The 922,746-nt window shown below is 51.8% G+C and carries 857 protein-coding genes, 19 tRNA genes, 14 pseudogenes and 2 riboswitches (2 of these 892 cut by a window edge); of the genes and pseudogenes, 418 read left to right on the top strand and 472 right to left on the bottom strand.

Annotation, left to right across the window (positions count from 1 at the left end):
* Positions 1-514, top strand: the 3' portion of a protein-coding gene (locus tag LA337_09825; protein ID UBI17960.1) for an SDR family oxidoreductase. The gene continues 254 nt to the left of window position 1, outside the view; only the last 514 of its 768 coding nucleotides appear in the window; its start codon lies beyond the left edge, outside the window; it ends in the stop codon at positions 512-514.
* Positions 515-549: 35 nt separating this feature from the next.
* On the opposite strand, the gene LA337_09820 is transcribed toward LA337_09825, so the two are convergent.
* From LA337_09820 to LA337_09800, 5 genes are all read right to left on the bottom strand, one after another.
* The gene (locus LA337_09820; GenBank protein ID UBI17959.1) at positions 550-1,101 is read right to left on the bottom strand and encodes a LuxR family transcriptional regulator; all 552 of its coding nucleotides are present in this window, start codon (positions 1,099-1,101) and stop codon (positions 550-552) included.
* A 29-nt stretch (positions 1,102-1,130) separates the two neighbouring features.
* On the bottom strand, positions 1,131-1,346 hold the full coding sequence (locus LA337_09815; GenBank protein UBI17958.1) for a hypothetical protein: 216 nt from the start codon (positions 1,344-1,346) through the stop codon (positions 1,131-1,133).
* A 131-nt stretch (positions 1,347-1,477) separates the two neighbouring features.
* A complete protein-coding gene (locus LA337_09810) occupies positions 1,478-1,744 on the bottom strand; it encodes a two-component-system connector protein AriR (protein UBI18432.1) in 267 nt (88 codons plus the stop codon).
* Between the two features lie 34 nt (positions 1,745-1,778).
* Entirely contained in the window at positions 1,779-2,051 is a 273-nt protein-coding gene (locus LA337_09805) for a hypothetical protein (protein ID UBI17957.1), read from the bottom strand.
* Between the two features lie 44 nt (positions 2,052-2,095).
* Positions 2,096-2,332 carry a two-component-system connector protein YcgZ gene (locus tag LA337_09800; GenBank protein ID UBI17956.1) on the bottom strand — a complete coding sequence of 79 codons (237 nt, stop codon included), beginning with the start codon at positions 2,330-2,332 and terminating at the stop codon, positions 2,096-2,098.
* Between the two features lie 316 nt (positions 2,333-2,648).
* Between LA337_09800 and LA337_09795 the strand changes: the two genes are divergently transcribed.
* From LA337_09795 to LA337_09715, 17 genes are all read left to right on the top strand, one after another.
* On the top strand, positions 2,649-3,860 hold the full coding sequence (locus LA337_09795) for a diguanylate phosphodiesterase (protein ID UBI17955.1): 1,212 nt from the start codon (positions 2,649-2,651) through the stop codon (positions 3,858-3,860).
* A 222-nt stretch (positions 3,861-4,082) separates the two neighbouring features.
* A complete protein-coding gene (locus LA337_09790; GenBank protein UBI17954.1) occupies positions 4,083-4,814 on the top strand; it encodes a MerR family transcriptional regulator in 732 nt (243 codons plus the stop codon).
* A 319-nt stretch (positions 4,815-5,133) separates the two neighbouring features.
* A complete protein-coding gene (locus LA337_09785; GenBank protein ID UBI17953.1) occupies positions 5,134-5,664 on the top strand; it encodes a spore coat U domain-containing protein in 531 nt (176 codons plus the stop codon).
* Positions 5,665-5,678: 14 nt separating this feature from the next.
* Positions 5,679-6,401, top strand: coding sequence for a molecular chaperone (locus tag LA337_09780; GenBank protein UBI17952.1), 723 nt, complete (start codon positions 5,679-5,681; stop codon positions 6,399-6,401).
* A 55-nt stretch (positions 6,402-6,456) separates the two neighbouring features.
* Positions 6,457-8,742, top strand: a complete 2,286-nt coding sequence (locus tag LA337_09775; protein ID UBI17951.1) for a fimbria/pilus outer membrane usher protein — start codon at positions 6,457-6,459, stop codon at positions 8,740-8,742.
* A gap of 13 nt (positions 8,743-8,755) precedes the next feature.
* Positions 8,756-9,724: a spore coat protein U domain-containing protein gene (locus tag LA337_09770; GenBank protein UBI17950.1), complete on the top strand. Its 969-nt coding sequence runs from the start codon at positions 8,756-8,758 to the stop codon at positions 9,722-9,724.
* A 322-nt stretch (positions 9,725-10,046) separates the two neighbouring features.
* Complete coding sequence (locus LA337_09765; protein ID UBI17949.1) at positions 10,047-11,321, top strand: Glu/Leu/Phe/Val dehydrogenase; 1,275 nt, start codon at positions 10,047-10,049, stop codon at positions 11,319-11,321.
* Positions 11,322-11,648: 327 nt separating this feature from the next.
* Positions 11,649-12,719, top strand: a complete 1,071-nt coding sequence (gene dhaK, locus LA337_09760; GenBank protein UBI17948.1) for a dihydroxyacetone kinase subunit DhaK — start codon at positions 11,649-11,651, stop codon at positions 12,717-12,719.
* Between the two features lie 11 nt (positions 12,720-12,730).
* Entirely contained in the window at positions 12,731-13,363 is a 633-nt protein-coding gene (gene dhaL, locus LA337_09755) for a dihydroxyacetone kinase ADP-binding subunit DhaL (GenBank protein ID UBI18431.1), read from the top strand.
* 10 nt (positions 13,364-13,373) lie between these two features.
* Positions 13,374-14,804, top strand: a complete 1,431-nt coding sequence (dhaM, locus tag LA337_09750; GenBank protein UBI17947.1) for a dihydroxyacetone kinase subunit DhaM — start codon at positions 13,374-13,376, stop codon at positions 14,802-14,804.
* Positions 14,805-14,976: 172 nt separating this feature from the next.
* Complete coding sequence (locus tag LA337_09745) at positions 14,977-16,695, top strand: alpha,alpha-trehalase (GenBank protein ID UBI17946.1); 1,719 nt, start codon at positions 14,977-14,979, stop codon at positions 16,693-16,695.
* 208 nt (positions 16,696-16,903) lie between these two features.
* Positions 16,904-17,926, top strand: coding sequence for an ABC transporter substrate-binding protein (locus LA337_09740; GenBank protein UBI17945.1), 1,023 nt, complete (start codon positions 16,904-16,906; stop codon positions 17,924-17,926).
* A complete protein-coding gene (locus tag LA337_09735) occupies positions 17,926-18,912 on the top strand; it encodes an iron ABC transporter permease (GenBank protein ID UBI17944.1) in 987 nt (328 codons plus the stop codon). Before LA337_09740 ends, LA337_09735 begins: the two co-directional genes overlap by 1 nt.
* Positions 18,909-19,670 (top strand): ABC transporter ATP-binding protein, encoded by a 762-nt coding sequence (locus LA337_09730; protein UBI17943.1) that lies wholly within the window; start codon positions 18,909-18,911, stop codon positions 19,668-19,670. Before LA337_09735 ends, LA337_09730 begins: the two co-directional genes overlap by 4 nt.
* A gap of 9 nt (positions 19,671-19,679) precedes the next feature.
* On the top strand, positions 19,680-20,492 hold the full coding sequence (locus LA337_09725) for a class I SAM-dependent methyltransferase (GenBank protein ID UBI17942.1): 813 nt from the start codon (positions 19,680-19,682) through the stop codon (positions 20,490-20,492).
* The gene (locus LA337_09720) at positions 20,489-21,346 is read left to right on the top strand and encodes a ModD protein (GenBank protein ID UBI17941.1); all 858 of its coding nucleotides are present in this window, start codon (positions 20,489-20,491) and stop codon (positions 21,344-21,346) included. Before LA337_09725 ends, LA337_09720 begins: the two co-directional genes overlap by 4 nt.
* A gap of 22 nt (positions 21,347-21,368) precedes the next feature.
* The gene (locus tag LA337_09715; protein ID UBI17940.1) at positions 21,369-23,339 is read left to right on the top strand and encodes a TonB-dependent receptor; all 1,971 of its coding nucleotides are present in this window, start codon (positions 21,369-21,371) and stop codon (positions 23,337-23,339) included.
* A gap of 780 nt (positions 23,340-24,119) precedes the next feature.
* On the opposite strand, the gene LA337_09710 is transcribed toward LA337_09715, so the two are convergent.
* Positions 24,120-24,374 carry a GlsB/YeaQ/YmgE family stress response membrane protein gene (locus LA337_09710; protein UBI18430.1) on the bottom strand — a complete coding sequence of 85 codons (255 nt, stop codon included), beginning with the start codon at positions 24,372-24,374 and terminating at the stop codon, positions 24,120-24,122.
* Positions 24,375-24,575: 201 nt separating this feature from the next.
* Here LA337_09710 and ycgR point away from each other — a divergent pair, with 201 nt between their 5' ends.
* Positions 24,576-25,310, top strand: coding sequence for a flagellar brake protein YcgR (gene ycgR, locus LA337_09705; GenBank protein ID UBI17939.1), 735 nt, complete (start codon positions 24,576-24,578; stop codon positions 25,308-25,310).
* A gap of 11 nt (positions 25,311-25,321) precedes the next feature.
* On the opposite strand, the gene emtA is transcribed toward ycgR, so the two are convergent.
* The gene (gene emtA / locus LA337_09700) at positions 25,322-25,933 is read right to left on the bottom strand and encodes a membrane-bound lytic murein transglycosylase EmtA (protein ID UBI17938.1); all 612 of its coding nucleotides are present in this window, start codon (positions 25,931-25,933) and stop codon (positions 25,322-25,324) included.
* A gap of 98 nt (positions 25,934-26,031) precedes the next feature.
* On the opposite strand from emtA, the gene ldcA reads away from it, so the two are divergent.
* Both ldcA and LA337_09690 read left to right on the top strand, forming a co-directional pair.
* Positions 26,032-26,946, top strand: a complete 915-nt coding sequence (gene ldcA / locus LA337_09695; protein ID UBI17937.1) for a muramoyltetrapeptide carboxypeptidase — start codon at positions 26,032-26,034, stop codon at positions 26,944-26,946.
* 97 nt (positions 26,947-27,043) lie between these two features.
* Entirely contained in the window at positions 27,044-28,777 is a 1,734-nt protein-coding gene (locus LA337_09690) for a potassium/proton antiporter (protein ID UBI17936.1), read from the top strand.
* Between the two features lie 92 nt (positions 28,778-28,869).
* Here the strand turns inward: LA337_09690 and dadX are convergent, their stop codons facing one another.
* Entirely contained in the window at positions 28,870-29,940 is a 1,071-nt protein-coding gene (gene dadX, locus LA337_09685; GenBank protein ID UBI17935.1) for a catabolic alanine racemase DadX, read from the bottom strand.
* 12 nt (positions 29,941-29,952) lie between these two features.
* On the bottom strand, positions 29,953-31,251 hold the full coding sequence (locus LA337_09680; GenBank protein ID UBI17934.1) for a D-amino acid dehydrogenase: 1,299 nt from the start codon (positions 31,249-31,251) through the stop codon (positions 29,953-29,955).
* Between the two features lie 322 nt (positions 31,252-31,573).
* Between LA337_09680 and LA337_09675 the strand changes: the two genes are divergently transcribed.
* On the top strand, positions 31,574-33,106 hold the full coding sequence (locus LA337_09675; protein ID UBI17933.1) for a SpoVR family protein: 1,533 nt from the start codon (positions 31,574-31,576) through the stop codon (positions 33,104-33,106).
* A gap of 31 nt (positions 33,107-33,137) precedes the next feature.
* Here LA337_09675 and fadR read toward each other — a convergent pair whose 3' ends face one another.
* Entirely contained in the window at positions 33,138-33,857 is a 720-nt protein-coding gene (gene fadR / locus LA337_09670; GenBank protein ID UBI17932.1) for a fatty acid metabolism transcriptional regulator FadR, read from the bottom strand.
* A gap of 236 nt (positions 33,858-34,093) precedes the next feature.
* Here fadR and nhaB point away from each other — a divergent pair, with 236 nt between their 5' ends.
* The 3 genes from nhaB (at position 34,094) to LA337_09655 (ending at position 36,762) form a co-directional block, all read left to right on the top strand.
* Positions 34,094-35,638 (top strand): Na(+)/H(+) antiporter NhaB, encoded by a 1,545-nt coding sequence (gene nhaB, locus LA337_09665; protein UBI17931.1) that lies wholly within the window; start codon positions 34,094-34,096, stop codon positions 35,636-35,638.
* Between the two features lie 141 nt (positions 35,639-35,779).
* Positions 35,780-36,310, top strand: coding sequence for a disulfide bond formation protein DsbB (gene dsbB, locus LA337_09660; protein UBI17930.1), 531 nt, complete (start codon positions 35,780-35,782; stop codon positions 36,308-36,310).
* A 110-nt stretch (positions 36,311-36,420) separates the two neighbouring features.
* Positions 36,421-36,762 carry a DUF1971 domain-containing protein gene (locus LA337_09655; GenBank protein ID UBI17929.1) on the top strand — a complete coding sequence of 114 codons (342 nt, stop codon included), beginning with the start codon at positions 36,421-36,423 and terminating at the stop codon, positions 36,760-36,762.
* 29 nt (positions 36,763-36,791) lie between these two features.
* Here LA337_09655 and LA337_09650 read toward each other — a convergent pair whose 3' ends face one another.
* The 3 genes from LA337_09650 to LA337_09640 all read right to left on the bottom strand — a co-directional run bounded on the left by LA337_09650 (position 36,792) and on the right by LA337_09640 (position 38,353).
* On the bottom strand, positions 36,792-37,238 hold the full coding sequence (locus LA337_09650) for a YcgN family cysteine cluster protein (protein UBI17928.1): 447 nt from the start codon (positions 37,236-37,238) through the stop codon (positions 36,792-36,794).
* A gap of 92 nt (positions 37,239-37,330) precedes the next feature.
* Positions 37,331-37,990, bottom strand: coding sequence for a fumarylacetoacetate hydrolase family protein (locus tag LA337_09645; GenBank protein ID UBI17927.1), 660 nt, complete (start codon positions 37,988-37,990; stop codon positions 37,331-37,333).
* A gap of 69 nt (positions 37,991-38,059) precedes the next feature.
* Positions 38,060-38,353 carry a YcgL domain-containing protein gene (locus tag LA337_09640; protein UBI17926.1) on the bottom strand — a complete coding sequence of 98 codons (294 nt, stop codon included), beginning with the start codon at positions 38,351-38,353 and terminating at the stop codon, positions 38,060-38,062.
* Positions 38,354-38,479: 126 nt separating this feature from the next.
* On the opposite strand from LA337_09640, the gene minC reads away from it, so the two are divergent.
* From minC to minE, 3 genes are read left to right on the top strand one after another with little or no spacing between them, the layout of a single operon-like run.
* Positions 38,480-39,187, top strand: a complete 708-nt coding sequence (minC, locus tag LA337_09635) for a septum site-determining protein MinC (GenBank protein ID UBI17925.1) — start codon at positions 38,480-38,482, stop codon at positions 39,185-39,187.
* A gap of 23 nt (positions 39,188-39,210) precedes the next feature.
* The gene (gene minD, locus LA337_09630) at positions 39,211-40,023 is read left to right on the top strand and encodes a septum site-determining protein MinD (GenBank protein ID UBI17924.1); all 813 of its coding nucleotides are present in this window, start codon (positions 39,211-39,213) and stop codon (positions 40,021-40,023) included.
* Positions 40,024-40,026: 3 nt separating this feature from the next.
* Positions 40,027-40,293, top strand: coding sequence for a cell division topological specificity factor MinE (gene minE / locus LA337_09625; GenBank protein UBI17923.1), 267 nt, complete (start codon positions 40,027-40,029; stop codon positions 40,291-40,293).
* An 86-nt stretch (positions 40,294-40,379) separates the two neighbouring features.
* On the opposite strand, the gene LA337_09620 is transcribed toward minE, so the two are convergent.
* Complete coding sequence (locus tag LA337_09620; protein UBI17922.1) at positions 40,380-41,297, bottom strand: LysR family transcriptional regulator; 918 nt, start codon at positions 41,295-41,297, stop codon at positions 40,380-40,382.
* Between the two features lie 103 nt (positions 41,298-41,400).
* Between LA337_09620 and LA337_09615 the strand changes: the two genes are divergently transcribed.
* The 4 genes from LA337_09615 (at position 41,401) to LA337_09600 (ending at position 46,543) form a co-directional block, all read left to right on the top strand.
* Complete coding sequence (locus LA337_09615; protein UBI17921.1) at positions 41,401-42,483, top strand: tartrate dehydrogenase; 1,083 nt, start codon at positions 41,401-41,403, stop codon at positions 42,481-42,483.
* A gap of 251 nt (positions 42,484-42,734) precedes the next feature.
* Positions 42,735-44,336: a BCCT family transporter gene (locus LA337_09610; protein ID UBI17920.1), complete on the top strand. Its 1,602-nt coding sequence runs from the start codon at positions 42,735-42,737 to the stop codon at positions 44,334-44,336.
* Between the two features lie 45 nt (positions 44,337-44,381).
* Entirely contained in the window at positions 44,382-45,506 is a 1,125-nt protein-coding gene (locus LA337_09605) for a ring-hydroxylating oxygenase subunit alpha (GenBank protein ID UBI17919.1), read from the top strand.
* Positions 45,507-45,577: 71 nt separating this feature from the next.
* The gene (locus tag LA337_09600) at positions 45,578-46,543 is read left to right on the top strand and encodes a PDR/VanB family oxidoreductase (protein UBI17918.1); all 966 of its coding nucleotides are present in this window, start codon (positions 45,578-45,580) and stop codon (positions 46,541-46,543) included.
* Between the two features lie 48 nt (positions 46,544-46,591).
* On the opposite strand, the gene rnd is transcribed toward LA337_09600, so the two are convergent.
* From rnd to LA337_09575, 5 genes are all read right to left on the bottom strand, one after another.
* Complete coding sequence (gene rnd / locus LA337_09595; protein UBI17917.1) at positions 46,592-47,707, bottom strand: ribonuclease D; 1,116 nt, start codon at positions 47,705-47,707, stop codon at positions 46,592-46,594.
* Between the two features lie 84 nt (positions 47,708-47,791).
* Positions 47,792-49,477: a long-chain-fatty-acid--CoA ligase FadD gene (fadD, locus tag LA337_09590; protein UBI17916.1), complete on the bottom strand. Its 1,686-nt coding sequence runs from the start codon at positions 49,475-49,477 to the stop codon at positions 47,792-47,794.
* 204 nt (positions 49,478-49,681) lie between these two features.
* Positions 49,682-50,266, bottom strand: a complete 585-nt coding sequence (locus LA337_09585; GenBank protein UBI17915.1) for a Slp family lipoprotein — start codon at positions 50,264-50,266, stop codon at positions 49,682-49,684.
* Positions 50,267-50,360: 94 nt separating this feature from the next.
* Positions 50,361-51,056 carry a tRNA (adenosine(37)-N6)-threonylcarbamoyltransferase complex dimerization subunit type 1 TsaB gene (gene tsaB / locus LA337_09580; protein UBI17914.1) on the bottom strand — a complete coding sequence of 232 codons (696 nt, stop codon included), beginning with the start codon at positions 51,054-51,056 and terminating at the stop codon, positions 50,361-50,363.
* A gap of 59 nt (positions 51,057-51,115) precedes the next feature.
* Complete coding sequence (locus LA337_09575) at positions 51,116-53,026, bottom strand: ATP-dependent DNA helicase (protein UBI17913.1); 1,911 nt, start codon at positions 53,024-53,026, stop codon at positions 51,116-51,118.
* Between the two features lie 140 nt (positions 53,027-53,166).
* Between LA337_09575 and LA337_09570 the strand changes: the two genes are divergently transcribed.
* A complete protein-coding gene (locus LA337_09570; GenBank protein ID UBI17912.1) occupies positions 53,167-53,511 on the top strand; it encodes a RidA family protein in 345 nt (114 codons plus the stop codon).
* A gap of 6 nt (positions 53,512-53,517) precedes the next feature.
* Here LA337_09570 and LA337_09565 read toward each other — a convergent pair whose 3' ends face one another.
* The gene (locus tag LA337_09565) at positions 53,518-53,697 is read right to left on the bottom strand and encodes a YoaH family protein (protein UBI17911.1); all 180 of its coding nucleotides are present in this window, start codon (positions 53,695-53,697) and stop codon (positions 53,518-53,520) included.
* An 83-nt stretch (positions 53,698-53,780) separates the two neighbouring features.
* Between LA337_09565 and pabB the strand changes: the two genes are divergently transcribed.
* The 4 genes from pabB to LA337_09545 all read left to right on the top strand — a co-directional run bounded on the left by pabB (position 53,781) and on the right by LA337_09545 (position 59,004).
* Positions 53,781-55,142, top strand: a complete 1,362-nt coding sequence (gene pabB, locus LA337_09560; protein UBI17910.1) for an aminodeoxychorismate synthase component 1 — start codon at positions 53,781-53,783, stop codon at positions 55,140-55,142.
* A gap of 3 nt (positions 55,143-55,145) precedes the next feature.
* Positions 55,146-55,724, top strand: a complete 579-nt coding sequence (locus LA337_09555) for a CoA pyrophosphatase (GenBank protein UBI17909.1) — start codon at positions 55,146-55,148, stop codon at positions 55,722-55,724.
* 183 nt (positions 55,725-55,907) lie between these two features.
* The gene (gene sdaA / locus LA337_09550; GenBank protein ID UBI17908.1) at positions 55,908-57,272 is read left to right on the top strand and encodes an L-serine ammonia-lyase; all 1,365 of its coding nucleotides are present in this window, start codon (positions 55,908-55,910) and stop codon (positions 57,270-57,272) included.
* A 130-nt stretch (positions 57,273-57,402) separates the two neighbouring features.
* Positions 57,403-59,004 (top strand): EAL domain-containing protein, encoded by a 1,602-nt coding sequence (locus tag LA337_09545; GenBank protein ID UBI17907.1) that lies wholly within the window; start codon positions 57,403-57,405, stop codon positions 59,002-59,004.
* Between the two features lie 6 nt (positions 59,005-59,010).
* Here the strand turns inward: LA337_09545 and yoaE are convergent, their stop codons facing one another.
* Entirely contained in the window at positions 59,011-60,570 is a 1,560-nt protein-coding gene (gene yoaE, locus LA337_09540) for a CNNM family cation transport protein YoaE (protein ID UBI17906.1), read from the bottom strand.
* 459 nt (positions 60,571-61,029) lie between these two features.
* On the opposite strand from yoaE, the gene manX reads away from it, so the two are divergent.
* The 5 genes from manX to mntP all read left to right on the top strand — a co-directional run bounded on the left by manX (position 61,030) and on the right by mntP (position 65,234).
* Complete coding sequence (manX, locus tag LA337_09535; protein ID UBI17905.1) at positions 61,030-61,992, top strand: PTS mannose transporter subunit IIAB; 963 nt, start codon at positions 61,030-61,032, stop codon at positions 61,990-61,992.
* 58 nt (positions 61,993-62,050) lie between these two features.
* On the top strand, positions 62,051-62,851 hold the full coding sequence (locus LA337_09530) for a PTS mannose/fructose/sorbose transporter subunit IIC (GenBank protein UBI17904.1): 801 nt from the start codon (positions 62,051-62,053) through the stop codon (positions 62,849-62,851).
* Between the two features lie 12 nt (positions 62,852-62,863).
* Entirely contained in the window at positions 62,864-63,715 is an 852-nt protein-coding gene (locus LA337_09525; GenBank protein ID UBI17903.1) for a PTS mannose transporter subunit IID, read from the top strand.
* A gap of 60 nt (positions 63,716-63,775) precedes the next feature.
* Positions 63,776-64,234 carry a DUF986 family protein gene (locus LA337_09520; GenBank protein UBI17902.1) on the top strand — a complete coding sequence of 153 codons (459 nt, stop codon included), beginning with the start codon at positions 63,776-63,778 and terminating at the stop codon, positions 64,232-64,234.
* Positions 64,235-64,667: 433 nt separating this feature from the next.
* Positions 64,668-65,234: a manganese efflux pump MntP gene (mntP, locus tag LA337_09515; protein ID UBI17901.1), complete on the top strand. Its 567-nt coding sequence runs from the start codon at positions 64,668-64,670 to the stop codon at positions 65,232-65,234.
* Here mntP and rlmA read toward each other — a convergent pair.
* From rlmA to mgrB, 6 genes are all read right to left on the bottom strand, one after another.
* On the bottom strand, positions 65,231-66,040 hold the full coding sequence (gene rlmA / locus LA337_09510) for a 23S rRNA (guanine(745)-N(1))-methyltransferase (GenBank protein ID UBI17900.1): 810 nt from the start codon (positions 66,038-66,040) through the stop codon (positions 65,231-65,233). The genes mntP and rlmA overlap by 4 nt on opposite strands.
* Positions 66,041-66,103: 63 nt before the next feature.
* Positions 66,104-67,849, bottom strand: a complete 1,746-nt coding sequence (gene ftsI, locus LA337_09505) for a peptidoglycan glycosyltransferase FtsI (protein ID UBI17899.1) — start codon at positions 67,847-67,849, stop codon at positions 66,104-66,106.
* Positions 67,850-68,068: 219 nt separating this feature from the next.
* Positions 68,069-68,278, bottom strand: a complete 210-nt coding sequence (cspE, locus tag LA337_09500) for a transcription antiterminator/RNA stability regulator CspE (GenBank protein ID UBI17898.1) — start codon at positions 68,276-68,278, stop codon at positions 68,069-68,071.
* 12 nt (positions 68,279-68,290) lie between these two features.
* On the bottom strand, positions 68,291-68,434 hold the full coding sequence (locus LA337_09495; protein UBI17897.1) for a YobF family protein: 144 nt from the start codon (positions 68,432-68,434) through the stop codon (positions 68,291-68,293).
* Between the two features lie 635 nt (positions 68,435-69,069).
* On the bottom strand, positions 69,070-69,354 hold the full coding sequence (locus tag LA337_09490) for a YebO family protein (GenBank protein ID UBI17896.1): 285 nt from the start codon (positions 69,352-69,354) through the stop codon (positions 69,070-69,072).
* A gap of 74 nt (positions 69,355-69,428) precedes the next feature.
* Positions 69,429-69,572 (bottom strand): PhoP/PhoQ regulator MgrB, encoded by a 144-nt coding sequence (mgrB, locus tag LA337_09485; protein ID UBI17895.1) that lies wholly within the window; start codon positions 69,570-69,572, stop codon positions 69,429-69,431.
* Positions 69,573-69,736: 164 nt separating this feature from the next.
* Between mgrB and LA337_09480 the strand changes: the two genes are divergently transcribed.
* Complete coding sequence (locus tag LA337_09480) at positions 69,737-69,976, top strand: hypothetical protein (GenBank protein ID UBI17894.1); 240 nt, start codon at positions 69,737-69,739, stop codon at positions 69,974-69,976.
* Between the two features lie 112 nt (positions 69,977-70,088).
* On the opposite strand, the gene kdgR is transcribed toward LA337_09480, so the two are convergent.
* On the bottom strand, positions 70,089-70,880 hold the full coding sequence (gene kdgR, locus LA337_09475; GenBank protein UBI17893.1) for a DNA-binding transcriptional regulator KdgR: 792 nt from the start codon (positions 70,878-70,880) through the stop codon (positions 70,089-70,091).
* Between the two features lie 174 nt (positions 70,881-71,054).
* On the opposite strand from kdgR, the gene LA337_09470 reads away from it, so the two are divergent.
* The gene (locus LA337_09470; protein ID UBI17892.1) at positions 71,055-72,428 is read left to right on the top strand and encodes an MFS transporter; all 1,374 of its coding nucleotides are present in this window, start codon (positions 71,055-71,057) and stop codon (positions 72,426-72,428) included.
* Positions 72,429-72,478: 50 nt separating this feature from the next.
* Here the strand turns inward: LA337_09470 and icd are convergent, their stop codons facing one another.
* Entirely contained in the window at positions 72,479-73,729 is a 1,251-nt protein-coding gene (icd, locus tag LA337_09465) for an NADP-dependent isocitrate dehydrogenase (protein UBI17891.1), read from the bottom strand.
* A gap of 202 nt (positions 73,730-73,931) precedes the next feature.
* Here icd and rluE point away from each other — a divergent pair, with 202 nt between their 5' ends.
* The 6 genes from rluE (at position 73,932) to LA337_09435 (ending at position 79,378) form a co-directional block, all read left to right on the top strand.
* Positions 73,932-74,555 carry a 23S rRNA pseudouridine(2457) synthase RluE gene (rluE, locus tag LA337_09460; GenBank protein UBI17890.1) on the top strand — a complete coding sequence of 208 codons (624 nt, stop codon included), beginning with the start codon at positions 73,932-73,934 and terminating at the stop codon, positions 74,553-74,555.
* 13 nt (positions 74,556-74,568) lie between these two features.
* On the top strand, positions 74,569-75,030 hold the full coding sequence (locus LA337_09455) for an NUDIX hydrolase (GenBank protein ID UBI17889.1): 462 nt from the start codon (positions 74,569-74,571) through the stop codon (positions 75,028-75,030).
* 53 nt (positions 75,031-75,083) lie between these two features.
* A complete protein-coding gene (gene mnmA, locus LA337_09450) occupies positions 75,084-76,190 on the top strand; it encodes a tRNA 2-thiouridine(34) synthase MnmA (GenBank protein UBI17888.1) in 1,107 nt (368 codons plus the stop codon).
* 34 nt (positions 76,191-76,224) lie between these two features.
* On the top strand, positions 76,225-76,866 hold the full coding sequence (gene hflD / locus LA337_09445) for a high frequency lysogenization protein HflD (GenBank protein ID UBI17887.1): 642 nt from the start codon (positions 76,225-76,227) through the stop codon (positions 76,864-76,866).
* 3 nt (positions 76,867-76,869) lie between these two features.
* Complete coding sequence (gene purB / locus LA337_09440) at positions 76,870-78,240, top strand: adenylosuccinate lyase (protein ID UBI17886.1); 1,371 nt, start codon at positions 76,870-76,872, stop codon at positions 78,238-78,240.
* A 469-nt stretch (positions 78,241-78,709) separates the two neighbouring features.
* Positions 78,710-79,378, top strand: a complete 669-nt coding sequence (locus tag LA337_09435) for an SOS response-associated peptidase (protein ID UBI17885.1) — start codon at positions 78,710-78,712, stop codon at positions 79,376-79,378.
* Positions 79,379-79,568: 190 nt separating this feature from the next.
* Here LA337_09435 and LA337_09430 read toward each other — a convergent pair whose 3' ends face one another.
* Positions 79,569-79,781, bottom strand: a complete 213-nt coding sequence (locus LA337_09430; protein UBI17884.1) for a hypothetical protein — start codon at positions 79,779-79,781, stop codon at positions 79,569-79,571.
* A gap of 799 nt (positions 79,782-80,580) precedes the next feature.
* Positions 80,581-81,009, bottom strand: coding sequence for a hypothetical protein (locus LA337_09425; protein ID UBI17883.1), 429 nt, complete (start codon positions 81,007-81,009; stop codon positions 80,581-80,583).
* A gap of 862 nt (positions 81,010-81,871) precedes the next feature.
* Here LA337_09425 and LA337_09420 point away from each other — a divergent pair.
* Positions 81,872-82,535 (top strand): annotated as a pseudogene (locus LA337_09420) (SOS response-associated peptidase family protein).
* On the opposite strand, the gene LA337_09415 reads toward LA337_09420, so the two are convergent.
* From LA337_09415 to LA337_09285, 27 genes and pseudogenes are all read right to left on the bottom strand, one after another.
* Positions 82,528-83,499, bottom strand: a complete 972-nt coding sequence (locus LA337_09415; protein ID UBI17882.1) for a hypothetical protein — start codon at positions 83,497-83,499, stop codon at positions 82,528-82,530. The pseudogene LA337_09420 and the gene LA337_09415 sit on opposite strands and share 8 nt — an antisense overlap.
* A 57-nt stretch (positions 83,500-83,556) precedes the next feature.
* A pseudogene (locus tag LA337_09410) lies at positions 83,557-83,837 on the bottom strand (DUF4113 domain-containing protein).
* A 183-nt stretch (positions 83,838-84,020) separates the two neighbouring features.
* Positions 84,021-84,608 carry a DUF4376 domain-containing protein gene (locus LA337_09405; GenBank protein UBI17881.1) on the bottom strand — a complete coding sequence of 196 codons (588 nt, stop codon included), beginning with the start codon at positions 84,606-84,608 and terminating at the stop codon, positions 84,021-84,023.
* An 11-nt stretch (positions 84,609-84,619) separates the two neighbouring features.
* Positions 84,620-86,572, bottom strand: coding sequence for a prophage tail fiber N-terminal domain-containing protein (locus LA337_09400; protein ID UBI17880.1), 1,953 nt, complete (start codon positions 86,570-86,572; stop codon positions 84,620-84,622).
* A 53-nt stretch (positions 86,573-86,625) separates the two neighbouring features.
* Positions 86,626-90,012 carry a host specificity protein J gene (locus LA337_09395; protein UBI17879.1) on the bottom strand — a complete coding sequence of 1,129 codons (3,387 nt, stop codon included), beginning with the start codon at positions 90,010-90,012 and terminating at the stop codon, positions 86,626-86,628.
* Between the two features lie 71 nt (positions 90,013-90,083).
* Positions 90,084-90,761, bottom strand: a complete 678-nt coding sequence (locus LA337_09390) for a tail assembly protein (GenBank protein ID UBI17878.1) — start codon at positions 90,759-90,761, stop codon at positions 90,084-90,086.
* Complete coding sequence (locus LA337_09385; protein UBI17877.1) at positions 90,659-91,393, bottom strand: C40 family peptidase; 735 nt, start codon at positions 91,391-91,393, stop codon at positions 90,659-90,661. The genes LA337_09390 and LA337_09385 overlap by 103 nt, the downstream gene beginning before the upstream one ends.
* 11 nt (positions 91,394-91,404) lie before the next feature.
* Positions 91,405-92,100 (bottom strand): phage minor tail protein L, encoded by a 696-nt coding sequence (locus LA337_09380; protein UBI17876.1) that lies wholly within the window; start codon positions 92,098-92,100, stop codon positions 91,405-91,407.
* An 8-nt stretch (positions 92,101-92,108) separates the two neighbouring features.
* Positions 92,109-92,441, bottom strand: coding sequence for a phage tail protein (locus tag LA337_09375; protein UBI17875.1), 333 nt, complete (start codon positions 92,439-92,441; stop codon positions 92,109-92,111).
* The gene (locus LA337_09370) at positions 92,442-95,744 is read right to left on the bottom strand and encodes a phage tail tape measure protein (GenBank protein ID UBI17874.1); all 3,303 of its coding nucleotides are present in this window, start codon (positions 95,742-95,744) and stop codon (positions 92,442-92,444) included.
* A gap of 247 nt (positions 95,745-95,991) precedes the next feature.
* Positions 95,992-96,354 (bottom strand): phage tail protein, encoded by a 363-nt coding sequence (locus LA337_09365; GenBank protein UBI17873.1) that lies wholly within the window; start codon positions 96,352-96,354, stop codon positions 95,992-95,994.
* A 63-nt stretch (positions 96,355-96,417) separates the two neighbouring features.
* Positions 96,418-96,900: a phage tail protein gene (locus LA337_09360; protein ID UBI17872.1), complete on the bottom strand. Its 483-nt coding sequence runs from the start codon at positions 96,898-96,900 to the stop codon at positions 96,418-96,420.
* Between the two features lie 33 nt (positions 96,901-96,933).
* Positions 96,934-97,335, bottom strand: a complete 402-nt coding sequence (locus LA337_09355) for an HK97 gp10 family phage protein (GenBank protein ID UBI17871.1) — start codon at positions 97,333-97,335, stop codon at positions 96,934-96,936.
* Complete coding sequence (locus tag LA337_09350; GenBank protein ID UBI17870.1) at positions 97,332-97,721, bottom strand: hypothetical protein; 390 nt, start codon at positions 97,719-97,721, stop codon at positions 97,332-97,334. Before LA337_09350 ends, LA337_09355 begins: the two co-directional genes overlap by 4 nt.
* Entirely contained in the window at positions 97,690-98,040 is a 351-nt protein-coding gene (locus LA337_09345; protein UBI17869.1) for a head-tail adaptor protein, read from the bottom strand. The genes LA337_09350 and LA337_09345 overlap by 32 nt, the downstream gene beginning before the upstream one ends.
* Positions 98,037-98,354, bottom strand: a complete 318-nt coding sequence (locus LA337_09340) for a head-tail connector protein (protein UBI17868.1) — start codon at positions 98,352-98,354, stop codon at positions 98,037-98,039. Before LA337_09340 ends, LA337_09345 begins: the two co-directional genes overlap by 4 nt.
* Positions 98,335-98,706 carry a hypothetical protein gene (locus LA337_09335; GenBank protein ID UBI17867.1) on the bottom strand — a complete coding sequence of 124 codons (372 nt, stop codon included), beginning with the start codon at positions 98,704-98,706 and terminating at the stop codon, positions 98,335-98,337. The genes LA337_09340 and LA337_09335 overlap by 20 nt, the downstream gene beginning before the upstream one ends.
* Before the next feature lie 97 nt (positions 98,707-98,803).
* Positions 98,804-100,090 (bottom strand): phage major capsid protein, encoded by a 1,287-nt coding sequence (locus LA337_09330; GenBank protein UBI17866.1) that lies wholly within the window; start codon positions 100,088-100,090, stop codon positions 98,804-98,806.
* Positions 100,091-100,162: 72 nt separating this feature from the next.
* The gene (locus tag LA337_09325; protein ID UBI17865.1) at positions 100,163-101,083 is read right to left on the bottom strand and encodes a S49 family peptidase; all 921 of its coding nucleotides are present in this window, start codon (positions 101,081-101,083) and stop codon (positions 100,163-100,165) included.
* A 36-nt stretch (positions 101,084-101,119) separates the two neighbouring features.
* On the bottom strand, positions 101,120-102,379 hold the full coding sequence (locus LA337_09320; GenBank protein UBI17864.1) for a phage portal protein: 1,260 nt from the start codon (positions 102,377-102,379) through the stop codon (positions 101,120-101,122).
* Positions 102,379-102,558 (bottom strand): hypothetical protein, encoded by a 180-nt coding sequence (locus tag LA337_09315; protein ID UBI17863.1) that lies wholly within the window; start codon positions 102,556-102,558, stop codon positions 102,379-102,381. The genes LA337_09320 and LA337_09315 overlap by 1 nt, the downstream gene beginning before the upstream one ends.
* Entirely contained in the window at positions 102,552-104,279 is a 1,728-nt protein-coding gene (locus LA337_09310; GenBank protein ID UBI17862.1) for a terminase large subunit, read from the bottom strand. Before LA337_09310 ends, LA337_09315 begins: the two co-directional genes overlap by 7 nt.
* Positions 104,276-104,773, bottom strand: coding sequence for a phage terminase small subunit P27 family (locus tag LA337_09305; GenBank protein ID UBI17861.1), 498 nt, complete (start codon positions 104,771-104,773; stop codon positions 104,276-104,278). The genes LA337_09310 and LA337_09305 overlap by 4 nt, the downstream gene beginning before the upstream one ends.
* Positions 104,774-105,090: 317 nt before the next feature.
* Entirely contained in the window at positions 105,091-105,453 is a 363-nt protein-coding gene (locus LA337_09300; protein ID UBI17860.1) for an HNH endonuclease, read from the bottom strand.
* 437 nt (positions 105,454-105,890) lie between these two features.
* The gene (locus tag LA337_09295) at positions 105,891-106,148 is read right to left on the bottom strand and encodes a hypothetical protein (protein UBI17859.1); all 258 of its coding nucleotides are present in this window, start codon (positions 106,146-106,148) and stop codon (positions 105,891-105,893) included.
* A gap of 125 nt (positions 106,149-106,273) precedes the next feature.
* Positions 106,274-106,825: a Rha family transcriptional regulator gene (locus LA337_09290; GenBank protein ID UBI17858.1), complete on the bottom strand. Its 552-nt coding sequence runs from the start codon at positions 106,823-106,825 to the stop codon at positions 106,274-106,276.
* A gap of 306 nt (positions 106,826-107,131) precedes the next feature.
* A pseudogene (locus tag LA337_09285) lies at positions 107,132-107,248 on the bottom strand (lysis protein).
* 207 nt (positions 107,249-107,455) lie between these two features.
* Here LA337_09285 and LA337_09280 point away from each other — a divergent pair.
* Positions 107,456-108,019 carry a hypothetical protein gene (locus LA337_09280; protein ID UBI17857.1) on the top strand — a complete coding sequence of 188 codons (564 nt, stop codon included), beginning with the start codon at positions 107,456-107,458 and terminating at the stop codon, positions 108,017-108,019.
* Positions 108,020-108,118: 99 nt separating this feature from the next.
* Here the strand turns inward: LA337_09280 and LA337_09275 are convergent, their stop codons facing one another.
* The 3 genes and pseudogenes from LA337_09275 to LA337_09265 form a co-directional block, all read right to left on the bottom strand.
* On the bottom strand, positions 108,119-108,430 hold the full coding sequence (locus tag LA337_09275; protein UBI17856.1) for a hypothetical protein: 312 nt from the start codon (positions 108,428-108,430) through the stop codon (positions 108,119-108,121).
* On the bottom strand, positions 108,427-108,822 hold the full coding sequence (locus LA337_09270; protein ID UBI17855.1) for a hypothetical protein: 396 nt from the start codon (positions 108,820-108,822) through the stop codon (positions 108,427-108,429). The genes LA337_09275 and LA337_09270 overlap by 4 nt, the downstream gene beginning before the upstream one ends.
* 208 nt (positions 108,823-109,030) lie before the next feature.
* Positions 109,031-109,552 (bottom strand): annotated as a pseudogene (locus LA337_09265) (hypothetical protein).
* A 119-nt stretch (positions 109,553-109,671) separates the two neighbouring features.
* Here LA337_09265 and LA337_09260 point away from each other — a divergent pair.
* A complete protein-coding gene (locus tag LA337_09260; GenBank protein ID UBI17854.1) occupies positions 109,672-110,010 on the top strand; it encodes a hypothetical protein in 339 nt (112 codons plus the stop codon).
* A gap of 65 nt (positions 110,011-110,075) precedes the next feature.
* On the opposite strand, the gene LA337_09255 is transcribed toward LA337_09260, so the two are convergent.
* The gene (locus LA337_09255) at positions 110,076-110,270 is read right to left on the bottom strand and encodes a hypothetical protein (protein ID UBI17853.1); all 195 of its coding nucleotides are present in this window, start codon (positions 110,268-110,270) and stop codon (positions 110,076-110,078) included.
* Between the two features lie 397 nt (positions 110,271-110,667).
* Between LA337_09255 and LA337_09250 the strand changes: the two genes are divergently transcribed.
* Complete coding sequence (locus LA337_09250) at positions 110,668-110,853, top strand: hypothetical protein (GenBank protein UBI17852.1); 186 nt, start codon at positions 110,668-110,670, stop codon at positions 110,851-110,853.
* A gap of 43 nt (positions 110,854-110,896) precedes the next feature.
* Here LA337_09250 and LA337_09245 read toward each other — a convergent pair.
* Together LA337_09245 and LA337_09240 are read right to left on the bottom strand one after the other, a co-directional pair.
* Positions 110,897-111,028 (bottom strand): annotated as a pseudogene (locus tag LA337_09245) (terminase small subunit).
* A 600-nt stretch (positions 111,029-111,628) separates the two neighbouring features.
* Positions 111,629-112,180 carry a hypothetical protein gene (locus LA337_09240; GenBank protein ID UBI17851.1) on the bottom strand — a complete coding sequence of 184 codons (552 nt, stop codon included), beginning with the start codon at positions 112,178-112,180 and terminating at the stop codon, positions 111,629-111,631.
* 49 nt (positions 112,181-112,229) lie between these two features.
* Here LA337_09240 and LA337_09235 point away from each other — a divergent pair.
* A pseudogene (locus tag LA337_09235) lies at positions 112,230-112,370 on the top strand (hypothetical protein).
* Here the strand turns inward: LA337_09235 and LA337_09230 are convergent.
* The 4 genes and pseudogenes from LA337_09230 to LA337_09215 all read right to left on the bottom strand — a co-directional run bounded on the left by LA337_09230 (position 112,340) and on the right by LA337_09215 (position 113,815).
* A pseudogene (locus LA337_09230) lies at positions 112,340-112,441 on the bottom strand (hypothetical protein). The pseudogenes LA337_09235 and LA337_09230 sit on opposite strands and share 31 nt — an antisense overlap.
* Before the next feature lie 234 nt (positions 112,442-112,675).
* On the bottom strand, positions 112,676-113,224 hold the full coding sequence (locus LA337_09225; GenBank protein UBI17850.1) for a lysozyme: 549 nt from the start codon (positions 113,222-113,224) through the stop codon (positions 112,676-112,678).
* Positions 113,196-113,474 carry a phage holin family protein gene (locus tag LA337_09220; protein UBI17849.1) on the bottom strand — a complete coding sequence of 93 codons (279 nt, stop codon included), beginning with the start codon at positions 113,472-113,474 and terminating at the stop codon, positions 113,196-113,198. Before LA337_09220 ends, LA337_09225 begins: the two co-directional genes overlap by 29 nt.
* 152 nt (positions 113,475-113,626) lie before the next feature.
* Positions 113,627-113,815, bottom strand: a complete 189-nt coding sequence (locus tag LA337_09215) for a hypothetical protein (protein ID UBI17848.1) — start codon at positions 113,813-113,815, stop codon at positions 113,627-113,629.
* Positions 113,816-113,959: 144 nt separating this feature from the next.
* On the opposite strand from LA337_09215, the gene LA337_09210 reads away from it, so the two are divergent.
* Positions 113,960-114,334 (top strand): FlxA-like family protein, encoded by a 375-nt coding sequence (locus LA337_09210; protein UBI17847.1) that lies wholly within the window; start codon positions 113,960-113,962, stop codon positions 114,332-114,334.
* A 732-nt stretch (positions 114,335-115,066) separates the two neighbouring features.
* Here LA337_09210 and LA337_09205 read toward each other — a convergent pair.
* The 8 genes from LA337_09205 to LA337_09170 form a co-directional block, all read right to left on the bottom strand.
* Positions 115,067-115,702, bottom strand: a complete 636-nt coding sequence (locus LA337_09205) for a hypothetical protein (GenBank protein UBI17846.1) — start codon at positions 115,700-115,702, stop codon at positions 115,067-115,069.
* Positions 115,699-116,058, bottom strand: coding sequence for a RusA family crossover junction endodeoxyribonuclease (locus LA337_09200; GenBank protein UBI17845.1), 360 nt, complete (start codon positions 116,056-116,058; stop codon positions 115,699-115,701). Before LA337_09200 ends, LA337_09205 begins: the two co-directional genes overlap by 4 nt.
* Positions 116,051-117,544: a DNA (cytosine-5-)-methyltransferase gene (dcm, locus tag LA337_09195; protein UBI17844.1), complete on the bottom strand. Its 1,494-nt coding sequence runs from the start codon at positions 117,542-117,544 to the stop codon at positions 116,051-116,053. The genes LA337_09200 and dcm overlap by 8 nt, the downstream gene beginning before the upstream one ends.
* Positions 117,541-117,843, bottom strand: coding sequence for a Ref family protein (locus tag LA337_09190; GenBank protein ID UBI17843.1), 303 nt, complete (start codon positions 117,841-117,843; stop codon positions 117,541-117,543). Before LA337_09190 ends, dcm begins: the two co-directional genes overlap by 4 nt.
* A 148-nt stretch (positions 117,844-117,991) precedes the next feature.
* The gene (locus LA337_09185; GenBank protein ID UBI17842.1) at positions 117,992-118,171 is read right to left on the bottom strand and encodes a hypothetical protein; all 180 of its coding nucleotides are present in this window, start codon (positions 118,169-118,171) and stop codon (positions 117,992-117,994) included.
* Positions 118,172-118,303: 132 nt separating this feature from the next.
* Positions 118,304-118,540, bottom strand: coding sequence for a DinI family protein (locus LA337_09180; GenBank protein UBI17841.1), 237 nt, complete (start codon positions 118,538-118,540; stop codon positions 118,304-118,306).
* Positions 118,541-118,844: 304 nt separating this feature from the next.
* Positions 118,845-119,237 carry a hypothetical protein gene (locus LA337_09175; protein ID UBI17840.1) on the bottom strand — a complete coding sequence of 131 codons (393 nt, stop codon included), beginning with the start codon at positions 119,235-119,237 and terminating at the stop codon, positions 118,845-118,847.
* Between the two features lie 173 nt (positions 119,238-119,410).
* Positions 119,411-119,791 carry a hypothetical protein gene (locus LA337_09170; protein UBI17839.1) on the bottom strand — a complete coding sequence of 127 codons (381 nt, stop codon included), beginning with the start codon at positions 119,789-119,791 and terminating at the stop codon, positions 119,411-119,413.
* Positions 119,792-120,475: 684 nt separating this feature from the next.
* On the opposite strand from LA337_09170, the gene LA337_09165 reads away from it, so the two are divergent.
* Positions 120,476-121,651, top strand: a complete 1,176-nt coding sequence (locus LA337_09165; protein UBI17838.1) for a hypothetical protein — start codon at positions 120,476-120,478, stop codon at positions 121,649-121,651.
* Positions 121,641-122,606 carry a hypothetical protein gene (locus LA337_09160; protein ID UBI17837.1) on the top strand — a complete coding sequence of 322 codons (966 nt, stop codon included), beginning with the start codon at positions 121,641-121,643 and terminating at the stop codon, positions 122,604-122,606. The genes LA337_09165 and LA337_09160 overlap by 11 nt, the downstream gene beginning before the upstream one ends.
* A 15-nt stretch (positions 122,607-122,621) precedes the next feature.
* On the opposite strand, the gene LA337_09155 is transcribed toward LA337_09160, so the two are convergent.
* The 6 genes from LA337_09155 to LA337_09130 all read right to left on the bottom strand — a co-directional run bounded on the left by LA337_09155 (position 122,622) and on the right by LA337_09130 (position 126,770).
* Positions 122,622-123,608, bottom strand: a complete 987-nt coding sequence (locus LA337_09155; GenBank protein ID UBI17836.1) for a DNA cytosine methyltransferase — start codon at positions 123,606-123,608, stop codon at positions 122,622-122,624.
* A gap of 531 nt (positions 123,609-124,139) precedes the next feature.
* Entirely contained in the window at positions 124,140-124,802 is a 663-nt protein-coding gene (locus LA337_09150) for a DUF1627 domain-containing protein (GenBank protein UBI17835.1), read from the bottom strand.
* 21 nt (positions 124,803-124,823) lie between these two features.
* Positions 124,824-125,831, bottom strand: coding sequence for a hypothetical protein (locus tag LA337_09145; protein ID UBI17834.1), 1,008 nt, complete (start codon positions 125,829-125,831; stop codon positions 124,824-124,826).
* On the bottom strand, positions 125,828-126,070 hold the full coding sequence (locus LA337_09140) for a DUF4222 domain-containing protein (GenBank protein UBI17833.1): 243 nt from the start codon (positions 126,068-126,070) through the stop codon (positions 125,828-125,830). The genes LA337_09145 and LA337_09140 overlap by 4 nt, the downstream gene beginning before the upstream one ends.
* Before the next feature lie 12 nt (positions 126,071-126,082).
* Positions 126,083-126,559: a hypothetical protein gene (locus LA337_09135; protein ID UBI17832.1), complete on the bottom strand. Its 477-nt coding sequence runs from the start codon at positions 126,557-126,559 to the stop codon at positions 126,083-126,085.
* A complete protein-coding gene (locus LA337_09130; protein UBI17831.1) occupies positions 126,546-126,770 on the bottom strand; it encodes a Cro/CI family transcriptional regulator in 225 nt (74 codons plus the stop codon). The genes LA337_09135 and LA337_09130 overlap by 14 nt, the downstream gene beginning before the upstream one ends.
* 74 nt (positions 126,771-126,844) lie before the next feature.
* On the opposite strand from LA337_09130, the gene LA337_09125 reads away from it, so the two are divergent.
* Together LA337_09125 and LA337_09120 are read left to right on the top strand one after the other, a co-directional pair.
* On the top strand, positions 126,845-127,249 hold the full coding sequence (locus LA337_09125) for a helix-turn-helix domain-containing protein (protein ID UBI17830.1): 405 nt from the start codon (positions 126,845-126,847) through the stop codon (positions 127,247-127,249).
* Positions 127,250-127,509: 260 nt separating this feature from the next.
* Positions 127,510-127,818 carry a hypothetical protein gene (locus LA337_09120; protein ID UBI17829.1) on the top strand — a complete coding sequence of 103 codons (309 nt, stop codon included), beginning with the start codon at positions 127,510-127,512 and terminating at the stop codon, positions 127,816-127,818.
* On the opposite strand, the gene LA337_09115 is transcribed toward LA337_09120, so the two are convergent.
* Positions 127,756-128,097: a hypothetical protein gene (locus LA337_09115; GenBank protein ID UBI17828.1), complete on the bottom strand. Its 342-nt coding sequence runs from the start codon at positions 128,095-128,097 to the stop codon at positions 127,756-127,758. The genes LA337_09120 and LA337_09115 overlap by 63 nt on opposite strands.
* 295 nt (positions 128,098-128,392) lie before the next feature.
* On the opposite strand from LA337_09115, the gene LA337_09110 reads away from it, so the two are divergent.
* From LA337_09110 to roxA, 8 genes are all read left to right on the top strand, one after another.
* Positions 128,393-128,587 (top strand): hypothetical protein, encoded by a 195-nt coding sequence (locus LA337_09110; GenBank protein ID UBI17827.1) that lies wholly within the window; start codon positions 128,393-128,395, stop codon positions 128,585-128,587.
* Complete coding sequence (locus tag LA337_09105) at positions 128,580-128,765, top strand: hypothetical protein (GenBank protein UBI17826.1); 186 nt, start codon at positions 128,580-128,582, stop codon at positions 128,763-128,765. The genes LA337_09110 and LA337_09105 overlap by 8 nt, the downstream gene beginning before the upstream one ends.
* Before the next feature lie 333 nt (positions 128,766-129,098).
* Positions 129,099-130,916, top strand: a complete 1,818-nt coding sequence (locus LA337_09100) for a hypothetical protein (GenBank protein ID UBI17825.1) — start codon at positions 129,099-129,101, stop codon at positions 130,914-130,916.
* A 283-nt stretch (positions 130,917-131,199) separates the two neighbouring features.
* A complete protein-coding gene (locus LA337_09095; protein ID UBI17824.1) occupies positions 131,200-131,415 on the top strand; it encodes an excisionase family protein in 216 nt (71 codons plus the stop codon).
* The gene (locus LA337_09090) at positions 131,415-132,701 is read left to right on the top strand and encodes a site-specific integrase (protein ID UBI18429.1); all 1,287 of its coding nucleotides are present in this window, start codon (positions 131,415-131,417) and stop codon (positions 132,699-132,701) included. The genes LA337_09095 and LA337_09090 overlap by 1 nt, the downstream gene beginning before the upstream one ends.
* A gap of 73 nt (positions 132,702-132,774) precedes the next feature.
* The gene (phoP, locus tag LA337_09085) at positions 132,775-133,446 is read left to right on the top strand and encodes a two-component system response regulator PhoP (GenBank protein ID UBI18428.1); all 672 of its coding nucleotides are present in this window, start codon (positions 132,775-132,777) and stop codon (positions 133,444-133,446) included.
* The gene (phoQ, locus tag LA337_09080; protein UBI17823.1) at positions 133,446-134,909 is read left to right on the top strand and encodes a two-component system sensor histidine kinase PhoQ; all 1,464 of its coding nucleotides are present in this window, start codon (positions 133,446-133,448) and stop codon (positions 134,907-134,909) included. The genes phoP and phoQ overlap by 1 nt, the downstream gene beginning before the upstream one ends.
* Before the next feature lie 92 nt (positions 134,910-135,001).
* Complete coding sequence (roxA, locus tag LA337_09075) at positions 135,002-136,123, top strand: [50S ribosomal protein L16]-arginine 3-hydroxylase (protein ID UBI17822.1); 1,122 nt, start codon at positions 135,002-135,004, stop codon at positions 136,121-136,123.
* A gap of 103 nt (positions 136,124-136,226) precedes the next feature.
* Here roxA and pepT read toward each other — a convergent pair whose 3' ends face one another.
* Positions 136,227-137,453: a peptidase T gene (gene pepT / locus LA337_09070; protein UBI17821.1), complete on the bottom strand. Its 1,227-nt coding sequence runs from the start codon at positions 137,451-137,453 to the stop codon at positions 136,227-136,229.
* Between the two features lie 250 nt (positions 137,454-137,703).
* Here pepT and potA point away from each other — a divergent pair, with 250 nt between their 5' ends.
* The 5 genes from potA to LA337_09045 all read left to right on the top strand — a co-directional run bounded on the left by potA (position 137,704) and on the right by LA337_09045 (position 142,173).
* Positions 137,704-138,840: a spermidine/putrescine ABC transporter ATP-binding protein PotA gene (potA, locus tag LA337_09065; protein ID UBI17820.1), complete on the top strand. Its 1,137-nt coding sequence runs from the start codon at positions 137,704-137,706 to the stop codon at positions 138,838-138,840.
* Positions 138,824-139,681, top strand: a complete 858-nt coding sequence (potB, locus tag LA337_09060; GenBank protein UBI17819.1) for a spermidine/putrescine ABC transporter permease PotB — start codon at positions 138,824-138,826, stop codon at positions 139,679-139,681. The genes potA and potB overlap by 17 nt, the downstream gene beginning before the upstream one ends.
* Positions 139,678-140,457 carry a spermidine/putrescine ABC transporter permease PotC gene (potC, locus tag LA337_09055; protein ID UBI17818.1) on the top strand — a complete coding sequence of 260 codons (780 nt, stop codon included), beginning with the start codon at positions 139,678-139,680 and terminating at the stop codon, positions 140,455-140,457. The genes potB and potC overlap by 4 nt, the downstream gene beginning before the upstream one ends.
* A gap of 27 nt (positions 140,458-140,484) precedes the next feature.
* On the top strand, positions 140,485-141,531 hold the full coding sequence (potD, locus tag LA337_09050) for a spermidine/putrescine ABC transporter substrate-binding protein PotD (protein UBI18427.1): 1,047 nt from the start codon (positions 140,485-140,487) through the stop codon (positions 141,529-141,531).
* 135 nt (positions 141,532-141,666) lie between these two features.
* Positions 141,667-142,173: a hypothetical protein gene (locus LA337_09045; protein UBI17817.1), complete on the top strand. Its 507-nt coding sequence runs from the start codon at positions 141,667-141,669 to the stop codon at positions 142,171-142,173.
* A gap of 21 nt (positions 142,174-142,194) precedes the next feature.
* Here LA337_09045 and cobB read toward each other — a convergent pair whose 3' ends face one another.
* The 5 genes from cobB to lolC all read right to left on the bottom strand — a co-directional run bounded on the left by cobB (position 142,195) and on the right by lolC (position 147,170).
* The gene (gene cobB, locus LA337_09040) at positions 142,195-143,016 is read right to left on the bottom strand and encodes an NAD-dependent protein deacylase (GenBank protein ID UBI17816.1); all 822 of its coding nucleotides are present in this window, start codon (positions 143,014-143,016) and stop codon (positions 142,195-142,197) included.
* A gap of 15 nt (positions 143,017-143,031) precedes the next feature.
* Positions 143,032-143,943 (bottom strand): N-acetylglucosamine kinase, encoded by a 912-nt coding sequence (gene nagK / locus LA337_09035; protein UBI17815.1) that lies wholly within the window; start codon positions 143,941-143,943, stop codon positions 143,032-143,034.
* A gap of 89 nt (positions 143,944-144,032) precedes the next feature.
* The gene (gene lolE / locus LA337_09030; GenBank protein ID UBI17814.1) at positions 144,033-145,277 is read right to left on the bottom strand and encodes a lipoprotein-releasing ABC transporter permease subunit LolE; all 1,245 of its coding nucleotides are present in this window, start codon (positions 145,275-145,277) and stop codon (positions 144,033-144,035) included.
* Entirely contained in the window at positions 145,277-145,978 is a 702-nt protein-coding gene (lolD, locus tag LA337_09025; protein ID UBI17813.1) for a lipoprotein-releasing ABC transporter ATP-binding protein LolD, read from the bottom strand. Before lolD ends, lolE begins: the two co-directional genes overlap by 1 nt.
* Positions 145,971-147,170 (bottom strand): lipoprotein-releasing ABC transporter permease subunit LolC, encoded by a 1,200-nt coding sequence (gene lolC / locus LA337_09020; GenBank protein UBI17812.1) that lies wholly within the window; start codon positions 147,168-147,170, stop codon positions 145,971-145,973. Before lolC ends, lolD begins: the two co-directional genes overlap by 8 nt.
* Before the next feature lie 261 nt (positions 147,171-147,431).
* Between lolC and LA337_09015 the strand changes: the two genes are divergently transcribed.
* From LA337_09015 to LA337_09005, 3 genes are all read left to right on the top strand, one after another.
* The gene (locus LA337_09015) at positions 147,432-148,496 is read left to right on the top strand and encodes an acyltransferase family protein (GenBank protein ID UBI17811.1); all 1,065 of its coding nucleotides are present in this window, start codon (positions 147,432-147,434) and stop codon (positions 148,494-148,496) included.
* Between the two features lie 118 nt (positions 148,497-148,614).
* Positions 148,615-152,061, top strand: a complete 3,447-nt coding sequence (mfd, locus tag LA337_09010; protein ID UBI17810.1) for a transcription-repair coupling factor — start codon at positions 148,615-148,617, stop codon at positions 152,059-152,061.
* A gap of 146 nt (positions 152,062-152,207) precedes the next feature.
* Positions 152,208-153,173: a L,D-transpeptidase family protein gene (locus LA337_09005; GenBank protein UBI17809.1), complete on the top strand. Its 966-nt coding sequence runs from the start codon at positions 152,208-152,210 to the stop codon at positions 153,171-153,173.
* A gap of 86 nt (positions 153,174-153,259) precedes the next feature.
* On the opposite strand, the gene bhsA is transcribed toward LA337_09005, so the two are convergent.
* The gene (gene bhsA / locus LA337_09000; protein ID UBI17808.1) at positions 153,260-153,517 is read right to left on the bottom strand and encodes a multiple stress resistance protein BhsA; all 258 of its coding nucleotides are present in this window, start codon (positions 153,515-153,517) and stop codon (positions 153,260-153,262) included.
* A 243-nt stretch (positions 153,518-153,760) separates the two neighbouring features.
* On the opposite strand from bhsA, the gene comR reads away from it, so the two are divergent.
* Together comR and LA337_08990 are read left to right on the top strand one after the other, a co-directional pair.
* The gene (comR, locus tag LA337_08995) at positions 153,761-154,396 is read left to right on the top strand and encodes a TetR family copper-responsive transcriptional repressor ComR (GenBank protein ID UBI17807.1); all 636 of its coding nucleotides are present in this window, start codon (positions 153,761-153,763) and stop codon (positions 154,394-154,396) included.
* Positions 154,397-154,650: 254 nt separating this feature from the next.
* The gene (locus tag LA337_08990) at positions 154,651-156,831 is read left to right on the top strand and encodes a TonB-dependent siderophore receptor (GenBank protein UBI17806.1); all 2,181 of its coding nucleotides are present in this window, start codon (positions 154,651-154,653) and stop codon (positions 156,829-156,831) included.
* A gap of 57 nt (positions 156,832-156,888) precedes the next feature.
* On the opposite strand, the gene LA337_08985 is transcribed toward LA337_08990, so the two are convergent.
* The 8 genes from LA337_08985 to hinT form a co-directional block, all read right to left on the bottom strand.
* Complete coding sequence (locus tag LA337_08985; protein UBI17805.1) at positions 156,889-157,428, bottom strand: glycine zipper 2TM domain-containing protein; 540 nt, start codon at positions 157,426-157,428, stop codon at positions 156,889-156,891.
* 167 nt (positions 157,429-157,595) lie between these two features.
* The gene (gene ndh, locus LA337_08980; protein ID UBI17804.1) at positions 157,596-158,900 is read right to left on the bottom strand and encodes an NADH-quinone dehydrogenase; all 1,305 of its coding nucleotides are present in this window, start codon (positions 158,898-158,900) and stop codon (positions 157,596-157,598) included.
* Positions 158,901-159,877: 977 nt separating this feature from the next.
* Positions 159,878-160,420 carry an alpha/beta hydrolase YcfP gene (gene ycfP, locus LA337_08975; GenBank protein ID UBI17803.1) on the bottom strand — a complete coding sequence of 181 codons (543 nt, stop codon included), beginning with the start codon at positions 160,418-160,420 and terminating at the stop codon, positions 159,878-159,880.
* A 21-nt stretch (positions 160,421-160,441) separates the two neighbouring features.
* Complete coding sequence (gene nagZ, locus LA337_08970; protein UBI17802.1) at positions 160,442-161,467, bottom strand: beta-N-acetylhexosaminidase; 1,026 nt, start codon at positions 161,465-161,467, stop codon at positions 160,442-160,444.
* 10 nt (positions 161,468-161,477) lie between these two features.
* Positions 161,478-162,302, bottom strand: a complete 825-nt coding sequence (gene thiK / locus LA337_08965; GenBank protein UBI17801.1) for a thiamine kinase — start codon at positions 162,300-162,302, stop codon at positions 161,478-161,480.
* Positions 162,283-162,924, bottom strand: coding sequence for a penicillin-binding protein activator LpoB (gene lpoB / locus LA337_08960; protein ID UBI17800.1), 642 nt, complete (start codon positions 162,922-162,924; stop codon positions 162,283-162,285). Before lpoB ends, thiK begins: the two co-directional genes overlap by 20 nt.
* Positions 162,925-162,937: 13 nt before the next feature.
* Entirely contained in the window at positions 162,938-163,312 is a 375-nt protein-coding gene (locus LA337_08955; GenBank protein UBI17799.1) for a YcfL family protein, read from the bottom strand.
* A gap of 2 nt (positions 163,313-163,314) precedes the next feature.
* Complete coding sequence (hinT, locus tag LA337_08950) at positions 163,315-163,674, bottom strand: purine nucleoside phosphoramidase (protein UBI17798.1); 360 nt, start codon at positions 163,672-163,674, stop codon at positions 163,315-163,317.
* A 348-nt stretch (positions 163,675-164,022) separates the two neighbouring features.
* Here hinT and fhuE point away from each other — a divergent pair, with 348 nt between their 5' ends.
* Positions 164,023-166,209, top strand: a complete 2,187-nt coding sequence (fhuE, locus tag LA337_08945; protein UBI17797.1) for a ferric-rhodotorulic acid/ferric-coprogen receptor FhuE — start codon at positions 164,023-164,025, stop codon at positions 166,207-166,209.
* Between the two features lie 97 nt (positions 166,210-166,306).
* On the opposite strand, the gene LA337_08940 is transcribed toward fhuE, so the two are convergent.
* Positions 166,307-166,382, bottom strand: a tRNA-Asn gene (locus LA337_08940).
* Positions 166,383-166,388: 6 nt separating this feature from the next.
* Between LA337_08940 and LA337_08935 the strand changes: the two genes are divergently transcribed.
* The 4 genes from LA337_08935 (at position 166,389) to LA337_08920 (ending at position 168,837) form a co-directional block, all read left to right on the top strand.
* On the top strand, positions 166,389-166,496 hold the full coding sequence (locus tag LA337_08935; GenBank protein ID UBI17796.1) for a DUF5951 family protein: 108 nt from the start codon (positions 166,389-166,391) through the stop codon (positions 166,494-166,496).
* Positions 166,497-166,542: 46 nt separating this feature from the next.
* Entirely contained in the window at positions 166,543-168,030 is a 1,488-nt protein-coding gene (locus LA337_08930; GenBank protein UBI17795.1) for an EmmdR/YeeO family multidrug/toxin efflux MATE transporter, read from the top strand.
* Positions 168,031-168,129: 99 nt separating this feature from the next.
* Positions 168,130-168,205, top strand: a tRNA-Asn gene (locus LA337_08925).
* Between the two features lie 434 nt (positions 168,206-168,639).
* A complete protein-coding gene (locus LA337_08920; protein UBI17794.1) occupies positions 168,640-168,837 on the top strand; it encodes a hypothetical protein in 198 nt (65 codons plus the stop codon).
* 160 nt (positions 168,838-168,997) lie between these two features.
* Here the strand turns inward: LA337_08920 and LA337_08915 are convergent, their stop codons facing one another.
* Positions 168,998-170,113, bottom strand: a complete 1,116-nt coding sequence (locus LA337_08915) for a cytoplasmic protein (GenBank protein ID UBI17793.1) — start codon at positions 170,111-170,113, stop codon at positions 168,998-169,000.
* A gap of 131 nt (positions 170,114-170,244) precedes the next feature.
* Between LA337_08915 and LA337_08910 the strand changes: the two genes are divergently transcribed.
* The 6 genes from LA337_08910 (at position 170,245) to LA337_08885 (ending at position 178,477) form a co-directional block, all read left to right on the top strand.
* On the top strand, positions 170,245-171,801 hold the full coding sequence (locus LA337_08910; protein ID UBI17792.1) for a bifunctional metallophosphatase/5'-nucleotidase: 1,557 nt from the start codon (positions 170,245-170,247) through the stop codon (positions 171,799-171,801).
* A gap of 184 nt (positions 171,802-171,985) precedes the next feature.
* Complete coding sequence (locus LA337_08905) at positions 171,986-173,548, top strand: bifunctional metallophosphatase/5'-nucleotidase (protein ID UBI17791.1); 1,563 nt, start codon at positions 171,986-171,988, stop codon at positions 173,546-173,548.
* 70 nt (positions 173,549-173,618) lie between these two features.
* A complete protein-coding gene (locus LA337_08900; protein UBI17790.1) occupies positions 173,619-174,500 on the top strand; it encodes a nucleoside-specific channel-forming protein Tsx in 882 nt (293 codons plus the stop codon).
* 21 nt (positions 174,501-174,521) lie between these two features.
* Complete coding sequence (locus tag LA337_08895; protein UBI17789.1) at positions 174,522-176,135, top strand: bifunctional metallophosphatase/5'-nucleotidase; 1,614 nt, start codon at positions 174,522-174,524, stop codon at positions 176,133-176,135.
* 211 nt (positions 176,136-176,346) lie between these two features.
* Complete coding sequence (locus LA337_08890) at positions 176,347-177,378, top strand: SPASM domain-containing protein (protein UBI17788.1); 1,032 nt, start codon at positions 176,347-176,349, stop codon at positions 177,376-177,378.
* Between the two features lie 415 nt (positions 177,379-177,793).
* The gene (locus LA337_08885) at positions 177,794-178,477 is read left to right on the top strand and encodes a helix-turn-helix domain-containing protein (protein ID UBI17787.1); all 684 of its coding nucleotides are present in this window, start codon (positions 177,794-177,796) and stop codon (positions 178,475-178,477) included.
* Between the two features lie 144 nt (positions 178,478-178,621).
* On the opposite strand, the gene cbl is transcribed toward LA337_08885, so the two are convergent.
* Both cbl and nac read right to left on the bottom strand, forming a co-directional pair.
* A complete protein-coding gene (gene cbl, locus LA337_08880; GenBank protein UBI17786.1) occupies positions 178,622-179,572 on the bottom strand; it encodes an HTH-type transcriptional regulator Cbl in 951 nt (316 codons plus the stop codon).
* Positions 179,573-179,673: 101 nt separating this feature from the next.
* Complete coding sequence (nac, locus tag LA337_08875; protein ID UBI17785.1) at positions 179,674-180,591, bottom strand: nitrogen assimilation transcriptional regulator NAC; 918 nt, start codon at positions 180,589-180,591, stop codon at positions 179,674-179,676.
* A gap of 326 nt (positions 180,592-180,917) precedes the next feature.
* Here nac and LA337_08870 point away from each other — a divergent pair.
* The 4 genes from LA337_08870 to LA337_08855 all read left to right on the top strand — a co-directional run bounded on the left by LA337_08870 (position 180,918) and on the right by LA337_08855 (position 185,893).
* Positions 180,918-180,993: transfer RNA gene (locus LA337_08870), tRNA-Asn, on the top strand.
* Positions 180,994-181,209: 216 nt separating this feature from the next.
* On the top strand, positions 181,210-182,526 hold the full coding sequence (gene shiA, locus LA337_08865; GenBank protein ID UBI17784.1) for a shikimate transporter: 1,317 nt from the start codon (positions 181,210-181,212) through the stop codon (positions 182,524-182,526).
* Between the two features lie 118 nt (positions 182,527-182,644).
* On the top strand, positions 182,645-184,099 hold the full coding sequence (locus LA337_08860; protein ID UBI17783.1) for an AMP nucleosidase: 1,455 nt from the start codon (positions 182,645-182,647) through the stop codon (positions 184,097-184,099).
* Between the two features lie 15 nt (positions 184,100-184,114).
* Complete coding sequence (locus tag LA337_08855) at positions 184,115-185,893, top strand: aminopeptidase P family protein (GenBank protein ID UBI17782.1); 1,779 nt, start codon at positions 184,115-184,117, stop codon at positions 185,891-185,893.
* A gap of 55 nt (positions 185,894-185,948) precedes the next feature.
* Here the strand turns inward: LA337_08855 and ptsG are convergent, their stop codons facing one another.
* The 6 genes from ptsG to pabC form a co-directional block, all read right to left on the bottom strand.
* Entirely contained in the window at positions 185,949-187,382 is a 1,434-nt protein-coding gene (gene ptsG, locus LA337_08850; GenBank protein ID UBI17781.1) for a PTS glucose transporter subunit IIBC, read from the bottom strand.
* A gap of 416 nt (positions 187,383-187,798) precedes the next feature.
* Positions 187,799-188,596 carry a metal-dependent hydrolase gene (locus tag LA337_08845; protein UBI17780.1) on the bottom strand — a complete coding sequence of 266 codons (798 nt, stop codon included), beginning with the start codon at positions 188,594-188,596 and terminating at the stop codon, positions 187,799-187,801.
* A gap of 10 nt (positions 188,597-188,606) precedes the next feature.
* Positions 188,607-189,611 (bottom strand): DNA polymerase III subunit delta', encoded by a 1,005-nt coding sequence (gene holB, locus LA337_08840; GenBank protein ID UBI17779.1) that lies wholly within the window; start codon positions 189,609-189,611, stop codon positions 188,607-188,609.
* On the bottom strand, positions 189,608-190,249 hold the full coding sequence (tmk, locus tag LA337_08835; protein UBI17778.1) for a dTMP kinase: 642 nt from the start codon (positions 190,247-190,249) through the stop codon (positions 189,608-189,610). Before tmk ends, holB begins: the two co-directional genes overlap by 4 nt.
* Positions 190,239-191,261, bottom strand: a complete 1,023-nt coding sequence (yceG, locus tag LA337_08830) for a cell division protein YceG (protein UBI17777.1) — start codon at positions 191,259-191,261, stop codon at positions 190,239-190,241. The genes tmk and yceG overlap by 11 nt, the downstream gene beginning before the upstream one ends.
* A gap of 2 nt (positions 191,262-191,263) precedes the next feature.
* Complete coding sequence (pabC, locus tag LA337_08825) at positions 191,264-192,073, bottom strand: aminodeoxychorismate lyase (protein ID UBI17776.1); 810 nt, start codon at positions 192,071-192,073, stop codon at positions 191,264-191,266.
* A 556-nt stretch (positions 192,074-192,629) separates the two neighbouring features.
* Here pabC and LA337_08820 point away from each other — a divergent pair.
* From LA337_08820 to LA337_08795, 6 genes are all read left to right on the top strand, one after another.
* Positions 192,630-193,178 (top strand): fimbrial protein, encoded by a 549-nt coding sequence (locus LA337_08820; protein ID UBI17775.1) that lies wholly within the window; start codon positions 192,630-192,632, stop codon positions 193,176-193,178.
* A 79-nt stretch (positions 193,179-193,257) separates the two neighbouring features.
* Positions 193,258-193,926, top strand: a complete 669-nt coding sequence (locus LA337_08815; GenBank protein UBI17774.1) for a fimbria/pilus periplasmic chaperone — start codon at positions 193,258-193,260, stop codon at positions 193,924-193,926.
* 24 nt (positions 193,927-193,950) lie between these two features.
* On the top strand, positions 193,951-196,491 hold the full coding sequence (locus LA337_08810) for a fimbrial biogenesis outer membrane usher protein (protein UBI17773.1): 2,541 nt from the start codon (positions 193,951-193,953) through the stop codon (positions 196,489-196,491).
* A gap of 13 nt (positions 196,492-196,504) precedes the next feature.
* Positions 196,505-197,500, top strand: coding sequence for a fimbrial protein (locus LA337_08805; protein ID UBI17772.1), 996 nt, complete (start codon positions 196,505-196,507; stop codon positions 197,498-197,500).
* Between the two features lie 12 nt (positions 197,501-197,512).
* Positions 197,513-198,034: a type 1 fimbrial protein gene (locus LA337_08800; GenBank protein ID UBI17771.1), complete on the top strand. Its 522-nt coding sequence runs from the start codon at positions 197,513-197,515 to the stop codon at positions 198,032-198,034.
* A gap of 14 nt (positions 198,035-198,048) precedes the next feature.
* Positions 198,049-198,573 carry a type 1 fimbrial protein gene (locus tag LA337_08795; GenBank protein ID UBI17770.1) on the top strand — a complete coding sequence of 175 codons (525 nt, stop codon included), beginning with the start codon at positions 198,049-198,051 and terminating at the stop codon, positions 198,571-198,573.
* 62 nt (positions 198,574-198,635) lie between these two features.
* Here LA337_08795 and fabF read toward each other — a convergent pair whose 3' ends face one another.
* From fabF to yceD, 8 genes are all read right to left on the bottom strand, one after another.
* Complete coding sequence (gene fabF, locus LA337_08790) at positions 198,636-199,877, bottom strand: beta-ketoacyl-ACP synthase II (GenBank protein ID UBI17769.1); 1,242 nt, start codon at positions 199,875-199,877, stop codon at positions 198,636-198,638.
* 85 nt (positions 199,878-199,962) lie between these two features.
* Positions 199,963-200,199 (bottom strand): acyl carrier protein, encoded by a 237-nt coding sequence (acpP, locus tag LA337_08785; GenBank protein UBI17768.1) that lies wholly within the window; start codon positions 200,197-200,199, stop codon positions 199,963-199,965.
* A gap of 154 nt (positions 200,200-200,353) precedes the next feature.
* On the bottom strand, positions 200,354-201,088 hold the full coding sequence (gene fabG / locus LA337_08780; GenBank protein ID UBI17767.1) for a 3-oxoacyl-ACP reductase FabG: 735 nt from the start codon (positions 201,086-201,088) through the stop codon (positions 200,354-200,356).
* Between the two features lie 12 nt (positions 201,089-201,100).
* Positions 201,101-202,030 (bottom strand): ACP S-malonyltransferase, encoded by a 930-nt coding sequence (fabD, locus tag LA337_08775; GenBank protein UBI17766.1) that lies wholly within the window; start codon positions 202,028-202,030, stop codon positions 201,101-201,103.
* A 15-nt stretch (positions 202,031-202,045) separates the two neighbouring features.
* A complete protein-coding gene (fabH, locus tag LA337_08770; GenBank protein ID UBI17765.1) occupies positions 202,046-202,999 on the bottom strand; it encodes a beta-ketoacyl-ACP synthase III in 954 nt (317 codons plus the stop codon).
* 77 nt (positions 203,000-203,076) lie between these two features.
* A complete protein-coding gene (plsX, locus tag LA337_08765) occupies positions 203,077-204,156 on the bottom strand; it encodes a phosphate acyltransferase PlsX (protein UBI17764.1) in 1,080 nt (359 codons plus the stop codon).
* Between the two features lie 122 nt (positions 204,157-204,278).
* Positions 204,279-204,452, bottom strand: coding sequence for a 50S ribosomal protein L32 (gene rpmF / locus LA337_08760; protein UBI17763.1), 174 nt, complete (start codon positions 204,450-204,452; stop codon positions 204,279-204,281).
* 16 nt (positions 204,453-204,468) lie between these two features.
* The gene (gene yceD / locus LA337_08755; protein UBI17762.1) at positions 204,469-204,990 is read right to left on the bottom strand and encodes a 23S rRNA accumulation protein YceD; all 522 of its coding nucleotides are present in this window, start codon (positions 204,988-204,990) and stop codon (positions 204,469-204,471) included.
* Between the two features lie 197 nt (positions 204,991-205,187).
* On the opposite strand from yceD, the gene LA337_08750 reads away from it, so the two are divergent.
* Positions 205,188-205,772, top strand: a complete 585-nt coding sequence (locus LA337_08750; protein ID UBI17761.1) for a Maf-like protein — start codon at positions 205,188-205,190, stop codon at positions 205,770-205,772.
* A gap of 82 nt (positions 205,773-205,854) precedes the next feature.
* Here the strand turns inward: LA337_08750 and rluC are convergent, their stop codons facing one another.
* Positions 205,855-206,808, bottom strand: coding sequence for a 23S rRNA pseudouridine(955/2504/2580) synthase RluC (gene rluC / locus LA337_08745; GenBank protein UBI17760.1), 954 nt, complete (start codon positions 206,806-206,808; stop codon positions 205,855-205,857).
* A 574-nt stretch (positions 206,809-207,382) separates the two neighbouring features.
* Between rluC and rne the strand changes: the two genes are divergently transcribed.
* A complete protein-coding gene (rne, locus tag LA337_08740) occupies positions 207,383-210,661 on the top strand; it encodes a ribonuclease E (GenBank protein UBI17759.1) in 3,279 nt (1,092 codons plus the stop codon).
* 40 nt (positions 210,662-210,701) lie between these two features.
* Here rne and LA337_08735 read toward each other — a convergent pair whose 3' ends face one another.
* A complete protein-coding gene (locus LA337_08735; protein UBI17758.1) occupies positions 210,702-211,601 on the bottom strand; it encodes a LysR family transcriptional regulator in 900 nt (299 codons plus the stop codon).
* Positions 211,602-211,748: 147 nt separating this feature from the next.
* Here LA337_08735 and LA337_08730 point away from each other — a divergent pair, with 147 nt between their 5' ends.
* The gene (locus LA337_08730) at positions 211,749-212,948 is read left to right on the top strand and encodes an MFS transporter (GenBank protein UBI17757.1); all 1,200 of its coding nucleotides are present in this window, start codon (positions 211,749-211,751) and stop codon (positions 212,946-212,948) included.
* 77 nt (positions 212,949-213,025) lie between these two features.
* On the opposite strand, the gene flgL is transcribed toward LA337_08730, so the two are convergent.
* From flgL to flgB, 11 genes are all read right to left on the bottom strand, one after another.
* Complete coding sequence (flgL, locus tag LA337_08725; protein ID UBI17756.1) at positions 213,026-213,979, bottom strand: flagellar hook-associated protein FlgL; 954 nt, start codon at positions 213,977-213,979, stop codon at positions 213,026-213,028.
* A 14-nt stretch (positions 213,980-213,993) separates the two neighbouring features.
* Entirely contained in the window at positions 213,994-215,652 is a 1,659-nt protein-coding gene (gene flgK, locus LA337_08720; protein ID UBI17755.1) for a flagellar hook-associated protein FlgK, read from the bottom strand.
* Between the two features lie 64 nt (positions 215,653-215,716).
* Positions 215,717-216,667 (bottom strand): flagellar assembly peptidoglycan hydrolase FlgJ, encoded by a 951-nt coding sequence (gene flgJ / locus LA337_08715; GenBank protein UBI17754.1) that lies wholly within the window; start codon positions 216,665-216,667, stop codon positions 215,717-215,719.
* The gene (locus LA337_08710; GenBank protein ID UBI18426.1) at positions 216,667-217,743 is read right to left on the bottom strand and encodes a flagellar basal body P-ring protein FlgI; all 1,077 of its coding nucleotides are present in this window, start codon (positions 217,741-217,743) and stop codon (positions 216,667-216,669) included. The genes flgJ and LA337_08710 overlap by 1 nt, the downstream gene beginning before the upstream one ends.
* Positions 217,744-217,776: 33 nt before the next feature.
* Complete coding sequence (gene flgH / locus LA337_08705; protein UBI17753.1) at positions 217,777-218,475, bottom strand: flagellar basal body L-ring protein FlgH; 699 nt, start codon at positions 218,473-218,475, stop codon at positions 217,777-217,779.
* 57 nt (positions 218,476-218,532) lie between these two features.
* On the bottom strand, positions 218,533-219,315 hold the full coding sequence (flgG, locus tag LA337_08700; GenBank protein ID UBI17752.1) for a flagellar basal-body rod protein FlgG: 783 nt from the start codon (positions 219,313-219,315) through the stop codon (positions 218,533-218,535).
* 13 nt (positions 219,316-219,328) lie between these two features.
* The gene (locus tag LA337_08695; protein ID UBI17751.1) at positions 219,329-220,084 is read right to left on the bottom strand and encodes a flagellar basal body rod protein FlgF; all 756 of its coding nucleotides are present in this window, start codon (positions 220,082-220,084) and stop codon (positions 219,329-219,331) included.
* Between the two features lie 20 nt (positions 220,085-220,104).
* A complete protein-coding gene (flgE, locus tag LA337_08690) occupies positions 220,105-221,382 on the bottom strand; it encodes a flagellar hook protein FlgE (GenBank protein ID UBI17750.1) in 1,278 nt (425 codons plus the stop codon).
* 26 nt (positions 221,383-221,408) lie between these two features.
* Positions 221,409-222,107 (bottom strand): flagellar hook assembly protein FlgD, encoded by a 699-nt coding sequence (flgD, locus tag LA337_08685; GenBank protein ID UBI17749.1) that lies wholly within the window; start codon positions 222,105-222,107, stop codon positions 221,409-221,411.
* 11 nt (positions 222,108-222,118) lie between these two features.
* The gene (gene flgC / locus LA337_08680) at positions 222,119-222,523 is read right to left on the bottom strand and encodes a flagellar basal body rod protein FlgC (protein UBI17748.1); all 405 of its coding nucleotides are present in this window, start codon (positions 222,521-222,523) and stop codon (positions 222,119-222,121) included.
* A gap of 3 nt (positions 222,524-222,526) precedes the next feature.
* Positions 222,527-222,943 (bottom strand): flagellar basal body rod protein FlgB, encoded by a 417-nt coding sequence (flgB, locus tag LA337_08675; GenBank protein UBI17747.1) that lies wholly within the window; start codon positions 222,941-222,943, stop codon positions 222,527-222,529.
* Positions 222,944-223,100: 157 nt separating this feature from the next.
* On the opposite strand from flgB, the gene flgA reads away from it, so the two are divergent.
* The 3 genes from flgA (at position 223,101) to flgN (ending at position 224,573) form a co-directional block, all read left to right on the top strand.
* On the top strand, positions 223,101-223,760 hold the full coding sequence (gene flgA / locus LA337_08670) for a flagellar basal body P-ring formation protein FlgA (GenBank protein ID UBI17746.1): 660 nt from the start codon (positions 223,101-223,103) through the stop codon (positions 223,758-223,760).
* 93 nt (positions 223,761-223,853) lie between these two features.
* On the top strand, positions 223,854-224,147 hold the full coding sequence (gene flgM, locus LA337_08665; GenBank protein ID UBI17745.1) for an anti-sigma-28 factor FlgM: 294 nt from the start codon (positions 223,854-223,856) through the stop codon (positions 224,145-224,147).
* A gap of 3 nt (positions 224,148-224,150) precedes the next feature.
* Positions 224,151-224,573, top strand: a complete 423-nt coding sequence (gene flgN / locus LA337_08660; GenBank protein UBI17744.1) for a flagella biosynthesis chaperone FlgN — start codon at positions 224,151-224,153, stop codon at positions 224,571-224,573.
* An 85-nt stretch (positions 224,574-224,658) separates the two neighbouring features.
* Here flgN and murJ read toward each other — a convergent pair whose 3' ends face one another.
* From murJ to rimJ, 4 genes are all read right to left on the bottom strand, one after another.
* Positions 224,659-226,194: a murein biosynthesis integral membrane protein MurJ gene (gene murJ, locus LA337_08655; GenBank protein UBI17743.1), complete on the bottom strand. Its 1,536-nt coding sequence runs from the start codon at positions 226,192-226,194 to the stop codon at positions 224,659-224,661.
* A gap of 223 nt (positions 226,195-226,417) precedes the next feature.
* Positions 226,418-227,341: a Gfo/Idh/MocA family oxidoreductase gene (locus tag LA337_08650; GenBank protein ID UBI17742.1), complete on the bottom strand. Its 924-nt coding sequence runs from the start codon at positions 227,339-227,341 to the stop codon at positions 226,418-226,420.
* 1 nt (position 227,342) lies between these two features.
* Positions 227,343-227,990, bottom strand: a complete 648-nt coding sequence (locus LA337_08645; GenBank protein UBI17741.1) for a YceH family protein — start codon at positions 227,988-227,990, stop codon at positions 227,343-227,345.
* 34 nt (positions 227,991-228,024) lie between these two features.
* Positions 228,025-228,609, bottom strand: coding sequence for a ribosomal protein S5-alanine N-acetyltransferase (rimJ, locus tag LA337_08640; protein UBI17740.1), 585 nt, complete (start codon positions 228,607-228,609; stop codon positions 228,025-228,027).
* A 259-nt stretch (positions 228,610-228,868) separates the two neighbouring features.
* On the opposite strand from rimJ, the gene mdtH reads away from it, so the two are divergent.
* Positions 228,869-230,077, top strand: a complete 1,209-nt coding sequence (mdtH, locus tag LA337_08635; GenBank protein UBI17739.1) for a multidrug efflux MFS transporter MdtH — start codon at positions 228,869-228,871, stop codon at positions 230,075-230,077.
* A gap of 114 nt (positions 230,078-230,191) precedes the next feature.
* Positions 230,192-230,752, top strand: a complete 561-nt coding sequence (locus LA337_08630; GenBank protein ID UBI17738.1) for a lipoprotein — start codon at positions 230,192-230,194, stop codon at positions 230,750-230,752.
* 39 nt (positions 230,753-230,791) lie between these two features.
* Here LA337_08630 and tssJ read toward each other — a convergent pair whose 3' ends face one another.
* The 14 genes and pseudogenes from tssJ to tssK all read right to left on the bottom strand — a co-directional run bounded on the left by tssJ (position 230,792) and on the right by tssK (position 250,350).
* Positions 230,792-231,328 (bottom strand): type VI secretion system lipoprotein TssJ, encoded by a 537-nt coding sequence (gene tssJ, locus LA337_08625; protein ID UBI17737.1) that lies wholly within the window; start codon positions 231,326-231,328, stop codon positions 230,792-230,794.
* Positions 231,309-232,379, bottom strand: coding sequence for a type VI secretion system baseplate subunit TssG (gene tssG / locus LA337_08620; protein ID UBI17736.1), 1,071 nt, complete (start codon positions 232,377-232,379; stop codon positions 231,309-231,311). The genes tssJ and tssG overlap by 20 nt, the downstream gene beginning before the upstream one ends.
* On the bottom strand, positions 232,343-234,106 hold the full coding sequence (gene tssF / locus LA337_08615) for a type VI secretion system baseplate subunit TssF (protein ID UBI17735.1): 1,764 nt from the start codon (positions 234,104-234,106) through the stop codon (positions 232,343-232,345). Before tssF ends, tssG begins: the two co-directional genes overlap by 37 nt.
* 23 nt (positions 234,107-234,129) lie before the next feature.
* Positions 234,130-234,396 (bottom strand): annotated as a pseudogene (locus tag LA337_08610) (PAAR domain-containing protein).
* A gap of 126 nt (positions 234,397-234,522) precedes the next feature.
* Complete coding sequence (locus tag LA337_08605) at positions 234,523-237,906, bottom strand: type VI secretion protein VasK (protein ID UBI18425.1); 3,384 nt, start codon at positions 237,904-237,906, stop codon at positions 234,523-234,525.
* A 3-nt stretch (positions 237,907-237,909) separates the two neighbouring features.
* Entirely contained in the window at positions 237,910-239,091 is a 1,182-nt protein-coding gene (locus tag LA337_08600) for a hypothetical protein (GenBank protein UBI17734.1), read from the bottom strand.
* 89 nt (positions 239,092-239,180) lie between these two features.
* Positions 239,181-240,047: a hypothetical protein gene (locus LA337_08595; GenBank protein ID UBI17733.1), complete on the bottom strand. Its 867-nt coding sequence runs from the start codon at positions 240,045-240,047 to the stop codon at positions 239,181-239,183.
* 74 nt (positions 240,048-240,121) lie between these two features.
* Positions 240,122-240,964, bottom strand: a complete 843-nt coding sequence (locus tag LA337_08590) for a hypothetical protein (GenBank protein UBI17732.1) — start codon at positions 240,962-240,964, stop codon at positions 240,122-240,124.
* 75 nt (positions 240,965-241,039) lie between these two features.
* The gene (locus tag LA337_08585; protein ID UBI17731.1) at positions 241,040-241,882 is read right to left on the bottom strand and encodes a hypothetical protein; all 843 of its coding nucleotides are present in this window, start codon (positions 241,880-241,882) and stop codon (positions 241,040-241,042) included.
* Between the two features lie 9 nt (positions 241,883-241,891).
* Complete coding sequence (locus LA337_08580; protein ID UBI17730.1) at positions 241,892-244,981, bottom strand: hypothetical protein; 3,090 nt, start codon at positions 244,979-244,981, stop codon at positions 241,892-241,894.
* A gap of 13 nt (positions 244,982-244,994) precedes the next feature.
* The gene (locus LA337_08575) at positions 244,995-245,909 is read right to left on the bottom strand and encodes a hypothetical protein (protein UBI17729.1); all 915 of its coding nucleotides are present in this window, start codon (positions 245,907-245,909) and stop codon (positions 244,995-244,997) included.
* Positions 245,910-245,911: 2 nt separating this feature from the next.
* A complete protein-coding gene (vgrG, locus tag LA337_08570) occupies positions 245,912-248,212 on the bottom strand; it encodes a type VI secretion system tip protein VgrG (GenBank protein ID UBI17728.1) in 2,301 nt (766 codons plus the stop codon).
* A gap of 153 nt (positions 248,213-248,365) precedes the next feature.
* On the bottom strand, positions 248,366-249,013 hold the full coding sequence (gene tssL / locus LA337_08565; protein UBI17727.1) for a type VI secretion system protein TssL, short form: 648 nt from the start codon (positions 249,011-249,013) through the stop codon (positions 248,366-248,368).
* A complete protein-coding gene (gene tssK, locus LA337_08560) occupies positions 249,010-250,350 on the bottom strand; it encodes a type VI secretion system baseplate subunit TssK (protein UBI17726.1) in 1,341 nt (446 codons plus the stop codon). Before tssK ends, tssL begins: the two co-directional genes overlap by 4 nt.
* 275 nt (positions 250,351-250,625) lie before the next feature.
* Here tssK and pyrC point away from each other — a divergent pair, with 275 nt between their 5' ends.
* The 7 genes from pyrC (at position 250,626) to LA337_08525 (ending at position 255,575) form a co-directional block, all read left to right on the top strand.
* Complete coding sequence (pyrC, locus tag LA337_08555; GenBank protein ID UBI17725.1) at positions 250,626-251,672, top strand: dihydroorotase; 1,047 nt, start codon at positions 250,626-250,628, stop codon at positions 251,670-251,672.
* A gap of 65 nt (positions 251,673-251,737) precedes the next feature.
* Positions 251,738-251,983, top strand: a complete 246-nt coding sequence (dinI, locus tag LA337_08550; GenBank protein ID UBI17724.1) for a DNA damage-inducible protein I — start codon at positions 251,738-251,740, stop codon at positions 251,981-251,983.
* Positions 251,984-252,323: 340 nt separating this feature from the next.
* Entirely contained in the window at positions 252,324-252,578 is a 255-nt protein-coding gene (gene bssS / locus LA337_08545) for a biofilm formation regulator BssS (GenBank protein UBI17723.1), read from the top strand.
* A gap of 308 nt (positions 252,579-252,886) precedes the next feature.
* Positions 252,887-254,005, top strand: coding sequence for an N-methyl-L-tryptophan oxidase (gene solA / locus LA337_08540; GenBank protein UBI17722.1), 1,119 nt, complete (start codon positions 252,887-252,889; stop codon positions 254,003-254,005).
* Between the two features lie 51 nt (positions 254,006-254,056).
* On the top strand, positions 254,057-254,170 hold the full coding sequence (locus LA337_08535) for a YceO family protein (GenBank protein ID UBI17721.1): 114 nt from the start codon (positions 254,057-254,059) through the stop codon (positions 254,168-254,170).
* Between the two features lie 261 nt (positions 254,171-254,431).
* Positions 254,432-254,998, top strand: a complete 567-nt coding sequence (locus LA337_08530) for a cytochrome b (GenBank protein ID UBI17720.1) — start codon at positions 254,432-254,434, stop codon at positions 254,996-254,998.
* A gap of 1 nt (position 254,999) precedes the next feature.
* Positions 255,000-255,575: a YceI family protein gene (locus tag LA337_08525; protein UBI17719.1), complete on the top strand. Its 576-nt coding sequence runs from the start codon at positions 255,000-255,002 to the stop codon at positions 255,573-255,575.
* Between the two features lie 45 nt (positions 255,576-255,620).
* Here the strand turns inward: LA337_08525 and LA337_08520 are convergent, their stop codons facing one another.
* Complete coding sequence (locus LA337_08520; protein ID UBI17718.1) at positions 255,621-256,673, bottom strand: rhodanese-related sulfurtransferase; 1,053 nt, start codon at positions 256,671-256,673, stop codon at positions 255,621-255,623.
* Positions 256,674-256,893: 220 nt separating this feature from the next.
* Here LA337_08520 and LA337_08515 point away from each other — a divergent pair, with 220 nt between their 5' ends.
* The gene (locus tag LA337_08515) at positions 256,894-257,814 is read left to right on the top strand and encodes an LpxL/LpxP family Kdo(2)-lipid IV(A) lauroyl/palmitoleoyl acyltransferasee (GenBank protein UBI17717.1); all 921 of its coding nucleotides are present in this window, start codon (positions 256,894-256,896) and stop codon (positions 257,812-257,814) included.
* 155 nt (positions 257,815-257,969) lie between these two features.
* Positions 257,970-259,190: a multidrug efflux MFS transporter MdtG gene (gene mdtG / locus LA337_08510; GenBank protein ID UBI17716.1), complete on the top strand. Its 1,221-nt coding sequence runs from the start codon at positions 257,970-257,972 to the stop codon at positions 259,188-259,190.
* 61 nt (positions 259,191-259,251) lie between these two features.
* Here the strand turns inward: mdtG and LA337_08505 are convergent, their stop codons facing one another.
* On the bottom strand, positions 259,252-260,583 hold the full coding sequence (locus LA337_08505; protein UBI17715.1) for a GGDEF domain-containing protein: 1,332 nt from the start codon (positions 260,581-260,583) through the stop codon (positions 259,252-259,254).
* 691 nt (positions 260,584-261,274) lie between these two features.
* Here LA337_08505 and LA337_08500 point away from each other — a divergent pair.
* Positions 261,275-261,652, top strand: coding sequence for a secY/secA suppressor protein (locus tag LA337_08500; protein ID UBI18424.1), 378 nt, complete (start codon positions 261,275-261,277; stop codon positions 261,650-261,652).
* Here the strand turns inward: LA337_08500 and LA337_08495 are convergent, their stop codons facing one another.
* From LA337_08495 to mdoG, 3 genes are all read right to left on the bottom strand, one after another.
* Complete coding sequence (locus tag LA337_08495; GenBank protein ID UBI17714.1) at positions 261,653-261,880, bottom strand: YceK/YidQ family lipoprotein; 228 nt, start codon at positions 261,878-261,880, stop codon at positions 261,653-261,655.
* Positions 261,881-261,955: 75 nt separating this feature from the next.
* The gene (mdoH, locus tag LA337_08490; protein ID UBI17713.1) at positions 261,956-264,484 is read right to left on the bottom strand and encodes a glucans biosynthesis glucosyltransferase MdoH; all 2,529 of its coding nucleotides are present in this window, start codon (positions 264,482-264,484) and stop codon (positions 261,956-261,958) included.
* The gene (gene mdoG / locus LA337_08485; GenBank protein UBI18423.1) at positions 264,477-266,012 is read right to left on the bottom strand and encodes a glucans biosynthesis protein MdoG; all 1,536 of its coding nucleotides are present in this window, start codon (positions 266,010-266,012) and stop codon (positions 264,477-264,479) included. Before mdoG ends, mdoH begins: the two co-directional genes overlap by 8 nt.
* 271 nt (positions 266,013-266,283) lie before the next feature.
* Between mdoG and mdoC the strand changes: the two genes are divergently transcribed.
* Positions 266,284-267,444: a glucans biosynthesis protein MdoC gene (gene mdoC, locus LA337_08480; protein ID UBI17712.1), complete on the top strand. Its 1,161-nt coding sequence runs from the start codon at positions 266,284-266,286 to the stop codon at positions 267,442-267,444.
* Between the two features lie 24 nt (positions 267,445-267,468).
* Here the strand turns inward: mdoC and LA337_08475 are convergent, their stop codons facing one another.
* The 6 genes from LA337_08475 to csgB all read right to left on the bottom strand — a co-directional run bounded on the left by LA337_08475 (position 267,469) and on the right by csgB (position 271,346).
* On the bottom strand, positions 267,469-268,890 hold the full coding sequence (locus LA337_08475; protein UBI17711.1) for a phospholipase D family protein: 1,422 nt from the start codon (positions 268,888-268,890) through the stop codon (positions 267,469-267,471).
* A 1-nt stretch (position 268,891) separates the two neighbouring features.
* The gene (gene ymdB, locus LA337_08470; protein UBI17710.1) at positions 268,892-269,434 is read right to left on the bottom strand and encodes an O-acetyl-ADP-ribose deacetylase; all 543 of its coding nucleotides are present in this window, start codon (positions 269,432-269,434) and stop codon (positions 268,892-268,894) included.
* Between the two features lie 100 nt (positions 269,435-269,534).
* Entirely contained in the window at positions 269,535-269,855 is a 321-nt protein-coding gene (locus LA337_08465) for a type 1 fimbrial protein (protein ID UBI17709.1), read from the bottom strand.
* A 151-nt stretch (positions 269,856-270,006) separates the two neighbouring features.
* On the bottom strand, positions 270,007-270,339 hold the full coding sequence (gene csgC, locus LA337_08460) for a curli assembly protein CsgC (protein ID UBI17708.1): 333 nt from the start codon (positions 270,337-270,339) through the stop codon (positions 270,007-270,009).
* 61 nt (positions 270,340-270,400) lie between these two features.
* Entirely contained in the window at positions 270,401-270,850 is a 450-nt protein-coding gene (gene csgA / locus LA337_08455) for a curlin major subunit CsgA (protein ID UBI17707.1), read from the bottom strand.
* Positions 270,851-270,890: 40 nt separating this feature from the next.
* Positions 270,891-271,346 carry a curlin minor subunit CsgB gene (gene csgB, locus LA337_08450; GenBank protein UBI17706.1) on the bottom strand — a complete coding sequence of 152 codons (456 nt, stop codon included), beginning with the start codon at positions 271,344-271,346 and terminating at the stop codon, positions 270,891-270,893.
* Positions 271,347-272,104: 758 nt separating this feature from the next.
* Here csgB and csgD point away from each other — a divergent pair.
* The 4 genes from csgD to csgG are packed head-to-tail and all read left to right on the top strand — an operon-like array spanning position 272,105 to position 274,450.
* Positions 272,105-272,755 (top strand): transcriptional regulator CsgD, encoded by a 651-nt coding sequence (csgD, locus tag LA337_08445; protein UBI17705.1) that lies wholly within the window; start codon positions 272,105-272,107, stop codon positions 272,753-272,755.
* A 4-nt stretch (positions 272,756-272,759) separates the two neighbouring features.
* The gene (gene csgE / locus LA337_08440; protein ID UBI17704.1) at positions 272,760-273,152 is read left to right on the top strand and encodes a curli production assembly/transport protein CsgE; all 393 of its coding nucleotides are present in this window, start codon (positions 272,760-272,762) and stop codon (positions 273,150-273,152) included.
* A gap of 25 nt (positions 273,153-273,177) precedes the next feature.
* The gene (csgF, locus tag LA337_08435) at positions 273,178-273,591 is read left to right on the top strand and encodes a curli production assembly/transport protein CsgF (GenBank protein ID UBI17703.1); all 414 of its coding nucleotides are present in this window, start codon (positions 273,178-273,180) and stop codon (positions 273,589-273,591) included.
* Between the two features lie 25 nt (positions 273,592-273,616).
* Positions 273,617-274,450, top strand: a complete 834-nt coding sequence (gene csgG / locus LA337_08430; GenBank protein UBI17702.1) for a curli production assembly/transport protein CsgG — start codon at positions 273,617-273,619, stop codon at positions 274,448-274,450.
* Between the two features lie 45 nt (positions 274,451-274,495).
* On the opposite strand, the gene LA337_08425 is transcribed toward csgG, so the two are convergent.
* From LA337_08425 to ghrA, 4 genes are all read right to left on the bottom strand, one after another.
* Entirely contained in the window at positions 274,496-274,978 is a 483-nt protein-coding gene (locus LA337_08425) for a DUF1097 domain-containing protein (protein UBI17701.1), read from the bottom strand.
* Positions 274,979-275,078: 100 nt separating this feature from the next.
* Positions 275,079-275,633 carry a molecular chaperone gene (locus tag LA337_08420; GenBank protein UBI17700.1) on the bottom strand — a complete coding sequence of 185 codons (555 nt, stop codon included), beginning with the start codon at positions 275,631-275,633 and terminating at the stop codon, positions 275,079-275,081.
* Between the two features lie 23 nt (positions 275,634-275,656).
* Positions 275,657-276,394, bottom strand: a complete 738-nt coding sequence (locus tag LA337_08415) for a phosphatase (protein ID UBI17699.1) — start codon at positions 276,392-276,394, stop codon at positions 275,657-275,659.
* Positions 276,395-276,604: 210 nt separating this feature from the next.
* Positions 276,605-277,543 (bottom strand): glyoxylate/hydroxypyruvate reductase GhrA, encoded by a 939-nt coding sequence (gene ghrA / locus LA337_08410; protein UBI17698.1) that lies wholly within the window; start codon positions 277,541-277,543, stop codon positions 276,605-276,607.
* Positions 277,544-277,778: 235 nt separating this feature from the next.
* Between ghrA and LA337_08405 the strand changes: the two genes are divergently transcribed.
* A tRNA-Ser gene (locus LA337_08405) sits at positions 277,779-277,866 on the top strand.
* 130 nt (positions 277,867-277,996) lie between these two features.
* On the opposite strand, the gene LA337_08400 is transcribed toward LA337_08405, so the two are convergent.
* A complete protein-coding gene (locus LA337_08400; GenBank protein ID UBI17697.1) occupies positions 277,997-278,767 on the bottom strand; it encodes an IclR family transcriptional regulator in 771 nt (256 codons plus the stop codon).
* Between the two features lie 249 nt (positions 278,768-279,016).
* Here LA337_08400 and LA337_08395 point away from each other — a divergent pair, with 249 nt between their 5' ends.
* From LA337_08395 to LA337_08370, 6 genes are read left to right on the top strand one after another with little or no spacing between them, the layout of a single operon-like run.
* The gene (locus LA337_08395; GenBank protein ID UBI17696.1) at positions 279,017-280,054 is read left to right on the top strand and encodes a 2-dehydro-3-deoxygalactonokinase; all 1,038 of its coding nucleotides are present in this window, start codon (positions 279,017-279,019) and stop codon (positions 280,052-280,054) included.
* Positions 280,051-280,695 (top strand): 2-dehydro-3-deoxy-6-phosphogalactonate aldolase, encoded by a 645-nt coding sequence (locus tag LA337_08390; protein ID UBI17695.1) that lies wholly within the window; start codon positions 280,051-280,053, stop codon positions 280,693-280,695. Before LA337_08395 ends, LA337_08390 begins: the two co-directional genes overlap by 4 nt.
* Complete coding sequence (locus tag LA337_08385) at positions 280,692-282,131, top strand: D-aminoacylase (GenBank protein ID UBI17694.1); 1,440 nt, start codon at positions 280,692-280,694, stop codon at positions 282,129-282,131. The genes LA337_08390 and LA337_08385 overlap by 4 nt, the downstream gene beginning before the upstream one ends.
* A 12-nt stretch (positions 282,132-282,143) precedes the next feature.
* Positions 282,144-282,536 carry a RidA family protein gene (locus LA337_08380; GenBank protein UBI17693.1) on the top strand — a complete coding sequence of 131 codons (393 nt, stop codon included), beginning with the start codon at positions 282,144-282,146 and terminating at the stop codon, positions 282,534-282,536.
* 36 nt (positions 282,537-282,572) lie between these two features.
* Complete coding sequence (locus LA337_08375) at positions 282,573-284,057, top strand: sodium:solute symporter family protein (protein ID UBI17692.1); 1,485 nt, start codon at positions 282,573-282,575, stop codon at positions 284,055-284,057.
* On the top strand, positions 284,054-285,271 hold the full coding sequence (locus LA337_08370) for an amino acid deaminase (protein ID UBI17691.1): 1,218 nt from the start codon (positions 284,054-284,056) through the stop codon (positions 285,269-285,271). The genes LA337_08375 and LA337_08370 overlap by 4 nt, the downstream gene beginning before the upstream one ends.
* A gap of 175 nt (positions 285,272-285,446) precedes the next feature.
* Here the strand turns inward: LA337_08370 and phoH are convergent, their stop codons facing one another.
* The 5 genes from phoH to putP form a co-directional block, all read right to left on the bottom strand.
* Complete coding sequence (phoH, locus tag LA337_08365; protein ID UBI17690.1) at positions 285,447-286,235, bottom strand: phosphate starvation-inducible protein PhoH; 789 nt, start codon at positions 286,233-286,235, stop codon at positions 285,447-285,449.
* 522 nt (positions 286,236-286,757) lie between these two features.
* The gene (gene efeB / locus LA337_08360; protein UBI17689.1) at positions 286,758-288,041 is read right to left on the bottom strand and encodes a deferrochelatase/peroxidase EfeB; all 1,284 of its coding nucleotides are present in this window, start codon (positions 288,039-288,041) and stop codon (positions 286,758-286,760) included.
* Positions 288,042-288,046: 5 nt separating this feature from the next.
* Positions 288,047-289,174, bottom strand: a complete 1,128-nt coding sequence (locus tag LA337_08355) for an iron uptake system protein EfeO (protein UBI17688.1) — start codon at positions 289,172-289,174, stop codon at positions 288,047-288,049.
* Between the two features lie 58 nt (positions 289,175-289,232).
* Complete coding sequence (locus tag LA337_08350) at positions 289,233-290,066, bottom strand: FTR1 family protein (protein ID UBI17687.1); 834 nt, start codon at positions 290,064-290,066, stop codon at positions 289,233-289,235.
* A 950-nt stretch (positions 290,067-291,016) separates the two neighbouring features.
* On the bottom strand, positions 291,017-292,525 hold the full coding sequence (gene putP / locus LA337_08345) for a sodium/proline symporter PutP (GenBank protein ID UBI17686.1): 1,509 nt from the start codon (positions 292,523-292,525) through the stop codon (positions 291,017-291,019).
* A 422-nt stretch (positions 292,526-292,947) separates the two neighbouring features.
* Between putP and putA the strand changes: the two genes are divergently transcribed.
* Both putA and LA337_08335 read left to right on the top strand, forming a co-directional pair.
* The gene (gene putA / locus LA337_08340; protein ID UBI17685.1) at positions 292,948-296,910 is read left to right on the top strand and encodes a trifunctional transcriptional regulator/proline dehydrogenase/L-glutamate gamma-semialdehyde dehydrogenase; all 3,963 of its coding nucleotides are present in this window, start codon (positions 292,948-292,950) and stop codon (positions 296,908-296,910) included.
* Positions 296,911-296,969: 59 nt separating this feature from the next.
* Positions 296,970-297,365, top strand: coding sequence for a lysozyme inhibitor LprI family protein (locus LA337_08335; protein UBI17684.1), 396 nt, complete (start codon positions 296,970-296,972; stop codon positions 297,363-297,365).
* Here LA337_08335 and rutR read toward each other — a convergent pair.
* The 3 genes from rutR to LA337_08320 all read right to left on the bottom strand — a co-directional run bounded on the left by rutR (position 297,362) and on the right by LA337_08320 (position 299,312).
* Positions 297,362-298,000, bottom strand: a complete 639-nt coding sequence (gene rutR, locus LA337_08330) for an HTH-type transcriptional regulator RutR (protein ID UBI17683.1) — start codon at positions 297,998-298,000, stop codon at positions 297,362-297,364. The two genes, LA337_08335 and rutR, sit on opposite strands and share 4 nt — an antisense overlap.
* Before the next feature lie 58 nt (positions 298,001-298,058).
* Positions 298,059-298,973, bottom strand: coding sequence for a DMT family transporter (locus LA337_08325; GenBank protein ID UBI17682.1), 915 nt, complete (start codon positions 298,971-298,973; stop codon positions 298,059-298,061).
* A gap of 165 nt (positions 298,974-299,138) precedes the next feature.
* Positions 299,139-299,312: a general stress protein gene (locus LA337_08320; GenBank protein UBI17681.1), complete on the bottom strand. Its 174-nt coding sequence runs from the start codon at positions 299,310-299,312 to the stop codon at positions 299,139-299,141.
* A 386-nt stretch (positions 299,313-299,698) separates the two neighbouring features.
* Here LA337_08320 and wrbA point away from each other — a divergent pair, with 386 nt between their 5' ends.
* Both wrbA and LA337_08310 read left to right on the top strand, forming a co-directional pair.
* Positions 299,699-300,295: an NAD(P)H:quinone oxidoreductase gene (gene wrbA, locus LA337_08315; GenBank protein ID UBI17680.1), complete on the top strand. Its 597-nt coding sequence runs from the start codon at positions 299,699-299,701 to the stop codon at positions 300,293-300,295.
* Positions 300,296-300,315: 20 nt separating this feature from the next.
* Positions 300,316-300,543: a YccJ family protein gene (locus LA337_08310; protein ID UBI17679.1), complete on the top strand. Its 228-nt coding sequence runs from the start codon at positions 300,316-300,318 to the stop codon at positions 300,541-300,543.
* A 38-nt stretch (positions 300,544-300,581) separates the two neighbouring features.
* On the opposite strand, the gene agp is transcribed toward LA337_08310, so the two are convergent.
* The 16 genes from agp to LA337_08230 all read right to left on the bottom strand — a co-directional run bounded on the left by agp (position 300,582) and on the right by LA337_08230 (position 316,337).
* Positions 300,582-301,823 carry a bifunctional glucose-1-phosphatase/inositol phosphatase gene (agp, locus tag LA337_08305; GenBank protein ID UBI17678.1) on the bottom strand — a complete coding sequence of 414 codons (1,242 nt, stop codon included), beginning with the start codon at positions 301,821-301,823 and terminating at the stop codon, positions 300,582-300,584.
* Positions 301,824-301,910: 87 nt separating this feature from the next.
* Positions 301,911-302,618 (bottom strand): winged helix-turn-helix domain-containing protein, encoded by a 708-nt coding sequence (locus LA337_08300; protein ID UBI18422.1) that lies wholly within the window; start codon positions 302,616-302,618, stop codon positions 301,911-301,913.
* Between the two features lie 69 nt (positions 302,619-302,687).
* Positions 302,688-303,443 (bottom strand): sulfite exporter TauE/SafE family protein, encoded by a 756-nt coding sequence (locus LA337_08295; protein UBI17677.1) that lies wholly within the window; start codon positions 303,441-303,443, stop codon positions 302,688-302,690.
* An 86-nt stretch (positions 303,444-303,529) separates the two neighbouring features.
* The gene (locus tag LA337_08290; protein UBI17676.1) at positions 303,530-304,018 is read right to left on the bottom strand and encodes a hypothetical protein; all 489 of its coding nucleotides are present in this window, start codon (positions 304,016-304,018) and stop codon (positions 303,530-303,532) included.
* Between the two features lie 24 nt (positions 304,019-304,042).
* Positions 304,043-304,528, bottom strand: a complete 486-nt coding sequence (locus tag LA337_08285; protein ID UBI17675.1) for a TlpA family protein disulfide reductase — start codon at positions 304,526-304,528, stop codon at positions 304,043-304,045.
* Positions 304,515-305,210 (bottom strand): ABC transporter ATP-binding protein, encoded by a 696-nt coding sequence (locus LA337_08280; GenBank protein ID UBI17674.1) that lies wholly within the window; start codon positions 305,208-305,210, stop codon positions 304,515-304,517. Before LA337_08280 ends, LA337_08285 begins: the two co-directional genes overlap by 14 nt.
* A gap of 4 nt (positions 305,211-305,214) precedes the next feature.
* A complete protein-coding gene (locus tag LA337_08275; protein ID UBI17673.1) occupies positions 305,215-306,345 on the bottom strand; it encodes an FtsX-like permease family protein in 1,131 nt (376 codons plus the stop codon).
* Positions 306,335-307,618, bottom strand: a complete 1,284-nt coding sequence (locus tag LA337_08270) for an ABC transporter permease (protein UBI17672.1) — start codon at positions 307,616-307,618, stop codon at positions 306,335-306,337. The genes LA337_08275 and LA337_08270 overlap by 11 nt, the downstream gene beginning before the upstream one ends.
* A 2-nt stretch (positions 307,619-307,620) precedes the next feature.
* The gene (locus tag LA337_08265) at positions 307,621-309,000 is read right to left on the bottom strand and encodes a Fe-S-containing protein (GenBank protein UBI17671.1); all 1,380 of its coding nucleotides are present in this window, start codon (positions 308,998-309,000) and stop codon (positions 307,621-307,623) included.
* Positions 309,001-309,201: 201 nt separating this feature from the next.
* Complete coding sequence (locus tag LA337_08260) at positions 309,202-309,729, bottom strand: iron transporter (protein UBI17670.1); 528 nt, start codon at positions 309,727-309,729, stop codon at positions 309,202-309,204.
* Between the two features lie 29 nt (positions 309,730-309,758).
* Positions 309,759-311,708, bottom strand: coding sequence for an FTR1 family iron permease (locus LA337_08255; protein ID UBI17669.1), 1,950 nt, complete (start codon positions 311,706-311,708; stop codon positions 309,759-309,761).
* 274 nt (positions 311,709-311,982) lie between these two features.
* Positions 311,983-312,735: an NADH:ubiquinone reductase (Na(+)-transporting) subunit C gene (nqrC, locus tag LA337_08250; protein ID UBI17668.1), complete on the bottom strand. Its 753-nt coding sequence runs from the start codon at positions 312,733-312,735 to the stop codon at positions 311,983-311,985.
* Positions 312,736-312,929: 194 nt separating this feature from the next.
* A complete protein-coding gene (locus LA337_08245) occupies positions 312,930-313,436 on the bottom strand; it encodes a protein disulfide oxidoreductase (protein UBI17667.1) in 507 nt (168 codons plus the stop codon).
* Positions 313,426-314,049 carry a DsbA family protein gene (locus tag LA337_08240; protein UBI17666.1) on the bottom strand — a complete coding sequence of 208 codons (624 nt, stop codon included), beginning with the start codon at positions 314,047-314,049 and terminating at the stop codon, positions 313,426-313,428. Before LA337_08240 ends, LA337_08245 begins: the two co-directional genes overlap by 11 nt.
* Positions 314,046-315,926: a thioredoxin family protein gene (locus LA337_08235; protein ID UBI17665.1), complete on the bottom strand. Its 1,881-nt coding sequence runs from the start codon at positions 315,924-315,926 to the stop codon at positions 314,046-314,048. Before LA337_08235 ends, LA337_08240 begins: the two co-directional genes overlap by 4 nt.
* A 48-nt stretch (positions 315,927-315,974) precedes the next feature.
* Entirely contained in the window at positions 315,975-316,337 is a 363-nt protein-coding gene (locus LA337_08230; protein UBI17664.1) for a copper resistance protein, read from the bottom strand.
* A 550-nt stretch (positions 316,338-316,887) separates the two neighbouring features.
* Here LA337_08230 and dsbA point away from each other — a divergent pair.
* The 4 genes from dsbA (at position 316,888) to LA337_08210 (ending at position 319,737) form a co-directional block, all read left to right on the top strand.
* Positions 316,888-317,511, top strand: a complete 624-nt coding sequence (dsbA, locus tag LA337_08225; protein UBI17663.1) for a thiol:disulfide interchange protein DsbA — start codon at positions 316,888-316,890, stop codon at positions 317,509-317,511.
* Between the two features lie 204 nt (positions 317,512-317,715).
* A complete protein-coding gene (cbpA, locus tag LA337_08220) occupies positions 317,716-318,636 on the top strand; it encodes a curved DNA-binding protein (GenBank protein UBI17662.1) in 921 nt (306 codons plus the stop codon).
* On the top strand, positions 318,636-318,929 hold the full coding sequence (gene cbpM / locus LA337_08215) for a chaperone modulator CbpM (protein UBI17661.1): 294 nt from the start codon (positions 318,636-318,638) through the stop codon (positions 318,927-318,929). The genes cbpA and cbpM overlap by 1 nt, the downstream gene beginning before the upstream one ends.
* Before the next feature lie 121 nt (positions 318,930-319,050).
* Positions 319,051-319,737, top strand: a complete 687-nt coding sequence (locus tag LA337_08210; protein ID UBI17660.1) for a Crp/Fnr family transcriptional regulator — start codon at positions 319,051-319,053, stop codon at positions 319,735-319,737.
* Positions 319,738-319,784: 47 nt separating this feature from the next.
* Here the strand turns inward: LA337_08210 and LA337_08205 are convergent, their stop codons facing one another.
* The 8 genes and pseudogenes from LA337_08205 to LA337_08170 form a co-directional block, all read right to left on the bottom strand.
* On the bottom strand, positions 319,785-320,621 hold the full coding sequence (locus LA337_08205) for an outer membrane protein OmpK (protein ID UBI17659.1): 837 nt from the start codon (positions 320,619-320,621) through the stop codon (positions 319,785-319,787).
* 95 nt (positions 320,622-320,716) lie between these two features.
* Complete coding sequence (gene tsgA / locus LA337_08200; protein ID UBI17658.1) at positions 320,717-321,871, bottom strand: MFS transporter TsgA; 1,155 nt, start codon at positions 321,869-321,871, stop codon at positions 320,717-320,719.
* 38 nt (positions 321,872-321,909) lie between these two features.
* Positions 321,910-322,617: a purine-nucleoside phosphorylase gene (deoD, locus tag LA337_08195; GenBank protein ID UBI17657.1), complete on the bottom strand. Its 708-nt coding sequence runs from the start codon at positions 322,615-322,617 to the stop codon at positions 321,910-321,912.
* Positions 322,618-322,792: 175 nt separating this feature from the next.
* Positions 322,793-323,107, bottom strand: a complete 315-nt coding sequence (locus tag LA337_08190; GenBank protein ID UBI17656.1) for a YcgJ family protein — start codon at positions 323,105-323,107, stop codon at positions 322,793-322,795.
* Between the two features lie 36 nt (positions 323,108-323,143).
* On the bottom strand, positions 323,144-323,953 hold the full coding sequence (locus LA337_08185) for a CatB-related O-acetyltransferase (protein UBI17655.1): 810 nt from the start codon (positions 323,951-323,953) through the stop codon (positions 323,144-323,146).
* Between the two features lie 391 nt (positions 323,954-324,344).
* A pseudogene (locus LA337_08180) lies at positions 324,345-324,520 on the bottom strand (MFS transporter).
* Positions 324,518-324,685 (bottom strand): annotated as a pseudogene (locus LA337_08175) (MFS transporter). The pseudogenes LA337_08180 and LA337_08175 overlap by 3 nt, the downstream one beginning before the upstream one ends.
* A gap of 75 nt (positions 324,686-324,760) precedes the next feature.
* Positions 324,761-325,819 carry an alpha/beta hydrolase gene (locus tag LA337_08170; protein UBI17654.1) on the bottom strand — a complete coding sequence of 353 codons (1,059 nt, stop codon included), beginning with the start codon at positions 325,817-325,819 and terminating at the stop codon, positions 324,761-324,763.
* A gap of 265 nt (positions 325,820-326,084) precedes the next feature.
* On the opposite strand from LA337_08170, the gene LA337_08165 reads away from it, so the two are divergent.
* The 9 genes from LA337_08165 to LA337_08125 all read left to right on the top strand — a co-directional run bounded on the left by LA337_08165 (position 326,085) and on the right by LA337_08125 (position 334,362).
* On the top strand, positions 326,085-326,969 hold the full coding sequence (locus LA337_08165; protein UBI17653.1) for a LysR family transcriptional regulator: 885 nt from the start codon (positions 326,085-326,087) through the stop codon (positions 326,967-326,969).
* 198 nt (positions 326,970-327,167) lie between these two features.
* Positions 327,168-327,707, top strand: a complete 540-nt coding sequence (locus LA337_08160) for a GNAT family N-acetyltransferase (GenBank protein UBI18421.1) — start codon at positions 327,168-327,170, stop codon at positions 327,705-327,707.
* Positions 327,708-327,917: 210 nt separating this feature from the next.
* Positions 327,918-328,142, top strand: a riboswitch (cobalamin riboswitch).
* Between the two features lie 220 nt (positions 328,143-328,362).
* Positions 328,363-329,418 (top strand): ABC transporter substrate-binding protein, encoded by a 1,056-nt coding sequence (locus LA337_08155; GenBank protein ID UBI17652.1) that lies wholly within the window; start codon positions 328,363-328,365, stop codon positions 329,416-329,418.
* A gap of 66 nt (positions 329,419-329,484) precedes the next feature.
* Positions 329,485-330,552, top strand: coding sequence for an iron ABC transporter permease (locus tag LA337_08150; GenBank protein UBI17651.1), 1,068 nt, complete (start codon positions 329,485-329,487; stop codon positions 330,550-330,552).
* Positions 330,549-331,364 (top strand): ABC transporter ATP-binding protein, encoded by an 816-nt coding sequence (locus LA337_08145; protein UBI17650.1) that lies wholly within the window; start codon positions 330,549-330,551, stop codon positions 331,362-331,364. The genes LA337_08150 and LA337_08145 overlap by 4 nt, the downstream gene beginning before the upstream one ends.
* 10 nt (positions 331,365-331,374) lie before the next feature.
* The gene (locus tag LA337_08140; protein UBI17649.1) at positions 331,375-331,815 is read left to right on the top strand and encodes a pseudoazurin; all 441 of its coding nucleotides are present in this window, start codon (positions 331,375-331,377) and stop codon (positions 331,813-331,815) included.
* Between the two features lie 27 nt (positions 331,816-331,842).
* Complete coding sequence (gene petA, locus LA337_08135; protein UBI17648.1) at positions 331,843-332,394, top strand: ubiquinol-cytochrome c reductase iron-sulfur subunit; 552 nt, start codon at positions 331,843-331,845, stop codon at positions 332,392-332,394.
* A 1-nt stretch (position 332,395) separates the two neighbouring features.
* Entirely contained in the window at positions 332,396-333,556 is a 1,161-nt protein-coding gene (locus tag LA337_08130; protein ID UBI17647.1) for a cytochrome b N-terminal domain-containing protein, read from the top strand.
* Positions 333,556-334,362 (top strand): cytochrome c1, encoded by an 807-nt coding sequence (locus LA337_08125; GenBank protein UBI17646.1) that lies wholly within the window; start codon positions 333,556-333,558, stop codon positions 334,360-334,362. Before LA337_08130 ends, LA337_08125 begins: the two co-directional genes overlap by 1 nt.
* A 297-nt stretch (positions 334,363-334,659) precedes the next feature.
* Here the strand turns inward: LA337_08125 and LA337_08120 are convergent, their stop codons facing one another.
* On the bottom strand, positions 334,660-338,997 hold the full coding sequence (locus tag LA337_08120; GenBank protein UBI17645.1) for an inverse autotransporter beta domain-containing protein: 4,338 nt from the start codon (positions 338,995-338,997) through the stop codon (positions 334,660-334,662).
* Between the two features lie 272 nt (positions 338,998-339,269).
* Positions 339,270-339,695 (bottom strand): hypothetical protein, encoded by a 426-nt coding sequence (locus tag LA337_08115; GenBank protein ID UBI17644.1) that lies wholly within the window; start codon positions 339,693-339,695, stop codon positions 339,270-339,272.
* A gap of 1,253 nt (positions 339,696-340,948) precedes the next feature.
* Between LA337_08115 and LA337_08110 the strand changes: the two genes are divergently transcribed.
* The 3 genes from LA337_08110 to LA337_08100 all read left to right on the top strand — a co-directional run bounded on the left by LA337_08110 (position 340,949) and on the right by LA337_08100 (position 343,842).
* Complete coding sequence (locus LA337_08110) at positions 340,949-341,170, top strand: hypothetical protein (GenBank protein ID UBI17643.1); 222 nt, start codon at positions 340,949-340,951, stop codon at positions 341,168-341,170.
* Positions 341,171-341,311: 141 nt separating this feature from the next.
* Positions 341,312-343,030 (top strand): ABC transporter permease subunit, encoded by a 1,719-nt coding sequence (locus LA337_08105; GenBank protein ID UBI17642.1) that lies wholly within the window; start codon positions 341,312-341,314, stop codon positions 343,028-343,030.
* A gap of 29 nt (positions 343,031-343,059) precedes the next feature.
* Positions 343,060-343,842 (top strand): ABC transporter ATP-binding protein, encoded by a 783-nt coding sequence (locus LA337_08100; protein UBI17641.1) that lies wholly within the window; start codon positions 343,060-343,062, stop codon positions 343,840-343,842.
* Between the two features lie 221 nt (positions 343,843-344,063).
* Here the strand turns inward: LA337_08100 and LA337_08095 are convergent, their stop codons facing one another.
* Complete coding sequence (locus tag LA337_08095) at positions 344,064-344,348, bottom strand: hypothetical protein (GenBank protein ID UBI17640.1); 285 nt, start codon at positions 344,346-344,348, stop codon at positions 344,064-344,066.
* A gap of 79 nt (positions 344,349-344,427) precedes the next feature.
* Between LA337_08095 and LA337_08090 the strand changes: the two genes are divergently transcribed.
* Positions 344,428-344,697 carry a cation transporter gene (locus tag LA337_08090; protein UBI18420.1) on the top strand — a complete coding sequence of 90 codons (270 nt, stop codon included), beginning with the start codon at positions 344,428-344,430 and terminating at the stop codon, positions 344,695-344,697.
* A 115-nt stretch (positions 344,698-344,812) separates the two neighbouring features.
* On the opposite strand, the gene LA337_08085 is transcribed toward LA337_08090, so the two are convergent.
* Complete coding sequence (locus tag LA337_08085) at positions 344,813-345,220, bottom strand: hypothetical protein (GenBank protein UBI17639.1); 408 nt, start codon at positions 345,218-345,220, stop codon at positions 344,813-344,815.
* Positions 345,221-345,709: 489 nt separating this feature from the next.
* On the opposite strand from LA337_08085, the gene LA337_08080 reads away from it, so the two are divergent.
* The 6 genes and pseudogenes from LA337_08080 to LA337_08055 all read left to right on the top strand — a co-directional run bounded on the left by LA337_08080 (position 345,710) and on the right by LA337_08055 (position 349,903).
* Positions 345,710-346,048, top strand: coding sequence for a hypothetical protein (locus LA337_08080; protein ID UBI17638.1), 339 nt, complete (start codon positions 345,710-345,712; stop codon positions 346,046-346,048).
* 3 nt (positions 346,049-346,051) lie between these two features.
* Positions 346,052-347,212: a cyclopropane fatty acyl phospholipid synthase gene (gene cfa / locus LA337_08075; GenBank protein UBI17637.1), complete on the top strand. Its 1,161-nt coding sequence runs from the start codon at positions 346,052-346,054 to the stop codon at positions 347,210-347,212.
* Positions 347,213-347,435: 223 nt separating this feature from the next.
* The gene (locus LA337_08070; GenBank protein ID UBI17636.1) at positions 347,436-347,735 is read left to right on the top strand and encodes a hypothetical protein; all 300 of its coding nucleotides are present in this window, start codon (positions 347,436-347,438) and stop codon (positions 347,733-347,735) included.
* Positions 347,736-347,799: 64 nt separating this feature from the next.
* The gene (locus tag LA337_08065) at positions 347,800-348,042 is read left to right on the top strand and encodes a DUF2442 domain-containing protein (GenBank protein UBI17635.1); all 243 of its coding nucleotides are present in this window, start codon (positions 347,800-347,802) and stop codon (positions 348,040-348,042) included.
* Between the two features lie 706 nt (positions 348,043-348,748).
* Positions 348,749-349,681: a VirK/YbjX family protein gene (locus tag LA337_08060; protein ID UBI17634.1), complete on the top strand. Its 933-nt coding sequence runs from the start codon at positions 348,749-348,751 to the stop codon at positions 349,679-349,681.
* 51 nt (positions 349,682-349,732) lie between these two features.
* Positions 349,733-349,903, top strand: a pseudogene (locus tag LA337_08055) (IS66 family transposase).
* A gap of 3 nt (positions 349,904-349,906) precedes the next feature.
* Here LA337_08055 and LA337_08050 read toward each other — a convergent pair.
* The 4 genes and pseudogenes from LA337_08050 to ybtP form a co-directional block, all read right to left on the bottom strand.
* Positions 349,907-350,078: pseudogene (locus LA337_08050) on the bottom strand (salicylate synthetase).
* Between the two features lie 33 nt (positions 350,079-350,111).
* Positions 350,112-351,392, bottom strand: coding sequence for a yersiniabactin-associated zinc MFS transporter YbtX (gene ybtX / locus LA337_08045; GenBank protein ID UBI17633.1), 1,281 nt, complete (start codon positions 351,390-351,392; stop codon positions 350,112-350,114).
* Positions 351,385-353,187: a yersiniabactin ABC transporter ATP-binding/permease protein YbtQ gene (gene ybtQ, locus LA337_08040; protein ID UBI17632.1), complete on the bottom strand. Its 1,803-nt coding sequence runs from the start codon at positions 353,185-353,187 to the stop codon at positions 351,385-351,387. Before ybtQ ends, ybtX begins: the two co-directional genes overlap by 8 nt.
* Positions 353,174-354,886 (bottom strand): yersiniabactin ABC transporter ATP-binding/permease protein YbtP, encoded by a 1,713-nt coding sequence (gene ybtP / locus LA337_08035; protein UBI18419.1) that lies wholly within the window; start codon positions 354,884-354,886, stop codon positions 353,174-353,176. The genes ybtQ and ybtP overlap by 14 nt, the downstream gene beginning before the upstream one ends.
* Positions 354,887-355,142: 256 nt before the next feature.
* Between ybtP and ybtA the strand changes: the two genes are divergently transcribed.
* The 3 genes and pseudogenes from ybtA (at position 355,143) to LA337_08020 (ending at position 358,710) form a co-directional block, all read left to right on the top strand.
* Positions 355,143-356,102: a yersiniabactin transcriptional regulator YbtA gene (gene ybtA / locus LA337_08030; GenBank protein UBI17631.1), complete on the top strand. Its 960-nt coding sequence runs from the start codon at positions 355,143-355,145 to the stop codon at positions 356,100-356,102.
* Positions 356,103-356,303: 201 nt separating this feature from the next.
* On the top strand, positions 356,304-358,325 hold the full coding sequence (gene fyuA / locus LA337_08025) for a siderophore yersiniabactin receptor FyuA (GenBank protein ID UBI17630.1): 2,022 nt from the start codon (positions 356,304-356,306) through the stop codon (positions 358,323-358,325).
* A 101-nt stretch (positions 358,326-358,426) separates the two neighbouring features.
* Positions 358,427-358,710, top strand: a pseudogene (locus LA337_08020) (methyltransferase).
* 86 nt (positions 358,711-358,796) lie between these two features.
* Here the strand turns inward: LA337_08020 and LA337_08015 are convergent.
* Both LA337_08015 and LA337_08010 read right to left on the bottom strand, forming a co-directional pair.
* Positions 358,797-358,884 (bottom strand) — tRNA-Ser (locus tag LA337_08015).
* A 143-nt stretch (positions 358,885-359,027) separates the two neighbouring features.
* Positions 359,028-360,656 (bottom strand): ABC transporter substrate-binding protein, encoded by a 1,629-nt coding sequence (locus LA337_08010; protein ID UBI17629.1) that lies wholly within the window; start codon positions 360,654-360,656, stop codon positions 359,028-359,030.
* Positions 360,657-360,926: 270 nt separating this feature from the next.
* Between LA337_08010 and yccA the strand changes: the two genes are divergently transcribed.
* Together yccA and tusE are read left to right on the top strand one after the other, a co-directional pair.
* Positions 360,927-361,586 carry an FtsH protease modulator YccA gene (yccA, locus tag LA337_08005; GenBank protein UBI17628.1) on the top strand — a complete coding sequence of 220 codons (660 nt, stop codon included), beginning with the start codon at positions 360,927-360,929 and terminating at the stop codon, positions 361,584-361,586.
* Positions 361,587-361,674: 88 nt separating this feature from the next.
* Positions 361,675-362,004: a sulfurtransferase TusE gene (gene tusE / locus LA337_08000; protein ID UBI17627.1), complete on the top strand. Its 330-nt coding sequence runs from the start codon at positions 361,675-361,677 to the stop codon at positions 362,002-362,004.
* On the opposite strand, the gene yccX is transcribed toward tusE, so the two are convergent.
* The 3 genes from yccX to LA337_07985 are packed head-to-tail and all read right to left on the bottom strand — an operon-like array spanning position 362,001 to position 363,682.
* Positions 362,001-362,282 (bottom strand): acylphosphatase, encoded by a 282-nt coding sequence (yccX, locus tag LA337_07995; GenBank protein UBI17626.1) that lies wholly within the window; start codon positions 362,280-362,282, stop codon positions 362,001-362,003. The two genes, tusE and yccX, sit on opposite strands and share 4 nt — an antisense overlap.
* Before the next feature lie 46 nt (positions 362,283-362,328).
* Entirely contained in the window at positions 362,329-363,117 is a 789-nt protein-coding gene (locus LA337_07990; protein ID UBI17625.1) for a helix-turn-helix transcriptional regulator, read from the bottom strand.
* A gap of 13 nt (positions 363,118-363,130) precedes the next feature.
* A complete protein-coding gene (locus LA337_07985; GenBank protein ID UBI17624.1) occupies positions 363,131-363,682 on the bottom strand; it encodes a YbhB/YbcL family Raf kinase inhibitor-like protein in 552 nt (183 codons plus the stop codon).
* 213 nt (positions 363,683-363,895) lie between these two features.
* Between LA337_07985 and rlmI the strand changes: the two genes are divergently transcribed.
* On the top strand, positions 363,896-365,107 hold the full coding sequence (gene rlmI, locus LA337_07980; protein ID UBI17623.1) for a 23S rRNA (cytosine(1962)-C(5))-methyltransferase RlmI: 1,212 nt from the start codon (positions 363,896-363,898) through the stop codon (positions 365,105-365,107).
* Between the two features lie 57 nt (positions 365,108-365,164).
* Positions 365,165-365,482: a heat shock protein HspQ gene (gene hspQ, locus LA337_07975; protein UBI17622.1), complete on the top strand. Its 318-nt coding sequence runs from the start codon at positions 365,165-365,167 to the stop codon at positions 365,480-365,482.
* 67 nt (positions 365,483-365,549) lie between these two features.
* On the opposite strand, the gene LA337_07970 is transcribed toward hspQ, so the two are convergent.
* Positions 365,550-365,963 carry a CoA-binding protein gene (locus LA337_07970; protein ID UBI18418.1) on the bottom strand — a complete coding sequence of 138 codons (414 nt, stop codon included), beginning with the start codon at positions 365,961-365,963 and terminating at the stop codon, positions 365,550-365,552.
* A gap of 171 nt (positions 365,964-366,134) precedes the next feature.
* On the opposite strand from LA337_07970, the gene LA337_07965 reads away from it, so the two are divergent.
* Both LA337_07965 and mgsA read left to right on the top strand, forming a co-directional pair.
* Positions 366,135-366,797 (top strand): DUF2057 family protein, encoded by a 663-nt coding sequence (locus LA337_07965; GenBank protein ID UBI17621.1) that lies wholly within the window; start codon positions 366,135-366,137, stop codon positions 366,795-366,797.
* A gap of 93 nt (positions 366,798-366,890) precedes the next feature.
* Positions 366,891-367,349: a methylglyoxal synthase gene (gene mgsA, locus LA337_07960; GenBank protein ID UBI17620.1), complete on the top strand. Its 459-nt coding sequence runs from the start codon at positions 366,891-366,893 to the stop codon at positions 367,347-367,349.
* A 32-nt stretch (positions 367,350-367,381) separates the two neighbouring features.
* Here mgsA and helD read toward each other — a convergent pair whose 3' ends face one another.
* Positions 367,382-369,436: a DNA helicase IV gene (gene helD / locus LA337_07955; protein UBI17619.1), complete on the bottom strand. Its 2,055-nt coding sequence runs from the start codon at positions 369,434-369,436 to the stop codon at positions 367,382-367,384.
* A 125-nt stretch (positions 369,437-369,561) separates the two neighbouring features.
* Between helD and LA337_07950 the strand changes: the two genes are divergently transcribed.
* Both LA337_07950 and yccS read left to right on the top strand, forming a co-directional pair.
* Positions 369,562-370,008, top strand: coding sequence for a YccF domain-containing protein (locus LA337_07950; protein UBI17618.1), 447 nt, complete (start codon positions 369,562-369,564; stop codon positions 370,006-370,008).
* 18 nt (positions 370,009-370,026) lie between these two features.
* Positions 370,027-372,180 carry a TIGR01666 family membrane protein gene (gene yccS, locus LA337_07945; protein ID UBI17617.1) on the top strand — a complete coding sequence of 718 codons (2,154 nt, stop codon included), beginning with the start codon at positions 370,027-370,029 and terminating at the stop codon, positions 372,178-372,180.
* Here yccS and LA337_07940 read toward each other — a convergent pair.
* On the bottom strand, positions 372,158-372,772 hold the full coding sequence (locus LA337_07940) for a TfoX/Sxy family DNA transformation protein (protein UBI17616.1): 615 nt from the start codon (positions 372,770-372,772) through the stop codon (positions 372,158-372,160). The genes yccS and LA337_07940 overlap by 23 nt on opposite strands.
* A gap of 216 nt (positions 372,773-372,988) precedes the next feature.
* Between LA337_07940 and sulA the strand changes: the two genes are divergently transcribed.
* Both sulA and ompA read left to right on the top strand, forming a co-directional pair.
* On the top strand, positions 372,989-373,498 hold the full coding sequence (gene sulA / locus LA337_07935) for a cell division inhibitor SulA (protein UBI17615.1): 510 nt from the start codon (positions 372,989-372,991) through the stop codon (positions 373,496-373,498).
* A 357-nt stretch (positions 373,499-373,855) separates the two neighbouring features.
* The gene (ompA, locus tag LA337_07930; GenBank protein ID UBI17614.1) at positions 373,856-374,914 is read left to right on the top strand and encodes a porin OmpA; all 1,059 of its coding nucleotides are present in this window, start codon (positions 373,856-373,858) and stop codon (positions 374,912-374,914) included.
* A gap of 95 nt (positions 374,915-375,009) precedes the next feature.
* Here ompA and matP read toward each other — a convergent pair whose 3' ends face one another.
* Positions 375,010-375,462, bottom strand: a complete 453-nt coding sequence (gene matP, locus LA337_07925; GenBank protein ID UBI17613.1) for a macrodomain Ter protein MatP — start codon at positions 375,460-375,462, stop codon at positions 375,010-375,012.
* Positions 375,463-375,647: 185 nt separating this feature from the next.
* Between matP and LA337_07920 the strand changes: the two genes are divergently transcribed.
* The gene (locus LA337_07920) at positions 375,648-377,408 is read left to right on the top strand and encodes a Lon protease family protein (protein ID UBI17612.1); all 1,761 of its coding nucleotides are present in this window, start codon (positions 375,648-375,650) and stop codon (positions 377,406-377,408) included.
* A 68-nt stretch (positions 377,409-377,476) separates the two neighbouring features.
* Entirely contained in the window at positions 377,477-377,995 is a 519-nt protein-coding gene (gene fabA / locus LA337_07915; GenBank protein UBI17611.1) for a bifunctional 3-hydroxydecanoyl-ACP dehydratase/trans-2-decenoyl-ACP isomerase, read from the top strand.
* 117 nt (positions 377,996-378,112) lie between these two features.
* Here the strand turns inward: fabA and rmf are convergent, their stop codons facing one another.
* From rmf to rlmKL, 6 genes are all read right to left on the bottom strand, one after another.
* On the bottom strand, positions 378,113-378,280 hold the full coding sequence (gene rmf, locus LA337_07910; GenBank protein UBI17610.1) for a ribosome modulation factor: 168 nt from the start codon (positions 378,278-378,280) through the stop codon (positions 378,113-378,115).
* A 257-nt stretch (positions 378,281-378,537) separates the two neighbouring features.
* Entirely contained in the window at positions 378,538-379,101 is a 564-nt protein-coding gene (gene pqiC / locus LA337_07905; protein ID UBI17609.1) for a membrane integrity-associated transporter subunit PqiC, read from the bottom strand.
* Positions 379,098-380,738 (bottom strand): intermembrane transport protein PqiB, encoded by a 1,641-nt coding sequence (pqiB, locus tag LA337_07900; protein UBI17608.1) that lies wholly within the window; start codon positions 380,736-380,738, stop codon positions 379,098-379,100. The genes pqiC and pqiB overlap by 4 nt, the downstream gene beginning before the upstream one ends.
* A 4-nt stretch (positions 380,739-380,742) precedes the next feature.
* Positions 380,743-381,996 carry a membrane integrity-associated transporter subunit PqiA gene (pqiA, locus tag LA337_07895; GenBank protein UBI17607.1) on the bottom strand — a complete coding sequence of 418 codons (1,254 nt, stop codon included), beginning with the start codon at positions 381,994-381,996 and terminating at the stop codon, positions 380,743-380,745.
* A gap of 15 nt (positions 381,997-382,011) precedes the next feature.
* Positions 382,012-383,919, bottom strand: coding sequence for an ABC transporter ATP-binding protein (locus LA337_07890; GenBank protein UBI17606.1), 1,908 nt, complete (start codon positions 383,917-383,919; stop codon positions 382,012-382,014).
* A 12-nt stretch (positions 383,920-383,931) separates the two neighbouring features.
* On the bottom strand, positions 383,932-386,040 hold the full coding sequence (gene rlmKL / locus LA337_07885; protein ID UBI17605.1) for a bifunctional 23S rRNA (guanine(2069)-N(7))-methyltransferase RlmK/23S rRNA (guanine(2445)-N(2))-methyltransferase RlmL: 2,109 nt from the start codon (positions 386,038-386,040) through the stop codon (positions 383,932-383,934).
* Positions 386,041-386,138: 98 nt separating this feature from the next.
* Here rlmKL and LA337_07880 point away from each other — a divergent pair, with 98 nt between their 5' ends.
* On the top strand, positions 386,139-387,245 hold the full coding sequence (locus LA337_07880; protein ID UBI17604.1) for a YcbX family protein: 1,107 nt from the start codon (positions 386,139-386,141) through the stop codon (positions 387,243-387,245).
* Here the strand turns inward: LA337_07880 and zapC are convergent.
* The gene (gene zapC / locus LA337_07875; protein UBI17603.1) at positions 387,242-387,784 is read right to left on the bottom strand and encodes a cell division protein ZapC; all 543 of its coding nucleotides are present in this window, start codon (positions 387,782-387,784) and stop codon (positions 387,242-387,244) included. The genes LA337_07880 and zapC overlap by 4 nt on opposite strands.
* A 165-nt stretch (positions 387,785-387,949) precedes the next feature.
* Positions 387,950-388,960: a quinone-dependent dihydroorotate dehydrogenase gene (gene pyrD, locus LA337_07870; GenBank protein ID UBI17602.1), complete on the bottom strand. Its 1,011-nt coding sequence runs from the start codon at positions 388,958-388,960 to the stop codon at positions 387,950-387,952.
* Positions 388,961-389,203: 243 nt separating this feature from the next.
* Between pyrD and ssuE the strand changes: the two genes are divergently transcribed.
* From ssuE to ssuB, 5 genes are read left to right on the top strand one after another with little or no spacing between them, the layout of a single operon-like run.
* Positions 389,204-389,779, top strand: coding sequence for an NADPH-dependent FMN reductase (ssuE, locus tag LA337_07865; protein ID UBI17601.1), 576 nt, complete (start codon positions 389,204-389,206; stop codon positions 389,777-389,779).
* Positions 389,772-390,746: a sulfonate ABC transporter substrate-binding protein gene (locus LA337_07860; GenBank protein UBI17600.1), complete on the top strand. Its 975-nt coding sequence runs from the start codon at positions 389,772-389,774 to the stop codon at positions 390,744-390,746. Before ssuE ends, LA337_07860 begins: the two co-directional genes overlap by 8 nt.
* Positions 390,743-391,888, top strand: a complete 1,146-nt coding sequence (ssuD, locus tag LA337_07855) for an FMNH2-dependent alkanesulfonate monooxygenase (protein UBI17599.1) — start codon at positions 390,743-390,745, stop codon at positions 391,886-391,888. Before LA337_07860 ends, ssuD begins: the two co-directional genes overlap by 4 nt.
* A gap of 10 nt (positions 391,889-391,898) precedes the next feature.
* Complete coding sequence (gene ssuC, locus LA337_07850; GenBank protein ID UBI17598.1) at positions 391,899-392,690, top strand: aliphatic sulfonate ABC transporter permease SsuC; 792 nt, start codon at positions 391,899-391,901, stop codon at positions 392,688-392,690.
* On the top strand, positions 392,687-393,454 hold the full coding sequence (ssuB, locus tag LA337_07845) for an aliphatic sulfonates ABC transporter ATP-binding protein (protein ID UBI17597.1): 768 nt from the start codon (positions 392,687-392,689) through the stop codon (positions 393,452-393,454). Before ssuC ends, ssuB begins: the two co-directional genes overlap by 4 nt.
* A 96-nt stretch (positions 393,455-393,550) precedes the next feature.
* Here the strand turns inward: ssuB and pepN are convergent, their stop codons facing one another.
* Positions 393,551-396,163, bottom strand: coding sequence for an aminopeptidase N (gene pepN, locus LA337_07840; GenBank protein UBI17596.1), 2,613 nt, complete (start codon positions 396,161-396,163; stop codon positions 393,551-393,553).
* 265 nt (positions 396,164-396,428) lie between these two features.
* On the opposite strand from pepN, the gene pncB reads away from it, so the two are divergent.
* From pncB to aspC, 4 genes are all read left to right on the top strand, one after another.
* Positions 396,429-397,631, top strand: coding sequence for a nicotinate phosphoribosyltransferase (pncB, locus tag LA337_07835; protein UBI17595.1), 1,203 nt, complete (start codon positions 396,429-396,431; stop codon positions 397,629-397,631).
* 166 nt (positions 397,632-397,797) lie between these two features.
* Entirely contained in the window at positions 397,798-399,198 is a 1,401-nt protein-coding gene (gene asnS / locus LA337_07830) for an asparagine--tRNA ligase (protein ID UBI17594.1), read from the top strand.
* A 602-nt stretch (positions 399,199-399,800) separates the two neighbouring features.
* Complete coding sequence (ompF, locus tag LA337_07825; protein ID UBI18417.1) at positions 399,801-400,874, top strand: porin OmpF; 1,074 nt, start codon at positions 399,801-399,803, stop codon at positions 400,872-400,874.
* A 183-nt stretch (positions 400,875-401,057) separates the two neighbouring features.
* Complete coding sequence (gene aspC, locus LA337_07820; GenBank protein ID UBI17593.1) at positions 401,058-402,248, top strand: aspartate transaminase; 1,191 nt, start codon at positions 401,058-401,060, stop codon at positions 402,246-402,248.
* Positions 402,249-402,300: 52 nt separating this feature from the next.
* On the opposite strand, the gene LA337_07815 is transcribed toward aspC, so the two are convergent.
* The 7 genes from LA337_07815 to cmoM all read right to left on the bottom strand — a co-directional run bounded on the left by LA337_07815 (position 402,301) and on the right by cmoM (position 412,965).
* A complete protein-coding gene (locus LA337_07815) occupies positions 402,301-402,948 on the bottom strand; it encodes an MBL fold metallo-hydrolase (GenBank protein ID UBI17592.1) in 648 nt (215 codons plus the stop codon).
* A 28-nt stretch (positions 402,949-402,976) separates the two neighbouring features.
* Complete coding sequence (locus tag LA337_07810; protein ID UBI17591.1) at positions 402,977-403,525, bottom strand: YcbK family protein; 549 nt, start codon at positions 403,523-403,525, stop codon at positions 402,977-402,979.
* Positions 403,526-403,702: 177 nt separating this feature from the next.
* Positions 403,703-405,454, bottom strand: a complete 1,752-nt coding sequence (gene ldtD / locus LA337_07805; GenBank protein UBI17590.1) for a L,D-transpeptidase — start codon at positions 405,452-405,454, stop codon at positions 403,703-403,705.
* 260 nt (positions 405,455-405,714) lie between these two features.
* The gene (gene mukB, locus LA337_07800) at positions 405,715-410,175 is read right to left on the bottom strand and encodes a chromosome partition protein MukB (GenBank protein UBI17589.1); all 4,461 of its coding nucleotides are present in this window, start codon (positions 410,173-410,175) and stop codon (positions 405,715-405,717) included.
* A complete protein-coding gene (gene mukE / locus LA337_07795) occupies positions 410,175-410,879 on the bottom strand; it encodes a chromosome partition protein MukE (protein ID UBI17588.1) in 705 nt (234 codons plus the stop codon). Before mukE ends, mukB begins: the two co-directional genes overlap by 1 nt.
* Positions 410,860-412,182: a chromosome partition protein MukF gene (gene mukF / locus LA337_07790; protein ID UBI17587.1), complete on the bottom strand. Its 1,323-nt coding sequence runs from the start codon at positions 412,180-412,182 to the stop codon at positions 410,860-410,862. The genes mukE and mukF overlap by 20 nt, the downstream gene beginning before the upstream one ends.
* A gap of 3 nt (positions 412,183-412,185) precedes the next feature.
* Positions 412,186-412,965, bottom strand: a complete 780-nt coding sequence (gene cmoM / locus LA337_07785) for a tRNA uridine 5-oxyacetic acid(34) methyltransferase CmoM (GenBank protein UBI17586.1) — start codon at positions 412,963-412,965, stop codon at positions 412,186-412,188.
* A 135-nt stretch (positions 412,966-413,100) separates the two neighbouring features.
* Here cmoM and elyC point away from each other — a divergent pair, with 135 nt between their 5' ends.
* Entirely contained in the window at positions 413,101-413,865 is a 765-nt protein-coding gene (elyC, locus tag LA337_07780) for an envelope biogenesis factor ElyC (GenBank protein UBI17585.1), read from the top strand.
* Positions 413,866-413,958: 93 nt separating this feature from the next.
* On the opposite strand, the gene LA337_07775 is transcribed toward elyC, so the two are convergent.
* The 14 genes from LA337_07775 to LA337_07710 all read right to left on the bottom strand — a co-directional run bounded on the left by LA337_07775 (position 413,959) and on the right by LA337_07710 (position 429,832).
* Entirely contained in the window at positions 413,959-414,852 is an 894-nt protein-coding gene (locus tag LA337_07775) for a YcbJ family phosphotransferase (protein ID UBI17584.1), read from the bottom strand.
* 163 nt (positions 414,853-415,015) lie between these two features.
* Positions 415,016-415,762, bottom strand: coding sequence for a 3-deoxy-manno-octulosonate cytidylyltransferase (kdsB, locus tag LA337_07770; protein UBI17583.1), 747 nt, complete (start codon positions 415,760-415,762; stop codon positions 415,016-415,018).
* Positions 415,759-415,941: a protein YcaR gene (gene ycaR, locus LA337_07765; protein ID UBI17582.1), complete on the bottom strand. Its 183-nt coding sequence runs from the start codon at positions 415,939-415,941 to the stop codon at positions 415,759-415,761. Before ycaR ends, kdsB begins: the two co-directional genes overlap by 4 nt.
* Positions 415,942-415,992: 51 nt before the next feature.
* A complete protein-coding gene (locus LA337_07760) occupies positions 415,993-417,225 on the bottom strand; it encodes a winged helix-turn-helix domain-containing protein (GenBank protein UBI17581.1) in 1,233 nt (410 codons plus the stop codon).
* A 41-nt stretch (positions 417,226-417,266) separates the two neighbouring features.
* Complete coding sequence (gene lpxK / locus LA337_07755) at positions 417,267-418,244, bottom strand: tetraacyldisaccharide 4'-kinase (protein UBI17580.1); 978 nt, start codon at positions 418,242-418,244, stop codon at positions 417,267-417,269.
* On the bottom strand, positions 418,241-419,989 hold the full coding sequence (gene msbA / locus LA337_07750; protein UBI17579.1) for a lipid A ABC transporter ATP-binding protein/permease MsbA: 1,749 nt from the start codon (positions 419,987-419,989) through the stop codon (positions 418,241-418,243). Before msbA ends, lpxK begins: the two co-directional genes overlap by 4 nt.
* Positions 419,990-420,025: 36 nt before the next feature.
* The gene (locus tag LA337_07745; protein UBI17578.1) at positions 420,026-422,290 is read right to left on the bottom strand and encodes a ComEC family protein; all 2,265 of its coding nucleotides are present in this window, start codon (positions 422,288-422,290) and stop codon (positions 420,026-420,028) included.
* 206 nt (positions 422,291-422,496) lie between these two features.
* Entirely contained in the window at positions 422,497-422,781 is a 285-nt protein-coding gene (ihfB, locus tag LA337_07740) for an integration host factor subunit beta (GenBank protein ID UBI17577.1), read from the bottom strand.
* Positions 422,782-422,941: 160 nt separating this feature from the next.
* Positions 422,942-424,615, bottom strand: coding sequence for a 30S ribosomal protein S1 (gene rpsA, locus LA337_07735; protein ID UBI17576.1), 1,674 nt, complete (start codon positions 424,613-424,615; stop codon positions 422,942-422,944).
* Between the two features lie 113 nt (positions 424,616-424,728).
* Positions 424,729-425,412 (bottom strand): (d)CMP kinase, encoded by a 684-nt coding sequence (cmk, locus tag LA337_07730; GenBank protein ID UBI17575.1) that lies wholly within the window; start codon positions 425,410-425,412, stop codon positions 424,729-424,731.
* A 171-nt stretch (positions 425,413-425,583) separates the two neighbouring features.
* A complete protein-coding gene (locus LA337_07725) occupies positions 425,584-426,345 on the bottom strand; it encodes a M48 family metallopeptidase (protein UBI17574.1) in 762 nt (253 codons plus the stop codon).
* Positions 426,346-426,485: 140 nt separating this feature from the next.
* Complete coding sequence (gene aroA / locus LA337_07720; GenBank protein UBI17573.1) at positions 426,486-427,769, bottom strand: 3-phosphoshikimate 1-carboxyvinyltransferase; 1,284 nt, start codon at positions 427,767-427,769, stop codon at positions 426,486-426,488.
* Between the two features lie 69 nt (positions 427,770-427,838).
* Positions 427,839-428,927: a 3-phosphoserine/phosphohydroxythreonine transaminase gene (serC, locus tag LA337_07715; GenBank protein ID UBI17572.1), complete on the bottom strand. Its 1,089-nt coding sequence runs from the start codon at positions 428,925-428,927 to the stop codon at positions 427,839-427,841.
* Between the two features lie 212 nt (positions 428,928-429,139).
* Positions 429,140-429,832, bottom strand: coding sequence for a DUF421 domain-containing protein (locus LA337_07710; protein ID UBI17571.1), 693 nt, complete (start codon positions 429,830-429,832; stop codon positions 429,140-429,142).
* Positions 429,833-429,968: 136 nt separating this feature from the next.
* Between LA337_07710 and LA337_07705 the strand changes: the two genes are divergently transcribed.
* From LA337_07705 to LA337_07680, 6 genes are all read left to right on the top strand, one after another.
* On the top strand, positions 429,969-431,729 hold the full coding sequence (locus LA337_07705; protein ID UBI17570.1) for a YcaO-like family protein: 1,761 nt from the start codon (positions 429,969-429,971) through the stop codon (positions 431,727-431,729).
* A 404-nt stretch (positions 431,730-432,133) separates the two neighbouring features.
* A complete protein-coding gene (gene focA, locus LA337_07700; GenBank protein UBI17569.1) occupies positions 432,134-432,991 on the top strand; it encodes a formate transporter FocA in 858 nt (285 codons plus the stop codon).
* A 59-nt stretch (positions 432,992-433,050) separates the two neighbouring features.
* Complete coding sequence (pflB, locus tag LA337_07695) at positions 433,051-435,333, top strand: formate C-acetyltransferase (protein ID UBI17568.1); 2,283 nt, start codon at positions 433,051-433,053, stop codon at positions 435,331-435,333.
* 310 nt (positions 435,334-435,643) lie between these two features.
* On the top strand, positions 435,644-436,384 hold the full coding sequence (pflA, locus tag LA337_07690; protein UBI17567.1) for a pyruvate formate lyase 1-activating protein: 741 nt from the start codon (positions 435,644-435,646) through the stop codon (positions 436,382-436,384).
* A 25-nt stretch (positions 436,385-436,409) separates the two neighbouring features.
* Positions 436,410-437,144, top strand: a complete 735-nt coding sequence (locus LA337_07685) for a hypothetical protein (protein UBI17566.1) — start codon at positions 436,410-436,412, stop codon at positions 437,142-437,144.
* An 11-nt stretch (positions 437,145-437,155) separates the two neighbouring features.
* Positions 437,156-437,950: a hypothetical protein gene (locus tag LA337_07680; GenBank protein UBI17565.1), complete on the top strand. Its 795-nt coding sequence runs from the start codon at positions 437,156-437,158 to the stop codon at positions 437,948-437,950.
* Positions 437,951-437,955: 5 nt separating this feature from the next.
* On the opposite strand, the gene LA337_07675 is transcribed toward LA337_07680, so the two are convergent.
* The gene (locus LA337_07675) at positions 437,956-438,804 is read right to left on the bottom strand and encodes a MurR/RpiR family transcriptional regulator (GenBank protein UBI17564.1); all 849 of its coding nucleotides are present in this window, start codon (positions 438,802-438,804) and stop codon (positions 437,956-437,958) included.
* Positions 438,805-438,925: 121 nt separating this feature from the next.
* On the opposite strand from LA337_07675, the gene LA337_07670 reads away from it, so the two are divergent.
* From LA337_07670 to LA337_07650, 5 genes are read left to right on the top strand one after another with little or no spacing between them, the layout of a single operon-like run.
* A complete protein-coding gene (locus LA337_07670; GenBank protein UBI17563.1) occupies positions 438,926-439,201 on the top strand; it encodes a PTS sugar transporter subunit IIB in 276 nt (91 codons plus the stop codon).
* Between the two features lie 17 nt (positions 439,202-439,218).
* Positions 439,219-440,484 (top strand): PTS transporter subunit IIC, encoded by a 1,266-nt coding sequence (locus LA337_07665; GenBank protein UBI17562.1) that lies wholly within the window; start codon positions 439,219-439,221, stop codon positions 440,482-440,484.
* Positions 440,485-440,496: 12 nt separating this feature from the next.
* Positions 440,497-441,297: a transketolase gene (locus LA337_07660; GenBank protein ID UBI17561.1), complete on the top strand. Its 801-nt coding sequence runs from the start codon at positions 440,497-440,499 to the stop codon at positions 441,295-441,297.
* Positions 441,294-442,205 (top strand): transketolase, encoded by a 912-nt coding sequence (locus tag LA337_07655; protein ID UBI17560.1) that lies wholly within the window; start codon positions 441,294-441,296, stop codon positions 442,203-442,205. The genes LA337_07660 and LA337_07655 overlap by 4 nt, the downstream gene beginning before the upstream one ends.
* Positions 442,206-442,256: 51 nt before the next feature.
* Positions 442,257-442,694 (top strand): PTS sugar transporter subunit IIA, encoded by a 438-nt coding sequence (locus LA337_07650; protein ID UBI17559.1) that lies wholly within the window; start codon positions 442,257-442,259, stop codon positions 442,692-442,694.
* A gap of 252 nt (positions 442,695-442,946) precedes the next feature.
* Here the strand turns inward: LA337_07650 and LA337_07645 are convergent, their stop codons facing one another.
* A complete protein-coding gene (locus LA337_07645; protein ID UBI17558.1) occupies positions 442,947-444,095 on the bottom strand; it encodes an MFS transporter in 1,149 nt (382 codons plus the stop codon).
* 385 nt (positions 444,096-444,480) lie between these two features.
* On the opposite strand from LA337_07645, the gene LA337_07640 reads away from it, so the two are divergent.
* Positions 444,481-445,107, top strand: coding sequence for a hydrolase (locus LA337_07640; protein ID UBI17557.1), 627 nt, complete (start codon positions 444,481-444,483; stop codon positions 445,105-445,107).
* A 108-nt stretch (positions 445,108-445,215) separates the two neighbouring features.
* On the opposite strand, the gene LA337_07635 is transcribed toward LA337_07640, so the two are convergent.
* The 8 genes from LA337_07635 to lrp all read right to left on the bottom strand — a co-directional run bounded on the left by LA337_07635 (position 445,216) and on the right by lrp (position 457,616).
* Positions 445,216-446,079, bottom strand: coding sequence for a dimethyl sulfoxide reductase anchor subunit (locus LA337_07635; protein UBI17556.1), 864 nt, complete (start codon positions 446,077-446,079; stop codon positions 445,216-445,218).
* Between the two features lies 1 nt (position 446,080).
* Positions 446,081-446,698 (bottom strand): dimethylsulfoxide reductase subunit B, encoded by a 618-nt coding sequence (dmsB, locus tag LA337_07630; protein ID UBI17555.1) that lies wholly within the window; start codon positions 446,696-446,698, stop codon positions 446,081-446,083.
* Positions 446,699-446,708: 10 nt separating this feature from the next.
* Complete coding sequence (dmsA, locus tag LA337_07625) at positions 446,709-449,153, bottom strand: dimethylsulfoxide reductase subunit A (protein ID UBI17554.1); 2,445 nt, start codon at positions 449,151-449,153, stop codon at positions 446,709-446,711.
* 235 nt (positions 449,154-449,388) lie between these two features.
* A complete protein-coding gene (serS, locus tag LA337_07620) occupies positions 449,389-450,681 on the bottom strand; it encodes a serine--tRNA ligase (protein ID UBI17553.1) in 1,293 nt (430 codons plus the stop codon).
* Positions 450,682-450,773: 92 nt separating this feature from the next.
* Positions 450,774-452,117 carry a replication-associated recombination protein RarA gene (rarA, locus tag LA337_07615; protein UBI17552.1) on the bottom strand — a complete coding sequence of 448 codons (1,344 nt, stop codon included), beginning with the start codon at positions 452,115-452,117 and terminating at the stop codon, positions 450,774-450,776.
* A 10-nt stretch (positions 452,118-452,127) separates the two neighbouring features.
* The gene (lolA, locus tag LA337_07610; GenBank protein ID UBI17551.1) at positions 452,128-452,739 is read right to left on the bottom strand and encodes an outer membrane lipoprotein chaperone LolA; all 612 of its coding nucleotides are present in this window, start codon (positions 452,737-452,739) and stop codon (positions 452,128-452,130) included.
* Between the two features lie 111 nt (positions 452,740-452,850).
* Complete coding sequence (ftsK, locus tag LA337_07605; GenBank protein UBI17550.1) at positions 452,851-456,987, bottom strand: DNA translocase FtsK; 4,137 nt, start codon at positions 456,985-456,987, stop codon at positions 452,851-452,853.
* Positions 456,988-457,121: 134 nt separating this feature from the next.
* Entirely contained in the window at positions 457,122-457,616 is a 495-nt protein-coding gene (gene lrp / locus LA337_07600) for a leucine-responsive transcriptional regulator Lrp (protein ID UBI17549.1), read from the bottom strand.
* A 547-nt stretch (positions 457,617-458,163) separates the two neighbouring features.
* Here lrp and trxB point away from each other — a divergent pair.
* The 6 genes and pseudogenes from trxB (at position 458,164) to infA (ending at position 463,986) form a co-directional block, all read left to right on the top strand.
* Positions 458,164-459,132, top strand: a complete 969-nt coding sequence (gene trxB, locus LA337_07595) for a thioredoxin-disulfide reductase (protein ID UBI17548.1) — start codon at positions 458,164-458,166, stop codon at positions 459,130-459,132.
* 114 nt (positions 459,133-459,246) lie between these two features.
* Entirely contained in the window at positions 459,247-461,013 is a 1,767-nt protein-coding gene (cydD, locus tag LA337_07590) for a cysteine/glutathione ABC transporter permease/ATP-binding protein CydD (GenBank protein ID UBI17547.1), read from the top strand.
* Complete coding sequence (cydC, locus tag LA337_07585) at positions 461,014-462,735, top strand: cysteine/glutathione ABC transporter ATP-binding protein/permease CydC (protein UBI17546.1); 1,722 nt, start codon at positions 461,014-461,016, stop codon at positions 462,733-462,735.
* Positions 462,736-462,779: 44 nt separating this feature from the next.
* A complete protein-coding gene (gene aat / locus LA337_07580) occupies positions 462,780-463,484 on the top strand; it encodes a leucyl/phenylalanyl-tRNA--protein transferase (GenBank protein UBI17545.1) in 705 nt (234 codons plus the stop codon).
* A pseudogene (locus LA337_07575) lies at positions 463,485-463,840 on the top strand (hypothetical protein).
* On the top strand, positions 463,768-463,986 hold the full coding sequence (infA, locus tag LA337_07570) for a translation initiation factor IF-1 (protein UBI17544.1): 219 nt from the start codon (positions 463,768-463,770) through the stop codon (positions 463,984-463,986). The pseudogene LA337_07575 and the gene infA overlap by 73 nt, the downstream one beginning before the upstream one ends.
* 79 nt (positions 463,987-464,065) lie before the next feature.
* Here infA and LA337_07565 read toward each other — a convergent pair whose 3' ends face one another.
* Positions 464,066-464,977, bottom strand: a complete 912-nt coding sequence (locus tag LA337_07565) for a LysR family transcriptional regulator (protein ID UBI17543.1) — start codon at positions 464,975-464,977, stop codon at positions 464,066-464,068.
* A 108-nt stretch (positions 464,978-465,085) separates the two neighbouring features.
* On the opposite strand from LA337_07565, the gene LA337_07560 reads away from it, so the two are divergent.
* The 3 genes from LA337_07560 to LA337_07550 all read left to right on the top strand — a co-directional run bounded on the left by LA337_07560 (position 465,086) and on the right by LA337_07550 (position 466,877).
* Positions 465,086-465,946, top strand: coding sequence for a pirin family protein (locus tag LA337_07560; GenBank protein ID UBI17542.1), 861 nt, complete (start codon positions 465,086-465,088; stop codon positions 465,944-465,946).
* A 16-nt stretch (positions 465,947-465,962) separates the two neighbouring features.
* Complete coding sequence (locus LA337_07555) at positions 465,963-466,640, top strand: isochorismatase family protein (protein ID UBI17541.1); 678 nt, start codon at positions 465,963-465,965, stop codon at positions 466,638-466,640.
* A 149-nt stretch (positions 466,641-466,789) separates the two neighbouring features.
* Positions 466,790-466,877: transfer RNA gene (locus tag LA337_07550), tRNA-Ser, on the top strand.
* 319 nt (positions 466,878-467,196) lie between these two features.
* Here LA337_07550 and rlmC read toward each other — a convergent pair.
* From rlmC to LA337_07500, 10 genes are all read right to left on the bottom strand, one after another.
* Positions 467,197-468,327 carry a 23S rRNA (uracil(747)-C(5))-methyltransferase RlmC gene (gene rlmC / locus LA337_07545; GenBank protein ID UBI17540.1) on the bottom strand — a complete coding sequence of 377 codons (1,131 nt, stop codon included), beginning with the start codon at positions 468,325-468,327 and terminating at the stop codon, positions 467,197-467,199.
* A gap of 166 nt (positions 468,328-468,493) precedes the next feature.
* Positions 468,494-468,982 (bottom strand): YbjO family protein, encoded by a 489-nt coding sequence (locus LA337_07540; protein UBI17539.1) that lies wholly within the window; start codon positions 468,980-468,982, stop codon positions 468,494-468,496.
* 59 nt (positions 468,983-469,041) lie between these two features.
* Positions 469,042-469,887, bottom strand: coding sequence for a putrescine ABC transporter permease PotI (gene potI / locus LA337_07535; GenBank protein UBI17538.1), 846 nt, complete (start codon positions 469,885-469,887; stop codon positions 469,042-469,044).
* Entirely contained in the window at positions 469,884-470,837 is a 954-nt protein-coding gene (gene potH, locus LA337_07530; protein UBI17537.1) for a putrescine ABC transporter permease PotH, read from the bottom strand. The genes potI and potH overlap by 4 nt, the downstream gene beginning before the upstream one ends.
* Before the next feature lie 9 nt (positions 470,838-470,846).
* Positions 470,847-471,980, bottom strand: a complete 1,134-nt coding sequence (potG, locus tag LA337_07525) for a putrescine ABC transporter ATP-binding subunit PotG (protein UBI17536.1) — start codon at positions 471,978-471,980, stop codon at positions 470,847-470,849.
* A gap of 138 nt (positions 471,981-472,118) precedes the next feature.
* Complete coding sequence (potF, locus tag LA337_07520; GenBank protein UBI17535.1) at positions 472,119-473,231, bottom strand: spermidine/putrescine ABC transporter substrate-binding protein PotF; 1,113 nt, start codon at positions 473,229-473,231, stop codon at positions 472,119-472,121.
* A 433-nt stretch (positions 473,232-473,664) separates the two neighbouring features.
* Entirely contained in the window at positions 473,665-474,141 is a 477-nt protein-coding gene (locus LA337_07515) for a YbjN domain-containing protein (GenBank protein UBI17534.1), read from the bottom strand.
* Between the two features lie 90 nt (positions 474,142-474,231).
* Entirely contained in the window at positions 474,232-475,134 is a 903-nt protein-coding gene (gene rimK / locus LA337_07510; GenBank protein ID UBI17533.1) for a 30S ribosomal protein S6--L-glutamate ligase, read from the bottom strand.
* Between the two features lie 59 nt (positions 475,135-475,193).
* Positions 475,194-475,916, bottom strand: coding sequence for a nitroreductase NfsA (nfsA, locus tag LA337_07505; GenBank protein UBI17532.1), 723 nt, complete (start codon positions 475,914-475,916; stop codon positions 475,194-475,196).
* The gene (locus LA337_07500) at positions 475,900-476,190 is read right to left on the bottom strand and encodes a YbjC family protein (GenBank protein UBI17531.1); all 291 of its coding nucleotides are present in this window, start codon (positions 476,188-476,190) and stop codon (positions 475,900-475,902) included. Before LA337_07500 ends, nfsA begins: the two co-directional genes overlap by 17 nt.
* A 172-nt stretch (positions 476,191-476,362) precedes the next feature.
* Here LA337_07500 and LA337_07495 point away from each other — a divergent pair, with 172 nt between their 5' ends.
* Positions 476,363-476,626: a GrxA family glutaredoxin gene (locus LA337_07495; GenBank protein UBI17530.1), complete on the top strand. Its 264-nt coding sequence runs from the start codon at positions 476,363-476,365 to the stop codon at positions 476,624-476,626.
* A 34-nt stretch (positions 476,627-476,660) separates the two neighbouring features.
* Here LA337_07495 and LA337_07490 read toward each other — a convergent pair whose 3' ends face one another.
* Complete coding sequence (locus tag LA337_07490) at positions 476,661-477,041, bottom strand: inner membrane protein YbjM (GenBank protein UBI17529.1); 381 nt, start codon at positions 477,039-477,041, stop codon at positions 476,661-476,663.
* Between the two features lie 270 nt (positions 477,042-477,311).
* Between LA337_07490 and LA337_07485 the strand changes: the two genes are divergently transcribed.
* Entirely contained in the window at positions 477,312-478,997 is a 1,686-nt protein-coding gene (locus tag LA337_07485) for an aspartate:alanine antiporter (GenBank protein ID UBI17528.1), read from the top strand.
* A gap of 287 nt (positions 478,998-479,284) precedes the next feature.
* Here the strand turns inward: LA337_07485 and LA337_07480 are convergent, their stop codons facing one another.
* The 26 genes from LA337_07480 to LA337_07355 form a co-directional block, all read right to left on the bottom strand.
* On the bottom strand, positions 479,285-479,500 hold the full coding sequence (locus LA337_07480) for an ogr/Delta-like zinc finger family protein (GenBank protein ID UBI17527.1): 216 nt from the start codon (positions 479,498-479,500) through the stop codon (positions 479,285-479,287).
* A gap of 67 nt (positions 479,501-479,567) precedes the next feature.
* Complete coding sequence (locus LA337_07475; GenBank protein ID UBI17526.1) at positions 479,568-480,668, bottom strand: phage late control D family protein; 1,101 nt, start codon at positions 480,666-480,668, stop codon at positions 479,568-479,570.
* The gene (locus tag LA337_07470) at positions 480,665-481,150 is read right to left on the bottom strand and encodes a phage tail protein (GenBank protein UBI17525.1); all 486 of its coding nucleotides are present in this window, start codon (positions 481,148-481,150) and stop codon (positions 480,665-480,667) included. Before LA337_07470 ends, LA337_07475 begins: the two co-directional genes overlap by 4 nt.
* A complete protein-coding gene (locus LA337_07465) occupies positions 481,147-483,924 on the bottom strand; it encodes a phage tail tape measure protein (GenBank protein ID UBI17524.1) in 2,778 nt (925 codons plus the stop codon). Before LA337_07465 ends, LA337_07470 begins: the two co-directional genes overlap by 4 nt.
* Positions 483,917-484,036 (bottom strand): GpE family phage tail protein, encoded by a 120-nt coding sequence (locus LA337_07460; protein ID UBI17523.1) that lies wholly within the window; start codon positions 484,034-484,036, stop codon positions 483,917-483,919. Before LA337_07460 ends, LA337_07465 begins: the two co-directional genes overlap by 8 nt.
* Positions 484,037-484,050: 14 nt before the next feature.
* Positions 484,051-484,353 (bottom strand): phage tail assembly protein, encoded by a 303-nt coding sequence (locus tag LA337_07455; GenBank protein UBI17522.1) that lies wholly within the window; start codon positions 484,351-484,353, stop codon positions 484,051-484,053.
* Positions 484,354-484,407: 54 nt separating this feature from the next.
* Positions 484,408-484,923 carry a phage major tail tube protein gene (locus LA337_07450; GenBank protein ID UBI17521.1) on the bottom strand — a complete coding sequence of 172 codons (516 nt, stop codon included), beginning with the start codon at positions 484,921-484,923 and terminating at the stop codon, positions 484,408-484,410.
* 9 nt (positions 484,924-484,932) lie between these two features.
* On the bottom strand, positions 484,933-486,105 hold the full coding sequence (locus LA337_07445; GenBank protein UBI17520.1) for a phage tail sheath protein: 1,173 nt from the start codon (positions 486,103-486,105) through the stop codon (positions 484,933-484,935).
* Positions 486,106-486,238: 133 nt separating this feature from the next.
* Complete coding sequence (locus LA337_07440; GenBank protein UBI17519.1) at positions 486,239-486,655, bottom strand: tail fiber assembly protein; 417 nt, start codon at positions 486,653-486,655, stop codon at positions 486,239-486,241.
* Between the two features lie 2 nt (positions 486,656-486,657).
* Positions 486,658-487,992 (bottom strand): phage tail protein, encoded by a 1,335-nt coding sequence (locus LA337_07435; GenBank protein ID UBI17518.1) that lies wholly within the window; start codon positions 487,990-487,992, stop codon positions 486,658-486,660.
* On the bottom strand, positions 487,989-488,594 hold the full coding sequence (locus LA337_07430) for a phage tail protein I (GenBank protein ID UBI17517.1): 606 nt from the start codon (positions 488,592-488,594) through the stop codon (positions 487,989-487,991). The genes LA337_07435 and LA337_07430 overlap by 4 nt, the downstream gene beginning before the upstream one ends.
* Positions 488,587-489,495 (bottom strand): baseplate assembly protein, encoded by a 909-nt coding sequence (locus LA337_07425; GenBank protein UBI17516.1) that lies wholly within the window; start codon positions 489,493-489,495, stop codon positions 488,587-488,589. The genes LA337_07430 and LA337_07425 overlap by 8 nt, the downstream gene beginning before the upstream one ends.
* Complete coding sequence (locus tag LA337_07420; GenBank protein ID UBI17515.1) at positions 489,482-489,841, bottom strand: GPW/gp25 family protein; 360 nt, start codon at positions 489,839-489,841, stop codon at positions 489,482-489,484. The genes LA337_07425 and LA337_07420 overlap by 14 nt, the downstream gene beginning before the upstream one ends.
* Complete coding sequence (locus LA337_07415; protein ID UBI17514.1) at positions 489,838-490,416, bottom strand: phage baseplate assembly protein V; 579 nt, start codon at positions 490,414-490,416, stop codon at positions 489,838-489,840. The genes LA337_07420 and LA337_07415 overlap by 4 nt, the downstream gene beginning before the upstream one ends.
* Before the next feature lie 68 nt (positions 490,417-490,484).
* Entirely contained in the window at positions 490,485-490,931 is a 447-nt protein-coding gene (locus tag LA337_07410) for a phage virion morphogenesis protein (GenBank protein UBI17513.1), read from the bottom strand.
* A complete protein-coding gene (locus LA337_07405) occupies positions 490,924-491,355 on the bottom strand; it encodes a phage tail protein (protein ID UBI17512.1) in 432 nt (143 codons plus the stop codon). Before LA337_07405 ends, LA337_07410 begins: the two co-directional genes overlap by 8 nt.
* Entirely contained in the window at positions 491,318-491,566 is a 249-nt protein-coding gene (lysC, locus tag LA337_07400; GenBank protein UBI18416.1) for an Rz1-like lysis system protein LysC, read from the bottom strand. The genes LA337_07405 and lysC overlap by 38 nt, the downstream gene beginning before the upstream one ends.
* Positions 491,451-491,879 (bottom strand): Rz-like lysis system protein LysB, encoded by a 429-nt coding sequence (gene lysB / locus LA337_07395; protein UBI17511.1) that lies wholly within the window; start codon positions 491,877-491,879, stop codon positions 491,451-491,453. The genes lysC and lysB overlap by 116 nt, the downstream gene beginning before the upstream one ends.
* Positions 491,876-492,250 carry a DNZ54_00345 family protein gene (locus LA337_07390; protein ID UBI17510.1) on the bottom strand — a complete coding sequence of 125 codons (375 nt, stop codon included), beginning with the start codon at positions 492,248-492,250 and terminating at the stop codon, positions 491,876-491,878. The genes lysB and LA337_07390 overlap by 4 nt, the downstream gene beginning before the upstream one ends.
* A 1-nt stretch (position 492,251) precedes the next feature.
* On the bottom strand, positions 492,252-492,764 hold the full coding sequence (locus LA337_07385) for a lysozyme (GenBank protein ID UBI17509.1): 513 nt from the start codon (positions 492,762-492,764) through the stop codon (positions 492,252-492,254).
* Positions 492,745-492,960: a phage holin family protein gene (locus LA337_07380; protein ID UBI17508.1), complete on the bottom strand. Its 216-nt coding sequence runs from the start codon at positions 492,958-492,960 to the stop codon at positions 492,745-492,747. The genes LA337_07385 and LA337_07380 overlap by 20 nt, the downstream gene beginning before the upstream one ends.
* Positions 492,961-492,963: 3 nt before the next feature.
* On the bottom strand, positions 492,964-493,167 hold the full coding sequence (locus LA337_07375) for a tail protein X (protein ID UBI17507.1): 204 nt from the start codon (positions 493,165-493,167) through the stop codon (positions 492,964-492,966).
* A complete protein-coding gene (locus LA337_07370) occupies positions 493,167-493,631 on the bottom strand; it encodes a head completion/stabilization protein (GenBank protein UBI17506.1) in 465 nt (154 codons plus the stop codon). Before LA337_07370 ends, LA337_07375 begins: the two co-directional genes overlap by 1 nt.
* A gap of 93 nt (positions 493,632-493,724) precedes the next feature.
* Entirely contained in the window at positions 493,725-494,375 is a 651-nt protein-coding gene (locus LA337_07365) for a hypothetical protein (GenBank protein UBI17505.1), read from the bottom strand.
* Between the two features lie 3 nt (positions 494,376-494,378).
* On the bottom strand, positions 494,379-495,443 hold the full coding sequence (locus tag LA337_07360) for a phage major capsid protein, P2 family (protein UBI17504.1): 1,065 nt from the start codon (positions 495,441-495,443) through the stop codon (positions 494,379-494,381).
* Between the two features lie 16 nt (positions 495,444-495,459).
* On the bottom strand, positions 495,460-496,293 hold the full coding sequence (locus tag LA337_07355; GenBank protein ID UBI17503.1) for a GPO family capsid scaffolding protein: 834 nt from the start codon (positions 496,291-496,293) through the stop codon (positions 495,460-495,462).
* 142 nt (positions 496,294-496,435) lie between these two features.
* Between LA337_07355 and LA337_07350 the strand changes: the two genes are divergently transcribed.
* Positions 496,436-498,202, top strand: a complete 1,767-nt coding sequence (locus LA337_07350) for a terminase ATPase subunit family protein (protein ID UBI17502.1) — start codon at positions 496,436-496,438, stop codon at positions 498,200-498,202.
* Entirely contained in the window at positions 498,202-499,233 is a 1,032-nt protein-coding gene (locus LA337_07345) for a phage portal protein (GenBank protein UBI17501.1), read from the top strand. The genes LA337_07350 and LA337_07345 overlap by 1 nt, the downstream gene beginning before the upstream one ends.
* A 27-nt stretch (positions 499,234-499,260) precedes the next feature.
* Here the strand turns inward: LA337_07345 and LA337_07340 are convergent, their stop codons facing one another.
* From LA337_07340 to LA337_07290, 11 genes are all read right to left on the bottom strand, one after another.
* Positions 499,261-500,652: a hypothetical protein gene (locus LA337_07340; GenBank protein UBI17500.1), complete on the bottom strand. Its 1,392-nt coding sequence runs from the start codon at positions 500,650-500,652 to the stop codon at positions 499,261-499,263.
* A 316-nt stretch (positions 500,653-500,968) separates the two neighbouring features.
* Entirely contained in the window at positions 500,969-501,202 is a 234-nt protein-coding gene (locus tag LA337_07335) for a DinI family protein (GenBank protein UBI17499.1), read from the bottom strand.
* A gap of 11 nt (positions 501,203-501,213) precedes the next feature.
* Positions 501,214-501,402 (bottom strand): hypothetical protein, encoded by a 189-nt coding sequence (locus tag LA337_07330; GenBank protein ID UBI17498.1) that lies wholly within the window; start codon positions 501,400-501,402, stop codon positions 501,214-501,216.
* A gap of 161 nt (positions 501,403-501,563) precedes the next feature.
* On the bottom strand, positions 501,564-503,972 hold the full coding sequence (locus tag LA337_07325) for a replication endonuclease (GenBank protein UBI17497.1): 2,409 nt from the start codon (positions 503,970-503,972) through the stop codon (positions 501,564-501,566).
* Positions 503,963-504,820, bottom strand: coding sequence for a DNA adenine methylase (locus LA337_07320; GenBank protein ID UBI17496.1), 858 nt, complete (start codon positions 504,818-504,820; stop codon positions 503,963-503,965). Before LA337_07320 ends, LA337_07325 begins: the two co-directional genes overlap by 10 nt.
* On the bottom strand, positions 504,817-505,044 hold the full coding sequence (locus tag LA337_07315) for a TraR/DksA family transcriptional regulator (GenBank protein ID UBI17495.1): 228 nt from the start codon (positions 505,042-505,044) through the stop codon (positions 504,817-504,819). Before LA337_07315 ends, LA337_07320 begins: the two co-directional genes overlap by 4 nt.
* Positions 505,044-505,277, bottom strand: coding sequence for a DUF2732 domain-containing protein (locus LA337_07310; GenBank protein UBI17494.1), 234 nt, complete (start codon positions 505,275-505,277; stop codon positions 505,044-505,046). The genes LA337_07315 and LA337_07310 overlap by 1 nt, the downstream gene beginning before the upstream one ends.
* A 67-nt stretch (positions 505,278-505,344) precedes the next feature.
* Positions 505,345-505,686, bottom strand: coding sequence for a DUF5347 domain-containing protein (locus LA337_07305; protein UBI17493.1), 342 nt, complete (start codon positions 505,684-505,686; stop codon positions 505,345-505,347).
* Complete coding sequence (locus LA337_07300; GenBank protein ID UBI17492.1) at positions 505,650-505,850, bottom strand: DUF2724 domain-containing protein; 201 nt, start codon at positions 505,848-505,850, stop codon at positions 505,650-505,652. The genes LA337_07305 and LA337_07300 overlap by 37 nt, the downstream gene beginning before the upstream one ends.
* A gap of 7 nt (positions 505,851-505,857) precedes the next feature.
* On the bottom strand, positions 505,858-506,367 hold the full coding sequence (locus LA337_07295) for a phage regulatory CII family protein (protein ID UBI17491.1): 510 nt from the start codon (positions 506,365-506,367) through the stop codon (positions 505,858-505,860).
* Positions 506,368-506,399: 32 nt separating this feature from the next.
* Positions 506,400-506,621 carry a regulator gene (locus LA337_07290; GenBank protein ID UBI17490.1) on the bottom strand — a complete coding sequence of 74 codons (222 nt, stop codon included), beginning with the start codon at positions 506,619-506,621 and terminating at the stop codon, positions 506,400-506,402.
* Positions 506,622-506,716: 95 nt separating this feature from the next.
* Between LA337_07290 and LA337_07285 the strand changes: the two genes are divergently transcribed.
* From LA337_07285 to LA337_07265, 5 genes are all read left to right on the top strand, one after another.
* Positions 506,717-507,313, top strand: a complete 597-nt coding sequence (locus LA337_07285) for a helix-turn-helix domain-containing protein (GenBank protein UBI17489.1) — start codon at positions 506,717-506,719, stop codon at positions 507,311-507,313.
* A gap of 20 nt (positions 507,314-507,333) precedes the next feature.
* Positions 507,334-509,010 carry a DUF4041 domain-containing protein gene (locus LA337_07280; protein UBI17488.1) on the top strand — a complete coding sequence of 559 codons (1,677 nt, stop codon included), beginning with the start codon at positions 507,334-507,336 and terminating at the stop codon, positions 509,008-509,010.
* Positions 509,011-509,026: 16 nt separating this feature from the next.
* Positions 509,027-509,956, top strand: a complete 930-nt coding sequence (locus LA337_07275; protein ID UBI17487.1) for a hypothetical protein — start codon at positions 509,027-509,029, stop codon at positions 509,954-509,956.
* 89 nt (positions 509,957-510,045) lie between these two features.
* Positions 510,046-511,098, top strand: coding sequence for a tyrosine-type recombinase/integrase (locus LA337_07270; GenBank protein UBI17486.1), 1,053 nt, complete (start codon positions 510,046-510,048; stop codon positions 511,096-511,098).
* A gap of 198 nt (positions 511,099-511,296) precedes the next feature.
* The gene (locus LA337_07265; protein UBI17485.1) at positions 511,297-512,094 is read left to right on the top strand and encodes an SDR family oxidoreductase; all 798 of its coding nucleotides are present in this window, start codon (positions 511,297-511,299) and stop codon (positions 512,092-512,094) included.
* Here the strand turns inward: LA337_07265 and LA337_07260 are convergent.
* The gene (locus LA337_07260) at positions 512,081-512,641 is read right to left on the bottom strand and encodes a TetR/AcrR family transcriptional regulator (GenBank protein UBI17484.1); all 561 of its coding nucleotides are present in this window, start codon (positions 512,639-512,641) and stop codon (positions 512,081-512,083) included. The two genes, LA337_07265 and LA337_07260, sit on opposite strands and share 14 nt — an antisense overlap.
* Positions 512,642-512,726: 85 nt before the next feature.
* On the opposite strand from LA337_07260, the gene LA337_07255 reads away from it, so the two are divergent.
* From LA337_07255 to LA337_07245, 3 genes are all read left to right on the top strand, one after another.
* Positions 512,727-513,935: an MFS transporter gene (locus LA337_07255; protein ID UBI17483.1), complete on the top strand. Its 1,209-nt coding sequence runs from the start codon at positions 512,727-512,729 to the stop codon at positions 513,933-513,935.
* Entirely contained in the window at positions 513,935-514,750 is an 816-nt protein-coding gene (locus tag LA337_07250; protein ID UBI17482.1) for a Cof-type HAD-IIB family hydrolase, read from the top strand. Before LA337_07255 ends, LA337_07250 begins: the two co-directional genes overlap by 1 nt.
* Positions 514,751-514,857: 107 nt before the next feature.
* Positions 514,858-515,139 carry a hypothetical protein gene (locus LA337_07245; GenBank protein UBI17481.1) on the top strand — a complete coding sequence of 94 codons (282 nt, stop codon included), beginning with the start codon at positions 514,858-514,860 and terminating at the stop codon, positions 515,137-515,139.
* Between the two features lie 28 nt (positions 515,140-515,167).
* Here the strand turns inward: LA337_07245 and LA337_07240 are convergent, their stop codons facing one another.
* Positions 515,168-516,400 carry an MFS transporter gene (locus LA337_07240; GenBank protein UBI17480.1) on the bottom strand — a complete coding sequence of 411 codons (1,233 nt, stop codon included), beginning with the start codon at positions 516,398-516,400 and terminating at the stop codon, positions 515,168-515,170.
* 297 nt (positions 516,401-516,697) lie between these two features.
* On the opposite strand from LA337_07240, the gene ybjG reads away from it, so the two are divergent.
* Positions 516,698-517,306 carry an undecaprenyl-diphosphate phosphatase gene (ybjG, locus tag LA337_07235; GenBank protein UBI17479.1) on the top strand — a complete coding sequence of 203 codons (609 nt, stop codon included), beginning with the start codon at positions 516,698-516,700 and terminating at the stop codon, positions 517,304-517,306.
* 64 nt (positions 517,307-517,370) lie between these two features.
* Entirely contained in the window at positions 517,371-518,129 is a 759-nt protein-coding gene (deoR, locus tag LA337_07230; protein UBI17478.1) for a DNA-binding transcriptional repressor DeoR, read from the top strand.
* Between the two features lie 45 nt (positions 518,130-518,174).
* Here the strand turns inward: deoR and dacC are convergent, their stop codons facing one another.
* On the bottom strand, positions 518,175-519,377 hold the full coding sequence (gene dacC, locus LA337_07225; protein UBI18415.1) for a serine-type D-Ala-D-Ala carboxypeptidase: 1,203 nt from the start codon (positions 519,375-519,377) through the stop codon (positions 518,175-518,177).
* A gap of 328 nt (positions 519,378-519,705) precedes the next feature.
* Here dacC and LA337_07220 point away from each other — a divergent pair, with 328 nt between their 5' ends.
* Positions 519,706-520,332, top strand: a complete 627-nt coding sequence (locus tag LA337_07220) for a glutathione S-transferase family protein (GenBank protein ID UBI17477.1) — start codon at positions 519,706-519,708, stop codon at positions 520,330-520,332.
* 5 nt (positions 520,333-520,337) lie between these two features.
* On the opposite strand, the gene LA337_07215 is transcribed toward LA337_07220, so the two are convergent.
* Positions 520,338-521,435, bottom strand: coding sequence for a PQQ-dependent sugar dehydrogenase (locus LA337_07215; protein ID UBI17476.1), 1,098 nt, complete (start codon positions 521,433-521,435; stop codon positions 520,338-520,340).
* A 102-nt stretch (positions 521,436-521,537) separates the two neighbouring features.
* Positions 521,538-521,921, bottom strand: a complete 384-nt coding sequence (gene bssR, locus LA337_07210) for a biofilm formation regulator BssR (protein ID UBI17475.1) — start codon at positions 521,919-521,921, stop codon at positions 521,538-521,540.
* A gap of 220 nt (positions 521,922-522,141) precedes the next feature.
* Here bssR and LA337_07205 point away from each other — a divergent pair, with 220 nt between their 5' ends.
* Positions 522,142-523,068: a LysR family transcriptional regulator gene (locus tag LA337_07205; protein UBI17474.1), complete on the top strand. Its 927-nt coding sequence runs from the start codon at positions 522,142-522,144 to the stop codon at positions 523,066-523,068.
* Between the two features lie 31 nt (positions 523,069-523,099).
* On the opposite strand, the gene glgP is transcribed toward LA337_07205, so the two are convergent.
* Positions 523,100-525,550, bottom strand: a complete 2,451-nt coding sequence (glgP, locus tag LA337_07200) for a glycogen phosphorylase (protein ID UBI17473.1) — start codon at positions 525,548-525,550, stop codon at positions 523,100-523,102.
* Between the two features lie 52 nt (positions 525,551-525,602).
* A complete protein-coding gene (locus LA337_07195; GenBank protein ID UBI17472.1) occupies positions 525,603-525,788 on the bottom strand; it encodes a glycine cleavage system protein T in 186 nt (61 codons plus the stop codon).
* A gap of 231 nt (positions 525,789-526,019) precedes the next feature.
* Between LA337_07195 and rimO the strand changes: the two genes are divergently transcribed.
* A complete protein-coding gene (gene rimO / locus LA337_07190; protein ID UBI17471.1) occupies positions 526,020-527,327 on the top strand; it encodes a 30S ribosomal protein S12 methylthiotransferase RimO in 1,308 nt (435 codons plus the stop codon).
* A gap of 93 nt (positions 527,328-527,420) precedes the next feature.
* Here rimO and gsiD read toward each other — a convergent pair whose 3' ends face one another.
* From gsiD to iaaA, 5 genes are read right to left on the bottom strand one after another with little or no spacing between them, the layout of a single operon-like run.
* On the bottom strand, positions 527,421-528,332 hold the full coding sequence (gsiD, locus tag LA337_07185; protein UBI17470.1) for a glutathione ABC transporter permease GsiD: 912 nt from the start codon (positions 528,330-528,332) through the stop codon (positions 527,421-527,423).
* A 2-nt stretch (positions 528,333-528,334) separates the two neighbouring features.
* Positions 528,335-529,255 carry a glutathione ABC transporter permease GsiC gene (gsiC, locus tag LA337_07180; protein UBI17469.1) on the bottom strand — a complete coding sequence of 307 codons (921 nt, stop codon included), beginning with the start codon at positions 529,253-529,255 and terminating at the stop codon, positions 528,335-528,337.
* A 46-nt stretch (positions 529,256-529,301) separates the two neighbouring features.
* The gene (gene gsiB / locus LA337_07175) at positions 529,302-530,840 is read right to left on the bottom strand and encodes a glutathione ABC transporter substrate-binding protein GsiB (protein UBI17468.1); all 1,539 of its coding nucleotides are present in this window, start codon (positions 530,838-530,840) and stop codon (positions 529,302-529,304) included.
* Positions 530,841-530,868: 28 nt separating this feature from the next.
* Positions 530,869-532,740: a glutathione ABC transporter ATP-binding protein GsiA gene (gsiA, locus tag LA337_07170; GenBank protein ID UBI17467.1), complete on the bottom strand. Its 1,872-nt coding sequence runs from the start codon at positions 532,738-532,740 to the stop codon at positions 530,869-530,871.
* The gene (gene iaaA / locus LA337_07165; protein UBI17466.1) at positions 532,727-533,692 is read right to left on the bottom strand and encodes a beta-aspartyl-peptidase; all 966 of its coding nucleotides are present in this window, start codon (positions 533,690-533,692) and stop codon (positions 532,727-532,729) included. Before iaaA ends, gsiA begins: the two co-directional genes overlap by 14 nt.
* A 200-nt stretch (positions 533,693-533,892) precedes the next feature.
* On the opposite strand from iaaA, the gene moeA reads away from it, so the two are divergent.
* Entirely contained in the window at positions 533,893-535,128 is a 1,236-nt protein-coding gene (gene moeA, locus LA337_07160) for a molybdopterin molybdotransferase MoeA (protein UBI17465.1), read from the top strand.
* Positions 535,128-535,877, top strand: a complete 750-nt coding sequence (moeB, locus tag LA337_07155; GenBank protein UBI17464.1) for a molybdopterin-synthase adenylyltransferase MoeB — start codon at positions 535,128-535,130, stop codon at positions 535,875-535,877. Before moeA ends, moeB begins: the two co-directional genes overlap by 1 nt.
* 85 nt (positions 535,878-535,962) lie before the next feature.
* Here moeB and fsa read toward each other — a convergent pair whose 3' ends face one another.
* Entirely contained in the window at positions 535,963-536,625 is a 663-nt protein-coding gene (gene fsa, locus LA337_07150; protein ID UBI17463.1) for a fructose-6-phosphate aldolase, read from the bottom strand.
* A gap of 131 nt (positions 536,626-536,756) precedes the next feature.
* On the opposite strand from fsa, the gene LA337_07145 reads away from it, so the two are divergent.
* The 4 genes from LA337_07145 (at position 536,757) to LA337_07130 (ending at position 542,492) form a co-directional block, all read left to right on the top strand.
* Complete coding sequence (locus LA337_07145; GenBank protein UBI17462.1) at positions 536,757-537,656, top strand: glycyl-radical enzyme activating protein; 900 nt, start codon at positions 536,757-536,759, stop codon at positions 537,654-537,656.
* A gap of 5 nt (positions 537,657-537,661) precedes the next feature.
* Positions 537,662-540,094: a glycyl radical protein gene (locus LA337_07140; GenBank protein ID UBI17461.1), complete on the top strand. Its 2,433-nt coding sequence runs from the start codon at positions 537,662-537,664 to the stop codon at positions 540,092-540,094.
* Positions 540,095-540,261: 167 nt separating this feature from the next.
* Positions 540,262-541,077, top strand: coding sequence for a Cof-type HAD-IIB family hydrolase (locus LA337_07135; protein UBI17460.1), 816 nt, complete (start codon positions 540,262-540,264; stop codon positions 541,075-541,077).
* A 152-nt stretch (positions 541,078-541,229) separates the two neighbouring features.
* Positions 541,230-542,492: a DUF1479 domain-containing protein gene (locus tag LA337_07130; GenBank protein UBI17459.1), complete on the top strand. Its 1,263-nt coding sequence runs from the start codon at positions 541,230-541,232 to the stop codon at positions 542,490-542,492.
* Positions 542,493-542,575: 83 nt separating this feature from the next.
* On the opposite strand, the gene LA337_07125 is transcribed toward LA337_07130, so the two are convergent.
* Positions 542,576-544,168 carry an ABC-F family ATPase gene (locus tag LA337_07125; protein ID UBI17458.1) on the bottom strand — a complete coding sequence of 531 codons (1,593 nt, stop codon included), beginning with the start codon at positions 544,166-544,168 and terminating at the stop codon, positions 542,576-542,578.
* A gap of 232 nt (positions 544,169-544,400) precedes the next feature.
* On the opposite strand from LA337_07125, the gene ldtB reads away from it, so the two are divergent.
* Positions 544,401-545,321, top strand: coding sequence for a L,D-transpeptidase (gene ldtB, locus LA337_07120; protein UBI17457.1), 921 nt, complete (start codon positions 544,401-544,403; stop codon positions 545,319-545,321).
* Positions 545,322-545,385: 64 nt separating this feature from the next.
* Here the strand turns inward: ldtB and LA337_07115 are convergent, their stop codons facing one another.
* A complete protein-coding gene (locus LA337_07115; GenBank protein ID UBI17456.1) occupies positions 545,386-546,495 on the bottom strand; it encodes an anion transporter in 1,110 nt (369 codons plus the stop codon).
* Positions 546,492-546,965 (bottom strand): manganese-binding transcriptional regulator MntR, encoded by a 474-nt coding sequence (gene mntR / locus LA337_07110; GenBank protein ID UBI17455.1) that lies wholly within the window; start codon positions 546,963-546,965, stop codon positions 546,492-546,494. Before mntR ends, LA337_07115 begins: the two co-directional genes overlap by 4 nt.
* Before the next feature lie 186 nt (positions 546,966-547,151).
* Between mntR and mntS the strand changes: the two genes are divergently transcribed.
* Both mntS and LA337_07100 read left to right on the top strand, forming a co-directional pair.
* Entirely contained in the window at positions 547,152-547,280 is a 129-nt protein-coding gene (gene mntS, locus LA337_07105) for a manganase accumulation protein MntS (protein UBI17454.1), read from the top strand.
* 276 nt (positions 547,281-547,556) lie between these two features.
* Complete coding sequence (locus tag LA337_07100; GenBank protein UBI17453.1) at positions 547,557-549,143, top strand: phosphoethanolamine transferase; 1,587 nt, start codon at positions 547,557-547,559, stop codon at positions 549,141-549,143.
* 63 nt (positions 549,144-549,206) lie between these two features.
* On the opposite strand, the gene ompX is transcribed toward LA337_07100, so the two are convergent.
* Entirely contained in the window at positions 549,207-549,722 is a 516-nt protein-coding gene (ompX, locus tag LA337_07095; protein UBI17452.1) for an outer membrane protein OmpX, read from the bottom strand.
* Positions 549,723-550,132: 410 nt separating this feature from the next.
* Here ompX and rhtA point away from each other — a divergent pair, with 410 nt between their 5' ends.
* The 6 genes from rhtA to ybiO all read left to right on the top strand — a co-directional run bounded on the left by rhtA (position 550,133) and on the right by ybiO (position 556,813).
* Complete coding sequence (gene rhtA / locus LA337_07090; protein UBI17451.1) at positions 550,133-551,020, top strand: threonine/homoserine exporter RhtA; 888 nt, start codon at positions 550,133-550,135, stop codon at positions 551,018-551,020.
* Between the two features lie 303 nt (positions 551,021-551,323).
* The gene (gene dps, locus LA337_07085; protein UBI17450.1) at positions 551,324-551,827 is read left to right on the top strand and encodes a DNA starvation/stationary phase protection protein Dps; all 504 of its coding nucleotides are present in this window, start codon (positions 551,324-551,326) and stop codon (positions 551,825-551,827) included.
* A gap of 365 nt (positions 551,828-552,192) precedes the next feature.
* Positions 552,193-552,939, top strand: coding sequence for a glutamine ABC transporter substrate-binding protein GlnH (gene glnH / locus LA337_07080; protein ID UBI17449.1), 747 nt, complete (start codon positions 552,193-552,195; stop codon positions 552,937-552,939).
* A gap of 139 nt (positions 552,940-553,078) precedes the next feature.
* Complete coding sequence (gene glnP / locus LA337_07075; GenBank protein UBI17448.1) at positions 553,079-553,738, top strand: glutamine ABC transporter permease GlnP; 660 nt, start codon at positions 553,079-553,081, stop codon at positions 553,736-553,738.
* Entirely contained in the window at positions 553,735-554,457 is a 723-nt protein-coding gene (gene glnQ / locus LA337_07070) for a glutamine ABC transporter ATP-binding protein GlnQ (protein ID UBI17447.1), read from the top strand. Before glnP ends, glnQ begins: the two co-directional genes overlap by 4 nt.
* Before the next feature lie 118 nt (positions 554,458-554,575).
* Positions 554,576-556,813: a mechanosensitive channel protein gene (gene ybiO / locus LA337_07065; GenBank protein ID UBI17446.1), complete on the top strand. Its 2,238-nt coding sequence runs from the start codon at positions 554,576-554,578 to the stop codon at positions 556,811-556,813.
* On the opposite strand, the gene rlmF is transcribed toward ybiO, so the two are convergent.
* Entirely contained in the window at positions 556,810-557,736 is a 927-nt protein-coding gene (gene rlmF, locus LA337_07060) for a 23S rRNA (adenine(1618)-N(6))-methyltransferase RlmF (GenBank protein ID UBI17445.1), read from the bottom strand. The two genes, ybiO and rlmF, sit on opposite strands and share 4 nt — an antisense overlap.
* 210 nt (positions 557,737-557,946) lie before the next feature.
* On the opposite strand from rlmF, the gene mcbA reads away from it, so the two are divergent.
* The 5 genes from mcbA to ybiJ all read left to right on the top strand — a co-directional run bounded on the left by mcbA (position 557,947) and on the right by ybiJ (position 562,411).
* Positions 557,947-558,207 (top strand): DUF1471 family periplasmic protein McbA, encoded by a 261-nt coding sequence (gene mcbA / locus LA337_07055; GenBank protein ID UBI17444.1) that lies wholly within the window; start codon positions 557,947-557,949, stop codon positions 558,205-558,207.
* Between the two features lie 294 nt (positions 558,208-558,501).
* Positions 558,502-560,787 carry a catecholate siderophore receptor Fiu gene (locus LA337_07050; protein UBI17443.1) on the top strand — a complete coding sequence of 762 codons (2,286 nt, stop codon included), beginning with the start codon at positions 558,502-558,504 and terminating at the stop codon, positions 560,785-560,787.
* A 43-nt stretch (positions 560,788-560,830) separates the two neighbouring features.
* Complete coding sequence (ybiX, locus tag LA337_07045) at positions 560,831-561,508, top strand: PKHD-type hydroxylase YbiX (GenBank protein ID UBI17442.1); 678 nt, start codon at positions 560,831-560,833, stop codon at positions 561,506-561,508.
* Positions 561,509-561,583: 75 nt separating this feature from the next.
* Positions 561,584-561,850 carry a DksA/TraR family C4-type zinc finger protein gene (locus LA337_07040; GenBank protein UBI17441.1) on the top strand — a complete coding sequence of 89 codons (267 nt, stop codon included), beginning with the start codon at positions 561,584-561,586 and terminating at the stop codon, positions 561,848-561,850.
* Positions 561,851-562,150: 300 nt separating this feature from the next.
* On the top strand, positions 562,151-562,411 hold the full coding sequence (gene ybiJ / locus LA337_07035; protein UBI17440.1) for a DUF1471 family protein YbiJ: 261 nt from the start codon (positions 562,151-562,153) through the stop codon (positions 562,409-562,411).
* A gap of 97 nt (positions 562,412-562,508) precedes the next feature.
* Here the strand turns inward: ybiJ and LA337_07030 are convergent, their stop codons facing one another.
* The 5 genes from LA337_07030 to LA337_07010 form a co-directional block, all read right to left on the bottom strand.
* Positions 562,509-563,594 (bottom strand): malate/lactate/ureidoglycolate dehydrogenase, encoded by a 1,086-nt coding sequence (locus LA337_07030; protein UBI17439.1) that lies wholly within the window; start codon positions 563,592-563,594, stop codon positions 562,509-562,511.
* A 162-nt stretch (positions 563,595-563,756) separates the two neighbouring features.
* Complete coding sequence (gene ybiB, locus LA337_07025) at positions 563,757-564,725, bottom strand: DNA-binding protein YbiB (GenBank protein UBI17438.1); 969 nt, start codon at positions 564,723-564,725, stop codon at positions 563,757-563,759.
* 29 nt (positions 564,726-564,754) lie between these two features.
* A complete protein-coding gene (gene dinG / locus LA337_07020) occupies positions 564,755-566,905 on the bottom strand; it encodes an ATP-dependent DNA helicase DinG (protein UBI17437.1) in 2,151 nt (716 codons plus the stop codon).
* A gap of 177 nt (positions 566,906-567,082) precedes the next feature.
* Positions 567,083-568,504 carry an anion permease gene (locus LA337_07015; protein UBI17436.1) on the bottom strand — a complete coding sequence of 474 codons (1,422 nt, stop codon included), beginning with the start codon at positions 568,502-568,504 and terminating at the stop codon, positions 567,083-567,085.
* A gap of 33 nt (positions 568,505-568,537) precedes the next feature.
* Positions 568,538-569,890, bottom strand: coding sequence for an adenylosuccinate lyase family protein (locus LA337_07010; protein ID UBI17435.1), 1,353 nt, complete (start codon positions 569,888-569,890; stop codon positions 568,538-568,540).
* Between the two features lie 202 nt (positions 569,891-570,092).
* On the opposite strand from LA337_07010, the gene LA337_07005 reads away from it, so the two are divergent.
* Positions 570,093-570,827, top strand: a complete 735-nt coding sequence (locus LA337_07005) for a GntR family transcriptional regulator (protein UBI17434.1) — start codon at positions 570,093-570,095, stop codon at positions 570,825-570,827.
* 67 nt (positions 570,828-570,894) lie between these two features.
* Here the strand turns inward: LA337_07005 and rhlE are convergent, their stop codons facing one another.
* Positions 570,895-572,238: an ATP-dependent RNA helicase RhlE gene (rhlE, locus tag LA337_07000; protein UBI17433.1), complete on the bottom strand. Its 1,344-nt coding sequence runs from the start codon at positions 572,236-572,238 to the stop codon at positions 570,895-570,897.
* Positions 572,239-572,459: 221 nt separating this feature from the next.
* On the opposite strand from rhlE, the gene cecR reads away from it, so the two are divergent.
* The 5 genes from cecR to LA337_06975 are packed head-to-tail and all read left to right on the top strand — an operon-like array spanning position 572,460 to position 578,101.
* A complete protein-coding gene (cecR, locus tag LA337_06995; GenBank protein ID UBI17432.1) occupies positions 572,460-573,137 on the top strand; it encodes a transcriptional regulator CecR in 678 nt (225 codons plus the stop codon).
* Positions 573,134-574,129, top strand: a complete 996-nt coding sequence (gene hlyD / locus LA337_06990; protein UBI17431.1) for a secretion protein HlyD — start codon at positions 573,134-573,136, stop codon at positions 574,127-574,129. Before cecR ends, hlyD begins: the two co-directional genes overlap by 4 nt.
* Positions 574,122-575,858, top strand: coding sequence for an ATP-binding cassette domain-containing protein (locus tag LA337_06985; protein UBI17430.1), 1,737 nt, complete (start codon positions 574,122-574,124; stop codon positions 575,856-575,858). The genes hlyD and LA337_06985 overlap by 8 nt, the downstream gene beginning before the upstream one ends.
* Positions 575,851-576,984: an ABC transporter permease gene (locus LA337_06980; protein UBI17429.1), complete on the top strand. Its 1,134-nt coding sequence runs from the start codon at positions 575,851-575,853 to the stop codon at positions 576,982-576,984. Before LA337_06985 ends, LA337_06980 begins: the two co-directional genes overlap by 8 nt.
* 10 nt (positions 576,985-576,994) lie before the next feature.
* Positions 576,995-578,101, top strand: a complete 1,107-nt coding sequence (locus LA337_06975; GenBank protein UBI17428.1) for an ABC transporter permease — start codon at positions 576,995-576,997, stop codon at positions 578,099-578,101.
* Here LA337_06975 and LA337_06970 read toward each other — a convergent pair.
* The gene (locus LA337_06970) at positions 578,063-578,473 is read right to left on the bottom strand and encodes a YbhQ family protein (GenBank protein UBI17427.1); all 411 of its coding nucleotides are present in this window, start codon (positions 578,471-578,473) and stop codon (positions 578,063-578,065) included. The genes LA337_06975 and LA337_06970 overlap by 39 nt on opposite strands.
* Positions 578,474-578,604: 131 nt before the next feature.
* On the opposite strand from LA337_06970, the gene LA337_06965 reads away from it, so the two are divergent.
* Genes LA337_06965 through LA337_06955 form a run of 3 tightly spaced genes read left to right on the top strand, consistent with a single transcriptional unit; the run spans position 578,605 to position 581,566 of the window.
* Complete coding sequence (locus LA337_06965) at positions 578,605-579,366, top strand: endonuclease/exonuclease/phosphatase family protein (protein UBI17426.1); 762 nt, start codon at positions 578,605-578,607, stop codon at positions 579,364-579,366.
* A complete protein-coding gene (clsB, locus tag LA337_06960) occupies positions 579,363-580,604 on the top strand; it encodes a cardiolipin synthase ClsB (GenBank protein UBI17425.1) in 1,242 nt (413 codons plus the stop codon). The genes LA337_06965 and clsB overlap by 4 nt, the downstream gene beginning before the upstream one ends.
* Positions 580,604-581,566 (top strand): YbhN family protein, encoded by a 963-nt coding sequence (locus LA337_06955; protein UBI17424.1) that lies wholly within the window; start codon positions 580,604-580,606, stop codon positions 581,564-581,566. Before clsB ends, LA337_06955 begins: the two co-directional genes overlap by 1 nt.
* A gap of 90 nt (positions 581,567-581,656) precedes the next feature.
* On the opposite strand, the gene LA337_06950 is transcribed toward LA337_06955, so the two are convergent.
* From LA337_06950 to moaA, 6 genes are all read right to left on the bottom strand, one after another.
* Positions 581,657-582,361 carry a Bax inhibitor-1/YccA family protein gene (locus LA337_06950; protein ID UBI17423.1) on the bottom strand — a complete coding sequence of 235 codons (705 nt, stop codon included), beginning with the start codon at positions 582,359-582,361 and terminating at the stop codon, positions 581,657-581,659.
* 41 nt (positions 582,362-582,402) lie between these two features.
* A complete protein-coding gene (moaE, locus tag LA337_06945) occupies positions 582,403-582,855 on the bottom strand; it encodes a molybdopterin synthase catalytic subunit MoaE (GenBank protein ID UBI17422.1) in 453 nt (150 codons plus the stop codon).
* A gap of 1 nt (position 582,856) precedes the next feature.
* Positions 582,857-583,102, bottom strand: a complete 246-nt coding sequence (gene moaD / locus LA337_06940; GenBank protein ID UBI17421.1) for a molybdopterin synthase sulfur carrier subunit — start codon at positions 583,100-583,102, stop codon at positions 582,857-582,859.
* The gene (gene moaC / locus LA337_06935; protein UBI17420.1) at positions 583,095-583,580 is read right to left on the bottom strand and encodes a cyclic pyranopterin monophosphate synthase MoaC; all 486 of its coding nucleotides are present in this window, start codon (positions 583,578-583,580) and stop codon (positions 583,095-583,097) included. The genes moaD and moaC overlap by 8 nt, the downstream gene beginning before the upstream one ends.
* A 2-nt stretch (positions 583,581-583,582) precedes the next feature.
* Positions 583,583-584,095 carry a molybdenum cofactor biosynthesis protein B gene (moaB, locus tag LA337_06930; GenBank protein ID UBI17419.1) on the bottom strand — a complete coding sequence of 171 codons (513 nt, stop codon included), beginning with the start codon at positions 584,093-584,095 and terminating at the stop codon, positions 583,583-583,585.
* 19 nt (positions 584,096-584,114) lie between these two features.
* On the bottom strand, positions 584,115-585,104 hold the full coding sequence (gene moaA / locus LA337_06925) for a GTP 3',8-cyclase MoaA (GenBank protein ID UBI17418.1): 990 nt from the start codon (positions 585,102-585,104) through the stop codon (positions 584,115-584,117).
* A riboswitch (molybdenum cofactor riboswitch) is annotated at positions 585,092-585,237 on the bottom strand. Its footprint overlaps the gene before it by 13 nt.
* Before the next feature lie 329 nt (positions 585,238-585,566).
* Between moaA and yvcK the strand changes: the two genes are divergently transcribed.
* The gene (gene yvcK, locus LA337_06920) at positions 585,567-586,475 is read left to right on the top strand and encodes a uridine diphosphate-N-acetylglucosamine-binding protein YvcK (GenBank protein ID UBI17417.1); all 909 of its coding nucleotides are present in this window, start codon (positions 585,567-585,569) and stop codon (positions 586,473-586,475) included.
* Between the two features lie 94 nt (positions 586,476-586,569).
* Here yvcK and uvrB read toward each other — a convergent pair whose 3' ends face one another.
* The gene (uvrB, locus tag LA337_06915; GenBank protein UBI17416.1) at positions 586,570-588,591 is read right to left on the bottom strand and encodes an excinuclease ABC subunit B; all 2,022 of its coding nucleotides are present in this window, start codon (positions 588,589-588,591) and stop codon (positions 586,570-586,572) included.
* Between the two features lie 769 nt (positions 588,592-589,360).
* Between uvrB and LA337_06910 the strand changes: the two genes are divergently transcribed.
* Positions 589,361-590,083, top strand: a complete 723-nt coding sequence (locus LA337_06910) for an ATP-binding cassette domain-containing protein (protein ID UBI17415.1) — start codon at positions 589,361-589,363, stop codon at positions 590,081-590,083.
* On the opposite strand, the gene bioD is transcribed toward LA337_06910, so the two are convergent.
* Genes bioD through bioB form a run of 4 tightly spaced genes read right to left on the bottom strand, consistent with a single transcriptional unit; the run spans position 590,049 to position 593,673 of the window.
* The gene (bioD, locus tag LA337_06905; protein ID UBI17414.1) at positions 590,049-590,747 is read right to left on the bottom strand and encodes a dethiobiotin synthase; all 699 of its coding nucleotides are present in this window, start codon (positions 590,745-590,747) and stop codon (positions 590,049-590,051) included. The genes LA337_06910 and bioD overlap by 35 nt on opposite strands.
* Positions 590,740-591,495, bottom strand: a complete 756-nt coding sequence (bioC, locus tag LA337_06900) for a malonyl-ACP O-methyltransferase BioC (GenBank protein UBI17413.1) — start codon at positions 591,493-591,495, stop codon at positions 590,740-590,742. The genes bioD and bioC overlap by 8 nt, the downstream gene beginning before the upstream one ends.
* Positions 591,479-592,636, bottom strand: coding sequence for an 8-amino-7-oxononanoate synthase (bioF, locus tag LA337_06895; protein ID UBI17412.1), 1,158 nt, complete (start codon positions 592,634-592,636; stop codon positions 591,479-591,481). The genes bioC and bioF overlap by 17 nt, the downstream gene beginning before the upstream one ends.
* Positions 592,633-593,673 carry a biotin synthase BioB gene (bioB, locus tag LA337_06890; protein UBI17411.1) on the bottom strand — a complete coding sequence of 347 codons (1,041 nt, stop codon included), beginning with the start codon at positions 593,671-593,673 and terminating at the stop codon, positions 592,633-592,635. Before bioB ends, bioF begins: the two co-directional genes overlap by 4 nt.
* Before the next feature lie 76 nt (positions 593,674-593,749).
* Here bioB and bioA point away from each other — a divergent pair, with 76 nt between their 5' ends.
* Together bioA and LA337_06880 are read left to right on the top strand one after the other, a co-directional pair.
* On the top strand, positions 593,750-595,039 hold the full coding sequence (gene bioA / locus LA337_06885) for an adenosylmethionine--8-amino-7-oxononanoate transaminase (protein UBI17410.1): 1,290 nt from the start codon (positions 593,750-593,752) through the stop codon (positions 595,037-595,039).
* A gap of 57 nt (positions 595,040-595,096) precedes the next feature.
* Positions 595,097-595,573 (top strand): kinase inhibitor, encoded by a 477-nt coding sequence (locus LA337_06880; GenBank protein UBI17409.1) that lies wholly within the window; start codon positions 595,097-595,099, stop codon positions 595,571-595,573.
* 95 nt (positions 595,574-595,668) lie between these two features.
* On the opposite strand, the gene hutH is transcribed toward LA337_06880, so the two are convergent.
* From hutH to hutI, 5 genes are all read right to left on the bottom strand, one after another.
* Positions 595,669-597,189, bottom strand: a complete 1,521-nt coding sequence (hutH, locus tag LA337_06875; protein ID UBI17408.1) for a histidine ammonia-lyase — start codon at positions 597,187-597,189, stop codon at positions 595,669-595,671.
* Position 597,190: 1 nt separating this feature from the next.
* Complete coding sequence (gene hutU / locus LA337_06870; protein UBI17407.1) at positions 597,191-598,876, bottom strand: urocanate hydratase; 1,686 nt, start codon at positions 598,874-598,876, stop codon at positions 597,191-597,193.
* A 212-nt stretch (positions 598,877-599,088) separates the two neighbouring features.
* Positions 599,089-599,808, bottom strand: coding sequence for a histidine utilization repressor (locus LA337_06865; protein ID UBI17406.1), 720 nt, complete (start codon positions 599,806-599,808; stop codon positions 599,089-599,091).
* An 87-nt stretch (positions 599,809-599,895) separates the two neighbouring features.
* Positions 599,896-600,837 carry a formimidoylglutamase gene (hutG, locus tag LA337_06860; GenBank protein UBI17405.1) on the bottom strand — a complete coding sequence of 314 codons (942 nt, stop codon included), beginning with the start codon at positions 600,835-600,837 and terminating at the stop codon, positions 599,896-599,898.
* Positions 600,834-602,057, bottom strand: coding sequence for an imidazolonepropionase (gene hutI, locus LA337_06855; GenBank protein ID UBI17404.1), 1,224 nt, complete (start codon positions 602,055-602,057; stop codon positions 600,834-600,836). Before hutI ends, hutG begins: the two co-directional genes overlap by 4 nt.
* A gap of 223 nt (positions 602,058-602,280) precedes the next feature.
* On the opposite strand from hutI, the gene LA337_06850 reads away from it, so the two are divergent.
* Positions 602,281-603,564 carry a putative acyl-CoA thioester hydrolase gene (locus LA337_06850; protein UBI17403.1) on the top strand — a complete coding sequence of 428 codons (1,284 nt, stop codon included), beginning with the start codon at positions 602,281-602,283 and terminating at the stop codon, positions 603,562-603,564.
* Between the two features lie 82 nt (positions 603,565-603,646).
* On the opposite strand, the gene pgl is transcribed toward LA337_06850, so the two are convergent.
* Positions 603,647-604,642 carry a 6-phosphogluconolactonase gene (gene pgl / locus LA337_06845; GenBank protein ID UBI17402.1) on the bottom strand — a complete coding sequence of 332 codons (996 nt, stop codon included), beginning with the start codon at positions 604,640-604,642 and terminating at the stop codon, positions 603,647-603,649.
* A 165-nt stretch (positions 604,643-604,807) separates the two neighbouring features.
* Here pgl and LA337_06840 point away from each other — a divergent pair, with 165 nt between their 5' ends.
* Entirely contained in the window at positions 604,808-605,626 is an 819-nt protein-coding gene (locus LA337_06840; protein UBI17401.1) for a pyridoxal phosphatase, read from the top strand.
* Here LA337_06840 and modC read toward each other — a convergent pair whose 3' ends face one another.
* From modC to LA337_06820, 4 genes are all read right to left on the bottom strand, one after another.
* Positions 605,627-606,685, bottom strand: coding sequence for a molybdenum ABC transporter ATP-binding protein ModC (gene modC / locus LA337_06835; protein UBI17400.1), 1,059 nt, complete (start codon positions 606,683-606,685; stop codon positions 605,627-605,629).
* A 2-nt stretch (positions 606,686-606,687) separates the two neighbouring features.
* Positions 606,688-607,377 (bottom strand): molybdate ABC transporter permease subunit, encoded by a 690-nt coding sequence (modB, locus tag LA337_06830; GenBank protein UBI17399.1) that lies wholly within the window; start codon positions 607,375-607,377, stop codon positions 606,688-606,690.
* Positions 607,377-608,150 (bottom strand): molybdate ABC transporter substrate-binding protein, encoded by a 774-nt coding sequence (modA, locus tag LA337_06825; GenBank protein ID UBI17398.1) that lies wholly within the window; start codon positions 608,148-608,150, stop codon positions 607,377-607,379. Before modA ends, modB begins: the two co-directional genes overlap by 1 nt.
* A 199-nt stretch (positions 608,151-608,349) precedes the next feature.
* Positions 608,350-608,499: an AcrZ family multidrug efflux pump-associated protein gene (locus LA337_06820; protein ID UBI17397.1), complete on the bottom strand. Its 150-nt coding sequence runs from the start codon at positions 608,497-608,499 to the stop codon at positions 608,350-608,352.
* Positions 608,500-608,629: 130 nt separating this feature from the next.
* Between LA337_06820 and modE the strand changes: the two genes are divergently transcribed.
* The 7 genes from modE to gpmA all read left to right on the top strand — a co-directional run bounded on the left by modE (position 608,630) and on the right by gpmA (position 616,418).
* A complete protein-coding gene (gene modE / locus LA337_06815; protein ID UBI17396.1) occupies positions 608,630-609,418 on the top strand; it encodes a molybdenum-dependent transcriptional regulator in 789 nt (262 codons plus the stop codon).
* A gap of 67 nt (positions 609,419-609,485) precedes the next feature.
* On the top strand, positions 609,486-610,958 hold the full coding sequence (gene modF, locus LA337_06810) for a molybdate ABC transporter ATP-binding protein ModF (GenBank protein UBI17395.1): 1,473 nt from the start codon (positions 609,486-609,488) through the stop codon (positions 610,956-610,958).
* Positions 610,959-611,175: 217 nt separating this feature from the next.
* Entirely contained in the window at positions 611,176-612,192 is a 1,017-nt protein-coding gene (gene galE, locus LA337_06805) for a UDP-glucose 4-epimerase GalE (GenBank protein UBI17394.1), read from the top strand.
* A gap of 9 nt (positions 612,193-612,201) precedes the next feature.
* Positions 612,202-613,248 carry a galactose-1-phosphate uridylyltransferase gene (galT, locus tag LA337_06800; GenBank protein UBI17393.1) on the top strand — a complete coding sequence of 349 codons (1,047 nt, stop codon included), beginning with the start codon at positions 612,202-612,204 and terminating at the stop codon, positions 613,246-613,248.
* A gap of 3 nt (positions 613,249-613,251) precedes the next feature.
* Complete coding sequence (gene galK / locus LA337_06795; GenBank protein UBI17392.1) at positions 613,252-614,400, top strand: galactokinase; 1,149 nt, start codon at positions 613,252-613,254, stop codon at positions 614,398-614,400.
* The gene (galM, locus tag LA337_06790) at positions 614,394-615,434 is read left to right on the top strand and encodes a galactose-1-epimerase (protein ID UBI17391.1); all 1,041 of its coding nucleotides are present in this window, start codon (positions 614,394-614,396) and stop codon (positions 615,432-615,434) included. The genes galK and galM overlap by 7 nt, the downstream gene beginning before the upstream one ends.
* A gap of 231 nt (positions 615,435-615,665) precedes the next feature.
* Positions 615,666-616,418, top strand: a complete 753-nt coding sequence (gene gpmA, locus LA337_06785) for a 2,3-diphosphoglycerate-dependent phosphoglycerate mutase (protein UBI17390.1) — start codon at positions 615,666-615,668, stop codon at positions 616,416-616,418.
* A 69-nt stretch (positions 616,419-616,487) separates the two neighbouring features.
* Here gpmA and aroG read toward each other — a convergent pair whose 3' ends face one another.
* A complete protein-coding gene (aroG, locus tag LA337_06780; GenBank protein UBI17389.1) occupies positions 616,488-617,540 on the bottom strand; it encodes a 3-deoxy-7-phosphoheptulonate synthase AroG in 1,053 nt (350 codons plus the stop codon).
* 317 nt (positions 617,541-617,857) lie between these two features.
* Between aroG and LA337_06775 the strand changes: the two genes are divergently transcribed.
* Together LA337_06775 and zitB are read left to right on the top strand one after the other, a co-directional pair.
* Entirely contained in the window at positions 617,858-618,232 is a 375-nt protein-coding gene (locus LA337_06775; GenBank protein UBI17388.1) for a YbgS-like family protein, read from the top strand.
* A 113-nt stretch (positions 618,233-618,345) separates the two neighbouring features.
* Positions 618,346-619,287, top strand: a complete 942-nt coding sequence (zitB, locus tag LA337_06770; GenBank protein UBI17387.1) for a CDF family zinc transporter ZitB — start codon at positions 618,346-618,348, stop codon at positions 619,285-619,287.
* On the opposite strand, the gene pnuC is transcribed toward zitB, so the two are convergent.
* From pnuC to cydA, 18 genes are all read right to left on the bottom strand, one after another.
* Positions 619,284-620,003, bottom strand: a complete 720-nt coding sequence (gene pnuC, locus LA337_06765; GenBank protein ID UBI17386.1) for a nicotinamide riboside transporter PnuC — start codon at positions 620,001-620,003, stop codon at positions 619,284-619,286. The two genes, zitB and pnuC, sit on opposite strands and share 4 nt — an antisense overlap.
* A gap of 29 nt (positions 620,004-620,032) precedes the next feature.
* A complete protein-coding gene (nadA, locus tag LA337_06760; protein UBI17385.1) occupies positions 620,033-621,076 on the bottom strand; it encodes a quinolinate synthase NadA in 1,044 nt (347 codons plus the stop codon).
* Positions 621,077-621,352: 276 nt separating this feature from the next.
* Positions 621,353-621,428: transfer RNA gene (locus LA337_06755), tRNA-Lys, on the bottom strand.
* A gap of 132 nt (positions 621,429-621,560) precedes the next feature.
* A tRNA-Lys gene (locus tag LA337_06750) sits at positions 621,561-621,636 on the bottom strand.
* Between the two features lie 147 nt (positions 621,637-621,783).
* Positions 621,784-621,859, bottom strand: a tRNA-Lys gene (locus tag LA337_06745).
* Between the two features lie 3 nt (positions 621,860-621,862).
* Positions 621,863-621,938, bottom strand: a tRNA-Val gene (locus tag LA337_06740).
* 36 nt (positions 621,939-621,974) lie between these two features.
* Positions 621,975-622,050, bottom strand: a tRNA-Lys gene (locus LA337_06735).
* Between the two features lie 165 nt (positions 622,051-622,215).
* Complete coding sequence (gene cpoB / locus LA337_06730; GenBank protein UBI17384.1) at positions 622,216-623,004, bottom strand: cell division protein CpoB; 789 nt, start codon at positions 623,002-623,004, stop codon at positions 622,216-622,218.
* 9 nt (positions 623,005-623,013) lie between these two features.
* Positions 623,014-623,532 carry a peptidoglycan-associated lipoprotein Pal gene (pal, locus tag LA337_06725; protein UBI17383.1) on the bottom strand — a complete coding sequence of 173 codons (519 nt, stop codon included), beginning with the start codon at positions 623,530-623,532 and terminating at the stop codon, positions 623,014-623,016.
* A gap of 34 nt (positions 623,533-623,566) precedes the next feature.
* Positions 623,567-624,859 carry a Tol-Pal system beta propeller repeat protein TolB gene (tolB, locus tag LA337_06720; protein UBI18414.1) on the bottom strand — a complete coding sequence of 431 codons (1,293 nt, stop codon included), beginning with the start codon at positions 624,857-624,859 and terminating at the stop codon, positions 623,567-623,569.
* Between the two features lie 128 nt (positions 624,860-624,987).
* Positions 624,988-626,244, bottom strand: a complete 1,257-nt coding sequence (gene tolA / locus LA337_06715; GenBank protein ID UBI17382.1) for a cell envelope integrity protein TolA — start codon at positions 626,242-626,244, stop codon at positions 624,988-624,990.
* 64 nt (positions 626,245-626,308) lie between these two features.
* Positions 626,309-626,737: a colicin uptake protein TolR gene (tolR, locus tag LA337_06710; GenBank protein UBI17381.1), complete on the bottom strand. Its 429-nt coding sequence runs from the start codon at positions 626,735-626,737 to the stop codon at positions 626,309-626,311.
* A 3-nt stretch (positions 626,738-626,740) separates the two neighbouring features.
* Positions 626,741-627,433 (bottom strand): Tol-Pal system protein TolQ, encoded by a 693-nt coding sequence (gene tolQ / locus LA337_06705; GenBank protein ID UBI17380.1) that lies wholly within the window; start codon positions 627,431-627,433, stop codon positions 626,741-626,743.
* Positions 627,430-627,834, bottom strand: a complete 405-nt coding sequence (gene ybgC / locus LA337_06700) for a tol-pal system-associated acyl-CoA thioesterase (protein UBI17379.1) — start codon at positions 627,832-627,834, stop codon at positions 627,430-627,432. Before ybgC ends, tolQ begins: the two co-directional genes overlap by 4 nt.
* Before the next feature lie 275 nt (positions 627,835-628,109).
* Complete coding sequence (ybgE, locus tag LA337_06695) at positions 628,110-628,403, bottom strand: cyd operon protein YbgE (GenBank protein ID UBI17378.1); 294 nt, start codon at positions 628,401-628,403, stop codon at positions 628,110-628,112.
* Positions 628,403-628,516, bottom strand: a complete 114-nt coding sequence (gene cydX, locus LA337_06690; GenBank protein UBI17377.1) for a cytochrome bd-I oxidase subunit CydX — start codon at positions 628,514-628,516, stop codon at positions 628,403-628,405. Before cydX ends, ybgE begins: the two co-directional genes overlap by 1 nt.
* A 14-nt stretch (positions 628,517-628,530) precedes the next feature.
* Positions 628,531-629,670, bottom strand: a complete 1,140-nt coding sequence (cydB, locus tag LA337_06685) for a cytochrome d ubiquinol oxidase subunit II (protein UBI17376.1) — start codon at positions 629,668-629,670, stop codon at positions 628,531-628,533.
* A gap of 15 nt (positions 629,671-629,685) precedes the next feature.
* Positions 629,686-631,254, bottom strand: a complete 1,569-nt coding sequence (gene cydA / locus LA337_06680) for a cytochrome ubiquinol oxidase subunit I (protein ID UBI18413.1) — start codon at positions 631,252-631,254, stop codon at positions 629,686-629,688.
* 1,218 nt (positions 631,255-632,472) lie between these two features.
* Here cydA and LA337_06675 point away from each other — a divergent pair.
* The 10 genes from LA337_06675 to cobO all read left to right on the top strand — a co-directional run bounded on the left by LA337_06675 (position 632,473) and on the right by cobO (position 643,661).
* Positions 632,473-632,922: a methylaspartate mutase subunit S gene (locus LA337_06675; protein UBI17375.1), complete on the top strand. Its 450-nt coding sequence runs from the start codon at positions 632,473-632,475 to the stop codon at positions 632,920-632,922.
* Positions 632,922-634,310, top strand: coding sequence for a glutamate mutase L (locus LA337_06670; GenBank protein UBI17374.1), 1,389 nt, complete (start codon positions 632,922-632,924; stop codon positions 634,308-634,310). The genes LA337_06675 and LA337_06670 overlap by 1 nt, the downstream gene beginning before the upstream one ends.
* A gap of 18 nt (positions 634,311-634,328) precedes the next feature.
* Complete coding sequence (locus LA337_06665; GenBank protein UBI17373.1) at positions 634,329-635,774, top strand: methylaspartate mutase subunit E; 1,446 nt, start codon at positions 634,329-634,331, stop codon at positions 635,772-635,774.
* Entirely contained in the window at positions 635,774-637,015 is a 1,242-nt protein-coding gene (locus LA337_06660) for a methylaspartate ammonia-lyase (GenBank protein ID UBI17372.1), read from the top strand. Before LA337_06665 ends, LA337_06660 begins: the two co-directional genes overlap by 1 nt.
* A 3-nt stretch (positions 637,016-637,018) precedes the next feature.
* Positions 637,019-638,389: a DUF1446 domain-containing protein gene (locus LA337_06655; GenBank protein UBI17371.1), complete on the top strand. Its 1,371-nt coding sequence runs from the start codon at positions 637,019-637,021 to the stop codon at positions 638,387-638,389.
* Complete coding sequence (locus LA337_06650) at positions 638,386-638,703, top strand: DUF4387 domain-containing protein (GenBank protein ID UBI17370.1); 318 nt, start codon at positions 638,386-638,388, stop codon at positions 638,701-638,703. The genes LA337_06655 and LA337_06650 overlap by 4 nt, the downstream gene beginning before the upstream one ends.
* Positions 638,704-638,871: 168 nt before the next feature.
* Positions 638,872-640,176 (top strand): dicarboxylate/amino acid:cation symporter, encoded by a 1,305-nt coding sequence (locus LA337_06645; protein UBI17369.1) that lies wholly within the window; start codon positions 638,872-638,874, stop codon positions 640,174-640,176.
* 125 nt (positions 640,177-640,301) lie between these two features.
* Positions 640,302-641,303 (top strand): glutaminase A, encoded by a 1,002-nt coding sequence (glsA, locus tag LA337_06640; GenBank protein UBI17368.1) that lies wholly within the window; start codon positions 640,302-640,304, stop codon positions 641,301-641,303.
* A gap of 93 nt (positions 641,304-641,396) precedes the next feature.
* Entirely contained in the window at positions 641,397-643,049 is a 1,653-nt protein-coding gene (locus tag LA337_06635; protein ID UBI17367.1) for a class I fumarate hydratase, read from the top strand.
* Between the two features lie 9 nt (positions 643,050-643,058).
* Positions 643,059-643,661 (top strand): cob(I)yrinic acid a,c-diamide adenosyltransferase, encoded by a 603-nt coding sequence (gene cobO, locus LA337_06630; protein ID UBI17366.1) that lies wholly within the window; start codon positions 643,059-643,061, stop codon positions 643,659-643,661.
* 73 nt (positions 643,662-643,734) lie between these two features.
* Here the strand turns inward: cobO and LA337_06625 are convergent, their stop codons facing one another.
* Positions 643,735-644,637: a LysR family transcriptional regulator gene (locus LA337_06625; GenBank protein UBI17365.1), complete on the bottom strand. Its 903-nt coding sequence runs from the start codon at positions 644,635-644,637 to the stop codon at positions 643,735-643,737.
* A 405-nt stretch (positions 644,638-645,042) separates the two neighbouring features.
* On the opposite strand from LA337_06625, the gene cobA reads away from it, so the two are divergent.
* Positions 645,043-645,831, top strand: a complete 789-nt coding sequence (gene cobA / locus LA337_06620) for a uroporphyrinogen-III C-methyltransferase (GenBank protein ID UBI17364.1) — start codon at positions 645,043-645,045, stop codon at positions 645,829-645,831.
* On the opposite strand, the gene LA337_06615 is transcribed toward cobA, so the two are convergent.
* Positions 645,810-646,703: a PocR ligand-binding domain-containing protein gene (locus LA337_06615; protein UBI17363.1), complete on the bottom strand. Its 894-nt coding sequence runs from the start codon at positions 646,701-646,703 to the stop codon at positions 645,810-645,812. The two genes, cobA and LA337_06615, sit on opposite strands and share 22 nt — an antisense overlap.
* A gap of 371 nt (positions 646,704-647,074) precedes the next feature.
* Between LA337_06615 and LA337_06610 the strand changes: the two genes are divergently transcribed.
* From LA337_06610 to LA337_06575, 8 genes are read left to right on the top strand one after another with little or no spacing between them, the layout of a single operon-like run.
* Entirely contained in the window at positions 647,075-648,331 is a 1,257-nt protein-coding gene (locus tag LA337_06610) for a four-carbon acid sugar kinase family protein (GenBank protein ID UBI17362.1), read from the top strand.
* Entirely contained in the window at positions 648,328-648,972 is a 645-nt protein-coding gene (locus tag LA337_06605) for an aldolase (GenBank protein UBI17361.1), read from the top strand. Before LA337_06610 ends, LA337_06605 begins: the two co-directional genes overlap by 4 nt.
* A gap of 6 nt (positions 648,973-648,978) precedes the next feature.
* A complete protein-coding gene (locus LA337_06600) occupies positions 648,979-649,788 on the top strand; it encodes a DeoR/GlpR family DNA-binding transcription regulator (protein ID UBI17360.1) in 810 nt (269 codons plus the stop codon).
* Positions 649,769-650,545 (top strand): TIM barrel protein, encoded by a 777-nt coding sequence (locus tag LA337_06595; GenBank protein UBI17359.1) that lies wholly within the window; start codon positions 649,769-649,771, stop codon positions 650,543-650,545. The genes LA337_06600 and LA337_06595 overlap by 20 nt, the downstream gene beginning before the upstream one ends.
* Positions 650,546-650,573: 28 nt before the next feature.
* Positions 650,574-651,386, top strand: a complete 813-nt coding sequence (locus LA337_06590) for a 3-keto-5-aminohexanoate cleavage protein (GenBank protein ID UBI17358.1) — start codon at positions 650,574-650,576, stop codon at positions 651,384-651,386.
* 21 nt (positions 651,387-651,407) lie between these two features.
* Positions 651,408-652,754 (top strand): bile acid:sodium symporter family protein, encoded by a 1,347-nt coding sequence (locus tag LA337_06585; protein UBI17357.1) that lies wholly within the window; start codon positions 651,408-651,410, stop codon positions 652,752-652,754.
* Positions 652,755-652,759: 5 nt separating this feature from the next.
* Positions 652,760-653,179 (top strand): heme-binding protein, encoded by a 420-nt coding sequence (locus tag LA337_06580; GenBank protein UBI17356.1) that lies wholly within the window; start codon positions 652,760-652,762, stop codon positions 653,177-653,179.
* Positions 653,176-653,829, top strand: coding sequence for an aspartate/glutamate racemase family protein (locus LA337_06575; protein ID UBI17355.1), 654 nt, complete (start codon positions 653,176-653,178; stop codon positions 653,827-653,829). The genes LA337_06580 and LA337_06575 overlap by 4 nt, the downstream gene beginning before the upstream one ends.
* Before the next feature lie 98 nt (positions 653,830-653,927).
* On the opposite strand, the gene sucD is transcribed toward LA337_06575, so the two are convergent.
* The 8 genes from sucD to sdhC form a co-directional block, all read right to left on the bottom strand.
* On the bottom strand, positions 653,928-654,797 hold the full coding sequence (gene sucD, locus LA337_06570; protein UBI17354.1) for a succinate--CoA ligase subunit alpha: 870 nt from the start codon (positions 654,795-654,797) through the stop codon (positions 653,928-653,930).
* On the bottom strand, positions 654,797-655,963 hold the full coding sequence (gene sucC / locus LA337_06565) for an ADP-forming succinate--CoA ligase subunit beta (GenBank protein UBI17353.1): 1,167 nt from the start codon (positions 655,961-655,963) through the stop codon (positions 654,797-654,799). Before sucC ends, sucD begins: the two co-directional genes overlap by 1 nt.
* Positions 655,964-656,053: 90 nt before the next feature.
* Positions 656,054-657,277 (bottom strand): 2-oxoglutarate dehydrogenase complex dihydrolipoyllysine-residue succinyltransferase, encoded by a 1,224-nt coding sequence (odhB, locus tag LA337_06560; protein UBI17352.1) that lies wholly within the window; start codon positions 657,275-657,277, stop codon positions 656,054-656,056.
* Positions 657,278-657,291: 14 nt separating this feature from the next.
* Positions 657,292-660,093: a 2-oxoglutarate dehydrogenase E1 component gene (gene sucA, locus LA337_06555; GenBank protein ID UBI17351.1), complete on the bottom strand. Its 2,802-nt coding sequence runs from the start codon at positions 660,091-660,093 to the stop codon at positions 657,292-657,294.
* A gap of 388 nt (positions 660,094-660,481) precedes the next feature.
* Entirely contained in the window at positions 660,482-661,198 is a 717-nt protein-coding gene (gene sdhB, locus LA337_06550; protein UBI17350.1) for a succinate dehydrogenase iron-sulfur subunit SdhB, read from the bottom strand.
* 15 nt (positions 661,199-661,213) lie between these two features.
* The gene (sdhA, locus tag LA337_06545; protein ID UBI17349.1) at positions 661,214-662,980 is read right to left on the bottom strand and encodes a succinate dehydrogenase flavoprotein subunit; all 1,767 of its coding nucleotides are present in this window, start codon (positions 662,978-662,980) and stop codon (positions 661,214-661,216) included.
* A complete protein-coding gene (gene sdhD / locus LA337_06540) occupies positions 662,980-663,327 on the bottom strand; it encodes a succinate dehydrogenase membrane anchor subunit (GenBank protein UBI17348.1) in 348 nt (115 codons plus the stop codon). Before sdhD ends, sdhA begins: the two co-directional genes overlap by 1 nt.
* Positions 663,321-663,725, bottom strand: coding sequence for a succinate dehydrogenase cytochrome b556 subunit (gene sdhC / locus LA337_06535; GenBank protein UBI17347.1), 405 nt, complete (start codon positions 663,723-663,725; stop codon positions 663,321-663,323). The genes sdhD and sdhC overlap by 7 nt, the downstream gene beginning before the upstream one ends.
* 697 nt (positions 663,726-664,422) lie before the next feature.
* Here sdhC and LA337_06530 point away from each other — a divergent pair.
* Complete coding sequence (locus LA337_06530) at positions 664,423-665,706, top strand: citrate synthase (protein UBI17346.1); 1,284 nt, start codon at positions 664,423-664,425, stop codon at positions 665,704-665,706.
* 175 nt (positions 665,707-665,881) lie between these two features.
* The gene (locus tag LA337_06525) at positions 665,882-666,931 is read left to right on the top strand and encodes an AbrB family transcriptional regulator (protein UBI17345.1); all 1,050 of its coding nucleotides are present in this window, start codon (positions 665,882-665,884) and stop codon (positions 666,929-666,931) included.
* Between the two features lie 7 nt (positions 666,932-666,938).
* Here the strand turns inward: LA337_06525 and LA337_06520 are convergent, their stop codons facing one another.
* The 4 genes from LA337_06520 to LA337_06505 form a co-directional block, all read right to left on the bottom strand.
* On the bottom strand, positions 666,939-667,727 hold the full coding sequence (locus LA337_06520; protein UBI17344.1) for a porin: 789 nt from the start codon (positions 667,725-667,727) through the stop codon (positions 666,939-666,941).
* Between the two features lie 80 nt (positions 667,728-667,807).
* Positions 667,808-668,998, bottom strand: coding sequence for a glycoside hydrolase family 88 protein (locus tag LA337_06515; protein UBI17343.1), 1,191 nt, complete (start codon positions 668,996-668,998; stop codon positions 667,808-667,810).
* Between the two features lie 21 nt (positions 668,999-669,019).
* A complete protein-coding gene (locus tag LA337_06510; protein UBI17342.1) occupies positions 669,020-670,285 on the bottom strand; it encodes an oligosaccharide MFS transporter in 1,266 nt (421 codons plus the stop codon).
* A gap of 24 nt (positions 670,286-670,309) precedes the next feature.
* Positions 670,310-672,091, bottom strand: coding sequence for a DUF2264 domain-containing protein (locus LA337_06505; GenBank protein UBI17341.1), 1,782 nt, complete (start codon positions 672,089-672,091; stop codon positions 670,310-670,312).
* Between the two features lie 191 nt (positions 672,092-672,282).
* Here LA337_06505 and LA337_06500 point away from each other — a divergent pair, with 191 nt between their 5' ends.
* Entirely contained in the window at positions 672,283-673,131 is an 849-nt protein-coding gene (locus tag LA337_06500; GenBank protein UBI17340.1) for an AraC family transcriptional regulator, read from the top strand.
* Positions 673,132-673,133: 2 nt separating this feature from the next.
* Here LA337_06500 and nei read toward each other — a convergent pair whose 3' ends face one another.
* Genes nei through ybgI form a run of 8 tightly spaced genes read right to left on the bottom strand, consistent with a single transcriptional unit; the run spans position 673,134 to position 679,425 of the window.
* Positions 673,134-673,925 carry an endonuclease VIII gene (gene nei, locus LA337_06495; protein ID UBI17339.1) on the bottom strand — a complete coding sequence of 264 codons (792 nt, stop codon included), beginning with the start codon at positions 673,923-673,925 and terminating at the stop codon, positions 673,134-673,136.
* Between the two features lie 14 nt (positions 673,926-673,939).
* Positions 673,940-674,584: a pyroglutamyl-peptidase I gene (gene pcp, locus LA337_06490; protein ID UBI17338.1), complete on the bottom strand. Its 645-nt coding sequence runs from the start codon at positions 674,582-674,584 to the stop codon at positions 673,940-673,942.
* Between the two features lie 9 nt (positions 674,585-674,593).
* Positions 674,594-675,589, bottom strand: a complete 996-nt coding sequence (locus LA337_06485) for a DUF979 domain-containing protein (protein UBI17337.1) — start codon at positions 675,587-675,589, stop codon at positions 674,594-674,596.
* Positions 675,586-676,308, bottom strand: a complete 723-nt coding sequence (locus LA337_06480; GenBank protein ID UBI17336.1) for a DUF969 domain-containing protein — start codon at positions 676,306-676,308, stop codon at positions 675,586-675,588. The genes LA337_06485 and LA337_06480 overlap by 4 nt, the downstream gene beginning before the upstream one ends.
* A gap of 51 nt (positions 676,309-676,359) precedes the next feature.
* Entirely contained in the window at positions 676,360-677,094 is a 735-nt protein-coding gene (gene pxpA / locus LA337_06475) for a 5-oxoprolinase subunit PxpA (GenBank protein ID UBI17335.1), read from the bottom strand.
* Positions 677,084-678,016 (bottom strand): biotin-dependent carboxyltransferase family protein, encoded by a 933-nt coding sequence (locus LA337_06470; GenBank protein ID UBI17334.1) that lies wholly within the window; start codon positions 678,014-678,016, stop codon positions 677,084-677,086. Before LA337_06470 ends, pxpA begins: the two co-directional genes overlap by 11 nt.
* Positions 678,010-678,666 carry a 5-oxoprolinase subunit PxpB gene (pxpB, locus tag LA337_06465; protein ID UBI17333.1) on the bottom strand — a complete coding sequence of 219 codons (657 nt, stop codon included), beginning with the start codon at positions 678,664-678,666 and terminating at the stop codon, positions 678,010-678,012. Before pxpB ends, LA337_06470 begins: the two co-directional genes overlap by 7 nt.
* A 15-nt stretch (positions 678,667-678,681) precedes the next feature.
* A complete protein-coding gene (ybgI, locus tag LA337_06460) occupies positions 678,682-679,425 on the bottom strand; it encodes a radiation resistance protein YbgI (protein ID UBI18412.1) in 744 nt (247 codons plus the stop codon).
* Positions 679,426-679,714: 289 nt separating this feature from the next.
* On the opposite strand from ybgI, the gene dtpD reads away from it, so the two are divergent.
* Entirely contained in the window at positions 679,715-681,196 is a 1,482-nt protein-coding gene (gene dtpD / locus LA337_06455; protein UBI17332.1) for a dipeptide permease DtpD, read from the top strand.
* A 50-nt stretch (positions 681,197-681,246) separates the two neighbouring features.
* Here dtpD and LA337_06450 read toward each other — a convergent pair whose 3' ends face one another.
* From LA337_06450 to LA337_06420, 7 genes are all read right to left on the bottom strand, one after another.
* On the bottom strand, positions 681,247-682,173 hold the full coding sequence (locus tag LA337_06450) for an Rpn family recombination-promoting nuclease/putative transposase (GenBank protein ID UBI17331.1): 927 nt from the start codon (positions 682,171-682,173) through the stop codon (positions 681,247-681,249).
* A gap of 160 nt (positions 682,174-682,333) precedes the next feature.
* Positions 682,334-683,752 carry a deoxyribodipyrimidine photo-lyase gene (phrB, locus tag LA337_06445; GenBank protein ID UBI17330.1) on the bottom strand — a complete coding sequence of 473 codons (1,419 nt, stop codon included), beginning with the start codon at positions 683,750-683,752 and terminating at the stop codon, positions 682,334-682,336.
* Positions 683,753-684,104: 352 nt separating this feature from the next.
* Positions 684,105-684,566, bottom strand: coding sequence for a hypothetical protein (locus LA337_06440; GenBank protein UBI17329.1), 462 nt, complete (start codon positions 684,564-684,566; stop codon positions 684,105-684,107).
* Between the two features lie 34 nt (positions 684,567-684,600).
* On the bottom strand, positions 684,601-685,887 hold the full coding sequence (locus tag LA337_06435) for an HlyD family efflux transporter periplasmic adaptor subunit (GenBank protein ID UBI17328.1): 1,287 nt from the start codon (positions 685,885-685,887) through the stop codon (positions 684,601-684,603).
* Positions 685,884-688,052, bottom strand: a complete 2,169-nt coding sequence (locus LA337_06430; GenBank protein UBI17327.1) for a type I secretion system permease/ATPase — start codon at positions 688,050-688,052, stop codon at positions 685,884-685,886. The genes LA337_06435 and LA337_06430 overlap by 4 nt, the downstream gene beginning before the upstream one ends.
* Positions 688,053-688,065: 13 nt before the next feature.
* Positions 688,066-689,517, bottom strand: coding sequence for a TolC family protein (locus tag LA337_06425; GenBank protein UBI17326.1), 1,452 nt, complete (start codon positions 689,515-689,517; stop codon positions 688,066-688,068).
* Between the two features lie 83 nt (positions 689,518-689,600).
* Complete coding sequence (locus LA337_06420) at positions 689,601-692,201, bottom strand: BapA prefix-like domain-containing protein (GenBank protein UBI17325.1); 2,601 nt, start codon at positions 692,199-692,201, stop codon at positions 689,601-689,603.
* 333 nt (positions 692,202-692,534) lie between these two features.
* Here LA337_06420 and LA337_06415 point away from each other — a divergent pair, with 333 nt between their 5' ends.
* Positions 692,535-693,197 carry a LuxR C-terminal-related transcriptional regulator gene (locus tag LA337_06415; GenBank protein UBI17324.1) on the top strand — a complete coding sequence of 221 codons (663 nt, stop codon included), beginning with the start codon at positions 692,535-692,537 and terminating at the stop codon, positions 693,195-693,197.
* Positions 693,198-693,252: 55 nt separating this feature from the next.
* Here the strand turns inward: LA337_06415 and LA337_06410 are convergent, their stop codons facing one another.
* Positions 693,253-693,459: a YbfA family protein gene (locus tag LA337_06410; GenBank protein UBI17323.1), complete on the bottom strand. Its 207-nt coding sequence runs from the start codon at positions 693,457-693,459 to the stop codon at positions 693,253-693,255.
* Between the two features lie 308 nt (positions 693,460-693,767).
* Here LA337_06410 and kdpF point away from each other — a divergent pair, with 308 nt between their 5' ends.
* From kdpF to kdpE, 6 genes are read left to right on the top strand one after another with little or no spacing between them, the layout of a single operon-like run.
* Positions 693,768-693,857, top strand: a complete 90-nt coding sequence (kdpF, locus tag LA337_06405; protein UBI17322.1) for a K(+)-transporting ATPase subunit F — start codon at positions 693,768-693,770, stop codon at positions 693,855-693,857.
* Positions 693,857-695,536, top strand: coding sequence for a potassium-transporting ATPase subunit KdpA (gene kdpA, locus LA337_06400; GenBank protein UBI17321.1), 1,680 nt, complete (start codon positions 693,857-693,859; stop codon positions 695,534-695,536). Before kdpF ends, kdpA begins: the two co-directional genes overlap by 1 nt.
* Before the next feature lie 20 nt (positions 695,537-695,556).
* Positions 695,557-697,605: a potassium-transporting ATPase subunit KdpB gene (gene kdpB / locus LA337_06395; GenBank protein UBI17320.1), complete on the top strand. Its 2,049-nt coding sequence runs from the start codon at positions 695,557-695,559 to the stop codon at positions 697,603-697,605.
* A gap of 8 nt (positions 697,606-697,613) precedes the next feature.
* Positions 697,614-698,180, top strand: coding sequence for a potassium-transporting ATPase subunit KdpC (gene kdpC, locus LA337_06390; GenBank protein ID UBI17319.1), 567 nt, complete (start codon positions 697,614-697,616; stop codon positions 698,178-698,180).
* Between the two features lie 10 nt (positions 698,181-698,190).
* Positions 698,191-700,875, top strand: a complete 2,685-nt coding sequence (gene kdpD, locus LA337_06385) for a two-component system sensor histidine kinase KdpD (protein UBI17318.1) — start codon at positions 698,191-698,193, stop codon at positions 700,873-700,875.
* The gene (gene kdpE / locus LA337_06380; GenBank protein ID UBI17317.1) at positions 700,872-701,549 is read left to right on the top strand and encodes a two-component system response regulator KdpE; all 678 of its coding nucleotides are present in this window, start codon (positions 700,872-700,874) and stop codon (positions 701,547-701,549) included. Before kdpD ends, kdpE begins: the two co-directional genes overlap by 4 nt.
* A 99-nt stretch (positions 701,550-701,648) precedes the next feature.
* Here kdpE and pgm read toward each other — a convergent pair whose 3' ends face one another.
* Entirely contained in the window at positions 701,649-703,289 is a 1,641-nt protein-coding gene (gene pgm, locus LA337_06375) for a phosphoglucomutase (alpha-D-glucose-1,6-bisphosphate-dependent) (GenBank protein UBI17316.1), read from the bottom strand.
* 24 nt (positions 703,290-703,313) lie between these two features.
* A complete protein-coding gene (gene seqA, locus LA337_06370; protein ID UBI17315.1) occupies positions 703,314-703,856 on the bottom strand; it encodes a replication initiation negative regulator SeqA in 543 nt (180 codons plus the stop codon).
* Between the two features lie 193 nt (positions 703,857-704,049).
* On the opposite strand from seqA, the gene ybfF reads away from it, so the two are divergent.
* The 9 genes from ybfF to LA337_06325 all read left to right on the top strand — a co-directional run bounded on the left by ybfF (position 704,050) and on the right by LA337_06325 (position 711,692).
* On the top strand, positions 704,050-704,823 hold the full coding sequence (gene ybfF / locus LA337_06365; protein UBI17314.1) for an esterase: 774 nt from the start codon (positions 704,050-704,052) through the stop codon (positions 704,821-704,823).
* Between the two features lie 128 nt (positions 704,824-704,951).
* The gene (gene ybfE, locus LA337_06360; GenBank protein UBI17313.1) at positions 704,952-705,239 is read left to right on the top strand and encodes a LexA regulated protein; all 288 of its coding nucleotides are present in this window, start codon (positions 704,952-704,954) and stop codon (positions 705,237-705,239) included.
* A gap of 155 nt (positions 705,240-705,394) precedes the next feature.
* Positions 705,395-705,925 carry a flavodoxin FldA gene (gene fldA, locus LA337_06355; GenBank protein ID UBI17312.1) on the top strand — a complete coding sequence of 177 codons (531 nt, stop codon included), beginning with the start codon at positions 705,395-705,397 and terminating at the stop codon, positions 705,923-705,925.
* A gap of 210 nt (positions 705,926-706,135) precedes the next feature.
* Entirely contained in the window at positions 706,136-706,222 is an 87-nt protein-coding gene (locus LA337_06350) for a ryhB-regulated fur leader peptide (GenBank protein UBI18411.1), read from the top strand.
* Positions 706,215-706,661 (top strand): ferric iron uptake transcriptional regulator, encoded by a 447-nt coding sequence (gene fur, locus LA337_06345; GenBank protein ID UBI17311.1) that lies wholly within the window; start codon positions 706,215-706,217, stop codon positions 706,659-706,661. The genes LA337_06350 and fur overlap by 8 nt, the downstream gene beginning before the upstream one ends.
* 128 nt (positions 706,662-706,789) lie before the next feature.
* A complete protein-coding gene (gene tcuR / locus LA337_06340) occupies positions 706,790-707,716 on the top strand; it encodes a tricarballylate utilization LysR family transcriptional regulator TcuR (GenBank protein ID UBI17310.1) in 927 nt (308 codons plus the stop codon).
* 97 nt (positions 707,717-707,813) lie between these two features.
* On the top strand, positions 707,814-709,217 hold the full coding sequence (gene tcuA, locus LA337_06335; GenBank protein UBI17309.1) for an FAD-dependent tricarballylate dehydrogenase TcuA: 1,404 nt from the start codon (positions 707,814-707,816) through the stop codon (positions 709,215-709,217).
* Entirely contained in the window at positions 709,204-710,343 is a 1,140-nt protein-coding gene (gene tcuB, locus LA337_06330) for a tricarballylate utilization 4Fe-4S protein TcuB (GenBank protein UBI17308.1), read from the top strand. Before tcuA ends, tcuB begins: the two co-directional genes overlap by 14 nt.
* A 53-nt stretch (positions 710,344-710,396) precedes the next feature.
* Positions 710,397-711,692, top strand: a complete 1,296-nt coding sequence (locus LA337_06325; GenBank protein ID UBI17307.1) for an MFS transporter — start codon at positions 710,397-710,399, stop codon at positions 711,690-711,692.
* A gap of 51 nt (positions 711,693-711,743) precedes the next feature.
* On the opposite strand, the gene LA337_06320 is transcribed toward LA337_06325, so the two are convergent.
* The 4 genes from LA337_06320 to nagE all read right to left on the bottom strand — a co-directional run bounded on the left by LA337_06320 (position 711,744) and on the right by nagE (position 717,896).
* A complete protein-coding gene (locus LA337_06320) occupies positions 711,744-712,076 on the bottom strand; it encodes a hypothetical protein (GenBank protein ID UBI17306.1) in 333 nt (110 codons plus the stop codon).
* Between the two features lie 49 nt (positions 712,077-712,125).
* The gene (chiP, locus tag LA337_06315) at positions 712,126-713,532 is read right to left on the bottom strand and encodes a chitoporin (GenBank protein ID UBI17305.1); all 1,407 of its coding nucleotides are present in this window, start codon (positions 713,530-713,532) and stop codon (positions 712,126-712,128) included.
* Positions 713,533-714,091: 559 nt separating this feature from the next.
* Positions 714,092-715,759: a glutamine--tRNA ligase gene (gene glnS, locus LA337_06310; GenBank protein ID UBI17304.1), complete on the bottom strand. Its 1,668-nt coding sequence runs from the start codon at positions 715,757-715,759 to the stop codon at positions 714,092-714,094.
* Between the two features lie 187 nt (positions 715,760-715,946).
* Positions 715,947-717,896 carry a PTS N-acetyl glucosamine transporter subunit IIABC gene (nagE, locus tag LA337_06305; protein UBI17303.1) on the bottom strand — a complete coding sequence of 650 codons (1,950 nt, stop codon included), beginning with the start codon at positions 717,894-717,896 and terminating at the stop codon, positions 715,947-715,949.
* A gap of 342 nt (positions 717,897-718,238) precedes the next feature.
* Between nagE and nagB the strand changes: the two genes are divergently transcribed.
* The 12 genes from nagB to LA337_06245 all read left to right on the top strand — a co-directional run bounded on the left by nagB (position 718,239) and on the right by LA337_06245 (position 725,291).
* Complete coding sequence (gene nagB / locus LA337_06300; protein UBI17302.1) at positions 718,239-719,039, top strand: glucosamine-6-phosphate deaminase; 801 nt, start codon at positions 718,239-718,241, stop codon at positions 719,037-719,039.
* 60 nt (positions 719,040-719,099) lie between these two features.
* Positions 719,100-720,248: an N-acetylglucosamine-6-phosphate deacetylase gene (gene nagA / locus LA337_06295; protein UBI17301.1), complete on the top strand. Its 1,149-nt coding sequence runs from the start codon at positions 719,100-719,102 to the stop codon at positions 720,246-720,248.
* 8 nt (positions 720,249-720,256) lie between these two features.
* Positions 720,257-721,477 (top strand): ROK family protein, encoded by a 1,221-nt coding sequence (locus LA337_06290; GenBank protein ID UBI17300.1) that lies wholly within the window; start codon positions 720,257-720,259, stop codon positions 721,475-721,477.
* Between the two features lie 166 nt (positions 721,478-721,643).
* A complete protein-coding gene (gene nagD / locus LA337_06285; GenBank protein ID UBI17299.1) occupies positions 721,644-722,396 on the top strand; it encodes a ribonucleotide monophosphatase NagD in 753 nt (250 codons plus the stop codon).
* 300 nt (positions 722,397-722,696) lie between these two features.
* Entirely contained in the window at positions 722,697-724,361 is a 1,665-nt protein-coding gene (asnB, locus tag LA337_06280) for an asparagine synthase B (GenBank protein UBI17298.1), read from the top strand.
* Positions 724,362-724,584: 223 nt separating this feature from the next.
* A tRNA-Met gene (locus tag LA337_06275) sits at positions 724,585-724,661 on the top strand.
* A gap of 8 nt (positions 724,662-724,669) precedes the next feature.
* A tRNA-Leu gene (locus LA337_06270) sits at positions 724,670-724,754 on the top strand.
* Positions 724,755-724,777: 23 nt separating this feature from the next.
* Positions 724,778-724,852: transfer RNA gene (locus tag LA337_06265), tRNA-Gln, on the top strand.
* Between the two features lie 37 nt (positions 724,853-724,889).
* Positions 724,890-724,964: transfer RNA gene (locus LA337_06260), tRNA-Gln, on the top strand.
* Between the two features lie 21 nt (positions 724,965-724,985).
* Positions 724,986-725,062: transfer RNA gene (locus LA337_06255), tRNA-Met, on the top strand.
* A gap of 43 nt (positions 725,063-725,105) precedes the next feature.
* Positions 725,106-725,180 (top strand) — tRNA-Gln (locus LA337_06250).
* Positions 725,181-725,216: 36 nt separating this feature from the next.
* Positions 725,217-725,291 (top strand) — tRNA-Gln (locus LA337_06245).
* A 104-nt stretch (positions 725,292-725,395) separates the two neighbouring features.
* On the opposite strand, the gene ubiF is transcribed toward LA337_06245, so the two are convergent.
* Complete coding sequence (ubiF, locus tag LA337_06240; GenBank protein UBI17297.1) at positions 725,396-726,571, bottom strand: 2-octaprenyl-3-methyl-6-methoxy-1,4-benzoquinol hydroxylase; 1,176 nt, start codon at positions 726,569-726,571, stop codon at positions 725,396-725,398.
* 145 nt (positions 726,572-726,716) lie between these two features.
* Between ubiF and miaB the strand changes: the two genes are divergently transcribed.
* From miaB to rihA, 10 genes are all read left to right on the top strand, one after another.
* Positions 726,717-728,147: a tRNA (N6-isopentenyl adenosine(37)-C2)-methylthiotransferase MiaB gene (gene miaB, locus LA337_06235; GenBank protein UBI17296.1), complete on the top strand. Its 1,431-nt coding sequence runs from the start codon at positions 726,717-726,719 to the stop codon at positions 728,145-728,147.
* 206 nt (positions 728,148-728,353) lie between these two features.
* On the top strand, positions 728,354-729,400 hold the full coding sequence (locus LA337_06230) for a PhoH family protein (GenBank protein ID UBI17295.1): 1,047 nt from the start codon (positions 728,354-728,356) through the stop codon (positions 729,398-729,400).
* A complete protein-coding gene (gene ybeY, locus LA337_06225) occupies positions 729,397-729,864 on the top strand; it encodes an rRNA maturation RNase YbeY (protein ID UBI17294.1) in 468 nt (155 codons plus the stop codon). The genes LA337_06230 and ybeY overlap by 4 nt, the downstream gene beginning before the upstream one ends.
* Positions 729,865-730,026: 162 nt before the next feature.
* Complete coding sequence (corC, locus tag LA337_06220) at positions 730,027-730,905, top strand: CNNM family magnesium/cobalt transport protein CorC (GenBank protein UBI17293.1); 879 nt, start codon at positions 730,027-730,029, stop codon at positions 730,903-730,905.
* Between the two features lie 24 nt (positions 730,906-730,929).
* On the top strand, positions 730,930-732,468 hold the full coding sequence (gene lnt / locus LA337_06215; GenBank protein UBI17292.1) for an apolipoprotein N-acyltransferase: 1,539 nt from the start codon (positions 730,930-730,932) through the stop codon (positions 732,466-732,468).
* 355 nt (positions 732,469-732,823) lie between these two features.
* A complete protein-coding gene (gene gltI / locus LA337_06210; protein ID UBI17291.1) occupies positions 732,824-733,732 on the top strand; it encodes a glutamate/aspartate ABC transporter substrate-binding protein GltI in 909 nt (302 codons plus the stop codon).
* 162 nt (positions 733,733-733,894) lie between these two features.
* Entirely contained in the window at positions 733,895-734,635 is a 741-nt protein-coding gene (gene gltJ, locus LA337_06205) for a glutamate/aspartate ABC transporter permease GltJ (GenBank protein UBI17290.1), read from the top strand.
* Positions 734,635-735,309: a glutamate/aspartate ABC transporter permease GltK gene (gene gltK, locus LA337_06200; protein ID UBI17289.1), complete on the top strand. Its 675-nt coding sequence runs from the start codon at positions 734,635-734,637 to the stop codon at positions 735,307-735,309. The genes gltJ and gltK overlap by 1 nt, the downstream gene beginning before the upstream one ends.
* The gene (gene gltL / locus LA337_06195) at positions 735,309-736,034 is read left to right on the top strand and encodes a glutamate/aspartate ABC transporter ATP-binding protein GltL (GenBank protein ID UBI17288.1); all 726 of its coding nucleotides are present in this window, start codon (positions 735,309-735,311) and stop codon (positions 736,032-736,034) included. The genes gltK and gltL overlap by 1 nt, the downstream gene beginning before the upstream one ends.
* Before the next feature lie 116 nt (positions 736,035-736,150).
* Entirely contained in the window at positions 736,151-737,086 is a 936-nt protein-coding gene (gene rihA, locus LA337_06190; protein ID UBI17287.1) for a pyrimidine-specific ribonucleoside hydrolase RihA, read from the top strand.
* A 96-nt stretch (positions 737,087-737,182) separates the two neighbouring features.
* Here rihA and LA337_06185 read toward each other — a convergent pair whose 3' ends face one another.
* On the bottom strand, positions 737,183-737,665 hold the full coding sequence (locus tag LA337_06185) for a zinc ribbon-containing protein (GenBank protein UBI17286.1): 483 nt from the start codon (positions 737,663-737,665) through the stop codon (positions 737,183-737,185).
* A gap of 235 nt (positions 737,666-737,900) precedes the next feature.
* Between LA337_06185 and leuS the strand changes: the two genes are divergently transcribed.
* The 4 genes from leuS to nadD are packed head-to-tail and all read left to right on the top strand — an operon-like array spanning position 737,901 to position 742,765.
* The gene (gene leuS, locus LA337_06180) at positions 737,901-740,483 is read left to right on the top strand and encodes a leucine--tRNA ligase (protein ID UBI17285.1); all 2,583 of its coding nucleotides are present in this window, start codon (positions 737,901-737,903) and stop codon (positions 740,481-740,483) included.
* 14 nt (positions 740,484-740,497) lie between these two features.
* Positions 740,498-741,091, top strand: a complete 594-nt coding sequence (gene lptE / locus LA337_06175; GenBank protein ID UBI17284.1) for an LPS assembly lipoprotein LptE — start codon at positions 740,498-740,500, stop codon at positions 741,089-741,091.
* The gene (gene holA, locus LA337_06170) at positions 741,091-742,122 is read left to right on the top strand and encodes a DNA polymerase III subunit delta (protein ID UBI17283.1); all 1,032 of its coding nucleotides are present in this window, start codon (positions 741,091-741,093) and stop codon (positions 742,120-742,122) included. Before lptE ends, holA begins: the two co-directional genes overlap by 1 nt.
* A gap of 1 nt (position 742,123) precedes the next feature.
* Positions 742,124-742,765 (top strand): nicotinate-nucleotide adenylyltransferase, encoded by a 642-nt coding sequence (gene nadD, locus LA337_06165; GenBank protein ID UBI17282.1) that lies wholly within the window; start codon positions 742,124-742,126, stop codon positions 742,763-742,765.
* On the opposite strand, the gene cobD is transcribed toward nadD, so the two are convergent.
* On the bottom strand, positions 742,740-743,834 hold the full coding sequence (cobD, locus tag LA337_06160) for a threonine-phosphate decarboxylase CobD (protein UBI17281.1): 1,095 nt from the start codon (positions 743,832-743,834) through the stop codon (positions 742,740-742,742). The two genes, nadD and cobD, sit on opposite strands and share 26 nt — an antisense overlap.
* 96 nt (positions 743,835-743,930) lie before the next feature.
* Between cobD and LA337_06155 the strand changes: the two genes are divergently transcribed.
* From LA337_06155 to lipA, 10 genes are all read left to right on the top strand, one after another.
* Positions 743,931-744,542: an adenosylcobalamin/alpha-ribazole phosphatase gene (locus tag LA337_06155; GenBank protein UBI17280.1), complete on the top strand. Its 612-nt coding sequence runs from the start codon at positions 743,931-743,933 to the stop codon at positions 744,540-744,542.
* A gap of 254 nt (positions 744,543-744,796) precedes the next feature.
* Positions 744,797-745,114 (top strand): ribosome silencing factor, encoded by a 318-nt coding sequence (gene rsfS, locus LA337_06150; GenBank protein ID UBI17279.1) that lies wholly within the window; start codon positions 744,797-744,799, stop codon positions 745,112-745,114.
* 3 nt (positions 745,115-745,117) lie between these two features.
* Positions 745,118-745,585, top strand: a complete 468-nt coding sequence (gene rlmH, locus LA337_06145; protein UBI17278.1) for a 23S rRNA (pseudouridine(1915)-N(3))-methyltransferase RlmH — start codon at positions 745,118-745,120, stop codon at positions 745,583-745,585.
* A 30-nt stretch (positions 745,586-745,615) separates the two neighbouring features.
* The gene (mrdA, locus tag LA337_06140) at positions 745,616-747,517 is read left to right on the top strand and encodes a peptidoglycan DD-transpeptidase MrdA (protein UBI17277.1); all 1,902 of its coding nucleotides are present in this window, start codon (positions 745,616-745,618) and stop codon (positions 747,515-747,517) included.
* Positions 747,518-747,519: 2 nt separating this feature from the next.
* The gene (gene mrdB / locus LA337_06135; protein ID UBI17276.1) at positions 747,520-748,632 is read left to right on the top strand and encodes a peptidoglycan glycosyltransferase MrdB; all 1,113 of its coding nucleotides are present in this window, start codon (positions 747,520-747,522) and stop codon (positions 748,630-748,632) included.
* Positions 748,633-748,642: 10 nt separating this feature from the next.
* Positions 748,643-749,752: an endolytic peptidoglycan transglycosylase RlpA gene (rlpA, locus tag LA337_06130; GenBank protein UBI17275.1), complete on the top strand. Its 1,110-nt coding sequence runs from the start codon at positions 748,643-748,645 to the stop codon at positions 749,750-749,752.
* A 142-nt stretch (positions 749,753-749,894) separates the two neighbouring features.
* Positions 749,895-751,106: a D-alanyl-D-alanine carboxypeptidase DacA gene (gene dacA / locus LA337_06125; protein ID UBI17274.1), complete on the top strand. Its 1,212-nt coding sequence runs from the start codon at positions 749,895-749,897 to the stop codon at positions 751,104-751,106.
* A 106-nt stretch (positions 751,107-751,212) separates the two neighbouring features.
* Positions 751,213-751,476 carry a DUF493 family protein YbeD gene (gene ybeD / locus LA337_06120; protein UBI17273.1) on the top strand — a complete coding sequence of 88 codons (264 nt, stop codon included), beginning with the start codon at positions 751,213-751,215 and terminating at the stop codon, positions 751,474-751,476.
* A 113-nt stretch (positions 751,477-751,589) separates the two neighbouring features.
* On the top strand, positions 751,590-752,231 hold the full coding sequence (gene lipB / locus LA337_06115) for a lipoyl(octanoyl) transferase LipB (protein ID UBI17272.1): 642 nt from the start codon (positions 751,590-751,592) through the stop codon (positions 752,229-752,231).
* 206 nt (positions 752,232-752,437) lie between these two features.
* Positions 752,438-753,403: a lipoyl synthase gene (gene lipA, locus LA337_06110; GenBank protein UBI17271.1), complete on the top strand. Its 966-nt coding sequence runs from the start codon at positions 752,438-752,440 to the stop codon at positions 753,401-753,403.
* Between the two features lie 98 nt (positions 753,404-753,501).
* On the opposite strand, the gene tatE is transcribed toward lipA, so the two are convergent.
* Positions 753,502-753,705, bottom strand: coding sequence for a twin-arginine translocase subunit TatE (gene tatE / locus LA337_06105; GenBank protein UBI17270.1), 204 nt, complete (start codon positions 753,703-753,705; stop codon positions 753,502-753,504).
* A 128-nt stretch (positions 753,706-753,833) separates the two neighbouring features.
* Positions 753,834-754,622, bottom strand: coding sequence for a deaminated glutathione amidase (locus LA337_06100; protein UBI17269.1), 789 nt, complete (start codon positions 754,620-754,622; stop codon positions 753,834-753,836).
* Between the two features lie 90 nt (positions 754,623-754,712).
* Here LA337_06100 and crcB point away from each other — a divergent pair, with 90 nt between their 5' ends.
* Positions 754,713-755,096, top strand: coding sequence for a fluoride efflux transporter CrcB (gene crcB, locus LA337_06095; protein UBI17268.1), 384 nt, complete (start codon positions 754,713-754,715; stop codon positions 755,094-755,096).
* A gap of 51 nt (positions 755,097-755,147) precedes the next feature.
* On the opposite strand, the gene cspE (LA337_06090) is transcribed toward crcB, so the two are convergent.
* Both cspE (LA337_06090) and pagP read right to left on the bottom strand, forming a co-directional pair.
* Positions 755,148-755,357, bottom strand: a complete 210-nt coding sequence (gene cspE / locus LA337_06090; GenBank protein UBI17267.1) for a transcription antiterminator/RNA stability regulator CspE — start codon at positions 755,355-755,357, stop codon at positions 755,148-755,150.
* Positions 755,358-755,546: 189 nt separating this feature from the next.
* Complete coding sequence (pagP, locus tag LA337_06085; protein ID UBI18410.1) at positions 755,547-756,107, bottom strand: lipid IV(A) palmitoyltransferase PagP; 561 nt, start codon at positions 756,105-756,107, stop codon at positions 755,547-755,549.
* Between the two features lie 464 nt (positions 756,108-756,571).
* On the opposite strand from pagP, the gene dcuC reads away from it, so the two are divergent.
* Positions 756,572-757,957 carry an anaerobic C4-dicarboxylate transporter DcuC gene (gene dcuC, locus LA337_06080; protein UBI17266.1) on the top strand — a complete coding sequence of 462 codons (1,386 nt, stop codon included), beginning with the start codon at positions 756,572-756,574 and terminating at the stop codon, positions 757,955-757,957.
* A 112-nt stretch (positions 757,958-758,069) separates the two neighbouring features.
* On the opposite strand, the gene dpiA is transcribed toward dcuC, so the two are convergent.
* Together dpiA and dpiB are read right to left on the bottom strand one after the other, a co-directional pair.
* Positions 758,070-758,750 carry a two-component response regulator DpiA gene (dpiA, locus tag LA337_06075; GenBank protein ID UBI17265.1) on the bottom strand — a complete coding sequence of 227 codons (681 nt, stop codon included), beginning with the start codon at positions 758,748-758,750 and terminating at the stop codon, positions 758,070-758,072.
* Positions 758,719-760,380 (bottom strand): sensor histidine kinase DpiB, encoded by a 1,662-nt coding sequence (gene dpiB / locus LA337_06070; GenBank protein UBI17264.1) that lies wholly within the window; start codon positions 760,378-760,380, stop codon positions 758,719-758,721. The genes dpiA and dpiB overlap by 32 nt, the downstream gene beginning before the upstream one ends.
* A gap of 388 nt (positions 760,381-760,768) precedes the next feature.
* Between dpiB and citC the strand changes: the two genes are divergently transcribed.
* From citC to rna, 8 genes are all read left to right on the top strand, one after another.
* Positions 760,769-761,845 (top strand): [citrate (pro-3S)-lyase] ligase, encoded by a 1,077-nt coding sequence (gene citC / locus LA337_06065; GenBank protein UBI17263.1) that lies wholly within the window; start codon positions 760,769-760,771, stop codon positions 761,843-761,845.
* Positions 761,842-762,138, top strand: a complete 297-nt coding sequence (citD, locus tag LA337_06060; GenBank protein ID UBI17262.1) for a citrate lyase acyl carrier protein — start codon at positions 761,842-761,844, stop codon at positions 762,136-762,138. Before citC ends, citD begins: the two co-directional genes overlap by 4 nt.
* Positions 762,135-763,043 carry a citrate lyase subunit beta gene (locus tag LA337_06055; GenBank protein UBI17261.1) on the top strand — a complete coding sequence of 303 codons (909 nt, stop codon included), beginning with the start codon at positions 762,135-762,137 and terminating at the stop codon, positions 763,041-763,043. Before citD ends, LA337_06055 begins: the two co-directional genes overlap by 4 nt.
* Before the next feature lie 9 nt (positions 763,044-763,052).
* Positions 763,053-764,585, top strand: coding sequence for a citrate lyase subunit alpha (gene citF, locus LA337_06050; GenBank protein UBI17260.1), 1,533 nt, complete (start codon positions 763,053-763,055; stop codon positions 764,583-764,585).
* A 3-nt stretch (positions 764,586-764,588) separates the two neighbouring features.
* Positions 764,589-765,143 (top strand): citrate lyase holo-[acyl-carrier protein] synthase, encoded by a 555-nt coding sequence (citX, locus tag LA337_06045; protein UBI17259.1) that lies wholly within the window; start codon positions 764,589-764,591, stop codon positions 765,141-765,143.
* Positions 765,112-766,017: a triphosphoribosyl-dephospho-CoA synthase CitG gene (gene citG / locus LA337_06040; protein ID UBI17258.1), complete on the top strand. Its 906-nt coding sequence runs from the start codon at positions 765,112-765,114 to the stop codon at positions 766,015-766,017. Before citX ends, citG begins: the two co-directional genes overlap by 32 nt.
* 25 nt (positions 766,018-766,042) lie before the next feature.
* Positions 766,043-767,506, top strand: coding sequence for a citrate/succinate antiporter CitT (gene citT / locus LA337_06035; GenBank protein UBI17257.1), 1,464 nt, complete (start codon positions 766,043-766,045; stop codon positions 767,504-767,506).
* 110 nt (positions 767,507-767,616) lie between these two features.
* Complete coding sequence (rna, locus tag LA337_06030) at positions 767,617-768,423, top strand: ribonuclease I (protein ID UBI17256.1); 807 nt, start codon at positions 767,617-767,619, stop codon at positions 768,421-768,423.
* A gap of 64 nt (positions 768,424-768,487) precedes the next feature.
* On the opposite strand, the gene LA337_06025 is transcribed toward rna, so the two are convergent.
* The gene (locus LA337_06025) at positions 768,488-769,318 is read right to left on the bottom strand and encodes an alpha/beta hydrolase (protein ID UBI17255.1); all 831 of its coding nucleotides are present in this window, start codon (positions 769,316-769,318) and stop codon (positions 768,488-768,490) included.
* Positions 769,319-769,593: 275 nt separating this feature from the next.
* Between LA337_06025 and rnk the strand changes: the two genes are divergently transcribed.
* Both rnk and uspG read left to right on the top strand, forming a co-directional pair.
* Positions 769,594-770,004: a nucleoside diphosphate kinase regulator gene (gene rnk, locus LA337_06020; GenBank protein UBI17254.1), complete on the top strand. Its 411-nt coding sequence runs from the start codon at positions 769,594-769,596 to the stop codon at positions 770,002-770,004.
* 183 nt (positions 770,005-770,187) lie between these two features.
* Positions 770,188-770,616: a universal stress protein UspG gene (gene uspG, locus LA337_06015; protein ID UBI17253.1), complete on the top strand. Its 429-nt coding sequence runs from the start codon at positions 770,188-770,190 to the stop codon at positions 770,614-770,616.
* A gap of 68 nt (positions 770,617-770,684) precedes the next feature.
* Here the strand turns inward: uspG and LA337_06010 are convergent, their stop codons facing one another.
* The 6 genes from LA337_06010 to ahpC form a co-directional block, all read right to left on the bottom strand.
* Positions 770,685-771,452: a dimethyl sulfoxide reductase anchor subunit gene (locus LA337_06010; GenBank protein UBI17252.1), complete on the bottom strand. Its 768-nt coding sequence runs from the start codon at positions 771,450-771,452 to the stop codon at positions 770,685-770,687.
* Positions 771,452-772,009: a 4Fe-4S dicluster domain-containing protein gene (locus tag LA337_06005; GenBank protein ID UBI17251.1), complete on the bottom strand. Its 558-nt coding sequence runs from the start codon at positions 772,007-772,009 to the stop codon at positions 771,452-771,454. Before LA337_06005 ends, LA337_06010 begins: the two co-directional genes overlap by 1 nt.
* Positions 772,006-774,282, bottom strand: a complete 2,277-nt coding sequence (locus LA337_06000; GenBank protein UBI17250.1) for a molybdopterin-dependent oxidoreductase — start codon at positions 774,280-774,282, stop codon at positions 772,006-772,008. Before LA337_06000 ends, LA337_06005 begins: the two co-directional genes overlap by 4 nt.
* Positions 774,279-774,833, bottom strand: a complete 555-nt coding sequence (locus LA337_05995) for a molecular chaperone TorD family protein (protein ID UBI17249.1) — start codon at positions 774,831-774,833, stop codon at positions 774,279-774,281. Before LA337_05995 ends, LA337_06000 begins: the two co-directional genes overlap by 4 nt.
* A gap of 222 nt (positions 774,834-775,055) precedes the next feature.
* Positions 775,056-776,621, bottom strand: coding sequence for an alkyl hydroperoxide reductase subunit F (ahpF, locus tag LA337_05990; protein ID UBI17248.1), 1,566 nt, complete (start codon positions 776,619-776,621; stop codon positions 775,056-775,058).
* 239 nt (positions 776,622-776,860) lie between these two features.
* On the bottom strand, positions 776,861-777,424 hold the full coding sequence (gene ahpC, locus LA337_05985; protein UBI17247.1) for an alkyl hydroperoxide reductase subunit C: 564 nt from the start codon (positions 777,422-777,424) through the stop codon (positions 776,861-776,863).
* 374 nt (positions 777,425-777,798) lie between these two features.
* Here ahpC and dsbG point away from each other — a divergent pair, with 374 nt between their 5' ends.
* The 4 genes from dsbG (at position 777,799) to LA337_05965 (ending at position 781,631) form a co-directional block, all read left to right on the top strand.
* Positions 777,799-778,545 (top strand): thiol:disulfide interchange protein DsbG, encoded by a 747-nt coding sequence (gene dsbG, locus LA337_05980; protein UBI17246.1) that lies wholly within the window; start codon positions 777,799-777,801, stop codon positions 778,543-778,545.
* 203 nt (positions 778,546-778,748) lie between these two features.
* On the top strand, positions 778,749-779,645 hold the full coding sequence (locus LA337_05975) for a LysR family transcriptional regulator (GenBank protein UBI17245.1): 897 nt from the start codon (positions 778,749-778,751) through the stop codon (positions 779,643-779,645).
* A gap of 160 nt (positions 779,646-779,805) precedes the next feature.
* The gene (locus LA337_05970; protein UBI17244.1) at positions 779,806-781,029 is read left to right on the top strand and encodes a phosphoadenosine phosphosulfate reductase; all 1,224 of its coding nucleotides are present in this window, start codon (positions 779,806-779,808) and stop codon (positions 781,027-781,029) included.
* Positions 781,014-781,631: a ParB/RepB/Spo0J family partition protein gene (locus LA337_05965; protein UBI17243.1), complete on the top strand. Its 618-nt coding sequence runs from the start codon at positions 781,014-781,016 to the stop codon at positions 781,629-781,631. Before LA337_05970 ends, LA337_05965 begins: the two co-directional genes overlap by 16 nt.
* On the opposite strand, the gene LA337_05960 is transcribed toward LA337_05965, so the two are convergent.
* On the bottom strand, positions 781,632-782,792 hold the full coding sequence (locus LA337_05960; GenBank protein ID UBI17242.1) for a pyridoxal phosphate-dependent aminotransferase: 1,161 nt from the start codon (positions 782,790-782,792) through the stop codon (positions 781,632-781,634).
* Positions 782,793-782,924: 132 nt separating this feature from the next.
* Here LA337_05960 and LA337_05955 point away from each other — a divergent pair, with 132 nt between their 5' ends.
* Positions 782,925-784,013, top strand: a complete 1,089-nt coding sequence (locus LA337_05955) for an oxidoreductase (GenBank protein UBI17241.1) — start codon at positions 782,925-782,927, stop codon at positions 784,011-784,013.
* Positions 784,014-784,110: 97 nt separating this feature from the next.
* Here the strand turns inward: LA337_05955 and LA337_05950 are convergent, their stop codons facing one another.
* Together LA337_05950 and cstA are read right to left on the bottom strand one after the other, a co-directional pair.
* A complete protein-coding gene (locus LA337_05950; GenBank protein UBI17240.1) occupies positions 784,111-784,308 on the bottom strand; it encodes a YbdD/YjiX family protein in 198 nt (65 codons plus the stop codon).
* A gap of 63 nt (positions 784,309-784,371) precedes the next feature.
* Positions 784,372-786,477: a carbon starvation protein CstA gene (cstA, locus tag LA337_05945; GenBank protein ID UBI17239.1), complete on the bottom strand. Its 2,106-nt coding sequence runs from the start codon at positions 786,475-786,477 to the stop codon at positions 784,372-784,374.
* Positions 786,478-786,975: 498 nt separating this feature from the next.
* Between cstA and LA337_05940 the strand changes: the two genes are divergently transcribed.
* Positions 786,976-791,313, top strand: coding sequence for an autotransporter outer membrane beta-barrel domain-containing protein (locus LA337_05940; GenBank protein ID UBI17238.1), 4,338 nt, complete (start codon positions 786,976-786,978; stop codon positions 791,311-791,313).
* Between the two features lie 38 nt (positions 791,314-791,351).
* Here the strand turns inward: LA337_05940 and entH are convergent, their stop codons facing one another.
* Genes entH through entC form a run of 5 tightly spaced genes read right to left on the bottom strand, consistent with a single transcriptional unit; the run spans position 791,352 to position 796,213 of the window.
* Positions 791,352-791,765, bottom strand: coding sequence for a proofreading thioesterase EntH (entH, locus tag LA337_05935; GenBank protein UBI17237.1), 414 nt, complete (start codon positions 791,763-791,765; stop codon positions 791,352-791,354).
* A 2-nt stretch (positions 791,766-791,767) separates the two neighbouring features.
* A complete protein-coding gene (gene entA / locus LA337_05930) occupies positions 791,768-792,523 on the bottom strand; it encodes a 2,3-dihydro-2,3-dihydroxybenzoate dehydrogenase EntA (protein UBI17236.1) in 756 nt (251 codons plus the stop codon).
* A complete protein-coding gene (locus tag LA337_05925) occupies positions 792,523-793,380 on the bottom strand; it encodes an isochorismatase (GenBank protein ID UBI17235.1) in 858 nt (285 codons plus the stop codon). Before LA337_05925 ends, entA begins: the two co-directional genes overlap by 1 nt.
* 13 nt (positions 793,381-793,393) lie before the next feature.
* Positions 793,394-795,004: a (2,3-dihydroxybenzoyl)adenylate synthase EntE gene (gene entE, locus LA337_05920; protein UBI17234.1), complete on the bottom strand. Its 1,611-nt coding sequence runs from the start codon at positions 795,002-795,004 to the stop codon at positions 793,394-793,396.
* Positions 795,005-795,037: 33 nt separating this feature from the next.
* Positions 795,038-796,213 carry an isochorismate synthase EntC gene (gene entC, locus LA337_05915; GenBank protein ID UBI17233.1) on the bottom strand — a complete coding sequence of 392 codons (1,176 nt, stop codon included), beginning with the start codon at positions 796,211-796,213 and terminating at the stop codon, positions 795,038-795,040.
* Between the two features lie 187 nt (positions 796,214-796,400).
* On the opposite strand from entC, the gene fepB reads away from it, so the two are divergent.
* Positions 796,401-797,357 (top strand): Fe2+-enterobactin ABC transporter substrate-binding protein, encoded by a 957-nt coding sequence (fepB, locus tag LA337_05910; GenBank protein UBI17232.1) that lies wholly within the window; start codon positions 796,401-796,403, stop codon positions 797,355-797,357.
* A gap of 53 nt (positions 797,358-797,410) precedes the next feature.
* On the opposite strand, the gene entS is transcribed toward fepB, so the two are convergent.
* The gene (gene entS / locus LA337_05905; GenBank protein ID UBI17231.1) at positions 797,411-798,649 is read right to left on the bottom strand and encodes an enterobactin transporter EntS; all 1,239 of its coding nucleotides are present in this window, start codon (positions 798,647-798,649) and stop codon (positions 797,411-797,413) included.
* 109 nt (positions 798,650-798,758) lie between these two features.
* Here entS and fepD point away from each other — a divergent pair, with 109 nt between their 5' ends.
* From fepD to fepC, 3 genes are read left to right on the top strand one after another with little or no spacing between them, the layout of a single operon-like run.
* Complete coding sequence (fepD, locus tag LA337_05900; GenBank protein ID UBI17230.1) at positions 798,759-799,766, top strand: Fe(3+)-siderophore ABC transporter permease; 1,008 nt, start codon at positions 798,759-798,761, stop codon at positions 799,764-799,766.
* Positions 799,763-800,755 carry an iron-enterobactin ABC transporter permease gene (gene fepG / locus LA337_05895; protein ID UBI17229.1) on the top strand — a complete coding sequence of 331 codons (993 nt, stop codon included), beginning with the start codon at positions 799,763-799,765 and terminating at the stop codon, positions 800,753-800,755. The genes fepD and fepG overlap by 4 nt, the downstream gene beginning before the upstream one ends.
* The gene (gene fepC, locus LA337_05890; GenBank protein ID UBI17228.1) at positions 800,752-801,555 is read left to right on the top strand and encodes an iron-enterobactin ABC transporter ATP-binding protein; all 804 of its coding nucleotides are present in this window, start codon (positions 800,752-800,754) and stop codon (positions 801,553-801,555) included. Before fepG ends, fepC begins: the two co-directional genes overlap by 4 nt.
* Positions 801,556-801,588: 33 nt before the next feature.
* Here fepC and entF read toward each other — a convergent pair whose 3' ends face one another.
* Genes entF through fes form a run of 3 tightly spaced genes read right to left on the bottom strand, consistent with a single transcriptional unit; the run spans position 801,589 to position 806,942 of the window.
* A complete protein-coding gene (gene entF, locus LA337_05885; GenBank protein UBI17227.1) occupies positions 801,589-805,479 on the bottom strand; it encodes an enterobactin non-ribosomal peptide synthetase EntF in 3,891 nt (1,296 codons plus the stop codon).
* A complete protein-coding gene (locus tag LA337_05880; protein ID UBI17226.1) occupies positions 805,476-805,694 on the bottom strand; it encodes an MbtH family protein in 219 nt (72 codons plus the stop codon). The genes entF and LA337_05880 overlap by 4 nt, the downstream gene beginning before the upstream one ends.
* A gap of 30 nt (positions 805,695-805,724) precedes the next feature.
* Positions 805,725-806,942, bottom strand: coding sequence for an enterochelin esterase (gene fes / locus LA337_05875; GenBank protein ID UBI17225.1), 1,218 nt, complete (start codon positions 806,940-806,942; stop codon positions 805,725-805,727).
* A gap of 253 nt (positions 806,943-807,195) precedes the next feature.
* On the opposite strand from fes, the gene LA337_05870 reads away from it, so the two are divergent.
* Together LA337_05870 and entD are read left to right on the top strand one after the other, a co-directional pair.
* The gene (locus LA337_05870) at positions 807,196-809,469 is read left to right on the top strand and encodes a TonB-dependent siderophore receptor (GenBank protein ID UBI17224.1); all 2,274 of its coding nucleotides are present in this window, start codon (positions 807,196-807,198) and stop codon (positions 809,467-809,469) included.
* A gap of 48 nt (positions 809,470-809,517) precedes the next feature.
* Positions 809,518-810,141, top strand: coding sequence for an enterobactin synthase subunit EntD (gene entD, locus LA337_05865; protein UBI17223.1), 624 nt, complete (start codon positions 809,518-809,520; stop codon positions 810,139-810,141).
* A 3-nt stretch (positions 810,142-810,144) separates the two neighbouring features.
* On the opposite strand, the gene LA337_05860 is transcribed toward entD, so the two are convergent.
* A complete protein-coding gene (locus LA337_05860) occupies positions 810,145-811,080 on the bottom strand; it encodes a transketolase family protein (GenBank protein ID UBI17222.1) in 936 nt (311 codons plus the stop codon).
* Positions 811,073-811,903 (bottom strand): transketolase, encoded by an 831-nt coding sequence (locus LA337_05855; protein UBI17221.1) that lies wholly within the window; start codon positions 811,901-811,903, stop codon positions 811,073-811,075. The genes LA337_05860 and LA337_05855 overlap by 8 nt, the downstream gene beginning before the upstream one ends.
* 361 nt (positions 811,904-812,264) lie before the next feature.
* Between LA337_05855 and LA337_05850 the strand changes: the two genes are divergently transcribed.
* The 8 genes from LA337_05850 to LA337_05815 all read left to right on the top strand — a co-directional run bounded on the left by LA337_05850 (position 812,265) and on the right by LA337_05815 (position 821,104).
* Positions 812,265-813,215: a sugar-binding transcriptional regulator gene (locus tag LA337_05850; protein ID UBI17220.1), complete on the top strand. Its 951-nt coding sequence runs from the start codon at positions 812,265-812,267 to the stop codon at positions 813,213-813,215.
* Positions 813,216-813,555: 340 nt separating this feature from the next.
* Positions 813,556-815,076 (top strand): FGGY-family carbohydrate kinase, encoded by a 1,521-nt coding sequence (locus LA337_05845; protein UBI17219.1) that lies wholly within the window; start codon positions 813,556-813,558, stop codon positions 815,074-815,076.
* Positions 815,077-815,201: 125 nt separating this feature from the next.
* Positions 815,202-816,137, top strand: coding sequence for a D-ribose ABC transporter substrate-binding protein (locus tag LA337_05840; GenBank protein ID UBI17218.1), 936 nt, complete (start codon positions 815,202-815,204; stop codon positions 816,135-816,137).
* Positions 816,138-816,180: 43 nt separating this feature from the next.
* Positions 816,181-816,801, top strand: coding sequence for a DUF2291 domain-containing protein (locus LA337_05835; protein ID UBI17217.1), 621 nt, complete (start codon positions 816,181-816,183; stop codon positions 816,799-816,801).
* Between the two features lies 1 nt (position 816,802).
* The gene (locus tag LA337_05830; GenBank protein UBI17216.1) at positions 816,803-818,347 is read left to right on the top strand and encodes a sugar ABC transporter ATP-binding protein; all 1,545 of its coding nucleotides are present in this window, start codon (positions 816,803-816,805) and stop codon (positions 818,345-818,347) included.
* Positions 818,348-818,364: 17 nt separating this feature from the next.
* A complete protein-coding gene (locus LA337_05825) occupies positions 818,365-819,432 on the top strand; it encodes an ABC transporter permease (protein UBI17215.1) in 1,068 nt (355 codons plus the stop codon).
* 53 nt (positions 819,433-819,485) lie between these two features.
* Positions 819,486-820,283: an SDR family oxidoreductase gene (locus LA337_05820; GenBank protein ID UBI17214.1), complete on the top strand. Its 798-nt coding sequence runs from the start codon at positions 819,486-819,488 to the stop codon at positions 820,281-820,283.
* Positions 820,284-820,318: 35 nt separating this feature from the next.
* Positions 820,319-821,104 (top strand): SDR family oxidoreductase, encoded by a 786-nt coding sequence (locus tag LA337_05815; GenBank protein ID UBI17213.1) that lies wholly within the window; start codon positions 820,319-820,321, stop codon positions 821,102-821,104.
* Between the two features lie 42 nt (positions 821,105-821,146).
* Here LA337_05815 and LA337_05810 read toward each other — a convergent pair whose 3' ends face one another.
* On the bottom strand, positions 821,147-821,851 hold the full coding sequence (locus LA337_05810) for a GNAT family N-acetyltransferase (protein UBI17212.1): 705 nt from the start codon (positions 821,849-821,851) through the stop codon (positions 821,147-821,149).
* Positions 821,852-821,995: 144 nt separating this feature from the next.
* On the opposite strand from LA337_05810, the gene LA337_05805 reads away from it, so the two are divergent.
* Together LA337_05805 and LA337_05800 are read left to right on the top strand one after the other, a co-directional pair.
* On the top strand, positions 821,996-823,114 hold the full coding sequence (locus LA337_05805; protein UBI17211.1) for a glutamate--cysteine ligase: 1,119 nt from the start codon (positions 821,996-821,998) through the stop codon (positions 823,112-823,114).
* A gap of 67 nt (positions 823,115-823,181) precedes the next feature.
* A complete protein-coding gene (locus LA337_05800; GenBank protein ID UBI17210.1) occupies positions 823,182-823,430 on the top strand; it encodes a DUF1158 domain-containing protein in 249 nt (82 codons plus the stop codon).
* A gap of 21 nt (positions 823,431-823,451) precedes the next feature.
* Here LA337_05800 and LA337_05795 read toward each other — a convergent pair whose 3' ends face one another.
* Entirely contained in the window at positions 823,452-823,793 is a 342-nt protein-coding gene (locus LA337_05795; protein UBI18409.1) for a RamA family antibiotic efflux transcriptional regulator, read from the bottom strand.
* Positions 823,794-823,810: 17 nt separating this feature from the next.
* The gene (locus LA337_05790) at positions 823,811-824,923 is read right to left on the bottom strand and encodes an MBL fold metallo-hydrolase (protein UBI17209.1); all 1,113 of its coding nucleotides are present in this window, start codon (positions 824,921-824,923) and stop codon (positions 823,811-823,813) included.
* A 190-nt stretch (positions 824,924-825,113) separates the two neighbouring features.
* Here LA337_05790 and LA337_05785 point away from each other — a divergent pair, with 190 nt between their 5' ends.
* From LA337_05785 to LA337_05770, 4 genes are all read left to right on the top strand, one after another.
* Positions 825,114-825,695 (top strand): TetR/AcrR family transcriptional regulator, encoded by a 582-nt coding sequence (locus tag LA337_05785; protein UBI17208.1) that lies wholly within the window; start codon positions 825,114-825,116, stop codon positions 825,693-825,695.
* A complete protein-coding gene (locus LA337_05780) occupies positions 825,695-826,063 on the top strand; it encodes an MmcQ/YjbR family DNA-binding protein (protein ID UBI17207.1) in 369 nt (122 codons plus the stop codon). Before LA337_05785 ends, LA337_05780 begins: the two co-directional genes overlap by 1 nt.
* 119 nt (positions 826,064-826,182) lie before the next feature.
* Positions 826,183-826,836: an oxygen-insensitive NAD(P)H nitroreductase gene (gene nfsB, locus LA337_05775; protein ID UBI17206.1), complete on the top strand. Its 654-nt coding sequence runs from the start codon at positions 826,183-826,185 to the stop codon at positions 826,834-826,836.
* Positions 826,837-826,901: 65 nt separating this feature from the next.
* Positions 826,902-828,146: a mechanosensitive ion channel family protein gene (locus tag LA337_05770; protein ID UBI17205.1), complete on the top strand. Its 1,245-nt coding sequence runs from the start codon at positions 826,902-826,904 to the stop codon at positions 828,144-828,146.
* Positions 828,147-828,200: 54 nt separating this feature from the next.
* Here the strand turns inward: LA337_05770 and pheP are convergent, their stop codons facing one another.
* Positions 828,201-829,595: a phenylalanine transporter gene (pheP, locus tag LA337_05765; GenBank protein UBI17204.1), complete on the bottom strand. Its 1,395-nt coding sequence runs from the start codon at positions 829,593-829,595 to the stop codon at positions 828,201-828,203.
* A gap of 146 nt (positions 829,596-829,741) precedes the next feature.
* The gene (locus LA337_05760; protein ID UBI17203.1) at positions 829,742-830,827 is read right to left on the bottom strand and encodes a YncE family protein; all 1,086 of its coding nucleotides are present in this window, start codon (positions 830,825-830,827) and stop codon (positions 829,742-829,744) included.
* Between the two features lie 299 nt (positions 830,828-831,126).
* Between LA337_05760 and LA337_05755 the strand changes: the two genes are divergently transcribed.
* From LA337_05755 to LA337_05745, 3 genes are all read left to right on the top strand, one after another.
* Complete coding sequence (locus LA337_05755) at positions 831,127-832,302, top strand: DnaJ family molecular chaperone (GenBank protein ID UBI17202.1); 1,176 nt, start codon at positions 831,127-831,129, stop codon at positions 832,300-832,302.
* Between the two features lie 615 nt (positions 832,303-832,917).
* A complete protein-coding gene (locus LA337_05750) occupies positions 832,918-833,496 on the top strand; it encodes a LuxR C-terminal-related transcriptional regulator (GenBank protein ID UBI17201.1) in 579 nt (192 codons plus the stop codon).
* A 195-nt stretch (positions 833,497-833,691) separates the two neighbouring features.
* Complete coding sequence (locus LA337_05745; protein ID UBI17200.1) at positions 833,692-843,024, top strand: autotransporter outer membrane beta-barrel domain-containing protein; 9,333 nt, start codon at positions 833,692-833,694, stop codon at positions 843,022-843,024.
* Between the two features lie 143 nt (positions 843,025-843,167).
* Here LA337_05745 and LA337_05740 read toward each other — a convergent pair whose 3' ends face one another.
* The 6 genes from LA337_05740 to rclA all read right to left on the bottom strand — a co-directional run bounded on the left by LA337_05740 (position 843,168) and on the right by rclA (position 848,213).
* Positions 843,168-843,935 carry an EAL domain-containing protein gene (locus LA337_05740; protein ID UBI17199.1) on the bottom strand — a complete coding sequence of 256 codons (768 nt, stop codon included), beginning with the start codon at positions 843,933-843,935 and terminating at the stop codon, positions 843,168-843,170.
* A gap of 101 nt (positions 843,936-844,036) precedes the next feature.
* On the bottom strand, positions 844,037-844,618 hold the full coding sequence (locus tag LA337_05735) for a LuxR C-terminal-related transcriptional regulator (protein ID UBI17198.1): 582 nt from the start codon (positions 844,616-844,618) through the stop codon (positions 844,037-844,039).
* 21 nt (positions 844,619-844,639) lie between these two features.
* Positions 844,640-845,335 (bottom strand): pilus assembly protein PilZ, encoded by a 696-nt coding sequence (locus LA337_05730; protein ID UBI17197.1) that lies wholly within the window; start codon positions 845,333-845,335, stop codon positions 844,640-844,642.
* 581 nt (positions 845,336-845,916) lie between these two features.
* Complete coding sequence (gene rclC, locus LA337_05725) at positions 845,917-846,477, bottom strand: reactive chlorine resistance membrane protein RclC (protein UBI17196.1); 561 nt, start codon at positions 846,475-846,477, stop codon at positions 845,917-845,919.
* Between the two features lie 11 nt (positions 846,478-846,488).
* Complete coding sequence (gene rclB, locus LA337_05720) at positions 846,489-846,719, bottom strand: reactive chlorine resistance periplasmic protein RclB (protein ID UBI18408.1); 231 nt, start codon at positions 846,717-846,719, stop codon at positions 846,489-846,491.
* 168 nt (positions 846,720-846,887) lie between these two features.
* Entirely contained in the window at positions 846,888-848,213 is a 1,326-nt protein-coding gene (gene rclA / locus LA337_05715) for a reactive chlorine resistance oxidoreductase RclA (protein UBI17195.1), read from the bottom strand.
* Positions 848,214-848,450: 237 nt separating this feature from the next.
* Between rclA and rclR the strand changes: the two genes are divergently transcribed.
* Positions 848,451-849,305: a reactive chlorine-specific transcriptional regulator RclR gene (gene rclR / locus LA337_05710; GenBank protein UBI17194.1), complete on the top strand. Its 855-nt coding sequence runs from the start codon at positions 848,451-848,453 to the stop codon at positions 849,303-849,305.
* 51 nt (positions 849,306-849,356) lie between these two features.
* Here the strand turns inward: rclR and LA337_05705 are convergent, their stop codons facing one another.
* The 4 genes from LA337_05705 to LA337_05690 all read right to left on the bottom strand — a co-directional run bounded on the left by LA337_05705 (position 849,357) and on the right by LA337_05690 (position 855,643).
* Positions 849,357-852,500 carry a CusA/CzcA family heavy metal efflux RND transporter gene (locus LA337_05705; GenBank protein ID UBI17193.1) on the bottom strand — a complete coding sequence of 1,048 codons (3,144 nt, stop codon included), beginning with the start codon at positions 852,498-852,500 and terminating at the stop codon, positions 849,357-849,359.
* Positions 852,501-852,511: 11 nt separating this feature from the next.
* On the bottom strand, positions 852,512-853,804 hold the full coding sequence (locus LA337_05700) for an efflux RND transporter periplasmic adaptor subunit (GenBank protein UBI17192.1): 1,293 nt from the start codon (positions 853,802-853,804) through the stop codon (positions 852,512-852,514).
* 76 nt (positions 853,805-853,880) lie between these two features.
* Complete coding sequence (gene cusF, locus LA337_05695; GenBank protein UBI17191.1) at positions 853,881-854,228, bottom strand: cation efflux system protein CusF; 348 nt, start codon at positions 854,226-854,228, stop codon at positions 853,881-853,883.
* A 32-nt stretch (positions 854,229-854,260) separates the two neighbouring features.
* Positions 854,261-855,643 (bottom strand): efflux transporter outer membrane subunit, encoded by a 1,383-nt coding sequence (locus tag LA337_05690; protein ID UBI17190.1) that lies wholly within the window; start codon positions 855,641-855,643, stop codon positions 854,261-854,263.
* A gap of 195 nt (positions 855,644-855,838) precedes the next feature.
* On the opposite strand from LA337_05690, the gene cusR reads away from it, so the two are divergent.
* The 4 genes from cusR to LA337_05670 all read left to right on the top strand — a co-directional run bounded on the left by cusR (position 855,839) and on the right by LA337_05670 (position 859,183).
* A complete protein-coding gene (cusR, locus tag LA337_05685) occupies positions 855,839-856,522 on the top strand; it encodes a copper response regulator transcription factor CusR (GenBank protein ID UBI17189.1) in 684 nt (227 codons plus the stop codon).
* Positions 856,512-857,963: a Cu(+)/Ag(+) sensor histidine kinase gene (locus LA337_05680; GenBank protein ID UBI17188.1), complete on the top strand. Its 1,452-nt coding sequence runs from the start codon at positions 856,512-856,514 to the stop codon at positions 857,961-857,963. Before cusR ends, LA337_05680 begins: the two co-directional genes overlap by 11 nt.
* A gap of 123 nt (positions 857,964-858,086) precedes the next feature.
* Positions 858,087-858,296, top strand: a complete 210-nt coding sequence (locus LA337_05675) for a hypothetical protein (GenBank protein UBI18407.1) — start codon at positions 858,087-858,089, stop codon at positions 858,294-858,296.
* 83 nt (positions 858,297-858,379) lie between these two features.
* Positions 858,380-859,183 (top strand): MBL fold metallo-hydrolase, encoded by an 804-nt coding sequence (locus tag LA337_05670; GenBank protein UBI17187.1) that lies wholly within the window; start codon positions 858,380-858,382, stop codon positions 859,181-859,183.
* A gap of 68 nt (positions 859,184-859,251) precedes the next feature.
* Here the strand turns inward: LA337_05670 and LA337_05665 are convergent, their stop codons facing one another.
* A complete protein-coding gene (locus tag LA337_05665; protein ID UBI17186.1) occupies positions 859,252-861,696 on the bottom strand; it encodes a trimethylamine-N-oxide reductase 2 in 2,445 nt (814 codons plus the stop codon).
* A 20-nt stretch (positions 861,697-861,716) separates the two neighbouring features.
* Positions 861,717-862,811: a NapC/NirT family cytochrome c gene (locus tag LA337_05660; protein ID UBI17185.1), complete on the bottom strand. Its 1,095-nt coding sequence runs from the start codon at positions 862,809-862,811 to the stop codon at positions 861,717-861,719.
* A 528-nt stretch (positions 862,812-863,339) separates the two neighbouring features.
* Here LA337_05660 and uspF point away from each other — a divergent pair.
* The gene (gene uspF, locus LA337_05655; protein UBI17184.1) at positions 863,340-863,768 is read left to right on the top strand and encodes a universal stress protein UspF; all 429 of its coding nucleotides are present in this window, start codon (positions 863,340-863,342) and stop codon (positions 863,766-863,768) included.
* Positions 863,769-863,822: 54 nt separating this feature from the next.
* Here the strand turns inward: uspF and torD are convergent, their stop codons facing one another.
* Genes torD through torC form a run of 3 tightly spaced genes read right to left on the bottom strand, consistent with a single transcriptional unit; the run spans position 863,823 to position 868,142 of the window.
* Positions 863,823-864,437 carry a molecular chaperone TorD gene (torD, locus tag LA337_05650; protein ID UBI17183.1) on the bottom strand — a complete coding sequence of 205 codons (615 nt, stop codon included), beginning with the start codon at positions 864,435-864,437 and terminating at the stop codon, positions 863,823-863,825.
* The gene (gene torA, locus LA337_05645) at positions 864,434-866,974 is read right to left on the bottom strand and encodes a trimethylamine-N-oxide reductase TorA (protein UBI17182.1); all 2,541 of its coding nucleotides are present in this window, start codon (positions 866,972-866,974) and stop codon (positions 864,434-864,436) included. Before torA ends, torD begins: the two co-directional genes overlap by 4 nt.
* On the bottom strand, positions 866,964-868,142 hold the full coding sequence (torC, locus tag LA337_05640; protein ID UBI17181.1) for a pentaheme c-type cytochrome TorC: 1,179 nt from the start codon (positions 868,140-868,142) through the stop codon (positions 866,964-866,966). Before torC ends, torA begins: the two co-directional genes overlap by 11 nt.
* A 131-nt stretch (positions 868,143-868,273) precedes the next feature.
* Between torC and torR the strand changes: the two genes are divergently transcribed.
* Complete coding sequence (gene torR, locus LA337_05635) at positions 868,274-868,966, top strand: two-component system response regulator TorR (GenBank protein ID UBI17180.1); 693 nt, start codon at positions 868,274-868,276, stop codon at positions 868,964-868,966.
* On the opposite strand, the gene torT is transcribed toward torR, so the two are convergent.
* Positions 868,939-869,970: a TMAO reductase system periplasmic protein TorT gene (gene torT / locus LA337_05630; GenBank protein ID UBI17179.1), complete on the bottom strand. Its 1,032-nt coding sequence runs from the start codon at positions 869,968-869,970 to the stop codon at positions 868,939-868,941. The genes torR and torT overlap by 28 nt on opposite strands.
* 82 nt (positions 869,971-870,052) lie before the next feature.
* Here torT and torS point away from each other — a divergent pair, with 82 nt between their 5' ends.
* Complete coding sequence (gene torS / locus LA337_05625; GenBank protein ID UBI17178.1) at positions 870,053-872,839, top strand: TMAO reductase system sensor histidine kinase/response regulator TorS; 2,787 nt, start codon at positions 870,053-870,055, stop codon at positions 872,837-872,839.
* A gap of 8 nt (positions 872,840-872,847) precedes the next feature.
* Here the strand turns inward: torS and LA337_05620 are convergent.
* Positions 872,848-872,924 (bottom strand) — tRNA-Arg (locus LA337_05620).
* 39 nt (positions 872,925-872,963) lie between these two features.
* Complete coding sequence (locus LA337_05615; protein ID UBI17177.1) at positions 872,964-873,143, bottom strand: hypothetical protein; 180 nt, start codon at positions 873,141-873,143, stop codon at positions 872,964-872,966.
* A gap of 37 nt (positions 873,144-873,180) precedes the next feature.
* Here LA337_05615 and fimW point away from each other — a divergent pair, with 37 nt between their 5' ends.
* From fimW to fimZ, 3 genes are all read left to right on the top strand, one after another.
* The gene (fimW, locus tag LA337_05610; GenBank protein UBI17176.1) at positions 873,181-873,774 is read left to right on the top strand and encodes a fimbria biosynthesis transcriptional regulator FimW; all 594 of its coding nucleotides are present in this window, start codon (positions 873,181-873,183) and stop codon (positions 873,772-873,774) included.
* A 301-nt stretch (positions 873,775-874,075) separates the two neighbouring features.
* On the top strand, positions 874,076-874,882 hold the full coding sequence (locus tag LA337_05605) for a fimbriae Y protein (protein UBI17175.1): 807 nt from the start codon (positions 874,076-874,078) through the stop codon (positions 874,880-874,882).
* 587 nt (positions 874,883-875,469) lie between these two features.
* Positions 875,470-876,102 (top strand): fimbria biosynthesis transcriptional regulator FimZ, encoded by a 633-nt coding sequence (fimZ, locus tag LA337_05600; GenBank protein UBI17174.1) that lies wholly within the window; start codon positions 875,470-875,472, stop codon positions 876,100-876,102.
* A 49-nt stretch (positions 876,103-876,151) separates the two neighbouring features.
* Here the strand turns inward: fimZ and sfmF are convergent, their stop codons facing one another.
* The 6 genes from sfmF to fimA all read right to left on the bottom strand — a co-directional run bounded on the left by sfmF (position 876,152) and on the right by fimA (position 882,221).
* A complete protein-coding gene (sfmF, locus tag LA337_05595) occupies positions 876,152-876,646 on the bottom strand; it encodes a fimbria assembly protein (protein UBI18406.1) in 495 nt (164 codons plus the stop codon).
* 34 nt (positions 876,647-876,680) lie between these two features.
* On the bottom strand, positions 876,681-877,688 hold the full coding sequence (gene fimH, locus LA337_05590; GenBank protein ID UBI17173.1) for a type 1 fimbria D-mannose specific adhesin FimH: 1,008 nt from the start codon (positions 877,686-877,688) through the stop codon (positions 876,681-876,683).
* 4 nt (positions 877,689-877,692) lie between these two features.
* Complete coding sequence (locus LA337_05585) at positions 877,693-880,314, bottom strand: fimbrial biogenesis usher protein (GenBank protein ID UBI17172.1); 2,622 nt, start codon at positions 880,312-880,314, stop codon at positions 877,693-877,695.
* Positions 880,315-880,321: 7 nt separating this feature from the next.
* Positions 880,322-881,014: a type 1 fimbria chaperone FimC gene (gene fimC, locus LA337_05580; protein UBI17171.1), complete on the bottom strand. Its 693-nt coding sequence runs from the start codon at positions 881,012-881,014 to the stop codon at positions 880,322-880,324.
* Positions 881,015-881,055: 41 nt separating this feature from the next.
* Positions 881,056-881,589, bottom strand: a complete 534-nt coding sequence (fimI, locus tag LA337_05575) for a type 1 fimbrial protein subunit FimI (GenBank protein UBI17170.1) — start codon at positions 881,587-881,589, stop codon at positions 881,056-881,058.
* Between the two features lie 77 nt (positions 881,590-881,666).
* A complete protein-coding gene (fimA, locus tag LA337_05570; GenBank protein ID UBI17169.1) occupies positions 881,667-882,221 on the bottom strand; it encodes a type 1 fimbrial major subunit FimA in 555 nt (184 codons plus the stop codon).
* 575 nt (positions 882,222-882,796) lie between these two features.
* Between fimA and folD the strand changes: the two genes are divergently transcribed.
* The 3 genes from folD to LA337_05555 all read left to right on the top strand — a co-directional run bounded on the left by folD (position 882,797) and on the right by LA337_05555 (position 884,524).
* Entirely contained in the window at positions 882,797-883,663 is an 867-nt protein-coding gene (gene folD, locus LA337_05565) for a bifunctional methylenetetrahydrofolate dehydrogenase/methenyltetrahydrofolate cyclohydrolase FolD (GenBank protein UBI17168.1), read from the top strand.
* A 1-nt stretch (position 883,664) separates the two neighbouring features.
* Positions 883,665-883,877 (top strand): ribosome-associated protein YbcJ, encoded by a 213-nt coding sequence (gene ybcJ, locus LA337_05560; GenBank protein UBI17167.1) that lies wholly within the window; start codon positions 883,665-883,667, stop codon positions 883,875-883,877.
* 122 nt (positions 883,878-883,999) lie between these two features.
* Positions 884,000-884,524 carry a metal-dependent hydrolase gene (locus LA337_05555; GenBank protein ID UBI17166.1) on the top strand — a complete coding sequence of 175 codons (525 nt, stop codon included), beginning with the start codon at positions 884,000-884,002 and terminating at the stop codon, positions 884,522-884,524.
* Between the two features lie 89 nt (positions 884,525-884,613).
* On the opposite strand, the gene cysS is transcribed toward LA337_05555, so the two are convergent.
* On the bottom strand, positions 884,614-885,999 hold the full coding sequence (gene cysS, locus LA337_05550) for a cysteine--tRNA ligase (GenBank protein ID UBI17165.1): 1,386 nt from the start codon (positions 885,997-885,999) through the stop codon (positions 884,614-884,616).
* 173 nt (positions 886,000-886,172) lie between these two features.
* Between cysS and ppiB the strand changes: the two genes are divergently transcribed.
* The 5 genes from ppiB (at position 886,173) to mnmH (ending at position 890,386) form a co-directional block, all read left to right on the top strand.
* On the top strand, positions 886,173-886,667 hold the full coding sequence (gene ppiB, locus LA337_05545) for a peptidylprolyl isomerase B (protein ID UBI17164.1): 495 nt from the start codon (positions 886,173-886,175) through the stop codon (positions 886,665-886,667).
* Between the two features lie 2 nt (positions 886,668-886,669).
* Positions 886,670-887,392: a UDP-2,3-diacylglucosamine diphosphatase gene (gene lpxH / locus LA337_05540; protein UBI17163.1), complete on the top strand. Its 723-nt coding sequence runs from the start codon at positions 886,670-886,672 to the stop codon at positions 887,390-887,392.
* 238 nt (positions 887,393-887,630) lie between these two features.
* A complete protein-coding gene (gene purE, locus LA337_05535; GenBank protein UBI17162.1) occupies positions 887,631-888,140 on the top strand; it encodes a 5-(carboxyamino)imidazole ribonucleotide mutase in 510 nt (169 codons plus the stop codon).
* Positions 888,137-889,204: a 5-(carboxyamino)imidazole ribonucleotide synthase gene (purK, locus tag LA337_05530; protein UBI17161.1), complete on the top strand. Its 1,068-nt coding sequence runs from the start codon at positions 888,137-888,139 to the stop codon at positions 889,202-889,204. Before purE ends, purK begins: the two co-directional genes overlap by 4 nt.
* A 96-nt stretch (positions 889,205-889,300) precedes the next feature.
* Positions 889,301-890,386, top strand: coding sequence for a tRNA 2-selenouridine(34) synthase MnmH (gene mnmH, locus LA337_05525; GenBank protein ID UBI17160.1), 1,086 nt, complete (start codon positions 889,301-889,303; stop codon positions 890,384-890,386).
* Here mnmH and LA337_05520 read toward each other — a convergent pair whose 3' ends face one another.
* The 6 genes from LA337_05520 to LA337_05495 form a co-directional block, all read right to left on the bottom strand.
* Complete coding sequence (locus LA337_05520; GenBank protein ID UBI17159.1) at positions 890,387-891,046, bottom strand: ABC transporter permease; 660 nt, start codon at positions 891,044-891,046, stop codon at positions 890,387-890,389.
* Complete coding sequence (sfbB, locus tag LA337_05515; protein ID UBI17158.1) at positions 891,039-892,055, bottom strand: virulence-associated ABC transporter ATP-binding protein SfbB; 1,017 nt, start codon at positions 892,053-892,055, stop codon at positions 891,039-891,041. Before sfbB ends, LA337_05520 begins: the two co-directional genes overlap by 8 nt.
* 63 nt (positions 892,056-892,118) lie before the next feature.
* Entirely contained in the window at positions 892,119-892,949 is an 831-nt protein-coding gene (locus tag LA337_05510; GenBank protein ID UBI17157.1) for a metal ABC transporter substrate-binding protein, read from the bottom strand.
* 284 nt (positions 892,950-893,233) lie between these two features.
* On the bottom strand, positions 893,234-894,367 hold the full coding sequence (locus tag LA337_05505; GenBank protein ID UBI17156.1) for a porin: 1,134 nt from the start codon (positions 894,365-894,367) through the stop codon (positions 893,234-893,236).
* A 187-nt stretch (positions 894,368-894,554) separates the two neighbouring features.
* Positions 894,555-896,969, bottom strand: a complete 2,415-nt coding sequence (locus LA337_05500) for an ABC transporter permease (protein UBI17155.1) — start codon at positions 896,967-896,969, stop codon at positions 894,555-894,557.
* Positions 896,966-897,652 (bottom strand): ABC transporter ATP-binding protein, encoded by a 687-nt coding sequence (locus LA337_05495; GenBank protein UBI17154.1) that lies wholly within the window; start codon positions 897,650-897,652, stop codon positions 896,966-896,968. The genes LA337_05500 and LA337_05495 overlap by 4 nt, the downstream gene beginning before the upstream one ends.
* Here LA337_05495 and tesA point away from each other — a divergent pair.
* The 3 genes from tesA (at position 897,620) to LA337_05480 (ending at position 900,084) form a co-directional block, all read left to right on the top strand.
* Entirely contained in the window at positions 897,620-898,237 is a 618-nt protein-coding gene (tesA, locus tag LA337_05490) for a multifunctional acyl-CoA thioesterase I/protease I/lysophospholipase L1 (GenBank protein UBI17153.1), read from the top strand. The genes LA337_05495 and tesA overlap by 33 nt on opposite strands.
* Before the next feature lie 163 nt (positions 898,238-898,400).
* Positions 898,401-899,171, top strand: a complete 771-nt coding sequence (locus LA337_05485; protein UBI17152.1) for an SDR family oxidoreductase — start codon at positions 898,401-898,403, stop codon at positions 899,169-899,171.
* Position 899,172: 1 nt separating this feature from the next.
* Positions 899,173-900,084 carry a co-chaperone YbbN gene (locus tag LA337_05480; GenBank protein UBI17151.1) on the top strand — a complete coding sequence of 304 codons (912 nt, stop codon included), beginning with the start codon at positions 899,173-899,175 and terminating at the stop codon, positions 900,082-900,084.
* A 75-nt stretch (positions 900,085-900,159) separates the two neighbouring features.
* Here LA337_05480 and fetB read toward each other — a convergent pair whose 3' ends face one another.
* Positions 900,160-900,939: an iron export ABC transporter permease subunit FetB gene (fetB, locus tag LA337_05475; GenBank protein ID UBI17150.1), complete on the bottom strand. Its 780-nt coding sequence runs from the start codon at positions 900,937-900,939 to the stop codon at positions 900,160-900,162.
* Complete coding sequence (fetA, locus tag LA337_05470) at positions 900,926-901,603, bottom strand: iron ABC transporter ATP-binding protein FetA (protein ID UBI17149.1); 678 nt, start codon at positions 901,601-901,603, stop codon at positions 900,926-900,928. Before fetA ends, fetB begins: the two co-directional genes overlap by 14 nt.
* Before the next feature lie 134 nt (positions 901,604-901,737).
* On the opposite strand from fetA, the gene LA337_05465 reads away from it, so the two are divergent.
* Genes LA337_05465 through LA337_05450 form a run of 4 tightly spaced genes read left to right on the top strand, consistent with a single transcriptional unit; the run spans position 901,738 to position 905,969 of the window.
* Entirely contained in the window at positions 901,738-902,655 is a 918-nt protein-coding gene (locus LA337_05465) for an SPFH/Band 7/PHB domain protein (protein UBI17148.1), read from the top strand.
* Entirely contained in the window at positions 902,652-903,110 is a 459-nt protein-coding gene (locus LA337_05460) for an NfeD family protein (protein ID UBI17147.1), read from the top strand. The genes LA337_05465 and LA337_05460 overlap by 4 nt, the downstream gene beginning before the upstream one ends.
* Before the next feature lie 19 nt (positions 903,111-903,129).
* Positions 903,130-905,283: a hypothetical protein gene (locus LA337_05455; GenBank protein UBI17146.1), complete on the top strand. Its 2,154-nt coding sequence runs from the start codon at positions 903,130-903,132 to the stop codon at positions 905,281-905,283.
* Positions 905,253-905,969, top strand: a complete 717-nt coding sequence (locus LA337_05450) for a DUF3142 domain-containing protein (protein ID UBI17145.1) — start codon at positions 905,253-905,255, stop codon at positions 905,967-905,969. The genes LA337_05455 and LA337_05450 overlap by 31 nt, the downstream gene beginning before the upstream one ends.
* Here LA337_05450 and cueR read toward each other — a convergent pair.
* A complete protein-coding gene (cueR, locus tag LA337_05445; GenBank protein ID UBI18405.1) occupies positions 905,966-906,376 on the bottom strand; it encodes a Cu(I)-responsive transcriptional regulator in 411 nt (136 codons plus the stop codon). The two genes, LA337_05450 and cueR, sit on opposite strands and share 4 nt — an antisense overlap.
* Before the next feature lie 290 nt (positions 906,377-906,666).
* Between cueR and LA337_05440 the strand changes: the two genes are divergently transcribed.
* The 10 genes from LA337_05440 to ybaK all read left to right on the top strand — a co-directional run bounded on the left by LA337_05440 (position 906,667) and on the right by ybaK (position 918,211).
* Positions 906,667-908,811: a TonB-dependent receptor gene (locus LA337_05440; protein UBI17144.1), complete on the top strand. Its 2,145-nt coding sequence runs from the start codon at positions 906,667-906,669 to the stop codon at positions 908,809-908,811.
* Positions 908,812-908,813: 2 nt separating this feature from the next.
* Positions 908,814-909,638 (top strand): hemin ABC transporter substrate-binding protein, encoded by an 825-nt coding sequence (locus tag LA337_05435; protein ID UBI17143.1) that lies wholly within the window; start codon positions 908,814-908,816, stop codon positions 909,636-909,638.
* An 18-nt stretch (positions 909,639-909,656) separates the two neighbouring features.
* Positions 909,657-910,994 (top strand): heme anaerobic degradation radical SAM methyltransferase ChuW/HutW, encoded by a 1,338-nt coding sequence (gene hutW / locus LA337_05430; GenBank protein UBI17142.1) that lies wholly within the window; start codon positions 909,657-909,659, stop codon positions 910,992-910,994.
* 12 nt (positions 910,995-911,006) lie between these two features.
* Positions 911,007-911,501, top strand: coding sequence for a heme utilization cystosolic carrier protein HutX (hutX, locus tag LA337_05425; GenBank protein ID UBI17141.1), 495 nt, complete (start codon positions 911,007-911,009; stop codon positions 911,499-911,501).
* Complete coding sequence (gene chuY, locus LA337_05420; protein ID UBI17140.1) at positions 911,501-912,124, top strand: anaerobilin reductase; 624 nt, start codon at positions 911,501-911,503, stop codon at positions 912,122-912,124. The genes hutX and chuY overlap by 1 nt, the downstream gene beginning before the upstream one ends.
* A 51-nt stretch (positions 912,125-912,175) precedes the next feature.
* The gene (locus LA337_05415) at positions 912,176-913,168 is read left to right on the top strand and encodes an iron ABC transporter permease (protein ID UBI17139.1); all 993 of its coding nucleotides are present in this window, start codon (positions 912,176-912,178) and stop codon (positions 913,166-913,168) included.
* Positions 913,165-913,935, top strand: a complete 771-nt coding sequence (locus LA337_05410; GenBank protein UBI17138.1) for a heme ABC transporter ATP-binding protein — start codon at positions 913,165-913,167, stop codon at positions 913,933-913,935. The genes LA337_05415 and LA337_05410 overlap by 4 nt, the downstream gene beginning before the upstream one ends.
* Before the next feature lie 145 nt (positions 913,936-914,080).
* Complete coding sequence (gene copA / locus LA337_05405) at positions 914,081-916,582, top strand: copper-exporting P-type ATPase CopA (GenBank protein UBI17137.1); 2,502 nt, start codon at positions 914,081-914,083, stop codon at positions 916,580-916,582.
* 153 nt (positions 916,583-916,735) lie between these two features.
* Positions 916,736-917,530: a TraB/GumN family protein gene (locus LA337_05400; protein ID UBI17136.1), complete on the top strand. Its 795-nt coding sequence runs from the start codon at positions 916,736-916,738 to the stop codon at positions 917,528-917,530.
* A 201-nt stretch (positions 917,531-917,731) separates the two neighbouring features.
* Positions 917,732-918,211, top strand: a complete 480-nt coding sequence (ybaK, locus tag LA337_05395) for a Cys-tRNA(Pro)/Cys-tRNA(Cys) deacylase YbaK (GenBank protein ID UBI17135.1) — start codon at positions 917,732-917,734, stop codon at positions 918,209-918,211.
* A gap of 241 nt (positions 918,212-918,452) precedes the next feature.
* Here ybaK and ushA read toward each other — a convergent pair whose 3' ends face one another.
* Entirely contained in the window at positions 918,453-920,105 is a 1,653-nt protein-coding gene (gene ushA, locus LA337_05390; GenBank protein ID UBI17134.1) for a bifunctional UDP-sugar hydrolase/5'-nucleotidase UshA, read from the bottom strand.
* Positions 920,106-920,279: 174 nt separating this feature from the next.
* Between ushA and fsr the strand changes: the two genes are divergently transcribed.
* On the top strand, positions 920,280-921,500 hold the full coding sequence (gene fsr, locus LA337_05385) for a fosmidomycin MFS transporter (protein UBI17133.1): 1,221 nt from the start codon (positions 920,280-920,282) through the stop codon (positions 921,498-921,500).
* Positions 921,501-921,725: 225 nt separating this feature from the next.
* A protein-coding gene (locus LA337_05380; protein UBI17132.1) for a Kef family K(+) transporter crosses the window boundary here: on the top strand, positions 921,726-922,746 show its 5' portion. It continues 659 nt past the right edge of the window; the window shows 1,021 of its 1,680 coding nt (coding positions 1-1,021); its start codon is at positions 921,726-921,728; its stop codon lies beyond the right edge, outside the window.

The following is a 922,746-nucleotide window of genomic DNA, read 5'->3' as shown; positions in this document are numbered from 1 at the left end:
TTACGGCGGAGTACGTAATGTTTTACGGATTTTCAAGGATACGTCTGTTCGTATCAGCCTGATGACCACGATTGGCGTGACTGAGCGGCTCAGCACCTGGAATCAACGAACTGAGGTTCATGACTGGAAAAGACGTGCCGAGCGTCTGGTCAGGGCCAGCGGTCATCCCTATACCATCGTCCGGCCCGGCTGGTTTGATTACAACAATGATGATGAACACAGAATTGTTATGCTTCAGGGGGATCGTCGCCACGCAGGGACACCGGAAGATGGTGTGATATCCCGCGAGCAAATCGCCGAGGTTCTGGTCAGTGCCCTGACCCACGACGAGGCAAAAAATAAAACGTTCGAGCTGATGGCTGAACGAGGTGAAGCACAACAGGATCTTACCCCACTGTTTGCAGGCCTGCGGGCTGATGATCCGCAAAAAAATGATGGGGTTCTGGACATAGACAATATGCCTCTGCGTGAAGAACCTGAGTGCATTATTAACGAGCTGAACCTGTACAGGTAAAAAAATACCGCTCAGCTCGTTAAGATTATCGATGCTCAGGCATGTTCCAGCCAGTTGCGGAATACCTGCGCTCGCAGTATTCCCTGAAAATCAATCAGCCCAGAACAGCCAAGTTTCTTGATCAGATTCTGCCTGGCCTGGTAAATCGTTTTTAAGTGTAGATTTAACAAGGCGGATATCTCAAAAATAGTTCGACCTTCTCCTAACTGCGTTAAAATAAATTTATCTCGTGCGGTCAAAGAGATACATGCTTTCGATTGATTCTCGTGCTCACCACCAGCACGAGTGATATCAATAATAAATTGTTTAATTGAGCCAACGCCAATATCCACTGGAAGTCTGTAAAGTGAAATATCATTGAGATACTGATACTGATGACCATCAATCAACAGTACCAAACGATGCGTATTCAGATCATATTTTTGCTTTTTTACCGCATCAAAGTGATTGGCGGTGAAGAAAACAAGACGCGTCTGGTCATCTTCGAAAAATATATCGGCAAGAATATTCTTTAACCCTTGCCTGATAAAAATATCATCAAGCCATAACTCTGCGTTTCCAACTTGTTCCTGAACGATGTTCATCATTATGGCCTCAATGAAAAATCACAATAAACCTAACCGTGTTGTACTACTTTGTCGGGTTGAAGATGAGCCAAAATCTGTGTATAGAGATCGGTTAAAATCGCATTCTTCTCATTCTTCAACTGAATACTAAAAGCCTGAACAAGAACATCATTATTGATATAACCTTGTTTTAACATTACCTTACGCTCTATATTTTTATACAACGCACAGCAAAAAATAAAGCTTTCCGGAATAGAATTGGCCATATCAACCCCATAAAATGTAGTCATAAAAATGAGAGGGTGCTATGTATAGTCTTAATCAAAAAAATGCTCAGCATGAATGCTTTAAGCATATAACAAAGGTACTGTACATATTATATTAATATGAAAATTTATTAGACATCGTCAGCTGTGTAACGCAACACTATTTCCAGGGTTTTTCTGATAACATCTGCCTGGACAACGTCAACTGTTGACTCCAGAGAACCAATCAGGCTTAAAATGATATTTTTATTATTAACATTATCACCAGCCAGAATTACATTTGTTACCGCCTGCCCCAATACCACAGACTCATCTGCTAATAGCTCACCTGCATTATGGAAGTAACTTGATAAAGCTTTATCCGTCATTACACTGTGGACATTAATTTCATGAAGCATGGTAACCTCGCTTGTATAGTCTGGAAGATTATCTTTAATGTAATTTAGGGTTTTTGCTGGCACTGAAAGCACTCTCATCTCTGGTTTTATCCGGTTTTCTGCTTATCTTTCCCGGATTAATGTTTGTGAAATCATTGATAACGCTGTCAATTAATTGCTTGCGTGCGCTATCCATTTCACTGGCCTGCATAAGTCGCAGTTGCTTAATCACTGCAGCTAACGAAACGTCTGTATGCATTCGCAAAATTTCTAGCACAGCCAAACCTGTAATTTCATGTTTCAAGCGTTCACTGTCAGTTTTATTCATAACGACGTCAGTATTTACTCCGATTCTGTATGTCAGACTTCCTTTTATTCAAAAAGCAAGCCAATTAACGCATTGTAATGTTTCTGTTCGTTCTCCCCTGATGCTTTTTCAAGACGGCTCAGAAGCTTGGTGCAAAGTGATTTGCGGTTCAGATTTCGCCCATCTTTGAGTATCTCAGTGACGATTTCTCCCAATGTTTCCTGTTGGGTTGGCAGATGCGCCTTTGCAAAGTAACGAGAAATCGCGCTTGCAGAATCAGTACGAACGGTATGCTGCTGCATGTCATGCTCCTGTAACAAAATGCTGGTGAATATTAAGTTTTATAACAGTAGCAAAGTTGTACCAAAAATATGTACAACGCAGCTCGTTAATTTTTAGCAATAAGTGCTAAGCCAATACAATCAATGAGTTGTATAAGTTTCATTCTACATGAAATCAAATTCAATTGTACAACACACATCGTTTAACGAATGAATTTGATCATTTTAGGGGTCTTTGTTTGTAAAAATAAAGTTAGAATAATGTATTAAAATCAGGACATAAGCTGGTTTGTCTGATACTGTCCATACCTCTTCCCCCCATGATCCCGGACTGTCCATGCTCACGACCATTATTTACCGTAGCCATCTACGTGATGACGCCCCCCTCAAAGCGCTTGAGGATATGGTGGCAGCCGCAAACCTCAAAAACAGGCGATCTGATGTTACGGGGATTTTACTCTTTAACGGTCGCCACTTTTTCCAACTGCTTGAAGGCCCTGAGGAGCAGGTAAAGGAGATTTATCGTTGTATATGTAACGATCCACGGCACCACAATATCGTTGAGCTGATGTGTGATTACGCGCCTGCGAGAAGATTCGGAAAGGCGGGGATGGAGTTATTTGATTTACAAAAACATGAACGCAATGACGTCCTGCAAGCGGTACTTAACAAGGGAACATCTAAATTTCAGCTCACGTATGATGACAGGGCATTACAGTTTTTCCGCACATTTGTCCTTGCGACGGAAAAATCGAGCTATTTTGAAATACCTGCGCCTGATTACTGGAGTTTTATTGCCGACGACTCTTGTACTCTCCTGGATGAAAGCACACTCCCGTCCGATATCGATTTCAGCTTTGCTTTTCAACCCATTATCGATCCTATGTCGCAACGCGTCATTGCCCTTGAAGCACTTATTCGTGGTAGAGACGGTGAAACGCCCGCAACTTATTTTGACAACTTAAATCCTGAGGAACTGTATACCGCGGATCTGCAGAGCAAAAAGACTGCTTTTGCAATGGCAAGCGCGCTGGGACTTAACGACAAAATGCTTTCAGTCAATCTGCTCCCCATGACCCTGGTAAATAAACCCGATGCAGTCAGCTTTCTGATAAACGAAATCGCGGCGCACGGACTGGTGCCTGAACAAATCATTGTAGAATTTACCGAAAGCGAAGTTATTTCTCGTTTTGATACGTTCGCGCAGGCTGTGAAGTCACTCAAGGCTGCGGGGATCTGTGTGGCGATAGATCATTTTGGGGCAGGTTTTGCCGGGCTTCAGCTTCTGTCTCGTTTTCAACCCGACCGAATTAAGATAAGCCGCGAGCTCATCACGGATGTGCATAAAAGTGGACCAAGACAGGCCATCATTCAGGCAATTATCAAATGCTGCACTTCGCTGGAAATCATGATTTCCGCAGTCGGCGTTGAAAAACCTGAAGAGTGGATGTGGCTTGAGTCCGCAGGTATTGAAATCTTCCAGGGTAACCTTTTTGCACAAGCCTGCCTGAATGGTACGCCGTCTGTTGCATGGCCAGAGAAAAAATGATTTCTCAGCACCAGAACACCTAAGACATTGTTAGTAAACAACAATTCACACCCTTCTCTCTCATGCTGAACTTAAAAATTCAGCATTTCCCCCTGCGTGATAGTAAAGTAAATCTTAATTTTGCTAGAATTCTCTGTATGTTTTGTACAATTTGATGCATCTTGTACAAAGTAACAGGAACCGCATATCGGTGACGGAGAATCAGGAGTGTCTGGGGGAACTATGGCTTATTACAGCATTGGAGATGTCGCAGAACGTTGCGGGATAAATCCTGTCACCCTCCGGGCATGGCAACGACGTTACGGTTTACTCAAACCTCAACGCAGCGAAGGTGGCCACCGTCTCTTTGATGAAGAAGATATTCAACGTATTGAAGAAATAAAACGTTGGATTAACAGTGGCACACCCGTTGGCAAAGTAAAAGCATTACTGGAAACCAGTACCCGTCAAACTGACGATGACTGGAATCAATTGCAAGAAGAGATGATGAGCATGCTTCGCATGGCGCATCCACCGAAGCTGCGAGCCAAAATTATCGCACTTGGTCGCGTCCATCCCGTAGATGCACTGATTGATCACGTTTATCTTCCCGTACGTCAACGGTTAATGCTTGATCATAATACATCCCGCATTATGAACAGTATGCTTGATGGCGCGTTGATTGAATATGTTGCCACACTGCTGTCTGAAACGCGGCGCAAGTCAGGGAAAGATGCCATCCTGATGGCCTGGGATGTTGAAGACAGAACCCGTCTGTGGCTCGAAGCCTGGCGCTTATCGCAATCTGGCTGGCATATTGCCGTTCTTGCTGAACCCATTGAATCGCCAAGACCAGAACTTTTCCCAGGTCAGACGCTTTTTGTCTGGACCGGTATTACGCCAACCCGTAGACAAAATGAGCTGCTACAACACTGGAATGAACAAGGTTATAAGGTCGTTTTCCACAGCCCATAACCAACAGGTAATACGGTACTGAATTAAGGAAGATAAAACCTACGATTCTCATATTTTGGGTGGTCATTTGAGTACCATCCACTGAATATGCTGCCCCCTGGCCTTTTGACTAAACACCCGACATAGCATAAAAACCAAACAACATACTCACCCGTTGGTATTATTTTTTTGTAGACGCCATCACCTTTTTCCTAAGTAAAATTCATTAGATCAACTGGCGTACGCCTAATACTTATTCTAGGGTTAAATTATGTCTTCTTGTGCCACATTATTGTTTTTCTAAAGTAATAAATGTGGTTATTTGAAAAAGGTAAAGGATATGGCTCTAGTCTTAGACAAACGCTTAATTCTTTGTTGCTGCGCCTTTTCCATTATATCAGTGGCAAATGCAGCAACCGTTAACGGAACATTTCAGGTGCTGATGACGATTCAGAAGGCCTGTACCGTAACTGCTGGTTCGGCTTCAAATATCACGCTTGGTCCGGTGAATACCACAGCGACAAATACCAGTGCAAGCAACACTATTTCAATTAATTGCTCAAAAACCACGCCCTATTTTATCGGCCTGGCACCGTCGGCTGCCAATGGAGGGACGACGACGGGCTCAGGCGCCATGTCCTCTGTGGCTAACGCGGCCACCAATACCGACAAAGTGCCCTATCAGCTAAATCGCACGTCAGCAACAGGTCCGGTGTGGGGTAATACCGCCACCGACACCGCGCCTGGAAATGGCGTAGCGGCGACGGGGACCGGTCTGGCACAAACCTATACTGTTTACGCCACCGCACCGAGCGCCAACTTCACTCCTGACGACTATGCCGACACGGTAACGGTTAACGTTAACTACTAACTTCAGGAAGCTACATGAAAGTAAAACTGCCTGTTCAGCAGTGTGCCTGCGCATGCCTGTTAGGGATGGTGGCGAGCGTTAACCCCGCCGCCGCCAGCGGGCTGCAAATAGCCCCGGTTACATTAACGTTGCAAGCGACGCAAAATGCCGATGGTATCTGGCTGAGTAATGCAGGTGAAAATGTGCTCAACGCCCAGGTTCGGGTTTTTCGCTGGAGCCAGAGCGCTTATGACGACAAACTTTCTCCCTCTCAGGGGCTGGTCATTAGCCCGCCGATGCTGGCATTAGCCCCTGGAGAACGTCAGTTGATTCGTGTTATTCGCACAAGCCCTCCCTCGGCGCATGCCGAAGACGCTTATCGTTTGTCGATAGATGAGTTGCCGCCTGCAAAAGTAGAAAAAAATAAGCTTCAGTTTGTGCTGCATTATTCCGTTCCCGTTTTCATTCAACCGACATCAGCGGCACAAACGCAGGCAAAACTGCAATGGAAATTACAACAACTGAATGGCAAAAAATTTATTGAAGTCAGCAATCAGGGAAATGGGCATGCGCAATTATCCGCTGCAACATTTATAAGCCCTGACGGTGCTAAAAAAGTCATAACACCCGGACTATTAGGCTACGTTTTACCCGGCTCAACAATGCGCTGGATAGTCTCCCCGTCGGCCAGTAATAATCATTATGGCGGGAAAGTTGAAGTCACAATCAATGGCCAAAAAACAGTACAAGATCTGTAACAGATCCTGGCTTCTGGTGAAATATTGCTTTCTCAATGGAGTATTAATTTCGGGAATGGTTTGCGCACAAACGCTGAATAATAACCAGAACGAAAATAGTGTTATTAATAGCACTTCGCAGATTACGGGGGTCGATTTGTATCTCGACGTCACCTTAAATGAAAATCCCGTTGGGCTGGTACATTTTGGCTACGATAATGGAAAGCTTTATGCGGGAGCAGATACCCTGCGTAAAATGGGGTTCCGCTTTGCTCCAGATGCCACTAACGCCGTCTGCCTGAATGATATCCCCCAGCTAACCATTGACTACAACGTTCAATTGCAAACGCTCTCGCTTACTGTGCCACTCAGTTCACTCGATCTTGCGACCACGCAGCTTAACTCGCCCACTGAAACCTCGCCAACGGCGACAACATCACGCGGGGCGCTCCTCAATTATGATATCTATACCCAACAGGGGGATGAAAGTGCAATCAACACTTTCAGTGAACTTCGCGCCTTCAATGCTGCCGGCGTGCTCAGCACCACCCAGTTGACGCAGTACTCCACCGAGGAATATGCCGATAACAGCTTTGAGCGCCTCGACACCAGTTGGCGTACGTCATTTCCTGATTCGATGTTGGCGCTCACCGTTGGCGATACCCTGACAAGTTCACTCATCTGGTCCCGACCGACGCGTATCGGCGGTATTCAGATAGGAACCGATTTTGGTTTGCAGCCCTATAAGCCAACCACCCCGCTCCCTGCATATCTGGGATCCGCGACGTTGCCGTCAAACGTTGAGCTGTACGTGGACGGCGTCAGGTACTACAACGGAGAAGTCCCCGCAGGTAGTTTTCAGATTAACACCATGCCTAACATCAGCGGCGCGGGTACGGGTCAGGTAATGATGACGGACGCACTGGGCAGAACGAGCGTACAAAATTTCTCGTTCTACAACGATCAGCAACTCCTGCGGGAAGGATTAACTGCCTGGTCGGCTGAATTGGGCACGGTACGCGAAAATTATGGTTACTCCTCTTTTGATTATGCCAGCGCACCGGTATTGAGCGCTACGTGGCGCCGCGGGTTTAGCAATACGTTCACCGCCGGGACTCATACGGAAACCAGCGATGGACTGATTAACGCGGGCTTCAGTAACGACTGGATCCCTGGAACCCGCAGCGGCACGTTTTCGACCTCACTTGCCGCAAGTACCGACTCAGGAAAGAACGGGTTTTTGTACAGTTTTGGTTACCGTTGGTCCGGTGAACGGTTTAATTTCAGTACCAGTACCACGGCAACTTCCGGCGATTATCGCGATGTCGCCACCCATTACGGTGAGCCGCCACCGACGCTTAACAGCAACACAGTCATTGGCTATTCATTCGAAGCTGCCGGTAATGTCAGCCTGAGCTACCTGCAGTTTCGTTATCCACATGAAAATGCGGTGCGCTACGCCAACGCCAGTTGGTTTAAATCTGTTACAGACAACATCTCACTGAATGCCGGATTCAATCAGAACATTGACGATAACCGCGATCGCAGTCTCTATTTGATGGTGACGATCGCTACCGACAACAATCTGAGCGCCAGCAGCACCCTACAACGTACCAACGATGAAACCGGCTACCAGCTCAACGCCAGCCTGACGCCTCCTGCCGACGGTGGGTGGGGCTGGAATCTGGCCGCCAGTCAGCAGGCTTTCCGGCAAAGTGGCCAGGGCGAAGTGGGATATCTGGGGCGTTATGGTAAAGCGTACGCGGGATTTAGCCGTTTACCCGATAACCATTATGGTTATGCAGGCGCAACCGGATCGCTGGTGGCCATGGGAGGCGGCTTGTTTGCAGCAAGAGAAATCAATAATGGTTTTGCCGTCGTATCAACTGACGGTGTACCTGATGTTCCGGTCAAATTGCAAAATAACCTGATTGGTCGCAGCGACGACCAGGGGCTACTGCTGGTCACGCCCCTCAACAGTTATCAAAAAAACCTGATTAGTATTGACCCAATGGATCTCCCCGCCAATATGCGGATTGCACGCGTTGAGACGAACGCAACGCCTGCCGATCGTTCCGGTACTCTGGTTAGCTTTGGCATCACTCCCGTACGCGCTGCGCAGGTCATCCTCGTCGACAATCAGGGTAAACCAATTCCCGAAGGCAGCATGGCATACGCCGTCAGCACTACGGGCCAGTCGTCTGTCGTTGGTTTTGATGGGATGACCTGGTTCGACACGCTGGAGCAGCACAATACGCTGCGCGTTGATACGGACACCGGCAGTTGTCGCGTGCAATTTGACTATCCCGCGTCAGCAAAAGGGATTGTGCAAATAGGCCCACTGGTTTGCCGATCATACTAACAGGAGTGCGCTCATGAGGTTAAGACATCTGTTACTCATCGCTGCCGTTCTCTTTTTCCCGGCGATCGGTCATGCGGTAACCTGCTCGGTGAGCAACGTGCAGCCCATAAATTTGGGTTCAGTCAATCCGTTGTCTGCGACAGGCGCAACGTCATCAATGACGTTCAATTACACCTGCGCCAAAGAACTTGGCGACACGCTGGCTGGGATCAATCTCTGTTTTAATATTGGCGCCTCAGCTGTCAGTGGCCAGGTTACCCCGCGAAATATGTCGTTAAGCGGTACGCCTGCCAGAACACTGGCATACCAGCTATACCAGGATGCCGGGCGCACCAGGGTATGGGGGAGCCAGTATCAGTCGGGAACAACTTTTCCCATGGTACAGCTTAGCCTGCTGAATCTGACGCCGGTAACGGGTTCACTGACGGTATCAGCGCAGATCGTCACGCCACAAACTTCAGCCGTCCCCGGAAGCTATCAGGATAGCTATACGACGGCGACAGCCCTCGTCACCCTCAATCCCGGATTACTTTTCCCGCCGACCACCTGTGGCGATACCGTTGCCGCCAGGCTTCCTTTCACCGTATCGGCGACTGTCAGCAAGCAGTGCAATATCACCTCTGCAACCGATATTAGCTTTGCACCAACCAGAGCGACCGGGCGTAACCTTACGGCGTCAAATACCGTGGGCGTAGCATGTTCCAATAACACGCCTTACACCATCGGCCTTCAACCCTCCAACGGCAATACGGCAGGCAGCGGCGTGATGGCGGGCACGGGGTCAAATACGGATAAAGTCCCCTATCAACTTAGTTCGACTCCGGGACCGTCCGGCACGATCTGGGGCAATACATCACTCAATACCGTCGCGGGCAACGGTACGGGGACAACCACAACCTACCCGGTTTATGCCACCGTTCCCAGCGCGAACTACACACCAGACAACTATGCCGATACTGTCACCATCGCAGTGACCTACTGACGCGCAGCTTAATAGCAATAATGCAAACACATTTTATTATCATATTATTTACTTTTAGAGGTGCGTCATAAATCTGACAAATTACAATTTTTACAATTCAAGCATATTAAGTCATACAAAACGCAAAATAACCGCGATATCGCCACAACCGAAGAATAACTATTCACACCCAAGCCAAAGCCCACACTATTCATGCCGATAAGTCGTGTTGGCCAGGCAGGCCGTTCCATGAAAAAAATGTTAAATTTAAGTTTATATGGTGAGATTCACTGTATACCACGGCCAAATTAAGAACATATTACTTTTATAACTAAGGTTTATCATGGATAAGTTATCTTACGCTTCAGATAGCAGCACATCTGCCTGGAATACCTACCTGCAACAAATCGAGCGTGTGGCCCCTTACCTGGGCGAACTTTCCCATTGGGTGGATACCCTGCGCCACCCAAAACGCGCGCTGATTGTCGATATCCCGGTGCAGATGGATGACGGCTCTATCCGTCATTTTGAAGGGTATCGCGTGCAACATAACCTCTCCCGCGGTCCGGGCAAAGGCGGTGTGCGTTATCATCCTGATGTTGATCTTAATGAAGTGATGGCCCTGTCCGCATGGATGACCATCAAATGCGCGGCGTTAAACCTGCCGTACGGCGGCGCTAAAGGTGGCGTGCGCGTCGATCCGTTCTCGCTGTCCGAAGGGGAACTGGAGCGTTTAACCCGCCGTTATACCAGTGAAATTGGTATTATCATTGGGCCGCAGAAAGACATTCCTGCGCCGGATGTAGGTACTAACGGAAAGGTCATGGCCTGGATGATGGATACCTACTCCATGAACCACGGCACCACCGTGACCAGCGTGGTCACCGGTAAACCTATTCACCTCGGCGGCTCGTTAGGCCGTGATAAAGCCACCGGTCGCGGCGTTTTCGTCAGCGGTCTGGAAGTCGCTCGTCGTGCGAACATTGAAGTTGAAGGCGCTCGCGTGGCGGTACAAGGTTTCGGTAACGTCGGCAGCGAAGCCGCCCGCTTGTTCGCCGCAGCGGGTGCGCGTGTAGTCGCGATTCAGGATCACACCGCAACGCTGTTTAACTCAACGGGTATTGATATGGCCGCGTTGTCTGCCTGGCAGTTAGAGCACAAGCAGATTGCCGGTTTCCCGGGCGCTGAGACCATCGCCAGCGAAGCCTTCTGGAGCCTGGAGATGGATATTCTGATCCCGGCCGCACTCGAAGGCCAGATCACCCGTCACCGCGCGGAAACGCTGACCTGTAAACTGGTACTCGAAGGTGCCAACGGACCGACCTATCCGGACGCCGACGACGTTCTGGCCAGCCGCGGTATCGTCGTTGTTCCTGACGTTGTTTGTAACGCCGGCGGCGTAACCGTCAGCTACTTCGAATGGGTTCAGGACATGGCAAGCTTCTTCTGGAGCGAAGAAGAGATCAACAATCGCATGGACAAAATCATGACCGATGCGATGGTGCATGTGTGGGAAAAAGCAGCAGAGAAATCCTGCTCCCTGCGTACCGCTGCCTACATTGTTGCCTGTGAACGCATTCTGCTGGCACGAAAAGATCGCGGAATTTATCCGGGCTAAGGCTGGATCTTTTCCTGTGCATAAACCACCTGCCTCGCAGGTGGTTTTTTTTCAGCAAAATCTGGCGTGTAACTGTTCTTCCACCTAACACTGCCCAACATCTCATTTTCGCTGATTTTCGCATCATCACGTTTCAATATGGAACAATAGTTGGTGGTGACGTTTCGTAATGAAACGCTTCGCGCAACAATTTTCTTTTATAAACCCATGTGCAAAATTACCTTATCGGCAGCGAGCGGTCGCCGTGACGTTGTACAAACCGATACCCTACATCAGATGCCTGCCCGAAGCTGGCAGCCATCCAGGACTGTCTGCGGAGCATAAATAATGAAAAAATTGATCAACCGTGTTGAAGACGTACTGAATGAACAACTCGCCGGACTGGCGAAAGCTTACCCCTCCCTGGCACTGCATCAGGACCCCGTGTATGTCACCCGCGCAGATGCGCCGGTGATGGGCAAAGTGGCGCTACTTTCCGGCGGCGGCAGCGGACACGAGCCTATGCATTGCGGCTTCATTGGTCAGGGCATGCTCTCTGGCGCCTGTCCGGGTGAGATTTTTACCTCACCCACGCCGGATAAAATGTTCGAATGCGCTATGCAAATTGATGGCGGCGAAGGCGTGCTGCTGATAATCAAAAATTACACCGGCGACATTCTTAATTTCGAAACCGCTACCGAGCTGCTGCACGAAAGCGGTGTCAAAGTCACCACCATGGTGGTAGATGACGACGTAGCGGTGAAAGACAGTCTGTATACCGCTGGGCGACGTGGTGTGGCCAATACCGTATTGATCGAAAAACTGGTCGGCGCGGCCGCCGAACGCGGTGACTCACTGGAAGCCTGTGCGGCGCTGGGTCGTAAGCTGAACAACCAGGGCCACTCCATTGGCATAGCCATTGGCGCCTGTACCGTTCCGGCCGCCGGACAACCTTCGTTCACGTTGCAGGATAACGAAATGGAGTTTGGCGTAGGTATCCACGGGGAACCAGGCATAGACCGCCGCGCCTTCTCCTCTCTCGATCAGACCGTTGATGAAATGTTCGATACTCTACTTGAAAACGGCAACTACAGCCGTACGCTGCGCCACTGGGACAACGTCCAGGGCGCGTGGCAGGAAGGTAAAGAAAGCAAACGAGCGTTGCAAAGCGGCGATCGCGTCATTGCGCTGGTTAATAATCTCGGCGCGACGCCGCTGTCAGAACTGTTCGGCGTGTATAACCGCCTCGAAAGCCGTTGCCAGGATGCAGGCATCATCATTGAGCGCAACCTGATCGGCTCTTACTGTACCTCTTTGGATATGACCGGCTTCTCAATCACCCTGTTACAGGTGGATGACGAAACGCTGAGCTTATGGGATGCGCCGGTTCACACCCCTGCTCTCAACTGGGGTAAATAAGGAGATTCATGATGTCCCTCAACAGAACGCAAATTGTTAACTGGCTCTATCGTTGCGGTGAGATCTTCACCACCGAAAGTGATTTTCTCACCGGACTTGACCGGGAGATCGGCGATGCCGACCACGGTCTGAACATGCACCGCGGATTTAGCAAAGTAGTCGAAAAGCTGCCGTCCATCGCCGATAAAGACATCGGTTTTATTTTGAAAAACACCGGTATGGTGCTGCTCTCAAGCGTCGGCGGAGCCAGTGGCCCGCTGTTTGGCACCTTTTTTATCCGCGCCGCCCAGGTGACTCAGGCTCATCAAAGCCTGACGCTTGAAGAGCTGTATCAAATGATTCGTGATGGCGCAGAAGGTGTAGTTAGCCGTGGGAAGGCTGAACCTGGCGACAAAACCATGTGCGATGTCTGGCTGCCGGTTGTGGAATCTTTACGCCAGTCCTGCGAACAGAAACTGAGCGTACAGGCGGCGCTGGAAGCGGCAAGCAAGCAAGCGGAAGCCGCAGCGCAAAGCACCATCACCATGCAGGCCCGTAAAGGCCGTGCCAGCTATCTTGGTGAGCGCAGCATTGGGCATCAGGATCCTGGCGCAACGTCCGTAATGTTTATGATGCAAATGCTGGCTCAGGCGTCCAGAGAGTAAGGATAAAGCGATGGTAAACCTGGTTATTGTTTCTCACAGCGCCCAACTGGGCGAAGGCGTCGGCGCGCTGGCCCGGCAGATGTTAATGGGTGATGGTTGCAAAATCGCCATTGCCGCAGGCATTGACGATCCTGAAAATCCGATTGGCACCGATCCGATTAAGGTGATGGAAGCCATCGAGTCCGTGGCCGATACGGATCACGTGCTGGTGATGATGGATATCGGTAGTGCGTTACTGAGTGCGGAAACCGCGCTGGAACTGCTCGACCCTAACATTGCCGCCAGAGTGCGGCTGTGTGCCGCGCCGCTGGTTGAAGGCACGTTAGCCGCGACGGTTAGCGCCGCCGGGGGCGCTGACGTCGAGCGGGTCATCCGTGACGCCATGAACGCCCTTGACGCCAAATGTGAGCAACTGGGTTTACCTTCGTCATCCACCGCAAAACCGACATCGGCTGAATTTGCGCCGGATGCAAATGCTCATTCAGTTGCCATTGTGGTGAAAAACCCCAACGGCATCCACGTTCGTCCCGCTTCACGGCTGGTTTCCACACTGTCTGGCTTTAACGCCGACATGTGGCTGGAGAAAAATGGCAAGTGCGTGGTCCCAGATAGCCTGAACCAAATAGCTCTGCTGCAGGTGCGTTGTAACGACACGCTGCGCCTGATTGCCAAGGGTGAACAGGCTGAGGATGCGTTGGCCGCATTTAAACAGCTGGCGGCTGAGAATTTCGGTGAATCGCTTGAGCCCGTACATGCTGATAACGTAGCGACTCACGTCCCCTCACTGGCAACGGGGACGGCATTTTGTTACACGCCGTACTCACCACAGGTAAGCCTGCAGCCTGCAGCATCATTGCAGACTGAGCAGCAGCAATTACGGGCCGCCATTCAAAGCACGCTGAATGACTTAAATGCTTTAACCGCACTTGCCGAAGAGAAATATTCCGCCGATATCGCCGCGATTTTCTCCGGTCATCACACGTTGTTAGACGATCCTGAACTGTTTGATATGGCCTGCGGCGTAATGAGTGAAAAGCAGTGCAGCGCCGCCTGGGCATGGCATCAGGTGTTAAGCGAACTCAGCCAGCAGTATTTACAGCTCGACGATCCCTACCTGCAGGCGCGGTACATCGATATTGAAGATTTATTATCTCGTTCTCTTCAGCATTTGACGGGAGAGACCGAGCAAATTCCCGCGTTCATCCGCCCCACTATTCTGGTCGCTGATGTCATTTATCCGTCTACGGTGCTGCAACTGGATCCGAAGGCCATCAAAGGCGTCTGTCTGCGGGACGGCAGCGAGGCGTCCCACCCGGCGATTATCGCCCGCGCAATGGGTCTGTGCTGGCTGTGCCAGCAGGGTGATGCTGTCGATAGCATCAAGATGGGTGACACTCTGACCCTTGACGGCGTGGCGAAGCGGATAAACCTCGCGGGCTGAGGCCATTTGCACGCCCTTTCCCGATAAAGGGCGTGCATCGTTTCTAATCGCGTCGGGAAATGTCTGTTTATTCGCAAAATGGGGAGCCGATCACGCGCAACGGCCGATCCTGAACTAAGGTTTTCTCATGGTAAATGCCGCTACTTCGGCACACCGCTAAGGAGATTAACCGATGATAACGCCAGCAACTCGCCATCCTGGCCTGCTCTCTGTTGCGATAAAACTGACGCTCGCAAGCACCTTTTTTGCCCTTTCCTCTTTTGCCGCCAACGCCGAGGACGCGCCAGCCGCTACGCCTCAACCGCCTGATATTCTGCTTGGTCCTCTGTTTAACGATGTACAAACGGCCAAACTGTTTCCTGACCAGAAAACCTTTGTAGACGCGGTGCCCAACAGCGATCCATTAATGATCCTTGCCGATTACCGGATGCAGAAAAATCAGTCCGGATTCGACCTACGCCATTTTGTGCAAGTAAATTTCACCTTGCCGAAAGAAGGCGAGAAATACGTCCCCCCGGCAGGGCAATCATTACGCGAACATATTGACGGACTGTGGCCGGTACTCACTCGTTCGACAACCGACGCAGAAAAATGGGACTCGCTGTTGCCGCTCCCGGAGCCGTATGTGGTGCCGGGCGGGCGTTTTCGCGAAATCTATTATTGGGACAGCTATTTCACCATGCTGGGGCTTGCCGAGAGCAATCACTGGGATAAGGTCTCCGACATGGTGGCAAACTTCGCTTACGAGATTGATTCCTGGGGACATATTCCTAACGGTAACCGTACCTATTATCTGAGCCGTTCTCAGCCGCCGTTCTTTGCCTTTATGGTTGAACTGCTGGCGCAGCACGACGGGAATGACGCGTTGAAAAAATACCTCCCGCAGATGCTCAAAGAGTACAGCTACTGGATGGAAGGCGTCGAAACGCTCCAGCCCGGTCAGCAAAATAAGCGCGTGGTTAAACTGGATGACGGCACCATTTTGAACCGCTACTGGGATGACCGCGATACGCCTAGGCCAGAGTCCTGGGTGGAAGATATCGCCACTGCCAAAAGCAACCCGAACCGACCTTCCACCGAAATCTACCGCGATCTGCGCTCTGCCGCCGCGTCTGGTTGGGACTTTAGTTCCCGCTGGATGGATAACCCCAATCAGCTTGGCACCCTGCGCACCACCAGCATCGTTCCGGTCGATCTCAATGCGCTGATGTTCAAAATGGAAAAGATGATCGCCCTCGCCAGTAAAGCCGCCGGTGATGACGCCAAAGCTGCTCAATATGAAGATTTGGCCAATGCCCGACAAAAAGGGATCGAAAAACACCTGTGGAACGATAAAGAAGGCTGGTATGCCGATTACGATCTGAAGAGCCACAAAGTACGCAACCAACTGACTGCCGCCGCCCTGTTCCCGCTGTATGTTAATGCGGCGGCTAAAGATCGCGCCGGTAAAGTCGCCACGGCAACCCAGGCGCACCTGTTGCAACCTGGCGGTCTGGCTACTACATCGGTGAAAAGCGGCCAGCAGTGGGATGCACCCAACGGCTGGGCCCCGCTCCAGTGGGTCGCAGCATCCGGGTTACAGAATTACGGTCAGGATAACGTCGCCATGGACGTAACCTGGCGATTCCTCACCAATGTTCAGCACACCTACGATCGCGAGAAAAAGCTGGTTGAGAAGTATGACGTGAGCACCACAGGCACAGGCGGTGGTGGCGGTGAATATCCGTTGCAGGATGGTTTCGGCTGGACCAATGGCGTAACGCTGAAAATGCTCGACCTGATTTGCGCCAAAGATAAACCCTGTGACAGCGTACCCGCATCACGACCAACCCCAGCAAGTGCCAGTACTCCCCCTGCCGAACCTAAAAAACAGACTCAACCGACGCCTTAAGGTCATTACCTGAGCCGTTTTACGCCCTGAATCCGCGCTATGCCGCGGATTTTTTCTGTCTTATTTTCCGCCATTTAAGCTGTCTCTATGCCCCCTAGCCCTTATGGGGTATCCGGGGTTTTCATCCGTGAGAATTTGATTCTGAACATGTTTTTATTCGCTGTATATGTAAATATATAGCGAATTTGTAACCTTCAGGATACCGATAATGGCACTGACAAGACGGATGTTTGCCCAGCTTGTGGCATCTGCACTGCTGCTACGCCATCTTCCCGCATTGGCGCAAACGCCGCTAACCGTTGCCGTTGGAGGCACGCCAGGGCCGAATATAACCCAACGCGTGGTCAGCGCGGGGGCGCCCGCCGACATGCTGCTGCTGGCCGTTGCGCCGGAAAAACTGGTAGGGCTTTCCTCCTTTGATTTATCTCGCCAGACCGCCATCCCGTTCCATGATGATATTCGGGCATTGCCGAAACTGGGCAGGCTGGCAGGGCGCGCCAGTACCCTCTCACTTGAAGCGTTACTGGCGCTTAAACCCGACCTGGTTGTTGACTGCGGCAATGCCGATGAAACCTGGCTTTCTCAGGCCAGACAGGTGAGCGCGCAAACGCAAATTCCCTGGCTGTTGATTAACGGTGAGCTGCGACGTACCCCGGAACAGTTACTCGCCGCCGGTGAAGCACTGGGAGTCGACTCGCGGGCCAGAGCTCAGGCCAGACTGGCTCGTCGGTTTATTGATGAAGCACTCGCGTTTTCCCACTCTTCCGGAGCAAAGCTGCGTTTTTATGCCGCGCGCGGCGCCAGAGGGCTTGAGACAGGGTTACAAGGTTCACTGCATACCGAAGCGGCAGAACTGCTGGGCTTACACAATGTGGCGCAAATCCCTGGGCGACAGGGACTCACGCAGGTTTCAATGGAAAATCTGCTGAGCTGGCAGCCCGATATTATTCTGGTGCAGGATGCGGTGACGGCGCAGTACCTGAGGGAAGATCCGGTCTGGCAAGGGGTTAAAGCGGTTGCCAACCAACGCATTCTGTTTCTCAGCGGTCTACCGTTTGGCTGGCTGGATGCGCCTCCTGGCATCAACCGTTTACTGGGATTACGCCGCCTGCACGCCTGGCTTGATCCGCAGGTTAACGCGAGCTTTAAAGCCGATATGCAGCGCTACAGCGAACTCTTCTGGCATACCACGCTAAGCGATGCACAGTATCAACGTCTGGTGGCTGTCTGATGAAAACATCTACCCTCGGTTTTCTGATGATTGCTGCGGTGGTGCTTTGCGCGAGCGTCGCCGCGGTCTCTGGTGCTTATCGCCTGGATGCACAGCAGGTCGTGAATCTTATTGCCGGTACAGATAGCGTCCCGATGCAGGACAAAATCGTCTTCTGGCAAATCCGTCTGCCGCGCATTCTGGCTGCATTGCTGCTTGGCGCGGCGCTGGCAGGCGCAGGAACCACCTATCAGGGCATGTTCCGCAACCCGCTAGTCTCGCCGGATATCCTCGGCGTGGCGGCGGGTGCCGGTTTAGGTGCCTGTACGGCAATCCTGTTCGGATTACCGATCCTGTTTATTCAACTGTATGCGTTCACGGGCGGTTTATTCGTGGTCGCCGGTGTCTGGTTGATTACCCGGCGAGTCAAGCGCCACGACCCGGTTTTAACGCTGGTTCTGGTCGGGATTGCGCTGGGTACGGTATGTGGCGCGGGGATTTCACTCATCAAAACGCTGGCCGACCCGTATACCCAACTCCCGTCTATCACCTTCTGGCTGCTTGGCGGTTTATCGACGATCACTTCGCACGATCTGTGGTTCTCGGCACCGCTGATCTTCGCAGGACTGGTCCCGCTATTGCTGCTGCGCTGGCGCATGAACCTGCTCACCCTGTCGGATGATGAAGCACGATCGCTTGGGATCAACGTCTCCCGATTGCGACTGGGACTGATCGTCTGCGCAACGTTAATTACCGCCTGTACCGTCGCCATCGCGGGCATCATCGGCTGGATTGGACTGGTTGTGCCGCACATTGGCAGACTCATCAGTGGCAATAACCATCAGCAGTTGCTCCCCGTGTCCATGGGGATCGGCGCCATTTTGCTGCTGCTTACCGATACCCTCGCCCGTACGCTGAGCAGCACGGAAATTCCGCTGGGGATCCTGACTGCATTTATTGGGGCGCCGTTCTTTTTGCTGCTTTTGCTGCGGGGAAACCGGTCATGACGCTATTAATCGTGCGCCACGCGTCGCTGGGGTACCACAGTCAACAGCCCGTGTTACGCGATGTCTCATTTCAGGTTTCGCCCGGCTCCGTCTGTTGTCTGATTGGCGCCAACGGCAGTGGAAAAACGACCCTGATGCGCACCATTCTCGGGGTTCTTCCGCCGCTTCACGGTGACATTCTTCTTGATGGCATCGCGGTGAATCATCTCAACGATCGGCAACGCGCCGCGGCCATCGCCTGGGTTCCTCAGGCGCATGACGGCGCATTTGCCTTCAGCGCGCTGGACATGGTGATGATGGGACTGGCCCCGCAACTGGCGGCATTTGCGGTTCCCGGGGCTAAAGAACATGAAATTGCCCATCAACAGCTGGCGATGCTGGGGATCTCTCACCTGGCGTCTCGACGCTGGAACACACTGAGCGGCGGAGAGCGGCAGTTGGTGTTAATTGCCCGCGCGTTGGCGCAACGTCCGCGCCTTTTATTGCTGGATGAACCTGCTTCCAGCCTGGATTTTGGGCATCAAATCCGCCTGCTCGACACGTTGGTGACGCTGAAAAATTCGGGTATGGCCCTGCTGATGTCGACCCATCACCCGCTGCATGCCCGGGCAATCGCCGACAGCGTGGTACGCGTCGAGCCAGACGGTGAAGTGTCGCAGGGACGTCCTGAATACCAGCTCGCCGCCGATCGTCTGGCTGAATTGTATCGCGTTACACCGTCACAAATTGCTCACCACCTCTTTGGCTCACATAATTAAGGGATAAGAATGCTCATTGACGACATTGATTTTGCCGATCTTTACCGTAAACAGTTACAACTGGCGAACAGAACCGAGAAAAAGCCGGAGCACTGGGATAAACGTGCGGAAAAAATGGCGGAGAATTGCGCCTCATTAACCGACAGCTATCTGCTGCAGCTGTTGGGGAAGATCGACCTGAAAGGCGCAGAGTCGCTGTTTGATATGGGCTGCGGGCCCGGTACGGTCTCGCTGGCGCTGGCTAAAAAGATGCCAATAATTTACGGCGTAGATTACAGTCAGGGAATGCTGAGCGTAGCTGCCCGCCGCGCCGTACAAATGAATGCCCATCACGTACAGTGGGTGCAGCGGGCCTGGGAAGAGCACTGGGATGATTTACCCCAGTGCGATATCGCCGTCGCCTCGCGCTCCACGCTGGTTGCCGATATGCGCCAGGCGATGACCAAACTGAATAATCAGGCCCGGCTGCGGGTTTATACCACTCATCTCGTCAGTTCATCTTTCGTTTCTCCCACCATTCAACGTGCGCTGGGCCGCGAAGTGATTGAGCTTCCCAACTATATCTATGCGCTTAATGTCCTGTATCAGATGGGGATCCACGCGCACGTTGATTTTATCCGCGGACCCAACTGCCAGCAGGACAACAGCACCTGGACACGTTTTCTCGAAAACGTGCGCTGGAGTATGGGGGACCTGAGCGCCGACGAGATCGAACGTCTGGAAGCCTGGTATCAGCAGCAGGATCCTCGCGCGATTGCCCCCGCCAGTCGTGACTGGGCGCTTATCTGGTGGGACAGCGTTCCGCAGGAGGCGCTGAGATGATCTACTTTTCGCAGGCGCAAACCGACGCGCTGCTGCTGGAAGATATCCAGGGCGGGGATCTGACCACCCGCGCGCTGGGTATCGGCGCGCAACCTGGTGTTATGACGTTTTACCATCGCCAGGGCGGATGCGTTAGCGGCACCGCCGTTGCCAGACAAATGCTCACCTCATTAGGTTTAACCGTCAGCGACGGGGTGGCCGATGGTGAACAGGTCAGCGCCGGACAGCAATTGATTCGCGCGCACGGAAATGCGGCAGCGCTGCACCAGGGTTGGAAAGCGGTACAAAATGTCCTGGAGTGGAGCTGCGGGGTTTCGGGCTATCTTGAGAGTATGTTGAGCCAACTACGCCAACGCTATCCTGATGGGCAGATTGCCTGCACCCGCAAAGCCATCCCCGGCACGCGTTTGTTGGCGACTCAGGCAATACTCGCCGCCGGGGGCATTATCCATCGCGGAGGATGCGCCGAGACGCTACTGCTGTTCGCTAATCACCGCCGTTTTCTTACCAACTCAAACGACTGGACAGGCGCGATTGCGCGCTTACGCAGCCATGCGCCAGAAAAAAAGATCGTCGTCGAAGCGGATACGCCAGCTGAAGCATTAGCCGCGCTACGTGCCGCCCCCGATGTTCTGCAACTCGACAAATTTACCCCTGAGCAGGCAACAGAAATTGTCCGTCTGGCCCCTTCTCTGGCCCCCCATTGCACGCTGGCGCTGACTGGCGGCATTACCCTCGCCTCGCTGGCGAGTTATCTCGACTGTGGCATCAGACTTTTCATCACTTCCGCGCCTTACTACGCTCCGCCTGCGGATATCAAAGTTAGCCTGAGCCCGGACACACGTGGCATATAACATTTATAAATGGACTAAAAGAATGAATTTCAACAAAAGTTGTCTTTACACAGCCCTGTCGTTTGCTTTCGCGCATAGTGCTTTTGCTGGGCTGGAAAGCGAAACCATGACCGTCTGGTCAAGCCCGGCCTCTGCGGCAACCACTACGGTTCTCGGCCAGGAAACGATCCAACAGCTGGATAAACAAAACGTGGCGCAGGCGCTGAGCGTCGTCCCCGGCGTAGTGCTGCAAAAATCAGGCAACCGTAATGAGCAGCAGGTAAAGGTGCGCGGGTTTGACAGCCGTCAGGTTCCCGTCTTTTTTGACGGTGTGCCGGTGTACATCCCCTATGACGGCAACCTCGATTTAGGCCGTTTCCTGACATCCGATATCGCTTCGGTTGAAGTCTCCAAAGGCTACTCGTCTCTGCTACAAGGGCCTAACCAGATGGGCGGCGCCATTAATATCACCACCAAAAAGCCCACCAAACCAATTGAAGGCAGCATTGGTTATCGTCAGGGCTGGAGTCGTAGCAAAGACAACGCCCACGATATGCACGCTTCATTTGGAGCCAGTAACGATCTGGGTTACATCCAGCTCAGCGGCAGCCAGCTGAAGCAGGATTTCCTTGGCTTACCGCACGGCGTGGACAATCCGGTTGCGGGCAGTCACGGCAAGATTGCCAACTCCTCCGCCGATGATAAACGCGGCATCGTGAAGCTGGGCTTTACCCCTCGCGGCGATGATGAGTATGTGCTGACCTATATTAATCAGGACGGTGAAAAAGATAACCCACCGTACGCCGGAACCAGCAGTCAGAAATCACGCTACTGGCAATGGCCGCAGTACGATAAAGAGAGCTATTACTATCAGGGAACTACCCATCTGGGCGACCGTTTTACCCTGAAAAGCCGTCTGTATCGCGATACTTTTGAAAATACGCTGATGATGTATAACTCGCTTGCCGATCTGAAAAATAAGAAAGGCAGCTATAGCCATTATTCGGACTACAGCGATGGGGCTGGCCTGCAGCTCGCTGCGGATATGCGTGAAAACGATCTGCTCTCTTTCGCCGTAAACTGGAAGGATGATGTTCACCGCGAGAAAGGGGCGCCGAATGCGGCTTACGACCGTTACGAAGACCGTACCTGGTCTGTTGCCAGTGAATACCAGTGGGCAGCCGCGGACAATGTCGATGTGGTGGCGGGAATAAGCTATGACTGGCGCGACAGTCTGGAAGGTATGAAACACGAGAAAAACGGCAGCGTCACTCACTACGATGACAACAATCAGTCGGCCTTTAACTGGCAGGTGATGACCAAATACCACTTTGAAAATTCAGACACACTGGCGCTGTCCTACTCTGACAGAACGCGCTTCCCAACGTTGAAAGAGCGCTACACGACCTCAAAACCGGCTTATAACCAGGTGGCGCTGGTCAATCCGCAGTTGAAACCGGAACGCGCCCGCAGCGTAGACCTGACCTGGAATGGTTCACTTAGCCAGAACTGGGGCTTTGAAGCCAGCGTCTATTACAACCGCATCAGCGACGCGATTCTGTCGCACAACATTGATGCCGACACTATCCAGAATCAGAACAGTGGTCGGGTGGATTACACCGGCCTTGATGCCGGTGTTAAAGGTAAGGTCTTTGATATGCTGGACGTCGGGCTGAGCTATGGCCTTATCCATGCAGACGTCAAACGCAGCGACATCGGCAAAATAACCGATTTGCCGACGCAAACCCTGACCGCCTGGATGACGCTGAAACCGTGGGATCCGCTGAGCATTACGCTGTCTGAAGAAGCCCGTTCGTCGAGCTATAGCAATAGCGACGGCTCGCAGAAAGCCGCGGGTTTCGCCATTACCCATTTACGCGCTGACTACGCTATCGGTCACGGGTTCAGCGTTAACGCTTCGGTCAATAATCTGTTCGATACGCAGTACGTTTATAGTGAAGGATTTATTGAAGAAGGCCGCAATTACTGGGCGGGGATTGAGTATCAATTCTGATATAGCGATGCAGAGAAACGGCCCCACTCGGAGTAATGCTGTTCAGTTAACGCCTTAGTTTCAGAAAGTATCGCCTGTGTGGGTAGAAGTTATGAATATGCACTCTCAGATAAAGGGTTCCGTTCACCTCATATCCATAGTTTCTCTGAAACGCCGATTCCTGTGAACGTGTAAAGGGCGTTCTTCGCCACGCCCTTTACAATCCCGGCTCCCGGCAGGAAAATTGCCACTTCGTGGTTCCCTCCGCTTATTCCTTCAGGCTATCGGGCCGGGCGCGAGGTAGCATCCATGCAAAGCGCGCCCTGACCCCGCATCCATGCGGGTTCTCCCTGCCTTACGGAAACACGTCGGCAATTTTCAGCCGGACCAACCACACCTGACCACCTGTATTTTTATCTGATTATGTCTGAACAGCAAAAGAGATTTAACTGAAAGTCAGAGAGTTGAAGCGATGACCCGTATCCGGCTGAAAATCGATGAGGCGTTGACGGCTGACCGGGTCTGTCCGCAAGGATGCGGACAGAGGGGACGGACTGCATGGACGTAGGCTCGGCCCCGACCCAACAGGCAGACGGAATAAGACGAATAGCTCGCGCAGCGACGATTTTCCCGCCGGGAGCCTGGGATGCAAGGGAAGTGGCGGCGAGCCTCCCTTGCACGTTCACGGGTGTCTGCGGTTCAGAGAAATGACACCGTTAAGGTGAACGGAACCCTGAGCAAGAATCACATGTTCACCTTACATGCTTAACTGAACGGCATTACCGCTCGGGGGCCGTTCGATTAATCTCGTCGTACAAGCCGGAAGACACCCAGCACGACAATCGCGCCGACCACGGCCACCAGGAAGCTGTGGAGATTAAACCCGCTGACATCGCCGCCGATACCAAACATCGTTGCCAGCCATCCACCGACCACAGCACCGACAACACCCAGAATACAGGTCAGGATAAATCCACCGCCATCGCGCCCCGGCATAATCAGTTTGGCGATAACCCCCGCAATCAGACCAAAAATAATCCAGGCAATAATTCCCATTTTCAGGCCCTCTTTCCAGTGAACGCACGCGCAAGACATTCCTGCGCCAGCCTTTAAAGTATAGGCAAACCATCGCTAAGTGCTGTTTTCACGCAGACTTAATTCATTGGCGTTGGTAAAAAATTTCATCCATTTGTATTAAGTTCCGTTGATTGATGCCGATAATCCAACGATAAACCAGGCATCCAGGAGTCATTAGGTGTGAGTAACTACAATGAGCAGTTCCTGAAGCAAAATCCGTTAGCGGTGTTAGGCGTACTCCGGGACTTAAATTCGCAGCAGGTTCCGCTGCGTATCTCCTGGGCGGGTGGCCAGTTCATCAGCAAAATATTGGCGGTCAACCCAGACGAACTGATCATGGATTTTGGCAGTCAGGAATACGAAAACCAGGCCGTGCAGCGTGCCAGCCAGATAACAATTATCGCCGAAACGCAGGGAGCCAAAGTGGAGTTCACCCTGCCACAGCTGAAAAAAGGCGAATACCAGCGACTACCCGCATTTATCTCATCGTTACCACCGTCCCTGTGGTTCGTCCAGCGTCGGGAATATTTCCGCATCGGCGCTCCGCTGCATCCTCCCTATCGTTGTACGGTAAAAATGCCGGACAACAGCACACTCTGTTTTCGCTTATTCGATTTGTCGCTTGGCGGTATGGGCGGGCTGTTAGAAACGCCGAAACCAGAGGGGCTGGTGGAAGGCATGCGCTTCTCGCAGGTTGAACTGAACATGGAGCAATGGGGGGTGTATAACGTTGACGCTCAGCTTATTTCCATTAGCGAACGCAAAGTTATCGACAGTAAAAACGAAACCATTACCACTCCCCGCCTGAGCTTTCGTTTTCTCAACGTCGGCCCGGCGGTGGAGCGGAACTTACAGCGGATTATTTTTTCCCTTGAGCGCGAAGCCAGGGAAAAATCGAACAAAGTGCGCGATTAACATCACCTGAATTACATTACATCCAGCGCTTGCTGAAGCTTCCAGATATAGCGCGGAGCCTGCGGCGCCGGATGATTGTCCGCAACATGTTCAATAAATTCATCCGGACTGAGATCGTTGATCTTATTGATGGCTTTCTTCCTGTCGGAAGAGAACGTTCGCAGCAGTGCCCCCGCGCCGTTGGCGTACGATACCACCAGCGCATATTGCATCACCTGCGGATCTTCGATCCCGGCCAGCGGCCCGGTCTCCAGAATGCTCAGGTAGGCGGCCCCCATCGAGATATTGCGCTCAGGATTTTTCAATTCGCTGGTCGACGGTTCTCCGCTCCATCCCATACGACGATAAACATCGCGTCCTGAAGTAGAGGCTTTTAACTGCATCAGGCCGATCGCATTAGACTTACTGACCGCATTCGGGTTACCGCCTGATTCAATAGCGATGATAGCGGTAATCAATTGTGGACTGACACCCCAGGCCGCACCGGCTTTTTCGCTAATCGGCATCCATTGCATTGCGCGTTTAACCGGAACTTCAGCATTCCACGGCGGATTTTTGTAATCCTGTTTTGAACTACAGCCCGCAAGTAATACAACCAAAAAAGCAAACCATCTCAATTTCACGTCATCTATCCTTATAGCCGGAACCTGTCGCTGAGGTGACAACGACATACCTACGCGGCATGATATACATTTGGTTTTAGTTGTAGCAAGGAAATGCCATGTCCCGGTTTCACTTAATTGCCCCGTCGGGCTACTGTATCAACCAGCAGGCCGCCTTACGCGGGCTTGCGCGTCTTACTGAGGCCGGTCATCAGGTCGACAATTCAGCGGTTATTGCGCGCCGCAGCCAGCGTTTTGCGGGTACAGAAGCAGAGCGTCTGGCTGATGTGAACTCGCTGGTAAATCTGAAAACGCCCGATACCATTGTGATGGCGGTACGCGGCGGCTATGGCGCGAGCCGTTTACTGGAAGATATTGACTGGCAGGCGCTGGCGGACCGCCAGCAACACAACCCGCTGCTGCTGTGCGGGCACAGCGATTTTACGGCGATCCAGTGTGGTCTGCTGGCGCAGGGGAATGTGATTAGCTTCAGCGGCCCGATGCTGGCGGCTAACTTCGGCGCCGAGGAGATGAACGCATTCACCGAGCACCATTTCTGGCAGGCTCTGCGCAATGCCCAATTCACCCTCGAATGGCAGGGTAACGGCCCGGCGTGTGCGACAGAAGGGACGCTATGGGGCGGAAACCTGGCGATGCTTATTTCGCTGATGGGTACGCCGTGGATGCCGGCTATCAAAAACGGCGTTTTGGTGCTGGAAGATATTAACGAGCATCCGTTTCGCATTGAGCGCATGCTGCTGCAACTGTATCACGCGGGAATACTGGCCCAGCAAAACGCCATTATCCTCGGCAGTTTTAGCGGCAGCGCGCCTAATGATTACGACGCAGGTTACAATCTTGATTCAGTTTGTGATTTTCTGCGCGCCAGGCTGTCGGTTCCGTTGATCGACGGCCTTGATTTTGGCCATGAACAACGCACTGTCACCCTGCCTTTGGGAGCCAGAGCGATGCTGAAAAACGATAAAAACGGCACTCAGCTCACTATTAGTGGGCATCCGGTATTAAAATCGTAAAAAAAGCGGTTAAGAGGGCTAAGTAAAACGCTGTTTCTGTCGTTAATATGTTAGGGTTTATTAATACGAAACAGCGTAATTCAGGAGTAACCGAACGTTGGATGCCGCAGCAATTATCAGCCTTTTTATTTTGGGTTCCGTTCTCGTCACCTGCAGTATCTTACTCAGTTCATTTTCATCACGTCTTGGTATCCCTATTCTGGTGATATTTCTCGCTATCGGTATGTTAGCGGGCGTCGACGGCGTGGGCGGTATTCCTTTCGATAATTACCCTTTTGCCTACATGGTGAGTAACCTGGCGCTGGCGGTTATCCTCCTCGACGGCGGGATGCGCACCCAGGCCAGCTCTTTTCGCGTCGCTTTAGGCCCGGCGCTATCGTTGGCAACCGTCGGGGTGCTGATTACCTCCGGACTCACTGGCATGATGGCCGCGTGGCTGTTCCATCTGGATCTTATCGAAGGGCTGCTGATTGGCGCGATTGTGGGTTCAACCGACGCCGCGGCGGTCTTTTCCCTGCTTGGCGGTAAGGGTCTTAACGAACGTGTTGGCTCTACGCTGGAAATTGAATCCGGTAGTAATGATCCGATGGCGGTTTTTTTGACCATCACGCTTATCGCCATGATCCAAAATCACGAGACCGGTTTAAGCTGGATGTTTGCGGTGCATATTATCCAGCAGTTTGGCTTAGGCATCATGCTGGGACTCGGCGGCGGCTACTTGCTCCAGCAAATGATTAACCGTATTTCGCTGCCTGCCGGGCTTTATCCGCTACTGGCGTTAAGCGGAGGGATCCTGATCTTTGCCCTGACCACTGCGCTGGAAGGCAGCGGTATTCTGGCCGTTTATCTGTGTGGTTTCCTGCTGGGTAATCGCCCCATCCGCAACAGGTTTGGTATTTTGCAAAACTTCGACGGTCTGGCCTGGCTGGCGCAAATCGCCATGTTCCTGGTGCTCGGACTGCTGGTTACACCGTCTGACCTGCTGCCTATCGCAATCCCTGCGTTAATTTTGTCTGCGTGGATGATATTTATTGCCCGCCCGCTTTCGGTGTTCGCCGGACTGCTGCCATTTCGAGGCTTCAATCTGCGCGAGCGCATTTTCATCAGTTGGGTGGGTCTGCGCGGCGCAGTTCCGATCATCCTCGCCGTCTTCCCAATGATGGCAGGTCTGGAAAACGCGCGCCTGTTCTTTAACGTCGCATTCTTCGTGGTTCTGATCTCGCTGCTGTTTCAGGGAACGTCGCTTTCGTGGGCCGCTAAAAAAGCCAAAGTGGTGGTCCCTCCGGTCGGCTGGCCCGTGTCGCGCATTGGTCTGGATATTCATCCGGATAATCCCTGGGAGCAGTTTGTTTATCAGCTCAGCGCGGATAAGTGGTGTGTGGGCGCCGCGCTGCGCGACCTGCATATGCCGGAAGAAACGCGAATTGCCGCCCTGTTTCGTGACAACGTGCTATTTCACCCCTCCGGCAGTACGCGCCTGCGCGAAGGCGATGTATTGTGTGTTATTGGCCGAGAGCGCGATCTCCCTGCTCTCGGCAAGCTGTTCAGCCAGTCCCCGCCGGTGTCGTTGGACCAGCGCTTCTTCGGTGACTTTATTCTTGAAGCCAGCGCAAAATATGCCGATGTGGCGCTGATTTATGGCCTGGATGATGGCACAGAGTATCGTGATAAGCAGCAAACGCTGGGGGATATTGTCCAGCATCTGCTTGGCGCCGCGCCGGTCGTCGGTGACCAGGTTGAATTCGCTGGCATGATCTGGACGGTTGCCGAGAAAGAAGATAATGCGGTACTGAAGGTCGGTGTTCGCGTTGCTGAAGATGAGGATGAGTAACGCGGATATTTTTGCCGGGTAGCGGCTGCGCCGTACCCGGCCTACAAAATGAGGCCTGATAAGCGCATCGCTATCAGGCAGCCCTACAAAAGTTACACTGTCACCACCGGCACGCGCAGCGCCAGAGAACACATCAATTCGTAACCCACCGTACCCGCGGCGCTGGCTACATCGTCAATTTTAATCTCTTTGCCCCACAGCTCTACCGGCGTCCCTATCCCCGCCTGCGGACACGGCGTCAGGTCTACCGCCAGCATATCCATTGAGACTGTTCCCACCGTAGTGGTACGTACGCCATCCACCAGCACCGGTGTTCCGCTTGGCGCATGGCGCGGATAACCGTCTGCATAGCCGGTCGCTACAATGCCAATACGCTGCTCGCCGCTGGCGGTGTAGCGTCCTCCGTAACCCACCCGGTCTCCGGCTTTCAGCGTTTGTATGCCGATTATCTCGCTGCTCAGAGTCATCACCGGTTTGAGGCCGGTATTGGCGATGTCCTGCCATTGTCCCGACGGCGATGCGCCATACAAGATAATACCCGGACGAACCCAGTCATAATGTGCTTCAGGGTGCCACAACGTGGCGGCCGAATTGGACAGCGAGCGTCGGCACTCCAGCCCTTCTGTCGCCTGCGCAATACGCGCCATGGCCTCCCGGATACCTTCCGGGTGCTCCGCATCGGCAAAGTGTGACATCAGCGTCATTTCACCAACGTTGGGCATCGCCCGCAGCTGTTGCCAGACCGTGGAAACTCTGTCCGGTAAGAAACCCAGCCGGTTCATGCCGCTGTTCACCTTCAGGTAAACATCCAGCGGCGCGTTGAGGCGCGCATTCTGCAACGCTTTTAGCTGCCAGTTACTGTGTACACAGGTGGTCAGACGATATTTGTCATACACAGTTAAATCTTCGGCGTGGAAAAAACCCTCCAGCATGAGTATCGGGCCTTTCCATCCGCGCTCGCGCAGGGTTATCGCTTCTTCAAGATTGAGCATGGCAAAACCGTCGGTTGTGCCCAGCGCATTCCAGACGCGTTCAATGCCGTGTCCGTACGCATTGGCTTTCACCACCGACCAGACGCGAGCGTCCGGCGCGGCCTGGCGGGTGATGCTCAGGTTTTGTTTCAACGCCTGCAGGTCAATGCTGGCCAGTATCGGGCGAGTCATCTCACGTCCTTATCAGTTATGTGCGCCATGTAAATGCCGTGGGCGAGATGGAGTAAACCCCGGGCTGTAGCGCGCCACGCTCAGATCGTCGTAAGGAATGGCTGGTGTGCGGCCAGAAAGAATGTCGCTCAGCAACTGACCCGAGCCGCAGGCCATAGTCCAGCCCAGCGTACCGTGGCCGGTGTTGAGTAGTAGATTCTTAAAGCGGGTTCGCCCAACCACCGGTGTACCGTCCGGAGTCATCGGACGAAGCCCGGTCCAGAAAGTTGCCTGTTCCACATGACCACCACGCGGGAAGAGATCGCGTACAACCATCTCCAGCGTTTCACGACGAGGTTGTAGCAATTCCGTATTGAAGCCGACAATTTCCGCCATGCCGCCCACACGAATACGGTTATCAAAGCGGGTAATGGCGATTTTGTAAGTCTCATCAAGGATAGTAGAAACCGGCGCGCCGTCATCTTGCGCCACCGGAATGGTCAACGAATAGCCTTTGAGCGGATAGACCGGAATATCAACGATGCCTTTCAGCATCGCCGTAGAGTACGAGCCAAACGCCATTACATAGGCATCTGCTTTGACTATCTCTTCGCCGCACTGAACGCCGTAAATCTGCTCACCATCGCTCAGCAGCTTATCGACCGGCGTATTAAAACGAAACTTAACGCCAGCCTGCTCCGCCATCAGCGCCAGACGCTGGGTAAACAGCTGACAGTCACCCGTTTCATCATTCGGTAAACGCAGACCGCCGGTCAGCTTGTGCGCCACTTCCGCCAGCGCCGGCTCGACTTCAGCCAGGCGGCTTGCTTCCAGCAACTGATAGGGTACGCCAGCGTCTTCGAGCACGGCGATGTCGCGGGTGGCGTTCTCATACTGTTGAGCGGTACGGAAAAGTTGCAGGGTTCCGCCCTGGCGCCCTTCGTACTCAATACCGGTAGAAGCGCGCAGCGCTTTCAGGCAATCACGGCTGTATTCCGCCAGACGCACCATGCGTCCTTTGTTTTCCATGTAATGGCTGGTGTCGCAATTGCGCAGCATTTGCCACATCCATTTCAACTGGAACTGGGTCCCGTCGAGGCGCACGGCCAGCGGAGCATGGCGCTGAAACATCCATTTAATTGCCTTCAGCGGTACACCTGGCGCCGCCCATGGTGCTGCATAACCTGGAGAGATTTGCCCCGCGTTCGCCGCACTGGTTTCCAGTGCCGGACCGGGCTCACGATCAATGACGGTGACATCGTGTCCAGCCTGACTTAAATACCAGGCGCTGGTCACGCCAACGACACCACTTCCCAGTATGACAACTCGCATAGCCACTCCGTTAACAGTAAAAGAACAATCATCTAATTACATCTTGATAACTCAGTTGAAAATATTATTCAACATATGGCTTTTTTATGGTGACTTATCTCACATATAGCGGTGACAGCGGGGAACTCTCTGCTTTGGCATCTCCTGCTGTGCGTTATTTTTATCCAGCATAAAATTTTGCGACCATACCGTTTTTCGACGCCTCGCTAACGAGAAATCGCAAAGAAAAAATTTCAGCCGCAGCACGTTTTTTAACACCATGATCTATGCTTGAAATGAGGTACTCCAGACAGAGAGTGCCGCCAACAATGAGGGTGCGCGAATGGCTACGATTGATTCCATGAACAAGGACAGCACACGGTTAAGCGATGGACCCGACTGGACGTTTGATCTGCTGGATGTCTATCTGGCGGAAATAGACCGCGTGGCGAAACTCTACAAACTGGATACCTACCCGCACCAAATCGAGGTAATCACCTCCGAACAGATGATGGACGCTTACTCCAGCGTCGGGATGCCAATCAACTATCCACACTGGTCGTTTGGTAAAAAGTTTATCGAAACCGAGCGCTTGTATAAGCATGGTCAGCAGGGGTTGGCCTATGAGATCGTTATCAACTCCAATCCGTGTATCGCGTATCTGATGGAGGAGAACACCATCACCATGCAGGCGCTGGTGATGGCGCATGCCTGCTACGGACATAACTCCTTCTTCAAAAACAACTACCTGTTCCGTAGCTGGACGGATGCCAGTTCCATCGTCGATTACCTGATCTTCGCGCGAAACTATATTACCCAGTGTGAAGAGCGTTATGGCGTGGATGAAGTCGAAAAGCTTCTCGACTCCTGTCACGCGCTGATGAACTACGGCGTGGACCGCTACAAGCGTCCACAAAAAATCTCGCTACAGGAAGAGAAAGCCCGGCAGAAAAGTCGTGAAGAGTATCTGCAAAGTCAGGTGAATATGTTATGGCGCACGCTGCCGAAGAAAGAAGAAGAGAAAACCGTTTCACAAGCCCGGCGTTATCCTTCTGAGCCACAGGAGAACCTGCTGTACTTCATGGAAAAGAACGCCCCACTGCTGGAATCCTGGCAACGCGAAGTCCTGCGTATTGTGCGTAAGGTCAGCCAGTATTTTTACCCGCAGAAACAGACGCAGGTGATGAACGAAGGTTGGGCTACTTTCTGGCATTACACCATCCTGAACCACCTTTATGATGAAGGTAAAGTCACCGAACGGTTTATGCTGGAGTTTTTGCATAGCCATACCAACGTGGTGTTCCAGCCGCCGTACAACAGCCCGTGGTATAGCGGGATAAACCCGTATGCCCTGGGTTTTGCGATGTTCCAGGATATCAAACGTATTTGTCAGTCGCCGACCGAAGAGGACAAATACTGGTTCCCGGATATAGCGGGCTCAGACTGGCTGGAAACTCTGCACTTCGCGATGCGTGATTTCAAAGATGAGAGCTTCATTAGCCAGTTCCTGTCACCGAAGGTTATGCGTGATTTCCGCTTGTTTACCGTACTGGATGACGATCGTCATAATTATCTGGAGATTTCAGCGATCCACAACGAGGAAGGATATCGCGAAATCCGCAACAGGCTGTCGTCGCAATATAACCTGAGCAACCTGGAGCCGAATATTCAAATCTGGAACGTCGATCTGCGCGGCGATCGCTCGCTCACCTTGCGCTATATTCCGCATAACCGCGCTCCGCTGGATAAAGGACGCAAAGAGGTGCTTAAGCATGTGCACCGGCTATGGGGTTTTGACGTGATGCTGGAGCAGCAGAATGAAGATGGTAGCGTGGAGTTGCTGGAGCGTTGCCCGCCGAGGATGAACGGTCTGTAAAAACAAAACCCCTCGAATGAGGGGTTTTTAATTAGCGTCCCTGAATAGCTAAATCGCTCGGCAGGTTCTTCTGCATACGATGCCAAATCTCGCCGCTGTCGTGACCATAGCGACGCACCGTTTCATAAACCTGCTCATGAGCGCCATGCTCGCACAGTTCTGACAGCTTATGGTAGAAGCTCAGCGCCAGCGCGCGCGCTTCCGGATTGGCAAAATAATGGCGGCCAATGCGGGTATATAATCCTTTCATACCATTAAGGATCAAACCGTAAATCGGATTACCGGAGGCAAATGCCAGACCGCGGAAAATGTTATAGTCCAGATCGGCGAACGCATCAGCATGGTCGGCCACCTGATTTGCCGTCGCCAGAACCTCCTGCGCTTTATCAGGATGCTGGCGAAACGCGGTACGAATAAAGATCGTCGAGATGTTGGTACGCACGGACAGCAGATTATCGATAAGCTGCGGAACGCTCTCGTGATCGAGACGCGCCAGCGTTTCAAGGATATTCAGCCCGGAGGTTTCCCAGAAGTTATTCACCTTCGTCGGTTTGCCGTGTTGAATGGTCAACCAACCGTCACGCGCCAGACGCTGTAATACCTCGCGTAACGTGGTACGTGTCACTCCGATCAGTTCAGAGAGTTCACGTTCAGCAGGCAAAATAGTGCCAGGTGGGAAGCGGTTATTCCAGATACTTTCAATGATGTACTCTTCCGCGAACCCAGCCGGGCTTTGCGCCTTAATGACCATAGTAATAATTCCATTACACAGCAAAACATAGTTACAGTTATCATACCAGACGGGTTACATAGCTGATAGCTGACGCAATGAAGAAAAAGTAGATCAAGGCTTCATTTTCCAGATAACGCTAAAGCGCAGCCAGCCTTGCCCGTCGCGTGAATAGCTTGCCTGTACTCCCTCCTCCCGCTAAGCTTTGCGGTCAAACATAAAAATATGATTTCATTTTTAAAGGTAGGGAAATCACCATGGAGCTATCATGGGGTCGCGCTATGTGGCGCAATTTTTTAGGTCAATCACCTGACTGGTACAAACTTGCACTGCTCGTCTTCTTAGTCGTTAACCCGATTATATTTTTTATTAATCCTTTTATTGCGGGCTGGCTGTTGGTGGCCGAGTTCATCTTTACGCTGGCGATGGCGTTAAAATGTTATCCGCTGCTACCAGGTGGGCTGTTAGCTATCGAAGCAGTCATCATCGGTATGACCAGCGCCACGCATGTGCGTGAAGAGGTTGCCGCTAACCTTGAGGTGTTATTGCTGCTGATGTTTATGGTGGCTGGCATCTACTTTATGAAACAGCTGCTGCTGTTTATTTTCACCCGCCTGCTGCTTACGATTCGCTCCAAAACGCTGCTGTCGCTGGCTTTTTGCGTTGCTGCCGCCTTCCTTTCTGCGTTTCTTGATGCGCTGACCGTCGTTGCCGTGGTGATCAGCGTCGCGGTCGGTTTCTATGGTATTTACCATCGCGTCGCCTCTTCCCGCGCGGAAGACAACAACATGCTCGATGACAGCCATATCGATCAGCACAATAAGGTCGTACTGGAGCAGTTTCGTGGTTTTCTGCGTAGCTTGATGATGCACGCGGGCGTCGGTACGGCGTTAGGCGGCGTAATGACGATGGTCGGCGAACCGCAAAACCTGATTATCGCCAAAGCGGCGGGCTGGCATTTTGGTGACTTCTTCCTGCGCATGTCGCCGGTCACCGTACCTGTGCTGATTTGCGGCCTGTTAACCTGTGTGCTGGTCGAGAAATTACGCTGGTTTGGCTATGGCGAAACGCTGCCGGAGACCGTCCGCGATGTCCTGCAACAATTTGACGATCAAAGCCGTCAGCAACGTACTCGTCAGGATAAAATCAAACTGATTGTTCAGGCTATTATCGGCGTCTGGCTGGTGGTTGCTCTGGCCCTGCATCTGGCAGAGGTTGGATTAATTGGCCTGTCCGTCATCATTCTGGCAACGTCGTTGACCGGCGTTACAGACGAACATGCTATTGGCAAAGCGTTTACCGAGTCGCTGCCGTTCACCGCCCTGCTGACCGTGTTCTTCTCTATTGTTGCGGTTATTATCGATCAACAGCTCTTCTCGCCGATCATTCAGTTCGTATTGCAGTCCTCTGAACATGCTCAGTTGACGCTGTTCTATCTCTTTAACGGCCTGCTGTCTTCAATCTCTGATAACGTTTTTGTCGGCACCATCTATATTAACGAAGCCAAAGCAGCGCTGGAACAAGGGACCATCAGCCTCAACCAGTACGAACTGTTAGCGGTAGCGATTAATACCGGGACCAACCTGCCTTCCGTGGCTACACCAAACGGTCAGGCGGCATTCCTGTTCCTGCTGACCTCCGCGCTGGCACCATTGATTCGCCTCTCTTATGGCCGCATGGTGTGGATGGCTCTGCCGTATACTCTCGTCCTGACGCTCGTTGGTCTGCTTTGCGTCGAGTTCACGCTGGTACCGGTGACCGAGTGGATGACTCAAACGGGCTGGTTAGCTACACTTTCATAACAATTAACCGGGCAAATCACTGCCCGGTTTGACTTTTTGCATGATAATTATCCGATTACGCAAATTTTCAATTCCCGCTAGTGGCGCATAAATTGAATTGGTTTAAACTGCGGTCTCTACGCATGTTGCAGGGAAATTATTATGTTGCGATTTTTAAACCAATGCTCCCGAGGTCGTGGAGCATGGTTATTGTTGGCGTTAACCGCCTTTGCGCTGGAACTCGTTGCGCTGTGGTTCCAGCACGTCATGCTGCTAAAACCTTGCGTGTTGTGTATTTACGAACGTAGCGCATTATTCGGCGTGATGGGTGCGGGGCTGGTGGGGGCTATCGCGCCAAAGACACCGCTGCGCTATGTGGCGATGATAATCTGGATTTACAGTGCCTGGCGTGGGCTTCAGTTAGCGTATGAGCACACCATGATTCAGTTGCACCCATCACCGTTCATGACCTGTGATTTTGCAGCCCGCTTCCCGAGCTGGCTGCCGCTGGACAAATGGCTGCCGCAGGTGTTTTTAGCATCCGGTGACTGTGCTGAACGCCAGTGGTCTTTTTTAACCCTGGAAATGCCACAGTGGCTGTTGGGGATCTTCGCCGCTTACCTGGTGGTCGCCGTGCTGGTATTCATAGCACAGCCGTTTAAACCGAAAAAACGTGACCTCTTCGGTCGCTAACAGAGACGCTCCTTCGGGAGCGTTTTTTTTGCCTTAAATCCATTGCCTGCTGGCATCTATAAAATGTATATTAAATACATCTTATAGATGCCACACGAAGGAGATGTCTTATGTCCCATTTACGCATCCCGGCAAACTGGAAAGTGAAACGCTCTACTCCCTTCTTTACCAAAGACAACGTCCCGGCAGCACTTCTTTCTCACCATAACACCGCAGCAGGCGTGTTTGGTCAGCTCTGTGTAATGGAAGGTACGGTAACGTATTATGGCTTTGCCAATGAAGACGCAAAAGAGCCCGAAGTGAAGGTAGTGATTAATGCCGGTCAGTTCGCGACCAGCCCACCGCAGTACTGGCATCGTGTTGAATTAAGCGACGACGCACAATTCAACATTAACTTCTGGGTGGAAGATGACAACCACTCCGATGAGATGTATCAGGCGAAAAAGTCTTAAACCTTAACGCCTGCTAATCGATGGGCGGCTCAGTCCGCCCATGAAGGTTTGTTCAGGATATGATCCTGCCAGTCACGTACTTCCGATTCTTTCACCGCAATATGACGAACTGAGATACGTTCACCGTGCATCGCCGCTTTAGACCCCGTCAGCAACGGATGCCACTCCGGCAGCCCTTTACCTTCCGCGAGCAGACGATACGCGCAGGTCATTGGCAACCATTCAAAAGTCGGCAAATTATCGCGCGTCAGTTTGATGCAGTCAGGCTCGTACTCGAATCGACGTTCGTAATTACGGCACTGACAGGTTTTGATATTGAGTTGCTTACACGCGACGTTGGTAAAGTAGATTTCGTCGGTGTCTTCATCCATCAGCTTATGCAGGCAGCATTGACCACACCCGTCACATAATGACTCCCACTCGGCATCGGTCATTTCATCAAGGGTTTTACTTTGCCAGAAAGGTATGTCGCTCATCAGGGTTTCCGCTATTGCATTAAAGCTGCACCTTATAACCAGTCTGGCACGCTGATGCAAGTTTTGCCGCCCGAAAAGGCGGCAAGCAGAGATTACAGTACGCGGGTCGTCAGCGTTTGACCGTTAAAACTGATCGCCAGTTCATCACCGCTGCTTAATGGCCCCACGCCTGCTGGCGTGCCCGTCAGCACAACATCACCCGCTTTGAGGGTAAAGAAACGACTCATATAGGCAATCAAAGGAACGATTTGATGGATCATATCCGCCGTGGAGCCGTGCTGACGCTGTTCACCGTTGACCGTTAACCCGAGCATCGTATCCTGTGGATCGCCGTTAAATTCCGCTACGGGAATAAATCCTGACAGCGGGCAAGAGTTATCAAAACCCTTCGCTTTTTCCCATGGCTGCCCCGCTTTCTTCATTTTGCCCTGGATATCGCGCAGGGTCAGATCCAGTGCAACGCCATAACCCACGATGGCTTTGCGCACATGATCTTCCGTCGCCTGTCGCAGGGTCGCGCCAATCAGCACAGCCAGCTCAACTTCATGGTGAACCGACCCCATATCAGATGGGATCACCAGCGGCTGGCGTAAATCGCACAGTGCGGTTTCCGGTTTAATAAACAGCACCGGCTCTTCGGGGGGGGTTCCGCCCATCTCTTTAATATGGTTGGCATAGTTACTTCCTACGCAAACCACCTTACTCACCGGATAATCCAGCAGAGCACCATGCCAGTTGTGATGTTGATACATTACTTTCCCCTAACGTAGTCATAGATTTCAGGTACTGCATCGATGGAACGTGCTGCTGGCGGATGCAGTTTAACGTTTAGCGTCTGGTGTATTTTGTTTTGTCGCAGCCAGATGCTGTTTAAGTAAATCTTCTGGCGGCGGTGGTATTTGTAAATAATAGCCCTGCTCGGCCAGGGCCTGTTTTACTTTTTCAAGATCGGCATTAACCAATTTTTTTCGACCATCAAGCGGTAACATCATTGCCAGCGTCGGCTGACCAAATCCTTTCATCAGTTCTTCAGGAACGCGTGAGAAATCGTCTTTTTTTTCGACATATAAATAGGTCTGGTCACGTTTGCTGCTTCGGTAGATCACACAAAACATATCTTTTACTCTGAATTCACGGAATGGTGGCTTGCCTCAATATAATACTGACTATAACATGCCTTATAGTCTTCGGAATATCACCCCGCGCTGGGGATGATAAATAGCAAATTGAGTAAGGCCAGGATGTCAAACACGCCAATCGAGCTTAAAGGCAGTAGCTTCACCTTATCAGTGGTTCATTTACATGAAGCAGAACCCGAGGTTATTCGTCAGGCGTTGGAAGACAAAATCGCGCAGGCGCCGGCTTTTTTAAAACATGCTCCCGTGGTGGTTAACGTGAGTGGTCTTGAAAGCCCGGTCAACTGGTCAGCGCTGCAGAAAGTTGTTACGTCTACCGGATTGCGCATTATTGGCGTTAGCGGATGCAAAGACGCCAGACTCAAGGCTGAAATCGACGAAATGGGCCTTCCTTTACTGACTGAAGGTAAAGAAAAAGCTATTCGTTCTGCGCCTGTTGAGACCCCGGCTCCCGTTGCTCCGCCGCAAAACGTTACTCCCATCACAAAAACACGATTAATAAATGTGCCGGTTCGTTCCGGTCAGCGCATTTATGCTCCACAATGTGATCTGATTGTTACAAGCCACGTCAGTGCAGGCGCAGAGCTTATCGCTGATGGTAATATTCATGTTTATGGCATGATGAGAGGCCGTGCGCTGGCAGGCGCAAGCGGCGATCGGGAAGCGCAAATTTTTTGTACCCATCTGACGGCAGAACTGGTGTCTATCGCAGGTGTTTATTGGCTGAGTGATAAAATCCCAGCAGAATTTTATGGCAAAGCGGCCCGTCTGCAATTAGCAGAGAACGCTTTGACAGTTCAACCGTTGAATTGATCCCTTTTTAACAAGGAATTTCTATGGCACGCATTATTGTTGTTACTTCGGGTAAAGGGGGCGTTGGCAAAACCACCTCCAGCGCGGCCATCGCTACAGGTTTGGCCCAGAAGGGAAAGAAAACTGTCGTTATTGATTTTGATATCGGCCTGCGTAACCTTGATCTGATTATGGGTTGTGAACGCCGCGTCGTTTATGACTTCGTCAACGTTATTCAGGGCGATGCGTCGTTAAATCAGGCGTTAATCAAAGATAAGCGTACCGAAAATCTCTTTATTCTTCCGGCCTCACAGACTCGCGATAAAGACGCGCTGACGCGTGAAGGCGTCGCGAAAGTTCTGGACGACCTGAAAACGATGGAATTCGACTTCATCGTCTGCGACTCCCCGGCGGGTATTGAAACCGGTGCGCTGATGGCCCTGTATTTTGCCGATGAAGCGATTATCACCACTAACCCGGAAGTTTCCTCTGTACGTGACTCTGACCGTATTCTGGGTATTCTGGCGTCGAAATCTCGTCGTGCGGAAAACGGTGAAGATCCGATTAAAGAGCATTTGTTGCTGACGCGCTACAACCCTGGCCGCGTAAATAAAGGTGACATGCTGAGCATGGAAGACGTACTGGAAATTCTGCGAATCAAGCTGGTTGGCGTGATTCCTGAAGATCAGTCAGTCCTGCGCGCGTCTAACCAGGGTGAGCCGGTTATTCTCGACATCAATGCCGATGCCGGTAAAGCCTATGCTGATACCGTAGACCGTCTGTTGGGAGAAGAACGTCCTTTCCGCTTCATTGAAGAAGAGAAGAAAGGTTTCCTCAAACGCCTGTTCGGAGGATAAGTTATGGCATTACTGGATTTTTTTCTCTCGCGGAAAAAGAGCACAGCGAACATCGCTAAAGAGCGACTGCAGATTATTGTTGCGGAACGCCGTCGTAGTGACGCCGAGCCACATTATTTACCGCAGTTGAGGAAAGATATTCTCGAGGTTATCTGCAAGTATGTACAAATTGATCCTGAAATGGTCACCGTACAGCTTGAGCAAAAAGACGGCGATATTTCTATCCTCGAACTGAACGTGACATTACCTGAAGCCGAAGAATCTAAATAACGGCTTTGCTCAGAGAGTCATCGTTACAAAAAAGGCAGATTATTCTGCCTTTTTTATTTTCTGTTTCTTGCCAGGCTGCTGCACCTTTATTCCAAAGTAAACTTTGGATAGTTTTCGGTAAAATAGCGGCGCAAATACTCAACCGTAATACGGATTTTTGCCGACGTCGCCAGCCGGGAAACATAAACCGCCCAAATATTTGCTGGTTGATAATACTCGGGCAATATGTGTATCAGATTGCCGCTGGCAATGTTGTCGCAAACGTCCCACCATGACCGCAGAGCTATTCCCTGCCCATCAAGGCACCACTGATGTACCACTTCGCCATGATTAGACGACAAAGGCCCCGTAACTTTAATCGAATGCGCGCCCTCTTTATTGCGCATTTGCCAGATACCAAACGGATGGTCGCGCTCTTTGATGACCAGACAAGGAAAAGTGGAGAGATCGTTGAGTTGCTTCGGCGTCCCATGCTGCCTCACAAATTCCGGCGAGGCGCACAGAATACGGTAGTTAGTCGCCAGCTTGCGGGCAATCAGGTTCGGCGCGATATCATCCCCGATACGAATATCAAGATCGACGCCCTCATTCACCATATCCACCAGGCGGTCTTCAACATCGAACCGCAGTTCTAATTGCGGATACTCTTTTGCCAGCGCAGACAGCGCCGGAGCCACCACCCGGCGGCCAAAACCAAAGCTACTAATAATACGTAGCATCCCCTGCGGGATCTGCCTGGCATCTGATAGCTCATCCATCATCTGATCGACATCCTGCAGGATCCGCTGCGCCCATTCGTAGATCCGCTCCCCCTCTTCCGTGATGGTTACGCGCCGCGTTGTCCGGTGCAGCAGCACTACATTCAGCGTTTGCTCCAGCAGGGCAACGCGCTTACTGATAAAAGCCGGTGAGACGCCCAGCTCTTCGGCAACGGCGGCAAATCCTGCACGACGGGCAACCAGCATAAAGACGCGTAAATCATTTAGCAGCGGAAGATTATTCATGATCTGTGTTTTATGTTTCACCAGTTAGGGGGATTAACTATTAATCAGTCAATTATAGGATAAGGGGAAAGTCAATTTTGATGGCGTACAAGTGAGAGCTGCTATGAAGAAAACCTGGCGTATCGCCGCTATCCCCGGAGATGGCATTGGTAAAGAAGTTCTGCCTGAGGGCATTCATGTGTTGCAGGCAGCCGCCGAGCGTTGGGGGTTGTCGCTCAGCTTTGAGCAAATGGAATGGGCCAGCTGCGAATACTACGCCCATCACGGCAAGATGATGCCGGATGACTGGCATGAGCAGCTGCAATCCTTTGATGCTATCTATTTTGGCGCGGTTGGCTGGCCGGACACCGTGCCTGACCACATCTCATTATGGGGTTCGCTGCTTAAGTTTCGTCGCGAATTCGACCAGTACGTCAACCTGCGCCCGGTGCGCCTGTTTCCGGGCGTCCCTTGCCCACTGGCTGGCAAGCAGCCAGGCGACATTGATTTCTACGTCGTACGCGAAAACACTGAGGGAGAATACTCTGCCCTCGGCGGACGTGTGAGCGAAGGTACCGAACACGAAGTGGTTATCCAGGAATCGGTCTTCACCCGTCGTGGCGTGGATCGTATCTTGCGTTACGCTTTCGAGTTGGCGCAAAACCGCCCACGCAAAACCCTGACCTCAGCAACCAAATCGAACGGCCTGGCCATCAGCATGCCTTACTGGGACGAACGCGTGGAAGCAATGGCGGCTAACTATCCCGAGATCCGCTGGGATAAACAGCATATCGATATATTGTGCGCCCGCTTTGTGATGCAGCCGGAGCGTTTTGACGTCGTGGTTGCCTCCAACCTGTTTGGCGACATCCTCTCCGATCTTGGCCCGGCCTGTACCGGAACGATTGGCATTGCGCCTTCTGCCAACTTAAATCCGGAGCGCACCTTCCCGTCGCTGTTCGAGCCGGTACACGGTTCGGCCCCCGATATCTACGGCAAGAATATCGCCAACCCTATTGCGACTATCTGGGCTGGCGCCATGATGCTCGACTTCCTTGGCAACGGTGATGCCAACTATAAAGCCGCCCACGACGGTATTCTGGCGGCAATTGAGCAGGTCATTGCCAGCGGCCCGAAAACGCCAGATATGAAAGGCAACGCCACCACCCAACAGGTAGGTGAAGCCATCGCTCAGGCACTGCGTTAGAGGTCAAACCACGAAATATGAGCCGCGTCACTGACGCGGCTTTTTTATGCGTTTTATGCCGCCAATAACCTGCGCCAATTCACCTTTTATTATTTCCGTTCCGTGTTTTATTGCTTCACGCATCGGGCAATTGTTTAATTCATGTAAAGAACAAATAATAAAATTGTTAAATACAAAATCACTGATTCCCTACAGCATGATAACAACGACAGGCTAATGCCATACGCGGGCAACTGTGCCCAGGAGATCCCATGTTGAGCAACGTAAAGAAAAAAGACATGCCGCTGATAGCCATCAGCCTGGTGGCTATTCTTTTCATCGCCGCCACGCTTAGTCTCTTCCCTCAGCAGTCTGCACAAGTCGCAAATACCCTTTTTAACGGAGTTACCCGGATGCTGGGTTCCGCCTTGCAGATCCTCGTTCTGATGGCGATGGGTCTGGTCGTCTGGCTGGCTACCAGCAAATACGGCAACATTCGTCTGGGTGAAGGGAAAGCGGAATACAGCACGCTGTCCTGGCTGTTTATGTTTATATGTGCCGGATTAGGCTCCTCAACACTCTATTGGGGTGTTGCTGAGTGGGCCTATTATTACCAGACTCCGGGTCTGAATATCGCGCCGCATTCGCAAAAAGCGCTGGAATATAGCTTACCCTACTCCTTTTTCCATTGGGGGATCAGCGCCTGGGCGACTTATACCCTGGCCTCACTAACAATGGCCTACCACTTTCATGTGCGTAAAAACAAAGGGCTGAGCCTGTCCGGAATTATTGCCGCTATCACCGGCGTCCATCCGCAGGGCGTGTGGGGTCGCCTGGTTGATTTGATGTTCCTGATCGCAACAGTTGGCGCGTTAACCATCTCTCTGGTTGTCACCGCCGCCACCTTTACCCGCGGTTTATCTGCCCTCACGGGTTTGCCGGATAACTTCACCATGCAGGCGTTTGTGATCCTGTTCTCTGGCGGCATTTTCTGCATGAGCTCCTGGATTGGCATCAATAACGGTTTGCAACGTCTGAGCAAAATGGTCGGCTGGGGGGCATTCTTACTGCCGCTGCTGGTGCTGATCGTCGGCCCGACCGAATTTATCACCAATAACATCATCAACGCCATTGGTCTGACGACACAAAACTTTTTGCAGATGAGCCTGTTCACCGATCCACTTGGCAACGGTGAGTTCACCCGCAACTGGACGGTGTTCTACTGGCTGTGGTGGATCTCCTACACCCCAGGCGTGGCAATGTTTGTCACTCGCGTATCCCGTGGTCGCAAAATCAAAGAGGTTATCTGGGCGTTAATCCTCGGTAGTACCGTTGGCTGCTGGTTCTTCTTCGGCGTGATGGAAAGCTACTCAATCCACCAGTTTGTGAACGGTGTGATCGACGTACCGCAGGTTATGGCGACACTGGGCGGTGAAACGGCCGTACAGCAAGTGTTGATGTCGTTGCCAGCCGGGAAACTATTCCTGGTGGCGTATCTGGCGATCATGATTATTTTCCTTGCCTCGCACATGGATGCCGTCGCCTATACCATGGCCGCCACCAGCACGCGTAACCTGCAGGAAGGGGAAGATCCGCAGCGTAGCTTACGACTGTTCTGGTGCGTGGTCATCACCCTGATCCCCTTATCGATTTTATTCACCGGCGCATCCCTGGAAACCATGAAGACCACGGTGGTTCTGACCGCACTTCCCTTCCTCGCCATTCTGTTGGTGAAAGTCGGCGGTTTTCTTCGCTGGGTACGGCAGGACTATGCCCACGTTCCTGCGCATCAAATTGAAAGTCATCTTCCCGAAACGCCAGTTAACGCCCCCGTTGCGCCAACGGCCGGGACATTACTCAAAGGCGACAATTAAGCGCCAGTATAAAACCCTCTTACTCACAAATTAAAAGGTATTCCAATGAGCAATCTAAGCCCTGAGTTTATTCTGCCGCAAAATTTCTGTGCCAACCCGCAGGACGCCTGGACTATCCCTGCCCGGTTTTATACCGACCATCAGGCCTTCGAGCACGAACAAGAGAAAGTGTTTGCTAAAAGCTGGATTTGCGTCGCCCACAGTAGCGAGCTGGCAAAGCCCAATGATTATGTTACCCGTGAAGTGATTGGCGAGAACATCGTGCTGGTACGGGGTCGCGATAACGTGCTGCGCGCGTTCTACAACGTTTGTCCGCATCGCGGTCATCAGCTGTTGAGCGGCGAAGGGAAAGCGAAAAATGTAATTACCTGCCCTTACCACGCATGGGCGTTCAAACTTGACGGCAATCTGGCGCATGCGCGTAACTGCGAAAATGTCGCCAACTTCGACAGCGAAAAAGCGCACCTTACCCCTGTACGTCTGGAAGAGTATGCCGGATTCGTGTTTATCAACATGGATCCGAACGCAGGCAGCGTAGAAGAACAACTCCCTGGTCTTGCAGACAAAGTTATCGAAGCCTGCCCTGACGTGCATGATCTGAAACTGGCGGCGCGCTTTACGACCCGTACCCCGGCAAACTGGAAGAATATTGTCGACAACTATCTGGAGTGCTACCACTGCGGCCCGGCCCACCCAGGTTTTTCCGACTCGGTTCAGGTTGACCGTTACTGGCACACCATGCACGGCAACTGGACGCTGCAACACGGTTTCGCCAAACCGTCAGAGCAGTCATTTAAGTTCGAAGAAGGTGTTGATGCCGCCTTCCACGGTTTCTGGCTGTGGCCATGCACCATGCTCAACGTCACGCCAATCAAAGGCATGATGACCGTTATCTACGAATTCCCGGTGGATGCGGAAACCACGCTGCAAAACTATGACATTTACTTCACCAACGAAGAGCTGACCGAAGAGCAGAAACAACTGATCGAATGGTATCGCAACGTCTTTCGTCCTGAAGATTTACGTCTGGTTGAAAGCGTGCAAAAGGGGCTGAAATCGCGCGGGTATCGCGGTCAGGGCCGCATTATGGCGGACACCAGCGGCAGCGGCATCTCCGAGCATGGCATTGCCCATTTCCATAATCTGGTCGCGCAGGTGTTTCAGGAATAACCCGGGGCTGTAACGACAGACACCGGCGCGTCGTTGAACCGCGCCGGACAGATTTTTTAGGGAGTGCCGCAATGTCTGATTATCAAATGCAAGAAGTCCGGGTCAGTCGGATTGAGACCATTACCGCGCAGGTAAAACGCTTCACCCTAATGGCGACCTCAGGCCAGCCGTTGCCTGCGTTTCAGGGTGGCAGCCATATCATCGTACAGATGCGCGATGGCGAGAACCTATACAGCAATGCGTACTCGCTGATGAGTTCACCCTTCGATACCAGCGCCTGGCAAATCGCCGTACGACTGGAGGAGGCGTCCAAAGGCGGCTCGCGATATCTGCATCAAAAGGTGAAACCCGGCGACACGCTCACGATCTCCACGCCAAACAATCTGTTCGCCCTCGCCCCTCAGGCACAACAACATCTGTTGATTGCCGGAGGTATCGGCATCACACCGTTTTTATCGCAGATCCCGGAGCTGGAACACTCTCAGGCAGAATGGCAGCTACATTATTGCTCTCCCAGCCTGGACAACTGCGCATTTCATGACGAACTCCTGCAGTACCCCAGCGCCGGTCGCATTCATCTGCACCTCTCAAGCGCCGGCACCCGCCTTGATTTAGCACGCCTGCTGGCCGATGTTAAACCCGGCACGCATATTTATACCTGTGGCCCAGCGGTGCTCAACGATGCCGTCAGAGAAGCGGCTTCCCGCCATGGGCTGGATAGCAATACGCTACATTTCGAACAATTTGCGCTGGAAGATAAAAGCGGCGACGCCTTCACCCTGGTGCTGGCGCGTTCCGGGCGCGAGTTTGTGGTTCCGGAAGAGATGACCATTTTGCAGGTTATCGAAAATAACAAAGCTGCACGCGTTGAGTGTCTGTGCCGGGAAGGCGTGTGCGGCACCTGCGAAACAACGATTCTTGAAGGGGAAGCGGATCACCGCGATCAATACTTTAGCGACGACGAAAAAGCCAGCCAGCAGAGCATGCTCATTTGCTGCTCTCGCGCCAAAGGTAAGCGCCTGGTACTTGATTTGTAGCGTTCGCAGGCCGGGTCAGCAATGGCGCGACCCGGCGAGTCTGGTGACTTACTGCGGATATTCCTGCAGTAGCGCGTTGAGACGATCGGACATCAGTTCGCCACGCCAGCCGGAAACCAGCTCCGGCAGGGTCTGCTGCGGCTTTAATTTCCAGTGCCAGTTGAGCAACTGGTTGATCTGACGGCGGGAAGCCAACAGTTCGATGCTAAGATTTTGTTCCGCACTCACTTCGGCAACCAGCGCCTTGATGGCTTTGAACGCCTTGCGATATCCTGGCATATCCATCAAATTCAGTAGCGGCTGCGGCAGCGACTCTTCCGGTAAAGCCTGGGCCTTTTCTACCAGCGAGATCAGCGTTTTGCCGTGGAAGCGAATTTCGCTTCCGGAAAGACCCAGGCTATCCAGTTCACCCAGGCTGCCCGGCATATAACGTGCCACCGCCCACAGATGTTCTTCACGCACCACGAAGTTTACCGCCAGATCGCGCTCGCGCGCTTTACGCAGCCGCCAGTCGGCAAGCAGTTGCAGGCAGGCTAACTGACGGGTACGCAGTTGCCAGGCGTTGGTGATGTCGCGCCAGGCATCTTCAGGTGCCAGAATCTCCTGGCGACGCTGTTGCATCAAGCGGCATTCGTCCAGCGCGGCTGGCAGCCAACCGCTGGTTTCAGTTTCAGCCATCAGCTTTGAGGTGATCGGTAACAGATACCAGACGTCAGCCGCCGCATATTCGCACTGACGTTCGGTCAGCGGTCTGGCCAGCCAGTCGGTACGCGACTCGCTTTTGTCGAGCGCCACGCCCGTAAACTCTTCCACCATCGCGGCAAAGCCCCACGACAGCGGACGACCGCAAAAAGCGGCCAGAATTTGTGTGTCAATTAACGGCTGCGGAAGTTCGCCAAAAGCGTTGAGGAACACTTCCAGGTCTTCACTGCCCGCATGCAGGAATTTGGTGATGGCGGTATCACGCAGAATATCGCGCAATGGCGACCAGTCGGTGATCCCCTGCGGATCAATCAGAGCAACGTGTTTGCCATCAAACAGCTGGATCAACCCCAACTGCGGATAATAGGTACGTGTGCGAACAAATTCGGTATCCAGGGCTATCGCCGGAAATTCACGGACGGCTTCGCACAGCGTGGCCAACGCGTCGTCCGTGGTGATCATTTGATAATTCAAATCGTGCTCTCTTAGGTTTACGCCAAAAAAAACGCCGGATTACCCGGCGTTTTCTGCTGGCTGACTTAACGCTCAGCCTTTATTGTCCACTTTGGCGCGCGCTTCGTCACGTAATTCTCGTCGCAAAATTTTACCGACGTTAGATTTCGGCAACTCATCGCGAAACTCAACCAGCTTCGGTACTTTATAGCCCGTCAGGTGACGACGACAGAAAGTAACCAGCGCTTCATCGGTTAACGAGGCGTCTTTCTTCACCACGAAAATTTTCACCGCTTCACCGCTGCTGCCGGACGGAACGCCAACTGCAGCTACTTCCTGCACACCAGGATGTTGCATAACCACGTCTTCAATTTCGTTCGGATAAACGTTAAAGCCGGAGACCAGGATCATATCTTTCTTACGATCGACAATACGCAGGAAGCCTTCGTCATCCATCACCGCAATATCGCCAGTGTGCAGCCAGCCATCTTTGACGATTTCGTCAGTGGCGTCTGGTCGCTGCCAGTAGCCCAGCATCACCTGCGGACCTTTCACGCACAGTTCGCCCGGTTCTCCCGGCGGCACTTCGTTGTCGTCGTCATCCACCAGTTTGACCTCGGTGGAAGGAACCGGTAACCCGATACTGCCGCTATGGTAGTCGATATCGTGAGGGTTGACGCTCACCAGCGGGGCGCACTCCGTCAGACCATAGCCTTCCAGCAGATACTGCCCCGTCAGCTTCACCCAACGTTCAGCTACCGCTTGTTGAACCGGCATGCCGCCGCCTGCTGAAAGGTGCAGTGACGAGAAATCCAGTTGCTGAAACTCTTTGTTATTCAGCAGCGCGTTAAACAGCGTATTGACGCCGGTCATCGCGGTAAACGGATACTTCGCCAGCTCTTTGACCAGTCCTGGGATATCACGCGGGTTAGTAATCAGCAGGTTTTGACCACCCAGCTCAATAAACAGCAGGCAATTCATCGTCAGCGCAAAAATGTGATACAGCGGTAGAGCCGTTACCACCAGTTCTTTGCCCGGATGCAGCAACGGGCCGTAGGTGGCGTTAACCTGCTCCAGGTTAGCCAGCATGTTGCGGTGCGTGAGCATCGCGCCTTTCGCCACGCCGGTTGTCCCGCCGGTATATTGCAGGAACGCCAGATCTTCCGACACAACTTCGGGTTTCACATACTGCATGCGATAACCGTTTTGCAGCGCACTGCGAAACGAGATGGCATCCGGCAGGTTATATTTCGGCACCAGCCGTTTGATATACTTGACGACAAAGTTGACCAGCGTCCCTTTTGCGGTCGACAGCTGATCGCCCATACGCGTCAGGATCACGTGTTGTACCGACGTTTTGTCGACCACTTTTTCCAACGTGTGAGCAAAGTTGGACACGATGACAATCGCCGACGCGCCGCTGTCATTAAGCTGATGTTCCAGCTCGCGAGGCGTGTAAAGCGGGTTAACGTTCACGACGATCATGCCGGCACGTAAAATCCCAAACAGTGCGACCGGATATTGCAGCAGGTTCGGCATCATCAGCGCGACGCGATCGCCCTTTTTCAGCCCCAGGCCTTGTTGTAAATAGGCCGCAAATGCCCGGCTCCGCTCTTCAAGCTTGCGGAAGGTCATCACCTCCCCCATGTTTACGAACGCGGGCTGATCGGCATACCGTCTTACTGAGTGTTCAAAGAGTTCCACCAGGGATTGATAACGGTCAGGATTGATCTCCGCAGGAACACCAGCGGGATAACGGTTAAGCCAAACCTTTTTCAATACATCACCTCTAAAATGCGTATTCGTCGTCATCACAACCCCAGGCAATAAACAAACTGTTAACATAATATTAACTCAGCGTACCAGTTTGTTTATTACACAACGACAAGGTTGCGAAGCACGTCACTATTTATTTTTCTTATATCCACGTTAATGCAGAAACAGCGGACGAGCCGCTGTTTCTTTTACCAATAATACAAAGAGTTACTCAGTTACTATGGTCTGAACCTGTGCCGGGCCGGGATTGTACCATCCCCATCCGCCGTAGCCACCGTAAGGCCAGCCACGCGCACCGTAGAACCAGGGGTCGATAGGCTGAGGCGGCATAACAATTTGCTGAGTAATATGCCAGCGTTTATAACCGGTTACCTGCATCAGCATAAATTTATACGGCGTATTACCGATTTTTCCGTCCACCGTACCGCTAATCGGACCGACGACGGTAACCAGTTGCCCGCGAAAGTCCACCGGGTCGAGGAAGCCATTTACATCAGCATATATCCGCCCGCGGGAGGCTTCGCCCAGCACGGGTCGCGCTCCGCTATCAAGAGGAACGGTGGCTATTTCCAGACGAGATTTCCCCTGCTGGTTCTGAATATCCACCACTTTGCCGCCGAAACGCGCCTCCTGACCGACATACAGCTGCGGCGCATTCATTACCCGCACCAGATCCTGCTGCGGCGTTGGGCTCGAACCTTTAATTGCATCCGGGATGGTGACGCAGCCGCTAAGCATTAACGCTAATGCTCCCGCCAACACACCTTTCAAGAACTGCTTTTGCACCGCCATATTGCGACTCCCTTTTCTTAGCTTCTGCCCCGGCCTGTTCACCATGTTGCGTACTGACGCCTGCGCGAATTAACCGGGGATGTACTACTAAGATTCATTCTTTACCGGGAAGTTTCTTCCACGCGACGGTGTTACGTAAATAAACCGGTTCAGCATGTTCAACCGCCACGGTGTTACCGGCAGCCAGCATTTGCGTGGCAACAGGCAGCATATCTTCAGCCGCTGGAAGCAAAACGTCGCCATCGCGGAGCATCAGACCGCTATCTTTGCCAAGTTCAGGCCACGCAGGCCAGCCCGTGCCGACCGTTACCCACTCGCCAGACAGCTGCAGTAAACGCTCATGCACCTGCTCGGGGGTTAACACCGCTTCGGTTTCTTCGCCGCGCCAGTTTCCGTTGTCATCACGCTGGTATTCAGCCCAGTAGACTTCGCCCATTCGCGCGTCAATTGCAGCCAGTACGCGGGTCGAACCCGACTTACGCCAGGCTCCCTGCGCCATTGTCGCCAGGGTGGAGACGCCGATCATGGGTAAATTCGCGCCTAACGCCAGCCCCTGAGCAATGCCAATCCCAATACGTACGCCGGTGAAACTGCCGGGACCGCGACCAAACGCCAGGGCGTCGATATCGGTTAACGTGAGATCGCCAGCGGCCAGGATTTCCTGGACCATCGGTAAAATTCGTTGGGTGTGTTCTCGTGGGCAAAGCTCGAAATGAGCCTTGACAGTACCGTCATTCCACAGGGCAACAGAGCACGCCTCTGTGGCGGTATCGATAGCCAGAATTCGCATGGGTGTTTATGATCAGGTCAAATAAATTTGGCGCGCATCTTACCACACTCCGTTACAAATTACTCAGTCGTTGGTATGGCAAGAAAGCGAACAGCGCGAGCAATGTCACGCGTACGCGGCGCAGGAGGAAGGCTCGCCAGGAAGGTGGCGCCGTAAGGCCGCATCACCAGACGATTGTCGCAAATCACCAGCACCCCGCGATCGTCGGCGTCACGAATCAAACGGCCCACCCCCTGTTTCAGGGTGATGACCGCATCCGGCAACTGAACGTCTTCAAACGGATCGCCGCCGCGCAAACGACAGTCCTCCATCCGTGCTTTTAACAGCGGGTCGTCCGGCGAGGTGAACGGTAGTTTATCGATAATTACCAGCGACAGCGTATCGCCGCGCACGTCCACGCCTTCCCAGAAGCTGCTGGTGGCAACCAGTAACGCATTACCTGCGCTGACAAATTGCTGTAGCAGTTGTCCCTTGCTGGTTTCGCCCTGCAGCAGTACAGGGAGCGTCATGGTGGCGCGGAATTGTTCAGCCAGATCGCGCATCATCGCGTGTGAGGTACACAGCATAAAGCAGCGACCGTTATTCGCTTCGATAATGGGACGCAGCATGGATGCCAACTGACGCGCAGCCCCCGGCTGATTGGTTTGCGGGAGATTACGCGGCACGCACAGCAGCGCCTGGCGGGTGTAATCAAATGGACTTGGCAGCAGCATCGACTCGGCATCTTCAATACCCAGCCGCGCGGTGAAGTGGTGAAGATCATCGTTTACCGACAGCGTCGCGGAGGTAAAAATCCAGCAGCCCGGCTTTTGTTCCATCACTTCTTTAAATTTATCCGCCACCGTGAGCGGCGTCAGCGCAAGGGTGAAATGGCGGGAGGTGCATTCATACCAGTAGCTGAAGCCCGGCTGGTTGATCTCTTTCAGGCGCTTCAGACGAGCGCGGTAAAGCGTGGCGCGTTCAAACGCGGCATCCAGCAAGGCCGAACGTCCGAGGGACAGTTTCGCCACGTCGTAACACAGCTCCAGCGTGTCATCGAGCAACAAAAACGCGCGTTGTACACGCTGGTCAGCCAACAGTTCCCGCAGGTTTCCGCGATAGCCCGGCTCGCCAAGCTGTAGGCGGAAGTCCTGAGCGCTTTGCGCCAGGCGGTCGGCGCATTTTTGCAGTTGCTGAGTGTCTTTCAGCTCGGTGCGATAGGCAATGGTGATATCTTTCGCCAGATCCAGCAGTTGGCGACTGGAGAGCGATTGACCAAAGTACTGGCTGGCAATATCCGGTAACTGGTGCGCTTCATCGAAGATCATCACCTCCGCTTCAGGGATCAGCTCGCCAAACCCACTCTCCTTCACCACCATGTCAGCGAGAAACAGATGGTGGTTTACCACAACCACATCTGCATCCATTGCTTTTTTGCGCGCTTTAACGACAAAGCACTCTTTATACAGCGGGCAGTCGCTGCCAAGACAATTGTCGTTAGTGCTGGTCACCAGCGGCCAGGCCTGAGAGTCTTCAGCCACGCTAACGCAGGTGCTGATGTCGCCATCAAGGGTTTGATTTGACCATGAGCGCAGAAGGATGACGTCGCTCAAAGTTTGCACCGGCAGGTCGCCGCCCGCCAGCGCCTGTTGTTCGAGACGCTCAAGGCACAGATAATTTGAACGCCCTTTCAGCAGCGCCAGTTTACCGGTGAACTCCAGCGCTTTCGCCACGGTGGGTAAATCCCGGCTGTAAAGCTGATCCTGTAACGCCTTCGAGCCCGTGGAGACAATCACCTTCTTTCCGGCACGCAGCGCAGGGGCAAGATAAGCGTAGGTTTTACCCGTTCCGGTTCCGGCTTCTACAACAAGCGGCTGTGATTGTTCGATAGCATGACTGACTGCGAAAGCCATCTGCCGCTGTGGTTCACGCGGTTTAAAACCGGGTATCGCTTTAGCCAACTGACCGTCTGCTGCAAAATCGTCCGTCACACTGCCCCCTGTTCATTTGAACAGGGATTATGTCAGGCCAGCGGCTCTTTCGCCAGTTGAAGAGGTGACGTGGGCACAACATTATGGCAGTCTTGGCGCAACCCAAAGCTATTTGAAAACCCGTAAATGAGGAATGATTTATGACGATTGTGCGCATTGATGCCGAAGCGCGTTGGTCCGACGTGGTAATCCACAACAACACGCTGTATTACACCGGCGTGCCGGAAAATCTGGATGCAGACGCCTTTGAACAAACGGCAAATACGCTGGCGCAAATTGATGCGGTGCTGGAAAAACAGGGCAGCAACAAGTCACGTATTCTTGATGCCACCCTTTTTCTGGCAGACAAAAGTGACTTTGCCGCCATGAACAAAGCCTGGGACGCGTGGGTTGTTGCGGGTCACGCGCCGGTACGTTGTACCGTTCAGGCCGGGTTGATGAACCCGAAATATAAAGTTGAGATCAAGATTATCGCTGCGGTATAAGCGGCGTTACTCGTCTTCGTCTTCAAAACGCGCCACAATCCGCTCGCCGGTATGGCTGGCGCGTAACTCTTCAGCAACCAGAGCAATGGCTTGTCCGCTGCTCATCCCCTGCGACATCAGCTCCTGAATACGCTCTACCGCTTTTTGCTGCTGCTCATGACTGAGTGAAGGTAAACCTGCAAACATTGTTAACTCCTGCTAAATTGTCTGCGCTAATTATTTCATGCTACCGCGCAGTTAGCCAGTAGCGTAGCAACGAGTCAGGACTGATGAAGACGTTATCTCCCGCAGTAATCACATTACCCTGGCGTCAGGACGCCGCTGAACGCTATTTTTCGACCTTAAGCCATCTGCCCTGGGCGATGCTGTTGCATTCTGGTCACGCCGACCATCCGCATAGCCGCTTTGATATTCTGGTGGCTGACCCAGTCGCCACGTTGGTTACGCAGGCTGAAGAGACCGTTGTGGATGACGGACACGCCACCGTACGCACGCTTGATGATCCGATGACGGTATTGCAGTCAGTTCTTAGCGCACGCAAGATCACCCCTGATTATCACCCGGACCTGCCGTTTCAGGGCGGCGCGTTAGGCCTGTTTGGCTACGATCTTGGCCGACGCTTTGAATCTCTGCCCGCTATTGCCGGGCGCGATATTGCACTTGCGGATATGGCGATAGGCATTTACGACTGGGCGCTGATTGTCGATCATCAGTTGCAGACCGTATCCCTGCTCAGCCATACCGATGTTGAAGCGCGGCTGCAATGGCTCAACGCGCAACAATCATCAATAGGTGAGCCATTTACATTAACCTCGGCGTGGCAGTCCAATATGAGCCGTGCCCAGTACGGCGTAAAATTCCGCCAGGTACAGCGCTATCTGCACAGCGGCGACTGCTATCAGGTCAACCTTGCCCAACGTTTTCAGGCGCATTATCAGGGCGATGAGTGGCAGGCATTTGTCAGACTCAATCGCGCCAACCGCGCCCCGTTTAGCGCGTTTATTCGTCTTGAGGAAGGCGCAATCCTCAGCCTTTCGCCGGAACGATTTATTCTGCTGGAAAACCAGCACATCCAGACGCGTCCGATTAAAGGCACGCTACCGAGGCTTGAAGATACCGATGCCGATCGAGAGCAGGCCCGGAGGCTGGCGAACTCGCCGAAGGATCGTGCGGAGAACCTGATGATCGTCGATTTGATGCGTAATGATATTGGCCGCGTTGCTGAACCGGGTTCGGTACAGGTTCCGGAGCTGTTTGTGGTCGAACCGTTCCCTGCTGTTCATCATTTGGTCAGCACCATTACCGCGCGTCTGCCAGAGTCATTACACGCCACCGACCTGCTGCGCGCCGCCTTCCCTGGCGGCTCTATTACCGGTGCGCCGAAAGTGCGGGCGATGGAAATTATTGACGAACTGGAGCCGCAAAGACGCAACGCCTGGTGCGGCAGCATTGGTTATCTGAGCTTTTGCGGCAATATGGATACCAGCATCACCATTCGCACGCTGACGGCCACAGACGGACAAATTTATTGTTCCGCTGGCGGTGGCATTGTGGCGGACAGTCAGGAAGACGCGGAGTATCAGGAAACGTTTGATAAAGTGAATCGTATTTTGCACCAACTGGAGAACTGAGACGTGGAATACAGCAGCCTGACGCTTGATGTTTTTTTATCGCGCTTCCAACTCCTGCGCCCGCAGGTCAACCATGCCGCGTTAAACCAGCGCCAGGCCGCCGTACTGATCCCTGTCGTACGTCGTGCGCAGCCTGGGTTGCTGTTAACCCAGCGATCCGTTCATCTGCGCAAGCACGCCGGACAGGTCGCCTTTCCCGGCGGCGCGGTGGATAGCAGCGACGCCTCGTTGATTGCCGCCGCCCTTCGCGAAGCGCAGGAAGAAGTGGCGATCCCCCCTTCTTGCGTTGAGGTGATTGGCGTTCTGCCACCGGTCGACAGCGTGACCGGCTTCCAGGTCACACCGGTGGTAGGGATTATCCCGCCAAATTTGCCGTATCGCGCAAGTGAAGACGAAGTTTCCGCCGTGTTCGAAATGCCGCTGGCGCAGGCCCTGCATTTAGGTCGTTATCACCCGTTGGATATCTACCGCCGCGGCGATTCACATCGTGTATGGCTTTCCTGGTATGAGCAATATTTCGTCTGGGGAATGACCGCCGGAATAATTCGTGAGCTGGCGCTGCAAATTGGCGTCAAGCCCTGACTATACTTATCTTTACGCGCTCCATAGACAACTTGAAACTCAGGTCACAACATTAGTAAAACCGCGGTTATCTATTAGTTTAATTCATGTGAATAGTTAAGCCGATCGCCGCGTTCCCTCTTACACTATGCGCAGTTATAACATCGTTACTGGAAACCCCAGTCGCCCTGTAGGAGTATTATCGTGATTAGTCTATTCGACATGTTTAAGGTGGGGATTGGTCCCTCATCTTCCCATACCGTAGGGCCTATGAAGGCGGGTAAACAGTTCGTCGATGACCTGGTCGAAAAAGGATTACTGGACAGCGTTACTCGTGTCGCCGTCGACGTGTATGGTTCATTGTCGCTCACGGGTAAAGGTCACCACACCGATATCGCCATTATTATGGGTCTGGCAGGCAATGAACCTGCTACCGTGGATATTGACAGCATCCCCGGATTTATCCGCGACGTAGAAACGCGTGGACGCCTGCTGCTTGCGCAGGGGCAGCACGAAGTGGATTTCCCGCAGAATGACGGGATGCGTTTTCACAATGGCAACCTGCCGCTGCATGAAAACGGGATGCAGATCCATGCGTACAATGGCGAAACCGTCATTTACAGCAAAACTTACTACTCCATCGGCGGCGGATTCATCGTTGATGAAGAACATTTTGGTCAGGATGCCGCGGGCGAGGTCAGCGTGCCTTATCCGTTCAAATCCGCCACTGAAATGCTGGAATACTGTAACACCACCGGCCTGTCTCTCTCTGGTATGGCGATGCAGAACGAACTTGCTCTGCACAGTAAAAAAGAGATCGAAGAGTACTTTGGCAACGTCTGGCAGACCATGCAGGCCTGTATCGATCGCGGTATGAACACCGAAGGCGTACTGCCGGGTCCACTGCGCGTTCCTCGTCGTGCTTCAGCTTTGCGTCGTATGCTGGTTTCCAGTGATAAGCTGTCCAACGATCCGATGAACGTGATCGACTGGGTGAACATGTTCGCGCTGGCCGTAAACGAAGAAAACGCCGCGGGTGGTCGCGTAGTGACTGCGCCAACCAACGGTGCCTGCGGAATCGTGCCTGCGGTACTGGCCTATTACGATCATTTCATCGAGTCCGTCAGCCCGGATATCTACACCCGTTATTTCCTGGCTGCCGGCGCGATTGGCGCGTTGTACAAAATGAACGCGTCTATCTCCGGTGCAGAAGTCGGTTGTCAGGGTGAAGTGGGCGTAGCCTGCTCCATGGCTGCCGCTGGTCTGGCTGAACTGTTAGGCGCAAGCCCTGAGCAAGTGTGTGTTGCTGCCGAAATCGGTATGGAACATAACCTCGGCTTAACCTGCGATCCGGTTGCCGGCCAGGTACAGGTTCCGTGCATTGAACGTAATGCCATTGCTTCTGTGAAGGCCATCAACGCTGCGCGTATGGCAATGCGCCGTACCAGCGCTCCGCGCGTCTCGCTGGATAAAGTCATTGAGACCATGTACGAAACAGGTAAAGACATGAATGCCAAATACCGCGAAACGTCACGCGGTGGCCTGGCAATCAAAGTTCAGTGTGACTAATACTTAATTTTCGCCCATCTGCGACGGATGGGCGATTTTGCCCCCTCGCCTTCGTCTACTGTAATTTTCCCCACTACACTTGCTCTGTTGCTGTTGGCTTCTGTGACCAACGGCTTATCGGGCGGCCCGCATGCAAACAGCACAACGGATCATCAAAAACTATCGCCGGAATCGCTTAATCGTCTGCACATTATGTGCACTACTGACGCTCATCCTCACATTAGCTGTCCGATTTATTTCGGAGCGTAATTTAAATCATCACAATACCGTCACCTTTGCCAACCACGCCGTTGAAGAGTTGGATGACATACTTTTACCCCTACAGACCGGACGCGATATGTTGTTGCCGTTGATTGGTCTCCCCTGCTCAGTTGCACGTTTACCCCTGAGCAAACATGCTGCCAGGCTACAAACGGTACGCTCTATCAGCCTGATTCAAAGCGGGATCCTTTATTGCTCCAGCATTTTTGGTTATCGCAATGTGCCTGTTCGTCAACTGGAGCCTGAATTACCCAGCCGGGAACCGCAACTACTGCTGTCTACCGACCATTCGCTGATTAAAGGCAGTCCGATTCTGACGCAATGGTATCCATCCTCTGCCGATGGCGAAGATGGCGTACTGGAAATCGTTAATATTGATTTATTGTCGTCGATGCTGCTTGAACCCCAGCCGCCGCAAATCACCAATGCCAGCTTAACCGTCGGTAATCGCCATTTGCTATACGGACAAGGTGTTGTCGATACGCTCCCTGAACTGAATAATGAAAAACGCTACCAGCTCTCATCGCAGCATTTCCCCTTTACCATCAGCGTCACCGGTCCTGGCGCCAGCGAACTGGCGATTAAACATCTGCCAACACAGCTTCCGCTGGCAGTGATCCTCAGTTTATTAGTGGGCTACCTGGCATGGCTGGCAACCGCCAGCAGAATGAGCTTCTCCTGGGAGATCAATCTGGCCCTTGCGGCACGGGAATTTGAGCTGTTTTGCCAGCCGCTGCTCAACGCGCAAACCCAGCAATGCATGGGCGTGGAAATCCTTTTACGCTGGAATAACCCGCGCCAGGGTTGGATCTCTCCCGAAGTTTTTATTCCCATCGCTGAGGAGCACAACCTGATTGTGCCGCTTACCCGTCATGTCATCGCAGAAACCATTCAGCAGCGGCACGTTTTCCCGATGAGCAGCCAGTTTCATATTGGAATTAATGTTGCCGCCAGCCATTTTCGTAATGGTACGCTGCTAAAAGATCTCAACCAGTACTGGTTCAGCCAGCACCCTATTCAGCAGTTGGTTATCGAACTCACCGAACGCGATGCGTTACTGGATGTGGATTATCGGGTAGTGCGCGAATTAAATCGGCTGGGCGTAAAGCTGGCAATTGATGATTTCGGCACCGGCAACAGCTCGCTCTCCTGGCTGGAAAAGCTCCGCCCGGATGTGCTGAAGATTGATAAATCATTTACTTCTGCGATTGGAACAGACGCTGTGAATTCAACCGTCACAGACATCATTATTGCGTTGGGTAAAAAACTGAATATTGAACTGGTGGCGGAAGGCGTTGAGACACAGGCGCAGGCACAGCATTTGCGCCGACACGGCGTACATTTATTGCAAGGTTTTTTGTATGCGAAGCCGATGCCGTTGCGCGATTTTCCAAAATGGCTGGCGGGCAGCACGCCGCCGCCCACCCGGCATAACGGGCGGCACAGTATGCCCGTCATGCCGTTTCGCTAAACCCGATTACTCGTCTTCGTCGTGAGCGGGTTGTTCTTTAACAATGCGAACCAAATCCACACGATAGTCATTCGCTTCGACAATCGTAATGCTCAGCGGCGCAACCTCGATAACATCGCCGACGCGTGGAATATGACCGTTAGCCGCAATGACTAAACCTGCCACCGTGGCGATGTCTTCATCTTCATTCACTAACGTATCTACGTCCAGCGCCTGCTGCAACGCATGCAGATCGGTACCGCCTTTCACCAACCAACCGCCTGCATCAGCAATAATTTCAGGGGTTTCATCGGCATCCGGGAACTCACCGGCGATAGCTTCTAACACGTCCAGTGGGGTAACCAACCCCTGCACGACACCAAATTCGTTAGTGACGATGACAAAGCTGCCGCGGGCACGGCGCAGAACGCCTAACAGATTGATTGGATCCAGCGTTTCCGGGACAACGATAGCCGGAGACGCAGAGGCAATCGCCGCCACATCTACACCGTCTTCCAGCGCCACCAGCAGCTCTTTAGCACGCACAATACCGATGATTTCGTCCAGTTCGCCGCGACATACCGGGAACAGGCTGTGAGGTGAAGAAAGCAACTGCTCGCGAATTTCCGCCACGCTCAGGTCGGCATCAACCCAGCTAATTTCACCCCGCGGCGTCATAATGCCACGTAATGAACGCGACGCCAGAGAGAGGACGCCGTTGATCATATAGCGTTCTTCTTCCACAAATGCGCCTTCCGAAACGGGAACCGGCACCGGGTTGTCGGATTCCATCTGCGCGCTGGCCTGGCGTTTACCGCCCATCAGACGCAGGATGGCATCGGCAGTACGCGCACGCAATGGCAGCGTTGACTGGTGACGAATAAAGTTACGACGGGCAATCTGGTTAAACAGCTCAATGATGATCGAGAAACCAATCGCCGCGTACAGATAGCCTTTCGGAATGTGGAAGCCAAACCCTTCGGCAACCAGGCTCAGACCGATCATCAACAGGAAGCTCAAACACAGCACCACCACCGTCGGGTGTTGGTTCACAAATCGGGTCAGCGGCTTAGAGGCCAACAGCATCACGGCCATGGCAATCACTACTGCCGCCATCATCACTGGCAGATGGTTGACCATACCGACCGCCGTAATCACCGCATCCAGCGAGAACACGGCATCGAGGATGACAATCTGCGTGACGACAACCCAAAAGCTCGCATACCCTTTCGTCTGCCCGGTATCATGTTCACGGTTTTCCAGCCGCTCATGCAGCTCTGTCGTAGCCTTGAACAAGAGGAAGATACCCCCCAGCAGCATAATCAGATCGCGCCCCGAGAACGCATAGTCCATTACCGTAAACAGCGGCTTTGTCAGCGTCACCATCCACGAAATCACGGACAACAAGCCCAGACGCATAATCAGTGCCAGTGACAAACCGATTAAACGCGCTTTATCTCGCTGTTTCGGCGGCAGCTTATCAGCCAGGATCGCAATGAAGACCAGGTTATCAATACCCAGAACAATTTCGAGAACGACAAGCGTGAGCAAACCCACCCAAATCTGCGGGTCCATTAATAATTCCATGACAAGCTCCTGCTTAAGGAATGACCAAACTGCGCGCTGAGGATCTCAGGCGTTAAAGCGATATGCAGAGAAAATTTGTGGCAAAAAGTGCCAATCTGACAGGCTTGATACGGCCTGAAGGTGAAATGACGTCGGTGACGATCCATATGGTGGGCTACTGCCCTATACTCCTGAGTAATTAAACAGATGCTAAACATAACAGAGACAACCGGTTTTTAGCAAAGATTTACCTTCCTTTGCAATAAGTTGTTTCGGAGATATTTTACCCTTCGAAATTTCTTTTCATCGGAAGTTAAATTACGGATCTTCATCACATAAAATATTTTTTTCGATATCTAAAATAATTCACGAAAATCATAGGTTTTTCTTTGTAACCCTTATCTGAATCGATTCGATTGCGGACGACGATTCAAATACATCTTCACGTTGATGTGTTAACGATAATAAAGGAGGTAGCAAGTGACCATTGCTATTGTAATAGGCACACATGGTTGGGCTGCAGAGCAGTTACTTAAGACGGCAGAAATGCTGTTAGGCGAGCAGGAAAACGTCGGCTGGATCGATTTCGTTCCAGGCGAAAATGCCGAAACGCTGATTGAAAAGTACAACGCTCAGTTAGCAAAACTCGATACCAGTAAAGGCGTGCTGTTTCTCGTTGACACATGGGGAGGCAGCCCGTTTAACGCTGCGAGCCGCATTGTCGTCGATAAAGAGCATTACGAAGTTATCGCCGGTGTGAACATTCCCATGCTGGTTGAAACCTTCATGGCGCGTGATGACAACCCGAGCTTCGATGAATTAGTGGCACTGGCCGTTGAAACCGGTAGCGAAGGCGTGAAAGCGCTGAAAGCGAAACCGGTGGAAAAAGCCGCTCCTGCCCCAGTCGCAGCACCTAAAGCAGCAGCCCCCGCGAAACCGATGGGTCCGAACGATTATATGCAGATCGGCCTGGCGCGTATTGATGACCGCTTAATCCATGGTCAGGTGGCAACTCGCTGGACCAAAGAAACCAACGTAACACGCATTATCGTCGTCAGTGATGAAGTTGCCGCCGATACCGTGCGTAAAACGCTGCTGACTCAGGTAGCACCTCCGGGTGTGACAGCGCATGTGGTTGATGTCGCAAAAATGATCCGCGTCTATAACAACCCGAAATATGCAGGTGAGCGTGTGATGCTGTTGTTCACCAACCCTACCGACGTAGAACGTATCGTTGAAGGTGGTGTGAAAATTACCTCTGTAAACATTGGCGGTATGGCTTTCCGTCAGGGTAAAACGCAGGTAAACAACGCAATTTCTGTCGATGAAAAAGACATCGAAGCCTTCAAGAAACTCAATGAACGCGGTATTGAGCTCGAAGCGCGTAAAGTTTCTACCGATCAGAAACTGAAAATGATGGATTTGATTGCCAAGGCGAAATAACTCCCTGGCATTTACTTAGTTTTCACACTTAAGTCTGTATAGCAATAGGAGAAGTACAATGGAGATTACCACTCTTCAGATTGTGCTGGTGTTCATCGTCGCATGTATCGCGGGTATGGAGTCGGTACTCGATGAATTTCAGTTCCACCGTCCGTTGGTGGCCTGTACGCTGATTGGCGCCGTTCTCGGGGATATGAAAACCGGTATCATCATCGGTGGTACCCTGGAAATGATCGCCCTGGGTTGGATGAACATCGGTGCTGCGGTTGCGCCTGATGCCGCACTGGCCTCAATTATCTCTACCGTTCTGGTTATCGCGGGTCACCAAAGTATCGGTGCCGGTATCGCGCTGGCTATCCCGCTGGCAGCAGCAGGCCAGGTACTGACCATCATCGTTCGTACTATCACCGTAGCATTCCAGCACGCGGCGGATAAGGCGGCAGAAAACGGTAACCTGACGGCGCTCTCCTGGCTGCACGTGTCCTCCCTGTTCCTGCAGGCTATGCGTATCGCTATTCCGGCGGTAATCGTGGCGATTTCTGTTGGTACCAGTGAAGTTCAAAGCATGCTTAACGCCATTCCGGAAGTTGTGACCGGTGGTCTGAACATCGCAGGCGGTATGATCGTCGTGGTCGGTTATGCGATGGTCATCAACATGATGCGCGCAGGCTACCTGATGCCATTCTTCTACCTTGGCTTCGTCACCGCGGCATTTACTAACTTCAACCTGGTTGCTCTGGGTGTGATTGGCGCAGTAATGGCGATCCTCTACATTCAGCTGAGCCCGAAATATAACCGTGTAGCCGGTGCACCTGCTGCTGCGGCTGGCAATAACGATCTCGATAACGAACTGGACTAGCAGGTGAGCGAAATGGTTGATATGACTAAAACTACCACCGAGAAAAAACTCACTCCGAGTGACATTCGTGGCGTGTTCATTCGTTCTAACCTGTTTCAGGGTTCATGGAACTTCGAACGTATGCAGGCGCTGGGTTTCTGTTTCTCCATGGTGCCGGCTATCCGCCGCTTGTACCCGGAAAACAACGACGCACGTAAGCAGGCTATTAAGCGTCACCTGGAATTCTTTAACACCCATCCGTACGTAGCCGCTCCAGTACTGGGCGTTACGCTGGCGATGGAAGAACAGCGTGCAAACGGCGCAGAGATTGACGATGGTGCCATCAACGGTATCAAAGTTGGTCTGATGGGGCCGCTGGCAGGCGTGGGTGACCCGATCTTCTGGGGTACCGTTCGTCCGGTATTCGCCGCGCTCGGGGCAGGTATCGCGATGAGCGGCAGTCTGCTTGGGCCTTTGCTGTTCTTCATCCTGTTTAACCTGGTACGTCTGGCAACCCGTTATTACGGTGTGGCATATGGCTACCGTAAAGGTGTCGATATCGTAAAAGATATGGGCGGCGGCTTCCTGCAGAAACTGACTGAGGGGGCGTCAATCCTCGGCCTGTTTGTCATGGGGGCATTGGTTAACAAGTGGACGCACGTAAACATCCCGCTGGTGGTTTCCACTATTACCGGCCAGGATGGTCAGACTCGCGTCACCACCGTGCAGACTATCCTTGACCAGCTGATGCCGGGTCTGGTTCCTCTGCTGCTGACATTCGCCTGTATGTGGCTGCTGCGTAAGAAAGTGAACCCGCTGTGGATCATCGTTGGCTTCTTCGTCATCGGTATCGCGGGCTACGCTGTTGGACTGCTCGGCCTGTAAGACTGTTGTACATCGCCGGGGGCTTGCCCCCGGTTTTTCTATTTAGAGGGTTGAGGATTCATGACTATCACGGACCTGGTGCTGGTTCTATTTATCTTTTCGCTGCTGGCGTATGCCATTTACGATCAGTTCATCATGCCCCGCCGTAATGGCCCCACTCTGCTGACTGTCGCCCTGCTTCCCCGTAGCAGAGTCGACAGCGTTATCTTCCTTGGCTTGGTAGCTATTCTTATCTACAACAACGTCACCAGCCATGGCGCGCAATTTACCACATGGTTATTATGTGCTCTGGTATTGATGGGGTTGTATCTGTTCTGGATCCGTACACCCAAAATCATCTTCAAGCAGAAAGGTTTTTTCTTCGCCAACGTCTGGATTGAATATAACCGCATTAAAGAGATGAATTTATCTGAAGACGGTGTATTAGTGATGCAATTAGAACATAGACGATTGCTGATTCGCGTACGAAATATAGACGATCTCGAGAGAATATATAAACTTTTAATTTCAAATCAGTAAGTTACAAATATAGCCTGAACTATGTTTTTTATATATCAACTTAAAAACAAACATAGCCAAGGCTATATTACACCGCTCATAATGTTATTTGTTTTAACGTTTTATTGATCAATAAATCTAAATGAAAATCGTTTTCAATTAGAAGTCAAATATTATTTCTCCATTTCTTGTTTTATATTCTCAATATATGTTAAGGTTGCGCCCGTCGTTGGGGAGTAGCCGATTTCCAGACTCCGGAAATGTACGTGTCAACATACTCGTTGAAAAACGTGGCGCGTACGGACTGAACTTACAGGTTCCGTCAGGCGAGACCATAGGCACATCAACTGCATTGCATATCTGAATGGCGCTGTATTCACAGTGATTCCGGCCTGTATGCATGGTTACTGGGGGCAGTGATGTGTTTTATGGATACCCCGGTCAGGACGCTGTTATGAATCTCACCGCTACTGTTCTTCTCGCTTTCGGCATGTCGATGGATGCTTTCGCTGCATCAATTGGCAAAGGCGCCACCCTGCATAAACCTAAATTTTCTGAAGCACTGCGGACTGGCCTTATATTCGGCGCAGTTGAAACGCTTACGCCGCTGATTGGCTGGGGCATGGGGATGCTGGCCAGCAAATTCGTGCTGGAGTGGAACCACTGGATCGCCTTCATTCTGCTGATCTTTTTAGGCGGGCGAATGATAATCGAAGGCTTTCGTGACAACGATGATGAAGATGAAGAGCCGCAGCGCCGTCACGGTTTCTGGCTGCTGGTCACCACTGCCATTGCGACCAGTCTCGACGCGATGGCAGTCGGGGTGGGCCTGGCTTTTCTGCAGGTCAACATTATTGCCACTGCGCTGGCCATCGGCTGCGCCACGTTGATTATGTCCACGCTTGGCATGATGATCGGTCGTTTCATAGGCCCGATGCTGGGTAAGCGTGCTGAAATTTTAGGCGGGGTGGTACTGATTGGTATCGGCGCCCAGATCCTCTGGGCACACTTCCACGGTTAATTCAGGCGCTGCCAGATATGAATACTAAAGTCAGTCTGGCAGTCAAACTTCGTTTTACCCGCTAGCGTTTCCCACACTTCCGGCTTTGCCCGCCAGGCGAACGGCGTCATTTGCAATAACGCAACGGCCTCGCTGCCCTGAAGCTGCATCTGATACCCCAGCGCAATACTCTGTTGCAGCACAAAACCGTCCAGTTGCTCTGCGTGTGGCGCATGCAACCGCACCTCATCATAAATCAGCCCTTTCAGCTCCATCAAATGACGCGGACCCGGCGTGGCGGTAATTACCCATCCACCCGGTTTTACCACGCGGGCCAACTCTTGCGCTTTACAGGGCGCGTAGATCCTGATGATGGCATCCATTGACTCATCTGCAAACGGCAGACGATGGCTGGAGGCAACGCAAAAGGTCACCTGCGGATAGCGTCGGGCCGCGGCTTTAATTGCTACTTTGGCGACATCAAGACCAAAAGTTTTACAGCCCGCCAGCGCATCAGCAAACGCATGGGTGTAATACCCTTCCCCACAACCAATATCCAGGATCGCCGCATCTTCTGTAATCTGCCTCTGTGTGAGCGCATCCACAATAGCATCACGCAGCGGCTGATAGTGTCCGGCATCAAGAAATGCCCGTCGCGCCTGCATCATCTCAGCGCTGTCACCCGGATCGCGCGATCGCTTATGCTGAACCGGCAGTAAGTTGACATACCCTTCTTTCGCCACGTCAAACTGATGCCGCTCCGGGCAGACAAAACTGTTATTCACTTGTGTAAGAGGCTGGTGGCAAAGAGGACAGGAAAACGACATGACAACTCCGGCTGATGATTTAAGGGCGCAAGTGTAACGCGAATCGCGCCCCTGGAAAATAACTTACATCGACGGCGAGGATACGCTACTGCCGTGCATCACCAGCAGATGATCGGAGTCGGCTGGCATGCCGTCCGGTTTGACGTTTTCCAGACGCAGGACATCGCCCATAATCTGGCTGAATACAGGCGCGGAGACTGCCCCCCCATAATATGCACCGTTTTGCGGGTTATTAATCACCACGACCAGAGCGAATTTCGGGTCGCTCGCTGGTGCGACGCCCGCCGTATAGGCCACGTATTTATCGACATATTTGCCATCATCGCCAATTTTCTTTGCCGTTCCGGTCTTAACCGCTACGCGATAATCTCTGACTGCAGCCTTGGTTCCCCCGCCACCAGGTAGCGCGACGCTTTCCATCATATGTTCAACCTGGTGAACCAGCGCCTCCGGCATCACCCGTGTACCTATTACCGGCGGATCGATACGCGTAATAGAAAGCGGGCGGTAAATACCGAAGCTGCCGATGGTGGCATAGACATGCGCCAGCTGGAGCGGCGTCACCATTAACCCATAACCAAATGCGAAAGTTGCCCGGTCAAGATCGCTCCAGTAGCGACGTTGAGGCATTAAACCGCTACTTTCCCCGGTTAACCCCAATCCGGTTGGATCGCCAAAGCCAAAGCTTTTATAGGTATCGAGGAGTTTTTGTACCGGCATTGCCAGCGAAAGGTGTGATACGCCGGTATCGCTGGATTTCTGCAAAATTCCGGTTAGGGATAACTCCGGGTAAAACCCGACGTCGCGGATGCGATGTCCATCAACGTTAAAAGGATGGGTATCAATCACGCTGTCCGGTTGCACAATCCCCTGCTGTAGAGCGGTCATGATCACCAGAGGCTTAACGGTTGAGCCGGGTTCGAAGGTGTCGCTAATTGCACGGTTACGAAAATCATCCAGGACCGCACCATCACGGTTATTGGGATTGAAGTCGGGAAAGCTTGCCATGGACAGTATTTCGCCGGTGGCAATATTGACCAGAACAGCGGCCCCGGATTCCGCCTTATTCCACGTTACGGCATTATCCAGCGCGTCTTCAGTAACCGTCTGCAAACGCTCATCAATGCTGAGCTGTAATTCATGCGCCGGTACCGGCATCACTTCGGTGATATTTTCGATGACATGGCCAAATTTGTCTTTCCGTACCAGGCGGGAACCGGGTTTGCCCATCAGTTGGCTATTGAAGCTTTTCTCCAGCCCTTCAATACCCTGCCCGTCAATGTTGGTGAAACCAATCAGATTAGCTGCAACATGTCCGGCGGGATAAAAGCGACGGGACTCTTCACGCAGATTGATCCCCGGTAGATCCAGTTTATCGACCCATTCAGCCTGCTGAGGAGAGATTTGACGCGCCAGGTAGATAAACCGCCCGGCCGGATTGCTGTTAACGCGTTCAGCCAGCGTGGTGAGCGAAATATGCAGCGTCTTTGCTAACGCTTGCCAGCGTTCGTTATAGCCAACACCACCCTTGCTAACGATCGTCTTCGGGTCGGCCCAGACGGCGTTAACCGGAACGCTAACTGCCAGCGGTCGCCCTTCTCTGTCGGTAATCATTCCGCGTGGCGAAGCGATGGACACCTCACGTAAGGAACGCATGTCTTCCTGTTTGACCAGATTCGTCGGCGTAACAATTTGCAGCCACGCAACCCGACCCAGCAGCAATCCAAGACTCAATAATATTGCCACGCAAAGCAGGGCAAAACGGACGGGAGTAAAATTGCGCGCATCTATGTCGTTTTTCTTTTTCACCTGGACTCCCGCATGATAGTTTTTCAGGTGACTGATTTAACGGGAAATGCCGTAAGAAAGCGGGGAAAACTATGCTACGAACATCACGCCTTTGCAACAAAGCGCTAATGGATGGTCATTCAGTAATATTTTGACGTAATTTGAATTAAAAAGCCCCGCATAAGCGAGGCTTTATATCTGAATTGGTTGCGCCTGAGCGCTTCAAATCAGTGGTATCGATCAGATAGCTGTTACGTTAACAGCAGCCGGACCTTTCTGGCCGTCCTGAATTTCGAACTCAACGTTCTGGCCTTCAGCCAGAGTTTTGAAGCCGTTACCCTGGATAGCGGAGAAGTGTACGAACACGTCTTTGCTGCCATCAGCCGGAGTAATGAAGCCAAAACCTTTAGACTCGTTGAACCACTTAACTTGACCTTTAATCTTTGCCATTTGCAAAATTCCTTAGAGTATTTTCTTCGCCCGCGGGCATAACATAGATAAAACTGAGACATTACTGCTTGAGGCACTAATATAAGGTTCGGCAGAGAAGCGGTATTCAACGTCAACGTGTTTACTCAGGACTTCTTTACTGAAAATGCCACACATAAACAGAACTGTACCTCGTTTAACCCAAAACGTGTTATCACATACAACGTAAATAATGGCAAGCCATTTTTAAACGTGTCTCGATCGGTCGCACAAATCCCGTCGTTCATCAAACAGCAACTGCACAGTTATGCGCCATATCGAGAAGAGATATATTCACGCGCCTCCCCTCTTCCCCCGCCTGGCTTGCGCCAACGCTGGGACATTTCTACCATAGCTCAATAGCTTCGGTTGTTCCAGGTTATCTGTTACGGGTTCTGCCAGATATCATTTTTTATGCTTAGTAATGCATAAAATGTCACAAGCGTAGAAATGAGATCCGCCTTCTGGTTTTGCACCAAAATAATGAAAGAATGATGACAAGGCACAAAAAAAGTAAGAGAAACGTTTCGCTGTTAATAAGACGATCGTTATCACAAAAATGACATAATCATATTTTTAACGTATGGGAGATTATATTTATATCAGACCGGGGATAAGATATTAATTAGTCGGAGCATCTGAAAATACTGAGAATACATACCGGTCCGACCGCTAATTGCAGGACGAGGGTAGAAGAAAATAGTCTGACGCACTGATGACAGGATGAAGCAACTGAGAACAACATCAGCAGTACCTCATCCTGCCAGACTTTTTTACCGCTCAGCTACCAGGCGGATGATGTCATCGTCTTCATCCCTGGCGGGCTCTGCGGTAGGCTCTGCAGCTTTCTCAGGTTCATTAGCTTCACAAAGGCGACGGAGTAAAGCATTCTGTCTTTTTTGCTGATCTAACAATGCCTCAAGCAGCTCAATCTGCTCGTTAGTACGCGAACTTGCCCGATTGATGAAAAACCAAAGAACAAGCCCGACAATCAGAACCACCACCGATACCGCTAAAGACGCAAAACTTAACGCGCCAGAATTCAAAACTTCGTTCATTTCACCACCTCAATGTAGACAGTGTAGTTTACCACTGCCGCACAAGAAGGTAATCAACTGTTGCGAAAATGCGCTTACCAGGGAATAAATTTATTGATGGCACAAATACCACTGAAAAATTGTACGTCCTGATCGCACATGATGTTGAACACCTGCGCCCACATCAGTATGCATACCAGCACAACAACAATCAGCACTACCCAGCGAATTTTTTTCACTCCAGCTCCACTCTTCAACCCTACATCTTATGTCTATAAATTATCATGCGTTACCTAAACCCAGCGTTAACTGTATCGGCATTCAATCTTTTTAGGAATGATTGACTTGTTTCATCCCGTGTACAGGCTAATCTAAGAATAACGAGAAAAGATAAGAGGTTGTAATGCGTCTGATTATCCGCGCTATTGTGTTGTTAGCTCTGGTTTGGATCGGTTTATTACTGAGCGGCTATGGAATTTTAATTGGAAGTAAAGAGAATGCTGCCGGTCTGGGCCTGCAATGCCAATATCTGACCGCCCGCGGAACCAGCACCGCACAATACGTCCACACCAATAGTGGTATCATTGGCCTGTCGGATTGTCCCCTGCTCAGGAAAAGCACGGTCATAATCGATAACGGTTAATATCGCAGCAATACATTCGATACGTTATTTACGCCTGGTAACGTTATGACTGTTCACAAAAAACCCCGGGTACAAAATACCTGGGGTTTTTAGCATTCGCGATTACGTCAGATTAGAACGGATAGTCGTTATAGCCCATTTGTTCTGAAATCTTACGCGCCGCCGTATGCAGCATCGCCACATACTCGTGTAAACGCTCTTCTGAGAAACGCAGCGTTGGGAATGAAATACTCAGACCCGCAATCACCACGCCGAAACGGTCAAACACCGGTACGCCGATGCAGCGCAGGCCTTCTTCCTGTTCTTCGTTATCTTCGCCGTAGCCCTGCTCACGCACTTTATCCAGCAATACCAGCAATTCATCAGTATTCGTAATAGTACGATCGGTACTACGTTTGTACTCAATGCCATCCAGAATCTGCTTCACTTCATCGCGGTCACGCCATGCCAGCAGAACTTTACCGATAGCCGTACTGTACAGCGGATTACGACGACCAACGCGGGAATACATGCGCAGATTGTACATGGAGTCGATTTTGTGGATGTAGACAATGCTGTCTTCATCCAGCGCACCGAGGTGTACTGTTTCTTTAGTCAGACGCGAAAGTTCGCGCATCTGGATATCAGCACTACGGATAAGATCGACGTTTTGCAACGCGCGCGCGCCCAACTCGAATAATTTCAGGGTCAGCGAGTATTTCTCAGACTCACCTTCTTGTGCCACATAACCCAGCGTTTTCATGGTCTGCAAAAAGCGATAAACGGTGCTTTTCGACATCATGACGCGTTGCGACAATTCGGTAATACCAATTTCGCGCTCTTCACCCAGCGCCTGCAGAATGCCAAAAACTTTCAGCACGGAAGATACAGAATCGGGTTGCTTATCCAGATCTGCGATTGCCATTTATCACCCCTTTCGAGTGTTTTATAAAAATCAGAACCGGTTTTTATTATAATTTCACGTATCCCCCCTCGCAATCGCTCTTTGCTTACTTAGTTACAAATCTGCGACCTAACGCCTGAATATCAATGCTAAAATTATTATTCTCATCATAAATTCCGACAATATTGACTTCCTATGGAAAAAACTCAGACCGATGGTCTGCCATTGCCCCAGCGATATGGAGCAATTTTAACCATTGTTATTGGCATCTCTATGGCAGTGCTCGACGGCGCAATCGCGAACGTAGCCCTGCCAACTATCGCAGCCGATCTTCAGGCCTCACCAGCCAGCTCAATCTGGATCGTGAACGCCTATCAAATCGCGATCGTGGTTTCGCTCCTGTCGTTCTCTTTTTTAGGTGATATGTTCGGTTACCGGCGCATTTATAAGTGCGGCCTGATCGTGTTCCTGCTGGCATCGCTATTCTGTGCTTTGTCAGATTCGCTGCACATGCTGACACTGGCGCGCGTCGCTCAGGGTTTTGGCGGCGCGGCGCTGATGAGCGTCAATACGGCATTGATCCGACTCATTTATCCTCAGCGTCAGCTTGGGCGAGGTATGGGGATCAACTCCTTTATTGTCGCGGTCTCTTCGGCAGCGGGTCCGACCATTGCCGCAGCAATTCTCTCTGTTGGCTCGTGGAAATGGCTGTTTCTGATCAACGTCCCGCTGGGAATAATAGCCCTGCTTCTGGCTATGCGTTTTTTGCCAGCCAATGCGTCCCGCGGTAATAAACCACGCTTTGATCTGCCAAGTGCGGTCATGAATGCCTTAACGTTTGGCTTACTAATTACCGCGCTCAGCGGGTTTGCACAAGGGCAGTCGCTAAAACTGATTGGCGCCGAGCTTGTGGCGCTTATCGTGGTGGGTTATTTCTTCATCCGCCGTCAGCTTGCGCTGCCGGTTCCGTTATTGCCGGTCGACCTGCTACGCATTCCACTGTTTTCACTCTCGATCTGTACCTCGATATGTTCCTTCAGCGCACAAATGCTGGCATTGGTTTCCCTGCCCTTCTTTATGCAAACGGTACTTGGCCGCAGCGAGGTTGAAACGGGGCTGCTACTGACGCCATGGCCACTGGCAACCATGGTGATGGCTCCGCTGGCGGGATATCTGATTGAACGCGTTCACGCCGGACTGTTGGGCGCGTTGGGCATGGTGGTAATGGCAAGCGGGCTGTTTTCGCTGGTGCTGCTGCCCGCTTCTCCCTCGGATGTTAATATCATCTGGCCGATGATACTGTGCGGCGCGGGTTTTGGCTTGTTTCAGTCACCGAATAACCACACCATTATCACCTCCGCGCCGCGTGAACGCAGCGGTGGTGCGAGCGGTATGCTGGGGACGGCGCGCTTGCTGGGTCAGAGTACCGGAGCCGCACTGGTCGCGCTGATGCTAAACCAGTTTGGCGACAGTGGCACGCACGTCTCGCTGATAACCGCTGGCATTCTGGCCTCGCTGGCAGCAATCGTGAGCGGCTTACGTATTACGCAACCGCGAGTTAAGGCATGAAAAAAACGGGAACCACTCGGTTCCCGTTCTCATACAACCCAGGATCTGGATTACATGTTTTCGATGATCGCGTCACCAAACTCTGAACATTTCAGCAGCTTAGCGCCGTCCATCAGACGTTCGAAGTCATAGGTTACGGTCTTGGCGTTGATTGCGCCTTCCATACCTTTAACGATCAGGTCAGCCGCTTCAACCCAACCCATGTGGCGCAGCATCATTTCAGCGGACAGAATGATGGAACCTGGGTTCACTTTATCCTGACCTGCATACTTCGGTGCAGTACCGTGGGTTGCTTCGAACAGCGCACATTCGTCACCGATGTTCGCACCCGGTGCGATACCAATACCACCAACCTGTGCGGCCAGCGCATCGGAGATGTAGTCGCCGTTCAGGTTCATACAAGCAATCACGTCATATTCAGCCGGACGCAGCAGGATCTGTTGCAGGAACGCATCTGCGATAACGTCCTTCACCACGATCTCTTTACCGGTTTTCGGGTTCTTGATTTTCACCCATGGACCGCCGTCGATCAGTTCACCACCGAATTCTTCACGCGCTAACTGGTAACCCCAGTCTTTGAACGCGCCTTCGGTGAACTTCATAATGTTACCTTTGTGTACCAGGGTAACAGAATCACGATCGTTAGCGATGGCGTATTCGATCGCTGCACGAACCAGACGTTTAGTCCCTTCTTCAGAACACGGTTTAATACCGATACCGCAATGTTCCGGGAAGCGGATTTTCTTCACGCCCATCTCTTCGCGCAGGAATTTAATCACTTTCTCGGCATCGGCAGAGTCCGCTTTCCACTCGATACCCGCGTAGATATCTTCGGAGTTTTCACGGAAGATGACCATGTCGGTCAGTTCAGGGTGTTTAACCGGGCTAGGCGTACCCTGGTAATAACGCACCGGGCGCAGGCAGACATACAGGTCAAGTTCCTGACGCAGGGCAACGTTCAGAGAGCGAATACCGCCGCCAACTGGTGTGGTCAGAGGGCCTTTGATGGCAACACGATATTCACGAATCAGATCAAGGGTTTCAGCAGGCAGCCAGACGTCCTGGCCATAAACCTGAGTGGATTTCTCGCCGGTGTAGATTTCCATCCAGGAGATTTTACGCTCGCCTTTATAGGCTTTCTCGACAGCAGCATCGACAACTTTGATCATCGGTGGGGTTACATCAACGCCGATACCGTCGCCTTCAATGAACGGGATAATCGGATTTTCAGGAACGTTGAGTTTGCCGTTTTGCAGGGTGATCTTCTTACCTTCCGCCGGAACAACTACTTTGCTTTCCATTCACCTCTCCTTCGAGCGCTTCTGGTTCTGCTCGTCTGTCATCACGCTGCATGTGCGTTTGCGTCCTGCTACACGGATGCGTTAGAGCAACTTTTTGTTAATGATTTGTAATGAGCGTGTCAATACTACCCTATTGTTCGCCGCCATGAAAGACACTCGTTCTTAGGCTATAATGCGGCAATTGATATAATCTGAAAATACCATGCAAAAAACTTCTTTTAGAAATCACCGGGTTGAGCGATTCAGCTCACGACAAGTCACTAAGCAGCGTAAAGAAAACCAGCCAAAACGCGTGGTTTTGTTCAATAAACCCTACGATGTTTTGCCACAATTTACTGACGAGGCAGGCAGAAGCACGTTAAAAGATTTTATTCCCGTACCAGGAATCTATGCCGCTGGCCGACTCGATCGAGACAGTGAAGGTCTTTTGGTGCTGACCAATGACGGCGCGCTGCAGGCGCGGTTAACGCAACCCGGCAAGCGCACGGGGAAGATTTATTACGTTCAGGTTGAGGGAGAACCTACGCCCGAAGCGCTGGAAGCCCTGCGCACTGGCGTTACGCTCAATGATGGCCCCACGCTGCCTGCTGGCATTGAGATGGTAGAAGAACCCACATGGCTATGGCCGAGAAACCCGCCTATTCGGGAGAGGAAAAATATCCCCACCCGTTGGCTGAAAGTGACTTTATATGAAGGCCGCAATCGCCAGGTACGTCGTATGACAGCACATGTTGGATTTCCTACGCTGCGCCTTATCCGCTATGCCATGGGAGATTACACGCTGGACAATCTCGCCAATGGCGAGTGGCGGGATGCAACTAACTGAATAAGGAACAGGTATGTTCAAACCACACGTTACGGTCGCCTGCATTGTGCATGCAGAAGACAAATTTTTAGTCGTTGAGGAAACAATCAATGGCAAAGCCCTGTGGAATCAACCTGCCGGGCACCTGGAAGCGGATGAAACTTTAGTGCAAGCCGCCGCTCGCGAGCTGTGGGAAGAGACAGGTATCAAAGCACAGCCACAACATTTCATTCGAATGCATCAATGGATTGCGCCAGACAAAACGCCCTTTTTACGTTTTCTGTTTTCTATCGAGCTTGCCAATATGTGCGCTACTGAACCTCATGACAGCGATATAGATTGCTGTCGCTGGGTCAGCGCGGAAGAGATTCTTTCAGCACCAAACCTGCGCTCGCCGCTGGTTGCCGAGAGCATTCTCTGTTATCAGAGCGGACAGCGCTATCCACTGGCGATGATTGGCGAATTTAACTGGCCGTTTACAGAGGGTGTCAAGTAAAGGGCTGCGTGCTAGAATATGCCGCCTTGAAGTTCAATGTCGTGAGTATTCCTATGTCTGAAAGCCCAAAAAAAGTGATCGTCGGCATGTCCGGCGGTGTCGATTCCTCCGTTTCTGCCTGGCTGTTGCAACAACAGGGTTATCAGGTAGAAGGCCTGTTCATGAAGAACTGGGAAGAGGACGATGGCGAGGAATATTGCACAGCGGCTGCCGATCTTGCGGATGCGCAGGCGGTCTGTGACAAACTCGGCATTGAACTGCATACCGTCAACTTTGCCGCAGAATACTGGGACAACGTCTTTGAACTGTTCCTTGAAGAGTACAAAGCGGGCCGTACGCCGAACCCGGATATTCTGTGCAATAAAGAAATCAAGTTTAAAGCCTTCCTCGAGTTTGCCGCCGAAGATTTAGGTGCCGATTACATCGCCACCGGTCACTACGTGCGCCGCGCCGACGTCGACGGCAAAAGCCGCCTGCTGCGTGGGCTGGATGGCAACAAGGACCAGAGCTATTTCCTCTACACGCTCGGCCATGAGCAAATCGCGCAAAGCCTGTTCCCGGTAGGTGAACTGGAAAAACCACAGGTGCGTAAAATTGCCGAAGACCTCGGTCTGATTACGGCCAAGAAAAAAGACTCCACCGGTATCTGCTTCATCGGCGAACGTAAGTTCCGCGAGTTTCTCGGCCGTTACCTGCCGGCTCAGCCAGGCAAAATTATCACCGTTGATGGCGAAGAAATTGGCCAGCATCAGGGGTTGATGTACCACACTCTGGGTCAGCGTAAAGGGCTGGGCATTGGTGGGACGAAAGAAGGTACGGAAGATCCGTGGTATGTGGTGGATAAAGACGTTGAGAACAACATTCTGGTGGTTGCTCAGGGTCATGAACACCCGCGCCTGATGTCCGTCGGCCTGGTGGCACAACAGCTGCATTGGGTTGATCGCGAACCGTTCACCGGCACAATGCGCTGCACGGTGAAAACCCGCTATCGTCAGACCGATATTCCGTGCACCGTTAAAGCGCTGGATGCTGAGCGTATTGAAGTCATTTTCGACGAGCCAGTCGCGGCGGTAACGCCGGGTCAGTCGGCTGTCTTTTACAATGGTGAAGTGTGCCTCGGCGGCGGCATTATCGAACAACGATTGCCTCTGCCGGTATAATTACTTACACATCTGATACAAGGAAGCAGTGAACGTGGCAAAGAATTATTATGACATCACCCTCGCCCTGGCAGGTATTTGCCAGTCGGCACGCCTGGTACAAGAACTGGCGCACCAGGGGCATTGTGATGCCGATGCATTACACGTTTCACTGAACAGTGTCATCGACATGAATCCCAGCTCTACGCTGGGCGTGTTTGGCGGTAGCGAGGCCAACCTGCGTTTAGGTCTGGAAACGATGCTCGGCGTGCTCAATGCCAGTAGTCGTCAGGGGCTGAACGCGGAACTCACCCGCTACACGTTAAGCCTGATGGTGCTGGAGCGTAAGCTGTCAGCCGCTAAAGGCGCTATGGACACGCTGGGAGACCGTATCAACGGTTTGCAGCGCCAGCTGGACCATTTTGACTTGCAGTCTGAAACGTTGATGAGTGCGATGGCAGGCATTTATGTTGACGTCATCAGCCCACTCGGCCCGCGTATTCAGGTTACGGGCTCCCCGGCCATCCTTCAGAGCCCACAGGTTCAGGCTAAAGTACGCGCTTCGCTGCTGGCTGGTATCCGTGCTGCCGTGCTCTGGCATCAGGTTGGTGGAGGCCGTCTGCAACTCATGTTTTCTCGTAATCGCCTGACGACTCAGGCAAAACAAATTCTTGCTCATTTAACCCCGGAGTTGTGATCTATGGAATTATCCTCACTGACCGCCGTTTCCCCTGTCGATGGACGCTACGGCGATAAAGTCAGCGCGCTGCGCGGGATTTTCAGCGAATACGGTTTGCTGAAATTCCGTGTACAGGTTGAAGTACGCTGGCTGCAAAAACTGGCCGCGCACGCAGCGATCAAGGAAGTTCCTGCTTTTGCTGCCGACGCAATCGGTTTCCTTGATGCGATCGTCGCTAACTTCAATGAAGAAGATGCAGCGCGCATCAAAACCATTGAGCGTACGACTAACCATGACGTGAAGGCAGTTGAGTATTTCCTGAAAGAGAAAGTGGCGGATATCCCGGAACTGCACGCCGTTTCCGAGTTCATCCACTTCGCGTGTACCTCAGAAGACATCAACAACCTGTCTCACGCGCTGATGCTGAAAACTGCCCGTGACGAAGTGGTTCTGCCGTACTGGCGTAAGCTTATCGACGCGGTGAAAGATCTGTCCGTACAATATCGCGATATTCCCCTGCTCTCCCGTACCCATGGTCAGCCAGCCACCCCGTCAACGCTGGGCAAAGAAATGGCTAACGTGGCTTACCGTATGGAGCGCCAGTATCGCCAGCTCAACCAGGTTGAAATTCTTGGTAAAATCAACGGTGCCGTGGGTAACTATAACGCCCACATTGCCGCTTACCCGGAAGTAGACTGGCATCAGTTCAGCGAGGAGTTTGTCACCTCGCTGGGTATCCAGTGGAACCCATACACGACTCAGATCGAGCCGCACGACTACATTGCCGAGCTGTTTGATTGCATCGCCCGTTTCAACACTATCCTGATCGACTTCGACCGCGATGTCTGGGGTTACGTGGCGCTGAACCATTTCAAACAGAAAACCATCGCGGGTGAAATTGGTTCCTCCACTATGCCGCACAAGGTGAACCCAATCGATTTCGAAAACTCCGAAGGAAATCTGGGGCTGTCTAACGCGGTACTGCAGCATCTGGCGAGCAAACTGCCGGTTTCCCGCTGGCAGCGTGACCTGACGGACTCTACCGTTTTGCGCAACCTGGGCGTCGGTATTGGCTATGCGCTGATCGCCTATCAGTCCACGCTGAAGGGTGTGAGCAAACTGGAAGTGAACCGCGATCATCTGCTGGATGAACTGGACCATAACTGGGAAGTTCTGGCTGAGCCAATCCAGACCGTGATGCGTCGCTATGGTATTGAAAAACCATACGAGAAACTGAAAGAACTGACCCGCGGCAAACGCGTTGACGCCGAAGGTATGAAGCAGTTTATCGACGGTCTGGCTTTGCCGGAAGACGAGAAAACGCGCCTGAAAGCAATGACGCCAGCCAATTACATTGGTCGCGCCGTCACAATGGTTGATGAACTTAAGTAATCTGTAATACGCCGGAGGGCAATTGCGCCTGTTCCGGCCATCAGTTTATGTCGTATGCAAGCCGGAAAAGCGTCAGCGCCTCCGGCTTTTTATCGCCCGGAACATTATCCCTTCCCGCGGTTTATTAAATGTTTATCCCCACAGCCACATAATCAGCGTTAGACTATAAAATTGATTTTGTAAATTCAGCAAACACAGTTAATTACCATAAAATCAACCAGTTAATAAAAAACCGTCTTGGACAATTGCGGGCAATATGAGTCATTTTATCGCCCCAAATCATGCCCCAAACTGATTTTTGCCCCCAAATTTGCCCCCAAAAAAGTAAAAATGGGTTGTGGTCTATCGGCCATTTAGCAACCTCGAGAAGCTAAAAGCTATAATGGAATATTAGTGGTGTGGAGGTTCAAATCCTATCGTTCTACTCAATATCCTATACTTTCAGTCTGACAGTTGGCTGGAGGTTTCTATGTGTGGACGCTTTTCACAGTCAATGACACGCGAGGACTATCTCGCCCTGCTCGCTGAAGAAGCTGAACGTGATATCCCATATGACCCGGAACCGATCGGACGATTCAACGTGGCGCCAGGCACCAAAGTTCTGCTGCTGAGCGAACGTGACGAGAAACTTCATCTTGATCCAGTTATCTGGGGATACGCCCCCGGGTGGTGGGATAAATCACCGCTAATTAATGCACGCTCTGAAACTGCGGCTGCCAGCAGAATGTTTAAACCACTCTGGCAACATGGTCGCGCAATTTGCTTTGCTGATGGCTGGTACGAATGGAAAAAGGAAGGTGACAAAAAGCAGCCCTACTTCATTCATCGATCCGATGGCCAGCCGATATTCATGGCGGCGATCGGCAGCACACCATTTGAACGTGGAAATGAAGCTGAAGGATTCCTGATAGTGACGACTGCTGCCGACAAAGGACTGGTAGATATTCACGACAGGCGGCCACTGGTACTGTCACCAGAAGCCGCTCGCAAATGGATGAGGCAGGAGATTGGAGGGAAAGAAGCTGCGGAAATTGCGACCGACGGTTCCATGCCGGCTGATAAATTTATATGGCACGCCGTGACACGTGCCGTTGGGAATGTGAAAAATCAAGGCTCACAGTTAATTCAGCCAATATGACGCAGCAGTAGTTAGATGGTTCAAATATATCCATCTGATGAACATTAACAACCTAAGAAGCCCCTATAAAAAGACTCACTTTTGACATTCATCTAACCCATTGATTATCAGTACTTGTTTTTTGATTTTGATAACCGTTTAAGAGAGGAAAACAGCTGCCAGTATCTATTAGGCACTTCACATAAAAGAGTCAACCAAGCCAGATTCCTGACATTAGAATCTGCACAAGCTTAACCCTATCGTTAGAATTATAAGTTTTCCCAAACGCAAACATATGGGCGTTTTGTTCGTTTCTCTCAAGCCCTCTTACTTTCAAAAAATCACGAAACTCTTCTCTAATAGAGTTACGTTCAACTGATTCCCTAGCAATTTTTGCATAGCCAGCCGCAGTTTTAGGCCTCATACAGACTCCTTTTTTGTGGTGTGCAAAGTATACTTCAGCCATCAATCAGGATTTTGTACCGTACATGCTTTTCCCCGTCATGGGGTGGCGAGGGTCGGAGGTTCGAATTCTCTCATGCCGACGGACTAACGCTATAGATCAGGGGGTTAGCCATGATGGTTGACCCCTTTTCTACCAAAGTAATTTGTGAAGTCACAATGTTCGCTCCCATGCTTACCCGCTTTGGTTATTCCTCATATTGTCAATTCGCATTATGTGATATTAGCTACAAATATTTCTTAATCCCTGACGCCACCATGACGCGCAAAGCTAAAGTCTAGAACGGCGATAAATCGCCTATGCTATCCATGCTGCGCTACGTGCCTAAAGGTCAAGAACGTACACCATAGAAGAGGCAAACATGGTTTGCTTCTCCAGCACTCTCTTTTTTTCAGAGGCTACACATTCCCGGCAATACTCCGTAAAGAAAAAACTCTTTGTTTCTCTGCAATTTCCGCACCGTTGATTGTGCCTTTCCCTTTTCAGGAATTAGCGTACCTGCGGCCCTGCATTTCGTGGGTTAGCACGTACCGGTTGATGTGTTTCTGATTAAACCAACACCCGTCAAAATCTCGTTACTAACTGGTTTAACCGGTGTGGTTGTTTGGGCTGAGTAGGAACCATCATAAGATCCCTTAACCCCGTGTAACTCATAGGACGTGAGCATTTTTATAGACATAAATAATCCCTTCTATGGTAATGGTCAATAAAAGGGATATACAGGAAATGGTTATTTCTATTTATAGGACACTTGTTGCTTTTAACGAAACATGTTCCGGAAACTATCAACCATGTTCATACACTGACGAATCAGATCGTTAGTGTTATTAACTTGCGTGTGAAGTGGTAAATCATCCTTAGATAAGTGCTGAATATAAGCCGCACTGATAGAAGGGCTGAAAGCCTCCATAGATTCAAGGATCACCCGGTGTGATTTGTTGGCCTGAATGATAGCCTCTACTATGTCATTTTCTACCAGATCAAAAAGGCTGGAAGCAGTAGAGATTAACTTATCCTCTACCAGAGTGCCTACAGCGTCGATCAGGCCGCAAGCCTTACCAATGCTGTATTTCATATCTGAGAAGTTGATAGCGTGAGCTGCTTTCATTTCTTCTAAGTTGAGAGTGAATTTCAGAATGTTAAAATCTTCTTTCAAGCGATCATATTCACTGTTATTAAATAGACCCATTTCTGTTAGTTCCTGTATTTAAAAGAATAAAAACTAATTATGCCATACGCGACTGCAGACCGAATAGTGTCCTGATAGAAGGTCTAGCAACTAAAAAGGGCTACTCATTGAAATAAAAGGATTATCTTTTTCATGAATTATTTTAATTTGTAAAAATTTTTTGTTGAGAGGACCGATCAGAATTAGCGTAGTGAATGTTTTTTTCCTGAGAGGCCGGAAGGTGTAGATTCCCTACGGTTACTACTGAGTAATCTCATAGCCTCCACGTTTCTTACCTGCCCCAATCATGACTTAATTCATGTAAGGTGTAGTTAGCTTTTCTACAGTGTAGGTTGAAGCCCCGCTAAATATTCGTTACCAGCTTGCTCACATTCAACATAAGTATCACGGGTTATTGTCTTTTGGGGAAGCCTTTCACGCGCAATTGCGCATTGACTCTACCGGATAGTAATTGACGGATTTTAGCCAATAGCAGCACACCTGAAAAATTATAACCAATTGAAATATATATATTAATCTTCATAGAATGCGGAGTCGGAGGTTCAAACCCTCTCGTGCCAACCAAAAATCCTCTAGGAACCAGCCTGTTAAGGCCGGTTTTTTTGCCTGTTTTCTGTACGGGGAAGTAATGAGGAATTACGGGGGAATAACTCCGTCAAATGTTACCCCCGGATCGCTAGCACACAATGATTAAGTATCTTTTTCACTTTTGGAAATCATCAATTCACAAAATCATCATTCCGATTTACCTTACAAACTCCTTTTAAATCTTTAACGGTGCGCACCACTTTTTCTTACTGCCCTATACTTTCAGTCTGACAGTTGGCTGGAGGTTTCTATGTGTGGACGCTTTTGACAGTCAATGAGGCATGAAGATTATCTTGTTCTGTTCGCTGATAAATCAAAACGCTACATTCAATACGGTCCAGAATCCATCGGAAGATTCAACGTAGCGACCGGAACAAAAGTCTGCTTCTGAGCGAACGTGATGAGCAGTTGCATCTTGATCCAGTTATCTGGGGATACCCCCCCGGTTGGTGGGATAAATCGCCGCTCATTAACGCACGGTCTGAAACTGCGGCCACCAGCAGAATGTTTAAACCACTCTGGCAGCATGGCCGCGCAATTTGCTTTGCTGATGGATGGTTTGAGTGGAAAAAGGTGGGCGACAAGAAACAACCCTACTTTATTTACCGGGCAGATGGTCAGCCGATTTTTATGGCGGCGATCTGCAGCACACCATTCGAACGTGGAGATGAAGCAGAAGGTTTCCTGATAGTGACAACTGCGGCCGACAAAGGACTGGTAGATATTCACGCCAGGCGGCCACTGGTACTGGCACCAGAAGCCGCTCGCGAATGGATGAGGCAGGACACTGGAGGGAAAGAAGCTGCGGAATTGCGGCCGACGGTTCCGTGTCGGCTGATAAATTTATATGGCATGCCTTAACGCGTGCCGTCGGGAATGTGAAAAATCAGGGCAAAGTACTGCAGATTGATTTTAAAAATAGTACTAAAGCTATTTAGGTGCTTTTTTTATTGATTTTATTGCCTCTGTTATAGAGGTTACAGCCTCTTTACTAAATGTATCTTCTTTACTTTCTATGACCGAGACATCAGGCCACATTATATCCTTACTTAAGGCAGCAATAGTAAATTCGTGTTTTTCATTACCACCACCATCCTTATTATTTTCCAAATGGTATATTAAAAGATATCTATCAAAAATAGACTTAACCTTAAGCAAATATACTGAATTATCAGTAAAGTTTTTATATTGCTTCAAAAACCACGCACTTAGAAACTCAATAAAAAGAAATAAAAAAGAGCATGATGCAATCCCCCATAAGTACTCTTTCTTATAGCCATTATGAAAAAAAATAAACTGCCAAATTATTATTGACACTAAATAGTATGCAATTCCAAATTTTGTATAAGCGACCCCTCTCTGTAATAAAATTGAAGCTTTTTCATCTGCTGCATCAGCCTTTGCCTGCAAGACTGCTAATAATCTTAAAGAGTGCCCTGCATAATCAACCCCTTTCCCTTTAAGCGAATCCATATCAACCTCATCACTTTTTGGTTGATTTATCTCAGAAAAACGCAAAGAAATCTTCTCGTCAATATACTTCTCTACACTGCTAACCGAGCTATATTTGTAATCCACACCAACAAAGCTATTTTCTGTTTTATTTGCGCCATTATAAATCGGCGAATAATAAGCATACGCGCCAGCCAAAAGAGCCACACCAATAAAACTAGGCCAGATATTGGAGAAAAAAGGAATAACCATAGAACCTAATGGAAATATAATAAACAACACCCCAATAATACTCACAATAGAAGCAATAGATTTGTTGCGCTTTTTCTCCTCTATTTCATTAGCAATGTTACGCACTTCTTCTGGCAATCCTCTTGGATCATCATTAGCCTTGTTTGCTGCTGTATTTTTGGTTCCTTTAGAAGACTGTTTCGTCTCGACGTTGCTCATGCTTAAATAATCCATTAATTAGAAGGTATGCCTCGTTCATGACAATCTATATACAATTTATCGAACTGTCAAAATATCAGTATCCCGTGTTGTATAACGTGGAGAAAGCATTTCACGTTTCATCAACCGATTCGGCTCAAGACCCTGCCCTGAAAAAATATCGCCCCCTTGCCTTCCTTTGCATTCAGGCGATCCAGAAATTCCATCAACTTCTCACTACCCCGGCGAGACGCATTATCATCGAACAGATTCAACTGTGCGATGCCTTGACTGAAGAAGTCCCCTAGCATTACCCCAGTTTTCTGATATCTGTGCCCGTCTCTCTATATTGCATTCAGTTTGAAGATGCTGATATGTGGCTGATTCATGACTGAAGCACTAGTGCCCACGTATGTGGGCTTTGAGGAAAAAGAGTAACTCCGCTACCAAGTCTTTTAATCAGGTTGGATACTCTGTAGATGGTTTGTATTAAGAGGTTATCGATTACACGCATCATTAAACGTTTAGAAAGATGAACCAGCTCATTGCTTACTTTCACGCCAACCAACTGGATATTCAGCAATTGCATTAATATCTGTAAGTAACGCTACCTCCGATTTCATCTGCCTCTGCCGTTCGTGAATTCTGAAGCCATGCATCACCATTGACTGCATCATCGCCGCCTCAAGCTGTTGCAGGAACGCAAAATTCACCGGAACATCGTGGTTATCCGCATCCGTCCAGAAGAACCCTTCCGGTAACTGTCCTGAGCTGCCAGCCATAACCACGGGCGCAAGGCGCTCCTGCGACGCTTTGCCTCCATCCCACCGGCGATTGTCCAGTTCAAAAATAATGTTGGCGCTTTCCTGAACGTCACGCCAGTTGCTGATTTCAGTCAGTTTCTGATTTCGTAAATCCTCCACCATCCTGTCAGTCACAATAAAAGGGGCGACAGGTCCATACTTTCCTGATTCAAGCTCGCTGTAGATACGGCGTCCATGCTCCTCAAAATCATTCGGGCATGCAGTGAACGGCAGAAACTCATCAAACTCTGCAAATTTAACCCTGCAGTTAATCGCTGTATGTTCTTTATTCGCCCACTCAGGAGCCTGAATGCCCTCAATGTTCATACAATCTCCTTTTATGAAATTCTCTGAAAAAGACCTACATAATGCGAAGTAGTACCGTTTGGCCACTGGTTTGAGATAATGCCGCAAGCTCGCCACGTCCCCGGAAGAGGGTAAGGCCCATATTGAACACCCGACCTGTAGGCATCAATAGTGTATGTACTATAACGATCCGGTGGAAAAATAATGCCGCAAGCCTTGAGACTCCCCCCTGCAACGGTTGCGCCTGGGGCAAGAGGTGCTCCAACACTCATATATGCCAGCGCAAACGAACCTACAGCATGAAGAGCACCCGCTGGTGCGCCTGCTGGTCCCTGCGGCCCTTGCGGTCCCGTAGCGCCTGTTGCTCCCTTTGCACCTACTGGTCCTTGTGGTCCAGTAGCTCCTGTTGCACCCTTAGCGCCTACAGGTCCTTGTGGTCCCTGTGGTCCTGTTAACCCGGTATCCCCTTTATCTCCCTTATCCCCTTTTACACCTGCCGGTCCCTGCGGACCTGCAGGGCCAGTTGGTCCTGTTGCCCCCGTTAATCCGGTATCACCCTTTTCACCTTTTGCACCTGCTGGCCCCTGCGGACCTACAGGGCCTATTGGTCCTGTAGACCCCGTTAGCCCGGTGTCTCCCTTGTCACCCTTTTCGCCTTTTGCACCTGCCTGTCCTTGCGGACCAGCAGGGCCAATTGGTCCTGTTGCCCCCGTTAACCCGATGTCTCCCTTGTCACCCTTTTCACCTTTTGCACCTGCTGGCCCCTGCGGACCTGGCGGACCACTGAGGTCTTCACTTTCCTGTATCTCTTTAATGGTATCAGCGGCGGCTTTTGAGGCTGCACTTCTGGCCTGTTCAGCAAGGAGCTGTGCTTCATTCCTTGCCTGTCCACTTTCTTTCTCACTGGCAGCAGCAGCCTGTGCACTGTTCCGGGCATTCAGGGTGTCTTCCTGAGCTTCATCGCGCAGCGTCAGGGCCTCATCTCTGGCCTGCTCTGCGCGAGTGGCACTCTCAGTGGCTGCATTTTGTTGATTCTCAGCAGTTTTCGCAGCCTGCAATGCTGATGCTTCACTTAAGGAAGCCGATTGTGCACTGCCTGCTGCCTCAGTCTCTGATTTAGCAGCCTTTTCATAGAACTCCCTGGCATGCTGTTCACTTAGCGCTGCAGCTGCAGCGCTGTTATCCCCCTGTTCTGCAGCCTGTATAGCCGTGAGGACGTTTTCACGCACTGAGGTTTCAGATGCGGCTGCATTACCGGCATGCTCACCTGCTGTTTGTGCTGACGCAGATGCACTTCCGGCACTCCCTGCTGCAGACTGTGCCAAAGCGCCTGCCTCCTGCTGCGCTTTCTGTGCCGCATCAGCGGCGATCTTTGCCTTTCCGGCCTTTTCCGTCGCTGTCTGTGCCGACTTTGCCGCACTGTCAGCATCTGCACTGCTGGCCAGAACGTTCTGCGCGGTCTGTCGGGCATTATCTGCAGCAGACCGGGCAGAATCATCAGCAGCACCCGCAGAGAGTGCCGCCTGGCGCTGTGACTCTGCCGCAGCCGTTGCAGACAACGCTGCCGCGTCTTTACTCTGCTCCGCTGACTGTGCGGCCAGTTCGGCTCGTTCCCGATCCTTCTCTGTTGTACCGCTCAAATCCACTACGCGGTTTACCATTTCCTCAAAACGTTTCATCACCTCCGGACGCAGGTCCGCGTCCTTTGGCGCATCGAGAAACGCATTCAGGGTATCCGGCGTATCGGTCGGGGCCACGTAAATATCGCCAGCCACTGAGAGAGGAAAACCTTCCCGCTGCAATGACACACTGTAATAACCCGGTTCAGCCTCAATGCTGTAATGGCCGTTCGCGTCCGTAACAGAGGATGACATAACCTCCACAACAACGGTCGCGCTGGTTTTCTTCGCATTCAGTTGGATGATGCAGTCCTGTACCGGTTTCCCCGCTCCGTCTTTTAATACGCCAGAGATAAGTACTGCCATAGTTCCTCCATAAAAAAAACGCCCGAATGAGCGCTCGTTTTGGGATTCAGTCATCAGTAAATGCTGATGCCTGTGCTGTTCTTCTTCACCACCATGACCAGCAGGTTACTGATAAAAGCCGGGCTATCACCACCACCACCATTACCCTTAGATGAAACCGTAAAACTCAGGGTCACATTTCCAGATCCTGCTGGCATATCAATGACTGTACTGAATGATTTCGTTGGAATTGCGGGATATGCGTTGTATATCTCTCTGCCGTTGTGCTTCACAACAAGCCCACAATCTGTCCACCGGTCATTACTTGTGGCTGATTGCCCACTTGCTCCTGCAAAAGTGATGGGGGGAATAATTATCTGCCGATCAAAATCGTGATCATCCTGTATCTGGACCGTGAGGGTTCCATTCGGGTAACGCGGGGTACCGGGGAAAGCCCCTCCAACTGCTTTAACGATATCGCCAACAATCTTCTCTGCCCGCATCGTCCCCTTGATGGTGCAGTTTTCCTCAATGGTCACATTGTTGAGAGCACCAGAGTTTGCACTGATATGGCCGCTGATATCCGCATTACGGGCGGTCAGCCTGCCGGCAGGCGTCAGCATAAAGGTCGGCGGGTTCCCGCCGCTGGTGATAGTGGGAGCCGTCAGATACTTGAGGAACACCTCGTTCATAAATATCTGATTCCCCTGAGCCACAAACATCGGGGTCTCATTACCGTTTGCCGGGTCGATAAACGCGATACGGTTTGCTGCCACCAGGAACTGGCTTACCTTCCCTTCTTCCGTGTCTTCCATGCTCAGGCCCAGACCAGCCACATAGTGCTTCCCGTCTTTGGTCTGCTCTATCTTCACGCCCCACATGGCATTCCATTTGTCGTTCGCGTCCTGCCATTCTTTCGAAAACTCATCCAGCCGGCTGGCGTTGTCTTCCGTCAGCTCCACCTTCTCCAGCAGCTCTTTCCCAAGATGGCTTTCGGTGATTTCCCCTTTGAAGAAATCCAGGTAACCCGCCGCATCGTTGCTGGCCTGCCCTTTAGCCTCCACGAACGCCGATTTCCCGACCTGGTTCACGGCCCGGATATAGAAGTAATAATCCTTGCCGGGTTTGATATTCGCGTTTGCTGCAATCCAGTACAGCGCGGTGCCGAGATAACGCGCATCGGTTTCCACCTGGCGGATATCGGCAATCTGCGTATCCGTAAACCAGAATTCATACTGCACTGTGGGGTCATATACCGCCTGGCGCGGGGTGGCGGTTATCTGGAAATAGCCGGGAGTCAGTTCAACATAAGACGGTACTGCGGGTGCGGCGATGCTGAAATCCGTGCTGGCGGGGTCGCCCTGCTGGCCCTGGCTGTTCACTGCCCGGACCGTCAGGGTGTAACGTCCCGGCGTCAGGTTACGGAAAGTGTGCTCCGTTTTTGTCAGGGTCAGGCTGCTGGCCAGCCGGTCGCTGTTATCTTCCGCTTTCACCGTCAGGCGCAGGGAGAAGTTAACCCCCTTAACCACACGCGGGGTATCCCATCGCGCCCGCGCCTGATACTGCCCCTCCTCTGCCAGAATCTCTGTGGTCAGGTGCTGTACGGCAGGCGGCGTATTCGTTATACCGGTGTCCGGAAACGGATCAAACGTCGCCCCGTTGTCCACAATGGATCCTTTCTCCGGAACATGCTGTACGGCGGTAATGGCATACGTGCCGTCATCGTTTTCCCGTATGGCCACACAGCGAAACAGGCGCTGGCGCAGGTCCGGCAGTTTCAGCCCCCACACGCTGTACGCCGCCACGCCATCGGGTAACTGGCTGACGGTCACGCGGTCCGGAGCCGGATGTGCGGTAACTGCTACGGTAACAGGCTGGCCATCGCTGCCCACTAGGTTCAGCACAACATTGCCGCCTGCCGGTATCTCCACCTCACGGTCCAGCGTGAGCGTGCGCGTAAGGCTGTCGACCGACAGGACGCGTCCGCCCACGGTCACACCGGCATAATCACTGTCGCAGACCTCAATGATATCGCCGGGAACGTGGCGTAATCCCTCAGCCCCTACGGAAAAATCCACCGTCTGTGTTTCCAGCAATTCGGTGGTGATGGCCCACAGTCCGGCGCGGTGCGCCTGCCCACGGCTGGTACAGGCGAACGCATCCATCTTCAGAACGTTGCGACCGTAGCGCCGGATGGCAGCATCGTTTTCCACCAGCTCGGTGGACGTTTCCCAGCCGTTATTCGGGTCGGTGTAACGGACCTCGGCGGCATTATGGCGCTCTTTCAGTGCGCTGAAGCTGTGGATGAACGGCGCACCGTCAGCGGGCATGACCACATTACTTTGTGTATAAGTCCAGACTTTATCGGCGGGCCGGTCCTGTACAAACGTCAGGGCGCTGCCGTTCCAGACCGGCATGCAGCGCATCAGGGAACAAAAGTCCCCCAGCACGTCCCACGCTTTACGCTGCTCCGTCAGATACGCATTGCAGGTGATACGCGGCTCAGTCCTGCCAAAACCGTCAGGGACAGGCTGATCGCAGTACTGTGCAATGGCATACAGCGCCCACTTGTCCACATCGGCAACACCAATGCGGCTTCCCATGCCATAGCGCGGGTGAGTCAGCATATCCAGCACACACCAGGCCGGATTATCTGTCCAGGCGGGTTTAAACGTCCCGTCCCAGAGTCCCGTATAAGTCCGCGTTAACGGGTCGTAATTTGACGGCACCGGCACAATACGCCCGCGCAGGAGATAGTTTCGCGTGACCTGCTGGCTGCCAAACTGCTCCGCGTCCACTTTTACGCCGATAACAGCGGTATTCGGGTAACGTTGTTTCACATCGATAATTTCGGTATAGCCCGACCACACCGTTTTGTTCTGCAGCAGGTCTGTCGTACTGTCATCAGTGAGGCGTAGCATGCGGACTTCAAACGGTCGGGGCGGTAAATCATCAATCACCACAGATGCCAGAAACTGCGTGGTCGTTTTACCTGTAATGGTGATATTCCGTTCCACCTGCCACTTACCTTCCCGGCGAAACTGGATCTGCATCTGTACGCTGGTCGGGTTGCGATCGCCTTTGGTACTGGTACTGACCAGCGACTGCACACCAAAGGTAAAGCGCAGACGGTCCAGCGTTTTAGTGGTAATCGTGCGGGTTACCGGCTCTGACTTCTTCACCTCCACACCCAGCAGGGTTTCCGCCCCGGAGTCTTCGAATCCCTCCATCGCGGTTTGCTCATCCTCCCCCACGCGGTAAACCACGGTGACACCATGAACCATCGCGTTACCGTCGCTGTCGAGGACCGGCGTTTTGTTAATTCTGACACTCTTCAGCCCGTCCACAGGACCTTCAATCGGCCCCTCGCAGATGGCATCAACTACCGTCAGCATCTGACTGGATTTCAGGTCGTCAGGAGCCTCATGCGGTGTTTTACTGCTGCCACCACCCTTACCCATAATCTGTTCCCTCTGAAACGACAGAACCGCCCGGAGGCGGTTCTGTGTAAATACAAATATGCTGCAGTAAGTCAGCGACCGATGATCACCACCTGCCCCCCGCCACCTTCATCCCGTGTGCTGATTTCCTGGGAGATCGCGCGGGATCCGACCAGCATTTCACCGTATAACACCGGCAGGGCATTACCCTGCGCCATCATGTTGTCCAGCGACGAAAACCAGGTGTTCTGTTTGCCGTTATCGGTCTGCCGGGACGAGGGGATTTTTGCCTGCGGCGTCAGCATCTGCGCCACACCACCCAGCATCATGGCCGCCCCCATAGAAAACAGAACCGAGGATGCCGAAATAGCACCGGCAGATAACGCTGCTCCCCAGGCGGCCAGTGAAGCCCCTGCTGTAAAAAAGGACGCGGCTATTGCTACTGCTCCCAGCACCACCTGGAACAGACCACCGGATTTAGCCCCAGCCATGCGTGGGACAATATGAATAATGGCACCGTCCGGCAGCGGCTCGTGCAGACGGGCTGACAGGCTGGTTTCATTCACATCCAGGCCCGCAATGCGTATCTGATACCAGCCATCATTCATTTTCTGCCGGAAGCCCGGAACCTGCATGGCCAGCGCGTAAATGGCCTCGGCCCCCGTTTTTATACTGAGGCTGAAGCGGCGGCCAAATCGTTGTAAATCCCCGTGAAGGCAGACTCGTGCCATGCCCGGTGTCGCCATATCGAGTGTGTGCGGCGTTGCCATTTGTCGGTATACCTCTCGCGTTTACTGAGCTGGTCAGGAATATGGTGCAACAGTTCGCCGTCGCCGCAGTAAATCGCAGCATGGTTGGCAACCGATGAACCAAAACAACAAATCAGAATGTCTCCGGGCTGGGCCTCTGTGGCATTCACCCGGTAAAAACCGGTCGCCTCCAGATTATCCAGATACAGATTATCCCCCTGCTTCCACCAGTCCTCCTTCCGCGCAAAATCCGGCATCTCAATACCGGCCAGATGGTACGCATCGCGGAACAGGGTGTAACAGTCCGTCACGCCATGCTCAAATGCCCGCCCGGTGAGAAACGGCATGCAACGAAATTTGTATATCCGGTCATCGCAGACCAGCCACCACGGCAGGTCACTCTGAACCTGCAGGCGGCGATCAACATCGCTGAGAAACGGCAGTCCATCGGGATGGCTGTGGACCAGGGCCACCACATCGCCTGCCGCCTGCACCTGAAGGTAATCTGCCGGATCCATGCGGAAATACATTGTCGGTTCAGCGGAAAGATTCTGGCAGGGAAAATACAGCTCCCCGGCAGGTGTCTTCACCACATAGCCGCACGATTCAGCCGGCGCACACGCAGCGGCATGCGCCAGGATAGTTTTGTTCATGGGTGTATCCATCAGGAAAGACGGTTAATCGAAAGGAAGCAGCCGATGCGCGGCAGGTTATCACGCAGCTCGCAGCCGGTACGGCATTTGCTGCAGACATCTTTTGCCGGGTCTGCCGTGGGTTTGTCAAATTCATCCGCCACAGGCGGCCCGGCATACCCACACTCCTCAGAACGGTAGGTCCAGTTGCAGACATCAGCCAGCATGATCCGCGCCGGAAACACGCTGCCGTCCGTTTCGGTCGGTGTGGCCAGTACGAAGGTCGCCGTGGTGGCTTTCAGCTCTGACAGTTGTTCAATCACCCAGCGGCTGACTACTTCCTGTTCCGGATCGGCCTCCGGGTTGCCGCCTGTAAAGTTCACCGCATCGAGAAAACGGGCGTACACAACATGCCTTACCACCGTGGCCCCGACGAGGCTCTGCATATCTGCCGCAAGTCCCGTAACCATGCCAAACAGGTTCGACACCGCCAGCGTCGGGCGGGCGGTAGTCCCTTTCCCTACCAGGTCGAACCCGGTTCCCTGTATCGGGTAAACGTCATACTTCCGGCCCTGCCAGGTGACCGGCTCGCCCCTCTCATTCAGTTCATTTGAAAAATAGTAACGCTGGCCACCAAAGGCCGTCAGGTCGATTTCCCACAAATCAATGCGGGCCGACTGTTCGGTTTTCGTGGTTTCGTTGAGGGTGTTCTGAGGAATATCCTGCATAAGGATCCTTAAGCAATGACCTGCTCAAATTTACAGCTGAAATCGGAATACGTGACGTTGTCCGTAACAGACCACTCTCGGCAGACAACTTTAATCGTGCGGTTGTATTTTGGTGGTCGCCACAGAAAGGCTTTATATCCCCCGTGCTCCGCCAGAAACGCTTCAAGTGCGGTGCGGGAATTGTCCGACGTGATACGGAAAACAGGCTGGAAGTTAATTAACTGATGGTTGAGTCCGGTCGGGCGACGTTGCTCATAACCATCCCCAAATTTAATGGTTGTCACCGAAGGGGAAACAGACGACTGCATCCCCTCCCTGGGTGCCCAATGAAAGGTTTTCACTTATCCTCCCGCCAGCATGCCGCCATCGCGGCCCTGAGTTCTCAGGATACTCATGACACGCGTGTCGATCATTTTGACCAGCATCTGCGATGCCTGCGGCCCTATCTCCCCGTTTTGTCCGTCATTCTGAATGGCAATGTGATACACAGGTGAATAAGCAATCCCCCCATTCATACCACCACCAGAAGAACCAGGGTCACCCAGCGCCCTGACACCCAGCGTACCGTCAGTCGTTTTCGCCAGAGGCATAATGGCTTCCGGACCAGCCTCACCAAACACGCCAGCCCCCTTTGCAAAAGCAAACAGGGTCGGGCTGTCATAGATGCCGTTGCTGTAGGCACTTAATGAAGGTGAGTCATAAACACCGCCCTTCGCATTAAAACTAAAACTGCTGCCAAAACTGCTGATGGCCGTGCCGGTGCTCGCGGTGACTGCGCCGCCAAAAAGACTGCCGCCGATACCCATGATGGATTTCAGGATGGTGTTGGTAATCAGCGCCTGCGCTGCCATATCGACAAGGTTTTTAATCACCGACTGTGTCAGGGAGGCAAATAACCCAATCATCCCGTCCCGGAGTGTCTGTGTACCATTCAGCATGCCGGTCAGCATGTTGGAGGTTCGCTCCTGGGTGGTTTCCATCAGGCCAATGGCGAGGCTGTTCAGGTTTCCCTGCGACTTATAAAGCTCCACCGCCGTCTGGTACTGCGCATCAGCGGAATCTTTATCCGCCTTTTGCTTCAACAGTTCGTACTGCTCTTTGTTGATCGCATCGTTCTGGTAAAACGCCTGCAGCAGTGACTGATGCTCGGCCAGTTGATTGCGCAGTTCTGCCAGCGGATCAACCATCCCGGCGATATCAATCAGAGGGGCAGACATTGCCGCTGCCTGTGCCTGTAACAGTTCGCGGGCCGTACTTTGTGCCAGCGTGATTCTGGCCGTCTGGTATTCCTTTTCATCCAGAAGACGGGCATTCAGGAGCGACTTCAGCTCCTGGCTCGCTTCACGCTCTTTCGTAAGAGTTGCTCTGGCTGGCGCATACTGTTCTGCCAGTTCGAGGCGCTGTTTCTGATAGTTTTCAGCATTCAGCAGCAAAGTCTTCTGAATATCAGCCTCGCTGGCTCCGTCAGCGCGGGCGGCTTCAAGAAGTTTTCTGGCGCTTTCTTGCTCCTGCAGGTTGATACGTCCGAGACTGGAGGCATGCGCCGCTTCGATTTCACGCCGCAGTTGCTCATACTGGTTAACCTTCGACTTTTGCCCCTTTCCAGTATCCCCGCCTTCCCCGGTCCAGGGGGTATCAGGTTTATCGCTCCCTGTTTCATTCCCTGGTTTATCCGGCTTCGGTGTGGGATCGAGTTTCCCTGATTTAGCTTGTTCTATGGCCTCTTTGACAATTTTTTGCCGTTCTTTGAGGAGTTTTAACCCCTGTTCAACGGCATCCAGATCCCCTTTGTAGCGGGTTTTATCGTTCTGTACGCCTTTAAGTTGTCCGAACGGATCGAAGCCACTCAATCCATCAATACGGCTTTCCGCATCCTGAATTTCTTTAATCAGTTTATTTCGCTGAATAACCTGATTCTCAAACTGTTCATCAATGTCCAACTGCTTCACGTTGAGCTGGTTAAGCGACAGTTTTTTGAGTTCTTCATTCGTTTCAACAACAGCATTTTTCAGGTCAATCGCCGACTGGCGGGCGTTCTTCGCCTGATTATGGAAATAGAGCAGCGCCGAACCGGCCAGCATCGCTGCGCCCACAGGACCGCCCAACAGTGCCAGCGCCCCTCTGGCCATACCTACCGCTGCAGAGGCTGCGCGGGCTGAAACGGAAAGCTGTTTATTGGCTGCATTCAGCTGGCTCTTTGCCTGGGTGGAGAGCAGTGTCTGCTCGGTTTCCTGGCGAATTAAGCGGTTAAACTCGCTCTGGTAACTCACGTTAAGGCCAAATTGCCTGGCGCTTTTCTCCATTTCCCGATAACGCCCGAATTCTGCGTTATTCTGCGCCAGCGTGGCAGCGGTACTTTCCAGCGTTTTTCGCGCCATATCGGCCTGCGCCATCGCGCTGGCCCTGACTGCCTGCTGCTGCTCAACCCAGGCACCGATGTTCCCCCTGATACCTGCCGTCAGTTTTGTCGCCAGAACAGGAATCAGCGTATACAGCGCAACGTTAGCTACTGTATTGAAATTATCCGTCAGGCCATTAATGGCATCGGTAACGGTCTGAACACCACTGCGCAGCGGGCCGTTTCCGCTCTGTCCTACCTTAATAATCAGACCTTCAAAAGCCGAAGTCAGGCTGAGAAGATCGCCGTTCAGGTTATTTACCCTGATTTCGGCCTGCTCATGCGCGGTCTGCGTACCGGTCAGGGCGGCGGTCAGCGACTCCACCTTCTCGCGGTTCTGCACCAGGATGGATGCTGCGCTGAGGTTTTCCACCCCGAACAGCTTTACGGCCTGTTTTGTTGACAGGTTTTTTCCCGCCAGATTCTCCAGCGCCTGGCTCAGCCCGACAACAGAAGGCTTCAGGGTCTTATCCGTTCCTTTCTCCAGATTCAGGATCACGTTGCGCAGTGCGGTCCCGGCTTCGCCGCCTTTCACTTCGCGCTCCGCCATTACCTGTATGGCGGCATTGAGGGTTTCAAAACCCACGCCAGCCTGTGCCGCTGCCACCCCGCCATTTTTAATCGCGGCAGCAGTATCGGCTATCTCCGACGAGCCAAATTTCGCGCCAGCAGCCAGCACGTTGATATACCGGTCGGCTTCACTGGCTCCCGCCCCAAACTGGTTTAATGACAGGGCCAGCGTTCGGGTGGCATCCGGAAGCGTGGTCCCAGCGGCCTGGGCCAGCGTTAACGCGCTTTTGGTCGCCGCCGTCAGCCCCGCAGAGGTGCTCAGCAGTTCAGGCTTTGCCGAAGCCATCAGCTTAATCGCCTCAGCGGCCTGTGATGCGCTGTATTCCGTTGTGCGGCCCATTTCCTGCGCCGCCTGATCGTACAGTTTCATCTGCGCACTGGTGGCACCGGTGATAGCCTGCAAATCCGACAACGACTGGCTGTACTGCCGCGTGGTGCTGATAATGGTACCCAGCGATAAACCCGCCCCGGCAAAACCTGCCAGCCTGCCTGCCAGCCCCGATACCGAAGCAGAAACACGCTTATAGGCATCCTCCGTCTTTTTCGCATCGGCCTGGGCATTGCGGTTAAACTGGCGTGACTGACTCTCAGCGCTGCCGTAGGCGCTCATCAGCTGCGATTTAAAGTTCGCTGCATTCAGATGCAGCCCAACGGCAAGAGAGGCAACGTCACCCATTACATTAATACCTTCATGACTGCCGCACACTGCGCATCCAGACTCTGGTTCGCTGCTGCGGGTGATTTAACAGGGGGCGGGTTATTGTCAGAACCTTCTGGCGAAGGCTTTTTGAAAATGCCCTGTTTGAGGAAGAAAGCACGCCAGTGAAAAAGCGTGTCAGCCGGAAGTGCCGCAATTTTTGACGGGTCAGGCTCGCCCCAGCGGTCGGCCAGCCAGAAAATCAGCTCCAGCCAGGGCGAGTCACTCAGTTTTTTTCGGCGGTTTCCAGCTTACCGATGCCGTGCTTTTTCACTTTGTCGATGGCATCCAGAAGCGCAACGTTATCGTGTGCCGCCAGCAGCTCCTTCGCCGTGGGTTTGTCTTTGGCTTTAATCGGGGAGCCGTCAGGCTGAACCAGACTGTCGATAACAATCTGTACGCTCAGCTCTGACGCCATGCGGGCGTTGCCAGAGGTCTGTGCCTCGATGAGCGCATCTTCATGATCAATAAGCTCAGCCGCCGTCAGCCGGCGAAGGTAAACCTTTGTACCGAAGATTTCGGTTTTAATTGGAGAGGGTTTTGCGCTGAGCAGGGCCTTTTTCAGTTCGGAGAGGCTAAATTCAGACATGATGTATCCTGTTTTTCAGACGAAAAAAAACCGCACGGAGGCGGTGTGTAACGGGGAAAAGGATTACGCGCCGGCATCTGGCGCCGGGGCGGCAATTCCCCATTTAATGTTATTTTGCTTACCCTGCACCGTAATCTGGATAACTTCACTGGCAGGCGCTGTGATTTCGTTCATCTGCCAGCCTGAAAGCGCAAGGATCATTGAAGCCGTTCGTTTGTTCGGCAACTCAACATAAAACTGAACGGTCTTACGCTGTTCTGCAGCATTGAGGAATGCGGTGAAATCTTCGTTTTCCGGGTCGTCAATGAAGCCCAGCGATTTCTCCGGGCCTTCAGGCAGGTCTGACACCGACTGCTTACTCTTGTCCAGCAGGGTGGTACAGTCGACAAATCCTCCCGTCTGACCTGTCGCGCCCAGCGCCTTACAGTTAATCAGAGGTTTCAGCGCAGCCACTGCGGCCCCTACTTCGCCAAACTTCACCACCGTCCCGGCAGGAAGCATTGCATACTCAGGGGATGATTTTGGCGTGTTATTTTCATCAGCCATAATGATTCTCTCTTAAATAGTGGGCAGCGGTTGCTACCTGTTCTGAATGCCATTGCGGATTTCTACGGTCAGAATGCGCAGAACCTGCCGGACGTTGTAATCCAGTGCCGGGCGGATGAACGGATCGGCAACCTGTTTCACCGTACCGAACTCCTGGGCCAGTGCTTTCATGTAATGCTTTTTGCTGGGGCCAACCCGAAGGATGACCACCGTATTTCCGCGACCTTTCCGGGTGGATGAACGAATTTTGATGGAATCACGCATATGCTCTGCAGAGGACGCATCGTCGAAGCCGGCATGTTGTTTCATGTCTTCTTCAACCACTTTCAGCGCCTCACGCCCTGCATCACGTAACACCTTCATGCCGACCTTTTCACCGAGCGCGGTAAGCTGCCGCTCCAGCTCGTCCAGCCCTTTTACGTCCATAGTGATCATGGTGAAGCTTCCCGGTAGTGAAAGGTAAAATCCCGGACGAGCCGGTACTGAATATTGCCGCTGGTCAGTACCAATTTACTCTGCTGTATTCCCCCCCGGACCACATTCTGTACGGGAAAGCCCTCCAGCTGGCCATGCACGATAGCGGTCCATTCCGCGCTGATTTCCTTATCCAGCTGTAACAGGCGGGTGTAGTCATTAAGCAGATGAATCGATATCTGGAAGCGCCCAGCAATCAGGCCTGTGCGCAACAGTCCGGCGTACAGCTCCGGATCGGAAATACACTGGTAAGTAATTCCCTCCTGCAGTTCATCAGGCAGGAGCAGAGGGTAAACATCCAGCCCGGTCAGGCGTTCAAGTGCTGTCTTTAATGCCAGCTCGATCATGACGTGCGTCTGCCTCCCCTGTGATGATGATGCGGTCCGCAAGACGTTCGACGTTACGAACGGTATAAACCCGGTCAGACGTCGTTATTTTCCAGTCGATATCAATATTCAGGTTCGGATGAGTGGTAAAAAGACACGTTTCAACAACCTGCTGTTGATCCAGTGTGCGGATCTTTCTGCCCGACACCAGTTCGCGCTTCGCCCAGGCTTTCCCGGTCGCGACCAGTTGTTCCGGCAGATGTTCACCCAGCGGCCCCCGGCCGGATTGCATATACCCAATCGAAAGACGGCAGGTCATCTCTTCCGGCTTCAGGCTCATACGGTGTTCTCCTGCAACGGGAAAAGAAGGTGCCGGACCGCAGCCGTCTCCAGCCACTGACCGGTGAAACCATTCAGATACGCATCCCCGACCAGATACTGCATGGCCAGCTGGATATCTTCATCCGCCACAAAACCGCGTACACCTTCCGGCAGCGCCTGCAGTTCGTCATCGCTTCCCACCAGTTTGCAGTAGTAGTCACGCTCAATACTCTTCTGCGCCGCCGCCACCATATTAGTGAGCATGCCGTCATGCTCCGTGAAATCCGGCTCCAGACGGAGCTGGGTTTTCACATCATCCAATGTCAGTATCATGGTCATCGGCTCCCTTGCGGGGACTCAGCGCCTTTTCCGCATCTTCTGGCCATACCGCAATATGGCGTTCAACCAGTTTTTCTGCGTACTCAGCATCAAAACAGGCCGTATCACCGCGTGAATAACGATGATAGGGTCCCAGGAAAAAAACCGCTTTCCGCGCCACTTCTGCTCCCGTCAGGCCCGTGGCCCCGTTTGCTTCACTTCCGGTCAGTTCAACACCCGCATTATCTGAACCCGCTGCGGTATTCTGACCGTCATCCCCGTCCACTGAATTTTCCGGCGTCAGTTCATCCGGTTTTTTCACATCACCGGCTGCAGCCGCCGCTGCTTTTGCTGCTTTCGTTGTCATCGTTTTGCTCCTGAAAAGAAAAAACCCGCTGCTGCGGGCCTGGGGGATTACGTGCTTTTACTCTGTGCGACCGTGGTCGCACAGAGTGCAGGACCGGTTAAAACAGCACTTTTGTCCCGAGTACAAGACCTTCCGGATGACGGAAGCCGATGTCGTGCTCCGTCACCACGCGGATCAACGACTGGTTACGGGAGAACGCGGAAACCAGATTGCCATCCCCGTCCTGGTAGGAGGCTTCCTGCGAGAACGACACCTTCATGTTGCCGTCTTCACCGATAACCACATCATTAAAGTCCGCGAAGTAAATTTCCGACTCTTTGCCTGCGTCACCGAGGTTTGCCGGGATAGCGCTGGTACGCTGAATCTGAAATCCCTTCAACATCCCCTGGGCCATTTCCGGGTAGACCTTGTTACCGTTACCGTCGCGCAGACCGAACAGTTTCATGTAAGTCCGGTTCGACATGCCCCAGCCGCAGCTGATCATGTTGCTGTTCCCGTCCATAGCCATCAGGATAATGTTGTCGAGATAGGTATCAATCGTCTGCAGATTAACCTCTGCAGCAGCTTCCCACGGCAGCAGGCGGTTCCACTCAGTTGCCCGCGCTTTCATACCGACAGGCGTATCACCGGTACCGTCATCGCGCATAAAGGCTTTATCTTCACGAACAGAAATCGCGGTCAGAATATCCTGCAGGACCAGCTGCTCCACGTTGTAGCCAGCACGACCAATCAGCTGGTTGGAGATAGGCACCATTGCAATCATGGTTTTCGCAGTGAGTTTCACATCATCGAAGCGCGCTTCTGATGTTTTCGCATCCTTGCCTTCCCCGGTGTAGCTCGCCGTCGCACCACCGGCCAGACGCGGCAGCGCCATATTGCCGTTCGGCAGCGGAATGGAGCGCGCGCCCAGCTTACGGACGATGGTGCGATCGCGCAGCAGTTCGATCACCTCGCTGTGCAGGTTTTGCGGAATAAGAACGCCACCTGACGCGGCGGCAGTGTTGATGGCCATCGAGACAGACGGGTCATTCAGTTCTTCAGCTGCAAATTTAGCAGCATCCTGGACGTTACCCTGTGCTGCCGCAATCGACATCACCAGACGGGTCATTCCTGCGCCGGTATATTGCTTTGGCTCTGCTTTAACGCTGATACCCGGAGCCTGTTGTGTACCTTTAACCGGTTTGGCAACAAGCGCTGCAGCACGTTCAGCTGCTTCCAGACGCTCCATTTTGGCACTGATATCTGTAAACTGCTGCTGCAGGCTGGCAAATTCGGTTAACTGCTCCGCTGTCAGCGTTCCACCGGTAGTTTCAATCGTGGCCAGGGCCTGTACCTGTTCATTAATACCCGCACGCTGACGACGTAATTCTTCAATCTGTGGCATAGTTTTCTCTCTTTTTGGCATAAAAAAAGCAGCCAACAGGCTGCTTTCTGGTAATGACGCGTTAGCGCCGGGTCACATTCTGGTTTGCAGGTCCATCGCGGCGGCCTGCAACTTTATGGAAGTGGTTTGTTGAGGTTGTTTGTACTTTGCTGCAATGGCATTAATCGCAGACTGAGGATCCGAAACTTCATCGGCAAGACCAGCAGAAATGGAATCAGCGCCGAAATAGATTCCGGCCTGCGTGTTAATCACCGTCTGAGGGGCAAGATTCCGGTATTCCGCTACAGAGGTAATAAACGTCTCGTACATATCGTCAATCATCCTCTGGAACATTCCCCGAGCGTATTCACTCAGTGGCTCATGTTGTGTACCGTTATTTTTGTTATCTCCCCGAAAAATCGTGGTGAATGTTAACCCCATTTGCTCTTCCATCCTAGAAGTATCTAGGTGTTCCATAATCACTCCAATCGAGCCGACTCCACTGGTCTGGCTGACTACAATTTTGCTGCAGGCCGAAGCGATAAAGTAAGCCGCAGAATAGGCGCTGTAGTTCACAATTGCAGTAATAGGCTTAGTTTGACGTGACTGGAAAATATAATCGGCCAGTTCCTTGCATCCAACCGCCGCACCACCACCAGAATTTATATCCAGCACAATTTCACTGATGGAAGGGTCATTTAATGCAGCATGCACCTGGCTACGTATGCGCTCATAACTGGTAAGTTCAGAACACATTGCAGTAATTTGCCCACGACGCGGAACCAGAATGCCGTGAACAGGAATAACTGCCATTCCACCAGCTGGTTGAACCAAATCTGGCGCCTGATTGTTATCAGGCTCCTGCGTCATGTGAATTCCAGCCTCTTCTGATAATCCCTGAATACGGGGAACCAGCACAGCTTTTACAGAATCCATTGTCTGTCGTGTCACGTAATGTGGAACACCAAAGACCATAGCCGCCAGGTGCGGCAGATTAATTAAATTTTTTGTCATGATGTTTACCAGGTCAGCCCGCGCTGCGGGTGATATTCAGTTTCTGGACAGAATAGAGTTGATTTCTGCCAGTTGTTTTGCTGTTGGCGTGTTATCGCCAGGTAAGATTTGTTTACTGTCGACCATATTCAGAGGCGTCAGGTATTTGTCCCCTCCGGCGATGGGTGGAAGGTTCTCCATGCGGCGAATGTCGTTAACCGATAACCAGCCCCACTGGCGGCCTAGTGCATAAGATTCATAGCGTGACTTCTGATCCCCGCGCAGCAGGCCAGAAACATTGAATTCAATGTACAGATCACCGCGCTCGCTGGGTAAAAGCAGATCGCGCATTAATGCGCCTTCATGACGCTTCAGCCAGGCCAACAGCGTGTACATCACAAACTGCAGCCCCTGGTGCTCAATGTTGTTATTCGTGGCTTTCGCCAGCATCTGCACCATATGAGGCGGGATTTTATAGAGTCGGCACACTTCCTCCACGCCCCACTGACGGGACTGCAACAGCTGCGCTTTCTCATTGTCCTGAGATAACTGCTTGTAGCTCATCCCTTCCTGAAGCAATGCAACAGAGAAGGCGTTTCTGACGCCGGAATATCTGTCCGTCCACTTTGCCAGCAGGCGGTCGATAGCATCCTGGCTTTTGATCGTCGGGGCGTCTTTTGGACGCTCAATAACGCCGCTCATCGTTGTACCACGGCGAAAGACCTGAGAAGCATGCTCTTCCACGGCGAGGTTTAGCCCAAGAACATCCGCGTTCGTCTGGATTGGGGAACTGCCGATATAGCCATCCAGTGAGAAGACCTTCACATGATGCATCATGCGCATTGGCAACGTTTCGCCAATTTCGGGTAGTTCATAATATGGCATCCCATCCGGGCCTTTCAGGACAATGACCTTTTGGGGATTAACCGGGATTAATTCGCGGGGATAACCTTTCCCGTCCCTGTCGATGATCGAGTAGCAATTCCCCTCCAGACCAAGCAGGCCCTGCTGTTGTTCAAAGTATTCAAATGAAGTGTCTTTTTTGTTGGGCTGGGAATGAATCAGATCATAAACAGGGTGGTCAGTCGCCCGTTCACGGCCTCCGTTAGCGCCTCGCCTGTAAAGTTCACACGGCAGCTGCGCCACCGATTCTGCCAGAAGCGTTACACATGCCCGGACCGCCGATAACGCCATTGCGGTTTCAGAAGTGATAATGATCCCCGCCTTGCTCTGGCTGGAACTCACACCACCCAGCATCGCCTGCCAGAAACTACCACCAGACTGAGATTTACCCCGAAACATCTGGGGAATGAACATTATTCACCCCCTGATTTAATTACGCTGGCAGACATTGATTTCGCGATTAAAAATGACCACAGCAGGCAGATTGAACCGCCGGTAATAAGCCCGGCTGCAGGTGAAATAAGCCAGGCACCGGCAGACAGTAACGCGGCTCCGGCGAGGCCGATAAAAAAACTTAAAAACGTCATTAGCATGCTACATCTTCCTCGTCGTAAACGGATGAATTACTCGCCCGGCTATTCAACATTGCCCGTCCGATTGCCATAATCAGCGAAACCGCGCCATCGATTTTGTTTTCGTTCTGCTCTTTGATGGGTTTAACCACATCGTCATTACCGGGCAAATACTTCCCGACGACGTTGCTGATACACCAGCTCATAATCGGGTTCCCGTCGTGATGAAAGCGGCCTGACTCAATGGCGGCTTCCAGCTCCTTCGTCGGATCAGACATATTGGTGTAGTTCTGAACGATAGTGATCGGATTAAGGCTTTCATCAGCCAGATCATGTGAAAGCCCCGTCGCGCCGAACGGGTCAATCGGTGACTCACTGACTGGGTTGAGCTTGTTTGCCGCCTTGGCCTCTTCAAGGATGTAGCGGTAATCAACTTCAGCGCCATCAGTAACTGTAAGCAGTCCCATTTCAACCCATTTCTGAAATCGCTCCGCAGTACGACGATCTTCGTTCTTTTCAACGCTGAATACTGCGTCGTAGGGAACCCAGAAGCGGGGAGCAACGCTGTAGTAATGTGTCTTGCCGTCAATTTCCCTGGTGAACAACCGCGCCATACTGTTCATATCCAGCTTGCGCGCCAGGTCGAAAGACAGAACACATGGCTGTCCTTCGAATTGCTCCAGCGTAAGTGTCTTATCCTCACAGTTCTGCCAGGAAACCAGGTTGTAGAAAGCGGCACGGGCTGCAACCCAGATGTTGAGGTGTTTAGTTTTAAATACACCAGCCTGACGGGCGTTATTAATAGCTCTCTGTTGCTGGCTGAGGAGAAAGTCACGATAGACCGACACGCCCATATTCGGGTTAGCTTTTTCCAGCACTTTAGGATCGGTCCAGTCATCCCCCTCGTCGACGGTGTATATCACGCCGAACAATTCCTCATTCGGTACTGTGCCGTTAAGCATCTCAATCACTTCACGCCGTTTGTCGTAGCATGGACCCTCAATGTTGTAACCCGCCGTCGTGATCGCCCACATTAGTGGTTGTCGCCGCGCCCCCATACCCGTCAGCATAGTGGTGTAGAGCGAATCTGTGGGATGTTCGTGATACTCGTCAACAATCGCACAGTGCGGTGAAGCGCCGTCCCCAGGGTTACCAATCAGCGGCTCAAAACGCGCGCCATCTTCTGGCCGGTTCAGGTTGGACGCATTAACTTCAATCCCGAACGCGTCCACCAGCATCGGGGTGCGCTTACACATCAGACGAGCGGGTCTGAATACTTCCCACGCCTGTTTTTCAGTTGTGGCCCCGGAATATACTTCAGCGCCAAACTCGTTATCACAGGTAAAACAGTACAGCGCCACACCTGCCGAAATAGCTGATTTCCCATTTTTACGCGGTATCTCCGTGTAAACCTCGCGAAATCGTCGAAGCTTCGACCCTTTCTGGACCCAGCCAAAGGCGCAGCACACAATAAACAGTTGCCATGCCTCCAGAGTGATCGGCATCCGCTTGAATGCCCACTCTCCTTTTGTATGTGGCAACAACTGGATAAATTTCGCGGCCTTTTCTGCCATGTCTTTATCGAAGCGGTAACGAAATTTCTTACTCTTTTCAGCCGCCATGTCATCGATATGACGCTGGCAGGCCTGAATGACAAACTGGCACGCCGGAATCTTCCCCCGCACAACGTTGCGGGCGTATTGATTCGCGGCGTTTACGTTGGGGTACGATTTCCGGCTCATGAGTTGATCATCTTCAGGAATGGGTTAGAGGTTTTCTTCTGTCCGGCAAGGCCGATTAGGCGTTGTCGACTGCTGGGATCAAGGCCAAGCATGGAGCCGGTAGAGCTCATCTCCGATTCCTGCTCTTTCTTTGCGGTTAGCTCAGGGTTTTTTATCTTCCCCCCCATAGCACCAGTGATAGTCAGCCCTTCTCTGGCGATATTTTTAACCGCCCTGCGCCAGAACTCATATGCAACACACCAGCGCTCAAGTACGGCAAGATCGGTAACACACAGTAATCCCTGTCCACATAATTCTTTCGTGGTCAGTTCCCACATGACGGCCGCCATTGGCAGACCATCATCCTCAGAAAACCAGTCAGGTGGTGCCACACCTTTAATCGGTGTGAATACAGGTTCCTCTTTATTCAGAGCTCGTTTGCCGGGGTTCCCTGCCAGCTCCTTGCGCGCCGTTGGCTTGGGGCGACGCCCGGAACGCCCCGCCGTTCCAGCCATAAGCGACACTCCTGGTTAAATTTCATTTTTCGCGGGTATAAAAATACGAGGAAGCGGGCAGTCCTAAAGCGCGAAAGGGGTCAGGGATTTGATCCCCCCTACCCCTGGCCTATGTGGACTTCAATAAAGATGGAAGTCATCATTCAGGCTGTGCCGACGACCGCTGCTCGCATTGTGTGGGCAGGCATTAGAGTTATGCCCTGACTGCCCACAATAGCCGTAGCGCAGGTTGGCGCGGAGGGAGGAACCACCCCATGTTTTAGTGCAGTTCGCGTATGTATGAAGTCGTGAACCACAGTATGTGCAATGGGTATAACTCATCGGATACGCTCTCTTGCCGTCTTCGCTCTGTGGCATTCCCAGCACAACGACTCAAGATTGGAATCGTCATCAGTACCGCCATGAGCTTTTGGGATGATGTGGTCAACGCTGGTCGCTTTTTTCGCTATCTTCTGCCGGCGATGATTCTGACACAGGTATTGATCACGCTGTAGGATACGTGCCCGTATGATTTCCCAGAGCCGCCCGTATCCACGTTCCTGCCTGCTCTTTCCTGCCTGGTAGTTACGCCAGCCATCACCGGCATGCTGCTGCTTGTGTTGTTCACAATACCCGCTGGCATCGTTGGTGATTGCCGCACATCCCTTGTGTCGGCATGGGCGTTTAGCGCGTGCTGGCATCGGCATCGTCCTGTTTGTTAGAAACAAGTTGTGTTGTACTCGGAGAGATAAACGGAAACGGCAAATAGCGGAAAATATTCATAAATAGCGAGAATCAGCACGGTCGCCACCCCATAACAGGTTGAATCGCATACCCGCCACAAGGACTGGGGCTTGTGATTCCTCTTTCTTCCAGTGACAATTCAGTATCCGCATCAATCACATCTCAAGTAACCAAAGAGGCAGATAAGTACAGAGTTAGGATTCAGGCGGTTAAAGATCGTGATGTCATTAATTGGTCTGGGGATATGGTTCCTGGCACCGAGAAAAAACTAACCCTCAATGGTAAGAAGGTGACAGTTAAGTTTGCGAGACAACAGAGTTAGATGAACAGCCAGTACGATGGGTCTACCCATGGTGGTGGCAACAAAAAACCGCCCGAAGGCGGCTTGTGTAATTTATTTGCCAAGAAAATTGTTCAGGCAAGAATCCTCTATATCTTTAATATTATTACCAGGAATGCGACGGTAAGTATTATGCGTTCTATACCAAACGTTTATGGTATGGGCGTTAGGGCCCTGAGAATTCACGCTGGCAATATGAAAAATTTCCGCATGATAATCAGACGAGGCAGGGTCGTAGTAGATGTCGTATTTAGCCTCATGACCATGAGAGTTCACAAACTTGACTGTGCTTACCAGATTATAAGTGTTCATACATCCTCCTTTTCAGATTGAATTGGAAGTATCGACTTTGTGAAAATTTTCTTTAGCGTTCATTATCAAGCCCACCCGCAGATGAGCTTTTTAATGGTCATAAAAAAGGCCGCTCAGTGGCGGCCCTATTCAATAAGTGCTTTAGCTAATCCCGGCAAAGGGATCTGTCCCTGCTTTTCGAGTCGTTCAATTTTCGCAAGCAGGAAAGGCTTTTTCACCCTTCCCCAGCGGTTAAGCAGACGCCCGGACATACTCGCTACATCCTTCTCTTTCATGAGCTCCAGCATTACAGCGTTCCGCTCTGCTTCAAGGTTACTCTTTCCTTGGGTGATCATGTCAGCCATCCAGTCGAACGCGGCGATGTAGGCCTCTTTGAAAGCAAACGCTGCAGCACCTGTGAAGCTGAAAACCAGCATGGTCCAGCCGTTCCGGGTCATTCTATAAAATGGCTGAGGCTTGCCGTTCTGTAACTCATTGTTTTCATAGCAAAGCGTAAAATTGCGCCCTGCAAAATCCGAGGAGCATGAGCTGATCACCTTTCTGGTCTTTCTCATCACATCCTTATGGCTCTTCCCGAACGCCTTCGCCACCTTGAATGTGTCAGTTGCTGATTCCGTACCGGACAGGAAGATAAGCTCACGAAAATCGAAGCCGTTGATAACAGTTGGGTATGTCATAGCGTGTACCTTACTTTGAGATGAACCTTTGCCGCATAGGAGATCAGCCCGTCGAGGCTCGCCAGCACTAACTGACTCCTCAAAGGCTCATTCCAAAGGGTTGGGTTCGACGTGGTTGGATGCGCTGCGGTGCGCGGTGAAATTCGGATACAAAAAAGCCCCGCAGATAGCGAGGCTTCGAATATTGGCTACAACTCACACCAAGATAGCAAAAACATACTGTAATCGTAGTATTTTGTCTACTTTTCCGTAAGTGCATGAATTAATTGAGCGCACTTTTTAAGCAAAACGTTATGTTATATCACCCTATTTTAAACATTGGGTTTTGATGTATCCCTGCAGGTAGCCAATCTGCTTCGTCACTGTGGCGATTCGCTCTCTGAGGGTGAAACAATCCCGTTCGGCGGAGTCTGTAGGTCTGGGTCTTTACCATCATCCTTACCGATAATGTTGTCTGTTTCACTCGCTCAGTAGTTAGTATGGTTCTGCATTGTCCCTTCACTGATGCCGTGTTGCGATGCGATTTCTCTGAGGGACATCACTCCGGCCCGGTACGCCGTCTCGATAGCCTCCCAGTCCGGATTTGCCATATAATTGCCTTATTTTTTTATACAATATGAGGAGTGGAGTGTGATCAATAACCGTAGTGCAAATGTGATTCCAACTAATTATAAAGGGATATCATACCGCTCTCAGACAGAAGCCCGTTGGGCAGTCTTCTTTGATACTCTAGGGTTAACGTTTAGATATGAACCAGAACAAATTCAACTTTCAACTAAGGAAATTTATATCCCAGATTTTTATATTGAAGATTTTGATGCCTACTTTGAAGTAAAACCATCAAATGACGAGATCATTTCTGTTGAAAGTCGTAAAGCCAGGATTTTGTCTTATGATCGCCCAGGGCAAAGGGTTTGGCTTGCGGCGGGTGGCCCTTCACTCAAGACACCGAATATCTTACCTCTTGATAAATGGGGTCCTCTCATTCCGATCGAACATATCCTATCGACTCCTGAGTGGAGATATTGGATTCACGAAGATCGTCGAGATGAACAAGTTTATTGGCTTCACTCCTTTCAGTACGAAGGGTATGAGATAGGAGGGCCAGGAGAATCAACATTTCATTTTAGAGAACCACTCGAGCATCGGAATGTCATGCGAGGCTTTGTTTTAGCCTTAGAAGCGTTTCGATAATTTAAAGCCATTACGATGGGTCAGCCCATGGTGATGGCAATAAAAAAAGCCACCCGAAGGTGGCCTTTTTGATGGTAATAATAAATTGACCAGCGATGATCAGTTAAGGTCTTTATCCCAAGTGCTCTTGAGCCAATTGAACATATTTTTTTCTGTTCCCTTCGGCCCAAAACCTGACCAAGTATCTTCATCCTTATCTATCGATAAAACTATACAATGCACGCCAGGATATAATACGTTTAGTTTTTCTCTAATATCCTTTGCAGTAAAGTTACCATTTGGATCTGTCAGTAGCCAAAAGTTGGCTATCCAATGCCACCAACCAAGCCCATTATCTTCTATAAATTTTTTCAACTGAGCGTTTTGTTCTTTTGTAGAAGAATCAAGTGCAACGGCAAATTTTCTCCTCATTTGTCATCGACTCCTTCTGCCTTGCTACCGATCAACTTCTCTCCCTGATGTTTGTCCACTGTCTTTAGCGTTTCATCAAACTCCCCAGTGATACTATCTCCAAGAAACTGCTTTTCGATTGCTAGTTTTTGCAGCACCATTTTTTCGCTTCTGAGCAAATCAGGATTATTACGCAAACAGAACCAGAACACAGCCCCATAGAAAATGCAACCAGCAACCATAATAAACAGAAATGTGGCGATCACCCATACAGGAGCATTAAAGTATATGAGAAAAACAATACCGAGAACGATTATTGCAATCAGCCAGATTATTGTGTGGACAACTGTTGATTTTTCTCCACTTTGGTTCGCTTGACCAAATAGAGCAGATATCAGTTTTGCTGAAAGCATTTGTTGGTTCCGATTTAGATTATGTACCTGAATTTTATATCATTAGCATAACTGCTTTATCAAGCCGTGAGATCATAGTTTCACTTACTACCATATTTGCGTTATTTATGACAAGACCCCTGCCACGCTTGGTCTGTTTGTCCATGACAGTGATGTCGTGATTGGCTGCATCCACCAGTTCTTGCAAGTCTGTATTCGCCCCATATTAACGTACTACACCAACGAACTCTTCGACATCGTGTCCGCGCAGTGTAAGCACTGGCTGCCCGGTCTCTTTGTTGAACTTCGGAGCACTGTAGTCATCGGTGGCCTGGGCGATGTGGTAAAGCTCATGCTCAACCAGCGCGCAGAACTCAAGGTCACTGCATTGTGAGCAGTAGTCGGATGCCAGTGTGATGATTAACTTCGGGATGAGCCCGAACCATTCATGCATCTGTTGTTCCATTCTGGCTTTCTGCCAACCGCCGGCACGGAGCATTACCTGTTCGGCCTGACATAGGACATACCGCCATTTCTTCGCGAATGAGTCAGACGCCCACATAAAGCAGAGATCAGCCTCAAGCAGGTGTTCGTGGTCAGGGTTATGAATGCTTCCGGTATCGCTGATGATTTGTCGGCTTATCCACTCATGCACTTCGTTGGCTGGGATTAGCCTGGTGTATGGCTGCCAGTTCTCGGATTCGATGAAGTTAACTGGCGGGAATGGCCTGTGCTCGTCATCGTTAGCCATATATTACTCCGTTCATTCGATCGCTATTTAAATGTGATTTGCTCCTCATGATTTGCTCAAAATCACTTAATAATTCCTACTTTTAGTAGATTATTGAAGAGTTTTCATAAGGAGGAACTATGGGTATTGAAGAGAACTTGCTCGAAACACTGTTAAAGCATGATGTTTTCCATAATGAAGATGGCAAAGTATCAGGCATTGCCAAGCTTGCTATCGACAAAGGATATAAAACTTTATCGCCGGCACAAAAGAGAGTATTACAACCGTTTATGAGTCATGGTTGTGAGGGTTACACCGATCCTGGTGGACATCACAACGGTTGCGGGAAGGTTCTTGAAGGTGCAGAGCTTGATGAGGCTTATGAGCATACCTGGGAGCATGGCGGCTTAGTCTGCGAAGACTGTCGCGAACAAAGTGATTATGACGATTACCGTCGCGATAAGTTTATGAAAGACTAATATTTCGGCCTATCTAGTGGTAGGCCTTTCGCTTTTTCCTTCCTTTGCTCACTTTCTTCTATTGACTAGTTGTCCTGCTCAGCCGGTACTGGCGTAAATTCCACTCGCTTCACATCAGCAGGTGGGAAATACAACCACTGCCCCGTCTCGGTCGCCAGCAGCACAAAGCCGTTAACCTGCTCAGGCTGACGTCGTGACATCTTGCCCGTGAAGGTTTCGCCTGTTTGGGTGGTTAGAGTGATTGGATATATGTCGGACATTTAGAGCCTCTTTATCCGCTTGCGATGGTGTGTGGTTGATTTTCCGCTGCAGAAGACGGACTAAACTATCACTATGGGACAACTCGGTGTCTAACGCGTTAGACACGTTGCATAGCATTTAGGGGACACTATAGAAGGCCCAATCTTGGCCACTCCCGCCACACTTTGAAAAGGATATGAAATGCTTACTCCCCATGACTGGGTTGAGATTCTGCACACCCGTAGCACATCCCACCCCACTTAAAAAAGAGAAAATCTAGCATTATCAAATGCCTCTCAGTGAAGAGTTTCTGCAATATTATAGCATAACGTTATTAGTCCAACGCGTTGGACCAGAGTTTCAGGTGAGTTAGTGGCTATTCAAAATGAGTCATCACCTTGAGCGTGAGAATAAATAGTGGCTACTCAAGAAGAAAAATCATCACTCATCGTTTCTATAGGAGGTAATATGTTCTCAGTTTCAGAAATTTCTCTTGCAATTGCTATCGCACCATCAGTCAACCGAATCGTTGAAACCGCTTGCCTTGCAATCAGTCTGGCGCTCTTAAAGCACTACGGCATTATCAAGCCCACCCGCAGATGAGCTTTGGGATGGCTTACTCAGCTGGCTGAATTGCGCCGATGGATTTTTTGATGTATCGACGTTCGGTAGCGTAGTTCAGTCCCTGCGCCTCAGACCATTCCTTTGGTGATACGCCGGTTGCGGCATGTTCGGACAGGAACCGTTGCTGAAGCACGCCCCGGTCCAGTTTTGCGATGGTTTCCTCTGGATAATTTTGTTAAAAACAGTGATAGTGACTTTTCGAATCAACGAGCTATTCGCGCAAGATTTCTCATTCTTGAATGCAATTAGCTTTACTATCTAGTTAATAATAAAATGAATGATAATTTTTTAGCATTAGCAGAGAAGGTTAGATTTCACCTTCATAAGAAAACGCCTAACTCATTACCATACATCCCTTTTAACGAGTTCCCGCACGGATGTTGTTCTGATAGCGCACTTATTTTGGCTGAAATAATTAACCGCCGAATTGGCTGTAGCGCTAAGGTTGTGAGTTTTGACAAAGGCTGTAACGGCCTTGCTGACTCACATGCTTGGGTAGATATAGATGGCCTGTGCTTAGATATAACGTTGGATCAATTTAACATTGAGACTTGCATGCCCTACCCTACGATACATGTTGGACCTTACCTGCCAATTCACACCGAATATGCCAATGGTGAGCCTAGCCAAGTATCTAAGCCGTGCTGGCTTGCAGGTGTTGTAGAGGAAATGGATCTTCTCTTGGGTGAGTGATATTTCGCCATCACAATGGGTCTGCCCATGGTGATGGCAAGCAAAAACCGCCCGGAGGCGGTTAGATATACTCTTTTATGGCTAGTCTCAGCTTTCTTTGAAAATGTTCAAGCTGCCTTTCGTATACAGCAGCTTCTATCTTCATGTGCTCAGCTCCACTCATGTTCGGAATAATTTGGCTGTACTGATGAAACAAGGATTGTAGTTTATTGGTCTGTGTATGTATCTGACTTAGGTCTGCGTAAAGGTCGTTAAAATAGATTGAGACAAGGACATCTAAAGTTACATGAGTGTCAGGTGATACCTTCTCATCAATGGTTTTGTTGAGTGCTTCTTCAGTTATGACTCCTTGAATGTATCCAATACGTGATGCATTGAAAAAATACAATTCCTTTTCCCATCGTTTAAAACTGATGAATGTCTCTTCGCCCTTTTCACGCATTAACTTTCTGCTCTCTTTCTGCACATCGTGCACGATCTGGTCTTTCCATCTTTTTTCAGCAAAAAAATTTGCCAAGAAAGCACCACCAAGCGCACCTATAACCCCAGCTAAACCGGTTATTACAGCAGCCCATGGAAATTGGGCTGAAGTAGCCAAAACCTCATTGTTCATTGAAGACCTCCGCATGCAAGCGGGGTAATTTAACACGTCACTTCAAACATTGCTGTCTGATGTAGTCCTGCAGATAGCCGACCTGCTTCGTCACTGTGACGATTCGCTCTCTGAGGGTGAAATAATCCCGTTGAGCGGAGTCTGTAAGTCGGGGGCCGGAAGCATCACCCAGGCTGCCGGAGCCGGTCGCTTCGTTCGCGGGACATTTTGCGTTGACGTGCAGCCCACACTTACCAGTGTGAACGCAACGCTGCAGATCATCCAACTGCTTTTTCGCATCAGCCAGTTCTCCGGTGTATTTGGCATCCAAAGTCGCAACATCACGCTGTCGGATCTGCATGTCTTTGATGGTGTTGTTCGCTAGGCCGAGTTTTTCGGTGGCCTTATTGCGCTGGTCTTTGTAGGTGATAGCGTTGTCGCGGTAGTGGTTAACGGCCCAGCCTAGCGATACGATTATGCAGACGACCACAGTAGTGATGATGGTTGTTATTCGACTCACTGGTCGATCCCCCAGCACGCCATCGCGCTTTCCTGATCTCGCCGTTCTACCTGACCATAGCAACCATTTTTCTGGCCTTTGGTCAGGCGACAATCGCGGCCACCATCTTTAATCCACCAGCGGACCGCTTCACAGGCACCTTTACGGTCGCCAGCATTAATTCGCTTATAGAACGTAGATGGAAAACATTTTCCGGGGCCGATGTTATACGGGCAGAAAGAAGCGATACCTGCTTTCTGCGGCTCGGTCAGCGGCATCTTAATATTCCTTTCTACCCACGCCAGCGCCTTGTCGCGTTCAATGGCATTTACCTGGGCGCATTTCTCAGCAGACAGCTTCATGCCCTGCACAACTGGCTTCCCATCAACCAACGTGGCGCCACGACAAATAGTCCAGATTCCGCCACCGTCGCGATACGCCGTCAGGCTGTTACCCTCTTTCTCATCCAGAAACTGATCGAGAATCACAGGGGCGGAAGCCCCAGCTAGAATCAAACCAACAACCGCTGCGCTCAGTTTATTTTTCAGCTTTGGTGACATTGCCATTAAGCCGGTCCTCCCTTTCCTTTTTCCTGTAATACCAGTTCACTGCACAGGTGATAACAGTGCATGCGATACCGACAATAATTGCCCAGTCGCTCAGGCTTAACCCTGCAATTCTGTCGGCCAACATCCAGGACACCTCTTTTGCTGTTTTTGCTGTTTCGGCATATGCCTTCGCTGATACACCGCAGCCGGTTAGCGTGGTTCCTGTTCCATATGAAAGTCTGCTGTAAATGGTGCTCATTCTGGTCATAGCCTCACCTCCGATTCTTCGGATGGCGCTTTGTGTGATGAAAGGGTCAGGCTTCACGAGCTGGATTTATCAACAAAGCACGTAGCGGATGATTCCCGTGAGCCTGAAATGAAAAAGGCCGCCATGCGGCAGCCCCTAGTAAAATAGATTGTTTACATTGGTGGAGTAAGAGGACCTTCTAACACCTCTGCTTCACCGTTATGGCAAATGTCATCGCCTCTGGTCAGATGCCAGACACCTGTGATTGTTTTACCCGTTTCCAGATCATCAACAGTATCATTCGTGTAGTACGCCACATGTACAACACCGACATGCTGAATCCAGTAATAACCTTCTTTCATAAGCTCCTCCGCGATACTCCGCAGATAGTATAGAGCGGCACAAATAATGCTGTGGTGCAGGAAGCCACAACTTAACCTTTGCTAATAAAGTAATTTCGAAAGATGACGATAATGGGTAATAAATGTAATGCCGGAGGAACCACCATGAGCATGACAGTTAGCACTTTGGGTCAGGACATACTGCAAAGCACAGTAAAACAAGCACCTTCAAGTACTGGCAACTCTGTTTCACAACAAATTCAAAACCTGAAAAAACAAATTGGTGAGTTGACAAAAGAGCTCAGCGCCATGGGTTCAAAAATAAATGAAGTAACCTCCGAAGATGAGGCAAAACTGCTTAAACAGCAGATGGAGATGATTCAAAGGCAAATCGAGTCTATATACGCAAAAATTGCTCAATTACAAAAACAAGAAGCAGAAAAAAACCAAATGGCATCGGTAGCATTACCTACGGTAAGTGACAATTCAAGTTCGAACGTTGCAGGGAATAATACTAAAAATATTGATGTCTACGTTTAGCAATTGCCCCTCTCTCATTTTTCCTCTGAGCTAGAAACGAAAAAGCATTGGAGCATTGTGAGAACTTGTTTTCGAGTTAACGATTCAGCTCGGCGATATGACAGGGGTACTGGTGTAATACACCTCGCGAATACCCCTGTCGTATCGCCGGAAAGCAAAAACCCCGCGCTGGCGGGGTTCTCGTTATATTCAAATTGTTCGCTTTTCGTCGCTGCCATCGTGGCGCAGCTCTGCCAAGCATGAATTAATTATTCACTTTGCTGGCCCGTTTTCAAACGTTTTTACATCATAAAGCACTTAAAGCTAATTTTTACCGCCATTTTGTTCAAATATCATTCAATCAATGAGCAACTCGTTGCAAAACGATCGTTTTGAACGATCGATAAATCAAAATCGATCTGTAATACCAATTTTAACTGTATGGTTATCACACGTAGACTCAGGGCCAAACCTAATAAATGGAATTATCATGAGCCTTTATCACTATTTGGCCATATATATCGCGGGCTTCATCGTAATGTTTGCTTTGTTAGTTCGTGGGGATCGAGTACACGGCATCGAGTTGGACCTGGCTGATACGTTGATAACCTCCTTTCTGTGGCCCTTCTACTCTGTTGCTATTATCTGTATTGAGATCTATGAGCGGTTTAAACAGAATCGTCACTAATAACATTTTACCCCGGCTAATAACCGGGGTTTTTGTTTCGAATTACAGACTCATCAGTCTCCTGGTCAGTTCCTCCTTTGGTATGACCAACCATCCTCTAACCCGGCTCTCATCTGGTTACGAACCGCAAGAAATGTTTTTGCTCTGAATATTTCCAGGCACCATCGCACGCGTTTTCTCGCCTCCCCGTCGGTTAACCATGGCGCAATCGCCTGCAGTTCCCGGGTTATGTCTGAGATTTTTTTTCGTGTGGTGTAATACTGAAGACCAACGACATAAACCGGATCGTTTATATCCAGCGCCTGCAGTACGCACTGCTCAACAAAATCGACATCATCATTATGCAAGGCTTCATCAATTACACTGGCAGGTGACTGTGGCCAGAGAATGCTATGTGCCCTGTTCATCGCCTGCTGCCCACGGAATCCCTCTTCTCTCGCCTGATTTAACGCTGCGGTAAAGCGCTCCAGTGCCTTATCTGACCAGTTCTTTCCTTTGATCACATTCCAGCATGCATGGCCCCGCGGCATACGGGGTGCAGTATTTCCTCCTACACCTTCGCCCCATGTTGTGAGCAGGGATTTAATCCATCCGGACTGAATCCCCGTAAGGAGAATACATTTACCCAGCCAGCTTTTACGCGGCGCAGCTGCTGCTTTTTCAAATGCTGACTGTTTTAGTCTGCGTTGGCGTGGCGTCATGCTTTTAGCTCCTCAATAATTATTCTCCCGGTTTCTCCCCATGATTTTGATACCCGTGCATCCCATATATGAGCATCATTTTCGTAAATGGCATCCATCAGGGCTTTCACCATATTGTCGAAATCAGGTTTGGCCTGATGTGGTTTACCATTGAACTCAGTCCGTTTCTTATTGCTCCAGCTCGCTGGCATAGGAAGAATGAAAGTGACATGCGAACCGCTTTCCGGCAGCTCAACACCCTGCAGACGAACTTCATCACAGAAAGCCCGGTAACGCAGAACCTCGGGGCGCTTTTTCCATTTGTCAGCGCGCGTCATTCTGGGCTTACCGACGGGTGTAATTGGATATTCAGGCATCAAGAGCCTCCTTGATTCTTTTACCGATCCAGCGCATAACCGGTACAGCCATACTGTTGCCGATAGCTTTGTAGCGCGGACCATCTTTCGCCAGTCGGTAGGCTTCTTCTGCAGTTATTTTTGGGTTGTGATGGCGCACGTAAGCATATTCATCAGCAGTGATCTGCTTACGCTTATCACGGGGGATTAAAGTGTGGTTATCGGGGAAGCCTTGCAGACGCTCGCACTCAACTGGTGTCAGGCGACGAACGGCCATGTCTTTCATTACTGAAGGGGATAAATTCGATCCGCTACTGGCGGCGGTCAGAGTTGGGGATTGTTCTTCTGCCCAGCCAATGCCACCCGCTTTTGCGCCTTGACCAGCCTTGAAGGCATAAGCAACTGCATTTTCCTGCCCGTGATTTCGTCCCAGCGTATGAGCAAAATTAATGTTTGTGTCTGGGTCTTGTGTGCCGTGAATGGCATAGGTATCCAAATCTTCAGCCATGCTGTCATTTGATTTGGCAAGCAACGTTCTACTGACGTCTGAATAAGTCACAGTGAGATCGGTTGCATCTTTATGGTCGCGTGCTTTAACAGTGGATGCGGTTTCATCATTAACATAATCACCAAATGCCCGCATGCGAAAGACACCAACGATTCCACCTCCGCGCTGGCTGAATAATTCCTGGTTGCTTTGACCTATGCCTCCGATGTTGTGTGACTGGTTGAGGGTTGGATGTGGATTATATTCCCCATCCCAGTGGCTACCGTTAGCAATGCGACGCCCAGTATTTGCGGTAATGCCCTTCCCCGCTTTTCGGCGCGGCGGAGTATCCCGGCGCATGCCTTCGGACTCAAAAAGTATTTTTGCGGGATCGATATCCCCTCGAGCGCTTGCGATAACAAACACACGGCGGCGTCGTTGGGCCACTCCGAAAAATTGAGCGTCGAGCACTCGCCAGCAGATAGCCCTTTCTGGTCCCAGCACATAACCAGCGTTTGTCCATTTTTTCCCTGGTGATTCCAGTTCACAGCTTTCACCGGCAAGCCCTGCAAGAAAACATCCGAAAGCGTTATCTCTGCTGCTGAATACTCCGGGTACGTTTTCCCAGACGACAATGACGGGAGGTTTTCCCTGTTCTCTTCGTTTTTCATCTATTGCGTTTACCAGTTCAACAAAGGCGAGAGTTAATTGACCGCGGGAATCAGTCAGACCAATACGCAGACCAGCGATGCTGAATGCCTGGCACGGTGTGCCACCTACCAGAACATCTGGTGCCTGGATTTCTCCGCGCCGTATTGCTGCGGCGATCTTTGTCATATCACCGAGGTTTGTTACGTGCGGCCAGCGATACGCCAGAACAGCAGATGGGAAATCTGGACCGTTTTTATAATTGTGTTCAGGATCGAACTGAGAGAACCATGACGGTCGCCAGCCCAAAACCTCCCACGCTATACTTGCAGCCTCAATTCCACTACATACTGAACCATAAGTAATACTCACGCTGATTCCCCCAGTTCGTAGAGAACCTGCACCAGCAACTCTGTTTCAGTACCGAAATTGTTTTCCCAGGACTGGCGGCCAGCATGAATGGCAATACCGTGACCGCCATGACGGTGATGAATTGGGCAAAGAGGAATAACTTTGAAATTGTCAGCGCGCTGGCCAACACCCTGGCCGGTTCGGACGTGATGAATCTCTGCAGGGGTTTCGCCCAGTTTAAGATTTTTACAGACAATGCAGCCCAGCCCGGCTACGCGGGAAAGGTGGAGTTTTTCAGATTTATTTTTTGATCTGCTCATGCTGCACCACCAGCATGAACAAAGACACCGCTCACGAAGAAACGGTGTGAGTGGGGTAATTCAGTTTTATGCGCCATCGTGATTTCCCGGTTGGCGCAGTGTTACTCAGCAGGCTGTTCAGACCCGTGTTTGAGTATAACCTAACTTATCAGACATCAGAAACAGGAAGGCCGGCTTTCTTTCTTGCTTCATCCAGTGCCCGCAACGACGTGACAAATTCATCTTTGCGCAGCGCGAATCCCCTTTCTGCCCTGCCCTTTACGACATAAATCAGAACCGGGCCAGTATGCTCCGGCAGTCCGGGAATTAAATCATCCGGAATTTGCATGAGATGCCCCTTGCGGTGATATCCACACCGTTAAGACAACGGAAATTGCTTCTAAGCAGTAGCGCGGTGCGCAACGAGAATTTTAGCAATCAGGCGAAACAAATAGCGGCATCAGCCACTATCCAAGGGCGATCAGTTGAAAAACCAGTCGTCGGCGCTTTCCCAGGTATTCTGCAGGATTTCCTCTACCTTCGTTTTATCGCCCTTATCGCCACCGAAAACAGTCAGGCTATCGCCGCCAGCTCTGCGGATAACCAGAGAACAATTTTCATATTGATTCTGAAGTCGTTTAAGCAACTCTTTCTCAAGTGCGGGTATGACGTCACGCGGCAGGTCTTTTGATTTGTTGATGGTAAGTTCTATCTTCATAATTCCCTCTACATCAATATACTGTACATTTATACAGTATACCTATTGAACCTCATATTCAAGTGGTTAATAGCACTTTTCGCCAAAGCCATGCCGTTGTATCCGCTAAGTTTTTCCGAGTGTTCGGAATTTACTAAATCAGATTGGCAAAACTATCCAGACAAGAAAAAACCCGCAAAAGCGGGCTTTTCGACAGTAAGATAATGGATATTCTAGCGGGAGGGATATGGGGACAACTTGCGCTTATTTATCGAATCTACCATCCTCTGGGTAAAACCATCCTTCGGTCTTGAACATAGCCAGCTCAGCGTGAACCCCGCCTTTCTTTTCGGCATTCTTCGAAAATAGCTACGTATTTCATTTTTTCATGAAATGGAAGTCTTTCCTGGATGAAGAAATGTGCATCCAAGTCATCGTGAAGACTCTTACAGTGAGATTCAGCGGCTGCGCTTATCGCTGTAAAGTATTGCGAATGCGCTGTGGAGAAATCACCGTTTTTTACATAACCCTCAACTTGTCTCAACTTCTCTGTTGCGTCACGGTAAAACCGATCATTCTTATCCTCATCATCCAAAAGACTTCGTATAAGAACTGAGGCATATTCAAACTTCTTTTTTTCACTCCGTTTTTCCCACATTATCGATGTTAAAACGTACACAGCGAGCGCCACTACGAGGCCTACCAAAACAATGCTCATTTTTCTCAACCATAGAAGAATAATTTCCGTGAATGTATCATGGCTCACTTTTAGTAAAATTGCTTTATATGATTACAGTCGATGAACCTGGTATAAGTAAGCGGCGGTTTCCTTCAACTGGCATGGCACTACGACTCATTACCTTAAAGCCGTAGCATTTCTGACTATTAAAATTATTCTGATGCTTGTTTATCAATTGTAACCTTCATGAAAGCTATTGAGCAGACATTACCTAACTGCTCGACTACAAATTGGTTACCTGTTTTCTTAGCTGTCACAATTACTCTGGAATGTTCGTCTGAGAAAGTACCATTCTTAGCTGCAACAGCACAGGAATCCCAAACACCACCCGCAGTTTTCTCGATACTGGACATCAATTCCAGATCCCTTTCCTCACTTACTTTTGGGCTGGATGACGCTATCACCAATACAGCTAAATCTATAGCCTGTTGCCTGGACGGCAGTGGGGACATGCCTGGTAAGTAGTCCCCCTCTGCGTAGGATGCAACTGATATAATTAATGTTAAGGGAAGAAGTATCTTAAAGTTCATCATTAAATTACCTCGTAGAAAACGACACCATTCTTTCCATCCGATAAGTCTTCATTATGGACGTAAATGAAACAAATCAGGCTACAAAATGTAGTCTGACACATCTCTGGCAAGTTAGCTTACGCCAAAGCCTCAGCCTATGACGGGATAATGAGACAACCCGTTACTTCTTCTTGTTCTGCGCTTCCAGATCCAGATAACGCAGATAGGATGCTTTTGGCTGAGTAAAACCGAGTTCACGATAGTGAGGTACACGTACCATAGAGTAAACATGCAGATGTTCAGACTGTTTTCTCGCTACTTAATCGGCGACTGCTGGTTGATTAACTATTATTTAAGTAGCACGATCAATACTGACCTTGTCCTGTTCTTCTTTCTAATTTTCAGCAATGTCTCGGTTCAACATATCACTGCGCTAATAATATGAAACTTCCTGGCTTTTAGCATGCAACATCATTTGATTTCAGAAGTGTGGGTTCGATAAAGGTTTGTGCATATTCTCAGAATCATTTGATTTATCTACTCTCTTTTTAAAACAATTTATTAAATGATAGTTTACAAACAAAATTATTATATGATTTTCATCGAAGTAGTTTCTTTATTTTTTATTTATTTTAAACACACTATTAACAAGCATTTATTTTTACTGTATAATTATGTTTTTAATATGCATAATTAGGTGATATCATGCCACAGAAGAAAATAAAAAAAGAGCTGGACGAATTGAAATCAAGACAAGTAATTGAGTTACCGATTGAATATCTTAAACTTGACGAAAAAAATCCACGATTTGGAGAGGACTTTTCTGGAAAAGCAACACAAATAGATGTTCTTAATAATATTGTTAAAAACTATGGTGTAACAGATGTCTTAAGTTCAATAGCAATTAATGGCTATTTTTCTGCTGAACCCATGGTTGTAAAAAAAATAAATGAAAAAGAATACACTGTAATGGAGGGCAACAGAAGATTATCAGCATGCCTAATTCTTATTCAAGATGACAGGGCTAGAGATCAGTTAGATATCTTCAAATCTTATATAGAAAAATATCATAAACATGGTTCACATCGTCTTACAAAAATTCCTGCAATTGTTTTTGAGGGTGCCCAAGACAATAAACCGTTGGTATCTTATCTAGGTGTTCGTCACATTGTTTCAACTAAGGATTGGGATTCATATGCAAAAGCAGCGTGGATTTCGCGTACTGTAAATGACGGAGATATGAGTATTAGTGATATATCTTCTATGATTGGAGATAAGCATAATACTATTAAACGTCTTTTGCAGGGATATAACTTTGTAAAGCAATTAGAAAGAACAGGGAAATACACTAAAGACGATAGCGTAAAAAAGGGTAGAGGAAGTAATTCGGCCTATCCATTTTCATGGGTATATACATTACTCGGATATAAATCGATTCAGGACTTTGTAAATTTATCCTCAGAAGAGAAAGAATTAGAGCCAATAAATAGCGAAAAGCTTGACAACGCTAAATTATTAATGACTGCTATGTTCGGTGATAAACGAACTGGCAAAAACTCTCAAGTTAACGACTCTCGAAAGTTAGGACTTTTGGCAGAAATAGTTTCTTCTGAAGAAAAAGTTAGACATCTCAAAGCAGGTAGAAATGTCGATGAAATTCAATCACTTTCTAAACCTGCTGAAGAGAGAATTATTGAACTAATATTTCAAATTAGTGATAACTTAGAAGAATGTCATTCCAGGGTAAATAAAGACAAAATTACAAAAGAAACCGCTATTGCCTTATCCGAACGTTTGGACCAACTTTCTAGACAATTTAGAAAATTCCGTGAATCATTAAACTCTGTTATTGCTGGTAAGGATACTGACGGTGAGTTCTAAAAAGTTACTATTAGCCGATAAAAATAGATACCAAAAGATCTGCACTGATGCTGATGAAGTTGAATTCTCTGCGCTTATTGAAAAATTCTCTACTATAGACAATGCTATAGCTGATGAACAAATAGCTGGCACCCTGGATGATGAGATTCAAGATGAACTATCAGATCATGCTGATGAAGAATGGATGATTGAAGATCATGGAAAAGATAACATCCTAAGTGATGTCGCAGATGAATTACAGCGCAGAGCCAAAATCTTGAAGAATAGTTATCCTTTTATATACGAAGAGAACCATTTAAAACTCAAAGAGTCCTATCCAATATCATATATTTTATGTTTATGCATATCCATGGCACAAAACATAACAGAAGGAAGTAATACAAGACTTCCACGTTTTTTTGAAATATTTGCGGGCGCTATCTTCACAAGATTCTTCGGTGAAGAGGCAAAGCATATGCATACAGGCTGGCCAAGATCTCGCAAAAACCCAACTGAATTTCAGAAATTATTTAAGAAATTAAAAAGACTAATCAACTTTAGAACGTTGGAATGGCATTGGATGCCTGAGGCTGGACTTTCGAACGGCGATGCAGGGCCGATTAAAGACGGAGGGGTTGATTTTATTTCTTGGAAACACTTTTCTGATGGAAGAGATGGTTTATTATTCGCACTTGGTCAATGTGCATGTGGAAATAATTGGAATACAAAGTTTTCAGATATTAACATAAAGAGACTTGAGAGTTTTTTTCATCCTCTAAGCTATGTTTCTTGCGTTAAAGTTTTTACAACACCTTATGTCCTTTGCGATGGAATGCTTAAAGTTGCTAGTGAGGATGCCGGGGTTGTTCTTGATAGAATACGTCTGACTCTAATACATGAGAAGTATCATGAAGAATTTGAAGAAATGAATGATGATATAAACGAAATAATAAATCATTGTATCACGCAAGTCTGAGCCCTCGGGCTCAGACTACCATATCTCTTTTGGTATATTGGCGATAATTGCATCGAACAATGGTGGCGGAACGGCATTTCCTACTACCTTGTAACGTTCTTTTAACAAGCTCGTACGAGATAATCTATTATTATCTGGAAATAACAAATCTCGACCATGAATTGTATAATCTTTAGTGAATCCCTGTAACCGTGCGGCCTCTCTAAATGAAAAACGTCTAGCTGGTTGCTCGGTTTCAAACTTCCATTGATCAGTACCAACTTTAGTGAGCTTAGGGCTTACCGGATGTAAAGGTATATGCCTCATATTACTCACGATAGTTTTACTAACATCATTCCAGTCACAGCGTCTATTTCGTGATAGATAATACCAATGGAAAACATCTTCACAATATTCTCCATTGGGCCAGTCAGGCATACCTTCCAATGCTGAACGAATAGTTAAATACTCATTATCAGTATTAGGACCATGGGTTGGTACAGGAAATGAATATTTCATATTTAAATCATTCCTAAAACCGACAATTATTAACCTCTTCCGTTCCTGAGGGACGCCAAACTCATTAGCCTTAACTTCTTTCCATACAACGTTATATCCAACTTCCGTCGCCTTAGAAAAAATATCTAGCTGATCATTTAAAAGATGTTTAAACGTACTTGTTCGCATCCCAGACACATTTTCAACCACAAATACTTTAGGTTTAATTTGTGATAATGCTCTTGCGAATTCTTTATATAAATAGTTGATTGATCTATCAACTTTTCTTGCACCACCTTGGCTAAATCCTTGACATGGATAGCATCCCACAAGCAGATCTGCCATCGGAAAAGATTTCACTTCTCTTATATCCGTTAGGAGATAATCCGTTTCTGGAAGATTGGCCAAATAAACATCACGCGCGTATGGCAATATGTCATTAGCCATAACGACATCAATTCCATTTTTAACCAAACCGGCATCAGAACCCCCACAACCGGAAAACAACGATACAGCTTTTAACATTTTACCCCCTAAGCAGAGCGAGTATTATACCGGTTATATTTCATTTTGCATTTGTTAAATGTTAAAAAAAGCTCACTTTTCACACTAACTTAAGTAAATGCCCTCTGAAACTAACGAGTTTTATTCTAAGCCAATTTTATACTTAGTTTGCCAAATGTCTTACCCGTCCATGCTCTTCAGTGATAGAGAACACAGGAGCCTCGCCCCGTCAGACAGACATGCGATTAAAACCCAGTCAGCCGCCTTACACTGCCATGTCTGCTAGTTTTAACTCAAGCGCTACATAGTCACTGTGACGAACCATGTTTGTACAGAACACCTCCCCCGACTACTGATAGTTACAGTTCGTTACTTATCACCATATAAATCCTCACATCGCTCAAAACGTTTTTCCTTCATAAATCTTTGTGGCTAACTTAATCTACTGAGGCGCCAGCATCCCCTCGGCCTACCCACCGCCGAACGGGTTCGATTTAAACGCGTATTCAGGCATGTTCCCGCACTCCGGACAGCGTGGTAATTCGTTCTGTTTCATTGCGCCAACTCCTGCATCAGCGCCCCGTGCTTGCGAATGCTACGAACGGCTTCACGAAGTTTTTCCAGGTTGGCCAGCTTCGCTTTCGTGCGGCGAATTTCACTTGAGATACCGCGTACCGTAGGGATCAGCAGATCATCAGGACGGCTGACGAAAGCGGGGATTTCCTCAACAATTTCAGTGACAGATTTTTCCGGTACTGGTGGAGTTGATGTCTCCGGTTCCCGTGGTGCAGAGCTTTTGTTTTTCACTGACGCAGTGGCCGACACCGAATAAACAAACTTGCTGCCAACTTTTTCGCGGATGATCCGCCCTTTTGTCATGTGGTGAGTCAGCATTGGCGCCACACGTTTTGACTCAATACCTGCCAGTGTTGCCAGCTCCAGAGATGTCTGTGGCCCATGTTCCGCCAGTAATGCGATGACGTCGCTGACTGATACAGTTGCTGGCGCTTTGCTGACTGAACTGATCGCTTTTGGCTGTGATTTAACTTTCCCAGTAGCAACTTTCCAATACCCGTTAGTCTGTGCAACTTCGTTACGTTCTTCATGCTCACGCAGCATCCCGATCACCGCCGCAGGCTCAATTTTCATGCGCGCCGCAATTTCACGGGCAGTCGCTTTTTCCATCGCTTTCAGTACGTCTAAAATGGTTTCCATAAAATTCTCCAAGTTAATTTTTTAGCCCCTGAAACCTTCAGGGATGGTGTTATCCGGGGCTGAAATGGCGTTAACATCCCGTTGTTGTGTGCTACCACCAAGGCGGATAATTAATTCATCCCACTTTTCCCGTAGCTTTGAAGGGCTCAGGATGTTGCGACACCAGAACGGATCGCGTTGTACGCGTTTGAATAAATCGCAAATCTGGCGATGGGTATGCCCGTCTATGCAGCGCATCAGGCGTATTTCGTTTGCCCAGGCATTCCAGTTAGGGTCTTTTGGGCGTGACAGTTCGCCGTCTGTCTCTGCAGCCTTCTCGTAGAGTTTTTTGATGCGGGAAAAAATCCACTCAGCGCACTGGTGATCTTCTGGTGTGCCCCATTTGCCCCTTTGCAGTTCAGAGGATGATTTTTTTTCTTCGCCTGTGGATAAATCGGCTTCCGGGGACGCAGTTCCCGGACAAGAAGAGATCTGTATGTATTTATCTGTTTTAAGATCTGTATAGAGAATAGATTCGGCTTGAGAGCCGTTTCCAGGATTCGGCTTATGGGCCGTTTCCATTCGGCTTAAGAGCCGTTTGGTTTCGGCTTGAGAGCCGTTTCCATTCGGCTTAAGAGCCGAATCCAGCACTGGCGGGAATATCAGGGCAATTAATGCCTCTTCATTGATGCGATAATGCATCTTCGGCGTACCGTTTACCTTGCGTTTCTTCTCTTCGATAACACCAGGCAAATACTGGCTGATTATTTTGCTCATTGCCTTGCGGATGACGTCCTCACTGGAGGCTCGAACTTCCGCAGCAATTACCGCATGCTCTTTGTAAAACCAGCCATTTTCGAGGTGGGATTTGCCAGACCAGAACACCAGTTGATTCAGGATCGCCGCGAGTAAATGCTGCTGGCGGTCACCGGCGAAAAAATCCAGGTAAGGACAAGGGATCGTGATGCTGTTCCCCTGACCGGACATCGACTGGACAATCTCAAAAATTCTACTCACACAAAACTCCGTACCTGCTGTGCGCTCTGTCATGACTGCACCTTCCTGAACTTGAGTTCAAACTCTCTCCGGCCTGTCTCGCAGATGTCCTGATAACCTTCGTATCGGTACATAACCCGAAGATGAGAAACTCTCATTACCGTCACCATGCGTCCGCGTTCGTTGCGGTATTTCATCCCCGGAATCAGTTCAGCGCTGCGATCGACTGTCTCCGTCGGTAATCTGTGCTTCATCGCATTTTTCATACGGTCTACTAATTCCTGGGCAAGCATGGGAGTCTCCTGTTACACCGCGCGCGGACCAATATGGTTGAACTGGATGCTGACGCCGGGAATGAGATCGGCCAGCGCCTGAATCGCCTCTGCCGTTTCTTTGCGGATAACCTGCATTGGCTTACCAGTCAGCACCGCGCTGGTCGCCTCGATGCACTCGCGGTTCGCAATGGCCACCAGGTTATGTAAGTCATGCTGACCAGCCAGCTCTGCATCCATCGCAGCTCTGATTGCTGGCGCCAGCGCAGCTGCCTGACCACGATAATTCGGCGTGTCATTTCGAAATGCCCGTTGGATGATCTGCGTGTTGTTATGCAGGCATCGCGCATACTCTGACGGGTCAACGATATCCGCCAGGCTGTCCAGCAAATCACCGTAGTGATGCGCTGTAATCAGCGGGACTATCTTTTTCCAGCCCCCTTTCCTGCCATCCTTCATCGCCCACTCTTCCAGCTCGAGGGCCAGCAATTTGATCTCATTGATTTTCATCGTTCAATTTTCTCCCTTTCTTTGCTTTATCCTGGTTTTCATAAAACAACGGGTCATATTTCAGAACTCCACCTGTTAGACGCTCTAGCCTAACTGCTCGCTTTTCAGGAATGGCGCTCCCCCATCGGGTGACCGCGACCTGAGAAATGCCAAGCGCTCGCGCAACGGCAGCTTTGGAGCCAAAAAACTTAATCACTGTCTCTGTGAACATGCGCCCTCCGCATAACTAATGTTAGCAAAATAAATACTAACAAAAGTTATGTCAAGTTAACTTATATTAGGCTTATGAAAATTGAAACTTTGAGTGATCGCATTGCCGCCCGGCGCAAAGAGCTTGGACTAACGCAGCAGCAGCTTGCTGATCTGGTTAAGAAGTCCAGCGTTAGCGTATTCAAATGGGAAAGCGGCCAAACTGAGCCAAAGGGGAAAAGTCTCTTTGCTTTAAGTACTGCGCTGCGCTGTTCTCCGACCTGGTTACTTTTCGGTGATGAAGAACAAATCCCCACCCCAGTGGAGTCACTTCCTACGGCGTTAGATGAACGGCAGCAACGTCTTTTAGATTTGTTTGATTCTCTTCCTGAATCAGAAAAAGAGTCCTATCTCAATGAGTTAGAAGCAAGAGTTGAAAATTTTAACCGCCTCTTTGAAGAACTTCTAAAAGTTAGAAAATCCCAAACAAATAAAAAATAGCAAGTCAGTCAATGGCTTGCGTTTTTTTACACCTCACAACTTAACTTTTGTTATTTTTATCCTTGCCATTTAAATTACCTTTAGTTAATCTCATGCCACCAAGTAACCACACGCAGTGATTACTCAGAATCAAAATGTTCCGCCTACCCGGCGTTAATGGGTTTAACAGCGAACAGGCAGGATGCCCACGAAGTAGCCGCCAGGGGCGTATGAAAACCGGGATGATTCGCTAGCAGATGATTTCAAAGGAGATGGAAAAGATGAATGAACAGGATTTGAAACATGTGATCGCATCATTGCTGGAAGACACTAAACGCTTGCAGCAGATCGAGCCAAATGCAGGCACTGAGGCCCGTATTTTGTTAGCAAAACAGGCATTAAATAATTGCGTAGCGCAAACCCCTGATCGAACCAAGTTCATGAATTTCATGGCTGACACGATCACCCCTCTGCCATGCAATGGAGAGAGGGTGAGCCGTGTTTATCACGACACAATGGTTAAAGCTTTAAGAATCGAGCTTGATGGGCTTAGGCGTAAGATCGTGATGAACGAAATCGTTGCCAACTAAGGAAGCAGACGGAAGTAAGCATGCGCTTTGCTCAAATTTACAGACAAATATATTTGCGTCAACACCGACGCTGTTAGCAATTGAAAATGTTTGATCAAGGATTTGTTGGCAGTTCATTGTGCTTTTAAGGATATATCCCTCTGGAATCAGTCTACAGCAGCTATCGTCAGACTCTTTGATTGTTTTCTGGTACAGAAAGTTAAGCATAAATTCTTCAAATTTTTTGGTCTGTTCTGCTGTAGGTTCAAATAGACGAACGTGAACATAAAACTTGTTCATTAGGTTTCCTTGCTGGCTGTGTGAGTACTCCAGCATACCACCGCGCCTGATGTGGTTAAAAGCAGGCCAAAGCAATAACAAGTAGAACCCGTTCTGGCGGCCCGGTGTTTTCCCATATGTATCCGGTCACCGCCAGCTTTTTCAGGGAACAACATGCAAGCGCACTCCTTCACTTACCAGTTGGGTGACAGGTATGAAACAGGCGGAGTGCGCTAGCAGATGTGATTAATTGCTGTGTGTGCCGCGTGGTCTTTGCCCATCTTCCACGATGGGCACCTTTTTTACCGGAGGGTTTATGAAAAATTCACAGCCAGTTATACCGGACGGGGATCCTGATGTGGAAAGCTCAGTTAATAATTTTATTTACCAGTTAAGCGTTCCTGCTTTTCGCGACCGCCTTACAGCTGAACTCGAGGCACTGTACGAACAACAGAAGGAAGCTCTCGATCACACAGAATCTTTACTCAGGATGGTGCGTGCCAATGGTTAAATTTACCAGCGAAGATATTGCCCAACGTACAGCTGAAGCTGAATATAAAAAGGCTGTGGCTGATATAACTGGAGTTCAGAAATACAAAGATGAAGCGGTACTGGATATGTGCTTCATTAAAGTAATGACCAAAATAGTTAACGATCAGAGGGTTAATATTAGCGAGTTTCTACGCTGACCTTTTATTTACCCCCTTCGATAACCTCAAGCAATTAAGAGAGTTTTTATTTATGCCTTAAATGGCAGGTCTTACTACATCCATCAATGATGGCCCTGTCATAGTCAGCCATGCAAGGAGGGTAAGTGACACTTGAGTGCTGTCCGTATTGCAAAAAATGGAGTTCTGTTGACTCCATGTATAAATCAACAAAAAGAATGAATAAGAGAGTAGTCACTGCTTATTTCTGTAGCCTTGAGCATGCTATCTCCTACAAACAAATTCATGAACCACGGCGCTGTAATTTAAGCAGAAGCAATGCACGCCATTCACATAAATATTATTGAGGTTATTATGGCAATTGGATTAAAAAACTTTGGCGGGAGATTCGAACCGAAAAAAAGCGCACTTGAAAAAGATAGTACGCTTCCGGTTTATGTTGCTTTTAAACAAGCCAAGAATAAAACAATAGCAAAAACATTACTGCATGCGGATTTTATACAGTTCGCACCAGATTATGCTGATGATTATTTTGCTCCCAAGGTATGGGAAGTAGAGGAAGGAATGTTCTGCACTGTTGAAGGGCAGTTCTATACCGACCTTTTCACTGGTGAAATTGTCTGGAATGCTGAGAAAGGCGAACCAGAGCGCATCATAGTTGAGCCAGAGCTTGCTGGCGGAAATGAACAACTTAATGCTGACGCGACAGAAGAAAAAATGAAACCGGTGAAAGAGCTGGATGTGCTGGCCCGCGCATACTGCCTTGCGGTGTTTGGTGCCATTGAGGAAATCACACCTTCTCAGTATGGCCAGTTAATCGACATGCTGAATGATGATGAATTTAGCCCTTTACGCGAACAGGCAGAGGGTCTTGCCAAAGAACCCCGCATTCTTGCCATGCTTCCTGAAAAACAGACCGAATGCCTGGCCTGGGTGCGTCAGAAGGCGCGCGACAATGCTAAATGGCCAGACTATAAAAACCTGTTTACCCAATGGGCTGATACCCCGCCCGATAAACGCGAGCCAGTAAAGTGTGTTCAGACTGGCACCACGAGCAGTGACAAGCCGACCATGAACGAACTTGCTACCAGACTGCGCTATCGCACAGCCATGGGAAAATTATCCCGATCCATGGATTTCGACGTGTGCAACCCTCCTGTTGGCATTGAAATGCGGATCAATACCATGCTGTGCAGTAAAGATGTAGAGATTGATGACTGGTGTGCGCCATTTTCACGTACACCGGGTATTCATGATTATCACCCGGCGGCCATCGTGGCCATCATCAAAACCGCTGATGAAAAACTTCATATTTACCCTGGCGAACTTCGCCAATACATCGATAGCTGCATTGCGGGTTTTGACTGCGTTAATCCACCACAACTGGTCATTGATATTGCCTGCGGACGTACGTCTGCCCCGCTGCCACAAAAAAATGATGGAGCAAAATCTGATAGTAAAACCGAACAGACGTTACAGGACGAAAATTTACCACCAGCAGTCTGCCCGGCTCACGCTGCAGAACTCGACAGGGAGCTGGATGCAGCATTTGCCAATAGCGCCTCAAATGAGAGTGAAAAAACGGAAGTTACCGAACAGGAAGACGATCGCCCACTTCTGGATGATCATGAAATTGAGATAGCCCACGCGCTGATCGACCTGCTTTCGGGACGTACTGACATTATGGGCAAGGAAGAAGCGGAAGGCGTTGTGGCATGTACCGGTCATATTATCGCTGACATTCTTCCTCTGCTGATCATCGATATTGCCACCACTGAATTTTGTCTGTCGCCCAATTTCAGCGACGAAGAAGTTCACGATGTCGCAACGACAATTCTTGATAGTTGGTCTGATGATGCTGCCTCGCGTCAGAAGATCGCCCTCGATGCGATAGTAGAATATCGCCGACCAGAGCCACCAAAACCCATAGTGATGGATCCACCAGCTGTCACCGCCAAACCGAAGAAAGAACCAGAACTGACTGTTTCCGCACCGGGTAGCAATTTCACAAATGGCGAACCGTTTACCACCCTCACCTATCGCCAGCAACTGACGCTCGCAGCGCTGCAAGGGATGTGTGCAAACCCGGCATACCGCGGCGATTTTGACGAATTGCCGCACATGGCCGCAGCGTTGGCCGCAGGGGTTATAAGTGCGGAGGCGGAACAGTGACAGAGAATTTAACCGGCGATAAAGCCCTGATCCGTTCTCTGCACATCTGTGATGATGGATGTGACTGGACGTCCTGGCATTTATGGCGAATGGGAGAACGCAGGCGCATAAGTGAACATGTTTTCACGCGGCTACCAGTTCGTCAGCGCGCTATACAGCCGAGCATGAAACCCAAGAAAAAACAGTGCCAAAAACGAAAGGCAAAACCAACTACTGATTTTTGATTATCAATATTCGCCAGCTGCAGCATGTACTGTTGTGGCTGGCGGCATCGGAGTTATGTATGTCGCAACTCATTTTCAGCGAAGAGTGGATGGTTGAAGCGCGACTAACAGAAAAGACCGGCTTGTCTGAAAGACAAATTAAAAGTTATCGGTTGAATTTGTGGATCGAAGGTGTGCATTTCAAACATCTGACAGCTCTCGGGGAAACTGACAATTCTAAAGGTCTGCTTTGGTACAACTATCCAAAGATTAACCAATTAGTACAGGATGCATGATGGACTTTCCAACCGGCGTTGAGCTGCATAATGGAAAAATACGGATCACATTTACCTATCGCGGCAAACGTTGCCGCGAAGTCCTTCGCGGCTGGACGGTGAACAGCAGCAACATCAAAAAAGCTGGAAATCTTCGTGCGCTCATAACAAGTGAAATACAGCTCGGTAAGTTCGACTATGCGGAACGTTTCCCGGAATCCAAAGCGCTTAAGAAGTTCATCACAACCAAAAAAATCACCACGTTTAAAGAACTAAGTGATTTTTTTACAGACACCAAAGCCTTAGAGGTATCTGGTGCAACACTGCTATCGCTTACTTCGGTCGTAAATACGTTATTGCGTGTAATCGGAGAAAATACTCGTCTGGTAGATATTGAGCATGCCGACATTTTGCATTACCGAAAGGAGTTATTGATCGGGACAATTATTAACCCGGCAATGCCGAATCTGGCCAGGCAGGGCCGCGCGCCCTCAACAGTCAATAAACAGATGGCAGTTTTATCAGAAATGCTTAAGCTCGCAAACCGAAGCCAGTTTATATTGCATGCTCCTTATGAAGGAGTGTCGCGACTCAAGTTATCTAAAAATGATCCCGACCCACTTTTACTTCATGAGTACCAGGCTCTGATAGCCGCCCTTCCCCGTAGCCAGGCATTAATCATCATTGTTGCCGTTCATACGGGGATGAGGCCGGGCGAGATATGCGCCCTGGCATGGGAAGACATTGATTTGGTAAAAGGTGAAATCCACGTATCCAGAAGTTTGACGAATAAGCGAGTATTTGTTCCCCCTAAGACAGATGCCGGAATAAGGACGATAACGTTGCTTAAACCTGCTCTGGATGCACTGAAGGAACAATACGAAATCACCGGCGCTAATCCGAAGCAAGAAATTCGATTTCACCATCGTGAGATCGGAAAAACTGAGCAGCAATCTCTTCGCTTCGTTTTTTCACCGACAGCATATTCGTCCAGGAAAGGCAGTTACTTCTCCAAGAACTCGATTGCCTATGGCTGGAAGCGAGGCACTAAACTTGCCAATATCCGCGAAAGGAATCCTTATCAGTCACGGCATACCTACGCATGCTGGACGTTGATGGCCGGAGCGAACCCGTCATTCATAGCGAGTCAGATGGGACATGAAGATGCGCGCATGGTGTACGAGGTTTACTCCAAGTGGATTGGCGACATGAACCAGGATCAGGTCAACATGCTGAACAATCAGATGCCAACAGCACTGCCCCCAGGGCGCCCCCACGGGCAGGGGAGCATGAGAAAAGTTATTTAATTTCATAGCGCTGCTTTCAATCCACATAATCAGCGTTACACTATTCATACCGTTATTTTAGGGAGAAAAGATGATGCGCGTATTGGTCGTCGAGGATAATGCTTTATTACGCCACCACCTCAAGGTTCAGTTACAGGATTTAGGGCATCAGGTGGATGATGCAGAAGATGCGAAGGAAGCGGACTATTATCTGAATGAACATTTGCCGGATATCGCGATCGTTGATTTAGGACTCCCCGATGAAGACGGTTTATCCTTGATCCGCCGCTGGCGCAGTAATGAAGTTTCGCTGCCGATTCTGGTGTTAACCGCGCGTGAAGGCTGGCAGGACAAGGTGGAAGTACTCAGCGCCGGCGCTGATGATTACGTCACCAAACCGTTTCACATTGAAGAAGTGGCTGCGCGCATGCAGGCACTGATGCGTCGCAACAGCGGTCTGGCATCGCAAATTATCTCCCTTCCGCCTTTTCAGGTGGACCTCTCTCGCCGCGAGTTATCCGTCAATGATGAAGTTATCAAGCTCACGGCGTTTGAATACACCATTATGGAAACGCTCATCCGTAATAATGGCAAAGTGGTGAGTAAAGATTCGCTCATGCTGCAGCTTTATCCGGATGCCGAGCTGCGTGAAAGTCACACCATTGATGTTTTGATGGGCCGTTTGCGTAAAAAAATTCAGGCGCAATACCCGGATGATGTCATCACCACCGTGCGTGGCCAGGGATATCTTTTTGAACTGCGCTAATGAATAAATTATTGCGTCATTTTTTTCCATTATCGCTGCGGTTGCGCTTTTTACTGGCAACCGCAGGCGTGGTGTTGGTGCTTTCGCTGGCCTACGGCATGGTTGCCCTTGTGGGCTATAGCGTCAGCTTTGATAAGACAACATTCCGTCTGCTACGGGGAGAAAGTAATCTGTTCTATACCCTGGCAAAGTGGGAGAACGGCAAGATAAACATCGAGCTGCCTGAGAATCTCGATATGCAAAGCCCAACAATGTCACTGATCTATAACGAAAGTGGTGAGTTGTTGTGGGCGCAGCGCAATGTTCCCTGGCTGACGCAAAGTATCCAACCGGACTGGCTAAAAACGAACGGCTTTCATGAAATTGAAGCCAATGTAGACGCCACCAGCACCTTACTGGGCGAAGATCACTCTGCTCAGCAGCAGTTAAAAGAAGTCAGAGAAGATGACGACGATGCCGAAATGACCCACTCGGTAGCAGTGAACGTCTATCCCGCCACCGCCAGAATGCCGCAACTGACTATTGTGGTTGTCGATACCATTCCTATTGAGCTAAAACGCTCGTATATGGTCTGGAGCTGGTTTATTTATGTGCTGGTCGCCAATCTGTTGCTGGTCATTCCGCTGTTATGGGTGGCCGCCTGGTGGAGCCTACGACCTATTGAATCGCTGGCGCGTGAAGTCCGTGAACTTGAGGAACATCATCGTGAGATGCTAAACCCCGCCACGACGCGCGAACTGACCAGCCTGGTCCGCAATCTTAATCGGCTTTTAAAAAGCGAACGCGAGCGCTACGACAAATACCGCACCACGTTAACGGACCTCACCCACAGCCTGAAAACACCGCTGGCAGTTTTGCAAAGCACGCTCCGCTCAATGCGTAATGAAAAAATGAACGTGAGCGATGCAGAACCCATTATGCTGGAACAAATCAGCCGTATTTCGCAGCAGATAGGCTATTACCTGCATCGCGCCAGTATGCGTGGCAGCAGCGCCCTGCTCAGCCGCGAACTGCATCCGGTCGCGCCGTTACTGGATAAACTCACCTCGGCACTGAATAAAGTGTATCAGCGTAAAGGCGTTAACATTAATCTCGATATCTCACCCGAAATCAGTTTTGTGGGCGAGCAGAACGACTTTGTCGAAGTAATGGGTAACGTGCTGGATAACGCCTGTAAATACTGTCTGGAGTTTGTCGAGATTTCAGCGCAACTGTCCGAGGATCAACTGCATATTCTGGTTGAAGATGATGGCCCCGGTATTCCGCAAAGCAAACGGGAAGTGGTGTTTGACCGTGGACAACGCGTAGATACGCTACGTCCCGGGCAAGGCGTCGGCCTGGCGGTGGCGAGAGAAATCACCGAGCAGTATGACGGACAGATTATTGCTGGCGACAGCCTGCTGGGTGGCGCGCGTATGGAAGTTATTTTTGGCCGTCAGCAGCCAGGTCAGAAAGACGAGTAATCGTCGCATGTAATAAATATGTACTGACTTCACGCTTGAGGTTAAGTATCCGTTATAATCGGTTGCAGATACCAGCCTGCGGGATGCTCATTATGGAATACCAACTCACACTTAACTGGCCCGATTTTCTTGAACGTCACTGGCAGAAACGCCCGGTGGTCTTAAAACGCGGGTTTAACAACTTTATTGATCCACTCTCTCCTGACGAACTGGCTGGACTGGCGATGGAAAGCGAAGTCGACAGCCGACTCGTCAGCCACCAGGACGGTAAATGGCAGGTGAGCCACGGTCCGTTCGAAAGCTATGATCATCTCGGCGAGAACAACTGGTCATTGTTGGTGCAGGCGGTCAATCACTGGCATGAGCCAACCGCCGCGCTGATGCGCCCGTTTCGCGAACTGCCGGACTGGCGCATCGACGATCTGATGATCTCCTTCTCCGTACCCGGCGGCGGCGTTGGCCCACATCTGGATCAGTACGATGTGTTTATCATTCAGGGAACCGGACGTCGTCGCTGGCGCGTGGGCGAAAAACTGCAGTTGAAGCAGCACTGCCCTCATCCGGACCTGCTGCAGGTCGACCCGTTTGAAGCCATCATTGATGAAGAGCTGGAACCCGGCGATATCCTGTATATTCCACCAGGATTCCCGCACGAGGGCTATGCACTGGAAAATGCGATGAACTATTCGGTCGGTTTTCGCGCGCCAAACACTCGCGAGCTGATCAGCGGATTCGCCGATTACGTTTTGCAACGTGAATTGGGCAGCACGTATTACAGCGATCCTGACCTGCCGCCGCGCGATCACCCGGCTGACGTTCTGCCGCAGGAGATGGACAAGCTGCGCGAAATGATGCTCGGTCTGATTAATCAGCCGGAACATTTCCAGCAGTGGTTTGGCGAGTTTATCTCTCAGTCTCGTCATGAGCTGGATATTGCTCCGCCGGAGCCACCCTATCAGCCAGACGAAATTTACGATGCCCTGAAGCAAGGGGATGTATTAGTGCGTCTGGGTGGGTTGCGCGTATTGCGTATTGGCGACGACGTCTACGCCAACGGTGAGAAAATTGATTCGCCGCATCGTCCTGCCCTGGAAGCGCTGGCCAGCCATATTGTGCTGACAGCTGAGAATTTTGAGGATGCGCTGGAAGATCCGTCTTTCCTTGCCATGCTTGCCGCGCTGGTCAACAGCGGGTACTGGTTCTTCGAAGGATAATGCGGACAGTGCCTGATGCGACGCTACGCGTCTTATCAGGCCTACTGGAGAGCAATATTCCAGGCCGGATGGCGCTCCGCTTATCCGGCATCTGTCAATAAATTTACTGCTGCTTCGCGGTGAGCTGCGCAATACGCACAATCACCTGCACCGCCTTTTCCATTCCTTCCAGGGTTACAAACTCATGCTTACCATGATAGTTGTAGCCGCCGGTGAACAGATTCGGACACGGTAAACCCATGAACGACAGCTGCGCGCCGTCAGTGCCGCCACGAATGGGTTTCAGCACCGGTTCAATATCGCAATCGCGCATCGCCTTTTGGGCGATATCCAGAACGTGTGGATGCTCAATCACTTTTTCGCGCATATTGTAGTAGCTGTCTTCAATCACCAGTTCGATATAGCAGTCCGGGTGTAATCCTTTGCCGACCTTTTTGGCAATATCCATGATCTTGCGTTTACGCGCTTCAAACTGCTTGCGGTCAAAATCACGGATGATGTAGTGCATATCCGCCCGATCAACCGTCCCTTTCATGCTCGCCAGGTGATAGAAGCCTTCGTAGCCTTCCGTCGTCTCCGGGCTTTCGTCTGCCGGAACTTCCGCATGAATACGCGCCGCCAGCGACAGCGCATTCACCATCACCCCTTTTGCGGTACCGGGATGCACATTGTTGCCGACAATTTTTATATTAACCGACGCGGCGTTGAAGTTTTCAAACTCCAGCTCCCCTACGCCACCGCCATCAACGGTGTAGGCCCACTGCGCATCGAATGCCGCAACGTCAAAATGCTTCGCCCCTTTGCCGACCTCTTCGTCTGGCGTAAAGGCCACGCGGATATCACCGTGCGGAATATCTTTTTGGATAAGCACAGCCAACGCGGTCATGATTTCCGCCACGCCTGCTTTATCATCTGCGCCCAGCAGGGTTTTACCGTCTGTGGTGATCAGCGTCTGGCCCAGAAGTTGATGCAGTACCGGAAACATCACCGGCGACAAAACTTCATCACCAATGCCTAACGCAATATCGCCGCCGCGATAGTTTTCAACGATTTGCGGATTAACGTTTTTACCGCTGAAATCCGGTGAGGTATCCACATGGGAAATAAAGCCGATCGCGGGAATATTGCCAGCAACGTTAGCGGGCAGCGTCGCCATCAGCGTCCCCTTTTCGCTCAGTGAAATATTAACCAGCCCCATCTCTTCGAGCTGTTGTTTGAGCAGTTGTAATAACTTCCACTGTCCTTCGGTGCTGGGTACCTGCCGCACGCCCGATTTTGATTGGGTGTCCAGCGACACGTAGTGTAAAAAACGCTCAAGTAGTTTATCCATGCAGTCACCCTCACTTTTTGTGACAACATTATCAATAAGCAACAAAAGACAAATATTGCGTCAGGTCACTTTTATCCCCGCAAATGAGAATATTTCGCCCTGACATCCCCTCTGACTATAGGGCTAAGTCAGTAATTAGCAACAAGGATTGGCGATTACCATGGTTTGCCGTAGAATAACGGCCCTCATTAAGAGTCATCAAGGTGGTTAACCACAAACCCCGCATCGGTCAGCCATCCGTTGCGTTTACATGGGACAGAGTAAAAAATTGAATAAACAACCGCGTTCGCTTTCTCCACTGGTGCAATTAGCGGGAATTCGCAAAAGTTTCGATGGCAAAGAGGTGATTTCCAGCCTGGATTTGACCATCAATAATGGCGAGTTTCTCACGCTGCTCGGCCCCTCTGGCTGCGGTAAAACAACCGTTCTTCGCCTGATAGCCGGCCTGGAAACAGTTGATTCCGGTCATATTATGTTGGACAACCAGGACATCACTCACGTTCCTGCGGAAAACCGCTACGTGAACACCGTCTTCCAAAGCTATGCCTTATTTCCCCACATGACCGTGTTTGAGAATGTGGCTTTTGGCTTACGCATGCAAAAAACGCCCGCAGCCGACATTTCTCCCCGCGTTACCGAAGCTCTACGCATGGTGCAACTGGAAGAGTTCGCCCAGCGAAAACCGCATCAACTCTCCGGTGGACAGCAGCAGCGCGTAGCGATAGCCCGAGCTGTGGTCAACAAACCCCGCTTACTCCTGTTAGATGAATCCCTCTCTGCGCTGGACTACAAACTGCGTAAGCAGATGCAGAACGAACTGAAAGCGCTGCAGCGTAAGCTGGGTATCACTTTTGTCTTTGTCACACACGATCAGGAAGAAGCGCTGACCATGTCAGATCGCATCGTGGTGATGCGCGATGGTAAGATTGAGCAGGACGGTACGCCGCGCGAAATCTACGAAGAGCCGAAAAATCTGTTCGTCGCCGGATTTATCGGCGAGATCAATATGTTTAACGCCACGGTGATAGAACGTCTGGACGAACAGCGTGTTCGTGCTAACGTTGAAGGCCGCGAGTGCAATATTTATGTTAACTTTTCGGTGATTCCCGGTCAGAAGCTGCACGTTCTGTTACGACCAGAAGACTTGCGCGTTGATGAAATCAACGATGATAATCATATCGAAGGCTTGATCGGCTACGTGCGTGAACGCAACTACAAAGGCATGACGCTGGAGTCGGTTGTGGAACTGGAAAATGGCAAGATGGTGATGGTCAGTGAATTCTTCAACGAAGACGACCCTGACTTTGACCACTCTCTCGACCAGAAAATGGCGATTAACTGGGTAGAAAGCTGGGAGGTCGTACTGGCTGATGAAGAACACAAGTAAATTCCAGAGTGTGGTGATTGTCACCATTGTCGGTTGGCTTGTGTTATTTGTCTTTCTGCCCAACCTGATGATCATCGGCACCAGCTTTTTGACCCGCGACGACGCCAATTTCGTCAAAATGGTCTTTACGCTGGAAAACTATACGCGCCTGCTCGATCCGCTCTATTTTGAGGTGCTGGTTCACTCCCTCAATATGGCGCTGATTGCCACGTTCGCCTGTCTGGTTCTCGGTTATCCGTTTGCCTGGTTTTTGGTGAAACTGCCGGAAAAAGTGCGCCCATTGCTGCTGTTCCTGCTGATTGTTCCGTTCTGGACCAACTCGCTTATTCGCATCTACGGACTCAAAATTTTTCTCAGCACCAAAGGCTATCTCAACGAGTTTCTGTTGTGGCTTGGCATTATTGATACTCCCATTCGCATCATGTTTACCCCCAGCGCAGTGATTATCGGGCTGGTGTACATTCTGCTGCCGTTTATGGTGATGCCGCTCTATTCCAGCATTGAAAAGCTCGATAAACCGCTGCTGGAAGCCGCACGCGATTTAGGCGCCAGTAAACTTCAGACTTTTACCCGCATCATTATTCCGTTGACGATGCCGGGGATTATCGCCGGATGCCTGCTGGTTATGCTGCCCGCAATGGGCCTGTTTTACGTTTCCGACCTAATGGGCGGAGCAAAAAACTTGCTGATTGGCAACGTGATTAAAGTTCAGTTCCTGAACATCCGCGACTGGCCGTTCGGTGCCGCCACCAGTATTACCCTTACCATCGTGATGGGTCTGATGCTGCTGATCTACTGGCGCGCCTCCCGCTTGCTGAACAAGAAGGTGGAACTCGAATGATCGGTCGACTGCTTCGCGGCGGTTTTATGACCGCTATCTACGCGTATCTGTATATTCCAATCATTATCTTGATTGTGAACTCCTTTAACAGCTCGCGCTTTGGTATCAACTGGCAGGGTTTCACCACCAAATGGTACGGCCTGCTGATGAATAACGACAGTCTGCTGCAGGCGGCGCAGCACTCGCTGACGATGGCGGTGCTCTCCGCCACGTTCGCCACGCTGATCGGCTCACTTACAGCGGTCGCACTGTACCGCTACCGCTTTCGCGGCAAACCGTTTGTCAGCGGCATGCTGTTCGTGGTGATGATGTCGCCGGATATCGTGATGGCGATTTCTTTACTGGTGCTGTTTATGCTGATCGGTATTCAGCTCGGTTTCTGGTCGCTGCTGTTCTCGCATATCACTTTTTGTCTGCCTTTTGTGGTGGTGACGGTTTACTCACGCCTGAAAGGTTTTGATGTACGCATGCTTGAGGCAGCCAAAGATCTCGGCGCCAGTGAAGTGACTATTCTGCGCAAGATCATATTACCACTGGCTATGCCTGCCGTAGCTGCAGGCTGGCTACTGAGCTTTACGTTGTCGATGGATGATGTCGTCGTTTCGTCCTTCGTTACCGGGCCGGGTTATGAAATTCTGCCATTAAAAATCTACTCGATGGTTAAGGTCGGCGTATCACCAGAGGTGAACGCGCTGGCGACCATTTTGTTGGTTCTGTCGCTGGTTATGGTGATCGCCAGCCAGCTTATTGCACGTGATAAAACCAAGGGCCGCTAAGGCCCTTAATTCAGGGGACGTTAAATGATGAAAAAATGGTCACGCCACCTGCTCGCGGCGGGTGCTCTGGCACTGGGCATGAGCGCCGCTCACGCGAATGACAACAACACGCTCTATTTCTATAACTGGACCGAGTATGTCCCGCCTGGGCTGCTGGAGCAGTTCACCAAAGAGACCGGCATTAAGGTTATCTATTCGACCTACGAGTCGAATGAAACCATGTACGCCAAGCTCAAAACCTATAAAGACGGCGCATACGATCTGGTGGTACCGTCCACCTATTATGTCGACAAAATGCGCAAAGAAGGCATGATCCAGAAGATCGACAAGTCGACGTTAACCAACTTCCACAACCTCGACCCGGAAATGCTCAATAAGCCGTTTGACCCGAACAATGACTACTCCATCCCGTATATCTGGGGTGCGACGGCCATTGGCGTTAACAGCGATGCCATCGACCCGAAAACCGTAACCAGTTGGGCCGATCTGTGGAAACCGGAGTACAAAGGCAGCCTGTTGTTAACGGATGATGCGCGTGAAGTGTTCCAGATGGCGCTGCGCAAACTGGGATATTCCGGCAATACCACCGACCCTAAAGAGATTGAAGCCGCCTATAACGAGTTGAAGAAGCTGATGCCTAACGTTGCGGCATTTAACTCTGACAACCCGGCCAACCCGTATATGGAAGGCGAAGTTAATCTGGGAATGGTGTGGAACGGCTCCGCGTATGTGGCGCGCCAGGCGGGTACTCCACTGGAAGTGGTATGGCCAAAAGAAGGTGGTATTTTCTGGATGGACAGCCTTTCTATACCGGCTAACGCCAAAAACAAAGAAGGTGCGCTGAAGCTGATTAACTTCCTGCTGCGCCCGGACGTGGCGAAAGAAGTTGCGGAAACTATTGGTTATCCGACGCCAAACCTGGCAGCACGTAAGCTGTTAAGTCCTGAAGTCGCGAATGATAAAACGCTCTACCCTGACGCAGAAACCATCAACAAAGGGGAATGGCAGAACGATGTCGGTTCCGCCAGCGCTATCTATGAAGAGTATTATCAGAAGCTGAAAGCAGGACGCTAATACTCGTGCAACCCGGCAGGCCTCGCTGCGCCGGGTTGCTACCTGCCAACCCGACTTTTACGTCTTTCGACTGACTCCCGCTCTCCAGTTTCTGGCTATGCTTACAGTATTCCAGGTCGGCTTCTGAGACTTCCAATGGCAACGCTCTGGCTGATACTTGAATTGGCTAATCTGATCGTATTTACGTTGGTGATCTTCCCTCGTAAACAGCCGGTAAACGCTCGTCCTTTGCTGCCCATCACCGCAACCCGCCTGCTACGACTCACTTTTTTAATACCGATCCTGGTTTTTGGCTACAGCCTGTTTTTCAATCATCAGATTGGCCCGGTGGAGTGGGGATGTCTCATTCTGGCGATCGTCGGTAACGCGCTGGTCATCAAAGGAAAATGGGATTTAGGTGAAAGCCACACGTGGACAGGCTACTATTTACCCAGCGCCAAACGGGTTACGCGCGGTATTTTTGCCTGGATTGCGCACCCCATGTATACCGGAATTATTCTGGTGATTATCTCGTGCAGCCTCGTCTACATTACCCGGCTGCCCGTGTGGCTGAGCGCGTTGGCGCTGATCTGTTGTTTTTACATCGCAGGATTTTTGATTATGGCGGCCCTGCGTGAGGACCGCCAGCTTGTACAAACTTAAGCAATATTGCCCGGATAGCCGTTACAGTCCTTTCAATAACTTCTCAACAAACTCAGGCACCACCTGGCTTGCCGGACCGTAATACTTCTCTTCAAATTCGCTTCCCACCTGGCTCGGCTCGAGATTGAGCTCTACCGTATGCGCCCCGTGCAGTCTTGCCTCATGCACAAAACCCGCAGCCGGATAAACATGGCCCGATGTGCCAATGGCAATAAACACATCCGCCATTGCCAGCGCCATATAAATTTCATCCATGCCCAGCGGCATTTCACCAAACCACACCACGTGCGGTCTTAGCGGCGCAGGAAACTGGCAGCAATGACATTTATCTTCCGGGGTCACATCGCCCGTCCACTCCAGAATCTGCCCGCTTTGCGAACAGCGAACCTTCAGCAGTTCGCCGTGCATATGGATAACGTTCTGGCTGCCTGCACGTTCATGCAGGTTATCAATGTTCTGCGTCACCAGTAAAAAACGGTCGCCCAGCTCGGCTTCGAGTTTTGCCAGCGCGATATGCGCCGCATTAGGCTGGATTTCTGGCTGCTGCAACTGATGGCGACGGGCGTTATAAAACGACTGAACCAGTTCCGGGTTTCGACTAAATCCTTCCGGAGTCGCAACGTCCTCGACCCGATGTTCTTCCCAGAGACCATCCGCCGCGCGGAATGTTCGAATTCCTGACTCAGCGGAGATTCCCGCCCCTGTCAGTACCAGCACTCTTGGTTTTTCCATCAATTCAGGCACCACTCTGTCTCTGAAAAAGATTCGTTGACGCAGGCGATCGCGCAAATGGCGTTTATTTTTACGAAAGCGGCTTAACCGATGACCCCGACGCGACAGCATAACAACCTCTTTGTATTAATCGGTAAGATGTAGGAAAGCGGCCCCGCGCATCCCGCCCGCATCACCGTGCCGTGCCTGCTCAATACGCGGCACCCGGGCAACCGGCAGCAGATGACGTGGCAGTCGGTCCGCCAGTTGCGTCGTAATAGCGGTAAAATTCGACAAGCCTCCGCCAATCACCACCAAATCGGGATCGACGATAGTCAGGATATTGCCAAGACACACCGCCAGCAAATCCAGATAGCGTTCAACGTGGGCACGCGCTTGTTCATCACCCTGCTCCCACAGTGCGATAATTTCACGGGCATCCAGCGGTTGATGGTAGTAATGCTGGTACAACCACGCAAATCCACCGCCGGAAAGATAGCTTTCGATGCATCCCAGTTGACCGCATCCACAGCGGCGCAGCGGGAAATCAAAGCCCATCAGCGTCAGCGCATCGACTGGCAAACGAATATGACCAAACTCGCCGGTGATATAGCTGCGTCCGGTAATGGATTTCCCGTTAAGCACCAGACCGCCGCCGACGCCCGTGCCGAGGATCAACCCCATCACGAGCGGATATTGGGTAAACTCGTCATCCCAGGCTTCGGAGAGGGCAAAACAGTTCGCATCGTTGTCCAGACGCACATCGCGGTCAAGGCGAGCGCTGAGATCGGCGCGGAGCGGTTTACCACTGGCGGCAGGAACGTTGGCCGCGTATAGCGTGCCGTCTTCCGTTTCCGGCATGCCAGGAATGCCAATGCCAACCGAACCTTTGACACCAAATCGCTGGTCCGCTTCCGTTACCAGATTGCAGACCGCATCAAGGAAAGCATCGTAGCTGTCACGAGGTGTAGGCACGCGAGTCTCCCATTGCAGACGACGTTGCTTATCAAACACGCCCAGCGCAATTTTGGTCCCGCCGATGTCAAATCCGTAATACATCACCGCTCCTTGATACACGTCATCCTTCAAGATGCCTCTGCGTTGGCTACGCCTTGATGCAGCATGAATGCTTTAGTGTATTATTGTTGTTATTGGCCGCTAAGTACTCTCGCAGGATCAATATTGCTGGCGCGACGCGCCGGATACCAACTTGCCAAAAGACTCAGCACGAGTGCTGTCACCAGCACGTAAATCACATCCAGCCAGTGTAATTCCGATGGCAGGAAGTCAATGAAATAGATATCACCGGACAGGAACTGATGCCCGATAAGCGCTTCAATCCCGTTTATTATCGGCGTCAGTTGCAACGAGACAATCACCCCAATAACGACGCCTATCAGGCTACCGAAAAGCCCCGCCAGCAGGCCGTACCAGACAAAAATGGCACGGATCAACCCATCTTTCGCCCCGAGGGTTCTTAATACCGCAATATCGCCGCTTTTGTCTTTTACCGCCATCACTAACGTGGAAACGATATTAAAACAGGCCACGCCAATCACCAGCACCATCGCCAGATACATAATGGCGCGGATCATTTGGATATCACGATACATATAACCGTAAGTACCGATCCAGCTCTTAATATAAACATAGTTATTGGTGACTTCACCTGCGTCTCGCACCAGTTTATTGGCGTTAAACACGTCGTTAACTTTCAGCGCGATCCCGGAAACACTGGTTCCCATGTCCAGGTATTGCTGCGCATCTTCCATTGGGATCATGGCAAAGCTGTGATCGAGCTGACCGCTCAGTTGCAGGATCCCCGTAACGTGCAAACGCACGCGTTTAGGCTGCTGTAACTTATGATCCGCACTGGCGTTAGGGATCATAATCGACACCCAGTCGCCCTGCTTCACCTTCAGCGCATCGGCAATACCCTTACCAATGATGATTTGTTGCTCACCGGCTTTGAAATTATCCCAGGCGTGGTTTTGCACGAAGGATGGCAGCGCGCTTAAACGCTGTTCCTGTTTTGGGTCAACGCCCTTCACCTGCACCGCGCGTAGGTTCGCCCCACTCTCCACCAGTCCGGTAAAGTTAATATAAGGTGCCGCAGCGACAATACCCGGCACTTTTTGTACCTTGTCGAGCGCTTCCTGCCAGTTATTCCACGGCTGATTTACAGCTTCAATCTCTCCGTGAGGGACTACGGCCAGAATACGGTTGTTAAGCTCACGTTCAAATCCGTTCATGGCGCTTAAACCGACGATCAACACCGCCACGCCCAACGCGATACCAACGGTGGATATCACGGAAATCAACGAAACCATACCGCCACGCCGCCGACCACGACTAAAGCGCAGACCAATCAATAATGATAAAGGCGAAGCCATTACTTAGCTCCCATCAGGCTCAGTTCAGCCGTCAGGCGACCATCGCGCATCTCAAGCTGACGGCTCATCCGCTTCGCCAACTGCAGATCGTGCGTCACCACCAGGAATGCCGTACCCTGAGAGCGGTTCAGCTCACCCAGAAGTTCGAAAATGCTGTCCGCGTTACGCGCATCAAGGTTACCCGTTGGTTCATCTGCCAGAACCAGGCGCGGGTTATTTACCAACGCACGGGCGATGGCCACGCGCTGGCGTTCCCCGCCAGACAGTTCGGATGGGCGATGACTGGCACGATGGTCCAGCCCTACCGCTTTCAACATATCCCGCGCGCGCTCGGTGATTTCAGCCGGTTTTTTCTTGCCGATCAATAGCGGCATCGCCACGTTTTCCAGCGCGGTAAAGTCCGGCAGCAAATGGTGGAACTGGTAAATAAAACCCAGCTTCTGATTGCGCAGTTCCGCTTTCGCCGCCGACGAGAGCTTGCTCATTGGCTGACCGCTAAAAATGACGTCGCCGGAAGTCGGTGTATCCAGCCCGCCTAACAGATGCAGCAGCGTACTCTTACCGGAGCCGGAGCTGCCGACAATCGCCATCATCTCACCTTCGCCGACGCAAAAACTGACATCGTGCAGTACATCGGTCTGCACAGTGCCTTCCTGATAGCGTTTGCACAGGTTGTCGCATTGCAACAGGATCTTATTCATAACGTAAAGCCTCAGCGGGTTGAGTGGCGGCAGCGCGCCAGGAAGGATAAAGCGTAGACAGCAACGCGATGGCCATCGCCACCAGCGCAATAACGATAACCTGCAGCGGCTCGATGGCGACCGGCAGCGCAGCGCCATCCAGAAGCACGCCGATAATGGGCATCAGGTTGTTCAGTTGGCTGGCAAGCAATGCGCCCAGCACAGCGCCCAACAGCGCGCCAATAATCCCGGCACTGGCCCCCTGAACCATAAACACCATCATTATCTGCCGCGGCGTCAGCCCCTGCGTTTGTAGAATCGCCACTTCCCCTTGCTTCTCCATTACCATCAGACCCAGTGAGGTAATAATATTAAAAGCCGCCACCGCCACGATCAGGCTAAGCAGCAGCCCCATCATGTTCTTTTCCATGCGCACGGCCTGGAACAATTCCCCTTTGCGCTCGCGCCAGTCCTGCCATTTAGTACCTTGCGGCAGCGTTTGCTGGCTCAGCGTGTCAACCTTCAGCGGCTCGTTCAGCCACAGACGCCAGCCGGTAATATTACCCACCGGATAGCGCATCAGCCGTGAGGCATCCTGAATGTTGGTTAGCATCTGGTAGCCGTCGACTTCGCTGTTGGCGGCGAAGGTGCCAATTACCGTAAACAGACGCTGGCTCGGCAGACGCCCCATTGGCGTAAACTGACTGGCCGAGGGCACCATCACGCGAATTTGATCGCCACGATTAACGCCCAACTGTCCGGCAAGCTGCTCTCCGAGGATGACATTATACTTACCCGGCTGCAGATCTGTTTGCTTCACATTGACCAGATACGGCGTTAACGGATCTTTTTGCGCCGGATCGATACCCAGCATCACACCGACCGCCACGCTACGCGCACTTTGCAGCACCACATCTCCCGTAGTTATAGGCGCAACGCGGTTGACGCCGTTCAACACCACCGCTTTTTCTGGCAGTTGCTGCGGGTTGAGCGAACCCTGTTCAGACGAGAGAACGGCCTGAGGCATCAGGCCAAGAATATTGTTTTGCAGCTCGCGCTCAAAACCGTTCATCACCGACAACACCGTGACCAGCGCCATTACCCCGAGAGTAATGCCAATGGTGGAGAGCCAGGAAACGAAGCGACCGAAGCGATCTGCTGCACGCCCACGCATATAACGCAGGCCGATGAATAGAGCGACAGGTTGGTACATGAAATCCGTCTGGTTGCTGTTAGCAAAGTCACGAGTATATAAGCGAAAGCGGAATGGGTAAATGACTGAACCGTAAGTGTTCGTCAGCACTATTCCTAAAAGTATAAATAAATCAATCCGCTAAAGTTGTCCCTCCGCCCTTCAGTCCGGGTCCCTGATCTTTATCTTAAAAAAACAAAAAGCAGACAGTTACGCATTACAGCGCGCAGCGGGTTGCGCAGGATGGCAGGCTATAGCAATCAATATGGATACGCCGTCTCAATGAGTAAAAAAGAACTATGGATTAATCAGATCAAAGGGTTATGTATTTGTCTGGTGGTGATTTACCACTCGGTAATCACGTTTTACCCGCACCTCATCACCTTTCAGCATCCGCTTTCAGAGATGCTGAGCAAATGCTGGATTTACCTCAATTTGTACCTGGCGCCGTTTCGCATGCCGGTGTTTTTCTTTATTTCGGGGTATCTGATCCGTCGCTACATCGATAGCGTCCCATGGACAACCTGCGTGGATAAACGGATCTGGAGTATTGCCTGGGTGCTGGTGATCTGGGGGGTAATGCAATGGCTGGCGTTAGTGACTCTCAATAACTGGTTGGCCCCACAGCGCGATCTGAGCCATGCAGCCAACGCTGCCTATGCCGGTTCGATAGCGGGTTTCACCCACGGGATGCTGACCGCCAGCACCAGCCTGTGGTATCTGTATGCACTGATTGTCTATTTTGTACTGTGTAAAATTTTCAGTCGTTGGGCGGTGCCGCTGTTGGCGTTATTTGTGGTGCTGAGCGTGGCTATCAATTTTGTCCCAACGCCGTGGTGGGGAATGAACAGCGTGATTCGCAATTTGCCCTGGTATAGCCTCGGCGCGTGGTTTGGCGCAACGCTGTTGGTGTGGATCAAGGAGGTGCCCCTGCGCCGCCATGCAATCATTTTTCTGGTTAGCGCAATCGCCGCCGTCATCGCGTGGCTGGCAAATGTGTCACTATTGCTTTCTCTTCTTTCCATTGTGCTAATCATGAAGCTGTTTTATCAATTTGAACGCCGCTTTGGCATGCGCGCATCCAGTCCGCTAAGCGTGATTGGCGCCAATACCATCGCCATCTACACCACTCACCGTATTCTGGTTGAACTGTTCAGCTTAACGCTAATCCCCAAAATTAATCATGCCGTCTGGCCTGCATACACGGAGCTGGCCCTGCTGCTGGTGTATCCGTTCGCCTGCCTGCTGCTGTGCACCCTGTTTGGCCTGCTGGTGCGTAAAATCTCACAGAAAACCGTGGCCGATCTGCTCTTTTCCCCACCCTCTTTATCGACCGCCTCGCGCTAACCCCAACGCGCTTTTTGCCCCCATTCGGGGGCGAATCAATTTGCTTATGAGAAACGATCACGGATAATAAAGAACATTGCTTATCAGATGTATATCTAAACGAGATCCTGACAACCGAATGCCTGAACAACATCGTTACACGCTCCCAGCGAAAGCAGGCGATCAGCGCCAGTTGGGTGAGCTTACCGGCGCGGCCTGCGCAACGCTGGTTGCCGAAATCGCCGAACATCACGCCGGTCCAGTGGTACTGATCGCGCCGGACATGCAAAATGCTTTACGTCTGCATGATGAAATTCGTCAGTTTACCGACCAGATGGTAATGAACCTGGCCGACTGGGAAACGCTTCCCTACGACAGCTTTTCTCCTCATCAGGAGATAATCTCCTCGCGTCTCTCCACGCTGTATCAGCTGCCAGCCATGCAGCGCGGCGTGCTGATCGTTCCGGTAAATACCCTGATGCAGCGTGTTTGTCCGCACAGCTATCTGCACGGCCATGCGCTGGTCATGAAAAAAGGTCAGAGGCTTTCGCGCGACGCCCTGCGCGAACAGCTGGACAGCGCTGGCTATCGCCATGTTGATCAGGTCATGGAACACGGTGAATACGCCACGCGCGGCGCACTGTTGGATCTGTTCCCGATGGGTAGCGAGTTGCCTTATCGCCTGGATTTCTTTGATGACGAAATCGACAGTCTGCGTCTGTTTGATACCGACACCCAGCGCACGCTGGAAGAAGTCGATGCCATTAATTTGCTACCCGCACACGAATTCCCGACTGACAAAACGGCCATTGAGCTATTCCGTAGCCAGTGGCGCGATACCTTTGAGGTGAAACGCGACGCCGAGCATATTTACCAGCAGGTCAGTAAAGGCACGTTACCTGCGGGTATTGAATACTGGCAACCGCTGTTTTTCAGCGAAACGCTGCCGCCGCTGTTCAGCTACTTCCCCGCCAATACGCTATTGGTGAATACCGGTGATATCGAGACCAGCGCAGAACGCTTCCAGGCCGATACGTTGTCACGTTTTGAGAATCGCGGCGTTGATCCAATGCGTCCGCTTCTGCCGCCGGAATCCCTGTGGCTACGGGTTGATGAGCTGTTTTCTGAACTTAAACGCTGGCCGCGCGTTCAACTGAAAACCGAGAGTCTGGCGAACAAAGCTGCGAATACCAACCTCGGGTTCCAGAAACTGCCGGACATCGCCGTTCAGGCGCAGCAAAAAGCACCACTAGATGCGTTACGTAAATTTCTTGAGGGCTTCACCGGTCCGGTGATTTTCTCAGTGGAAAGTGAAGGTCGCCGTGAAGCACTTGGCGAGCTGCTCGCCCGCATTAAAGTGGCGCCGAAACGGATATTACGACTCGATGAGGCCGTAGATAACGGTCGTTATCTGATGATTGGCGCAGCTGAGCACGGCTTCATCGATAGCAAACGCAATCTGGCGCTGATTTGTGAAAGCGATCTGCTCGGGGAACGCGTGGCGCGCCGTCGCCAGGATTCTCGTCGCACCATCAATCCGGATACGTTAATTCGTAACCTCGCAGAGCTGCATCCCGGTCAACCGGTGGTGCATCTGGAGCACGGCGTGGGTCGTTATGCCGGGATGACCACGCTGGAAGCGGGCGGTATCACCGGTGAATATCTGATGCTCACCTATGCCAACGACGCCAAACTGTACGTGCCGGTGTCGTCACTGCATCTGATCAGCCGCTATGCCGGCGGTGCAGAAGAGAATGCGCCGCTGCATAAACTTGGCGGCGATGCCTGGTCCCGCGCCCGACAGAAAGCCGCTGAGAAGGTACGCGATGTCGCAGCAGAGCTGCTGGATATTTATGCCCAGCGCGCGGCGAAAGAAGGCTTCGCCTTTAAGCATGACCGTGAGCAGTACCAGCTGTTTTGCGACAGCTTCCCGTTTGAAACCACGCCTGACCAGGCGCAGGCGATCAACGCGGTACTCAGCGATATGTGCCAGCCGCTGGCCATGGACCGCCTGGTATGTGGTGACGTCGGCTTTGGTAAAACCGAAGTCGCGATGCGCGCTGCCTTTCTTGCCGTAGAGAACCACAAGCAGGTTGCCGTGCTGGTGCCTACCACCCTGCTCGCGCAGCAGCACTTCGACAACTTCCGCGATCGCTTTGCCAACTGGCCGGTACGCATCGAGATGTTGTCCCGTTTCCGTAGCGCCAAAGAGCAAGCGCAGATTCTGGAGCAGGTTGCCGAAGGTAAAATCGATATTCTCATTGGCACGCACAAACTGCTGCAAGCGGATGTGAAGTTAAAAGATCTGGGTCTGCTGATTGTCGATGAAGAGCATCGTTTCGGCGTTCGCCACAAAGAACGCATCAAGGCGATGCGCGCAGATGTCGATATTCTGACCCTGACGGCAACGCCAATTCCGCGTACGCTTAATATGGCAATGAGCGGAATGCGCGATCTGTCGATCATCGCCACACCGCCTGCCCGTCGTCTGGCAGTCAAAACCTTCGTGCGCGAATATGACAACCTGGTCGTGCGCGAGGCAATCCTGCGTGAAGTTCTGCGCGGGGGACAAGTTTATTATCTGTTTAACGATGTCGAAAATATCCAGAAAACTGCTGACAGACTAGCGGAACTGGTGCCGGAAGCGCGGATTGGTATCGGCCACGGACAAATGCGCGAGCGCGAACTGGAACGCGTGATGAACGATTTCCACCATCAACGTTTTAACGTGCTGGTGTGTACCACCATTATCGAAACCGGGATCGACATTCCCACCGCTAACACCATCATCATCGAACGAGCCGATCACTTCGGTTTGGCGCAATTGCACCAGCTGCGCGGTCGTGTGGGGCGCTCACACCATCAGGCATACGCCTGGCTGCTGACGCCGCATCCAAAAGCGATGACCACCGACGCGCAAAAACGCCTGGAGGCCATCGCCTCGCTGGAAGATTTGGGCGCAGGTTTTGCGCTGGCGACCCACGACCTCGAAATTCGCGGCGCCGGGGAATTGCTGGGTGAAGATCAGAGTGGTTCCATGGAAAGCATCGGCTTCTCGCTGTATATGGAGCTGCTGGAAAATGCCGTCGATGCGCTCAAAGAGGGGCGTGAGCCTTCGCTGGAAGATCTCACCAGCCAGCAAACCGAAGTCGAACTACGCATGCCGTCACTACTGCCAGATGACTATATCCCGGATGTTAACACCCGACTGTCGTTCTATAAGCGGATTGCCAGTGCCAAAGGTGAAAACGAGCTGGAAGAAATTAAGGTCGAACTGATTGACCGTTTCGGCCTGCTGCCCGACCCGGCTCGTACGTTGCTGGATATCGCCCGTTTACGCCAGCAGGCGCAGAAACTGGGGATCAGAAAGCTCGAAGGTAATGAAAAAGGCGGTACTATTGAATTTGCCGAGAAAAACCACGTTAACCCGGTCTGGCTGATTGGGTTACTGCAAAAACAGCCGCAGCACTTCCGCCTCGACGGTCCAACCCGACTGAAATTTATGCAAGATCTGAGCGAGCGTAAAACCCGAATTGACTGGGTACGCCAGTTTATGCGCCAGCTTGAAGAAAACGCCGTAGCCTAGTGAACAGGCCGGGTGAGCCCCCTCACCCGGCCTGTTGAATTTACAAACTCTTTGCACTTCCCTGCACTTCCCGACACAGCAAACCGCCATAATTCTTGTTTACTTTTACATAATAAAAACCACGTAAAAACAATGGATTTATGGTGATGTTAAACAATAATCGACTCTCTCGCTGGTTAGCGTTTTTTACGCTTGCCGCGACCTTCGCGTTAGCACTTCCGGCTCAGGCAAACACCTGGCCGCTGCCGCCACCGGGAAGCCGCGTGGTGGGTCAGAATGCCGTTCATGTTGTTGAAGACAATGGCGGTTCTCTGGAAGCGATTGCGAAAAAGTACAATGTCGGCTTTCTGGCGCTGCTGCAGGCCAACCCTGGCGTTGACCCTTACGTACCACGCCCGGGCAGCGTGCTGACTATCCCGTTACAAACTCTGCTGCCGGATGCGCCGCGCGAAGGCATTGTTATCAACCTCGCCGAACTGCGTCTTTACTATTACCAGCCGGGGACCAATTCGGTGACCGTGTATCCTATTGGTATTGGCCAGTTAGGTGGTGACACGTTAACGCCAACAATGGTAACCACCATTTCAGATAAACGCGCCAACCCCACCTGGACGCCTACGGCAAACATCCGCGCGCGATACAAAGCAAACGGGATCGACCTACCTGCCGTTGTACCTGCAGGCCCGGATAACCCGATGGGCCATCATGCGATTCGTTTAGCGGCATACGGCGGTGTGTACCTGCTGCACGGAACCAATGCTGATTTTGGCATTGGAATGCGCGTCAGTTCCGGCTGTATTCGTTTACGCGACGGTGATATCGAAACCCTGTTCCGTCAGGTGAAGCCAGGAACCAGGGTCAATATTATCAATACGCCGATCAAAGCATCTGTTGAACCTAACGGCGCGCGCCTGGTGGAAGTACACCAGCCGCTGTCCGAAAAAATCAATGACGACCCGCAGTTGCTGCCGATCGTGCTGAACGCATCCATGCAGACGTTTAAAAATGCGGTGCAAACGGATCCTGCGGTCATGGAACATGCAATGGAAATTCGCTCAGGAATGCCGGTCGATGTGACCCGTCATTACGACGTTGCCCAACAACCGATGTAAACTCTGCACATAAAAAAACCCCCGCTGGATTTTATTCCGCGGGGGTTTTTTATTTAACTCGCAGTGGCATTGCGATGGGTTAAATCTTATTTGTAGATAACTGCAGTCCCGTGAAGGGTGTTAGGACCGGTAACGGAAGTTATACGGAAAGACTTCGCTCCCATCTCATCCGCTTTCTGCGCCAGCTGATCTTCCAGAGAACCTAAGTTAGTCCCCGCATTCGCAGAAATAGTACCGACTTTCTCTTGACCAGCAGGTGTGGCCTGAACTTCAACGGCGGCAAAGCTTGCAAATGACAGTGAGCTAAGAACAGCAGCAACAAACAGAGTTTTTACGTTTTTCATGATAGTGACCTTTAGCAGATGAATGTGTGTCGAAAAGATTAACTTAACGATCGATAGGTAAATCATAGATGTGATCCAGGTCACACGTCAACATTTTTTTATAATGATCGTTAAATAAAACACAAAGACCTTATTTTTCATACTAATAGCTATATATTATTTTTATCGTGAATCCGCTGGAGTGTGCAGTCGAATATTTTTATAATGGTTATTCAATAAACCTAACAAAGGTACATCGGCGCCATGACAACTGAAACGACAGGTTGTGCTAAAAAAAGCCGTGGCCGACCAAAAGTGTTCGACAGGGAAGCCGCGCTTGATAAGGCCATGACACTCTTCTGGCAGCACGGATATGAAGCGACTTCGCTCGCCGATCTCGTAGAAGCCACCGGCGCAAAAGCGCCCACGCTGTATGCAGAGTTCACCAATAAAGAAGGGTTGTTTCGTGCCGTGCTGGACCGCTACATCACCCGCTTTGCGGCGAAACACGAAGCCCAGCTGTTTTGCGAAGAAAAAAGTCTGGAGTCCGCACTGGAAGACTATTTCACCGCCATAGCGACCTGTTTCACCAGCAAGGACACCCCGGCGGGATGTTTCATGATTAACACTTCTGCGACGCTGGCAGCCTCTTCCCGCGATATTGCGCACACGGTGAAATCCCGCCATGCAATGCAAGAACAGACGCTTACCCAGTTTCTTCACCAGCGCCAGCAGCGAGGCGAAATCCCGGCCCATTGCGACGTGCAAAAACTGGCCGAATACCTGAACTGTATTTTACAGGGTATGTCGATCAGCGCCCGTGAAGGTGCAACATTTGAAAAACTGATGCAGATCGCACATACAACCCTGCGGCTTTGGCCCGAGCTCATCAAAGCCTAAGCCTTTCCCGCTTTTCCCCGCTGTATTGACATGACCGGGAGCTGGTACAGCCCCCGGTTAAAACTCCGCGTATTACCCCTACATTCCCTATTGTTTTCATCATCTTATCTGATCATTTTTTGTAAAACATATTGATAACAACAATTATTATCAGCAATATTCGCATTTGATTTAACGCCTGTTTCACAATGTAACCATCGGTTTCTTTACCGCCATAACAAAAACAGATCGACTCTTTTTTAAAAGGAATACAAATGCATAAGCGTCTCTGGGTGCTCAATCCTCTCCTGTTATCTTTAACCCTCCCGGCCATTGCGGCTGAGGAAGATAACCTCATCGTCAGCGCCAACCGTAGCCAACGTACCGTGGCAGAAATGGCACAAACGACATGGGTTATTGAAGGAAGCGAGATTGAACAGCAAGTTCAGGGTGGTAAAGAGTTCAAGGATGTTCTTGCTCAGTTAATCCCAGGAATCGATGTCAGTAGCCAGGGACGCACAAACTACGGCATGAATATGCGCGGTCGCGCCATCGTCGTACTCATTGACGGCGTTCGTCTGAACTCCTCGCGAACCGACAGTCGTCAGCTTGACTCCATTGACCCATTTAACATTGCGCATATTGAAGTCATCTCTGGCGCAACCTCACTTTATGGTGGCGGCAGTACCGGCGGATTAATCAACATCGTCACCAAAAAAGGTCAGCCGGAGCGTGAAGTAGAACTCGAATTGGGGAGTAAAAGCGGCTTCAACAACAGTAACGATCATGATGAACGCGTTGCCGCGGCGGTGAGCGGAGGAACCGATCGTGCTTCCGGGCGCATGTCCGTCGCGTATCAACGGTTTGGTGGCTGGTATGACGGTAATCACGATGCTCTGATGCTGGATAACACCCAAACCGGCCTGCAGCACTCCGATCGTCTGGACGTGATGGGTACCGGAACGATTGAACTTGACGACAACCGTCAGTTGCAACTGGTTACGCAATATTATAAGAGCCAGGGGGATGACGATTACGGGCTGGATCTCGGCGAGAATATGTCAGCCGTGACCGGAAACGGTAAAGCTTATACCAGCAGCGGACTGAATTCCGATCGTATTCCCGGCACCGAACGTCATCTGATCAGCCTGCAATATTCAGATGCGGATTTTTTCGGCCAGAACCTGGTCAGCCAAATCTATTACCGAGACGAATCCCTGAAATTCTATCCTTTCCCGACGCTCAGCAAAGGTAAGGTTACCAGCTTCTCCGCATCACAGCAGGACACCGACCAGTTTGGCGCCAAAATTACCCTCAACAGCCAGTTGATGGATAACTGGGAGCTGACGTGGGGTATCGATGCCGATCACGAGACCTTCGATTCTAATCAGAAATTCTTCGATCTGGCCTGGTCCTTGCCCTCCGGCGGCATGGATAACCGCACCGCTTATACCACCGGGCGTTATCCCGGTTATAGCATCACCAACTTCGCGCCTTTCCTGCAAAACAGCTATGACATTAACGACATCTTTACCCTTAGCGGCGGCGTACGCTATCAATGGACCGAAAACAGGGTTGATGATTTCGTGGGCTATGCTCAACAGCAGGGAATCGCGACCGGGCTTGCGAACTCTGCCGATACCATTCCGGGCGGCAAAACCGATTACGATAATTTCCTGTTCAACGCCGGTATCCTCGCCCACCTGACCGACCGTCAGCAAACGTGGTTTAACTTCTCTCAGGGCGTGGAGCTTCCGGATCCAGGGAAATATTACGGGAACGGCACCTATTCGCTGGTTGGCGATCATTATCAGCTTCAGCGCAGCGTCAACGTGGCGGATTCACGCCTGGAAGGGATTAAAGTTAACTCGTACGAACTGGGATGGCGTTACACCGGCGATAGTCTGCGCACGCAACTGGCCGCTTATTACTCAACTTCGGATAAATCGATCGTTATCAATCGCAGTGATATGACCATTAACGTTCAGCCCGACGATCGCCGGATTTATGGTCTGGAAGGTGCGGTGGATTATTTCATTGCGGATACGGACTGGAGTCTGGGCGGCAACTTTAATGTCATTAAATCGGAAGTGAAACAGAACGGTAAATGGCAGAAATGGGATGTCACTCTGGCCTCTCCGTCCAAAGCAACCGCATGGGTCGGCTGGGCGCCTGAACCGTGGGCATTACGCATACAGAGCCAGCAAACATTTGATCTGACCGATGCCAGCGGTAACAAGCTGGATGGCTATAACACCATGGACTTTATCGGCAGCTATCAGCTCCCGTTGGGTAAGCTGACCTTCAGCGTGGAAAACCTGCTGAATGAAGAGTACACCACGCTGTGGGGACAACGTGCGCCACTGCTGTACAGCCCAACCTACGGTAGCCCGTCACTGTATGAATACAAGGGCCGGGGCCGCACCTTTGGTCTGAACTATGCCTTAACCTTCTGATAAAAAAAGCCCCCCAGCCTGAGCGAATGGGGGGCTAATGTTCAGGATAATGCTATTTTACGCTTTGTTATTCAGTATCAACTGTCCATTATTGTCTAACGGAATTTGCGCGCCGGGATCCTTATCCATGCGGATTTTCCCCTGCTGATCGCCAATTTTGTACGTCACGTCGTAGCCCAGCATTTTTTCGGATTTGTCATACACCGTTTTACAACGCTGCTGCGTGGTGGTGTAAGTATCATTTTCCTGCATCGAACCCTGAATCTGGTTACCTGCATAGCCGCCGCCTAAAGCACCGGCCACGGTGGCAATATCTTTACCTCGTCCGCCGCCAAACTGATGGCCAATAACACCACCCGCAACGGCACCCAGCACGGAACCTGCGATGCGGTTTTCATCCTGTACCGGCTTACGGTGCGTGACCGTCACGTTCCGGCACTCCTGACGCGGTGTTTTCACCGACTCTTTAATCGGTGTTGCAGAGACAACTTGCGCATACTGTGGGCCACGCTCGAAAACGTTCAGACTGGCCACCGCTGCAACACCCAGCGCAGCAGCTACGCCAATCCCTATACCCGCCAACATTGATTTATTCACGGGAGTTCCTCCTTTTTTGCTATTAGCAACAACTTTGCAACAGAAGGTAAGGAATGCCAATCAGATTACGGATGAAAATAGCAGGAGGAGGCACGAACGCAGGATGATTCGGAGAACTCTGAAGGAAGGCGCAGGATGCATAAATCATCCGGCGCCACAAGTCGATATTAATGCAGTTTCAGACGCGGGCGAATCACCCGGTTAATGCTGCCGACCAGCATCATCAGACCGGTCTTGAAGTAGCCATGCAGAGCTATCTGGTGCATGCGATACAGTGAGATGTACACAAAGCGCGCAATACGCCCTTCCACCATCATCGAACCACGGGTCAGGTTACCCATCAGGCTACCCACGGTAGAGAAGTTAGAGAGCGAGACCAGAGAGCCGTGATCTTTGTACTGATACGCTTTCAGTGGCTTGCCGTTCATCTGCGCCAGTATGTTGCTCATTGCGCAGCTTGCCATCTGGTGCGCAGCCTGAGCGCGCGGCGGCACAAAACCCCCTTCCGGGCGAGCGCAGGAGGCGCAGTCACCAATCGCGTAGACATCAGGATCGCGCGTGGTCTGCAGAGTGGTTTCAACCACCAGTTGGTTAATACGGTTCGTTTCCAGACCGCCAATGTCTTTCATAAAGTCTGGCGCTTTGATACCTGCCGCCCACACCATCAGATCGGCTTTAATGTATTCGCCATCTTTGGTGTGCAGTCCGCCTTGATCTGCGCTGGTAACCATCGTCTGGGTCAGTACGCGTACGCCCAGTTTGGTTAATTCATTATGTGCTGCGCTGGAAATACGCGGCGGCAGCGCAGGCAGAATACGCTCACCAGCTTCGACCAGAGTAACGTTCAGAGCGTCGTTGGTCAGCCCTTTGTAACCATAGCTGTGCAGCTGTTTTACCGCATTATGCAGCTCGGCGGAGAGTTCAACCCCCGTCGCACCGCCGCCCACAATAGCAATATTCACTTTGCCGTTAGCGCCCAGATTCGCGGAATACTTCAGGAACAGATTCAGCATCTCCTGGTGGAAACGACGCGCCTGATGTGGGTTATCCAGGAAAATGCAGTTTTCTTTGACGCCTGGGGTGTTGAAATCGTTGGAAGTACTGCCCAACGCCATCACCAGCGTGTCATACGGGACTTTACGCTCAGGAACCAGTAGATCGCCCTTCTCATCGCGCAGCTCGGCGAGAGTAATGGTTTTCGCGTCACGATCGATATCCACCACCGACCCCAACTGGAACTGGAAACCGTGGTTACGGGCATGCGCCAGATAGCTCAGCGCATCCACACCTTCGTCCAGGGAACCTGTCGCCACTTCATGCAGCAACGGTTTCCATAAGTGGCTGTGGTTTCTGTCCACCAGCGTGATTTTGGCCTTTTTCTTGCGTCCCAGCTTTTTACCCAGTTGTGTCGCCATTTCCAGTCCGCCAGCACCGCCGCCGACAATCACGATCCTTTTCAATGGTGTAGTCAACGTGACCCCCTCAAATTTATTAACCAATTGTTAATTAAAAGTTATGAGCATAACCTTTAATTAACAACAAGTTACGATAATGAAAATGTTCTTCGAGAGTGAGAATAACACGAACGGTGCATTGGTCATACCAAAATTGATATGTATCAAGTTTTGATGCTGAAAAGATAGACAACCGGAACTTTAAGAACAAAAAAACCAGCCCGATGGCTGTAATGCCAGTCAGTTAGCGCCTCAGTTTCAGAAAGCTTCAACCTGTGCTGACCGAGGTAAAGAACATGCTATCTCGGAGGAAAAGTTCCGTTCACCTCATGCTCATCATTTCTCTGAAGCACCGATTCCTGTGAACGTGTAAAGGGCATTCTCCGCCACGCCCTTTACAATCCCGGCTCCCGGCAGGAAAATTGTTGCTGCGCAATACCCTCCGCTTATTCCTCCAGGCTACCGGGCCGGGCGCGAGGAAGCGTCCTTGCAAAGCGCGCCCTGAGCCAGCATCCATGCTGGCTCTCCCGGCCTTACGGAAACACGTCGGCAATTTTCAGCCGGACCAGCCACACCTGACCTCCTGCACTTTTATTTGAATATATTTGAACAGCAAAAAAGATTTAACTGGAAGTCAGTGCGTTGAAGCGATGACCCCGGTCCGGCTGAAAATCGATGAGGCGTTGACGGCTGACCGGGGCTGTCCGCAGGGATGCGGACAGAGGGGACGGCCTGCATGGACGCAGGCTCGACCCCGACCCAACAGGCAGACGGCATAAGACGAATAACTCGCGCAGCGACGATTTTCCCGCCGGGAGCCTGGGTTGCAAGGGAGGCGGCGGTGAGCCTCCCTTGCACGTTCACAGGTATCTGCGCTTCAGAGAAATGACACCGCTGAGGTGAACGGAACCCTCAGCCGGAATCACATGTTCACCATACGTTCGTAACTGACGAGCATTAGCCTAGCGGCTGTTTTTTTAAAAGCTCAATAAGGATTAACCTAACGTCTTGAACGCTTTGATTCGCTGCAAATGCGGCGAGATATTCTTAAACTTGTGCGTCTGTTCTTCATCCCAGACTATCTCATAAAAATGATGCAGCTCTTCTGACGCACGCTGACTATTGAGCGCTTCATCATGACGTGACAGGATCACCAGGCAGCGATCGCGATTCTTTTCGCGGAAATTGGTCACGCATTTTGTCGCGATATCTGCATACTCTTCAGGCCGGTCAATTTTTCCTTCCATGTTCTCATACGGGAACAGGTTAGGATTAAACACGACCTGACGAATATCACACAGAAAACCAATGCGTTCAGCCCAATATCCCCCGAGCCCCACGCCACAAATCAGCGGACGGTCGTCCACATTAAGCTGCAGCATTTTGTCCACTTCTTTCAGCAGATGCTGCATATCATGTTTAGGATGCCGCGTACTATAGCTAATCAGCCTGACATCCGGGTCGATGAACTGCAGTTGCAACACCTTTTCATGGTTGCCCGGGCTGTTAGAGTCAAAACCGTGTAAATAGATAATCATCGCATCCTCGCCAAACTTGCGTTAATGACCTGCTTTCTCTTCCTGCCAGCGCTCATGAAGCTGGTTGAGCTGGGCGCTTACCGTCTTCCAGCGTGCAGAGTCCATCAGTTCCTGACGTGAAAATGAACCTTTATGATACAAACGTGTAACACGTTCTGCATTGATCGGCGACAGATTATCTAACACACTGACCGCTCCCTTACGATTATTGCAGACCAGGATCATATCGCAACCGGCATCCAGCGATGCCTGACCGCGCTCCGCGTAGCTTCCCATAATCGCCGCCCCTTCCATCGACAAATCGTCGGAGAAAATGACGCCATCGAAGCCAAGCTCCTGACGTAATACCGTTTTCAGCCAGTGCGGCGAGCCGCTCGCCGGACGTGGATCCACGTCACTGTAGATGACGTGCGCAGGCATAATGGCATCGAGTTTGTTTTCAGTAATCAACGTCTGGAACACGGACATATCTTTCGCCCGAATGTCAGCTTCTGAGCGTGGATCGGTTGGCGTTTCTTTGTGTGAATCCGCCGTCACCGCCCCATGTCCGGGGAAATGTTTACCGGTGGTTTTCATGCCAGCAGCGTGCATACCGTCAATGAAGCGGGTCGCCATAGCCAGCGCTTTCAGCGGATCGGCATGGTAAGAGCGCTCGCCAATTGCCGCGCTGATATGCCCCACATCCAGTACCGGCGCAAAGCTGATATCGATGTCCATGGCGATCATTTCGCTGGCCATTAACCATCCGGCGTCCTGAGCCAGTTTGCCGCCCTCTTCCAGACCGTGCAGCGCGGCAAAGGATTGGGCCGCTGGCAAACGCGTAAATCCTTCACGAAAACGCTGTACGCGTCCGCCTTCCTGATCTACCGCCACGACCAGATGATTGCGCGATGACGCGCGGATCTGGCGCACTAACTCACGTAACTGTTCCGGGTCATGATAATTTCGGGTAAAGAGAATCAACCCACCTACCAGCGGATGCGCCAGAATCTCACGCTCTTCAGCGTCCAGCTCATACCCTTCGACATCCAACATTACTGGGCCCACACTGCTCTCCTTATCCTTTCATTGTTAGCTGCCGCCAGATTTCATCGGCCAGCCTGATAAATTGTCGATCGCCGGTTTGTCGCCAGCGATACTCAAACCACCCCGCCTTTAGCATCATTACCCAGGGCCGCCATCGTCTGACCTGTCGCCACAGCGCGTTTTGCTCAATGTGCGATCGCTGAGCGTAGGCGTTAACCAGCCGCTGGTGCTGGGATTCATCGCTGACCCATACCGCCGCCAGCTCCAGGGCGATATCACCGTCACCAGCATATTCCCAGTCAATCAGCCGCAGCCCTGAGGATGTACGTACGATGTTGTCACCGTGGACATCCATATGCAGCGGCCCCAGACGCAAAGGTCGAGGCTCACCGCGTTTCCGTAGCCGCTTCATCGCACGTAACCAACATGGCGTACGACGAGCCGGATCGCCACACTGCCAGTACTGCTCAAGTAACGGCAGCAGACTGATTCGCCAGCCCAATCGGGGTTGCTGGTGCAGATGATACAATAAGCCAGCGAGTTCGTCGGCGTCCGGTAATCTGGATTCTACCTGGCCGTGTAAAAAGTCGACCGCCATCCACCCCCGCGTATAAAAGCGAGGGCGCGGCGCAAGACTTTCTGGCAGATGTTTTAACGCATGATAATGGCGTAAGAAATGCGATTCCGGCGAATCAGGGTCGTGATGACGACGCAGCACTAAGCGGTGAGTATGATGTTCGATGATGCAGCTCCCACCGCTCAGGCCGCTCTGGCTGGCTGCGACGGGATGATACTGTGGGAAATAGCGCGACAAGACTTCGTCGCGCGTCAATCGGTTATTGTTGCTGAACGGCACCTTTACCTGACCAGATTATCTCGCCAGTTTGTACCAGCATTAATTGCATTTGCAGCGCAGGCGAATTGACGTTGCCGGAAGCGCTGGAATAGAGCACATACTGTGCGCCAACGTTGCGGGCGATCCCAATCGCTTTGCTGCGCGTTCCCAGGCTATCGTTCGGCGACAAACCTAACTGCTGCTTGGCGACAGCCAGTTGCTGGGCAGAAACCAGAGTAAACTTACCGTTATTCGCCAGCGCGTTACGCAAGGTCTCGGTGGCTTCACCGCTATTCAACGAGCCGTTGGTGCGGTTATTGACGCTATCAACCAGCAGAACGCCTCCCGCTTTGACGCCGTCAGCCTGCAGCATTTTGCCGACCATCGGCTGCATAGCCCCGTTCCAGTCATAGTGGCGTTGACGTGGCGTCGGCTGCGCCGTTTGGTCCTCATGCTCAATCGGACCCGGCTGCTGCGGAATGGTTGGCACCGTTGGTACAACCGGTACCGGCTGTTGCGGCTGCGCGGGTTGTTCCGGCACCGGCTTCACTTCCTCTACCGGTGCGGGTTCACGTTGCACCACACAGCCAGAAAGAAACATCGCCAGCGCGGCAATCAGTGCGTAGCGATTCATTTTGATCATCAAGATTCACCCCTTACAAATAAAGATAAAGTCTAACCTTGTGCGCCCCCAGAAAATTGGCGCTGCCGTACAGCATCACCGACGAATGAGCCGGGATAGTCATGCTGCGTGGCGCTTCCAGAGGGTGCATTTCCAGCCCTCTGGCGTCATACCAGTAAAACCGATAATGAACGGTAACGGGTTCTTGTCTTTCGTTATAGAGTCGAGAGGATGCCGAGGCCTGAATATCAGACGTGGTTAACGTCGGCTGTTCTGCTGTAATGCCCGCCGCCAGAATCGTTGATTCCATCACCAGCGACTGTTCATCACTTACCGGAATTTCAGGATGTGTCCGACAGCCAGCCAGTAGCAGCAAGCTCAGTGAAAGTGCAATGCATCCTCTGGTCATGCTTACAGACCTTTATGCGCAAGCATTGGACCGAGCGCACGGCCACCCAACAGGTGCATATGAATGTGATACACCTCCTGACCGCCATGACGATTGGTATTCATGATTAGACGGTACCCATCTGCAGCAATACCTTCCTGCTCGGCGATTTTCGCCGCAACGGTGATCATGCGACCCAGCGCCTGCTCGTGTTCCGCCGTCACATCGTTGACGGTCGGGATCAGGACGTTTGGAATGATCAGAATATGCGTAGGTGCCTGAGGGGAAATATCACGAAACGCGGTGACCAGTTCATCCTGGTACACGATATCCGACGGAATTTCACGACGGATAATTTTGCTGAATATAGTTTCTTCTGCCACGACGTTTTCCTTTTTCATTAACAGCCCAAGCGTTATGCCATGCTACGCCGGGTAACTCTGCGAGTATAGAGTATGAGCGAGTTACTCACGCTCTTTCAACTTTAACCCTCGATTATTTAAGCAAAATCCTTTGCCGCTGCTGTTCTTATAACCATTTCCCATCGCTATCGCTCAAGCATAGTACTGAAACAATATTTCATTTATCGCGTAGCATCTGTTTACACATTGAATGTTAATGCGTATATTTCGCATTTGTATTTACATGCGCACTTAATAATTTACAACCAAAGGGTTCATCACACTACCGGTGATTCGAACTTAATATTAATAATTATCAAGGACTTTTCGATGTCTTTCACAACACTCAACGGGAATGTTCAACGCCAGCCGGGGGTTGCCCCTTCTTTACTGGCAGCCTGCATCACGTTAGCGCTATTGCCCTCCACCAGCCTCGCAGCCCCTTCTGAAGAAACCGTGATCGTGGAGGGTTCTGCTCCAGCCGCATCCAGCGAAGAGCAGGATTACAGCGTTAAATCGACGACCGCTGGCACCAAAATGCAGATGACGCAGCGCGATATTCCGCAATCGGTCAGCATCGTCAGCCAACAGCGCATGGAAGATCAGCAGTTGCAAACGCTGGGCGATGTGATGGATAACACGTTGGGGATAAGTAAAAGCCAGGCAGATTCAGATCGCAGCAGCTACTACTCTCGCGGATTTCAGATTGATAACTACATGGTGGATGGGATCCCGACCTATTTCGAATCCCGCTGGAATCTCGGTGACGCTCTTTCCGACGCGGCCCTCTTCGAGCGTGTCGAAGTGGTCCGTGGCGCAAACGGACTGATGACGGGAACAGGTAACCCCTCCGCCTCCATTAACATGATCCGAAAGCATGCCACCAGCCGCGAGTTCACCGGTAATGTATCTGCGGAATATGGCAGTTGGAATAAACAACGCTATGTGACCGATCTGCAAAGCCCGCTCACTGCAGACGGCAACGTGCGCGGTCGCATTGTGGCGGGCTACCAGAATAACGATTCCTGGCTTGATCGCTACAACAGCGAAAAAATGTTCTTCTCCGGGATTGTCGATGCCGATCTGGGCGACACCACCAGTCTGTCTGCAGGTTATGAATATCAGCGCATTGATATCAACAGCCCAACCTGGGGTGGATTGCCGCGCTGGAATACCGATGGCAGTAAAAACAGCTACGACCGCTCGCACAGCACTGCGCCAGACTGGGCGTACAACGATAAAGACTTCAATAAAGTGTTTGTCACCGTCAAACAACGTTTTGCCGATACCTGGCAGGCGACCATGAACGCCACCCACTCCGAGGTCAAGTTCGACAGTAAAATGATGTACGTTGATGCCTATGTCAACAAGGCCGACGGCACCCTGGTTGGCCCTTATGGCAGCTATGGTCCGGGCTATGACTACGTCGGCGGAACCGGCTGGAACAGCGGTAAACGTAAAGTGGATGCCGTCGATCTGTTCGCCGACGGCGGTTACGACCTGTTTGGTCGTCAGCATAATCTGATGCTTGGCGGCAGCTACAGTAAACAGAATAACCGTTATGAAAGTTCGTGGGCGAACGTCTTCCCCAATGAAATCGGCAGTTTCTATACCTTCGATGGTAACTTCCCGGAAACCAACTGGAACCCGCAGTCATTGGCTCAGGACGATACCACGCACATGAAATCGCTCTACGCCGCAACGCGTATTTCGCTGGCCGACCCACTGCATTTGATCGTCGGCGCGCGTTATACCAACTGGCGTATCGACACCCTGACCTACAGCATGGAGCAAAACCACACCACGCCATATGCGGGCCTGGTATATGATATTGACGATAACTGGTCTACCTACGCCAGCTATACCTCAATCTTCCAACCGCAGAACAAGCGCGACAGTTCCGGCAAATATCTCTCCCCGATTACCGGCAACAACTATGAGCTTGGCCTGAAGTCCGACTGGATGAATAGCCGTTTAACCACCACCCTCGCGGTGTTCCGCATTGAACAGGATAACGTGGCGCAATCAACCGGTGTGCCAATCGCCGGTAGCAATGGCGACACGGCCTATAAAGCAATGGATGGTACGGTCAGCAAAGGGGTCGAATTCGAAGTTAACGGTGCGATCACCGATAACTGGCAGATGACGTTTGGCGCGACACGCTATGTTGCTGAAGACAACGAAGGCAATGCGGTGAACCCAAACCTGCCGCGTACCACGGTCAAACTGTTCACCCGTTATCGCCTGCCGGCTATGCCGGAACTGACCGTCGGCGGAGGAGTTAACTGGCAGAATCGCGTTTACAGCGATACGGTCACGCCTTATGGCACACTCCGCGCGGAACAAGGAAGCTATGCCCTGGTAGATTTGTTCACCCGCTATCAGGTAACAAAAAACTTCTCTGTGCAGGGTAACCTCAATAACCTGTTCGATAAAACCTACGACACCAATGTCGACGGTTCTATTGTCTATGGTGAGCCGCGCAACGTCAGCGTTACCGCCAGCTATCAGTTCTGATTCTAAACACATCACGCTCCACCTGCCCATCAGGTGGATGAACTGGACTGAAAAACAAAAAGCCCGCTTAAGTTTCCTTAAGCGGGCTTCTTAAATATGGCTCCTCTGACTGGACTCGAACCAGTGACATACGGATTAACAGTCCGCCGTTCTACCGACTGAACTACAGAGGAATCGTTGTGGAGGCTTATCTTAGCGGCGAAAATTTTTTTGTCAAACCCCATTTCCACGAATGCGTATCAATTGATGCTTCTCTCGACAGTTTGTTGCATTTACAGACATTTTAAATGGAAAAAACTTTGCAGCTTTTTGGATTCTCCCTCATCATTTGAAATGAGGTTTCAACTTTCTTCTTTAAGGTCCACTTTGAACGTCTCCGCTGCCTTACGCCAGGTCGCTTCCCGTACGCCCTGGTATGCCAAACGCAAGAGTTATAAGGTTCTCTTTTGGCGCGAAATCACCCCGCTTGCTGTCCCTATTTTTCTGGAAAACACCTGTGTGCTGTTGATGGGGGTCTTGAGTACCTTCCTGGTGAGCTGGTTGGGAAAAGAAGCAATGGCTGGGGTCGGCCTCGCCGACAGTTTCAACATGGTCATCATGGCATTTTTCGCCGCCATCGATCTGGGTACCACGGTGGTTGTAGCATTTAGTCTGGGAAAACGGGATCGTCGACGGGCCAGAGCCGCGGCCAGACAATCGCTGGTGATCATGACAATTTTTGCTACCGTGCTGGCCGCGGTCATTCATTATTTTGGTCAACAGATTATTGACGTTGTCGCAGGTGAAGCAACGCCAGACGTTAAGGCTTTGGCGCTTACCTATCTGGAGCTAACTGTGCTCAGCTACCCGGCGGCAGCCATTGCGTTGATCGGTAGCGGTGCACTACGCGGAGCCGGAAATACCAAAATACCGCTGTTGATTAACGGCGGCATGAACATTCTGAATATCATCATCAGCAGCATCCTGATCTACGGGATCTTTTCCTGGCAAGGGTTGGGATTCGTGGGGGCCGGACTCGGGCTAACCATTTCACGCTACATCGGTGCAATCGCCATTATTTGGGTACTGATGATTGGTTTTAATCCGGCGCTACGTATTCCCTTCAAAAGCTATTTTAAACCCCTCAATCTCGCCATCATCTGGGAGGTTATGGGGATCGGTATTCCGGCAAGCATCGAGTCGGTACTGTTTAATGGCGGTAAACTGTTAACGCAGATGTTTGTTTCAGGCATGGGCACCAGCGTAATTGCCGGAAACTTCATTGCATTTTCTATCGCTGCGCTCATCAACCTCCCGGGGAATGCTTTAGGTTCCGCGTCGACAATCATTACCGGCAGGCGTTTGGGAAATGGCCAGATTGCCCAGGCTGAAATCCAGTTACGCCATGTTTTCTGGCTGTCGACGATAGGCTTAACCGCCATCGCCTGGCTAACCGCCCCTTTTGCTGGCGTGATGGCCGCGTTTTATACCCAGGATCAGGATGTAAAAGAGGTCATTGTCATTCTGATTTGGCTCAATGCGGCATTTATGCCGATATGGGCGGCTTCCTGGGTATTACCGGCTGGATTTAAAGGTGCTCGCGATGCACGTTTTGCTATGTGGGTATCAATGTTGGGCATGTGGGGCTGTCGCGTCGTAGTGGGCTACACCCTGGGGATCGTTTTAGGATGGGGCGTAGTCGGTGTCTGGTTAGGGATGTTCTTCGATTGGGCTGTGCGCGCGGCGTTATTTTACTGGCGTATGGTCACAGGCCGTTGGCTGTGGAAATACCCGCGTCCCGAACGGGAAAAGTGCATAAAACAACCTGTTGCGCCTGAATAATCGGCGAAATGAGGAATATTTCGGCAAACGATCGAATTTAGCGATTCAGGCTTTGACAACGCTGAGTGGCATCGCTAATATTCGCCTCGTTCACACGATTCCTCTGTAGTTCAGTCGGTAGAACGGCGGACTGTTAATCCGTATGTCACTGGTTCGAGTCCAGTCAGAGGAGCCAAATTTAAGAAGCCTGCTTAGGAAACTAAGCAGGCTTTTTGCTTTCAGACTTACTTATGAATACTGATATCATCAGGTTTCAATAAGTTAGCGTGAAAAATCTTCCTGATTTTCATGATCTGCAGTTGCCTGCCAACCCAGTTGGGTTCACTCCTTCAGTATCTCAACTATCGCGTAATCAAAAAGAATCCCGAATTGCGCCAGACGAGTATCCGTATTCATCCAGCCACAGATAATGTGGCGCACGAGATTATCTGCGTTCCCCACTTAAACCCGGTAGTCGTTTTGCTAATGGATTACGCCCTCTCCCGCTAGCTCCTCTTATGCATTCCACTAATAAATAGAATTATCAACATCAATAACACACAGATATCATTACTCACGAATCGATCGATAAATGCTATTCTGTTAAGAATTCACAATGGTTACATCTATATGGGTAGCGATGAAGATATACCGTGGTACGGTTGTCGTTTTTTCAAAATTGACATCCTCGGTAATGTCATTTTTGAATTCGACATGAGTGATTCTGATGGTGCACCTCAATACCCTGGAGAGGGTTACCGTGCAAGATTATTTGCCGAAACAGAACTGTCTTCATTAATCACTACAGCCTCAATTACTGTAAATTGATAAAGAGATGTATTTTTAAAAAGCACGAGTAATTGATTAAATTACATATATTTCAAGGGTTCATGTACCTACATGAACCCTTTATGATATCAATCAAAAAAGGAGGTCATAACATCATGACAGGGAATATTTACCCGAGACTCATCATCAGGAGCCGCTATTAAAGTTTAGCGTTATATTCATGCGCGAGGGAAATTAGTATTTGCGTTACGCTTCCTGCGGATAATTGGGTACTGCGAGTAAAATTAGTTTGTTTGTATAGCCAGCGAATATAGCGCTGACTGGCCGTTAAAGAAATTGTCCTGGCATTATTGCCATCCCCGCCGGTTAATGGGCAAACCATCTTACGGTTTTTTTCCTGTATCCAAAACGACCACTGACTTTGCCACCAGCCATGCCGCGTTTTACCCTGAAAATACCAGGGAGTATTCGTATCACTGTCACTTATATCCTCCTCTATAAACCAAAGCTCAGCTTGTTGTTGGCGAAACAGTTCTGCCCAAACAGTAATAACCGCTCCGCGAAGAAAACATTCGTGAGAAATAACATGTGTCTTTATCTCAGGAAAGAGGATCTTCAACAACCGAAAATGCCCATGAGCTGATATAACCGGACGCAGAATAGAACCATTGGCGTTACGTTTGAGTACCGCACTTCCATACTGAATCTCATCGAACTGACTGCGTTGTAAAAACTGCATCTCACGCATATCAACGTGTTTTACGATATCACTGCGATCCAAATCAGGCTCGATATTGCCTCTCCAGAGATAACGTAAGGTTTCCCCGACCGGGTGCTGAGTAAAATTAGTAGATAGATGAAGAATATTACCTCGAATAGCATCGAAACTGAGCAGGACATAGAGTTTCTGATCTGCTTCCGCCCCCTGGAACGGTACAATTAAAGGAACCGTTTCAATCCGTTCTGGTGATATTACTTCTCTTGGTAATTGCCGCTTAGGTGTCCAGACTTTTTTGCAGGCGCAGCACTGAACGCGCTGTGTTCTTTGCGGATTATAACCATAACAAATAGTTTTCTTGCCATAACATACGGGACAAAAATGGCCACTTTCAGAGGCGTATGCGCTTAAGTAAACAGTCACCCATTCATTAAATTGTTGTGCTTCAAATAGTGGGGGATAACTCCCACATGCCCGACAGTGCAATGCCGGATAACCCAACCTATAGTTCGGCCAGCTGTAATCTTCAGATGTAGCTAACCCTAAATTGCGACACCCAAACGTCTTGCAGGTATTAATTGTAAATAAAGTCGACATGAGCCACCAACGATTTCCAAAGGTCGCTGATTTTGAACTATAACCTCGATTTGATTGTGTGAACAGACGCACATATCAATGTCTTTCGGAATGTAAAATACCCTGGATAAATGTGAATAGAGGAACAGTTTATGAAATTAAAAGTGATTGCTGCGGGTATTTTGTTGACATTACCATTCTGGGCCTGTGCCAAGGATGTCACCATTATTTATACCAACGATCTCCATGCACATGTGGAACCTTATAAAGTGCCGTGGATTGCTGATGGTAAGCGTGATATCGGCGGCTGGGCGAATATCACCACTTTGATAAAAAAAGAGAAAAGCAAAAACAAAGCCACATGGTTTTTTGATGCAGGTGACTATTTTACCGGTCCTTATATCAGCAGCTTAACGAAGGGCAAGGCGATCATTGATATTATGAATACCATGCCGTTTGATGCTGTCACCATGGGCAATCATGAATTTGATGATGGCTGGGATAATACGTTACTCCAGCTAAGCCAGGCGAACTTCCCTATTGTGCAGGGCAATATTTTTTATCAGAACAGTGATAAAGCGTTTTGGGATAAGCCATACACCATTATTGAAAAAGATGGCGTGAAAATTGGCGTTATAGGTTTGCACGGCGTATTTGCCTTCAATGATACCGTTTCTGCTGCAATGCGCGAAGGTATTGAAGCACGGGATGAGATTAAATGGTTACAGCGTTATATTGATGAACTTAAGGATAAAGTGGATTTGACCGTATTACTGGTTCATGAAGGCACGCCTGCCCGTCAGTCCAGCATAGGAAGTACCGATGTACGCCGTGCGCTGGATAAGGATATTCAGACGGCAAGCCAGGTGAAAGGTCTGGATATTCTGATTACCGGACATGCGCATGTCGGTACGCCGGAACCCATTAAAGTAGGCAATACGCTGATCCTCTCGACAGACAGCGGTGGTATCGATGTAGGGAAACTGGTACTGGACTACAAAGATAAGCCACATAGTTTTACGATGAAAAATTTCGAACTTAAAACCATTTACGCAGATGAGTGGAAGCCCGATCCGCAAACAAAGCAGGTGATTGACCGCTGGAATAAGAAACTTGACGAAGTGGTAGGACAGACGGTGGCGCAGTCGCCGGTTGAATTAACACGTGCATATGGTGAATCAGCTTCGCTGGGCAACCTGGCTGCGGATGCTTTGCTGGCCGCTGCGGGTAAAAACGCACAGTTGGCCTTAACCAACTCTGGCGGTATCCGCAGTGAGATCCCGTCTGGCGCGATTACGATGGGCGGTGTCATTAGTACATTCCCATTCCCTAACGAACTGGTCACGATGGATCTTACCGGTAAACAATTACGTAGTCTGATGGAACATGGCGCAAGTTTAAGTAATGGCGTGTTGCAGGTCTCAAAAGGCCTGGAAATGAAATACGACAGCAGTAAACCCGTAGGACAACGGGTCCTGGAACTTACACTTAATGGTAAGGCAATTGAAGATGCGACGGTTTATCACATTGCTACCCAAAACTTCCTTGCTGATGGTGGTGACGGCTTCACCACATTTACCGAGGGTAAAGCGCGTAACACAACAGGTGGGTATTACGTTTACAACGCAGTGATCGATTACTTTAAAGCAGGTAACACCATCACCGATGAACAACTTAACGGTATGCGCGTTGCTGACGTGAAAAAATAAATATTATTACCTTAATAAGTTCTAATCGGTGTCATTAGTTGAAAATATTCGGCTTTATTGGCTATTTCTTATCTTTAAAGTCGAATATGGAAGCATTACTGAAAAGTAATAAAAACATGCAAACATCTGCATGAGATCTTGATTGAAATATAATAATTACTCATAAAGCTGAAAGGGTTTGGCTATGAAGATAAGAACAAAGCTTAATTTTATTACATTGTGCCTGTCCGCAACATTAGCCGCATCAGTTAACGCAAAGGATGTGACGATCTATTACACTAACGATTTACATGCTCATGTATCTCCAGGGAAAATTCCAGCCGTCGATAAAGAACGTCTGGTAGGAGGTTTTGCGAATATAGCCACCATCGTTAATGATGCGAAGAAAAGAAACAAAGATGTATTTTTCTTCGACGCCGGAGATTATTTCACCGGCCCCTATATAAGCACCTTGACGAAAGGTGAAGCAATTATCGACATCATGAATACCATGCCGTTCGATGCTGTATCCGTGGGGAACCACGAATTTGACCATGGCGTTGATAATATGGTTAAGCAGTTATCAAAAGCAAAATTTCCGGTTTTACTGGGTAACGTTTTTTATACTAACAGTGACAAACCCGTCTGGAACAAACCCTGGACGATTATCGAAAAAGACGGCATAAAAATTGGCGTAATTGGTATACATCAAAAATTTGCGTTTTATGACACCGTTGCCGCTAAGGCTTATGCGGGTTCAGAGGCCCGTGATGAAGCACCTTATATTCAAAAAGGGCTTGATGCATTAAAAGGTAAAGTGGATATCACTGTGCTGCTTATCCATGAAGGTACGCCAGCACGTCAATCAAGTTTTGGCAATAAAGACGTAGCCAGAATGTTGCAAGCCGATATCGATACCGCAAAGAAATTTGAGGGTATTGATGTGTTAATTACAGGACATGCTCATGTGGGCACACCTGAGCCAATTAAAGTCAATGACACGCTCATTGCTTCCACAGATGCGTATGGTACTGATATCGGTAAATTAGTATTGGATTTTAACCCGCAGACTAAAAAAATTGACGGCTATGACGGTAAATTAATCACTGTATTTGCAGACGAATATAAACCAGACCCTATAGTTCAAGCCAAGATTGATGAATGGAATGCTAAGCTGAAAAATATCACCGATCAAATCATTGGGTCAACAACCGCCCCCTTCACCCGCTCTTATGGTGAATCATCACCTGTTGGTAATTTAGTTATTGACGCCATGATGGCCAAGGCGCCGGACGCCGTCGTGGGATTACAGAATAGTGGAGGATTGCGTGCTGATTTACCACAAGGAAATTTACGATATGGTGATGTAATTACTACCTTCCCATTTAATAACGAACTTGTTGAAATGGATCTCACCGGAAAGGATCTCATCAATTTAATGATCCACGCAACTAATCTTACTAATGGGGTTTTGCAAGTTTCAAAAAGCATTCATGTTGAGTATGACAGTAAAAAACCTTTGGGTGAGCGAATCATAAGTTTCACTATTAATAATAAACCTGTGGATCCAACCAAAACATATCGGGTTGTTACACACTCATTTTGCGCGACGGGTGGAGATGGATTCGAAGCGTTCTTAAAAGGAACCAATATCAAAACTATCAATAGTACAACCTCTGCTGAGTCAATCATTGATTATGTCAAGACTCATAATCCTTTGAAACCCGATCTTGAAATGAGAGTAGTCGATGTAAGCACGGCAAAATAGGTTAACGAATATATTTTCCATTACATGAACCATCTTTATTAACAAATCTCTGTGGAAGGTACCCCTACGCATGCAAAAAATAACACAAATATTATCCGGCGCATTTATGCTTTTCCCTACGCTAACAATGGCAGCCTCAGCGAATAATGAATACGTATCAGACTGGTGGCATCAAAGTATTAATATAGTTGGGAGCAACTCCACTCGTTTTGGGCCACTAAAAAGAGCCGACTTATATCCCGAGTATCGTGCATGGGCACATGTGGATTGGTTTGATTTCTATGGCTATGCTGACTTACCTAAGTTTTTTGGTATAGGCAATGATAATGATATCGGCATTTGGGACAACGGTTCTCCGTTTTTTATGGAGATAGAACCGCGCTTTAGCATCGACAAACTAACGGGGGTCGACCTAAGTTTTGGTCCATTTAAAGAATGGTATTTTGCCCACAACTATATCTATGATGCAGGAACCAATGCAGGACAACGTCAGAGCACATGGTATATGGGGATAGGGACAGATATTGAAACGGGACTACCGATGACGTTATCTGCAAATATCTATGCCAAATATCAAGGAAACAATTACAATGCAGCCAACGAAAACGAATGGGATGGTTATCGCTTTAAAGTAAAATATGTCATTCCTATTACCACAATATTTGGTGGAAACCTAAATTACGTCGGCTTTACCAACTTTGACTTTGGTTCAGACCTAAAAGAAAAATCAGGTGGCGAGCAGCAATTTTACTCCCGAACAAATAGCTCGATAGTTTCCACAAATGTACTCAGTCTGGTTTATCCTCACTGGAACTTTGGCGCCACCCTGCGTTATTTCTATCATGGTGGACAATTTGAAGAAGGTAGTAAAGCATTTAACAGCGACGGAGACATCACCTCTATAGACTCAACGGGGTGGGCATACTATTTAACTGTTGGTTACGCTTTTTAAACAATCTGCAAGGAATTAGCTATGAAGGTAAAAACGATTACAGCAGGTATTCTGTTGACATTGCCATTTTGGGCCTGCGCCAAAGATGTCACCATTATTTATACCAATGATCTCCATGCTCATGTTGATACTTATAAAGTCCCCTATGTAGCAGACGGTAAACGTGAAATTGGTGGATTCGCTAATATAAGCACTTTAGTCAAGCAGGAAAAATCCAAAAATAAAGCCACATTTTATTTTGACGCCGGTGACTATTTTACCGGGCCGTATATCAGCAGCCTGACTAAGGGTCAGGCCATCATTGACATCATGAATACTATGCCCTTTGATGCAGTATCAATAGGTAATCATGAATTCGACCATGGCTGGGATAATCTCTTGCGGCAGTTGAGCAAAGCAAAATTTCCTGTTCTGTTGGGGAATGTATTCCACAAGGACAGCGAGATACCATTCTGGAACAAACCGTATACCATCCTGGAAAAGGATGGCGTGAAAATTGGCGTTATTGGGCTGCACGGTGTGTATGCATTCAATGACACCATTTCAGAACTCTCGATCCAGGGGCTCGATAATGATAAAAGTAACCGCTTTGATAAATCAGCAGCTGCCCTCAAGAACCAGGGAATCGAAGCTCGCGATGAGGTGAAATATCTGCAGCATTATCTGGATGAGTTGCGGGGTAAAGTTGACGTCACCGTTGCGCTCGTTCACGAAGGCGTTCCGGCTCGTCAGTCCAGTATCGGTAGTACGGACGTTAGACGTGCACTGGATAAAGATATTCAGACCGCTAGTCAGGTTAAAGGGCTTGATATTCTCATCACCGGACACGCTCATGTTGGAACACCGGAACCTATCAAAGTGGGGGATACGCTAATCCTTTCTACTGACAGTGGTGGTATCGATGTAGGTAAATTGATACTTGATGTTGAACCAGGGGCGAATACAAAAAAAGTTAAAAGCTTCGAGCTGAAAACAATTTTTGCTGATGAGTGGAAACCTGATCCAACAACACAAAAAGTTATCGATGGCTGGAATAAAAAACTCGCGGATATTGTGCGTCAGCCAGTCGGTGAATCCCCGATCATGTTAACCCGTGCCTATGGCGAATCATCGCAACTAGGCAACTTATTTACAGATGCAATGCTCGTCGCTGCACCGGATGCACAGATCGCACTGATTAACTCCGGTAGTTTACGTGCTGATCTCAACGCGGGTCCCATTACCTTTGGTGACATTACCAGTACTTTCCCCTTTAAGAATGAGCTTACTGAGATGGATCTTAGCGGTAAGGAGCTGCGCAATCTCATGGAACATGGGGCATCTCTCACTAATGGCATACTGCAAATGTCAAAAGGTGCTGAAGTGCGTTACATGCCGCAGAATCCGGTCGGGCAGCGCATAGTATCGTTCACAATCAATGGCAAAGCGATTGAAGATACGCAGACTTACCATGTTGCCACCACGACCTTCCTTGCTTTAGGAGGCGATGGTTTTCTGGCATTTAAAGAAGGGAAAAATGTACAAGTCCGCGCCGGGAATAATATGTCTGATGTCGTGATTGATTATCTGAAATCGGGGCACAAAATCGTTCCCCACGAAGTTAACGAAATGCGTGTTGAAGTGAGTAAAAAATAAATAACCCAGGTGATGCTGTTTATTTTATAGATGGCATCACCTGTTCCTCACATATTACAAAGCAAATAGCATAATATTTTTATGAGGGTATTCGATAATGAAAAGTTGCCATGTGATGATGAAAAACTCAAGTCCATTATGTCATTTACATTGTAAGAGTTGCTTTTGCATCAATAACACGGAACACTCCCCAGAATGCAATACGTACTGTATGGACGATACGACACTTCAGCTATTTATTCGTCGAAAAATTGATACTGAGGAAGCGAGTGATGTGGTTTTTACCTGGCAGGACGGAGAATCAATGCCTGGCGGACTTCATTTCTTTGAACGAGTCATAGAGCTACAACAGCAATATGCGAAAAGTAAAAATATTATTAATACATTTCAAACCAACGGAATTCTTTTAGATGATGAATGGTGTGAGTTCTTCAAGAAAAACCAGTTTATGATTTGCATTTCAGTGGATAGCGATGTTGCATTACATGACAATACCTGCGATACGATTTCTGGTAAATCAACAAACTATCAGGTTGAAAATGCTGCGAGATTATTGCAAAAATATGATATTGAATTTAGCACACTGACGGTCGTTAACACCGAAAATAGCCACCATCCGCTGCGCATCTACCATTATTTAAAAAGTCTGGGTAGCCGCCATATGCAGTTTATTCCCTTACTTAGACCGCTTGTACAAGGCGGTGTAGATGCGCAAAGCCTTGGGCCAGCCGCACTGGGAATTTTTTTGAAAACGATTTTTTATACCTGGGTACGTCTGGATATCGGTACGATTAAAATCCCCATCTTTGAGCATGCGTTTGCTGCGTGGTGCGGGTTATCTGTGCCAACATGTGTTTATGCTTCATGTGATGATAGCGCGTTAGCGCTGAAAATAAACGATGATAATTATCATTGCGATCGCGTTGTTAATTCGAAATATTTTATGCGTGACCGCAATCAACCTATTGCAACCGCGATGCAGCAAAACTCGATGAATCAGAGAGTAGAATCATCCAAACCGACACTGGTAGAAGAATGTGCGAGTTGCAAAGTAGAATTCGCCTGCCACGGTGGTTGTGCAAAAGATCGCGTAGCACTTTCCCGATGCGGTGTTCCGCAACTTAATTATTTTTGTGAAAGTTATCAGGCCTTTTTTACTTATGTTGAACCCTATATGTTGATGATGAGGGCGTTATGGGAACAAAACTATGCGCCTTCCGATATTCGTCAATATTTGACCTGACAAACCTCTCAGTACGGGCTGATGGATGAACAGGAACTCAGGCTGGAGATACTGGGATAATCTGACATTCTATACTCTGTTCATAGAACACTCACTTTTGCTCAATAAAAATTGAATTTAATTATATAGCAAAGCCCATTCATTCATCTAATGAATGGGCTTTGCTATATAATTTATTCTCTCGATCAATTAGAAACTATCACCAAATATATTTAAATATAATTGCCAACAATCAAATAACACGTTACATTAACTCATCCTATTTAAACCACGTGCATTACCCGGATGAAATTTAGTATATCGAAAAAAATCTTGCAAGATTAAATTTGTCTATCTTTGGACTTATTTTTAAAATCACGTTTCATACATTTAATACAACACTACGTCACAGCATTATTTTAAAAAGGGAAAACCAATGAACAACAGAAATCGCGTCAAGGATGACGTATTAATAAAATTAGTTAAACCCACGAAAGATATAGAGATTTTACTTCAAGCAATTGGTCATCGTGGTAACACAATTAGTATCATTAAAAGACGACACATTAGCCTGACTCAAAACAATGAGCGGCATTGCGTAATTTTACTTAAGGGCAGTATATCTCTTTGTAGAATCAGTGACGGAATGGTGCTCAACTCAGAAAATGCACCATTTATCTTTGGCGCTAACATTCAGTTATCCTATTCACGCCATCTTTATGCCAAAGCAAAAGAAACATCGACACTGCTGCTTATTCCGCAGACTGAATTATACGAAATAGTTGACAGATTAAACCTCTGGAAGTCATTTGCTGCACTGCAAGATTATTCTGCGGCTAAAGTCTACTCTCATTGTCTGGCAGTATCACAACTATCTTCCTATGAGATTATACGCATTCACCTTCTTGAGTTAATTGATGAGCCAGAGTCCATCAGGAACAATATTACCGCTGCCAATTATATCATGAATCACTCATTTCTCTCGCGCAGCGGGATAATGCGGATCCTGGCAATACTCAAAACCGAAGGCTACATCCATCTTTCACGTGGTATTTTAACAGAAGTCATCAGCCTTCCCGAACAGCTCAGTCTGTTATATTCCAAATCAAAAACTGAATGACAATCATGCCGGGGCTCAGGTTAAACAATCCGTTAGAGTCTTGTTAAAGCGCGACATGTTACAGCCGAAAATCGCCATAACAAAACCGCACTTATAACCTGAGCCATTGGTTTATCAATTCATGAGATAGATATAACGTTATCCTTAAATTTGATAGTCAATCACGGTGTCATCCGGTTCCATCGCCTGGCGTTTGATTTCATCGACGGATAACCCTGCGTTACATAGCTCGATAAATCGCCAGACGTAGTTGCGCTGCAGTTGCCCGCGTTTCAGGCCTAGCCAGACCGTATTTGCATCAAATAAGTGCCGGGTATCCAGACGGGTCAAGCTCCCCTCCTCCTGCTCGCCACTGGATTGTTCTGCCACCAGTCCAATCCCCAAACCCAGCGACACATAGGTTTTAATCACATCCGAATCCTGGGCACTGAGGATAATATCCGGCACTAACCCTTTACGCGCAAACGCCTCATCGATACGGGAACGTCCCGTGATCCCCTGACGATAGGTAATCAAAGGCCAGTGTGAGATGGATTCCAGCGTAAGTGGAGAAGTCTTCGCTAAGGGATGATCATATGGCACGAGCAGGCTATGATGCCAACGAAACCAGGGAAAAGCCACCAGCAGTGGATCGCTGCTGAGTCGCTCACTGGCGATCCCGATATCTGCCCCGCCATTTTGCAGCAGCACGTCGATTTCCTGCGGCGTGCCCTGGATCAGTTCGAGTCGCACCTCAGGGAACAGCTCACGAAAGGCTTTAATTACTGCTGGCAGGCTATAACGCGCCTGGGTATGCGTGGTAGCGATCGTCAGTACACCGGACGTGTCATTGGTAAACAGATCCGCCAGTCGGCGAACGTTGCTGGCCTCATTCAAAATACGTTCAGCAATAACCAGCAAGGCTTTGCCCGGTTCGGTCATGCCCAGCAGGCGTTTACCGCGACGGATAAATATCTCGATACCCAGTTCATCTTCAAGTTCACGAATGTGTCGGCTGACGCCAGACTGGGAGGTGTACAGTATATTCGCGACCTCCGTCAGGTTGTAATCCTGACGGGCCGCCTCGCGGATTATTTTAAGTTGCTGGAAATTCACTTTTCGCTCCGGGCACATCAGACATTACGCTATTGTTAAAGTCTGACGCCCGGCATAACAAATAATAAAAACCTGCATCTTATTCCTCGCGGGAATAAGGTTTAGCTGACCAGCTGCAGCTCACGGTTTTCCAGCGCAGGACGGCTAACCAGCGACAACAGAATCTCCTTCACGGCCTGTGCCTGAGGCGATAAGCTCCCTCTGGCTGAGACGTTCAATGATAATGGCAGATTCATCGATGGGGTTGTTATCCGCGCCATCCAGCCGTTTGCAGCATTGCACAATGAACGAGCCGCCGACTCAGGCAATACCGTAACGCCCATACCGCTGGCAATAGCGGCCGTTAAGGTGGCAATAGACTCAATTTCGCCAATGACTTTAGCGGTTAAGCGACGTAGCGAGAAAGCTTCATCCACACGCAGACGAACTGCGCTGTAATCCCGTGGTAAAAACAGATTCATCTGCGCCACAGTGGCCAGATCGACGCTTTGCCCCGGACACTCACGCGTGCCGACCAGGTAAAGATCCTCTTTTAGCAACGGCTGGCTGCTGATACCCGCCACGGGTGAACGCTCATAGAGTACCGCCATATCTAACTGCCCGCTGAGCAGCTTGTCATTCAGCACCGCCCCACTGTTTTCATGCAAATAGACCAGTACCTCTGGCAGTTCTGCACGTACTGTCTGTAATAGCGGCATAGTGATGGATGACGCCGCCGTACCTGGCGCGAGGCCAATTGAGACCTGTCCCCCAAGAGTCTGGCCCACATTATTAACCGCAAGCTGCGCCTGTTCGCACTGACGCAAAATGGTCCGGGCATGGGTATACAACACTTTCCCCGCTTCCGTCGGCGTGACGCCACGCTTGGTGCGAATCAGCAATTGCTGATCCAGCTCGCCTTCCAGCGTGGCGACCTGCTGGCTTAGCGCAGGTTGCGCAATGTGCAACACTTCCGCTGCCTGGGTCAGGCTACCAATATCGACGATTTTCACGAAATATTTCAGTCGTCTGAAGTTCATTTTGCCTCCTGTCGGAATACCAGAACCCGTGCTGGCAGTCATTGAATTCAGGGTTGCAAGATGCTTGCCAGTTTCGTCATATGCCGTGTTTTACGGCTAAAACCGCGTAAAGTCTGGAGCAAAGGTGCGTAAAAAACATTATTTACATCTGTATGGCTTACTTTGATTGCCCTGGAAGAGGTAGGCGCGCACCAGAATGGGGCAAAAGCTTAAAAAGATGGAAAGATCGCCGCTTTGCTGATTTTGTCAGCAAACGAACGCACAAATGTATTTCCCCCTTTGACAAGCCTCATCACCCTCGCTAATATGCGCCTCGTTCAAACGATTCCTCTGTAGTTCAGTCGGTAGAACGGCGGACTGTTAATCCGTATGTCACTGGTTCGAGTCCAGTCAGAGGAGCCATATTTAGAAAAGCCTGCTTTTTAGCGGGTTTTTTGCTTTTCTGCATTACTGTTTTTCATTCGTCTTATTTTTCATCTTGTCCCATGTTGAGAGAGATAATCGTTTTCTCATCGCATCTGTCGCGGTAATCTCATAACGGTCGTTAATATATCGACTGCAATGTGTGTAACCCAACCTAAATACTAATAACTAAAAGACAGTACAGACAGGATAACTATGGATTCCACCCTCACCTCCACGGGTCCCCAACAGGACGCCTCTTCGCTTCATCGTGCCCGACGCGCTGCGCTTGGTAGCTTCGCTGGCGCCGTGGTCGACTGGTATGATTTTCTGCTTTATGGCATCACCGCCGCGCTGGTCTTTAATCGCGAGTTCTTCCCGCAGGTTAGCCCAGCGATGGGAACGCTTGCCGCATTCGCCACCTTTGGCGTCGGATTTTTGTTCCGCCCACTAGGCGGGGTGATCTTCGGCCACTTCGGCGATCGCCTGGGCCGTAAACGTATGCTGATGCTCACCGTCTGGATGATGGGGATTGCTACTGCGCTGATAGGGATTATTCCTTCCTTTGACACCATTGGCTGGTGGGCCCCTGTGCTGCTGGTAACGCTGCGTGCTATTCAGGGATTCGCCGTTGGCGGTGAATGGGGCGGCGCGGCGTTACTCTCGGTTGAAAGCGCGCCGAAAAACAAAAAAGCCTTCTACAGCAGTGGCGTTCAGGTTGGTTACGGCGTCGGACTGCTGCTTTCTACCGGTCTGGTCTCGCTGATTAGCTCGCAAACCACCGATGAGCAGTTCCTGAGCTGGGGCTGGCGTATTCCGTTCCTGTTCAGCATTGTGCTGGTTTTGGGGGCATTGTGGATGCGTAACCGTATGGATGAATCTGCCGAATTTGAACAGCAGCAGCAGGCACCGCAGCCAGAGAAAAAGCGGCTACCGGTAGTCGAGGCGTTAATCCGTCATCCGGGCGCATTTTTAAAAATTATCGCTCTGCGCTTATGTGAACTGCTGACGATGTATATCGTCACCGCGTTTGCTCTTAATTACTCCACGCAGAACCTGGGTCTGCCCCGCGAGCTGTTTCTGAATATTGGCTTGTTAGTGGGTGGACTGAGCTGTCTGACTATCCCCTGCTTTGCCTGGCTCGCGGACCGCTTTGGTCGTCGGCGCGTCTACATTACCGGCGCACTGGTCGGTACGCTGAGCGCCTTCCCGTTCTTTATGGCGCTGGAAGCACAGTCTATTTTCTGGATCGTGTTCTTCGCGATTATGTTAGCCAACATCGCGCACGATATGGTGGTCTGCGTGCAGCAGCCTATGTTTACCGGTTTGTTTGGCGCAAGCTACCGCTACAGCGGCGCAGGCGTTGGCTATCAGGTAGCAAGCGTGGTTGGCGGCGGCTTTACGCCCTTCATTGCTGCGGCACTGGTGACATTTTCGGGCGGAGACTGGCATAGCGTGGCCATTTATCTGATGGCTGGTTGTCTTATTTCTGCCGCCACCGCATTGCTGATGCGGGATAAGCAGCACGGTTAAGCCATGGTGCGAAGGTCGTCCGGCCTTCGCACAATCTTCCTCAACGTCTGACTTTTGTTTCATATTCCTGTGACATACTATCGGGAGAGCAGTACATCTGTGGAACAAGGAGACAGACATGATCAATAAGGGCTCCAGCCTGACACCGGCTCAGGCACTGGATAAACTGGACGCGCTGTACGAGCAGTCGGTTAAAGCACTGCGAAGCGCCATTGGTAAGTATATTGAAACAGGGATACTCCCTGACGTAACAGCCCGCCATAATGGTCTTTTTGTTTACCCGTCGCTTTGTGTCACCTGGGACGGCAGCGCCACAAATCCCCCGAAAACCCGCGCCTATGGCCGTTTTACCCACGCGGGCAGCTACACCACGACGATTACCCGTCCGTCGCTTTTTCGTCCGTATCTTGAGGAACAGCTCACGCTGCTGTATCAGGATTATGATGCGCATATCTCCGTCGAGCCATCGCTGCATGAAATTCCCTATCCATACGTCATTGACGGTTCTGAACTGACGCTTGACCGCTCGATGAGCGCCGGATTAACGCGCCATTTTCCCACTACAGAATTGTCCCAGATTGGTGACGAAACGGCAGACGGGATTTTTCATCCGGCGGAATTCTCCCCGTTGTCGCACTTCGACGCCCGACGCGTAGATTTTTCGCTGGCACGACTGCGTCACTACACAGGAACACCGGTTGAACATTTTCAGCCTTTTGTGCTGTTCACCAACTACACCCGCTACGTCGATGAGTTCGTGCGCTGGGGCTGCAGCCAGATCCTCGACCCGGACAGCCCGTATATCGCGCTGTCATGCGCGGGCGGGATCTGGATCACCGCAGAAACTGAAGCTCCGGAAGAAGCCATCTCCGACCTCGCCTGGAAGAAACACCAGATGCCTGCCTGGCATTTAATCACCGCCGACGGTCAGGGGATCACGCTGGTCAATATTGGCGTTGGCCCGTCTAACGCCAAAACCATTTGCGATCATCTGGCCGTACTGCGCCCTGACGTCTGGCTGATGATTGGGCACTGTGGCGGGCTGCGTGAAAGCCAGGCGATTGGCGACTATGTTCTGGCCCACGCTTATCTGCGTGACGATCACGTGCTTGATGCAGTTCTACCGCCGGATATCCCAATTCCGAGCATTGCGGAAGTACAGCGCGCACTGTATGACGCCACCAAAGAAGTCAGCGGTATGCCCGGTGAAGAGGTTAAACAGCGCCTGCGTACCGGTACCGTCGTCACCACTGACGATCGTAACTGGGAGCTACGCTATTCCGCTTCTGCGCTGCGTTTCAACCTCAGCCGCGCGGTGGCTATCGATATGGAAAGCGCCACCATCGCCGCCCAGGGCTACCGCTTCCGCGTTCCTTACGGCACGCTGCTGTGCGTTTCCGATAAACCGCTCCATGGCGAGATCAAACTGCCTGGTCAGGCCAACCGTTTTTATGAAGGCGCCATTTCCGAGCACCTGCAAATAGGTATCCGGGCTATCGATCGTCTGCGTGCTGAAGGCGACCGACTGCACTCCCGTAAATTACGTACGTTCAACGAACCGCCGTTCCGTTAAGGCCTGAAGGTAACTATGCACAACTCAACTCCTCTTTCCGCCCTGCGTAACTTGCTGATAGCGCAGGGGCTGGATGGCATGATTGTCCCGCGTGCCGACGCTCATCAAAGCGAAGATTGTACGCCGCATGACAATAAGCTGCCCTGGCTTACCGGTTTTAGCGGCTCTGCGGGACTCGCGCTGGTCCTGCAAGACCGCGCATTAATGTTTGTCGATGGACGTTATCAGGTCCAGGTGCGCAATGAAGTCTCGCTTGATGATTTTGAAATTCATCATTTACACGATGAACCGCTGGCTGACTATTTGCAGTCTCACGTTACAGCGGGCGCGCGTATCGGCTTTGAACCGCTGCTGATGGTCAACAGCCAGTTTGAAGCGCTTTCAGCAACGCATTGCGAGTTGGTGCCTCTTGCACAGGATCCTTTCGACCAGGTGTGGCTCGACCGCCCGGCGGCACCCTGTGGAATCATTCGTGAAATGCCCATTGAAATCAGCGGGGAAAGCAGTACGCAAAAGCGTGCCCGCGTCGTGGAGCAACTCATTCAATACCAGGCCGACGTTCTGGCGATCACCCTGCCGGATAACATTGCCTGGCTGTTGAATGTACGCGGTTCGGATCTGGCCATGGTGCCAGTGCCGTTTTCGTTTGCCCTGCTCCATCGCAGCGGTGAGCTGGAATGGTTTGTGGATAGCAACAAAACGCAGCAGCTCCCCGCATCGCTGCTGAATACGCTTACGCTGGCCCCGCAAGAGAGTTTCCTGGCGCGCTGCCAGCAGTTGGCTAAGGGTAAGCGCTTCCTGGTCGATAGAGACTACGCCCCGGTTGCGTTGCGTTTTGCCATTGAAGAACACGGCGGCAACGTCTTGTGGGCTCCTGACCCTATCACCCTGATGAAAGCGCACAAAAATGACGTGGAACTGGCAGGCTATCGGGAATGCCATGAACAGGATGGCGCTGCCTGGGTTAACTTCCTCGCCTGGCTTACGCATGAAGTCCCCTTGCGCGAAGCTGCAGGCAATCCGGTCACCGAACTGGAAGCGCAGGCAAAGCAACTGGAATTTCGCCAGCAGCAGCCGGGATTTATCGAGCAAAGTTTCAGCACGATTTCAGCCTCTGCCAGCAATGCCGCAATGTGCCATTACCACTCCAGTGAAAAAACCAATACGCCAATTACCTCTCAGGCCATGTACCTGAATGATTCCGGCGGCCAGTACCATAATGGTACGACGGATACGACGCGCACCCTCGCGTTTGGTCCACAGGATCCGCAGCGTCGTCTGCATTACACCGCCGTGTTGAAAGGCTTTTTGTCGCTTATCTCGCTGCAGTTCCCCAGCGGTACTCAGGGACATCAACTGGATGCCTTTAGTCGTCGGGCGTTGTGGGATTTAGGTCTGGATTTTGATCATGGAACAGGACACGGGGTCGGCCATCAGCTACTTATTCATGAGCAGCCCCATCGCATCGCCAAAAAAGTAAACCCCTGGCCTTTGGTAGCAGGCAATATCATTACCATCGAACCGGGTTATTATCTGGCCGGGCAATATGGGATCCGTATTGAGAATCAGGTGGAGATTATCAACAGTCGTCCTGGTTTCTGTCGTTTCTCAACGTTGACGCTGGTGCCGATTGATTTGAATCTGGTTGAACGGCATCTGCTCAGCGATGCAGAGAAGCAGTGGATTGATGATTATCACCAGCAGGTCAGAGAGTCGTTATCCCCTCGCGTGAACGCAGAGGCACGTCCGTGGCTGTTCGCCGCTACCGCGCCGATTCGCGTTCAGGCTAATTAATACAATAAAAAAGGCAGCCCGCAGGCTGCCTTAGTTCTCCCCAACTTCTTACTGCTTAGCTGTTACGGATGTACTCATCCATTTCAGTTTTCAGGTTATCGGACTTCGTCCCGAAGATAGCCTGAACACCGGAACCAGCTACCACAACGCCCGCCGCACCCAGTTTCTTCAGGCCAGCCTGATCCACTTTGGCAACGTCAGCCACGCTGACGCGCAGACGAGTGATGCACGCGTCGAGGTTAGTGATGTTTTCTTTACCGCCGAATGCTGCAACCAGAGCCGGAGCCATTTCACCGGATGCGCCTGCTTTGCTGTCTTCGGTAGCATCTTCACGACCCGGCGTTTTCAGGTCCAGCGCTTTGATCAGCACACGGAAGATGGTGTAGTACACGATCGCATAACCGATACCGACAATCGGGAACAGCCACAGTTTGCTGCTGTTGCCGGACAGAACGATAAAGTCGATCAGACCGTGGGAGAACGACGTACCGTCACGCATACCCAGCAGGATACAGATCGGGAATGCCAGACCAGCCAGAATCGCGTGGATGATGTACAGGATCGGCGCCACGAACATGAAGGAGAACTCGATCGGCTCGGTAATACCGGTCAGGAACGAGGTCAGCGCCGCGGAGATCATGATACCGCCCACTTTCGCGCGGTTTTCTGGTTTTGCAGAATGCCAGATAGCAATAGCGGCAGCCGGCAGACCGTACATTTTGAACAGGAAGCCACCGGATAGTTTGCCTGCAGTCGGATCACCCGCCATATAGCGAGGGATGTCGCCGTGGAAAACCTGACCTGCAGCGTTGGTGTATTCACCGATCTGCATCTGGAATGGAACGTTCCAGATATGGTGCAGACCAAACGGCACCAGGCAGCGTTCAATGAAGCCATAGATACCGAACGCCACGACCGGGTTCTGGTATGCAGCCCACTGGGAGAACGTCTGAATAGCAGTACCGATTGGTGGCCAAATGAAGGACAGAACCACACCCGTGAAGATGGCGGCCAGACCAGAAATAATAGGAACGAAGCGCTTACCCGCAAAGAAGCCCAGATACTCAGGCAATTTGATACGGTAGAAGCGGTTGAACATATACGCTGCAATCGCACCGGAGATAATCCCCCCGAGAACACCCGTATCAGCAAGGTGTTTAGCGGCGATCTCTTCAGCAGGTAAATGCAGAACCAGCGGCGCAACAACAGCCATGGTTTTGACCATGATGCCGTAAGCAACAACGGATGCCAGTGCAGATACGCCGTCGTTGTTGGTGAAGCCTAACGCAACACCGATAGCAAAAATCAGCGGCATGTTTGCAAAAACAGAACCGCCTGCTTCTGCCATTACGTGCGATACAACGGCTGGCAGCCAGCTGAAGTTAGCGGAACCGACGCCCAGCAGAATACCTGCAATCGGGAGTACGGATACCGGCAGCATCAGCGATTTACCGACCTTTTGCAGGTTAGCAAATGCATTCTTAAACATAATTAGGAGTGCTCCTGAGTATTTGTGCTTATACACTTCATCCTTCAAACCGCCTCAGCGTTGGCTGCGCTCGATCATCCCAGTCACTTACTCAAGTAAGCTCCTGCAATTCACTCACTTGCCGCCTTGATGCAGCCTGAATGACTTTGTGTATTCTACGTTCTCACGCATTGGCGAGGGGGGAGAACCTCGCCGTGTACAGGGCATCTAAGTACCCTTTATTTATTACACAGAGTAAAATAATTCAGTTTGTTTTTGTTTGACGGCTATCACAATTCAGTCGTGGATGGCCGCAAAATCCGCACATTCCGGTAAAATGAGTTTCTGAATGTGTCAAACTGGTTATTCACCGCCCATTTTGTGGCGGTGAACTTTACTCGCATTGGTGATTAATTACGAGCTTTAAAAAAAGTCAGTTAACGAACTGATTGTAGGCGAGAAGCGTCGATGTGAAACAGGCGGGCAAAGTTATCAGTGGTTGCCTGCGCCAGTTCTTCAACGGCAACACCTTTCACTACGGCCATGTACTCCGCAACGTCACGAGTCATGGCGGGCTGGTTCTCTTTCCCACGATGCGGTACAGGCGCAAGGTAGGGAGAATCCGTCTCAACCAATAACCGGTCCAGAGGAACATAGCGGGCGGCATCACGGAGCTGTTCTGCGTTGCGGAACGTGACGATGCCGGAAAAAGAGATATAAAAACCGAGGTCCAGCAATTTCCCCGCCGTTTCTCTGTCCTCTGTAAAACAGTGTAGTACGCCGCCACAATCCGTCACTTTTTCTTCGCGCAGAATAGACAGCGTATCGGCTCGCGCATCGCGGGTGTGCACGATGACCGGCTTTTGTAATTCGCGGCCAATCTGAATATGGTGGATAAAAGATTCCTGCTGGCGCACCTTTGTTTCCGGCGTATAAAAATAGTCCAGACCGGTTTCTCCCATCGCCACCACCCCCTCTTCGGCAGCAAAGCGGCGCAGTTCTTCAACATCATAGGTTTCATCCTGATTTAACGGATGCACGCCGCAGGAGAAAACCACATTGTCACGCTCACCGACCAGTTCGCGCATACTGCGGTATCCTGGCAGAGTGGTCGCAACGGCAAGACAGAATTTCACATCACGTGCGGCCGCTTTCGCCAGCACGTCATCCACGTCCTTATGCAGAGATTGATAATCCAGGCCATCAAGATGGCAGTGTGAGTCGACTAAAAACATAATGTCTCTCTCAAAGATGGGGAACAGGCAGTACGGTGCCCGGTTGCAGGTAATGCTCAATACGCAGGATAAGGTCGGTTAGCACCAGTTCACGGTTTATGCCTGTTATGTTCAGCAACTGCTGACGGCAATGACAAACGTCACCGAGTATCGCCTGTATCTGGGCGACGGATAACCGTTCTGCGATAGAAGATATCAGGTCCAGCGCATCAGGATTCGTTAAATGGGAAACCCCATATGGACGTTTCAACGCATCCGTCAACAACGTTGCCAGCCAGTGTAAACGGGCGGCAGCCTGATCGTGGTTTAACGCCGCGAGCAAGATATACCAGTCGCCTGCGTTTAATGTGTTCCCCAGTGCCGCACAAAAATCTGTGCGATGCGCCCAGCTTTCAGCCTGTAACAGCGTAAGTGCTGCGCCAGGCGAACCTGCGCTCAGGCGTAATGCGCTAAGCAGCGCTTCTGGAGACGCGGTCACTTCTCGGGCAAGCCAGGAAATAGCGTACGACTCAGCCGGTGGCGCAAGGTGGTGTAACCGACAGCGGCTACGTAGCGTGGCCAATAAACGTGCAGGCTCTCGACTGGCGAGGAAAAACCAGGTCTGCGCCGGAGGCTCTTCCAGCGTTTTCAGCAACGCATTAGCGGCGGCGTCAGTTAGCTGGGCGGCATCCGGGATCCACACCACTTTCGCCCCGCCCAGGCGTGAATGCTCGTACAATTTCTCACTGACTTCGCGTACCGCATCAACCCCCAGCGTGCTTTTGCCTTTTTCCGGCAGCAGCGAGTAGTAGTCAGGATGCGTCCCCGCCTGCATCAGCTGACAGCCCCGGCACTGTCCGCAGCTTTTATGTCCTTCCGGCTGCTGGCACATTAAATAGCGGCTGAGCGCGTAAATCAGCGCATCGTCGCCCATGCCGGGTAACGCCTGAATCAGTAACGCATGGTGACCACGACCCGCCTGATAGCTGGCTACCAGTTTTTCAAAATCCGGTCGTAACCATGGATACCATTTCATGCGCGCTGCTCCTTCACCCACTGGGTGATGGTATTGCGGATATCTGCCATCACAGACTCCAGCGGCTGCGTCGCGTCGATAGTACGAATGCTGGCATCTTTGGCCGCCAGCTCAAGATAACGCGCGCGGGTGCGATTAAAGAAATCGAAAGATTCCTGCTCAATACGATCCAGCTCGCCGCGCGCGCGCGCGCGCTTCAATCCGACTTCCGGAGTCACGTCCAGATAGAGCGTCAGGTCCGGGCGAAAATCACCGAGCACCGCATCGCGCAGGGTTGCCAGCATGTTTTGGTCGATGCCGCGCCCGCCCCCCTGATACGCCTGAGTCGACAAATCGTGGCGGTCGCCAATTACCCATGCGCCTTTTGCCAGCGCAGGTTTAATAACGGTTTCGACCAGTTGTACGCGTGCGGCGTAAAACATCAGAACTTCGGCTTTATCGGTGATGACCTCGTCACCCACCGATTTAATGTCCAGCACCAGACTTCTTAGTTTCTCAGCGAGCTGCGTTCCACCAGGTTCACGGGTGAAAACCATGTCACGAATACCGAGTTGCTCAAGTGTCTCTACAACCACGTTACGCGCGGTGGTTTTTCCGGCGCCTTCCAGGCCCTCGATGACGATATAGTTACTGCCCATTTTTTTCCTTAAGCACTTTCAGGTAATCCTGCACGGACCGGTTATGGCTGGCAAGATTGGTATTAAACGTATGGCCACCTTTACCGTCAGCCACGAAATAGAGGTACGGCGTTTTTGCCGGATGCGCCGCGGCCTGCAACGAGGCCTCTCCCGGCATGGCAATCGGGCCAGGCGGTAGCCCCGTAATGGTGTAGGTGTTATAGGCGGTTGGGGTATCTAAATCCACACGCGACAATTTGCCATTATACCGTGTCCCCATCCCGTAAATCACCGTCGGATCGGTTTGTAAGCGCATGCCAATCCGTAAGCGGTTAATAAAGACTGAAGCCACCTGATCGCGCTCGCTGGCTACCGCTGTCTCTTTTTCGATAATGGAGGCCATGGTTACCAGCTGATTTTTGTCCTGATAAGGCAGGCCTTCAGCGCGCCCTTCCCAGACGGTATCCACCGCTTTAACCATCTTCTGATGCGCACGTTTTAGCAACGCCACGTCGGTTGTATTGGCGGTATACATCCAGGTATCTGGCCAGAACCAGCCTTCCACCCATTGCGGATTTTCCAGCTTCAGCGCCTCGGCAACGGTCTCGTAGCTATCATCGCTCAGCGTATGTTTGATATACGGAGCATCACGCAGCTGTTTGAGGTAATCGCTCAGGCGCATCCCTTCAACCAGACGTAACGGAAACTGCGCCTCTTTACCGCTTTCCAGCAGTTGCAGCATGTCCCGCACCGTCATATCGGGCGTAAAACGGTAGGTTCCGGCCTTAAAATGCGACAGTTCGGGTTCCACTCGCAACAGCCACTGGAACACGCGCGGACGATTGAGAACCTTGTCCGCATACAGCTGTTCGCCGAGAGCCAGACGGCCCGTACCCGCTTTCAGCGTAAAAATCGTCTCTTCTTTAATCAATAATTTACTGTCCGCCAGATGGCGAACTTTCCACATTCCCACTCCCGCGGCAATGCCCAGCACAACCAGCAATAACAGGACAACGAGTAACAGTTTTTTCATGACTAATTCGGGTGCTCACAAAGTGGGGCTAAAAAATCGAATAACAAACGTGAAGACAACAATGTGTCGCCACAAGCACGCACGGGAATAACAGGCATTAACGCGTTACAGACGACAATTTCATCGGCCTGCATAACCTCTTCCAACCCGGCATACTTTTCGACAATACTGAACGGCGATTGTGCCAGCATCCGGATACAGAATTGTCGCATAATGCCGTTCACGCCTGCCTGATCCAGCCGGGGAGTGTATACCACATCGCCCTTACGCCAGAACAAATTAGCCGCACAGCATTCCGTAACCCATCCCTCACTGTCAAGGACCAGCGCTTCATCTGCGTCCGTCTGCTCAAGATGAGAGCGAATCAACACCTGCTCCAGTCGATTCAGATGCTTTAGTCCGGCAAGTAGCGGATTACGCCCCAGTCGCACTGGGCTTAGCGCCAGCGTAATCCCCTCTTGCCGCCAACGATCGTACTGCGAGGGAGATGCTGAGGTAGAGAGAATGCGCGTTGGCGAAGTGCATGATGAGCTACTGTAGCCACGGCCACCAATGCCTCTACTAATGAGAACTTTAAGAACACCGTCCTGCTGAGTGCCAGCCATCTGCCCCATCTCCTGGGCCAACGTCTGCCACAGCGTAAATGGGATCGCTAACCGATGACATGCTTGTTGTAGACGGGCAATATGCGCGTCATGTAATTGTAACGCGCCATCGATAATCCTTGCCGTAGTGAAACAGCCGTCGCCAAATTGCAGACCGCGATCGCCTGCGAGCACCATTTCAGAGGGGTTTCCGTTAATTAAGTACATTTACTCTCCTGATTTTTAACAACAGAGTATCAGTTGAGTCTCCTGAATTACAGAGAACCTGAATCTTCCCGATGTGTCCGCACACCACCCCGGCAAGGTACCGCAGCCCAAAGAGACTTCATCGTCTGTTATGTGCTTGCTCCCATAACGAGCCATAAAATGATAACCATCAAATAACAAACAAACTTACAATTTATGAATTCATTTTTTAGTATTTATTTATAGACAAACATCCAATAATGAATCAGAATCGAGAAAAATAAATTTATTTTCCAGCCACAGCTTTTATTATCACATAATATCATAAAGTTAACCTGCCGAGTTTATTTCACCAATATAAAACCCCCATCAATAATATCCTCACCGCCAATTTATTAAGCTTTAATTACTGGTGTATTTAGATTTTATACATTGTTACACCTTTAATATTCAGCAAAAATCCTCTGTGAATTAATATATTTCACCACATAAAATATATTTTCATTCGCACCTCACCACCAAAACCTTAATAATATATTAAGGGAAACAACTCATATACTATGATAGGGATTATTTAATGAAAGGAAAATTGGCTACCATCGCATTATTTACCACTATAGGAATTACCTCGTCTGCAATGGCTCAGGATGGAAAGGTAAATTTTGTTGGTAAAATTATTGAAGCGGGTTGCCAGGTTGATAGCACAGTTGCCAGCCCGCAAACCGTAGAATTGGGTGAAGTGGCTAAAACCGCTTTTGCAGGCGCAGGCGACACCGCTGCAACCACTAAATTCACGCTAGTATTAAGCGGCTGCCCCGCAGACCTGTTGGGAAAACCCGTATCCGTTAAGTACGACGGTACGCCTGACACTCTTAACAACGACTATCTGCAGTTGACCGGTTATGGTACCGCGGGCGTTGCAAAAGGCGTGGCCATCCAGTTACTGAACGCAGACACCTCTGAATTACCGCTGGGCACCGCCTCAAAAGAGACAACCATCGAAGGCACAGCTGACACACCAGCAGATACAAAACTCGACTTCTTTGCTCGTTATATTGCTACAGAGGCAGCGGTAAGCGGCGGGGATGCTAACGGTTCCGTTAACTTTACGCTGACCTATAACTAATCACCTGAATACGGCGTTACCCGCCATTGACAATAAATAAAGCCGGATCGCTCCGGCTTTATTTCCCGAGGTGTAATCCATGAATAAATATATCCTAACTGTTATCGCATCGCTGCTCTCGGTTTCTGTACAAGCAGGCGTTATTGTCGGTGGGACCCGCATTATTTATAACGGTGAGAATAAAGAAACATCCATTAGCGTTAAAAACCCCGACAAATCATCCTACTTAATTCAGTCATGGAGCGACGCAGGAGAAACCAGTACCGATAAATCACCGTTTATGATCACTCCGCCACTATTTCGCCTGGGCGCCGGACAAGAAAATACCCTGCGTATTATTCGCACCGGCAGTAATCTTGCCGAGGACCGCGAATCGCTCTACTGGATGAATATTAAATCTATTCCGGCAACCGAAAAGCAGGACCACGCCAACACCCTGCAAATTGCGGTGAAGACGCGCATCAAATTAATTTATCGCCCGCAGTCGCTCACCCAGCAGCCGGAAGACCTCACCGGCAAACTCAGCTGGCAGCGCAGCGGCAGCAGGCTTACCGTCACCAACCCCACCGCCTATTACATGAACTTCAGCACCCTGAAGGTTGGCACCAGCACGGTGAGGGACGCCACTTACGTGGCACCTATGAGCGACGCCAGTTTTACCATCCCTGACGGCGCCAGCGGCGATGTGAGCTGGACGCTGATTAACGACTTTGGCTCTATCGGCGACGAGCACCGCGCCCGCCTCTAACACCAGCACCAAAAGGATATCGGGATGAATGCAGACGCATACAGAAAAAGAATAACGCTGAGTCAGATCGCCTGCTTTATTGCCTTACAGTGCGCCTTACCGCTGTGCAGCAGCGCGCTGGCCCGTGAATATTTTAACCCGGCGCTACTGGGTATCGATGGGCCGGGGAAAGATCTCACCGACCTTACCGCCTTTGAAGAAGGCGTCGGCCAGATGCCCGGCACCTATCGGGTTAACGTCATGCTCAACAAAACCGCCGTCGGCGTGCATGACGTTGAGTTTGTCACGCAAAAAGATACCGCCGGAAACACCACCCTACAACCGTGTCTGAGCGTCGCCACGCTGAGGGAATTTGGCGTCCGTACTGACCAGTTTCCACGCCTGGCAGGCAACTGCGCCGATCTGACGGCCATTCCCCAGGCCAGCGCGACGTTTCTCTTTGAGCGCCAGCTGCTGCAGCTCTCGGTGCCGCAGGCCGCCGTCAGCAACCACGCGCGCGGCTACGTCGCGCCGGAACGGCTGGATGAGGGCATCAACGCTCTGCTGCTCAACTACAGCTTCAGCGGCGATAACACAGAAGGCCGCCATAGCGGCATGTCAGACTCCGATAGTTACTACCTGAACCTGCGCCCTGGGCTAAACGTAGGCCCGTGGCGCATTCGTAACTACAGCACCTGGAACCGCAGCGACAACGGCGGCAATGCTCAGGAGAGCTGGGATTCGATCTACACCTACGCACAGCGCAATATTCTTGCGCTAAAGAGCCAGTTGACGGTCGGCGACAGTACCGCGCCGTCGGATATGTTCGACAGCGTGCCGTTTCGCGGCGCGCAATTGGCCTCCGACGACGATATGCTACCGGACAGCCTGCGCGGCTATGCCCCGGTAGTGCGCGGCATCGCCCGAACCAACGCGCAGGTGATCATCAAACAAAACGGCTACACCATATACCAGAGCTACGTCTCACCAGGCGCCTTTGAAATCACCGACATGTACCCGACCGGCAGCAGTGGCGATCTTGACGTCACCATTAAGGAGGCCGATGGCAGCGAGCAGCATCAGACGATAGCCTTCGCCTCCCTGCCAGTACTGCAGCGTGAAGGCCGTTTCAAATACAGCCTGACCAGCGGTCAGTATCGCCCCTATGACGGCGATATCGATAAAGAGATGTTTACCCAGGCCACTGCCATTTACGGCCTGCCTGCGGGTTTCACCGTCTACGGCGGCGGACAATTCTCGCAGCACTATCAGTCGCTACTCAGCGGCGTGGGGAAAAACTTCGGCACGCTGGGCGCGGTGTCTGTTGATGGCACCCAGGCGTGGTCGACGCAGAAAGACAAAGATAAAGAAGGCGGCCAATCCTGGCGCGTACGCTATAGCAAAAACATCCTTGAAACCGGGACCAATGTCTCTATCGCAGGCTATCGCTACTCCACCTCCGGCTACTACACCTTATCAGAGGTGCTGGATACCTGGCGCGAGGATGAGTGGCGCACCAACGACGACCGCCGCCGCAACCGCGCCGAGTTTCAGCTTAACCAAAATATCGGCGAGCAGCTTGGCTCGCTGTCGTTAACCGTCATGAGCGAAGACTACTGGAACAGCGACCGCAAGATGCGCTCTATCGGCGTGGGCTACAGCAATAGCTGGGCGGGCGTAACCTATAACCTGAACTACAGCTATAACCGCAATATTACCGATACCGACAGCGACAAAGTTTACGATGAGGATCAGATCTTCTCGTTAAGTATCAGCGTACCCCTCGACCGCTGGCTCAGCAACAGCTACGCCACCTACAGCCTGAACGCCAGTAAACGCGGCGACACCAGCCATAACGTGGGCCTCAACGGTTCGCTGCTGGAAGACCGCAACCTTAACTGGAACGTGCAGCAGAGCGAAACCAACCACGGCGAAGGCAGCGGCGGCTACGCCAGCCTCGATTATCAGGGCACTTACGCCCGTGTGAATACCGCCTACAGCTATGACCACGATCAGAAGCGTGTCAACTACGGTATTGAAGGCGGCATTGTGGCCCACGCCAACGGCGTGACGTTGAGCCAGGCGCTGGGCGAAACCTCGGCGCTGGTGGAAGCCCCCGGCGCTGACGGCGTGACCATCAGTAATCAGACCGGGGTCAGAACCGATTTTCGCGGCTACACCGTGGTGCCGTACGTCACGCCTTACCGCGAATCAACGGTATCGCTGGATACCGCCACCCTGCCGGATAACGCCGACGTTGAGCTGACCAGCAGAATCATTACGCCAACCCGCGGGGCGATGGTGCGCGCGCATTTTGCAACCCGAGTGGGTAAACGGGTGCTAATGACGCTAACCCGCAACAATGGCAAAGCCGTGCCGTTTGGCGCGCTGGTGACAGACGCGGACAACCCTTCCGGCAGCATCGTCGGCGACGGCGGGCAGGTTTATCTGACGGGGATGGCTGATAGCGGAACGGCGCTGGCGAAATGGGGCCAGGGGCCGAACCAACAGTGCCAGATTCATTATCGACTTCCAGACGCCGAAGCCACGAGCGGCGTGGTGGAAATGCAAACCGTCTGCCAATAATAAAGAGCCATTAATGATGAATCGATTTCTTATTAATTTATCCGCCGGCCTGGTGACATGGCTGGTATCGATCAACGCCTGGTCTTCATCGTTTAACACCAACACGGCCCAACGGCCCGTTTATCGGTATGATTTCAGTTCGTGGTCCATCCCAACAAAAGTGGGCGGCGCGACGTGGTTTGATGAGCATGGACTTTACAAAGTCGATATCGTAGCGAGCAGCGGCTGGGGGTATGCGGATATCACCGTCAACGGTACGCCGACGGGTACATTAAGCCCGGATGGCGCAACCGTCTATAAAACCAATAATCCAGGCGTCGGCATTGCCTACCAGCTTAATCACTCGACGCCCAGTTGGTTCTCGCCACAATATGGTCTGGTGGCACCTAACACCATTACGCTGATTAATAATATCGGTTTGAACGGCTATATGCATATCAAGTATCAACTGGTGCGCCTGACCGATAAGGTGCCCGCCGGACGGATCACCCAGGTGCCGGACGTAACCCTGAACTACCATAATCCCGCCGGCGGCAGCTACGGAGATCTTTCCTTTCTGGCGCTCTCCGGTGTGTCGGTTCAACCGCGAAGCACCTCCTGCGGCATTGATGCGCCAACAGAAATCAAGCTGCCAACCTTGTACGGCAATACGGTGCAAAATGGCGCGCTGAACGTTACCGCAGCGCCAACGATAACATTGACCAATTGCCCGGGCGCCATCAATGGCATCTCCTACAATTTTACCGCCGTGTATGGCCCCCGCGACGCCGCCAACGGCGTGCTGAATACCGCTACCGGTGAGGGTTACGCGCAAAACGTCTATATCCAGGTGCAAAACGCCGACGGCACACCGCATACGATTAACGCCGCGATTCCGCTCAGCAACTACGACGGTTCCGGCGACTACCCCCTGCCCGATTTTAAAGTGGCCTACTTCGTTGACGATGCCGATAGCGTCAGAGCAGGCAACGTCAAATCAGCCATTGAACTCAATGTGACCTACAACTAATAAGGATTATTTATGCACATCATCAACGGAAACAAAATGGCGCTGTGCCTGCTGGCGTGCGGTGGGCTGTTTTCGACGGCCAGCCAGGCGGTCAATATTGATATCACCGGCAAGGTTGTCGCCTCCCCCTGCGTGGTCAACGGCAATAATGAATCTCTGGCGGTTAACTTAGGCGATAACATTCAGGCAGATTCGCTATCCGCCAGCGGCAGCGCTACCACATGGACTGACGTGACGCTCAGGCTCACCAGTTGCCCGGCTTCTACGACCTCATTTAGCGTGGCGTTTGCCGGGACCGCTGATACGGATACGGCATACTATAAAAATACCGGTACCGCGACCAACCTGAAGCTGGAACTGACGGACGGCAGCAGCGAAAAAGCCTATAAGAACGGCGCAAAGCTGGAAAATGTCACCATTCCCAGCGCATCGCACGCCTATGACCTGGTGATGCGCGCCCGCGCGGTATCGAACGGCAGTGTCATGCCGGGGACCATTGTCGGCCAGGTGCAGGCCACCTTCACCTATCAGTAATCCAGGACGGGACAATGGCGCAACGAATAAGCAAACTGCTCCCTGCCCTGACCTGCCTGTGGGCGATAAGCGGCTTTCATGCCGTACAGGCTACCGACATTAACCTGAGCGGCACCGTCGTGGCCTCGGCCTGTACGGTAGACACGGGTACCAAAGAACAGACGGTCACCTTCGAACAGGCGCGCGCCGTTGACTACCCAAACGTTGGCGATACCAGCGAATGGCAGGATTTCACTCTGACGCTGTCCGCTTGCCCGCCGTCAACCACGCAGGTCACGGCATTGTTCAGCGGCGATGCGGATACCGATGACATCACCAAATTCGCCAACGCCCAAGGCAGCGCCAGCGGCATAGCGCTGCAAATCATGACCCGCGACCATCTCAGCGAGATATCACCGGCAGATGAACTGGCAACCTCAGTGGATAGCACCAGCCGCCGGGCGGTCTTTCCGCTATCGGCGCGGATGTATACCCCGACAGGGGCGGTCACCGCCGGAGAATTTATAACCACCGTTCAGCTTACCTTTACCTACCAGTAGCCGTGTTCAAGGTATAAAAAAACGGAGCGCTAAGCGCTCCGTTTATATTGCTTTGCGGCCAACTACACGCGTTTGAAAATCAGCGAGCCGTTGGTGCCACCGAAGCCGAAGGAGTTACACAGGGCGAACTCCAGACCACTAACCTGACGCGCTTCGTGAGGTACGAAGTCCAGGTCACAACCTTCATCCGGGTTATCCAGGTTGATGGTTGGTGGAATAGCCTGATCGCGCAGCGCCAGGATAGAGAAAATAGACTCTACCGCGCCCGCCGCACCCAACAGGTGTCCGGTCATGGATTTAGTGGAGCTGACCATCACACGGCTTGCCGCATCGCCAAAGACAGATTTCACTGCCTGGGTTTCAGCTTTATCACCTGCAGGAGTAGACGTACCATGCGCGTTAACATAGCCGATCTGACCTGCTTCGATAGCCGCATCGCGCAGTGCGTTGACCATTGCCAGAGCAGCGCCTGCACCGTTTTCCGGTGGTGACGTCATGTGGTAAGCATCGCTGCTCATGCCAAAACCAACGACTTCAGCATAAATTTTTGCACCGCGCGCTTTTGCATGCTCGTACTCTTCCAGTACCACCATGCCTGCGCCGTCGCCCAACACGAAGCCATCACGATCTTTGTCCCACGGGCGGCTTGCCGCTTGCGGGTTATCATTACGCGTAGACAACGCACGTGCTGCGCCAAAACCACCCACGCCCAGCGGCGTACTGGCTTTTTCTGCACCACCCGCAACCATCGCGTCTGCATCGCCGTATGCAATGATACGTGCGGCATGACCGATGTTATGTACGCCTGAAGTACAGGCCGTCGCGATGGAGATGCTTGGCCCCTGCAGGCCGTACATGATGGTCAGGTGACCTGCCACCATGTTAACAATCGTCGACGGAACGAAGAACGGGCTGATCTTACGCGGTCCACCGTTTACCAGAGAGGTATGGTTTTCTTCGATAAGACCGAGACCGCCAATACCAGAGCCAATAGCGGCGCCAATACGGTGAGCGTTCTCTTCCGTAATTTCGAGGCCAGAATCCTGCATGGCCTGAACGCCAGCGACAATTCCATATTGAATGAAAGCATCCATCTTGCGCTGTTCTTTGCGCGAGATAATGTCTTCACAGTTAAAATCCTTTACTAAGCCAGCAAATTTCGTTGCATAGGCGCTAGTATCGAAATGGTCGATCAGGCTGATGCCACTCTGACCGGCAAGGAGAGCTTTCCAGGTAGACTCTACGGTATTGCCGACAGGAGACAACATGCCCAGTCCGGTCACAACTACACGACGCTTAGACACGGTTGTCCTCCAGGGAGGGAAAATAATTCAAGTGGGATAAAAAGATAAAACTCAGGCGGTCGAATGACCGCCTGGAGATGTTCACTTACGCCTGGTGGCCGTTGATGTAATCAATGGCAGCCTGAACGGTAGTGATTTTCTCAGCTTCTTCGTCCGGAATCTCAGTATCAAACTCTTCTTCCAGAGCCATTACCAGCTCAACGGTGTCAAGAGAATCTGCGCCCAGGTCTTCAACGAAGGAAGCATTGTTGGTTACTTCTTCCTGCTTAACGCCCAGCTGTTCGCCGATAATTTTCTTAACGCGTTCTTCGATAGTGCTCATACTCTTAAATTTCCTATCAAAACTCGCTTTCGCGATGGTTTTCGTAGTGTATAAAATGTTGAAAAATTTGCAACTAAATCCCGGCAGGTCTTACCACGATTTTACGTTATTTTGAGGCCAAGACCTACAATAACGCAAATATTTTTCATCGTGGTTAAACCATGTACATCCCGCCGTTGACGTGCAAAGTCTCACCTGTGATGTAACTTGCTTCGTCAGAAGCTAAAAATGCAACCGCGCTGGCGATTTCTTTCGGTTCGCCAAGACGACCCGCAGGTACTGCCGCCAGCGTACCCGCACGCTGATCATCAGACAGCGCACGCGTCATGTCCGTTTCAATAAAGCCCGGAGCAACAACGTTTACAGTAATGCCACGAGACGCAACTTCGCGCGCCAGTGATTTACTGAAGCCGATCAGACCCGCTTTCGCCGCAGCGTAGTTAGCCTGACCCGCATTTCCCATGGTACCAACCACAGAACCGATAGTGATAATACGCCCATGACGCTTTTTCATCATAGCTCGCATTACCGCTTTTGACAGACGGAAAACAGATGACAGGTTGGTTTCGATGATATCGTTCCACTCGTCATCTTTCATGCGCATTAACAGGTTATCACGAGTAATCCCGGCATTATTGACCAGGATATCGACTTCACCAAATTCTGCGCGAATATTTTCCAGAACAGATTCGATAGATGCCGGATCGGTCACATTCAACATCAGACCTTTACCATTTGCACCTAAGTAATCACTAATGGCCTGCGCGCCGCTTTCGCTGGTGGCAGTACCGATAACTTTCGCGCCACGGGCAACGAGTGTCTCAGCAATTGCGCGGCCAATGCCACGGCTTGCACCGGTAACCAGCGCGATTTTTCCTTCAAAACTCATGGTCTTCCTCTTTTATTGCTCTAGCGCCGCAGACAGTGCCGCCGGCTCATTCAGTGCCGAAGCAGTCAGGGTGTCAACAATACGTTTCGTCAAACCGGTCAGAACTTTACCCGGACCAACTTCATACAGGTGCTCTACGCCCTGGGATGCCATAAATTCAACGGTTTTAGTCCACTGAACCGGGCTGTACAGCTGACGAACCAGCGCATCGCGAATAGCGTCAGCGTCGGTTTCGCACTTCACGTCGACGTTGTTGACTACCGCAACGGTCGGCGCGTTAAACGTGATTTTTTGCAATTCAACAGCCAGTTTCTCAGCAGCAGGCTTCATCAGCGCGCAGTGAGAAGGAACGCTGACCGGCAGCGGCAAAGCACGCTTAGCGCCAGCAGCTTTACAGGCAGCGCCGGCACGTTCTACGGCTTCTTTGTGCCCGGCAATAACCACCTGACCCGGTGAGTTAAAGTTAACCGGTGAAACCACCTGACCTTCGGCCGACTCTTCACACGCTTTAGCGATAGCCGCGTCGTCCAGACCGATAATAGCAGACATGCCGCCAGTGCCTTCCGGCACGGCTTCCTGCATGAATTTACCACGCAGTTCAACCAGACGTACGGCATCGGCAAAACCGATAACACCCGCACATACCAGCGCAGAGTATTCGCCCAGGCTGTGACCCGCCATCAGCGCAGGTGTTTTGCCACCCTGCTGCTGCCATACGCGATAAAGCGCGACCGAGGCGGTCAACAGCGCTGGCTGCGTCTGCCAGGTTTTATTCAGTTCTTCGGCCGGCCCCTGCTGAGTCAACGCCCACAGATCATAGCCCAGCGCAGCTGATGCTTCAGCAAAAGTTTCTTCAACAATTGGGTAGTTTGCCGCCATTTCAGACAACATCCCAACGGTCTGGGAACCCTGCCCCGGGAACACAAATGCAAATTGCGTCATGGTTAAATCCTTATACTAGAAACGAATCAGCGCAGAGCCCCAGGTGAATCCACCCCCAAAGGCTTCAAGCAATATCAACTGCCCAGCTTTAATACGCCCGTCGCGGACGGCTTCATCCAGCGCGCACGGTACGGAGGCCGCGGAGGTATTGCCATGTCTGTCGAGCGTCACGACAACATTATCCATCGACATACCCAGCTTTTTCGCTGTTGCGCTGATAATACGCAGGTTTGCCTGATGCGGCACCAGCCAGTCCAGCGCAGAACGATCCAGATTATTCGCTTCCAGCGTTTCATCAACGATGTGTGCAAGCTCGGTCACCGCGACTTTAAAGACTTCGTTACCCGCCATCGTCAGGTGGATCGGGTTTTCCGGGTTAACGCGATCGGCATTGGGCAGCGTTAACAGTTCGCCATAGCGACCATCCGCGTGCAGATGCGTGGAGAGAATGCCAGGCTCTTCAGATGCGCTCAGTACAACCGCACCCGCGCCATCTCCGAAAATAATGATCGTTCCGCGATCGGTTGGATCACAGGTACGGGCCAGAACATCTGAGCCAACCACCAGAGCATGCTTCACTGCGCCAGACTTAACGTACTGGTCGGCAACGCTCAGCGCGTAAGTGAAACCGGCACAAGCGGCCGCAACGTCAAACGCCGGACAGCCTTTGATCCCCAGCATACTTTGGATCTGGCATGCCGCGCTTGGAAATGCGTGAGTGGATGACGTGGTGGCAACCACAATCAGACCAATTTGTTCTTTGTCGATGCCCGCCATTTCAATTGCGCGGTTTGCGGCGGCAAAGCCCATCGTCGCAACTGTTTCATTTGGCGCTGCAATATGGCGTTCACGGATACCTGTACGAGTAACGATCCACTCATCAGATGTCTCAACCATTTTTTCCAAATCGGCGTTAGTACGCACTTGTTCAGGCAGATAGCTGCCAGTACCAATAATCTTCGTATACATGTACGCTCAGTCACTTTTTGGTTATATACCGCCACGAGCAAATCGCTGATACGTTGGCAGCATTCACAAACACATCGTTATCTGTGTGCTCGTGAGGTTGCGCTTTCGCCACCGTCCAGCAGTTCGAATCCAGCTGGGTATACAGATTCCAGGCGAGCGGCAATTCGCTGAGGAACTTGTCGCTGCACCGCCTGCACTGCCTGTTCAATCGCGACTTCAAATGCTCGCTGATTGGCTGCACCATGACTCTTAATCACCGTGCCGCGCAATCCTAACAGACAGGCGCCATTATACTGGTCGGGGTTGAGGTGACTAAATCGCCTTGTCAGGCTTTTTTGTAACCAACGTTTTAATAACAGCAGCCACCACGACCGTTTTTTGCCCTCACCCTGAGACTTCAGCAGTGAAAGGAACATTCTGACAACACCTTCCATCGTCTTTAATGTGACATTACCTGTAAAGCCGTCACAGACCAACACATCGGTTTTGCCAGTCAGTAACTCATTGGCTTCAAGATAGCCGATATAATTAATAGAAGGGATTGTTTTTAGCACTGCAGAAGCATCCCGAATACTGTCGAGACCCTTGGTTTCTTCTTCGCCGATGTTGAGCAACGCAACTCGGGGATTGGCAATGCCAACCACCTCTTCTGCCAGCACGGAACCCATGACGGCAAATTGCACCAACATCGTGCTATCACAATCCACGTTGGCGCCCAAATCCAACACCACCGTTTTGCCCTTTTGCTGATGGGGTAAAACCGTCACCAACGCAGGACGCTCAATCCCCTCAAGAGGTTTGAGCAATAACTTCGCAAGTCCCATTAGCGCGCCCGTATTACCGGCGCTCACACAGGCTTGCGCTCGACCTTCTTTCACGAGCTCCAGGGCAACACGCATTGAGCTTCCACGACTGGCGCGAATAGCTTGCGAGGGCCGGGCATCACTGGCAATAACTGACTGAGCAGGGATAATCTGCAGACGTGAACGTTGTTCGAAGTCAGCTTTGGCAAGTAATGGCGTGATTGTATCGGGATCCCCGACTAAAAGAAGTGTGAGTTGCGAATTAGAATTCAGTGCCTGCAATGCTGCAGGCACTGTCACGGTAGGGCCAAAATCTCCCCCCATGACATCTAACGCCAGGGTTAGACGTGTCAAGGTATCGTCGCTGCCCGGTTAGGTGTTTCCCCAGTTACCCGGGGAAAGCCTCACTAAGCTTCATCACGCGTGTACTCTTTGTCTTTCTCACCGTAGTGGGAAAGCCATCGAGTCATGCGTGATTACTTAGCGATTACCTTACGGCCACGGTAGAAACCGTCGGCAGTGATGTGGTGACGCAGGTGTTGTTCACCAGAAGTTTTGTCTACAGACAGGCTGGTGACTGCGGTCAGAGCGTCATGAGAACGACGCATGCCACGTTTGGAACGGGTTGGTTTATTCTGTTGTACGGCCATGGACCTTACTCCTCAATTACTTACGCTTTAAGCTGGCTAATACGGCAAATGGGTTTGGTTTTTGCGCTTCATCAGGCAATTCGCCAAAGACCATGTCCGCCTCGGACACTTCACAGTGTTCAGAATCATGCACCGGAACTACCGGCAAGGAGAGGATAATCTCATCTTCAACCATTGCAAGCAGATCGATTTCACCGAATTCGTTAACCTCAATCGGCTCATACGCTTCCGGGAGTGCTTCAGCCTGCTCGTCAGAACGGACAGGACTAAAACAATATGTTGTGTGAACATGAAGTGGGAACGGTTTCCCGCAACGCTGACATTCGAGCGTAACCGATACTTTTGCATCACCGGTTATGACGGCAAGGCGCTGGTTATCGATCGCGAACGACATGGAGCATTCCACATCACTGTCCACACTGACTACAGAATCGGCGACGCGCTCAACCAGATCAGAAGTATAGATACCTTCATAATCGAGGCGTTTTTGAGCCGTACGAACCGGATCAAGAGTCAGGGGTAATTTTACCTTTTGCATAGGGCGCGCATATTAACTTTGTAACGTCATATAGTCAAAGAAAAAGGCAGCCTGTGGTTGCCTTTTGCCAATAATTCGCACACATTGCGGGTCATCGACTTAAAATCGCTCAACACAAGCCAATACAGCCAGCTTGTAGGACGAAGTCCATAGTTTAAAATGGCTCTCATCAATACGCTATATGCGAGGGGAAAAATATGCCTCAACTTATACTTGCCTCGACCTCTCCCTGGCGTCGCGCTTTACTTGAAAAACTGGCAATTCCGTTCGAATGCGCGGCTCCCGAGGTGGATGAAACGCCGTTACCCGGCGAAGCGCCACGCCATTTAGTCTCGCGACTGGCGCAGAAAAAAGCGCAATCTCTCGCCCACCGCTATCCAGCGCACCTTATTATCGGCTCCGATCAAATTTGTGTTCTTGATGGTGAAATAACCGGCAAACCGTTAACAGAAGAAAATGCGCGCCAACAATTACTCAAAGCCCGTGGCAATATTGTAACGTTTTACACCGGACTGGCGCTCTATAATTCAGCTACCGGACATTTACAAACTGAGGTTGAGCCGTTCGATGTCCATTTTCGGCATTTAAGCGAAGCGGAAATTGATGATTACCTGCGCAAAGAACGCCCGCTACATTGTGCCGGTAGTTTTAAAAGTGAGGGGTTAGGTATTGCTCTCTTTGAGCGTCTTGAGGGCCGCGACCCAAATACGCTGATCGGCCTGCCGCTGATCGCATTGTGTCAAATGCTGCGCCGGGAAGAGATGAACCCGCTGAACGCCTAGTTAATCTGCCTGATGGCGACGCGATGCGTCTTGTCAGGCCTACAGCGCATAACGCGATTGTAGGCCTGATAAGCAACGCGCGTCAGGCTTTGCGGCGTAATACCTCGAGGCAGCGCTTCAACTGCTTATCCAGCGGCGCTTCAATACGCATTACTTCACCCGTCCCCGGATGGGTGAATTTTAACGCCGCGGCATGCAGGAACAGCCTGTTCAGTCCGGTGTCCGTGAGTTGCTTATCGAACTCGCGGTCGCCATAGCGATCGTCAAAGGCTATCGGATGCCCGGCATATTGGGTATGCACACGAATCTGGTGCGTACGCCCTGTCACCGGACTACAGCGCACGAGCGTGGCAAACGCATAGCGCTCCTCCACCTTAAAGCGTGTTTCCGACGGCTTGCCTTCCTGATTCACCCGCACGATACGCTCGCCGCTTTGCAGAATATTCTTCAACAGCGGCGCCTGCACGGTTTTGACATGCGACTGCCACTGGCCTCTCACCAGCGCCAGATAGTCTTTCTGCATCCCTTTTTCACGCAACTGCTCATGCAACGAACGTAAAGCTGAGCGTTTTTTAGCAACCAGCAGCACACCGGAGGTATCCCGGTCCAGGCGATGCACCAGTTCGAGGAAACGCGCTTCCGGACGTAACGCGCGTAAGCCTTCAATTACACCAAAGCTTAATCCGCTTCCGCCATGCACGGCCGTACCTGAGGGTTTGTTAAGCACCAGAATGTGGTCATCTTCATATAAAATGACATCGGTCAGCGCCGCGACCTTCTGCAAATTCGGTGAAATGGCCTCTTCTTCACGTTCAGCGACACGTACAGGTGGAATACGCACAATGTCCCCATCTTCGAGTTTGTACTCGGGTTTAATGCGTTTTTTGTTCACCCGCACTTCGCCTTTACGCAAAATGCGATAAATCATACTTTTTGGCACGCCCTTGAGTTGGGTGCGCAAAAAGTTGTCGATGCGTTGCCCTGCTTCGTCGGCAGTAATGGCAACTGTTTTTACGGCTGGAGTCTCTGTTTTCATGGGGGCCGATTTTAAATAGCCATCAAGATTCGCGCCACACATTTTTCTATGCTTATATTAACTGCTATACCTTATTACTTCAGTTTGACATAGCCGATTTGGTGGTTATTAAAGCAATCACTACGCGGAAGTGAAAAAACTGTGAGTAACCGGGTGATAAATGGCAAAAGTCATCTTGCTATAACAAGGTTAGCAGTGGAATAATGAGGTTGTTTCCGTGTTGAATCTTGTTAAAACAAGAACTTTTCCGGAATGACCCAATTTTGCCCGACCGATCATCAACGCAGCAATGGCGTAAGACGTATTGATCTTTCAGGCAGTTAGCGGGCTGCGGGTTGCAGTCCTTACCGGTAATAAGGAAGCTTTTCTGGAGAGTAACACCCAGACTGTTCCCCTGATAATTGCGCTGTGTTTCCGTATGAAATACAGGCAACCGACACTCTGCGCCTCTTTGAGCTGACGATAACCGTGAGGTTGGCGACGCGAATAGACACGAGGCCATCGGTTCACACCCGGAAAGGCATTACTCTGCCCGCAGCTTAGTCGTCAATGTAAGAATAATGAGTAAGTTACGATGAAAAGAATGTTAATTAACGCGACTCAGCAGGAAGAGTTGCGTGTCGCCCTTGTAGATGGGCAGCGTCTGTACGATCTGGATATCGAAAGTCCTGGACACGAACAGAAAAAAGCCAACATCTATAAAGGCAAAATTACCCGTATTGAACCGAGTCTGGAAGCGGCTTTTGTTGATTACGGCGCTGAACGTCACGGTTTCCTCCCGTTAAAAGAAATTGCCCGCGAATACTTCCCCGCTAATTACAACTCCCATGGTCGTCCCAACATTAAAGATGTGTTGCGCGAAGGTCAGGAAGTCATCGTTCAGATCGATAAAGAAGAACGCGGCAATAAAGGCGCTGCGCTGACTACCTTTATCAGCCTGGCAGGGAGTTATCTGGTTCTGATGCCGAACAACCCGCGCGCGGGCGGCATCTCCCGTCGCATTGAAGGCGACGACCGTACCGAATTAAAAGAAGCGTTGGCAAGTCTGGAACTGCCTGATGGCATGGGGCTTATCGTGCGTACCGCAGGCGTCGGCAAATCCGCCGAAGCGCTGCAGTGGGACCTGAGCTTCCGCCTGAAGCACTGGGAAGCGATTCAAAAAGCCGCTGACAGTCGCCCTGCTCCGTTCCTGATCCATCAGGAAAGCAACGTTATCGTTCGCGCATTCCGTGACTACTTGCGTCAGGACATCGGCGAAATCCTCATCGACAACCCGAAAGTGATGGAGATGGCGCGTCAGCACATCGCCGCGCTGGGTCGTCCGGATTTCAGCAGCAAAATCAAACTGTACACCGGTGAAATTCCGCTGTTCAGCCACTATCAAATCGAGTCTCAGATTGAGTCTGCGTTCCAGCGCGAAGTGCGCCTGCCGTCAGGCGGCTCAATCGTTATCGACAGCACCGAAGCGCTGACCGCTATCGATATCAACTCCGCACGCGCTACCCGCGGCGGCGACATCGAAGAAACAGCGTTCAACACCAACCTTGAAGCTGCCGATGAAATTGCTCGTCAGCTGCGTCTGCGCGACCTCGGTGGCCTGATTGTCATCGACTTCATCGATATGACTCCGGTTCGCCACCAGCGCGCGGTTGAAAACCGTCTACGCGAAGCCGTGCGTCAGGACCGGGCGCGTATTCAGATCAGTCATATTTCACGCTTCGGCCTGCTGGAGATGTCCCGTCAGCGTCTGAGCCCGTCTCTGGGTGAATCCAGCCATCACGTATGCCCACGCTGTTCCGGTACGGGTACCGTACGTGACAACGAATCACTGTCGCTGTCTATTCTGCGTCTGATCGAAGAAGAAGCGCTGAAAGAAAATACCCAGGAAGTTCATGCTATTGTTCCTGTGCCGATCGCATCCTACCTGCTCAACGAAAAACGTACCGCGGTAAATGCCATCGAAACGCGTCAGAATGGCGTGCGCTGTGTGATTGTGCCAAACGATCAGATGGAAACCCCGCATTACTCCGTACTGCGTGTACGCAAAGGGGAAGAAACACCAACCCTGAGCTACCTGCTGCCAAAACTGCATGAAGAAGCGATGGCATTGCCGACGGAAGAAGAATACGTCGAGCGTAAACAGCCAGAACAGCCGGCATTAGCTACCTTTGCTATGCCAGACGTGCCGCCAGCCCCTGCACCGCAGGAGCCTGCAGCGAAAGCCGCCGCGCCTAAAGCCGCAGCAGCGACCGCAGCCGTCGCCGCACAACCGGGTTTGATTAGCCGTTTCTTTGGCGCACTGAAGTCCATCTTCGGTGGCAGCGAAGAAGTGAAACCGGTTGAACAACCTGCACCGAAAGCTGAAGAGAAAACCGAACGCCAGCAGGATCGTCGTAAACCGCGGCAGAACAATCGTCGCGACCGTAACGACCGTCGTGATAATCGCGACAACCGTGGCGATCGTGATAACCGTAACGAGCGATCAGAAAGCGGCGAAAACCGTGAAGATAACCGCCGTAACCGCCGTCAGTCTCAGCAGCAAAATGCGGAAGCGCGCGATAACCGCCAGCAGTCCGTTGATGTCGCCGACAAAGCGAAATCCGGTGATGAGCAGCAGGCTCCGCGTCGCGAGCGCAACCGCCGTCGTAACGATGACAAACGTCAGGCGCAGCAAGAAGTTAAAGAGCTGAACCTGGCTGAACAGCCAGCGCGGGATACCGAGCAGGAAGAGCGCGTACGTCAGCCTCAGACTCGCCGTAAACAGCGTCAGTTGAATCAGAAAGTTCGTTTCACAGATAGCCCGGCTGTTGAAGCTGAAGTGGCAACTGCCGCTGCGATCGCTGAAACGGCTGTCGTTCAACCAACTGAACAGCCAGCACCGGCACAGCGTACCGAACTGGCGAAAGTTGATCTGCCAGTCGTCGTTGCGACTGAGCAGGATGACAACAGCGAAGCGCGCGACTCAAATGGTATGCCGCGTCGTTCCCGTCGTTCTCCTCGCCATCTGCGCGTAAGTGGTCAGCGTCGTCGTCGTTATCGTGACGAGCGTTATCCGGTTCAGTCGCCGATGCCATTAACGGTCGCCTGCGCATCTCCAGAATTAGCGTCCGGCAAAGTATGGATCCGCTACCCTGTCGCTCGTCCTCAGGATCAGCAGGTTGAAGAGCAGCGCGAACAGGAAATGGTTCAGGAGCAAACTGCGACTGTGGTCGTAGAGCCTCAGGTTGCAGCTGCCGTTGAGCACATTGTGGACGCCCCGGCGTCGGTTGAAACCGTACAGCCAGAGGTGGTTAATGCCGAACCTCAGGCCGCCGCTGTTGAAACCGCACAGGTTGAAACCACGCATCCGGAAGTCATTGCTACTCCGGTCGATGAACAACCGCAAATTATCGCCGAATCCGACGCACCTGTTGCCGAGGAAACCGTTGCGAAAGCCGAACCTGTCGCTGAAGTCGTGACTGCGCCGGTTGTCGATGCGCCTGCGGAAGTTGTTATTTCTCAGCCTGAAGTGGTTGAAGAGATCGCTGAGGTTGTGGAAACAGCGCCAGTTGTGGAAACCGCACCGGTTGTTGAAGAAGTTGCAGCGCCGAAAGAAGTTGTTGCAGCTCCTGTCGTCGAAGCCGCAGTCGTTAAGGCTGAAGTTGTCGCAACCAGCGTTGACACGGAACATCTTCACAGCCATGCAACCGCGCCGATGACGCGCGCACCGGCACCAGAGTATGTGCCTGAAGCGCCGCGTCATAGCGAGTGGCAGCGCCCGGCATTCGCCTTTGAAGGGAAAGGTGCCGCAGGTGGACACAGCGCCACACATCAGGCGACTGCGCCAGCAACACGCCCACAGCCCGTTGAGTAAGACGTAATCAACATCAAAGCCGACCTTCGGGTCGGCTTTTTTATACCTGCTCTACGCGTTTCATCCCCGTTAGCTGCGGCATGACATCTTTCATTAACGCCAGAAACTTGCGTAATCGGGTGGGATAGTAACGCGCCCAGGGATAAACCAAATGTACAGGCAACGACGCCGCATGCCACTCGGGAAACAGCGTAACCAGTCGTCCACGGGCAATATCCTCCTCGACCATCCAGCTTGAAACAATGGCCACCCCCAACCCTGCCAGGGCGGCATTTCTTGCGACATAAATGCTGTCGGTGCTTAATCTGGGTGTAATATTCAGCGTAACAGGTTCATTACGTGGTTGATGCAGCAACGAAATGCTGTGCTGGTAAAACGTGTTCACTGCAATCCATGGCAGCGTTGATAACTGCTCCGGATGCGAAAGCTCGCTATATTGCTCAAGCAAAGCAGGATTCACTACCATGCTACGAGGAACCTCAGCCAGTAAAACCGAGACCGTCGCTGGATCAACCTCTGCCCCAACCCTGATGGCGCAATCAATATTATCGCTCAGGAAATCAACGGTTTTATCATTGAGCATCCACTCTACCGACAACTGCGGATAGCGCGAAAGAAACTGCAAAAGCGGTTCAAGAAGCTGTTGCTGCCCGAACGCATGCGGAGCACGTACTCGCAGCGTTCCCACCGGTTCATCCTCCGTAACATTGAGTCCATCTTCCAGCGCCAGCCAGGCATCAATAATATTCTTGGCATGCTGGTAGCCGCGTTCGCCGTCGTCGGTCAGTTTCATCGCATGCGTGGTGCGCATGATCAGTTTTACACCCAGCAGCGCTTCCAGGGATTGTAACCGTCGACTGACGGTCGCCTGCGTTGTCCCCATCTGCTTTGCCGCTGCTGAAAGCGACCCCGCCTCGACGATACGCACAAACGTGCGCATCAGCTCCACTCTATCTATACGCTAAGTTTTTACCATTCCAGGTTTCTTCATACGTCTGACGTATAACTGTTTTACCACCGCGCTCGCTACCGCGCCACCCGCTGAAGGTTAAAAATAGCCGCACATCCTGTGATTGAGGAATCAACTGTGAACACACATACCGCCCTTACCCGTTGGGTTATTTTTGTACTGGCATCAGGCGCCGGATTCAGCGTGGCATCCATCTATTATGCCCAGCCGCTTCTGCCCTTAATGGGTCAGGATCTGGCCCTAAGCATCACCGGCATGGGGCTGGTTCCGACGCTAACCCAGGCGGGTTACGCGTTGGGGATTTTCTTTTTATTACCATTAGGCGACCGCTATGACCGTCGGACGCTAATCCTGTTGAAAAGCCTCGCGCTCGCCGTACTGCTTCTGGCCTGCAGCTTTACCGGCCAATTGCATTCGCTTTTACTGGTCAGCCTGTTGATGGGAATGGCGGCAACCATGGCGCAGGACATCGTTCCCGCTGCGGCAATTCTGGCCCCTGAAGGCAAGCAGGGAAAAACGGTAGGTACCGTGATGACGGGCCTGCTGCTGGGAATTTTACTTTCACGTACCGTTAGCGGGCTAATAGGTGAGGCGTTTGGCTGGCGCGAAATGTATCAACTCGCAGCCTTCAGCATTGCTGTGATTTCCACCATCATGTGGAAAGTGCTCCCTCGTTTTGCTGTCCATTCCACGCTGAGCTACCCGTCATTACTGCTCTCAATGGCGCAACTGTGGCAGCGGTATCCCGCATTGCGCCGCGCGGCGCTGGCACAAGGCTTTCTGTCTGTTGCCTTTAGCGCCTTCTGGTCCACGTTGGCAGTGATGTTATCTGAGCATTATCACATGGGTAGCGCTATGGCTGGCGCGTTTGGTATCGCGGGCGCGGCTGGTGCGCTTGCCGCGCCGCTGGCAGGCCATCTTGCCGACAAAGTGGGCGCAGCGAAAGTGGCGCAGTTAGGTGCTTTGCTGGTAACAGTATCTTTCGCCCTGATGTTCCTGTTACCCGCCCTGCCAGTACAGGGGCAGTGGCTGCTTATTGCCCTTTCGGCGGTAGGTTTTGATCTCGGATTGCAATCCAGCCTGGTTGCCCACCAGAACCTGGTCTATGGCCTCGAGCCCCAGGCACGTGGACGCCTGAACGCGCTACTGTTTACAATGGTATTTATCGGTATGGCGTTGGGTTCGGTTCTCGGAAGTCAGGTCTACGCGCAGGCAGACTGGGAAGGTGTGGTTACGCTGGCAACGTTTAGCGGTGCGATTGCGCTGGTAATAAGATTAACGGGGAATCTGTCACTGAGAAAAACAACCGTGGCCTAAAAAAATGCCCGCTCCGGGGTGTTAAAGGAGCGGGCAGACAAACATATCCAGTTTCATGATATGTTCAAAAAAGGTCGTTACCGGTTAAGCTGGAACAGCGACATGCCCTGCATATCGGTAAACGTTTTGTACGATGCCTGCAGTGCAGCCTGCTGCATCACGTAGGACGAAATCGCTGCGTTCCAGTCAACATCCACCAGATTGCTCATCTGCTGAGTTTGACCCAGTGCACGATCGGCTCCCAGTGAATCCAGCGAGCTTAATTCGCTAAGCTGCGTGCCTAATTCCGCACGGACGCTCAACACATTATTGAGTGAATTCTTTAAACCACGGTTGGTTTTATCAATCGCTTCAGCGGCCTTTGCTTTCGCCACATCATCGCCTTCAATCGGCGTATTCAGGGCTGCAATAGCTGTATCCAGCATTACGAATAAGTTCGTTTCAGACTTGCTACCATCTGGCTCCGGAACCGCGTTGCTGGTCACCGAGTTAAAAATTTTATCTCCGGTATGACCAATCACCATTGACCGAGCGGCATCAACCTGTTGGGTGATATTTTCAGTTCCACCGCTATAAGTACCATCAGTCTGGGCAAATGGTGGAACTTCGGTTTTGTAGCCGCCAAAGATATAGCGACCATTACCGTCGGTACTGTTAGCCAAATTCATCAGTTGATCGCGGAGCCCTTGCAAATCAGTCGCTAACGATGCTCTGTTGTCATCGCTCAATGTACCGTTGCCGGCGTTGACAATTTTTTCCTGCGCCGCGGTAATCGCGGTCGTCGCCCGGCTTAAAACGTTCTCTTCCAGTGACACTTTTTGCGTCGCGAAAGTACGCGCCAGCGTATATTGGCTGTTTTGCGCCTGAGCCTGAGAAAGCACTACAGCCTGCGAGGCGGCAATCGGATCGTCAGACGGGTTGATCACGCGTTTGCCCGTTGACATCTGCTCACCAAATTTTATCCATTCGGCCTGAGAGTTGGTAATGCCACGCATGTTCTGCTGGTACATCATCTGAGTACTAATACGCATTGAGTCCCTCTCCCTTAGCGAATATTCAGAAGCGCATCAAAGAGCGAATTTGCTGTTTGCAGCACTTGTGCGTTGGCCAGGTAATACTGTTGATAACGCTGCAAATTGCCGTACTCTTCATCGAGGTTAACCCCGGAAATCGACTGTTGCTGATTAGAAAGCTGCGTAACTACGTTGTTCTGGGTGGTGGCGCTGGTTTTCAGGGTAGCGGTTTTATTCCCGACATCGCTCACCAGCGTTGCGTACGCGTCATTGAAGGTTTTATTTCCGACAGTCGCTTTGGTTTGCAGATCCAACAATTTTTGGCCGTTACGGTTATCGCTTTTCCCTTTATCCTTATCTGGATCGATATCATTTTTGGATACTTCGGCCATGGCGATTTTCGACTCATCAGTCACAGCCACTTTCATATCAACAATGACATTACCCACTGGCTTCACCGTAAAGCTATCATTCGCTTTCGCTCCCGCCCCTACGGTTATCTCCAGCCCATCAAAGGACATTTTTCCACCAGTGACGGTCGCCTTAAAGCTGGTATTATCTGCAAGGCGAGTTACCTGCCAGTCAGTACCATCAAAAGTAATATTGTAATCAGTAGCCTGCACTGCTGAGCTATCAGTAACTTTTGCAGTTAACGACCCTGTCCCAGTATTTTTGGTATTACTGAGCACAGATGGACCGCCGATAGCAAAGAAGTCTTTACCAGCATCACCATTGGCATCAAAACCTTCTTTATGCTGCGTATTAAATGCATCGGCAAACGCCAGTGCCAGTTGCCCCAGCGTGTTACGCGTCTGGTCCAGCTCTTGAGAACGGAACGTCATCAAACCGCCCAATGAGCCGGTATCAATGAGTTTTTCAGGAATTTCAACATTTCCGGCAACGCCATCAACATAGGCAACCGTAGTGCGTGTTGGATCGGCACTGGACGGTACTGCGGCCAGTTGGCGGGCGTTGCTGCCCTGTACCAGTGAATAGCCGTTCGCCATCGTTACGTTATAGGTGCCGCCATCCTGGACACTGACTTCAACGCCGACAAGTTTGTTCAGATCGCTAACCAGTTGGTCACGCTGATCGAGTAGATCGTTAGGCGATGCGCCCGCGCCAACGCCGGTCAGACGGGAAATCTGATCGTTGAGGCTGGCAATCTGCTTTGAGTAGTTGTTGATCTGATCTACGCTGGCTTTGATCGCAGTATTGACCTGCTTATCCTGATCGCGCAGATACTGATCGGTTGTTCTGAACTGATTCACTAAACCATCAGCTTTACCAATCAGTGCCTGACGCGCAGCCGGGTCTTCTGCATTACTGACCAGCGTCTGCAGGCTGGTAAAAAAACCCTGCATTGAGGTGGAAATTGAACTGGTTTTACTGGAAAGCAGATTGTCGATTTTCGACATTTGCTCATAGCGCGTTGTCAGGCCGCTGCTCTGGTTCTGCGCTGCACGCAACTGATTCGTGATAAAAGAATCATATTCGCGCTGTACGCCAGAAACATAGACGCCATTGCCAACCCAGCCCCCCGCACCCAGCGTGCTGTTCGCCTGCGCCATAATTGTCGTTTGGCGGGTGTACCCGGCAACGTTATAGCTGGAGATGTTATTACTGGCGGTATTCAACGCGGCCTGCGCTGCGCTAAGTCCACTCATCGCGTTATTAATCAAGCTGGACATGGAGGTTCCTTGTAATCCTTCAATACTCGTTATTATCGGCAGCAGGTCGGTAGACTTGAGCTATTTAAAAGAGATTATCGATGTTCGTGCTGTAGGTTTTGCTCACTTTTTCGCTCATCGATTTCAACTGCTGGATCATGTTGGTTAATTTACGCGCATAGTTAGGGTCAGTTGCGTAACCGGCATTTTGCAATGCCTGTGCGCCTTGCTCGGCTGTCGCGGCAGCGGTCACCGCCGCATAGCGCGGGTTACGCGATATCAGACCGACATAATCCGACAGCGCCTCCAGGTAAGAGCTATACACGCGGAATCTGGCTTTCACCTTTTTCGCCTCACCGTTTTCATATTCGGTGGTGGTGATTTCGGTGGTTGGGCCTTTCCAGCTTCCCGAAGCCTTCACGCCAAAAATGTTAAAGCTTGGTTCGCCATTTTCACGACGGATTTGTCGCTGCCCCCATCCGGACTCCAGCGCCGCCTGTGCCAGAATAAGATGATGCGGAACCCCGCTTTGCTGGCTGGCCAGCTTAGCTGGCAGCGATAGCTGGGCGAGGAAGTCTTTACTGTCACCTGACAGCGGCTCATCAATGCTTTCCGTCGCCCGGGGAATGGCTTTACGCACCAGTTGCGTCAGCGCCTGGTTTTGATAGCTGGTCACCGTTTCAAGCGAGAACTTCATTGGCACCTGCGGCGCGTCGTCTGCGGGTTGCGCCTGCCCTTCGGTCATCTGCTTAACCATCATTTCCGCCAGCCCCAGACCTTTACCTGCGGTCATCTGCTGCGCAATTTGTTGGTCATACATGCTGGTATACAAACGTGTCGAATCGCTGCTAAACACACCATCTTTCGGCAGCGCTTCACGCATGCTTTTCAGCATCATCTGCACGAACATCCCTTCAACCTGACGGGCGACCGGGCGGATATTCGCCGCCGGGTCCTGACCCGCTTTCGCTTTCAGTTCGTTCAGTGATTGCGCATCCCAGGCGGCGCTGGTCAGCAGTTTGCTGTCACCAATCATTAGATGATTTCCAGTTTGGCGCGTAAGCATCCCGCACTCTGCATCGATTGCAGAATGGACATCAGATCCATCGGCGTTGCCCCCAGCGCATTAAGCGCACGTACGACGTTATTCAGGTTGGCGCTGGAACGCACGCTTTGCAGCGAACCACCGCTCTGGCGCAGATCGATCTGGGTTTGTGGCGTTACCACTGTCTGTCCACCACCAAACGGTGTATCCGGCTGGCTGACATTCGCCTGACGGTTTACCGTAATCGACAAGTTGCCTTGCGCCACGGCACAACTATCCAGCGTGACTTCGCGGTTCATTACGACGGATCCGGTACGCGAGTTGATAATCACTTTCGCATCCTGCGGCGTGACGCTGACCTCCATATTCTGGATGTCAGCAAGGAAACGGACCTGCGAACTGTTGCCGCTTGGCACGCGCACCTGAATGGTTCGGGCATCCAACGCTGTTGCGCTACCAAAGCCACGCGAGCGGTTAATGGTGTCGGTAATCTGCTGCGCCATCGTGAAATCTTCATTATTGAGCTGCAGATTAATGGTGTTACCGCCGCCGAACTGGCTGGGTAATTCACGTTCAATAATTGCGCCGTTAGTAATACGTCCGCCATTGAGCTGGTTAACCTGCACGCTACTGCCACCCGCAGCTGCACCCGCACCGCCAACTAAAATATTCCCTTGCGCCAGCGCATAAACCTGGCTGTCGACCCCTTTCAGTGGAGTCATCAGCAGCGTGCCGCCGCGCAGGCTTTTGGCGTTCCCCATGGAAGAGACCACCACGTCAATCGTTTGCCCCTGGCGACCAAAAGCTGGAAACTGCGCGGTAACCATCACCGCCGCCACGTTTTTCAACTGCATGTTGGTGCCAGTTGGCACGGTTATCCCCAACTGCGAAAGCATGTTGTTGAGCGTTTGCGTAGTAAACGGCGTCTGGGTGGTCTGGTCGCCCGTACCATCCAGACCGACTACCAGCCCATAACCTATCAACGAGTTTTCCCGCACTCCCTGAACGCTGGTCAGGTCACGAATACGGTCAGCGTGCGCAATGGTGGCTATCAGCACCAGTACCATTCCAACTAAAGATTTAAACACTGGGTACCTCGCTTACATCGGCGACAAGTTAAGGAAGAAACGCTGCAACCAGCCCATATTCTGCGCTTCATTGATGTAGCCGTTGCCGACATACTCAATCCGCGCGTCCGCAACCTGAGTTGACGGTACGGAGTTGCTGCCACTGATGGTGCGCGGGTTAACGACCCCGGAGAAGCGAATGAATTCAGTGCCCTGATTAATGGCAATCTGTTTTTCACCCACGACATGTAAGTTGCCATTCACCAGTACCTGATCGACCGTTACGGTCAGCGTACCGCTGAAGGTATTGCTGGCGTTCGCGCCGCCTTTACCGTTAAAGGAGTTACCCCCTGACGCTTCTACGTCAGCACGTTCGTTACCGAACAGACCTTGCAGATAGCGCGGGACGGTATCAAAACCAAAGTTAGTCTTGCCGTCACGGCTGGCGTTAGCCGAAGAACTTTTGCTCGCGCTGACGTTTTCCTGCAATACGATGGTTAACGTATCGCCAATATTGCGCGGACGGCGGTCTTCGAATAGCGGCTGATAACCGTAGTTAATCGGCTGCGCCGACTGGAAGATTGAGCCATTCGCCACCGGCGTCGGACCTGGAACAGGCTGGGCAGACGTCGCGCCCTGCACGAGGGGGGTGGCCGGGATCCAGGCGCATCCTGTCAGTGAAACCACCAGCAGGGCTAAAATTGGGTATGGGTGAAGCGCGTATTTTCGCATTGCGGTCATCTTCAAAATCAGTGTGCCGGTGAGGCTTTCACCCCACCGGACCACACTTTAGAGTTGCGTCAGTTTTTGCAGCATCTGATCGGTGGTCGATACCGCTTTACTGTTGATTTCGTAAGCGCGCTGAACCTGGATCATGTTTACCAGCTCTTCCGCCACGTTGACGTTAGAGGTTTCAACATAGCCCTGGTACAGCAGACCCGCGCCGTTCAGACCCGGCGTGCTCTCATTCGGCGCACCGGATGACTGCGTTTCGGTGTACAGATTCTCACCAATACTTTCCAGACCGGTATCGTTCATGAAGGTTGTCAGGTTAAGCTGGCCTACCTGAACCGGCGCAGCCTGGCCCTGCTGGGTCACGCTGACAATACCGTCGCGGCCAATGGTGATACTGAGCGAGTTAGCCGGAATGGTGATGGCTGGCTGAACCTGAAAACCACCCGCCGTCACCAACTGACCGTTCTGATCCACCTGGAATGAACCGTCACGGGTATAAGCAGACGTGCCATCAGGCAGCATAACCTGGAAAAATCCCTGCCCTTTAATCGCCACATCTTTACTGTTGTTGGTCTGCGACAGGTTCCCCTGGCTGTGTAAACGCTCGGTCGCGACCGGACGCACACCGGTACCTATCTGCAAGCCAGACGGCAGTGTGGTTTGTTCAGAAGACTGGGCGCCAGGCTGGCGAATCGTCTGGTACAACAGATCTTCAAACACCGCACGCTGGCGCTTAAATCCGTTGGTGCTGACGTTTGCCAGGTTGTTGGCAATCACATCCATGTTGGTTTGCTGCGCATCCAGGCCGGTTTTGGCGATCCATAATGAACTGATCATAAAATGTCCTGTGTTAACTCATCGACAGCAGTTGGTTGGCGCGGCCCGCGTTATCATCCACGCTACTGATAATCTTCATTTGCATTTCAAAGCGGCGGGCGTTGGCGATCATGTCACTCATCGCAGCAACCGGTTTGACGTTACTGCCTTCCAGCACGCCCGACATGACGCGAATGCTGGGGTCGGCCTGTAACGTCGCACCACGAGTAGCCTGCGCGGCCTGAGTCAGACGGAACATGCCATCATCACCACGTTGTACTTCACTCCCCGTCGCCTTCACCAGCTTCAGTCGCCCGACTGGCGCGACCGTATTGGCCGGATCGCCAGGATTAAGCGCCGAGATCGTACCGTCTGCCGCAATGGTGACTTCTGAACCTTCCGGTACGGCTATTGGTCCGGCTTCGCCAATCACCGGGTGACCCTGAATAGTCAGTTCACCCGTAGGGCTTACCTGAATGGCGCCATTTCGGGTATATCCTTCGCTACCGTCCGCGGTCTGCACAGCTAACCAGCCATCCTGTTGCAGCGCCACGTCCAGTGGACGCGAGGTATAGTCCATCTGACCCGGCGTCATATCGGCCCCCGGCGTGGAGGCCACCACCAGCGTACGCGTCGGTAAAGACAATCCCTCAACGGGAACCGCACGCAGGGCATTGAGCTGCGCACGAAAACCCGGCGTTGAAGCGTTTGCCAGGTTGCTGGCCGTCACCGCCTGTTGATTCAGCGTCTGACTGGCCGCGCCCATGGCGGTATAAATTGCGTGATCCATTAAGCCATCCCGTCAGGCGCTTAGCGCAGGTTGACCAGCGTGTTGAGGATCTGATCCTGGGTTTTGATGGTCTGCGCGTTCGACTGATAGTTACGCTGAGCGACAATCATATTCACCAGTTCTTTACTCAAATCCACGTTTGACGCTTCCAGCGCGCCGTTGGTCAGCTTGCCGAAGTTACCTGAGCCTGCCGTACCCAACAACGCCACGCCGGAAGCCTGAGTCGCAGCCCAGACGTTGTCGCCCTGAGAAGCCAGACCTTCGTTGTTGGCGAAGTTTGCCAGCACGATCTGTCCTAAAACCTGCGTTTGCTCGTTGGAGTAGTTACCAACCACGGTACCGTCATTATTAATCTGGTAGCTAACCAAATCGCCCGGCTTGTAGCCATTCTGCGTAGCGGCAATCACACTGTTTGTACCCGTGTTTTGCTGCATAGAGTTCTGCAGGCTAAGAGTGAATGTCGCAGGGACTGCGCCGTTTATCGTGCCGGTAGTGATCGAAAACGAAGGTGTTGCATTTGCCGCGCCCAGCGTCCAGGTTGATTCAGTCGCAGGAGGCGTCGGCTTCACTTCGGTATAACCTTTAACGGCCTCCAGAGAGCCATTGGTGTCGAAGGTCATCTGGCTTGATTTCACCAGCGGCGAGTTTGCTACGCTGGAATCCTGAGTCCAGATATCCCAGGTGTTATCACCGGTTTTAACGTAATAAAGGTTAACGTCGTGCTGGTTTCCCTGGCTGTCAAATACCGTCAGCGGCGCACGTTTGTTATAGCTGTCAGCATCAGACGGCGAAAACTTATTCGTCGGAACTTTTGCTGATGAGTTCAGGTTGATCTGCATCGTCGCCGTTTCGGTGGATTTTCCCCCCATCAGCGTATTCGGGATAGTGATTGGGCCTGGATTTGCGCCCTGCTGAATAGTTGGCGGCGTACCGGCAGCCGGGTATCCCGTTAATTGCAGCCCCTGCATGTTAACCAGCGTTCGGTTTTCATCGAGCTTAAACTGACCATTACGACTAAAGAATACGGAACCGTTGCTGTCTACCATGCGGAAAAAACCGTTCTGGCTAATAGCAACATCCAGCCCGCGACCGGTGTTGGTCGTAGTGCCGTCGGTAAAGTCCTGGGTAATACCCGCAACTTTAACGCCCAGACCCACTTTAGAACCGGCAAACATATCGGCAAAGGATGCCGTACCGGACTTAAAACCGTAGGTGGCGGAGTTGGCGATGTTGTTACCAATGACATCGAGGTTGGTCGCTGCAGCGTTCAGACCGCTGACCGCTTGTGAAAAGGCCATGACTTACTCCTGATAAGTGTGAAGGCTTAAATGATCTGCCGTACTTCGTCGAGGGTGGTGGTTCCATAGGTGCCCAGGTCCAGCGTATTACCGCCGTTACTGCGAATAACTCCCTGCACCAGCGCAAACTGAAGCGGCTGCGCCACCAGTTGCGTTCCGCCATTACTGGCAGCAATTGACACGTTGTAAGAACCGCTTGGCGCATCCGTGCCATCGGTCATGGTGCCGTCCCAGGTAAAGGTATGAACGCCCGCTTTCAAACCGCCAATATCAATGGTGCGTACCACCTTGCCATCTTTATCGGTAATGGTTGCGGTAACCTTATCTGCTGGTTGCTGCAGCTCAACGCCAAACGGCGTGGTGGTGGTTTTGGCGCCCTCTTCCGTACCTTTACCGGTCAGGATGGTAGTGCCCGGGATCATGACGCCATGGCCAATCAGAGTACTGGCCTGCAGCGACTGGCTGTTGTCGATCTGTCCGGAGATCGACCCCAACGTGGTGTTCAGTTTTTCTATTCCGCTCACGGTACTGATTTGCGCCAGTTGGGTGGTCAGTTCGTTATTTTGCAGCGGGTTAGTTGGATCCTGGTTTTTCAGCTGTGCAACCAGCAGCGTCAGAAAGCTGCTTTGCAGATCAGCAGCGTTGCTGCCCGTCAGCGAATTCTTCCCCGTGGCGTCATTAACGCCAGTGGCGCCTGGGTCATTCATTTTTACAGCAATAGACATGTGCGCCTCCTTTACTGGCCTAGCGTCAGCGTTTTGAGCATCAAGCTTTTCACGGTGTTGAGCACTTCGACGTTTGCCTGGTAGCTACGCGAGGCTGACATGGTGTTGACCATTTCGCCGACGACGTCCACATTCGGCATTTTTACGTAACCATTCGCATCGGCCAGCGGATTACCCGGCTCATAAACCAGCTTATCCGGCGCCTGGCTTTCAATGACATCAGCAACTTTCACGCCGCCGGTTGCTGCGCCTGGCGCGGCATCAACCTGAAAAACAACCTGCTTCGCACGATACGGTTGACCGTCGGGTCCGGTGACGCTATCCGCATTCGCCATGTTGCTGGCCGCCACGTTCAGACGCTTAGACTGAGCCGTCAGCGCAGAGCCTGCGATATCAAAAATATTTAACAGCGCCACGAATTAGTTCCCTCCTTGCAGCACGTTCATCATGCCTTTGATTTGTCCACCCAGCGCGGTTAGCCCCATTTGATATTTGAGGCTGTTGTCGGCAAATTGCGTACGCTCCCGGTCCATATCCACCGTGTTACCATCGAGAGACGGCTGGTCAGGAATACGGTAGAGCAGCTCCGTAGAAGGAGCGGAAACGGTCTGGGCCGGAATGTGTTGTGCAGAGGTCAGCGTCAACGAGACACCGCCGGTTTCTTCCCGTCCTCGCACCATGACTTTTTTCAATTCACTGGCGAAATCCAGGTCACGCGCCTGATACCCCGGCGTGTCGGCATTGGCTATGTTGGCCGCCAATACTTCCTGGCGTTGGGCGCGCAAATTCAGCGCTTCCTGTTGAAAACGTAAGGCGGCGTCGAGCTTATCGAGCATATCTCCTCCGCAAATGACAAAATTCAGCCGACAGCTTAAATCCCATTACGCGCGCGTTATCGCCGGAATAAACGCAAAATGCGTCGCTATTTGTTGCGTTGATGACTGCGTCACACAGGTAAAATCCTGCCACTACCTGAAAAAGCACGAGGTTTTGATGCAAACGTTTAAACGTGGAATAGTCGTTGCAGCACTGCTGTTCAGCCCTATGACGCTGGCGCAAGACCTGAATTCTCAGCTAACAGCATGGTTCTCCCAGCGTCTGGCCGGATTTAGCGATGAGGTGATGGTCACTATCCGAACGTCACCAAACTTACTGCCGAGCTGCGAGCAACCCGCATTAAGCGTGTCCGGCAGTGCAAAACTGTGGGGCAATGTGAACGTGCTGGCGCGATGCGCCAACGAAAAACGTTATCTGCAGGTGAACGTGCAGGCCACAGGAAACTACGTGGTAGCCGCCGCGCCCGTAGCCCGGGGTAGCGCCCTGACTCAGGCCAGCGTAACGTTAAAACGAGGTCGACTGGACCAACTACCACCGCGCGCGGTGCTGGATATGAGTCAAGTACAGGATGCCGTAAGCCTGCGCGATCTGGTGCCAGGTCAACCGATACAGCTTTCAATGTTGCGCCAGGCCTGGCGGATCAAGGCCGGTCAGCGCGTACTGGTTATCGCCAACGGAGAGGGTTTTCGGGTGAATGCCGAAGGCAAAGCGCTGAACAATGCCGCCGTTGCACAGAATGCGCGAGTGCGGATGGTTTCAGGCCAGGTGGTGAGCGGCATCGTCGATTCTGATGGGAATATTCTGATTAACCTATAATAGGTTAAAGATTTTTTAGCGTGTGCCGATAGATAAACAACCAATGATTACAGCGGGCCGCTATAGCGTAACCCCTCGATGAGGAAAAACAAAATGAGCATTGATCGTACCTCACCATTGAAACCAGTAAGTACCGTTCAGCCACGTGAAACCAGCGATGCGCCGGTACAAAAAGCGCGGAAGGAAAAAACCACCGCCACCACCAGCACCAGCGTCATGCTGAGCGACGCCCAGGCTAAACTGATGCAGCCCGGCACCAATGACATCAATATGGAACGCGTCGAAGCACTGAAAACCGCGATCCGTAACGGTGAGCTGAAGATGGACACTGGAAAAATTGCCGACTCGCTGATCCGCGAGGCGCAGAGCTACTTACAGAGTAAATAAAGTATGACTCGTTTGTCAGAAATACTTGACCAGATGACGACCGTCCTCAATGACCTGAAAACGGTAATGGATGCTGAACAGCAGCAACTTTCCGCAGGATATATCAACGGCAGCCTGCTTCAGCGTATTACAGAAGAAAAAAGCTCTTTGCTGGCAACCCTTGATTATCTGGAGCAGCAGCGCCGTCTGGAGCATGATGCCACGCGCAGCGCTAATGATGAAATTGCCGAGCGTTGGCAAACCATCACCATGAAAACACAGCACCTACGCGACCTCAATCAGCACAATGGCTGGCTGCTGGAAGGACAGATCGAGCGCAATCAACAAGCAATACAAGTGCTGAAACCGCACCAGGAACCGGCGCTGTATGGCGCAAACGGTCAAACCTCTGCTGCGCACCGCGGCGGGAAAAAATTCTCTATCTGATGCAAGCCTGATAACACTTTGCTTATCAGGCCTACGCGTTTTGTAGGCCGGATACGGCGTTAAGCCGCCATCCGGCATTGATCTGTTACGCCGTCCGGCGCACAAACTCTTTCACTTTAAAGCCCAGAACGGCGAGCGCGGCAAAGTAAGCGGCAATACCTGCCACTACGACAGCCATCAGACGCAGCAGGCGCCACAACATCGTTCCCTGCGACCAGTCCGGCATAATGTATAGCATCCCGACCAGCGCCGCCGACATCACCAGTACAGAAATCACCAGTCGCGTCAGGAACCAGGCCCAGCCCGGTTGCGGGGTGAAGATTTTCTGCTTACGCAACTGCCAGTACAGTAGTGAAGCGTTCAGACACGCCGCCAGACCAATCGACAGCGACAACCCGGCATGTTTCAGCGGTCCGATAAACGCCAGGTTCATTACCTGGGTCATAATCAGCGTGACAATGGCAATCTTGACCGGCGTTTTAATATCCTGGCGCGAATAAAAACCTGGGGCCAACACTTTCACCACGATCAAGCCAATCAAACCGACCGAGTACGCCACCAGCGCGCGTTGAGTCATGGCGGCGTCAAAGGCAGTAAATTTCCCGTACTGGAACAGAGACACCGTCAACGGTTTGGCCAGAATCCCTAATGCGACGGCACTCGGTAATGCCAGCAGGAAACATAAACGCAGCCCCCAGTCCATTAGACGGCAGTACTCATCATGATTCCCGCTGGAAAAGCTTTTGGACAACGATGGCAGCAGGATAGTCCCCAGCGCTACGCCAAGTACGCCGGACGGAAACTCCATCAGACGGTCGGCATAGTACATCCATGAAACCGAGCCAGAGGCCAGAAACGAGGCAAAAATCGTATTGATGATCAGTGAAATCTGGCTGACGGAAACCCCAAGGATCGCCGGGCCCATTTGCTTGACGACGCGCATCGCACCCGCATCGCGGAAGTTCACCCGCGGCAGCACCAGCATGCCAATTTTTTTCAGATGCGGCAGCTGGTAAATCAGCTGTAGCACACCGCCAACCGTAACGGCCCACGCCAGCGCCAGCACCGGAGGATGAAAATAAGGTGCTGCAAACAGCGCGAAACCGATCATGCTGATATTCAGAAAAGTCGGCGCAAACGCCGGAATAGAAAAGCGGTTCCAGGTGTTAAGGATCGCACCAACCAGCGAAGCCAGTGAGATCAGCAGAATATACGGAAAGGTTATGCGTAGCAGTTGAGTAGTCAGCGCAAATTTGTCGGCGGTGTCGGCAAACCCAGGCGCGGTGACTAAAATCACCCACGGGGCAGCCAGCATCCCGGCGACCGTCACCACGGCCAGCGCCAGGGTCAACAGCCCGGAAACGTAAGCGACAAACACGCGGGTCGCATCTTCACCTTGCTTACTTTTGTACTCAGCCAGGATAGGCACAAACGCCTGCGAAAAAGCGCCCTCAGCAAAGATTCGGCGCAGCAGGTTAGGAAGTTTGAATGCCACAAAAAAGGCATCTGTCGCCATCCCTGCGCCAAAGATTCTGGCGACAATCGCATCACGCGCAAAACCCAGCACACGTGAAAACATCGTCATCGAGCTGACGGCTGCCAGCGACTTTAATAAATTCATCTATGTTGTATTCCAGACTCTGAGGCAAAACCCCGACAAACCTGCCCGTAGGTCAGATAAGGCATGCTCGCCGCTATCCGACACTTTTGCTGTGCCTGATGGCGACGCCGCAGCATCTTACCAGGCCAACAAACCAGCCTATGGTTGAAAAGAGGTGTTATTTTTGAGTTGGCATATAGTACCTGGATTACAATGAATTACTACCGCCAGATGTTACAGGGGGTTATTCAGCCATTGCCTCCCGCCACAGCGTTTCGACAACGCGCTGGGCCAGTAGCGCCTGCTCGCCTGCCGTCTGGGGAACCGTCTGATTTTGCACGCACTCAATAAAATGACGTGCGCATCCGGCAAAACCCCGCTGTTCCAGAGTGGTTTGCCAGCCTGCTATCGGTTTGTGCACCACGCCTTGCCCACGCTCTTCCTGCCATTCCCGCATATCAGTTACGTCTATCAGGCCGCCGTCCGTCACCGCCTGCACACACTCACGCTGACTACCAGCGCGGCGATGCATACTGGTCGTTATCTGCATTTGACCGGCAGAAAAATGGTGTTCAGCATAAAGCATCGCACCGGATTCATTGGTTAACAGCGTGCCGTTGTTTAACTGCGCCTTTCCTCCCGCCAGCCACAATGCGGTATCGACTACGTGCAGATAATCGTCCAGCAGAGTGAAGCGCAGATCGTGCGGCCCGACGCTGTTCGTACGGTGCTTATCCATACGGACAGACGCCGCATTAGCCAACTGAGCTTTGAGATCCTGATAAAGCGGCGCAAATCGACGGTTAAACCCGACCATCAGCGTCAGCTTTTTCCGCGCGGCCAACTCCACTAATTGCTCTGCCTCGCGCAAATTTTCCGCCAGCGGTTTATCCACACACACATGCACCCCGGCGTTTAGCAGTTCACTTACTACCGCATAGTGCGTCGCGGTACTGGAATGAACGAAAACCGCATCGCAGGTTTGCGCCAGATTCACCAGAGAATCAACGTAGGGGATCCGCCAGGTATCACAGATACGCAGCGCTTTTTCCCGCGAAGGTGAAAATGCCCCTTGCAGCGTCCAGTCGGCACTAGCGCCCAGCACGGGTAGCCAGGCCTTTTGTGCAATCCCACCGAGGCCGACAACGCCGATGCGTAATTTATTCACGTTAGTCTCCCAAATGCGCCAGTAAGGAATCAAGCCGCTGTTTGAGCTCCGCAACTTCTGACTCCAGCGCCTCAACGCGCGCCTGCAGATCCCCCGTTGCTACCGGAGGTTCATCTGCCGCGGCAATTGCTTCATCAACGTCACCACAAAACAGGTGCATATAACGGCTTTCCCGTTTGCCCGGCTCGCGCGCCAGGCGAATGACATAAGGACCATCTTCCCGGGTCGCCAGCTTCTCCAGCGTCGACTCCACTTCGGCCATGTCACTGAATTCGTACATACGGGATGCGCGGCTACGCAGTTCACCCGGCGTTTGGGCGCCGCGCAGCAACAGCGTGGTGATGAGCGCCACTTCCCCCGCGCTGAGTTTAAGATTACCAAACTCCGAATTGCAGAACCGCTGCTCATATTTCGTGACGCGATTGCCGAAACCGCTTACCGTGCGCAGGAAATGCCGTTTCACGAGGTTATCAAGCTGATCCTGTACTTCCGATTCCGACAGGTTCATCACCGGTTCACGATTCGTTTTTTGGTTGCAGGCGGTTACCACTCCGTTTACGGAGAGCGGATACTGTTCAGGCGTAGTCACTTGTTTTTCTAATAAACAGCCAATCACTCGTGCTTCGGTGGCGGTTAATTCGTATTTCATCGTCTTCTCCATTAATCATGGCTGCATCTGAAACTTAGCGGCCGGGGGTCCATTCTGATGTCGTCAACGCCGTCAGCACGTGATCGCGCCACTGCCCGTCAATCAGCAGGTAGTCTTTAGCATATCCTTCTTTTTCAAAACCCAGTCGCGCCAGCAGGTCACCGCTGCGTTTATTATGTGGCATGTAGTTAGCCATAATGCGGTGAATGTGCTGCGTACGCTGCATATAACGGATGGCCGACGTTAAGGCTTCATACATCAGTCCCTGTCCCTGCCACTTCTGCGCAATGGAGTAACCGAGATAGCAGGCGTGGAAGGATCCCCGCACCACGTTCGAGAAGTTAGCAACGCCGATAATTTCTTTTTCTTCCGGATCAAGCAGCGCAAAGTAATATGCGGTGCCTTGTTTATGAAACTCAGAGATCATACTCAGACGCGCCTGCCAGCCGGACGGATAGCAGTGGCTTTCATCGCGAATGGGTTCCCAGGGTTTTAAGAAATGACGATTTTCTGCGTAATAATCTGCCAGACGCCAGGCATCACGCTCATGCACCAAACGCACGACCAGGCGGTCCGTGGTTAAGCGCACTTTTGGCACGTTACTGCGATAGCCAAACATTCTATACCTACTCCTTCCCGTAACGTCTTCAATACGCTATTCGCATTACTATACCTGTGCGAATACACCCTGTGAAAAGAGCAAAATGCCATTTTTTGAATTATTCACACATTTTGATGAAAACTCTCTATCAAGACGGACTTTTGATAAAAAAATATTGTCCCGCGAAGGGTGGGAAAAGCGATGACGACACCGCAGAATAGGAGGTGCTTATCTTTTAAACTCTATCCAGAGTGACGAGTTTTTCCCTGGAGGGGAAATGTCGCAAGTCTCGCAGGCAAGGAACCTGGGTAAATACTTCCTTCTCATCGATAATATGCTGGTCGTGCTGGGTTTCTTCGTCGTTTTCCCGCTGATCTCAATTCGTTTCGTCGACCAAATGGGCTGGGCTGCCGTGATGGTCGGTATCGCACTTGGATTACGTCAATTTATCCAGCAGGGGTTGGGTATTTTCGGCGGCGCTATTGCGGACCGTTTCGGCGCCAAACCAATGATCGTCACCGGCATGCTGATGCGCGCTGCCGGATTTGCCACCATGGGCATTGCTCATGAGCCGTGGCTGCTGTGGTTTTCCTGCTTTCTTTCCGGGCTGGGCGGTACGCTGTTCGACCCTCCCCGCTCGGCGCTGGTGGTCAAACTGATCCGCCCGGAAAAGCGCGGGCGTTTTTTCTCTATTCTGATGATGCAGGATAGCGCCGGGGCCGTGGTCGGCGCGTTGCTCGGCAGTTGGTTATTGCAATACGATTTTCGTCTGGTATGTGCCACCGGCGCAATTTTATTCGTTCTGTGCGCGGCGTTTAACGCCTGGCTGCTCCCGGCATGGAAGCTGTCGACGGTAAAAATACCGGTGCGCGAAGGGATGAGCCATGTCATGCATGACAAGCGCTTTGTCACCTATGTGCTGACGCTGGCAGGCTATTACATGCTGGCAGTGCAGGTGATGCTGATGCTGCCAATCATGGTGAACGACATCGCTGGCTCACCGGCTGCTGTAAAATGGATGTACGCCATCGAGGCGTGCCTCTCTTTAACGTTGCTCTACCCGATTGCTCGCTGGAGTGAAAAACGCTTTCGCCTTGAGCATCGCCTGATGGCCGGGCTGCTGGTGATGTCTCTGAGCATGATGCCCATCGGTCTGGTCGGGAATTTGCAGCAGTTGTTTACCCTGATCTGCACCTTCTATATTGGCTCGATCATCGCCGAACCGGCGCGTGAAACCCTGAGCGCCTCGCTGGCGAATGCACGTGCCCGAGGAAGCTATATGGGATTCAGTCGACTGGGGCTCGCTATCGGTGGTGCAATTGGTTATGTCGGCGGCGGCTGGCTGTTTGACATGGGTAAAGCCCTGGCGCAGCCTGAACTGCCCTGGATGATGCTCGGTATCATCGGCTTCATCACTTTCCTGGCGCTGGGCTGGCAATTCAGCCTCAAACGCCCAACGAGGGGTATGCTGGAGCCTGACGCCTGATAGCCAATCCGGCGTACGCGCATTTTTCAGTTTTTTCTGCTGGTAGCCGCGGCGCTGGTACTCGATGATGCTTTGTGTCACGATTACACCACAAGCATCATGTTGAGGAACCCCATGAAAAAGCTTCTTTTTGCCGCTGCGCTCATTGTCAGCGGCCTGTTGGTTGGTTGTAATCAACTCACGCAATACACGGTTAGCGAGCAAGAGATTAATCAGGCCCTGGCGAAACATAATAACTTTTCTAAAGATATCGGATTGCCTGGCGTCGCTGAAGCGCATATCGTACTAAACAATCTCGCCAGCCAGATAGGCCGTGAAGAACCCAATAAAGTGACGCTGACCGGTGATGCCAACCTGGACATGAACTCGCTGTTTGGCACTCAAAAAGCGACCATGAAGCTGAAACTCAAAGCCTTACCGGTCTTCAATAAAGAAAAAGGCGCGATTTATCTGCAAGAGATGGAAGTTGTGGATGCCACCGTCACACCGGAAAAAATGCAGTCGGTGCTGCAAACGCTGATGCCTTATTTGAATCAGTCGCTGCGAAACTATTTCAATCAGCAGCCAGCGTATATTCTGCAGGATGACAGTAGCCAGGGTGAAGCGCTGGCGAAAAAACTGGCGAAAGGTATTGAGGTGAAACCGGGCGAAATCATCATCCCGTTCACTGACTAATAAAACAGAGGGCGCCGATGCGCCCTTTTCTATGAGGGATTACTTTTCCTCTGGCAGCATCGTCATACTATGGCCATCAAGCACGATTTTACGTGCCTCATCGGGGTCAAGATCGTTGCGTTTGACCACCAACCGCCAGTTGCCCTTGGTCATATCAGGATCGCGAAACAGAGCCACAATCGCCACAAATTGTGTTCCCTCTTCCATCGGCATATCCTGCGTCACGGCGCTATTGGGCTTAACCACCACAAACTGCTCAGCCAGTAAATCCTCTTTTAACAGGTTAGCCCCGTAACCGACCAGTTGTTCGTACTGAGTCTGATTAAAACGCTTCTCATCTTTTAACTGGTAAATACGCACTATAACCGACTGTGGCGCGCTGTTTTGCTCGCGGCTGTCAGTATTGAGCGCGGCCCGGCCAGAGATATCAAGATGTAATATCTTAATCTGTTTATAAAAAAGAGAGCTTGCAGCGGAGCGGGTACCGTCACTTACTGACTGAAAGAAGCCGCAGCCACTGAGTATTAATGCCAGTACGGGAAGAATATTTTTCATTTTAAAAACGGTAATGAACACGCTTTATGCCCTTATTTATCATAGCGGGTGTCAGACCACGGTAATGTTCAAGTTCTACCGTGAAGTCGTCCGGTAAGTCCCTGTCTCCTTTTTGCAGACCATTAACACAGGTAAGACCCAGTCGCACAGGTGACTCACCCAGCACAGGCTCAGGAAGCAGACGGGTGGGAAGAGTCAACATAATCCGCGCCCGATAGCGCCACCCCAGATAAACACGCAGTAATACCAGCAAGTCGGTCAAAAGCCCCCCATCGGGTAACCAGCCCTCCGTTTCTGTTGCATCATCAGTCACGAGTGAAATTAATAACTGACTGGCTGCATCGGTTGCCTCATCCCCCAGTATCGTATGGCCATCCAGCCTTAATGGTTGTTCATCAAACAGTCCTGCAGGTTGTCGAATCGCCACCGTACGCAGATCGTGTGCTATGACGTCAGTACGCGTGTTCGGCGCCAGTAAGTTGACCAACCGGGCAATACCTTCTGCCGTTCTCCCGGGCTGGCGCATAATCCCCAACAGGGCGAGGAAACGCGATGACGGTGTGGCAATATGCTCCTGTGTACCGGCGATCCCTAAGCCAATGAGTCCCAATAAGCAGCGCGAAGTACTATCGCGCCCCCCCGCTTCAAAAGTGGCTGGGTAACTGTATTTTCGCCAGATGCGGTAAAACTGCGTCAAAATACGATGGTTGAAAATATCGAGGAAGGTTTCCAGTACCTCGTGACCATCGCGCCTTTGCGTGATGTCATCTATGTATGTTGTCGGCAGCGGTGAATCCACACCGTAAAGCCCCATGAAGGTTGAGCGGACCGTAAGAGGGGCATCCGGATGCTCAGGATCGCACTCAATAGCTTTCAGTTCGCTAGCGGGAAACCCTACACCAGGATGGGGACGAAAACGCACCATATCATCATGCGGGTTATCACTTTCCCCCAGTCGGTGAGCGCCGTGGTTTTCCAGAAGCTGGCAAAATCGATAAAAATTAATACGACTAATATCTTCTTTCAGACGTGATGTTAGCGCATCCCTGGGTTGCGCGGATTTTCGTCCCATGCTAGCTGCTCCCCCGTAGGTTGTAAGATCAGAATCAACCGATTAAACAGGTGGATGTCGGTATAGAGTCCAAAAAAGCGATTGAGCATTTCACCAAACAGGCAGATGTCTCCGCGGCCGGCAAAACCATTGCTATCAAGGGTGACCTCTATCTGCACACCGCGTAGCAGATGCCCGCGCTCGAAACGCTCCGTTTCGCTGTGCTTAACGTCAACAATAGCGGCCAGACGGCGTCGATTCATTTCATCGTCCGTCCAGTCATAAAGCGCCAGAGTTCCACGCAATACTTCCGGGTTATCCATCATCCACAGAAAACTGCTCCCCAGATGGCTTAATACACGCCAGTGAAAACGGTCACGGTTTGGTGGATAACAGGGAAGCGTTGGCGCCGTCAGATTACGGACTCGGACATTCGCCGCGGTAGACTTTACAACGGTGTCGAGCAACGTACTGCGTAATACCCGACGAGGTAGTTGACCGTTCGTACCGGTAAGACTTAATGACAGGCTTTCGCCTTCAGGTACGCTGTAGTTATCAAAAGCCTTACCACCGAGGATTAGCCAGGTATCATGTAGACCGGAAGGGCCACGTTTTACTCGGGTGTGATAATAATATTCTGGTGCGTCATGGCGTAACATTCCCCCTTTGTGGCGAAAACTGGTGAATGGCACAAAAACCTGATGCCCGGAGTGCTTTGACGAAATAACGGAATCTACAGAGTAAATTTCAGTGTGGCCATCCTGAATACGCATCGGACGTAACAAATATTCGGTCTGCAAGGCATCAGGGGTCAGCGGGTCAGACTCCAGAGGAAAAAGGTTTATCACTGGCACACAGTGCAGGCGGATATGTTTTTCACTGAAGGTGAAGTCATAATCCCAGCGGCGTTTCAAAACGACATCAAGTTCGAACCAGGGGAGCCTTTGCGGGAGAACAACCTGTTCAAGTCCGCAGAGCGCCAGCGCCATAAATTTTTCCCGAAAAGTGAAGTACTCCAACAACAGCTGATAACCGCCAAACGCACCGCTATCCTTCGGCCAGAGGTTATCCTCATTGCCAAATCCCCCTGGCGTGAACCAGGCTTCCAGCGCTTGATCATCTGTCTGTCCTGGCAATCGCAAACGTATAGTCGCCACATTTAGCGACAACGCTTCATGTAATGCACAGGCCAGCGGCGCATCGGCATTGAGATAAAATGCAAGTCGACTCAGATCTACCTGCTGCCAGTCGGCCAGCTCACTGCAGGAAAAACGCAGTTTGATCACGGAACGTCCGTCCGGATCGGTGTCCAGTCGCGCCATCTCCAGCAACAACGGCAGCAATGTGACATCCCGAGTAGTGGTGTAACGACAGCGGGTACGCTTATCACCTACCGGGCCAGAAAGCACCTCAAATCCTTTCTCTACAACCATCCGCTCTTTCATCTCGCGCCATTGTGGCGTCAACTCCACAATCGCTAACGAAGGGATCGTCCGCAGATAATGCGGCCATAGCAAACTCACTAACCCTTCGGTCAGTTCCGGTAGGTCGTCATCCAGTTTTTCCCGCAGCCGCCCCATAAGAAAAGCGAAGCCTTCAAACAACCGCTCGACATAAGGATCGCGAGCACCAGGGCAATCCAGATTCAACATCGCCGCCCGGTCAGGATGGGCGCGGGCAAACTCCTCGCCCGCTTCGCGCAGGTAGCGCATTTCGGCGTCAAAGTAACGCAGGGTTAAATCATCCATGGAATACTCATTTATTAAATAGTGTAGGTGTCAGTTATCATGGAAGGAATAAACAAAGACTGACATGGACAGGTACTTTGACTTTCCTGCGAGCCGGCAGGCATTCGACCGTTGATAGTATCGGGCACAATTCCGCCAACAATGCTGAATATGCCAATAAAACGCCCACAGGTAACCCGGTCAAATTCTCTTGCTACAGGTATCCCCATAATAGTATGCGTGGGATCACCTTCAATAATTACCCCTCCGCAGGTGGTTTTATCGCCTACAACCAAATAACATCCAGCCATATATTCTCCTTACTGCTCTTTATCGTCAGCATATTATTTTTATATACCGATAGATTTCGAGTTTCGTTGAAGTGACATAAGAGGGACACATTCGTCAGGAACGTATTTGAGCATCTGAAGGCTGGGCTAGTTTATTCCAGCGTCTGAATTTCGTTGGCGACTCACCAAAAAAATATCCTTCGGCAGGACAAAACCTCGCAATTTTAATAATGCCAGCGGCCCACCGCCTGGCCCAGTGCGCATTAACCAACACAGTTTTTTACCGTCTGGCGCACTGAGGGTGAGTTGCCACATTCCATCATCACGTTTCTCCGCTCGTCCTTGTTCCAGCCAACGAATTAAGCCTAATTCTCCCGGATAGTCCCCGTAAAGATTTGCCCCTCCCTGCGTGGTTGTCCAGGTCAGCATGGCGCCGGGTCTCTGGCTTTCTCCCGGCCAACGGAAACTCTGCCAGCTTTCCATCTGGTTAAAGTAGTGCAGTCGCTGTCCGTCAATGGAAAGTATCGTTTCCACAACGTCCGGTACTGGGCGCGCGCGCAGCTCAAAACGCATCCCCTGACTACCATCAGCAAATAAGGCGTCGCGAACCTCACCAAGACGGTTAACGGCTTGGATAAATTCCGGATTAATAATTAATCCCTGGGTATTCATTTCGTCTACTTCCCAGCGACGCCCCTCACGGTGCATTAGACCCGCGAGATTCTCATGAAGAAATTGGTCGATCTTTCCGGTATCACGTCGAATAAACTCAGCCAGAACCGGCAGTGGAATATCACTGCGCCCCTCACTCACCGGATATCGGCCATCTGTTGCTTCCTGCCAGTCAGAAACAACCGTACGTTGCCAGCTCTCATTTATTCCCGCAGCCGATGGTTGCAGGACCTGCTCCCATGCCTGCGTCAGGGGTTGCACAAAAAGCGCGTCACCAAAACCACTCCACTCCTCTCCTAACCCCGCTGCTAACAAACTGCCATATTCCCGCGTATCGGTAAGATCAATATTTTTGCCCTGAAACACCGTCTGTGCCAGTTGCTGCATCATGACCTGCGGATCGGCTGAATGAGTGACCTGGAGCAGCTTCAGGCGGACTCGGGTCACGCGAGTGAGAAATGTTTGAAAACTTAATGAGGTTTCAGTCGTTAGGTTATTCGGCGTATCACCCTTACCGGCTATCGCCAGTAATGGGCCAAACGTTTCATCTAACGGACCGGTCATATCGTTTGCATGTTGGTCAATAACCGGTGCCTCCTCTTCTTTCTGCAATATTTTTTCTGCCGATTTCATCAATGAATCGGACAGGGCTTCACGTTTTTTTCCTGCCTGCCCCTGCCATGCCAAAGTATTCATCAGTGCAACTACCGGTGACTGGCGTACATCGCTCATTAGCGTAAGCTGATCCACAACATCTGAAAGATTTCGCGCCGGCTTCCAGCGTAAACTGTTGAGGAACTTAAGCCATGACCCAGAGTATTCGCTAAAATAGCGATCTGTCAGTCGTTGTTTTAATGCTTCAGGAGAAACCTCAGCACGACTATTTTTTTGATTGTCGCTCAGCACCCAGTCAATTTCTTCGCGGCGTGATGCCACTGCGTCAGCTATTGCCTGCTGCACCTGCCCTTCCCATGCCTGGCGGGTAAATACCCCAGGAACGGTTTCCGAAGTGGTAAACAATTGCGCGGCATCCGTATCATTCGTCATCTGCGCCAAGGGCATATCCGGAAAATTGCGGGAAACGGATCCCAGCATTTTCAGATATATAGCATTATCGCCATTACGTTGTTCAATCTGCGCTAGCAGGATCTGCCGGGTTGCCACCATCACCTGTGCATCTGGGATAATTTTCCAGTCAGGCTGCCCAGGTAAAGTTTGCATGTAAAATCCCCACAAGTCCGGCGACAGACTCTGCCAGATACCGGTAGAAATCCCTTTACGCGTCGGTTGTGTCAGCGTCATCACCTGAGAAAAAAAGGCGGGGTCGGCCTTTTCCGGGCGGCCCATCATCAGCCAGGCTTTAAGCTGATCGTATGCCGATTTTGCCAGGTCAGCGCGTTGCTGACTTCCCGGCGGAAGATGCGTCAGAGCATCGAGTTTTTCAGACAACACCCGCGCAGCCTCGTCTCTCATCAGGCGATTATTTGCCACCCCATAAATCGGGAGTAAAACGGCCAATAATTCAGTATCATGATTCAGACCAAAATGACGCCACCCTATTGTGTTTTTTTGTGTCTGAATGCGCTCAATATCATTTCGCAGTTCATTCAGTTGTATCAGTTCAGCATCTGATACCTGCTCACCGATCGCCAACTGCTGCGCTTTGTTTGTCAGGGAAGTCATTTGATAATAATTGGCGGCAAACGATATCAGGCTGCCAACGCCCCACAGACCGATAACTACCGCCACCACGTAACACATTATCCGACCTCGGGATAACCCCATATGCCGCCCAGTAGCCTGAGCCCCCCTTTTCAGTACGCCATGAAACGCGGCCGGTGGTGACCAGTAATGCGCATGAATAACTGACGCCGCCGCGACCGTTACAGAGGGACTAAACATCAGCCCACATATGGGCATCCGCCATTGCTTACCAGACAGCCACGGCGTGAGGATCCGCTGCCAGCTTTCAATCCCTCCCAACTTCAGCCACTGCCCAAGTCGCAATAGATAATCATGGCGGTTATCAGTAAAAATCTGACGCATCCCTTGTTCACATAGCTGCGGCAGCAAACGGGTTAGCTCGCGACCAACACTCTCCGGGCAAGTCTTTTCGTGAAAGAAAACACCTACCGCCTGAGTAATGCGGGTCCCTTGCATGCTCGGGTCCGTTTGCCACAACCATATTGGCGGTAGCCAGTGATATGCGTTACCTGTTTGCTCCAGGCTTCGTCGCGAATCACTCATCCATTGAGCGCTTGATGCTTGTTCGTAGCTGAGCGACAGAATGATTCCGTCCACAGGTCGGGCACTGCGTAATTTACGCAACGTCGATAAAGGTCCGAGATCTACTGATTCCTGCGGGCTACCACCATAAATCAGTACGGTACCCTCACCTTCCAGCCATTGTTTCTCGGCAAGCGTTGGCGCAATCGATGCGACTTCAGTCTCTTCCCCGATGACAAGTATTACACGCACCCGCTGACGCCAGAAGAGTCCATACTGACGGTGTAGATACGCGTACATATCCGCAAATGGGGTCGACTGCTGGTGATGTTGGTAACTCTCACTAATGCGAGGTTGATCATCACCCTGGATATGCGCCCGGGTAAGGTCGAAACTCTGGCGACCAGAAGATCGCGCGCTAAACCAGGTCAATACCGCATATACACCGGTTACCGCAGTTGTCGCCCCCAACCCGGTTATCCAGCGAGAATGTTTCAGGCTTCCCGGCAACATGCCGACTTTTTCTGGCCAGTACCAGATTATCAGGCAGGCAATTGCCGAAATCAGCATAGGTGCCATTGCTATCAGCCAGTAACGCACTGTCGGATTTTTAATCGGTAATAAAAACCGCATCACTTAGACCTTCTCCTTTGCAGTCTGACAAGGTGAAACCACCACGCTCCACATTTTTGTGCTCCCTGTTTCACCACTCATAATCAGTTGCGACTCTTTTGTACCTTGTGCTGCGGCAGCGATAGCCAGCCAGGGGGCAACGCACCCCGTTTCACCTAACGTTCGGTCAAGGTTATATAACCGGCTATTCATCTCTATCCCCTGAAGAGGCGGATGCGCATTCAGCGCAGCTATCGTACTTTGCTGCTGGTGCGACAGACCGGATGACCAGAGATCGTGGACATCTTCAGGTTGAACGGGCACCCAATCCAACGCTTGAGCAATGCTCTCTGCCAACGTGTCGGCAAAACTCGCTTCCGGTCGATGAACCCATGCCAGAGGAGGAAGGATATTTTGGGTCATGCGATTGCCAAACAGCAGTGCAACGGCCGCCTCCCCGGTCCCATCTGGATCGTCTGGAGCAACCTGCAGCGCGATGATCAGTAATACCGTTTCTTCGTGGATTCGACTGTCCAGCCAGCTATCAATAACGTTCAACCCGTACCCGGTCACAGGCTCGATGGGTTGACGAATATCACGTTGTTGCCAGGCATTGCACCAAAGCGTGTGCAACCGCTGGCGAGATAGTGATGTATTGGTTTCAAACAATAGCGCTATGGGCTGATGGTCCGGCAGTTGGTTAAGATGTCGTGCAATTCCAGCCATTAATCTGTCGAATATCTGCTTAACCAGGTCATCTCGCTTCATCCCTGGCTCCAGGGGTAAGCGACTATGGCGAAAACGTTCTATTCCATGCCATGATGGTTGCATATGCAGGAGAGGCTTATTCTGCTTTAACATATTTACAGAAGAGCTGCCCGTTGGCTGGTGCTCACTGTGTGGCGTAATAAATGCGCTGTGCAATATCTGCAATGCGCGACGACCACGACGAATTTCACGCAGTAATAACTCCTCTCTTCGTCGATCCCAGGCCTGGGCCTGAATTAACACGGGAAGGTAAACCATAATACGCAGCCATATTGCAACCAGCCACACGGTAAGCGGGAGCCCGGCTGAAAATATCCAGAATACCGACGAATGAAATGACAACCCGGTAAAATAAGCCCAACCGGAACCTATCACCAGTAATCCAGTCAGACCTTTCAACCAGCGTCTGCCGATCGGAAGTTTAGGTTTCTGAGCCACCGGTGGAATCAACTTTAAATTTACGGGCATGATTTATTATTGCGACAGAGATAAATAAGATTTGATTGCGGAAAAGTGTGATTACATTCTTACACACCGGCGGTTGAATCATTATTCGGTGCCGTCCGTGATTCAACGTCAAGCGCTTCCGGCCAGTGGATATGACCCCACTGCTGCGGGTGTTCTGCAAAACGCGCCGTCTCAGGCACCGGACGGTGCTGCATATAGTGACAGCAGTAGCACCACAGCTCGCGCAGCGCCTCTTTATCCCCCACCGTCCACGTCAGCGCAAACCGCTCCCGGACATGGCTGGTTCCCGGCTGGCACACCGCGCCGTGCAGCTGGTAACCCTGGTTGTAGCGTCCGGCTTCATAGGTGATTTCTCCGCGCACTTCATCCCAGTTAAACACCCGGACCTCCACCGGCCAGTCTATCCACGGATTCCAGCTGCTGCGGTGATGTTCGTAAATATAGACTTTTTGTCGCTTACGGTTTAGCCGCACGGGCGTACCGCGGGGCGTGTGATAGGTCATTCTGATCAAAAGTTTAAAAAAAGAGAGAAAAAAAACAAATCCAATAAATGATATTAAAAAAGTGATTATATCCATCCCGGAAATAAAAGGGCAAATTAGAAAAAAAAGTATAAATGGCACTGAAAAAAAAGCAAAAATATCGCCGCAGCCCCATGATATCTGATTCTCATAGCGGGGAATTTCCAGCCAGATATCATTCTTTTCATTCAGCCAGATAGCATTGGGTTCAACATCCTGCTCCAGCCACTGAACCGGCAGATCCTCCTGCCATCTTTCCGCCTGCGGGATCAGTACGGAACGGCGATAAAAAGGTTTTTTGGGGCGTTGCGTTTCAACGTTTGCTGTATGCTGTTTCTTTTTTTTATTGTCAGAGGCGGAAAGTGATGCGCGACGCTTTACTTTATTGTCTGGCTTTTTAGTCATAATATTCATTTATCCTTTTACATTAAGCGTTAATGAAAGCGCATCCTCACCGTTATATTTATTTTTCCAGTCGCTTACGGTGCCGTCCGTGATTCAACGTCAAGCGCTTCCGGCCAGTGAATATGGCCCCACTGCTGCGGGTGTTCTGCAAAACGCGCCGTCTCAGGCACCGGACGGTGCTGCATATAGTGACAGCAGTAGCACCACAGCTCGCGCAGCGCCTCTTTATCCCCCACCGTCCACGTCAGCGCAAACCGCTCCCGGACACGGTTGGTTCCCGGCTGGCACACCGCGCCGTGCAGCTGGTAACCCTGGTTGTAGCGTCCGGCTTCATAGGTGATTTCTCCGCGCACTTCATCCCAGTTAAACACCCGGACCTCCACCGGCCAGTCTATCCACGGATTCCAGCTGCTGCGGTGATGTTCGTAAATATAGACTTTCTGCCGCTTACGGTTTAGGCGTACAGGCGTACCGCGTGGCGTGTGATAGGTCATTCTGATCAATAGTTTAAATAAAGAAATAAAGAAAAATAATGCTAACAATGATACTAAAGAAATTCTTACATCCCATCCGAATAGAACAGGATTAATTAAATAATAAATTATAAATGGCACTAGAAGAAAGGCAAAAATATCGCCGCCGCCCCATGAGATCTGATTCTCATAACGGGGAATTTCCAGCCAGATATCATTCTTTTCGTTCAGCCAGATAGCATTGGCTTCAACATCGTGTTCCAGCCACTGAACCGGCAGATCCTCCTGCCATCTTTCCGCCTGCGGGATCAGTACGGAACGGCGATAGAAAGGGTTTTTGGGGCGTTGTGTGTCAACATTTGCTGTATGCTGTTCCTTTTTTTTATTCTCAGAGGCGGACAGTGATGCGCGACGCTTTACTTTATTGACTGTTTTTTTAGCCATGTGATTATATTCATCCTTTTACATTTAGCGTTAATGAAAGCACATCCTCAACGTTATATTTATTTTTCCAGTCGCTTACGGTGCCGTCCGTGATTCAGCGTCAAGCGCTTCCGGCCAGTGAATATGACCCCACTGCTGCGGGTGTTCTGCAAAACGCGCCGTCTCAGGCACCGGACGGTGCTGCATATAGTGACAGCAGTAGCACCACAGCTCGCGCAGCGCCTCTTTATCCCCCACCGTCCACGTCAGCGCAAACCGCTCCCGGACATGGCTGGTTCCCGGCTGGCACACCGCGCCGTGCAGCTGGTAACCCTGGTTGTAGCGTCCGGCTTCATAGGTGATTTCTCCGCGCACTTCATCCCAGTTAAACACCCGGACCTCCACCGGCCAGTCTATCCACGGATTCCAGCTGCTGCGGTGATGTTCGTAAATATAGACTTTCTGCCGCTTACGGTTTAGGCGCACGGGCGTACCGCGTGGCGTGTGATAGGTCATTCTGATCAATAATTTAAAGAAAGATATAAAAAAAGCACAAGTTAATAAAGAGCCTAAAAAAATACTCACATCCCATTTAATTACAAAAGGAGCTATTAAGTAAAAAAGTATAAATGGCACTAAAAGGAAGGCAAAAATATCGCCGCCGCCCCATGAGATCTGATTCTCATAACGGGGAATTTCCAGCCAGATATCATTCTTTTCATTCAGCCAGATAGCATTGGGTTCAACATCGTGCTCCAGCCACTGAACCGGCAGATCCTCCTGCCATCTTTCCGCCTGCGGGATCAGTACGGAACGGCGATAGAAAGGGTTTTTGGGGCGTTGTGTTTCAACGTTTGCTGTATGCTGTTCCTTTTTTTTATTCTCAGAGGCGGACAGTGATGCGCGACGCTTTACTTTATTGCCTGGCTTTTTAGTCATAATATTCATTTATCCTTTTACATTAAGCGTTAATGAAAGCACATCCTCAACGTTATATTTATTTTTCCAGTAGCTCACCGTTAACACTGCCCTATTGTATGAAAACGATGAAACCCACCCGCCATTTTTAATAATCAGCAAACTGTTATCTTCATCCGTTTCATGCTCAATAAAACCTTTAAAAAAATACTCGACTTCATTATGATATTTATCATCCTGACCTGGGAACATTTCATGCGATTCTGACGTCACTGATAGTGCATTACCATTAGCAGCAAATGCCTGCAGTTGATATTCATAGGCAGATAATTCACTATTATAACCGGGTAACGTAATATTGGACTCAATTTGTCGGTAGGTTCCACCACCACCAGGAATAGAAGAGACTGTGCTAAAGGCGACCTGAACCCGCATACCGGAGATAATTGCGTTATAATCGGCTAAGGCGCTGTTTAAATCCTCCAGACTCGTAGCCTGCCAGGGAATATCATCTTCTTCGCGACGAAGACCGAAGCAGCAACGCCGCAGCCAGATTTCAATCGGCGTACTACGTAGTTGCTCCCCCCTAAGAGCTAATGCAGCGCCTAAAAAAATTAATGCTAATGCTAGTCCGGCGGGGCCAAAAAGAGTAAAAACGCCGTAGTAAGCATAATAACCAGCAACAGCCCCACCAGCGATCGTCGACGCGGCAGCAAAAAAATAAAACTTTGCAGAACCATTGTCTCCCTTGATATAAGCATCCCACCAAGAAAATCCCATCCTTATCCCATCCACTACCGAAGCTACTCCAGCCAGAACACCGCCCGCTTTAATCAGTGTATGGACATCCTTACCCAATACTTGCCAGAGGCCTTTTTTCGTTAACATACGTCCAAAACCGGCGATTTCCGTTGCCGCGCTGGCGATCATCAGATAGTTCGTTAACTGCTTAAATTTACCGTCGGTAAACTGAAGTGCTCGGTTATTTTCCCAGAGATCGTAAGTCTGGAATGCCAGCATGGCCGTAGACAGCACCATACCTATAGCATTACCGCTCACCAATCGCCCGGTTCGTTCACTGATGATGTTGCTGCGAATATTTTCCCATTGCGCCGCATCCACCGTGCGCAGAGAGGACTCGGTTTTATCCAGCAATGAAAGTGACGATATACGGAGTTCACTGGCAAAATTGCCGACATGTGATTGGTGAGTAATCGGCGCTTTTGTTACTGATGAAGGACTCACTCCGGACTTACGCAGCGGTTTAAAAAGGTTTTCTAAAGCAACCATACTGCTAAGTTGCATATTAATCCGCTGGCCCAGCAACTCGTTGTCCGTGATCGCCAACAAATATCCTACGGCTGAACGCGTGCTTGTCACGCCTCCCTGACGAATCGTGCCACTAAACGGGGATGAATTTTTGGCAACCTCCATGCCCAGGCGCGTGCCATATTCCTGATAAAACTGCTGGAACTCTCTTATGGTCATCGATAAGGAAAAAAGCGTCACCGTTTGCCCCGTGGCGACATACCCAGCCCCCTGAAGCATGCGTATGACCCCGTGTCGGGTCGCATCATCCAGTTTGTCAATTCCCCGACTAAACGCGCCATTCATCGCCAGAATACGGGTGTTAAACATCGCCTGGATTCTGTCGCTTTTTAGCGTATTACCGATTTCATCCGCACCAACAATAACTTTCAAATAAGAATAGACGCTTAGCCCGCTGTAGATGCTGCTGTAATCATCAGTGCTATATCCTAGCAGTCCTTTATATACAGGACTGTTAGTGTCGCCGAACCATGTACACCACACATCACGGGTACTATCATCAATTGCCCCTCCCTGCAGGCAGGTGGTGACCGTCGTGAACTGGCGATACCATTCGAGCAGATCCTGCTGTTTTGAATAGTCATTATCGATAACATATTTCCAGAGAGGCGCGACATACCAGAGAGCTAAATCTGTACCCACATTGTCAATGCGCTGTTGTAGGGATTCCACCTTTTCCTTATAGGTTTTTGCAAAATCGGCTCGCCCTTTTTCATCATAACTTTGCTGTAAACGCGTAAAGTATTCATCCCACGTCTGGCGGCCAACCTCGTCTTTATCAATACATTCCACACTGTTAGCAGCAGGATACGGGGAAGAGGTATACACACAGCGGGTTTTGCTGTTTTGCTTAATACTCTCTTCCGACCCCGCCAGATAGTTTTCAATTGCCAGGGCGATGATATGTTTGTGCATGGTTTCTGGTTGGCTAATATAATCTTCCATGGCGCTCACCAACTGCAGTTGCCCTGCTTTTAACTCCTGAACAATCCCTACACTGTCTGTGAGGGTAATTGCCACCGGCGGACGCTGGTATTGCTGCGTAATGCGATCAACATAATCGCCAAATGAGGTGGACTCATCCTGGCGTGAGTAAAATCCATGCATTCCTCCCTCGGGTTCATTAATCTTCTCCAGCCAGGGATAAAGTAAGGTTGCATATTCAGCCACCTTCTCTTTCAATGATGACAACGCGCTATCGATCGCAAATTCGCCTTTTTCAGCAGACGGCGCGCTTTGCAGACTATCCAGAATAATATGCGTAAAGCGTTCTTCGGACGGTTCTTTTTCATACTGACTTAAAACGTCATCGCTCCAGGGATCGCTGCTAAATGCCAGCCACGCTTCGCTGTATTTTTTGGTATCAAAATTGATAAAACTTCCCGCATTGCAATGCCCTTGCGTGCGACAGGCGCTGCAAAGCGATTCTACCGCATCACATTCAGGCATCAGAGTGGCTTCAAATTGCCGCAATGCGCCTTCTGTTGTAACTTCATAACCCTGCCATGTTTTTTTATCGCCATTGCTTTCTTTAGGCTTTAAAAGTACGTACAGATATCCCATGCGCAACGTTCTTAAGGCATATTTATATTCCCCTCCTTTCAGCGAGGGTGCAGGTTGTGGCTGAATGTTAGGTTGCCAACCAGAAGAGACCATCCCGTTGGGTACAACAGCAATCCGCAGGGGAAGAACCGGAATGCCTTCTCGTTGACACACCTTACAATCTGACGGGATCTGGGCAGACTGATCTGCTGCTGCGGCATTATCTTGAGATTGATCCTTAAGCGACATAAATAAACATTCCTTATTGAACGGTGCTTTGCTGTTCCAGTTCCAGCCAGACTGAATCGGGTAATGTCTGAAGTAACTGCGTCAACAGTAGCGAGGGATTTTCTCTCGCCTGTTGCAGAAGAGACGCAATGGTTGAATGACGGGTTATATCAACGGGAAAATTGAGTGCATTTAGTGCGAGATAAGTTTTATCACGCAACTGATGCAATCCTATTTTACCGACTTCTTTCCAGGCTTGTGCAGCCAGATAAACTGCGTTATCCGGTAGGATCGTTTTCCCATTATCCCAGGCATATAATATGCGCCATATATCCCTGATATTCAGTTGGCCTTCCTGCATTCCCCACGTCAGTTTACCTGCTGTCGTTGCTTCGATGCTGTTCAGGCCGTTGAGTTTTCCCGTATAGGCTATATACCACCAGGTTGAAATTGGCCAAAGAACCTCTTCAATCACAGGAGATAACTGCGTTAGATACAAAAGCTCCATACGCAATGGCTCAAAAAAGGGTAATGAATAACCTGTAGTTATCTGGTCACCAAGAGTTCGGCAATTATCTGCGATCTTTTGCGACAACACCTGAAGCCCACAAGCGCTGCTCAATAGCCCACAAATATAGCGCTTATTATATTTCCGCTCATAGGTTCCATATCTTACAACTTCATTAATCACTGCGGTTGAACACACCTCTCCGGGTGCGGCCAGTAATATCAAATGTGGACAAGATTCCGGAGAGTAGCGAAGATCAGGACGTAGTACGGGTTTGACGTTTTCAGCGCCATATATTTCCTTTAAATTACTTAGGCATAAATCATTTAAAAAAGTGACATTTTTTAACGGATCGACCAGTAAATAGCGATATTCATTTTGGTACCGCCCGTTAAAATCGCTACATATATCATCCGATTGAAACTGTTTATAGTTGCTCACGATTACGTCCGCTCCTTGCAGGTCGCACCGGGAGGAAGTTCCGGGGGCGTATAATTATACGGCTGTGGGATCTGACGATTAAACGTAGCGCTTTTCACATTCACATCACCCAATGTCTTAATGGTCACGCCTGAACGTTCAATAATGAGTGCCGTTTTATCGCATGCTAATGTAATTTTTTTCGCCGTCGAGATATAAACCTCCCCGTCCTTACTTTGTATTTTCATATCTTTCATGGCAGTAAGCTCCATGTTGTCATCTTGCGCCTGTATCTCAACCTTGCCTTTGTTGGCAAAAATCTTAATCCCCAACGTTTTAGCAAACAGACTGATAACCTCCCCGGCAGCGACGGTAAACTTTTTGAACACGCTGAAATCACTGTTTTCAGCCGAGGTCTGAATAAAATTATTACCCGTACTAATTTGAATACTTTCCGGAGATACCTGTGCAATACCCGCGGGTGCGCTCAACAGCAAAGCCGCTTGCTGTAAATCTTTTAGCGACCCTTCCATCAGACTTTTTTGCGCTGCTACTTGTGCTAGCTCTGCGTTGGCCGTTTTCACCGCCTCGCTCAGCGATTGCGCCAGTCCTTGCGCCTGTTGCAGGGTTTCCAGCGCCGCTTTCATTTCAAGCTGTAGGTCCTGCGCCTTTGCCTGCATATCGGCACTGATAAACAGCCCTTGTCCGCCGCGTATCGTCCCCCATTTGTCCGTGCGCAGCTCAAACCCTTCCCCCCGTTTCTGCTTGCCGCTGTCCACGATATGACCCAGATTTAGCTGGCTCTTCCCGCCGTACTCCGTCGAGAGCTTGATATGCTCCTGCCCACGGGTGTCATCGAGGCGGAATTTGTTGTTCGTAGGGGTACGCAGGACATTGCGTTTATTGTTGCGGATGGTGACATGGTCAGGATGGGCTGAGTCATGCAGTGCATGGGCGATATATGGCCGGTCCGGATCGCCATTTTCAAACGCAATAGCCACTTCCGTGCCAGCCAGCAGTGGCAGATGAAAACCATAGGTATCTCCAGCATACTGTCTGGCCTGACGCACCCACAGACTTTCGTACCCGGCGGGCCATGTATCGCGGTCAAAGAGTAAATTGACCCGATAGCGTCCGTCTTTATCGATATGCCCGTAGAGATCGCCTGGCTGGGTACTGGTCACCCGTGCAGGCAAAGTGCCCGCCATCACAGGTTTCTCCGGCGAAGGTGCGCGAAAACAGTAACGTTCAGAACAGGGTATTGCCTCAAACTCCAGCGTATAGCTACGGTCGCGAGCGGCACGGGTATGAATCGCGGTGATGACCACGCCGTGGGCAAACATATCTGGAGCCTCACCGCCGGTCACCTTCAGCGCCTGGCCAGGCATTAACGTTACGCTGTTGCTGGTGCCCCCCAGTCGCGTCTGCCCGTTCAGATAGCGTTCGTGGCGGATACGGGCATAAAATCCCCCGCTCTCAATCGTCTGCGGGCTACCGGCCTCACGAAAATTATCTGCGTAATGATACGCTTCACCACGGGTAGTTTTGTCGCCCGCAGTGACATCCATCGCGCTGTCCATGTCCCTTTGGGCGTCACGGTAGTTGTAGTCTCGGGTGGTAACCGTGTTTTCAACCACCGAATGCGACGAATTCAGCGCCCATGCGGCTTCAACTGTGCCGTCGTACATACCGGACGGGTGGCGCAGCGGTAGAGTGATTCCCTGTTCATATCCCTGCTGATCGTCGTAAAACTCTATCACCTCAATTTTCAGCCGTGAATCTGCCGCGAAACGGAACCAGATCCCGGTCTCCGCCAGCAACCGTGACAGAAACGTCAGGTCATTCTCGCCGTACTGCATCACCTGTTCGCGACGTGGGTACTCATTATTCAGCTTAAAAACAAAATCCTGACCGCGCAGACCATGACGTTCACGCAGGATTTTTTCCGTAATCTGCGAGACGGACATATCCTGGAAAATCGCGCTCTGATGACTGCGGGAAAGTAGCGCCAGACGGGGTTCCAGTCGCACCTCGTAATGCGTTTCGTCACGTGAGGCAGACAGACACTTAAATGCGGTAATCACCCCATGCAATGTGCGCTGCGGAGTCATCACCGCCATCCCCTGTTCCGGCGGTGCGCACAAGCTGAACGAAGCGTCCTGCATCAATACTGTTTCCGGCGTAATACCATGATTAGTGCTGGTGAACTGAATGTCATACCGAAAAGGCTGGCTGAGATATTCATGTCCTTTGAAAGCCAGAACGTCTGGTTCCACGTCCAGCCCACGAATAGTCAGTTTGTTATGGTTGTGATCAAACAACATTTTGTGCCCTCCTGGCGTTCGGGCACGCTACCGCCCATGGCCGTAACCCTATGCCCATTAAGGTAATACTTCCCCGTTCTCAGTAACCGCGTTGAATGTCCCTACTGATCAACACATGAAATTGGCGAAGCCCAACGTTGCCATTCGCCTGTGTTATGCGGCGAAACTGACCAGTAGTGAGTCAAGCCAGCAGTCCAGCCCCCACCAGAGTAGTCCCACCGCAAACAGGCCCAACATCAGCCGAATTCGGACGTCACGCAGCCATAAACCCAGCGAGCTTCGCGCAGGTAAGGTATTAAGTACCGGCTGTGATTCCTGAAACTGAAAAGCGGGAATATGCGATGTCAGTTCATTGAGTAACGCTGTCCGTGTTGGTGCGTCCGGACTCAGTCCACCGAGAAATCCCAACATCAATACCCGATGGAAACAGATAAGCACCGTTGGTTCCGGTGCCGGCTCGCGCAGAACACCACGCATCCGCTCATACAACGCTTCTCCGGCGTCGAGGGTGTTGAAGTAGTGCGTCTGGAGCGGGGACTGATACCACACCAGACTGGCATCATCCTGTACCTCGCGACTTTTCACCGCCTCATCCAACAGTGCACAACAGGCATAGGTGATGTGCAGAATGTTTTCCTCGGTTAACCCCGCCGTACGCGTCACCTCTCGCACACACGTCACATTATCCGCGCACATCTGCCACAACCGCCGCCCTTCCCCGGTAGCAAACTGCTCCCCCTGCCGTAATCTCACGGTCTGAAGCCAAATATCGGCCAGACATTCATCGACGTTGAAGGTCATGTGCGCAACACCGCAAACAGCTCAAGCTCGAGTTCACCCAACGTGCCCGGTACATAAAATACGCAGACGCCAGCGTCCAGCATTCGCTGGGCCGACGGATGATTGAGATCGAGGGAGAAATACTGATTTTCCAGGCGCAGGGGAATCGCCGCCGGGACGTGAGTTTGCGCTTTCAGCGGGATGCCATTTAGCGCAATATTCACAACCTGGTTTACATCGTCCGGGCTCCCCGCCTTGCATAATTGTGGGAACTGGTTATAAAGCTGCGCAGCTGGCAGGGATGAACGCACCGACAACCAAAAATCAGCACCTTCACGCAGACGGGGATCGTGTAGTCGGGCGATCCATTGATGCAGACGAAGATCGCGTTCCATATCAATGGCGATGACCCGTGATGGCAGGCTGGTTTCCAACAATCTGTTCAACAACCTGAACAACGGCAAAAACGTGTTGCTTAAATCATCGTGCTGATACAGCGGGATAACGCCAATCTCATGTTCCAGCGAGAACGTCAGCAGCGCCCCCGCCAGCCGCGCCAACTCCTGATACACGCGTTCCGGATGCACCTGTGGGAAACGCTGGTACATCCCCAGGACGGGTTCGGCGGTATTTAGCGCATTGAGCAGCCAAAATAACGAGACGTCTGCTACAGCAAAATCCGCCATCCGCTCATTACTTTCCCGACGCATTGCCATCAAACGGATAATGCGAGCACGCAGTTGCGTCAATAACACCTCTGTCTTGTCGCACAACCCGTGATTACCGTGCATCGCCAGCAGCGGAGGGATGAACGTCCCATCAAGGACATAGTTACCTTGTACGTCTTTTAATATCCGAGCCACCGGGCAGGTGAGGTAATTGGCATTATCCTGAGTTGAAAGCCGTAGCGTGAGTTCATGTTGCATCACCGCCATCGGCTTTATGTCATCATCAAACTGGTTGCGTACATCGCGCCACACCTGGCGGTAACGCACCGGATATTCAGCAATGTCTTCCGGTTGCAGGCAATTACGGTCATTCGAATAAAACTGAGGAAGGGCCAACAGCACTGTGGCTTCGTTTGTCTCCCCCGTCAACGTTAACGTTGGAGGTAGGGCATCCATCTGTTCAGTATCTATCTGAGTACCGTCCTGAAATCGTAAGTTCAGGCAAAGGGGTTTCAGTTGCCCTTGTGTCAGTACTTGTGAATCAAATTCTGCACGCCATACCCCCCACGGATGCATAACGCTCATTTGGGCTATACCCTGGTCATCACGGGAATTAAGCAACGTTTGCTGTTGAAAATACTGGGGAGAAAGGAGGATCCCTTTTGTCCATAGCGGACGAAAAATCTTCATTGCACCTCCTGTGCCATAACATTTTTATTCAAACATCCAGAAATAAAATAGATTAATAAAAATCATTTGTTTTATGATTAATTATATCAATATATATAATTACACACTGAAATAAAAAAATTAAGTCTTAATTAACGATTAAACATTTGGCGCGTTGGCAGTGTGATACTGCTGGTGACGCTTACAGACAGCGCGCTTTTTTTCGTGCAAACGAAAACGTTTCCGCTTATCCTTTGTTTCCGGCAAAAAAGACTATCCTCAGCCGGAGCATATTGATGACTGCACCATCCCAGGTTTTAAAGATCCGCCGCCCAGACGACTGGCATCTTCACTTTCGCGATGGCGACATGTTAAAAACTGTCGTGCCCTATACCAGTGAAGTGTATGGCCGCGCCATTGTCATGCCGAATCTGGCTCCGCCCGTCACCACGGTTGACGCGGCTATCGCTTATCGCCAGCGAATTCTTGACGCGGTACCTGCCGGACACGACTTCACGCCATTAATGACCTGCTACTTAACGGATACGCTGGATCCCAACGAACTGGAACATGGATTTAACGAAGGCGTTTTCACCGCTGCAAAACTCTATCCGGCCAATGCCACCACCAACTCGACGCATGGCGTAACCTCGATTGACGCCATCATGCCGGTACTGGAAAGGATGGAAAAATTGGGTATGCCGCTGCTGGTGCACGGCGAAGTGACGCATGCGGATATCGATATTTTCGATCGTGAAGCACGCTTTATTGAAACGGTGATGGAACCACTGCGTCAGCGTTTAACTGCGCTGAAGGTGGTGTTCGAGCATATTACGACTAAAGATGCTGCCGACTACGTGCGCGACGGTAACGAGCTTTTGGCTGCGACCATTACGCCACAGCACCTGATGTTTAACCGCAACCACATGCTGGTCGGTGGGATTCGCCCTCACCTGTACTGCCTGCCGATCCTCAAACGTAACGTCCATCAACAGGCGCTGCGAGAGCTGGTTGCCAGCGGGTTTAACCGCGCCTTCCTTGGTACCGACTCTGCGCCGCATGCGCGTCATCGTAAAGAGTCTAGCTGTGGCTGTGCGGGCTGCTTTAATGCGCCGACCGCGCTGGGCAGCTATGCCACCGTGTTTGAAGAGATGAATGCGTTGGCGTATTTCGAAGCCTTCAGCTCACTCAATGGCCCACGGTTCTATGGTTTGCCAGTGAATGAGACCTTTATTGAGCTGGAGCGCGTGGAGCATCAGGTCCCGGAGAGCATTGCACTGGACGATGATACGCTGGTGCCTTTCCTGGGTGGCGAAACGGTACGCTGGTCAGTAAAAAATTAAAATAAGTGTAGCCAACTGAGGCGATTAACTGTATAAATAAACAGTATATTCCACAGGGGGCTACTATGCGTATTGAAGTCACTATTGCTAAAACTTCACCACTACCCGCCGGCGCAATTGACGCGCTGGCAGGTGAACTCTCCCGCCGTATTCAGCACCATTTTCCGGATAACGAAGGTAACGTATCCGTGCGTTATGCTGGCGCAAACAATCTGTCGGTTATTGGTGCGAGCAAAGAAGACAAAGAACGTATCAGCGAGATCCTCCAGGAGACGTGGGAAAGCGCGGATGACTGGTTCATCAATGAATAAATAATGATATGCAGTGATGTTTGTTTGCCGGGTCGCCCCGGCTTTTTTATACACGCCATCTTTAAATCAATAGCGAATTCCTGCTGGCAAACTAATATTTTAATAATCAATTTCTGGTCATCTTTTAACCACAACACCAAAATAATTGTGCAACATGCTAAAAAAAAATGAATAACATGTTGGTTTCTTACTCAGATAACGCTGAAAACAAAAAAATTATGCGCTCCCCTCTTTAAATTTCCAATGAATACCCTTATTTATTGATATACTGAAGTTGCTTCAGAAAAAAACGCATTGAACCTCGAAAACCGTTGTCTAGTAACACGAATTAGGGGGCATGATGGAAAAGAATAATGAAGTCATTCAGACTCATCCGCTTGTAGGATGGGACATCAGCACCGTTGATAGCTACGATGCGCTGATGCTGCGTTTGCATTACCAGACCCCGAATCGTCCAGATCCGGATGGGACTGAAGTTGGGCAAACGCTCTGGTTAACCACTGATGTTGCCAGGCAATTTATTTCGATATTAGAAGCAGGAATCGCTAAAATTGAATCCGGCGATTACCAGGTAAATGAGTATCAGCGACATTAAACCTGATACATCCAACCATCAAAAGGCACCTTATCGGTGCCTTTCTTATTTCCAGGTTGAATATTCCGGGTCAGTTATTTACCCTGCTATACCTGTCATACTTCAAGTTGCATGTGCGTTGGCTTTCCTCGCTCACCCTGGTCACGTACTAATGTACGCTCCCAGGGATTCGCTGCGTTGCCGCGTGATTCGGCCTTACGGCCTCACCCCTTCGGGGCCAGCGCGAGCGCTGTTCAAAACGGCCGGGCCGTTTTGTCCTGCAACTCGAATTATTTAAGGTATACTATCGCGATTGCAGAGAGAAGCGGATGAAATACGACTTAATCATTATTGGCAGCGGTTCGGTAGGCGCCGCAGCCGGATACTATGCCACTCGCGCCGGTCTGAAGGTTCTGATGATCGATGCGCATATGCCCCCGCATCAGCAGGGCAGCCACCACGGCGACACTCGATTAATTCGTCATGCTTATGGCGAAGGCGAAAAATACGTTCCTCTGGTACTGCGGGCGCAGACATTGTGGGATGAACTGTCCACCCAAAATGAAGAACCGATTTTTGTTCGCTCTGGTGTAATCAACCTCGGCCCGGCAGATTCAACCTTCTTAGCGACCGCGGCACAAAGCGCAAAACAGTGGCAACTCAACGTTGAACAACTGGATGCTGCAGCCATCATGGCGCGCTGGCCGGAGATTCGCGTACCTGAAAACTATATCGGCCTGTTTGAAGCCGAGTCAGGTTTTTTACGCAGTGAGTTAGCGATTAAAACCTGGATCCGTCTGGCGGAAGAAGCAGGCTGCGCGCAGCTATTTAAATGCCCGGTCAGCGCAATTCGTCACGGTGATGATGGCGTCACGGTAGAAACCGCCGACGGTGACTATCACGCGCGAAAAGCGGTGATCAGCGCCGGTACCTGGGTGCAGGCTTTAGTCCCCGAACTTCCGATACAGCCCGTGCGCAAGGTGTTCGCATGGTATCAGGCCGATGGACGTTACAGCGTCAAGAATAACTTCCCTGCCTTCACCGGAGAGCTGCCAAATGGCGACCAATATTACGGTTTCCCGGCAGAAAACGATGAGCTAAAAATTGGCAAGCACAATGGTGGACAGGTAATTCATTCTACAGAAGAGCGTAAGCCGTTTGCCGCTGTTGCCAGCGATGGATCTGAAGCCTTCCCATTCCTGCGCACAATTCTGCCAGGCGTTGGTTGCTGTCTGCACGGTGCGTCCTGCACCTATGATAACTCACCGGATGAAGACTTTATTATTGATACTCTGCCGGAGCATGACAACACGCTAATCATAACCGGGTTGAGCGGACATGGCTTTAAGTTTGCCTCCGTGCTGGGAGAGATTGCGGCAAACTTCGCCCAGGACAAACAGTCTGACTTTGACCTGACCCCCTTCAGGCTAAGCCGTTTTAAGCGATAATAAATGATGGCCTCGTTGGTGAGGCCATTTTTAATGACAGGAATAACATCGATGCGCCGCATCTTTCACTATCTGGTTAATAATATTCGCGAGCATTTTATGCTCTACATTATTTTATGGTCGCTACTGGCAATTATGGATGTTATATATATTATGTTTTTTTGATCTCATTACGCTGACATTAATTGACATAAACTGATGTTAGTTGAATTTTCATTGCATTAAATTGAATAAGAAAAAAACCTACAAACCCCGAAAGCAGGCCTTGATACTCGCATTCCTCTCTAAATGCCTGATGATAACTTCACAAGTCAATCAATTATTTTGAGTTAACAATAAATATCAGCGCCATTGTTATTTATTAGTTGCATTAATGTCTTTTCCGCGCCATTTTCATTCACTTCTGAAATATCTAACGGTGTGCTTATGCAATTCAATAATAGTCCACAACGCTATGGCATAGTGTCTGCCGTATTACACTGGCTGACTGCGATTGTTGTATATGGCATGTTCGCGCTGGGTTTATGGATGGTCACGCTCAGCTACTACGACGGCTGGTATCACCAGGCCCCTGAACTGCATAAAAGCATCGGCGTTCTGCTTATGATGGGATTAGTCATCCGCGTCGTCTGGCGATTGCTCTCCCCTCCACCTCCTGCGCTGACAAATTATTCCCGTTTAACCCGCATCGCTGCGGCAGTGGGTCACCTCGCGCTATACACATTGCTCTTTTCTATTGTCATCAGTGGATATTTGATTTCCACCGCTGATGGCAAAGCGATAAGAGTATTTGGTTGGTTTGACATCCCAGCGACCCTTGCCAATGCGGGCGCTCAGGCCGACCTCGCAGGTAGCCTGCACCTGTGGCTTGCATGGTCCGTGGTGGTTTTATCGCTTCTGCACGGACTGATGGCCCTGAAACATCACTTTATCGATCACGACGATACCCTCAATCGCATGTTGGGAAAATCGTCATCTGACAATGGAGCTTAAAATGAAAAAAAACCTGCCTGGACTGACACTCGCCGCTTTGTTATTCACCGCTGGCTCGGCCGTGGCGGCAGATTACAAGATTGACAAGGAAGGACAGCATGCCTTTGTTAATTTCCGTATCCAGCATCTGGGTTACAGCTGGCTGTACGGCACATTTAAAGATTTCGACGGTACATTTACCTTTGATGAGAAAAATCCCGCAGCCGATAAGGTCAACGTGACCATCAACACCAACAGCGTTGACACCAATCACGCTGAACGCGACAAGCACCTGCGCAGCGCAGATTTCCTTAACGTGGCCAAATTCCCACAGGCGACGTTTAGCTCCACCAGCGTGAAAAAAGAAGGGAACGATCTGGATATCACCGGTAATCTGACCCTGAACGGCGTCACTAAGCCGGTTACGCTGGACGCAAAGCTGATAGGTCAGGGCGGCGATCCGTGGGGCGGTACGCGCGCTGGTTTTGAAGCACAAGGGAAAATTAAACTGAAGGACTTCAACATCACCACCGATCTCGGTCCGGCGTCACAGGAAGTGGATCTGATAATCTCAGTGGAAGGTGTCCAGCAGAAGTAAAACATGAGTTGCCGGATGAGGTCTTACCCCTCAGCCGGCATCATTTTATTGCGTGGGATCCGGAATGCCCAGCTTGGTATTCAGGCGACCGCGTGATTTATTAAAGATTTTGTTGCCATTTTCGCGGCCAGCGCGACGACGTCGTTGCTCTTCTTCCGGCAACTCACTCTCTTCGCTGCACAACTCGCTACAGCAGCCGTTATACTTCTGCGCGCAGGCCGGGCACTGGATAAACAGCAGATGACAGCCATCATTTTTGCAATTGGTATGGCTGTCGCACGCCGTTCCGCATTGATGGCAATGCGCAATGACATCTTCAGAAATTCTTTCGCCCATACGCTCGTCAAAAACGAAGTTTTTACCGACAAAACGCACAGGAAGTCCCTGTTCACGCGCCTTGCGGGCATATTCAATAATACCGCCTTCGATGTGCCAGACTTTGCTAAATCCGTTGTGTTTCATCCATGCGCTGGCTTTCTCACAACGGATCCCGCCCGTGCAATACATAACGATTTTTTTATCTTTATGCGCCTGCATCATTTCAACCGCTTTCGGTAACTGATCGCGGAACGTGTCTGCCGGGATTTCCAGCGCATTCTCGAAATGGCCCACTTCATATTCATAGTGGTTGCGCATATCAATGAATACCGCGTCAGGATCGTCCAGCATGGCGTTTACTTCTGCCGCCTTCAGGTAATCCCCCACGTTGCTGGCGTCAAATTGCGGATCGTCAATCCCATCCGCCACGATGCGTTCACGTACTTTCATACGCAGCACCCAGAACGATTTACCGTCATCATCCAGCGCGATATTCAGACGCAATCCGTTTAATGCGGGATCAAACGCATAAAGCTGCTGGCGAAATGTCTCGACGTTGCTTTGCGGTACGCTGATTTGTGCGTTGATTCCTTCATGAGCAAGATAGACGCGCCCGAAGACGTTCAATGCGGTGAACATCTGGTACAGTGCATCACGCGTGTGCTGAGGGTGGGTAATAGTGAAATATTTATAGAATGAGATCGTCGTGCGCGGCTCAGTCTCGGCCAGCATTTTGGCTTTGAGGGCGTCGTTCGAAATGCGGTTGTGTAACACTGGCATGGTGTACGTATCCTGCAAATTGGAAGTAAATGGAAATCGGCGGCATCATAAAGCAAACATCGCCAATTTACATCCACACATTTTGCGCTACATTTCTTACTTCAATATAAACGCGCGACAACAATTGTTGGTTTAATCACCGTTCTCCCGTCACAAATTTTTGAAATGCACGAAAAAATGCGACAATACAGGGAATTGGTCGTTTGAAGACAGGATAGACATGACGAATTTACCCAAGTTTTCGGCTGCGTTACTGCATCCACGTTATTGGTTAACCTGGCTGGGCATTGGCATCCTTTGGTTAATCGTGCAGTTACCCTACCCGATTCTTTATAAGTTGGGCTGCGCATTAGGTCGCCTGGCGTTACGTTTGATGAAACGTCGGGTAAAAATTGTATCCCGCAATCTGGAACTGTGCTTTCCGCAGATGAGCGAGCAGGAACGCCAGCAGATGATCGTCAAAAACTTTGAGTCCGTTGGCATGGGCGTGATGGAAACCGGAATGGCCTGGTTTTGGTCCGACAAGCGTATTTCACGCTGGACGGAAGTTATCGGGATGGAGCATATCCGCGACGTTCAGGCACAAAAGCGGGGAATTTTGTTGGTGGGTCTGCACTTTTTGACCCTTGAACTGGGTGCGCGTCAGTTTGGTTTGCAGGAGCCAGGTATTGGTGTGTATCGCCCTAACGACAACCCGCTGCTCGACTGGCTACAAACCTGGGGCCGTATGCGTTCGAATAAATCAATGCTCGACCGTAAAGACCTGAAAGGAATGATTAAAGCGTTGAAAAAAGGCGAAGTGGTCTGGTATGCGCCGGATCATGACTACGGTCCTCGCGCCAGCGTGTTCGTACCGCTTTTTGCTGTTGAACAAGCCGCAACGACCTCCGGGACCTGGATGCTTTCGCGTATGTCCAATGCCTGTCTGGTCCCGTTTGTTCCTCGCCGCAAGCCTGACGGTAAAGGGTATCAATTGATTATGCTGCCTCCGGAGTGTTCTCCGCCGTTAGACGACGCGGAAACTACGGCTGCGTGGATGAATAAGATTGTTGAGCAATGCATCATGATGGCTCCTGAGCAGTACATGTGGCTGCACCGTCGCTTCAAGACGCGCCCCGAAGGCTCCCCTTCCCTGTATTAAATCGCTGTTGCAGCCCTGAGGGCTGCAACACTTTCCCTGCCCGCTTTAGGTTTAACTGCTATCCGCATTGCAGCAACTATCAACCAGGCGCATAATTAGTCTGCTTACTTATATTCAATCGATAGCGCAAACAGCGCGTCACACTGCGGAACGCTATGTCACCCTCAGATGCTCCCATAAACTGGAAACGCAACCTCACCGTTGCCTGGCTGGGTTGTTTTTTAACCGGCGCAGCATTTAGCCTGGTTATGCCCTTTTTGCCGCTCTATGTCGAGAGTCTGGGCGTCACGGGTCATAGCGCCCTGAACATGTGGTCAGGCCTGGTCTTCAGCATCACGTTTCTCTTTTCCGCCATCGCCTCTCCTTTCTGGGGTGGCCTTGCCGATCGCAAAGGGCGAAAAATCATGCTGCTGCGTTCCGCGTTGGGCATGGCTATTGTGATGCTGCTGATGGGCCTGGCGCAAAATATCTGGCAGTTCTTGATCCTGCGCGCCCTGTTGGGTCTGCTCGGCGGTTTCATTCCCAACGCTAATGCGCTGATCGCCACCCAGGTTCCGCGCAACAAAAGCGGCTGGGCGCTGGGTACGCTCTCAACCGGAGGCGTCAGCGGCGCGCTGCTCGGACCGTTAGCCGGCGGGCTGCTCGCGGATCAGTACGGTTTACGCCCGGTATTTTTCATCACTGCCAGCGTGCTGCTGGTCTGTTTTATCCTGACGCTATTTTTTATCCGCGAGCGTTTCCAGGCGGTAAGCAAGAAAGAGATGCTGCACATTCGCGAAGTGGTAACCTCTTTAAAGAACCCAAAACTGGTGCTGAGCCTGTTTGTCACTACGCTTATCATTCAGGTAGCAACCGGCTCTATTGCGCCCATTCTGACGCTATACGTTCGCGAGCTGGCTGGTAACGTCAGTAACATCGCTTTTATCAGCGGGATGATTGCCTCCGTTCCGGGTGTCGCTGCGTTAATAAGCGCCCCAAGGCTTGGTAAACTCGGTGATCGAATTGGCCCGGAGAAGATCCTGATTGTGGCTCTGGTCATCTCCGTGCTGTTGCTTATTCCAATGTCATTCGTACAGACGCCCTGGCAATTGGGGGTTCTGCGCTTTTTATTGGGTGCCGCCGATGGGGCTTTGCTCCCGGCGGTACAAACGCTGCTGGTCTATAACTCAACGAATCAGATCGCCGGGCGGATTTTCAGTTATAACCAGTCATTTCGCGACATCGGCAACGTAACAGGACCATTAATGGGGGCGGCGATATCTGCCAACTATGGTTTTCGCGCCGTCTTCTGTGTGACCGCGGGCGTCGTACTATTTAACGCCCTCTATTCATGGAATAGCCTGCGCCGTCGCCGGAGTCCTGAGGCCGCAGGATGATTTGAGTGTATTTATCTTCTCAGAATCGAATGATATTTTTCACCCGACACTCATTTAAGTCTTAATTGTAATAGTAACATACCTTATTCCTGCCAGTATTTTTGGCCTCATACAGCGCAGCATCTGCATATGAAACGACTTTGTCCGCTGATTCATCATCAGTTTTGCTACAATATACGCCAATACTTATCGTCATTTTTTCTTTCAACTCATACGCATTTGGTATTGCCGTACCATTCTCAATATTCCGTCTAATTCGTTCCGCTATCACAATAGCTTCATCTTTATCGTTACACTTAAGCAGGATCGCAAATTCTTCGCCACCTACCCTTGCAAAAATATCCGTGTCCCTAATTGATTTATTGATAATATTGACAACACTGATTATTACTCTGTCACCTTCCTGATGACCGTAGGTATCGTTAATTCGTTTAAATTTATCAATATCCAACACCATTACACTCACTACGCCTTTTGCTAACGCTGATTTTAATGACCTGTAGAACAGTTTACGGTTATATATTTTCGTCATTGCGTCTTTAATAGCTGAATCCGTTTCTTTTTTCAGGATGATGAAGGTGTTGTACATAAGTATTGATATTATACACAGGGTACTTATTACCTCAATGCCCCTGCTGACATACCAAATATACATGCTGTATTCATCCAGACTCAGAAGTAGTACGTTGGTTAATATTCCCGAGCAACACAGCAACCCTATGCTTTTCCACAATATATTTTTCATTCTGGTTTTAATGATTAAATACAACAGAACCAGACTCCAGGACACAATAAGTGAATAAATATACCCAATATGCCAGTGCACCGTGACATTATCAGGTTTCAGGCTTGTGATCTCGATTGTAAAATTAGGGTTGTAACTGGCCAGAATGTGCGCCACAACAGCGATTACCAGCATGATTAAAAAAGCCAGAACGATATAGCAAGGTTCTCTTTCGTTGGTTTCAATAACTGTCGAAGTTTCTTTGTAAGACTTTAAAGATATGAATAACAATGCTATAAAACTGACCTGTCGAAAATAATAGAATATAGCAATATCGTTTGTTCTTTTTTCGATCGAAACATTGTCATTAATCAAATTCTGAACGATGTAGATAGTCTCAGCAAAAAAAACATCATTCCCAAGAAATGCCATTCCTAGTATCATTAAGCAGGTGAGATCTTTTCTACAAAGATACTGGAACAACATAAACAGGAAAATTATTCCGTATAAAAAGAATAGCCCTACAATTATAATTAAATATACTGTTTGCGGTACACTCTGTATTGTTAATTTAAATTGTGTAAGACACAACCCCCCAAGAATATAACCAGCCAAACAGATTACATAGAAAGCCATCAACCTTCCATTATTTGAATTACTGTTATCCATAACAACCTTAGGAGAGTTCTTAATTTTGCATTTTATATATTAAAGCATTAATTTTTGCAAACATTATAACAGCACAAGTTCAATGATATTGATTCATTCCCAAATTAATGATTTTATATAGATTTATAACATCTGGTATTAATCATCTATTATTATGTATGCTTTTGAAACGCTCATCAAAGCGTTAACAAAGTCCATACACTAAGGATACCTTAGCATTACCATTGATGCTTGCTGGTTTATTGTTTTTCAATAATTGCATATGCAATACTCCCGACCGTAAAATTAATTTTCTCCTTTTATTTAAGAGTGTTATAAAAATTCAGTGCATGACTGCCTGCAGGAATCCACACAAAACCTTAGCAAAAGCCTGTTGGTGATAAAGGTTTTCTTATATGACGTCCGCTTTTATTTTTTTGATTTTCATTACTACATTGCAAACCACATACATTACTATTTTTTCTTGATTTTTTTTCCTGATATTACGCCGGCTTCAGTATCTGCCAATGTAAATTTTTGCATAAACTACCGAGATTACTTTTATCCAGCTTCATAGACATTGCAGGCGGTGATCATCTGATTGAGTTAGCCACGCTACCAACGGGTTTGACGCTCTGCGAATCGCCGTCTATAGATTGAATCATCACCCTTTATTGTTCGCCTTAGGAGAAGGAATATGGCAAAGAATGACATGAATTTTTATGCCACGCTGGAAGAGGCTATTGATGCGGCTCGGGAAGTGTTTCTGGCAGATAACCCTGACCTTGAGTCAGACGACGCCAGCGTTCAACAGCTAAGCGTCCAAAAATACGTGCTACAGGATGGTGACATTATGTGGCAGGCGGAATTCTTTGCTGACGAGGATGATGTAGATGGTGAATGCCTGCCAATGCTGAGTGGCGAAGCCGCGCAAAGTGTTTTTGATGGTGACTACGATGAAATTGAGATTCGTCAGGAGTGGCAGGAAGAAAACACGCTTCACGAATGGGATGAAGGTGAATTCCAGTTGGAGCCTCCCCTGGATACCGAAGAAGGTCAGACCGCAGCCGATGAATGGGACGAGCGATAGTTATTCGTAAGGTCCATGGTGAATGTCGAGCGGTAGCAGCAGCGTATCAAATACCAGCGAAAATGGCAGGTCGAGGATGGTGACGTAACGCCACGCGGAGTCGCGTACATCCCATTGCACACCAGGATAGTATTGGTTTCCGTGCCCTTGCCCTGGGATAGTTCGGCTAATAATGCTGCCGCATCCGCTCAGGAAGAACACCATAATCCCCACTGCTAATATTCGCACCTGATATCTCCCGCCTCTTTTATTCAGTATAAAAAAATACCGGCACCAGGCCGGTATTTTCACATTACATAACGCTTATTTTTTCCTGAGTGCCAGCGGATTCAGGGTCAGCCCCTGATAGTAATTCACCCATGAAGAATACTTATCAGGTGAATTCCAGACGCGATAGTGCAAACGCGCCATCGTCACCGGATCGCTCAACAGCACCAGGCGGCGGTCACGGTTTAGTTTCTCCGGCGTTTCATTCAGCGCCTGCTCCACATGGCGGTCGCGGGCAATCTCAAGTACGTTACTCGCACGGTGACGCGCAGTCGCCATTGCCGTTGCCAGTGCGTTAAATGACGGGTTAAACACCGCATGCATAAAACCGTCGTCCAGCGTACGCTTGCGGTTCATCACCAGATAGGTATCCGTATCCACCAGCACCTGCGGCGGAGAATACTCCTCCGGGATCAGGAACAGCTTCCAGCGCTTGGTACGTAACCCAACCGTAGAGCGGCTGGAAATAACGGACACAAACGGCGACAGGATCAGCGAGAAGACAATCGGCGCCAGCCAGAACAGGAAACGCAGATCCAGCCAGGCCATACCCACCGCCCACACCAGCCCCAGCAGCAACTGAGACCCGTGACGCATAAACGCTTCACCCCACGGGGTCGAATCGTCATCACGCTGCGGCGAATTCCACACCACTTCCCAACCGAGGAAAGCACTCACGACGAAGACGGTATGGAACAGCATACGCACCGGCGCCAGCAGGACGGAGAACAAAACCTCCAGCAGCAGCGACAGCGTAACGCGGATAAACCCACCGTACTCTTTCGTTCCTTTACACCAGATGAGCAAAATACTCAGCAACTTCGGCAGGAACAATAGGACCATCGTTGAGGCAAACAGCGCGATTGCCAGTTCAGGTCGCCATTGCGGCCATACCGGAAATAGCTGACGCGGTTGCAGGAAGTACTGCGGTTCAGTCAACGCATGCACCACCTGCAATGCGGTCGACAACGCGAGGAACATAAACCAGAGTGGTGCCGACAGATAGGACATAACGCCAGTCAGGAACACCGCGCGGTGAACCGGGTGCATCCCCTTCACCAGGAACAGACGGAAGTTCATCAGGTTGCCATGACACCAGCGACGGTCACGCTTGAGTTCATCCAGCAGGTTCGGCGGCAGCTCTTCATAAGAGCCCGGCAGATCGTAGGCAATCCACACGCCCCAACCAGCACGACGCATCAATGCCGCTTCCACGAAGTCATGGGAGAGGATCGAGCCCGCAAATGAGCCTTCGCCCGGTAACGGCGCGAGTGCGCAGTGCTCGATAAACGGCTTCACGCGAATAATCGCGTTATGACCCCAGTAGTGCGATTCACCCAATTGCCAGAAGTGAAGCCCGGCGGTAAACAGCGGTCCATAAACACGGGTCGCAAACTGCTGGCAGCGTGCATACAGTGTATCCATACCGGAAGCCTTCGGTGAAGACTGAATAATCCCGGCATTTGGATTCGCTTCCATCAGGCGCACCAGCCCGCTCAGACAGTCGCCGCTCATCACGGAGTCCGCGTCCAGCACGACCATGTAGCTGTACTGATTTCCCCAGCGGCGGCAGAAGTCATCAATGTTGCCGCTTTTACGCTTCACACGACGACGACGACGGCGATAGAAAATCTGCCCTTCGCCCTGCACTTCGGCAATCAGCTCCATCCATGCTTTTTGTTCTGCCACGCAGATATCAGGATTGTAGCTGTCGCTCAGGATATAAACATCGAAATGCTCAGCGTTGCCCGTTGCTTTGACCGATTCCCACGTGGCGCGAAGTCCCGCAAATACGCGGTCTACGTCCTCGTTACAGATAGGCATAATCAATGCCGTACGATGTTCGGGATTCAGCGGTTCGTCACCAACCGTTGAGGCGGAGATGCTGTACTTATCTCGCCCAATCAGCAGTTGCAGGAAGCCCATCAGCGCGGTCCAGAATCCCGCTGATACCCAACAGAAAAGCACGGCGAACAAAATCAGAATGCCGGTCTGGAGCATGTAGGGCAGCAGTTGCATAAAGGAAACCCACAAATCCTGCCCCATCATGTCTACAGGATTAATGAATGCCCACCCCTGATACGGAAGGATCGTCTTCATATACCAGGTTGCTACGACCGTTTGCGCCAGCGTTAAGATCAACAGCGTATAGCGGCGAATGGTGCCTACGGTACGCCATTTTTGCTCACTCTCTTGTTCTTCTTTCGTCAACCGAGAAAGATAACGCGGAGTCACATCGCGCCCACGCAGACGATCCCAAAAACGGCCAACCGGGTTGGTACGCCAGGGATCGGGGAACATAGAGGTACGCGTTGCTTTTGGCATCGCCTGCAGTTGATCGCGGCCCTCATCATCCTTAACCAACTGCTCTTTAGCCAGAGAATCCGGCCACGCTTGCTCAAGGCGAGCTTTTACAGAACCCTGCGGTGAATCATCTTCGCGCGAGTAAGTACGATGCTCGGCATCCAGCGCCTGATGAACGGCGCGGATGTCAGTTTTCGGCAGTGCCGCTTTTTCGATATCCGAAAGCGGCATTGCGTCAATATACTCAGTTGTCTTATTCATTGGCAGGTAACTGGTAGCTCCAGGTTTCACTCAGCGTCTGATCGGCATTGACCAAGGCAGCACGCATTTCAGTGGTTTTCTTCACGTCTTTCACTTTCACGCGCAGCATCAAACGCCAACCTTTAGATACCGGATTGTAGCGCACGGTGCTTTCAACGATTTCGCCGTTGTCGCCAATACTGGTTTGTGCGGTAACCGGGGTATCCTGCGGCAGCTTTTTCATATCTGTGCCGGTAAAGTCCACCACAAACGCGATGGTACCGTCAGGCTGACGAATCAGGTTGGACTGTTTTACATCACCGGTAGAACGACGAGTCTGCTGTACCCAGGCGCTATCAGGCGCATGAAGCTTGTCTTCATCACGCGTGAACGTCAGTGTGTACTTGAAGTTCATCTCTTTGCCGGCTTCTGGCAGTTGATCCGGCGTCCAGTACGCAACGATGTTATCGTTAGTTTCATCGTTAGTTGGGATTTCAACTAACTCAATCTTACCTTTACCCCAGTCACCTTTTGGCGTAATCCAGGCGCTTGGGCGCAGATCGTATCGATCGTCGATATCTTCAAAACGAGAGAACTGACGGCCACGCTGCAGCAGGCCGAAACCTTGCGGGTTTTCCATGGCGAAGCTGCTGACCGCCAGATGTTTCGGGTTATTCAGCGGGCGCCAAATCCACTCGCCGTTGCCAGCGTGGATAGACAAACCGTTAGAATCATGCAGTTCCGGACGATAGTTAGTCGCCGGAGAAGGCTGGTTTGGTCCGTACAGGAACATACTGGTTAACGGTGCTACGCCCAACTTGCCTACTTTGTCGCGCAGATAAACTTTGGACTGAACATCAACTACCGTGTCACGGCCAGGAATGATGACAAAGCGATACGCTCCGGTTGCACGCGGAGAATCCAGCAAGGCATAAATGGTCAAACGTTTATCAGTTGGTTTCGGACGCTCGATCCAAAACTCACGGAAGCGGGGAAACTCTTCGCCAGAAGGCAGAGCGGTATCAATCGCGAGACCGCGCGCAGACAGACCGTAGACCTGGCCTGCACCCAGAACACGGAAATAGCTGGCACCGAGCATGCTGACGATTTCGTCGTTTTTATCTTTGCTGTTGATCGGATACAGCACTTTGAACCCGGCGAAACCGAGATCTTTTACCGTGTCTTTATCATGCTGAACATCGCCAAAATTAAAATAATCCGGGCTGTATTTGATTCTTTTCACCGCGGTGGCGGTAACTTCGTTGATTTTGACCGGCGTGTCGAAGTACATACCCTGGTGGTAGAACTCGAGCTTAAATGGGGTCTTGAGATTGCTCCAGTAGGCTTTATCGCGGTTAAACTGGATCTGCTGATAATCCGCATATTTCATGTCGCGGAAAACGGAGGGCAAGTTACTTTTTGGCGCCTCATAGCCTTTACCGGCTAAGGATTGAGCTTGTTTTGCAACATCATCAATGCTGAACGCCCAGCTCGATGATGTGTACAGCGTTAACATAACTGCTGCACCCAACCAACGCATTTTCATCATTTGTAGTTTATGTTTCATAATTAGTAAGCACTTCCCCCTTTGTGTGCTTATATTGATCCGATCCATTTTAATGGATAATCGGGTATTCCGACAACTGAATCCCTGTATTGTTCGCGCGCTGGCTCATGGTTTAATCAGGTTCAACTACCTGTTTTCACTTTGCGTGCTTATCCTGGAGACAGGTTGTTGGACTTCGTGTAGGGTTGCCCTCGAATGTAACCATTATTCGTCTTAGGGATAAGACGAAAAGTCTGAGAATACATAACTGTCTATGAGCTCTGTATCACCACCACGCGAATATTTTCTTGATTCCATCCGTGCCTGGCTAATGTTGTTAGGGATCCCATTCCATATTTCATTGATTTACTCGACCCACACCTGGCACGTGAACAGCGCCGAACCATCGTGGTGGTTGACTCTGTTTAACGACTTTATCCACGCTTTTCGCATGCAGGTCTTCTTTGTCATTTCAGGTTATTTTTCCTACATGCTGTTTTTGCGCTATCCCTTAAAGCGCTGGTGGAAGGTGCGTGTAGAACGCGTGGGGATCCCAATGCTCACCGCTATTCCATTGCTTACGCTGCCGCAATTTATCATGCTGCAATATGTAAAGGGAAAAGCAGACAGTTGGCATACTCTCAGCGGTTACGATAAGTACAATGCGCTGGCCTGGGAGCTGATTTCCCATCTGTGGTTTTTACTGGTTCTGGTGGTGTTAACAACCGTGAGCATGTGGGTGTTCACCCTGATGAAAAACAGGCTTACGCAAAGCGATTCCGCCAGCGCGCCTGCGGTGTCAATGACTAAATTAACGCTGATTTTTATCTTGTTGGGTGTCGGCTATGCCGCCGTCAGAAGGACGATTTTCATCCTTTACCCTTCGATTCTCAGCGATGGCATGTTCAATTTTATCGTTATGCAAACGCTGTTCTATGTGCCTTTCTTTATGCTCGGCGCACTGGCGTTTATCAACCCGAATCTGAAGGCGTTGTTTACCACGCCGTCGCGCGGTTGCACCCTGGGCGCTGCATTCGCATTTGTTGCATACCTGCTCAATCAGCGTTACGGCAATGGTGATGCCTGGATGTATGAAACCGAATATGTCATTACCATGGTCATGGGACTGTGGATGGTGAACGTCGTCTTTTCGTTGGGTCACCGTTTGCTTAATTTCCAGTCGGCCCGCGTGACTTATTTTGTCAACGCGTCGCTGTTTATCTATCTGGTGCACCACCCGTTAACGCTGTTTTTTGGCGCTTACATCACACCGCATATCTCGTCGAATCTGCTGGGTTTTCTTTGCGGTTTGCTGTTTGTGGTTGGGATTGCGGTCATACTGTACGAAATCCATTTACGTATACCGGTGCTGAAGTTTCTCTTCTCGGGTAAACCGCCCGTGAAGCAGGATAAAAACAAGGCCGTGGCAGGCTAGATTTTCTCGCATTCATCGTGTGGCTCAAAGCAGCCACTCAATGGGTAACACGGATGCCAGCTTTACCAGAACCCGCTTCCAGAATCCTGTGGCGGGTTCTTTTTTTAATACCTGTTCACTGCCGGCAAGTCGGTCAACCCAATTAATTCTTCCCCAACGATCAAGGCGCAGCTGCCAGGCCATATCACGCTGGCTTTGCATAAACCGTTTATGAATCAATCCGGCCAGCACTTCACTTTCAATCACAAATCCCATTTCCGTATTGAGTAGCGTCGAACGGGGATCAAAATTAAGCGAGCCGATAAACACTTTGCGATCGTCAATACTGAACGTTTTCGCATGCAGGCTGGAGCCTGAATTACCTGTTAATCCACGATCGTGAACGACCGAAACGCGATCGCGGGTCGGTTTAAGTTCGTACAATTCTACACCGTAGCGCAGCAGTTTTTTTCGCCAGCGCGCATAGCCAGCATGGACGATCGCCACATCATTCGCCGCCAGTGAATTGGTTAAAATAGCAATCTTGACGCCTTTTCTTACCAGTCTCAGGAGCTGCGCCACGCCGGCGCGAGTCGGCACAAAGTAGGCAGAAATAATATCAATACGTTCGGTTGGCGAGCCCATCACGTCAAACAAACGCTGCGGTAATAGCGAGTGGCGCGGCGCTTTCCCTTCTCCTTTTGCAGGATCATCGCTCAGCAAACGTGTTTTAGCCCAAATCAGCGGCAGCGAACGTTGATCGACACTGGACATAAACTGGCTGGTTTCCAGCTTATGCAGATAGCGACGGGTAATATCATCGTTATACCAGGATTCGGGTAGCTCGATACGTTTCACAGAATCTGACTCAGACATCTCAAGCACGTTTTGCAACGTTGAAACCGAGCGGCAGCGCCAATAACGCTCGAAATCATCCGCAACATCTTTGACAACCGGTCCGATAGCCATGACGTCCAGGTCGGAAAACAGCGGTTGTTCACCCGCACCAAAATAGGCATCGCCAATATTACGCCCACCAACGAGAGTCACGACACCGTCAGCGGTAAAACTTTTATTGTGCATGCGCCGATTAAGCCGGGCAAAATCGGTTAAATAGCCCAGCGCGCGCAGAATGCGAAAGGAAAAGGGATTAAACAGGCGAACTTCAATATTAGGGTGATTGTCCAGCAGACGCAGCGTGTCATCCAGACCTGGCGTGTTGTTATCATCCAGCAACAAACGCACCCGGACGCCCCGCTTCGCCGCAGCCAGCAAAACGGAAAATAGCAATAGCCCGGACATGTCGTTTTCCCAGATGTAATACTGCACATCAAGGGTACGTTCCGCCATTTCCGTTAACCGATAGCGAGCTGCAAACGCATCGAGGCTATCATCCAACGCAAGAATGCCGCATTCTCCCGGGTGGTTTTCGCAAAGTGGCGTGATGGCGCGCTCAAGTCGGGTCATATCAGTCCGTGTTATCATCGCCTTGTTGTGTTAGCAACCTCTTATAAAGTTGAGCGTTTTCTTCATCAAAGCACACGAAGTATATCTGATCAGGAAGTGCGCGGCGGGTAATAAATTTCAACACCGTTTTTACCGCTATTTCTGCCGCTGCGGCGCGGGGATAGCCATAAGCCCCGGTGCTGATCGCCGGAAAAGCAATGGATTGATACCCATTAGCCAGGGCCAGTTGCAGCGTGTTTAAGTAAGCTTCCTCGAGTCGTTCGGCCTCATGATGACCTCCACCTTGCCAGACAGGTCCTACGGTGTGGATGACCGCTTTTGCCGGAAGGTCCCCCGCCAGAGTGATAACCGCATGCCCCGTCGGACATTCTCCTTGTTGCTGGATTACCTGTTTGCAGGCCGCCAATAATGCGGGTCCGGCAGCGCGATGGATCGCGCCATCAACGCCACCGCCGCCCAGTAGTGATGAATTGGCCGCGTTGACAATCACATCAACAGCGACCGTCGTAATATCGCCATGTAACACATGAACACGCGATTGCATAAGTACCCCCTGACAAAACACTATTCGTTAAGTGTACAGCAGGGTTTTCCTTGAAATCTCACTTTTTAACCGCAAGTGTGCATATCTACGCCACAGCGACTCATTTATATTCAATATTAAGAATTGCCATGTTTTTTTGTTCATTGAGGTAGTGCATTTTGACTGTGGCAATTTGTTGCACGTTCTGAGAGGTTGTCGCGAGCTGTTGTTGATTGTAGAGGCTATTCCGGGTAGTGCCGTCACGCATACATGATAATTCAATTTGCTGCTGCTGGGTGTTCACGTCGCAAGGCGATTCAACGATTGCACCGCGAAAATGAATAACCCCGCCGGTTGTGATTTGCTGCGCCATTGTGGGGAGAGTCAAAAGAGAAAAAGTACACAAACTGGCACTTAAAATACGCTTTAATAATGTACACATAAGGGTTCCTCAATGATTAGCCATCCTTGAGGGATCGAAATGATCCTTCACCGCTGCGATTAACGATCAAATACAAACGTTCACACGTTTCTATATTCATAGAACAGCACCGCATTCCCAGCCACACCCTTAATGCAAATAAAGCAAAAAATTATGGATGACTGTTTGAGTCAGGCCATTGTTGTGATAGATGCAGAGACTGCCCATCTGAAACGGTAACGATAATTTTGACCGAATCCTCAGGTGAAATATTAAAGCTCAGTTTGGTTAATTCAATCGGCCGATTAGCAGGGACCGAAAGGCTTGTTTTCTGCTGCGATTGGCTTTGCCCCCCCTGCCCTTTGCGTATGGCAAGGACTTGTACCTCACATACGCAAGGTTGAGTTAACGTCACCTGAGGAATAATGGTGTACATATCACCTTGCTGAGTTGTATTAAATGTTATTTGATTTGCCAGCGCGGCAATGAGTAATAACGTATGCATCTTATTCTCCCGAAAAAAAAACAGGGCTCACGCCCTGTTTATTATCAGTCATAAAACTGAATTAGTGTTGGTTAGCTGTGGCGTTGTTGCCAAATCCAACCTGGCGGATCAGGACGTTGGAGTCAGATGCAGTCTGATTAACCAGCGCACCGTTACGGCCACCGAACTGGGTTACACTAATATCAGCATTTTTAGCATTCCACTGATCGATAGTAGCGCTGTTCTGGAAGCCAGTCTGTTTCAGGTTAATGGTACTGTCATCAGCGCCCTGACCCACTACAGCCCCGTTGCCACGCCCGTTTTGTGTGATGGTGACATCTGATTTACGAGCATCACTTTGCAGAGCATTCGCTACGTTGCCAGTCCCATATTGGTAGATACTCATTGAAGAGTCCGGGCCATAGTTACTACCGCCACCATGATGATTGCCGCCCCATTGCGGAACAACACCAGCCAGAGCACTGCCAGAAACTACGATTGCTGCGAATGCTGCCACTTTTAAAAGTTTCATGGTAAACCCCCATCGGATTGATTTAAACGTCGTTAATGGATTAGCGTTGAGTAACGCGAATTGCCATTTGCGACTGTCTCTGCACCACAACTGCTGTTTTTTGTGTACCGTACTGAGTAATATTGGCTTTATTACCAGAGCCTTTCTGGATAATCACCGCCGTATTACCGTATGACCCTTGTTTAATACTCGCATCATTGGAACTACCCGTTTGATCAATATATGCAAAGTTATATGATCCCGTCTGGTCTGTTTTCGCTCGGTTACCAGAACCTTCTTGCGAAATAACCGACAATAACTTCGAGCCCCCCTGGCGAATATTTGCACTGTTCGCAGTGCCAACCTGACCAATAATGGCTGCCTGATTAAATGAAGACTTACTTAATTCATTTACCGCAAAGTTATATTCTGAATTAGCCAAGTCATAACTTGTTGCGGATGCAATCCCAGGCACACCCAGCATTGTAAACATCATAAATAACAACTTGTTTTTCATGTTGTCACCCTGGACCTGGTCGTACATAAGGTTAAATTATTTACCACTCAAATTGTTGTTAACGTGACTTACATTTGTTAACGCCACGTTACGATGAAGAGTATGTCCGTTGAAACATTTTAAATAACTCACCCGCCAGTTGTATTTTTATATCCAGATTCACACCAAAGTACTAATTAACAGCAGAGAACACCATTACTTCGCTGTTTTTTATTTCTTCTGTAACCTGAAGATTGAATTTCTATGCAGTAACAAAAAAACGCCTCTCCCGCGTTTTCTGGGCCTTGCAGATGGTTCCGGGATAGTGCTCGGTACAAGTCGTGACAAGCATCATTTTTTTCTATCTAAAATTGTTCAACTTAAAGTGAGACAAAAAGATCAGAATTCATTAGAAATCTAAAACCATCTAATTATAGTTTTAACCATTAAAAATCAACAACATATTATAATTTGTATGATTTTTTAAATCTATGCAATAACGCTAAAATGTACAACTTTACTATCAAATCTAAACTACACAAAAACCCAAAAATCACAATTTAATATATAAATTTACATCCAGTTACATGTTTAACACTTGCTTTAAGATTTGTAATAGCTAGATTGAAATCAGTTGAAGTCCATTTGTTTTAATATTTTCACCCCATTGGGTCGATATTTTATTTCTACACAGCAGTGCAACATCTGTCAGTACTTCTGGTGCCTCTATTTTAGTAGAGACAGCTGTCAGGTGTGCGACTAAAAAGTGGAGTTTCATCATGTTTAATGAAGTCCATAGTATTCATGGTCATACATTATTGTTGATCACTAAACCATCCCTGCAGGCAACTGCGTTATTACAGCATTTAAAGCAGTCGCTGGCGTTAACCGGAAAACTACATAATATTCAACGTTCTCTGGATGATATTTCCTCCAGCTGCATTGTTTTACTGGATATGATGGAGGCAGATAAAAAACTGATCCATTACTGGCAAGATAATTTGAGCAGAAAAAACAACAATATAAAGACTTTATTGTTGAATACCCCAGATGATTATCCTTACCGGGATATTGAAAACTGGCCGCACATCAATGGCGTATTCTACGCAACTGAAGATGAACAGCGTGTAGTCAGCGGATTGCAGGGGGTGTTGCGTGGCGAATGCTACTTCTCGCAAAAGCTAGCCAGCTACCTAATCACGCATTCCGGGAACTACCGCTATAACAGCACGGAGTCGGCATTACTTACTCACCGTGAAAAAGAGATCCTTAATAAACTGCGTATCGGTGCCTCAAATATTGAAATCGCACGTTCACTATTTATTAGTGAAAATACGGTGAAAACACATCTTTATAATCTTTTCAAAAAGATAGCTGTCAAAAATCGTACGCAGGCGGTCTCGTGGGCCAATGATAACCTCAGGCGATAAAGCCATGAAACGCTATTTGACCTGGATTGTGGCAGCAAATTTGCTCTTTGCTGCCGGGAATCTACACGCGGCTGTAGAGGTGGAGGTTCCCGGACTGTTAACTGACCACACGGTCTCTTCCATTGGCCATGATTTCTACCGGGCCTTTAGTGACAAGTGGGAAAGCGAGTACACAGGAAACTTAACCATTAATGAAAGACCCAGTGCACGTTGGGGAAGTTGGATCACCATAACGGTCAATCAGGACGTTATCTTCCAGACTTTTTTATTCCCGACGAAAAGAGACTTCGACAAAATTGTGGTCTTTGCATTGGCAGAAACTGAGGAAGCATTAAATCGTCGGCAAATAGATCAAACACTATTAAGCACGAGCGATTTAGCGCGCGATGAATTCTAAAACATGATTTTGTCCGGAGGCTTTCATGCGTGTCAAACATGCAGTGGTTTTGCTCATGCTGATTTCACCATTAAGTTGGGCCGGAAATATGACGTTCCAGTTCCGCAACCCTAACTTTGGTGGCAACCCAAACAACGGTTCTTTTTTACTCAACAGCGCCCAGGCACAAAACTCGTATAAAGATCCGAGTGGCGATGATTTCGGGATTGAAACGCCATCTGCGCTGGATAACTTTACCCAGGCGATACAGTCGCAAATACTTGGCGGCTTACTTACCAATATTAATACCGGTAAGCCTGGGAGGATGGTCACCAGCGATTTTATCGTTGATATCGCCAACCGGGATGGGCAACTGCAACTTAATGTCACGGACAGGAAAACGGGGAGAACGTCGACTATCGAAGTGTCAGGTTTACAAAATCAGTCGACCGATTTCTAAATTATAGCCACGAAAGGAAAAAATCATGCAGCGCTTACTTATCATGGTGGCAGTAATTTTACTCAGCGGATGTCTAACAGCCCCGCCGCAAGAAGCCGCTAAGCCGACATTAATGCCCCGAGCCCAAAGCTATAAAGACTTGACGCATCTGCCCATGCCTACAGGTAAGATCTTTGTGTCGGTTTACAATATCCAGGATGAAACGGGTCAGTTTAAACCTTACCCGGCGAGTAACTTCTCAACCGCCGTCCCGCAAAGCGCTACGGCTATGCTAGTCACCGCGTTGAAGGATTCTCGTTGGTTCGTCCCACTGGAACGTCAGGGGTTACAGAACCTGCTTAACGAACGAAAAATCATTCGTGCGGCTCAGGAAAACGGCACTGTTGCCATTAATAACCGCATCCCTTTGCAATCTTTGACCGCAGCAAACGTCATGGTGGAAGGGTCAATTATTGGTTATGAAAGCAACGTTAAATCGGGAGGTGTTGGTGCGCGCTATTTCGGTATTGGCGCCGATACGCAATACCAGCTCGACCAGATAGCGGTGAACCTACGCGTGGTTAACGTCAGCACCGGCGAAATTCTCTCATCGGTGAATACCAGCAAAACTATTTTATCTTATGAAGTACAGGCTGGGGTATTCCGTTTCATTGACTACCAGCGACTGTTGGAAGGTGAAATTGGTTACACCTCTAACGAACCGGTCATGCTGTGTCTGATGTCAGCAATCGAAACCGGTGTTATCTTCCTGATTAATGATGGGATTGATCGCGGATTGTGGGATTTGCAGGACAAGAAACAGGTTGATAATGACATTCTGGTTAAATACCGCCATATGTCGGTACCTCCGGAATCCTGAGAGCTCTCTCTGGCATAAAAAGCGTGAGGAACCCCTCACGCTTTTTTATTTACTGGTCAGCGTAGACGATAGTCGATTTTCACGGCGAGACGCCAGCCACAGCCCGCTGTTTTTCATCGCATAGCCGAATATCAGACCTAGCGCCAGAGACGGCACGACCAACTGCCAGTCCCCCTGCCCTGCAAACGTTGCACATGCGCCAATAAACGTGCCTGGCACAAATGAAAGCAACCATTGCTTTGCCTGGATACACATCAGAAACGCGACGATTCCCGTTATGACATAACCAATAACGTCCATATGTGGGGCAAGCGCGCTACCGTTAATAATCACCAACGCCCACACCACACCGCTTAGCAGCGTACACGCCGAGATCCACAGCCCTTTCAGCCCACCCTGCGGACAGGCGAAATAGGCCGTGCAGCCCAGAAAGCCAGCCCAACTGAGTAAGCCAAGAGAAACGGCCACCCATCCCCAGATCCCAGAGAGAATGCCCGTTGTGATTGCAATTGAGAGAAGTATGTTCATGCCGCGTATCTTAGCAGAAAAACGGCATAGGAATGAGATCGTGCACACAATTTATGCAAGTGATGAATTGCGTTGCAGTTTAAAGTGACTTACATCACATTTATTCTTCCGTATCTTCCTGCAATTCGTCCCACATCGCGCCAATAGCATCACGCGTTAACGGTGCCATGGTACGCCAGAATGGCGTGTTTGCGTGCGCTTCAACTTTGCCAAGGAATGAACCACACCAGGGCAACAGGTACTCCACAAACAAGGTTTCTAGTGCTTCACTTTCATCTTCCGCAGACTGGTCTTCAAGCCATGAAGCCGCCAGCAACAGCGTACCAATATGATCTGCAGGCGTATCTGCCAGCGGCATGCCGCGGGCAGAAAGAAATGCACGAACATCGGATTCTTTCGCCCCTTCTACCCAGGCGCTACGATAAGGCGGCACCGCACACTCGTCGCCGACAAAAAGCGCGTTGTAATCCGCAGCCAACTGAGGCATATCGCAGTTTTTCTGCAGGCGAGTAAGTAATTCGTCTTGTTCCAGCGGCCAGTTGGCGGAGAGTTTACCTTCGCTAATCAGGGTAAACAGGGGAACCAGTAAAGGATCCTGAGGCTGGCGGTAAAACAGCGAGCCCAGTACACGACACAGGATAGAAAACTCGTTCATTCATTTATTCCAGTTAGTAACAATTACAGTTCAGCAAATTCCGCGATCGGCTCCATGCCTCGCGATTCCAGAAACGCCAGCAGGCGTTTGGGTGTGACGTTTAAAATTCTGTCTTCCGGGAAATTCACATCATCGAGAATTTTACGGCATTCGCCAAATTCTCCCAATGTGAAAGCGGTATGTGAATCCGATCCTAACGCCACCCAGCCCCCGGCATCACGCACAGCCGCAGCGACCGCGCGGCAATTGTCTTCACTGCCCTTACGTGAATGCAAAAACGAGGAGTTATTGATTTCCAACGCGACCTGATATTTTGCCGCCGCCTGCGCAATCGCCGTGATATCAACGGGATACTTTGGATTTCCCGGATGGCTGATGATGTGCACATGACCACTGGCCATCGTGGCGATCATCGCCTGGGTATTAGTGTCTTTATCGTGAGGTGCAAAAACCGGCTCATGGAAGCCCGCAATGATCAGATCCAGGGAGGTAAACATAGGACCTGAGCAGTCAATTTCGCCTTCAATATTCTTAATATTCGCCTCAATGCCGCGCAGGATCCCTACGCCGTCCACAATACGAGGCCAAATGCGCATATTAATAAAGTGCCAGTGATGAGGCGCATCCGCCATGTCCGGTCCATGATCGGTAATGGCAAACAGCTTGATGCCTTTGCGACGGGCTTCAGCGATGTAATCGCTTAAGGTGCTGTAGGCGTGGGTGCTGGCGACGGTATGCATATGCAGGTCAACGGGATACATAACTCTCTCCTGTAGTCATTTTCCGTCAAGGATAGCAGGTATCGCCGGCATTAATACCCTAAATAATGCGAGTTGCAGGCAGGCGGCAAGGGAGTGACACCCACATCACTTACTGCAGTAGGTGATGCGGGGAACAAACGTAGCCAACGCACATGCAGCTTGAAGTATGACGGGTAGTTTAGCTGAAACCCGGCACTTGCCGGGTTACCATCAGTATCCCCGCACGCGATCGACCTGACCGGTGACGGATTTGCCACTTTCCAGGCCCATAATCGTACGGGAGATATAGTCCACCGCCTCTGCCGGGCGCGTTACCGCGGCAATATGCGGCGTCATTGCCACACGCGGATGTTTCCATAGCGGGCTGGTTTCCGGCAGCGGTTCGCGGCTGTAGACATCCAGCATAGCGCCTTTCACTTTGCCGCTGTCCAGTGATGCCAGAAGATCGTCTTCATTGAGATGAACACCACGCGCCAGGTTCAGCACATAGGCTCCGTCCTGCAATTGGTTGAGTAAACTCGCGTTAATAATGCCTACGGTTTCTGCTGTATTGGGAAGGAGGTTGATAAGCACCCGAGTTTGGCTCAAAAACGCGCCCAGTTCCTCGGTACCGGCAAAGCTTTCCACACCAGACCAGGATTTACGCGTGCGGCTCCAGCAGCGTAGCGGGAACCCCCATGCTTGCAGACTTTCTGCAACTTTTGCGCCCAATACCCCTGCCCCCATGATCCCGACGCTAAACTCATTGCGGGAATATTCTGGCAACGGCTGCCATTTCGCCTGGTTTTTTAATGCCTGATAATCATCAAAGCGGCGAAACCAGTGCAGTACCTGACTGACCGCATATTCCTGCATTTGCAGGCCCATACCCGTATCTTCCAGACGGAAAAGTGGGATCGAAGCATCCAACATTTCCGGATGAGCGTTCAGTTTACTAAGAATAGAATCAACACCCGCCCCCAGCGCGAATACGGCTTTTAATTTTCTTCCGGCGAGCATTTCAACCGGAGGATGCCAGACCAGCGCGTAGTCAGCATGCGCATTATCACCCGTTTTCCACTCACGGACGTTCGCGCCAGGTATGGCCTTTGTCAGCGCATTAAGCCACCAGCTCGTATCGAATGTTGGGTGATAGAAAATTATATCCATAGAGTCTCCTGAACATTGTTATGCGGAACTTTCTCGCACTTATTATCATCATTTTCCGAGGGAACATCAGAGTAACAAATTTTAGGATGCTGGCAAAAAAAACAATTCCCGCTTATTTAAGCTGCATATTGATTGAAGTTTGTGTAAATGCACGTTTTTTTCAAAAAGTTGATTGACGCCGGAGCGGTATTTCCCTAAATTAGCGCCCGTTCCGGTAGCACAGGAACAACAATATGGTGAGGTGTCCGAGTGGCTGAAGGAGCACGCCTGGAAAGTGTGTATACGGCAACGTATCCGGGGTTCGAATCCCCGCCTCACCGCCATATTTAAAGAAGAGCTCGTACGCAAGTACGGGCTTTTTTTTCGCGTATTTCATTTGCCGGATGCGGCATTAGCGCCTTATCCGGCTTGTATGTTACATATCAGCAGGCTTTTACATAAAAGCGTGTAGTGTTAGCGGTTAATAAAACCCAACCGTCGAGAAATGAGTGAACAGACCAGCTCCAGTTCATCATTAACATCATCAATTTTACGCTGCATTCGGTGCGTGGGGCCTGCCACGCTGAGTGCGCCAATGACGGTACCGGTATAATTAAACACAGGCCGGGCGACACACGTTAACCCTTCTTCATTTTCCTCATTATCCAGCGAGAACCCCTTCAACCGAATATCGGCCAGAGTTTCATACAACGAAACACGATCAACAACCGTCTTCTCAGTAAATGGGATAAGCGGCTCACTCAGCACCCGATCAATCTCTTCCAACGGCTGAAAAGCCAATAACGCTTTGCCAATCCCTGTACAGTATGCAGGCAATCTGGCACCAAGACGGGCATTAGTCTGTATAGAAAGCGTTCCCTCACTCTTATACAAATACACAACATGACCGCTGTTATAGACCCCCAGAAAACAGGTTTCTGCGGTTTTTGCTGAGAGCGTTTTCAGGTAAGGAATAGATACCTCTACCAGATTCACGTTCATCAATCCTTTGATTCCCAACTCAAGACTTTTCAGATCCAAATGATAACGCTCAGTTCCGTTATCCTGCATAACGTACTGTCGTTCCTTGAGCGTCTCCAGCGTACGAAATACTGTGGTCTTTGCGATCCCGGTTCGTTTGACTAACTCCGCCAGAGATATACCGTCGGAATGCTCGCTAATCTCTTCCAGGATCGTCAGAACCTTGTCAACACCGGAGGAATTTGCATTTTCACCGTTTGACATTCATTCATCCCCAATAAAAAAGTTCCGTTATTGTAACTGTAATGCCATAACCCGCAAAACACATTCATTTTTAGACAGTTACCTCTTTTATAACCATGTAATTTGCGATCTACGACGCAGTTAACCGTCCTCGTATTCTGTGAATCCTATCACCAAATCAAAAAATACGGAATGACATTCCGTTAATTGATCAATAACCTCAAATAAACGGAACGTCATTCCAAACAAAATTCACGCAGGGGAAACGGCATGCTTATTGTCACTATCGACGCCGGTACGACCAACACACGAGTCCGTGTCTGGAAGGATAGCCGGGTAATTTCAGATACCAGTGAGTCCGTCGGAGTGCGTGATACGGCGATAACCGGAAATCAAAACAAGCTGATTAACGGTGTAAAAAAAGCCCTGGATTGCGCTTTGGCAGGTATCAGCGAACCTTATGAAATTGTGGCGTCAGGGATGATCACGTCAGACGTTGGACTCTATTGCGTCCCGCACCTCAGCGTACCGGTCTCATTCAACGACCTGGTTGAGGGAACCGTTGCGCATACAATCCCAGAAGTTTCAGCACACCCCATCTGGTTTATTCCTGGCGTTAAAAATGCGGTGGCTACGGTAGATGTCGAAAACATTGATGCCATGGACGTTATGCGTGGCGAAGAAGTTGAAACATTTGGTCTGCTGATGCAACACAACGTCAAAGGGCCGGCACTGATCGTGCTTCCCGGTTCCCACTCCAAGTTTATTCTGACGGATGAAAAAAAGCAGATCGTCAGTTGCGTTACCACAATGGCAGGAGAGCTTTTGGATGTCCTCACTCATCAGACCATTTTGGCGAATTCACTCGACGGCCAGTTTGTCACCAAACTGGACAACGACTACCTGCTAAAAGGGGCTGCATCCTGCCGCCGGGTAGGGCTGGCGCGCAGTTGCTTCACCGTGCGACTGCTCGATCTGTTTACTCAGTCCACGCATAACCAGAGAGCCAGTTATTTATTGGGGGCAACACTTTACTCTGACCTGCAGGCGATAAAGCAGAGTATGGCCCTGAATCTCTCACCTGAAACAAACATCATCATCAGCGGTAAACAGGTGCTTAAAGAAGCGCTGGCATCGCTGATTTCTACCGATTCTTTTTTTACCGGCAGCATTGTACAGGCAGACGACGATCCTCAGCGCCCTCTATCTGGCGTTGGCGCCCTCGCCCTTATGGAAACAATTCTCTGCCGCCACACCGTTAGCCAGCCGCCATTTTCCAGTGTCCTACATCAGGGAATTCCAACATGAATAACCATAACATCGCCCCCCTTGTCGCTATTTTGCGCGGCATACGGCCTGAAGAAATTGATATCCATATTCCTTTACTGATTGCGGCTGGTTTCCGCGCGATTGAAATTCCGCTGAATTCTCCACAATGGGAAGTCAGCATCGCGCAGGCCGTTCATACATATAGCGAGCAGGCCACAATCGGGGCGGGTACTGTCCTCAACGTAGAAAATGTGGACCGCCTGGCGCAATTAGGTTGCCAGCTGATTGTCACCCCGAATACCAGACCCGATGTGATTCGCCGGGCACTGGAACATCGGATGCAGGTTCTGCCGGGCTGCGCGACGCCAACGGAAGCATTCAGTGCCATTGATGCCGGCGCTCAGCAAATCAAGCTTTTCCCCACCAGCCAGTTTGGACCGGATTATGTACGGGCACTGAAATCTGTCCTGCCCTCACATACCGCGCTGTATGCGGTTGGCGGGATCACGCCAGACAACATTCAACTCTATCTTGACGCAGGCTGTGCTGGAGCCGGGCTCGGCAGCGATCTCTATCGTGCCGGACAATCCCCCACTCGCACCCAGCAACAGGCGCAGTCTTTTATCGCCGCCTATCAGCATTTTATTACCCAATCCTCCCGAACTATGGAGCACATATGAAGATTAACTGGTTGTTCAAAAACGCCACCGTCGTTGATGGTTCAGGAAATACGGAATACCAGGCTGATGTCGCGGTTGAAGGGGATCGGATTGTCCTTATCGCGCCATCCATCACCACCGCTGCAGAAAATATTATTGATTGTCGCGGGTTAGTGCTGTCCCCAGGGTTCATTGATGTCCATACCCATGACGATCTGGTTGTCATCAGAAAACCAGACTATATCGAGAAGACGTCCCAGGGCGTCACCAGCATTATTGTCGGAAATTGCGGTATCAGCGCCGCCTGCGCAACCCTAAAAGATGAGGTGCCAGACCCAATCAATTTGCTGGGTGAACTGGACGAGTTTCACTACCCGGACGTTGCCCGTTATCGTGAGCGCATCAATGCTGTAACTCCTTCAGTGAATGTTGCCACGCTGATTGGTCATACCACGCTGCGCAATAACTGCGTGGAATCACTGCTTGAACCCGCCAACGAAAACAATATCAACAGTATGCGCGAGACGCTTAATCAGGCCCTGCAGCAGGGTGCCTTGGGTTTGAGTACAGGTCTTTCGTATGGCAATGCCGTTAATGCTTCTACAGAAGAGATCTGCGCGCTCGCCGAACTACTCGCTGAACATCAGGGCCTTTATACCACCCATATGCGCACAGAATACGACGGTATTATCGATGCCATGCTGGAAGCATTCCAGGTCGGTCGTCATGGCCAGGTTCCCGTTCAGATCTCCCATCATAAATGCGCAGGTGCCAATAACTGGGGACGAACCACTGAAACGCTTGCGTTGATCGAGAAATATCAGCAACGCCAGGAGATCAACTGCGATGTCTATCCTTACCGAGCTGGCTCTTCCAACCTCGACCTGAAACAAGTCACTGAGGACTACGACATCCTGATCACGTGGTCCACACCGTATCCGGAGATGTCCGGTAAAACACTGCAACAGATAGCGCAACAGTGGGAGACAGATATTCACCACGCAGCAGCCCGGTTGCAGCCTGCTGGCGCAATCTATTTTCAGATGCACGAGGACGATGTTCGCCGGGTTTTACAACACCCCTCATCAATGGTGGGCTCAGACGGTCTGCCGTGCGACCCCAACCCACATCCACGTTTATGGGGAACCTTTCCACGCGTTCTCGGCCACTACAGTCGCGACGAGAAGCTCTTTCCACTCACCACGGCCATTCACAAGATGACAGGCATGTCCGCCTGGCGTTTTGGCCTGACGGGACGTGGACTGGTCCGGGAAGGTAATTTCGCTGACCTTGTCATTTTTGATCCGCAGAAAATCAACGAAACCGGCACCTTCCAGAACCCTAAGCAGACAGCCGACGGGATTGAACACGTGTTCGTTAACGGCGTCCTTACCTGGAGCCATAAGCAAATGACAGGCCTGCGCGCAGGCAAATTCTTAAGCAGAAAAGAACAATAACGGGAGATAAAAATGATTAAACGATACGGAACTGAAGGCTCTGAAGGGACTGGCGGACAAGCATTACCCTTTTCCAGAGCGGTTGCTGCCGACGGCTGGTTGTATGTCTCAGGCCAGACGCCAATGGTCGATGGTGAAATCATCGATGGTGGCATCGTTGCGCAGTCAACGCAGGCCATTCAGAACTGCCTCGACATCATGACTGAAGCCGGGTTCGGCAAAGAAGATATTGTGCATATGAAGGTGTTTCTTACCGATGCCCGTTACTTCCAGTCGTTCAACAAGGTCTTTAAAAGCTTCTTTGCCGAACATCCACCGGCTCGCGTGTGCTGCGTTGCCGACCTGGTCGTCGACTGTATGGTCGAAGTAGACATCACCTGCTTCAACTCAAAATTCAAAAGCTGACTGTTGACGATCACTCTTCAGTAACAAGGATCTATTATGCTACACGAAAATTTCCTGATGTGGTTTTTGATCTACGCCTTCGCCATGATGTTTGTTGGCTGGTACGTGACTCGCCATCAAAAAACCGGGGAGGATTTTATTCTCGGCGGGCGAAAGTTACCCATGCTGTTAACCCTGGGTTCGACCGTCGGTACAATGGTTGGCACAGGTTCCAGCATCGGCGCTGTCAGCTTTGGCTACAGTAACGGCTGGGCGGGAATGTTGTACGGTATTGGCGGCGCGACGGGGATCCTGCTGACAGCCTGGCTATTTGCGCCCGTTCGCAAAATGCGCTTCATGACCATGAGCGAGGAGATCTGCTATTACACAGGTGGTAGCCGAATCGTCAAAAATCTGGTGGCACTGTTGATTTTTCTCGCATCGATTGGCTGGTTGGGCGCGCATATCCTCGGCGGCGGCCTGTATTTAGCATGGGCAGCGAACATCGATATCACCACAGCAAAAATTATTATCGCCGTGGGTTTTATTTTCTACGTCGGAATTGGCGGATACAAAGCCGTCTCGTGGATCGACACGCTGCAATCCATTGTTCTGTTCCTTGGGTTTATCATGTTAGCAGCAATGTCCGTCAGCTACGTCGGCGGTTGGGATGTCGTGGTCGCAAAGACCGATCCACAGGCATTCACGCTGTTTGGGATCGGCAAACTGGGACTTCTCCCCGCCATTTCGCTGTCGATCGTTATTGGCATTGGCGTGCTGGCAACGCCATCATACCGCCAGCGCATATACTCTGCGGCCTCGACCCGCGCGATTCGTCAATCGTTTGTGATAACGGGTCTGCTTTACATGGGATTCTCTTTCCTTCCCGCGATTATCGGTATGGCTACCCATGTGATGGATCCTGGTCTTGAAAATCCGAGTTTTGCATTCCTCTACGCGACAAACTCGCTCCCGTATGTTCTGGCCATGGTGGTGTTAATAGCAGGGATGTCCGCTAACCTGTCATCCGGCAGCTCGGATGCCATCGCCGGGGTTTCCATTATTCTGCGTGATATATACACCATGGTGACAGGCAAAATGCCGCCGCCGGAAAAAGCAATTAACCTGTCACGTATTTTCCTGCTGTGCGTCATCGCGCTGGCACTGGTTTTTGCCCTGACCTCGAACGATATCATTGGCTACATCACCAAAATGATCTCGATGATCATGTCCGGTATGTGCGTCACCGTATTACTGGGCAAATTCTGGCTGCGTTTTAACTGGCAGGGCTGCATCGCCGCGTTGCTGGGAGGAAGCCTGACCTCGCTGGCGGTGATCCTTTCACCGGTATGGTCAAAAGCATTAGGTAATCCGGTGATTCCTGCGCTGTCTGTCAGCCTGGTTGCCGCCGTGGTGGTAACGTTGCTGACGCCGCAGAATAAGCTCTCCCGTGAAGAGGTGCTAAAAATGATCACTGATGAACGTGAAAATACCAGCCATACGCCACGTTCGAACGCAACGCCCGTAAGGAGCGCAGAATGACAGTTGCCGCACATAAATCAGCCATTATGCTGACCCCCTCTTCCGCCCGGGCCTGCGTGCTGAATGAGGATGTTTGTTTGCCCGCCGCGGTGATAAAGGCCCAGGCGCTGGAGAACAATATTTTGTGGATGCAGCGTTACGCAGATACCCGAGGCGTATCGTTGGCTCCCCACGGGAAAACATCCATGACTCCATGGATATTCCGTCAGCAGCAGCAAGCGGGCGCATGGGCAATTGGCGTAGGGAGCGCCTGGCAGGCGCAGGCAGCCATGGCATGTGGTATCCAGCGGGTGCTGATGGCCAACCAACTGGTGGGCAAAGCCAACATGCTGTTGGTCTCACAGTTAAAAAACACATATCCGGACGCTGAATATCTCTGTCTGGTTGACAGCCTGGACAATGCCAGAACGCTGGCCAGATTCTTTAACGAGCGTCAGCAAACGCTGGATGTGTTGGTCGAGTTGGGCGTTTCTGGCGGGCGCAGCGGATGCCGCACGACCGCAGAAGCGCTCGCGCTTACCGCCGAAATTTCACAGATGTCAGGTTTGCGCCTGCGTGGACTGGAACTATATGAAGGCGTGCTGCACGGCCACGATCCCCAGCCGCAAATTGAAACGCTGCTTTGCGACGCCGCGCTGCTGGCGTGTCAGATGGAAAAATATGTCGACGGCGAGTTTGTTCTCACTGGCGCAGGTACCGTCTGGTATGACGTGGTATGTAACATCTGGCTGGCAGCAAAGACCCCCTCTCATTGCCGGATAGTTATTCGTCCGGGTTGTTACATTACGCATGACAATGGTATTTATCAGCAGGCGCAAAAGGAATTAATGGCACGCGACAGCATTGCCAGCCATCTGGGCGGCGATTTAGCCCCCGCCCTGGAACTGATGGCTATGGTGCAGTCGGTACCGGAACCTTCACTTGCCGTGGTCAATTTTGGCAAACGTGATGCAGCTTTTGATGCAGGATTACCCCAACCGGTAGCCCTGTATCGCAATGGCAAAGCGCTGCCATTTCAATCCGGTGCAATCACCAGTACAGGAATAATGGATCAACACTGTATGCTATCTCTGGCGCCAGGCTGCAACATCCAGGTTGGTGACATTATTGTTTTTGGCACATCCCACCCCTGCCTGACCTTTGATAAATGGAAAGCCCTGTATTTAGTTGATGAGGAATACAATGTGTTGGAGGAACTGCGCACAGCATTTTAAATACTCTCAATTCTGGTAATAAAGAGCGCAAGTAGCAAATGGCAAGAGCCTTATTCGGCCTAAACAGTAGTTGTTTTACCAGGCCTGTGCCAACGACTGGAGTAGCAAAAAAAAGTAATGTGCTGACGTCAAACAACAAAGCCCGGTTTCCCGGGCCTTGAAGACGGCGTACTTATCAGTTGTAAGCGTTAAGCGTCCGCTGACAGAGCGCAGAGCGGACGCAATCGTCTTTATTGAAACGAACAATCCCAACCATATCATCTTCTTCGAAACGGGCCAGCGCATCGCTAAGCCCTGAGCGAACGTGGGCTGGTAGATCGCACTGGGTCACATCCCCATTCACAATCACCGTCACATTCTCCCCGAGGCGGGTTAAAAACATCTTCATTTGCGCAGCAGTGACGTTCTGAGCCTCGTCAAGAATAACCACTGCATTTTCAAATGTACGTCCACGCATATAGGCGAACGGCGCGATTTCCACCTTACCAATCTCAGGTCGCAGGCAATATTGCATGAAGGAGGCTCCCAGACGTTTCACCAGCACGTCATACACTGGACGAAAATAGGGAGCAAACTTCTCGGAAACATCCCCAGGTAAGAAGCCAAGGTCTTCATCAGCTTGCAGAACTGGACGGGTTACAATGATCCTGTCCACGTCTTTGTGGATCAGAGCCTCTGCTGCTTTTGCCGCGCTGATCCAGGTTTTACCACACCCGGCTTCACCGGTGGCGAAGATCAGCTGTTTACTCTCAATAGCATTCAGGTAGTGCGCCTGAGCTTCATTTCGCGCCGTGATTGGCGTGGCGTCACGACTGTCACGCGCCATACCAATCGCTTCTACGCCGCCCATCTGCACAAGCGAGGTGACCGATTCATCTTCACGTTGCTTATGGCTACGCGAATCCCGCCTCAGCACACGTTTTGCTTCACGACGAGCTTTGATCACTGCTTTTTGTCTTCCCATGGATAGCACCTTGAGTTGTAGGTATACATCACACGCGCCGTTGGCGGCACGATTATGCGCACGAACATCTGAGGGTTGGCTTCCTTGTAAGCCATTGCTTGCTTTCGGATAAGACGCCACGCACAGCTACGCGCACCATACAGGGCGTCAGTAACAAGGATAAGAAGTGAATGAGAGAGAGATTTAGCGGTGACGAGGAGGCTACCGGAAGAGAAACGTCCGCGTAAAGTACTGCGACTACTGTGAAAAACGTGTCCAATACAGGACTTTTCCATTCGCGATCTCCATAGTGAACGACTATCACCGCCGGGAACTACCGCTATTACTTATAATTACATCATAACCTCTCGTTAATGCAACAATATTTTTACTTGTTGTTAACTTAAATTCTATCTTATCACCAGAGACAGTTTCTTGCCCAGAGATGACAGAATTATTTCAGTTCTATACCGATCATAAAAAATAATTTGTTGATTCATCAAGATGTCAGGAAAAGCCCCGATGTACAACGGGGCATAATTATCAGGCTTCGAGCAAAGACTGTCCCAGATAGCGATCTGCAGTTTTGACACCCGGCAAAGCAAAGAAGTATCCCCCACCAATCGGTTTGACATACTCTTCCAGCGCTTCGCCGTTCAGGCGTTTCTGCACCGTCAAAAAGCCTTTTTCCAGATCGTGTTGATAGCAGACAAACAACAGTCCCATATCCAGTTGACCGGAATTGGTCACACCGAGCGAATAGCTGTAGCCACGGCGCATCATCAGGCTGGAGTCGGTCTCTTTCGTGCGCGGATTCGCCAGGCGAATATGGCTGTCGAGCGCAATCACCTCACCCTCGGGATCGCTGGCATAGTCAGGTACATCGTGCTCATGCTGCATACCCAGCGGCGCGCCGGTGTGTTTATCGCGACCAAAAATCGTTTGCTGCTCTTTCAGCGGCGTACGATCCCAGAACTCAACGCGGAACTGAATGAGCCTGACGGCCTGATAGCTTCCGCCTTGCGCCCAGGCAGGTTCGCCCTGCCCATCCGTAACCCACACCACGTCTTGCATCAACTTCGCATCCGTAGCGTCCGGATTCGCGGTGCCGTCTTTAAAGCCAAGCAAATTAACCGGGGTCTCTTTACCTTTGCTACGCGCGGCATGATCGGAAATAAACCCTTCACGTTTCCAGCGCACGCTGAGGAGATCGGGCGTATGTTTAATGATATCGCGCAGCGCGTGGATGACAGTGTCTTGCGTGTTGGCACAAATCTGCAGCAGCATATCGCCATGGCACAGCGCCGCGTCCAGTGAATCATTCGGGAAGCGGGTCATTTTTTGCAGCTTTTTTGGCATCTGCGATTTCAGGCCATAGCGTTCATCGAACAGCGAGGAGCCGACTGACAACGTCATCGTCAGGTTGTCTGGCGCAATGTATGCGCCGAGGATACCTGAATCCATAGGGGGAAGACGTGGATTCGGCGTATCCGGAGCCGGTCCGCCGGTGGTCAGAAACGCAAACCGGCTGGTCAACAACCGAAACAAACGTTCGAGATCGGCCTTATCGCTGGCGAGAACATCAAACGCCACCAGCATCATCGATGCCTGCTGCGGCGTCAGGATGCCCGCCTGATGCTGGCCATAAAGCGGTTGCGCTTCGCTACGTGCATCAGGGGACAGCGTTCCCGGTGCACTTTGCGGTTTTTGCGCGTGGGCAACCGGACATCCTCCGGCAAGCGCAAGCGCGCCACCCAGGGCGCCCATCCCTTTCAGTAAACGTCGGCGTGACGGTTCGCTCACGCCGTTTTCATTATCTTGCTGCATAGTGCTTAATCCAGACCCAAAACACCGCGTAATTGCGACAAGTCTTCCGCCAGCGTCGTGATTGGCCCTTTCAGCGCATTTCGATCGGCTTCGGTCAGTTTGTCATAGGTTTCAAAGCCGTCTTTGGTACGGTACTTGCTCAGAATGGTATCGACTTTTTTGAAGTTCGCGTCCACCTTCGCCAACAGCTCAGCATTGGATTTTTGTAACTGAGGACGCAGGAGATCGACAATTTTCTGCGCACCATCAACGTTGGCCTGGAAATCCCACAGATCGGTATGGCTGTAGCGATCTTCTTCCCCGCTGATTTTGCTGGCAGCGACTTCTTCAATCAGTCCTGCTGCCCCGCCAACCACTTTAGACGGTGGGAAAGCCAGCTCGCTAATACGCGTTTGCAGGTCAAGAACATCGCTGTTTAATTGGTCGGCATACTTGTCCATACCTTGAGTGGTATTGTCGCCAAACAGCGCTTTCTCCAGGCGGTGGAAGCCGGTGAATTTGGGATCGGCGGATTTTTGCTCATAATCATCTTCACGCGCATCGATGCTGCCGTCGAGATCGGAGAACAGTTCAGCAATCGGTTCAATACGTTCATAATGCTGACGGGTTGGCGCGTACAGCGATTTCGCTTTTTCCAGATCGCCGGCTTTAATCGCATCGGTGAAGGCTTTGGTCCCCGCAACCAATTGCGCGGTTTCGGCTGTCACATAGGTTTTGTATTCGGTAATCGCGCCGCTCAGACTCAGCAGAGCATCGCTTTGTGCGGCATCCGCCGTTGCACTGCCTTTTACGATCAGTTTACCTTTCGGGTTAGTCAACAGACCGCAGGTCATATCATATTCACCGGGCTGCAGGTTAGCCGTCATTTTCTGGCTAAAGCCTGGCGCAATGTTTTCGCGCTCTTCAACCACCATAACGCCTTTAAGAATTTCCCACTCCAGCGCTTTCTGGCTGTGGTTCTGGATGATGAACTGCGTTTTCCCGGCGTTTACCGTGATCGTCATCGGTTCACATTGTTTGTCGTTAACCGTGACCTTCACCTGCGGAATATCGGCGGCTTGTGCAGTAAAAGCGGAGGCAAACAGCGCGGCAATACCCAACTGCAGCGCACTACGGCGAAAATTAAACGTCATAACCTGGCCCTATAAATAAGTATGTTGTAACTAAAAGATATTCTGCATCGCTTTTTGATCAAGGTGCGGTACGCGATGCCGTAGTGCCTGAACGCGGCGGTAGCGCAAACATAATCAACGCCGGAATCAGGTAGATAAACCAGACAGCGACTTCACTCACGCTTGGCGCTTCCTGATAGCCGAAAATGCCTTCCATCAATGTGCCAAACAGCGAATGCGTCGACAGCACACTGCTCAGGTCAAACGCCACATCCTGAAAATGATTCCACAAACCGGCTTCGTGGAAAGCGCGGATCGCCCCAGCGGCAAGACCGGCAGCCACCAGCAAAATGAACAGGCTGGTCCATTTAAAGAATGCCCCGAGGTTGAGGCGAATGCCGCCGAGGTAAATCAGGTATCCCAGTACCACTGCGGTAGCCAGTCCCAGCATCGCGCCTAACGGCGGCCAGATACCTACATCCTGCTGGAATGCGGCCAGCAGGAAGAACACCGACTCCAGCCCTTCACGGGCAACGGCAAAAAAGACCATCATCACCAGCGCCCAGCCGTGATGGTTGCCACGCTGCAACGCGTTATCGACAGCCTGTTCAAGCTGGACTTTGACGTTGCGCGAAACTTTACGCATCCAGAACACCATCCAGGTGAGGATCACCACGGCAATGACCGCCACGATGCCTTCAAACAGCTCCTGTTCTTTTTGCGGAAATTCACCGGTGGTTTCGTTGATGAAAACTCCTAACGCCAGGCATAATGCCGCCGCCAACAGAACACCAATCCACATCACACCAATCCATCGACCACGCTGAGTCCGTTTCAGGTAGCTGGCAATCAGGCTGACAATCAGCGCGGCCTCTAACCCTTCGCGCAACATAATTAGAAATGGAACAAACATGCGAAGAACCCTTAAACGTTATTCTCGGTCAATTGATGAAAAGAAAAGTAAATTACAGTGATAGTGATTATCATTACAGTAAAGAAAAACTCAAGCAGAATGTTTTGAGAATGATGACTTAATGTAAACAGTTAGGCGGGTAACGGTTATAGCGAGCTTGCAGCGTAGGTAATAAAAGCCCCCACATGCGGCAATGTCATTAAGTTAACGCCTGTGTATCAGAAAGCATCAACCTGTATTCGCGAAGGTAATGAACATGCTATTTCAGAGAAAGGATTCCGTTCACCTCATGTACATCGTTTCTCTGAAGCACCGATTCCTGTGAACGTGTAAAGGGCGTTCTCCGCCACGCCCTTTACAATCCCGGCTCCCGGCGGGAAAATTGCCGCTCCGCGGTCCCCTCCGTTTATTCCTCCAGGCGACCGGGCCGGGCGCGAGGTAGCATCCCTGCAAAGCGCGCCCTGAGCCAGCATCCATGCTGGCTCTCCCGGCCTTACGGAAACACGTCGGCATTTTTCAGCCGGACCAGCCACACCTGACCTCCTGCACTTTTATTTGAATATATTTGAACAGCAAAAAAGATTTAGCTGAAAGTCAGAGCGTTGAAGCGATGACCCCGGTCCGGCTGAAAATCGATGAGGCGTTGACGGCTGACCGGGTCTGTCCGCAGGGATGCGGACAGAGGGGACGGCCTGCAGGGACGCAGGCTCGGCCCCGACCCGACAGGCAGACGGCATAAGACGAATAGCTCGCGCAGCGACGATTTTCCCGCCGGGAGCCTGGGATGCAAGGGAGGCGGCGGTGAGCCTCCCTTGCACGTTCACAGGTATAGCGATATCAGAGAAGCAATGCACATAAGGTGAACGGAAACTAATTCAGGGTAAAACGTTCTCCATACATGCTTAACCGAACGGTATTGCGCACACAGCGAGCCTGAGGACAAAGGCAGATTATTCTGCCTGTAAACGCGATGGCGGAGCTGAGTGATAATGCGCATCAGCCTCGGCAAAACGTTGCTGCATAGCCGTTGATGGCGCTTTACCCAGCAGGCTGAAGACCACAATACCGATGCTGCCGAAAACAAAGCCCGGGATGATTTCATACAGACCCAACCAGGCAAACTGCTTCCAGACGATTACCGTCACCGCACCAATGATCATCCCCGCCAGCGCGCCGTTGCGGGTCATACGCGACCACATTACGGAGAACAGGACTACCGGACCAAACGCCGCGCCGAAGCCGGCCCAGGCATAGCTTACCAGACCAAGTACGCGGTTCTCCGGATTCGCCGCTAGCGCGATGGACACCAACGCCACGACCAGCACCATGATGCGGCCAATCCATACCAGCTCTTTCTGGCTGGCATTTTTACGCAGGAACGCTTTGTACAAATCTTCGGTGATTGCGCTGGAGCACACCAGCAACTGGCAGCTCAGAGTCGACATAACCGCAGCGAGGATCGCAGACAGCAGAATACCGGCAATCCATGGGTTAAACAGTATTTGCGCCAGTTCAATAAACACACGCTCGGCGTTCTGGTTAACGGCACCGGCAAGCTGTGGGTTGTTGTTAAAGTAAGCAATACCAAAGAAGCCTACGGCCACGGCACCTGCCAGACACAGGATCATCCAGGTCATGCTGATACGACGAGCATGAACGATGCTATGGTGGGAATCTGCCGCCATAAAGCGCGCCAGAATATGCGGCTGGCCAAAGTAACCCAGACCCCAGCCCATCAGGGAAATGATGGCAACAAAATTCAGCCCTTTGAACATGTCCACGTTCTCAATGCTCTTTTGTTTAATCACTTCCAGCGAATCTTCAAATCCACCTACGCCAATAATGACCATTACCGGCGTCAGGATGAGAGCAAAGATCATCAGGCTGGCCTGGACGGTATCCGTCCAGCTTACCGCCAGAAAACCACCAATAAAGGTATAAATGATCGTCGCGGCCGCGCCCGCCCACAGCGCTGTTTCGTAGCTCATGCCAAAGGTGCTTTCAAACAGACGCGCCCCTGCCACAATCCCTGAAGCACAATAGATGGTGAAAAACAGCAGAATAACCAACGCGGAGATAATACGCAGAATTCGGCTTTTATCTTCAAAGCGACCGGTAAAGTAATCCGGTAACGTCAGCGCATTGTTATTGTATTCGGTATGTACGCGTAAACGTCCGGCCACCAACTTCCAGTTGATCCATGCGCCCAAAATAAGGCCGATGGCGATCCAGCTTTCTGAAATGCCCGACAGGAAAATCGCGCCAGGCAAACCCATCAGCAACCAGCCGCTCATGTCAGATGCCCCGGCGGATAACGCGGTCACGAATGGACCCAGACTGCGTCCACCAAGAATGTAATCGTCAAAGTTTTTGGTTGAACGCCATGCAATAAACCCTATCAATATCATGCCGAAAATATAGACACAGAATGTCACTAACATCGGTGTGCTAATAGCCATCAAAACTCTCCAAAATTATGTATCAGCAATGCCGTGGCTTGCCGTTTTATTACCCTGCCGGAACGTGGCAAAGATATCTATGTTTACCAGGGCGACCGTATCCTGCCGGAAGCGATGGTTATTCACAATCGATTTAACACATCATTTACATCAAATTTGATCCAGAGTAGATAGCATTTTTCTGTAGGTTGCACTCTCTCACACTTTTTACGGTTGCACCTTTTAAAAGTGTTAACTACTGCAGAGAAAAAGATTCGGCAATTATTACAGCCTCTTTCATAACGCTCATATTTATTAACATTTCATTCATTTCCAAGCTTGCAAACCAAGTCACATTTAACACGGTTGCACAAAGTTGCAACATGGTAGATATTTCTCGGTAACTATCAGCCCCGTATTTAAGTACAACAGGAGTAAACGGCATGGGAACCACCACGATGGGGGTTAAGCTGGATGACGCCACTCGCGAGCGTATTAAAACAGCAGCATCACGAATCGATCGCACGCCACATTGGCTGATCAAACAAGCCATCTTTAATTATCTCGAAAGACTGGAAAATGACGACGCGCTTCCTGAGCTGCCAGCCCTGCTGGCGGGTGCCGCGAATGAGGGTGAGGAGTCAACCACCCCGCAGAATGAAGCGCATCAGCCCTTCCTGGAATTTGCCGAACAGATCCTGCCGCAGTCAGTTTCGCGCGCGGCAATTACCGCCGCGTACCGCCGCGCCGAAACCGACGCAGTGCCGATGCTGATGGAGCAGGCACGTCTGCCGCAACCCATCGCCGAGCAAGCGCATAAACTGGCGTACGATCTGGCCGACAAACTGCGTAACCAGAAGACCGCCAGCGGCCGCGCCGGGATGGTACAAGGTTTATTGCAGGAATTCTCCCTTTCTTCACAGGAAGGCGTCGCGCTGATGTGTCTGGCGGAAGCCCTGCTGCGTATTCCCGATAAGGCAACCCGCGATGCGTTAATCCGCGACAAAATCAGCAACGGCAACTGGCAGTCGCACATTGGACGCAGCCCCTCCCTGTTCGTCAACGCGGCGACCTGGGGGCTGTTGTTTACCGGTCGTCTGGTTTCTACGCATAACGAAGCCAGCCTCTCACGCTCACTCAACCGTATTATCGGCAAGAGCGGTGAACCACTGGTGCGTAAAGGCGTCGACATGGCAATGCGCCTGATGGGCGAGCAGTTCGTCACCGGAGAGACTATCGCCGAAGCGCTGGCTAACGCGCGTAAACTGGAAGAAAAAGGTTTCCGCTACTCTTACGACATGCTGGGCGAAGCGGCTCTGACCGCCGCCGATGCCCAGGCTTATATGGTTTCGTACCAGCAGGCGATCCACGCCATTGGTAAAGCCTCTAATGGCCGCGGTATCTATGAAGGGCCTGGCATTTCTATCAAGCTGTCGGCGCTGCATCCGCGTTACAGTCGTGCGCAGTACGATCGCGTAATGGATGAACTCTATCCTCGTCTGAAGTCGCTTACACTGCTGGCGCGCCAGTACGACATCGGCATCAACATTGACGCCGAAGAGGCCGACCGACTGGAGATCTCCCTCGATCTGCTGGAAAAATTGTGCTTTGAACCTGAACTGGCGGGCTGGAACGGTATCGGCTTTGTTATCCAGGCTTATCAGAAGCGCTGCCCGTATGTTATCGACTACCTGATTGACCTCGCCACGCGCAGCCGCCGTCGCCTGATGATCCGTCTGGTTAAGGGCGCCTACTGGGACAGCGAAATCAAACGTGCGCAAATGGACGGTCTGGAAGGGTATCCTGTCTACACCCGTAAGGTGTACACCGATGTTTCCTATCTGGCCTGTGCGAAAAAACTGCTTGCGGTACCGAATCTGATCTACCCGCAGTTCGCCACCCACAACGCCCATACGCTGGCGGCAATTTATCAGTTAGCCGGTCAGAACTACTATCCGGGTCAGTATGAGTTCCAGTGTCTGCACGGCATGGGCGAACCGCTGTATGAGCAGGTCACCGGCAAAGTTGCCGATGGCAAACTGAACCGTCCATGCCGCATTTATGCACCGGTCGGCACGCACGAAACGCTGCTGGCATACCTGGTGCGTCGTCTGCTGGAAAACGGCGCCAACACCTCGTTCGTCAACCGCATTGCAGACACTACCCTGCCGCTGGATGAACTGGTGGCCGATCCGGTCGAAGCCGTTGAAAAACTGGCGCAGCAGGAAGGCCAGGCCGGGCTGCCGCATCCGAAAATTGCCCTGCCGCGTGACCTGTATGGTAAAGGTCGCGAAAACTCAGGCGGGCTGGATTTAGCGAACGAACATCGTCTGGCCTCGCTGTCTTCTGCCCTGCTCAACAGCGCGCTGCAAAAATGGCACGCTAAACCGATGCTCGAACATCCGGTTGCTGACGGTGAAATGACGCCAGTCGTCAACCCGGCCGAACCGAAAGACATTGTCGGTTACGTGCGTGAAGCGACTCACAACGAAGTGGAACAGGCGCTGCAGAACGCGGTAAATAACGCGCCGATCTGGTTCGCCACCCCACCACAAGAGCGCGCCGCTATTTTGCATCGCGCCGCCGTTGTGATGGAAGGTCAGATGCAGCAGTTGATTGGCATCCTGGTGCGCGAAGCGGGTAAAACCTTCAGCAACGCCATTGCGGAAGTGCGCGAAGCGGTCGACTTCCTGCACTATTATGCTGGTCAGGTCCGCGATGACTTCGATAATGAAACCCATCGTCCGTTAGGGCCGGTGGTCTGTATCAGCCCATGGAACTTCCCGCTGGCTATTTTCACCGGGCAGATTGCCGCCGCATTGGCGGCAGGTAATAGCGTGCTGGCAAAACCTGCGGAACAAACTCCGCTGATTGCCGCCCAGGGTATCGCTATTTTACTCGAAGCGGGTGTACCGCCGGGCGTGGTACAACTGCTGCCAGGTCAGGGTGAAACCGTCGGGGCGCAGCTCACTTCCGATGAGCGCGTACGCGGCGTCATGTTTACCGGCTCAACGGAAGTCGCCACGCTGTTGCAACGCAATATCGCGACCCGCCTTGATGCGCAGGGGCGTCCAATCCCGCTTATCGCCGAAACCGGTGGGATGAACGCCATGATTGTCGACTCTTCCGCATTGACGGAACAGGTCGTGGTCGACGTTCTGGCTTCTGCTTTTGACAGCGCCGGGCAGCGCTGTTCCGCACTACGCGTCCTGTGTCTGCAGGATGATATAGCCGATCATACGCTGAAAATGCTGCGCGGTGCGATGGCGGAATGCCGTATGGGCAACCCGGGTCGCCTGACCACCGATATTGGGCCGGTTATCGATGAAGAAGCCAAAGCCAATATTGAGCGCCATATTCAGGCCATGCGCGCCAAAGGACGCCCGGTGTTCCAGGCCGCGCGCGAAAACAGCGACGATGCGCGTGAATGGCAAACCGGTACCTTTATCGCGCCGACGCTTATCGAGCTGGAAAGCTTCGACGAATTACAAAAAGAGGTGTTCGGTCCGGTACTGCACGTTGTGCGTTACACCCGTAACAATCTGGGCAACCTGATTGAACAAATCAATGCCTCCGGCTACGGCCTGACGCTGGGCGTACACACCCGAATCGATGAAACCATCGCCCAGGTCACAGGCTCGGCACACGTGGGGAACCTGTATGTTAACCGCAATATGGTTGGCGCCGTCGTCGGGGTGCAGCCATTCGGTGGCGAAGGCTTGTCAGGAACCGGACCAAAAGCGGGTGGACCGCTGTATCTGTACCGCCTGCTGGCAAACCGTCCGGAAAATGCGTTAGGCATTACGCTTGCCCGTCAGGATGCGGACTATCCGGTCGATGCGCAGCTTAAGGCTGCACTTGTTCAGCCGCTGGAAGCGCTCAGCGAATGGGCAACCGACCGTCCATCGCTGCGTGCTCTCTGCCAGCAGTATGGCGAACTGTCGCAGGCCGGAACCCAACGTCTGCTGCCTGGGCCAACCGGTGAACGCAATACCTGGACACTGTTGCCGCGCGAACGCGTGCTGTGTATCGCTGATGATGAACAGGACGCGCTGGTACAGCTTGCTGCGGTGGCTTCCGTAGGGAGCTTAATCCTGTGGCCAGATGATGCGTTCCATCGTGACCTGGCAAAACGTTTGCCAACCGCGGTTTCCGGGCGCATTCAGTTTGCCAAAGCGGACAACATCACTACCCAGCCGTTTGATGCGGTTATTTTCCACGGCGATTCCGATCAGCTTCGCGCACTGTGCGAAGCCGTGGCGGCCCGCGAAGGGGCGATCGTGTCGGTCCAGGGCTTTGCCCGCGGCGAAAGCAATATTCTGCTAGAGAGGCTGTACATTGAACGCTCCCTGAGTGTCAATACCGCCGCGGCTGGGGGTAACGCCAGCCTGATGACAATCGGCTAAGGTTGTGGTTAATTAAGGCTCCGGTAACGGGGCCTTTTTTTATGAAGTCAGAGGGAAGCATGAAACGAATCGTACTGACATGTGCAGCGCTGCTGCTGAGCGGCCAGGCGCTGGCGGATGACTGCGCCAACGCGAACACGCAGATTGAGATGAACACCTGTGCAGCAGAGCAATATAAGGTGGCCGACGCTAAACTTAATGAAACGTATCAGAATGCGCTGAAGCGCGCCGCCCCAACCCAGCGAGATTTACTGAAAAAAGCGCAAACCTCATGGATAACCCTGCGCGATGCAGACTGCGCGTTAATCAGTTCTGGCACCGAAGGGGGTAGCGCCCAGGCGATGATATCCAGCCAGTGCCTGACCGATAAAACCAACGAGCGCGAAGCGTTTCTCGCCTCACTGTTACAGTGTGAAGAGGGTGATTTAAGCTGCCCGTTGCCGCCAGCCAGTTAACGAACGCGGATCCCTTCAATAATCATCCGCTGTACGTTCTCCACCGTTTGGTTAAAAAAGGCTTCATCACGCAGCGTTGCGCCCGTCACCGCCTCTACCTGCGGGGCAAAGTCGGCGTAGTGCTGGGTTGAAGCCCAAATCATAAAAATCAGATGATGCGGATCGACCGGAGCCAGTTTTCCGCTTTTTATCCAACCGGCAATCAGCGCGGATTTCTCGTCAATCAGCGTTTTAAGATCCCCCTCCAGTTCAGCCATCAATAAAGGCGCCCCAGCCAGCATCTCCATACAAAACAGCCGTGAGGCCTGCGGGTAATCGCGCGATACTTCCAGCTTAAGGCGAATGTATTCTTTAATGGCCACCAGCGGCGCAAAGTCTTCGCGAAAAGCCTTCAACGGAGCCAGCCAGATGTCGAGGATTTGCCGTAAAACAGCGATATAAAGCACCTCTTTTGACGGGTAGTAATAAAGCAGATTGGTTTTTGATACGCCCGCCTGCTCAGCAACCTGTTCAAGACGCGTGCCGTGGATCCCATATTGGGAGAAGATATTTAATGCCGCGGTTAATATGGCCTGGCGTTTTGCACTGACGGCCTGCGAGCGCTTACCTGTTTTTTTCTCTGCGCGTTGGACCATGCGCCCTCTCCTTCTTGTGAGGGCGTCAGCATACCAAATCACGCGGTGAATGGTTAAATTAAAGCGACTCCGGCGGCGCCTCTTGCGGCTGCGCTTTTTTCTTTTTGAACTTCAGCTCACTGACCAGCACACCAACAATAATGAATGCCGCGCCAAGCAAGGCAAGTAAAGGTAAGCGTTCACCTGCCAGACGACCAAAAATCCCGGCCCACACCGGCTCACCGGTATAAATAACCGTCGCGCGCGTCGGCGAAACGCTGCGCTGCGCCCAGTTCATGGTGACCTGAATAATCGCGCTGAAAATTCCGAGCCCCAGCGCCACAACCAGCAATCCGGTAGACATTGGCGGTACGGTCTCTTTGGCCGGGCCCATCGCAATAAACGCCACTACCGAAGCGGTCGCCAGTTGCACTACCGTTACCCGACGTACATCCACTTTTCCCGCCCACGCGCTAATCAGGATAATTTCTGCCGCAATCGCCACCGCGCCAGCAAGTGTTATCCACTCGCCTTCGCCTAAAGCCAGCAAATTGCCTCCCGGTCCGGCGAGAAAAATCAACCCGATAAAGGCCAGCACAATGCCGACACACGGCATCAGTCCGGGCATACGTCCCAGACACAGCCATTGTAAAAGCGGTACCAACGGCACGTACATCGCGGTAATAAAAGCCGATTTGCTACTGGGAATAAACTGTAGCCCCCAGGTTTGCAAACTATAGCCCAGCGCAATTGCGATACCGATCGCAACGCCTGCTTTAACTTCCAGCCACGTCAGCTTATGCAATGTGCGTAAAGACAAAAGCGCGACCGCCAGCGCGGCGGTGGCAAAACGGACACCAACAAAGAAAAAAGGCCCGCTCAGGGTAACGGCATATTGCACCGCCAGAAACGTGCCACCCCAGAACATGGTGATCACAATGAGGATCGCTTCCTGAGGTTTAACAGAGAAGGAATAACGAGATAGTAATGACATGAGACACCCGAGTAACTGAATGTCATTAGTCTGCGTTGCGTTTTGTTACAGTTCAACCTTGCAGACAAAAAAAACCGCCGGAACAAACCGGCGGCGGTAGGTGGCTACGTAACGTCTGGCTCTGAACTTCAGCCGTCACGACATATCTGACAGATAGCCCGACAATTACGATTTGTTGTTGCCGTGGCTATTTTTGCCCCCTTTTTTACCTGCCTCTGAAGCGCGTTGCGGGTCATTCTTAAAGTTGCCCCCGCTGTGCTGGCCACCTTTTCGACCTGCTTCTGATGCTCTTTCGCGGTCTTCCGCAAAATTACCGGAACCGCCCCGATGGTTTGCCATTACTGACCTCCGTCATTGATTAGACATCATATTGCATAGGTACTGAGGAGTGATACCTCACGCAGCGTTATGGGCTATGCCCTGAAAATAACTGCGTGGGATTAAGCATAGTGAAGCGTGGCCTGGGCGGCCGCTAACTGTAATATCCTGCAACAGGATTGATGATGTTCAAGAAATAGTCACACTGAGAAATCAATAAGTCTTTCTTATGACTACCGAATTTTACCCGGTTAAATATGTATCATTTTGCAACAAGAGAGGTTGTTATAAAAATTGTTATAAATCAAAGAAGTGATTGTGAAATTTGCACTCCTGACAGTACGTCATATCTTTAAAGGTAGGTAGCGAGTCGCTACGGACACGGTTAACTCGAGGAGTAGTGTAAAATGGCAAAAGTTCTGGTGCTTTATTATTCCATGTACGGACACATTGAAACTATGGCCCATGCAGTCGCAGAAGGCGCAAATAAGGTAAATGGCGCGGAAGTGATTATTAAGCGCGTACCAGAGACCATGCAGCCTGAGATTTTCCTTAAGGCTGGTGGCAAAACACAAAACGCACCAGTCGCAACCCCGCAAGAACTGGCTGATTACGACGCTATTATTTTTGGTACCCCTACACGCTTTGGCAATATGTCCGGTCAGATGCGCACCTTCCTCGATCAGACAGGCGGGCTGTGGGCGTCAGGCGGCTTGTACGGCAAGCTCGCCAGCGTATTCAGCTCGACAGGGACCGGCGGCGGTCAGGAACAAACCATTACATCAACCTGGACTACGCTTGCCCACCATGGGATGGTAATCGTGCCTATCGGTTACGCAGCGCAAGAGCTGTTTGATGTCTCTCAAGTTCGCGGCGGTACACCTTACGGCGCAACCACTATCGCCGGAGGCGACGGCTCTCGCCAGCCAAGTCAGGAAGAGTTATCTATCGCCCGCTATCAGGGTGAATATGTCGCTGGTCTGGCAGTAAAACTCAACGGCTAATCTTCAACAGGAGGATTCGAATGCCAACTCAAGAAGCGAAAGCCCATCGCGTCGGCGAATGGGCAAGTCTGCGCAATACATCGCCGGAAATAGCCGAAGCCATTTTTGAAGTCGCGCATTATGACGAGAAGCTGGCGGAAAAAATTTGGGAAGAAGGTAGCGACGAGGTACTCATCAAAGCCTTTGAGAAAACAGACAAAGATTCGCTCTTTTGGGGTGAACAGACTATCGAACGTAAAAACGTTTAGCGCTCAGACTCCCCCGCGAACACGGGGGAGTTTTTCTTTTACTTAGCCGCCTCATTCAGCACGCTGTCGAACTTATCTATCGGGCAAAAACCATCCGCATCTATCGGACACCCTTTCAGCTCCAGCGTTACGCGCTGCGCCGGGGATTTCAGCGTCAGAACGTCTGCATTACGCAACTGCTGCGAGCTCTGATACACGTACTCGATTTTCATCAGATCACGATTTGCGTTGCTGTCATGCCAGCGCTGGAAGACAATCTTTCCGCCAATCGGCGTACGCTCGTTCTGGTCATGAAGCTGGTATGGTTTGAAATCCAGCGCGGTGAGCAGCGATGCGATGTTGGAGTCATGCCCCACCAGCACCGTTATTTTCGGCGCTTTCGCGCGTTCAGTAACCAGCGCATTATCAATATATTTCACCAGCGGTTTAGCCACGTTCTGCGCCACTTCCGGGGAGGTGAACAGGCTGTCCTGATAGCCGTTTTTCAGCTTCGACAGAACCTTCCACTGCTGATCGGATTTAATCTCCCCCCAGGCAACCTGGTCCATCGGGAAGCCTTCGTAATATTGCAGCGTGAAGGCATCAACCAGAGAGTTCCCTACCTTCAGCGGCCCCGAAACCCCAGGCTCTTGTTGGTATTTCGCGCTAAATGTATCTTTGGCATCGGTCAGGGAACACTGCTGTTTTTCTTTGCAGGACGGTGAGTCTTTGTAGTCAGTCATTTGCTCCAGCAACTGATAGCTGTCGTTGAGCTGCATTTTGCTGCGCTCTTTCTCCATTGCCTGCACGGCCTGCTGGCTGAAAGCGGCGGAATCATCAGTGATCACTGGGTTAAATGTGGGATCCATGGTGCCCATTTTGTCCTGATGATGGACCGGAACATCGCACCCCGGGAAAGCACCGGTGACAAAAAACTGCGCCGTAGCAACCGTACGCTGCAGGCTGTTAGCATAGGTATAAACCGTATCCGGTGCCGGACATTCTCCCGATTTCACCATCCCCTGTTCTGCCAGCCACTCTCGCATGTAGTGGCCCATATAGATTTCCAGCACACCGCCTTTGGTGGTGAGTTGTCCTCCGGGGACATCCCATTCTGGCCATTGTTTTGGGGTCGACTGCTCAAGGACGCTGCCATTGTTGGCTAAAGGTGCGCGTAAGTTATGCCGACTCATCATCAATACTTGCATAAGCTGATAGCCTTCCGGCGCGGTCTGCGCCTGCGCGGCGGCTGACAATAATACAGCGCCTGCCACGGCTGTGGCGATTAACGATTTATTCATCCCTACGACCTCTTGTTGTTATCAATCACAACAGAGTGTGACAGAAATATGACATATTTCCGGGAACGCTTTCGCAAAACGAACCATCTACCGTGTCGTTTTAACACCGAACTCGCTTTCGAGTTTGCGAATGCCAAGCGGAGTGAAGGTGACGCGTCGGCTATTGAGTTCCGTTTTTATCCAACGCTGGTCAGTCATCCAGCGTAGCAGCGATGCGCCAAGCTCGCCGCCGGGATGGAAACGTCGTTCGCTCCAGTCCAGACAACCGCAGGTTAGCTTCCGCCGGGATGAACCCGTCGCCAGGACAATCCCCATCTGGGCCAGCTTTTCCTGCCCAAGCGGCGTTAGCGTTTCACCATCCGGCGTTAACCACTGACGGGAAACCAGCGTGTCGAACAGCCTCACCGCCACCTCCCCGGCGAGATGATCGTAGCAGGTTCGTGCATGCCGTAAGCCTGGCGGCGTCGTGATTTTGCGGGGCGTTGATGTCGCCCACGCCACCCCCATCAAACGCTCCAGCAGTTCAGCAATATCGGAACCTGCAAGGCGAAAATAACGATGCCTGCCCTGCGCAAGCGCCACAACAAAGCGTTGTTCGCACAGACGCGCCAGATGCGCGCTGGCAGTCGACGCTGATACATCCGCCACAGCGCTAAGTTCGGTTGCGGTCCAGGCGCGGCCATCCATCAAGGCGCACAGCATACGCGAGCGCGATTTATCGGCCATAGCAGCCGCAGTGAGCGCCATTCGCGACTCCAGAGCGCCCTCTTCTTCACTTAACATCTCTGATGCCATAGCGACCTCTTTGCCCCTGAATGCCTGAAGTAACGATGCCATGATAGCGCCCTAAAGTCACCGCACCGGTCACGCCGCACGCAACATCATCTCCATACCCAACCCAACCAGACAAAACAGAAAACAGCGTTTAAACACAACAGGAGAAATAACCCGTCGCACACGGGTTCCTAACCACTGACCAATCAGCGCAGGAACAATGGCCAACGCCGATAAGCTTAGCGACTGTACGGGCAGCGCATTGTGCCACCACAAACCAAGCGCCAATGCCAGGGTCGAAAACGTAAAAGAGATCCCGAGCGCCTGTACCAGTTCATCTTTCTCAAACCCCAATGACTGGATCCAGGGTACGGCGGGCATTACAAACACGCCGGTTCCGCCAGTCAATAAGCCGGTCACAAATCCAATGACGAGGGAAAACGATTTTTCATGCTGCGGAGCCACCGCGATTTTCTTTCCAGCCAGCGTCCAGATAGCGTAAGCCACCAACGCCACGCCGAGCGCAAACTGGGTACGGGTGGTGTCGCCACCGGTAATCCACGCGCTGGCAAGCAGTGTCGCTACCACCACCGTCAACAGCATTGGCCATAGTCGTCTGAGTAATTGACGCGTATTTCCGCCACCGCCAAACTGAAAAAGATTGCTAATCAGTGAAGGCAACAGCAGCATGGCTGCCGCGGCAACCGGCGAAATAAGCGACCCCAGGATCCCCATAGCCACGGTGGGCAATCCCATACCCGTAACGCCTTTCACCATCCCGGCGAGGACAAACGTGGCGGTAATCATCATCACCAGAGCGGATTCATACGCGTATACATTGGCCATTCTTTATTTTCCCACAAAAAAAGATAAGCCAGGTTAAACGCTAATATGAATACTTGCTTCGTCGGGTAACGAAATATGCCATCCGATTAATCGGAGATAATCACTTCGCTGCGAATATTACGTGCAGAATATAAAGTTCCGTCTGTCAGGTACAATTGATGAAAGCGTGTATTATCTGGAATGTTGTGCAGAAGGGAACGTTCAGTATCAATGAACTCCCGTTGTATCCGATAATGAACCGCATCGTCAGTTTCAAAGGAAACGTATTCCCGTTTGGTATACGGTTTACTTTTTAATTTCACATATACAATGTACTGCACCGTACTGAATGTCAGTCCGGTTTTTGCTGCAATCTCTTTCAGATTTAATGGTTCAGAAGACGTATAGAGAGTTTGTACTTGCTCAATACGTTTTTGATTGTAGGCGGATACCCGCAGGCTGAGTTTCAGTCGATACGCCATATTGCGCACAACCGTAATATTGGTGCGAAGCATCAGTGCAATCTGCTCCGTCGTAAGAACACCTGCATTTTCATGCAGGACGGCCAGACTCTCTTTATTCCACCGGAATGCCATATAGCGTTTCTCTCTGTATCGCGTTCATCGGGCGGCCATGCGCGCAAACGTCGCATCTAACTCAGATGATTTCCGCATCCCCTGGTGTAATTCCAGCACGCGACCTTCCCTGTCAATCAACACAGAGGTTGGCGTACCGATGACCTGATAGCGCTCCTGGGAAATCTTAAGCTGATCGCGAAGTACCGGGTAAGAAACCTGATGTTTCGCCAGTAAGCCATCTATTTTAACCGTCGCCGGATCGGTATTCACTGCCACCACCACAACCTTATCACCCCACTTTTTACTTAGCGCTTCCAGCGCGTCCATTTCGGCAAGACAGCCACCGCAACTCGCCGACCAAAAGTTTAGATAAACAGCCTTTCCACGCCAGCGTTCAAGCCCGGCCTCTCCGCCCTGCAAGTCGAATGTTGCCAGCGCCGGGGCTTGCTGTCCAACCGCCAACTTCTCTTCCTTACATCCACTAATCAGAACCAAAGTGGCGAGAGTTAATATGTTAATCCAGCGCATGTTGATTAGCCTCCTCACCCAGATATTTGCCATGTTGCAGACGGATAATACGATCGGCAAACAACCCAAGCGCCGGGTTATGTGTCACCATCACAATCGTACGCCCCTGACGATGCAGATCTGTGAGTAGATCGAGCACCCGCTGTTCATTCTCTTCATCAAGGTTACCCGTGGGTTCATCGGCAAAAATTACCGGCGGTTCATTGACCAGAGCCCGGGCAATGCACACCCGTTGCTGTTCCCCTCCGGAAAGTTGACTCGGCAGGTGCGTTACCCGGTGTCCAAGCCCCACCTGTTCCAGAACCTTTCTGGCAGCAGCTTCATCCACAACGCTGTGGTAGTGCTGTGCCAACATGATATTCTCCAGCGCGGTTAAAAACGGGATCAGATGAAACTGCTGGAACACCAGCCCTATTTTTTCTGCGCGAAAACGGCGGCGCCCCTCTTCATCCAGTGCGGCAGCATCTATCCCATCTAAAAATACCTGACCTTCTGTTGCAGTATCCAGGCAAGTCAGAATATTCATCAGTGTCGTTTTCCCTGAACCTGAGGCGCCCATAATAGCGACAAACTCGCCCTGCACTATTTGCAGGTTGATATTATCTAAGGCGGTAACATCGCCGAACCGTTTATATAAATGGCGGGTTTCTATTGCCATTGACGGGGTCTGCATAACGGACATGGCGTTACTCTCCTTTCAACACTTTTGCGGGTTCGACGCTGACCGCACGACGGACCGGGACAATCGCCGCCAGAATGGCGACCAGTAAAGATAATGTCAGGGTGACCGGCAGCACTGGCCAGCGTAGTGAAATAGCGGCATTAAATACGGTCAGCCCAAGCAATTGGGCTAACACGTACCCTAATAACCACCCACAAACCACTGCGGCCAGCGCGATAATGCAGGTTTCCAGAAGGATTTGCCGGACAATATCGCCGTTGCTGGCTCCCAACGCTTTTTGCAGCGCAAACTCCCGGGCTCGCTCACCAACAATGGCCATCAACGTGGTATTCACACACAAAGATGACAGTGCAAGGATCACGACCGAAACCAGCCCCATTAAGCCTTTTATCTTATCCAGCACCTGTCCTTCTGAAGCAGAGACTTTCCGGATTGGGCGTATTTCCAGGTCCGGGTATTGAACCTGTAAACGGCTGGCAAAGTTTTCCACCTGGCCGACATCATTACTGACACTCATGAGTCCATGGCTGATTTTATCGGACTGATGCAGCCACGCCTGCGCCACATCAAGACTCACAATCAACATGTTATCTGTCGCATCACCGGCTTCAACAATGCCTTTAATCTGTAAGTTTTTACGCTGATTGTGATCCACCAGAATAATGCTATCGCCCGGCTGGACATTAAGGCGCTCTGCCAGTTTGACGCCTATCATCGCATTGCGATCGTCGAAACTGACACCAATCCAACTCCCTTGAACCTGCCAGTACGGCACCAGCTTTTGTAAGGATTCAAACCACACGCCGACAATCACCACCTTTTCCAGCTCGGTGCGCGCCATACCGTATAGCCATGGGCTGGCTCCATGAACCAGGCCTTGTGGCGCCTGATCTAAAATGGTCTGCAGCTCTTGCTGCGGCATACTGGAGCCATGGCTTGGCCCGATATAGAAATTTGCGCCAAAAGTTCGTAATTCCTCACTCATTTTGGTATTGATGTCGAACCACACCGCTGACAGCGCGGTCACAATGGTCGCCCCCACCATCAATGCGGCAAATACCACGCTAACCCGCTGAAAGCGCAGACGCAGCGCCCGCCATACCAGTAACCAGAGCATTGTCCGTTTAGCGGCCATACAGCACCTCCACAGGATACAGGCGGGCAATACGCCGAGCCGGGAACCAGGTGCCAATCAGGGCAATCAGGACCGCAATCACCAGTACACATGGCACCACAATCCAGGCAAAATTCAGTGGTGCAGCAAATAGCATCAAGCCAATCGCTTTCGCCATTCCCCAACCAGCTATACATCCCAATGCTCCTCCGGCCAGTCCACTGGAAGCGGCTTCAAGATAGAACAGCAGCATGATTTGCCATTGATGCGCGCCAAGCGCCTTCATCAGGCCGATCTCTTTAGCGCGTTCCATAATGGTGCTGGTCATCAGGGACGCAATTCCCATCGCCGAAGCCGCCAGTGCTGCGACGGTCACGACCGCCATCAGCAACTGAATTTTATCGATAACGACCCCTTCGGATGCAGCAACCTGCCACACTGGACGGACTTCTGCACCAGAAATAGCCTCCTCCAGTTGATGTGCAATGGACGAGACATAGGCCGTGCAGTACCAAAGGTCGTATTCTTCAGCATTCAATGCGTCAAGATTTTCACGCGCCCGACGCGACAGCTCATTTTCCGGTACCGTCAGCGCCGAGACACGAATAGCCTGCACTTTACCGGGTAAACCAAGCAGCGCTTGCGCCGTGCGCAACGGCATAACCAGTTGGTTATCCTCATCCCCGCCGCTAGAGAGGATTCCGCTGACGGTCACGTTCAACGCTGTTTTACTGGTACGAATTACCAGTTGATCGCCTGGCTTCCAGCCCGTTTGTCGTGCCAACGCATGGCCAACCAATGTTTGAGGGACATCACCAACAGGCTCCTGTGGCCATTGACCAGTAACCTGCCAGAACGGGCTTACCATTTTCTGCCCCGTTTCAAACCCTTCTTCATCTGGAATATCCACCGGCTGACTGAAGAAGGTGCCAAGAATACGTATTTTTTTGCCGTCGATGTCGATATCACCGCCGAGCATAGGAGCAAAGCCGACAATGTTGTTACGCCAGAAAATATCCTTGATGTTTGGTAGTTCCACTTCATCCAGGAAATCCTGTTCTGAGAGTGGATTACTGTTTTCACTGAAAAGCGCAGGCAGTGCCGCCTGCCCGGCTGGTTCAATCAAAATATTGGCACCATAAGACTTCAGCTCTCTGGACATTTTATCGCCAATATCAATCGACACCGCCAGCAGTGCGGAGATCAGGCTGGAAGCAAGAAAGACGGTTACAATAGCCAGCCCCTTGCGCCGGAGATTGCGCCCCCAGGATTGTCGTAACATTCGCCACAACATTGTTACTCCTCCCTCAATTCGGCAGGAACGAACTGTTCCGGTGTTTTACGGAAGCGGTCGTAATTTGCCTCAGATGAGAAGAACCAGGTTTTGCCGCCATAGCTGTATTTGTAGTCAGCAGAGGTATTTGTCAATGTGGAGCCGTCAACCGGGTCGGTCACCTTGATGGTCATTACCGTCGAGAAATAATTCACGCCAGCAGCCAGTTCTTTACCCGGGATCACCAGCTCTTTCTCATCATTACGCCAGTTTTCAATCGGCACCGGATTGCAACCGCCAGGTTTACCAATCGAAGGAATGAAAATGTGTACCCCGCAGGCCACGCAAATAACCTGATTCCCTTCCATCACGTAGCCCTGATCGCCACACAGCAAACAGGCATCAAAAACCACACCCAAACGCAACTTGTCGGGATAACGGTTAATCACGAAAAAACGTACAGCTTTACCATCATCTGCTACCCAGACAAAGCGGTGCAATTTGCCATCACGGAGTTGTTCTATTGGCAGATGAACCATGCCATCACTAGCAAGTTGTACCGGAATTGCCTCTGACAATTGCGGAGGCTGAGAGGCGACTTTTTCCCACCAAAGCTGTCCGGCGATCACGACCCCCGCACACCCTAACGTCACCAGCCAAAGACGAAACGCATTTCGACGATGCGCCAACGCCAGTCGATGTGCTATCGGCTCATCGGCTTCACGCGTCTGTCGGATAGCGCGAAGCAGCGCCGGTATCCAACACAGCGCCAGAACAAGTAACAGAGCGGCCCCCAACCAGTTATACATCGCCGCGTTGTTTGTCACTTTGGCTACGAAGCTCAATAGCGATTTCGCCAGCGGCAGTACCTGCAGTTTCATTAATAACAGCAACAGATTGCCGCTTAAGGGCAGCCAAATCATTACCATCAGAATCAGGGTTAACGGCCAGTAAAGTCCACGAATCCGACGCAATAGCATGGCGCAAAGCACTCCCGCCAGGCAGAGAATCGCAAATGCCAATAGCATTGCCGTCAAATTCAACAGCAGATCGGTATTGAGTACATGGGTGCTGGTTAATCCGCCGAGATTAGGATCCAGTGCCCAGTGTCGGGCAGCGCCAAACACCAGAATCCCCTGCCACAGGTAGCGAATGCGGTTTGATACCCACCAGAAGCTCAACACAAACAACAGCGTAATCATCACTTCTGTACCGACCAGCAGTAATTGCACTGGCTGCGAACCACGGAGGGTGAGCCCCACCAACACACCAACGATTAAGCCTGTGAGTAAGGTCCAGACAAGTGGGCGCAAAGAAGGGGGATCGTTGCGACTCCAGAGAACCCCGGAGAGCAACGCAACGCAGAAAAAAACCTGTAGTGTCGTGACAAAAAAATAACTCATAACATCGACTCTGTACGGCGGATTGAATGATGTAACTATCCAGATATATCGATAATTTAGAGCCTGCCCATCAGAGGGAATAGTTTGCAGTCAGGTGGGATGTGGGCAGCGCAAAACAAATCATAGGTACACCTCGTACATAGGATTGGGAGCACTGCCCGGCCCAACATGGCAAATAAAGCAGCCTGATGGGAAAAGCGCTTAGTTCAGGCCGACGTATTTAAATTCATAGCTCACATCAAATGGTTTCCACCAGCGGCCAACGCCTGTTTCACTGTCTGTATGACGATGCATTCCCGCTTTTGACGGCGGCTCGATGTGGTAGGTCACTTTATAGTTACCCACACCCATCATCTTGATGTTAGCGCCGTAATGAGGACCATCGCTGGCGACCATCGGCATGAAAGTACCTTCTTGTTTTTCACCTGTATCACTGTTAATTAAGGTGTAACTGATGGTCAGATAAGGGATCCACTCGCCTGCGCCAAAACCATTTTTACTGCCTTCTACTGCATGAATATCCGCCTCAAGGTGAATATCGGCTTTTGCTGCCGGTAACCCCATGCCGCGCGGTTCCATATCGATTGGCTGCAGATACACAGCGGCCAGTTCCATCTCATTCATGGTGACAGGCTCGCCCGCCGGATACTCCTTAAAGGCAAACGCGGCCGGAGCAGTGAAAATACCCGCCATCACTGCACTGGCAATCAGGGTTTTCTTCATGGTCATCAGACATATCCTCTCGTCTTAAATAACAGCTATAGATTATTTTTTATCGTTTCCCCTGGAACAGAGCTTTTCCGCCGCATCACCCACAGCGCCACCAGCGCCGCAAGCAGTAATACAATCTGCGGTAATAACGTTTCCACGTAGGGATAAATTCCCAACCAGCTGATTTCAGGCATGCCGTTAATCAACGTTGGCTGGAACAGTTTGCCTTCCACCAGTTCCAGAACCCCTTTGCCCGCAAATACAAAAGCCATCAGGTACATAAAACTGCCGGTAAACATAAAGAATGGCTTCAACGGCAGACGTACGACCGAGTAGCGCATGAGGAGCCAGGCGGCCAGCAGGACAACACAGCCGATAGCAAAACCTGCTGCAATCGCCATATGGCCAGAAATATCATTCGCGTCCCCGACCAGGGCATAGTAAAACAGCACCGTCTCCGCCCCTTCACGGTAAACAGCCAGGAAGCTTGTCAGCCAGAGTCCAACCAGTGAACCGCGGGAAAGTGAGTGAGACAGCTTTCCTTCCAGCCAGGCTTTCCAATGGCGTGCCTCGACTTTTGACAGTAACCAGTAGCTCATAAAGAACAGCATAACGACGGCAATCAGCATCGTTACGCCTTCCAGCAATTCACGACTGGCACCGGAATTAGTGAACAGGAGCTGGAATATCGCAGCGGTAATGACGCTTGCGATTAGTGCGACAACCACCGACTGGCGAATCAGCGGCAACTTATCCTGGTGATTGTTTTTCACCATATAAGCTACGATGGCCGCCACGATAAGCAGTGCCTCCAGACCTTCGCGGACAATGATCATCAGGCTATAGAGCAGCAGACTCCACTGGGTCTCTTCTCCTTCCCCCAACATCGCCACCGCTTTTTGTAAGTCCTGCTCCAGCGCGCTGGCTTCGGCGTTGAGTCTTTCCACTGGCTGACCAGCTTTCATCAGACTAACCAGACGCGTAAAGTAAGCCTCCAGCGAGGTCTTAAACGCCGAATCGCGAGAACCAATCTTGTTTTCCATACCGCTGGCTTCAAAGCGGTCAAAATAACTATCTTGAACATCCAGAATGGCATTCTTCGCATCGCCCTGCTGATAGCGGGCAATCGCGTCCTGAATACTTTGATGGATACCTAAAGACACGGCAGTCCAGTCTGCGCGAGCTTTGTCATCCTCAGCCACTGGAGCACTTCCCGTATTTTGTTCCGCTGTAACCTGCTGTTCGTCACGGGTAGTGGCCAGACCTGGCAGAAGATCCTCAATATCCTGTAACAAAGTAGTGACCTGATATGAAACATCATTCAGGCGATCCGGCTGCGCGGTGAGCGCAATCAGCGCAGAAAATTGCTGATTGATCGCAGCTGCGTCTTTTGCCGATCGATTCTGTCTGACCGACATTTCCATCTCTGAGTTTTTGAAACCCTGATAGTGCGCTTGCTGGACGTTCTGGCTGGCTACGCTTAAATTCCCAGCCTGATAGTTATTTACCGCCTGGGCCAGCAAATCGTCGATAATGCGAAAACTCTCTTGCCAGTGTACGGCGATATCCGTTCTGGAAAACGCATTGTGCTGCTCTTCGGCAACCAGACGATGCCCGCCATCTAACACGGGTTCAACTTCACGCAACGAAGCTTTAAGCCAGTCAATTTTGGCCTGCACGTCTGAGAAAGATTTTTTTTCGCCAATCATGCGTCGGATCTCACCAAAAGCGCTTTCCATCTCATAACTTTTGCTGGCGGAAATGTTGATTCGAATAGGACCTTCAAGGTTTTCAAATACCTCAAAGTAGGCCATTTGCACCGTGCGTCGCGCCTCATCTGTTTGCTGTTGAGAGTAAAGTTCTGCCGTTTTATCAAGACGTTGCTCAATATCCTCAATAAACGGCGCATAGTTTGTAGCAGCCCATACGTGAAGGCTTACAAACAAGCTACAGAAAGTGGTCAGCAGGAAAAAACTGAACTTACGCACGGCACGCATCCCGTAAAATACAAATGATAATTATTATCATTACCGATTTTTGATTGTGCTGTACATGACCTGGATCATAAAAATGTCAACAGGTGACAAGTTATGTAAATTTATTTCATGAAAATGTGATGAATACAGAATTGAGACAGTCTGGATTTATTGATGCAGACGTTAAGACAGGAGTATTTATAGACTCTAAGGAATAGAACTCGCCCAATACTCGCTGACGCAAATCAAGTCGACAGCGAGCATGAGGACAAATATTATTTAATACAAAAAATAATTAGGGCGCTATTATATCAGGATCACGAGTAATCCGTTGCAGAAAACGGCCATAGCCCTGCTCGCCTGTCCAGTAGTTGATACTGTTCTCTACCCCCATCGATGTCAGAGTTGCACCAGAAATACCATCTACCGTATATTCATCGATATTTCCCGATTTTTCCTGAGTTATTCTCAGCACTGGCTTCCCGTTATTATCAACCACTTTTTTACCCGGCCACTGCTTACGCCAACTCTCATCTTCCACTCTGGCACCCAAAAATGGAGTTTCCCGCTGTTGGTAGTAATACAGGTTTTTAACCGTACGTCCGTCTGGGTCAAGGGCCAGAAAGGCATGCATCATCGACTTCGCACCCTTACCGAAAATGGGTAGTATAATTTGTTGAATTTTATTGTTTTTATTCTTGACCAGATAAACATCTGCAATTGCACAGCGCTGATAAATCTTCGCGGGATCATGTTCCGGAGCGAGCTTTTTACATTCCTGCGTCACGGCATCGTCTGCCACCCATTCACCAGAATCCAGATTTACCTTACGCGACAAAATATAACGTTGAAATAAATTTTTTATTGTTTTTTCATCCTGCACGTCTGATTTCAGCAGACCCGCGGCATGCAGAATAGCAGCATGTTTCTCTTCACTGGTTGGTTCAGTTAGTTCCCCCTGATACATCATAAAAAAGGCAATAGCAGCAATAAAAATAAGGACACAAAACACCATCATTGATGCAACAATAATTTTACCCTTGCCCATTATTCTATAATCCCTGTAAGAAATAAGATATTTAAAACACCATCAGATATGCCATTACCTTTGTAGATTTGCAACTACAGAAAAAATCAAAAATATATAGCCATTAGTATATGGTTTAGGGATTTAATATCAGAACAACCTGTTTTTATTACCTTTTTATCGTAAGAAAATGCCGGGTTCCCCCGGCATAAATATCAGAACGTTGTTGCCCACCACAGCCGAAGTTTCATGCCCCAGTAGCTGGTCCAGCCGCTGGTTGTTGATACCACCCGGCCCTGGGACATCACCACCAACGTGGGCGTAACGCTGATCGCCCAACTACGGGAGATTGCCCCGTTAGCATCATTGATGACCGGAAAGTCCACGCCTTTACGCGACAGCCAGTGCGAGACTTCCGCTTCACTCCCGGAGCGTAGCGCAATGGTCATCACGTTTTGCCCTTCCGAGCGCAGCCTGGCGACTTCCGGCGTCGTGAAGCGGCATACGCCGCACCAGCTCGCCCAGAAATAAAGCAGCACCGGCTCGTCTTTGCTGAGTGCCGCCAGCGTGACGGTTTCACCATCCAGCGTTTGTAAAGGCGTGCTGTCAAAAGAGGCAGGTAGCTGCGGCGCGCGCCAGGCATCCATCAGCAGCATCCCCCCCGCTAACAGCGCCAGTAAGATCAGTCCTTCGCGCAGCCAGCGGCGCAATTTACTGAGCATTGGCCGCCGCCAGTTTTTCTTTTACCACTTCCTCAAGGGTTTCCCACGGCACCGCACCGGGAATAAGTTCATCACCAATAATCGTTGCGGGGGTTCCCTGCACTCCCACCAGTCGCGCCAGTTGCAGGTTAGTGCTCAGCGTTTCAGCACTTTGGGCGTCCAGCGTAACCGGACTGGCCCCCGATTTTTCCTGCGCCTGTTTAATACTGACGTCGGTATGATACCCCTTCTTCTGCATCAGTTTTTCATGTAGCGCCAGAAACTGCTGCGGATGCTGATGCCAGGTGGTCAGCACGGTCCGCGCCGCCAGTTCCGAACTTTCCCCTTTAAACGGCAGCGGTTTAATCACCACCGCCACATCAGGATATTTCTGCACTATTTTTTCCAGCATGGGATCTAACTGTTTACAGTATGGACAGTTGTAATCAGTGAAGTTTATCAGGGTCAGTTTCGCCTGCCTGGCGCCAATCCGCGGGCTATTGGGATCGTTAAACAGGGCTTCCTGAATTAATGCTTCAATTTGCTTTTCCTGTTCCGGGGTAAACGGTGCAGGCTCTTTCGCTACGCTGACGGCTGAAAACAGGGTTAACAGCAGAACAATCATCATCTTCATGGGGTGACTCCTTTGGCATCGTTCAACATTTGCAGTACCGCATCGCGGGTTAACAACGTGGGCAACACCTGACCTTCCGGCAGACCGGGGCCATAAATTTGGTTATACGGCACAGCAACCTGGCCGCGTTTTTTCAGAAATTCGGTGATAGCTTCAGATGTCAGCGTCCAGTCGCCGCGTAACGCCACCACGTCCGGCTGTTGCAAAGCGGCCTGGACGTCATCTTTATGCAATACGTTGTATTTATTTACTTTACAGGTGATGCACCAGTCAGCAGTGACGTCAATGAATACACGCTTATGTTGCGCCAGCGCATCCTCAATCGCCTGCTCGCTGAGCGGTTGCCAGTTCACGCTTTCTTTCGCGCTACCTTGTCCACCAAGCCCTATATGTGGGAGCAGCAACGTCGCAAGCCAGATAGCCGACCCCAGCATCATCATGCCGAGAAGACGCCGCAAAATATTCATCCAGCGTCCTGGACGCGGCAAACGCAGCGCCAGACCGGGACGCAGAGCCACCAGCAGCCACGGCAAGCTCATCCCCAGCCCAAGGGCGAAAAATAGCCCCCACAATGTCGGCAGCGAAGCGGTCAATGCCACCGCCACCGCCGTGCCCAGAAACGGGGCGCTGCACGGCGTAGCAAGCAAAGTCGCAAATGCGCCTTGCCAGAAATGTCCCGACAAACCATTGCCGCCGTGAGTCGCCAGCGTGGTGGTCATCGCCGACGGCAGACGGAATTCGAACCACCCGAACAAGCTGGCGCTGAACGTCAGCATCACCAACACCATGACGCCAATAAACCACGGATTCTGAAACTGAATCCCCCAGCCAAGTGCCTGATTAGTTAAACGCAGCACCGTCATCAATAGCGCCAGGGCCATAAACGAGACCAGAATTCCGGCTACCGATGCGAGGAACTGACGGCGGATCTGGTGACGTTTTTTTTCCTCGACCAGCAAAATAGAGCCCAGCTTCATACCCAGAACCGGTAACACACAGGGCATCAGATTGAGGATTAAGCCGCCCAACAGCGCCATTAGCACCACCTGCCACAACGGGAGCGAGGCGTTTTCAATAACCGGGGCTTCGCCAATCACAAGACGACTTTCCTGGGCAACGCCGTTATCTGCCAGCACCAGCGTGACCGACTTCCCGCGTAAATCCGGCGCGCCTTCCCCCCAACCATCATGAACAGGTACCGTGGCGCGTAACGTCTCTCCTGCAACGTGAATTTGCGGCATGCCAAAATCCGCATCATCAACGGCGTCCAGATATAGCCCTGGTGCATTCCAGCCTCCCGCGCGATGAGCCTCGACGACCAATTCTCCGGCCCTTGCTCCGGCGTGCAGAGTATCGGTCAGACCGCTGGCAAGCGGGATCTGCCCCATCGCCTGAGCATAGTCATGGGCAAAAGTCGGATCCTGAGCTGTGGGCGTCACGGAAAAAGGAAAATCCGTCAACAGGCAAACGTTGCTACAGGTGGATAGCGTCAAAACGCCACTAAGCGTGGCTGGCGATCTACCGCGCACAACCATCGGGAACGTCACCTTATCGTGATAACCCTGGGTAGTGATATTGGCGACCTCAAAGCGCGCAGGGGTTGGCCAAAACCAGTCGACCGTTGGCATTTCGTCTTTCCAGGCGATAGCAGGCGCGACGCCGCCCTCGCCCGGCGAACGCCAGTAGGTTTTCCAGCCGTCCTCCAGTTTGACATCCAGTAACAGACGCGTTTCACCGCCTGCGGACGTATCTGCGCGTAGCCGCACGCTGGCGTGATCGTTATCGGGTGAACGTAGCCAGCCGGGTTCAACCGCCCAGGATACGGGCAGCCATAGCAATAACAGACAGAGCAGCGCCTGTCTGAAAACAGTCATCATAGTTTTTCTCCGTGAATAATTATTTAACAGTCAGCAACGGCTGTTCTGTCATTCACGGAAGACGCAAAATCGCAGATGTACCCTGAGAGTGGGCGGCGAGATGGCTCGCGGAGGGAAAAAAGGCAAACGAAACGCCCGCACTGGCGCCAACAGCGACAGCAGCAGACACAGAACCAGAATAGCGCCTTCAAACAGTACAGGAGGCGCGGCCAGTAATGACTTTGCGCTCAGTTCACAAGGGGTAACGGGTGAAGTCTCGTCGGTCTGCGCTTGTGCGCTGACAACAACGCTTGTGGCAACGGTGTCCATTTGCAACGCGTGCAGGCCCGCCATGCGTTGTGCGGTACAAACCATCACCACAACACATGCCAGACAGAGGAACCACCATCCCATCCGTTGACGTTTCGCCATTACACCCTCGCTAATTGATGCGAGTTATCTTAACCACTCGCCAGGTTTTGGCAACCTTTCCGCTGTAAAGTTATGTCCTGCTATCTGCTGGATATACCGCGATTTTAATCAGATTGAGGTCGGGCTCCCTGACATAAACCGAGCGAATGGGTCCCGTCGCACCGTTTTGTCTGACAGTTGCCCTATTCGTTCACGCGCGACAAGAGAAAGAAAATTGTAGAGGACGTTGGCAGAACATAGCGCATCGTCTTGCAGCTCACCTTTATAAACGAAATGAGAATTAATCATATTTTTATGTTTTGTTATTACAATATAACATTGCCGAAATAAACGAGAAAATATCACGGAAGTTATCATTCGCTATTTACGAAGAGTGCCAAAAGATATTTCTGTGACACTACATAAATAACATCCCGACACGTATTACTGCGTAAATGAAAGTAAGTGTCAGCGCATTTTAATGGGATTATCGTATTATAGACTGACGCAGTGCATGGCGTATTCATTAGCAGTTAATTTGTTTATTAAATGTTATTTAGAGTATATGGAAATGAAAAAATATTTATTACCCCTGATTGGGTTACTTTTTACAGTTAGCGCTCAGGCAGCATCATTTACCGACGGCAAAGAGTATATCTCGCTGGAAAAACCCGTCGTTTCAGCCCCGGCGGCGCTGAAGTTTTTCTCATTCTATTGCCCTTCCTGTTATCAGTACGATGAAGTTTTTGAAATCACTGATAACGTAAAAAAAGTCTTGCCTGCTGATGTCAAACTCACGGAATACCACGTCGACTTTTTAGGCCCTCTGGGGCAGGACATGACGCACGCCTGGTCCGTCGCCATGCTGTTGAACGTACAAGATAAAGTTAAACCGATGCTTTTTGATGCTGTTCAGAAAAAACAAACCATTAAAACAGCGGACGATATTCGTAATGTATTTATCAGCGCAGGCGTCAGCGCCAGTGATTATGATGCCGCATGGAATAGTTTTGCCGTGAAATCATTGACTGCCAAACAGCAAGAAATGGCTAAAGCGGTAGATTTAACCGGTGTACCCGCCATTTTTATCAACGGTAAATATATGATCAATCCGAAAGGACTGAAATCTGATGATCTTAACGCGTTCGTACAAAACTATGCTGATACGGTCCGCTTCCTGATAACCAAATCCTGATGTTCAGCTAATCTCACTATTCGCACCACACAACAGACGCCATAACGTCAAAAGCGCTGTTGGTGGTGCGCAACCGCATCGTTTATAGCAATATCCCTCCTTCACGGTTGGCATTCGCCGTTATCAGGATTACCCTAAACTAAGCGGTGATACCAGTTGTCACGGTTCACCTTCTGCAAGTGTTGATTTACACGAGAGAACGCTATGGAATTAAAGGATTATTACGCCATTATGGGCGTGAAACCGACAGACGATCTCAAGACAATCAAGACCGCCTATCGTCGACTCGCCCGTAAATACCATCCTGATGTCAGTAAAGAGACTGACGCGGAGGCCCGGTTTAAAGAGGTTGCTGAAGCCTGGGAAGTACTGAGTGATGAGCAGCGACGCGCCGAGTACGACCAGCTGTGGCAGCACCGCAACGATCCACAGTTCAGTCGTCAATTCCAGCAAGGAGAGAATCAAAGCTACAGCGCCGAAGATTTCGACGATATCTTCTCTTCCATTTTTGGTCAGCGTGCGCACCAGTCGCGCCAGCGCCCTGCCAGCCGCGGGCACGACATCGAAATTGAAGTTGCCGTATTCCTCGAAGAAACGCTTACTGAGCATAGCCGAACGATCAGTTACAACCTGCCGGTCTACAATGCATTCGGCATGGTTGAACGTGAAATTCCCAAAACACTGAATGTGAAAATTCCGGCTGGCGTCGGTAACGGTCAGCGTATCCGTCTGAAAGGCCAGGGCACCCCCGGCGAAAACGGTGGGCCGAACGGTGATTTGTGGCTGGTGATTCATATTGCGCCGCATCCACTGTTCGATATCGTTAATCAGGATCTGGAAGTGGTCGTTCCCCTGGCACCATGGGAAGCCGCGTTAGGGGCGAAAGTCACCGTTCCGACGCTAAAAGAGAGCATCCTGCTGACCATTCCCGCGGGAAGCCAGGCCGGACAGCGACTACGCATTAAGGGCAAGGGTCTGGTAAGTAAAAAACATACCGGCGATTTGTATGCGGTGATCAAAATAGTCATGCCGCCGAAACCTGACGATGCCAGCGCCGCCCTGTGGCAACAGCTGGCGGATGCACAAAAGACCTTTGATCCGCGCAAAGAGTGGGGGAAAGCATAATGGCTAACGTCACCGTCACCTTTACCATTACCGAATTTTGTCTGTACACCGGTGTATCAGAAGAGGAGCTCCATGAGATTGTCGGCTTAGGGGTAATTGAGCCTCATGAAGACAAGACGTTTGACGACCATGCGCTGACCGTAATGCGTCGCGCGGTGCGCCTGCGTCAGGAGCTGGAACTTGACTGGCCGGGAATTGCCGTTGCGCTAACGTTGCTGGAAGAGAATGCACAGTTACGACAGGAAAACCGCCTGCTGCGCCAGCGGCTGTCTCGCTTTATCAGCCATCCTTAGTGTGTCAGGGCCAGCAGCGTGCTGGTCCTTTTATTATCTCCAACCCGCTCTTAATGACATTGCTCAGCAGATGGCATACAGTCAGCGATAGGAATTTTCTCAAACAATAAGACGTTGAGCCATGCAGCTTAAGCCCCTCACTAAAGGTCGTTTTCACAATATCTGGCAACAGGATGATGCCTTAATTGAGAAGATATTTCAGGAGCTACTCTCTGAAACGCAGATTATCCAGGAAGATGAGTATCTATACCGTCAGGGACAGGTAGTCGATCGACTGATTATGGTGCAATCAGGGCGAATTTCTCTACGGTATAGCGCGGAGAATGGTCGCCGTTTTCAGTTGGGCGCAATGGAATGTGATGAGCAATTGTTTGGTGAAATGGAGTTTTTTACCGGGTATCGCTGCCAGCTTGACATCGTAGCTGAAGAACCGCTTACCGTGGCGGTGTGCACCTGTGATCGTCTGGAAGAAGCGCTGAACCAGCATCCCAGGCTGGCGATATTTTTCGCCAGCGCAATGGCCGTTGATTATCAGGATATGCTAGAAATCTTCCTGCACCGGATGCTCTACCCTATCGTACATAACGTGGCGTATGACCTGTATCGCCAGCATCAGAACAAGCAGCCAATGGATGGTTTTGATAAAAAATACCAGGAAGCTGAGCGATTCGGCACCACTGACCGGGTTTATCGGCGGGCAGTTAAAGCGCTGACGGATGCCGGGCTGGTAACGCGTACGAAGCAAGGACTGGAAATTAAGGATCTGGATGGGCTGCGTAAATTTCTCGGCAACGACATCATTGACTGACACACCAACTCTCGCAAACAGAGCATTGGTGTGTCATTTCGGTGCAATCAGAACTTGTAGGTGAGGTTGAAATAGTGGCCTAGCCCGGTGGTACGCCCTGCTCCGCCGTGGTTTTCCATCAGTGCCATGTTGCGGAAGTACTTCAAGCCATAACCTACCGCATAATGCTCTGAATGCCAGTAGATGCCGTTATACCATTCAATCGCGTTATTGCTGTATAACGGTTGATTAGCAATCTTATTAGCGGCGAACTGGTAGTCAAAGTAACCCTGATAGTTCAAGTAACTGCCGTTGGAAAAGGTATAGAACGGCGTCGACCAGTTGGTCGAGAACATGTAGCCATCCCACTTACCTTCGTTATCCGCACCGTAGTTTTCACGAACATAGTGCGCATAGATGTTCATTCCCACCAGACCAAACCACGGCACCTTAACATCCGTGCCCAGACCGACGTAATGCTCAAATAATTCCCGGTCACCAATGTTATTTACCGTTGCGATATAGAATTCATTAAACGGACCAACGGATAAATCTTTATTAAAAATGGCGTCCAGGGAAAAACGCGGAGATATCTTGGCAAAAAAGTTATCACCACCATGACGATCGTCCTGCTCGCGATCCAAAATATCAAAGAAATCCACATAACCGTACAGATCGATAATTCCGGAACGCGCGCCAAACTCCAGTTCCAGATAGGTGTCATTACGAATGCCATAAGGCACTTTCGCATCCACACTTTGCATTAAGTTCATCTGCATCCAGTTAAAATCATTTTTGCGGATGTTGCCATCGGTATAATCAGCCGCAAGCGCTTGCGTACAGCACATCGCAATTACCGCACCCAGAACTGTTTTTTTCATCATTGATTTATTTTTCTTCAGCATTTTCAATTCCTTTGAGCAAGGTTGAGTGTCGCCCCACCAAATAAATGGCGTGACGACTGGCTATCTAATTAAAAAGGTAAGCGTTATTACTGTGTTTAATTACGTTTAAGTTTCAATGTACCCATCAACATGATAAAGATGATTAAATACAACACCGGTATTGCGTACATAATTTTCTGTAATCCCATAGTTTTTTCCATTAGCGCACTGATCGCCGGACTAAACATCGCCCCGGCACTGCCGCTAATTAAAATATAAGATACGTTCTGGCTACTCGCGCGCTTCACGAAAGAAACACCGTAGGCAATAAAGGAGTTATACAATGCTGCGCAGACAAATCCGTAACTGTAGGCCAGATAATCAAGCCCGGAGATTTTTTCCTTCGTGACAATAATGGATGTAATTACGCAAGCCAGCAGAATAATACTTAGCAGGAAATAATGTATTTTCACTCGGGAAACAATAACGGTTGAGACTAACGCGCCGACCAGCGCAGCCCCCCAATATTGCGTAATAATATTTCCTGCTTCTTCAAAGGGAATACCAAATTTGTTCTTCACAAACAATGGTGCCCAGGTCAGGAAGGTATACAGCGCCAGCATGCCTAAAAACAGACCTATACCGCCGCTGATAATCCCTGGGTTCCACTCCGATTTCGCCACGTCTGCGCTATCCGCTGCAGGAGCCGTTTCACAGGCGGAAAAACGGGTGAGAGCCACAACGCCCAGCGTGAGTAGAGCCACCATACCTACGCTCAGATAGCTATAACTCCACGACATATTGTGCGTCAGGGCGAAGGTAGTGATCAGCGGAAAAACTACGCCCGCAACGTTAAAGGTGGCGTCCTGCACCACCAGCATCGTACTTTGAATGCGATCCTGCCAAACTGATACCACGATCGTTCCCGCTACGCACAGACCAATCCCGCCGCAGAAACCCACCAGGGTCATGGCGACCATCACCGGCCATAATCCAGGGCTTAAGTGCATTGCCAGAGCGCAGAGGAACACTATCGAATAGATAATGAACGTCATACGCTTAACACCGATTTTCTCAATCAAGAAAAAGGCGGCGACGGTTCCGGCTAATGCTCCACCGTTAAGCAACGAAAATATCGAAGCAACAGTATTCACATCGGCACTGTAGCGTAGTGCAATCGGTTCAATCAGCATGCCAAACTGACTGGCAAACCCCGCCATAATAAAATTTGCCAGAAAACTAATCAGCGTAAGTGCTATTTTATTCTTCATATAATGCCATCTCTGATTGGTTCATCTAAATGCTGATGCTAAGCCGTAATAGCTGTATTCAGCGCCAGCTCTATCATATTCTTAAACGTTAACTGCCGTTCTTCTGCCGTCGTTTCTTCTCCTGTCAGGCAATGATCGGATACGGTTAATATAGCCAACGCTTCAATATTAAACTGATGCGCTAAAGCGTATAACCCTGCCACTTCCATATCCACACCCAGCACACCAAACTTTTCCAGTGCCGGTATTAAATTTTCGTCAGGATCGTAATAAAGATCACCACTGAAGACATTGCCGACTTTAATATCGATGCCAGACTTCTGTGCCAATGTCCACGCCTGCTGCAATAATGGAAAATGAGCAGATGCCGCCATTGCGTAGCCCGCGCTACGTTTTAAATTCGTGACAGAATCGGTTCCAGCGGCGACGGCAAGAATAATATCTCGCATTTTGACATGATGTTGTGTTGCCCCCAGGCTACCAACACGAATAATTCTCTGCACGCCAAAATCATGTACCAGTTCATGGGCATAAAGCGTCATTGAAGGAATGCCCATTCCGTGTCCCATCACCGAAACAGGTTGCCCAAAATATAAACCGGTATAGCCCAGCATATTGCGTACATTGGTGACTTCACGGTAATCAATTAGATAATTTTCGGCAATAAACTTAGCGCGGAGCGGATCGCCCGGCATAATTACGGTTGGCGCAAAATCACCCGCTTTGGCATTAATATGTGCAGTCATAACAATTCCTGAATTATGGGTATTGAAGATATGCAGGGATTGTAACCAGACGTTTGCAGAGGATTGAGGACAAAAGTCCTGCTCAGAGGATCGGCCTCTCAATTTTGAGAGTTAGTGGTGCAGGTAAGAGGAAAACGGCATCCCCGCCGCGCAGACAGGGAAAACGCCGGGGCTGTCAGAAGTTATCCTTCTGCCCGAACAACAGTACGGTGTAACGCGTATTCACTTTGCCGCTACGCTTACCATCTGGTGCGAAATAGCGATCGTTCCGATACTGGCGCTCGGTGGTGTCGCCAAACGAGTCGCCACGAAAGGTAAAGGCAGTGGAGTCAAACTCTCCGGCAGCAGCCTGCCTGCCCCCTTGCCTCTTCCTAGGATACTTTGTGGTTAACGCCAGCGACAGCCCGTGCTCGTCGGCACAGAGAGTTTTGTCGCATAGCACACCCGGTGCCGGGCTGCCTGGTCCGAGCGTTGCTGCGTATGCTGTCAATGGTAAGACGCTCAACGCCAACAATCGCATAGTAAACTAAAGAGTTGTGAATGTTTCGGTAAGATTGAATTTTTTATATATCTTTTGTTGAATACTACCATTTGATATCAACTTATTCATTTCAGTGACGAAATTTATGATATCGTCGCATTTGCTGTTATCAGGCAAATCGGTGTAATTATAGTTCCACCATTTTATTTTTAACAACTCTTCGATAATACCGGACTCAAATCTGTATTTGATAATTTTTGCTGGAACCCCTGCGACAATAGCATATGGAGGCACATCTTTAGTAACCACAGAATTTGCAGCAACAACAGCGCCATCGCCAATTGAAATCCCCCCCTTTAAAACAACATCATTACCAATCCAGACATCATTGCCAATCGTTAAATCCTTAGGTTTAGTGATAAATGGTTTCAACGTCCAGTTTTGTCCAAACTCGCTGGCAGCATATTTATCAAACTCGCCATTATAAGTAAGCATATGAGTAGTAAAACGATTCATTGGATGGTTCCCACCCATGATTTTTACATTTGATGCAATGCTACAAAATCTGCCGATTCGTACATTACCCGGCAATTGACAGGTTGGAAATGAAAATGCGCCTACGCTGGAAAAACTTTTTACCGGCATAGTTGAATATTGCTCAGCAATAACATCAGCTTCAATTCGAATTTTGTCACCTTTAGATAATAGTAGCAAATTCCTTTCTTTATAAACTTTCTTTCCTCTATGATTTAAAAAGATATTGTTATCCATGCAAAACTCATAATGTTTTCTGGTCCATCTAAAAACAAAAGTATCATTTGCATCTTCTGAAAAACTATAGAGTCTGGCTTTCATATTGTCATTATCTGCTTTTAATTAAGAATGTAAGATTAGATTAAAGATACTCTAAACTCTAACCTTAATCAACTATAACAACATGAAATAGTTAACATTATAAATTCTCTTGCAAGGATATTTTACTGTTAGCACATAGTTGTTAATATATGTTCTGTAGAATTTTAGTTAAAATTTTAATATAGACATGCACTGAAAAGTCGCTTTCAGAATAAAATGTAAGAGGTTTCCATTAAGAGCCAGATGTTTGATATATGAGAATTCTACGAATTATATTTTTAAATAGCGCAGGGAAAGCGTTATGCCGCATAAAAAGCGCCCATAATGAAATGTGGCGCTTATCGTATCAAGTCCGTTACTGATGAGCCGCCAGAATGTAACCTTTACGCGCGCTTTGCCAGCCGAGGTGGTCAAACACGATGCCTCCTGCCGTTGACCCAAGGGCGATTGAGAGCAGAATCACCGCGACCATTAGCCCGTCTCGGCTTCGGCGTTGTCGGGCAGCGTACGCGCAATCCATGTCCACCACCTGGTTGGCGCGGCGGTTGCAAGCATGCCCCAGAGGCCTGCCAGCCCCTCCGTCACGCCTAAATCGCGGGCAATCGGCGTGAGCAGGCTGACGGGCATAAATTCAGAAGCAATCAGCACAAACACGCACAGGGTCATGGCAAAAATACCGCCCCAGTATGCGCGCTGATGAGGATGTGATGGTGTTTGGTTTAGCGTCGACATAGTGAAATTTCACGAAGATCAGGATAAAAGCCACCCGCCAGAGGCCGGTGGCTTTGCATCAATTCAGGAGAGGGTTTATTTCAGTTTGGTCTGGAAAAATTGTTCGAACTTCGCGAAAGGTATTTTTCCGGCCACGTTATCGTAGAGGTCCACATGATTTGCCCCTGGCACCACGACCAGTTCTTTGTCTTTACTGCCAATCGCCTTGAAAGCATCTTCAGCAAAATAGCGTGAATGCGCTTTCTCACCGGTCACAATAAGCGTGGGGATGGTGATTTCACTGGCGTAGCTCAGCAGCGGCATATTCATAAACGACAGTGGCATCGTTGCCGTCCACGCCCCGGTCGAGTTAACGGAACGCTCGTGGAAGCCGCGCGGCATGCGATAGTAATCGAAGAACTCTTTCAGTATCGGATGCGGATTTGCTGGCAGCGTTTCTGGCAGAACGCGCTCGCCCGCGCTGGCCTTGCCGTTGCTGTCGACGTTAATATCATGACCGCCGTGTGCGAAGGTGCCGCTCTGCGCATCCTTCCAGCGCTGTTCGTTCAGATATTGCAGAACAGCACGACGGTCGGCGGTGGAATAACGGTCTTTGCCATCCCCCACACCATGGCCCATCGCCCGGCTCATGTCGTACATCACGCTGGTAGCCACCGCTTTGACGCGGGTATCCATCGCAGCGTCGTTCAACGCCATGCCACCCCAGCCGCAAATACCGAGCAGCCCGATACGATTGCGATCCACCTCTTTTTGCAGCCCTAAGAAATCCACTGCCGCGCTGAAATCTTCAGTGTTGATATCCGGTGAGGCGACGTTTCGCGGATAGCCGCCGCTTTCCCCCGTGTAAGAGGGATCGAATGCCAGGGTAACAAATCCTTGTTCCGCCAGCGTCTGCGCATACAGACCGCTGGATTGCTCTTTCACCGCGCCAAAAGGCCCACTGACCGCAATCGCAGCCAGCTTGCGATCGCCACGGTCTTTAGGCAGGTAAAGATCGCCCACTAAGGTGATGCCATATCGATTCTGGAACGAGACTTTACGATGTTCGACTTTCTGGCTCTCAGCGAAGGTCTTGTCCCACTTATCTGTCATGGAAACAGGGGCACTCGGATTGGTTGAATCAGCAAAACTCATTGTTGAGGCTCCACTTAATGATGCGAATAACAGCATGGCCGGCATCGTAGTTTTTAGCGTTCGGGTGAAGGCTTTCATAAAAAATCCCCATAAAAAACAACAGAGAGATACAGGTTTCCGACGGACAACGCTGCGGTGCTTTGTTTTGATGGGCTCATTATAGTGAGCAGAATTAGTGCTGATTAGAGGGCGATTACTGCTAAGATTGATACCATATTGTTATAAATCAATACTGAATTTGCTGTCATTCCGGGGGGATTTTTCAATGGCGAAAAGGGAGAATTACAACGAGCTGTACTTGTTTATGCAGGTTGTACGGGAAGGCAGTTTCACCGCGGCTGCTCAGCGGCTGGGGCTCGCTCAATCAGGGGTCAGTCGTTCTGTTCGTGAGCTTGAAGAAAGGCTGGGCGTCCAGCTGCTGGTGCGTACCACGCGTAAACTGTCGCTGACGCAAGCAGGCGAGCAGCTCTATCAGAAGACGGCATCTGGATTTGATACGTTAGATCGTGGGCTTGCCACGCTGGCGCATTATCGAGAGACGCCCTCCGGCACGGTGCGTATCAATGCCAGCCAGCACGCCATTGATAAATGCCTGCTGCCTAAGCTGGCGGTATTTAAACAGCGCTACCCTGATATCAGGCTAGAACTGATGAATGAGAGCCGGTTCGTCGATATCATCGAGGAAAGATTCGATGCCGGCGTTCGTCTGGGGCCTGAAGTCGGCCAGGGCATGGTCGCGGTGCGCATTACGCCGGATATGGAGATGGCCGTTGTGGGTACGCCTGAACATTTTCACCGCTTCGGTTTTCCACAAACCCCGGCGGATTTAAAGGCGCATCCCTGCATCGCCTATCAGTTTGCCGATGGCAGCGTATATCAGTGGGAACTCATTCAGAATGATAAAAAAATCACCCATCAACCTGAAGGGCAATGGGCATTATCCGACAGCTATATGGAAGCAGAAGCCGCCCGGCTGGGTCTTGGGCTGGCCTATGTCCCTGTCGAACTGGTCGCGGATGATTTAGAACACGGTAATCTTATCAGGGTGTTGCAGCGTTACAGCCTGCGAATGGAAGGATTATTTCTTTATTATCCTCATCGCAACGTCTCCCCTGCCCTGCGAATGGTCATTGAGACGCTGAAAATTTAAGCGTACGCCATGGCGGCGTCTTCATTGTGCATAATGGTAGAAAGTATTCCTGCCTGAACTCAATATTTCCCATTTATAATCTGTGTGCAGAATAGCAACATTGACAATTGCATGTCTGTCTCAGGTCGCTCAATATTGTTTTTAAAGTAGTCTTATTGTTATTATCGTCTTCCATTCTAAGATTGAGTTATGCATGCCATGATCCCATTTAGGTTTAGTGAGATGACTCACGCCGATATTCCTGCTGTTCAGTCGTTCCTTATTGAACATCTTAATCTGTTCTTCAATGCTGGTAGATCCATGCCTTCTGGCGAAGAAGATCTCTTTGATCTCGAACGACAGTATCTGTTACAGGAAAGGAATTCATTACTTTGCGCATGGAGCGAAAAACAAGAATTAATCGCTACACTGGCGGTATGTCAATATAATGATCGGATTGCTGAACTGCGCGGACGCTATAACTTGTCTGAAACAGCGGAAATTTGTCGTTGCTACGTGGATGAACGCTATCGCAGACAGGGGATCGGCAGTCAATTGTTTTCCTTAGCTGAGGTATTTTGTCAGCAACATCAATATAAAGTTTTGTATCTTCACACACATCATTTTTTACCCGGCGGTTATCATTTCTGGTTGCGTAACAATTTTAACGTGATTATGGATATGCAGGATGAATGGCAGTTGGTACACATGGAGAGTTCACAAAAAAAAGATTCAACTGCTAATACGCAGCATTTTTGATGGTGATCAATATGTTTCATACGCGGAGATTGAATTATGTTCGTAATTTGATCAACATCAACCAATTATCATTTAGCTTCCCGTTGTTATTTTCATTTACAGCATCACGCAAAGAAAAAAACACACAACTATTTGTATTTATTGATTATTTTTAGTTTCCCACTCTCTTTTGCCTCTTACCCCCTATGGTTGACCTTGTTAACAATTGCCGTTAGAGTCGCTTTCGACAGCATTTCATTACATTTTTGTATATGAATAGGAATATGGTAAGAATTATTTAATTCAATTCCATAACTGCCCCCGCAACTGTAGGCGGATGCAGAATATCCTTGTGTGGTTAATAAGCCACAGGTCACTGTAAAGTTTATCTTTATGGGAAGGCTGATATTCTGGTTACCGTGAGTCAGGAGACCTGCTGTCAAAGGTGTATACCATTGAGTGGACGGGATGGTCCATGGGATGAATTATTTGACAAATGCAGTAGTGTATTTATGAATAAGATTTCGGCTAAGTAACGCTTATTTGCATTTTTTGCATATCTTCATTCTTAAATTTCACGATTGAATGTCATCTATCTTCATGTCTCCTCCCGATATATGGAATGAAATGAGCCATGACCAGATCTTCAGATTCTGGCATCAACGGGACGATGATAATGCACGCTAATTCTACCTTTTACTCCTCTAAAAAAACGCTTCTGGCTATTTTGGGCACGACTGCTCTGCTGCTTACTTCCGGTTTTTCTGCCGCGGCAAAAACCGAATATCCTCTGACGATTAAAAACTGTGGCCGCGATATTACCTTCAACCAGGCACCAACGCGCGTGGCAACGGTGGGACAGAATAGTACCGAGATTCTTTATTCATTAGGGCTGGCCGATCGCGTCGTGGGCACTTCACTGTGGTTTGGCCCGGTACTGGATACTTATAAAACAGCAAATGAAAAAGTTGCCGTTATTGCGCAAAATATTCCCAGCTTTGAAGGGATTGTGGCTAAAAAACCGGATCTGGTCGCCAGCCAGTTTGAATGGCAAATCGGCCCAGCAGGCACGGTTGCCTCTTATGAACAGTTTAGTGAACTGAAGGTTCCCGTTTATACCGCGCCGGCTGACTGTGCGAAAGATAACGAAGATGGTGGTGATGGTGTCCGTAAGGGTATGTTTGATATTGCCATGGTGTATCAGGAAGTCGCCGATTTGGCGAAAATCTTCGATGTTCAGGATAAAGGCGAAGCGTTGATTGCCAGCCTTAAAGCACGTGAAGCCGCAGCGAAAAATAAAATTACCGGAATGGATAAGAATGTTTCCGCGGTGTTCTGGTTCTCAAGCGCCGATTTGCAGCTCGATCCTTACGTTGCCGGGAAGTTTGGCCCAGCTGCGTGGATAGCCCAAACGCTGGGTGTGAAGAATGTGATTGATTCTGCCGAAGAATGGCCAACAGTGGGCTGGGAAACCATCGCTAAAGCTAATCCTTCGGTCATTGTGCTCGGAGAGATGAGCCGTCGGCGTTTCCCGGCAGATGACTGGAAGGTCAAGATGGAATACCTCAAGTCCGACCCTGTCACCAAACTGGTTCCTGCCGTCAAGGAAAACCATCTGCCGGTCATTGACGTACAGACAATGAATGCCGGGATCAGAACTATTGATGGGGTGGAAAAACTGGCGGATGCCCTTGTTGAATATGGCTTAGCGCATCCGCAGGCTGCTCATTAATCTACGTTTTGCGCTATATCCTCGGACGGTATAGCGCATCTCCGTTACTCAGGAACGCAGATAATCATGAGTGATTCACGCAGGATGCGTCGTGCCGTTGGTCAACTTGCGATGAGAATAGGTGGACATGCCGTTTGGGTCAGTGCGCTAATGTGCTGCGTACTGCTGGCGGGTATTTCCATCGGCGAAACGCTGATTCCCTGGCAGCACGTACTCAGCACGCTGGCAAATCATCTTTTTGATGCACACTACCCTGTCGATGCGCTGGATGCAGGGATCGTCTGGAACTATCGCCTGACCCGAGCGCTGGTCTCCGCCAGCTGCGGTGCCTGCCTGGCTGTTTCCGGCGTAGTGCTGCAGTCGTTGCTACGCAATGCGCTCGCTGAACCTTATCTATTGGGGATTTCTGCCGGAGCATCCACCGGAGCGGTGCTGATTGCTCTCACCGGGCTTGGGGCTGGGATCATCAGTATGTCATTGGGAGCTTTTATTGGTGCGCTGACGGCATTTATGTTCGTTGCGCTATTAGCAATGGCTGCTGGCGGTAGACAAGGCGGAGGTGTAACAACCCAGATCATCCTTGCCGGGATCGCCAGCTCACAGCTTTTCAATGCGATTACGTCGCTTATCATTACCCGCTCAGCAAACGCCGAGCAAGCGCGCGGTATTATGTTCTGGTTGTTAGGCAATTTGAGCGGTGTACGCTGGCCCGATGTTGTCTTAGCCATTCCAACCGCTCTGGTCGGTATCGTGCTGTGCTTCTGTTATGCCCGCCATCTCGACGCGTTCTCCTTTGGCGCTGAGTCTGCGGCATCGTTGGGTATTCCGGTAAAACGTACCCGTGCAGTACTGATTGCCGCCGTCACCGGCATGACGGCAATTATGGTCTCCATTGTTGGTGCGATCGGCTTTGTCGGTCTGGTTATCCCGCATGCCGCTCGTCTACTGGTCGGCAACCAGCATCATCGACTGCTGCCAGTGAGTGCGCTTACCGGCGCGATCTTCCTCATTATCGCTGATGTTATTTCCCGCACGTTACTCCCCGGCCAGGTTCTACCAATAGGCGTGATCACCGCTCTGGTTGGCGCCCCTGCGTTTTCAATCATTCTGATTAGAGGAAACCAGAACAAATGACGGTGAACCTCGTAAACCCTTTTATTACCTCTGCACAAGCCGTTATTGAAGCCTGTAATCTGCGCTGGAAGGTAAAAGGTAAGACGATTGTTGATGATATTTCACTCAGCGTAACGCCTGGCGAGTTTGTCGGCATCATCGGCCCCAATGGCTCGGGCAAAACGTCACTGATATCACTCCTGGCTGGTTTGCTGAAGCCGACTTCAGGACGAATCACTCTGCAGCAAAAAGCGCTCCAGCATTATTCGCGGCGTCATCTTGCTCAACAGGTGGCGCTGGTCGAACAACAGGCTGAAACCAGCGAGCGTCTTACTGCTTTACAAGCCGTTTCTCTGGGGCGGACCCCCTGGCTTAGCCTGCTCTCCCCCTGGTCCGCCAAAGATGACGTTATCGTGCAGACTATGCTGGAAAAGGTTGATCTCAGTGAATTACAGCACCGCTGCTGGCATACCTTTTCTGGTGGAGAAAAACAGCGCCTGCATATCGCCCGGGCGCTGGCACAGCAGCCACAGTTGTTGCTGATGGATGAACCCACCAACCATCTCGACATTCAACATCAGATTGGCCTGCTAAGTCTCGTGAAACGTGAAAAGCTCACGGTGATTGCTGCTCTGCACGACCTCAATCATGCCGCGATGTTCTGCGATCGCATCATCGTAATGACGTCCGGACATATGGCGATGCAAGGGAAACCATGCGCTGTTTTTACCCGCGAAAACCTCCACACCTGGTTTGGAATCGACGCCATCATTGAAAGGGATGCAAGTGGTGCAAACTGTTTTATTCGTTATCAACGGCCTGATGAATTTTAAGGAATAATCAATGAAATACCTCAAACAGAGTCTGCAAATTTTGTGTTTACTCGCTTTCGCCTCTTCAGCCTTCGCACAAACTCACGAAGTGTTGATGAAGAATCGTGGGTCTGCGGGGCCAATGGTCTATGAGCCGGATTATCTGGAGATCCAGCCTGGGGATACGGTGAAGTTTATCCGTAAACATAAAAGCCACAACGCGGCCTCAATCGCTGAGTTGTCTCCGGCTGGCTATCCTGGATTTATGGGCAAAATAGATGAAGAGATCGAAGTTACTTATGACAATGCCGGGTTTTACGGCATCAAATGTACACCGCATTACGCTCAGGGCATGGTGATGCTGATTAAGGTTGGAGATGCCTCGTTACCAGAAAGCTACCGTGCGTTCAAAGCGCCGGGTATTGCTGACAAGCGCTTTCAGGAAATTTACGCGCGTATCGACAAACATTAATCCGCGACACTTAAGGAGGTATACGAGGTGGCAGATAATAAACGTCCAGATGGCGAAATCCAGGAACAGCGTCGGGAATGCCTGTGTAAACTGACAAAATTTGTCGGTGCGGCAGGCGTCGCTGCTGCTGTCTGGCCGCTGGTTTCGGCCTTGGGCCCGGATGAAAAAACGCTTGGGGAAAATGAACCGATTGATGTCTCTCTTGCAGCGGTTGCTGCTGGACAAACCGTCAGACGTGTATGGCAGGGAAAGCTGATTCTTATTCACCATCGCACCCCGGATGAAATTATTACTGCCAGAAGTGCCGACCTGGATACGCTTATCGACCCACAGCCAGACAGCGCCAGGGTCTCTGCAGCCCATCCTCAATGGCTGGTGGTTCAAGGTTATTGCCCACATGCCGGGTGTGTACCTAACGCCCGACCGGGTGGGCTGGGTTGGATTTGCCCGTGCCACGGCTCAGAGTTTGATACCTCCGGGCGCGTGACGCGCGGGCCCGCAACGACCAACCTGGCAATCCCAGACTACGTTATTCATTCCGATGGTCAGGTCGTGCGTATCGGCGCGAAGGAAGTCTGAAATGAAGAATGAAAGCGTCTATTCGCTTCGCTGGCGTATTCCTTTCCCTCGCTCAATTGCCGGACTCTGGGTATTTGCGATCGGCGCTATCCTGCTGGTTATGCTCGGCGTGCAGATCTTTACGGGTATCGTGCTGGCGATGTTTTACGTACCGACGGCTGAGCTGGCATTTGACTCCATTATTCATATTATGCGCGCGGTTCGCCATGGAGAGCTGTTACGTAACATGCATGCTATTGGCGCGTCGCTCTTTTTCTTTGCCTGCTACATGCATATTTTTCGTGGCATGTACTACAACGTTTACCGTAAGCCCTGGACGACAATGTGGATGGTTAGCGTCACGCTGTATATCCTGCTGATGATGACCGCGTTTCTTGGTTATAGCCTGATCTGGGGGCAAAAAAGCTACTGGGCGGCAACGGTGATTACCCGATTTGCCCAGGCCATCCCGCTGGTGGGTGATTCAATTTACGCATATTTAGTCGGCAGCCATACTCCGGGGACACCGATGCTGGGCCGCTTTTATGTTATCCACTTTATTCTTCCCTTCGTGATTGTCGTCGCCACGGTTTTCCATATACGTACAGTACAGTCGGCTTTTGCCCAGGCGATGAAAAAGAGGTTTAGCGAGAAAGAGTCCAGGAGCCTGTTGTTCGATTACAAAATCACCGATCTCGATGCTATAAAAATCACTCTTTTTTTGATGGTTTTCGCCTGGTTTTTATTCTTCGCGCCGCACTATCTGAGCAGCGCCGACAACTTTATTGCTGCTGACCCAACGATTACACCCGCGATTGTTGCGCCAGAATGGTATTTCCTTCCCTTTTTCTCCATCTTGCGCTGCTTCCCGAATGAATTCGTGGGGCTAGCCGCGATGTGCGGCTCAATACTGATTTTCTATTTTCTACCCTGGCTTGATACTTCCCGGGCTCGTTTTCGCCATTACAGCAAACTGGTTAAGTGCGGATTCTGGCTATGGGTTATTAATGCCTGCTTTTTAGGCTGGTTAGGGTCGAAAGCGCTGGTTGGCCCGGATCTTCTTGACGGTTTTCGTAATGATGAGGGCTGGATCCGTGCCGCATCCCAGCTTTCGACGCTGATTTGGTTTGCCTGGTTTTTAATCGTCTTACCTTGCCGTCGTTTTCTTGAAAAACAGGACTGATGATGAAACAACTATTGAAATTCAGCGTCTTGTCCTTCTCTCTGTTGGGGCTGAGTTCCTCATATGCGCAGGAAGCCAGGCCTGAACGCCAGGAATGGAGCTTTAGCGGCATTACTGGCCAATATGATAAAGAGCAGCTTAGACGTGGCCTGCAGGTTTATGAAGAGAAGTGTCGCGCTTGTCACGGCATGAAACACCTAACCTTTCGGACGCTGACCAGACCCGGCGGTCCAGAACTCACGGCTGAAGAAGCAAGAAGTATCGCCAGCGGCTATCAGTTTCCTGAGATTCAGGATGACGGCCAGATTGGTGAGCGGGACGGTACGCTAAATGACAGCTTTATATCGCCATATCTTAATGAACGTGAAGCACGATACCTTAACAATGGCGCTGAACCCGTTGACCTGAGCTATATCGTCCGTGCCCGCTCATACGATCGCGGTTTCCCACAATTTTTGTTAGATGCTTTTCTGCCCTACACGGACCAGGGGGCAGATTACGTTTACGCACTGCTAACCGGCTATCTGCCTGCCGATCCTGAACTGAAGGCTAATCGTTATTTTCCAGGCGGCGTGATTAACATGCCAAAACCACTGACGAGTGGAGAGATCCAATGGAGCCCGGCATCGAAAAAAGCTGAAACTGAGGAGCAATACGCCAGGAATGTTACCGCCTTTCTGGCATGGGCTGCCGACCCGGCGCTCTCTGAACGAAAGCAACAGGGAAATTACGTTATGGGCTATCTGGCTATTATGTTGGGCTTGCTATGGCTATTACGACGAATGAAGAGGCGTTCGCTAATGTAGGTCTCGCGAGGTGGGGCGATTACTCAGTTCACCAGCATTCAACCGGGCAGCCGCGCTGTTGCCTTGCACGACTAAGACAAGTAAAGGAAGGCAAAATATAAACCGAGCTAAACAAAAAAACCAAGCTATTAAATAGCCTGGAGTCCATATTTAGCGGAAGCGTAGCCCGCTTCCGCTAAAACTAATTTGATTATGCCGGAGGATCTCTAAAGATGAATGGCACGATTATGCAGAATACTTACACGATCACCTTCGGCGTAGTGGCAGTTACACAGAATAACTTACAGGTTTCTATCACTACATCGACTTTCGACACACCATATATTCACTAAAGTTACCAATAATAGTACCGAGTTTTCCATTGCTTAGACTGACAATGTATGTGGCAGCGGCATATTGAGATGTCCAGTAACCAGTATAATCTGTGATTGGATTCGTCGACACAAAACCTGATCCGTTGAAAGTAGTCAGATTACCCCACTCACTCCAAAGCCCACCGAGAGTTCCACGCTTACCATCACTTCTTTCACTCCCATTAAGTTGTTGTATTGTCGGCACTTTAGAAAAATTCGAACCGCAAAAACTAGCTTCATCCATGTCGGTCCCGGTAGTTGTACCATTATTGATGAACCAATTTTTCAGCGTAAAATCCCAACTGATAATTTTACCCTCACCACTAATTGGTGTGCCGGTAATAGTAACTTTACTTCCGGTTCCTGTATCGTTAAATGAAACCACTCCATCCTTTACTGTCACCCAAGGAGCATCGGCTTTCCAGTTAAAGTCTGAAGCGTTACCGTTTTTCAGCTCAATGGTGAACATCGCCCCTTTAAAACCTGTCGTTGGGAAGCCTTCATCCTTTCCAAAGATATAACCATTGACTGCAATGTCTTTTATTGAAACATCCGCCACGAAGCTGACCTTTTTATCCGCGTCCACCATCGTGCCGGTGCTGCCTGCCCTCGCGCTCACCTGAATGTCCGACACCGCCGTCGTGGTGCTCGTCAGCGTCACCGTTGTCTGACCAGCGGCGTTGGTGGCGCCGTCCGCCGCCACCGTCACATGGTCAGGCTTATCCGCCTGCGCCGTCACCGTCTGATCCGCCACCGGGTTGCCGTTCGCGTCCGTCACCGTCACCGTATAGCGGAAGTTGCTGCTGCCGTCGGCAACCCTGCTGACCTCATCCCCCTGCAGCAGAACCGACTTCACCTGCGCCGTGCCCGCGTCCGCCGTCAGGGTCACCGCCGGCTTATCGTTGCTCGCCGGACGAGCCCCCTGCATCGCCTGCACCGTCACCTGCCCCGCTTCCGTCCCCGTCAGCCCGGCCGTATAGCGTCCCGCCGCCCCCTCCGTGAACCCCGTCACCTGCGTGTCACCCGCGCCCGCCACCTTCGCGCTCAGCGTCGCGGCCTGGCCCGACACCGCATTGCCGTTGCTGTCCCGCAGCGTCAGCGTCAGCGTCGAGACCGCCTGACCGTCCGCCACAATGTGATCGGGGGCGGCAACAAAGTCCGACTTGTCCGGCGACACGGCCCCTGCCACGAAGCTGACCTTTTTATCCGCGTCCACCATCCTGCCGGTGCTGCCCGCCCTCACGCTCACCTGAACGTCCGACACCGCCGTCGTGGTGCTCGTCAGCGTCACCGTTGTCTGACCAGCGGCGTTGGTGGCGCCGTCCGCTGCCACCGTCACATGGTCAGGCTTGTCCGCCTGCGCCGTCACCGTCTGGTCCGCCACCGGGTTGCCGTTAGCGTCCGTCACCGTCACCGCGTAGCGGAAGCTGCTGCTGCCGTCGGCAACCCTGCTGACCTCATCCCCCTGCAGCAGAACCGACTTCACCTGCGCCGTCGCGCCGTCTGCCACAAAGTGCGCCGTCGCGGTCTGGCTGCTGTCACCCAGCGTTGCCGTCACCGTGCTGAGGCCCGCCACCTTACTGGTCAGCGGCGCCGTCGCCCGGCCTTTCTCGTCCGTGGTCACCGTCTTCGCGATGACCGCCCCGTTGTCCGCCGTCAGCGCCACCGCCTGGTCCGCCACCGGGTTGTCATGTGCGTCCGTCACCTGCACCTGTACGCTGTCCGCGTCCTCACCGTCCGCCTTCGCGCCGTCCTGCGTCACCGCCAGGGCGCTCACCTGCGCCGTGCCCGCGTCCGCCGTCAGGGTCACCGCCGGCTTATCGTTGCTCGCCGGACTCGCCCCCTGCATCGCCTGCACCGTCGCCTGCCCCGCTTCCGTCCCCGTCAGCCCGGCCGTATAGCGTCCCGCCGTCCCCTCCGTGAACCCCGTCACCTGCGTGTCACCCGCGCCCGCCACCTTCGCGCTCAGCGTCGCGGCCTGGCCCGACACCGCATTGCCGTTGCCGTCCCGCAGCGTCAGCGTCAGCGTCGAAACCGCCTGACCGTCCGCCACAATGTGATCGGGGGCGGCAACAAAGTCCGACTTGTCCGGCGACACGGCCCCTGCCACGAAGCTGACCTTTTTATCCGCAGGCACCATCGTGCCGGTGCTGCCCGCCCTCACGCTCACCTGAACGTCCGACACCGCCGTCGTGGTGCTCGTCAGCGTCACCGTTGTCTGACCAGCGGCATTGGTGGCACCGTCCGCCGCCACCGTCACATGGTCAGGCTTGTCCGCCTGCGCCGTCACCGTCTGGTCCGACACCGGGTTGCCGTTCGCGTCCGTCACCATCACCGCGTAGCGGAAGCTGCTGTTGCCGTCGGCAACCCTGCTGACCTCATTCCCCTGCAGCAGAACCGACTTCACCTGCGCCGTCGCGCTGTCTGCTACGAAGTGAACCTCAGTTGTATCGTAGTTACCGTTAAGCATCGTCGCCGTCACCGTGCTGGCGCCTGCCACCATACTGGTCAGTGGTGCCGTCGCCTGGCCTTTCTCGTCCGTGGTCACCGTCTTCGCGATGACCGCCCCGTTGTCCGCCGTCAGCGCCACCACCTGACCCGCCTTTTTGTCCGTCACCTGCACCAGCACGCTGTCCGTACCCTGACCGTCCGCCTTCGCATTATTCTTGTCCGACTTGATAGTCACCCCGTTATCGGATGGCACAACGTCAATCTGCATCGTTGCCGTATTGGACTGGTTGTCATGGTTGTCCGTCGCCATCGCGCTGATCTGATACGTCTGCGGCGTTTTCTGATCACCGCTGAATATATAGGCCGGCAGCATCACCTCAATTTCCGTGGGAGTCAGTATTCTGTAGCGTCCACCGCGGGCCATCAGCTCCGGAGAAACCGACCAGTCAACCCTCTTCAGGCCGTACTTGACCTTTGCGATCGTCAGCGGAATGGTGATGGTTTCCATCGCCTGTGCCCTACGCCGCTCCGGCAGCCCTATGCGCAGCAACTCCTGCTTACGGTACTGCATAACAATGTTGTAATTGCGGTCAACAAAATCGTATTTGTTGCCGGCCAGACTGCGCATTAAATCCACGTTATCGGGGCTGACCTGCTGATACCACGGCACTCCCAGCCGATAGTTAATATCCAGGGCCATTCGGGTATCATTTGAGTCACCAACCGAGCGGCTGGCAGAAAGGGTCATCAGGGGGAAAGGGGTGTAACTCAGGCCCGCAGTCAGCACGGCAGGATTGTCCTTCAGGGTGTCAGGACTGGTGCTGTCACTGACGGAGACGCCCCTGCCGAAATACTGCTCGTATTTCAGGCTACCGCCGAGATAGGGCCAGGCGGGCAGATATCCCTCAGCACGTATGTCGAAACCGTTTGCCGGACGCTCATCGTAGTCCTCCATCTCTGAAAGTACCGACTGGTGCCAGTTCGTCAGCCGAATATAACCGTTAACCCCCAGCTTCAGGTAATCGCGCCACAGCTCTGCACCGCCACCAAGACGCCGGTTTTTACCCGTATAGTCATAGTCATAGAAAACGTTTCCACCCAGCATCCAGTCGTCCATATACGTCCGGTAGCCGGCACCGAGGTTAACTGTATTTCTCTCCTGGCCCCGGCGAACGCCCAGTTGGGTAAAAATAAGATTCTGGTCGGTGTCGTGAAGAGGAATGAGCATATCACCGGAAAACTGCCCGCCGCTCCCCAGCGAGACCTTAGCGTTACCGAACTGATTGAGCCAGTCGTTTACTCTCTGGTTAATCAGTCCTTCGCCAACTCCCCGGGCATAATTAATGGCAGCATCCGTTCTGTTCTCGCTGGAGAACATGGACCCCATCTGCATGGCACCGGAGGCCAGCGTCCCTTCAGGTTCAGACGACCGTCCCGCAACATGCCTCTCCAACATGTTTTCTGACGGAACCTTCAGCGGCCTCCCCTGCCCCAGTACCGGCCGGGTCAGATCTGGCAGACCGGGTGATACCCTGGGCTCCGGAATCAGTCTGGCATCGGGGACTGCCCGCTGACCTTGCGGGCCGGCAGAGAGTGGGACCACAGGCGCTACAGTTTGCCCTTCGCCAGAAACTACTGGCGGGGAGTCGTGATGCCCCGCCGGTTCTCCAAATATAAGTGAGTTCAGTCCATGAATTGTCCCCTGCATATCTGCAGACATATCCACATCCGCACGAACCGGTGCCGGAAGCAGCGTCAGTACGGGTGTAATAAACTGTATAATAATAAGCAGCCATGCAATAAAAGCATTACGTCTGATGTCAGGGGACATGGACTATTCCATCATTAGAATAATAAACACAGATTAAAAAACGGACAGGAGATATATAATATCATTCTGCAGATTACAAAAAAAAACCGGTCAGGCATCCAATATAAAACAGGATGCATAACAGCGTAAGAAAAAGAGTCAGTGCCATTTCCATCACAAGCCTCTCTTACCCTTTCAGTATTTTTATGATTATCTCCACAACCCGGCATTAGTGCCTCATGTAGTATGCACCCGGCACCATTTATTTCCGGACAGACAGCCAAGGAAATAGCTTAAATTCCGTATAGCTCTTTTATTTTTGCTTTAACAACCTGATATCCAGCATAATTAACGCGGTTACATAAGGTATCCAGCCTCATATCAAGCCTCATGGTATATACTGCTTTCGCATCGTCCCCCATAATATTTTTATTGGTGTTCAGAAACGTATACCCGTTGCCAATTTTTATATAGTCCTGTGAATATTTTTGATACTGCTCACTTCCGGCACGCCGCAGAAAATTAAAATTATCCACACAACTGTTGTTGCTGGAAGTAATAGTATAAACCGGAGTCAGGGAGTTTCTTCCGCTGGCGTACTTTACTGACGGGGTCATATTTTTACTGACTGCCTTATTGTCCGGGGAATGAGCCGCGCCAGAGGATGAACAGGCCGCCAGAAAAACTAGCGAAGCAATCGGAATCAGTTTTAATATCATGTAAAAACCTCGTTTAATTAAGAGAATGAATTATCCAACATGCAGGTTCACCATCCTCAAGGAAATGCCGGGATCAGCGTTCCATCGAGTCGTATCCGTATTCGCAGACCCAGCTTATTCAGCCAACTTAACCTGAGGCGGTAGATGCTCCTACCCTGTTCGATAAGAGCACGCATCATCGGCCGCTGTTTCTGCGTCGGTTCACGGAGCTCAAGTTACTTCATAAAGACCTCGGCCCAATTGAACAAAAAAAGAACCAAATTTGTGCAGAAAACAAGCCGAGGATAGTATGCGTAGACATATTGATCAACAAAAACGATCAATTAATTATTATTGATAGCCATTGACTATCACGAAAGGCGTAATCGATCGATATTTACATTGAACTAAATCGCCGTAAAATTGATCAAAATCAATATACAATTCTAATCATTTGCTGACTAAGGATTATTCGTAACGCGCAATCAATACGGTCTGAGTTTATTAGACCGGTGCATATTCCTGCTGGCTATCTGAAAAACCGGCATCACAGTTTTTCCTGAACTTCAGTTTTTAAGTCAACAGAACCAGATAGACTCATCAATAGTCTAAAAATCATTAATGATGGCCCCTCTAATCACAATGAAACGAATCATGACTGTTGCAGATCATCGATGTAACGATATTTTCGACAATGTATAGGTTTGTTGTATCCTCGTTTACCCGGCTGTGATGGTGGGGTCAGTCCATTAACGGCAGGGAGTGTCTGGATTATCCATAGCGATTCAATCCGTATTATTTTGAAACATTAACTCTTACCTTGTCATAGCTAAACAATTCATAACCAGAAGTGATTTTTTAATTTACCGTTCAAGCCACATAGCTATAATAAGGCATCTTTCAAACAGGAGTTATTCGTTGGACAGTTACCCTAAATTAAATAACAAGGCAAGCTAGCAAAAATGTTCCTGTCGCTGCTTGCCGGTCCCGGTGGGCAGTAATTTCACCTAACATGTGATTGCGCCTCAAAATAACTAATAATTAGCGTGATGTTCTTATCGAAAATCATCCCGCCATAACTAAATTAACCCCGTATCTTCAAGAGGAGAAGCGCTATGACGCATAACATTTCTGATGAACCTCCATCGAGAGGGCTAAGCACAGGCTGACTATCTGCATTGAAATCAGGTGTATGCAATGGAGGTGGTCATGACAGTTGCCTTGAAACTGTCGGTTAATGGCCTTTCATTTAATGCACTTAGGTGAGGTGTAGCATGTTGCTCACAACCAAACGTTATATTTTTTATGTTGATGCTAATAGCACCATTCATTTTTCAACTCTGGCGGATGCCTGTCTGCCCGTCCGGAATTCATCACCACTCGCCATCAATAAAAAGCTCGCTAGCGGAAAGTCTTTCGTCAGTGGGTTCCTGCAAAAACTTGCAAATAAAAGACAGCGTGCTGTTGAGGATTATATCAACACGTTACTGCCTTAATTCGTAATGTACCATAGAGGCTTGAGTTAAGCTGACGCGCCTCTATGGCCATTTTGGGTTTATAAATTTCATCCTGCATTATTCACTCATGTTCAGTGAAGGTCATCCCCTGAGCGTGAATAATGAGCGGAGATTCTTATTATGCATGCTTTGACAAAACATAGAAGCAAGACGACTTCTGTGCTTAACGATATGGTTGTCTGTTTTATTCTTGTGGCAAGTATTGTCCTCTTTATCTACGGTTGGCGGGGGATGCATAGCGCATTCAATGGGCACGACTTACCCGCACTAAGCCTCGATTATCATGTTCTTCCTTATTACACGCTTCGTACCACCATGCGCCTGGTAATCGGGCTATTTTATTCAATGCTATTTTCAATCGTCTTTGCGGTGCTGGCAGCAAAATTTGCGCCTATGAGACGCGTCATTTTGCCCTTAGTCAACTTTATGGAATCTGTCCCGTTAGTTGGATTCCTGACTTTCACCACCGCCTTTTTCCTCGGTCTTTATCCGCACAGCGTTATGGGGCTTGAAGGTTTAGCGATATTCGCAGTCTTTACCGCACAAGCATGGAATATGATGCTGACGCTGTACCAGACACTCAGAGTGGTACCCAACGAGCTGGCAGAAGCGACGGAAGTATTCCGCTATAACCCTTGGCAGAAATTCTGGCGTCTGGGATTCATCTATTCGTTCCCGGGGTTACTGTGGAATACGATGGTATCGCAGTCTGCCGCCTGGTTTGCGTTGATTGCCTCAGAGATGCTGACAGTAGGAGGAGGCAGTACAAATTTACCGGGTGTTGGCTCTTATATTGGTATTGCGCTTCAGGAAGGTAGTCCTTCTGGCGTCGTCCGGGGAGTATTAGCGCTAATCGTTAATATCATCATCTTTGACCAATTACTGTTCCGTCCGCTGGTCCGCTATGCCCATCAGTTTAAGTACGAGGATGTGAGTGACAGAAAGGTACCAAGTTCATGGTTCTATCAATGCCTGAGCAATTCAATGACAGGGCGAGGACTGGGGCTCGCCTGCAAACGTTTCTCCCTATTCTGGTTATTTGTATTACCAAAAGCATGGTACGGGTTACGACTTCATCGCTTGTTTGCTTTCCTGGGACAAATGAACTGGCTTTGGTCAAATCTATGGTATCTGGCTATCGTTGTTGGATGCATTTATTACGGCCACCAGCTGTGGTTATTCATTCCTAAGGAATATCTGGCTTCACTTCCCGGCTGGATGGGGTTGACTGCTGCGAGGGTCATTGCGGCCATGGTGCTCAGCGTCATTATTTTTACGCCGCTTGGCGTCTGGATCGGTCTACGGCCTAAACTGGTACGTTTTTTCCAGCCGATTATCCAGGTTTTAGCCGCGGTTCCTGCCAACGTCTTTTACCCGTTGATTGCTTTTATGATTGTGGTATGGCACCAGGACCTGGGGAGCTGGACCATCCCGATGATTATGCTGGGTACACAATGGTATGTGCTTTTTAACGTCATCGCGGGCACATCGATGATCCCCAGCCAAATGGTTGAAGCGAGTAAAGTTTGTCATCTTCGTGGATGGCTGTGGTGGAGTAAATTCACACTTCCGGCAATTTTCCCTTATATCGTCACTGGAGTTATTTCAGCAGCTGGGGGGGCATGGAATACCGCAATTGCCGCTGAAGTACTGAACTGGGGAAAAATTACATTACAAACTCATGGGCTCGGTGCCTTTATCTCTCTCGCCAGCGATGCCGGCCTAAATCAGCAAGAAGCACTGGGATGCCTGGCAATGTGTTTCATGGTTCTACTGTGCATTATTTTCATCTGGCAACCCATGTATCGCTATGCAGAAAACCGTTTCAAATTCGACTAATGATTAATAATCAGCCATCAGGACATGTTATGAAGCATTCAAAAGCTGTATTAGAAGTTAAAAACATCTCTAAATCTTTCAAAAAAGACCGGGAACAAAAAGTTGTTGTGCTAGAACATATTAATCTTGAGGTTAAGGAGAATGAGATTGTTGCATTACTTGGGCGTTCTGGTTCGGGTAAATCCACGCTGCTGCGAATGGTGGCCGGTCTTGTCGAACCTGATTTTGGTTCCATCGTGTGCTGCGATCAGCCAGTTAATGGGCCGGGAAAAAATACCAGTATGGTCTTTCAATCATTTGCGCTATTCCCATGGTTAAATGTGTTCGATAGTGTGGCTCTTGGGCTGCAAGCACTGGGACTTTCGTCTGATGAAGTCGGTAAAAGGACGATGGACATGTTGGATTTGATTGGCCTCATCGGCTATGAAAAATCTTATCCACGGGAGCTCTCGGGGGGGATGCGCCAGCGTGTCGGGTTTGCCCGGGCACTGGCGGTTGAGCCGGATCTTTTACTGATGGATGAACCTTTCTCCGCGTTGGATATATTCACCGGCAACAAGCTACGCCAGGATCTCATCGAAATGTGGGAAAATAGGGTTATTAAAACACGCTCGATGCTCCTGGTAACCCACAGCGTTGAAGAAGCGGTAATGCTTTCAGACCGGGTATGTCTTCTTGGCGGGCATCCCAGCACAATAACAGATATTTTCAGCATTAACATCGAGCGCAATCAGAGAACCAAGGAAAGTATTTCTACGATGGTTGAGAAGATAAGCGACACTCTCAATGGGCTGATTGCCGCCAGCGCGTAATTTAAGGGGGATAATGATTACCTCATGGACGAGCTAATCATTACAGTTGTTATGCATATTCATTCCTTTTAATAACAATGGGCTTTGTTGAATACATCGGGTTCAGTTCAAGCCTGCTGGCAAAAAAAAGTCCATTTTCAGGCAATAAGCATGTTTTCTGACATGCCTGCCTCAGTCATTCTGTTCAACCCAAAACACTGACCAGAGCCTCTGCTACCTCACTATCGTACAAGTGTAATGATTAGAGCTTTTTCTTTAAATTGTTCAATTCGTTGCTGGCATGCCCCTTGGTTCTCAAGGGTTGATTTCTGATGGCCTTCACTCATTTTTAGACTTATTTCTGACTTTGTTATCATGGTAGAAAATAATAAATCCAGCGAGACTCTGATGATGACCACCATTACGGAAATCTGCGTTTCGAGAATGGTGCGAAATTTATTATTGGGGACATTCTGTTTTTTGTTGGTCCAGGGATGCTGTGGTCTGCCGGTAATAAGCTCTTTCACGGACAGTCTCATCAGGAAGTAAAACGATCGCATTATGGATTGCTTTACTGGCTCTAGCGATTAAGGAGACTCTCTTTAGATATATGCTTGCGACCGGCCGAGGCATAACTCTTCACTACTTATTGCGAATGCCTGGCACGCGCGATCCGATGCTGCATCATCCGTAGTGGTGGCGTTCGGTATCACCGGGAATTTGCTGGGGCTGCACTTTATGGATTTACTGGTCGTATTTATTGTCGCTAAATTCATTACCCGAATGGGATATCAGTTCGCCTCAGATGCCCTGCATGACTTGATGGGTCGCTCTATCGATGCTCAGACGGACTCGCTACACAAAATTGCCTGCTGACAACCAACTGTGTGCTTAGGCTTCATGAATTCGATAGCAATGTGAGCTCAGGCCATAGGTTACATAACATATTGTTAAATGGGAGCGGCTGAGTCACGACGTGACTTGAATAGTTTTAACCTCCGGCAGCTATTGCTGCAAAGCCCGCACCGAGTGCTACAGCAAATACAGCAACGATGACAACTGCGGTTACTCCAGCGCCAGCCCCTATTGCTGCTGCTGTTTTTCCTTTCGATATGTCTTTTTTATCAAGCGAAACCATATCATCAAAGGAAACCGCCTGCCCGGTACTTGTAAGCAGCGCCCGCGGTGTGGTTGTCTGAACAGTAACAGTATCATGGCTACCATCTTTTAATTCGTACTGTACAACATCACCTTCGTACAGTGGCGGATTGAGAAGGTAATAAGAGTAATTATTCTCAAGCTTTTTCGGTTTCACCTGCACCGAATCATAAGTTGAACAACCTGACATCAGCATCGTTGAGGCCATCATTATTCCAGCCAGTATTTCTTTTGATTTCATTTTAACAAACCTATATTTAAAAAATAATTATCTTGATGTCTATATATCTATGAAGAAGCATATACTTGTGACATAGCAAAGGCAAACCTTACAGGTAACGATTGGTTATCGTAAAAAAAATGTAATCCACTGCTGGCATGAACAATACAACCTGGAAAATATAACGTTAGTTATTACATTAACGCAGTGATTCACAATCCAAAATTAGCATTGAAAAACTAAACAAAACATATACGAACAACAAGTAATAAAAATTTTCTCAGGCGTAGTCCAGATTAATATATTGAAACATATTTGCCGCCTTCAAAATTGATAAATCATAGCAATCACACCATATAAAAAACGACGATAATCGAGTATAAAACAACTACTTAAAAAACTCATTCCATTCATCAATGATCATTATTCGTATAATTCATTATATTTTCAAATAAACATCAAGCAGATTTGTATTACAAATGACAGAATATAAAAAGGTATCTTCCTACTATGAAGAAAACGTTGGAACTGATGAATAAAGCCAATGAACTTGAATCCATGGGATTGTTACGCCGTGCGATATCGGTCTGGCGAGAAATTCAGTCAATTAGTGATGGGGATATGAAGTCAACTGCTATAATGAAACAAAGAAAACTGACCACACTCCTTAGTAGTCGACTGAAAGATGCAGAAAGAAACCAGTATAACTGTCGTAAAAACATCAACGAAGACCGTGAAACAATCCTTCAACATCTTAAAAATGGTAAGACTCCGCGAGAAATTGAGATGTTAACGTGGAGGTCGACTTCTTTTATTTACAGCTGTAAAAAAAAGTTACAAGAGAGTTAATTCATGAATAATAATAATTATTATTCCAGGAATAAATATCCATTGAACACAGTACGAAAAGGCCAACATGATCAATGGTATGATCTGGCTCAGCGACTGTTTTATGAAGCTGATATCAAAATTAATGGTTCTCGACCATTCGACATTCAGGTACATGATAACCGTTTTTTCAAGCGAGTTTTACAGCAAGGCGCTCTTGGCCTCGGTGAAAGCTATATGGATGGCTGGTGGGATTGTGAAAAGCTGGATGAAATGGTTACCAAAACTCTCCGCGCTGACCTGGACGGGATAATAAAAAGGAACATGAAGAACATGGTCAGGCTTGCTGGAGAAAAATTGCTCAACATGCAATCAAATAAGTGGGCCTGGATAGCAGGTACAGATCATTATGATCTTGGTAATCGCCTGTTCTGTTTAATACTCGATCCTTATATGCAATACTCTTGTGGTTATTGGCGTAATGCGGAAAATTTACATACAGCGCAACAGAATAAGTTAAAACTTATTTGTGAAAAATTGCAGCTTAAAAAAGGAATGACGTTATTAGATATCGGTTGTGGCTGGGGGGGGCTTGCTGCGTATGCGGCTGAAAATTATGGAGTTAGAGTAACGGGAGTAACTGTCTCAGCCGAGCAAATAAGAATGGCCAGTATCCGTTGTAGCTCATTAGATATAGATTTTAAGTTAATTGATTATCAAGATCTCCCAACACTTACACAAACCTTTGATCGCATTGTCTCGATAGGTATGTTTGAACATGTTGGAGCTAAAAACCATCTGACTTATTTTAATATTATTAATCAGCTTTTAAAAAAAAGTGGCTTATTTTTACTCCATACTATCTGTTCGAACAAAACTGACCATAATGTAGATCCATGGATAAACAAGTATATTTTCCAACATGACAGTTTATCGTCAATTTCTCAAATATCGAGTGCGAGTGAAACTTGGTTTGTTACAGAAGACTTACACAATTTCGGTACAGATTATGACAAGACTTTAATAGCATGGGAGCAACGTTTTAACTCTTCATGGCATCTTTTGGAAGATGATTACCCCCCTATATTTAGAAGAACGTTCGATTACTATCTTAACTCTTGTGCAGGTGCTGTTCGTGCAAGGAAAATACAACTTTTGCAGTTCATTTTTACTAAGGGTATTTAGGAAGGTTAGATACTACAAGGTGTAAGTACACTTATCAATGAAAAGGCAAGAAATATGCAACCGCTAGAGAGAAATAAAAAAACACAAAATATCATGTTAGCATTATGCTGGGTGATATTAATTGCAGCATTTATTTTTTATTGTTTTGATTTTTATTGGTTTTGGTAAAATCCATCTAAGACTCAATAAGTAATTACATTAATAATCAACAGGAGTAGCCATAATGATTATAGATGAAAATAAACAAATGCATATTTTAAATGCTTTCAAAACAGCACTTCCCTCAAGAATAAATCATCACGAGTGGAATCAATTAGTTAAATCAATTGGTAGTACAAAAGAAACCTATGCGTATATGGCTCTTTTAATCGATGAAGGTTTTCTTACTGGTACTGTTATCTTTGATGAATCACCTGACAGTGACGGAGGATGGCATGTTAATCTTCATTCGATACGTATCACCGCCCAAGGGAATCGACGTTACCAATACTGGATACTATCGAAAGATATTTATGGAAAATAATCAAATTATCTGACAACAATTCAATGAAGCGTGTTCCATACATTAACTTACCTTAAGGTCTCTTATGTTACAAGTTAAAAAAATACGGTATTCCGCCCATCATATTTGTCTTGAGTTACAAAATGGACTCATTATATCGGTCCCTTTCATTTGGTTCCCATTGCTTAAGCAGGCAAATATAAAAGATTTAAAAAACTATAGAATAACAAAAAACAGTATTGAGTGGCCTAACATTGGTGAAGCATTCACTCTTACCGAAATTTTAAATAGTGCTGGCTATCCGTATCCGGAGAGTATGGATAGCTAGAACCATTTTAAAAAAGGATGGGACGAGTAACAAGTCAGTTAAGCTAATCTTAGTTGACTTGTTGATTCTGTTAATAGACCCGTTTTAGTTCCAAGCATTTTTTGAGATCTTGGCCAAATTGACCCTGACCTAAATCATTGCAGTGCTAAATCAGGGATCTTTGTCTTTCCAGAGACTTTGGATGAATTTAGCCGGAGCCATGTCATTTGAGAATGAATACATACCGGCAGGCGCTTGCCCAGCACCCACCCCCCCTCCATCACACCGACCACATCCTCGCCTTTCAGCGACTTTCCATCATGGATCGCCAAACATTCCAAACTAAGCAGTTGATCTAAATGAAAAATAAATATCTATACGGTTCTGTTAAGCAGCTTACGGTAGAGGCTGTAATACCTTGTTTAAACTGAAGTTTAATGTCCCCATCTCTATCTTAAGAATACACTCATCATCTCATAGAATATAGCAATGCCTGTAAAAGCACTTTGTTTAATAAATATATAGGTTTCACTCTGTATAATTAAAAATTAGTTAATGCCTGTCCATTTCCGTCAGAGATTTGGGTTTTATAACTCTCTCCTGTCCAAATGGAAAAGTGTTGCGCCCAGAAATGAAGCTATTATTCATTCTGAATGTGCCAATCAAGGGTTATGATTTACGAGCGAAAAAATTTTAACACTAAATAACAGATTAACACGCGATATTTATGAAAAATGTATCATTTTTAAAATTTCTGACAAACATCGTACTGGCTCGTGGTTCTCTGCATGGCAAATGGAAGAACAAGAAATTTCGATTCATGTATCTTTTACGGTGCATAATCAATCCTGCCTCCAGTATTCTTTATTTTTATGAGTTATGTTCACTTAGTGAAGCGAATAAGATCCTGGAAATACAACCTACGTTGCCGGCCAAAATTCATCGCCCTTATTTACATAAAGGTGGACTAACCAAGACTCGACGTAAAAATATCATTGGACATTACCGTTTTATCCAGAGTCTGCCAGTAAAATATCAGGAATTTTTATTTCCGGACAGTGATGTATTATTGACTCAGTTTAATGGGAAAAATGGTGAGGAGCTTAATATTTATTGCTCTTCTGGCGGTTTTGATCGCGAGGGAGAACTGATGTTGTCGCTCTATTATAACACGATCCCGGTCGCTCGTTTGTCATTCTCTATTATCCCAACGCCAAAAGGGCATTGTGCGTTTATTGGTGGTTTACAGGGTGCTCCAAAAAATATTGGACCTGACGTTATTAGGGATGCAACTAAGGCCTGCTATGGACTATTTCCTAAGCGGATCGTTTATGAGGCTCTGTGCTCATTAATGAGTTGCTGTGATATTTCTGATGTTTTAGCAGTCAGCGAACAAAGTCATGTTTTCAGGCAACTGAGATACCGGTATAAGAAACGTAAGTCCTTTGTTGCCACATACAGTGATTTTTGGGAATCGATTGCTGGCCGTCCATATAGTAACTGGTATCAGTTACCGGTGAATGTCGAGCGTAAGTCATTTAATGCGCTTCCCAGTAAAAAACGCTCAGAATACAGGAAAAGATATGCTTTGCTGGATTATATTCATGAGGAAATTAGGGATCGCCTGCAAGGCAGGCCAAAAGTCCAGAGCGCTGACTAAAGCTATCCGGGCAGATTAATCATCTTCAACATTAATGTCATGTACGCATGCTGCAGTACTGGCTAGATGGAAATCAATAACATCGCCGAAAACGCTTTAAGGTGCGTGGTTGTGGGCTAAATAAACTGGCTGTTCCCGGATTCCGACAGTGGTTGTGGAAACGCGGCGGGGTTGTGCTCGCCGGTCGACACCTACCCTCAGAACAATGTGGAACCCGAAAAATAGCTGCGTTCCGTCGGCATTTATGTGCAACCGAGCCTGGCAGCCTTTGCCTAAATACCCACATAGCTGACGCTCATAGACATAACACTCTTCTTCTGCAAACTGGCGTAAGACACCAGAAATTCGTCGGCAGCCATTGTTCCTCTGGTAACGTCAGGTGTAAAAATTCACTGATTTTTAACCCTTAACTCTCTGTGTTATTCCCGGATCAATCAATTGCGCTTGTCATCAATTCTTTTGCCGAATGCAGCCGGATATAAGCAATCCACGCCGCCAGCAACGTTAATCCCCCGGCAAACAGGAAGCAGACAACATAGCCAAAATGTTGAGCAACAACGCCGCCGATAACGCCTGCCAGAATGGCGATTGCCGCGTCAGTACATTGAAAGAGGGTGAAGTCGACCCCGGCCTGCAAAGGCGATGAAAGCGACATCAGCGTGGCGTAAAGACAGACCAGCGCGCAGGCCAGCGAAATGGACTGGACAATAACCAGACACTGGAGAATCGACAGCAGCAGATGACCCGGCGTTATCAGGAGCGTCATCACCACCGCCAGCAGCGCGATCCCCTGGATGCCATAAGCCGTCAACAGCGCTCTGCCGGGTGAGGTGTATTGCATCAGTAATCCGCCGGCCAGCGTTCCTGCTATTCCCGCTGCAATATTGCCGCCGCTGAACAGCGCGCCCAACGCTGACATGCTTAACCCATGATCCAACAACAGCGGAGCCAGAAGGGGCAGCACAAATCGCATGCCTGAATTCAGCATTAATACCAGCAGTAAGCCCAGGCGCGTCTGTTCCCTGCTTAGCGCATAACCTAAGGCCGGAACATGCGGGATAGTCGCTGTTCGCTTCGGCTCTTTAATACGCCACAACGGGAATGACAGCGCCATAATCAACACCGCCATCATTAGCATGGCGACAGGCCAGCCGGATGATGCCGACAGCATCAGGAACACCCCGCCTCCGCACATCATTCCCAGATAGCTACCGCCGACCTGCACGCTGTTTCCCCAGCCGTAACCCGCACGGGTAAGTTGATCGACGCAAAAGCCGTCGCTGGCGATATCAATGGTGGAGGCAACCGTGCCTGCCACCATAAACAGAACAAATAACGCGACGATTTGCGTATCGGGAAATCCCCCTTCTCGCCCGAACCAGCCAATCGCTGCGGCAATCGTCAGGATCGCCGCTAACACAACCTGACCACGCAGAATTAACATGCGGGAACGGCGTTCCTGGCTGCCGGGCGGAAGCCGCCAGCGTTCGATCCACGGCGCCCAAATAAACTTCAGCGCCCAGGGCAGCATGAACAGGGTTGTCGCACCGGCCAGCGCCAGCGAACCGCCTGCAGCTCGCACCAGCGCGGGTAATGACTGCATAGACAGCGCCGATACCAGACTTTGTGTCACATAGACGCCGGCAATAGCAAAAATCACCCGTCCGGCCGTCAACGTCAGTGGTTTCACATTCGACTGAACATCACTCATGTTCCCATACTCCAGGCGCGGAAACCCCTACGTCGCGCCACGCGCGCGCGGCCAATTGCGCCTGCCACATTGCCTGATAACGTCCATGTTGAGAGAGCAATTGCGCATGGGTACCCTGCTCAACCACCTGCCCTTCTTTCATCACCAGAATGTTTCCGGCCCCGGCGATGGTGGATAAACGGTGAGCAATGATAATCACCGTCCGGTTGTGAACCAAATTATCGATCGCTTTTTGCACCGCCAGCTCACTTTCAATATCCAGCGCTGCGGTCGGTTCATCGAGAATGACGACCGGCGCGTTTTTCAATAACGCCCTGGCAATAGAAATTCGCTGGCGTTCGCCGCCCGAAAGCTGACCGCCCATCTCCCCCATTGGCGTCAGCCAGCCTTGCGGAAGACGGGAAATAAACTCAAGGCACTGTGCCGCGCGGGCGGCCTCTTCCACCTCCTGTTGCGTCGCCTGTGGGCGCGCGATACGGATATTCGCCAGCAGTGTGTCATCGAACAGCCAGACATCCTGGAAAACAACAGAAATCAGACTATTGAGCTGTTCCGGAGTCAGGCGACGAATATCTACGCCGCCAATAGAAATCTGCCCTTGCTGTGGATCGGCATAGCGCATTAACAGTTTAGTGACTGTGGTTTTGCCTGCGCCGGAGGCACCCACCAGCGCGCTCATACTGGCTGCCAGGAACGTCAAAGAAACATGATTAAGCGCGTGGCCGTCGCCTTCTTCGTAGCGATAGCTGACGTTGTCAAAGCGGATATCGTAACGTTCCGGCATCTCGCTTTGCTCTGCAACGGGAAGCGGCGCTACCGCCATAAACTGCTCAATCCGTTGCAGGGCGCTGGCGATCAGTTCCACAACTGAGGTGTAGCTGATAAACATCGCCATCGGTTCTGAAAAGCGCATAATCATCGCGACGGCGGCAATCAGAAAGGCGAGGTTCAAAGTACCCGTCCCCACCCAGACGATCCCGGATAACACCACCACCTGCAGGCCCAACTCCACGACGCTGGCGATCAGCATCGTCGCGCCTGCGCCCTGACGATGGGTGCGGGTCTGTAAGTTTTCCAACGCATTGAAATGCGCCAGCAGCGCCCGGCTTTTTTCAGCATCGCTGCCGCAGGTACGCAATACCATCATCCCCTGAGCAAACTCAACGATATCTCCGCTCAGCTGCTGGTGCGCTTCCCCCAGCGTCTGCATTTGTCGCCGCATCGCCGGGCGGCGCCAGTAATAAAACGGCACCAGCAGAGGGAAAATTAGCAACATCACCAGCCCCAGCCGCCAGTCTATCCACAAAGTCGCCAGTGACGCCGTCAGCGGCGTGACGATGGTGAGCAGCAAAATATTGGCTATCGCAATAACATAATTGAGGTTTTCATCCACGCTGCCCAGCAGTAAGGCGTTCATTTCGCCCGCCCTGCCGCGCTGGAGCTTTTCCAGCGGCACGCGACGTAACTGCTCCCCTATTCGCAGGCGTAACTCATGGGTGGCCTGCGCCAGATGACCACGGTATTCAAAGCCCAGGCCATACCAGCGTAGCGCCAGCGTCACAAATGCAGCAACGCTGAAGGCCACAGCCCAATTGAGAAGTTGCGGCGCGTCTCCCCGTAACAGCGCATCAATGATCGGATAAAGACAGGCAAAGGCGATCCCCTGCATAAATGCCGCCAGCAACAAGGCTAGCATACAGCGTCGCAGCATCCTGGCCTGGCTGCCAACGCTGGAGATAAGCTGGCGCCAGATGACGCGCCAGGCGAGGTTATCCGCAGGATTATTGTCTTTCATTTTCCGCCACCTCTTCCTGTGTTCCACCCGGCAGCCAATGCTGCGCCTGCTGATAGTGTTGCCAGAGCCGTTGATACAGCCCCCCCTGCGCCAACAGTTGCGTATGGCTCCCCATTTCCCTGAGCTGTCCGTCGGAAAACAGCAATATCACATCGGCCTGAGTCACCATTGAGAGTCGATGCGCGACCATGATGACCGTCCTGCCACGCATGGCTGCCGCGAGCGCCTTGATAAGCGCCGCCTCGTTTTCCGGGTCAGCAAACGCCGTCGCCTCATCGAGTACCAGAATGGGGCGATCTTGTAAAAGCGCCCGGGCGATGGTGATGCGCTGCCGCTGGCCACCGGAGAGAAATACGCCGCGTTCCCCAACTCGCGTGTTGTAACTTTCTGGCAGCGCGCTAATAAAATCATGGGCCTGCGCCACTCTGGCCGCGGCGATTACCGCCTCCAGCGGCGTATCCGGTGCACCCAGACGAATGTTATTGGCTATCGTGTCGGCAAAAAGGAAGTTGTCCTGAAACACAAACGAGAGTTGCTTCATTAAGGTGTCCGTCTGCATATCGCGCAGATCCACGCCGCCAATACGGATATGGCCTTTGTCCGGATCGGCGTAACGCAGCAGCAAGCGCGCCACTGTGCTTTTTCCGGCACCGCTAGGCCCAACCAGCGCCACAATTTTCCCGGCGGGCACATGAAAGCTTACCTTCTGCAACGCGGCGCCAGTACGCGCTTGCGGATAATGAAAGCTCACCTGCTCGAAGGTAATGCTCGCCTCTTTCGGTTGCTGGTCAAACAGCGGCAGCGATAACTCCGGCATCGCGAGAACCTGATAAATACGTTGAATGCTTAAACGTGTTTGCGCGACCAGATTATTGAGCATCATCATTGGCATCACAGCTTCGGCCATTCCGCTGCCCAGCAGTAAAACGGCTACCCACGCGATAAAATCGAGACTGCCATAATGCAACAGGCCGTATCCCGACCAAATCAGGACAAACAGGGTCGGGAGAGGATTCAGAATTGAGAATGAGAAACGCGCTGAAAAACCGGCTTTGCGATACCAGGTTTTGAGCACATCGACCCACTCTTCAAGAGCGCGTTGATAACGCAAAAAACTGGTGCTGCCGCTATCAAACATTCTCACTACGGGCATGGCCTGTACGAACTCAATAACCGCCGCGCTGACTTGCTCACGCGCCTTATGATAACGCTGAGCCATATCTTCCGAACGCTGGCGGGTGAGCACGAGAACAATTAAGCCAAACGCCAGTACCCCCAGCGTCGCGATTGCAAGCCGCCAGTCCAGCCAGAACAAGATAACGATTGTCGCCAGCGGCATGATGATCGCGCGGGCATAGAGCGGCGTACTGTCGGCCACAAAGATATGTAACGACTTCACGTCATCCAGCATCACTTTCGCCACTGCCCCGCTACCCATTTGCTGTAACACACCAGGCGGAAGCTGCAATGCTTTACGGGCTAGCCTGCTGCGCAGAATATTCTCCAGATGAAAAGCCGCATAATGAGAAGTGTTAAACGCCAGTAGGCGCAGAACAAAAGTTAAGACCACGCAGCCGATCAAGCCGCCCAGCGTCCAGACCGGAAGATCGTCTGGCGTCGCACGAATATCGCGTAAACTCCACGCCAGAAAAAGAAGAGCCCCCAGGCTGGTTAATGCCGCCAGTCCTGCCAGCGCCATAGCTAAAATAACCTTCCTGCGAACAGGGGTAATCACCTGCCAGAGAGGAAATCGGGACGGTGATTCAGTATTGGATGATTGAGATGACATGGGAGTAACTGAATTTCCTGATGAATTTTTACAGACACCAAAAACGGCAATTCATGGTGGCGTTCTGATAATTAATGTGAATAATAACCATTATCAATAACTCATCTACCCCATTCAGTTCTTTTTTTACCCGCATTGGTCTAAGCCACAGGGAGATAACCCGGTCATGACGGAGTCACCGCAAACGCAATCTGAAATCTCTATTCACCAGTTGGTGGTCGGGAAACCTGCAAACGATGGCAATATTCCTGCTCAGTGTGAACTGCTGCGCTATTCGTTGCAGGAAGGTATGGATATTTTGCTCTGGAGGGGCCATTTTGCGCGGCCTGAGACGTTGCAGCTACACGATGATCTGGGCAGGATTAACTTCTCGTGCATCCTGGAAGGCACATCGCGATTTGCGATTCAGGGACTCAGGCGCCGCACCGAATGGGAGCTTACGCGCAATCGCCATTACATTACCCATACGCCAGACTGCCGCGGCAGCGCCTCCTATTGTGGCCGATTCGAGAGCATTACCCTCTCCTTCAGTCCTGAAACTCTCGCGCAGTGGGTACCGGATATTAGCGCGCCCATTAAGAATAAGATCGATTCCCACTGCTGTTGCCAGCAGCAGCGTTGTAATGCTGAAACCCACTTAACGGCTCAGGCCTTGCGTCACGCGCTGATGCGCATGCACGACGGCTTCAGCCATGAACAAAAGCCGTCGACGCTATGGTTGCAGGGGCAAAGTCTGGTCATGCTCAGTCTGGTGCTGGATGAACATCGTGAAGACGCCAGTTGCCTCTCCTGCCACTTCAACCCGATGGAACGCCAGAAACTACTGCGGGCGAAGGATCTGCTGCTGGCTGATCTAACGCAAGCGCCGGGCGTCGCGGAACTGGCCAGAGAATCCGGTCTGAGCGTTCTCAAAATTAAGCGAGGCTTCCGCGTTCTGTTCAACAACAGCGTCTATGGCCTGTTTCAGGCTGAACGAATGCAGGAAGCCAGAAAACGACTGGCTAACGGCAATACCTCAGTCATGACGGTGGCGGCCGATCTGGGCTATGCCAACGCCAGCCATTTCTCTGCCGCCTTCCAGAAACAGTTCGGCGTAACCCCCTCGACCTTTAAACGCTTGATTTAACCGGGGTCCCGCCCCATAAATTGCTCCCTGACGGAGGCCTGGATACCCCATCCGGGCCTCTGATCTTTCCACTAGTCACCAACCCGAAACGGGCATAAATAAACCCGTTTCGGGTAGCACCTCTATTAGAAATAGTTATCATTTTCAATTCACTATTGTCGGTATTTTTGGCGTTTCGCCGTCTTACAGGGACTCACAACAATGAAAATGACACGGCTTTATCCTCTGGCCTTGGGGGGATTATTGCTCCCCGCCATTGCTAATGCCCAGACTTCACAGCAAGACGAAAGCACGCTGGTGGTTACCGCCAGTAAACAATCTTCCCGCTCGGCATCAGCCAACAATGTCTCGTCTACCGTTGTCAGCGCGCCGCAGTTAAGCGACGCCGGCGTTACCGCCAGCGACAAACTCCCCAGAGTTTTGCCTGGGCTTAATATAGAAAACAGCGGCAACATGCTTTTTTCGACGATCTCGCTACGCGGCATCTCTTCGGCGCAGGACTTCTATAACCCCGCCGTCACCCTGTATGTCGATGGCGTTCCTCAGCTTTCCACCAACACCATCCAGGCGCTTACCGATGTACAAAGCGTGGAGTTGCTGCGTGGCCCACAGGGAACGTTATATGGCAAAAGCGCTCAGGGCGGAATCATCAACATCGTCACCCAGCAGCCGGACAGCACGCCGCGCGGCTATATTGAAGGCGGCGTCAGCAGCCGCGACAGTTATCGAAGTAAGTTCAATCTGAGTGGCCCTATTCAGGATGGCCTGCTGTACGGCAGCGTCACCCTGTTACGCCAGGTTGATGACGGCGACATGATTAACCCCGCGACGGGAAGCGATGACTTAGGCGGCACCCGCGCCAGCATAGGGAATGTGAAACTGCGTCTCGCCCCAGACGACCAGCCCTGGGAAATGGGCTTTGCCACCTCACGCGAATGTACCCGCGCTACCCAGGACGCCTATGTGGGATGGAATGATATTAAGGGCCGTAAGCTCTCACTTAGCGATGGTTCACCAGACCCGTACATGCGGCGCTGCACTGACAGCCAGACCCTGAGTGGAAAATACACCACCGATGAGTGGGTTTTCAATCTGATCAGCGCCTGGCAGCAGCAGCATTATTCGCGCACCTTCCCTTCCGGTTCGTTAATCGTCAATATGCCTCAGCGCTGGAATCAGGATGTACAGGAGCTACGCGCCGCTACCCTGGGCGATACGCGTACCGTTGATATGGTGTTTGGGCTGTACCGGCAGAACACCCGCGAGAAGTTAAATTCAGCCTACGATATGCCGACAATGCCTTATTTAAGCAGTACCGGCTATACCACCGCTGAAACCCTGGCCGCATACAGTGACCTGACCTGGCATTTGACCGAGCGATTTGATATCGGCGGTGGCGTGCGCTTCTCGCATGATAAGGCCAGTACACAATATCACGGCAGCATGCTCGGCAACCCGTTTGGCGACCAGGGCAAGAGCAATGACGATCAGGTGCTCGGACAGCTATCCGCAGGCTATATGCTGACCGACGACTGGAGAGTGTATACCCGTGTAGCCCAGGGATATAAACCTTCCGGGTACAACATCGTGCCTACTGCCGGTCTTGATGCCAAACCGTTCGTCGCAGAAAAATCCATCAACTATGAACTTGGCACTCGCTACGAAACCGCAGACGTCACGCTGCAAGCCGCGACGTTTTATACCCACACCAAAGACATGCAGCTCTACTCTGGCCCGGTTGGGATGCAGACATTAAGCAATGCGGGGAAAGCCGACGCTACCGGCGTTGAGCTTGAAGCGAAATGGCGGTTTGCGCCAGGCTGGTCGTGGGATATCAATGGCAACGTGATCCGTTCCGAATTCACCAATGACAGTGAGTTGTATCACGGCAACCGGGTGCCGTTCGTACCACGTTATGGCGCAGGTAGCAGTGTGAACGGCGTAATTGATACGCGCTATGGCGCACTGATGCCCCGACTGGCGGTTAATCTGGTCGGGCCGCATTATTTCGATGGCGATAACCAGTTGCGGCAGGGCACCTATGCCACCCTGGACAGCAGCCTAGGCTGGCAGGCGACTGAACGGCTGAACATTTCCGTCTATGTCGATAATCTGTTCGACCGTCGTTACCGTACCTATGGTTACATGAACGGCAGCAGCGCCGTCGCGCAGGTCAATATGGGGCGCACCATCGGAATCAATACGCGTATTGATTTCTTCTAATAGTTTATAAAGGGATGCAGCAACCGCATCCCTATTACAACTGAATTGGTATATTCAACAACGACGAAGATACGACCGACTCTACAGTACTGCTGCCCCATATTGAACAAGCCCCTACTGACGCCGAAATCTTAACCGATCATACTGATGTCATTTACTCCACCAGCGTTGAGCCCATTGTGACAGGGCGTAATGCTGCACTGACACAGATTGAGACACAGATACGCCAGCTTAACGATATCACCGAAGTATCGGTGGCAAAACGGCTCTGGACTGGGCTATGAAGCAGGATTTTCGCTGCGGCGGCTGGTTACTGGAAAAAACTGAAACTGCTATGAAAGTCATCACCCGCAACCTCGATCGCGGTATATGGCGGGTCATGATCGGCAGTGCGAACCAGACGGCAATGGCATACTGGAAACCAATAAAAAAGAAAAAACCCAAGTCGCATAACGACTTGGGTTTCATGTTTGGCGGAAGCGTAGAGATTCGAACTCTAGAACCCTTTCGGGTCGCCGGTTTTCAAGACCGGTGCCTTCAACCGCTCGGCCACGCTTCCAATGAGGCGCACTATAAACATCCCGAACGGACCTGTAAAGCACCAATGTGTTCGTTTGCCTGAAAAACAGCCAAAATGTTATTAATCGACTGAAATAACAACAAATTGACCGTTTATTCAGCACAAATGCAGGACTGCAGCACTCAATGTTTTTTGATGAACATATCTTTGGTGTAGTAGTTTCCCCGGTTATCCGGCGCAAATCCCCCCACCCACGGCTTCACGAGATGCGTACGGACATAGTGGTAAACCGGAATCGCTGGCACATCCTCGCCTAAAAGGTCTTCAGCCTGCTGGTAGTATTTGCCTCGCTCCTGGAGCGAAGTTGCTTTCGCTGCATTTCGCATCGCTTCGTCAAAGGCGGGATTACTGTACTTCGTTGTATTTTCACTATCACCGGTACGGAAAATATTGAGGAAGCTTGAGGCATCATCATAATCGGCTATCCACGCATAGCGCACGACGTCAAAATTACCGGTATGCATAGTATCCAGCATGGTTTTCCATTCCTGATTTTGCAGTTTCGCCTCTACGCCAAGATTTTTCTTCCACATTGACGATGCGGCAATGGCAATACGCTGGTGCGTTTCGAAGGTGTTGTAGAGCAGATTTACGTTAAGCGGATGTTCAGGGCCAAAACCGGCTTCAGCCAGCAGTTTCTTCGCTTCGGCAATACGTTTTTCGAGCGGCCACGACGCATATTCCGGCGCATGCAGTTGAACTCCCCCTATTTCCGGCTGGCTGATAACCCACGCCGCGCGTTGCCCCTGCCCCATCACCTTTTGTGCAATGATGTCTTTATCTAACGCCATATTTAGCGCCCGACGCACGCGCGGGTCATTAAACGGCGCTCGGGTCGTATTGAACTGATAGTAATAAGTCGAAAGCTGAGGTGAAACATGGAGTTCATCGCCCATCGTCTTCTTCAACTGCGCGAACTGATTGACCGGTACGCTATACACAATGTCGATTTCACCAGCCTTATAGCGGTTAACGTCAGCGGACTCGGAACTGATGGGCAAATAGGTGACCTTATTAATAATCGTGTGCCGATCGTCCCAATAATGTGGGTTACGCTCGGCAACAATGCGCTCATTGACCACCCACTGCGATAATTTGTACGGTCCGCTACTGACAAAATGTTCTGGTCGGGTCCACTTATCGCCAAAGCGGCCTATTAGCACTTTATCCAGCGGGACCAGCGACGGGTGCGCCAGCATCGCCAGAAACGCCGCCGTCGGCTGCGTCAGGATAATCTCCAGCGTGTTGTCATCGAGGGCTTTTACCCCCAGCGTGGCGGGATCTTTTTTCCCTTGAGCAATATCGAGGGCGTTTGCAACATGCATATTGCCCAAATACGAAGAATAAGGTGAAGCCGTTTGCGGCGAGACCAGGCGCTGCCAGCTCCAGACAACATCCTGCGCGGTAATAGCAGAACCATCTGACCAGGTTATGCCCGGGCGTAAATGAAAGGTCCAGACGGTATTGTCTTTGTTCTCCCAGGACGCGGCAAGACGGGGTTCAATAGACCCATCGGGCTTAACTGCCACCAGTCCGTCGAACATATCGCTGATTAAATTAAACTCAACGTTGCTTTCAACTTTATGCGGATCCAGCGACGCTGGCTCGCTGCCGTTATTTCTGACCAGTTCCTGTTTTTCTGCAAGTAGTGTTCCTGCGGGAACATTAGCCGCTCTCGCCGCGCCGTTAATAGACATCAAACAGACAGCTAACAGCGTAAACGTCAAAATCTTCGATTTATGTTGAATCATTCCCTTTACCTTATTGCTCTGTTTTAGGTAGACACCGTTGTCACTGTCAGAGAGATTCGGGAATAACGCAATATTTTTCAGTTACCTGGCAGATGTGGATCTGACATTTTTGCACATACAGTGCTAACATCTGATTCGGGAGCTTTTGTTGAAATAATATGCTTGAGCCCGGCGGGTTAAAATGCGTAAAGATGGGTAAAACCGCTGTGTCATTCCCCTTGATTTCATTATCCTCCATCATTAATTACATCTGTCATAAGAGAGTGACTCATGGATCGTATTATTAGTTCTTCGCGCGATCGTACATCGCTACTCAGCACGCATAAGGTGCTGCGCAATACCTATTTCCTGCTCAGCCTGACGCTGGCGTTTTCGGCGATCACTGCGACTGCCAGTACCGTACTGATGTTGCCTTCTCCGGGACTTATCCTGACGCTGGTGGGTATGTATGGTCTGATGTTCCTGACTTATAAAACGGCTGATAAACCGGTTGGTATTCTGTCAGCTTTCGCTTTCACCGGCTTCCTGGGCTACATTCTGGGACCGATACTGAACACATACCTGTCTGCGGGCATGGGTGATGTTATCGCCATGGCTTTGGGCGGTACGGCGCTGGTCTTCTTCAGTTGCTCGGCTTATGTACTGACCACACGTAAGGATATGTCCTTCCTCGGCGGTATGCTGATGGCAGGTATCGTGGTGGTGCTGATTGGTATGGTTGCAAATATTTTCCTGCAACTGCCGGCGTTACATTTGGCGATCAGCGCGGTATTTATTCTGATTTCTTCAGGCGCAATCCTGTTTGAAACCAGCAATATCATCCGTGGCGGTGAAACCAACTACATCCGTGCCACCGTCAGCCTGTACGTTTCGCTGTACAACATCTTCGTCAGCCTGCTGAGCATTCTGGGCTTTGCGAGCCGCGATTAAGATGTCCACTCGCATTATCCAGCCCCGCTTATGCGGGGCTTTCTTTTTTGGTAAACTGCCACCAGTTTGACTAACGCAGTGACGAATAATGTTGATCTTTGAAGGTAAAGAAATCAGTACCGATAGCGAAGGCTATCTGAAAGATACCACGCTGTGGAACGAGCCGCTGGCGGAGAAAATCGCTGAAAACGAAGGTATCGTCCTCTCCCCCGAGCACTGGGAAGTGGTGCGTTTCGTACGCGAGTTTTATCTCGAGTTTAATACCTCCCCTGCTATCCGCATGCTGGTAAAGGCGATGGCCAACAAGTTTGGCGAAGAGAAAGGCAACAGTCGTTATCTCTACCGCCTGTTTCCGAAAGGTCCGGCTAAGCAGGCGACTAAAATTGCCGGCCTGCCGAAGCCGGTGAAATGTATTTAATAGCGGATACTAAATCCCTTTAGCTCGTCGCCAGGGCGGTGCGGTTCACTGAGAACCCGATCAACCCTGGCGCTGCTCGGTCCCCCAGCTTTCAACCACTTCATCAGTTGTTCCACCCGGTCGCTTTCACCGCAGGCGACAACCTCTACGCTGCCGTCATCCATATTCTTCGCGTAACCGGTCAACCCCAGCCGTTGCGCTTCATGCTGGGTGGTGTAGCGAAATCCTACTCCCTGAACCCGGCCATAGACCCAGGCGATGATGCAAACTTTCGACATTGCGGTTCTCCTTATCAACGTAAATGAAGGAACAGGTACCGAGGCCTCATCGCACCTGTTTCGGCAGACATCCGTAATGCTGGCGAAATCTTGCAGTAAATCGTGAACCTGACAGATAGCCACAGCGTAACGCAATTTCGCCAATCGGCAGCGTGGTCGACTGTAGTTGAGAGAGCGCACAGGACATGCGCACCTCCTCGACTATCTGCCGGTAACTCTGCGATTCCATCTGTAATCGTCTGCGTAACGTCGAGGTACCGATAGACAGGTGACCGGCAATCTCCTGGGCTGTCCATAGCTTAGCAGGGGATAACATAATAAGTTGTCGCACCTGTTCAGTAAGATTAAACCGTCGCTCGATAAGCAGAGGCCCTGCCACACCATCATGCAGTAGCGCCAGCAATAATCCCATCGCCTGATGCTCCTGCAATTTTGCAGGTAAGTCCTGGCGTACTGCATCCAGCAGGCTTTCCCACATAAATGCCAGTCCGTTGCTCATTGGCGTACATAGCGACGTCAATTTTGCCGGAGGGAAATCCTCGACCCAGTTATTTTTAAACGCGGTAATGATGCTCGTCGATAGCAACAGCAAATCCGAGCGAAATGCTCCCTGTTCCGGCTGATTAATAATCTCCAGAGGCGTATTCGCCGGGATGATAATCAGCTCACCCGGTCCTGCAACCAGACGATTTTCATCCTGAATAATGACCTTACTTCCCTGCGTAATATGGCAAATAGCAGCAGAAAACAGTTTAACCCGATGCAAGCGGTGCAGGTGGCCGGAACGCACCTCAGCGGTGGTAAGGTTGTTATGGCGGAAATGTACATCCTGCACCAGATTATCCTCTTTATTTTCTTGCGTAAGTGGCGGTTAATTCAGCTTTGGCAATCACGTGGCTGTTCAGCATAAAACCGACCAGGGCACCGCTGGCGTTACTGTCAATCGGCAACGCGTCTGTATTTAACGCCCACACGGTAAACTGATAGCGATGAGGTTTATCGCCCGGCGGTGGACAGGCACCACCGAATCCAGCATAACCGAAATCATTACGTCCCTGAACTGCTCCTGCGGGTAACTTATCCATGCTGGCCCCGCCAGGAAGAGTGTGGATCTGAGCAGGAATATTTACGACGGTCCAGTGCCACCAGCCGCTTCCCGTTGGCGCATCAGGATCAAACAGCGTAATGGCAAAACTTTTGGCATCAGCTGGGGGATTTTGCCAGCTCAGTTGCGGGGAGATATTGTCGCCACTGCAGCCAAATCCCTTAAACACCTGTTTTTGCGTTAACTGCAGGTTAGCGGGTATGTCGGTGCTGTTGAGACGAAACGTCGAGGCGGCAGAGGCATTAAAACTCAACGCGACAATGGCAGCGGTAGCCAATGAGTAGACAGCTTTCATTGCATTTCCTTTTCTGATTAAGAAATAGCAATGTAAACGGTGGGCATAAAAGAAACTGTGCCTCTGTGATAGCGTTTTGTGCCGAAACGCTCAACGCCATACGCAGATGATTGACCTCACCATCTGTGCTACTCTACGCGCCATTTTATTTTAATGGTTTCAGGTTGGTACTTTACTCCAGCCCGCGTCACTGTTTGTGAGAGGTTGCTCCGCATGACTGAATCTATAATTCCACATTATCCTCGTTTAGTGTTAGCCAAGGGGCGCGAAAAATCATTACTTCGCCGCCATCCGTGGGTATTTTCCGGTGCTGTCGCCCGTATGGAAGGTAAAGCCAACCTTGGTGAAACCGTTGATATTGTTGACCACCAGGGTAAATGGCTGGCACGCGGTGCCTTCTCACCGGCGTCACAGATCCGTGCACGCGTCTGGACCTTCGACAAGTCTGAATCCATCGATATTGATTTCTTTACCCGTCGTCTGCAGCAGGCTCAGACATGGCGTGACTGGCTGGCGAAAAAGGACGGTCTGGACAGCTATCGTCTGATCGCCGGAGAATCCGATGGTCTGCCGGGTGTCACTATTGACCGCTTCGGCAACTTCCTGGTGTTGCAGTTGCTCAGCGCCGGTGCTGAATATCAACGCGCCGCGCTAATTAGCGCCCTGCAAATTGTTTTCCCTGACTGTGCCATTTATGACCGTAGCGATGTGGCCGTGCGTAAAAAAGAAGGTATGGAGCTGACCCAAGGGCCAGTAACGGGCGAACTGCCGCCTGCCCTGCTGCCTATCGAAGAGCACGGAATGAAGCTGCTGGTTGATATTCAGCATGGTCACAAAACTGGCTATTACCTCGATCAACGCGACAGCCGCCTGGCCACGCGCCGTTATGTGGAGAACCAGCGTGTGCTGAACTGTTTCTCTTATACCGGCGGTTTTGCGGTCTCAGCATTAATGGGCGGATGCCGTCAGGTGGTCAGCGTGGACACCTCTCAGGAAGCGCTCGATATTGCCCGCCAGAACGTTGAACTGAATAAGCTGGATCTGAGTAAAGCCGAATTTGTGCGTGATGATGTGTTCAAACTGCTGCGCGCCTATCGCGATCGCGGTGAGAAATTTGATGTCATCGTGATGGATCCGCCGAAATTTGTCGAAAACAAAAGCCAGTTGATGGGCGCTTGCCGCGGTTATAAAGACATCAATATGCTGGCAATTCAGTTGCTCAACCCTGGCGGCGTGCTGCTGACATTTTCCTGCTCTGGGCTGATGACCACCGATTTATTTCAGAAAATCATCGCCGATGCCGCAATAGATGCTGGTCGTGATGTACAATTTATAGAGCAGTTCCGTCAGGCCGCCGATCATCCGGTGATCGCTACCTACCCGGAAGGGCTGTATCTGAAAGGGTTTGCCTGTCGCATCATGTAACTTGAAAAGTGGAATATTACCCTTACATAGAGGGTATCTATTTCCCGGGAGGTGACTATGATTGCCAGCAAATTCGGTATCGGCCAGCAGGTCCGCCATTCCCTGTTAGGTTACCTCGGAGTGGTCGTGGATATCGACCCGGAATATTCGCTTGATGAGCCGTCAGCCGATGAGTTGGCGGTTAACGACGAACTTCGCGCCGCTCCCTGGTATCACGTGGTGATGGAAGACGATAATGGTCTGCCAGTGCATACGTATCTGGCCGAAGCACAGTTGAGTAGCGAACTGCAGGAAGAACATCCGGAGCAACCGTCGATGGATGAACTGGCGCGAACAATCCGTAAACAGCTTCAGGCTCCGCGCCTGCGTAATTGATCCTAACACAGGCCCGATGGCGCTTTGCTTATCGGGCCTGTGCATTTCATACGGCTACAGCCCAATCCTACTTCGCCAGCCCCAGTCGCGGGATCTCGATCGCCGGGCAGCGGTCCATCACTACCGCCAGCCCCGCATCACGCGCCAGCACGGCCGCCTGCTCGTTAATGACGCCAAGCTGCATCCACAGCGTCTTAGCACCAATGGCGATAGCCTCCTGAGCAACGCCCCAGGCCGCTTCAGAATTACGGAAGACATCGACCATATCCACTTTCTCTGGCACATCCGCCAGCGTTGCATAGCCCTGCTGCCCCAGCAGCGTTTTCCCGGCAACCTTCGGTGAAACGGGAATAACGTGATAGCCCTGATCGAGTAAATATTTCATCACGCGATAGCTTGGGCGATCGGGTTTATCGCTTGCGCCAACCAGTGCAATCGTACGAGTAGATGTCAAAATGCCAGCAATATCGGTCTCTTTCATCATTTTCCTCCAGGCTGTTTAGCAAAGTGTACGACAAACCTGCCCCTGCAACCATTCATCCCATACTGGCGCATGAGAGCTAAACTCAAAAATATGTCTATATGTTAGTAAACATGATTATCGAAAAATTTAGATACATGTTTGCAGATATTTTCTGGACAGGAGAAACCTATGAAAGCCGGCATTGTGACAGCCTTAATTGCCCTGTGTTTGCCGGTAACCGTTTTTGCTACCTCTTTACGCCTGTCTAATGATATTGACCTTCTGCTGCTGGACGGAAAAAAAGTCTCCAGCTCATTACTGCGTGGTGCCGAAAGTATTGAGCTGGAAAATGGTCGGCACCAGCTTGTATTTCGTGTAGAAAAAACCATTCGTTTATCGAGTCACGAAGAACGTCTGTACATTTCGCCTCCGCTGGTCATCAGCTTTGATACCCAACTCGTCAGCCAGGTTAATTTCCACCTTCCGCGGCTGAACAATGAGCGGGACGCAACGCATTTCGATGACGCTCCACGCGTGGAACTGCTGGATGGGGATGCCATGCCTATCCCCGTCAAGCTGGATATTTTGTCTATCACCTCCACGGCAAAAATCGTGGATTATGAAATGGAGACTGAACGCTATAACAAAGCGGCTAAACATGCTTCATTACCGCAGTTTGCTACGATGATGGCCGATGACAGTTCGCTACTTTCCGGGGTATCTGAACTGGATCGCGTGCCGCCCCAGTCACAAACGCTGACCGAGCAGCGTTTAAAATATTGGTTCCAGCAGGCCGACGCACAAACGCGAAGTAACTTTTTGCAATGGGCTCAGAAACAGCCGCCTTCATGACATTTATGTTCGCATACGCATTTTTTTGGTCTTTCTCTTGCAGCGTCAAGAGCTTCCAGTACTCTGTAACCAGGTTAACTTGGGAGCTGTACTATGGAATTAACGACTCGCACATTGCCAGCGCGTAAACACATTGCGTTGGTTGCACACGATCACTGTAAAAAGATGCTGATGAGCTGGGTAGAACGCCACCAGCCGTTGCTGGAAAAGCACGTTCTGTACGCCACAGGAACAACAGGAAACTTGATCCAACGCGCGACAGGAATGGACGTCAACGCCATGCTGAGCGGCCCGATGGGCGGTGACCAGCAGGTAGGTGCGCTGATTTCAGAAGGGAAAATTGATGTGCTGATCTTCTTCTGGGACCCGCTTAACGCCGTACCCCACGATCCTGATGTCAAAGCCCTGCTGCGTCTGGCGACGGTATGGAACATTCCCGTTGCCACCAACGTGTCGACTGCTGATTTTATTATCCAGTCGCCAAACTTCAACGATGCAACGGACATCCTGATCCCGGATTACGCCCGTTATCTGGCAGAACGCCTCAAATAAACGCTAAGCAGGCGGTAATTACCGCCTGCTTTTCAGGGTTTCCGGGTCACCGGAACGTCTAATTGCTTAAGCTCATCAACAAAGCATGATGGCGCGTCTTTGTTAAACAGTAGCCATACCCGATGACGCGCGCGCGTTAGCGCCACATACAGCAAGCGTCTCTCTTCGGCATCCGGGAAATCTTCCACCGCCGGGAGCAATGCCTCTTCCATAATCGACTCGCGGGCCGGGGCTGGAAAACCGTCATTCCCTTCATGAAGCCCCACAACAATAACATAATCCGCCTGCTGTCCTTTACTGGCATGGATAGTCATAAATTCCAGCTGTAGCTTGGGCCAACGAGTGGCTGCTTTCTCCAGACTGGCAGGTTTGAGATGATGGTATCGCGCCAGCACCAGAATTCTCTCGTCTGCCTTTACAAATCCCGACAGCTTATCCAGCAGCAGATCCAGCTGGTTTTCATCGAGCAACGTGACGGCTTTTTTATCGCCAGTCACCAGACTGTTGAGCGGTTTCGTAAGCTGATGGGGATTTTGCTGGATAAACTGGTTTGCAACTTCGCCAATACGGCTATTAAAACGGTAAGTGGTATCCAGATTACAACGATCACCCTCGCCGAAGTTTTGCTGGAATGCGGTGGTCAACGAAAGCTGAGCCCCGCTGAATCGATAAATTGCCTGCCAGTCATCCCCTACGGCGAACAGCGTAGTCTGTGAGTTTTGTTTGCGCAGTGCGGCTAACAAAGCGGCACGCTGAGGAGAAATATCCTGAAATTCATCAACCAGAATGTGCTTCCACGGACTGATAAATCGGCCTTTTTCCAGAATGACAATTGCCTGATGGATCAATCCGGAAAAATCGACGGCATTCTCATCTTTCAGTGCCCCCTTCCAGGCCTTGAGCAGTGGTGACATCAGTTTTATGCGTTTACTGAACAGATCGCGGATCTCCTCCGAAGCATTGGCGATCATCTCCGCCTGCGCTCCGCCATGCATACGCATCAGGCTGACCCAGCGATCCAGCCGGGAAGCCAGCCGGCGTTGCAATTTTTCGTCATCCCAGAAGTTACCTTCAGGTACAGACCACTGCATCTCTTCTTCTAACCATTGCCGCCAGCCTTTGGCCTGCGCCTTTTTCTCACTACACTGTTGACGCCATGTCGTTATAAAAAGTTTGCTGCGAGCAGAGGCATCATTTTCCAGCTTGCTGACCGTCGGGACTTTTTTGCTCCCCTGCGAAATGATGTGTAGCGCCAGTGAATGAAACGTCCGTGCGGTTATCTCTTCCGTATGCAGACGTTCACGGATGCGATCGTCCATCTCCTGGGCCGCTTTACGTCCGAACGCTAACAGCAGGATTTGTTCAGCTGCCGCTTCCCCTCGCGCAAGTAACCAGCCCGCACGGGCGACCAGGACAGATGTTTTTCCGCTTCCGGCACCCGCAAGAACCAATAATGATTGTTCACCATTCACCACCGCCCGCGCCTGGGCCGGATTCAACGGCGAGGATTCAATTTGCTGGAAAAATTCGCCATGCTCTTCCAGCATGGCATCGGTGTACGCCTGGTTGTGCTGTAAGCGGCAAGCTTCAATGTCCTTCAACCATGCCTGGCATTGACGTAACGCTTCACGGCAATTTTCAAATTCTTCCAACCGATTGAGCGGGAGCGGCAGTGCGGCAAAAGCACGACGGATCTGCTGCTGTAGTCCTGACGTCTGCTCGCGCGTCAGCCATTTATTTTCACTGGTACGCGCCGCAATCGCCTCGAGTTGTTGGTGTAAAACTCCCGCAGCGACGTCGCTCATTTCCTGACTCCACTGCTGCCAGAGCGAATTCAAATGGTGATGAAAGCGCTGGGTTTCCGCCCATTCCGTACCGTGAAGACGTACCACTTTATCGTCCGGGAGTACAAACTCCAGCTCGCCCCATACCAGACCGCGTTTACAATGGATAGCCAGTAACTGATTGAAGGGAATAAGATACTCGTGACGATCGCCGGAAACCTTAATCCCGGCATTAAGAATAACGGCCCGATCGTAAGGGTGTTGTGCCAGACGTTTTCCAAGAGAAGTTGCTTTCAGTTCCATAAGACTCAAGCGGATCCACACGAAGAGATTTGCTTATCAGTGTAACCGCCAGAGAAAACGTGCTCCAGCCCAAAAAAACGTTACAATTGCCGAATTCACAGAAAACCAGAGTTAACCGAGGGTTTATGCGTACTGTTCTGAATATTTTAAATTTTGTGCTCGGTGGATTCGCCACCACCTTAGCCTGGCTACTGGCTACGCTGGTCAGTATCGTACTTATTTTTACTCTCCCCCTGACCCGCTCCTGCTGGGAAATAACCCGGCTCTCGCTGTTTCCTTATGGCAACGAAGCGATTCATGTCGATGAGCTTAATCCAGCGGGCAAAAACGTCCTGTTGAATACTGGCGGCACGGTGCTCAATATTTTCTGGCTGATTTTTTTCGGCTGGTGGTTGTGCCTGATGCACATAGTCTCCGGTATTGCCCAGTGCATTACGATTATTGGTATCCCGGTAGGCATTGCGAATTTCAAAATCGCGGCGATTGCACTGTGGCCAGTTGGTCGCCGGGTGGTATCCGTAGAAGTAGCTCGCGCAGCGCGTGAAGCTAATGCGCGTCGTCGCTTCGAATAATCAGGACCGATGGCCTTTATGTTAAGTCCTCTGCTCAAACGCTATACCTGGAACAGCACCTGGCTTTACTACGTGCGAATTTTTATCGCACTTTGCGGCACAACGGCGCTGCCCTGGTGGCTGGGCGACGTTAAGCTGACCATTCCGCTCACGCTGGGCATGGTCGCTGCCGCGCTTACCGACCTGGACGATCGTCTTGCAGGCCGCCTGCGCAATTTAATCATCACGCTGGTGTGCTTTTTCATTGCCTCGGCCTCGGTCGAACTGCTCTTCCCATGGCCATGGCTGTTTGCGATTGGGTTAACGCTTTCCACCAGCGGCTTTATACTGCTCGGGGGTTTAGGCCAGCGCTATGCAACCATCGCCTTTGGCGCGTTGCTGATTGCCATTTACACGATGCTGGGCACCTCGCTTTACGATCAGTGGTATCAGCAGCCGATCCTGCTGCTGGCTGGCGCCATTTGGTACAACCTGTTAACCCTGACCGGCCATCTTCTGTTTCCCATCCGCCCCTTGCAGGACAATCTGGCGCGTAGCTACGAACAGTTAGCGCACTACCTGGAACTGAAATCGCGTCTGTTTGATCCCGATATAGAAGATGAAAGCCAGGCGCCGTTGTATGATTTGGCCCTTGCGAATGGGCAACTGATGGCGACGTTAAACCAGACGAAGGTATCTTTGCTGACTCGCCTGCGTGGCGATCGCGGACAGCGCGGAACACGTCGCACGCTACATTACTATTTTGTGGCGCAGGATATTCACGAACGCGCAAGTTCCTCGCATATTCAGTATCAAACGCTGCGCGACCATTTCCGCCACAGCGACGTGATGTTTCGCTTCCAGCGCCTGATGTCGATGCAGGGACAGGCGTGTGCACAACTGTCTCGTTGTATTTTATTACGTACGCCTTATCAGCACGATCCACACTTTGAGCGCGTCTTCACCCATATAGATGCTGCGCTTGAGCGCATGCGCGCGAGTGGTGAGCCTGCCGACCTGCTCAACACGTTGGGATTTTTGCTGTCAAACCTACGGGCCATCGATGCCCAGTTGGCAACCATTGAGTCCGAACAGGCCCAGGTCCTTTCTCGTAATGAGTCTGAAAACCAGCTTGCCGATGACAGTCCGCATGGATTCAGCGATATCTGGTTACGGCTGAGCCGTAATTTCACGCCTGAGTCGGCCCTGTTTCGCCATGCTGTCCGCATGTCGCTGGTACTTTGCGTCGGCTATGCCATTATCCAGATAACCGGCATGAACCACGGGTACTGGATCCTGTTAACCAGCCTGTTTGTCTGCCAGCCAAACTACAACGCCACCCGGCATCGCCTGGCACTCAGGATTATCGGCACATTAGTCGGGATCGCCATTGGTTTACCGATCCTGTGGTTTGTACCTTCTCTCGAAGGGCAACTGATACTCCTGGTGATCACCGGCGTGTTGTTTTTTGCCTTTCGTAACGTTCAGTACGCGCATGCCACCATGTTTATCACGCTGCTGGTACTGCTGTGTTTTAACCTGCTCGGTGAAGGTTTCGAGGTTGCGCTACCGCGCGTGATAGATACGCTGATCGGCTGTGCCATCGCGTGGGCTGCTGTTAGTTTTATCTGGCCAGACTGGCGTTTTCGTAATCTGCCGCGGGTGATTGAACGGGCTACCGACGCTAACTGTCGTTATCTTGATGCTATTCTCGAGCAATACCATCAGGGGCGTGACAATCGTCTGGCATACCGTATCGCCCGTCGTGACGCGCACAATCGTGATGCGGAACTTGCTTCGGTGGTGTCGAATATGTCGAGTGAACCGGATGTCACGGCCCAGACGCGCGAAACGGCGTTTCGCTTGCTGTGTCTTAACCATACGTTTACCAGCTACATTTCCGCTTTGGGCGCACACCGTGAGCAGTTAACTAATCCGGACGTTCTGGCGTTGCTGGATGATGCCGTCTGTTATGTAGATGATGCGCTTCACCATCAACCTGCCGACGAACAGCGCGTATACCAGGCGTTGGACGGTCTGAAGCAGCGAATTCAGCATCTCGAGCCACGTCCGGACAGTAAGGAGCCACTGGTCGTACAGCAAGTTGGGTTACTGATTGCCCTGCTCCCTGAAATTCGGCGTTTACAGCAACAAATTGCCGTGCTGCCATCTAATACCCCGGTTCCGGCGTAAGAGAACTCACCCACTCAACCAGCTCCTGGCGACGCGTCGCCGGGAGCGCGGCTTCATGCACTCCGCCGACCGCCCCTTCAAGGGCATAGAGAATTTTTACCGTCAACGCCGGGTTATTCTGCCGCAGTTTCAACCAGCACATCTGGGCTCCCAGCGATCGCAATGTCCCCTCGTCCTTAATACCTGCTTCGTTTAGCAAGGTCTCCAGATGAAACGTCATATTCGGTAATTCCCGCAGACGATGTTGTGCAAAGCGGCTCTGTTTTTCCTTAACGGCTGCATCCAGTGAATATCGTGATAGCGATACCAACTGCTGCTGGTTTTGCCACAGGGCATCGTTCACCTGGTAATAATTGAGCACAACCGGACGTCCGCGCTTAATAAATGTCAGCCAGACAGGAGAATTTTTCACACAGTACTGTGCGCTCTGCTCACAGGCGCGCAGATATAACTCACCGCTGGCGACCATGGCAAAGACCGTATCGCCAACCGTCAGACTGTAGCCACCAAACAGTGAGCGATAGTGAATTGTTCCCAGAGAAGCCAGATATTCTTGTGATTTATAGATCCTTGCATAAGAAAGCTCTTTCATAAAAATCCTTTTAAATCATAACGTAAGCAAATAATTTGCAGTAACTGATCCGTTAATGACGAAAATAGGCAACTTATGCGTATGGGGCAAGATGAATTTAATGTTTCCCGTGACGACGACTAAAAATTGCGAACCTGTTTCCGAAAATAAGGTTGATCTTTATTGATGGCAGGGTTACTGTATATCCATACAGTAACTCACAGGGCTGGATTGATTATGTACACTTCAGGCTATGCAAATCGTTCTTCGTCGTTCTCTTCCGCATCAAGCAGTATTGCGCGCGTTTCATCAGAGAATGCTACCGCTGGGCTTATCAGTGAAGTGGTCTATCGCGAAGACCAGCCCATGATGACGCAGCTTCTGCTGCTGCCCCTGCTGCAACAGTTAGGGCAGCAATCACGCTGGCAGCTGTGGCTGACCCCTCAGCAAAAATTAAGCCGTGAGTGGGTACAGTCGGCTGGGCTTCCATTGACCAAAGTCATGCAAATCAGCCAGCTCTCCCCCTGCAATACGCTGGAATCGATGGTTCGAGCGCTGCGCACAGGTAACTACAGCGTTGTCATCGGCTGGCTGACGGAAGAATTAACCGAAGATGAACATGCCGAGCTGGTAAAAGCGGCAGATGAAGGTAATGCGATGGGGTTTATCATGCGTCCTGTTCGCGCTCAGACACTTGCGGGGAGACAGCATTCCGGGCTAAAAATTCACTCGAATTTGTATCATTGAGTAAAATTAGGATTTATCCTGGAATTTTTTTTCATGTTTTAAATTGCCGTTGAGCTATAACGTGTTTTCCGGCTGAAGGCCTGTCTGAAGCGGTTTTCAGGAAATCCTCAGTACATTTATTCATCTATAAATGTTAAATATTGTGTATACAAGCCTTTTTTTTTCATATGCCTGACGGACTTCACACTTGTAAGTTTTCAACTACGTTGTAGACTTTACATCGCCAGGGGTGCTCGGCGTAAGCCGCAGATATCGGTAGAGTAACTATTGAACTGGTCCCCGGGTGAAGGATTTAACCGTGTTATCTCTCTTCGGAGATATTCATGGCGAATTTTGGATGATAACGAGGCGCAAAAAATGAAAAAGACAGCTATCGCAATTGCAGTGGCACTGGCTGGTTTCGCTACCGTGGCGCAGGCCGCTCCGAAAGATAACACCTGGTACACTGGTGCTAAACTGGGCTGGTCTCAGTACCATGATATTGGCAACAACCAGATCAACAACTCCGGTCCTACCCACGAAAGTCAACTTGGTGCTGGTGCGTTCGGTGGTTACCAGGTTAACCCGTATGTTGGTTTCGAAATGGGTTACGACTGGTTAGGTCGTATGCCGTACAAAGGCGCTACTGATGCTACCCACAATAACGGCGCTTTCAAAGCTCAGGGCGTTCAGCTGACCGCTAAACTGGGTTACCCAATCACTGACGATCTGGACGTTTATACCCGTCTGGGTGGTATGGTTTGGCGTGCAGACGCTAAAAACAACGAAGGCTTCAAAGACCACGACACTGGTGTATCCCCAGTATTCGCTGGTGGCGTAGAGTATGCAATTACTCCTGAAATCGCTACCCGTCTGGAATACCAGTGGACCAACAACATCGGTGACGCGAACACCGTTGGTGGTCGTCCGGATAACGGTCTGTTGAGCGTTGGTGTTTCTTACCGTTTCGGTCAGCAGGAAGAAGCAGCTCCAGTAGTTGTTGCTCCGGCTCCGGCTCCAGAAGTACAGACCAAGCACTTCACTCTGAAGTCTGACGTTCTGTTCAACTTCAACAAAGCTACTCTGAAACCAGAAGGCCAGCAGGCTCTGGATCAGATGTACAGCCAGCTGAGCAACCTGGATCCGAAAGACGGTTCCGTAGTTGTTCTGGGCTTCACTGACCGCATCGGTTCTGACGCTTACAACCAGGGTCTGTCCGAGAAACGTGCTCAGTCCGTTGTTGATTACCTGATCTCTAAAGGTATTCCTTCTGACAAAATCTCTGCACGTGGCATGGGCGAATCCAACCCGGTTACTGGCAACACCTGTGACAACGTGAAAGCTCGCGCTGCACTGATCGACTGCCTGGCTCCGGATCGTCGTGTTGAGATCGAAGTTAAAGGTATCAAAGACGTTGTAACTCAGCCTCAGGCTTAAGTTATCGTCTTATAAAAAACCCCGCTTTGCGGGGTTTTTTTTCACCTTTTATCAGTCAAAGCATCACTGTAAACAAACATATCGCCATTCTGTCGTTATTCTTTTCCCAGCAGCGCCTGTAAATCCTGCTTCAATGTCGACATTTTGTTCGCGTACTTCTCTTTATGCTCCGCATCTTCAATCAGTTGCACAATGGTTTCAGAAAGCGTTTTTCCACGCCGCTGCGCAAGTCCTGCTAAGCGCTGCCAGACCATAAATTCCAGATCGATTGATTTCTTTCGCGTATGCTGATGCTCAGCGTTAAAGTGCCGCTTACGCCGCGCTCGTATGGTTTGTTTCATACGATTTAGCAGCGCAGAGTTCATGTGTTCTTCAATCCAGGAGTTAACCCGAACCGGTTCATTTTCGAGGGTTAGCAACAAATCAACGGCTTCTTCGGCAGCGCTGGCCTCTACGTAACGGGTGATTAATTCCCCCTCACGATGCTTCTTCACCAGATACTTCCATTTCCAGCCGCTTTCAAGGTTTTCAAGTTGTTGATATTTCATTGCGATCTCAATGTTACCGTGTAACTCTTATCAGAATATCAGCTTTTTCGGCATCTGAAGAAAAGAATATCCAGCCTGTGAACTGTCGCGTGCCATCACATCCGTTTCACGGCGCTTTCCACGTGTGCAGTGATGATGGTTACGGTATAATCTCGTTTTTTACAACAGACTAAAAAACATCAACTTTGACCATTACGAAACTTGCATGGCGTGATCTGGTTCCTGATACCGATAGTTATCAGGAAGTATTTGCACAGCCGCACGTCACTGACGACACCGATACCTTACTTAGTGAGACTCAGCCACGTTTACAATTTGCGCTAGAGCAGCTTCTACAGCACTGGACGACGTCCTCGTTTATGCTGGTAAAAGCGCCGGAAGAGCTTGAGTATATCGACCTTATCGCAAAGGCTGCACGGCCTCTGCATTCAGATGCAGGAAGTCTCACCGGGGGGCATTATGATATCTCCGGTCACACTATCCGCTATCGTGCGGCTGAGAGAGCAGAAGACAATTTTGCCACGTTAACTCAGGTAGTCAGCGCTGACTGGGTTGAAGCCGAACAACTGTTTGGCTGTCTGCGCCAGTTCAACGGCGAAGTTACCCTGCAGCCAGGTCTTGTGCACCAGGCCAACGGTGGTGTGCTGGTTATTTCATTGCGCACCCTGCTGGCCCAACCATTGCTGTGGATGCGCCTGAAAGCCATTGTCAGCCACGAGCGTTTTGACTGGGTAGCTTTTGATGAGTCTCGCCCACTGCCCGTCTCCGTTCCATCTATGCCCCTTAAACTGAAAGTGGTATTAGTCGGTGAGCGTGAATCACTGGCAGATTTCCAGGACATGGAACCTGAGCTGGCTGAGCAGGCTATTTATAGCGAGTTTGAAGATAATCTGCAGATTGTGGATGCCGAAACCATGACGCAGTGGTGTCAGTGGGTAACGCATACCGCGACGCGCAATAATTTACCCTACCCGGCCCCTGATGCCTGGCAAGTACTAATCCGTGAAGCCGTTCGCTATACCGGTGAACAGGATACATTGCCGCTTAACCCGCTGTGGATAACCCGACAGTTCAAAGAAGTGGCACCGTTATGCGAGAGCGAAACCTGCAATGCTGAGCAGTTCAGCCTGATGCTGGCCCAGCGCGAATGGCGGGAAGGTTTCCTCGCCGAACGTATGCAGGATGAGATCTTGCAGGAACAGATCCTGATCGAGACGGAAGGTGAGCGTATCGGCCAAATCAACGCCCTGTCGGTGATTGAATTTCCTGGCCACCCACGCGCATTTGGAGAACCTTCACGCATCAGTTGTGTGGTTCACATTGGCGATGGCGAATTTACGGATATTGAGCGCAAAGCCGAGCTCGGCGGAAATATTCACGCGAAGGGGATGATGATTATGCAGGCGTTCCTGATGTCGGAACTCCAGCTTGAGCAGCAAATCCCCTTCTCCGCCTCGCTGACCTTTGAGCAATCCTACAGTGAAGTAGACGGCGACAGTGCGTCCATGGCCGAACTGTGCGCATTAATTAGCGCCCTCGCCGACGTTCCTGTTAATCAAAGCATCGCCATTACCGGTTCTGTCGATCAGTTTGGTCGGGCGCAACCTGTTGGCGGTCTGAACGAGAAAATTGAAGGTTTCTTCACCATCTGCCAACAGCGTGAGCTAACAGGCACGCAGGGCGTTATCATTCCTTCAGCGAACGTCAGACACCTTAGCCTGCAGCCCGCGCTGCTACAGGCCATAGAAGAAGAAAAATTCACTATCTGGGCGGTGGACGACGTAACCGATGCGCTGCCACTGTTATTAAATCTGGTGTGGGATGGCGAAGGCCAGACAACGCTGATGCAAACTATCCAGGAGCGTATTGCTACGGCAACGCAACAGGAAGGTCGTCACCGTTTTCCCTGGCCGCTACGCTGGCTGAACTGGATTATTCCGAACTGATCGGACTTGTTCAGCGTACACGTGTTAGCTATCCTGCGTGCTTCAATAAAATAAGGCTTACAGAGAACATGGTAGATAAACGCGAATCCTATACAAAAGAAGACCTTCTTGCCTCTGGTCGCGGTGAGCTGTTTGGCGCAAAAGGGCCACAACTGCCTGCACCAAGCATGCTGATGATGGACCGTGTCATCAAAATGACCGAAACCGGCGGCAACTTTGACAAAGGTTATGTTGAAGCTGAACTGGATATCAACCCGGACCTGTGGTTCTTCGGATGCCACTTTATCGGCGATCCTGTGATGCCAGGCTGCCTGGGTCTGGATGCCATGTGGCAGCTGGTTGGATTCTATCTCGGCTGGCTGGGCGGCGAAGGTAAAGGCCGCGCGCTGGGCGTAGGCGAAGTTAAATTCACCGGCCAGGTTCTGCCGACCGCGAAGAAAGTCACTTACCGCATTCACTTCAAACGCATCGTCAACCGTCGACTGATCATGGGCCTGGCTGATGGTGAAGTGCTGGTTGATGGTCGTCTGATCTACACCGCTAACGATCTGAAAGTGGGTCTGTTCCAGGACACTTCCGCGTTCTAATTTGCAGACTGGCTATAGGCCTGACAAGACGCCTGGCGTCGGCCTAAGATACTAATCAGGTCTGTAAAAGGCGAAACCTCCGCTCTGCGGAGGTTTCTTTTATCTAAAGAGACAGAATCAGGCCATTAAAACCCTATCCCCCATGGCTTCTCGCCAGCCTCCCAGCCAGTATGACCTCTGATTCAGCGTCTGATAGGGACACATTTCTTTTGAGCGTCCGGCAATGCCGGCCTGATATCCACGTTGATGTGCCCGTTCCAGGCGATCTCGTTTTTGTCTCTTCATGCCTCGTTTCCCTCATCTTTGGGTCTGGTGGAAAAGAAAACAGTGATTACTAAGTGTGCAATCACACTAAAACGAATACCCCTAAACATCAGGCTCGTCAATGCGCAAAATTCACGCCAGTGTCATATTTGTGAGCTACCCGCAAAATCATTTGTACAAAAATAATCAGTCAGAACAGCTATCTCCACGGCTAAAAAAATAAAAAAAACCGCCCCTGGCAAAGAACCAGGGGCGGCATAATTTACAATTATTTAAGCTTAAGGGATGCGTTTCAGCTCTTGAGCAATAGCCGTCGCTTCCTGACTCCAGGCGTTGGCAAGAACCTTCACCATCTCATCGTAGCCGTCTTTGGTCTGCACAGCTTCGATGTGGAATGGACGTTTGATTAACTGTCCCTGGTGATTCAGTAGCCATTCACCGCTGACGATAACCTTACCATCGTACCGACCGTGGAACCCGGTTACGGTAACGTTCAGCGTGTCCTGAGTGCTTCCCAGCGGCTGCGAAGCGACCACCCAACCAGGCAACTGCATACTGAGGTTCGCCACCAGCGTATTACGCAGTTGCTGATCTAATGGACTGGCCCAGAGATTATTATTCGCTATCACATATTGCACATCGCTGGTCTGGTAAACCACCCCATTGCCCGCCAGATAGTCCGGGACAGCAATCTGCTCAACCCACAGCAGACGATTACCCTGGTTGGCAGAGCTTTGTACGCCCCCTTGCGTGATAGGAAGCTGGTAATAGCTTTTATTTTCTCCGCTGGAGCTGCATGACGTCAGCCAGACCGCCATCATCACCACTAGCCACTTTTTCATTGTTTCGCCCTCTTCGGCTCTGGATCTTTTTTGTCCTTCGCTTCAAATACCAGCGCGTTGCTCTTATCGTTCAGCGTTTTCAGTACCGGCTGCAGTTCACGCAGCACCTGATCCAGACGCTGCATATCCGCTACCATCTTGTTGTAGGCGGCGGACCCCGGCTGGAAGCCCTGCATGCTACGATTCAGTTCACGCAGCGTGTTCTGCATATCCGCTGGCAGATCCTGCATCGACTGGCTGGACGTGATCTTATTCATGTTGTCCAGTGTGGTCTGCAGATGCTTCATCGTGCGCTGACTTTCGGACAACGTATTGGTCGCCTGCTCAATCATCGGATTCAACGGCAGATTGTTAATCTTATCCAGCGCTTCCATCAGACGTTGCTGGATCTGCGCCAGACCGCCGCTCACGGTCGGAATGATTTGATAGCCATTAAATTCGCGCACGCCGGTAATTGGCGGTTCTTTCGGGTAGAAGTCGAGATCAACATACAGCGCGCCGGTCACCAGGTTCCCGGTTTTCAGCGATGCCCGTAATCCGCGTTTAAGCAGTTGCTCCAGATGAGCGCCAACATCAGTGTCCTCTCCCAGTTGCGCCTTCAGACGTTCTGGTTCAATACGAACCAGCACCGGAATACGGTAATCATTGTTGAATACCTGGCGCATATTCGGTGAGAAGAAAGGTACTTTACTTACCGTACCCAAACGGATGCCTCTGAATTCCAGCGGCGCGCCAGGCTGCAGGCCACGAATCGAATCTTTAAAGAACATCAGGTAATCAATATGATCGGTATACAGGGAGTCCTGAATACTTTTTTGATCGTCATAAAGATTAAACGCGGACTGTTGCGCGACCGGTTCGCCCTGCTCTAAGCCTTCCGGCACATCAAAACTTACGCCACCGCCAAACAGCGTGGAGAGCGATCCCATTTCCACACGCATACCTGCCGAAGTAAGATCCACGGCGATCCCGCTGTCTTTCCAGAAACGTACATTGCTGGTCACCAGACGGTCGTTAGGCGCATTGATGAAAAGCTGGTAGCTGATCGTACGCTTTTGCGCATCAAATGTGCTGGTTTCAACCGAACCCACACGATAGCCACGGAACAGGACGGGATCACCAGGGCTCAACTGACCGGCTTTTTTGCTGTCCAGAATCACACGGATCCCTTTCGCATCTGGCGGCGCAAGCGGCGGTGAATCCAGCAGTTGGTAATTTTCCAGCTTGCTTCCTTTATTGCCAGGCTGCAGTTCAATATAAGCCCCGGACAATAGCGTGCCGAGCCCACTGATACCTTCACGTCCAACCTGCGGCTTCACCACCCAAAAGACCGAATCTTTATGCAGCAGTTTTTCCATACCGGAGTTAAGACGCGCTTTAATCTCCACATGGGTCAAATCATCCGTCAGGATTGCGCTCTCGACGATACCGACATCAACGCTGCGGCTCTTAATCGTCGTTTTACCCCCTTCAATACCTTCGGCATTGGTGGTAATCAGCGTGACTTGTGGCCCCTGATGGCTGTAGTGATAAAACAGAACCCAAGCGCCAATAAGTGCAGTGACGATAGGAAATATCCACACGGGCGACCAGTTTTTTACCTTTTGCACTTTGGCTTCCCCACTTTTAGATTCCATGCTGTCAGGACTCCTCATGGCCTGGTTCTGGTTCACGATCCCACGACAGACGCGGATCAAATGTCATCGCAGAAAACATTGTCATAATGACGACTAAAGCAAACATCAAAGCACCCATCGCAGGATAAATATTCATTAACCCTCCCATGCGCACCAGCGCAGAGAGTACCGCAATCACAAAAACGTCAATCATTGACCAGCGACCGACAAATTCCACAACTTCATAAATCAGGTGCATACGTTCACTGTCGCGTTTGCCATGCCCTTTGGCGTCCCAGCATAGCCAGGCAATGGCGATCATTTTCAACGTCGGCACCATAATACTGGCGATAAAAATAACCGCAGCCACCGGATAAGAGCCTTCGCTCCAGATTAAAACCACGCCCTCGAGTATTGTTGACGGCAGCTTTGACCCGAGCAGATCGGTAATCATGATTGGCAGAATATTGGCCGGAAGATAAAGCATGATCGACGTAAACAGTAATGCCAATGTCCATTGCAGACTGTTTTTACGCCGCACATAACCTTTCGTCTGACAGCGCGGGCATACCCGTTCGTCAGCGGGAAGAATAGCAGTGCAGCAGGAGCAGGAACGCAGCCCCTGTCGAATGCCGGGTACGCCAGGTTTCAAGACCTGCTTAATCACCGGCATTGGCGCAATATCATCCCACAGCCAGCGGCGGTCAACGCACTGGAATGCGCGCAGTTGCAGAACGCAAAAGAAGCACCACGGAATAAAACTGCTGCCCACGCCAATATCGCCGTAGGCCATCAGCTTAACGAAGCTGACCAGCACGCCAGCGAGGAAGATTTCCGCCATCCCCCAGCTTTTTAACTGAAACAGAACGCGCGCAAGACCCGCTTTAAGTCTGCCGGGCATCTGCACCCGATTCACCAGCAGCAGAATAGTCAGCAGACAAAACGCGGGAACCAATTGCACAAATAATAAAAAGAAGGTGCCCAGACTGGCGTAGTCTTCCGAAAAGAGAACGCTTGGGATCTCCAGCAACGTGACTTCGCTGCTCACCCCTGCGACATTCATATTCACAAAGGGAAAGAGGTTTGATAAAAGCAGCATGAACAATGCTGCTAACACATAGGCGGTAGGACGCTGCCGTGGCGCGTCCCACTCAACCGTTAATGTAGTGCCACATCGTGGACATGCCGCTTTCTGACCATGCTCAAGGCGAGGTAACGCCACCAGCATGTCACACTGCGAGCACAGAATATGCTTCGCGGCATGGTGATGTTCGCACATATGTGCTCCTTTAAATTATGCGCCACTCTTCAAAGACTCAAGATACTCCCAGCGCTCAAAGGCTTGCTCAAGTTCTTGTTCTGCTTCGTTCAGGTTAGCTAATACCTGTTGCGTTTGCTCGTGCGGCTGACTGAAAAAAGCGGCGTCAGCGACCTGAGCTTGTAATGCTTCCAGTTTAGCTTCCAGTTCTTCAAGCAGCGCGGGGAGCTGCTCCAGTTCGCGCTGCAGTTTATAGCTTAGTTTGCTCGTGCCACGTTTGACAATTTCTGCTTTAGGAGCAACAGCTTCCTCTGTTTTTTTAGCGATCGGTTGTTTAAACGCCACATACTGAGATTGCTGGCTACGCGCGTCATGGTAACCGCCGACATAACGACCAATTTTGCCGCCGCCTTCGAAGATCCAGCATTCAGTAACGGTATTATCCACAAACTGACGGTCGTGGCTCACCAACAGCACGGTGCCCTGGTAGCTATCAATCAGCTCTTCAAGCAGTTCCAGCGTTTCGACGTCCAGATCGTTGGTTGGTTCATCGAGAATCAAAAGATTACTGGGTTTCAGAAAAAGACGCGCCAGCAGCAGGCGATTTCGTTCCCCACCAGAGAGCGCACGCACTGGTGTCATCGCGCGTTTCGGATGGAACAGGAAGTCCTGCAGGTAACCCAGCACGTGGCGAGGTTTGCCGTTAACCAGCACCTCTTGCTTACCTTCAGCCAGGTTGTCCATCACGGTTTTGTCCGGATCCAGCTCGGCGCGGTGCTGATCGAAATAAGCGACTTCCAGCTTGGTTCCGACATGAATGCGTCCGCTGTCAGCCTGAAGCTGACCTAGCATCAGCTTCAGCAGCGTCGTTTTGCCGCAGCCGTTAGGTCCGATTAGCGCAATCTTGTCGCTACGCTGCACCTGCGCGGAGAAATCTTTCACCAGTTGCTTTCCGTCAACCTGGTAATCAACATTTTCCATTTCGAAGACAATCTTGCCAGAACGGCTCGCCTCTTCGACCTGCATCTTCGCCGTGCCCATCACTTCGCGACGTTCGCCACGCTCGCGACGCATGGCTTTCAGCGCACGCACTCGGCCTTCGTTACGGGTACGACGCGCTTTGATGCCCTGACGGATCCAGACTTCCTCCTGCGCCAGCTTGCGATCAAATTCCGCGTTTTGTAACTCTTCTACCCGCAGCGCTTCTTCTTTTTCCAGCAGATACTGATCGTAGTTCCCCGGATAGGTCACCAGCTTGCCACGGTCGAGGTCGACAATGCGTGTCGCCATATTGCGAATAAATGAACGGTCATGGGAAATAAAAATAATCGTCCCATTGAACGTTTTCAGGAACCCTTCCAGCCAGTCGATGGTTTCAATATCCAGGTGGTTCGTGGGTTCATCCAGCAGCAATACGCGCGGGTTGCTCACTAACGCGCGGCCCAACGCCGCCTTACGCAGCCAGCCGCCCGAAAGCGAAGAAAGCGCGGCGTTAGGATCCAGGCCCAGTTGCGCCAGCACTTCATTAATGCGACTTTCGAGCTGCCACAGATTGTGGTGATCGAGCATTTCCTGAACCCGCGCCATCTCATTCAGGTTTCTGTCGCTCGGATCGGTCATCACCAGACGCGAAATATCGTGATAACGCTTCAGATACTCGGCCTGTTCCTCAATACCTTCGGCAACGAAGTCATAGACGCTGCCCTCGACATTACGCGGCGGATCCTGTTGCAGACGCGCTACAACCAGGTCCTGCTCATAAATAATACGTCCGTCGTCAAGACCCTGTTCACGGTTCAGGATCTTCATCAACGTCGACTTGCCTGCGCCATTACGGCCTACCAGACAGACGCGTTCGTTATCTTCGATATGCAGTTCTGCATTATCAAGAAGCGGGGCATCGCTGAACGACAGCCATGCACCATGCATACTGATCAATGACATCTATTTATCCTTTCAGGCTGCGGTAATCAGCCAGCAATTGTGGATCTGTCGGTTACGGGCAAAGTCCTGGGAAAGCGTTTTTTGGGTAATTTCTTGTGCTTTCAATCCCAGTTCAGCCAGACCGTCTAGATCCATACGGAACCCACGTTTGTTGTTAGAGAACATTATCGTGCCGTCTTTACGCAGCAGACGTTTCAGATCTTTCATCAGCGCCAGATGGTCGCGCTGCACATCAAACGAGTCTTCCATACGTTTTGAGTTAGAGAACGTCGGCGGGTCAATGAAAATCAGATCAAACTGTTCATTGGCATCGCGCAGCCAGCCCAGGCAATCGGCCTGAATTAAACGGTGAGCGCGACCGCTCAGGCCATTCAGACGCAGGTTGCGTTCCGCCCATTCCAGGTAGGTACGCGACATATCAACCGTCGTGGTGCTACGCGCACCACCCAGTCCGGCATGTACGCTGGCGCTGCCGGTGTAGGAGAACAGGTTAAGGAAATCCTTACCTTTACTCATCTGTCCCAGCATGCGGCGCGCAATACGGTGATCGAGGAATAAGCCCGTATCAAGATAGTCTGTCAGGTTAACCCACAGGCGCGCGTTGTACTCGCTTACCTCAATGAATTCACCCTTCTCATTCATCTTCTGATACTGATTTTTCCCTTTCTGACGTTCACGGGTTTTCAGCACCAGTTTATTTGGCGCGATTTCCAGTACCGACAGCGTTGCGGCAATGATGTCGAACAGGCGTTGACGCGCTTTTTGCGCATCAACCGTCTTCGGTGGGGCATATTCCTGAACCACGACCCACTCACCGTAACGGTCCACTGCAACGTTGTATTCCGGCAGGTCAGCGTCATACAGGCGATAGCATTCAATCCCTTCCTGACGCGCCCATTTTTCCAGCTTCTTAATATTCTTGCGCAGGCGGTTGGCATAATCTTCCGCTACCGTGGCAGGCTTGCTGTCCGCGGTGGTCTCTGCAACGTGATAGTTCTTCTGGACACAATCCAGCGGGCCGTTTTTCGCTTTGAACTGCTTGTCGGCACGTAATTGCAAACTGCTGAGCAGATCCGGAGAAGCGCTGAACAGCGACAAATTCCAGCCGCCAAACTGGTTTTTCATCGTACGGCCCAGCAGGCTGTGCAGGGCAATCAGCGCCGGTTCGCTATCCAGACGTTCGCCGTATGGCGGGTTACTGATAACCGTCCCGTACGGTCCTTTTGGCAGCGGATTACTCAATTTGGCGACATCTTTCACGTCAAACGTCATCAGATCGGCAATCCCGGCGCGGCGAGCGTTACTACGCGCTTTTTCAATCACGCGCGCATCGCTGTCAGAGCCGTAGAAATGCGAAGTATAGTCAGCCAGTCCCTTACGCGCACGCACCTGCGCTTCGGCTTTAACTTCTTGCCAGACAGCTTCGTCGTGCTGCGCCCAACCGCTGAAGCCCCAGTACCCACGGTGCAGGCCCGGCGCGCGATCGGTTGCCCACATCGCCGCTTCAATCAGCAGCGTGCCGGAGCCGCACATCGGGTCGAGTAACGGTGTGCCAGGCTGCCAGCCAGAACGCATAACAATAGCGGCGGCCAGCGTCTCTTTAATCGGCGCCTGACCCGCGCGATCGCGATAACCGCGCTGATGCAAACCATCACCGCTCAAATCGAGCGCAATGCTGGCGGTATCTTTGTTCAACCAGACGTTGATGCGCAGATCCGGAGATTCACGATCCACATTCGGACGCGGCAGATTTTTACGGGTAAAGGCATCGACAATCGCATCCTTGACCTTCAGCGCGCCGTACTGGCTGTTACGAATGGTTTCGTTCAGGCCGCTAAAATGAACGGCAAAGGTAGCACCGGGATTAAATATCTCTGTCCAGTCGATTGCCTGAACGCCGAGGTACAGATCAAGATCGCTGTAGACCTTGCACTCTCCCATCGGCAGGATAATGCGCGAGGCCAGGCGGCTCCACATCAGGCTCTGGTAAACAAGCCGCGTGTCGCCCTTAAAATGGACCCCACCCTGAACGACCTGACACTCCAGCGCGCCGAGGTTTTCAAGTTCAGTTTTTAACAGCTCTTCCAGCCCACGGGCCGTACTGGCAAACAGAGAATTCATAATGTCACTTTTACTCCTGGAAAATTGCTGCGCATTATAGCTAATATGGGCTGTATGTCATAAAGTTGAAGGCTTATTTTCGTTCAAGGGGCTGTGCAGTGGTAACGTTGACCCGACTTTTTATTCATCCGGTTAAATCAATGCGTGGAATTGGACTCACGCACGCCCTGGCAGACGTTAGCGGTCTTGCCTTTGATCGTATATTTATGATTACCGAGACTGACGGGACGTTCATTACCGCCCGACAGTTCCCACAAATGGTCCGCTTTACGCCTTCCCCTTTCCACGATGGGTTGCATCTTACGGCCCCAGACGGCAGCAGCGCGCTCGTGCGATTTGCCGACTTCGCGACCCAGGATGCGCCGACAGAAGTATGGGGAAACCATTTTACCGCGCGTATTGCGCCTGCGGCTATCAACCAGTGGCTTAGCGGCTTTTTCTCCCGTGACGTACAACTACGCTGGGTCGGTCAGCAGCTGACGCGCCGGGTGAAGCGTCACGCGGATATTCCTTTGTCCTTCGCCGATGGCTATCCCTACCTGCTGGCCAACGAAGCATCTCTGCGCGATCTGCAACAGCGATGTCCGGCAAGCGTCAAAATGGAACAGTTTCGCCCCAATCTGGTAGTTTCGGGGGCTGACGCCTGGGAAGAAGATACCTGGAAAGTGATTCGCATTGGCGAGGTCATTTTTGATGTGGCAAAACCCTGTAGCCGCTGCATTTTCACGACAGTTAGCCCAGAAAAAGGCCTGAAACATCCGTCCGGTGAGCCGCTCGCCACGCTGCAAACCTTCCGAACTGCGGTGGATAACGGCGACGTTGATTTCGGCCAGAATCTTATCGCGCGCAACAGTGGTGTTATTCGCGTAGGCGATGAAGTAGAAATTTTGGCTACTGGTCCTGCGAGAGCGTATGGCGCGGCTGAATCAGACGATACTGTACAGCAACAACAGCCTGATGCCACCGTGCTTATTGACTGGCAGGGACAGACTTTTCGCGGAAATAATCAGCAGGTATTGCTTGAACAGCTTGAAAACCAGGGTATCCGGGTTCCCTATTCATGCCGGGCTGGAATTTGCGGATGCTGTCGAATTCGACTGCTGGAAGGCGAAGTTAGTCCACTGAAAAAATCAGCGATTGGTGATGACGGGACGATTCTGTGCTGCAGTTGCGTTCCCAAAACGACAATCAGGCTGGAGAGTTAAACCGCCTGTTCAAGGCTGAAACTGTCGGCAATAACCTGCGGTTTCAGTCTGTCATTCATTATTTTAATCGCGTCGCCAAGTTGCATTGTGCGCCCGGCAATAACCACACCAGGTTGTGCAAGCAGACAAAGCGCGGCGTTTTCCCCCGGCTCAACCACTAACAGGTTAACCTGTTCATCGGTATCGCTTAAATCAACACAGGCAGCGTCACCCACGACCGGCGACCAGTTAATACCGTGTGCGACAAAGTGCCAGCTTTTTGGCATTTGCGGTTTAAGGTAACGAATCGCCACCAGCGCATTAAGCACCAGTTCCGCTTTTTGCTCTTTGGCTAAATCAAGGTAGCGACATTTTTCTTCAAAGGAAAAATAAAGCGCGGCGTCATCGACACAAAAACCCGACGGAGAAAATGCATCAGGAGTGAGCATTTTACGAGCAAAACGCGAACGGAATAACATGCCATTGGCTAAATCGAGCATCATACGATCGTGCTCTTCATCATAATACCAGCGCCAGTTATCGTCGGGTTTAATTCGCATCAGTTTCTCTCCTTTCCTTAATCATCGCCGTTACGACAGTATCCTTTTGCCGCTTCGTTTATTGCCCTAATAATAAAAGCTCAGAATGTTTAAATAAGCAACAGTAAAGGAATATAAAACAACCAGGGCCAGAAATAAAGCCCTGGATTGTGATTAAGGTAGCATTCAGATATTGGCGACGATTTCTTTAATCAACGGTGGGCCTTTAAAAATAAAGCCTGAATAAATCTGAACGAGGGTTGCACCGGCAGCTATTTTCTCACGCGCGGCAATCACCGAGTCGATACCGCCAACACCAATAATCGGCAGTTGACCTTTTAATTCCTGAGACAGCTGGCGAATAATTTCTGTACTTTTTAATTGCAATGGTCGACCGCTCAGGCCCCCCATTTGATCGCAATTTTTCATTCCCTGAACGAGAGAACGATCGAGAGTAGTGTTAGTTGCAATTACGCCATCAATATTATGACGAACTAAACTGTCAGCAACCTGGATCAGTTCTTCCAGAGAAAGATCCGGCGCGATCTTTACCGCCACCGGAACATATTTATGGTGGATCGCTTGCAGATCATTTTGCTTATTTTTAATTGCCGTCAGGAGATCGTCCAGCGCCTCGCCGTATTGCAGTGTACGTAATCCCGGTGTATTTGGTGAAGAGATATTAATCGCGATATAACCGGCGTAAGCATAGACTTTTTCCATACAAATCAGATAGTCATCTTTGCCATTCTCTACCGGAGTATCTTTATTCTTACCAATATTAATCCCCAGAATACCGTCAAAATGCGATTTTTTAACGTTCTCAACCAGGTTATCAACCCCCAGGTTATTAAACCCCATGCGGTTGATCAAACCTTCCGCATCGACCAGACGGAACAGACGCGGTTTATCGTTACCCGGCTGAGGCCGCGGCGTCACGGTACCAATCTCAATGGAGCCAAATCCCATCGCGCCGAGTGCGTCAATGCACTCCCCGTCTTTATCCAGTCCGGCAGCAAGCCCGAGTGGATTTTTAAACGTCAGCCCCATACAGGTAACCGGTTTTGCGGGTACTTTCTGGCGGACAAGCGCTTCGAGCGGCGTGCCGGTAATGCGACGTAATTGCTGGAATGTCAATTCATGGGCGCGCTCTGGATCGAGCTGAAAAAGGGCTTTACGAACGAAGGGGTAGTACATGAACTCTCCTGGATTCCCGGTGTGCAAACCGGGGGCGTATTATGTGCGATCGCGAGCAAAAAGGGAATTGACCTGCGGCAATAAATAGCAATCGTTTTCCTCGCCCCTGCCTTTTTATTCAATTTCCAACTTTTCTATCCCGTATAAATCATTTCGATAAACAAAGCCTCTCTGCCAGACTGCATAAATTGTTATCAATGTTAATTAAAAGCAAACAATTGGTTATAAGGGGAGAATGAAATTATGCGCGTCATCACTCTGGCGGGGAGCCCTCGCTTTCCTTCTCGCTCCAGTGCGTTACTGGAATATGCCCGAGAAAAACTAAACGATCAGGATGTCGAAATCTTTCACTGGAATCTGCACAACTTTACCCCGGAAGACCTGATCTATGCCCGTTTCGACAGTCCGGCGTTAAAGACATTTATCGAACAACTGCAGGATGCTGACGGGCTGATTGTCGCAACCCCGGTCTATAAAGCCGCTTACTCTGGCGCACTGAAAACGCTGCTCGATTTGCTCCCCGAGCGGGCGCTGGAAGGAAAAGTGGTTTTGCCGCTGGCGACCGGCGGCAGCGTAGCGCATTTACTGGCCGTCGATTACGCCCTGAAACCGGTCCTGAGCGCGTTAAAAGCTCAGGAGATCCTGCACGGCGTGTTTGCCGATGATTCGCAGGTCATCGATTATCAACATAAACCGCAGTTTACGCCCAACCTGCAGCAGCGTCTGGACAGTGCGCTCGACACCTTCTGGCTGGCGTTGCATCGTCGCGATATCCAACTCCCTCAACTGAACACCCTGCGAGGTGCCGCCCATGCTTGATCTTCTCAAGCGTCACACGTCCTGGCTGGCGCTGACCGGGCTGTTGTCACTGTCAACCCTGGGGCATGCCGCAGAATCGGCCCCCGATGCCCTGCGCATTGGTTATCAAAAAGGAAGCGTCAGTATGGTGCTGGCTAAAAGCCATCAGCTACTGGAGAAACGCTACCCGCAGACCAAAATCTCGTGGGTTGAATTCCCGGCTGGGCCGCAAATGCTGGAAGCACTCAATATCGGCAGTATCGATCTCGGCACTACCGGTGACATTCCGCCGATTTTCGCCCAGGCCGCCGGAGCCGATCTGGTTTACGTGGGCGTTGAACCGCCTAAACCAAAAGCCGAAGTAATTCTGGTGCCGAAAAATAGCCCGATCCAGAGCGTCGAGCAGCTTAAAGGACATAAAGTCGCCTTTCAGAAAGGTTCCAGCGCCCACAATTTACTGCTCCGTGCGCTGCAACAAGCCGGGTTGAAATTTACCGATATTCAGCCGACTTATCTGACTCCTGCAGATGCGCGAGCGGCCTTCCAGCAAGGAAACGTGGATGCGTGGGCTATCTGGGATCCCTACTATTCCGCCGCATTACTGCAAGGCGATGTACGCGTGCTAAAAGACGGTTCAGACCTCAAACAGACCGGTTCGTTTTATCTCGCAGCACGTCCTTATGCCGAGAAAAATGGTGCTTTTGTACTTGGCGTGCTGGATACCTTTAGCCAGGCCGATGCGTTAACCCTCAGCCAGCGCCAACAAAGCATTTCCTTGCTGGCTAAAACCATGGGCCTGTCCGAGCCGGTCATTGCGTCTTATCTGGATCACCGCCCGCCAACCACCATCAAGCCCGTCAGCGCTTCTGTTGCCGCTCTGCAACAACAAACCGCCGATCTGTTTTATGACAACCGGTTGCTGCCGAAAAAAATCGATATTCGCCAGCGTATCTGGCAACCCACTCAACAGGCAGGAGAAAAATTATGAGTCTGAACATGTTCTGGTTTTTACCCACCCACGGTGACGGCCATTATCTGGGGACAGAAGAAGGTTCGCGCCCGGTCGATCACGGATATCTGCAACAAATTGCGCAAACGGCCGATCGCCTGGGATTTACCGGTGTTCTCATCCCAACCGGTCGCTCCTGCGAAGATGCCTGGCTGGTCGCCGCCTCGATGATCCCGGTCACCCAGCGATTAAAGTTCCTGGTCGCGTTGCGTCCAAGCGTAACCTCGCCGACGGTCGCCGCGCGTCAGGCTGCTACGCTCGACAGACTTTCAAACGGCCGGGCGTTATTTAACCTGGTGACCGGTAGCGATCCACAGGAACTGGCTGGTGACGGTGTGTTCCTCGATCACACCGAGCGCTATGAAGCCTCTGCTGAATTTACTCAGGTCTGGCGGCGACTGCTGCAAGGTGAAACGGTGGATTTCAACGGCAAACATATTCATGTTCGCGGCGCGAAGCTGTTTTTCCCTCCCGTACAACAACCCCGGCCACCGCTTTATTTCGGCGGCTCGTCTGATGTCGCACAAGACCTTGCTGCCGAGCAGGTTGATCTCTATCTGACCTGGGGCGAGCCCCCTGAGCAGGTGAAAGCGAAGATTGAACAGGTGCGAACCAAAGCGGCGGCGCTTGGGCGCAAGATCCGCTTTGGTATTCGTCTGCATGTGATCGTACGGGAGACAACGCAAGAGGCATGGCAGGCAGCGGATCGTCTGATAGCCCATCTGGATGACGACACCATTGCCAAAGCCCAGGCCGCCTTCTCAAGAACGGATTCAGTTGGTCAGCAGCGAATGGCGGCACTGCACAACGGTAAACGCGACAAACTGGAAATTAGTCCGAATCTGTGGGCAGGTGTTGGACTGGTTCGCGGTGGCGCGGGTACCGCGCTGGTCGGAGATGGTCCGACGGTCGCGGCGCGTATCAACGAGTATGCCGCACTGGGAATCGACAGCTTTGTGTTGTCCGGGTATCCGCATCTGGAAGAGGCGTACAAGGTTGGCGAGCTGCTGTTCCCTCACCTGGATGTCGCTATACCAGAACTTCCGCAGCCACAACGCCTGCAACAACAAGGCGAAGCGGTGGCAAACGAATTTATCCCGCGCAAAGTCGCGCAAAGCTAAGGAGCTGCGAATGACAACGCCTAAAAACAGGTGGTTATTGCGCCTCGCGCCCTGGTTTTTACCGGTAGGTATGGTGGCGCTCTGGCAGCTCGCATCATCAATGGGCTGGCTGTCCACCCGCATCCTGCCCTCACCGGAGGGCGTTGTCGAAGCCTTCTGGACGCTTTCCGCCAGCGGCGAGCTTTGGCAGCATCTGGCAATCAGCTCATGGCGCGCGCTGATCGGATTCTCCATCGGTGGATCGATTGGCCTGACGCTGGGACTGATCAGCGGTCTTTCGCGTTGGGGAGAACGTCTGCTGGATACTTCGGTGCAGATGCTACGTAACGTACCGCATCTGGCGCTGATCCCGCTGGTAATTTTGTGGTTCGGTATTGATGAATCCGCCAAGATCTTTCTCGTCGCCCTGGGCACGCTGTTCCCGATTTACATTAACACCTGGCATGGGATCCGTAATATCGATCGTGGGCTGGTAGAAATGGCGCGCAGCTATGGGTTGTCCGGCTTTTCACTGTTCCTTCATGTGATCCTCCCAGGAGCCCTGCCCTCAATTATGGTCGGCGTACGTTTTGCTCTCGGACTGATGTGGCTGACGCTTATCGTCGCAGAAACCATTTCAGCCAATGCCGGTATCGGTTACCTGGCGATGAACGCCCGCGAATTTCTGCAAACCGATGTGGTCGTGGTGGCCATTATTCTCTACGCCCTGCTCGGCAAATTGGCCGACGTCAGCGCCCAATTGCTGGAGCGAATCTGGCTGCGCTGGAACCCGGCTTACCATGTGAAGGAGGTTACCGTATGAATACCGCTCGCTTGAACCAGGGCACGCCGCTGTTGCTGAGCGCCGTGACGAAACAATACGCCGCCAATACAGTGCTCAATCAGTTAAATTTGCACATTCCGGCCGGACAATTCGTTGCCGTGGTTGGCCGCAGCGGCGGTGGTAAAAGCACGTTGCTGCGTCTGCTGGCTGGACTGGAGTCCCCCTCCTCAGGCGCATTACTTGCCGGAACCACCCCGTTGGCGGATATTCAGGATGATACGCGAATGATGTTTCAGGACGCGCGTCTGCTGCCATGGAAGACGGTTATCGATAACGTGGGCCTGGGTCTGAAAGGTCACTGGCGCGGAGCGGCCCGAGATGCGCTGGCCGCAGTTGGACTTGAGAGTCGTGCTCAGGAATGGCCTGCCGCTCTGTCCGGAGGCCAAAAACAGCGTGTGGCCCTGGCGCGGGCTTTAATTCATCGCCCCGGTCTACTGCTGCTGGATGAACCCCTCGGCGCGCTCGATGCCTTAACCCGCCTTGAAATGCAGGAGCTGATTGTCTCGCTGTGGCAGGATCACGGCTTTACGGTGCTGCTGGTGACGCACGATGTCAGTGAGGCCGTTGCGATGGCAGACCGCGTGCTGTTGATCGAGGATGGCAAAATCGGGCTGGATCTGACCGTGGATATTCAGCGCCCCCGCCGTTTGGGATCGGTGCGGTTAGCCGAACTGGAAGCGGAAGTGTTGAACCGGGTTATGAAACGCGGCGAGACGGAACAACCGATCCGTCGACATGGATAAACACTCAGAAAACCAGGCCCGGTAGCGCTTCCCGGGCCTTTCGCCGGATGGCGGCATTACCGCCTTATCCGGCCTACTAAACTACAGGTCAACGTTTCAGGCTAACGCTTTGTCAATCTTCTCGAACAGATCGCCGGAGAGATTCTCCAGACCTTTCAGTTGTTCCAGCGCCGCACGCATCTTCGCCTGACGTTTTGCATCATAACGTTTTAAGCGAATCAGCGGCTCAATCAGACGTGACGCCACCTGCGGGTTACGGCTATTGAGTTCAGTCAGCATGTCGACCAGGAACTGATAGCCGCTACCATCTTCCGCATGGAATGCCGCCGGGTTGCTACCCGCAAAGGCACCGATCAGAGAACGGATTCGGTTCGGGTTACTCATACTGAAAGAGCGATGATTCAGCAGGCCACGAACCGTTTCCAGCACGTTTCTCGCCGGGCTTGTGGATTGCAGGATAAACCATTTGTCCATCACCAGGCCGTCATGGTGCCACTTATCGTCATACTCCTGCATTAGCGCGTCGCGACAAGGCAGTTGTGCCGCCACTGCCGCCGACAGCGCCGCCAGCGCATCGGTCATGTTGTTGGCTTCGCGGTACTGCTTGCTTACCAGCGTGTCAGCCAGATGGGTTTCGCCAAAGGCCAGGAAACGTAGGCAGGCGTTACGCAGCGTACGCTTGCCAATATCGGCATGCTCAACGCGGTACTCATCAAGATGATTAGCGTTATAGATGGCGAGGAATTCATCCGCCAGCTCGGCTGCCAGCGTGCGGGTTAACGCTTCGCGTACTTCGGTTATCGCCACCGGATCGATGATATCAAACAGTTCTGCAATTTCGTTTACTGAAGGCAGCGTCAGGATCTCTGCCGCCAGCGCCGGATCGATTTTCTCATCCAGCAGAATTGCGCGGAATGCATCGGCCACGTGTACCGGCAGCGACAGCGGCTGGCCCTGCTGATGCCGGGAAACGTTAAGCTTAATATAGGTCGCCAGCAGGCTTTGCGCCGCGTCCCAACGAGAGAAATCGTTACGCGCATGACGCATCAGGAAGGTCAGTTGCTGATCGCTCCATTTGTATTCCAGTTTGACCGGCGCGGAGAATTCGCACAGCAGCGCCGGAACCGGCTGGAAGTAGACGTTATCAAAGACAAACGTCTGCTCTGCCTGAGTGACGTTCAGTACGGAATTCACCGGATGCCCGCCTTTTTGTAACGGGATCACTTTCCCTTCGTTGTCATACAACTCAAGGGCGAAAGGAATATGCAGCGGCTGTTTTTCGGCCTGATCCGGCGTGGCCGGCGTGCGCTGGCTGATAGTCAGCGTGTACTGCTCAGTTGACGGATTGTAGTCATCACGCACGGTCAGAATCGGCGTACCGGACTGACTGTACCAGCGGCGGAAATGCGAGAGATCGACATTGGACGCATCTTCCATCGCCTGCACGAAATCATCACAGGTTGCAGCACTGCCGTCGTGACGCTCAAAGTACAGTTGCATCCCTTTCTGGAAGTTAGCCTCACCCAGCAAGGTGTGGATCATACGAATCACTTCAGCGCCCTTTTCGTACACGGTCAGGGTATAGAAGTTGTTCATTTCGATGACCATATCCGGACGGATAGGATGCGCCATTGGGCTGGCATCCTCGGCAAACTGCAGGCCACGCATGGTACGCACATTGCTGATCCGGTTTACCGCACGTGAGCCGAGATCGGAACTGAACTCCTGATCGCGGAACACGGTTAACCCTTCTTTCAGGCTCAACTGGAACCAGTCGCGACAGGTCACGCGGTTGCCGGTCCAGTTGTGGAAATACTCATGACCGATGACGCGCTCAATATCGAGGTAGTCTTTGTCGGTGGCGGTATCGGTACGTGCCAGCACATATTTGGAGTTAAAGATGTTCAGACCTTTATTCTCCATCGCGCCCATGTTGAAGAAATCCACGGCGACAATCATATAGATATCGAGGTCATACTCGAGGCCAAAGCGCTCTTCATCCCATTTCATGGAGTTTTTCAGCGAGGTCATCGCCCACGGCGCGCGGTCAAGGTTGCCGCGATCGACGTACAGTTCCAGCGCTACTTCACGCCCGGAACGGGTAGTAAAGATGTCGCGAAGAACGTCGAAATCGCCGGCTACCAGCGCAAACAGATAGCACGGTTTCGGGAACGGATCCTGCCACTGTACCCAGTGACGACCATTTTCCAGTTCCCCCTGCGCCACGCGGTTACCGTTGGAGAGCAGGAACGGATATTGGGTTTTATCGGCGATAATTTTGGTGGTAAAACGCGCCAGGACATCAGGCCTGTCGAGATACCAGGTAATATGACGGAAACCTTCCGCTTCACACTGGGTGCACAGCGCGTCGCCGGACTTGTACAGTCCTTCCAGCGCGGTATTGGCCGCTGGGCTAATTTCATTCACGATACGCAGCGTAAAACGTTCCGGCAGTTGACTGATGACCAGAGCGCCCTCTTCTTCTTTATACTCTGTCCACGGTTCGTCGTTCACGTGGATCGACACCAGAGTCAGATCTTCGCCATTCAGGCGCAGAGGCGCATCAGGCGCGCCATGACGGATAGCCAGGCTCACTGCGGTGACCACGGTTTTTTCAGCATCCAGGTCAAAGGTCAAGTCAATATCAGTAATCTGGTAATCCGGCGCACGATAGTCGTGACGGTATTTGGCTTGTGGCTGTTGTGTCATAAAAAACCTTTAGCATCTTTGGTAGAGTCTCGGCTTCAGTCTATTCCTGTTGCGTAAATCGCGCTACGCAGAATGTTCATCTTTTCAGGCACAAACACCCTTTTTGCTACATTTTTATAACACGCGGCACGAAATGCCCTCGACCAGAAAGACAGCTTATGGTGTGATCGGGGTTCAATAAATCGCTAAACAGGGTATACTCCAGCGGTTTTCTTAGTTGTTTATTGTACTAAACGCTCCCGTGAGAGGATGCTACTGCGCACCTATGACACAATTCGCTTCTCCTGTTTTGCACTCGCTGCTGGATACAGACGCTTATAAGTTGCATATGCAGCAAGCCGTTTTTCACCACTACTATGATGTACAAGTAGCGGCTGAATTTCGTTGCCGTGGCGATGACCTGCTCGGTATTTATGCCGATTCTATTCGTGAGCAGGTGAATGCTATGCAACACCTGCGACTGCAGGAGGACGAGTACCAGTGGCTCTCCGGCCTGCCTTTCTTTAAAGCTGATTACCTCACCTGGTTACGTGATTTCCGCTATAACCCGGAACAGGTTTGCGTCACTAATGATAACGGTAAGCTAAACATCCGCTTAACCGGTCCGTGGCGTGAAGTGATCATGTGGGAAGTCCCGCTGTTGGCGGTGATTAGTGAGCTGGTACACCGTTACCGTTCACCTGAATCAGGCGTCCCGCAGGCACTCGATGAGCTGGAAAGCAAACTAGTAGAATTCTCTGCTTTAACGAAAGATGTCGATATGTCTCGCTTCCATCTGATGGATTTCGGTACGCGCCGTCGTTTTTCGCGTGAAGTGCAGCAAGCTATCGTTAAACGCCTGCAGCAAGAGTCCTGGTTTGTCGGCACCAGTAACTACGATCTGGCCCGCCGCCTGTCATTAACCCCAATGGGTACGCAGGCGCATGAGTGGTTCCAGGCTCATCAGCAAATCAGCCCTGAGCTTGCCACCAGCCAGCGCGTTGCGCTGGCCGCATGGTTAAATGAATATCCTGACCAACTCGGCATTGCATTGACCGACTGCATCACCATGGACGCGTTTTTACGCGACTTTGGCGTTGAGTTCGCTACCCGCTATCAGGGTTTACGCCATGACTCTGGCGACCCGGTGGAATGGGGTGAAAAAGCCATCGCCCATTATGAAAAACTGGGTATTGATCCGCTGAGCAAAACGCTGGTGTTTTCAGATAATCTCGATCTGAAAAAAGCGATTGAGCTATACCGCCACTTCTCTTCTCGCGTGCAGTTGAGTTTTGGCATTGGGACACGACTAACCTGCGATATTCCCCAGGTTAAGCCGCTCAATATCGTTATCAAACTGGTGGAGTGTAACGGCAAACCAGTAGCGAAGTTATCTGACAGCCCGGGTAAAACCATCTGCCATGATAAAGCGTTTGTTCGCGCACTGCGCAAAGCCTTCGATCTCCCGCATATCAAAAAAGCCAGTTAAGCCTTCCAGGGAGCCATTTTGGCTCCCTTATTCGCGTTTATTTCCGAAATCTTTCACTCCAGCTACGAATTCTGCTTGTCTGATTGCAGATGCCAGGTAACATAGGTATCCCCCCATTACGGGTGGACATGTGTTTATATATCCGACTATTAACAGAGAGAATATTATGAGCGTTGTGCCTGTAGCCGACGTACTCCAGGGCCGCGTAGCCGTTGACAGCGAAGTCACCGTGCGCGGATGGGTGCGTACCCGCCGAGATTCAAAAGCTGGCATCTCCTTCCTCGCCGTTTATGACGGTTCCTGCTTTGATCCTGTACAGGCCGTCATCAATAATTCTCTGCCCAATTACAATCAGGACGTACTGCGCCTGACGACGGGTTGTTCAGTTATCGTAACGGGTAAAGTCGTTGCATCACCTGGACAAGGACAGAGCTTTGAAATTCAGGCCACTGAGGTTGAAGTAACGGGCTGGGTTGAAGATCCTGACACCTACCCAATGGCAGCTAAGCGTCACAGCATTGAGTATCTGCGTGAAGTGGCGCACATGCGTCCGCGTACCAACATGATTGGTGCAGTCGCGCGTGTACGCCATACGCTGGCGCAAGCTCTGCATCGTTTCTTCCACGAGCAGGGTTTCTTTTGGGTATCGACTCCGTTGATCACCGCTTCCGATACGGAAGGTGCCGGTGAAATGTTCCGAGTGTCTACGCTGGATCTGGAAAACCTGCCGCGTAACGATCAGGGCAAAGTCGACTTCGATAAAGACTTCTTTGGTAAAGAAGCCTTCCTGACCGTTTCTGGTCAGTTGAACGGTGAAACCTATGCCTGCGCCCTGTCCAAAATTTATACCTTTGGTCCGACGTTCCGTGCAGAAAACTCTAACACCAGCCGTCACCTGGCAGAGTTCTGGATGCTGGAGCCAGAAGTGGCTTTCGCCGACCTGAACGATGTTGCAGCTCTGGCTGAAGCGATGCTGAAGTACGCGTTTAAAGCCGTACTGGCAGAGCGTGCAGATGACATGAAATTCTTCGCTGAACGTGTCGACAAAGACGCGATTTCGCGCCTGGAACGTTTCATTGACGCAGACTTCGCTCAGGTGGATTACACCGACGCGGTTAGCATCCTGGAAAAATGCGGCAAACAGTTTGAAAACCCAGTTTACTGGGGTGTGGACTTGTCTTCTGAACACGAACGTTACCTTGCTGAAGAGCATTTTAAAGCGCCGGTGGTGGTTAAAAACTACCCGAAAGATATCAAAGCGTTTTATATGCGCCTTAACGAAGACGGTAAAACCGTTGCAGCAATGGACGTACTGGCTCCGGGAATCGGTGAAATCATCGGTGGTTCTCAGCGTGAAGAGCGTCTGGACGTACTGGATGCCCGTATGCTGGAGATGGGTCTGAACAAAGAAGATTACTGGTGGTATCGCGACCTGCGTCGCTACGGTACCGTGCCACATTCCGGCTTCGGTTTGGGCTTCGAGCGTCTGATCGCTTACGTTACCGGCGTACAGAACGTCCGTGATGTTATTCCGTTCCCGCGTACCCCGCGTAACGCTACGTTCTAAACCTGCATTTAGAAACAAAGGCCAGCATTGCTGGCCTTTTTTATAGCCACATCACATTTTGGGATCCCCCTCCCGCGTTAAACACAACCCTTCCTCTTCTCCCTTCCTGTTACGTAATATTTCACCGCAACACATTTGAACAAAAAATAATCAGTATTTTTATTGTGGATTAGCATTTTCTGACTAAATAGTACATTTTCTAACCATTTGCACGGCGCTCCGGACGTCCAAAAATAGCCATCTGTAAAACAGAAACTTCCTGTCAGATCAGAGAAAAATGGGGGTTATCTAAATTAAACATAAGAAAATCATATAAATAGAAATAGAAGCGGTGATTTTTAGCGCAGAGACATCTGAAGTTTGAAGTTGTTCACAAAGTTGCACAAAAATAACATTTAGTTACACATTTTTTCTTTTTGAAACTAAATCTTTATCTTTGTAGCACTTTGACGGTAGCGAAACGTTAGTTTGAATGGAAAGATGCCTGTCAGACACATAAAGACACCAAACTCTCATCAATAGTTCCGTAAATTTTTATTGACGGAATTTATTGGCGGCAGTGGCAGGTGTCATATAAAAACCGATGAGGGTAATAAATAATGATGAAGCGCAATATTCTGGCAGTGGTTATCCCTGCTCTGCTGGTAGCCGGGGCAGCTAACGCTGCAGAAGTTTATAACAAAGATGGCAACAAAGTAGACATCTACGGTAAAGCTGTGGGTCTGCACTATTTTTCCAAGCACAACGGTGATAACGCCTACGCGCCTAACGGCGATCAGACCTATGCCCGTCTTGGTTTCAAAGGGGAAACTCAGATTAACGACCAACTGACCGGTTACGGCCAGTGGGAATACCAGTTCAGCGGCAATAACGCAGAAGGCGGTGACGATGCCCAGAAAGGCAACAAAACCCGTCTGGCGTTTGCTGGTTTGAAATTTGGTGACGCAGGCTCCTTCGATTACGGTCGTAACTACGGTGTTGTATACGATGCTCTGGGTTACACCGATATGCTGCCAGAATTCGGTGGTGATACCGCTGCTTCTGACCAGTTCTTCTCCCAGCGTAACGGCGGTCTCGCAACCTACCGTAACTCTAACTTCTTCGGTCTGGTTGAAGGCCTGAACTTCGCTGTACAGTACCTGGGTAAAAACGAACGCTCTAGCAGCCCAACCCGTTCTAACGGCGACGGCGTTGGCGGTTCCGTAAGCTACGAAATGGATGGTTTCGGTATCGTCGGTGCTTACGGTGCAGCTGACCGTACCAACGCGCAAGAGCAGCTGGCCTATGGCCGCGGCGCGAAAGCTGAGCAGTGGGCGACCGGTGTTAAGTACGATGCGAACAACATTTACCTGGCAGCGAACTACAGCGAAACCCGTAACGCAACCCGTATCTCTAACGGTTATGCTAACAAAACTGAAGACGTGCTGTTGGTTGCTCAGTACCAGTTCGACTTCGGCCTGCGTCCGTCCCTCGCCTATACCAAATCTAAAGGTAAGGACATCGAAGGAATCGGCGACGTAGATCTGGTGAACTACTTCGAAGTGGGTGCGACTTACTACTTCAACAAAAACATGTCCACCTATGTTGATTACATCATCAACCAGATCGATTCTGACAACAAACTGGGCGTAGGCTCTGACGACACCGTTGCAGTGGGTATCGTTTACCAGTTCTAATAGCAGACCTCTTTGTTAAATGCCTAAAAAACAGGACTTCGGTCCTGTTTTTTTATCTCTGCTAGCGGATTCTTGCGTCTTAAAAAAACACCTCAGCTTTTCGTCAGTAACGGTTGGCATTTTGTAAATCTACCGTTAACCTGATAGCGGACTTCCCTTCTGTTATCACTATGGAACCTCGTCATGTTTGAGAACATTACTGCCGCTCCTGCCGACCCCATTTTGGGTCTGGCTGATTTGTTTCGTGCCGATGACCGCCCTGGAAAAATAAACCTGGGGATCGGTGTATATAAAGATGAGACAGGCAAAACGCCGGTACTGACCAGCGTTAAAAAAGCCGAGCAATATATACTGGAAAATGAAACCACCAAAAATTACCTTGGCATCGACGGTATTCCAGAGTTTGGTCGTTGCACTCAGGAATTACTGTTTGGTAAAGAGAGTTCGCTTATCAACGACAAACGCGCACGTACAGCTCAGACCCCTGGCGGCACTGGCGCATTGCGTGTGGCAGCTGATTTCCTGGCTAAAAACACCTCAGCTAAACGCGTATGGGTAAGCAATCCTAGCTGGCCAAACCATAAGAGTGTCTTTAACTCTGCCGGTCTGGAGGTTCGTGAATACAACTATTACGATGCGGCGAATCACTCATTAGATTTTGATGCGCTGCTGGCAAGCCTCAGCGAAGCGCAGGCTGGCGACGTGGTGTTATTCCACGGCTGCTGCCATAACCCAACCGGTATCGATCCTACGCTGGAGCAGTGGCAAACGCTGGCTCAGCTTTCTGTCGAAAAAGGTTGGTTGCCGCTGTTTGACTTCGCATACCAGGGCTTTGCCCGCGGTCTGGAAGAAGATGCAGAAGGTCTGCGCGCATTCGCAGCGCTGCACAAAGAGCTGATCGTCGCCAGTTCCTATTCCAAGAATTTTGGTCTGTACAATGAGCGCGTAGGTGCCTGTACGCTGGTGGCTGCCGATGCTGAAACCGTCGACCGTGCATTTAGCCAGATGAAATCCGCCATTCGTGCTAACTATTCCAACCCACCAGCACACGGCGCATCCGTAGTCGCCACAATTCTGAGCAATGACGCACTGCGCGCCATCTGGGAACAAGAGCTGACTGATATGCGCCAACGCATTCAGCGCATGCGTTTACTGTTCGTGAATACGCTGCAGGAGAAAGGTGCAAACCGCGACTTCAGCTTTATCATCAAACAGAACGGCATGTTCTCATTCAGCGGCCTGACCAAAGAGCAGGTTCTGCGCCTGCGTGAAGAGTTTGGTGTCTATGCCGTCGCTTCCGGACGCGTAAACGTGGCAGGGATGACGCCAGACAATATGGCGCCGCTGTGCGAAGCGATTGTCGCAGTACTGTAATCTATCGCGCACAAAAAAGGCCGCAATAGCGGCCTTTTTATTAATCTGAGTGTTACCAGACGGGCATTTCATCCTGCAGGAACGGGTTATGTAGCCGTTCGTTACCCAGCGTAGAAAGAGGGCCGTGACCCGGAATAAACGTCACGTCATCACCCAACGGCAACAGTTTACGTTTAATCGAATCAATCAATTGGCTGTGATCTCCGCGAGGAAAATCGCTGCGCCCTACGCCACCTTTGAAAATCACATCACCTGAAATCAGTAACTTTGATTGTTCATCAAAGAAGACAACATGTCCTGGCGTATGACCCGGACAATGCAGCACCTGTAACGTTACATTGCCCACGCTTACCCGGTCGCCTTCATTCAACCAGCGATCCGGCGTCAGCGGCTCACAATCGCCCAGGCCAAACATGCGACTCTGAGCAGGGAGTCCTTGTAGCCAGAACTCATCTTCTTTTTCCGGGCCAATAACTGGTACACCATAATGCTGTGCCAGTTCAGCCGCCGCGCCTACGTGATCAAGGTGACCATGGGTAAGCAGGATCTGCATAAGCGTCAGACCGCTGGCATCCACTTCCTGTTTGATTTTCTCGGCATCTCCGCCAGGATCGACCAGCGCGGCCAGACGAGTCTGCTCACACCAGATCAACGAGCAGTTCTGGGCGAATGCAGTGACCGGAATAATACGATAGTTCATACAGCTCCTGTTTCATTAAGCTTATGGATCACCAGTGCCGTGCAGGCCCGGTGTCGATATGCACAAAGTTACTGCTGGGGTAGTATCCTACACCACCTGCGCGCATAGATAACGCAGCTTTGCGAATATTGCTTAATGCGATGCCTTCGATATGGAAATCCATGGCCTGGCCTTTAGTGTGGTAGCTTTTCTTTGCCACACCGCGGCTGCGCGCACGGAGTTCGTTATTGGTATCGATAGAGCGATAGCCTGAGATAAGCTGTACGGGTTTACGCGTGCCCAGCAGGCCCTGCAGACGGAAGAGTTGATCAAACAGTCCCGGGTCAATGGATTTCACTTTATTGGCCCGAAAATCACGGAAAAAGTGGTTAAGTTTTGCTAATTCGTCCTGAATATAGCCCCTGCCATCAAAAAACTCTGCTTTTATTGACTCACCGGTATGCAGGTTATTCAGAGTCAATATACGCGGACGTGGGGTAGAGAGTGTGGCAAACGCAGGCGTAGGCAGGATGGCAGCGCCGAGGGCAATGCCACCAAGCGCCAGCAGTTTGCGGCGATTAGCGTCAAATTTGTCCATGGTATTAAGGTCTACAAGGTCAATGTTATCGTATGTATGCTCTAGCGCACGCAGGAAACCTTATCTGGCTAAGTAGTCCACGTCAAGGCTCCCAACCCCAGGAAATACGGGGCTTGCAGCCATTTCGCCCCGTTTCCAACATAACTTACGACAATCATTTTCCTCGAACTGCTTCATTTATCTGATTAATTGTTCGGCTTTTGACACAATTTGTGCACTGGATCGCGCTGTCAGATCGTAATTGTAAATATCTGTACGATACTGCGTACGACCATCCGGGCCAACAAATGCGGTCAGATAGTAGAGGTTGACCGGGATATTCTGGCGAATATTCACGTACCGCGTATCCCCTTGCTTCAGGGCATCCGAGATGCGTGTATCATTCCAGCCCGCATCCTGTAGCAGCATATTTGCCAGCTCAGAGGCCTTATTCACCCGCACGCAGCCGGAGCTTAATGCCCGCGTATCCTTCTGGAACAGATTGTGGTTCGGCGTGTCGTGCAGATAAATAGCGTCCGAACTCGGCATGTTGAATTTATAGCGTCCGAGCGAGTTACGCGCTCCCGGAGCCTGCTGGAAGCGGAACGGCAGATTGGAGGCAGTGATGGTAGCCCAGTCTACCTGCCACGGATCTATCGTCTCTTTGCTGTTCCAGCCGCGCATCACGGTATAACCGTGACGCTCAAGATACCCCGGATCATTCCAGACCTTAGGCAGGATATCTTTTCGGGCCAGCGTTGGCGGCACGTTCCACGGCGGGTTAACGACTACGTTATTCAGCGCGCTGCTCATCATTGGCGTTTTACGATCGGGACGCCCGACGATCACGCGCGAGGCCAGCACCTGATTGCCGTTCTGATAATAAACCAGCGAGTAGGCAGGAATGTTCACCATGATACCGGTAGACAACTCACCAGGCAGCAGGCGCAAGCGCTGAATATTTAATGCCAGCACCCCCGCACGCTGAGCCGGCGTCACGTTCAGCCAGTCACGCGTCGCAGGGCCAATCGCACCATCGGCTCCAAGCCCCTGCCACGTCTGAAAACGCTTTACCGCGTCAACAAGTTCACGATCGTAAGCGCTACGACCTTCTTTGGCAGCCGGACTGACAACGGATTCCAGCATCCCGGTGCGGCGTAAAATTTCACGCAGCGCAGGGATGTCGTTACTCCACTCTCCCGGGCGCAGCGTTGCGGTACTGGTTAACTGCGGCCAGGGGCGCGTATCGCCCACCAGCTTGAGCAGCGATTCATGCATTGCCGCATACTGTGGATGCTGAGGCGCCAGGTTGGCAATAAACGAAGTCAGTTGACCATTATCCAGCGCCACCTGCCACTGATTGATCACGGAAATTGGCGGGGTCGTCAGCGCATAGGGCTTATTACTATAGAGCCAGCGATTACCTTTGACGGGGATGTTGGCGATAAAGTGCAGATAGCCCATCATCGCATCAGAGAGGACGATGTCCCGCGCCTGGCCCGTAACTGCCGGATCAGTCAGAAGTGCGACCCAGGTAGTAAACTGCGGCTGAAAACCGGCAATCGCCACCTCGGCTAACTGTTGCTGAAAGGCTTTTACCGCATCACGATTTTCCCACATCGGTTTCATTTCGCGTGCGGCATACAGCAGTTCCAACTGGCTCATATACACCGGCGTATAGCCCGCTGGAAGTTGAGATTGTAGTTCAGCGCGGGCGTTATCAACTGACACACCCTCAGGCAGCGGTTGAATACCCGCCATGATAGCCGTCGCGGAAGATTGAACCTGCGGCTGTGATAACGCTGTTGGCTGTTCACTGACGGTCGCTGAGCTATCGCCAGGGATCATTTCAGGCTCATCGGCCTGCGCATTGAACAGTGGAGCGAATGTTACGGCCAGGCACAAACTGATTGCCGACAGCCGACGACCACACATTTTATTAAGCAACATCCCTTGCCCCCTGTTTTCTTTATCATACTTTGAGTAGCCAGGCCGTGTGTATTCCCCTTTTATTTTAACGGGGTCGGACCTGTAAAACGCCAATACAAGCTGAAGTATGACGAGCAAGCCTGTGACGCGTTAGGCTTACCTTTAGTATATAAACATGAAAAAGTTTTTGCCTAACCTAATGTAAAGAAGTCTAAAGAAATTACACCAGGTATTGAGAATTTTCGGAAAAAAAGAAGGCGGCCATTTAGCCGCCTTTTTGTTTAGCTTGCCTGCGAGGAAGCATCTTCGGTGCCAGGGAGCGGCTCAGGTAACTGAGGCGCAAACCCGCGCAGACCCACCACGTGAACGTGTTCGGTGTTCTGGAAGACTTTACGCACCAGTTTATAGGTAGTGCCTTTCTCTGGGCTGATGTTTTCCGGCGCGGCGATAATCAGCTGCATTTGCAGACGCTCGCACAGTTCAAACAGGGTCGCGATAGAGCGCGCATCGAGTCGCGCAGCTTCATCAAGGAACAGCAGACGGCAAGGAGAAATATCTTTCCCGCGTAATCTACGCCCTTCGTCTTCCCAGCTTTGTACAACCATCACCAGAATAGACATCCCGGTCCCGATCGCTTCACCCGTTGACAGCGCGCCAGATTCAGCTCGCAGCCAGCCGTCAGAGCCACGGTTAACCTCAACTTCCATTTCCAGATAGTTACGGTAATCCAGCAGCTCTTCACCAATGGTTTGCGGCGTACGTTGCCCCATATCAATTTGCGGATTCAGACGCTGATACAGCTTCGCCAGCGCTTCAGAGAAGGTCAGGCGATTACTGTTAAACAGATCCTGGTGCTGTTCATGCTGTTCGGAAAGTACGTCCAGCAAGGTAGCATGCGTCTCACGTACGTTGACGTTCAGACGAACGCTGTTTACCTGGCCAAACGACACGCTTTGCAGTCCCTGGTTCAGCATGCGAATACGGTTCTGTTCGCGCTGAATGGTCTTACGGATGATATTTGCCACGCTGCGAGAGCTGATCGCCAGCTTCTGTTCGCGGGAAGTCAATTCTTCCGTCAGACGGCTCAGCTCAATCTCCATCTGTTCGATGGCTTCAACCGGATCGTCGGTACGGATAATATCCTGGCGAATACGTTCACGCAGATGCTGGTAAACCGCGACAAAGAACTGAATTTTACGCTCTGGGCGTTTTGGATCTTCAGACATGCGCAGCACATCGCGCAGGTGTTCGTTATCCGCAACCGCCAGACGCAGCGCACCGAGCGCCTTATCCGACATCGAACGCAGTTCATCACCGGAAAGGTACGCCAGCTCACGACGGTGCAGGCGGCGTTCAACGCCGTTATCTTTCACCATCCGCATCACCGCACACCATCCAGCTTTTGCGGTAACCACCTGCTCGCGCATCTCAAAATAATCACGTTCCAGCTTGCGCAGCCTGCGGGTCAGGTTGTCCATCTCCGCTTCGCAGAAGGTCAGAGCTTTTTCCAGTTGGTTACGGCGTGCACGGTTATTGCTGAGCTGCGCATGTAGTTCATCACGACGAATACGCGCGCGCTCTTCGGCACCACTGTCCGCACGAACACCGATATCCTGCAGTTCACGTTGTAAATCGTTAAGCAGCTCTTTTTTGGTGTCATAGGAGCTTTTCAGCGACGCCATGACCTGGTTGTACTGGCTTAACTGTGCGGCGTGGCTGCGTAGCGCTTCACGGGCGCGAGTACGTTCCGCTTCCGCCTGTTCCAGGCGCTCACGCAGTTTTTCGTTCAGATCGCTGTTGCCGCTAAGCATTTCGGCAGAGTCGGAATAGCTGAAATGCGCCCGACGCTGCACCACTTCGGTCAGGGCAAAAGCCTGCTGACGCGCATCGCGCTGCATTTGCTGGGAATACGCGTAGTCTTCCTTCAGCTGTTCAAACTGCTCAGGGTCATTTTGCAGAACAGAAACGATAGGTTCCAGTTTGGCTAACTGATTGCCGTGCTGCTGCACAAAACGCGCCGCTTCCTGGGCTTCATCCAGACGCTCGCGAATTTCGTCCACGCGATCGGCCAGCGTGTCATCCGCCAGCAGATTCAAACGCGGCAGCAGGCGGTTAAGCGCTGATACTCCCTCTTTCGCCTGTTCAAACTGCATACGGCTTTGCTGGTTATCATTTTCATGATTGGTTAGCGCACGTTCCAGTTCAACGCGACGGCCATTCAGTTGGCGAATTTCCGCTTCAGGATCGTCTTCAAACGCCACCGACAGATGGCTGCCAATAAAGCGACTAAACGCCTGATGCAGACGCTGGGTTTTCTGGACGTCAAAGGAGAGCGTGGCGAAACGTTCAGACAGCCCTTCACGCTCGGCATGCAGGGTTTCGATACGGCTTTCGCGCGCTGCACGACCAAAAATCGGCACCGTCGGGAAGCGGGAATAACGCCACTGACGCTCGGCGGTTTTCACCACTACCGCTTTTTCCAGCTCATCGACGCTGAACACGCTGTCATCAAACGACTGCGGATCCCCTTCAATGAAATAGAGATCTTCCGGGCAATCCGTCAGCCCTTCAAGCTGTTCGGTAATCAGAGACAGATCCGGCACCACGATAGCATGACGCGAAGGTCCATACAGCGCTGAGAAGTACGGCGCATCTTCAAGGCTAACGTCGTCATAGATTTCTGACAGCAGCACGCCGCCGAAGCGTTCCGCGAGCGCGTTCAGGCGCTGATCTTCCGCCCCACCGGGCTGACTTAAACGTTCAATCTCTTCATCAACCGCAGTTTTGCGCGCGCCGACTTCATCACGCTCAACAATGGCTTCACGCTCGCGCTCCAGCAGTTGTTGCAGATACTCGGTTACGTCCTGGCTTGAGGTAAACTCTTCGCCGCACTGCTCGCTAAGCTGGTTCAGGCTATTTTGCGCGGCCAGCCAGACAGGCGCGCGTTTCATCAGATGCTGGATACGAGACTGAAGTTGCTCCTGCTCCTGGCGCAACGTCATACGCTGTTCGCTGGCAGAAGAAACGCTGTCCGACAAGGCGGCGATACGCGCTTCCAGCTCCTGATGCAGGGCTTCCAGCTCATCGATATCGAACTGTTTACCCTGACGTTTGCAGAATTCAGCCAGTAGACGCTCGGCGTCTTGTTGTTCGCGCAGACGCTGCTCCAGCTCGCTGAGTCGCATACGCAACGGCTGAACCTGTTCCGCCAGATGGCGCTGTTCAACACCTTCCCGTAGCAGTTCACGCGCCACACTCCAGGCCTCACCACGCGCCAGTGGGCCATTGATAGCCGCCACCAGCTGATAAGCCTGTTCGAACTGACTGTGCGCGGTTTGCGCCACGCTCATTTTTTGTTCCAGCGTCAGCAGTTTTTCAGTAGCTTCCTGCTCTTTGGCCTGGAAAGTTTCCAGCCATTCGGCAGCGCTGTCGGCGGTCAGATCCGGTAAGTGGCAAAGCTCTTTCGCCCGGTTCAGCGCCTGGATCGCCTGAGTATACTGGATGGCTCGCGTTTGCTGGACGTCCAGCGCCTGCTGGTAATCAGCAAGCTGGCTTTTCAGCTCATCCACTTCCAGTTCAGCGGCTTCTGCGCGGGCTTCGTTTTCATCCTGGCGGTCAACGGCTTCCGCAACCACCTCATTTTGTTCTTCAAGCCGGATCTGCAGTTCTTCAAGATCCGCTTCATAGCGTTCAATTTTTTCCTGCTGACGCAGCGCGGTTTGCACCAGATTAAGGTGATCGCTCGCGGCCTGGTAATCCGCTTCCAGATCGCCTTCCGCCCCGTTGTGCTCACCCAGCTCGCGCGCCATATCCACGTGCTTATACTGCTCTGCCGCCAGCTGTTTGCGTGAAGTATGCAGCTCACGACGGTATTCCAGCGCTTTATCGAGATGAATACGACGTTCGTTGGCGTGGCGCATATAATCCGCGGCCACATAGTTGGTCGCTTCGCTGATCAAATGCTTAAACAGGTCGCGGTCAGACTGGGTTACACGAATCGCTTCCAGCGTCATACGGTTTTCACGCAGCGCGGCTTCCATATCCTGGAACGCTTTACGTACGCCGCTATTTTCTGGTAGCAGGTAGTCACGCAGTGAACGGGTAATGGCGCTGGAGATCCCGCCGTACAGCGAGGCTTCAATCAGACGATAGAATTTACTACGGTCAGACGCGGAGCGCAGGCGGCGGGCAATGATGCCCAGATCGAACATCAGCGAGTGATAATCAGTTATTGAGTTGAACTGCTTAAACTGCACGCCTTCCATCTCATCAAGCTTCTCTTTCAGCTCAGAGAGGGACAGCACGCGCGCCTGGCGTTCATTCAGCGTTTCTGTCACCAATTGGGTTGGCTGCACCGACATCGGCAGTCCCTGAATGGCAAACGGTTTGATATCCACTTTGCGATCGCGACCGGCAACCTGTTGCAGACGCACACCCACGACCACGCGCTGATGGCGCGAGTTGAGGACATCGAGCATTGAGTAACAGACACCCGCCTTCAGCTTACCGTGCAGGCCCTTATCACGTGAACCGCTGGTTGCCCCGGCTTCGGTGGTGTTACGGAAATGCAGCAGCGTTAAGTCCGGGATGAGTGCCGTAACAAATGCCGCCATGGTGGTGGATTTACCCGCACCGTTACCACCGGACAGCGTGGTAACCAGTTCGTCAAGGTCGAACGTACGGGCAAAAAAACCATTCCAGTTAATCAGCGTAAGTGAGCGAAATTTACCGCGTTCAATCATTATTCTTCTTCTCCACTGTCCGGCTGATTCTCTTCAGGCTCATCGTTGAGCTGCAGGCGGTTCTCGACCGGCATCGCTTCGCCATCACGAATTAAGCGACGCTGCGCTTCGCGCGGATCGTCACCGCTGCGCACGTCCGCGCCAAAGCGGAAGACGGATTCCGTAATCCGGAATTTGCTGCTGTCGTGGCCCATAAACCACACCATGCCTAAACGGCGCAGGCGGTTTAACGAAGAACGAACCTTTTCCTGGAGCTTCTGACGGTCAACGTCTGAACCGGTTGAACGGTTGTTCACCAGCTTCAGCAGCTTCGCTTCATCAGCCAGCGTTAGCAGTTCGTCATACAGCTCTTGCTGAGTAAAAATCCCTTCGTTCGCCAGACGTTCCGGGCTGAGATAGAGATAGCAAAGAATTTTACCGACCATCATGTCCAGTTCAGACAGGACCGAACGGGGAATGAGCGTCGTTGAACGCGGGCGAAGGTAGAAGAACCCTTCCGGCGCACGGATCAATTCCACGTTATAGCGGCTGTAAAACTCTTCAAAATATTCCTGAAAATCCATCAGGAAGGCATGATTATCCAGTTCATCCAGACCGATATGACGGCCCGAACGTAAGGCGCTATCCAGCGCCGGAAATAACGGATTCGCCAGCGCCTGCGCCAGCTTTACCGGCATCACTTGTTCAATATTTGTCAATGACATGCGCCTGTACCTTGGCTCCGTAATCATTAATCGGCTGCCATTTGGCTGGCAGTCCGGTGAAATCTGCTTGCGCTACGCCAAGGCGTACCGCCTGATCGATAACAATACGCGCGACGTCGAAATGACGCGCACGTGGGTATTGCGCCAGATACTCGCGCACTACTAAACCGAGATCCAGTGGTGTTTGTCTGGATTTGTAGATAGCCAACTGTTCTTCGATGATCGCCGCCAGTTGTTCACGGATCTCGTTAAATTCTTCATATTCCAGATCTGCCGGAAGCTCACCGGTGACCTCTTCGTCACGCAGCACCATCTCCTCGTCACGCATATCCAGCAGACGATCGGCGTTGGCATAGGTCAGCGCCCACGGTTCGTCAAAATAGGTCTGCACGGACTGACGCAGACGCTGGGCAAAGACACGGTTTTTATCCATATCGATCGCGGTACGGATAAACTTATGCACGTGACGATCGTAGCCGATCCACAAATCAATAGACTGCTGACCCCAACTGATAATACGGTCAAGCTTGCTTTGTAAGTCAAATACCAGCCGATCGACGAAATGTAAATCGTCATGTGTCATCGTAGCGTCCTGGATGCGTAACAGGTTAGCCTGCAGCTTATCCCCCGCCGCTTCCAGCGTATCCTGCAGTTCACGCAGCGTACCAGACGTTTCAGAAAGCAGCAGTTCACAGCTGGAAATAGCCGCCCGCCAGTCTTTATTCAGCAGTTGCGCAATATCGTCTTTTACCTGCTGCTGCTGTTCATCCATGATGCGCTGGGTCAGATCAATACTGTCGAAAATCTCCGCCACTGAGTATTTCAATGGCGCATAGACGTTGCGATGCCAGTGGAACTCATCGCCGCCTTCCGCTGCCGCATCCGCCGCGCGTTTCAGTTCACCTGCAACAATCGACAACTGCATCGAAAGACGCAGCGTAGAGAATTCACGCTGACGAATATAGTAATCCGTGATGCCAATTCCCAATGGCGTTAAACGGTAAATGGCGTTGCCTTCCGCCTGCTCGCTGGTAAAGCGGTTCAGCAGACGTTGACGCACCATATCGTTGATCGCGTTGTTGGCGCGTACGCCGATGGTTTCGCTGGTTTGCTCAAACGCATCACTCACATGGCGGAACGCATCCACCAGTTCACCTTCACTCATCTCGCCGTCGAGTCGCTCACCGTTTAGTGTGGCAACCGCCAGCAGGAACGAAAGTCTGTCTACCGGCAGAGAGATGGAGAAGTCATTTTTTCTGGCCCAGGCAACCAGTTCGGGGACTGTCTGGGAAAATTCACTCATAAATTATCCTTGCATCTGCGGTTTGCGCGCGGTGACATGAATATAACGTCCAAGGCTGATAAACGGCTCCTGGCGACAATAGCGCGTTTCTATTTCTGTTAAAGCGTCAAAACAGTCATGCTGTTTTTGTTTATCACGCAGATAATCATGAAACACCCTCACGCCCGTTTTACCGGTTATCTCCCAGCCAATCTCCTCCAGCCAGCCATAGACCTGCTGAGGGTCGCGCGGAAAATCGGGAGACAACGTGCGCCGTTTCTTTTTATACATTCCCTGCTGTACATAGCCGAAATTACCGACCAACACATTACGCATCAACAGACCGTTTGCATTGTAGAACATCAGCGATAAAGCACCGCCCGGGCGTAACATCGACCACAGTGTTTTTAAGACGGCTTGCGGGTCGGCCACCCATTCCAGCACAGCATGAAACAATATCAGATCAACCTGAGAATCCAAATGCTGTGGGATGTCCTGAGCGGCACAATGTATAAAATGCATGTTGTCGCTCACACCTTGCTCTTCTGCCGCCCGTTGCGCTCGCGCCACCATCTCAGCAGAAAGATCGCACAAGGTAACGTGATGGCCCCGCTGCGCCATCAGAATAGCTGTCTGCCCTTCTCCGCCACCCGCATCAAGCACACGCAATGTTTGACCCGCGTAGCCGGCAAGAAGTTTGTCCAAATCCTGCCAGAGGATCGTCTGACGAAGCTGACCTTTGGTGGTGCCGTAAATGTTACGGGAAAACTTCTCTGCAATGTCATCAAAATTGCGGTCCCGCATCGGGCTCTCCACATACTGGCTTTAGGGTGACTAAGTAAAACCGCTATTTTGTCACACCCACGCCGAGAATGAACCTTCCTGGTGTAATATCCCTGCAGATCCCCTGCTGTATGGTTAAAAAAGGAACCAAAAAGAATGCTTTTTACGCTGAAGAAAGTGATTGGCGGTATGATGCTGCCGCTTCCGTTGATGCTGCTTGTGATGGGCATCGGCCTGGCGCTGGTCTGGTTCAGCCGCTTTCAAAAAACGGGGAAAGTGTGTATTAGCCTGAGTTGGCTGGCGCTGTTACTTCTTAGCTTACAACCCGTCGCCGACAGTCTGCTGAAACCAATTGAGGACAGTTATCCAACATGGCAGGATACGCAAAAAGTGGAATACATTGTAGTGCTGGGCGGAGGGTATACCTGGAACCCGCAGTGGGCGCCAAGTTCTAACCTGATCAACAACAGCCTTCCGCGTCTGAATGAAGGTATTCGCCTCTGGCGTGCTAACCCGGGATCGAAGCTTATCTTTACCGGTGCTGCGGCAAAGAGCAATAACGTCAGTACTGCAGAAGCGGGAGCCCGCGTAGCGCAGTCGCTGGGGGTACCAGTCGATGACATCATCACCCTGGATCAACCCAAAGATACCGAAGAAGAAGCCGCAGCGGTAAAGCAGGCCATCGGCAACGCGCCGTTCCTGCTGGTAACCTCTGCCTCGCACTTGCCGCGTGCCATGATTTTCTTCCAGCAGGCCGGGCTACATCCGCTGCCAGCACCGGCCAATCAGTTAGCGATTGATTCACCGCTTAATCCGTGGGAGCGCGCAATTCCTTCACCTGTCTGGCTAATGCATAGCGATCGTGTGGGTTATGAAACCCTGGGACGCATCTGGCAGTGGCTAAAAGGATCGGAACATTGATAGCATTTTTGCCTGATGGGGACGCTGACGCGTCTTATCAGGCCTACGTGTTCAGCGCAAAATTGTAGGCCACGTAAGATGTTCACGTGTTCATCAGGCGAGCCACGGCAGCAATGATTTTGTCGCCAGGTCAAAGTTGGAGCGATTAAAACGTCCGGTGTTGACCAGTTGCGCGACCTCATCCCATAACACGTACAACCAGCGCCGCCAGATAAATGACTCCGCCACTGGCGCGCGTTGCAGGTACTGCCAAAGCAGGCTTTCGGCCAGCGCATTATCCATCAGGCGAAACAGTTCATATTCTCTTGGCGCCCACAGCATCAACCCCGGTCCCACCATCGCCAGAAGCTGATCGCTGCGGGCGTCTTTGAGCATGCTACGTAAACTGAAATTACCGTGGATCAGCACACAATTATCATTGAACCCTTCAAATAAGGCGGGCAAACACTCACGGGTGCGAAACAGGATCCGCTTATCCTGCATCGTCAGCCCGGTATTGTTGAACTGATTTAGCGTAGTCCACAGCACCTCAACGCGCTGACGATACCAGGATGGCCAGATATTCTCTTGCGTGTTATCCACCATTCCCACGCAGCCACGGCTATCCTGCCGATGCCATGACAGCAGACCTTCTACTATCTGATCTTTCAAATGTTCCCAGCGTTCAGGCGTTCGGGCTGGCGCTTCCACTGGTACGCCGCGTAGACGCTCAAGCAGCAGCACATCAGGACCGGGATGCTCCTCGTGCGTTAAGACCCCATAAATGACGGGCATTCGAACCGTACCACTGCGCGCCAGCATGGAGGTTTTCCATGCCAGCTGCTGCGCCATACCCGGCGTGGTGAAACTCCTCGCCATCAGCGGCATCGGATTTCCCTGGCTGTCATACAGCGACCACAGGGCCGTATCCGCTTTTTCATTCACGCATTCTATACGACTGAGTTTTTCACCCAACAGATGGCTGAGTTCGGCACGCAACTGTTCCATTTCAGATTGCCCTCATAAATGCTACTGCTTTCATAATGAGCGTCGTGCAGACAGATGTCACCCGGATGAGATCAATTGATGAAAAGAAAAGTGGGGGGAAAGCGTAACGATACGACACTCCTCCCAAAAATTCGCGTTACCAGGGGGAGTGTCGTGAGAAAAACTAACGCATTTCGGCGCGAACGCGCTCAAGATCTTCGGCAGTGTCTACGCCGGTACCGGGTACTTCTTTGGCGACGGCAACGTGAATTTTTTCGCCGTACCACAGCACACGTAGCTGCTCCAGCATTTCAATATGCTCAAGCGGGCTGGGCTGCCAGTTAACATAGCGGCGGATAAAACCGGCGCGATAGCCGTAAATACCCAGATGGCGCAGGAAGGTGTCACCCACCGTTTCCAGGCTCCTGGCAAAACGATCGCGATCCCACGGGATGGTCGCGCGTGAAAAATAGAGCGCATACCCTTCGGCGTCCAGAACGACTTTTACCGCATTCGGGTTAAATGCCTCTTCCGCACTGTGAATCGGGGCCGCAAGTGTCGCCATACCGACCTGGCGCTGCGCCAGATTCTCTGCGACCTGGCGAATAATGACCGCCGGGATCATCGGCTCATCACCCTGTACGTTCACAATAACGGTATCATCGCTAAAACCACATTTCTCAACGACTTCCGCCAGACGCTCCGTACCGGACTGGTGATCGGCGCGAGTCATGCATACTTCGCCACCCACCGCTTCTACCGCGCGAGCGACATCTTCGTGATCGGTCGCAACGATAATACGTTCAGCGCCAGATTCACGCGCACGCTCCAGAACATGCACGATCATCGGCTTGCCGTTGATATCCAACAGCGGCTTGCCCGGCAAACGTGTGGACGCATATCGCGCAGGAATAATGACCACAAAACTCATGATTTACTCTCATCAGCAGTCAGAACGCGGGCTTCAGTTTCCAGTAAAACGGGAATACCATCACGCAGTGGGAAAGCAAGGTTATCCAGTTTACAAATCAGTTCCTGTTTTTCCTGGTTAAACCAGAGTTTGCCATTGCATACCGGGCAGGCAATGATTTCAAGCAGACGATGATCCATAGTTCCTCCAGATGGACCGGATTGTGAATCCGTAAATATTAACATAATCGCTTAAAGGGCTGGGTCTATTTCCCAACCATGGCGTACATCAGCAAATAAACCTTCAGGATAGCGTCCCAGCGTCACGCGTGTTGCCTGCTGCCAGCGGGCAAAATCATCAATCGCCTGAAACAATCCTTTTTGCAGAGTAACCCCAGGTTTGACGCCATCCTGTAACCACAATGAAATCACATCCAGCACGCCCGTTTTGCGGTGCATTTTGGCATCCATCCGCCCAACTAATTGCCCGCGATGCAGCAACGGCAGGACGAAATAACCATACTGACGTTTCGGCGCCGGTGTATAACATTCCAGCCGGTAGCTAAAATCGAATAGCTGTTCTGCCCGTTTACGATCCCAAACCACCGGATCAAAGGGCGATAATACTGCGCTATGGGTCGCCGTTAATTTACCCGCCAGCGCCTGCTCCAGCAGCGGCTGAAAGTGACTGTGCAGCCACAGGGTTCCCAGCCCTTCGACGTCGACAGGAATAATTTGTTGCTGCTGCGCGCGCACGTTACACCAGTTTTTTAGCGCCGGGCGCTTGAGACGGTAGTAGTCTGCCAGCCACTGTTCGCGAAAAATCCCCAGGCTACGGGCGCTGTTATCCAGCATGGCGCTTTCAGCATCCTCCTGCGAAAGCAGGTCGCGTTCATCATCCCAGTGCGGCATGACGCGATGGGTTAGATCATACACTCGCTGGAAATTACGCCTTTCCACCACCATGACTTTCCCGGCAGTGAACAGCCCTTCAAGATGACGCTTATGCGGCTTCCATTCCCACCAGCCGCTGGCCCCCTTGCGCGGATGCTCAAAATCGGCAGAGCGTACTGGTCCGTTATGTTGGATGTGCTGGAGCAGTTGCTCAATTTCATGCGCATGTTCTTTCATCCATGCCGCTTTATATTTCCAGCCCATTTTCTCCGGGGCCAGCATGCGGTGGCGTATCAGCATAAAGTCGCTGCGCGGCAAAAAGCAGGCCTCGTGCGCCCAGTATTCCATCAATGCGCCCTGCTGCAATGCGTCATCCAGCCACTGGGGGGAATAATCGCCCAAACGACTAAACAGCACCAGGTAAGGGCTGCGCGCCACAATATTGATGGTATCGATTTGCAGTAACGACATGCGAGAAATGGTGGTAAGAATATCTGCTGGGGTTGCCCGACGGCGTGTTTTTTTCAGCAGCCCTTGAGCGGCAAGGTGAAGATGACGGGCATCCGTCAAAGAAAGACGCGGCAACGACATTTATGGCCTCATAAATGATTCGCTGCCGCAGCGTGAATCAGTTAGCGAGTCAGCGAGATTAAGTTATCCAACAACACATCAGGCCGATCGCCTGACAAATGAGCGTCAACAGGTAAATACCACCAGTTTTCATCGGCAAATGCCCGGCACTTAACCGCATCTTTTTCCGTCATTACCAGCGTTTGTCCGGCGTCTACAAACGCACTGACGTCACTGTAGGTCAGAGACTGATGGTCTGCCAGCGCAATGCTTTTTTGTATGCTGGCACCACACGCTTGCAGCGTGGCAAAATAACGCGGTGGGTGGCCAATGCCCGCCATGGCGACAATATTGGTCAACTGCGCCACATCGCGGCGTTCACCCGTGCGTAAATTAACGGCCAGCCCCGGTTCAAGTCGCATAGGGATTTCCCCTGGCTGCGCAACGCCACCGTTAACGATAGTCGCATCAACCGATTTAAGCCGACCTGCGCGCTCCCGCATAGGACCAGCGGGAAGCCACCAGCCATTGCCAAACCGACGTTCGCCATCAATAACCACGATTTCAACATCTCGCGCCAGACGATAGTGCTGTAGACCATCGTCTGTCACAATAATCTGCACGTCATGTTGGGCCAAAATGGCTTTTACCGCATCCGATCTTACCGGGGATACCGCCACCGGCACGCCGGTACGTTGGGCGATCAGCACCGGTTCATCGCCCGCTTCTGCGGTAGTAGTATCAGCGGTCAGCAACAGCGGATAAGCAGGCGCTTTCCCGCCATAACCACGCGACACCACGCCCACGCGGATCCCACGTTGCCGTAGTTGTTCAACCAGCCAAATCACCACCGGTGTTTTGCCATTGCCGCCGGCGGTAAGGTTTCCGACCACCACAACCGGTACTGGCGCACGCCACGCGCGTTTAATCCCAAGCTTGTAGCATAAACGGATCCCGCCACTCACCAGGCCATACAACCAGGAGAGTGGGAGTAACAGTCGCCACAGCGGCGACTCACCAGACCAGATTCGAGCGATCATTGACCGAATTGCATTTTGTGTAATTGCGCATACACCCCACGCTGCTCAATAAGCTCGCTATGGGTTCCGCGCTCAACAATAATACCGTCTTCCACCACGATGATTTCATCCGCCTGTTCAATGGTAGAAAGGCGGTGGGCAATCACCAGAGAAGTACGGTTTTTCTGTAACTCATCCAGAGCAGCCTGAATCGCGCGTTCAGATTCGGTATCGAGTGCCGACGTTGCTTCATCAAGGATCAGAATCGGACTGTCACGCAACAAGGCGCGCGCGATAGCGATACGCTGGCGCTGACCACCGGAAAGCAGGACGCCGTTTTCGCCAATCACCGTATCGAGGCCATTGTCCATCTTATTGATGAAATCCATGGCGTAGGCCATTTGCGCCGCTTTTTCGATCTGCTCGCGGCTGTACAAATCGGTACGCGCATAGGCGATGTTGTTGGCAACCGTATCGTTAAACAGGTGCACATTCTGCGAAACCAATGCAACCTGATCGCGCAGGGATGCCAGGGTATATTCGCGTAGATCGTGTCCGTCCATCAGGATCTGCCCTTCATCAATATCGTAGAAGCGCGTAATCAGGCTGGCGATGGTGGATTTACCTGACCCCGAACGCCCAACCAAAGCAACGGTTTTGCCCGCTGGAATGTTCAGGTTGATGTTGCGCAGCGCAGGCACTTCACGTCCTGGATAGGTGAAAGTCACGTTGCGGAACTCAAGATTACCGGTAGCACGTTCGATTACGCGTGTACCTTCGTCTTTTTCCTGCTCGCTATCCAGAATCGTAAATAAGGTCTGGCATGCCGCCATACCGCGCTGGAACTGCGCGTTGACGTTGGTCAGCGATTTCAATGGACGCATCAGCGCGATCATTGACGAGAAGACAACCGTAATTGTCCCTGCTGTCAGGTTTTCCATCACGCTTGGGAAGCTGGCTGCATACAACACGAAGGCCAGCGCCAGAGACGCGATCAGCTGGATGATAGGATCGGAGATAGAAGAGGCAGAAACCATCTTCATGCCCTGCAAGCGCATCTTGTTGCTGACTTTATCGAAGCGCTTGGTTTCGACTTCCTGACCACCAAAAATCAGAACTTCTTTGTGCCCTTTTAGCATCTGCTCCGCACTGGTCGTAACCTGCCCCATGGTGTTTTGCATGTTTTTACTGATGCTACGAAAGCGCTTAGAAACTATACGAATAGCCACTGAAACAATTGGCGCCAGTACAATCAGGATCAACGACAGTTGCCAGCTGTAATAAAACATCATGATAAACAGGCCAATAATTGAAGCCCCTTCACGTACCACGGTGATCAGCGCGCCGGAAGACGAGGACGCTACCTGCTCTGAATCATAGGTAATACGTGACAGCAGCGTACCTGTAGACTGCTTATCAAAAAAGGAGACCGGCATACCCATCATATGACCAAACAAGCGGCGACGCATGGTCATGACCACTTTGCCTGACACCCATGAGATGCAGTAACTAGAAACATAGCTGGTAAAGCCGCGGAGAACCATTAGTCCAATGACCACCAGCGGCATCCACAGCAGCACCGAGCGATCCGTTTTACCAAAACCATCATCCAGTAATGGCTTAAGGAGCGATAGCATGAAGGTATCGCTGGCCGCGTTAAGTATTAACGCTATACCCGCCACGATCAGACCCGATTTAAAAGGCGCTATGGTTGGCCATAGTCGGCGAAACGTCTGCCACGTAGAGAGATCTTTATCGTTATGCATTCAAAAAACCAGCATTTGTTAGAATAGCCGCATATTCTACCCGTTATCATCCGACACGCCAAACCACTGATGATACCAACGAGGTAAAATCTGATCCCGCAAGCTGCGTACTCGCCAGTTTTTTGGATAAAAATCCAGCGTAATCTGCCCCTGATGTGGTGTATCCAGCCATTGATAATTTTGTTGTCGATAACGTTGCTCCACTTTCCAGGACGGTAGACGCCAGGCATTATAACGGGATGCCGAGGCTAACGCGGCCTGTCCGCCCACCCGCTGAATCAGCGCCAGTGATGATGAGGTATTGCTGCCATGATGCGGAACCTGCACCACCGTAGACTGCAGATGCTGCCAATAGTGACTTAGCATTTTTTGTTCAGCGGGAGACTCAATATCGCCGGTCAGCAGAATACTCTGATTCCCATCATCGACCTTTACCACGCAGGAGTGGTTATTCCCCGCATCTGTGTTTCCACGTACCGGCCAGTGCGCAGTGAAGGTTAACCCTTGCCACTGCCAACGTTCCCCACGAAAGCACGGACGATGCCCTTCCCAACCTAATGGACTTCTTATCCATAACGACGGCCAGGCTTGCTGCAGCGAGCGCAACCCACCCCGGTGATCCATATGCTCATGGCTTAAAATTACCCCTTGCGGCTCCAGATTGTGCCAGCGTAGCCAGGGAATAATCAGCTGTTGCGCGCTATCGCCTTCAGGCCATGCCAGACCAGTATCGTAAAGCAGCGCTTTCCCATTACGCGCAATCACCATCGCCAGCCCCTGCCCGACATCCAGCATATGCACTTGCCACACGTCAGTACGTGACGTTTGCCAGAACGGGCTGCTCAATAAAAGGGGCACTGTGACACAAACTACCGGTAGCGTTCGCCAGACGTTCAATCGATATACGATGAGCAGGAGTGCGGGTAAAAATGCAAGCCATTGCCAACGTGCATCAATATTGATCCACCCTTCAGGCAGGCTCCTGAGCCCCCAAAATAACAGCGCCAGCGAGCGATCTGCTGAATACCACAAGCCCGATTCAATCATCGCCAGCCCGGTTAAATGCACGATCATGCCTGCTAATATCAACGGTACGGAAATAAAGGTGACCAGAGGTACGGCGAATAAATTCGCCAGAAATGAGGTCAGGCTGAAACCATGAAACATCGCGATTTGTACTGGCAGAAGCAGAAGCGTAATTCCCAATTGCAAATGAGCAAGCGCCAGAAATTGACGTCCAACGCGCGATAGCGGCCAATCTGGCATTGGAACCCATTGATACCAGAACAGCTGTGCCGCAACGGCAAAAGCAGACAACCACAGACTCTGTGAAAGAACGGCGACAGGATCCACCACCAGAATGGCTGCCAGACAGCAGACCAAAACCGACCATCCACTCCACTGCCTGCCACTGAGTTTTAGCGCCCCCCAGACCAGCAGCGCAACAACCGTCCGTAATGCCGGGGGCTGTAGTCCCGTTAGCCAGGCATAGAATGTTGCACAGACTACCCCACCCACTAAAGGAACCTGCCAGCAAATCCAACTGGCTGGCATAAAAAATTGTCCCGCGCGAACTAACCCTGCAGCCAGAAGTGCGGCAAACGCAATATGCAGCCCGGAAATCGCCATCAAATGGGTCGTACCGGTATCACGCATAATGGTTTTCACCTCTTGTGACACCGATAAACGCTCACCCATTCCCAGACCCAATATGACTTGCTGCCAGGGATAATCGGCGAGCGCAGTTTTCAGCGAGGAGAGATACCGCGAACGCAAACTGCATTGTGGTGAGATAACCGAAGCCTGCAAAAATCTTCCCGTCAGCGGCAGGTGCTGCGCCAACGCGTAACGCTGGCTATCAAACCCGCCCTCGTTCAATTGGCCATGTACAGCACGAACCTTCAGCGTCATCGCCCATGTCTGACCCGCGCAAACGCCGTCGGGTAAGTACTGTCCATACAGAATAATTCCGATGGCGGGAAATATCCGCTTCCCCTGCAGATGCGTGATCTGGCCGTAGTGCGTTGTCATGTTATCGGTTGCGGTTATCCGCACGATAGCCTGCTGGGTTTTCGCAGGCAGCGTATTACCGGCCCACAGCGCATCTTTCGCGGCGAGAACGCCCCAAAGAAAAAACAGCAGAGTTACACCGGCGAAACATACAGGCCTGCGAGAAATAAGACAGAGCAAGCATGCCAGGCAAAATACGACGCTGATGCACAGCATGTCAGGTAGCCCAGGTAAGAGCATAAGCGGGAGAATGCCGAATAATGCACACGTACCAACCGTTGTTATTTTCATCAGTCACCTCCCTGTAACAGGAAGTGTGCGGTAATATGCACCGGTTGTCTGGTGCCAATTTAGCGTTATACGGCGTGCGTTCCGCTGGTATTTAACAGCGCATGTAACGTACAAATTAACTGGGAGGAGGATTCCAGGATGGGCAGGCAGAAATGAAAAAAGCACCCATGCGGGTGCTTTTCTCGGCGTTAAGTCTCGCTAAAAACTTAACCGTAAATATTGGCGCGATCGCGCAGTTCTTTACCTGGTTTAAAGTGCGGAACGTATTTTCCTTCCAGATCCACTTTATCACCGGTCTTCGGATTACGTCCGGTGCGCGGTGCGCGGTAATGCAAAGAGAAGCTGCCGAAACCGCGGATTTCAATACGCTCGCCCTGCGCAAGAGTCGAGGCCATATGTTCCAGCATTTCTTTCACTGCATCTTCAACCGCTTTCGCGGGAATATGAGGTTGCTGGGTTGCAAGTCTTTCAATCAATTCTGACTTGGTCATGATTCCTCCGGTTCCTTAAAGGCATAATTAGCTGCTGCATTGATTAAGGGCGGCCTTAGCCGCCCTTTGTCATTGATTACAGGACGAATCCTGTAATCTGTCAAGCTACTCGTCACCCTTAGTGCTGTTAACAGCACAAAGGATTTAGGAGCACTCGATATTACTCGCCTTTAGCTGCTTTGAAAGCTTCAGCCATTGCGTTGTTAGAGAAGTTAGCATCTTCCTGTTTGTTAACAGTTGCGATTGCATCTTTCTCATCAGCTTCGTCTTTAGCACGAACAGACAGGCTGATTGCGCGGTTCTTACGATCAACGCCGGTGAATTTAGCTTCAACGTCGTCGCCAACGCTCAGAACCAGAGTTGCATCTTCAACGCGGTCGCGGGAAGCTTCAGAAGCGCGCAGGTAACCTTCAACGCCGTCAGCCAGTTCTACGGTTGCGCCTTTAGCGTCAACTGCAGTGACTTTACCGTTTACGATTGCGCCTTTCTTGTTCAGTGCAACCCAGTTGTTGAACGGATCTTCTGCGAGCTGTTTAACGCCCAGAGAGATACGCTCACGCTCTGCGTCAACCTGCAGAACAACTGCTGCGATTTCGTCGCCTTTTTTGTATTCACGAACTGCTTCTTCGCCTGCAACGTTCCAGGAGATGTCAGACAGGTGAACCAGGCCGTCGATGCCGCCGTCCAGGCCGATGAAGATACCGAAGTCAGTGATAGACTTGATTTTACCTTCAACACGGTCGCCCTTGTTGTGGGTTTCCGCGAACTGCTGCCATGGGTTGTTTTTGCACTGCTTCAGACCCAGGGAGATACGACGACGTTCTTCGTCGATATCCAGAACCATAACTTCCACTACATCGCCAACGTTAACAACTTTGGACGGGTGGATGTTTTTGTTGGTCCAATCCATTTCGGAAACGTGAACCAGGCCTTCAACGCCTTCTTCGATTTCAACGAAGCAGCCGTAGTCGGTCAGGTTGGTCACGCGACCAGTCAGTTTGGTACCTTCTGGATAACGCTTAGCGATAGCTACCCATGGATCTTCGCCCAGCTGTTTCAGGCCCAGAGATACACGAGTACGCTCGCGGTCGAACTTCAGCACTTTAACAGTGATTTCGTCGCCAACGTTTACGATTTCGCTCGGATGCTTAACGCGTTTCCATGCCATGTCGGTGATGTGCAGCAGGCCGTCAACGCCACCCAGATCAACGAATGCACCGTAGTCAGTGAGGTTCTTAACGATACCTTTAACTTCCATGCCTTCCTGCAGGTTTTCCAGCAGCTGATCGCGTTCTGCGCTGTTTTCGGATTCGATAACGGCACGACGGGAAACAACAACGTTGTTACGCTTCTGATCCAGCTTGATTACTTTGAATTCAAGCTCTTTGCCTTCCAGGTGCAGCGTGTCGCGGACCGGACGAACGTCTACCAGGGAACCCGGCAGGAACGCGCGAATACCATTCAGCTCAACAGTGAAGCCACCCTTGACTTTGCCATTGATAACACCAGTAACGGTTGCAGCTTCTTCGTAAGCTTTCTCCAGCGTGATCCAAGCTTCGTGACGTTTAGCTTTTTCACGGGACAGCAGGGTTTCACCGAAGCCGTCTTCTACTGCATCCAGAGCAACGTCAACTTCGTCACCAACCTGGATTTCCAGCTCGCCCTGGGCGTTTTTGAACTGCTCTGCCGGAATGGCGGACTCAGATTTCAGACCAGCGTCAACCAGTACTACGTCTTTGTCGATAGCAACAACAACACCACGAACGATGGAACCCGGACGGGTTTCGATTTCTTTTAAGGATTCTTCAAACAGTTGAGCAAAAGATTCAGTCATGTTTAATCTTCAGGTTTCATATTTAACGTCCACCTGGCTCCATGCCGGATGGGGTTGTTTAACATACCCGCTGTCAATCCATTGCAACGGGGGTACTGCAAATTCGGTCGCACTTAAGCGAGTGCCAGTTTTTGGCGCGCGTATTGTAACGCTTTTTCAATCACTTGCTCAATGCTTAATCGGGTTGAATCCAAAACTAAAGCATCAGCAGCGGGAACCAGCGGCGCTACAGCACGGTTACGATCGCGATAATCGCGTTCTTCGATCTCGGCCAAAAGGCGTTCAAAGTTAACACTAAAGCCCTTTTCCTGCAACTGTAGCATACGTCTATGCGCACGTTCTTGCGAGGAGGCGTCCAGAAAAATTTTCACCGGCGCATCCGGGAACACCACGGTCCCCATGTCACGTCCGTCGGCGATCAGACCGGGCGCTTCACGAAACGCGCGTTGACGGCGTAACAGCGCTTCACGTACGCGAGGAAACGCAGCGACCTGAGAGGCGGCATTCGCCACTTCCTGGGTGCGGATTTCGCCGCTGACATCTTCACCTTCCAGAATGACTTCAAGGTTGCCGTCCGTTGAGATAAAACGCACATCCAGGTGTGAGGCAAGCGGTACCAGGGCATCTTCAGATGTGACATCAACATGGTGATGCAACGCTGCGAGCGCCAGTACGCGGTAGATCGCGCCTGAATCTAACAGATGCCACTGCAATGCTTCCGCCATTGCCTTGCACAAGGTGCCTTTACCTGCACCGCTTGGGCCATCAATGGTAATAACCGGGGCAATTGCCGTCATCTTTTTCTCCTTAAACGGGCATACGTTAACGTGAACGCCGCGCATTATACGCGCCAACGCAAATAATCGTTAACACAGAGTGTAAAAACCCGATTAGTCTGTAACGATATGAGGAAGAATTGCGCAATTATAGCGGGCTGGTGAGAAACCAGCCCGGAAGATGACACTGATTTACTTTTTATCTGCAGCGATGCGTTCACGCATATGCTGAGCGCGATCGTCAGATGCTGGGTGAGAATCCATCAGCGATTTGGCATGGCCTGCGTCCATCGTGGCAAACTTATCAAACGCAGTCACTAAGCCCTGACGGTCAATACCGCGTTTTTTCAGCAAGTCATAGGAAAAGTCATCCGCATCTGATTCCTGACTACGGGAGAACGCTGAATTAATCACGCCTTCTGCCAAATCGCCCAACTGAGACTGGGAAAGCTGAGAAGCGACGCCGCTGGTCGCAGAAATAGCATCACGCGCAGCCAGAGTGGCATACGCGGTCTGCATTGCTTTACGCGAGTGCCCTAAAGAAACATGGCCCAGCTCATGACCCAGCACGCCTTCTATTTCATTGTCGGTCATCAGGTCCATCAAGCCCGAATAAACACGTACGCATCCATTCGCCATTGCCCAGGCATTGATATCACTGGTCATATAAACTTTATAGTTAACCGGCGTTCCATCAATGTTATTCCCCAACGCTTTCGCAATTTTATTCAGGCGCTTAGTGTACTTGCTTTTCGCGCCCGCCAGCTGATTTTCGCTATCCATCTGCTTACATGAACTGTTAGAGAGGGCTTTGACATCAGCATCAGAAAGTGTCGCTGCTTTATAAGCAGCCATACCGGAACTGGCAACAAGGTCGCCATTCACACCATTTTTACAACCAGCCAGCAACGTGGCGGAAACTGCTAACGCCAAAAAGAGTGATTTATGCTTCATGCTAATCTTCCGTTGATATTTATAGTAAAAACAAATAAATAAGTTAAATCATCAACAAATTAGCATTAGTTGAAAGCATAAAAACAGTGCGGTTACGGACCTCGGAACGCCAGTCCTGGAGGACCGGCGTTCCGGGAGAATCAGGCAGGAGTACTAATACGCGCCAGCTGTTCGAAATAATCCGGGAAGGTTTTGGCCGTACATTTCGGATCCAGAATGGTCACCGGCGTGTCAGAGAGCGCCACCAGCGAGAAACACATCGCCATGCGGTGATCGTTGTAGGTCGCGATATCTGCAAACTGTAACGTCACTGGCGGCGTGACGCGAATATAGTCTTCGCCCTCTTCAACGGTCGCGCCCACTTTACGCAGCTCAGTCGCCATCGCGAACAGGCGGTCGGTCTCTTTGACGCGCCAGTTGTAGATGTTACGCAGTGTGGTCGTCCCTTTTGCGAACAGCGCAGCCGTGGCAATAGTCATCGCCGCATCAGGAATATGGTTCATATCCATATCTACCGCATTGAGTTCACCGTGGGTACAGGCAATAAAGTCATCGCCCCAGGTAATAGTCGCCCCCATTTTTTCCAGTACATCAGCGAAGCGAATATCTCCCTGCATACTGTTGCGACCAATCCCGGTTACTTTTACCGTACCGCCTTTAATGGCCCCCGCCGCGAGGAAATAGGAAGCGGAAGAAGCATCGCCTTCGACCAGATATGCCCCCGGAGACTGATACTGCTGCTGCCCTTGTACGACAAAGCGCTGGTAGTTCTGATTCTCAATTTCAACACCAAACGTTTTCATCAGGTTCAGTGTGATATCAATGTAAGGTTTGGATACCAGTTCGCCTTTGATTGCGATCGTCGTATCCTGCGGCGCCAGCGGCGCAGTCATCAACAGCGCAGTCAGGAATTGGCTGGATACGCTACCGTCTACCTCAACCTGTCCCCCGGCGAAGCCACCGCGCAAACGTAAAGGCGGATAGTTTTCCTGCTCCAGGTATTCAATATTCGCTCCGCCCTGGCGCAGCGCATCAACCAGATGACCAATCGGGCGCTCCTTCATGCGCGGTTCACCCGTCAACACGATGTCATTGGCGCCCAGGCATAACGCTGCGGCCAGCGGGCGCATTGCGGTTCCGGCATTGCCAAGGAACAGCTCTACTGCACCTTCTGCGTGCAGCGCACCGCCATTACCGATTATCTCGCAACGCGTGCGATCGGCAGAAAGGGTATAGCTGATCCCTAACGCATTCAAAGCATTAAGCATATGGCGGACATCATCGCTGTCCAGCAGGTTGGTCAGGACAGTGGTGCCATTTGCTAATGCAGCTAGCAGCAAAGCGCGGTTAGAAACACTTTTGGATCCAGGCAGATTGATGGTGCCATCCACCCGCGCAATGGGTTGTAACGTCAGGGATTCCATGAAACTCGACTCTCAAAAACAGACATAAAAACCCCACAGACAGGCTGTGGGGATGAAAAATACAGCAGATTAACCGCGGCGACGCTCGAAATCGACCATGAAATCAGTCAGCGCTTTTACACCTTCAAGCGGCATTGCATTGTAGATGGACGCGCGCATACCGCCGACCACACGGTGCCCTTTCAATGCGTGCAAACCCGCAGCAAATGACTCTTCCAGGAAGAGTTTATCCAGTGCGCTGTCAGCCAACTGGAACGGGACGTTCATGCGTGAACGGTTGGATTTCGCCACATCGTTACGATAGAAATCACTGTTATCAATGACGCCGTACAGCAGTTCCGCTTTTTGCTGGTTAATTTTATCCATCGCGTTAACACCGCCCTGCTCTTTCAGCCATTTAAAGACCAGGCCAGATAAATACCAGGCAAAGGTTGGCGGCGTATTGAACATGGAGTCGTTGTCGTTCAGCACGGTATAGTCGAGGATTGACGGGCAGGACACATGGGCTTTACCCAGCAAATCTTCGCGTACGATAACAATTGTCAGCCCGGCCGGGCCGATGTTTTTCTGCGCCCCGGCGTAAATTACGCCATAGCGGCTAACGTCAAGCGGTGCGGAAAGAATGGTAGAGGACAGATCCGCCGTGACCACCACGTTGCTGGCAAAATTCGGCGTTTCTTCGATCGCAATACCATCGATGGTTTCATTCGGACAATAGTGCAGATACGCCGCGTTGTCAGAAAGCTGCCATTCGCTCATTGGCTTAACAGCGCGCAGTCCGTCAACGGTAACTTTGGCATCGATAACGTTTGGCGTGCAGTACTTTTTCGCTTCTTTAATTGCGCTGGCGGCCCAGTAACCGGCATCGACGTAATCCGCAGTTGTTTTATCACCGAGAATATTTAACGGGATACCGGCGAATTGTCCGCGACCACCGCCATGGCAGAATAACACTTTATAGTTGGAGGGGATGCTGAGAAGATCGCGAAAATCCTGCTCCGCTTCTTCTGCGACCTGGATGAATTCTTTGCCACGATGGCTAATTTCCATCACCGACGTGCCAAGACCGTTCCAGTCGCGAAGATCCTGTTGAGCCAGTTTAAGAACTTCTGCCGGTAACATTGCCGGACCTGAACTAAAATTGAAGACCTGAGCCATTTCCCCTCACCACGTTGTGTTGTTGTCCAATCAACATCCTGTCATTGACGATAATCCGGTGACAGACATTGGTATAAGTTATTCCTGTGGATATCGGTTTTATCATTCAGTGACACGCGCCGCAATGGGTAAAACTGACCAGGGTAAAAATGTGTCATCCGTCACACAACAGAATCTATCGGATTGACGGGTAAAAACCGAGATTTTCGCTGTCAGGTGACCCGTTTTGCCCGACTGGCCTTCGACCATTCTGGATTTGCACAGCGCGGACATAATTGGTGATCTCCGGCGTTCATGTGCACCACTTCGCTACAACGTATGCAGGCATAGTCCCCTGCTTCAGGTATGACTTTAAATCGTTGCGTACAGCGTTTAGGCAGAATACTGAGCCCCGGTTTTACGTCTTCATCGGCAAAGAAGTAGACGCTGATTTGCCCGTTCGTCTCCAGAATAGCCAGTTTCACCTGCCCCAGTTGCTCCACACCGTTCAAACGCAGTTCCATAAAGAATTCGAATTCAGTCATATTGGCGCTACTGAGCTTTGACCATGCCAGCTCTCCGTCCTCAATGATCACGACGGGTTTCCCCTCCAGCAAATCCTCCATTTTTTCGCTATGCGCCATCAGCCACATCACCAGCCGATACAGCACGGCAAGAGTAATAAAGACCACCAGCACCGGCAACATTGGAACATCGTCATAAAATGCCACGTCTCCCGCCGCAGAACCCAGCGTAAGGATTATCAAGACTTCAAAAAGCGACATCTGGCGTACGCCGCGACGTCCGGTGATTTTTAAAAACAGAAAAACCAATATAAAGGTATAGAGGCTGCGTAGCGCGACTTCTCCCAGAAAATCCATGGGCACCTTATCAAGCGCCATACGGTGTAAATCGAAAGCTTTCATTATTATGCTCTAAACGTGGTTGGCTGTAGGAAAGCATAGCTAATACTTTTATTTACGCCTGAACTCCGGCGACGATAGCGCCGTTCATTGAAAACCCGTATCATTGCGCGCTTTCCGTACGACAAAAGTGATTTTCATGACGCAAACATTTATCCCCGGCAAAGATGCCGCTCTGGAAGACTCCATCGCTCGCTTCCAGCAAAAATTGCTCGACCTCGGTTTTCAAATTGAAGAAGCCTCGTGGTTGAATCCCGTTCCTAACGTCTGGTCGGTACATATTCGCGACAAAGAATGCGCGCTGTGCTTCACCAACGGTAAAGGTGCGACGAAAAAAGCGGCGCTGGCTTCCGCGCTGGGCGAATATTTTGAGCGTCTGTCGACTAACTATTTCTTTGCGGATTTCTGGCTGGGTGAAACTATCGCCAACGGCCCGTTCGTACATTACCCGAACGAAAAATGGTTCCCGCTGACTGAAAATGACGACGTACCAGAAGGTCTGCTGGATACACGTCTGCGTGCGTTTTACGATCCAGATAACGAATTGACCGGCAGCATGCTTATCGATCTACAGTCTGGTAATGAAGAACGTGGCGTCTGCGGTCTGCCGTTTACCCGCCAGTCGGATAACCAGACTGTCTATATTCCGATGAACATTATCGGCAACCTGTATGTTTCTAACGGCATGTCTGCGGGTAATACGCGTAACGAAGCGCGTGTTCAGGGCCTGTCTGAAGTCTTTGAACGTCATGTGAAGAACCGCATTATCGCGGAAAGCATCAGCCTGCCGGAAATCCCGGCTGAAGTGATGGCGCGCTATCCAGCAGTGGTGGAGTCCATTGCCAAACTGGAAGCGGAAGGTTTCCCAATTTTCGCCTACGATGGCTCGCTGGGCGGCAAGTACCCGGTGATTTGCGTTGTCTTGTTCAACCCGGCCAACGGTACCTGCTTTGCTTCCTTCGGCGCGCACCCAGATTTCGGTGTTGCGCTGGAGCGTACCGTCACTGAACTGTTGCAGGGCCGTGGTCTGAAAGATCTTGATGTCTTCACCCCGCCGACGTTCGACGATGAAGAAGTGGCGGAACACACTAACCTTGAAACCCACTTCATTGATTCCAGCGGCCTGATCTCCTGGGATCTGTTCAAGCAGGATGCCGACTATCCGTTCGTTGACTGGAATTTCTCCGGCACTACGGAAGAAGAGTTCGCCACCCTGATGGCTATCTTCAATGCTGAAGATAAAGAAGTGTATATCGCCGACTATGAGCATCTGAGCGTTTACGCCTGCCGTATTATTGTTCCGGGAATGTCTGACATCTATCCGGCAGAAGATCTGTGGTTAGCCAACAACGCCATGGGTGCCCATCTGCGTGACACCATCCTCTCTCTGCCAGGCAGTGAATGGGATAAAGAAGACTATCTCAATCTGATCGAACAGTTGGACGAAGAAGGCTTTGACGACTTCACCCGTGTACGTGAACTGCTTGGTCTGGCGACCGGCGCGGATAACGGTTGGTATACCCTGCGCATTGGCGAGCTTAAAGTGATGCTGGCGCTGGCTGGTGGCGACCTGGAACAGGCGCTGATCTGGACTGAATGGACGATGGAATTCAACGCATCTGTCTTTAGCGCTGAACGAGCCAACTACTACCGCTGCCTGCAAACGCTGCTACTGCTATCTCAGGAAGAAGATCGCCAACCGCTGCAATATCTGAACGCATTCGTTCGCATGTACGGAGCCGATGCGGTTGAAGCGGCAAGTGCGGCATTAAGTGGCGAAGCGCCGTTCTACGGGCTGCAACCCGTTGATAGCGATCTGCAGGCTTTCCCGGCGCATCAGTCTCTGCTGAAAGCCTACGAAAAACTGCAGCGCGCGAAAGCTGCACACTGGTCAAAATAGTGACAATCAACCTGCGCTGAGTAGGCTAAAGGTATTGTCTGGGCTATATTACGGGGCGCTTTATGCGCCCTGTTTTTTATTTTGGTCAAATCAAAAAATAAATGTAAAAACAAGGTTAAATATTAGTAGTTGATATTAAAAAAATTAGCTTATTAATGTGGTTTTTTATCTCAATTACTCCATTTTAATTAACCATCTGACAGGAGACAAAAAGAAAAAATTCAACTCACTTTATAATTTTTAAAATTTATTTTTATATGGATAATCAACAAGTTACTCCGTAATCGCATAAAAACCATGCGTCTTACGGGCCTATAAGCCAGGCGAGATATGATCTATATCAAATTCTCATCTATAATGCTTTGTTAGTATCTCGTCGCCGACTTAATAAAGAGAGAGTTAGTGTGAAAGCTGACAACCCTTTTGATCTTATTCTTCCTGCTGCAATGGCCAAAGTTGCCGAAGAAGCAGGCGTCTATAAAGCAACGAAACATCCGCTTAAGACGTTCTATCTGGCAATTACTGCCGGTGTATTCATTTCAATTGCCTTTGTTTTCTATATCACCGCCACAACCGGTACCGGAGCTATGCCTTTCGGCATGGCAAAATTAGTAGGTGGTATCTGCTTTTCCCTGGGGCTGATTCTTTGTGTTGTCTGCGGCGCAGACCTCTTTACCTCAACCGTATTGATTGTCGTAGCAAAAGCCAGTGGTCGTATTACCTGGGGCCAATTGGCTAAAAACTGGCTTAACGTTTATGTCGGTAACCTGGTTGGTTGCTTGCTCTTCGTACTACTGATGTGGCTTTCCGGCGAATACATGACCGCCAACGGCGCGTGGGGGCTCAACGTCCTGCAGACAGCCGACCACAAAGTGCACCATACTTTTGTTGAGGCGGTAAGTCTTGGCATCCTGGCTAACCTGATGGTGTGCCTGGCGGTATGGATGAGCTACTCGGGCCGCAGCCTGATGGACAAAGCGTTTATCATGGTATTACCGGTCGCAATGTTTGTTGCCAGCGGTTTTGAGCACAGTATCGCAAACATGTTTATGATCCCTATGGGTATTGTAATACGCGATTTCGCCACCCCGGAATTCTGGGCCGCTGTTGGGTCTTCTCCGGAGAATTTTTCTCACCTGACCGTGATGAACTTCATCACCGATAACCTGATTCCGGTTACGATCGGTAACATTATCGGCGGCGGTTTGTTGGTCGGGTTGACATACTGGGTCATTTATCTGCGTGGTAACGATCATCATTAATCTGATGATGCCCATTACACGCAGTAAATAAAAAATCCACTTAAGAAGGTAGGTGTTACATGTCCGAGCTTAATGAAAAGTTAGCCACAGCCTGGGAAGGTTTTACCAAAGGTGACTGGCAGAATGAAGTAAACGTCCGTGACTTCATTCAGAAAAACTACACTCCGTATGAGGGTGACGAGTCCTTCCTGGCTGGCGCAACTGATGCGACCACTGCACTGTGGGACAGCGTGATGGAAGGCGTTAAACAGGAAAACCGCACTCACGCGCCTGTTGACTTTGACACCTCCGTTGCTTCTACCATCACTTCTCACGACGCTGGCTACATCAACAAAGCGCTCGAGAAAATCGTTGGTCTGCAGACTGAAGCTCCGCTGAAACGTGCAATCATTCCGTTTGGCGGCATCAAAATGGTTGAAGGTTCCTGCAAAGCGTACAATCGCGAACTGGACCCGATGCTGAAAAAAATCTTCACCGAATACCGTAAAACCCACAACCAGGGTGTATTCGATGTTTACACCAAAGACATTCTGAACTGCCGTAAATCCGGTGTTCTGACTGGTCTGCCAGATGCGTATGGCCGTGGCCGTATCATCGGTGACTACCGTCGCGTTGCGCTGTACGGTATCGACTACCTGATGAAAGACAAATACGCTCAGTTCGTCTCTCTGCAGTCCGATCTGGAAAACGGCGTAAACCTGGAAGCAACTATCCGTCTGCGTGAAGAAATTGCTGAACAGCACCGCGCACTGGGTCAGATCAAAGAAATGGCTGCTAAATATGGCTGCGATATCTCTGGTCCGGCTACCAACGCTCAGGAAGCTATCCAGTGGACTTACTTCGGCTACCTGGCCGCTGTTAAATCTCAGAACGGCGCAGCAATGTCCTTCGGTCGCGTATCCACCTTCCTGGATGCTTACATCGAACGTGATATCAAAGCAGGCAAAATCACCGAGCAAGACGCTCAGGAAATGATTGACCACCTGGTCATGAAATTGCGTATGGTTCGTTTCCTGCGTACTCCTGAATATGATGAACTGTTCTCCGGTGACCCGATTTGGGCAACTGAATCTATCGGTGGTATGGGCGTTGATGGCCGTACTCTGGTTACCAAAAACAGCTTCCGCTTCCTGAACACCCTGTACACCATGGGTCCTTCTCCGGAGCCGAACATCACCGTTCTGTGGTCTGAAAAACTGCCTCTGAACTTCAAGAAATTCGCCGCTAAAGTGTCCATCGACACCTCTTCTCTGCAGTACGAGAACGATGACCTGATGCGTCCGGACTTCAACAACGACGATTACGCTATCGCTTGCTGCGTAAGCCCGATGGTTGTTGGTAAACAAATGCAGTTCTTCGGTGCGCGTGCAAACCTGGCGAAAACCATGCTGTACGCAATCAACGGCGGCGTTGATGAAAAACTGAAAATGCAGGTTGGTCCTAAATCTGAACCGATCAAAGGCGACGTTCTGAACTTCGACGAAGTTATGGACCGCATGGATCACTTCATGGACTGGCTGGCTAAACAGTATGTCACCGCGCTGAACGTTATCCACTACATGCACGACAAGTACAGCTACGAAGCCTCTCTGATGGCGCTGCATGACCGTGACGTTATCCGCACCATGGCGTGTGGTATCGCTGGTCTGTCCGTTGCTGCTGACTCCCTGTCTGCAATCAAATATGCGAAAGTTAAACCGATTCGTGATGAAGACGGTCTGGCTGTAGACTTCGAAATCGAAGGCGAATACCCGCAGTTTGGTAACAACGACCCTCGCGTTGATGATATGGCGGTTGACCTGGTAGAACGTTTCATGAAGAAAATTCAGAAACTGACTACTTATCGTAACGCTATCCCGACTCAGTCTGTTCTGACCATCACCTCTAACGTGGTTTATGGTAAGAAAACCGGTAACACCCCAGATGGTCGTCGTGCTGGCGCGCCGTTCGGACCGGGTGCTAACCCAATGCACGGTCGTGACCAGAAAGGTGCTGTTGCCTCTCTGACCTCCGTTGCTAAACTGCCGTTTGCTTACGCTAAAGATGGTATCTCTTACACCTTCTCTATCGTTCCGAACGCACTGGGTAAAGACGACGAAGTTCGTAAGACCAACCTGGCTGGTCTGATGGATGGTTACTTCCACCATGAAGCGTCCATCGAAGGTGGTCAGCACCTGAACGTGAACGTCATGAACCGTGAAATGCTGCTGGATGCGATGGAACATCCGGAAAAATATCCGCAGCTGACCATTCGTGTTTCTGGCTACGCTGTACGTTTTAACTCCCTGACTAAAGAACAGCAGCAGGACGTTATTACTCGTACCTTCACTCAGACCATGTAATTGGTTTTGACTGAAATCGTACTTTAAAAAGCGTACAATAAAGGCTCCACGTAAGTGGGGCCTTTTTAATAGCCTGCTTTGTCAGCTATCTATACTTATATACTCGATGGATTTCGAGTTGCATTGAGGCGGCAACGGAGTGAATCCCCTGGAGCGTACAGAAGTACGTGACTGGGGTGAGCGAAGGTAGCTAACAAAGATGCAGCTTGAAAGACGAAAAGTATGGATAGCAGCCAAAACAGACTCGACACAGTTAATAACTGTGCACTAACACAGGCCCCGGATGGGCCACACCTGGAGATACACCGCAATGTCAGTTATTGGTCGCATTCACTCCTTTGAATCCTGTGGCACTGTTGATGGCCCGGGCATCCGTTTTATTACCTTCTTCCAGGGCTGCCTGATGCGCTGCCTGTATTGCCATAACCGTGACACATGGGATACGCACGGCGGCAAAGAAGTCACCGTCGACGAGTTAATGAAAGAAGTCGTGACCTACCGCCACTTTATGAACGCATCCGGTGGCGGTGTGACGGCGTCCGGCGGCGAAGCTATTCTGCAAGCTGAATTCGTACGTGACTGGTTTCGGGCCTGTAAAAAAGAAGGTATTCATACCTGTCTGGATACTAACGGCTTTGTTCGCCGCTACGATCCGGTTATCGATGAGTTGCTGGAAGTCACCGACCTGGTCATGCTCGATCTCAAACAGATGAACGATGAAATCCATCAGAATCTGGTCGGCGTATCGAACCATCGTACGCTGGAGTTCGCGCGTTACCTGTCCAATAAAGACATCAAAGTGTGGATCCGCTACGTTGTCGTGCCTGGCTGGTCTGACGATGACGACTCTGCGCACCGCCTGGGTGAGTTTACCCGCGATATGGGCAACGTTGAAAAAATCGAGCTGCTGCCATATCACGAGCTGGGCAAACACAAATGGGTGGCAATGGGCGAAGAGTACAAACTGGATGGCGTCAAGCCACCAAAGAAAGAGACCATGGAGCGCGTGAAAGGCATTCTCGAGCAATATGGACATAAAGTGATGTATTAATGTTTATGCATTAAGGAAGTAAATCATGGATAGATTTTTGCGATACGGAATATTCGCACTGCTCTTTATATTCCATACAGCTTCGGTCCGGTCAGATTCCGGACCGAAGATTCGTTATCTGTATAACGATGACACCACCGAAGAAACAGTCGCTTTCTTCTACGATAACTCCTTTGCTCGCTGTGCCGAATGCAATCCGTACAGTCAAAGTGATATCGATGCGCTACGCTCAACGCCGTTCGATACCCGAATGGGCAATATTTATAAAGTCGCTGATAACAAAATCTGCATCAACGCAGCAGAGTGTTTCCCTCTCCCATTAAAGATTCCAAAAGAGTCCCCCTGGAAGATAATTGATTATCGTTGGGTTGCTGACACACCTGACTATCAGTTAGATAACAATAAATTACCCGCAGCGCAAAAACAGGAAATTACACAAGCCAGTTTGATAACCGCCAGGTTCCAATTAGATCCGTCAGTCAGTGAAGAAGACGGTAATGAAACCAGCGCCGACCACGCTTACTACGTCGCGCAAACCATGGAATCTCTTGAAAAATATAAGCTCCAGATTGTTGATACCGAAAAACGTTACCTGGTTTTTCCCCTTGATAATGGGCTGAAAATCACGGTAGATATGCAAAAAGGTAACGATGGCTTGCCCATTGATTCCTTGTTATACCGCCCTGGTCATGTACCAATAATCATTGATTTAACCGACAGTGAGCTGGTTGCTGCCCACTTCTACCTCTCAGGCCACTAAAGGATTTCACGATGAGAGTACTTGTTTCAGCATTTTTTTTGCTGTTCGCTCAGAGTACGAATGCCGCCGGCACCTGTGATATCAACGCCATTGTGCAGCATGCGTGGCCGGAGGCAAAACCAGCAGCGGAAGGTAAGATGCTCACCAAAAGCAATCAGGTTATCGATATCACGGGCAACTCAGCGCAAAGCGTAATTTGCCGCGTCTGGCCCGCTCACCCGGAACTGACATTGGCGGCGATTCCGCTGATGGCACAACAGGATAACGATTACGATCATACTGGCGATCTGGAACTTTTGGTACTAGACTCCGCGAGCCTCGACGTTAAACAACGATTACGCCTGCCCGAAAGGATGAATGACGACGCTATTCGAATTTCCGGTCTGATACTGGATACCGCTCGCTGGAAAGTCGCCACTAACCAAACCGCATTTGGCTTGCGGATAGCCCGCACCGGCAGTTCCCGTGTAAATCCATTTAGTGAAGATGTGCTATCGCTGTTTGTTATTGAAAATGACCAACTACGAACGATATTAAACGGTATCGTCCTTGAAAACAGTACCGGGGAATGGGACGGGAACTGTGAAGGAACATTCAACGATATTACTCGTACCCTCTCACTTACGCCTGACTCGCATAATGGATACGTTGATATTCGTGTAAGAGAGAAAAGTGTAGCATCCAACGCCAATCTTCAGGCTGATGCTGAGTGTACCTCAAAAGATAAGTCCAGCAAGGCGAGCTGGACCCTGCTTTATAATGGAAAACAGTATGTCGTCCCCAAAAATCTGGCGCCACTTGAGTAAACGGTTCAGGACATAAAATATTCCGAGAGCTTATTCGCCACGCTTTCAATTGAGAAAATGCTCTTCTGATGCGCTTTACGGCACTCCGCATAGCGCTCATCTTGCTCCTCCAGCGCATTGAGTAATTTGTCCGCCACCATCATTGCACCGGCGATTTCTGCGAAACCATACTCCCCCTCACCCTTCAGGGCTACGGCGGCCTGTAGATTCCAGTCCGAAAGACGGCTAAGCGGCGCAAAGGTGCCGCGGGTCAGCGAAAGGATCCGCGCGCCATGCTGCTTCGCCAACGCCAGCGCTTGCATCATATCAGCCGATGCCTGCTCAGTGTGCACCACAATGATTCCCTGGCTCTGCGGTTCAACCATCATGGATGAGGTTGTGAGGTAAAAACGATCGACAAAACTTGCCGCCTTACCCATTTTAATCAGGTTCATTTGTAAGAACAGCGCGACGGGCACCGCCGTACCAACAGCGTATATCGCGACAGAATTAACCTGGTTGATCCACGCCGCAGCAGCCTGTAATTCTTGCGTATTAATGATGGCATGGCTGTCACGAATGCTCGCCACTACGGCAGAGACCTCATCATTTTCCTGCTCTTCAGGACGCGCAGCTCCCTGCTCCAGCGCAAGCGCAGTTCTGAAATCAGAAAAACCTTTAAAACCAAATGCGCGGCAAAAACGGGTAATACTCCCTTCACTGGTTTCAATAGAATCCGCTAACTCTGTGATCGTATGTCTCATCACAAAATCAGGGTTCTCCGTCACAAAACGGCCCACTTTTTCCAGAATTGGGCTTAACCCTCCAGCCTCATTTCTGATGTTTATCAGTAAGTTAGTGTCAATCTGACTCATTTTTCGCCTTTTTGCTCAAAATGCAAACACAGTCACATCTTTCTGCCCACGTTAAGATAATAATTTTTTTCACAACAAGAGCAATGAAAATAATTATTTTTACAAAACAGGAGAAAAATAAATGAAAGGTCTCATTGTCTGTCGTACCGGTATGGGCAGTTCCTTAATGCTCAAAATCAAAGCGCAAAAAATCATCGACAAGCATGGCTGGGATATTGAACTCGAACATGACGTATTGTCCGGTCTTGCCACCTGGCAAGGGATTGATTTTGTTATCACCATGCGCGACCTCACCGATGAAATCGAAGCTGCTGGATTCAGAGCCATCGGTATAACCGACTTGATGAATAGCGAAGAAATGGAAACTGCGCTCACCAGCGTAATTCAGGGCAACTAACCTCTCCCGGAGGCAATATGGATCTCCTCAGGTTTATTGTATTCGACATTTTGGGTGTAACCCCACTTTTAGTTGGATTTATTGCATTAATCGGTCTGCTCATTCAACGCAAGCCGATTGAAAAAGTATTATCCGGCACCTTCAAAACCATCGTTGGATTTCTGGTCTTTGCGGGTGGCGCGGGGCTGGCAGTGACATCTCTGGGTAATTTCCAGACATTGTTTAGCGATGGATTTGGACTCAAAGGAGTGATGCCGTTGGCGGAGGCGCTAACCGGCCTGGCCCAAACCAAATTTGCCATGTGCGTATCACTCATCATGGTTATCGGCTTTGGCTGGAACTTACTTTTTGCCCGTATTACACCGTTTAAATACATTTTTTTGACCGGCCAACATAATCTGTATCTCTCGGCATTGCTCACCGTCACGCTGAAAGCGCTCGGTTACAGCGATGGCGTTACGATTATGGTTGGTTCTGTATTGTTAGGCCTTGCTGCCTGCATCTACCCGGCCATTGCCCAACCGTGGATGCGTAAGATCACCGGCAATGATGAAATCGCCATGGGTCATTATGTCACACTGGCTTACGCGGCCTCAGGCTGGATTGGCTCGAAGGTCGGCGATCCCAAAGAGTCGACGGAGAAACTGAATCTCCCCGGATGGCTGGGGATTTTTAAAGATTACATTGTCTCAGTCTCTATTTCGGTCAGTATTTTCTATTACATCGCCGCACTGGCAGCAGGGAAAACAGCGGTTACCGCGGTAGCAGGTGGCATGCACTGGTTGGTCTACCCGCTTTTTCAGTCACTGACCTTTACCGCCTCGCTTTACATCATTATTACCGGTGTTCGTTTACTGCTTTCAGAGATCGTTCCGGCATTTCTCGGGATCTCGGAAAAATTCATTCCTAATGCCAAACCGGCGCTCGACTGCCCGGTTGTATTCCCTTACGCGCCAACCGCTACCGTACTTGGTTTTATCTCTTCGTTCGTCGGCGGACTGGTGGTGATGGGAATACTTGCGCTGATTGGTCAGACGGTAATCATCCCCGTCGCGATCCCCTATTTCTTCATTGGGGCAACGGCTGCCGTCTTTGGCAACGCTTCAGGAGGCTGGAAAGGCGCAGTGGTGGGAAGCTTTATTACAGGCATTCTCATCGGCATTGGTCCCGCACTTATCTACCCAATTATGGAATCGGTAGGACTTTCCGGTACCAGCTTCCCGGAAACCGATTTCGTCGCGCTTGGTCTGGTGGTGTATTACATCGGCAAAATGCTGCCCTGATAAGGAGTAAACATGAATATTGATGAATTGAAATCTCATGCGCGATCTGCCCGCCGCGATATTGTCACCATTATTTACGAATCCGGTATTGGTCATCCCGGCGGCGCACTCTCCATTATTGATATTCTGACCTGGATTTATCATGAAGAAGTTCGTCTGAATGAAACACCTCGTGCCCGGGTGGTGATGAGTAAAGGCCACGCCGTCGCGGCACAGTACGCCATGCTGTATCAATTGGGGAAAATATCCCGCAGCGAATTTAGCACCTTTCGTCAGATTAACTCGCGTCTGCAGGGACATCCGAGCGTGAAATCACTTCCCGATGTGGATGCAACGACTGGACTGCTTGGCCAGGGTCTGTCAATTGCGCTGGGGATGGCTGCTGCCAAAAATCGCGCGGGGGATCCCAACCGCGTTTTCGCAATCATCGGCGATGGGGAGATGCACGAAGGCCAAATATGGGAGTCACTGCAACAGGCCGCTCATATGCGGATGGACAATCTGGTCGCCATCATCGACTACAACGGTTTTTCCTCACACGATCCGGTCAATGACGTCATCAATCTCGAGCCACTGGCCGACAAAATCCGTAATTTTGGCTGGCACGTACTTGAGCTACAGGATGGTAACAACATGTGCCAGGTTGCCGACACTTTGCAGCTATCTCGTTATCTGAAAGGCAAGCCGGTAGCTATTATCGCCCGCACCACCAAAGGCAGCGGCGTGAGCTATATGGAAAATAACGGCGACTGGCATTCTAAAACACCCAGTGCGGAACAATACCAGCAAGCTATGGAGGAATTACAGTCATGAGAGCACCACGCGATGAGATTGGTAATGCCCTGCTCGCTTTGAGGGAGAAAGGCTATCCAGTTGTCGTTATCGACAGCGATTTGGCGAGCTCCACCCGCACCGATCAGTTTCAGAAGATCTGGCCTGAAGCATTCTTTGAAATGGGAATTGCCGAAGGCTCCGCGATGAGTTTCGCCACAGGTCAGGCATTGGAAGGTAACATTCCTTTTTACGTTAACTTCGCGATGTTCGTGACTGGTACAGCATGGACACAGCTTCGTCAGGCTTGTTACGCAAAGGCCAACATTAAGCTGGTCGGTAGCCATCCAGGTATGGATGACGGCCCGGATGGCGCTTCGCACCATGCGCTGGAAGATCTAGCCCTGACTCGTGTATTGCCAGGAATCACGATTCTGACTCCGGCAGATGCCGAAGAAGTTGAGGCTGCATTTGAGCAGGCAGTAAACATCCCCGGCCCTGTCTACATTCGTGTTGCCCGGGAACCGATGCCCGTACGCGATAAATCAGTTGTCCCCCGAGTATCCGATATCGAGGCCGTGGAGAGTTCAGGCAACGACTTCGCCATTGTTTATGAAGGAACAGTTCTTGAACAAGCGAGTACGGGTTACGCCCAGCTCAGTGCGCAGGGGAAAAGGGGCAAACTGATTCATGTGGCAACGCTAAAACCGTTCAATCGTCAGCGTTTCCTGCACCTCATTGCCAATTGCCCACGTATCGTCACGATTGAAAATCATACGATTAACGGCGGACTGGGTGGCCAGATTGCTGAAGTGCTGGCTGAAGAAGGAATCAACTCACGATTGTGTCGCCTTGGTACTCAGGACACATTCACCGAATCGGGCAACAGCCGGCAGTTGAAAGAGAAATACGGAATTTCAGCCTCTGCAATCTGTGAAGCACTCAAATAATCTGGTTGGCAGACCGTTACACGGTCTGCCAACTACAATGGGGATAAAACGATGCTATCTACGCTATTTTCAGCCTGGCAGTTTCGCGAACAATGCGGCACCTGGCAGGAAGCCGTGCAGTTGGCCTGTCACCCTCTCGAAGTGCAAGGCGTAATTACACATAGTTATACTCAGGCAATCATCCATGAAACAGAAAAACATGGCCCATGGTATATATTAAGTCCAGAATTTGCCCTGCCTCATGCTCGACCGGATGAAGGCGTGATTGGCAGTAAAACACATCTGTCGCTATTGAGCCTGAAAGAAGCAGTCCTGTTTCCCGGACACCCGGATGTGCGGTTAATCATTGTTCTTGCCGCAGCCAACAGCACTCAACATATCGAAATGATCCAACAGTTGGTGTGCTGGCTGGATGAAGCGGAGCGCTTACACCAGTTATCCCATACCACCAGCCTGGCGCAGTTTCTCTCTATTCTTGAAGTGAGTTAACGCATTACTGTTTCCTGCGCGCCAGAAGCGGGAAAATCAGCCCCAATCCTACCAGCACAAACGGCGTCACGATAAAATCAGGCGTGGGATTATGCGCGGTAAAATGAGCGAGCGGAAACGGCAGGGTGTAAAACTATAATCTTCTGCACACTTTATTTTCAGGGCAAAAGCGTGTGATTAAATAATGCAGGTTCCCATAAAGCATACATAAACAGTATGTATGGGAACCTGTTCGTATTCTGTTAAATCAGGTCAAATATGCGCAATAGAATTGGGCGTATGGCCCGTCTTACGCAACAGCATCAGTAAATAAATAAACGATACGCTGGCGATCATGATAAACAGCAAGCTATCTGAATAATTCTGCATCAGCATCGCGGTAAATGAAGGACCAAGCAGGCTGCCCACGGTATAGCTTAATAACAATGCCTGATTCATGGCGACCAGTTGATGGTGTTCCACCTTTTCACAGGCCCAGGCCATCGCTACCGGGTAGAGAGTAAAACCTGCCGCCCCCAACATAAACAACGCGGGCGCCATCGCCGCCTGATTCAGCATGGCAATACTCCCGACGATTACCACGAAAACCTGAACGCGTAAAACCAGCAGGCGTCCCAGCTTATCCGCCAGACGGCCAATCGGCCATTGCCCCAGGATACCGGCGCTAACCAGAACCGCCATCCAGAAACCAATGCTGGCGTTGCTCACCCCCTGATGGTTGAGATACAGCGGCATCAGGCCATACAAGGACCCCAATACAATCCCGGAAATAATACAGCCGTTAACGCCCAGACGCGCCTGTCGCAGCTTCAGCATGGAGACAATAGGCGTAGACTGCTGTTCATCACCCTGCTGATTGGCAATGCGCGTAAAGAGCAGTGGTAAAACGCCAGCCAGGATTGTACCCGTCACCCACGGCAGAACGTTCATCAATTCAGTTGATACTTTACTAACCAGCAACTGGCCTAAAAACGTCCCCACGTAATAGATCATCATATAAGCGGCAAGCAAACGTCCGCGATTACGCGAAGTCCCACTGCACATCAGCGCACTTTCCACTACCACCCAAATCATGGCGCAGCCAACACCGGCAATAAAGCGCCATGTCATCCAGCTCCAGAATCCCACCACAATCCCCAGCCCGACACAACCTACGGCAAAAATAAGCGAGGCGATGTAATAGCTGCGATTAAAACCAAGGTGTTTTATTAAATACCCGGTCAGCAACGTCCCTACCAGATTACCGGTAAAATAGGACGAGCTCACCACGCCTACCTGCCATGTGGGCAGATTTTCATGGGCGAGCCAAAGCGGGACGAGCGTGTTTAACACGGCGATCGCCAGGGTCAACAGAAGCAGCCCGCATAGCAATAGCATGACGGGACGGGTATAGGTGGACATGAATAAAAACCGTGAGGAAGTTCAAATTTCATGCGCATCATGCCACTGCCAAAAACATTGTCAATCGGCGTAATCAGAGGGCTGAGGCGCTTTCTGGACGATCGATTTGCATTACTGATTCTTAATGTGAATAGATAAAAAGCACAAAAACACATCTGCTTGTTTTTATTGATCTAAAACAAAAATCTCGCGTTGCGTTCAGTCGAAAAATTTCATGGACTCCCCTTACTTTTATTTCTTACTAAACTCTATGCGGGATACAGAGCTGCATTGTCTTCAAAATAGAACAGTGAGTTCTTATTTATCTATCTAATCCAAATATCGTTCTTTTCGTAGACTTAAACTCATCAAATTTCCCCCACCGATGCAGAACAGGAGAAATACCATGACTAAACCTTACGTAAGACTTGATAAAGATAATGCGGCAGTACTGCTGGTCGACCATCAGGCTGGCCTGCTCTCTCTGGTTCGGGATATCGATCCCGATAAATTTAAAAACAACGTGCTTGCGCTCGGTGACTTAGCAAAATACTTCAAACTCCCGACGATTCTGACAACCAGTTTTGAGACTGGACCAAATGGGCCGCTGGTGCCGGAACTAAAAGCTCAATTTCCCGATGCGCCTTATATTGCTCGCCCCGGAAACATTAACGCGTGGGATAACGAAGATTTCGTGAAAGCAGTAAAAGCGACCGGCAAAAAGCAGCTGATTATCGCCGGTGTCGTGACGGAAGTTTGCGTTGCCTTCCCTGCGCTCTCGGCGATTGAAGAAGGTTTTGACGTCTTTGTTGTCACCGATGCTTCAGGCACATTTAATGAAATTACCCGCCATTCAGCATGGGATCGGATGTCGCAGGCCGGTGCTCAATTGATGACATGGTTCGGCGTCGCATGTGAGCTGCACCGCGACTGGCGTAACGATGTCGAAGGTCTGGCGACGTTGTTCTCGAATCACATTCCGGATTATCGCAATCTGATGACCAGCTACGACACGTTGACCAAGCAGAAGTAAAACCAGGGCGAACCCCCTGGCCTGATGTATTGTTAATGGCGCTTCACTTATCAGGCCTACAGATCGTGCAGGCCTGATAAGACTTGAGTTAATCCGAGATACTATAAATTAACCCGCCACCGCCATACCAACGGTCATATGCAAACCGTAAAACACGCCACGACCAATCAGCTCACCGACCAGAAGCAAAATAAACGCCACAGAAAGCAGCGGAACGGCAGGCTGGTAGCCCTTCACCTGCGGCACAATCCAGCAGCACAGCGCTAATGCCAGCGCCACAATCCGCCACGCCATCAGCGATCCGTAATCCGGAACCAGCGCAGAAGCCTGTTGAATCGAACTGTGGATCGTCGCCAGTTCAGCCCCCTGCATGACAGACATGATGGCGCTCACGACCAGAGCAAGCACTGAGATAGCCGGCAGCAGGCGCATTGCCCAACCATCCACGCCAGCAATTCTGAGTAACAGATATCCCAGCAGCGGCCCGCCCATAAACATCGTCAGGAAGAAGCCCAGCGGCGTCCAGACGCTGTACCAGGTCGGCACGGTATCGATGGTGTTATACACGCGTACCATCATCCAGACAAAAACCACGCCCAGCACCATGGTGACAACTAACCACAGATTACGTAATGCGGGCGACATTTTTTTCAACGTAGCCAGCAACCAGCCGATACCGCCAACAGCAAAGAAAATTGAGCCACTGGCAATCTCATTACTTAATGCAGAAGATCCTACGCGATTGAGTGAGTTAAAAGCGCGCATCGGCGAGCCCAGATGGAGCATGGAAGCAATAAAGCCAATGCCCATTAATACCCACAGCCCGAACATGCAGGCAATCACGCGCTGCTGCGATTCTGGACGTAAGTCGCCTTTCATCAACGCCAGCGCCAGAACGATAAAGCCGCCAACCACACACTGTCCGAAGACCGTGAAGATCATCAGCGGCCATTCATGCCATCCACTTCCCATCTTACACCTCCTTCGGATTAGCCAGATAACCTGTTGTATCCCCGGTCGGGCGGCTATTGGCGTTAGGTTTGATGACAATACTCGGTTTGGTAAAGTGCGCACCCGGCAGTGGTGCGACCGCTGCCAAAGTACCGTGTTTTTTGCGCAACTCTTCAATCGGACCAAAATCCAGCGCACGCAGTGGGCAGGACTCCACGCAGATAGGTTTTTTGCCTTCAGCGACGCGCTCATGGCAGCCGTCACATTTAGTCATGTGCCCTTTTTCAGCGTTGTACTGCGGTGCGCCGTAAGGACAGGCCATGTGGCAATACCGACAGCCAATGCACACATCTTCATCGACTACGACAAAGCCATCTTCACGTTTGTGCATCGCACCGCTCGGACATACCTTGGTACAGGCCGGATCTTCACAGTGGTTACAGGCAATGGAGAGGTAATAGGCAAAGACGTTCTGATGCCAGACGCCGTTGTCCTCCTGCCAGTCACCGCCTGCGTATTCATAAATGCGGCGGAAGCTGACTTCAGGGGTTAAATTTTTGAAATCTTTGCAGGCCAGTTCGCAGGTTTTGCAACCGGTGCAACGACTGGAATCAATAAAAAATCCATACTGGGTTGTCATCGGCTACTCCTTACACCTTTTCAACCTGAACAAGGTTCGTGTGTGACGGGTTCCCCTTCGCGAGAGGAGACGGACGCTGGGTCGTCAGAACGTTAATGCACCCGCCCTGATCCACGCGTTTTGCATCCGGGTCATACCAGGCGCCTTCTCCTAATGCCACCACGCCGGGCATCATACGTGGTGTGACCTTCGCCTCGATATGCACTTCACCGCGGTCGTTATAGATGCGCACCTTGTCGCCGTTGTTAATGCCGCGTCGCTGCGCATCCATCGGGTTGATCCACATTTCCTGGCGGCAGGATGCTTTCAGAACATCTACGTTGCCATAGGTCGAGTGGACGCGAGACTTATAGTGGAAGCCGGTCAACTGCAGAGGGAATTTCTCCACCAGCGGATCGTTTAAGCTCTCAAAGCCTGGGGTGTAAATCGGCAGGGGATCGATCACATCACCTTCAGGAAGCTCCCAGGTTGCCGCGATCTCAGCAAGCTGCTGCGAATAAATTTCGATCTTACCTGACGGCGTGGTCAGCGGATTAGCTTTAGGATCTTCACGGAATGCCTTATACGCCACGTGATGCCCTTGCGGATCGCGCTGTTTAAAGATCCCTTGTTTACGGAATTCTTCAAACGTTGGCAGTTCAGGAATCGCTTTGCGCGACTGCTCGTAGAGATGGCGCATCCACTCTTCCTGAGTACGACCTTCTGTAAACTGCTGCTCGACGCCAAGGCGCTTCGCCAGCTCGCTGGTCATCTGGTAAATAGTCTTGCATTCGAATCGCGGCTTGATCGCCTGATCGGTGAAAATCACATAGGACATGTTGCCGCAGGAGGCATCCAGCGCGAAGTCCATCTGCTCAGATGCGGTGCAGTCCGGCAGCAAAATGTCCGCGTATTTCGCCGAGGAAGTCATATGGCAGTCGATGACGACGATCATCTCGCATTTGTTCTCATCCTGCAGGATTTCATGCGTACGGTTGATATCAGAATGCTGGTTAATCAGGCAGTTACCGGCATAGTTCCAGATCATCTTAACAGGAACATCAAGCTTGTCTTTACCGCGTACGCCGTCACGCAGGGCCGTCATCTCCGGGCCTCGCTCAATCGCGTCCGTCCACATGAACATCGAAATGCTGGTTTCAACAGGGTTTTCCAGCGTAGGCATACGTTCAAACGGCAAACTATATGAGCCCTCACGCGCCCCGCTGTTGCCGCCGTTGATCCCTACGTTACCGGTCAGGATAGCCAGCATAGAAATGGCGCGGGTCGCTATTTCACCGTTGGCGTGACGCTGCGGTCCCCATCCCTGGCTGATGTATGCTGGTTTAGCGCTACCGATTTCACGCGCCAGTTTGACGATTCGATCAGCGGGAATACCAGTAATCTGCGCCGCCCACTCCGGAGTCTTGGCAATACCGTCCTTGCCCTGCCCTAGAATATACGCCTTGTAGTGACCGTTCTTCGGCGCATCGGCCGGTAAGGTTTTCTCGTCGTAACCTACGCAGTACTTATCGAGGAACGGTTGGTCAACCATGTTTTCGGTGATCAAGACATACGCCAGACCATTAACCAGCGCCGCATCAGTTCCTGGACGGATCGGGATCCATTCATCCTCACGACCAGCGCCGGTATCCGTGTAGCGGGGATCGATAATGATCATGCGGGCATTGGATTTTTGACGCGCCTGTTCAAGGTAATAGGTTACCCCACCCCCGCTCATACGGGTTTCACCAGGGTTATTCCCGAACAGAACCACCAACTTGCTGTTTTCAATGTCTGACGGGCTGTTACCGTCAGCCCAGCCGCCGTAAGTGTAGTTCAACCCGGCAGCGATTTGCGCTGAAGAGTAGTCACCGTAGTGGTTAAGGTAGCCGCCGCAGCAGTTCATCAACCGTGCTACCAGCGTTTTACCCGGCGGCCACGAGCGCGTCATGGTGCCGCCCAGCGTACCGGTGCCGTAGTTCAGGTAGATAGACTCGTTGCCGTAGTCTTTAATAAGACGCTGCATATTGCTGGCAATGATGTCGTAGGCTTCATCCCAACTGATGCGCTCAAATTTGCCTTCTCCACGTTTGCCGACGCGTTTCATCGGGTATTTCAGCCGATCGGGATTATAGACGCGACGACGCATGGAGCGACCACGCAGACAAGCGCGCACCTGGTGCAGACCGTCATAGTTGTCATCGCCGGTGTTGTCGGTTTCGACATACTTTATTTCACCATCGACCACATGCATACGCAGCGGGCAGCGGCTACCGCAGTTCACCGTACATGCGCTCCAGATCACCTTCTCATTAATCTGTGACGGATTAAGGGCTTCTGCGGCATTTGCAATACGGGTAAATGGCAGGGTAAACGCGCTACTGGCCACCGCCAGTCCGCCTATTGCCGTCGTTTTCACCAAACCGCGGCGACTAACCTCAGCTGCCAGCACGGCATCGGGGATTTTAGTTTTCATAGTGGCTCACTCTGCTGCTCACAATAAAAAAATACAAACACTCGCTGTATAGTTTTTTATATAACGTTAATATCGATATACAGGCTGTTAAATACTGAATTTGCTAAAAGACAGAGATAAATACTGACTTTCATTCGAAGGCAGTATTACTCCTATGGGAGTAGTCGTTATTGTCCGACGTCAAACGGGCATAAAAAAAGCGCCCTGAGGCGCTTTTTTAGCAGAGAAAGGTAGCTTAGCCGATGAATTCCAGGCCATTCATGTACGGACGTAACACTTCAGGAACCTGAATACGGCCATCAGCCTGCTGATAGTTTTCCATCACCGCAACCAGCGTACGCCCAACCGCCAGACCGGAACCGTTCAGCGTATGCACTAAACGGGTCTTTTTGTCGGATTTGCTACGGCAACGCGCCTGCATGCGACGAGCCTGGAAATCCCACACGTTGGAGCAAGAAGAAATTTCGCGATAGGTGTTCTGCGCCGGGATCCACACTTCCAGATCGTAAGTTTTGCATGCGCCGAAGCCCATGTCACCTGTGCACAGGATGATCTTACGGTATGGCAGACCCAACAATTGCAGGACCTTCTCGGCATGACCGGTCATCTCTTCCAGCGCATCCATCGAGTCTTCCGGGCGAACGATCTGCACCATCTCAACTTTATCGAACTGGTGCATACGGATCAGACCACGAGTGTCACGACCGTAAGAACCGGCTTCAGAACGGAAGCACGGCGTATGCGCGGTCATTTTGATCGGCAACGCATCTTCGTCAATGATTTCGTCACGTACCAGGTTGGTCAGCGGCACTTCCGCCGTTGGGATCAGCGCATAGTTGCTGCTGTCCGCTTCTTCATCCAGCGGACGCGTGTGGAACAGATCGCCCGCGAATTTCGGCAGTTGGCCTGTACCGTACAGCGTGTCATGGTTAACCAGATACGGAACGTAGTTTTCGCTGTAGCCATGCTGTTCGGTGTGCAGATCCAGCATGAACTGAGACAGCGCACGGTGCATACGCGCGATCTGCCCTTTCATGACGACGAAACGAGAGCCGGTCAGCTTAACTGCCGCAGCGAAATCAAGACCCGTGTGCATTTCACCCAGGGTAACGTGATCGCGCACTTCAAAATCAAACTCACGCGGCGTACCCCAACGGCTGACTTCGACGTTGTCATTTTCATCTTTACCCACCGGAACTTCGTCCGCTGGCAGGTTAGGAATGGTCAGCGCAATGTCGCGGATCTCGGCCTGTAAGGTATCAAGTTCAGCTTTCGCGGCATCCAGCTCTTCGCCCAGTTTGTTCACTTCCAGACGTAAAGACTCGATATCTTCCCCGCGCGCTTTTGCCTGGCCGATGGATTTCGATCGAGAGTTACGCTCTGCCTGCAGGTTTTCAGTTTGTACCTGCAGAACTTTACGACGCTCTTCAAGAGCGCGCAGCTTATCTACATCCAGCTTAAAGCCCCGGCTTGCCAGTTTTTCTGCGACTGCGTCTGGCTCATTACGCAGCAGATTGGGATCGAGCATGCTTATCCTGTGCTTATCGAATTAAAATAGGAGAAAGTGACCACAGCCTGCGGTCACAGGGATACAGAGACAACATTACCGCAACGATAACACTAACGGTAGCGTTTTATAGGGCTATTTTGATCCTGTCCGGCGAGCCAGGCGAGCTTTTCGCCAATCTTGCCTTCAAGACCTCTGTTTGTGGGGTGATAATAGCGTGTTTGTGCCATTTCCTGCGGGAAGTACTCTTCTCCGGCGGCATAGGCATTAGGCTCATCATGGGCATAACGATACTCCTGACCGTAGCCCATCTCTTTCATCAGCTTCGTTGGCGCGTTGCGCAGGTGAACCGGCACGTCGTAATCCGGACGTTCACGGGCATCAGCCAGCGCAGCTTTGAAGGCGGTGTAAACCGCATTACTTTTCGGCGCGCAGGCCAGATAAACAATCGCCTGAGCAATGGCTCGTTCACCTTCCGCGGGTCCCACACGGGTAAAGCAATCCCACGCGGAAATCGCCACCTGCATGGCGCGAGGGTCGGCGTTGCCGACATCTTCAGAGGCAATCGCCAGACAGCGACGGGCAACGTACAGCGGATCGCCGCCAGCGGTGATGATTCGCGCATACCAATAAAGCGCCGCATCCGGGGCGCTGCCGCGTACCGACTTGTGTAATGCGGAGATGAGATCGTAAAAACGATCGCCTTTATTATCGAAACGCGCGCTGCGTTCACCGGCAATTTCAGTGAGCAACTCGGCCTTCAATACGCGCTTGCCAGAATCATCAACTTCGGCCATATCGGCCATCATTTCCAGCGTATTCAGCGCCCGACGCGCGTCACCATTGACCAGTTCAGCAATCGCCCGACGCGTCTCTGGAGGCAGTACGATATCCTGGCCGCCGTAACCCCGCGCTTTGTCTGACATCGCCTGGTCCAGCACTTGTTCAATATCGTCGGTGGTTAACGATTTCAGTAAGTAAACGCGCGCACGCGACAGCAGCGCCGAGTTCAGCTCAAACGAGGGGTTTTCAGTGGTTGCGCCAATAAACGTGATGGTACCGTCTTCAATATGCGGTAAAAACGCATCCTGTTGGCTTTTATTAAAACGGTGAACTTCATCCACAAACAGGATCGTACGCCGGCCCGCGTTACGATTCTGACGCGCACGCTCAATCGCTTCACGAATTTCTTTTACACCAGAGGTCACTGCCGAAATTCGTTCGACATCGGCGTTAGCGTAACGGGCAATAACTTCGGCAAGCGTAGTTTTCCCCGTCCCCGGCGGCCCCCATAAAATCATGGAGTGCAGATGTCCGGCCTCGATAGCGCGCGGCAAGGGTTTACCCGCAGCCAGCAGATGCTGCTGGCCGATATACTGCGCTAAATTTTCTGGCCGCATACGCGCGGCCAGTGGCTGAAAAGTATTATCAGAAAAGTCGAGCGACAGATTGCTCACTCACACGCCTCTACTTACGTTGATCGTCAACCGTTACACCTTGCGGCGGGGTAAAGGTGAATTTAGAGGGTTCAATCGCACCATTCTGCTGAGATTTCAGCTGATAGCTGCTGCGCTGATCGTCTTGTTCAACGGCGCTAAACTGGTGGATAGTCCCGTCACGCCCAACATTGATAGTAAACTGCTTCAGGTTGCCGCTGCTGGTTTTTGGCGTCAGCACGAAATCATCGCCGTTTTGCTTAATGTTGTACTGCTGCCAGTCACTTGCCTGGTTACGCGCAATCAGCATAAATGGCGTATTGCCCGTAGCGTCTTTCAGCCAGGTCGCAGTCGCCTGCTCAACAAACGGGTTGAAGAACCACAGCGTTTTACCATCGGAAACCAGGATGCTCTCATCAGGTTGCGTCATATGCCAGTTAAACAGATTAGGACGTTTAACCCATAAGTCACCCTGACCTTCCTGCACCGCCGCGCCGCTACCGTCCGTGACCTTCTGAGTAAAGCTGGCATGGAAGCTACTGACTTTATCCAGGCGGCTTTTCAGGTCGCTGGCAGCGTCAGCCCAGACGCTGCTCACCATAAAGCTCGACAGTAATGCACAGGTGATTGCGATTCTTTTCATCGTTATTCCTCAAAATACGTCACTCCCAACGGGGAGATCCCTCTGCTATCCATTTCAGGCCAAAAATCAGCATGAGGAAAGTAGAAAATACTGAATTACTTAACTTTGCAATCATTCGAAGGGCGGCGGAGCCAGCACTTCACGATTACCATTATGCCCTTGTTCGCTGACAATACCCTGCGCTTCCATCTGCTCGATGATGCGCGCCGCTCGGTTGTATCCGATACGGAACTGACGCTGGACGCCGGAGATTGAGGCTTTGCGTTTCTGGGTCACAAAGTTTACCGCCTGATCGAACAGCGGATCCAACTCTTCGCCACCATCAAAGCCGCCACCGCCGCCTTCGCTTTCGCTGTCAGAAGTAATGCCGTCGACGTACTGTGGACGACCGCGCGCTTTCCAGTCCTGAACCACTGCGTGAACTTCTTCATCGCGGACAAAGGCGCCGTGAACACGCACTGGGATCGTCGAGTTCGGTGCGGAATAAAGCATGTCACCCATACCCAACAGCGATTCCGCTCCGCCCTGGTCAAGGATGGTACGCGAGTCAATTTTGCTCGACACGGTAAAAGCGATACGCGTCGGGATGTTTGCTTTAATCAGACCGGTGATAACGTCAACCGACGGCCGCTGGGTTGCCAGCACCAGGTGGATCCCCGCCGCACGCGCTTTTTGCGCCAGACGAGCAATCAGTTCTTCCACCTTTTTGCCAACTGTCATCATCAGGTCGGCGAATTCATCCACCAGCACAACGATATACGGCAGTTTTTCCAACACCGGATGCTGAACATCCATGCTGTCGCCCGGCTTCCAGTACGGGTCCGGAATCGGACGTCCCATGCGGGCGGCTTCGGCGATTTTCTCGTTATAACCAGCAAGGTTACGCACGCCAAGCGCTGACATCAGCTTGTAGCGACGTTCCATTTCATTGACGCTCCAGCGCAAGGCGTTAGCAGCATCTTTCATGTCGGTCACGACTTCTGTCAGCAGATGCGGAATGCCTTCATAAACCGACAGTTCCAGCATTTTCGGGTCAATCATGATAAAGCGAACGTCTTCCGGCTGCGCCTTGTACAGCATGCTGAGGATCATGGCGTTCACCCCAACAGACTTACCGGATCCGGTTGTCCCTGCTACCAGCAGGTGCGGCATTTTTGCCAGATCGGCCACCACCGGTTCGCCCGCAATATCTTTACCCAGCACCACGGTCAGCGGAGATGAGTTATCACGGAATTTAGCGTTATCCAGCACTTCACGCAGATAAACGGTTTGACGTTTTTTATTCGGTAACTCCAGTCCGACATACGGTTTGCCTGGTATAACCTCAACCACACGTACCGCCGCGGTGGACAACGAACGCGCCAGATCTCGCGACAGGTTAGAAATACGCGCCGCTTTAACCCCAGGAGCCAGATTAAGCTCAAAGCGGGTAATCACCGGGCCTGGAGAGTAGTTCACCACATCGGCTTTAATGCGGAAATCCGCCAGACGCGCTTCCACCAGACGTGCCATTTGCTCCAGCGCGAAAGTATCTATCGGCTCAACTTCGCTCGGCGGCGGTGTGAGCAAATCTAACGATGGCAGCGGCGTACTTGGACGGTGCGCCGGACGACTGTCGCCATTACGCATCAGGAGCGGATGGATCAGACTATCCTGCGTTGGCGGTGTAGCCGGCTGTGCTGGCTGCTGATAGTGCTGCTGCGGAGCGACTGGCTGCGCCGGTTGCTGATAATGCTGCTGCGGTGCGACTGGCTGCGCCGGTTGCTGATAATGCTGCTGCGCTGCGACTGGCTGCGCCGGTTGCGGATATTGCTGCTGCGGTGCGACTGGCTGCGCCGGTTGCTGATAATGCTGCTGCGGTGCGACTGGCTGCGCCGGTTGCTGATAATGCTGCTGCGGTGCGACTGGCTGCGTCGGTTGCTGATAATGCTGCTGCGGTGCGACAGGTTCCTGGTACTGTGGCGCAGACTCCGGCATTACGCCTGGCGTAAACAACGGCTCATGCGGGCCCTCATCCACCAACGTTTTCATCGGCGAAAATTCAAAGTCATCGAGCGAGAACGGATTTGCCCCGGCAGGCTGTTCACCGGAATAGCGTTGCTGTTGGGAAGAGGCAAACTGGCGAGCCAGTTCCGCTTCTGCGGCTGAATCTTCGTCATCAGTGTGATTGGTATCATCCTGATACTCTTCGCCATAGCGGTGCTGCTGCGATTGGGCAAACTGACGCGCCAGCTCATCTTGCTGCATCGCATCAATTTCATCGTCACTGTACGCATCTGTATCAAGCTGCTCTTCGCGCGCTTTCTCTTCAGCCATACGCTGTGACGGCAATTTGATGCCATACGACGCCAATTCCCGACGAGTAGGTACGCGCACACGATTCGGACGCGGTAACTGCGGACCAATACCCTCTTTCACCTGTGGACGCGGCGCACCGCTACCCGCAAGGCTAAAGACAGGTGCTGCGGCAGCGGCGCCCGCCCCCAATGCGGCGCTTTTTAATCCGGCAGCCAGCGGCGCAACGGCAGCAACAGACTCAACGGGCGGAATGGATGCAGCCGTCGGCATAGATGGCATAGACGGCTTAACACGTTCAGGCTCCTGAACAGGCTCTGGTATCGGTTGATACCAGGCAGCCAGTTGCTCGCGCTCGCGCGCACGTTTCTCTTCCACTTCTTCAAAATAGTAGAGCGGCGGACGAGTCGGTTTAACCTCTTCTAGCAGCGGTTCAGATTCCACCACAGGAGGTTGTTCAACTACAGGCTGCTCGAACGTATTGTTCTGTTGAAGAGTTGATTCCTGCTGATACACAGGTTGCGGCACGGGCTCCGGCTGATAAACAGGCTGCTGGAGCGTGGAATTTTGTTGAAAGGTTGCTTCCTGCTGATACACAGGTTGTTGCACAGGTTCCGGCTGAAAAGTGGATTCAGGTTGCCAGTTTTGCTCCGTGGTGAACGCCTGCGGTTGCGGCGCAACGGGTTGCGCATAAGCGGGTTCAGCGGTCTGTGGCGCGTAATATTGCGGCTGCGAATTCTGCTCCACAACCGGCTGCTGCCATGGCTCATACTGCTGTTGTACCGGTGGCTGCGCGTACTGGGTTGGCTGCGGATAACCTTCTGGCGCTGGTGCAATCACCGCATCACCGGTTTGCGGGCCAGGCGCGGTTTGCCAGGCTACGGCTGGGGCCTGTTGTTCCAGAACAGTGCTGGTCACGGGCGATGTTTGCAGCAGCGGATCAACCGGCGCGCTCCAGGCCTGCGCGGCCGTTGTAGCTGCCGCGGCGGCGGCTACTGGCTCTGTCACCGAATGACCATTCAGCAGTGGGTCGAGTTCGTCATATTCAGGCAGCGTCGCGCGATTACCAGAAAACAGCACATCGTTAGGATCGGCAACAACGCCACGGGCGCTGTATTCAATTTCGTCTTCATCATCCATGCGTTTGCCGGAGAACAGCGCCGCATCGGTATGACGGCCAAGCGGGTTGGTAAATTTCTCCGCCAGACGCTTACGACGCGCTAACGCACCGCGCAGAATACGAGCCCGGCGCGATTCATGGGGTTTGCCATCAGCGGCATCGACAGACTCGTCTTCATCTTCATATTCTTCGTCATCGACCCAGGTATCGTCGCGGCGGGTACGGTTGCTGGCAAAGGTCAGGATATTGAGTAACCAACCGCCCAGTTTTTCCGCAATACTCACCCACGACCAGCCGGTAAACAGCGTTAATCCCGCAGCCCAAATGCACAATAGCGTCAGCGTACCGCCGCTGCTGTGCAGTAAGGGTTGCAGCGTCGTACTGAGCAGACTGCCGATCACGCCGCCAGAGGCGAAATACCAGATGTCATCGGCATTGATTGCGGCAAGCCCGCAGGAGGTGAGAATCAGTGCCAAAACGCCAATAATGCGCAGCGAAACGGCAAAATAATCGATGTATTCGTCGCTGGCCTGGTGTCGCCATGCAAACCAGCAGCCGCCGACAATGATGACGGGAATGGTGTAGGCCATGACGCCGAAAATAAAGAACAGCGTGTCCGCCAGCCATGCTCCGGGTATTCCGCCCAGATTATGGATAGGTTCGTGCCACGCGGTTTGCGACCAACTGGGATCCGAAGGGTTAAAGCTGAGTAAGGCAGCCATCAACCAGACGGCAAAAAGGGCAATAAGAATCAGTAGCGCTTCCAGAAGTCGGCGCCCGCTGCTTAACTTCGTCAATGTGACGTCTTTGTCTTCAGTGTATTCCTGGCTCAAAAACGGCTCTCCAGGTTTCAGGCTTTTCCTGCCCGATGCTAAAACGGACAACAGCACCGGGTCACCCCGGCACTGTTGCTGTATGGATTAACAGGAGTGTAATCAAACTGCGTCGATTTTGCACCTGTTCCGTGTTAGCGCGTCTTAATTACCAGACGATTGCTCTGTTTGACTTCTTCCATTACTACATAGGTACGTGTGTCATTCACGCCAGGCAGACGCAGCAGGGTTTCCCCTAACAGCTTACGATATGCCGACATATCCGGTACGCGTGTTTTCAGCAAATAGTCGAAATCACCGGAAACCAAATGACACTCTTGAATTTCTTCAAGTTTTTGTACCGCAGAGTTAAATTGTTCAAACACATCCGGGGCGCCACGATTCAGAGTAATCTCAACAAAAACCAGAAGTGATGCATCCAGATAATGTGGGTTTAACAGCGCTGTATAGCCCTGAATGAAACCCTGTCTTTCCAACCGACGCACACGCTCAAGGCAGGGCGTTGGTGAAAGTCCCACACGTTTAGAAAGCTCGACGTTAGAAATACGCCCATCCTTTTGCAGCTCATTAAGAATGTTACGATCGATACGGTCGAGATCTTTGCCAGGGCGCTTCTTACTATCTACCATTATTATTGTCTCTCTGTATTCCTTCCCTACTCCTGCCTGACTCTACCAACATCACTGTTCAGAGCCGCTACCCATCAAAATAAACCGCAACCCAGAGGGATTTTCGGTTCGCAATGCCTGGGCTTATGGTGAGAAGACCGTTGCCTGTCGGCGGCTATCGACATCACGAATGGCATCTGTCCACACCATGCGTAGATTTCGCTAACACGGTAAACATGGTATCTACATGCATGATTATGCAGCATATACATGACACAGTTTTTTTCTTCCTTGAATGTTTTCGCAAAACAGCAGGTGATTGTCAAAGCAAAACATCGATTTTTAGTACAACATGCCAGTTATTCATTCGCAGTGATGGAAAATCGTCATTTTATCACCTTATAACTGACCGATTTTAAGTAGAAATCGTTATAGTATTACGCCTAATCCACCCGCTCATCGGTTTCTGCTATTACACATATTGTTAACAAAATCGCCATACTCTTTTTTTACGCCTGCAAATTCCCTACAATCCTGCTCATTGCCTGCCAACAACTATGGGGATCTCATGGGCGCAACCAAACACAGTAAACTTCTTATTCTGGGCTCTGGCCCTGCAGGATATACCGCTGCGGTCTACGCTGCTCGCGCTAACCTGCAACCGGTACTGATTACCGGTATGGAAAAAGGTGGTCAGTTGACCACAACGACAGAAGTGGAAAACTGGCCTGGCGATCCGCACGATCTCACGGGCCCCCTACTGATGGAGCGTATGCACGAACATGCGACCAAATTTGATACTGAAATCATTTTTGATCACATCAGCAAAGTTGATCTGCAAAATCGTCCTTTCCGTCTGACCGGCGACAGCGGTGAATACACCTGTGACGCGTTGATCATCGCTACCGGCGCTTCAGCGCGTTATCTGGGTCTACCCTCGGAAGAAGCATTCAAAGGCCGTGGCGTTTCCGCCTGCGCGACCTGCGACGGTTTCTTCTACCGTAGCCAAAAAGTTGCGGTGATCGGCGGCGGCAACACCGCTGTTGAAGAAGCGCTGTATCTGGCAAATATCGCATCTGAAGTGCATTTGATTCACCGCCGCGACAGCTTCCGCGCCGAAAAAATTCTCATCAAACGTTTGATGGATAAAGTTGAAAACGGCAACATCGTGCTGCACACCCACCGCACGCTGGAAGAAGTGACCGGCGATCAAATGGGCGTTACCGGACTGCGTCTGCGCGATACGCAAAACACTGACAACGTGGAGTCACTGGACGTTGCCGGTTTGTTTGTCGCTATCGGTCACAGCCCGAATACCGCCATTTTTGACGGTCAGCTTGAGCTGGAAAATGGCTACATCAAAGTTCAGTCCGGTATTCACGGTAATGCCACACAAACCAGCATTCCGGGTGTCTTCGCAGCCGGTGACGTGATGGACCATATTTATCGCCAGGCGATCACCTCTGCGGGCACGGGCTGTATGGCTGCGCTTGATGCCGAACGTTATCTCGACGGCCTGGCGGACGCTTGCAAATAAGTTTTACAAATCAGTAACAAAAGTAAAAAAGGCGACTATAAGTCGCCTTTATTTTTGCCTCGTTGTAACATTGCCCTGCCCAAAAATTCCAATAACTCACCTGCTAAGCGTGCAATGAATAAAACCCGTCAAAAAGAGCTGACCCGCTGGTTAAAACAGCAAAGTGTAATTTCCCAACGATGGCTGAACATTTCACGCCTGTTGGGATTCGTGAGCGGTCTGTTAATCGTCGCTCAGGCCTGGCTCATGGCCCGAATTCTGGACCATATGATAATGGCCAATATTCCCCGAGAGGCGCTTCTGCTTCCTTTCATCGTGCTGGTATTGATTTTCATCCTGCGGGCATGGGTCGTCTGGTTACGCGAGCGGGTCGGGTTTCACGCAGGGCAGCATATTCGCTTTGAAATTCGCCGCCAGGTGCTTGACCGTCTGCAACAGGCAGGTCCTGCCTGGATACAGGGTAAACCAGCCGGGAGCTGGGCTACGCTTATCCTGGAGCAGATTGACGATATGCATGACTACTATGCGCGTTATCTGCCGCAAATGGCGCTGGCCGTATGCGTCCCGTTATTGATTGTGGCTGCGGTGTTCCCGTCAAACTGGGTGGCCGCTCTTATACTGCTCGGAACAGCTCCGCTGATCCCATTGTTTATGGCAATGGTCGGTATGGGCGCAGCCGATGCTAACCGCCGCAATTTTCAGGCTCTTGCTCGTCTCAGCGGCCATTTTCTTGATCGTCTGCGGGGCATGGAGACGCTAAGAATATTTGGTCGTGGTGAAGCCGAAACGGAAAGCATCCGCGCTGCGTCACAGGATTTCCGCCAGCGCACCATGGAAGTCCTGCGCCTGGCATTCCTGTCATCCGGTGTCCTTGAGTTCTTTACATCGCTTTCTATTGCGTTGGTCGCGGTTTACTTCGGTTTTTCCTACCTCGGAGAGCTCGATTTCGGCCACTACGGGACGGGCGTCACGTTGGCTGCTGGCTTCCTCGCGCTCATTCTTGCGCCGGAATTTTTCCAGCCACTGCGCGATCTGGGCACCTTTTATCACGCCAAAGCGCAAGCCGTTGGTGCAGCAGACAGCCTGAAAACCTTTATGGAAACCCCGCTGGCTCATCCAGAGCGTGGCGACATTGAGCTGGCGACGAAAGACGCCGTTTCAATTGAAGCGCAAGATCTGGTCATCACCTCGCCGGAAGGCAAAGTGTTGGCCGGGCCGCTCAACTTTACCCTGGCAGCCGGTCAACGCGCTGTACTGGTTGGACGCAGCGGTTCCGGCAAAAGTTCGCTGCTCAATGTCCTGTCTGGTTTCCTCTCTTATCAGGGATCGCTGCGAATTAACGGCTTTGAGCTACGTGATCTGTCGCCTGATTGCTGGCGTAAACAACTGTCATGGGTCGGGCAAAACCCACAGCTTCCAGCCGCCACGTTACGTGAAAACGTGCTGCTGGCTCGCCCCGATGCCAGCGAGGAGCAGCTACAGGCCGCACTCGACAGCGCCTGGGTCAGCGAGTTTTTACCCCTGCTTCCGCAGGGCGTGGATACGCCAGTAGGCGATCAGGCGGCTCGACTTTCCGTCGGACAAGCGCAACGCGTTGCCGTGGCTCGCGCCTTACTCAATCCCTGTCAGTTACTGCTGCTGGACGAACCCGCCGCCAGCCTTGATGCGCACAGCGAACAACGCGTGATGCAGGCGTTGAACGCGGCATCACGCCGCCAGACCACGCTGATGGTGACACACCAGTTGGAAGATCTTACCGACTGGGACGCTATCTGGGTGATGCAGGACGGGCAGATCGTTGAACAAGGTACCGGGACCGAACTTAGCTCAGCCAACGGGGCTTTTGCGACATTACTGGCTCATCGTCAGGAGGATATCTGAATGCGCGCTTTGCTACCTTATCTGACGCTGTATAAACGTCACAAATGGATGTTAACGCTGGGGATCGTTCTGGCGATCGTCACGCTGCTGGCAAGTATTGGTTTGCTGACGCTTTCAGGTTGGTTCCTGTCGGCTTCTGCGGTGGTTGGTGTCACCGGGATTTACAGCTTTAACTATATGCTTCCTGCCGCAGGCGTACGTGGTGCAGCAATCACCCGTACCGCGGGGCGTTATTTCGAGCGCCTGGTCAGCCACGACGCCACGTTCCGCGTGCTGCAACATTTGCGTATTTATACCTTCAGCAAACTCTTGCCGCTCTCGCCTGCTGGCCTGTCTCGTTATGGACAGGGGGAATTGCTCAACCGCATCGTAGCAGATGTCGACACGCTCGATCATCTGTACTTACGCGTACTCTCTCCGCTAGTGGGCGCTTTTGTCGTCATTATGGTAGTTACACTGGGGCTAAGCGTTCTCGATTTCACGCTGGCTATCACTCTCGGCGGTATTATGCTGCTGACCTTATTTATCCTGCCCCCGCTCTTTTATCAGGCAGGCAAGAGCACCGGACAAAGTCTGACGCATCTGCGTGGACAATATCGTCAGCAGTTAACGTCCTGGCTGCAAGGCCAGGCTGAATTGACCATTTTTGGCGCCAGTGAACGCTACCGCGCTCAAATGGAAGCCACCGAGTTACAGTGGCACGAAGCCCAGCGACGCCAGTCTGAATTAACCGCGCTGTCACAGGCGGTCATGCTGTTAGTTGGCGCGCTGGCGGTAATAATGATGTTATGGATGGCCTCAGGCGGCGTGGGCGGCAACACCCAGCCAGGCGCACTGATCGCGCTGTTTGTTTTCTGTGCGCTGGCGGCGTTCGAAGCGTTGGCGCCAGTCACCGGTGCGTTTCAGCATCTCGGTCAGGTCATTGCCTCCGCGCTGCGCATCACCGAGTTAACCGAACAGCAGCCAGAAGTTACCTTCCCGGATGCCGGCTCTCCGGTTCCTGAGCAGGTCACCCTTACGCTACGCGATGTGTCATTCAGCTACCCGGGTCAGGCACAAAAAGCGCTCGATACCCTTTCCCTGCAAGCCTCACCCGGTGAACACATTGCGATTCTTGGTCGTACCGGCTGCGGCAAATCAACGCTGCTGCAATTGTTGACCCGCGCATGGGATCCGCAGGGTGGCGAAATCCTGATTAACGAGCAGCCGATTGCTACCCTTAGTGAAGCCACGCTGCGCCAGTGCATCAGCGTCGTGCCGCAGCGCGTACACCTGTTCAGCGCAACCCTTCGCGATAACCTGCTGCTGGCGGCACCGCACGCCGACGATAACGCATTAGCCGCGATGTTGCGCCGCGTCGGTCTGGACAAACTGCTTGAGAATGATGGACTCAACGCCTGGCTGGGTGAAGGCGGTCGTCAGCTTTCTGGCGGTGAGCTCCGTCGTCTGGCTATCGCCCGCGCCTTATTGCACGATGCTCCGCTAATGCTGCTGGATGAACCTACCGAAGGGCTTGATGCCACAACGGAAAGCCAAATGCTTGAATTAATTAGCGATGTCATGCGCAATAAAACCGTACTGATGGTGACACACCGCCTGCGCGGGTTGTCGCGTTTTGATCAAATAATAGTAATGGACAACGGACAAATTATTGAGCAAGGTAATCACGCAGATCTGTTAGCCAGGCAGGGGCGTTATTACCAGTTTAAGCAACGTCTGTAAGCTATTATTGAACGATCAAACTCGCGTAGTGGAGTTTCGCTGTCATGCGCCTGGTGCAACTGTCCCGCCATTCTATAGCCTTCCCGTCACCGGAAGGCGCTTTACGCGAGCCTAACGGTTTGTTGGCGCTTGGCGGCGATCTCAGTCCCGCCCGCCTGCTGATGGCCTACCAGCGCGGTATTTTCCCATGGTTTTCACCCGGCGACCCCATCCTCTGGTGGTCGCCCGATCCGCGCGCTATTCTTTGGCCCGAGAAATTTCACCTCAGCCGCAGCATGAAACGCTTTCATAAAAATTCGCCTTATCGCGTGACGCTCAATTACGCGTTTGGTCAGGTGATTGAAGGCTGCGCGAATGACCGGGAGGAAGGCACCTGGATAACGCATGATGTGGTGGACGCATACCATCGCCTGCACGAACTGGGGCATGCGCACTCTATTGAAGTGTGGCGACACAATGAATTAGTGGGCGGTATGTATGGTGTGGCGCAAGGCACGTTGTTTTGTGGCGAATCGATGTTCAGCCGTCAGGAAAATGCGTCCAAAACCGCACTGCTTGTTTTTTGCGCTGAATTTATCCGTCAGGGCGGAAAATTAATCGACTGCCAGGTATTAAATAGCCACACAGCTTCGCTGGGGGCGGTCGAAACACCGCGTCGGGAGTACCTTGAGCACCTGAGCAGACTGCGTCAGCAGCGGCTACCGAGCCATTTCTGGGTTCCCAGGACGTTATTTTTACCTCAGAGGTGAATGTTTTCGGCACATTTTTTGTCGGGGTGTTATAATTGTCGCGCAGAGTTGGTTTAGCCCATTACCCCGCCGCCGTTAAGGAACAGTTCGCGTCAGGCAACGCCTATCGTTTATCTCCTCGTTCCCTTACACGTTGCGCTTTAAGTGCAGCTTTGCTGTGTGGTTAGAGTAATGCGCCAAACCCGATTTGCTGTGTTTTAAACGCACAAATCTTTACTTATTAAAAGAACTTCGGCATTATCTTGCCGGTTCAAATTACGGTAGTGATACCCCAGAGGATTAGATGGCCAAAGAAGACAATATTGAAATGCAGGGTACCGTTCTCGATACGTTACCTAATACCATGTTCCGCGTAGAGTTAGAAAACGGTCACGTGGTTACTGCACACATCTCCGGTAAAATGCGTAAAAACTATATCCGCATCCTGACGGGCGACAAAGTGACTGTTGAGCTGACCCCGTACGACCTGAGCAAAGGCCGCATTGTCTTCCGTAGTCGCTGATTGTTTTTAACGCCCGAATGGCGTCCAGATTATAAAAGGTCGGTTTAACCGGCCTTTTTTGTGGGCTGAGGTCAGGTATTTAATCCTCAATCATCCGCGCATATTCTTCCGTTAAGAAATCCACTAATGCGCGCACTGAAGGTAATAATCCCCTGCGTGATGGGAAGACGGCGTGAATAATTTCTCGCTTAGGTTCCCAGCCGTCAAGCAACGCGACCAGTTCACCCTCGGCTAATTGATCTTTTACCATCAACTGCGGAAGTTGCACAACACCTACGCCAGCGACTGCGGCTTCACGTAACGCCAGCATATCGGTGGTAATCATTCGCGGCGTGAAATGTACCTCTGCCCGCGCACCCTGCGGGCCAAATAACTCCCACCGATGCACATGTTTACCTGAGGCCAGACTCAGGCCCGGCCAGCGTGTCAGCTCCGCCGGAGAGTGTAGCGCCCCCATTTGCTCAATTAACTGCGGACTGGCATATAAACGATGTCCCCTGTCCGCCAGCACGCGCATCACCAGATCGCTATCCTCAAATGGCCGGGGCCTGACGCGGATCGCCACGTCCAGGCCTTCTCCAACAACGTCCACGCGGCGGTTAGTGGCCTCCAGTTGTACGGATACGTCAGGATAACGCGCCATAAAACGGGCAAGCATTGGCCCGATATGCACATGCAGCAACGTAACAGGACAAGTCAGCTTCACAATCCCACGCGGTTCAACCTGTAACGCGGCGATGGCATCCTGCGCCGCCTGCGCTTCAACCAACATCGCCTTACAGTGTTCGTAAAAGGTTTGCCCAACTTCCGTCACGTTAAACTGGCGGGTGGTTCGCTGAATCAGTCGGACTCCCAGCCTCTCTTCCAGTTGCGCTATACGTCGGCTCAGTTTTGATTTTGGTTCATCAAGCGCCCTACCCGCCGCTGCAAATCCCCCTTCCTCTACAACATGCACAAACCATGCAAAATCATTGAGATCCGGCTTCGTCATTTTATTGTCCTATTAATGAGACAGTGAGGATTATTTTAGCTACTACTCAGCTCGCTGTCATGAATATAAGCTTATTCACATCAAGACAACGCCTTAGAGGAGACACATATGAAACAAGTAACAGGCGTCTACACCGCACCTCGCCCACACTGGGTTGGCGATGGATTTCCGGTCCGCTCGATGTTCTCTTACCAGTCTCATGCTGAGCAACTAAGCCCGTTCCTGCTGCTGGATTACGCCGGTCCGCATACATTCACTCCGGGTAACGAAAAACGCGGCGTAGGCGAACACCCGCACCGTGGTTTTGAGACGGTGACCATCGTTTACAGCGGCGAAGTTGAACACCGTGATTCAACCGGTCGCGGCGGCATTATCGGCCCCGGCGACGTGCAGTGGATGACTGCCGGTGCAGGAATATTACACGAAGAGTTCCATTCACCTGAATTTACCCGTCAGGGTGGCGAACTGGAAATGGTGCAACTGTGGGTCAATCTACCGGCAAAAGACAAAATGGCCGTACCGGGTTATCAGGGCATCAGCAGCGATGTTATTCCGACCGTCGCCCTGCCCAATGAAGCAGGCAGCGTTCGTGTGATTGCAGGCAGCTATCAGGATACGAAAGGCCCGGCACATACTTTTTCGCCGCTGAACGTCTGGGATATGCGCCTGCAACGTAATCATCAGCTTACGTTGTCCCAGCCTGAAGGATGGAGCACCGCCCTGGTGGTATTAAAAGGCAATATCACCGTAAACGGCACCACGTCTGCCAGCGAAGCGCAACTGGTGGTGCTAAGCCAGCAGGGCAAGACGCTACACATTGAAGCCACCAGCGACGCCAGCGTGCTGCTGCTGTCTGGCGAGCCGTTGAACGAGCCGATTGTGGGTTACGGTCCGTTTGTGATGAACACGAAACAAGAAATCGCTGAAGCCGTACGCGATTTTAACTCCGGCCGCTTTGGCCAAATCTGAATCGAAGGAGAAGAATATGTCCAGTCCTGCAAACTTTAATGGCTCACGTCCGGTCATCGATGTGAATGATTCCGTCATGCTGCTTATCGATCATCAGAGCGGGCTGTTCCAGACCGTCGGCGATATGCCAATGCCAGAACTGCGTGCGCGTGCCGCCGCGCTGGCTAAAATGGCGACCCTGGCAAAGATGCCGGTGATTACCACGGCATCCGTACCACAGGGGCCTAACGGTCCATTGATTCCAGAGATCCACGCCAATGCGCCGCATGCCCAATACGTGGCGCGTAAAGGTGAAATCAACGCCTGGGATAACGAGGACTTCGTGAAAGCGGTCAAAGCGACGGGGCGTAAAACGCTGATTATCGCCGGTACGATTACCAGCGTGTGCATGGCTTTCCCGGCCATCAGCGCGGTTGCGGAAGGCTACAAGGTTTTCGCTGTGATAGACGCTTCCGGTACTTACAGCAAAATGGCGCAGGAAATCACCCTGGCTCGCGTTGTTCAGGCTGGTGTCGTGCCAATGGATACTGCCGCCGTCGCTTCTGAAATTCAGGGTACATGGAACCGTGAAGACGCCGCCGAATGGGCGGAAGTGTATACCAAAGTCTTCCCGGCTTATCAGCTGCTGATCGAGAGCTACGGCAAAGCTCAGGAAGTCGTGACTAACGGCGAAAAACTGGACTCTCAGCGCTAATCCTATCCTCCGCGCCAGCCCGGGCGGAGGAATGTGTACATTGCGTAACCAAACGAGAGTGAACACGTAAATTCTGCTTGACCGTTTTAGCGCAACTCCCTATAGTAGCGCCCCGTTGCCCCCCAAGCGGTCAGGCAGCAATACAATATGGTGAGGTGTCCGAGTGGCTGAAGGAGCACGCCTGGAAAGTGTGTATACGGCAACGTATCCGGGGTTCGAATCCCCGCCTCACCGCCATATTTTAAGAAGAGCTCGTACGCAAGTACGGGCTTTTTTTTCGCATGTTGCACATCTGCGGGGGGATGAGAAACCCCGACCGGGGTTCGACTACTGGCGTAGCCAGTTGGACAGACCGGGAGCGCAGCGAACGGGCTGCCCCAAAGGGGCGAGCGAAGCGAGTCAATCCCCGCCTCACCGCCATATTTTAAGAAGAGCTCGTACGCAAGTACGGGCTTTTTTTTCGCATGTTGCATTTGCCGGATACGGCGCTTCGCTTAATAAACCTACTAATGACGAACAGCCTGTAGGCCTGATAAGCGAAGCGCCATCAGGCAAGTTAGTTTTGTCGGCTGAGAAGCGTTAATACTTCGTAGTGCGCGGTGTGTGGAAACATATCGAAAAGCTGGACACGTTCAATGCGATATCCAGACAACTCGCGAATATCCTTCGCCATGGTTTGGGCATTACAGCTGGAATAAACGATAAAACGCGGCGCCATGCGGGAAAGAAAATCACACAGCGGCTTTCCAATCCCCCGACGCGGCGGATTCACCAGCACCAGGTCAGGCACTTCGCCCTGGGCGGTAGCAAACTGGGTCGAATCCAGCGCCTGAAAATGCAGATTCTGCAGCCCAAGCTCCTGCGCAGACTGTTTCGCACAGGCAATCGCCTCTGGTGCAATTTCAATCCCCGTCAGTTTCATCTGCGGTGTGGCGCAGTGCAGACCAAAGCCCCCGACGCCGCAAAACAGATCCCACATATGATTAACCGGAAGCTGACGCACCCAGTCGCGCGCCGTGGCATATAAATGCCCCGCCACCACCGGGTTGGTCTGGAAAAAGCTCTGCGGGCGGATCCACAACGGCACATCGTTAAAGCGTTCCGCCAGCGCCTGTCGTTCCGTCAGGAAGATTTCACTCTCCCCTTCCATAATCGCCATATGCACAGGCTGAATATTGGCGGTGATCACTTTTAACTGCGGCAGCTGTGCCTGTAACCATGGCAGCGCCGCGCGCAGTTGGGCCAGTTTTGCCTCGGAACGCAGGACAAAACGCAGCATCATGCCGCCATCGAACCGGCTTTCCGTTAACAGCAGATACTTCAGCTCCCCGCGTTTACGCGCCACGTTATAGGGCGTTAACCCCGCACGGGCGATAAACGGTTTGAGCGCGGCAAATACGGGCGCAAAAGACGCAGGATAGAGCGGACAGTCGCACAAATCCTCCGGCGTACCGTCACGATGCAGCATCCCCAGCAGCGGTTTTTCCACGCTGCCGCTGACCACCATTTTGGCTTTATTACGAAAAGCGCTTTCCGGGCCGCTGACCGGCACGCACCATTCTCCGACCGGATAATCAGCCAGTAGATTCTGCAGATCGGCTGTTTTTGAGAGGAGTTGATCGGCGACTGGCTGTGTTATCCACTGACAGGAGCGACAGCGTTCGGCGTCATAAAGTGCGCACTGCATACAAAAACCTACAAATTAACAGGGGGCCAAGATTATATACCCGTCATACTTCAAGTTACAGGTGCGTTGGCTGTGCTCACTCACCCCAGTCACTTACTTATGTAAGCTCCTGGGGATTCATTCTCTTGCCGCCTTCCTGTAACTCGAATTATTTAGGGTATTAACGTTATTGCAAACGGAAGAACCGTCTGCTGGACGCAGGAACAAACAGCAGTAGTAACACCAGTATATCCGGCAATTTTTGCATCACCAGCGTACGCAGGATTTCACGCCTGGACTCCCCCGCAATACTGAACAGTTCCGGGTATCCGTAGCCCAACGAAGCCGCCCACAGATAGACGCTAGCGATAATCTGGGTCAGCAGATAGATCCAGCGCGCCCAGTTTCGTCCTTTGACCAGCGAAAATGCGCAGTAAATTTCGACAAACAGCAGCACCAGGCTACCCAGAAACACCAGCGTCAAATTCCAGGTCTGTACGCTGCGATGAATAAATTCGCTGGTTCCGCGAAACCCGAGCGTATTAAAAATCATCAACAGATCGAGACAGCGGATCATAATAATAGCCAGCGCCGCCACCTGCACCAAAGCAGGGACGTTTAAGCGGGCATGTGATGTGGATGATTTCTTAAAAAATCCCAACGCGTCGTCTTCCATGAAAACGGCGCAGCCACCACAGCTGCGCCGTATAGACAGGTTGGCAGATTTTAGTTTTTTCAGCCACGTCTTGCACGTTGGATATCGCGAATCCGTTGTTTTTCTGTTCGCGCCATCAGATACCACGCGATAAATCCGATAATTCCTACCACGCCAAGTATCAGCGTCGCCAGCGCGTTGATCTCCGGATTAACCCCCATACGTACGCTGGAGAACACCAGCATCGGTAACGTTGTGGCGCCAGGACCAGAGACAAAGCTGGCAATAACCAGGTCATCGAGCGACAGCGTAAAGGCCAGCAGCCACCCGGAGATCACCGCCGGCATAATCATCGGCAGCGTGATGACGAAAAAGACCTTCAGCGGCGTGGCACCAAGGTCCATTGCCGCTTCTTCAATGGAGTGATCCAGTTCGCGCAAACGTGAAGAGATGACCACCGCGACATAGGCCGTGCAGAAGGTGACGTGCGCCAGCCAGATGGTCAACATACCGCGATCCGCAGGCCAGCCGATGGCGTGCGCCAGTGCCACAAACAGCAGCAGCAGCGACAAACCGGTAATGACATCTGGCATAACCAGCGGCGCGGTGATCATAAAGGCGAAACCATTCGAACCACGAAAACGACCAAAGCGCACCATGACCACGGCGGCTATGGTACCGAGGATTGCCGCCATCGTTGCAGCGCCCGCGGCAATCGTTAAGCTCATGCCGACGGCGCTTATCATCGCGCTATCGTGGAAAAGCTCACCATACCAACGGGTTGACCAACCCGCCCATACCGTCACCAGCTTCGAGCTGTTAAACGAATAGATGACCAACATCAGCATCGGCGCGTACAGGAAGGTAAAGCCCAGCACCAGGATAAAAATACGCCACGGCGAGCGAACGACCGGTAAGTTATTCATCCGTGTTCCCCCACGCTTTTTTGCTGATATTTGTGGAACCACATGATCGGCACAATCAGTAGCAACAACATAATAATGGCGACGGCAGAAGCCACCGGCCAGTCGCGGTTATTGAAAAACTCCTGCCAAAGTACACGGCCAATCATAATGCTGTCCGGGCCACCCAGCAGTTCCGGGATAACAAACTCCCCAACAGCCGGAATAAACACCAGCATTGACCCTGCGATAATCCCGCCCTTGGTCAACGGCACGATCACGCTAAAGAAGGTTTTCAACGGTCGGGCGCCTAAATCAAGCGCCGCTTCCACCAGCGAGTAATCAATACGCGTCAGCGCGGTATAAATCGGCAGCACCATAAAGGGCAAATAGGCGTAAACAATACCGATATAAACCGCCAGATTGGTATGCAGGATCGTCAACGGCTGGTCGATAACACCCAGCCACATCAGGAAGTTGTTCAACACGCCGTTATTTTTCAGGATCCCCATCCAGGCGTAAACACGAATCAAAAACGACGTCCAGGACGGCAGGATCACCAGCAGCAACAGAATATTGCGCGTCGAGGGCTTGCTGTGCGCGACCGCCCATGCCAGCGGATACCCCAGCAGCAGGCAACAGACAGTCGAAACTCCCGCCACCTGCAACGATTGCAGGTACGCATCAAAATAGAGCGGATCGTCCGTCAGTTGCAGGAAATTTCCTAAGTTGAGCGTGATGGAGAGCTGACCATCAGCCCATGAAACGAGGTCGGTATACGGTGGAATAGCGCGCGCCATTTCAGCCAAACTGATTTTGAAGACGATCAGAAACGGCAGCAGGAACAGGAGCAATAGCCACACATACGGCAGCGCGATCACCAGCTTGCGCCCGTGCTTCATTTGCAGCCGCGACATAAACAGCGTGAATCGCCCCGCTTTATCTACGCGTGCCGGAGGTTCAAGTGTACTCATCTTCGCTCCTTAAACCGTCAACACCACACAACTGTCCGCATCCCAACATAAACGAACTTCATCACCCCAGGTTGGTAATCCTTTGCGATAACGATGTTCATTTTGTAGCTGAGCGCTCAGCATCTGGCCGCTTTTCAAACGTACGTGGTACACCGATAAATCGCCCAGGTAGGCAATGTGCACCACTTCGCCTACCGCGAAGTTATATCCCTCTGGCGGAGGAGCTTCGCAGAGCATAATTTTTTCCGGGCGCAGCGCAACATACACCGGGACGTTATCGACAACAGACGCATCGGCGTCAACTTTCAGTGGATGCACCAGACCTGGAGACTCAATAACCAGACCATCTTCCTGCCGTTCTTTCAGCAGCCCCTCAAAGACGTTAACCGAACCGATAAACTCTGCGCTGTAACGCGTGGTCGGATGCTCGTAGATCTCTTCCGGTTCGCCGATCTGGACAAATTTGCCACGGTTCATGATCGCAATGCGCCCCGCCATCGTCATGGCTTCTTCCTGATCGTGCGTCACCATCACGCAGGTCACGCCGACGCGTTCAAGAATATCCACCACTTCCAGTTGCATGCGGTCACGGAGCTTTTTATCCAGCGCTCCCATCGGTTCATCCAACAGCAGCAGCTTCGGCCTTTTCGCCAGGCTACGCGCCAACGCCACACGCTGGCGTTGACCGCCAGAAAGCTGATGCGGTTTACGTTTGGCAAACTCCTGCATATGCACCAGGCCCAGCATCTCATTCACCCTGCTGGCGATTTCAGCCTTCGGCAGTTTGTCCTGCTTGAGGCCAAAGGCAATGTTTTGCTCTACCGTCATATGCGGAAACAAGGCATAGGATTGAAACATCATATTAATCGGACGTAGATAAGGCGGAACATGCGCTAAATCGACGCCATCAAGCATAATTTGCCCGGTTGTCGGCTGTTCAAATCCCGCCAGCATTCGCAGCAGGGTCGATTTGCCACAGCCGGACGCGCCGAGCAGAGCAAATATTTCACCTTTGTAGATAGTAAGATTGACGTCATCAACGGCGTGCTGACCGTCAAATGACTTGGTCAGATTGCGAATTTCAAGCAGCGGGGTCAGCGCCTTGCGGATTTTCGCTTGTGGGCGTGGGGTTGCATCATTCACTCAGGTGCTCTCCGGCATAAAACAAAGAAACGGTGCAAATAACGCACCACGGTGGTGCGTATTGCCGGGTTTTGTGTGTCCGGGATCGGCACTGCCCGGCAGGCGTAAATCCTGCCGGGTCACGTCCCGTACATCAGGTTATTTTCCGCTTTTTACCTTCGTCCAGGCGCGAGTACGGACACGATCGATCTTCGGATCCTGAACTTTCAGCGTGAACAGCTTGGCGCGAACATCCGCAGGCGGGTAAATGCCCGGGTTGTCACGAACTTCCTGGCTGACCAGTGCTGTCGCTTCTTTGTTGGCATTGGCATAGAACACGTGGTCGGAAATATGCGCAATCACATCAGGGCGCAGCAGGTAGTTAAGGAACTGATAGGCTTCATCTTTGTTTTTCGCATCGGCTGGCATCGCGAACACGTCAAAGAACGCCATTGCACCTTCTTTAGGAATGGAGAATGAGATATTGACGCCATTTTTCGCTTCTTTCGCACGGTTTGCTGCCTGCCATACGTCCCCGGCCCAGCCGATCGCGACGCAGGTATCACCGTTTGCCAGGTCGTTGATGTACTGCGAGGAGTGGAAATAGCGAATATTCGGACGCAGTTTTAGCAGCAGATCCGTTGCCGGCCCGGTGTAATCATCCGCTTTGGTACTGTTTGGGTCTTTACCCAAATAGTTCAGCACCGTGGCGAACACCTCTTCGGGAGCATCAAGGAAAGAGACGCCGCAGCTTTTGAGTTTTTCCAGATTTTCTGGCTTGAGGATCAAATCCCAGCTATCAACCGGCGCATCCGGCCCCAGCACCGCTTTGACTTTATCCACGTTATAGCCAATGCCGGTCGTGGCCCACATGTACGGCATCGCAAACTTGTTGTCCGGATCGTGTTTACCCACCAGCTTTAGCAGTTCAGGATCGAGGTTTTTCCAGCCCGGCAATTTGCTCTTATCCAGCGGCTGAAAGACGCCTGCAGTCAGTTGACGCTCAAGGAAACTGGCGGATGGAACAACAAGGTCAAAGCCGGTACTGCCAGCCATGAGCTTACCTTCCAGCACTTCATTGGAATCAAATACGTCATAGATAACCTTAATTCCGGTCTCTTTTTCAAAATTAGCCACCGTATCCGGGGCAATATAATCAGACCAGTTATAAATATGCAGCGTTTTTTGTTCAGCAGCGAGCGTACCGGCAGAGATAGCCATCAGAGTGCCCGCAACCAGGCCTGATAACCATTTTTTATTTAAGGCGGTCATAATCTCTTTCCTTCTGAAAGTTCGTTAACAAACGAACAAAAATGTCACACTCTAATCATATGCAAGAAACGTGCATATTCTTTCATGCGGCACCAATGAAAAGAGAGGCCTCTCCTCACGCCGCTATTGCTCGCTGGCATCCGCCTATGCATTCAACATACATTGTGGCCGCAGCTCAGGTCACAAGGGGCTGTTTAAATGATGGCGTTGGTAAGCTTCGCAAGAATAACTTTAGCCAGGAATTGTGGATATAGCCCAGATTAAAAAACGTCTTTTATCAATTTTTTATGCAAGAATTGTCTATGACATAAAGCGGAATGCGCTGAATCGAGGTGAATAATTCTTTAATGAAAGGTTAAACGCAGAATAAAAACGGGCAATACGCAACCGCTCTGGCAGCGGCTGCGCAATATATGTCCAGATTCAGGAAGAATTAATGGAGGAAATGAACTTCAGCGCTGCTGTTTTGCGCATCTTCTTCAGCGTTAAATAACAGCTGATGCGCACCGGCTTCGAGGATCACCATCGATATTTGCTCTTCACTCTGGCGAACAAAATATTCAAACTGCTCAAACGTCACGCCTGGCGTAACGGATAAAGACTGGCAAACCACCAGCTTTGGCAGATTATCATCCTGCATATCCAGAAAGGCTTTCACCGTCAGTGAACTGGCATTAATCGCAGACAGGTCGGCGGCCAGTGGCAGCAGTGCAGAAGGTCTGACTTCCGCCATCGCGGAAAACAGAATGACGTTATCGACCAAATCAACTTTTGCATCAAAGATGCCGTCAAAATTCTGCATATGCGGCAAATGCAGCGCCTGACAGGTATCGCATTCAAAAAAACTCATGCCCAGGTCGTCGAGCCATTGACGCAACGTATCCAGAGTGGGAACGACCAGTGATGTCATAATAATGTGCGACCTCTATTGATGAAAAAAATACCGGCACAGCTTACGCAAAAAGATCGTGTCATACCACGATCGAAATCGATATTGTGCTTAGCCGCCGATTTTAAGGCAAAATTCAGGCGTAGCGTGACGCTCGATCCACTGGATCATCTTGCCTGCAATATCTATTCCGGTGGTTTTCTCCACCCCTTCAAGTCCGGGAGACGCGTTGACTTCCATAACCAGCGGCCCACGTTCAGCGCGCAGAATATCAACGCCTGCAACGTCCAGGCCCATTGTCTGAGCGGCTTTGAGCGCAATTTCTCTTTCGCGCGGCGTAATGTTCGCAATCGTGGCAACCCCGCCGCGATGGAGATTAGAACGAAAATCGCCCTCTTTCGCCCGGCGCTCAATGGCCGCCACCACCTCGTCACCTACCACGAAACAGCGAATATCTCGCCCTTTCGCTTCTTTGATATATTCCTGAACCAGAATATGGGCATTCAACCCACGAAAGGCATCCACCACGCTTTCTGCGGCCTGGCGCGTTTCCGCCAGTACCACGCCAATCCCCTGCGTGCCTTCAACCAGCTTCACCACCAGCGGCGCGCCGCCAACCATATCAATCATATCGCTGGTATCGTCCGGAGAGTGGGCGATCCCGGTGATGGGTAAATCGATGCCCTGACGCGCCAGCAACTGCAGCGAACGCAGCTTGTCGCGCGCCCGTGTAATCGCTACTGATTCATTCAGCGGATAGCTACCCAGCATCTCAAACTGGCGCAACGCCGCCGTACCGTAAAAGGTAATCGCTGAACCAATCCTTGGGATCACCGCGTCGAAATGGGGAAGCTGCCGGCCCTTGTAATGAATAGAGGACGCCGCCGGGCTAATGTTCATATAGCAAGAAAGGGGATCGATAATTTCTACCAGGTGACCGCGATGCATCGCCGCTTCACGCAGGCGTTTACAAGAATAGAGCGTTCCGTCCCGGGATAAAATGGCAATTTTCACCCTGCACCTCTCTGAATGACCTGGTAAAAGCTGGCGTATCATACACTGGGTTAAAATCTTTAGCGCGTGGCCCATCCCTGTTTATGCAAATATTCCAGGATAAAGGGGCGACTTTCTTTAATGATGGTACGGCGAATATGGTCGCTCCAGGTGTCACGGCGCGTATTACTGCCTCGGGTCAGATAGTACTGCGCGAGCTGCTCATCATATTGCGACAAAGCCTCTTTATTGAGCGGCTGATACTGGTTTTCGTGCACCACAAGCGATGCGGGCAGACGCGGCTTGATATCCGGGTTATCGGCAGGCCAGCCGAGACACAGCCCAAACAGCGGCAGAACGTGTTGCGGAAGCTTCAGCAGTTCGGTGACTGGCTCAATGTTGTTACGCAGGCCGCCAATAAACACGCCGCCAAGCCCCAAAGACTCTGCAGCTGTTAGCGCGTTTTGCGCCATCATCGCGGTATCAACCACGCCCAGCAGCAGTTGTTCCGCCAACCCGAGTTGCGCGTCAGGGCAAATCTGCAAATGGCGATTAAAATCAGCGCAAAATACCCAGAATTCAGCGGCCTGCGCCACATGTTTTTGTCCACCGGATAAAGTAGCCAGTGATTCACGCAGGGCTTTATCCGTTATGCGAACAATCGTCGAGCACTGTAAAAAACTGGAACTTGATGTACCCTGAGCGGCGGCAATTATCGCCTCTCGCTGCGCATCCGAAATGGTATCATCGGTGAAATGGCGAATGGAACGATGGCTACGAAGTAGATCAATGGTTGGCGTCATCTCTTTTTTCTCTGTCTGAACGGGAAGAATCGCCGGGGGCTCGTGACATCAGCTGCGGCGCAAGCCGTTGAGCAATACGCCACGTTAATACCACCGCAGCGGGGAGCATCAGCAGCACACCCAGAAATATCATCACCACGCAGGCTAACGGACTGCTAAGCGGCGCGGGTAAAGAGAGGTAATCGTTAAGCGATAGCAACGCCAGCGATAACAAAACCATCCCTATGATTTCCAGCATCAATACGCTTTTGGGTAATGTACCAATTGTGCGCATAAGCGGCCTCCCGGCAAAATGGCTTTCATTATAAAACGTTCCGGCTTGTCGTGTTTAACAGTTATAGCTTGAGGATATCAAAGCAACAGGCTGAACCTGCTTTTCATCCGTCACAAATCGCGGCATCATAAACAGTATTGCCATCCGGCCTGATAAGTTCGAGGAGAGAGAGATGTTTGCCGTTATTTTTGGTCGTCCAGGGTGCCCGTATTGCGTGCGCGCAAAAGAATTAGCAGAAAAATTAAGCAATGAGCATGACGATTTTAACTTCCGCTACATTGATATCCATGCCGAAGGTATTACGAAAGCCGATCTGGAAAAGACGGTAGGTAAGCCAGTCGAAACCGTTCCGCAGATTTTTGTTGATCAAAAACACATCGGCGGCTGCACGGATTTTGAAGCGTGGGCAAAAGAGAACATGAATCTGTTCGCCTGATAGCTGTTTCTACGCCCTCCGCTGGAGGGCGTCATCAGTTCTTTTTCCGTCGTTGATGCTGATTGAACAGGCTACTGATAAACAAAAAACATAATGCGCCAAGCGCGCACCAAAACACCGCACTAAACAACCACGCCAGCTCTTGCCACAATGAACGCGTCGGCATAAAAACGAACCGCATCAGTAACAGACAGCACGGCGCCGCCAACATGGCACCAAGAAGGGGTTTGAGCACCTCCCGACGATGGGAGAAAAAACTTGCTGCAGCACCAGGCAGGATAAAAAACAACAATCCGACCTCAGGATGCCCTGCCGCCCTGAATGCCCCTTTCACGTTCAGCGTTAATGAAAGACACACCACAATAAAGAGCACAAAGCAGCAGACCGCACCCGCCCAACTTTGCTTATGTTTCAATCGTTCCTCCTGACACATTCTCTATCGAACACTCTTTTCGCCCGCAGGCGTCCAGTCAGATAAAGTAACCTGGCATTCCATGCCAAAAACACACTCACACGATTCTTATAGCCGTTGATACGTAATGAGATTAAACTAGCCGCATATATTGTTACGCTGCATTATTCGGGGCTGTGTACGAAGCTGTCGCCCCCTTAATTTCTGGCAAAAACATTAGCGTAAATTGCCATTTCTTTCAATAGCTTACTAGTAAACAAGAAGTTAGTCTCCGTGAATATAAACGTCGCAGATTTGTTAAATGGGAATTACATCCTGTTATTATTTGTGGTCCTGGCACTGGGCCTGTGTCTGGGTAAATTACGCCTGGGTTCAGTCCAACTCGGTAATTCCATTGGCGTTTTAGTGGTGTCCCTATTATTAGGTCAGCAGCACTTTAGTATTAACACTGACGCATTAAATCTCGGCTTTATGCTGTTTATTTTTTGTGTCGGCGTCGAAGCCGGCCCCAACTTTTTTTCGATTTTTTTTCGCGATGGGAAAAATTATCTAATGCTTGCTCTGGTGATGGTCGGTAGCGCAATGCTGATCGCCCTGGGGCTGGGTAAGCTATTTGGCTGGGACATCGGCCTGACGGCGGGTATGCTGGCTGGCTCGATGACCTCCACGCCGGTGCTGGTCGGCGCAGGTGACACCTTGCGCCATTCGGGAATGTCGGGAACATCGCTTTCAACCGCCCTTGATAACCTGAGCCTCGGCTACGCCCTCACCTATTTGATTGGTCTGGTCAGTCTGATTGTTGGTGCGCGTTACTTGCCAAAACTTCAGCATCAGGACCTGCAAACCAGCGCCCAACAAATCGCACGTGAACGGGGTCTGGACACAGACGCCAACCGCAAAGTGTATCTGCCGGTGATCCGCGCCTATCGCGTTGGTCCGGAGCTGGTGGCATGGGCCGATGGCAAAAATCTGCGCGAACTGGGTATCTATCGCCAGACCGGTTGTTATATTGAACGCATCCGTCGCAACGGCATCCTGGCCAACCCGGATGGCGACGCGGTACTGCAAATGGGCGATGAAATAGCCCTGGTGGGTTATCCGGACGCACATGCCCGCCTCGACCCCAGCTTCCGTAATGGGAAAGAGGTGTTCGATCGCGATCTGCTCGATATGCGCATCGTCACTGAAGAAATTGTGGTGAAAAACCACAATGCCGTTGGCCGTCGCCTGGCCCAGTTGAAATTGACCGACCACGGCTGTTTCCTCAACCGCGTGATCCGTAGCCAGATTGAAATGCCTATCGATGACAACGTCGTGCTTAATAAAGGTGATGTGCTACAGGTCAGTGGAGATGCCCGCCGCGTGAAAACCATTGCCGACCGTATCGGCTTCATTTCCATTCACAGTCAGGTGACCGATCTCCTGGCCTTCTGCGCCTTCTTTATCATCGGTCTGATGATCGGGATGATCACCTTCCAGTTCAGTAATTTCAGCTTCGGCATCGGGAATGCGGCTGGACTGCTGTTCGCCGGGATCATGCTGGGCTTCCTGCGTGCCAACCACCCAACGTTTGGCTATATCCCGCAGGGGGCGTTGAACATGGTCAAAGAGTTTGGCCTGATGGTATTTATGGCAGGCGTCGGTTTAAGCGCGGGCAGCGGCATTGGCAATGGCCTTGGCGTTGTCGGTGGTCAAATGCTGATTGCCGGTCTGGTGGTCAGCCTGGTGCCGGTTGTCATCTGTTTCTTGTTCGGTGCTTACGTATTACGTATGAACCGCGCCCTGCTGTTTGGCGCCATGATGGGCGCGCGTACCTGCGCTCCGGCAATGGAAATCATCAGCGACACGGCTCGCAGTAACATCCCCGCATTAGGCTATGCCGGGACCTACGCGATTGCCAACGTTCTGCTGACATTAGCGGGGACACTCATCGTCATTGTCTGGCCTGGCCTTGGTTAGCGCTGAGATTTACCCTTTAACGAAAATTTTTTGCAGGTAAGCAGAACTTTTCTTCAAGGCGTCAGTCATAACTATTGCCACTGCTTTTCTTTGATGTCCCCAATTTGTGGAGCCCATCAACCCCGCCGTTTTGGTTCAAGGTTGATGGGTTTTTTGTTGCCTGAAATTCAGCCCCCTTCCAATCAACCACTTAGATAACTTCTTCTTCATGTGTGGCGACAAAGTGGCGACAGCGTTTTTGTTATGGCGGCATCAGACGTAAAAAACCCGCCAGCGGCGGGTCAGTATTAGTAAGCAAATTGTTCCTGCATACCTTTTGGATGAGGCGGTGCTGCGCTGATTTTTTGAGGTCGGCATACTGAGCGCACAAAAGTCTCATGCGTCACGAAAGTATGCCCGCACTCGATGTTAGTGCACTGGTTGTAGCGTTCTTTAGTTTCATTGGAAACCTGGAAGCTGCTTCGGGTATGTGCGGCCTGCCCGCACATAGGACAATTCATCATAATAATCAGCCCTCATTATTAACCAGTTCGCAATAATGATACATCATTGTTCGCAATTTGGAACTAATCATTCCATTGCGAACTCATCTATTTTCACTTCAAGCTCCATGCTGGTCGTAAATCCATTATCCGGGCTGACTGTGTGCGTTAGTGTGGTAATGGTCCATTCAGCTTCATCAATGGGCTGCTTAAAGCCGCTCACCTTCACCGGCATTTCCGTATAGAGATCAGCTCGCCCCTCAGCGAGCTGCAGGGAAAATGAAGCAACCCCACGCTGCAGACGTTCCCACTGCATTTTTGCTGCGCGCTCTGCATTGCTCCGGTTGGCGTAGGTACGATTAAGAACCAGCACGTTTTCATCCGTTCCCACCAGATAATCGCCCTGTTTTGCTTCCGGCTCTTTGGGTGTGGTGGTTTTCTTTCGACGACGCTTAACACTGGTTGTCTCTTTTTTCCTGGGTTCACGCGTATGCAACCAGCTGGCAATAACACCGGTATAGGCACCACGATCAGCAAGGGTGAACCGATGACCGTCACCGGATTTACGCGTGATGGTGATAACCGGCAGCGGCTTGCCGCTCGCCGTTCTTCCCTGTCCCTGCCGGATAAACAGCAGATTCCCGTCCTTAACAGAAGCAATCGCCCCATACTGTCTCGCCAGTTTCATCAGAAAACTTGCATCGCTTTCATTGGTCTGGTCCAGATGATCCAGCGCCTTATCCGTCAGGTCTTTACCCAGCGCCATTTTGAGGTTATGTCGGGCGGCGATTTCCTTTACCACCTCTCCCACCGTTGTCTGATGCCATGATTTTTCGCGCCGTGTATTGAGGGTTTCACGGAAATCTGCGCTACGCGCCCGGATGGTCAGCCGGTCAGGGGCACCGCTGTGTTCAATTTCATCCACAGTAAAAGCCCCTTTAGGGAAAAGCGGCTGGCCTTTCCAGCCCAGCGCCAGTTGAATCACTGCCCCACGTCGCGGCAGGGCGATCAGCCCGTCGGCGTCGTCCAGCTCCAGATCAAGCTGGTCCGCTTCAAAGCCCCGGTAATCCGTCAGCGTCAGACTCATCAGGCGGGTATCCAGCACAGTCGTCACGTCCTTACCTTCAATGACGATACTGAAAGCCGGGCTTTTGCTGTTCAGATTCAGAAGATCAGAATTAACGTTCACTGCAGCAATCCTCCTACCGTGTTCTTAATCCCCCCAATCGCAGAGGCAGCAGAGTCCTGCAGGTTGCTGAGCTGGTCACTCAGGCTCCCGAACATGTCAGACAGCGATTCATCAACCCGTTTGAGGGTGATCGTAAACTCAATGCGCCTGGGCATTCCACTGGCAAAAAACTCCGTCTTTGTCTGGCTCAGACTCTCAATAACAAACATGCCGTAAATGGTTCCGCTGCCTTCAATCAAAGGCCAGGCTTTGCCCTGCTCTGCCATCAACTCCAGCGCCAGCAATGACAGCCTGCCTCCGGTCACTTCCGGCAGCAGTACGCCAGATAACGTCAGCGAGTCATTATCCGGGCCAATAAACTGCGTTGATGGTCGTCGGTTCACCCGACTGTTGGCGGCGTGTCGCCAGCTTCGTTGATACTGCAGCTCCTGATATGGCACTGTACGCAGCATAAAGACATATAACCCCAGCACCATCATCATGATTCATATCCCCCTTGATCACTGAAATTACTGCGCGCTTTAGCCCTGGTCTTGCGCTCGCGTTCGTCAAGCTGTCGGGCAACTTCACGGGCAATATCTTGCGCACTCTGCCCTGGCTGAGCATAGATAGTGATCGGCGCGTGAGTTTCAAAGTGCATCACTGGCGGCGTACTGGCAGATTTCGCAGGCTGGCTTTGTTTATATGCCACAGTAGGCAGACTGTAAGGATGTAGTGGAGCAGCCTCTGCAGGCGCTGCCGCTACGCCCATGACACCTGCAACGACGGAAGCCAGCGCGGCAGTGCGCCGCCTGCTGGTCACATTTGCGGGGCCGTTCACAATTTCAGGGCCGTTCTCCCCAACAATACCAAACTGACCACGCGGAATAATCCCACCACTGTCATACATCCCGGCAAACGGAACGGCAGCAGCAGCTGCTCCACCAACCACCTGCACCTGTGCTTTACCTTGTGTTTTATTATTTCCGGTCATCCAGTCAGGCAGATAATCGGTGACTGAGGAAAGCTTGCTTTTGAGTGTCTCCCATTTGGCATTAACTCCATCGAGAATGCTGTCAATAATGGCGCTGCCCATGTCCTGAAACTTCGCAGGAAGCGCGGCAACATCAGCCAGGATCGAATTCCATTTATCACTAATAGATTGTCTGATATTGGCCCACGCGTCAGAAACGCCAGATTTTATTGCATCCCAATTTTTAGCTATTAATCCCGGCAAGGTATAATTAAAGAACAGTGACTTAATCCCCTCCCATGCGGCACTGGCCTTTTCTTTAATCCAATCCCATGCCGTACCTGTGGCATTACATACGGCATCCCACATGGCCTTGAACTTTGGCCCAAGAGTGTCCCAATTCTGCCAGATATAAATAGCACCAGCGGCGATCAGCCCTATGACAGCCAGTATAGGGTTTGCAAACATCAATCGGCCCAGCCATATAACTGACTTGCCAACAGAACTTATTGCTTTCCCAATAAGACCAAATGCAGATGAAAATTTTAGCCCCATCACCCCTGCGCTCATTCGCACTACTGCCATCGGCCCTAACACGGACGCCAGCGCCAGTGAAACAACCCCAGCGGCGGTGGCAACAATGGCAAAGCCAGCTGCCAGCTTAAACAGCGCAGAGGTCAATTGTGGGTGTCGTTTAACAAAACCATCCAGACGCGAAGCCAGTTCACCCAACCAGTCAGCCAGCTTCTTTAATGCAGGGGCAACTGTTTCACCGATACTAGCCATAGCATTGGTAAAGGAACCTGTAGCGGCTTCCCATTTATTACCAAGAGTATTCAAGGAGGCATCAACACGCTCGCGCAGAGAAGCCTGATTTTGTAGCTTTGAAGCCGTTTCACGATACCCTGAGATGCCTTTGGTAATCATAATATTTAGCACCTGCAGCGTTTCCGCATCATCCCCAAAAATACCTTTTAACGTAGCTAACCTTTTCTCAGTATTAAGCTTTTGGAGTTGAGCTAATTGCGTGTACATTTTCTCCAGCCCGCCAAACTCCCCCTTACCATCAGTAAAATCGAACCTAACGCCAGTGCCTTTTAGTTCATCATTAGCATCCTTCACTTTTTCCGTATTCATGACGGACTGAAATACTTTTCGGTAGGCATTACCAGCTGACTCTCCAGCCATACCAGCCTGATCAGCCATAACTAATAGAGGAGCAAATGCCTTAGCCGCGTCCAATCCCTTTTTATGAATAATATCCATCGCGCTGCTGATTTTTGAGAACCCCTGCAGCATATTTCCTGAATCTACCCCCGCGTAGAATCCTTTCTGGATCACGTCCATCAGATTCATCATGTCTTTTTCGGAGGTCTGAGTAGCATCTTGTAACTTAGCCGCAAACTCAGCTGCTGCAGTGGGAGCCATCTGTAACTGCACGCCAAGATAAGCTGCTGACTCTCCCAAGCCGCCCAAGATGACCTGCGCCGACATACCCTGACGGCGTAGCATAGTCATCATGTTCTGAAAGTCGGCTGTTGTTCCCGGCAGCTTATCGCCCAAAGCAACTGCAAGCCGGTTAATTTTTTCAAATTCAGGCGCTACCTTTCCGCCCGGTCCCATCATTGAACCGGCGAGCTGATTCGCTGCATTTTCTGATTCTGAATAGGCTTTTACTGGAGCCAACAACGTCATGCCAGTAGTTACCCCAGCCGCCATCGCCCCTGCACCATTACCTGCCAGAGAGTTCCTTAACTCGCGGGTCTTTTCAGCCTTGGCTTTGATGGCGTTGAGCTTTCGCTGACGCTCGCCAACTTCACGCAGCCTGCGCTCCTGCTCAGCCAACTGTCGATTATACCGCTCAGTTTCTCGTGCAATCCGTGCCGTCTCACGCGCTCCGCCCCCAGCAGATAACCCCAGCCGATAAAGCTCAGCCCTGGCTGCCGCCATCTGGCGAGTTTCCTGTTGCTGTTTTTGTTCAAGACGTGAAACAGCACGCCACTGAGCTTCAAGCGCCTGCGTTTGTTTTTTTGTTGGGGATTCCAAAGATGACATTTCGCGCGTCATCATTTGAGCGCGTAGCCTCGCCTGATCCAGTTCGGCACCAGTACGGCTAACACTTTTAGTTAGCTGATCGAAAGATTTAAGCTGACCTCCAGCATCACTCAGCTTTTTAATCTGATCGCGGGTTTGTCGAATAGCTGATGCCAGCTCCTTAGAGCCAGCCTGTGCATTTTTAAATGGGCGGGTTAACTTATCCACCGCCCCCAGAACTACCTGCAGTCGCAGGTTATTATCACTCATCGCTGGCCCCGCTTCTCTGAATTGCCTTATGCCGCCACTCCAGCACATCAGTCAGCGGCATAACGTCAGTGATGGACGGCGACCAGTGAAAGATGGTGGCAATATCTGCCACCAGATCATCAACCGTCAGGTTGTCGGCAAATCGGCAAGCACCGACTTCGGCAACAAAAAAGTCACCACCTCTACAGCCATTGCTGTCAGATCGGCGGGGTCCAGCTCTGCCATTTCCTGCGCGGTCAGCGTCGGAGTGGAGATTCGCGGGATCACAGTCATCATCGCGCCCACGTCCATATCCATAATGGCCTGCAGACGGGTGCCACGCAGTGCGCCGGACTGCGGCTTGCGCAGCACAATTTCGGTAATTTCAGTTTTACCGCGCATGATGGGGGTATCCAGTTTTACGGTCTTTTCAGTCAGCTTGTCGCTCATGTTCGTATCCTGTTAATGAAATACTGGCGCGGCTGACCGCGCCGTTAAGGTTAATCAGAGGCCGAGGGCATTACGGTGTTCTTCCATCAGGTCCACACCGTCAACGATTTCAATCATGTTGACCAGATCGACCTCATAGAGCACCTCACCGTTAATGGTCAGCTTCGCGTAGCTGTTGGTGTTGCTGACTTTCGTGGTGCTGCTTTCGCCGGTTTTCCACTCGCCGGAATCCACTTCTTTATGACGTCCGCGCACAACCAACTCAACGGCCTGCACTTCGCCGGTATCGTCACGCTGAATGGAGCCGGTGAAACGCAACTGGATGCCGTCAACCGTGGCTTTGCCCATCTGCTTGAATAACAGCAGTTCGGTGCCGCCGATTGAAAATTCTGTGTCCAGTGCGCCGTCATCCAGCCCCATGTCCACGTCCACCGCGCCCGGCATCCCCCCGCCGCGATACTTCTCAAACTTGCGGGTAAATTTCGGCAGGGTCAGAGACTCAACGATCCCCTGCCAGTTGTTCCCGTCGTTGAACAGGTTCAGGTGTTTTAACTTGCGTGGTAAAGCCATGGTGTCCCCTTACGCGCTGACCTGGCTGGAGAAATCCAGCAGGTACTGATCGGTGATGCGCTGGCGCAGCATCAGGTTTTCAAGCGGCGGCACCGGCGTGTAGTCGTAGTCGATGGTGAGCTTCCCGGCTTTCAGGGAGTCTTTATCGTTCACCGACTCATCCAGCCAGCAGTCTGCACCGATGATGTAGCCCTGCGTTTTCAGGCTGCGCAGCTTGGCTCGGATACCTTCGATAATGTCACGGGCCAGCGACGGGTTGAGCACGCCATCCACCGCCCACATGTGCGCTTCTGCGATGGTGTCAGCCAGCACCTGCGCTGTGCGGGTGTAGTTCTCAAAGGCAAACAGCGGATCGTCACTGAGGCAGCGGGAACCCCAGAAGCGGAAGCCGTCTTTACGGATAAGCGTGGTAACGTCATTCTGGTTGAGCAGTCCCGCATCGGTTGCCGGGTCCTGCAGATCCCAGAACACATCAGCGGAAATGCCGGTGACGCCGTTCACGCCCACGTTAGAAATGGTTTTGTGCCAGCCGGTCTGCTCGTCAATTTTGGCGCGCAGGCCGAGCGCACGAGCAGAGGCGTAAGCCGTCGCATCTGCATTCAGCACGGTGTCAAAGTTGATGAAGTCAGGCCAGATCAGCATCCCCTCGCGCTGGCTGAAATTAGCGCGGTAGGCAATGGCTTCCGCCACCGTTTTACAGCCATAGGCGGACAGGTAGGCAAACCCTCGCAGACTCTGCGCCACACTTAGTAGCTCAGTGGCAACCGCCTGCGTGTCATGCCCCGGCACGCCGAGAATACGAGGCTTGACGCCCAGCTGCGACTGCGCTGAAAGCAGCGCTTTCATGCCCGTTTTTTTACCGTCAGCAGTCACGCCGCCGATAATGTTGGAGGTGGTTTCCGCTTCGGTTTCGCCCTGCGCCACACGCACAACGACGGTCACGGGTTTAGCCTGGTCGGCAATGACATCCAGCGAACGGGCCAGCGTGCCAGATTCGCCCGCTTTACCGCTGGCGGTCAGCACATCGGTCAGCAGGACCGGCTTATTAAGGGGAAACATGGACGCATCAGCATCATCGCCGGTGCAGACCATACCCACGATGGCGGTGCTCACCGTGGTGATAGGTCGGGTGCCCTCGTTGATTTCAACAACGCGCACCCCGTGGTGGTAATCCTGAGCCATAAGGCAGTCTCTCCGGTTTACAGGGGGTATGCCTATGTTCTGGTTGATATGCGCGCGGCGCACGCGCCGTGCTGTGTGTGGGGAATGGCACAATGGAAGGGACAAAAAAATCCCCGCAGGTGCGGGGATGGGATTAATCTTTGGGTGGTTCAGGCCAGCTAATATCCGGGGCTTTACTGCAATCAACACGCATCAAAAGTACCCGGTATTTCTTCCATTCGGACAAAGCAACGGTTTCTCCTTCCGTCGCAATTCCTGAATCAACGGCATCCTGCCGCCAGGCTATTTCTTTATCAGCAATTGAACGCAATGTTGTTCTTTTCTGTTCAGCCTGAACAATCTGTTGTTCTGCGGATAGTGGCGGGATATTCACCCAGACCGGTTTACCCTCTTTATCTGAACCGAGGATTTTACCCTGCGGTGCAACTCCCGTATAAATTGCCATTGTTTCATCATCAACATCAGCCCCGTTCACAGGCCATGTCCCCGCTTTTTCATACGATTCTTTCATGGAGAAGAGATAAAAGGAGCCATTATAAAATTTATTCATTTTCACCAACCTACGACAATCAAACAGCAATCTTCTAAAGCTCCAGAAGGAGCCCAGTTTTGTATACTAACGGTAGTATTACTGGCGATTCGCACGTTCATAGCAGCATTGTAGCCAGATGTTGCGCGGTTTCCTGTTGCAAAAAGACCGGCATTAGGAAAAGCATAGGGAAGCTGATAACCCCCATCTACACCACCTCTTGTTTGAATGGTGACACACTGCACCATAATTGTTTTGGCGTTGCCGTATTGGTCAATGAAAGGGAATTTAAGCAATGTGTTTCCTGTAGCAATTATCGCCTGAAAAAATCCCATATCGGGGATCTGGTTCGGCCACATTCCCACCTCCCTTTTTGCCGCTTCTCCCAATTGAAGGTATTGGAGAAGGCCTGAAATACTTTTGCCACTGAGGCTTGTCAGCGTGGCATCCAGTGGCTGTTTGCCTGCCAGCGCATTTGTCATGGTGGTGGCAAAGTTAGGATCATTACCCAACGCTTCCGCCAGCTCATTCAGCGTGTCCAGCGCCGCCGGGGATGATGCCACCAGTGCCGCAATAGCTGATTTCACAAATGCAGTAGTTGCAATCTGCGTATTGTTCACGGTCTGCGCTGCAGTGGGAGCCGTTGGCGTTCCGGTCAGGGATGGGCTTGCAAGCGGTGCTTTCAGCGCCAGTGCGTTATTTAGCGCCGTGACCACAGCCTGCACAAACGCTGTGCTGGCAATCTGCGTGGTATTGGTTCCTGCCGGTGCAGTTGGTGCTTTCGGCGTCCCCGTCAGCGTAGGACTTTCCTTAGTGGCGTACTGAGTATGGGGGTCCGCTTCGGCAAGGTGTTTAGCCATCAGATCATCCACATACACCTTAAGCTCCAGCACCTTGTCATCCACATATTTGCGGGTTGCCAGAACCACTGACGGGTCAATTTTCAGGGTAATGTTATCGGTACTGCTGGTAATCAGCACCATTCGTACTGTCTGCGTGCGTCCGCTCCCCTCCGCCAGCTGCGGCTTGTAGCTCTCCGGGCAGTTGCCCACGGCAATCAGTGCGCCGGTTTCATCGAACAAACCAACCTCACGAATCCACCAACCGCCCTCAGTTTCGGGGATAACCTGCTCAGCAATAATCTGACTGCTGTTCTGCGGATCGATGTACAGCATATTGAGGGAAGCGCGGCGTTTTTCAGCAACCAGTGCTGTCTGCTGCGCGCTTAGAGTCGGCAGCACGCCGCCACCGTCACCCACAGCCATCTGGGTTATTTTCAACGGAACACCGAGCGCGGCGGCGCTTGCCAGTTTCGCCGCGCCGATATCCGTCAGCAGGGTATAAAATTTTGCGCTCATGGATTCACTCTCATTGTGTCAATAACATGGACCGCCCCGCCCTCATAAGCGGTGCCGCCGGAAATAATGGTTTCGTTGATATACGGGTAGATCGTGATTTCTTCGCCTGTGTAGGTGGCTGCGCCCACAAAATAAGGGCCGCTGGTCTGCAGGTTGATGGACATACCGATCAGATGGCGGCTGCACGGCTTGGCGTCACCGATCAGTCGCTCCAGTTCCAGATACGTTTCTTCCGTGATGCCCTGGTCCTGCACGCCAATATCCAGGCGAAACGTGCCCGGCTGCTCGCCGGTCTGCCACCACTCAATGATGCGGATCAGAAAGCCGAACGGCTCCACCACGCGCCGCACGGCGCTGGTTGTCCCCTTGTGCTGATGGATATAGAAAGCATCCTGCACCACACGGCGCTTGACGCCCTCCGTCCAGCTTTCGTCCCAGCGGTCTACGGAAAACGCCCACGCCAGATACGGCAGAAAGCTGACCGGACACGTTGCCGGGTTCCATAAATCGCGCAGTGGCACCTGCAGATCGGAAATCCCGCTGCAGGTCTGCGCCAGTCGGCGCTCAAGCGGCGATGAGCCGGGCGGCAGCAGGCTATTCATCCGTTCCCCCGTTGGTCACGCTCCATTCCGTACAGGACGCCGCCTGTGTTTTATCCAGCACAACATCTGCCAACGGGGAGGCCAGCTCCACACGCTGGACGCCCTCAACATGCAGCGCGGCATAAATTGCGCTGCGACGGATATCACGGCCCAGCCGCGTCTGACTGGCGATGTACTTCTGCAGGCTGGCTTTTGCCGCCGCCATCACCGGCTCAGCTTCCGGCCCCGGATAAAGAAAAATCGTTGCATCCACGCTGTACGGGATTATTTCGGCGCTGCGCACCGTCAGGCGGTCTGCCACCGGACGCACGTTCTCGCTGTTAAGCGCCTGCTCCACCACCGCCAGCAGATCAGCCTCTGCCGTACCATCACCCTCACGGCTCAGAACGGTAAGCACCACCTCCGCCGGTGCCGGGCTGGTTGCGCTGGCGTCTGCCACACGCCCGTCCGCGCTTTTGGCGTGAAACTCATAGGCCGCCGTAGGCCCCGCAACGGACAACCCCTCAAACGCAGCCGGAACACGCAGGCGCAGCGCATCATCGCTTTCCATTACTGCCGCGACCGGCGGCACCGCGTCGTTGTCGGCAGGCGTTACCGTCAGGCGTTTCACGTTGTAGTTGGCTGCCAGCTGATCGAGATCGCCACCGATGGCATATGCCACCATGACCGCCTGCGCTGCCTCGTTAATACGCTGGCGCAAAAGGATTTCTCGGTAGGTGCTTTCCTGCAGCAGCTTGGTGACGGGTTCAGATTCCAGCGCTAATGTTCGCATAACAGCCTCCTGTTCATATGCCGGGTAAAGGGCCACAAAGGCGGCCTTGCGCTCAGCCAGCAGCGTCTCAAAATCCGGTACGTCCACTATCTGCGGCGCGGGCAGCTGGGAAAAGTCAATCACTACCATTCTCTGCTCCTGTTGATACGGAAAGGGAAACCGGCGCGCCGTTATTGCGCTGCCCGGTAAGCTCAACCACCATAGAGCCGTCAGAATTGCTGCTGATGGTGATGGAATCCAGCGTAAGCCGAGGCTCCCAGCGACTCAGCGCCACATAGACCGCAGACATGACCTGCAGGCGTAGCGCCGGGTTCTGCGGCTGGTCAATCAGGGCAGACAGCAGGGAACCATATTCTCGGCGGGCGATCCGACTGCCCTGCGGCGTCAGCAGAATATCCCGCACTGACTGGCGCAGATGGTCCGTATCAGTAATGACCTTGCCGTTGCCCTGGCTCATGCCGATATACAGCGTCATACCGGTCCCCCCGTGTTGTCGCCGCCTTTCAGAACGCCAGTATGCTCATGGTCATCAACTACGATCCCGTTAGAACTCATTGCGCCGCCGCCCTGGGTGACGCCACCATTGATCACCACCTCGCTGTTAATGCGCGTGGTATCAGCCTCCACCACAAACTCACCGGTTTTGAGGGTGATATTGTCCGCCGCCTCGATCACCATGGATTTGATACCCCGGACATGCCACCGCCCGGTGGCGGGTTCATACTCAAACCAGCCCCCGTCCGGGTACTCCGTCACGCAACCGTCCACGGAGTCCGACGGCGGTGCAAACTGATTGGAGTAGATGGCAGGCAACGCAAAAGCAGTTTCCAGATTGCCGCCCATGCTCAGCACCACCACCTGCTCATCCGGCGACGGGCACCACCATGTACGGGCACCACCGGCACGCAGCGTCAGCCAGTTAATCCAGTTGGTTTCAAGCTCGCCCACTCTCACCCGGCACAGCCAGTTTTCCCGGTCCACTTCGGTCACGGTGCCGGTGCGGATCAGGTTGGTGATAAGGCGCATTATTTCGGTCAGTTGTGCATTCATAACGAAAGGTTGCCATCAGAGGGAAAAGGGAGGCAGCGCGGGCGCTTGTGCCAGCGGTGGCACAAAGATCACCCCGCCAGCCAGCGCAGCAGAGTGTCACGGGTGATGGTTTCCACCTCATCATTCACGCCCAAAAGGCGGCGCTCTGCGTAGCGGACCTCCGGGCCTTTTCGGCTGACGCGATCCCGCAGGCCGTAATGGTGAACACGGGCAATGCGCTGCACCTTGCCATCAAACTGCACGCTGGCGGAGTCCGCACTGGCGGCTGTTTTCAGGTATTTTGTGGTACGAAGCTTTGCAAACATCTGGCGTTTGATGCGCCCCTTCTTGCTGCGGGCTGTCACCCGGCGCGGCTCATAACCGCTGCCGTCAGGATTACGCTGCAGCCTGATGTTCTGCTGCTGTGTCCGGCGCAGCTGTTGCGCCAGTTGCCGCATCATACGGCTGCGCGCGGCAGGCTCCAGATTCGCCAGTAGCGCCGTCAGCCAGTCATCCACCCTCTGCAGTTCATCCACGTCTCACCGTCCACATTTCTTCAGGTTCGTCCGGCTCCGGCACCGCTTCAACGCTTGACACGCTACCGTCAGTGCTAACCAGCACGCGCTCCGTCAGTTGCAGGTTCAGGCTGATATCGCACACATCGTTGCGCAGAATATCCACTTCAAAGGTGAACAGTTTTTCGCGCAGCTCCGGGTTATTGATAGCATCCGGCTGGTTGTCACTTAGCCACAGCAGCACAGGAGCCATCAGCAGATTCTGGTCGCCGCTGAAATCCTCGATCACCACGTTCAGGGTGTAGCGGTATTCCCATGACATGGAGCTGGCACCGGTTGCCACCAGTGAGCCGTTATCAACGAAAAGGTGCAGCTTGTCCGGGTTGTCGCGGACATAAGCAACCGCTTTATTCAGGGCGCTGCGTAAGGACTGCGGTTTGTTCACTGTCTCGCTCCTGACACGCAATAATCGTGTCCACTTTGTCAGCACAGACCGCCCAGGCGGCCTCGGTTTCATCCAGCACAGCGTTCAGATCGCCGTTACTGCGCGGCGCTGACCTTTCCAGACGGCACTGCGTCACTCTGGGACAGCCACTCACGGTAAGCTGCACCTCCGGCGAGGGCCGGACGCTCCCGCAGCCGGATAATGTCAGCAGGCAAAGGAGTATCAGCCCAGCGGCGCAAATCCTCATTTTCACGTTTCAGTTCCTCGATCCGGTGCTGGCGGCTGCGCAGAAGTGTGGTAGTTTGTTCAGCTGCCGCATAAAGCCGCGCCTGCTCCCGGCTGTTGGTTTCGGTCAGAATGGACAGACCGATCAGTTGGCTGTTTTTCTTCGTCAGTTCCTGCGTTTTGCTTTTCAGCGACGCGCCCTGCATTTCGATGGTGTGGCTGGCATTGTTAAGCCGCCACGACTGCCAGCCCAGCGCCACAAGAACCAGCGCCAGCCCTAACATCAGTGCGCGATTCATTCCCGCAATGCCTTTAGTTCATTCTTGATTGCTAAGCCAATGGCAACGGTAGATACATAAACCAGCCCCGTCAGTTTCCACCCGGCAAGCAACATCACAAAGGCAACAGCCAGACGCAGATACCAGGTGAGAGTGATTGCGTCCATCATCCTTAATACCCTGCCCAGCAGGAATCGGACCTTTAGCCGGTCATTACCTGTCAGAGTGCAGGAGTACAAACCAGCAAAACAGACAAGTGAAAATGCGGCATACTCAAACCACATGATCAACGCCAGCGGGAAAAGCGCATGGGAGGCAGGAAAAAGCACATCAACCATCACAAGAAGCGCCAGAACCGAAAGCGGCAGCCAGTAACTTTTTAACCATTTCATTTCAGGACGCTCCTTTTAAGCACCAGGCCATTTCCCGCGCGCGGCGGTTCTCCAGACCTTTATTTTTCACACCGTTAACGTAAATCCAGCGCGGTAGCTGGTTGCATGCCTGCCACCACTGCTGGCGATTGATATATGACACCATGGTTGACCTGCAGATCGCGCCGGTCCCCACATTGAAACCAATACTCACCAGCGCATCGTAGACATGCTGCGGGGGCTTAACCGTCAGGCAGGCATCCAGCCTTTTTTCAGTCAACAGCACATTGTTTATTAACCCCTGCGCCGCCTGCCGCTCCGTGATGGTTTTCCCCGGCACCACACCGGAAGTATTGCCGATCCCGTCAGTCCACACGCCCGCACTGCACTGATAAGGCTGCAGGCGGCATCCCTCGTAATCGGCAATCAGTTTCAGCCCCTCGACGGAGGTATGAAGCGACTGGAAACCGGGCAGCGTGGCGGCGATAGCCAGCACCGCCCCGACAAGGCAGCGCTTAACGATTGAAGGATTCATATTCCCCCCGCGAAATTTTGCCGCCACGTAACAATTTGAAAGACTGGTGTTTGTAGTACCAGTTGATAGCCAGCATCAGCACACCAATCAGTACGCCGCCAACCGTTGACGCATCCTTGAGCGACAGATCGCCCAGCCATGCCAGCAGCACGGCGATGCAGTAAGTGATAAAGGCGCTGATTCGTTCAAGCGTCATAATTCAGTCCCATAGCTGGACGGTCTGCGCCGTGGTTGACGCCGTAATGTCCGGCAGCTCCACCTGCAGCCCGTGCGGTAAAAATGGGCCGTACTCAGCCAGCCCCGGATTTGCCTGCAGAACCTGCTCAGTGACACCCTGCGTGCGCCCGTAATGACGCCAGCAAAGCGCGTCCACCGTGTCATACTGATGCGCACGCACTTTCATCAGATAAGCTCCACCGTACAGTGCGGTGCATCCTGCACCCGGCTGATAGCCCATCGGGCATCACGCCACAGATCGCCGCTGGCCTCCGCCAGCTCCTCCCCGCGCTTCACGCCTGACGCCGTGGCGTCATAGTCCTGATAACGCTCATTGAGCACGGCGCGCGCCCAGCAAAAAACGGCGTTGTGGTAGTGCTGGATACGTTCGCTTTTGCCGTCCAGCATTTCTGCAGGAACCTCAGCCAGTGCCCGGTAGCCCAGCAACTGCTGGCGGTTGCGGAAGTCGTACAGCTCAGCGTTAACCTCAGAAATAGCCGTCAGCACAACCTGCTTTAAACGCGGCTGCGTCACTGTGCCGTCAGTTCGCATCACACTGCGAAATTCCGACAGGTCCACATCAGGCCAGAACGGCGTATTTTTGATGACCTCCGCCTGTTCCGGTGCCTGTTCGGGCGCAACAAACTTCATGCGGCTTTCTCCTGAATAAGTGGGCGGTGGACGGAATTTTGATGTGGCAGTGCCTTTCGCCATCCCGTGCCGCCCGTGCGCGGGGCACGTTCTTTAGCGGCTGTCATTGCGCAGTCTGCGCTCCATCTGCTGCTTTTCTTTTTTCACACCGCAGCGGGGATCAAGCTGCAGCGCATGAGTAAGGTGATTCAGGGCAGACGCCGGGTTGCTTTCGCTCAGTACAGCGCCGATGGCTTTATGCAGGCGCGCCCGCGACTGGTCCGGCATATCCAGATCGGTTGTCAGGTCCAGCGTCTGCAGAAGCAGATCGGCATCAAAACCGGCAGCAGCAAGCAGAGCGCTTTGCGCCGCGTCTGCCATTTCTTCTGCCAGCACGGTCTGCACGTTACGGTTGCCCAGCGGCATCACCCAGCCATGGCGCAGCGCATGGCGCCCGATTTCGAGCGCACCGGCATAATCACCGGCGTCGATACGCCACAGCATCACGTACATCAGCACGTCATCCTGCTGCGCACCTCCGGCAGCCAGCACGCCCTCCGCCCAGGCGGAATATTTCGGCAGCAGCTCCACCTTGATTTCCGCCTTTTTCACCGTGGACTGGACGCCCTTGAGGCGGCGGCGGTCTTCTGCCAGCTGCAGCAGCATCAGGTCATAGCCCGACGCATGGCGAACACTGCCGCCCTCACGGGCGGCCTGTTCAGCCTGAATGCGCAGGCGGTGCTGCCGTGCGGGACTCAGGCTCATGCGTTATTCCCCACTTTCCGGTGCGGCAGGCGCGCTGAAATCACCGATTTCGATGTTTTCTACCAGCGCCGCGCAGCGGTAGTCCTCGACCACATACGCCTCGTTGACGGATTCAAAGTTTTCAATCCGGTCGCGTTTCGGGTTGTCGATAACTGAACGGCGGCGGGTGTCTTCCTGCCAGTAGATGGACAGGTTATCCAGACGGGTGATCAGCAGGGCATTTGCCGGGAAGAAAGGCGCGCGCACAGCCTGCAGGCCGCCCATGCGTTTCTGGCTGATGATCAGATCGGCGGCGATTTTCTCGCTGTTGTCCTGCTCTTTGTTGACCAGCGGGAAATACTTGTCAGACAGCAGTTCACGTCCGCAGACAACAACCAGCTCGTCATCATCCTGATACTCCACATCGATCAGCTCGTTGACGGTATCCATCACCACCGCGTCAAGATTTACATACTTACCACCCGGACCTACTTTTACTGGTTCTGCAGTAGTGGTGCCGTCTTCTGCGGTTTTGCTGCCCATGACGTGATCCGGCGCGTCTTCGCGGATTTTCTGCAACCAGCCTTTATTGACGTCCTGCAGCAGCGGGTTTTCAGCACGGTTGGAGGTTTTGGCGCGCTTCACGCCGTTAAAGCCGATCATGATGCGGTCCAGCGCCTGACGCTTGACGATGGCGTTGCGAATACGCACCTGGAAGTCCTGGAATTTCGCCCACATGTCCAGTTTTGCGTAGGTCAGCACCGTATCAAAGTTGGTCTGCTCGCATTTGTATTCCACGTCTTCCATCAGCGTCGGATCGGTAGGCTCGCGCTCTTTGGTGGTGGTATCGGTGGTTCCGGCAATGGTGCTGCCAACGCCCAGCCCCAGCAACTGACCGGACTGCTCAGTGACCGGCGTGATGTTAATCAGCGTCAGGAAAGCGGCGGACTGCTGGATCTGGTCTTCCAGCGTCTGCTGCACGGACGGCTCTACGGTGAACTTACTGGAGAGTTCTTCAATCTCCACACCGTTCAGGCGCGCCAGCTGCTGCAGGTAAGCGTTAAAGGCAAAGCGGGTTTTCTTTTTCATCGGGTTTTATGCTCCATCAGCAATTGGTCAGGGTGCCTGCCGGTGCGTCACCGCCCGGCGCGCGCTGGCGGTAGTCTTTACGGCTGTCTTCGCTGCTCAGCTTCTGCTCAAGCTCGGCAAAGGCGGCCTGCTGCTCCTGCAGGGAGGACTCCAGCTCAGAAAGGCGCTTGTCCTGTTCGGACAGGGATTTATCAGTGCGCTCGCTCAGGTTCTGCTGCTCGGTGGCGACCAGTTCCACGGCTTTATGCACGTCGGAGAAACGCGCCTCATCGGTCTGCTCTTTTTTGGTGAACAGCGCGGTGACGCGGGCAAAGAGGGACGGCTTTTCGTCCTGGGCTTCTTCCAGTTCGATCAGCGTTTCAACCGCTTCCGAAAACAGGTTTTCAGGGTTCTGCTTACGGTTCGCCAGCGGGTTATGTGCTGCACTGGCGCTGAAAGCCAGCATTTCGGTGCCCAGGCTCGCAGGATCGTCCGTCGCACCCAGCCCCACAAGATAGGCTTTGCCGGTGTCGGCAAACTTCGTGCTGACCTCCATGGAGGTAAACAGCTTCTGGCCTTTCTTCACCAGTTCCACTAGGGCGTCCGTGGGTTCGATATCGGCATAAAGCGCCATCTTGCCCGCCAGCGGGCCGTCCTGGATTTCTTCTGCAACCAGCCCCGTCACCCTGCCGTAGCGGTTAAAGGTGCTGTCCGGCAGATAAGACTTGATGTGCTCAAGGTTAATCAGCGCGGTATAGACCGTCGGGTTGTAGCTGGCAGCCATCTGTACCAGCCATTCACGCTGGATCTCGCGCCCGTCAGTGGTGGCACCTTCCACCCCGATACGGAAACGCTTTGCTTTCACTGTCATGAGCCGTGCTCCGTTAGAAATAACTTACTGGAGCCTTATGTTTGCGGTGATGGGGGGAGTGAGACAACGCGCTGTATTTGTACGGTAAACCACACAAACCGCAGCCGGGGAAAGCCTCCATCCAAGGCCGTATGTTTGGGCCATGAACACGACACTGACCCCCGCAGACCTCGATCCCCGTCGGCAGGCCATGCTGCTGTACTTTCAGGGATACCGCGTAGCCCGCATTGCTGAAATGCTGGGCGAGAAAGTTGCAACCGTTCACAGCTGGAAGAAGCGCGACAAGTGGGGCGACTATGGGCCGCTGGATCAGATGCAGCTCACCACCGCCGCACGTTACTGCCAGCTCATTATGAAGGAGCAGAAAGAAGGGAAAGACTTCAAGGAAATTGACCTGCTGGCGCGCCAGTCAGAGCGCCACGCCCGGATCGGTAAATTTAACGATGGCGGCAACGAAGCTGATTTAAACCCGAAAGTTGCCAACCGTAACAAAGGCCCACGCCGTCAGCCTGAAAAGAACGTTTTCACCGACGAACAGATCGACAAGCTGGAAGAAGTCTTCCACGCCTCTATGTTCGACTATCAGCGTCACTGGTTTGAAGCCGGGAAAACAAACCGCATCCGTAATCTTCTCAAGTCGCGCCAGATTGGCGCCACGTTTTATTTTGCCCGTGAAGCATTGATTGACGCCCTGCTGACCGGGCGCAACCAAATTTTTCTTTCTGCCAGTAAGGCACAGGCGCACGTTTTTAAGCAGTACATCATCGACTTTGCCAAAGAAGTTGAGGTGGAGCTGAAAGGCGATCCCATGGTGTTGCCCAATGGCGCAGCCTTGTACTTTCTCGGCACCAACGCCCGAACGGCGCAGAGCTACCACGGCAACCTGTATCTGGATGAATATTTCTGGATACCGAAATTCCAGGAGCTGCGCAAGGTTGCCTCCGGTATGGCCATTCACAAGAAATGGCGACAAACCTACTTCTCCACGCCGTCCAGCCTGACCCACAGTGCCTATCCGTTCTGGTCCGGCGCGCTGTTTAACCGGGGCCGTGCCAAAGCGGACAAAGTGGATATTGACCTGACCCACAGCAACCTTGCGCGCGGCCTGCTCTGCCCTGACGGACAGTACCGCCAGATCGTCACCGTGGAGGATGCGGTGCGCGGCGGCTGTAACCTGTTCGACCTCGACCAGCTGCGCATGGAGTACAGCCCGGACGAATACCAGAACCTGCTGATGTGCGAATTTATTGACGATCTGGCGTCAGTATTCCCGCTCAGCGAACTGCAGGCGTGCATGGTGGACAGCTGGGAAGTCTGGACCGATTTTCAGGCTCTGGCGCTGCGCCCGTTTGGCTGGCGCGAAGTCTGGATCGGATACGACCCGGCGAAAGGCACGCAGAACGGTGACAGCGCCGGGTGCGTGGTGGTGGCACCGCCAACCGTGCCGGGCGGCAAGTTCCGCATTCTGGAGCGACACCAGTGGCGCGGGATGGACTTCCGCGCCCAGGCTGACGCCATTAAAAAACTGACGCAGCAGTACAACGTGACCTATATCGGCATCGACTCGACCGGCGTCGGTCACGGTGTCTACGAGAACGTGAAAGCGTTCTTTCCTGCCGTGCGGGAGTTTGTCTACAACCCCAACGTCAAAAACGCCCTGGTGCTCAAGGCCTACGACATCATCAGCCACCGCCGTCTGGAGTTTGATGCCGGACACACTGACATTGCGCAGTCCTTTATGGCTATCCGCCGGGCCACCACCGCCAGCGGCAACCGCCCTACCTACGAAGCCAGCCGCAGCGAAGAAGCCAGCCACGCAGATTTGGCCTGGGCAACGATGCACGCACTGTTTAACGAACCGCTGCAGGGCGAATCCGCCAATACCAGCAATATTGTGGAGATTTTTTGATGAGTGAACCCGAAGCCTTAACCAGCTCAACGCCAACAGAAGCTACGGCGCCTAAAAACGCAGGCGTAACTGCCGAGGCTTTCAGCTTTGGCGATCCAATCCCGGTGCTGGACCGCCGCGAGCTGCTGGATTATGTGGAATGCGTACAGATGGACAGATGGTATGAGCCGCCAGTAAGCTTTGACGGGCTGGCGCGAACCTACCGCGCCGCTGTGCATCACAGCTCACCGATAGCGGTTAAACGTGACATTCTCAGCAGTACGTACATCCCGCACCGCCTGCTCAGCCAGCAGGCTTTTGCCCGTTTCGTCCAGGATTATCTGGTGTTCGGTAACGCCTATCTGGAAAAGCGCACCAACCGGCTCGGCGGCGTTCTCTCACTGGAGCCAGCACTGGCGAAGTACACACGCCGTGGCGTGGACCTCGACACCTACTGGTTTGTGCAGTACGGCCTGACCACGCAGCCCTATGAATTTACACAGGGCAACATTTTTCACCTGATGGAGCCGGATATTAACCAGGAGATTTACGGGCTGCCCGGCTATCTCTCCGCCATTCCGTCAACCTTGCTCAACGAGTCCGCCACGCTGTTCCGCCGGAAGTATTACATCAACGGCAGCCACGCGGGTTTCATCATGTACATGACCGACGCTGCACAGAACCAGGAGGATGTGAACAATATCCGCCAGGCAATGAAAAGCGCCAAAGGACCGGGTAACTTCCGCAACCTGTTTATGTATTCACCCAACGGTAAAAAGGACGGCATCCAGATCATCCCGTTATCGGAGGTTGCTGCAAAGGATGAGTTTCTGAACATCAAGAATGTGAGCCGTGATGACATGATGGCAGCACACCGCGTACCGCCGCAGATGATGGGCATAATGCCAAGTAATGTTGGCGGATTTGGTGATGTAGAAAAAGCAAGCAAAGTCTTTGTTAGAAATGAGTTAATACCTTTACAAAAAAAAATACTTGAACTGAACACCTGGTTAGACGATGAAATAATTAAATTTAATGAGTATGTTCTCTGATGTAAAAGGGGGCTAAGCCCCCTTTCCCTATTCATTTCCTGGTTTAGTAGAGGTTTCATTTACAGGCTGAGGAACATCCTTATTTACTTTGTGCACATGTTCTACTTTATTTTTTCTAGAAAGGCCAACGCCTTCTAAAATCGAGTCAACTTTATCACCACCATTTGCTAAGAATATCTTAAAATTCTCGGATGATAGCATTTCCATTATTGGTGACGAATGAGTGGCTTCTTCAACAAATCTTAATGGCGGTTCTTCCAGTCGAGTCAGTGCATTACCAAATAACCTTTGGGTAAAATCGCTATCAAGCTGAACCGCTTCTCTTCTATACCCTTCATAAGCCTTGGATACAGATGCTTTGAATTCATAATCCTCAGCCAATCTAAACCGCTGACCAATTTGTTTCGTTGCTAACCACGCAAACCATAATGGTGCCCCAACACTCAAAATTGAGAGTAAGAGTTGAATAGTTAACTTTATACCTGATGAATCAGGATTTGACAGGTATGCTTCAAGAGCATGTAAACGCGTATAGCCCACAGCGGCACCGGCAACCAATGCTCCTACCAGCCCACCTACCCACCATCGTATACTCCGGTTTAATTTTTCTGCTTTATCTTGAAATGCCCCAGCTAAGCCTTTTGAAGTTGTAGTCCTAAATGCCTCTTCGCATTTATTTATATAACCCTGGGCCTCTTCACGCAAAGAGTACAAATAATCTTTAGCATCACCAGCTGCGTTTTCTTTTAATGCCAAAACTTCCTGTCTTGCCTCTTCTACAACTTTGAAACTTTCCTCAGTTTCTTTAAGCATTCCATTAATATTCTTACAATATTCGACAGCGCTATTGTGAACCTCTTTGACTTCATCATTTGTTTCACGAAGCATTTTTACTGTTGTCGGCAAATTCTCCGCAGCATCGTATGCCTCATTTATAGTCTTAATCTTCTCTTCTATATTGCCAGTTTTCATTTCTATTGCAGATATTCCGGAATTATATAATTCTAATCTGCGCAATATTTGTTTCGGCAATAAATTTCTATCTTTAAGTCGTTCAAATGAAAAAAGCTCATTAAGTCTCTGAGAGATATACAACATTGAAATAACATAAGATGGAATTGCTGTCTGCAGAACTGGTGGATTGCCATGATTTATATGATCAATATTCGGTTGAGCATGATCAAGAGTGTAAATGAGTGCATCAATAACTTCTATATCATCTGAAGACGGCACAAACTCCTGCATCTGATTAATTTTATCAGATAACATTTTAGGCAGCTCTATAAGGTCCTCTTTATGCATAAAAGGAAAAGTGTATGGCCCAAGTTCTATAAAATTTTCTATCGGGAAGACAAGGCCATTAAGTGTTGTATGCAAGTTATCTAGCTTTTCTTTTAATTCGATTAGTTTTTCGTTCATTCAAAAAATCCTTTATGACGATATAGAACTTCCAGAGTAATCTGATAAAGATATCATAAGACCAAATTTTTGGTATAACTACCCGTTCCGCGCGCTCGTATCCCCGCCACGCCTGCCCGCTTTGTGTAGTGGTTTTCATGCACCTGCATGACATAAGCAAAAGCCCGCCAGTTCTGGCGGGCCTGAGCAAAAACGATCCTCAAACGATCATGCGATTTCATGCGGCATAGACATGCACAACAGCACTAACGCCTCGCGTGGCTCGTTGTTCAACCTTGCGGACGGTAAAAACCAGTTTTATCGTCCGCAACGTTCGCTAATGTAACCAGCTGTCGTCCTCCCAGACCTGCTGCATTATTTCCATCACTCGCTTTTTATCTTCATCCAGTTTTAACCCGCTCAGCTCAACGCCGTTGGCACTGCCCTTACGGATACGAATTGCTGTTTTGGGATACAGAGGGCGCAAATTACGGTAAAGCTCGGATTCAAGGGCGTCCAGTGTAGCCTGGCTAATCTTCTGCTCTTTATCGATCATTATTTCAATGCGCATACAGATTTCCCTTAACTGGTTACGTCCATTGACCGGCAGTATTCATGGCTGCGGATTTTCGCCATCAGCTCGTCGGTCAATTCAGACACCCACTGGATAGCCAGCCGCTTTTCTTCGTCGCTGCACTCACTAGCCGCTACAAGCTTAATAAAAAAATCAATGCGCTGGAGCTTCAACGACTCCAAAAGATAGTCCTGCATCTTCCCTCCTATCACGACCCCGGACATGCGTTAACTGTATGCATATCCACTGTTTATATATACAGTATACCCCTGATATCCAAAAGTAAAATATTTTTTATCCGTCAATGAGAACGTTCTTACGAGGGTCGTTAAGAGCATGAATTGTTAAAACCTTACCGTCAGTACCACTGGCGCCATTTGTCATCTTCCTGCAGTCGATGGTTGCGGTAAAAAATCCGTAGCCCGGCACCTGACGGAATGCTGCCACCACGCAGAAGCAAATCAATCTCAGATGCACTACCTTCAAACCCTCTGGCAGTCAGTTCTGCCTCAAGCTGCAGGCGCTGCTGCTCCGAAATACTCTGTTTGAATGCTTTTTTCCGCTTCGGTTTTACCAGTCTTAACCTGGCTGTCAGCTCCCGGCGTTCCTTCTGGCCCATATTGTGGAGGTAATCGTGCAGTTCCTGCTCATTCATGGTTTTAATATCGGGCAAATCACCCCCTGATTTGTTCAGATTTTCAACAGGGGGACAGTTATTGCCACGAGTCCAAGGGGCGCAAGCGCCCTGGTCGGCTGCCGCCTCCTGAACGTCAACGGCCTTACGAACCTTTTTCCACTTGACCGCGTGCGTGCAAATCTTGCCCTCTGCAATCGGGGACCAGATGCCATAGATACGGATACCGTGATCGCCGTAGGCGCTCGGTTCGTCGTTAAGTTCATATGCCGTGCGGACAAGGTGATGTTTACGGGGAACCAGCACACCGCCCTGCTTCATGATGTAGGTGGCAAAGCAGCCCGCATCAGCCGCCGCCAGTACCGCATCCAGACGTGGATTATCCAGTACCGGCGCACCTGCTTTGCGTTCGCCCTGCACTCTCGCCGCCTGACCAGCCAGCAGGCGCAGCTCGCGGTATGCCTGACGCCCCGGAATACCAAAGAAACGAAATTGCTGGACACGGTGCAGTGACGCCCAGGCGCTGACATGCTCGGCGCTGTCACGCAGTGATCTGCCGGTTTCTTTGCTGATTTCTTTAGCCAGCCCGCGCCCGTCGATGTTCTTACTGATGTATTTGGCGATGTAGCTTGTCGGTGTGCCCTTGCGCGGGTTGATTAGCTCGGACTTGAAGCGCGGTCCGGTATTGGTGCCCAGCTCCTCGCGGTCTTCACGGATGGCAAACTTACGCAGCAGCGCGGTGATGGAACGACGGTCTTTTTTGCGCATAAAGCACAGAAGATGCCAGTGCACAGTGCCGTCATGGTGCGGCTCTGCAACGCGGACGCCGTACCAGCGCAGCCCGGCTTTGTGCATGGCCTTGCGGAAAGCGGCGAATGTATCAACCAGATAGTCACTGCTCTGCCGGACCGTGGCGCTGGTCCATTTCGGATTAGGTCTGCCGTTGTTGAGGGTTGCGTGGAAGCGTGACGGGCAGGTGATGGTATAGAACACGGCGCAGTCTCCGCGCATTTCCGCGATCAGCTCCAGCCCTTTAACACAGGCCATCATTTCATTACGGCGGTGCGCCGGGTTGCTGTTGCTGGCGTTCACCACATCTTCCATATCCAGCGTGTCACCGTATTCGTTGACCAGCTCATGCGAGCGGAAGAACTCCAGCGATTTGCGGCGCTGCTCGCGTTTGTGGATCACGGCTTCATAGCTGACATACGGGGACGCTTTCTTGTTGACCAGGCAGACGGCGCGCAGCTGCTCCTCCCGCCACTCGCAGCGCATCTGCCACAATTTGCGATACCACCAGTCCGCGCACAGCATGCGCGCCAGCGACGGTGGGATCAGTTCATAAGGCACCGGCTTGCGGCGGCGCTTTTTGCGGCGCAACTGCTCAAAGGCAGGCGGGATGACCTCAAGGCGCATGGCTTCTGCAGCAACCCTTTCCCATGCCTGGCGGATTTCTTCTGGTTTAACATCGTCACTGACAAACAGATCACCGCAGGCCGCATCAAGACACATGCTCATATGTGCCGCAACCAGCGTGGAAAGGCGCTTGACCTGCTCCTGATTCATTTCAGGCAGTACCAGCAGCCCCTCCAGCCCGTCCTGGCTCGCCATGAACCGGAAAGACGCAGACACCTGGCTGTCACGCACGCGCTCCAGCCGCTCCAGACAAGGCCTGATTGTTTCGCGCAGATAGCGGGAATAAGCTTTAGCCCTGCCCAGGCTATGGAAGTATTTAATCCGCTCCAGCAAAGGCTTGCTAATATGGGCAGGCATGGCGCTAACATCGGCAATAATCACCAAATCGGGATTAACGCGCTGCTGTTCGCGGGCCATTTTGACATGGCTAATCAGCCGATCCTGCTCCATTTCACGCTGGACAGGATCGCGGGATTCATTGAAGAAATAACGTTCCCAAACCTTATCACTCAGCGCCTCACGGCGCAGATGCTCCTGCTCGTTATCCGCAGCGTACAGAGCGATGAGGTTTGAAAGCGCAGACTCCGGCGCAACTTCCGCCGGTTCCAGATACGGGTTAACCGCTCTTTTTGGGGTATTCCATGGAAAGGCCACGGCGGCCTCATTCGAGCCGCCGGTGGTTTGTGCATGATGTAATGTGAATTTACTCACTGCCACGCCCGCACCTCAGTTTCCACCGAGACATCAGGACCAGAGGCCAAATCAACACCAAACCAACATGCTGATTTTGTGGCGATAATTTCTACTGCAGTTTTACCATCACCGGCTGACACGCCCATGCTACGCTTAGCGGTTATACGATGGTGGGTAAAATCACGATAAAGCGAACGGATCAGAGACGTATCGCTGTTGGACACGATAACCGTATGGCCTTCTGATGACCGGCGTTCAAGAATAGACGCCAGATGGTACTGATCATCCTCTGTAAAACCAGCGGTGTGATATCCGTTAAACGTGCCGTCATATGGCGGATCACAATAAACCACATCACCCGTCTGCAGCAGTGCCAGCGTTTCGTCATAACTGGCGCAGATAAACGTCGCGCGTTTTGCTTTTTCTGCAAATGCACGTATTTCGTTTTCAGGGAAGTACGGTTTTTTATAATTACCGTAAGGAACATTAAAATAACCTTTCAAGTTATAGCGACACAGTCCGCGATAACCATAGCGATTTAAATATAAGAAATACAATGCGCGTTCAATTGCGCCACCATGGCGCAAGTTAAACTCCTGTCTCGTCTTATAATATGTCTCTGAATCATTACGGGCTTCAAAAAGATATCGGCCCTCTTTGATGAAGTATTCAACATCATTCTTAATCACCTGATAAAGATTAATCAGGTCTGGATTAATATCCGCGACAAGATAATGAGGATAGTCTGTCGCCATCATCACAGCACAGGAACCCGCGAAAGGTTCAACCAGTCGCGGGCCCGCAGGAAGGTGTTTAATCAGTTCCGGCATTATTGCGGTTTTATTTCCCGCCCATTTCAGGATGGTGCTCATACAGCACCCCCTATGTAATGTTTGCCTTTCAGCTCTGCAATTTCCTGACAGGTGACGCAGCACTGCACACCCGGAATGGCGCGGCGGCGTGCTGGCGGGATCGGTGCATCGCAATCAATGCAAAGCACACGTGAAACGCCCGGCGTTCTGTTGCGGGCGGTGTGGATATGGCGCTGGCGTTCTTCTTCAACGCGCTGCTGTACAAGGTCCATTGAATCAGCCATCAGTGGATCTCCTGCGCTTCGTTCTGAATGTTTTCAGCTGCAACGCGCAGCAGCTCTGCCGCCTCAACGTGGTTAAGCTGGCTGGATGTGATACGGCAAGCCAGGCTATCAAGACGGGCAGCCATTGCCGCAGCACGTGCCCGGCGTTCTTCCATGCGTGCATCAGTCAGCATCTGGTTAAGGCCAGCATCATCTGGTCCTGTTTTGGTGATACGGGTTTCAATATTTCGCATTGTTGTTTCTCCTGAATTTGGGCAATAAGAAGCCCGGCGGGTTTACGCCTTTAATTTCGGTTGTGAATTAATTCGGCATGGCTAGCCGATTTGGAAATAAACTCACCACTGTACGGAAATGGTTCATTGCTTTAATCAGCTCCCGCTTTTCGTCAGTCGTCAGCTCACTAACATTGACGCTATGACGTTCCGCCGGAATCTTTGCCATAAAGAATATTGCAGCTAATGCGCGTTTATTCTGCTCATGGTTAATATCCCGTTGGTCCCGCATATCGCTAATAAAGCGCTCCAGTTCTGAATCAATATTTAAGCCAAACACTTTCGCCCTTAATTCCGCGATGTGGTTTAACCCATTAAGGCGGAGGCCAGCACTTAGCGGAACAGTCGCAGCATCGCCTTCAATAGCCATGGTTTCCCCTGCTTTTTAGTAGACAGTTCAGCCAGCAGCGCATCCTGAGAGCGGCACGGGTGCCAGCGCTTGCCACCCTTCCCCATTATCCAGCCATGACCGCAGTGCATTGCAGGACTTTGCTTAACGAGAAGTGATGCAAAAGAGGGTTCTTTAGTCAGCATAACCACCTCAGATCAGACCGAACGAAGCACCGAGGCCCGTTACGGTATCTACTGCACTTGCCATCGCCGGATTCGCCTGCAAACGCGCGTGCAATGAAACTGCAGTGAGGGCCATAAGGCGTGTAACAGCGTTGATGCTGTTGATAACATCGCGGCGACCTGCACTGGTTTTCACATCACCGGATACTGCGCCTGCAGCTACACGCCCAATCTCCGCAGTTGCACTCATGACGTAATGTGGCAGGTTCTCTTTTGCCACTTCATTCAATGGTACGCACGGCAGGCAATGGATTTGAGCCAGAAAACCGTCAACCAGCGTTGAGTCTTCTGTGATATCAGTCAGCAGCCAGATCTCCGGCGGCGTAAGTTGATGCGGTTGCTCCGGGTTTAGCTTGTTGCGCAGCGTCTGGACATTCATGCCAGCGCGTTCTGCCAACTTCGCCATGTTATGACGTAAGGCAAAGGCACGGCAGGCATCATCGAAATGCGGGTGTTTGGAAACTCGATAGTCAAACATAGCAAGAAACTCCGATGTATCTCAAAATGGAACTAACTAATAGCGACATTGCAATCAGAAAGCGCATCAACCGTCAGCGCGACGATATTAATCATCACTTTCTCGCGCTTCTTGTCCTTACGCAGACGGTGGCGAGGCAAACGACCATCAGCGAGCATGTCGTTAATGGTGTCTACAGGCAGTCCTGTTAGCTCGCTATAGCGTTCAATTGTGACGTGCGGTGTATTCAGAGTGATTGAAATGTTAGGGGTCATGATGCAACATCTCCTATTGGCTTGTGGTGAGCCGGTAGTAATCGTGACAAGTCCCCAAATGGGAACGAAATTGATACTAGGATCGCATAAGAGATATGTCAACATCAAAGTACCCAAATGAGATCAAAATAAATCCCAATCAGGGTGGCAAGGCTGCGATTGAGCGATTGGTCGAGGCATATGGGTTTACGACACGGCAGGCCCTTGCAGACCACTTAGAAGTGTCAAAAAGCACTTTGGCTAATAGATACATGCGAGATACCTTTCCCGCAGATTGGATAATTCAGTGTGCCCTCGAAACAGGCACTTCACTCAATTGGTTAACCACCGGGCAAGGCCTTAAACTAAGTTCTCAAACAGCAACCACCGAAGAGCTCGTGAAGTTTCGTCTGGTTGCGGGAAAAATGGTTGAAGATGGCTCATATGTTTTTGACGCGTCATTTCTTCCTGCGAAGCTTTCTGCCCCGATTGTTGTTCTCGACGGACCTACTACATACATCTGTGAGCAAAAATTTACAGAAGTGCTTGATGGGCACTGGTTGATCAACATTGATGGAACTTATTCCATCAGACTCATCACCAGATTGCCTAAGGGCATGATTAAAATTTCCACTACAGATAATAGTTTTGAATGTGCTTTTGCAGATATAGAAGTGATCGCATATGTAAGAAGCACAACTGTTTCAAATTGATATGATAAAAGGATTTTGAAATGGATTTATTTATTATAGTAGTACTCTTATTAGCATTGCTCTCTCCCATTTTATCCGTTGTACTTTTCAAGAAAAGTAAAAAATATCGAGAGGAAATGAGTGTTTTAGCCTCCAGTAATAAAACTCTTGGAGGTGAATTAGGTGAAACACAGGAAAAATTAGCCCAGGCTATACGCGAACACGCAGAACTTGAAGGGAAAGCAGCTCCCTTATGGCAGTATCAAGAATTGCATAATGCAGTCCTAAATGCTGAGAAGAAGATAAAAACTGCTGACGCCATAGCCAAAGAAAAGATAGAAGAAGCTCAAAAAAAAGCTGCAAGAGCAGTGAACGAAGCCCACCACCAGGCTGAATTAACAATAAGCAATGCCAATAGCGAAGCTGTCGCTATCACCCAAGATGCTCGTGATGCCCGCTTGAAAGCCAAAGAACAACTCGATAACGCGAATAGTAAAGCGGATGAACTGATCTCTAATGCAAATGATAATGCGATGAAAATAATCGCAGATGCTGAGATACGTGCAAAAGAAATTGCGGGGTCCGCATATGAAGCAAAAGAGTTCGCAGAGACCTATCAGGCTGTAGCCAAGTCAATGAAAAATAAAATTGAAGGGTACGGTGATGAATGGATAGTTCCAAACCGAAGTGTTTTGGACGAACTGGCAGAGAATTATGAATTTACGGATGCCGGGAAAGAGCTGCAAAAAGCCAGGGAGTTAACCAAGTCTCTTATCAAAACAAGCAAAGCTGCAAGCTGTGAATATGTCGAACCGAACAGACGAAACACCGCAATCAATTTTGTACTAGATGCTTTTAACGGGAAGGTTGATAGCACCCTTTCGAAAATTAAGCATAACAATTACGGTAAACTATCCCAAGAAATAAAAGATGCATTTGAGCTTGTGAATTTTAACGGTTCAGCCTTTAGGTCCGCTAAGATCACCGATATTTACTTACAGGCTCGACTCAACGAGCTTAAATGGGGGGTTGCTGTAAATGAAATTATGCTCGAGGAAAAAGAAGAACAAAGACGAATCAAAGAGCAGTTACGTGAAGAAGAAAAAGCACGTCGCGAGTATGAAAAAGCGATAAAAGAAGCTGAAAAAGAAGAAAAAGCAATTCAACAGGCCATTGATAAAGCGACTAAAGAACTGATGCTTGCTGGCGAAGAACAACGTATAGCCCTCGAACAGAAACTGGCTGAGCTACAAATTAAATACGAAGAAGCTGAAGCAAAAAACCAAAGAGCTATCTCGATGGCGCAGCAAACACGCTCTGGTCACGTATATGTGATCAGTAACATAGGCTCCTTTGGAGAAAACGTTTATAAGATTGGGATGACGCGCAGACTTGAACCGCTCGATCGCGTCCGTGAGTTGGGTGATGCCAGCGTACCTTTCTCATTCGATGTGCATGCAATGATCTACAGTGATGATGCACCATCACTCGAAAATCATCTCCACAAAGTGTTTAACGATAAGCAAGTGAACAAAGTTAACTCACGCAAAGAGTTCTTCAATGTTGGTATAAAAGACATCAAATCTACGATTCAAGAAATGAGTATTGATGCGCATTGGACGATGTTTGCAGAGGCTAAAGAATATCGTGAGTCACTAGCCCTAACTGAAAAAATCCTTACTGATAAAATCCCCGAAGATGAACTGATCGTTGCTTAGCTAAGGAGAGTTTGTAATGAAATTTAAAGCTAATTCCATTAGAACATTAGATCGTTTTTTGAAATGTTGTGGTGGTCAAGAAAATATAACATTAGGTATCAAATTAGATGATTTAGGACCTGAAAAGCTAGTTGAAATTGGTTTTGGCGTTTCGCCAGAAGAAGGCCTATCGATAATACCAAGTGTTATTGGTAAGTTTACTAGTTTCAATGCTAACGGAAAGGAAATCCTACGACCTGATTTGCCAAAAGAACAATACAGCGTTTCATATACAAGCACTACATACGACTGGCATAGAAATCCTCATTATGGGATGCGCACACGAACAGCTATGCGGATAGCAAGAGAGCATATTCCAGCTCCTGCGATAATGATCTCTGTTGCTAAAACAAAAAATGGGACATACATAACTTCACCTTTACTACATTTATCCGAAGAAAATTCAGAGTTAAACATCCACATTATAAACTTAATGCTCGAATGTTTCGATGAGATAGAAATTTTAGATACAGAAAAAGAACCATTAATAACAACAAAATTCAAAAAAGTGTTATGGACTGTATTACCTAAAGGGAAATACCCATGGGACGAAATTTCGAAAATAATAGTTTCTAACACCCAAAAAACTTCAGCATCAGATAGCGATAGAGAGGTCATTGAATCCAGACTCAAGTTAATCAATGTCTACAAACCTGATTTCATTGCTACTGGTCATGCGGGATTCAACGGATATTTTATCTTTGGTTTTGAAAGTAAAAATATATACGTACTTGAAAGCATTTTTCTTGATAACGCAACTTACATTTTTAAAAAAGATTGGGAAATATTATCCCAATTAACTAAAGCAGAGATCATTAATGGTGACCTTGAATATGAGCGTATCGTTCATAATAAAGTTTGGAAGCGAGCAATAGGTGACCGCTTATCAAAGGCCTTAAGAACTTAAGTAGATGATGTTTGAATTTATGAAATTCATACATTGACCACTGTTCAAACATACAGTTAAATTTAGCCCTCAAACATGAGGGCTTTTTTATGGCAGTACGAAAACTCGACACAGGTAAATGGATATGCGAATGCTACCCCGCAGGGCGCAGCGGGCGGCGTGTGCGTAAACAGTTCGCCACCAAAGGTGAAGCATTGGCTTTTGAACGCCACACTATGGATGAGACGGAGGCGAAACCCTGGCTAGGTGAATCGGTAGACCGTCGGACGTTGAAAGACATCGTTGAACTCTGGTTCAAACTGCACGGCAAATCCCTTACCGCTGGCGAGCATGTTTACGACAAGCTACTCTTGATGGTCGATGCCCTCGGAAATCCTCTCGCTACAGATCTCAGTTCCAAATTGTTCGCACATTACCGTGATAAACGCCTAACGGGTGAAATTTACTTTAGCAACAAGTGGAAAAAAGGTGCCAGCCCGGTAACTATCAACCTTGAGCAAAGCTATCTTAGCGGCGTTTTTAGCGAACTGGCCCGACTAGGTGAATGGACAGCGCCGAACCCGCTGGAGAACATGCGCAAATTCACCATCGCAGAAAAGGAGATGGCCTGGCTGACGCATGAACAAATTACTGAGCTTTTGTACGACTGCAACCGCCAAAGTCCCCTACTCGCACTGGTCGTTAAAATCTGTTTGAGCACCGGAGCACGCTGGCGCGAAGCAGTGAACCTCACCCGCTCTCAAGTCACAAAATATCGAATCACTTTCGTCAGGACCAAAGGCAAAAAGAACCGTAGCATTCCGATCAGCAAAGAGCTGTATGAGGAAATCATTGCCCTTGACGGCTTCAGGTTCTTTACCGACTGCTATTTCCAGTTTTTATCTGTGATGGATAAGACCTCTATCGTGCTGCCACGCGGGCAGCTTACCCACGTTCTGCGCCACACATTCGCTGCTCACTTTATGATGTCAGGTGGAAACATCCTCGCCTTGCAGAAAATCCTAGGTCATCACGACATTAAAATGACTATGCGCTATGCTCATCTGGCACCAGATCATCTTGAAACTGCCCTGCGCTTCAACCCGTTGGCTACCCTGCCAAATGGCGGCAAAGTGGCGGCAGCGGTTGGCAATGCCCCGTAATCGCCACTCCTTATCACCAACCTAACTCATTGATTACATTGCAACTCATTGTTTTCACTAACCCGTTTACATAAATGGGTTTTTTGTTGCCTGTATTTTGCCTCCCTCCTTCCTCCCAGGAAATGTCGCCCTATATTTGCAGCACGCCGGTTATGGCACATACTTTTACTCGGTGCTTAATGGTGACGGGAGTAAGCTATGTTGCTCGCAGGCAAAGTCGCGGTGATCTTCGGTGGCAGCGGGGCTATTGGTAGTGCGGTTGCGCAGGCCATGGCGCGCGAAGGTGCCCATGTGTACCTGGGCGCGCGCAGTCAGGAAAAGCTGGATTGGACGGCCAGTCGCCTTCGAACAGCAGGCGGTACCGTCGATACCTTTATCACCGATGTACTCGACGAACACGACGCATCAAAACAAATTACTCAACTTGCGCAGCAAACCGGTGGAATAGATGTGGTAGTTAACGCGACCGGCTTTATGCATGAGCAGGGTAAGCGCATTGAGGCATTATCCCTCCCTGAGTATATGGGCGGTATCACCCCTTTCCTCTCGGCGCAGTTCAATATCGCAAAATCTGTAACGCCGCACATGGGCGGCGATCGAGCGGGTGTCATTCTCACCGTTGTCGCGCCCGCGGCCCCGATGGCGATGCCTGGACATCTGGGTCACATCGTCGGCTGTGCGGGAACAGAGGCATTTATTAAAGCGCTCGCCAGCGAACTGGGGCCGGCAAATGTTCGGGTCGTCGGCGTGCGATCACATGCGATTGTGGACGCGGTAGCGGCCGGCTCGTATACCGGAGAGATTTTCTCCGCAAAAGCGCAATCAATGGGTATAACCGTCGATCAATTGTTAGCGGGCGCGGCGCAAAGCACCATGCTCGGGCGCCTGCCTACGCTTGCTCAAATTGCTGAGGTAATGACCTTTCTGGCTTCAGACCATGCAGCAGCAATCACCGCCACGGTGGTGAATATTACCGGGGGCGCTACCCAGAGCTGACTGTCGCGGACAAGCCCGCTATACGCTCCACCATCAGCAAAATATCTTCTCGCTGCAGCGGTTTTTTGTCCGTGACAAAATGCAGCGTCATCCCTTCAATAAACGCATCCAGCGCCCGCGCCGTCACCGGGTCAAACCACTGCTCCAGCGTTTGTTGGCTGCGTAGCATCCAGTTTTGCATCACCGTTTTTAGCGCCGGTTTACGGCTGGCGAAGGCATATAACTGATACATGAGCTCCATGTTGTCAGGCGTGGTGACCTGAGAGCTGTAAATCATATCGGTAATAGCCTGGCAAGCCTGCGACGCATCCTTAACGTCGGCAAAAAAGGCCTGATACTGCAGCAGCATCCTGTCAGTAAAACGGCCAAACGCCTCCATCAAAAGCTCATCGATACCCGAAAAGTAATAGGTCATAGACCCTAGGGGCACCTGAGCAATTGTCGCAATCTTGCGATGTGTAACCGCATGAATACCATGGGCTATTACCGCATCCAGAGTTGCCTGAACTATTTTTTCCCGCCGCTGCGGATCGTTCGCACGTCGCACTGCATTACCTCTTCTTGCATTTGTGTACAAATGTACACAACCTTGCTAATGTTGTCTTCTTTCCTCTTTTCTTTGGCTCGAATTCATGACTGGCATCTCATCACGCAAAGCCTTAAGACGTCGTACCTGGGCGCTGTTCACGTTCTTCTTTTTACCAGGATTATTAATGGCCTCCTGGGCAACGCGTACCCCTGCCATCAGAGATATTCTCTCCATCTCCACCGCTGAAATGGGCGCGGTGCTATTTGGACTCTCTATCGGTTCGATGAGTGGCATTCTTTGTTCGGCCTGGCTGGTGAAACGATTTGGCACGCGTAAAGTGATCCGCACCACCATGTCTTGCGCAGTTCTCGGAATGGCAATCCTCAGCGGGGCGCTCTGGCTGCATTCCGCCTGGCTTTTCGCGTTTGGCCTGGGCGTATTTGGTGCCAGTTTTGGCGCGGCAGAAGTCGCCATCAACGTCGAAGGTGCGGCAGTTGAGCGCGAAATGAATAAAACCGTGCTGCCGATGATGCACGGTTTTTACAGCCTGGGAACGCTGGCAGGTGCAGGGGTCGGAATGATGCTTACCGCCTTCAGCGTCCCAGCGACCGCGCATATTCTGCTGGCGGCGATGGTTGCAATCCCCCCTATCTTCATCGCTATCAAAGCGATTCCTGACGGCACGGGTAAAAATGCCGCTGACGGAACTCACTCCGGCGAAAAAGGGTTGCCTTTTTATCGCGATATCCAGCTATTGCTGATTGGCGTCGTGGTGCTGGCGATGGCATTTGCTGAGGGTTCCGCCAACGACTGGCTTCCGCTGCTAATGGTGGACGGACATGGATTTAGCCCGACATCAGGCTCGCTGATTTATGCCGGCTTTACGTTGGGTATGACCGTTGGACGATTTACCGGCGGCTGGTTCATCGACCGCTATAGCCGCGTCGCGGTGGTGCGTGCCAGTGCGCTGATGGGCGCACTCGGAATTAGCCTGATTATTTTTGTCGACAGCTCCTGGGTGGCAGGTGTTTCCGTTATTCTGTGGGGACTCGGCGCATCACTGGGCTTCCCGTTGACCATTTCGGCTGCCAGCGACACCGGCCCCGATGCGCCAACCCGCGTCAGCGTTGTCGCAACGACCGGCTATCTGGCGTTCCTGGTAGGACCGCCACTGCTGGGCTACCTGGGTGAACACTACGGCCTGCGCAGCGCTATGCTGGTGGTGCTGGCGCTGGTGCTTGTCGCCGCCATCGTCGCAAAAGCGGTGGCGAAACCAGATCTCAAAAATACCACTGTGATGGAGAACAGCTAATGAGTATCAAATTAATTGCGGTCGACATGGACGGCACATTTTTAAGCGACCAAAAAACCTATAACCGTGAGCGCTTTATGGCGCAATATCGTCAGATGAAAGAACAAGGGATCCGCTTCGTGGTCGCCAGCGGCAACCAGTATTACCAGCTCATCTCCTTTTTCCCTGAACTGGCCAGTGAAATCTCTTTTGTTGCCGAAAACGGCGGTTGGGTGGTCAGTGAAGGCGAAGATGTTTTTAACGGCGAGCTGGCGAAAGACGATTTTCATGCCATCGTGCAGCATCTGCTGACCCGCACGGACATCGACATTATCGCCTGTGGTAAAAGCAGCGCCTATACGCTGAAGCAGTACAGCGACGAGCATAAAACTGTTTCCGCCATGTATTATCATCGTCTTGAATTTGTAGATAATTTTGACGATCTTAACGACGTTTTCTTCAAGTTCGGGTTGAATATTTCCGACGACCGTATCCCGCAGGTGCAGGCTGATCTGCATGAAGCCATTGGCGACATTATGGTGCCGGTGCATACCGGCTACGGCAGTATCGATTTAATTATTCCCGGCGTGCATAAGGCAAATGGTCTGCGCCTGCTGCAACACCGCTGGAATATTAACGACGATGAGGTTGTTGTGTTTGGCGATGGCGGAAATGATATTGAGATGCTGCGTCAGGCAGGATTTAGTTTTGCAATGGCCAACGCCCATGAGCCGGTTATCCAGGCGGCTAAATATCGCGCGGGGTCGAACAACGAAGAGGCTGTGCTGGATATTATCGACCGCGTGTTAAAGAATGAAGCACCGTTTACGCATTAATGCCTCAGCACAGACGGCAACAAAATAATGGCATGATCTATTCATAATCCGCCTCAAATTAACCCACTGGATTATTACTTCCGGTGAATATTTCAGGCGAGCGGATTATGAAGAAAAGTATACTGATGGCGACATTGTTGCTGGGTTTTGCGGGAACAGCATTTGCGCAAAGCGTTACTGTTGACGTTCCCAGCGGTTACAAGGTGGTGGTTGTACCCTCTTCCGTCAGCGTTCCGCAGGCGGTCAGTGTGACTTCCGCGCCGCAAACGGTGTATGTTGCTCCGGCACCTGCCCCGGCTCCTGTTTATCGCGCACATCCTTATGCGCGACATGTTGCAAGCGTCGGTGAAGGGATGGTTATCGAACATCAGATTGACGATCACCACTAAGTTGTCGCCAGGCCCGGGCAACCGGGCTTTAACCTTCCCGTGAATCCCCTACCCGTTTATCTTTCAGGAAGATAACCATCAGAATCAGCCACAGTACGCCGCTTGCCAGATTGAACAGGCTGAACAAACCGTTCCCTCCCAGCAGATAAGCGTGTTTACTCAACTCGATACCAACGGTAAAAATCAGCATCTGCAACATCCCCATGGCGGCGGAAACCGTACCTTTACTCATTTCACTGGCGAACAGCGTCAGACGTACCAGTCCCGCATTCGCCACGCCAATGCCAAACGCATAGATGCTCAAACCTGCCGTCATCCATAGATATGCATGGGATGATACCACCGTAGCCGCTGCGGCAATCACCAGCCCGACGGCGATTGGCCAGCCGCCCATGATAATCAGCGAACGTACGGTTTTGCGCGAAGTCAGGCGCGCCAGAACCAGGTTACCGGCAATCAGCGCGCCAAAAATCGGCACCTGCAACAGGCCATATTCGTAGCTGCTGAGATGTTCACCGCTAATGATGATAATCGGCGACTGCGCAATCCACGCCAGTAACGGCAGGCTGACAAACCCCAATGCCAACGCACCAGCCACGAAGCGCACATTCCTCAGCACCAACTTATAATCTTTGCCCAGCTCTTTAATGGATAACTTTTCGCCAAGTCGGGTTGCCGTTTCCGGCATCGCCCGTTGCAGACCAAAAAAGGAGATGGCGGCAAGAGCGGCAAACAGGATAAACATCCCTTCCCACGGCAGAATATGTACCCAGGCTGCGCCGACCAACGGACCCAGAAGTGGCGCAATCAGCGCTACGTTTGCCATCAACGCGGTTATTTTTATGCACACCGCTTCTTCAAAAGATTCCTGAATTGCGGCGTAACCCACCGCGCCAATAAAGCACAGGCTTATCCCTTGTAAAAAACGCAGGAAGGTAAACTGCTCAATATTCTGCGCAAGCAGGGTCGCAAGGCAGGTCACAATGAACCACAGCACACCGGTTAACATCACCGGGCGACGTCCAATACGATCCGACAGCGGTCCTAACAACCACTGCAAAAACATGCCGCCAGCCAGATAGGCGGTCATCGATGTGGGTACCCAATCTAATCCGGCGTTATATTGCTCCACCACCGCCAACATTCCGGGCTGGATCATATCGTTGCCGATATAAGTAGAGAATTCGTAAAGCACCAGACAGAGAGGGAAAAGTAATGCCTGACGCCCCAAACGGGCGCCTGAAGATAAACGGTTCTGCATGCAATCTCTTAACTATAGAAAAATCGCGCAAAGTGTAATAAATGCGCCGTACTGGTGATAGTGAATTATGTGATTTGAAAGCAAAATGCGCACATTTTTACACTCATTTGCTCAAGAACATTTTGCTTTAAGGTTAATTTAAGTTGAGGCCGCTATCATGCTCAATAAGTCTCATTAACTGTCTTAAAAATAGTCATTTAGCAGACAAATAAGACAAGACCGCTTTTTATTCCGTGAAAGCAATTTTATGCTCTCCCCCCTATGGGCCTTTAAACGATTACACTGAGTCTGGACGTTATGCTGGAAAATCTGAACAACTCACTTTTTTATCTCATCAATGCCACGCCGGACTCTGCGCAATGGATGATATCGCTGGCGATTTTTATTGCCAAAGACCTGATTAACATCGTGCCATTGTTAGCCGTTGTACTTTGGCTTTGGGGACCGCGCGACCAGGTTATGCTCCAGCGTCAGTTGGTCATCAAAATGGCGATTGCGCTCATCGTCGGGCTGACGATTTCATGGCTGATGGGACATCTGTTCCCCCACGATCGTCCGTTTGTTAACCACATCGGTTACAACTTCCTGCATCATGCAGCGGATGACTCTTTCCCGAGCGATCACGGTACGGTTATCTTTACCTTTGCCCTCGCTTTCCTGTTCTGGCATCGCCTTTGGACGGGCGCTCTGCTGATGGGCGTTGCCGTAGCAATTGCCTGGTCGCGGGTCTACCTTGGCGTACACTGGCCGCTGGATATGCTGGGAGGATTACTCGCCGGACTGATTGGCTGTCTGAGTGCCCAGATGATCTGGCAGCGCTTTGGCGCACCCCTGTATCTCGGCTTGCAAAATTGCTATCGCGCCTGCTTCGCTCTGCCCATCCGTAAAGGCTGGGTGCGTGACTAACCCACGGTAAAAAGAGTAATATTAAGCGCGGCACAGAGCACTTATTCTACTCTCCAGGGGAACTATGGAAACTCGACGCGATGAGCGTATTGGTCAATTACTGCAGGCGCTGAAACGCAGCGATAAATTACACCTCAAAGAAGCCGCGACGCTGCTGGGTGTATCCGAGATGACCATTCGTCGCGACCTGAATAATAACGATGCTCCCGTCGTCCTGCTCGGGGGCTATATTGTTCTGGAACCCCGCAGCGCAAATCACTATTTAATCAGCGATCAAAAATCCCGGCTGGTTGATGAAAAACGCCGCGCCGCCCTACAGGCGGCAAGCCTCGTTCAGGCGCACCAGACCATCTTTTTCGACTGTGGCACCACCACGCCGTGGATCATTGAAGCCATCGACAATGAAGTGCCTTTCACCGCAATCTGCTACTCGTTAAATACGTTTCTGGTGTTGCAGGAAAAACCGCAGTGCCGCGTTATTCTGTGTGGTGGCGAATTCCATGCCAGCAACGCGATTTTCAAACCGCTCGATTTCCAGGAAACGCTGAACAATCTGTGTCCGGATATCGCCTTTTATTCCGCGGCAGGCGTTCATATTGAGAAAGGCGCGACCTGTTTTAACCTGGAAGAGCTGCCGGTGAAACACTGGGCGATGTCGATGGCGCAGCATCACGTGCTGGTGGTCGATCACAGCAAATTTGGTAAGGTGCGCCCTGCGAGGATGGGTGAAGTAAAATGCTTTGATACCATCATCAGCGACAGCCGTCCTGACGAGGCGTTTGTTGAGTACGCGAAAGCGCAACGTATAAAGCTGATTTATTAAGAGATGCTGCCGGATGGCGATAGCGTCATCCGGCAAACGCGAAGATTAAGAGAACCAGCCACCAAACCACTGGTGGAATTTCATCATCACAAAGTCCCACATGCGGCTAAAGAATCCGCCCTCTTCAACGTCTTCCATCACCATCAGCGGACGCTGCTCGATGGATTTCCCGTTCAACTGGAAGTCGATAGTGCCCACAACCTGACCTTTCTTCAGCGGCGCGGTTAACTGTGGCTCGGTGAGGGTAAAGCTGGCCTTCAGGTTTTTGAGCTGACCACGCGGGATGGTCACCGAACCCGCTTCTCCAGCGCCCAAATTAACTTCGCTCTTATCACCAAACCAGACGCGCTGGGTCACGAAAGTCGCATCCGGCTTGATCGGCGTAACGGTTTCAAAGAAGCGGAAGCCCCAGGTCAGCAGCTTTTCTGACTCATTAAAACGAATGCGGTCGGTTTTCGCTCCCAGCACCACGGAGATCAGGCGCATATCGCCCTGAGTTGCGGAAGCCACCAGGTTGTATCCCGCCCCGGCAGTGGTCCCGGTTTTCATACCGTCCACGTTCAGGTTGGTACTCCACAACAGACGGTTGCGGTTCGGCTGGCGGATTTTATTAAAGGTAAACTCTTTCTCTTTGTGGATAGCATACTCTTCCGGTACATCGTGGATGAGCGCTTTCCCGAGCAGCGCCATATCACGTGCGGTACTGAACTGTCCTGCGGCATCCAGGCCATGCACCGTCTGGAAAGTGGTGTTGGTCAGCCCCAGTTTTTTCGCGTAGCCGTTCATCAGGCCAATGAAGGATTCCTGACTACCGGCAACGTAATCAGCAAGTGCAATACAGGCATCGTTCCCGGACTGAATAATAACGCCTTTGTTCAGATCGGACACCGCAACCTGATCGCCAGGTTTGAGGAACATGACCGACGAACCGCGCAGGGCCGGGTTACCGGTTGCCCAGGCGTCTTTGCCCACCGTGACCATGTCGTTGAGGTTAATTTTCCCGGCCTTTAGCGCCTGACCAACCACATAGCTGGTCATGATTTTGGTCAGACTGGCAGGGTCCAGTTTCTCATCAGCATTACCTTCCGCCAGCACTTTGCCGCTGGCGTAATCCATCAGGATCCACGCGCGCGCGTCCACGCTCGGTGGGGCCGTCGGTTGCTCCGCCGCCTGTACGGTCGGCGCCAAGAGGATTAAGAGTGCAGAACCTGCAGCAAAGCTGCGAAGTGAAGAGAAGTATTGCGTCATAAATGCCACCCGAGTATCCATTCCAAAAAACCACGTCATACCACACCGTGTTTACACAAAACCGGCCAAACGACCTCGGCCAACCCATGCAGAAAAGGTCTGATGGATGACGTGTAAAATAAGTGCGGTGAGTAATAACGCACTAACGAGCTTAAAGAAACCGTAAGTTGGTAAAGTTTTTAAAGTTTATGCAATAACGCCGCGCTGCGCTGCTCCTGGCACGATTTTTTTAGACTTTGTTGCGTAAATATTAGGTTTACCCCACCATGTGAGCTCGTCAGATGGCATCTGCAGCCATAAAGCTGCTCAATTAATTTGCGGGGTTACTATGATTACACTGTGGGGTCGCAATAACTCGACCAACGTAAAAAAAGTATTGTGGACGCTCGAGGAACTGGAACTGCCGTATAACCAAATTCTGGCGGGCGGACAGCATGGCGGTAACCGCGATGCCGACTATCTGGCACTGAACCCCAACGGACTTGTCCCGCTGCTACGCGATGATGAAACGGGCGTTGTTCTGTGGGAATCCAATACCATTGTCCGCTATCTGGCCGCTCAGTACGGACAAAAGCGTTTGTGGATTGATGCTCCGGCTGCGCGCGCTGTCGGTGAAAAATGGATGGACTGGGCGAACCAGACGCTAAGCCCTGCGCATCGGGTTATCTTATTTGGTCTGGTCAGAACACCTGCCGATCAGCGCGACACGGCGGCCATCGAGGCGGGCGCTCAGGTTTGCGATAACCTGTTTGCCATTCTGGATAACGCGCTGGCGGACCAGTCATGGTTCTCCGGAGCTGAATTTGGTACCGCAGATATTGCCGTTGCGCCGTTCATCTACAACCTGTTCAATGTTGGCCTGAGCTGGACCCCACGCCCACATCTGGAGCGCTGGTATCAACAACTGACCGAGCGCCCGGCGTTTCAAAAAGTCGTGATGATCCCGGTCAGCTAACCAGGTCAGGGACTCACTTTTAGTAATTCCCCGTCGGACTCGTCGGTTAATACATATAAATAACCGTCTGGTCCGACGCGGACATCACGGATCCGCTGCCCCCGTTCCTGTAAAAGACGACCGTCTTCGGTGACGGTATTCCCTTTGACGCTCAGCACAATCAGTTCTTTATCTTTCAACGCGCCGATGAACAACTTCTGCCGCCACTGAGGGAAGGCGTCGCTGTTATAAAAAGCCATTCCACTGACTGCCGGTGACTTTTCCCAGTAAAAGATGGGTTGCTCAGTGCCAGCAACAATTTGACCTTTTGCTTCCGGAATTTTAAGACCGCTGTAGTTAACACCCCAGGTCGCGATCGGCCAGCCGTAGTTTTTCCCTTTCTCCGGGATATTGATTTCATCGCCCCCGCGTGGACCATGCTCATTGAGCCACAGGGTATCGCTCCAGGGATTCATCGCCATGCCCTGCGGATTGCGGATACCATATGACCAAATCTCTGCCCGCTCCCCTGTCTTGCCCACAAACGGATTATCCGGCGGAATTTTCCCCTCGTCGGTCAGTCGTACCACCTTACCCTGCAGCTTATCCAGATCCTGTGCGCTGGCTCGTTGGTTATTCTCACCGAGGCCAATAAACAGATAGCCGTTACCATCAAATACCATACGTCCGCCAAAATGGTTTCCGGTAGAGAGCTTCGGCTGTTGGCGAAAAACGGTCTGGAATCCTTGCAGATGTTTGAGATCGTCGCTCAGCCGCCCGTAACCTACCGCCGTGCCGGCTTTACCTTCACTATCAGCTTCAGCAAAGCTCAGCCATACCCGGCGAGATTGTGCAAAATCCGGTGCTAACGCCACATCAAGCAGTCCTCCCTGACCATTTGCCCAGACTTTGGGCACGCCGGTCAGTGGGTCGGAAATCCCCTTATCTGGCTGCCAGAGTCGAAGCTGGCCGCCTTTAAGCGTAATGAGCATACCGCGATTGTCGGGTAAAAAAGCCAGCGACCACGGGTGATCGAGTTTGGTTTGCAGCACTTCCACTTTTACCGCGGCGGCATAAGTGGAAAATAGCGCAAGTGGAATAGTACAGAGAAAGAGTCGACGCATAACACCTCCTGAATAGCTCTGCATAAAGCGTAGCCAGCAAGGGGAATTATCCTGCCATATTTACATAATCTTAACGAAAAGGGGGAGCGCCCTCCCCCTGATTCAGACGTGTTCCAGCGTTGGATAAGATTGCAAACACTGGATACTCAGCGTCAGCGTTGTCAGGCAGTTTTCCAGTTTCTCTGCGTTAACGGCGATGAAGGTTGGACAATCGTGATGTCCACTCATAAGACAAACAGCTGCGGCGGCTAACGCCCCTTCAGCACGATGAAGGGCATTCCACTCTTCCTGATCAAGATGCATACCGTGAAGCTGTGATTGTTCGTGCAATTCGCGATTCAGCACAAAAAAATTATCACGCAGACGATCGCTCTCGCTAACTGACATGTAGCCTTTCGCTTTTCTCAACAGCAGATAAGCGGCAAGTTCGATACGGGCGTTTATCAATTTGTTGAGAAGATCGGTTCTCAGTCTGTCAACAACCATACTTTGTTCCTCCTCTTTCCAACCATGGTGCAACTTAATAGTATGGTTGTTTTTTGAACAAATAGATGTCCTACATCAACAAAGCTCAATTGATTAACATAATTTACAATGTTACAACTCCAGACGGTGTGCTCAGCGAAAATGGTCAGTGTCTGACTGGCCTGACATTTTTTGCTATACCTGATGTGATTACTGCCGTGGCGCTGATTATGAGGGGTGTATGTCGAAAGCAAATGATGCAGAGAAAATTCGCACGCTATCAAAAATTGATCTCAATCTACTGACGATTTTCTGCTTGATCTATAGCGTCGGCAGCATTTCCAGGGTCGCGGACATGTTGAACATTTCGCCCTCTGCCGTCAGCCAGTCCCTGAGAAAACTGCGAGAAATGATGGGGGATAATCTGTTCGTCCGCAGCGGAAATGCGCTGTTACCGACGGTCTACTCTGATGAGCTTTATGATAATACAATCCCAATTATCGACAAACTGTCGTCGCTGATGCCGCTTTCCACGCCTGCCGCCAAAAAAAGGCTAACGCTCTACACGGAATCTTTTATTTCCCCTATCGTCATTCCTGAAGTTACCGCCAGGATAATCGATACCGACGCCGATATCAGTCTCCTGCACCTCACCGCCGACCTGAATGAACAGAGCATTATTGAGTTATTGAATATGCGCCAGGCAGATGCCGTTTTTTCAACTTTTTCCGTTGAGTCAGCAAGCCTTTCATGCCAGAAAATATGCGATATGCGGCTGGTACTGGCGGCATCAAAAAATAACGCTTTATACGGCAGCACCATTAGTGAAGCGCAATTCAGAAACGCGAACCTGGTGGGTTATAATACCAAGAATGAAAAAATCATTTACCATCGCAGCATTGTGGATAAAAAATTCAGAACCGGGGAGCGCTGCCTGCTTACCTCATCATTTACGGCGATACTGACGATTGTCTCCAATACCCATTGTATAGGGGTGATCCCGGAAAAGGTATTTGCAACACATGCTCATCTGTATGGGCTGAAAAAAATAAACACGCCGTTTCCCCTGCCGCAATTTAGTGTGTTTGCTTCATCGCGCAAAGACAGCAATACCCATAAGATCCTCTCCCCCATTCTCGCCGATTTGCAAACTGCCTCCCTGTTATAAAATCCAGGGAGGCCCAGCGTTAGGGAAATTGCTATACGCGAATTTTAGCTATGCGCCAGATATGGTCGGCATATTCCTGCACCGTTCTGTCCGATGAGAAATACCCCATGTTGGCAATATTATGCATCGTCTTTGTCGTCCACTCGCGAGGAGTTCGATACAACTCATCCACCGCATCCTGGCAGTCCACATAGCTGCGGTAATCCGCCAACACCTGGTAGTTGTCACCAAAGTTGATCAATGAATCCAGCACGTCTCTGTAACGTCCAGGCTCCTGCGGGCTGAACATACCTGTACCGATTTGCGTCAGCGCCTGGTGCAGTTCTTCATCATTTTCAAAGATCCGTCGCGGGTCATAGCCATCACATCGTAAGGCTTCAACCTGATTAGCCGTGTTACCAAAGATGAAGATGTTATCTTCCCCAACATATTCGCGCATTTCAATATTCGCACCGTCGAGCGTGCCAATGGTCAACGCGCCATTCATACCAAATTTCATATTGCTGGTCCCGGAGGCTTCCGTCCCGGCCAGGGAAATTTGTTCTGACAGATCGGCAGCCGGAATAATTAGCTGAGCAAGACTAACGCTGTAATCCGGAATAAAGACCACCTTCAGTTTGCCGCCTGTTTGCGGGTCATTATTGACTAGCTGCGCCACATCGTTAATTAAGCGAATAATTTGCTTCGCCATGTAGTAAGACGAGGCGGCTTTTCCGGCAAAAATATTGACACGTGGAACCCAATTGGCATCCGGCGCGGCTTTAATCCGGTTATAGCGCGTGATCACGTGAAGCACATTCATAAGCTGCCGCTTGTATTCGTGAATACGTTTCACCTGCACATCAAACAGCGCATTTGGATCCACCACCACGCCGTAATGGCTGGCAATATGTTGCGCCAGTCGCTGCTTATTTTCATGCTTCGCCCGGCGTACCGCCTCATTCACCGTCGGATAGTCTATATACTGCTTCAACTCGCCTAATTGCATTAATTGGGTCCGCCAGCTTTCACCAATATTATCATCCAGTACATTGGCTAGCGCAGGGTTTGCCAGCGCCAACCAACGCCGCGCCGTAACACCGTTGGTTACGTTGGTGAAACGCAAAGGAAAGATACGCGCAAAGTCAGCAAACAGGGAGTCGGTCATCAGCTTTGAATGCAACGCCGACACGCCATTTACCTTATGACTGACAACCACCGCCAGCCAGGCCATGCGCACCACGCGCCCATTAGATTCATCAATCAGCGATACGCGCTGCAACAGTTCGCTGTCATCGCGATAGCGCTCCTGTAACGTCTTCAGGAAGCGATCGTTTATCTCAAAAATAATCTGCAAATGACGCGGCAAAATTCGACTTAACATTTCTACCGGCCAGGTTTCCAGCGCCTCACTCATCAATGTATGGTTGGTATAAGAAAAAATCTGACAGGTCACGTCAAACGCGTTATCCCAACTAAACTGGTGATGATCAATCAGCAAACGCATCAGCTCAGGGATCGCCAGCACTGGATGCGTATCATTGAGGTGAATCGCGATTTTATCGCACAGATTATCGTATGTGCGGTGCAACTGATAATGACGGCTCAGGATGTCCTGAATCGTAGCCGATGCCAGGAAATAGGCCTGGCGTAAACGCAGCTCACGTCCTGCATCGGTCGAATCATCCGGGTACAGTACTCGCGAGATCCGATCAAAGTGGTATTTGTTTTCCACTTCCGTAGCAAAGTCTTCCTGCTGATTTAGTTTGCCCGCATTAACCTCACTATTTACCTGAACGTTCCACAACCGTAATGTGTTGGTGGTATCCGTCGCATAGCCGGGAATAATTTGGTCATGGGCCACCGCCAGAATATCTTCAGTTTCAAGCCAGCGGGTTTTATTCCCTTCTTGTTGCAGTCGCCCGCCAAAACGCACTTTATAATGTGTATTATGACGTTTGAATTCCCACGGATTACCGTATTCTAACCAATAGTCCAGCGACTCTTTTTGTACGCCGTTGACGATATTTTGTTTAAACATACCGTAGTTATAGCGAATGCCGTATCCACATCCCGGCAGGCCAAGCGTTGCCAGAGAATCAAGGAAACAAGCCGCCAGACGACCAAGACCGCCATTCCCAAGTCCGGGATCGTTTTCTTCGTCAATCAACTCTTCCAGTTCAAGTCCCATTGCCTCCAGCGCGCTTCTGATTTCATCGTAAATACCTAACGACAGCAGCGCATTCGACAGCGTGCGGCCAATTAAAAACTCCATCGACAGATAATAAACCTGGCGCGCATCCTGAGAGAATTGAGCCCGATTAGAACGGTGCCAACGCTCGACCATTCGATCGCGAACCGCATATAACGTCGCATTAAGCCACTCCCGCTTCGTCGCGATGGCGGGATCTTTGCCAACAGTAAATAAGAGTTTATTAGCAATATCGTCTCTCAGTTTATCAACATCAGAGTCCGTCGCGAGCGGTAGTGGCGAAATATACATATTAACGTTACCTTTCAAATTTTGCAGGATGGGTAATAGACAGGTGAATTATTTAAACTCTGGGTTTGCGAGCGTCAGTTTTTTGCCGAATAATTTCATGACTGGCGATAAACGTTAATTCTGTCATTAATACACGCCAACTTAAGCCTGTAGCCAGTGAGATATAATATAAACTCACACCATTAGCATAAAGAGTTTTCGCCATTTCAAGTTTCGACTGCAAAACAATATCTTTCAAATTTAACCTCATTAATAACGCTCGACGAGATAAAATTTACGATAATTAATTTCTACAGCCAAGAAGTGGCACTTAAAGCCGGAATTAGACTCGCTAAACACCTTCCGCTAACCGATCCACTATTTATGGGTATTGGTCCTTATTCTCCCGGTCTTATGCTGATCAGATATAGATGTACCGTGAAGGCATCTGTATAATCGCCCGATTACGAGCAATGTACAGTATAAGAAAATGGCAAAAATTGGTTTTATATCACTAGGTTGTCCGAAAAACCTCGTCGATTCCGAGCGCATCCTGACCGAACTTCGTACCGAAGGCTATGATGTTGTGCCAAGCTACGACGACGCGGATATGGTTATCGTTAACACCTGCGGTTTTATCGACAGCGCGGTTCAGGAGTCCCTGGAAGCAATCGGCGAAGCGCTGAACGAAAACGGCAAGGTGATCGTCACCGGCTGTCTGGGCGCGAAAGTCGATCAGATCCGTGAAGTTCACCCAAAGGTACTGGAAATCACCGGGCCGCACAGCTACGAACAGGTTCTGGAGCACGTTCACCACTATGTGCCAAAACCTAAGCACAACCCGTTTCAGAGTCTGGTTCCTGAGCAGGGGGTCAAGCTGACTCCGCGCCATTATGCCTATCTGAAAATTTCTGAAGGCTGCAACCACCGCTGCACGTTCTGCATTATTCCGTCGATGCGTGGCGATCTGGTGAGCCGCCCGATTGGCGACGTCCTCAGCGAAGCCAAACGTCTGGTGGATGCAGGCGTAAAAGAGATCCTGGTCATTTCTCAGGATACCTCCGCCTACGGCGTGGATGTGAAGCATCGCACCGGTTTCCATAACGGCGAGCCGGTCAAAACCAGCATGGTTGATCTGTGCGAGCAGTTATCAAAACTGGGGATCTGGACGCGTTTGCATTACGTCTATCCCTACCCGCACGTTGATGACGTGATCCCACTGATGGCGGAAGGCAAAATCCTGCCGTATCTGGACATCCCGCTGCAGCATGCCAGCCCGCGTATTCTTAAACTGATGAAACGCCCAGGTTCCGTGGACAGACAGCTGGCGCGCATCAAGCAGTGGCGTGAAATCTGCCCTGAACTGACGCTGCGCTCCACCTTCATTGTCGGTTTCCCGGGTGAAACGGAAGAAGACTTCCAGATGCTGCTCGACTTCCTGAAGGAAGCACGTCTGGATCGCGTGGGCTGCTTTAAATACAGCCCGGTAGAAGGCGCTGGCGCCAATGATCTTCCGGACCAAATCCCGGAAGAGGTGAAAGAAGAACGCTGGAACCGCTTTATGCAGTTGCAACAGCAGATCTCTGCTGAACGCTTGCAGGAGAAAGTGGGCCGCGAAATTCTGGTTATCGTTGATGAAGTTGACGAAGAAGGCGCGATTGGTCGCAGTATGGCTGACGCCCCGGAAATCGACGGCGCGGTATACCTGAATGGCGAAACTAAGGTGAAACCTGGCGATATCATCCGCGTGAAAGTCGAAAACGCAGATGAATACGATCTGTGGGGCACCCGCGTTTAAATAAGCGTAAGCCAACTGCAGACCGGATTAGGCGTTTCGCCGCATCCGGCAAGGCCTGATAACGATGCCAATGCGTCTTATCAGGCCTGTGATTTACCCTTTAATTTTCGGGTCCAGCGCGTCGCGCAGACCATCTCCCAGCAGGTTAAACGCCAGCACCGTCAGGAATATCGCCACTGCGGGGAAAATCGCCACGTGCGGCGCGATCACCATATCAGCGCGTGCTTCATTGAGCATGGCCCCCCACTCCGGGGTCGGCGGCTGCGCACCCAAGCCCAGAAATGACAAGCTCGCGGCAGAGATAATCGACGTGCCAATTCGCATGGTAAAAAAGACCACTATCGATGAAACCGTACCCGGCAGGATATGGTTAAAAATGATGGTCGCATCGCTGGCGCCAATACTGCGCGCAGACTCAATAAAGGTCTGCTGCTTCAGCACCAGCGTATTTCCGCGCACCAGGCGTGCGAAGGCAGGAATGGAGAAAACGGCCACGGCAATGATCACGTTCGCAATGCCGCTGCCCAACACGGCGACGACGGCTATCGCCAGCAAAATCCCCGGAAAGGCGAACAGCACGTCGCAGATACGCATAATCAGTCTGTCCCACCAGCCTTCATAGTATCCTGCCAGCAGACCCAACACCGTGCCAATCGCCGCACCAATAAACACGGCAAAGACCCCTGCCGCCAGCGAGATTTGCGCGCCAACCAGCACGCGGCTAAAGATATCCCGTCCCAGTGAGTCAACCCCAAACCAGTGCAGCATCGACGGTCCGTCATTCAGACGGTCATAATCGAAGTAGTTCTCGGCATCAAATGGCGTCAGCCAGCGCGCAAAAATCGCCACCGCTATCAGCAACAGGACAAACAGCCCCGCAAACATCGCCATGCGCTGACGGCGGAAACGACGCCAGAATTCATGCCACGGCGTGCGGATTTGCTCAGGCTTAACAAGGGGCATCGCATTTAAAATCGCCTGTCGGCGCCAGTTAAAAAATCGCATCCTTACTTGTACCTGATAGCCGGATTAATGGCGGCGTAGAGCACATCCACCACTAAGTTAATAAGAATAAACTCCAGAGAAAACAACAGCACCTCGGCCTGAATCACCGGGTAGTCGCGCATTTCAACTGAGTCCACCAACAGCCGCCCAAGCCCTGGCCAGTTGAATACCTTCTCAACCACAATAGATCCGCCGAGCAAAAAGCCAAACTGTAGCCCCATCATGGTGACCACCGGGATCATCGCATTACGCAGACCATGTTTTAACACCACCCAGGTTTCACTCACTCCTTTAGCCCGCGCGGTCCGCATATAATCTTCACTGAGCACATCGACAAACGACGCGCGGGTAAACCGGGCCAGCACCGCAGCCACCGCCGCGCCCAGCGTAATAGACGGGAGGATATAGTGCAGCCAGGTGTCAGCACCAACGGTGGGTAACCAACCGAGCTCAACGGAGAATATCTGCATGAGCAGCATGCCAAGCGCAAATGCCGGGAACGAGATCCCGGTGACCGCCAGCGTCATACTCAATCTGTCCGGCCAGCGATTGCGCCATACCGCGGCAATAATCCCTGCCGTCATGCCAAATAACACCGCCCACGCCATACTGGCAATAGTCAGCCATAGCGATGGCATAAAACGACTGGCTATCTCTTCTGAAACCGGGCGACGAGAAACCATCGAGGTCCCAAAATCGCCTTGCAATACATTGGTCATGTAATGCCAGAACTGAACATGCAGCGGCTGGTCCAGACCCAGTTGCTTGCGCACCAGTTCAATCACCTCGGCGTCAGCTTCCGGTCCGGCAATCAGCCGGGCCGGATCGCCGGGTAGCAGGTGAACAAATAAAAACACCAGCACCGCAACAATCAACAGAGTTGGAATCAACCCCAGCAGGCGCTTGAAAACATAGTTAAGCATCACACTCCCTTCGTCGGCCCCTGGGCTGCGGGGCCGAATGAATAGCTTATTTTAAATCCGCATCATCAAAGCTAAATCCGGTATCCGGCATAATCCAGAACCCGGTCAACCTGGTGCTGTGCGCCGAAATCAGTTTTTCCACTACCAGCGGGATCCACGGCGACTCTTTCCAGATAGTATCCTGCGCATCCTTGTACAGCTTCGCTTTCTGCGCAGGATCGTTGGTTTGCAACGCTGCCGCTAAATCACTGTCCACCTGCTTGTTGCTGTAGAACGCCGTATTAAACAGAGTCGGCGGCCAGTTTTGTGATGCAAACAGCGGTGACAACGCCCAGTCAGCTTCACCCGTAGAGGCAGACCAGCCGGTGTAGAACATCCGTACTCCGCTCTCTTTTTGCGCTTTTCCTTCAACTTCCGCGGCGCGTTGTCCGGCATCCATCGCTGTTACCTGAGCCTTAATACCCACCTGCGCCAGCTGCTGCTGGGTAAATTGCAGCACTTTCTGCGCCGTACTGTGGTTATGCGAAGACCATAACGTGGTGGTAAAACCGTTCGGATAACCTGCTTCTTTCAGCAGTTCGCGCGCTTTCGCCGGGTCGTATGGCCATGGCGTATAGCTTTGCGCATAGGCTATCGACGGGGGGAGAACGCCGGTTGCCGGCGTCGCGTAACCGGCAAAAGCCACTTTCACCAGCGCCTGGCGGTTGATGGCATAATTCAGCGCTTCACGCACCTTCGGGTTGTCGAATGGTTTTTGCGTGACGTTCATGCTGATATAACGCTGCATGATAGACGGACTAGCCACCAGTTCCAGGTTTTTGTTCTTCGCCAGTAACGCCGCCTGCTCGTAAGGGATCGGGAAAGCAAACTGCGCTTCCCCGGTCTGCAGCATGGCCGCACGCGTGTTGTTGTCGGTCACTGGACGCCATGTAATCGTATCCAGCTTTGGCAGCCCTTGCTGCCAGTAGCCCACGAACTTCTTAACCTTCACAAAATCCGTCTGATTCCAGGTATCAAGCTGGTACGGCCCGGTCCCCACTGGGTGGAAACCTATCTCCTTACCGTATTTCTCCAGCGCGGCGGGAGAAATCATCGCCGTTGCCGGATGCGCCAGAATATTGATAAAGGCAGAGAACGGCTGTTTCAGCGTAATCTTCACCGTCGACGGATCGACGACTTCGGTTTTATCGATATTCTTATACAGATTGTAACGTTTCAGATGGTTTTCCGGATTACTGGCCCGGTCGAGGTTAGCTTTAACCGCATCGGCGTTGAAGTCAGTGCCATCCTGAAACTTCACGCCCTGACGCAGCTTAAGGGTGTAAGTCAGGCCATCATCAGAAACCGTATAGCTCTCCGCCAGCACGTTTTTCAGCTTCATCTCTTTATCAAGGCCAAACAGCCCCTGATAAAACGACTTCGCTACCGCCTGCGACAGCGTGTCGTTCGCGTCGTAGGGGTCGAGCGTGGTGAAATTAGATCCTACCGCCACCACCACATCCTTGGCGGCCCAGCCAGGTGTTGCGGCCAGCGCAGAGGCCACACCCACAGCAACCAGCCATTTTCGAGCAACAATTTTTGTCATGTTATTCTCCTTAAACCCTGCCTGCCTGTTATAAACGCGAAAGCGCATTTTCTGGTTGCCCACGCGCGACATAATGCCCCGGGCCAACTAACTGTAGTGAAACGGGGGGAATCTCTTCGCCGCGTTTGCGGATATTACTGGGGATATCATCCGACAACAGCACGCGCTGGGGCCGGTGATGCGATGGATCGGCAACCGGGACCGCCGCCATCAGTTTGCGGGTGTATGGGTGCTGCGGATTTTCAAACACCGCGCGCCGGGAGCCGATCTCGACAATCTGCCCAAGGTACATTACCGCCACACGGTGACTGATCCGCTCCACCACCGCCATATCGTGGGAAATAAACAGGTATGCGATCCCCAGTTCACGCTGCAGGTCGAGCAACAGGTTGATAATTTGCCCGCGAATCGAGACATCCAGCGCCGAAACGGATTCATCGGCAATGATCACCTTGGGATTGAGCGCCAGCGCCCGGGCAATGCAGATACGCTGACGCTGACCACCGGAAAACTCGTGCGGATAGCGCCAGGCATGCTCAGGGAGCAATCCTACGCGCTTCAGCAGCCAGGCAACTCGTTTTGCCGCCGCATCCCCTTGCAGTAATCCATGCACGCGCAACGGCTCTAAAATGGAATATCCTACGGTCTGACGCGGATCGAGCGAAGCATAGGGGTCCTGGAAGATAAACTGAATATCCCGACGCAGCGGCTGTAGCTTACTGGCGGCCAGGGTATCGATACGCTGGCCATTGAAGATGATTTCTCCACGCTGAGACTCTACCAGACGCAGTAGCGCCCGCCCGGTGGTGGATTTCCCGCAACCCGACTCCCCCACCAGCGAGAGCGTTTCTCCGGGCCACAGGTCAAAGCTGACGTTTTCAACCGCATGCACCTCGCGAGTCACCCGATTAAGAATGCCGCTGCGCAAAGGAAAACGCGTTACCAGATTACGTACCTGCAGAATAGGCTCGCCTTCAACCACGGTGTCCTGCTCGGTCTGCGGTTCTACATGACTGGGATCGTGTAATGATATAAGTGGGAAACGGCGCGGATACTCTTGTCCACACATCGCGCCAAGCTGCGGCACAGCGGCCAACAGCGCTTTGGTATAGGGGTGCTGGGGAGCATGAAAAATCTGCTCAACGCTGCCGGTTTCTACTGCCTCACCCTGATACATCACCAGCACGCGATCGGCAATATCCGCCACGACGCCCATATCGTGGGTAATAAAAATCACGCCCATCGACATATCCTGCTGCAACACTTTTATCAGTTGCAGGATCTGCGCCTGGATAGTGACATCCAGCGCGGTGGTCGGCTCATCGGCAATTAAAACCGCAGGGCGACAAGACAGCGCCATGGCGATCATCACCCGCTGACGCATGCCGCCGGAAAGCTGGTGCGGATAACGCGATAAAATCGCCTTCGCCTCAGGGATACGGACCTGATCGAGCATCCGTTTAGCTTCCACCATCGCCTCTTCGTGACTGGCCCCCTGATGCAAACGGATTGACTCGGCAATCTGCTCACCCACGGTGAATACCGGATTGAGCGATGTCATCGGCTCCTGGAAGATCATGGCGATATCCGCGCCGCGTACGTGACGCATCTGCGACGCGCTCTGCTCACCCAGCTCAATAACCTGTCGGTTACGGCGTCGTAGCAGCATTTCATCGCAACTCACCTCGCCGCCTGCCTGTTCAATCAGACGCATCAGCGACAAGGCTGTTACCGATTTTCCTGAACCGGATTCGCCCACGATCGCCAGCGTTTCGCCACGCTTCAGGCGAAATGACAGATTGCGCACCGCACTGACGCGCTGCTGCTCCTGTTCAAAGGCAATATTCAGATTGTTGACTGCCAGCACGTCGCTGGCGTCAAGCTCATCACTGTGTGGCAACGGTATCTCCTTTTTCCCGATAAATACCGGTGGTTGGCGTATCGCCTGCGTATCCCCAGGCGCGATACATGCCTTCGCTGTTAAATGGCAGGGCGACGTTGCCCTCGTGGTCGATGGCAATTAAACCGCCGCTGCCGCCGAGCGCCGGTAATTTTTCCATTACTACGCGTTCACACGCCTCCGATAAACTCAGGCCGCCGTAGTCCATCAACGCCGCAATATCATAGGCCGCCAGCGCACGAATAAAGACTTCCCCGGTTCCGGTGCAGGAGACAGCCACACTTGCATTATTGGCATAACAGCCTGCGCCGACCAGTGGACTGTCCCCCACCCGACCGGGTAATTTGTTGGTCATTCCGCCGGTCGATGTTGCCGCCGCCAGATTGCCATACATATCCAGCGCGACCGCCCCCACGGTACCCATTTTGGTGTTTTCATCCAGTGGGCTCGCGCTATGATCCAGTAGCGTTTCACCTGCCGCTTGCGCCGCCAGCAGTTGAGCATAGCGTTCTGGCGTCGAGAAAATATCCGCCGATACGTGCTCCATACCGTGCGCAATGGCAAATTTTTCAGCCCCTTCACCGATCATCATGACGTGCGGGCTGTGTTCCATCACCAGGCGCGCCGCGAGAATCGGATTTCTCAGATGACTGACCCCGGCGACGGCTCCCGCATTCAGCGTATTGCCGTCCATCACGCAGGCGTCCAGTTCATGGGTTTCATCACGGGTATATACCGCGCCAATTCCGGCATTAAACAACGGACACTCTTCCAGCAAGCGCACGGCTTCGGTCACTACATCCAGTGCGTTACGACCGTCCTCAAGCATCCGCTGGCCGGTTTCAACAATATCCGACAGCGCCTGTATATAACGCAACTCTTGCTCCTGGCTCAGCTGCGAACGGGTGATAGCCCCTGCGCCGCCGTGAATTGCAATGACTGCTTTACCCATTTTTTTCGTCCATCAGGTGGCAGATACCGGGGTTATAAATATCAGAATTTCTGTGACTTATTGATTCGATTTTTGAATATAGAAAGATGCAGACGTCATGTAAAGGTAAAGGCCAGCACCTAAGACTGAGGTGGCATACTGTCCGCGTCCATTTTCTGACATAATGAGCGGATTCGATTTTGCCCCGCAGGAGTCTTCTCATGGAATTTACCGCCGGACTGATGCCGCTTGAAACGGCTCTCTCTCAGATGCTGTCGCGTATTACCCCGCTTACCGCTGTTGAAACGCTGCCGCTGGTTCAATGCTTTGGCCGCATTCTGGCCACCGATGTCGTCTCCCCGATTGATGTGCCGGGATTCGATAACTCGGCAATGGATGGCTATGCGGTGCGATTAGCCGATTTACAGTCTGACCAGCCTCTGGCTGTGGCAGGCAAAGCTTTTGCCGGTCAGCCTTTCCATGGCGAGTGGCCTGCGGGAACCTGCATCCGCATTATGACTGGCGCCCCGGTGCCTGTCGGTTGTGACGCGGTGGTGATGCAGGAGCAAACGGAACAAACCGACGACGGTGTGCGTTTTACCGCCGAGGTCCGCAGCGGACAAAATATTCGTTTGCGCGGCGAAGATATTGCCAATGGCGCGGTGGTGTTTCCCTCCGGGACGCGCCTGACCACCGCCGAGCTTCCCGTGCTGGCTTCGCTCGGTATTGCCGAAGTCCCCGTTGTGCGTAAAGTCCGCGTGGCGCTGTTCTCTACAGGCGATGAGCTGCAGTTGCCGGGTCAACCGCTGGGCGACGGACAGATTTATGACACCAACCGTCTGACCGTTCACCTGATGCTGCAGCAGTTGGGCTGCGAAGTGATCAACCTGGGGATCATTCGCGACGATCCCAACGCGCTACGCGCCGCGTTTATCGAAGCCGACAGCCAGGCCGATGTCGTCATCAGTTCCGGCGGCGTTTCCGTAGGCGAAGCGGATTACACCAAAACCATTCTGGAAGAGCTGGGAGAAATTGCCTTCTGGAAGTTGGCCATCAAACCGGGCAAACCGTTCGCCTTTGGCAAACTGAGCAACAGTTGGTTTTGCGGCCTGCCGGGTAACCCGGTGTCTGCAGCCCTCACCTTTTATCAACTGGTACAACCGCTGCTGGCAAAACTCAGCGGCAACACCGCCTGCGGGCTGCCTGCGCGCCAGCGCGTACGTACCGCATCACGCCTGAAGAAAACGCCTGGCCGTCTGGATTTTCAGCGCGGTGTGTTGCAGCGCACCGCAGAAGGCGAACTGGAAGTCACCACCACCGGACATCAGGGCTCGCATATTTTTAGCTCCTTTAGCCTCGGCAACTGTTTTATCGTGCTGGAGCGCGATCGCGGTAACGTCGAAGCCGGAGAATGGGTTGAGGTCGAGCCGTTTAACGCACTGTTTGGAGGCCTGTAATGGCGGAACTCAGCGACCAGGAGATGATGCGCTATAACCGGCAAATCATTCTGCGCGGCTTCGATTTTGAAGGCCAGGAAGCGCTCAAGGAGGCGCGGGTACTGGTCGTTGGTCTGGGGGGGCTGGGATGTGCAGCAACCCAGTACCTTGCGGGCGCTGGCGTCGGGCATTTAACCCTGCTCGACTTTGACACGGTCTCCGTGTCGAACCTCCAGCGCCAGACACTGCACAGCGATGCGACCGTTGGACAGCCAAAGGTGCTCTCCGCCCGCGACGCACTGACGCGGATTAATCCATACATCGCCATTACGCCGGTGAATGCGCTGCTGGAAGATAGCGAGATTCACGCGCTTATTGCCGGGCACGATTTGGTGCTGGACTGTACGGATAACGTCAGCATCCGCAATCAACTGAATGCCGGATGCTTTGCCGCCAGGGTTCCGCTGGTTTCTGGTGCGGCAATTCGCATGGAAGGACAAATTACCGTATTTACGTATCAGGAAGGGGAGCCCTGCTACCGCTGCCTGAGCCGTCTGTTCGGTGAAAATGCCCTGACCTGCGTCGAGGCCGGAGTGATGGCCCCGCTGATCGGCGTGATCGGCTCATTACAAGCGATGGAGGCCATTAAGCTGCTGGCAAACTACGGTAAACCGGCGTCGGGAAAAATCGTCATATACGACGCCATGACCTGCCAGTTTCGCGAAATGAAGCTGATGCGTAACCCGGGGTGTGAGGTTTGTAGTCGGTAATAAAGTCGGGTGGCGCTAACGCTTACCCGACCTACAACGGCTCGAACGTAGGCCAGGTAAGCGTTAGCGCCACCCGGCAACAGCATCAGATCGATGTACGACCGAATGCACTCTGCCAGTCGTGCTCGAACTTCGCTACGGCGGCATCAACGGCCGGAGAGCTAATCATCTGCTGAGCGACATCCAGCGGCAGCGTGATGGACTCGCAACCCGCCAGCAGGCAATCCAGCGCCTGACGCGGTGTTTTGAAACTGGCTGCCAGGACTTTGGCGTGTGGGGCATGCATTTTCAATAAGGCCTGCAGATCGTTCACCGTCTGAATGCCGTCTCCCCCCTGCGCATCCACGCGGTTAACGTAGGGCGCCACGTATTCCGCCCCCGCCAGCGCAGCGAATAGCCCTTGAGCGGCGCCGTATACGGCGGTACCCAGCGTCGGGATGCCCTCTTCTTTCAGCAATTTAATGGCCGTCAGACCTTCTGCCGTCACCGGCACTTTAACTACGATATCCGCGATGATTGCCCGCAGTTTACGCGCATCGCTGACCATACCTTCGGCGGTGGTCGCCATTACCTGAGCAAACAGTCGTCCTTGCCCTCCCATCGCCTCCTGCAGTTGCGGCAGTAACACCTCCAGCGTCTGCTTACCTGCCGCCACAATGCTTGGGTTAGTGGTCACCCCTGCCAACGGAAAAACACGCGCCAGCGCTTTTACCGCGGCAACGTCAGACGTATCTAAATAGAGTTCCATAACCTTTCCTCAAACGAATAATTGCATGGATAAAAGGTAGCACGGCGAAACCTCACAGTTAGTTGACGCACGTCAATATAACTTTCATTCGAAAGTAATTTAATCTTTATACGAAAGAAAAGAGGCCGCTTATGATTTTCAATATCCAGCGCTATTCCACGCATGATGGTCCCGGGATCCGTACCGTGGTGTTCCTTAAGGGATGCTCCCTGGGCTGTCGGTGGTGCCAGAATCCGGAAAGCCGCGCACGCACGCAGGATCTGCTCTATGACGCGCGTTTGTGCCTCGAGGGTTGCGATCTTTGTGCTCAGGCAGCACCGGAGGTGATTGAACGGGCGCTAAGCGGATTGCTGATTCATCGCGAAAAACTGACCGATGACGCGCTTACCGCGTTGACCCACTGCTGTCCGACGCAGGCACTGACCGTCTGCGGAGAGATAAAAAGTGTGGACGAGATCATGGCGACCGTAATGCGTGACAAACCGTTTTACGACCGCAGCGGAGGGGGCCTCACCTTATCCGGCGGTGAACCGTTTATGCAGCCAGAACTGGCGGCAGCGTTGCTCAAAGCCAGCCACGATGCCGGCATTCATACGGCGGTAGAAACGTGTCTGCATGTTCCGTGGAAGTATATTGAACCGTCATTACCTGACGTCGATCTGTTCCTGGCCGATTTAAAACATGTGGCCGACGCCCCGTTTAAACAGTGGACCGATGGGCGTGCCTCTCGCGTACTGGAAAATCTAAAAAAACTGGCCGCCGCTGGTAAAAAAATGATCATCCGCGTACCGCTGATTCAGGGATTCAACGCTAACGAAGCCGCTATTCAAGCCATTACCGATTTTGCCGCCGACGAGCTTCACGTCGGTGAGATCCATTTTTTGCCCTACCACACCCTGGGCATCAACAAATACCACTTACTCAGTCAACCCTACAACGCACCGGATAAACCGCTTGATGCGCCTGCACTGCTCGAATTTGCCCAGCAGTACGCCAGCCTTAAAGGTTTAACCGCGACCCTACGAGGATAATCGCCATGACCACACTGAAACTGGACACACTCAGCGACCGTATCAAAGCGCATAAAACGGCCCTGATCCACATCGTAAAGCCGCCGGTTTGTACCGAGCGCGCCCAGCACTATACCGAGATGTACCAACAGCATCTGGATAAACCCATCCCGGTTCGCCGCGCGCTGGCGCTGGCCCATCATCTGGCGGAACGTACCATCTGGATTAAGCATGACGAGCTGATCGTTGGCAACCAGGCGAGTGAAGTACGTGCTGCGCCTATCTTCCCGGAATACACCGTCTCCTGGATTGAAAAAGAGATCGACGACCTCGCCGACAGGCCGGGCGCAGGTTTCTCGGTAAGCGAGGAGAATAAACGTGTATTGCACGAGGTGTGTCCGTGGTGGCGTGGTCAGACCGTGCAGGATCGCTGCTACGGGATGTTTACCGACGAACAGAAAGGGCTGCTGGAAACCGGCATTATCAAAGCCGAAGGTAACATGACCTCCGGCGACGCACACCTGGCGGTAAACTTCCCGCTGCTGCTGGAAAAAGGTCTCGACGGCCTACGCCACAAAGTCGATGAACGTCGTTCCCGCATCAATCTGACATGTCTGGAAGACCTCCATGGCGATCAGTTCCTGAAAGCGATAGGTATCGTGCTGGAGGCCGTCAGCCTGCACATTGAGCGCTTCGCCACGCTGGCACGTAAAATGGCGTCCACAGAAACTCGCGCCAGCCGTCGTGATGAACTGCTGACCATTGCGGAAAACTGCGATGTGATCGCCCATGAGCCGCCAAAAACGTTCTGGCAGGCGCTGCAGTTGTGCTATTTCATTCAGTTGATCCTGCAAATTGAATCTAACGGTCACTCGGTGTCGTTTGGTCGTATGGATCAGTATCTCTATCCGTTCTATCGTCGTGACGTAGAACTGAACCAGAGCCTCGATCGCGAGCACGCCATTGAGCTGCTGCACAGCTGCTGGCTGAAGCTGCTGGAAGTGAACAAAATCCGCTCCGGTTCCCACTCCAAAGCATCGGCGGGCAGCCCGCTGTATCAGAACGTGACCATTGGTGGACAGAATCTGGTTAACGGTCAGGCGATGGATGCCGTCAACCCGCTCTCCTACGCGATTCTGGAATCCTGCGGCCGACTGCGTTCTACGCAGCCCAACCTGAGCGTGCGTTATCACGCAGGGATGAGTAATGACTTCCTGGATGCCTGCGTGCAGGTGATCCGCTGCGGCTTCGGGATGCCAGCCTTTAACAACGATGAAATCGTCATCCCGGAATTCATTAAGCTTGGCATTGAACCGCAGGACGCCTATGACTATGCAGCTATTGGTTGCATCGAAACCGCCGTTGGCGGCAAATGGGGCTACCGCTGCACCGGCATGAGCTTTATTAACTTTGCCCGCGTAATGCTGGCGGCGCTGGAAGGTGGTCGTGATGCCACCAGCGGCAAAGTCTTCCTGCCACAGGAAAAAGCGCTCTCAGCCGGTAACTTCAACAATTTCGACGAAGTGATGGACGCCTGGGATGCGCAGATTCGCTACTACACGCGTAAATCTATCGAAATCGAGTATGTCGTCGACACCATGCTGGAAGAGAATGTACATGATATTCTCTGCTCCGCGCTGGTAGACGACTGCATCGAGCGCGCGAAAAGCATTAAGCAAGGCGGCGCGAAGTATGACTGGGTATCAGGTTTGCAAGTGGGTATCGCCAACCTCGGCAACAGTCTGGCGGCTGTGAAGAAACTGGTCTTTGAACAAGGTGCTATCGGTCAGCAACAGCTGGCCGCCGCGCTGGCCGACGATTTTGACGGTCTGACCCATGAGCAATTACGCCAGCGACTGATCAACGGCGCGCCGAAATACGGCAACGATGACGATAGCGTTGATACGCTGCTGGCCCGCGCTTATCAGACCTATATCAGTGAATTGAAACAGTATCATAATCCGCGTTACGGACGTGGCCCGGTTGGCGGCAATTACTACGCCGGCACCTCGTCTATCTCCGCAAACGTACCGTTTGGCGCGGCAACGATGGCAACGCCGGATGGCCGTAAGGCGTACACCCCGCTGGCGGAAGGCGCAAGTCCGGCCTCCGGGACGGACCATCTCGGCCCAACGGCGGTAATTGGCTCGGTGGGAAAACTGCCGACCGGTTCAATCCTCGGCGGTGTGTTGTTAAATCAGAAACTGAACCCGGCCACGCTGGAGAATGAATCCGATAAGCAAAAGCTGATGATCCTGCTGCGTACCTTCTTTGAAGAGCACAAAGGCTGGCATATTCAGTACAACATTGTCTCGCGTGAAACGCTGCTGGAAGCCAAAAAACACCCGGATCAGTACCGCGACCTGGTGGTCCGTGTAGCAGGTTATTCCGCCTTCTTCACCGCGCTGTCTCCGGATGCGCAGGACGATATCATCGCCCGTACTGAACACATGTTGTAAAACCCCCGCCCGGTGACGCTGCGCTTACCGGGCCTTCATATCTCCCCCTTAGCCGGGTAAGGCGAAGCTGTCACCCGGCCTTTTACTTTCATTCGAAATTAAATTTGTGCCACAGGTCACATTGTTATTAGAATGTTTCTGGTTGCAGTTATAAGCCAGGAGCAAATATGACCATCAAAGTTATCGTCACCGATATGGACGGAACTTTTCTCGACGATGCCAAGCAATACGATCGTGCACGTTTTATGGCGCAGTATCAGGAACTAAAAAAACGAGATATCGAATTTGTCGTGGCCAGCGGCAACCAGTATTACCAGTTGATCTCTTTTTTCCCGGAGCTCAAAGATGAGATTTCTTTTGTCGCCGAGAACGGGGCGTTAGTCTTTGAACATGGCAAACAGCTGTTTCACGGTGAGCTAACCCGCCACGAATCCCGCATTGTTATTGGCGAACTGCTAAAAGATAAGCATCTCAACTTTGTGGCTTGCGGCCTGCAAAGCGCCTACGTTAGCGAAAATGCCCCAGAGTCCTTTGTCGCGTTGATGTCAAAACACTATCATCGCCTGAAACCCGTGAAGGATTATCAGGACATCGACGATGTACTGTTCAAGTTCTCGCTAAATCTACCTGACCAACAGATCCCATTAGTTATCGATCACCTTCATTCAGCCCTTGACGGTATTATGAAGCCCGTTACCAGCGGCTTTGGGTTTATCGACCTGATCATTCCTGGTTTACATAAAGCCAACGGGATCAGCCGTCTGCTAAAGCGCTGGAACCTGTCACCGCAAAACGTGGTCGCGATTGGCGATAGCGGTAATGACGCGGAAATGCTGAAAATGGCACGCTACTCTTTCGCTATGGCCAACGCTGCAGAGAGTATCAAAGCGATTGCTCGCTATCAGACCGACGACAACAACCATCAGGGCGCGCTGAACGTGATTCAGGCGGTGCTGGATAACACTTCGCCTTTTAACATCTAATCCTGCCAACCGGGGTATCCCTTACCCCGGTTTTCACTCTTTTTCCATTTTGCTCACTCCATCAAGTTTTAAACTTGCGATAACTAAATTTTAACTTATATTATCATCTGTAAGTTAAATGAGTTTCGAATGAAAGTTAATGTGAGGTGGATATGGCTTTTACTTTTACCAGCGACACGTTGCCCGCCGATCACAAAGCGACAATCCGGCAGATGAAACAGCAACTGCGTGAACAGCTTGGAGATGTTCAGTTGATTTTCAATCAGTTGAGCGATGCCATTGCCAATCGCGTGGCGGAAATCAACGCCCTCAAAGCGCAAGGCTCCCCGGTTTGGCCCGTGGTGTCTTATGCAGATATCAACGCGGGTCGCGTAAGTGCAGAGCAGCGTGAAGAAATTAAGCGTCGCGGATGCGCGGTGATTAAAGGCCATTTCCCTCGAGAACAGGCCCTCGATTGGGATCGGTCAATGCTGGACTATCTGGACCGCAACCATTTTGACGATGTCTATAAAGGACCGGGCGATAATTTCTTTGGTACCCTGAGCGCATCGCGGCCTGAAATCTACCCCATCTACTGGTCCCTGGCGCAGATGCAGGCCCGTCAGAGTGAAGAAATGGCCAATGCACAGTCTTTCCTTAATCGTCTTTGGACATTTTCAAGCGCAGGTAAGCAATGGTTTAACCCGGATGTCAGCGTTATCTACCCTGACCGGATACGCCGTCGCCCGCCGGGAACGACGTCCAAAGGGCTGGGTGCGCATACGGATTCCGGCGCGCTGGAGCGTTGGCTTCTTCCGGCGTATCAGCAGGTCTTTGCTAATGTTTTCAATGGTAAGCTGGAAGATTATGATCCATGGCAGGCGGCGCATCGCACCGAGGTAGAAGAGTACACGGTGGATAACACCACCAAATGTTCGGTCTTCCGTACCTTCCAGGGCTGGACTGCACTGTCCGATATGCTGCCGGGTCAGGGATTGCTGCACGTGGTCCCTATTCCTGAAGCGATGGCATATGTGCTGTTACGCCCATTGCTTGATGATGTGCCGGAAGATGAACTTTGCGGCGTCGCGCCCGGCAGAGTCCTGCCGATTTCCACACAATGGCATCCGCTGCTGATTGAGGCATTAACCAGCATTCCGCAACTGGACGCCGGAGACTCCGTCTGGTGGCATTGCGACGTGATTCACTCCGTCGCCCCGGTGGAAAATCAGCAGGGCTGGGGCAACGTGATGTACATTCCTGCCGCACCAATGTGCGAAAAGAATCTGGCTTATGCCCACAAAGTGAAAGCCGCACTGGAAAAAGGCGCGTCGCCGGGTGATTTCCCGCGTGAGGATTATGAAACTAACTGGGAAGGACGCTTCACGCTGGAGGATTTGAATATCCACGGTAAACGCGCGTTGGGGATTATTTAATCTGTAACTTATACCCTTTTCCCTAAGAATCTCGCGTTACAGGTGTAGCCAACACACCTGTAACGCGAAAGACGGCGGGAAAATTATTCGACGCCTTTACTACGCAGATAATCTTCGTAGTTACCGGTGAAGTCGATCACGCGTTCCGGCGTAATTTCAATCACGCGGGTGGCCAGCGAGCTGACAAACTCACGGTCGTGAGAAACGAAGATCAGCGTGCCCTGGTACATTTCCAGCGCCATATTCAGCGACTCGATAGATTCCATATCCAGGTGGTTGGTTGGTTCATCCATGACCAGGATATTCGGTTTCTGCATCATCAGTTTACCGAACAGCATGCGGCCTTTTTCACCACCGGAGAGCACTTTCGCAGGTTTCTTGATATCGTCCTGACTGAACAGCAGACGGCCAAGGAAGCTGCGCACAACCTGCTCATCATCGCCTTCTTGTTTCCACTGGCTCATCCATTCGAAAACGGTCAGATCGTTTTCGAACTCGTATTCATGATCCTGCGCGTAGTAACCGACCTGGGCGTTTTCAGACCACTTAACGGTACCGTTGTCCGGCTGCAAATCGCCAACTAACGTTTTCAGCATGGTGGATTTACCCACGCCGTTGGCGCCAATGATGGCAACCTTCTCCCCCACTTCCAGCAGCAGGTTGAAGTTTTTAAACAGCGGGCCTTCATCAAAACCTTTCGCCAGCGCTTCCACTTCCAGCGCGTTACGGAACAGTTTCTTATCCTGTTCGAAGCGAATGAACGGGTTCTGACGGCTGGACGCTTTCACTTCGTCGAGCTTAATCTTATCAATCTGACGCGCACGAGAAGTCGCCTGTCGAGATTTAGACGCGTTGGCGCTAAAGCGGCTGACGAAGGATTGCAGATCGGCAATCTGTGCTTTCTTCTTGGCGTTATCAGCCAGCAGACGTTCACGCGCCTGGGTTGCCGCCGTCATGTATTCGTCGTAGTTCCCCGGATAAACGCGCAGTTCACCGTAGTCCAGATCCGCCATGTGCGTGCAGACCATGTTCAGGAAGTGACGGTCGTGCGAAATGATGATCATGGTGCTGTCACGCTCGTTCAGCGTCTGCTCCAGCCAGCGGATGGTGTCGATATCCAGGTTGTTCGTTGGTTCGTCGAGCAGCAGAATGTCCGGGTTAGAGAACAGCGCCTGCGCCAGAAGCACACGCAGCTTCCAGCCGGGCGCGACTTCGCTCATCGGGCCGTAATGCTGTTCTACCGGAATACCGACGCCCAGCAGCAGTTCACCCGCACGCGCTTCCGCAGAGTAGCCGTCCATTTCGCCATACTGAACTTCAAGGTCAGCAACTTTGTAGCCATCTTCTTCGCTCATCTCAGCCAGGGCGTAAATGCGATCGCGCTCCTGCTTCACTTCCCACAGTTCGCCGTGACCCATGATCACGGTGTCAAGAACGGTGAACTCTTCAAAGGCGAACTGATCCTGACGCAGCTTACCGATGCGCTCGTTCGGATCGAGGGAAACGTTGCCCAGCGTCGGTTCGAGGTCGCCGCCGAGAATTTTCATAAAAGTAGATTTACCGCTACCGTTCGCGCCAATCAGGCCGTAACGGTTGCCGCCGCCAAATTTGACGGAAATATTTTCAAACAGCGGCTTACTGCCGAACTGCATGGTGACGTTGCTGGAAACTAACACTGGCGTATCCTGAAAGAGAAAGAAATATGTGACAAACCGCTTATTATGCCATAAGTCTGCAATAAGATCGCCCCCTGATGCTGAAGGGCTAAAATGAGAGTAAAAGGAAAAAAATGTGATTTAGTACACATCCGAATTCCTTGTTGCTCAGATTGCACATATAATGCGTGCCCAACACTACATAAATCTCAACCCACTAGCCTGCCTGGCACTGAATCTCGCATACATGAACATGAATATGAAATTAACAACGCTTTTCGCGGCGGCACTCGCAATAGTTGGTTTTTGTAACACAGCTTCTGCCGTCACGTACCCGCTGCCTACCGATGGCAGCCGTTTAATTGGGCAAAACCAGGTCATCACGATTCCTGAAGGCAACACCCAACCGCTGGAATATTTTGCGGCGGAGTACCAGATGGGTCTGTCTAACATGCTGGAAGCCAACCCGGGCGTGGATACCTTTCTGCCGAAAGGCGGCACCGTGCTGAACATTCCTCAGCAGTTGATCCTGCCGGATACCGTGCATGAAGGTATTGTTATCAACAGCGCTGAAATGCGCCTGTACTATTACCCGAAAGGCACCAACACCGTTATTGTTCTGCCGATTGGTATCGGCCAGTTGGGCAAAGACACGCCAATCAACTGGACTACCAAAGTAGAACGTAAAAAAGCGGGTCCAACCTGGACGCCAACGGCGAAAATGCATGCGGAATACCGCGCTGCGGGTGAACCGCTGCCAGCCGTTGTTCCGGCAGGTCCGGATAACCCGATGGGTCTGTACGCACTGTATATTGGTCGTCTGTATGCCATCCACGGCACCAATGCTAACTTCGGCGTCGGCTTACGCGTCAGCCACGGTTGCGTGCGTCTGCGTAACGACGACATCAAATTCCTGTTTGAAAATGTGCCAGTCGGCACCCGCGTACAGTTTATCGATGAGCCGGTAAAAGCCACTACCGAACCAGACGGCAGCCGTTACATCGAGGTACATAACCCACTGTCAACCACTGAAGCACAGTTTGAAGGCGGGGAAATCGTACCGATTACGCTGAACAAGAGCATTACCAGCATCACCGGTCAGTCTGACGTCGATCAGGCCGTCGTTGAGCAGGCGGTTCAGAACCGTTCAGGTATGCCGGTTCGTCTGAACTAAGCACATACCTGACACGAAAAAGGCGGATAATTCATCCGCCTTTTTTATTGCCTCAATGCCGCTATTACATTAGTAACAACAAACCATATCCCACCAGCGCCGCCCATATCAGCATCGGCACCGAATACCAATGAAAACGCCACCAGATCCGTCGGTCGTTTGCCATCCGTAAAGCAATAAGATTCGCCAGCGACCCCGGCAACAGCCCAAAGCCGCCCACATTGACCGCCCAGGCTAACAGCAGCGTTGGCGGGACGTAGTTCAGCAGCAAAATCGTACTGGGAACATTACTGATAAACTGCGACAGGCCAATGGCGGTCAACCAAAGCCCCGGCGCTGAGAGGGTACCAATCTGATGGGTCATCCCCTGTAAGGCCGGGAGCTGCGTCAGCAAATGCACATCAATGAACATCGCCATAAACACCAACAGCAACGTCCAGTCCACGCTGAGGATCACGCGGCGAGCCAGCACCATGAAACCTGCCGCCACAACCGCCAGGCCCCACAGCCCATGTTTTAACTCCAGTGCCGTCAGGAAGATGATATACAACGCAAGACAGCCCCACACCAGGCGCGGTTGCCAGTCAGGCGCGCGCGTACCGGTATGATAGTGCAAGGCTTTGTGTGGGAAACTGAACCAGCACAGCACCACCAGCGTCAGCATCATGGCCCCCGCAAGCGGTGCCATTTGCCAGATAAACGCGCTAAACGATAAGCCTGAGCGTCCCCACATCAGAATGTTTTGTGGATTGCCTATTGGCGTGAGTAACGATCCGGCGTTTACCGCCAGCGCCTCAAAGATAATCAGGCGATTCACCGGAATGGCGCACAATTTTTTCAGGGTGATGGTCAGCGGAACCACAATAAACAGCGCAACATCGTTGGTCAGAAACGTCGACAGCAGCGCCGCCGCCAGCACCATAAATATCGCCAATTGGCGTTCAGTATTGAAGCGGCGGGTCATCTTGCGCCCTAACACATCGAAGTAACCGCTTAGCTCCACCCCTTTGGTCAGTAACATCAGCCCGCTAAGCGTGATAATCGTGTGCCAGTCAATCGCCCCCGGCCACGACCGGGGCGCAAATGGCGTAAACAGGCTTAGTACAATCCCGACGATGATTAACAACTGAAAAAAACGATCGCGCTGTAAGGCGCGTAATAAAGGAAAACTCATTCAGAGCCTGTTCCTTGCTGTTGCGTAAACCGGCTAAAAGCTTCCAGCGTTTCCTTACTGACGTGGTGCTCCATTCCCTCAGCGTCGCGACGGGCAATTTCCGGGCTGATACCTAACATCAACAGGAAATTCTCTACAATCTGATGACGCTCCCGACTCTCCTGAGCCAGTCGCTCACCTTCTGCGGTTAAAAACACGCCTCGCCAGGGGATCATTTCAATCAATCCGACTGAAGCAAGACGCTTAAGCATTTTAGCAACCGTCGGCTGGGAAACCCCAAGCCGCGCGGCCATATCTACCTGGCGCGCTTCACCAACCTCAATAATGAGATCGGAAATCAGCTCTACGTAGTCATCAATCAGCTCACGGCGATGTGCCTCCCGGACCTGACGAAATCCTTCAACGTGTTCTTCGACATTCACCAATTGCGTCACTTTTTTTGTTGTTGGCGTACCTGCGCGACGACTCATTATGCTTCCTCGTTCCTGTGACGCGTTAACGGCATCTGATTAGAGAGCGCTCATTGTAAACCAGAGTTGCGTGGGCACAAAAAATTAACGTTTTAGCAATAGCTATATAATATAGCCTGTGCTATATCTGTATATAATAAAGACATCCCTCAAGGACTGATGGGATCGTGAAGTCAGGAGGTTTATATGAATGAATTTAAGAGGTGTATACGCGTGTTTAGCCACTCTCCCTTTAAAGTACGGTTAATGCTTATCTCTATGCTGTGCGACATGATTAACAGCAAACCAGAGCAGGATAAACCTTCAGAAAAATAATGCGGCGTCGCGGTACGCCGCTTCTTTTTCCTGCCGTAACTCGCATACGGCGATCGTTTTCCTGCCAATAACCCTTCTTTTTGTCAGTTTTGCCACGTCCCTCGCAAAACAATTTCTTTGTAGTAGTTGACCTTCTCCTGCGCACACTCTATCTTTTCGCAGCCCTGCGTATATTGCGGCTCGCGGATGCGGACCCTATCCCTCTTCTCGCTCTCTCAGGCAGGCAATGACCCTTAGCGCCAGGGTAAGCACATGGCGTTTTTGTAACAGTGGCATATGAATTTAACCCTCAAAGATTCAATCATTGCTCGTAGCCGGGCAATTAGTCCGTGGACTGGCCTCTATTTCTTACAGTCTCTGCTGATCAACCTTGCGCTGGGCTATCCGCTTAGCCTGCTCTATAGCGTTGCTTTCACCTGTATATTGATGCTGCTGTGGCGTAGCGCGCCGCGCGTGCAGAAAGCACTGATTGGCATTTGCTCACTCATTGCGGCAATGTACTTTCCGTTCGGCCAGGCTTATGGTGCGCCGAACTTCAATACTTTGCTGGCGCTGCACTCAACCAATATGGAAGAGTCTACTGAAATCCTGACCATCTTCCCCTGGTACAGTTATCTGGTTGGGGTATTTATTTTCGCCCTCGGCGTTATCGCCGTACGCCGTAAAAAAGATGTACAGCAGCGTGGCTGGAACAAGTTCGACAGCGTTTGTTTGCTGTTCAGCGTTGTCGCATTCTTTGTTACCCCGATGCAAAACCTGGCCTGGGGCGGCGTGTTCAAGCTGAAAGATACTGGCTATCCGGTTTTCCGCTTTGCCAAGGACGTTATCGTCAATAACAACGAAGTGCTCGATGAACAAGAGCGTATGGCGAAACTGTCGAGCGTAAAAGACAGCTGGACGGTAACCGCCGTCAAGCCGAAGTATCACACCTACGTCGTGGTGATCGGCGAAAGCGCCCGCCGCGATGCGTTAGGCGCGTTTGGCGGCCACTGGGATAACACCCCGTTTGCCAGCTCCGTTAACGGCTACATCTTCGCGGATTACATTGCGGCAAGCGGTTCGACGCAAAAATCACTCGGCCTGACGCTGAATCGGGTGGTCGACAATAAGCCCCAGTTCCAGGATAACTTTGTCACCCTGGCCAACCGAGCGGGATTCCAGACGTGGTGGTTTTCCAATCAGGGACAGATTGGTGAATACGATACGGCCATCGCCAGCATCGCGAAACGCGCTGATGAAGTTCAGTTTCTCAAAAGCGGTGATTTCGAAGCGGATAAAAACACCCGTGACGAAGCGCTGTTGAAGATGACCGCCCAGGTGCTGGCAACCGAGCGAACCCAGCCACAGCTCATCGTGCTGCATTTAATGGGCTCACATCCACAGGCCTGCGACCGTACGCAGGGTAAATACGAGACCTTCGTCCAGTCAAAAGAGACATCCTGCTACCTGTACACTATGACGCAGACGGATGACCTGCTGCGTCAGCTATACGATCAGCTACGTAACAGCGGTACCAGCTTCTCGATGGTCTATTTTTCCGATCATGGCCTCGCGTTTAAAGAGCGAGGAAAAGAGGTGCAGTACCTGGCGCATGACGATCAGTTCCAGCAGAATTTCCAGGTGCCTTTCATGGTGCTGTCGAGCGATGATAAAGCGCATCGGGTGATTAAAGCCCGTCGCTCTGCGAATGATTTCCTCAGTTTTTTCTCACAGTGGACAGGGATAAGCGCAAAGGAAATTACCAACAGCTACCGCTTTATTTCAGAGAAAAAGGCCGGCCCGGTGTACATCACCAACTTCAAACTGCAGAAGGTGGATTACAACCATCTTGGTACCGATATCTTTGAGACCAAATCTCGTTAATCTCTAAATTACACGCAAAAAAAATCCGCCCTAAAAGGCGGATTTTTCATATCACCGGAGTGATTAGAAGCGGTAACCCACGCCAGCGATCCAGGTGCCAACGTCAACGCTACGAATACGGCTCTGCTCGTAGGAGAAGTCCAGAGCAACGTTTTCGATCGGGTTGAACTGCAGACCAGCACCGTAAGAGAAACCGTAGTCGCTGGTGGTGTGGTTGTCAGCCGGGGATGCTGCGTTCTGGAATTTACCGTAACCAACACCCACTACACCGTAGATGCTTGCCCAGTCGTTCAGACGGTAAGCCGGACCAGCAGTGATGCCGTAGTACTGGGTTTTGTTGTAGTCGCCAGAAGCATCGGTACGATCTTTTTCAGTGTAAGTGAAGGAACCGATAACACCCAGCGGGTTGTTGTCCTGCTCGTAGCGATACTTCAGGTTGAAACCGTTCATTTTGTTCGCTGCGCCCTGAGCATCGCTCTGAGCGTAACCACCGGTAACGGTAGAAGTAGCAGCTACTGCAGTACCTGCGGAGAAAGCCAGAACAGCGGCCAGTGCTGAAAGACATGCAATTTTTTTCATAACCACCTCAAATGTGCTTCAAGTAAATCTTAAGTTTTAAATATACCAAAAATTGATGGGAAACTCTTTGCGATTCGCGATGTCTAACGGGGTCTTTCATGTAACAGAACATTTCAGAAACCCGCTATCTCTTTCAATTAACATCACTTTTCTAACGTAAAATGCCATTATTGCGCGCACAATATGGCACATTCATCCAGATTAATCCTAATCACACAGATTATTAATCCATCATTTTCATGCCATTGTACGGAACTGAGCACTTTTTTTTTCAACGAATAGTCAACCAGCGATGCGTATTTCCATTACACTCGCTGTTTTACTTTTCTATACATAAAGTCATCCGTGTCGTAGCAAAACTGCAACGTCGCGCAGATGAAGGCGTGTAATCATCATTGACAGGAGAAAGGATGCCGGGGTCGTCACGTAAAGCGCCAGTCTGGTTGCCTATTTTGGTTTTGCTCATTGCTATGTCATCCATTCAAAGCGGAGCATCTCTGGCGAAATCGCTGTTCCCGCTCGTTGGCGCGCCGGGCGTTACCGCGTTGCGCCTTGCGTTGGGCACCCTCATCCTTATCGCCTTCTTTAAACCCTGGCGTTTGCGATTCGCCAAAGAACAGCGCCTGCCCCTGCTGTTTTATGGCCTGTCTCTGGGCGGGATGAACTATCTCTTCTACCTGTCAATCCAGACCGTGCCATTGGGAATTGCCGTGGCGCTGGAGTTTACCGGTCCGCTCGCGGTAGCGCTGTTTTCATCCCGGCGTCCGGTGGATTTCATCTGGGTTGCACTGGCTGTTCTCGGGCTGTGGTTCCTGCTGCCGTTAGGTCAGGACGTTTCTCACGTGGATTTAACCGGCGCCGCGCTGGCGCTGGGGGCTGGCGCCTGTTGGGCAATCTATATTCTTACCGGGCAGCGTGCAGGCGCGGAACATGGTCCGGCGACCGTTGCGGTTGGGTCATTAATTGCGGCGCTGGTTTTTGTCCCCATCGGCGCGATCCAGGCTGGAGATGCCCTGTGGCACTGGTCCATTCTGCCGTTAGGCCTCGCCATTGCGGTCCTCTCCACTGCGCTTCCCTACTCGCTGGAGATGATTGCATTGACGCGGCTGCCAACCCGTACTTTTGGGACGCTGATGAGCATGGAGCCCGCACTGGCAGCGGTTTCCGGAATGATCTTCCTCGGTGAAACGCTGACGCTTATCCAGACGCTCGCTTTGGGCGCCATTATCGTCGCATCAATGGGGTCTACGCTCACTATTCGCAAAGAACCGCAAATTAAGCAAGTTGACGTGAATTAACCACTTAATATTCTGCATGGTTTGCATAATCATGCAGAATATCCAATTGTAAATCTGCGTGATAATTATTCTAATAAATATATTTTTCTCATCCGCATATTTCTTTTACTTTTTACATTAACATAAAAATAACATCGCCCCGGCAACAACCATCATATCACCATGATTTCATTAATTATTTTATACCAACATCTCTCTTCGCTATTAAAGTGATAGGCAAGATCGGAAAAACAAATCCAAATTTAGCGCTATACTTAATCCCGTTGAAGAGCTGGGACATAAATATCAAGAGGATATGAAAATATGAGTACCGCAAAATTGGTAAAAACAAAAGCATCTGCCCTCCTATATACCCGCAACGATGTGACAGATAGCGAAAAGAAAGCGACCGTAGAGCTGCTGAATCAGCAAGTGATCCAGTTCATCGACCTGTCGTTGATCACCAAACAGGCTCACTGGAACATGCGCGGCACCAACTTTATTGCCGTACATGAAATGCTGGATGGCTTCCGCACAGCCCTGACCGATCACCTCGACACCATGGCTGAGCGCGCCGTACAGTTGGGCGGAGTCGCACTGGGTACAACCCAGGTGATTAACAGCAAAACGCCTCTGAAAAGCTACCCGCTGGATATCCATAGCGTGCAGGACCACTTAAAAGAGCTGGCCGATCGTTATGCCGTCGTCGCGAATAGCGTACGTAAAGCCATTAGCGAAGCTAAAGACGAAGATACTGCAGATATCTTCACCGCCGCGTCACGCGATCTCGACAAATTCCTGTGGTTTATCGAAGCCAATATTGAATAACAGCAGACATAAGAATTACCTATATAACCCTCGCCCTGGCGGGGGTTTTGCACTTCTATGGTGCATAACATTGATCATTCGTCACCCCAAAGTAAATTAATTGTAATAATCACCTCACACAATCGTTAACGAAAGATTGTTTTATCAACAATTTTTACGCTAAATAGTCATACCGTTTGCACCGTGTCAGGCGCGCACCAAATGAGTGCCCCAAAATAGTGCAGATCGCCCGCTTTGCCCTACTTATTGTGCAGAGAAACAAGACACCTTCTTGTTAAAACAATGAGTTGCAAAATTGGCACGATTTTTTCATTAAGCCATATGTTCTCGCAGGGGATCGCCCCGTGGATATAAAAGGAAATCCTATGAAGTCTGTATTAAAAGTTTCACTGGCTGCACTTACCCTGGCTTTTGCGGTGTCCTCCCATGCCGCAGATAAGAAACTGGTTGTCGCAACCGACACCGCGTTTGTACCGTTCGAATTCAAACAGGGTGACAAATACGTTGGTTTTGATGTGGATCTGTGGGCTGCCGTGGCCAAAGAACTGAAGCTGGATTATGAACTGAAACCAATGGATTTCAGCGGCATCATCCCGGCTCTGCAAACCAAAAATATCGACCTGGCACTGGCGGGTATCACCATCACTGATGAGCGTAAAAAAGCGATCGACTTCTCTGACGGCTACTACAAAAGCGGTCTGTTAGTGATGGTCAAAGCGAATAATAACGACGTGAAAAGCGTGAAAGATCTGGATGGTAAAGTCGTCGCTGTGAAGAGCGGCACCGGTTCCGTTGATTACGCAAAAGCTAACATCAAAACCAAAGACCTGCGTCAGTTCCCGAATATCGATAACGCGTATATGGAACTGGGCACCAACCGCGCAGACGCCGTGCTGCACGACACTCCAAACATTCTTTACTTCATCAAAACTGCGGGTAACGGCCAGTTCAAAGCCGTAGGTGAATCCCTGGAAGCCCAGCAGTACGGTATCGCCTTCCCGAAAGGCAGCGATGAACTGCGCGAGAAAGTGAACGGCGCGCTGAAAACGCTGAAAGAGAACGGCACGTATAACGAAATCTACAAAAAATGGTTCGGTACTGAACCTAAATAATAACCGACAGCGTTGCCCGGTAGCGCGATGCTTACCGGGCTTACGCCGGGATTTTTGAGACCTGTAGGCCGAATAACCACACAGTGAATCCGGTAAAACAGGCATTTGAATATTTACACCACGGTAACAGGAACGACATATGCAGTTTGACTGGAGTGCCATCTGGCCCGCCATCCCGCTTTTGATTGAAGGCGCCAAAATGACCCTGTGGATTTCGGTCCTCGGTCTGGCTGGCGGTCTGGTAATCGGGCTTGCAGCGGGGTTTGCACGTACTTTCGGCGGTTGGATAGCCAACCACGTAGCGCTGGTGTTTATCGAAGTCATTCGCGGTACGCCAATCGTTGTGCAGGTGATGTTTATTTACTTCGCCCTGCCAATGGCATTTAACGATTTACGCATTGATCCCTTTAGCGCCGCCGTTGTCACCATCATGATCAACTCCGGGGCCTATATTGCGGAAATCACCCGCGGTGCGGTGCTCTCAATCCATAAAGGATTCAGCGAAGCCGGACTGGCGCTTGGACTTTCACGCACAGAGACTATCCGCCACGTAATTTTGCCTCTCGCACTGCGTCGTATGCTGCCGCCGCTGGGTAACCAGTGGATAATCAGCATAAAAGATACCTCGCTGTTTATTGTCATTGGCGTCGCTGAACTGACCCGTCAGGGCCAGGAAATCATTGCCGGTAACTTCCGCGCACTGGAAATCTGGAGCGCCGTTGCGGTGTTCTATCTGATCATTACGCTGGTGCTGAGCTTCATTCTGCGTCGTCTGGAAAGAAGGATGAAAATCCTGTGATTGAATTTAAAAACGTTTCTAAGCACTTTGGTCCAACTCAGGTGCTGCACAATATTGACCTGAACATTCAGCAGGGCGAAGTGGTGGTGATTATCGGTCCGTCCGGGTCCGGTAAATCTACCCTGCTGCGCTGTATTAACAAACTGGAAGAAATCACCTCCGGCGATTTGATCGTCGATGGTCTGAAAGTAAACGATCCGAAGGTAGACGAGCGGTTAATCCGCCAGGAAGCTGGGATGGTGTTTCAGCAGTTCTATCTGTTCCCGCATCTGACGGCGCTGGAAAACGTCATGTTCGGACCGCAGCGCGTACGCGGGGCGAATAAAGAGCAGGCTGAGAAACTGGCTAAAGAGCTGCTGGCGAAAGTGGGTCTGGCTGAGCGTGCGCATCACTACCCTTCTGAACTGTCCGGTGGTCAACAACAGCGTGTGGCTATCGCCCGTGCGTTGGCGGTGAAGCCGAAAATGATGCTGTTTGATGAGCCAACCTCAGCGCTGGACCCGGAACTGCGTCATGAAGTTCTGAAAGTTATGCAGGATCTGGCGGAAGAAGGGATGACCATGGTGATTGTAACCCACGAAATCGGCTTTGCCGAAAAAGTGGCTTCACGCCTGATTTTCATTGATAAGGGACGTATTGCCGAAGACGGTAATCCGCAGGCCCTGATTGAAAATCCGCCCAGCCAACGCTTACAGGAATTTTTGCAGCACGTTTCCTGATAGTTCAGCCTCCCTTCGCCCGAAGGGAGGTTTTTCACCAGAATCCTCTCATTTCATTTCTCCCCCGCCCTGACATCTATACTTATCCTTTTGAATTTATTTTCTCATGGGAGGAGTCATGCGCTGGATCCTGTTCATCTTTGTTTGTCTGCTTAGTATTCCGGCTCAGGCGGTGACGATACCTGGCGTCACCTCGCCAACGTCAACCAACGCACAAGCCGCGCCAACGAAAGAGCCGGATGTTGAACAGAAGAAAGCGGCCTACGGCGCACTGGCGGATGTGCTGGAAAATGACGCCTCACGTCAGGAACTGATCGATCAGTTACGCAAAGTGGCGACAGCGCCCCCTGCCGAGCCTGTGCCAACCATTGTTCCACCCACATTAACAGAAGAAAAAACGGTGCTGGAAAACGTCACGGATGTCACACGGCACTACGGTGAGGCGCTCTCCAGCCGCTTTGCCCAACTTTACCGTAATATTACCGACGCACCGCATAAGAGTTTTAACCCACAAACTTTCACCAATGCCCTGACCCATTTTTTAATGCTGGCGGCGTCAGTGTTCGGTTTTTTCTGGTTGATTCGCCTGTGCGCGCTTCCGCTGTATCGCAAAATGGGGCAATGGGCACGACGGAAAAACCGTGAACGCAGCAACTGGCTCCAGCTTCCGGCGATGATAATCGGCGCATTCATTATCGATTTGCTTCTGCTGGCGCTGACATTGTTTGTCGGGCAAATACTGAGCGACCGAATGAACGCCGGCAGTCGCACGATCGCCTTTCAGCAAAGCCTGTTTCTCAATGCCTTTGCCCTGATTGAATTCTTCAAAGCCATTCTACGTCTGATATTTTGCCCAACGGTGGCTGAACTGCGCCCGTTTAACATTCAGGATGCTGGTGCTCGCTACTGGAATCGCCGTTTGAGTTCGTTGAGCAGTCTGATTGGTTACGGACTGATCGTTGCCGTTCCCATTATCTCCAATCAGGTCAACGTGCAGGTCGGCGCGATGGCAAACGTCATCATCATGCTGTGTATTACGCTATGGGCGCTGTACCTGATTTTCAGAAACAAGAAAGAGATAACACAGCATTTACAGAATCTGGCGGAAAGATCGTTAGCTTTCTTCAGCCTGTTTATCCGCGCTTTTGCGCTGGTGTGGCATTGGCTGGCCAGCGCCTACTTCATTGTGCTGTTTTTCTTCTCGCTATTTGATCCTGGCAACAGCCTGAAATTCATGATGGGCGCTACGCTGCGCAGCCTCGTGATTATCGGGATTGCTGCCTTTGTGTCCGGCATGTTTTCCCGCTGGATAGCCAAGACTATTACCCTTTCGCCACACACCCAGCGCAGCTATCCGGAATTACAAAAACGACTGAATGGCTGGCTGTCGACGGCGTTAAGCGTGGCCAGGATCCTGACGGTGTGCGTTGCGGTGATGCTGCTATTGAATGCCTGGGGACTGTTCGACTTCTGGAACTGGCTGCATTACGGCGCAGGAGAAAAAACGGTGGATATTCTGATCCGTATCGCGCTGATTTTATTCTTCTCCGCCATCGGCTGGACGATCCTTGCCAGCCTGATTGAAAATCGTCTGGCTTCCGATATTCATGGCCGCCCGCTACCCAGCGCCAGAACCCGCACTTTGCTGACGCTGTTTCGCAATGCGCTGGCGGTAATAATCAGCACGATCACCATCATGATTGTGCTGTCCGAAATTGGCGTCAATATCGCCCCCTTACTGGCCGGGGCCGGGGCGTTGGGGCTGGCTATCTCTTTCGGCTCGCAAACGCTGGTAAAAGATATTATTACCGGGATCTTTATTCAGTTCGAAAATGGTATGAACACCGGCGACCTGGTGACCATCGGCCCACTCACCGGTACGGTTGAACGAATGTCCATCCGCTCTGTGGGCGTGCGTCAGGACACCGGGGCGTACCATATCATTCCCTGGTCATCGATAACGACCTTCGCCAACTTTGTGCGTGGAATTGGATCGGTCGTCGCCAATTACGACGTAGACCGTCATGAGGATGCGGATAAAGCGAATCAGGCGTTGAAAGACGCGGTTGCTGCGGTGATGGAAAAAGAAGATATCCGCGGGCTTATTATCGGCGAACCGTCGTTTGCCGGGATCGTGGGATTAACCAATACGGCTTTCACGCTCAGGGTCTCGTTTACTACTTTACCGCTGAAGCAGTGGACGGTACGTTTTGCCCTTGACAGCCAGGTGAAGAAATACTTCGATTTGGCCAACATACGCGCCCCGGTACAAACGTATCAGGTCTTGCCTGCACCGGTGAATGGCCCTGTATCGACGGCAAGCGAACCGCTGCCGCCAACCGAGCCCACGCTTTAGCGTTTACGCGCCATAAAACGTCGGCGCTGATCGTTATCCATAAAGGTCCAGGCAATAAAGCGGCTCTGCTTTTGCCCCTGGGCCATCTCTTTCTTGACGACTTTCACCGCGCCCGCATCCGTTAATGCATGGTACAACGGCGGCAAATTCTCACCGCGCGAAACCAGCGTGGTGAACCACATCACCTGACGTCCAAAGGCCTGGCTTTCGGCGATCATTTTTTTGATGAACGCCACTTCGCCGCCTTCACACCACAGCTCCTGCTGCTGTCCACCAAAGTTCAGCGCATCATCTTTATCCTGGCCCAGGTTACGGCGCTTGCGCTCGCTTCCGGCGCGGGCTGAGGCCGCAGAATCATGGAATGGCGGGTTACACAATGTGGCTTCATACTGCTCATTTTTGTGAATGATACCGTTGAAGATTGCCGTAACATCTTTCTGGCGACGCAGGCGAATAGCACGGGTTAACCCCGGATTGGCATTTACGATCGCCTGAGCGCTGTTAAACGCTTCGTTGCTGGTCTCACTCCCGGTGAATCGCCAGCCGTATTCATGCACGCCGATCAGCGGATAAATACAGTTGGCCCCTACTCCCACGTCCAGTACGCTCGCATTTGCCGGAATGGTTCCATTGGTTTCACCTAACAGATCGGCCAAATGGTGGATATAGTCTGCACGACCAGGAACCGGCGGGCACAGAAAACCGTCTGGAATATCCCAGTGTTTCACCGCATAAAAATGCGCCAGCAGTGCTTTATTGAGCGCCTTCACTGCCTGCGGATTCGCGAAATCAACACTCTGCTCGCCGCCGGGCGTGAGGGTGAGAAATTGCGTCAGCTCGGGCGTAACCTGGCATAAAGTCGCAAGATCATAACGGCCGTTGTGGCGGTTGCGTGGGTGTAATCCCGGTTTCTGGGCGGACATAGCATTCTCCTTTTAACAGCGGCGTAAGATACCCGCATAACGCCACGCGGTAAACACATGCAACAAGGAAATTTGATTTTTCACGCCTGTTTAATGCCTTGCCATTTGTTCAAAAAACAGACAGGTCTTCACCAGTTTTTTGCGGTAAATGTCCTGTGCTGACGACCTAAACTTATCAGGCACACCTGTTGTTTTTCAGAGGATATCACTATGAAGAAATGCCTCACATTACTTGCCGCTACCGTCCTGACCGGCATGACATTTGCGTCCTTTGCTGCACAGCCCTACACCAGCCCTGCTACCGGTCAGCTACAGGCTTCCGGCACAGTTTTCGCTACCGGCGCCTCTAACCTGAGCGATCTCGAAGACAAGCTGGCTGAGAAAGCGAAAGAGCAAGGCGCCAAAGGCTTTGTCGTCAATTCTGCGGGCGGTAAAAACCAGATGTACGGCACCGCAACTATCTATAAGTAACCCCCTCACCTTAGCCCAACTGCATTCATCCCGAATGCAGTTAGCTGTCCGCAATTCACGTCATTCCCGGTGCGAATTGTAATCACCGTGTAGTAATTTTGAATCCAATGTAAACAAATGTATTTATTTTTGAAGTGATGAATGCTAAAACGTCGCACTGATTAGTAATGCTTATCAAAATCATTATCAATTACAAGTCCACTTCCGCGAGGCCTGCAGGGTATAACATCCATAGAGATGTCCCTTCGCGCGAGTGAAACCGTTTACTCAAACAATAATAAGTCACTCATTAACATGGATAAAAATCGCAACTTGCCGTCCAGTAGTTTTCACTCACTGACTTTTTTTGCCGGTCTGTGCATTGGTCTGTCCCCGGTAGCTCAGGCTGTCGCCGCGGGCAATCAGGATAAAAAACAAGAAGACACTCTGGTTGTTGAAGCGGCCAAACCTTCGCTGTACGCCCCAACGCAGTCTGCCGATCCTAAATTCTCCCGCCCGGTAGCGGATACCACCCGCACCATGACGGTGATTTCTGAGCAGGTGATTAAGGATCAAGGCGCAACAAATCTGACCGATGCGCTGAAAAACGTACCGGGCGTTGGCGCATTTTTTGCCGGTGAGAACGGAAACTCCAGCACAGGCGACGCGGTTTACATGCGTGGTGCGGATACCTCGAACAGTATTTATATCGACGGTGTTCGTGATATTGGCAGCGTCACGCGCGACACCTTCAATACAGAACAGGTGGAAGTGATCAAAGGTCCTTCCGGTACCGACTATGGACGTAGCGCGCCGACGGGTTCCATCAATATGATCAGCAAACAGCCGCGCACCGATTCCGGGATCGATGCGTCAGCCAGCGTCGGTAGCGCCTGGTTCCGTCGTGGTACGCTGGACATTAACCAGGTCATCGGCGAGACCACCGCCGCACGTTTAAACCTGATGGGTGAAAAAACCCATGATGCGGGTCGCGATAATGTTAAGAATGAACGTTATGGTGTGGCCCCCTCTCTCGCTTTTGGCTTAGGGACTGAGAACCGACTGTACCTGAACTATCTTCATGTCACCCAGCACAACACGCCGGATGGCGGTATCCCTACCATTGGCCTGCCGGGGTATTCCGCACCATCCGCGGGGACTTCTGCACTGAATCATTCAGGAAAAGTAGATACGCATAACTTCTACGGCACCAACTCGGATTACGACGATTCGACGACCGATACCGCAACGATGCGTTTTGAACATGACCTGAACGACAGCACCACTATTCGCAACACCACCCGCTGGTCGCGTATTAAACAAGATTATCTGATGACGGCGGTGATGGGCGGCGCGTCTAACATCACTCAACCAACCAGTAGTGTCGATACCTGGACCTGGTCACGCCTGGCAAATACCAAAGATGTCAGCAATAAAATCCTCACCAACCAGACTAATCTGACCTCAAAGTTTTACACGGGATCCATCGGTCACGACATCAGTACCGGCGTGGAGCTAACGCGCGAAACGCAAACCAATTATGGCGTGGCGCCGATCACCCCACCACCGGTGAATATCTATCATCCCGACAGCAATGTGAATATCGGCGGATTGTCGCGTAACGGCGCCAACGCTAACGGACAAACCGATACCTTCGGTATATACGCTTTTGATACGCTACAAGTTACCCGTGAGTTTGAGCTAAACGGTGGTATTCGCCTCGACAATTACCGCACTGAATATGACAGCGCCACCGCTTGCGGCGCCTCCGGGCGTGGCGCTGTCGCGTGCCCGACAGGTGTGGTCAAAGGTTCCCCGGTCACCACTGTGGATACAGCCAAATCAGGCAATCTGGTTAACTGGAAAGCGGGTGCGCTGTATCACCTGACCGATAATGGTAACGTGTACATCAACTATGCCGTTTCTCAGCAACCGCCAGGCGGCAGCAACTTTGCCCTTGCCCAGGGCGGCAGCGGTAACAGTGCGAACCGTACCGATTTCAAACCGCAGAAAGCGAAAACCAGCGAGATCGGCACCAAATGGGAGGTGCTGGATAAGCGCCTGCTGTTAACCGCCGCGATTTTCCGCACGGATATTGAGAACGAAGTTGAGCAGAACGACGACGGAACATATTCCCAGTACGGAGAGAAACGCGTTGAAGGCTACGAGCTCTCGGTAGCAGGCAACATCACCCCCGCATGGCAGGTTATTGGTGGCTACACCCAGCAACGCGCTACCATCCACAATGGTAAAAACGTTGCTCAGGATGGGTCTTCATCCCTGCCGTATACGCCTGAACATGCGTTCACGCTGTGGAACCAGTATCAGGCTACCGATGATATCTCTGTTGGCGCGGGCGCTCGTTACGTGGGCAGCATGCATCGCGGTTCCGACGGTGCGGTCGGTACGCCATCCTACACTGAAGGTTACTGGGTCGCCGACGCCAAACTGGGCTATCGCGTGAATCGCAATCTCGATTTCCAGCTAAACGTCTATAACCTGTTCGACACCGATTACGTATCCTCCATTAACAAGAGTGGATACCGTTACCATCCGGGCGAGCCAAGAACCTTCCTGCTCACTGCAAATATGCATTTCTGATCTTTTACGTGGGGCGTCAGCCCCACTTTCAGGAGAAACACTGATGATGTACCACATTCCCGGCGTTCTGACAGCGCAGGATGTTGCCTGGTTTCGCGAACAGTTGGACGCTGCCGACTGGGTTGATGGCCGTGCAACCACCGGCGCTCAGGGCGCACAGGTTAAAAACAACCAGCAGGTGGATACGCAAAGTGCGCGTTATGGCGTTTTACAACAGGCGGTACAAACTGCGGTGAATAGCAGCGCACTATTCTTCGCCGCAGCATTACCGAAAACACTCTCCACACCGCTGTTTAATCGCTACCAGGACAACGAGACTTACGGTTTTCACGTTGACGGCGCGGTGCGTAGCCATCCGGAAAACGGCTGGATGCGCACAGATCTTTCCGCCACCTTATTCCTGAGTAATCCTGATGATTATGAAGGAGGAGAGTTGTTGGTCAATGATACCTACGGCCAGCATGCGGTAAAGCTGCCGGCGGGCGATCTGGTGCTTTACCCTTCCAGCAGCCTGCACTGCGTCACGCCGGTGACCCAAGGCGTTCGTGTGGCGTCATTTATGTGGATCCAGTCGATGATCCGTGACGACAAAAATCGCGCCATGCTTTTTGAACTGGATAAAAACATCCAGTCCCTGAAAACACGTCATGGGGAGAGTAGCGAGATCCTCTCGCTTCTCAATCTCTACCATAACCTGCTGCGCGAATGGTCTGAAATCTGATAGTGGTAACGCGTGGTCGTTTTTCAGCCATCACATTCGCTATACTTATTCTGTAGACATCAGCAGGAGGTAAGCATGGCATCCGGATGGGCAAATGATGACGCGGTTAACAAACAGATCAACAATACTATTGAAGATGCTGTAGCCCGCGCCCGCGGTGAATTACCGACGGGGGAAAGTCTGTATGAATGCGAAGAATGTGGCAATCCTATCCCTCAGGCCAGACGTGAGGCCGTGCCAGGCGTACGCTTGTGCATCACTTGCCAACAGGATAAAGATTCACATAGTGCGGCATTTTCAGGATATAATCGCAGAGGTTCAAAAGACAGCCAGCTACGCTGACTTATCTTTACCAAAAGCTTTAGCGTATACAATTTCCTTTACGAGCACGCTTTTTTGCACTCTGTGTAGCAAAATGTGCCGTTGTCGGTGTCTCTGTAAAGCGCAATGACAAGAACTGTAAATCCCTCTTTCGAATTTATTAATATTCAATAAGTTATTTGTCATTCAATTTTTTTGATTGATGCCGTCAATTCTATTCGATTTTATCTCGCATAAAAAAACGTGATACTTCTCACATCGACGAAACAACGTCTTCTTAAAGAACACTGACTAACAGAACAACCCTGCGAGAAATTAATCATGAAAAATATCAAATTTGCTGTTGCCGCCATCGCTCTGTCTACCCTGTCATTTGGCGTTTTCGCTGCCGAGCCGGTTTCCTCTACTCAGGCACAAAACATGAACAAAATTGGTGTGGTATCTGCTGACGGCGCCACTACGCTGGACGGCCTGGAAGCCAAACTCGCTGAGAAAGCAAATGCTGCTGGCGCAACGGGATACAGCATCACTTCCGCTATCGGCAAAGATAAAATGAGCGGCACCGCGGTTATCTATAAATAACCGAGAAATTACCTGTACGACCCAATGCTCCAACCCTCATTGACCCTGTTTGTTACCCTTTGTTTGCCCGTCCGCCACTGGACGGGCTTTTTTTTGCTTAGTGTTCCAGACGTTGACGGAACTCCTGTAACACGACGTCTGGCATCCCTATTTGCAGCGCCGCCTCGCAAATCGCTTTCCAGCTCCCGGCATCCAGCGGAATACCTTGCGCCAGCCGTTCCTCACGCGTATTCACCTCCCACTCCCCTGGTAACAGGATCGGGGCACCTTCAGCATGCGGAGACGCTTTCACCCACTCAGCAAATGCCGCAACCTGGTTATCACAGTCCGGCGCGCCGAACAGTTGAGGATTTATAATGATGGTCGTCATGCAGTTAATGATGGCATCCGCGCTGGTCTGCAGGCTTTCTTCATGTGTTGTTTTACCGCCAGAAAGCGCCCCGCCCATAATTTCGCACATCGCCGCCAGCGCATAACCCTTATGTTGGGCGAATGTCAGTAACGACCCCAGCGGAGAAACCTGCATTACGGCAGGATCGGTCGTAGGCACTCCATTTGCGTCAATCAGGCATCCAGGTGCCACCGGTTCGCCCTTATGCCATGCCACACGGGTTTTGCCAAACGCGATGGCGCTGGTCGCATAGTCCAACAACAACGGGAAAGTATTTTTACGCGGGAACACAACGCAGAAGGGATTGGTGCCAAAACGGCTATCGCGGCCATGAAACGGTGCGACCATCGGGATACCTACCACATTCACAAAGTGCACCGAAACAAAACCTGCCGCCGCACATTGTTCCGCCCAGTAGCCAATGCGTCCGATATGGTGCGAATTATGTAATGCCACGGCGGCGATACCGTACTGGCGCGCTTTTTCGATTCCATGCGTGATTGCCTCGTGCGCCGCCACCTGACCAAACGCACAGTCGCCGTCAAACGTTATCACCGCTCCCGCATCTTTGACCACTTTGGCATGACGGTTGATCTGCAGGTACCCTTGTGAGAATGAGCGAATATAGCTTGGGATCATGCCGATGCCGTGGGAGTCGTGACCAGCAAGGTTAGAGGCTATCAGATGATCTGCCACCAGCCTCGCCTCCTGCTCATTGCTTCCCATCTGATGAAAAACGGCCTGGATAAAGGCGTGCAGCGTTGGCACATGGAAGCGATGTCCACTGTTCATTGTTATCTCCTGTTGTGTCGCGTGTTTGTTGTGTTTCTTATTTTTCAACAAACTATGCTGCGCCACGGCGCTCCGGAGGTCAATAAACGTGCAGAAATTTCACGTTGCTGAAATGAGAGAACCGACAGGCCTGGTAAATGGCCCGTCGGGATAACAAATTAATTAGAAACTTTGCTCGACGCGGGCAAGTCCTTCAGCCAGTGAGGCGGATTCACCGGTTGCCACCAGGCAGCAGGCCATCTGGATTTTCAACGATGCCGGAACAGGCTCACTGCCCGCCAGACAACGCTCAATCCAGCGCGCGGTGGTTTCCGGGTCTTTTGCTACCGGTAGCGGTACCGGCTCATCAGGCATCTCGCTCTGTCGGTCCTGTAACACTCGCACACCGGATGAATCTATCAGACTTATCTGCGGGCAGCGCTGCGGGTTGGCATACACTTCGCCCTCGGTACCGTGCATCAACAGGCCACGCCCACCGATATCGCCGAAGAACTTCGCCACGCGCGAAACGTATTCCGGGTGGGACACGCTGGAAAGACGCAGCGCGGCATCTTCAGCAAACGGCGTGGCTAATTTAGCCAGCGTGTGCGCACTGTTACGCACGCCCATTCGCCAGCGCATCGCCAGCTGTTTCTCCAGCGGAGGACACAGCGCGCTCACCGGGATAAACACCGGCTCATGACCATCCAGCTTTGCCTGCGCCTGCCCGGCATGCAGCGTCGGCGCAATTCCCATCAGCTCGAAAATGGTTTCTGTCAGCACGCGGGTTGGATCCTCGCTGACGCCATGTACCACCACCGGAAAGCCGAGCTTATGCAGTAAAATCGCCAGCAGCGGAGTCAAATTCGCCTGCTTGCGCGCGCCATTATAACTGGGAATGACAATCGGCATGGGTTTCGCTACCGGCGGAGTCAGGCGAATGGTGTGGTTTTGCATCGCTTCGTAAAAGCCCAGCATCTCCGCTTCGCCTTCGCCTTTAATACGTAGCGCAATCAGTACCCCGCCCATTTCAAGGTCAGGTACGTCGCCGTTCATCATATGGGTATACAGTCCGCGAGCAGTATCCTTATCCAGGTCACGCGCGTGATTTTTTCCTCGCCCAATCTCTTTAATGATTTTGCGGTAATCCATCGTTAACTCCTTGCCTGTTGCTCGCGTCGTTAACGCCGACGGCGGCGTGTGGGTTTCGCTTTTTCTTTTGGTTTTACTATAACGTCTGGCACAGCAGGTTGCTCTATCGGAAATATGGGTAATGCATTCAGTAAACGCTTGCCATAGTTTTTGGTCAATAAACGCTTATCATAAATAACCACTTCTCCCCAGCAACTATGGCTACGGATGAGTCGCCCTACCTGCTGGATCAAATTGAACGACGCCGCGGGCAGGCTCTGCACCTCGAAGGGGTAGCGGTTCAGGCTTTTCAACCACTCGCCCTCGGTGATCACCACCGGGCTGTCGATAGGCGGAAAAGCAATTTTGTGAATATGCACCTGAGTCAGCAGGTCGCCTTTCAAGTCCAGACCTTCGGCAAAAGATTGCAGCCCAACCAGCACGCTACGCTCGCCGTTGGTCACCCGCTTGCGGTGCAGCTCCACCAGACGATAGCGCGGCTGGTCGCCCTGAACCAGCAACAGTAGGCGCAGATCGGTAACGTGCTCCAGAAAACGCTGCATCGCCCGGCCGCTGGCAAAGAGTACCAACATCCCCTGATGCTTCTTGCTTTCCAGCTGTTCGCGGAAGTAGGCGGCCATTTCCGCGATATGCTGCTCTTCGTTTTCAATTAGCGGTTCGTAGCGCATCTGCGGAATGACGATTCTGCCCTGTTCAACGTGATTAAACGGTGAATCCAGCGCAACAAACCGGTCCCCTGCTTTTTCCTTCAGGCCGCTCATTTCCTGCAGACGCGAGAAGCTGTTGAGCGAGCGTAGCGTGGCGGAAGTGACAATAATATGCGGTACGCTGCGCCACAGCAGTCGTTCGAGCTGATCGCTCACGCGGATCCCCACGCAGTGAAACCAGACGTGGATCTGCCCGTCACGCACCTCGCGCGTCGCCCATTTACTCACCGGCGCGCCCGATGATTGCGCGAGCGATGCCAGCCGCCACAATTTGCTTTGTGCCTCAAACATGCCCAGCGCCCGATTCATCTGCAAAATAACCCGATGCAGACGCACAATATCGTGAGTGCCGGTTTTTTCGCTGAGATCGTTGAGGAACAGTTCCGCCAGACCGCGCAGCATTTCCGTTAGTTTTGCCAGACGCTGACAAATCTCCATCACTTCCGCAGGTAGCTCCCCCATCGCGAAGCGGTGTTCCGCTTCCTGGGTAGCCGGCATGTACAGATTAAGAATGTTATTGAGCGAGGAAATCAGCTCATACAGTTCCTCACAGTGACCATTCAGACGCTCGGCATTCGCCAACGGAGGCGTGGTTTTTGGCCGAAACTGCTCCAGGCAGGTAGCCACTAATTTGCAAAACAGATCCAACTGCAGTCGGTACCAGGGGGCGCTGATTTCTGCGCTCATCTCCAGCGCATCGCGCGCGACGTCGGGCAAATGGTGGCCTTCATCAAGCACCAATAGCAGGTTTTTCGGCTCCGGCAAAACGGCTTCGCTTTCCATGGCCGCCATCACCAGCGCGTGGTTGGCAACCACCACTTCGGCTTCCTGAATCTCCCTGCGGGCAACAAAAAAAGGGCATTCACGATAGTAGTGACAGTTACGGTTCAGACAGCTGGCTTTATCAGTGCTCAGCCGTTGCCAGAGTCCGTCGTCGATAGCGATATCGGTGTGATCGCGCAGCCCGTCCCACTTGTAGCTGTCGAGATCGCCTTTTAGCCTGGCGCAGCGCTTTTGTTCTTCCTGGTTATTGGGCGTCAGATCGTCGTCGAGAAAGGCCAGTAGATCCTGCTGATTGGGTTCGGTACTGGCCAGCGCCGCTAAGTTACGCGGACAGACATAGCGTCCGCGACCAAACGCGGCGGTAAAACGCAGGTCAGGGATAATTTTGCGTAGCAGCGGTAAATCTTTGCTGTAGATCTGATCCTGCAAAGCGACGTTGGCGGTACTAACCACCAGCGTTTTTTGTTCTTCACGCGCTATGGCAATACCGGGAATCAGATAAGACAGAGTTTTCCCCACCCCGGTCGGCGCTTCAATCGCCAGATGTCGCCCTTCTTCCCCGGAGAGTGTTTTCGCAACGTCAGCAATCATCTGCCGCTGCGGCGCACGGGGGATAAAGTCGGGGATCTGTTCCTGAAGCGCCTTATACCAGGCGGCGATTTGCGCTTTTAACGCAGCCGTTAGTGCCATGAGAAAACCTGAAGTACTGTATAAACAGCCACTATTGTGGCACATTTCAGTCGTTGAATGTACCTTTTTCCCCCATTCTGGAAAGCGCTTCGCAGCTTTGACTTAAATTTCCGGATGGCGGCTTACATGCTATCCGGCCTACAGCCAGGTTCATTGCAGGCCGAATAAACGTGTCGATTAATAGTACCCCAGCAGCTTCCACCACAGCATGCCCACGGCAAAAATGATGATCACATTTGCCGTCACCACACAGAGGTTAATCTTGTAAAAGCGCGGCCGTTCAAAATAGCCCTGGGCAAAATAAATAGGGCCAGGTCCGCCGCCATACTCGGTATTCCCCCACATCAGGTTACTAAAGATACCGAAGCAAATAGCGACCATCATCGGCGGCGCACCTGCAGCGATCGCCGTGGCCGCGAAAGGGGCATACAGCGCAGCCACGTGCCCGGTAGCCGTAGCAAAGAGATAATGGACGTAAATGTAAAGGATCCCCAGGACAATAAAGGACTCGATCGCGCCAAACCCTTGAATACCGCTGCCTAGCTTTACGGTCATCCATTTAATAAAGCCCAGATCGGCAAGTCCGGTCGCCAGACTAATTATAACGCTAAACCAGATTACCGTATCCCATGCCGCATGGTCATTAAGCAGGCTTTTCCAGCTAACGGCACCCGAGGCGAACAGATAAGCAGCCAGCCCCAGTCCGACAGATGTGGCAGACAATCCAGTAATCAAGCTAGTGCCCCAGCCAACCAGCGCCAGCACAAACCCAAACGCAACCTTTTTCTCATTGCTGCTCATCGAACCGAGTTCACCGAGCGCCTGCTTACCCATCGCTTTTGCCTCTGGCGTACGCTTAAGCTCGGGATCCAATAACTTGTAAACCAGAAGTGGCATCAGGCAGAAACAGACCATCGCAGGAACCACTGCGGAAATAAACCATCCGCCCCAGGTTATCTCTATACCCAATGACGATTTAGCCAGACTGGCTACCAGCGGATTCGCCGCCATCCCGGTGAGGAAAATCGCCCCGGTAATCGGCGTAAACTGGAAGCACACCATGGTTAAGAAATCGCCAATGCGCTTGCCAGTAACCCCTGGAGCGGAACCCAATACATCATTGATGGAACGAGTGATGGGAAAAATAATGCCCCCGGACCGCGCGGTTACTGACGGCATTGCCGGGGCCATAATCAGATCGGAAACCCCCAGTGAGTAAGCGATACCCAGGCTGCTACCACCAAAGAGCGATAACATTTTATACGCGATACGTTTCCCCAGTCCTGACGTTACAAACCCCAGAGACAAGACGTAAGCACAGAAAATGAGCCATACCGTACCGGACGCAAACCCTGACAGCGCCTTTGCCTCTGGTAATGTTTTGGTGAAAATAACCACACAAAGTGCAACCAACATCACCGCCCCCGAAGGGAGCGGCTGAGTAAGAATGGCGGCAATGGTCGCGGCAAATATCGCGAACATATGCCAGGCCTGAGGCGTCAGACCATCAGGTACGGGATAAAACCAAACGATCGCGCCTATCGCCAGCGGTATCAGGAACGACAGAATGGATTTTCCCGTGACAGAATTCGTTGACATAAAAATATCCTTATTCCATTAGCCCGAGAACGTTCATTTCCGCGACATATATCTTGCTAATACCTGATCCACCATCGCCGGTGCCATTCCAAGGTAATTTGCCGGGTCGGTCAGTTTTTCAATCAACTGTGGGTCCAGTCGTTCAGAGACAGAGGGCATCGCATTCAGCACATCAGCCAATCGCCCACCCTGTTCGTTGACGATACGGCAGGCGTCGTACACCACGTCATGTGCATCCTGACGACCGATGTACGGGGCCAATCCCATCATGACTGCCTCAGCTACAATCAATCCGTTGGTCATACCGAGGTTACGTTTCATCGCCGCTTCATCGACCACCAGCCCCGCCAGCATAAAATTGGCCTGATGCAACGCCCCCGCGCTGAGAACGAAACTTTCCGGGATGGCAATCCATTCGGCATGCCACGGCCCGGTTGCACGCTCCAGATCTTGTACCATCGCATCAAGCATCAACCCTGCCTGTTGGCGAACACCTTTGGCACAGGCCAGCATCAGCTCGCTGGAAATAGGGTTGCGTTTCTGCGGCATGGTACTGCTGGCGCCACGCCCTTTAACAAACGGCTCATACAGCTCACCAAACTCGTTAGCTGCCAGCAGCATTACGTCGTAGGCAATCTTACCCAGCGACCCGGTAATCACCGCTAACAGGTTCACCGCTTCGGCAAAACCATCACGCGCGACGTGCCAGGTGGAGGTTGGAACATTCAGACCAAGCTCTTCCATCATCGCTTTTTGTACCGCCAGCCCTTTATCCCCCAGCGATGCCAGCGTACCGGCCGCCCCCGCAAATTCGCCAACCAATACACGAGGACGCGCCTGGGTAAGACGTTCCGCGTGGCGTTCAAACATATCCAGCCAGATGGCCGCTTTGTAACCGAATGTCACCGGCAAAGCCTGTTGTAAATGGGTTCTCCCGGCCATCGGCGTATCACGGTAGCGGCGTGAAAGATCGGCCAGCGTGGCGCGGAGTTTGTCCATATCGGATTCAATGAGCGCAAAAGCATCACGAATTTGCAGGACCACTGCGGTGTCCATAATGTCCTGAGTGGTTGCCCCCCAGTGCACATAACCGCCGGACTCGCCAGCCTGTTTAGAAATCTGGTGGACCAGCGGTAGGATCGGATAACCCACAATTTCGGTTTCATGGCGCAATAAATCAAAATCGAGCGTGTCGGCATTACATTTTTCAGCAATTTCCACCGCAGCAGCCTCGGGTATCACACCGCAGCGTGCCTGGGCTTTGGCTAATGCCACTTCCACTTCCACGTATTTGCGCACCAGTTCGCGATCGTCAAACACCGCGCGCATCGCCGGTGTACCGAAAGAATCCCTGAACAGAACAGAATCAAGTACATTCGAAGCCATAAATCCCCCTGGAAAATCTGATAATGATAAGATGCGTGTTTACGGCAGTTTGTTGAATGTCCAAACGTCGCCATAATGTCCAGACATAACAAAATGTCCGTACATTTAAATGTACGGACATTTATAGTATTCATAAGAAATGTAGGGAATAGTCCGTACAAATTTTCGTGATAAAGATCACTAATATTTTGATGAAACTGCGATGAAAGAATCTCTGTACAAGCGAATAGCACGTGAACTGGCGCAGCAAATTGCGGTGGGAACCTTCGCCCCCGGCTCGCTGTTTCCTACGGAAATGGAACTGTGCGAAACATGGCAGGTCAGCCGCCACACCATGCGTGAGGCGTTAAGGGAATTAACAGAGCAAGGTCTGATTTCACGGCGTAAAGGTGCGGGTACTCGCGTTTGCGAACCTAAGGCGAACGGCGTCAATCACCCGCTATCGCATCTTGAGGATCTGTTGCTGCTGGCCAAAAACAATCTGCGCGTCATCAAGAAAATCGATGAGATTGTGGCGGACATAGAGTTGTCCCAGATGATTGGCTGCCCGCCAGGTTCTCGATGGCTGCACATTGCCAGCACTCGCGAAGATGCGCACAACCCCGACGCGCCAATCTGCTGGACGGACAGCTATGCCAGCACGGATTACGCCAAGTTGCGCACGTACATCCGTGACGATCCACACTCATTAATCAGCGATTTGATCGAAACGCATTACGGTATCAAAAGTCATGAGGTGCATCAGACAATTACGGCTGTCGGAGTGCCCAAAAAGGTGGCAAAGATTCTCAATGTAGCGCCTGATTCGCCAGCGATGAGAATTGTGCGTCGTTATCTGGACAGGAACGGGAAAGTATTTGAGACGACGATTTCGATTCACCCGGCAGGACGATATACCTGCTCGATCGTGCTGAAATCGCAAAGTTCGGGGGAGTGATTGACCTATCCGGCCTACACAGTGTGTAGACCGGATAGCGTGTTTATACAGCCATACAGTAAGGGAATTACTGCGCTGTAGACGGTTTGCGCGGACGGCGCGGTGGACGAGGCTTGTCGCCTGCCGGTTTGCCTTCGCCGCTACGCGGTTTCGCTTTTGGCGCACCGCCATCCTGACGACGCGGCTGTTGGCCACGCCCTGCTCCACCCTGACCACGGCCGCCGCCGCCACGCTGCTGGCGACCATTCTGGATCGGCTCGGCTTTGATGGACGGGTCTGGCTCATAGCCTGGCGTTGCAATACGCGGGATCTCTTTTTTCAGCAGCTTCTCGATGTCGCGCAGCAGCTTATGTTCATCGACGCACACCAGAGACAACGCTTCGCCAGTAGCGGCCGCACGACCGGTACGACCAATACGGTGCACGTAATCTTCCGGGACGTTTGGCAACTCGTAGTTCACCACATGCGGCAATTCTTCAATGTCCAGGCCGCGCGCGGCAATGTCGGTCGCCACCAGCACGCGAATATCACCGGATTTAAAATCAGCCAGCGCACGCGTACGCGCTCCCTGAGATTTGTTACCGTGGATCGCCGCGCTACGGATACCGTCTTTATTCAGCTGTTCCGCCAGATGGTTCGCACCGTGTTTGGTACGGGTAAACACCAGCACCTGCTGCCAGTTGCCCTGACCTATCATCTGCGACAACAGTTCGCGTTTACGCTTCTTATCTACGAAATGAACGTGCTGAGTCACCTGCTCGGACGCGGTATTACGACGCGCCACTTCGATTTCCAGCGGATTGTGCAGCAGCTTTTCGGCCAGCGACTTGATATCGTCAGAGAACGTTGCTGAGAACAGCAGGTTCTGACGTTTTGCCGGCAATTTCGCCAGAACGCGACGAATGTCGTGAATAAAGCCCATATCCAGCATGCGGTCAGCTTCATCCAGCACCAGGATTTCAACCTGATCCAGTTTCACCGCATTCTGGTGCTCCAGATCGAGCAAACGACCCGGAGTGGCAATCAGCACATCCACGCCGCCACGCAGCTTCATCATCTGCGGGTTAATACTGACGCCGCCGAAAACCACCAGCGAGCGAATATTCAGATACTTACTGTAATCACGGACGTTTTCGCCAATCTGGGCTGCCAGTTCGCGGGTTGGCGTAAGGATCAGCGCACGAACCGGACGACGGCTTTTACCATGCGGCTGATGAGTAATCAGGTGCTGCAACAGCGGCAGGGTAAAACCTGCCGTTTTCCCCGTGCCGGTCTGGGCGCTGGCCATCAGATCGCGGCCTTCCAGCACGGCAGGGATCGCCTGCTGCTGAATAGGGGTAGGTTCACGGTAACCCTGCTCGGCAACGGCACGTAAAATATCAGGGTTTAAACCAAGGGAATCAAAAGACATAACAACTCCGAACCACCCTGACCGTTACCGGTGTCGTTTTCAGGGAGATACATATAATAGAGATGACAAAAACCACAATGTCATGAAGGGGCGGAGTGTAGCAGTTTTTGTGATGTGCCGCATAAATTATCCCTGTGCAGGAAAATAACGGTCTGGACTGGACAAGGTTACACATCAGTCATAATCTTAATCAATCGATTGATTAAGATTAGAGTTGGGCCATGAATACACCCACCATGACAACCAAAGGTGAACAGGCGAAAAATCAGCTCATTGCCGCCGCGCTGGCGCAGTTTGGCGAGTATGGTCTGCATGCCACCACGCGCGATATCGCCGCGCAGGCCGGGCAAAATATTGCGGCCATCACCTACTATTTTGGCTCAAAAGAGGATTTATATCTCGCCTGCGCCCAGTGGATTGCAGATTTTATCGGCTCACAGTTTCGCCCGCACGCTGAAGAAGCCGAGCGTCTGTTTGCGCAGCCGGAGCCTGATCGCGGCGCTATGCGCGAACTGATCCTGCGCGCCTGCAAAAATATGATCATGCTGTTAACTCAGGACGACACCGTTAACCTGAGCAAATTTATCTCGCGTGAACAGCTTTCCCCCACCGCGGCTTATCAACTGGTGCACGACCAGGTTATCAATCCGCTGCATACACACCTGACACGCCTGATTGCCGCCTATACCGGCGGCGATGCCAACGATACCCAAATGATTCTGCACACCCACGCCATACTCGGCGAAGTGCTGGCCTTTCGTCTGGGGAAAGAAACCATTCTGTTGCGTACGGGCTGGTCACAATTTGATGAGGATAAAACCGCGCTGATTGACCAAACGATCACCTGTCACATCGATCTTATTCTGCAAGGTTTAACGCAAAGGAGTCTGGAGTCATGAAAAAACCTGTCGTTCTCGGGCTGGTCATCGCGGCCCTCGTTGCCGTGATTGCCGGTGGAACGTGGTGGTATCAAAGCCGGCAAGATAACGGCCTGACGCTGTACGGCAATGTCGACATCCGTAGCGTCAACCTGAGTTTTCGCGTCGGCGGCAGGCTGGCCTCGCTGGCTGTTGACGAAGGCGATGCGATTACCGCCGGTCAGGTGCTGGGCGAACTGGATCGCGCGCCGTATGAAAACGCATTAATGCAGGCAAAAGCCAATGTTGCCGCTGCGCAGGCGCAATACGATCTGATGCTGGCAGGATATCGCGAAGAAGAGATCGCGCAAACCGCGGCGGCTGTCAAACAGGCGCAGGCGGCCTATGATTACGCGCAGAACTTTTACAATCGGCAGGTAGGATTGTGGAAAAGCCGCACCATTTCCGCCAACGATCTGGAAAACGCCCGTTCATCACGGGATCAGGCGCTGGCCTCACTGAAATCCGCGCAGGATAAGCTCACGCAATATCGCAGCGGTAATCGTGTACAGGACATCGAACAGGCAAAAGCCGCGCTCGAACAGGCCCAGGCCGAGCTGGCGCAGGCAGAGCTTAATTTGCATGACACCACGCTGACCTCGCCGTCAGATGGCACGCTTCTCACCCGTGCGGTTGAACCCGGCAGCATGCTGAACGAAGGGGGCACGGTACTGACGCTGTCGCTCACGCGTCCGGTATGGGTTCGCGCCTACGTTGACGAACGAAATCTGAGCCAGGCGCAGCCAGGACGAGAAATCCAGCTCTATACCGATGGTCGCCCGGACAAACCGTATCACGGTAAAATCGGCTTCGTATCCCCTACCGCCGAGTTTACGCCGAAAACGGTTGAGACCCCTGACCTGCGCACCGACCTGGTTTATCGACTGCGAATTGTCGTCACCGACGCGGACGATGCGCTACGCCAGGGAATGCCGGTAACAATTAAGTTTGCCGATGAGGCACGGCATGAATGACGCCGTCATTACGCTTAAAGGGCTGACGAAAAACTTTGCCGGAATGGAAAAACCGGCTGTCGCCCCACTCGACTGCACCGTCCATGCGGGCTACGTGACCGGACTTGTCGGACCCGACGGCGCGGGCAAAACTACGCTGATGCGAATGCTGGCGGGGTTGTTAAAACCCGATGCCGGAAGTGCTGCGGTGATTGGTTTTGATCCCATCAGAGACGACAGCGCGCTGCATGCAGTGCTCGGCTATATGCCGCAGAAATTTGGTCTGTATGAAGATTTGACGGTCATGGAGAACCTCAATCTCTATGCTGATTTGCGCAGCGTCACCGGTGAAACGCGAGAAAAAACCTTTGCCCGGCTACTGGAATTCACCTCGCTGGGGCCGTTTACCGGACGACTGGCTGGCAAGCTTTCCGGTGGCATGAAACAGAAGCTCGGGCTTGCCTGTACGCTGGTCGGCGAACCCAAAGTATTGCTGCTGGATGAGCCAGGCGTCGGCGTCGACCCTATTTCCCGTCGCGAACTGTGGCAAATGGTCCACGAACTGGCCGGGGACGGCATGCTGATCCTCTGGAGTACATCCTATCTGGATGAGGCTGAACAGTGTCGTGATGTGCTGCTGATGAACGAAGGGGAATTATTATACCAGGGCGATCCCACTCAGCTTACGCAAACCATGGCGGGTCGCAGCTTCCTGATGAGCAGTCCGCAGGAAAACAACCGCCGGCTGCTGCAACGCGCATTAAAACTGCCGCAGGTCAGCGATGGGATGATTCAGGGGAAATCAGTCCGTTTAATCCTGAAAAAAGAGGCTACAGCTCAGCAGATTCAACGCGCTGACGGCATGCCGGAGATAACCATCAACGAAACTGCGCCGCGCTTCGAAGATGCTTTTATCGATTTACTCGGTGGGGCCGGAACATCAGAGTCCCCGCTGGGGGCTATCCTGCATACCGTGGAAGGCACGCCTGGCGAAACGGTGATCGAGGCCAAAGCGCTGACCAAGAAATTTGGCGATTTTGCCGCTACCGACCACGTAGACTTTGCCGTGCAGCGCGGCGAGATTTTTGGTCTGTTAGGACCCAACGGCGCCGGTAAGTCTACCACGTTTAAAATGATGTGCGGCCTGCTGGTCCCCACTTCCGGCAAAGCGCTGGTGCTGGATATGGATCTGAAAGTCAGCTCCGGCAAAGCGCGTCAGCATCTGGGCTATATGGCGCAGAAATTCTCCCTGTATGGCAACCTGACGGTTGAACAGAATCTGCGCTTTTTCTCCGGTGTCTACGGCCTGCGCGGTCGGGCGCAGAAAGAGAAAATTGACCGTATGAGCGAGGCATTCGGCCTGAAGAACATCGCCTCCCACGCCACCGACGAATTGCCGCTGGGCTTTAAGCAGCGTCTGGCGCTGGCCTGCTCACTGATGCATGAACCCGACATTCTGTTCCTTGATGAACCCACTTCCGGGGTCGATCCCCTCACCCGCCGCGAGTTCTGGTTGCATATCAACAGCATGGTGGAAAAAGGCGTCACGGTGATGGTGACCACCCACTTTATGGATGAGGCGGAATACTGCGATCGCATCGGGTTGGTGTATCGCGGCAAACTGATTGCCAGCGGTACGCCGGACGACCTGAAAGCTCAGGCTGCCGACAGCGACACGCCGGATCCGACAATGGAGCAGGCGTTTATTACGCTAATCAATGACTGGGATAAGGAGCATACGCATGAGTAACTCCGCTCTCTCCTGGCGTCGCGTACGTGCGCTGTGCGTAAAAGAGACGCGCCAGATCGTCCGCGATCCCAGCAGTTGGCTGATTGCGGTGGTGATCCCGCTGCTGCTGCTGTTTATCTTCGGCTACGGGATCAACCTCGACTCCAGCAAGCTGCGGGTAGGGATTTTGCTCGAACAGCAAAGCGAAGAGGCGCTGGATTTCACCCATACTATGACCGGTTCGCCCTATATTGACGCCACCATCAGCGATAACCGTCAGGAACTGATTGAGAAAATGCAGGCCGGGCGCATTCGCGGGCTGGTGGTGATCCCGGTGGATTTCGCCCAGCAGATGGCGCGGCCCAACGACGTGGCGCCGATCCAGGTGATTACCGACGGCAGTGAGCCGAATACCGCCAACTTTGTGCAGGGTTATGTCGAAGGCATCTGGCAAATCTGGCAGCAACAGCGGGCGGAAGATCGTGGAGAATCGTTCAAGCCATTGATCGATGTGCAGACCCGCTACTGGTTTAACCCGGCGGCCATCAGCCAGCACTTTATTATTCCTGGGGCAGTAACCATCATAATGACGGTCATTGGCGCCATCCTCACCTCATTAGTGGTGGCACGCGAATGGGAGCGCGGAACCATGGAAGCGCTGCTGTCTACCGAAGTCACCCGCGTCGAACTCCTACTGTGCAAACTGATCCCCTATTACTTTCTGGGCATGCTGGCGATGCTGCTGTGTATGCTGGTATCGGTGTTTATTCTTGGCGTGCCCTATCGTGGCTCCTTGCTGATCCTGTTTTTTATTACCAGCCTGTTTCTGCTCAGTACGCTCGGTATGGGGTTGCTTATTTCCACCATCACTCGCAACCAGTTTAACGCCGCGCAGGTCGCGCTGAATGCCGCCTTCCTGCCCTCGATTATGCTGTCGGGTTTTATCTTCCAGATAGACAGCATGCCCGCGATTATTCGGGCGGTGACCTACATTATTCCGGCTCGTTATTTCGTCAGCACCCTGCAAAGCCTGTTTCTGGCGGGAAATATTCCGGTAGTGCTGATTGTCAACGTGCTGTTTTTAATCGCTTCGGCAGTAATGTTTATCGGCCTGACGTGGCTTAAAACCAAACGTCGGCTGGATTAAGGGGACGGGCATGTTTCATCGATTATGGACATTAATTCGCAAAGAGCTGCAATCGCTGTTACGCGAACCGCAGACGCGAGCCATTCTGATTTTACCGGTGCTGATTCAGGTTATCCTGTTCCCGTTCGCGGCAACGCTGGAAGTCACCAACGCGACTATCGCTATCTATAACGAAGATAACGGTAAACATTCGGTGGAGCTCACCCAGCGCTTCGCCCGCGCCAGCGCCTTTACGCATGTTCTGCTGCTGAAAAGTCCGCAGGAGATCCAGCCCACCATCGACACGCAAAAAGCCCTGCTGTTGGTGCGTTTCCCGGCTAACTTTTCGCGTAATCTGGATACCTTCCAGCAGGCTCCCATGCAGATTATCCTCGACGGACGTAACTCCAACAGCGCGCAAATTGCCGCGAATTACCTGCAGCAAATCGTTAAGGAGTATCAGCAGGAGCTGATGGACGGCAAGCCGAAGCCGAATAACAGCGAGCTGGTAGTGCGTAACTGGTATAACCCGAATCTGGATTATAAATGGTTTGTGGTTCCGTCGCTGATCGCCATGATCACCACTATCGGCGTAATGATCGTCACCTCGCTCTCGGTTGCCCGCGAGCGCGAGCAAGGCACGCTGGATCAACTGCTGGTTTCCCCGCTTACCACTTGGCAGATTTTCATCGGCAAAGCGGTGCCTGCGTTAATTGTGGCCACTTTTCAGGCCACCATTGTGCTGGCGATCGGCATCTGGGCTTATCACATCCCATTTGCCGGTTCACTGGGGTTGTTCTATTTCACGATGGTAATTTACGGGCTGTCGCTGGTCGGCTTTGGTCTGCTGATTTCATCGCTGTGCGCCACCCAGCAGCAGGCATTTATCGGGGTGTTTGTGTTTATGATGCCAGCGATTTTACTCTCGGGCTATGTTTCACCGGTCGAAAACATGCCGGTCTGGTTGCAGAATCTCACGTGGATAAACCCAATCCGTCATTTTACGGACATCACCAAACAAATTTACCTGAAGGATGCGAGTCTGCAGATTGTCTGGGGAAGTTTGTGGCCGCTATTAGTGATAGCGGCCACGACCGGCTCAGCGGCGTATGCGATGTTTAGACGCAAGGTGATGTAGCTTTTTGTCTTTCGCCAGCAGCGAGACCACGGCGGGTCCGGCAAGGATCACCAGCCCCGCCAGTGCCAGCAAGACGTTATTTTGCAACACACGCGACAGCAGCCACAGTACGATCATTGCGGCACCGAAATACCACGTGGTAGTCAGCTCTTCCAGCACGTCAGCGACGTCGCGCCAGCGCTGTTCATGGTGACGTTGCAAGGCCAGCATTAATAAAACCGTTACGCCGTAAACGACGCATAATCCCAGGCCGACGCGCACCAGCGTGCCGCTCATCCAGCCCATTACCAGCAACGCCACTACCAGTAAATGCAACACTATCTGCCAGCAACTTAGACCCGTTGCGACACGAACACGTTGTTGCCACCTCATGGCTATTCTCCTGAAGGATTTTCGACTAATTGTTCAGAGTACCGGACTTTACGGAAAATTCCGCAACACCGCATCTTTTTGTGACGACGACTACACTATTTTATTTAGGAAGTGACGCCATCGGGAGGCTCATGAGCGGATCGGGAGTTCAATTTTCATTCAATGTGCTCACCATTAATACTCACAAAGGGTTCACCGCCTTCAACCGGCGTTTTATTTTGCCTGAGCTACGGGAGGCTGTCAGAACGGTTGGTGCAGACATTGTGTGTCTGCAGGAAGTCATGGGCGCGCACGAAGCTCATTCGTTGCATATTGAGAACTGGCCGGATACCAGCCACTACGAATTTCTGGCGGACACGATGTGGAGCGACTTCGCCTACGGGCGTAACGCCGTATACCCGCAGGGACATCACGGTAATGCGGTGCTGTCGCGGTATCCCATTGAGCATTATGAAAATCGTGATGTTTCCGTCGGCGCGAGTGAAAAGCGCGGGGTCCTTTACTGCCGAATCGTACCGCCAATGCTCTCCCACCCCATCCATGTGATGTGCGTGCATCTCGGTTTACGTGAAGCTCACCGCCAGGCTCAGCTCGCTATGCTGGCAGACTGGGTCAACGCCCTGCCCGACACGGAGCCCGTGGTGATCGCCGGAGATTTTAATGACTGGCGGCAAACGGCCAATCGCCCGTTGAAAGCCAGGGCCGGCCTTGATGAGATTTTTACCCGCGCCCACGGTCGCCCGGCGCGAACCTTTCCGGTGCAGTTTCCCCTGCTGCGTCTGGACAGGATCTACGTGAAAAACGCCAATGCCAGTACTCCAACGACGCTGGCGCTGCGCCACTGGCGACATTTGTCCGATCATGCCCCCCTGAGTGCGGAGATTCATTTATGAAATATGGCTGGCGTGAAGGCAATCAAATACAACTGCTGGAAAACGGCGATCAATTTTATCCCGCCGTCTTTGAGGCCATTGAGCAGGCGCAGCAAAAAATTATCCTCGAAACCTTTATCTGGTTTGAGGATGCGGTCGGAAAACAGCTGCATGCCGCGCTACTCGGGGCCGCCCAGCGAGGAATCAAAGCAGAGGTGCTGCTGGATGGCTACGGCTCGCCGGATCTTAGCGACAGTTTTGTCGAAGAGCTCACCGTAGCCGGCGTTGTTTTCCGCTACTACGATCCGCGTCCACGTTTGTTTGGAATGCGCACCAATCTCTTTCGCCGTATGCATCGCAAAATTGTGGTCATTGATGACCGTGTTGCTTTCGTCGGCGGCATCAATTATTCCGCTGAACATATGTCTGATTACGGCCCTGAGGCCAAGCAGGATTACGCCGTGCGCGTTGAAGGTCCCATCGTGGCCGACATCCTGACATTCGTGCTGGAAAACCTGCCCGGGCAAAGCGCCGTACGCCGCTGGTGGCGACGTCATCACCGGGCAATCGACAATCATCGTCCCGGCGAAGCGCAGGCGCTGTTTGTCTGGCGCGATAACGAAGAGCATCGCGATGATATTGAACGCCATTATCTGAAAATGCTGACCCAGGCCCGGCGGGAAGTGATTATCGCCAATGCCTATTTCTTTCCCGGATATCGCCTGCTGCATGCCCTGCGTAAAGCAGCGCGGCGCGGCGTTCGGGTAAAACTCATCGTGCAGGGCGAACCGGACATGCCGATTGTAAAAGTGGGCGCCCGCCTGTTGTATAACTATCTGGTCAAGGGCGGCGTCCATGTCTATGAATACCGTCGTAAACCTCTGCATGGCAAAGTAGCGCTGATGGACGATCACTGGGCGACGGTGGGCTCCAGCAATCTCGATCCGCTGAGCCTGTCGCTGAATCTGGAAGCAAATCTGATTATTCATGACCGCGCATTTAACCAGACTCTGCGTGACAACCTGAATCCCATTATTGCCAAGGACTGCAAGCGGGTTGACGAATCTATGCTGCCAAAACGCACCTGGTGGAACCTGACAAAGAGCGTGCTGGCCTTCCACTTCTTACGCCACTTCCCGGCGCTGGTCGGCTGGCTGCCGGCGCATACCCCGCTTCTGGCCGAGGTAGAGCCGCCCGCACAGCCCGCTCTGGAAACCCAGGACCGTATACAAACTGAGGATGCAGGAGGGAAAACCTGATGACAAAAAACCACCGACGCTGGCGGTCAGCGAAAAAGATCCTCACATGGCTTTTTTTTATTGCGGTGATCGTATTGCTGGTCGTTTATGCCAGCAAGGTCAACTGGCAGGAAGTATGGACGGTAATCCGCGATTATAATCGGATTGCCCTGCTCAGTGCCGTGGGGCTGGTGATCGTCAGTTATTTACTTTACGGCTGTTATGACCTGCTCGGGCGCTACTACTGTGGGCACAAGCTGGCAAAACGCCAGGTCATGCTGGTGTCGTTTATCTGTTACGCCTTCAACCTGACGTTAAGCACCTGGGTGGGCGGTATTGGGATGCGCTATCGGCTCTACTCGCGTCTCGGGTTGCCGGGGAGCACAATTACCCGAATTTTTTCACTGAGCATTACCACCAACTGGCTGGGCTATATTCTGCTGGGCGGTTTTATTTTTACTTTCGGCGTCGTCGAACTGCCCGCGCACTGGTATATCGATGAAGGTACGCTGCGTATCTTAGGCATTGCGCTGCTGTTGATAATTGGCGTTTATCTGTGGTTTTGCGCCTTCGCTAAACATCGCCACATCACCATCAAGGGCCAAAAACTGGTGCTACCCTCCTGGAAATTTGCCCTCGCACAAATGGCGATATCCGGGGCTAACTGGATGGTAATGGGGGCGATTATCTGGTTGTTGCTGGGTCAGAATATTAACTATTTCTTCGTGCTGGGCGTGCTACTGGTGAGCAGTATTGCCGGCGTTATCGTACATATTCCGGCGGGAATTGGCGTGCTGGAGGCGGTGTTTATGGCGCTGCTGGCAGGAGAGGACACGTCTCAGGGCACGATCATTGCCGCACTGCTCGCGTATCGCGTGCTGTACTATTTTATTCCGCTACTGCTGGCGCTGGTGTGTTATTTGCTGCTGGAGAGTCGGGCGAAAAAGCTGCGGGTAAAAAACGAGAAGGCGATGGCGAAATGATTTGCCGGATGCGGCTTAACGCCTTATCCGGCCTACTTTCGATACACAACTGTAGGCCGGATAAGCGCAGCGCCATCCGGCAACAGACGATTAACGACGATTGCCAAAAATACGCAGCAGCATCAGGAACAGGTTGATGAAGTCCAGATACAGCGTTAGGGCTCCAAGAATCGCGTATTTACGCAGATTGGAGCTGTCGCGCAGGTCGATCTGCTCACCGATATTTTTCAGCTTCTGCGTGTCATAGGCGGTCAAACCAACAAACACAATCACCCCGATATAGGTTACCGCCCACATCAGCGCTTCGCTCTTGAGCCAGAAGTTAACCAGCGAGGCCAGCACAATACCGATCAGCGCCATGAACAGCATATTGCCGAAGCCGCTCAAATCGCGTTTGGTGGTGTAGCCATACAGACTCATGATCCCGAACATCCCGCCGGTGACCACGAAAGTGCTGGCGATAGACGAGTAGGTATAGACGATAAAAATGCTTGATAGCGTCAAACCAGTTAATGCCGAATAGAGCATAAACAGCGTTGTCGCCATACCTGCGCTGAGCCTTTGCACCATGCCGGACAGGACAAACACCAGTGCCAGTTGAGCGATGATCAGGCCAAAGAAGGTGATTTTGCTGGAGAAGACAAACATCATCACCGCGGGCGTATTTGCCGCATACCAGGCGATAAACGCCGTCAGCAACAGTCCGCAGGTCATCCAGCCGTACACCTGCGCCATATACGTTTGCAGGCCGGAACGGGCCTGTACAATAGAATCGGATCGTGGGAATCGGTCCATGACAATCTCCTGAATCAGTATGAGCCTACAACAATTGTACTCTACCAGCGTTTTGCTGCTAGCTTATCACTGTCGCGGGCATCAACCCAGCGCTCACCTTCCGGCGTAGCCTCGCGCTTCCAGAACGGCGCGCGAGTTTTCAGGTAATCCATAATGAACTGCCCGGCATCAAACGCGCTGCTGCGATGCGCACTGGTCACGCCAACAAAAACGATTTCGTCACCCGGCCACAGTTCGCCAATGCGATGAATTACCGTCACCCGACCCAGCGGCCAGCGCGAACGCGCCTCGTCGACAATCTCCGCCAGCGCTTTTTCAGTCATTCCCGGATAGTGTTCCAGCGTTAACGCCCGCACGCTATCACCGAGATTGTGATTGCGCACTTTACCGGTGAAAGTGACGACCGCGCCGTCTTCATCACGCTCGGCCAGCCAGGGATACTCATCCCCAACGCTGAACGGCGCAGGGCCAACAACAATTCGCGTTTCAGCCATCTTAGCCTCCGGTTACCGGCGGGAAGAAAGCCACTTCGTCACCCGCGTTAAGGGGATGGTCAAAACTGACCAGCGTCTGGTTTACCGCCGCCAGCAGCTTACCGTCTTCCAGGGCCAGCGCCCAGCGATCGCTTTGCGCTGCCAGATGCTGGCGCAGGGCTTCTACCGTTGCAAACCCGGCAGCAACTTCTAACGCATCCGTGTTCACCAGTTCCCGTACCTGAGCAAAGAAAAGAACCTTAATCATGCGCATCCACCTTAAAATCGCCCGATTTTCCGCCGCTTTTTGCCAGCAGACGCACCGGTCCAATCACCATATCCTTTTGCACCGCTTTGCACATATCGTAGATGGTCAACGCCGCCACGGAGGCCGCCGTTAACGCTTCCATTTCAACGCCGGTTTTACCGGTCAGGCGACACAGCGTTTCAATGCGTACGCGGTTATGTTCCGGTTCAGCGTGCAGATTGACTTCAACCTTGCTCAGCATCAGCGGATGACACAACGGGATAAGATCCCAGGTGCGTTTGGCAGCCTGGATACCGGCAATACGCGCCGTGGCGAAAACGTCGCCCTTATGGTGGCTGCCGTCGATAATCATCGCCAGCGTTTCGCTACGCATGGTCACGAATGCTTCTGCACGCGCCTCGCGTACGGTTTCCGCCTTGGCGGAGACATCCACCATATGCGCTTCGCCAGCGGCGTTAATATGAGTCAGTTGCGACATACTTATTTCTTCAAATGTGGGTGGAAATTACACGGACGCGTACGGGCATCGAGCTGCGGCGCAATGATATTTTCCCAGGCGGTACGACACGCTTTCGTCGACCCCGGCATGGCGAAAATCAGCGTTTTATTGGCTACTCCGGCAATCGCCCGGGATTGCAGCGTCGCGGTGCCAATCTCTTCAAACGACAGCATACGGAATACTTCACCAAACCCTTCGACTTCTCTGTCGAACAGCGGCTGCAGCGCTTCTGGCGCCTGGTCCCCTTCGGTTAACCCGGTGCCGCCGGTAATAAGCACCACCTGTACATCGTCACTGGCAATCCAGGCAGAAACCTGGGCACGGATGGCGTAGCGGTTCTCTTTGACAATCGCCTTGTCGACAATCTGATGACCCGCTTCTTGCGCCGAGTCACGCAGATAATGGCCGGAGGTATCATCCTCTTCGCCGCGACGGCTTGAAACGGTAAGAATAGCAATGCGTGTCGGGATAAATTCAGCGCTTACCTGACTCATGAAAAACTCCTTTTAGCGATCAGCCGCCAATGTAAGATAAGTTTTGCGTAATACCGGTATTGTTCTGATGCAGGAAATGGGTCTGCTTTTTCTCCAGCAGCGCGGCTGAAATGCGTTCTTCCAGCGCTGGCTGCTGAGCGTCGTTTTCCAGCAAATCTCGCAGGCTTACGCCGCCTTCACCGAATAAACACAGATGAAGCTTGCCGACAGATGAAACGCGCAGACGGTTGCAGGTGGCGCAGAAGTCTTTCTCATAAGGCATGATCAGACCAATTTCGCCGGCATAGTCAGGATGACAGAAAACCTGAGCCGGGCCGTCGCTGCGCTGTCGAATCTGGTGGATCCAGCCGCGACGCAGCAGCTCATCGCGCAGTACCTGGCCTGAAATATGGTGTTTACGGAAGAGAGAACTGCCCTCGCCCGTTTCCATCAGTTCAATAAAGCGCAGTTGGATAGGACGGGGCTGAACCCACGCCAGGAAGGTGTCCAGTTGATGATGATTCACGTCGCGCATCAGCACGGTGTTGACTTTCACTTTTTCAAAACCGGCTTCAAAGGCGGCGTCAATGCCCGCCATCACCTGCTGAAATTTGTCCTGCCCGGTAATGGCGTGAAACTGGCGGGCATCGAGGCTGTCGACGCTGACGTTAAGCGCGGTCAGTCCGGCATCGCGCCAGGCAGCAGCATCGCGCGCCAGACGATAACCATTGGTGGTTACCGCAATCTGACGGATGGCGTCGTTTTCGCGCACGGCGGCGATAATGTCAGTGAAGTCGCGACGCAGAGACGGTTCGCCCCCCGTCAGACGCACTTTTTCCGTTCCCAGGCTGGCGAATGCGCGCGTAACGCGGCGAATTTCATCAACGGTCAGAAAGCCGTTATTGGTGACCCCACCGGGCTTATAGCCATCCGGCAGGCAATAGGTGCAACGAAAGTTACACACATCGGTAATCGACAAACGTAAGTAGTAAAACTTACGTGCGAAAGCATCGGTAAGTTGAGAGCCCATGTACACCTTTCCAAATACGGGAGACGTAGTCATTTCTTCCTGCGCCCTGGTGACAAACTTTTTCAAGTATTGTCACGGCCAAAGCACCGTATCATTTGACCCAGGTGCAGAGGCTAGAGTGTTTATACTCGTCATACTTCGTGTTGCAGATGCGTTGGCTTTCGGCAACTCAAATTATTTAGAGTACTTAGTGGTTATGCCGATACTAGCGTGTAAATGACGCTTTTGCCATGTACACTTTCGCTATATAAATACATACATAACGACATGATCGTGCAATTTCGCTACAGAATAAGCAAAAACCACAGTTTTGCATTGATATACATCATCTTGCCGTCAGGTGGATCTCGTCAGAAAGGAGTAGATGGCAGAAAAAAATTACGGCAGATGCCGACTGGATAATTGCTGAAAACACGCTATTTACGTTACTGTAGCGCCGATTAATTGATATCAGGAAAATTTATGCGCACTCGCACGCTGGCAGATCTGGACCGCGTTGTCGCTCTCGGCGGAGGGCATGGACTGGGACGCGTTCTCTCCTCTCTTTCCCCTTTAGGTTCGCGCCTGACGGGTATCGTCACCACGACCGATAACGGCGGGTCGACAGGTCGTATTCGCCGCTCTGAAGGCGGGATTGCCTGGGGAGACATGCGTAACTGTCTGAACCAGTTAATCACTCAACCCAGCGTTGCATCCGCCATGTTTGAGTATCGTTTTGGCGGTAATGGCGAACTTTCCGGGCATAACCTCGGAAACCTGATGTTAAAGGCGCTCGATCACCTCAGCGTGCGGCCTCTGGAGGCTATCAATTTAATTCGTAGTCTGCTGAAAGTTGACGCGCATTTAATTCCGATGTCAGAGCTGCCGGTAGATCTGATGGCTATCGACGATCAGGGGCATGAAGTTTATGGCGAAGTGAATATCGATCAGCTTACCATCCCACCTCAGGAACTGATGCTGTCGCCAAAAGTTCCCACCACGCGGGAGGCGGTAGAAGCTATCGCTGAAGCGGATTTGATTCTGATAGGTCCCGGCAGTTTTTACACCAGCCTGATGCCGCTCCTGCTGCTCGACGAACTGGCGCAGGCATTACGTCGCACTCCCGCTCCGATGGTGTACATCGGCAATCTGGGCCGCGAGTTAAGCCTGCCAGCAGCCGGCCTGACACTTAACGATAAGCTGGCAATCATTGAACAGTATGTTGGCAGAAAAGTGATTGATGCGGTGGTTGTGGGCCCGAAAGTAGATGTATCCACCGTTTCCGACCGCGTGGTTATTCAGGAGGTGCTGGAAGCCAGCGATATTCCCTACCGCCATGACCGCCAGCTATTGCACAACGCGCTGGAGAAAGCGGTACAGGCGTTAGGTTGAACGTATTTGCCTGATGCGCTGCGCTTATCAGGCCAACAAACGCGATCTATCCTGTAGGCCGGATAAGGGGTTTACCCCACATCCGGTCCCCCTCTTAGGATGCCGCAATAAACAACTCGCGCAGTTGATGCAACTGGTCGCGGATCGTCGCTGCCTCTTCAAATTCGAGATTCTGCGCGTGCTGCATCATCTGCCCTTCCAGCTCGTGAATCTTCTGCTGCAGCGCTTTTGGCGTCATATCCAGCTCGACAACTTCAGACTTCGCGCCTGCGCGTGACTTCCCTTTGCCTTTCGCTTTGGTCTTCGCGATATTCTGACCCAACGCCAGAATATCGACCACTTTCTTGTTCAGGCCCTGCGGCGTAATACCGTGTTCTTCGTTGTAGAGTTGCTGTTTCTCACGACGACGTTCGGTTTCACCAATCGCTTTGGCCATTGAGGCGGTAATTTTATCGCCGTAGAGAATCGCCTTACCGTTGATATTACGCGCCGCACGACCGATGGTCTGGATAAGCGAACGTTCAGAACGCAGGAACCCTTCTTTGTCTGCGTCCAGAATCGCCACCAGTGAGACCTCAGGCATGTCCAGACCCTCACGTAACAGGTTGATACCCACCAGCACGTCAAACTCACCCAGACGCAGGTCACGAATGATTTCCATACGTTCCACGGTATCGATGTCAGAGTGCAAATAACGCACCCGTTCACCGTGCTCTTCGAGGTACTCGGTGAGATCCTCCGCCATCCGTTTGGTGAGCGTGGTGACCAGCACACGTTCGTTAATCGCCGCACGAATGCGGATCTCAGACAGCAGATCGTCGACCTGCGTCGCCACCGGACGCACCTCAATAACCGGATCCAGCAGGCCGGTCGGTCGTACGACCTGATCGACCACTTCATCACCGGATTTCTCCAGCTCATAGTTGCCCGGTGTCGCTGAGACGTAGATGGTCTGCGGTGCCAACGCCTCGAACTCTTCAAATTTAAGCGGACGGTTATCCAGCGCCGACGGCAGACGGAAACCGTACTCGACCAGGGTCTCTTTACGCGCCCGGTCACCGCGGTACATGCCGCCAATTTGCGGAATAGTGACGTGGGATTCATCCACCACCAGCAGACCATCGGCAGGCAGGTAATCAAACAGCGTCGGCGGCGGCTCGCCGGGGCCACGCCCGGAGAGATAGCGGGAATAGTTTTCAATCCCCGAGCAGTAACCCAGCTCGTTCATCATTTCCAGATCGAACTGCGTACGCTGGCTGAGCCGCTGCTCTTCGAGCAGTTTGTTATTTGCCAGCAGAATTTTACGCCGCTCTGCCAGTTCAACTTTGATTTCTTCCATCGCCTGCACGATACGTTCACGCGGCGTCACATAGTGCGTTTTAGGATAAATGGTGTAGCGCGAAATAGTGGATTCGACCTGCCCGGTTAGCGGGTCAAACAGCGATAAACGTTCGACCTCTTCATCAAACAGTTCCACACGCAGCGCGATGTCGTCGGATTCTGCCGGGAAAATGTCGATCACTTCACCGCGCACGCGGAAGGTTCCGCGCTGGAATGCCTGATCGTTGCGGGTATACTGCAGTTCCGCCAGGCGGCGCAGGATCGCGCGCTGGTCGATAATCATCCCCACCGTCAGATGCAGCATCATTTTCAGATACAGATCCGGGTCACCCAGACCATAGATAGCGGAAACCGACGCCACAACAACGACGTCACGACGTTCCAGCAGCGCTTTGGTCGCCGACAGACGCATCTGCTCAATGTGTTCGTTGACCGAGGCATCCTTCTCGATGAAGGTGTCAGAACTTGGCACGTAGGCTTCCGGCTGATAATAGTCGTAGTAGGAGACGAAATACTCAACCGCGTTATCCGGGAAGAATTCTTTCATCTCTCCATACAGCTGCGCGGCAAGCGTCTTATTGGGCGCCAGCACCATGGTAGGACGCTGCAAGTCCGCAATCACGTTAGCGATGGTGAATGTCTTCCCCGACCCTGTCACCCCCAGCAGCGTCTGATGCGCCAGACCATCCTCCAGCCCTTCTTCCAGACGACGAATTGCCTCAGGCTGATCGCCAGAGGGTTTAAAAGCGGAATTTAGTTTGAACGGTTTACTCATGAGCAGCTACCTGAAGCAATGGGCGGGCAGGTGTGTAATTTTACTCGCAGTGGTATATTTTGCCAGTAAAATATACTGGATGAAAAAACAGTAACGCGCCATAATATTTCTGATACGCCATCAGAACGGCCGTGACGGGCGACTAAAATTTGGCCTCAGGCGAGATAAAACACCAGTAAAAATGCGTTATCCCCAAAGCAATGACTTTTTTAACATTTGTCAAGCCACTCGATGAAAGTTTTGTGGCAACGCATGACACTTCTGCGACAGCCATTGATTTTATCTAACATCCTGTAATTTAATGACTATTATCCCGAGCCGTCTTTCGCACCAATTTAGTCGCAGGCCGCGTCTTCTCTCGCTTACATTGTGTTTTCTAACTCTAATACACAAGGTTATCCACAGGAATAGTGGATAACTGCCTCCAGCCCGTATGGACTGTAGCCTGGCAAAAACGCCCTTACTCCCTTTTCCGGTGGCATAAAAAAAAATTATCGCTATTTTTTGATATTTATCAGCTAACGAAGCGGTCTGGAATGGCCGGGATCTTGCTCGCATTTTCATCATTTTCCTGCCTGCACCATCACGGCACCGCCAGGCACTGGTAATGTGCACAAAACAGCGCTCTCCTTCTGACAAACCAGATATTTCGACCCACTTAGCATGTTATCCCACTGTTTTTGTCCCGAAGCCCTCTTCTGGCAAGAGAATTGCAGTTTTCTTCCGACGACCTGTCCGTGTGCCGGATAACATCATGATGGAGAAATCTATGTTGAGTCTTCGCGCAGTGAATCACTATTACGGCAATCAGCACTCATTGTGGGATGTGGATCTCGACCTGCTGCCCGGCAAATGTACCGGCGTGCTGGGGCTTCCGGGGATGGGAAAGACTACGCTGGCCAATTGCATCATCGGCAACCTACCGATCGAAAGCGGCACCATGTTCTGGCATCAGGCAGGCGCGCCGCCACGCGATCTGAGTCCGATCCCGGCGGCAAATCGCATTGCGCTGGGTATTAACTCCGTTTCACAAGAAAGACGGATTTTTTCGCAACTGACGGTCGAGGAAAATCTGCATATTGCCCGCCAGGCTGTTGAAGAAAGCGAAACGATGAACAGTAGCGACATTTACCGCCTGTTTCCACAGCTGTTTGTACTACGTCAGGCCAAAGGAGCGGCATTATCAGAGGATAATCAGCACCAGCTTGCGCTCGCCAGCGCGCTGGTCACTCGCCCGCGCCTGCTGATCCTCGATGAGCCCACGCGAGGCAGTGGCCAGGCGTATATCCACAAGTTGGGAAACCTGATTGTGAGGCTAAGCCAGGAGCTTGGCATCGCCATTATGCTCGCGGAGCAGAGCCTGCCGTTTATTCGTCGGGTCGCCGACTGCTACTGCTTGTTACACCGGGGGCGCAACGTGGCTCAGGGGGAAATAACACCGTTCGGCGACCCGTTAATCAATGACTGGGGGACGCCAGAGATAAAACGCTAAGATCGATATAACGCCCTGTCGATGCCTGCTCCGGCTCTTCTGCCAGCCAGGGAATTTCCCCCAGCATTGGAGCCGCAAGTACACGTCTGAGCGTTGCCATATATTCAGCATGACGCTTGCCGGGTGGCGTCACATCATTGGCAACCCATCCGGCAAGCTTCAGTCCGGCCTGCTGCACCGCCTGGGCGGTCAGCATAGCGTGGTTGATGCACCCGAGCTTAACGCCAACCACCAGAATCACCGGCAGTTGCTCTGCTGTTACCCAGTCAGCAAAACTCAGCGTTGGCGAAAGCGGCGTAAACCACCCGCCAGCGCCCTCCACCAGCACCCACTCAGCCTGCTCTTCCAGCGCGCGTAAACCTGCAGACATCACTGAGGCCTGAATCGGGCGGCCTTCGTCAGCGCTGATGATATGCGGTGAGGTAGGTTCTGCGAAGGTATAGGGGTTGATAGCCGCATAATCCACCGGCACAACGCTGTTGCGCTGTAATGCCAGGGCATCGCTATTACGCAGACCTTCAGTCGTCATTTCACTGCCTGACGCCACGGGTTTATAACCAACGGTTCGTAACCCCAGCTGTCCCGCCGCCTGAAGCAGCGCACAACTGGCGATAGTTTTACCCACCTCAGTATCCGTCCCGGTGACAAAATAGGTATTAGTCACGTTGAATCACTCCCAAAAATAGTTGATAAGTCAGCGGATATTTCCCCTGCTGACAGGGCCAGGCTAGCTGTAGCTGACGCAACTGCGAACGGGTAAGCACGCGCTGCTCGCGTCCATCATGCAAATGCGTCGCGCCGATGCCTTTTAGCGAGCGCATGGCGCTCAGCGCATCATCAAACCACAGCGTGACGGCATGAGACTGGTATTCCGCATCCCAGCCATGCAGCGCGTTTTCCAGTTGTTCCACGGGCAAAAAACGGTTGGCATGCTCCCGATCGTCAACCGCCTGCCAGGCCTGACGAAGCTCCGGCATTGAACCCTGCGCCAGAGTACTAAACGCCACCACCCCGCAAGGGCGCACCACACGGTAAAGCTCGCTTAATGCGCCTCGAAAGTCGCTGCACCACTGCACGGCCAGATTGCTCCAGGCCAGGTCGAAAGTACCGGCGGCCTGCGGAATGGCTTCGATATCCGCCAGCAGATAGCGGTGGGCGACATCATGACGCTGCGCTTGCGTCAGCATTTGCGCCGACAGATCCAGCGCGCAGACCTCACTCCCCTGCTCCCGCCAGTAACGACTCATACGGCCTGGCCCACAGCCCGCATCCAGTACCTGAGAGAACACCCGACCATCGAGTCGCGCCAGTAACGCATCGGCGCTCTGACGCTGAAGCTCAGCGTGTTGCTCATAGTGCGTGGCCGCACGACCAAACGCCGCGGCAATCGCCTGCTTATTGACCTGCGCCATGCAGCACCTCCAGTAAGCTGTCGATATCCTGGGCTTCATGCGCCTGGGTCAGCGTAAGCCGCAGCCTGGCCGTACCCGCCGGCACCGTCGGTGGACGAATCGCCGTCACCCAGCATCCCTGTTGCCGTAACGTCTGTGCCAGTTGCAAGGCCTTATGGTTATCGCCAACGATCAGCGGCTGAATAGCGCTGTCTGAATGCGCCAGCGTTAAGTCCGGCGTATTAATCCCAGCACGAAAACGCTGGATCAGCATCGCCAGCTTTTCTCTGCGCTCATCGCCTTCGCGGCTGCGGATCACCGCCAGCGCGGCGCGCAAGGCCTGAGCCTGTGCCGGGGGCATACTGGTGCTGTAGATCAGATGCCGGGCAAACTGCAGCAGATAATCGGCTACGCTATCGGAACACAGGATTGCTGCGCCGCTAACGCCAAACCCTTTGCCAAACGTCACCACTAACAGCTCAGGTTTTACCTGCTGTCGAGGGCAGGAGCCGCGCCCTTCCTCGCCGCACACGCCGATTCCGTGTGCGTCATCCACCAGCAGCCACGCGTTATGCAGTTTCGCCACCGCGTGAATTTCAGCCAGCGGCGCGCTGTCGCCGTCCATGCTGAACACGCCTTCAGTCACCACGAGCTGCTGCCCCGGACAGGGAGTAGTCAGCAGACGCTCCAGATGTTGCGAGTCGTTATGGGTAAAGCGACGTAACACGGCGGGGCTAAGGCTGGCAGCTTCCAGCAGCGAAGCATGGCTGAGCCGGTCTGCAACAATCCGATCCTCTTTTCCCATCAATGCGGCAATGACCGCCTGATTAGCGGCAAAACCGGAGATAAACAGCAGCGCCCGGGAGTAGCCGAGCCACTGCGCCAGCTCTTCTTCCAGTGCCTGATGAGCAACGGAATAACCGCTGACATGGCCCGAGCCGCCGCTACCGACGCCAAAACGCTCAGCACCCTGCTGCCACGCGCAGATAATCTGCGGATGGTGGCTCAAGCCAAGGTAGTCGTTGCTGGAGAAATTCAGATACTGGCGACCATCAGCCTGCAGCCAGCGACCGGCGCCCTGCGTCACCGCATAGCGCTGACGCCACGCATCAGCACGACGACGCGCCGTTAGCGCATCGTCTATTTTTTGCTGCCAGGTCATACGGTTGCCGCGTTGTAGTAATCGTCAGTATCCGGAGTACGCAGCGCCTGCTCCAGGCGTTGCTGCTGTTCGTTATCGCCCGCCAGTACCGCCGTTTGCTGCGGATTAAGGCCCAGCTTGCGAAACAACAGTAAATCTTTGTCTTCGTTCGGATTGGGTGTAGTAAGCAGTTTGCAGCCGTAGAAAATCGAGTTGGCCCCGGCCATAAAGCACATTGCCTGGGTTTGTTCGTTCATTTGCTCGCGCCCGGCAGAAAGACGCACGTACGAGGTCGGCATCATGATGCGCGCCACGGCAATAGTACGAATGAAATCAAAGGCATCTACGTCGTCATTATCGGCGAGCGGCGTGCCCTTCACTTTTACCAGCATATTGATCGGCACGCTTTCCGGCGGCGTCGGCAGATTAGCTAATTGCAGCAGTAAACCCGCGCGATCGGTCACCGTTTCCCCCAGCCCCACAATTCCGCCGGAACAGACTTTAATGCCCGCCTCACGCACTTTATCCAGCGTATCCAGGCGCTCCTGGTACGAACGAGTGGTGATAATATTGCCGTAGAATTCCGGCGAGGTGTCGAGGTTGTGGTTGTAGTAGTCCAGACCCGCATTGGCCAGGCGCTGGGCCTGAGTTTCGTCCAGCGTGCCCAGCGTCATACAGGCTTCCAGCCCCAACTCTTTCACGCCCTGAACCATCTGTTCCAGGTAAGGCATATCGCGTTCGTGAGGGTTCTTCCACGCCGCGCCCATGCAAAACCGCGTTGAACCGGCCTGTTTCGCCTTACGCGCCGAGTCCAGTACCTGTTCAACCTCCATCAAACGCTCCGTTTCCAGACCGGTTTTATAGCGGGAACTTTGCGGGCAGTATTTGCAGTCCTCCGGGCAGGCGCCGGTCTTAATCGACAGCAGCGTACTGACCTGAACCTGCTGCGGATCGAAGTGCTGACGATGAACCTGCTGCGCTTCAAATAGCAGATCCAGCAGCGGTTTTTGAAATAATTCGGTGACTTGCGACATTGTCCAGCGAGAAGAATGAGCCATATTGGTATACGTTTCGTTGTTAGTTTGGTGTAGACTCGTAAACCTAAATCTTTTTAATTTGGTTTACAAGTCGATTATGACAACGGACGATCTTGCGTTTGACCAACGCCATATCTGGCACCCTTACACCTCCATGACCTCCCCGCTGCCGGTTTATCCGGTGGCGCGTGCCGAAGGCTGTGAATTGATTTTAGCCAGCGGTGAGAAGCTGATTGACGGCATGTCGTCCTGGTGGGCGGCTATCCACGGTTACAATCACCCACAGCTGAACGCCGCGATGAAAACGCAGATTGATGCCATGTCGCATGTGATGTTTGGCGGCATTACCCATGCCCCGGCCATTGCGCTGTGCCGTCAGTTGGTGGCGATGACGCCAGAGGCGCTGGAGTGTGTTTTTCTCGCGGATTCAGGGTCGGTCGCCGTAGAAGTCGCAATGAAAATGGCGCTGCAATACTGGCAGGCTAAAGGCGAATCCCGTCAGCGTTTCCTGACGTTTCGTAACGGCTACCATGGCGATACCTTCGGCGCAATGTCGGTCTGCGATCCCGACAACTCGATGCACAGTCTGTGGAAGGGATATCTGCCGGAAAACCTGTTTGCACCCGCCCCGCAAAGCCGCATGGGCGGCGAGTGGGACGAACTGGATATGGTGCCTTTTGCCCGCCTGATGGCCGCGCATCGCCACGAGATTGCGGCGGTGATCCTTGAGCCAATCGTACAGGGCGCTGGCGGTATGCGGATGTATCATCCCGAATGGTTAAAGCGCATCCGTAAAATGTGCGACCGTGAAGGGATCCTGCTGATTGCCGATGAAATCGCCACCGGATTTGGCCGTACAGGTAAGCTGTTTGCCTGCGAGCACGCCGACATCACTCCGGACATTTTGTGCCTGGGTAAAGCGTTAACCGGTGGGACAATGACTCTTTCAGCAACCCTGACCACGCGTCAGGTCGCAGAAACCATCAGCAACGGCGAAGCGGGCTGCTTCATGCACGGCCCAACCTTTATGGGCAATCCGCTGGCCTGCGCCGTCGCCTCCGCCAGCCTGTCGTTACTCGAAACCGGCGAGTGGCGCTCGCAGGTCGCGGCCATTGAAGCGCTGCTGCGGGCAGAACTTGCCCCGGCGGCGGATTCCAGTTGGGTAGCGGACGTACGCGTACTCGGCGCCATCGGCGTCATCGAAACCACCCATCCGGTGAATATGGCGGCGTTACAGAAGTTCTTTGTCGAACAGGGCGTCTGGGTACGACCATTTGGTAAACTGATTTATCTGATGCCGCCGTACATTATCAAGCCCGATCAGTTGCGTCGCCTGACCCTGGCCGTGAACGATGCTGTGCGCAGTGCAACATTTTTTAGCGATTAATCAGCGGTAAGCTCCACGGTTTCTGGCTACACTTTTTGGCTAACGAGAGGAGTCAGCATGAAACTAATCAGTAACGATCTGCGCGATGGCGATAAGCTTGGACATCGCCACGTCTTTAACGGCATGGGGTATGACGGGGATAATATTTCCCCACATCTGGCGTGGGATGACGTGCCCGCAGGAACCAAAAGCTTTGTCGTGACCTGCTTTGATCCTGATGCGCCAACTGGCTCCGGCTGGTGGCATTGGGTGGTGGTAAATCTGCCGGCTGACACCCGCGTACTGACGCAAGGATTCGGCTCCGGGCTGGTTGCAGTGCCGGATGGCGTGATTCAGACCCGTACGGATTTTGGTAAAGCCGGTTATGGTGGAGCAGCCCCGCCGAAGGGGGAAACCCATCGCTATATCTTCACGGTTCACGCGCTGGATGTGGAGCGTATTGATGTCGATGAAGACGCCAGCGGCGCGATGGTCGGATTTAACGTTCACTTCCATTCGCTCGCCAGCGCCTCGATTACGGCGATGTTTAGCTAAGCTTTGTTGTGCCGGATGTCGGCTTCGCCTCATCCGGCCTACAAAGCAGACAGTAGGCCTGATAAGATGCGTCAGCGTCGCCATCAGGCAATTTTCTACAGAAATTCAGGCAACAATTTCAACAACTTTCCTTGCGCTAACAGTTCGGTCGCGCACTCAATATCCGGGGCGAAAAAACGGTCCTGGGTATAGTGGGCAACTTGTTCACGTAATGCCTGACGCGCCTGCTCCAGCAGCGGACTTGAGGTTAACCCTTCGCGCAGGTCGATCCCCTGGCACGCCGCCAGCCACTCCACGGCAATCACGCCGCGCGTATTCGCCGCCATCTCCCACAATCTGCGACCCGCCGCAGGCGCCATAGATACGTGATCTTCCTGGTTGGCGGAGGTCGGCAAGCTGTCCACGCTGTGCGGATGCGCCAGCGCTTTGTTCTCGCTCGCCAGCGCGGCGGCGGTTACCTGAGCAATCATAAAGCCGGAGTTAACCCCACCGTTTTTCACCAGGAACGGCGGCAACTGCGACATATGTTTGTCCATCATCAGCGCAATGCGCCGCTCTGATAACGCGCCGATTTCCGCAATCGCCAGCGCCAGGTTATCTGCCGCCATCGCCACCGGTTCGGCATGGAAGTTGCCGCCTGAAATCACATCGCCCTCTTCGGCAAACACCAGCGGGTTGTCGGAAACCGCGTTAGCTTCCACCAGCAGGACATCCAATACCTGGCGCATTTGCGTCAGACACGCCCCCATCACCTGCGGCTGACAGCGCAGAGAATACGGATCCTGCACTTTTTCACAGTTATGATGCGACTGGGAAAGCGAGCTGGTGTCGGTCAACACATGGCGATAAAGTGCTGCGGCATCAATCTGTCCACGCTGTCCTCGCGCCGTATGAATGCGGGCATCAAACGGGCGGCGGGAACCGAGCACAGCTTCGGTGGTTAACGCCCCGCACACCGTCGCAGACGCGAACAGCTCCTGAGCTTCAATTAACCCGCGCAGGGCAAAGGCGGTGGACGCCTGAGTTCCGTTGAGCAGTGCCAGCCCTTCTTTCGCTTCCAGCGTTATCGGCTCCAGCCCGGCCTTTTTCAGCGCCTCGGTCGCCGGGAGCCATTCCCCCTGCCAGCGCGCTTTACCTTCCCCCAGCAACGTCAGAGACATATGCGCCAGCGGGGCCAAATCGCCTGAAGCGCCCACAGATCCTTTCGCCGGGATCAGCGGATACACCTCAGCATTTACCAGCGCAATCAGCGCCTCAATCACGCTCAAGCGAATGCCGGAAAAACCACGCGCCAGGCTGTTGATTTTCAGCACCATAATCAGGCGAACCATCGCGTCGTCCAGCGCCTCGCCAACGCCTGCCGCATGGGAAAGCACCAGCGAACGCTGTAAATTCTGTAAATCTTCCGTGGCGATACGGGTTTGGGCCAGCAGGCCAAAGCCGGTATTAATGCCATATGCCGTACGGCCTTCAGCGACAATATTATTGACGCAGGCGACGCTGGCGTTGATAGCATCAATCGCTCCGGCATCCAGGCTCAGTTTAACCGGCTGCTGCCAGATGTCGCGTAGCTGGGTAAAACTCAGATGGCCCGGCGTGAGTGTCATGGCGTTCATATCAGCTTTTCTCCTGCGTCGCAGCAACCATCGGCAAATTCAGCCCTTCTTCGACGGCGCACTCAACCGCAATATCATACCCGGCGTCAGCGTGACGCATTACTCCAGTGGCCGGATCGTTATGCAATACACGGGCGATACGCGCGGCTGCTTCATCGGTGCCATCGCAAACAATGACCATCCCGGCATGCTGGGAGAAGCCCATGCCGACCCCGCCGCCATGATGCAGCGATACCCAGGTCGCGCCGCTGGCGGTGTTAAGCAGCGCGTTCAGCAGCGGCCAGTCGGATACGGCGTCTGACCCGTCGCGCATAGCTTCGGTTTCGCGGTTCGGGCTGGCAACAGAGCCGGAGTCCAGATGATCGCGACCAATAACAATCGGCGCAGATACTTCACCACTGCGCACCATTTCATTAAACGCCAGCCCCAGTTTCTGACGCCACTCCAGGCCGACCCAGCAGATACGCGCCGGTAAGCCCTGGAAGTTAATCCGCTCACGCGCCATATCCAGCCAGTGATGAAGATGCTTATCATCAGCCACGATCTCTTTCACTTTGGCATCTGTCTTATAAATATCCTGCGGATCGCCGGACAGCGCCACCCAACGGAATGGCCCTATGCCGCGACAGAACAGGGGGCGAATATAAGCAGGTACGAAGCCAGGGAAATCAAAGGCGTTTTCCACGCCCATCTCTTTGGCCATCTGGCGAATGTTGTTGCCGTAATCAAACGTCGGCACGCCCATTTTGCTGAAAGCCAGCATCGCCTCGACGTGCGTTGCCATTGAACGTTTCGCCGCCTGTACCGTGCCCTGAGGATCGGACACCGCTTTCGCCTGGTATTCTTCCCAGCTCCAGCCGGACGGCAGATAACCATGCAGCGGATCGTGGGCGCTGGTCTGGTCGGTGACCATATCCGGGCGCACACCGCGTTTCACCATTTCCGGTACAACGTCGGCGGCGTTAGCGCACAGCGCAATAGAGACCGCTTTACCCTCACGGGTATACTTGTCGATACGCGCCAGCGCGTCGTCAAGCGATGTCGCCTGCTCGTCCACGTAGCGGGTACGCAGACGGAAATCGATTCGGCTTTGCTGGCATTCAATGTTCAGCGAACAAGCGCCTGCCAGCGTAGCGGCTAACGGCTGCGCCCCGCCCATACCGCCCAGTCCGGCGGTCAGTACCCAGCGTCCGCTCAGATTCCCCTGATAATGCTGACGCCCGGCCTCAACGAAGGTTTCATAAGTCCCCTGCACGATGCCCTGGCTGCCGATGTAGATCCAGCTTCCGGCGGTCATCTGGCCGTACATCGCCAGCCCTTTGGCGTCCAGTTCGTTGAAGTGTTCCCAGGTAGCCCAATGCGGCACCAGGTTGGAGTTAGCAATCAGCACGCGCGGCGCATTGTCATGAGTTTTGAACACGCCAACCGGTTTACCGGACTGGACCAGCAGGGTCTCATCGGTCTCCAGTTTGGTCAGCGCGTTGACGATGGCGTCATAGCACTCCCAGTCCCGCGCCGCACGACCGATCCCGCCGTAAACCACCAACTCATGGGGATTTTCCGCCACGTCGGGATCGAGATTGTTCATTAACATGCGCAATGGCGCTTCGGTCAGCCAGCTTTTGGCCGTTAAGGCAGTGCCACGTGGGGCACGAATATCCTGCTGACGATATTTGCTATGGGACATGACAGAAAACTCCTCAGGCTGAATGTAGGCCGGATCAGGCGTGTACGCCGCCATCCGGCACAGCGCCTGATGGCGACGCTAACGCGTCTTATCAGGCCTACGATTAACGGTCACATTAGCTAAAAGTATATACTTGTCTATACAATTAAACGCAAGATCGCAGTTAACAACTGAGCTACATTTTTGCCATACTGCGGCAGCAATCACGATTTTCAGGACATGAAGCGCCCTTGCAGACGATAGCGGGAACCCGGGAACAGCAAACGGGCATGAGATACAATGGATGACGCAGACCAGGTTTTACGACGGATTAGCAGGCAGGGATCGTGTTCTTTGATATTCAGCAGTACACATTCTTCGGCGCTGGCACGCACCGCTTCAACAATATGTTCACCTTCCGTTAAAGGGGCTATCAGCGACAGGTAAGCGTGCGGCGTGGTCTGGCTGTAATCCTGCGCCAGATACTCCGGCACAATTTCGGCATTCACGCAGCGATCCTCAATCTGCACTGGCAAATCGTTCTCGAAGTGCACCATGACAGAGTGAAAAATGGAGGTGCCTTCTTTGACGTTTAACACCAAAGCCTGCTGCGCGTTTGCCTGGGTTCTTTCCAGCGTCAGCACTTCGCACCGGTGCTGATGCTGACGGGCGTTGATTTCATCCGCGATGCTGCGGATTTCAAACAGCGCGGACTGGCCTTTTGGTTCGGCGACAAACGTCCCCACGCCCTGTAAACGCACCAGTAGACCTTCATCCGTTAACTCACGCAGCGCACGGTTGATGGTCATGCGGCTGAAACCATACTGCGCCACCAGCTCAGCCTCAGACGGAATGCGATCGTGAGGTTGCCAGATACCACTGGCAATTTTTTCGCTGATCTCCTGTTTGACCTTTTCGTAAAAAGGAGCCGGAGCAGAACGGGATGGGAGCATGCGTGAGCCTTCCTTAAGCTGAGAATGTGAGTGGGTACAGTTTACAGGCATTACCCGAACCTGATAAGCGCAACGCCATCAGGTATGTCAGTGCCACCAGTGTGCGATTTGCCAGCCTAATCGCGCCGCAACCCGCGCCGCCCTGCCATCATCGTCAAAGCGTGGATTAAATTCAACCATATCCACCGCCTGTAGTTTACCGCTACGGCACAGGGGCTCAATCAGTCTCAGCAGCGTCGCCAACGGTACGCCAAGCGCGGCGGGGGCCGACACGCCGGGCATTTCCCATACTGGCATCACGTCGAGGTCGATAGTCAGATAGACGACATCCAGGTTGGCGGCAAACTGCGCCAGCTGAGCCTGCGCCGTATCACAATGCAGATCCTCCACTACGGTCACACCGAGTCGCAGGGCTTCATCCCATAGCGCCTGGGTATTTGCCGCCCGGCTGACGCCGATACAGGCATAGTGAAATTCACGCTGCTGTTCGTCGCACAGTTGCGCCAGTTGGCGAAACGGCGTACCGGACGTGGCCTGCCCGGCATGGCGCAAATCGAGATGCGCATCGAAGTTGACTATCCCCACTTTCGCCTGCGGGAACGCATCCAGTACGCCAGCGCCGTGCGCAAAGGCGGTTTCGTGTCCTCCACCCAGAACGAAGGTACGCATGTTCTCCTGCTGACAGCGCTGTACCGCATTGCGTAACGCCTGCTGCGCGCCCTCAAGATCGGGAGACTGCGCCACAATATTTCCCAGATCCACCAGCCGCTGATGCCCATCGTGGCTGGCTAAATTCGCCAGCGCTTTACGCAGCGCGTCTGGCGCTCCGGCAGCTCCCGTGCGCCCCTGATTACGTTTCACGCCTTCATCACAGGCAAAACCAAGCAGTGCTATCTGCTCGCGATACATTTCCGGGCTAAACGTCGGGCTCAGGGTGATAGTCTGAAACAGGCGCAGCGCATTCGGCGATTCGGCGCGGTCATCACGTCCCTGCCACAGCGCAGGTGAAGCAGGTTGCCAGTTAGTCATGCTATTTGTCCTTTGAATATGCGTTGGTAGAGCGGGTTGCGTCCGGGTTCATACAAGATCTCGACCGGGAGAGTTGCGTCCCACACCACAAAATCGGCCACAAACCCGGCCTTCAATTGACCGTGGGTGGCATGACGCCCCAGTGCCCGGGCCGCATGACGGGTTACGCCCGCCCATGCTTCTTCCGGCGTTAGGCCAAACTGAACACAGGCCATATTCATCGCCCAGTGCAAGCTGATAAACGGACTGGTACCGGGGTTAAAATCTGTCGCTACCGCCATCGGTACCTGATATTGACGCAGCAACGCTACCGGTGGGCGCTGCTGCTCTTTGAGGAAATAGAACGCGCCGGGCAGCAGCACGCCGACCGTACCGCTTTGGCTCATCGCCGCCACGCCCGCTTCATCGAGGTATTCAATATGATCGGCGGATAGCCCGTGGTAGCGGCTTACTAATTGCGCACCACCAAGCAATGACAGTTGTTCGACATGACCTTTAATCGGGATGCCCAGCGCCTGCGCAGCCTGAAACACCCGCTCACTCTGCGCCAACGAAAAACCAACGCTTTCACAGAACAGGTCGACGGTCTCGAAAAGCCCTTGTTCCCACAACTGCGGCAAAATGGTCTCGCAAACCAGCGTAATATAGCCGTCAGGGTCATCACGGTATTCCGCTGGAGTCGCATGCGCAGCCAACAGCGTCGGGCTGATTTCAACGATATTCTCTGCCGCCAGCGCCGCCGCCACGCGCAATATTTTCTCTTCTGTCTGTAAATCCAGGCCGTAACCCGATTTTATTTCCAGCAGCGTAACGCCTTCTTTGATCAACTGTTCCATCCGCTGATGGGCTACGTGTAAGAGTTGTTCATCCGTGGCGCTGCGGGTCGCCGACACGGTGGCATTAATCCCCCCGCCCTCGGCGCTTATCTGCTGGTAGGAGACACCGTTTAGCCGTTGCTCCCATTCACCTGCGCGGTTTCCGCCAAAAACCAGATGCGTATGGCAGTCAATCAGGCCAGGCGTAATCAATCTGCCCTGCATATCAAAGGTATTATCATGAGTCAGATATAACGATGACTCCGGGACGATATCGCGAATCTTACCCTGGCGGACGATCAGCGCATGGCCATCCACCAGCCCATACGGGGTGCCTCGTTCAGGATCCATAGTCGCCAGACGAACATTGCGCCAGATAACATCATCAGGGAAGAATTGCTGCATTCGACTCACCACTTGTCATAGGTTGTATAGACATTTATTTTTGATTATAGGGATGTTGTCAACCTGAAGGACCGTAATTGTTATGTATTTGTGATATAAGGACTCTCCGCGCCGGGCTTTGTGGTGATAAAAACAACTTTTTACCTTTTAACCTTCCCGTTTCGCTCAACTTAGTATAAAAAAGCAGGCTTCAATGGATAACTTTCAAAGCCCGGAGCAACCTGTGAACATATCATCAGTTTCCCGTCTGGCGCTGGCTATGGCTTTTGGCGTGACGCTGACCGCCTGTAGCTCTACGCCGCCCGATCAAATTCCTTCCGATCAGACCGCGCCAGGCACCTCTTCGCGCCCGATCCTGTCGGCCAATGAAGCGAAAAACTTCGTTGCTGCGCACTATTTTTCCGCACTGACGCCAAACACCGCGCCGTGGAGCCCTTCTGCTATTTCTTTGCCTGCGCAGCCTGACTTCGTCGTTGGCCCGGCAGGCACTCAGGGCGTCACCCATACCAGCATTCAGGCTGCGGTTGATGCGGCAATCATCAAACGTACTAACAAACGTCAGTACATCGCGATTATGCCGGGCGAGTATCAGGGTACGGTATACATTCCGGCAGCAACGGGTAGCCTGACGCTGTACGGTATGGGCGAAAAACCGCTGGATGTAAAAATCGGCCAGGCCATTGACGGTGACATGAGCACCGCAGACTGGCGTCGTACGGTGAACCCGGGCGGTAAATACATGCCGGGTAAACCTGCGTGGTATATGTTTGATAATTGCCAGAACAAACGTGGCGCAAATATTGGCGTGATGTGTTCCGCCGTCGTCTGGTCGCAAAATAACGGTCTGCAATTGCAAAACCTGACCATCGAGAACAACCTCGGTGACAGCGTTGATGCGGGCAACCACCCGGCCGTTGCGCTGCGTACCGATGGCGATAAAGTGCAGATTAACAAGGTTAACATCCTGGGCCGCCAGAATACCTTCTTCGTCACCAACAGCGGTGTGCAAAACCGTCTGGAAAACGATCGTCAGCCGCGTACGCTGGTTACCAACAGCTACATTGAAGGCGATGTGGATATTGTGTCCGGTCGCGGCGCAGTGGTGTTCGATAACACCGAATTCCGTGTAGTGAATTCCCGTACCCAGCAGGAAGCCTATGTGTTCGCACCGGCTACCCTGTCAAACATCTACTACGGTTTCCTGGCTATCAATAGCCGCTTCACGGCAAGTGGTGATGGCGTGGCGCAACTGGGCCGTTCGCTGGATGTCGATTCCAACACTAACGGTCAGGTCGTGATTCGTGACAGCGTAATTAACGAAGGCTTTAACATGGCAAAACCATGGGCTGACAGCGTTATCGCAAAACACCCGTTTGCCGGAAATACAGGTGCAGAAGATGATAAAGGTGAAATCCAGCGTAACCTGAACGACACCAATTTCAACCGCATGTGGGAATACAACAACCGCGGTATCGGTAGTAAAGTGGTTGCTGAACCTAAGAAGTAAACGTCATTCTCTTATGTAAACCCGGCAGAATCATGCTCTGCCGGGCAGTATGCCGGATGCTCATCCGGCATTCGACGCAGAATTAATACGCGTTAACCACGACCCACATTGGGCCCTGACCTACCGCATAACGTCCTTTCTCTGTCAGCAGCCCTTGCTCGCCTGCAATCTCGTACACCGCGATATGGTGCGATTTTTGCCCGGCGGCAATCAGGTATTTACCACTGTGGTCGACATTAAAACCGCGCGGCTGAGTCTCGGTAGGCTGGAAACCCTCTTTGGTCAGCACGCTGCCATCTTCAGACACGCTAAAGACCGTAATCAGGCTGGCGGTGCGATCGCAGGCATACAGATGACGCCCATCCGGCGTGATGTGAATATCTGCGGCCCAACGGGTATCAGCGAAATCAGCAGGCATCATATCCAGCGTCTGCACGCACTCGATCTTACCGTACGGATCTTTCAGCTCCCAGACGTCAACGGAGCTGTTCAGTTCATTCACACAGTAGGCATATTGTTTATTCGGATGGAACGCCATATGACGTGGGCCCGCACCTTCAACGGTGTTTACTTCAGCCGGTTCCTGCGCGACCAGATGACCATCATCGCTTACCTCAAACAGGCAGATACGATCCTGCTTCAACGCAGGAACCCACAGAATACGGTTATCCGGAGAGATGTTGGCCGAGTGACAGCCATCCAGACCTTCAACCACGTCAACCAGTTCCACCGGCAGACCATCTTCCAGACGCGTGACGCTCACGCTGCCAGCGTTATAAGAGCCAACGAACACGAAACGTCCCTGATGATCGGTAGAAATATGCGTCGGGCTGCCCGGCAGCGCAGACTCCGCCGCGAAAGTCAGCGCACCGTCATCAGGCGCAATACGGTAAGCCAACACGCGAAACTCCGGGCGCACGCCTACATACAGGTAGCGCTTATCCGGGCTGACGACCATCGGCTGTACCTGACCCGGCACATCAACCACCTGCGTCAGCGTCAGAGAACCATCGTGATTCAGGCTCCAGACGTGGATTTGCTGACTTTCAGGGCTGGCGGTATAAACGGTTTGCTTCATGAATACTCCTTTGCTTTTTGGCAGGTGGCTGCAATTGCCTGACACACGCCTAAGGTAGACGCTTTTAACGGTGAATGCTTAATTAAGGCTCAGAATTTTGTCCGGCTCCCGTCTCGGTGTACCATTCCAGCAGACGAAATTCTCAACCTTAATCTGGAAAAAACTATGACCGCACGCGTGATTGCCCTGGATTTAGACGGTACCCTGTTGACCCCGAAAAAAACCTTGCTGCCATCCTCTCTGGAAGCGCTCTCGCGCGCCAGAGAAGCAGGATACCAACTTATCATTGTCACAGGTCGCCATCACGTTGCTATTCATCCTTTTTATCAGGCACTGGCGCTGGATACACCTGCAATTTGCTGTAACGGCACCTACTTGTATGATTATCAGGCAAAAAAGGTACTGGATTCCGATCCTCTTCCGGTAGACCAGGCATTACAGCTGATCGAAATGCTGGATGAACATCAGATCCACGGGCTGATGTATGTCGATGAGGCCATGCTGTATGAGCGCCCGACCGGGCATGTAGTACGTACCGCTAACTGGGCGCAAACTCTGCCGCCGGAACAGCGCCCAACCTTCACCCAGGTGCCTTCGCTGGCACAGGCCGCACATGACGTTAACGCCGTCTGGAAATTTGCGCTGACCGACGAAGATATTCCGAAACTGCAGCAGTTTGGTCAGTACGTCGAGCAACAGTTGGGGCTGGAGTGTGAATGGTCCTGGCACGATCAGGTCGACATTGCCCGTAAAGGCAACAGCAAAGGACGACGCCTTACCCAATGGATTGAAGCACAGGGCGGATCAATGGAAAACGTGATTGCCTTTGGTGATAACTTCAACGATATCAGCATGCTGGAAGCCGCAGGCACTGGCGTGGCGATGGGCAATGCGGATGACGCGGTAAAAGCCCGCGCCAACATCGTGATTGGTGACAACACCACCGACAGCATCGCGAAATTTATTTACTCGCACCTGCTGTAATCAGGCGGTAATCGACACGCTCTTAATTTGCGCGTACAGCCACAGGCCAGGTTTGATACCCAGTTCATCCCTGGCCCATGGGCTAATCCTCGCCCACAGCGTCCTGCCGCCAACTTCAAGCTGAACTTCCACCTGGCCGTTATCGTCATAGCACTGCGCGACTTTCGCCCGGAGAACGTTACGAATACTGGTCTGCTGCGGCGGTTGGAGCACCAGTGAAACATCAGATGCCTGAATACGAATACGCAGCGCGGTTTGCAGCGGTTGATCCAGCTTATTGACCCACAAATGCTGATCGCCAAGCGCCAACGCGGTCATCGCGTAGTGTGGATGATGTTCCAGCACGCTGACTTTCAGAATGCTGCTTTGCTGTTCCTTAGGCAGCCAGGGGTGCATCACGCTGCTGCCCCAGACATCTTCCAGCGAACCAAACGCTTTGACCTGCCCGTTTTCCAGTACCATCACTTTGTCCGCCAGGTGCAAGATTTCATCGAGCGAGTGGCTGACGTACAGCATCGGAATATTGATTTCTCGCGCCAGGCGTTGCAGATAAGGCAGCAGTTCGCGCTTACGCGGAATATCCAGCGAGGCTAACGGCTCATCAAGCAGCAACAGTTCCGGCGCGGTAAGCAACGCCCGGCCGATCGCGACGCGCTGCTTTTCGCCACCAGAAAGACCGCCGGGCAGACGGTCAAGCAGCGGCTCAATGCCCAACAGCGCCACCAGCTTGTCAAACTGTCCGGCCATGCTTTTCGCCATTCCATAACGCAGGTTACCGCGTACTTTATAATGCGGGAACAGGCGCGCATCCTGGAAAACATAGCCCACCCGGCGTTTTTCAGGCGTTAAACAGACACCGTTCTCGACGTCGTTTAAGACCCGACCGTTGAGCACGATACGCCCGGACTGCGGCTGGGTCAGACCGCTGATGGCGTTAATCAGTGAGGTTTTTCCCGCGCCGGAAACACCGAAAATAGCGGTGATCCCGCTGGCTGGCAGCGTTTCGTTGAGCGTCAGGCAATGCGTTCCCAGCGTCTGAGAGAAATTAAGTTCCAGCATGGTTATCGCCCCGTCCGTTCACGGCTAATACGCGCCAGCCATTCAGAGATCAGCAGTGAAATCAGCGCTAACACAATAGAAATAATACATAACCTTGCCGCCGCGCTTTCGCCGCCGGGGGTCTGGATCAAGGTATACATCGCCGAAGGGATAGTGCGGGTTTCGCCAGGAATATTGGAGACAAAGGTAATTGTTGCGCCGAATTCCCCGAGGGAACGCGCAAACGCCAGCACCGTACCGACAATAATGCCGGGTAGCATCAGCGGTAGCGTAATGGTCATAAATACGCGCCAGCGTCCGGCTCCCAGCGTGCGGGCCGCCTGCTCCAGTTTGACGTCAACACCTTCCAACGCCAGACGAATAGCCCTTACCATCAGAGGGAAGGACATCACCGCTGCGGCCAGCACCGCACCGCGCCAGCTAAAGGCAAAGGTGATGCCAAACCAGTCGTACAGCCATTCGCCAATGAATCCGCGCCGCCCCATAGCAATCAACAGCAGATAGCCCACCACCACCGGCGGCAGAACCAGCGGCAAATGCAGAACGCTGTCGAGCAGTGCTTTGCCCGGGAACTTGCATCGCACAAGCAGCCAGGCAAAGAAGATCCCAAACGGCAGGCTAAACAAGACGGCCAGGGAAGAAACTTTCAGGCTCAGTATGACGGCCTGCCATTCAGGATCGGTCAGTATCATTACTTGGTCGTAAATCCATAACGTTTAAAGATTTCAGCAGCCTGCGGTCCTTTCAGGTAATCATAGAACGCGCTAACCGTTGCGTTTTTGTGCCCATCAACAATCGCGATAGGGTATTCCACTTTTTTGTGCGAATCTTCCGGGAAAGTCGCAACGACTTTTACGCCTTTGCTGGCGACGGCATCGGAACCATAGACGATACCCAGCGGCGCTTCGTTACGCTCTACCAGCGCCAGCGCACCGCGCACATCTTCAGCAGGTGCCAGTTTCGGGGCCAGGGTATCCCATGCACCCAGTTTTTGCAGCGCTTCTTTGGCATAAATGCCCGCCGGAACATGTTCCGGATCGCCAACGGCCAGACGTCCACCGTTCAACAGGCTGGTCCAGTTGGTTTTGCTGTCAATAGTGAAGTCTTTCTGTGCACTGGCTTTCGGCGCGACCACCACCAGGCTGTTACCTAACAGCGTTGCACGCGTTGCGGTATCAATCGACTTTTTGTCTACCGCGTAATCCATCCATTTCTGATCGGCAGAAATAAACAGATCGGCCGGTGCGCCTGCTTCAATCTGACGCGCCAGTGTGGATGAAGAGGCAAAAGAGGAGACAACATCAACGTTCTTCTCTTTTTTGTATTGCGTCGCAATGTCCTGCATCGCGTTGGTCAGTGAAGCCGCGGCAAACACCGTAATTTTGCCTTCATCCGCCAGCGCATGCCCGGCAACGGTAAGAGAAAGTGTTGCCCCTGCAAACAAGCGTAACCATGTACGTGCCATCTGTAACTCCTTTGCGTTTCGTTATGTAGGCGCAAATATAACGAGTAAATCAGGATTTTCCCAGAGGTTATTGATACCAATTAGAGGTTAGACAAAGAAAATATCGGCAGGGAAAGCAGGATCTTGAGAAACTGTAGTCAGCGAAAACGGGTTGGCAGGCGAAAAATATAAACGCCCGACTGAGCGGGCGTTTGGGGAATCAATGATTCTGTCTGGACTGGTCTTTCTGACCGATACCGGAGAAAATGTTGAACACTTCACCCAGTCCGTAAATCAGACCCAGAATGATGGCCATTACCACAGGTACCATGATTACGGCGAATACCAGACTTTTCAATAACTCTAACATGGTCAACTCCAGATATAGTCCTTAGCTGTATTCTAACCACATAACGCAGAAAAGCACTCCCCTTTTGTGCGGTCGGCTTTGCTCAGGCGCGGTTTTCCGTCACAATACCCTTTTTTGCCAGGAGCTTGTGATGCAGGCCGAAATCCTTCTTACGCTGAAACTTCAGCAAAAACTGTTTGCCGATCCCCGTCGCATTTCTCTGCTTAAGCACATTGCGCTTTCCGGCTCCATCAGTCAGGGCGCGAAGGATGCAGGTATTAGCTACAAGAGCGCCTGGGATGCGATTAATGAAATGAACCAGCTCAGCGAGCAGACGCTGGTTGAGCGCGCAACAGGCGGCAAAGGCGGCGGCGGCGCGGTGTTAACACGCTACGGCCAACGCTTAATCCAGCTGTACGATTTACTGGCGCAAATCCAACAAAAAGCCTTTGATGTTTTGAGCGATGACGATGCGCTGCCGCTCAATAGCCTGCTGGCGGCTATCTCTCGTTTTTCACTGCAAACCAGCGCCCGTAACCAGTGGTTTGGCACAATAACCGCCCGCGACCACGATCAGGTTCAACAGCATGTCGACGTGCTGTTGGCCGATGGCGAAACGCGCCTGAAAGTCGCGATCACTGCGCAAAGCGGCGAGCGTCTGGGCCTGGAGGAAGGTAAAGAAGTGTTGATTCTGCTGAAAGCACCATGGGTAGGAATTACTCAGGACGACGCCATTGCCCAGGCCGCCGATAACCAGTTGCAGGGTACGATCAGCCATATAGAACGCGGAGCGGAACAGTGTGAAGTGCTGATGACGTTACCAGACGGCCAGACGCTGTGCGCCACTGTCCCGGCCCAGGACGCCACAACGCTGCAAGAAGGCGCTAACGTCACCGCATGGTTTAATGCTGACCGGGTGATTATCGCCACACTGTGCTGAGTTAATTGACATCAGCCTGAAGAACACGTATCCCTGTTATTAATCGCTGCAAATAATGGGATACAAAATGTCATCGTTGCAAATTTCGCAAGGCACGTTTCGTCTTAGCGACACAAAAATGCTCCAGATAGATGCGTTGACGTTAAACGCGGGTGATAGCTGGGCGTTTGTTGGTTCTAACGGTAGCGGGAAATCCGCGCTGGCCCGCGCGCTGGCGGGAGAGTTGCCGCTCCTGAAAGGCGAGCGCCACTGTCAGTTCGCGCGTATTACCCGACTCTCTTTTGAGCAACTCCAAAAGCTGGTCAGCGACGAATGGCAGCGAAACAACACCGACCTTCTTAGCCCCGGCGAAGACGACACCGGGCGCACCACCGCTGAAATCATTCAGGATGAGGTCAACGATCCCGCCCGCTGCGCTGTGCTGGCGCAGCAGTTTGGCATTTCAGCTCTGCTTAACAGACGTTTCAAATACCTTTCGACCGGTGAAACACGTAAAACCCTGCTCTGCCAGGCGTTAATGTCCTCGCCAGATTTACTGATCCTGGATGAACCCTTTGACGGGCTGGACGTGGCGTCCCGTCGGCAGTTAGCAGAACTGCTCGCTGAACTGCACCAGGCCGGTTTAACGCTGGTGATGGTGCTTAATCGTTTTGATGAAATTCCCGAATTCGTGCAGTTTGCTGGCGTACTTGCCGATTGCACGCTGACGGACACCGGCGCAAAAACCGACCTTCTGCAACAAGCATTAATCGCTCAGCTTGCCCATAGCGAGCGGCTGGAAGGCATTCAGTTACCCGAGCCGGATGAGCCTTCGGTGCGGCGCACATTGTCAGAAAACGCGCCGCGAATTGTGCTTAACGATGGCACCGTCTCGTATAACGATCGCCCTATCCTTCATCATCTGAGCTGGCGGGTAAATCCGCGGGAACACTGGCAAATTGTCGGCCCCAACGGTGCGGGAAAATCAACCTTGCTCAGTTTAATCACCGGCGATCATCCCCAGGGTTACAGCAACGACCTGACCCTGTTTGGCCGCCGTCGGGGCAGCGGTGAAACTATCTGGGATATCAAAAAACACATCGGTTACGTCAGCAGCAGCCTGCATCTGGATTACCGGGTAAGTACGACGGTACGCAACGTTATTCTCTCTGGTTATTTTGATTCAATCGGCATTTATCAGGCCGTCTCCGACAGGCAGCACAAGCTGGTACAGCAGTGGCTGGAAATCCTGGGCATCGATAAGCGTACCGCGGATGCGCCGTTTCATAGTCTTTCCTGGGGACAGCAGCGGCTGGCATTGATTGTTCGCGCATTAGTTAAACATCCTACGTTGTTGATTCTTGATGAGCCTTTGCAAGGATTAGATCCTCTCAATCGCCAACTGATTCGTCGGTTTGTGGATGTGCTAATCGGTGAAGGTGAAACTCAACTGCTGTTCGTCTCTCATCATGCCGAAGATGCCCCAGCCTGTATTACCCATCGACTGGAGTTTGTCCCCGAGGGCGATATCTACACCTATCGACAAACCTCTCTGCGTTAATTTTCATACCAGGGCGTTGAATACGCCCTTTTTCTGGCCTTTTTTTCAGACAAACGCTGAGAAAACAATCTAACGTAATGATTTAAAATATAATAACCACTACGTACACCTGAAAATGCCAGTGTGTAAACGATTCCACTATTTTATTCCATGTCACACTTTTCGCATCTTTGTTATGCTATGGTTATTGCATACCATAGGCTTAACGGAGCGAATTATGAGAGTATTGGTTACAGGTGGTAGCGGTTACATTGGAAGCCACACTTGCGTGCAGTTGCTGAAAAACGGTCACGAAGTAGTGATTCTGGATAATCTCTGCAACAGCAAGCGTAGCGTTCTGCCCGTCATCGAGCGTTTAGGCGGCAAGCATCCAACTTTCGTGGAAGGAGATATCCGCAACGAGGCGCTGATAACCGAAATTCTGCACGATCATGCCATTGACACGGTCATCCACTTTGCTGGTTTAAAAGCCGTGGGAGAATCCGTTGCCAAGCCGCTGGAGTATTATGATAACAACGTCAACGGCACTCTGCGTCTGGTGAATGCAATGCGCGCCGCCAACGTGAAAAACTTCATTTTCAGCTCCTCCGCGACCGTCTATGGCGATCAACCGAAAATTCCTTATGTTGAAAGCTTCCCCACCGGCACGCCGCAAAGTCCGTACGGCAAAAGTAAGCTGATGGTGGAACAGATCCTCACCGACCTGCAAAAAGCACAGCCCGACTGGAGCATCGCCTTGCTGCGCTACTTCAACCCGGTTGGCGCTCATCCGTCGGGAGATATGGGGGAAGATCCGCAAGGTATTCCAAACAACCTGATGCCATACATCGCACAGGTTGCCGTAGGTCGCCGCGAATCCCTTGCCATATTTGGCAACGACTACCCCACTGAAGATGGCACCGGCGTTCGCGACTACATCCACGTGATGGATCTCGCCGACGGCCACGTTGCCGCCATGGAAAAGCTGGCTGGCAGACAGGGTGTACATATTTACAACCTTGGGGCAGGCATCGGCAGCAGCGTGCTGGACGTGGTCAACGCCTTCAGCAAAGCCTGCGGTAAACCCATTAATTACCATTTCGCTCCGCGCCGTGATGGCGATCTTCCGGCCTACTGGGCTGATGCCAGCAAAGCCGATCGCGAGCTCAACTGGCGCGTGACCCGCACTCTGGATGAAATGGCACAAGACACCTGGCACTGGCAGTCACGCCACCCACAAGGATATTCGGATTAAGGACCAATCATGACGCAATTCAATCCTGTCGATCATCCACATCGTCGTTTTAACCCACTCACCGGGCAGTGGATCCTCGTATCACCGCATCGCGCCAAACGCCCCTGGCAAGGGGCGCAGGAAACCCCGTCTAAGCAGGTACTGCCTGCGCATGACCCGGACTGCTTCCTGTGCGCTGGTAATACGCGCGTTACCGGTGACAAAAACCCGGATTACACCGGGACCTATGTCTTCACCAATGACTTTGCGGCGCTGATGTCCGATACCCCGGACGCGCCGGACAGTCACGATCCGTTGATGCGCTGCCAGAGCGCGCGCGGTACCAGCCGCGTGATTTGCTTCTCACCCGATCACAGCAAAACGCTGCCGGAACTCAGCGTCCCTGCGCTGACAGAAATCGTAAAAACGTGGCAGGAGCAGACTGAAGACTTAGGCAAAACCTATCCCTGGGTGCAGGTCTTTGAGAATAAAGGCGCAGCGATGGGGTGCTCGAACCCGCACCCACACGGACAAATTTGGGCCAACAGCTTTTTGCCTAACGAAGCCGAACGTGAAGATCGCCTGCAGAAAGCGTACTACGCCGAACAAGGCGCGCCGATGCTCGTTGATTACGTCCAGCGTGAACTGGCGGACGGCAGCCGTACGGTCGTTGAAACCGAGCACTGGCTGGCAGTTGTACCTTACTGGGCCGCGTGGCCGTTCGAAACGCTGCTGCTGCCGAAAGCGCACGTGCTGCGTATTACTGATTTGACCGATGAACAGCGTACAGACCTGGCGCTGGCGTTGAAAAAACTGACCAGTCGTTACGACAACCTGTTCCAGTGCTCATTCCCCTATTCTATGGGCTGGCACGGCGCACCGTTTAACGGTGAAGAAAACGAACACTGGCAGTTGCACGCACACTTTTACCCGCCGCTGCTGCGTTCTGCGACCGTGCGTAAATTTATGGTCGGTTATGAAATGCTGGCGGAGACCCAGCGTGACCTGACGGCAGAACAAGCGGCTGAGCGACTGCGTGCAGTCAGCGACATCCATTTTCGCGAATCCGGAGTTTAAATAATGAGTCTGAAAGAAAAAACACAATCTCTGTTTGCAGAAACGTTTGGCTACCCTGCCACCCATATTATTCAGGCGCCGGGTCGCGTAAACCTGATCGGCGAACATACCGATTATAACGACGGCTTCGTTCTGCCCTGCGCCATCGACTATCAGACCGTCATCAGCTGTGCGGCGCGCGACGATCGAAAAGTCCGCGTAGTCGCCGCTGATTACGACAATCAGATTGATGAGTTCTCTCTCGATGCGCCGATTATCGCCCATGACACCCAGCAGTGGTCAAACTACGTGCGTGGCGTGGTGAAACATCTACAAAAGCGCAATAATGCTTTTGGCGGCGCGGATCTGGTGATTAGCGGTAACGTCCCGCAGGGTGCGGGTTTAAGCTCTTCCGCCTCGCTGGAAGTCGCTGTTGGTACGGTATTCCAGCAGCTCTATCATCTGCCGCTCGACGGCGCGCAGATTGCCCTGAATGGTCAGGAAGCTGAAAACCAGTTTGTCGGTTGTAACTGCGGCATTATGGATCAGTTGATCTCTGCGCTTGGCAAGAAAGATCATGCGTTGCTGATCGACTGTCGTACGCTGGGCACTAAAGCCGTTTCGATGCCTGAGGGTGTCGCGGTGGTAATCATCAACAGCAACTTTAAACGCACATTGGTCGGCAGCGAATACAACACTCGTCGCGAACAGTGTGAAACCGGCGCGCGTTTCTTCCAGCAACCAGCGCTGCGTGATGTCAGCCTTGAAGCGTTTAACGCCGTCGCCCACGAACTGGATCCGATTGTCGCCAAACGCGTCCGCCACGTCATCACAGAAAATGCGCGTACCGTTGAAGCCGCGCAGGCGCTGGAAAAAGGCGACCTGCTGCGTATGGGCCAACTGATGGCGGAATCTCACGCCTCAATGCGCGATGACTTTGAAATTACCGTGCCGCAAATTGATACTCTGGTAGAGATTGTCAAAGCGACCATCGGCGATAAAGGCGGTGTACGTATGACTGGCGGCGGCTTCGGCGGCTGCATCGTGGCGCTGATCCCGCAAGATTTGGTACCTGCCGTTCAGCAGGCTGTCGCCGAGCAGTACGAAGCAAAAACCGGTATCAAAGAAACATTCTACGTCTGCAAACCTTCTCAAGGAGCTGGACAATGTTAAACGAAATCCCTGTGCAGGCTCCGGACGGTCAGCCGTTTCGCCTGCTCACCCTGCGCAATGACGCAGGGATGGTGGTCACGCTCATGGACTGGGGCGCAACCCTGCTCTCTGCGCGTATTCCGCTTAGCGATGGTAGCGTGCGCGAAGCCATACTCGGGTGCGCCAGCCCGGAACAATACCCGGAACAGGCTGCATTTTTGGGGGCCTCGATTGGTCGCTACGCTAACCGTATCGCCAACAGTCGTTATACCTTTGCCGGCGAAACCGTCGAATTAATACCAAGTCAGGGCGACAACCAACTGCACGGCGGGCCGGATGGTTTCGACAAACGCCGCTGGCAGATAGTCAATCAGAATGACCGTCAGGTACTGTTCGCCTTAACGTCTGAAGATGGCGATCAGGGCTTCCCTGGTAATCTATGCGCTACCGCGCAGTATCGCCTGACTGACGATAATCGTATTTCGATAACCTACCGCGCCACGGTCGATAAGCCCTGCCCGGTAAATCTGACAAATCACGTCTACTTTAATCTCGACGGCGATAAAACGGATGTGCGCCAGCATAAGTTGCAAATTCTGGCGGACGAGTACTTACCGGTGGACGAAATGGGCATCCCGCATGATGGACTGAAATCCGTCGCCGGTAGCACTTTCGATTTTCGCACGCCTAAAATCATCAGCAGTGAATTTCTGGCCGATGACGATCAGCGCAAGGTGAAAGGTTACGATCATGCCTTCCTGCTTCAGGCTCAGGGTAATGCACGTACACCGGTGGCTCAGCTATGGTCACAGGATGAAAAACTGCAAATGGTGGTCTACACCTCGGCCCCGGCATTGCAGTTTTACTCCGGCAACTTCCTCGGCGGTACGCCATCTCGTGGGCCAGACGCCTACGAAGACTGGCAAGGTCTGGCGCTGGAAAGTGAGTTTCTGCCTGATAGCCCGAACCATCCAGAGTGGCCACAGCCGGACTGCTTCCTGCGTCCGGGGGACGAGTACGCCAGCGTAACGGAATATCAGTTTATTCCCGTCTGAGCCTTCCCCGTCACAGGCCCGATGACGTAACGTATCGGGCCTGTTGCTTGTTTATCACAACAGACCCGCTCAAATCCCCACCACTCAAAGACAAAATCGCAACCTTGAATTCACAAGAACCTTACACTGTGGCGCTATTTTGCTATGGTTATGCGTAAGCATTGCCGCTGACGAATTACGGCAATATAATGAGAATTATTATCATTCAATATGATTTATAGGAGTGAGTGTATGGCTGTAACTAAGCTGGTTCTGGTACGTCACGGTGAAAGTCAGTGGAACAACGAGAACCGTTTTACCGGTTGGTATGACGTTGATCTGTCCGAGAAAGGTGTAGGCGAAGCAAAAGCGGCAGGTAAACTGCTGAAAGAGGAAGGCTACAGCTTCGATTTTGCTTATACCTCTGTGCTGAAACGTGCCATCCACACCCTGTGGAACGTACTGGACGAACTGGATCAGGCGTGGCTGCCGGTTGAGAAATCCTGGAAACTGAATGAACGTCATTACGGCGCGCTGCAGGGTCTGAACAAAGCGGAAACCGCAGAAAAATACGGTGATGAGCAGGTTAAGCAATGGCGTCGCGGCTTTGCGGTTACCCCGCCAGAACTGACCAAAGACGACGAGCGTTATCCGGGTCACGATCCGCGTTATGCGAAGCTGACCGACAAAGAGTTACCGGTTACCGAAAGCCTGGCGCTGACCATCGATCGTGTTATCCCTTACTGGAATGAAACCATTCTGCCGCGCATGAAAAGCGGTGAGCGTGTGATTATTGCCGCTCACGGCAACTCTCTGCGTGCGCTGGTGAAATATCTGGATAACATGGGTGAAGATGAGATCCTTGAACTGAACATCCCGACCGGCGTACCGCTGGTGTATGAGTTCGACGAAAACTTCAAGCCGATCAAACACTACTATCTGGGTAACGCTGACGAGATCGCAGCAAAAGCCGCCGCCGTGGCGAACCAGGGTAAAGCGAAGTAATTTCTTCGCAGGATACAAAAAGCGCGGATTATCCGCGCTTTTTTTTGCCTATGAGAGAGGCATTAAAACTTAACCGCGGCGCGCTTTTACCGCATCCGCCAGTTGGCGCAGCACCGCATCGGTATCTTCCCAACCAATGCAGGCGTCGGTGATACTCTTACCGTAGGTCAGCGGTTCGCCGCTATCCGGGTTCTGGTTGCCTTCTACCAGATGGCTTTCGATCATCACGCCGATAATCGCTTTTTCGCCACCGGCGACTTGCCCGCAAACATCTTTCGCAACATCCATCTGCTTTTTGAACTGCTTGCTGGAGTTGGCATGGCTAAAGTCGATCATCACTTGCGCTGAGAGTCCTGCCTTGATCAGACCTTCTTTCACCTCGGCAACATGCTGAGCGCTGTAGTTCGGCTCTTTGCCGCCGCGCAGAATGATATGGCAATCGCCATTGCCACTGGTATTCACGATCGCCGAATGACCCCATTTGGTCACCGACAGGAAGCAGTGTGGCGCTCCTGCGGCGTTGATTGCATCAATCGCCACTTTGATGGTGCCATCGGTACCATTTTTAAAACCAACCGGGCAAGACAGACCAGATGCTAGTTCACGGTGCACCTGAGATTCAGTAGTTCGTGCCCCAATCGCGCCCCAGCTCATCAGGTCGGCGAGATATTGCGGGGTGATCATATCGAGGAATTCACCCGCAGCCGGCAATCCGCTGTCGTTGATATCCAGCAGCAGTTTACGCGCAATGCGCAGCCCATCGTTGATCTGGAAGCTGTTGTCCATGTGCGGATCGTTGATAAGCCCTTTCCAGCCAACGGTAGTACGTGGCTTTTCAAAATAGACGCGCATGACAATTTCAAGCTCGCCTTTTAACTCTTCGCGCAGCGCCAGCAGGCGAGCGGCATACTCTTTGGCAGCGGCCGGATCATGAATTGAACACGGTCCAATCACCACCAGCAGGCGATCGTCGCTTCCTTTCAGAATTTTATGAATCGCCTTACGGGCATGAGCCACCGTATTTGCGGCATTTTCAGTAGCGGGGAATTTTTCCAGCAGTGCGACTGGCGGTAATAACTCGTTGATCTCTTTGATGCGTAAATCGTCGTTCTGATAATTCATGATTATTCCAGCGTTGCCATACTTATATAAATGAATGCAATCCCTCCAATCTATATCTTCAGTCATAAAGTGTAAACGGGGTTTTACACTTTGGACGGATTAATCCTGGAATTGGCCAAAAAAACGCAATAAAGTAGCGAAAAACGAGATCCAATCTACAATTTATAACTGTAACAGCTTTAATTTTCATAATTTTCAAGATTCTATGCTGGTTTTAATTTCAACAGCAAAACTATTAACCACATATTGATGATGTATCTGCCACATGCACTGTTGGAAGACGTTATCCGACATATCGACCTTAACAGGAGCATATTATGCATATGACAAAGCTCGCTTCACTCTTTCTTACCGCTACACTCAGCCTCGCCAGCGGCGCGGCGCTGGCTGCGGACACCAACGCTCAGTCCAATAACGGCCAGGCAAATTCCTCGGCTGACGCCGGACAAGTCGCCCCTGACGCCCGCGAAAACGTAGCGCCAAATAATGTCGACAACAGTAACGTGAATTCAGGTGGCACAATGCTTCACCCGGACGGTTCGTCAATGAACCATGAGGGGATGACCAAAGACGAGGTGCACAAAAATACCATGTGTAAAGACGGCCGCTGCCCCGATGTGAATAAGAAGGTTGAGACCGGAAACGGCATCAATAATGATGTTGATACCAAAACTGACGGCACCACCCAGTAACGCTGAAAATAAAGCTAATAACGGGAGAGCAATAGCTCTCCTTTTTAATTTTATCATCCCAAAAACGGTATCATGGCATACAGTAAAGATGAGAATAACAAAGGGATGGCATAATGGCGCACGCACATACTCATACTTCCTCTGAGCAACCGAAGGACAATAATGCCCGCCGACTGATGTTCGCATTTTGCATTACAGCCGGATTTATGTTGGTTGAAGTGGTGGGGGGAATACTCTCCGGCTCGCTGGCCTTGCTGGCCGACGCCGGGCATATGCTCACGGATGCCGCAGCGCTCCTTTTCGCGTTGCTGGCGGTCCAGTTTTCCCGCCGCCCACCCACAATCCGCCACACCTTCGGTTGGCTGAGGCTCACGACGCTGGCTGCATTTGTTAATGCCATCGCATTGGTCGTTATCACCATTTTAATCGTCTGGGAGGCGGTTGAACGCTTCCAGACGCCTCGCCCTGTGGCTGGCGGCATGATGATGGTTATAGCTGTCGCAGGCCTACTGGCCAACGTGCTCGCTTTTTGGGTTTTACATCGCGGCAGTGAAGAGAAAAACCTGAACGTCCGCGCCGCAGCGCTGCATGTGATGGGCGATTTACTCGGTTCTGTTGGGGCAATTATCGCGGCACTGATTATCATCTGGACGGGCTGGACGCCTGCGGATCCGATCCTGTCGATCCTGGTTTCCGTGCTGGTGCTGCGCAGTGCCTGGCGATTATTAAAAGATAGCGTTAATGAATTACTGGAAGGCGCCCCGCTGGCGCTGGATATCGCCGCACTACAGCGCCATCTCAGCCGGGACATCCCTGAAGTGCGCAACGTACACCATGTCCATGTCTGGATGGTGGGTGAAAAACCGGTGATGACGCTGCATGTGCAGGTGATCCCGCCGCACGATCACGATGCGCTGCTGGAGCGTATTCAACATTTCCTTATCCATCACTACCAGATTGAGCATGCGACGATCCAGATGGAGTATCAGCCGTGCAATGGGCCGGACTGCCACCTGTATCAGGGCGTGTCCGGCCATTCACATCACCACCATTAATGGGACAGCGCGTGGGAACCCCGCTCACGCGCGCTATTAATCCACATCCTGCTACCGTTCAGGGCGATAACCGTCAGGATCACATATTCCAGCGACATGGCATATACGCCTTGCAGGGCAAAGATCACCACGCTGATGACGTTAATGATCACCCACAGCAGCCAGTTTTCAACGTATTTACGCGTCATCAGGATCATCGCCGCAATCGACAGCACCATCATGCAGGAGTCCCAGAACGGGAATGCATCGGGTTGCAGTTCAGGCACAACAACCTGTAATCCCAATGCCTGCATGATGTTCACCGCGATACGGGTCAGGAACGCAAAGACCGGATCGATATAGACCGACATCAGGCCAATCGCCACCACGCAAGCCGCCAGCCAGCCGATCGCTTTTGGTAACGGCAGCCAGCGAATTTTCAGTTCCGCTTCATGCTGGTTGGTTTGCCGGGACCAGGCATACCAGCCGTAGATGTTGGCGGCAAAGAAGAAAACTTGCAGCAACAGGCTGGCATAGAGTTGGATCTGAAAGAAGATAATCGCAAACAACGTGACGTTTATCAGACCAAAGAAGTAATTGCTGATTTTCTCAAGACTCGCGAGGCCAATACACAGCAACCCGGCGATCGTCCCCACGGCTTCGATCCATGACAGATCGTAACCGCCCGCGCCAATCGGAATATGTACCAGAATGTTCTGCGTGCTAAAAAAGTCCATCTTTTCCCCCAGAGCAAAAAAATAAATAATTAAGCTCGAAGTGTAGCCGCAAATTCCAACATACGGTTTAACGGCAACAACGCCCCTTCTCGCAGTGCGGCATCAACATGTATCTCATGAGCCGCACCACCCTCCTCCAGGCCCTCAGCAATCGCCTTGAGGCCGTTCATCGCCATCCACGGACAATGCGCGCAGCTGCGACAAGTTGCCCCCTCACCGGCCGTCGGAGCTTCAAGTAGCTCTTTATCCGGAACGGCTTGCTGCATTTTGTAAAAAATGCCCCGGTCAGTCGCCACAATCAGCTGCTTGTGCGGTAACGATTTTGCTGCATTAATTAGCTGGCTGGTTGAGCCAACCGCATCAGCCATATCTACGATAGACTGAGGGGACTCCGGGTGCACCAGCACAGCGGCATCAGGGTAAAGCCCTTTCATGCGTGTTAAAGCCTGGGTTTTAAACTCATCGTGGACGATACAAGCTCCCTGCCAACAAAGAACGTCTGCACCGGTCTGTTTTTGCACGTAGTTGCCCAGATGCCTGTCCGGGGCCCAGATGATTTTTTGACCTAAACTATCAAGATGCTCAATAAGTTCTACTGCGATACTGGAAGTGACAACCCAGTCCGCACGTGCTTTAACGGCGGCTGAGGTATTAGCGTAAACCACCACGGTACGATCCGGATGCGCGTCGCAAAATGCGCTGAACGCGTCAATCGGACAGCCCAGATCTAATGAACATTCCGCCTGTAAGGTCGGCATCAGGATAGTCTTTTCCGGGCTGAGAATTTTGGCGGTTTCTCCCATAAACCTCACGCCGGCAACCAGCAGCGTAGAGGCAGAATGTTTTGCACCAAACCGCGCCATCTCCAGAGAATCGGAGATACAGCCGCCGGTCTCTTCTGCCAACTGCTGAATTTCAGGATCGGTGTAATAGTGCGCGACCATAACGGCATCACGCTCTTTCAGCAGGCGCTTGATTTTTTCACGATAAAATTGCTTTTCATCCACACTCAGCGGCGCTGGTTTCGGCGGAAACGGATAAATTGCTGCTTCTGGATCAAACATCACGCTCATCTTGCTTTCTCGTTTTACTGGCTTAACGAAATAACCGATTAAAAGCGTGACGCACGCCATATTCGGTTTGATTTGTTTTATATGCTAAACAAGATAGCGAATTGGCGCAGAAAAGTCACAATAATTGCGTGTGATGAGTGCCGGATGGCGACTGGCGTCTTATCCGGCCTACATTTGGCACCCGTAGGCCTGATAAGCGAAGCGCATCAGGCAAGCAGGTTCGAATCTTATAAATCGCAGATAGCAAAAAGGCGCCTTTAGGGCGCCTTTTTACACTGGTGGGGCGTGCAGGATTCGAACCTGCGACCAATTGATTAAAAGTCAACTGCTCTACCAACTGAGCTAACGCCCCCATATGGGGTGTACTACTTCAATTATTCAGGATGGTGGGTCGTGCAGGATGACTCGGCTTCGCCTCGCCCTACGGGCCGTTGCTTACGCAACGTTATCCTTCACGGTTTACTATTGCTTTCACCAGAAACATTGGTGGGTCGTGCAGGATTCGAACCTGCGACCAATTGATTAAAAGTCAACTGCTCTACCAACTGAGCTAACGACCCGCTCGGATGTAACCTGAAAAATTTTTACTCGAAACCACCAAAATAGTGGTGGGGCGTGCAGGATGACTCGACTTCGTCTCGCCCTAACGGGCCGTTGCTAAAGCAACGTTATCCTTCACGTTTAACATCTGAGTACGATGTTAAAGTTGGTGGGGCGTGCAGGATTCGAACCTGCGACCAATTGATTAAAAGTCAACTGCTCTACCAACTGAGCTAACGCCCCGAGTGGTGGGTGATGACGGGATCGAACCGCCGACCCCCTCCTTGTAAGGGAGGTGCTCTCCCAGCTGAGCTAATCACCCGATACTACGCTGGATACTACTTACTAACTGAGTTAGTGGTGGGTCGTGCAGGATTCGAACCTGCGACCAATTGATTAAAAGTCAACTGCTCTACCAACTGAGCTAACGACCCACTTTTTTCGCCGCTTTCGGGCTGTTTGATATCCCTTGGCAACGGCGGCATATATTACTGATTTCAGATTTTAGCGCAACAAAAATTTCGATGTAAATAACTCAACTGCTTAGGAATCACACGACACGACCAGAAATAACACGATTTCTGGTCGCATGGTGGTCATTACATCGCGCCAAGGCGTTTTTGCGCTTGTTTCGCGCCATCAGTGCCAGGATATTTAGTGATAACCTGCTGATAAACCGCTTTAGCTTTTGCTGTGTCACCTTTGTCCTGCATGATAACGCCGACTTTATACATCGCGTCTGCAGCCTTAGGTGATTTTGGGAAGTTTTTAACTACCGAAGCAAAATAGAACGCAGCATCATCCTTTTTACCCTTGTTGTAATTCAACTGACCCAGCCAGTAATTCGCATTTGGCAGGTAAGTAGAGTCTGGGTACTTTTTGATGAAGTTCTGGAATGCTTCAATCGCGTCATCCTGGCGGGATTTATCCTGTACCAGGGCAATTGCTGCATTGTAATCGGTATTCGCATCGCCAGTTTGCACGGGAGCCCCTGACGTTGCCGCAGCTCCCGCATCAGGTGTAGGAGTTACCGCCCCACTCTGATCGCCACTCGTAGACTGTGCCGCAGGCGCACTACCGCTGCCAAGATTATTCATCTGCAGCAATATTTGCTTCTGGCGCTCAACAACCTGATTCAGTTGATACTGATTTTCCTGAATTTGACCACGCAGGGAATCAATATCGGACTGATTATCGGAGAGTTGTTGCTGGAGTTGGGTTAAAAGCTGACTGTGAGCGTTAGAAATACGCTCGAGTTGAGTGACACGGTCTTCGACCGAGCCAGAGCCGACACTACTGATTGGCGCCTGTGCAAAAGCGGCCCAGGGGGCCGCTATGCCAACCAGTAACGACAGACTCAACAGATGATGTCTGAAGTTACTGCTCATGCAATTCTCTTAGTAAACCAGTACGGCGCGACGGTTTTTGGCGTAAGCCGCTTCGTCATGACCCAGTACTGCAGGTTTTTCTTTACCGTAAGAAACGATGGAGATCTGGTCAGCAGAAACGCCTTTACCCTGCAGGTACATCTTAACGGCGTTCGCACGACGCTCACCCAGGGAGATGTTGTACTCAGGCGTACCACGTTCGTCCGCATGACCTTCTACGGTGACTTTGTAAGATGGGTTGCTACGCAGGAAGTTAGCGTGAGCATCCAGCATTGCAGCGAAGTCAGAACGGATATCGTACTTGTCCAGATCGAAGTAAACGATGTTGTTCTGCTGCAGCTGTTGCATCTGAAGACGCGCTTGCTCTTCAGAAGACATGTTGCCGCTGCCGTTTGCATCCATACCAGTGCCGGCACCCAGCATGCCTTCGCTGCCGTCATTGCTGGCGTTCTTGTTAGAAGAACACGCTGCAATAGCCATAACAGGCAGAGCAATCATCAGCCCTTTCAGCACTTTGTTCAGTTGCATTTCAATGATTCCTTTATTAATCAATTATTTATTATCACAGATACGGCGACCAGGCAGGGAATTTAACCTGACCATCAGTTGCCGGAAGACGCGCTTTGAAACGCCCATCTGTAGAAACCAAATTCAGCACGGATCCCATCCCCTGAGAAGAGCTGTAGATTACCATAGTGCCGTTAGGTGCCAGACTTGGCGTTTCATCCAGGAACGTTGACGACAGGACTTGTACGCCACCCGCTACCAGATCTTGTTTGGCAATGTGCTGCTGACCATTGGCAGAGCTTACCATTACCATAAACTTACCGTCGCTGCTCACATCTGCATCCTGGTTTTGCGAACCTTCCCAGGTAATACGCTGCGGAGCACCGCCGTTGACGTTAACTTTATATACCTGCGGACGACCGGCCTGGTCAGAGGTAAAGGCCAGGTTTTGGCTGTCCGGGAACCAGGTAGGTTCCGTGTTGTTACTACGACCATCCGTAACCTGACGGATCTGACCGGAACCAATGTCCATAACATACAGGTTCAGGCTACCGGTTTTAGACAGGGCAAACGCCAGTTTGCTGCCATCCGGAGAAAACGCAGGTGCACCGTTGTGACGTGGGAACGACGCTACCTGACGAACCGCGCCATTAGACAACGTCTGAATAACCAGTGCAGAACGACCGCTTTCGAAAGTGACGTATGCCAGTTTTGAACCGTCCGGAGACCACGCCGGTGACATCAGCGGCTGCGGAGAACGGTGTACCACGAACTGGTTGTAACCATCGTAGTCAGACACACGTAATTCGTACGGGAACTGACCGCCGTTAGTCTGAACAACATAAGCGATACGGGTACGGAATGCACCTTTAATACCGGTCAGTTTTTCAAACACTTCGTCACTGGCAGTATGGCCCGCATAACGCAGCCACTGCTTGTTCACTTTATAAGTATTCTGCGCCAGTACGGTACCCGGCGCGCCACCGGTATCTACCAGTTGATAAGCGACGCTGTAGGAACCATCCGGATTCGGTGTAACCTGACCGACGACCACGGCATCAATACCCAGCGCAGACCATGCGGCAGGTTGAACTTCCTGCGCGGTACCCGGCTGCTGAGGCAGACGAGAGCGGTCTAACGGATTAAATTTACCGCTGTTACGCAGGTCAGCGCCTACGATGCCACCGATATCTTCAGGTGCAGCACCCGGCCCTGCCCACTGGAAGGGGACAACACCAATCGGGCGTGCCGAGTCCACCCCCTGGGTGATCTCGATACGTACTTCTGCGTGCAGCACCGCTGCCCACAGCATCAGAAAACCAAATGCTACTCGTAATGCCTGCTTCATCATATCTCCCTTATCTGGACGGAAAGCCCACGATAATTTAGCAGAATGTTAACAAACTCAAATACACAAAACTACCAGAACTCTGTCTCAACCTTAGACCGTTTCCCCTGAATTCTCAGGGGGCGTTATTACAGTTTAAAGTCCAGTTTGGCATCTTTTACTTTTTCATAAACAGCCTGGCTAGGCGGTTTAGGAATTCTGGCTGTTTTCGCAGCCGTCAGCGCAGCCTGGCACAATGCCGGATCTCCGCCCTCTTCGGTCACATCCAGTAACAGACCATCGGGTGCTAACTTGATATGTAATACGCAAGATTTACCTGCATACAAATCGGCACCATACAGACGACTCTGGATCGCATTACGAATTTGAGATGCGTAAGCACTGATATCAGCGCCAGATGCACCGCCATTAGCACCACTTGTACCACTATCTTTCGCCGGTTGACCGCTTCCTTTCGCTCCACCACCCGATTTCGGTGCATTCTTACCGGAGCTTAGGTCACCTAACAAGTCGTCAACGCCAGAGGCTGCTGCGGCTTTTTCGGCCGCAGCCTTTTTCGCAGCAGCCGCTTTATCAGCCGCAGCTTTCTTATCGGCAGCGGCTTTCTCGGCTGCAGCTTTTTTATCTGCAGCTGCTTTTTCAGCCGCGGCTTTCTTATCAGCCGCCGCTTTTTCAGCAGCGGCAGCTTTCGCGGCGGCGGCTTTTTCTGCTTTCTCAGCGGCAGCTTTCTCGGCTGCAGCTTGCTTAGCGGCCTCAGCCTGCGCTTTCTTCGCAGCGTCTGCTGCTGCCTTAGCAGCTTGTGCTTCTGCAGCTTTCTTCGCATCAGCGGCGGATTTAGCGGCTTCAGCCTCAGCTTTTTTCTGTGCGTCCGCAGCGGCTTTCTTCGCAGCATCTGCCGCTTGTTTCGCCTGAGCATCAGCTTTGGCCTTCGCATCTGCAGCAGCCTTCGCCGCAGCTTCTTCAGCCTGTTTCTGTTGCTCTTGCGCTTTCGCGGCGGCGGCTTCGGCCTGCTTTTGCTGTTCCGCCTGTTCGCGCACTTTTTCCTGCGCGGCTAAACGTTCTTTTTCCAGCTGCTTCAGTCGCTCTTGCTCAGCCGCCTGCTTCTCGCGAAGTTCCTCAGCTTGCTGCTGCGCCTGTTTTTCACGCTGTTCTTCTGCACGTTTCGCACTTGCCTGCTGCTGCTGCTGCCTGTCGTACTGTTGCACAACGGCGCCAGGATCGACCATAACGGCGTCGATGGACGAACCGCCACCGCCGCCAGCTGAAGCATCAATGTGCTCATCGAACGAACTCCAGATCAGTACTGCAAATAAAATGACATGCAGCACCGCTGAAATAATTATCGCCCTTTTGAGCTTGTCGTTTTGTTCGGTTGCCTTTGACACTCTCGGTTCCCAAAAAACTGTTCGCCTGTTACGCGCTATCTTTCAAGCCAGCAAAACGCGGTCATCAGATTGGCTGCGTCATCAAGCCAACCGATTTTACGCCTGCACTGTGTAACAAGTTCAGCGCTTTAATTATTTCATCATAAGGCACGTCTTTCGCACCACCGATTAAAAAGACCGTTTTCGGATTGGTTTGCAGGCGGCTTTTCGCTTCCGCGATAACCTGCTCCGGCGGCAGTTGATCCATCCTGTCTTTCTCAACGACCACGCTGTATTGCCCAATACCGGAAACCTCAATAATGACCGGCGGTTCGTCGTTACTGCTGACGGCTTGCGATTCGGTCGCATCCGGCAGGTCGACTTCCACACTCTGCGTAATGATCGGCGCGGTTGCCATAAAGATCAGCAACAGCACCAGCAGTACGTCGAGCAGCGGTACAATATTGATTTCGGACTTGAGTTCGCGACGACCTCGTCCACGCGTTCTGGCCATGGCTTACCCCTTGTTGCTCTCGCTAACGGTAAACGCCTGGCGGTGCAGAATCGCGGTGAACTCTTCCATAAAGTTGTCGTAATTCAGTTCCAGCTTGTTCACGCGCTGATTCAGTCGGTTGTAAGCCATAACCGCCGGGATTGCCGCAAACAGACCGATAGCCGTGGCGATCAACGCTTCCGCGATACCCGGCGCGACCATTTGCAGCGTGGCCTGTTTTACCGCGCCCAGCGCGATAAATGCGTGCATGATCCCCCAAACGGTACCGAACAGACCGATATACGGGCTGATGGAGCCGACGGTGCCGAGGAATGGAATATGCGTTTCCAGCGTTTCCAGTTCACGGTTCATCGAGATACGCATCGCACGGGATGCTCCTTCAACGACCGCTTCCGGCGCATGGCTATTCGCCCGATGCAGACGCGCAAACTCTTTGAATCCGCTATAGAAAATTTGCTCTGAGCCCGCCAGATTATCACGACGCCCCTGGCTTTCCTGATACAGACGCGACAATTCAATGCCAGACCAGAACTTGTCTTCAAATGCTTCGGCTTCACGTGAAGCAGCATTAAGAATACGGGTCCGCTGGATAATAATGGCCCAGGATGCGATTGAGAAACCAATCAAAATCAACATGATAAGTTTAACCAGAAGGCTTGCCTTCAGGAACAAATCAAGGATATTCATGTCAGTCACTGCTTAAACTCCGCGACAATAGACTTGGGAAGCGCACGAGGCTTCATTTTGAGTGGATCAACGCAAACGATCAGAACTTCGGCTTCATTCAGCACGGTGTTCTCTGCGTTGACAATGCGTTGCGTGAAAACCAATGAGGTGCCACGCATTGACGTAATTTCGGTTTGAACTTCGAGCATATCGTCGAGCCGGGCAGGCGCAAAATACTCGAGGGTCATCTTGCGCACCACAAAGGCTACACGTTCGGCCAACAGGACCTGCTGACTGAAGTGATGATGACGCAGCATCTCTGTACGAGCTCTTTCATAAAAAGCGACGTAGCTGGCGTGGTAAACCACCCCACCGGCATCGGTATCTTCATAGTAGACACGAACCGGCCATCGAAACATATACTTATTCATTCCTACTGCCTCTTTGTTGGCTTCGCCCACTCACACCAGTTGCTTACCCTGGTAAGCGCCTGGTGACTCGCGTTCTTGCCGCCGCGATGCATCAAGAATGTCGTTGTATATCGCGCTGTCTTCACTGTACATCCCGGTAATGCAACAAAAGGTTAGTGCTTTCAAACTTCGCTACTATACGCGCGGGAATGGTGCTTTGGAATGGGGGAAAGTAAACGGAGAGTAAAAAATTATGGGCTTATGCAAGCCCATAAATATTTAAGGATGTTTCTTATTCAAAAGAAGAAGAAAAACAGTCCAACAATGAGGACGATATCCGCGATCAGCGGGCAGAAGATGCCCTGCCAGTGCACCGCGCGAGGACGGAAGCCAACGCCGTGAATAATGCCTGCGCAGACCGCCCACATCAGCAGGAAACCATGCCAGATTTCAAGCTCACTGGTTTTGGCCGCAAAACGTGACGGATCCCAGAATATGCAGCCAGCCAACACGATTGCCAGCACAAAGGAAAGCGCCCGCAGGGGGCGCTTGTCCATCGCGTTGTATACCATCGCGATAATGTTGGTCATCAGCTATCTTCTTGTCCGGCTTTGCCTGATTCAACGTGCTCAAGCGCCAGCGCTGTGATTATCCCAAATGCACAGGCAAGAAGCGTTCCCAAAATCCATGCGAAATACCACATTTTAAGCTCCTTACTTAGTACAGAGAGTGGGTGTTGCTTTCAATATCTTCTTTAGTGATGCGACCGAACATCTTCCAGTAGCACCAGCCGGTGTACAACAGAATGATCGGTACAAACACCGCCGCGACCCAGGTCATCAGGTTCAATGTAAGCTGGCTGGAGGTGGCATCCCACATAGTCAGGCTTGCGTTCATCATGGTGCTGGATGGCATCACAAACGGGAACATTGCGATACCGGCAGTCAGGATGATGCAGGCTAACGTCAGTGAGGAGAAGACGAACGCCCATGCCCCTTTCTCCATACGAGAAGTCAGGATAGTCAACAGCGGCAGAACGACGCCCAGTGCAGGAACCAGCCACAGGATAGGTGCGTTATTAAAGTTCACCATCCATGCGCCAGCCTCGCGAGCCACTTCTTTGGTCAGCGGGTTTGAGGCGGCATGGTGATCCAGTGCGGAGGTCACAACATAACCGTCAATACCGTAAATCACCCATACACCGGCCAGCGCGAAGCAGACCAGAGTCACCAGTGCCGCAACCTGCGAAGTTGCACGTGCACGCAGATGCAGCTCACCTACCGTACGCATCTGCAGATAGGTCGCGCCCTGGGTGATGATCATCCCAACACTCACGACACCCGCCAGCAGACCAAACGGATTCAGCAACTGGAAGAAGTTACCGGTGTAGTACAGACGCATGTAGTCGTCTACGTGGAACGGAACCCCTTGCAGCAGGTTGCCGAATGCCACGCCAATAACCAGCGGTGGAACGAAGCTACCAATGAAGATGCCCCAGTCCCACATGTTGCGCCAGCGCATGTCTTCAATCTTGGAGCGGTAATCAAAACCGACCGGACGGAAGAACAACGATGCCAGTACCAGAATCATCGCCACATAGAAGCCGGAGAACGCGGCGGCATACACCATCGGCCAGGCTGCGAACAGTGCGCCGCCTGCGGTGATGAGCCAAACCTGGTTACCGTCCCAGTGTGGGGCGATGGAGTTAATCATAATTCGACGCTCGGTATCATTACGGCCGAGGAAACGGGTGAGCATGCCCACCCCCATGTCGAAGCCATCAGTGACCGCGAAACCAATCAGCAGAATGCCAACCAGCAGCCACCAGATAAAACGCAATACTTCATAATCGATCATTTGACGACTCCTGTCTTAGCGTGCCGGCTGAGAAGTCACAGTGGACTGCTCGTAGTGATAACGACCGGTTTTCAGGCTACTCGGCCCAAGGCGTGCGAACTTGAACATCAGATACAGTTCAGCCACCAGGAACAGGGTATACAGGCCGCAAATCAACAGCATCGAGAAGATGAGGTCGCCAGCGGTCAGCGAAGAGTTCGCTACGGCTGTTGGTAACACTTCACCAATCGCCCACGGTTGACGACCGTACTCTGCGACAAACCAACCGGATTCGATCGCAATCCACGGCAGAGGAATCGCATACAGCGCAGTGCGCAGCAGCCATTTTTTCTCACCGATACGGTTACGAAGTACGGTCCAGAAGGACACAGCGATGATTGCCAGCATCAGAATGCCGCATGCCACCATGATACGGAATGCGAAGTACAGCGGCGCAACGCGAGGAATAGAATCTTTCGTTGCCTGCTGAATTTGCGCTTCGGTCGCGTCGGTGACGTTATCCGTATAGCGTTTCAGCAGCAGACCATAACCCAGGTCTTTCTTCATGCTGTTGAACTGATCGCGAACGGCCTGATCGGTCGTACCAGCACGCAGCTCTTCCAGCAGTTGATACGCTTTCATCCCGTTACGGATGCGCTCTTCGTGCTGCACCATCAGATCTTTCAGACCAATGACCGGTGTATCAACAGAGCGGGTGGCAATGATGCCCAGCGCATAAGGAATTTGAATCGCAAAATGGTTTTCCTGCGCATCCTGGTCCGGAATACCGAACAGCGTAAAGGAAGCCGGTGCAGGCTGAGTTTCCCATTCTGCTTCAATCGCAGCGAGTTTGGTTTTCTGCACGTCGCCCATTTCGTAACCGGATTCATCACCCAGAACGATAACAGACAGAATTGCAGCCATACCAAAGCTGGCGGCGATGGCAAAAGAACGTTTAGCGAACGCGAAGTCACGACCGCGCAGCATATAGTAGGAGCTGATCCCCAGAACGAACATCGCGCCACAGACATAACCAGATGCCACAGTGTGAACAAATTTCACCTGTGCAACCGGGTTGAGCACCAGTTCAGAGAAGCTCAGCATCTCCATACGCATGGTTTCGAAATTGAAATCCGCGGCGATTGGGTTTTGCATCCAGCCGTTCGCAACCAGAATCCACAGCGCGGACAGGTTAGAACCCAGAGCTACCAGCCAGGTGACGCACATATGCTGGACTTTACCCAAACGGTCCCAGCCGAAGAAGAACAGACCTACAAAGGTGGATTCGAGGAAGAAGGCCATCAAACCTTCGATCGCCAGCGGCGCACCGAAAATATCCCCTACATAGTGGGAGTAGTAGGACCAGTTAGTCCCGAACTGGAACTCCATGGTCAGACCGGTTGCCACACCCAGAGCGAAGTTGATACCAAACAACTTGCCCCAGAACTTGGTCATATCTTTATAAATCTGTTTGCCGGAAAGGACGTAGACCGTTTCCATGATGGCCAGCAAGAACGCCATACCGAGCGTCAGTGGCACAAACAGGAAGTGGTACATCGCGGTCAAGGCAAACTGTAAGCGCGACAGTTCGACTATATCTAACATCATGACTCCTTGCTCATCGCATGAAGACTCCGAGAGTGAACCCCGTTAGAAAGGGTCACACGCATGCCCCAATACAAATTTATCTGCTTCCCCCCGCCGCTGCCCTTTCCTCTCATTTGAAGAAAGGACAATGATGAAAGGTTACAAACATGTTAATAAAACACTCAAATTGATCCCGCAATTATATTACGCCGTAAAATCCTTACAATAAACAGGTTTTTATCGAGGTAAATTTGCATTTTTCGATAGTGATCAATTTATAGCTAATTTACCACCTTCAGACCAATTTGATCTGCAGCAATTTAACCTCTTTTGATGCCGTTTACCAAGTTTTAAACATTGATTTAAATCAATTTTCAAATTTAATGTTAATAGTGTTTAGCAGTAAGATGACTAGTGAACATCATGTTAACAACATGTTTTTCAATGAGTAATTGCCGTTACTACAAATGATAGGTTATTTATTTAAATCTACACGATCTTTTAACTCGCCTGGCTGACAAAATTGTCCGCAGATAAAGAGTCACTATTGCTGGGTAGCTCACAGTTTTTTGTTTAGCAAGTCATGGATTTGTTATTTCATACAAATTGTTCATTTAAATTTCACTTATAATTAACACCAAGATGTAACTATCTCAAATTGAAGCGAAAGCGTAGCTCATTGACAGACGCATTGCGTTTGGCGTTCTCCCGCAGAGCGCAGCCGTTCCGCTTAAATCATCACTTAAAGTTATCATTCACCTATCTTCTTCTCTTATATGGCAATGTTTAAATATGCCACAAACAATTCATTATCATTTTTATCCTAAATTTAACAAAAGATAATTATGACATATAAGATTAAAAAATAAAAAACCGTTATCCCGTTCACAAGTTATTTAGTAAATGTGATTTTTTAAATTATTAAAAATGGTGCATAAACGAGGCGCGCAACAAAATAAGATTTCGATCACAAACATGGCAAGTTATTTATTACCCAATTTCCTAACAAATTAAAAATCATCGCAAAAACAAATCATAAGACACTGATAGTAAAGTGATTTTATAAAAAAATAATATAACAATCATTTTGCGCAGGATATTTTGAAAATAGATCAATTGCTTCCTTTTCCGCTTCCACAGAAACTTCAACCCTATTAAGAGGTTGCCACAATCCATGTTCTAAATATTAGAAAACAATTTTCACTTATTGACCATCAGCCCTACAGAGGATTACCCATGAAGAAATCTACACTTGTTATTGGCGTCATCGGTGCTGACTGCCATGCAGTAGGTAATAAAGTTCTGGATCGCGTTTTTACAGCTCATGATTTTCACGTAATCAACCTCGGGGTGATGGTGAGCCAGGATGAATATATTGATGCCGCGATTGAAACAGGCGCCGATGCCATCGTGGTGTCCTCTATCTACGGTCACGGCGACATTGACTGCCTCGGGTTACGTGAGCGCTGCATAGAACGTGGCCTCGGCGACATTCTGCTGTACGTCGGCGGCAACCTGGTCGTCGGTAAGCATGACTTCGCCGATGTGGAAGTGAAGTTTAAAGAGATGGGATTTAACCGCGTCTTCGCACCAAGCCATGACCTGGAAGATGTCTGCGCGCTTATCACTAATGATATTCACCAACACAATGGCCTTGAGCAGCGTTGCCTGGAAGAGGCTATCTGATGCAAACAGTTTCTGTCGATATCGGCTCGACATGGACCAAGGCTGCCCTCTTCGCCCATGAAGGCGAAGAATTAACCCTGGTAAACCATGTCCTGACCCCAACCACCACACATCATCTGGCAGACGGTTTTTTTGCCAGCCTGAATCAGGTGCTGAACGTTGCCGATGCTCGCCCGTTACTGAAAAGTGGTGAAGTGCAGTTGAAATACTCTTCTTCGGCCAAAGGTGGACTCGCCGTTGCAGCAATGGGGCTGGTGCCTTCCATTACGCTGGAATCGGCCAAAGTTACCGCCCATTCGGCAGGAGCGAAAATCGCGCAATATTATTCGTACAAGCTCAACCGTCATGACATTCAGGAGCTGGAATCTTCCCCCCCAGACATTCTGCTGTTTACCGGCGGTACAGACGGTGGCGAAGAAAGCTATGGCCTGGCGAATGCGCACGCGCTGGCAGGCTCAAAGCTTGATTGCGCCATTATCTACGCCGGAAACCGGGACATTCAGGACGAAATACAAACGATTCTCGGACATAAGGATCTGACCACGGTAGACAACATTCTGCCAGACCTCGATCACCCGAATCCGTTTGCCGCGCGCCAGGCGATTTGCGATGTGTTCTTGTCACGCATTGTCAAAGGCAAAGGTCTGGACGTCATTGTCGGCGAAACAGGCGAAGAGCCAATGCCGACGCCATGGACGGTATATGAGTTAGTTAAAGCCATTAGCGATTACGACAGCGCATGGAAGGAATTCATGCTGATTGATATGGGCGGAGCCACCACGGATGTCTATTCGGCCAGCGCGAATACCCTCTCCCCCGATACCGTCCTGCATGGTGTTCCTGAACCGTTCGTTAAACGTACCGTTGAAGGCGACCTGGGAATGCGCGTTTCCGCCGTCGTGGTGGGAGAAAGCACGCAGGAAATGGTGAAAGTCATCTTCGCCCAACAACCGCAGCGCGAGGAAGCGTTTTACCGCTACCTGCGTCACCTGGTTGGGCAACCGGATTACCTGCCACTCAGCGAGGAGGAGAAATATTTCGACACCCTGCTGGCAGGTTTGTGCGTGGGCTATGCCGCTGAGCGCCACGCGGGCACTAAAAAGCAGGTTTGCACCTGCGTGGGTAACGTGGATTTACAGATGGGTCGCGATCTCACCACCGTACGCAAAGTCGTCGGTTCAGGGGGATGGCTCTCTCGCGCCAGCCAGTTCGATATCCATAACTGGCTCAAATACCGGGAGCTGGACGACCAGGGTAAAAGAATTCTGTTACCGAATCAGTTTGAGTATTACCGCGATTCAAATGGCCTGCTCCCGCTACTGGCAAACGTCGCCAGGCTGTACCCGCAAGCCGCTGCTCGCACCAGCATTCAGTGTTTAACCCTATAAAACTTAAGGCAGCTACGAATGGAACTTCGAAATAAAAAATTGACCCATGACGAATTCATGACCGAAAGGCATCAGGTGTTACAAACCTGGGAAACCGGCAAAGACGTTGAGAACTTCGAAGATGGCGTGAAGTACCAGCAATCAATTCCAGATAAAAAGCGCTTCTCCCTTGCCTTGCTGAAGGCCGATCAGGAAGGAAAAACCCTGAGCCAGCCGCGCGCAGGCGTAGCATTAATGGATGAGCATATTGCGCTGCTCAAAACATTGCAGGAAGAGTGCGACCTCCTGCCGAGCACAATCGATGCCTATACCCGTCTGAACCGCTATGAAGAAGCCGCTGTCGGGATCCAGAAATCTATCGAAGCAGGTACTTCCAAACTGAATGGTTTACCGGTTGTCAATCACGGGGTTGCTGCCTGCCGCCGGATGACTGAATCGCTGGAAAAACCGATCCAGGTTCGCCACGGTACGCCGGATGCGCGCCTGCTGGCAGAAATCGCAATGGCCAGTGGCTTTACCAGCTACGAAGGCGGCGGTATCTCCTACAACATCCCTTACGCTAAACGCGTCACCCTGGAAAAATCCATCCGCGACTGGCAGTACTGCGACCGCCTGATGGGCCTGTATGAAGAGAACGGCATTCGCATCAACCGTGAACCGTTTGGCCCGCTGACCGGCACTCTGATCCCGCCGTTTATATCCCATTCGGTGGCCATTATCGAAGGTCTTCTGGCGCTGGAACAAGGCGTGAAGTCAATTACCGTCGGCTACGGCCAGGTCGGCAGCCTGACGCAGGATATCGCCGCTATTCAGGCGCTGCGCGAACTGTCTCACGAATACTTCCATAACCACGGCTTCGACGATTACGAACTGAGCACCGTTTTCCACCAGTGGATGGGCGGATTCCCGGAAGATGAAGCGAAAGCCTTCTCCGTTATCGCCTGGGGCGCAGCGGTTGCAGGTATGTCGGGCGCTACAAAAGTGATCACCAAAAGCCCGCACGAAGCGTTCGGTATCCCAACGGCAGCAGCTAACGCTCAGGGCCTGAAAGCGTCACGCCAGATGCTCAACATGGTCAGCGACCAGAAATTCCCGCAGTGCGCTGCCGTGGAACAGGAAGTAGATCTGATTAAGAGCGAAGTCCGCGCGGTACTGAAAAAAGTCTTCGAGCTGGGCAATGGCGACATTGCGCGCGGCACGGTGCTGGCCTTTGAAGCTGGCGTGCTGGATGTACCTTTCGCTCCTGCCGCCTGTAACGCCGGTAAGATCCTGCCTGTTCGCGATAACACAGGCGCAATCCGTATTCTTGAAGCCGGTGCCGTTCCGCTGCCGAAAGATATTCTCGCCCTGCACCACGACTATGTCGCAGAGCGCGCACATTTTGAAGGCCGCAAGCCTTCTTTCCAGATGGTCATTGATGACATCAACGCCGTATCCCACAGTAAATTAATAGGAAGACCATAATGAAAATCAAAAAGGCCCTTTTCACCGCTGGCTACTCCTCGTTTTATTTTGACGATCAGCAGGCCATCAAAAATGGCGCCGGTCATGACGGGTTTATCTATACCGGCGATCCGGTAACGCCTGGATTTACCTCTGTTCGTCAGGCGGGTGAATGCGTTTCCGTGCAGCTGATTCTGGAAAATGGCGCGGTAGCGGTGGGCGATTGCGCAGCGGTGCAATATTCAGGCGCAGGCGGTCGTGACCCGCTGTTCCTGGCTGAAAACTTTATTCCGTTCCTCAACGATCACATCAAACCGCTGCTGGAAGGCCGTGACGTTGATGCGTTCCTGCCGAACGCCCGTTTCTTTGACCAACTGCGTATTGACGGTCATCTGCTGCATACCGCCGTCCGCTATGGTTTGTCTCAGGCGCTGCTCGACGCTGCGGCGCTGGCTACCGGTCGTCTGAAAACTGAAGTGGTTTGCGATGAATGGCAACTGCCGTGCGTGCCGGAAGCCATTCCATTATTTGGTCAGAGCGGCGACGACCGTTATATCGCCGTTGATAAGATGATCCTTAAAGGTGTGGACGTCCTGCCGCATGCGCTGATCAACAACGTGGAAGAGAAGCTGGGCTTTAAAGGCGAAAAACTGCGTGAGTATGTACGTTGGTTATCCGACCGCATCTTAAGCCTGCGCACCAGCGAACGTTATCACCCGACGCTGCACATTGATGTGTACGGCACGATCGGTCTGATCTTCGATATGGATCCGGTGCGCTGCGCTGAATACATCGCCAGCCTGGAAGTCGAAGCCCAGGGTCTGCCGCTGTATATCGAAGGTCCGGTTGATGCCGGTAACAAGCCGGATCAGATCCGCATGTTGACCGCCATCACCAAAGAGCTGACTCGTCTGGGTTCCGGCGTGAAAATTGTCGCCGACGAATGGTGTAACACCTATCAGGATATCGTGGACTTTACCGATGCGGGCAGCTGCCACATGGTACAGATCAAGACTCCAGATCTTGGCGGCATTCATAACATTGTTGATGCAGTGCTGTACTGCAACAAACACGCCATGGAAGCCTATCAGGGCGGTACCTGTAACGAAACGGAAATCAGTGCCCGCACCTGCGTACACGTGGCACTTGCCGCGCGTCCAATGCGCATGCTGGTTAAACCGGGTATGGGTTTCGATGAAGGTCTCAACATCGTGTTTAACGAGATGAATCGCACCATCGCGTTGTTGCAAACTAAGGATTAAGAGATGGCACGCACATTTAAGATCTTATCGCCTACGGCTATCCTGGGTTATGGCTTCCCGGAAGAAAGTTTTCGTAAAGCCATGGAAGAGTCACCGGATCTTATTGCTGTTGACGCAGGTTCCTCCGATCCAGGCCCCCACTACCTGGGGGCAGGTAAACCCTTTACCGACCGGGCCGGCGTGAAACGCGATCTGCGCTATATGATTGTGGCGGGCGTTAAGAACAACATCCCTGTCGTGATCGGCACCGCCGGTGGTTCTGGCGCAGCGCCGCATCTGGAGTGGTGTCGCCAGATAATCCATGAGATCGCACAGGAAGAAAAACTGACCTTCTCAATGGCGCTGATCCCGTCTGATGTCGACAAAGAAATCGTCCATCAGGCACTGGATAACGGCAAGATTACTGCGCTCGATTTTGTGCCTGAATTAACTCACGAGGCAATTGAAGAGAGCACCTACATTGTCGCGCAGATGGGCGTCGAGCCTTTTCAGCGTGCGCTAGAAGCTGGCGCGCAGGTGGTCCTGGGCGGACGCGCCTACGATCCCGCCTGCTTCGCCGCGCTGCCGATAATGCAGGGCTTTGATGAAGGTCTGGCGCTTCATTGCGGTAAGATCCTTGAGTGTGCTGCCATTGCTGCCACCCCAGGCTCTGGCTCAGATTGTGCGATGGGGATCATTGACGACAACGGCTTTACGCTGAAGGCGTTCAATCCCAAGCGTAAGTTCACAGAAACGTCCGCGGCGGCGCACACGCTGTATGAGAAGTCCGATCCGTACTTCCTGCCAGGACCAGGCGGCGTACTGAACCTGAAAGCGTGCACCTTTACCCAGGTTAACGAGGGTGAGGTGTATGTCAGCGGTTCACGTCATGAAGAAACACCGTATGCATTGAAACTGGAAGGCGCGCGTCAGGTTGGCTTCCGCTGCCTGACCATCGCCGGAACGCGCGACCCGATTATGATTGCCGGGATTGACACCATTCTCGAAGAGGTACAGGCAAGCGTTGCGCGTAACCTCTCACTGAATGACGACAGTATCCGCATGACATTCCACCTGTATGGTAAGAACGGCGTGATGGGCAACCATGAACCAATGAAAACCGCCGGTCATGAACTGGGGATTTTACTGGATGTCGTTGCGCCGACGCAGGATATCGCCAACAGCGTTTGCTCGCTGGTGCGCTCTACCCTGCTGCATTACGGCTATGAAAATCGTATTGCGACTGCGGGCAACCTCGCCTTCCCGTTCTCGCCATCTGATATTCAAAGTGGACCGGTGTATGAGTTCTCGATCTATCACCTGATTGAAGCGAGCGATGCGCTGCGTTTTGATTTCCACATTGAACAGGTGACGCCAGAAGGAGTTCAGGCATGAAACACTCAATTTGTTCACTGGCGCAGGTTATTCGCTCCAAAAACGCCGGACCGTACGAACTGGTTTTAGATATTTTATTTAAAACCAGGGAAGACTATCAGCGGGTAAAAGCCTGCGAGCAATTAACGCCGCAGCTGATTGCCAGTTTATATAATGTTGAACCAGACTTTATTCATAATATCGTGTGGTTCGATCCGGCGAATGCCGTAAAAATAGTCATGCCGCGCGATATTATTTCCGGCAACGTTGGTGACAATGATGTTTATGGTGCGCAGCAACACGCCCCATTATTAAGTATTGAGTTCGACTTGTAACAAAAAACACAATAACAACCATTGGAGCACAGAATTCAGCGGTATCACAGTGCTTCGAATTATTCATGCGGTTGGTCACAACAGGCGTGCGTCTGAGCTGCTGTCCAGGCTCAGGCGCGCACCACCCTACACAATTCCAATTACCAGCCTTTATCCGATGGAGTACACATGAAGAAAATAAGTTTAACGAAGATGATCATATTAGGCCTGATACTCGGCATGATTGCCGGGGTGGCCATAAATAATATGGCCGCGGCTGAAACAGCAAAATCCTATGCAGCAGATATTTCCATTTTCACCACTATATTTTTACGCATGGTGAAAATGATTATCGCGCCATTGGTTATTTCAACTCTGGTTGTTGGTATTGCCAAAATGGGCGATGCCAAAACGCTGGGACGTATATTTTCGAAAACCTTCTTCCTGTTTATTTGCGCCTCTCTGGTGTCAATTGCACTGGGTCTGGTTATCGTTAATATTTTCCAGCCAGGCGCTGGCATCAACTTTGTTCCGCATGACGTCGGAGCTGTTGCCGCCGTTAAATCAGAGCCGTTTACGCTGAAAGTGTTCATCTCGCACGCAGTGCCGACCAGTATTGTCGACGCAATGGCGCGTAACGAAATTCTGCAGATCGTGGTGTTCTCAATTTTCCTCGGTTGCAGCCTGGCCGCAATTGGTGAAAAAGCCGAACCGATTGTGAAGGTTCTGGATTCACTGGTGCACGTCATGCTGAAACTGACTGGCTACGTCATGCTGTTTGCGCCACTGACCGTTTTTGCCGCTATTTCAGGTCTGATTGCCGAACGTGGTCTGGGCGTGATGGTCAGCGCCGGGATCTTTATGGGTGAGTTCTACCTGACGCTGGGTATGCTGTGGGCGATCCTGATTGGCCTGTCAACTATGATAGTCGGGCCTTGCATCGCACGTTTAACGAAATCAATCCTCGAGCCGGCGCTGCTGGCCTTTACGACCTCCAGTTCTGAAGCCGCCTTCCCGGGCACGCTGGACAAGCTGGAAAAATTCGGTGTTTCTTCAAAAATCGCCAGCTTCGTTCTGCCTATCGGTTACTCCTTTAACCTGGTCGGATCCATGGCGTACTGCTCCTTTGCTACCGTCTTTATTGCCCAGGCGTGCAACATCGAACTGAGCATGGGCGAGCAAATTACCATGCTGTTAATCCTGATGCTGACCTCTAAAGGGATGGCGGGCGTACCGCGTGCATCCATGGTGGTTATCGCCGCAACCCTGAATCAGTTCAATATCCCGGAAGCCGGTCTGATCCTGCTGATGGGCGTCGATCCGTTCCTCGATATGGGTCGTTCCGCCACCAACGTCATGAGTAACGCAATGGGTGCTGCCATCGTGGGCCGTTGGGAAGGTGAACACTTCGGCCAGGGTTGCCGTGGAACAGCGCCAGTGAAGACCCCGGAGCAGGAACGCCCGGTTACCGAAACAGAAGTCGCTTTGTCCTGATACTACGTTAATGCCGGATGGCGCTTGCGCTTATCCGGCCTACATAACGTTTAACTATCCGTAGGCCGGATAAGGCGGTACGCCGCCATCCGGCACCAAGATGAGCACACCAACAGGAAAGCACCATGACTAAAACTCTTCTCGGCGTGAGTATTTTTTCCTTCAGCGTTTTGTTTAGCGCAACGACTCTCGCGCAAACCACGCCGGATTACGCAAAGCTTATCGACCAGGCACATCAAAAATATAAAAGTAACAACGATGGTAAAGTCGCCGACTACATCCCTGCCCTGGCGACCTACAGCCCGAATAATTTTGCCATCACCATTGCCACGGTGGACGGCAAGATCTATCAGGTTGGCGATGTTAACAAACCCTTCCCAATGGAATCCCTGAGTAAAGTATTCACCATGGCGCTCGCCATGGAACAGCACGGTCCTCAGGTCGTGCTGGATAAACTCGGGGCCAATGCCACCGGCATGCCTTTCAACTCCGGTTTAGCGGTTGAGCTAACCAAAGGCGCGCCAGAGAACCCGCTGGTTAACGCCGGGGCGATGAGCGCCGTAAGCCTGATTGAAGCCAAAGACAAAACCGATCGCTGGAACAAAATCCTCGACAACCTGAACGTCTGGGCCGATGCCAAACTCACGGTTAACGAGCCGGTTTTCCAATCCGAGATGGAAACCAACCAGCACAATCAGGCGCTGGCGAAGCTGATGGAATCCTATAACAGCTTCTATGGCAACACTGACGAAGCCGTCGAAATTTATACCCGCCAGTGCTCGGTAGATATCACCGTTGAGCAACTGGCCAAAATGGGTGCTGTACTGGCGAACAAAGGCAAATCTCCATTCAACGGCAAGCAGTTGTTGAATGAAAAATATGTTCCACAGGTGCTGGCAGAAATGGCGATTGCCGGACTGTACGACGGCAGCGGTAAATGGCTGTACACCGTTGGCATCCCGGCGAAAAGCGGCGTCGGCGGCGGAATGGTGGCCATTGTCCCGGGGGAATATGCGATTGCCGTCTATTCTCCGCCGCTGGATGAAGCCGGTAACAGCGTTCGCGCCCAGAAAACAATCGAATACGTCGCTGAAGCGACGCAGGCCAATGTCTTTTTAGCAAAATAACTTGATGCCGGATGACGCTTCGCTTATCCGGCCTACGAGTAGCGCATTTATTTACGCCGTGATGCGGCAAAAATGAAGAGGTGAGAAGTAAACATGTCTAAACCATTTGTCTGGCAGGAACTCTTTGTTCAGAGTAAAGATAATACAGAATATGAATTACTGAGTAACCAGCACGTAACGGTCTCGGAGTTAGACGGAGAGGAAGTGATTAAGGTTGCGCCAGAAGCGTTAACCTTATTAGCACAGCAGGCGTTTTATGAGGCTTCATTTTTCCTGCGCGCCGGACATTTAAAACAAATTGCCAGCATTCTGCACGACCCTCAGGCCAGCAGTAACGATAAGTACGTCGCATTACAACTGCTCCGCAATGCTGAAGTTTCGGCCAAAGGCGTCCTGCCCAACTGTCAGGATACCGGGACAGCAACCATTGTGGCCTGCAAAGGACAACATGTCTGGACTGGCGGCGATGACGCAGAAGCATTAAGCAAAGGCGTGTACACCACCTTCATCGAAAACAACCTGCGTTATTCGCAAAATGCCCCGCTGGACATGTATACCGAGGTCAATACCCAGACTAACCTGCCGGCACAAATCGACATTAGCGCCACGCCGGGCAACGAATACCGTTTCCTGTTCGTCAACAAAGGCGGTGGCTCTGCCAACAAAGCGGCGCTGTACCAGGAAACAAAATCCATTCTGCAGCCGGAAAAACTCACCGCGTTTCTGATCGAAAAAATGAAATCACTGGGCACAGCCGCCTGCCCGCCGTATCACATCGCTTTCGTCGTTGGCGGCTTGTCCGCCGACCAGGCGCTCAAGGTTGCCAAACTGGCTTCAACCAAATATTACGATAACCTGCCCACCAGCGGCAACGAACTGGGTCAGGCATTCCGCGATACAGCACTGGAAGCCGAGCTGCTCAATGCCAGCCGTGAATTTGGCATCGGCGCGCAGTTTGGCGGCAAATACTTTGCCCACGATATCCGGGTTATTCGCCTGCCACGTCACGGCGGATCCTGCCCTATCGCGATGGCCCTCTCCTGCTCAGCCGACCGCAACATCAAGGCCAAAATTAACAAACACGGAATCTGGCTGGAGAAACTCGAGCATAATCCGGGCAAATTCATTCCTGATTCACAGCGAGTAGAAAACGGTGCCCAGACCGTACAACTGGATCTGAATCGTCCGCTGCGCGAGATCCTGCATGATCTCTCCACCCTGCCAATAGGCACGCGTTTGTCGTTAAGCGGCCCGATTGTTGTCGCTCGCGATATCGCCCACGCTAACATCAAAGCGCGACTGGATAACGGCGAACCGATGCCGGAATACATGAAAAAGCATATCGTTTATTACGCAGGTCCCGCCAAAACCCCGGAAAATCAGGCCTGTGGCTCAATGGGTCCCACCACCGGCGGGCGTATGGATGGGTATGTCGATGCTTTCCAGGCGCAAGGCGGCAGCCTCATTATGCTCACCAAGGGTAACCGCAGCCAGCAGGTCACTGATGCCTGCCACAAACACGGTGGATTTAGCCTCGGCAGCATTGGCGGTGCCGCAGCCCTGCTGGCTCAGCAGTACGTGAAAAGCCTGCAGTGCCTTGAGTATCCAGAGCTGGGAATGGAAGCGGTGTGGATGATGGAAGTTAAAAATATGCCTGCCTTCGTATTGGTGGATGACAAAGGCAATAATTTCTTTAGCCAGTTTGAACAGCAGCATCGCTGCGCAACCTGTCCGGCAGGACATTAAGGAGTCATCATGGAAGCGCGAGCCAATAATGACAGGCACCGCCAGCGTCAGCAGAAACTGAAAGAACAAGTTGATACCCGCGTGGCGGCGGCAACGGAGAAAAAAGGGATCCTGATGGTCTTCACTGGCAACGGTAAAGGCAAATCCACCGCAGCCTTTGGCACAGCAACACGCGCGGTTGGTCACGGAAAAACCGTTGGCATCGCGCAGTTTATTAAGGGCCAGTGGGATAATGGCGAGTACAACACGCTGCAACCTCTCGGCGTCGAATTTCATATTATGGGCACCGGATTTACCTGGGAAACCCAAAATCGGCAAGCGGATATTGAGGCGGCGACGGTAGTCTGGCAGGAAAGTAAGCGCATGCTGGCTGATGCGCAGTACGATCTAGTGGTGCTGGATGAGCTCACCTACATGCTGGCTTACCACTATCTGGATACCCAGGAGGTCATCAGCGCTATCGAAAATCGCCCTGCGGAGCAAAGCGTCATCGTTACCGGGCGCGGATGCCATGCGCTGTTGCTGGAGCTGGCCGATACGGTCAGTGAAATTCGCCCGGTCAAGCACGCGTTTGACAGTGGAATTCAGGCACAGGTTGGGATCGACTGGTAGTTGTTCTTTTGCCGGAGACGATGCTAAGGCGTCTTATCCGGCCTACCAATCTTGTAGGCCTGATAAGCCACCATCAGGCAGCCGATACCACGGATTTATTCAACAGCCAGTCGCGGAAGATCTGTAAATGCGCGGACTCCGATTTCTCTTCACGCCACGTCATGATGAAACGGTTCCCGGTGCGCATCGGAACATCGCAAGGAATGACCATATCACCACTATCCAGATCGTGCTGAATGGCAAAACGGGGAAGCAGCGCAACCCCAAGATTAGAACGGACCGCCGCAATCAGCATCGACAACAGATCAAATCTCGGGCCTTTATTGACCAGCGGGCTGCTGACGTCGGACAGCGCAAACCATTCCTGCCAGCCTTTGATTCGTGTGCTCTGGTGCAAGAGCGGGTATTCGTTCAGCAGCTCTTCAACAGCCAGTTTCCGTTCCGGTTCGGCCAGCAGACAGCGGCTGCATACCGGCAGAATTTCCTCTTCAAACAGATACTCAACCCCTGACCACGGCGAGTAGAAGTCTTCGCGCATAATTGCCGCGTCATACTCACGATTGAGAAAATCACCCTTATTCGCCAGCGAATGGATGTTTACGATAATATCTGGATTGAGTTTGTTAAACTCGCGCAGGTTTGGGATCAGCCAGTGCGTACTGAACGTCGGATTCACCGCCAGCTCAATAACCTGTACGGTCGGCTGCCAGGTCATTATTGTGGTCGTATCGCGCTCGAGCTTATTTAACGTTTCCTTAACGATATTTAAATAATGTTTGCCGGCCGCATTTAAAAAAATACGTTTTTTCGCATGATTAAATAGCGCGGTATTAAGAAAATCCTCCAGCGCATTCACCTGGCGGAAAACAGCACTTTGTGTTAAAGCCAACTCTTCGGCTGCCCGGGTATAACTTTCGTGACGCGCAACCACTTCAAAAGTTACCAGCAACTCCGTCTTGGGTATTTTTCCTCTCATAACCTCTTCCATATGCAGCGTACAAAAATAGTTTAATAAATAAAAAATAATTCAAGACACCCAGATAAGCATCGAGAGTTATATTTTATTTTATCCATTGATGTCATTGATCCAATCCATGATTTACTCACACTGATGGCGGATAAATATTAACCAATAATACTCAAGCACAACAATAAACACAATTTAAATAAGGTTAAACCTAAGTAAATAGTGCCAATAAGTTCTTAATAATTTTTCAAGTCATCTTGTTTATTGCAGAAAAAACTTTGCGAGATTAATCAATATTATCCATGCGATAATTCTGGATAATTTCACGTTATAACTTACGGGCAAACGACTGCTTTTAATCATTCCTTGATGTAGTTTCTGCCACTTTTTGATAGACGTGATAAAGGACACACTGTGAAAACTTTCGGAAAGGTCTGGCTCGTTGGAGCAGGTCCCGGTGATATTTCATTACTGACTCTCAAAGCGATGATGTGCATTAAACAGGCTGACGTCATTATTTACGATCGGCTGGTCAATCCTAAAATTTTGGAATGGGCATTACCTGATTGCCTGCTCGTGAATGTCGGCAAAAACCCAGGCTTCCATTGTGTTCCCCAGGATGAAATCAATGCTCTGCTGGTCCAGTATGCCCACACGCATCACAACATCGTGCGCCTCAAAGGTGGTGATCCCTATGTTTTTGGCCGTGGGGCTGAAGAGGTAGAGGACCTGGTTGAGACTGGCATCCCTTTCGAAGTCGTACCGGGTATTAGTTCTACTATTGGTGGCCTGACCTATGCCGGGATCCCAGTGACACATCGCGATTTTGCCTCTGGCTTTCACGTGGTAACGGGTCATACACGGGAAGGCAATCAGCAGCAGGACTGGCGTCAACTGGCGAAGCTTAACGGTACGTTGGTCATCGTCATGGGTATCGCCAATCTGGCGTTTATCTGTGAAGAGCTGTTGATGGGTGGGAAATCAGCAGACACGCCCGCCGCGCTAATTATGTCCGCGACCCGAGAAAATCAACGCCGCCTGACCTGTACGCTCGGTTCATTACTGAGTAAAGCTCAGGAAGCAAACATCCTTCCACCGGCGCTGATTGTCATCGGTGATGTAGTGACCCTGAGCGATCGGCTCTCTTTTATACCTGAAGCCATCACACTGCCAGAAAACCTTTACTGCGAAAGTCTGGCGTGACGAAAAGACTGGGGCGACGTTTGATGCGCCGCCCGAAAAACGCGGCAAAAGTAGCTGGTTTGTGCGTATTGCAGTTTCCGCGCAATACTGTCTATAGAATGAACCGGATCGTGTAATAACTCCCCCGCTTTTTGCATTCTTTTCTGACTTACCCAGGTTTTAAAATTAACGCCCTGGCGTTTCTTGAAAAACCGGCTGAAATAGTTTGCGCTTAAACAAACATGAGCAGCGACGGCTTCCAAAGACAATTCACCATACAGATTTTCATCAATGTAACGCAGCGCCGCCATAAGTTTTTTCTCGTGACGCGAAGGTTCAGTAAAATAATGACGAGCGTAACGGGTTGGCGGAACTGAAATCTCCTCAGTAATCAACTGTTGTTTCTCAAAATTATCAACAATAAAACTTAACAAATTTGCTGCTGCCGCCAGCGCATTATTATCCACTACCGCAGACTGGCCCCACTCAGCTTTAAGCATGGGGTTATCAACCCATGAGAATTTATTATCAATAACGATAGCCTTATATTCCTGAAACTTTACCCGCACCTGCCCGCAGATAATAAAACCGTAAAGATGCCCCTCTCGAATTAATGGCATCGAGAACAGGCTTAGTCCCGCATGACAGGTGAGTATTCTGGGTTTAAGCTGTTTTAACGCCTCAAAAGCACAATACTTGTCGCATTTTTGGCAACCCGCTCGATAGCGTTCATCCGCACGCATTAATGAGCAAAACGAATTAAAATTATGACACTTAGACACCGCCTTACCATTAATATCAACGACGACCGTAGCTAACCCGGTTGCACGGGAGAAGAGTTCTGCGATAGAGAAAAAACGTTGTAAATAGTCATCCTGGATTTTCAGCGGCACGTTATCCTCCGGCATTAACAATATTAAAGTCGCTAATATGCAAAATTTAGTCTCAAGAAAGAATGATGCTCACCGCAAAAAATAATCTCATTTATGCAGATGATTATGATCAATCGGCAAGAGAATTATGCGACCACGATAATACTCCGTTGCACACCGCTGACTTCACTTTCTCAAAGATTAACGAATCTTCACACTCTCTTGTGAGACTCTTTTCGCAACACTCAACATCTATCTCTATTATTTTCAATAGATTACTCATTTTTACTGTGAATCAATGATGTGCTTATTTGTGATAATCATCATGTGAATGTGAAAGGCCCTCCTGAATAATATGTTCAATTAGCAAACAATCTGAACGGAGTTGATCCATGGCCGTCACCACAGGCGTTATCGCCGACGATTTCACCGGCGCAACGGACATTGCAAGCTTTATGGCGCAGCAGGGGTGGCGCGTTGCGCTATTGCCTGGAATGCCTGATCCCGCTCAATGCTGGAATGAAGAGGTTGACGCTATCGTCATCTCGCTAAAAAGTCGCTCTTTACCCGCAGAACAGGCCGTCGCACAGTCTCTGTCCTGTGCCCGCTGGCTGAAACAAAAGGCAGGCGTCCGCCAGATCTATTTTAAATATTGTTCAACGTTTGACTCCACGCCAACAGGCAACATTGGACCAGTCAGCGATGCGTTGATGAACGACCTGCAGACTCCTGTGATCGTCCACTGCCCCGCCCTGCCGCAAAACGGGCGCACGGTGGTGCACGGCCATCTTTTTGTAAACGGCGTACTGCTTAACGAGTCCGGAATGGAAAAGCATCCGCTCAATCCCATGACCGATGCCAGCCTGCCGCGCCTGCTGAGCGCGCAAACGCCAGGCGCGGTTGGCTGCATCAACCTCAGGACGCTGCATCAAGGTGTGGAAGCGGTCACTAACGCTCTGGCCCAACTTCAGGCTGAAGGTATGCGTCACATTATCGTCGATACGCTGGATGAAGCAGATCTCAACACGCTGGCGCAAGCACTCCATGCCAGTCCTCTGTTAGCCGGGGGCTCCGGGCTTGGCGGCGCGCTGGCCGCCTGCGCCAGAGGTCAGCAACCCCAGCCGTCGGACGCTTTTCCACTGCCTGCCAAAACGGTGGTGTTCTCCGGTAGTTGCTCGGCGATGAGCAATCGTCAGGTTACTCGTTATAAGGCCGCGGCAGCATCTCGAGTACTCGATGTCGCTCGCTGCCTGTCTGATGCAGAACGCTACACCGATGAACTGTGTGCCTGGACGATGACGCATATCAACGACCCATTCGCGCCGATGATATACGCCACCCAACCGCCAGACGTACTCACACGCATTCAACAGGAGTACGGCGAACAGGCTGCCAGCCAGGCAATCGAACACGCTTTTGCCCGACTGAGCGCCAGGCTACAGGCTGCAGGTGTAAACACTTTTATTGTCGCAGGCGGAGAAACATCCGGCACCGTGGTGGAAGCCTTGCAGGTGAAGCGTCTTTCCGTTGGCAAAGCCATCGCGCCAGGCGTGCCGTGGGTCTTTTCTTCCGGTCTGGCGCTGGCGCTGAAGTCAGGCAACTTTGGTGACGAAGATTTCTTTTTTACTGCCCAGGAGTACGCATTATGAATCCGGTGAGTGAACACCAACTGCGCGAACTACTCGTCCATTATGGCCGTTCCCTGTTTATGCGCGGCTACAGTAGCGGCGGTTCCGGCAATCTCAGCGCCAAACTGCCGGATGGCGGCTATCTGGTGACCCCGACCAACTCCTGTCTGGGCGAGCTTAATCCGGCCACGCTAAGTCGGCTTGATGCCAACGGCGTTCATCTAAGCGGTGACAGCCCCTCAAAAGAGGTGCCCATGCATCTGGCGTGGTATCGGCATCGCCCATCCTGCGGCGCGGTCGTGCACCTGCATTCTCCATGGCTGACCGCGCTCTCCTGCCTGCCGTGCACCACGCCGGAAAACTGTCTGCCGCCATTAACGCCGTACTACGTGATGCGCGTCGGGCAGTTGCCGCTGCTGCCTTATTTCAAGCCAGGCCATGAAGGTATTGCCAGCGCGCTGAGTGAAATTGCAGCAGACCATACGGCAGCGCTGCTGGCCAACCACGGGCCGGTAGTAAGCGGTCGCTCGCTGCGTGAGGCAGTGTTTAACGCCGAAGAGCTGGAAGACAGCGCCCGCATCTGGCTGACGTTAAAACCGCTCGGCTATGTTCCGCTCTCAGAAGAGGCGGTGGCCGAACTTGAACATTCCCGACAAGCGTGAGGTGAGATGATGATCCCCGAGCAACGACGTGATTTTATCTACCGCTACGTGCACGAAAAAAATGCCGCCTCATTTAATGAACTGGCAGATTTGATGAGCGTGTCGCATATGACCGTGCGCCGCGACATTCAATTGCTGGAAGAAGAAGGCAAAGTTATCGCCATTAACGGCGGCGTGAAGCTCAATAACCTGTTGAAATCGGAACTGCCATGGCGGGAAAAAGCTGAGTTGAATCATGACGTGAAGCGCAAAATGGGCCAGCTTGCCGCAATGCTCATTGAGCCCGGACAAACGCTGTATCTGGATGCCGGAACGTCGTTGTTTGAAGTGGCGAAAGCGGTCGCCGCCAGCCACTGTTTCAATCTGACGGTAGTCACCAACGATTTTTCCATCAGCCACTACTTGATGGATATGCCGCACATTACGCTCTATCACACCGGCGGTCTGGTGGATCAACGTAACCGCTCATGTCTTGGAAAAAGCGCCGCCAGTTTTCTGCGTACCATTAATATTGACGTGGCGTTTCTGAGCTCCTCGTCATGGGATACCGAACGCGGTATGTCGACACCGAGTGAAGGGAAAGCCTCGGTCAAAGAAGCGGTGCTCACCGTCTCCCGGCGTCGGGTGCTGGTCTGCGACAGCAGTAAGTTTGGCAAATACGGCATGTTTCACATCTGCGGTCTGCAGCAGTTGACCGACATTATTTCTGATAATCGGTTACCGGAAAACGCTCAGCAAACTATTGCCAGTCAGGGCGTTAAGCTGCATCTGGTTGATGGCCGGGAGGGTGCGCGCCATGCTGAAGTTAGCGGCTAATCTCGACTGGTTGTTTACAGATTTACCGATAGCGGCGCGATTTGCGGCGGCGCAGGCGGCCGGTTTTCGCGGCGTAGAAGGGCTGTTTCTCTGGCAGCACCCGCTGGAGCATTTGCGAGCCGCTCAGCGGGAAACATCCCTGCCGGTGGTGCTGATGAACGCCCCGGCTGGCAACTGGGCGCAAGGTGAACGAGGGCTGGCCGCACAGCCCGATCGAGACAAAGAATTTCGCCATAGCCTGAACGTGGCGCGCGATTATGCCACGGCGCTGGGCTGTCGCCGGGTTCACGTTATGGCCGGCTTGCGCTGCGACGACCTGACGCTACACGCCCAGCGCGATCTCCTGACGAACCGGCTGCGCATCGCCTGCGATGTGATGGCAGACGCGGAAATCGATGTACTGATTGAACCATTAAATTCGCAGGATATGCCCGGTTATTTTATTGACAGTTTTCCGCTGGCCGAGTCAATTATTCACGAAGTTGCCAGGAAAAATATCGGCTTACAGTTTGATATTTACCACTGTCAGAAAATTCATGGCAACGTGGCGAAAAATATCGAACGCTATTTTACCCTTATTAAATATTTTCAAATCGCTTCTGTTCCTTATCGTCATGAACCGGGAACCGGGGAATTAAATGAAACATGGTTATTTGATTTTATAAGAAAAATGAATTACCAGGACTGGATTGGCTGTGAATATCAACCGTCAACATCAGGGCCCGACTCATTAAACTGGATGACGCCTTACCTATAATTTTAATATCTCTGTACCGGAGGAAAAAATGTCGGATACTGTTATTATTTCGCTGGCACCTGTTGCCGCGGATTGCCCCAGAGTTATACCCGAAGAACTGGCGCAGGAAATACTCGCCAGCGTAGAACATGGCGCGTCCATCGTGCATTTACACGTTCGCGATAAACAGGGACGCCTGACACCAGATACTACCGACTTTCAGGCAACCATCGACCGCGTAATGCGCCATTCGGACCTGATTATTCAGGCTTCTACCGGCGGCGTCTCTTCAATGTCCATCGCCGAACGCTGCGCGCCACTGGACTGCCCCGGCGTGGAAATGGCTTCGCTGAACGTCGGTTCCGTCAACCTTGGTGATGCGGTGTACTTTAATCCCGCTCCGGATGTGGAATATTGTTCCCGGCAAATAACCGAACGCCATATTATTCCAGAGTTTGAAGTTTTTGAAATCGGCATGATTAATAACATCCTGATGCTTGAAGATAAAATAAAATTTCAAAAACCCATGCTCTTTAATATCGTTCTCGGTCACCGCGGCAGTACGCCTGCTACCGTTGACGCATTAATTGCTTTGCGTAGCATGATCCCACGCGACGCCTTATGGGGAATTACCCATTTTGGCAGAAAGAATTTCGATATTATCGCTGCTGCCGTCGCTATGGGGGCCAGTGAAGTGCGAATCGGCTTTGAAGATAGTTATTATTTAAGCACCGAAGAAAAAGCGCAGCATAATTATCAGCAGGTCGCCAAACTCGCTACGCTCATTCAGAGTATGGATAAAAAAGTCGCCACACCGGAAATTGCGCGGCGCATGTTATCTATTCCTCCCCGGCAGCAATAACAACAGCAAGGACATTTCAACATGACTATGACCACTGTTATTCACAAAACCGGACTCGGCGTCAGCGTTGCGGGCGCGGCGCTGGCGATTATCGGCGCACTCATCCAGTCCGCGGCCCTGTGGCAGCCGGGGCTGGTGATGTTCACCGCCGGATTCGCCGCCGGTGCAGGCTACTGGCCTGGTTTACGCAGCTATCAGTTTACGCTGTGGATCATCGCCGGTTTTGTTGCCGCCATGACCTGGTCTACGGATCTGATCGTCTGGGGCGGTTTCAATATCACCCATAAATGGATCGTGTTCCTCGTGATTCAGGCCACCATGTTCAGCATGGGCACTAAACTAACAATCCAGGATTTTATTGATGTCGCCAAAATGCCGTGGGCCGTGTTTATCGGTACCTTCTGCCATTTCGTGATCATGCCCCTGCTCGGCCTGACCATCACTCTGGTATTCAATTTTCCGCCTGAAGTCGCGGTAGGCATTTTATTGATTGGCGCTTGCCCCAGCGGTCTCTCGTCGACGGTGATGGTTTACATCGCCAACGCCAACCTCGCGCTGGCGGTGTCAATCGCCGCCGTCTCAACGCTGGCGGCAACGGTGATGACGCCGCTGTGGGTTAATCTGCTGGCGGGTTCGATGATCGATATCCAGCTCACCGCGATGGTGATGGACGTGGTGAAAATCGTATTAATTCCCATCGGCGCGGCAATTCTGCATGACTATCTGAAAACCTATGCAGGCGTACGCGGTCGCCGTGTTGTGCAGGTGCTTGCCGGGATCGGCGCACTTTGGCTGCTGTATATGATTGCCGGCGGCTGGGACGCGCTGTTTGGTCACGCCAGCGCCGAAGCGCAGATGTACGCGGTAGTCCTCAACTTCATGGCAGGCGGTTTCGTCTGGGCATTGTTCTACAACTGGCTGTATGGCCGCGTGGCGGGCGTGAAGAAGGTCATGCCAACCATCTCAATGATGGGGATCATTTTCTTTACCACCACCGCAGCCGCAGCCGGACGCGACAACCTGGTACAGGTCGGCTTCCTGCTCTGCTTCGCCATGTTGATGCACAACCTCGGTGGTTTCCTGATTGGCTATCTGATGAGCCGCTGGATCTTCCGCATGGACGTGCAGTCTGCCCGTACCGTGGCCTTTGAAGTCGGACTGCAAAACGGCGGTATGGCGTCCGGGCTTGCCGCGGCGATGGGCAAACTGGCAACCGTTGGCCTCGCATCAGCGGTGATGACACCGCTGGGCAACGTTAGCGGCTCGCTGCTCGCCAACTACTGGCGCAAAAAAGACGCCAGACAGGCGCAGGCAGCTGCAGCTAAAGATCCCGTTCAACCCGCTTGCGAAAATCTGTCGAAAGGATAATCACGATGAAAACTCTCACTCTGGGACACGCCCTGCGCGCCGTAACCTGTGCGCTAGAGCTCGCCGAAACATGTTATGCAGATCGCCCATTAAGCGTGGCCGTATGCGATACCAATGGAGAACTGCTTAGCTTTGCGCGGATGGATAACGCCAAACTGTTAACCATCGAGTTAACCCAGCGTAAAGCGCGCACCAGTAGCCGCCTGGGTTGCACAACGCAGGCATTTTTACAGCGTCTGCAGAAAGAGCAACTGGATATTAGCTATTTTGCCGACCCGCGTTTTACAGCGCTGCCGGGCGGGATCCCGATTCTGCACCAAGGGAAATGCCTCGGAGCCGTCGCGGTAGGCGGTTTATCCGCACAGGAAGATCATGATGCGGCGCTGGCCGTCGCGGAAACGTTACTCAAGGAGATTGCCCAATGAAAAAAGTCGCCATGCTGCATACCAGTGCAGCCACGCTTGCGATGATGCAACAACTGATCGCCGACATTATGCCGGACGTGGAAGTTATGCACCTGGTTGAAGAATCCATGATCAAGCAGGTAATGAAGGCCCAGGGCGTGACGCCAGATATTGCCGCTCGTATCGCCGACTATGTGCATATTGCTGAAAAGGCGGACTGCGATATCTTTATTACCGCCTGTTCCTCAATTGGTACTGCGGTGGAACAATGCCAGTTTATGACCACACTCCAGCTCGCGCGCATTGACTGCGCGATGGTGGAAGAGGCGATTGAAAAAGGCGAGCGGATCGCCGTGCTGGCTACCGTCGCCACCACGCTGAAGCCGACGCTGGATTACGTGCAGCGCAAAGTCCAACAGAGCGGTCAGCAGCGCACTATCACGCCGATATTAATGGAAGACGCCTTCCATGCGCTGTTAGCAGGAGATATGGACACCCATGACCGTATCGTCAGTGAAGGATTACAGAGCGCCTTTAGCCAGGCGGATGTCGTGATGCTGGCGCAGGCCTCGATGGCGCGGGTGTTACGGCAGCTCCCTGCCCCGCCGGTACCGGTAATGACCTCACCGGAAAGCGGCATTCGCTGGCTGAAGGCGCTGGCGGAAAGCTGAGTTACGGGCAAAAAAAAGGCCATCATCAGATGGCCAACCATGTCGAAACGGGACCAGCCCTTGACTATGCAGAGAGTCAGGGCTGTTTTTTTTAGTTCTTACTTAATAACGGTTTTCAGCGCTTCGCCAATATCGGCCAGGCTACGAACAGTTTTCACGCCTGCGGCTTCCAGCGCAGCAAATTTCTCATCCGCCGTACCTTTACCACCTGCGATGATTGCCCCCGCGTGTCCCATACGTTTGCCTTTCGGCGCGGTAACGCCAGCGATGTAGCCCACAACCGGCTTGGTCACGTGATCTTTGATATAAGCCGCCGCTTCTTCTTCCGCGCTGCCGCCGATCTCACCGATCATGACGATCGCTTCAGTCTGCGGATCTTCCTGGAACAGCTTCAGGATGTCGATGAAGTTAGAGCCAGGGATCGGGTCGCCGCCGATGCCCACACAGGTAGACTGGCCGAAACCGTAGTCGGTGGTCTGCTTAACCGCTTCATAGGTCAGCGTACCGGAACGGGAAACGATGCCCACTTTACCCGGCTTATGAATATGGCCCGGCATGATGCCGATTTTGCATTCGCCCGGGGTGATAACGCCTGGGCAGTTCGGGCCGATCATGCGCACGCCGGCTTCATCGAGCTTCACTTTCACGGTCAGCATATCCAGCGTCGGGATGCCTTCGGTGATGGTGATGATCAGTTTGATGCCTGCATCAATCGCTTCCAGAATGGAGTCTTTGCAGAACGGTGCCGGAACGTAGATAACGGTGGCGGTGGCGCCGGTCGCTTCTACCGCTTCACGTACGGTGTTAAACACCGGCAGCCCCAGGTGCGTGGTGCCGCCTTTGCCAGGCGTTACACCGCCGACCATTTGTGTTCCGTAAGCAATCGCTTGTTCAGAGTGGAATGTCCCCTGGCTACCGGTGAAGCCCTGGCAGATAACCTTGGTATCTTTATTAATTAAAACTGACATTATTTCCCCTCCACTGCGGCAACAACCTGCTGAGCTGCATCCGTCAGACTTTTCGCTGCAATAATATTCAGGCCGCTATCAGCCAGTTTTTTCGCGCCGAGTTCAGCGTTGTTACCTTCCAGACGGACCACGACCGGAACGTTAACGCCCACTTCTGCTACCGCGCCGATGATACCGTCAGCGATCAGGTCGCAACGTACGATACCGCCGAAGATGTTAACCAGTACGGCTTTAACATTGTCGTCAGAGAGAATAATTTTGAACGCTTCGGTTACACGCTCTTTGGTCGCACCGCCGCCCACGTCGAGGAAGTTAGCCGGTTCGCCGCCGTGCAGCTTAACGATGTCCATGGTGCCCATTGCCAGGCCCGCGCCGTTAACCATACAACCGATGTTGCCGTCCAGTGCGACGTAGTTCAGTTCCCACTGTGCAGCCTGCGCTTCACGCGGATCTTCCTGAGACTGGTCGCGCATTTCACGCAGGTCAGCCTGGCGGAACAGCGCGTTGCCGTCAGCGCCCAGTTTGCCGTCGAGGCAGATCAGGTCACCCTGTTTGGTCACCACCAGCGGGTTAATTTCGATCAGCGCCAGGTCGCGCTCCAGGAAGATAGTCGCCAGACCCATGAAGATCTTGGTGAACTGTTGAACCTGCTTACCTTCCAGGCCCAGTTTGAACGCCAGCTCACGGCCCTGGTAAGGCATCGGACCTGCCAGCGGATCGAGCGCCACTTTGTGGATCAGGTGCGGGGTTTCTTCCGCCACTTTTTCGATTTCCACGCCGCCTTCGGTGGAGGCCATGAAGACCACGCGACGGGAGCTACGGTCAACAACTGCGCCGAGGTAGAGTTCTTTACCAATGTCGGTCGCGGCTTCAACCAGAATCTGATTTACCGGTTGACCCTGGGCGTCTGTCTGGTAAGTAACCAGACGTTTACCCAGCCAGTGCTCAGCAAAAGCGCGAATGTCTTCTTTGCTGTTTACCACCTTCACACCGCCCGCTTTACCACGGCCACCAGCGTGAACCTGACATTTCACTACCCACGGGCCTGCGCCAATTTTTGATGCAGCTTCTTCGGCTTCACGCGGAGTAGTACAGGCATAACCCACCGGTGCCGGTAAGCCATAGCGGGCAAAAAGTTGTTTTGCCTGATATTCATGTAAGTTCATGTGTTCTGTCCATCCTTCAGGTAATCGTTATCTTTTACCCGTAGGCCTGAAAAGCGTCCAGACCTACGGGGCAGGTGATACTCTTATTAACTACACGTCCAGCAGCAGACGCGTTGGATCTTCCAGCAACTCTTTAATGGTTACCAGGAAGCCCACTGACTCACGACCATCGATCAGACGGTGGTCATAAGACAGCGCCAGATACATCATCGGCAGGATTTCAACCTTGCCGTCTACGGCCATCGGACGATCTTTGATGGCATGCATACCCAGGATGGCGCTCTGCGGTGGGTTGATGATCGGCGTAGACATCAGGGAACCGAACACGCCACCGTTAGTGATGGTGAAGTTACCGCCCGTCAGATCTTCGACCGTCAGCTTGCCGTCGCGACCTTTAACTGCCAGTTCTTTGATATTTTTCTCGATATCAGCCATACCCAGCAGATCCACATCACGCAGGACCGGCGTGACCAGGCCACGCGGCGTGGAAACCGCCATGCTGACATCAAAGTAGTTGTGGTAAACCACGTCATCGCCGTCGATGGACGCGTTCACTTCCGGATAGCGTTTCAGCGCTTCAACGACCGCTTTCACGTAGAAAGACATAAAGCCCAGACGGATACCGTGGCGTTTTTCGAACGCGTCGCCGTACTGCTTACGCAGATCCATGATTGGCTTCATGTTGACTTCGTTGAACGTGGTCAGCATGGCGGTGGAGTTTTTCGCTTCCAGCAGACGCTCGGCTACGCGTTTGCGCAGACGGGTCATCGGAACACGTTTTTCACCACGAGCGCCCAGCGCAGGCTGTGCGGCTGGTGCTGCTGCCGGTGCTTTTGCTTCTGCTTTCGCAGCCGGAGCTTTGGCCAGATGTTTTTCAACATCTTCACGGGTGATACGACCGCCAACGCCGGTGCCGTTGATAGCGCTGGCTTCGAGGTTATGCTCACCCAGCAGGCGACGGATCGCCGGGCTCAGGGCATCGTTATTCTGCTCAGCAAGAGATGCCTGCTGGCGCTGCGCCGGGGTAGAATCTTTTTCTTCAGACTTGGCACTGGTCTCTTTACCGGTGCTGTTGCCTTCACGCAGGCGACCGAGGATCTGGCGAGAAGTGACGGTCGTCCCTTCATCTTCCAGAACCGCATCAAGAATACCGTCCGCTGATGCCGGTACTTCCAGTACCACTTTGTCAGTTTCGATTTCTACCAGTACTTCATCACGACGTACTGCATCGCCCGGTTTTTTGTGCCAGGTTGCAACCGTTGCATCCGCTACGGATTCAGGCAGGTCGGGAACAAGAATATCTACGCTACTCATTATTTATCCTTTATTTAATCGACGTTCAGCGCGTCATTAACCAGATCTTGCTGCTGCTTCTGGTGAACAGACATATATCCTACTGCCGGAGAGGCAGAGGCCGGGCGACCTGCATAACGCAGAGCTGACCCAAATGGAATTACTTCACGGAAATGATGCTGGCTGCAGTACCATGCGCCCTGGTTGAGCGGCTCTTCCTGGCACCAGACAAAATCATGTACATGAGCAAACGGTTTCAGCGCTTCCTGCACCGCTTTATGCGGGAACGGATAGAGCTGTTCGATGCGCACAATGGCGACATCTTTTTGGTCGTTTTTGCGGCGTTGCTCCAGCAGGTCGTAATAAACCTTACCAGAACACATCACGACACGCTTCACGCCTTTAGGATCAAGTTCATCGACTTCGCCAATGGCTGGCAGGAAGGCGCCATTTGCCAGTTCGTCCAGCGTAGACACCGCCAGCGGATGACGCAGCAGCGACTTCGGTGACATCACCACCAGCGGACGGCGCATACCGCGCAGCGCCTGACGACGCAACATGTGGTAAACCTGTGCCGGGGTAGACGGGACGCAAACCTGCATGTTTTGCTCAGCGCAAAGTTGCAGATAACGTTCCAGACGCGCGGAGGAGTGCTCCGGACCCTGACCTTCATAGCCGTGCGGCAGCAGCATAACCAGACCACACATACGGCCCCATTTCTGCTCGCCGGAAGAGATGAACTGGTCGATAACCACCTGCGCACCGTTGGCGAAGTCGCCGAACTGCGCTTCCCAGATGGTCAGCGTACGCGGTTCTGCGGTGGCATAACCGTACTCGAACGCTAACACGGCTTCTTCAGACAGTACTGAGTCCCATACGCGGAACGTGCCCTGTCCGTTATGCACATGCTGCAGCGGCGTGTAGGTTGAACCGTTCGCCTGGTTGTGAATCACCGCGTGACGGTGGAAGAAGGTTCCGCGACCGGAATCTTCACCCGACAGACGAACCGGAATGCCTTCGTCGACCAGCGTGGCGTAGGCCAGATTCTCTGCGCCGCCCCAGTCGAACAGCTTCTCGCCTGCGGCCATGGCCTGACGGTCGCCGTAAATTTTGGCAACACGCGACTGCATTTCAACCGCTTCAGGCACGGTGCTGATGCGTTTTGCCAGCTCCTGCAGACGCTTCATCTCAACTTTGTTCGGGTAGTTTTCATCCCACTCATGGTTGAGGTACGGCGACCAGGTGAAGGAGTGCATATTCATTGGACGCCACTCTTTCACCACGCATTCACCAGCATCCAGCGCGTCACGATACAGATTGACCATTTCGGTCGCATCTTCCAGTGTGGCGACGTTGTCCGCTTCCAGCTTGTCAGCGTAGATTTTACGCGGGGTCGGATGCTTTTTGATTTTCTGATACATCAGCGGCTGGGTTGCGCTCGGCTCGTCAGCTTCGTTGTGGCCGTGACGGCGGTAGCACACCAGATCGATGAAGACATCGCGTTTAAAGGTATTACGGAAATCCAGCGCCAGACGCGTCACGAAAGCGACCGCTTCCGGGTCATCCGCGTTGACGTGGAAAATCGGCGCCTGAACCATCTTACCGATGTCGGTGCAGTATGGTGTGGAACGCGCATCCAGCGGGTTAGAGGTAGTAAAGCCCACCTGGTTGTTGATGACGATGCGAACGGTACCGCCCACTTCGTAACCACGCGCTTTCGACATGTTCAGGGTTTCCTGAACTACGCCCTGCCCGGTAACTGCCGCGTCACCGTGAATGGTGATTGGCAGGACTTTATTGCTGCTCGGCTCGTCCAGCCTGTCCAGACGTGCGCGTACGGAACCGATAACCACCGGGCTAACGATTTCCAGGTGCGATGGGTTAAACGCCAGCGCCAGATGCACCAGACCGCCTTCGGTTTCGATATCCGATGAGAAGCCCATGTGGTACTTCACGTCGCCAGTGCCGAGGTGTTCTTTATGTTTGCCCGCAAATTCGTCGAACAGTTCCTGCGGGCGTTTGCCCAGTACGTTAACCAGCACGTTCAGACGACCACGGTGCGCCATGCCCAGCACCACTTCACGGGTACCGCTGTTACCAGCGTGACGGATCATCTCTTTGAGCATTGGGATTAACGCATCACCGCCTTCCAGCGAGAAGCGTTTTGCGCCCGGGAACTTAGCGCCCAGGTAGCGTTCCAGACCTTCTGCTGCGGTCAGTTCGCTAAGGAAGCGTTTTTTCTCTTCACTACTGAACGCGGCACGGCCAGACTCGATACGCTGCTGAAGCCAGCGTTTTTCTTCGGTGCTGGTGATGTGCATATACTCGGCGCCAATCGGGCCGCAGTAGGTTTGTTTCAGCGCGACAACCAGGTCGCTCAGCTTCATCGTGTCTTTGCCGCCGGCAAAAGAACCTACGTTAAAGCTTTCCTGGAAATCCGCATCGGTCAGATCGTGGAAAGACGGGTCCAGATCGGCCACATTTTCTTGTTGCCACAGTCCCAGCGGATCGAGATTCGCATGCTGATGACCGCGGAAACGATAGGCGTTAATGAGCTGCAGGACTTTAACCTGCTTCACATTGGCATCAGGGTCGGAAATAGAAGAAGAGTAACGTGGGGTAATCAACGCCTGTCGACGGAAATAATCACGTGTTTTTGAGTGGAGTTGATCCGGTTTGACTCCGGTACCAGGTAACTGCTGGAACGTCGAACGCCAGTTAGCATCTACCGAGTCAGGGTCGGTTAAGAAGTCTTCATAGAGCTGTTCTATCCAGCTCTGGTTAGAACCAGAGAGGTAAGAAGAGTCCAACCAGGCTTTCAAAGCGCTGTTCTGCATCGTGATCCCTTAAGCATCTTTTCTGCTTATTTAATACTCTAAATAGATCACGTTTCAGGAAGGCGGCAAGCTTGCGAATCCCCGGGAGCTTACATCCAGTAAGTGACCGGGGTGAGCAAGTGCAGCCAACGCACATGCAACGTGATCTATGACGAGTATTTCGCCGTGGATACTACCACGCACACCGATGTGCGTGCCGGGGTTCACTTGCGAGCTCTTTTTATTTGGCTCGCGAAGGAACCTTTAAAAACTGTCAGAGATAAGAGGCAGTTTTTAGAGGTTTCCTGCACTTATATTGCCTGATGGCGCTTAGCTTATCAGGCCTACGGGATTTCACCTGTAGGCCGGATAAGACGCTACGTCGCCATCCGGCAACCACTACAACAACTTACGCACTACGTTTGAGCAGCATCGACTTAATATGGCCGATGGCGCGCGTCGGGTTCAGCCCTTTCGGACATACACTGACGCAGTTCATGATGCTATGGCAGCGGAATACGCTGAAAGCGTCACTTAAACCTTCCAGGCGGCTGTCGGTCTCGGTATCGCGGCTATCAATTAAGAAGCGATACGCTGCCAGCAGGCCTGCCGGGCCAATAAACTTGTCCGGGTTCCACCAGAATGATGGGCAGGACGTTGAGCAGCATGCACACAAAATACATTCATACAGCCCATCGAGCTTCTCACGCTGCTCAGGCATTTGTAAATGCTCACGAGCCGGCGGATTTTTCCCATTATTCAACAAGTAAGGCTTAATCTTCTCATACTGTGCGTAGAATTGCCCCATGTCTACCACCAAATCGCGCACAACCGGTAAACCTGGCAGCGGGCGAATGACAATTTTCTTGCCCGGCTGATTCAGCGCAGAAATAGGTGTGATACAGGCCAGTCCATTTTTGCCGTTCATGTTCAGACCGTCGGAGCCACAAACCCCTTCACGGCAGGAGCGACGAAACGACAGCGACGGATCTTTTTCTTTCAACTGCATCAATGCATCCAGCAGCATCATGTCGCGCCCTTCTTCCGCCTCCAGGGTGTAATCCTGCATGTGCGGAGCGTCGTCAACATCCGGGTTATAGCGATAAACTGAAAACTCGAGTTTCATTGTCCTGTCTCCGCATTAATAAGTACGAATCTTCGGCGGGAATGCCGGGCGCAGCTTCGGTTCCATATTGACTTGACGTCGCGTCATGGATTCCGACTCTGGCAGGTACAGGGAATGGCACAGCCAGTTTTCATCATCACGTTCCGGGAAGTCGAAGCGGCTATGCGCGCCGCGGCTTTCGGTACGGAAGTTTGCAGATACTGCAGTGGCGTACGCGGTCTCCATCAGGTTATCCAGCTCCAGACACTCAACGCGCTGGGTGTTGAACTCGCTGGAGGTATCGTCCAGGCGGGCATTTTTCAGACGTTCGCGGATCGCTTTCAGCTCTTCCAGACCTTTCGCCATCGCATCGCCTTCGCGGAATACCGAGAAGTTGTGCTGCATACATTCCTGCAGCGCTTTGCGAATTGCCACCGGGTCTTCACCGTTGCGGTTACCGTTCCAGCGATTCAGGCGCGCCAGAGAAGCATCGATTTCATCTTCGGTCGCATCCAGCAGGTCACCCTGCTCAGCGATAGATTCCTGCAGATGCAGCCCCACCGCACGACCAAATACCACCAGGTCCAGCAGCGAGTTGCCGCCCAGACGGTTGGCGCCGTGAACCGACACGCACGCGATTTCGCCGACAGCAAACAGCCCCGGGATCACCACATCTTCGCCCTGTTCGTTTACGGTCAGCGCCTGGCCTGTCACTTTGGTCGGAATACCGCCCATCATATAGTGGCAGGTTGGGATAACCGGAATCGGCTCTTTGACCGGGTCAACGTGAGCAAAGGTACGAGACAGTTCGAGAATGCCCGGCAGACGGGATTCCAGCACTTCTTTACCCAGGTGGTCGAGTTTCAATTTGGCATGCGGACCCCACGGGCCGTCGCAGCCGCGACCTTCACGGATTTCGATCATGATGGAACGCGCCACCACGTCACGACCCGCCAGGTCTTTCGCGTTCGGGGCATAACGCTCCATAAAGCGCTCGCCGTGTTTGTTCAGCAGGTAGCCACCTTCACCACGGCAGCCTTCTGTTACCAGAACGCCTGCGCCGGCGATGCCGGTTGGGTGAAACTGCCACATCTCCATATCCTGCACCGGCACGCCAGCGCGGATAGCCATACCCACGCCGTCACCGGTGTTGATGTGGGCATTGGTGGTGGACTGATAAATACGGCCAGCACCGCCGGTCGCCAGCACGGTTGCGCGGGCTTTGAAGTAAACCACTTCACCGGTTTCGATACACAGCGCGGTACAACCGACAACGGCGCCATCGGCGTTTTTCACCAGGTCCAGCGCATACCACTCGGAGAAAATTGTGGTGTGGTTTTTCAGGTTCTGCTGATACAGCGTGTGCAACAGCGCATGACCGGTACGGTCTGCCGCTGCCGCGGTACGTGCCGCCTGCTCGCCGCCGAAGTTCTTCGACTGGCCGCCAAACGGACGTTGATAAATTGTGCCATTGTCGAGGCGAGAGAACGGCAGCCCCATGTGGTCCAGCTCCAGAATCGCTTCCGGACCGGTTTTACACATATATTCAATAGCGTCCTGGTCACCAATGTAGTCCGACCCTTTAACGGTGTCGTACATGTGCCATTCCCAGTTATCTTCATGGGTATTACCGAGCGCAACGGTGATGCCACCTTGTGCGGATACGGTATGGGAACGGGTTGGGAACACTTTGGAGAGCAGCGCACAGGTCTGACCGCTCTGGGAAATTTGCAGCGCCGCGCGCATACCTGCGCCGCCGGCACCAATCACAACAGCATCAAATTCTCTGACTGGCAGTTTCATTACACACCCCACACCACAACAAATCCATAAATGACGTAAACCACCAGCGCAACGACGATAGCCAGTTGCAGAATCAGGCGCACAGCCAGAGGTTTAACGTAGTCGGTCAACACCTGCCACATGCCGATCCAGGCATGAATCAAGATGGAGAAAAGTGCCAGCAGGGTGAAGACTTTGGTGAATGCCGATGAGAAGAAACCGGTCCAGACTTCAAACGTCAGCTCGCCGCTGGTGGCGAAGAAGCCGACCATATAGATGATGTATAACGTCAGAACGATAGCGGTAGCACGGACCAGAATGAAGTCATGTACGCCGTTGCGTCCTAATGCGGAGGCGTTGCTTACCATACGAGGACTCCTGCGAGAAGTGAAAGCACGACAATGATAACGAAACAAATTTTGGCGGAGCGTGTCCCTGCTTCGAGGGTTTCTTCGATATAGCCAAAATCCATCAACAGATGGCGAATGCCCATTACGGCGTGATATGCCAGCGCAATCAGGATCCCCCACAGAATTAACTCCACAAAGAAGTTATTCATAATGGATGACGCGGTGAGGAAACCTTCAGGGGAGGAAAGGCTGGTACCCAATAACCACAACAGAATCCCGACCGCCACGAAGGTGATCACTCCGGATACGCGATGGAGAATGGACGCTATCGCCGTGATTGGGAACCGGATCGTTTGCAGATCCAGATTGACAGGTCTTTGTTTTTTCACATTTCTTATCATGAATAACGCCCACATGCTGTTCTTATTATTCCCTTTGGACTTCGGGTACAGAAGATGAAGACACCTGTAGCCTGAAAGACGACGGGATTTCCTTCCTCCGGTCTGCGTGCGGGTCAGACAGCGTCCTTACTATAACTACGCGTCATATAAAACACTGCTTCCAGATGCTAAAACGACACGATACAACGCTGGTTGGCTCGGGATTGCAGGGTATTCCGGAGACCTGGCGGCAGTATAGGACGTTCACAAAATCATTACAATTAACCTACATATAGTTTGTCGGGTTTTATCCCGAACAGTGACATAGGTCACGATAACAACATTATTTTAATTTTTAATCATCTGATTTGACAATCATTAAACAAAGTTGTTACAAACGACACCAGAAAAAGCATATAATGCGTAAAAGTTATGGGGTCACTCTTTCACCGGAGATTTAGTTATGTAACAGTGTGGAAGTATTGACCAATACCGTCAGGACAGTTATTAGTGATAGACAGGTTTAATAATTCGGATTGCTAAGTTCTTGATTTGCAGTTTATTCGCCATGAAAAGACCGTTTTACCTGCAAGCGCCCATAGCTCTGTACCCAGGTCATCCCCTCTTTCGCAGAGCGGCGAGCCAAATAACAAACTGGTAACGGTTTATTGATGTACGAAGGCAGATTTAAGTTCCGGCAGTCTTAAGCAATAAGGCGCTAAGGAGACCGTAAATGGCTGATACTAAAGCAAAACTCACTCTAAATGGTGACGCTGCTATTGAACTGGATGTGCTGAAAGGTACGCTCGGTCAAGATGTTATTGATATTCGTAGCCTTGGCTCAAAAGGGATGTTTACTTTTGACCCAGGTTTCACCTCTACCGCATCCTGCGAATCCAAAATTACTTTCATTGATGGTGACGAAGGTATTTTGTTGCATCGCGGCTTCCCGATTGATCAGTTGGCGACCGAGTCTAACTATCTGGAAGTGTGTTACATCCTGCTGTACGGTGAAAAACCGACGCAGGAAGAGTACGACGAGTTCAAAACCACAGTCACTCGCCATACCATGATCCACGAGCAGATCACCCGTCTGTTCCACGGTTTCCGCCGCGACTCTCACCCGATGGCCGTTATGTGCGGTGTTACCGGGGCGCTGGCTGCGTTCTACCACGACTCGCTGGATGTGAATAATCCACGTCACCGTGAAATCGCCGCTTTCCGTCTGCTGTCCAAAATGCCAACCATGGCAGCAATGTGTTATAAATATTCCATTGGACAGCCGTTCGTCTACCCGCGTAATGACCTCTCTTACGCCGGTAACTTCCTGAACATGATGTTCTCCACGCCGTGCGAAAAATACGAAGTCAATCCGATTCTGGAACGCGCAATGGACCGTATCTTAATCCTGCACGCTGACCACGAACAGAACGCCTCAACCTCTACCGTACGTACCGCGGGTTCTTCTGGCGCTAACCCGTTTGCCTGTATCGCGGCCGGTATTGCTTCCCTGTGGGGACCGGCACACGGCGGCGCAAACGAAGCTGCACTGAAAATGCTGGAAGAAATCAGCTCTGTTAAACACATTCCGGAATTTGTTCGCCGCGCGAAAGACAAGAATGATTCCTTCCGCCTGATGGGCTTTGGTCACCGTGTTTACAAAAACTATGACCCGCGCGCTACCGTCATGCGTGAAACCTGCCACGAAGTGCTGAAAGAATTGGGCACCAAAGACGATCTGCTGGAAGTGGCGATGGAACTTGAGCACATTGCGCTCAACGACCCGTACTTCATCGAGAAGAAACTCTACCCGAATGTAGACTTCTACTCCGGCATCATCCTGAAAGCGATGGGTATTCCGTCCTCCATGTTCACCGTTATCTTCGCCATGGCGCGTACCGTTGGCTGGATTGCGCACTGGAACGAAATGCACACCGACGGCATGAAAATCGCTCGTCCGCGTCAGCTGTACACCGGCTACGACAAGCGCGATTTTAAATCTGCAATTAAGCGTTAATTGTCTGCCGGATGGCGCTTGCGCCTGTCCGGCTTTCAGCTATTAATTCTCCCGGGTCGGATAAGGCAGTAACGCCAGAATCCGACCTGTTTTTTCTTGATCCACATTATTTTATTCTCATCGCGCTTTCTCTATGATTTACTGAGATTTCCGTCATTTCACTCAGGAGCATGGGATGCCTGTTTTGCAGTGGAGCCTGTTGTTTCTGCTATCGCTCCTTCTTTCCCTGCTCTTTCTGTTTATCCATCTTCCAGGACCATTGCTGCTCGGTTCGATGATCGTCGGCATCATCTTCAGTATGCGCGGCATTTCGCTGCACCCTCCCCGCTGCACATTTCTTGGTGCGCAGGCGATTCTCGGCTGTATGATTGCCCAAAATCTGACCGGTTCAATCTTCACAACCCTTGCGGCCCACTGGCCGATGGTGATTGTTGTCCTGCTGGCGACCCTTATCAGCAGCGCGGTAATCGGCTGGCTGCTGGTGCGCTACAGTAATCTACCGGGGAACACCGGCGCGTGGGGTTCTTCACCTGGCGGCGCGGCAGCGATGGTCGCGATGGCCCAGGAATTTGGCGCCGACATCCGGCTGGTGGCGTTTATGCAGTATCTGCGCGTACTGTTGGTGGTCGGGGCAGCAGCGCTGGTCACCCGATTGATGATGGGCGATCAGGCGCAGGCGGTCAGTGAACAAATCGTCTGGTTTCCGCCACTGAGCGGTAATCTGTTCAGTACCCTGGCGCTGGCCGCCGTTGCCGGTGTAGCCGGGCGCTTACTGCGTATCCCCTCCGGCGTGATGTTATTGCCCATGCTGGCGGGCGCGTTGCTGAACGCTGGCGGTGTGATGGTGATTGAACTGCCGGAATGGCTGCTGGCAATAGCTTATATGGCCATCGGCTGGCAAATCGGCCTTGGCTTTGACAAGCAGATTTTCTTAACGGCGTTGCGCCCCTTACCGCAGATCCTGTTGTCCATTTTTTCACTGATGGCGATCTGCGCCGCTATGGCCTGGGGGCTGGCGCATTACATGCAGATAGATTTTCTCACCGCCTATCTGGCGACCAGTCCCGGTGGGGTGGATTCTGTTGCGGTGATTGCCGCAGGGAGTCACGCCGATATGGCGTTGATCATGGCGATGCAAACCCTGCGGCTGTTCAGCATTTTATTAACCGGCCCGGCGGTGGCGCGGTTTATTTCAGTGCACGCGCCAAAGCAATTATCATCGTAAGCCGGAATTAGTTTAAGTTATATTTAAACCCTACCCTGATTTGATATTCATTTTTTGTATCATCACCATCTTTGTATTTATCAAGATAGCCTAATTCAAAAAATGGATAAAACCGCGGTGTGGCATGGAAATTAAATACAAAGTTATGCTGCAGAGTATGATTCTTGCCGTTAGCATACTCAAATTTATCGCCATGGGTTTTACTGTAATACGTTGGATTATATTGCACCCAGAAGTTTGGCGTAAAATACTTGGTTAAATAAATATCAACGCGGTGCTCTGAAGAGTCATCCCAGTCGCCTTGCAACGTTTCGCTGTCATGGTTTTGATGGTTATATCGGTAGCGTAGTACAGCCCCCAGCGTTGGGTCAAAATGATAGCCAATACCAATATAAGGGTCGACACGTGAACCTGCAGACTCCCAGTGAAACACCACGCCGGGCTCAAGCCAGAAGTCACTATCACCCAGAGCAAAAGGCTTGTTAAACTCGGCTTCCTGATAGCTGCTTTTCCACTGGTCCATATTTTTACCAAGATCGGCATCGGTTTCAAAACTCCAGTACATGCTTTTAAATATACTGTCTGAGTCCTGTACCACCCCGGTTAACATTAATCGCTGCAAAAAACCTTTGCTGGCCGTACGGTACTGCGTACGCGGTGCAAAATACACGGTAGTAAAGGGTGTCGATTTCGCCTGAGGGGCAGTAGTCGTATTATTTTCCGTGGCCATAGCGCCAGTTACAGGCATGACCAGTGCAGCCATTAATATGGCTGCATTAATATTATTGCTTTTCATTATATTTTCCTCGCCGTACAGAGATAAAATCCCCCCCTGCTAAATCAATAGCCTGAATATTTAACCGAGGGAGCGGAATATTACCAGTAACTTTTCCAGCAGGATATTGCACGGGTCATCGCTTCCATCAGGAAATAATCCCCCCACGCGCAGCACTCATCCACACCGACGTTACCTTTAAAATAATAAACAGAGTGTTTTAATAATCCTTCGCCTGCTTCATGCGCAGCATTTAGATAATCATCAAGCATTCGCGCAATCATCCTTAATGCCAACGCTTCATAACTTTCACGTTCCGGATGGGTTGCCGGTAGCTGTTTTACCAGCTCCAGCAGCGCGCAGGCGAGAATCGCGCTGGCAGAGCTATCCCTTTCACTGTTGGGATCGGTAAGCGCCAAATCCCAATAACAGATAAGATCTTCCGGCAAACGATTAATAAAGTAATTTGCCAGCGTCTGGCTCAGTTCCAGAAGCCGCTCATCTCCGGTATAGAGATAATTCAGCAGAAAGCCATAAACACCCCATGCCTGCCCGCGCGACCAGCAGGAATCATCGGAAAAACCCTGATGCGTATTGCCAAACCGCGGTTCCCCGGTGCGCACATCCATATAGTACGTATGAAAAGTTGAGCCGTCCTCGCGCACAATATAACGTCGCGCCTGCTCTATATGATTTTTCGCCGCTTCAGCATAGCGTGGATCGCCGGTGCTGGCGCTTGCCTGATACAGCAAGGGCAGATTCATATTGCAGTCTATAATCATCCTGCCCTGCTGCTCCGGATTATCCAGTTCGCCCCACGCCTGAATAATGCCGCATTTCTCGTGATAGCGTTCCATTAGCACTTCTGCCGCCTGCTGCGCGATATAAGTCGCCTCGCGATTGCCGGTTAGTTTATTGGCCGCTATACATGAAAGGCTGTACAGAAAACCCAGATCGTGGTGATTGGTATGATCCCTACTGGCAATACGTTCGCCAAAAGAACGGACATGTTGTTCGGCCAACGTACGATACGCATCATTACGCGTCCATTCCCACGCCAGCCACAGCTGGCCAGTCCAGAAACTGGTGGTCCATTCCTGATTATCGATAATTGGGTAGCGACCATTTTCACATGCCGCATCCGGAAAACGCGTGCCAAAATAATCGCTGTTACGATCGATAGCAGATAAAATGACCGGTAAAGCGCGGCGAATCTTCTGCGTAATAGCAGCGCGCTCGCCGCTTCGCAGGACAACAGGAACGATCGGTTCTTTACGGATAGTCACAGACATAATTCTCTCGTTTTCTTCACTTTAATGGGTGGCTTCTTGCCCATGGACAGGGGCTGCAGTGTTTTTTTTGTGCTGATAGCAAGTAGAAAGCGTGATGGCGGAGATCCCGGTAAATACCAGAGCAACCACGCCCATAATCAGATAGGTATGCTCAAAACCAATTTTTTGGTAGGCATAGCCGGCAGGCGGTGCCACGACAATAGAACCGACGTAAATCATGGCCTGATAGCCCAGCAGGTACATCGTGGCGTTAACGCGTTTGTCGAAATGTTCGGCAATGTATTTGAAGACCGACACCAGAATCAGGGCGATTTCAATCCCATACAAAGGCTTCACCAGGCAGATGATCAGCGGATCGTTAGTTAATCCGGAAATAATCAAACGCAGACTGATCACAAGACCGGTCAGGATCATCCCCTGCTTAGCGCCTATGCGGTTAATAATGGCAGGCACCAGCATCATGCCGAAAAACTCTGCGGCTGACTGCGCGGTACTCATGTAGCCAAACATGGCGTTGCCTTCTTCTTTAGTGCTAAAGAAGGTGACGAAATAGCGAGAGAACTGCTGTTCGGCAATAAACATCATCCATGCCACTCCCGCGATATACAGCGCAAAGGTCCAGAATTTCTTATTGCGCAGCAACTCGAACACATCGCCAATGACAATCTTCTCTTTCGACAGGACGTCATTCTCTTCCTGGCCAAAGTGATCAACTTTCAGCGTCAGCAGAACCGCAAACATGCACAGCGCGGAAACGCTACTGATTACAAAGTTGATTTTGGGCGAAATATTGTAGAGATACCCAGAGAATGAAGACGCCGTTGCCCATCCCAGCGCGGCCCACATGCGGATCCGGCCAAACTCCATCGCGTACAAACGGCTGAAACGGTCAACATAGGACTCTTCCGCCGCCACCCCCGCATACCAGCCGAGGCTGAAAAAAAGCGCACCGACGATCATCCCGCTGATAAAATGCGTTTGTAATAGCGGCAGGTAACACCAGATGAAAAATGGCGCCATCAGGGCCGAAACGAGGCAGACAAAATAGAGCAGATGTTTTTTCATGCCCATTTTGTCCATGATGTAACCGTAAACAGGTTTGATAACTACCGCAAAAACGCCGTTCACGGCAAATACCGTGCCGATCTCCACACCATCCAACCCGGCTTTATCTCCCAGCCAGATAGCGTACAGGCCAAAACTGGCCGCCCAGGTAAAGGTAAACAGAAATACAAACAGACTCAGTTTGATGTAAGCCGAGCGCGTCGACTGAACAGGGTTAGTCATTATTTTTCTCCGCACATGCGTCAGTTATATGATTTCCAGCGTTTTCACACCCAGCGTTAGCACCTGATTCTCACGGTCGAACGCCATTGCTGCCGCAGGTGACAGCGAGGAAAACGATGTGGCGTTGACGGCGCAGGCCAGCCAGTGCGTGCCCGGCGTAAGCGTGCTACGAAGACAGGGGATCTCCCCCGGTGATGCATACAGAATGTTGCTGTTGGGTGGCGTTGTGACGATCTCCGGTTGACGCTCTGCCAACAGATCGGTTATCTGGCATACGCCGGAGCTGGCACGAAGCGTGACCCCGTGCGGTGCAGTTTTGGTATCGATGAGTTGATGCCGGTTAAGCGCGAATCCCCCCTCGACACAGTCAAGCTGGCGCGCAGTTTCAACGCGATGAATGCGAATATGTCCTTGCTGAAACGGGATTAGCCAGGTCGTGACGACGACGTTTGACCACGGGTGCCAACGGCTTCGGATTAACGCATCCGTCATTTCAACAGCGTCGCACTCACGACGTCCACGCCAGTAGTTATCCTGTTCGCTGAACACCAGCATCGAATCACAGGCAGCATGGTTCAGACCATAATGACCGCGCTCCAGGGTAAAACCGAAGTGGCTGGAGTAAGCAAATTTGCCGTATTTGGCATCGAAATTGACAAAGTTATTGCGGTCGTACTGCCCGGACATCAGCATCCAGGCGTGTCGGTTTGCATCATCATGAACGATAAATTGTCCGGCTTCCTTTATCGGATGAATCGGCTCAGGTTCAGGCAACGGGGCTGACTCGGCTTGCCAGAATGCGCTCTGTTCCGGCAGCGCCAGAATCAGCAACGCCTTACATGCCCACCAGGGTGAGCATGGGCTGTTGTAGTCTTCGGTCATCACCAGATTCGGGTAGGTATATCCCAGCGTGAATAAACCATCCGGGCCAATGAAAGGCTGCGCTAACCACCAGTCGAGGTGGCGTAAAATCACGCCTTTGACGATAGGGATCGTAAAGACATCCAATCCTGTCCAGACGACGGCGCTCCAGAACGCAACCTGAACAAAACGGTAAGTCAGGCTGCGGCCAAACGGAATTGCATCCCCGTCACAGGTAAAGTAATAGATGTAATCTCTGGCAAACTGACGCGCGCGCTGGCGATAGCGCAGGCAACGTTCAGGATCAGCGTCCTGCATAAGATGGCTGTACAGCAAACTGTAAAAATGAAACCCGCTGGAGATATAGTAATCGCGCGGTTTACCTGCACCGTCGGAATACCAGCCGTTACCAAGCCAGAATGGCTCAATCGCGTTCAGATGCTTATCAATGACCATCATGTCATAGTGGCGTCCGACACATTTAAGACCGACCTGCACCAATACCGGGAAGAAGTGCCAGTTATTATCCGGGATTTGGATATCAGCACTTTGTCGTAACCAGCGCTCCAGATTATCCTGCTCATCGGCGGTTAACGCATCCCATAATCCGGTATTCGGCAGCGCCAGCGCTACGCCAAAGGCAGCCATTTCCACGCAGCGCTGATCGTTATCGACCAGATTACCCCAATAGTTTGGATGTTCGGGGTCACAGCCATGGCGAATACCGCGAATAAAAGCCTCACGATACTCACCCGCGTCTCCTGCGCTTAACAGCGGTGAAAGGATCCATAACAGACGTGCAAACCCCTCCATACCGGCGATGTCCATTGGATATTGTGCGGACGTTTCGCCCACGTCCAAACGCGTGTTATCGCATGAGAGATGAGGAATGGCTGATGCCAACCATTGCCGCGCCTTTTCTGCATACTCTTGCCTTGCTCGCATAATGAAACCTCGTTTCATTTGATGAAGTATTGGGCGCATAATAAGGATTTGAGCTGACATACAAATGTGATAATCGTCGTATTTCCACACAACGCTGGTGATGAAGTACAACATTCATCTGCATTTTGCGGAGAAAATTCGATTACAGTGATAAAAACTTAAGTATGTTCACATGAACAGGCGAGACATAAATGCAGCGGACGGAAGACAGTAGTTATCTTGAGCATATAAACCTCAACGACAAGTCGATTTACTTTAATCGTATGAAGGATATGCCAGCCAACTACTATCACTGGCACCAGTGTGTGGAGATATTGTCGGTTTCTCAGGGAGTAGGCATCGCGCTTATGGAGCACCAACAGTACACCGTCAAACCCGGGCGTATTTTTATTTTCCCGCCGGGAAAGTTGCATAAAGTGTTTGTCGAACAGGATGCACGTAATATTTATCACCGCACAACGCTGCACTTTAATGCTCCACAAATTGAGCAGTACCTGCGGGATTTTCCTCGGCAGCAAATGCTACTGCGTCAGCTGTGCGCCAGGGGAGAGAAAGCACGGGTGTTTGACGTCGGTGACGTTCAACCGGTGATTGAAACGTTGCTGAGCCGTTTTGAAGAACAGCTCAAAAGTCAGACCTTCAGCATCAGCGACAGCGCATTTCTGGTGATGCAGCTCATTAGCCTGCTGCCACATCAGGCGCAGGCCACGGGACAAAATACATTTTCGGTCAGCATTATCCGCTGGATCGAAACACACTTTCACCAGCGCTGCTCGCTGGAAGATATCGCCAGCGAGATGGGGTGCTCGCGGGGCCATGCCTCCCGCCGTTTTCACGAAGAAACCGGCGGTACGATTCAGGAATACCTGATGATGCGCCGCATTCGTCAGGCCTGCGAACTGCTGTTACATACCAATAGCTCGGTACGCGATATTGCTGCTCAGGTTGGTTTCTCCGAATACGCCTGGTTTATTACCTGTTTTCGCAAAAACATGGGTAAAACCCCGCTGCAATATCGCAAAACGTATGCTTCGGTATAGATCTACTTCTGACATCCCGGACACCAGTAAAAAGGGCGCGAAGAGAGCGTCGTTTTTTCGATGATTCCACCACAGCGCTCGCAGGCTTCACCGTCCCGGTGAAAGACCTTAAAGCGAAACAACGCGCCATGGTGTTTGTTCTCATCCACCAGCCCACGGGTATTATAGGACAGACGAGGAATATCAAGCAGCGCACGCGCCAGCGCATCCAACTGTTTGTCACTAAGCTGAGACGCTTTATGCTGCCCGGTCAACCCTACCTGCCAAAGGATCTCTACCCGCAGGTAGTTACCTAATCCCGCCAGAAACGCCTGGTCCAGTAGCAGGCCAGAAAACTGGCGATTACGAAAACGCGGAGATAACAGACGCGCTTTAACCTCATCGGGCGTTAAACGTAAATCCAGCACATCCGGCCCAACTCGTTGCAGGAACGGATGGGTGGTAAGCTGCTCTGGCGTCAGCATTTCGATATCAGACGCGCTATAGAGCAGGATGGTTTTATCGGCTGTTTGCAGCCTGACACGCAGAACCCGCGAAGTCTGCGGAATATTGCCGGTATCCACGACTCGCCACACGCCGTAGAGCTGGTTGTGACTGTACAGCGTCAGACCATTAGAAAAATGAGTCAGCAATGCTTTCCCTCGCGTTTCAAGCTGAGTAACACTCTGCCCAATTAGTTGAGATTGATACGGTTTTAACTGCTCAAAGGCAAACCAGACATCCGTCAGGGGTTTGCCTTTGACTGCCGCCTCCAGGTTATCCGCCGCGCGGCGGATCTCCGGGCCTTCAGGCATAATACTGTCCTTTGTTAATGTGTTGCGCCGCCCGTCACTGTGATATCGCTTTCCACCTGCAAGGCGGTGGCAATGGCGACTTCCAGCGCCCGGCGAACGGTTTCAGCCGCCATACTTGGCGCTCCGGGATGCTGTGCAGCTTGTTGCGGCAGATAAGGGATATGAATAAAACCGCCCTTCACCGCCGGCACGTCGCGTAATTTATGCAGCAGACCATACATTACGTGGTTACACACAAAGGTACCTGCGGTCTGGGAAACCGAGGCCGGAATTCCCGCGTTGCGCATAGCCACAACCATCGCTTTGATCGGCAACGTACTAAACCATGCCGCAGGACCATCGACGACAATCGGCACATCTACCGGCTGTTGTCCCTGGTTATCCGCAATACGTGCATCATCAACGTTGATCGCCACGCGCTCCACGGTGATATCCGAGCGCCCGCCCGCCTGCCCCACAGCCAGCACCAACGATGGCGACAGCGCATCAATCGCGCCATTGAGTACGGCAAGAGATTCGCCAAAGACGCACGGCAGCTGGCGGGCAACGACGCGGCATCCACCGATAATAGCATTGTCGAGTCCCGAGACCACTTCCCAGGAAGGGTTAACTGACTCGCCGCCAAAGGGTTCAAATCCCGTGATGAGTACTGTTTTCATCCTGTCACCTTACAAGAACATCAGGAAATACATCAGGAACACGTTGACCAACAGCAGCAGTATGCCGGTTGGCACCTGCGCTTTAATCACCGCGTTTTTATCCGGCAGCTCCAGCAGCGCAGCAGGGACAATGTTAAAGTTCGCCGCCATCGGCGTCATCAGTGTCCCGCAATAGCCGGAGAACATACCAATCGCCGCCATTACCGCTGGATTGCCGCCGTGTTGCAGTACGAGGATCGGAATACCAATCCCAGCGGTCACGATCGGGAAAGCAGCAAATGCATTGCCCATCACCATGGTCAGCAATGCCATGCCGATGGTGTACACCGCCACCGCGATAAAGCGACTGTCTACCGCCAGATATTCCTGCGTCAGATATGAAATGCCGCTGCCTACGCCAGCCGCCGTAAACAACAGCCCGAGCGTGGCGAGGATTTGCGGCAGGATGAACGCCCAGCCGATGGAATCCAGCAGACGGCGCGCCTCCTGAATCGGCTGATGCACCCGCTCATGGGTCATTTTTATCGCCATCGCCAGACCAATCAACGAGCCCGCTGTCATGGAAAAAAGCGTCACCAGCGTGGCGTGATTACCCGGCCCAAACAGCGCATCCTGTAAGCCCGGAATATGGTTGAACATCAGCACGCCGATCACCGTTACTACCGGAATCGCCAGCGCCGGGAAAAACAGGCGGTTGCCCAGGCGACTGGCGCTTTCTTCTCGCTGTTGCGGCGTCCGTTGATGGTAGCTTCCCAGCTTCACGCCGCCAAAACCGGCGATCAGGGCCAGAATGACCACCGCAACACCAACGGCAATATGCACCGCGCGTTTGTCGCCAAACAGCGAGTATGTCCAGTCGCCAAGCAAAAACAATACACCGTATATGCCCCAAAACAGGCCTGTAGTGAAGCGGCGAGGGTTCGCCTTGTCCTGCCACGACATCAGCGCCACAATCAGTAATACCGCTCCCGCCAGCCAATAGAGATAGCTTTGTTGAAAATTCATTTCGCTTCTCCTTTCGCTGCGGCATTCGCTTTCGCCACCTCACGTTGCAAATAGCTATCCAGACGCCACAGACGCGTGCCGTGGATCAGAAAGGCACAAATTGCCGTTGGGATCCCCCACAAGGCGATATGCAACGGTTCGGTCTGGATCCCACCAGACTCCAGCATAAAGTTGTGCATGAATATGATGGCACCGAAGGCAACAAAGATATCTTCCCCGAAAAACAGCCCAACGTTATCGGTCGCAGCTGACATTGCGCGCAGGCGATAGCGTACCGCGCCCGGTATCTCACCATGATTTTTTTCAGCAGCCCCTTCCGCCATCGGCGCCAGCAGCGGACGCACCATCTGTGGATGCCCCCCCAAACTGGTCAGTCCTAACGCGGCGGTCGCTTCGCGTATGAACAGGTAGACAATAAGCAGACGGCCACTGGTGGCGCTGCGGATTTTTGCAATCCACGCCTGAGCGCGCTCTTTGAGTCCGTGACGTTCCAGCAGGCCAATAACCGCCAGCGGGATCAGCAGGATAAACGGCAGGTTGCGGGTGTTAAGAAAACCTTCACCCAGTTTCTCAAGGATGGTGGCTACCGGCATATGCGCCGCCAGTCCCGTGACGATCCCGGCAATAATGACCACCAATACCGGGTTAAAACGTAAAAGAAATCCGACCACAATGACGGCGATACCCGTCAATGGCCAGAGAGAAATAGCCTCTCCCATAATTAAATCCCTTATGTTGTTGTGTAATATATTATTGTTTTATATAAAAATTTATGCGCTAATTTGAATATTGCATGCATTAAAGGCGCTACGCAAGCGACGGGCAAAAGCGAGTGCGTGCTCGCCATCCCCATGAATGCATACCGTCTGGGCCGTCACGCTCGCCCATGTTCCACTCTGGCTTTTTACTCTGCCGGATTGCACCATTTCTAACGTTTGCGCCAGCGCCTGCTCTTCATCCTCAATCAGTGCTCCCGGCTGGTTACGCGGCACCAGACTGCCATCGGCCTGATAACCCCGATCGGCAAAAACTTCCTGACGCGTTACCAGGCCATAGTGTTCTGCGGCACGAATCAGTTCGCTTCCTGCCAGTCCTACCAGAACCAGCGATGGATCGCAGGCATGAACCGCTTTCGCAATCGCATCAGCCAACTGAGGATCTTTCGCCGCCTGGTTATAAAGCATACCGTGCGGTTTGACATGACGCATTACGCCGCCCTCCGCCTGCGTGATGGCAGCCAGCGCGCCAATTTGATACAGCGTCTGCGCATACACCGTTTGTGCGGGCAGGGTCATGGCGCTACGGCCAAAATTTTCCCGATCCGGAAAGCTCGGATGCGCGCCTATCGCCACGCCATTTTTTAGCGCCTCGCGCACGCTTAAGAGCATGGTTTGCGCATCTCCGGCGTGAAACCCACAGGCAACATTGGCTGAAGACACCAGTTGCAGCAGCGCCGCATCGTTAGCGCATCCCTCACCGAGGTCCGCGTTGAGATCAATTTTCATTGTTAAGTCGCCATGTTAATTGTTCCAGGTAACGCTGCCGTTCCTGTCGCGCCTTAAGCGCTTCCTCCAGCGAACACTGCACAAAATGAATCGGCTGGCCGAGCGGGATCTGCGCCAGATGATACATATCCGCCTCAATGATACAGGCGATGCGCGGATAGCCGCCCGTCGTCTGAGCATCATTCATCAGCACGATCGGCTGACCATTGTGCGGAACCTGTACCACGCCGGGGAGCAAACCATGTGACAGCAGTTCGCGATCGGTCATGCGCGTCAGCGGCTGCCCCTGCAGGCGGTACCCCATACGGTTACTTTGTGGGCTAAGCTGCCACGGCGAGCGCCAGAAAGAAGCCTGTGATACCTCGTCAAACTCCTGATATTCAGGTCCGGGAAGCGCACGAATATGGTTGCCCCACATGAGCTGTTTTACACCCTGCGGTCCGCTGAATTGCCGGGTAGATACGCCAATTGCCAGCCGATCGCCATCGCGCAGCAAACGCCCTTCCAGCCCGCCAATGCCAACTTTAAGATCGGTACTGCGCGAGCCCATGACTTCGGGGACATCAAAGCCGCCCGCAACCGCCAGGTAGCTGCGCATACCGTGATGCGGCCGTTTTAGCGTCAGGCGCTGGCCGGCTTTCATCGGTAGCCGCCATCCGCTCCACACGGGAGTATGATCCAGATGCGCTTCGCATCCCGCACCGGTCAGGGCAAACCAGCCATCGGTTTCAAATTCCACCACCAGTTGCCCCAGCGTAATTTCCAGCGCTGCAGCATTCGCATCATTACCCACCAGCAGGTTAGCGACGTTCAGCGCCGGTTTATCCAGTGCGCCACAGTGACTGATTCCGGATTGACGAAAACTATGGCGTCCCCCGTCCTGTACTGAGGTATACATGCCCGCGCGAATAATGTTTAACATATCCCCTCCTTCTGCGGGACAAAACGCACGGTATCGCCAGCCCGTAACAGAATTGGTTCCTCTCGTTTTGGATCAAATAACGCAACGGGGGTACGACCAATCAGTTGCCATCCGCCTGGCGTGGAAAGCGGATAAACGCCCGTTTGGGATCCGCCAATACCCACTGAACCTGCCGGAACAATCAGGCGAGGTTCCGCACGCCTTGGGGTATGGAGTTGTTCAGGTAAGCTCCCAAGATAGGGAAATCCCGGCTGAAAGCCGATAAACCACACCACGTAATCAACCGATGCATGAAGTTCCACAACCTGCTTGTCGCTTAATCCGCTGTGCCGGGCGACCTCAGCCAGATCGGGGCCAAACTCACCGCCATAGGTCACGGGAATTTCTATAAAGCGCGAATCCGGTTCCAACGCCTCACTCTCTTCCCACCAGCGCTGCAGGCGTTCAATCGCATCCAGCGCCAGCGTTTGCGGGTCGCGCAAGGTCACCGTGATATTGTTCATGCCCGGAATAGCTTCAAGCACATTCGGGGCATCAACCAGACGCTGGGCCAGACGCCAGATGCGTTTCTGAGTCGCCAGCGTAATGGGCGGTTCCAGCTCAAGAACCACCGCCGTTTCACCTAACAGATAACAACGCGCTCGCTGCACTTTCGTCCCTCTTTATTAGGCTGGATTAGGAATATCGATAAATGTTACGTCCAGATCGGTGTTTTCATTCAGCCACTCGCTTAAAGCGCGAATGCCGCCGCGTTCGGTCGCATGGTGACCGGCAGCATAAAAATGCAGCCCCTGCTCGCGGGCTGAGTGAATGGTTTGCTCTGAGACTTCACCGGTGATAAAGGCATCGACGCCAAATCGGGCTGCGCTATCAATAAAACTTTGACCGCCGCCTGTACACCAGGCGACGCGCTGAACTTTCTCCGGCCCGGTATCACCACACCATAACGGTTTACGGCCTAAACGCGCTTCAATCCACGATGCCAGCTCCAGTCCCGGAACCGGCATGGAGAGTTCCCCCCATGGCACCAACGGCTCGATTTCACCCATTACGGTAATCCCTAACAGCGCGGCCAACTGCGCGTTATTCCCCAGTTCCGGGTGGGCATCCAGCGGCAGGTGCCAGCCATACAGGTTGATATCATTTTCCAACAGCGTTTTCAGACGATGCCGCTTCATGCCGCGAATTACCGGAGATTCGCCTTTCCAGAAATAACCGTGATGAACGATGACCGCATCCGCCTCCAGGCGCACTGCCTCGTCCAGCAACGCCTGACTTGCGGTCACGCCGGTCACGATTTTATGCACCGTCTCTTTGCCCTCAACCTGCAAACCATTCGGCGCGTAGTCGCTAATGGCGGCGCTGTTCAGTTTGTCGTTGATCAGTTGTTCCAGTTCGGTGTTTTTCATCATCGTCCTCGTAGTCATAAATTCTGCTTGCTCAAACAGCTACACAGCTTAGGTTAAAATAGCGTCCTCGCCTGCGTTCGTCGATAGCCATTTCACTGACACATCAAGAAACAATCACACCTGCTTTGAACGTGATTTGCTTACCACTACGCGATCTAATTCATGTATATTTATGCAATCAGACAGCATATTGCAAAAATAATCAGATCTGTATCAAAGTTACAACTTTAAGGAAACACACTCGCGCAGCACGTTCAGCCTGTCGTGAGGCATTTACTTCGAGAAAATAATGAATAAACAAGCATCTCAACCACGGGCGATTTATTACGTCGTCGCGCTACAAATTTGGGAATACTTCAGTTTTTACGGTATGCGTGCGCTACTGATCCTGTATCTCACTAACCAGCTTAAGTACGACGATAATCACGCTTATGAACTGTTCAGCGCCTACTGCTCGCTGGTCTACGTCACGCCGATTCTTGGGGGATACCTGGCCGATAAAGTGCTCGGCAACCGGATGGCGGTAATGATAGGCGCATTTTTAATGGCGGTGGGGCATCTGGTATTGGGCGCCAGCGAAATGGCTCCAGCGTTCCTCTATTTGTCTCTGGCGATAATTGTCTGCGGCTATGGTCTGTTTAAATCCAACATCAGTTGCCTGCTGGGCGAATTGTATCAACCTGAAGATCCGCGCCGCGACGGTGGATTCTCTCTGCTCTACGCTGCCGGGAATATTGGTTCAATCATCGCGCCCATTGCCTGCGGCTACGTGCAGGAAGAGTACAGTTGGGCGATGGGTTTTGCGCTGGCCGCGATTGGTATGCTGGCGGGGCTGGTGATTTTCTTATGCGGTAATCGCCATTTCGCCCATACTACCGGTGTCAACAAGGCCGTCCTGTGTGCGAAAAAATATGTGCTGCCAAACTGGGCCTGGCTGTTAGTTCTGCTGGTTGCAGCACCGCTGCTGATTACTGTCCTGTTCTGGAAAGAGTGGTCCGTTTACGCCCTGATCGTTGCCACTGTTATTGGCCTCGCTGTTCTGGCAAAGATTTATCGCCAGGCGCAGACTCAGAAGCAGCGCAAAGAGCTGGGGCTTATCGTCACACTGACCTTCTTCAGCTTGTTGTTCTGGGCCTTTGCTCAACAGGGCGGAAGCTCGATCAGCCTGTATATCGACCGCTTCGTTAACCGCGATATTCTGGGGTATTCCGTCCCTACTGCGATGTTCCAGTCGGTTAACGCTTTTGCCGTGATGCTCTGCGGTATCGTGCTGGCCTGGGTGCTCAAAGAAAGCGTTGGCGGCAATCGTACCGTACGAATCTGGGGTAAATTTGCTCTCGGGCTCGGTTTAATGAGCGCAGGCTTCTGTATTCTGACCTTGAGCGCTCGCTGGTCCGCGGCTTACGGCCACTCTTCCATGCCGTTGATGGTACTGGGACTGGCGGTCATGGGCTTTGCCGAACTGTTTATTGACCCGGTGGCAATGTCGCAAATTACGCGTATTGAGATCCCTGGTGTAACCGGCGTGTTAACCGGCATTTATATGCTGCTTTCCGGCGCCATCGCCAACTACCTGGCAGGCGTTATCGCCGATCAGACCTCGCAAGGTTCGTTTGACGCTGCGGGCGCTATCAACTACTCCATCAATGCATACATTGATGTCTTTAGCGAAATTACCTGGGGCGCACTGGCCTGCGTGGTGCTGGTGCTGCTGATTTGGCTGTACCAGTCGCTGAAATTCAGAAACCGTGCGTTAGCGGTAGAGTCCTGAGTGTACAGGCCCGATGATGTGATAAGATTCGGGCCTGTTTTTTCAGGTAATTATGCATGAATGGCTGCGAGTTCCTCTTCAGTAAGACCTGTAACCAGTAGCACCATTTCGCGATCTATTTTCTGCTCCAACATTGTTTGCGCTATACGTAATGCGGCTTCTTGTTTACCCTGCTGTAATCCCTGCTGTAATCCCTGCTGTAACCCTTCCTGTAATCCATCTAACCGTAACCGCTCTGCAATAGTCATCAGCCTCTCCTTATGTTGGGGGATCCGTTGCGCTATCTCCTGCATAAATTCATTAAAACGAGATTCGTCGCCAGATTGTAGGATGTAATTAAACATCGCCTGTAATTGCGTGTCATTAGCGCATCCAGTAAGGAGCAGCGTGGCCAGTTGCTCTACCAGCCCCAGCAAATTCCGCTGACGGATATGTTTTTGCATTAATTCCAGCAGCGCCATTCGTCTGTGAGCCATGATCTCATCATCGGGTACCACCGTTATGTCTACCAACGGAAATGCGCTGGAATAAAGCTGTCTTGCCGCCACGGGGTCGGCAAAGGCATCCAGCCAGCACAATGAGTGCGGATAGGGGCTTCGGCAGCCATGATAAAAGAGCATCGGTATCACTAGTGGCAGTTCCTTATGCCCTGCGTCCAGATGGCGCTGCATCGCCGCCATCGCATAACGCAACAGACGAAAAGCCATATGCGGCTCGGCTGAACTTTGATGCTCTATCACCACATAGACATAACCGTCACCGTTGCGTGTGTGCAAAGACCAGAGCACGTCGGAGTAGCGCGAACGTAAATCCGCTTCAATAAAACTTTCTGACTCCAGCTTCAGCGAATTCAAATCGCAAAGCGTCCGCAGTTCAGCTGGCAGGTGAATGTCGAGAAAATCCCGCGCGGTTTCGGGGTGATGTAAAAACGTTTTAAACACCGCATCGTGCGGTGTGGAGGTTGTTGGCATTGTCATCAAGTTCCATCACCTGAATGAAGATGACGGAACTTTACTGCCAGATAAAAGCATCTGCATCAGGGCATTAACAACCTTGCGCGCACGCTTCAGCGCTAAAAGCCCCAGACCGCAACACTTTCATTCTGCTGGAAGGCATTACGCAAAATCCACCATGCCTTTACTCTTTACGCGCCGTCTCATATGCCGCCAGCGTCGCCAGTCTGGCTTGTTTATGATCGACAATCTGACGAGGATAGTTAAGCGTCACCTGCGTTTTTTCAGCCCACGTCCACGGGTCATGAATAGCTTTACCCGGCACGTCGCGCAGTTCCGGCAGCCACTGGCGGATAAACTCACCGTCACGATCAAATTTTTCGCCCTGAGTTGTGGGGTTAAAGATACGGAAATACGGCGCAGCGTCGGTTCCGGTTGAGGCAGCCCACTGCCAGCCGCCGTTATTGGCCGCCAGGTCGCCATCTATCAGTTGCGACATAAAATACTGTTCGCCTTTACGCCAGTCGATCAGCAGGTCTTTCACCAAAAAACTGGCCGCAATCATGCGTAAACGATTATGCATCCAGCCCGTGGCGTTGAGCTGGCGCATCGCCGCATCCACAATCGGATACCCCGTTTTTCCCGTTTGCCAGGCCTGCAAATGCGCAGGGTTATTTTGCCATTGCACGCGTTCGGTCCAGCGGATAAAGGGTTGATGCCGACACAGCGCCGGATGGTAAGTCATCAGATGACGATAAAATTCACGCCAGATAAGCTCGTTCAGCCAGACGCTGCCAGCCCCGCCCTCAAGCGCCTGAGGTTGCTCTGTAAGCAGTCGATTCAGACACTGGCGCGGCGACAATCCTCCCGTCGCCAGGCTCGCAGATAATCGACTGGTGCCCTCAACCGCCGGGAAATCACGCAACTGCTCATATTCTCCCGCAGCCTGCAGGCAAAACTGGCGTAATTGCGCGATAGCCAATTTTTCTTCCGCCGCAAACAGCTGCGCATCAAAATCTTGCTGCGGGTAGCCCAGTGTTATAGGTGTTAACGGAGCATCAAGAGCGCCTTTTTCTCTCACCGTCGGCGCGCTAACGCATTCTGGAACACCGTCTTTAATCCGCTTCAGCCAGGCATTTTTAAACGGCGTAAAAACTTTATACATCTCGTGATTGCCGGTCATGACCGCCCCCGGAGGCAGGATCACGCTGTCGTCAAACCCTTCACACACCGCATGAGGTAATGACTTCTCGACGGCAGCATCACGCTGGCGTTCGTTAATTTCGTACTGATAGTTATAAAATAATCGGCTAACGCCATGCTCTGCGCAGACGTTTTTGACGATTTCCACGCTGCCCGCAAAATCGGCGACTTCATGAAACAAAAGCGGAATGCCTTTTTCTGCCAGCGCCGTTTGCAACGCATTTAGCTGGGCGCTGATAAATGCCGCCTGACGTGGGGCCATTTCGTGTGCCTTCCACTGTTCAGGCGTCGAGATATATAGCGCCAAAACCTGTGCAGAACGATCCCGACAAGCCGCCGCCAGCGCGAGGTTGTCATGCAGACGTAAATCACGTCGAAACCAGACCAGATGCGTGGTCATAATACTCCTGAAGAAAAAGACTTAACGCCCGTAGCGCAGACCCATTACCTCTGGCCAGGGATTGAAATAGCGCAGTCCTGAAAGATAAGCACCCGGCTATTGCGCCATATAGTGTTTGAGTAATGTTAATGGTGCAAGCAGCGGTTGGACCACAGTTACTGTCGCAGACTGAAAGTCACTCCTCTTGTCGGGGGGGTATCTGTCACCCTCTCCCCATTTCAGGCAATGCAGGTTCAAAATCACCCCACGACAAACAATCCCTGATGCCAACAGGGATTGTCTCGCTCATGACAACCCTTCTCTCATTACTGAGTTAAGTGTAGCTATCATGAGCAAAAAGGGTTTTTAACGGTTATTCCCTCTCTTTCACCACCGTGGTCGCTTTCGGCGTGAAGGTGCCCATCAATTGGTTGAAATCGGCCAGATTCCAGACGATAACCTCTTTTAGTAGCAGAATAATTTGGCTGGGGTGGGTGAAAAACTTATTCAGTTCGCCAAAGCTGAGCTTTGCCCGCTGACCGTCAGGGCGCGTATAGATGACCATGCCCTCCGTCAGCACACGGCGGGTCCATTTCTCAATACGCTGACCGTCAAGAGAACCAGAAAACGCTGAAATCAATGCCATCACGTCAAAATCGCCATTTTTACCCCCAGAAAAAAGCATATTCAGATCGTTTGTTTCTGCATTTTTAAGCAGAGGTGCCAGGAAATCTTTCTGTAAATCAGCAATAAACGCCAGACGCTGCCAGGGCTCCAGTTGCACAACGGTAAGCGTCTTATCACCAACCATCACCTCTTTTGCTGTTGTCGTCATTTTAGTCATCCTTATATTAGTATCTGCAGGTCAATTATCTTTCCCGCAAAGCTTCATTTACTTTATTGAATGGTTTAATTAAATAGCGGGCGACCGTTTTACTACCGGTAACAATGTCAACGGAAGCCACCATACCTGGAGAAATAAACAATTTCTGCTGACGTTTATTAAGAAGATGATCGCGGTCGGTTCTAATTAAAACCCGGTAGTAAACTAAATCCGGCTTGCGTTCATCCTTAATAGTATCGGGAGAAATAGTCACTACCTTGCCATCCAGACCACCATAAATGGCATAGTCATAAGCGGTGATTTTAACTTTCGCCTTCTGGTCTGGATGAATAAACGCAATGTCACGCGGCAATATTTGCGCCTCAATCAGTAACGTGTCATCCAGTGGAACGATATGCATCAAAACACCGTTAGGCGGAATAACACCACCAACAGTATTATTTTGAATATCTTTCACGATGCCACGAACGGGTGAACGCAGCGTTGATTTAGCCACTAAGTCGGAGCGACCACGCAGAGCATGCTTTAGCGAGGCAATCTCCGCTGACACTTTTGCCAGTTCTTCGCGTGACCGCAAATAATAGTTACCGCGCAGCTCTTCCTCTTTCATATTCAAATCCACCAATTGACGTTTCAAACGAATAACATCAACGGTGCTGGAAGCGCCTTCCTGAGCCAGGCGGGAATTAATCGACAACTCATTGTTAATTAATCGACGCGCATCCTGAATATTTTTAATCGCATCAGCAAACTGTGTTTTACGTGAGGTATACAAGCGAGTTTCCGCCGTCATTAACTCAGGATACAGATCCAGCTCGTCAGAAAATACCAGTTCATTGTCATTCACTTCCGCATTCAGTCGCGCCTGCTGGGCCAGCATTGCGCGGTATTTAGCTTCAAATTCTTTCAGGCTGGAGGCGGTCCGCACGCTATCCAGTTGCGCCAATACTTCCCCCGCCTGGATAATTTGCCCCTCTTTAACATGAATGCGTTGCAGAATACCGCCATCCAGCGACTGAATAATCTGCTCTCGTGAACTGGGAATAACTTTTCCATTGCCTTTGGTGACTTCTTCAATGCTGAAAAATGAGGCCCACAATGCAAAAAGCAGCAAAAAAAATACTACGCAAAATACTATCCATTTCGCGCCACTGAGCGTCAGTTCGTTCTCATGATCCAGCGAGAGAGCATTGTCAATTACAGCATCCGAAGGATCTGATTTATGTTGCAGAAGAATGCGCCGGGTGAAGACAACACCGTCAGCAACCTGTCGCCACAAACCACGGATCCCCCTCTTGTTACCCTTGTTCATGCTTCAGCCTCCTGGGAATACTCACCAAAAAACTGCTCGCGAGGGGCGTCTATTACTATGCTTCCTTGCGACATAACGATGGTGCGCTCGATCAGTTCAAGCACTCTTTTTCGATGGGTAGCGATGATAACCGTCTTCCCGGCCATCCACGGTTTCATTCGACGGATAAACTCGGCTTCGGTCTCTTCATCCATTGCGGCTGTGGGTTCATCCAATAATACGATCTGCGGATCGCGGAGAATCAGACGACTGAGCAACAGCGCCTGCTGCTGTCCTCCCGACAAACCTATTCCGCCTTCGGCTATCAGATGATCCAGCCCATCCGCAAGCTGATTGATAAAAGTGAGCGCCCCTGTTTTCTCCAGCGCCGCTTCAAGCTCTTCATCGCTGGCAAGCGGCATTCCGAGCGCCAGATTTTCCCGAATTGAACCGTGAAACAAGCGTGAGCGTTGGGACAACAAACCGATGTCACGGTGTAAATCTCCGGGATCGAGGTTATCAAGCCGAATGTTGTCCAGCGTCGTTACGCCGTTAACACACAACATATTTCCTGCCAACGCATTCAATAGTGAAGATTTTCCGGAACCATTTCGTCCCAACAGAGCAATCTTCTCGCCGGCCTTAATCTCCAGATCGTCAATAGCGATCGCGTTCTGACGACTAGTGGTGTGATAACGAAACGCCGTATCCTTTAGCACAAAATGGCCACGTAAATAGGGTTTGTGTACCCGCCTGCCGCCACGGGCGTCATCCGTTGGTAATTTCATGATGCTGTCTAATCCGACAATGGCGACCTTTGTTTGCTGCCAGCGCGTCAGGATATTGGCGACCTGTGCGACAGGCGCCATCATCCGCGAACTGAGGATTGACGCGGCAACCAGCGCACCGGTAGACAATTCACCATTCATCGCCAAAGGCGTCCCCACAGCAACAACACAAACAAACACAGCGTTTTGAATCAGATAAGACCACGAGGTAAGTTTGTGCGTCAGGTGTTTGAGGTCCAGACTGCTGCTGGCCGTGGTTGCGGTATAATTCAACCATTGCTGTTGAAAACGATATTCCGCCTGCAGGGATTTCACATCATCCAGCCCTTGAATGCTTTCGACTAGCATCGCGCTACGCAGGTTTGATTCACGCATTGCACTACGCGCCAGCAATGCGAGTTTTTTCTGACATAAAAAACCCGGCAGCACCATCAGGATCATTCCAGCCAACGGGACCAGAAACAGAATGCCTCCCAACAGATAGATCACCACTAAGAACAGAAAGAAAAAGGGTAGATCGGCCATCGCAACCACGGTCGTGGAGGTAATCATCTCCCGGATCTGATCCAATTCACGCACCTGCGAAATAAATGTTCCGGTAGACTGCGGACGATGGGCGGAATGAATACGCAATACGCGACCAAACACCCGATCGGCAATACGCAGGTCTGCTCGTTTACCCACGATATCAATAATGCTATAGCGCATCAGGCGTAATATCAGATCAAAAACAAACGCTAATATAACGCCAGAAAAAAGCACCCACAGCGTAGGCCAGGACTGCGCTGGAATAATACGGTCATAGGTCTGCATTGAGTAGGTAATCCCAGCCAGACCTAGAATATTTATAAAAAGTGACCCCAGAATAACGTAATAATAGGGACGCATGTCCTGAAAAATAATCTGCCACGCCCAATGTTTTTCCACAGGGCGGATATAGTCATCGACGCGCGGATCTGCCGAATTAGTTAACGGTCGCAGCAATATCACACGCAGGCCGGCCTCGAGAAGCTCCTCACGGGTGAAGGTCGTCAACAACCCTTGTTCGTCAACGTAGGCGCAAGTAACGTTTTGGTTATTTTCAATATTTTTAACCAACGCAAAGCGTCCATCACGCATTTCGATAACCACAGGCAACAGCCAGGTGCTGAACTGGAATTGCGTCACTGGCGTGCACTTCATCAGCAGTCCAGCTTGTCTGGCCATCGTTTTTAATACATCTTCTTTCTTACACTCCTGGTACCACTGCGAGGCAACTAAAATATTCTGTTCTGAAATATCAAGACGATAATGATGGGCAATCTGTACAATGGCTTCTTGCCACAACTGGAAATAATAATATTCAACGTCTTTGTCTTTAATTGTACAAGACATATCAACGGTACTGGATGATGTCATTCCATTGAGCCTCTTATTGAGAAAAATAACGCACCAGACTTCCGGAATAATAGAGACATTCAATTGACAGCGACGACACGGTAAATTGGCTGTTTAATATATCCATTCTGGTTTGATGAATTTCAGATTCGGCGCTAAGTAAATCGGAAAATGAACGATTACCCAGTTCCAGATATTGTAATTTATAGAGGTCACGCGTGCGGATAGCCTCTTTCTCCCGTACTTGCTTAGCCTTCATACTTTCATACAGGCTGGAAATCTGGCTGGTCGACTCGACAATTTTACGCCGGGCCTCCGTCTTTTCGGTATCCAGATTAAATTGTGACGCGAGCAACGCCTGTTCCGCCTGTTGAGTACGCGATATACGTGCCCCGCCTTCATACAGTGGCGCACTCACGTTAACAAAGATCCCCCACTCGCCCTTTTTAGCCCGATTCCCACGATTATCGTTCTGGTTTTCCAGCTCATATTCCCAGACTGGGTTAAGTGAAATCGTCGGATAATATTCCGCTTTAAAGGCATTAACCTGCTGTTTCGCCATCTTAATTTGCGCCTGCGCCAGTTCGATAGCAGGCGAGGTTAACTCTTCGATATCAACACGATGGCAAGCTGTGTCCATCGTCTGCGGCATGTGCATATTCAGGGCAGTAGAAACAGAAGCGTTGGTGACGATATCCAGGTTCGCATTCCAACGTCGGGCTTGCGCCTCATAATCATGTTGCAGGGCAATAGCGGCTGCCAGCCGGACCTTCGACTGGGAATAGTCAGATTCCGCGCTAGCCCCTAATGAGGCTCTTTTTTCAGCCAGACGGTTAATAAGCTGGAGACCTGCAACCTGTCCCTGGGCAATTTCAGTTAACTGCTGATAACGAATTGCCTGGGTAAAACTGGTCGCCGTCTCATAAGCAATATCATTAATACTTTTCTCAAGGTTAGACCCCGAACGCTGTGTCGTCGCATCCGCGAGATCGACTTTGCTGGCGATTTTCCCAAAATCAAACAGCGTCTGGCTGGCGTTCAGCGCTAACGTATTCGATTTGCTATCTTCTCGCCTGTAATTATCCTGCTCGAGGCCGGATTTTACTCTGGCGCTAAGAGAGGGATACCACCCGGCCTTCGCTTCATTGACTGACTCTTTACTCTGCACATATTCGCGCTCTGCACGTTTAATCACCGGATGCCAGCCCATTGCCAGTTGCACCGCCTCGGCAAGCGTTATGTCATGCCCTTTAACCGGTACACCGGAAGAAGCCACTGCGGTTTTTTGTCTTTCACCACTACGTTTTTCCACGGCCCCTACCGCAGGGCGAAACAGAGGCTCCGGTTGGGTTTCTGACGTATTGGGTTCTGCAGCATCCTCAAATATAACGGGCCATGTCGCCACCTGCGCACTATGACTTTTGAATACACATGACGTGACGATCGCCAACAGCAATGCCGCTCGCGGTAAATGGCGAGTTTCCATGAATGTTGTTTCCCTTATTCAGTACGAATTGAGTAACCGCAAGGTATTGCGTGTTCCATTAGTTGAAACACGCATACCTTTTATTACGCAGCGACAGGAAGTGACGAGTGCATGTCATCCATTGCTGAGGCTGTGTGATAATGAGTTACTGAAGACGAACTGGACTCTGGTGCGGACTGGATCTTATTCGTTAAAGATTCCGGGAGCAGTTTGCTTAAGTTAATGTCGCCGCTGCTGGCGTCAGATTTCAGTAATGCGCTGACGACCTTTGCAGCGTCAGATTGTTGATCGTGAAGTATCTTGTCCATTAATTTATGCAATTCACTGCCATCGCCATTTTTAACGCTATCGCCTTTAAATGAGTTATAGATATCCTTAATCAACTGGAAGGAATCCTTAAGCCACTCACCAGGTAATTTAATGATATCCTTGATAATATTAAAAGCATCCTTCGCCAGATCGGTAATCGTTGACAGCAATTTTTGAATCGACTCAACGGGATGACTGATGAATTCCTTAATTTTATCAAGGACTGGCGTGAGCAGTTTATCGATTGGATTTTTAATAAAGCCATCAAATAGCGTTTTCAGAACATTAGTTATCGCTTCTTTAGCGACACTGAGTTCACTCTTGATTTTATCACTAATTATCCCGGCATATTTAGTGATAGCATCAGTGAAGAAATCAATAATTTTTGTCGGTAACGACATCACCAAATCGGCTATGCTTTTTACGATATTACCTGCGGTCTTAGAAATCACTTCACCAACCAGAGCGTTCCATTTGAGCGGATTGACCCAATCAGTCAGACTCATACCTTTTAAAGCATCGGCGATATTTTTACCCACATTCGAAACGAGGTTCTCGAACCCTGTTTTAATCGCCGAGACCGTTTCACCGATAGCTTCAGCAATCTTCTGTCCGGTAACTTTCAGTATATCTTTAATAAATTCAATTGGTTTATTGATGAAGATCTCGACTAAAGCTTTTTCTATTGTTTTGATCGCTTTTACGGCAGAGACAACTTTTTCACCCAGGACTTCACTAACGGTTTTAAATCCGGCGGTAATCTCAGAAATGACATTACTGAGAAATGCCAGTGATTTTGAATTCGCAATCGTCGTCCAGACGCTGTTAACCGAATCAACCAGGCTCTTGATAAAGGCCTGTACGGACTCAACAAACGTTTTGTTATCATCAACTTGCAGGCCTTTATCAATCGGTTTCACATCAGGCATATCAAGCGGCGTAACGTTCTGCGGTTTTATCGCAGGATCAATCGCAGGATTGAGCTTATTAATATCAGCATTCGCCTTTGTCGCTGCGGCATTAGCTGCTTCTGTAGCCTGACGCGCCGCCTCCAGGCTTTTATTTGCCGCAGCGATAGCCTTATTCACTTCATCAACGCGATCAAGCTGATTGTTTTTCAGGACTTCTTCTTTCAACGCAAGGGCAGAGGCCAGTTTCTCTGCGGCCTGCGACTTCTGCGCTACCGCCTGTTTCACCGCTTCGTTTGCCGCGTCAACGGCCATACGCGCCGCATTCAGATCCAGCAGACTTTGCTCCGCCTGAGCAACAGAGTCAGCCAGCGCTGTACTCTCCATACTGAACGAAGCGTATTGTTCCTGTAAATCCTTCAGACGCGCAGCGGCATTATCTACGTTAAACCCCTGCACTTTCGCGTTCGCAATTAGCTGCGATAATTGCTCAATCTGTGTATACAGTTTACCCAGCGAGGCATCGGCAGCGGTCAACTTAGCTTTCGATACTTCTATGGCGCTCTGAGCTGGCTGTTTGTTGGCAATCGTGGCTGCATCACTGGCAGATTGATAGTCAAGTTTGACCTGTCCGGCAATAGCTTGCGCACTTTCATCGATTAAGGCGATCGCCGTTTTGACCAGTTCAGCCGCTTTGTCGATGGCGTTTTTCGCACTGGTCGCATCCTCTGCCGCCTGTTTTTGGATTTTTTCTGCCGCAGTAGTATCAATCCCTTTGGCTTTTGCCGCATCAACCGCCGTTTTCAGCGTTGTATTGGCCTTATTCATTGCATCCATCGCGGTTTTCACCGCCGCGCTTGCCTCCTCAACCGCTTTGATAGTTGCAACTGACGGATTAGCCTGCATCGCTTTCACCGCTTCAGCCAGCGTCTTTTGCGCATTGATAAACGTGTTGTCTTTATTCACAACATCTTTTTGCGCATCGCTTAATGCCTGCTTTTCTTTGCTGTCACTGGATTTGTTATCGTGCGAATTACCATCATCCTTGTTGTTATAAATGGCGATACCAATACCTGCGGCGGCAGCGACCAGCAGTGGCACCAGCCAGACGGCTGTATTCATTTCCCCACTATCAGTATTTTCATCTACTGCTTGTTTTACCGGGAAGAAAGCCAGCCCAGCAAAATTTTCGGCATTATATTTTGCTTCATACGCTTTTCCACCATCCTCAAGAATCAGCTTATTTTTTAAAGTGCCGTCCGTTTTAAAGAAATCTTCAATTGTTATCTTCGACCCGTTTTTCTCCACCAAAACAAGATTGTTACCCTCTTTCTGTGACCCGCTAATCATCTCCTTTGCCACAGTAATTTTAACCGTCGTTCCTGGTTGAATAATTTTAACGTGATTTCCCCCAGCAGGCACAGACGTACTTTTCCCAGATGCGGTAATGATTGCCATTTTCTGCATATGCAGCCTCCCTTTATCCATTTTTAATTTCGTAAAAAGCAAAAATGGCCCGATTAAAGACCGATAAAAATGTTAACGTAATAAATCGATAAATAATATACGTGAATTATTAAATAAGAAATCATTCAAAATACGAAACAAATCTCAACAGGCACCATTATCTTTCAAAGAGTTACATAAACATCCTTTTAAGACTAATCCTGGATTCACTGCAAAATCAACCACCAAAAGTCTACGCCTGGATTATCTCAACATGCTTATCACTGGAATAATTTAGTAGGTTTATTGTAATCTGCAAATGCTGATAAAATTTATCTATGGATGGGGTAATTTATGAATAAAAAGACTACAAACACAATTATAATAGTTGGAACATGCCAGTATACATCGCTGGGCATTGCCTCGCTTCTTGACTGTTTCTTTTACAGTAAAATTGTTTTTTATCGACGTTTCAGTGAGATCAAAGAAAACAGCAATGAGTTACTCACGATTGCTGCGATAGATGAGAAAGATATCATCTATGATGACATTTTTTATCTGAAGAATAGAATGTTGAAAAGTGGCGCTAAAAACTTAATCATCCTCAGCGATCTGATAATGATGAATGTCCTTTATTCTGTGTTTAACATCTCATGCTTATACCTGCCACGAAATATAACTTTAAAGGAACTTCATCCGGTAATCGTAAACACGTTACTGCACAATAATGATGAAGAAAGCTATGGGTTGAAACCTCAGCTAACCGGACTCGAGTCGCAAATTCTGATGATGCTTTCCGAGGGCTTTACGGTTTCAGAAATCTCGAAAATTAAAAATAAAAACTGCAAAACCATCAGTAGTCACAAATGTAACCTGATGAAGAAAATGGGAATGCCTAATACCCCAAAGTCCGTCTCGGTACTTTCACTGTATCTGAAGTCCATCCGCATGCCGGACAGCAGACAACCAACGGCTTCTCCCCTCTCGCTCAGAGAACGCCGCAGCAACTATCTCTAGTTTCAGTGCACAAAAAAGCCGCTGATATCAGCGGCTTTTTGGGCTTCGCAAACTGTCAGTAGAAATCGCAGCTAACTTTTTCAGCCTGTTCCATCCACACCGGTTTATCACTGGTTTTGGACCAGACGCGATGCAGATAGCTGTAAAAACGGGCGCGGTCTTTCCAGAACAGCATGACCGGTAGCGCCAGCACGCCCGCCACAACGGCAAAGGTACGGCGTAAGAAAACAATGTGTGCTGGATACTCTTTATAAAGGTCCATAATCCTCTCCCATATATCTGTTCGGTGAATGGCACCAGAAAAATAAACTTGGTTAACTGATGAAAATAATACCGCCTTGTGTGTAATTTTGCTACTCATCCGACCACTTATTTTTGTCTATTGATGCTCCGTTTAGCTTAAAATCGTAATTAAGTTACATAAAAGTTAAATTAATACTAACCATTAGTTAAATAATGGTCTTTGCCATTTTTATACTTTTTTTACACCCCGCCCGCTGATTTTTGCGAAATCTTTGCAAGCAAAAATCTACGCTCTGGTTATCACATTTATGCCACTGGAGGTGCACTGTGAGTGCAGGCGTGATAACCGGCATTGTGCTGGTCATTTTCTTATTAGGTTATCTGGTGTATGCCCTGATTAATGCGGAGGCGTTCTGATGGCGGCACAAGGATTTTTACTCATTGCCAGTTTCTTGCTGGTGCTGTTTGTCATTGCCAGACCGCTGGGGTTTGGGCTGGCTCGACTCATCAATAATACGTCCCTGCCAGGCCTCGCTGGCGTGGAGAGTTGGCTCTGGCGTGGTCTGGGCATCTCGCAGCAGGAGATGAACTGGCGGCAGTATCTGCTGGCAATCCTCGCGCTCAATGTGCTGGGTCTGCTGGTCCTGTTTTCGATGCTGATGGCGCAAAATCTGCTGCCGCTCAACCCTCAGCAGCTACCGGGGCTTTCATGGGATCTGGCGCTCAACACGGCGGTGAGTTTTGTCACTAATACCAACTGGCAATCCTATGCTGGCGAAACCACCTTAAGCTATTTCAGCCAGATGGCCGGGTTGACCGTGCAGAACTTCCTGTCAGCGGCGACCGGGATAGCGGTGATTTTTGCCCTGACCCGCGCCTTTTCGCGCCAGAGTATCAACACGCTGGGCAACGCATGGGTCGATCTGGTTCGCATTACGCTGTGGATCCTGGTCCCTGTTGCGTTACTCATTGCGCTGTTCTTCATTCAGCAAGGCACGTTGCAAAACGTATTGCCCTATCAGCCCATCACTACTCTCGAAGGGGTAAAACAACTGCTGCCGATGGGGCCTGTCGCTTCCCAGGAAGCTATTAAGATGCTTGGCACTAACGGGGGCGGTTTCTTTAATGCCAACTCATCGCATCCGTTTGAAAACCCTACCGCATTGACCAACCTGGTGCAGATGCTGGCTATTTTCTTAATTCCCACCGCGCTGTGTTTTGCCTTTGGTGATGTGGTGGGCGATCGTCGCCAGGGCCGGACCCTGCTGTGGGCTATGTCGGTGATTTTTGTGGTCTGTGTGGCCGTAGTAATGTGGGCTGAAGTTCAGGGCAACCCGCACCTGATGACATTCGGTGCAGACAGCAATATCAACATGGAAGGCAAAGAGAGCCGCTTTGGCGTGCTGGCCACGAGTCTGTTTGCCGTCGTCACGACAGCCGCCTCCTGCGGCGCTGTCGATGCGATGCATGACTCCTTTACCGCACTGGGTGGGATGGTGCCGATGTGGCTAATGCAGATTGGCGAAGTCGTCTTCGGCGGAGTCGGCTCAGGTCTGTACGGCATGCTGCTGTTTGTGCTACTGGCGGTATTTATCGCCGGGCTGATGATTGGTCGTACGCCGGAGTATCTGGGTAAGAAAATCGACGTGCGCGAAATGAAAATGACCGCGCTGGCGATTCTGGTCACCCCTGCGCTGGTACTGCTCGGTACGGCGATCGCCATGATGAGCGATGCCGGGCGCAGCGCCATGCTTAACCCAGGTCCACACGGCTTTAGTGAAGTGTTGTATGCCGTGTCGTCTGCTTCCAACAACAACGGTAGCGCCTTTGCCGGATTAAGCGCCAATAGCCCGTTCTGGAACTGCCTGCTGGCTCTGTGCATGTTCTTCGGTCGCTTTGGCGTGATCGTTCCCGTGATGGCTATCGCCGGGTCGCTGGTCAGTAAAAAGATCCAGCCAGCAAGCCCGGGCACGCTACCTACCCACGGCGCACTGTTTGTCGGGTTGTTAATCGGTACGGTGTTACTGGTTGGCGCTCTCACCTTTGTTCCTGCCCTGGCGCTTGGTCCGGTCGCAGAATACCTGTCATTACACTGAGTGATGCGGAGCACATTACTATGAGTCGCAAGCAACTGGCGCTGTTCGAACCCTCTCTGGTCGCACAGGCGCTGATGGACGCCGTAAAAAAATTAAGCCCCCATACCCAATGGCGTAATCCGGTGATGTTTATCGTCTGGCTGGGCAGTCTGTTAACGACCTTGTTAACAGTGGCGATGGCAACGAGCCATATGCAGGGCAATCCGTGGTTTACCGGGGCGATAAGTCTGTGGCTGTGGATTACCGTTTTGTTCGCCAACTTTGCTGAGGCGCTGGCGGAAGGACGCAGTAAGGCGCAGGCTAACAGTCTGAAAGGTGTTAAAAAAACCGCCTTTGCCCGCAAACTTCGCGAACCTAAATACGGCTCGGCCATGGATCACGTTCCTGCCGATGATTTACGTAAAGGCGATATCGTGCTGGTGGAAGCGGGCGATATTATCCCGTGTGACGGCGAGGTGATCGAAGGTGGCGCGTCGGTAGATGAAAGCGCCATTACCGGTGAGTCCGCGCCGGTGATTCGTGAATCCGGTGGCGATTTCGCCTCCGTCACCGGCGGGACCCGCATCCTCTCCGACTGGCTGGTAATCGAATGCAGCGTAAACCCCGGCGAAACGTTCCTCGACCGGATGATCGCCATGGTTGAAGGCGCGCAGCGGCGTAAAACGCCCAATGAGATCGCCCTGACGATCCTGCTGATTGCCCTGACCATTATCTTTTTACTGGCGACCGCCACCCTGTGGCCGTTCTCCGCCTGGGGCGGGAGCGCGGTCAGCGTCACGGTGCTGGTTGCCCTGTTAGTGTGTTTGATTCCCACCACGATAGGCGGGCTGCTCTCTGCGATTGGTGTCGCCGGGATGAGCCGCATGCTGGGTGCGAACGTTATCGCCACCAGCGGACGCGCAGTAGAGGCCGCGGGTGACGTGGACGTACTGCTGCTGGATAAAACCGGCACCATTACGCTGGGTAATCGCCAGGCTTCGGATTTTCTGCCTGCCCACGGCGTGGATGAAAAAACGCTGGCCGACGCCGCTCAGCTTTCATCGCTGGCCGATGAAACGCCGGAAGGCCGCAGCATCGTTATCCTGGCTAAACAGCGCTTCAATCTGCGTATCCGCGACGTGCAATCGCTGCACGCTACCTTTGTGCCGTTTACCGCCCAAAGCCGGATGAGCGGGATCAACATCGACAACCGAATGATCCGCAAAGGGTCGGTTGATGCCATCCGTCGTCACGTCGAAGCCAACGGCGGCCATTTCCCCGCCGACGTGGAGCAGAAGGTCGAGAACGTTGCCCGCCTTGGCGCTACGCCGCTGGTGGTGGCCGAAGGCTCCCGCGTACTGGGCGTGATAGCCCTGAAAGATATTGTGAAAGGCGGGATCAAAGAACGTTTTGCCCAACTGCGCAAAATGGGGATTAAAACGGTGATGATCACCGGCGACAACCGCCTGACCGCCGCCGCGATCGCCGCTGAAGCCGGGGTGGATGATTTCTTAGCGGAGGCCACGCCGGAAGCCAAGCTGGCGCTGATTCGTCAGTATCAGTCGGAAGGTCGTCTGGTGGCGATGACCGGCGATGGAACCAACGACGCCCCGGCGCTGGCGCAAGCCGACGTGGCAGTCGCCATGAACTCAGGAACCCAGGCGGCGAAAGAAGCAGGCAACATGGTGGATCTCGATTCCAACCCCACCAAACTGATTGAAGTGGTGCACATTGGTAAACAGATGCTGATGACGCGCGGTTCGCTGACCACCTTCAGTATCGCCAACGACGTGGCGAAGTATTTCGCCATTATCCCGGCCGCGTTCGCCGCCACCTATCCGCAGCTCAATGCACTTAACGTGATGAGTCTGCATTCGCCGGACTCGGCGATCCTCAGCGCGGTTATCTTTAACGCACTGGTTATCGTCTTTCTGATCCCACTGGCGCTTAAGGGCGTGAGCTACAAACCATTATCCGCCTCGGCGATGTTGCGCCGTAATTTGTGGATCTATGGTCTGGGTGGTCTGGTTGTGCCGTTTATCGGTATCAAAGCAATTGATTTACTGCTGACCCTGCTGGGTCTGGTGTGAGGTTTCAGATGAATGGATTACGTCCTGCATTATCAACTTTGATTTTCCTGATGCTTATTACCGGCGGGGCATACCCGCTGCTGACCACCGCGCTGGGGCAGTGGTGGTTTCCCCACCAGGCTAACGGCTCGTTGATCCGCGAAGATCAGGTTGTTCGCGGTTCTGAACTTATTGGGCAACATTTTACCGCCGCGGGTTATTTTCAGGGGCGTCCGTCTGCGACGGCGGAAATGCCCTATAATCCCATGGCTTCTGGCGGCAGTAATCTGGCCGTCAGCAACCCGGAACTGGATAAACAGCTGCAAAGCCGGATAGCCGCGCTGCGTGCCGCCAACCCGCAGGCAAATCCTGCCGTTCCGGTAGAGCTGGTAACGGCATCTTCCAGCGGGCTGGACAACAACCTGACGCCAGCCGCGGTAGCCTGGCAAATCCCCCGCGTGGCGCAGGCTCGCAACCTCAGCGTTGAAGAGGTCACGCGCCTGGTTGCACAATATACGCAAAAGCCGTTGGTCAGTTTTATCGGCCAGCCGGTGGTGAACCTGGTGGAACTTAATTTAGCGCTGGATAAGCACTGAGAAAAAGGACATGCATAGCGAACCCTTACGCCCCAATCCCGATCGCCTGCTGGAGCAGACCACCGCCCCGCACCGCGGAAAACTGAAAATTTTCTTCGGCGCCTGCGCGGGCGTCGGCAAAACCTGGGCCATGCTGGCAGAGGCCCAGCGGCTGCGGGCGCAGGGGTTAGATGTGCTGATTGGCGTGGTGGAAACCCACGGACGTAAAGAGACCGCCGCGCTACTGGACGGTCTCAGCATCCTGCCGCTAAAGCGACAGGCGCGCCATGGTCGTCATATCAGCGAGTTCGATCTCGACGCGGCGCTGGCCCGCCGTCCGGCGCTCATTTTAATGGATGAACTGGCGCACAGTAATGCGCCAGGCTCGCGCCATCCAAAACGCTGGCAGGACATTGAAGAGCTGCTGGAAGCCGGTATTGACGTTTTTACTACCGTCAACGTGCAGCATCTGGAAAGTCTCAATGATGTGGTCAGCGGCGTTACCGGTATTCAGGTGCGCGAAACCGTCCCCGATCCTTTTTTCGATGCCGCCGACGATGTCGTGCTGGTCGATCTTCCCCCCGATGATTTGCGCCAGCGCTTGAATGAAGGCAAGGTCTATATCGTCGGTCAGGCAGAAAGAGCCATCGAGCATTTCTTTCGCAAAGGTAATCTGATCGCGCTCCGTGAACTGGCCTTGCGCCGCACGGCCGATCGGGTAGACGATCAGATGCGCGCCTGGCGTGGACGTCCGGGAGAGGAGAAAGTCTGGCATACCCGCGACGCCATTTTACTGTGCATTGGACACAATACCGGCAGCGAAAAACTGGTGCGTGCTGCCGCGCGTCTGGCAGCGCGCCTCGGCAGCGTCTGGCATGCAGTGTATGTCGAAACGCCAGCGCTGCACCGACTGCCCGAAAAACAGCGCCGGGCAATCCTAAGCGCTCTGCGGTTAGCCCAGGAGCTGGGTGCAGAAACCGCCACCCTTTCCGACCCTACCGAAGACAAAGCGGTGATCCGTTACGCCCGTGAGCATAATCTGGGAAAAATTGTCCTCGGGCGTCCAACTACGCGTCGCTGGTGGCGCAGCGACTCTTTTGCCGACAAACTGGCCCATCGCGCACCGGATCTCGACCTGATGATTGTTGCGCTCGATGAGCCACCTTCGCGCTCTGTGCCGCAAACTGCAGATAGCCGCACATTTAAGGATAAATGGCGGGTACAAATTCAGGGTTGCGTGCTTGCCGTCGCGCTGTGCGCCATTATTACAGTGATTGCCATGCAGTGGTTGATGGCCTTTGACGCCGCCAACCTGGTGATGATCTATTTATTGGGCGTGGTGGTTATCGCCCTCTTTTACGGACGCTGGCCGTCGGTGCTGGCAACTTTTATTAACGTCGCCAGCTTCGATCTCTTCTTTATTGCTCCGCGTGGCACGCTGGCCGTTTCCGATGTCCAGTACCTGCTCACCTTCGCCGTGATGCTCACGGTAGGGCTGGTTATTGGTAATCTGACCGCCGGAGTGCGTTATCAGGCGCGGGTGGCCCGTTATCGTGAACAACGTACGCGCCATTTGTATGAGATGTCGAAAGCGCTGGCCGTTGGGCGTAGTCAGCAAGATATTGCCGCCACCAGCGAACAGTTTATTGCCTCAACGTTCCAGGCCCGCAGCCAGGTTTTACTGCCCGGTGAGAACGGTAAGCTGGCCCCTCTCACTCATCAACAGGGCATGACGCCGTGGGATGATGCCATTGCCCAATGGAGCTTTGATAAAGGGCAACCGGCTGGCGCAGGTACTGACACGTTGCCAGGTGTGCCGTATCAAATTTTACCGTTAAAAAGTGCTGACAAAACGCATGGGCTGCTGGTGGTGGAACCGGGAAATTTACGCCAGCTAATGATCCCCGAACAGCAACGCCTGCTGGAAACTTTCACCTTGCTTGTTGCCAGCGCGCTGGAGCGCCTGACGCTAACCGCCAGCGAAGAGCAGGCCCGGTTTGCCAGCGAGCGCGAAAGTATTCGCAATGCCTTGCTCGCTGCCCTTTCCCACGATTTACGTACACCGTTAACGGTGCTGTTTGGTCAGGCAGAGATCTTAACGTTGGATCTGGCAAGCGAAGGATCTCCGCACGCGCGCCAGGCCAGTGAGATTCGCCAGCACGTCCTGAATACGACCCGACTGGTTAATAACCTGCTGGATATGGCGCGAATTCAGTCTGGCGGCTTTAATCTTAAGAAGGAGTGGTTAACACTGGAAGAGGTGGTCGGCAGCGCCCTGCAGATGCTGGAGCCAGGACTCTCTGCTCCTATTAATTTGTCGCTACCAGCACCGTTGACGCTGATCCACGTCGATGGCCCACTCTTTGAACGGGTGCTGATTAATCTGCTGGAAAACGCAGTTAAATACGCAGGTCCAGCGGCGCAAATCGGTATTGATGCCAGCGTCGATGGTGAACACCTGCAGCTGGACGTCTGGGATAATGGGCCGGGTATTCCGTCGGGTATGGAACAACAAGTTTTTGACAAGTTTTCCCGGGGAAACAAAGAGTCATCGGTACCGGGCGTTGGACTGGGACTGGCAATTTGCCAGGCGATTGTGGACGTGCACGGCGGTACGATTTCCGCCCATAATCGTGCCCAGGGAGGAGCGAGTTTTCGTGTTACACTGCCCCAGGAAATCCCCCCTGAACTTGAAGATTTTCATGAGGATATGTGACGAACGTACTGATTGTTGAAGATGAACAGGCCATCCGCCGTTTTCTGCGCACCGCGCTGGAAACTGATGGCCTGCGTGTATATGAAGCGGAAACGCTGCAACGTGGTCTGCTGGAAGCTGCCACGCGAAAACCCGATCTCATCATTCTCGATCTCGGCCTGCCGGACGGCGACGGTATTGATTTTATTCGCGACCTGCGACAATGGAGCGCAATCCCGGTAATTGTGCTCTCTGCCCGCAGCGAAGAGAGCGATAAAATCGCCGCCCTGGATGCCGGTGCCGATGACTATCTCAGTAAACCCTTTGGTATTGGTGAGCTACAGGCACGATTACGCGTGGCATTGCGTCGTCACGCCAGCGGCGCATCTCCCGAACCGGTGGTGCATTTTGCCAATGTAAAAGTGGATCTCGCCGCCCGCCTCGTACACCGAGATGACGAGGAAATTCATTTGACGCCGATTGAGTTTCGTCTGTTAGCGGTACTGCTGAATAATGCCGGGAAGGTACTAACGCAACGCCAGTTGTTAAATCAGGTTTGGGGGCCAAACGCCGTCGAACACAGTCATTATCTGCGAATTTACATGGGACACTTGCGCCAGAAGCTGGAACTGGATCCGGCCCGCCCGCGTCATTTTCTGACCGAAACCGGGATCGGTTATCGGTTTATGCCGTGAATCTAAGCCGAATAAAAAAGCCGGATCAGCTTATGCGCGATCCGGCTTTTTCATCATTCATACCGGATCACGACGCTTACGTCTTATCCGGCCTGCGGTTTACGCGTTCTTCAACACTTCACTGACGATCTCAACGGCTTCTTTTTCGATCTGCTTGCGGTGTTCTTCACCCAGGAAGCTCTCGCAGTAGATTTTATAAGCGTCTTCCGTACCTGACGGACGCGCGGCAAACCAGCCGTTGTCAGTCATCACTTTCAGACCACCGATAGAAGCACCGTTGCCCGGTGCCGCCGTCAGACGCGCAGTGATCGGGTCGCCCGCCAGCGTGCTGGCGCTCACCATTTCCGGAGACAGCTTAGACAGCGCCGCTTTCTGCGCGGAGGTCGCGCTCGCCTGCAGGCGGTTGTAGCTTGGCGCGCCAAAGCGAGCAGCCAGCTCATTGTAGTGCTCCTGCGGGTTCTTACCGGTCACAGCGGTAATTTCTGCCGCCAGCAGGCACATGATGATACCGTCTTTGTCGGTCGACCACGGTGTACCGTCGAAGCGCAGGAAAGAAGCCCCCGCGCTCTCTTCACCACCAAAGCCAAAGCTGCCGTCAAACAGACCATCAACGAACCATTTAAAGCCAACCGGAACTTCGACCAGTTTACGCCCTAAATCATTCACCACGCGGTCAATCATCGCCGATGACACCAGCGTCTTACCGACGGCAACGTCTTTGCCCCATTGCGGACGGTGCTGGAACAGGTAGTTGATCGCCACCGCCAGGTAGTGGTTCGGGTTCATCAGCCCTGCCGGGGTGACGATACCGTGACGGTCGTAGTCCGGATCGTTAGCAAAAGCCAAATCGAACTTGTCGCGCAGCGCCAACAGGCCCGCCATCGCGCACTCGGAGGAGCAGTCCATACGGATTGCGCCATCTTTGTCGAGATGCATGAAACGGAAAGTTTGATCAACGTGATCGTTAACGATAGTCAGGTTCAGGTTGTAGTGCTTCGCAATACGTTTCCAGTATTCGATACCGGAACCGCCCAGCGGATCGACACCCAAGGTCAGGCCAGCTTTCTGGATTGCCGCCATGTCGACGATGTCAGCCAGTCCTTCAACAAACGGCTGAACCAGGTCCTGCTCTTTGACATGACCCGATGCCAGCGCAGCGTCCAGCGACATACGCTTCACGCCTTGCAGACCGTCAGCCAACAGGGCGTTAGCCCTGTCTTCCACCACTTTGGTGACGTTGGTATCTGCCGGACCACCGTTTGGCGGGTTGTATTTAATGCCGCCATCTTCCGGTGGGTTGTGGGACGGCGTAATCACAATGCCGTCCGCCAGCGGGCCGCCTTTTTTGTTGTGGACCAGGATAGCGTTCGACACGGCAGGGGTTGGCGTAAAGCCGTTATTTTCCTGCACGATGACGTCAACGCCGTTCGCCGCCAGCACTTCCAGTACAGAGATAAAAGCCGGTTCAGACAGCGCGTGGGTATCCTTGCCCACATAGCACGGGCCAGTAATCCCGTTCTTCGCACGTTCTTCAGCAATCGCCTGAGCGATAGCCAGAATATGCGGCTCGTTAAAACTATGACGACCTGCACTACCGCGATGTCCGGACGTACCGAACTTGACGGCGTGCTCAGCGTTCCCTGCCGTTGGTTTCAGTACATAGTACTGTGCCGTCAGTTGGGCGACGTTAATCAAATCACTCTGTTGCGCAGGTTGACCTGCACGGTTGTGGATTGCCATTGCCTGGTCCTTCTAATGCAAGGATTAAATTGTTCCGCAAACCTTTTCAATCAATTCCGCAGGGAATTGCATTGACTGCATGATGTGCTCAACCATGCTGCATTTACGGCCGGTATTGGTATTGGTGATCACCCAGTACGGCGTGCCTGGCACGTGTTTTGGTTTGGTTTGATTACCATTTTTCAGCAGCGTCTGTTCATCCGCTGCAAAATAAACGCGCGTACGACCATGCAACGATTCTGTTGCTTCGGCGAACGCGTTTTGATCCAGTGAATAGAGTGTAGACAGCACCAGCATAAAGCGATTTACTGCTTTCTTCTGCTCCGCGTATTCGTCGGACAGCAGCAGTTCACGCATGGCGCGCACTTTATCTTTTACGGGGTTAACCGGCTTCGCTTCCACGACGGCTTGCACAGCGCGGACTTCTTTAACTACCGGAGTGACAGGCTGTGATGCGGCGGAAAATTTCAACATACGCCGTAAAATGTCGGATGCGCTCTCGCCGATATGCTTGGTGTGGCTGGCAATATAGCTATAGAGTTCATCATCAACTTCAATCGTTTTCATCTTAATCCAGTGCAGTGTTTAGCTGAATACAAGTTGTTGGGTTAACACGCGTAGTGTAAAGGCAAATCCCAACAGCGGATAGCGTCAAGCCTGGTGGCGGGCAAAACTCAGAGTAACCGTAGTTGTTGCAGCCATGTGGCAGAATGGTCAACATGATACCCTAACCCGTGAGTGTGAAAAAAAGAACTTTGCCATGAAATTGAATATCCGAGCGCAATCTGCGCAAAACCTGCACAATAATTCTCCCATCGTCCTGGTTCACGGCCTGTTTGGCAATCTGGATAACCTGGGGATCCTGGCGCGCTCCCTGGTAGCCGATCACGATATCATCCAGGTTGATATGCGAAACCATGGACTCTCCCCTCGCTCGCCTGAGATGAATTATCCGGCCATGGCACAAGATCTGCTGGATACGCTGGACGATCGGCAGATAGATAAAGCGATCTTTATTGGTCACTCGATGGGGGGAAAAGCCGTCATGGCGTTAACCGCGCTGGCTCCAGAGCGTGTCGAACGGCTGGTCGCTATCGACATCGCCCCCGTTGACTATCATGTGCGCCGTCACGATGAGATTTTTGCGGCAATCAATGCTGTAACCGATGCGCAGGCCACTTCGCGTCAGCAGGCGGCGAGCGTCATGCGTCAACATCTGCAAGAAGAAGGCGTAATCCAATTTCTGCTGAAATCATTTGTCGACGGCGAGTGGCGTTTTAACGTTCCCGTGCTGTGGGATCAATATCCCCATATCGTCGGTTGGGAGACCATTCCGCCGTGGGAGCACCCGGCGCTGTTTATCCCTGGCGGCAACTCACCGTATGTTACCGAAGCGTATCGCGAACAGCTGCTGGCGCAATTCCCGCAGGCTCGGGCGCACGTTATTGCTGGCGCGGGTCATTGGGTGCATGCAGAAAAACCGGAGGCGGTGCTGCGCGCCATCCGTCGTTATCTGGACGAGCAGGCTAACTGATTAAAAACTCAGCGTCTGCGCGCGATTACGCGCGTGGGCGTTGGCGTGTCCCCCCTGCTGATGTATTATGGCGCGCTATCCATCCGGGCAGACGCCTGGCTGATTGTTTCCCCGAAGTCACCAAGATCATGGCCAAAGAACAAACGGACCGTACGACATTAGATCTGTTCGCGCAGGAGCGTCGCCCGGGACGACCCAAAACTAATCCGCTCTCGCGTGATGAACAGTTACGTATTAACAAACGTAATCAGCTTAAACGCGATAAAGTTCGCGGGCTTAAGCGTGTCGAACTGAAACTGAACGCTGATGCCGTTGACGCTCTGAACGAGCTGGCCGAGGCGCGCAATATGAGTCGCAGTGAACTCATCGAAGAGATGCTGATGGCCCAACTCAGCGCATTGCGCGGTCAGGCATAGTCTGAATTTCTGCTCTAAATCATAAATCGTGTAGCACAGAGTGCAGTCCCGCGTGTTTGCTGTTTCCGCATGCCTGACTGTTCTGCTATGATTGCCCTTATCCGTGGGCAATGCGCCACCACCATTTCAATAAGTTTCAAGAGGTTATTTTACTCATGGCAATCACTGGCATCTTTTTCGGCAGCGACACCGGTAACACCGAAAACATCGCAAAAATGATTCAAAAACAGCTTGGTAAAGACGTTGCCGATGTTCATGACATTGCAAAAAGCAGCAAAGAAGACCTCGAAGGGTATGACATACTGCTGCTCGGCATCCCAACCTGGTACTACGGTGAAGCGCAGTGTGACTGGGACGATTTCTTCCCTACCCTCGAAGACATTGATTTTAACGGCAAACTGGTTGCATTGTTCGGCTGCGGCGACCAGGAAGATTACGCAGAATATTTCTGCGATGCGTTAGGCACAATTCGCGACATCATCGAACCGCGCGGCGCAACCATCGTTGGTCACTGGCCGACAGCGGGTTATCACTTTGAAGCGTCCAAAGGTCTGGCTGACGACGACCACTTTGTCGGTCTGGCTATCGATGAAGATCGCCAGCCTGAACTGACCGCTGAGCGCGTAGAAAAATGGGTTAAGCAGATCTCTGAAGAGCTGCACCTCGACGAAATCATCAATGCCTGATTTCGTGCGGCGCAGATTTTCATCTGCGCCGCATCAATAGATAAAACCAATCAAAATAATTGCTACAAATTTGTAACTTTTTCGTCTGACCCTGTACAATGGCTGGATGCCAATCGGGTGTTGCACAGTGTGTTTGTCGGCGATACCACGTTTTGATTAACAATATATGCCAGAGACTTGCAGTTTTCATTTAGCCATGGCAGTTCTATAATGAATCGCATTATCTCAAGTGCAATTTCTGTCACTTCTGTTAATGAAGTGAATCGTTTAGCTACAGGACAGATTCCGCATGACTGACAACAATACCGCATTAAAGAAGGCTGGCCTGAAAGTAACGCTTCCTCGTTTAAAAATTCTGGAAGTTCTTCAGGAACCGGATAACCATCACGTCAGTGCGGAAGACTTATACAAACGCCTGATCGATATGGGTGAAGAAATTGGTCTGGCGACCGTGTATCGCGTGCTGAACCAGTTTGATGATGCCGGTATCGTGACCCGCCATAATTTTGAAGGTGGTAAATCCGTCTTCGAACTGACTCAACAGCATCATCACGATCACCTCATCTGCCTTGACTGCGGCAAAGTGGTCGAGTTCAGCGATGATTCCATCGAAGCCCGCCAGCGTGAGATTGCGGCTAAACATGGCATTCGCTTAACTAACCATAGCCTCTATCTTTACGGTCACTGCGCCGAAGGCGATTGCCGCGAAGATGAGCACGCCCACGACGGCAAATAATGTAATGCTTTCTGAAAAGCCAACCCTCCGGTTGGCTTTTTTTATGGGCGTTACCTGCCCTTTTCCCCTTCCCTCCGCTCCTGTGTTGCTTTAATGTAAAAATCAATTGCCCCTTCCGGAGAGTCGAAATGGAACTTCGCCAGCTACGCTATTTTGTGCGCATTGTAGAAACCGGCAGCATGGGTAGCGCGGCGCTCGATCTCAATATCGGGGTTTCGGCACTCAGCCAGCAAATGTCGCGTCTGGAAAACGAACTCGCTATTCGCCTGCTGCAGCGCACCTCGCGAGGCGTGTCGCCGACCAGCGCCGGACTGGCTTTTTACTCCCAGGCGCAGCTGGCGCTCCGTCACGCAGACGATGCGATCCTCGCCGCACGAGAGTCCCGGCTTTCCGGGCACGTCAGCGTCGGTATGGCTCCCAGTACCGCTTCCGTTCTCGGTATGCCTTTTATTCACGCCATGCGGGAAAGCTATAGCGATGTTCGCCTGCACGTGGTGGAAAGTCTCTCTGGTAATCTGGAACGGATGATTAATACCCGCCAGATTGATCTGGCTGTGGTGTTTCAAAAAGAAAAGATCCTGCGCTGGAGTGCCAGACCGATTCTCGAAGAACGGCTGTTTTTGATTGGGACCCATACCCTACTGGCTGATATTGCCGATGACAATATTGCGCCTGCCCAACTGGCGAGTATTCCATTGATAATGCCAAGCCCAGGCCACGGTCTGCGCGGCAGGCTGGAGGCAATTAGTCAGGAACACGCGCTGAACATTGAGATCGCTACAGAAATTGATGGTCTGGCGCTGCTGATGCGCGCCGTGCGCAGTGGCATTGGCGCCACTCTTCAACCCGGAGCGGCGATTTCCCATCTCGATAAAGAGACGCTAAGAGTGATCGGCGTCCATAATCCGATACTTAGCCGCCCCAACTTTCTGGTGAGCCTCTCTGACGATGAGCTCACCCCGGCGGGCCTCGCTGCCCGCGTGGTACTGACGAAAGTGATGCATCAACTGGTAGAAGCAGGAAGCTGGCCAGGTGCCATCCTTTACAATAACTAAAGCCCTCTTTAGCACTACGTCATAGCGCCCGCACAAGCCGTACGTATACATTTCAATTACAAATTTAACAATTAGTTAAATGGTAATGGAGTATACGATGGTTGATGTTCTGGTGATTGGCGGTGGCAATGCTGCCTTATGCGCTGCCCTTACCGCCCGGGAGCAAGGCGCTTCCGTTTTACTACTCGAAGCGGCTCCCCGGGAATGGCGTGGGGGAAATTCCCAACACACGCGTAATCTGCGCTGTATGCATGATGCGCCGCAGGATGTGCTGGTGGAAAGCTATCCGGAAGAGGAGTTCTGGCAAGACCTGCAGCGCGTCACAGAAGGAAATACCAACGAAGTCCTGGCGCGTCTGGTGATCCGTACCTCATCACATTGCCGCGACTGGATGCGCCAGCACGGCGTCAATTTTCAGCCTCCACTCTCTGGCGCTTTACACGTGGCGCGAACCAACGCTTTTTTTATGGGGGGCGGTAAAGCTCTCGTGAATGCCTATTATCGCAGCGCAGAAAAGCTGGGCGTGCAAATCCGCTATAACACACCGGTGCAGGCGCTTGAACTGCACAACGGCGAGTTCGTGGCGGCGTTGGCAGGCGAAGAGCGTATCACCGCTAAGTCCTGCGTGCTTGCCGCGGGCGGGTTTGAGTCTAACCGCGAATGGCTACGAGAAGCGTGGGGAGAGAACGAGCGCGGCGAGTGGCCTGCGGATAACTTCCTGATTCGCGGCACTCGCTTTAACCAGGGCGTACTGCTCAAATTTATGATGGATGCCGGAGCCGACATTATCGGCGAACCCTCCCAGTCACACTGCGTGGCTATTGATGCCAGAGCACCATTATATGACGGCGGGATTTGTACTCGCGTGGACTGTGTTTCGCTCGGCATAGTCGTCAACCGTGACGCTGAGCGTTTTTATGATGAAGGCGAAGATTTCTGGCCGAAACGCTACGCCATCTGGGGACGTCTGGTCGCTCAACAGCCAGGGCAGATTGGTTACTCCATTATCGACAGTAAAGCCATCGGCCACTTCATGCCTCCGGTCTTTCCTGGCGCACAGGCCAATACGCTGGCAGAGCTGGCTCATCAGTTGGGGCTGAATGGTGAACGCTTTACCCACACCGTGACGGAGTACAACAACGCCTGCCAGCCCGGCCAGTTCGACCATACCGTTCTGGATAACTGCGCCACCAAAGATTTGCTACCCGCGAAAACGCACTGGGCACGACCGCTGGACCAACCGCCATACTACGGCTATGCCCTGCGACCAGGGATCACCTTCACCTATCTCGGGTTAAAAGTGAACGAGCGCGCTGCCGTTCACTTTGCCGGGCAGCCAAGCCGTAACCTGTTCGTCGCCGGAGAGATGATGGCAGGCAACGTGCTGGGCAAGGGTTACACCGCAGGTGTGGGCATGTCAATCGGCACAACCTTTGGCCGTATTGCCGGAAAAGAAGCCGCGCTGGCCGCACGTAAGGAGACTCGTCATGAGGCAGCTTGAGAAACTGATTATCGAAGCGCAAATTATCACTGAACCGGAAGCGGAAGTTGAACGCGTGATGCAGGTCTGCAACGCCTGTCGCTATTGTGAAGGATTTTGCGCCGTGTTCCCGGCCATGACGCAGCGCCTGGAATTCGGTAAAGCGGATATCAATTATCTGGCAAACTTGTGCCATAACTGCGGCGCTTGCCTGCACGCGTGTCAGTATGCCCCACCTCATGAATTTGCCATCAACGTACCTAAAGCGATGGCGGAAGTCCGGCTCGAAACCTATCAGCACTACGCGCAACCCGCCGCCTTTGGCGCGCTTTATCGTCGCGCAGGCGTCACCGTGACGCTGGCGCTGGTTTTCGGTCTGATCCTGTTTTTACTACTCGCCATCGGTTTGAAAGGTTCACTATTCCATCCTCCGCTGGCTGGGGATTTCTATCAAATTTTCCCGCATAACCTGCTGGCCTGGATGTTTGGTTCGGTCTTTATTCTGGCGATCGGTTTGCTGATGGCGGGCGTGATCCGCTTCTGGCGCGAGATCTCTCCGGGTATGCCGCGTTCCGCCGAGATTGCTGAAGCCTCACACGATGCGCTGACGCTGAAATATCTCGATGGTGGCCACGGCAAAGGGTGTAACGAAGCGGATGATGCCTTCACCCTGATGCGCCGCCGTTTCCATCACTTCACCTTCTACGGTTTTATGCTCTGCTTTGCCGCCACCGTGGTCGCAACGGGCTATCACTACTTTGCCGGCATAGAAGCGCCCTATCCGTTCTTCAGCGTTCCGGTGATGCTGGGCACGTTGGGTGGCATTGGCCTGGTTGTCGGCCCGGCTGGCTTGCTATGGCTCAATCTCAAACGCTCACCGCTACATGGCGACGCAAGGCAGAAACCGATGGATCGCGGTTTTATTTTGCTGCTGCTGCTGACCAGTCTGACCGGTCTGGCGCTGCTGGCGGGAAGAGACACTTCATGGATGGCTATTTTACTGGCCATTCATCTCGGTGTGGTCATGGCGCTTTTTCTGACCATTCCTTACGGAAAATTTGCCCATGGATTTTACCGCTGCGCAGCCTTACTCAAGTGGGCGATTGAGAAACGGCGCGGCAAACAGGCGGGGGTCACAGGCGACTAACCCGCAAACTCTTACCTCTATAAATATTATGATAAGACAGTGGAGCAAACCCAATGACACAACAACCATCGCGCGCCGGAACTTTCGGCGCAATACTGCGGGTAACCAGCGGTAATTTTCTCGAACAGTTCGACTTTTTTCTGTTCGGTTTTTACGCCACCTATATCGCCAGGACTTTCTTTCCTGCGGAGAGTGAATTTGCCGGGCTCATGTTGACCTTCGCGGTATTCGGCTCGGGTTTCTTAATGCGACCGGTTGGGGCAATCGTGCTGGGCGCTTACATCGACAGAATTGGTCGCCGTAAGGGACTGATGGTGACGCTGGCGATTATGGGCTGCGGTACCCTGCTGATTGCCCTGGTTCCCGGTTATCAAAGTATTGGCCTGCTGGCTCCTGTGCTGGTATTAGTCGGTCGATTATTACAGGGCTTCTCTGCGGGCGTGGAGCTGGGCGGCGTCTCGGTTTATCTGTCTGAAATCGCCACGCCTGGCAATAAAGGCTTTTACACAAGCTGGCAGTCCGCCAGCCAACAGGTCGCGATTGTGGTAGCTGCATTGATTGGTTACGGCCTGAACGCCACGCTGGGGCACGATGAGATCTCTGAATGGGGTTGGCGCATTCCTTTCTTTATTGGTTGCATGATTATTCCTTTGATCTTCGTCCTGCGCCGTTCGCTTCAGGAGACCGACGCATTTTTACAACGAACACATCGGCCCGACACCAGGGAAATTTTCACCACTATCATCAAAAACTGGCGCCTCATTGCTGCGGGTACGCTGCTGGTGGCGATGACCACTACAACGTTCTATTTCATTACCGTCTACACCCCGACCTACGGCAGGGCTGTACTCCACCTGAGCGCGCGCGACAGCCTGGTAGTCACCATGCTGGTCGGTATTTCTAACTTTATCTGGCTGCCGATTGGCGGGGCAATTTCTGACCGAATTGGTCGTCGTCCAGTGTTGATGGGGATTACCGTACTCGCACTGATCACCACCTGGCCGGTAATGCACTGGCTCACCGCCGCGCCAGATTTTACGCGCATGACGTTGGTCCTGCTTTGGTTCTCGTTCTTTTTTGGGATGTATAACGGGGCAATGGTAGCCGCACTCACCGAGGTGATGCCGGTCTATGTGCGTACGGTGGGTTTTTCACTGGCATTCAGTCTTGCCACGGCGATTTTTGGCGGCCTAACGCCGGTCATATCCACAGCGCTGGTTCAGCTCACCGGGGATAAAAGCTCACCAGGATGGTGGCTGATGTGCGCGGCACTTTGCGGACTCGCCGCCACGGCAATGCTGTTTGTGCGGCTGAGTCGGGGTTATCAACCGGTGGAACATAAGCTCTGAAAAGCAAACGGGCGGAAAAATTCTCCGCCCGTTGTATTTTCATTTTTCGATTTACTGCGCAGTATTCTTGCTACGAATTTCCTGCCAGACTTTGTTGCAATCAGCATTAACAGACTGATCGTTACCCGTGCGCGTGGCCTGGATACACTGCTGATAATCCAGTACGCGTACGCTTTCTTCATTGGCAAACTGCTGGTGCTGCTTTTCTTTCTTCAGCACATTCAACACGCTTTGGCAGGCTTCTATTTTCTCCGGCGATCCTTGCGCGGTATTAATACACGCGCTGTAGGCTTCTTTCAGACGGCTGTCTTCTTTCGGCGCAGGGGATTGTGCACAAGCCACCAGCCCTGATGCCATAACGGCGATGAGTATCAGTTTTTTCATAGCACTTTCCTCAACGATGCGGCAGGCGCCAGGCCTGCCGCTGTTGGCATTAGAAGATGGTGAACGGAGCAATAACGATGAATTTCACGTCACGCTCATCCTGGAAGATGTTGCCGTAACCACCGCCCCAGCTCGGAATATCTGAATGGTTGTCGTACTGGGTGAAGTGCAGTTTAAACATGGTGCCCTTCGCACGACCGTCCTGCAGGGTATAAACCGCATCCAGGCTGTAAGAAGACTCTTCGATAGTCCGGTTTTTGTCGTAGTACGCATCCGGGTTGAGCTGCCAGGTAGAAGGTTTGGCATCCCATGCGTAAACGTAGGACGCGCCCACTGCCCAGCCCGGCAGGTTCCAGTTCTTCATGTCATACATTGCGCCGAAGAAGACTGCCTTTTCTCCGTTGGCGTTGAAGTCGGAACGGTTATCCCACCAGACATCAAGGCGACCGTTGGATGAGGCGTAGGTCGGCGTCATACGTTGCAGGAAGTAACCCTGCTGCCCGTCCGCTTTAACCCAGGTCCCTTCCAGACGCAGGTCAACCACTTCCGCCACTTTGTAGCCGAAGGTCAACGCCTGCAGCCAGGCCGTACCGTCATAAATATCGTTCACGGTGCGGTCATCAACTTTGTCACGCGCGCCGTAGAACTGGTAGCTGGTGGTAAACGGGTTACCGCCTAAATCGAATTTGTAGCTGGCTTTTGCGAAGTACTGATCGACGTAGCCTTCAGACTGACCAAATGCCGCTTCCAGCAACAGGTTATTTTTGAAGTCATATTTCGCGCCGATTGAGTGCAGGTAATCTACGCTGGTCTTTTTATCAGCCTGATAGAATTTATCGACTTCGGTGTGCCACGGTGCTTTATATTCGTTGGCCCACATATAGGAGAAGCTCAGTGCACCCGCATCACCATAGTCGAAGTTGGCGCCGGCTTCAGCACCCTGATAGGTCCCTGGCATAAAGCTCCAGTGCGGAGCCAACAGAGTCTGTCCGGTTGGTTGAATGTAACCGGCACGCGCCCAGGTTGGGCCGTATTTAAATTTGGCTGCTGCTTTATAAAGACTAATTCCGCTTTTATCGCCGGAGTAATCTTCGTCATAGCCTTTATTTTTTGAAGAGAATGCGATTTCGTTTGGATGGCCGCTTTCGCTACTTTCGTTCATTTCAATAGCGGTGAATGCTGCGATATCAATACCAAACATATCGGCCGCATAACCGGACTGGAAGTCGAGGTTAGCGTTCCAGGTGGAGTGAGAAAGGTTGGTTTTGTATTTGTCATGATCGGTCACATCTTTACGGTCACGCTCACGCTGCCAGTAATAGATGCCGCCGGTTAAAGTGGAATCATCAATGAAACCTTCGGCGTGTACCTGGGGAGCAACAACAAAACCCGACATTGCTGTGATACCGGCGATAGCCAGCGCCAGCGTACTACGTTTGCCACTAAACGTACGCATATGTTAATCCTCTTTGACGTATAACCCTTCGTCTTTCAAGCCGCATCTGCGTTGGCTTTCCTCGCTCATCCCAGTCACGTACTGATGTACGCTCCCGGGAATTCGCTGCGTCGCCGCCTTGATGCAACTCGAAATCCATTGGGTATTAAATGCTGCCGATAAAGCGGTCAGCGAAAAAACAAAAATTAAAAAAGTAGCGCTAAGAAAACCTCAGTGACTACAATGAATAGACTATTTTTCGCGACGCGAATTATCAATCTCTTTCTGTAACGAGTATGTAATAGTATGAGCAACCGCACATATTTCATTGCTTTCTGTTACATTTTCATTGAGAGATAAAAAAGCGTTGAGAAAATGAAAAAAAGGCTTGTTTTCCATGGAGATGAAATCGGTTTCAGCCCATTTCATATTGAGGTAAGTTATTTAAACGCAAAAACATTCAGCCAATCCATTATTACAGACATGTAATTAATTCGCTCCGCAAACGGAGCCTGGCGCACGGTTTTTTTGCGAAAAAAAACGCCGCATGAAGCGGCGTTTAGACAGGATATGAGGCAGCTTATTCGCCCACTTTAGCCCACGTATCACGCAGACCAACGGTGCGGTTAAACACCAGCTTGTCAGCCGTTGCATAGCGGCTGTCGAGGCAGAAGTAGCCTTCACGTTCAAACTGGAACGCCTTGCCTGCAACCGCGGCCTGCAGCGACGGCTCGCCGTAGCCGTGTTTAATGACCAGCGACTCCGGGTTGATGACGGACAGGAAATCTTCCGCCGCACCTGGATTTGGTACGCTAAACAGGCGGTCGTACAGACGGATTTCAATCGGCAGCGCATGGGACGCGCTTACCCAATGAATAACGCCTTTTACTTTACGACCATCGGCTGGATCTTTGCTCAGAGTGTCCGCATCGTAAGTGCAGAAAATGGTGGTGATATTCCCTTCCGCATCTTTCTCTACACGCTCGGCCTTGATCACGTAAGCGTTACGCAGACGTACTTCTTTGCCCATCACCAGACGCTTGTACTGCTTGTTGGCTTCTTCACGGAAGTCCGCGCGATCGATCCAAATTTCACCGCTGAACGGCACTTCACGGCTGCCCATTTCCGGTTTATTCGGATGGTTAGGCATGGTGACCAGTTCGCTCTCGCCCTGCGGGTAGTTTTCGATAACCAGTTTCACCGGATCGATAACCGCCATCGCGCGCGGGGCGTTTTCATTCAGATCTTCGCGAATACAGGATTCCAGAGAAGCGATCTCAATGGTGTTGTCCTGCTTGGTCACGCCAATACGTTTGCAAAACTCACGGATAGCGGCGGCGGTGTAACCACGACGACGCAGACCAGAGATCGTTGGCATACGCGGATCGTCCCAGCCTTCAACGTGCTTGTCAGTCACCAGCAGATTCAGCTTGCGCTTGGACATCACGGTGTATTCCAGATTCAGGCGCGAGAATTCGTACTGGCGCGGATGAACCGGAATAGTGATGTTGTCCAGCACCCAGTCGTACAGACGACGGTTATCCTGGAACTCCAGCGTACACAGTGAATGCGTAATGCCTTCCAGCGCATCGCTGATGCAGTGGGTAAAGTCGTACATCGGGTAGATGCACCACTTGTTGCCGGTCTGGTGGTGTTCGGCGAATTTAATACGATACAGCACCGGATCGCGCATTACGATAAACGGCGAAGCCATATCGATTTTCGCGCGCAGGCAGGCTTTACCTTCTTCAAAACCCCCGGTACGCATTTTTTCGAACAGCGCCAGGTTCTCTTCGACGCTACGATCGCGGTACGGGCTGTTTTTGCCAGGCTGAGTCAACGTGCCACGGTATTCGCGGATTTCGTCCGCTGACAGTTCGTCAACGTATGCCAGACCTTTATTAATAAGCTCTACCGCATAGGCGTGAAGCTGATCGAAGTAATCCGAAGAGTAGCGAATATCGCCAGTCCAGTGGAAACCTAACCATTCAACGTCGTTTTTAATCGACTCAACGTACTCGATATCTTCTTTAACCGGGTTCGTATCATCAAAACGCAGGTTGCACTGGCCCTGGTAATCTTGCGCAATGCCAAAGTTCAGACAAATGGATTTCGCGTGGCCAATGTGCAGATAGCCATTTGGCTCCGGCGGAAAACGTGTATGGATAGTGGTGTGCTTACCACTGGCCAGATCTTCATCGATGATCTGACGAATAAAGTTACTCGGGCGGGCTTCAGCCTCACTCATCGTGGATTCCTCAAAGCGTAAACAACGTATAACGGAACATGATCTTATAAGCGACGTCAGGAGACAACTATTAGTTGCACAAAAAAGGTGTTTCAACAGGATATATGAGGGTATTTGCTGCAAAAAAAAGCGGCGGAGGAAGATCCCCCGCCGCTTAAGGCACTTAACTCACTTTACTCAGGAGCAGTTATTTACCTTTAATCTCATACAGTGGTGTTTGACCGGCAACCACATGACCTTCGGCTTTAATGACCAGAGCGCCGAAATCATCGCTGTTGCTGCACACAACCGGGCTAATCATGGAACGTGCGTTGGCGTTCAGGTACTCCAGGTCCATTTCCAGAATCGGTTGGCCTGCAGTCACTTCCGCGCCTTCTTCAACCAGACGCTTAAAGCCTTTACCTTCCAGCGCGACGGTATCGATACCCATATGGACCACGATTTCCGCGCCTTTCACGGTTTCCAGACAGAACGCATGGTTAGTGTTGAAGATTTTCACGATGGTGCCCGCAGCCGGAGCAACCACGATTTTATCCGTTGGTTTCACCGCCACGCCGTCGCCTACCGCTTTGCTGGCGAAGGCTTCATCAGGAACCTGCTCCAGCGCAACGACGTCACCGGTAATCGGAGAAACCAGCGCTTCAACGGTTGCTGCGTTTGCTACAGCCTGCGGTTTTGCAACCGGAGTCGCTGCTGCTGGCGCAGTTTCGCCAGACGCTGCCGCCACCGGACCACGCGCGACAACTTTTTTCATTTCGTCGCCGATGGATTCAGCTTTCGCACCCACAATGACCTGGATAGTTTGCTTGTTCAGCTTAACCACTCCAGAAGCACCTAAACGTTTACACATCGCATCGTTTACGCGACCGGAGTCGGCAACGGTCAGACGCAGACGAGTGATACAGGCATCAATCGCTTTCAGGTTATCGGTACCGCCAACCGCTGCAATGTAGCTGGTTGCCAGTTGAGCCAAACCTTCTTCAGTGTTGCTGTTGGCTTCTTCAGTAACGATGTCGTCTTCTTTATCTTCGCGGCCCGGCGTTTTCAGGTTAAACATACGGATAACCGCGCTGAACAACACAAAGTAGATAACGAAGAACACCAGACCCATCGCAACCAGCATCCAGACGTTCTTACTTGCTGCCGGCAGGTTGTACATCAACACGTAGTCGATAGCACCTGCGGAGAAGGAGAAGCCTGCGTGGATACCCAGCAGTGTTGCAACGAACAGGCTGATACCTGTTAACAGTGCGTGCAGGAGGTACAGCAGTGGAGCCAGGAACATGAACAGGAATTCCAGCGGCTCGGTAACACCGGTCAGGAATGCAGTGATCGCAACGGACAGCAGCATACCGCCAACCATCGGACGACGTGCTTTCGGAGCCGCGAAGTACATCGCCAGCGCCGCACCCGGCAGACCAAACATCATGATCGGGAAGAAACCAGACATGAACATACCCGCAGTGCCGTCACCCGCGTAGAAGCGGTTGATGTCACCGTGGAATACGGTACCAGCGGCGTTAGTAAATTCGCCAATCTGGAACCAGGCGATGGTATTCAGAACCTGATGCAGACCGGTTGGGATCAACAGACGGTTGATGAAACCAAAGATACCGGAACCCAGTGCGCCTGCGCCCACGATCCACTCACCACCCGCATGGATGGCGTTCTGCACCGGTGGCCACACGTAGCCGAAGATAGCGGCCAGCACCAGACAGAAGAAGCCAGTGGCGATCGGCACAAAGCGTTTGCCGCCAAAGAAGCTCAGGAAGTCAGGCAGTTTGATACCAGACCAACGGTTATACACCGCACCGCCGACCAGACCGGTGATGATACCCGCCAGCACTCCCATATTGATGGCCGGGTTAATGGTCACCATTGCTTTGGTCAATATGAAATAACCGACTGCACCCGCCAACGCTGCCGCGCCCGCGCTGTCTTTTGACCAGCTGGAAGCCACACCGATAGCGAAAATTAACGCGAGGTTATCAAAGATAGCCCCACCCGCTTGCGCGATGAAGGGTACGTTAAGTAAATCTGGTTGGCCGAATCGCAGCAGCAGTGCCGCGACTGGCAGCACAGCGATGGGGAGCTGTAACGCCCTACCCAGCCGCTGGAAAAAACCTAAAATATTCATTTTATTCCCCCTACGAGACCCCGATTAGGCTTCTTTGAAGCCATATTTTTATTGTGCGACCATTCCTGACAGCAAGATTCTGGAGCAACGATATTAACCATTCATCTACATTCAGAGTGTGTGAAAATTTAATTCGTATCGCAAATTAAACGCGTGTTTTTTGTGATTTCAGTCACCAAATATCGTTATTAAGCCTCCCTTCCACTGGCTAACTACGAAAACTTATTTTATCATTCAAAAAATCGAAACGGATTGATCCTTACCGATGCAAAACCAGGTTACGCTTAATACTGCACAGAGACTCAATCCGCCAACTGCTTACATTTACTTTTGAGGTGAAGAATGAGACTGATCCCCCTGAATACCGCTGAACAAGTCGGCAAATGGGCTGCTCGCCATATCGTTAACCGTATTAACGCGTTCAAACCAACGGCAGATCGTCCGTTCGTTCTGGGCCTGCCGACTGGCGGTACTCCGCTGACAGCTTATAAAGCATTGGTTGAAATGCACAAAGCGGGCCAGGTGAGCTTCAAACATGTTGTAACTTTCAATATGGATGAATATGTTGGCCTGCCGAAAGAACATCCGGAAAGCTACCATAGCTTCATGCATCGCAACTTCTTTGATCACGTTGATATTCCAGCAGAAAACATCAACCTCCTCAATGGTAACGCGCCCGATATTGATGCAGAATGCCGCCAGTATGAAGAAAAAATCCGTTCTTACGGTAAAATCCACCTGTTTATGGGCGGTGTAGGCAACGATGGTCACATCGCGTTCAACGAACCGGCCTCCTCTTTGGCTTCCCGTACCCGCATCAAAACGCTGACTCACGACACGCGTGTTGCTAACTCACGCTTCTTTGACGGCGACGTAAGCCAGGTGCCTAAATACGCCCTGACCGTTGGCGTGGGCACCCTGCTGGATGCCGAAGAAGTGATGATCCTGGTACTGGGTCACCAGAAGGCGCAGGCGCTGCAAGCTGCCGTTGAAGGCAACGTAAACCACATGTGGACCATCAGCTGTCTGCAGCTGCATCCGAAAGCCGTTGTGGTGTGCGATGAGCCTTCCACCATGGAACTGAAAGTGAAAACGCTGAAATACTTTAACGAGTTAGAAGCGGAAAATATTAAAGGTCTGTAATTGATGTCTCCGCCCTGTCGATAAGTTGCAGGGCGGCATTTTTTGAAATCGGGGGTCGGAATGTATGCTTTAACCCAGGGCCGGATCTTTACCGGTCACGAAATTCTTGATGACCATGCGATTGTTGTCGCCAATGGCCTGATTGACAGCGTTTGCCCACTGGCTGAGTTACCGTCAGGAATTGAACAGCGCTCACTGAATGGGGCCATTGTTTCCCCCGGTTTTATTGATGTACAGCTAAACGGCTGCGGCGGCGTACAGTTTAACGATACGGCAGAGGCCGTGACCGTTGAAACGCTGGAAATCATGCAGAAAGCCAATGAAAAATCCGGCTGCACCAGCTACCTGCCAACGCTTATTACCACCAGCGATGACCTGATGAAACAAGGCGTTCGCGTCATGCGTGAATACCTGGCGAAACACCCAAATCAGGCATTAGGGCTTCATCTTGAAGGTCCGTGGCTGAATCTGGTGAAAAAAGGTACTCATAATCCGGGATTTGTCCGTCAGCCGGACGCTGCGCTGGTCGATTTCCTGTGCGATAATGCCGATGTGATCACCAAAGTGACGCTGGCGCCAGAAATGGTCCCGGTCGAGGTCATCACCAAACTGGTAAATGCAGGTATTGTTGTTTCTGCAGGTCACTCAAATGCGACGGTAAAAGAAGCAAAAATCGGCTTCCGCGCAGGCATCACCTTTGCGACACATCTGTTCAACGCGATGCCGTATATTACCGGCCGTGAGCCCGGTCTGGCGGGTGCGATTCTTGATGAAGCCGATATCTATTGCGGTATCATCGCCGATGGCCTGCACGTTGACTACGTTAACATTCGTAATGCCAAACGCCTGAAAGGCGACAAGCTGTGCCTGGTCACCGATGCGACCGCGCCGGCAGGTGCAAACATTGAACAGTTCATTTTCGCTGGTAAAACAATATACTACCGGAATGGATTGTGCGTTGATGAGAACGGTACGTTGAGCGGTTCATCATTAACCATGATTGAAGGCGTACGCAATCTGGTCGAACATGCGAATATCGCTCTCGACGAAGTCTTACGCATGGCAACGCTCTACCCTGCTCGCGCCATTGGCGTCGACAAACAACTCGGCAGCATCGCGCCAGGCAAAGTAGCCAACCTGACTGCGTTCACGCACGACTTTAAAATCATCAAGACCATCGTTAATGGCAACGAGGTCGTTACTGAGTAAGAGAAAGAATGACACCAGGCGGACAAGCTCAAATAGGTAATGTTGATCTCGTAAAACAGCTTAACAGCGCGGCGGTTTATCGCCTGATTGACCAGCATGGGCCAATCTCGCGAATTCAAATTGCCGAGCAAAGCCAGCTTGCCCCCGCCAGCGTAACTAAAATTACGCGTCAGTTGATTGAACGCGGGCTGATCAAAGAAGTCGATCAGCAGGCCTCCACCGGGGGCCGCCGCGCTATCTCTATCGTCACCGAAACCCGCAATTTCCACGCCATCGGCGTACGCCTGGGCCGTCACGACACGACGCTCACGCTCTATGATATGAGCAGTAAAGTGGTCGCCGAAGAGCATTACCCTCTCCCGGAGCGCACCCAGGAAACGCTGGAGTATGCCCTGCTCAACACCATTGCAACGTTTATTGAGAGCTGCCAGCGGAAAATCCGTGAGCTGATTGCGATTTCCGTCATTCTGCCTGGCCTGGTTGATCCTGAAAGCGGCGTCATCCGCTATATGCCGCACATTCAGGTCGAAAACTGGGGGCTGGTCGAAGCGCTCGAAAAACGCTTCAAGGTTACCTGCTTTGTCGGTCACGATATCCGCAGTCTGGCGCTGGCTGAGCACTATTTCGGGGCAAGCCAGGATTGCGAAGACTCCATTTTAGTGCGAGTTCACCGCGGAACCGGGGCGGGAATTATTTCCAATGGCCGAATTTTCATCGGTCGCAATGGCAACGTGGGCGAGATTGGTCACATTCAGGTTGAACCGCTGGGTGAGCGCTGTCACTGCGGTAACTTCGGCTGTCTGGAAACCATTGCCGCCAATGCCTCCATCGAACACCGCGTGCAGAACTTATTGAAACAGGGTTATCCAAGCCGGCTAACGCTGGATGATTGCAGCATTAAAGCTATCTGTAAGGCGGCAAATAAAGGCGATAATCTGGCAGCAGAAGTCATTGAGCACGTTGGTCGCCACCTGGGTAAAACCATCGCCATCGCTATCAACCTGTTTAACCCACAAAAAATCGTCATTGCGGGCGAAATTACCGAGGCTGATAAAGTGCTGCTGCCTGCAATAGAAAGCTGTATCAACACGCAGGCGTTGAAAGCGTTTCGCCACAATTTACCGGTGGTTCGTTCCACGCTGGATCACCGCTCTGCCATTGGCGCCTTTGCGTTGGTGAAGCGTGCGATGCTCAACGGTACACTGCTGCAACGTTTGCTGGAAAACTAATACACGTCATCCTTCGAGCTGCCTCTGCGTTAGCTGCATCTGCGAACCCCGGTCACTTACTTCAGTAAGCTCCAGGGGTTCGCAGACTTGCCGCCTTGATGCAACTCGAATGATGTAGTGTATTTTGTGTATAGTAATGCCTTCTTTTTTTAATGTCGGATTGTCCATGGCCATTAAGAATGTAATTTGTGATATCGACGGCGTGCTGATGCACGACAATGTTGCCGTACCAGGTGCGGCAGAATTTCTGACTGGGATCCTGGAAAAAGGCCTGCCGTTAGTTCTGCTGACCAATTACCCTTCACAGACCGGGCAAGATCTGGCGAACCGCTTCGCCACCGCGGGTGTAAATGTCCCTGATAGCGTCTTTTATACTTCCGCCATGGCTACCGCTGACTTTCTACGCCGCCAGGAAGGGAAAAAAGCCTATGTGGTGGGTGAAGGCGCGTTAATTCACGAACTGTATAAAGCCGGATTTACCATTACCGACGTGAACCCCGATTTTGTGATTGTTGGCGAGACGCGTTCCTATAACTGGGACATGATGCATAAAGCGGCATATTTTGTGGCCAACGGCGCGCGTTTCATTGCCACAAACCCGGATACTCACGGTCGCGGCTTTTATCCCGCCTGCGGTGCGCTGTGCGCGGGTATCGAAAAAATATCTGGCCGCAAGCCGTTTTATGTCGGCAAGCCCAGCCCGTGGATTATTCGCGCGGCGCTCAATAAAATGCAGGCGCACTCGGAAGAGACCGTTATCGTTGGCGACAACCTGCGTACCGACATTCTGGCGGGCTTCCAGGCCGGTCTCGAAACCATCCTGGTATTGTCTGGCGTTTCGACGCTCGACGACATTGACAGCATGCCGTTCAGACCAAGCTGGATTTACCCGTCCGTCGCTGAAATTGATGTGATTTGATTCGCAGGCCGGATAAGACATGAGTTCGTCTTGTTCGGCAAATTTGCGGCGTTATTGCCGGTAGGCAGTATCAACACCTTATCCGGCATACGGAAACCCTTCCATTTAATAAAACAGCCATAAAAATACCGATTCGTTAATAAACACGTCTATTATGTAATCTTTTTTCACCAATCCACAATGACCATTGCGTTTTTTATTTTCTGACCCGTAATTCGCTTGCGCCCTCTCCAGCTTTGCGGCATTTTCTTTATCAAGCAAACATAAAAAGCATCACGCAACAGGTTAACGGAGAAGGTTATGTGTTCTATTTTTGGCGTATTCGATATTAAAACTGACGCAGTTGAACTGCGTAAAAAAGCCCTGGAATTGTCTCGTCTGATGCGCCATCGCGGCCCGGACTGGTCGGGTATTTACGCCAGTGATAACGCCATTCTGGCACACGAACGTCTGTCCATCGTCGACGTCAACGCCGGTGCTCAGCCGCTGTACAACGTGAAGAAAACGCATATCCTGGCGGTTAACGGTGAAATTTATAACCACCAGGCGCTGCGCGCTGAGTACGGCGATCGCTATCAGTTCCAGACGGGTTCCGACTGCGAAGTTATCCTCGCGCTGTATCAGGAAAAAGGCCCAGAGTTTCTGGATGACCTGCAAGGCATGTTTGCTTTTGCCCTGTATGACAGCGAGCAAGACGCTTATCTGATCGGTCGCGATCATATCGGGATCATCCCACTGTATATGGGTTACGACGAGCACGGTAACTTCTACGTCGCGTCTGAAATGAAAGCCCTGGTTCCCGTGTGCCGCACAATCAAAGAATTCCCGGCCGGTAGCTATTTATGGAGTAAAGACGGCGAAATTCGTCAGTACTACCAGCGCGACTGGTTTGAATATGATGCGGTAAAAGACAACGTTACCGATAAAAACGAGCTGCGTCAGGCGCTGGAAGATGCGGTGAAAAGCCACCTGATGTCAGATGTTCCTTATGGAGTACTGCTGTCCGGCGGTCTGGATTCCTCCGTCATTTCCGCGATCACTAAAAAATACGCGGCGCGCCGTGTTGAAGATCAGGAACGTAGCGAAGCCTGGTGGCCACAGTTGCACTCCTTCGCAGTCGGCCTGGAAGGCGCACCGGATCTGAAAGCCGCACAGGAAGTAGCGAACCATCTGGGTACCGTGCACCATGAGATCCACTTCACCGTGCAGGAAGGCCTGGATGCTATCCGCGACGTGATTTATCACATCGAAACTTACGATGTCACGACGATTCGCGCCTCGACGCCAATGTACTTAATGTCGCGTAAAATTAAAGCGATGGGCATTAAAATGGTGCTGTCGGGTGAAGGCTCTGACGAAGTATTTGGCGGCTATCTCTATTTCCACAAAGCGCCAGATGCAAAAGAACTGCACGAAGAAACCGTGCGCAAGCTGCAGGCGCTGCATATGTTCGACTGCGCCCGAGCCAACAAAGCGATGTCAGCCTGGGGGGTTGAAGCTCGCGTGCCTTTCCTGGATAAGAAATTCCTTGATGTGGCGATGCGCATCAACCCACAGGATAAAATGTGCGGCAACGGTAAAATGGAAAAACACGTTCTGCGCGAATGTTTTGAGTCCTACCTGCCGGCAAGCGTCGCATGGCGTCAGAAAGAGCAGTTCTCTGATGGTGTCGGTTACAGCTGGATTGATACCTTGAAAGAGGTGGCTGCTGAGCAAGTTTCTGACCAACAACTGGAAACCGCCAGCTTCCGCTTCCCTTACAACACGCCATCGTCGAAAGAAGCGTACTTGTACCGTGAGATTTTCGAAGAGCTGTTCCCGGTTGCGAGCGCTGCGGAATGCGTACCGGGCGGGCCGTCGGTTGCCTGTTCTTCTGCCAAAGCGATCGAATGGGATGAGGCGTTTAAAACCATGAACGATCCATCTGGTCGTGCGGTTGGCGTGCATCAGTCCGCGTACAAATAAGTCAATCCTTAGAAAAGAGCCCTGCAGGGCTCTTTTTTTATGTCTGTTTTCTGTGCAAAAAAACAATTAATAACTAATAATTGCCGAATATTGCGCCATGCTGTTCGCAACCTAACCAAACAGTCACATTCCAGCTATTTTCAATGAAAAAGGGGTTGACGCTTCAAGGCTCAATACGCATAATGCGCCCCGCAACGCCGATAAGGTTACGCGAAAAAAAGATGGCTACGTAGCTCAGCTGGTTAGAGCACATCACTCATAATGATGGGGTCACAGGTTCGAATCCCGTCGTAGCCACCATCTTTTTTGCGGGAGTGGCGAAATTGGTAGACGCACCAGATTTAGGTTCTGGCGCCGCAAGGTGTGCGAGTTCAAGTCTCGCCTCCCGCACCATTCACCCGTAAGCGTTGCACGGATGGGGTATCGCCAAGCGGTAAGGCACCGGTTTTTGATACCGGCATTCCCTGGTTCGAATCCAGGTACCCCAGCCATTTTTTCTTCGATATAGCGGTTCACCGCAACGGTCATTGGGGTATCGCCAAGCGGTAAGGCACCGGTTTTTGATACCGGCATTCCCTGGTTCGAATCCAGGTACCCCAGCCATCGAAGAATATGTTAGTATTTGGCTACGTAGCTCAGCTGGTTAGAGCACATCACTCATAATGATGGGGTCACAGGTTCGAATCCCGTCGTAGCCACCATATTAAGGACGTATCGACTCGTTCGGTAAATCCAAAAAATTGTTGGGGTATCGCCAAGCGGTAAGGCTCTGGTTTCTGATACCAGCATTCCGAGGTTCGAATCCTCGTACCCCAGCCAATTTCAAAAAGTCATCCACTCAGTGGGTGCGCCCGTTGGGGTATCGCCAAGCGGTAAGGCTCTGGTTTCTGATACCAGCATTCCGAGGTTCGAATCCTCGTACCCCAGCCATATTAAAAAAGCTCGCTTCGGCGAGCTTTTTGTTTTTCTGCATGTATCGCCTGATGGCGCTACGCCTGGCAGGCCTACACTCGTTATCTATAGGCCTGCCTGAATTACAATCCTAACGCATACTTCAGCGCCTGACGCTTCAGCACGCCTGCGCGCTCTGCGGCCATTAACCCGAGATTACGCATGATACGCAGCGGCTGCAGGTTGTTGCTAAATCCGGCGTAAAACAGATCCATGCCGCTTTGCATGATGAAATTATCAGTCATACGACGGTTCTGATAACGCTTCAGCACCGGCTGACTAGCCCAGGACTCGCCATAGCTGCGCGCATTCACCAGCACATCAATCAGCGCATCCACATCACGGAACCCCAGATTAACGCCCTGCCCCGCCAGCGGGTGAATGGTATGCGCGGCATCACCTACCAGCGCAAGGCCTGGCTGCACATATTGCAGCGCGTGACGGCGCGTAAGCGGGAATGCCCCCGCCGCCACAGGCGTAACGTTACCGAGTCGTGTAGGGAAATGTTTGGCGATCTCCGCCTGCAGTTGCGACATGCTCAACCCCTGCAACTGGCGGATTCGCGCCGGTGAGTCATACCACACCAGCGAGGCCCAGTTATCGAACAGCGGTAAAAACGCGCGCGGACCGTCTGGGGTAAATTGCTGCCAGGTGCTGTCTCCCGGTGAATTCTCGCATTGCACGGTAATCAACATACAGGACTGCGCGTATTGCCAGGCATGAATACCAATCCCTGCCATTTTCCGCACCTGAGAATTTGCGCCATCCGCACCGATGACCAGCCTGGCGCTGATCTTTTCACCGCCTGCCAGTTCAAGCTCATGTCGATCGTTATGTTGATGCAAAGAGAGAAGCGACGCAGGCACGCGCAACGTGACTTTAGGGTGGGCTTCCAGCGCCTGCCAGAGTGCCTGTTGCAGAACCGTGTTTTCCACCATATAACCCAGCAAGGGTAGCTTAAGCTCGGCGGCATCAAACATCACATGGGCATTTTCCCATTCCCACGTTTCCAGACGACGATAAGGATGGCTGCGCATCCCCTGAACCGTATCCCAGACGCCCAGCCCCTTCAGCAGCGACACGGAGGCGGAACTGATGGCCGAAATTCTGACATCAGGCTGTCCGTCTGCCACAAACGGCGCAGGAACGGCATGTTCAATGACCGTTACCGCAAATCCATGCTGCGCCAGTCCCAGCGCCAGCGCGCCGCCGACCATCCCCCCGCCGACAATGGCAATTTCCGTTGGTTGATTTGTCATGGTCAATTATCCTGTTACATGTATTGCGTAAGTTTACAGGATTTTTTACCCCTTGAGGCTGACATCCGTCATACTGGTCACAACCGCGCCAAAGCAGTACACTATGCGCCCTGCATTTCAGCCACAATTTCGCAAGAGCAAGTCGATGACCAAAAAACTCCATATTAAAACCTGGGGCTGTCAGATGAACGAATACGATTCATCGAAGATGGCCGATCTGCTGGATGCCACTCATGGGTATCAACTGACCGACGTGGCCGAAGAAGCGGATGTGCTGCTGCTGAATACCTGCTCTATCCGTGAGAAGGCTCAGGAAAAAGTCTTCCATCAGTTGGGTCGCTGGAAGCTGTTAAAAGAGAAGAATCCCAAGCTCATCATCGGTGTCGGTGGTTGTGTTGCGTCTCAGGAAGGCGACCACATTCGCCAGCGCGCCCACTATGTCGATATTATTTTTGGCCCGCAAACCCTGCACCGTCTGCCGGAAATGATCAACAAAGTGCGTGGAAGCACCACCCGTAGCCCGGTGGTTGATATCAGTTTCCCGGAGATCGAAAAGTTCGACCGTCTGCCGGAGCCGCGTGCTGAAGGCCCAAGCGCGTTTGTGTCCATCATGGAAGGTTGTAATAAATATTGTACTTACTGCGTGGTGCCATACACCCGCGGTGAGGAAGTCAGCCGTCCGGCGGATGATATTCTGTTTGAAATCGCCCAGCTTGCGGCGCAAGGCGTGCGTGAAGTGAACCTGCTGGGGCAAAACGTGAACGCCTGGCGTGGTGAGAACTACGACGGCACGACAGGATCGTTTGCCGATCTGCTGCGTCTGGTCGCGGCGATCGACGGCATTGACCGCATCCGCTTCACCACCAGCCATCCGATCGAATTCACCGATGATATCGTTGAAGTTTATCGTGATACGCCGGAACTGGTGAGCTTCCTGCACCTGCCGGTACAGAGCGGTTCAGATCGCGTGCTGAATCTGATGGGGCGCACCCATACCGCGTTGGAATATAAAGCGATCATCCGCAAACTGCGCGCAGCGCGTCCGGATATCCAGATTAGCTCTGACTTCATTGTTGGTTTCCCGGGTGAAACCACGCAGGATTTCGAGCAGACCATGAAGCTTATCGCTGACGTCAACTTTGACATGAGCTACAGCTTTATCTTCTCTGCGCGTCCTGGCACCCCTGCTGCCGATATGGTTGACGACGTGCCGGAAGAAGAGAAAAAACAGCGTCTGTACATTCTGCAGGAGCGCATTAACCAGCAAGCCATGGCCTGGAGCCGTCGTATGGTCGGCACGACCCAGCGCATTCTGGTTGAAGGCACATCGCGTAAGAGCATCATGGAACTGTCAGGCCGTACCGAAAATAACCGTGTGGTGAACTTTGAAGGCACTCCGGAGATGGTCGGTAAGTTTGTTGATGTAGAAATTACCGATGTCTGGACTAACTCCCTGCGCGGTAAAGTGGTGCGCACCGAGGACGAAATGGGCCTGCGCATCGCAGAATCCCCTGAGTCGGTTATTGCGCGTACCCGCAAAGAAAACGATCTGGGCGTCGGTATTTATCAGCCTTAATCCTGCTGAAAAACGTAAACAAGGCCCGATGGCGCTATGCTTATCGGGCCAACACTCCCAGGCTCGCTGCTCCAGCGGGCCTTGTAATCAGCCCTGTCATCCCCATATTTATTGCAATGCTTGCGCCTTTCCCCCATGGCGTGAATAATTTCCTTAGATGCCGGTAAATGTTCAGCGTCCGGCGAGACATGCATAAGAGGAACAGTTTGAACATAGACACTCGCGAAATCACCCTTGAACCCGCAGACAACGCCCGCCTGTTGAGCCTTTGCGGCCCCTTTGATGACAACATCAAACAGCTGGAACGTCGTCTCGGCATCGAAATTAACCGTCGTGATAACCACTTTAAGCTGACCGGTCGCCCAATTTGCGTCACCGCAGCGGCAGATATTTTACGCAGCCTGTATGTCGATACCGCCCCAATGCGCGGTCAGACGCAGGACATTGAGCCTGAACAAATTCATCTGGCAATTAAAGAAGCGCGTGTGCTTGAGCAAAGCGCTGACAGCGTGCCGGAATTTGGCAAAGCGGTGAATATCAAAACCAAGCGCGGGGTAATCAAGCCGCGTACGCCAAACCAGGCACAGTACATTGCGAATATCCTCGACCACGACATCACCTTTGGCGTTGGCCCTGCGGGTACGGGTAAAACGTATCTCGCGGTTGCCGCTGCGGTCGATGCGCTTGAGCGTCAGGAGATCCGTCGAATTCTGCTGACCCGTCCGGCAGTTGAAGCGGGTGAAAAACTCGGTTTCCTGCCGGGAGATCTCAGCCAGAAAGTCGATCCGTATTTACGACCGCTGTATGACGCGCTATTCGAAATGCTCGGTTTTGAGAAGGTCGAAAAACTGATTGAGCGTAACGTCATTGAGGTTGCGCCGCTGGCCTATATGCGCGGTCGTACGTTAAATGATGCGTTCATCATTCTTGATGAAAGCCAGAACACCACCATCGAACAGATGAAAATGTTCCTGACCCGTATCGGCTTTAACTCCAAAGCGGTCATCACTGGCGATATCACCCAGATTGACCTGCCGCGTAGCACCAAATCCGGTCTGCGTCATGCCATTGAAGTGCTGGCTGAAGTCGACGAAATTAGTTTCAATTTCTTCCATAGCGAAGACGTGGTTCGCCATCCGGTGGTTGCCCGTATCGTCACGGCGTATGAAGCCTGGGAAGAAGCAGAACAGAAACGCAAAGCCGAGCAGGCAGCAGAACGCAAGCGTGAAGCTCAGGAGCAGGAACAAAAATGAGTCAGGTTATTCTCGATTTACAGCTGGCATGTGAAGACGAATCCGGTTTACCAACAGAAAGTCAGTTTCAGGGCTGGCTGGATGCGGTGATCCCGCAGTTTCAGGAAGAGTCAGAGGTGACCATTCGTCTGGTCGATGACGCGGAAAGTCACGAGCTGAACCTGACCTATCGCGGGAAAGATAAATCAACCAACGTGCTCTCATTCCCATTTGAAGCACCACCGGGCATTGAGATGCCTTTGCTGGGCGATTTGATCATCTGCCGTCAGGTCGTCGAGAAAGAAGCGCAGGAGCAAGGCAAACCGCTTGAGGCCCACTGGGCGCACATGGTGGTGCACGGTAGCCTGCATTTACTCGGCTACGACCATATCGAAGACGATGAAGCGGAAGAGATGGAATCCTTAGAAACAGAGATTATGCTTGCTCTGGGCTATGAGGATCCGTACATTGCCGAGAAAGAATAAGTATTTCGAAGTCTGGTAGGCCTGAAAAGGCGCAGCCGTCATCAGGTATTGCGCCTTATACTGTCCACCTGACTCGAAGTACGTTGAAGAAACATGCCGTCAACAGCTGAGTACACGCATGACGCGCTTTGGATTAACTAACATGAGAACCCATACGACGCCATGAGCGACGACAATTCACACAGTAGTGACACCTTAACCAGCAAAAAGGGATTTTTCTCCCTGTTACTGAGCCAACTTTTCCACGGTGAACCGAAAAACCGCGACGAACTGTTGGAGCTGATCCGTGATTCCGGGCAAAACGACCTTATCGATGAAGATACGCGCGATATGCTCGAAGGGGTGATGGACATTGCGGACCAACGCGTGCGCGACATCATGATCCCTCGCTCTCAGATGATTACCCTGAAACGCAACCAGACCCTGGACGAATGTCTCGATGTCATCATCGAGTCTGCCCACTCGCGTTTCCCGGTGATCAGCGAAGACAAAGATCACATCGAAGGGATTCTGATGGCCAAAGATCTGCTGCCGTTTATGCGCAGCGATGCCGAAGCCTTCAGCATGGAGAAAGTGTTACGCCAGGCGGTTGTCGTCCCTGAAAGCAAGCGGGTTGACCGCATGCTGAAAGAGTTCCGCTCCCAGCGTTATCATATGGCTATCGTCATCGACGAATTCGGTGGTGTCTCAGGTCTGGTGACCATTGAGGACATCCTTGAACTGATCGTGGGTGAAATTGAAGATGAGTACGACGAAGAAGACGATATTGATTTCCGTCAGCTCAGCCGCCACACCTGGACTATTCGCGCACTGGCGCCGATTGAAGACTTCAACGAAGCTTTCGGCACGCATTTCAGCGATGAAGAAGTCGACACCATCGGCGGGCTGGTCATGCAGGCCTTTGGGCATCTTCCCGCGCGCGGGGAGACTATCGACATTGATGGTTACCAGTTCAAAGTGGCAATGGCCGACAGCCGTCGTATTATTCAGGTTCATGTCAGAATTCCGGACGACTCACCCCAGCCCAAACTGGACGAATAAACCCGAAACTGGATCTAAGACTACATGGCATTTGCCCCATTAATTGAACGCCAGCGCATTCGCCTGCTGCTGGCGTTATTATTCGGTGCCTGCGGGACGCTGGCTTTCTCTCCGTATGATATCTGGCCCGCCGCGATCGTTTCGCTGATGGGCCTGCAGGCTCTCACCTTCAACCGCCGCCCGCTCCAGTCTGCCGCTATCGGCTACTTCTGGGGGCTGGGGCTGTTTGGCTCCGGCATCAATTGGGTTTACGTCAGCATCGCGCAGTTTGGCGGTATGCCGGGCCCGGTTAACGTCTTCCTCGTGGTTCTGCTTGCCGCATACCTTTCCCTCTACACTGGCCTGTTTGCCGGCGTTTTGGCGCGTCTGTGGCCGAAAACCACCTGGCTACGCGTGGCGATTGCCGCGCCGGTAGTCTGGCAAATCACTGAATTCCTGCGCGGCTGGGTACTGACCGGCTTCCCATGGCTGCAGTTTGGTTACAGCCAGATCGACGGTCCGTTAAAAGGGCTGGCGCCGGTAATGGGTGTTGAGGCGATTAACTTCCTGCTGATGATGGTTAGCGGTCTGCTGGCGCTGGCGCTGGTGACGCGTAACTGGCGTCCGCTGGTCGTCGGCGTCGTGCTATTCGCCCTGCCCTTTCCGCTGCGCTATATCCAGTGGTTCACGCTTGAGCCGGAAAAAACCACTCAGGTTTCGATGGTGCAGGGTGACATTCCTCAGTCGCTCAAATGGGATGAAGGTCAGTTACTCAACACTCTGAAGATTTATCTCGACGCCACCCAGCCCGAAATGGGCAAATCACAGCTAATCATCTGGCCAGAATCCGCTATTCCGGACCTGGAAATTAACCAGCAGCGTTTTCTGAGCATGATGGATGACCTGCTGAAATCGAAAAACAGCACGCTGATTACCGGTATTGTAGACGCGCGGCTGAACAAGCAGAATCGTTACGACACCTACAACACCATCATCACGTTGGGTAAAGACAGTCCGTACAGCTACGACTCCAGCAACCGCTATAACAAAAACCATTTGGTACCATTTGGCGAGTTTGTTCCACTGGAATCAATCCTGCGCCCGTTAGCGCCGTTTTTTGACCTGCCAATGTCTTCGTTCAGCCGTGGCCCTTATGTGCAGCCACAACTGCATGCGCACGGCTTTAAGCTGACGGCAGCCATCTGCTACGAAATCATTCTTGGCGAACAGGTACGTGATAACTTCCGCCCGGATACGGACTACCTGCTGACTATCTCCAACGATGCCTGGTTTGGTAAATCCATTGGCCCGTGGCAGCACTTCCAGATGGCGCGGATGCGTTCCCTCGAGCTGGCGCGTCCCCTGCTGCGTAGCACCAATAACGGTATTACGGCGGTGATTGGTCCACAGGGTGAGATTCAGGCGATGATCCCGCAGTTTACCCGCCAGGTTCTGACCACCAGCGTGACGCCAACGACGGGCTTAACCCCTTATGCCCGTACCGGTAACTGGCCACTCTGGCTGCTTACCGCGCTGTTTGGCTTTGGTGCTGTGGTAATGAGCCTGCGCCAACGTCGTAAGTAATCCACCTCCCCTGGCCGGATAACGTCTCGTTTATCCGGCCCAAAACACATCTCTCTTCCCATTCTGGCACGTCTATTGCTTTGTTCTACAAGGCAAACGCTGTTTTGGCTGAATGTGCAACCTGGTCGCACCAAAGTTGAGCGCCGGTAGCACCTGAAAAGTGCAACAAGATATTTTTGCCCCCAAATGGTGCGGCGCACTTCGCAAAAATAAACAATAACACAGCAAATTCTTTACATTCATCCAAACTAAATGTTAACAAACACATACAAGACTGCACGTTTTAGTAGCAAACAATAACAACATCACAATGGGTATCAATGCGTCACTGGCGCAGACGATAAAGGAGTTGGATATGCAATTACGTAAGCTCGCCACTGCCATGCTGGTTATGGGAATGTCCGCCGGTCTGGCGCACGCAGAAGACGCAGCACCAGCGGCAGGCAGCACGCTGGACAAGATCGCCAAAAACGGCGTGATTGTGGTCGGCCACCGTGAATCATCGGTACCGTTCTCTTACTACGATAATCAGCAAAAAGTGGTCGGTTATTCACAGGATTACTCCAACGCAATCGTTGAAGCCGTGAAGAAAAAGCTGAACAAGCCTGACCTGCAGGTGAAACTGATCCCGATTACTTCACAAAACCGTATCCCGCTGCTGCAAAACGGCACCTTTGACTTTGAATGTGGCTCCACCACCAACAACGTCGAGCGCCAAAAACAAGCGGCTTTCTCTGACACCATTTTCGTTGTCGGCACTCGTCTGCTGGCGAAAAAAGGCGGCGACGTCAAAGATTTCGCCGATCTGAAAGGTAAAGCCGTAGTCGTGACCTCGGGTACCACCTCAGAAGTGCTGCTGCACAAGCTGAACGAAGAACAAAAAATGGATATGCGCATCATCAGCGCGAAAGACCACGGTGACTCTTTCCGTACTCTGGAAAGCGGCCGCGCCGTTGCCTTTATGATGGATGACGCCCTGCTGGCTGGCGAGCGCGCGAAGGCGAAGAAACCAGACAACTGGGAGATCGTCGGCAAACCGCAGTCTCAGGAAGCCTACGGCTGTATGCTGCGCAAAGATGACCCTGAGTTCAAAAAGCTGATGGACGACACTATCGCCAAGGCGCAGACCTCAGGCGATGCTGAGAAATGGTTTGATAAGTGGTTTAAAAATCCAATTCCACCGAAGAACCTGAACATGAATTTCGAACTGTCGGACGAGATGAAAGCCCTGTTCAAAGAACCGAATGATAAAGCGCTTAACTAACTAAAATAAATGGGGCGAGTTCACCTTGCCCTCTCGATTGCTACTCGGCACGGACAGACTATAAGCCTGATGGTCGTTCCCCATCAGGCCTGAAAACCGCAAAACGCCGAATAACAATCTTCGAGGGTAGCGCTGCTACCCTTTTTTTTCTGGAGTAGATTTATGTCTATAGACTGGAACTGGGGTATTTTTTTACAACAAGCCCCGTTCGGCAACACCACCTATCTCGGCTGGCTCTGGAGTGGTTTCCAGGTCACGGTCGCGTTATCCATCACCGCCTGGATTATCGCTTTCCTCATAGGCTCTTTATTCGGCATCTTACGTACCGTTCCAAATCGTTTCCTTTCTGGGATCGGCACGCTGTACGTTGAGCTGTTTCGTAACGTTCCGCTCATCGTCCAGTTTTTTACCTGGTATCTGGTCATTCCCGAACTGCTGCCGGAAAACATTGGGATGTGGTTCAAAGCTGAGTTGGATCCCAACATTCAGTTCTTCCTCTCATCGATGCTCTGTCTGGGGCTGTTTACCGCCGCGCGCGTCTGTGAACAGGTTCGTGCCGCTATTCAGTCTCTGCCTCGTGGGCAGAAAAACGCTGCGCTGGCGATGGGGCTAACGTTGCCGCAGGCCTACCGTTATGTGCTGCTGCCAAACGCTTACCGCGTGATTGTTCCGCCAATGACCTCAGAGATGATGAACCTGGTGAAGAACTCCGCGATCGCCTCCACTATCGGCCTGGTCGATATGGCGGCGCAGGCGGGTAAGCTGCTGGATTACTCCGCCCACGCATGGGAATCGTTTACCGCCATCACTCTGGCCTACGTCCTGATTAACGCCGTCATCATGCTGGTGATGAATCTCGTTGAACGTAAAATCCGCCTGCCTGGCAATTTGGGAGGCAAATAATGTACGAATTTGACTGGAGTTCTATCGTCCCTTCCCTGCCGTATTTGCTGGATGGGCTGATCATCACGCTGAAAATCACCGTTACAGCAGTGGTCATTGGTATTGTCTGGGGAACCATCCTCGCAGTGATGCGTTTGTCCAGCTTCGCACCAATTGCCTGGTTTGCGAAAGGCTACGTCAATGTGTTCCGTTCCATTCCGCTGGTAATGGTGCTGCTGTGGTTCTACCTGATTGTGCCAGGCTTCCTGCAAAACGTACTGGGTCTGTCGCCAAAAACCGATATTCGCCTGATCTCAGCAATGGTCGCGTTTTCGATGTTTGAAGCCGCATACTATTCCGAGATTATCCGTGCTGGTATCCAGAGTATTTCTCGTGGGCAATCCAGCGCTGCGCTGGCGCTGGGGATGACCCACTGGCAGTCGATGAAGCTCATCATTCTGCCGCAGGCATTCCGCGCAATGGTGCCGCTGCTGCTTACCCAGGGCATCGTACTCTTCCAGGACACCTCGCTGGTTTATGTATTAAGTCTGGCAGACTTCTTCCGTACCGCCTCCACCATTGGCGAGCGTGACGGCACGCAGGTTGAAATGATCCTGTTTGCTGGCGCCGTTTATTTTGTATTCAGTCTGAGCGCATCGTTGTTGGTCAGCTATTTGAAGAAAAGGACAGTTTAATGATTACCCTGAAAAATGTTTCTAAATGGTATGGTCACTTTCAGGTGCTGACCGACTGCTCCACGGAAGTGAAAAAAGGGGAAGTGGTGGTGGTCTGCGGCCCGTCAGGCTCAGGTAAATCAACGCTTATCAAAACGGTGAACGGGCTGGAGCCGGTACAACAGGGCGTTATCACCGTTGATGGCACAGTGGTGAATGATAAAAAAACCGATTTGGCTAAACTGCGCTCCCGCGTTGGTATGGTGTTCCAGCACTTTGAACTGTTCCCCCACCTGTCGATCATTGAGAACCTGACTCTGGCGCAGGTAAAAGTGCTTAAACGCGATAAAAAGCCGGCCCGCGACAAAGCGCAAAAGTTACTGGAACGCGTTGGTCTGTCAGCGCACGCCGATAAGTTTCCGGCTCAGCTCTCCGGGGGCCAACAACAGCGTGTCGCCATTGCCAGGGCGCTGTGTATGGATCCTATCGCCATGCTGTTTGACGAACCGACATCAGCGCTTGATCCTGAAATGATCAACGAAGTGCTGGACGTCATGGTTGAACTGGCCAATGAAGGGATGACCATGATGGTAGTCACCCACGAAATGGGCTTTGCGCGTAAAGTGGCGAACCGGGTGATCTTCATGGATGAAGGGAAAATTGTTGAAGACTCGCCGAAAGAAGAGTTCTTCGCTAATCCGAAATCAGACCGCGCCAAAGACTTCCTCGCGAAAATCCTGCATTAATCTTGCTGGCGCGCACCTCCATGTGCGCGCCACCTCACGATTTATCTCTTCACTTCTCGAAACAGGTACAGCCCAGCGTTAACCTTGTCACAAAGTCCCACTTACAAGGAGCAACAATGGCACTTCCTATCCTGTTTGATTGCGATCCAGGTCATGACGACGCTATCGCAATTGTTCTCGCCCTCGCCTCACCTGAACTGGATGTGAAAGCGATAACCTCATCTGCCGGTAACCAGACGCCCGACAAAACGCTGCGTAACGTATTACGCATGTTAACATTACTCAACCGTACGGATATCCCAGTGGCCGGTGGCGCAGTGAAACCACTGATGCGCGATCTGATTATTGCCGATAACGTCCACGGTGAGAGTGGGCTGGATGGCCCCGCGCTGCCGGAACCCGCTTTTGCGCCACTTGACTGTACCGCCGTGGAACTGATGGCAAAAACCCTGCGGGACAGCCCGGAACCGGTGACCATTGTCTCCACCGGGCCGCAAACTAACGTAGCATTGCTTCTGAATAGCCATCCTGAGCTGCACGCCAAAATCGCCCGTATCGTGATTATGGGCGGTGCAATGGGCCTCGGAAACTGGACCCCTGCCGCCGAGTTCAATATTTTCGTGGATCCTGAAGCCGCTGAAATCGTATTCCAGTCTGGCATTCCAGTGGTGATGGCTGGTCTGGACGTCACGCATAAAGCGCAAATACATCGCGAAGATACCGAACGATTCCGCGCGATCGGTAATCCCGTTTCGACGATTGTTGCAGAACTACTCGACTTCTTCTTTGAATATCACAAAGATGAAAAGTGGGGATTCATCGGCGCACCGCTGCATGACCCATGCACCATTGCCTGGCTGCTGAAACCAGAACTGTTTACCACCGTTGATCGTTGGGTTGGCGTGGAGACTCAGGGTAAATATACCCAGGGAATGACCGTGGTGGACTACTACTTCCTGAGCGGCAACAAGCCAAACGCCACCGTGATGGTGGATGTTGATCGCCAGGGGTTTGTCGATTTGCTGGCAGAACGGCTGAAGTTTTACGCCTAATACACGCCGGATGGCGCTAACGCTGATCCAGCCTACAAAATCGTGCAATTTGTAGGCCGGATAAGACGCTTTGCGTCGCCATCCGGCAATAAGCGATTACGGCTCAAACGGTCGGCGCTGGAACTGATCGTGTCCGCATTTCGGACATAATGGCAGCACATCCGGGGTGTAAACCGCCAAATGGAAGTGGCACTTCTCGCAGACCAGATTACCTAATCCGACCACCTCGCCGCTGTGATAAACCCCGTGATGACTGAGGTCCTGGAACACTTCGCGCCATTCGAGCTGCGTTTTATCGGTAATATCGGCCAGTTCCTGCCAGATACTCTCTTTGATAACCCGCATAAAGACGCTGTCTGTCTCCTCATCGAGACTTTCTTCATAGCTCAGAGCAAACTCTTCCAGGTCACGTCTGACGGCCCGGGTGACCTCTTCCACCTCGGTTCGCGTTAACTCCCCGGTCTGCATAACTCGTTGACGCGCCTGCTCCACCAACGCATCGATATCGCGTTCGCCATTACGCAGACGTTCGCTCAGTGAAGCCACCAGTTCACGGTAATATTGAGCAACCTTGTTCATCGCTTCGCCTCCTGGGTCGTTAACTGTCTATAATAATAGACGTTATTTACGCTACGCTTTGCAAGACTGTCCACAGAGTGTGTAAATTCGTGCAAGAATTATCCTTGCGGGAATTCAACGCTGAATGCGCGAAAGGCTGTTTTGGCGCGGGCGTTTGGGCTATGCTATGCGGATCTGAAACACCACATCTAGAGCTACGTTTGTAGCTGTATTGAAAACAGGACCACTGGCTGCCATGCAAGAGCAATACCGCCCGGAAGAGATAGAATCCAAAGTACAGCTTCACTGGGATGAGAAGCGCACATTTGAAGTTACCGAAGACGAGAGCAAAGAGAAGTATTACTGCCTGTCTATGCTTCCCTATCCTTCTGGTCGACTACACATGGGCCACGTACGTAACTACACCATCGGTGACGTGATCGCCCGCTACCAGCGTATGCTGGGCAAAAACGTACTGCAGCCAATTGGCTGGGATGCGTTCGGCCTGCCTGCGGAAGGCGCTGCGGTTAAAAATAACACCGCGCCGGCACCGTGGACGTACGACAACATCGCTTACATGAAAAACCAGCTCAAAATGCTGGGTTTCGGTTATGACTGGAGCCGTGAGCTGGCGACCTGCACCCCGGAATACTACCGCTGGGAACAGAAGTTCTTCACCGAGCTGTACAAAAAAGGCCTGGTGTACAAGAAAACCTCTGCGGTCAACTGGTGCCCGAACGACCAGACCGTTCTGGCGAACGAACAGGTTATCGACGGCTGCTGCTGGCGTTGCGATACCAAAGTTGAGCGTAAAGAGATCCCACAGTGGTTCATTAAAATCACCGCCTACGCTGACGAACTGCTGCGCGATCTGGATAACCTGGACCACTGGCCTGACACCGTTAAGACCATGCAGCGCAACTGGATTGGCCGTTCTGAAGGCGTGGAAATCACCTTTGATGTGAATGGTTACGAGAATACGCTGACCGTTTATACCACCCGCCCGGACACCTTTATGGGTGCGACCTACCTGGCCGTTGCCGCAGGTCACCCGCTGGCGCAGAAAGCCGCCGCAAATAATCCTGAACTGGCCGCCTTCATTGACGAATGCCGCAACACCAAGGTTGCAGAAGCTGAAATGGCGACCATGGAGAAAAAAGGCGTCGATACTGGCTTTAAAGCCGTTCACCCGCTGACTGGCGAAGAGATCCCCGTTTGGGCAGCAAACTTCGTCCTGATGGAATACGGTACGGGCGCAGTCATGGCCGTTCCGGGCCACGATCAGCGCGATTACGAATTTGCCACCAAATATGGCCTGACCATCAAGCCGGTAATTCTGACCGCTGAAGGCGCAGAGCCGGACCTGTCTGAACAGGCGCTGACCGAAAAAGGCGTGCTGTTTAACTCCGGTGAGTTTGACGGCCTCGACTTCGAAGCGGCCTTCAACGCCATTGCTGACAAGCTGGTAGCCAAAGGCGTGGGTGAGCGTAAAGTTAACTACCGTCTGCGTGACTGGGGTGTTTCCCGTCAACGTTACTGGGGTGCGCCGATTCCGATGGTGACGCTGGAAGACGGTACCGTACTGCCTACGCCAGAAGACCAGTTGCCGGTTATTCTGCCGGAAGACGTGGTTATGGACGGCATTACCAGCCCAATCAAAGCCGATCCGGAGTGGGCGAAAACCACCGTTAACGGTATGCCTGCCCTGCGTGAAACCGATACCTTCGATACCTTTATGGAGTCGTCCTGGTACTACGCGCGCTACACCTGCCCGCAGTATCAGGAAGGCATGCTGGATTCCGACGCCGCTAACTACTGGCTGCCGGTTGATATCTACATTGGCGGTATTGAACACGCCATCATGCACCTGCTCTACTTCCGCTTCTTCCACAAACTGATGCGCGATGCAGGCATGGTCAACTCTGATGAACCAGCTAAACAGCTGCTGTGTCAGGGGATGGTGCTGGCTGACGCGTTCTACTATGTTGGCGCAAACGGTGAACGTAACTGGGTTTCTCCGGTTGATGCCATCGTTGAGCGTGACGAAAAAGGTCGTATCGTTAAGGCGAAGGACGCAGAAGGCCATGAGCTGGTGTATACCGGCATGAGCAAAATGTCCAAGTCGAAAAATAACGGTATCGACCCGCAGGTTATGGTTGAACGCTACGGTGCTGACACCGTTCGTCTGTTCATGATGTTCGCTTCTCCGGCTGATATGACGCTCGAATGGCAGGAATCCGGCGTTGAAGGGGCAAACCGCTTCCTGAAACGTGTCTGGAAACTGGTTTACGAACATACTTCTCAGGGGGATGTTGCAGCCCTGAACGCCGATGCGCTGAGCGAAGATCAAAAAGCGCTGCGTCGCGACGTGCACAAAACTATTGCTAAAGTCACCGATGATATCGGTCGTCGTCAGACCTTTAACACCGCGATTGCGGCGATTATGGAGCTGATGAACAAGCTGGCGAAAGCACCGCAGGAAGACGAACAAGACAGAGCCCTGATGCAGGAAGCCTTGCTGGCTGTTGTACGCATGCTCAACCCGTTCACCCCGCACGTTTGCTTCACCCTGTGGCAGGCGCTGAAAGGCGAAGGCGATATCGACAACGCGCCGTGGCCGGTGGCGGACGAAGCGGCAATGGTTGAAGACTCAACGCTGGTTGTGGTCCAGGTAAACGGTAAAGTACGTGGAAAAATCACCGTTCCGGTAAACGCCACTGAAGAGCAGGTTCGTGAGCGTGCTGGCCAGGAGCATCTGGTAGCAAAATATCTTGATGGCGTTACCGTACGTAAAGTGATTTATGTACCGGGTAAACTCCTCAATCTGGTCGTTGGCTAAGCGCGGGAGGAAGCGTGCGACTTCTGACAACATTGTTGTTATCTCTGGCGGTGCTTGTCACCGCCGGGTGCGGCTGGCATCTGCGTAGTACTACGCAGGTTCCACCCTCAATGAAAACCATGATCCTGAACACTGGCGATCCGAACGGCCCGTTAAGCCGCGCGGTTCGTAATCAGCTACGTCTGAACGGCGTTACGCTGCTTGAAGACGGTACAATGCGTAAAGATGTGACGTCCTTACGCCTTGGCGCGGTCAGCATTTCGCAGGATACGGCATCGGTATTCCAGAACGGTCAAACGGCTGAATACCAGATGGTGATGTCCGTAAGCGCAACCGTGCTGATCCCAGGTCATGATATTTATCCAATCAGCGCCAAAGTTTATCGCTCGTTCTTTGACAACCCACAGGCTGCACTGGCGAAGGATAACGAGCAGGACATGATTATCAAAGAGATGTATGACAAAGCGGCTGAGCAGTTGATTCGTAAGCTGCCGAGCGTACATCTGGCCGATACTCAGTCATCCAATGCTGATGCTGAGCCTGCGGTGAATAAAGCCGCGACGCCTGCGTCATCTCCGGCGCGTGTTTCCACCACGCTGGGTAACTGATGCTCAAGTTGTACCCTGAACAACTCCGCGCACAGCTCGATGAAGGGCTGCGCGCGGCGTATTTACTCTTAGGTAACGATCCTCTCTTATTGCAGGAAAGCCAGGACGCCATCCGTCAGGCTGCAGCAACGCAAGGATTCGAAGAACACCATGCCTTCACTCTGGACAACAGCACCGACTGGGGAGAGATTTTTTCACTCTGCCAGGCGATGAGCCTGTTTGCCAGTCGTCAAACCCTGCTTTTACAATTGCCAGAAAATGGCCCGAATGCCGCCATTAACGAACAGCTCGCTTCACTCGTCACTCTGCTACATGACGATCTGCTGTTGATTGTTCGTGGCAACAAACTCACCAGGGCGCAGGAAAACGGCGCATGGTATACCGGGCTGGCGAAAAACGCGGTTCAGGTTAGCTGCCAGACGCCGGAGCAAGCACAGCTCCCCCGCTGGGTCGCCGCCAGAGCAAAGCTTAACAATCTGCAACTGGATGACGCAGCCAATCAGCTGTTGTGCTATTGCTATGAAGGTAATCTGCTAGCACTGGCGCAAGCGCTGGAACGGCTAGCGCTGCTTTGGCCAGATGGCAAGCTAACGCTGCCTCGCGTGGAGAAAGCCGTTAATGATGCCGCGCACTTTACCCCGTTCCACTGGGTGGACGCGCTGCTGATGGGCAAAAGCAAACGCGCGCTGCACATTCTGCAGCAGCTACGCCTGGAAGGCAGTGAGCCGGTTATTTTGTTACGTACGATACAGCGAGAGTTGTTGTTGCTGGTTAACTTAAAACGGCAGTCGGCCCATACGCCCTTGCGCTCGTTGTTTGATAAACACCGGGTGTGGCAGAATCGCCGGGGTATGATGGGCGATGCGCTAAACCGGCTGAACCCGGCGCAACTGCGTCAGGCGGTAACGCTGTTAACGCGTACGGAAATTACGCTTAAACAAGACTATGGTCAGTCAGTGTGGGCAGAACTTGAGGGACTTTCCCTTTTGCTCTGTCATAAATCGCTGGCCGATGTTTTTATTGATGGTTGATATGAAATCATTGCAGGCTCTGTTCGGTGGCACCTTTGATCCGGTGCATTATGGTCATCTTAAACCGGTTGAAATTCTGGCGAATCTGATTGGGCTTTCCCGGGTCATCATCATGCCCAATAACGTCCCGCCGCATCGAGCGCAACCTGAAGCGTCCGGTGAGCAACGTAAGCGTATGGTTGAACTGGCCATTGCTGACAAGCCGCTATTTTCCCTGGATGAACGCGAACTGAAACGCGATACCGCTTCCTACACCGCACAAACGCTAAAAGAGTGGCGCGAGGAGCAAGGCCCAAACGTGCCATTAGCGTTTATCATTGGTCAGGATTCACTGCTTACCTTCCCTTCCTGGCATGACTACCACACCATTCTGGGGAATACCCATCTTATCGTGTGCCGACGTCCGGGCTATCCGCTCGAAATGGCGCAGGAAAAACACCAGCAATGGCTGGAGGATCATCTGACCCATTCAGCAGATGACCTGCACAACCTGCCTTGCGGAAAAATTTACCTGGCCGAAACGCCGTGGTTTAACATCTCCGCCACGCTCATCCGTGAGCGTCTGGAAAAAGGCGAGCCGTGCGACGACCTGATGCCAGGCGCAGTGCTTGACTATATCAATCAGCAGGGATTGTACCGCTAAGCACCTTGCGTAAGGCCGTCAACAGGCGGTTATTCTCTTCCAGGCTGCGAACGGCTACCCGATAATAGCGCGCATCCAGCCCCGGATAATTAGCACAACTGCGAATCAGGACGTGTTGTTCCAGCAACGCGCGTTGCAAATCAATATCCGCGCAATCGCAGCGTAATAAACGATAATTTGCCCGGCCGGGATACGTCGTCAGGCCGGGCAATTCTTGCAACTGTTGATCAAACCGCGCCCCCTCTTGTTCCAGCCACTTCCACGTTGCCTGCTGATATGCGCTATCGCGTAAGATAATCTCGCCTGCCAGGGCAGCAAACGCATTAATTGACCACGGCATTTGTCGGCTGCGCATTTGTGCAACGGCCTGCTCGTGACTGTTGACCAGATACCCCAGACGCAGCCCCGGTATCGCATAGAACTTGGTGAGAGAGCGCAGCACCCAAATATGTGGGTTATCCCGCAGCAGCGGAATAAACCCCGGCTCCCCGGCAATAAAATCGATAAAGGCTTCATCGAGGATCAGAGCGATCCCAAGCCGCTCACAACGTGCGGCAATCTCACGTAGCAGGCGGTTATCCGGTATTAACCCGGTGGGATTGTTGGGCGTACAGAGAAACAGGCAGTCCAGCTCTGAGGTTAATGCATCGAGGATCGCATCGGTAAGCTGCCAGCCGTCGTCTTCGCGCAGCGCAAACTCATGGATCGTACAGTCTCCCCATTGCAGCGCCCGACGATATTCCGCAAACCCGGGCGTCACGATCATCGCGTGGCGTGGCTTCAGGCCATGCACCAGGGTAAAAATAGACTCGGTCTCGCCGTTTCCAGCCAGGATCCACGAGGCCGGAATCTGATGATGCTCCGCCAGCGCCGCATGCAGTTTAGCGTAATCGACATCCGGGTAACGCTCCGCGCAGTCCAGGTTGTCGATGATCCCGCGTTTTAAACTTGCCGGCATACCCAACGGGTTAATATTCGCGCTAAAATCCAGCAAATGCTCAGGCGAGATGCCCAACAATTCGGCGGCTTCTCGGGTATTACCACCATGCGCGCTCTTCAATAAAGACATCGTGCCGCTCCACGTAAAAGAGGGTATTTTAGTGAAAAATCTCTGCGCAATCAGGGCAAACATCATATTTTGTGCGAATAGCCTGATGAGGAAGACATGAGACTCTGGTTAGTACGTCATGGAGAAACCGAAGCCAATGTCGCTGGTTTATACAGCGGCCACGCCCCCACACCGCTAACGGAACGGGGGATCGCTCAGGCGCAAACGCTGGGTAGGCTGTTACGCAATGTGCCTGTCGACAACGTTTTGTGCAGCGAGCTGGAACGCGCCCGCCATACAACACAGTTGGTCTTAGGGGATCGCGAGGTTGCGGTGCGCAATATGCCTGAACTCAATGAAATGTTTTTTGGTGACTGGGAAATGCGCCATCATCGCGATCTGGAGCGCGAAGACGCCGAAAACTACGCCGTGTGGTGTAACGACTGGCAGAATGCGACGCCCACAAATGGCGAAGGTTTTCAGGCATTTTCCCTGCGTGTGGAACGCTTCATTGCGCAACTCGCTGATTACAAAGCCTGCCAGAATCTGCTGGTGGTGAGTCATCAGGGCGTACTGAGCGTATTGATCGCCCGTCTGCTATCCATGCCAGCAGCGGCAATGTGGCATTTCCGCGTCGAACAAGGCTGCTGGAGCGCAATTGATTTTTGTGACGATTTTGCGGTTCTGAAAGTGCTCAACAGCCGTGCCGTATGGCACGACGGGGAGTGAAAGCGCTGTTTTTTATCTCGAAGGGGCTCTCTCCCATTGACACCCCATGACAGGCTGTTATTCTCCGCAACCTGACTTTTCCCGCCCTTCAGAGCTTTGCAGAAATTGTTTTACAAAAATGGCGATGCATTCTGTAGCGTGGGATGGGATGATAGCGCACTTCACAAGCGCTTTCGGAGACATTTGTCCCGATATCGCCTCTGGTTCAGGTATACTAACAGACGTTTTTAACTCTTTTCACCCAGGGGGAACACTTGCAGGGTAAAGCACTCCAGGATTTTGTAATCGACAAAATTGATGACCTGAAAGGTCAAGACATCATCGCCTTAGACGTTCAGGGCAAGTCCAGCATCACTGATTGCATGATTATCTGCACCGGCACATCCAGCCGTCACGTTATGTCTATCGCAGATCACGTTGTTCAGGAGTCCCGCACTGCTGGCCTGCTGCCGCTCGGCGTGGAAGGCGAGAATGTCGCTGACTGGATCGTCGTTGACCTCGGCGATGTGATTGTCCACGTGATGCAGGAAGAGAGTCGTCGCCTGTATGAACTGGAAAAACTCTGGAGTTAATGCGTGAAGCTGCAACTTGTCGCTGTGGGAACGAAAATGCCTGACTGGGTGCAAACCGGATTTACCGAGTATCTGCGTCGGTTTCCGAAAGATATGCCCTTTGAGCTGATCGAAATCCCGGCAGGAAAACGCGGCAAGAACGCGGACATTAAACGCATTCTCGACAAAGAGGGTGAGCAGATGCTGGCCGCAGCCGGCAAAAACCGCATCGTCACCCTTGATATCCCCGGGAAACCCTGGGATACGCCGCAGTTAGCGACCGAACTGGAGCGCTGGAAACTGGACGGTCGTGACGTCAGCCTGTTGATTGGCGGGCCAGAAGGGCTCTCTCCCGCCTGTAAAGCGGCAGCGGAACAAAGCTGGTCACTCTCTGCGTTAACCCTTCCTCACCCTCTTGTTCGGGTTCTGGTAGCGGAGAGTCTGTACAGGGCGTGGAGCATTACCACCAACCATCCTTATCACCGTGAGTGATCATTGATTCTTGAGTAGATTAAGCAGCGGATGAAACTACAGAATTCTTTTCGCGACTATTCGGCTGAGTCCGCGCTGTTTGTGCGCCGGGCGCTGGTCGCTTTTTTGGGGATTTTGCTGCTCACCGGCGTGCTGATCGCCAACCTTTATAATCTGCAAATCGTTCGCTTTACTGATTATCAGACTCGCTCGAACGAAAACCGTATCAAACTGGTCCCTATCGCGCCAAGTCGCGGCATCATTTATGACCGCAACGGCATTCCGCTCGCCCTTAACCGCACCATTTATCAGATAGAAATGATGCCGGAAAAGGTCGACAACATTCAGGATACGCTCGACGCGCTGCGTAACGTCGTAGACCTGACGGACGATGATATTGCCGCCTTTAAAAAAGAGCGCGCCCGTTCACACCGTTTCACCTCTATTCCGGTAAAAACCAACCTGACTGAAGTTCAGGTCGCACGGTTTGCCGTTAATCAATATCGCTTTCCGGGCGTCGAAGTTAAAGGCTATAAACGTCGCTATTACCCCTACGGCTCTGCGCTAACCCACGTGATTGGCTACGTATCGAAGATCAACGATAAAGACGTGGACCGCCTGGACAAAGACGGCAAGCTGGCTAACTACGCGGCGACGCACGACATCGGCAAGCTGGGTATTGAACGTTATTACGAAGACGTCCTTCACGGCCAGACCGGTTATGAAGAAGTTGAAGTGAACAACCGCGGCCGCGTCATTCGCCAGCTGAAAGAAGTGGCCCCGCAGGCCGGGCACGATATCTATCTCACTCTGGATTTGAAACTCCAGCAGTACATTGAAACGCTGCTGGCGGGCAGTCGTGCCGCCGTGGTGGTTACCGATCCGCGTACCGGTGGCGTTCTGGCGCTGGTATCCATGCCGAGCTACGACCCGAACCTGTTTGTAGATGGCATCTCCAGCAAAGATTACTCCGGGTTGCTCAATGATCCGAATACCCCATTAGTTAACCGCGCCACGCAGGGCGTTTACCCCCCTGCTTCGACGGTAAAACCTTACGTCGCTGTTTCTGCGTTAAGCGCAGGCGTCATTACCCGCAACACCGGCCTGTTCGATCCGGGCTGGTGGCAGCTACCGGGCTCTGAGAAACGTTACCGCGACTGGAAAAAGTGGGGGCACGGTCATCTGAACATCACCCGTTCTCTGGAAGAGTCCGCAGATACGTTTTTCTATCAAATCGCCTATGATATGGGGATAGACCGGCTTTCAGAGTGGATGAGCAAATTTGGCTACGGCCAATACACGGGTATCGATCTTGCCGAAGAACGTTCCGGCAATATGCCAACCCGCGAGTGGAAGCAAAAACGGTTTAAAAAACCATGGTACCAGGGTGATACCATTCCCGTCGGCATCGGTCAGGGTTACTGGACTGCAACCCCTATCCAGATGAGTAAAGCGCTGATGATCCTTATCAACGACGGTTTGGTAAAAGTCCCGCATCTGCTGATGAGTACGGCAGAAGACGGCAAGCAGGTGCCGTGGGTACAGCCGCACGAACCGCCCGTTGGCGATATTCATTCCGGTTATTGGGAAATCGCGAAAGACGGTATGTATGGTGTCGCGAACCGCCCTAACGGGACTGCGCACAAGTATTTTGCTGGCGCGCCTTACAAAATTGCGGCGAAATCCGGTACCGCACAGGTCTTTGGCCTGAAAGCCAATGAAACCTATAACGCACATAAGATCGCCGAGCGTTTACGTGACCACAAGCTGATGACGGCCTTCGCCCCTTATGATAAACCCCAGGTCGCTGTCGCCATGATCCTTGAAAACGGCGGTGCGGGTCCGGCGGTGGGCACTATTATGCGCCAAATCCTTGACCACATTATGTTGGGCGACAACAACACCAATCTGCCTGCAGAAAACCCCGCGGTTGCAGCAGCGGAGGACCAATAATCGTGACGGATAATCCGAACAAAAAAACATTCTGGGACAAAATCCACATCGATCCCACCATGTTACTGATTTTGCTGGCTCTGCTGGTCTACAGCTCACTGGTCATCTGGAGCGCCAGCGGCCAGGATATTGGCATGATGGAGCGCAAGGTCGGTCAAATCGCAATGGGTCTGGTCATCATGGTCGTGATGGCGCAAATTCCGCCCCGGGTTTATGAGGGCTGGGCGCCCTATCTCTATATCTTCTGCATTATTCTGTTGGTGGCGGTAGACGCCTTCGGCGCCATTTCCAAAGGCGCGCAGCGCTGGCTGGATTTAGGTATTGTGCGTTTTCAGCCCTCAGAAATCGCCAAAATCGCCGTGCCACTGATGGTCGCGCGCTTTATTAACCGAGACGTTTGCCCGCCATCGCTAAAAAATACCGCCATTGCGCTGGTGCTGATTTTTATGCCCACGCTGCTGGTCGCAGCCCAGCCTGACCTCGGCACCTCAATTCTGGTTGCCCTTTCAGGTCTGTTTGTCCTGTTCCTTTCTGGTTTGAGCTGGCGCTTAATCGGCGTTGCGGTGGTTCTGGTCGCAGCGTTTATTCCGATACTGTGGTTCTTCCTGATGCATGATTATCAGCGTCAGCGCGTCATGATGCTGCTCGACCCGGAAACCGACCCGCTGGGCGCGGGCTATCACATCATTCAGTCTAAAATTGCTATTGGCTCTGGCGGGCTACGCGGCAAGGGCTGGCTGCATGGTACGCAGTCGCAGCTTGAGTTTTTACCGGAGCGCCACACGGACTTTATCTTCGCAGTCCTGGCGGAAGAGCTGGGTCTGGTGGGGATATTGATTCTGCTGACGCTGTACATTTTGCTGATTATGCGCGGATTATGGATCGCTGCTCGCGCGCAAACCACCTTTGGTCGCGTCATGGCGGGTGGCTTAATGTTGATATTATTCGTTTATGTCTTCGTAAATATTGGTATGGTGAGCGGTATTCTGCCCGTGGTTGGGGTTCCACTCCCACTGGTCAGTTACGGAGGCTCGGCACTTATCGTGCTGATGGCCGGGTTCGGGATTGTTATGTCGATCCACACCCATAGAAAAATGTTGTCGAAAAGCGTGTAAGGGGTACGCAATGCGTAAGCAGTGGCTTGGTATCTGCATCGCAGCAGGAATGCTCGCGGCGTGTTCGAGTGATGATGGTCAGCAACAGGTTGCTGTCGCGCCGCAGCCTGCGGTGTGTAATGGTCCGATTGTTGAAATCAGCGGGGCCGATCCGCGCTTTGAACCCCTGAACCCAACGGCGAATCAGGACTACCAGCGTGATGGTAAAAGCTACAAAATCGTCCAGGATCCCTCCCGCTTTAGTCAGGCCGGGCTCGCCGCTATTTATGATGCGGAACCCGGAAGCAATTTAACCGCGTCTGGCGAAGCGTTCGACCCGATGCAACTGACCGCTGCGCATCCGACGTTGCCAGTCCCAAGCTATGCCAGAATTACCAACCTGGCAAACGGCAGGATGATCGTCGTACGCATTAACGATCGCGGCCCTTATGGCAACGATCGCGTGATTTCACTTTCGCGTGCCGCTGCCGATCGTCTGAACACCTCCAACAACACCAAAGTACGTATCGACCCGATCATCGTCGCCCAGGATGGTTCCTTGTCGGGGCCGGGAATGGCTTGTACTACGGTCGCGAAACAAACTTATGCCCTGCCGGCACGTCCAGATTTAAGCGGTGGCGGCAATATGGGAAGCATGCCTTCGCCATCGGATGCAGGTCAGCCGCAAGGTGATATTCGTCCAATCAGCAATTCCACGCTGAAAAGCGATGATCCAACCGGCGCGCCAGTCAACAGCGGTGGATTCCTCGGTGCGCCGACCACGCTCGCAGCAGGTGTGCTGGAAGGCAGCGAGCCGACCCCGGCGCCACAACCGACTACCACCGCACCGGTATCGTCAACCGCGCCGGCAGCGACACCAGCAGCCGTCGCAGCACCTGCTCCAGCGGCAACCGCTAACGGACGCTACGTGGTGCAGGTTGGCGCTGTCAGCGAGCAGTCGCGCGCACAGCAGTATCAAAAGCGTTTAAGCCAGCAGTTTGGCGTCCCTGGCCGGGTAGTACAAAACGGCGCAGTCTGGCGTATCCAGATGGGGCCGTTCGCCAGCAAAACTGAAGCTTCCGCATTGCAGCAGCGTCTTCAATCCGAGGCGCAATTACAGTCCTTCATCACCGGCGTGTAATAACGTAAATCAGGTATCTGAACTGTCAGTTTCTGTAAATGACATTAACAAAGTCACGCGGAAAGTCAGATGCCTGCCAGTTATGCATTTGCTATAGTAGGGCACTTTTTTTAATTTCATCACGGACGTCGTAGTTCAGACCATGAAGACCACTTTTTCCGCTCGTTTCGTGCAGCGTATGGCGCTCACCGCGGCTCTCTGCGCAGCCTCTCTCTCTGCTGCCCATGCCGATGACCTGAATATTAAAACCATGATCCCGGGCGTTCCGCAGATCGATGCGGAGTCGTATATCCTGATTGATTACAATTCAGGTAAGGTTCTCGCAGAACAGAACGCCGATACTCGCCGCGATCCCGCCAGCCTGACCAAAATGATGACCAGCTACGTCATCGGCCAGGCGATGAAAGCCGGGAAATTCAAAGAAACCGATCTGGTTACCGTCGGTAATGACGCATGGGCTACGGGCAACCCGGTCTTCAAAGGTTCATCGCTGATGTTCCTTAAGCCAGGCATGCAGGTTCCTGTTTCTCAGCTGATCCGTGGCATTAACCTGCAATCCGGAAACGACGCGTGCGTGGCAATGGCGGACTTCGCCGCCGGTAGCCAGGATGCTTTCGTCGGACTGATGAACAGCTATGTGAATGCGCTGGGCCTGAAAAACACCCACTTCCAGACCGTTCATGGTCTTGATGCTGACGGCCAGTACAGCTCGGCTCGCGACATGGCGATGATTGGTCAGGCGCTAATTCGTGACGTGCCTAACGAATACTCTATCTATAAAGAAAAAGAGTTCACCTTTAACGGCATTCGTCAGCTAAACCGCAACGGCCTGCTGTGGGATAACAGCCTGAATGTCGACGGTATCAAAACCGGTCACACCGATAAGGCTGGCTATAACCTCGTTGCATCAGCAACTGAAGGCCAGATGCGTCTGATCTCCGCCGTCATGGGTGGTCGCACCTATAAAGGCCGCGAAACCGAAAGTAAAAAACTGCTGACCTGGGGCTTCCGTTTCTTCGAAACCGTCAACCCGCTGAAAGTAGGTAAAGAATTTGCCTCAGAACCTGCCTGGTTTGGTAACACCGATCGTGCGTCGTTAGGTGTTGATAAAGACGTCTATCTGACCATTCCACGCGGTCGCATGAAAGATCTGAAAGCAAGCTATGTGCTGAACACCACTGAACTGCACGCACCGCTGCAGAAAAATCAGGTTGTCGGTACTATCAACTTCCAGTTGGATGGCAAAACCATTGAGCAGCGCCCGCTGGTGGTTCTGCAGGAAATCCCTGAAGGCAACTTCTTTGGGAAAATCATTGATTACATTAAATTAATGTTCCATCACTGGTTTGGCTAAAAATCGAACACTTGAAAGTGTGATTTACGTCCCCATATACTAGGTATCCTGATAACTCCCACGCACTGTGGGAGTTATTATTTTTTGATGTAACGCCGGAGCTGACATGAAAACCAAACTTAACGAACTGCTTGAATTCCCTACTCCATTTACTTACAAAGTAATGGGGCAGGCGTTGCCTGAGCTGGTTGATCAGGTGGTTGAAGTGGTACAGCGCCATGCGCCAGGTGATTACTCTCCGACGGTAAAACCGAGCAGCAAAGGCAACTACCACTCGGTCTCTATCACCATCACTGCTACACACATTGAGCAGGTTGAAACGCTGTACGAAGAATTAGGTAACATCGATATCGTACGCATGGTGCTGTAAAAACCTGTCGGTTACCCGCTGCATCCCCGCTCGGGTAACCCCTCCCTCCTGTGATATACTTTTCCCCTCTTTAACATTCTCTACTCTGTGTGAGTATTTACGGAGATGCCGTTTTGTATCAGGATAAAATTCTGGTCCGCCAGCTCGGTCTTCAACCTTACGAGCCAGTCTCTCTGGCCATGCACGAATTTACCGATACCCGCGATGAAAACAGCCATGATGAAATCTGGCTGGTAGAGCATTATCCTGTCTTTACCCAGGGTCAGGCAGGTAAAGCAGAACACGTACTGATGCCCGGAGATATTCCGGTGATCCAGAGCGATCGTGGCGGCCAGGTGACCTACCACGGGCCGGGCCAGCAGGTCATGTATGTGCTGTTAAACCTGAAGCGTCGTAAACTTGGCGTTCGCGAACTGGTTACGCTGTTAGAGCAAACCGTCGTCAATACCCTGGCGGAAATCGGCATTGACGCTCACCCGCGAGCCGATGCGCCTGGCGTTTACGTTGGAGAGAAGAAAATCTGCTCTTTGGGGTTACGTATTCGTAAAGGATGTTCATTTCACGGCTTAGCGCTTAACGTGGATATGGACTTGTCGCCTTTCCTGCGTATCAATCCTTGTGGTTATGCCGGAATGGAGATGGCAAAAGTATCGCAGTGGGATAGCGCGGCCACCACTGAGAGCATTCGCCCACGCCTGCTGGCCAACATTCTGGCGCTGTTGGGTAACCCACCGCACGAATACGTTGCGGACTAAAAATGCGGTCATACTTTGCCACGGCATATGTTGTGGCAAATGGCACAAAACAACAACTATTTTACATTTTGCCAGCCTGTCAGGCTGCTTTCTGGCCCGTTTCAATGATATACTGCGTATCACTAATTCAAAAATAGTTGATAAATGCAACATTCCCTTGAATTGAAACGCTTTCCTTCGTAATTCGCAACTGGAACACGCAAGCTATGAGTAAACCCATTGTGATGGAACGCGGTGTTAAATACCGCGATGCCGATAAGATGGCTCTTATCCCGGTAAAAAATGTGGCAACAGAGCGTGAAGCCCTGCTGCGTAAACCGGAATGGATGAAAATAAAACTGCCAGCGGACTCCACTCGCATCCAGGGCATCAAAGCGGCAATGCGCAAAAATGGCCTGCACTCTGTCTGCGAAGAAGCTTCCTGCCCTAACCTGGCTGAATGTTTCAATCACGGCACTGCAACCTTTATGATCCTCGGCGCAATCTGTACCCGCCGTTGCCCATTCTGCGACGTTGCCCATGGCCGTCCGGTTGCTCCTGATGCTAACGAGCCGTTAAAACTGGCTCAGACAATTGCGGACATGGCGCTGCGCTATGTGGTCATTACCTCCGTTGACCGCGACGATCTGCGTGACGGCGGCGCCCAGCACTTTGCTGACTGCATCACCGCTATTCGTGAGAAAAGCCCGTCGATTAAAATCGAAACGCTGGTGCCTGACTTCCGTGGTCGTATGGATCGCGCGCTGGATATCCTCACCGCCACACCGCCGGACGTGTTTAACCACAACCTCGAAAACGTACCGCGTATTTATCGCAATGTACGCCCTGGGGCTGACTATAACTGGTCGCTGAAGCTTCTGGAACGTTTCAAGGAAGCACATCCGGAGATTCCGACCAAGTCGGGTCTGATGGTGGGTCTGGGCGAAACCAATGCTGAAATCATTGAGGTCATGCGCGACCTGCGCAGCCATGGCGTGACTATGCTGACGCTGGGGCAGTATTTACAGCCAAGCCGCCATCACCTGCCGGTGCAACGCTATGTAAGCCCGGATGAGTTCGATGAGATGAAAGCAGAAGCTATGGCTATGGGCTTTACCCATGCTGCGTGTGGTCCATTCGTTCGCTCTTCATACCATGCTGACATGCAAGCCAAAGGGCTGGAAGTGAAGTAACCGTGTAATAATCACTTACATATCAGCAATAAAAAAACCGGCAAATCGCCGGTTTTTTTTCATTCAGAGTTTGCAGTATGAGCATCATGCTCCTGACATTACTCTTTATGAGAAAGCTTCTCAGCCTGAACGCTACCATCAGCCTCTTTCTTGGCATCGGCATTATCGTCGTTCATCGCTTTCTTGAAGCCCTTGATTGCCGTTCCCAGGTCTCCACCCAGTGTACGTAACTTCTTGGTACCAAACAGCAGAACAACCAGTGCGGCAACCACCAGCAGTTTGGTAATACTAATCTCACCCATAGATACCTTCTTGACTTAAACCAGGCTGCATAAAGCGCCATATTAACCTGAGAATATTAACGGCCTTTCGACGCGCGCACACAATAGCAATCTGTAACAAGGTGAATCAAGCCTTGTTTAAAAAAACGTCATAATAATTGCGGTGGCGCAAAGCGTCGGTTACTTAACACCGGAAGTTGCGCCCTGACCTGCCTCACCCTCTCGCCGGAAACCTCGGCTATGATTAGCGCGGGCGTTTCTGCCGCTGCTGCAATGGTCACGCCTAAAGGATCGATAACCCGACTTTGGCCAATATTCTTGTTACCGCACTCTCCAGCCGCCACCAGATAACACGTGGCATCCAGCGCTCTTGCTGCCAAAAGTGTAGCCCAGTGATGCTCTTTTAACGATCCCCGCACCCAGGCCGCGGGTAAAACGAGGATTTCAGCCCCCTGCAGCGCGTGCGCCAGCGCCAGCTCGGGGAAGCGCAGGTCATAGCAGGTCATTAGCCCTACTTTTAATCCGTCTACGTCCAGCAGCGGCGCGATGGCGTCCCCTGCATCCACATTACGTGATTCTTGAATGGAAAAGGCGTCATAGAGATGTAATTTCGCGTAATGGGCCACAACCTGCCCTGCCCGTAACGCCACCAGCATGTTATAGGCACGACCAGGCACAGAGGGAACATGAATGGTCAGGATTGTTGTCATCTCATTTTGCGCACTTTCTCGCAACAAACGCGTCAGAAACCCACCTTCTAACAGTTGGGCTGATTTCACTGACATGTCAGGGTCAAAATCGTCACGCGCCAGCAATGCCTCCGGTAATACCAGTAGCGATGCTCCCTCGCCTGCTGCCTGAGACATCAGTAAGGCACAGGTTTCTGCATTTTTCTCCCATGAAGGACCCACGGCAAATTGCCCTGCAGCAACGAACATATTCCCTCCAGAAAACTTTGTTAAGCTCGCCAACAACGATTATTCAGCGTTACACTCACTCTCTATACAATCAAATAGCAGGATTACGCAGTGTTACAACTCCTTTTAGCGGTTTTTATTGGTGGTGGTACAGGTAGCGTAGCAAGATGGATGCTGAGCATGCGGTTTAACCCGCTGCATCAGGCCATTCCATTCGGTACGCTGGCTGCAAACTTAATTGGGGCATTTATCATTGGTATGGGCCTGGCATGGTTTAATCGCATGACAAACATTGACCCAATGTGGAAGGTACTGATTACCACTGGCTTTTGCGGGGGACTAACAACATTTTCCACTTTCTCTGCAGAAGTGGTGTTTTTGCTACAGGAAGGACGCTTTGGTTGGGCTATGGTGAATGTGCTGGTGAATCTATTGGGGTCATTCGCGATGACCGCCCTCGCATTCTGGCTGGTTTCTGCCTCGCCCGCACATTAGAGCGAAAAAAACCCGCAATTAAGCGGGTTTTGAATGCTTGCTGTCGTATGCTTACAGAGCGATTACGTTTGCAGCAGAAGGGCCTTTGGCACCGTTAGTGATTTCGAACTCTACACGCTGACCTTCAGCCAGAGTTTTAAAACCATTGGTCTGGATTGCAGAGAAGTGTACGAACACGTCTTTGCTGCCATCTTCCGGAGTAATGAAACCGAATCCTTTGGACTCATTAAACCACTTAACGTTACCTTTAATCTTAGACATCAAAATTACCTTTACATGAAAAATAGACACAAATGCTGTGTCGGGTATCAGTACAACAATTGTGGTGCACTTTGTCCAGTCGAACTTTATCAAAAAGTGATAAATGTCGCGTTATTTTTCAGTTAAACTTCATAACAATATGTTTTTAAAGGTATTTTTAATAAACCACCTGACAATACAGGTAGTCTATCAAAACTGGAAACGCATCCAGGCAAAGTAGACGTTGCCGTTGTTATACGTTCCTGGAATGTAGGTCATCTGAAACGTTGCCGGACCATAGCCAATTGATGCCAGCGGTAACAGCACGGGTACAGGAATGTAGTTCCAGTTATCACGCGCGGTAAAACCGGCGGTAAAACCGAGACCTGTATGGAAGTTTTCATCGGCCAGCGGCCGCCAGGTTGTTTCCCAGCCATAGCCGCCGATCGGTTCCCATTTATTGTAGGAATCCTTAAAGGCCATTATATAGAGCCCGTGCCAGTTACCTTTATCATCCCAACGGGATTGGCCAAATCCTGCCCCCCATGGGCGTTCATTGTAGCGATCCGTTTTGTCTTTATCGTAGGCAAAACGTGCATGCCAGGTAATAGCAGGTACATACAGATCATAATGTTCCGGCTGCTGCCAGGTCTCACTGACATTATCTTTAAAAGTAGCGAACCAGCCTTTGTCTTCAGCAGCACCCTGGGGAATGAAAGCTAACTGAATAAAAAGAAATGAAAAAATGAGAAAATATCGTTTAGCGACAATCACAACTTAATTACCATCCTGGGATTTATTATTAATTATAGCAAACCCAACCTTAATGTTAGCTTAACAAAAAAACGCAGATAAAAAATCAGAATATTCCTCAGCTTATAAATTTTAAGATAATTATCCCTTTATTTATTGAGTCATTTCATAGGAACAATTTTCTCTTTATTGCCAATAAATAGCTCTTCCCTCCAGAAAACGCCAAATAAGACAACAACAAAATAACAATTAATTATCAATATTACCACAAAACAGACACACCAACGCCGCGCTTCACAGTTTTTTATTGTGAGATTCTTTTTTAACCACGATGCTGAAAAAATGGCTTAGCCATCGCTTGAATCCGTATTTTTATTGATTTCAATCAGCAAGAGTTATCGTTTTATTAGGCACATTCTGTCACCACTTTTTACTTTTTTTAGTTTTTTTACTTTCTGGGCAGCAATGCGACAGGGGAAACAATGTTGACATTTATTGAACTCCTTATTGGAGTTGTGGTTATTGTGGGTGTAGCGCGCTACATCATTAAAGGTTATTCCGCGACAGGCGTACTGTTTGTTGGCGGTCTGGTTTTACTGATTATCAGTGCGCTGATGGGTCATAAAGTTCTGCCTTCCAGCGCAGCAACGACGGGCTATACGGCAACAGACATTGTTGAATATATTAAAATTTTGCTGATGAGCCGCGGTGGCGATCTCGGCATGATGATTATGATGCTGTGTGGTTTTGCCGCTTATATGACCCATATTGGCGCGAACGATATGGTAGTTAAGCTGGCCTCCAAACCGCTGCAATATATCAACTCACCTTATCTGTTGATGATTGCCGCCTATTTTGTCGCCTGCCTGATGTCGCTGGCAGTCTCGTCAGCTACCGGCCTGGGCGTATTGCTGATGGCAACGCTGTTCCCGGTGATGGTTAACGTTGGGATCAGCCGTGGCGCCGCGGCGGCCATTTGTGCCTCTCCCGCTGCAATCATCCTTTCTCCTACATCCGGTGATGTGGTGCTGGCTGCCAAAGCTGCGGAAATGCCGCTGATCGATTTCGCGTTTAAAACCACGCTGCCCATTTCCATTGCCGCCATCATTGCTATGGCGATTGCCCACTTTTTCTGGCAGCGTTATCTGGATAAAAAAGAGAACATTTCTCATGAAATGTTAGATGTGGCTGAAATCACCACTACCGCCCCTTCGTTTTACGCAATCCTGCCGTTTACCCCGATCGTTGGCGTCCTGATTTTCGATGGTAAATGGGGTCCACAGCTGCATATTATTACAATTCTGGTGCTGTGCATGCTCATCGCTGCGGTCCTGGAGTTCGTTCGCGGATTCAACACCCAGAAGGTTTTCTCTGGCCTGGAAGTCGCCTACCGTGGCATGGCGGATGCCTTTGCTAACGTGGTAATGCTGTTAGTCGCGGCGGGGGTTTTTGCCCAAGGTCTGAGCACAATCGGCTTTATCCAGAGTCTGATCTCTATCGCTACCTCGTTTGGCTCAGCAAGCATTATTCTGATGATGGTGCTGGTGATCCTGACGATGCTGGCAGCAATGACTACAGGCTCCGGTAACGCCCCGTTCTATGCCTTCGTTGAGATGATCCCTAAGCTGGCACATTCTTCCGGCATTAACCCGGCTTATCTTGTTATCCCGATGCTGCAGGCATCAAACCTTGGGCGCACAATTTCCCCGGTCTCCGGCGTGGTTGTGGCTGTCGCAGGGATGGCAAAGATTTCTCCGTTCGAAGTGGTGAAACGTACCTCGGTTCCGGTCCTGGTTGGACTGCTGGTGGTGATTATCGCCACTGAAGTGATGGTACCTGGCTCTTCTTCGTCCGTCGTTGGCGGCTGACACTCAGTTAAATGTAGGCCGGATAAGGCGTTTACGCCGCATCCGGCATTTCAACCCGTTGCCGGATGGCGATGCTAAAGCATCTTATCCGGCCTACGTCAGAAATCAGCATTTAGCCGCCGTGATAAATACGCTGCGGCCTGCCTACCTTCCCGTGAATAATCTCCGCAATAATCAAATGGCGGCTGGCACAATACTCCAGATAGCGTCTGGAGGTGGTACGGCTGATAGTAAGCGCCTGGGCGATCGTTTCCGCAGTATGATGTACCGTCGGATCGGCAAATAATTTCAATACCGCATTCAGCGTTAAGGCGTCAATCCCGGTCGGCAAATCGCCCTTCGGCTCGCCGCGCGCGTAGGCATTGAACATTTCATCAATCTGCTTTTGACTGGCGCTGTCATTGCCTGCCAGCATGCGTCTGCGCTGTTGATACCGCGTAAGCGTCTGCCCCAACCGCTCGTAAGCGATAGGTTTGACCAGATAATCAAACGCGCCGCTGCGCACGGCCTCGGAGACCGTTTCCATGTCGCTGGCCGCCGTGGTAAACACCACGCCACCCGGATATCGCGCCTGGGTTAGCTCATGCAACAACGTAATTCCCTTGCCGTCCGGCAAGTAGTTGTCGAGCAGTATCAGACCGGGCTTAAAACGCTCAATCATCATCCTCGCCTGCGCAAGATTACCCGCCAGCCATATCTGGCTAAAGCCCGGTATATGGCGGATATATTCAGCATGCATTTCCGCCAGTAGCGTTTCATCCTCAACGATCAACAGCGTTAATGGTTCCGTCATTATTTTTTTTCACTTTCGGAAGAAATAAAGAAAATAAGGTGCCGCAAGGGGAGTTATCTTCGAGCGTAATCACCCCGTTACAGCGCCTCACATAACTTGCAATCAGATACAAACCGATGCCATGTTCACCGGGTTCATCGGTACGGGTGCTCACACCCTGCTCAAATATTTTTTCACGCAATGCTTCCGGTACACCGCATCCCTGATCGGCAACTTCGATGATCACGTCATCTCCTTCATCGCTTAAATAGAGCTCGACGACCTTGTTGCCTTGCTGGGTGCGCAAGCTCGCTTCAAATGCATTATCAAGCAGATTGCCAACAATTGCTGCAAACTCTGTGCTGTCCAGCCCCTCGGGAAGTTGATGCAGTTGGCTGCCTGGAACGATGGTCATGGTAAGGCCCAACTCCCGCGCGCGCTGCACCTTGCCAAATAACAGACCGGCTACCTGACGATCGGCAAACGCGCCGCGCAGGCTGTCAATCAGTTGCTGCTGTGCCTGCGACTCCCCCTGCACCATTGCCAGTACCCGATCATATTCTTTCATTTGCAGCAGGCCGTTAATGGTCGACATCCAGTTCAGGTGCTCATGACGCAGCGTCCTCAGGCTCTCTACATACTGTTTGATCTGCGTTAATTGCGCATTAAGGGTAGCAATTTCATCTTTACTACGAAAACTGATGATTGCCCCAAGCAGTTCATCGCCGGAGCGAATCGCCTCACGGTTAGCGATAACGCTCAGGCCATTAAAGTTCACCATCGCGTCCTGTCGTTGTTCCGCAATCTGCTGGATGAAAAAGTCAGCCGGCTGAACCACCTCACTCACCGGTTTTCCCAGCCACTTTCGCCCAGGCGAAGACAGCCCCAGCATTTTCCTCGCGCTGCGGTTTATGGCGGTGATATACCCATCAGGATCCACGGCGATCAATCCTTCATACACCGAGCTAAATAGCGCTTCCTGCTGACGCACCACCCGCGCGATTTGTTTGGGCTCCATCCCCAGCATCTGCCGTCGAATATGGGCGGCAAAAAACCAGGAGAGCAGCATAAGTACCAGCAACAGCAGGATAAACACGCCTGCCATTGGGAGTAAGAAGTCAGAGCGCCAGCTATCAATTTTACTGATCAGATAGCCAATTGAGACCACGCCAATGATTTTGCCATCGTCATCAAAGATGGGCGTTTTGGCACGCATCGCCATCCCGATTGACCCTTTGCCGGTAATAAAGTAACTCTCCCCTTTTTCCAGCGCGCCGGGTTTCGTGAACTGCATCGGGTAGCCAATTTTTTCCGGATTCGGATGATAAAGACGGATAGAGTGGGTATCTCCGATAACCACATAGTCGAAGTCTGTCCCGCTCTGCAGTTTATCGGCAATGGTCGCCAGACGCTTGTAATCACGATGCTTCACCGCCGTGATGATACTGTCGTTAGAGGCGATGATTTTGGCCTGATTCATCGCCATATCGCGGACATGCGTTGCCAGATAATCTTCAAAGCTGGCGGTGAAGTATTGTGCTAACGCGGCGATAATAAAAACAGAAACGACCAAAATAAGCAGAAAGATACGCAGTGGAAACGCCAGACTGCGAAAAAAAGGAAACCGTGTTTTATTTTTCTGCTTTGCCATATTTCTTCCTCAGCGACGTTATCCGAAACTTATTTTTTATTGTAGTTGTAATGAAAATGTTTTATTTACAAGTCACGGTATAAAACAGGATCGTTGCAGATTCCCCACCTTAAATCAATTAAACAAATTAAAACCACACGCTATTTCGGAGTTAAATTAATTAAAAAACTTAAAACCATAAAACACATTAAAACCTTCTAACTTATTGTGAAATAAATCAAAAATTACCTCCAAAATACTCCTTACGATGTATGCAGCAGGGGAAAAAAGAAATACGTCGTAATAAAAAACACCCCCTTCAATTGCAAACAAAACGTTATCAGGTTGCTAAACAGGGCAACAAAAACAGAAACCCAGTAACAAATATAGCATCGGGGCTCTATTTACTATGTTCGGTAATAATATATTCACGCAAGTTAAACGCTCAGAAAATAAAAAGATGGCGGCTATCGCGCAATTTCTGAAAGAGAATGATTTGAGCGTTGATACCACCGTCGAAGTATTTATCACCGTTACCCGTGATGACCGCCTGATCGCCTGCGGCGGCATTGCCGGCAATATCATAAAATGCGTCGCCATCTGCGAATCCGTAAGGGGTGAAGGCTTAGCGCTGACGCTGGCGACCGAGTTAATCAACCTCGCCTATGAGCGCCACTGTACGCACCTCTTCATCTATACAAAAACCGAGTACGAGTCGCTGTTTAAGCAGTGTGGTTTTTCTACTCTGACCAGCGTCCCCGGCATTATGGTGCTCATGGAAAACAGCACCACACGTCTGAAACGCTATGCAGAATCACTGGCGAAACAGCGTCGTGAAGGGAAAAAAATTGGTTGTATCGTCATGAACGCCAACCCCTTCACCAACGGACACCGTTTTCTGATCCAACAGGCGGCCGCGCAATGCGACTGGCTGCATCTGTTTTTGGTGAAAGAAGATACCTCGCGTTTTCCGTATGAAGACCGACTGGATCTGGTGCTTAAAGGGACCAAAGACATTCCACGTTTAACCGTACATCGCGGTTCGGAATACATCATTTCCCGCGCCACGTTCCCGTGCTACTTCATCAAAGAGCAGAGCGTTATTAACCACTGCTACACCGAAATAGACCTGAAAATCTTCCGCCAGTATCTGGCCCCGGCTCTCGGCGTTACGCACCGCTTCGTCGGTACGGAGCCGTATTGCACCGTCACCTCCCAGTACAACAATGATATGCGCTACTGGCTGGAGACCCCAACGCTTCCCGCCCCACCGATTGAACTGGTGGAAATTGAGCGGCTGTGCTTCCAGGAGATGCCGATTTCCGCCTCCTGGGTGCGCAAGCTGCTGGTTAAAAAAGATCTCACGGCTATCGCATCCCTGGTCCCTGACGCCACGCTGCATTATCTGCAAAGCATGGTTGAGCGAGCCTCATCGGGTGCGGCAGTCCGCCAAAATACCCCCGCATTAGCAACAGGTGAAAAATGAAAATAAACCAGGCAGCCGTCGCAGGCACACTCGAGTCCGGTGATGTGATGATTCGCATCGCCCCGCTCGATTCGCAGGATATTGACCTGCAGGTTAACAGTAGCGTCGAAAAGCAGTTCGGTGATGCCATTCGGGCCACCATCCTGGACGTTCTGTCCCGCTACAACGTACGCGGCGTGCAATTAAATGTTGATGATAAAGGCGCACTGGACTGCATTTTACGTGCGCGACTGGAAGCACTACTGGCCCGCGCTGGCGGTATTCCGGCACTGCCATGGGAGGATTGCCAGTGATTAGCGAATCTTTGCAGCAACGTAAAACCCGTACCCGCCGCAGCATGCTGTTCGTACCGGGTGCCAATGCCGCCATGGTCAGCAACTCGTTCATCTACCCGGCAGATGCGCTGATGTTCGACCTCGAAGACTCCGTCGCGTTGCGCGAGAAAGATACTGCTCGTCGTATGGTGTACCACGCGCTGCAGCATCCGCTGTATCACGACGTTGAAACTATCGTGCGCGTAAACGCCCTCGACTCCGAATGGGGCATTAACGATCTCGAAGCCGTGGTACGTGGCGGCGCAGACATCGTGCGTTTACCGAAGACCGATACCGCGCAGGATGTTATCGACATCGAAAGCGAAATCCTGCGTATCGAGAAAGCCTGTGGCCGTGAACCCGGCAGCACTGGTCTGTTAGCCGCTATTGAATCGCCGTTAGGCATTACCCGTGCGGTAGAAATTGCCCACGCTTCCGAGCGCCTGATCGGTATTGCCCTGGGCGCGGAAGATTATGTGCGTAACTTGCGCACTGAACGCTCCCCGGAAGGGACTGAACTGCTGTTTGCCCGCTGCTCTATTTTGCAGGCGGCACGCTCTGCCGGCATTCAGGCGTTCGACACCGTGTATTCCGATGCCAACAACGAAGCAGGTTTCCTGCACGAAGCCTCACACATCAAGCAGTTGGGTTTTGACGGCAAGTCGCTCATCAACCCGCGCCAGATCGAACTACTGCACAACCTGTACGCCCCGACGCGTAAAGAGCTGGCTCACGCGCGCCTGGTGGTAGAAGCCGCTGAAGCCGCCGCTCGCGAAGGCCGTGGCGTAGTTTCCCTGAACGGCAAAATGGTCGACAGCCCGGTTATCGAGCGCGCCCTTCTGGTTATCTCCCGTGCAGAACTTTCCGGCATTCGCGAAGAATAAGGCAAAAAAATGACGCAGAAAATCGAACAGTCTCAACGCCAGGATCGCGTGGCGACCTGGAGCCGTCATGCAGAAAGTGAGCTTTCCGCTTATCAGAGCACCGCAAAAGTAGAACTGCAGGCGCAAAAACCGCGCGACAAAAAGCTGTGCGCTAACCTGGAAGACGCCATTCGCCGTTCCGGTTTACAGGACGGCATGACCATCTCTTTTCACCACGCTTTCCGCGGCGGCGATCTGACGATTAACCTGGTGATGGACGCCATCGCCAGTATGGGCTTTAAAAATCTGACGCTGGCCTCCAGTTCCCTGAGCGACTGCCATGCTCCGCTGGTTGAGCACATCCGCCAGGGCGTGGTTAGCCGTATTTATACCTCCGGCCTGCGTGGTCCGCTGGCGGAAGAGATCTCACGTGGCCTGCTGGCCGAGCCGGTACAGATTCACTCCCACGGCGGCCGTGTACACCTGGTACAAAGCGGCGAACTCAGCATTGATGTGGCGTTCCTCGGCGTACCGTCCTGCGACCCGTTTGGCAACGCCAACGGTTATACCGGTAAAGCGTGCTGCGGCTCACTGGGCTATGCCCGCGTCGATGCCGAAAACGCGAAACAGGTTGTCCTGCTGACTGAACAGCTGCTGACCTATCCGCATAACCCGGCCAGCATTACACAAGATCAGGTGGATCTGATCGTGCAGATCGACCAGGTCGGCGATGCGGACAAAATCGGTGCCGATGCGACCCGCATGACCACCAACCCGCGTGAACTGTTAATCGCCCGAAGTGCGGCAGACGTCATTGCTAACTCCGGTTACTTCAATGAAGGCTTTTCACTGCAGACAGGAACCGGCGGCGCTTCTCTGGCCGTTACACGTTTCCTGGAAGACAAAATGCGCAGCCGCGATATCCGCGCTGACTTTGCGCTGGGCGGCATCACCGCGACCATCGTTGATCTGCACGAAAAAGGCCTGATCCGCAAACTGCTGGACGTACAGAGCTTTGACCGTAACGCGGCGGAGTCTCTGGCCCGCAACCCAAACCACATTGAGATCAGCGCTAACCAGTATGCCAACTGGGGCTCGAAAGGCGCATCTGTCGATCGTCTGGACGTCGTGGTGCTGAGCGCGCTGGAAGTTGATACCAGCTTCAACGTGAACGTACTGACCGGTTCTGACGGCGTACTGCGCGGCGCATCCGGTGGTCACTGCGATACCGCGGTTGCGGCTGCGCTTTCCATCATCGTCGCTCCGCTGGTTCGTGGGCGCATCCCGACGCTGGTTGATAACGTGCTGACCTGCGTAACGCCAGGCTCCAGTGTTGACATTCTGGTCACTGACCACGGTATCGCCGTTAACCCTGCGCGTCCGGAACTGGCAGAACGTCTGAAAGAAGCCGGTATGAAAGTGGTTTCCATTGAATGGCTGCGCGAACGCGCACAGCAGCTCACCGGTCAGCCACGCGCTATCGACTTTACCGACCGCGTGATTGCCGTTGTGCGTTACCGCGATGGCTCGGTGATTGACGTTGTGCATCAGGTGAAGGAATAAGCCATGCACCTGCTCCCTGAACACGCCACCCAACACGCGGTTTCTATTCCCGAGCTGCTCGCCAGCCGTGATGAGAGGCAAGCAAGGCAACATGCCTGGCTGACCCGCCACCACGCGGCGCTGGTCTCGTTTACCGTGGTCGCACCGGGTCCGATTAAAGACAGCGAATTAACTCGTCGCATCTTTAATCACGGCGTCACCGCCCTGCTCGCGCTGGCGGAAAAATCCGCCTGGATTATCAGGGAGCAAACGGCGCTGGTTTCTGCCAGCGGTCCGGAAGGTCTTTTGTCTGTTGAGGCTCCGGCCCACGACCTCAAGCTCGCCACGATTGAACTTGAGCATTCACACCCGCTGGGACGGTTATGGGACATCGATGTCCTGACCCCTGAGGGGGAAATTCTGTCCCGGCGTCATTTCGCACTCCCTGCCCGCCGCTGTCTGTTGTGCGAGCAAAGTGCTGCCGACTGTGCGCGGGGTAAAACCCACGCGCTTTCCGACTTACTTTCTCAGATGGAGGCTCTGCTGCATGATGCCGATTCCCGCAACATCAACCAATAACGCAGTCCTTCCTCTGGATCTGCCTGATGCTTACGCAACGCTTGCGTGGCGGGCTATGTTGACTGAAGTCAACCTGTCGCCCAAACCCGGTCTGGTGGATCGTATTAACAACGGCGCGCATAAAGATATGGCGCTGGAAGATTTTCATCGCAGTGCTGAAGCGATTCAGGCGTGGCTACCACGTTTTATTGAATATGGGGCGTTTAGCGCGCAGCTGTCACCTGAAGATGTGCTGAAAGGACTGCGTCCGCTGGGCATGGCCTGCGAAGCCGATATGTTTCGCGCCACCGCCGGGGTAAACACCCATAAAGGGAGCATCTTTTCGCTGGGGCTGCTGTGCGCCGCCATTGGCCGCCTGCACCAGCTCCAACTGACTGTTACCGCTGAAACCATTTGCTCTACGGCAGCAACATTTTGCCGTGGCCTGACCGAGCGCGAACTGCGCCAGAACAATCAACAACTCACGGCTGGCCAACGTCTTTATCAGCAATTGGGATTAACCGGCGCACGGGGCGAAGCCGAAGCGGGGTACCCGCTAGTCATCCAGCATGCCCTGCCGCACTACCGCGCACTGCTGACTCAGGGCCGCGACCCTGAACTGGCGTTACTCGACACATTATTGCTGCTGATGTCTATCAACGGCGACACCAACGTGGCTTCACGTGGCGGCGCAGAAGGTCTGCGTTGGCTACAGCAGCAGGCCACCTCCCTGTTGCAGCAAGGGGGAGTTCGCACCCCTGCCGATCTCGAATACCTGCGCCAGTTCGACCAACAGTGCATTGAACGCAACCTCAGTCCTGGAGGCTGCGCCGATCTGCTGATCGTCACCTGGTTCTTAGCTCAGATTTCACAAGTTCATCATTATCACAATTAAAGATCCTTTCCGGAGAATCACACACATGTCTTTAGCAAAAGATAAAATATGGAAGTTATTGGCCCCGCTGGTTGTAATGGGCGTCATGTTTCTTATCCCTGTACCCGATGGAATGCCCCCACAGGCCTGGCACTACTTTGCTGTATTTGTGGCGATGATCGTCGGTATGATCCTTGAGCCAATTCCGGCAACAGCGATCAGCTTTATCGCCGTCACGATCTGCGTTATCGGCAGCAACTATCTGCTGTTTGATGCTTCCGAACTGGCCGACCCGGCGTTTAAAGCGGGTAAGCAAGCGCTGAAATGGGGTCTGGCAGGCTTCTCCAGCACCACCGTGTGGTTGGTGTTCGGTGCGTTTATCTTCGCACTGGGTTATGAAGTCACCGGTCTGGGTCGTCGTATCGCACTGTTCCTGGTGAAATTCATGGGTAAACGTACCCTGACGCTGGGCTATGCGATTGTTATCATCGACATTCTGCTGGCGCCGTTTACACCGTCCAACACCGCGCGTACCGGTGGCACCGTATTCCCGGTAATTAAAAACCTGCCGCCGCTGTTTAAGTCATTCCCGAACGATCCTTCCGCGCGCCGTATCGGCGGATATCTGATGTGGATGATGGTCATCAGTACCAGCCTGAGCTCCTCTATGTTCGTTACCGGCGCTGCGCCTAACGTGCTGGGTCTGGAATTCGTCAACAAAATTGCCGGTATTCAAATCAGCTGGCTGCAATGGTTCCTCAGCTTCCTGCCGGTGGGTATTATTTTGCTGATCGTTGCTCCGTGGCTGTCCTATGTTCTGTACAAGCCAGAAGTCACTCACAGTGCTGAAGTTGCCGCATGGGCCGGTGATGAACTGAAAACCATGGGTAAACTGACGCGCAAAGAGCTGACCCTGATCGGTCTGGTTCTGCTCAGCCTGGGTCTGTGGGTCTTCGGTGGTAAACTGATTGATGCAACCGCAGTAGGCCTGCTCGCCGTTTCCCTGATGCTGGCGCTGCACGTGGTACCGTGGAAAGACATTACCCGCTATAACAGCGCATGGAACACCCTGGTCAACCTCGCCACGCTGGTCGTTATGGCGAATGGTTTAACCCGTTCAGGCTTCATCGACTGGTTCGCCAACACCATGAGCACGCACCTGGAAGGCTTCTCGCCTAACGCGACCGTGATCGTTCTGGTGCTGGTGTTCTATTTTGCTCACTACCTGTTTGCCAGCCTTTCTGCACACACTGCCACCATGCTGCCGGTTATTCTGGCCGTCGGTAAAGGCATCCCGGGCGTTCCAATGGAACACCTGTGTATCCTGCTGGTACTGTCTATCGGTATCATGGGCTGTCTGACTCCGTATGCAACGGGCCCTGGCGTTATCATCTACGGCTGTGGTTATGTGAAGTCCAAAGACTACTGGCGTCTGGGTGCTATCTTCGGCGTTATCTACATCTCTATGCTTCTGCTGGTCGGCTGGCCGATTCTGGCAATGTGGAGCTAATCATCCTGGTTCACGCCTGATGAAAATGATGCCAGTCAGCTAAACCTGACTGGCATTTTTTATGATTAAATAGATGATATTCAGAATTTATATAAGTATCCGAAATCATCATGACATCAACATGGCGTTATTCTTCGTTGCTGGCAGCACTCCTGCTGCCCGTTTCTGCGGCTCAGGCCGATGAACTTCTGGCAAAACAGTACGCTGATTTTGACAGCTACGTGCTGGCCCTCTCCTGGCAAACCGGATTTTGTCAGAGTCAACACGAGCGTAATCGTCAGGAGCCTGACGAATGTCGTCTGCAAAAAGAGAGCGCGAACAAAGCAGATTTCCTGACCGTTCACGGTTTATGGCCCAGCCTGCCAAAATCCATCGCCGCCCGTGGAGTAGACAACCGCCGCTGGATGCGCTTTGGCTGCGCGACTCGCCCTATTCCCAACCTGCCTGAAGCACGCGCCAGCCGTAAATGCGCGGCCCCCGAAACCGGTCTGTCGCTGGAAAGCGCGGCAAAACTCAGCGCCGTAATGCCCGGCGCAGGCGGGAGAACTTGTCTGGAACGTTACGAGTATGCCAAACATGGCGCCTGTTTCGGCTTTGATCCCGACGAGTATTTCGGCACGATGGTACGGCTAAATAACGAGGTTAAGAACAGTGAGGCGGGCAAGTTCCTGGCGGAAAACTACGGCAAAACCGTCAGCCGTAGCGCATTTGACGCCGCCATCGCCAAAAGCTGGGGCCAAGAGAGCATCAAAGCCGTGAAGCTAAGCTGCCACGGCAATCCGGCGTATCTCACCGAGATCCAGTTGTCCCTGAAGGCCGACACCATCAACCAGACGTTATCCCCACAGTCATTCTTACCGCAGCCGCATCCGGGTAACTGCGGTAAACAGTTTATTATCGATAAAGTGGGATACTGAAACTCGCGACCGGGCATAACGCTGATCCCCATCGGGCGGATCAGCGTTATACGTTCTAAAAAGATTACGATTGAATAAAGTTGAGCAGATCGCCGTTGATCTGTTGTTTATGGGTGGTGCAAATACCATGCGAGCCGCCGACATACACCTTCAGCTGCGAGTCCGGCAGTATTTCCGCCGCGACCTTTCCGCAGGTTTCAAACGGGACAATCTGATCGTCATCACCGTGGATGACCAGCGTCGGAATGGTCATTTTTTTGAGGTCCTCACGCAGGTCGGTTTCTGAAAACGCGTGAATACAGTCGTACAACGCTTTGATGGAACCTTGTAAGCCCTGTTCAACAAAGCTTTCGCGAACGGCTTTTGACTCGTTCGCACCCGGGCGGTTGTAGCCATAGAATGCTGCGGTCAGTTCATAGAAAAAGGCAGCGCGATCGTTTATCACCCCTTCACGGATGCCATCAAACACCTCTTTCGGCACGCCATTTGGATTAAAGTCGGTCTTGATCATAATGGGCGTCACCGCGCCGATTAACACCGCTTTTGCCACCCGCTGCGTTCCATGGCGACCTATGTAGCGCGCCACTTCCCCACCGCCGGTAGAGTGTCCGACATGAACAGCATCTTTAAGATTGAGATGCGCGGTCAGTTCAGCCAGATCGTCAGCATACTGATCCATATTGTGGCCATCCCAGGGTTGAGCCGAACGCCCATGGCCGCGCCTGTCATGGGCGATTACACGAAATCCTTTCGACCCGAGGAACAGCATCTGATCTTCAAACGCATCTGCCGTCAACGGCCAACCATGGCTGAAGACGATAGGCTGTCCACTTCCCCAGTCTTTAAAATGCAAATAGCTGCCGTCTTTCAAGGTAAGTTTGTCGTACTCGCTCATGAGATCTCCTGTCGCGGAACACTGAGTTGTTTGACGCGCCCGTAGCGAGCGCTTAAAAAGCATAATGCAAATTGGAGAACGATCACGTTTTTCGGCTAAAATCACACTATATGCGACAAAATTGATGATTTACCTGAATGTGAACTAAATCACTTCAAACATGGGGTAAGTCTCAGTATCATCATAAAAGCTAAACCCTTGCCGCCTGACGGTGAGGGTTTTCTTTTGGGATTATTTACCTGCGCACCCGCAGTTTCGACGACATGGAGTAATAAATGTCCAGACCAACTATCATCATTAACGACCTCGATGCGGAACGCATTGACCGCCTGTTGGAGCAACCTGCGTTTGCTGGTTTACCGATTGCCGACGCCCTGAACGCCGAGCTGGATCGTGCCCAAATGTGTTCTCCAGAAACCATGCCGCACGATGTCGTAACCATGAACAGCCGCGTGAAATTCCGCAATCTGAGTGATGGCGAAGTCCGTGTGCGTACCCTGGTGTATCCGGCCAATATGACTGACAGCAGCACACAGCTTTCGGTAATGGCACCTGTCGGCGCTGCACTTCTGGGCCTGCGCGTTGGCGACACTATTCACTGGGAACTGCCTGGCGGGACCTCAACGCACCTCGAAGTCATCGAGCTTGAGTACCAGCCTGAAGCTGCAGGCGACTACCTGCGCTAACTCTGTCTTATCAAAGCCACGCGCTTTATCTTACAGGGGATGCATCCGCATCCTCTTTCCGGTTAGATTTCCCTGCTCCTCGCTTTCTTTCCTGTTCGCAAAACATAAATCTGTGTCGTGACTGACAGAATCATTTTTAATACTATGCTGTTATGTGTTCATGTAATGACAAGGAGAATGTTTATGTACAACACAATCATAATGCCTGTTGATGTATTCGAAATGGAACTGAGCGACAAGGCTATTCGCCATGCAGAATTTCTGGCCCAGGATAAAGGGGTTATCCATCTGCTGCATGTGCTGCCAGGCTCAGCGAGCTTAAGCCTGCACCGCTTTGCGGCAGATGTCCGTCGTTTTGAAGAGCATCTGCAACACGAAGCGGAAACCCGTCTGCAAACAATGGTCGGTCACTTCAGCATCGATCCTTCCCGTATTAAACAACACGTCCGCTTTGGCAGCGTCCGTGACGTGGTCAACGAGTTGGGTGAAGAGTTGAATGCGGATGTGGTCGTCATTGGATCGCGTAACCCATCAATCAGCACCCATCTGCTCGGCTCAAATGCTTCCAGCGTAGTTCGCCACGCGACGCTGCCGGTGCTGGTCGTGCGTTAACAGCCTCACCGTTACTAAAGAAACCCCTGCCAGGTTAATGCCTGACAGGGGTTTTTATTACCTCACAATCAGTACAAATGACCGATATTGACGATAGTGCTGACCGTATCGCCAAAGAACGTCAGACGACTCAGGAATACGCCAACAAACAGCAGGACAAAGAGCGCTTTTGCACGACGCTCGCCCTGGCGGCTGAGCGCAAAGGCCACCGCCAGACACACCAGGCTTGCGAGATAAAGCGGCGACGTCAGCCAGGCATGCGCCGTCATCTGCATGATAGTGCCGCCGCTTAGCCAGATAACATGCGCGGCAATCATGACCGCCATACAAACAATAATTCCCTGGCGCAATGCGGCAACGGCAGGCGCGAGGTTAAGCAGCGGAATCGCCGCGCAGCCCATCACCCACACCGTAATGAAAAACAGCAGCATTGTCAGACCGTTGGCGATCGCCACCATTGCCGGGGCGGCATAGGTCATCCCCTGAACCGCCACCAGTGCGATCCCGAGAACAGAAGCCAGAACCGCCGGCACTTTATGTCCTTTTGCCAAAAACGTCACGCCCACCGCCGCGCCGTATAACGTTGCGCCGAGAATTTCACGGCTGAGCCAGGCGTGCTGCAGGTTGATCAGGGCGTTGTAGGCGCGATCCGGATGCGCAAGGTGCAATACCGCCGCCACGGAAGCCGCTGCCAGAATCAGCCCGCTAACCAACCAGTACAGGCGTTTGCTTTCCAGTTTTCCTTGCAACGCGCGCAGCGTCAGAATGAGCGTTATACCGACCGACATCTGGCTCAAGACGGTAAAAATAACCAGAGGAAGTTCATACTTTTCCATTACTTGCCCTCCGGTTGCTTCGGTTGACGCGCGAGGATAAAACGCGTGCCAGGATTAAGCTGCGGCATACGCGGGAATCCCGGCGGATACTGCACCGCATTGTCAGGTATCGGATCGGCATCGAGGTCAATAAGCGTCAGCGCACCTACCGGACAGGCATTCACGCACGCCGGCTGCATGCCAACATCAAGACGCTCGTAGCACATGCTGCATTTTTCCGCTTTTTTCGTTTCTTCATTAAAGCGCGGCGCACCGTATGGACAGTTGCGGATACAGTTTTTGCATCCGATACAACGTTCCGGGTTATGCACGACAACGCCATCCTCACGTTTGGTGTACGCCTCTACCGGACAAGCTGCCAGGCAGGCCGGATTTTCGCAGTGGTTACAGGCCAGCGAGTAGAACGCTCGCTCCTCATGCGGATAAATTTCTTTATCCAGCGGGTAGACATAGCGCCAGAAACGTTCTGGCTCCAGCTGGTTAAAACTTTTACACGCCATCGCACAGCCACGGCAGCCGATGCACTTATCGCTATTAACTAAAAACGCGCGTCTCATGCCGCTGCTCCTTCATTTCCTGACAGAGTAATATCTACAAATTGACTGTGAATGGCCGCACCAGGTGCGCCTGTCGCCATTTTCCCCATATCGGCTGGCGTATCTTTAACCACATTCTGTACGTTGTAACTAAGCTTATTGAACCAGGACTCGTACATCACAAGAAAATCTTCCGGCACGTTGGTGGTGATTTTGGCGCGCAGCTCAACATGACCCGCCTCGTTGAAAACTTTGACGTGAGCGCCCTCTGTGATGCCCTTTTTCTGCGCAGCAAGCGGGTGGATATAGACAAAGGGTTCTGGCCAAAAAACCTGCATCCAGTCCAGATTGACAAACTGCGAGTGCAGACCGTACTGCAGGTGAGGTGTAAACAGGTGGAACGGCAGCGCTCCCTGCGCACCCGCTTTATATTCAGGCAAAGCCGTGTGACCGTTTTCCGCGCAGCGTTCTGATTTAAACTCATACTTGCCTGACGGCGTTTTGAATTTGCGATCGAACCAGGCCGCGCTGCTGACCATTTTTGCTTTGCGGGGTCCTTCCAGCAGGTCATTCCAGCCCGCTATGCCGAACTGTTTGCCCATTCCCTCATTGAATTCCTGATCCAACCAACGTTTAGCATCAAACTCCTGCGGGAAGGTACATGAACCGGGTTCCAGTTTATTGATGGTTTTGGACAACAGCGCCGCTATTTCAGGATCGCTCTTGCACTCATACAGCGGTTTAATAGCCGGTTCGTTGACGGATAACCAATAGTGCCAATAGGACGAAGAGACATCCCATTGCTCAAAAGTTGTTGTGACGGGCAGCACGATATCCGCATGCTGGACGGTTTCGTTGAAGAACTGGTCGACACAAACCACCATTTCCAGTTTATCAAACGCTTTGATCATCTTGTTGCGGTCGAAATCCTGAGCAAATGGGTTTTTAGAGGCCACCCACAGCATACGTACCGGTGGTTCACTGGCGTCGAGGATCCCCTGCGCCGTTTGGTTGATGTTCAGCGCACGATCGGAGTATTCGCTCTTCTCACCGCTATCGCTAACAAACTCGCCCACCGGACCACCAGCGCCTTTCATACCGACAGAACCTGCAGGAGGCTTTTGCATCATTCCGTGGTAGTTATAGCCCCATGTCTGCAGATGGCCGTAGCGAGCGCCGCCGCCCTCAATACCAATATTGCCGGTCATCGCCACAAAGGCATCGATCGCACGTACGTTAGCGCCGCCGTTAACATGGCGCTGCATGCCGTAGCCAATCCACACGGTGGCAGGATTAACCGCCGTAAACTCTTCCGCCAACTGGCGAATCACATCCGCCGACAGACCGCAAATTTCAGCAGCCCACTCTACGGTCACACTGTTGCGTAGATACGCTTCGAATTCCGGGTATCCGTGGGAATAGTGAGTGACGAAATTCTGATCCACCAAACCTTTATCCACCAGGTGGCGCGCCATGCCCAGCGCCAGGGCGCCATCAGAGCCTGGACGAACACGTAAATAGAGATCGGCTTTCGCGGCGGTTTGCGTTAACAGCGGATCGATAACGACCACTTTTGCGCCTTTCTCCCGCGCCTGATAGATGTACTTCATGGTGTGCATAGAGCACCATGCCGGGTTAGCGCCCCAGATGATGATGTATTTTGCTTTAACAAAATCTTCCGGGTCGTTACACCACATGTCGCCCATGTCGTAGTTCTGGGCATCGATACCCGCTGGCCAGCAAGGCGTCCCGGCAAAACGGGTGGTGTAACCCAGCGAAGACATCATCCCTTCAACGGCATAGCCCATCACCCCAAGATTGCCTGAGTATTTTGACAGCGCCAGCCCAAGCATTGAGCCGTCTTTCTTTTTGATCTCCAGCATCTTGGTTGCAATGCGCTGCATTGCTTCGTCCCAGGAGATACGACGCCAGTTACCGCTGCCACGAACATCCTGAATCATCGGATATTTAATGCGATCCGGGCTATATACCCGGCGAGGATAAGTCAGACCTTTTACACACGGTGTTCCGTGCGTAAACGTTGACTCAGGCGCGCCTTCCACAAAGGTGATAACGTCATCCTTGACCCAGGTTTTCAGGCTACAGGTGTCATAGCAGTTACGCGGACAGGCGTTGCGAGAAATTTTGTAGGTTTTGGGGTTAAACGGAATGGGCGGTTGCGCCAATGCGCAGCGTGAAGTCAGCAATCCCCCTGGCAGGGCAGCCACTGTTCCAAGGGCAATTAAGCCTTTCAAAAATGAACGTCTGTTCAGAATTCCCGGTTCATTACTCATATTGATACTCTCGTGTTTAATTCATCAAGCCAAGAAGACAACCTTTCCGCGACGGTTTTCAGCGTGGCGGTCTGTGCATTTATATTTATTTTTTCTATATACTCGGGCACCCATATCGCTATATACTCGCTTACATATCGAGTAAGGGCGACCTGGTATTCTGCTGATGTTCTGGCATTAGCCGATAATAAAACCGCTAATTCCAATACACAGGAAATATGATCATCCGGAATGTTATTTACATGACTTATAGACAAACCTATGTTTGCCATAAATTCCCGCATGCTCAGCGTTGATTTACCCATTACGAGGGCATCTTCTTCGAGATAAACCGAAGCGAATGGCGCGGCCTTTAGCGTCTGCGGCCCGACAAATAGCGCATTGAAGTCATACTCCGCTTCCAGCCACTCCTGCTCTGTTAGCAGCGAGGCATTTGTATCCAAAGCTGAATAAGCCGCTTTCAGCGTGTGACTATCGTGAGAAATAAAAAAATCACGCAACAACAACCCTGTCGATTCAAAGATCGTCAGGGTTTCATATATTTCACCCATGAATTAACCAACCATTTATTCATACAACAAATGAAAACATAATGCAGGTTAATATAATAAAGAAAACGTCTAATCTTTCTTTGATAAAACTAATGATCAGACTAATTAAGTGAATGTTTTATGCGGTTAATTGTTTCAAGAATTGACAATATGAGAGCGCGGAAATAAAAAACCGCCAGCGGATGACTGGCGGTTTTGAGATTGCAGGTGAGTCTTACTTTTTTATGCTACTGTCGTGCGAATCAGATAATCAAACGAACTCAACGAGGCCTTCGCGCCTTCACCGGTCGCGATGATGATCTGCTTATACGGTACGGTGGTGCAGTCACCGGCGGCGAAAACGCCCTTCACGCTGGTTTCACATTTGGCATCGATGATGATTTCACCCATGCGATTACGTTCAACGGCACCTTCCAGCCAGTTGGTGTTTGGCAACAGACCAATCTGTACAAAGATACCTGCCAGTTCCACGCTGTGAACATCGCCGCTCACGCGGTCGCGATACTCCAGACCAGTGACTTTGCTGCCATCGCCTTTCACTTCTGTCGTTTGCGCATTCAGAATGATGTCGACGTTTTTCAGGCTGCGAAGCTTATTCTGCAGCACCTGATCAGCCTTCATTTCAGGAGCAAACTCCAGCAACGTCACATGTTCAACAATGCCTGCGAGGTCAATAGCTGCTTCAACACCAGAGTTACCGCCGCCAATCACCGCCACGCGCTTACCCTTAAACAGCGGGCCGTCGCAGTGCGGGCAGTAAGTTACGCCTTTGGTGCGATACTGATCTTCGCCCGGAACGTTCATGTTGCGCCATTTCGCGCCGGTGGCGATGATAATGCTGCGCGCTTTCAGCACCGCGCCGGATGCCGTTTCAATCTGGTGCAAACCACCTTCCTGCGCCGCCGGAACCAGTTTGCTTGCGCTCTGGCTGTCGATCACATCAACATCATAATCATCAACGTGTGCTTTCAGCGCGCCCGCCAGTTTCTGGCCTTCGGTTTTCGGTACCGAGATGTAGTTTTCAATATCAACGGTATCAAGAACCTGACCGCCAAAGCGTTCGCCCATCAGACCGGTGCGAATACCTTTACGTGCAGAGTACACCGCCGCAGCCGCTCCCGCAGGACCGGAGCCAACAATCAACACATCGTAGGCATCTCGCTTATTCAGCTCTTCGGCCGCACGTTTTTCTGCGCCAGTATCCACTTTCGCGACAATCTCAGTCAGCGTCATACGACCCTGGCCGAACTCTTTGCCGTTCATATATACCGCCGGAACGCCCATCACATTGCGATCGGTGATTTCGTTCTGGAATGTACCACCGTCAATCGCCGTATGCTTGATGCGTGGGTTCAATACCGACATCAGGTTCAGCGCCTGTACCACATCCGGACAGTTATGGCAGGAGAGCGAATAATAGGTTTCAAATTCAAAATCACCGTCGAGATCGCGGATCTGCTCCAGCAGCGCCTGCGCCTCTTTTGACGGATGACCGCCAGTCCACAATAGCGCCAGTACCAGCGAGGTAAACTCATGGCCCAGCGGAGAACCGGCAAAGCGCGGCCCCTGGTGAGAACCGGGATTGGTAATCAGGAACGATGGCTTACGTACCGCCAGAGTATTGTCTTCTTTAAAGGTGACTTTTTCTGACAGTTCAGCAATTTCAGTCAGCAGTTCCTTGATTTCTGCCGATTTAGCGCTGTCATCCAGCGTAGCAATCAGCTCAACAGGTTTGGTCAGTTTCTCAAGGTAAGCCCTGAGCTGGGTTTTCATATTTGTGTCGAGCATTCTTCTTCCCTCTCTGAAAACATCATCATGCAAGCGGCCTCGTTCAGGCAGTCTGAATACGTTTGCATCATGGTGTTGGAATAAAACGGGCACGACGCACCCGCTTAAGGATTAATTCGCAAGAATTTCGTGTTACAGGCAGACGGCAAGCTTATGAATCCCCGGGAGCTTACATAAGTAAGTTACCGGGGTGATTAAGCGTAGCCAACGCACCTGTAGCGCGAAAGGCGTAGCGAATTTTAGATTTTACCGACCAGGTCCAGAGATGGGGCTAACGTGGCTTCACCTTCTTTCCATTTTGCCGGGCAAACTTCACCTGGGTGAGAAGCGACGTACTGAGCCGCTTTGATTTTGCGCAGCAGGTCAGACGCATCACGGCCGATACCTTCAGCGGTAACTTCGATTGCCTGGATGATACCCTGCGGGTCAACAACGAAGGTTGCGCGGTCAGCCAGACCTTCATCTTCACGCATGTTGTCGAAGTTACGGGTCAGGGCGCCAGTCGGGTCGCCGATCATCGCGTATTTGATTTTCGCGATGGTGTCAGAGCTGCTGTGCCATGCTTTGTGGGTGAAGTGGGTGTCAGTAGATACGGAATACACATCTACGCCCAGTTTCTGCAGTTCTTCGTAATGGTCTGCAACGTCGCCCAGTTCGGTCGGGCATACGAAGGTGAAGTCAGCCGGGTAGAAGAAGAAGACGCTCCAGCGACCTTCGGTATCTTTCTCGGTTACTTCGATGAACTCACCGTTTTTGAACGCCTGGTTTTTGAAAGGTTTAATTTTGGTATTAATCAAAGACATCTGTACTTCCTCCGTGTTTTCGTTGAGAGATAAGTTAACGAAAATCTCTTCGCAGGGCTAATGCGTTTCCTTTATCAAATCAATAAGCGATAACTAACAACCCACTCAAACACATGTTGTGAACCTAAAGATAAAAGTAAAAAAGGCCCCCTTTGCAGGGAGCCTCATTACCCGAGCTACCCGCAGGTAACGTCAGTGCCAGCAGGGCTGGCTATGTGTTGCGCTCTACATTACCTTAACAAAGGTCGTAACAGCGATTGGGATTACATCACCCAACTCAAGAAAGGGCAATCGACGGACGGTCGATCTTACCTATGGCTGCGATAGGTTTTGCAACTAAGTCCCCTTTCCTTCTGATTTTATAAGGAAAATCAATGTTTAAACGTACCTTACTGTTAACCCTGCTCCCTGCCGTGGTGCATGCCGAAGAACTGCCTGCTCCCGTTAAAGCTATTGAGAAACAGGGTATTACTATCCTGAAACCCTTCGACGCGCCGGGAGGAATGAAAGGCTATCTGGGAAAATACCAGGACATGGGGGTCACTATCTATGTCACGCCTGACGGTAAACATGCCATCTCCGGCTACATGTATAACGAAAAAGGCGAAAATCTCAGCAATGCGCTAATCGAAAAAGAGATCTATGCTCCTGCGGGACGAGAGATGTGGCAGCGAATGGAAAAAGCAGCATGGATTCTGGACGGGAAAAAAGAGGCCCCGGTCATCGTCTACGTGTTTGCAGATCCTTTCTGTCCCTATTGCAAACAGTTCTGGCAGCAGGCGCGTCCGTGGGTGGACGCCGGTAAAGTTCAGTTGCGTACATTATTGGTTGGCGTAATTAAACCTGAAAGCCCGGCCACCGCCGCTGCAATTCTGGCAGCCAAAGATCCGGCCAAAACCTGGCATGACTATGAGGCATCCGGTGGGAAAATGAAGCTGGAAATCCCGGCTTCGGTCCCTGCGGAGCAAATGAAGGTACTGAATATCAACCAAAAGTTGATGGATGATTTGGGGGCCAACGTAACGCCGGCTATCTATTACATGAGTAAAGACGATACGTTACAACAGGAAGTAGGCTTACCGGATAAAGAAAAATTAAACATTATCATGGGAAATAAATAAAGGTAACAAGATGAGTGATTGTTATCGTTCTCATTTCAATCACTCATTAGAATTAACTTTCTGGTGAAAATTACGCAATCTGTGCTATTTTAGCTAAAGTTAATTATTCATTAAGCACAGAAACATAAATTCCAAGAATAACTAGCATTTAAACTATTCCATAATTGAATTTTTCAATACATTACCATCACAGGAAGGTATGCATGGCTAACCTCTATGACCTCAAAAAGTTCGATCTCAACCTGCTGGTTATATTTGAATGCATATATCAACATTTAAGCATCAGCAAAGCTGCAGAAACGCTGTACATCACACCATCAGCCGTAAGCCAGTCATTACAACGACTGCGTACGCAGTTTAACGACCCTTTGTTTATTCGCTCCGGCAAAGGCATTACGCCTACGGTGACAGGCGTCAATCTTCATCAGCACCTTGAGCAGAATCTAAATAAACTGGAACAAACCATTAATATTATGCACGGATCCAGTCTGAAAAATAAATTCGTAATCTACAGTCCACAAATCACCACCACGCTGGGCGTAACGGAATTAATAAACTCATTAAGAAAAAACTCCGATGTCGAAATTGAACACCACGATATATTAATGTCGACAGAAACCGCAGAAAATATTCTGGCGTACCGCAAGGCTGATCTAATCATCTCGACAGTACCTGTGCACAACCGCTCTATCGTATGTACCCTGTTTAAAACAGTTGAAAGTGTTTTAGTATGCAGCAGGAATCATCCCAGAATGGTTGAACACAGTACGCTTGAAGAAATCATGCGCGAGCAGTTTACATTGCTTATCACGACTCAACCAAGCGTCCAGGAGCAACAGTCAGCAGCGAATAATCTCTTTCTCAACCGTAAAATAGGTTTTAGTAGTGATTCGTTGACTTCTATTGCCAATATTATTGCCAGCACGGATATTATTGGTCTCCTTCCCAAAATAATATATGAGCAAAACGCCGCTGCGCTTAACCTCAAAGAGATCAGTGTTGATTTCAAATTACCATCAGTTAAGCTATTTCTAATGTATAATCGCTCCTCACTTAATAACAAATCATTTGCTGAGTACATTAAAACGATCACCCCATAGGCTCTGTAAATAACAACGCAACAATATATATTTTTTATAAATTAGACGGCAATATTTAAACCGTGAATATGTTTAAGTATTGCATCCTGGTGAAATTAGCATATCTTATTGAAAGTATTTACTATAGCTGTAAATAATAAAATCTGGATATGGACTTGATATGTCTGTTTATAAAATACCACTGAATCAAAACGTTCTCGAAGCCGCACAGGAACGTATTGCCTGGACGCTTGAGGCTCTGCCACGCATTTGCGTTTCTTTCTCTGGGGGTAAAGATTCTGGGTTGATGTTACATCTGACGGCCATAAGTGCCCGCCAGTCAGGTAAAAAAATTGACGTGTTATTTATCGACTGGGAAGCCCAGTTTTCATGCACTATCGACTATGTACAGGCGCTTCGCGAACGTTATTCCGATGTCATCGAACGTTTTTATTGGGTCGCATTACCGCTCACTACGCAAAATTCCCTCTCCCAATTTCAACCTGAATGGCAATGTTGGGAACCGGGCACGCCGTGGGTTCGCCAGCCTCCGGAAGATGCCATAACCGATCCTGAGTATTTCTCTTTTTACCAGCCCGGCATGACGTTTGAACAATTTGTTCGCGAGTTCGCTGACTGGTATTCAGAGAAACGACCAGCCGCGATGATGGTCGGGATCCGCGCCGATGAATCATATAATCGTTTTGTCGCCATTGCTAATTCGCAAAAACAACGCTTTGCCGATGATAAGCCCTGGACCACCAGCGCCCCCGGCGGGCATACCTGGTATATTTACCCACTTTATGACTGGAAAACCGCCGACATCTGGACCTGGTTTGCTAAAACCCAGCTGCCATGCAACCCCTTGTATAACCTGATGTATCAGGCCGGTGTTCCTACACGATATATGCGCATCTGCGAACCCTTTGGGCCAGAGCAGCGTCAGGGACTGTGGCTCTACCATGTTATTGAGCCTGAACGCTGGGCGACAATGTGCGCGCGCGTCAGCGGCGTAAAAAGCGGCGGGATTTATGCAGGTCTCGATAACCATTTTTATGGTCATCGAAAAATATTGAAACCCGAACATTTAAGCTGGCAGGAATATGCCATGCTGCTGCTCAACAGCATGCCGGAAACGACCGCCGAACATTATCGCAATAAAATCGCCGTCTATTTGCAGTGGTATAAGAAAAAGGGCATGGAAAATATTCCGCAAACTCAGGAACGAGATATTGGCTCAGCGGATATTCCGTCGTGGCGGCGTATCTGTAAAGTCCTGCTGAATAACGACTACTGGTGTCGGGCGCTGTCATTCAGCCCAACAAAACCCAAAAACTACCAACGTTATAACGAACGCATGAAAACCAAACGCCAGGAATGGGGGATCTTATGCAACAACGATTAACTCAGGAACTCGTTGACTTTCTTTCTAATCTGTCAGAAAAAGAGAGAATTGAAGCCATCAATGAATTCAGGCAGGCGATACACAGCGTCAGTCCTTTTCGCGAAGAGCCTGTAGACTGCGTGCTGTGGGTTAAAAATGATCACATTTCACCTAATGACTACAATCCCAATAACGTTGCGCCACCGGAGAAAAAGCTGTTGCTGAAATCTCTGGAAGCTGACGGATTCACGCAACCCATCGTGGTGGTCCACTCCACGGCTGAAGAATACGAAATTGTCGATGGTTTCCACCGCCATGAACTCGGGAAAGCCAAAGCCTCGCTGCGCACAAGGCTAAAAGGATATTTGCCGGTCTCCTGTTTAGAGCGTGAGCGTCATGAGCGTATGGCTGCGACCATCCGCCATAACCGCGCTCGCGGACGTCACCAAATTCATGCCATGTCCGAAATCGTCCGTGAATTATCAATGCTGGGCTGGAGTGAAGAGAAAATTGGCAAAGATCTCGGCATGGATAGTGACGAGGTTTTACGCCTGAAACAAATTAACGGCCTGCAAGAATTGTTTGCCGACCGTCGCTTCTCCAAAGCCTGGACGGTTAAATAGCTACAGCGAAACCAGACGTTCGGCTGCCGCTATCAGCGTCGATTCCTGCTTGGCAAAACATAGGCGAATCAGCTTATGCGGGAAAGGATCGGCGCAGAAAACCGATAGCGGGATCGCCGCAACGCCCACTTCTTTGGTCAGCCACTGGCAAAACTCAACGTCGCCAAGCGTGGAGACGGCGCTGTAATCGACCAGCAGAAAATACGTGCCTTCACACGGCAGAATTTCCAGTCGGCTTTCACGCAGCGCATTTACCAGTACATCGCGTTTTTTCTGATAAAAGGCTGGCAACTCACGATAATGCGTTGGATCTTCGCGCAGCATATCCGCCAGCGCCAGCTGTGCCGGCGTATTAACGGAAAACGTCAGATACTGGTGTACCTTGCGCAATTCCGTGCTAATGGCGGCAGGCGCTACGCAGTAGCCGACTTTCCAGCCGGTCATATGATAAGTCTTACCAAACGATGAAACGGCAACGGCACGTTCACGCAGCTGCGGATGCGCCAGCACGCTGGCATGCCCCTGTCCGGCGAAGCAGATATGTTCATACACTTCATCGCTGATGACAAAAATATCGCGTTCTTTAATCGCCTGCCACAGGGCATCAAAATCAGCGTGATGCCACACGCTGGCGGAAGGGTTGTGCGGAGTGTTAAGGATCACCAGCCGGGTCCGTTCGCTAAGTAACGCGCTAAATTCCTGCCAGTCGACGCGAAAAGACGGCGGTTGCAGCGCGATGCGTTTGACCACGCCGCCGGATAATTCGATCGCGGGCGCATAGCTGTCGTAGCTCGGGTCAAAACAAATCACCTCATCGCCAGGCCGTACCAGTGCCGTAATCGCGGCGTACAATGCTTCTGTAGCCCCCGCAGTGACGGTCACTTCGCTATTCGCATCAGGTTTATAGCCGTACAGCTGCGCGGTTTTATCCGCAATAGCTTCGCGCAGCGGCTGTACGCCCGTCATCGGCGCATACTGGTTTGCGCCATGCGCGACGTGAAACGCCAGACGTTCTTGTAAAAAGAGCGGACCATCAAAATCAGGAAATCCCTGCGAGAGGTTAATGGCCTGGTGCTGCTGCGCCAGCGCGCTCATTTGCGTGAAAATAGTGGTGCCCAGATTAGGCAGTTTGCTTTGCGGAATCAGCGGGTTATTACTCATTATAGTTATCCCAGCATGTGATGTTGTGGTTGAAGCCACTATAGCACGATGCTAGTATTTGGCAATCAAGACGTTCAGACGTCTATATAAAAATAACCTGCCTGGACAGGACAGCCAAAAGGACAACACAACATGAGTAATACCGAGATTCGCGTCGTCACCGGCCCGGCCAACTATTTTTCCCATCCCGGCAGCCTGTCGAGACTCAACGATTTTTTCACCGGGGATCAACTCTCACGCGCCGTCTGGGTATATGGTCAGCGCGCCATCGATGCAGCCCGACCTTATCTGCCAGAGGCCTTTCATCTTGCCGGGGCTAAACGTCTGCTGTTTACGGGTCATTGCAGTGAAACAGATGTCGCTCAACTGGCAAAAGAGTCAGGAGAGAATCGCAGCGTGGTGATTGGCGTGGGCGGCGGAACATTGCTCGACACGGCCAAAGCGCTGGCCCGTCGTCTGGGTCTGCCTTTTGTCGGTATTCCTACTATCGCGGCGACCTGCGCCGCCTGGACACCGCTCTCCGTCTGGTATAACGATGCTGGACAGGCGCTACATTTTGAAATTTTCGCGGATGCCAACTTCCTCGTACTGGTAGAACCCGAGATCGTTCTCCATGCGCCAGAAGAATACTTACTGGCGGGGATTGGCGACACGCTGGCGAAATGGTACGAGGCCGTCGTGCTCGCACCTCAACCGGAAACCCTGCCGCTTACCGTGCGTCTGGGTATCCATGCTGCGCAGACGATCCGCGACGTCCTGCTGGAAAGCAGCGAGCAGGCGCTGGCAGACAAACAACAAGGCACGCTAAGCCGAACGTTTTGCGATGTGGTGGATGCTATTATTGCCGGAGGCGGCATGGTTGGCGGTCTGGGCGAGCGCTATACCCGCGTGGCGGCCGCGCATTCGGTACACAATGGCCTGACCGTCCTCCCGCAAACGGAGAAGTTTTTACACGGCACCAAAGTGGCGTACGGCATACTGGTGCAGAGCGCGCTGCTGGGACAAGATGATGTGCTGGCGCAGTTGATTACCGCTTATCAGCGCTTCAACCTGCCAACCCGATTAGCTCAACTGGAAGTGAACATCAATAACCGCGTCGAACTCGATAAGGTTATCGCGCACACTCTGCGCCCTGTGGAGTCCATTCACGCGCTGCCGGTAACGTTAACGCCGCAGACCCTGCGCGCAGCGTTCGAAAAGGTAGAGTCGTTTACGGTGTGATTAGGGTGCGGGTTGCCTGATGGCGGCTTCGCCTTATCAGGCCTACGGTCAAAGCATTGTTGTAGGCCGGATAAGCGTCAGCGCATCCGGCAAAAAATTAACAGCACTTCGCGCCGCCTTTCCCCCCATAGCGCGCATCCTGACGCTCGCGGAAAAATTCTTCATAGGTCATTGGCATCTGGTCCGGATGCGTGACGCGCATATGTTCAACATAGTTGTCGTAATCCGGCACACCTATCATTAATCGGGCGGTTTGACCTAAATATTTCCCAGCTTTGGAGAGCGTTTCAAACATAGTGTTTCCCTGTCGTACAAACGCCCTCCCCGTTCAGGAGAGGGCTCGTTGGTTAAGAGAATATTAGTGCGCGCCTTTCGCCTGCGCCACGATCTCTTCGACATTCTCAGGCATCGGTTCGTACGGCGTTTCTTTCGACGTCGGTTTGTCCTCTTTCAGCGCTGCCAGCGCAGTTCTGATGGAGAACAGACCCAGCACCACAACGACCACCATGAAAAAGATGGTCAGTCCCGCATCCAGTCGGTTATTAAATACCAGTTGCGTCAGCTGCGACTGGGTGTACTGCGCCGGAATGTTGCCGCTGTCGATCATCGCCTGGAACTTGTTGGCGATAGCCAGGAAGCCGATTTTCGCATCCGGGCTAAACGCTTTCTGCCAGCCAGCGGTCAGGGTACAAATCAGCAGCCATGCCGTTGGCACCAGCGCCACCCATGCGTAGCGCTGACGTTTCATCTTGAACAACACCACAGCACAGAGCATCAGCGCCATACCGGCCAGCATCTGGTTGGCAATACCGAACAGCGGCCACAGAGTATTAATACCGCCCAGTGGATCCACCACCCCCTGGTGCAAGAAGTAACCCCAGGCCAACACGCACAGCGCTGTAGCCAGCAGGTTCGCAGGCAGCGAATCGGTACGTTTCAGACTCGGTGACACCACGCCCAGCAGATCCTGCAGCATAAAGCGCGCGGCACGTGTACCAGCATCTACCGCCGTCAGAATAAACAGCGCTTCAAACAGAATGGCGAAGTGATACCAGAACGCCACATCCATCATACCGCCCAGCGCGCCGTGCAGAATGTACGCCATCCCTACAGCCAGCGTCGGCGCTCCGCCTGCACGGGAGATAATGGATTGTTCACCGACTTCATTGGCGATTTGATGCAGGGTGTCCGGCGTAATGGCAAAGCCCCAACTGCTGACCACCTGCGCCGCAGAAGCGACTACGTCAACCGTCCCCGCCGGAGCCAGCACCGCCATCGGGCTGTTCATCGCAAAGTACACGCCCGGATCGATGATACACGCAGAAACCAGCGCCATGATGGCGACAAAGGATTCCATCAGCATCCCGCCGTAGCCGATAAAGCAGGCCTGCCCTTCATTCGCCAGCATCTTCGGCGTGGTACCGGAAGCGATCAGCGCATGGAAGCCCGATACCGCGCCACAGGCAATGGTAATAAACAGGAACGGGAACAGGTTACCGGTCCAGACCGGGCCAGTACCATCAACAAACTTAGTCAGCGCAGGCATGGTCAGCGTCGGACGCATGATCAGAATCCCTACCGCCAGACCAACAATGGTGCCGATTTTCAGGAAAGTAGAAAGATAATCACGCGGCGCCAGCAGCAGCCACACCGGCAGCACGGCAGCGACAAAGCCGTAGCCCACCAGCATCCACGTCAGCTGTACTCCGGTAAAGTCAAAGTACGGCGCCCAGGTCGGGCTTTCAGCGACCCAGCCGCCGGAAATAATAGCAAACACCAGGAATACCAAACCGATGACCGACACTTCACCAATGCGGCCCGGGCGCAGATAACGCAGGTAAATCCCCATGAAGATCGCCAGCGGGATGGTAAACGCGACGGTGTAAGTGCCCCACGGGCTGTGGGTTAGCGCTTTCACGACGATCATCGCCAGTACCGCAAGGATAATCACCATGATCATAAAACAGGCCACCAGCGCAATGACGCCCGCCGTAGGGCCCATCTCTTCTTTCACCAGTTCGCCAAGGGAACGACCATCGCGACGGGTAGAAACAAACAGCACCATGAAATCCTGTACCGCCCCCGCCAGCACTACCCCGGCGAGCAGCCAGATCATACCTGGCAGATAGCCCATTTGCGCCGCCAGCACAGGTCCAACTAACGGACCTGCTCCGGCAATCGCCGCAAAATGGTGACCAAACAGCACTTTTTTATCGGTAGGAACATAGTCCAGACCATCGTTATGACGCACGGCTGGCGTCATACGCGTCGGGTCCAGCGCCAGTACATTTTTCGCAATGTACAGGCCATAGAAACGATAAGCGATTAGGTAGACACAGACCGACGCCACGACTATCCACAACGCGTTGATCTGTTCACCACGGTTTAATGCGATATAGCCGAGGGCAAATGCTCCCACTACGGAGAGCAATGTCCAGACGAGGTACTTCCCTGATTTGTTCATAGTTGTATCCGTTATCCTGGTCAGAGAGATGTTACATTTTGTTTCTATAACATCTTTTCTTGATTTAACAACCTGACAACCATGTAAAGCGGATATATCACTGATTTTTTACATTGTATTGTTAACTTGATCACTATCAACGCAGAGACAACTGAAAAAATTGCGCGCTATGTGCCAACCCCTCAATGTTTTGTCCACATCTCCTCCCGGCATGATGCAGAGCGAGTCACTTAATATTTTTATTATCAATAAGGATATTTATTAACAATATTAACCTGAACTTCTCAATTTATACGGTTAATACATTTATGGATTCAGACTATCCTGATTTTGTATGCAGTTAGTGCTTTATTTCATTTTAACCACCGATTTTAAAGCAAAGAATATATCCGCATCACCAGTTTTAATGACAAAATCATCCATATAAAAAATAAAATTAATTAAGCAGAATTTTTTCAGCGCCAGGTTGTTCAGGATGGCCGTATAAGGATATAAATTATGAATAAATGCTATCGCATCGTCTGGAATATCGCCAGAAATATGTTTGTGGTGACTTCAGAACTCTCGCAGGGCGATCATCGGGTCCGCGCAACCGTCGCGGGCCTGGTGTTATCGGTGGTTGGATTAACGGCAAACTGCGTTCATGCCAGCGACTACGGTCCGCTTAGCGGTGAAACCATCAGTTTAAATGATGGCGATACAGTGACGTCTGTTGATGGCACCACGGGTATCGAAAGCCTGTCCTCAGGGGGGCAAGGCGTACAAATTAATGGTAAAGCCACCATTAACGTTACTGGTGATAGTGGCTCTGTTGGGGTAAAGCTTGATAACAGCGCCAGTAATAATTTAGGTAACGGCACACAGATTAACGTTACGGACACAGGAACGGCGAAAACAGCATCAACCACAGGTCTTTATATTAACAACACCAGTCCAGGTACAAATATAAACGCCGATAATATATCAATTAATACCATTAGTAAAAAAGATGCTTACGGAATTAACGTTCATACAGAAAACGCCACGCTGAATTTCGGCAACAAGAGTAAAATTGTCACCGAATCCCAAAATGGTAATGCGACGGGTGTCTATTTCTATGACGACAATAATACGTTAACCATGAATGCTGGAATAATCCAGGTTAACACCGAAGCAACCGGTAAGGCCGTCGGTATCGACACATACTGGGCAAACGGTACCACGCTCAATTTTGGGGATGACAGCCGCATAGAATTAACCAGCGGCACAGCCGGCGGCAGCGCGCTCTATCTTGGAAAAAACACCCAGGTTAACGCGAACGGGCTGAACATTGATTTCACCGTATCAGAGGCAGGAACAGGCACCACGATTTATGGTATCCAGGAGGGGCAATACAGCCAAGTTGATCTGGGCAAGAACAGCGCAATTACGCTCTCAATGCCTGGAGGTACGGCATATGGACTCGTTTCTGGTTCACAAAGTTATTTTACGGCAGATAGCCTTGATATCACCCTTTCCACAACCTCTACCGAGCGCGCAAAAGGTACGGGCGCGGACATCAGCGGCAACGTGGATTTTGGCAATGATTCCACCATTACCGTGCACGGTTTCTCCGAAGGATACGGGATGATTGTTGATGATTATTCAGCAACCACCAAAGATGATGCCATCGGGACAGTAAAGGCCAACAATCTCACCTTTGACGTCACCGGCCAGAAGACGGAAGGGCTTCGAATAGAAGGCGGCGTGGTTGATTTAGGGTCAGACAGCGCCATTAGCGCAAACGGGACTGCATCCACAATTTACTTGACCGGCCGAGGATACAGTGAATTCAATGCCAAAAATCTGACCGTCACGACCGCGCAGTCCACCGCCCTTACACTAATGAGCAGCATGCATGCTGCCGTCGCCAACATTGGCGAAGGCAGCACTATTGATGGAAGAAATTCCACAGGCCACACAACCAACGGTATTGTGGCCAACACCCCCTACAGCGCCCCGACAACCATAAATTTCAACGGTTCAGCAGGGCAGCGAAACACTATCTACGCGGTGAACGGCTATGGCGCATCAGCCCAATACAGCGGCGCGACGATCAATATATCCAATACGGATATCATCATGAGCGGTAACGATCCTTACGGTCTTTGGGCTATCGGCGATGGGGATTTTACCCATGCAGGCATCATCAATGGTGATAACCTGACTATTGATATGACCGGCGCTAACGGCAGTGGTTACGGTGTGATAGTGCAAGATGGCGGTATCGTGAATCTGACGGGCGATACCACCATTATCGCCGACGGCGGCGTTGCCATCTGGAATCCGAAAGTTTCTTCGGGCGGGAATGTTCTACCTGGCGGGACGGTAAATGGCTCAGGGAAAATGACCATAACCGGCGACATCGTTAACAGCGGCTGGGGATATATCAACCTCAATATGGACGCGGGTTCTTATTTCGCCGGGGCAACCTCGGTTAATGAAAGCTTCAACGACCAGGGTATTGATTCAATCCTCAACCTTAACCTTGCCGACCAGAGCCTGTGGCGGGTTACCGATGATTCCACGCTCACGACGCTGACTAACGCAGGAACCCTTGAGCTGGCGGCAGACCACGCAGCCGGAACTTACAGCACCGTGCATGCTGACGAGGTCACGCTGAAAGAAAGCAGTATTCTCAGCGTCGATTTAAGCGCCGCGGCGCTGGCCAGTCGGTCCGCTAACCCGCTAATTACCGGCGGACAGGTTAATCCCGGCGGCGATCTACACATCAGCAATTCGGGTAATGCGCTGGATCTCAACGCGCTGACCTCAGACAATCAACTGGCAGACATCGACACGGTTACGCTAATTGATGCCGACTCCGCAATCGTGAGCGATTTCGCTTCGATCTCAACCGATCCGGATACCCTGCCCGACTATATCGCGATTTCTGGTCAGGTTAACGCCCTTGATAATACCCAATATGAATTGGGCGTGGGGCTCAGTTGGTACGCCGGAGACTCCGCCGCGGTCTCTACGCCTGCACACGGTACGTTTACCCTTGACGCGGGCCAGACATTTACCGTCAATGGGTTGCTGGCAGATACCTCACCCAACGCCACCACTGGATGGGACGGTAAAAGTCTGACCAAAAAAGGAGACGGCACGCTCACCCTTACCGCAAAGAATACCTGGAGCGGAATCACAGACATTCAGCAGGGAACGCTGTGGTTGACTGAATCGGGCGCTATCGGCGCTGAAGGCAGCAAACAGAGCGTCAATGTCAAAGCCGGAGCCACCCTCGGCGGCAACGGGGTAATCAACGGCGCGGTGAATAACCTCGGCCTGCTAAGTTTTGGCGATAGCACAACGCCAGACAGCCAGTTGATCGTTAATGGCAATGTGACCAACCAGGGCGTAATCCGCAGCAGTGGTTCGACTCCCGGGAATGCGTTAATCATCAACGGCGACTACACGGGCAACGGCGGTCAGCTCTCACTTAACGCCAGTTTGGGCGATGATAATTCACCAACCGACCAGCTCATTGTCTCGGGTAATGTAAACGGCAGCACCACGCTCTACATCAATAATGTGGATGGCGTGGGTGCATATACCGATCAAGGTATCGAGATTGTTGACGTCGGTGGGGTGTCATCAGATAACGCGTTTTCTCTTGGTAATCAGATTCAAATCGGCCTGTATGAGTATCGTCTGTATGAAGATAACGAAAGCTGGTATTTGCGTTCCAAAGCAGAAACACCCGACGACCCGGATGATGACGTCACTCCGATCGATCCTGATGACAGCGACGTCACACCGGTCGATCCTGACGATGGCGGCAGCGACGTCACACCGGTCGATCCTGATGACGGCGGCAGCGACGTCACACCGGTCGATCCTGATGACGGCGGTAGCGACGTTACCCCGACAAATCCACAATATCGCGCCGATATAGGCGCTTATCTGGGCAACCAATGGCTGGCGCGTAGCCTGCAGATGCAAACGCTGTTCGATCGTGAAGGGAGCCAGTACCGCTCGGCCGAAGGAAGCGTCTGGGCGCGAATGAAAGGCGGAAAAACGGACACATCGGCTGTAAACGGCAATATCGACATAGACAGCGATTACACCCAGTTTCAGCTTGGCAGCGACCTTGCAACCTGGCGCGATGATCAGCAAAGCATCACGTTTGGCCTGATGGCCAGTTACCTTGACGGCAGTACCGACAGCACCGGAAATCGTGGCGCGGATGGCAGTCAGTTTACAGCCACAGGCGATATCGACGGTTACAATCTTGGCGCGTATGCCACCTGGTTCTCTGATGCCCGGCAACATCGCGGCTGGTATGTTGATACGTGGTATCAGTATGGCTTCTACAATAACAGCGTCGAGAATGGCAATGCCGGTTCAACGCATTACGACTCCCTGGCTCACGCGATTTCGCTGGAAAGCGGTTATCGCTACGACATGAATATGAGCAGCGCTAACACAGTAAGCCTGACGCCACAGGCGCAGGTTATCTGGCAACGCTACGAGGCAGATAGCGTTGAGACAAATGGTACACGCATAGACGGGCAAAATGGCGATAGCTGGACCACACGTCTTGGTCTGCGAATTGATAGCCAGCTTTCATTCGTCGATGCAACTGTCCGGCCATTCGCAGAGATTAACTGGCTACACTCCACCGACGATCTGGCCGTATCATTTGATAACGCAACGGTAAAACAGGATCTTCCTGCCGATCGCAGCGAGCTAAAAGTGGGAATTCAGGCGAATCTCAATAGCCAGTGGAACGTCAGCGTCCAGGCGGCAGGTCAGAAAGGTAATAACGACTACCGCGATCTCAACGGGAGTTTTAATCTGCGCTATAGCTGGTAACTGGTGTTACGAAGCGCGTCTAAACGACGCGCTTATCTTCACCCCATCACTGCAGTGCCTAAACGACAGGTGCAACAGCGTCGTCCCTGTTCATCAAAGATAACGATTTCCCAGCTTTGGCTCTGACGCCCGAGGTGCAGCGGCTGGCAGACACCGCGCACTTTCCCCTGCGCAACCGCCCGATGATGGGTAGCGTTCAGTTCCGTCCCCACCACGCACTGCCCGTCGCGCGTCATCAGATAACCCGCCATCGAACCCAGCGTTTCCGCCAGAGCCGCCGACGCGCCGCCGTGCAGTAGGCCAAACGGCTGATGCGTGCGGCTATCCACCGGCATTTCGGCTTCCAGCACATCATCCCCCAGTCGGGTATAAACCATGCCAAGATGCGCCACCATCGTGTTCTGACTGGTAGCATTCAGTTCATCCAGCGTTAAATGACGTTTCCAGATCATGGTCATGCCCCCAGCGTAGAGCCGCCGTCCACCACGATATCCTGCAGCGTAATGTGGCTGGCAAGGTCAGAGGCGAGAAATAAAATGGTGTTGGTGATTTCCTGCGGCCGGGCGATTTTCCCCAGCGGAATACCTAGCTTAAACTGCTCGCCAAACCCACGAATGCGCTGTTGCTCCGCGTCATCACTAACCCACAACGTACGCTGCATGTCAGTGTCGGTCGAGCCTGGTGAAACCACATTACAACGCACACCGCTACCCGCCAGCTCAAGTCCGACGGTCAGCGCCAGGCTTTTCAACGCGGCTTTTGACGCGCCGTAGGCGCTCATGCCGATACGCGGTGTGTGCGCCGCATCCGACGCGACGGTCACGATCGCCCCGCCCTGCTGGCGACGAAACTGCGCCATCGTCTGCTGAAACAGATTGAACGCCCCGCCAACGTTTACCGCAAACGTCTGCTGCCACTCCTCAGCGCTCAGCGCATCGGTGGCCCCCATACGCAAAATACCTGCGGCATTGACCAACACATCCAAACGCTCGCGCGCTTGAAGGACGCGCTGGCACACCTCAGCCACCTGTCCGGCATTCGCCACATCCAGCACTTCGGTCGTAAACGGGTAGTTATCCTGAGGAAACTCGCGATCGAATCCTGTCACCTCAGCGCCAGCATGCGCAAATGCCAGCGCCGTGGTATAGCCAATCCCTTTTCCCGCCCCGGTTACCCAGACGGTTTTCCCTGCAAAATCAAATCCGGCCATTACTTCACCTCGCGGGAGAGCAGCGTCCACCAGGCGTCAATGGTCGGATTTTTCGCCAACATCACGAAATCAATGTCGCCATGAACTTTACGCCAGTGCGCCGCCAACGCCATCATGCGCACAGAATCCAGCCCGTAGTCGATCAGGTTTTCATCATCCATCGGCTCTTCAGACTCGTCCAGCAGCGGCAGAATAACGCTGCGCAACGCATCCTTAGTGGCCGGGACCAGGGTCGGTAATAACTCCTGAGTCATCACTACGCGCCCGGACCGCCCTGCCACGTATTTCAGCGACATCAGATGCTCGTCACGGCTAAAGTCCGCCAGCGCATCGGCAACCATAAACGGCTTGATATCACGCATAAAGGCGTCCGTTGCGGTGGTCATACAGCCGATATGCGCATACACCCCGGTAATGATCAGTTGATTACGACCGGTTTCCTTGAGCATCTGTTCCAGCGGGGAGCGATGAAATGCGCTGTAACGCCATTTCACCAGAATGGTATCCGCTTCATCCGGGGCCAGCGCCTCAACAATCTTTTGCTGTTCCGGTGAACGCGTCAGACCCGGTCCCCACATATCATTGAGCAGAGCGCGGTCTTCATCACTCTGTTCTTTCGGCTGAGCGGTGTAATACACTGGAATGTTATGCTCTTTACAGTACTGACGCAGTGCGGCGATGTTAGCGACAACCTGCTCCATCATCGGGCAGTTATCACCCCAAAAGCCGATAAAATAATCCTGCATGTCGTGGATCAGCAGCGCGGCGCGTTCAGGGTCAAACGCCCAGTCGACCTTGTTCACAGGAACATCAAGCGCCGTGGGTAGCGCATAAGCCTGCAGTTTAGGAATTGCCATCTCTTTTTCTCCTTCAGGCCAGTGAACGTGCTGCCAGCCACTGACGTAATTGTTTTTTATCCACTTTCCCAACCGGGGTCAGCGGTAATGACTCAACGCATTCAACGCGGTCAGGTAATTTGAATTCCGCCACGCCCTGTTCACGTAGAAAACGACGCACCTGCACCGCGCGCAGCGGCTCTTTTACCACCAGCCAGGCACAGCTTTTCTCGCCCATCAGTTCGTCATCCATACTGACCAACGCGGCATGGATCACCGATGGATGGCGCAGCAGCAGGTTTTCAATCTCTTCAGCAGCGATCTTCTCCCCACCACGGTTGATCTGATCCTTCTCGCGTCCCTGAACGGTGATATAACCATCCGGATCGATAGCGATCAGATCGCCGGAACAATAAAAACCGTTGGCGTCAAAGGCGCTGGCATTGTGCTCTGGACTTTTGAAGTAGCCGCGGAAGGTGTAAGGGCCACGCGTCATCAGGCGTCCGGTTTCACCCTGGGCTAATGGATTGCCATCAGCGTCCGCCACCCAGACTTCATCATCGGGACACATTGGGCGACCCTGGGTATTGATGATGCGCTCCGGGCTATCATCCAGACGGGTGTAGTTCACCAGCCCTTCCGCCATGCCGAAGACCTGCTGCAGCTGGCAGCCAATCTCTGCAGGAATACGCGCCGCAAGCGTGGCGGAAAGACGTGCCCCACCAACCTGCAACAACGTCAGCGAAGCCAATTGCGCATTGCTGCCCCATTCCGCAATAGCCTGCAACCACAGGCTCACCGCAGGCGGTACCAGCGCCGTGACGTTAACCTCATGCCGTTCTATTAGCGGGAAACACAGGGTTGCGCTCGGGTCATCCGCCAGCACCACGGTGCCGCCGGCCAGGAATACGCCCAGTGCGCCAGGCGAACTCATGGCGTAGTTATGCGCCGCCGGGATCGCGCACAGATAACGCGTTTCCCCGGTGAAGCGGCAAATCTCATTGCTGCGACGCACACTGTAGTAGTAATCGTTATGGGTACGAGGTATTAGCTTTGGCGTCCCGGTCGTCCCGCCGGAAAGCTGGAAGTACGCCACCTCATCAGCGGGCGACGGCGTGGCGGTAAAATCAGTCGCAGGTTGGCTTATCGCCGTTTGTAGATTGTGTTCACCTTCATCATTACGCAGTTGCACCACGCGCACTGAATTGTGTTCAGCCACAAACGCGTTAAGAAAATCGTCCCCGCTAAACAGCGCATGCTGGCGATCGGCAATCAACAGCGCCGGTTCAATCTGTTTGGCATAGGCGTTTAGTTCGTTACGCTGATGGCTGAATAACGCCAGCACCGGGGCTACGCCCAGCTTGAGCAGCGCAAAGAAGGTGATATACAGCTCAGCCACATTGCCCAGTTGTACCAGCGCGGTTTCACCGGGTTTGATCCCCTGACGGCGCAGGCTGCAGGCGAGATTGTCAGCGGCCTGATTTAGCTGGCGATAGCTCAGATGGCGTTCACCATCAATTACCGCCGTATGATCGCTTTCTGCGTGACGGGTCAGAATGTCGGTCAGCGGCAAATCCTGCCAGTAACCTTTTTCACGATAGCGGCGGGCAAACTCCTCCGGCCAGCGGGTGAAAGGAATACTCATTATCGCTCCTCAGAAGCCTGGTCAATAAGGCTCTTAATGCAGTCCAAAAACATTCAACATCGTGGAGAGCTTGGCCCCCGTTTCACGCCATTCCGCAACCGGGGAAGAGGCCGGAACAATCCCGGCGCCAGCAAAGAAACGAACCTGATTACGCAGCAGCTTCGCGCAGCGGATCGTCACCACCCATTCACCGTTACCTTCGGCATCGCACCAGCCAACAATGCCGCCGAACAGTTCGCGATCGAACGGCTCCAGCTCGGCGATAATGTTGCGTGCAACCTGATGTGGGAAACCGCTCAGCGCAGGCGTCGGATGCAGCAGACACGCCAGCGTCAGGGCGTTTTCCTGCGCGTTGGCTTTACCTTCAAACGGTGTGCCAAGGTGCCAGAGCGTTGGCGTGGTAACCAGTTGCGGTGAAGAAGGCAATTGCAGTTCACGGCTGCGATCGCGCAGGACGGTTTTCATCGCCTGCGTCACCAGTTCGTGCTCATGGCGATCCTTCTCGGAGGCCAGCAGGCGGATCCCCGCCTCTCGATCCAGCACATCATCTGGCTGACGACGTGCCGAGCCTGCCAGCGGCAATGAGCTAAAACGATCGCCTTCTTTGCGCAACAGCAGTTCCGGGCTGGCGCCAATCAATACGCCGCCGTCTTCCAGAGGCACATGGAAGTTGTAGCTGGCCGGATTTTGCGCCACCAGGCGCTCCAGCAGCGCGCCACTGTCAATGTTGGCATCGGTGGTGATATCGATCAGGCGTGACAACACCACTTTGTCGACTTTCGGGGTTGCCGTCAGCGCAGCCGCCCGGCTGACCATATCTTCAAAGAAATCCTGTTCCGGGATCGATTGACGTTCAACAACGTTCAGCGACTGATGTGCGTTAAAGTAACGTGATGACTGCTGCTTCGCCGTTCGGGAGAACGTCTGCCACGAGCGGGGAATAAACAGCGATGACGGCTGGCGGGTATCAAAAGGAATCGCCCCTACCATGATGGGGTTCGCGATGCCCTGCGATTTGGCATCCGCAAACAGTGCATGCATTTTTTGTTGGAATGGGCTGTCTGGCGAATCGCCATCAATTGCCGGTTCCGCGTAGCGGGCGAAGCATCCTGACGTCGTAAAACTACGATACGGCGACATAAAGAAAAAACTGTCGGGAGCGAGCGTCGGCATAGTCTGCGTTTTTTCCTCGGCCAGTGACATATCCATATCATCCTCCAAAAATGATAAAGGCTCTAATAATGATTATCATTTATATTTTCGGTCGCTAACCTAAAAGCAAAGCGCCGGTATGTCAACTCTTGTGGTAGCACAATGTGCGACTTTGGCTTGCATCCTTGCCCACTAACAATGAAAATGAGAAGCATTACTTATACTGATAACAGGATGCTGATACGTGAGTCTCCCCTCTTTTTGTCGCACCGTGCTCTTACTGGCTGGTTTATCTATTTCAGGAATTTCTTCAGGGCACGCCGCCGACTGGCCGCGTCAGGTTACCGACAGTCGCGGCACGCATACGCTGGAGCATAAGCCACAGCGAATTGTCTCCACCAGCGTCACCCTCACCGGCTCGCTGCTGGCGATTGATGCCCCGGTCATCGCCAGCGGTGCCACTACGCCGAACAACCGCATCGGCGATGCACAGGGCTTTTTACGCCAGTGGAGCGAAGTGGCAAAGGCGCGCAAACTGAGCCGTTTGTACATCGGGGAACCGAGCGCTGAGGCCGTAGCGGCACAAATGCCGGATCTGATTCTGATAAGCGCCACTGGGGGCGATTCAGCCCTCGCGCTTTACGATCAGCTGTCCACCATTGCGCCAACGCTCATCATTAATTACGACGATAAAAGCTGGCAGTCGTTACTGACCCAGTTAGGTGAAATTACCGGTCAGGAACAACAGGCGGCATCCCGTATTGCCGAGTTTGATAAGCAACTGCAGGCGGTTAAGCAACGTATCACCCTGCCGCCACAACCGGTCAGCGCGCTGGTGTATACCGCCGCGGCGCACAGCGCCAACCTGTGGACCCCTGAGTCGGCGCAGGGCAAACTGATGGAGCAATTAGGTTTCACGCTGGCCCCGCTGCCTGCCGGTTTGCACACCAGCCAGAGTCAGGGCAAACGCCACGATATCATCCAGCTTGGCGGTGAGAACCTGGCGGCTGGCCTGAACGGCAAAGCGCTGTTCCTGTTTGCTGGCGACAGCAAAGATGCCGATGCCATTTATGCCAATCCGCTTCTGGCGCATCTGCCAGCCGTGCAGAATAAACGTGTTTATGCTCTGGGTACGGAAACCTTCCGTCTCGACTACTACAGCGCGACATTGCTGCTGCAGCGTCTGTCGGCTCTGTTTTAATCGCCCGCGCCGGATACGGCTAATGCCTTATCCGGCCTCCCCTGGGCATAACGTTAGCTGGCATTCACGGGCATTTGTCGGAATCGGCGCACTTCACCCAACAGCAGCAGCAGTAGCAGACCGATAATCACCAGCCCAAAGCCACTCACGCTTGCCGAAGCGACCGGCGTCATTATCGCGCCCAGACCACCTAACAGCGCCGCGCCAATCGCATCGCCGGTAACGTTCTGCGCCGTCCACAAACCGTTAATTCGCCCAAGCATTGCTTCCGGCGTCTGCGTCTGTAACAGGGTGTATTGCAACAAAGAGCTGACCGCACTCAACCAGCCGAACAGCGCCAGGCAGACAACCCCAAGCTGCCAGACCGGCATCAAGCCAAACAGACCAATTGCCAGGAACGACGCTACGGTTGATGCCAGCATGATCAGTCCCGGACGAACGCTGTGCGCCAACTGTCCGCTGGTCAATGCCCCCACTGCCGCGCCAAGAGGAATGGCGGCATACAGCAGACCAATTTGCGCGCTCGACATGTGCCAGTTAATTGCCAACGCCGGATACAGCACGCGCACGGCGCTCGCCATAGTCAGCAGACCGCCGAGCAGCGCAATGCCGCCAATTAGCGGGCTGGCAAGCAGAAAGCGAAATGCTGCCAGCAGCGATTTCAGCGGATGCTCACGCGGCTGTGGCGGAGGCGGCAACGCGGGAAGACTCAACAACGGCAGCAAGGTAATGAAAGTACCCGCCGCCGCCAGCCCGTAGTTCCAGGCCACGCCGCCGGTCGCGAGCAGCACCCCGCCAAGCATCGGCGAAATTACCGAACCCAGGCGTACCGTCAGCATGGTAATTGCCCCGGCCTGCATCAAATTCTCGCGCCCGACCAGCGCCGGCGTTGCCGCCAGCAAAGCGGTTACGCCCAACGAGGCAAAGAAACCGTCCCATAAGCCAAGCAGATAAATGGCCAGTAACGATGGTTCGGGCAGCAGCGCATTCAGACACAGACCAATAAAGCCGACGCCGCAGGTTCCACGCGCCAGCAGGATCACTTTTTTACGCTCATAGCGATCGGCCAGCACCCCGCCCACCATCAGGCCAATAAACATTGCGCTGCCGGTCAGCGTCACCGATAAACCTACCTGCCAGGTCGACTGAGTCATCATCTGGATCTGTACCGGAACCGCCACGCCGAGTAGCCCCAGAGAGACAATGGAAATAAAACGGGCGAGGAAGACGGCGCGAAATGCAGGGTGGGTCTTTAACAGGCTGAGATTGAGCAGCCAGGATTGTCGATTCATTACAGAGCCTTACCAGGTACTTTTTCAATATCCATTCGATGGCTGCACATGCTAACATATCCAAATAAGATCGATAACGATAATTACTATCATTATCAGGGAAGTTGATATGTCATGCTCTGTTTCCGCGACACGCGCCTTCGCCGTGCCCGGACTATTGTTATTACTTGTTCTCACCACGGTATTAAGTCTGGTTATTGGCGCCAAGTCGCTACCTGCCTCCGTGGTGCTGGATGCACTCACCGGCAGTTGTCAAAGCGCTGATTGCACCATCGTGCTGGACGCGCGCCTGCCGCGCACGCTGGCGGGGCTGCTCGCGGGTGGCGCGCTTGGCCTGGCTGGCGCATTAATGCAAACGCTCACGCGTAACCCTCTCGCCGATCCCGGTATTCTGGGCGTCAACTCTGGCGCCAGCTTCGCTATTGTGCTGGGAGCCGCGCTGTTCGGCTTTTCCTCTGCGCAAGAGCAACTGCTGATGGCCTTTTGCGGGGCGCTGGCCGCATCACTGATCGTTGCATTTACCGGTAGCCAGGGCGGCGGACAGTTAAGCCCGGTACGTCTGACGCTGGCGGGCGTAGCGCTGGGCGCGGTGCTGGAAGGATTATCTACCGGCATCGCCCTGCTCAATCCGGACGTCTACGACCAGTTGCGTTTCTGGCAGGCCGGTTCACTGGATATCCGTAGCCTGCAAACGCTAAAGGTTGTTCTGGTACCGGTACTGATTGCTGCGGCTGTCGCGTTATTCCTCAGCCGGGCACTGAATAGTCTGAGCCTTGGCAGCGACACCGCTACCGCGCTTGGCAGTAAAGTCGCTCGCACGCAGTTTATTGGCCTGCTGGTGATTACCGTATTGTGCGGCAGTGCAACCGCGATTGTCGGCCCTATCGCTTTTATTGGCCTGATGATGCCGCATATGGCGCGCTGGTTGGTGGGGGCTGATCACCGCTGGTCACTGCCCGTAACCCTGCTGGCAACCCCTTCTCTGTTACTGATTGCCGATATCATCGGTCGTCTGATTGCCCCCGGTGAGCTGCGCGTTTCGGTGGTCAGCGCCTTCATCGGCGCGCCGGTGCTTATCTTTCTGGTACGGCGGAAACCGCGTGGAGGTGGCGCATGATGCACCTCCCTCGCCGCCTGATAATCAGCAGCCTGCTGCTGGTTGTAGGATGTCTCGCCGTTGGCTTGTGGAGCCTGCGTAGCGGCGTCGTTACGCTGGAAACCCAGCAAATTATTGCTGCCCTGCTCGGCGATGCGCCGCGTAGCATTACACTGGTGGTGACCGAATGGCGTTTACCACGCGTGCTCATGGCGCTATTGATTGGCGCGGCACTCGGCGTGAGCGGCGCAATATTTCAGTCGCTGATGCGCAACCCGCTGGGTAGCCCGGATGTGATGGGTTTCAATACCGGGGCCTGGAGCGGTGTGCTGGTGGCAATGGTACTGTTCGGACAGCATCTTACCGCTATCGCGCTGGCAGCCATGCTGGGTGGGGTCCTGACCTCTCTGATAGTCTGGGCGCTCGCCTGGCGCAATGGTATCGACACCTTCCGGCTGATTATTATTGGTATCGGCATACGCGCTATGCTGGTCGCGTTCAACACCTGGCTATTGCTGAAAGCATCATTAGAAACCGCGCTGACGGCCGGGCTGTGGAACGCCGGTTCGCTCAATGGCCTGACCTGGGCCAAGACCTGGCCTTCTGCCCCACTGATTATCATCATGCTGGTGTGCGCCACGCTGCTGGTACGCCGGATGCGTTTGCTGGAAATGGGTGATGACAGCGCCTGCGCGCTTGGCGTCAGTGTAGAACGCTCACGTCTGATGATGATGCTGGTAGCGGTTGTACTGACCGCTTCCGCCACCGCGCTGGCAGGTCCAATCTCGTTTATTGCCCTTGTCGCCCCGCATATCGCGCGGCGGATTAGCGGCACATCGCGCTGGGGATTAACCCTGTCGGCGTTGTGCGGCGCGTTGCTGCTGCTGATGGCTGATTTATGCGCCCAACAGCTCTTTATGCCTTATCAGCTTCCGGTGGGCGTTGTCACCGTAAGCCTCGGCGGTATTTATCTTATCGTCTTGTTAATTCAGGAGTCCCGCAAAAAATGATCGAATCAGTAGCCCGTTTGCGTGGCGACCAGTTAACGCTGGGTTATGGCAAGTTTACCGTGGCGGAAAACCTCAATGTGTCGATTCCCGACGGTCACTTCACCGCAATCATCGGGCCAAACGGCTGCGGGAAATCAACGCTACTGCGCACGCTGAGTCGTTTGATGACGCCCGCGCATGGCAAGGTCTGGCTCGACGGCGAGCATATTCAGCACTATGCCAGCAAAGAGGTTGCCCGCAGAATAGGTTTGCTGGCGCAAAACGCCACCACGCCGGGTGATATTACGGTACAGGAACTGGTTGCCCGCGGGCGCTACCCGCACCAGCCATTGTTTACCCGCTGGCGCAATGAAGATGAAATCGCGGTATCTAACGCAATGCAGGCGACGGGTATCACACATCTTGCATCACAAAGTGTGGATACCCTTTCCGGTGGACAACGCCAGCGCGCATGGATTGCGATGGTGCTGGCGCAGGAAACGTCGATTATGCTGCTTGATGAACCCACCACCTGGCTGGATATCAGCCATCAGATCGATCTGCTGGAGCTGCTGAGTGAGCTCAATCGGGAGAAGGGTTATACGCTGGCCGCCGTTCTGCACGACCTCAATCAGGCCTGTCGCTATGCGACGCATCTGATTGCGCTGCGTGACGGAAAAATTATTGCCGAGGGTGCGCCAAAGGAGATAGTCACCGCACAGCTTATTGAAAAAATCTACGGTCTGCGCTGTATGATTATCGACGATCCGGTTGCCGGAACGCCGTTAGTGGTGCCGTTAGGACGTACGTCGAACAGGTAAACACCGCCACCTCCGCAGAGGTGGCGAGACCATTTACTGAATGTCTTTGAGCAGGTCACACATGACTGGCCCAATCTTCTCAAACGCCTCAGGGGTAATGATATCAACGTGCGCGCAGTCCTGACGATAGACATCCAGACTGGATATCCACGGCGACCAGCTGCGCTCCGGACTGACTCCCGGCACTAAGGTACGCTCAGCGACGAACAGCGTGGCGTGACCTGCAAACGGCACGCTGTGTGCTGTGGTGAGCAGGCGAACCGCATCGGCGTAGTTGCCTTCGATTGCGTTAAATAAGGTCTCTGACGCATTACCCTGCTGCGCAGCCAGAAACGCTTCACGCTCTCGCGCGATCTCCGCCAGTACCGCTGGATCTAACCCATTGGCCTCTTTATCCTGCCAGTTTTGCGTTTCTGGCGGCCAGGTATCGAGCAGTCCCAGGAATGCAACTGTCTCTCCTCTGGCATGTAAGCGCGCGGCAATCCCCTGCGCCAGCGTGCCTCCCAGCGAGTAACCTAATAAATAGTAGGGACCATGAGGCTGCTGGCTGAGCAGCGTTGCCAAATGATGTTCACATACCGCATCAAGGTTCTCCGCCGTTTGCATAGGGCCATCCGGCCGTGGAGACTGAATGCCGGTAATCGACCATTGCGGGCTGAGGTAGCGCGACAGCACGCTAAACTGCCAGGCAAAACCCGACGCCGGATGGAAGCAAAACAGCGTTGGCCCATGACTTTGGCGCAGCGGCAGCAGCGTCTCAAATCCCAGACGCTGCGACTGCTCATCATCATTGCTCTCCAGCAGTGCGCTCAGTTGTTCAACGGTAGAAGCCACCATTATCTGCCCAGGCGTCACCTGACGCTCAAAAGCCCGGCTCAACTGCGCTGCCAGCTTCATCGCCAGCAACGAATGACCACCAAGCGCAAAGAAGTCCGCCTCCACGTCATTCACCTCGCAACTCAGCAAAGCCGCAAAAGACTGTGCGATGGTAGTTTCAGTCCCTGTACGCGGCGCGCGCCCGGAAGTACGCGACGTCAACTGCGGCATCGGCAGCGCTTTACGATCCAGTTTACCGTTCGCGCTAAGCGGTAGCTCCGCCAGTTGCAACAATACCGTTGGCACCATATGCGCAGGCAGTTTTTCACGCAGACTGTCCCGCAATGCGGACGTATCCAGCGGTAACCCCGATTGCGACACCAGATACCCCACCAGTTGACGTGCATCGCCGCCTGTCGCCGCCGCCTGGTTGAATACGCAGGCATGGGCAACGGCATGCTCGACATCAGGCAACTGCTGCATCACCCGATCAATCTCACCAAGCTCAATGCGTTGTCCGCGAATTTTAAGCTGGTCATCGCTGCGCCCAAGGTATTCCACCGCGCCATTTTCCAGCCAGCGCGCCACATCCCCGGTACGGTACATGCGTTCGCCGGCGTTAAACGGATCGGCGATAAAGCGGCTTGCGGTCAGATCCGCTCGCCCCAGGTATCCTTGCGCCAGTTGGATCCCCGTCAGATACAGGTCACCCGCCACGCCGAAAGGCACCGGGCGCATCATGGCATCCAGGATGCGTAAACCTGTATTCCATACCGGATAACCAATCGGCACGCTGTTGCCGGTTACTGCGGCAAGTTCATCCCCACAGGCCGGATACCAGCTCACATCGACCGCCGCTTCCGTTGGCCCGTATAAATTGTGCAGTGGCGCACGAGTCAACTGCTCCCACTCGCGACATAAATCTGCAGGCAAGGCTTCACCGCTGCAGAATACCCGTTTCAGCGAGGCGCAACTCTCCCGCGCGGTTTCCGGCGTCAGTGAAGCGACAAAAGCGGCCAGCATCGAAGGAACGAAGTGCGTGGTCGTCACCCCGTATTGGGCAAAGAATTGCTGCATCGCCAGCGGATCGCGGTGCGCCTCAGGTTCCGCCATTACCAGTTTAGCCCCGGCAATAAACGGCCAGAAAAACTCCCATACCGAGACGTCAAAACTGCACGGCGTTTTTTGCGCCACCACATCATCTGCGGCCAGCGGGTAGTGATTTTGCATCCACAGCAAACGGTTAACGATGGCGGTTTGCCCAACCATTACCCCTTTTGGTCTGCCGGTAGAACCGGAAGTAAAAATGATATAGGCCGTATAATTGGGTTGAGATAGCGCCAGCGGAACTGCATCTTCTGCTGGCAGTGGCGCGTTGTAGCACAGACTTTCCAGCGCCGGAATATCGCTAAAGCGCGCCAGTTGCTCTTCGGTCGCGATCAGCAATTTCGGTTTTGCGTCTTCGAGCATCATCCGCAGGCGATCGTCCGGGTATCCGGTATCCAATGGCAGCCAGGCGGCTCCCGCCTCAACAATACCGTGTAATGCCAGCGTCAGGAACACGGAACGCGGTAATGCCACGGCTACGCTGTCGCCAGGGCGGACGCCACGCTCGCGCAGAAGCTGCGCCAGCGCCACGACCTGCTGGCGCATTTCGCGATAGCTAAACTGATAACGGGCATCGGCCAGCGCCGGGGCATCCGGCGTTTTATCAGCCTGCTGCGCCACCAACGCGCTCAGCGTAGTGGACGGGATCTCCACGGTGGTGTCGTTAATCTTCGCCAGCCGCTCATGTTCTGTTGGCAACAGCATCCCGGCGTCGCCGCAGCATAGCGCCGGATTGTCGGCAAACTGCTCGATAAGCCCGATTAAACGTGATGCATGCTGCGCCAGCGTCTCGGCTTCATAACGTTGTTTATTGGCCAGGATTTCAATACTCAGACCGCCGTTTTCATCCGGGAACAGCGCCAGCTCAAGATCGTTCACCGGCCCCGTCGCCAGCGTATGAGTTCGCGCCTGCACGCCGGGAATATTGAGCTGATAGTCGAATATTTTCACGTTCAGCACCGGGCCAAACAGCGGTTCAGCACCGGCTGCGCGCCCGCTGTCGCGAACAATTTGCTCGGCATCATAACGCTGATGACGGCGCATTTTCTTTAACTGTCCGGCCAGTCGTTGTGCAAGCGCAGGCAAGCTTTCTGCCGCATCCAGTTGCACACCAAATGGCAAAACGTTTAAAACGGGTCCGCTGGACGTCAGCGCCGCCGATCCCATGCGCCGCATAAAGATAAACCCGGCAGCATAATCCATTCGGCTGCACAAACGTCCCAGCCACAACGCCACCAGCGCGAGGGCCAGATCCGCACGCTGAACGTCAGGCATACGTGCCGCAAGTCGGCGAAACTCCCCTTCAGGCGCGGTTAACTTCAGACGAATGATATCCGCGCTGGCTGACCGCCCCGGCAGTGGTTTATCAGATAGCGATGCCGGAGGTGGGAGTTGCTTTCGTTGCTCGCTCCAGAAGGCGCCGTCGCGTTGCCAGGCATCACTCTGACGATACTGTTGATACTCTTCCACCACCTCAGCAAATGGCGTAAAAGGTGATTCTGGCGTGGACTCGCCATGCAGCCATGCGCGGTAAATCGCGGCTATCTGGCGGGTAATGGCCGGAAAACTGAAGCCATCAACCAGCAGATGATGGTAACGCTGATACCAATACCAACGCTTGTCTCCCACCTGAATGAGCAGGTGAAAAACCAGCGGTTTGCCACTATCAGCACGTATGTCCTGCTGCAGGTCTGCCTGCATCAACGCTCGTGCCGCCTCATGGGGATTGGATTTTTCACGCAGGTCAATAACGTCGGGTTGCGCAAAGGCGAGCGCGGGGTCTACCCATTGCCATACCTCGCCGTTATCTTCGCTAAACCGCATCCGTAGGGTATCTGCCTGCTCCAGACCCGCCACAACCGCTTTTGCCAGCAACGGCGCGTCCAGTTCGCCGGTTAATTCTACGTAGTGCGCCACGCTCCATGCCGAGGGCAATGTGGAGAGTTTTTCCGCCATCCAGATCCCCGGCTGAGCCGCGACTAATGGTAAACGCTGAGTCATGGAGCCTCCTGCACATCGACGTAATTTGCTGGCGTCAGCGTGGTCCAGTTTGCATCCAGCCATTGCTGGCAGGCTTCCTGGGATTGGGGTTCGCACGCGACCGTCCAACCAGCAGGAAGTGAGCATTGTCGCGGCCAAAGGCTAAACTGACGTTGGGGATTTTGCAGAATGTAAAACTGGCCCTGCGGATTATCGAAGGGGTTACTGAATTCCATACTCAACTCCTGTCGTGGAACGTCGTCCGGTTAAATCGTGTCGGTAAGCGGTTGCCAGAGCGTTATCAGCCCTTGCATCAAACCGCCGCGCCAGCAAAGCGCATCGTGTCCGCCATCAACCTGACGCCAGAAAATAGACTGTGGTGCAGAAGGTAACTGGGCATATAGCGCCTGATTAGCGCGAAAAATAATGGGCTCGCGGATCCCGGCTTCCAGGACAATACGCAGCCCCTGAGCACTGACCTTCCCGATCTTCAGTTGCTCAACGATCGTCCCATCCTGATAACCACCGCGATGCGGCCACCAGTAAGAGCCCGACTGGCTGAGTACGCAGCCAAAGCGCGCGGGCCAGTTTAGCCCGGCATACAGCGATGACAATCCGCCAAAACTTTGTCCGGCGACCACCGTGCGCTGCGGGTCATCACTGAACGCGGTTGTCGTCTTCACCAGCGGCAACAGCTCCTCTTGTACCGCCAACCAAAAATCCGCGTTACACGGCAGTTCGCGGCTACGGTGAGCCGTGTCGATGGCATCAATCAGGAGATAAACGGCAGGAGGAAGGTGCCCACGATGCGTAAGTGAAGTTAGCGCAGGCCAGACCGGCATACTCTGCGCCCAAAACTGTCCGTCCAGCAGGATAGCCAGCGGACGAGATTCCGCTTGGGCCTCACCGGTGGTAAAGACCCATACGCGACGCGTATTACCAAGCCTGGCGCTACACCATTGCAGACACACTGCGGGTGAATCGGGGTTTTCAGGTCGATCCCATCCTGGTTGTACGGGTGCATCAGGCATTTCCAGCGCAGACACCGCGTGGCCACGACCGCCCTGCCAGCTCTGCGAATTAAGGGGGTCAGCAATAGCCTGCGGCAGTAATTGCCGCCAGCCTTCACGCAGCGCGGTTCGGTCAGGCGTTTCGCCCAGCGCCTGCGGCGCAAAAATATCGTTGCGCGCTGTTGGAATAAAACAGTAACTGCCACGCCAGTTGGCGCTGAGGGATACACTCCAGCACCAAATATTCGTTCCATCAATGCGTCGCATCGACTGAGGGGTAGCATTTTGATGGTGGTCGGTGACGCCGGTGATATAAACCCAAACGTGATGAATGGCTGACTCTTTCTCCGTTCCCTGCGGGTCACGCCACCAGAAGGTTACCCGATAATTTCCGTTGTCTTCACGCTCCCACTCCGGGCCTTTTTTTGACTGCCACCACGCCTCGCTTCCCATCTTTAACGTCGTCACCGCCATAACCCCATGTTTATCGTGAAATTTTATGATCTAGCGTGAAATATATTGATAATATTATTGATAACTATTTGCATTTGCAATAGCGTATTGTCGCGCTGTGGGAAGCGCGCACAGTTTTTCACCACTTATAAACCGACCTGGCGCTGCGTACTTTTTCTGGAATGGAGGGTTTACGCGGATGCGGGCGACATCAGGCCAAATGCCGCAACACGGCACATTGGAACTCGTGGCTAAAAGAACAGCAGGACATACAATGAACAACAAGATTCATTCACTGGCCTTATTGGTCAATTTAGGGATTTACGGGGTAGCCCTGCCAGCAATGGCAGAAGATCAAACCGATAGCGCCGCAGTCTCTCATGAAGACACCATCGTCGTTACCGCTGCCCAGCAGAACCTGCAGGCGCCGGGCGTTTCAACCATTACCGCTGATGAGATTCGTAAGAATCCTCCCGCTCGCGATGTGTCGGAAATCATCCGTACCATGCCTGGCGTTAACCTGACCGGTAACTCAACCAGCGGACAGCGCGGCAACAACCGTCAGATCGATATCCGCGGCATGGGGCCAGAAAACACCCTGATTCTGATCGACGGTAAACCGGTTACCAGCCGTAACTCCGTACGCCAGGGCTGGCGCGGCGAGCGTGATACCCGCGGCGATACCGCCTGGGTCCCACCGGAAATGATCGAACGTATTGAAGTGCTGCGCGGTCCTGCCGCGGCACGCTATGGCAACGGTGCGGCTGGCGGCGTGGTGAATATCATCACCAAAAAAGGCAGCAATGAATGGCACGGCTCCTGGGATACCTATTTCAACGCCCCGGAACACAAAGATGAAGGTTCGACCAAGCGGACCAACTTTAGCCTGAATGGCCCATTGGGCGGGGATTTCAGCTTCCGTCTGTACGGTAATCTCGATAAAACTCAGGCCGACGCGTGGGACATCAACCAGGGCCATCAGTCTGAACGTACCGGCACCTACTCCAACACCTTACCCGCCGGTCGTGAAGGGGTAATCAACAAAGACATTAACGGCGTGGTTCGCTGGGATTTCGCCCCGCTCCAGTCACTGGAACTGGAAGCCGGCTATAGCCGCCAGGGCAACCTGTATGCGGGTGACACCCAAAACACCAACACCAACCAACTGGTGAAAGATAACTACGGGAAAGAGACCAACCGTCTTTACCGCCAGAACTACTCTCTGACCTGGAACGGCGGCTGGGATAACGGCGTCACCACCAGCAACTGGGTGCAGTACGAACACACGCGTAACTCCCGTACACCGGAAGGCCTGGCAGGTGGTACTGAAGGGATTTTCGACCCGAATGCGTCACAAAAATATCTCGACGCCGACCTGAGTGACGTCATGCTGCACAGTGAGGTCAGCATTCCGTTAGATCTGCTGGTTAACCAAAATCTGACGCTTGGTACCGAATGGAACCAGCAGCGCATGAAAGACATGTTATCTAATTCACAGACCTTTATGGGCGGTGATATTCCAGGGGCCAGCAGCACTAACCGTAGCCCGTACTCAGATGCAGAGATTTTCTCTCTGTTTGCTGAAAATAACATGGAGCTGACCGACAGCACGATGCTGACGCCAGGTCTGCGTTTCGACCATCACAGCATCGTCGGCGACAACTGGAGTCCGTCCCTGAACCTGTCCCAGGGTCTGGGTGACGACTTTACGCTGAAAATGGGCATCGCGCGCGCCTATAAAGCGCCAAGCCTGTATCAACTCAACCCGAACTACATTCTGTACAGCAAGGGGCAGGGTTGCTACGCCACCGGTTCAGCGACCGGTATTGGTTGCTACATGATGGGCAACGACGATCTGAAGGCCGAAACCAGTATCAACAAAGAGATTGGTCTTGAGTTCAAGCGCGACGGCTGGCTGGCTGGGGTAACCTGGTTCCGCAACGATTATCGCAACAAAATTGAAGCAGGTACGGTACCGTTCGACAGAACGTCTATCACCAACAAAGGGAAGACGACTTACACCGATATCTACCAGTGGGAAAACATTCCTAAAGCGGTGGTTGAGGGCCTGGAAGGTACGTTGAACGTGCCGGTTAGCGAAACCGTTAACTGGACCAACAACATCACTTACATGCTGCAAAGTAAGAATAAAGAGACCGGCGAACGCCTGTCGATTATTCCTGAGTACACGCTGAACTCGACTCTGAGCTGGCAGGCACGCGAAGATTTGTCGCTGCAGTCCACCTTCACCTGGTACGGCAAACAGCAGCCGAAGAAGTACGATTACCAGGGTAAACCGGTAACCGGTAGTTCGGCGAATGAAGTCAGCCCGTACAGCATCGTCGGCCTGAGCGCGACCTGGGATGTGACGAAAAACGTCAGCCTGACTGGCGGCGTGGATAACGTCTTCGACAAACGTCTGTGGCGTGAAGGTAATGCCCAGACCACGGGCGATATTGTAACCGGGAACTATATGGCGGGCGCTGGCGCATACACCTATAACGAACCGGGCCGGACGTGGTTCATGAGCGTTAACACGCACTTCTGATAACGTTTTCCCTCTCCTCGCTGCGGGGAGAGGGAAATTATAACTATCATGCACATCACGCACACACCGCTCACTTTCGCAGACCACACGCTGCACATTGTCGAGTTCGATCCCGCCAGCTTCCATGAGCACGACCTGCTCTGGCTCCCCCACCACACTCAGCTTCAGTCCTGTGGACGTAAGCGTAAAGCTGAGCACTTAGCTGGGCGTATTGCCGCAGTACACGCGCTGCGTGAGTTTGGTCACAAAACCGTACCCGGCATCGGCGCGCAACGCCAACCGTTGTGGCCGCAAAATCTGTTTGGCAGCATCAGTCATAGCGGAACAATCGCCCTGGCCGCGGTATCAACGCATCCCGTCGGGCTGGATATAGAAACTATTTTTACGCAGCAAATGGCGAACGAACTGGTAAGTAGTATTGTCACCAATACAGAAAAAGCGTGGTTGGCTAATAGCGGTCTGTCTGTGGAGCAGGCTCTCACGCTGGCATTTTCCGCCAAAGAAAGTGCCTTTAAAGCAACCCAGGCGTCACAACAATCAGTCGCCGAATTTACGCAGTATCAAATCGTTGAGTTGCAACACAACCAAATGATACTACGTGCTCACAGCCAGGCGTATCGCGTGCAATGGCGGTTCTCGGGTAATGATGTAATCACACTGGCAACAGTGTGAACGTCACAGCAGTTCTCGCGCCTGAGCAGCGATAGCTGCGGCGTCAAAACCATGATGCTGACGTAGCCAGCCACGATCCGCTGCCGCTGCATACTCTCCATCCGGAATGCCTAAACGCTTTAACACCGCCCCGACTCCGCCCTCAGCCAGCACTTCTGCCACCAGGCTTCCCAACCCACCATTAATGTTGTGCTCTTCTACGGTAATCACCGCTTTGCTGCCCTGTAGTGCTGACAACAGGGCTTTGGTATCACATGGTCGAATTGAAGGTACACTGACCACCTTCGCCTGAATACCGGCATCAGCCAACAGCGCAGCGGCATCAACAATTTCATGAACTGTCGAGCCCGTTGCCACCAGCGCCACATGCTCCCCTTCACGCAGCGTCAACACCGCCCCCGGAACAAAACGGTAACTCTCGTCATGAAGTTCCGGCAGTGCTTTTCCATCAAGACGAATATATACCGGTCCCTGATAACCAATCGCATAATCGATAATCTGTCGGCACTCTCGTGGCGAAGATGGGGCGAAAATCTGGATATTGCCGAAGCCTCGCATAATGGCAATATCATCGATCGAATGGTGAGTGCTCGCCAGCGGGCCATAGCTGGCACCGGCATTAAGACCGAATAGCTTCACATTGGTATTGTTGTAGCAAACATCAACTTTAATTTGCTCATTGGCACGGGAGATAAGAAATGGCGCAGCGTTACAGGTGACGGCGACCTTACCGCCAAGTGCAAGTCCTGCCGCCGTTCCAACCATGCTTTGTTCGGCAATACCTACGTTGACCAGGCGACCGGGAAACTGCTTTATAAAAGGAGCAATTTTCGCGGTTGATGTCGAGTCCGCTACGACCGGCACCAGGTCAACACCTTGTTCCACTGCATCAATGAACGCCTGAACCATGACGTTCGCGAGGTGTTCTGCATTACTCATCTTTTAACTCCTCCAGAGCCAGTTCGATCTCTTCACCTTTTGGCACCCGATGGTGCCATTCAGGGCGCCCCTGGATAAACGATATACCCGCGCCTTTCGTGGTATTGGCAATGATGACGTTAGGTTTGCCATCCTGCTTAAGTCCTTCCAGCGTGGCGACAACCGACGCCATATCATTCCCCTGACACTCAGTCACCGTCATACCAAATGCCTGCCATTTTGCGGCAAGCGGATCGGTATTCATGATTTCGCGAGTCGGTCCGGCTAATTGAAGATTGTTCTTGTCATTAATTATGATCAGGTTATCGAGGCCATAATGAGCAGCAGCCAGCGCCGCTTCCCAGTTACTTCCTTCGGCCAGTTCGCCATCGCCTGTGATTAAAAAGATGCGGCGTGAACTGTTACTTTTCTTCGCAGCCAGAGCCAGTCCCACCGCAACAGGTAAACCGTGGCCCAGAGCACCGGTATTCAGTTCAATACCCGGCGTTTTCTGGCGCACCGGGTGTCCGGGAAGATGGGAATTGGCATGTTGATAGGTTTCCAGCCAGTCAACGGGAAAAAAACCCGCCTCCGCCAGAACGCAGTAGTAACAGCCTACCGCGTGACCTTTAGACTGGATGTAGATATCCCGAGCCTCATCAGCGATACGCTCCGGAGCGACATTGAGTATACGAAAATAGAGTGCCGTCAACAGCTCAACTTGAGACAAGTCCGCACCAGTATGCCCACCCGCAGGGCTGTTAGCATTTAATCTAACGATGTGACGGCGAACCGCCCGCGCTTTGCGCTCAAGAGTCTGGATATCATAGTTCCAGGGATTCATTTAGCACCTCTGAATTTATTTTCAATATGGAATATTTATTCCTCGTGGGACTAAAAAAACCAGAATTTCCCATACGTCACATCTTCAGGCTTACGCCGTTGTATCATACTCAGGAACATTCTGCCTCCTTACCGCGACCACACTGACGCTGGTAATAATAAGTTGACCTGTAACCACCATGAATATATATTCACAAATGATTCTTTATTCAATTATGCAACCTAATTTTCGTATTTGTCCATAGCTGTTTTGGAGGATTGGTTAAAGTTAGAGCTTTATCACACTTACCTGTCTTCAATTTTCGCGTATGATAAAACGCATTAAGATAATGGCGGTACGTAAATGATTTTCGAGGAAATATATGGCTAAGCAGGACGAACAACGGCTATTGGTTAAAATCGCTACCCTTTACTATCTTGAAGGACGCAAACAGTCCGATATTGCTCAACTTCTCTCGCTTTCTCAGTCGTTTATCTCCCGCGCCATCACCCGCTGTCAGAAAGAAGGGGTGGTGAAAATCAGCGTTGTTCAGCCCTCAAATATCTTCCTGAATCTTGAAAAAGGGATCGAGGAACGTTACGGCATTAAGCAGGCCATTGTGGTCGATACCGAAGAGGATGCCAGCGACCACACCATCAAACGCGCCATTGGTTCTGCCGCAGCCCACTATCTGGAAACCCGACTACGCCCCAAAGATCTGGTGGGCGTTTCCTCATGGAGTTCGACGATCCGAGCGATGGTGGATGAAGTCCATACGCAGAACCTGAAAGCCGGCGGCGTAATTCAATTGTTGGGCGGCGTGGGTCCTAACGGCAACGTACAGGCCACAATACTGACGCAGACGCTGGCACAACATCTGAATTGTGAAGCCTGGCTGCTGCCTTCGCAGAGTATCGAAGGCTCGGTTGAAGAGAAAAATCGTCTCGTTGCCAGCAAAGATGTCGCCGATGTGATTTCACGCTTTGATAACGTAGACATCGCCATTGTTGGCGTCGGGATCCTCGAACCGTCCCAATTGCTGAAAACATCAGGCAACTACTACCACGAAGATATGTTGCAGGTACTGGCTGATCGCGGCGCGGTCGGAGACATTTGCCTGCATTACTACGACAACAAGGGCCAGCCGGTATTGCAAGATGACGAAGATCCCGTAATTGGCATGGCCCTGGACAAGGTAAAAAAATGCCCGAATGTCGTGGCCCTTGCTGGCGGTACAGACAAAGTCGCGGCAATTAAAGGGGCGTTGAACGGAGGTTATATCGACGTGCTTATTACCGACTATCCTACCGCCCGGATGCTGGTCACCTCCTGATCCTCGATTCGCTGATAGCCTTTGCACGAAAGATAAAAAGCAAAGGCTGTGACTAAAATCTATATATTTCAATGGACTGAAAGGTTTCACCTCGCCTTAATTTATTCTTCTTTCTGTTATTATCCCGTCTATGTAAGTGTGATTCTCAGCACAATTGATGATTTTTTCTGTAGCCCAACGGAAAGATTGTAGCTAAGGTATTAAATAAATAATCAACACCGAATATATATTCAATAATTAAAAAAACGATGTCACAGCCAGGCCTGATGTAGTAATGACGCGACAATGAGGGGGGCTTTATCCTCCAAACCGGGACGCAATGTGACTCAGGAGATAATCTATGTGTGCAGCGAAGAAAGAGTTCATTATTGCGCTGGATGAAGGCACAACTAACGCCAAAGCAGTCGCGCTTGATGCACAGGGCAATGTGGTCGCAAAGTTTTCTCAGCCACTGGCGATTCAGACCCCTCGGGATGGCTGGGTTGAACAATCTGGCGAGGTGTTGATTGATGCTTCTATTGGCGTCATTGCCAAAGCTGTGAATCATGTTGGTGCTGAAAACGTCGCGGCACTGGCTATTAGTAATCAGCGTGAAACCGCCATAGGCTGGTATCGTCAGACTGGCAGACCGCTAAATTCCGCAATCACCTGGCAATGTACGCGCAGCGCGGCTTACTGCGAGGAGCTGCGGCATGAAAATAAAGAACAGCTGATAAAATCAACCACTGGTCTGCCAATCGCTCCCCTTTTTTCCGCATCAAAAATGCGCTGGCTACTGGAATCCGTGACCGATGGGCCACAGTTGGCTGCGCAGGGACAAATTTGCCTGGGAACGATCGACAGTTGGTTGCTTTGGAATTTAACCGCTGGTGAAGCCTTCTGCTGTGACTATTCCAACGCCGCCCGCACACAGTTGCTAAACCTGCACTCTGGGGAGTGGGATGAAGCCATGCTGGCACTCTTCCACATTCCACGCGCCGCCTTACCGGAAATAAAACCCTCCAGTGGATTATTTGGTCATACACGTGGACTGAATGGCATTCCAGACGGCATTCCTGTGATGTCGATGGTGGGTGACTCACATGCCGCTCTGTTTGGCCATGCTCTTGGCGAAATGGGATGCGTTAAAGCAACTTACGGTACCGGGTCATCGGTGATGGCGCCGGTCAAATCAGCCCAATGTGATATTGACGCACTGGCTACCACCATCGCCTGGCACGATGGAAACAGCATCATATACGGACTGGAAGGCAATATCCCACACACGGGTGATGCGGTGGCATGGATGGCAGACAGTACGGGTCTGAGCGAACTTTCGGATGCCGAACTGACCTACGAACTCAACACCCTTCCCGCCTCCGTTGATTCAACCCTCGGCGTTTATTTTGTGCCAGCACTGACCGGGCTTGGCGCGCCATGGTGGGATGACAGTGCCCGTGGAGTCATCTGCGGACTCAGCCGGGGAGTTAAACGAGCACATCTCATTCGTGCCGCACTTGAGTCGATTACCTATCAAATCGCCGATGTTGTAGTTGCCATGCAGCAGCACGATGATTTCAAGTTAACTGCATTAATGGTTGACGGTGGCCCCACTAAAAACGACTGGCTAATGCAATACCAGGCAGACTTGCTTGGTTATCCGGTTATGCGTAGCGATGTGCCAGAACTTTCCGCCATTGGCGCGGCATTACTGGCGCGTAAAGCGCTTTACCCTGGCTCACTGACTGATTTAAAAGCTTTTTTAACCGTACATAGCACATTTCAACCCGACATGGATCGCCATCATCGGTTGCAAAAAAGATGGCAGGAATGGCGCCATGCGGTAAACAGAACATTATGGAAACCGGCCTCGTCCGCCTGACGCCTCACCAGGGAAAAAGCGCGACGTTATTTACCACATATACAGGAGGATACCGGACCATAAAAAATTCAAGCTTTACGTTGTTTCACCGTACCCGACAATAACAACACAGAGAGAACATTGTCATGAAATTACGTTTAACGCTGTTAACTGCTGCAACCCTGACTGCTTTGTCTTTTACTGCTCATGCAGCGGAAAAAGGGACAATCATGATTATGGTGAATTCACTGGATAATCCGTATTACGCCTCAGAAGCAAAAGGTGCCAGTGAAAAAGCCCAGGAACTGGGCTACAAAACCACAATTTTGTCGCACAGTGAAGATGTGAAAAAACAGAATGAATTGATTGATACAGCAATCGGCAAAAAAGTCCAGGGTATCGTTCTGGATAATGCAGATTCAACGGCCAGCGTCGCGGCAATTGAAAAAGCGAAAAAAGCTGGAATCCCCGTCATATTAATCAACCGTGAAATTCCCGTTGATGATGTTGCACTGGTGCAAATTACCCACAATAACTTCCAGGCTGGTTCCGAAGTTGCAAATATTTTCGTCGAGAAGATGGGCGAAAAAGGTAAATATGCTGAACTGACGTGTAACCTTGCCGATAATAATTGTGTTACGCGCTCCAAATCCTTCCACCAGGTTATCGATCAGTTCCCGGATATGGTTAGTGTTGCCAGACAGGATGCCAAAGGTACGCTTATCGACGGTAAACGTATTATGGACAGCATCCTACAAGCTCACCCGGACGTGAAAGGTATTATCTGCGGTAACGGTCCAGTAGCACTGGGCGCTATTGCTGCATTAAAAGCGGCGAACCGCAGCGACGTGGTCGTGGTCGGTATCGACGGCAGCAACGACGAACGTGATGCGGTGAAGGCTGGCACTCTACAGGCAACCGTCATGCTCCAGGCACAGGCTATCGCAGCACAAGGGGTTACCGATCTGGATAACTACCTGCAAAAAGGCATAAAACCAGAAAAACAACGCGTCATGTTCCGCGGAATTCTTATCACTAAAGAAAACGCAGATAAAGTACAGGATTTCAATATCAAGTCCTGATCCCGGGTTGTTGCGCCTCTCAGGAGGCGCAGAGGAGAATATTATGTCTAAAAAAGCCTGGCTTGCGCTGGTCGTGTTGACCGTGGGAGGATGCCGCATCGTCTCGCAGCAGGAACTTGCGGACCTCAAGTCGCCACCGAATCCACACATGGCCAATATAGATCAAACGTGGCAAAACAAAATTGTCCCGCAAATTGTCGGGCAGGCTCGTCCGGTGGCTGATTTACTGATGGCCTTGCAAGCTGAAAAAGATTTTGATAGCGCCTGTAAAAACCTCGGCTATCGTTCCCAGGAAGAGAATCCCTGCATTTTTTACGTACAAGTTGAGGGAAAAATTAGCAATCTGGATACCGCCTCTCGCAATGGGAAAATGACTATCGCCGATAAAAGCGGCAACAACATTATTGTACAGATTGGTCCGACGCTACGCGGCACACAATTACGCGATGCCTTTAAAGGCGCAAGTTATAGTGATTTCAATGACCAGGTATTATTTGGTGAATATGGTCGGGGAATTAACGAACAAGCAATAAAGATGATCCAATCTGCGCAGCTTAAAACCGGCGAGTCAGTACACGTTTATGGTGTTTTTTCTGAGTGGGAGATTCCAGGATCCATCCCGGATATTACACCAGCGAAAATTGAATCTGTAGGAGGACAATAGCATGCAGCAGCAAGATATCGTCACTCCTCATTCCGTCGAATCTGAAGTTATTATCGAAACACACGATTTATCGCGTGTTTACCCTGGGGTAGTGGCGTTAGATAGCGTCAACTATCGGGTATATCGGAATAAAGTAAACGTGCTGATCGGAGAAAATGGTGCGGGTAAGTCCACCATGATGAAAATGCTTGCTGGTGTCGAAAGCCCTTCTTCCGGGCACATTATTATGGATGGCACACCCGTTACATTAAATTCGACCCATCAGGCCGAAAAACTGGGTATCAGTATTATTTTTCAGGAGTTGAATTTATTCCCAAACATGAATGTCATGGATAATATTTTCATGGCAAACGAGTTTTTTCAGAAAGGGAAAATCAACGAAAAATACCAATACGCTCTGGCAAAATCCTTACTGGAAAGACTCGAACTGGATGTTGATCCGTATACGCCACTGGAAGAATTAGGGATCGGTCATCAGCAACTGGTCGAGATTGCGCGTGCGCTCTCCAAAGATACCCGTGTTTTAATCATGGATGAACCAACCTCCGCCCTCAGCCAGTCTGAGGTGAAAGTGTTGTTTAACGTCATTGAGCAACTCAAGCGACGCGGCGTCACCATCATCTATATATCCCACCGTCTGGAAGAGTTGATGGAAATTGGTGATTACATCACGATTTTCCGCGACGGCCGTTTTATCAGTGAACGTCCAGTCAATGATGCCAGTATTCCGTGGATCATTGAACAAATGGTAGGTGATAAGAAAAAACATTTTGATTATCAACCCGCACCAAAAGGTGAAACGGTTCTATCCGTACAGGGTCTCACAGCCCTTCATCCGAGCGGCGGCTATAAGCTTAATGACGTGACATTTAGCCTCAGTAAAGGCGAAGTCATCGGAATCTATGGTCTGCTGGGCGCAGGACGAACTGAACTGTTCAAAGGCCTGGTGGGACTCATGCCCTGCCAGAGTGGGAGCGTGCAGCTTAACGGCGAATGCATTGATAAAGCCCATTTTCAGTCACGTCTTAAAAAGGGGCTGGCGCTGGTGCCTGAAGACCGACAGGGTGAAGGCGTTGTTCAGATGATGTCGATTCAGTCCAACATGACGCTGTCTGACTTCAGCCTGCAAGGCTTTCGCCGTGCCTGGAAATGGCTGAACCCGCACAAAGAGCAGGCCAGTGTGAAGGCAATGATCCAGCAACTGGCTATCAAAGTGAGCGATCCCGAATTGCCTATCACCTCATTAAGCGGCGGTAATCAGCAAAAAGTGGTGCTGGGTAAGGCATTGATGACGCAACCGCAGGTGGTTTTCCTTGACGAACCTACCCGAGGCATTGATGTGGGCGCGAAAACCGACGTGTATCACCTTATTGGCAAAATGGCGCAGCAAGGGCTGGCGGTGATGTTCTCTTCATCAGAGCTGGACGAAGTGATGGCGCTGGCGGACCGTATTCTGGTGATGGCCGATGGCCGAATCACCGCTGATGTCCCCCGTCATGCGGTCACCCGCGAGGCATTAATCGCGGCTTCTACACCTCAAGATTAATCAGGCTGGAATCCATCATGAACCAGAAATATATGATTTATATGTACCTGCTGAAGGCCAGAACGTTTATCGCACTGCTGCTGGTTATCGCATTCTTTAGCGTGATGGTACCTAATTTCCTGACCACCTCTAACCTGTTGATCATGACCCAGCACGTCGCCATCACAGGCTTACTGGCAATTGGTATGACGCTGGTGATACTGACTGGCGGTATCGATCTGTCCGTCGGGGCGGTAGCGGGTATTTGCGGTATGGTTGCAGGCGCCTTGCTTACCAACGGTCTGCCCATCTGGGGTGGCAACATCATCTTCTTCAACGTACCAGAGGTCATAATCTGTGTTGCCCTCTTCGGCGTTGTCGTTGGTTTTGTCAACGGTGCCGTCATCACCCGTTTCGGCGTTGCACCGTTTATCTGTACGCTCGGCATGATGTACGTTGCCAGAGGGTCTGCTCTTCTGTTTAACGACGGCAGCACTTACCCAAATCTGAACGGCATGGACGCGCTGGGCAATACCGGTTTTGCCACGCTGGGTTCAGGTACTTTGTTGGGGATTTATCTTCCTATCTGGCTGATGATTGCCTTCCTGTTGCTGGGCTACTGGGTAACCACCAAAACCCCATTAGGCCGCTACATCTACGCGATTGGAGGGAACGAATCCGCCGCACGTCTGGCGGGTGTCCCTATCGTAAAAGCGAAGATCTTTGTCTACGCCTTCTCCGGTCTGTGTGCCGCTTTTGTTGGGCTGATTGTGGCTTCACAACTGCAAACCGCACATCCGATGACCGGCAACATGTTTGAGATGGATGCCATTGGCGCAACTGTGCTGGGTGGAACTGCCCTCGCGGGAGGACGTGGACGTGTCTCCGGCTCCATTATCGGTGCCTTCGTAATTGTCTTCCTCGCCGATGGCATGGTGATGATGGGCGTCAGCGACTTCTGGCAAATGGTCATCAAAGGTGTGGTTATCGTCACCGCCGTTGTTGTCGATCAGTTCCAGCAAAAGCTGCAGAACAAAGTCATTCTGATGCGTCGCCACGACGAAAAGCTGGCGGCAGCACCCTCAGTAAATACCGTATCCAGTTAAGCAGCAACATTCCGCCGGGCATCTTTTGCCCGGCCCATACAGGGGATAAAAATATGCAACGTGATTTTCATGGTAAGACAATTGTCATCACTGGTGCTTGTCGAGGGATTGGCGCAGGTATCGCCGAACGTTTTGCCCGCGACGGCGCAAATCTGGTGATGGTATCTAATGCAGAGCGCGTCCACGAAACAGCGGAACAGCTTCGTCAGCGCTATCAGGCAGATATTTTATCTTTGCAGGTGGATGTCACCAATGAAGCGCAGGTGCAATCTCTGTACGAGCAGGCCGCAGCGCGCTTTGGCACCATTGATGTCTCAATTCAAAACGCGGGTGTTATCACCATCGACTATTTCGACCGCATGCCGAAAGCAGATTTCGAAAAAGTCCTCGCCGTAAATACCACTGGCGTATGGCTCTGCTGCCGGGAAGCCGCAAAATATATGGTTAAGCAAAACCAGGGCTGCCTGATTAATACCTCTTCCGGTCAGGGACGTCAGGGTTTCATCTATACCCCACACTACGCCGCCAGCAAGATGGGCGTAATTGGCATTACGCAAAGTCTGGCCCATGAGTTAGCGCCATGGAATATCACCGTCAACGCCTTTTGCCCGGGGATAATCGAAAGCGAAATGTGGGATTACAACGATCGTGTCTGGGGCGAGATTCTCAGTACAGATGAAAAACGCTATGGCAAAGGTGAACTGATGGCGGAATGGGTTAAAGGCATCCCAATGAAACGCGCGGGCAAACCTGAAGATGTCGCCGGGCTGGTCGCTTTTCTCGCCTCTGACGATGCGCGTTATCTCACCGGACAAACCATCAACATCGATGGCGGCCTGATTATGTCTTAATGCCCGCCAGGGTATCTGTTAAGAGAGTCATCACTATGATTGCAAAAGATTTTGCTCAACAACTGTTTAATCTTGAGGGGCGCGTCGCTTTTGTTACTGGCGCAGGCAGCGGCATCGGTCAGACTATCGCCTGCGCACTCGCCAGCGCGGGCGCACACGTAGTCTGTTTTGATTTGCGCGAAGACGGCGGGCTGAACGCGACCGTTGATACTATTACCTCTATTGGCGCCCAGGCTGCGCTCTATACGGGTGATGTCCGTCAGCTTAGCGACCTTCGCGCCGCGGTAGCCCTGGCGAAGGAACGCTTTGGTCGTCTGGATATTGCGGTCAATGCCGCAGGCATTGCCAACGCCAACCCAGCGCTGGAAATGGAAAGCGAGCAGTGGCAACGCGTTATCGACATTAACCTCACTGGCGTGTGGAATTCCTGTAAAGCCGAAGCGGAACTGATGCTGGAATCCGGTGGTGGCTCGATTATTAACATCGCATCCATGTCCGGAATTATTGTTAACCGAGGTCTTGAACAAGCCCATTACAATAGCGCTAAGGCTGGGGTCATTCATCTGTCAAAAAGCCTGGCGATGGAGTGGATTGGAAAAGGGATCCGCGTGAATTCTATCAGCCCTGGATATACCGCCACGCCGATGAACACTCGACCGGAAATGGTTCATCAGACGCGGGAGTTTGAAAGCCAGACGCCGATTCAGCGCATGGCAAAAGTGGAAGAGATGGCGGGCCCGGCACTCTTTCTGGCCAGCGATGCTGCTTCATTTTGCACCGGTGTAGACCTGGTTGTAGATGGTGGATTTATCTGTTGGTAAACAGCATTACGCCCGCAGCCATGGTTAGCTGCGGGCATTAATTTATTCTCCGCTACAGGCAGCCAGCGTTTTTCGTTGCCGGCCGTTTTCATCAAAGTTGTCGGCAGCCAGCCAGCGCTGTAACACGGCGTCACACTGGGGCCATTCGCCGTCAATCATCGATAACCAGTCGCTGTCGCGATTACGCCCCTTGCGCACAATCTTCTGGCGAAAGCGTCCTTCGAAGATAAACCCAAGGCGCTCAGCCGCCCGACGGGAAGCCGTGTTCAGGGAATCACATTTCCACTCCACGCGACGATAGCCCAACGCAAACGCCTGGCGCAGCAGCAGCCAGATACTTTCGGTGCCGAGTACCGTATTTTTCATGCGCGGTGACCAGGTCACATGACCAATTTCGACCGAACCGTGCTCTCGTTCAATCGCCATAAAGCACACTAGTCCAACGGCACGTCCGGAACGCTGCTCAATGACGGCATAGGGAACCAGAGATGCATCAGTAGCTTTCCCCTGAACCCAGCAAGCTGCGGCCTCAACGCTTGTGGGGCGAGAGCTGGCAAGCCAGGTCCAGTCGCGATCGTCCGGTGCCTGCGCATAGGCATCAAACAGATCGGCAGCATGGCTGTCGGCATCCAGAGGAACCAGTCGACAATATTGCCCTGTAAGCGTTTCCCGTGGCAGCACGGCGGCGCCATTCCAGCCCGGCACAACATCGCCGACGGTCTGTCCATAAAGATTTAGTTCCGGCACCTTTCAACCCCTTTTGCGAAGTAAAAAATAGTTATAACACCGGCCATTTCGCCTTCAAAGCGTCGCCAGAAGATTTTGACAACGAACAGAAAATCAGCAGCGCTTCTATACTCTAAGGATTCAATCAACGCTGAAGAGAACCCTATGCCACTACCCGATTTTCATGTTTCTGACCCTTTCACGTTAGGCATTGAGCTGGAAATGCAGGTAGTCAATCCTCCGGGCTACGACCTGAGCCAGGATTCTTCCCGGTTGATTGACGCCGTAAAGCCGCTGCTTACCGCCGGAGAAGTAAAGCACGATATCACGGAAAGTATGCTGGAGATGGCGACCGGGGTTTGTCGCGATATCGACCAGGCGAGTGCTGAATTATCCGCCATGCAGCAGGTAATCTCGCGGGTTGCTGCAAAGCATCACCTCGCCATCTGTGGTGGTGGTACGCATCCATTTCAAAAATGGCAACGTCAGGAAGTGTGCGATGACGAACGCTATCGACGCAACCTGGAAAATTTTGGCTATCTTATCCAGCAGGCGACAGTGTTCGGCCAGCATGTGCATATCGGCTGCGCAAACGGCGATGATGCCATTTATCTCCTGCACGGGCTGTCGCGGTTTGTTCCCCATTTTATTGCGCTCTCCGCCGCCTCACCTTATATGCAGACGTCCGACACGCGGTTTGCCTGCGCGCGACTAAATATATTCTCCGGATTTCCCGATAATGGCCCGATGCCATGGGTGAATAACTGGCAGGAATTCGAGGGGCTATTCCGTCGGCTGGCTTACACCAGCATGATTGACAGCATTAAAGATTTACACTGGGATATCCGCCCCAGCCCGCACTTTGGCACAGTAGAGGTTCGGGTAATGGATACGCCGCTGACCCTTGATCATGCAGTCAATATGGCAGGGCTTATTCAGGCTACCGCCCACTGGTTACTCACCAAACGCCCGTTCAAACACCAGGAGCGTGATTACCTGCTGTATAAATTCAACCGTTTCCAGGCTTGCCGCTTTGGTATGGCGGGAATCGTCACCGACGTCAACACCGGCGACGGCTGCCGCTTGTCAGATGACACATTGCGGCTACTGGAGAATATCGCTACCTCTGCAGATAAAGTGGGCGCGACCAGCGCGATTGAAGCTATAGGCCTGCAGGTTAAAAATGGTCATGATGAAGCACAAAATATGCGTGATTTCGTCGCCGACGGCGGGTCGTTGAGTGGTCTGGTGAAAAAGCATTGTGAGATTTGGGCAGGGTTGTAAGCGTGGGAATTTGCGTTGCCCGCAGAGATCCCGGACAATGGCTTTTTAACTCAAGTTTAACAATGCTATGAAACATCCGCTTGAATCACTGATGACCGTCGCAGGGATCCTGCTGCTGGCTTTTTTGTCCTGCCTGCTGCTACCCGCCCCCTCGCTTGGCCTGCTGTTGGCGCAAAAGGTCGTCACCACCTTTCATCTGATGGATCTCAACCAGTTTTATACTTTGCTGTATTGCCTGTGGTTTTTACTGCTGGGGGTGCTTGAGTATTTGCTGTTGCGCTTCATCTGGCGGCGCTGGTTCTCGCTGGCGGATTAGGCCCGCGAGAACTCTTCGTCGTTAATGCGTTCGGCTATGATTTTCTTTGCGATAAGCACCCGGCGGCTGGCTGAACGTACGGGTGAAAATACGCGTAAAGGTCTGCTGCGAATCAAATCCGTACTTCAAACAAATGTCGTACACTTTCTGGTCGGTATCGCGTAGATCGCGCGCCGCCAGCAGCAGCTTACGCTCACGGATGTAACGCCCGAGGCTTTCACCTTTGTACTGCATAAAGAGACGCTGCAGGTGCCATTTGGAATATCCCGCATGGCGCGCAATATCATCAATGCGCAATGGCTGATTCAAATTATCATCAATCCATTCAACAATCGTATCAATTACCTGAGCAGAAATCGTCATCATGCTCTCCCCTGTATTCATTGAGTCGCCTGTTGCCACCAGGCCGTAAACGGTTGGTCCGGTTCGGACAGTACTACCGGTTCACCCAGCATGGGCGTCAGCAGGCGGTAATCCTGATGACGGCTGGCAAGCGCCAGTCGTTTGTAAGGATCATCCCAGGTATGTTTCGCCAGAACGAAACGGCCGGCATGCCCTGGCAACACGGCTTTCGCATGCAAATCTGCCGCGGCCTGTGCCGTCTCTTCCGGCATCATGTGAATAAACTTCCAGTCCTGGTCATACTGACCGTTCTCCATAATCGCCAGGTCAACCGAGCCAAACTGCTCGCCAATGGCTTTGAAATGCGGTCCATAGCCGGAATCGCCACTGTAATAAACGTTCTGCTCCGGCGTTTCGAACATGAAGCTCGCCCATAGCGTTTGGTTGCGCTTGATACCGCGTCCCGAGAAATGACGAGCAGGCAGCACATGAACGATCAGCGAATCCGTCACTCTGACAGACTGATTCCAGTCGCGCTCTTCGATTATCTCGCTGCGCATCCCCCAGTAACGCAGATGCGATCCGACGCCGAGCGGCGTAATCACCCGCTTAATTTTCGGCATTAGCGCCTTGATAGTGGCGAGATCCAGATGGTCATAGTGATCGTGCGAGATGATGAGCAGATCGATCTCCGGCATCGTCTGCGCACTCCACGGATAATCTCCGGCGAAGGCTTTATTCAGGAATGAAAACGGTGCGGCATAATTGCTAAACACCGGATCAATCAAGATACGCTGACCCGCCAGCTGTAAATACCACGAGGAGTGGCCGAGCCAGACCAGCGTATCCTGCAGCGGCGCAAGCCCGGCGAGATCGGTCGCCACCAGCGGTAACGGCTGCGCCGGACGCGCATTTTCACGCTTTGCAACCAGAAACTCCCACCAGGCCGCCAGCATACCTTTGTTGCCGGTATAGCCCGGTGTCGGCACCTGGTTATGAAACTGTCCATCACGATAGTGTGGTGACTGTTCAACCTGACTCAGTTGTGCCCCTTGCGGTGCCTGACCAAACCCGGCATTGAGTACAAACGGTAAACTTGCAGCTGCGGCAATAAGCATAATAACAACCACACAAACTGTGAGACGCTTCATATCCTGACCTTAAACGCGCCCCCTTTCCGCTGGTTTGCGCGACTGACTCTTGATTATGAGTGAGTAAGCACTCATTATAGAAATCGAAAGTTCGCCGTCAAGATGATTTTCAATCTTTGACATTCGCCGTTGCGGTGCAGCAAAGGCCGTGATTCAATCATGTTTTTTACAGACTTAAGGGTAAAGTGTAGTGGCTCGTCCGAAGAGTGAAGACAAAAAACTGGCATTACTGGAAGCTGCAACCACAGCATTTGCACAATCAGGTATTGCGGCCTCTACCGCCGTGATAGCCCGCAATGCAGGGGTTGCGGAGGGAACCTTGTTTCGCTATTTCGCGACCAAAGATGATTTGATCAACGAGCTTTACCTCTTTTTGAAGCAAGATCTTTGTCAGTCGATGATGGCAAATCTGGATCGCTCAGTGACCGATGCCAAAACCATGACTCACTACATCTGGAACAGCTACATTAGCTGGGGCCTGAACCACACCTGCGGGCATCGCACGATTCGCCAGTTGGCCGTCAGCGAGAAAATCAGCAAAGAAACAGAACAACAGGCTGACGATATGTTCCCGGAATTACGCGATCTTTGTCATCGTTCCGTACGACCCGAGTTTATGTCTGACGAGTATCGCGCCTTTGGCGATGCGTTGTTTCTTTCTCTGGCGGAGACCACCATGGAGTTCGCCGCCCGCGACACGGCCCGCGCAAAAGACTATATATCGATGGGGTTTGAAGCCATGTGGCGCGCACTGACCCGCGAGGAAAAATAATGGACGGCCAGACCCTGCATGCCTGTGCGAAGCGCCTGGCGCTCGAACAGCCTTTTACCGAACACTGCTGGCCATTCGGCCCGGAATACGACGTCTTCAAAGTCGGCGGCAAAATTTTTATGCTGGTCACTGAGCTTCGCGGACGCCCGCTGGTTAACCTGAAATCAGACCCGCAAAAGTCACTGTTAAACCAGCAGATCTACCCCAGCATTAAACCCGGCTATCACATGAATAAAAAACACTGGATCTCGGTCTACCCTGGCGACGACATTACCGAATCATTACTGGCAGAGCTGGTGAATGATTCATGGCACCGCGTCGTAGACGGTCTGGCGAAGCGGGATCAAAAACGTCTACGTCCAGGTTGATTTATCGTTAACCCCGATAAGTGTTTTTGCATTTTCCTGTCTTATCTTTTTCCCGCTAACCCTGTACCCTGCTGAAACAAAACGCACCCGCAGGGTATAAAAAATCACCAGGAGTAGTTATGGATATTGTTTCTGTCGCCTTAAAACGTTACTCCACTAAGGCATTCGATCCGAATAAAAAACTGACCGCTGAGCAGGCCGAAAAATTAAAAACGCTGCTGCAGTTTAGCCCGTCCAGCACCAACTCTCAGCCATGGCACTTTATTGTCGCCAGCACTGACGAAGGTAAAGCGCGTGTAGCTAAATCCGCAGCCGGCGGTTTTGTATTCAACGAACGCAAAATGCTGGATGCTTCCCACGTTGTGGTGTTCTGCGCCAAAACGGCGATGGACGATGCGTGGCTGGAGCGCGTGGTGGATCAAGAAGAGAGCGATGGTCGTTTCGCTACGCCTGAAGCTAAAGCCGCAAACCATAAAGGCCGTACCTTCTTTGCCGACATGCATCGCAAAGAGCTGAAGGATGACAACCACTGGATGGCAAAACAGGTGTACCTCAACGTCGGTAACTTCCTGCTAGGCGTTGCGGCTATGGGCCTGGATGCTGTGCCGATCGAAGGCTTTGATTCAGCGGTCATGGATGCAGAATTTGGCCTGAAAGAGAAAGGTTTCACCAGCGTAGTGGTGGTTCCGGTGGGTCATCACAGCGTAGAAGATTTCAACGCCGCACTGCCGAAATCTCGTCTGCCGCTGGAAACGACACTGACGGAAGTCTAATCCTCCGCATTTGCATAAGCTCCGCACAGCGGTCATCATAGACCGCTGTTTATTAAGGAGACGTTATGCAGGAATTGATATCTCAGGTAGAAGAACTCGGCATTGAAATAAATCACACCACCTCATTGGTGATGATTTTTGGCATTATTTTTATCACCGCCATTATTGTTCACGTTATTTTGCACTGGGTGGTATTACGCGCATTTGAAAAGCGTGCCAGCGCCAGCTCCCGCCTGTGGCTACAAATCATCACGCAGAACAAGTTATTTCACCGGCTGGCATTCACCCTACAGGGTATCATTGTCAATATACAGGCCGCACTCTGGCTACAGAAAGGCAGCGAAGCAGCAGAAATATTAGTGACCTGCGCTCAGCTGTGGATCATGATGTACGCCCTGCTGTCCCTGTTTTCCCTGCTGGACGTTATTCTCAATCTGTCGCAAAAACTCCCTGCCGCATCGCAATTACCGCTAAAAGGCATATTCCAGGGCATCAAACTCATCAGCGCAATTCTCGTCGGAATATTGATGATTTCCCTGCTGATTGGTCAGTCACCGGCAATACTGATAAGCGGTCTGGGCGCCATGGCCGCCGTGTTAATGCTGGTGTTTAAAGATCCAATCCTCGGACTGGTTGCCGGAATACAACTTTCAGCCAACGATATGTTGAAGTTGGGTGACTGGCTGGAAATGCCGAAATATGGTGCCGATGGCGCGGTTATTGATATTGGCTTAACCACCGTGAAAGTGCGCAACTGGGATAACACCATCACCACTATCCCAACCTGGTCACTGGTCTCAGACTCTTTTAAAAACTGGAGTGGAATGTCGGCTTCCGGTGGGCGGAGAATAAAACGCAGCATCAGCATCGATGCCACCAGCATCCATTTTCTTGATGAGGATGAGCGCCAGCGTCTGCATAAAGCCCACCTGCTGAAACCGTATTTAACAACACGTCACCAGGAAATTGACGAGTGGAATCAGCAATTAGATGCGCCTGAATCGGTATTGAATCACCGCCAGATGACGAATATTGGCACCTTCCGCGCTTATCTGAACGAATATTTGCGTCATCATCCGCGTATTCGCAAAGATATGACGTTAATGGTACGCCAGCTTGCGCCGGACGATCACGGTTTACCGATCGAAATTTATGCCTTTACTAATACGGTAGTCTGGCTGGAATATGAAAGTATTCAGGCTGATATCTTCGACCATATCTTTGCCGTGGTCGAAGAGTTTGGTTTACGCATTCATCAGTCGCCTACCGGAAACGATATTCGCGCACTGTCTGGCGCGTTTCAGCGATAAACCGGACAGAGAGAAAATGGCCGATCCCATTATTAATATGAGATCGGCCATAGCTTAGCGAGGTTTACGACGCAACAGTTTGAAGGCAACAAACAGGAACAGGATCCACACCGGCAGCAGGATAGCTGACAGGCGCATTTCATCCATCGTACACATCAGCACCAGAATCATGCCAAGGAAAGCAATACACAGGTAGTTCCCTGCCGGGTACAGCAGTGCTTTAAACTGCGTGTCACGTCCCTTACGTCGCATCGCCGCCCGGAACCGCAGATGCGCCAGGCAGATCATAATCCAGTTCAGCAGTAACGTCGCCACCACCAGCGCCATCAGCAGGCTAAAGGCCTTTTGCGGCAGAACATAGTTGATCAGGACCACCAGTGACGTAATAGCGCCGGAGAGGATCAGTGAGTTCACCGGTACGCCACGACGGCTGACGCGGGTTAAGAACTTCGGCGCGTTCCCCTGAACCGAGAGACCAAATAGCATACGACTGTTAGAGTAAACACCACTGTTATACACCGACAGCGAAGCCACAAGAATGACAAAGTTCAGCGCAGAAGCCACCACGTTGCTGTCAAGATTATGGAAAATCATCACGAACGGGCTGCTGTTGGATTTCACCTCTACCCACGGGTAGAGCGCTAACAGCACCACCAGAGAACCGATGTAAAACAGCAGAATACGGTACACCACCTGGTTTACCGCCTTTGGAATGCTTTTCTGCGGGTCCTGCGCTTCTGCGGCAGTAATCCCGATAAGCTCCAGTCCGCCAAAGGAGAACATAATCACCGCCAGCGACAGAATTAATCCGTTCCAGCCGGTAGCAAAAAAGCCGTTGTAACGCCACAGGTTATCGATGCTTGCATGTTCCCCGCCGTTACCGGAAAACAGCATCCACACGCCAAAACCAATCATGCCGATAATGGCCAGCACTTTAATCAGCGCGAACCAGAATTCCGTTTCGCCATACAGACGTACGTTGACCAGGTTGACGGCATTGATGATCACGAAAAATGCCGCGGCCCAAATCCAGGTTGGGACATCGGGCAACCAGTACTGCATATAGATCCCGGCCGCTGTAAGTTCCGCCATACCGACCAGCACAAACATCACCCAGTAGTTCCAGCCGGACAGAAAACCCGCGAACGGTCCCCAATATTTATAGGCAAAATGAGCGAAGGATCCGGAAACGGGTTCTTCCACTACCATTTCGCCCAGTTGACGCATAATCAGAAAAGCGATGAACCCGGCAAAGCCGTAACCCAGTAACACCGCAGGTCCCGCCATCTGAATAGCCGGACCAATGCCCAAAAACAGGCCCGTACCAATTGCACCGCCCAGCGCAATTAACTGAATATGGCGGTTTTGCAACCCTCGTTGAAGCGTCGGCTCGTTCGTCGACGCGGCATCAGACACGCTGGTGTCAGATGCAGTTGACGCGTTTTTCACGCCCTTCCCCTGTGTCGTTTTTATTGAAGGGGCTTCTTTTAACATTTCAACCTGGTTGTCGCAAGGCGCAATCGATTGGATGCGCCGGGCTTCCTTGCCCAACGCACCGAGGCTCGGGAGAAAAACAATAAAAAGAAGGCGAGTTGTTATTGTTTATTCAAGTCAATACGTACCACGTTATCTGGCGCAGACGTAGAGTGGTCTTTATTAAATTTTTGCTTCACCGTCACAAACAGCGTTTGTCCATCCGCCGAGAGCAGCAGGCTGTTTGGGTTAGGGGGTAAATCCCAACTTTTCTTCACGCTGTAATCAGTCGCATTCAGGCTGAGCAATTTCCCTGAATCACGCTGCGTAATATAGATTTCGTTGCGTTTTGCGTTGAATTTCACCGCCAGCGAATCACCCACATCCAGTTTTTTCAGCAGGTTACCCGTATGAATATCCAGAACCAGAGTGGTTTTCGCTTTTGAGTTGTCGGTGACAAACAGACGACCCGTTTGTGCGTCCTCCGCCATATTCAGCAGCAGCGCAGGTTGTTCACCCAGCGGCTGCCAGCGTTTCTCAACACGCTGATTACGCGGATTGATGACGAGAATTTCACCGCCGCCGTTAGCTGCATAAATTCGCTGCGTCACCGCTGAATAATGCAGTCCGGTCATCCATTTACCCGTGTTTTTAATGCGGGTTTTCAGCTTCAGGGTTTCGGCGTCAACCACCCAAATCACCGCCGGATCCGCCACGGCGCCAATATAGAGCAAACCGTTATGCAACAGCACCTGACGGGCGCCATACGGGAAACCTTCTGAGTTACGTTCCGGGAACAGTACGCGATTTTTCACCTTGCCGTCAGCGGTATTCAGCGCGCTCAGGCCACCGTCCAGTGAGTTGGTGACATACACCGTTTTACCGTCCGGCGAGATAGCCATACCAAAGTTTTTCATATCGGTATGACTCAATCCAAGCGTTTTGAGCGTTTTCGGATCCAACTTGTAAACCACGCCGCCCTGCACATCTTTAAATCCTTCGGCGCTGGCAACGTACAACGCATCCCCTGCCGGGCTAAGCGCCATTTCATATAACCCATCCGCCAGCGCGCGTTGCTGTACATCGGTAACGGCAGGTTGTGCTGTTTTTTCCGTAACGCTGACGTTGCTGGCTGGCGTGGAGTGCGCCGCACAACCGCTTAACGCCGCAGCAATCAGCAATGCCAGCGCGGATGTTGTTTTTTTCATTGTCGGGATCCTTACCAGAAGTAATACAGAGAGTTAACAACAAAAGAGAATGAGAACTATACGCATTATCTTTTTTGAATCAAGAATAATTACCCGATAATAAAAAACATGAAACAGAGGTTTGAAGATGCAAACAGGTGCGCGCGACTTCCGGTTTTTCATAATTACAGTGAATTATTCTGGACGAAAAGGCATCGCAGGCCACAGAATGCGCTTTACTGTTTTTCTAACATTTTCAAACGGGTGAACCGGCTGTGTTTTAGTCACTCGTTTTTGAGCCAGGCCAGGCAACGACTGTCATGAATAAGATCATTAAACGACTGGAAATCGTCAAAAGCGCTATTGAACTGGAAGATGAGGAAATTATTTTCCAGCAGGTAGAACATCTGAAAAATGAGCCTTTATCCGTCGTGCCAGGCACCATTGTGCAGGCGATCGAAGAACGACGCTTTAGTGATGCCCTGCGTGAAATCTCAGCCTGGCTGCAATCTCAACGGGCAGTCTCTACGTGGCAGGATCCCGCCATTGCCGCCAGTAAGCTGGAACTTAAAGCGCTCGAAACACAGCTGCGTGACCTGATCGATAAGCGCAACACGCGCATTCAAATCCTCGATGATTTCAACGATCTGTATCATCTTCGCCTTGGACCGCTAATGAGCCGGATCCTCGAGTTACGTAAACAGCTCGCCGCCAGCGCCCAGCGTAAACAGGAAGCGGAGCGAAAACGTCGGGAAAAAGACTATCAGTCCTGTCAGCACTATATTTCCCAGGCTGTTGATCAACTTGCCAGGCTCAAGCAGCACTGGATGAACCTTAATTCAGATTCGCGCGAATCGGTGGAAACACGCCAACGTATTCAGCAACAAACGGAACTGATTACCGCCCTGCTGGCGGAGATTCGTGAGTTGGAAAACGACTTTTCTCGCCAGGACGACAGCGCAACCCGCCAGGCTCAGGAAGAGGCCAGCCATGAATATGATGAATTTCAGGAGCAGCAGCAGGATGCGCAACATCGTTATAACCGTGACCAGCGACTTTCATCTGATGAACGTAACGAGTTAAAACGCCTGTGGCGTCAGGCCAGCCGTCTTTGTCATCCGGATGTGGTGGCAGATTGTCTGAAAGAGAAAGCGCATCAGATGATGGTTCAGCTTAACCAGGCGCGCCAAAATGCCGATCTTGCCGCCGTTCGGGCGCTACTGACTCAATTACAAAGTGGCCTCGAACCGATGATGGCGAGTGACCGATTGAACGATCTGCAGCATTTACGCAGCAAAATACAGCAGCTCAGAGAACAAATTAATGCGCTGCTCAAAGAAATTACCGAACTGGAAGCTGAGAACGCCTGGCGGCTTGCCACCTCCGTCACAGATAAAGAGGCCTACTTCTGCGATCAACAACGGGCGCTTACGGAAATCCGCAATACGCTGGAACAACAGGTGCATCAGGTTGAACAGGACCTGTTGGCGGGCTAAGCGTTATCAGCAATGCAATCAGAAAAAATAACCTCTTCAGGTGAGATTTTAAAATTAAGCACAAAAAGCCCAAAATAGGATAATTCCCTAAAAACTTAACACCACTAAGAATTATCGACCTGAAAATTCTAATTTCAGGTCGATAACTACAAATTGAGCGATATTTCTCTCTTCCCCCTGGCTCCCCTTCTCTTTGTCCTGGTCTTGATTAAGAATTCTCCTGGTCACCAATCATCTCATCAAGAAAAACAGGTATCTGTATGAAATATAAAGTTTTCCATATAAATCCCCTGCACAATGAATAGGAATAACCTGTCTTTATCGATATCACTCAATCATTATTAGCGTGATCCATAAGCGAAATCTATCAATCATTTACGCAGAGCTGAAATAAACGATTTATCTTAAATTTTAACAAAGTGTAATATCTACTTTAAGAATAGTTAATGATTCGAATTAATACAGAAATATCTGTGGAATCTGTAATAAATAAGGATGCGTTCACACCAGAGAACGTTATACGAGATTTAATTAACATTTCATGCGTCGCAAGAAACTCTTTTTCTTCTTAAAAAAAGAGGCGGTCGCCTGCATCAAAATTTCAAGGAGATCGTTATGTCTAAGGCTATTTTTTTGGGTGACTCAATTTACCCCTGGCTAGGCATGCGAGAAATCCTACGTGGTTCATCATTATATATTGATATCGCGTATTACTCCTCTCAGACGCTTTCTGCCGTCAACATAATCCCTTATGAAACGGATTGCATCATTATTAATCCTGACAACACAGATTTTTTAAAATATGCCAGGATTATCCGCAACATGGCTTTACGCCCTGCCACAAGAATCATTGTATTGGCAGATGAAGCTACTTTTTCTATTTTTCAAACCGTTTGCGGGAAGAACATGCTGTTTCTCGATCAAGACGCCAGCCTTGATCGGTTACTGCATGCCGTAACGCGTATTACACAAAACAAAAAACCAAGCAATAACAAAGAACTACACAATAAAATCACAGCAAACGAATTCAGCGTAATGATGATGCTGGCCCGGGGTTGGTCACTGACGCAAATCGCCGGAGCATCACAAAAAAGTGAAAAAACCATCGGGGCGTACAAAAGCAACATTGCCAGAAAACTCGGCAAAAATAACTCGCGACTCAAGTACACCATTTCCCACTATAGCCAGCCATAACTGACTTTTTAAGGACGATTATCACGCTTACCATTTAAAAGGTTTTCTTTCTGCTCAAATTTTTAATTCCGCATCGCACGGAAGGGAACCCTATTTTCCGAAATCTATTACCGGGTAGCACATCCGCGTGCCAACCATAGCCAACAACTCAACGTATTAACACATACATAACAGGAATGTAGACGAGGGTTATATATGAACAAAGTTTACAGCATTATTTGGAACGCGGTACTCGGTATCTGGGTGGTCGTTTCCGAATTAACTAAAGGAAAGAAAAAAAGCAGCTCGCGTAAAACTGTCGCCGTACTGGCGGCCGGCGCATTAAGCGCTGCTTCAATGCCGGCTTCCGCTGATCCGATTATCGATATCGGTGAGCACAATATTTTCACCGACTACCAGGCAGGTATTTCCGTTGGAGATTATGAGGGTATCCACGACTACGGATTCTTATATAAAGATATCACTGCTGGTCAGGCGCTCAATATCAGCGGCGCGATCCCAACGATTGCCCCAGGCCAAAGTGGTGTTGTTGAATCAACGACCATCAGAGAGCTACTGCAAACCGGCAAAATCACCCTGCAGGCCACCAGCCCTGACCAGGGCGTAAAAACGATTACTACCGCTGAAGAACTGGCGGAATACCTGACGTATAACCAATCGTCGACACCATCACAAAGCACAGAATTTGATATTAACGACCCGGCCTTCCCTGGCGAACCTACAACTATTAAAGTCTTTAACACCAATGACTTAAATAATTTCCTTACCGAATCGCAGATTGGCGATTCGGCATTAAACACCTACGATCCAACGTTGTCTAAAATCTATAAACAATTTGGCATCGCGCTGGCGACAAATGGCTCCATAGCCAATCTGGATATTGGCAACGACACGCTCAATGTCCGCGACAAAGCCAATACTATCGAGTTGCTGGCCAAAGACTCCTCCTTACTGGAGGCTCAGGACGCTGGTAGCCAGGTTAACTGGCAATCCGATAACTACATAAAATTTAACGCTGCTCCGGTTATTCCTGAAAAAACCTTCGCCGGCTCGGCGCAAACCTCTGTGTTTGGCGATGATGTGAAGCTCATGACCTACGGTTATGATACAGACGGCAATGTCGTCGAAACGGGTGAGCGCACATTTAGCATTACCAACACGCAGGATCTGGCCGATTTTAACGACTGGCTGTTGGGCAACAGCAGCGATGCAGCAGAAAACCCGGAAGGCGAAAAAGTCAGCCAAATCCAGCTGTGGCTGGATGCAAATGTTGTCACTACCTCCACCGCCGCACAAACGAAATATGCCGAGCTGATTGATGATCTTATCAACTCCAGCAAGCCCTCAGACGTGCTCACCTGGGATTACGACGTCTGGACCGACGGCTTGTCACATAGCAATAACGCGACCGCTGGCCGCGGTGAGCTGCATGCTATTTACGCCAACGGTGCAGGCACCACCGGCACCCTGAACCAAGATGCGATTATTGCCGTTGACGGCAGTATTAATGGCGTCATGAAAGCCATTGATGGCGGGGTTATCAACAACCTCGGCCAACTGAACGCATTACGTACTTCTACCGGACAGAGTCTGGCGATTGGCATGCTGGCAAAAGACGCTACGGCAACCAACAACGGGATCATCAATTCCGGGCTGTTTATCGACAAAGACGGCAACCAAAACGTCAACAGCTATGGCGCATTTGGCATGCAGGGGCAAGGCGCCAGCCAGATAGCGAACAATGGCACCATCAACCAGGCGATCACCACCGATAACTTTGGTACCGCGTCGGCAGCCGATCCCTGGAGCAAAGACGTACCCGACTCTTCGCTGACGCTGGCTATTGGTATGCAATTGTCTGACGATGCGCAAGGGGTCAACAACGGCGATATCAACGTCGTAGATGGGCGTAAAAGCGGTGCATCCTTTGCCAAAGGCACCGCTTATGGCGTAGAAGTCGCCGGGAATGCCACCTTTACCAACGCTCAGAATGCCTCAATTTATCTTGGTCGCGACGCAAGCGATCCGTCTAAAGATGTCACCATGGCGGGCGGTTCCAGCCTGAGCGCTGGTATTATGACCAAGAGTGCTAAAGAAGTTATTAACAACGGCCTTATCACGCTGGGAACCGGCATACGTAACGCCGCGGGGATTCTGGTCGGGAATGCCACGGGCAACGTCCTCAATACCGGCAACATCGTGATCAATGGCGGTTCTGAAGGAGGTAGCAGTAAGAACTACGGCATTTCCGTACGCGACAGTGGCGCGGAAAATAATCAGGAAATCCGCAACGACGGCAAGATTAACGTAAATGGCACCAACAACGTGGGGATCCACGTTAGCGCCAATAACAAAAATGCCGAAGTCACCACCAGCGCGGCAGGCTCTATCGTGGTGGACGGAGAAGGCGGCGTCGGTAACCGTAACTACGCCATCTGGGCAGAAGGCGGCGCTAACGGCCAGGCAGTGGTCAACGTTTACTCCAACATCACGCTGGATAAGGCCGGTAACATCGGCGTACACGTGCGTGATAACGCCATCGCTAACGTTGACAGCCTGAGTAGCCCGTCATTCAACAGCACCGATCAGATTGGTTATTACCTGTATGGTAAAGGCGCTACCGCCAATATTGGTCAGGCGGTGATGAATGACAACGGTCAGGATCGCACCACCATTTTCCGTATCGCCAATGGCGCATTGCTGGCCGGTAATACCACTAACCCGAAAGATCAGTCCACTTCCAACCTGAATCTGACTCTCAGCGGTAACAATTCTGTTGGCGTTCTCGCCACCGGGGCTGGCAGTAGCGTAGATACTGGTGAAGCAACGTTCACCGTTCAGGGTACCGACTCCGCGGCACTGGTTATCGAGGGCGGCGCGAAAGGAACTATCAGCGATAAAACCACCATTAATCTGACCGGTGAAAGAACCGTTGCCGGGGTTGTGGATGGTCAGGCGCATCAATTGAATGGCAATACGCAGGGTAATGCCACGAGCACCACCCTCACCTCGGACGCGAAGATCACCTCTGAAGTCAGCGGCAACAAGGTTATCGCCTATGTGGCGAGAAATCTGGGCAACCTGATCCTCGATACCAAAGCGATTATCGATCTGGCCAGCGTCGACAGCATCGGTGTTGATGTTCAAAAAGGCGGGAGTTTAACCAATAACGCCTCCAGCGCCCTGCACGTCAGCAACGGCATCGGCGTACGGGCTTCAGGTGACAGCGCACAGATTAAAAAACTGGGCCAGGTAACCGTTGATGACGGAACCGCAGGGGTTCTGCTGACCAATGGTGCAAGCCTGAGTATTACCGGTAATGCCGGCGATGCCATCACGACCAATGGTTCAGCAGACGGCATTCGTCTCGAGACGGGAGCGGGTAAGCTGGCTGCAAAAGGTGTGACTATCAGCGCTAAAGGGACGGGTGCCGGTATTCAAAACGATGCCAACAATACCGATATCACGCTCAATGACGTGACCATCAATGCCAACGATGGCCCGGGGATCCGTACCAGCGTGGCGCTGAACATGAAAGATGGGCTGAACAACATCCTTAACGTCAATGGTAAAGGTACCGGCTTCGCTTTTGAACAACGCAATGGCGATGCGGTGACGGGCGACCTTACTATCGGCAAAGGCTACACCATTGAAGTACAAAACAGTGAAGGGAGCGGGATTCGCGCCAATACGGACGGTCGTGTCACCACCAATGCTGACATCAACGTGCATGATAGCGCAGGCGGTTCGGCGATCATCGCGAAAAACGTCAGCGCATTAACCAACAGCGGCAAGATTATCTCGGCCAGCACCACATCACCGGTGATCGACGCCAGCGGCGATAGCAGCAAAACCATTACCAACACGGGAACCCTGCAGGCTATCAACGACACGGCGGTAGCCATTCAGTCTGGTAAAGGTAACGACACCATTGATATCAGCGGCGGTGTGACCAGTGGTGTAATCAACACAGGCGAAGGTGCGGACACCTTCAACTGGCGCAGTGGCTCCTATGCCGGCGAAGTGAATTTCGCGGGTACCGGTGGTAACAATAAGGCCAACATTGGCAATGTGACGCTGGATAAAACGCGCCACATCATGACCGCTGCGGGTACAGGCAACGCCCTCACCTTCACCGATACGAAAGATGCGAAGATTGGTACGCTGGCCAGCGACAACCTAAATACCGGCACCAATATTGGCACCGGCTGGGATTCACTGACCATTAGCGGGTCAAATGCGGATGTGCGCGTCGTTGAAAACCTTAATCTGGCGAGCAAAACCATCGCCGTAAACAATGGCGCAACGCTGCGCACCGGCGACCACGTCGAGCCAACCAGTACTGCCGCAAGCATTGGCGATTACGATATCACCACCCAGGGCGCAGGCAGCAAGGTTATCTTCGATACCCAGGGGGATACGTCAGCAGCACAGATCTATCGCGGCATCATCAGCGGCGACGGGAAATTCGAACGTGCGGCAGGCGGTACTACGGTATTTACCGCCAACAACAGCTACACCGGCTCTACCACCATTGATCAAACTGGTACGCTGCAGTTAGGTGACGGCGGAAATGAAGGCGAAGTCAGCGCCGTGTCTGACATTATCGACAACGGCGTTCTGGCGATTAACCGCGCCAACACCGTGCTGCTCAATGGTGTGATCTCCGGCATCGGGGCGCTACAGCAAATCGGTAGCGGCATTACCCGACTGAACGGCAACAACACCTATACCGGTGAGACCACTGTCACTGACGGTACGCTGCTGGTCAATGGCGATCAAAGCGCAGCGCGCGGCGCCACCACCGTCAGCGGCACATCCACACTTGGCGGCAATGGCGTTATCGGCGGCAACGTGCTGATGAACGATGCCACGACCCTCAGCGCCGGTGACGGCGGTGCGGGTACGTTATCCATCAACGGTAATCTGCAGCTCGGCAGCAAAACGACCTCCGCTTTTGAACTGGGCAAGGCATATACGCCAGGCGGTGCGCTAAACGATCTGATTAACGTCGCAGGCGATCTGCAACTGGACGGAACCCTGGATGTGACGACTTCACAGGGCGGCAACTTCGGACCGGGTGTGTACCGTATTTATAACTACGGCGGCACGCTGAATAACCAGACGCTGGAATTAGGCGCGATACCGGATAGCCAGGATAAGAGCAATATTTTTGTCCAGACCTCCATCGACAAACAGGTCAACCTGGTGAACGCCAACGGCGTTACCCTGCAGTTCTGGGACGGCGCAACCGTCAATCAGAGCCACGGCGCGTCGGGCATTGAAGGCGACAACAAAATTGACGGTGGCGATGGCAAATGGATGGCGATCGGCAGCCAGGGTGATAACAACTGGACCACAGCAACCGGTGAAGGTAACGCCCCTTGGGCGCAGAAGTCCTTTGCTGTCTTCACCACCAAAGGCGGAACCGTTACCGTTGATAACGCCGTGGGAGAAGTTAACTTCTCCGGGGCACAGTTTGACGCCGATGGCTATGTCGTTAAAGGCGATGCGCTTAACGCTTATGCCACCACGGAAAACGCGACCCACGCAGGCCAGACGCCTGGAACCGGTGAACTGCTGCTGCGCGTTGGCGCCGGTGGCGCGGGGCAAAACTACACCGCGACCATTGAGTCCGTTATCCGCGAAGCCAGCACGACTGACAAGCTGACGCTGGTGAAAACCGACCTTGGTCGTCTGATCCTCAGCGGCGATAACGAGTATCGTGGCGGCACGCGCATTGATGGCGGTACGTTGCAGATTTCCTCCGACAGCAACCTCGGCCAGAGCGGAACCGACTTAGCTATCAACAATGGCTCCACGCTGCAAATGGGCGCGGACCTGACCAGCAATCGCACCATTGAGCTGGGAGCACATGATAACGCGGCGGTGTTCGACCTCAATTCACACCACTTCACGCCAACAGGTGAGATTACCGGCGACGGTAAACTGAAAGTCACCAGCAGTTCAAGCGATGCGGGCAGCACCCTGTCGCTCGACCGCGCGAACAGCTACAAAGGCGATACCGAAATTGCCGGTACCGGAAATGCCAACAATGTAACGGTCAACGTCAGCAAAACCGGGGCCTTTGGTAGCAATGAAAGCAGCACTGTGAACGTCAATAAGGGGGCGACGCTCAATGTCAGCGGAACGGATACCAGTCTGCAGTCCCTGACCATGAACATTGCCGACAGCCTGTTAACGCTGGCAGATAACGTCACCGCTGCGAGCGCAAAACTGAACCTGACGGGCGCAGCAAAAGCGGTGTTAACCAACAACGCTACCGCGGGCAACGCGAAGGTTAACGTGTCACAAGACAGCACCCTGGCGCTGGAAGAAAACGCCAGCGGCGGCAATGCTACGGTGAATAACAGCGGACTGATGACCTTAGCCGACCAGGCGATGGCTGAAGATACCGTCGTTAAAAACCTGGCGGGTGGCAAGGTCGATATCAGCGCAGTCGACAGCGCTACGTCTATCGGTTCGTTGTCCGGTGCGGGTAACGTTGAACTGGGGAATAAAGAATTGTCGCTGGGTAATTTGCATCTTGATGACACCATTAGCGGCATTATCAGCGGCAACGGCGGCAGTCTGGTGAAAATCGGCGACGGCACATTAACGCTGACCGGCGATAATACCTGGACCGGCGCCACGGACGTCAATGAAGGTGTGCTGCTGGTCAACGGTAATCAGTCTGCCGCAACCGGTCAGGTGACAGTGAAATCAGGGGCAACGCTCGGCGGTAACGGTATTATCGGCGGCGCGGTTGATGTGCTGGACGATGGCCATATTACCGCAGGTGCCGCCATCAACAGCGTGGGTAAACTCACTACCGGTTCACTGACGCTCAGCGATAACGCACAGCTTGATTACCAGTTTGGTCAGGCCTATACCCCTGGCGGAGCTTTCAACGACCTGATTGATGTGAATGGCGATCTGACGCTCGACGGTAAGCTCAATATCGAGACCTCTCCGGGCGGTAGTTTTGACGTTGGCGTTTATCGTGTCATCAACTACACCGGCACCTTGACCAACAATGTGATGGACATTGCCAACGCGCCGGAAGCCGCAGACAGCCTGTACGTTCAAACCTCGGTTAAAAACCAGGTTAACCTGGTCAACCATGCCGGACTGACGCTGCGCTTCTGGGACGGCACCGGCGGTGAGAATGGCGAGTGGAAAAACAACGGCGTCATCAACGGCGGCGACGGTATCTGGCAATCAAGCCAGGGTAACGACAACTGGACTACGGATGAATCAACGCCAGAAGGCGCGCTGAACGCACCGTTTACCGATGCCGCGTTTGCCGTCTTCCAGGGTGAAGCGGGCAACGTCACCGTCGATAACAGCAAAGGCGACGTTATAATTAGCGGCGCACAGTTCGCTACCGATGGTTATCGCGTAGGCGGTGAGGCCATTACCACCGATACGGCCAACACGCTGATTCGCGTCGGCGATGGCACAGTAGACGGCGCTAACTACACCGCCACTATCGACAGCGTGATCCGCGGTACCGGCGGCCTGAATAAAGGCGATCTTGGTACGCTCATCCTCACTGGCGACAATACCTATAGCGGTGGAACCACCATCACTTCAGGGACGCTGCAGGTGGCGGGCGATACCAACCTTGGCGCGCCAGAAACGGGAATTACTTTTAATGGCGGTACGCTGAAATATGGCGAAGCGTTTGATACTGCCCGTCAGGTGACGCTGGAATCCGGCGGCGGGACATTCGATACCAACGGACATAACGTTTCCCTGCTAACGGAAGTCGAAGGTAACGGTCAGTTGACCAAAACCGGTAAAGGCTCCCTGACTCTGACGCTGGATAACACCTATACCGGTGGCACCACCATCGAACAAGGCGTTTTACAGCTGGGTAACGGCGGTAATATCGGTAGCATTCAGGGGGATATCGTTGATAACGGCGTACTCAATGTTAATCGTGGCGATACCCTGGCGCTGACCGGTAATATCAGCGGCGAAGGCCAGTTGCATCAGACCGGTAGCGGTGTGACGGAGCTACAAGGTGAAAACAGCTACAGCGGCGCAACGCTGATTGCCAACGGCGTACTGCGGGCGGGTAACACCAACACCCTGAGTAGTGCGTCACACCACTACGTTGTCGCTGACACCACCCTGAACACGCAGGGTTACAACCAGACGGTAGCGGGCCTGAGCAACGGCGGCGATGTTTCACTCATCGGCCAGCAGACTGGCACAACGTTAACCGTCAAAGGGGATTACACCGGCGAAAAAGGGACTATCAACATGGCGGCAATCCAGAATGGTAGCGGCGCAGGCATTGCCGACCGTCTGATTATCGATGGCGGTAAAGCCAGCGGTAGTACGCTGCTGGATGTCGACGGCTCTGGTCTCGGCGCGCCGACCATTGGCGATGGCATCGAAGTGGTGACGGCGCTCAATGGCGCGACCACCACGGCCCAAACGTCGCGTGACGCCTTCCATCTTGCCGCCGACCGTATGGCTGCTGGCGCATTTGAGTATCAACTGCATGCGGGTAATGCTCAAGGTCAGGGTGAAAACTGGTACCTGAGAAGCGAATATCGTCCAGAAACTATGCTGTATTCTGGTCTCGCCAGCGTCGTTCGTCAGGGCGACATCAGCCTGCTAGGCAACATGCACCAGCGTATGGGCGACGAAGTTAAACCGGGTATTGATGAAGATAATCGCGCCTGGGCAAGAATGATTGGTTACTCCGGAAAAACCAAACTGGATGATGCGGCCGGGACACAAACCAGCTCCCATACCATGGGTATTCAGGTCGGCGTTGACATGTATGCTAACGACAGTTGGAAAGCCGGACTGTATACCAGCATTCTTGACATCGACAGCAACGTGAAAGGCACGAAGACAGGCAGCGACGGCAAAGGCGGTAACATCGACGACAACGCGTTTTATGTCGGCGGCTATGCCACCTGGTTCTCGGGCGACGGAATGTATGTTGATAACGTCCTGCAATACGGTAACCATAAATCCCGCCTGGCGGCGACCGGCAATAACGGATCGTATACCGTCAGAGGCAACACGCTGACGGCGTCGACAGAAGTGGGTAAATCATTCCGTTTGGGCGCCAGCGCATGGAGTCTGGAACCTCAGGCGCAGTTGATCTATCAATACAGCGACTTCGATAACGGGCATCTCGATGGTGTGACCCAAACGAAAGTGAAAATGGATACCGCTGATTCCTTTACCGCTCGTCTGGGCGTGCGCCTGGTCGCAGACTATGACACCAACCATGGCAAATTCCAGCCGTACGGTAGGGTCAACGTCTGGCAGGGACTGGGGTCAAAAGACAAAACGCACTTTAGCAATGCGGTCGCCACCACCACGCTGGAATCTTCACAACAGTACTCCAGCACTGAAGTTGCCGCCGGTCTGTCATGGTCTATCGACAGAAACCTGCAGGTCTACGGTGAATTGGGTACGCAATTCAGCAACGGCGGCAGTAAGTCGCAGGTTGAAGCGCCGGTCAATGCCTCTATCGGCTTTAAGAAATCGTTCTAAGCAGATATAAACTTACCCGCCCTCTGTTCTACAGGGGGCTTTTTTTTGTCTTTCAGGGCGGCCTGATGCGCTACGCTTTCAGGTCTGCGGACTTACCGGCAACGCGGCACAATCAAGGGTTTGGGAAACGTAAAAAGGAGGGATTAATGATTATATTGTACTAAGAGTGTAGGGATCTCTTCTGCCAACACCGGAGGAGAAATGAAAAAGCCTTGAATTTTGTCACAACCAATCTGCATCAGGCGGTCCAGTTCGGACTGGGTTTCCACCCCTTCGGCCAGAACTTCAATCCCAAAATTATGCGCCAGTGAAATGATACCCTCCACAATCTTTGTTGAGCGGGTGTCGGGTTCAATGCCGGTGACAAATTCCTTGTCAATTTTTAAGGTATCAAAAGGATATTTCAACAGATAGTTAAGATTAGCGTGGCCGGTTCCAAAATCATCAAGGGCAAGTTTGACCCCTATCGCCTTCAACTCCATCATATTTTTAGCCGCTATCTGACTGTCGCACAGCGGCGACGTTTCCGTGACCTCTATCTGGCATCGATGGGGCGGCAGTCCGCAGGCGGTAAGGTTTTTTCTGACACGTTGGGGTAACAGAGGATCGCAAAATTCAAGCGCGGAAATATTGACTGATAGTACAAGGGGGTCTGGCCAACAGGTTGCCACATCCCAGGGAGTGTGGATAACCATATCTTCAATTGAAATGATATTGCCGCTGTCTTCCAGTAATGTAATAAAAACATCGGGAGAGATCATACCCATCTGAGGGCTATTCCAACGCATTAATGCTTCAAACCCACTAATACTCTGAGTACGCAAGTTAAAAATAGGCTGATAAACCATATAAAGCTGACTGGTATTCAATGCCCTTTCAAGCGCAGTTAGCACCTCACTGGAATTAAACATTCCGCTCCCCCTCAATAAATCATAGAAATTAAAAACCAGTCAACATCACTCCCGAATTGTATCTACTATTAGGTGTGTTACATCAGAAAAGAATGGCCAACTTAGGGTAAAAAAGACATACGATGGGTAAATCTGACAATTAATTTATTTAACTCAGAGGTATTGGTCAGTCCCAGCTTGGCGACGACCCGCATCTTATGCGCCTGAATAGTTTTATAGTTCAGACTAACTAACTCTGAAATTTCTTTAGCGGAATAACCGCTTACCAACAAATTCAGGATCTGCTGTTCTCTCTCGGTTAATCTTTTCTGCGAACGATATAGTCGGGGATTCCATTTCCCGACCGTTAACGACGCCAGTTGACCGAAATCACGCAGCGAAGATTTCTCAGTCAAAACTATTGTTTTTTCAACATATAACAACTCGACGCATAATTTTGCCACCAGGCTATCAGCAACAATTACCACGACGTTATTATAAAACTTAAAGCGGTTTTTATTCAGAAACTGCACGATCGCTGAACACGGTTGTTCATTATCAATGATATTAAAAACCATGGTTTGATGCTGGCATAATGATGTCTGATGCAACATATCCTCAAACGGGAATGTTTGTATCGGTACATGTTTGCTTGTCAGGTAGGTAAACAGACCGTTGCCTACAAAATTATCACTGCCACACATCAACATCCTGTTCACCGCTCCTTATAAGCTTCTAATCTTGTTACTCATTAAAAATTTAATAATAATTTTCTCGACCTCAGTCTCTTCGCGACGGTTTTTAAAATCGAACCCGCATGAGATCTGATGACAGGAATACAATTGATTATCATCATCAAATTCATTGATCATGACGACATCGATCACTTTTAAATCCAGCTGTAAACTGCCAAACGTATCAAAATCCAGTGTGGCATTTTTAATCACCGCATCTTTATAAAGAAAACGGGAGTTCACATCTTTAACAATTAATGCACAACCGCCCTGCGAGATGTTTTTAATCTTCAGAGAGTAGTTTTCTCCGTTTTTGTAACGACCAAAACAGAAAAAGTCGTAACCCTTCAGGAAGGAAAAACGCTGATTTTGTCGCTGCTGGGCAAAGAAAATCATATCCGGGATGAGGTAGGATAATCCTGCTTCCGCACCTGCTGATGAGGTTTGTTCGAATCTGGCACTAAATTTCACAATCCCGCTTTCGCTGTGCAGGATAAAGTATTGGACCTTTTCAGGAACAATGTCTTCGTGCCCGGAGATCACAAACCGCTCGAAATCGACCTTCTCTAACTGCGTGATAACGCTACTGTTTTCGCATAAGACTTCCAGTTTCGTTTTCTTGTGCAGCTCTTCTCGAAGGGTAGCTATGATTTCAAACTTGTTTTCCTTTGCTAATCCAAAGCTCATTCTAAAACCCTTATTTCCATATTTAAGATATGTCTCGCTTTTGGTTACTCACAAAACGCGAGATCAGCATCCACCCCTGGTGCTTAATTACCATAGTGGATTCCATGTCAAACAGTTGGTTAAAAATTAAGTTTTTAACTATCTTTAGTCATTTATTGATACGTAAAAACGTTTAATCAGGATTAATTCTAGCTTAAGACATGCCTAAAACCACACGAACTTGTTGATTAACTATAACAAAAGTGAATAACAATCTTTTTTGAAGTGTGGTTTTGAGATAACAAATAGCAAGAATTGCATAGATAAAATTTGAGAAAAATGGAGCTATCCTGGCGGGAGGGCTATGCCGTACGCGGGGTGGCACGCTTTTACAAGAAGAAAGAAAAAATACTTACGACACTGTATCATTAGTCAAAAATATAGCTCTGACTCGTTATTCTTATAAACTGAATAATTGCAACTCATACATATTAAATAAATTTCCCTTAAGGCAGAAAAAAAGCCAGCATCCTGCTGGCCCGGTAATTACCGAATCTAACTATAGTGGCTTACTATCTTACAGAGGGTACAACGTTAAAAATTCAATATCGCTGCTTAATTATTGAACGGGATGAGTCTGCGATGATCATCACTGCTCCCGCCAACATTAACGTATCTTTTAACACCAACCGCCCGGCGCCTGACAAGTATGGAAATCCGTGGTGTAAATCACCCAGCGGCATTACCCATGCTTCAGGCGTGGTTATTAAAAATGATAAGGTTACAATTGGTGTAGCAAATGCCAGAACGCCGCCAATTAATCCCAACCAACGGCTAACAGGATTAGCCAGCACCAGCAAAGCGATAAGCACCTCGACTACGCCCAGACCATTGGAAAACGTATACGTATTATTCGCAGTCTGCCACTCACGTTCCTGCGGCTTAAACTCACCTTCGTGGGTTAAATGCTGCTTATACTCTTCTGGATGTTCATAAAAAAATGACATTACCGGGCTATTGGCGACAAACGGCGTAATGCTGTCGGCCTCGTAAGGTACAAACTTTAATAAGCCAATCCAGATAAAAACAATTGCAATGCTCAGGCGAATTAGGGTTAATCCAATTCTATCGCCCTTACTGAGTAAATGCAGATATTTTTCCATTCAGACTCTCCTCACTTGTACAAAATTGCCGTTGCGTGAGTACTGCTATCAATGCGCATTGAGGTTATTTTCCAGGAAGTTGCATTATTTTCCTGAGCCAGTTTCGCAATAGCATCCTCTATCACGGAAGGTGAATCCGCTATGCCAGACACGCTAACGTGGGCAACCTCGGTTTGCGCCAATGCGGAAAATGTCACCGGCGCAGTCAATAACGCGGTCATTAGTAAGATACTTTTAAACATGTTCATGTGTATTTCCATTAACCAGTAGTTTCAGTAGCAATATAATAAAATACGTCGACTTATTTCATTTCATCCATCACGCCAGAATAACTGTCAATTAGTATCCAGCCGATAAATAGATAAAAAAAGCCCCACACGGGCGGGGCAAACATGCAGACTACGCTTTTATTATTTAACGAGAGAAAAGAGATCGTTCAGTGATTCACTCATGCTCGGATGCGTAAATATTTGATCGCGCAATGTGGTATACGGTAAACCCGCGTCCATTACGGTTTTAATGATATTAATCATCTCATGAGAATCCACGCACAGCAGCGATACGCCTAATATTTGTTTCGTTTCGCTATCCACCACCGCTTTAAGGACACCACGCGTATCATCCATCACCCGTGCACGCGGGATAGCCGCAACAGGTAGTGTAACTACCTGCATCGCCGCGCCGCTGGCGCGAGCCTGTTCTTCGGTCATCCCCACGCGGGAAAGCGGTGGCGTCATAAAGACGGAATACGGTACGTTTTGGCGATCGCCGGTATGACGTAATCCCTCGCCTAACAGGTTGTCACGCACAATGCGAAAATCATCCAGCGAGATATAGGTAAATTGTAATCCCCCCGTGACATCGCCCATTGCCCAAATATTGTCTGCCGAGGTACGCAGGTATTTATTCACAATAATGGCGCCACGGTCATTTACATCCACACCCGCGTTCTGCAACTGTAGATTTTCAGTTGCAGGTTTGCGACCCGATGCCACCAGCAGCGCATCCACTGTGTGTGCGCCTTCCGGCATTTGCAGCCGTACCTCGCCGTCCTCGGATGAAACCGCCTGAACCCTGGCATTGAGGATAATCTCAACCCCTTTGTCGCATAGAATATTAGCGATAGCGTCAGCAATATCCCGATCTTCGCGGGGTAAAAACTGCGGGGCCGCTTCATAAATAGTGACCTTACTGCCGAAGTTGGCAAACATCGATGCGAATTCAACGCCAATATAACCGCCGCCCAAAATACCTAAACGCTCAGGACGTTGCGTCAAATTCAACAGACCAGTGCTGTCAAACACACCCGGTGTAGTCGTTAATCCTTCTACGTCCGGAATCGTTGACTGCGCGCCGGTATTAATAAAGATCTTCTCACCGCTTAGCTCAATCGCGTCGGTTGACTGCATGACCCGCACGGTATGGTTATCAACGAATTCGGCCCGCCCTTCAATCACATCCACGTTTTCCAGATCGGCAAGATTATGGAAGTTTTTATCACGCAAAAAGCTGACAACGGAGGCCTTGCGCTGCATGGCCGCAGCAAAGTCATGCTGAAGTTCAGCATCATGTACCATGGTTTTGGTTGGAATGCAGCCGATATTGATGCATGTCCCACCATACATGGTGTTTGACTGTTCAATAATCGCCACACGCCAGCCCGTTTTCGCCAGGGTAGCCGCCAGCGTTTTCCCTGCTTTGCCAAATCCGATAATAATCGCCTGATACTGATTCATGCTGTCTCTCCGCCAGGTCACTGTTCGTTTGATGAACTGAAGTATAGGTTGAACCCTGACAAAACAACGTATCCATAACGCGCGATTAACTGTCAAATCGTCTAAATCATCATTAAAGATGACTAACGTTTATAGAATGAAAAAACACACTAACACTTTGAAGGTATTAAAATAATAACTAATTAAAGAGATAATGCCGTTTCAACAAACAATAAATAAAACTGTTCAGGAGTCTTCATGGATACCCTTAGCCGATTACTGATGCTTAACGACCCGCAAGGCTCGATCGACAAGAACTGTCTACTGAGCAGAGACTGGCAGTTGCCACACGCGGCGGGAGAGTTGTCCGTTATCCGCTGGCATACGGTTACTCAGGGAGCGGTCCTACTGGAGATGCCCGACGGGACATCATTCACCCTGCGGCCAGGCATTCTTGTTATCCTGCCGCAAAACTCCGCGCACCGGTTGTGCCAGTCCGGCGATGAACAAACGCATATCGTATGCGGTAGTCTGCGACTGCATGCTTCCTCTCGTTATTTTTTAACTGCGCTGCCGGAAGTTCTGGTTCTGGCGCCTGATGAAAACAGTCCCGTCAGCCACTGGCTCAAGGCCATGATCGCACTGATGCAACAGGAATCCATGAGTGCGCTGCCGGGCTCCAGTGTAGTATGTAGCCAACAATGCGCCACACTGTTCACACTCGCCGTTCGCGAGTGGCTAACCAAAGCAACGCCCGCACAGAACGTGTTGAATTTATTGCTGCATCCCAAACTAGGGGCCGTGGTATTCCTGATGCTGGAGTCACCGGCTTTTGCCTGGACCGTTGAAGAGCTGGCAAAACGAGCACATATGTCGCGGGCCAGCTTCGCACAGCTATTTCGTGAAGTGTCAAATTCCACACCGCTGGCGGTGTTAACCACCTTACGTCTGCAATTCGCCGCCCAGATGTTGTCACGCGGGTCGCAGCCTTTGATTGTCGTCGCCGAGTCGGTAGGCTACGCCAGCGAATCGTCGTTCCATAAAGTTTTTTTACGGGAATTTGGCTGCACGCCGGGCGAGTACCGCAAACGCGTGAAAGCCCTGGAAGCATAAAGCGACGCCTGCTTCGGCGACCAAACCGACGCAGGCGAGCGCTTCAGAGCATTACTTTTGGCTGCGATGCCTGTGCAGCCACATCAGCTTATAAGCTGCCGGGATAATGAACAGCGACAGCAATGGCGCAGTGATCATACCGCCAATCATCGGTGCGGCTATACGGCTCATGACTTCTGAGCCTGCTCCCGTCCCCCACAAGATAGGTAGCAAACCCGCGATAATTACCGCCACGGTCATCGCTTTCGGACGCACACGCAGCACCGCGCCGTGATACAACGCCTCATCCAGCTTATCAGCGGTAAAGGTTTGCGGATTTTCCAGTGCAGGTTCAGCTTCAATGGCGTGACGCAGATACATCAGCATCACCACGCCAAATTCTGCGGCAACGCCGGCGAGCGCAATAAACCCGGTTCCGGTTGCAACCGACATATGAAACCCCATCCAGTAGAGAAACCAGATGCCGCCCACCAGCGCAAAGGGGACGCTGGTGATAATCAGCAGCGCCTCGCCAAAGCGACGGAAAGCCAGATAAAGCAGAACGAAGATAATCATCAGCGTCATCGGCACCATCAGTTTGAGCTTATGGCTGGCGCGTTCAAGCAGCTCGAACTGCCCGGAAAAAGCCACGCTGGTCCCCGGTTTTAACTGTACGTTTTCAGCAATAGCCTTTTTCAGATCGTTCACCACCGAAACCATGTCACGATCGCGGGCGTCGATATAAATCCAGCTGGTTGGTCGCGCATCTTCAGTTTTTAACATTGACGGACCAGAAACTACCGTCACATCTGCAACATCTGCCAGCGTAATTTGCTGCTTCATGGGCGTCAGAATCGGCAGATTACGCAGCGCTTCTGGGCTATCGCGATAGCTCTGCGCATAGCGCAGATTGATAGGATAACGAGCAATCCCTTCCACCGTTTCGCCCACCATCGCGCCCCCCACCGCTGAGGTGACAAACAGCTGCACTGCGCCTACGGTCATGCCATAACGCGCTGCTTTCTCCCGATTGATGTCTACGTTGATATAGCGCCCTCCCACCAGACGCTCAGCCAGCGCCGAAGAGACGCCCGGTACGGTTCTGGCCACCTCTTCGATTTGTTCCGCCGTGGCGTCGATATCAGTCAGAACGTTACCTGACACCTTAATGCCAATTGGGCTTTTGATACCGGTAGAGAGCATGTCGATACGGTTACGGATAGGCGGAACCCACAGATTCGCCAACCCCGGCAAGCGCACGGTTTTGTCCAGCTCGGCGATGATTTTGTCCATCGTCATACCCGGACGCCACTGATCCTGCGGCTTCAGTTGGATTGTCGTTTCAACCATTTCCAGCGGCGCGGAATCCGTTGCGGTTTCTGCCTTACCGGTTTTACCAAACACGCGCGCGACTTCCGGAACGGTCATGATCAGCTTATCGGTTTTTTGCAGCATATCCGCCGCCTGCGCCGCCGAAATTCCTGGCAAGGTTGAAGGCATATACAGTAAATCGCCTTCGTTAATCTGCGGCAGGAATTCCCCACCAACTTTATTCAGCGGGTAGATAACCGTCAGTATTGAAAGCACCGCCACCAGGAGGGTAGTTTTAGGCCAGTGCAGCACCTTCAACAGCAGCGGATGGTAAATACGGATCAGGAAGCGGTTTAGCGGGTTGCTGCTTTCCGCCGGAATCTTGCCACGGATCCAGAATCCCATCAGGATTGGAATTACCACAATGGCCAGAAACGCCGCGCCTGCCATGGCATATGTTTTGGTGAACGCCAGCGGGCCAAACAGTCGCCCCTCTTGCCCCTCAAGCGTGAAAATAGGGATAAATGACAGGGTGATAATCAGCAGGCTGATGAACAACGCCGGGCCGACTTCTACCGAGGCGTCGGTAATGACCTTCCAGCGCGTTGCGTTATCCAGTTTTTCATCCGGATGCTGATGCCCCCACTCTTCCAGCCGCTTATGGGCGTTTTCAATCATCACGATCGCGGCATCGACCATCGCCCCGACGGCAATGGCGATTCCCCCAAGCGACATGATATTGGCGTTCAGTCCCTGGAAATGCATCACAATAAACGCGATACACAACCCCAGCGGCAGGGAAATAATCGCCACCAGCGCCGAACGCAAATGCCACAGAAACAGAGCGCACACCAGTGCAACAACGATAAACTCTTCCAGCAGCTTATAGCTCAGGTTATCAATGGCGCGATCGATGAGCTGACTGCGATCGTATGTTGTAACTACCTCCACGCCTTCCGGCAGGCTACTTTTTAACGTGTCGAGTTTGGCTTTAACAGCGGAGATAACTTCACGCGCATTTTTACCGGAACGCAGGATAACCACCCCGCCCGCCACTTCGCCTTCACCATTGAGCTCGGCGATCCCACGGCGCATTTCCGGCCCAATCTGCACGCGCGCGACATCGCGCAGGTAAACAGGCACACCGTCGGCCCCTGTTTTCAGGACGATGTTATTGAAATCATCAAGCGTTTGCAGATAGCCACTGGCGCGAACCATGTATTCCGCTTCAGCCATCTCAACTGACGAACCGCCCGCTTCCTGATTCGACGTGTCCAGCGCAGATTTCACCTCCGCCAGGCTAATGCCATATTGCGTGAGCTTCATCGGGTCGATAACGACCTGGTACTGTTTAACCACGCCGCCTACCGAGGCTACTTCAGCCACGTTCGGAATCGTTTTTAACTCATACTTTAAAAACCAGTCCTGCAGAGAACGTAATTCCGCCAGGTCATGTTTCCCACTGCGATCGACCAGCGCGTATTCAAAAATCCAGCCGACGCCCGTGGCGTCCGGCCCCATTTCAGCACTAACGCCTGCCGGTAATTTGCCCTGAACCTGGTTGAGATATTCCAGCACGCGCGAGCGCGCCCAGTAAGGATCGGTGCCATCCTCGAAAATGACGTATACATAGGAATCGCCAAACTGCGAGAAGCCGCGCACCGTCTTCGCGCCCGGAACTGACAGCATGGTGGTGGTTAACGGGTAGGTCACCTGATTCTCAACGATTTGCGGCGCCTGCCCCGGATAACTGGTTTTGACGATCACCTGAACATCAGAGAGATCGGGCAGCGCATCAACCGGGGTATTGATGATGGTCCAGGTTCCCCAGATACTGAGAAACAGCGCCCCCATCATTACCAGAAAACGGTTTGCTACTGAGCGGCGGATAATCCATTCAATCATTTATCATATCCTCAGTGTGAATGGGCCGCCGGGGCTGGGCTAGCGACTGCGTCTTGTGCACCGCTATTCTGGGCGCGCATACGATCCAGCGCGCCGGAGATATTCGCCTCGGAGTCGATCAGGAACAGACCGCTGGACACCACTTTTTCACCTTCGCTCAGGCCGGAGCGAATAGCCGTTAGTCCCTGTGATTCATGGAATACCGAAACCTGCTTCGGCACAAATCGACCTTCATGATCAACGGTAATCACCCGCTGTTCGGTACCCGTATCAATTAACGCTTTAGACGGGATCAGCAACATCGGCTTACTTTGCGTTTTCAGTTGCAGGTAGGCATTCATCCCCGGTTTGAGCGCCTCGTCGCGGTTTTCGACCTGCAAACGGATCTGCAACGTCCGCGTGGTGGCATCGACGCTGGGTAAGATATTCCATTTGCTGATGGTGAAAGTCTTGTCCGGCCAGGCTGGCACAGTGATGCTAAATTGCGAGGCGTCTTTAATCAGCCAGGCAATAGATTCCGGGACCGACGCGCTGACCCATACTGGGTCCATGCCCTGAATTTTCGCGACCACATTGTCTTTGGAAATGTTCATACCGGTACGCAAATCGAATGCAGTGATCACCCCATCAATGGGGGCTTTCAGGGTGAAGCGGGTTTGAATTTTACGCGTCGATTTTAAGCGCTGAATATCCGCTTCAGGCATACCGGCCAGGCGTAACCTCTCCAGAATGCCTTCCACCTGTGTCGCGCTACCGCCGGTCTCACGCAGCAATAAATATTCGCTCTGCGCCTCAACCCAGTCGGGAATCGTCAGGTCGATAAGCGGCGCGCCTTGCTTAATTTTGTCGCCCACGGTTAGCGGGTAAACCTTTTCGATAAAGCCTGCGGAGCGTGCCTGGACAATAACGAACTGGTATTCGTTATAGCTAACGTTAGCCGGGAAAGTTTGCGCGTAGTGCAGCGGCCCACGGCGCACAGGTTCTGTTTTTAGCCCCAAATTCTGGGTCTGGGTGGGATCGATTCGTACGCCAGGCGCTGACGCGCTCGCGGTCTCTTCATCGGCATATTTCGGGATAAGATCCATATCCATAAATGGCGATTTACCCGGCTTATCAAAGCGCGTGTTCGGGTACATGGGGTCGTACCAAAACAAAACTTTTCTGTCTTCTTTTGGCGCAGCCTGCCCGGTTTCAGCCGTTGCTTGTGCGGATGAATAATAAGTATAAATACCGACAGAAATAACCCCACCGGCAATCATGCCTGCGAGAATAAGCGCGGTAGTTTTAATATTTAAAGACGCCATAGTGATTTCCATTGCGCGATAGTCTCACCCGCATTGCGAAGAATCCGGGTAAGAATAAAAGAGACCAGCGAGAACGTTATTTACTGATGTGAATATCACGTAATACAGAGAGATTTCCCTGCTGAACAAACGTAAATGCAACCTTATCGCCGGGTTTAATATCATCAGCCTTCGTGTCGGCAACCAGCGTAAAACGCATCGTCATGGCTGGCCAGTTCACCGCAGGAATAGGGTCATGCTTAATCGTGATTTTTTTACTGTCCCTATCAACAGCTTCAATCACTCCCGTGGCGCTAATGAGTTGTTCCTGTTGAGCCGCTGGCTGCATATCCATCATTTCGCCATGCTGATGCTCATTGGCCTGAGCGTTAAACATGACCAGAGAAAAAAGGCTAAACAGCACGGCTTTGGCGGTAATATTCATAATTGATGCTCCTGAAAAGTTAATATTAAGGATTACTCCACCCAACCGCCGCCTAAGGCAGCAAACAGCTTAATTTCATTAACCTGCTGGGCGTAATTAAGATCGAGCAGTGATTGCTGCGTGGCGAATAAGGAACGTTCGGCATCCAGAACTTCGATATAGCTAACCGCGCCATTTTGATAAAGCGCTCTGGCGCGCTGTAAGGTGATTTGCAATGAGGTCAGATAACGCTGCTGACCGCGAATTTGATCGGCAATGCTTTGGCGCAATACCAGCGCATCCGCCACCTCTTTAAAGGCGTTCTGAATTTTTTGTTCGTAATTCACCACCGACTGCTGCTGGCGTATTTCGGCGAGGTCGAGATTCGACTGATTACGTCCGGCATTGAAAATTGGAATATCTATTTTGGGAACAAAATTCCACATTCCGCTGGCGGCATTAAATAAGCTGGAGAGATCGCTGCTGTTACTGGAAACTGAACTGGTCAGGGTAATCGACGGGAAAAATGCCGCCCGCGCGGCGCCGATATTGGCATTCGCCGCCATTAATCCGTGCTCAGCTTCCAAAATATCCGGGCGCTGCAACAGTATTTGCGATGACAACGATGGCGGCAGCGTTACCGGTTTAATATCCCCGCCGCTGCGCATCTGGTCGTTGGGTAATTTCCCGTACGTACCCAGCAACAGCTGCAGCGCATTGTTCGCTTGCGCCAGTTCACCTTTACGCTTCGCGATTTCGCTGCGCGTGCTTTCAATTACGCCGCGCGCCTGTTCCAGCGCCAGTACGTTGGTGCTGCCGGTCAGCAACTGTTTCTCCACAAAAGCGTATGAGCGCTGATAGTTTTGCAACGTTTCTTCGGCAATTTGCAATTGCGCATAAGCCAGACGCTGATTGAAGTAACTTTGTGACACGCTGGAGATTAATGAGATATGCACCGCCCGACGCGCCTCTTCGCTGGCAAAGAAGTTCTGTCGCTCGGCTTCACTCATATTCTTCAGCCTGCCAAAGAAATCGAGATCAAAACTGAGATTCAGCCCGGCTTCGAATTCGCGGTTGGTGCTGCTATCGCCTTTTAATTTACCGCTGTAGGTGCCGCTGGAGCCTGCCGTGAGTTGCGGATAGCGGTCAGCGTCGGTGACGCCATATTGCGCTCTCGCTTCCTGAACTTTCAGCACGGCCATACGTAAATCGCGGTTATTAATCAGCGCCTCGCCGATCAGCGCCTTTACCTGGGGGTCAACGAAGAAAGTCCGCCAGCCCGTATCCTGATATCCCATCGGCGCAGAAACCAACGCATTCTGGCTTAAGGAGAATTGCTGCGGCACCGGCAATGCCGGACGCTGATAGTCCGGCGCCAATGAACAACCGGCGAGAACGAATACAGCGCTGAGGGTAAGAAGCTTAAATTTGCTCATAGTTCTTCTCGTCCTGACCGGACTGATGACCCTAAAATGTGTAGGAATTTATAGTGTTGTACTTTAACCAACTGACTCTGTTTAACCGGTGACAGGAAAATGACAAAACTGTCATTTTCCCAATAACCGATTGCTATCCGATCCCGCTTCCCTAGAATTGAAAGTCCGCACAACCAGTGCGAGAAGGAGAATGCGATGAAGGTCTTGATAGTCGAAGATGAGAAAAAAACCGGTGAATACCTGACGAAAGGCCTGACGGAAGCGGGTTTTGTCGTGGATTTAGCGGATAACGGCCTGAACGGGTATCACCTGGCGATGACCAGTGATTACGACCTGCTCATACTCGACATCATGCTGCCGGATGTAAACGGCTGGGATATCGTGCGGATGCTGCGATCCGCTAACAAAGGGATGCCAATTCTTCTTCTCACCGCGCTGGGCACCATTGAACATCGGGTTAAAGGTCTGGAATTAGGCGCGGATGACTACCTGGTCAAACCGTTCGCCTTCGCCGAGCTGCTGGCACGGGTCAGAACGCTGCTACGCCGGGGTGCGGCGGTGATTGTCGAGAGCCAGTTTCAGGTCGCGGATTTAATGGTCGATCTGGTCAGCAGAAAAGTCACCCGCAGCGGTACGCGCATCACCCTGACCAGCAAAGAGTTTACGTTGCTTGAGTTTTTCCTGCGCCATCAGGGGGAAGTTTTACCCCGCTCGCTGATCGCGTCTCAGGTCTGGGATATGAATTTTGACAGCGATACCAATGCTATCGACGTGGCCGTGAAACGTCTGCGCGCCAAAATCGATAACGACTTTGAGCCGAAACTGATCCAGACCGTGCGCGGCGTGGGATATATGCTTGAGGTTCCTGATGGCCAGTAAACGATGGCGACGCCCTTTTTCGCTGGCGACACGGCTGACATTTTTTATCAGTCTGGCGACGATCGCGTCATTTTTCGCCTTTGCCTGGATAATGATCCACTCTGTAAAGGTCCATTTCGCCGAGCAGGACATCAATGATCTACAAGAGATCAGCGCCACGCTGGAGCGGATTATTAACCAACCTAACGAGCCAGAATCACGCCGTCTGGAAACGCTAAAAAACGTGGTAGCGGGTTACTCGAACGTCATTATTTCTCTGGAAGATAGTAATCAGAAAGCCATTTTTCATTCGCCCAATGCACCCGATCTCCGGCAATTTATTTCCAGTGCAAGGCCGGATAAAAATGCCCATGCCAGCGATGTTTTTATTATCTCCGGCCCAACGCTACAAACGCCCAGACATGTCCACGGGCAGAAAACGTCGTCTAACTGGCGAATGATTCGCCTGCCTGTAGGACAGCTTACCGATGGAAAACCGGCATATACGCTGTATCTGGCATTATCGATCGATTTTCATCTGCACTATATTAACGACCTGAAAAACAAACTGATTATGACGGCATCACTGATTAGCATGATGATTGTTTTTATCGTGCTGTTCGCTGTCTATAAAGGCCATGAACCGATCCGTAACGTCAGTCGCCGCATCCAAAATATCACCTCAAAAGATTTGGATGTACGCCTCGATCCGCAAGCTGTTCCTATTGAGCTGGAACAGCTGGTAAGTTCGTTTAATCACATGATCGAGCGCATTGAGGACGTATTTAAACGTCAGTCGAACTTCTCGGCAGATATTGCCCATGAGATCCGCACGCCAATAACTAACCTCGTCACGCAAACGGAAATTGCGCTCAGCCAGACCCGCAGCCAAAAAGAGCTGGAAGATGTGCTGTATTCCAATCTCGAAGAGTTTAGTCGTATGTCGAAAATGGTCAGCGACATGCTGTTTCTGGCGCAGGCGGACAACAATCAGCTCATCCCGGAAAAGACAGCGCTTAATCTGGCTGATGAGGTAGGTAAAGTGTTCGACTTCTTCGAGGCCTGGGCAGAAGAGCGCGAGGTTGGCTTACGTTTTGAAGGACGCGCGTGCTGGGTTTCGGGCGATCCGTTAATGCTACGCCGGGCGGTGAGCAATCTTCTATCAAATGCTATGCGCTATACGCCAAAAGGCGAGTCGGTAACCGTACGGGTGAAAGAGGCGGACAGTCAGGTGCAGATAATCGTGGAAAATCCTGGCCCCCCCATTCCCCCACAGCATCTCCCCCGGCTCTTTGACCGATTTTATCGGGTAGACCCTTCGCGACAGCGCAAAGGCGAAGGCAGCGGTATTGGCCTGGCGATAGTGAAATCAATCGTCATCGCCCATCAGGGAAAAGTCTCGGTTTCATCCGATCAGCTTGCTACCCGATTTATTCTGACGCTGCCCAAGCACGCGAAATAATTACGGGTGATGACAGATATATGTCATCACCTGTTGTCTGACACAACCGTCATAATTCAGTCACGCCGCTGACCGACCTCGCCAATTATAATTTCTTCCGTAAACCCATACAGGAGAAATATGATGAATAAGATGTCCTCTTTTTTAGCTATCGCGTTTTTTATTTCAGCTGGCGTTAATGCGGCAGAGACGTCACCCCATGCACAATCATTTTCACAAATGAATGAACATGAAAAGGCAATGGTAGTACATCAGTCGACAAATAATGCTCATTCCTATGCCCATGAGCAGCAGGCGGAAAAACACCGTGCGCAGGCAAGCTCTACACGATAACGGATAACGCCAAAGGGCGCTGCGATCACAGCGCTCTCAAAAACCATGCATTACAGTATGCCGTTTGAATTCTGGAGACAGGTATGGCTTTAACCCTCACGGTATTGCTTGAAAACCGGCGTGCGGCGGGCGCGGATAAATCATTACGGGCAAAGCCTGGGTTAAGTCTGTTAGTTCAGGATGAAACCACCAGCATACTGTTTGATACCGGGCCGGACGACAGCTACATACTTAACGCCGCACAAATGGGCGTAGACCTGACGCAATTGACCGCCGTGGTACTGTCGCACGGTCATTACGATCACTGCGGCGGCGTGCCGTGGCTTGCGGATAACAGCCGTATCATTTGCCATCCCCAAATAGCCTGCGAGCGGTACGCTTCAATAACCCTGGCAGGAACGACAAGGAAAATAAAAAAACTCTCGCGTGATAACGACTACTCTCGGCTCATCATGGAATACACCCGCGAGCCGCTGACTATCAGCGAGCGCTTTTTGTGGTCCGGGGAAATCAGTGTCCCCACTCCGCAGGCCTATGGTGTTATTAGTAAGGAGACGCCCCAACCGGATTACATCAGCGATGAAGGCGTATTGATATATAAATCGGAGCGCGGGTTAGTCATCATTACCGGATGCGGGCATCGGGGAATAGAGAATATCGTACGCCATTGCCAGAACATTACCGGCATTAATCAAATTTACGCCCTCGTCGGTGGATTTCATTTACGTGCCGCCTCCCCCGCTAAGCTATGGCGAACCCGACAATTTATTAAGCAACAGCAACCCGAAAAACTACTCGGCTGTCATTGCACCGGTTCGTGGGGGCGATTATGGCTACCGGGAACTGACGCCCCGGCAACGGGAGATGTAATTGTGCTGGCAGAGTAACGACAGTAAACATGGCCAAAACAGCAATAAAAAACGGGAACCTCGCGGCTCCCGTTTATCAGCCTTCGTTACATAGTGACAATGGCTGGCTCATCAAAGACGGTGAGTTTTGGCGCTTCACCGGTGAATTTTTCTGCGTATACCAGGCTGGTATTCCCCGCACAGCCATTCGCCAGCCTTGAAGTCGGGATATCTGCCGTCAGTACGTTCGCGCCGCCATTTTTACAGATACCGTTTTCAATATCCGGCCATGCACCTTCATGGATACAGATAATTCCCGGTTTAATGCCGTCACTAACGTGCGCCCCCACCAGCACCTGCCCACGCGCATTCCATACGCGGACCAGATCGCCTTCGGCAATCCCTCTGGCTTTCGCGTCATCCGGGTGAATGGTGACCGGCTCGCGATTGGCAATAGCGTACTCTTTGCGCAGCGACGCGTAGTTCAGCTGGCTATGCAGACGATGCGCCGGGTGCGCAGTCAGCAGTTGCAGTTGATCTTTATCCGCAGTTCCTTTCCATTCATCGGGTTCAATCCATGACGCATGCGGCGGACAATCTTTATATTGATAGCCTTCAATCGTTTTCGAGTAGATTTCTATCTTACCGCTCGGCGTTCCCAGCGCATTCATCACCGGATCGCTGCGGAAATCCGCGTAGCGCACATATTTGTTATTCTTTTCATTCTCACGCATTTCGATCAGTTTATTCTGCTGCCAGAACGCGTTGAACTGAGGCATAGCGACACGTTGGGCGCGGGCGGCTTTTTGCGCGGCATCATAGAACTGCTTCAGCCACGCCATTTCGTCTTTGCCTTCGGTGTAGACCGCCTTACCTCCCGGCTTGAGCATCTCAGCCAGATCGGCAAATACGTCAAAATCGCTGCGGGATTCAAACTGCGGCGCGATGACCTGCTTCATCGGCACCAGGTGTTGGTTACTGTAATCACCGGTCATGGTCAGATCGTTACGCTCAAACGAGGTGGTGATCGGCAGGACTATATCAGCGTGTTTAGCCGCTGCGGTCCAGTAGCACTCAGAGATGACAACCAGTTCAGGCTTCTGCCAGGCTGTAATTAAGCGGTTAGTATCCTGATGATGGGTAAAGTTAGCACCGCCTGCCCACCAGATCATTTTGATATCCGGGAAGGTTTGCTCTTTACCATTATGCTGATATTTACCGCCTGGGTTTTCCAGCGCTTCAACAATTCGCGCTACCGGCAGGCTGGTTACCGCATCGGAAACCGCCCAGTCGTTACCCGCTGATGACCCCCCCTCAATTTTGGCGGAAATTGCTGGCAATACCCCACCCGTGCGCGTTGGGTTACCGCCGTTGGAATAATGATACGAGAATCCAAAGCCGCCGCCTTCGGTACCAATTTGCCCCAGCATCGCCGCCAGAGTCACCAGCATCCAGTGTTTTTGCTCACCGTATTGCTGGCGCTGAATCCCCCAACCTGCCATGAGCATGGTTTTATTGCTGGAGAAAATTTCCGCCAGTTTTTCCAGTTGCTCAGCAGGCACGCCGCACACGCCGGAAGCCCACTCGGCGGTTTTCTCTATTTTATCGCTCTTGCCGAGCAAGTATTCCTCAAACTGCGGATAACCGGTGGTGTATTTTTCCAGGAAGGCTTTGTCATGGAGATTTTTCTTCACCAGCGTATGGGCGATCCCTAACATCATCGCCACATCGGTCCCCATATGTGGCGCAATCCAGGTGGCATTATCACCAAAGAACTCAATGGTTTCAGAACGCATTGGATCGATGGCGATAACGCTTTTTCCTGATTTTTTCAGCAGATTAAAGTATTCAATCCCCTGTTCATCCGTGCTGCTCCAGGCAATTTTGAGGGTGTTGAGCGGGTTCATCCCCCACAGCACCACGACCTGACTGTGCTCAAGCACCATCGGCCAGGTGGTTTGCTGCTCATAGACTTCAACCGATCCCACGACATAAGGCATGATCACCTGCGCCGCCCCGGTTGAATAATCTCCGGTATGACCGGCGTAGCCACCGGCCATGCTCATATAGCGTTGCAGTAAGGTTTGCGCCTTATGCAGAACGCCGCTGGAGCGCCAGCCATAGGAACCGGCAAATATTGAGGACGGCCCATAGCTGCTACGGATCCGGCTATGCTGCTCATGAATGAGCTTCAGCGCCTGCTCCCAGCTCACCCGCACGAAAGGATCGTTGCCACGTTTACCATCCGCTTTACCCGGGTTTTCCAGATAGCTTTTGCGCACCATCGGATATTTAACGCGGATATTGGTATGAACCTGATCCGGCGCGGTTTGCTGTAACGAGTTCGGCACCGTTTTCGGCAATGCCCCTTTTGAGGAAACCACTTTGCCGTCTTTTACTTCCACGTATACCGCACCCCAACGTGCAGCCGTCAGAATCGCTCCGCCATTTTGGCCTTCGGCCCAGGCTGGCATTGGGATCACCGAAGAAATCGCCATTGTCCCGGTTGCCGCGCCAGCCGTCTTGATAAAGTCACGTCTTGTGAGTTTCATGATTTCTCCTGATTTATCGCTTATTTGTTCATGTCTTTAGCGTTGTACTGGAAGTAACGGCTCAGGATATCCAGTTCGGTTTCACTGATATTGGTGCGAGCGCCCATCCCTTTCGCTACTGAAGGCCAGGCGTTGAGCGTAAAATGATTCGCCGGAATTGGCGCATGGCAGCCCGCGCAATACACATTGTCGAGTTTGCGTGCGTAATCCCACATGGGTTCGCGGCTGGCGAGAGCGGAACCGCTCCATTCACCCTGCAGTACCACATCTCGCCACGCATTGCCGTAATCATCTTTTTTCCAGTCGGAGAGGATTTTCAGCGACTGCTGACCTTTTTCACTCAGGCTGGCAAGAATCAAACGCTGTCCTGCCGCGTAGTAAATGACCTGTTCACTTCCCTGCATCTGGCTCCCGCGAATCTCGACCTGTCGCGTATTGTCCGTTGATTTCAGGACCTGCATTTTTGTTGCAGGGTAAACGGTTCCCAAATCGCCAAGCGCGGTGTTGCTTACGGCATAAAGCTCAGTTGCCGAGGCAGGAGTGGAGGCTGACTGTGCTTCAAGCCCTTTGAGCGCGCTGTCATCCATTTTTACTTCAGGTGGGAAATGGGCGACGCCTTTGTGGCAATCAATACAGGTTTGCTTTTCCGCGATGCCCATTTTGTGCATTTTCTGCGCATCTGCGCTTTGTGCGGCAAGATCCATCGCGTCCATGCTGTGACAGCTACGGCAGGTCGCAGAATCACTCGCCTTGAGCTGTGCCCAGACGGTTTGCGCCATCTCCAGACGGTGTTCTTCAAATTTTTCCGGGGTATCGATTTTTTTGGTTATGAACTGATGATAAACATCTTTTGAGGCCCGCAGTTTAGCCACCAGATAATCCAGGCCGCCTTGCGGGATATGACAATCCGCGCACTCTGCACGAATCCCTTTCTGATTCTGAAAGTGAACCGAACCGGTATATTCCTCATAGGGGGCCTGCATTGTATGGCACGATAAACAGAATTCCGTGCTTGACGTTTTGTGCAGGGTCCATTGCCCTGCCAAAACGATAACAGCCCCAAGAACAATGGACAGCAGCATCGTCCAGAGGATGGTTTTATTTATTTTTCTCATCTTTTATTCCCACAAGACGAATACTCTTTAATGGGTAGACAATAATTACCCTAACGCGGCTACTTATTGATATTCATCAAACACAGAGGAAAATGAGAATCAGCATGCGGGTAAGTTTGAAGGGGTTCGCATAATTAATGAGAACGAAATGTAAATATCAAATTTCGTTTAAAATCAGAATTTTAAACCAAGCATAAGGTTGGATTAACTATTAATTTAATAAACATCAGAATAAAAGTTTGATAAATATTAAAAGCTGCTGAAATTAACCCCTTGGTGACACCCGTTATATAATTAAATATATAATGAAAACACATAAAAAAGAACCCTTTTCTGTTTTTTGATTACACGTATTAATGAAGATATCTGTCTTGCAGTGTTGCTCAGATATACATTTATGAGCAGACTTGCGACACACGCCTTTCATTGACGCGCATTTATGCACGCAACCTTGATCTGGTCACTTATTATACAGAGCCAACTTTCGCTACACTCAGGGTAGAGGTAAACAAACAGGAGGTAGTGAATATGTATCGCTCAATTCTGGTGCCCATTGATATCTCTGAAACCGATTTAACCCGCCATGTTGTTCCCCAGGTCCAGGCGCATGCCAAAACCGCTAAGGTCCACTTTTTAGCCGTTATTCCTACCGTTCCGTTTTATGCCTCGCTGGGGCTGGCCTACTCTACCGAATTTCCGGACAGAAGTGGTCTGCAGGCCAAGGCCAGCGAAAAACTCGAAGAAATTATTAAGCAGTTCAATATTCCTGCTGGCAGGAGTCAGACTCATGTCGTTTATGGCCCGCCGAAGGACCAGATCCTCAAGCTAGCGGAAGCGGTTGACGCCGAGCTTATTGTCATCGCCTCACATAAGCCCGGTTTTAGCACATATCTGCTGGGGTCAACGGCGGCAGCCGTCGTACGCCACGCGAAATGCCCAGTGCTGGTTGTGCGGTGATAGGGTTAAAATGGGAGCGAATTTGCTCCCGTTTTTTGTGGCTTAGGCCATCACTCAGTTCTGATTATCCAGTCTGACCAACGCCAGCAACAGCTGACTCAGCGCGCCGTAGAAACCAAAGTCATCATAGCGGCGGCATTTGGCGGTGAACGTCGGTAACCAGCGTAACAGCCCCACCAGCGTTTCTCTGCGCAGTGCATCAATACGCTGGCGGCTAAGCCCGGACTCTCCGAGAGAAAAATGCAGATGGCTTAACAGTTCGATAAAAATCGCCAGATGATCGGCTGACTCGCTAAACGTATCGCTTACCTGCATGCCCGCATCAGATAACAATTGTTTAATAACTCCGTAATTCTGCCCGCCTTCCAGATGAGCCGACGCATAGGGTAACGCCGCATGTTTGTCCGACATCAGAAACAGGCTGCAAAAATCAGCCGCCAGTTCCAGGGTAGCGTCTTCGCGCACCTGAAGCGCAGCAATTTTCTCCTCCAGCAAAAGAACTTCCGCCTCAAGCGACGGTTCATCTTTTAGCACCGCGAACCACTCAGCCATTTCGCTGGCCTGTAAAAGCGCCAGGCTTTGGTCGTCACGCTCCCGGGAAAACAACTGCGCCAGCCAGGCGTAAACGCAGGCTATCTGTTCTGTGGTCAGGGAAGAGCGTTTCATCATGACGTCACCTTCTCTGCCGGGACATATTCGCACTGCGCCACCATTTTTATCGGGCCGCTGAACGCCGTCACGTTATCCACTTTGCCGGTATATTTCTCAATTTCCACCAGCGTAGTATGGGCGCTGGTTGCCTGCGCCAGTTGAGACGTGCCGATATCTAACGTTAACACGTTCGGATTGCCGTATTTACACAGCGCCCCGGTTTCTCCACCGTTGTCAGGATCGTACCAGGCACCTTCGTGAATACGCGCCACGCCCGGAGTGTAAAGATCGGAGACAACCGCTCCGGCCAGTACTTGTCCACGTGCGTTAAACACACGGACAATATCACCGTTGCGAATCCCCCTTGCGCTGGCATCCTGCGGGTTGATAAATACCGGCTCTTTACCACTTACCGCATAATGTTTACGTAGCGCTTCAGATTCACAAAGCTGCGAGTGCAGACGGAAATCCGGGTGAACCGATTGCAGATGCAGCGGCCAACGCTGCGACCCCGGCCCACCGTGGGAACGTTCGATTTTCTCAAACCACATCGGATGCCCCTGGCAGTCGTCATACTGCATATCGGCAATCGTTTTTGAGAAAATCTCGATCAAACCACTCGGCGTACCCAACGGCTCAAGATCGGGATCTTCGCGGAAGGCCTGATGACGAACAAACATCTGTGGATGTTCGAATTCAACATACTCCTGCTGATTCCAGAAAACGTCAAAAGCCGGGAGATGAACCCCGCGCCCTTTCCCCTGCTGGCTACTTTCCTGCCAGATCCGTTTCAACCACCCCATCTCATCCAGCCCTTCGGTGAAGGCTTCTTCACGATTAAAGAGGCGGCAAAGATCGCGGAAAATATCGAAATCATTACGCGCTTCAAACTGCGGCTGCACCAGCTGTTTCATAGCGATAATGCCGCGGTTAGAGTGGTTGCCATACTGGTCGAGATCGTTACGCTCAAACTGGGTCGTTGCGGGCAAGACGATATCGGCGAATCGACAGGTCGACGTCCACTGATTATCGATGGCGATAACGGTTTCCAGCTTACGCCAGCCTTCAATAATACGGTTGATCTGCTGGTGACGATGGAAAGGGTTAGTCCCGGCAAAAACGCACATCTTTAACGGCGGCAGCTTGACGGTTTTTCCGTTCCAGTTAATTTTTTTGCCCGGTTCCAGAATCGCATCGATAAAACGTGCGATCGGAATAGTGCTGCTGTAGCCCTTAAAATCGGTGCTGTCATGTACAGGCGCAACGGTAGTGGAACCAGAAAATCCGCTCAGGATAACGCCTTTACGCCCCGGGGTGCCCGCGCCGTTGTAGTGCCAGCCAAAGCCAAACCCACCGCCGGGTAAGCCGATTTGTCCAAGCATTGAGGCCAGCACCACAATCATCCATGCCCACTGCTCCCCGTGCTGCATACGCTGCACGCACCAGCCGGCAATAATCTGCGTTCTGCCGCCCGCCATCTGCCGTGCCAGTTCACGAATCGTATCGGCATCAATCCCGCATATTTTTTCCGCCCACTGCGCATCTTTAGGCTGTCCGTCACTTTCGCCCAGCAAATAAGGCAGAAATTGCTCAAACCCAACGCAGTAGTTATCAAGAAAATGCTTATCGTAGAGCTTCTCGGTAAAGAGCGTGTGCGCCAGCGCCAGCTGTAGCGGCACATCAGCCTGCGGGTTCACGGCGATGTGCTTAACCTTGTCGCGGCCCAGGTAGTCGTGAGTCGAGGTGATGACCGGATCAACGCTGATAACCGAGATCTCGCCGCGCGCCACTTTGTCCTTCAGTTGCTCGTAGTATTCATAGACATCATGATCCGGACACCACCAGTTCGCCTGCTGATTTTTAATCAGGTCGGAACCCCACAGCACAATCGTTTTGCTATTTTTCAGTACCAGCGGCCAGGAAGTCTGCTGTTCATATACCTCCATTGACCCGACCACGCGCGGCAGGATCACCTGAGCAGCACCGGTGGAATAGTCGCCCCCGGTACCCACGCTGTTGCCATGCAGCGCAATGGCGCGCGCCAGCATCCCGGAAGCATTATGGAACATGCCGGTTGATTGCCAGCCGCTGGCCGTCAGCAGCGCGCTCGGACCATAGGTCTTCTGAATGCGCTCCAGCTCCTGATAGAAGAAGTCCAGCGCTTCATCCCACGAAACGCGCACAAAGCGGTTATCTCCGCGCTGTGTGGTATCGCTCTGATGGCGTTTACGCAACCAGTCGACGCGGACCATGGGATAGCGAATACGCGTGCCGCCATGTACGTGATCCGGCAGTCCGGCGATCATTTTTGACGGGTATTTATCATGCTCAAACGGTTTGGCCTCAATAAAACGGCCATCAACAACAGTGGCACGGATTGCCCCCCAGTGAGAACCGGTCAGGATCCCCTCTTTGACGCCAGCTCCCTGCACCTCTGCAGCATTGGCGCTACGGGGCGTAAGCAGAGAAGGTCCCAACATACCGGCTACGGTCAAGCCGCCCAACTGCAGTAGAAAACGTCGGCGAGATGCCTGAAAGAGATCGTTATTTTTCATTGCTTTCTCCCTTATCGCCATGCGGCTTCTCCGTAGTGTCAGAGGCATTCATCTGCAAATATTTCAGCAAGGTACGTTCTTCACGTTTATCCAGACTGGTAAATCCAATCATGCCGTTCAACGTGCCAATCCAGCCGTTAGCGTCAAAGTGTTCTTTCTCTGGCGCGCCGTGGCATTGGTTACAGGTTCCGTTATAGAGCGAGTCGGCATAGGCCCAGATAGGTTTGATGTCGTTGACCATATCGCCCTTTTGCATCCAGGCGGTGGCCTGCAGCTTGCTCCACTGCGTATTCGTTTCCGCGACGGTAGTTTGCTCCAGATTTTTCACGTGCTGCTGGATGTCACCACGAATGGAGGCCACAAAAATGCGCTTGCCCGGCAGTTGCGCCAACACGCGCTGGCGTCCGTTACTCTCGGTCCAGCCCACAATTTCAATTTGCAGCCAATCACCATCACGCTTTAACACTTTTACTTCAGAGGCGGGTAGCAGTGAGCCAGCAGGTTCTTTATCACCCTTAGCGGCATAAATAGGCTTGATGTCCAGAGAGTAGAGCGTATCGCCATCGTCGTTCGCCCTGGCGCGTAACTCGTCAAACTGTTTGCGGAAACCACTGCTCATATCGGGAAGCTGGTGCGCGATACCTTTATGGCAGTCGATACAGGATTGGTTGTCCTTGGCCGCAATCTTCATCTGGCGTGCGGCTTCAGGATGCTGCTTAGCATGATCCATCGCATCATAGTTATGACAGGAGCGGCAGGTAGCAGAGTTGTTCTCTTTCATCCGTGTCCATTCTCGCTCCGCCAGCTCGGCGCGTTTGGCCTCGAATTTTTCAGGCGTATCTATAGAGTGGGCAACAAAGGTCTGATAAATATCGTTGCTTGCTTCCAGCTTACGCTTCACCATGCCCGGAATATCTGAAGGAATGTGACAGTCATGGCATTCTGCGCGCACTCCAGAGGCATTCTGAAAATGCGCGGACTGTTTATATTCTTCATAAACCGGCTGCATGCTGTGGCAGCTCACGCAAAACTCGGTAGAGCTGGTTAATTTGATGCCAACGTGCGGCAAAACGATCAGCGCGATACCAACCACAATCCCGATGACGACCAGCGCCAACACTGACCAACGTGCGCTCGGTCTGAGTAGCGCCCTCCAAAGTTCCCGCATAATAGCCCCTGTAATTATATGGTTTAGTTACAGAGGATCTTATTTCTCAAATGTGAACAGCAACACTGGTCAGGATGAATGGCTTACGGCAAAATGTGAACAGATATGAACAGAAAGAGACAGCAACCAGGATGTCGCATCACATTGTAATTGTTGAAGATGAACCCGTGACCCAGGCACGGTTACAGGCTTATTTTGAACAGGAAGGTTATCATGTCTCTGTCACCGCCAGCGGAGCCGGCCTGCGTGAAATCCTGTCGCAGCACCCTGTGGATCTTATTCTGTTGGATATTAACCTCCCGGATGAAAATGGCTTAATGCTGACCCGTGCCCTGCGAGAACGTTCAACGGTAGGGATCATTCTGGTAACGGGCCGTAGTGACCAAATTGACCGTATCGTTGGCCTGGAAATGGGCGCTGATGATTATGTCACCAAGCCGCTGGAGCTACGTGAACTGGTGGTACGGGTGAAAAACTTGCTCTGGCGGATCGACCTTGCCCGTCAGGCGCAGCCGGAGGCCAAAGACAACTGCTATCAGTTTGCCGGGTATTGTCTGAATGTCTCTCGTCATACCCTGGAACTGGGTGAAGAGGCGATCAAACTCACCCGCGCCGAATATGAAATGCTGGTCGCTTTTGTCACCAATCCGGGGGAGATTCTCAGCCGCGAACGTTTACTGCGCATGCTTTCGGCACGACGGGTGGACAATCCAGACTTACGCACCGTAGATGTGCTGATCCGCCGTTTACGCCACAAGCTACGAGCGGATTTACTGGTGACGCAGCATGGGGAAGGCTATTTTTTAGCGGCTGACGTGTACTGATACAGATAAACAGGACGGAATCCGCCGGGTGACAGCGAGCACTTAACATGCTGGCTGTCGGCATTTTTCGGGGTGAGCACCAGGATCGGTGGGCTGATATTTTCCGACACCGGTTGCCCTTGTAATATCCTGATAGCCTGCTGAATCGCCAGTTCACCTTGCCAGACCATCTGATCGCTGGCAGCCATTATGATTCTTTCGCGTTTAAGCCCGCGATACACCTGGTGCGACAGATAAAAAGAGACTACGGTTAGCGGCGTGCCCTGATTCCGCGTCTCCCCCATGGCGGCTTCCGCAGCAATTGCCGTACCGGCCACTACGTCAACATCCGGGTGACGCTCAAGCATCTCCTGCAACAGGTTGCGCTGAACTTCAATATCATTATCCCCTAACGCCACATCCACAATGTGCACCTGACTGCCGGCAATCGCCTGGCGGAATCCTTCCACCATCTCACGACTGCCTCCGGCGTCGTCAGGCCCGGGCAATAATAAGACCTTTAGCGGTTTACCGCCGCTCCACTTAACCAGATAGCGGCCTGGCTGATACCCCATCTGAAACCACGGAACCCCAACCCGCGCCTTTACCGTCGCGTCATGGATCGCATTCACCACCTCAATAACAGGCAGCGATCCAACCTGGGTCTGCAAATCTGGAAAAGTCGTCGTGCTGCTGCCTAACAAAATGGCATCCGCGCCCCATTGCTGGCACTGAGCGATTTGAGATTTTTGCATGTTTAACTGACGATACCCTCCCGCTTCAAGCACCTTCAGGCTCACTCCGTATTTTTTCGCCGCCTCAAGCATGCCGTAATTTACGGAAAGCCAGTAAGAATCCTTCAGGCTGGGATACAGCGCGCACAGTTTCCAGATTTTGTTTGCAGTAACGTCCGTTTGCGGCGCCGGGACAGCCTGCTGGCTATCCTGCCAGCGCAGTAGTGCGGGCACGGTCGCGTGACCCAGACCGGGAAAAAGCGTGATAAGCAGGAAAACCAATACGCGCATGATAGCCTCATCATTGATAAGGCTTTATCCTAGTTGCTTTCCTCTTTTCGACTCAACCTTTTTAATCTGTGGCGACCAGACAGTGAATTTATCTCTGACCAAACGACTGTGGATAGGCTTTGCGCTGATGGCGGCGCTGACCCTCATGAGTACGCTGGTAGGCTGGTATAACCTGCGTTTTGTCAGCCAGGTTGAGCAGGCCAATACCCAGGCGCTGATCCCGACCATGGACATGGCGCGCCAGCTCAGCGAAGCCAGCGCCTGGGAACTGTTTTCCGCGCAGAATCTGACCACCGCAGATAATGAAAATATGTGGCTGGCTCAGGGGCGTATGTTAACCGCCCAAAGTCTGAAAATAACCGCATTACTGAAAACTCTTCGCGAACAGGGCTTTGATACTTCGGCCATTGAACAACAGGAAAAAGAGATCGCCCAGTCGTTAAGCCATCAGGGGGAAATGGTTGGCGAACGGCTGAAACTGCGCGAGCAACAGCAACAACTCAGCCAACAACTTGTTGAGGCTACCGCCAACGTTGCCGAAATGGCGCGCGGGCAGGCCAGTAATGCCGCCACCTCGGCGGGCGCTACGCAGGCAAGCATTTATGATTTAATTGAAAGCCATCAGGGGCAGGCGGCTGAACACGCTCTCGACAGGCTTATCGATATTGATCTGGAATATTATAACCAGATGAATGAGCTGCGCCTGAGCGCGCTACGCGTGCAGCAAATGGTGATGAATCTGGGGAATAACCAGGCGCAGAATAACCTGGCGGCGCTGGAAAACCAGCTGAATGCCGCCGTCAGAGTGCTTCATCGCCGACAAATACGCATTGAAGATCCGGTGGTACGCGCTCAGGTTGCCGACGCAGTAAATTCAATTAGCCGTTATGTCGATCTGCTGGCCCTGTATCGTCAGGACAATGACATTACTACCCGCTTACAGATCTTATCGCAAAACAATATCGAGCAATTTACCCGTTTCAGTAGCGAAGTCAGTCAGTTGGTGGAAATCATCGGCCAACGCAATCAGACCGGGCTGGCGCATCTCAAACAGGCCAGCCAGCGCGGGCAAACGCTGCTGCTGCTGTTAGGTGCGGTATCATTATGCTTGTTAATTCTCATTCTTTGGCGCGTGGTTTACCGCTCGGTCACGCGTCCGTTGGCGCAGCAAACCCAGGCGTTACAGCGTCTGCTTGAAGGTGATATCGACTCCCCATTTCCGGAAACCGCAGGCGTTCGCGAACTGGACACCATTGGGCGGTTGATGGATGCCTTTCGCGCCAGCGTTCACGCCCTGAATAGCCACCGCGAACATTTGGCCGCTCAGGTTAAAGCACGCACCGCCGAGCTGCGGTCGATGGTGTCTGAACATCGGCTGGCGCGTGCGGAAGCCGAAAAAGCTAACCAGGCAAAATCGGCGTTTCTTGCCGCCATGAGCCATGAAATACGCACCCCGCTATACGGAATCCTCGGCACTGCGCAGTTGCTCTCAGACAATCCCGCACTGGCGCAGCATCAGGAGAATCTGCGCGCAATCACCGACTCTGGCGAGTCTCTGCTGACCATCCTCAACGATATTCTTGACTATTCCGCCATCGAAGCGGGCGGAAAAAATGTGGCCATCGGTGATGAACCCTTTGAGCCCAGGCCATTGCTGGAAAGTACGCTTCAGCTCATGCACAGTCGCGTTGCGGGTCGCCCGGTCGCATTGATTATGGATTTTGCCGACGACGTACCCGACTCCTTACGCGGCGATCCGCGCCGCATCCGGCAAATCATAACTAACCTATTAAACAACGCACTGCGCTTTACCGATCGGGGGCACATCATCCTGCGTAGTCGGTGTGAAGACCAGGATTGGTACATTGAGGTTGAGGACACGGGATGCGGGATTGATCCTGCCCGTCAGGGCGACATTTTTCAGCCGTTTGTTCAGGTAAGCGGTAAACGTGGGGGAACCGGGCTTGGACTCACCATCAGCGCCAGCCTCGCGCAGGCGATGCTGGGAGAACTCAGCGTCACCAGCACACCAGGGGTAGGAAGCTGCTTTCGTTTGCGTCTGCCATTACGGGCAGGCGCGATGCCGGTAGCGAAATCCGTTCCACGAGCGATATCATTACAGGGTTTACGCATACTGCTTATCGAGGATAACCCTCTCACGCAGCGCATCAGCACAGAAATGCTCACCCTCAATGGCGCACAGGTTACCGCTGCCGACAATGCCGCTGCGGCACTAACCATACTGCAGCAAGACGCCCATTATGATGCCGCCCTGGTTGATTTCGATCTTCCGGATATCGACGGCATCACGCTGGCGCAGCAGTTAACCTGCGCATACCCAATGCTAAATCTGATAGGCTTTAGCGCGCACGTCATCGACGAAACGCTAAACCAAAGAACCAGTACCCTGTTTCTCGGCGTTATTCAAAAACCGGTTCCCCGGGATGAACTCAGTCGGTTAATTATGCATTATTTGTACGGTTACGCGCCTCTCCCGGTTGCATCAGAAAATGACAACAAACGGTTAGATACCCAGCAATTAGCCGGAGATATTCAGCTAATGGGATGGCAAAAGGTACACGAATGGTTAGCGCTCTTTAAGCAACATACCCTTCCTGTATTAGATGAGATTGATAATGCGCGCGCAGCACACGATCGCGAGAAGATAAAACGTCTGGCGCATCAGCTAAAAAGCAGTTGCGCCAGCATGGGAATGCGTTCTGCCAGCAGCGTTTGTGCCGCACTTGAACAACAGCCGTTAGCTGATTTTTCACTCAGGGAGGAGGTACAACTCAGTCTTAAGGAAGTGGAAACGTGGTTGGAAAAGGAAAATTCATCGCAATTCGCTGAAGCTGGACATCTGAAGTGATGTTGAGATGGTACGCCCTGTAGGATTCGAACCTACGACCTACGGCTTAGAAGGCCGTTGCTCTATCCAACTGAGCTAAGGGCGCATTGCGAAGTGATTACTTCATGCAGATGAAACGCGTGAATTATACGGTCAGCGCTTGCTGAGTCAATGCCTTTTGTTTCGGTTGCTGGCGAAGTGTACGAATGTTGATTTTTTCTGCTCGTTCAAGGGTATCCAGGAAATCACCTGGTAACAACTCAGCCCGCAAAACGTCAGATTTAGGGATACATGTATTTAGAATATTTATGATTTTGCTTAACATTCCTTTATCCCCTCTCCCGTGGTTCAGGAACTCTTTAATGTTAAGTATCGCCATCAAGGAAGAAAACAGTCACTTTGAACATGGACTGAAAATCATCATCTCCCATCTGGCAAATCAATGGCACCAGGAGATTTGCTTTTTACCGGTCGAAGATATCGATCGCGCTGACATCGCGTTTATCTCCCTGGATGAAGATTGGCTCAGCGCCGATTGCTACCAGGTTCCTGTCCACACCAGGCGCCAACACCGGGTGGTCATCTGTAGCAAAAACGATAAAGATAAGCTGATGTTCCGGCCCTGCTTGTACATGCTGCCACTGATTTATCGGGAAGATGACGTAGACGAGATAACCAAAAAACTGGTTCTCATCCTGCAAAAACGCGCGCTGCGCAATAGCGTGCCCGCAACTATCTGCCATTACTGCACCACTCGTAACTTTTCAATCGAAGAACGTCAGTTCTTAATGTTTCTCGCCAGTGGGTATACCTTAGCCGAAACGGCCCACCTGCTCTCGGTAAGCGATCTCCAGGCCAAAGCTACCCGCCGCAGCATTATGAAAAAGCTGCATGTGAAAAACGATCAGCAATTCTTAAGATACATCCGCGCGCATCTGAACTTTCTACAAAATTAGTCGGAGTAGTTCTGCCTAATTTTTATTGAGAAATATCTCATCATCGATTAAGTATCGGCTCCTACTGTACCTGGCTTCAGGCTGCCAGAATTATCGAGCCATACTATTTCCGGGGTAACAGAAAGACATACCCGGTAATATTTTATCTAATCTCAGAGAGAGGCTGAACTGGATAAAACAAGCTTTTGGGCATTGAGTAAGACATCAGAAAACTTCCGGCAGATTATTCTGATGGGATACGCAATTGCCAGTCTGATGATTGTTGAAGCACTGAAACCCAACGGCACAAGTAAACTCACCTTTGCGCTGGCAAAAGTTTGGTTCAGGGATGTTTGTAGTCAGCAATTTATCCAGACCTGCCGCAACAGAAATGGAATGGAAAAGGATGCACAGCGCAAAACGCCGGGACCGCTATCGCCGTATACGAAACGCTAACTGTACCTGGCAATATCCCCACTGTACCTCACAGGTATTTGACCGGCTCGAGTATCTGGCGCAAAAACTCGAATACACATTACCGGACGACACTATATCTCAGGCGATAATTACGACAGACTACTATCTGGCCTATGCGCTGAGCCGGCATTTATTTTCAGGCACTCGCACGGGGATCTTCCAGAGCGTTGAATCGGCGTTGCTCAGCATGCAAGAGCCGGTAATTAGCCAGTTAGTGATTGACATAGAAGGCTTAACAACTCCTTATTTCGATATACTTGAAGGTCTGCGTCAATTAATTAAGAAGCGTAATGACATTCAAATCTTCATAATGCTATCGAATCGCGATGAAGACCTTACCTCTTTTATTTCACTGTCTGGTCCATTTTATATCTTGTCACGCAATTTACGCCTCCCGGAGATGCGTCACGCCTTATTATATCCGGCTCTAAACTATATTCATTCCAGGCGCATAAACCAGCTCGATTGGGAGATGATTGCCTTACTTTTACAAGGTAACTCATTAAAAAAGATTGCATTGTTACAGACTCTCCCCTACCACCGCATCATCTATCGTCTGAACAAGTTGATTACGCGCCTGGGATTGCCCAGCAGGCAACGCTTCTTACATCTGATACATCGCCTCAACGTTACCTCTCCTCATTTTAATTAACACCATAACCTCCTGTCCCATAAGATTTTTTAAGAAATTACTTATTCTTGAATAAGAAAACAGATCTAATTTTTACAAAAATTTAATATTTACAACTATTCCTGGTATTATGTCTGGTGCGACTGTCACAGTAAACCTTACAGATTCTGTGCATTTCAATATAAAACCACCTTAATGCCGCCTTAACAAAACCTAAACAATTAGTTTATCATATCGTTTTTACTGTTTAAAAAAATTTTTCAATCTGCCATAATTCGAACTGCAGATAAATAATGCCAATAGCCATTAAGACACCTGGATCTTTCAGAACATCCTAACTGACATTAACAACCGGGATGTTGTAAGTCTTTTCCGAAAGAACAGAGCAGGTATAATCCCCACAGTTTCCTGATTAATTGTTAGTTTTCCCGGTGTGAAATGGATTTTCCACAAATTCATTGTTCTGCAGAAGAACAACCGAATAAACAAGGATGAAATAATATTTATTCGGCTCTCCCTCAGAACAATTCTTGGCTATTTGACAATATTATAACGCCTGATGTTTTATCAAATTCGCAAGATACGCAAACAGTTTGAGGCATACAACAATGAAACCAGCATCCGTTATCATTATGGACGAACACCCTATTGTCAGAATGTCGATAGAAGTACTACTCGAGAAAAACAGTAATATTCAAGTAGTGCTGAAAACCGATGACAGCCGTACGGCAATAGAACACCTGCGCACGCACCCGGTCGATCTTGTCATTCTGGATATTGAACTACCTGGCTCTGATGGGTTTACATTACTCAAAAGAATAAAGTCATTGCAGGAGAAAACTCGGGTACTGTTTCTGTCCTCAAAATCTGAGTCATTTTATGCCGGGCGTGCTATCAGGGCCGGTGCAAATGGTTTTGTCAGTAAACGAAAGGATCTCAATGATATCTACAATGCGGTAAAAATGATTTTATCGGGATATTCTTTTTTCCCTTCGGATACCCTTAATTTCATTAACAATATAAATGCACAGAAAGGCGTCTTGAATGACATGCCGCTCTCTAACCGCGAGGTTACCGTTTTGCGTTATCTGGCAAACGGGCTGTCCAATAAGGAAATTGCTGAGCAGTTGTTACTCAGCAATAAAACGATTAGCGCTCACAAGGCGAATATCTACTCCAAGCTCGGATTACACACCATCGTTGAGCTGATTGATTACGCAAAAATGCATGAATTAATGTAATAACACTCCCGGCGAGATGTCGTTCGGGAGTGTTTTGTCAGCACATTGATTAGTTATAGTTAATCATAAACGTGGCATCAGCCCTGGCGAGACCAGGCTGAACCCCGTCTGCTAACGCGATATAGTTGGCGAAAAAGGTCAGCGTGGCATTGCCGTTCTCATCAATCCCCACGGTCTGGCTGGCCTGTTCGAGCGGCAATCGCGTGCGATCGCTGTCATGCAATTCGATCGCCACCTTTTGCGCCATCACCGCATCATCAAGCGCCAGCAACGTCGTGCCTGGGGCCGGTGTTCCGGAAAACGTTATCGAAGCGGATCCGGGCGGGCAGCCTTCCAGCTTCAGCGTAAACGCGACCGGTTGCGTGGTCTCTCCACTGGTCTGAAGCTGCTTTGTCGGCCAGGTGCCTAGCTCCACAGACTTGTTGCTGTCGCTGGCAATTACCGCACAGGTAAAGTCCACCACGTTACCGCGCAGTTCAATATTGATTTCTCCCAGCGACGAAGCGGCATGGCACAACGAACTGAATGTCAGCAGAGACACCATTGCCAGGAGTGTCCCTGCGGCGGGCGTTTGCTTGTTAGTCATAATCCACTCGCAGATAGCCACGGGCTGTAAAGGGTCCTTCGGTGGGCTTATTGCCCGTCACGCTGACCGGCCATGCCCGAATGCCCACGCTTGCCGCGGCGTTGTCGTCCAGTTGAAACGGAATCGTGCTGGACAGATTATTAGGCGTCAGCGGTCTGCCATTGCCGTCGGCGACAATAAAACCTAAATCTGAGTTATCAGAAACCATCATTTGCCCGGTGGCTTTCTCGGCCTCTACACGCATGGTTAAGTAGGCCTGTGCGGCGACGTTGGTGCATTTTATCGCCACCGTTTTGGTCTGCGGATTAATGCCTTCTGGCCGGTTTCCCGCCCCCGCCTTGCTAAACAGTGATGCGCCAATATCACCAAAATCAAATTCGACAATCTGTCCGGCGTTCACCTCACAGTTTTGTGGAACCTCCACCTTGCCGCTGTAGCTGATGGTGTAAACCGGCGTGCTTAACGCATCTCCGGTACTGGTCGTAACATAAACGCTGAACATCGTCTGCCGGGGGATCGGCACCATGTTAATAAACGGGCGGATCACTTTGAGTTTAAACACCAGCTTTGAATCCATTACGCCAAAAGGCTGCTGCTTAGATACGTTAGGGTGAGTCCCCATGCGGATATAATTACGAGGAGGATAAAACAACCCAGCGTAGCTGTCGGTGATGCTCATGGCCCCCAGCAGGTAGTCATTGAGCTTCAGGTACTGAAATCCACCCTCGGTACTTTGAACCGGCAGTTCAGTCACATAGCTTCTATAGGTGTAATTTACCGTTGTCCCAGCCGGACAGGTGGCATTAACGCCAACCCAGCCCGATTTTTCCGGTAACGTCACGACCTGACCCGGCTGGTTGTTGCTGCTGTTAAACACGTTCGACAGATCGTAAAAAACATCCGTTGGTGTGCCATTCGAGTTTTGGCAGACCGTCGCCCAGGACGAATGGGCCATCAGCAGTAAAGCACTTCCCAGTAACAAACCCGTTTGTCGTTTCATCGTATTATTCCTGTCGTGCCGTTGGAGATTCGCACGTCACGTTCGTGATCGTCACCGCCTGTTTCAGGCTCTCTTCAGGCAAGGCATAGCGCGCCGTGCAGCGAGCTTTTGCGCCTTCTCCCCATTGGATCAGCAACTCGCCTTTTAGCGGCAGACCACTGAGATAAATTTGCCCGTCTTCACCCACCATACTGGTCACACCGCTGGTGTTCTCCCGCACAACGGAACCAAACGGCACGGGTTTACCGGCATATTTCGCGGTAATCAGTGCCCGCACGCCGATTCGCGTATCAAACGCCGCCCGCACCAACGCCCCTTGCGTTGGCACTACGCTGCTGACGTTATTTTCCACATCGGTATTGTTGTTCATGGAATTGGTGTCTAACGCGACGCGGTTATAGCGATAGACGGTGGCATACGGCATCACCGCGTATCCACGCCAGTCGGTTTGAACGCCGGTCTGGTTTTCTATCCGCACCCCCTGCGCGCCAGGCGCTTTAATCAGCACGTTGGTATCGCCCAGAGGCTGACTGAGCGTAATGCCGTCCGCGTGACCCACCACGCCGCCGGAGAGTTGCCAGTTGTAGTCATGCTGGTCGCGGTCATAGTTGTATCCCACGCCGAGCGTGCCATAGGCCGCCTGCCAGTTGGCGCTGGCGTTTCCACTATAGCCATTGGTGCTACTGTGCCCTTGATTCACGCTGTAGCTCAGGTTGCGTCCATCCAGCAGCGTACCGCCGACTCCGCTCTGCCAACTGTTTTGTCCGTTGCTATTGCGGTTGGCATTAAAGGTGGCGTAGGTGCGATCGAGGGCGTTGTCACGCGAGTAGCGCCGCCCGCTTAGCAGGCTGAACGGGACTGACATATTGAACGCCAGAATACGGTCGGTGTCGGAGATGCCAACCGATTCATTCCACGACCAGGAGAGTGAATAGCTAATCCCCTGCCAGCCACTGGCATAGCCTACCTGGTACCAGGTATTGGTATCTGAGGTATTCCAGTACGTTTGCTGGCTACCCGAGACATACAGCGATCCGTAATCCCCCAGATTCTGCGAAATGTTTATCTGGAAACGACCTTTTTTGCTGTAGCTCAGGTTGTGGTAGCTCTTCACATTGGGCACGTCGTGGCGATTGCCCTCACTGTCGTATTCGTACTCATAGCCTTCCATACTGCGGTACGCGACGTCATCGAGGGTATAGAAGCCACGCGTTGAGTAGCGATACCCCAACAGCTGGAAGTTAGTGCCAAAATTGTTCAACGATTTCGCATACAGGAAACGCAAAGACTGCCCCTGGTGCGTACTGTCATCCGCCAGTTGGCTACGCGCGTGGGTAAGATCGACAGAAACCGCCCCCCAGTCCCCGAGATTTCGACCAGTGCCTAAAACCATCGCGGTGTAGCGTGAAGCCAACTGCGTACCACCATATGCGGTGTAGCCTTCTGGTAACCCGGCAATTAATGTTCCCTGGAAAAAGAACGGTGAGGATTGCTGGCTATTGCCACTGCGAAAATCCCCGGCGACCACGTCATACTTGAAACGCCCTTCTCGCTGTAATAAGGGAACCGTTGAGTACGGCACCGTATAGCGTTGCTGACTGCCGTCTTTCTCATCCACAGTGACCTCAAGGTCACCGCTGGATGACGTCGGGTTGAGATCGGTTATCGAGAACGCGCCGGGTGAAACATAGCTTTGATAAATCACATAGCCATTCTGACGAATGGTCAGTTTCGCTGCGGTACGCGCAATGCCACGAACGGTAGGCGCATAGCCTTGTAAGCTGTCAGGATACATACTGTCTGAGGAATAGAGCCGCGCACCGCGAAACCCGACGCTGTCAAAAACGTCGTTGCCGGTGTTGCTGTCGCCCATCACCAGTTCGCCTTTCAGCGGGATAATCGCGCGCTGAAGCCATGTACCGATGTTTTTCCAGCTTTGTGAATGGTATCCATCGCCCCTGGAATAGCTCCACGCGCCGTTATTTCTCAACCGCCATGGGCCATAGTTCAGACCACTGAGCATACTCAGGAAATAGCTGTCCGCATCACTGCCGCGACTGCCGGTAAAACTGTAGTTAACCAGCGCAGCCGGGATCCCTTCATCCCACTCTTCTGGTGGGATATAGCCACGCGCGCTGTTTAACATCGACGCTTGCGGCAGGCTGACGTTGAGGCGCAAGGTAGAAAAATCAAATGCAATCTCGCTGCCTGGAATCGCTTCAGGCAGATTGATGCAGGTATCGTTCGGGTCCTTACTGAGTGCCGGAAACGCGGCGATATTGACGCCAAGGCGTTTCACCCAGTCGAGTCCAAAACACGGCATCAGCCCACCAGACTTCTCCCCGGCTTTTCCCGCACTGGTCGCAAAACGAATATCCTGAGTGGCCACAAACTCATCGTTGCGCCAGATATCCACGCGATAAACGCCTTCAGGCTGGTGATTGCCTTTTTCAAAGCGTGATAAATCCGCCACGGTTGCCGTATCCGCAGATAAAAAGGCCGGATTAAAATAGCTTTCCCCATGGCTTAAAGAGGGAAAGAGCGCCGCCAGCGTGGACAACGCCACCCCTGCCAGCGGTGGCGTAACCCCCGGTAACAGGCCAGGAAAATACGTTGTCTTATTCATCGTTATCTCAACGCACGCTAACCGTTTTGGCCGGAGTCACAGCGCCATAATCATTGACCGTCTGGAACGTGACGTTGCCCTGAACGCCCGTTGGTAGTTGGATCTGCGCATCGCTTTTCGGCGCAACCATCACGTTATCGACCTTTGTTTTCCCCACATTGAGATTGACCAATGTGACGTAATACGCTGACGGATTATTGATTTTCAGGTGGTTACCGGAACGGGAAAACGTCAGCATCCCAGGCGCATCTTCTGGGATTTGCGGCAAATTATTCGGACGGACGAAAAGTTTGATACGTGACAGAATCGCCAGTTGCAGAACGTTTTTGCCCTCAAGGCTGTTTTTATTGACTGACGGAATGGCTTTCACATTCATCCAGAACAGAGACTCACGATCTTTGGGCAGCGGTTCGCCGGCATAGATGATACGCAGCGTATTTTCGCTTTTGGGCTCGCTGACAAACAGTGGAGGCGTAACCACAAATGATTTTTCTTTAACGCCTGCGCTATTCTCAATCCAGGAATTTACCAGGTAACGCTCTTTGGTATCGCTATTGCTGATAGACAGGGATGTTTGTTTGGCATCAGCCGGATAAATAACGCGAGTGGCGCCTAATGCAATACCGCCGGCAGCCTGAACACTGGCAGCAGAAAATAAGGCCAGTAAAAGGATAAAACCTGATTTCAGATAATTAGACATAGCTACAAATACCTTTGATGCGATTATCGTTGGGAAATAAATCAGGGATAAACCAACGTAAACCACACGTCTGAACGAAGCATTCCCGGCGTTATATTTTCCGAGACAGCCCGATAACGAGCAGTGAAATGAAACGTCATCTCTTGCGTTATAATCGGCGCATAATGAAGCGGCAGCGCATTTGGAATAATTTGCCGTTGGCGCTCGTCAAATAATGCCAGACCGATCCCCGAAGCCGCAGAAGCATCGCCGCTGGCAAGGAAAACCTGCGGATCTTCCGCTGGCGTCACGCCCGCAAACGCAATCCCAACATGGTCGTAGACATCAGAACTGCACGAGGTTAAACGCAGTGAAAACGGTACGCTGGTAGAGGCAAAGCTTCCCGTCCCGGAGAAAGCATTAGTGCGATACTGCCCCATTTGCACCCGCATATTCTGACTGTCAGTGGCGACCGTACAGGCCCCGTTGACCAGTTGCCCGCGTAGGTGGACGCGGCCACTTTCCAGTATTACCGTATGTGCAAACACGGGCATTACGCACAGCATTCCCGCCAGCGCCACGCCTTTCCCTATCATCTGCCGCATCCTTCATCATCCCCGGATATTGCCTCATCCAATGAGGCGTACTGCATCCTTGCGCAAATCAAAACGGCTTATTCGTACTTCATGATGAACGTCGCGTCAGCATTTGCCTGACCCGGCGTTGCGCTTGCAGCAGTGGCTTTATAACGCGCAGAGAAACGCAGGGTGTTGGTCCCTTCAACCAGCGCCTGAGCGGTAGAGAAGGTGGCTCCATCCGGCTTCAGCGCGGTGGACGTATTGTCCAGAATTTCAATCCCGACGCCGCTGGCAGTAGTACCGTTGTCTGCAGAAGTGACGGCCAGCAGGTTGTTATTGGTAATATCAGACTGACCAGAGAAAGCAACGGCTGCGGTTGCGGCAACTTTCGGGTCACAGTCGTTCAGGACGATAGAGAACGGAATTTGTGCCGTCGTATCACCCACTGCGGCAAAACTTGCAGTACGATACTGGCCTAAGGTGACAACCTGATCGGATGACTGAGTACTGACTGCACAGGCTGCATTGACCAGTTCACCTTCAAAATGCACAGTTCCGCCGCTAACGCTTACCGGATCGGCCGCAACCGCCGCACCTGCGACTAACATCAGGCTGGCAATAACAGAAGAGGTCATTAATTTACGTTTCATGGATTTCCCTTGAATTACACACATCCGGCTCCGGCGTCCTGCGGGATCCGTTTGACTCATTATCGACATTAAATGTCAGGCTAATTATCTCTGCATCCTGTAAAGATATATCTCGCAAGAGAATTAGCTAACCGTTTACCCCAACTCTCCTGAGTATTTGATTCACTAATTTATCTTCGCGAATATGACTATTCGTCACAGCGATAAATTAAACATTTCAATTAATGAAAAATACCTGCAATTCCTTTTAATGGCCCTGGCTAATTCTTAATAGGCCCCAGGAAAAATCTGGGTGAAAATGAGGTAAAATCACCCAAAATTAAGCGTAACAGACTGGTTTGCGACATATTACCCATGAAAAGACCAGGGTGATGAATTGTTTCATTCACGTTAACTTTAATTAGCATGCTCATTAATTACCCGTAAGGCTTTAGCCTCTGACCTGACCCCTTTCGCCGACAGTAACGCCTCCTATCGCACGTAAAAACGCAAACGAAAACTGACAGCACGTCCCGCTTCTGACAAAATAGCGGCATCCCCTTCGGTTTAACGTAACAGACGGAATCCTCTCTCTGATGGCAGCAAAGATTATTGACGGTAAAACGATTGCGCAGCAGGTGCGCTCTGAGGTTGCTCAAAAAGTTCAGGCGCGTTTAGCGGCTGGATTACGCGCCCCAGGCCTGGCTGTTGTGCTGGTAGGTAGCAACCCGGCTTCGCAGATTTATGTTGCGAGTAAACGCAAAGCCTGTGACGAGGTGGGGTTTGTCTCCCGCTCCTATGACCTGCCTGAAACCACCAGCGAAGCGGAGCTTCTTGAGCTGATCGATACGCTCAATGCAGATACCACCATCGACGGTATCCTGGTACAGCTGCCGTTACCTGCGGGTATCGACAACGTTAAAGTGCTGGAGCGTATTGCGCCGGATAAAGACGTTGACGGTTTCCACCCGTATAACGTCGGTCGCCTGTGCCAGCGTGCGCCACGCCTACGTCCGTGTACCCCACGCGGCATTGTAACCCTGCTTGAACGTTACAACATCGACACCTACGGTCTGAATGCGGTCGTCATTGGCGCGTCGAATATTGTTGGTCGCCCGATGAGCATGGAGCTGCTGCTGGCAGGCTGCACCACCACCGTCACCCACCGGTTCACCAAAGATCTGCGCCGCCATGTTGAACATGCTGACCTGCTGATTGTTGCCGTCGGCAAACCTGGCTTTATACCCGGCGAGTGGATCAAAGAAGGTGCGATTGTGATTGATGTCGGCATCAACCGTCTGGAGAATGGTAAAGTTGTTGGCGATGTGGTCTTTGAAGATGCTGCCGCACGCGCGTCATATATCACGCCGGTACCCGGCGGCGTAGGCCCAATGACGGTCGCCACACTTATCGAAAACACGCTGCAGGCGTGTGTTGAATATCATGATGTAAAGGACGTTTAAAATGGCCACATTTTCACTGGGTAAACACCCACACGTTGAACTCTGCGATTTGCTGAAGCTGGAAGGCTGGAGCGAAAGCGGTGCTCAGGCAAAAATTGCTATTGGCGAAGGGTTAGTGAAGGTCGATGGCGCTGTTGAAACGCGTAAACGCTGCAAAATCGTTGCCGGTCAGACCGTCAGCTTTGAAGGCCACAGCATTAACGTCGTAGCGTGATCCCGGTGCCGGATAAGGTCATTTCTTGTCCGGCCACCTCCCCTCTCTTTTTCAGATAATGACTTCACCGCCGCTTCACAGTGAACTGTTAGCATGTTGTTTTTCCACATGAAGCGATCATCATGCCAACTATCGTCACGCACGCAGCCGTTCCGCTCTGTTTAGGGTTAGGTCTCGGACTTAAAGTCATCCCCCCGCGATTACTGTTTACAGGCGTCATTCTGGCTATGCTGCCGGACGCCGACGTACTGTCTTTTAAACTTGGCGTCGCCTACGGCAACGTGTTTGGTCACCGTGGTTTTACCCACTCCCTGCTGTTTGCTTTTGTCGTGCCGCTGCTTTGCGTAGTGATTGGCCGACGATGGTTTAAGGCGGGATTGATTCGCTGCTGGCTATTCCTGACGGTATCACTGCTGTCGCACAGTCTGTTGGATTCGGTCACCACCGGCGGCAAAGGCGTTGGCTGGCTGTGGCCGTGGTCGGATGAACGCTTCTTCGCGCCGTGGCAGGTGATTAAAGTCGCCCCGTTCGCGCTATCACGCTACGCGACCCCTTACGGGCACCAGGTGATTATTTCGGAATTATTATGGGTGTGGCTACCGGGAGTGATGATGATGGGTGTGCTGTGGTGGTATAGACGTCATTAATAGTGCCTGATGGCGCTAAGCTTATCAGGCCTACCGATCATTACATCGTAGGCCGGATAAGGCGTTAGACGCCATCCGGCAATAGAGAGTTACTTACGACGCCAGGTGGTGCCCTGCGGGCCGTCTTCCAGCACGATGCCCATCTCGTTGAGACGGTCACGCGCGGCGTCGGCTGCCGCCCAGTCTTTCGCCTTACGGGCGTCCAGACGCTGTTGGATTAACGCTTCAATTTCAGCAACTTCACCGTCATCCGCCTGCGCACCGCTTTGCAGGAACGCTTCTGGATCCTGTTCCAGTAGTCCCAGCACGCTGGAAAGCTTACGCAGATGCGCAGCCATGCCGTTCGCCGCCGCCATATCTTCACCCTTCAGACGGTTAACCTCACGCGCCATATCAAACAGCACTGAGTAGGCTTCCGGCGTATTGAAGTCATCGTCCATCGCTTCAATAAAGCGCGCCTCAAAGGCTTCGCCACCAGCAGGAGCAACGGATTTGTCGGTGCCGCGCAGCGCGGTATACAGACGCTCCAGCGCAGAACGCGCCTGCTTCAGGTTCTCTTCGCTGTAGTTTAACTGGCTACGGTAATGACCCGACATCAGGAAGTAGCGGATGGTTTCGGCGTCGTAGTACTTAAGTACGTCGCGCACGGTAAAGAAGTTGCCCAGCGATTTGGACATTTTCTCGCGGTCAACCATTACCATCCCGGAGTGCATCCAGTAATTGACGTATTCACCGTCATGCGCGCAGGTGGACTGAGCGATTTCGTTTTCATGGTGCGGGAACATCAGGTCTGAACCGCCGCCATGAATATCGAAATGGTTGCCCAGCTGTTTGCAGTTCATTGCCGAACACTCAATGTGCCAACCCGGACGGCCTGCGCCCCACGGAGACGGCCAGCTCGGCTCGCCTTCTTTGGACATTTTCCACAGCACGAAGTCCATAGGGTTGTGCTTCACATCAACCACGTCAACGCGCGCCCCCGCCTGCAACTGTTCCAGATCCTGACGTGATAGTTGACCGTAATTCGGGTCAGTCGGCACGTCGAACATCACGTCGCCGTTATCAGCCACGTAAGCGTGACCTTTGGCAATCAGCTGTTCAGTGATTTCAATAATCTCAGCGATATGGTGTGTAGCGCGCGGCTCCAGGTCCGGGCGCAGAATATTCAGCGCGTCGAAATCGCTATGCATTTCCGCGATCATTCTGTCGACTAACGCCACAAAGCTTTCGCCGTTTTCATTCGCGCGTTTGATGATTTTGTCATCAATATCGGTAATGTTGCGCACATACTTCAGCTTATAGCCGAGGAAGCGCAGATAGCGCGCGACGACGTCGAAAGAAACAAAGGTACGTCCGTGACCAATATGACAGAGATCGTAAACGGTAATACCACACACGTACATGCCGACTTCCCCGGCATGAATAGGTTTGAATTCCTCTTTTTGGCGCGTCAGTGTATTAAAGATTTTTAACATCGAAGATTCCGTGTAGACGTGTGTGGATAGTAAAGTCTGTATAATACCCATAATTTAGACCGGAAGCAGCACACTTTGCGAGGTGATCGCAGCTTGCGGTTATGCTATAACACACCCCTAACTCTGACCCTTGACGGGGTCGAAGCACCAATCTATCGGAACAGGATGCAAAAATGGTTACTTTCCACACTAATCACGGCGATATCGTAATCAAAACGTTTGATGATAAAGCGCCTGAAACAGTTAAAAACTTCCTGGACTACTGCCGCGAAGGTTTTTACAACAACACCATTTTCCACCGTGTTATTAACGGTTTCATGATCCAGGGCGGTGGTTTCGAGCCAGGCATGAAGCAAAAAGCCACGAAAGAAGCGATCAAAAACGAAGCGAACAACGGTTTGAAAAACACCCGTGGTACGCTGGCGATGGCGCGTACTCAGGCTCCGCACTCCGCAACCGCACAGTTCTTCATCAACGTTGCAGACAACGACTTCCTGAACTTCTCCGGCGAAAGCATGCAGGGTTGGGGTTACTGCGTGTTCGCTGAAGTTGTTGAAGGCATGGACGTGGTTGATAAAATCAAAGGCGTTTCCACCGGTCGCAGCGGTATGCACCAGGATGTGCCTAAAGAAGACGTCATCATCGAAAACGTGACCGTCAGCGAGTAATCGTGACGACACTGTTTATTGCAGATCTTCACCTCTGCACAGAAGAACCGGCGATCACCGCCGGTTTTCTGCGTTTTTTAGCCGGCGATGCGCGAAAGGCCGATGCGCTGTACATTCTCGGTGACCTGTTTGAAGCCTGGATTGGCGACGACGATCCTAATCCGCTGCATCATGAAATGGCCGCGGCGATAAAATCGCTGGCGGATTCCGGCGTTCCCTGCTTTTTTATTCACGGCAACCGTGATTTTCTGCTCGGCAAACGTTTTGCCCGTGAGAGCGGCATGACCTTGCTTCCCGAAGAAAAAGTGCTCGACCTGTATGGCCGCAGGGTGCTGATCATGCATGGCGACACCTTATGCACCGACGACGCGGGCTATCAGGCATTTCGCGCCAAAGTGCATCAACCCTGGTTACAGAAACTGTTCCTCGCCCTGCCGCTGTTCGTTCGCCAGCGAATCGCTGCGAGAATGCGCGCCAACAGCAAAGCGGCCAACAGCAGCAAGTCGCTGGAGATCATGGATGTGAATCAGCAGGCCGTTATCGCTGAGATGGAAAAACATCAGGTTCAGTGGTTAATTCACGGCCATACCCACCGCCCGGCGGTCCACGAACTTTCTGCCAATGAGCAACCTGCTTTCCGCGTGGTATTAGGCGCATGGCACAGCGAAGGTTCGATGATCAAAGTCACACCAGACGACGTTGAACTGATCGTATTTCCGTTTTAATTCTGCAGATATGCAGTTCCTCTTTACACAAAACTATTCGAGTTGCATCGAGGCGGCAAATCTGTGAATCCCCTGGAGCTTACAAAAGTAAGTGACTGGGGTGAGCAGATGCAGCCAACAAAGAGGCAGCTTGAAGAGTGAAGTGTAAAGCGCGCAATCGTTTTCCTTGACGATGAATTATGCTATTCTCTGTGCCCTCAAAAGTCGAGTGTAGTGCACCACAGGAGTTTTCAGACGCATGTCTTCCCGCAATAATCCGGCGCGTGTCGCCATCGTGATGGGGTCCAAAAGCGACTGGGCTACCATGCAGTTCGCCGCCGAAATCTTCGAAATGTTGGACGTTCCACACCATGTTGAGGTCGTCTCTGCCCACCGTACCCCAGACAAACTGTTCAGTTTCGCTGAAGGCGCTGAAGAGAACGGCTATCAGGTGATTATTGCCGGTGCCGGTGGTGCTGCACATTTGCCAGGCATGATTGCGGCGAAAACGTTGGTGCCTGTTTTAGGCGTTCCGGTACAAAGCGCAGCATTGAGCGGCGTAGATAGCCTTTATTCCATCGTTCAAATGCCTCGCGGTATTCCGGTGGGCACGCTGGCGATCGGCAAAGCGGGCGCGGCCAATGCGGCCCTGCTGGCCGCGCAAATTCTGGCAACACACGACAAAGCCTTACACCAGCGTCTGAACGACTGGCGCAAAGCGCAAACCGATGAGGTGCTGGAGAACCCGGACCCGCGAGGTGTCGCATGAAGCAGGTCTGCGTACTCGGTAACGGTCAGCTAGGACGCATGCTGCGCCAGGCCGGCGAGCCGCTGGGCATTGCGGTCTGGCCCGTCGGGCTGGACGCTGAACCGGCTGCCGTTCCTTTTCAACAAAGCGTGATCACCGCTGAGATTGAGCGCTGGCCGGAAACGGCGCTAACCCGCGAACTGGCGCGTCATCCGGCGTTTGTTAACCGCGACGTCTTCCCGATTATTGCTGACCGTCTGACGCAAAAACAGCTTTTTGACAAACTCAACCTGGCGACCGCGCCATGGCAGCTGCTGGCGGATCAAAGCGAATGGTCTGCGGTGTTTGACAAACTCGGCGAGTTGGCGATTGTGAAGCGTCGCGTCGGCGGCTACGACGGTCGTGGGCAGTGGCGTTTGCGCGCAAATGAAATCGAACAACTGCCGGACGATTGCTACGGCGAATGCATCGTTGAGCGGGGAATCAACTTCTCCGGTGAAGTCTCCCTGGTTGGCGCTCGTGCGCACGACGGCAGCACCGTCTTCTATCCGCTGACCCATAACCTGCACCAGGACGGCATTCTGCGCACCAGCGTAGTCTTCCCGCAGGCTAACGCCAGACAGCAGGAACAGGCCGAAGCGATGCTCTCTGCCATCATGCAGGAGCTGGGCTATGTCGGCGTGATGGCAATGGAGTGTTTCATCACCCCAGAGGGTCTGCTGATTAACGAACTGGCTCCCCGCGTGCACAACAGCGGGCACTGGACGCAAAACGGCGCCAGCATCAGCCAGTTTGAACTGCATCTGCGCGCCATTACCGGCCTGCCGCTGCCGACGCCGGTGGTGAACAATCCTTCGGTGATGGTAAACCTAATCGGCAGCGACCTGAACTACGACTGGCTGAAGCTACCGCTGGTGCACCTGCATTGGTATGACAAAGAAGTGCGTGAAGGGCGTAAGGTGGGTCACCTGAACCTGAGCGACAGCGATACCGCGCGCCTTAGCGCCACGCTGGAAGCGCTTATTCCCCTGCTGCCGCCGGAATATGCCAGCGGTATCATCTGGGCGCAGTCAAAGCTGAAATAAACCATTAATGCCGGGGAGTTGATTTTATCCTTCCCCGGCCCCTCCTCTGGCGCGTAAAATCCCCTCCATTGCTGTTTTGTATTTTCAGGATCAAACATGAACGATGGAACGGACTATCGCGCAATTCTGCTCGCCGGTACGCCTATAATCGATGTACGCGCCCCCGTCGAATTTCAACAAGGCGCGATGCCGGGGGCAGTCAATCTCCCCTTAATGAACGATGACGAACGTGCCGCCGTGGGTACCTGTTATAAACGTCAGGGGCCTGAGGCTGCGCTCGAATTGGGCCATCAACTGGTCTCGGGTGAAACCCGCCAGCAGAGAATACGTGCCTGGCAGGATGCCTGTCGTCAAAATCCTGCGGGCTACCTATGCTGCGCACGCGGCGGTCAGCGTTCGCATATTGTGCAGCAGTGGCTGCACGAGTCCGGCATTGACTACCCGCTGATACAAGGTGGTTATAAAGCATTGCGTCAGGCAGCGATTCAACTGACTGAAGAACTGGTGCAAAAACCGATCGTCTTAATCGGCGGCTGTACCGGGAACGGCAAAACGCAGTTGGTACAACAGCAGCCGAACGGTGTGGATCTCGAAGGACTGGCTCACCATCGCGGCTCCTCGTTTGGACGTACCGTGGAACCGCAGCTAAGCCAGGCGAGTTTTGAAAACCTGCTGGCGGTCGAAATGCTCAAAACCGACAGCCGTCAGGCTCTACGCCTGTGGGTACTGGAAGATGAAGGCCGCATGATCGGGGCTAATCATCTGCCCGAATGCCTGCGAGAGCGTATGACCCAGGCATCTATAGCGGTGGTTGACGATCCTTTTGAGCGTCGTCTGGAGCGACTGCGCGAAGAGTATTTCGTGCGAATGCACCACGATTTTACCCATGCTTATGGCGAGAGCCAGGGCTGGCAGGAGTACAGTGACTATCTGCACCACGGCCTGTTTGCTATCCGCCGTCGCCTGGGTTTACAACGTTTTGCCGAGTTGACCGCCCTGCTCGACGTGGCTCTGCGCGAACAGCAGGCGACGGGCAGCACCGACGCCCATATGGGCTGGCTGGTGCCGTTGCTCAACGAGTATTACGACCCGATGTATCGCTATCAACTGGAAAAGAAAGCCGCGAAAATCGTCTTTCGCGGCACCTGGCAGGACGTTGCCGACTGGCTTAACGCACAGTGATCAGTGTCTGTCGCGCTTATCTGCGCGTTTTGCCAGCCAGTCGCCCAGCACCTGAACGACCTGCACCAGAATAATCAGCGCCACCACGGTAACGACCATGACCTGGGTTTCGTAGCGGTAATAACCAAAGCGAATCGCCAGGTCGCCGACTCCACCGCCGCCAACGATACCGGCCATCGCGGAGTAACCGATCAGACTCACCAGCGTTATCGTCAACCCACGCAGCAGACCCGCGCTCGCCTCCGGTAACAGAACAGTGCAGATGATGCGCATCGGGCTGGCACCAAACGCTTCCGCCGCCTCGATAATGCCTTTATCGACTTCACGTAGCGCACTGTCGACCAGACGGGCATAGAAGGCGATTGCCGCCACAGAGAGTGGGACCGACGCCGCAATCGGGCCAATGGTATTCCCAAGTAAAAACTGGGTTAGCGGCAACAGCAGCACCAGCAGGATCACAAACGGCACCGAACGAATGATATTCACCAGCACGGAACTGAGCAGATACACAAAACGGTTTTGCCAGAATAAATGCCGGTCGGTGACAAAAATAAGGAAACCGAGCGGCAGACCGCCAATAATTGCCAGCACCGTAGAGATGCTCAGCATCTGGAAGGTTTCATTAAACGCCAGCGTCAAATCAGGCAATAAATCATCCACGAATCACCTCCACCTGTGCAGTACGTTGACGAATATGTTCCACGGCGACTTCCACCGCTGAAGGGTTATGCGGCGCGGTCAGTTGCACCACCAAAATCCCCAGCGCGCGTTCGCCAATATATTCAATTTTGCCGTGCAGAATGTTCACCGCCACGCCAAATTTAACCGCGACTTCTGACAACACCGGCTGTTCCGCCGAATCGCCAATGAACAGAATTTTTAGCAGTTGACCGGGCAGATGCTGGCGCAGACGCTCGGGCAGCGTCAAATTGAGGGTATGCGACACCAGTTGCTGCGTGAAAGCGTGCTGTGGGTGAGCAAAAACGTCAAACACCTCACCGGACTCAACCACCTTGCCGCCGGACATCACCGCCACGCGATCGCAAATCGATTTGATCACGTTCATCTCGTGAGTGATCAGTACGATCGTGATCCCCAACTGTTGATTGATCTGCTTAAGCAACGCCAGAATCGTGGCCGAGGTTTCCAGATCCAGCGCGGAGGTAGGTTCATCACATAGCAGTACATCCGGGTGATTGGCAATCGCGCGGGCAATACCCACACGCTGCTTTTGCCCGCCGCTGAGCTGAACCGGAAAGCGGTTTGCCTTGTCAGACAGCCCCACCAGCGCCAGGATTTCGCTAACGCGCGGGCCAATTTTACTGCGCTCCCATCCGGCAGCCTTCAGGCTAAAGGCGACGTTTTGCGCCACGGTACGGGTATGCATCAGATTAAAATGTTGAAAAATCATCCCGATACGTTGACGAGCTTTACGTAGATGCGCGCCTTCCAGCGCGGAAATTTCTACGCCGTTCACCTTCACGCTTCCCTGACTCGGTCGCGTTAAGGCGTTCAGGGTGCGCAGCAGCGTACTTTTCCCCGCGCCGCTGGTCCCGACAATGCCAAATATCTCACCTGCGCCGATGCGCAAGCTGACGTCATCAACCGCCCGGGTTGACGGTCCACGGCCTGCGCTAAAATCCACGCATACCTTTTCTATTTCAATCATAGCCACCTCAGAAATGCGAAAAGGGCAGTCGCCGCTGCCCCTGTTAACCCTTGTGCGCAGCAATTATTGGGCTGCCGACATCCATTCCGGTTTCTGGAAGGCGCTGTAGATGTTTTGCGGATCATCAATCACCGCGCGATACGCCGGAGATTTCACCGCTTCAACAATATCTTTCGCGAACGGTTTATCCGCATCTTCACTGCGTACCGCAATGATATTTTTCAGATTTTCGTCCAGATGCTCTTGCTTGATGGCGCTGGAAAGATCCAGTTTTGCCGCCACGGCAAAGTTACCGTTGACCAACGCGCCGGTCACACCGTCCAAAGTGCGCGGCAGCTGCGCGGCTTCCAGCGGTTTAAACACCAGTCCTTTCGGGTTGCTGGCGATATCGCGCTCGGAGGCTTTCGTAGGATCGATATTGTCTTTGATGGTGATAAGGCCAATGGATTGCAGGAAACGCAGACCGCGGGCCAGGTTGGTCGGATCGTTGGACAGCGTGATCACATCCCCTTTTTTCAACTCATCCAGGCTTTTGATTTTATGTGAGTAAAAACCCATCCCGGCCGTCGGGACCACAATCAGCTTGCTCAGCTTAAGTCCTTTATCGGCGGTGAATTTGTCAAAGTAGAGTGAATGCTGGAACAGGTTGGCATCGATGCTGCCGTTGGATAGCGCCATGTTCGGTTGCACGTAGTCACTGAATTCGCGCACCACGACCTTATAGCCTTTCTCTTTCAGCGTAGGGGCAATGGCCTGTTTCACCATATCACCGTACGGCCCAGGCGCGACGCCAAACACGATGGTATGCGGATCGCTGTTCGCATGAGCAAATTGTAATCCGCAGGCCAGCAATAGCGCTCCGGTCGCGACGCGTAAACTCTGACGCAATCCCATAATCTCTCCATTTTAACGTTGTGGTGTCATGTCTCACGCCGTTCTTGCGGCGTTGTTCTTGTTGGCCCGTTAACAGGCTGATTGTTAACATGACACAGATCACAACCTGCTGTCCTTGAAATTATTTCATGATGTTGCGAAATGTGTTTTCAAATGAGAGAAGGCATGAAAAAGCCGGATGTCGGCACAAGTGCCTTATCCGGCCTACAAATAACGTGATCACCCTGCTCCCGTAGGCCCGATAAGCGCAAGCGCATCGGGCGTTCCGTTTGACAGGCGTTCGATTAGAAGTCGTAACGCAGACGAACCAGGTTCATATCACCCAGATTGTCGGTGCTGGAGGTGAATACGTGTTCGTAATCAACACGGAAACCGTAATCCAGCTGGAAGCTGATACCCACACCGTTGTCAGTACGCAGGTAGTTACGGCCATTCACATACTCAATACGGTCTCCCATAAAGTAGGGCTGAACAGATTTCAGCGCATACTGACCAACCGGGAAGGTGTAACCCGCGAAGTATTCCAGACCCCAGGCATCACCGGCAAAGTAGTCATTAACAGACACTTTTTTGGTGGTCATGAAGTTTTGATACCAACCGCCGCCCATCGAGAAGGTCCAGTTGTCCGGTTTCCAACTCAACGCGGTACCAACGATGTTTTGATCGTAGGTTTTGCTGGTGTCGCCACGCATTTCCGCACGGGTGTAGTTCCACGCCGTACCCCAGGTCAGGTCATCGGTGATGTGATAATCCACACCCAACGAGCCGCCGCCTTTACGTTTGTAGCGCAGACCGTTGTTCGGGTTGTAATCATCGCTGAACAGATAAGAGGCGTAGAGATCGACATCGCCAACCGTTTTCTTATACTTCAGTGATTTACGCGTACGATAGGAACCGTCATAGTCGCCATTGATACCGTTACCTGGCGCCTGACCGATCATGTCGTAGTCCCAGATATCCGTTTTCGCACCAACCACATCATAGTAAATGCTGTTCTGTTGACCGAAGGTCAGCGTACCCCAGGTCGCGCTCTTCAGACCGGTGTACAGCATACGACGCGTGGTATCGTTGGCGCCGTTAGCGTAGTGGTTGTCCCAGTTGAACATCGCCGGGAAGTTAACGCCCAGCTCGTAGTAGCTCACCCAACTGATGTCATCAAACAGATAGTAGTCAGCAGCGAAGCGGAAACGCGTCCCGCCGTCGAAGCCATTACGTTTGTAGCCATTCTTACCATCGTCACCGGCCATATTCTGGAACTGCGGACGAATACTCCCGCCGACGGTGAAGTTAAGACGGCTCAGCGGGTCGCCCGCCTGCGGATCTTGTTTCAGGACCGTGATTTCCGCCTGGGAGGCGAAGGTCGTTAATGCCACTGCTGCGCCGATCGATACCGCCAGCGCCGTTTTTTTTATAGTCATTATTTGTACCTTGATAGATAGCCTGCCAATTATTCAGCATACAAATATTAACGTTTATTAATACACTCGTGTTGTCGGGTTTTTATTGTTCTGTGCTGTTAAATATCAAGGAGTTGTCAATTTGTGCTACATAGATAAAAAAACGCACCGATTAAAAAAACCGGTGCGTAATCATCACGGATATGAATCAACTACTGAACTGACGGAACAGCGCTTTGCCTTTTAGCAGACGTGAACCGAGCCACCCGCCGCATAAAGAAAGCAGCAATGCCCCACAAAGTGGCAACACGACCCACAGTCGCCAGTCTGGCTCCCACGGGAAATCAAACACTTTGGTTTGCAGCACCGCCAATGCGGTTTCCGCACCGATGGCTGCCACCAATCCGGCTACCATCCCGAGCATGGCGAACTCGCACCACAGCGTGGTACGCAGCAATTTCTTGCCTGCTCCCAACGTGCGCCAGACCACCAGTTCCTGATGACGCTGGCGCATACCGACCTGGACCTGCGCTAATAGCAGCAACATGCCGCAGGCGGTAACCAGCACCACCATCACCTCCAGCGCTCTACTTACCTGCTCCAGCACCTGGCCCACCTGTTTGAGGATGGCGCCAATATCCAGCAGGCTGATGGTCGGAAATTCACGGTTAAGCTGCGTCAGCATGCCGTTGCCATTCTCCCAGCGAAAGCTGGTTAACCAGCTTTGCGGCTGAGCGTCCAGCGCGCCGGAGGGGAAGATAAAGAAGAAATTAGGTCGCAGGCTTTCCCAGTCTACTTTGCGCAGACTGCTGACTTTGGCGCTGAAATCCTGAGTATCGCCCATAAAGGTCACCCGATCGCCAAGCCTGACGTTCAGCCGTTTCGCCAGCCCCTCTTCCATCGACACTTCGCCTGCTTTTGGCGGCCAGCTTCCGGCGGTTATCGGGTTATGATCCGGTCGGGTATCCTGCCAGGTCAGGTTAAGCTCGCGGTTCAGCGCCTCATCCTGGTTGCCTTCGGTTGGCTTCTCATTGATCGCCGTCAGACGCGCCCGCACAATCGGATAGAACGATTCCGGGATCACCTGATGCTCAGACAGGAAAGCCTTCAGCGGAACCACCTGCTCGGTGGCAATATTGATCAGAAAATAGTTCGGGCTTTCCGGCGGCATTTGCTGCTGCCAGCGGTCGAGCAGATCGCCGCGCAGCACCAGCAGCAGCGCAAGCAGCATAAAGGAAAGTGAAAAGGCCGACAGCTGACTGAGCGTTGACCACGGCTGGCGCAACAGTCGACTGACCGCCAAACGCAGCGGCAGCGAGGTGAGCGTCAGACCGCGCAGCACGTTGAGCAGCATCCAGCCGAGTACCCCGCACAACAACGCCAGCACTACCGCGCCAGCCAGCACCGCCCACAGCAGCGGGCTTCCGCCCATCAGTCCGGCCAGCAGTGCAATCACAACTAACAATACCACCGGCAAATAAAACTTCAGCGGCCATACGTTTGCTACCACGTCACGGCGCAGCACCCGCAGCGGCTGCGTCTCCAGCAGCAAACGGTAAGGGCGTAACCCCACCAGCAGCGAAATAACCGTCATGGTACCTAATGCCCATAGCCACGGCCAGGGGCTGGCAGGCGGTAGTTCGCCGGGCAGAACCGGTTTGAGCAGCACGACCAGCACGCGCTCAAATAACAGCCCGAACAACCCGCCGGTCACGCCAGACAGCACCAGCACCATCAGCCACTGACCAACAATCAGCCTGCGCAGTTGCGCTCTGCCCGCACCGAGGGTTTTCAGAATCGCCACCAGATCGTAACGGCTGCGGCAATAATGGCTCATCGCCACGGCAACCGCGGCCACCGCCAGCAGCAGCGTTAATAGCGCCGAGAGCAGCAGGAACTGTTGCGAACGCTCCAGTGATTTCCCCAGCGCGCCTTCATCCTGCTCCAGCCCGTACCAGCGCTGTTCCGGCTTTAACTGCGGCAGCAGCCATTTTTCATAGGCTTCCAGTTGGGACGGCGTCCCGCCAAATTTATAGCGCCAGGTCACGCGGCTTCCCGGCTGGACTGCCGCCGTTTTTTCGACATCCGCAATGTTCATCATCAGGCGCGGCGCTATCTGGAACGGATTAAAACCTGAGTCCGGCTCCTGTACCACTTCCCCGGCGATGCGCAGCGTGGCATCGCCAACGTCGATGGAATCACCGATTTTTAAGTTGAGCAGCGCCATCAGACGCGGGGCCAGCAGCACCGAGCCTGGCTGTGGTTTCAGCCCCGGCGGATTGGTCTGCAATGTGCCGTACATCGGATACACTTCATCCACCGCTTTGACGTTCGCCAGTTGCGGCGTATCCTGGGCAAAGGTCATGGTGGCAAAGGTCAGTTGTTCGCCCACCTTCAGGCCACGCTGTCGCGCCTCGTCAATCCACGCTTTCGGCACGGTGCGCGAACTTTGCAGCGACCGATCTCCCGCCATAAACTCACGACTTTGCTGGCTTAGCCCTTTTTCCATACGATCGCTGATATTGCCCAGCGCCAGCACGCAGGCTACCGCCAGGCTCAGCGCCAGCCAGACAATCAGTAATGAAGGCGAGCGCCATTCGCGCCAAAACCAGCGTGCAATCATGCCTCCTCCTGCAACTGTCCGTTCACCAGGCGTAAACGCCGATCGCAACGCGCCGCCAGTTGCGGGTCATGGGTCACCAGTATCAGGGTGGTGCCGTGTTCCCGGTTCAGAGAAAACAGCAGGTCGGCGATTTTCTCTCCGGTCTGGCGGTCCAGATTGCCCGTTGGTTCATCGGCGAACAGCACGTCAGGGCGACCGTTAAAGGCCCGCGCCAGCGCCACACGCTGCTGCTCCCCTCCGGAAAGTTGAGCTGGAAGATGATCAAGACGTTTTCCCAGTCCCAATTGCTCCAGCAGTGTTTTTGCCCCATCGCGACTTTTTCCGCTGTTTTCGCCGCGCAACAGCGCAGGCAATTCGACGTTTTCCAGCGCGTTGAGGGTCGGAATTAACATGAACGACTGGAAGACAAAGCCCACGTGTCGGGCTCTCAGTTGCGCCCGGGCTTCTTCGTCCATGGCGTGCAGCGCCTGCCCCACGAGGCTGACTTCACCGCTGGTGCCATCGTCCAGCCCGGCGAGGATCGCCAGCAGCGTGGATTTCCCCGATCCCGACTCGCCAATCAGCGCAATGGTCTCGGCGCGTTTGACAACCAGTTCAACTCCGGTAAGGATGGATAGCTCATGATCACCCTGACCGACGGATTTCTTAAGATGATGAACTTCAACAATGTTTTCCGCTGGCATTGGCCTTTCCTGTTCCTGGTCCTGTTAACTTTCCGCGCCGCCGCTGCGGACACGTTATTAATTCTGGGTGACAGCCTGAGCGCCGGATACCGTATGTCCGCCAGCGCCGCGTGGCCTGCGCTACTTAATGATAAATGGCAAACCAAAACGCCAGTGGTGAATGCCAGCATCAGCGGCGACACCTCGCAGCAGGGCCTGGCCCGTCTGCCTGCATTACTCAAGCAGCACCAGCCGCGTTGGGTACTGGTCGAACTTGGCGGCAACGATGGCCTGCGCGGCTTTGCGCCTGCGCAAACCGAACAAACTCTGCGCACGATTTTGCAGGACGTGAAAGCGGCAAATGCCGAACCGCTATTAATGCAAATTCGTCTGCCGGCAAACTACGGTCGCCGTTATAATGAAACCTTTAGCGCGATTTATCCAAAGCTCGCCAAAGAGTTTGATATCCCTCTGCTGCCCTTTTTCATGGAAGAGGTTTATCTGAAACCCCAGTGGATGCAGGATGATGGTATTCATCCTAACCGTGACGCCCAGCCGTTTATTGCCGACTGGATGGCGCAACATCTCACCCCTTTTCTATCCTAAATAATTCGAGTTGTATGAAGGCGGCAAGTGAGAGAGTTCCCAGGAGCATAGATAACTATGTGACTGGGGTGAGCGAGCGTAGCCAACGCACAGACAACTTGAAGTATGACGGATATAGTAAATCACGACTCGTAAAACAACGGAGATCCTGACAGGTAAAGTTATGCAAAAATCGGTCTTAATAACAGGATGTTCCAGCGGAATCGGTCTGGAAAGCGCGCTTGAGCTAAAGCGCCAGGGTTTTCAAATTCTGGCAGGCTGTCGCAAACCTGACGATGTCGCGCGAATGAACAGCATGGGATTCACCGGCGTATTGCTGGATCTGGATTCACCCGAAAGCGTGGATCGCGCCGCCGATGAGGTGATCGCCCTGACCGATAATCGTTTGTATGGGATCTTTAACAACGCCGGATACGGCGTCTATGGCCCCCTGCCCACCATCAGCCGCGAGCAAATGGAGCAGCAGTTTTCCGCCAACTTCTTTGGCGCACATCAGCTTACCATGCGCCTTTTGCCCGCTATGTTACCCCACGGCGAAGGACGTATAGTGATGACCTCATCGGTCATGGGATTGATCTCAACGCCGGGACGCGGGGCCTATGCCGCCAGCAAATATGCGCTGGAAGCCTGGTCCGACGCACTGCGTATGGAGCTGCGCTACAGCGGGATTAAGGTCAGCCTGATTGAGCCCGGCCCTATCCGCACCCGCTTTACTGAAAACGTCAACCAGACCCAGAGCGATGCTCCCGTGGAAAATCCCGGCATTGCCGCGCGTTTTACGCTGGGACCAGAAGCGGTTGTCGCCAAAGTGCGTCATGCGTTTGAGAGCGATAAACCGAAGCTACGTTATCCAGTTACGCTGGTGACCTGGGCAGTGATGCTGCTTAAACGCCTGTTGCCAGGCCGCATAATGGACAAAATTTTACAGGGTTGAGTTGAAGCTCGCGCGTCAGCCCCCATGTAACAAGAAATCGACAAAAGAGAGTAACTCCATGTCCACACAGAATATTGTTAACATTAACGAATCGAACCTACAGCAGACCCTTGAACAGTCGATGACCACGCCGGTCCTGTTCTATTTTTGGTCTGAGCGCAGCCAGCATTGTCTGCAGTTAACACCGGTACTGGAGAGTCTTGCTGCCCAGTACAACGGCCAGTTTATACTCGCTAAGCTCGACTGTGACGCTGAACAGATGATCGCCTCCCAGTTTGGTCTGCGCGCGATCCCCACGGTTTATCTGTTCCAGAACGGTCAGCCGGTAGATGGATTCCAGGGCCCGCAGCCGGAAGAGGTTATTCGTGCGCTGCTGGAAAAAGTGTTGCCGAGCGAAGAAGAGCTGAAAGCGCGCCAGGCTATCGAATTTATCGAAGCGGGTAATCACGCTGATGCGCTGCCGCTGCTGAAAGAAGCCTGGCAGATCTCCAACCAGAGCAGCGAAATTGGTCTGCTGCTGGCGGAAACGCAAATCGCCCTCAATCGTTCTGACGAAGCCGAAGCGGTGCTGAAAACCATTCCGTTGCAGGATCAGGACACCCGTTATCAGGGGCTGGTGGCACAGATCGAATTGCTGAAGCAGGCGGCTGATACGCCGGAAATCCAACAGTTGCAGCAGCAGGTCGCCAGCAATCCGCAGGATGCGGCGCTGGCAACTCAACTTGCCATTCAGTTACACCAGGTCGGACGCAACGAAGAATCGCTGGAGTTGCTGTTTAGCCACCTGAAGAAAGATCTTACTGCAGCCGACGGCCAGGCGCGTAAAACTTTCCAGGAGATCCTTGCCGCACTGGGTACGGGCGATGCGCTGGCCTCGAAGTACCGCCGCCAGCTGTACGCGCTGCTGTACTAATCCGTTTGATTTTGCCCGATGGCGCTTGCGCTTATCGGGCCTGGAAATTCGACAAATACCGCTCCCGGCATCAGATCACGTCTTCTTCAAATGCGTTACAACTAATTGGTGACGTGAATTATAGAACTTCCGATAGGTCAGGTAGCAGGCAATAATGGTCGACAGGCTGGCCGTCGAAAGCAGCATAAACGTTACCATAATCTGATACTTAATCGCTTTTACCGGATCAATACCTGCAAAAATCAATCCGGACATCATCCCCGGTAAACTCACCAGCCCCACGGTCTTCGCTGAATCGATAGTCGGGATCAGCGAGGCACGAATGCTGTCGCGAATCAGCGGCGCGGAGGCCACTTTCGGCGTCGCGCCGAGGCTGAGTTTTTCCTGAATTTGCTGCTGTTCGCTGTTAAACCGCTGCCCCAGATTGTTGTAACAAAGCCCTACCGCAACCATCGCATTGCCTGCAATCATGCCGGAAATAGGGATAACCTGCATCGGCGTGAACTCGATAGAGCCTGACAGAACCAGCACCGCCAGCGTTAACCCCGCCCCCGCCGTAATGGCGATAAACGACGAGAGAAAAGCCTTATCAATAAATTTACTGCGCTTTTGCGCGTTATAGGCCGCGTTAAAGCAAATAAACAGCACCATCAATAAGGTCAGAATGCTGTGGTTGACGCCGAAAATATATTTCAGCACGTAGCCAACGATAATAAGCTGAACCACCGCCCGGCACACGCTCCAGAGAATATCTTTTTCCAGCGCCAGCTTTTCTTTGTTGCTGATCAGTATTGCGACCACCACCAGCATCATCGCTAATGCCAGGGATTCATTGGTAATATTATGCTCGTTCATTGCTTACTTCCTGCATTTCACCGGCGTGCGGTTGAAGGGTTATGACGTTATCCGCATGATCAATTTCATCTTTGTCATGCGTCACCCACAGCACAGCAATATTCTTATCGCGAACATAGTGGTGAATTAATTCGTTCACATTACGCTTGTTGGCTTCATCCAGCGCGCTGGTGATTTCATCAAGCAGCAGGATTTTCGGCAGAAACTGCAAATTACGAATTAACGAGACGCGCTGCTTTTCGCCGCCGGACAGCTCATTGATATTTTTTTTGAGGATTGCCTCAGGTAACTCAAATCGGGCCAGATCTTCCAGAAACACATCCGGTTCCGGGCGTTTATCGCGAATTTGCCACGGGAAAATGAGGTTGTCGTAGACGGTATCACTAAACAAAGCGGGCGTTTGCGCGCAATAAGAGACCTGCTGACGATACGCTTCCGGCTTGAGGGTATTTATCTCCTTACCCTCAAAAAGGATTTCACCGGAACTCGGACTTATTAACGACGCGACTATCTTGAGTAACGTACTTTTACCGCACCCGGACTGGCCGGTAATCAACTTAAATTCTCCGGCGCGGAGATCAAAACAGATGTTATTGAGAACCTGCGTCGCCCCTGCCTGCCATGCGACATTTTTTAACTGAAGCAGAATGCTGCTTTCTTCCATTACCAATCCCTTTTTTACCTCTTTCGTGCAGATAGTCTATCTCTGTAATTTATTATAGGGGAGCCCACCTTGATAAATCGGGTATAATTTGACTAATGAAGCAGTAAAGGACAGCACAACAGGAGGTTTCATCAATGCTCATTTTTATTCCTATTCTTATTTTTGTCGCGCTGGTCATCGTCGGCGCAGGCGTCAAAATCGTCCCGCAGGGATACCAGTGGACGGTAGAGCGTTTTGGCCGTTACACCAAAACCCTGCAGCCGGGTTTAAGCCTTGTTGTACCGTTCATGGACCGCATTGGTCGTAAGATCAATATGATGGAACAGGTGCTTGATATCCCCTCTCAGGAAGTCATCTCCAAAGATAACGCCAACGTCGCGATTGATGCCGTGTGCTTTATTCAGGTGATCGACGCGCCGAAAGCGGCTTATGAAGTCAGCAACCTGGAACTGGCGATCATCAACCTGACCATGACCAACATTCGTACCGTTCTCGGCTCGATGGAACTCGATGAAATGCTCTCCCAACGCGACAACATCAACACGCGCCTGCTGCACATCGTTGATGAGGCCACCAATCCCTGGGGCATCAAAATCACCCGTATTGAGATCCGCGACGTCCGTCCTCCGGCTGAGCTTATCGACGCCATGAACGCACAGATGAAAGCCGAACGAACAAAACGCGCCTACATTCTTGAAGCAGAAGGGATCCGTCAGGCGGAAATCGTCAAGGCCGAAGGTGAGAAGCAGTCGAAAATCCTCAAAGCGGAAGGTGAACGTCAGTCCGCGTTTTTACAGGCTGAAGCGCGTGAACGTTCCGCAGAAGCAGAAGCCCGTGCAACGCAGATGGTTTCTGAGGCCATTGCCGCCGGGGATATCCAGGCCGTGAACTACTTCGTGGCGCAGAAATACACCGAAGCGCTGCAGCATATCGGTTCGTCAAATAACAGCAAAGTGGTGATGATGCCGCTGGACGCCAGCAGCCTGATGGGCTCCATTGCCGGGATCGCCGAACTGGTTAAGGACAGCGCCAGCGAGCGGAAAAAATCATGATAGCGATGATTCTGGTACACCCGCACATCTTCTGGCTCAGCCTCGGCGGTTTGCTCCTCGCCGCCGAGATGCTGGGCGGTAACGGCTATCTGCTGTGGAGCGGCGTGGCGGCGGTAATTACTGGCCTGGTGGTGTGGCTCGTCCCGCTTGACTGGGCGTGGCAGGGGGCGATGTTCGCTGTACTCACGCTACTGGCGGCCTGGCTGTGGTGGAAGTGGCTGGCAAAACGCGTGAAAGAGCAGAAACCCGCCGACAGCCATCTTAACCAGCGCGGTCAGCAGCTGGTTGGCCGTCGATTTATTCTGGAAACCGCCCTGGTCAATGGTCGCGGACATATGCGCGTCGGCGACAGCTCCTGGCCCGTTAGCGCCCGCGACGATTTGAGCGCAGGAACGCAGGTTGAGGTCATTGCCGTTGAGGGAATTACCCTGATTATTAAAGCGGTATCACACTAAAAAGACAGGAAATAAGACTATGGTCAGGAAGACACCCCTTGCCTTTGCCCTTTGCACATTACTGACCGCCGCCCCGCAGGCACTCGCCTCTTTCGATATGGAAGACTGTAAATGGAGCGACGACAGCTGCCTGCTGAAAGGCACGCCGACCTTTAACCCTGAAAACGACAGCCGCGACAACCTGCTGCGGCTGCTGAGTCAGGAAAAATCATTTGTTCTGCCGGTGCAGTCGATGCCAGCGGATATCACCCGCTCCCGCGATTTCTATTTTGCGTATCACCCACAATGGGATGAGACTGTCCCGCAGCCAGCGGTTGCCCCGGTGCAAAGTGAAGATACCACTCTGAGTCAGCAACTGGCTGTTCTGGAAATCGAACCTCCGCTATTTGCCAAACAAAACGGCTATGATGCCGACCTGGAAAACCGTTATGTGTCGAATAATCGCCAGAGCGTAAGCGAGTTTATCGCTGCGCTGATGACGGACGAGACGTTAAATATCGACCAGCGCCGATTACTTGCGCAAGCGCGCCTGGATTTATGGGGGCGCGCGACCAAAGAACAGATCGCCGAGTCCCTTGCTGCACTTCCGGCTGATTCGACTTCACTTCTGTACAAAACGTATCTGACCGGTGCCGCGCATTTTTACGATCAAAATTACGAAGGGGCCGAGCAAGACTTTACCATCGTGTTGCACAACGGCTCCCCCTGGCTGATGGAAACCGCGCAATACATGTTGATGCGCACAGCACTGAACAAAAGCAGTAAGTTTAGCGACGGGCAGTACGGCGAATTTAATATCGACAATATCAAACTCAAAGACGCCGCTCAGGCGCAAAAAGAGGCGCAGAACTATCTGCAACGCTGGCCGGAAGGACTCTACGCCAATTCCACCCGCGGTATGTTGCGTCGCATAAACTGGTATTTACAGGCGTGGCCGCAGTTGGCCGGGTTGTATGAGCAGACGCTCCAGCAGTCGGCTGACGCACAGCAACTGCGTGAAATCGTTATCGAATACGATAATGTATTCGGTATGCAATTCTTTGAAGGACCCGTGGTGGAGGCCTTCCCCGACGCGCCGCTGGTCAGCTATATCGAACTGCTGCGCGCGCTGCGCCTGGATAACAACAGTAAACCTACGTTGACCCAGGAACAACTCGACGCCAGCAAGCCGGTGTTTGAACAGAGCCAAAAATTGCCGCTATGGCGCGATCTGCAACTGAATCTGTGGCAGGCAACGGGCAACTACGCGGCAATTATTCAGGCAGTTACACCAGCGCAGAAACTTGCCGCTCACGATACTCTCGCCTTCAGCGAACAGGTGCTGTACGGCGAAGCGCTAATGGGCCAGAAGAATTGGAGCGCTGCGCGTGATTTCTGGCAGCAGTTGTTAAAACTTAGTCAGGACAACGAACAGCAGCAGTATGTGCAGGCTAAGCTCGCTGCGACCCTGGTTTATAGCGGCGACGTGGAGGCAGTTTTTGCCCCAGAAAGTACCGTGACCAACCTGCGCTTTCGCTCGCAGGTGCTAAAAACACAGGCCACACCTGAACTGCTGCGTCAGCAGGCCGTCCACGGTCCGAATAACGAAGAGCGTACCATCGCCCTGCATACGCTGCTGGTGCGGGATCTTACTGAGGATCGCTTTGGCGACTGGCTGAATGACAAAAAACTGGCCAGCGCGATTACGCCTCCGGTCATTGGCGAAGCGTTTGCTGACGTTAACCTGAGCATATTCGACTGGAATGGCGACGCGGCGCAGGCGGGCTATACGTGTCGCAGCCTCAATGAAACGGTAACGGTATTGAGCAAAAAAGCGGATGATGCCCACGCATTGAACTGCTTAGGCGAATTCTTCCGCACCACGCAAACGCATGTTGATCTGTGGAAAAACAGCGCTGGCAATGACGAGCTTGAATCAGCAATCTCGCGCAAGAAACCCTTCGGCCAGTTCGACAGACAAAGCTACTATCAGCAGGTAATCACCTCGCCCACCGCTGAAGTCGAAGATAAGAGCTTCGCGTTGTATCGCGCCATCATGTGCTATGCGCCTTCAGGCGCTAACGAGTGCGGCGGCGAGGAAGTGGATAAACTGCAGCGTAAGGGCTGGTTCACCCAACTGAAAACGCAGTATCCGGGAAGCCCGTGGGCGCAAAAACTCAAATACTACTGGTAACCGCACTGCTGCTGGGCCAGGCACAGGCGGCGGATATCGTCGCCGCCCGTGAGCATCCCGCCTTCTGGCTGTGGTCCGGAGTGAAGGCCAGTGACGAGCTGAAAAACGCGCAAACGGTCTATCTGCATCAGGGCGAGGTACTGGTTCGTTCGGGTAACGTGGTTTTCCAGCGTCTCGGACTGCCGGTCAGCCGTCTGTCTTTTCCGTCAATCTGGCTGACCGTACGCTTTACCACGCTCGACGTACCGGAGGAAATCCCGGCGCGTATCATACGGTTGATGCAACGCTGGCAGGCCGCCGGGAATCACGTTGTCGGCCTGCAGGTTGATTTTGACGCGGCGACCCATCAGCTTGCCGACTACGCGCACTTTCTACAGCAGTTGCGCCAGAGGTTACCCACTGAATTTGCACTTGGCGTAACCGGATTACTGGATTGGGCAAAAACGGGCGACGTCGCCACGTTGAACGCGCTGGCGGTCGATGAACTGGTGGTGCAGAGCTATCAGGGCCGTCACACGGTAACAAATTATCAGGCGTATCTGCCTGCGCTCGCTCGTCTGCGCATTCCGTTTAAGCTGGGACTGGTACAAAATGGTAGCAGGGACCCTCAGGCTGAAGCGCAGCTTGAGAAATCCCCGTGGTATCGCGGTACGGTGGTGTTTATGCTTAATCCTTCTCGCCGTTAAGCCTTCGCCTGGTGATGGCAGCAGCCGGAGAGATTATCCATGATTGGACATTCGGCGCTGTCATCGCCCGGGCAACTGTCCGCCAGCGCCAGCAAATGCAAGCGCATGGCCTGCAGCTCACTGATATGCCGCTCAATGTCCGCCACTTTTTCTAACGTACGCTTTTTCACATCCGCGCTATGACGCGCCGGATCGTTAAATAAGTTTACCAGCTCGCCGCACTCTTCCAGGTTAAAACCAACCTGGCGCGCCTGACGCAGCAACGTCAGTTCATTCAGATGCTGTTGGTTGTAAGTGCGATAGCCATTGTCACTACGCAGCGGCGGCGTCACCAGTCCTTTCTCTTCATAAAAGCGAATGGCTTTGCTGGTTAAACCGGTTTTTTTCGCAACATCGCTAATATTCACTTTTCCCCCGCGGTGCTTGTTGGTGCTGAGCCACATTATAGCCCAGATTGCCGTAATCATTTACCCGAGTGACCTGCACATTTTCAGCCAATAAAGAAATGAATAAATCCTTTTGATTCACATTGTTATACGCGACACAGATCACATTTCAGTATTTGTTGACCGCACAAAATTGACTCAAATCAAAAGATGCATTGATTCTACATCTTTCATATTGAACAAAGGGAAACAATTTTATATATAAACGCGAATGATAATGATGATCATTTACATTCAATAAAGGTTCCCTTATGTTGCCACGGATTAACCAAAGGCCATTTATTCTTTCAGCCCTGACATTATGCATGTCCGGCGCTGCTTCTGCAGCTACCTCTACAACACACGCTTCAACGCCCGGCGATGATACGGTGATCGTCACGGCTAACCGCTCTGAAAGTAGTCTCTGGGATAGCCCGGCAACCATTCAGGTTATCGATCGCCAGACGCTGCAAAACTCCACCAGCGTTTCTATTGCTGATGATTTACAAGATATTCCCGGCGTTGAAGTCACCGATAACGCCCTCGCTGGCCGGAAACAAATCCGTATTCGTGGCGAAGCCTCTTCGCGGGTGCTGATTTTGATAGACGGCCAGGTCGTCAGCTACCAGCGCGCCGGGCAAAACTACGGGGCCGGTTTGCTGATTGACGAATCCGCGCTGGAACGGATTGAAGTGGTCAAAGGCCCTTACTCTGTCCTCTATGGTTCGCAGGCGATTGGCGGCGTCGTAAACTTTATTACCAAAAAAGGCGGCGATAAGCCTCTCGGCGGCAGCGTTAAGGCCGTCTATAACTCCGCAACGGCAGGATGGGAAGAATCAGCTGCGGCCTGGGGCAGCATCGGAAACTTTGACTACCGCATCAATGGCAGCTATTCCGACCAGGGGGACCGCGATACGCCTGATGGAAGATTGCCCGACACCAATTTCCGTAATAACGGCCAGGGCATGTGGCTTGGCTACAACTTCGATCGCCACAAAATCGGACTTTCCCTCGATCGTTACAAATTGTCTACTCAAACCTGGTTTGACGATCCAGAGGGCCAGTTCGACGACTTTAGCGTCAAAATACCTAAGCTGGAACGCGAGAAAATCGGTCTTTTCTACGACTATGCGGCTGACGGGGATTACCTGAAGAAAATCCATCTTGACGCATACAGCCAGACAATAGAGCGCAAATTTGAAAACCGGGTCAAAACGACCCAGATAATCCCCAGCCCGGCGATTAAAGCGCTGACGATAAACAATCAAACCAATACCAACGACAAACAGTATACCCAGGGGGTAACGCTGCAGGGCAATTTCACCCTTCCCGCTAACAACGAGCTGGTGATTGGCACTCAATATCAGCATGACAAAATAAAACAGGACGCGGACGGCAGTACGCGCCAGACCGCAGCTACCGGCTTCTTCGATACGCAAACCCGTACCCTGTCATACAACGAAGCGGAGCAAAGCAACACCTCATTGTTCGCGCAAAACGACTGGCGCTTTGCCGATGACTGGACGTGGACCGTGGGCGCACGCCAGTACTGGCTGTCTTCGAAGCTCAATCGCAACGATACGCAAACCCTGCAAAGCAGCGGCAGCACCTGGCAATCCACTGGAGGAAATTCCGTTCACGATGATGAACTGGTGACCTCAACCAGCCTACGCTATTCCGGTTTTAAAGATCTTGAACTCCGGGCTGCATATGCCCAGGGCTATGTCTTCCCCACGCTGACTCAGCTATTTATGCAGACGTCCGCAGGCGGCAGCGTGACCTACGGCAACCCAAACCTGAAGGCGGAACACTCGAATAACTATGAGCTGGGCGCACGGTATAAAGGGAATATGTGGCTGATTGACGGCGCCATTTATTACTCCGAAGCCAAAGACTATATCGCCAGCCTGGCCTGTTCAGGTCAACCCGTATGCAACGGTAATACCACCTCTTCACGGGGCGGCTATTACTACTACGACAACATCGATCGGGCCAAAACCTGGGGCATGGAACTCACCGCAGAATACAACGGCTGGGCGGTTTCACCTTACCTGAGCGGTAATCTCATTCGCCGTCAGTACGAAGGCAATACCCTTAAAACCTGGGATACCGGCGAACCCACGCTGACCGGCCGCGTCGGCTTGAAACATACCTGGTTGATGAACGTCGCTAACCTGACGTCCGATGTCTTTATCCGCGCGGCGTCCAGCGCCAAAGATAATACCGGCACCACGGAAATCAACTACCCAGGCTGGGCCACACTTAACCTCGCATTTAACACCGAGTTCGGTCCGCAGGATCAGTATCAGGTCAACCTCGCGCTCAACAACTTGACCGACAAGCGTTACAGAACCGCGCATGAATCTATTCCAGACGCTGGTTTCAATGCCGCCGTTGGCTTTGCGTGGAATTTCTGACAATGAAAAAACTCATGATTGGCTTACTGAGCCTCGCCTGCGTTTTCAATGCCCAGTCCGCCGACCGCCTGGTGGTGGCGGGCGGCTCGCTTAGCGAACTGATATACGCCATGGGCGTCGGCAACCGGGTGGTCGGCGTTGATGAAACCACCTCGTATCCGCCTGAAACTGCCGCACTCCCGCATATCGGCTACTGGAAGCAGTTAAGCAGCGAGGGCATTTTATCGCTACATCCGGACAGCTTTATCACCTGGCAGGATGCTGGTCCCCAAATCGTCTTGGATCAGCTGCGAGCGCAAAAGGTTAACGTCGTGACGTTGCCACGCGTGCCGGCCACCGTCGAACAGATGTACGCCAACATTCGAGAACTGGCTACAACACTGCACATTCCTGAGCAAGGCGAGGCGTTAGTCAATCGCCTGCAGCAACGTCTGGAGCGTGTTCAGCACAGCGTGGCGGCGAAAAACGTGCCGGTCAAAGCCATGTTCATTCTCTCCGCTGGCGGCAGCGCGCCGCAGGTCGCCGGAAAAGGCAGCGTTGCCGATGCCATTATGACCCTCGCCGGCGCACAAAATGTCGCCACCCATGAGCAGTATAAAAGCTACAGCGCGGAATCACTGATCGCCGCCAACCCGGAGGTGATCGTGGTGACGTCGCAAATGGTGGATGGCGGTCTGGATCGCCTGAGCGCGATTGCCGGTATTACCCATACTGCAGCCTGGAAAAACCAGCGCATTGTGGCGGTAGACCAGGCGCTGATTCTGGGGATGGGGCCTCGCGTCGCCGATGCGGTTGAAGCCCTGCACCAGCAATTCTGGCCTCACTAACTGGATTTATTAAGAAGAATGAAAACTGAACACTCGCTGGATCTCACCGCGCATTTTGCGCTCGAGGGACGTCAGCCATTTAAGGATCGCCGCGCCACGATGCCCTGGCGTGGGGCGATCCCGGTTGCCAAAGAGCTATTGTCACAAACCTGGCAGGAGGTCATCAGCCAGCCAACCCCGCCGCGTAAACGGCTGGTGTACTTGCATATCCCTTTTTGTGCAACGCATTGTACTTTCTGCGGTTTTTATCAAAACCGGTTTGAAGAAGACAACTGCACCCGCTACACCAACGCGCTGTTGCGCGAAATAGAGATGGAAGCTGATAGCGCATTACATCAGTCGGCCCCCATTCACGCCGTCTATTTTGGCGGCGGTACGCCTTCTGCGCTGTCTGCACAGGATCTGGCCAGAATTATCACCACGCTGCGCGACAAGCTGCCGCTGGCGCCGGACTGCGAAATCACCATTGAGGGACGGGTGCTCAATTTTGACGATGCGCGAATCGATGCCTGCCTTGACGCTGGCGCCAATCGATTTTCGATCGGTATTCAGTCTTTTAACAGCCGAATCCGCAAGAAAATGGCGCGTACTTCGGACGGCCCGACCGCGACAGCCTTTATGCAAGGACTGGTAAAACGGGATCGTGCCGCCGTGGTGTGCGATCTGCTGTTTGGTCTGCCAGGACAAGACGCAAAACTGTGGGGCGAGGATCTGGCGATTGCCCGCGACATCGGCCTCGACGGCGTAGATCTTTATGCGCTGAATCTGATCCCTAATACACCGCTAGGCAAAGCGGTTGAAACCGGGCGCACAACCGTTCCCTCTCCCGCCGAACGCCGCGATCTCTATCTTCAGGGCTGCGATTTCATGGACAGCGCGGGCTGGCGCTGCATCAGCAACAGCCACTGGGCGCGCACCACACGGGAACGCAATCTGTACAACCTGCTGATTAAACAGGGTGCAGACTGTCTGGCATTCGGCTCTGGGGCAGGAGGATCAGTCAATGGCTATTCCTGGATGGTCGAGCGCAACCTGAATACATGGCATGAATCTATCGCCGCCGGAAAAAAACCGCTAATGATGATGATGCGCACCGCCGAGCGTGGTTTCCAGTGGCGACACACTCTCCAGGCCGGTATTGAGACGGCCCGCGTTCCGCTGGATGAGCTGACGCCTCATGCACAAAAACTGGCCCCGCTACTGACCCAATGGCATCACGCAGGACTGACGCGAGATGCCAGCACCTGTGTACGCCTGACCAATGAAGGGCGTTTTTGGGCGAGCAATATTTTGCAGTCTCTTGATGAACTGATTCAGGCACTTAACGCGCCGCGCATTGCGGTAGAGCAACCATAAAAGGAGTGAATTATGAGCCATGTCTCTTTACAGGATTTTTTGAAAACTGAGCCGGACGGTACGCTGGAAGCTATCGCCGCCCAGTACAACACTACATTGCTGGAGGTGGTGAAAAACCTCCCTTCCCCGACGCTGGTTTCCGGCAGTCAATTTGATACCGTCTGGGAAAACGTCTGCGAATGGGGCAAAGTCACCACCCTGGTCCATACTGCTGATGTCATTCTGGAATTCACCGGTGAATTACCTTCCGGGTTCCACCGCCACGGTTACTTCAACCTGCGCGGCAAAAAAGGCATGACCGGTCATATCAAGGCAGAAAACTGCACGCATATTGCCCTGATTGAACGCAAATTTATGGGAATGGACACTGCGTCCATTCTCTTCTTCAACCAGGCGGGTAGCGCTATGTTCAAAATTTTCCTCGGTCGCGATGAGCATCGACAGCTACTGGCCGAACAGGTCAGCGCCTTTCACGCGTTGTCTTCATCTTTAAAGGAACATGCCTGATGGCTCCATGGCTCATTTTTGGTGCAGGTGGTCGCGGCGTCGGCGCGAAAACGCTGGAACTCGCGCTGGCGGAGCATCGTCCGGTGATTGCTGTCGTTCGCAATCCCCAGGTCGCTGCCGGGCTGCAGGAAAAAGGTGTGCAGGTCTTTATTGGCGATGCCTGCGACAGCCAGGTCACCGCCTGCGCCTGTCGCGCAGCGGGTCAGCATGCCACAGTGATCTCCTCCATGGGCGGTGCCCAGGATTATCTGGCGCACAGAACCGTCATTGATGAAGCAGAAAAAGCTGAGATCAAACGCATGATTCTGGTCACCTCCCTGGGCTGTGGCGACAGTTGGGCCTTTTTGTCCCCACGTGCCAGGGCCGCATTTGGCCAGGCTGTACGGGAAAAATCGTTGGCTGAAAGCTGGCTACAAACCAGTCAACTGGACTACGCCATTCTCCGCCCCGGCGGTTTGCTGAACGGTGAAGCCACAGGCCTGGCGCAACGATTACAGGCCGAAGAGTGTCATGGCTTTGTGATGCGCGCAGATGTTGCCAGGCACATTCACGAACTGGCCACGGCGCCGGCACTCAATAACCAGATTTACAGTTTGGTTGAGCCGGGACTGAAACCCGCGTAAACCCCTCGCGGCGCGGAAAATTCGCGCCGCAAAGACGTTATGGAGCGTTGCGTGCTTAAGGACTCGCTTTCTTCCGTCAGCATTCTGACGGGCCTTTCTCTCTTGCTGGTCGCTCTGATGCTGTTCGGTGCCAGTCAGGGGGCGTTGAATATTAGCTTCAGCGCCCTGTTCAACGACGAATACCGTGATATCTGGTTGAACATCCGCCTGCCTCGCGTGCTGCTGGCCGTTTTGGTCGGTGCTGCGCTGGCTACGGCAGGGGTCATTATGCAGGGGCTTTTTCGCAATCCAATGGCCGATCCCGGCCTGCTTGGCGTCAGCAGCGGCTCCGCGCTGATGGTCGGCATCGCGATAGTTATCCCCTTTTCATTCCCCGTGGTGCTGGTGTTGTATGAGCAGATGATTTTTGCCGTCGCGGGCAGCATGGTGGTCTGCACGATTATTTTTCTGATAAGCCAGCGTCATAACCACGGCGGAATGATGCAACTGCTGTTAGCCGGTATCGCTATCAATGCTCTGTGCGGTTCGGCTATTGGCGTGCTGAGCTATGTGGGTGACGAACAGCAGCTACGTCAACTTACGCTGTGGATGATGGGGAATCTCGGCCAGGCCCAGTGGCCAACGCTGCTGGTTGCCAGCACGTTTGTTCTTCCAGCTATTGCTGTCACCGTCTGTATGGCAGGAACGCTTAATTTGCTGCAATTGGGTGATGAAGAGGCGCATTACCTCGGCGTAAACGTCAAACGTAAGCGCCAGCAGTTACTGTTGCTCAGCTCGCTCCTGGTTGGCGCTGCCGTTTCCGTCAGCGGCGTGATTGGCTTTATTGGCCTGGTGATCCCACATCTGATCAGAATGACTACCGGCGCCGATCATCGCTGGTTGATTCCCTGCTCTACGCTGGCCGGCGCCTGTTTACTTCTGATTGCCGACACGCTGGCCCGCACTCTTGTTCAGCCTGCCGAAATGCCCGTTGGCCTGTTAACCAGCCTGATCGGTGGACCGTATTTCCTGTGGTTAATACTGCGTAGCCGGAGGGTGTCATGATCGTCGCTGAAAATCTGGTCTACCACATTCAGGGCAGACGACTGACCGATGACGTTTCCCTGACGCTACCTGATGGAGAAATCATCGCGATTCTTGGCCCGAATGGGGCAGGAAAATCGACGCTACTCCGCCAGCTTACGGGCTATCTGCAGCCCCATAGCGGACGTTGCAGCTTGTTTGGCAAGCCGCTGAACGAGTGGTCAATCACCGAGCTGGCAAAAACCCGTGCTGTGATGCGCCAGAACAGTCATATGGCCTTCCCGTTTAGCGTGCAGGAGGTGATCCGCATGGGCAGGCATCCGTATCGGACGCGCAACACGGGCGATGAAACGGAGCACATCATGACGCTGTGCGACTGCCAGGCGCTGGCCGCGCGCGATTACCGGCATCTGTCGGGAGGAGAACAACAACGGGTACAACTGGCGCGCCTGCTGGTTCAGCTTTGGGAGCCCGAGCCCAGACCAAAATGGTTGTTTCTCGATGAACCCACCTCTGCCCTGGATATTCACCACCAACAGCATCTTTTTCGTCTGCTGCGTCGCCTGGTAGGTGAACGACAGTTCAGCGTCTGCTGCGTCCTGCACGATCTCAATCTTGCAGCGCGCTATGCTGACCGCGTGGTATTGATGGAACGCGGCAGGATAGTTGATAACGGTCGCCCACAGGATGTTCTGCTGCAACCCTCGCTAAATGCGCTGTACGGCGCCGATCTCACAGTGATGAATGAACCGGAGCATCGAACGCCGCTTATCGTTCTCAATCAATAACAGACCGGGAACGTCCTGACCTGACGTTCCCGTTTTTCTCCTTTTCCTGCTTTTTCATCTTTTTTTAAAACGCCCTTGACCTTCCCCTTGCTGGAAGGTTTAACCTTTATCACAGTCAGTTAATCCCGTAATAAAGGAGTGTGTTATGTCTCAAACCATCGACCTGACCCTGGACGGACTGTCCTGCGGTCACTGCGTTAAACGCGTCAAAGAAAGTCTGGAACAACGTCCGGATGTTGAACAAGCAGATGTCACCGTGACTGAAGCGCACATCACCGGGAGCGCCAGTGCAGAAGCGCTGATTGAAACCATCAAACAAGCCGGTTACGGCGCGGAGTTAAGCCACCCAAAGGCTAAACCGCTGACGGAGTCATCAATCCCGTCGGAAGCACTGGCAGCGGTCCCTCCCGAGCTTCCGGCAGCTACGGCTGATGATGACAGCCAGCAGTTGCTGTTAAACGGCATGAGCTGCGCCAGCTGTGTTATCCGCGTACAAGATGCTCTGCAAAACGTACCGGGTGTCACACAGGCACGGGTAAATCTGGCGGAACGTACTGCGCTGGTAATGGGCAGTGCGTCCGCCGACCAATTAGTGAAAGCGGTGGAGAAAGCAGGTTACGGCGCAGAAGCCATTGAAGATGATGCTAAGCGTCGCGAACGTCAGCAAGAAACCGCCGTGGCAACCATGAAACGTTTTCGCTGGCAGGCGGCCGTCGCGCTGCTGCTGGGTATTCCGGTCATGGTGTGGGGAATGATTGGCGATAACATGATGGTGAGTGACGACAACCGCAGCCTGTGGCTGGCGATTGGTCTGGCAACGCTTGCCGTGATGGTTTTCGCGGGCGGTCACTTTTACCGCAATGCGTGGAAAAGCCTGATGAACGGCACCGCGACCATGGATACGCTGGTGGCGCTGGGTACGGGGGTGGCATGGCTCTATTCCATGAGCGTCAACCTCTGGCCGCAATGGTTCCCGATGGAAGCGCGACACCTCTATTATGAAGCCAGTGCGATGATTATCGGTCTGATTAACCTCGGGCACATGCTGGAAGCGCGGGCTCGCCAGCGTTCGTCCAAAGCACTGGAAAAATTGCTCGATCTGACGCCGCCGACCGCGCGTGTTGTTACCAACGAAGGTGAAAAGAACGTGCCGCTGGCAGATGTTCAGGCGGGAATGTTGCTGCGCCTGACCACCGGCGATCGCGTTCCGGTTGATGGCGAAATCACTCAGGGCGAAGCCTGGCTGGATGAAGCCATGCTGACCGGTGAGCCGATTCCGCAACAAAAAGGCGAAGGCGATAGCGTCCACGCCGGTACGGTCGTACAGGACGGCAGCGTGCTGTTCCGCGCCAGCGCCGTTGGCAGCCACACAACGCTGTCACGCATTATTCGTATGGTGCGCCAGGCGCAAAGCAGCAAACCGGAAATAGGCAAACTGGCCGACCGTATCTCCTCGGTGTTCGTTCCGGTCGTGGTCGCCATTGCGCTGATCAGTGCGGCTATCTGGTATTTCTTTGGGCCGGCTCCGCAGATTGTTTATACGCTGGTGATTGCCACCACCGTTCTGATTATTGCTTGTCCTTGTGCGCTGGGTCTGGCAACGCCGATGTCGATTATTTCCGGCGTTGGGCGTGCCGCGGAGTTTGGGGTGCTGGTACGTGATGCTGATGCGCTGCAGCGCGCCAGCACGCTGGATACCATCGTGTTTGATAAGACCGGGACGCTGACGGAAGGCAAGCCGCAGGTTGTCGCCATCAAAACGTTTGGCAACACCGATGAAGCGCTGGCAATTCGTCTGGCTGCAGCCCTTGAACAGGGTTCCAGCCACCCGCTGGCCAGGGCGATTCTGGACAGAGCCGGTGATATCTCGCTGCCGCAGGTCAACGGTTTCCGTACGCTGCGTGGGTTAGGCGTCAGCGGTGAGACGGAAGGTCATACGTTGCTGCTGGGCAACCAGGCGTTGCTCAATGAACAGCAGGTAGATACCACTGAAATGGAAGCTGAAATTACCGCTCAGGCTTCCCAGGGTTCAACCCCGGTCCTGTTGGCGATTGATGGTCACGCGGCGGCTCTGTTAGCGGTACGTGATCCATTACGTAGCGACAGCGTGGCAGCGCTCCAGCGTCTGCATCGCGCCGGGTATCGTCTGGTGATGCTCACCGGCGACAATCCAACGACCGCCAACGCCATTGCCAAAGAGGCGGGTATTGATGAGGTGATTGCGGGCGTCCTGCCGGACGGTAAAGCCGAGGCGATTAAGCGTCTGCAAAGCCAGGGGCGTCAGGTTGCCATGGTGGGTGACGGGATCAACGATGCGCCTGCGCTGGCTCAGGCTGATGTAGGGATTGCCATGGGTGGCGGTAGCGATGTAGCGATTGAAACCGCCGCGATTACGCTAATGCGCCATAGTCTGATGGGCGTGGCGGATGCGCTGTCTATCTCCCGGGCAACGCTGCGTAATATGAAGCAGAATCTGCTCGGCGCGTTTATCTATAACAGCATCGGTATTCCGGTTGCCGCTGGGATCCTGTGGCCGTTTACCGGAACGCTGCTCAACCCGGTCGTTGCCGGGGCGGCGATGGCGCTCTCCTCCATTACCGTGGTGAGCAACGCTAACCGACTGCTGCGCTTCAAACCGAAAGAGTAACCCATTGCCGTATGGCGCTCACGCTTATCCGACCTACAATGTTATCTGCACTTTGTAGGCCGGATAAGAGGATTTCGCATCGCCATCCGGCGATTCACGCATTGCACCTTCCTGGACCACGCGCTAGCATGGAAGTCTACTTAGGGAGGCCGTATGGATCTGTTGTACCGGGTAAAAACATTTTTCACCGCGCTACGCGGCAACCCCTATACCTGGCCTGCCATCGATATATCCTTGCCCGGCAACCGCCATTTTCATCTGATAGGCAGCATTCACATGGGCAGCCGCGAAATGGCGCCGCTGCCTGCCAAATTACTCAAAAAGCTCAAGCGTGCCGATGCGCTGATCGTTGAAGCCGATGTTTCCGGCGACGACGCGCCGTTTGCCAACCTTCCGACCTTTGCCGCCCTTGAAGAGCGCATCAGCCCGGAGCAGTTAGACAATCTACACAAGGTCACCAGCGAACTGGGGATTTCCCCTTCCCTGCTGTCTACCCAGCCGTTGTGGCAAATCGCCATGGTATTACAGGCAACGCAGGCGCAACAGCTGGGGCTGCGGGCGGAATACGGGATTGATTACCAACTGCTGAATGCGGCAAAACAGGCACATAAACCGGTCATCGAACTGGAAGGCGCATCCAGCCAAATCGAGCTGTTATGCCAGCTGCCCGATAACGGCCTGGCTCTACTGGACGATACCCTGACACACTGGCATACCAATGCCAGACTGCTCCAACAGATGATGGGCTGGTGGCTTAAAACGCCGCCGCGCAATAGCGAACTCACGCTACCCAATACGTTTAGCCAGTCGCTGTATGACGTTTTAATGCATCAGCGTAACGCAGCCTGGCGCGATCGACTCAGAGCGATGCCCGCCGGTCACTATGTCGTGGCCGTAGGCGCGCTGCATTTGTATGGGGAAGGAAATTTGCCGGAGATGTTACGGTAAAAAAAATGGCCAATATTTCTATTGGCCCGTCAAAGAGGAATTTCATCATTATTATGATCCCAACGCTTAAAGCGTCGGTGTAGTTCGATTGTCGCTCAAAGTCATCATCCTGCCAATACTATTGCGCAAGATGGTACTATTTTTTAGACAGACATCAGGCGTATGCTTGAGTCGTATTTTGTCTGGTCCAGGAAAATTGCTATGACACCCGCCGTTAAATTACTCGAAAAAAACAAAATTTCGTTCCAGATCCACACCTACGATCACGATCCGTCCGAGACGAACTTTGGTGACGAAGTGGTGCGCAAGCTAGGTCTGAATGCGGACCAGGTTTACAAAACGCTGCTGGTTGCCGTGAATGGCGATATGAAGCACCTGGCGGTGGCCGTTACGCCGGTGGCAGGTCAATTAGATCTTAAAAAAGTCGCCAAAGCATTAGGCGCCAAAAAAGTCGATATGGCCGATCCAATGGTTGCGCAGCGAACCACCGGCTATCTGGTCGGCGGCATCAGCCCGCTGGGGCAGAAAAAAAGATTGCCGACGCTGATCGACGCTCCCGCCCAAACGTTTGACACCATTTATATTTCCGGTGGCAAACGCGGGCTGGATATCGAACTGGCAGCGGGCGATCTGGCGAAAATTCTGGATGCGAAATTCGCCGACATCGCACGCCGTGATTAAGCGGTTGTAGAATGAATGCCTGATGGCGAGCAGCTTTAAGGCCTACAAACCGAATACTCAACAGGGCGTTATTGGTGAAGGCAGTTTGAACTCGGCCAGCGCGCAGGAACCGGAGCGTACATGTAGTACGTGAGGATTATTCGCTACGCTCCCCCTCCGGGCCGCCCTGATGGGCGTTCAAAACTCTGTGAGTTTTGTCCGAGCACTGCCCGCGTTCAAAATGGCGAACAAAATAGCCCTGTTACTGCCAGGTAACTTCGCCCTTCGGCTCATACGCGCTGGCATCCAGCGGTGAGTTCTTCTGCACGTACTCTTTCAACACTTCCGCATCAATAAACCCGGTGTTCACATAGCCTGGCTTATTGTCAATTCGCGGATAGCCATCGCCGCCGGTCGCGTTGAAGCTTAGCGTTGCCATGCGATAGGTTTTGGCTGGGTCAACGGGTTCGCCTTTGATTTTCAAATCGTTAAGCTTGCCGTCTTTCGCCACAAAGCTGACGTTGGCGAACTGCGGATAGGCCCCGGAGTCCGGCTTCATTTGCGCCACGGCGGTCAGATAGTCAATCACCTCTTTCCCGCTCATGTCGGCGTATACCACGATATTGCCAAACGGCTGTACCTTCAGCACGCTTTTATAGGTGATATCACCGCCTTCGATGGAATCACGGATGCCGCCGCCGCTCATCACGCCAAAATCAGCGCTGGTTCGCGCCATTTGCGCAGCCAGCAGCAAATGCCCCATGTTGGTCTGCACGAAACGGACTTTGCTCCGATCGCCTTCAAGGCGCGCATTGACGCTACCGATTTTCACGTCGAGCTGCGCTTTACCCTTATTCTGGAACGGCGTCAGCAGCGAAAGCATTTGCTGATTTTCAGCTATTTCTGGGGTGTAGAGTACGCGTTCACTTTTACCGTTGTCCCAGATCACTTTTTTCTTCAGGTTGACAGGGATGAGCTGGTAATTAACCATTTTCATTTCGCCGTTACGGAACTCAAAGTCCGCCCGGCCCACGTATTTCCCCCACTCATGCGCCTGCACAATCCAGATCCCATTTTGCTTGTCTGGCGCACATGGCGTACCCGGTACGTAATCAACCTGCTTCTTGTTTTCCGCAGCCATACACACCGGATCCTGCGAGTGACCACCGACAATCATCGCCAGCGATCCCGCCGGCAGGCTGCGCGCCATTTCGACATCGCCAGGGGCGTTCGATCCGTGATTGCCATTGTCATAATGCCCCATATGGGTGGTCGCGATAATGATGTCTGGCTTTTCCCCCATATTCAGTTCCTGGATTACCAGTTTGGCTTCATCGGCAGGTTTACGGAACTCAATATCGGTAAAGAATTCGGGGTTGCCAATTTTCGCCGTATCGTCAGTGGTTAAACCGAGTACGGCTATTTTTAAATCCTGGCGCTTAAAGATGGCCCACGGCTTAAACAAACGTTCGCCGGTGCTTTTCTGATAGATATTCGCCGAGAGAAACGGGAATTTGGACCATTTTTCCTGCTGACGCAAAACGGTCATGGGATTATCAAACTCGTGGTTTCCGACCGCCATCGCGTCGTAGCCAATCAGATTCATCCCGCGAAAATCAGGTTCCGCATCCTGCAGATCGGACTCCGGTACGCCGGTATTAATGTCGCCACCGGAAAGCAGCAGTACACTTCCCCCCTCCTCAGCCACCTCTTTACGAATACCGTCCACCAGCGTTTTTTGCGCCGCCAGTCCATATTCCCCGTATTCACTGCGCCAGAAGTGACCGTGATGATCGTTGGTATGCAGAATGGTAATTTTGTAGGTTTTATCTTTTTCGTACGCTTGCGCAGGCTGACCTGCCAGCGTAAATGCGGCTAATAACGCCAGCGCCACGCCCCGTTTCAAAAACTTCATATTTCTCTCCCTGAGCCAAAATCAACGACTGAAATTACAATGATATGAAATAATAGTCGAAAATGTTTTCAGAAATGAGACTTCCTTCAAACACCTTCCGCAGGTATGTTAGTCAGGTAATAATAACAAAATAGATTACCCTCATAATCGCAACCCAAACAGAAGTGACTTTCTATGGCAATAAGTGAACAAACCCAGCCTGTGGCTGGCGCGTCAGCGTCGGTTGCTAAAGCACGCACCTCATTTGGCATTTTAGGCGCGATCAGTCTCTCCCATCTGCTAAACGATATGATCCAGTCGCTGATCCTGGCGATTTATCCGCTGTTGCAGTCAGAGTTCTCACTGACGTTTATGCAGATAGGTATGATTACCCTGACCTTCCAGCTTGCTTCCTCGCTGCTGCAACCGGTCGTGGGTTACTGGACGGACAAATACCCGATGCCGTGGTCGCTGCCCATTGGGATGTGCTTCACGCTGAGCGGGCTTGTTTTGCTGGCCATGGCCGGCAGCTTCCATATGGTGTTGCTCGCCGCGGCGCTGGTTGGCACCGGCTCTTCGGTGTTTCACCCGGAATCATCCCGCGTGGCGCGAATGGCCTCCGGCGGTCGTCACGGCCTGGCCCAGTCAATTTTCCAGGTTGGCGGCAACTTCGGTAGCTCTCTGGGCCCCTTGCTGGCGGCTGTCATCATCGCGCCATATGGTAAGGGTAATGTGGCCTGGTTTGTTCTGGCTGCGCTGTTAGCGATTGTCGTCCTGGCGCAAATCAGCCGTTGGTACGCTGCGCAGCATCGGATGAGTAAAGGAAAACCGAAAGTCGCCATCGTAAATCCGTTACCGCGCAATAAAGTGGTGCTGGCGGTAAGCATCCTGCTGGTACTGATTTTCTCCAAATACTTCTATATGGCGAGCATCAGCAGCTATTACACCTTTTATCTGATGCAAAAATTCGGATTATCGGTACAAAATGCCCAGTTTCACCTGTTTGCCTTCCTGTTTGCCGTCGCGGCCGGGACGGTGATTGGTGGACCATTAGGCGATAAAATTGGCAGAAAATATGTTATTTGGGGCTCTATCCTCGGTGTAGCGCCATTTACCCTCGTTTTGCCCTACGCAACGCTGGAATGGACCGGGATTTTAACCGTGATCATTGGTTTTATCCTCGCATCGGCGTTTTCTGCCATTCTGGTCTACGCACAAGAGCTGCTTCCTGGGCGTATCGGCATGGTTTCTGGGCTATTTTTCGGTTTTGCCTTCGGCATGGGTGGCTTGGGAGCCGCGGTGTTAGGGCTGGTAGCCGACCATACCAGTATCGATTTGGTCTACAAAATATGTGCTTTCCTGCCTCTTCTGGGGATACTGACCATATTCTTACCTGATAACCGACACAAAGCCTGATTTTCTGACGGCCAAAAGTAAATTTTGGCCGTCATCACTTACAGTTGCCATCAGCCTTTACCTCTCAGATATCACCTTACTTTTCCGATCCGTGCTTTTTTACGCCTAAAATCCCGTTTTCTTCAAAATTCAATAATTATTCATAAACATAAACATCAAAATTGTCATAAACTATTACTCGTAATTTGAGTTTTCAGGATCATCACAGCAACCAAAGGAGACGGAATGCATCACGCCACCCCGCTTATCACCACCATTGTCGGCGGCCTTGTGCTCGCTTTTATATTAGGCATGATTGCCAATAAACTACGTATTTCTCCTCTGGTGGGATATCTGTTAGCGGGCGTTCTGGCCGGTCCATTTACACCTGGTTTTGTTGCGGATACCAAGTTAGCGCCTGAACTGGCCGAGCTTGGCGTAATCCTGCTGATGTTCGGCGTGGGGTTGCACTTTTCGTTGAAAGATTTGATGGCGGTAAAGGCTATCGCCATTCCCGGCGCGATTGCTCAGATAGCGGTGGCAACGCTGCTGGGTATGGCGCTTTCAGCGGTGATGGGCTGGTCGTTAATGGTAGGGATCGTGTTTGGTCTGTGTCTATCAACCGCCAGTACCGTGGTGCTACTGCGTGCCCTTGAAGAAAGACAGCTCATTGACAGCCAGCGCGGGCAAATCGCCATCGGCTGGCTGATTGTCGAAGACCTGATGATGGTACTGACGCTGGTTCTCCTGCCAGCCGTCGCCGGAATGCTGGAAAAAGAAGATGTCGGCTTCGCCTCGCTGGCCGTCGATATGGGCATAACCATCGGTAAGGTGGTGGCGTTTATCGCGATTATGATGCTGGTGGGTCGTCGCCTGGTGCCATGGATTATGGCCCGCAGCGCCGCTACCGGTTCACGTGAACTGTTTACCCTGTCAGTCCTCGCCCTCGCATTAGGTATCGCCTTTGGCGCTGTAGAGTTGTTCGACGTCTCCTTTGCGCTGGGCGCGTTCTTCGCCGGTATGGTGCTGAATGAATCGGAACTGAGTCACCGTGCGGCGCATGACACCCTGCCGCTGCGCGATGCGTTCGCCGTACTGTTCTTCGTTTCCGTCGGGATGCTGTTCGATCCGTTAGTCCTAATCCAGCAGCCGCTGGCGGTGCTGGGCACGCTGGCGATTATTATCTTTGGTAAATCCCTTGCTGCCTATTTCCTGGTGCGCCTGTTTGGACACTCCCAGCGTACGGCGCTCACCATTGCCACCAGCC

This window comes from Citrobacter europaeus, assembly GCA_020099315.1.
Taxonomy (GTDB): Bacteria; Pseudomonadota; Gammaproteobacteria; order Enterobacterales; family Enterobacteriaceae; genus Citrobacter; species Citrobacter europaeus.
Note: the sequence above shows the minus strand (reverse complement) of the source record. Positions and strands in the feature narration are given on the sequence as shown.

Excerpts from the sequence above, each read along its gene's own strand:
- LA337_09820 (UBI17959.1), bottom strand. The coding sequence starts at position 1,101 with ATGATGAACATCGTTCAGGAACAAGTTGGAAACGCAGAGTTATGGCTT.
- LA337_09815 (UBI17958.1), bottom strand. The coding sequence starts at position 1,346 with ATGGCCAATTCTATTCCGGAAAGCTTTATTTTTTGCTGTGCGTTGTAT.
- LA337_09810 (UBI18432.1), bottom strand. The coding sequence starts at position 1,744 with ATGCTTCATGAAATTAATGTCCACAGTGTAATGACGGATAAAGCTTTA.
- LA337_09805 (UBI17957.1), bottom strand. The coding sequence starts at position 2,051 with ATGAATAAAACTGACAGTGAACGCTTGAAACATGAAATTACAGGTTTG.
- LA337_09800 (UBI17956.1), bottom strand. The coding sequence starts at position 2,332 with ATGCAGCAGCATACCGTTCGTACTGATTCTGCAAGCGCGATTTCTCGT.
- LA337_09795 (UBI17955.1), top strand. The coding sequence starts at position 2,649 with ATGCTCACGACCATTATTTACCGTAGCCATCTACGTGATGACGCCCCC.
- LA337_09790 (UBI17954.1), top strand. The coding sequence starts at position 4,083 with ATGGCTTATTACAGCATTGGAGATGTCGCAGAACGTTGCGGGATAAAT.
- LA337_09785 (UBI17953.1), top strand. The coding sequence starts at position 5,134 with ATGGCTCTAGTCTTAGACAAACGCTTAATTCTTTGTTGCTGCGCCTTT.
- LA337_09780 (UBI17952.1), top strand. The coding sequence starts at position 5,679 with ATGAAAGTAAAACTGCCTGTTCAGCAGTGTGCCTGCGCATGCCTGTTA.
- LA337_09775 (UBI17951.1), top strand. The coding sequence starts at position 6,457 with ATGGTTTGCGCACAAACGCTGAATAATAACCAGAACGAAAATAGTGTT.
- LA337_09770 (UBI17950.1), top strand. The coding sequence starts at position 8,756 with ATGAGGTTAAGACATCTGTTACTCATCGCTGCCGTTCTCTTTTTCCCG.
- LA337_09765 (UBI17949.1), top strand. The coding sequence starts at position 10,047 with ATGGATAAGTTATCTTACGCTTCAGATAGCAGCACATCTGCCTGGAAT.
- dhaK (UBI17948.1), top strand. The coding sequence starts at position 11,649 with ATGAAAAAATTGATCAACCGTGTTGAAGACGTACTGAATGAACAACTC.
- dhaL (UBI18431.1), top strand. The coding sequence starts at position 12,731 with ATGTCCCTCAACAGAACGCAAATTGTTAACTGGCTCTATCGTTGCGGT.
- dhaM (UBI17947.1), top strand. The coding sequence starts at position 13,374 with ATGGTAAACCTGGTTATTGTTTCTCACAGCGCCCAACTGGGCGAAGGC.
- LA337_09745 (UBI17946.1), top strand. The coding sequence starts at position 14,977 with ATGATAACGCCAGCAACTCGCCATCCTGGCCTGCTCTCTGTTGCGATA.
- LA337_09740 (UBI17945.1), top strand. The coding sequence starts at position 16,904 with ATGGCACTGACAAGACGGATGTTTGCCCAGCTTGTGGCATCTGCACTG.
- LA337_09735 (UBI17944.1), top strand. The coding sequence starts at position 17,926 with ATGAAAACATCTACCCTCGGTTTTCTGATGATTGCTGCGGTGGTGCTT.
- LA337_09730 (UBI17943.1), top strand. The coding sequence starts at position 18,909 with ATGACGCTATTAATCGTGCGCCACGCGTCGCTGGGGTACCACAGTCAA.
- LA337_09725 (UBI17942.1), top strand. The coding sequence starts at position 19,680 with ATGCTCATTGACGACATTGATTTTGCCGATCTTTACCGTAAACAGTTA.
- LA337_09720 (UBI17941.1), top strand. The coding sequence starts at position 20,489 with ATGATCTACTTTTCGCAGGCGCAAACCGACGCGCTGCTGCTGGAAGAT.
- LA337_09715 (UBI17940.1), top strand. The coding sequence starts at position 21,369 with ATGAATTTCAACAAAAGTTGTCTTTACACAGCCCTGTCGTTTGCTTTC.
- LA337_09710 (UBI18430.1), bottom strand. The coding sequence starts at position 24,374 with ATGGGAATTATTGCCTGGATTATTTTTGGTCTGATTGCGGGGGTTATC.
- ldcA (UBI17937.1), top strand. The coding sequence starts at position 26,032 with ATGTCCCGGTTTCACTTAATTGCCCCGTCGGGCTACTGTATCAACCAG.
- dadX (UBI17935.1), bottom strand. The coding sequence starts at position 29,940 with ATGACTCGCCCGATACTGGCCAGCATTGACCTGCAGGCGTTGAAACAA.
- LA337_09680 (UBI17934.1), bottom strand. The coding sequence starts at position 31,251 with ATGCGAGTTGTCATACTGGGAAGTGGTGTCGTTGGCGTGACCAGCGCC.
- LA337_09675 (UBI17933.1), top strand. The coding sequence starts at position 31,574 with ATGGCTACGATTGATTCCATGAACAAGGACAGCACACGGTTAAGCGAT.
- fadR (UBI17932.1), bottom strand. The coding sequence starts at position 33,857 with ATGGTCATTAAGGCGCAAAGCCCGGCTGGGTTCGCGGAAGAGTACATC.
- nhaB (UBI17931.1), top strand. The coding sequence starts at position 34,094 with ATGGAGCTATCATGGGGTCGCGCTATGTGGCGCAATTTTTTAGGTCAA.
- dsbB (UBI17930.1), top strand. The coding sequence starts at position 35,780 with ATGTTGCGATTTTTAAACCAATGCTCCCGAGGTCGTGGAGCATGGTTA.
- LA337_09655 (UBI17929.1), top strand. The coding sequence starts at position 36,421 with ATGTCCCATTTACGCATCCCGGCAAACTGGAAAGTGAAACGCTCTACT.
- LA337_09650 (UBI17928.1), bottom strand. The coding sequence starts at position 37,238 with ATGAGCGACATACCTTTCTGGCAAAGTAAAACCCTTGATGAAATGACC.
- LA337_09645 (UBI17927.1), bottom strand. The coding sequence starts at position 37,990 with ATGTATCAACATCACAACTGGCATGGTGCTCTGCTGGATTATCCGGTG.
- LA337_09640 (UBI17926.1), bottom strand. The coding sequence starts at position 38,353 with ATGTTTTGTGTGATCTACCGAAGCAGCAAACGTGACCAGACCTATTTA.
- minC (UBI17925.1), top strand. The coding sequence starts at position 38,480 with ATGTCAAACACGCCAATCGAGCTTAAAGGCAGTAGCTTCACCTTATCA.
- minD (UBI17924.1), top strand. The coding sequence starts at position 39,211 with ATGGCACGCATTATTGTTGTTACTTCGGGTAAAGGGGGCGTTGGCAAA.
- minE (UBI17923.1), top strand. The coding sequence starts at position 40,027 with ATGGCATTACTGGATTTTTTTCTCTCGCGGAAAAAGAGCACAGCGAAC.
- LA337_09620 (UBI17922.1), bottom strand. The coding sequence starts at position 41,297 with ATGAATAATCTTCCGCTGCTAAATGATTTACGCGTCTTTATGCTGGTT.
- LA337_09615 (UBI17921.1), top strand. The coding sequence starts at position 41,401 with ATGAAGAAAACCTGGCGTATCGCCGCTATCCCCGGAGATGGCATTGGT.
- LA337_09610 (UBI17920.1), top strand. The coding sequence starts at position 42,735 with ATGTTGAGCAACGTAAAGAAAAAAGACATGCCGCTGATAGCCATCAGC.
- LA337_09605 (UBI17919.1), top strand. The coding sequence starts at position 44,382 with ATGAGCAATCTAAGCCCTGAGTTTATTCTGCCGCAAAATTTCTGTGCC.
- LA337_09600 (UBI17918.1), top strand. The coding sequence starts at position 45,578 with ATGTCTGATTATCAAATGCAAGAAGTCCGGGTCAGTCGGATTGAGACC.
- rnd (UBI17917.1), bottom strand. The coding sequence starts at position 47,707 with ATGATCACCACGGACGACGCGTTGGCCACGCTGTGCGAAGCCGTCCGT.
- LA337_09585 (UBI17915.1), bottom strand. The coding sequence starts at position 50,266 with ATGGCGGTGCAAAAGCAGTTCTTGAAAGGTGTGTTGGCGGGAGCATTA.
- tsaB (UBI17914.1), bottom strand. The coding sequence starts at position 51,056 with ATGCGAATTCTGGCTATCGATACCGCCACAGAGGCGTGCTCTGTTGCC.
- LA337_09570 (UBI17912.1), top strand. The coding sequence starts at position 53,167 with ATGACGATTGTGCGCATTGATGCCGAAGCGCGTTGGTCCGACGTGGTA.
- LA337_09565 (UBI17911.1), bottom strand. The coding sequence starts at position 53,697 with ATGTTTGCAGGTTTACCTTCACTCAGTCATGAGCAGCAGCAAAAAGCG.
- pabB (UBI17910.1), top strand. The coding sequence starts at position 53,781 with ATGAAGACGTTATCTCCCGCAGTAATCACATTACCCTGGCGTCAGGAC.
- LA337_09545 (UBI17907.1), top strand. The coding sequence starts at position 57,403 with ATGCAAACAGCACAACGGATCATCAAAAACTATCGCCGGAATCGCTTA.
- yoaE (UBI17906.1), bottom strand. The coding sequence starts at position 60,570 with ATGGAATTATTAATGGACCCGCAGATTTGGGTGGGTTTGCTCACGCTT.
- LA337_09530 (UBI17904.1), top strand. The coding sequence starts at position 62,051 with ATGGAGATTACCACTCTTCAGATTGTGCTGGTGTTCATCGTCGCATGT.
- LA337_09525 (UBI17903.1), top strand. The coding sequence starts at position 62,864 with ATGGTTGATATGACTAAAACTACCACCGAGAAAAAACTCACTCCGAGT.
- LA337_09520 (UBI17902.1), top strand. The coding sequence starts at position 63,776 with ATGACTATCACGGACCTGGTGCTGGTTCTATTTATCTTTTCGCTGCTG.
- mntP (UBI17901.1), top strand. The coding sequence starts at position 64,668 with ATGAATCTCACCGCTACTGTTCTTCTCGCTTTCGGCATGTCGATGGAT.
- rlmA (UBI17900.1), bottom strand. The coding sequence starts at position 66,040 with ATGTCGTTTTCCTGTCCTCTTTGCCACCAGCCTCTTACACAAGTGAAT.
- cspE (UBI17898.1), bottom strand. The coding sequence starts at position 68,278 with ATGGCAAAGATTAAAGGTCAAGTTAAGTGGTTCAACGAGTCTAAAGGT.
- LA337_09495 (UBI17897.1), bottom strand. The coding sequence starts at position 68,434 with ATGTGTGGCATTTTCAGTAAAGAAGTCCTGAGTAAACACGTTGACGTT.
- LA337_09490 (UBI17896.1), bottom strand. The coding sequence starts at position 69,354 with ATGAACGAAGTTTTGAATTCTGGCGCGTTAAGTTTTGCGTCTTTAGCG.
- LA337_09480 (UBI17894.1), top strand. The coding sequence starts at position 69,737 with ATGCGTCTGATTATCCGCGCTATTGTGTTGTTAGCTCTGGTTTGGATC.
- kdgR (UBI17893.1), bottom strand. The coding sequence starts at position 70,880 with ATGGCAATCGCAGATCTGGATAAGCAACCCGATTCTGTATCTTCCGTG.
- LA337_09470 (UBI17892.1), top strand. The coding sequence starts at position 71,055 with ATGGAAAAAACTCAGACCGATGGTCTGCCATTGCCCCAGCGATATGGA.
- icd (UBI17891.1), bottom strand. The coding sequence starts at position 73,729 with ATGGAAAGCAAAGTAGTTGTTCCGGCGGAAGGTAAGAAGATCACCCTG.
- rluE (UBI17890.1), top strand. The coding sequence starts at position 73,932 with ATGCAAAAAACTTCTTTTAGAAATCACCGGGTTGAGCGATTCAGCTCA.
- LA337_09455 (UBI17889.1), top strand. The coding sequence starts at position 74,569 with ATGTTCAAACCACACGTTACGGTCGCCTGCATTGTGCATGCAGAAGAC.
- mnmA (UBI17888.1), top strand. The coding sequence starts at position 75,084 with ATGTCTGAAAGCCCAAAAAAAGTGATCGTCGGCATGTCCGGCGGTGTC.
- purB (UBI17886.1), top strand. The coding sequence starts at position 76,870 with ATGGAATTATCCTCACTGACCGCCGTTTCCCCTGTCGATGGACGCTAC.
- LA337_09435 (UBI17885.1), top strand. The coding sequence starts at position 78,710 with ATGTGTGGACGCTTTTCACAGTCAATGACACGCGAGGACTATCTCGCC.
- LA337_09430 (UBI17884.1), bottom strand. The coding sequence starts at position 79,781 with ATGAGGCCTAAAACTGCGGCTGGCTATGCAAAAATTGCTAGGGAATCA.
- LA337_09425 (UBI17883.1), bottom strand. The coding sequence starts at position 81,009 with ATGGGTCTATTTAATAACAGTGAATATGATCGCTTGAAAGAAGATTTT.
- LA337_09415 (UBI17882.1), bottom strand. The coding sequence starts at position 83,499 with ATGAGCAACGTCGAGACGAAACAGTCTTCTAAAGGAACCAAAAATACA.
- LA337_09405 (UBI17881.1), bottom strand. The coding sequence starts at position 84,608 with ATGAACATTGAGGGCATTCAGGCTCCTGAGTGGGCGAATAAAGAACAT.
- LA337_09400 (UBI17880.1), bottom strand. The coding sequence starts at position 86,572 with ATGGCAGTACTTATCTCTGGCGTATTAAAAGACGGAGCGGGGAAACCG.
- LA337_09395 (UBI17879.1), bottom strand. The coding sequence starts at position 90,012 with ATGGGTAAGGGTGGTGGCAGCAGTAAAACACCGCATGAGGCTCCTGAC.
- LA337_09390 (UBI17878.1), bottom strand. The coding sequence starts at position 90,761 with ATGGCAACGCCGCACACACTCGATATGGCGACACCGGGCATGGCACGA.
- LA337_09385 (UBI17877.1), bottom strand. The coding sequence starts at position 91,393 with ATGAACAAAACTATCCTGGCGCATGCCGCTGCGTGTGCGCCGGCTGAA.
- LA337_09380 (UBI17876.1), bottom strand. The coding sequence starts at position 92,100 with ATGCAGGATATTCCTCAGAACACCCTCAACGAAACCACGAAAACCGAA.
- LA337_09370 (UBI17874.1), bottom strand. The coding sequence starts at position 95,744 with ATGGGTGACGTTGCCTCTCTTGCCGTTGGGCTGCATCTGAATGCAGCG.
- LA337_09365 (UBI17873.1), bottom strand. The coding sequence starts at position 96,354 with ATGTCTGAATTTAGCCTCTCCGAACTGAAAAAGGCCCTGCTCAGCGCA.
- LA337_09360 (UBI17872.1), bottom strand. The coding sequence starts at position 96,900 with ATGGCTGATGAAAATAACACGCCAAAATCATCCCCTGAGTATGCAATG.
- LA337_09355 (UBI17871.1), bottom strand. The coding sequence starts at position 97,335 with ATGATCACTATGGACGTAAAAGGGCTGGACGAGCTGGAGCGGCAGCTT.
- LA337_09350 (UBI17870.1), bottom strand. The coding sequence starts at position 97,721 with ATGATCGAGCTGGCATTAAAGACAGCACTTGAACGCCTGACCGGGCTG.
- LA337_09345 (UBI17869.1), bottom strand. The coding sequence starts at position 98,040 with ATGAGCCTGAAGCCGGAAGAGATGACCTGCCGTCTTTCGATTGGGTAT.
- LA337_09340 (UBI17868.1), bottom strand. The coding sequence starts at position 98,354 with ATGATACTGACATTGGATGATGTGAAAACCCAGCTCCGTCTGGAGCCG.
- LA337_09335 (UBI17867.1), bottom strand. The coding sequence starts at position 98,706 with ATGACAACGAAAGCAGCAAAAGCAGCGGCGGCTGCAGCCGGTGATGTG.
- LA337_09330 (UBI17866.1), bottom strand. The coding sequence starts at position 100,090 with ATGCCACAGATTGAAGAATTACGTCGTCAGCGTGCGGGTATTAATGAA.
- LA337_09325 (UBI17865.1), bottom strand. The coding sequence starts at position 101,083 with ATGACAAAAAATTTAATTAATCTGCCGCACCTGGCGGCTATGGTCTTT.
- LA337_09320 (UBI17864.1), bottom strand. The coding sequence starts at position 102,379 with ATGTTCATTCCCCAGATGTTTCGGGGTAAATCTCAGTCTGGTGGTAGT.
- LA337_09315 (UBI17863.1), bottom strand. The coding sequence starts at position 102,558 with ATGCTAATGACGTTTTTAAGTTTTTTTATCGGCCTCGCCGGAGCCGCG.
- LA337_09310 (UBI17862.1), bottom strand. The coding sequence starts at position 104,279 with ATGAGCCGGAAATCGTACCCCAACGTAAACGCCGCGAATCAATACGCC.
- LA337_09305 (UBI17861.1), bottom strand. The coding sequence starts at position 104,773 with ATGGCTGGAACGGCGGGGCGTTCCGGGCGTCGCCCCAAGCCAACGGCG.
- LA337_09300 (UBI17860.1), bottom strand. The coding sequence starts at position 105,453 with ATGCCAGCACGCGCTAAACGCCCATGCCGACACAAGGGATGTGCGGCA.
- LA337_09295 (UBI17859.1), bottom strand. The coding sequence starts at position 106,148 with ATGAACACTTATAATCTGGTAAGCACAGTCAAGTTTGTGAACTCTCAT.
- LA337_09290 (UBI17858.1), bottom strand. The coding sequence starts at position 106,825 with ATGACATACCCAACTGTTATCAACGGCTTCGATTTTCGTGAGCTTATC.
- LA337_09275 (UBI17856.1), bottom strand. The coding sequence starts at position 108,430 with ATGAGGAGAAAATTTGCCGTTGCACTTGATTCTTCTACAAAAGAACAA.
- LA337_09270 (UBI17855.1), bottom strand. The coding sequence starts at position 108,822 with ATGCTTTCAGCAAAACTGATATCTGCTCTATTTGGTCAAGCGAACCAA.
- LA337_09260 (UBI17854.1), top strand. The coding sequence starts at position 109,672 with ATGGGTATTGAAGAGAACTTGCTCGAAACACTGTTAAAGCATGATGTT.
- LA337_09255 (UBI17853.1), bottom strand. The coding sequence starts at position 110,270 with ATGTCCGACATATATCCAATCACTCTAACCACCCAAACAGGCGAAACC.
- LA337_09240 (UBI17851.1), bottom strand. The coding sequence starts at position 112,180 with ATGAACAATGAGGTTTTGGCTACTTCAGCCCAATTTCCATGGGCTGCT.
- LA337_09225 (UBI17850.1), bottom strand. The coding sequence starts at position 113,224 with ATGGCAATGTCACCAAAGCTGAAAAATAAACTGAGCGCAGCGGTTGTT.
- LA337_09220 (UBI17849.1), bottom strand. The coding sequence starts at position 113,474 with ATGACCAGAATGAGCACCATTTACAGCAGACTTTCATATGGAACAGGA.
- LA337_09215 (UBI17848.1), bottom strand. The coding sequence starts at position 113,815 with ATGAAAGAAGGTTATTACTGGATTCAGCATGTCGGTGTTGTACATGTG.
- LA337_09210 (UBI17847.1), top strand. The coding sequence starts at position 113,960 with ATGAGCATGACAGTTAGCACTTTGGGTCAGGACATACTGCAAAGCACA.
- LA337_09205 (UBI17846.1), bottom strand. The coding sequence starts at position 115,702 with ATGACGCCACGCCAACGCAGACTAAAACAGTCAGCATTTGAAAAAGCA.
- LA337_09200 (UBI17845.1), bottom strand. The coding sequence starts at position 116,058 with ATGCCTGAATATCCAATTACACCCGTCGGTAAGCCCAGAATGACGCGC.
- LA337_09190 (UBI17843.1), bottom strand. The coding sequence starts at position 117,843 with ATGAGCAGATCAAAAAATAAATCTGAAAAACTCCACCTTTCCCGCGTA.
- LA337_09185 (UBI17842.1), bottom strand. The coding sequence starts at position 118,171 with ATGCAAATTCCGGATGATTTAATTCCCGGACTGCCGGAGCATACTGGC.
- LA337_09180 (UBI17841.1), bottom strand. The coding sequence starts at position 118,540 with ATGAAGATAGAACTTACCATCAACAAATCAAAAGACCTGCCGCGTGAC.
- LA337_09175 (UBI17840.1), bottom strand. The coding sequence starts at position 119,237 with ATGAGCATTGTTTTGGTAGGCCTCGTAGTGGCGCTCGCTGTGTACGTT.
- LA337_09170 (UBI17839.1), bottom strand. The coding sequence starts at position 119,791 with ATGATGAACTTTAAGATACTTCTTCCCTTAACATTAATTATATCAGTT.
- LA337_09165 (UBI17838.1), top strand. The coding sequence starts at position 120,476 with ATGCCACAGAAGAAAATAAAAAAAGAGCTGGACGAATTGAAATCAAGA.
- LA337_09155 (UBI17836.1), bottom strand. The coding sequence starts at position 123,608 with ATGTTAAAAGCTGTATCGTTGTTTTCCGGTTGTGGGGGTTCTGATGCC.
- LA337_09150 (UBI17835.1), bottom strand. The coding sequence starts at position 124,802 with ATGGAAACCATTTTAGACGTACTGAAAGCGATGGAAAAAGCGACTGCC.
- LA337_09145 (UBI17834.1), bottom strand. The coding sequence starts at position 125,831 with ATGACAGAGCGCACAGCAGGTACGGAGTTTTGTGTGAGTAGAATTTTT.
- LA337_09140 (UBI17833.1), bottom strand. The coding sequence starts at position 126,070 with ATGCTTGCCCAGGAATTAGTAGACCGTATGAAAAATGCGATGAAGCAC.
- LA337_09135 (UBI17832.1), bottom strand. The coding sequence starts at position 126,559 with ATGAAAATCAATGAGATCAAATTGCTGGCCCTCGAGCTGGAAGAGTGG.
- LA337_09130 (UBI17831.1), bottom strand. The coding sequence starts at position 126,770 with ATGTTCACAGAGACAGTGATTAAGTTTTTTGGCTCCAAAGCTGCCGTT.
- LA337_09125 (UBI17830.1), top strand. The coding sequence starts at position 126,845 with ATGAAAATTGAAACTTTGAGTGATCGCATTGCCGCCCGGCGCAAAGAG.
- LA337_09120 (UBI17829.1), top strand. The coding sequence starts at position 127,510 with ATGAATGAACAGGATTTGAAACATGTGATCGCATCATTGCTGGAAGAC.
- LA337_09115 (UBI17828.1), bottom strand. The coding sequence starts at position 128,097 with ATGAACAAGTTTTATGTTCACGTTCGTCTATTTGAACCTACAGCAGAA.
- LA337_09110 (UBI17827.1), top strand. The coding sequence starts at position 128,393 with ATGAAAAATTCACAGCCAGTTATACCGGACGGGGATCCTGATGTGGAA.
- LA337_09105 (UBI17826.1), top strand. The coding sequence starts at position 128,580 with ATGGTTAAATTTACCAGCGAAGATATTGCCCAACGTACAGCTGAAGCT.
- LA337_09100 (UBI17825.1), top strand. The coding sequence starts at position 129,099 with ATGGCAATTGGATTAAAAAACTTTGGCGGGAGATTCGAACCGAAAAAA.
- LA337_09095 (UBI17824.1), top strand. The coding sequence starts at position 131,200 with ATGTCGCAACTCATTTTCAGCGAAGAGTGGATGGTTGAAGCGCGACTA.
- LA337_09090 (UBI18429.1), top strand. The coding sequence starts at position 131,415 with ATGGACTTTCCAACCGGCGTTGAGCTGCATAATGGAAAAATACGGATC.
- phoP (UBI18428.1), top strand. The coding sequence starts at position 132,775 with ATGCGCGTATTGGTCGTCGAGGATAATGCTTTATTACGCCACCACCTC.
- phoQ (UBI17823.1), top strand. The coding sequence starts at position 133,446 with ATGAATAAATTATTGCGTCATTTTTTTCCATTATCGCTGCGGTTGCGC.
- roxA (UBI17822.1), top strand. The coding sequence starts at position 135,002 with ATGGAATACCAACTCACACTTAACTGGCCCGATTTTCTTGAACGTCAC.
- pepT (UBI17821.1), bottom strand. The coding sequence starts at position 137,453 with ATGGATAAACTACTTGAGCGTTTTTTACACTACGTGTCGCTGGACACC.
- potA (UBI17820.1), top strand. The coding sequence starts at position 137,704 with ATGGGACAGAGTAAAAAATTGAATAAACAACCGCGTTCGCTTTCTCCA.
- potB (UBI17819.1), top strand. The coding sequence starts at position 138,824 with ATGAAGAACACAAGTAAATTCCAGAGTGTGGTGATTGTCACCATTGTC.
- potC (UBI17818.1), top strand. The coding sequence starts at position 139,678 with ATGATCGGTCGACTGCTTCGCGGCGGTTTTATGACCGCTATCTACGCG.
- potD (UBI18427.1), top strand. The coding sequence starts at position 140,485 with ATGAAAAAATGGTCACGCCACCTGCTCGCGGCGGGTGCTCTGGCACTG.
- LA337_09045 (UBI17817.1), top strand. The coding sequence starts at position 141,667 with ATGGCAACGCTCTGGCTGATACTTGAATTGGCTAATCTGATCGTATTT.
- cobB (UBI17816.1), bottom strand. The coding sequence starts at position 143,016 with ATGCTGTCGCGTCGGGGTCATCGGTTAAGCCGCTTTCGTAAAAATAAA.
- nagK (UBI17815.1), bottom strand. The coding sequence starts at position 143,943 with ATGTATTACGGATTTGACATCGGCGGGACCAAAATTGCGCTGGGCGTG.
- lolE (UBI17814.1), bottom strand. The coding sequence starts at position 145,277 with ATGGCTTCGCCTTTATCATTATTGATTGGTCTGCGCTTTAGTCGTGGT.
- lolD (UBI17813.1), bottom strand. The coding sequence starts at position 145,978 with ATGAATAAGATCCTGTTGCAATGCGACAACCTGTGCAAACGCTATCAG.
- lolC (UBI17812.1), bottom strand. The coding sequence starts at position 147,170 with ATGTACCAACCTGTCGCTCTATTCATCGGCCTGCGTTATATGCGTGGG.
- LA337_09015 (UBI17811.1), top strand. The coding sequence starts at position 147,432 with ATGAGTAAAAAAGAACTATGGATTAATCAGATCAAAGGGTTATGTATT.
- mfd (UBI17810.1), top strand. The coding sequence starts at position 148,615 with ATGCCTGAACAACATCGTTACACGCTCCCAGCGAAAGCAGGCGATCAG.
- LA337_09005 (UBI17809.1), top strand. The coding sequence starts at position 152,208 with ATGTTAAACAATAATCGACTCTCTCGCTGGTTAGCGTTTTTTACGCTT.
- bhsA (UBI17808.1), bottom strand. The coding sequence starts at position 153,517 with ATGAAAAACGTAAAAACTCTGTTTGTTGCTGCTGTTCTTAGCTCACTG.
- comR (UBI17807.1), top strand. The coding sequence starts at position 153,761 with ATGACAACTGAAACGACAGGTTGTGCTAAAAAAAGCCGTGGCCGACCA.
- LA337_08990 (UBI17806.1), top strand. The coding sequence starts at position 154,651 with ATGCATAAGCGTCTCTGGGTGCTCAATCCTCTCCTGTTATCTTTAACC.
- ycfP (UBI17803.1), bottom strand. The coding sequence starts at position 160,420 with ATGATTATCTATTTACACGGTTTTGACTCTAACAGCCCGGGCAACCAT.
- lpoB (UBI17800.1), bottom strand. The coding sequence starts at position 162,924 with ATGATCAAAATGAATCGCTACGCACTGATTGCCGCGCTGGCGATGTTT.
- LA337_08955 (UBI17799.1), bottom strand. The coding sequence starts at position 163,312 with ATGACCAGAGGATGCATTGCACTTTCACTGAGCTTGCTGCTACTGGCT.
- fhuE (UBI17797.1), top strand. The coding sequence starts at position 164,023 with ATGTCTTTCACAACACTCAACGGGAATGTTCAACGCCAGCCGGGGGTT.
- LA337_08930 (UBI17795.1), top strand. The coding sequence starts at position 166,543 with ATGAGGTTTCAACTTTCTTCTTTAAGGTCCACTTTGAACGTCTCCGCT.
- LA337_08920 (UBI17794.1), top strand. The coding sequence starts at position 168,640 with ATGGGTAGCGATGAAGATATACCGTGGTACGGTTGTCGTTTTTTCAAA.
- LA337_08915 (UBI17793.1), bottom strand. The coding sequence starts at position 170,113 with ATGTCGACTTTATTTACAATTAATACCTGCAAGACGTTTGGGTGTCGC.
- LA337_08910 (UBI17792.1), top strand. The coding sequence starts at position 170,245 with ATGAAATTAAAAGTGATTGCTGCGGGTATTTTGTTGACATTACCATTC.
- LA337_08905 (UBI17791.1), top strand. The coding sequence starts at position 171,986 with ATGAAGATAAGAACAAAGCTTAATTTTATTACATTGTGCCTGTCCGCA.
- LA337_08900 (UBI17790.1), top strand. The coding sequence starts at position 173,619 with ATGCAAAAAATAACACAAATATTATCCGGCGCATTTATGCTTTTCCCT.
- LA337_08895 (UBI17789.1), top strand. The coding sequence starts at position 174,522 with ATGAAGGTAAAAACGATTACAGCAGGTATTCTGTTGACATTGCCATTT.
- LA337_08890 (UBI17788.1), top strand. The coding sequence starts at position 176,347 with ATGGACGATACGACACTTCAGCTATTTATTCGTCGAAAAATTGATACT.
- LA337_08885 (UBI17787.1), top strand. The coding sequence starts at position 177,794 with ATGAACAACAGAAATCGCGTCAAGGATGACGTATTAATAAAATTAGTT.
- nac (UBI17785.1), bottom strand. The coding sequence starts at position 180,591 with ATGAACTTCAGACGACTGAAATATTTCGTGAAAATCGTCGATATTGGT.
- shiA (UBI17784.1), top strand. The coding sequence starts at position 181,210 with ATGGATTCCACCCTCACCTCCACGGGTCCCCAACAGGACGCCTCTTCG.
- LA337_08860 (UBI17783.1), top strand. The coding sequence starts at position 182,645 with ATGATCAATAAGGGCTCCAGCCTGACACCGGCTCAGGCACTGGATAAA.
- LA337_08855 (UBI17782.1), top strand. The coding sequence starts at position 184,115 with ATGCACAACTCAACTCCTCTTTCCGCCCTGCGTAACTTGCTGATAGCG.
- ptsG (UBI17781.1), bottom strand. The coding sequence starts at position 187,382 with ATGTTTAAGAATGCATTTGCTAACCTGCAAAAGGTCGGTAAATCGCTG.
- LA337_08845 (UBI17780.1), bottom strand. The coding sequence starts at position 188,596 with ATGTTTTTAGTCGACTCACACTGCCATCTTGATGGCCTGGATTATCAA.
- holB (UBI17779.1), bottom strand. The coding sequence starts at position 189,611 with ATGAAATGGTATCCATGGTTACGACCGGATTTTGAAAAACTGGTAGCC.
- tmk (UBI17778.1), bottom strand. The coding sequence starts at position 190,249 with ATGGGCAGTAACTATATCGTCATCGAGGGCCTGGAAGGCGCCGGAAAA.
- yceG (UBI17777.1), bottom strand. The coding sequence starts at position 191,261 with ATGAAAAAACTGTTACTCGTTGTCCTGTTATTGCTGGTTGTGCTGGGC.
- pabC (UBI17776.1), bottom strand. The coding sequence starts at position 192,073 with ATGTACTTAATTAACGGAAACCCCTCTGAAATGGTGCTCGCAGGCGAT.
- LA337_08820 (UBI17775.1), top strand. The coding sequence starts at position 192,630 with ATGAAAGGAAAATTGGCTACCATCGCATTATTTACCACTATAGGAATT.
- LA337_08815 (UBI17774.1), top strand. The coding sequence starts at position 193,258 with ATGAATAAATATATCCTAACTGTTATCGCATCGCTGCTCTCGGTTTCT.
- LA337_08810 (UBI17773.1), top strand. The coding sequence starts at position 193,951 with ATGAATGCAGACGCATACAGAAAAAGAATAACGCTGAGTCAGATCGCC.
- LA337_08805 (UBI17772.1), top strand. The coding sequence starts at position 196,505 with ATGATGAATCGATTTCTTATTAATTTATCCGCCGGCCTGGTGACATGG.
- LA337_08800 (UBI17771.1), top strand. The coding sequence starts at position 197,513 with ATGCACATCATCAACGGAAACAAAATGGCGCTGTGCCTGCTGGCGTGC.
- LA337_08795 (UBI17770.1), top strand. The coding sequence starts at position 198,049 with ATGGCGCAACGAATAAGCAAACTGCTCCCTGCCCTGACCTGCCTGTGG.
- acpP (UBI17768.1), bottom strand. The coding sequence starts at position 200,199 with ATGAGCACTATCGAAGAACGCGTTAAGAAAATTATCGGCGAACAGCTG.
- fabG (UBI17767.1), bottom strand. The coding sequence starts at position 201,088 with ATGAGTTTTGAAGGAAAAATCGCGCTGGTTACCGGTGCAAGCCGTGGC.
- fabD (UBI17766.1), bottom strand. The coding sequence starts at position 202,030 with ATGACGCAATTTGCATTTGTGTTCCCGGGGCAGGGTTCCCAGACCGTT.
- fabH (UBI17765.1), bottom strand. The coding sequence starts at position 202,999 with ATGTATACGAAGATTATTGGTACTGGCAGCTATCTGCCTGAACAAGTG.
- rpmF (UBI17763.1), bottom strand. The coding sequence starts at position 204,452 with ATGGCCGTACAACAGAATAAACCAACCCGTTCCAAACGTGGCATGCGT.
- yceD (UBI17762.1), bottom strand. The coding sequence starts at position 204,990 with ATGCAAAAGGTAAAATTACCCCTGACTCTTGATCCGGTTCGTACGGCT.
- LA337_08750 (UBI17761.1), top strand. The coding sequence starts at position 205,188 with ATGCCTCAACTTATACTTGCCTCGACCTCTCCCTGGCGTCGCGCTTTA.
- rluC (UBI17760.1), bottom strand. The coding sequence starts at position 206,808 with ATGAAAACAGAGACTCCAGCCGTAAAAACAGTTGCCATTACTGCCGAC.
- rne (UBI17759.1), top strand. The coding sequence starts at position 207,383 with ATGAAAAGAATGTTAATTAACGCGACTCAGCAGGAAGAGTTGCGTGTC.
- LA337_08735 (UBI17758.1), bottom strand. The coding sequence starts at position 211,601 with ATGCGCACGTTTGTGCGTATCGTCGAGGCGGGGTCGCTTTCAGCAGCG.
- flgL (UBI17756.1), bottom strand. The coding sequence starts at position 213,979 with ATGCGTATTAGTACTCAGATGATGTACCAGCAGAACATGCGTGGCATT.
- flgK (UBI17755.1), bottom strand. The coding sequence starts at position 215,652 with ATGTCCAGCTTGATTAATAACGCGATGAGTGGACTTAGCGCAGCGCAG.
- flgJ (UBI17754.1), bottom strand. The coding sequence starts at position 216,667 with ATGATTGGTGACAGCAAACTGCTGACCAGCGCCGCCTGGGATGCGCAA.
- LA337_08710 (UBI18426.1), bottom strand. The coding sequence starts at position 217,743 with ATGGTACTGGTGCTGATAGCCACCATTGCGCACGCTGACCGTATTCGT.
- flgH (UBI17753.1), bottom strand. The coding sequence starts at position 218,475 with ATGCGAAAATACGCGCTTCACCCATACCCAATTTTAGCCCTGCTGGTG.
- flgG (UBI17752.1), bottom strand. The coding sequence starts at position 219,315 with ATGATCAGTTCATTATGGATCGCCAAAACCGGCCTGGATGCGCAGCAA.
- LA337_08695 (UBI17751.1), bottom strand. The coding sequence starts at position 220,084 with ATGGATCACGCAATTTATACCGCCATGGGCGCGGCCAGTCAGACGCTG.
- flgE (UBI17750.1), bottom strand. The coding sequence starts at position 221,382 with ATGGCCTTTTCACAAGCGGTCAGCGGTCTGAACGCTGCAGCGACCAAC.
- flgD (UBI17749.1), bottom strand. The coding sequence starts at position 222,107 with ATGTCTATTGCTGTAAAAATGAATGACCCAGGCGCCACTGGCGTTAAT.
- flgB (UBI17747.1), bottom strand. The coding sequence starts at position 222,943 with ATGCTCGATAAGCTCGACGCCGCCTTACGTTTTCAACAGGAAGCGCTG.
- flgA (UBI17746.1), top strand. The coding sequence starts at position 223,101 with ATGCAAACGTTTAAACGTGGAATAGTCGTTGCAGCACTGCTGTTCAGC.
- flgM (UBI17745.1), top strand. The coding sequence starts at position 223,854 with ATGAGCATTGATCGTACCTCACCATTGAAACCAGTAAGTACCGTTCAG.
- flgN (UBI17744.1), top strand. The coding sequence starts at position 224,151 with ATGACTCGTTTGTCAGAAATACTTGACCAGATGACGACCGTCCTCAAT.
- murJ (UBI17743.1), bottom strand. The coding sequence starts at position 226,194 with ATGAATTTATTAAAGTCGCTGGCAGCCGTCAGCTCGATGACGATGTTT.
- LA337_08645 (UBI17741.1), bottom strand. The coding sequence starts at position 227,990 with ATGAAATACGAATTAACCGCCACCGAAGCACGAGTGATTGGCTGTTTA.
- rimJ (UBI17740.1), bottom strand. The coding sequence starts at position 228,609 with ATGTTTGGCTATCGCAGTAACGTGCCAAAAGTGCGCTTAACCACGGAC.
- mdtH (UBI17739.1), top strand. The coding sequence starts at position 228,869 with ATGTCGCAAGTCTCGCAGGCAAGGAACCTGGGTAAATACTTCCTTCTC.
- LA337_08630 (UBI17738.1), top strand. The coding sequence starts at position 230,192 with ATGAAAAAGCTTCTTTTTGCCGCTGCGCTCATTGTCAGCGGCCTGTTG.
- tssG (UBI17736.1), bottom strand. The coding sequence starts at position 232,379 with ATGGGACGAAAATCCGCGCAACCCAGGGATGCGCTAACATCACGTCTG.
- tssF (UBI17735.1), bottom strand. The coding sequence starts at position 234,106 with ATGGATGATTTAACCCTGCGTTACTTTGACGCCGAAATGCGCTACCTG.
- LA337_08605 (UBI18425.1), bottom strand. The coding sequence starts at position 237,906 with ATGCGGTTTTTATTACCGATTAAAAATCCGACAGTGCGTTACTGGCTG.
- LA337_08595 (UBI17733.1), bottom strand. The coding sequence starts at position 240,047 with ATGACTAAAAAGCCAGACAATAAAGTAAAGCGTCGCGCATCACTTTCC.
- LA337_08590 (UBI17732.1), bottom strand. The coding sequence starts at position 240,964 with ATGGCTAAAAAAACAGTCAATAAAGTAAAGCGTCGCGCATCACTGTCC.
- LA337_08585 (UBI17731.1), bottom strand. The coding sequence starts at position 241,882 with ATGACTAAAAAGCCAGGCAATAAAGTAAAGCGTCGCGCATCACTGTCC.
- LA337_08580 (UBI17730.1), bottom strand. The coding sequence starts at position 244,981 with ATGTCGCTTAAGGATCAATCTCAAGATAATGCCGCAGCAGCAGATCAG.
- vgrG (UBI17728.1), bottom strand. The coding sequence starts at position 248,212 with ATGTTGTTTGATCACAACCATAACAAACTGACTATTCGTGGGCTGGAC.
- tssL (UBI17727.1), bottom strand. The coding sequence starts at position 249,013 with ATGACCTTCAACGTCGATGAATGTCTGGCCGATATTTGGCTTCAGACC.
- tssK (UBI17726.1), bottom strand. The coding sequence starts at position 250,350 with ATGAAGATTTTTCGTCCGCTATGGACAAAAGGGATCCTCCTTTCTCCC.
- pyrC (UBI17725.1), top strand. The coding sequence starts at position 250,626 with ATGACTGCACCATCCCAGGTTTTAAAGATCCGCCGCCCAGACGACTGG.
- dinI (UBI17724.1), top strand. The coding sequence starts at position 251,738 with ATGCGTATTGAAGTCACTATTGCTAAAACTTCACCACTACCCGCCGGC.
- bssS (UBI17723.1), top strand. The coding sequence starts at position 252,324 with ATGGAAAAGAATAATGAAGTCATTCAGACTCATCCGCTTGTAGGATGG.
- solA (UBI17722.1), top strand. The coding sequence starts at position 252,887 with ATGAAATACGACTTAATCATTATTGGCAGCGGTTCGGTAGGCGCCGCA.
- LA337_08535 (UBI17721.1), top strand. The coding sequence starts at position 254,057 with ATGCGCCGCATCTTTCACTATCTGGTTAATAATATTCGCGAGCATTTT.
- LA337_08530 (UBI17720.1), top strand. The coding sequence starts at position 254,432 with ATGCAATTCAATAATAGTCCACAACGCTATGGCATAGTGTCTGCCGTA.
- LA337_08525 (UBI17719.1), top strand. The coding sequence starts at position 255,000 with ATGAAAAAAAACCTGCCTGGACTGACACTCGCCGCTTTGTTATTCACC.
- LA337_08520 (UBI17718.1), bottom strand. The coding sequence starts at position 256,673 with ATGCCAGTGTTACACAACCGCATTTCGAACGACGCCCTCAAAGCCAAA.
- LA337_08515 (UBI17717.1), top strand. The coding sequence starts at position 256,894 with ATGACGAATTTACCCAAGTTTTCGGCTGCGTTACTGCATCCACGTTAT.
- mdtG (UBI17716.1), top strand. The coding sequence starts at position 257,970 with ATGTCACCCTCAGATGCTCCCATAAACTGGAAACGCAACCTCACCGTT.
- LA337_08505 (UBI17715.1), bottom strand. The coding sequence starts at position 260,583 with ATGGATAACAGTAATTCAAATAATGGAAGGTTGATGGCTTTCTATGTA.
- LA337_08500 (UBI18424.1), top strand. The coding sequence starts at position 261,275 with ATGAATTTTTATGCCACGCTGGAAGAGGCTATTGATGCGGCTCGGGAA.
- mdoH (UBI17713.1), bottom strand. The coding sequence starts at position 264,484 with ATGAATAAGACAACTGAGTATATTGACGCAATGCCGCTTTCGGATATC.
- mdoG (UBI18423.1), bottom strand. The coding sequence starts at position 266,012 with ATGATGAAAATGCGTTGGTTGGGTGCAGCAGTTATGTTAACGCTGTAC.
- mdoC (UBI17712.1), top strand. The coding sequence starts at position 266,284 with ATGAGCTCTGTATCACCACCACGCGAATATTTTCTTGATTCCATCCGT.
- LA337_08475 (UBI17711.1), bottom strand. The coding sequence starts at position 268,890 with ATGACCCGACTTGAGCGCGCCATCACGCCACTTTGCGAAAACCACCCG.
- ymdB (UBI17710.1), bottom strand. The coding sequence starts at position 269,434 with ATGCAATCGCGTGTTCATGTGTTACATGGCGATATTACGACGGTCGCT.
- LA337_08465 (UBI17709.1), bottom strand. The coding sequence starts at position 269,855 with ATGTGTACATTATTAAAGCGTATTTTAAGTGCCAGTTTGTGTACTTTT.
- csgC (UBI17708.1), bottom strand. The coding sequence starts at position 270,339 with ATGCATACGTTATTACTCATTGCCGCGCTGGCAAATCAAATAACATTT.
- csgA (UBI17707.1), bottom strand. The coding sequence starts at position 270,850 with ATGAAACTTTTAAAAGTGGCAGCATTCGCAGCAATCGTAGTTTCTGGC.
- csgB (UBI17706.1), bottom strand. The coding sequence starts at position 271,346 with ATGAAAAACAAGTTGTTATTTATGATGTTTACAATGCTGGGTGTGCCT.
- csgD (UBI17705.1), top strand. The coding sequence starts at position 272,105 with ATGTTTAATGAAGTCCATAGTATTCATGGTCATACATTATTGTTGATC.
- csgE (UBI17704.1), top strand. The coding sequence starts at position 272,760 with ATGAAACGCTATTTGACCTGGATTGTGGCAGCAAATTTGCTCTTTGCT.
- csgF (UBI17703.1), top strand. The coding sequence starts at position 273,178 with ATGCGTGTCAAACATGCAGTGGTTTTGCTCATGCTGATTTCACCATTA.
- csgG (UBI17702.1), top strand. The coding sequence starts at position 273,617 with ATGCAGCGCTTACTTATCATGGTGGCAGTAATTTTACTCAGCGGATGT.
- LA337_08425 (UBI17701.1), bottom strand. The coding sequence starts at position 274,978 with ATGAACATACTTCTCTCAATTGCAATCACAACGGGCATTCTCTCTGGG.
- LA337_08420 (UBI17700.1), bottom strand. The coding sequence starts at position 275,633 with ATGAACGAGTTTTCTATCCTGTGTCGTGTACTGGGCTCGCTGTTTTAC.
- LA337_08415 (UBI17699.1), bottom strand. The coding sequence starts at position 276,394 with ATGTATCCCGTTGACCTGCATATGCATACCGTCGCCAGCACCCACGCC.
- ghrA (UBI17698.1), bottom strand. The coding sequence starts at position 277,543 with ATGGATATAATTTTCTATCACCCAACATTCGATACGAGCTGGTGGCTT.
- LA337_08400 (UBI17697.1), bottom strand. The coding sequence starts at position 278,767 with ATGTCAAACGGTGAAAATGCAAATTCCTCCGGTGTTGACAAGGTTCTG.
- LA337_08395 (UBI17696.1), top strand. The coding sequence starts at position 279,017 with ATGCTTATTGTCACTATCGACGCCGGTACGACCAACACACGAGTCCGT.
- LA337_08390 (UBI17695.1), top strand. The coding sequence starts at position 280,051 with ATGAATAACCATAACATCGCCCCCCTTGTCGCTATTTTGCGCGGCATA.
- LA337_08385 (UBI17694.1), top strand. The coding sequence starts at position 280,692 with ATGAAGATTAACTGGTTGTTCAAAAACGCCACCGTCGTTGATGGTTCA.
- LA337_08380 (UBI17693.1), top strand. The coding sequence starts at position 282,144 with ATGATTAAACGATACGGAACTGAAGGCTCTGAAGGGACTGGCGGACAA.
- LA337_08375 (UBI17692.1), top strand. The coding sequence starts at position 282,573 with ATGCTACACGAAAATTTCCTGATGTGGTTTTTGATCTACGCCTTCGCC.
- LA337_08370 (UBI17691.1), top strand. The coding sequence starts at position 284,054 with ATGACAGTTGCCGCACATAAATCAGCCATTATGCTGACCCCCTCTTCC.
- phoH (UBI17690.1), bottom strand. The coding sequence starts at position 286,235 with ATGGGAAGACAAAAAGCAGTGATCAAAGCTCGTCGTGAAGCAAAACGT.
- efeB (UBI17689.1), bottom strand. The coding sequence starts at position 288,041 with ATGCAGCAAGATAATGAAAACGGCGTGAGCGAACCGTCACGCCGACGT.
- LA337_08355 (UBI17688.1), bottom strand. The coding sequence starts at position 289,174 with ATGACGTTTAATTTTCGCCGTAGTGCGCTGCAGTTGGGTATTGCCGCG.
- LA337_08350 (UBI17687.1), bottom strand. The coding sequence starts at position 290,066 with ATGTTTGTTCCATTTCTAATTATGTTGCGCGAAGGGTTAGAGGCCGCG.
- putP (UBI17686.1), bottom strand. The coding sequence starts at position 292,525 with ATGGCTATTAGCACACCGATGTTAGTGACATTCTGTGTCTATATTTTC.
- putA (UBI17685.1), top strand. The coding sequence starts at position 292,948 with ATGGGAACCACCACGATGGGGGTTAAGCTGGATGACGCCACTCGCGAG.
- LA337_08335 (UBI17684.1), top strand. The coding sequence starts at position 296,970 with ATGAAACGAATCGTACTGACATGTGCAGCGCTGCTGCTGAGCGGCCAG.
- rutR (UBI17683.1), bottom strand. The coding sequence starts at position 298,000 with ATGGTCCAACGCGCAGAGAAAAAAACAGGTAAGCGCTCGCAGGCCGTC.
- LA337_08325 (UBI17682.1), bottom strand. The coding sequence starts at position 298,973 with ATGTCATTACTATCTCGTTATTCCTTCTCTGTTAAACCTCAGGAAGCG.
- LA337_08320 (UBI17681.1), bottom strand. The coding sequence starts at position 299,312 with ATGGCAAACCATCGGGGCGGTTCCGGTAATTTTGCGGAAGACCGCGAA.
- wrbA (UBI17680.1), top strand. The coding sequence starts at position 299,699 with ATGGCAAAAGTTCTGGTGCTTTATTATTCCATGTACGGACACATTGAA.
- LA337_08310 (UBI17679.1), top strand. The coding sequence starts at position 300,316 with ATGCCAACTCAAGAAGCGAAAGCCCATCGCGTCGGCGAATGGGCAAGT.
- agp (UBI17678.1), bottom strand. The coding sequence starts at position 301,823 with ATGAATAAATCGTTAATCGCCACAGCCGTGGCAGGCGCTGTATTATTG.
- LA337_08300 (UBI18422.1), bottom strand. The coding sequence starts at position 302,618 with ATGGCATCAGAGATGTTAAGTGAAGAAGAGGGCGCTCTGGAGTCGCGA.
- LA337_08295 (UBI17677.1), bottom strand. The coding sequence starts at position 303,443 with ATGGCCAATGTATACGCGTATGAATCCGCTCTGGTGATGATGATTACC.
- LA337_08290 (UBI17676.1), bottom strand. The coding sequence starts at position 304,018 with ATGGCATTCCGGTGGAATAAAGAGAGTCTGGCCGTCCTGCATGAAAAT.
- LA337_08285 (UBI17675.1), bottom strand. The coding sequence starts at position 304,528 with ATGCGCTGGATTAACATATTAACTCTCGCCACTTTGGTTCTGATTAGT.
- LA337_08280 (UBI17674.1), bottom strand. The coding sequence starts at position 305,210 with ATGTCCGTTATGCAGACCCCGTCAATGGCAATAGAAACCCGCCATTTA.
- LA337_08275 (UBI17673.1), bottom strand. The coding sequence starts at position 306,345 with ATGGCCGCTAAACGGACAATGCTCTGGTTACTGGTATGGCGGGCGCTG.
- LA337_08270 (UBI17672.1), bottom strand. The coding sequence starts at position 307,618 with ATGTTGTGGCGAATGTTACGACAATCCTGGGGGCGCAATCTCCGGCGC.
- LA337_08265 (UBI17671.1), bottom strand. The coding sequence starts at position 309,000 with ATGAGTTATTTTTTTGTCACGACACTACAGGTTTTTTTCTGCGTTGCG.
- LA337_08260 (UBI17670.1), bottom strand. The coding sequence starts at position 309,729 with ATGACCATGAAGAAAACCCTGATTGCCAGTGCAGTGATGGCGGGTATT.
- LA337_08255 (UBI17669.1), bottom strand. The coding sequence starts at position 311,708 with ATGCGTGCCGTGCGTAAGTTCAGTTTTTTCCTGCTGACCACTTTCTGT.
- nqrC (UBI17668.1), bottom strand. The coding sequence starts at position 312,735 with ATGGGCAAGGGTAAAATTATTGTTGCATCAATGATGGTGTTTTGTGTC.
- LA337_08245 (UBI17667.1), bottom strand. The coding sequence starts at position 313,436 with ATGCTCAGTAAATTGCGCCGCTGGCTGCGCGAAGGACTGATCTTACTG.
- LA337_08240 (UBI17666.1), bottom strand. The coding sequence starts at position 314,049 with ATGAAGATGATGATTGTTCTGCTGTTAACCCTGTTTTCAGCCGTCAGC.
- LA337_08235 (UBI17665.1), bottom strand. The coding sequence starts at position 315,926 with ATGATGACTGTTTTCAGACAGGCGCTGCTCTGTCTGTTATTGCTATGG.
- LA337_08230 (UBI17664.1), bottom strand. The coding sequence starts at position 316,337 with ATGGCGAAACGTCAACGGATGGGATGGTGGTTCCTCTGTCTGGCATGT.
- dsbA (UBI17663.1), top strand. The coding sequence starts at position 316,888 with ATGAAAAAATATTTATTACCCCTGATTGGGTTACTTTTTACAGTTAGC.
- cbpA (UBI17662.1), top strand. The coding sequence starts at position 317,716 with ATGGAATTAAAGGATTATTACGCCATTATGGGCGTGAAACCGACAGAC.
- cbpM (UBI17661.1), top strand. The coding sequence starts at position 318,636 with ATGGCTAACGTCACCGTCACCTTTACCATTACCGAATTTTGTCTGTAC.
- LA337_08210 (UBI17660.1), top strand. The coding sequence starts at position 319,051 with ATGCAGCTTAAGCCCCTCACTAAAGGTCGTTTTCACAATATCTGGCAA.
- LA337_08205 (UBI17659.1), bottom strand. The coding sequence starts at position 320,621 with ATGCTGAAGAAAAATAAATCAATGATGAAAAAAACAGTTCTGGGTGCG.
- tsgA (UBI17658.1), bottom strand. The coding sequence starts at position 321,871 with ATGAAGAATAAAATAGCACTTACGCTGATTAGTTTTCTGGCAAATTTT.
- deoD (UBI17657.1), bottom strand. The coding sequence starts at position 322,617 with ATGACTGCACATATTAATGCCAAAGCGGGTGATTTTGCGCCAACCGTA.
- LA337_08185 (UBI17655.1), bottom strand. The coding sequence starts at position 323,953 with ATGAAAGCCAGACTCTATAGTTTTTCAGAAGATGCAAATGATACTTTT.
- LA337_08170 (UBI17654.1), bottom strand. The coding sequence starts at position 325,819 with ATGAGTTTTGCTGATTCAACCAATCCGAGTGCCCCTGTTTCCATGACA.
- LA337_08165 (UBI17653.1), top strand. The coding sequence starts at position 326,085 with ATGGCGAAAAGGGAGAATTACAACGAGCTGTACTTGTTTATGCAGGTT.
- LA337_08160 (UBI18421.1), top strand. The coding sequence starts at position 327,168 with ATGATCCCATTTAGGTTTAGTGAGATGACTCACGCCGATATTCCTGCT.
- LA337_08155 (UBI17652.1), top strand. The coding sequence starts at position 328,363 with ATGCACGCTAATTCTACCTTTTACTCCTCTAAAAAAACGCTTCTGGCT.
- LA337_08150 (UBI17651.1), top strand. The coding sequence starts at position 329,485 with ATGAGTGATTCACGCAGGATGCGTCGTGCCGTTGGTCAACTTGCGATG.
- LA337_08145 (UBI17650.1), top strand. The coding sequence starts at position 330,549 with ATGACGGTGAACCTCGTAAACCCTTTTATTACCTCTGCACAAGCCGTT.
- LA337_08140 (UBI17649.1), top strand. The coding sequence starts at position 331,375 with ATGAAATACCTCAAACAGAGTCTGCAAATTTTGTGTTTACTCGCTTTC.
- LA337_08130 (UBI17647.1), top strand. The coding sequence starts at position 332,396 with ATGAAGAATGAAAGCGTCTATTCGCTTCGCTGGCGTATTCCTTTCCCT.
- LA337_08125 (UBI17646.1), top strand. The coding sequence starts at position 333,556 with ATGATGAAACAACTATTGAAATTCAGCGTCTTGTCCTTCTCTCTGTTG.
- LA337_08120 (UBI17645.1), bottom strand. The coding sequence starts at position 338,997 with ATGTCCCCTGACATCAGACGTAATGCTTTTATTGCATGGCTGCTTATT.
- LA337_08115 (UBI17644.1), bottom strand. The coding sequence starts at position 339,695 with ATGATATTAAAACTGATTCCGATTGCTTCGCTAGTTTTTCTGGCGGCC.
- LA337_08110 (UBI17643.1), top strand. The coding sequence starts at position 340,949 with ATGTTGCTCACAACCAAACGTTATATTTTTTATGTTGATGCTAATAGC.
- LA337_08105 (UBI17642.1), top strand. The coding sequence starts at position 341,312 with ATGCATGCTTTGACAAAACATAGAAGCAAGACGACTTCTGTGCTTAAC.
- LA337_08100 (UBI17641.1), top strand. The coding sequence starts at position 343,060 with ATGAAGCATTCAAAAGCTGTATTAGAAGTTAAAAACATCTCTAAATCT.
- LA337_08085 (UBI17639.1), bottom strand. The coding sequence starts at position 345,220 with ATGAAATCAAAAGAAATACTGGCTGGAATAATGATGGCCTCAACGATG.
- LA337_08080 (UBI17638.1), top strand. The coding sequence starts at position 345,710 with ATGAAGAAAACGTTGGAACTGATGAATAAAGCCAATGAACTTGAATCC.
- cfa (UBI17637.1), top strand. The coding sequence starts at position 346,052 with ATGAATAATAATAATTATTATTCCAGGAATAAATATCCATTGAACACA.
- LA337_08070 (UBI17636.1), top strand. The coding sequence starts at position 347,436 with ATGATTATAGATGAAAATAAACAAATGCATATTTTAAATGCTTTCAAA.
- LA337_08065 (UBI17635.1), top strand. The coding sequence starts at position 347,800 with ATGTTACAAGTTAAAAAAATACGGTATTCCGCCCATCATATTTGTCTT.
- LA337_08060 (UBI17634.1), top strand. The coding sequence starts at position 348,749 with ATGAAAAATGTATCATTTTTAAAATTTCTGACAAACATCGTACTGGCT.
- ybtX (UBI17633.1), bottom strand. The coding sequence starts at position 351,392 with ATGAGTGATGTTCAGTCGAATGTGAAACCACTGACGTTGACGGCCGGA.
- ybtQ (UBI17632.1), bottom strand. The coding sequence starts at position 353,187 with ATGAAAGACAATAATCCTGCGGATAACCTCGCCTGGCGCGTCATCTGG.
- ybtP (UBI18419.1), bottom strand. The coding sequence starts at position 354,886 with ATGGCGCTGGCAGGACTGGCGGCATTAACCAGCCTGGGGGCTCTTCTT.
- ybtA (UBI17631.1), top strand. The coding sequence starts at position 355,143 with ATGACGGAGTCACCGCAAACGCAATCTGAAATCTCTATTCACCAGTTG.
- fyuA (UBI17630.1), top strand. The coding sequence starts at position 356,304 with ATGAAAATGACACGGCTTTATCCTCTGGCCTTGGGGGGATTATTGCTC.
- LA337_08010 (UBI17629.1), bottom strand. The coding sequence starts at position 360,656 with ATGATTCAACATAAATCGAAGATTTTGACGTTTACGCTGTTAGCTGTC.
- yccA (UBI17628.1), top strand. The coding sequence starts at position 360,927 with ATGGATCGTATTATTAGTTCTTCGCGCGATCGTACATCGCTACTCAGC.
- tusE (UBI17627.1), top strand. The coding sequence starts at position 361,675 with ATGTTGATCTTTGAAGGTAAAGAAATCAGTACCGATAGCGAAGGCTAT.
- yccX (UBI17626.1), bottom strand. The coding sequence starts at position 362,282 with ATGTCGAAAGTTTGCATCATCGCCTGGGTCTATGGCCGGGTTCAGGGA.
- LA337_07985 (UBI17624.1), bottom strand. The coding sequence starts at position 363,682 with ATGAAAGCTGTCTACTCATTGGCTACCGCTGCCATTGTCGCGTTGAGT.
- rlmI (UBI17623.1), top strand. The coding sequence starts at position 363,896 with ATGACTGAATCTATAATTCCACATTATCCTCGTTTAGTGTTAGCCAAG.
- hspQ (UBI17622.1), top strand. The coding sequence starts at position 365,165 with ATGATTGCCAGCAAATTCGGTATCGGCCAGCAGGTCCGCCATTCCCTG.
- LA337_07970 (UBI18418.1), bottom strand. The coding sequence starts at position 365,963 with ATGAAAGAGACCGATATTGCTGGCATTTTGACATCTACTCGTACGATT.
- LA337_07965 (UBI17621.1), top strand. The coding sequence starts at position 366,135 with ATGAAAGCCGGCATTGTGACAGCCTTAATTGCCCTGTGTTTGCCGGTA.
- mgsA (UBI17620.1), top strand. The coding sequence starts at position 366,891 with ATGGAATTAACGACTCGCACATTGCCAGCGCGTAAACACATTGCGTTG.
- helD (UBI17619.1), bottom strand. The coding sequence starts at position 369,436 with ATGGAACTGAAAGCAACTTCTCTTGGAAAACGTCTGGCACAACACCCT.
- LA337_07950 (UBI17618.1), top strand. The coding sequence starts at position 369,562 with ATGCGTACTGTTCTGAATATTTTAAATTTTGTGCTCGGTGGATTCGCC.
- yccS (UBI17617.1), top strand. The coding sequence starts at position 370,027 with ATGTTAAGTCCTCTGCTCAAACGCTATACCTGGAACAGCACCTGGCTT.
- LA337_07940 (UBI17616.1), bottom strand. The coding sequence starts at position 372,772 with ATGAAAGAGCTTTCTTATGCAAGGATCTATAAATCACAAGAATATCTG.
- sulA (UBI17615.1), top strand. The coding sequence starts at position 372,989 with ATGTACACTTCAGGCTATGCAAATCGTTCTTCGTCGTTCTCTTCCGCA.
- ompA (UBI17614.1), top strand. The coding sequence starts at position 373,856 with ATGAAAAAGACAGCTATCGCAATTGCAGTGGCACTGGCTGGTTTCGCT.
- matP (UBI17613.1), bottom strand. The coding sequence starts at position 375,462 with ATGAAATATCAACAACTTGAAAACCTTGAAAGCGGCTGGAAATGGAAG.
- fabA (UBI17611.1), top strand. The coding sequence starts at position 377,477 with ATGGTAGATAAACGCGAATCCTATACAAAAGAAGACCTTCTTGCCTCT.
- rmf (UBI17610.1), bottom strand. The coding sequence starts at position 378,280 with ATGAAGAGACAAAAACGAGATCGCCTGGAACGGGCACATCAACGTGGA.
- pqiC (UBI17609.1), bottom strand. The coding sequence starts at position 379,101 with ATGAAAAAGTGGCTAGTGGTGATGATGGCGGTCTGGCTGACGTCATGC.
- pqiB (UBI17608.1), bottom strand. The coding sequence starts at position 380,738 with ATGGAATCTAAAAGTGGGGAAGCCAAAGTGCAAAAGGTAAAAAACTGG.
- pqiA (UBI17607.1), bottom strand. The coding sequence starts at position 381,996 with ATGTGCGAACATCACCATGCCGCGAAGCATATTCTGTGCTCGCAGTGT.
- LA337_07890 (UBI17606.1), bottom strand. The coding sequence starts at position 383,919 with ATGTCATTGATCAGTATGCATGGTGCATGGCTGTCGTTCAGCGATGCC.
- rlmKL (UBI17605.1), bottom strand. The coding sequence starts at position 386,040 with ATGAATTCTCTGTTTGCCAGTACGGCCCGTGGGCTGGAAGAGCTGTTA.
- zapC (UBI17603.1), bottom strand. The coding sequence starts at position 387,784 with ATGCGAATTAAACCCGACGATAACTGGCGCTGGTATTATGATGAAGAG.
- pyrD (UBI17602.1), bottom strand. The coding sequence starts at position 388,960 with ATGTACTACCCCTTCGTTCGTAAAGCCCTTTTTCAGCTCGATCCAGAG.
- ssuE (UBI17601.1), top strand. The coding sequence starts at position 389,204 with ATGCGCGTCATCACTCTGGCGGGGAGCCCTCGCTTTCCTTCTCGCTCC.
- LA337_07860 (UBI17600.1), top strand. The coding sequence starts at position 389,772 with ATGCTTGATCTTCTCAAGCGTCACACGTCCTGGCTGGCGCTGACCGGG.
- ssuD (UBI17599.1), top strand. The coding sequence starts at position 390,743 with ATGAGTCTGAACATGTTCTGGTTTTTACCCACCCACGGTGACGGCCAT.
- ssuC (UBI17598.1), top strand. The coding sequence starts at position 391,899 with ATGACAACGCCTAAAAACAGGTGGTTATTGCGCCTCGCGCCCTGGTTT.
- ssuB (UBI17597.1), top strand. The coding sequence starts at position 392,687 with ATGAATACCGCTCGCTTGAACCAGGGCACGCCGCTGTTGCTGAGCGCC.
- pepN (UBI17596.1), bottom strand. The coding sequence starts at position 396,163 with ATGACACAACAGCCACAAGCCAAATACCGTCACGACTATCGTGCGCCG.
- pncB (UBI17595.1), top strand. The coding sequence starts at position 396,429 with ATGACACAATTCGCTTCTCCTGTTTTGCACTCGCTGCTGGATACAGAC.
- asnS (UBI17594.1), top strand. The coding sequence starts at position 397,798 with ATGAGCGTTGTGCCTGTAGCCGACGTACTCCAGGGCCGCGTAGCCGTT.
- ompF (UBI18417.1), top strand. The coding sequence starts at position 399,801 with ATGAAGCGCAATATTCTGGCAGTGGTTATCCCTGCTCTGCTGGTAGCC.
- aspC (UBI17593.1), top strand. The coding sequence starts at position 401,058 with ATGTTTGAGAACATTACTGCCGCTCCTGCCGACCCCATTTTGGGTCTG.
- LA337_07815 (UBI17592.1), bottom strand. The coding sequence starts at position 402,948 with ATGAACTATCGTATTATTCCGGTCACTGCATTCGCCCAGAACTGCTCG.
- LA337_07810 (UBI17591.1), bottom strand. The coding sequence starts at position 403,525 with ATGGACAAATTTGACGCTAATCGCCGCAAACTGCTGGCGCTTGGTGGC.
- ldtD (UBI17590.1), bottom strand. The coding sequence starts at position 405,454 with ATGTTGCTTAATAAAATGTGTGGTCGTCGGCTGTCGGCAATCAGTTTG.
- mukB (UBI17589.1), bottom strand. The coding sequence starts at position 410,175 with ATGATTGAACGCGGTAAATTTCGCTCACTTACGCTGATTAACTGGAAT.
- mukE (UBI17588.1), bottom strand. The coding sequence starts at position 410,879 with ATGTCATTGACAAATATTGAACAAGTGATGCCGGTAAAGCTGGCGCAG.
- mukF (UBI17587.1), bottom strand. The coding sequence starts at position 412,182 with ATGAGTGAATTTTCCCAGACAGTCCCCGAACTGGTTGCCTGGGCCAGA.
- cmoM (UBI17586.1), bottom strand. The coding sequence starts at position 412,965 with ATGCGGGACCGCAATTTTGATGACATTGCAGAGAAGTTTTCCCGTAAC.
- elyC (UBI17585.1), top strand. The coding sequence starts at position 413,101 with ATGCTTTTTACGCTGAAGAAAGTGATTGGCGGTATGATGCTGCCGCTT.
- LA337_07775 (UBI17584.1), bottom strand. The coding sequence starts at position 414,852 with ATGGAACAGTTGCGTGCCGAACTCAGCCATCTGTTGGGTGAAAAACTC.
- kdsB (UBI17583.1), bottom strand. The coding sequence starts at position 415,762 with ATGAGTTTTGTGGTCATTATTCCTGCGCGATATGCGTCCACACGTTTG.
- ycaR (UBI17582.1), bottom strand. The coding sequence starts at position 415,941 with ATGGATCATCGTCTGCTTGAAATCATTGCCTGCCCGGTATGCAATGGC.
- LA337_07760 (UBI17581.1), bottom strand. The coding sequence starts at position 417,225 with ATGTCGTTGCCGCGTCTTTCTTTGACGGATGCCCGTCATCTTCACCTT.
- lpxK (UBI17580.1), bottom strand. The coding sequence starts at position 418,244 with ATGATCGCTCGAATCTGGTCTGGTGAGTCGCCGCTGTGGCGACTGTTA.
- msbA (UBI17579.1), bottom strand. The coding sequence starts at position 419,989 with ATGCATAACGATAAAGATCTCTCTACGTGGCAGACGTTTCGCCGACTA.
- LA337_07745 (UBI17578.1), bottom strand. The coding sequence starts at position 422,290 with ATGAAAATAACAACGGTTGGTACGTGTGCATTATTCGGCATTCTCCCG.
- ihfB (UBI17577.1), bottom strand. The coding sequence starts at position 422,781 with ATGACCAAGTCAGAATTGATTGAAAGACTTGCAACCCAGCAACCTCAT.
- rpsA (UBI17576.1), bottom strand. The coding sequence starts at position 424,615 with ATGACTGAATCTTTTGCTCAACTGTTTGAAGAATCCTTAAAAGAAATC.
- cmk (UBI17575.1), bottom strand. The coding sequence starts at position 425,412 with ATGACGGCAATTGCCCCGGTTATTACCATTGATGGCCCAAGCGGTGCA.
- LA337_07725 (UBI17574.1), bottom strand. The coding sequence starts at position 426,345 with ATGAAGCATAAATCACTCTTTTTGGCGTTAGCAGTTTCCGCCACGTTG.
- aroA (UBI17573.1), bottom strand. The coding sequence starts at position 427,769 with ATGGAATCCCTGACGTTACAACCCATTGCGCGGGTGGATGGCACCATC.
- serC (UBI17572.1), bottom strand. The coding sequence starts at position 428,927 with ATGGCTCAGGTCTTCAATTTTAGTTCAGGTCCGGCAATGTTACCGGCA.
- LA337_07710 (UBI17571.1), bottom strand. The coding sequence starts at position 429,832 with ATGAAAGCTTTCGATTTACACCGTATGGCGCTTGATAAGGTGCCCATG.
- LA337_07705 (UBI17570.1), top strand. The coding sequence starts at position 429,969 with ATGACGCAAACATTTATCCCCGGCAAAGATGCCGCTCTGGAAGACTCC.
- pflB (UBI17568.1), top strand. The coding sequence starts at position 433,051 with ATGTCCGAGCTTAATGAAAAGTTAGCCACAGCCTGGGAAGGTTTTACC.
- pflA (UBI17567.1), top strand. The coding sequence starts at position 435,644 with ATGTCAGTTATTGGTCGCATTCACTCCTTTGAATCCTGTGGCACTGTT.
- LA337_07685 (UBI17566.1), top strand. The coding sequence starts at position 436,410 with ATGGATAGATTTTTGCGATACGGAATATTCGCACTGCTCTTTATATTC.
- LA337_07680 (UBI17565.1), top strand. The coding sequence starts at position 437,156 with ATGAGAGTACTTGTTTCAGCATTTTTTTTGCTGTTCGCTCAGAGTACG.
- LA337_07675 (UBI17564.1), bottom strand. The coding sequence starts at position 438,804 with ATGAGTCAGATTGACACTAACTTACTGATAAACATCAGAAATGAGGCT.
- LA337_07670 (UBI17563.1), top strand. The coding sequence starts at position 438,926 with ATGAAAGGTCTCATTGTCTGTCGTACCGGTATGGGCAGTTCCTTAATG.
- LA337_07665 (UBI17562.1), top strand. The coding sequence starts at position 439,219 with ATGGATCTCCTCAGGTTTATTGTATTCGACATTTTGGGTGTAACCCCA.
- LA337_07660 (UBI17561.1), top strand. The coding sequence starts at position 440,497 with ATGAATATTGATGAATTGAAATCTCATGCGCGATCTGCCCGCCGCGAT.
- LA337_07655 (UBI17560.1), top strand. The coding sequence starts at position 441,294 with ATGAGAGCACCACGCGATGAGATTGGTAATGCCCTGCTCGCTTTGAGG.
- LA337_07650 (UBI17559.1), top strand. The coding sequence starts at position 442,257 with ATGCTATCTACGCTATTTTCAGCCTGGCAGTTTCGCGAACAATGCGGC.
- LA337_07645 (UBI17558.1), bottom strand. The coding sequence starts at position 444,095 with ATGTCCACCTATACCCGTCCCGTCATGCTATTGCTATGCGGGCTGCTT.
- LA337_07640 (UBI17557.1), top strand. The coding sequence starts at position 444,481 with ATGACTAAACCTTACGTAAGACTTGATAAAGATAATGCGGCAGTACTG.
- LA337_07635 (UBI17556.1), bottom strand. The coding sequence starts at position 446,079 with ATGGGAAGTGGATGGCATGAATGGCCGCTGATGATCTTCACGGTCTTC.
- dmsB (UBI17555.1), bottom strand. The coding sequence starts at position 446,698 with ATGACAACCCAGTATGGATTTTTTATTGATTCCAGTCGTTGCACCGGT.
- dmsA (UBI17554.1), bottom strand. The coding sequence starts at position 449,153 with ATGAAAACTAAAATCCCCGATGCCGTGCTGGCAGCTGAGGTTAGTCGC.
- serS (UBI17553.1), bottom strand. The coding sequence starts at position 450,681 with ATGCTCGATCCCAATCTGCTGCGTAATGAGCCAGACGCAGTCGCAGAA.
- lolA (UBI17551.1), bottom strand. The coding sequence starts at position 452,739 with ATGAAAAGAATCGCAATCACCTGTGCATTACTGTCGAGCTTTATGGTG.
- lrp (UBI17549.1), bottom strand. The coding sequence starts at position 457,616 with ATGGTAGATAGTAAGAAGCGCCCTGGCAAAGATCTCGACCGTATCGAT.
- trxB (UBI17548.1), top strand. The coding sequence starts at position 458,164 with ATGGGCGCAACCAAACACAGTAAACTTCTTATTCTGGGCTCTGGCCCT.
- cydD (UBI17547.1), top strand. The coding sequence starts at position 459,247 with ATGAATAAAACCCGTCAAAAAGAGCTGACCCGCTGGTTAAAACAGCAA.
- cydC (UBI17546.1), top strand. The coding sequence starts at position 461,014 with ATGCGCGCTTTGCTACCTTATCTGACGCTGTATAAACGTCACAAATGG.
- aat (UBI17545.1), top strand. The coding sequence starts at position 462,780 with ATGCGCCTGGTGCAACTGTCCCGCCATTCTATAGCCTTCCCGTCACCG.
- infA (UBI17544.1), top strand. The coding sequence starts at position 463,768 with ATGGCCAAAGAAGACAATATTGAAATGCAGGGTACCGTTCTCGATACG.
- LA337_07565 (UBI17543.1), bottom strand. The coding sequence starts at position 464,977 with ATGACGAAGCCGGATCTCAATGATTTTGCATGGTTTGTGCATGTTGTA.
- LA337_07560 (UBI17542.1), top strand. The coding sequence starts at position 465,086 with ATGAAACAAGTAACAGGCGTCTACACCGCACCTCGCCCACACTGGGTT.
- LA337_07555 (UBI17541.1), top strand. The coding sequence starts at position 465,963 with ATGTCCAGTCCTGCAAACTTTAATGGCTCACGTCCGGTCATCGATGTG.
- rlmC (UBI17540.1), bottom strand. The coding sequence starts at position 468,327 with ATGCAGTGCGCACTTTATGACGCCGAACGCTGTCGCTCCTGTCAGTGG.
- LA337_07540 (UBI17539.1), bottom strand. The coding sequence starts at position 468,982 with ATGGAAGACGACGCGTTGGGATTTTTTAAGAAATCATCCACATCACAT.
- potI (UBI17538.1), bottom strand. The coding sequence starts at position 469,887 with ATGAATAACTTACCGGTCGTTCGCTCGCCGTGGCGTATTTTTATCCTG.
- potH (UBI17537.1), bottom strand. The coding sequence starts at position 470,837 with ATGAGTACACTTGAACCTCCGGCACGCGTAGATAAAGCGGGGCGATTC.
- potF (UBI17535.1), bottom strand. The coding sequence starts at position 473,231 with ATGACCGCCTTAAATAAAAAATGGTTATCAGGCCTGGTTGCGGGCACT.
- LA337_07515 (UBI17534.1), bottom strand. The coding sequence starts at position 474,141 with ATGACATCACTGGTCGTTCCCACTCTGGATACGTTGCGTCAATGGCTC.
- nfsA (UBI17532.1), bottom strand. The coding sequence starts at position 475,916 with ATGACGCCAACCATTGATCTACTTCGTAGCCATCGTTCCATTCGCCAT.
- LA337_07500 (UBI17531.1), bottom strand. The coding sequence starts at position 476,190 with ATGCGCACAATTGGTACATTACCCAAAAGCGTATTGATGCTGGAAATC.
- LA337_07495 (UBI17530.1), top strand. The coding sequence starts at position 476,363 with ATGTTTGCCGTTATTTTTGGTCGTCCAGGGTGCCCGTATTGCGTGCGC.
- LA337_07480 (UBI17527.1), bottom strand. The coding sequence starts at position 479,500 with ATGATGAATTGTCCTATGTGCGGGCAGGCCGCACATACCCGAAGCAGC.
- LA337_07470 (UBI17525.1), bottom strand. The coding sequence starts at position 481,150 with ATGATGATGGTGCTGGGGTTATATGTCTTTATGCTGCGTACAGTGCCA.
- LA337_07465 (UBI17524.1), bottom strand. The coding sequence starts at position 483,924 with ATGAGTGATAATAACCTGCGACTGCAGGTAGTTCTGGGGGCGGTGGAT.
- LA337_07455 (UBI17522.1), bottom strand. The coding sequence starts at position 484,353 with ATGAGCGACAAGCTGACTGAAAAGACCGTAAAACTGGATACCCCCATC.
- LA337_07450 (UBI17521.1), bottom strand. The coding sequence starts at position 484,923 with ATGGCTTTACCACGCAAGTTAAAACACCTGAACCTGTTCAACGACGGG.
- LA337_07445 (UBI17520.1), bottom strand. The coding sequence starts at position 486,105 with ATGGCTCAGGATTACCACCACGGGGTGCGCGTTGTTGAAATCAACGAG.
- LA337_07440 (UBI17519.1), bottom strand. The coding sequence starts at position 486,655 with ATGAATAAATTTTATAATGGCTCCTTTTATCTCTTCTCCATGAAAGAA.
- LA337_07435 (UBI17518.1), bottom strand. The coding sequence starts at position 487,992 with ATGAGCGCAAAATTTTATACCCTGCTGACGGATATCGGCGCGGCGAAA.
- LA337_07430 (UBI17517.1), bottom strand. The coding sequence starts at position 488,594 with ATGAATAGCCTGCTGCCGCCCGGCTCATCGCCGCTTGAGCGCCGACTG.
- LA337_07425 (UBI17516.1), bottom strand. The coding sequence starts at position 489,495 with ATGGTAGTGATTGACTTTTCCCAGCTGCCCGCGCCGCAGATAGTGGAC.
- LA337_07420 (UBI17515.1), bottom strand. The coding sequence starts at position 489,841 with ATGACGCTGTATATCGGCATGAGCCAGGGCAACGGCAAGGTCATTACT.
- LA337_07415 (UBI17514.1), bottom strand. The coding sequence starts at position 490,416 with ATGAATGCACAACTGACCGAAATAATGCGCCTTATCACCAACCTGATC.
- lysB (UBI17511.1), bottom strand. The coding sequence starts at position 491,879 with ATGAATCGCGCACTGATGTTAGGGCTGGCGCTGGTTCTTGTGGCGCTG.
- LA337_07390 (UBI17510.1), bottom strand. The coding sequence starts at position 492,250 with ATGAAATGGTTAAAAAGTTACTGGCTGCCGCTTTCGGTTCTGGCGCTT.
- LA337_07385 (UBI17509.1), bottom strand. The coding sequence starts at position 492,764 with ATGAATCCTTCAATCGTTAAGCGCTGCCTTGTCGGGGCGGTGCTGGCT.
- LA337_07380 (UBI17508.1), bottom strand. The coding sequence starts at position 492,960 with ATGACGCTTGAACGAATCAGCGCCTTTATCACTTACTGCATCGCCGTG.
- LA337_07375 (UBI17507.1), bottom strand. The coding sequence starts at position 493,167 with ATGAAAGTGCGTGCGCATCAGTATGACACGGTGGACGCGCTTTGCTGG.
- LA337_07370 (UBI17506.1), bottom strand. The coding sequence starts at position 493,631 with ATGAAGTTTGTTGCGCCCGAACAGGCACCGGAACAGGCGGAGGTCATC.
- LA337_07365 (UBI17505.1), bottom strand. The coding sequence starts at position 494,375 with ATGAGCCTGAGTCCCGCACGGCAGCACCGCCTGCGCATTCAGGCTGAA.
- LA337_07360 (UBI17504.1), bottom strand. The coding sequence starts at position 495,443 with ATGAAAAAGAAAACCCGCTTTGCCTTTAACGCTTACCTGCAGCAGCTG.
- LA337_07355 (UBI17503.1), bottom strand. The coding sequence starts at position 496,293 with ATGACAGTGAAAGCAAAGCGTTTCCGTATCGGGGTGGAAGGTGCCACC.
- LA337_07350 (UBI17502.1), top strand. The coding sequence starts at position 496,436 with ATGAACACGACACTGACCCCCGCAGACCTCGATCCCCGTCGGCAGGCC.
- LA337_07345 (UBI17501.1), top strand. The coding sequence starts at position 498,202 with ATGAGTGAACCCGAAGCCTTAACCAGCTCAACGCCAACAGAAGCTACG.
- LA337_07340 (UBI17500.1), bottom strand. The coding sequence starts at position 500,652 with ATGAACGAAAAACTAATCGAATTAAAAGAAAAGCTAGATAACTTGCAT.
- LA337_07335 (UBI17499.1), bottom strand. The coding sequence starts at position 501,202 with ATGCGCATTGAAATAATGATCGATAAAGAGCAGAAGATTAGCCAGGCT.
- LA337_07330 (UBI17498.1), bottom strand. The coding sequence starts at position 501,402 with ATGCAGGACTATCTTTTGGAGTCGTTGAAGCTCCAGCGCATTGATTTT.
- LA337_07320 (UBI17496.1), bottom strand. The coding sequence starts at position 504,820 with ATGAGCACCATCCTGAAATGGGCGGGAAATAAAACCGCAATAATGCCG.
- LA337_07315 (UBI17495.1), bottom strand. The coding sequence starts at position 505,044 with ATGGCTGATTCAATGGACCTTGTACAGCAGCGCGTTGAAGAAGAACGC.
- LA337_07310 (UBI17494.1), bottom strand. The coding sequence starts at position 505,277 with ATGCGAAATATTGAAACCCGTATCACCAAAACAGGACCAGATGATGCT.
- LA337_07305 (UBI17493.1), bottom strand. The coding sequence starts at position 505,686 with ATGGCTATTGAAGGCGATGCTGCGACTGTTCCGCTAAGTGCTGGCCTC.
- LA337_07300 (UBI17492.1), bottom strand. The coding sequence starts at position 505,850 with ATGCTGACTAAAGAACCCTCTTTTGCATCACTTCTCGTTAAGCAAAGT.
- LA337_07295 (UBI17491.1), bottom strand. The coding sequence starts at position 506,367 with ATGTTTGACTATCGAGTTTCCAAACACCCGCATTTCGATGATGCCTGC.
- LA337_07290 (UBI17490.1), bottom strand. The coding sequence starts at position 506,621 with ATGACCCCTAACATTTCAATCACTCTGAATACACCGCACGTCACAATT.
- LA337_07285 (UBI17489.1), top strand. The coding sequence starts at position 506,717 with ATGTCAACATCAAAGTACCCAAATGAGATCAAAATAAATCCCAATCAG.
- LA337_07280 (UBI17488.1), top strand. The coding sequence starts at position 507,334 with ATGGATTTATTTATTATAGTAGTACTCTTATTAGCATTGCTCTCTCCC.
- LA337_07275 (UBI17487.1), top strand. The coding sequence starts at position 509,027 with ATGAAATTTAAAGCTAATTCCATTAGAACATTAGATCGTTTTTTGAAA.
- LA337_07270 (UBI17486.1), top strand. The coding sequence starts at position 510,046 with ATGGCAGTACGAAAACTCGACACAGGTAAATGGATATGCGAATGCTAC.
- LA337_07265 (UBI17485.1), top strand. The coding sequence starts at position 511,297 with ATGTTGCTCGCAGGCAAAGTCGCGGTGATCTTCGGTGGCAGCGGGGCT.
- LA337_07255 (UBI17483.1), top strand. The coding sequence starts at position 512,727 with ATGACTGGCATCTCATCACGCAAAGCCTTAAGACGTCGTACCTGGGCG.
- LA337_07250 (UBI17482.1), top strand. The coding sequence starts at position 513,935 with ATGAGTATCAAATTAATTGCGGTCGACATGGACGGCACATTTTTAAGC.
- LA337_07245 (UBI17481.1), top strand. The coding sequence starts at position 514,858 with ATGAAGAAAAGTATACTGATGGCGACATTGTTGCTGGGTTTTGCGGGA.
- LA337_07240 (UBI17480.1), bottom strand. The coding sequence starts at position 516,400 with ATGCAGAACCGTTTATCTTCAGGCGCCCGTTTGGGGCGTCAGGCATTA.
- ybjG (UBI17479.1), top strand. The coding sequence starts at position 516,698 with ATGCTGGAAAATCTGAACAACTCACTTTTTTATCTCATCAATGCCACG.
- deoR (UBI17478.1), top strand. The coding sequence starts at position 517,371 with ATGGAAACTCGACGCGATGAGCGTATTGGTCAATTACTGCAGGCGCTG.
- dacC (UBI18415.1), bottom strand. The coding sequence starts at position 519,377 with ATGACGCAATACTTCTCTTCACTTCGCAGCTTTGCTGCAGGTTCTGCA.
- LA337_07220 (UBI17477.1), top strand. The coding sequence starts at position 519,706 with ATGATTACACTGTGGGGTCGCAATAACTCGACCAACGTAAAAAAAGTA.
- LA337_07215 (UBI17476.1), bottom strand. The coding sequence starts at position 521,435 with ATGCGTCGACTCTTTCTCTGTACTATTCCACTTGCGCTATTTTCCACT.
- bssR (UBI17475.1), bottom strand. The coding sequence starts at position 521,921 with ATGGTTGTTGACAGACTGAGAACCGATCTTCTCAACAAATTGATAAAC.
- LA337_07205 (UBI17474.1), top strand. The coding sequence starts at position 522,142 with ATGTCGAAAGCAAATGATGCAGAGAAAATTCGCACGCTATCAAAAATT.
- glgP (UBI17473.1), bottom strand. The coding sequence starts at position 525,550 with ATGTATATTTCGCCACTACCGCTCGCGACGGACTCTGATGTTGATAAA.
- rimO (UBI17471.1), top strand. The coding sequence starts at position 526,020 with ATGGCAAAAATTGGTTTTATATCACTAGGTTGTCCGAAAAACCTCGTC.
- gsiD (UBI17470.1), bottom strand. The coding sequence starts at position 528,332 with ATGCGATTTTTTAACTGGCGCCGACAGGCGATTTTAAATGCGATGCCC.
- gsiC (UBI17469.1), bottom strand. The coding sequence starts at position 529,255 with ATGCTTAACTATGTTTTCAAGCGCCTGCTGGGGTTGATTCCAACTCTG.
- gsiB (UBI17468.1), bottom strand. The coding sequence starts at position 530,840 with ATGACAAAAATTGTTGCTCGAAAATGGCTGGTTGCTGTGGGTGTGGCC.
- iaaA (UBI17466.1), bottom strand. The coding sequence starts at position 533,692 with ATGGGTAAAGCAGTCATTGCAATTCACGGCGGCGCAGGGGCTATCACC.
- moeA (UBI17465.1), top strand. The coding sequence starts at position 533,893 with ATGGAATTTACCGCCGGACTGATGCCGCTTGAAACGGCTCTCTCTCAG.
- moeB (UBI17464.1), top strand. The coding sequence starts at position 535,128 with ATGGCGGAACTCAGCGACCAGGAGATGATGCGCTATAACCGGCAAATC.
- fsa (UBI17463.1), bottom strand. The coding sequence starts at position 536,625 with ATGGAACTCTATTTAGATACGTCTGACGTTGCCGCGGTAAAAGCGCTG.
- LA337_07145 (UBI17462.1), top strand. The coding sequence starts at position 536,757 with ATGATTTTCAATATCCAGCGCTATTCCACGCATGATGGTCCCGGGATC.
- LA337_07140 (UBI17461.1), top strand. The coding sequence starts at position 537,662 with ATGACCACACTGAAACTGGACACACTCAGCGACCGTATCAAAGCGCAT.
- LA337_07135 (UBI17460.1), top strand. The coding sequence starts at position 540,262 with ATGACCATCAAAGTTATCGTCACCGATATGGACGGAACTTTTCTCGAC.
- LA337_07130 (UBI17459.1), top strand. The coding sequence starts at position 541,230 with ATGGCTTTTACTTTTACCAGCGACACGTTGCCCGCCGATCACAAAGCG.
- ldtB (UBI17457.1), top strand. The coding sequence starts at position 544,401 with ATGAATATGAAATTAACAACGCTTTTCGCGGCGGCACTCGCAATAGTT.
- LA337_07115 (UBI17456.1), bottom strand. The coding sequence starts at position 546,495 with ATGAGTTTTCCTTTATTACGCGCCTTACAGCGCGATCGTTTTTTTCAG.
- mntR (UBI17455.1), bottom strand. The coding sequence starts at position 546,965 with ATGAGTCGTCGCGCAGGTACGCCAACAACAAAAAAAGTGACGCAATTG.
- mntS (UBI17454.1), top strand. The coding sequence starts at position 547,152 with ATGAATGAATTTAAGAGGTGTATACGCGTGTTTAGCCACTCTCCCTTT.
- LA337_07100 (UBI17453.1), top strand. The coding sequence starts at position 547,557 with ATGAATTTAACCCTCAAAGATTCAATCATTGCTCGTAGCCGGGCAATT.
- ompX (UBI17452.1), bottom strand. The coding sequence starts at position 549,722 with ATGAAAAAAATTGCATGTCTTTCAGCACTGGCCGCTGTTCTGGCTTTC.
- rhtA (UBI17451.1), top strand. The coding sequence starts at position 550,133 with ATGCCGGGGTCGTCACGTAAAGCGCCAGTCTGGTTGCCTATTTTGGTT.
- dps (UBI17450.1), top strand. The coding sequence starts at position 551,324 with ATGAGTACCGCAAAATTGGTAAAAACAAAAGCATCTGCCCTCCTATAT.
- glnH (UBI17449.1), top strand. The coding sequence starts at position 552,193 with ATGAAGTCTGTATTAAAAGTTTCACTGGCTGCACTTACCCTGGCTTTT.
- glnP (UBI17448.1), top strand. The coding sequence starts at position 553,079 with ATGCAGTTTGACTGGAGTGCCATCTGGCCCGCCATCCCGCTTTTGATT.
- ybiO (UBI17446.1), top strand. The coding sequence starts at position 554,576 with ATGCGCTGGATCCTGTTCATCTTTGTTTGTCTGCTTAGTATTCCGGCT.
- rlmF (UBI17445.1), bottom strand. The coding sequence starts at position 557,736 with ATGTCCGCCCAGAAACCGGGATTACACCCACGCAACCGCCACAACGGC.
- mcbA (UBI17444.1), top strand. The coding sequence starts at position 557,947 with ATGAAGAAATGCCTCACATTACTTGCCGCTACCGTCCTGACCGGCATG.
- LA337_07050 (UBI17443.1), top strand. The coding sequence starts at position 558,502 with ATGGATAAAAATCGCAACTTGCCGTCCAGTAGTTTTCACTCACTGACT.
- ybiX (UBI17442.1), top strand. The coding sequence starts at position 560,831 with ATGATGTACCACATTCCCGGCGTTCTGACAGCGCAGGATGTTGCCTGG.
- LA337_07040 (UBI17441.1), top strand. The coding sequence starts at position 561,584 with ATGGCATCCGGATGGGCAAATGATGACGCGGTTAACAAACAGATCAAC.
- ybiJ (UBI17440.1), top strand. The coding sequence starts at position 562,151 with ATGAAAAATATCAAATTTGCTGTTGCCGCCATCGCTCTGTCTACCCTG.
- LA337_07030 (UBI17439.1), bottom strand. The coding sequence starts at position 563,594 with ATGAACAGTGGACATCGCTTCCATGTGCCAACGCTGCACGCCTTTATC.
- ybiB (UBI17438.1), bottom strand. The coding sequence starts at position 564,725 with ATGGATTACCGCAAAATCATTAAAGAGATTGGGCGAGGAAAAAATCAC.
- dinG (UBI17437.1), bottom strand. The coding sequence starts at position 566,905 with ATGGCACTAACGGCTGCGTTAAAAGCGCAAATCGCCGCCTGGTATAAG.
- LA337_07015 (UBI17436.1), bottom strand. The coding sequence starts at position 568,504 with ATGTCAACGAATTCTGTCACGGGAAAATCCATTCTGTCGTTCCTGATA.
- LA337_07010 (UBI17435.1), bottom strand. The coding sequence starts at position 569,890 with ATGGCTTCGAATGTACTTGATTCTGTTCTGTTCAGGGATTCTTTCGGT.
- LA337_07005 (UBI17434.1), top strand. The coding sequence starts at position 570,093 with ATGAAAGAATCTCTGTACAAGCGAATAGCACGTGAACTGGCGCAGCAA.
- rhlE (UBI17433.1), bottom strand. The coding sequence starts at position 572,238 with ATGTCTTTTGATTCCCTTGGTTTAAACCCTGATATTTTACGTGCCGTT.
- cecR (UBI17432.1), top strand. The coding sequence starts at position 572,460 with ATGAATACACCCACCATGACAACCAAAGGTGAACAGGCGAAAAATCAG.
- hlyD (UBI17431.1), top strand. The coding sequence starts at position 573,134 with ATGAAAAAACCTGTCGTTCTCGGGCTGGTCATCGCGGCCCTCGTTGCC.
- LA337_06985 (UBI17430.1), top strand. The coding sequence starts at position 574,122 with ATGAATGACGCCGTCATTACGCTTAAAGGGCTGACGAAAAACTTTGCC.
- LA337_06980 (UBI17429.1), top strand. The coding sequence starts at position 575,851 with ATGAGTAACTCCGCTCTCTCCTGGCGTCGCGTACGTGCGCTGTGCGTA.
- LA337_06975 (UBI17428.1), top strand. The coding sequence starts at position 576,995 with ATGTTTCATCGATTATGGACATTAATTCGCAAAGAGCTGCAATCGCTG.
- LA337_06970 (UBI17427.1), bottom strand. The coding sequence starts at position 578,473 with ATGAGGTGGCAACAACGTGTTCGTGTCGCAACGGGTCTAAGTTGCTGG.
- LA337_06965 (UBI17426.1), top strand. The coding sequence starts at position 578,605 with ATGAGCGGATCGGGAGTTCAATTTTCATTCAATGTGCTCACCATTAAT.
- clsB (UBI17425.1), top strand. The coding sequence starts at position 579,363 with ATGAAATATGGCTGGCGTGAAGGCAATCAAATACAACTGCTGGAAAAC.
- LA337_06955 (UBI17424.1), top strand. The coding sequence starts at position 580,604 with ATGACAAAAAACCACCGACGCTGGCGGTCAGCGAAAAAGATCCTCACA.
- LA337_06950 (UBI17423.1), bottom strand. The coding sequence starts at position 582,361 with ATGGACCGATTCCCACGATCCGATTCTATTGTACAGGCCCGTTCCGGC.
- moaE (UBI17422.1), bottom strand. The coding sequence starts at position 582,855 with ATGGCTGAAACGCGAATTGTTGTTGGCCCTGCGCCGTTCAGCGTTGGG.
- moaD (UBI17421.1), bottom strand. The coding sequence starts at position 583,102 with ATGATTAAGGTTCTTTTCTTTGCTCAGGTACGGGAACTGGTGAACACG.
- moaC (UBI17420.1), bottom strand. The coding sequence starts at position 583,580 with ATGTCGCAACTGACTCATATTAACGCCGCTGGCGAAGCGCATATGGTG.
- moaB (UBI17419.1), bottom strand. The coding sequence starts at position 584,095 with ATGAGTCAGGTAAGCGCTGAATTTATCCCGACACGCATTGCTATTCTT.
- moaA (UBI17418.1), bottom strand. The coding sequence starts at position 585,104 with ATGGGCTCTCAACTTACCGATGCTTTCGCACGTAAGTTTTACTACTTA.
- yvcK (UBI17417.1), top strand. The coding sequence starts at position 585,567 with ATGCGCACTCGCACGCTGGCAGATCTGGACCGCGTTGTCGCTCTCGGC.
- uvrB (UBI17416.1), bottom strand. The coding sequence starts at position 588,591 with ATGAGTAAACCGTTCAAACTAAATTCCGCTTTTAAACCCTCTGGCGAT.
- LA337_06910 (UBI17415.1), top strand. The coding sequence starts at position 589,361 with ATGTTGAGTCTTCGCGCAGTGAATCACTATTACGGCAATCAGCACTCA.
- bioC (UBI17413.1), bottom strand. The coding sequence starts at position 591,495 with ATGGCGCAGGTCAATAAGCAGGCGATTGCCGCGGCGTTTGGTCGTGCG.
- bioF (UBI17412.1), bottom strand. The coding sequence starts at position 592,636 with ATGACCTGGCAGCAAAAAATAGACGATGCGCTAACGGCGCGTCGTCGT.
- bioB (UBI17411.1), bottom strand. The coding sequence starts at position 593,673 with ATGGCTCATTCTTCTCGCTGGACAATGTCGCAAGTCACCGAATTATTT.
- bioA (UBI17410.1), top strand. The coding sequence starts at position 593,750 with ATGACAACGGACGATCTTGCGTTTGACCAACGCCATATCTGGCACCCT.
- LA337_06880 (UBI17409.1), top strand. The coding sequence starts at position 595,097 with ATGAAACTAATCAGTAACGATCTGCGCGATGGCGATAAGCTTGGACAT.
- hutH (UBI17408.1), bottom strand. The coding sequence starts at position 597,189 with ATGAACGCCATGACACTCACGCCGGGCCATCTGAGTTTTACCCAGCTA.
- hutU (UBI17407.1), bottom strand. The coding sequence starts at position 598,876 with ATGTCCCATAGCAAATATCGTCAGCAGGATATTCGTGCCCCACGTGGC.
- LA337_06865 (UBI17406.1), bottom strand. The coding sequence starts at position 599,808 with ATGCTCCCATCCCGTTCTGCTCCGGCTCCTTTTTACGAAAAGGTCAAA.
- hutG (UBI17405.1), bottom strand. The coding sequence starts at position 600,837 with ATGACTAACTGGCAACCTGCTTCACCTGCGCTGTGGCAGGGACGTGAT.
- hutI (UBI17404.1), bottom strand. The coding sequence starts at position 602,057 with ATGCAGCAATTCTTCCCTGATGATGTTATCTGGCGCAATGTTCGTCTG.
- pgl (UBI17402.1), bottom strand. The coding sequence starts at position 604,642 with ATGAAGCAAACCGTTTATACCGCCAGCCCTGAAAGTCAGCAAATCCAC.
- LA337_06840 (UBI17401.1), top strand. The coding sequence starts at position 604,808 with ATGACCGCACGCGTGATTGCCCTGGATTTAGACGGTACCCTGTTGACC.
- modC (UBI17400.1), bottom strand. The coding sequence starts at position 606,685 with ATGCTGGAACTTAATTTCTCTCAGACGCTGGGAACGCATTGCCTGACG.
- modB (UBI17399.1), bottom strand. The coding sequence starts at position 607,377 with ATGATACTGACCGATCCTGAATGGCAGGCCGTCATACTGAGCCTGAAA.
- modA (UBI17398.1), bottom strand. The coding sequence starts at position 608,150 with ATGGCACGTACATGGTTACGCTTGTTTGCAGGGGCAACACTTTCTCTT.
- LA337_06820 (UBI17397.1), bottom strand. The coding sequence starts at position 608,499 with ATGTTAGAGTTATTGAAAAGTCTGGTATTCGCCGTAATCATGGTACCT.
- modE (UBI17396.1), top strand. The coding sequence starts at position 608,630 with ATGCAGGCCGAAATCCTTCTTACGCTGAAACTTCAGCAAAAACTGTTT.
- modF (UBI17395.1), top strand. The coding sequence starts at position 609,486 with ATGTCATCGTTGCAAATTTCGCAAGGCACGTTTCGTCTTAGCGACACA.
- galE (UBI17394.1), top strand. The coding sequence starts at position 611,176 with ATGAGAGTATTGGTTACAGGTGGTAGCGGTTACATTGGAAGCCACACT.
- galT (UBI17393.1), top strand. The coding sequence starts at position 612,202 with ATGACGCAATTCAATCCTGTCGATCATCCACATCGTCGTTTTAACCCA.
- galK (UBI17392.1), top strand. The coding sequence starts at position 613,252 with ATGAGTCTGAAAGAAAAAACACAATCTCTGTTTGCAGAAACGTTTGGC.
- galM (UBI17391.1), top strand. The coding sequence starts at position 614,394 with ATGTTAAACGAAATCCCTGTGCAGGCTCCGGACGGTCAGCCGTTTCGC.
- gpmA (UBI17390.1), top strand. The coding sequence starts at position 615,666 with ATGGCTGTAACTAAGCTGGTTCTGGTACGTCACGGTGAAAGTCAGTGG.
- aroG (UBI17389.1), bottom strand. The coding sequence starts at position 617,540 with ATGAATTATCAGAACGACGATTTACGCATCAAAGAGATCAACGAGTTA.
- LA337_06775 (UBI17388.1), top strand. The coding sequence starts at position 617,858 with ATGCATATGACAAAGCTCGCTTCACTCTTTCTTACCGCTACACTCAGC.
- zitB (UBI17387.1), top strand. The coding sequence starts at position 618,346 with ATGGCGCACGCACATACTCATACTTCCTCTGAGCAACCGAAGGACAAT.
- pnuC (UBI17386.1), bottom strand. The coding sequence starts at position 620,003 with ATGGACTTTTTTAGCACGCAGAACATTCTGGTACATATTCCGATTGGC.
- nadA (UBI17385.1), bottom strand. The coding sequence starts at position 621,076 with ATGAGCGTGATGTTTGATCCAGAAGCAGCAATTTATCCGTTTCCGCCG.
- cpoB (UBI17384.1), bottom strand. The coding sequence starts at position 623,004 with ATGAGCAGTAACTTCAGACATCATCTGTTGAGTCTGTCGTTACTGGTT.
- pal (UBI17383.1), bottom strand. The coding sequence starts at position 623,532 with ATGCAACTGAACAAAGTGCTGAAAGGGCTGATGATTGCTCTGCCTGTT.
- tolB (UBI18414.1), bottom strand. The coding sequence starts at position 624,859 with ATGAAGCAGGCATTACGAGTAGCATTTGGTTTTCTGATGCTGTGGGCA.
- tolR (UBI17381.1), bottom strand. The coding sequence starts at position 626,737 with ATGGCCAGAACGCGTGGACGAGGTCGTCGCGAACTCAAGTCCGAAATC.
- ybgC (UBI17379.1), bottom strand. The coding sequence starts at position 627,834 with ATGAATAAGTATATGTTTCGATGGCCGGTTCGTGTCTACTATGAAGAT.
- ybgE (UBI17378.1), bottom strand. The coding sequence starts at position 628,403 with ATGACCAACATTATCGCGATGGTATACAACGCGATGGACAAGCGCCCC.
- cydX (UBI17377.1), bottom strand. The coding sequence starts at position 628,516 with ATGTGGTATTTCGCATGGATTTTGGGAACGCTTCTTGCCTGTGCATTT.
- cydB (UBI17376.1), bottom strand. The coding sequence starts at position 629,670 with ATGATCGATTATGAAGTATTGCGTTTTATCTGGTGGCTGCTGGTTGGC.
- cydA (UBI18413.1), bottom strand. The coding sequence starts at position 631,254 with ATGTTAGATATAGTCGAACTGTCGCGCTTACAGTTTGCCTTGACCGCG.
- LA337_06675 (UBI17375.1), top strand. The coding sequence starts at position 632,473 with ATGAAGAAATCTACACTTGTTATTGGCGTCATCGGTGCTGACTGCCAT.
- LA337_06670 (UBI17374.1), top strand. The coding sequence starts at position 632,922 with ATGCAAACAGTTTCTGTCGATATCGGCTCGACATGGACCAAGGCTGCC.
- LA337_06665 (UBI17373.1), top strand. The coding sequence starts at position 634,329 with ATGGAACTTCGAAATAAAAAATTGACCCATGACGAATTCATGACCGAA.
- LA337_06660 (UBI17372.1), top strand. The coding sequence starts at position 635,774 with ATGAAAATCAAAAAGGCCCTTTTCACCGCTGGCTACTCCTCGTTTTAT.
- LA337_06655 (UBI17371.1), top strand. The coding sequence starts at position 637,019 with ATGGCACGCACATTTAAGATCTTATCGCCTACGGCTATCCTGGGTTAT.
- LA337_06650 (UBI17370.1), top strand. The coding sequence starts at position 638,386 with ATGAAACACTCAATTTGTTCACTGGCGCAGGTTATTCGCTCCAAAAAC.
- LA337_06645 (UBI17369.1), top strand. The coding sequence starts at position 638,872 with ATGAAGAAAATAAGTTTAACGAAGATGATCATATTAGGCCTGATACTC.
- glsA (UBI17368.1), top strand. The coding sequence starts at position 640,302 with ATGACTAAAACTCTTCTCGGCGTGAGTATTTTTTCCTTCAGCGTTTTG.
- LA337_06635 (UBI17367.1), top strand. The coding sequence starts at position 641,397 with ATGTCTAAACCATTTGTCTGGCAGGAACTCTTTGTTCAGAGTAAAGAT.
- cobO (UBI17366.1), top strand. The coding sequence starts at position 643,059 with ATGGAAGCGCGAGCCAATAATGACAGGCACCGCCAGCGTCAGCAGAAA.
- LA337_06625 (UBI17365.1), bottom strand. The coding sequence starts at position 644,637 with ATGAGAGGAAAAATACCCAAGACGGAGTTGCTGGTAACTTTTGAAGTG.
- LA337_06610 (UBI17362.1), top strand. The coding sequence starts at position 647,075 with ATGGCCGTCACCACAGGCGTTATCGCCGACGATTTCACCGGCGCAACG.
- LA337_06605 (UBI17361.1), top strand. The coding sequence starts at position 648,328 with ATGAATCCGGTGAGTGAACACCAACTGCGCGAACTACTCGTCCATTAT.
- LA337_06600 (UBI17360.1), top strand. The coding sequence starts at position 648,979 with ATGATGATCCCCGAGCAACGACGTGATTTTATCTACCGCTACGTGCAC.
- LA337_06595 (UBI17359.1), top strand. The coding sequence starts at position 649,769 with ATGCTGAAGTTAGCGGCTAATCTCGACTGGTTGTTTACAGATTTACCG.
- LA337_06590 (UBI17358.1), top strand. The coding sequence starts at position 650,574 with ATGTCGGATACTGTTATTATTTCGCTGGCACCTGTTGCCGCGGATTGC.
- LA337_06585 (UBI17357.1), top strand. The coding sequence starts at position 651,408 with ATGACTATGACCACTGTTATTCACAAAACCGGACTCGGCGTCAGCGTT.
- LA337_06580 (UBI17356.1), top strand. The coding sequence starts at position 652,760 with ATGAAAACTCTCACTCTGGGACACGCCCTGCGCGCCGTAACCTGTGCG.
- LA337_06575 (UBI17355.1), top strand. The coding sequence starts at position 653,176 with ATGAAAAAAGTCGCCATGCTGCATACCAGTGCAGCCACGCTTGCGATG.
- sucD (UBI17354.1), bottom strand. The coding sequence starts at position 654,797 with ATGTCAGTTTTAATTAATAAAGATACCAAGGTTATCTGCCAGGGCTTC.
- sucC (UBI17353.1), bottom strand. The coding sequence starts at position 655,963 with ATGAACTTACATGAATATCAGGCAAAACAACTTTTTGCCCGCTATGGC.
- odhB (UBI17352.1), bottom strand. The coding sequence starts at position 657,277 with ATGAGTAGCGTAGATATTCTTGTTCCCGACCTGCCTGAATCCGTAGCG.
- sucA (UBI17351.1), bottom strand. The coding sequence starts at position 660,093 with ATGCAGAACAGCGCTTTGAAAGCCTGGTTGGACTCTTCTTACCTCTCT.
- sdhB (UBI17350.1), bottom strand. The coding sequence starts at position 661,198 with ATGAAACTCGAGTTTTCAGTTTATCGCTATAACCCGGATGTTGACGAC.
- sdhA (UBI17349.1), bottom strand. The coding sequence starts at position 662,980 with ATGAAACTGCCAGTCAGAGAATTTGATGCTGTTGTGATTGGTGCCGGC.
- sdhD (UBI17348.1), bottom strand. The coding sequence starts at position 663,327 with ATGGTAAGCAACGCCTCCGCATTAGGACGCAACGGCGTACATGACTTC.
- sdhC (UBI17347.1), bottom strand. The coding sequence starts at position 663,725 with ATGTGGGCGTTATTCATGATAAGAAATGTGAAAAAACAAAGACCTGTC.
- LA337_06530 (UBI17346.1), top strand. The coding sequence starts at position 664,423 with ATGGCTGATACTAAAGCAAAACTCACTCTAAATGGTGACGCTGCTATT.
- LA337_06525 (UBI17345.1), top strand. The coding sequence starts at position 665,882 with ATGCCTGTTTTGCAGTGGAGCCTGTTGTTTCTGCTATCGCTCCTTCTT.
- LA337_06520 (UBI17344.1), bottom strand. The coding sequence starts at position 667,727 with ATGAAAAGCAATAATATTAATGCAGCCATATTAATGGCTGCACTGGTC.
- LA337_06515 (UBI17343.1), bottom strand. The coding sequence starts at position 668,998 with ATGTCTGTGACTATCCGTAAAGAACCGATCGTTCCTGTTGTCCTGCGA.
- LA337_06510 (UBI17342.1), bottom strand. The coding sequence starts at position 670,285 with ATGACTAACCCTGTTCAGTCGACGCGCTCGGCTTACATCAAACTGAGT.
- LA337_06505 (UBI17341.1), bottom strand. The coding sequence starts at position 672,091 with ATGCGAGCAAGGCAAGAGTATGCAGAAAAGGCGCGGCAATGGTTGGCA.
- LA337_06500 (UBI17340.1), top strand. The coding sequence starts at position 672,283 with ATGCAGCGGACGGAAGACAGTAGTTATCTTGAGCATATAAACCTCAAC.
- nei (UBI17339.1), bottom strand. The coding sequence starts at position 673,925 with ATGCCTGAAGGCCCGGAGATCCGCCGCGCGGCGGATAACCTGGAGGCG.
- pcp (UBI17338.1), bottom strand. The coding sequence starts at position 674,584 with ATGAAAACAGTACTCATCACGGGATTTGAACCCTTTGGCGGCGAGTCA.
- LA337_06485 (UBI17337.1), bottom strand. The coding sequence starts at position 675,589 with ATGAATTTTCAACAAAGCTATCTCTATTGGCTGGCGGGAGCGGTATTA.
- LA337_06480 (UBI17336.1), bottom strand. The coding sequence starts at position 676,308 with ATGGGAGAGGCTATTTCTCTCTGGCCATTGACGGGTATCGCCGTCATT.
- pxpA (UBI17335.1), bottom strand. The coding sequence starts at position 677,094 with ATGAAAATTGATCTCAACGCGGACCTCGGTGAGGGATGCGCTAACGAT.
- LA337_06470 (UBI17334.1), bottom strand. The coding sequence starts at position 678,016 with ATGTTAAACATTATTCGCGCGGGCATGTATACCTCAGTACAGGACGGG.
- ybgI (UBI18412.1), bottom strand. The coding sequence starts at position 679,425 with ATGAAAAACACCGAACTGGAACAACTGATCAACGACAAACTGAACAGC.
- dtpD (UBI17332.1), top strand. The coding sequence starts at position 679,715 with ATGAATAAACAAGCATCTCAACCACGGGCGATTTATTACGTCGTCGCG.
- LA337_06450 (UBI17331.1), bottom strand. The coding sequence starts at position 682,173 with ATGACAATGCCAACAACCTCCACACCGCACGATGCGGTGTTTAAAACG.
- phrB (UBI17330.1), bottom strand. The coding sequence starts at position 683,752 with ATGACCACGCATCTGGTCTGGTTTCGACGTGATTTACGTCTGCATGAC.
- LA337_06440 (UBI17329.1), bottom strand. The coding sequence starts at position 684,566 with ATGACGACAACAGCAAAAGAGGTGATGGTTGGTGATAAGACGCTTACC.
- LA337_06435 (UBI17328.1), bottom strand. The coding sequence starts at position 685,887 with ATGAACAAGGGTAACAAGAGGGGGATCCGTGGTTTGTGGCGACAGGTT.
- LA337_06430 (UBI17327.1), bottom strand. The coding sequence starts at position 688,052 with ATGACATCATCCAGTACCGTTGATATGTCTTGTACAATTAAAGACAAA.
- LA337_06425 (UBI17326.1), bottom strand. The coding sequence starts at position 689,517 with ATGGAAACTCGCCATTTACCGCGAGCGGCATTGCTGTTGGCGATCGTC.
- LA337_06420 (UBI17325.1), bottom strand. The coding sequence starts at position 692,201 with ATGCAGAAAATGGCAATCATTACCGCATCTGGGAAAAGTACGTCTGTG.
- LA337_06415 (UBI17324.1), top strand. The coding sequence starts at position 692,535 with ATGAATAAAAAGACTACAAACACAATTATAATAGTTGGAACATGCCAG.
- LA337_06410 (UBI17323.1), bottom strand. The coding sequence starts at position 693,459 with ATGGACCTTTATAAAGAGTATCCAGCACACATTGTTTTCTTACGCCGT.
- kdpA (UBI17321.1), top strand. The coding sequence starts at position 693,857 with ATGGCGGCACAAGGATTTTTACTCATTGCCAGTTTCTTGCTGGTGCTG.
- kdpB (UBI17320.1), top strand. The coding sequence starts at position 695,557 with ATGAGTCGCAAGCAACTGGCGCTGTTCGAACCCTCTCTGGTCGCACAG.
- kdpC (UBI17319.1), top strand. The coding sequence starts at position 697,614 with ATGAATGGATTACGTCCTGCATTATCAACTTTGATTTTCCTGATGCTT.
- kdpD (UBI17318.1), top strand. The coding sequence starts at position 698,191 with ATGCATAGCGAACCCTTACGCCCCAATCCCGATCGCCTGCTGGAGCAG.
- pgm (UBI17316.1), bottom strand. The coding sequence starts at position 703,289 with ATGGCAATCCACAACCGTGCAGGTCAACCTGCGCAACAGAGTGATTTG.
- seqA (UBI17315.1), bottom strand. The coding sequence starts at position 703,856 with ATGAAAACGATTGAAGTTGATGATGAACTCTATAGCTATATTGCCAGC.
- ybfF (UBI17314.1), top strand. The coding sequence starts at position 704,050 with ATGAAATTGAATATCCGAGCGCAATCTGCGCAAAACCTGCACAATAAT.
- ybfE (UBI17313.1), top strand. The coding sequence starts at position 704,952 with ATGGCCAAAGAACAAACGGACCGTACGACATTAGATCTGTTCGCGCAG.
- fldA (UBI17312.1), top strand. The coding sequence starts at position 705,395 with ATGGCAATCACTGGCATCTTTTTCGGCAGCGACACCGGTAACACCGAA.
- LA337_06350 (UBI18411.1), top strand. The coding sequence starts at position 706,136 with ATGAATCGCATTATCTCAAGTGCAATTTCTGTCACTTCTGTTAATGAA.
- fur (UBI17311.1), top strand. The coding sequence starts at position 706,215 with ATGACTGACAACAATACCGCATTAAAGAAGGCTGGCCTGAAAGTAACG.
- tcuR (UBI17310.1), top strand. The coding sequence starts at position 706,790 with ATGGAACTTCGCCAGCTACGCTATTTTGTGCGCATTGTAGAAACCGGC.
- tcuA (UBI17309.1), top strand. The coding sequence starts at position 707,814 with ATGGTTGATGTTCTGGTGATTGGCGGTGGCAATGCTGCCTTATGCGCT.
- tcuB (UBI17308.1), top strand. The coding sequence starts at position 709,204 with ATGAGGCAGCTTGAGAAACTGATTATCGAAGCGCAAATTATCACTGAA.
- LA337_06325 (UBI17307.1), top strand. The coding sequence starts at position 710,397 with ATGACACAACAACCATCGCGCGCCGGAACTTTCGGCGCAATACTGCGG.
- LA337_06320 (UBI17306.1), bottom strand. The coding sequence starts at position 712,076 with ATGAAAAAACTGATACTCATCGCCGTTATGGCATCAGGGCTGGTGGCT.
- chiP (UBI17305.1), bottom strand. The coding sequence starts at position 713,532 with ATGCGTACGTTTAGTGGCAAACGTAGTACGCTGGCGCTGGCTATCGCC.
- glnS (UBI17304.1), bottom strand. The coding sequence starts at position 715,759 with ATGAGTGAGGCTGAAGCCCGCCCGAGTAACTTTATTCGTCAGATCATC.
- nagE (UBI17303.1), bottom strand. The coding sequence starts at position 717,896 with ATGAATATTTTAGGTTTTTTCCAGCGGCTGGGTAGGGCGTTACAGCTC.
- nagB (UBI17302.1), top strand. The coding sequence starts at position 718,239 with ATGAGACTGATCCCCCTGAATACCGCTGAACAAGTCGGCAAATGGGCT.
- nagA (UBI17301.1), top strand. The coding sequence starts at position 719,100 with ATGTATGCTTTAACCCAGGGCCGGATCTTTACCGGTCACGAAATTCTT.
- LA337_06290 (UBI17300.1), top strand. The coding sequence starts at position 720,257 with ATGACACCAGGCGGACAAGCTCAAATAGGTAATGTTGATCTCGTAAAA.
- nagD (UBI17299.1), top strand. The coding sequence starts at position 721,644 with ATGGCCATTAAGAATGTAATTTGTGATATCGACGGCGTGCTGATGCAC.
- asnB (UBI17298.1), top strand. The coding sequence starts at position 722,697 with ATGTGTTCTATTTTTGGCGTATTCGATATTAAAACTGACGCAGTTGAA.
- ubiF (UBI17297.1), bottom strand. The coding sequence starts at position 726,571 with ATGACAAATCAACCAACGGAAATTGCCATTGTCGGCGGGGGGATGGTC.
- miaB (UBI17296.1), top strand. The coding sequence starts at position 726,717 with ATGACCAAAAAACTCCATATTAAAACCTGGGGCTGTCAGATGAACGAA.
- ybeY (UBI17294.1), top strand. The coding sequence starts at position 729,397 with ATGAGTCAGGTTATTCTCGATTTACAGCTGGCATGTGAAGACGAATCC.
- corC (UBI17293.1), top strand. The coding sequence starts at position 730,027 with ATGAGCGACGACAATTCACACAGTAGTGACACCTTAACCAGCAAAAAG.
- lnt (UBI17292.1), top strand. The coding sequence starts at position 730,930 with ATGGCATTTGCCCCATTAATTGAACGCCAGCGCATTCGCCTGCTGCTG.
- gltI (UBI17291.1), top strand. The coding sequence starts at position 732,824 with ATGCAATTACGTAAGCTCGCCACTGCCATGCTGGTTATGGGAATGTCC.
- gltJ (UBI17290.1), top strand. The coding sequence starts at position 733,895 with ATGTCTATAGACTGGAACTGGGGTATTTTTTTACAACAAGCCCCGTTC.
- gltK (UBI17289.1), top strand. The coding sequence starts at position 734,635 with ATGTACGAATTTGACTGGAGTTCTATCGTCCCTTCCCTGCCGTATTTG.
- gltL (UBI17288.1), top strand. The coding sequence starts at position 735,309 with ATGATTACCCTGAAAAATGTTTCTAAATGGTATGGTCACTTTCAGGTG.
- rihA (UBI17287.1), top strand. The coding sequence starts at position 736,151 with ATGGCACTTCCTATCCTGTTTGATTGCGATCCAGGTCATGACGACGCT.
- LA337_06185 (UBI17286.1), bottom strand. The coding sequence starts at position 737,665 with ATGAACAAGGTTGCTCAATATTACCGTGAACTGGTGGCTTCACTGAGC.
- leuS (UBI17285.1), top strand. The coding sequence starts at position 737,901 with ATGCAAGAGCAATACCGCCCGGAAGAGATAGAATCCAAAGTACAGCTT.
- holA (UBI17283.1), top strand. The coding sequence starts at position 741,091 with ATGCTCAAGTTGTACCCTGAACAACTCCGCGCACAGCTCGATGAAGGG.
- nadD (UBI17282.1), top strand. The coding sequence starts at position 742,124 with ATGAAATCATTGCAGGCTCTGTTCGGTGGCACCTTTGATCCGGTGCAT.
- cobD (UBI17281.1), bottom strand. The coding sequence starts at position 743,834 with ATGTCTTTATTGAAGAGCGCGCATGGTGGTAATACCCGAGAAGCCGCC.
- LA337_06155 (UBI17280.1), top strand. The coding sequence starts at position 743,931 with ATGAGACTCTGGTTAGTACGTCATGGAGAAACCGAAGCCAATGTCGCT.
- mrdA (UBI17277.1), top strand. The coding sequence starts at position 745,616 with ATGAAACTACAGAATTCTTTTCGCGACTATTCGGCTGAGTCCGCGCTG.
- rlpA (UBI17275.1), top strand. The coding sequence starts at position 748,643 with ATGCGTAAGCAGTGGCTTGGTATCTGCATCGCAGCAGGAATGCTCGCG.
- dacA (UBI17274.1), top strand. The coding sequence starts at position 749,895 with ATGAAGACCACTTTTTCCGCTCGTTTCGTGCAGCGTATGGCGCTCACC.
- ybeD (UBI17273.1), top strand. The coding sequence starts at position 751,213 with ATGAAAACCAAACTTAACGAACTGCTTGAATTCCCTACTCCATTTACT.
- lipA (UBI17271.1), top strand. The coding sequence starts at position 752,438 with ATGAGTAAACCCATTGTGATGGAACGCGGTGTTAAATACCGCGATGCC.
- tatE (UBI17270.1), bottom strand. The coding sequence starts at position 753,705 with ATGGGTGAGATTAGTATTACCAAACTGCTGGTGGTTGCCGCACTGGTT.
- LA337_06100 (UBI17269.1), bottom strand. The coding sequence starts at position 754,622 with ATGTTCGTTGCTGCAGGGCAATTTGCCGTGGGTCCTTCATGGGAGAAA.
- cspE (UBI17267.1), bottom strand. The coding sequence starts at position 755,357 with ATGTCTAAGATTAAAGGTAACGTTAAGTGGTTTAATGAGTCCAAAGGA.
- dcuC (UBI17266.1), top strand. The coding sequence starts at position 756,572 with ATGTTGACATTTATTGAACTCCTTATTGGAGTTGTGGTTATTGTGGGT.
- dpiA (UBI17265.1), bottom strand. The coding sequence starts at position 758,750 with ATGACGGAACCATTAACGCTGTTGATCGTTGAGGATGAAACGCTACTG.
- dpiB (UBI17264.1), bottom strand. The coding sequence starts at position 760,380 with ATGGCAAAGCAGAAAAATAAAACACGGTTTCCTTTTTTTCGCAGTCTG.
- citC (UBI17263.1), top strand. The coding sequence starts at position 760,769 with ATGTTCGGTAATAATATATTCACGCAAGTTAAACGCTCAGAAAATAAA.
- citD (UBI17262.1), top strand. The coding sequence starts at position 761,842 with ATGAAAATAAACCAGGCAGCCGTCGCAGGCACACTCGAGTCCGGTGAT.
- citF (UBI17260.1), top strand. The coding sequence starts at position 763,053 with ATGACGCAGAAAATCGAACAGTCTCAACGCCAGGATCGCGTGGCGACC.
- citX (UBI17259.1), top strand. The coding sequence starts at position 764,589 with ATGCACCTGCTCCCTGAACACGCCACCCAACACGCGGTTTCTATTCCC.
- citG (UBI17258.1), top strand. The coding sequence starts at position 765,112 with ATGATGCCGATTCCCGCAACATCAACCAATAACGCAGTCCTTCCTCTG.
- citT (UBI17257.1), top strand. The coding sequence starts at position 766,043 with ATGTCTTTAGCAAAAGATAAAATATGGAAGTTATTGGCCCCGCTGGTT.
- rna (UBI17256.1), top strand. The coding sequence starts at position 767,617 with ATGACATCAACATGGCGTTATTCTTCGTTGCTGGCAGCACTCCTGCTG.
- LA337_06025 (UBI17255.1), bottom strand. The coding sequence starts at position 769,318 with ATGAGCGAGTACGACAAACTTACCTTGAAAGACGGCAGCTATTTGCAT.
- rnk (UBI17254.1), top strand. The coding sequence starts at position 769,594 with ATGTCCAGACCAACTATCATCATTAACGACCTCGATGCGGAACGCATT.
- uspG (UBI17253.1), top strand. The coding sequence starts at position 770,188 with ATGTACAACACAATCATAATGCCTGTTGATGTATTCGAAATGGAACTG.
- LA337_06010 (UBI17252.1), bottom strand. The coding sequence starts at position 771,452 with ATGGAAAAGTATGAACTTCCTCTGGTTATTTTTACCGTCTTGAGCCAG.
- LA337_06005 (UBI17251.1), bottom strand. The coding sequence starts at position 772,009 with ATGAGACGCGCGTTTTTAGTTAATAGCGATAAGTGCATCGGCTGCCGT.
- LA337_06000 (UBI17250.1), bottom strand. The coding sequence starts at position 774,282 with ATGAGTAATGAACCGGGAATTCTGAACAGACGTTCATTTTTGAAAGGC.
- LA337_05995 (UBI17249.1), bottom strand. The coding sequence starts at position 774,833 with ATGGGTGAAATATATGAAACCCTGACGATCTTTGAATCGACAGGGTTG.
- ahpF (UBI17248.1), bottom strand. The coding sequence starts at position 776,621 with ATGCTCGACACAAATATGAAAACCCAGCTCAGGGCTTACCTTGAGAAA.
- ahpC (UBI17247.1), bottom strand. The coding sequence starts at position 777,424 with ATGTCTTTGATTAATACCAAAATTAAACCTTTCAAAAACCAGGCGTTC.
- dsbG (UBI17246.1), top strand. The coding sequence starts at position 777,799 with ATGTTTAAACGTACCTTACTGTTAACCCTGCTCCCTGCCGTGGTGCAT.
- LA337_05975 (UBI17245.1), top strand. The coding sequence starts at position 778,749 with ATGGCTAACCTCTATGACCTCAAAAAGTTCGATCTCAACCTGCTGGTT.
- LA337_05970 (UBI17244.1), top strand. The coding sequence starts at position 779,806 with ATGTCTGTTTATAAAATACCACTGAATCAAAACGTTCTCGAAGCCGCA.
- LA337_05965 (UBI17243.1), top strand. The coding sequence starts at position 781,014 with ATGCAACAACGATTAACTCAGGAACTCGTTGACTTTCTTTCTAATCTG.
- LA337_05960 (UBI17242.1), bottom strand. The coding sequence starts at position 782,792 with ATGAGTAATAACCCGCTGATTCCGCAAAGCAAACTGCCTAATCTGGGC.
- LA337_05955 (UBI17241.1), top strand. The coding sequence starts at position 782,925 with ATGAGTAATACCGAGATTCGCGTCGTCACCGGCCCGGCCAACTATTTT.
- LA337_05950 (UBI17240.1), bottom strand. The coding sequence starts at position 784,308 with ATGTTTGAAACGCTCTCCAAAGCTGGGAAATATTTAGGTCAAACCGCC.
- cstA (UBI17239.1), bottom strand. The coding sequence starts at position 786,477 with ATGAACAAATCAGGGAAGTACCTCGTCTGGACATTGCTCTCCGTAGTG.
- LA337_05940 (UBI17238.1), top strand. The coding sequence starts at position 786,976 with ATGAATAAATGCTATCGCATCGTCTGGAATATCGCCAGAAATATGTTT.
- entH (UBI17237.1), bottom strand. The coding sequence starts at position 791,765 with ATGATCTGGAAACGTCATTTAACGCTGGATGAACTGAATGCTACCAGT.
- entA (UBI17236.1), bottom strand. The coding sequence starts at position 792,523 with ATGGCCGGATTTGATTTTGCAGGGAAAACCGTCTGGGTAACCGGGGCG.
- LA337_05925 (UBI17235.1), bottom strand. The coding sequence starts at position 793,380 with ATGGCAATTCCTAAACTGCAGGCTTATGCGCTACCCACGGCGCTTGAT.
- entE (UBI17234.1), bottom strand. The coding sequence starts at position 795,004 with ATGAGTATTCCTTTCACCCGCTGGCCGGAGGAGTTTGCCCGCCGCTAT.
- entC (UBI17233.1), bottom strand. The coding sequence starts at position 796,213 with ATGGATATGTCACTGGCCGAGGAAAAAACGCAGACTATGCCGACGCTC.
- entS (UBI17231.1), bottom strand. The coding sequence starts at position 798,649 with ATGAATCGACAATCCTGGCTGCTCAATCTCAGCCTGTTAAAGACCCAC.
- fepD (UBI17230.1), top strand. The coding sequence starts at position 798,759 with ATGTCATGCTCTGTTTCCGCGACACGCGCCTTCGCCGTGCCCGGACTA.
- fepG (UBI17229.1), top strand. The coding sequence starts at position 799,763 with ATGATGCACCTCCCTCGCCGCCTGATAATCAGCAGCCTGCTGCTGGTT.
- fepC (UBI17228.1), top strand. The coding sequence starts at position 800,752 with ATGATCGAATCAGTAGCCCGTTTGCGTGGCGACCAGTTAACGCTGGGT.
- entF (UBI17227.1), bottom strand. The coding sequence starts at position 805,479 with ATGACTCAGCGTTTACCATTAGTCGCGGCTCAGCCGGGGATCTGGATG.
- LA337_05880 (UBI17226.1), bottom strand. The coding sequence starts at position 805,694 with ATGGAATTCAGTAACCCCTTCGATAATCCGCAGGGCCAGTTTTACATT.
- fes (UBI17225.1), bottom strand. The coding sequence starts at position 806,942 with ATGGCGGTGACGACGTTAAAGATGGGAAGCGAGGCGTGGTGGCAGTCA.
- LA337_05870 (UBI17224.1), top strand. The coding sequence starts at position 807,196 with ATGAACAACAAGATTCATTCACTGGCCTTATTGGTCAATTTAGGGATT.
- entD (UBI17223.1), top strand. The coding sequence starts at position 809,518 with ATGCACATCACGCACACACCGCTCACTTTCGCAGACCACACGCTGCAC.
- LA337_05860 (UBI17222.1), bottom strand. The coding sequence starts at position 811,080 with ATGAGTAATGCAGAACACCTCGCGAACGTCATGGTTCAGGCGTTCATT.
- LA337_05855 (UBI17221.1), bottom strand. The coding sequence starts at position 811,903 with ATGAATCCCTGGAACTATGATATCCAGACTCTTGAGCGCAAAGCGCGG.
- LA337_05850 (UBI17220.1), top strand. The coding sequence starts at position 812,265 with ATGGCTAAGCAGGACGAACAACGGCTATTGGTTAAAATCGCTACCCTT.
- LA337_05845 (UBI17219.1), top strand. The coding sequence starts at position 813,556 with ATGTGTGCAGCGAAGAAAGAGTTCATTATTGCGCTGGATGAAGGCACA.
- LA337_05840 (UBI17218.1), top strand. The coding sequence starts at position 815,202 with ATGAAATTACGTTTAACGCTGTTAACTGCTGCAACCCTGACTGCTTTG.
- LA337_05835 (UBI17217.1), top strand. The coding sequence starts at position 816,181 with ATGTCTAAAAAAGCCTGGCTTGCGCTGGTCGTGTTGACCGTGGGAGGA.
- LA337_05830 (UBI17216.1), top strand. The coding sequence starts at position 816,803 with ATGCAGCAGCAAGATATCGTCACTCCTCATTCCGTCGAATCTGAAGTT.
- LA337_05825 (UBI17215.1), top strand. The coding sequence starts at position 818,365 with ATGAACCAGAAATATATGATTTATATGTACCTGCTGAAGGCCAGAACG.
- LA337_05820 (UBI17214.1), top strand. The coding sequence starts at position 819,486 with ATGCAACGTGATTTTCATGGTAAGACAATTGTCATCACTGGTGCTTGT.
- LA337_05815 (UBI17213.1), top strand. The coding sequence starts at position 820,319 with ATGATTGCAAAAGATTTTGCTCAACAACTGTTTAATCTTGAGGGGCGC.
- LA337_05805 (UBI17211.1), top strand. The coding sequence starts at position 821,996 with ATGCCACTACCCGATTTTCATGTTTCTGACCCTTTCACGTTAGGCATT.
- LA337_05800 (UBI17210.1), top strand. The coding sequence starts at position 823,182 with ATGAAACATCCGCTTGAATCACTGATGACCGTCGCAGGGATCCTGCTG.
- LA337_05795 (UBI18409.1), bottom strand. The coding sequence starts at position 823,793 with ATGACGATTTCTGCTCAGGTAATTGATACGATTGTTGAATGGATTGAT.
- LA337_05790 (UBI17209.1), bottom strand. The coding sequence starts at position 824,923 with ATGAAGCGTCTCACAGTTTGTGTGGTTGTTATTATGCTTATTGCCGCA.
- LA337_05780 (UBI17207.1), top strand. The coding sequence starts at position 825,695 with ATGGACGGCCAGACCCTGCATGCCTGTGCGAAGCGCCTGGCGCTCGAA.
- nfsB (UBI17206.1), top strand. The coding sequence starts at position 826,183 with ATGGATATTGTTTCTGTCGCCTTAAAACGTTACTCCACTAAGGCATTC.
- LA337_05770 (UBI17205.1), top strand. The coding sequence starts at position 826,902 with ATGCAGGAATTGATATCTCAGGTAGAAGAACTCGGCATTGAAATAAAT.
- LA337_05760 (UBI17203.1), bottom strand. The coding sequence starts at position 830,827 with ATGAAAAAAACAACATCCGCGCTGGCATTGCTGATTGCTGCGGCGTTA.
- LA337_05755 (UBI17202.1), top strand. The coding sequence starts at position 831,127 with ATGAATAAGATCATTAAACGACTGGAAATCGTCAAAAGCGCTATTGAA.
- LA337_05750 (UBI17201.1), top strand. The coding sequence starts at position 832,918 with ATGTCTAAGGCTATTTTTTTGGGTGACTCAATTTACCCCTGGCTAGGC.
- LA337_05745 (UBI17200.1), top strand. The coding sequence starts at position 833,692 with ATGAACAAAGTTTACAGCATTATTTGGAACGCGGTACTCGGTATCTGG.
- LA337_05740 (UBI17199.1), bottom strand. The coding sequence starts at position 843,935 with ATGTTTAATTCCAGTGAGGTGCTAACTGCGCTTGAAAGGGCATTGAAT.
- LA337_05735 (UBI17198.1), bottom strand. The coding sequence starts at position 844,618 with ATGTGTGGCAGTGATAATTTTGTAGGCAACGGTCTGTTTACCTACCTG.
- LA337_05730 (UBI17197.1), bottom strand. The coding sequence starts at position 845,335 with ATGAGCTTTGGATTAGCAAAGGAAAACAAGTTTGAAATCATAGCTACC.
- rclC (UBI17196.1), bottom strand. The coding sequence starts at position 846,477 with ATGGAAAAATATCTGCATTTACTCAGTAAGGGCGATAGAATTGGATTA.
- rclB (UBI18408.1), bottom strand. The coding sequence starts at position 846,719 with ATGTTTAAAAGTATCTTACTAATGACCGCGTTATTGACTGCGCCGGTG.
- rclA (UBI17195.1), bottom strand. The coding sequence starts at position 848,213 with ATGAATCAGTATCAGGCGATTATTATCGGATTTGGCAAAGCAGGGAAA.
- rclR (UBI17194.1), top strand. The coding sequence starts at position 848,451 with ATGGATACCCTTAGCCGATTACTGATGCTTAACGACCCGCAAGGCTCG.
- LA337_05705 (UBI17193.1), bottom strand. The coding sequence starts at position 852,500 with ATGATTGAATGGATTATCCGCCGCTCAGTAGCAAACCGTTTTCTGGTA.
- LA337_05700 (UBI17192.1), bottom strand. The coding sequence starts at position 853,804 with ATGGCGTCTTTAAATATTAAAACTACCGCGCTTATTCTCGCAGGCATG.
- cusF (UBI17191.1), bottom strand. The coding sequence starts at position 854,228 with ATGAATATTACCGCCAAAGCCGTGCTGTTTAGCCTTTTTTCTCTGGTC.
- LA337_05690 (UBI17190.1), bottom strand. The coding sequence starts at position 855,643 with ATGAGCAAATTTAAGCTTCTTACCCTCAGCGCTGTATTCGTTCTCGCC.
- cusR (UBI17189.1), top strand. The coding sequence starts at position 855,839 with ATGAAGGTCTTGATAGTCGAAGATGAGAAAAAAACCGGTGAATACCTG.
- LA337_05680 (UBI17188.1), top strand. The coding sequence starts at position 856,512 with ATGGCCAGTAAACGATGGCGACGCCCTTTTTCGCTGGCGACACGGCTG.
- LA337_05675 (UBI18407.1), top strand. The coding sequence starts at position 858,087 with ATGAATAAGATGTCCTCTTTTTTAGCTATCGCGTTTTTTATTTCAGCT.
- LA337_05670 (UBI17187.1), top strand. The coding sequence starts at position 858,380 with ATGGCTTTAACCCTCACGGTATTGCTTGAAAACCGGCGTGCGGCGGGC.
- LA337_05665 (UBI17186.1), bottom strand. The coding sequence starts at position 861,696 with ATGAAACTCACAAGACGTGACTTTATCAAGACGGCTGGCGCGGCAACC.
- LA337_05660 (UBI17185.1), bottom strand. The coding sequence starts at position 862,811 with ATGAGAAAAATAAATAAAACCATCCTCTGGACGATGCTGCTGTCCATT.
- uspF (UBI17184.1), top strand. The coding sequence starts at position 863,340 with ATGTATCGCTCAATTCTGGTGCCCATTGATATCTCTGAAACCGATTTA.
- torD (UBI17183.1), bottom strand. The coding sequence starts at position 864,437 with ATGATGAAACGCTCTTCCCTGACCACAGAACAGATAGCCTGCGTTTAC.
- torA (UBI17182.1), bottom strand. The coding sequence starts at position 866,974 with ATGAAAAATAACGATCTCTTTCAGGCATCTCGCCGACGTTTTCTACTG.
- torC (UBI17181.1), bottom strand. The coding sequence starts at position 868,142 with ATGCGGGAACTTTGGAGGGCGCTACTCAGACCGAGCGCACGTTGGTCA.
- torR (UBI17180.1), top strand. The coding sequence starts at position 868,274 with ATGTCGCATCACATTGTAATTGTTGAAGATGAACCCGTGACCCAGGCA.
- torT (UBI17179.1), bottom strand. The coding sequence starts at position 869,970 with ATGCGCGTATTGGTTTTCCTGCTTATCACGCTTTTTCCCGGTCTGGGT.
- LA337_05615 (UBI17177.1), bottom strand. The coding sequence starts at position 873,143 with ATGTTAAGCAAAATCATAAATATTCTAAATACATGTATCCCTAAATCT.
- fimW (UBI17176.1), top strand. The coding sequence starts at position 873,181 with ATGTTAAGTATCGCCATCAAGGAAGAAAACAGTCACTTTGAACATGGA.
- fimZ (UBI17174.1), top strand. The coding sequence starts at position 875,470 with ATGAAACCAGCATCCGTTATCATTATGGACGAACACCCTATTGTCAGA.
- sfmF (UBI18406.1), bottom strand. The coding sequence starts at position 876,646 with ATGGTGTCTCTGCTGACATTCAGTTCGTTGTGCCATGCCGCTTCGTCG.
- fimH (UBI17173.1), bottom strand. The coding sequence starts at position 877,688 with ATGAAACGACAAACGGGTTTGTTACTGGGAAGTGCTTTACTGCTGATG.
- LA337_05585 (UBI17172.1), bottom strand. The coding sequence starts at position 880,314 with ATGAATAAGACAACGTATTTTCCTGGCCTGTTACCGGGGGTTACGCCA.
- fimC (UBI17171.1), bottom strand. The coding sequence starts at position 881,014 with ATGTCTAATTATCTGAAATCAGGTTTTATCCTTTTACTGGCCTTATTT.
- fimI (UBI17170.1), bottom strand. The coding sequence starts at position 881,589 with ATGATAGGGAAAGGCGTGGCGCTGGCGGGAATGCTGTGCGTAATGCCC.
- fimA (UBI17169.1), bottom strand. The coding sequence starts at position 882,221 with ATGAAACGTAAATTAATGACCTCTTCTGTTATTGCCAGCCTGATGTTA.
- folD (UBI17168.1), top strand. The coding sequence starts at position 882,797 with ATGGCAGCAAAGATTATTGACGGTAAAACGATTGCGCAGCAGGTGCGC.
- ybcJ (UBI17167.1), top strand. The coding sequence starts at position 883,665 with ATGGCCACATTTTCACTGGGTAAACACCCACACGTTGAACTCTGCGAT.
- LA337_05555 (UBI17166.1), top strand. The coding sequence starts at position 884,000 with ATGCCAACTATCGTCACGCACGCAGCCGTTCCGCTCTGTTTAGGGTTA.
- cysS (UBI17165.1), bottom strand. The coding sequence starts at position 885,999 with ATGTTAAAAATCTTTAATACACTGACGCGCCAAAAAGAGGAATTCAAA.
- ppiB (UBI17164.1), top strand. The coding sequence starts at position 886,173 with ATGGTTACTTTCCACACTAATCACGGCGATATCGTAATCAAAACGTTT.
- purE (UBI17162.1), top strand. The coding sequence starts at position 887,631 with ATGTCTTCCCGCAATAATCCGGCGCGTGTCGCCATCGTGATGGGGTCC.
- purK (UBI17161.1), top strand. The coding sequence starts at position 888,137 with ATGAAGCAGGTCTGCGTACTCGGTAACGGTCAGCTAGGACGCATGCTG.
- mnmH (UBI17160.1), top strand. The coding sequence starts at position 889,301 with ATGAACGATGGAACGGACTATCGCGCAATTCTGCTCGCCGGTACGCCT.
- sfbB (UBI17158.1), bottom strand. The coding sequence starts at position 892,055 with ATGATTGAAATAGAAAAGGTATGCGTGGATTTTAGCGCAGGCCGTGGA.
- LA337_05510 (UBI17157.1), bottom strand. The coding sequence starts at position 892,949 with ATGGGATTGCGTCAGAGTTTACGCGTCGCGACCGGAGCGCTATTGCTG.
- LA337_05505 (UBI17156.1), bottom strand. The coding sequence starts at position 894,367 with ATGACTATAAAAAAAACGGCGCTGGCGGTATCGATCGGCGCAGCAGTG.
- LA337_05500 (UBI17155.1), bottom strand. The coding sequence starts at position 896,969 with ATGATTGCACGCTGGTTTTGGCGCGAATGGCGCTCGCCTTCATTACTG.
- tesA (UBI17153.1), top strand. The coding sequence starts at position 897,620 with ATGATGAACTTCAACAATGTTTTCCGCTGGCATTGGCCTTTCCTGTTC.
- LA337_05495 (UBI17154.1), bottom strand. The coding sequence starts at position 897,652 with ATGCCAGCGGAAAACATTGTTGAAGTTCATCATCTTAAGAAATCCGTC.
- LA337_05485 (UBI17152.1), top strand. The coding sequence starts at position 898,401 with ATGCAAAAATCGGTCTTAATAACAGGATGTTCCAGCGGAATCGGTCTG.
- fetB (UBI17150.1), bottom strand. The coding sequence starts at position 900,939 with ATGAACGAGCATAATATTACCAATGAATCCCTGGCATTAGCGATGATG.
- fetA (UBI17149.1), bottom strand. The coding sequence starts at position 901,603 with ATGGAAGAAAGCAGCATTCTGCTTCAGTTAAAAAATGTCGCATGGCAG.
- LA337_05465 (UBI17148.1), top strand. The coding sequence starts at position 901,738 with ATGCTCATTTTTATTCCTATTCTTATTTTTGTCGCGCTGGTCATCGTC.
- LA337_05460 (UBI17147.1), top strand. The coding sequence starts at position 902,652 with ATGATAGCGATGATTCTGGTACACCCGCACATCTTCTGGCTCAGCCTC.
- LA337_05455 (UBI17146.1), top strand. The coding sequence starts at position 903,130 with ATGGTCAGGAAGACACCCCTTGCCTTTGCCCTTTGCACATTACTGACC.
- LA337_05440 (UBI17144.1), top strand. The coding sequence starts at position 906,667 with ATGTTGCCACGGATTAACCAAAGGCCATTTATTCTTTCAGCCCTGACA.
- LA337_05435 (UBI17143.1), top strand. The coding sequence starts at position 908,814 with ATGAAAAAACTCATGATTGGCTTACTGAGCCTCGCCTGCGTTTTCAAT.
- hutW (UBI17142.1), top strand. The coding sequence starts at position 909,657 with ATGAAAACTGAACACTCGCTGGATCTCACCGCGCATTTTGCGCTCGAG.
- hutX (UBI17141.1), top strand. The coding sequence starts at position 911,007 with ATGAGCCATGTCTCTTTACAGGATTTTTTGAAAACTGAGCCGGACGGT.
- chuY (UBI17140.1), top strand. The coding sequence starts at position 911,501 with ATGGCTCCATGGCTCATTTTTGGTGCAGGTGGTCGCGGCGTCGGCGCG.
- LA337_05410 (UBI17138.1), top strand. The coding sequence starts at position 913,165 with ATGATCGTCGCTGAAAATCTGGTCTACCACATTCAGGGCAGACGACTG.
- copA (UBI17137.1), top strand. The coding sequence starts at position 914,081 with ATGTCTCAAACCATCGACCTGACCCTGGACGGACTGTCCTGCGGTCAC.
- LA337_05400 (UBI17136.1), top strand. The coding sequence starts at position 916,736 with ATGGATCTGTTGTACCGGGTAAAAACATTTTTCACCGCGCTACGCGGC.
- ybaK (UBI17135.1), top strand. The coding sequence starts at position 917,732 with ATGACACCCGCCGTTAAATTACTCGAAAAAAACAAAATTTCGTTCCAG.
- ushA (UBI17134.1), bottom strand. The coding sequence starts at position 920,105 with ATGAAGTTTTTGAAACGGGGCGTGGCGCTGGCGTTATTAGCCGCATTT.
- fsr (UBI17133.1), top strand. The coding sequence starts at position 920,280 with ATGGCAATAAGTGAACAAACCCAGCCTGTGGCTGGCGCGTCAGCGTCG.